Annotated in this window: 747 protein-coding genes, 4 tRNA genes, 41 pseudogenes and 1 riboswitch (2 of these 793 running past the window's edge); of the genes and pseudogenes, 383 read left to right on the top strand and 409 right to left on the bottom strand. The window is 71.5% G+C overall.

The genetic code is table 11. From position 1 onward, the window contains the following. The 8 genes from F9278_RS41595 to F9278_RS41560 all read right to left on the bottom strand — a co-directional run. Positions 1–717, bottom strand: the 5' portion of a protein-coding gene (locus F9278_RS41595; RefSeq protein ID WP_152172932.1) for a bifunctional glycosyltransferase family 2/GtrA family protein. 561 nt of this gene lie to the left of the window's left edge; 717 of the gene's 1,278 nt are visible here — the first part of the coding sequence; the start codon lies at positions 715–717; its stop codon lies off the left edge, out of view. Positions 718–1,088: 371 nt separating this feature from the next. Continuing rightward, positions 1,089–1,970: a shikimate dehydrogenase gene (locus F9278_RS41590; RefSeq protein WP_193241867.1), complete on the bottom strand. Its 882-nt coding sequence runs from the start codon at positions 1,968–1,970 to the stop codon at positions 1,089–1,091. Between the two features lie 110 nt (positions 1,971–2,080). Further along, positions 2,081–2,815 carry an ABC transporter ATP-binding protein gene (locus F9278_RS41585; protein WP_152172930.1) on the bottom strand — a complete coding sequence of 245 codons (735 nt, stop codon included), beginning with the start codon at positions 2,813–2,815 and terminating at the stop codon, positions 2,081–2,083. Beyond that, positions 2,812–4,656, bottom strand: coding sequence for a branched-chain amino acid ABC transporter ATP-binding protein/permease (locus F9278_RS41580; RefSeq protein WP_152172929.1), 1,845 nt, complete (start codon positions 4,654–4,656; stop codon positions 2,812–2,814). Before F9278_RS41580 ends, F9278_RS41585 begins: the two co-directional genes overlap by 4 nt. After that, positions 4,653–5,522: a branched-chain amino acid ABC transporter permease gene (locus F9278_RS41575; RefSeq protein WP_152172928.1), complete on the bottom strand. Its 870-nt coding sequence runs from the start codon at positions 5,520–5,522 to the stop codon at positions 4,653–4,655. The genes F9278_RS41580 and F9278_RS41575 overlap by 4 nt, the downstream gene beginning before the upstream one ends. A 12-nt stretch (positions 5,523–5,534) precedes the next feature. Next, a complete protein-coding gene (locus F9278_RS41570; protein ID WP_152172927.1) occupies positions 5,535–6,695 on the bottom strand; it encodes an ABC transporter substrate-binding protein in 1,161 nt (386 codons plus the stop codon). Between the two features lie 121 nt (positions 6,696–6,816). Next, positions 6,817–8,568, bottom strand: coding sequence for a thiamine pyrophosphate-binding protein (locus F9278_RS41565; RefSeq protein ID WP_226967161.1), 1,752 nt, complete (start codon positions 8,566–8,568; stop codon positions 6,817–6,819). Beyond that, on the bottom strand, positions 8,565–10,067 hold the full coding sequence (locus tag F9278_RS41560) for an aldehyde dehydrogenase family protein (protein WP_193241866.1): 1,503 nt from the start codon (positions 10,065–10,067) through the stop codon (positions 8,565–8,567). Before F9278_RS41560 ends, F9278_RS41565 begins: the two co-directional genes overlap by 4 nt. Positions 10,068–10,280: 213 nt before the next feature. Between F9278_RS41560 and F9278_RS41555 the strand changes: the two genes are divergently transcribed. The 14 genes from F9278_RS41555 to F9278_RS47805 all read left to right on the top strand — a co-directional run bounded on the left by F9278_RS41555 (position 10,281) and on the right by F9278_RS47805 (position 23,723). After that, positions 10,281–11,051, top strand: coding sequence for an IclR family transcriptional regulator (locus tag F9278_RS41555; RefSeq protein ID WP_152172925.1), 771 nt, complete (start codon positions 10,281–10,283; stop codon positions 11,049–11,051). Positions 11,052–11,103: 52 nt separating this feature from the next. Next, positions 11,104–12,321, top strand: a complete 1,218-nt coding sequence (locus tag F9278_RS41550; protein ID WP_152172924.1) for a CaiB/BaiF CoA transferase family protein — start codon at positions 11,104–11,106, stop codon at positions 12,319–12,321. Next, on the top strand, positions 12,318–13,130 hold the full coding sequence (locus F9278_RS41545; RefSeq protein WP_152172923.1) for a citryl-CoA lyase: 813 nt from the start codon (positions 12,318–12,320) through the stop codon (positions 13,128–13,130). The genes F9278_RS41550 and F9278_RS41545 overlap by 4 nt, the downstream gene beginning before the upstream one ends. Positions 13,131–13,345: 215 nt before the next feature. Beyond that, positions 13,346–15,454, top strand: a complete 2,109-nt coding sequence (locus F9278_RS41540; protein ID WP_152172922.1) for an outer membrane protein assembly factor BamB family protein — start codon at positions 13,346–13,348, stop codon at positions 15,452–15,454. A 55-nt stretch (positions 15,455–15,509) separates the two neighbouring features. Further along, positions 15,510–16,502, top strand: coding sequence for a ThuA domain-containing protein (locus F9278_RS41535; protein WP_152172921.1), 993 nt, complete (start codon positions 15,510–15,512; stop codon positions 16,500–16,502). A gap of 128 nt (positions 16,503–16,630) precedes the next feature. Beyond that, positions 16,631–16,768 (top strand): pyrroloquinoline quinone precursor peptide PqqA, encoded by a 138-nt coding sequence (pqqA, locus tag F9278_RS41530; protein ID WP_152172920.1) that lies wholly within the window; start codon positions 16,631–16,633, stop codon positions 16,766–16,768. A gap of 9 nt (positions 16,769–16,777) precedes the next feature. Beyond that, positions 16,778–17,677, top strand: a complete 900-nt coding sequence (gene pqqB / locus F9278_RS41525) for a pyrroloquinoline quinone biosynthesis protein PqqB (RefSeq protein ID WP_152172919.1) — start codon at positions 16,778–16,780, stop codon at positions 17,675–17,677. Beyond that, positions 17,674–18,447, top strand: coding sequence for a pyrroloquinoline-quinone synthase PqqC (pqqC, locus tag F9278_RS41520; RefSeq protein ID WP_152172918.1), 774 nt, complete (start codon positions 17,674–17,676; stop codon positions 18,445–18,447). Before pqqB ends, pqqC begins: the two co-directional genes overlap by 4 nt. Beyond that, positions 18,447–18,740: a pyrroloquinoline quinone biosynthesis peptide chaperone PqqD gene (pqqD, locus tag F9278_RS41515; RefSeq protein WP_152172917.1), complete on the top strand. Its 294-nt coding sequence runs from the start codon at positions 18,447–18,449 to the stop codon at positions 18,738–18,740. Before pqqC ends, pqqD begins: the two co-directional genes overlap by 1 nt. After that, complete coding sequence (pqqE, locus tag F9278_RS41510; RefSeq protein ID WP_152172916.1) at positions 18,737–19,861, top strand: pyrroloquinoline quinone biosynthesis protein PqqE; 1,125 nt, start codon at positions 18,737–18,739, stop codon at positions 19,859–19,861. Before pqqD ends, pqqE begins: the two co-directional genes overlap by 4 nt. A gap of 132 nt (positions 19,862–19,993) precedes the next feature. After that, entirely contained in the window at positions 19,994–21,202 is a 1,209-nt protein-coding gene (locus F9278_RS41505) for an MFS transporter (RefSeq protein ID WP_152172915.1), read from the top strand. Between the two features lie 84 nt (positions 21,203–21,286). Further along, positions 21,287–21,868, top strand: a complete 582-nt coding sequence (locus F9278_RS41500) for a sugar O-acetyltransferase (RefSeq protein WP_152172914.1) — start codon at positions 21,287–21,289, stop codon at positions 21,866–21,868. Positions 21,869–21,878: 10 nt separating this feature from the next. Beyond that, the gene (locus F9278_RS41495) at positions 21,879–22,478 is read left to right on the top strand and encodes a TetR/AcrR family transcriptional regulator (protein ID WP_152172913.1); all 600 of its coding nucleotides are present in this window, start codon (positions 21,879–21,881) and stop codon (positions 22,476–22,478) included. Between the two features lie 378 nt (positions 22,479–22,856). Then, positions 22,857–23,723, top strand: coding sequence for a hypothetical protein (locus F9278_RS47805; RefSeq protein ID WP_226967160.1), 867 nt, complete (start codon positions 22,857–22,859; stop codon positions 23,721–23,723). Here F9278_RS47805 and F9278_RS41480 read toward each other — a convergent pair. Continuing rightward, the gene (locus F9278_RS41480) at positions 23,689–24,186 is read right to left on the bottom strand and encodes a hypothetical protein (protein WP_226967159.1); all 498 of its coding nucleotides are present in this window, start codon (positions 24,184–24,186) and stop codon (positions 23,689–23,691) included. The two genes, F9278_RS47805 and F9278_RS41480, sit on opposite strands and share 35 nt — an antisense overlap. Positions 24,187–24,236: 50 nt before the next feature. Between F9278_RS41480 and istB the strand changes: the two are divergent. Together istB and F9278_RS46565 are read left to right on the top strand one after the other, a co-directional pair. After that, positions 24,237–24,975: pseudogene (gene istB / locus F9278_RS41475) on the top strand (IS21-like element helper ATPase IstB). A 103-nt stretch (positions 24,976–25,078) separates the two neighbouring features. Further along, the gene (locus tag F9278_RS46565; RefSeq protein WP_193241864.1) at positions 25,079–25,393 is read left to right on the top strand and encodes a hypothetical protein; all 315 of its coding nucleotides are present in this window, start codon (positions 25,079–25,081) and stop codon (positions 25,391–25,393) included. A gap of 15 nt (positions 25,394–25,408) precedes the next feature. Here F9278_RS46565 and F9278_RS41465 read toward each other — a convergent pair whose 3' ends face one another. Next, positions 25,409–26,587, bottom strand: a complete 1,179-nt coding sequence (locus F9278_RS41465) for an IS701 family transposase (RefSeq protein WP_152166950.1) — start codon at positions 26,585–26,587, stop codon at positions 25,409–25,411. 17 nt (positions 26,588–26,604) lie between these two features. Here F9278_RS41465 and F9278_RS41460 point away from each other — a divergent pair, with 17 nt between their 5' ends. Together F9278_RS41460 and F9278_RS41455 are read left to right on the top strand one after the other, a co-directional pair. Beyond that, the gene (locus F9278_RS41460) at positions 26,605–26,940 is read left to right on the top strand and encodes a GNAT family N-acetyltransferase (RefSeq protein ID WP_152174434.1); all 336 of its coding nucleotides are present in this window, start codon (positions 26,605–26,607) and stop codon (positions 26,938–26,940) included. A 256-nt stretch (positions 26,941–27,196) separates the two neighbouring features. Next, positions 27,197–27,484 (top strand): annotated as a pseudogene (locus F9278_RS41455) (MFS transporter); the annotation flags it as partial. 254 nt (positions 27,485–27,738) lie between these two features. On the opposite strand, the gene F9278_RS41450 reads toward F9278_RS41455, so the two are convergent. After that, entirely contained in the window at positions 27,739–31,044 is a 3,306-nt protein-coding gene (locus F9278_RS41450) for a S8 family serine peptidase (protein ID WP_193241863.1), read from the bottom strand. Positions 31,045–31,503: 459 nt separating this feature from the next. On the opposite strand from F9278_RS41450, the gene F9278_RS41445 reads away from it, so the two are divergent. After that, positions 31,504–31,740 (top strand): hypothetical protein, encoded by a 237-nt coding sequence (locus F9278_RS41445; protein WP_152172909.1) that lies wholly within the window; start codon positions 31,504–31,506, stop codon positions 31,738–31,740. A 607-nt stretch (positions 31,741–32,347) separates the two neighbouring features. Continuing rightward, the gene (locus F9278_RS41440) at positions 32,348–32,845 is read left to right on the top strand and encodes a Rossmann-fold NAD(P)-binding domain-containing protein (protein ID WP_152172908.1); all 498 of its coding nucleotides are present in this window, start codon (positions 32,348–32,350) and stop codon (positions 32,843–32,845) included. Positions 32,846–32,912: 67 nt separating this feature from the next. Here F9278_RS41440 and F9278_RS41435 read toward each other — a convergent pair whose 3' ends face one another. After that, entirely contained in the window at positions 32,913–33,836 is a 924-nt protein-coding gene (locus tag F9278_RS41435) for an NAD(P)-binding domain-containing protein (RefSeq protein WP_152172907.1), read from the bottom strand. A gap of 343 nt (positions 33,837–34,179) precedes the next feature. Next, positions 34,180–34,716 carry a hypothetical protein gene (locus tag F9278_RS41430; RefSeq protein WP_152172906.1) on the bottom strand — a complete coding sequence of 179 codons (537 nt, stop codon included), beginning with the start codon at positions 34,714–34,716 and terminating at the stop codon, positions 34,180–34,182. A 481-nt stretch (positions 34,717–35,197) separates the two neighbouring features. On the opposite strand from F9278_RS41430, the gene F9278_RS48325 reads away from it, so the two are divergent. Further along, positions 35,198–35,332, top strand: coding sequence for a hypothetical protein (locus F9278_RS48325; protein WP_264300194.1), 135 nt, complete (start codon positions 35,198–35,200; stop codon positions 35,330–35,332). 237 nt (positions 35,333–35,569) lie between these two features. Here the strand turns inward: F9278_RS48325 and F9278_RS41425 are convergent, their stop codons facing one another. Continuing rightward, positions 35,570–39,436, bottom strand: a complete 3,867-nt coding sequence (locus F9278_RS41425; RefSeq protein ID WP_152172905.1) for an nSTAND1 domain-containing NTPase — start codon at positions 39,434–39,436, stop codon at positions 35,570–35,572. A 237-nt stretch (positions 39,437–39,673) separates the two neighbouring features. Between F9278_RS41425 and F9278_RS41420 the strand changes: the two genes are divergently transcribed. The 4 genes from F9278_RS41420 to F9278_RS41405 all read left to right on the top strand — a co-directional run bounded on the left by F9278_RS41420 (position 39,674) and on the right by F9278_RS41405 (position 46,662). Continuing rightward, entirely contained in the window at positions 39,674–43,066 is a 3,393-nt protein-coding gene (locus F9278_RS41420) for a S8 family peptidase (protein ID WP_226967158.1), read from the top strand. A 109-nt stretch (positions 43,067–43,175) separates the two neighbouring features. Further along, a complete protein-coding gene (dacB, locus tag F9278_RS41415; RefSeq protein ID WP_152172903.1) occupies positions 43,176–44,531 on the top strand; it encodes a D-alanyl-D-alanine carboxypeptidase/D-alanyl-D-alanine endopeptidase in 1,356 nt (451 codons plus the stop codon). Between the two features lie 256 nt (positions 44,532–44,787). Further along, entirely contained in the window at positions 44,788–46,020 is a 1,233-nt protein-coding gene (locus F9278_RS41410) for an IS701 family transposase (RefSeq protein WP_450372093.1), read from the top strand. A 420-nt stretch (positions 46,021–46,440) separates the two neighbouring features. Beyond that, complete coding sequence (locus tag F9278_RS41405) at positions 46,441–46,662, top strand: hypothetical protein (RefSeq protein ID WP_152172902.1); 222 nt, start codon at positions 46,441–46,443, stop codon at positions 46,660–46,662. Positions 46,663–46,894: 232 nt separating this feature from the next. On the opposite strand, the gene F9278_RS41400 is transcribed toward F9278_RS41405, so the two are convergent. The 3 genes from F9278_RS41400 to F9278_RS41390 are packed head-to-tail and all read right to left on the bottom strand — an operon-like array spanning position 46,895 to position 49,981. Further along, positions 46,895–48,403 (bottom strand): tripartite tricarboxylate transporter permease, encoded by a 1,509-nt coding sequence (locus F9278_RS41400; RefSeq protein WP_152172901.1) that lies wholly within the window; start codon positions 48,401–48,403, stop codon positions 46,895–46,897. A gap of 13 nt (positions 48,404–48,416) precedes the next feature. Then, the gene (locus F9278_RS41395) at positions 48,417–49,004 is read right to left on the bottom strand and encodes a tripartite tricarboxylate transporter TctB family protein (RefSeq protein ID WP_193241862.1); all 588 of its coding nucleotides are present in this window, start codon (positions 49,002–49,004) and stop codon (positions 48,417–48,419) included. Continuing rightward, the gene (locus F9278_RS41390; protein ID WP_152172899.1) at positions 49,001–49,981 is read right to left on the bottom strand and encodes a Bug family tripartite tricarboxylate transporter substrate binding protein; all 981 of its coding nucleotides are present in this window, start codon (positions 49,979–49,981) and stop codon (positions 49,001–49,003) included. The genes F9278_RS41395 and F9278_RS41390 overlap by 4 nt, the downstream gene beginning before the upstream one ends. A gap of 1,131 nt (positions 49,982–51,112) precedes the next feature. Between F9278_RS41390 and F9278_RS41385 the strand changes: the two genes are divergently transcribed. The 6 genes and pseudogenes from F9278_RS41385 (at position 51,113) to F9278_RS41360 (ending at position 56,305) form a co-directional block, all read left to right on the top strand. Continuing rightward, complete coding sequence (locus tag F9278_RS41385) at positions 51,113–51,475, top strand: hypothetical protein (protein ID WP_152172898.1); 363 nt, start codon at positions 51,113–51,115, stop codon at positions 51,473–51,475. Positions 51,476–51,598: 123 nt separating this feature from the next. Beyond that, positions 51,599–51,673 (top strand): annotated as a pseudogene (locus tag F9278_RS48555) (type II toxin-antitoxin system VapB family antitoxin); the annotation flags it as partial. An 808-nt stretch (positions 51,674–52,481) separates the two neighbouring features. After that, a complete protein-coding gene (locus F9278_RS41375; protein WP_152172897.1) occupies positions 52,482–53,411 on the top strand; it encodes an ABC transporter ATP-binding protein in 930 nt (309 codons plus the stop codon). After that, positions 53,411–54,250 (top strand): ABC transporter permease, encoded by an 840-nt coding sequence (locus F9278_RS41370; protein WP_152172896.1) that lies wholly within the window; start codon positions 53,411–53,413, stop codon positions 54,248–54,250. The genes F9278_RS41375 and F9278_RS41370 overlap by 1 nt, the downstream gene beginning before the upstream one ends. Before the next feature lie 25 nt (positions 54,251–54,275). Then, positions 54,276–55,640 (top strand): sensor histidine kinase, encoded by a 1,365-nt coding sequence (locus tag F9278_RS41365; protein WP_152172895.1) that lies wholly within the window; start codon positions 54,276–54,278, stop codon positions 55,638–55,640. Then, positions 55,637–56,305, top strand: a complete 669-nt coding sequence (locus F9278_RS41360; RefSeq protein ID WP_152172894.1) for a response regulator — start codon at positions 55,637–55,639, stop codon at positions 56,303–56,305. The genes F9278_RS41365 and F9278_RS41360 overlap by 4 nt, the downstream gene beginning before the upstream one ends. Here the strand turns inward: F9278_RS41360 and F9278_RS41355 are convergent. The 4 genes from F9278_RS41355 to F9278_RS41340 all read right to left on the bottom strand — a co-directional run bounded on the left by F9278_RS41355 (position 56,289) and on the right by F9278_RS41340 (position 61,631). Then, positions 56,289–56,888: an acyl-CoA-like ligand-binding transcription factor gene (locus F9278_RS41355; RefSeq protein ID WP_152172893.1), complete on the bottom strand. Its 600-nt coding sequence runs from the start codon at positions 56,886–56,888 to the stop codon at positions 56,289–56,291. The genes F9278_RS41360 and F9278_RS41355 overlap by 17 nt on opposite strands. 132 nt (positions 56,889–57,020) lie before the next feature. Continuing rightward, on the bottom strand, positions 57,021–58,475 hold the full coding sequence (locus tag F9278_RS41350; protein WP_152172892.1) for a carotenoid oxygenase family protein: 1,455 nt from the start codon (positions 58,473–58,475) through the stop codon (positions 57,021–57,023). Positions 58,476–58,516: 41 nt separating this feature from the next. Continuing rightward, positions 58,517–59,980, bottom strand: a complete 1,464-nt coding sequence (locus F9278_RS41345) for an aldehyde dehydrogenase family protein (protein ID WP_152172891.1) — start codon at positions 59,978–59,980, stop codon at positions 58,517–58,519. Positions 59,981–60,044: 64 nt separating this feature from the next. Further along, positions 60,045–61,631, bottom strand: a complete 1,587-nt coding sequence (locus F9278_RS41340; protein ID WP_152172890.1) for an MFS transporter — start codon at positions 61,629–61,631, stop codon at positions 60,045–60,047. Positions 61,632–61,891: 260 nt separating this feature from the next. Here F9278_RS41340 and F9278_RS41330 point away from each other — a divergent pair. From F9278_RS41330 to F9278_RS41320, 3 genes and pseudogenes are all read left to right on the top strand, one after another. After that, positions 61,892–62,266, top strand: a pseudogene (locus F9278_RS41330) (FAD-dependent monooxygenase); the annotation flags it as partial. A gap of 118 nt (positions 62,267–62,384) precedes the next feature. Next, positions 62,385–63,227, top strand: coding sequence for a fumarylacetoacetate hydrolase family protein (locus tag F9278_RS41325; RefSeq protein WP_152172889.1), 843 nt, complete (start codon positions 62,385–62,387; stop codon positions 63,225–63,227). A gap of 48 nt (positions 63,228–63,275) precedes the next feature. Beyond that, entirely contained in the window at positions 63,276–64,064 is a 789-nt protein-coding gene (locus F9278_RS41320) for an IclR family transcriptional regulator (protein WP_152172888.1), read from the top strand. Positions 64,065–64,137: 73 nt separating this feature from the next. Here F9278_RS41320 and F9278_RS41315 read toward each other — a convergent pair whose 3' ends face one another. The 3 genes and pseudogenes from F9278_RS41315 to F9278_RS41305 all read right to left on the bottom strand — a co-directional run bounded on the left by F9278_RS41315 (position 64,138) and on the right by F9278_RS41305 (position 65,387). Next, positions 64,138–64,623, bottom strand: a complete 486-nt coding sequence (locus F9278_RS41315; protein WP_193241861.1) for a thioesterase domain-containing protein — start codon at positions 64,621–64,623, stop codon at positions 64,138–64,140. An 18-nt stretch (positions 64,624–64,641) separates the two neighbouring features. Beyond that, positions 64,642–64,785 (bottom strand): annotated as a pseudogene (locus tag F9278_RS49120) (hypothetical protein); the annotation flags it as partial. Then, a complete protein-coding gene (locus F9278_RS41305) occupies positions 64,725–65,387 on the bottom strand; it encodes a TetR/AcrR family transcriptional regulator (protein WP_152172887.1) in 663 nt (220 codons plus the stop codon). The gene F9278_RS41305 and the pseudogene F9278_RS49120, both read right to left, overlap by 61 nt. 141 nt (positions 65,388–65,528) lie before the next feature. On the opposite strand from F9278_RS41305, the gene F9278_RS41300 reads away from it, so the two are divergent. From F9278_RS41300 to F9278_RS41255, 11 genes and pseudogenes are all read left to right on the top strand, one after another. Continuing rightward, positions 65,529–66,176: a hypothetical protein gene (locus F9278_RS41300; RefSeq protein WP_152172886.1), complete on the top strand. Its 648-nt coding sequence runs from the start codon at positions 65,529–65,531 to the stop codon at positions 66,174–66,176. A gap of 332 nt (positions 66,177–66,508) precedes the next feature. Continuing rightward, positions 66,509–66,958 (top strand): hypothetical protein, encoded by a 450-nt coding sequence (locus tag F9278_RS41295; protein WP_152172885.1) that lies wholly within the window; start codon positions 66,509–66,511, stop codon positions 66,956–66,958. A gap of 277 nt (positions 66,959–67,235) precedes the next feature. After that, positions 67,236–67,820 carry a TetR/AcrR family transcriptional regulator gene (locus F9278_RS41290; protein WP_152172884.1) on the top strand — a complete coding sequence of 195 codons (585 nt, stop codon included), beginning with the start codon at positions 67,236–67,238 and terminating at the stop codon, positions 67,818–67,820. Positions 67,821–68,092: 272 nt separating this feature from the next. Beyond that, positions 68,093–68,263, top strand: a complete 171-nt coding sequence (locus tag F9278_RS46560; RefSeq protein ID WP_193241860.1) for a hypothetical protein — start codon at positions 68,093–68,095, stop codon at positions 68,261–68,263. 126 nt (positions 68,264–68,389) lie between these two features. After that, positions 68,390–68,953: a DUF3455 domain-containing protein gene (locus F9278_RS41285; protein WP_152172883.1), complete on the top strand. Its 564-nt coding sequence runs from the start codon at positions 68,390–68,392 to the stop codon at positions 68,951–68,953. Between the two features lie 400 nt (positions 68,954–69,353). After that, positions 69,354–69,956: a hypothetical protein gene (locus F9278_RS46555; RefSeq protein ID WP_193241859.1), complete on the top strand. Its 603-nt coding sequence runs from the start codon at positions 69,354–69,356 to the stop codon at positions 69,954–69,956. A gap of 316 nt (positions 69,957–70,272) precedes the next feature. Continuing rightward, the gene (locus F9278_RS41275) at positions 70,273–73,572 is read left to right on the top strand and encodes a S8 family peptidase (protein ID WP_152172882.1); all 3,300 of its coding nucleotides are present in this window, start codon (positions 70,273–70,275) and stop codon (positions 73,570–73,572) included. Between the two features lie 594 nt (positions 73,573–74,166). Then, on the top strand, positions 74,167–74,796 hold the full coding sequence (locus F9278_RS41270) for a hypothetical protein (RefSeq protein WP_152172881.1): 630 nt from the start codon (positions 74,167–74,169) through the stop codon (positions 74,794–74,796). A 799-nt stretch (positions 74,797–75,595) separates the two neighbouring features. Continuing rightward, complete coding sequence (locus F9278_RS41265) at positions 75,596–78,091, top strand: SpoIIE family protein phosphatase (RefSeq protein ID WP_152172880.1); 2,496 nt, start codon at positions 75,596–75,598, stop codon at positions 78,089–78,091. Positions 78,092–78,428: 337 nt separating this feature from the next. Beyond that, positions 78,429–78,620, top strand: coding sequence for a hypothetical protein (locus tag F9278_RS41260; protein ID WP_152172879.1), 192 nt, complete (start codon positions 78,429–78,431; stop codon positions 78,618–78,620). A gap of 145 nt (positions 78,621–78,765) precedes the next feature. Then, positions 78,766–79,328: pseudogene (locus tag F9278_RS41255) on the top strand (transposase family protein); the annotation flags it as partial. A gap of 219 nt (positions 79,329–79,547) precedes the next feature. Here the strand turns inward: F9278_RS41255 and F9278_RS41250 are convergent. Continuing rightward, positions 79,548–81,437 carry an ABC transporter ATP-binding protein gene (locus F9278_RS41250; protein WP_152172877.1) on the bottom strand — a complete coding sequence of 630 codons (1,890 nt, stop codon included), beginning with the start codon at positions 81,435–81,437 and terminating at the stop codon, positions 79,548–79,550. Between the two features lie 143 nt (positions 81,438–81,580). Between F9278_RS41250 and F9278_RS41245 the strand changes: the two genes are divergently transcribed. The 3 genes from F9278_RS41245 (at position 81,581) to F9278_RS41235 (ending at position 86,490) form a co-directional block, all read left to right on the top strand. Then, positions 81,581–82,543, top strand: coding sequence for a lysylphosphatidylglycerol synthase transmembrane domain-containing protein (locus F9278_RS41245; RefSeq protein ID WP_152172876.1), 963 nt, complete (start codon positions 81,581–81,583; stop codon positions 82,541–82,543). A gap of 342 nt (positions 82,544–82,885) precedes the next feature. Further along, a complete protein-coding gene (locus F9278_RS41240; protein ID WP_152172875.1) occupies positions 82,886–83,980 on the top strand; it encodes a mechanosensitive ion channel family protein in 1,095 nt (364 codons plus the stop codon). A 290-nt stretch (positions 83,981–84,270) separates the two neighbouring features. Beyond that, positions 84,271–86,490, top strand: a complete 2,220-nt coding sequence (locus F9278_RS41235) for an NADP-dependent isocitrate dehydrogenase (RefSeq protein WP_152172874.1) — start codon at positions 84,271–84,273, stop codon at positions 86,488–86,490. A gap of 87 nt (positions 86,491–86,577) precedes the next feature. Here F9278_RS41235 and F9278_RS41230 read toward each other — a convergent pair. Next, positions 86,578–86,860 (bottom strand): annotated as a pseudogene (locus F9278_RS41230) (alpha/beta hydrolase); the annotation flags it as partial. Positions 86,861–87,129: 269 nt separating this feature from the next. On the opposite strand from F9278_RS41230, the gene F9278_RS41225 reads away from it, so the two are divergent. Beyond that, positions 87,130–87,609 carry a MarR family winged helix-turn-helix transcriptional regulator gene (locus tag F9278_RS41225; RefSeq protein WP_319023129.1) on the top strand — a complete coding sequence of 160 codons (480 nt, stop codon included), beginning with the start codon at positions 87,130–87,132 and terminating at the stop codon, positions 87,607–87,609. 27 nt (positions 87,610–87,636) lie between these two features. Here F9278_RS41225 and F9278_RS41220 read toward each other — a convergent pair whose 3' ends face one another. The 11 genes and pseudogenes from F9278_RS41220 to F9278_RS41170 all read right to left on the bottom strand — a co-directional run bounded on the left by F9278_RS41220 (position 87,637) and on the right by F9278_RS41170 (position 104,236). Beyond that, positions 87,637–88,620, bottom strand: coding sequence for an aldo/keto reductase (locus tag F9278_RS41220; RefSeq protein WP_152172873.1), 984 nt, complete (start codon positions 88,618–88,620; stop codon positions 87,637–87,639). 77 nt (positions 88,621–88,697) lie between these two features. Next, complete coding sequence (locus F9278_RS41215; protein WP_152172872.1) at positions 88,698–89,885, bottom strand: MFS transporter; 1,188 nt, start codon at positions 89,883–89,885, stop codon at positions 88,698–88,700. Positions 89,886–90,060: 175 nt separating this feature from the next. Beyond that, positions 90,061–90,134: transfer RNA gene (locus F9278_RS41210), tRNA-Pro, on the bottom strand. A gap of 48 nt (positions 90,135–90,182) precedes the next feature. Next, complete coding sequence (locus F9278_RS41205; RefSeq protein WP_226967156.1) at positions 90,183–91,433, bottom strand: FxsB family cyclophane-forming radical SAM/SPASM peptide maturase; 1,251 nt, start codon at positions 91,431–91,433, stop codon at positions 90,183–90,185. After that, positions 91,430–91,633, bottom strand: coding sequence for a hypothetical protein (locus F9278_RS41200; protein WP_152172871.1), 204 nt, complete (start codon positions 91,631–91,633; stop codon positions 91,430–91,432). The genes F9278_RS41205 and F9278_RS41200 overlap by 4 nt, the downstream gene beginning before the upstream one ends. Positions 91,634–91,832: 199 nt before the next feature. Beyond that, positions 91,833–95,816: an FxSxx-COOH system tetratricopeptide repeat protein gene (gene fxsT, locus F9278_RS41195; RefSeq protein ID WP_152172870.1), complete on the bottom strand. Its 3,984-nt coding sequence runs from the start codon at positions 95,814–95,816 to the stop codon at positions 91,833–91,835. A 120-nt stretch (positions 95,817–95,936) separates the two neighbouring features. Continuing rightward, positions 95,937–97,181, bottom strand: coding sequence for a TIR-like protein FxsC (locus tag F9278_RS41190; RefSeq protein ID WP_193241858.1), 1,245 nt, complete (start codon positions 97,179–97,181; stop codon positions 95,937–95,939). A 220-nt stretch (positions 97,182–97,401) separates the two neighbouring features. Continuing rightward, the gene (gene fxsT / locus F9278_RS41185; protein ID WP_226967155.1) at positions 97,402–101,139 is read right to left on the bottom strand and encodes an FxSxx-COOH system tetratricopeptide repeat protein; all 3,738 of its coding nucleotides are present in this window, start codon (positions 101,137–101,139) and stop codon (positions 97,402–97,404) included. A 94-nt stretch (positions 101,140–101,233) separates the two neighbouring features. Next, positions 101,234–102,219, bottom strand: a protein-coding gene (locus tag F9278_RS41180) for an IS5 family transposase (RefSeq protein WP_404818858.1) whose coding sequence is annotated in 2 segments (ribosomal slippage) — positions 101,234–101,809 and positions 101,812–102,219 — 984 coding nt in all. Because the reading frame shifts where the segments join, the coding sequence is not laid out codon by codon here. 77 nt (positions 102,220–102,296) lie between these two features. Beyond that, positions 102,297–102,440: pseudogene (locus F9278_RS48920) on the bottom strand (AAA family ATPase); the annotation flags it as partial. 884 nt (positions 102,441–103,324) lie between these two features. Continuing rightward, the gene (locus F9278_RS41170) at positions 103,325–104,236 is read right to left on the bottom strand and encodes a YceI family protein (RefSeq protein WP_152172866.1); all 912 of its coding nucleotides are present in this window, start codon (positions 104,234–104,236) and stop codon (positions 103,325–103,327) included. 66 nt (positions 104,237–104,302) lie between these two features. On the opposite strand from F9278_RS41170, the pseudogene F9278_RS48915 reads away from it, so the two are divergent. Beyond that, a pseudogene (locus F9278_RS48915) lies at positions 104,303–104,398 on the top strand (hypothetical protein); the annotation flags it as partial. Positions 104,399–104,440: 42 nt separating this feature from the next. On the opposite strand, the gene F9278_RS41160 reads toward F9278_RS48915, so the two are convergent. From F9278_RS41160 to F9278_RS41150, 3 genes are all read right to left on the bottom strand, one after another. Further along, a complete protein-coding gene (locus tag F9278_RS41160) occupies positions 104,441–105,508 on the bottom strand; it encodes a maleylacetate reductase (protein WP_152172865.1) in 1,068 nt (355 codons plus the stop codon). Continuing rightward, positions 105,508–106,440, bottom strand: a complete 933-nt coding sequence (locus tag F9278_RS41155; RefSeq protein WP_152172864.1) for a dioxygenase family protein — start codon at positions 106,438–106,440, stop codon at positions 105,508–105,510. Before F9278_RS41155 ends, F9278_RS41160 begins: the two co-directional genes overlap by 1 nt. 97 nt (positions 106,441–106,537) lie before the next feature. Beyond that, complete coding sequence (locus tag F9278_RS41150) at positions 106,538–108,280, bottom strand: FAD-dependent oxidoreductase (RefSeq protein WP_152172863.1); 1,743 nt, start codon at positions 108,278–108,280, stop codon at positions 106,538–106,540. Between the two features lie 78 nt (positions 108,281–108,358). On the opposite strand from F9278_RS41150, the pseudogene F9278_RS49115 reads away from it, so the two are divergent. Further along, positions 108,359–109,045: pseudogene (locus F9278_RS49115) on the top strand (hypothetical protein); the annotation flags it as partial. A 12-nt stretch (positions 109,046–109,057) separates the two neighbouring features. Here the strand turns inward: F9278_RS49115 and F9278_RS49110 are convergent. After that, positions 109,058–109,513: a hypothetical protein gene (locus F9278_RS49110; protein WP_450373205.1), complete on the bottom strand. Its 456-nt coding sequence runs from the start codon at positions 109,511–109,513 to the stop codon at positions 109,058–109,060. Positions 109,514–109,568: 55 nt separating this feature from the next. Between F9278_RS49110 and F9278_RS49105 the strand changes: the two genes are divergently transcribed. Further along, positions 109,569–110,303, top strand: coding sequence for a helix-turn-helix domain-containing protein (locus tag F9278_RS49105; RefSeq protein ID WP_450373203.1), 735 nt, complete (start codon positions 109,569–109,571; stop codon positions 110,301–110,303). Between the two features lie 226 nt (positions 110,304–110,529). Continuing rightward, entirely contained in the window at positions 110,530–111,363 is an 834-nt protein-coding gene (locus F9278_RS41140; RefSeq protein WP_152172862.1) for a class II glutamine amidotransferase, read from the top strand. A 94-nt stretch (positions 111,364–111,457) separates the two neighbouring features. Here F9278_RS41140 and F9278_RS41130 read toward each other — a convergent pair whose 3' ends face one another. The 4 genes from F9278_RS41130 to F9278_RS41105 all read right to left on the bottom strand — a co-directional run bounded on the left by F9278_RS41130 (position 111,458) and on the right by F9278_RS41105 (position 114,461). Further along, positions 111,458–111,700 carry a hypothetical protein gene (locus F9278_RS41130; protein WP_226967154.1) on the bottom strand — a complete coding sequence of 81 codons (243 nt, stop codon included), beginning with the start codon at positions 111,698–111,700 and terminating at the stop codon, positions 111,458–111,460. Between the two features lie 416 nt (positions 111,701–112,116). Beyond that, positions 112,117–112,779 carry a class I SAM-dependent methyltransferase gene (locus F9278_RS41120; RefSeq protein ID WP_152172860.1) on the bottom strand — a complete coding sequence of 221 codons (663 nt, stop codon included), beginning with the start codon at positions 112,777–112,779 and terminating at the stop codon, positions 112,117–112,119. Between the two features lie 542 nt (positions 112,780–113,321). Continuing rightward, positions 113,322–113,759, bottom strand: coding sequence for a hypothetical protein (locus tag F9278_RS48910; RefSeq protein ID WP_193241856.1), 438 nt, complete (start codon positions 113,757–113,759; stop codon positions 113,322–113,324). An 81-nt stretch (positions 113,760–113,840) separates the two neighbouring features. Further along, a complete protein-coding gene (locus F9278_RS41105) occupies positions 113,841–114,461 on the bottom strand; it encodes a GNAT family N-acetyltransferase (RefSeq protein WP_193241855.1) in 621 nt (206 codons plus the stop codon). 265 nt (positions 114,462–114,726) lie between these two features. Here F9278_RS41105 and F9278_RS47795 point away from each other — a divergent pair, with 265 nt between their 5' ends. After that, entirely contained in the window at positions 114,727–114,942 is a 216-nt protein-coding gene (locus tag F9278_RS47795) for a hypothetical protein (RefSeq protein ID WP_226967153.1), read from the top strand. Positions 114,943–115,040: 98 nt separating this feature from the next. Here F9278_RS47795 and F9278_RS41095 read toward each other — a convergent pair. Next, positions 115,041–115,114: transfer RNA gene (locus F9278_RS41095), tRNA-Pro, on the bottom strand. Between the two features lie 99 nt (positions 115,115–115,213). Between F9278_RS41095 and F9278_RS41090 the strand changes: the two genes are divergently transcribed. Next, positions 115,214–115,744, top strand: coding sequence for a DUF309 domain-containing protein (locus F9278_RS41090; protein ID WP_152172857.1), 531 nt, complete (start codon positions 115,214–115,216; stop codon positions 115,742–115,744). Positions 115,745–116,113: 369 nt separating this feature from the next. After that, entirely contained in the window at positions 116,114–118,213 is a 2,100-nt protein-coding gene (locus F9278_RS41085) for an MDR family MFS transporter (protein ID WP_152172856.1), read from the top strand. 12 nt (positions 118,214–118,225) lie between these two features. Here F9278_RS41085 and F9278_RS41080 read toward each other — a convergent pair whose 3' ends face one another. Further along, positions 118,226–118,999, bottom strand: coding sequence for a sulfite exporter TauE/SafE family protein (locus F9278_RS41080; RefSeq protein WP_152172855.1), 774 nt, complete (start codon positions 118,997–118,999; stop codon positions 118,226–118,228). 236 nt (positions 119,000–119,235) lie between these two features. On the opposite strand from F9278_RS41080, the gene F9278_RS41075 reads away from it, so the two are divergent. After that, positions 119,236–120,045, top strand: a complete 810-nt coding sequence (locus F9278_RS41075; RefSeq protein ID WP_152172854.1) for an alpha/beta hydrolase — start codon at positions 119,236–119,238, stop codon at positions 120,043–120,045. A 115-nt stretch (positions 120,046–120,160) separates the two neighbouring features. After that, positions 120,161–120,415 (top strand): annotated as a pseudogene (locus F9278_RS47790) (WhiB family transcriptional regulator); the annotation flags it as partial. Between the two features lie 241 nt (positions 120,416–120,656). Here F9278_RS47790 and F9278_RS41065 read toward each other — a convergent pair. The 15 genes and pseudogenes from F9278_RS41065 to F9278_RS41000 all read right to left on the bottom strand — a co-directional run bounded on the left by F9278_RS41065 (position 120,657) and on the right by F9278_RS41000 (position 135,477). Beyond that, positions 120,657–122,018, bottom strand: a complete 1,362-nt coding sequence (locus F9278_RS41065) for an amidohydrolase family protein (protein ID WP_152172852.1) — start codon at positions 122,016–122,018, stop codon at positions 120,657–120,659. Positions 122,019–122,092: 74 nt separating this feature from the next. After that, positions 122,093–123,049, bottom strand: a complete 957-nt coding sequence (locus F9278_RS41060; protein ID WP_226967152.1) for an alpha-ketoacid dehydrogenase subunit beta — start codon at positions 123,047–123,049, stop codon at positions 122,093–122,095. After that, complete coding sequence (locus F9278_RS41055; protein ID WP_319023128.1) at positions 123,037–123,360, bottom strand: thiamine pyrophosphate-dependent enzyme; 324 nt, start codon at positions 123,358–123,360, stop codon at positions 123,037–123,039. The genes F9278_RS41060 and F9278_RS41055 overlap by 13 nt, the downstream gene beginning before the upstream one ends. 235 nt (positions 123,361–123,595) lie before the next feature. Further along, a complete protein-coding gene (locus F9278_RS41050) occupies positions 123,596–124,093 on the bottom strand; it encodes a thiamine pyrophosphate-dependent enzyme (RefSeq protein WP_226967151.1) in 498 nt (165 codons plus the stop codon). Beyond that, positions 124,090–124,802: pseudogene (locus tag F9278_RS41045) on the bottom strand (M24 family metallopeptidase); the annotation flags it as partial. The gene F9278_RS41050 and the pseudogene F9278_RS41045, both read right to left, overlap by 4 nt. 71 nt (positions 124,803–124,873) lie before the next feature. Then, a complete protein-coding gene (locus F9278_RS41040) occupies positions 124,874–126,220 on the bottom strand; it encodes an NtaA/DmoA family FMN-dependent monooxygenase (RefSeq protein ID WP_152172850.1) in 1,347 nt (448 codons plus the stop codon). A gap of 21 nt (positions 126,221–126,241) precedes the next feature. Next, entirely contained in the window at positions 126,242–127,489 is a 1,248-nt protein-coding gene (locus F9278_RS41035; protein WP_152172849.1) for an LLM class flavin-dependent oxidoreductase, read from the bottom strand. A gap of 82 nt (positions 127,490–127,571) precedes the next feature. Beyond that, the gene (locus tag F9278_RS48545) at positions 127,572–127,658 is read right to left on the bottom strand and encodes a putative leader peptide (RefSeq protein ID WP_319023152.1); all 87 of its coding nucleotides are present in this window, start codon (positions 127,656–127,658) and stop codon (positions 127,572–127,574) included. Between the two features lie 56 nt (positions 127,659–127,714). Then, on the bottom strand, positions 127,715–128,467 hold the full coding sequence (locus tag F9278_RS41030) for a GNAT family N-acetyltransferase (RefSeq protein ID WP_152172848.1): 753 nt from the start codon (positions 128,465–128,467) through the stop codon (positions 127,715–127,717). Between the two features lie 65 nt (positions 128,468–128,532). Continuing rightward, complete coding sequence (locus F9278_RS41025) at positions 128,533–129,567, bottom strand: ABC transporter substrate-binding protein (RefSeq protein WP_152172847.1); 1,035 nt, start codon at positions 129,565–129,567, stop codon at positions 128,533–128,535. Between the two features lie 86 nt (positions 129,568–129,653). After that, a complete protein-coding gene (locus F9278_RS41020) occupies positions 129,654–130,460 on the bottom strand; it encodes an amino acid ABC transporter ATP-binding protein (RefSeq protein WP_152172846.1) in 807 nt (268 codons plus the stop codon). After that, positions 130,457–131,440 (bottom strand): amino acid ABC transporter permease, encoded by a 984-nt coding sequence (locus F9278_RS41015; protein WP_152172845.1) that lies wholly within the window; start codon positions 131,438–131,440, stop codon positions 130,457–130,459. The genes F9278_RS41020 and F9278_RS41015 overlap by 4 nt, the downstream gene beginning before the upstream one ends. A 442-nt stretch (positions 131,441–131,882) precedes the next feature. After that, on the bottom strand, positions 131,883–132,797 hold the full coding sequence (locus F9278_RS41010; RefSeq protein WP_152172844.1) for a glutathione S-transferase C-terminal domain-containing protein: 915 nt from the start codon (positions 132,795–132,797) through the stop codon (positions 131,883–131,885). A gap of 358 nt (positions 132,798–133,155) precedes the next feature. Continuing rightward, the gene (locus F9278_RS41005) at positions 133,156–133,626 is read right to left on the bottom strand and encodes a potassium channel family protein (protein ID WP_152172843.1); all 471 of its coding nucleotides are present in this window, start codon (positions 133,624–133,626) and stop codon (positions 133,156–133,158) included. Between the two features lie 3 nt (positions 133,627–133,629). Further along, positions 133,630–135,477, bottom strand: coding sequence for a glycoside hydrolase family 15 protein (locus F9278_RS41000; protein ID WP_152172842.1), 1,848 nt, complete (start codon positions 135,475–135,477; stop codon positions 133,630–133,632). A gap of 86 nt (positions 135,478–135,563) precedes the next feature. Between F9278_RS41000 and F9278_RS40995 the strand changes: the two genes are divergently transcribed. Beyond that, positions 135,564–135,860: a hypothetical protein gene (locus F9278_RS40995; RefSeq protein WP_152172841.1), complete on the top strand. Its 297-nt coding sequence runs from the start codon at positions 135,564–135,566 to the stop codon at positions 135,858–135,860. An 82-nt stretch (positions 135,861–135,942) separates the two neighbouring features. On the opposite strand, the gene F9278_RS40990 is transcribed toward F9278_RS40995, so the two are convergent. Further along, positions 135,943–136,968 carry a formylglycine-generating enzyme family protein gene (locus F9278_RS40990; RefSeq protein WP_152172840.1) on the bottom strand — a complete coding sequence of 342 codons (1,026 nt, stop codon included), beginning with the start codon at positions 136,966–136,968 and terminating at the stop codon, positions 135,943–135,945. 119 nt (positions 136,969–137,087) lie between these two features. On the opposite strand from F9278_RS40990, the gene F9278_RS40985 reads away from it, so the two are divergent. From F9278_RS40985 to F9278_RS40955, 7 genes are all read left to right on the top strand, one after another. Further along, entirely contained in the window at positions 137,088–138,266 is a 1,179-nt protein-coding gene (locus F9278_RS40985) for an NAD(P)/FAD-dependent oxidoreductase (protein WP_152172839.1), read from the top strand. Next, on the top strand, positions 138,263–138,562 hold the full coding sequence (locus F9278_RS40980; RefSeq protein ID WP_152172838.1) for a (2Fe-2S)-binding protein: 300 nt from the start codon (positions 138,263–138,265) through the stop codon (positions 138,560–138,562). The genes F9278_RS40985 and F9278_RS40980 overlap by 4 nt, the downstream gene beginning before the upstream one ends. Continuing rightward, positions 138,552–140,066, top strand: coding sequence for an FAD/NAD(P)-dependent oxidoreductase (locus F9278_RS40975; protein WP_152172837.1), 1,515 nt, complete (start codon positions 138,552–138,554; stop codon positions 140,064–140,066). The genes F9278_RS40980 and F9278_RS40975 overlap by 11 nt, the downstream gene beginning before the upstream one ends. 74 nt (positions 140,067–140,140) lie before the next feature. Continuing rightward, complete coding sequence (locus tag F9278_RS40970) at positions 140,141–141,040, top strand: dihydrodipicolinate synthase family protein (RefSeq protein ID WP_152172836.1); 900 nt, start codon at positions 140,141–140,143, stop codon at positions 141,038–141,040. 24 nt (positions 141,041–141,064) lie between these two features. Further along, complete coding sequence (locus tag F9278_RS40965) at positions 141,065–142,066, top strand: proline racemase family protein (protein WP_152172835.1); 1,002 nt, start codon at positions 141,065–141,067, stop codon at positions 142,064–142,066. Positions 142,067–142,076: 10 nt separating this feature from the next. Beyond that, positions 142,077–142,760 carry a GntR family transcriptional regulator gene (locus F9278_RS40960; RefSeq protein ID WP_152172834.1) on the top strand — a complete coding sequence of 228 codons (684 nt, stop codon included), beginning with the start codon at positions 142,077–142,079 and terminating at the stop codon, positions 142,758–142,760. A gap of 109 nt (positions 142,761–142,869) precedes the next feature. Next, positions 142,870–143,397 (top strand): NUDIX hydrolase family protein, encoded by a 528-nt coding sequence (locus tag F9278_RS40955; RefSeq protein ID WP_193242092.1) that lies wholly within the window; start codon positions 142,870–142,872, stop codon positions 143,395–143,397. A gap of 108 nt (positions 143,398–143,505) precedes the next feature. Here the strand turns inward: F9278_RS40955 and F9278_RS40950 are convergent, their stop codons facing one another. Together F9278_RS40950 and F9278_RS40940 are read right to left on the bottom strand one after the other, a co-directional pair. After that, entirely contained in the window at positions 143,506–144,972 is a 1,467-nt protein-coding gene (locus F9278_RS40950) for a tetratricopeptide repeat protein (protein ID WP_152172832.1), read from the bottom strand. Between the two features lie 552 nt (positions 144,973–145,524). Further along, a tRNA-Pro gene (locus F9278_RS40940) sits at positions 145,525–145,601 on the bottom strand. 164 nt (positions 145,602–145,765) lie between these two features. Here F9278_RS40940 and F9278_RS40935 point away from each other — a divergent pair. Both F9278_RS40935 and F9278_RS40930 read left to right on the top strand, forming a co-directional pair. After that, positions 145,766–146,467 carry a thiamine pyrophosphate-dependent enzyme gene (locus tag F9278_RS40935; protein ID WP_152172831.1) on the top strand — a complete coding sequence of 234 codons (702 nt, stop codon included), beginning with the start codon at positions 145,766–145,768 and terminating at the stop codon, positions 146,465–146,467. Positions 146,468–146,482: 15 nt separating this feature from the next. Further along, on the top strand, positions 146,483–147,388 hold the full coding sequence (locus F9278_RS40930) for a transketolase family protein (protein ID WP_152172830.1): 906 nt from the start codon (positions 146,483–146,485) through the stop codon (positions 147,386–147,388). A 258-nt stretch (positions 147,389–147,646) separates the two neighbouring features. On the opposite strand, the gene F9278_RS40925 is transcribed toward F9278_RS40930, so the two are convergent. The 12 genes from F9278_RS40925 to F9278_RS40870 all read right to left on the bottom strand — a co-directional run bounded on the left by F9278_RS40925 (position 147,647) and on the right by F9278_RS40870 (position 158,727). Beyond that, positions 147,647–148,006: an MmcQ/YjbR family DNA-binding protein gene (locus F9278_RS40925; protein WP_152172829.1), complete on the bottom strand. Its 360-nt coding sequence runs from the start codon at positions 148,004–148,006 to the stop codon at positions 147,647–147,649. Between the two features lie 98 nt (positions 148,007–148,104). Next, entirely contained in the window at positions 148,105–148,575 is a 471-nt protein-coding gene (locus F9278_RS40920) for a GNAT family N-acetyltransferase (RefSeq protein WP_152174430.1), read from the bottom strand. Between the two features lie 98 nt (positions 148,576–148,673). Then, on the bottom strand, positions 148,674–149,258 hold the full coding sequence (locus F9278_RS40915) for a helix-turn-helix domain-containing protein (RefSeq protein ID WP_152172828.1): 585 nt from the start codon (positions 149,256–149,258) through the stop codon (positions 148,674–148,676). A gap of 47 nt (positions 149,259–149,305) precedes the next feature. Beyond that, positions 149,306–150,205: a LysR family transcriptional regulator gene (locus F9278_RS40910; RefSeq protein WP_152172827.1), complete on the bottom strand. Its 900-nt coding sequence runs from the start codon at positions 150,203–150,205 to the stop codon at positions 149,306–149,308. Positions 150,206–150,323: 118 nt separating this feature from the next. Then, a complete protein-coding gene (locus F9278_RS40905; RefSeq protein ID WP_152172826.1) occupies positions 150,324–151,523 on the bottom strand; it encodes a glycine C-acetyltransferase in 1,200 nt (399 codons plus the stop codon). Between the two features lie 27 nt (positions 151,524–151,550). After that, the gene (gene tdh, locus F9278_RS40900; RefSeq protein ID WP_152172825.1) at positions 151,551–152,579 is read right to left on the bottom strand and encodes an L-threonine 3-dehydrogenase; all 1,029 of its coding nucleotides are present in this window, start codon (positions 152,577–152,579) and stop codon (positions 151,551–151,553) included. Between the two features lie 185 nt (positions 152,580–152,764). Beyond that, the gene (locus F9278_RS40895; protein ID WP_152172824.1) at positions 152,765–153,322 is read right to left on the bottom strand and encodes a GAF domain-containing protein; all 558 of its coding nucleotides are present in this window, start codon (positions 153,320–153,322) and stop codon (positions 152,765–152,767) included. After that, entirely contained in the window at positions 153,319–153,918 is a 600-nt protein-coding gene (locus F9278_RS40890; protein ID WP_152172823.1) for a GTP-binding protein, read from the bottom strand. The genes F9278_RS40895 and F9278_RS40890 overlap by 4 nt, the downstream gene beginning before the upstream one ends. Further along, on the bottom strand, positions 153,896–154,267 hold the full coding sequence (locus F9278_RS40885) for a DUF742 domain-containing protein (RefSeq protein WP_152174429.1): 372 nt from the start codon (positions 154,265–154,267) through the stop codon (positions 153,896–153,898). The genes F9278_RS40890 and F9278_RS40885 overlap by 23 nt, the downstream gene beginning before the upstream one ends. 2 nt (positions 154,268–154,269) lie before the next feature. Beyond that, positions 154,270–154,701, bottom strand: a complete 432-nt coding sequence (locus tag F9278_RS40880) for a roadblock/LC7 domain-containing protein (protein WP_152172822.1) — start codon at positions 154,699–154,701, stop codon at positions 154,270–154,272. An 86-nt stretch (positions 154,702–154,787) separates the two neighbouring features. Beyond that, a complete protein-coding gene (locus F9278_RS40875) occupies positions 154,788–157,136 on the bottom strand; it encodes an ATP-binding protein (RefSeq protein WP_193241854.1) in 2,349 nt (782 codons plus the stop codon). A 412-nt stretch (positions 157,137–157,548) separates the two neighbouring features. After that, positions 157,549–158,727 carry an MBL fold metallo-hydrolase gene (locus tag F9278_RS40870; RefSeq protein ID WP_193241853.1) on the bottom strand — a complete coding sequence of 393 codons (1,179 nt, stop codon included), beginning with the start codon at positions 158,725–158,727 and terminating at the stop codon, positions 157,549–157,551. A gap of 247 nt (positions 158,728–158,974) precedes the next feature. Between F9278_RS40870 and F9278_RS40860 the strand changes: the two genes are divergently transcribed. After that, positions 158,975–160,156 carry a Glu/Leu/Phe/Val dehydrogenase dimerization domain-containing protein gene (locus F9278_RS40860; RefSeq protein WP_152172820.1) on the top strand — a complete coding sequence of 394 codons (1,182 nt, stop codon included), beginning with the start codon at positions 158,975–158,977 and terminating at the stop codon, positions 160,154–160,156. A 130-nt stretch (positions 160,157–160,286) separates the two neighbouring features. Then, complete coding sequence (locus F9278_RS40855; RefSeq protein WP_193241852.1) at positions 160,287–160,907, top strand: TetR/AcrR family transcriptional regulator; 621 nt, start codon at positions 160,287–160,289, stop codon at positions 160,905–160,907. A gap of 191 nt (positions 160,908–161,098) precedes the next feature. On the opposite strand, the gene F9278_RS40850 is transcribed toward F9278_RS40855, so the two are convergent. The 5 genes from F9278_RS40850 to F9278_RS40830 form a co-directional block, all read right to left on the bottom strand. After that, a complete protein-coding gene (locus F9278_RS40850; protein ID WP_152172819.1) occupies positions 161,099–161,884 on the bottom strand; it encodes an SGNH/GDSL hydrolase family protein in 786 nt (261 codons plus the stop codon). A 108-nt stretch (positions 161,885–161,992) separates the two neighbouring features. Beyond that, complete coding sequence (locus tag F9278_RS40845; RefSeq protein WP_152172818.1) at positions 161,993–162,736, bottom strand: DUF6250 domain-containing protein; 744 nt, start codon at positions 162,734–162,736, stop codon at positions 161,993–161,995. Beyond that, complete coding sequence (locus F9278_RS40840; protein WP_226967150.1) at positions 162,733–164,658, bottom strand: rhamnogalacturonan lyase family protein; 1,926 nt, start codon at positions 164,656–164,658, stop codon at positions 162,733–162,735. Before F9278_RS40840 ends, F9278_RS40845 begins: the two co-directional genes overlap by 4 nt. A 180-nt stretch (positions 164,659–164,838) precedes the next feature. Further along, the gene (locus tag F9278_RS40835) at positions 164,839–165,852 is read right to left on the bottom strand and encodes a M23 family metallopeptidase (RefSeq protein WP_152172817.1); all 1,014 of its coding nucleotides are present in this window, start codon (positions 165,850–165,852) and stop codon (positions 164,839–164,841) included. Positions 165,853–165,856: 4 nt separating this feature from the next. After that, a riboswitch (cyclic di-AMP (ydaO/yuaA leader) is annotated at positions 165,857–166,015 on the bottom strand. Positions 166,016–166,316: 301 nt separating this feature from the next. After that, a complete protein-coding gene (locus F9278_RS40830) occupies positions 166,317–168,392 on the bottom strand; it encodes an alpha-galactosidase (RefSeq protein WP_152172816.1) in 2,076 nt (691 codons plus the stop codon). 224 nt (positions 168,393–168,616) lie between these two features. Between F9278_RS40830 and F9278_RS40825 the strand changes: the two genes are divergently transcribed. Then, on the top strand, positions 168,617–169,414 hold the full coding sequence (locus F9278_RS40825; protein ID WP_152172815.1) for a tyrosine-protein phosphatase: 798 nt from the start codon (positions 168,617–168,619) through the stop codon (positions 169,412–169,414). 313 nt (positions 169,415–169,727) lie between these two features. Here F9278_RS40825 and F9278_RS40820 read toward each other — a convergent pair whose 3' ends face one another. The 20 genes from F9278_RS40820 to F9278_RS40730 form a co-directional block, all read right to left on the bottom strand. Beyond that, on the bottom strand, positions 169,728–169,850 hold the full coding sequence (locus tag F9278_RS40820; protein WP_086753480.1) for a DUF6126 family protein: 123 nt from the start codon (positions 169,848–169,850) through the stop codon (positions 169,728–169,730). Beyond that, positions 169,847–170,497 carry a helix-turn-helix domain-containing protein gene (locus F9278_RS40815; protein ID WP_152172814.1) on the bottom strand — a complete coding sequence of 217 codons (651 nt, stop codon included), beginning with the start codon at positions 170,495–170,497 and terminating at the stop codon, positions 169,847–169,849. The genes F9278_RS40820 and F9278_RS40815 overlap by 4 nt, the downstream gene beginning before the upstream one ends. Before the next feature lie 101 nt (positions 170,498–170,598). Continuing rightward, positions 170,599–172,008 carry an aspartate aminotransferase family protein gene (locus tag F9278_RS40810; protein WP_152172813.1) on the bottom strand — a complete coding sequence of 470 codons (1,410 nt, stop codon included), beginning with the start codon at positions 172,006–172,008 and terminating at the stop codon, positions 170,599–170,601. Next, positions 172,005–173,981 carry a 1-deoxy-D-xylulose-5-phosphate synthase gene (dxs, locus tag F9278_RS40805; protein WP_152172812.1) on the bottom strand — a complete coding sequence of 659 codons (1,977 nt, stop codon included), beginning with the start codon at positions 173,979–173,981 and terminating at the stop codon, positions 172,005–172,007. The genes F9278_RS40810 and dxs overlap by 4 nt, the downstream gene beginning before the upstream one ends. Positions 173,982–174,021: 40 nt before the next feature. Then, a complete protein-coding gene (ispG, locus tag F9278_RS40800; RefSeq protein WP_152172811.1) occupies positions 174,022–175,179 on the bottom strand; it encodes a flavodoxin-dependent (E)-4-hydroxy-3-methylbut-2-enyl-diphosphate synthase in 1,158 nt (385 codons plus the stop codon). A 4-nt stretch (positions 175,180–175,183) separates the two neighbouring features. After that, a complete protein-coding gene (gene hpnH, locus F9278_RS40795; protein WP_152172810.1) occupies positions 175,184–176,224 on the bottom strand; it encodes an adenosyl-hopene transferase HpnH in 1,041 nt (346 codons plus the stop codon). Between the two features lie 5 nt (positions 176,225–176,229). Beyond that, the gene (locus tag F9278_RS40790; protein WP_152172809.1) at positions 176,230–176,874 is read right to left on the bottom strand and encodes a phosphorylase family protein; all 645 of its coding nucleotides are present in this window, start codon (positions 176,872–176,874) and stop codon (positions 176,230–176,232) included. Then, positions 176,874–178,868, bottom strand: a complete 1,995-nt coding sequence (gene shc / locus F9278_RS40785) for a squalene--hopene cyclase (RefSeq protein WP_152172808.1) — start codon at positions 178,866–178,868, stop codon at positions 176,874–176,876. The genes F9278_RS40790 and shc overlap by 1 nt, the downstream gene beginning before the upstream one ends. 137 nt (positions 178,869–179,005) lie before the next feature. After that, a complete protein-coding gene (locus tag F9278_RS40780) occupies positions 179,006–180,058 on the bottom strand; it encodes a polyprenyl synthetase family protein (protein ID WP_226967377.1) in 1,053 nt (350 codons plus the stop codon). A gap of 89 nt (positions 180,059–180,147) precedes the next feature. Next, entirely contained in the window at positions 180,148–181,575 is a 1,428-nt protein-coding gene (gene hpnE, locus F9278_RS40775) for a hydroxysqualene dehydroxylase HpnE (RefSeq protein ID WP_152172806.1), read from the bottom strand. After that, on the bottom strand, positions 181,572–181,712 hold the full coding sequence (locus tag F9278_RS48905; RefSeq protein WP_226967149.1) for a DUF6380 family protein: 141 nt from the start codon (positions 181,710–181,712) through the stop codon (positions 181,572–181,574). The genes hpnE and F9278_RS48905 overlap by 4 nt, the downstream gene beginning before the upstream one ends. Next, positions 181,712–182,662: a presqualene diphosphate synthase HpnD gene (gene hpnD / locus F9278_RS40770; protein WP_152172805.1), complete on the bottom strand. Its 951-nt coding sequence runs from the start codon at positions 182,660–182,662 to the stop codon at positions 181,712–181,714. Before hpnD ends, F9278_RS48905 begins: the two co-directional genes overlap by 1 nt. Then, positions 182,659–183,561: a squalene synthase HpnC gene (gene hpnC, locus F9278_RS40765; protein ID WP_152172804.1), complete on the bottom strand. Its 903-nt coding sequence runs from the start codon at positions 183,559–183,561 to the stop codon at positions 182,659–182,661. The genes hpnD and hpnC overlap by 4 nt, the downstream gene beginning before the upstream one ends. Before the next feature lie 615 nt (positions 183,562–184,176). Then, on the bottom strand, positions 184,177–184,944 hold the full coding sequence (locus F9278_RS40760) for an ABC transporter ATP-binding protein (protein ID WP_152172803.1): 768 nt from the start codon (positions 184,942–184,944) through the stop codon (positions 184,177–184,179). Next, positions 184,937–185,866 carry an ABC transporter permease gene (locus F9278_RS40755; protein WP_152172802.1) on the bottom strand — a complete coding sequence of 310 codons (930 nt, stop codon included), beginning with the start codon at positions 185,864–185,866 and terminating at the stop codon, positions 184,937–184,939. Before F9278_RS40755 ends, F9278_RS40760 begins: the two co-directional genes overlap by 8 nt. A gap of 95 nt (positions 185,867–185,961) precedes the next feature. Further along, positions 185,962–186,834 (bottom strand): glycosyltransferase family 2 protein, encoded by an 873-nt coding sequence (locus F9278_RS40750; protein ID WP_404819037.1) that lies wholly within the window; start codon positions 186,832–186,834, stop codon positions 185,962–185,964. 8 nt (positions 186,835–186,842) lie between these two features. After that, positions 186,843–187,571 carry a CDP-alcohol phosphatidyltransferase family protein gene (locus F9278_RS40745; RefSeq protein ID WP_152172800.1) on the bottom strand — a complete coding sequence of 243 codons (729 nt, stop codon included), beginning with the start codon at positions 187,569–187,571 and terminating at the stop codon, positions 186,843–186,845. A gap of 28 nt (positions 187,572–187,599) precedes the next feature. Further along, a complete protein-coding gene (locus F9278_RS40740; protein WP_152172799.1) occupies positions 187,600–188,664 on the bottom strand; it encodes an iron-containing alcohol dehydrogenase family protein in 1,065 nt (354 codons plus the stop codon). Beyond that, a complete protein-coding gene (locus F9278_RS40735; protein ID WP_152172798.1) occupies positions 188,652–189,404 on the bottom strand; it encodes a phosphocholine cytidylyltransferase family protein in 753 nt (250 codons plus the stop codon). Before F9278_RS40735 ends, F9278_RS40740 begins: the two co-directional genes overlap by 13 nt. Continuing rightward, the gene (locus F9278_RS40730) at positions 189,401–191,212 is read right to left on the bottom strand and encodes a DUF5941 domain-containing protein (RefSeq protein ID WP_152172797.1); all 1,812 of its coding nucleotides are present in this window, start codon (positions 191,210–191,212) and stop codon (positions 189,401–189,403) included. Before F9278_RS40730 ends, F9278_RS40735 begins: the two co-directional genes overlap by 4 nt. 572 nt (positions 191,213–191,784) lie before the next feature. Here F9278_RS40730 and galE point away from each other — a divergent pair. From galE to idi, 4 genes are all read left to right on the top strand, one after another. Further along, a complete protein-coding gene (galE, locus tag F9278_RS40720) occupies positions 191,785–192,756 on the top strand; it encodes a UDP-glucose 4-epimerase GalE (protein WP_152172796.1) in 972 nt (323 codons plus the stop codon). A gap of 176 nt (positions 192,757–192,932) precedes the next feature. Beyond that, a complete protein-coding gene (locus F9278_RS40715; RefSeq protein WP_152172795.1) occupies positions 192,933–193,871 on the top strand; it encodes a cation diffusion facilitator family transporter in 939 nt (312 codons plus the stop codon). Beyond that, positions 193,862–194,380: a GNAT family N-acetyltransferase gene (locus tag F9278_RS40710; protein ID WP_152172794.1), complete on the top strand. Its 519-nt coding sequence runs from the start codon at positions 193,862–193,864 to the stop codon at positions 194,378–194,380. The genes F9278_RS40715 and F9278_RS40710 overlap by 10 nt, the downstream gene beginning before the upstream one ends. A gap of 125 nt (positions 194,381–194,505) precedes the next feature. Further along, a complete protein-coding gene (gene idi / locus F9278_RS40705; protein WP_152172793.1) occupies positions 194,506–195,099 on the top strand; it encodes an isopentenyl-diphosphate Delta-isomerase in 594 nt (197 codons plus the stop codon). A 3-nt stretch (positions 195,100–195,102) separates the two neighbouring features. On the opposite strand, the gene F9278_RS40700 is transcribed toward idi, so the two are convergent. Further along, entirely contained in the window at positions 195,103–195,618 is a 516-nt protein-coding gene (locus tag F9278_RS40700) for an ATP-binding protein (RefSeq protein WP_152174425.1), read from the bottom strand. A 173-nt stretch (positions 195,619–195,791) separates the two neighbouring features. Continuing rightward, a complete protein-coding gene (locus tag F9278_RS40695) occupies positions 195,792–196,502 on the bottom strand; it encodes an HdeD family acid-resistance protein (RefSeq protein ID WP_152172792.1) in 711 nt (236 codons plus the stop codon). A 70-nt stretch (positions 196,503–196,572) separates the two neighbouring features. Between F9278_RS40695 and F9278_RS40690 the strand changes: the two genes are divergently transcribed. After that, on the top strand, positions 196,573–197,316 hold the full coding sequence (locus F9278_RS40690) for an enoyl-CoA hydratase/isomerase family protein (RefSeq protein ID WP_152172791.1): 744 nt from the start codon (positions 196,573–196,575) through the stop codon (positions 197,314–197,316). Between the two features lie 18 nt (positions 197,317–197,334). Here F9278_RS40690 and F9278_RS40685 read toward each other — a convergent pair whose 3' ends face one another. Next, positions 197,335–197,970 carry a DJ-1/PfpI family protein gene (locus tag F9278_RS40685; protein ID WP_152172790.1) on the bottom strand — a complete coding sequence of 212 codons (636 nt, stop codon included), beginning with the start codon at positions 197,968–197,970 and terminating at the stop codon, positions 197,335–197,337. A gap of 80 nt (positions 197,971–198,050) precedes the next feature. After that, positions 198,051–199,004: a GlxA family transcriptional regulator gene (locus tag F9278_RS40680; protein WP_152172789.1), complete on the bottom strand. Its 954-nt coding sequence runs from the start codon at positions 199,002–199,004 to the stop codon at positions 198,051–198,053. A gap of 111 nt (positions 199,005–199,115) precedes the next feature. Between F9278_RS40680 and F9278_RS40675 the strand changes: the two genes are divergently transcribed. The 3 genes from F9278_RS40675 (at position 199,116) to F9278_RS40670 (ending at position 202,794) form a co-directional block, all read left to right on the top strand. Continuing rightward, positions 199,116–199,982 (top strand): SCO6745 family protein, encoded by an 867-nt coding sequence (locus F9278_RS40675; RefSeq protein ID WP_152172788.1) that lies wholly within the window; start codon positions 199,116–199,118, stop codon positions 199,980–199,982. A 103-nt stretch (positions 199,983–200,085) separates the two neighbouring features. Continuing rightward, on the top strand, positions 200,086–200,229 hold the full coding sequence (locus F9278_RS46545) for an LPFR motif small protein (protein WP_193241850.1): 144 nt from the start codon (positions 200,086–200,088) through the stop codon (positions 200,227–200,229). A gap of 180 nt (positions 200,230–200,409) precedes the next feature. Next, entirely contained in the window at positions 200,410–202,794 is a 2,385-nt protein-coding gene (locus F9278_RS40670) for a Tex family protein (RefSeq protein WP_152172787.1), read from the top strand. Positions 202,795–202,878: 84 nt separating this feature from the next. Here the strand turns inward: F9278_RS40670 and F9278_RS40665 are convergent, their stop codons facing one another. Beyond that, positions 202,879–204,519 carry an ABC-F family ATP-binding cassette domain-containing protein gene (locus F9278_RS40665; RefSeq protein ID WP_152172786.1) on the bottom strand — a complete coding sequence of 547 codons (1,641 nt, stop codon included), beginning with the start codon at positions 204,517–204,519 and terminating at the stop codon, positions 202,879–202,881. Positions 204,520–204,721: 202 nt separating this feature from the next. Beyond that, positions 204,722–205,753 (bottom strand): oxidoreductase, encoded by a 1,032-nt coding sequence (locus F9278_RS40660; RefSeq protein WP_152172785.1) that lies wholly within the window; start codon positions 205,751–205,753, stop codon positions 204,722–204,724. Between the two features lie 90 nt (positions 205,754–205,843). On the opposite strand from F9278_RS40660, the pseudogene F9278_RS40655 reads away from it, so the two are divergent. Next, positions 205,844–206,778: pseudogene (locus tag F9278_RS40655) on the top strand (FAD-dependent oxidoreductase). 48 nt (positions 206,779–206,826) lie between these two features. Here F9278_RS40655 and F9278_RS40650 read toward each other — a convergent pair. Then, a complete protein-coding gene (locus tag F9278_RS40650; RefSeq protein ID WP_152172784.1) occupies positions 206,827–208,554 on the bottom strand; it encodes a BCCT family transporter in 1,728 nt (575 codons plus the stop codon). Between the two features lie 84 nt (positions 208,555–208,638). Then, the gene (locus F9278_RS40645; protein WP_404819036.1) at positions 208,639–209,937 is read right to left on the bottom strand and encodes a M14 family metallopeptidase; all 1,299 of its coding nucleotides are present in this window, start codon (positions 209,935–209,937) and stop codon (positions 208,639–208,641) included. Between the two features lie 140 nt (positions 209,938–210,077). Here F9278_RS40645 and F9278_RS40640 point away from each other — a divergent pair, with 140 nt between their 5' ends. Both F9278_RS40640 and F9278_RS40630 read left to right on the top strand, forming a co-directional pair. Next, complete coding sequence (locus F9278_RS40640) at positions 210,078–210,716, top strand: LysE family translocator (protein WP_152172782.1); 639 nt, start codon at positions 210,078–210,080, stop codon at positions 210,714–210,716. A 187-nt stretch (positions 210,717–210,903) separates the two neighbouring features. After that, a pseudogene (locus F9278_RS40630) lies at positions 210,904–211,188 on the top strand (M1 family peptidase); the annotation flags it as partial. A 315-nt stretch (positions 211,189–211,503) separates the two neighbouring features. On the opposite strand, the gene F9278_RS40625 reads toward F9278_RS40630, so the two are convergent. Both F9278_RS40625 and F9278_RS40620 read right to left on the bottom strand, forming a co-directional pair. Further along, the gene (locus F9278_RS40625; protein WP_152172780.1) at positions 211,504–211,980 is read right to left on the bottom strand and encodes a F0F1 ATP synthase subunit B family protein; all 477 of its coding nucleotides are present in this window, start codon (positions 211,978–211,980) and stop codon (positions 211,504–211,506) included. Positions 211,981–211,997: 17 nt separating this feature from the next. Next, positions 211,998–212,510 (bottom strand): macro domain-containing protein, encoded by a 513-nt coding sequence (locus F9278_RS40620; RefSeq protein WP_152172779.1) that lies wholly within the window; start codon positions 212,508–212,510, stop codon positions 211,998–212,000. 100 nt (positions 212,511–212,610) lie between these two features. On the opposite strand from F9278_RS40620, the gene F9278_RS40615 reads away from it, so the two are divergent. Next, positions 212,611–213,351, top strand: coding sequence for a MerR family transcriptional regulator (locus F9278_RS40615; protein WP_152172778.1), 741 nt, complete (start codon positions 212,611–212,613; stop codon positions 213,349–213,351). Between the two features lie 7 nt (positions 213,352–213,358). Here the strand turns inward: F9278_RS40615 and F9278_RS40610 are convergent, their stop codons facing one another. Next, on the bottom strand, positions 213,359–213,595 hold the full coding sequence (locus tag F9278_RS40610; RefSeq protein WP_404818988.1) for a hypothetical protein: 237 nt from the start codon (positions 213,593–213,595) through the stop codon (positions 213,359–213,361). Positions 213,596–213,604: 9 nt separating this feature from the next. Here F9278_RS40610 and F9278_RS40605 point away from each other — a divergent pair, with 9 nt between their 5' ends. After that, the gene (locus tag F9278_RS40605) at positions 213,605–214,168 is read left to right on the top strand and encodes a sugar ABC transporter ATP-binding protein (RefSeq protein WP_226967148.1); all 564 of its coding nucleotides are present in this window, start codon (positions 213,605–213,607) and stop codon (positions 214,166–214,168) included. Positions 214,169–214,359: 191 nt separating this feature from the next. Next, positions 214,360–215,345, top strand: a protein-coding gene (locus tag F9278_RS40600) for an IS5 family transposase (RefSeq protein WP_404818858.1) whose coding sequence is annotated in 2 segments (ribosomal slippage) — positions 214,360–214,767 and positions 214,770–215,345 — 984 coding nt in all. Because the reading frame shifts where the segments join, the coding sequence is not laid out codon by codon here. Positions 215,346–215,424: 79 nt separating this feature from the next. On the opposite strand, the gene F9278_RS40595 is transcribed toward F9278_RS40600, so the two are convergent. From F9278_RS40595 to F9278_RS40580, 4 genes are all read right to left on the bottom strand, one after another. Beyond that, positions 215,425–217,599 (bottom strand): 3-hydroxyacyl-CoA dehydrogenase NAD-binding domain-containing protein, encoded by a 2,175-nt coding sequence (locus F9278_RS40595; RefSeq protein ID WP_152172777.1) that lies wholly within the window; start codon positions 217,597–217,599, stop codon positions 215,425–215,427. A 59-nt stretch (positions 217,600–217,658) separates the two neighbouring features. Beyond that, positions 217,659–218,873, bottom strand: coding sequence for an acetyl-CoA C-acetyltransferase (locus F9278_RS40590; RefSeq protein ID WP_152172776.1), 1,215 nt, complete (start codon positions 218,871–218,873; stop codon positions 217,659–217,661). Positions 218,874–218,920: 47 nt separating this feature from the next. Further along, positions 218,921–220,072, bottom strand: coding sequence for a CaiB/BaiF CoA transferase family protein (locus F9278_RS40585; RefSeq protein ID WP_193241848.1), 1,152 nt, complete (start codon positions 220,070–220,072; stop codon positions 218,921–218,923). Positions 220,073–220,227: 155 nt separating this feature from the next. Continuing rightward, positions 220,228–220,608, bottom strand: a complete 381-nt coding sequence (locus tag F9278_RS40580) for an MmcQ/YjbR family DNA-binding protein (protein WP_152172775.1) — start codon at positions 220,606–220,608, stop codon at positions 220,228–220,230. 104 nt (positions 220,609–220,712) lie between these two features. On the opposite strand from F9278_RS40580, the gene F9278_RS40575 reads away from it, so the two are divergent. Then, positions 220,713–221,894: a saccharopine dehydrogenase family protein gene (locus F9278_RS40575; protein WP_152172774.1), complete on the top strand. Its 1,182-nt coding sequence runs from the start codon at positions 220,713–220,715 to the stop codon at positions 221,892–221,894. A gap of 40 nt (positions 221,895–221,934) precedes the next feature. On the opposite strand, the gene mmpA is transcribed toward F9278_RS40575, so the two are convergent. The 4 genes from mmpA to F9278_RS40560 all read right to left on the bottom strand — a co-directional run bounded on the left by mmpA (position 221,935) and on the right by F9278_RS40560 (position 224,420). After that, positions 221,935–222,081, bottom strand: coding sequence for a morphogenic membrane protein MmpA (gene mmpA, locus F9278_RS46540; protein ID WP_193242120.1), 147 nt, complete (start codon positions 222,079–222,081; stop codon positions 221,935–221,937). Positions 222,082–222,167: 86 nt separating this feature from the next. Then, entirely contained in the window at positions 222,168–222,875 is a 708-nt protein-coding gene (locus F9278_RS40570) for an endonuclease V (RefSeq protein ID WP_152172773.1), read from the bottom strand. Positions 222,876–222,939: 64 nt separating this feature from the next. Beyond that, complete coding sequence (locus F9278_RS40565) at positions 222,940–223,266, bottom strand: plasmid stabilization protein (protein WP_152172772.1); 327 nt, start codon at positions 223,264–223,266, stop codon at positions 222,940–222,942. A gap of 107 nt (positions 223,267–223,373) precedes the next feature. Continuing rightward, the gene (locus F9278_RS40560; RefSeq protein WP_152172771.1) at positions 223,374–224,420 is read right to left on the bottom strand and encodes a WD40/YVTN/BNR-like repeat-containing protein; all 1,047 of its coding nucleotides are present in this window, start codon (positions 224,418–224,420) and stop codon (positions 223,374–223,376) included. Between the two features lie 295 nt (positions 224,421–224,715). On the opposite strand from F9278_RS40560, the gene F9278_RS40555 reads away from it, so the two are divergent. From F9278_RS40555 to F9278_RS40535, 4 genes are all read left to right on the top strand, one after another. Then, positions 224,716–225,132 (top strand): spore wall synthesis regulator SsgD, encoded by a 417-nt coding sequence (locus F9278_RS40555; RefSeq protein WP_152172770.1) that lies wholly within the window; start codon positions 224,716–224,718, stop codon positions 225,130–225,132. A gap of 327 nt (positions 225,133–225,459) precedes the next feature. After that, positions 225,460–227,091 carry an ABC-F family ATP-binding cassette domain-containing protein gene (locus F9278_RS40545; protein WP_152172769.1) on the top strand — a complete coding sequence of 544 codons (1,632 nt, stop codon included), beginning with the start codon at positions 225,460–225,462 and terminating at the stop codon, positions 227,089–227,091. 195 nt (positions 227,092–227,286) lie between these two features. Further along, the gene (ddaH, locus tag F9278_RS40540; protein ID WP_152172768.1) at positions 227,287–228,063 is read left to right on the top strand and encodes a dimethylargininase; all 777 of its coding nucleotides are present in this window, start codon (positions 227,287–227,289) and stop codon (positions 228,061–228,063) included. Positions 228,064–228,287: 224 nt separating this feature from the next. Further along, entirely contained in the window at positions 228,288–229,265 is a 978-nt protein-coding gene (locus F9278_RS40535; RefSeq protein WP_152172767.1) for an acyl-ACP desaturase, read from the top strand. 41 nt (positions 229,266–229,306) lie between these two features. Here F9278_RS40535 and F9278_RS40530 read toward each other — a convergent pair whose 3' ends face one another. Further along, positions 229,307–229,555, bottom strand: a complete 249-nt coding sequence (locus tag F9278_RS40530; protein WP_306490459.1) for a WhiB family transcriptional regulator — start codon at positions 229,553–229,555, stop codon at positions 229,307–229,309. 346 nt (positions 229,556–229,901) lie between these two features. Here F9278_RS40530 and F9278_RS40525 point away from each other — a divergent pair. The 3 genes and pseudogenes from F9278_RS40525 to F9278_RS40515 all read left to right on the top strand — a co-directional run. Beyond that, positions 229,902–230,132, top strand: a pseudogene (locus F9278_RS40525) (zinc ribbon domain-containing protein); the annotation flags it as partial. A 115-nt stretch (positions 230,133–230,247) separates the two neighbouring features. Beyond that, positions 230,248–230,523 (top strand): transposase, encoded by a 276-nt coding sequence (locus F9278_RS48900; RefSeq protein WP_152172765.1) that lies wholly within the window; start codon positions 230,248–230,250, stop codon positions 230,521–230,523. A 143-nt stretch (positions 230,524–230,666) separates the two neighbouring features. Beyond that, positions 230,667–231,599 carry a GNAT family N-acetyltransferase gene (locus F9278_RS40515; RefSeq protein ID WP_152172764.1) on the top strand — a complete coding sequence of 311 codons (933 nt, stop codon included), beginning with the start codon at positions 230,667–230,669 and terminating at the stop codon, positions 231,597–231,599. 164 nt (positions 231,600–231,763) lie between these two features. Here the strand turns inward: F9278_RS40515 and F9278_RS40510 are convergent, their stop codons facing one another. Then, positions 231,764–232,783, bottom strand: a complete 1,020-nt coding sequence (locus F9278_RS40510) for a LacI family DNA-binding transcriptional regulator (protein WP_152172763.1) — start codon at positions 232,781–232,783, stop codon at positions 231,764–231,766. Positions 232,784–232,981: 198 nt separating this feature from the next. Here F9278_RS40510 and F9278_RS40505 point away from each other — a divergent pair, with 198 nt between their 5' ends. Continuing rightward, positions 232,982–234,094 carry a DNA polymerase III subunit beta family protein gene (locus tag F9278_RS40505; RefSeq protein WP_152172762.1) on the top strand — a complete coding sequence of 371 codons (1,113 nt, stop codon included), beginning with the start codon at positions 232,982–232,984 and terminating at the stop codon, positions 234,092–234,094. A gap of 178 nt (positions 234,095–234,272) precedes the next feature. Continuing rightward, positions 234,273–234,770, top strand: coding sequence for a hypothetical protein (locus F9278_RS40495; RefSeq protein WP_152172760.1), 498 nt, complete (start codon positions 234,273–234,275; stop codon positions 234,768–234,770). 3 nt (positions 234,771–234,773) lie between these two features. On the opposite strand, the gene F9278_RS40490 is transcribed toward F9278_RS40495, so the two are convergent. Further along, positions 234,774–235,799, bottom strand: coding sequence for a multicopper oxidase domain-containing protein (locus tag F9278_RS40490; RefSeq protein WP_152174423.1), 1,026 nt, complete (start codon positions 235,797–235,799; stop codon positions 234,774–234,776). Between the two features lie 210 nt (positions 235,800–236,009). Here F9278_RS40490 and F9278_RS40485 point away from each other — a divergent pair, with 210 nt between their 5' ends. Then, positions 236,010–238,490 (top strand): ThuA domain-containing protein, encoded by a 2,481-nt coding sequence (locus tag F9278_RS40485; protein WP_193241846.1) that lies wholly within the window; start codon positions 236,010–236,012, stop codon positions 238,488–238,490. Positions 238,491–238,507: 17 nt separating this feature from the next. Then, on the top strand, positions 238,508–240,715 hold the full coding sequence (locus tag F9278_RS40480; protein ID WP_226967147.1) for an OmpL47-type beta-barrel domain-containing protein: 2,208 nt from the start codon (positions 238,508–238,510) through the stop codon (positions 240,713–240,715). A 249-nt stretch (positions 240,716–240,964) separates the two neighbouring features. On the opposite strand, the gene ligD is transcribed toward F9278_RS40480, so the two are convergent. Further along, the gene (gene ligD / locus F9278_RS40475) at positions 240,965–241,975 is read right to left on the bottom strand and encodes a non-homologous end-joining DNA ligase (RefSeq protein ID WP_152172758.1); all 1,011 of its coding nucleotides are present in this window, start codon (positions 241,973–241,975) and stop codon (positions 240,965–240,967) included. A 113-nt stretch (positions 241,976–242,088) separates the two neighbouring features. Between ligD and F9278_RS40470 the strand changes: the two genes are divergently transcribed. Next, positions 242,089–243,156 (top strand): ATP-dependent DNA ligase, encoded by a 1,068-nt coding sequence (locus F9278_RS40470; RefSeq protein WP_152172757.1) that lies wholly within the window; start codon positions 242,089–242,091, stop codon positions 243,154–243,156. Between the two features lie 19 nt (positions 243,157–243,175). On the opposite strand, the gene F9278_RS40465 is transcribed toward F9278_RS40470, so the two are convergent. Next, positions 243,176–244,366, bottom strand: a complete 1,191-nt coding sequence (locus F9278_RS40465) for a zinc-dependent alcohol dehydrogenase (RefSeq protein WP_152172756.1) — start codon at positions 244,364–244,366, stop codon at positions 243,176–243,178. Positions 244,367–244,497: 131 nt separating this feature from the next. On the opposite strand from F9278_RS40465, the gene F9278_RS40460 reads away from it, so the two are divergent. Beyond that, the gene (locus tag F9278_RS40460) at positions 244,498–245,508 is read left to right on the top strand and encodes a DUF3048 domain-containing protein (protein WP_152172755.1); all 1,011 of its coding nucleotides are present in this window, start codon (positions 244,498–244,500) and stop codon (positions 245,506–245,508) included. Positions 245,509–245,511: 3 nt separating this feature from the next. Here F9278_RS40460 and F9278_RS40455 read toward each other — a convergent pair whose 3' ends face one another. Then, a complete protein-coding gene (locus F9278_RS40455) occupies positions 245,512–245,973 on the bottom strand; it encodes a MarR family winged helix-turn-helix transcriptional regulator (RefSeq protein WP_152172754.1) in 462 nt (153 codons plus the stop codon). Between the two features lie 213 nt (positions 245,974–246,186). Between F9278_RS40455 and F9278_RS40450 the strand changes: the two genes are divergently transcribed. The 7 genes from F9278_RS40450 to pcaDC (F9278_RS40420) all read left to right on the top strand — a co-directional run bounded on the left by F9278_RS40450 (position 246,187) and on the right by pcaDC (F9278_RS40420) (position 252,797). Then, positions 246,187–246,969 carry a CoA transferase subunit A gene (locus F9278_RS40450; RefSeq protein ID WP_152172753.1) on the top strand — a complete coding sequence of 261 codons (783 nt, stop codon included), beginning with the start codon at positions 246,187–246,189 and terminating at the stop codon, positions 246,967–246,969. Then, positions 246,969–247,616: a CoA transferase subunit B gene (locus F9278_RS40445; protein WP_152172752.1), complete on the top strand. Its 648-nt coding sequence runs from the start codon at positions 246,969–246,971 to the stop codon at positions 247,614–247,616. The genes F9278_RS40450 and F9278_RS40445 overlap by 1 nt, the downstream gene beginning before the upstream one ends. After that, positions 247,613–248,815 carry a thiolase family protein gene (locus F9278_RS40440; protein WP_152172751.1) on the top strand — a complete coding sequence of 401 codons (1,203 nt, stop codon included), beginning with the start codon at positions 247,613–247,615 and terminating at the stop codon, positions 248,813–248,815. The genes F9278_RS40445 and F9278_RS40440 overlap by 4 nt, the downstream gene beginning before the upstream one ends. A 144-nt stretch (positions 248,816–248,959) precedes the next feature. Beyond that, positions 248,960–249,733 carry a protocatechuate 3,4-dioxygenase subunit beta gene (gene pcaH / locus F9278_RS40435; RefSeq protein ID WP_152172750.1) on the top strand — a complete coding sequence of 258 codons (774 nt, stop codon included), beginning with the start codon at positions 248,960–248,962 and terminating at the stop codon, positions 249,731–249,733. A gap of 6 nt (positions 249,734–249,739) precedes the next feature. Further along, positions 249,740–250,345: a protocatechuate 3,4-dioxygenase subunit alpha gene (gene pcaG / locus F9278_RS40430; protein ID WP_152172749.1), complete on the top strand. Its 606-nt coding sequence runs from the start codon at positions 249,740–249,742 to the stop codon at positions 250,343–250,345. Next, on the top strand, positions 250,342–251,673 hold the full coding sequence (gene pcaB, locus F9278_RS40425) for a 3-carboxy-cis,cis-muconate cycloisomerase (RefSeq protein WP_152172748.1): 1,332 nt from the start codon (positions 250,342–250,344) through the stop codon (positions 251,671–251,673). Before pcaG ends, pcaB begins: the two co-directional genes overlap by 4 nt. Continuing rightward, a complete protein-coding gene (gene pcaDC / locus F9278_RS40420; RefSeq protein WP_152172747.1) occupies positions 251,670–252,797 on the top strand; it encodes a bifunctional 3-oxoadipate enol-lactonase/4-carboxymuconolactone decarboxylase PcaDC in 1,128 nt (375 codons plus the stop codon). Before pcaB ends, pcaDC (F9278_RS40420) begins: the two co-directional genes overlap by 4 nt. A 1-nt stretch (position 252,798) precedes the next feature. Here pcaDC (F9278_RS40420) and F9278_RS40415 read toward each other — a convergent pair whose 3' ends face one another. Continuing rightward, a complete protein-coding gene (locus F9278_RS40415; RefSeq protein WP_152172746.1) occupies positions 252,799–255,471 on the bottom strand; it encodes an ATP-binding protein in 2,673 nt (890 codons plus the stop codon). A gap of 243 nt (positions 255,472–255,714) precedes the next feature. Between F9278_RS40415 and F9278_RS40410 the strand changes: the two are divergent. After that, a pseudogene (locus F9278_RS40410) lies at positions 255,715–256,104 on the top strand (MFS transporter); the annotation flags it as partial. 265 nt (positions 256,105–256,369) lie between these two features. After that, on the top strand, positions 256,370–257,416 hold the full coding sequence (locus tag F9278_RS40405; RefSeq protein WP_152172745.1) for a DUF2510 domain-containing protein: 1,047 nt from the start codon (positions 256,370–256,372) through the stop codon (positions 257,414–257,416). 194 nt (positions 257,417–257,610) lie between these two features. Here F9278_RS40405 and F9278_RS40400 read toward each other — a convergent pair whose 3' ends face one another. Continuing rightward, positions 257,611–258,225, bottom strand: coding sequence for a TetR/AcrR family transcriptional regulator (locus F9278_RS40400; RefSeq protein WP_152172744.1), 615 nt, complete (start codon positions 258,223–258,225; stop codon positions 257,611–257,613). A 231-nt stretch (positions 258,226–258,456) separates the two neighbouring features. Here F9278_RS40400 and F9278_RS40395 point away from each other — a divergent pair, with 231 nt between their 5' ends. Next, a complete protein-coding gene (locus tag F9278_RS40395) occupies positions 258,457–259,257 on the top strand; it encodes a phosphatase PAP2 family protein (protein WP_152172743.1) in 801 nt (266 codons plus the stop codon). Next, the gene (locus F9278_RS40390) at positions 259,254–260,201 is read left to right on the top strand and encodes a DMT family transporter (RefSeq protein ID WP_152172742.1); all 948 of its coding nucleotides are present in this window, start codon (positions 259,254–259,256) and stop codon (positions 260,199–260,201) included. The genes F9278_RS40395 and F9278_RS40390 overlap by 4 nt, the downstream gene beginning before the upstream one ends. Before the next feature lie 154 nt (positions 260,202–260,355). Here the strand turns inward: F9278_RS40390 and F9278_RS40385 are convergent, their stop codons facing one another. Then, positions 260,356–262,401: a phosphocholine-specific phospholipase C gene (locus F9278_RS40385; protein WP_152172741.1), complete on the bottom strand. Its 2,046-nt coding sequence runs from the start codon at positions 262,399–262,401 to the stop codon at positions 260,356–260,358. Positions 262,402–262,696: 295 nt separating this feature from the next. On the opposite strand from F9278_RS40385, the gene F9278_RS40380 reads away from it, so the two are divergent. The 3 genes from F9278_RS40380 to F9278_RS40370 are packed head-to-tail and all read left to right on the top strand — an operon-like array spanning position 262,697 to position 264,902. Continuing rightward, the gene (locus F9278_RS40380; RefSeq protein WP_193241845.1) at positions 262,697–263,761 is read left to right on the top strand and encodes an aromatic ring-hydroxylating dioxygenase subunit alpha; all 1,065 of its coding nucleotides are present in this window, start codon (positions 262,697–262,699) and stop codon (positions 263,759–263,761) included. Beyond that, positions 263,758–263,964 carry a hypothetical protein gene (locus tag F9278_RS40375; protein ID WP_152172740.1) on the top strand — a complete coding sequence of 69 codons (207 nt, stop codon included), beginning with the start codon at positions 263,758–263,760 and terminating at the stop codon, positions 263,962–263,964. Before F9278_RS40380 ends, F9278_RS40375 begins: the two co-directional genes overlap by 4 nt. Beyond that, the gene (locus tag F9278_RS40370) at positions 263,961–264,902 is read left to right on the top strand and encodes a PDR/VanB family oxidoreductase (RefSeq protein ID WP_152172739.1); all 942 of its coding nucleotides are present in this window, start codon (positions 263,961–263,963) and stop codon (positions 264,900–264,902) included. The genes F9278_RS40375 and F9278_RS40370 overlap by 4 nt, the downstream gene beginning before the upstream one ends. Here F9278_RS40370 and F9278_RS40365 read toward each other — a convergent pair. Next, entirely contained in the window at positions 264,879–265,742 is an 864-nt protein-coding gene (locus F9278_RS40365; RefSeq protein ID WP_152172738.1) for an IclR family transcriptional regulator domain-containing protein, read from the bottom strand. The genes F9278_RS40370 and F9278_RS40365 overlap by 24 nt on opposite strands. A gap of 212 nt (positions 265,743–265,954) precedes the next feature. Between F9278_RS40365 and F9278_RS40360 the strand changes: the two genes are divergently transcribed. The 4 genes from F9278_RS40360 to F9278_RS40345 are packed head-to-tail and all read left to right on the top strand — an operon-like array spanning position 265,955 to position 269,302. Continuing rightward, the gene (locus F9278_RS40360) at positions 265,955–266,923 is read left to right on the top strand and encodes an ABC transporter substrate-binding protein (protein WP_152172737.1); all 969 of its coding nucleotides are present in this window, start codon (positions 265,955–265,957) and stop codon (positions 266,921–266,923) included. Next, positions 266,920–267,693, top strand: a complete 774-nt coding sequence (locus F9278_RS40355; protein ID WP_152172736.1) for an ABC transporter permease — start codon at positions 266,920–266,922, stop codon at positions 267,691–267,693. Before F9278_RS40360 ends, F9278_RS40355 begins: the two co-directional genes overlap by 4 nt. Next, on the top strand, positions 267,690–268,469 hold the full coding sequence (locus F9278_RS40350) for an ABC transporter permease (RefSeq protein WP_152172735.1): 780 nt from the start codon (positions 267,690–267,692) through the stop codon (positions 268,467–268,469). The genes F9278_RS40355 and F9278_RS40350 overlap by 4 nt, the downstream gene beginning before the upstream one ends. Before the next feature lie 23 nt (positions 268,470–268,492). Then, entirely contained in the window at positions 268,493–269,302 is an 810-nt protein-coding gene (locus F9278_RS40345; protein ID WP_152172734.1) for an ABC transporter ATP-binding protein, read from the top strand. 52 nt (positions 269,303–269,354) lie between these two features. Here the strand turns inward: F9278_RS40345 and F9278_RS40340 are convergent, their stop codons facing one another. Next, entirely contained in the window at positions 269,355–270,038 is a 684-nt protein-coding gene (locus tag F9278_RS40340; protein WP_152172733.1) for an MmyB family transcriptional regulator, read from the bottom strand. A gap of 274 nt (positions 270,039–270,312) precedes the next feature. Between F9278_RS40340 and F9278_RS40335 the strand changes: the two genes are divergently transcribed. The 5 genes from F9278_RS40335 to F9278_RS40315 all read left to right on the top strand — a co-directional run bounded on the left by F9278_RS40335 (position 270,313) and on the right by F9278_RS40315 (position 274,571). Then, entirely contained in the window at positions 270,313–270,969 is a 657-nt protein-coding gene (locus tag F9278_RS40335) for a helix-turn-helix domain-containing protein (protein WP_152172732.1), read from the top strand. A 31-nt stretch (positions 270,970–271,000) separates the two neighbouring features. Beyond that, positions 271,001–271,531, top strand: coding sequence for a toxin-antitoxin system, toxin component (locus F9278_RS40330; protein ID WP_152172731.1), 531 nt, complete (start codon positions 271,001–271,003; stop codon positions 271,529–271,531). Positions 271,532–271,576: 45 nt separating this feature from the next. After that, positions 271,577–272,785 carry an MAB_1171c family putative transporter gene (locus F9278_RS40325; RefSeq protein WP_152172730.1) on the top strand — a complete coding sequence of 403 codons (1,209 nt, stop codon included), beginning with the start codon at positions 271,577–271,579 and terminating at the stop codon, positions 272,783–272,785. Beyond that, the gene (locus tag F9278_RS40320; RefSeq protein ID WP_152172729.1) at positions 272,769–274,193 is read left to right on the top strand and encodes an FAD-dependent monooxygenase; all 1,425 of its coding nucleotides are present in this window, start codon (positions 272,769–272,771) and stop codon (positions 274,191–274,193) included. Before F9278_RS40325 ends, F9278_RS40320 begins: the two co-directional genes overlap by 17 nt. A 150-nt stretch (positions 274,194–274,343) precedes the next feature. Continuing rightward, positions 274,344–274,571 (top strand): hypothetical protein, encoded by a 228-nt coding sequence (locus tag F9278_RS40315; protein ID WP_152172728.1) that lies wholly within the window; start codon positions 274,344–274,346, stop codon positions 274,569–274,571. Between the two features lie 78 nt (positions 274,572–274,649). On the opposite strand, the gene F9278_RS40310 is transcribed toward F9278_RS40315, so the two are convergent. The 3 genes from F9278_RS40310 to F9278_RS40300 are packed head-to-tail and all read right to left on the bottom strand — an operon-like array spanning position 274,650 to position 277,178. After that, positions 274,650–275,621 (bottom strand): polyprenyl synthetase family protein, encoded by a 972-nt coding sequence (locus tag F9278_RS40310; RefSeq protein ID WP_152172727.1) that lies wholly within the window; start codon positions 275,619–275,621, stop codon positions 274,650–274,652. After that, the gene (locus tag F9278_RS40305; protein ID WP_152172726.1) at positions 275,618–276,322 is read right to left on the bottom strand and encodes a 4'-phosphopantetheinyl transferase family protein; all 705 of its coding nucleotides are present in this window, start codon (positions 276,320–276,322) and stop codon (positions 275,618–275,620) included. The genes F9278_RS40310 and F9278_RS40305 overlap by 4 nt, the downstream gene beginning before the upstream one ends. Further along, positions 276,267–277,178, bottom strand: coding sequence for a metallophosphoesterase family protein (locus F9278_RS40300; RefSeq protein ID WP_152172725.1), 912 nt, complete (start codon positions 277,176–277,178; stop codon positions 276,267–276,269). The genes F9278_RS40305 and F9278_RS40300 overlap by 56 nt, the downstream gene beginning before the upstream one ends. Positions 277,179–277,468: 290 nt before the next feature. On the opposite strand from F9278_RS40300, the gene F9278_RS40295 reads away from it, so the two are divergent. Further along, the gene (locus F9278_RS40295; RefSeq protein WP_152172724.1) at positions 277,469–278,626 is read left to right on the top strand and encodes an ATP-grasp domain-containing protein; all 1,158 of its coding nucleotides are present in this window, start codon (positions 277,469–277,471) and stop codon (positions 278,624–278,626) included. A gap of 252 nt (positions 278,627–278,878) precedes the next feature. Here the strand turns inward: F9278_RS40295 and F9278_RS40290 are convergent, their stop codons facing one another. From F9278_RS40290 to F9278_RS40275, 4 genes are all read right to left on the bottom strand, one after another. After that, positions 278,879–279,760 (bottom strand): sulfotransferase family protein, encoded by an 882-nt coding sequence (locus tag F9278_RS40290; protein ID WP_152172723.1) that lies wholly within the window; start codon positions 279,758–279,760, stop codon positions 278,879–278,881. A gap of 165 nt (positions 279,761–279,925) precedes the next feature. Further along, on the bottom strand, positions 279,926–282,973 hold the full coding sequence (locus F9278_RS40285; protein ID WP_152172722.1) for an alpha-mannosidase: 3,048 nt from the start codon (positions 282,971–282,973) through the stop codon (positions 279,926–279,928). A 53-nt stretch (positions 282,974–283,026) separates the two neighbouring features. Then, the gene (locus F9278_RS40280) at positions 283,027–284,367 is read right to left on the bottom strand and encodes a 6-phospho-beta-glucosidase (RefSeq protein WP_152172721.1); all 1,341 of its coding nucleotides are present in this window, start codon (positions 284,365–284,367) and stop codon (positions 283,027–283,029) included. Between the two features lie 82 nt (positions 284,368–284,449). Further along, positions 284,450–285,199: a DeoR/GlpR family DNA-binding transcription regulator gene (locus F9278_RS40275; protein ID WP_152172720.1), complete on the bottom strand. Its 750-nt coding sequence runs from the start codon at positions 285,197–285,199 to the stop codon at positions 284,450–284,452. A gap of 127 nt (positions 285,200–285,326) precedes the next feature. Here F9278_RS40275 and F9278_RS40270 point away from each other — a divergent pair, with 127 nt between their 5' ends. The 8 genes from F9278_RS40270 to F9278_RS40235 all read left to right on the top strand — a co-directional run bounded on the left by F9278_RS40270 (position 285,327) and on the right by F9278_RS40235 (position 297,261). Then, complete coding sequence (locus tag F9278_RS40270; RefSeq protein WP_152172719.1) at positions 285,327–286,346, top strand: carbohydrate kinase family protein; 1,020 nt, start codon at positions 285,327–285,329, stop codon at positions 286,344–286,346. Between the two features lie 99 nt (positions 286,347–286,445). After that, on the top strand, positions 286,446–287,726 hold the full coding sequence (locus F9278_RS40265) for an ABC transporter substrate-binding protein (protein WP_152172718.1): 1,281 nt from the start codon (positions 286,446–286,448) through the stop codon (positions 287,724–287,726). A gap of 124 nt (positions 287,727–287,850) precedes the next feature. Further along, positions 287,851–288,735, top strand: coding sequence for a carbohydrate ABC transporter permease (locus tag F9278_RS40260; protein ID WP_152174420.1), 885 nt, complete (start codon positions 287,851–287,853; stop codon positions 288,733–288,735). Further along, positions 288,732–289,637 carry a carbohydrate ABC transporter permease gene (locus tag F9278_RS40255; protein ID WP_152172717.1) on the top strand — a complete coding sequence of 302 codons (906 nt, stop codon included), beginning with the start codon at positions 288,732–288,734 and terminating at the stop codon, positions 289,635–289,637. Before F9278_RS40260 ends, F9278_RS40255 begins: the two co-directional genes overlap by 4 nt. Positions 289,638–289,662: 25 nt before the next feature. Beyond that, positions 289,663–290,661: an alkaline phosphatase family protein gene (locus tag F9278_RS40250; protein ID WP_404818987.1), complete on the top strand. Its 999-nt coding sequence runs from the start codon at positions 289,663–289,665 to the stop codon at positions 290,659–290,661. Further along, complete coding sequence (locus F9278_RS40245; RefSeq protein ID WP_152172716.1) at positions 290,658–293,630, top strand: glycoside hydrolase family 2 TIM barrel-domain containing protein; 2,973 nt, start codon at positions 290,658–290,660, stop codon at positions 293,628–293,630. The genes F9278_RS40250 and F9278_RS40245 overlap by 4 nt, the downstream gene beginning before the upstream one ends. A gap of 24 nt (positions 293,631–293,654) precedes the next feature. After that, the gene (locus F9278_RS40240; RefSeq protein WP_152172715.1) at positions 293,655–295,484 is read left to right on the top strand and encodes a LamG-like jellyroll fold domain-containing protein; all 1,830 of its coding nucleotides are present in this window, start codon (positions 293,655–293,657) and stop codon (positions 295,482–295,484) included. Positions 295,485–295,572: 88 nt separating this feature from the next. Beyond that, the gene (locus F9278_RS40235; protein WP_152172714.1) at positions 295,573–297,261 is read left to right on the top strand and encodes a PHP domain-containing protein; all 1,689 of its coding nucleotides are present in this window, start codon (positions 295,573–295,575) and stop codon (positions 297,259–297,261) included. A 19-nt stretch (positions 297,262–297,280) separates the two neighbouring features. Here the strand turns inward: F9278_RS40235 and F9278_RS40230 are convergent, their stop codons facing one another. From F9278_RS40230 to F9278_RS40210, 5 genes are all read right to left on the bottom strand, one after another. After that, entirely contained in the window at positions 297,281–298,513 is a 1,233-nt protein-coding gene (locus F9278_RS40230; RefSeq protein WP_152172713.1) for a helix-turn-helix domain-containing protein, read from the bottom strand. Positions 298,514–298,924: 411 nt separating this feature from the next. Further along, positions 298,925–299,380: a MaoC family dehydratase gene (locus F9278_RS40225; protein WP_152172712.1), complete on the bottom strand. Its 456-nt coding sequence runs from the start codon at positions 299,378–299,380 to the stop codon at positions 298,925–298,927. Positions 299,381–299,425: 45 nt separating this feature from the next. After that, positions 299,426–300,931 (bottom strand): acyl-CoA synthetase, encoded by a 1,506-nt coding sequence (locus tag F9278_RS40220; protein ID WP_152172711.1) that lies wholly within the window; start codon positions 300,929–300,931, stop codon positions 299,426–299,428. Positions 300,932–300,980: 49 nt separating this feature from the next. Beyond that, complete coding sequence (locus F9278_RS40215) at positions 300,981–301,859, bottom strand: amidohydrolase family protein (protein WP_152174418.1); 879 nt, start codon at positions 301,857–301,859, stop codon at positions 300,981–300,983. A gap of 29 nt (positions 301,860–301,888) precedes the next feature. Continuing rightward, a complete protein-coding gene (locus F9278_RS40210) occupies positions 301,889–302,806 on the bottom strand; it encodes an SDR family NAD(P)-dependent oxidoreductase (protein WP_152172710.1) in 918 nt (305 codons plus the stop codon). A gap of 231 nt (positions 302,807–303,037) precedes the next feature. Here F9278_RS40210 and F9278_RS40205 point away from each other — a divergent pair, with 231 nt between their 5' ends. After that, complete coding sequence (locus tag F9278_RS40205) at positions 303,038–303,463, top strand: MarR family winged helix-turn-helix transcriptional regulator (protein WP_152172709.1); 426 nt, start codon at positions 303,038–303,040, stop codon at positions 303,461–303,463. Between the two features lie 7 nt (positions 303,464–303,470). Continuing rightward, on the top strand, positions 303,471–304,325 hold the full coding sequence (locus tag F9278_RS40200; protein ID WP_226967146.1) for an IclR family transcriptional regulator: 855 nt from the start codon (positions 303,471–303,473) through the stop codon (positions 304,323–304,325). Between the two features lie 4 nt (positions 304,326–304,329). Here F9278_RS40200 and F9278_RS40195 read toward each other — a convergent pair whose 3' ends face one another. The 3 genes from F9278_RS40195 to F9278_RS47780 form a co-directional block, all read right to left on the bottom strand. Next, positions 304,330–306,129, bottom strand: coding sequence for a sulfatase-like hydrolase/transferase (locus F9278_RS40195; protein WP_152172708.1), 1,800 nt, complete (start codon positions 306,127–306,129; stop codon positions 304,330–304,332). Between the two features lie 288 nt (positions 306,130–306,417). Further along, on the bottom strand, positions 306,418–307,515 hold the full coding sequence (locus tag F9278_RS40190) for a serine hydrolase domain-containing protein (RefSeq protein ID WP_152172707.1): 1,098 nt from the start codon (positions 307,513–307,515) through the stop codon (positions 306,418–306,420). A 58-nt stretch (positions 307,516–307,573) separates the two neighbouring features. Further along, positions 307,574–308,416, bottom strand: a complete 843-nt coding sequence (locus F9278_RS47780) for an MFS transporter (protein ID WP_319023127.1) — start codon at positions 308,414–308,416, stop codon at positions 307,574–307,576. On the opposite strand from F9278_RS47780, the pseudogene F9278_RS47775 reads away from it, so the two are divergent. The 3 genes and pseudogenes from F9278_RS47775 to F9278_RS40175 all read left to right on the top strand — a co-directional run. After that, positions 308,333–308,695 (top strand): annotated as a pseudogene (locus tag F9278_RS47775) (L,D-transpeptidase); the annotation flags it as partial. The gene F9278_RS47780 and the pseudogene F9278_RS47775 overlap by 84 nt on opposite strands. Before the next feature lie 111 nt (positions 308,696–308,806). Next, positions 308,807–311,173, top strand: a complete 2,367-nt coding sequence (locus F9278_RS40180) for a protein kinase domain-containing protein (protein ID WP_152172706.1) — start codon at positions 308,807–308,809, stop codon at positions 311,171–311,173. Between the two features lie 283 nt (positions 311,174–311,456). Beyond that, on the top strand, positions 311,457–312,845 hold the full coding sequence (locus tag F9278_RS40175) for a glycoside hydrolase family 16 protein (protein WP_152172705.1): 1,389 nt from the start codon (positions 311,457–311,459) through the stop codon (positions 312,843–312,845). A 76-nt stretch (positions 312,846–312,921) separates the two neighbouring features. On the opposite strand, the pseudogene F9278_RS40170 reads toward F9278_RS40175, so the two are convergent. Further along, positions 312,922–313,128: pseudogene (locus tag F9278_RS40170) on the bottom strand (helix-turn-helix domain-containing protein); the annotation flags it as partial. Between the two features lie 186 nt (positions 313,129–313,314). Here F9278_RS40170 and F9278_RS40165 point away from each other — a divergent pair. From F9278_RS40165 to F9278_RS40135, 7 genes and pseudogenes are all read left to right on the top strand, one after another. Then, positions 313,315–313,665: pseudogene (locus F9278_RS40165) on the top strand (transketolase-like TK C-terminal-containing protein); the annotation flags it as partial. Between the two features lie 120 nt (positions 313,666–313,785). Next, positions 313,786–315,315, top strand: a complete 1,530-nt coding sequence (gene zwf / locus F9278_RS40160; protein WP_152172704.1) for a glucose-6-phosphate dehydrogenase — start codon at positions 313,786–313,788, stop codon at positions 315,313–315,315. Continuing rightward, positions 315,312–316,262: a glucose-6-phosphate dehydrogenase assembly protein OpcA gene (opcA, locus tag F9278_RS40155; protein ID WP_152172703.1), complete on the top strand. Its 951-nt coding sequence runs from the start codon at positions 315,312–315,314 to the stop codon at positions 316,260–316,262. Before zwf ends, opcA begins: the two co-directional genes overlap by 4 nt. A 10-nt stretch (positions 316,263–316,272) precedes the next feature. Next, the gene (gnd, locus tag F9278_RS40150; protein ID WP_264300223.1) at positions 316,273–317,151 is read left to right on the top strand and encodes a phosphogluconate dehydrogenase (NAD(+)-dependent, decarboxylating); all 879 of its coding nucleotides are present in this window, start codon (positions 316,273–316,275) and stop codon (positions 317,149–317,151) included. 218 nt (positions 317,152–317,369) lie between these two features. Continuing rightward, positions 317,370–320,291 carry a peroxidase family protein gene (locus tag F9278_RS40145; RefSeq protein ID WP_152172701.1) on the top strand — a complete coding sequence of 974 codons (2,922 nt, stop codon included), beginning with the start codon at positions 317,370–317,372 and terminating at the stop codon, positions 320,289–320,291. Between the two features lie 73 nt (positions 320,292–320,364). After that, a complete protein-coding gene (locus tag F9278_RS40140) occupies positions 320,365–321,804 on the top strand; it encodes a hypothetical protein (RefSeq protein ID WP_152172700.1) in 1,440 nt (479 codons plus the stop codon). 57 nt (positions 321,805–321,861) lie between these two features. Beyond that, complete coding sequence (locus F9278_RS40135; protein WP_152172699.1) at positions 321,862–323,337, top strand: pentapeptide repeat-containing protein; 1,476 nt, start codon at positions 321,862–321,864, stop codon at positions 323,335–323,337. Between the two features lie 21 nt (positions 323,338–323,358). Here the strand turns inward: F9278_RS40135 and F9278_RS40130 are convergent, their stop codons facing one another. Beyond that, a complete protein-coding gene (locus F9278_RS40130) occupies positions 323,359–325,149 on the bottom strand; it encodes a bifunctional sugar phosphate isomerase/epimerase/4-hydroxyphenylpyruvate dioxygenase family protein (protein WP_152172698.1) in 1,791 nt (596 codons plus the stop codon). 127 nt (positions 325,150–325,276) lie between these two features. Beyond that, on the bottom strand, positions 325,277–326,176 hold the full coding sequence (locus F9278_RS40125; protein WP_152172697.1) for a shikimate dehydrogenase: 900 nt from the start codon (positions 326,174–326,176) through the stop codon (positions 325,277–325,279). A 122-nt stretch (positions 326,177–326,298) separates the two neighbouring features. Between F9278_RS40125 and F9278_RS40120 the strand changes: the two genes are divergently transcribed. The 7 genes from F9278_RS40120 to F9278_RS40085 all read left to right on the top strand — a co-directional run bounded on the left by F9278_RS40120 (position 326,299) and on the right by F9278_RS40085 (position 334,186). Continuing rightward, the gene (locus tag F9278_RS40120; RefSeq protein WP_152172696.1) at positions 326,299–326,964 is read left to right on the top strand and encodes a TetR/AcrR family transcriptional regulator; all 666 of its coding nucleotides are present in this window, start codon (positions 326,299–326,301) and stop codon (positions 326,962–326,964) included. Positions 326,965–327,269: 305 nt separating this feature from the next. Beyond that, on the top strand, positions 327,270–328,610 hold the full coding sequence (locus F9278_RS40115) for an MFS transporter (RefSeq protein WP_152172695.1): 1,341 nt from the start codon (positions 327,270–327,272) through the stop codon (positions 328,608–328,610). Between the two features lie 177 nt (positions 328,611–328,787). Then, entirely contained in the window at positions 328,788–329,372 is a 585-nt protein-coding gene (locus F9278_RS47770; protein ID WP_226967145.1) for a hypothetical protein, read from the top strand. Between the two features lie 131 nt (positions 329,373–329,503). Beyond that, a complete protein-coding gene (locus F9278_RS40100; protein ID WP_404818986.1) occupies positions 329,504–330,082 on the top strand; it encodes a TetR/AcrR family transcriptional regulator in 579 nt (192 codons plus the stop codon). Beyond that, positions 330,079–331,557, top strand: coding sequence for an MFS transporter (locus tag F9278_RS40095; RefSeq protein ID WP_152172693.1), 1,479 nt, complete (start codon positions 330,079–330,081; stop codon positions 331,555–331,557). The genes F9278_RS40100 and F9278_RS40095 overlap by 4 nt, the downstream gene beginning before the upstream one ends. Positions 331,558–331,582: 25 nt before the next feature. Then, a complete protein-coding gene (locus F9278_RS40090) occupies positions 331,583–332,809 on the top strand; it encodes a serine hydrolase domain-containing protein (RefSeq protein ID WP_152172692.1) in 1,227 nt (408 codons plus the stop codon). Between the two features lie 132 nt (positions 332,810–332,941). Continuing rightward, complete coding sequence (locus F9278_RS40085) at positions 332,942–334,186, top strand: hypothetical protein (protein ID WP_152172691.1); 1,245 nt, start codon at positions 332,942–332,944, stop codon at positions 334,184–334,186. Positions 334,187–334,511: 325 nt separating this feature from the next. Here F9278_RS40085 and F9278_RS40080 read toward each other — a convergent pair whose 3' ends face one another. Continuing rightward, positions 334,512–336,662 (bottom strand): tetratricopeptide repeat protein, encoded by a 2,151-nt coding sequence (locus F9278_RS40080; protein WP_226967144.1) that lies wholly within the window; start codon positions 336,660–336,662, stop codon positions 334,512–334,514. A 158-nt stretch (positions 336,663–336,820) separates the two neighbouring features. Between F9278_RS40080 and F9278_RS40075 the strand changes: the two genes are divergently transcribed. Next, positions 336,821–339,976, top strand: coding sequence for an AfsR/SARP family transcriptional regulator (locus F9278_RS40075; protein WP_152172690.1), 3,156 nt, complete (start codon positions 336,821–336,823; stop codon positions 339,974–339,976). A gap of 297 nt (positions 339,977–340,273) precedes the next feature. On the opposite strand, the gene F9278_RS40070 is transcribed toward F9278_RS40075, so the two are convergent. The 4 genes from F9278_RS40070 to ribA form a co-directional block, all read right to left on the bottom strand. Beyond that, on the bottom strand, positions 340,274–341,428 hold the full coding sequence (locus F9278_RS40070) for a saccharopine dehydrogenase family protein (RefSeq protein WP_152172689.1): 1,155 nt from the start codon (positions 341,426–341,428) through the stop codon (positions 340,274–340,276). 7 nt (positions 341,429–341,435) lie between these two features. After that, on the bottom strand, positions 341,436–342,476 hold the full coding sequence (locus F9278_RS40065; protein ID WP_152172688.1) for a saccharopine dehydrogenase: 1,041 nt from the start codon (positions 342,474–342,476) through the stop codon (positions 341,436–341,438). Continuing rightward, entirely contained in the window at positions 342,473–343,618 is a 1,146-nt protein-coding gene (locus F9278_RS40060) for an NAD(P)/FAD-dependent oxidoreductase (protein ID WP_152172687.1), read from the bottom strand. Before F9278_RS40060 ends, F9278_RS40065 begins: the two co-directional genes overlap by 4 nt. A gap of 210 nt (positions 343,619–343,828) precedes the next feature. Continuing rightward, on the bottom strand, positions 343,829–344,488 hold the full coding sequence (gene ribA / locus F9278_RS40055; protein WP_152172686.1) for a GTP cyclohydrolase II: 660 nt from the start codon (positions 344,486–344,488) through the stop codon (positions 343,829–343,831). A 78-nt stretch (positions 344,489–344,566) separates the two neighbouring features. Here ribA and F9278_RS40050 point away from each other — a divergent pair. Continuing rightward, positions 344,567–345,217: pseudogene (locus F9278_RS40050) on the top strand (creatininase family protein); the annotation flags it as partial. Here F9278_RS40050 and F9278_RS47765 read toward each other — a convergent pair. From F9278_RS47765 to F9278_RS40025, 5 genes are all read right to left on the bottom strand, one after another. After that, positions 345,190–346,662 carry a lysylphosphatidylglycerol synthase transmembrane domain-containing protein gene (locus tag F9278_RS47765; RefSeq protein ID WP_152172684.1) on the bottom strand — a complete coding sequence of 491 codons (1,473 nt, stop codon included), beginning with the start codon at positions 346,660–346,662 and terminating at the stop codon, positions 345,190–345,192. The pseudogene F9278_RS40050 and the gene F9278_RS47765 overlap by 28 nt on opposite strands. After that, positions 346,659–347,642 (bottom strand): methyltransferase domain-containing protein, encoded by a 984-nt coding sequence (locus tag F9278_RS40040; protein ID WP_152172683.1) that lies wholly within the window; start codon positions 347,640–347,642, stop codon positions 346,659–346,661. Before F9278_RS40040 ends, F9278_RS47765 begins: the two co-directional genes overlap by 4 nt. Next, positions 347,639–348,892: a glycosyltransferase family 4 protein gene (locus F9278_RS40035; protein ID WP_152172682.1), complete on the bottom strand. Its 1,254-nt coding sequence runs from the start codon at positions 348,890–348,892 to the stop codon at positions 347,639–347,641. Before F9278_RS40035 ends, F9278_RS40040 begins: the two co-directional genes overlap by 4 nt. Beyond that, positions 348,889–349,287, bottom strand: coding sequence for a 6-pyruvoyl trahydropterin synthase family protein (locus F9278_RS40030; RefSeq protein WP_152172681.1), 399 nt, complete (start codon positions 349,285–349,287; stop codon positions 348,889–348,891). The genes F9278_RS40035 and F9278_RS40030 overlap by 4 nt, the downstream gene beginning before the upstream one ends. A 169-nt stretch (positions 349,288–349,456) precedes the next feature. Next, on the bottom strand, positions 349,457–350,437 hold the full coding sequence (locus tag F9278_RS40025; protein ID WP_152172680.1) for a zinc-dependent alcohol dehydrogenase: 981 nt from the start codon (positions 350,435–350,437) through the stop codon (positions 349,457–349,459). A gap of 112 nt (positions 350,438–350,549) precedes the next feature. On the opposite strand from F9278_RS40025, the gene F9278_RS40020 reads away from it, so the two are divergent. Beyond that, positions 350,550–351,365 carry a CDP-alcohol phosphatidyltransferase family protein gene (locus tag F9278_RS40020; RefSeq protein WP_152174413.1) on the top strand — a complete coding sequence of 272 codons (816 nt, stop codon included), beginning with the start codon at positions 350,550–350,552 and terminating at the stop codon, positions 351,363–351,365. Between the two features lie 114 nt (positions 351,366–351,479). On the opposite strand, the gene F9278_RS48320 is transcribed toward F9278_RS40020, so the two are convergent. Further along, positions 351,480–351,692, bottom strand: a complete 213-nt coding sequence (locus F9278_RS48320) for a zinc-binding dehydrogenase (RefSeq protein ID WP_193241844.1) — start codon at positions 351,690–351,692, stop codon at positions 351,480–351,482. A 14-nt stretch (positions 351,693–351,706) separates the two neighbouring features. Further along, positions 351,707–352,747, bottom strand: a complete 1,041-nt coding sequence (locus F9278_RS40010) for a LacI family DNA-binding transcriptional regulator (protein WP_152172679.1) — start codon at positions 352,745–352,747, stop codon at positions 351,707–351,709. A gap of 186 nt (positions 352,748–352,933) precedes the next feature. Here F9278_RS40010 and F9278_RS40005 point away from each other — a divergent pair, with 186 nt between their 5' ends. Beyond that, positions 352,934–353,695 carry an SDR family oxidoreductase gene (locus F9278_RS40005; RefSeq protein ID WP_152172678.1) on the top strand — a complete coding sequence of 254 codons (762 nt, stop codon included), beginning with the start codon at positions 352,934–352,936 and terminating at the stop codon, positions 353,693–353,695. Positions 353,696–353,807: 112 nt separating this feature from the next. Beyond that, the gene (locus F9278_RS40000) at positions 353,808–354,818 is read left to right on the top strand and encodes a Gfo/Idh/MocA family protein (RefSeq protein ID WP_152172677.1); all 1,011 of its coding nucleotides are present in this window, start codon (positions 353,808–353,810) and stop codon (positions 354,816–354,818) included. A gap of 116 nt (positions 354,819–354,934) precedes the next feature. Here F9278_RS40000 and F9278_RS39995 read toward each other — a convergent pair whose 3' ends face one another. From F9278_RS39995 to F9278_RS39980, 4 genes are all read right to left on the bottom strand, one after another. Then, on the bottom strand, positions 354,935–355,840 hold the full coding sequence (locus F9278_RS39995; RefSeq protein ID WP_152172676.1) for an NlpC/P60 family protein: 906 nt from the start codon (positions 355,838–355,840) through the stop codon (positions 354,935–354,937). Positions 355,841–355,985: 145 nt separating this feature from the next. Further along, entirely contained in the window at positions 355,986–359,930 is a 3,945-nt protein-coding gene (locus F9278_RS39990) for a WD40 repeat domain-containing protein (protein WP_226967143.1), read from the bottom strand. A 264-nt stretch (positions 359,931–360,194) separates the two neighbouring features. Continuing rightward, positions 360,195–360,638: a peptidase inhibitor family I36 protein gene (locus F9278_RS39985; protein WP_152172674.1), complete on the bottom strand. Its 444-nt coding sequence runs from the start codon at positions 360,636–360,638 to the stop codon at positions 360,195–360,197. Positions 360,639–360,785: 147 nt separating this feature from the next. Next, positions 360,786–361,715 (bottom strand): hypothetical protein, encoded by a 930-nt coding sequence (locus tag F9278_RS39980; RefSeq protein WP_152172672.1) that lies wholly within the window; start codon positions 361,713–361,715, stop codon positions 360,786–360,788. A gap of 408 nt (positions 361,716–362,123) precedes the next feature. Between F9278_RS39980 and F9278_RS39975 the strand changes: the two genes are divergently transcribed. Further along, positions 362,124–363,494 carry a glycoside hydrolase family 43 protein gene (locus F9278_RS39975; protein WP_152172671.1) on the top strand — a complete coding sequence of 457 codons (1,371 nt, stop codon included), beginning with the start codon at positions 362,124–362,126 and terminating at the stop codon, positions 363,492–363,494. Between the two features lie 161 nt (positions 363,495–363,655). On the opposite strand, the gene fusA is transcribed toward F9278_RS39975, so the two are convergent. The 5 genes from fusA to sucC all read right to left on the bottom strand — a co-directional run bounded on the left by fusA (position 363,656) and on the right by sucC (position 370,032). Then, entirely contained in the window at positions 363,656–365,788 is a 2,133-nt protein-coding gene (gene fusA / locus F9278_RS39970; protein WP_152172669.1) for an elongation factor G, read from the bottom strand. 349 nt (positions 365,789–366,137) lie between these two features. Continuing rightward, positions 366,138–366,222, bottom strand: a tRNA-Leu gene (locus tag F9278_RS39965). 174 nt (positions 366,223–366,396) lie between these two features. Further along, a complete protein-coding gene (locus tag F9278_RS39960; protein WP_152172667.1) occupies positions 366,397–367,947 on the bottom strand; it encodes an aldehyde dehydrogenase family protein in 1,551 nt (516 codons plus the stop codon). A gap of 59 nt (positions 367,948–368,006) precedes the next feature. Continuing rightward, the gene (gene sucD / locus F9278_RS39955) at positions 368,007–368,891 is read right to left on the bottom strand and encodes a succinate--CoA ligase subunit alpha (RefSeq protein WP_152172666.1); all 885 of its coding nucleotides are present in this window, start codon (positions 368,889–368,891) and stop codon (positions 368,007–368,009) included. A gap of 10 nt (positions 368,892–368,901) precedes the next feature. Beyond that, positions 368,902–370,032, bottom strand: coding sequence for an ADP-forming succinate--CoA ligase subunit beta (sucC, locus tag F9278_RS39950; RefSeq protein WP_152172664.1), 1,131 nt, complete (start codon positions 370,030–370,032; stop codon positions 368,902–368,904). Between the two features lie 144 nt (positions 370,033–370,176). Here sucC and F9278_RS39945 point away from each other — a divergent pair, with 144 nt between their 5' ends. From F9278_RS39945 to F9278_RS39930, 4 genes are all read left to right on the top strand, one after another. Further along, entirely contained in the window at positions 370,177–371,862 is a 1,686-nt protein-coding gene (locus tag F9278_RS39945) for a thiamine pyrophosphate-binding protein (protein WP_152172663.1), read from the top strand. A gap of 10 nt (positions 371,863–371,872) precedes the next feature. Continuing rightward, entirely contained in the window at positions 371,873–373,138 is a 1,266-nt protein-coding gene (gene frc / locus F9278_RS39940; protein ID WP_152172662.1) for a formyl-CoA transferase, read from the top strand. A 3-nt stretch (positions 373,139–373,141) separates the two neighbouring features. Beyond that, a complete protein-coding gene (locus tag F9278_RS39935) occupies positions 373,142–375,292 on the top strand; it encodes an acetate--CoA ligase family protein (protein ID WP_152172661.1) in 2,151 nt (716 codons plus the stop codon). Positions 375,293–375,405: 113 nt separating this feature from the next. Next, positions 375,406–376,794 carry an OFA family MFS transporter gene (locus F9278_RS39930; protein WP_152172659.1) on the top strand — a complete coding sequence of 463 codons (1,389 nt, stop codon included), beginning with the start codon at positions 375,406–375,408 and terminating at the stop codon, positions 376,792–376,794. 83 nt (positions 376,795–376,877) lie between these two features. On the opposite strand, the gene F9278_RS39925 is transcribed toward F9278_RS39930, so the two are convergent. The 20 genes from F9278_RS39925 to F9278_RS39835 form a co-directional block, all read right to left on the bottom strand. Next, complete coding sequence (locus tag F9278_RS39925) at positions 376,878–377,921, bottom strand: sugar phosphate isomerase/epimerase family protein (protein WP_152172657.1); 1,044 nt, start codon at positions 377,919–377,921, stop codon at positions 376,878–376,880. Between the two features lie 86 nt (positions 377,922–378,007). After that, positions 378,008–379,405 carry a nucleotide pyrophosphatase/phosphodiesterase family protein gene (locus tag F9278_RS39920; protein WP_152172655.1) on the bottom strand — a complete coding sequence of 466 codons (1,398 nt, stop codon included), beginning with the start codon at positions 379,403–379,405 and terminating at the stop codon, positions 378,008–378,010. Next, positions 379,402–380,571, bottom strand: coding sequence for a metabolite traffic protein EboE (eboE, locus tag F9278_RS39915; protein WP_152172653.1), 1,170 nt, complete (start codon positions 380,569–380,571; stop codon positions 379,402–379,404). Before eboE (F9278_RS39915) ends, F9278_RS39920 begins: the two co-directional genes overlap by 4 nt. Positions 380,572–380,574: 3 nt before the next feature. Further along, entirely contained in the window at positions 380,575–381,423 is an 849-nt protein-coding gene (locus F9278_RS39910; RefSeq protein ID WP_152172652.1) for a TatD family hydrolase, read from the bottom strand. Further along, complete coding sequence (locus tag F9278_RS39905) at positions 381,423–382,085, bottom strand: EboA domain-containing protein (protein WP_152172651.1); 663 nt, start codon at positions 382,083–382,085, stop codon at positions 381,423–381,425. Before F9278_RS39905 ends, F9278_RS39910 begins: the two co-directional genes overlap by 1 nt. Next, a complete protein-coding gene (locus tag F9278_RS39900; RefSeq protein WP_152172649.1) occupies positions 382,082–382,963 on the bottom strand; it encodes a sugar phosphate isomerase/epimerase family protein in 882 nt (293 codons plus the stop codon). The genes F9278_RS39905 and F9278_RS39900 overlap by 4 nt, the downstream gene beginning before the upstream one ends. Next, complete coding sequence (locus F9278_RS39895; RefSeq protein WP_152174410.1) at positions 382,960–384,174, bottom strand: inositol-3-phosphate synthase; 1,215 nt, start codon at positions 384,172–384,174, stop codon at positions 382,960–382,962. Before F9278_RS39895 ends, F9278_RS39900 begins: the two co-directional genes overlap by 4 nt. A gap of 114 nt (positions 384,175–384,288) precedes the next feature. Next, entirely contained in the window at positions 384,289–385,689 is a 1,401-nt protein-coding gene (locus tag F9278_RS39890; RefSeq protein WP_152172647.1) for a ThuA domain-containing protein, read from the bottom strand. Between the two features lie 9 nt (positions 385,690–385,698). Beyond that, positions 385,699–388,212 carry a PQQ-dependent sugar dehydrogenase gene (locus tag F9278_RS39885; protein ID WP_152172645.1) on the bottom strand — a complete coding sequence of 838 codons (2,514 nt, stop codon included), beginning with the start codon at positions 388,210–388,212 and terminating at the stop codon, positions 385,699–385,701. A 102-nt stretch (positions 388,213–388,314) separates the two neighbouring features. After that, a complete protein-coding gene (locus F9278_RS39880) occupies positions 388,315–389,319 on the bottom strand; it encodes a sugar phosphate isomerase/epimerase family protein (RefSeq protein ID WP_152172644.1) in 1,005 nt (334 codons plus the stop codon). A gap of 14 nt (positions 389,320–389,333) precedes the next feature. Next, on the bottom strand, positions 389,334–390,620 hold the full coding sequence (locus F9278_RS39875) for a Gfo/Idh/MocA family protein (RefSeq protein WP_152172643.1): 1,287 nt from the start codon (positions 390,618–390,620) through the stop codon (positions 389,334–389,336). A gap of 353 nt (positions 390,621–390,973) precedes the next feature. Beyond that, a complete protein-coding gene (locus F9278_RS39870; protein ID WP_152172642.1) occupies positions 390,974–392,011 on the bottom strand; it encodes a substrate-binding domain-containing protein in 1,038 nt (345 codons plus the stop codon). A gap of 49 nt (positions 392,012–392,060) precedes the next feature. Then, positions 392,061–393,077, bottom strand: a complete 1,017-nt coding sequence (locus F9278_RS39865; protein ID WP_152172641.1) for an ABC transporter permease — start codon at positions 393,075–393,077, stop codon at positions 392,061–392,063. Beyond that, complete coding sequence (locus F9278_RS39860) at positions 393,074–394,615, bottom strand: sugar ABC transporter ATP-binding protein (protein ID WP_152172640.1); 1,542 nt, start codon at positions 394,613–394,615, stop codon at positions 393,074–393,076. Before F9278_RS39860 ends, F9278_RS39865 begins: the two co-directional genes overlap by 4 nt. A gap of 181 nt (positions 394,616–394,796) precedes the next feature. Then, a complete protein-coding gene (locus F9278_RS39855) occupies positions 394,797–395,978 on the bottom strand; it encodes an ROK family transcriptional regulator (protein WP_152172639.1) in 1,182 nt (393 codons plus the stop codon). A 174-nt stretch (positions 395,979–396,152) separates the two neighbouring features. Continuing rightward, a complete protein-coding gene (locus F9278_RS39850) occupies positions 396,153–396,395 on the bottom strand; it encodes a hypothetical protein (protein WP_152172638.1) in 243 nt (80 codons plus the stop codon). 38 nt (positions 396,396–396,433) lie between these two features. Beyond that, positions 396,434–397,108 (bottom strand): GntR family transcriptional regulator, encoded by a 675-nt coding sequence (locus tag F9278_RS39845; protein ID WP_152172637.1) that lies wholly within the window; start codon positions 397,106–397,108, stop codon positions 396,434–396,436. 196 nt (positions 397,109–397,304) lie between these two features. After that, positions 397,305–398,243 (bottom strand): beta-ketoacyl-ACP synthase III, encoded by a 939-nt coding sequence (locus F9278_RS39840; RefSeq protein WP_152172636.1) that lies wholly within the window; start codon positions 398,241–398,243, stop codon positions 397,305–397,307. A 149-nt stretch (positions 398,244–398,392) separates the two neighbouring features. Continuing rightward, positions 398,393–398,530, bottom strand: a complete 138-nt coding sequence (locus tag F9278_RS49100) for an MFS transporter small subunit (RefSeq protein WP_419595538.1) — start codon at positions 398,528–398,530, stop codon at positions 398,393–398,395. Then, complete coding sequence (locus tag F9278_RS39835) at positions 398,496–399,830, bottom strand: OFA family MFS transporter (protein WP_152172635.1); 1,335 nt, start codon at positions 399,828–399,830, stop codon at positions 398,496–398,498. The genes F9278_RS49100 and F9278_RS39835 overlap by 35 nt, the downstream gene beginning before the upstream one ends. 315 nt (positions 399,831–400,145) lie before the next feature. On the opposite strand from F9278_RS39835, the pseudogene F9278_RS39830 reads away from it, so the two are divergent. From F9278_RS39830 to F9278_RS39805, 6 genes and pseudogenes are all read left to right on the top strand, one after another. Continuing rightward, positions 400,146–400,673: pseudogene (locus tag F9278_RS39830) on the top strand (2-dehydropantoate 2-reductase N-terminal domain-containing protein); the annotation flags it as partial. Beyond that, a pseudogene (locus F9278_RS39825) lies at positions 400,663–401,769 on the top strand (complex I 51 kDa subunit family protein); the annotation flags it as partial. The pseudogenes F9278_RS39830 and F9278_RS39825, both read left to right, overlap by 11 nt. Continuing rightward, the gene (locus tag F9278_RS39820; protein ID WP_152174409.1) at positions 401,766–402,626 is read left to right on the top strand and encodes a 2Fe-2S iron-sulfur cluster-binding protein; all 861 of its coding nucleotides are present in this window, start codon (positions 401,766–401,768) and stop codon (positions 402,624–402,626) included. The pseudogene F9278_RS39825 and the gene F9278_RS39820, both read left to right, overlap by 4 nt. Positions 402,627–402,634: 8 nt before the next feature. Beyond that, positions 402,635–403,498, top strand: a complete 864-nt coding sequence (gene fdhD / locus F9278_RS39815; RefSeq protein WP_152172634.1) for a formate dehydrogenase accessory sulfurtransferase FdhD — start codon at positions 402,635–402,637, stop codon at positions 403,496–403,498. A 445-nt stretch (positions 403,499–403,943) separates the two neighbouring features. Then, positions 403,944–405,881, top strand: coding sequence for an exo-alpha-sialidase (locus F9278_RS39810; protein ID WP_404818985.1), 1,938 nt, complete (start codon positions 403,944–403,946; stop codon positions 405,879–405,881). 10 nt (positions 405,882–405,891) lie between these two features. Further along, positions 405,892–407,130: a DUF4185 domain-containing protein gene (locus tag F9278_RS39805; RefSeq protein WP_152172633.1), complete on the top strand. Its 1,239-nt coding sequence runs from the start codon at positions 405,892–405,894 to the stop codon at positions 407,128–407,130. Here the strand turns inward: F9278_RS39805 and F9278_RS39800 are convergent. Next, on the bottom strand, positions 407,069–408,199 hold the full coding sequence (locus tag F9278_RS39800) for a bile acid:sodium symporter family protein (protein ID WP_152172632.1): 1,131 nt from the start codon (positions 408,197–408,199) through the stop codon (positions 407,069–407,071). The two genes, F9278_RS39805 and F9278_RS39800, sit on opposite strands and share 62 nt — an antisense overlap. Before the next feature lie 204 nt (positions 408,200–408,403). Here F9278_RS39800 and F9278_RS39795 point away from each other — a divergent pair, with 204 nt between their 5' ends. Beyond that, positions 408,404–409,279 carry a LysR substrate-binding domain-containing protein gene (locus F9278_RS39795; RefSeq protein WP_152172631.1) on the top strand — a complete coding sequence of 292 codons (876 nt, stop codon included), beginning with the start codon at positions 408,404–408,406 and terminating at the stop codon, positions 409,277–409,279. 345 nt (positions 409,280–409,624) lie between these two features. Beyond that, entirely contained in the window at positions 409,625–411,451 is a 1,827-nt protein-coding gene (locus tag F9278_RS39790; RefSeq protein ID WP_152172630.1) for an AMP-dependent synthetase/ligase, read from the top strand. A gap of 31 nt (positions 411,452–411,482) precedes the next feature. On the opposite strand, the gene F9278_RS39785 is transcribed toward F9278_RS39790, so the two are convergent. Next, complete coding sequence (locus tag F9278_RS39785) at positions 411,483–412,301, bottom strand: Tat pathway signal sequence domain protein (protein ID WP_152172629.1); 819 nt, start codon at positions 412,299–412,301, stop codon at positions 411,483–411,485. Between the two features lie 244 nt (positions 412,302–412,545). Here F9278_RS39785 and F9278_RS39780 point away from each other — a divergent pair, with 244 nt between their 5' ends. Further along, positions 412,546–413,382, top strand: coding sequence for an aldo/keto reductase (locus F9278_RS39780; RefSeq protein ID WP_152172628.1), 837 nt, complete (start codon positions 412,546–412,548; stop codon positions 413,380–413,382). Between the two features lie 194 nt (positions 413,383–413,576). On the opposite strand, the gene F9278_RS39775 is transcribed toward F9278_RS39780, so the two are convergent. The 3 genes from F9278_RS39775 to F9278_RS39765 form a co-directional block, all read right to left on the bottom strand. Then, on the bottom strand, positions 413,577–414,464 hold the full coding sequence (locus F9278_RS39775) for a class I SAM-dependent methyltransferase (RefSeq protein ID WP_152172627.1): 888 nt from the start codon (positions 414,462–414,464) through the stop codon (positions 413,577–413,579). Between the two features lie 116 nt (positions 414,465–414,580). After that, positions 414,581–415,180: a dihydrofolate reductase family protein gene (locus F9278_RS39770; protein ID WP_152172626.1), complete on the bottom strand. Its 600-nt coding sequence runs from the start codon at positions 415,178–415,180 to the stop codon at positions 414,581–414,583. A gap of 213 nt (positions 415,181–415,393) precedes the next feature. Then, on the bottom strand, positions 415,394–417,109 hold the full coding sequence (locus F9278_RS39765) for a glycoside hydrolase family 6 protein (RefSeq protein WP_152172625.1): 1,716 nt from the start codon (positions 417,107–417,109) through the stop codon (positions 415,394–415,396). Between the two features lie 375 nt (positions 417,110–417,484). Here F9278_RS39765 and F9278_RS39760 point away from each other — a divergent pair, with 375 nt between their 5' ends. From F9278_RS39760 to F9278_RS39750, 3 genes are all read left to right on the top strand, one after another. Continuing rightward, complete coding sequence (locus F9278_RS39760; protein WP_152172624.1) at positions 417,485–420,400, top strand: glycoside hydrolase family 48 protein; 2,916 nt, start codon at positions 417,485–417,487, stop codon at positions 420,398–420,400. A 68-nt stretch (positions 420,401–420,468) separates the two neighbouring features. Next, the gene (locus tag F9278_RS39755; protein ID WP_152172623.1) at positions 420,469–423,135 is read left to right on the top strand and encodes a cellulose binding domain-containing protein; all 2,667 of its coding nucleotides are present in this window, start codon (positions 420,469–420,471) and stop codon (positions 423,133–423,135) included. Positions 423,136–423,320: 185 nt separating this feature from the next. After that, on the top strand, positions 423,321–424,238 hold the full coding sequence (locus tag F9278_RS39750; RefSeq protein ID WP_152172622.1) for an endonuclease/exonuclease/phosphatase family protein: 918 nt from the start codon (positions 423,321–423,323) through the stop codon (positions 424,236–424,238). A gap of 27 nt (positions 424,239–424,265) precedes the next feature. On the opposite strand, the gene F9278_RS39745 is transcribed toward F9278_RS39750, so the two are convergent. The 5 genes and pseudogenes from F9278_RS39745 to F9278_RS39720 form a co-directional block, all read right to left on the bottom strand. Beyond that, complete coding sequence (locus F9278_RS39745; RefSeq protein WP_404818984.1) at positions 424,266–426,149, bottom strand: rhamnogalacturonan lyase; 1,884 nt, start codon at positions 426,147–426,149, stop codon at positions 424,266–424,268. 348 nt (positions 426,150–426,497) lie between these two features. Next, positions 426,498–426,868, bottom strand: a pseudogene (locus F9278_RS39735) (WYL domain-containing protein); the annotation flags it as partial. Between the two features lie 226 nt (positions 426,869–427,094). Next, a complete protein-coding gene (locus tag F9278_RS39730) occupies positions 427,095–427,835 on the bottom strand; it encodes a class I SAM-dependent methyltransferase (RefSeq protein WP_152172621.1) in 741 nt (246 codons plus the stop codon). 5 nt (positions 427,836–427,840) lie between these two features. Next, complete coding sequence (locus F9278_RS39725; protein WP_152172620.1) at positions 427,841–428,146, bottom strand: 4a-hydroxytetrahydrobiopterin dehydratase; 306 nt, start codon at positions 428,144–428,146, stop codon at positions 427,841–427,843. 142 nt (positions 428,147–428,288) lie between these two features. Continuing rightward, positions 428,289–429,356, bottom strand: a complete 1,068-nt coding sequence (locus F9278_RS39720) for an ADP-ribosylglycohydrolase family protein (RefSeq protein WP_152172619.1) — start codon at positions 429,354–429,356, stop codon at positions 428,289–428,291. A gap of 36 nt (positions 429,357–429,392) precedes the next feature. Here F9278_RS39720 and F9278_RS39715 point away from each other — a divergent pair, with 36 nt between their 5' ends. Further along, entirely contained in the window at positions 429,393–430,250 is an 858-nt protein-coding gene (locus F9278_RS39715) for a helix-turn-helix domain-containing protein (RefSeq protein ID WP_152172618.1), read from the top strand. Between the two features lie 3 nt (positions 430,251–430,253). Here F9278_RS39715 and F9278_RS39710 read toward each other — a convergent pair whose 3' ends face one another. Next, complete coding sequence (locus F9278_RS39710) at positions 430,254–430,685, bottom strand: hypothetical protein (protein ID WP_152174406.1); 432 nt, start codon at positions 430,683–430,685, stop codon at positions 430,254–430,256. 237 nt (positions 430,686–430,922) lie between these two features. Here F9278_RS39710 and F9278_RS39705 point away from each other — a divergent pair, with 237 nt between their 5' ends. Then, a complete protein-coding gene (locus tag F9278_RS39705; protein ID WP_152172617.1) occupies positions 430,923–431,786 on the top strand; it encodes a helix-turn-helix domain-containing protein in 864 nt (287 codons plus the stop codon). A 19-nt stretch (positions 431,787–431,805) separates the two neighbouring features. On the opposite strand, the gene dnaK is transcribed toward F9278_RS39705, so the two are convergent. The 5 genes from dnaK to F9278_RS39680 form a co-directional block, all read right to left on the bottom strand. Further along, positions 431,806–433,674 carry a molecular chaperone DnaK gene (gene dnaK, locus F9278_RS39700; protein ID WP_152172616.1) on the bottom strand — a complete coding sequence of 623 codons (1,869 nt, stop codon included), beginning with the start codon at positions 433,672–433,674 and terminating at the stop codon, positions 431,806–431,808. A 105-nt stretch (positions 433,675–433,779) separates the two neighbouring features. After that, a complete protein-coding gene (locus F9278_RS39695; RefSeq protein ID WP_012999567.1) occupies positions 433,780–434,205 on the bottom strand; it encodes an OsmC family protein in 426 nt (141 codons plus the stop codon). A 240-nt stretch (positions 434,206–434,445) separates the two neighbouring features. Next, the gene (locus F9278_RS39690) at positions 434,446–435,210 is read right to left on the bottom strand and encodes an RNA-guided endonuclease InsQ/TnpB family protein (protein ID WP_226967141.1); all 765 of its coding nucleotides are present in this window, start codon (positions 435,208–435,210) and stop codon (positions 434,446–434,448) included. Between the two features lie 179 nt (positions 435,211–435,389). Continuing rightward, positions 435,390–437,591, bottom strand: a complete 2,202-nt coding sequence (locus F9278_RS39685) for a phage holin family protein (protein ID WP_152172615.1) — start codon at positions 437,589–437,591, stop codon at positions 435,390–435,392. A gap of 208 nt (positions 437,592–437,799) precedes the next feature. Continuing rightward, on the bottom strand, positions 437,800–438,270 hold the full coding sequence (locus F9278_RS39680; RefSeq protein ID WP_404819035.1) for a hypothetical protein: 471 nt from the start codon (positions 438,268–438,270) through the stop codon (positions 437,800–437,802). A 97-nt stretch (positions 438,271–438,367) separates the two neighbouring features. Here F9278_RS39680 and F9278_RS39675 point away from each other — a divergent pair, with 97 nt between their 5' ends. Both F9278_RS39675 and F9278_RS39670 read left to right on the top strand, forming a co-directional pair. Further along, on the top strand, positions 438,368–439,141 hold the full coding sequence (locus tag F9278_RS39675) for an MBL fold metallo-hydrolase (RefSeq protein WP_152172613.1): 774 nt from the start codon (positions 438,368–438,370) through the stop codon (positions 439,139–439,141). After that, positions 439,138–439,752, top strand: a complete 615-nt coding sequence (locus F9278_RS39670) for a DedA family protein (protein ID WP_152172612.1) — start codon at positions 439,138–439,140, stop codon at positions 439,750–439,752. The genes F9278_RS39675 and F9278_RS39670 overlap by 4 nt, the downstream gene beginning before the upstream one ends. Before the next feature lie 133 nt (positions 439,753–439,885). On the opposite strand, the gene F9278_RS39665 is transcribed toward F9278_RS39670, so the two are convergent. The 3 genes from F9278_RS39665 to F9278_RS39655 form a co-directional block, all read right to left on the bottom strand. After that, a complete protein-coding gene (locus F9278_RS39665) occupies positions 439,886–441,103 on the bottom strand; it encodes an aminotransferase class I/II-fold pyridoxal phosphate-dependent enzyme (RefSeq protein ID WP_152172611.1) in 1,218 nt (405 codons plus the stop codon). A 329-nt stretch (positions 441,104–441,432) separates the two neighbouring features. Beyond that, complete coding sequence (locus F9278_RS39660; protein ID WP_152172610.1) at positions 441,433–442,143, bottom strand: hypothetical protein; 711 nt, start codon at positions 442,141–442,143, stop codon at positions 441,433–441,435. Between the two features lie 208 nt (positions 442,144–442,351). Further along, positions 442,352–443,068, bottom strand: a complete 717-nt coding sequence (locus tag F9278_RS39655) for an ANTAR domain-containing response regulator (protein WP_152172609.1) — start codon at positions 443,066–443,068, stop codon at positions 442,352–442,354. Between the two features lie 117 nt (positions 443,069–443,185). Here F9278_RS39655 and F9278_RS39650 point away from each other — a divergent pair, with 117 nt between their 5' ends. Beyond that, positions 443,186–444,295, top strand: a complete 1,110-nt coding sequence (locus F9278_RS39650) for a PAS domain-containing protein (protein WP_152172608.1) — start codon at positions 443,186–443,188, stop codon at positions 444,293–444,295. A gap of 157 nt (positions 444,296–444,452) precedes the next feature. On the opposite strand, the gene F9278_RS39645 is transcribed toward F9278_RS39650, so the two are convergent. Next, positions 444,453–445,241 carry an RNA polymerase sigma factor SigF gene (locus F9278_RS39645; RefSeq protein WP_152172607.1) on the bottom strand — a complete coding sequence of 263 codons (789 nt, stop codon included), beginning with the start codon at positions 445,239–445,241 and terminating at the stop codon, positions 444,453–444,455. 348 nt (positions 445,242–445,589) lie between these two features. Between F9278_RS39645 and F9278_RS39640 the strand changes: the two genes are divergently transcribed. Together F9278_RS39640 and F9278_RS39635 are read left to right on the top strand one after the other, a co-directional pair. Further along, the gene (locus F9278_RS39640) at positions 445,590–446,006 is read left to right on the top strand and encodes a DUF2795 domain-containing protein (RefSeq protein WP_152172606.1); all 417 of its coding nucleotides are present in this window, start codon (positions 445,590–445,592) and stop codon (positions 446,004–446,006) included. A 91-nt stretch (positions 446,007–446,097) separates the two neighbouring features. Continuing rightward, positions 446,098–446,553 carry a CBS domain-containing protein gene (locus F9278_RS39635; RefSeq protein ID WP_152172605.1) on the top strand — a complete coding sequence of 152 codons (456 nt, stop codon included), beginning with the start codon at positions 446,098–446,100 and terminating at the stop codon, positions 446,551–446,553. Here the strand turns inward: F9278_RS39635 and F9278_RS39630 are convergent. From F9278_RS39630 to F9278_RS39620, 3 genes are all read right to left on the bottom strand, one after another. Continuing rightward, positions 446,550–447,149, bottom strand: coding sequence for a TIGR03086 family metal-binding protein (locus F9278_RS39630; protein ID WP_152172604.1), 600 nt, complete (start codon positions 447,147–447,149; stop codon positions 446,550–446,552). The genes F9278_RS39635 and F9278_RS39630 overlap by 4 nt on opposite strands. Continuing rightward, entirely contained in the window at positions 447,146–447,373 is a 228-nt protein-coding gene (locus tag F9278_RS39625) for a DUF6158 family protein (RefSeq protein ID WP_152172603.1), read from the bottom strand. Before F9278_RS39625 ends, F9278_RS39630 begins: the two co-directional genes overlap by 4 nt. A gap of 117 nt (positions 447,374–447,490) precedes the next feature. Then, positions 447,491–449,110: an ABC-F family ATP-binding cassette domain-containing protein gene (locus F9278_RS39620; protein ID WP_152172602.1), complete on the bottom strand. Its 1,620-nt coding sequence runs from the start codon at positions 449,108–449,110 to the stop codon at positions 447,491–447,493. A 333-nt stretch (positions 449,111–449,443) separates the two neighbouring features. Between F9278_RS39620 and F9278_RS39615 the strand changes: the two genes are divergently transcribed. From F9278_RS39615 to F9278_RS39605, 3 genes are all read left to right on the top strand, one after another. Next, positions 449,444–450,937, top strand: a complete 1,494-nt coding sequence (locus tag F9278_RS39615; protein WP_152172601.1) for a bifunctional phosphatase PAP2/diacylglycerol kinase family protein — start codon at positions 449,444–449,446, stop codon at positions 450,935–450,937. A gap of 159 nt (positions 450,938–451,096) precedes the next feature. After that, positions 451,097–451,918, top strand: coding sequence for a class I SAM-dependent methyltransferase (locus F9278_RS39610; protein WP_152172600.1), 822 nt, complete (start codon positions 451,097–451,099; stop codon positions 451,916–451,918). A gap of 79 nt (positions 451,919–451,997) precedes the next feature. Beyond that, on the top strand, positions 451,998–452,168 hold the full coding sequence (locus F9278_RS39605) for a hydrophobic protein (protein WP_152172599.1): 171 nt from the start codon (positions 451,998–452,000) through the stop codon (positions 452,166–452,168). Between the two features lie 2 nt (positions 452,169–452,170). Here the strand turns inward: F9278_RS39605 and F9278_RS39600 are convergent, their stop codons facing one another. The 9 genes from F9278_RS39600 to F9278_RS39560 all read right to left on the bottom strand — a co-directional run bounded on the left by F9278_RS39600 (position 452,171) and on the right by F9278_RS39560 (position 458,838). After that, on the bottom strand, positions 452,171–452,452 hold the full coding sequence (locus F9278_RS39600) for a gas vesicle protein K (RefSeq protein ID WP_033529790.1): 282 nt from the start codon (positions 452,450–452,452) through the stop codon (positions 452,171–452,173). Continuing rightward, complete coding sequence (locus F9278_RS39595; protein WP_152172598.1) at positions 452,449–452,637, bottom strand: gas vesicle protein; 189 nt, start codon at positions 452,635–452,637, stop codon at positions 452,449–452,451. Before F9278_RS39595 ends, F9278_RS39600 begins: the two co-directional genes overlap by 4 nt. Further along, complete coding sequence (locus tag F9278_RS39590) at positions 452,634–453,425, bottom strand: GvpL/GvpF family gas vesicle protein (protein ID WP_152172597.1); 792 nt, start codon at positions 453,423–453,425, stop codon at positions 452,634–452,636. The genes F9278_RS39595 and F9278_RS39590 overlap by 4 nt, the downstream gene beginning before the upstream one ends. Further along, positions 453,422–453,787, bottom strand: a complete 366-nt coding sequence (locus F9278_RS39585; protein ID WP_152172596.1) for a gas vesicle protein — start codon at positions 453,785–453,787, stop codon at positions 453,422–453,424. The genes F9278_RS39590 and F9278_RS39585 overlap by 4 nt, the downstream gene beginning before the upstream one ends. Continuing rightward, positions 453,784–454,401 (bottom strand): GvpL/GvpF family gas vesicle protein, encoded by a 618-nt coding sequence (locus F9278_RS39580; RefSeq protein ID WP_193241842.1) that lies wholly within the window; start codon positions 454,399–454,401, stop codon positions 453,784–453,786. The genes F9278_RS39585 and F9278_RS39580 overlap by 4 nt, the downstream gene beginning before the upstream one ends. A gap of 74 nt (positions 454,402–454,475) precedes the next feature. Beyond that, positions 454,476–454,859 (bottom strand): gas vesicle protein GvpO, encoded by a 384-nt coding sequence (locus F9278_RS39575; RefSeq protein WP_152172595.1) that lies wholly within the window; start codon positions 454,857–454,859, stop codon positions 454,476–454,478. An 88-nt stretch (positions 454,860–454,947) separates the two neighbouring features. Further along, positions 454,948–456,795, bottom strand: a complete 1,848-nt coding sequence (locus tag F9278_RS39570) for a transketolase (RefSeq protein ID WP_152172594.1) — start codon at positions 456,793–456,795, stop codon at positions 454,948–454,950. Beyond that, positions 456,792–458,153 (bottom strand): NAD(P)/FAD-dependent oxidoreductase, encoded by a 1,362-nt coding sequence (locus tag F9278_RS39565; RefSeq protein ID WP_152172593.1) that lies wholly within the window; start codon positions 458,151–458,153, stop codon positions 456,792–456,794. The genes F9278_RS39570 and F9278_RS39565 overlap by 4 nt, the downstream gene beginning before the upstream one ends. Before the next feature lie 175 nt (positions 458,154–458,328). Continuing rightward, a complete protein-coding gene (locus F9278_RS39560) occupies positions 458,329–458,838 on the bottom strand; it encodes a phage holin family protein (RefSeq protein WP_152172592.1) in 510 nt (169 codons plus the stop codon). Positions 458,839–458,905: 67 nt separating this feature from the next. Between F9278_RS39560 and F9278_RS39555 the strand changes: the two genes are divergently transcribed. After that, positions 458,906–459,259 (top strand): VOC family protein, encoded by a 354-nt coding sequence (locus F9278_RS39555; RefSeq protein WP_152172591.1) that lies wholly within the window; start codon positions 458,906–458,908, stop codon positions 459,257–459,259. A gap of 42 nt (positions 459,260–459,301) precedes the next feature. Here F9278_RS39555 and F9278_RS39550 read toward each other — a convergent pair whose 3' ends face one another. From F9278_RS39550 to F9278_RS39500, 11 genes are all read right to left on the bottom strand, one after another. Further along, positions 459,302–460,198 carry an arginase family protein gene (locus F9278_RS39550; protein ID WP_152172590.1) on the bottom strand — a complete coding sequence of 299 codons (897 nt, stop codon included), beginning with the start codon at positions 460,196–460,198 and terminating at the stop codon, positions 459,302–459,304. A 46-nt stretch (positions 460,199–460,244) separates the two neighbouring features. Next, positions 460,245–460,802 (bottom strand): GNAT family N-acetyltransferase, encoded by a 558-nt coding sequence (locus tag F9278_RS39545; protein ID WP_152172589.1) that lies wholly within the window; start codon positions 460,800–460,802, stop codon positions 460,245–460,247. Positions 460,803–460,841: 39 nt separating this feature from the next. Beyond that, positions 460,842–461,090, bottom strand: a complete 249-nt coding sequence (locus F9278_RS39540; RefSeq protein WP_152172588.1) for a lipopolysaccharide assembly protein LapA domain-containing protein — start codon at positions 461,088–461,090, stop codon at positions 460,842–460,844. 46 nt (positions 461,091–461,136) lie between these two features. Continuing rightward, entirely contained in the window at positions 461,137–462,066 is a 930-nt protein-coding gene (locus F9278_RS39535; protein ID WP_152172587.1) for a S66 peptidase family protein, read from the bottom strand. Between the two features lie 5 nt (positions 462,067–462,071). After that, entirely contained in the window at positions 462,072–464,054 is a 1,983-nt protein-coding gene (locus tag F9278_RS39530) for a S9 family peptidase (RefSeq protein WP_152172586.1), read from the bottom strand. Positions 464,055–464,093: 39 nt separating this feature from the next. Further along, positions 464,094–465,425: a M20/M25/M40 family metallo-hydrolase gene (locus F9278_RS39525; RefSeq protein WP_152172585.1), complete on the bottom strand. Its 1,332-nt coding sequence runs from the start codon at positions 465,423–465,425 to the stop codon at positions 464,094–464,096. After that, positions 465,418–466,251, bottom strand: coding sequence for a M55 family metallopeptidase (locus F9278_RS39520; protein WP_152172584.1), 834 nt, complete (start codon positions 466,249–466,251; stop codon positions 465,418–465,420). The genes F9278_RS39525 and F9278_RS39520 overlap by 8 nt, the downstream gene beginning before the upstream one ends. Positions 466,252–466,376: 125 nt before the next feature. Beyond that, entirely contained in the window at positions 466,377–467,102 is a 726-nt protein-coding gene (locus F9278_RS39515) for a class I SAM-dependent methyltransferase (RefSeq protein WP_152172583.1), read from the bottom strand. 175 nt (positions 467,103–467,277) lie between these two features. Continuing rightward, positions 467,278–469,773, bottom strand: a complete 2,496-nt coding sequence (locus F9278_RS39510; RefSeq protein WP_152172582.1) for a SpoIIE family protein phosphatase — start codon at positions 469,771–469,773, stop codon at positions 467,278–467,280. Positions 469,774–469,953: 180 nt separating this feature from the next. Further along, positions 469,954–472,383 carry an MFS transporter gene (locus F9278_RS39505; RefSeq protein WP_152172581.1) on the bottom strand — a complete coding sequence of 810 codons (2,430 nt, stop codon included), beginning with the start codon at positions 472,381–472,383 and terminating at the stop codon, positions 469,954–469,956. A gap of 170 nt (positions 472,384–472,553) precedes the next feature. Continuing rightward, positions 472,554–472,997, bottom strand: a complete 444-nt coding sequence (locus F9278_RS39500; RefSeq protein ID WP_152172580.1) for an SRPBCC family protein — start codon at positions 472,995–472,997, stop codon at positions 472,554–472,556. A 233-nt stretch (positions 472,998–473,230) separates the two neighbouring features. Between F9278_RS39500 and F9278_RS39495 the strand changes: the two genes are divergently transcribed. The 3 genes from F9278_RS39495 (at position 473,231) to F9278_RS39485 (ending at position 476,697) form a co-directional block, all read left to right on the top strand. Then, a complete protein-coding gene (locus F9278_RS39495; RefSeq protein WP_152172579.1) occupies positions 473,231–474,274 on the top strand; it encodes an Rv2578c family radical SAM protein in 1,044 nt (347 codons plus the stop codon). Positions 474,275–474,480: 206 nt separating this feature from the next. Then, a complete protein-coding gene (locus F9278_RS39490; RefSeq protein ID WP_152172578.1) occupies positions 474,481–476,052 on the top strand; it encodes an alpha/beta hydrolase in 1,572 nt (523 codons plus the stop codon). A gap of 90 nt (positions 476,053–476,142) precedes the next feature. After that, a complete protein-coding gene (locus tag F9278_RS39485) occupies positions 476,143–476,697 on the top strand; it encodes a GNAT family N-acetyltransferase (protein WP_152172577.1) in 555 nt (184 codons plus the stop codon). Here F9278_RS39485 and F9278_RS39480 read toward each other — a convergent pair. Continuing rightward, positions 476,694–477,269, bottom strand: coding sequence for an adenylosuccinate lyase (locus F9278_RS39480; protein ID WP_152172576.1), 576 nt, complete (start codon positions 477,267–477,269; stop codon positions 476,694–476,696). The two genes, F9278_RS39485 and F9278_RS39480, sit on opposite strands and share 4 nt — an antisense overlap. Before the next feature lie 375 nt (positions 477,270–477,644). On the opposite strand from F9278_RS39480, the gene F9278_RS39475 reads away from it, so the two are divergent. From F9278_RS39475 to pssA, 9 genes are all read left to right on the top strand, one after another. Continuing rightward, positions 477,645–479,468: a 3-hydroxyacyl-CoA dehydrogenase family protein gene (locus F9278_RS39475; protein WP_152172575.1), complete on the top strand. Its 1,824-nt coding sequence runs from the start codon at positions 477,645–477,647 to the stop codon at positions 479,466–479,468. A 220-nt stretch (positions 479,469–479,688) separates the two neighbouring features. Continuing rightward, entirely contained in the window at positions 479,689–480,516 is an 828-nt protein-coding gene (locus tag F9278_RS39470; RefSeq protein ID WP_152174405.1) for a TetR family transcriptional regulator, read from the top strand. 454 nt (positions 480,517–480,970) lie between these two features. After that, a complete protein-coding gene (ccrA, locus tag F9278_RS39465; RefSeq protein WP_152172574.1) occupies positions 480,971–482,308 on the top strand; it encodes a crotonyl-CoA carboxylase/reductase in 1,338 nt (445 codons plus the stop codon). 9 nt (positions 482,309–482,317) lie between these two features. After that, positions 482,318–484,375, top strand: coding sequence for a protein meaA (locus F9278_RS39460; RefSeq protein ID WP_152172573.1), 2,058 nt, complete (start codon positions 482,318–482,320; stop codon positions 484,373–484,375). Then, the gene (locus tag F9278_RS39455) at positions 484,372–485,385 is read left to right on the top strand and encodes an HpcH/HpaI aldolase/citrate lyase family protein (RefSeq protein ID WP_226967139.1); all 1,014 of its coding nucleotides are present in this window, start codon (positions 484,372–484,374) and stop codon (positions 485,383–485,385) included. Before F9278_RS39460 ends, F9278_RS39455 begins: the two co-directional genes overlap by 4 nt. Before the next feature lie 14 nt (positions 485,386–485,399). Further along, positions 485,400–485,912: a MaoC family dehydratase gene (locus tag F9278_RS39450; protein ID WP_152172572.1), complete on the top strand. Its 513-nt coding sequence runs from the start codon at positions 485,400–485,402 to the stop codon at positions 485,910–485,912. A 2-nt stretch (positions 485,913–485,914) separates the two neighbouring features. Next, a complete protein-coding gene (locus F9278_RS39445; RefSeq protein WP_152172571.1) occupies positions 485,915–487,156 on the top strand; it encodes an acyl-CoA dehydrogenase family protein in 1,242 nt (413 codons plus the stop codon). A 191-nt stretch (positions 487,157–487,347) separates the two neighbouring features. Beyond that, the gene (locus F9278_RS39440; protein WP_152172570.1) at positions 487,348–488,004 is read left to right on the top strand and encodes a phosphatidylserine decarboxylase; all 657 of its coding nucleotides are present in this window, start codon (positions 487,348–487,350) and stop codon (positions 488,002–488,004) included. 40 nt (positions 488,005–488,044) lie between these two features. Then, positions 488,045–488,866, top strand: a complete 822-nt coding sequence (pssA, locus tag F9278_RS39435) for a CDP-diacylglycerol--serine O-phosphatidyltransferase (RefSeq protein ID WP_152174403.1) — start codon at positions 488,045–488,047, stop codon at positions 488,864–488,866. Between the two features lie 169 nt (positions 488,867–489,035). Here pssA and F9278_RS39430 read toward each other — a convergent pair whose 3' ends face one another. Continuing rightward, on the bottom strand, positions 489,036–490,214 hold the full coding sequence (locus tag F9278_RS39430; protein WP_152174402.1) for a glycerate kinase: 1,179 nt from the start codon (positions 490,212–490,214) through the stop codon (positions 489,036–489,038). A 180-nt stretch (positions 490,215–490,394) separates the two neighbouring features. Here F9278_RS39430 and F9278_RS39425 point away from each other — a divergent pair, with 180 nt between their 5' ends. The 4 genes from F9278_RS39425 to F9278_RS39410 all read left to right on the top strand — a co-directional run bounded on the left by F9278_RS39425 (position 490,395) and on the right by F9278_RS39410 (position 495,718). Beyond that, complete coding sequence (locus F9278_RS39425; protein ID WP_152172569.1) at positions 490,395–491,492, top strand: ADP-ribosylglycohydrolase family protein; 1,098 nt, start codon at positions 490,395–490,397, stop codon at positions 491,490–491,492. Positions 491,493–491,557: 65 nt separating this feature from the next. Further along, on the top strand, positions 491,558–492,049 hold the full coding sequence (locus F9278_RS39420) for an NUDIX domain-containing protein (protein WP_152172568.1): 492 nt from the start codon (positions 491,558–491,560) through the stop codon (positions 492,047–492,049). Between the two features lie 391 nt (positions 492,050–492,440). Next, a complete protein-coding gene (locus F9278_RS39415) occupies positions 492,441–494,912 on the top strand; it encodes a protein kinase domain-containing protein (protein ID WP_152172567.1) in 2,472 nt (823 codons plus the stop codon). 68 nt (positions 494,913–494,980) lie between these two features. Continuing rightward, positions 494,981–495,718, top strand: a complete 738-nt coding sequence (locus F9278_RS39410) for an SIR2 family NAD-dependent protein deacylase (protein ID WP_152172566.1) — start codon at positions 494,981–494,983, stop codon at positions 495,716–495,718. Between the two features lie 37 nt (positions 495,719–495,755). Here the strand turns inward: F9278_RS39410 and F9278_RS39405 are convergent, their stop codons facing one another. The 3 genes from F9278_RS39405 to F9278_RS39395 form a co-directional block, all read right to left on the bottom strand. Then, a complete protein-coding gene (locus tag F9278_RS39405; protein ID WP_152172565.1) occupies positions 495,756–496,256 on the bottom strand; it encodes a methylated-DNA--[protein]-cysteine S-methyltransferase in 501 nt (166 codons plus the stop codon). A gap of 22 nt (positions 496,257–496,278) precedes the next feature. Continuing rightward, positions 496,279–497,775 carry an AlkA N-terminal domain-containing protein gene (locus F9278_RS39400; protein WP_152172564.1) on the bottom strand — a complete coding sequence of 499 codons (1,497 nt, stop codon included), beginning with the start codon at positions 497,773–497,775 and terminating at the stop codon, positions 496,279–496,281. Positions 497,776–497,939: 164 nt separating this feature from the next. After that, on the bottom strand, positions 497,940–499,907 hold the full coding sequence (locus F9278_RS39395) for a heavy metal translocating P-type ATPase (protein WP_193241841.1): 1,968 nt from the start codon (positions 499,905–499,907) through the stop codon (positions 497,940–497,942). Positions 499,908–499,938: 31 nt separating this feature from the next. On the opposite strand from F9278_RS39395, the gene F9278_RS39390 reads away from it, so the two are divergent. Then, the gene (locus F9278_RS39390) at positions 499,939–500,319 is read left to right on the top strand and encodes an ArsR/SmtB family transcription factor (RefSeq protein ID WP_152172562.1); all 381 of its coding nucleotides are present in this window, start codon (positions 499,939–499,941) and stop codon (positions 500,317–500,319) included. 101 nt (positions 500,320–500,420) lie between these two features. Here the strand turns inward: F9278_RS39390 and F9278_RS39385 are convergent, their stop codons facing one another. From F9278_RS39385 to F9278_RS39315, 13 genes and pseudogenes are all read right to left on the bottom strand, one after another. Next, positions 500,421–501,317: a hypothetical protein gene (locus F9278_RS39385; protein ID WP_152172561.1), complete on the bottom strand. Its 897-nt coding sequence runs from the start codon at positions 501,315–501,317 to the stop codon at positions 500,421–500,423. A gap of 222 nt (positions 501,318–501,539) precedes the next feature. Continuing rightward, positions 501,540–502,049, bottom strand: coding sequence for an O-acetyl-ADP-ribose deacetylase (locus F9278_RS39380; protein ID WP_152172560.1), 510 nt, complete (start codon positions 502,047–502,049; stop codon positions 501,540–501,542). Positions 502,050–502,149: 100 nt separating this feature from the next. After that, entirely contained in the window at positions 502,150–503,556 is a 1,407-nt protein-coding gene (locus tag F9278_RS39375; RefSeq protein WP_152172559.1) for an alkaline phosphatase family protein, read from the bottom strand. Further along, positions 503,553–504,773, bottom strand: coding sequence for a metabolite traffic protein EboE (gene eboE / locus F9278_RS39370; RefSeq protein ID WP_152172558.1), 1,221 nt, complete (start codon positions 504,771–504,773; stop codon positions 503,553–503,555). Before eboE (F9278_RS39370) ends, F9278_RS39375 begins: the two co-directional genes overlap by 4 nt. Before the next feature lie 13 nt (positions 504,774–504,786). Further along, a pseudogene (locus F9278_RS39365) lies at positions 504,787–505,641 on the bottom strand (TatD family hydrolase). 122 nt (positions 505,642–505,763) lie between these two features. Next, positions 505,764–506,615 (bottom strand): EboA domain-containing protein, encoded by an 852-nt coding sequence (locus F9278_RS39355; protein WP_193241840.1) that lies wholly within the window; start codon positions 506,613–506,615, stop codon positions 505,764–505,766. A gap of 63 nt (positions 506,616–506,678) precedes the next feature. Beyond that, positions 506,679–507,524, bottom strand: coding sequence for a sugar phosphate isomerase/epimerase family protein (locus F9278_RS39350; protein WP_152174400.1), 846 nt, complete (start codon positions 507,522–507,524; stop codon positions 506,679–506,681). A 109-nt stretch (positions 507,525–507,633) separates the two neighbouring features. Continuing rightward, the gene (locus tag F9278_RS39345) at positions 507,634–508,605 is read right to left on the bottom strand and encodes an SCO3242 family prenyltransferase (RefSeq protein ID WP_193241839.1); all 972 of its coding nucleotides are present in this window, start codon (positions 508,603–508,605) and stop codon (positions 507,634–507,636) included. Between the two features lie 107 nt (positions 508,606–508,712). Next, positions 508,713–510,125 (bottom strand): phytoene desaturase family protein, encoded by a 1,413-nt coding sequence (locus F9278_RS39340; RefSeq protein WP_152174398.1) that lies wholly within the window; start codon positions 510,123–510,125, stop codon positions 508,713–508,715. Between the two features lie 149 nt (positions 510,126–510,274). After that, positions 510,275–511,153: an inositol monophosphatase family protein gene (locus F9278_RS39335; RefSeq protein WP_152172557.1), complete on the bottom strand. Its 879-nt coding sequence runs from the start codon at positions 511,151–511,153 to the stop codon at positions 510,275–510,277. A gap of 93 nt (positions 511,154–511,246) precedes the next feature. After that, positions 511,247–513,031 carry a gamma-glutamyltransferase family protein gene (locus tag F9278_RS39330; RefSeq protein ID WP_152172556.1) on the bottom strand — a complete coding sequence of 595 codons (1,785 nt, stop codon included), beginning with the start codon at positions 513,029–513,031 and terminating at the stop codon, positions 511,247–511,249. A 287-nt stretch (positions 513,032–513,318) separates the two neighbouring features. Beyond that, positions 513,319–514,116: pseudogene (locus F9278_RS39320) on the bottom strand (class I SAM-dependent methyltransferase); the annotation flags it as partial. Positions 514,117–514,156: 40 nt separating this feature from the next. Continuing rightward, on the bottom strand, positions 514,157–514,840 hold the full coding sequence (locus F9278_RS39315) for a DUF4232 domain-containing protein (RefSeq protein WP_152172555.1): 684 nt from the start codon (positions 514,838–514,840) through the stop codon (positions 514,157–514,159). 152 nt (positions 514,841–514,992) lie between these two features. On the opposite strand from F9278_RS39315, the gene F9278_RS39310 reads away from it, so the two are divergent. Further along, complete coding sequence (locus F9278_RS39310; protein WP_152174397.1) at positions 514,993–515,664, top strand: hypothetical protein; 672 nt, start codon at positions 514,993–514,995, stop codon at positions 515,662–515,664. A 76-nt stretch (positions 515,665–515,740) separates the two neighbouring features. On the opposite strand, the gene F9278_RS39305 is transcribed toward F9278_RS39310, so the two are convergent. From F9278_RS39305 to F9278_RS39265, 9 genes are all read right to left on the bottom strand, one after another. Then, positions 515,741–517,318: an NCS1 family nucleobase:cation symporter-1 gene (locus F9278_RS39305; RefSeq protein ID WP_152172554.1), complete on the bottom strand. Its 1,578-nt coding sequence runs from the start codon at positions 517,316–517,318 to the stop codon at positions 515,741–515,743. A gap of 120 nt (positions 517,319–517,438) precedes the next feature. Further along, a complete protein-coding gene (locus F9278_RS39300; protein WP_152172553.1) occupies positions 517,439–518,458 on the bottom strand; it encodes a TIGR03842 family LLM class F420-dependent oxidoreductase in 1,020 nt (339 codons plus the stop codon). Positions 518,459–518,469: 11 nt separating this feature from the next. Then, positions 518,470–519,873, bottom strand: coding sequence for a dihydropyrimidinase (hydA, locus tag F9278_RS39295; protein WP_152172552.1), 1,404 nt, complete (start codon positions 519,871–519,873; stop codon positions 518,470–518,472). A gap of 117 nt (positions 519,874–519,990) precedes the next feature. Then, positions 519,991–520,833 carry a nitrilase-related carbon-nitrogen hydrolase gene (locus tag F9278_RS39290; protein WP_152172551.1) on the bottom strand — a complete coding sequence of 281 codons (843 nt, stop codon included), beginning with the start codon at positions 520,831–520,833 and terminating at the stop codon, positions 519,991–519,993. A 155-nt stretch (positions 520,834–520,988) separates the two neighbouring features. After that, entirely contained in the window at positions 520,989–522,560 is a 1,572-nt protein-coding gene (locus tag F9278_RS39285; RefSeq protein ID WP_152172550.1) for a PucR family transcriptional regulator, read from the bottom strand. A gap of 31 nt (positions 522,561–522,591) precedes the next feature. Further along, positions 522,592–523,878: an aspartate aminotransferase family protein gene (locus F9278_RS39280; RefSeq protein WP_152172549.1), complete on the bottom strand. Its 1,287-nt coding sequence runs from the start codon at positions 523,876–523,878 to the stop codon at positions 522,592–522,594. Positions 523,879–523,967: 89 nt separating this feature from the next. Beyond that, positions 523,968–524,810, bottom strand: a complete 843-nt coding sequence (locus F9278_RS39275) for a nitrilase-related carbon-nitrogen hydrolase (RefSeq protein WP_152172548.1) — start codon at positions 524,808–524,810, stop codon at positions 523,968–523,970. Positions 524,811–525,162: 352 nt separating this feature from the next. Then, positions 525,163–526,737, bottom strand: a complete 1,575-nt coding sequence (locus F9278_RS39270; protein WP_152172547.1) for a hypothetical protein — start codon at positions 526,735–526,737, stop codon at positions 525,163–525,165. Positions 526,738–526,893: 156 nt separating this feature from the next. Beyond that, positions 526,894–527,178, bottom strand: coding sequence for a helix-turn-helix domain-containing protein (locus tag F9278_RS39265; RefSeq protein WP_152172546.1), 285 nt, complete (start codon positions 527,176–527,178; stop codon positions 526,894–526,896). Positions 527,179–527,252: 74 nt separating this feature from the next. Between F9278_RS39265 and map the strand changes: the two genes are divergently transcribed. Continuing rightward, entirely contained in the window at positions 527,253–528,026 is a 774-nt protein-coding gene (gene map / locus F9278_RS39260; RefSeq protein WP_152172545.1) for a type I methionyl aminopeptidase, read from the top strand. A gap of 76 nt (positions 528,027–528,102) precedes the next feature. Next, positions 528,103–528,900: pseudogene (locus tag F9278_RS39255) on the top strand (AAA family ATPase); the annotation flags it as partial. A 24-nt stretch (positions 528,901–528,924) separates the two neighbouring features. Here the strand turns inward: F9278_RS39255 and ggt are convergent. Further along, positions 528,925–530,730, bottom strand: coding sequence for a gamma-glutamyltransferase (gene ggt, locus F9278_RS39250; protein ID WP_152172544.1), 1,806 nt, complete (start codon positions 530,728–530,730; stop codon positions 528,925–528,927). A gap of 183 nt (positions 530,731–530,913) precedes the next feature. On the opposite strand from ggt, the gene F9278_RS39245 reads away from it, so the two are divergent. Together F9278_RS39245 and F9278_RS39240 are read left to right on the top strand one after the other, a co-directional pair. Then, positions 530,914–531,675 carry a hypothetical protein gene (locus F9278_RS39245; protein ID WP_152172543.1) on the top strand — a complete coding sequence of 254 codons (762 nt, stop codon included), beginning with the start codon at positions 530,914–530,916 and terminating at the stop codon, positions 531,673–531,675. Positions 531,676–531,842: 167 nt separating this feature from the next. After that, positions 531,843–533,441 (top strand): alpha/beta fold hydrolase, encoded by a 1,599-nt coding sequence (locus tag F9278_RS39240; protein WP_152172542.1) that lies wholly within the window; start codon positions 531,843–531,845, stop codon positions 533,439–533,441. Between the two features lie 157 nt (positions 533,442–533,598). On the opposite strand, the gene F9278_RS39235 is transcribed toward F9278_RS39240, so the two are convergent. Beyond that, a complete protein-coding gene (locus tag F9278_RS39235; RefSeq protein WP_152172541.1) occupies positions 533,599–534,342 on the bottom strand; it encodes an amino acid ABC transporter ATP-binding protein in 744 nt (247 codons plus the stop codon). Between the two features lie 139 nt (positions 534,343–534,481). Further along, entirely contained in the window at positions 534,482–534,931 is a 450-nt protein-coding gene (locus tag F9278_RS39230) for a DUF6278 family protein (protein WP_152172540.1), read from the bottom strand. Between the two features lie 184 nt (positions 534,932–535,115). Between F9278_RS39230 and F9278_RS39225 the strand changes: the two genes are divergently transcribed. Continuing rightward, entirely contained in the window at positions 535,116–536,906 is a 1,791-nt protein-coding gene (locus F9278_RS39225; protein ID WP_152172539.1) for an SGNH/GDSL hydrolase family protein, read from the top strand. Positions 536,907–536,936: 30 nt separating this feature from the next. Here the strand turns inward: F9278_RS39225 and F9278_RS39220 are convergent, their stop codons facing one another. From F9278_RS39220 to pcaDC (F9278_RS39210), 3 genes are read right to left on the bottom strand one after another with little or no spacing between them, the layout of a single operon-like run. After that, positions 536,937–537,716 carry an exodeoxyribonuclease III gene (locus F9278_RS39220; protein ID WP_152172538.1) on the bottom strand — a complete coding sequence of 260 codons (780 nt, stop codon included), beginning with the start codon at positions 537,714–537,716 and terminating at the stop codon, positions 536,937–536,939. A gap of 52 nt (positions 537,717–537,768) precedes the next feature. Continuing rightward, the gene (locus tag F9278_RS39215) at positions 537,769–538,404 is read right to left on the bottom strand and encodes an MBL fold metallo-hydrolase (RefSeq protein ID WP_152174396.1); all 636 of its coding nucleotides are present in this window, start codon (positions 538,402–538,404) and stop codon (positions 537,769–537,771) included. Between the two features lie 40 nt (positions 538,405–538,444). Next, positions 538,445–539,746 carry a bifunctional 3-oxoadipate enol-lactonase/4-carboxymuconolactone decarboxylase PcaDC gene (gene pcaDC, locus F9278_RS39210; RefSeq protein WP_152172537.1) on the bottom strand — a complete coding sequence of 434 codons (1,302 nt, stop codon included), beginning with the start codon at positions 539,744–539,746 and terminating at the stop codon, positions 538,445–538,447. A gap of 298 nt (positions 539,747–540,044) precedes the next feature. Between pcaDC (F9278_RS39210) and F9278_RS39205 the strand changes: the two genes are divergently transcribed. The 3 genes from F9278_RS39205 (at position 540,045) to F9278_RS39195 (ending at position 545,494) form a co-directional block, all read left to right on the top strand. Further along, complete coding sequence (locus F9278_RS39205; RefSeq protein ID WP_193241838.1) at positions 540,045–542,507, top strand: helix-turn-helix transcriptional regulator; 2,463 nt, start codon at positions 540,045–540,047, stop codon at positions 542,505–542,507. A gap of 316 nt (positions 542,508–542,823) precedes the next feature. Then, on the top strand, positions 542,824–543,669 hold the full coding sequence (locus F9278_RS39200) for a hypothetical protein (RefSeq protein ID WP_193241837.1): 846 nt from the start codon (positions 542,824–542,826) through the stop codon (positions 543,667–543,669). A gap of 148 nt (positions 543,670–543,817) precedes the next feature. Beyond that, the gene (locus F9278_RS39195) at positions 543,818–545,494 is read left to right on the top strand and encodes a LamG domain-containing protein (RefSeq protein ID WP_152172535.1); all 1,677 of its coding nucleotides are present in this window, start codon (positions 543,818–543,820) and stop codon (positions 545,492–545,494) included. A 59-nt stretch (positions 545,495–545,553) separates the two neighbouring features. Here F9278_RS39195 and F9278_RS39190 read toward each other — a convergent pair whose 3' ends face one another. The 5 genes from F9278_RS39190 to F9278_RS39170 form a co-directional block, all read right to left on the bottom strand. Next, entirely contained in the window at positions 545,554–547,959 is a 2,406-nt protein-coding gene (locus F9278_RS39190) for an SWIM zinc finger family protein (RefSeq protein ID WP_404818982.1), read from the bottom strand. Further along, positions 547,956–550,814: a DEAD/DEAH box helicase gene (locus F9278_RS39185; protein WP_152174393.1), complete on the bottom strand. Its 2,859-nt coding sequence runs from the start codon at positions 550,812–550,814 to the stop codon at positions 547,956–547,958. The genes F9278_RS39190 and F9278_RS39185 overlap by 4 nt, the downstream gene beginning before the upstream one ends. A gap of 191 nt (positions 550,815–551,005) precedes the next feature. Beyond that, complete coding sequence (locus F9278_RS39180; RefSeq protein WP_152172534.1) at positions 551,006–551,587, bottom strand: sugar kinase; 582 nt, start codon at positions 551,585–551,587, stop codon at positions 551,006–551,008. Beyond that, a complete protein-coding gene (locus tag F9278_RS39175; protein ID WP_152172533.1) occupies positions 551,584–552,729 on the bottom strand; it encodes an ROK family glucokinase in 1,146 nt (381 codons plus the stop codon). The genes F9278_RS39180 and F9278_RS39175 overlap by 4 nt, the downstream gene beginning before the upstream one ends. A 159-nt stretch (positions 552,730–552,888) precedes the next feature. Further along, the gene (locus F9278_RS39170; RefSeq protein ID WP_193242083.1) at positions 552,889–553,626 is read right to left on the bottom strand and encodes a GntR family transcriptional regulator; all 738 of its coding nucleotides are present in this window, start codon (positions 553,624–553,626) and stop codon (positions 552,889–552,891) included. Positions 553,627–553,755: 129 nt separating this feature from the next. Between F9278_RS39170 and F9278_RS39165 the strand changes: the two genes are divergently transcribed. Continuing rightward, positions 553,756–554,766, top strand: coding sequence for a Gfo/Idh/MocA family oxidoreductase (locus F9278_RS39165; protein WP_152172532.1), 1,011 nt, complete (start codon positions 553,756–553,758; stop codon positions 554,764–554,766). 169 nt (positions 554,767–554,935) lie between these two features. Here F9278_RS39165 and F9278_RS39160 read toward each other — a convergent pair whose 3' ends face one another. After that, positions 554,936–555,607, bottom strand: a complete 672-nt coding sequence (locus F9278_RS39160; protein ID WP_193241836.1) for a response regulator — start codon at positions 555,605–555,607, stop codon at positions 554,936–554,938. 125 nt (positions 555,608–555,732) lie between these two features. Here F9278_RS39160 and F9278_RS39155 point away from each other — a divergent pair, with 125 nt between their 5' ends. Next, positions 555,733–556,761 carry an aldo/keto reductase gene (locus F9278_RS39155; RefSeq protein ID WP_152172530.1) on the top strand — a complete coding sequence of 343 codons (1,029 nt, stop codon included), beginning with the start codon at positions 555,733–555,735 and terminating at the stop codon, positions 556,759–556,761. A gap of 36 nt (positions 556,762–556,797) precedes the next feature. On the opposite strand, the gene F9278_RS39150 is transcribed toward F9278_RS39155, so the two are convergent. After that, positions 556,798–557,634 (bottom strand): hypothetical protein, encoded by an 837-nt coding sequence (locus F9278_RS39150; RefSeq protein ID WP_226967138.1) that lies wholly within the window; start codon positions 557,632–557,634, stop codon positions 556,798–556,800. A 344-nt stretch (positions 557,635–557,978) separates the two neighbouring features. Further along, positions 557,979–559,274, bottom strand: a complete 1,296-nt coding sequence (locus F9278_RS39140) for a sensor histidine kinase (protein WP_404818981.1) — start codon at positions 559,272–559,274, stop codon at positions 557,979–557,981. 179 nt (positions 559,275–559,453) lie between these two features. On the opposite strand from F9278_RS39140, the gene F9278_RS39135 reads away from it, so the two are divergent. Continuing rightward, on the top strand, positions 559,454–559,657 hold the full coding sequence (locus F9278_RS39135) for a hypothetical protein (RefSeq protein ID WP_152172529.1): 204 nt from the start codon (positions 559,454–559,456) through the stop codon (positions 559,655–559,657). 129 nt (positions 559,658–559,786) lie between these two features. Here F9278_RS39135 and F9278_RS39130 read toward each other — a convergent pair whose 3' ends face one another. The 4 genes from F9278_RS39130 to allB form a co-directional block, all read right to left on the bottom strand. Further along, positions 559,787–560,173: a ribonuclease domain-containing protein gene (locus F9278_RS39130; RefSeq protein WP_152172528.1), complete on the bottom strand. Its 387-nt coding sequence runs from the start codon at positions 560,171–560,173 to the stop codon at positions 559,787–559,789. A gap of 96 nt (positions 560,174–560,269) precedes the next feature. Continuing rightward, positions 560,270–560,896 (bottom strand): dihydrofolate reductase family protein, encoded by a 627-nt coding sequence (locus F9278_RS39125; RefSeq protein ID WP_152172527.1) that lies wholly within the window; start codon positions 560,894–560,896, stop codon positions 560,270–560,272. A gap of 256 nt (positions 560,897–561,152) precedes the next feature. Then, positions 561,153–562,319 carry an allantoicase gene (gene alc, locus F9278_RS39120; protein WP_152172526.1) on the bottom strand — a complete coding sequence of 389 codons (1,167 nt, stop codon included), beginning with the start codon at positions 562,317–562,319 and terminating at the stop codon, positions 561,153–561,155. A 59-nt stretch (positions 562,320–562,378) separates the two neighbouring features. After that, positions 562,379–563,719, bottom strand: coding sequence for an allantoinase AllB (gene allB, locus F9278_RS39115; RefSeq protein ID WP_152172525.1), 1,341 nt, complete (start codon positions 563,717–563,719; stop codon positions 562,379–562,381). Between the two features lie 257 nt (positions 563,720–563,976). On the opposite strand from allB, the gene F9278_RS39110 reads away from it, so the two are divergent. Next, a complete protein-coding gene (locus F9278_RS39110) occupies positions 563,977–564,780 on the top strand; it encodes an IclR family transcriptional regulator (protein WP_152172524.1) in 804 nt (267 codons plus the stop codon). 172 nt (positions 564,781–564,952) lie between these two features. Here F9278_RS39110 and F9278_RS39105 read toward each other — a convergent pair whose 3' ends face one another. Then, positions 564,953–565,267: a DUF5955 family protein gene (locus F9278_RS39105; RefSeq protein WP_152172523.1), complete on the bottom strand. Its 315-nt coding sequence runs from the start codon at positions 565,265–565,267 to the stop codon at positions 564,953–564,955. Positions 565,268–565,514: 247 nt separating this feature from the next. On the opposite strand from F9278_RS39105, the gene F9278_RS39100 reads away from it, so the two are divergent. Continuing rightward, positions 565,515–566,186: a nucleotidyltransferase family protein gene (locus F9278_RS39100; protein ID WP_152172522.1), complete on the top strand. Its 672-nt coding sequence runs from the start codon at positions 565,515–565,517 to the stop codon at positions 566,184–566,186. Positions 566,187–566,236: 50 nt separating this feature from the next. Next, positions 566,237–567,862 (top strand): malate synthase A, encoded by a 1,626-nt coding sequence (gene aceB, locus F9278_RS39095; protein ID WP_152172521.1) that lies wholly within the window; start codon positions 566,237–566,239, stop codon positions 567,860–567,862. Positions 567,863–567,871: 9 nt separating this feature from the next. Here the strand turns inward: aceB and F9278_RS39090 are convergent, their stop codons facing one another. Both F9278_RS39090 and F9278_RS39085 read right to left on the bottom strand, forming a co-directional pair. Then, entirely contained in the window at positions 567,872–568,156 is a 285-nt protein-coding gene (locus F9278_RS39090; RefSeq protein ID WP_152172520.1) for a SelT/SelW/SelH family protein, read from the bottom strand. Then, positions 568,153–569,058, bottom strand: a complete 906-nt coding sequence (locus tag F9278_RS39085) for a HipA family kinase (RefSeq protein ID WP_152172519.1) — start codon at positions 569,056–569,058, stop codon at positions 568,153–568,155. The genes F9278_RS39090 and F9278_RS39085 overlap by 4 nt, the downstream gene beginning before the upstream one ends. A gap of 376 nt (positions 569,059–569,434) precedes the next feature. Here F9278_RS39085 and F9278_RS49095 point away from each other — a divergent pair. Then, a pseudogene (locus F9278_RS49095) lies at positions 569,435–570,079 on the top strand (eCIS core domain-containing protein); the annotation flags it as partial. Positions 570,080–572,340: 2,261 nt separating this feature from the next. On the opposite strand, the gene F9278_RS39070 reads toward F9278_RS49095, so the two are convergent. Next, a complete protein-coding gene (locus tag F9278_RS39070) occupies positions 572,341–573,930 on the bottom strand; it encodes an IucA/IucC family protein (protein WP_152172518.1) in 1,590 nt (529 codons plus the stop codon). 199 nt (positions 573,931–574,129) lie between these two features. Between F9278_RS39070 and F9278_RS39065 the strand changes: the two genes are divergently transcribed. The 3 genes from F9278_RS39065 to F9278_RS39055 all read left to right on the top strand — a co-directional run bounded on the left by F9278_RS39065 (position 574,130) and on the right by F9278_RS39055 (position 577,802). Further along, on the top strand, positions 574,130–575,635 hold the full coding sequence (locus tag F9278_RS39065; protein WP_152172517.1) for an IucA/IucC family protein: 1,506 nt from the start codon (positions 574,130–574,132) through the stop codon (positions 575,633–575,635). 62 nt (positions 575,636–575,697) lie between these two features. Further along, positions 575,698–576,984, top strand: a complete 1,287-nt coding sequence (locus tag F9278_RS39060) for a VWA domain-containing protein (protein ID WP_152172516.1) — start codon at positions 575,698–575,700, stop codon at positions 576,982–576,984. Then, positions 576,984–577,802 (top strand): hypothetical protein, encoded by an 819-nt coding sequence (locus F9278_RS39055; protein ID WP_152172515.1) that lies wholly within the window; start codon positions 576,984–576,986, stop codon positions 577,800–577,802. The genes F9278_RS39060 and F9278_RS39055 overlap by 1 nt, the downstream gene beginning before the upstream one ends. Positions 577,803–578,065: 263 nt before the next feature. On the opposite strand, the gene F9278_RS39050 is transcribed toward F9278_RS39055, so the two are convergent. Beyond that, complete coding sequence (locus tag F9278_RS39050; RefSeq protein WP_152172514.1) at positions 578,066–578,701, bottom strand: winged helix-turn-helix transcriptional regulator; 636 nt, start codon at positions 578,699–578,701, stop codon at positions 578,066–578,068. 87 nt (positions 578,702–578,788) lie between these two features. Between F9278_RS39050 and F9278_RS39045 the strand changes: the two genes are divergently transcribed. The 7 genes from F9278_RS39045 (at position 578,789) to F9278_RS39015 (ending at position 585,495) form a co-directional block, all read left to right on the top strand. Further along, positions 578,789–579,997, top strand: a complete 1,209-nt coding sequence (locus tag F9278_RS39045) for a pyridoxal phosphate-dependent aminotransferase (RefSeq protein WP_152172513.1) — start codon at positions 578,789–578,791, stop codon at positions 579,995–579,997. Between the two features lie 150 nt (positions 579,998–580,147). Next, positions 580,148–580,690: a hypothetical protein gene (locus F9278_RS39040; RefSeq protein WP_152172512.1), complete on the top strand. Its 543-nt coding sequence runs from the start codon at positions 580,148–580,150 to the stop codon at positions 580,688–580,690. Further along, positions 580,687–582,753 (top strand): M48 family metalloprotease, encoded by a 2,067-nt coding sequence (locus F9278_RS39035; RefSeq protein ID WP_152172511.1) that lies wholly within the window; start codon positions 580,687–580,689, stop codon positions 582,751–582,753. Before F9278_RS39040 ends, F9278_RS39035 begins: the two co-directional genes overlap by 4 nt. Before the next feature lie 42 nt (positions 582,754–582,795). Continuing rightward, the gene (locus F9278_RS39030; protein ID WP_152172510.1) at positions 582,796–583,467 is read left to right on the top strand and encodes a sensor domain-containing protein; all 672 of its coding nucleotides are present in this window, start codon (positions 582,796–582,798) and stop codon (positions 583,465–583,467) included. 136 nt (positions 583,468–583,603) lie between these two features. Then, positions 583,604–584,137, top strand: coding sequence for an HAD domain-containing protein (locus tag F9278_RS39025; protein ID WP_152172509.1), 534 nt, complete (start codon positions 583,604–583,606; stop codon positions 584,135–584,137). Positions 584,138–584,179: 42 nt separating this feature from the next. Further along, a complete protein-coding gene (locus tag F9278_RS39020) occupies positions 584,180–584,779 on the top strand; it encodes a histidine phosphatase family protein (protein ID WP_152172508.1) in 600 nt (199 codons plus the stop codon). 47 nt (positions 584,780–584,826) lie between these two features. Next, on the top strand, positions 584,827–585,495 hold the full coding sequence (locus F9278_RS39015; protein WP_152172507.1) for a hypothetical protein: 669 nt from the start codon (positions 584,827–584,829) through the stop codon (positions 585,493–585,495). A 187-nt stretch (positions 585,496–585,682) separates the two neighbouring features. Here the strand turns inward: F9278_RS39015 and F9278_RS39010 are convergent, their stop codons facing one another. Continuing rightward, the gene (locus F9278_RS39010) at positions 585,683–587,374 is read right to left on the bottom strand and encodes a peroxidase family protein (RefSeq protein WP_152172506.1); all 1,692 of its coding nucleotides are present in this window, start codon (positions 587,372–587,374) and stop codon (positions 585,683–585,685) included. Between the two features lie 290 nt (positions 587,375–587,664). Here F9278_RS39010 and F9278_RS39005 point away from each other — a divergent pair, with 290 nt between their 5' ends. The 3 genes from F9278_RS39005 (at position 587,665) to F9278_RS38995 (ending at position 591,614) form a co-directional block, all read left to right on the top strand. Continuing rightward, positions 587,665–588,264 carry a 3'-5' exonuclease gene (locus F9278_RS39005; protein WP_152172505.1) on the top strand — a complete coding sequence of 200 codons (600 nt, stop codon included), beginning with the start codon at positions 587,665–587,667 and terminating at the stop codon, positions 588,262–588,264. Between the two features lie 193 nt (positions 588,265–588,457). Beyond that, entirely contained in the window at positions 588,458–590,656 is a 2,199-nt protein-coding gene (locus tag F9278_RS39000; protein WP_152172504.1) for an alpha-N-acetylglucosaminidase, read from the top strand. A gap of 106 nt (positions 590,657–590,762) precedes the next feature. Beyond that, entirely contained in the window at positions 590,763–591,614 is an 852-nt protein-coding gene (locus F9278_RS38995) for a chitosanase (RefSeq protein ID WP_152172503.1), read from the top strand. Positions 591,615–591,732: 118 nt separating this feature from the next. On the opposite strand, the gene F9278_RS38990 is transcribed toward F9278_RS38995, so the two are convergent. The 6 genes from F9278_RS38990 to F9278_RS38965 all read right to left on the bottom strand — a co-directional run bounded on the left by F9278_RS38990 (position 591,733) and on the right by F9278_RS38965 (position 595,775). Then, the gene (locus F9278_RS38990; protein ID WP_152172502.1) at positions 591,733–593,112 is read right to left on the bottom strand and encodes an 8-oxoguanine deaminase; all 1,380 of its coding nucleotides are present in this window, start codon (positions 593,110–593,112) and stop codon (positions 591,733–591,735) included. A 25-nt stretch (positions 593,113–593,137) separates the two neighbouring features. Further along, positions 593,138–594,055 (bottom strand): factor-independent urate hydroxylase, encoded by a 918-nt coding sequence (gene pucL / locus F9278_RS38985; protein WP_152172501.1) that lies wholly within the window; start codon positions 594,053–594,055, stop codon positions 593,138–593,140. A 5-nt stretch (positions 594,056–594,060) separates the two neighbouring features. Further along, on the bottom strand, positions 594,061–594,492 hold the full coding sequence (gene uraH / locus F9278_RS38980; RefSeq protein ID WP_152172500.1) for a hydroxyisourate hydrolase: 432 nt from the start codon (positions 594,490–594,492) through the stop codon (positions 594,061–594,063). Further along, on the bottom strand, positions 594,489–595,046 hold the full coding sequence (uraD, locus tag F9278_RS38975; protein WP_152172499.1) for a 2-oxo-4-hydroxy-4-carboxy-5-ureidoimidazoline decarboxylase: 558 nt from the start codon (positions 595,044–595,046) through the stop codon (positions 594,489–594,491). Before uraD ends, uraH begins: the two co-directional genes overlap by 4 nt. A gap of 112 nt (positions 595,047–595,158) precedes the next feature. Continuing rightward, entirely contained in the window at positions 595,159–595,527 is a 369-nt protein-coding gene (locus tag F9278_RS38970; protein WP_152172498.1) for a helix-turn-helix domain-containing protein, read from the bottom strand. Beyond that, positions 595,524–595,775 (bottom strand): hypothetical protein, encoded by a 252-nt coding sequence (locus tag F9278_RS38965; RefSeq protein ID WP_152172497.1) that lies wholly within the window; start codon positions 595,773–595,775, stop codon positions 595,524–595,526. The genes F9278_RS38970 and F9278_RS38965 overlap by 4 nt, the downstream gene beginning before the upstream one ends. 163 nt (positions 595,776–595,938) lie before the next feature. On the opposite strand from F9278_RS38965, the pseudogene F9278_RS38960 reads away from it, so the two are divergent. Then, a pseudogene (locus tag F9278_RS38960) lies at positions 595,939–596,797 on the top strand (TIM barrel protein). Between the two features lie 48 nt (positions 596,798–596,845). Continuing rightward, positions 596,846–597,732, top strand: a pseudogene (locus F9278_RS38955) (2-hydroxy-3-oxopropionate reductase); the annotation flags it as partial. Between the two features lie 916 nt (positions 597,733–598,648). Here F9278_RS38955 and gcl read toward each other — a convergent pair. Continuing rightward, positions 598,649–600,431 (bottom strand): annotated as a pseudogene (gene gcl, locus F9278_RS38950) (glyoxylate carboligase). A gap of 280 nt (positions 600,432–600,711) precedes the next feature. Between gcl and F9278_RS38945 the strand changes: the two are divergent. Continuing rightward, positions 600,712–601,416, top strand: coding sequence for a hypothetical protein (locus F9278_RS38945; protein ID WP_193241834.1), 705 nt, complete (start codon positions 600,712–600,714; stop codon positions 601,414–601,416). Between the two features lie 44 nt (positions 601,417–601,460). Here the strand turns inward: F9278_RS38945 and F9278_RS38940 are convergent, their stop codons facing one another. Next, a complete protein-coding gene (locus tag F9278_RS38940) occupies positions 601,461–603,056 on the bottom strand; it encodes an AMP-binding protein (protein ID WP_152172495.1) in 1,596 nt (531 codons plus the stop codon). Continuing rightward, on the bottom strand, positions 603,053–604,732 hold the full coding sequence (locus F9278_RS38935; RefSeq protein ID WP_152172494.1) for an AMP-binding protein: 1,680 nt from the start codon (positions 604,730–604,732) through the stop codon (positions 603,053–603,055). The genes F9278_RS38940 and F9278_RS38935 overlap by 4 nt, the downstream gene beginning before the upstream one ends. Positions 604,733–604,833: 101 nt before the next feature. Here F9278_RS38935 and F9278_RS38930 point away from each other — a divergent pair, with 101 nt between their 5' ends. The 3 genes from F9278_RS38930 (at position 604,834) to F9278_RS38915 (ending at position 609,884) form a co-directional block, all read left to right on the top strand. Further along, positions 604,834–605,706 (top strand): response regulator transcription factor, encoded by an 873-nt coding sequence (locus F9278_RS38930; RefSeq protein ID WP_152172493.1) that lies wholly within the window; start codon positions 604,834–604,836, stop codon positions 605,704–605,706. A gap of 193 nt (positions 605,707–605,899) precedes the next feature. Next, complete coding sequence (locus tag F9278_RS38925; protein ID WP_152172492.1) at positions 605,900–608,755, top strand: helix-turn-helix transcriptional regulator; 2,856 nt, start codon at positions 605,900–605,902, stop codon at positions 608,753–608,755. 331 nt (positions 608,756–609,086) lie between these two features. Continuing rightward, positions 609,087–609,884: a S1 family serine peptidase gene (locus tag F9278_RS38915; RefSeq protein WP_152172491.1), complete on the top strand. Its 798-nt coding sequence runs from the start codon at positions 609,087–609,089 to the stop codon at positions 609,882–609,884. A 127-nt stretch (positions 609,885–610,011) separates the two neighbouring features. Here F9278_RS38915 and F9278_RS38910 read toward each other — a convergent pair whose 3' ends face one another. Further along, a complete protein-coding gene (locus F9278_RS38910) occupies positions 610,012–611,184 on the bottom strand; it encodes a winged helix DNA-binding domain-containing protein (RefSeq protein ID WP_152172490.1) in 1,173 nt (390 codons plus the stop codon). Beyond that, the gene (locus tag F9278_RS38905; protein ID WP_152172489.1) at positions 611,181–611,570 is read right to left on the bottom strand and encodes a hypothetical protein; all 390 of its coding nucleotides are present in this window, start codon (positions 611,568–611,570) and stop codon (positions 611,181–611,183) included. Before F9278_RS38905 ends, F9278_RS38910 begins: the two co-directional genes overlap by 4 nt. Positions 611,571–611,660: 90 nt before the next feature. On the opposite strand from F9278_RS38905, the gene F9278_RS38900 reads away from it, so the two are divergent. Beyond that, positions 611,661–612,845, top strand: a complete 1,185-nt coding sequence (locus F9278_RS38900; protein WP_152172488.1) for a magnesium and cobalt transport protein CorA — start codon at positions 611,661–611,663, stop codon at positions 612,843–612,845. Positions 612,846–612,940: 95 nt separating this feature from the next. Here the strand turns inward: F9278_RS38900 and F9278_RS38895 are convergent, their stop codons facing one another. From F9278_RS38895 to F9278_RS38885, 3 genes are all read right to left on the bottom strand, one after another. Beyond that, a complete protein-coding gene (locus F9278_RS38895) occupies positions 612,941–613,546 on the bottom strand; it encodes a DinB family protein (RefSeq protein ID WP_152172487.1) in 606 nt (201 codons plus the stop codon). A gap of 127 nt (positions 613,547–613,673) precedes the next feature. Next, positions 613,674–614,987, bottom strand: a complete 1,314-nt coding sequence (locus F9278_RS38890) for an ISL3 family transposase (RefSeq protein ID WP_152166457.1) — start codon at positions 614,985–614,987, stop codon at positions 613,674–613,676. A gap of 114 nt (positions 614,988–615,101) precedes the next feature. After that, positions 615,102–615,506, bottom strand: coding sequence for a hypothetical protein (locus F9278_RS38885; RefSeq protein WP_152172486.1), 405 nt, complete (start codon positions 615,504–615,506; stop codon positions 615,102–615,104). Positions 615,507–615,848: 342 nt separating this feature from the next. Here F9278_RS38885 and F9278_RS38880 point away from each other — a divergent pair. Then, positions 615,849–617,611: pseudogene (locus tag F9278_RS38880) on the top strand (hydroxysqualene dehydroxylase). Positions 617,612–617,650: 39 nt separating this feature from the next. On the opposite strand, the pseudogene F9278_RS47755 reads toward F9278_RS38880, so the two are convergent. From F9278_RS47755 to F9278_RS47745, 3 genes and pseudogenes are all read right to left on the bottom strand, one after another. After that, positions 617,651–618,079 (bottom strand): annotated as a pseudogene (locus F9278_RS47755) (amidohydrolase family protein); the annotation flags it as partial. Positions 618,080–618,172: 93 nt separating this feature from the next. Beyond that, a complete protein-coding gene (locus F9278_RS47750) occupies positions 618,173–618,733 on the bottom strand; it encodes an Atu4866 domain-containing protein (RefSeq protein WP_226967137.1) in 561 nt (186 codons plus the stop codon). Further along, on the bottom strand, positions 618,673–619,050 hold the full coding sequence (locus F9278_RS47745) for a hypothetical protein (protein ID WP_226967136.1): 378 nt from the start codon (positions 619,048–619,050) through the stop codon (positions 618,673–618,675). The genes F9278_RS47750 and F9278_RS47745 overlap by 61 nt, the downstream gene beginning before the upstream one ends. Positions 619,051–619,289: 239 nt before the next feature. Here F9278_RS47745 and F9278_RS38860 point away from each other — a divergent pair, with 239 nt between their 5' ends. Continuing rightward, a complete protein-coding gene (locus tag F9278_RS38860) occupies positions 619,290–619,568 on the top strand; it encodes an Atu4866 domain-containing protein (protein WP_152172485.1) in 279 nt (92 codons plus the stop codon). Between the two features lie 142 nt (positions 619,569–619,710). Here the strand turns inward: F9278_RS38860 and F9278_RS38855 are convergent, their stop codons facing one another. Continuing rightward, on the bottom strand, positions 619,711–620,889 hold the full coding sequence (locus F9278_RS38855) for an IS701 family transposase (protein ID WP_152172484.1): 1,179 nt from the start codon (positions 620,887–620,889) through the stop codon (positions 619,711–619,713). A gap of 196 nt (positions 620,890–621,085) precedes the next feature. Between F9278_RS38855 and F9278_RS38850 the strand changes: the two genes are divergently transcribed. The 11 genes from F9278_RS38850 to F9278_RS38800 all read left to right on the top strand — a co-directional run bounded on the left by F9278_RS38850 (position 621,086) and on the right by F9278_RS38800 (position 640,901). Beyond that, positions 621,086–621,490, top strand: coding sequence for a hypothetical protein (locus F9278_RS38850; protein WP_152172483.1), 405 nt, complete (start codon positions 621,086–621,088; stop codon positions 621,488–621,490). Between the two features lie 248 nt (positions 621,491–621,738). Continuing rightward, entirely contained in the window at positions 621,739–622,938 is a 1,200-nt protein-coding gene (locus F9278_RS38845) for a carboxylate-amine ligase (RefSeq protein ID WP_152172482.1), read from the top strand. Positions 622,939–623,184: 246 nt separating this feature from the next. After that, positions 623,185–624,969, top strand: a complete 1,785-nt coding sequence (locus tag F9278_RS38840; RefSeq protein ID WP_152172481.1) for an N-acetylglutaminylglutamine amidotransferase — start codon at positions 623,185–623,187, stop codon at positions 624,967–624,969. 317 nt (positions 624,970–625,286) lie between these two features. Further along, positions 625,287–627,605, top strand: a complete 2,319-nt coding sequence (locus F9278_RS38835) for a prolyl oligopeptidase family serine peptidase (protein ID WP_404819034.1) — start codon at positions 625,287–625,289, stop codon at positions 627,603–627,605. Between the two features lie 198 nt (positions 627,606–627,803). Next, positions 627,804–630,743: an AAA family ATPase gene (locus F9278_RS38830; RefSeq protein ID WP_152172479.1), complete on the top strand. Its 2,940-nt coding sequence runs from the start codon at positions 627,804–627,806 to the stop codon at positions 630,741–630,743. Continuing rightward, on the top strand, positions 630,736–632,028 hold the full coding sequence (locus tag F9278_RS38825) for a serine/threonine-protein kinase (protein ID WP_152172478.1): 1,293 nt from the start codon (positions 630,736–630,738) through the stop codon (positions 632,026–632,028). Before F9278_RS38830 ends, F9278_RS38825 begins: the two co-directional genes overlap by 8 nt. Positions 632,029–632,038: 10 nt before the next feature. Then, a complete protein-coding gene (locus F9278_RS46525; protein ID WP_193241832.1) occupies positions 632,039–636,751 on the top strand; it encodes a hypothetical protein in 4,713 nt (1,570 codons plus the stop codon). A gap of 26 nt (positions 636,752–636,777) precedes the next feature. Beyond that, positions 636,778–637,221, top strand: a complete 444-nt coding sequence (locus F9278_RS38815; RefSeq protein WP_152172477.1) for a hypothetical protein — start codon at positions 636,778–636,780, stop codon at positions 637,219–637,221. 79 nt (positions 637,222–637,300) lie between these two features. Beyond that, positions 637,301–637,846 carry a hypothetical protein gene (locus tag F9278_RS38810; RefSeq protein ID WP_152172476.1) on the top strand — a complete coding sequence of 182 codons (546 nt, stop codon included), beginning with the start codon at positions 637,301–637,303 and terminating at the stop codon, positions 637,844–637,846. Next, a complete protein-coding gene (locus tag F9278_RS38805) occupies positions 637,843–640,497 on the top strand; it encodes an Hsp70 family protein (RefSeq protein ID WP_152172475.1) in 2,655 nt (884 codons plus the stop codon). The genes F9278_RS38810 and F9278_RS38805 overlap by 4 nt, the downstream gene beginning before the upstream one ends. Continuing rightward, entirely contained in the window at positions 640,497–640,901 is a 405-nt protein-coding gene (locus F9278_RS38800) for a hypothetical protein (RefSeq protein ID WP_152172474.1), read from the top strand. The genes F9278_RS38805 and F9278_RS38800 overlap by 1 nt, the downstream gene beginning before the upstream one ends. Here the strand turns inward: F9278_RS38800 and F9278_RS38795 are convergent. Together F9278_RS38795 and F9278_RS38790 are read right to left on the bottom strand one after the other, a co-directional pair. Next, on the bottom strand, positions 640,873–642,978 hold the full coding sequence (locus F9278_RS38795) for a CHAT domain-containing protein (RefSeq protein WP_152172473.1): 2,106 nt from the start codon (positions 642,976–642,978) through the stop codon (positions 640,873–640,875). The two genes, F9278_RS38800 and F9278_RS38795, sit on opposite strands and share 29 nt — an antisense overlap. Beyond that, on the bottom strand, positions 642,975–643,400 hold the full coding sequence (locus F9278_RS38790) for an effector-associated constant component EACC1 (protein ID WP_226967369.1): 426 nt from the start codon (positions 643,398–643,400) through the stop codon (positions 642,975–642,977). The genes F9278_RS38795 and F9278_RS38790 overlap by 4 nt, the downstream gene beginning before the upstream one ends. Before the next feature lie 136 nt (positions 643,401–643,536). Between F9278_RS38790 and F9278_RS38785 the strand changes: the two genes are divergently transcribed. Then, positions 643,537–644,322, top strand: a complete 786-nt coding sequence (locus tag F9278_RS38785) for an MBL fold metallo-hydrolase (protein WP_152172471.1) — start codon at positions 643,537–643,539, stop codon at positions 644,320–644,322. Positions 644,323–644,349: 27 nt separating this feature from the next. On the opposite strand, the gene F9278_RS38780 is transcribed toward F9278_RS38785, so the two are convergent. The 5 genes from F9278_RS38780 to F9278_RS38760 all read right to left on the bottom strand — a co-directional run bounded on the left by F9278_RS38780 (position 644,350) and on the right by F9278_RS38760 (position 648,445). Beyond that, positions 644,350–645,045 (bottom strand): alpha/beta fold hydrolase, encoded by a 696-nt coding sequence (locus F9278_RS38780; RefSeq protein ID WP_152174388.1) that lies wholly within the window; start codon positions 645,043–645,045, stop codon positions 644,350–644,352. A gap of 47 nt (positions 645,046–645,092) precedes the next feature. Continuing rightward, positions 645,093–646,004 (bottom strand): alpha/beta hydrolase, encoded by a 912-nt coding sequence (locus F9278_RS38775; RefSeq protein WP_152172470.1) that lies wholly within the window; start codon positions 646,002–646,004, stop codon positions 645,093–645,095. Positions 646,005–646,171: 167 nt separating this feature from the next. Next, positions 646,172–646,999 (bottom strand): VOC family protein, encoded by an 828-nt coding sequence (locus F9278_RS38770; RefSeq protein WP_152172469.1) that lies wholly within the window; start codon positions 646,997–646,999, stop codon positions 646,172–646,174. A 197-nt stretch (positions 647,000–647,196) separates the two neighbouring features. Beyond that, a complete protein-coding gene (locus F9278_RS38765; protein WP_152172468.1) occupies positions 647,197–648,027 on the bottom strand; it encodes an alpha/beta fold hydrolase in 831 nt (276 codons plus the stop codon). Between the two features lie 4 nt (positions 648,028–648,031). Next, the gene (locus F9278_RS38760) at positions 648,032–648,445 is read right to left on the bottom strand and encodes an RraA family protein (protein WP_226967135.1); all 414 of its coding nucleotides are present in this window, start codon (positions 648,443–648,445) and stop codon (positions 648,032–648,034) included. On the opposite strand from F9278_RS38760, the gene F9278_RS38755 reads away from it, so the two are divergent. Further along, complete coding sequence (locus F9278_RS38755) at positions 648,374–648,724, top strand: LysR substrate-binding domain-containing protein (RefSeq protein WP_226967134.1); 351 nt, start codon at positions 648,374–648,376, stop codon at positions 648,722–648,724. The genes F9278_RS38760 and F9278_RS38755 overlap by 72 nt on opposite strands. A 228-nt stretch (positions 648,725–648,952) precedes the next feature. Here F9278_RS38755 and F9278_RS38745 read toward each other — a convergent pair. Further along, positions 648,953–649,036, bottom strand: a pseudogene (locus F9278_RS38745) (SDR family NAD(P)-dependent oxidoreductase); the annotation flags it as partial. Between the two features lie 105 nt (positions 649,037–649,141). Between F9278_RS38745 and F9278_RS38740 the strand changes: the two are divergent. After that, positions 649,142–650,032 carry a PaaX family transcriptional regulator gene (locus F9278_RS38740; protein WP_152172467.1) on the top strand — a complete coding sequence of 297 codons (891 nt, stop codon included), beginning with the start codon at positions 649,142–649,144 and terminating at the stop codon, positions 650,030–650,032. A gap of 52 nt (positions 650,033–650,084) precedes the next feature. On the opposite strand, the gene F9278_RS38735 is transcribed toward F9278_RS38740, so the two are convergent. Beyond that, a complete protein-coding gene (locus F9278_RS38735; RefSeq protein WP_152172466.1) occupies positions 650,085–650,699 on the bottom strand; it encodes a TetR/AcrR family transcriptional regulator in 615 nt (204 codons plus the stop codon). Positions 650,700–650,933: 234 nt separating this feature from the next. On the opposite strand from F9278_RS38735, the gene F9278_RS38730 reads away from it, so the two are divergent. Further along, positions 650,934–652,475, top strand: coding sequence for an oxygenase MpaB family protein (locus F9278_RS38730; protein ID WP_152172465.1), 1,542 nt, complete (start codon positions 650,934–650,936; stop codon positions 652,473–652,475). Between the two features lie 298 nt (positions 652,476–652,773). On the opposite strand, the gene F9278_RS38725 is transcribed toward F9278_RS38730, so the two are convergent. After that, entirely contained in the window at positions 652,774–653,532 is a 759-nt protein-coding gene (locus F9278_RS38725; RefSeq protein ID WP_152172464.1) for a nuclear transport factor 2 family protein, read from the bottom strand. 96 nt (positions 653,533–653,628) lie between these two features. Here F9278_RS38725 and F9278_RS38720 point away from each other — a divergent pair, with 96 nt between their 5' ends. Next, on the top strand, positions 653,629–654,543 hold the full coding sequence (locus F9278_RS38720) for an AraC family transcriptional regulator (RefSeq protein WP_152172463.1): 915 nt from the start codon (positions 653,629–653,631) through the stop codon (positions 654,541–654,543). Between the two features lie 35 nt (positions 654,544–654,578). Here F9278_RS38720 and F9278_RS38715 read toward each other — a convergent pair. Next, positions 654,579–655,776: pseudogene (locus F9278_RS38715) on the bottom strand (ATP-binding SpoIIE family protein phosphatase); the annotation flags it as partial. On the opposite strand from F9278_RS38715, the pseudogene F9278_RS38710 reads away from it, so the two are divergent. Together F9278_RS38710 and F9278_RS38705 are read left to right on the top strand one after the other, a co-directional pair. Continuing rightward, positions 655,729–655,992: pseudogene (locus F9278_RS38710) on the top strand (VOC family protein); the annotation flags it as partial. The pseudogenes F9278_RS38715 and F9278_RS38710 overlap by 48 nt on opposite strands. Positions 655,993–656,173: 181 nt before the next feature. Then, a complete protein-coding gene (locus F9278_RS38705; RefSeq protein ID WP_152172462.1) occupies positions 656,174–657,976 on the top strand; it encodes a serine/threonine-protein kinase in 1,803 nt (600 codons plus the stop codon). A 13-nt stretch (positions 657,977–657,989) separates the two neighbouring features. On the opposite strand, the gene F9278_RS38700 is transcribed toward F9278_RS38705, so the two are convergent. Further along, positions 657,990–659,474 (bottom strand): hypothetical protein, encoded by a 1,485-nt coding sequence (locus F9278_RS38700; RefSeq protein WP_152172461.1) that lies wholly within the window; start codon positions 659,472–659,474, stop codon positions 657,990–657,992. A gap of 255 nt (positions 659,475–659,729) precedes the next feature. On the opposite strand from F9278_RS38700, the gene F9278_RS38695 reads away from it, so the two are divergent. Then, positions 659,730–661,460, top strand: coding sequence for an acyltransferase (locus tag F9278_RS38695; RefSeq protein ID WP_152172460.1), 1,731 nt, complete (start codon positions 659,730–659,732; stop codon positions 661,458–661,460). Positions 661,461–661,675: 215 nt separating this feature from the next. Here the strand turns inward: F9278_RS38695 and F9278_RS38690 are convergent, their stop codons facing one another. From F9278_RS38690 to F9278_RS38680, 3 genes are read right to left on the bottom strand one after another with little or no spacing between them, the layout of a single operon-like run. Further along, positions 661,676–662,620 carry an ATP-binding cassette domain-containing protein gene (locus F9278_RS38690; protein WP_152172459.1) on the bottom strand — a complete coding sequence of 315 codons (945 nt, stop codon included), beginning with the start codon at positions 662,618–662,620 and terminating at the stop codon, positions 661,676–661,678. 8 nt (positions 662,621–662,628) lie between these two features. Continuing rightward, entirely contained in the window at positions 662,629–663,705 is a 1,077-nt protein-coding gene (locus F9278_RS38685) for an ABC transporter permease (protein WP_152172458.1), read from the bottom strand. Between the two features lie 5 nt (positions 663,706–663,710). After that, positions 663,711–664,730 (bottom strand): sugar ABC transporter substrate-binding protein, encoded by a 1,020-nt coding sequence (locus F9278_RS38680; protein WP_152172457.1) that lies wholly within the window; start codon positions 664,728–664,730, stop codon positions 663,711–663,713. A gap of 333 nt (positions 664,731–665,063) precedes the next feature. Between F9278_RS38680 and F9278_RS38675 the strand changes: the two are divergent. The 3 genes and pseudogenes from F9278_RS38675 (at position 665,064) to F9278_RS38665 (ending at position 668,983) form a co-directional block, all read left to right on the top strand. Further along, a pseudogene (locus tag F9278_RS38675) lies at positions 665,064–665,968 on the top strand (PfkB family carbohydrate kinase). Positions 665,969–666,209: 241 nt separating this feature from the next. Continuing rightward, positions 666,210–668,087: a 3D-(3,5/4)-trihydroxycyclohexane-1,2-dione acylhydrolase (decyclizing) gene (iolD, locus tag F9278_RS38670; RefSeq protein ID WP_152172456.1), complete on the top strand. Its 1,878-nt coding sequence runs from the start codon at positions 666,210–666,212 to the stop codon at positions 668,085–668,087. Positions 668,088–668,212: 125 nt separating this feature from the next. Continuing rightward, positions 668,213–668,983, top strand: a complete 771-nt coding sequence (locus F9278_RS38665) for a GntR family transcriptional regulator (protein ID WP_152172455.1) — start codon at positions 668,213–668,215, stop codon at positions 668,981–668,983. 40 nt (positions 668,984–669,023) lie between these two features. Here the strand turns inward: F9278_RS38665 and F9278_RS38660 are convergent, their stop codons facing one another. After that, positions 669,024–669,515, bottom strand: a complete 492-nt coding sequence (locus F9278_RS38660) for a MarR family winged helix-turn-helix transcriptional regulator (protein WP_152172454.1) — start codon at positions 669,513–669,515, stop codon at positions 669,024–669,026. Positions 669,516–669,642: 127 nt separating this feature from the next. On the opposite strand from F9278_RS38660, the gene F9278_RS38655 reads away from it, so the two are divergent. Together F9278_RS38655 and F9278_RS38650 are read left to right on the top strand one after the other, a co-directional pair. Further along, positions 669,643–670,017, top strand: coding sequence for a DoxX family protein (locus F9278_RS38655; RefSeq protein WP_152172452.1), 375 nt, complete (start codon positions 669,643–669,645; stop codon positions 670,015–670,017). 77 nt (positions 670,018–670,094) lie between these two features. After that, positions 670,095–670,556, top strand: coding sequence for a pyridoxamine 5'-phosphate oxidase family protein (locus F9278_RS38650; protein ID WP_152172451.1), 462 nt, complete (start codon positions 670,095–670,097; stop codon positions 670,554–670,556). Between the two features lie 88 nt (positions 670,557–670,644). Here the strand turns inward: F9278_RS38650 and F9278_RS38645 are convergent. Further along, a pseudogene (locus F9278_RS38645) lies at positions 670,645–671,037 on the bottom strand (cytochrome P450); the annotation flags it as partial. A 100-nt stretch (positions 671,038–671,137) separates the two neighbouring features. Further along, positions 671,138–672,145 (bottom strand): DUF2278 family protein, encoded by a 1,008-nt coding sequence (locus F9278_RS38640; RefSeq protein WP_152172450.1) that lies wholly within the window; start codon positions 672,143–672,145, stop codon positions 671,138–671,140. Between the two features lie 152 nt (positions 672,146–672,297). Between F9278_RS38640 and F9278_RS38635 the strand changes: the two genes are divergently transcribed. Together F9278_RS38635 and F9278_RS38630 are read left to right on the top strand one after the other, a co-directional pair. Then, on the top strand, positions 672,298–672,753 hold the full coding sequence (locus F9278_RS38635; RefSeq protein ID WP_152172449.1) for an SRPBCC family protein: 456 nt from the start codon (positions 672,298–672,300) through the stop codon (positions 672,751–672,753). 98 nt (positions 672,754–672,851) lie between these two features. Further along, complete coding sequence (locus tag F9278_RS38630; RefSeq protein ID WP_152172448.1) at positions 672,852–673,505, top strand: class I SAM-dependent DNA methyltransferase; 654 nt, start codon at positions 672,852–672,854, stop codon at positions 673,503–673,505. Positions 673,506–673,548: 43 nt separating this feature from the next. Here F9278_RS38630 and F9278_RS47735 read toward each other — a convergent pair whose 3' ends face one another. The 5 genes from F9278_RS47735 to F9278_RS38605 all read right to left on the bottom strand — a co-directional run bounded on the left by F9278_RS47735 (position 673,549) and on the right by F9278_RS38605 (position 680,194). Further along, positions 673,549–674,775 (bottom strand): hypothetical protein, encoded by a 1,227-nt coding sequence (locus tag F9278_RS47735; RefSeq protein ID WP_226967133.1) that lies wholly within the window; start codon positions 674,773–674,775, stop codon positions 673,549–673,551. Positions 674,776–674,859: 84 nt separating this feature from the next. Then, positions 674,860–676,014, bottom strand: a complete 1,155-nt coding sequence (locus F9278_RS38620) for an XdhC family protein (protein WP_152172447.1) — start codon at positions 676,012–676,014, stop codon at positions 674,860–674,862. Between the two features lie 261 nt (positions 676,015–676,275). Then, positions 676,276–678,699, bottom strand: coding sequence for a xanthine dehydrogenase family protein molybdopterin-binding subunit (locus F9278_RS38615; RefSeq protein ID WP_152172446.1), 2,424 nt, complete (start codon positions 678,697–678,699; stop codon positions 676,276–676,278). Between the two features lie 2 nt (positions 678,700–678,701). After that, a complete protein-coding gene (locus F9278_RS38610; RefSeq protein ID WP_152172445.1) occupies positions 678,702–679,304 on the bottom strand; it encodes a (2Fe-2S)-binding protein in 603 nt (200 codons plus the stop codon). Further along, positions 679,304–680,194, bottom strand: a complete 891-nt coding sequence (locus F9278_RS38605; protein WP_152172444.1) for an FAD binding domain-containing protein — start codon at positions 680,192–680,194, stop codon at positions 679,304–679,306. The genes F9278_RS38610 and F9278_RS38605 overlap by 1 nt, the downstream gene beginning before the upstream one ends. A gap of 264 nt (positions 680,195–680,458) precedes the next feature. Here F9278_RS38605 and F9278_RS38595 point away from each other — a divergent pair, with 264 nt between their 5' ends. Together F9278_RS38595 and F9278_RS38585 are read left to right on the top strand one after the other, a co-directional pair. After that, on the top strand, positions 680,459–682,132 hold the full coding sequence (locus F9278_RS38595) for a PucR family transcriptional regulator (RefSeq protein WP_152172442.1): 1,674 nt from the start codon (positions 680,459–680,461) through the stop codon (positions 682,130–682,132). 338 nt (positions 682,133–682,470) lie between these two features. Beyond that, positions 682,471–683,247 (top strand): hypothetical protein, encoded by a 777-nt coding sequence (locus F9278_RS38585; RefSeq protein WP_152172441.1) that lies wholly within the window; start codon positions 682,471–682,473, stop codon positions 683,245–683,247. A 264-nt stretch (positions 683,248–683,511) separates the two neighbouring features. Here the strand turns inward: F9278_RS38585 and F9278_RS38580 are convergent, their stop codons facing one another. Then, positions 683,512–684,408 carry a GntR family transcriptional regulator gene (locus F9278_RS38580; RefSeq protein WP_193241830.1) on the bottom strand — a complete coding sequence of 299 codons (897 nt, stop codon included), beginning with the start codon at positions 684,406–684,408 and terminating at the stop codon, positions 683,512–683,514. A 198-nt stretch (positions 684,409–684,606) separates the two neighbouring features. Between F9278_RS38580 and F9278_RS38575 the strand changes: the two genes are divergently transcribed. Together F9278_RS38575 and F9278_RS38570 are read left to right on the top strand one after the other, a co-directional pair. Continuing rightward, on the top strand, positions 684,607–685,473 hold the full coding sequence (locus tag F9278_RS38575) for a (2Fe-2S)-binding protein (protein ID WP_404818980.1): 867 nt from the start codon (positions 684,607–684,609) through the stop codon (positions 685,471–685,473). Between the two features lie 336 nt (positions 685,474–685,809). Then, on the top strand, positions 685,810–686,862 hold the full coding sequence (locus tag F9278_RS38570; protein WP_152172439.1) for a DUF2637 domain-containing protein: 1,053 nt from the start codon (positions 685,810–685,812) through the stop codon (positions 686,860–686,862). A gap of 104 nt (positions 686,863–686,966) precedes the next feature. On the opposite strand, the gene F9278_RS38565 is transcribed toward F9278_RS38570, so the two are convergent. Both F9278_RS38565 and F9278_RS49090 read right to left on the bottom strand, forming a co-directional pair. After that, the gene (locus F9278_RS38565; protein WP_152174385.1) at positions 686,967–687,389 is read right to left on the bottom strand and encodes an ATP-binding protein; all 423 of its coding nucleotides are present in this window, start codon (positions 687,387–687,389) and stop codon (positions 686,967–686,969) included. A 504-nt stretch (positions 687,390–687,893) separates the two neighbouring features. Beyond that, positions 687,894–689,834 (bottom strand): protein phosphatase 2C domain-containing protein, encoded by a 1,941-nt coding sequence (locus F9278_RS49090; RefSeq protein ID WP_152172438.1) that lies wholly within the window; start codon positions 689,832–689,834, stop codon positions 687,894–687,896. A gap of 404 nt (positions 689,835–690,238) precedes the next feature. On the opposite strand from F9278_RS49090, the gene F9278_RS38555 reads away from it, so the two are divergent. Both F9278_RS38555 and F9278_RS38550 read left to right on the top strand, forming a co-directional pair. Beyond that, positions 690,239–691,222, top strand: a complete 984-nt coding sequence (locus tag F9278_RS38555; protein WP_152172437.1) for a TrmB family transcriptional regulator — start codon at positions 690,239–690,241, stop codon at positions 691,220–691,222. Positions 691,223–691,278: 56 nt separating this feature from the next. Continuing rightward, on the top strand, positions 691,279–691,761 hold the full coding sequence (locus tag F9278_RS38550; protein WP_152172436.1) for a DUF456 domain-containing protein: 483 nt from the start codon (positions 691,279–691,281) through the stop codon (positions 691,759–691,761). A gap of 13 nt (positions 691,762–691,774) precedes the next feature. On the opposite strand, the gene F9278_RS38545 is transcribed toward F9278_RS38550, so the two are convergent. From F9278_RS38545 to F9278_RS38500, 9 genes are all read right to left on the bottom strand, one after another. Beyond that, complete coding sequence (locus F9278_RS38545) at positions 691,775–693,055, bottom strand: SGNH/GDSL hydrolase family protein (protein WP_152172435.1); 1,281 nt, start codon at positions 693,053–693,055, stop codon at positions 691,775–691,777. A 79-nt stretch (positions 693,056–693,134) separates the two neighbouring features. After that, positions 693,135–693,653, bottom strand: a complete 519-nt coding sequence (locus F9278_RS38540) for a methylated-DNA--[protein]-cysteine S-methyltransferase (RefSeq protein WP_152172434.1) — start codon at positions 693,651–693,653, stop codon at positions 693,135–693,137. Further along, entirely contained in the window at positions 693,650–695,170 is a 1,521-nt protein-coding gene (locus F9278_RS38535; protein WP_226967132.1) for a DNA-3-methyladenine glycosylase 2 family protein, read from the bottom strand. Before F9278_RS38535 ends, F9278_RS38540 begins: the two co-directional genes overlap by 4 nt. Positions 695,171–695,278: 108 nt before the next feature. Beyond that, positions 695,279–696,364, bottom strand: coding sequence for a ribosome small subunit-dependent GTPase A (gene rsgA / locus F9278_RS38530; RefSeq protein WP_152172433.1), 1,086 nt, complete (start codon positions 696,362–696,364; stop codon positions 695,279–695,281). A gap of 264 nt (positions 696,365–696,628) precedes the next feature. Beyond that, entirely contained in the window at positions 696,629–698,158 is a 1,530-nt protein-coding gene (locus F9278_RS38525) for a cellulose-binding domain-containing protein (RefSeq protein ID WP_152172432.1), read from the bottom strand. Positions 698,159–698,373: 215 nt separating this feature from the next. Further along, positions 698,374–699,699, bottom strand: coding sequence for a radical SAM protein (locus F9278_RS38520; protein ID WP_152174383.1), 1,326 nt, complete (start codon positions 699,697–699,699; stop codon positions 698,374–698,376). A gap of 344 nt (positions 699,700–700,043) precedes the next feature. Next, positions 700,044–700,268 (bottom strand): hypothetical protein, encoded by a 225-nt coding sequence (locus F9278_RS38515; protein ID WP_152172431.1) that lies wholly within the window; start codon positions 700,266–700,268, stop codon positions 700,044–700,046. 100 nt (positions 700,269–700,368) lie between these two features. Then, the gene (locus F9278_RS38510) at positions 700,369–701,574 is read right to left on the bottom strand and encodes a helix-turn-helix domain-containing protein (protein WP_152172430.1); all 1,206 of its coding nucleotides are present in this window, start codon (positions 701,572–701,574) and stop codon (positions 700,369–700,371) included. A gap of 548 nt (positions 701,575–702,122) precedes the next feature. Further along, positions 702,123–703,130, bottom strand: coding sequence for a hydroxyacid dehydrogenase (locus F9278_RS38500; RefSeq protein WP_152174382.1), 1,008 nt, complete (start codon positions 703,128–703,130; stop codon positions 702,123–702,125). 215 nt (positions 703,131–703,345) lie between these two features. Between F9278_RS38500 and F9278_RS38495 the strand changes: the two genes are divergently transcribed. The 7 genes from F9278_RS38495 (at position 703,346) to F9278_RS38465 (ending at position 713,629) form a co-directional block, all read left to right on the top strand. Beyond that, positions 703,346–704,593 (top strand): FAD-binding protein, encoded by a 1,248-nt coding sequence (locus tag F9278_RS38495; protein WP_152172429.1) that lies wholly within the window; start codon positions 703,346–703,348, stop codon positions 704,591–704,593. Between the two features lie 129 nt (positions 704,594–704,722). Next, positions 704,723–706,036: an ROK family transcriptional regulator gene (locus F9278_RS38490; RefSeq protein WP_152172428.1), complete on the top strand. Its 1,314-nt coding sequence runs from the start codon at positions 704,723–704,725 to the stop codon at positions 706,034–706,036. A gap of 291 nt (positions 706,037–706,327) precedes the next feature. Next, entirely contained in the window at positions 706,328–707,590 is a 1,263-nt protein-coding gene (locus tag F9278_RS38485; RefSeq protein WP_152172427.1) for an ABC transporter substrate-binding protein, read from the top strand. A 23-nt stretch (positions 707,591–707,613) separates the two neighbouring features. Beyond that, positions 707,614–708,579 carry a carbohydrate ABC transporter permease gene (locus tag F9278_RS38480; protein ID WP_152172426.1) on the top strand — a complete coding sequence of 322 codons (966 nt, stop codon included), beginning with the start codon at positions 707,614–707,616 and terminating at the stop codon, positions 708,577–708,579. Beyond that, positions 708,576–709,478, top strand: a complete 903-nt coding sequence (locus F9278_RS38475; RefSeq protein ID WP_152172425.1) for a carbohydrate ABC transporter permease — start codon at positions 708,576–708,578, stop codon at positions 709,476–709,478. Before F9278_RS38480 ends, F9278_RS38475 begins: the two co-directional genes overlap by 4 nt. Before the next feature lie 19 nt (positions 709,479–709,497). Continuing rightward, positions 709,498–712,407, top strand: coding sequence for a glycoside hydrolase family 2 TIM barrel-domain containing protein (locus F9278_RS38470; RefSeq protein ID WP_152172424.1), 2,910 nt, complete (start codon positions 709,498–709,500; stop codon positions 712,405–712,407). A gap of 142 nt (positions 712,408–712,549) precedes the next feature. After that, positions 712,550–713,629: an endo-1,4-beta-xylanase gene (locus F9278_RS38465; protein ID WP_152172423.1), complete on the top strand. Its 1,080-nt coding sequence runs from the start codon at positions 712,550–712,552 to the stop codon at positions 713,627–713,629. Between the two features lie 43 nt (positions 713,630–713,672). On the opposite strand, the gene F9278_RS38460 is transcribed toward F9278_RS38465, so the two are convergent. Next, positions 713,673–714,215: a hypothetical protein gene (locus tag F9278_RS38460; protein ID WP_152172422.1), complete on the bottom strand. Its 543-nt coding sequence runs from the start codon at positions 714,213–714,215 to the stop codon at positions 713,673–713,675. A gap of 244 nt (positions 714,216–714,459) precedes the next feature. Between F9278_RS38460 and F9278_RS38455 the strand changes: the two genes are divergently transcribed. The 3 genes from F9278_RS38455 to F9278_RS38445 all read left to right on the top strand — a co-directional run bounded on the left by F9278_RS38455 (position 714,460) and on the right by F9278_RS38445 (position 717,975). Next, entirely contained in the window at positions 714,460–715,779 is a 1,320-nt protein-coding gene (locus F9278_RS38455) for a jacalin-like lectin (RefSeq protein ID WP_152172421.1), read from the top strand. Between the two features lie 114 nt (positions 715,780–715,893). After that, the gene (locus tag F9278_RS38450) at positions 715,894–716,496 is read left to right on the top strand and encodes a TetR/AcrR family transcriptional regulator (protein WP_152172420.1); all 603 of its coding nucleotides are present in this window, start codon (positions 715,894–715,896) and stop codon (positions 716,494–716,496) included. A gap of 60 nt (positions 716,497–716,556) precedes the next feature. Then, the gene (locus F9278_RS38445) at positions 716,557–717,975 is read left to right on the top strand and encodes a hypothetical protein (RefSeq protein ID WP_152172419.1); all 1,419 of its coding nucleotides are present in this window, start codon (positions 716,557–716,559) and stop codon (positions 717,973–717,975) included. Here the strand turns inward: F9278_RS38445 and F9278_RS38440 are convergent. After that, positions 717,920–719,677, bottom strand: coding sequence for a DUF2264 domain-containing protein (locus F9278_RS38440; protein ID WP_152172418.1), 1,758 nt, complete (start codon positions 719,675–719,677; stop codon positions 717,920–717,922). The genes F9278_RS38445 and F9278_RS38440 overlap by 56 nt on opposite strands. Before the next feature lie 355 nt (positions 719,678–720,032). Further along, complete coding sequence (locus tag F9278_RS38435; protein WP_152172417.1) at positions 720,033–721,079, bottom strand: rhamnogalacturonan acetylesterase; 1,047 nt, start codon at positions 721,077–721,079, stop codon at positions 720,033–720,035. Between the two features lie 192 nt (positions 721,080–721,271). Between F9278_RS38435 and F9278_RS38430 the strand changes: the two genes are divergently transcribed. Then, the gene (locus F9278_RS38430; protein ID WP_152172416.1) at positions 721,272–722,975 is read left to right on the top strand and encodes a rhamnogalacturonan lyase B N-terminal domain-containing protein; all 1,704 of its coding nucleotides are present in this window, start codon (positions 721,272–721,274) and stop codon (positions 722,973–722,975) included. 37 nt (positions 722,976–723,012) lie between these two features. Here F9278_RS38430 and F9278_RS38425 read toward each other — a convergent pair whose 3' ends face one another. Both F9278_RS38425 and F9278_RS38420 read right to left on the bottom strand, forming a co-directional pair. Then, a complete protein-coding gene (locus tag F9278_RS38425; RefSeq protein WP_152172415.1) occupies positions 723,013–724,425 on the bottom strand; it encodes an RICIN domain-containing protein in 1,413 nt (470 codons plus the stop codon). Between the two features lie 11 nt (positions 724,426–724,436). Beyond that, on the bottom strand, positions 724,437–725,552 hold the full coding sequence (locus F9278_RS38420; protein WP_152172414.1) for a glycoside hydrolase family 43 protein: 1,116 nt from the start codon (positions 725,550–725,552) through the stop codon (positions 724,437–724,439). Between the two features lie 303 nt (positions 725,553–725,855). Between F9278_RS38420 and F9278_RS38415 the strand changes: the two genes are divergently transcribed. After that, positions 725,856–727,922, top strand: coding sequence for an autotransporter (locus tag F9278_RS38415; RefSeq protein WP_404819033.1), 2,067 nt, complete (start codon positions 725,856–725,858; stop codon positions 727,920–727,922). Positions 727,923–727,967: 45 nt separating this feature from the next. On the opposite strand, the gene F9278_RS38410 is transcribed toward F9278_RS38415, so the two are convergent. Then, the gene (locus tag F9278_RS38410) at positions 727,968–728,969 is read right to left on the bottom strand and encodes an ArsR/SmtB family transcription factor (RefSeq protein ID WP_152172412.1); all 1,002 of its coding nucleotides are present in this window, start codon (positions 728,967–728,969) and stop codon (positions 727,968–727,970) included. 139 nt (positions 728,970–729,108) lie between these two features. On the opposite strand from F9278_RS38410, the gene F9278_RS38405 reads away from it, so the two are divergent. Beyond that, positions 729,109–729,552 (top strand): peptidase inhibitor family I36 protein, encoded by a 444-nt coding sequence (locus F9278_RS38405; protein ID WP_152172411.1) that lies wholly within the window; start codon positions 729,109–729,111, stop codon positions 729,550–729,552. 33 nt (positions 729,553–729,585) lie between these two features. Here F9278_RS38405 and F9278_RS38400 read toward each other — a convergent pair whose 3' ends face one another. Continuing rightward, positions 729,586–730,992: an amino acid permease gene (locus F9278_RS38400; protein WP_152172410.1), complete on the bottom strand. Its 1,407-nt coding sequence runs from the start codon at positions 730,990–730,992 to the stop codon at positions 729,586–729,588. A gap of 137 nt (positions 730,993–731,129) precedes the next feature. Between F9278_RS38400 and mmuM the strand changes: the two genes are divergently transcribed. After that, positions 731,130–732,083 carry a homocysteine S-methyltransferase gene (gene mmuM / locus F9278_RS38395; protein WP_152172409.1) on the top strand — a complete coding sequence of 318 codons (954 nt, stop codon included), beginning with the start codon at positions 731,130–731,132 and terminating at the stop codon, positions 732,081–732,083. A 94-nt stretch (positions 732,084–732,177) separates the two neighbouring features. Then, complete coding sequence (locus F9278_RS38390) at positions 732,178–733,251, top strand: LacI family DNA-binding transcriptional regulator (protein ID WP_152172408.1); 1,074 nt, start codon at positions 732,178–732,180, stop codon at positions 733,249–733,251. Positions 733,252–733,357: 106 nt separating this feature from the next. On the opposite strand, the gene F9278_RS38385 is transcribed toward F9278_RS38390, so the two are convergent. From F9278_RS38385 to F9278_RS38375, 3 genes are read right to left on the bottom strand one after another with little or no spacing between them, the layout of a single operon-like run. Beyond that, positions 733,358–734,143, bottom strand: coding sequence for an ABC transporter permease (locus F9278_RS38385; RefSeq protein WP_152172407.1), 786 nt, complete (start codon positions 734,141–734,143; stop codon positions 733,358–733,360). After that, positions 734,140–735,138: an ATP-binding cassette domain-containing protein gene (locus tag F9278_RS38380; protein ID WP_152172406.1), complete on the bottom strand. Its 999-nt coding sequence runs from the start codon at positions 735,136–735,138 to the stop codon at positions 734,140–734,142. Before F9278_RS38380 ends, F9278_RS38385 begins: the two co-directional genes overlap by 4 nt. 46 nt (positions 735,139–735,184) lie before the next feature. Then, positions 735,185–735,856, bottom strand: coding sequence for a DUF4097 family beta strand repeat-containing protein (locus F9278_RS38375; RefSeq protein ID WP_152172405.1), 672 nt, complete (start codon positions 735,854–735,856; stop codon positions 735,185–735,187). A 221-nt stretch (positions 735,857–736,077) separates the two neighbouring features. On the opposite strand from F9278_RS38375, the gene F9278_RS38370 reads away from it, so the two are divergent. Continuing rightward, positions 736,078–736,914 (top strand): GbsR/MarR family transcriptional regulator, encoded by an 837-nt coding sequence (locus tag F9278_RS38370; RefSeq protein ID WP_152172404.1) that lies wholly within the window; start codon positions 736,078–736,080, stop codon positions 736,912–736,914. Between the two features lie 11 nt (positions 736,915–736,925). Here F9278_RS38370 and F9278_RS38365 read toward each other — a convergent pair whose 3' ends face one another. Both F9278_RS38365 and F9278_RS38360 read right to left on the bottom strand, forming a co-directional pair. Continuing rightward, positions 736,926–738,527 carry a carboxylesterase/lipase family protein gene (locus tag F9278_RS38365; protein WP_152172403.1) on the bottom strand — a complete coding sequence of 534 codons (1,602 nt, stop codon included), beginning with the start codon at positions 738,525–738,527 and terminating at the stop codon, positions 736,926–736,928. A gap of 151 nt (positions 738,528–738,678) precedes the next feature. After that, positions 738,679–739,938 (bottom strand): alginate lyase family protein, encoded by a 1,260-nt coding sequence (locus F9278_RS38360; RefSeq protein WP_152174381.1) that lies wholly within the window; start codon positions 739,936–739,938, stop codon positions 738,679–738,681. Positions 739,939–740,753: 815 nt separating this feature from the next. Between F9278_RS38360 and F9278_RS38355 the strand changes: the two genes are divergently transcribed. From F9278_RS38355 to F9278_RS38310, 10 genes are all read left to right on the top strand, one after another. Beyond that, positions 740,754–741,767, top strand: a complete 1,014-nt coding sequence (locus F9278_RS38355; protein WP_193241829.1) for a hydroxyacid dehydrogenase — start codon at positions 740,754–740,756, stop codon at positions 741,765–741,767. Positions 741,768–742,296: 529 nt separating this feature from the next. Continuing rightward, positions 742,297–743,637 (top strand): ABC transporter substrate-binding protein, encoded by a 1,341-nt coding sequence (locus F9278_RS38350; RefSeq protein WP_152172402.1) that lies wholly within the window; start codon positions 742,297–742,299, stop codon positions 743,635–743,637. An 11-nt stretch (positions 743,638–743,648) separates the two neighbouring features. Further along, complete coding sequence (locus tag F9278_RS38345) at positions 743,649–744,533, top strand: carbohydrate ABC transporter permease (protein WP_152172401.1); 885 nt, start codon at positions 743,649–743,651, stop codon at positions 744,531–744,533. Next, complete coding sequence (locus F9278_RS38340; RefSeq protein ID WP_226967131.1) at positions 744,533–745,465, top strand: carbohydrate ABC transporter permease; 933 nt, start codon at positions 744,533–744,535, stop codon at positions 745,463–745,465. The genes F9278_RS38345 and F9278_RS38340 overlap by 1 nt, the downstream gene beginning before the upstream one ends. Then, positions 745,462–746,937 (top strand): family 43 glycosylhydrolase, encoded by a 1,476-nt coding sequence (locus F9278_RS47730; protein ID WP_152172400.1) that lies wholly within the window; start codon positions 745,462–745,464, stop codon positions 746,935–746,937. Before F9278_RS38340 ends, F9278_RS47730 begins: the two co-directional genes overlap by 4 nt. Before the next feature lie 94 nt (positions 746,938–747,031). Further along, on the top strand, positions 747,032–747,508 hold the full coding sequence (locus tag F9278_RS38330) for a recombinase family protein (protein ID WP_152172399.1): 477 nt from the start codon (positions 747,032–747,034) through the stop codon (positions 747,506–747,508). Between the two features lie 4 nt (positions 747,509–747,512). Further along, positions 747,513–747,770 (top strand): DUF7848 domain-containing protein, encoded by a 258-nt coding sequence (locus F9278_RS38325; RefSeq protein ID WP_152172398.1) that lies wholly within the window; start codon positions 747,513–747,515, stop codon positions 747,768–747,770. Between the two features lie 755 nt (positions 747,771–748,525). Then, positions 748,526–749,086, top strand: coding sequence for a dihydrofolate reductase family protein (locus tag F9278_RS38320; protein ID WP_152172397.1), 561 nt, complete (start codon positions 748,526–748,528; stop codon positions 749,084–749,086). A gap of 223 nt (positions 749,087–749,309) precedes the next feature. Then, positions 749,310–750,350, top strand: coding sequence for a LacI family DNA-binding transcriptional regulator (locus F9278_RS38315; RefSeq protein WP_152172396.1), 1,041 nt, complete (start codon positions 749,310–749,312; stop codon positions 750,348–750,350). A 155-nt stretch (positions 750,351–750,505) separates the two neighbouring features. Then, positions 750,506–752,440: an alkaline phosphatase family protein gene (locus F9278_RS38310; protein WP_152172395.1), complete on the top strand. Its 1,935-nt coding sequence runs from the start codon at positions 750,506–750,508 to the stop codon at positions 752,438–752,440. Here the strand turns inward: F9278_RS38310 and F9278_RS38305 are convergent. Next, complete coding sequence (locus F9278_RS38305) at positions 752,437–753,105, bottom strand: hypothetical protein (RefSeq protein WP_152172394.1); 669 nt, start codon at positions 753,103–753,105, stop codon at positions 752,437–752,439. The two genes, F9278_RS38310 and F9278_RS38305, sit on opposite strands and share 4 nt — an antisense overlap. Before the next feature lie 200 nt (positions 753,106–753,305). On the opposite strand from F9278_RS38305, the gene F9278_RS38300 reads away from it, so the two are divergent. Then, complete coding sequence (locus F9278_RS38300; RefSeq protein ID WP_226967130.1) at positions 753,306–753,710, top strand: VOC family protein; 405 nt, start codon at positions 753,306–753,308, stop codon at positions 753,708–753,710. A 22-nt stretch (positions 753,711–753,732) separates the two neighbouring features. On the opposite strand, the gene F9278_RS38295 is transcribed toward F9278_RS38300, so the two are convergent. From F9278_RS38295 to F9278_RS38290, 3 genes are all read right to left on the bottom strand, one after another. Then, a complete protein-coding gene (locus F9278_RS38295; protein ID WP_152172392.1) occupies positions 753,733–754,419 on the bottom strand; it encodes a helix-turn-helix domain-containing protein in 687 nt (228 codons plus the stop codon). A gap of 316 nt (positions 754,420–754,735) precedes the next feature. After that, positions 754,736–754,876 (bottom strand): hypothetical protein, encoded by a 141-nt coding sequence (locus F9278_RS46510; protein WP_193241828.1) that lies wholly within the window; start codon positions 754,874–754,876, stop codon positions 754,736–754,738. Positions 754,877–754,941: 65 nt separating this feature from the next. Next, a complete protein-coding gene (locus tag F9278_RS38290; protein WP_193241827.1) occupies positions 754,942–756,075 on the bottom strand; it encodes a YihY/virulence factor BrkB family protein in 1,134 nt (377 codons plus the stop codon). 629 nt (positions 756,076–756,704) lie between these two features. On the opposite strand from F9278_RS38290, the gene F9278_RS38285 reads away from it, so the two are divergent. The 20 genes from F9278_RS38285 to F9278_RS38190 all read left to right on the top strand — a co-directional run bounded on the left by F9278_RS38285 (position 756,705) and on the right by F9278_RS38190 (position 780,360). After that, positions 756,705–759,191, top strand: a complete 2,487-nt coding sequence (locus F9278_RS38285) for a Pls/PosA family non-ribosomal peptide synthetase (protein ID WP_152172391.1) — start codon at positions 756,705–756,707, stop codon at positions 759,189–759,191. Positions 759,192–759,205: 14 nt separating this feature from the next. Continuing rightward, the gene (locus tag F9278_RS38280) at positions 759,206–761,707 is read left to right on the top strand and encodes a non-ribosomal peptide synthetase (RefSeq protein WP_152172390.1); all 2,502 of its coding nucleotides are present in this window, start codon (positions 759,206–759,208) and stop codon (positions 761,705–761,707) included. Beyond that, positions 761,704–762,783, top strand: coding sequence for a TauD/TfdA family dioxygenase (locus F9278_RS38275; protein ID WP_152172389.1), 1,080 nt, complete (start codon positions 761,704–761,706; stop codon positions 762,781–762,783). The genes F9278_RS38280 and F9278_RS38275 overlap by 4 nt, the downstream gene beginning before the upstream one ends. Beyond that, positions 762,780–763,823, top strand: a complete 1,044-nt coding sequence (gene sbnB, locus F9278_RS38270) for a 2,3-diaminopropionate biosynthesis protein SbnB (protein WP_152172388.1) — start codon at positions 762,780–762,782, stop codon at positions 763,821–763,823. The genes F9278_RS38275 and sbnB overlap by 4 nt, the downstream gene beginning before the upstream one ends. 57 nt (positions 763,824–763,880) lie before the next feature. Beyond that, positions 763,881–764,891: a 2,3-diaminopropionate biosynthesis protein SbnA gene (gene sbnA / locus F9278_RS38265; RefSeq protein WP_152172387.1), complete on the top strand. Its 1,011-nt coding sequence runs from the start codon at positions 763,881–763,883 to the stop codon at positions 764,889–764,891. Positions 764,892–764,989: 98 nt separating this feature from the next. Beyond that, positions 764,990–766,642 carry an acyl-CoA dehydrogenase family protein gene (locus F9278_RS38260; RefSeq protein WP_152172386.1) on the top strand — a complete coding sequence of 551 codons (1,653 nt, stop codon included), beginning with the start codon at positions 764,990–764,992 and terminating at the stop codon, positions 766,640–766,642. Positions 766,643–767,040: 398 nt separating this feature from the next. After that, positions 767,041–768,369, top strand: a complete 1,329-nt coding sequence (locus F9278_RS38255) for a helix-turn-helix domain-containing protein (protein ID WP_152172385.1) — start codon at positions 767,041–767,043, stop codon at positions 768,367–768,369. 192 nt (positions 768,370–768,561) lie between these two features. Then, positions 768,562–769,956: a hypothetical protein gene (locus tag F9278_RS38250; RefSeq protein ID WP_152172384.1), complete on the top strand. Its 1,395-nt coding sequence runs from the start codon at positions 768,562–768,564 to the stop codon at positions 769,954–769,956. Between the two features lie 80 nt (positions 769,957–770,036). After that, positions 770,037–770,618, top strand: a complete 582-nt coding sequence (locus tag F9278_RS38245; protein ID WP_152172383.1) for a GNAT family N-acetyltransferase — start codon at positions 770,037–770,039, stop codon at positions 770,616–770,618. 92 nt (positions 770,619–770,710) lie between these two features. Continuing rightward, positions 770,711–770,794 (top strand): putative leader peptide, encoded by an 84-nt coding sequence (locus F9278_RS48540; protein ID WP_309474722.1) that lies wholly within the window; start codon positions 770,711–770,713, stop codon positions 770,792–770,794. Positions 770,795–770,965: 171 nt separating this feature from the next. Then, positions 770,966–772,657 carry a nitrite/sulfite reductase gene (locus tag F9278_RS38240; protein ID WP_152172382.1) on the top strand — a complete coding sequence of 564 codons (1,692 nt, stop codon included), beginning with the start codon at positions 770,966–770,968 and terminating at the stop codon, positions 772,655–772,657. Beyond that, positions 772,654–772,833, top strand: a complete 180-nt coding sequence (locus F9278_RS47725; RefSeq protein WP_152172381.1) for a hypothetical protein — start codon at positions 772,654–772,656, stop codon at positions 772,831–772,833. The genes F9278_RS38240 and F9278_RS47725 overlap by 4 nt, the downstream gene beginning before the upstream one ends. Then, complete coding sequence (locus F9278_RS38230; RefSeq protein ID WP_226967129.1) at positions 772,830–773,618, top strand: phosphoadenylyl-sulfate reductase; 789 nt, start codon at positions 772,830–772,832, stop codon at positions 773,616–773,618. The genes F9278_RS47725 and F9278_RS38230 overlap by 4 nt, the downstream gene beginning before the upstream one ends. A gap of 50 nt (positions 773,619–773,668) precedes the next feature. After that, the gene (cysC, locus tag F9278_RS38225; RefSeq protein WP_152174377.1) at positions 773,669–774,247 is read left to right on the top strand and encodes an adenylyl-sulfate kinase; all 579 of its coding nucleotides are present in this window, start codon (positions 773,669–773,671) and stop codon (positions 774,245–774,247) included. Next, complete coding sequence (gene cysD / locus F9278_RS38220) at positions 774,244–775,182, top strand: sulfate adenylyltransferase subunit CysD (protein WP_152172379.1); 939 nt, start codon at positions 774,244–774,246, stop codon at positions 775,180–775,182. Before cysC ends, cysD begins: the two co-directional genes overlap by 4 nt. A 2-nt stretch (positions 775,183–775,184) precedes the next feature. Then, positions 775,185–776,513: a sulfate adenylyltransferase subunit 1 gene (locus F9278_RS38215; protein WP_152172378.1), complete on the top strand. Its 1,329-nt coding sequence runs from the start codon at positions 775,185–775,187 to the stop codon at positions 776,511–776,513. A 235-nt stretch (positions 776,514–776,748) separates the two neighbouring features. After that, positions 776,749–777,858, top strand: a complete 1,110-nt coding sequence (locus F9278_RS38205; protein ID WP_152172377.1) for an aliphatic sulfonate ABC transporter substrate-binding protein — start codon at positions 776,749–776,751, stop codon at positions 777,856–777,858. Between the two features lie 36 nt (positions 777,859–777,894). Next, positions 777,895–778,683, top strand: a complete 789-nt coding sequence (locus F9278_RS38200; protein WP_152172376.1) for an ABC transporter ATP-binding protein — start codon at positions 777,895–777,897, stop codon at positions 778,681–778,683. After that, a complete protein-coding gene (locus F9278_RS38195; RefSeq protein ID WP_152172375.1) occupies positions 778,670–779,599 on the top strand; it encodes an ABC transporter permease in 930 nt (309 codons plus the stop codon). Before F9278_RS38200 ends, F9278_RS38195 begins: the two co-directional genes overlap by 14 nt. A gap of 5 nt (positions 779,600–779,604) precedes the next feature. After that, positions 779,605–780,360: a sirohydrochlorin chelatase gene (locus F9278_RS38190; protein WP_152172374.1), complete on the top strand. Its 756-nt coding sequence runs from the start codon at positions 779,605–779,607 to the stop codon at positions 780,358–780,360. 91 nt (positions 780,361–780,451) lie between these two features. Here F9278_RS38190 and F9278_RS38185 read toward each other — a convergent pair whose 3' ends face one another. The 3 genes from F9278_RS38185 to F9278_RS38175 all read right to left on the bottom strand — a co-directional run bounded on the left by F9278_RS38185 (position 780,452) and on the right by F9278_RS38175 (position 782,780). Further along, positions 780,452–781,081, bottom strand: a complete 630-nt coding sequence (locus F9278_RS38185) for a TIGR03086 family metal-binding protein (protein WP_152172373.1) — start codon at positions 781,079–781,081, stop codon at positions 780,452–780,454. A 10-nt stretch (positions 781,082–781,091) separates the two neighbouring features. Then, the gene (locus tag F9278_RS38180) at positions 781,092–782,135 is read right to left on the bottom strand and encodes a ketopantoate reductase family protein (RefSeq protein ID WP_152172372.1); all 1,044 of its coding nucleotides are present in this window, start codon (positions 782,133–782,135) and stop codon (positions 781,092–781,094) included. A 93-nt stretch (positions 782,136–782,228) separates the two neighbouring features. After that, a complete protein-coding gene (locus F9278_RS38175; RefSeq protein ID WP_152172371.1) occupies positions 782,229–782,780 on the bottom strand; it encodes a DUF1697 domain-containing protein in 552 nt (183 codons plus the stop codon). A gap of 249 nt (positions 782,781–783,029) precedes the next feature. On the opposite strand from F9278_RS38175, the gene F9278_RS38170 reads away from it, so the two are divergent. Beyond that, the gene (locus tag F9278_RS38170) at positions 783,030–785,300 is read left to right on the top strand and encodes an MMPL family transporter (RefSeq protein ID WP_152172370.1); all 2,271 of its coding nucleotides are present in this window, start codon (positions 783,030–783,032) and stop codon (positions 785,298–785,300) included. A 260-nt stretch (positions 785,301–785,560) separates the two neighbouring features. Here the strand turns inward: F9278_RS38170 and F9278_RS38160 are convergent, their stop codons facing one another. Continuing rightward, entirely contained in the window at positions 785,561–786,517 is a 957-nt protein-coding gene (locus F9278_RS38160; RefSeq protein WP_152172369.1) for a CDP-alcohol phosphatidyltransferase family protein, read from the bottom strand. A 237-nt stretch (positions 786,518–786,754) separates the two neighbouring features. Next, positions 786,755–787,982, bottom strand: a pseudogene (locus F9278_RS38155) (glycosyltransferase). Positions 787,983–788,140: 158 nt separating this feature from the next. On the opposite strand from F9278_RS38155, the pseudogene F9278_RS38150 reads away from it, so the two are divergent. After that, positions 788,141–788,770 (top strand): annotated as a pseudogene (locus F9278_RS38150) (RNA-guided endonuclease InsQ/TnpB family protein); the annotation flags it as partial. A 152-nt stretch (positions 788,771–788,922) separates the two neighbouring features. Here F9278_RS38150 and F9278_RS47720 read toward each other — a convergent pair. Beyond that, a pseudogene (locus F9278_RS47720) lies at positions 788,923–789,135 on the bottom strand (sugar ABC transporter permease); the annotation flags it as partial. 154 nt (positions 789,136–789,289) lie between these two features. Between F9278_RS47720 and F9278_RS38140 the strand changes: the two are divergent. After that, entirely contained in the window at positions 789,290–790,153 is an 864-nt protein-coding gene (locus tag F9278_RS38140) for a phosphotransferase enzyme family protein (RefSeq protein ID WP_152172367.1), read from the top strand. Between the two features lie 19 nt (positions 790,154–790,172). On the opposite strand, the gene F9278_RS38135 is transcribed toward F9278_RS38140, so the two are convergent. The 3 genes from F9278_RS38135 to F9278_RS38125 form a co-directional block, all read right to left on the bottom strand. Then, complete coding sequence (locus tag F9278_RS38135; protein WP_152172366.1) at positions 790,173–790,658, bottom strand: GNAT family N-acetyltransferase; 486 nt, start codon at positions 790,656–790,658, stop codon at positions 790,173–790,175. Beyond that, entirely contained in the window at positions 790,655–791,377 is a 723-nt protein-coding gene (locus tag F9278_RS38130) for a 3'-5' exonuclease (RefSeq protein ID WP_152172365.1), read from the bottom strand. Before F9278_RS38130 ends, F9278_RS38135 begins: the two co-directional genes overlap by 4 nt. 139 nt (positions 791,378–791,516) lie before the next feature. Then, positions 791,517–792,764, bottom strand: coding sequence for an SAV2148 family HEPN domain-containing protein (locus F9278_RS38125; RefSeq protein WP_152172364.1), 1,248 nt, complete (start codon positions 792,762–792,764; stop codon positions 791,517–791,519). 328 nt (positions 792,765–793,092) lie between these two features. On the opposite strand from F9278_RS38125, the gene glgX reads away from it, so the two are divergent. The 3 genes from glgX to F9278_RS38110 all read left to right on the top strand — a co-directional run bounded on the left by glgX (position 793,093) and on the right by F9278_RS38110 (position 799,183). After that, on the top strand, positions 793,093–795,228 hold the full coding sequence (gene glgX / locus F9278_RS38120; protein ID WP_152172363.1) for a glycogen debranching protein GlgX: 2,136 nt from the start codon (positions 793,093–793,095) through the stop codon (positions 795,226–795,228). 146 nt (positions 795,229–795,374) lie between these two features. Beyond that, the gene (treY, locus tag F9278_RS38115) at positions 795,375–797,702 is read left to right on the top strand and encodes a malto-oligosyltrehalose synthase (protein WP_152172362.1); all 2,328 of its coding nucleotides are present in this window, start codon (positions 795,375–795,377) and stop codon (positions 797,700–797,702) included. Positions 797,703–797,911: 209 nt separating this feature from the next. Then, positions 797,912–799,183 carry a M14 family zinc carboxypeptidase gene (locus F9278_RS38110; RefSeq protein WP_152172361.1) on the top strand — a complete coding sequence of 424 codons (1,272 nt, stop codon included), beginning with the start codon at positions 797,912–797,914 and terminating at the stop codon, positions 799,181–799,183. A 94-nt stretch (positions 799,184–799,277) separates the two neighbouring features. On the opposite strand, the gene F9278_RS38105 is transcribed toward F9278_RS38110, so the two are convergent. From F9278_RS38105 to F9278_RS38095, 3 genes are all read right to left on the bottom strand, one after another. Further along, positions 799,278–799,700, bottom strand: a complete 423-nt coding sequence (locus F9278_RS38105) for an SSI family serine proteinase inhibitor (RefSeq protein WP_152172360.1) — start codon at positions 799,698–799,700, stop codon at positions 799,278–799,280. Next, positions 799,697–801,097, bottom strand: coding sequence for a M14 family zinc carboxypeptidase (locus F9278_RS38100; RefSeq protein WP_152172359.1), 1,401 nt, complete (start codon positions 801,095–801,097; stop codon positions 799,697–799,699). The genes F9278_RS38105 and F9278_RS38100 overlap by 4 nt, the downstream gene beginning before the upstream one ends. Before the next feature lie 174 nt (positions 801,098–801,271). Beyond that, a complete protein-coding gene (locus F9278_RS38095) occupies positions 801,272–801,823 on the bottom strand; it encodes a DUF1707 and FHA domain-containing protein (protein ID WP_152172358.1) in 552 nt (183 codons plus the stop codon). 270 nt (positions 801,824–802,093) lie between these two features. Here F9278_RS38095 and treZ point away from each other — a divergent pair, with 270 nt between their 5' ends. Next, positions 802,094–803,839, top strand: a complete 1,746-nt coding sequence (treZ, locus tag F9278_RS38090) for a malto-oligosyltrehalose trehalohydrolase (RefSeq protein ID WP_152172357.1) — start codon at positions 802,094–802,096, stop codon at positions 803,837–803,839. Between the two features lie 135 nt (positions 803,840–803,974). Here treZ and F9278_RS38085 read toward each other — a convergent pair whose 3' ends face one another. Both F9278_RS38085 and F9278_RS38080 read right to left on the bottom strand, forming a co-directional pair. Continuing rightward, on the bottom strand, positions 803,975–804,913 hold the full coding sequence (locus tag F9278_RS38085) for an aminoglycoside phosphotransferase family protein (protein ID WP_152172356.1): 939 nt from the start codon (positions 804,911–804,913) through the stop codon (positions 803,975–803,977). A 48-nt stretch (positions 804,914–804,961) separates the two neighbouring features. Next, the gene (locus F9278_RS38080) at positions 804,962–806,122 is read right to left on the bottom strand and encodes a M24 family metallopeptidase (protein WP_152172355.1); all 1,161 of its coding nucleotides are present in this window, start codon (positions 806,120–806,122) and stop codon (positions 804,962–804,964) included. A 213-nt stretch (positions 806,123–806,335) separates the two neighbouring features. Here F9278_RS38080 and F9278_RS38075 point away from each other — a divergent pair, with 213 nt between their 5' ends. Next, the gene (locus F9278_RS38075) at positions 806,336–807,091 is read left to right on the top strand and encodes a phosphodiesterase (RefSeq protein WP_152172354.1); all 756 of its coding nucleotides are present in this window, start codon (positions 806,336–806,338) and stop codon (positions 807,089–807,091) included. 18 nt (positions 807,092–807,109) lie between these two features. Here F9278_RS38075 and F9278_RS38070 read toward each other — a convergent pair whose 3' ends face one another. Both F9278_RS38070 and F9278_RS38065 read right to left on the bottom strand, forming a co-directional pair. After that, positions 807,110–807,763 (bottom strand): PDZ domain-containing protein, encoded by a 654-nt coding sequence (locus F9278_RS38070; RefSeq protein ID WP_152172353.1) that lies wholly within the window; start codon positions 807,761–807,763, stop codon positions 807,110–807,112. 79 nt (positions 807,764–807,842) lie between these two features. Continuing rightward, the gene (locus F9278_RS38065) at positions 807,843–808,727 is read right to left on the bottom strand and encodes a LysR family transcriptional regulator (RefSeq protein WP_152172352.1); all 885 of its coding nucleotides are present in this window, start codon (positions 808,725–808,727) and stop codon (positions 807,843–807,845) included. 108 nt (positions 808,728–808,835) lie between these two features. Between F9278_RS38065 and F9278_RS38060 the strand changes: the two genes are divergently transcribed. Then, positions 808,836–809,600, top strand: a complete 765-nt coding sequence (locus F9278_RS38060; protein ID WP_404818978.1) for a CTP synthase C-terminal region-related (seleno)protein — start codon at positions 808,836–808,838, stop codon at positions 809,598–809,600. A gap of 16 nt (positions 809,601–809,616) precedes the next feature. On the opposite strand, the gene cyc2 is transcribed toward F9278_RS38060, so the two are convergent. The 4 genes from cyc2 to F9278_RS38040 form a co-directional block, all read right to left on the bottom strand. Continuing rightward, the gene (gene cyc2 / locus F9278_RS38055; protein WP_152172350.1) at positions 809,617–811,824 is read right to left on the bottom strand and encodes a germacradienol/geosmin synthase Cyc2; all 2,208 of its coding nucleotides are present in this window, start codon (positions 811,822–811,824) and stop codon (positions 809,617–809,619) included. Between the two features lie 269 nt (positions 811,825–812,093). Next, positions 812,094–813,302, bottom strand: a complete 1,209-nt coding sequence (locus tag F9278_RS38050) for a damage-control phosphatase ARMT1 family protein (protein ID WP_152172349.1) — start codon at positions 813,300–813,302, stop codon at positions 812,094–812,096. Beyond that, positions 813,295–813,942 carry a hypothetical protein gene (locus F9278_RS38045; RefSeq protein WP_319023126.1) on the bottom strand — a complete coding sequence of 216 codons (648 nt, stop codon included), beginning with the start codon at positions 813,940–813,942 and terminating at the stop codon, positions 813,295–813,297. The genes F9278_RS38050 and F9278_RS38045 overlap by 8 nt, the downstream gene beginning before the upstream one ends. A 184-nt stretch (positions 813,943–814,126) precedes the next feature. Continuing rightward, positions 814,127–815,938 (bottom strand): S8 family peptidase, encoded by a 1,812-nt coding sequence (locus tag F9278_RS38040; RefSeq protein ID WP_152172348.1) that lies wholly within the window; start codon positions 815,936–815,938, stop codon positions 814,127–814,129. Between the two features lie 641 nt (positions 815,939–816,579). Between F9278_RS38040 and F9278_RS38035 the strand changes: the two genes are divergently transcribed. After that, on the top strand, positions 816,580–817,614 hold the full coding sequence (locus F9278_RS38035) for a lytic polysaccharide monooxygenase auxiliary activity family 9 protein (RefSeq protein ID WP_193241825.1): 1,035 nt from the start codon (positions 816,580–816,582) through the stop codon (positions 817,612–817,614). Positions 817,615–817,697: 83 nt separating this feature from the next. Here the strand turns inward: F9278_RS38035 and F9278_RS38030 are convergent, their stop codons facing one another. Further along, positions 817,698–818,351: a Tat pathway signal sequence domain protein gene (locus F9278_RS38030; protein WP_152172347.1), complete on the bottom strand. Its 654-nt coding sequence runs from the start codon at positions 818,349–818,351 to the stop codon at positions 817,698–817,700. 744 nt (positions 818,352–819,095) lie between these two features. On the opposite strand from F9278_RS38030, the gene F9278_RS38025 reads away from it, so the two are divergent. Together F9278_RS38025 and F9278_RS38020 are read left to right on the top strand one after the other, a co-directional pair. Further along, positions 819,096–819,755 (top strand): DUF6230 family protein, encoded by a 660-nt coding sequence (locus F9278_RS38025; RefSeq protein WP_152172346.1) that lies wholly within the window; start codon positions 819,096–819,098, stop codon positions 819,753–819,755. Continuing rightward, a complete protein-coding gene (locus F9278_RS38020; protein ID WP_193241824.1) occupies positions 819,755–820,156 on the top strand; it encodes a DUF6114 domain-containing protein in 402 nt (133 codons plus the stop codon). The genes F9278_RS38025 and F9278_RS38020 overlap by 1 nt, the downstream gene beginning before the upstream one ends. A gap of 59 nt (positions 820,157–820,215) precedes the next feature. Here F9278_RS38020 and F9278_RS38015 read toward each other — a convergent pair whose 3' ends face one another. Beyond that, complete coding sequence (locus F9278_RS38015) at positions 820,216–820,599, bottom strand: hypothetical protein (RefSeq protein WP_152172345.1); 384 nt, start codon at positions 820,597–820,599, stop codon at positions 820,216–820,218. A 198-nt stretch (positions 820,600–820,797) separates the two neighbouring features. On the opposite strand from F9278_RS38015, the gene F9278_RS38010 reads away from it, so the two are divergent. Further along, entirely contained in the window at positions 820,798–822,045 is a 1,248-nt protein-coding gene (locus F9278_RS38010) for a cytochrome P450 family protein (protein WP_152172344.1), read from the top strand. Positions 822,046–822,076: 31 nt separating this feature from the next. Here F9278_RS38010 and F9278_RS38005 read toward each other — a convergent pair whose 3' ends face one another. The 5 genes from F9278_RS38005 to F9278_RS37985 are packed head-to-tail and all read right to left on the bottom strand — an operon-like array spanning position 822,077 to position 826,163. Next, the gene (locus tag F9278_RS38005; protein ID WP_152174374.1) at positions 822,077–823,381 is read right to left on the bottom strand and encodes a cytochrome P450; all 1,305 of its coding nucleotides are present in this window, start codon (positions 823,379–823,381) and stop codon (positions 822,077–822,079) included. 50 nt (positions 823,382–823,431) lie between these two features. Further along, positions 823,432–824,040 carry a GTP-binding protein gene (locus F9278_RS38000; RefSeq protein WP_152172343.1) on the bottom strand — a complete coding sequence of 203 codons (609 nt, stop codon included), beginning with the start codon at positions 824,038–824,040 and terminating at the stop codon, positions 823,432–823,434. After that, positions 824,018–824,377: a DUF742 domain-containing protein gene (locus F9278_RS37995; protein ID WP_152172342.1), complete on the bottom strand. Its 360-nt coding sequence runs from the start codon at positions 824,375–824,377 to the stop codon at positions 824,018–824,020. The genes F9278_RS38000 and F9278_RS37995 overlap by 23 nt, the downstream gene beginning before the upstream one ends. Then, positions 824,374–824,787 (bottom strand): roadblock/LC7 domain-containing protein, encoded by a 414-nt coding sequence (locus tag F9278_RS37990; protein ID WP_152172341.1) that lies wholly within the window; start codon positions 824,785–824,787, stop codon positions 824,374–824,376. Before F9278_RS37990 ends, F9278_RS37995 begins: the two co-directional genes overlap by 4 nt. Beyond that, positions 824,784–826,163 (bottom strand): ATP-binding protein, encoded by a 1,380-nt coding sequence (locus F9278_RS37985; protein WP_152172340.1) that lies wholly within the window; start codon positions 826,161–826,163, stop codon positions 824,784–824,786. Before F9278_RS37985 ends, F9278_RS37990 begins: the two co-directional genes overlap by 4 nt. 455 nt (positions 826,164–826,618) lie before the next feature. On the opposite strand from F9278_RS37985, the gene F9278_RS37980 reads away from it, so the two are divergent. From F9278_RS37980 to F9278_RS37955, 6 genes are all read left to right on the top strand, one after another. Beyond that, the gene (locus F9278_RS37980; RefSeq protein ID WP_152172339.1) at positions 826,619–827,575 is read left to right on the top strand and encodes a helix-turn-helix domain-containing protein; all 957 of its coding nucleotides are present in this window, start codon (positions 826,619–826,621) and stop codon (positions 827,573–827,575) included. 511 nt (positions 827,576–828,086) lie between these two features. Further along, complete coding sequence (locus F9278_RS37975) at positions 828,087–829,904, top strand: sensor histidine kinase (protein ID WP_152172338.1); 1,818 nt, start codon at positions 828,087–828,089, stop codon at positions 829,902–829,904. Then, positions 829,891–830,325 carry a roadblock/LC7 domain-containing protein gene (locus F9278_RS37970; protein ID WP_152172337.1) on the top strand — a complete coding sequence of 145 codons (435 nt, stop codon included), beginning with the start codon at positions 829,891–829,893 and terminating at the stop codon, positions 830,323–830,325. Before F9278_RS37975 ends, F9278_RS37970 begins: the two co-directional genes overlap by 14 nt. A 7-nt stretch (positions 830,326–830,332) precedes the next feature. Next, positions 830,333–830,701 carry a DUF742 domain-containing protein gene (locus tag F9278_RS37965; RefSeq protein ID WP_152172336.1) on the top strand — a complete coding sequence of 123 codons (369 nt, stop codon included), beginning with the start codon at positions 830,333–830,335 and terminating at the stop codon, positions 830,699–830,701. Beyond that, on the top strand, positions 830,679–831,281 hold the full coding sequence (locus F9278_RS37960; RefSeq protein WP_152172335.1) for a GTP-binding protein: 603 nt from the start codon (positions 830,679–830,681) through the stop codon (positions 831,279–831,281). The genes F9278_RS37965 and F9278_RS37960 overlap by 23 nt, the downstream gene beginning before the upstream one ends. 37 nt (positions 831,282–831,318) lie before the next feature. After that, positions 831,319–831,903 carry a GAF domain-containing protein gene (locus F9278_RS37955; RefSeq protein WP_152172334.1) on the top strand — a complete coding sequence of 195 codons (585 nt, stop codon included), beginning with the start codon at positions 831,319–831,321 and terminating at the stop codon, positions 831,901–831,903. Between the two features lie 65 nt (positions 831,904–831,968). Here the strand turns inward: F9278_RS37955 and F9278_RS37950 are convergent, their stop codons facing one another. Continuing rightward, on the bottom strand, positions 831,969–833,216 hold the full coding sequence (locus F9278_RS37950; protein WP_152172333.1) for an acyl-CoA dehydrogenase family protein: 1,248 nt from the start codon (positions 833,214–833,216) through the stop codon (positions 831,969–831,971). A 763-nt stretch (positions 833,217–833,979) separates the two neighbouring features. On the opposite strand from F9278_RS37950, the gene F9278_RS37945 reads away from it, so the two are divergent. The 3 genes from F9278_RS37945 to F9278_RS37935 are packed head-to-tail and all read left to right on the top strand — an operon-like array spanning position 833,980 to position 835,339. Next, positions 833,980–834,249, top strand: a complete 270-nt coding sequence (locus tag F9278_RS37945; protein ID WP_152172332.1) for a hypothetical protein — start codon at positions 833,980–833,982, stop codon at positions 834,247–834,249. 14 nt (positions 834,250–834,263) lie between these two features. Next, positions 834,264–834,692 carry a roadblock/LC7 domain-containing protein gene (locus F9278_RS37940; protein WP_033529372.1) on the top strand — a complete coding sequence of 143 codons (429 nt, stop codon included), beginning with the start codon at positions 834,264–834,266 and terminating at the stop codon, positions 834,690–834,692. A gap of 47 nt (positions 834,693–834,739) precedes the next feature. Then, a complete protein-coding gene (locus F9278_RS37935; protein WP_152172331.1) occupies positions 834,740–835,339 on the top strand; it encodes a GTP-binding protein in 600 nt (199 codons plus the stop codon). 160 nt (positions 835,340–835,499) lie between these two features. On the opposite strand, the gene F9278_RS37930 is transcribed toward F9278_RS37935, so the two are convergent. Both F9278_RS37930 and F9278_RS37925 read right to left on the bottom strand, forming a co-directional pair. Further along, positions 835,500–836,483, bottom strand: coding sequence for an adenosine kinase (locus F9278_RS37930; protein WP_152172330.1), 984 nt, complete (start codon positions 836,481–836,483; stop codon positions 835,500–835,502). A 92-nt stretch (positions 836,484–836,575) separates the two neighbouring features. Then, positions 836,576–837,043: an ATP-binding protein gene (locus tag F9278_RS37925; RefSeq protein ID WP_152172329.1), complete on the bottom strand. Its 468-nt coding sequence runs from the start codon at positions 837,041–837,043 to the stop codon at positions 836,576–836,578. Positions 837,044–837,519: 476 nt separating this feature from the next. On the opposite strand from F9278_RS37925, the gene F9278_RS37920 reads away from it, so the two are divergent. From F9278_RS37920 to F9278_RS37910, 3 genes are all read left to right on the top strand, one after another. Next, complete coding sequence (locus F9278_RS37920) at positions 837,520–838,395, top strand: helix-turn-helix domain-containing protein (RefSeq protein ID WP_152172328.1); 876 nt, start codon at positions 837,520–837,522, stop codon at positions 838,393–838,395. 13 nt (positions 838,396–838,408) lie between these two features. After that, positions 838,409–838,681: a DUF397 domain-containing protein gene (locus tag F9278_RS37915; protein WP_152174373.1), complete on the top strand. Its 273-nt coding sequence runs from the start codon at positions 838,409–838,411 to the stop codon at positions 838,679–838,681. A gap of 97 nt (positions 838,682–838,778) precedes the next feature. Then, positions 838,779–839,594, top strand: coding sequence for an SAM-dependent methyltransferase (locus F9278_RS37910; RefSeq protein ID WP_152172327.1), 816 nt, complete (start codon positions 838,779–838,781; stop codon positions 839,592–839,594). A 115-nt stretch (positions 839,595–839,709) separates the two neighbouring features. Here F9278_RS37910 and F9278_RS37905 read toward each other — a convergent pair whose 3' ends face one another. From F9278_RS37905 to F9278_RS37890, 4 genes are all read right to left on the bottom strand, one after another. After that, a complete protein-coding gene (locus tag F9278_RS37905; RefSeq protein ID WP_152172326.1) occupies positions 839,710–840,789 on the bottom strand; it encodes a LacI family DNA-binding transcriptional regulator in 1,080 nt (359 codons plus the stop codon). A gap of 322 nt (positions 840,790–841,111) precedes the next feature. Next, complete coding sequence (locus F9278_RS37900; protein WP_152172325.1) at positions 841,112–843,604, bottom strand: beta-galactosidase; 2,493 nt, start codon at positions 843,602–843,604, stop codon at positions 841,112–841,114. Then, positions 843,604–845,385 (bottom strand): glycoside hydrolase family 35 protein, encoded by a 1,782-nt coding sequence (locus tag F9278_RS37895; RefSeq protein WP_152172324.1) that lies wholly within the window; start codon positions 845,383–845,385, stop codon positions 843,604–843,606. The genes F9278_RS37900 and F9278_RS37895 overlap by 1 nt, the downstream gene beginning before the upstream one ends. A 54-nt stretch (positions 845,386–845,439) precedes the next feature. Next, entirely contained in the window at positions 845,440–846,654 is a 1,215-nt protein-coding gene (locus F9278_RS37890; protein WP_193241822.1) for an MFS transporter, read from the bottom strand. A 133-nt stretch (positions 846,655–846,787) separates the two neighbouring features. Here F9278_RS37890 and F9278_RS37885 point away from each other — a divergent pair. The 4 genes and pseudogenes from F9278_RS37885 to F9278_RS37870 form a co-directional block, all read left to right on the top strand. Further along, positions 846,788–847,276: pseudogene (locus F9278_RS37885) on the top strand (GNAT family N-acetyltransferase); the annotation flags it as partial. A 320-nt stretch (positions 847,277–847,596) separates the two neighbouring features. Next, on the top strand, positions 847,597–850,569 hold the full coding sequence (locus tag F9278_RS37880; RefSeq protein ID WP_152172323.1) for an AfsR/SARP family transcriptional regulator: 2,973 nt from the start codon (positions 847,597–847,599) through the stop codon (positions 850,567–850,569). A gap of 139 nt (positions 850,570–850,708) precedes the next feature. Beyond that, complete coding sequence (locus tag F9278_RS37875) at positions 850,709–852,685, top strand: AfsR/SARP family transcriptional regulator (RefSeq protein ID WP_152172322.1); 1,977 nt, start codon at positions 850,709–850,711, stop codon at positions 852,683–852,685. Between the two features lie 151 nt (positions 852,686–852,836). Beyond that, complete coding sequence (locus F9278_RS37870; protein ID WP_152172321.1) at positions 852,837–853,814, top strand: helix-turn-helix domain-containing protein; 978 nt, start codon at positions 852,837–852,839, stop codon at positions 853,812–853,814. Here the strand turns inward: F9278_RS37870 and F9278_RS37865 are convergent. Next, the gene (locus F9278_RS37865; RefSeq protein ID WP_152172320.1) at positions 853,789–854,451 is read right to left on the bottom strand and encodes a hydrolase; all 663 of its coding nucleotides are present in this window, start codon (positions 854,449–854,451) and stop codon (positions 853,789–853,791) included. The genes F9278_RS37870 and F9278_RS37865 overlap by 26 nt on opposite strands. Before the next feature lie 281 nt (positions 854,452–854,732). Between F9278_RS37865 and F9278_RS37860 the strand changes: the two genes are divergently transcribed. The 9 genes from F9278_RS37860 to F9278_RS37815 all read left to right on the top strand — a co-directional run bounded on the left by F9278_RS37860 (position 854,733) and on the right by F9278_RS37815 (position 864,661). Further along, positions 854,733–855,776, top strand: a complete 1,044-nt coding sequence (locus F9278_RS37860) for an alpha/beta hydrolase (protein ID WP_226967126.1) — start codon at positions 854,733–854,735, stop codon at positions 855,774–855,776. A 41-nt stretch (positions 855,777–855,817) separates the two neighbouring features. Further along, positions 855,818–856,534 (top strand): alpha/beta fold hydrolase, encoded by a 717-nt coding sequence (locus F9278_RS37855; protein WP_152172319.1) that lies wholly within the window; start codon positions 855,818–855,820, stop codon positions 856,532–856,534. Positions 856,535–856,874: 340 nt separating this feature from the next. Next, entirely contained in the window at positions 856,875–858,647 is a 1,773-nt protein-coding gene (locus F9278_RS37850; protein ID WP_152172318.1) for a dynamin family protein, read from the top strand. Continuing rightward, a complete protein-coding gene (locus tag F9278_RS37845; protein ID WP_152172317.1) occupies positions 858,644–859,459 on the top strand; it encodes a C39 family peptidase in 816 nt (271 codons plus the stop codon). Before F9278_RS37850 ends, F9278_RS37845 begins: the two co-directional genes overlap by 4 nt. A 2-nt stretch (positions 859,460–859,461) precedes the next feature. Further along, positions 859,462–860,193, top strand: coding sequence for a nucleotide exchange factor GrpE (locus tag F9278_RS37840; RefSeq protein WP_193241821.1), 732 nt, complete (start codon positions 859,462–859,464; stop codon positions 860,191–860,193). Continuing rightward, a complete protein-coding gene (locus F9278_RS37835) occupies positions 860,177–860,776 on the top strand; it encodes a hypothetical protein (protein ID WP_152172315.1) in 600 nt (199 codons plus the stop codon). The genes F9278_RS37840 and F9278_RS37835 overlap by 17 nt, the downstream gene beginning before the upstream one ends. A gap of 6 nt (positions 860,777–860,782) precedes the next feature. Next, entirely contained in the window at positions 860,783–862,993 is a 2,211-nt protein-coding gene (locus F9278_RS46505; RefSeq protein ID WP_193241820.1) for a dynamin family protein, read from the top strand. Beyond that, positions 862,990–864,213, top strand: a complete 1,224-nt coding sequence (locus F9278_RS37820; RefSeq protein ID WP_152172314.1) for an Hsp70 family protein — start codon at positions 862,990–862,992, stop codon at positions 864,211–864,213. The genes F9278_RS46505 and F9278_RS37820 overlap by 4 nt, the downstream gene beginning before the upstream one ends. Then, positions 864,200–864,661 carry a hypothetical protein gene (locus F9278_RS37815; RefSeq protein WP_152172313.1) on the top strand — a complete coding sequence of 154 codons (462 nt, stop codon included), beginning with the start codon at positions 864,200–864,202 and terminating at the stop codon, positions 864,659–864,661. Before F9278_RS37820 ends, F9278_RS37815 begins: the two co-directional genes overlap by 14 nt. Positions 864,662–864,722: 61 nt before the next feature. On the opposite strand, the gene F9278_RS37810 is transcribed toward F9278_RS37815, so the two are convergent. From F9278_RS37810 to F9278_RS37795, 4 genes are all read right to left on the bottom strand, one after another. Further along, positions 864,723–865,973, bottom strand: a complete 1,251-nt coding sequence (locus F9278_RS37810; RefSeq protein ID WP_152172312.1) for a hypothetical protein — start codon at positions 865,971–865,973, stop codon at positions 864,723–864,725. 120 nt (positions 865,974–866,093) lie between these two features. Further along, positions 866,094–866,792 carry a Crp/Fnr family transcriptional regulator gene (locus tag F9278_RS37805; protein ID WP_152172311.1) on the bottom strand — a complete coding sequence of 233 codons (699 nt, stop codon included), beginning with the start codon at positions 866,790–866,792 and terminating at the stop codon, positions 866,094–866,096. Positions 866,793–867,107: 315 nt separating this feature from the next. Next, entirely contained in the window at positions 867,108–869,066 is a 1,959-nt protein-coding gene (locus tag F9278_RS37800; protein WP_152172310.1) for a caspase family protein, read from the bottom strand. A 19-nt stretch (positions 869,067–869,085) separates the two neighbouring features. Further along, positions 869,086–872,526 (bottom strand): CHAT domain-containing protein, encoded by a 3,441-nt coding sequence (locus F9278_RS37795; RefSeq protein ID WP_152172309.1) that lies wholly within the window; start codon positions 872,524–872,526, stop codon positions 869,086–869,088. A gap of 621 nt (positions 872,527–873,147) precedes the next feature. Between F9278_RS37795 and F9278_RS37790 the strand changes: the two genes are divergently transcribed. After that, a complete protein-coding gene (locus F9278_RS37790) occupies positions 873,148–874,593 on the top strand; it encodes an NAD(P)/FAD-dependent oxidoreductase (protein WP_152172308.1) in 1,446 nt (481 codons plus the stop codon). A gap of 85 nt (positions 874,594–874,678) precedes the next feature. Here F9278_RS37790 and F9278_RS37785 read toward each other — a convergent pair whose 3' ends face one another. The 3 genes from F9278_RS37785 to murC form a co-directional block, all read right to left on the bottom strand. Next, positions 874,679–875,920: a DUF6545 domain-containing protein gene (locus tag F9278_RS37785; RefSeq protein WP_226967408.1), complete on the bottom strand. Its 1,242-nt coding sequence runs from the start codon at positions 875,918–875,920 to the stop codon at positions 874,679–874,681. 152 nt (positions 875,921–876,072) lie between these two features. Next, the gene (gene msrB, locus F9278_RS37780) at positions 876,073–876,498 is read right to left on the bottom strand and encodes a peptide-methionine (R)-S-oxide reductase MsrB (protein ID WP_152172306.1); all 426 of its coding nucleotides are present in this window, start codon (positions 876,496–876,498) and stop codon (positions 876,073–876,075) included. Positions 876,499–876,522: 24 nt separating this feature from the next. Then, positions 876,523–877,908, bottom strand: a complete 1,386-nt coding sequence (gene murC / locus F9278_RS37775; protein ID WP_152172305.1) for a UDP-N-acetylmuramate--L-alanine ligase — start codon at positions 877,906–877,908, stop codon at positions 876,523–876,525. A gap of 247 nt (positions 877,909–878,155) precedes the next feature. On the opposite strand from murC, the gene F9278_RS37770 reads away from it, so the two are divergent. Next, a complete protein-coding gene (locus F9278_RS37770; protein ID WP_152166950.1) occupies positions 878,156–879,334 on the top strand; it encodes an IS701 family transposase in 1,179 nt (392 codons plus the stop codon). A gap of 142 nt (positions 879,335–879,476) precedes the next feature. On the opposite strand, the gene F9278_RS37765 is transcribed toward F9278_RS37770, so the two are convergent. Further along, positions 879,477–879,932 carry an indole-3-glycerol phosphate synthase gene (locus tag F9278_RS37765; RefSeq protein WP_152172304.1) on the bottom strand — a complete coding sequence of 152 codons (456 nt, stop codon included), beginning with the start codon at positions 879,930–879,932 and terminating at the stop codon, positions 879,477–879,479. Positions 879,933–880,053: 121 nt separating this feature from the next. Continuing rightward, a complete protein-coding gene (locus F9278_RS37760) occupies positions 880,054–880,920 on the bottom strand; it encodes a pyrimidine reductase family protein (protein ID WP_152172303.1) in 867 nt (288 codons plus the stop codon). On the opposite strand from F9278_RS37760, the gene zapE reads away from it, so the two are divergent. The 9 genes from zapE to F9278_RS37710 all read left to right on the top strand — a co-directional run bounded on the left by zapE (position 880,919) and on the right by F9278_RS37710 (position 889,587). Then, positions 880,919–882,058 carry a cell division protein ZapE gene (gene zapE, locus F9278_RS37755; RefSeq protein ID WP_226967125.1) on the top strand — a complete coding sequence of 380 codons (1,140 nt, stop codon included), beginning with the start codon at positions 880,919–880,921 and terminating at the stop codon, positions 882,056–882,058. The two genes, F9278_RS37760 and zapE, sit on opposite strands and share 2 nt — an antisense overlap. Positions 882,059–882,619: 561 nt before the next feature. Further along, positions 882,620–883,198, top strand: a complete 579-nt coding sequence (locus tag F9278_RS37745) for a carbonic anhydrase (RefSeq protein ID WP_152172301.1) — start codon at positions 882,620–882,622, stop codon at positions 883,196–883,198. 20 nt (positions 883,199–883,218) lie between these two features. Continuing rightward, positions 883,219–884,724 carry a SulP family inorganic anion transporter gene (locus F9278_RS37740; RefSeq protein ID WP_152172300.1) on the top strand — a complete coding sequence of 502 codons (1,506 nt, stop codon included), beginning with the start codon at positions 883,219–883,221 and terminating at the stop codon, positions 884,722–884,724. A gap of 147 nt (positions 884,725–884,871) precedes the next feature. Beyond that, positions 884,872–885,723 (top strand): slipin family protein, encoded by an 852-nt coding sequence (locus F9278_RS37735; protein ID WP_152172299.1) that lies wholly within the window; start codon positions 884,872–884,874, stop codon positions 885,721–885,723. A gap of 115 nt (positions 885,724–885,838) precedes the next feature. Further along, positions 885,839–887,233 carry an alkaline phosphatase PhoX gene (locus F9278_RS37730; RefSeq protein WP_152174368.1) on the top strand — a complete coding sequence of 465 codons (1,395 nt, stop codon included), beginning with the start codon at positions 885,839–885,841 and terminating at the stop codon, positions 887,231–887,233. A 127-nt stretch (positions 887,234–887,360) separates the two neighbouring features. Next, positions 887,361–888,179: a helix-turn-helix domain-containing protein gene (locus F9278_RS37725; RefSeq protein WP_152172298.1), complete on the top strand. Its 819-nt coding sequence runs from the start codon at positions 887,361–887,363 to the stop codon at positions 888,177–888,179. After that, positions 888,179–888,439, top strand: a complete 261-nt coding sequence (locus F9278_RS37720) for a DUF397 domain-containing protein (RefSeq protein ID WP_152172297.1) — start codon at positions 888,179–888,181, stop codon at positions 888,437–888,439. The genes F9278_RS37725 and F9278_RS37720 overlap by 1 nt, the downstream gene beginning before the upstream one ends. Before the next feature lie 31 nt (positions 888,440–888,470). Beyond that, positions 888,471–889,343, top strand: a complete 873-nt coding sequence (locus F9278_RS37715; RefSeq protein ID WP_152172296.1) for a polysaccharide deacetylase family protein — start codon at positions 888,471–888,473, stop codon at positions 889,341–889,343. 40 nt (positions 889,344–889,383) lie between these two features. Further along, positions 889,384–889,587, top strand: a complete 204-nt coding sequence (locus F9278_RS37710) for a hypothetical protein (RefSeq protein ID WP_404818977.1) — start codon at positions 889,384–889,386, stop codon at positions 889,585–889,587. Between the two features lie 5 nt (positions 889,588–889,592). Here F9278_RS37710 and F9278_RS47715 read toward each other — a convergent pair whose 3' ends face one another. Together F9278_RS47715 and F9278_RS47710 are read right to left on the bottom strand one after the other, a co-directional pair. After that, the gene (locus tag F9278_RS47715; protein ID WP_226967124.1) at positions 889,593–890,264 is read right to left on the bottom strand and encodes an ABC transporter; all 672 of its coding nucleotides are present in this window, start codon (positions 890,262–890,264) and stop codon (positions 889,593–889,595) included. Further along, on the bottom strand, positions 890,264–891,184 hold the full coding sequence (locus F9278_RS47710) for an ABC transporter ATP-binding protein (RefSeq protein WP_226967123.1): 921 nt from the start codon (positions 891,182–891,184) through the stop codon (positions 890,264–890,266). The genes F9278_RS47715 and F9278_RS47710 overlap by 1 nt, the downstream gene beginning before the upstream one ends. Before the next feature lie 70 nt (positions 891,185–891,254). On the opposite strand from F9278_RS47710, the gene F9278_RS37700 reads away from it, so the two are divergent. From F9278_RS37700 to F9278_RS37670, 7 genes are all read left to right on the top strand, one after another. Beyond that, positions 891,255–892,010 (top strand): peptidyl-tRNA hydrolase, encoded by a 756-nt coding sequence (locus F9278_RS37700; RefSeq protein ID WP_226967122.1) that lies wholly within the window; start codon positions 891,255–891,257, stop codon positions 892,008–892,010. A 143-nt stretch (positions 892,011–892,153) separates the two neighbouring features. Further along, complete coding sequence (locus F9278_RS37695) at positions 892,154–892,762, top strand: DUF4142 domain-containing protein (RefSeq protein ID WP_152172294.1); 609 nt, start codon at positions 892,154–892,156, stop codon at positions 892,760–892,762. A gap of 128 nt (positions 892,763–892,890) precedes the next feature. Beyond that, positions 892,891–893,697: a DUF4142 domain-containing protein gene (locus tag F9278_RS37690; RefSeq protein ID WP_152172293.1), complete on the top strand. Its 807-nt coding sequence runs from the start codon at positions 892,891–892,893 to the stop codon at positions 893,695–893,697. A 255-nt stretch (positions 893,698–893,952) separates the two neighbouring features. Then, entirely contained in the window at positions 893,953–895,296 is a 1,344-nt protein-coding gene (locus tag F9278_RS37685) for a DUF692 domain-containing protein (RefSeq protein WP_152174366.1), read from the top strand. Between the two features lie 250 nt (positions 895,297–895,546). Then, entirely contained in the window at positions 895,547–896,356 is an 810-nt protein-coding gene (locus F9278_RS37680) for a DUF4142 domain-containing protein (RefSeq protein ID WP_152172292.1), read from the top strand. Between the two features lie 133 nt (positions 896,357–896,489). Then, entirely contained in the window at positions 896,490–897,257 is a 768-nt protein-coding gene (locus F9278_RS37675; protein WP_152172291.1) for a TIGR04222 domain-containing membrane protein, read from the top strand. 110 nt (positions 897,258–897,367) lie between these two features. After that, the gene (locus F9278_RS37670) at positions 897,368–898,921 is read left to right on the top strand and encodes an alpha/beta hydrolase (protein ID WP_152172290.1); all 1,554 of its coding nucleotides are present in this window, start codon (positions 897,368–897,370) and stop codon (positions 898,919–898,921) included. A 5-nt stretch (positions 898,922–898,926) separates the two neighbouring features. On the opposite strand, the gene hemQ is transcribed toward F9278_RS37670, so the two are convergent. Both hemQ and hemG read right to left on the bottom strand, forming a co-directional pair. After that, a complete protein-coding gene (gene hemQ / locus F9278_RS37665) occupies positions 898,927–899,658 on the bottom strand; it encodes a hydrogen peroxide-dependent heme synthase (protein WP_152172289.1) in 732 nt (243 codons plus the stop codon). 5 nt (positions 899,659–899,663) lie between these two features. Then, a complete protein-coding gene (hemG, locus tag F9278_RS37660) occupies positions 899,664–901,130 on the bottom strand; it encodes a protoporphyrinogen oxidase (RefSeq protein ID WP_152172288.1) in 1,467 nt (488 codons plus the stop codon). 210 nt (positions 901,131–901,340) lie between these two features. Between hemG and F9278_RS37655 the strand changes: the two genes are divergently transcribed. Further along, positions 901,341–902,327: a DUF4349 domain-containing protein gene (locus F9278_RS37655; protein ID WP_152172287.1), complete on the top strand. Its 987-nt coding sequence runs from the start codon at positions 901,341–901,343 to the stop codon at positions 902,325–902,327. Positions 902,328–902,365: 38 nt separating this feature from the next. Continuing rightward, positions 902,366–903,769 carry an FAD-dependent oxidoreductase gene (locus tag F9278_RS37650; protein WP_152172286.1) on the top strand — a complete coding sequence of 468 codons (1,404 nt, stop codon included), beginning with the start codon at positions 902,366–902,368 and terminating at the stop codon, positions 903,767–903,769. Positions 903,770–903,918: 149 nt separating this feature from the next. Here the strand turns inward: F9278_RS37650 and F9278_RS37645 are convergent, their stop codons facing one another. Then, positions 903,919–904,266 (bottom strand): hypothetical protein, encoded by a 348-nt coding sequence (locus F9278_RS37645; RefSeq protein ID WP_193241818.1) that lies wholly within the window; start codon positions 904,264–904,266, stop codon positions 903,919–903,921. A gap of 157 nt (positions 904,267–904,423) precedes the next feature. On the opposite strand from F9278_RS37645, the gene F9278_RS37640 reads away from it, so the two are divergent. Further along, positions 904,424–905,236: a rhomboid family intramembrane serine protease gene (locus tag F9278_RS37640; RefSeq protein ID WP_152172285.1), complete on the top strand. Its 813-nt coding sequence runs from the start codon at positions 904,424–904,426 to the stop codon at positions 905,234–905,236. An 11-nt stretch (positions 905,237–905,247) separates the two neighbouring features. Here the strand turns inward: F9278_RS37640 and hemE are convergent, their stop codons facing one another. Then, positions 905,248–906,327, bottom strand: coding sequence for a uroporphyrinogen decarboxylase (gene hemE / locus F9278_RS37635; RefSeq protein WP_152172284.1), 1,080 nt, complete (start codon positions 906,325–906,327; stop codon positions 905,248–905,250). A 228-nt stretch (positions 906,328–906,555) separates the two neighbouring features. On the opposite strand from hemE, the gene F9278_RS37630 reads away from it, so the two are divergent. From F9278_RS37630 to F9278_RS37620, 3 genes are all read left to right on the top strand, one after another. Then, positions 906,556–907,185, top strand: coding sequence for a DUF3000 domain-containing protein (locus tag F9278_RS37630; protein WP_193242077.1), 630 nt, complete (start codon positions 906,556–906,558; stop codon positions 907,183–907,185). 331 nt (positions 907,186–907,516) lie between these two features. Then, positions 907,517–908,176, top strand: coding sequence for a helix-turn-helix transcriptional regulator (locus tag F9278_RS37625; RefSeq protein WP_033529424.1), 660 nt, complete (start codon positions 907,517–907,519; stop codon positions 908,174–908,176). A 176-nt stretch (positions 908,177–908,352) separates the two neighbouring features. After that, entirely contained in the window at positions 908,353–909,654 is a 1,302-nt protein-coding gene (locus F9278_RS37620) for a ribonuclease D (RefSeq protein ID WP_193241817.1), read from the top strand. Positions 909,655–909,787: 133 nt separating this feature from the next. Here F9278_RS37620 and F9278_RS37615 read toward each other — a convergent pair whose 3' ends face one another. From F9278_RS37615 to F9278_RS37605, 3 genes are read right to left on the bottom strand one after another with little or no spacing between them, the layout of a single operon-like run. After that, positions 909,788–910,654: a carbohydrate ABC transporter permease gene (locus F9278_RS37615; RefSeq protein WP_193241816.1), complete on the bottom strand. Its 867-nt coding sequence runs from the start codon at positions 910,652–910,654 to the stop codon at positions 909,788–909,790. Further along, a complete protein-coding gene (locus F9278_RS37610) occupies positions 910,651–911,526 on the bottom strand; it encodes a carbohydrate ABC transporter permease (RefSeq protein ID WP_152172282.1) in 876 nt (291 codons plus the stop codon). Before F9278_RS37610 ends, F9278_RS37615 begins: the two co-directional genes overlap by 4 nt. Continuing rightward, on the bottom strand, positions 911,526–912,851 hold the full coding sequence (locus tag F9278_RS37605) for an ABC transporter substrate-binding protein (protein WP_152172281.1): 1,326 nt from the start codon (positions 912,849–912,851) through the stop codon (positions 911,526–911,528). The genes F9278_RS37610 and F9278_RS37605 overlap by 1 nt, the downstream gene beginning before the upstream one ends. Before the next feature lie 185 nt (positions 912,852–913,036). Here F9278_RS37605 and F9278_RS37600 point away from each other — a divergent pair, with 185 nt between their 5' ends. The 4 genes from F9278_RS37600 to F9278_RS37585 all read left to right on the top strand — a co-directional run bounded on the left by F9278_RS37600 (position 913,037) and on the right by F9278_RS37585 (position 920,093). Then, the gene (locus F9278_RS37600) at positions 913,037–915,490 is read left to right on the top strand and encodes a glycoside hydrolase family 2 protein (protein ID WP_152172280.1); all 2,454 of its coding nucleotides are present in this window, start codon (positions 913,037–913,039) and stop codon (positions 915,488–915,490) included. Then, positions 915,487–916,509, top strand: a complete 1,023-nt coding sequence (locus F9278_RS37595) for a LacI family DNA-binding transcriptional regulator (protein ID WP_152172279.1) — start codon at positions 915,487–915,489, stop codon at positions 916,507–916,509. The genes F9278_RS37600 and F9278_RS37595 overlap by 4 nt, the downstream gene beginning before the upstream one ends. 225 nt (positions 916,510–916,734) lie before the next feature. Further along, complete coding sequence (locus F9278_RS37590) at positions 916,735–917,961, top strand: thiolase family protein (protein ID WP_152172278.1); 1,227 nt, start codon at positions 916,735–916,737, stop codon at positions 917,959–917,961. After that, a complete protein-coding gene (locus F9278_RS37585; protein ID WP_152172277.1) occupies positions 917,958–920,093 on the top strand; it encodes a 3-hydroxyacyl-CoA dehydrogenase NAD-binding domain-containing protein in 2,136 nt (711 codons plus the stop codon). Before F9278_RS37590 ends, F9278_RS37585 begins: the two co-directional genes overlap by 4 nt. A 71-nt stretch (positions 920,094–920,164) precedes the next feature. Here the strand turns inward: F9278_RS37585 and F9278_RS37580 are convergent, their stop codons facing one another. Together F9278_RS37580 and F9278_RS37575 are read right to left on the bottom strand one after the other, a co-directional pair. Continuing rightward, complete coding sequence (locus F9278_RS37580) at positions 920,165–921,562, bottom strand: GDSL-type esterase/lipase family protein (protein WP_152172276.1); 1,398 nt, start codon at positions 921,560–921,562, stop codon at positions 920,165–920,167. A 22-nt stretch (positions 921,563–921,584) separates the two neighbouring features. Continuing rightward, positions 921,585–922,746 carry the 3' portion of a glycosyltransferase family 4 protein gene (locus F9278_RS37575; protein ID WP_152172275.1) on the bottom strand. It continues 935 nt past the right edge of the window, so the window shows 1,162 of its 2,097 coding nt (coding positions 936–2,097); the start codon falls outside the window, past its right edge; it ends in the stop codon at positions 921,585–921,587.

Raw genomic sequence — 922,746 nt, 5'->3', positions numbered from 1 at the left:
GTCGACGTCCTCCACCCAGTCGACGGGGACCTCGTGGATACGCAGTCCGTTGTGCTCGGCGAGCAGCAGCAGCTCCGTGTCGAAGAACCAGGCGTCGTCCCGGGTCCGGTCCAGCAGGGGGCGCAGTACCTCGGTACGGGCCGCCTTGAACCCGCACTGGGCGTCGCTGAAGCGAGCACCATGGGTGACTCTGATCAACGCGTTGTAGCAGCGTGAGATCAGTTCACGGCGAGGACCGCGCACCGTGCGCGCGCCGGGTGCCAGCCGGCTGCCGATGGCGAGATCGGAGTGACCGCTGGCCAGCGGGGCGATCAGCGGCAGCAGTCCGTCCAGGCCCGTGGACAGGTCGACGTCCATGTAGACGACGATGTCGGCGTCGCTCGAACCCCAGACGGTACGCAGGGCGAGACCGCGCCCCTTGCGTCCCAGGTGGACCATGCCGACACCGGGCAGTTCCTCGCAGAGGTCCCGGGCCACAGTCAGGGTGCGGTCGACACTGGCGTTGTCCGCCACGGTGATCCGCCAGGGGTAGGGCAGTTCGTCACACAGACGGGCGTGCAGGGTACGGATGCAGCCGGGCAGGGCCCGTTCCTCGTTGTAGACGGGGATGACGATCTCGACGGTCGGCGCGTGTGACGTGTTCGTACCAAAGGTGTCGGCGCCCCTCGGCGACTGAAAGCGCCGAGGGGCGTGCAGACCACTGCTCGTGTGCGTCATGGATTCCTCGGGTGTGGGGGGATGTGGGGCGTCCCGTGCGCACCGGCGCATCGGCCGTGCACGCGGTCGACTCTGACCGGCTTCGCAGGGGATACGCGGGGAGAAGGCAGGGAACTGACGGGGAGTCGGATATGGATCCACCCGCTGCCGGTGAGCAGGGGGGATGTCGCCGATCTTCGTCATGGACCCTGGGAAGCCGAGGTCAGCAGGCAGGGAAACGGCCGAGAGGACGCTGTGAATCCGCGGCACCCGGTGGGCCGCGGTCAGGATCGGGAGCGTGAATCCGCGCCACCCGGTCGACCGGGATCAGGATCAGGATCAGGATCAGGGCGCGGGACCGTCTCGCCGGCCGAGCGTGGATCAGCGGGCTGTCAGGTGTGTGCCAGGGGCCCGGCGGTCAGGTCCGCGAAGTCGCCGAACATACGGGAAGTGTGCGGGGCCAGCCCCGTGACGAGCCGAAAGGCGGCGGCCGTCTCGTGCACCAGCACTCCGCCGCCGTGCAGGACGCGGCAACCCAGTTCGCTGCCCGCGCGCAGCAGCGGGGTACTGATCGCGTGGTGCTGATGGGCGTCGAAGATCCATAGACCTGGGTGCAGGCTCTCGCACAGCGCGGTGTCCCGGAATCCCCGGCTTCCCGGGGTCAGGGTGTGGACGAGACCGTCGGCCTGCTTCAGCCGCGAGGCCAGCGCGTCGACCGGGAACGCCTCGGCCCAGTCGGGGCCGGTTCCCTGGTTGAGCCGCTCGGCCAGTGCTTCGGCGCGGGAGGGGGTCGGATCCGTGACGGAGATGTGCCGCACTCCTCGCTCACGCAGCGCGTGCGCGGCGGCGATGCCGGCAGCGCCCGCTCCGATCTGCACCACACGGTCGAGCGGGACTTCGGGCAGACCTCTGACGAAAGAGGCCACACAACCGGCGACGTCCGTGTTGTGCCCGATCGCTCGACCGTCCGGAGTGAAGACGATGAAATCGACGGATCCCACGCGCGCCGCGGTCTCGGACAGTTCGTTGACGAAGGGCACGACGCGAGTACGGAACGGATGGGCGATGTCGAGGCCGGAGAAGCCGAAGTTCCGGCAGGTGCGCAGGAGTTCACCCGTGCTCCGGCCGCGGAAGGCGGGTGCGTCGGCGTTCACTCGTCGGCAGAGGTAGCGCAGCCCGCCGTGCCGTTGCGCCTCCCGCTCGTGCAGTTCGAGGCCCAGTGAGCGGCCGATGCCCGATCCGATGAACCCGACGAGGTACGAGAACTGGGCCACGGCGACTCCACCCACGTTATGTACGAACCAGTTCGTTATAAGTATCAGGAGATCCGTGCCGCGGGAAGAGCGCCGACGTGCGGGGGCGACGCGGGACGCGTCGCCCCCGCTCATAGCCCCAGATACACCTCTCTGACCCTGGGATCGTGGCTGAGTTCGGCGGAGGTGCCGCTCATGGCGACCTCTCCGTTCTCCATGACGACGCAGTGGTTGGTCGCGCCGAAGGTGAGTTTGGCGTTCTGTTCCACCAGCAGCAGGCTCAGCCCGTCCTCGCGCAGTCGGAGCAGGACGTCGAGGATGCTGCCGACCAGCTTGGGCGACAGGCCCATGGACGGTTCGTCCAGGACGAGCAGACGTGGCCGGGTCATCAGGGCCCGGCCGATGGCCAGCATCTGCTGCTGCCCTCCGGACAGGGCGCCCGCGAGCCGTTCCCGCATCTCCCTCAGGACGGGGAACAGGGCGTAGATCTCGTCCAGTTGGCGGTCGGTCTCCTTGTCCCAGGGCCGTGAGTACGCTCCGAGGAGCAGGTTCTTCTCCACGGACAGACCAGGGAAGACATGCCGTCCTTCCGGGACGTAGCCGATGCCGTGGCGCACCATGTCGCGGGCCTTGACGCCGGTCAGGTCGCGGTCGCCCAGACGGATCCGGCCGCTGCTGCGGGGGACGAGGCCCATGAGCGCCTTGAGGGTGGAGGTCTTCCCGGCCCCGTTGGCGCCGATGATGCCGACGGACTCTCCCGGCTCGACGGTGAACCCGATGGAACTCACGGCGCAGACACCGCCGTAGTGCACACTCAGGTCCTCCACGGTCAGACGCTGGACCTTTTCGGCTCCGCCGACCTTCATGAGGTGGCCTCCTTCGCACGGTCCGGTGGTGCGGCGGACCGGGGTGTTCCGAGGTCGAGTTCGGCGAGTTCGGAGTCGCCGAGGTAGGCCTCGATGACCTCCGGTGCGGACACGACCTCCTGGGGCGTGCCTTCCGCGATGACCCTTCCGCTGGACAGGACGGTGATCTTCTCGCAGAGGGACATGACCAGTCCCATGTTGTGTTCGATGAGGACCACGGTGGTTCCGCTGTCGCGGATGGAGCGGACGATACGGATGAGCTGCTGGACCTCCTCGCCGTTGAGCCCCGCCGCCGGCTCGTCGAGAAGCAGCAGCCGTGGCCGGGCCGCCATGGCGCGGGCGATCTCGATGCGGCGCTGGATGCCGTAGGGGAGGGAGGAGGGGTCGGCTTCCGCGAAGTCGACGAGGCCGTACCGTTCGAGGATCTCGTCGGCCTGGGCGCGCAGCCCGCGTTCGCGTGCGAGGACTCCGGGCTGCCAGACGGCGTACTGCCAGATGGTGTGCGCGCGGGTGCGGTCGAGTGCCACGAGGATGTTCTCGCGGACGGTGAGCTGGCCGAACAGGCGCAGGTTCTGGAAGGTGCGCGCGAGGCCCGCCAGGGACAGTGTGTAGGGGCGGGCCGTGGTGGTGTCGGAGCCGGCGAAGCTCACGGAACCCGCCGTCGCGCGGTAGAAGCCGCTGATGACGTTGAAGAGGGTGGTCTTGCCGGATCCGTTCGGGCCGACGACCCCACGGATCTCGCCGTGGTGCACGGTGAGCGTCACCTCGTCCAGCGCCCGAAGCCCCCGGAACTGCTTGCTGACGGCTTCCACGGACAGCAGGACGCCGGTGTCGGCGGAGTCGGCGGAGTCCTCCGCGACGGCGTAGGGAATGAAGGGGCGCAGCTCCGCGCGGGTGGTCCGCTGGGCACGGCGGCGCAGGTACAGCGCGCGCAGCCGGGTGGGGACGCCTGCCAGGCCGGTCGGCGCGAAGACGACCATCAGGACGACGACCACGCCGTATCCGAGCTGGGCGTAGGTGGAGAAGTCCGAGAGCCATTCCCGTACGAGGGTCAGGCCGACGGCACCGACGACACAGCCCACCAGTGAGCGCCGGCCGCCGATGACGACCATGGCCAGCAGGATGAACATGTTTCCGATGGAGAAGGTCTCGGGGGCCACGTAGCGGATGAGGCCGGCGTAGAGGACGCCGGCCAGGCCGCCGTAGAGGCTGGCGAGCAGGAACGCCGTCATGCGCAGGAACGGGATCTCGGCGCCCATGGCCCCGGCGGCCAGCGCGTCGTCCCGCATGGCGCGCAGTCGGCGGCCGAGCGAGGTGTGGACGACGAACAGGCCGAAGAGCAGGGCGAGGCCGAAGACGACGGCTTCCAGGTAGTAGTAGAGGTATTCGCTGGAGAGGTCCACTCCGGGCAGCGGGGGGAGAGGGATTCCCGAGATGCCGTCGGCGCCGCCGCTGATCTCGGCGTTGGTGATCCAGTTGATGAAGCCCAGGGCGAGGCCGAGGGTGACGATGCCCAGGTAGTGGGACTGCATCCGCAGGGCGGGGATGCCCACGAAGAGGCCGACGACGACGGTGGCCAGGACGGCGAGCAGTGCCGAGACCCAGAATCCGTGGCCGTAGTGGGTGGTGAGGATGGCCACGGTGTAGGCGCCCACACCGAAGAACGCGACCTGGGCGAGGTTGATCTGGCCGGAGACCCCCATGGCCAGGCCCATGCCGATCGCGAGCAGGGCGTAGATGAGGGCGATGTTGACGACATGGATGGTGTAGCCGCCCAGGCCGTACGGGAGTGCCCAGGCGGCGAGGACGACGACGCCGGTGGTGATCAGGCGGGACCTCATGCGCGGCTGACCGTCCTTTCGCCGAAGATGCCCATGGGCCGGACCATGATCGCCACCGTGAAGACGAGGAAGGTGACCAGTACCGAGTAGCCCTGGAAGTGGCCGGCGGCGTAGGAGTCGAGGACGCCGATGGCGATCCCGCCGACCACGGCTCCGGGGATGGAGCCGAAGCCACCGAGCATCGCCGCGGCGAAGCCCTTGATGCCGAGGGCGCCGCCGAGGGAGGCGTCGACGTAGAGCATGGGGCCGACCAGGCCGCCGGCGAGGGCGGCCAGACCCGCTCCGATGGCGAAGGCGAGGGCGTTGCTGCGGCCGACGTCGATGCCGACGGCGGTGGCCGCCTCGTGGTCCATGGCCACGGCCTGCATGGCCGCGCCGCGTTTGGTGCGGGAGAGGAAGTAGGCGAGGGAGACCACGGCGAGCGCGGCGACGGCCATGACCAGCAGGTCGTAGGTGCGTACCCGGATGCCGAAGACGTCCAGCGGCGCGGAGTCCAGTGGTGAGGGCACCGCGCGGCCGGTGGTGCCCCAGATGATGATGGCCAGGGCCTGGAGGACGATGCCGAAGCCGATCGTGCCGATCAGCATCAGGTCGAAGTCCTTGTTCTCCAGCGGGCGCAGGACCCGCTCGATGACCAGGCCGATGACCCCGGTGATGACGATGGCCACCACCATCGAGACGGCGAAGGGGAGTTGGGAGGTGAGGTAGAAGGTGGAGGCGGCGTAGGCGCCGATCATGGCGATGTCGGCGTGGGCGAAGTTGACCAGTCCCATGGTGCGGTAGACGAGGGAGAAGCCCATCGCCACCAGGGCGTAGACGGCACCGAGGCTCAGGCCGCCGACAAGGGTCTGAAGGGTGTCCTGCACGTCGTTCTCATCTCACTTCTGCTCGACGAGCTTGCCGTCCTGGATGACGCCGATGGTCGTCCTGGTGATGCCGACGCCGTCGGGTCCGTAGCGGAACTGGCCGAGCAGTCCGTCGTGGTGGGTCGCTCGGATGGCGTCGGCGAGCTTCTTGCCGGTGGCGACATCGCTGTTCTTCAGGGCGGTGAGCAGGATGGTGGCGCCGTCGTAGGCCTTCGCGCCGTGCAGCTCCGCCTCCTCGTCGTAGGCCGCCTCGTACGCGGCGGCGAACTTCTGCGCCGCGGGGCTGATGTCGTTGCTCAGATAGGGGGAGCTGACGATGGTCCCCTCGGCGGCTTCCTTGCCCGCGGTGTCGATGAACACGGGGGTGCCCTGGGGGGCCGCGCCGGCGAACGGGACGGTGATGCCGAGCTCCCGGGCCTGCTTGACGATGAGGCCGGCCTCGACCTCCTCGGAGCCGATGAAGACGACCTCGGGCTTCTTGGAGCGGATCGCGGTGAGGGCGGCGCTGAACTCCTTCTGGTCGGTGGTGACCACCTGGTCGGTGACCGGGGTGACACCGAGGTCCTTGGCCGCCTTGGCGAAGGCGTCGTGCTCGCCCTTGCCGAAGGAGCCGTTGTTGGTGATCATCGCGATCTTCTTGTAACCCTTGTCCTGGATCAGGTACTTGGCCAGGGTGGTGTCGTAGGTGGTGCTGGTGGGGCCGTTCAGGAACAGGAACGGGCTCTTCAGGGCGACGAGGCCGTCCGACTGGCCGGAGGTGATGTTCGGTATCTCGGCCTGCTGCAGCACCGGCGCCATGGCGATGGTGACCGCGCTCTCGGCGGTGCCGATCATCGCGATGTAGTTCTCACTGTCGATCTTGCGTGCCAGGTTGGTGCCCGCGGTCGGGTCGCCCTGGTCGTCGAACGACTTCAGCTCGATCTTGCGGCCGTTGATGCCGCCCTTGTCGTTCCATTCGTCGATGGCGAGCTTGGCGCCCTTGTACTCCCAGTCCCCCAGCGAGGAGAGCTGTCCACTGCGGGCGTTGACGACTGCGATCTTGATGGGGCCCGAGCCGGACCCGGTGTCACTGTCGGACTCGCCCGGGGCGCTGCATGCTGTCAGGGCCGCGGTCAGGGCGATCGCCGCGGCGAGTGCGGTACGCGGAGCGGAGGGGCGGGATGAGCGGGGCATAGGAGTCACCTCGTGCAAGACGTGGGATGGACAGTGGCTGTGTGGGGGGAGGCGACGCGTCCCCGCCTGCCCGCCGTGGTCCGGTCGGCGAAGTCGGTGCGGGCCTGCGCGGTGGCTCCGGTCAGACGGCGTCGGCCGGAAAGCGGCCGGCGTAGATGTCCTTGATGTTCCAGTGGCCGGGGGTGGGGACCGGTTCGTTGACCATGGGTACGTCCAGCACTGCGGGGCGGCGGCGGGCGACGGCGGCCTCCAGTGCCTTGCGCAGCTCGCCGGGCGCGGTGACGGTGTAGCCGTCGGCGCCGCAGGACTCGCCGTACCGCGCGAAGTCGGGGCTGTAGGGCCGGCCCTCGGCGTCGGTGAACTCGCATCCGTAGGACCGTCCGAAGGACGAGGCCTGTAGATCGGCGATGGTGCCGTGGGCGCGGTTGTTCATCACCACGAAGATGACGGGCGCGCCCTGTTCGACGGCCATCGGCACCGCGGGCAGCTGGGCGCTCATGCCGCCGTCACCGATGAGGGCGACCACGACCTGCTCGGGCCGGGCGATCTGCACGCCCACCGCGGCGGCGGGGCCGAAGCCCATGGTGGAGGCGCCGCCCGGGGTGATGAAGCGTCCCTGGTCGGGCAGTTCGTAGCACTGGGCGACGCCGTTCTTGTTCCAGCCGACGTCGGTGACGAGGACGGCGTCGTCGGGCAGGGCGTCGCGCAGGTCCGCCAGGATGCGCTGGGGGCGCAGCGGGAAGTCGTCGCCGCGTCCGGCCTCCCGGGCCGCGTCGAAGACGGCGCCGCGCGCGGCGGTGATCGTGTCCCGCAGGCCCGGACGGGTGAGGGCGGTGGTCTGCCGGGCCCTGACCGCCGCGACGATCTCGCCCAGGGCGAGCTCCACGTCGGCGACGGCACCGATGTGCACCGGGTAGTTGCGGCCGATCTCGGCGGGGTCGATGTCGATCTGGATGAGTCGGCTCGGCGGGAAGTTCCAGGTGTGGACGGCGTCCCAGGAGCTGGCGTCCGTCTCGGCGAAGCGGGTGGCGAGCGCGAGCACGACGTCGGCGCCCCTGGTGTGTTCGTGGGTGGTCTCCAGCCCCCAGAAGCCGGGCATGCCCAGGAGCAGGGGGTGCCGGTCGGAGATGACGCCCTTGCCCATGAGGGAGTGGGCGAGGGGGATGTCGAGGTGCTCGGCCAGGGTGAGCAGTTCGGCGCGGGCGGCGGGACCGCGTAAGCCGCCGCCGAAGTAGATCAGCGGGCGCTCCGCCCCGAGCAGCGCGTCGGCGATCCGGCCGGCGGTCTGCTCGTCCAGTCCGGGCCTGCCGAGGTGGCCGGGGAGCGGGTGGCCGTCGGCGTAGGGCGAGACCTGCCGGTTGAAGAGGTCCATGGGGATGTTGACCAGGACGGCGCCGGGGCGTCCGCTGGCGGCCGTGAAGAAGGCCCGCTCGGTGACGCGCGGCAGGTCCCGCACGCGCTGCACCGCCCAGGTGCGCTTGCAGAACGGCCGGTAGATGGAGCTCTGGTCGGCGTCGGCGTGGAGGTTGACCTCCTGGTGGGGATGGCGGCCGTGGTAGTAGGAGGGGATGTCGCCGGTGATGACGACCAGCGGGACGGAGTCCAGGGCGGCGGTGGCGACGCCGGTGACGGCGTTCATCATGCCGGGGCCGACGTGGGTGAGCAGGACGCCGGGGCGGCCGGTGGCGCGTGCGTAGCCGTCGGCGGCGTGCGCGGCGGCCTGTTCGTGACGGGCGATGACGAATTCGATCGCACTCGGTCCGAGGGCGTCGAGGAGGGCGATGTTGGTGTGTCCACAGGTACCGAAGACGTATTCGACGCCGTACGACTCGAGCTGGGCGACGAGGGCCTCGGCGGCGGTCACGGTGGTCACGGGTTCTCCTTGGGCAGCTCGCGGCTGTCGCCCCAGACGGACAGGCCGCGCAGCATGAGGGTCTTGACGACGGTGTAGTCGTCGATCAGCCAGCGGGGGGCCTCGCGGCCGAAGCCGGAGTCCTTCACACCGCCGAAGGGCACGTGGTCGAGGCGGAAGTTGGAGGAGCCGTTGACGATCAGTCCGCCGACCTCCAGTCGCCGCCAGGCGGTGAGGATACGGGTGATGTCGTGGGTGAAGAGGCCGGCCTGGAGTCCGTACCGGCTGGTGTTGCACTGCTCGATCACGGTGTCGAAATCGTCGTAGGGCAGTACGGAGACCAGCGCGCCGAACACCTCGTGCACGACCACCGAGGCGTGCGGGGGCGGGTCGGCGACGATCGTCGGTGCGGCGGTGGCGCCGTCGCGGGTGCCGCCCCGGATCACGCGCGCGCCCAGTCGCCGGGCCTCCTCCGACCAGGCCACCACGCGTTCGGCCGCGTTCTCGTCGACCATGGAGCCGATGTCGGTGGTCTCCAGCAGGGGATCACCGATGACGAGGTCGTCGACCGCCGCCGTGAAGGCGTCGAGGAACTCCTCGTAGCGGCCGCGGTGAACGTACACCCGCTGTACGGAGATACAGCTCTGGCCGGAGTTGCTGTAGCCGGTGCGCGCGCAGACCTTCGCCGCGGCGGCGGTGTCGGCGTCCTCGCAGACGACGGTCGCGGCGTTCCCGCCGAGTTCGAGGGCCAGCCGTTTGGCGCCGGCGGCACGGGCCACCGCCGCCCCGGTCTCGGCGCTGCCGGTGAAGCTGATGACGCTCACCGCGTCGGCGCCGCACAGGGCGGCGCCGACCTCTCCCCCGCCGTGCAGCAACTGGACCGCCTGGTGGGGCATGCCGCTGTCGAGGAGCAGGGCGACGACGGCGGCGGAGGTGGCCGGGGCCTGGGGCGGAGCCTTGACCAGGGTGGTGTTGCCCGCGGCGAAGGAGGCGCCCAGCTTGTGCGCGAGCAGGTTGGCGGGCGCGTTGAACGGGGTGATCGCCAGGGCCACGCCGGCCGGTGCCCGGTAGGTGAGGGCAGTGTTGCCGATGCCGGTGTTCCAGCCGGCCACGGGCAGGTTCTCGCCGTCGACGCGGCGGGCCTCGGCCGCGCAGACGGCGAACGTGGAGGCCACCCGGTCGATCTCGGTGCGACTGTCCTTCAGCGGTTTGCCCAGTTCCAGGGCGAGGAGGCGGGCGAGCCGGTCGCGCTGGGCGGTGGCGCCGCGTGCGGCGGCCTCCAGGATGTCGGCCCGCGCGGCGGGGGCGAGATCGGCCATCTGCCGGGCGTAGCGGCCGGCCAGGGTCACGGCGGTGTCGATGTCACCGGCCGTCGCGGTGGGTACGCGACTGACCGTGCGCCGCAGGTAGGGACCGGTGCGTTCCAGGGGTGGACCCTCACCACCCCACGATCCGGACAGATAGGGAAGGGCCTCGACCACCTCGTTCTGGTCGGCGGCCTTGAGCAGGTCTTGCAGCATCACGTCTCCCCAAAAAACCATCTGATGGTTTTCGTGGACTGCTCTATGGACTGGCGTGTAACGTACGGGCACCAGGAGACCGTGGCAATAGGTCGGCGCCAGGAAGTTGGGACCCGGGATTTCCGAAGACGGCTCCCCTGATGGAAGCTGTCGCTCCAGACGTCGCGCCCGTTCACCGGGCAGCGGCGGTCCCCCACTCGCGAAGGAGAGAACGTGGACGCGGAGCAAGGACCGGGCGGCGGTGTACGCAGCGTGCGCCGCGCTCTGGACATTCTGTCGCTGCTGACCGAGGATCAGCCCACCGTCCCTCTGAAGAACATGGTCGACGCCACCGGTCTGCCCAAGACCACCGTGGTACGCCTGGTGCAGACCCTGGAGCAGTACGGACTGCTCTGGGCCACACCGGGCGGTTACGCGGCCGGCCCCGGCCTGTGGCGCTGGGCCCATCTGGCACACACCAGCTGGGAACTGCCGCCCGACACACAGAAGTTGCTGCGCGAGCTGGTCGAGCGACGGGGCGAGACGGCGAATCTCATGATCCGCCGCGACATCCATCGTGTCTGCGTCGCCCAGCAGGAGAGCCCGCAGCCCCTGCGGCATGTGGTGCGCGTGGGCGACGAACTGCCCCTGTGGGCCGGCGCCTCCTCCAAGGTGCTGCTCATCGGTGCCACCGACGGCCTTCTGCAACGGATCGCCGCCGACTCGCCCCACGGAGTGCCGCACGTCGAGCAGTTGCGGCTGTGGGCGCAGGAGTCGGCGACCCACGGTTACGCGGTCAGCCACGGTGAGCGCGATGTCGGCCTCACGGCCGTCGCCGTACCGATCCGCAGCCAGTCGGGGGTGGTCGTCGCCTCACTCTCGCTCAGCGGCCCCAGCGCGCGTATCCCGGCGGGAGCCACCGAGGACTTCGCGGGCGATCTGCTGGAGACGGCCGCCCGCATCGCCTCGCAGGGCTTCCAGCATCCCCTGGGGCCGCGAACCTAGCCAGTACGCCGACAGCGGAGCCGCGCGCGGTACCGCTGGAAGGAGACGCTGTATGCACGTTCGCCCACTTGACGGAGTACGCGTTCTGGACCTGACGAACGTACTCGCCGGGCCCTACTGCAGCTATCAGCTGATGCTCATGGGTGCCGAGGTCGTCAAGATCGAACGCCCCGGGCAGGGAGATCTCGCCCGCAGCCTCGGCCCCGATCCCTCGCTCAACCGTGACGGAGTCGGGGCCTCGTTCCTCGCTCAGAACGCGGGCAAGAAGTCGCTCGAACTCGATCTGAAGGACACGGCGGACCGGGCCCTCTTCGAGGAACTCCTCACCGGTACGGACGTGCTGCTGGAGAACTTCCGGGCGGGCGTGCTGGAGAGGATGGGCTACGGCGCCGAACGCCTCGCCCAGCTCAACGAACGCCTCGTCTACTGCTCCATCTCCGGCTTCGGGCACACCGGCCCGCTGAGTGACGCTCCCGCCTACGACCAGATCGTCCAGGGCCTGACCGGAATGATGAGCGTCACCGGGACCGAGGACACCGCCCCGCAGCGCATCGGCTTCCCGGTCTGCGACACCACGGGAGGGCTGATGGCGGCGTTCGCGATCAGTGCCGCGCTGCTGCGCCGCGAGCGCACCGGTGCCGGCAGCAGACTCGATGTCTCCATGCTGGAGGCGTCGCTGTCCGCGATGGGCTGGGCCGTCTCCAACTACCTCGTCAGCGGCGTCCCGCCACAGCCGCTGGGCGACCAGAATCCGACCGCCGCTCCCTCCGGCACCTTCCACGCCCTGGACGGCCCGCTCAACATCGCCGCCAACCAGCAACAGCAGTTCGAGACCCTGTGCCGTCTCGCGGGCGTCCCCGAGCTGATCACCGACGTCCGCTTCAGCGAGCGCGAAGGGCGCAAGAGCCACCGGGCCGAGCTCAACACCGCGCTGAACCGGGCCCTGGCCGCACGCCCGGCCGCCGACTGGGAACGCGAGCTGAACGCCGCCGGTGTGCCCGCGGCTCGTGTCCTGACCGTGCCCGAGGCCCTGGAGCAGCCCCAACTGGCGTACCGCGGCTTCGTCACCGAGCTGAGTCACCCGGGACGCGCGGGGCAGCCGCTCCGGGTGGTGGGAAGCGGTGTGCTCGTCGACGGGGAGTCGTTCGGTCCGCCCGCTCCGCCACCCTTGCTGGGCCAGCACAACACCGAGGGACGGAAGCTGGCACGACGCTGGTCCACCCCGGTGGCCGGGGCCACCGCGTCCGCCGGAGAGGCCGCCGCCTCATGACGAGTTCCCCGGACGAGGCCGCCCTGTGGTGGGCCACGGCGGTCAGCCATATCGAGCCCGGCAGCATCGAACTGCGCGACCGACCGGTCCAGGATCTCATCGGCAGGGCGAGCCTGGTGGACGTCATCTGGCTGATGCTGCGGGGCACGACGCCCTCACCGCCGGAATCCGCCCTGCTCGAAGCGGCGTTGGTCGCGGGCGTGGACCACGGCCCCCAGGCCCCCTCCATCGCCGCCGCCCGGATGGCGGCGACCTGCGGGATCGGGCTCAACAACGCCGTCGCGACCGGAGTCAACATGCTGGGGGACGCTCACGGCGGAGCGGGTCAGCAGTGTGTGGAGATGCTCACCGACATCCGTACCCTGCACACCTCCGGCCTCGGCTGGGACGACGCCGCCCATGAGGTCATGGCCGCATGGCAGAGCCGTTCCCGCTATCTCCCCGGGTTCGGGCACCGCTTCCACCCCGTCGACCCCCGCAGCGGCCCCCTGCTCGGCCTGGTGCGGCAGGCGGTCGCCGACGGCGTCGTCGGCGGAGACTTCCTGGACGGCGCCCTCGCCGTCGAGGAGGCCCTGCGCCGCCGCAGGGCCGGAGCCCGGCCGGTCCCGATGAACATCGACGGCGCGACGGCCGTCATCTACGCCGAGCTGGGCTTCGCCGCGCCGCTCGCCCGGGGCCTGTTCGTGCTCAGCCGTTCCGTGGGGATCCTCGCCCACGCCTGGGAGGAGAGCGGACAGGGCCGCCGCAACAAGGGCCCCCTTCCGCGCAACGTGCTGCCGGCCCGGCTGCCGCAGCCGAAAGACCCGTGACAATCCACGTCGCCCCCCTTGTCACACCCGTGGCACATCCCTAACGTAGCTTTCCGCCCATCGGCAACCACGGTACGGATCGCTCGAACCGTACAGCGGACCATGATCCGCTTCGCTCCTCGCTCCTCGCTCCTCCCTCCCCAGCTGAGACACATCGGCACCGTCACCGACGTGTCCGTCAGCGCCCGCCAGGCACCCGCCATGAAAGAGGGACCATGGACAGACGTAGTTTCCTCACCTCGACAGCCGCCGGGACGGCGACCACCGTCGCCCTCCTCAACAACGGCACCGCCGAGGCGGCCGCACCGGACAAGTTAGGCCGCCCGGTGCCCACCCAGTCCCACGCCGCCACCGGCAGGAACTTTCCCAAGGCCGGCGGCAACCTCGGCAACCAGAACCACTCCTCGCTGAAGAAGATCAACGCCGGGAACGTCGGCAAGCTGGGCGGCGCCTGGCATGTGAACCTGGAGGGCGGCTCCACCTCGAACCACCAGCAGTGCGCCGTCATCGCCCAGGACGGTGTCCTCTACCTCGCCACCACCCAGCAGAACGTCTTCGCCGTCGACGGTCGCACGGGCGACGTGAAGTGGAAGACGAAGGTCGGTACCAGAACCACCAACATGAGAGGTCTCGCCCTCGGCAAGGGCCTGGCCTTCACCATCTCCGGCGACAACAAGGTGCACGCCCTCGACCAGAAGACCGGTGCGGTCGTCTGGTCCCGCGAACTCATGACCGAGGACGGCAGCGGCAGGGGCAGTCTGGCCGGAGCCGCCGTGTACTGGGACGGGCTGGTGTACATCGGCACCCAGGGCAGCACCGGCGGCGCGCGGGGCCGCGCGTACGCGCTGGACGCCTCCACCGGCGAGGTCGCCTGGGTCTTCTGGGGCGCCCCCGGTCCCGGCGAGTACGGTCACGACACCTGGGAGGGCGACACCTGGAAGACCGGCGGCGCGGTGTGCTGGATCCATCCCGCGGTCGACCCCGAACTGGGCATCGTCTACTGGACGTTCGGCAACCCCTATCCCCGCACCGACGGTTCCACCCGGGGCGGCGACAACCTCTTCGCCAACAGTCTGGTCGCCATCGACGCCAAGACCGGCGAGCGCCGCTGGCACTTCCAGTCCGTCCACCACGACATCTGGGACTACGACGGGGTCATGTCCCCGGTGCTCGCCGACATCCTGATCAAGGGAAAGAAGCACCGGGTCGTCGTCTACGGCAGCAAGACCGGCATGTACTACATCCTCGACCGCGCGACGGGCGAACCCGTGCACGGCATGGAGGAACGGCCGGTGCCCCAGCACAAGGCGCAGAAGACCTCACCCACCCAGCCCTTCCCGGGCGGCGAGCCCTTCGTCGACACCGCACCGCGCTTCGACAAGGCCACCCGGCCGGTGCCCTTCTACCCCACCGGCGGCCTGTTCGAGGTCCACTGGGACCGGGCCACGATCCTGTTCCCCGGCGCGGGCGGCGCCGCCGACTGGTCCTTCCCCTCCTTCAGCCACCGCACCGGCCTGGTCTATGTCGGCTACGGCCTGATCAACTCCGCCTACTCCAACACACACGGCGGCCGGGTCAACACCGCGCGCCCGCTCGGCGAGTACTTCGCCGGCGGCCTCGTCGCGGTCGACCCACGCACCAACACGGTCGCCTGGCGGCAGGAGGGCGACTGGTCCCTGGCACACGGCAACAGCATCCTCAGTACGGCCGGCGGTGTCCTCTTCCAGGGCCGGCCCGACGGTGTGCTCACCGCCCTCGACGACCGTGACGGCAGCGAACTGTGGACCTGGCAGTGCGGAGCGGGCGTCCACACCAGTCCGCTGACGTACGAGATCGACGGTGAGCAGTACGTCGCCGTACTCGCCGGAGGCAACGGCCTGCCCTACCCGGACATCCCCAAGGGCGACCATCTGTGGGCGTTCAAGATAGGGGGGAGCGTGGAGCCCGCGGCGGCACCCACACCGCCGTCCAGGCGCAACCAGATCCGGACCGCCGCCGTCACCGGCGAGACCGCCCAGAACACGATCACCCTGGGCCGCGTCTGGGACAGCGCCAAGAACGCCCCCGGCACCACCGAGAACCTCGTGGTCCAGAACGCCATGTCGCCGCAGCACCTGAGCATCGCCAAGGGCACCGCCGTCACCTTCGTCAACCCGGCCGACAACAGGTCCGCGCACGGCGCGGTCGCCTTCTTCGACGCCGAGTTCGACACCGGCCTGCTCATGCCGGGCCAGTCCTACACGTACACGTTCGACACCCCCGGCGAGTACTTCTACAACGACCCGGCCGCGCCGCAGAGCACCGGCAAGGTCGTCGTGAAGTAGCGCACCGCTGCCCGGCACCACCTCACCCGCCACCAGACACCGTGAGGACCACCGCATGACGACAACCGCCAGACCGAGACGCCGTATCCGACCTCTCACCGCCGCTCTCACCAGTGTCGCCGGAACCCTCGGCATCACGGTCGCGCTGGTGGCGACCGGCACACTCAGCGTCGCTCAGGGCGGCGGCGACCGGGGGGCCCGGCAACTAGGCGACCCCGACTACGGCGTGTGCCGCGGTGTGGACGTGCGCTGCTACCACGACTGGGGCAACTTCGACACCTCCAAGGGGTTCAAGGTCCTGCTGTACACCCGTACCGCCGGCCCCCGGCACGCCAACCTCGGCCCCGCCCTGGGCACCGGGCTGAACCCTCCGGTGAGCGACGCCAACGTCGTGCAGAAGGCCTTGCTGAGGATGGGGTCCGACAACGGCTTCCAGGTCGACTACACCGAGGACGTCACCCAACTCGCCTCGGCCGCGGCCCTGTTCAAGTACAACGCCGTCATCTTCTTCTCGACCAGCCGCGACACGCTCGACGACGCGGCGCAGACGTCGCTGCGACAGTACATCCGCGGGGGCGGTGGCTTCGTCGGGGTGCACAACGCCTTCGGCACCGAGTACAACTGGCCCTGGTACGAGGGTCTGCTCGGGAACGCGAACTTCTACGACCACGGTCCCGCGCAGCCCGGCACGGTCCGCACCGTCAACAGCAAGGACGCCTCCACCAAGTCGCTGCCGCGCAGGTGGGAGTTCTCCGACGAGTGGTACAACCTCGTACCCGCCCCGACCCGGGTCCGTGTCCTCGCCGAGGTCGACGAGACCACCCTCGCCAGGGGCGTCAAGGGCAACTACCACCACCCCGGGCACGGGGACGACCACGCGGTCGCCTGGTGCCAGTACTACGACGGCGGTCGCGCCTGGCTCACCACGCTCGGACACGACGCCAAGGCCTTCAGCACCGACGGATCCTTCCCGGGAGCCGCCGAGTTCCAGAAGCTGATCCTCGGCGGCATCGAGTCGGCCATGGGCAAGAAGCCGTTCTGCACATGACGTGTGGCCGCCGTCGGCGGGCGGCGGCCACCGGGCATCGCGGGTCCCGGGACCCGCGATCCGTTCCACACCCACCACATCCATCTCAACCGCCACACCTACGTCACCCACTCGAAAGGCAGGTCGTCATGCACAACGAACCGCAGCCCCAGCTCCACCACCAGCCCCAGCCGTCCGGGCAGCCGTCCGCCGACTGGCAGACCCCCGACTTCACGGTGGTCGACACCGCCCTGGAGGTCACCGCCTACTCGCTGCGCGAGAAGTAGGCGCCGGCCGTGCTGCTGCGCGTTCTCGGGACAGCAGCCGGTGGCGGCCTACCCCAGTGGAACTGTGCGTGCCCCGGCTGCGCCGGGGCACGCCGGCACCCCTCCCGCCGCCGGCTCCATGACGGCCTGGCCGTGCACGCGGCCGACCCGGGCGCCTGGTTCCTCGCCAACGCCACACCGGACGTCGCCGAACAGCTGGAAGGCCACCCCTCGCTGCGGCCCGGGGCCGGACAGGAACGCACCCCCGTGATCCGGGTCGTCCTCACCGACGCGGAACTGGACCACACCCTCGGGCTGCTGCGGCTGCGCGAGGCCGCGCGGATCGATGTCTGGTGCACGGAACCCGTGCACAAGGCCCTGACCGCACGGCTGCCGCTCACCGACATCCTCTCCCCCTACACCACCCTCACCTGGCACGAACTCCCACTGACCGGCGTCGGCGAACCGGCCGAGATCGCGGGACTGCGGGTGAGCGCCCTGCCCCTGTCGGACAAACGACCGCGCTACGCGGCGGACGAACCGGCCCACCCCGCCTGGAGCACGGCACTCAACGTGCACGACCCGGAGACGGGCAGGAGCGCGCTGTACGCGCCGGCCCTCGCCGCCTGGAGCGACGCCCTCGGCGACGAGATCGCCGGAACCGACTGCGTGCTGCTCGACGGCACCTTCCTCGACGAGGACGAGCCGCGCCGCCTCGGCATCTCCCGACGCACCGCCTCGGGGATGGGGCATCTGCCCATCGAGGGTCCCGAAGGCACCGCCGGACGCCTGAGCCGGGTCGGCGCGCGGGTCTACTACACCCATCTCAACAACACGAACCCGCTGGTCGACCCCGGCGACCCCGCACACGAACGGCTCGCCGGCCTGGGCCTGCGCGTGGCCGAGGACAGGATGGTGGTGTCCCTGTGACCACGACCGGCTTCGAGACCGCCCTCGCCACACGGCCGGAGCCGGGCGGGGCCGACCCGGGCAGCCCGGGCCTCGGCGCGTGGGACGAGGAGCAACTGGAGGCCCGGCTGCGCGAGCTGGCCACGGCCCGCTACCACGACCGCCACCCCTTCAACCGGCGTATGCACCAAGGCGAACTGAGCCCCGCCGAACTACGGCTCTGGGTGGCGAACCGCTTCTACTACCAGTGCAACATCCCCATCAAGGACGCCCACATCCTGGCCAAGCTCCACCTGCCCGCCCAGCGTCGCTCCTGGCTCCGGCGCATCCAGGACCACGACGGGCTCACCGACCAGGACGGAGGACTGGAGAAGTGGCTCCGGTTGGGCGAGGCGGTGGGTCTCGCCCGACATGAACTGCTGACTCACCGGCATCTGCTGCCCGGTGTCCGGCTGGCCGTCGACGGCTATGTCAACTTCTGCCGCAACAACGACAGACTCGAAGCCGTTGCCTCGTCCCTGACCGAACTGTGCGCACCATCGATCATGCTGACCCGTCTGGAGACGTTTCCGCTGCACTACCCCTGGATCGATTCCGCCGGTCTGTCCTACTTCCGCGGCCGTGTCCCCCAGGGACGCCGCGACGGAAGCGAGGCACTGGCCTGGGTGAAGGAGTGGGCGGTGAGTCGCGACCAGCAGGACCGCGCGCTCGCGGCCCTCTCGTTCAAGTGCGACGTGCTGTGGAGCCTGCTCGACAGCGTGCAGGGGGCGGAGCGGCGGGAGACACCGTGATGGGCGAGCCACAGCTCTGGCGGCCCCGTGTCCTCCCGGCGGCGGTGCTGCGCCACGACCGGGTGCGGGGGGCCGATGTCCTGCTGCTCCCCGAACGGGTCGTCGTCCTGCACGGCTCCGGGCGGGCCGTCCTCGAACTGTGCGACGGCAGCCGGACCGTCGACGAGATCGCCGCACGCCTCTCGGCCGGCGCCGACACCGACATTGGCGCCGGCGCCGGCGGCGAGTCCCGCGTACGCCATGAGGTCACTTCGTTCCTGCACCGGCTGCGCACGGAAGGCTGTCTGCGATGACCGTTCCCGCTCCGCCCTGGGCCCTGCTCTCCGAACTGACCCACGCCTGCCCGCTCCGGTGCGGATACTGCTCCAACCCACTGGAACTGACCCGACGTTCACAGGAACTGGGCACGTCACAGTGGGCCGACGTCTTCCGGCAGGCAGCGGAGCTCGGCGTACTGCACACCCATCTCTCCGGCGGCGAACCCCTGTTGCGCCGGGACCTGGAGGAGATCACCCGGTCCGCGGTGGACGCCGGGCTGTACACCCAGCTGGTGACCAGCGGCGACGGTCTGTCCGCGGAACGGATCGACTCCTTGGTCGACGCCGGTCTGCACAGTGTGCAGTTGTCCGTCCAGCACGCCGATCCCGGCCGCTCCGACGAGATCGCCGGCCGTCGGTCCTTCGACGCCAAGCTGGCGGCGGCCCGGCTCGTGAAGGAGCGGTGCCTCCCGCTCGGCGTCAACGTGGTCCTGCACCGCCACAACCTCGACGCCGTGGCCGACCTGATCGCCCTGGCCGTCGACTGGCGGGCGGACCGCGTCGAACTCGCCAACACCCAGTTCTACGGCTGGGGCCTGCTCAACCGGGCCGCGCTCATGCCGAGCCGGGAACAACTCCGGGCGGCCGGCGAGGTGGTGGAGCGCGAACGGAAGCGTCTGGACGGCACCCTGGACATCACCTGGGTGGTGCCCGACTACTTCTCCGGCACGCCCAAGCCGTGCATGGGCGGCTGGGGTGCCGTATCGCTCACCGTCACGCCCGACGGCACGGCCCTGCCCTGCCCGGCCGCGGCGTCGCTGCCCGGCCTGGACCCGCCGAACGTCGCCGACCGGTCGCTGCGCTGGATCTGGGAGGAGTCACCGGCCTTCAACGCCTACCGCGGTACCGACTGGATGCCCTCTCCCTGCCGTTCCTGCGAGCGCCGCACCGAGGACTTCGGCGGCTGCCGGTGCCAGGCCCACGCCCTGACGGGGGATGCCACCCGCACCGACCCGGCCTGTTCCCTCTCCCCCGACCACGCCGCCCTGGTGGCTCTCACCGAGGCCGACGTCGCACCACGGCTCGTCCCTCGGCGCCCGACCGTGAAGCGCGCCTCGCCGCACCGGACGGCCTCGGCCAGGCGCGGCAGCCGGTAGCCGGCAGCCGGTAGCCGACCTCGTCGACGCCCTGCCGAAGAAACGGCAGGGCACCGGGCACTCCCCCTCCTCCCCCGGGCTCCGGACAGAGGCAGAGTGTACGTTCGTACGCTCTGCTTGTAAGGTCCCCGCATGACTGTTGACACCCTGCGCGGACCTGCCCAGGCCGCACGGCAGGCCCGTGTGGCCGTTGCCGTGCTGTTCTTCACCAACGGGGCCCTGCTCGCCAATCTTCTGCCGAGGTATCCGCAGATCAAGGAGGATCTCGGCATCGGCAACGCGGCCTACGGACTGGCAGTGGTGGCCTTCCCGGCAGGCGCCATCGCGGCCGGGATGGCAGCCTCGATCCTCATCCGCAGGATGGGCTCGGCACGAGTGGCGGTCATCGGTACCACGCTGACGGGCATGGGAATACTCGCCGCCGGCATGGCGGACTCGGTGATGGTGTTCGCGGGAGCGTTGCTCCTGGCCGGAGCGACGGACGCGATCACCGATGTCGCGCAGAACGCCCAAGGCCTGCGTGTACAGCGCCGCTACGGACGCTCGATCATCAACTCCTTCCACGCCGTCTGGTCCATCGGAGCCGTAGTCGGTGGATCCATGGGGGCCGGCGCGATCGCGCTCGGACTCTCCCGGGGACAGCACCTGCTGATCTCGGCGACGCTGTGCGCAACCGTGGCCTGTGTCGCCCTGCGGTTCTGCCTGCCCGGTCCCGAAACCGAGCCGGCCGCGGACCCTGACGCCGAAGCCCGCCCACCACAGCGGACACGGCGAGCCGCGACGGGCACGCACCCCCGTCTCGTGCTGGCCGCGCTCGTCCTCATCGCCGTGGCCGGCACACTCGTCGAGGAGGCCGGCAGTTCCTGGGCCGCCGTCTATCTCGCCGACTCCCTGCGTACGACGGCGGCGCAGGCGGCCTGGGGCTACATCGCCCTGGTCGGTGCTCAGTTCGTCGGCCGCCTCATCGGCGACCGGCTCGTCGACCGGTTCGGCCAGCGCTCCGTGGCCCGTGTCGGCGGCTTCGTCGCCGCGGCAGGCATGGGCCTGGCCCTCGCCGTGCCTACCGTCCCCGGGACGGTCCTCGGTTTCGCCGCGGCCGGATTCGGAGTGGCGACCCTGGTGCCTGCCACACTTCAGGCAGCCGACGAACTCCCCGGTCTCAAGCCGGGATCGGGGCTCACGATCATTTCCTGGCTCATGCGCCTGGGCTTCCTGTTCTCCCCACCGGTCGTCGGGCTCGTCGCCGATGCGGCCGGCCTTCGGACCGGGCTGTTGGTGATACCGCTCGCGGGACTGCTCGTGATGCTGCTCGCGGGAGTTCTGCAGACCCGGCGCGCATGAGTCCCCAGGCCGGCCGACCTCGTTCGCCGGGGCCCGCGACAGCCCGGGATGTACGTTCGTACGCTTGGGCTGTATGTTGCGTACATGTCGGAGGAATACTTCGCGCTGGACCCGCGCACGAATCTGGAACGCATGTTGGCGGGCGACCTCTACATCGCCGACGACCCCGAGATCGCCCGTAAGCTGCGGCGGGCCGGGATGCTGGCGGCCCGCTACCAGGCTGCCTACATCGAGGACCCCGCTGCCGCCCAGGCCATCCTCTCCGAACTCCTCGGTTCCGTGGGAGACGGGACCCACGTGCGGCCACCGCTGTTCGTCGACTACGGCAGCAACATCACGATCGGTGCCCGCACCTTCGTCAACTACAACCTGACCGCGCTGGACGTCGCCGCGATCACCATCGGCGACGACTGCCAGATCGGGCCCGGCGTCCAACTGCTCACCCCCACCCATCCCGTGGCTCCGCAACCTCGCCGCGACAAACTCGAAGCCGCCAAACCGATCACCATCGGCAACAACGTCTGGCTGGGGGGCGGGGCCGTCGTCCTGCCAGGCGTGACCATCGGAGACAACTCCGTCATCGGCGCCGGTGCCGTCGTCACCCGGGACGTACCGGCCGATGTCGTCGCCGTGGGCAACCCCGCGCGACCCGTCCGGAACCTGTGATCCTGACACCATGGCAACCGGACACACGGACCCGAAGCGACGTGAACGCATCATCGCCGCGACGCTCGACCTCATCGCCGAAGAGGGCATCGCGCAGGTCTCGCACCGGAAGATCGCCGCACGGGCCGGCGTACCCCTCGGATCGATGACCTACCACTTCAGTGGTATCGACCAGCTGCTCCAGGATGCCTTCAGTCGCTTCGCCGATCACATCGTCGCGGTCTTCGACGCCCACCTCGCCGCCGCGGCCGACCGCGACCAGGCCCGAGTGGCCGTGGCGGACCTCGTGCACGCGCTGTCCGAAGGCAGCCGACGCGACCTCGTTCTCACCCAGGAGCTGTACACACTCGCCGCTCGCCAGCCGATCTACCGGCACCTCACCCACGAGTGGATGCGCCGCAGCCGAGTCCATCTTGAGAAGCACTTCGACCCGGACACAGCCCGCCAACTCGACGCTCTCATCGAGGGCTTGACGCTCCACCGCGCCCTGGCCACCGAACCGCACCCGTATGACTTGACCCTCGAAGCCATCTCCCGCATCACCGCGACCCGACCGGCCATGGGAGCCAGCCGATCACCGACGGGTACCGGGCGAGCGGCGTCACAGTGATGTCCCCGCACCAGCCACTACGAACAACGCGGACACAGCCCCTGAAAACTGCCCAGCACTCAGAACAAGAACCGTTGCAGTACTAGGCCGTTTCTGATGGCTCTTGGACGGTGTCGCGGAGCAGGATGACGATCGCTGTGACGGTGAGGGTGCCGTTGAAGATGTAGGCGCGCTTGTCATACCGCTTGGCCACGGCTCGGAACTGCTTCCACTTGTTCACGCATCGCTCGACTGGCTGTGCGGGTGAGTGGTGGCACCGCCTGTCGGTCAGCGGCGACAGCACCCGGTCTCGTCTGGGATCGGTATCGCTGAGTTTCACCACCAGCGGGGTGCTTGCGGTGGGAGCATCGAAGTGCTCCAGGTGATGAGGGGGCGTGTATGCCGCCGATGTCCAAGGTCGATCTGCACGCGGCGCTCCGCCGTGATTCTCGGGCCGGGCTGTCGAACCGTGCTCTGCATCACAAGTACGGGGTGGGTTTCCGGACGGTGCGCAAGACGCGCCTGGACCCCTACAAGGGGCTGGTCGATCAGATGCTGCGGGCGGACCCCACCGCTCCGCGGAAGCAACAGCACACGGCCAAGCGGGTCTTCGACCGGCTGGTCGCCGAGTACGGCGCTGTCGACCTTGCATACGGGCTCGTCCGCGCCTACGTCGCGGAACGTCGTGACGAGATCCGGATCGCTGCGGGCCGGGGCATCGCGAAGGCATTCGTGCCGCAGTCCCACCGTCCGGGCGCCGAAGCGGAGGTCGGCTTCGGGGACGTGACCATCCGTCTGGCCGGCCAGCAGGTCAAGTGCAGCCTGTTCTCCTTCCGCCTGTCGTACTCCGGCAAGGCGGTGCACCGGGTCTCCGCCTCCGGCGGCCAGGAGGCCTTTTTCGAAGGGCACGTCCACGCTTTCAGCGTGCTCGCAGGTGTGCCCACCGGCAGGGTCCGCTGCGACAACCTCAACTCGGCTGTCGCCCAGGTGCTTGGCTTCGACCGGGCCCGGGTGGAGACCGAACGGTGGACCGCGTTCCGTGTCGGCGTGCACATCGAAGTACCCGGGCAGGTACGGGCGAACGTGGTCACTACGTCACGCACGATGGCTTTGCCCGGCCCCACCTTGGCTGCTGGAAGAGCCGAGCCGATCGCCCTATGGCTCCGGTCTCACGGCCGGATCGGGCAGGTCGAGAACACAGGCGAGAGCAGCTGTGACGGGAGTGCGGTAGTCAGGCACGTGCTCGGATGTCCAGTCGGTGCCTGACGATGTCTCCGAAGCGCTCCGCAACGGGTGACACGGGATCGTGGCCGAACCCGAGCAGATTGCCGTCGTCGACGAACCGATGCCAGTCGCGCCGGCTCTCCAGCCCGTCACAGCAGCCGGGCAGGAAGGTGACGCTGGTGGAGGTATCGATGACTCCCAGACCGCCGGGAGCGACGATATCGTCCTCAAGTCTGAGCAGTCCGTGCGAGAAAGAGCCGAGTGCGTTGGCTGGCTGTGGCGCCTGCTCGCCATCGGAGTCGACGTTGTTGTGGTCGGCGATGCGCATCACCACCGTCCCCACCTCAGCGGATGACAGCTCCCCGCTGAGAGGCAGGAAGCTGAACGGCTCGACCTCAGCGACAGGCCAGAGGTCGAGACCGTCAACTGTGCGTACCTCCAGGACCGCCCGCATCGCCTCCCGATTACGCCGAGCATCCCCGTCACGGCTGACGAGGCTGAGCACCTTCGGCTGTACCGCCCCGAGTAGATACGGGTGTACGCCGACACGCGGCCATCGAAGCATCCTGCAGGGCCCTGCGACTGCCCACGATCCGGAGCCAGTTCGCCGACATCGCCACCGACGCGGCCAAAGGCCAGATGACCTACCGCGGGTTCCTCGCGGAACTGCTGCTGGCCGAGTGCGACGACGGGGCCCGCCGACGCTCCGAGCGCCGGATCAAGGCCGCCTCATTCCCCCGGGAAAAGTCCCTGCGGCAATTCGATTTCGACGCCGACCTGAACATCGACCCGGCCGTGATCCACACCCTCGCGTCCTGCGAATTGGTGAAAAAGGGACTCCCGCTCTGCCTCATAGGAGACTCCGGAACAGGAAAATCCCACCTGCTGATCGCGCTGGGCACCGAAGCCGCTACGGTCGGCTACCGGGTGAAGTACGTCCTGGCAACCAAGCTGGTCAACGAGCTGGTCAAGGCCGCCGACGAGAAGCAGCTGACCAAGACGACCGCCCGCTACGGACGCGCCGATCTCCTCGCGATCGACGAGCTGGGCTACATGGAACTCGACAAACACGGCGCAGAGTTACTGTTCCAGGTACTAACCGAAAGGGTGGAAAAGAACAGCGTCGCCATCGCCTCCAACGAAGGTTCGGAGGGGGGACAAGAACGTTACCGACCCCCGGCTCTGCGCGGCCATCGTCGACCGTCTCACCTTCGGCGGGAACATCATCGAGACCGGCACGGACTCCTACCGCCTCGCTCAGACCCAGGCCAGGGCCGAGCAGGCTGCTGACTGACGATCACAGCTGGCCTCCATAAAGGTTGTTCCGTAGGTGTGAGCTGGCCCTAGGCTGAGCCGATCACTTCGACAACGATCTCGCGGAGGCTGACACCGAGCCCATGAAAATATACCTGCGCGAACTTCAGGACAGCGACCTGCTGGTCTTCTGGGAGCAGTTGACCGATCCGGAACTGCAGCAGATGGCGGCTGTGACCAGGAAATATCACTACGACCGGGGCCACTTCGACCAGCACTGGGCGAAGGTCCGGTCCGATCCAGCAGTGATCTTGCGAACTGTCCTGGCTAATACTGCAACCGCATCTGCGGGTTGTGGCCTCGGCGTTTGTAGTGGGAGCGGCGGGCACGGGCCTGGCTGCGTCGTCGGAAGCGTGACCAGTGCAGATGATGGTCGTTGCTGTGGTGGCGGGGCGTGACGATGATGTGGCCGATCAGTCGGCGGATCTCCGGGACGCTGAGGGGTATGAGGTCTTGCTCGTCGTCCGCTCCGCCCCTTTTGCGGCTTCTGCGGCGCGGACGGCGGTCAGGTAGGCGAGGGCGGCCATGGCCAGGGTGATGTGGCGGTACCAGGCCCGGTAGAGCCTCACCTGGTAGTGGTCCAGGCCGCACTCGCCCTTGGCGGTCTGGAAGCACTCCTCCACCGCCCACCTCGCGGCGGCTACCTTGACCAGGTCTTTCAGCCGGGAGGCCACCGATCCGTAGCAGACGTAGTAGGCGATCTCGGTGGGGTCGCTGATGCTGCGGCGGGCCAGAACCCAGTGCCCGAAGCCGTTCTCCCAGTACGGGCGGATGGCGACGCGGGCCCAGTCGTAGATCCGTTCGCCGTGCGCGCCCTGGCCCCCGGAAACCCGCTTCCACGCTTGCCTGGGCAGGGCGGCGACCAACTGGTCCACCCTGGCGTCGCCGCCGTCCGCCGTGGTCACGGTGTCGTTGACCTTGGTGGCCAGTACGTGCGCGATCCTGCGTTCCTCCAGCCATACCCGCAGGTGCTTGACCTGCCCGTATGCCTCGTCAGCGGTGACCCACGCGAACGGGATGCCTGCGTCGACGGCACGTTGCAGCATCCACTTGCAGTGCTCATTCTTGGTCGCGAAGGGGATCTCGTCGTCGATCCCGGCTGCGCGGCAGCGCTCACGGTCATCCGTCCAGGAAACGGGGATGTAGAGCTCACGGTCGATCAATGCCCGCCCCCTGGCGGAGGCGTAGGCCAGGAAGGTCCCGATCTGGCAGTTCTCCGTGCGGCCGGCGGTACCTGTGTACTGCCGCTGGACTCCGGCGGACTTGGTGCCCTTCTTCAGGAAACCGGTGTCGTCGCAGATCAGGACCGCGTTCTTGGCTCCGATGGTCTCCACGACGAAGTCGCGCACATCGTCGCGGACCGCGTTCTCGTCCCAGTCGGAGTGGTTGAGCAGGCGCTGGACGCCGTCCGGGCGGAGCTGCCCGACCTGCTCGGACAGCGTCCACCCGTTCTTCTTCTCCAGCGGCGCGACGAGTCCGTTCAGGTAGTCCAGCGCCCGCTCGCGGGGCTCCGACCTGCCGAAACGGTGGGCGAACCGGGCATGGAGCCCGGCCACCCCCTCGGACCACGACTCGACCTGCTCAACCGTCAGCGCATCAGCACACAGTCATACCAACGAGACCGCCGACCATCCGTCACGCCAGATGCGGTTGCAGTACTAACGGCCTGGTCGTGGGGCATGGCGCGATATTCGGCCCGCGCTCCGAGCGTGAAGTCACCTATGTCGTCGGGCGACCCCACTGGGGGCAAGGGATTGCCAGCCAGGCACTTGCTCAGCTGATCAAGTTGGAGAGGACTCGGCCGCTGCACGCCGACGCCGCTGCTGACAATGCCGGATCCATCCGTGTACTGGAGAAATGCGGGTTCATGGTGACCGGGCTCAGCCGGTGCTTCGCACGAGCCCGGGGCCAGGAGATCGATCTCGTGCACCTGACGCTGAGCTGAGCGGGATGACCAGCACAGGTCGCTCATCAGACAGCCAAGGCGAGGTTCACCATGCACAGCCCTGGGGATGCTGCTGACCTGAGGCCATGAGTGGACCGGGTGGCGAGCATCGGACTCGGCTCGCGACTCGGCCAAGGATTGGGCGACCAGGCGACGTCGGCCTGGCCCAGCTCATGGTGGTGCTGGACGGCACCATCGTGAACATCGCACTCCCCTCGGCCCAGCAGGACCTGGGCTTCTCCGACGGTGACCGGCAGACGCCGGCGTCGCCTCCGCCACCGTCAACACCATGCAGCAGGTCGGCGGCTCGATCGGTACGGCCCTGCTCAACACCCTCGCCACCGGCGCCGCCACCGACTACCTCGTCGGCAAGGACCCCAGGGACCCGGCCGTCCAGGTCCAGGCCGGCCTCGACGAGGCCTACGCCACCGCCTACTGGTGGTCCGCCGCCCTCTTCGTCGTCGGCCTGGTCATCAGCCTGGTCCTCTACCGGCGCGGCGCACCGCAGCAGGACTCCGAGGCCGCTCCCGCGGTCCACATGTGACATCACTGCCTCACGGCCCGATTCACGAGGATCCCCTGCTCCGACTACGGCCCGCCGGACTTCCGGCGGGCCGTTCGGCTTGCCTCGACCCGCGAGCGGCGCCTCGGGCTCGCGGACCGTTGAGACCCGGAGTCGCGGCGCACCCGAGTCCGGCCGGAGACACGGCTGTCGGCCCGCCGTCACGTGGGCCACCGGGATCAGGTCCTGCCCGGGCCACCACCGCATGGGCAGATGGCGGTGGCCCGGGCCTGCGGTTACTGCGTGACCTTTCCGATGGTCACGGTGCCCTCGCCCACGGCCGTCCCGCGGTCGTTCACGAGGTGTACCTCGCCGAACAGGTCGCGGCCCTCCGGTACGGTCGCCGTGGCTGTGACGTGTGCGGACACGGTCGTCGCGGCGCCCGTGCCGAGCCTCACCGACCCCGAGCCGTCCGGCGTGACCGAGCCGAGCGCGGTCGAGAAGAAGACATCGCGGTAGTCGAAGGCGGTCGAACCGGACGGCACGTCGTAGGCCAGCACCTCGATCGTGTACGTACCGGCGGCCGGGTCGGCGACGGAGACGGATTCCTCGGCATCGGCGTCCGCGTCCGAGCCGACCAGGTCCCCCTTGGCGTCGTACACCATGAGATCCAGGTCGGCGGCGTTGTCCGCGGGCGAGCCGATGGCCACGTCCAGCGATGTGGCGCCCTCGGGGACCTCGACCGTGGTGGTCTGTGTCGCACCGTCGGCAATGGTCGGGCGGGCGGTCTTCGAGGAACCGAGTGTGCCTCCCTTGAGCGTCCCGTCCACGGCCGCGTATCCGTTCGTCGCGGTCCAGGAGACGGCGGCCGGGGTGCCCGCCTCGGCCTCCGGCACGGTCACGGGGTCCGGGTCGAAGGACGCGCCGTAGACGGCGACGTCGAGGGTGTACGGATTGTCGAGCGGCTCCGTGGCGTAGTACGACTCGACCACGATTTCCCAGACTCCGGCCTGCGGGTTCGGGTACGTGGCGACGTCCGACGTCGTGGGGTCGTCGTCATCGGCGGGGAGCCCGGACGGCTGGAGTGCGTCGGCGGTCGTCCAGCTGCCGTCCTTCAGGCCGCCGAGCCTGACCTCCAGTGTCCTGGCGCCTTCCGGGACGGTCACGAAGTAGCTGTTCGCGCTGTTGCGCTGTACCGAGCCCGGGACGGAGTAGGTGTACTCGGCCGGGGTGGAGACCACGACGGTCGTCAGGATCTGCCGGTCGACGCCCTCGGTGGCCGGGTCGTCGACTTCGAGGCGGGCGCTCTTGATGCCCGCGGAGGCGGGCGCGGCCTGGATCTGGACGGTCACCGGCTCGTTCAGCGGCAGTTCGGCCGTCGGGGAGCCGAGGATCGCGAAGGTGTCGGCCTGGTTGTTCTCCAGCCGCAGTTCGTGGCGGACGGGGCCGTCGGGGCCGGAGGTGCGGGTGACGGTGACGTCGTACGTCTTCTTCTGGCCGGCCTTCAGCCCGCCCTCGCGGTCGTAGACGCCCGTACCGAAGCCCGGCATCTCCAGCTGCTGGTCCAGGACGGTGTCCACCGGCGCCCGGACGGTGTAGTCGTGGGCACTCGCGCCCTTCTCGACCGCCTTCCACGCGGCGGGGATGTCGATACGGCCCGCGCCTTCCTCGTATGCCTGAACTCCCTTGATGTGGACGGCGGTGGAGGTGAGTGCGGTGCGCAGCTGCACCGGGCTGAGGTCGGCGCCCTGCTGCTTCGCGGCGGACAGCAGCAGCGCGCTCGCACCCGCGGCCTGGGGGGAGGCCATCGACGTGCCCTGGTACATGGCGTAGCCGGCGGGCAGGTTCCAGCCCGCGTACTCCTCGTAGAACTGGCTGCCGGGCATCCAGGACGGGATGGTGGAGACCGCCGAGCCGGGTGCGACCAGTGTCGGCGTGAACCCTCCGTCCTCGCGCGGACCGCGCGAGGAGAAGGTGAACAGCCCGTACTCGTCGGCCACCTCGGAGCCGTAGTTGGCGGCCCAGGTCTCCCTGGAGACTCCCGCGCCGACGGAGATCACCTTGTCGGCCAGGCCCGGATTCTCGATGGTGTTCGCGCCGGGGCCGGAGTTGCCGGCCGAGATGACGAGCTGGACACCGTAGGTGTCGATGAGCCGCGTGTACAGCTCGGAGGTGGCGTCGTTGCCGTCGTTCAGCGCCGGCAGCCCACCGATGGACATGTTGACGATGTCGACGCCGCGGTTGACCACGAGGTCGATCATGCCCTCGGTGAGGGCGATGTTGGTGCAGCTGGTGGGCCCGAACGCGCAGGCGCGGGACGACACGATCTTCGCACCGGGGGCCGCGCCGTCCATCTCGCCGCCGAACAGCCCGTTCCCCGCGACGATTCCGGCGACGTGGGTGCCATGGGACTCCGAGACGACGCCGATGTTGACGAAGTCCGCCTTCTTGCCGACGTCGGAGCCGCCCAGCGGGTCCAACGGGACGTCCTCGCGGATCTCCACGACGAACGGCTGGCGCTCGGCGATCCCGGTCCCGGGGTCGTCCGTGCCGAGGTACCCCACCTGGAAGCCGTCCTTGTACGGCTTCATCGGCGTGTCGTCGGTGAAGTCGCCGTCGTCGTCGACATCGACGGTGACCGTGCCGGCCGCCGAGTCGTACAGCACGCCCCAGTCGTCCGTGGTGTCACCGTCGCGGTTCACGTCGCCGTCAGGGAGGCCGTCCTCGACCTTGCCGACCTCCGTCGCGGACTCGCGGAAGACGTTGACGCGGTACGAGCCCGCCGGTGCCTTCCAGCTCTTTCCGTCATACGTGAAGTCCGGTCCTGACACTTCGGTCCTCATGGAGCGCCAGGTGGCGTCGCCGTCGATGACCGGGTCGGTGGCGGTCACCCAGTCGACGATCTTGCGTTCGCCGGTCGTGGTCTTCCGCAGCGCGGGGTGGTCGACGTCGACACCGGTGTCCAGGACACCGACGGTGATGCCGCGGCCGTCCGCCTTCGGGTGGTCCCTCACGAAGGCGACGGCGCCCGTCTCGAAGGACGGGTTGTACGGGTTGACGGCCGGAGTGTCCTTCGCTGGCCCCGGATAGGTGTCCGAACTCGCTTGCGCCCCATCGCGCCCGGCGGCGCCGACGCCCTGCCGCGGGTCGTCGACGCGCATCTCGTGCCGCATATCGACGGCGTGCACGGAGGAGAGCTTCGCGGCGGCCGTGATGGCCGCGTCCGCCCCGGAGGTGGGCACGGTGGCCCGTACGTAGCCGAGCCTGTCGTAAGCGCGGCCGACGGAACCACCCTTGACGGCGTCCAACTTCTTGGCGACCTGCTCGGTCCGACCGGGTGCGGTGGCGATCATCATCGTGACGTACTTCTCGCCGGTGGCCTTCGCCTCGGCGAGCAGCGCGGCGTCGGCAGAACCGAGCTTGTCCGCCGATGACTTGGGGGTGCCTTCAGCCGGGGCGTCGTGGGACGAACCGTCGGTGGCGAACGCGGAGGACGGCGCGCCGAACGCGCAGAGCGCGGCGGTCAGCGCGACGGCCGCGGTCGCGCGGGCCACTCGTCTCACGCCCGGTATCGGGCCGTTGTGGGGGGTGATGGTGGGCATGGAAATCCTTGCTGTCGAGAAAGGAACGAGGGCACGACCGTGGGCCGAGAGCAGGCCCGACATGACCGCTCCGTTTCGGGAAGTGCCGCCGAGTGAATGCCGAGCACCGTTCAAGTGACGCTCGTCTGCTACGAGTTACGGCAGTCACATCTCGATGATTCTGCAGGCCAACAGCGCCCGGTGAACAATTGCGAGGAGATTCCGTGATGGTCCTGCATTCATTTGGGTCGGCGCGTCGAAGATGGCACCTCCGCACCGGAACTGAGGACATTTGCCTCTACGCGCCACCCGACAGTCACTGCGAAAATCGAGTCAGGCGACAGCTGGTACGCCTGTGCAGAGCGCAAGGGCCCCAGTCGGAGTTTCCGCGCTGCCGGTCCAGACGCAGCGGGGAAGTCAATTGCACCGCTCCGAGAATCGGCAAGTGCGGTACGGATGAACCAAAGAGAGAGACAGACCATGCCTGAAATCGTGTCGAAGCGCAGCCGTCGCGCCCGTTGGGCCGTACCCGCCGCGGCAGCCGTCCTGGTGGGCCTCCAGATCGCGGGGGCCGGTTCCGCGTTCGCCGGACGGGGGGACGGCGCCTATGTGTGGCGCGACCGCTCTGGAGTGCGGACGGTTCTGGAAGGGCAGTGCTTCGCCGACGGCGGTTCCCAACTGGTCAGCAGCGGCAGCACATACGACTGCAGGCGTTGAGAGGTCCCCGGCCGCGTACGCCCGGAGCCCTCTCTCCGCGACTCACGGACCTCCTCGGCCGGCGCGGCCGCGGAGGTCCGTGAGCGTTCTGGTTGCTCTCGACGACTCAGAACAGCCGACCGTTCACCTCCTTCCGTCATGGACGGCCGGGCGACGCCAACCTGCGTGGGCTGTCAGCGCGCCGCGCCGCTGCCGTGGCGGTCGCCGTTCGCACGTGCTCGCGGCGGGGAGCGACGCCCAACCGGGTCCAGGCATCCCCACCAGCCCGTAGCGCAGTCCCACTGCCTCGTCACGTCTGCCGACAGGACCGCGAGGCCGATCGACGCGCGCCCCTCCGTCCCGCCTCCGCTGCTTCGTCGCCGCGCCGGACCGAGTCGTCGGCCTGCCGCGCGCTCACGCCGGGCGATGCTCGGCAGCCCAGGAACGCGCTGCCCACTCCGCATGGCGGGCGTGCCCCGCAGACACGGCGGCATCCTCATCAGCCGACCTGCCCCGCGGCACACCTGACGCCGCCCGCCCACGGGCGCGCCCGACACCCTCCCCGCGCCGGGCGCGCCCGCGTCCACAGACCTCCCAGGGCCCTTCGTCGGGTCTGCGGCCAGCCGGTATGGTGCTCTACCGGCCGGAGCTGGCAGGCGTGCCGGCGGATGCCGCGCGCCGCGAGGGTGTCAACCTGCTGCCCCTCGGGCTCACGGTCACCGCGCTGGTCAACGGTCCCTCCGGTGTGGAAGTGACCTTCACCGACGGCGGCGAAGCGCACTACGGCCTGGTCGTCGGCGCCGACGGCATCCGCTCGACCGTCCGTCGGCACGTGTTCGGCGAGCGCTACCAGCCCCGCTACGTGGGCGGGATGAGCCTGCGCTGGATGGTGCACGGCGACGGGCTGGACCTTCAGCAGGGCTTCCACTTCGGCCCTGGCGGGGGGCTCGTCGTCGCGCACCTGAAGAACGGGCCAACCCACATCTCCAGCGGCTTCACCACGGAACCGATCGAGTACCAGGACCGCGCGCAGGGCGTGGCCCGGCTGCGCTCGATCATTCCGACCGCCAGCGGGACATCCTCGGCGCCCACCGCGCCTATCTGGACCGGCTCGCCCGCACCCTGACCAGGAGCGGACGCGGCCTCGACTGATCCGCATGCCCCGGTCACGTTCCACCTGTCAGACGGTCCGCTCACCCACACATTCGTGCGGGTGCGACGGCCGTAGGGGAATCGGTGCGCCCAAGCCATCGGAGAACCGCCTCGGTTCGGGTTCGCACCCCAAGCTTTCTGTAGATGCGGCTCAGATAGTTCCTGACCGTCTTCTCCGACAGGTACATCTCCCGGGCCATCTCCGTCACCGACCGGCCTGCGGCCGCCAGCGCCATGATCCGCTGCTCTTGAGGTGCCAGGCAGATCCTTGTGGAGGCGGACCAGGAAGCGGCGGGCCAGTTCACGTATCCGGGAGCGCCCGGGGCAATGACATCCAGCCTCTCGGCCATCACCCGGGTCACAGCCCTGGCCTGTTCGGTGGCGATCGCCAGGGCTGCGAGGGCTCGGCTGCTCTCAAAGGTCCCGACGTCCAACGCGTGGTAGCCGAGGAGGCCGAGCAACCGGGTCACCTCGGCCTTGGCCTCCGCATCATCGCCGGCGATCGGCAGAGTGCTCCGGTCCGCGGGGCCCCGTCTCGGATCGGGCTGCAGGAGACGGAAGTCGATGTCGCTGAACACTCTCACCACGCGGGAGTCGACCAGATGGTTCTGGACGAGACGACTGGACGTCGCTTCTTCTCCCGAGTCCAGTTCGGCGATCCTGCCGTGTCGCTCCGGGTAGTAGTTCATGAGGTCGACAACGGTTTTTCCCCGCAGTTCCGGAGCGGGGAGCCGATCGTAGGCGTTCAGAGGAACAGCAAGGGCGACCATGTCGCCGAAACGGGCGGCCTGGCACGACGTTGCGGCACGGGCATGTGCGCCAAGTTCCGCCACGAGGGCGGCGAGCGACCCAGGGTCACGCGAATTACTGACCACGACGTTCAGGTCGGCGGCGACAGCGAGCCGGGCAAGCGCGCTGCCGGCCCTTCCGCAGCCGATGATTCCGAGGGTGGGGGGCTGAATCACGGTGCCGGATCTCCAGTTGGGGCGAACGGGCTTTTCAGACCGCCCGCGAAAGAGGGCTATTGCAGACCCTCCCGCCGTCGAATCCGCCTGCCGTACGCGCGCACGACTCCGCGCACACGGGACAGATCCCGCGGAGGAGGGAGCACACCCGGTGGGGGGTGGGGGTGTGTCAGGTACCTCCGCCCAGAGCAGACCGCGCCACGCATCGGCACTCCCCGGCGGGGAGGCAGCCGCGCCGCCGCATTTTCCGGTCTTGGGCAATAGCAGTCGAAGAATCCCGTCCGATCACCAGGCGGCGTCCGGGACCTTCGGATCCCTCACGCGGCAAGCCTCTGCTGTCGCGTCACGGGAGAGAGCCCTCGGCCGACTGTCCGACCACGGCACACGCGCTGCCGAGGTCGCTTCCCGCCGTGCCCTTCCTGATCCGGTCGGCCGCCTCCTTCATGGTCTTCAGCTCGGTTCGTACGACACCGGCCGGGGAGCGCTCAAGAATCGCGTCGTGGCCCATGGCCAGCAGGTCCAGGGCATCGGTGTCGACCTCCCCGACCTCGGCGAGAATGGCCGTAGCCCCGCTCCGCGTGCAGTCATGACCCGAGGCGATGATCGCGCCGATACCCCACCCCAGCGACATCCCCAGAGGGCCGCCGAGGACGCCGAGGAGCGCACCGGTCAGCCCACCGTTGACCGCGTCGCCCCGCACGCCGGTTTCCATGGCCACGGGAACACGGATCGTGCCGTCCTCCATGCGCTCCATCAGGACGGCGCCCCGAACCTTGACCGCGGCAGAGTCGAGCAAGCTGAGGCCGGCGAGGGCGTGGTAGGCGGCGTCCCGGTCGGCGAAGCGGAGGACAACGACGTTTTCCTGCATACGCGCAGTCATGGGCTCTCTCCTTGGATCGTCGAGGAACGTGGCAGTCCCGACCAGCTCGGGTGGCTGCCCGCCCGATCTATGAGACAGCATGTATTAGAGTGAGCGTGTGAGTCAATCTGTCTCGAAGATTGGCTGTCCAGGAAGAGGCGACCCGGGAGGCCCTCTCGCAAGCGCTCGGCCCCTGCCCTGCCGACGACTGGACGTGCCCGAGGAGCTCGTCCGCAGGCTGCACGCGCAGCCATGGCCGGTGAAGCTGTCCGACAGACACTGTTCGGCCGGCCATGGCTGCGCCCGTGGAACTCAGTCCGGGATGTGGCAACTCACGCTGGCGTAGACCGTGTCACCGCTCTGCCCGTAGACAAAGTCGCTGCCGACCGTCCCACGCTACGCCGCATCCGCGAGGAGACGTTCGACCGCGCCGACGCACACTTCGGTGACGCGCTCGCGGCGGCGGTCGCACGCGGGGAACTCCGGCCCGGAGTCGTCCAACATGCCCGGGAGCTCCTCGCCCAGGCCGGTCGGGCCTCTGCTCTTCCAACGGTTCGTGCTCAGTGTGCACCTGGACAGCGACATGGTGGCGAACGCCGTCGACACGGCACTCGCCCCCCGGCTGCCGCACTCCTGACGCCCCCTCCCGCCCCGCGGTCGAAGGCCACCGTTCAGATGACCGAACGCACCGCACGGCGGCGCCACCGACCCGCACCCTCGGGACAAGGCGAGACCGGATGCGACGAGGGCCCCTACGGTCAGCCGCCGGAGAGCGGCTCGACATCGACCACACGCGGGACGACCGCGCTGGGCAGCCTCTTCCAGGGCGCGTCCACGGGATCAGCTCCGACAGGGCGTCTGACTTGGTGAGGGGCTAGTGGTCGTCGCACACCTTCCGGTACGTGGCGTCCGGCAGGTACGTCCGCCAGGTGGTCCGGGTCAGGCCCCGGTCCCCCGCGCGGGCGCAGACGCGTCGCAGCGCGTGTGCCGGGTCGAGGTCGTAGGGCTGGACAGGGACGTGGGTGCCGCTCGCGTACAGGGTGTGGCCGTCGGGGGTGAAGGCGAGGGAGGTGATCGCCTCGCCGGGGGTGGGCAGGGGCCCGCCCAGGGGCTGGCGGGCGTCCGTGTCCCAGAGTTGCAGCGTGCCCTCGTCGCCGCCGACGGCGAGGGTGCGGCCGTCGGGGCTCAGGGCGACGGCGCCGATCTCCTCCGGGCTGTCGGCCGGGGAGTCGGGGAAGACGTCGCGCAGGATGTCCGCGTGGTCGCCGAGGTCGCCGTCCCAGAGGGTGACGCGGCGGGTGCGGTCGCCCGCGGCGAGGCGGGTGCCGTCGGCGGTGAAGGCGAGCGCGGTGATCCCGTCGTCCGGGGCCGGGCCCAGTTCCGTGGGCCGGCCGGAGGGGACGCGGACGGCACGGCTGTCGCCGGCGAGCAGCCGGCCGTCGGGGCGGACCGCGAGCAGGGAGCCCGCCGGCTTCGCCACCGTGCCCGTCCGGCGGCCCCGGGTCACGTCCCACACCTCGTTCACCACACCGCCCTCGGCGTTCTGGCGGGCCGTGTACAGGGTGTGGCCGCCGGGGCCGAGCGCGATCGAGAGCACGCTGTCGGCGGACTGCCGCGCCGGGGCCGTCCCCAGGGTGGCCAGGACCCGGCCGCGGGCCACGTCCCAGACGGTGATCCGCTGTTCGGCGGGGTCCTGCGCGAGGGCCGAGACCCCGTACGCGAACATCTCGCCGTCCGGGCTGAACGCCATCAACGGCGCCGTCTCCCCCGCCACGACGGGCCGTTCGGGGTCGGCCGGGCCGGGCAGCGGCACGGCGGGCAGGGCCTGGGTGCCGGAGCCGCGGCGCGTGCCGTCCCCGGCACCGGCACCGGTGTCCTCGGCGGTCCCCCGCAGCTCGAAGCGGTAGCCGCCGCCGGTGAGCCGTGCGGTGGCCACCGTGCCGCCGTCAGGGGCGAGCAGCGCGTCGGCCAGGGCCTCCTCGCGCCACGCCGCCGTGGTGGCGGTCGTGGTGTCGTAGGAGTGGACGGTGTCGACGTCCAGGTAGCGCAGCGTGCTGTGGTCCGGATCCCAGGCGAGGGTGCCGTAGTCCTGCTGTTCGTCGAGGGGCTGGTGGAACACCGGCGCGTCGGGGGACGCCGCCCGCCAGACCGTGATCCCGGTGCCGTTGACCGTCGCCAGGAACGCCCCGTCCGCGCTGAACACGGCGGAGGTCACCTCCGGGTCGGAGAGGGTGGCGACCTCGCGCCGGGTCCCGGTGTCCCAGACGCTCACACCGTTCGCGTCGACGGCGGCGAACCGCTGGGCGGTACCGCGGGCCCCGCCGCCGAACAGCAGCCGTACGCCGTCGCCGCACAGTCCGTCCGCCTGCTGCCAGGCCCCGCTGATCTCCCGGCCGTCCCGGGTGTCCCAGAGCCGTGGCGCCTTCCCGGCGGGGCAGACGGCCATGTACCGGTCGTCGGGGCTCGGGACGACCTGGGCGCCGCCGGGCACCTGCGTGGCGAACAGCAGCCGACCGTCGGCGACGGAACGCAGCTGCACCTGCCCGTCGACCCCGTCGGCGCCGTCGGCCCGGACGTCGCCCACCACATAGCCGCGTCCGCTGCCGCCGAGGGCGAGATACGTGGTGCCGCTCGGCCGCGGCCGGGGCTCGCCCACCCAGCGGTCCCGTGCGGTGTCCCACAGCCGGATGCCGTCGTCCACGGTGAGCGCGAGCGTGCGGGCGTCGGGGCCGGTGGCGAACACCTCGGCGTCGGCCGGCAGGGTTCCGGAGGCGGTGCGGCGGTGCGTGGCCACGTCCCAGGTGCGCCAGTTCCGGCCCTCCACACCGAGCAGGGACCGGCCCGCGTCGACGAGGTAGTGCGCGGACCTGGCGCCCGGCTCGGGGGCGGTGAAGGTGTCCAGTTCGGGCTGGGCGAGGGCGCCGAGCAGGGCGCGGCGCGACTCGGGCAGCTCGGCAAGCCGCCAGGCGGCGGCGCTCAGCCCCATCGCGGTGCGCGGTTCGGTCGTCCGCAGGGAGTCGGCGACCGCGGAGGCCCGGCGGGCGGCGGCCTCCGTGCGCTGCCGCTCGCCCGCGCGGGCCTGTGTCACCGCGACCAGGCCGACGGCCATGGCCACCGCGACAACGGCGGACAACGTGGTGAGCAGCAGCCGGGAGCGGCGCGCGGCCCGGACGGCCGTACGGTGTTCCGCGTCGCGGGCCTCCAGGGCGGCGGTGAGGAAGCCCCGCTCGGCCGCGGTGAGCGTGTCGTCGTGCGTGAACTCCTCGCGGGCGAGGTCGAGCCGGGTGCCGCGCCAGAGGGCGCCGGGGTCCCGGTCGGCCTCCAGCCAGGCGCGGGCCGCCTCCGCCAGCCGCCGGTGATGGCGTAGTCGCTCCCGGTCCTCCGCCAGCCACCCGGCCAGCCTCGGCCAGCAGCTGATCAGCGCCTCGTGGGCGAGCTGGACGCCGTCCTCGTCGACGGTGAGCAGCCGTGCCCCGGCCAGCCGCTCGACGACGCCGGGCACCTCGGGGTCGGCCCACTCGGCGAGCTCGGTGGCGCTCAGCGGGCGCCGGGTGTCGGCGGTGGTTCCGCCGGACTCCCGGCCATGGGGACCGGCGGGCTCTCCCCCGGGCTCCACCATCCGCAGCAGCAGCCGACGCGCGGCGGCCTGCTCGTCGGGGTCGAGGCCGCCGTAGACCTCCTCGGCTGTCGCCGCGATCGCACCGCGGACCCCGCCGGCCGCCTCGTACGCGGCCAGACTCAGCATCCGGCTGCGACGGCGCCGCCAGGTCTCCAGCAGGGCGTGGGAGAGCATCGGCAGCGCGCCCGGTTCGTCGAGGATCTTGTCGACGAGGTGAGCGGTCAGCTCCCGCTCCACCAGCAGACCGGCGGTCGCGGCCGGCTTGACGACGGCTTCGCGCAGTTCGTCGGCCGTCATCGGGCCGAGGGCGAGCGCGGCGCCGCGCAGCGCGTCGGCGAGGCCACGGTGTTCCAGGCAGCGGGGGTAGAAGTCCGCACGGACTGCGATCAGTACCCGCAGCCGGCTGTCCGGGTCCCGCGCCGCCAGCAGCAGGTCGATGAACCGGGCTCGTTCGGCCTGGTCCTGGCAGAGTGTGAACACCTCTTCGAACTGGTCGACCACCACCCAGCTCTCCGGCTCGCCCTCGGCGGGCGCCAGCAGATGACCGTGGGTGGCGGCGGGCCGCGCCCCCGGCGCGAGGATCCGCAGCGCCACCGGCGGCCCACCGCCGCTGTTGTGACGCCCGGCCCTCTCCTGCAGTACGGGAATCAGCCCGGCCCGCAGCAGCGACGACTTCCCGCTCCCCGACGCCCCGAACAGCACCGCCAGCCGGTGGTCGCGGACCAGCCCGCTCAACTCCCCCACCGCCCGGTCGCGCCCGAAGAACAGATGCCGGTCGGCGGGTTCGAAGCGGGCGAGCCCCCGGTACGGCGCGCTCGTGGCCTCCTCGGCAGCCGCCGGTACCGCGGTTGTGGTGGCCGCCTCGGCCTCCTTCCAGCGTGTCTCCCACTCCGCGAGCTCCTCGATGCCGCCGCAGGCCCGTACGTAGCCGCGCAGGACGTCGAACGACGGCAGCCGCGCGCCACCCGCGGCCCGGGACAGCGTTGTCGCGGAGCAGCCGGCGGTCCTGGCCATGACCTGGTACGACGGGCTGCCCGCGGCACGGCGCAGTTCACGGAGGCCGTGCGCGAGCCGCTGCACGGGCCCGGACTCCGGGTCGAGCGGTCTCTCGGGACGTGCCACGGGTCAACCTCTTCCTGTGGACGGCTCACCCGGGTTGAGGCCGACCAGTACGACGGGTTCCGAGTTGTTTCACCTGGTGGAGGGGGCTGTGCATCAACGTTCCGCTTGCCAGCCTCGGTGTCGTCGGCGGATCCCAGTGGGCCCGGAAGACCCGGAGGACCCTGCGGATCTCCGCCGCCCAGCACATCCCAGCAGATCGATCGACATGCTCCAAGAGGGGGAGCCTTGCACCAGCGCGTGAGATACGCCGCTGTCGCGGCCACGGCGGCGACGGTGGCGCTCAGCACCGGTCTGACCGTCGCGGGCCCGACCGCCGCGGCCCAGGCGGCGCCGGCCGGTACTACCACCGGATCCGCCGCCGTACCGACCGCCCGGAAGGCCGCCGAAGGCACCGCCGGGAACCCGGCCGGCGGCGGCTCCCGCCGTATCCCCCTCATCACCGGCGACCGTGTGATCCTCGACACTCGGAACCAGGTCGTCGGCGTGGAGCGGGCCAAGGGGCGCGAACGCGTGCCCGTGCAGGTGCGGACCGTCGGCGGTCACACCCTGGTCGTGCCGATGGACGCGGCCCGGCTGGTGGCGAACGGCAAACTGGACCAGCGGCTGTTCGACGTCACCGAGCTGAGCGAGGTGGCCGGCCGCGGGAGCCGACAGAACGGCCTGAAGGTCATCGTCGGCTACCAGGGCACGGCGAGGACGGCCAAGGCCGACGTCCGGGACACCGGAACGCTGCGTTCGGCCTTCCGGACCCTCAACGCGGACGCCGTCCGCACGCCCCGGCAGGACACGCCGGAGCTGTGGGACGCCGTCACCAACGGTGGCGCGGTCACCCGGGGCGACACCCTCGCCCCCGGTGTCTCCCACGTCTGGCTGGACGGCATCCGCAAGGCGGCCCTCGACACGTCCGTGTCGGGGATCGGCGCCCCGGCCGCGCATGCGAAGGGCCTGGACGGCAAGGGCGTGAAGGTCGCCGTGCTCGACACCGGCATCGACACGACCCACCCGGACCTGAAGAACCAGGTGATCGCGGCCAGGGACTTCACCGGTTCCAAGGACACCGCCGACCGCGTCGGACACGGCACGCATGTCGCGTCGATCGTGGCCGGCACGGGCGCCGGATCCAACGGGAAGTACCAGGGAGTCGCGCCGGGCGCGAAGCTGCTCAACGCGAAGGTGCTGGGCGACGAGGGCGGCGACGACTCCTCGATCGTCGCGGGGATGGAGTGGGCCGCCGCGCAGGGCGCCGACATCGTCAACCTCAGCCTGGGCGGCGAGGACACTCCCGGGGTGGACCCGCTGGAAGCCATGGTGAACAAGCTGTCCGAGGAGAAGGGCATCCTCTTCGCCATCGCCGCCGGCAACGAGGGCGAGGCCGGCGACTCGACCGTCGACTCCCCGGGCAGCGCGGCCGACGCGCTCACCGTCGGCGCGGTCGACGGCAAGGGAAAGCTGGCCTACTTCTCCAGCCGGGGCCCGACCGTCGACGGCAGGCTCAAGCCGGACGTCACCGCACCCGGCGTACAGATCACCGCGGCTTCGGCCAGGGGCAGTGAGGTCGCCAGGGATGTCGGCGAGAAGCCCGCCGGCTATGTGACGCTCTCGGGGACGTCGATGGCGACCCCGCAGGTCGCGGGCGCCGCCGCCCTGCTCAAGCAGCAGCACCCCGACTGGACGTCCGCCGAGCTGAAGACCGCGCTCGTCTCCTCCGCGCAGGGCGGCTCGTACACGGCGTTCCAGGGCGGCGCGGGCCGGATCCGCGTCGGCCGGGCCGTCACGGGGACGGTGGTCGCCGAGCCGGCCTCGCTGGACCTCCCCCTCCAGCAGTGGCCGCACACCGACGACACCCCGGTCACCCGGCGCCTGACCTACCGCAACAGCGGGACGAAGGACATCACGCTGAGCCTCTCCGGAGCCGCCCGCGACCCCAAGGGCAAGGCGGCCCCGGCGGCCTTCCTCACCCTCGGCGCGGGCAAGGTCACCGTGCCGGCCGGCGGCAGCGCGTCGGTCGACGTCACCGTGAACACCCGGCCGGGCGGCAAGCTCGACGGCGGCTGGTCGGCGCGGGTCACGGCCACGGGCGACGGCCAGAGCGTCACCACACCGCTGGGCGTCATCCGCGAGACCGAGCACTACGACCTCACGCTCAGGTACGTCGACCGCCCCGGGCAAACCTCCGCGCACGTCGCCTACCTGCTGTCGGTCGACAGCCCGGAACAGAGTGCGACCCTCACTCCCGAGCACACCGACGACACCACCACCCTCCGGGTGGCGCCGGGCACGTACATGCTGGAGTCGGCCAGCTCCAGGAACCTCACGACCTACGAGGGCGGCCTCGACTGGCTGGTGGCGCCCAGGCTGACCGTCACCAGGGACATGACGCTCACGCTGGACCTGAACAAGGCGAAGTCACCCGACATCACCGTGCCCGACCCCAAGGCCAGGCCGCTCAACGCGTGGGTGTCGTACAAGAACTACGGGGGTCCGAGCGGGCAGAACGGCACCGGCATCATGCTGCGCTCCTTCGCCGACATCCGGCTCGCGCACATCGGCCCGAAGGTCGACAGCCTGTCGCAGAACTGGTCCGGGCAGTGGACCACCGCCAAGAACACCGAGTACGACATCGTGGCCGCCGCACCGGTGAAGGAGATCAAGGGCGCGTACGTCCACCACTACACGGCGGGCGAGTTCGCCACCCTGAAGGTCGGCATGGGCTCCTCGGTGCCGGGGAAGACCGGCGCGGTCTCCCTCACCGCCTCGGTGCCCGACGGCTTCGGCTACCGGTCCGGCTTCGCCGACGCGGTCCCGCAGAAGCTGCCCGGCACCCGCACCTACCACGTGTCGGCCGTCGAGGGCGCCCAGTGGCGGCCCGACTTCTCCCAGTACTCCGGGAAGAAGGACTCCGAGGGCAACCCGGTCCCCGAGGTGGTCTCCTCGGTCGACGACTATCTGACGCCCGAGGCGGGCCGCACGTACCGGTTCCGCTTCAACACGGCGGTGTTCGGCCCGCGGATGCCGTCCGGCAGCGACAGCGGTGTCCGCCGCGACGGCAACACCATCTCGGGCGTGCTGCCCCCGTTCACCGACGGCGCGGGCCACTCCGGCGACTCGGACACCACCTCCGCGACGACGACGCTCTACCGCGACGGAAAGAAGCTCGCCACCCGCCGCGCCCCGCTCGTCACCGGCACCACCTTCAAGGTCCCGGCGGGCGAGGCCGCCTACCGGCTGACCACCTCGGTCAGGCGCAGCGCCCGGCTGTCGGCGGTCTCCACCCGCACCGACGCCACCTGGACGTTCCGCTCGAAGAAGACCGGCGCCGACGGCGTCCGGCTCCCGGCCTCCACGGTCCGCTTCAGCCCGGCCACCGGCCTGGACGGCAGGGTGACCGGCAAGGCCGCCACCTTCCCGGTCACCGTCGAGGGGCCCGCCAAGGGCCGCAACCTCAAGTCCCTCGTGGTGTGGGCGTCGTACGACCACGGCCGCATCTGGAAGAAGGCCACGGTCACCCACGGCAAGGTCACCGTGAAGAACCCGGCCCGGGGGAAGTCCGTCTCACTGCGGGCCGAGGTCACCGACAAGAAGGGCAACACATCGGTGATCTCGATCTACGACGCCTACTACCGCGAGTAGGCCGAGCGGCGTCAACTGGCGCCGTCCGTACGGCGAACCGCCGAGTCGAACTCACTGGCGTCATCACCCCGTCACCCCACCCGACATGACACACGTATCGAGGCACCTCATGCATCTCCCCTCCGCAGTCCGCAGCAGTGGTCGTCATCGCAAGGCCCGCACGCCGAACCCGGCGCTGCGCCGGGCGGCCGTGCTCGCGGTGACCGCACCTGTCGCCGGAGCGATCCTGTCCGGCCCGTCCGCGTTCGCCGCCGACAAGACGACCGACAAGGCGACCGGCGGGACCACGACGAAGGCCGGTGTCACCGAACTCGACGCCGCCGAGCAGAAGATCGCGGACAACCTGAACACCCGCAGCCAGGACACCCGTCTCGGCAGCACCCTCAGCGGGGTCGTCATCGACGCCAAGTCCGACAAGGTGGTGTGGGGACACGACGCGGACACCGCGCTGATGGCCGCCTCCAACACCAAACTCGCCACCTCCACCGCCGCGCTGACCGTGCTCGGCCCGGACCACCGGCTCACCACGAAGGTCGTCTACGGCGACGGCACGCTCACCCTCGTCGGCGGCGGCGACCGCACCCTGACCACCGACGACCTCGACGCGCTCGCCAAGACCGCCGTCGCCGGGCTGAAGAGCGCCGGGCTCACCTCGGTGAAGGTCCGCATCGACGACAGCCTCTTCCCCGAGCCGAGTCTCGCCACCGGCTGGAACACCGGCTACTACCCCGACTCCGTCGCCCCCGTACGCGCGCTCGTCGTCGACTCCCACAACGTCGACGACACCTCCCTCGACGCGGGCGACGTCTTCGCGAAGCTGCTCGCCGAGCGCGGGGTCACGGTCGACGGGACCGTCACGCGCGGGGTCGTCGGCAAGGGCGACGTGCCCGTCGCCACGCACACCTCCGACAAGCTGTCCACGATCGTCAAGCAGATGCTCAAGGTCAGCGACAACGACATCGCCGAGTCCCTGCTGCGCCTCACCGCGCTCGGCGCCGGCCGCTCCGCCACCTTCGAGGACGGCACCGCCGTCGTCCGCGACGTCCTCACCCGGTACGGCATCTCGCTCGACGACTTCGCGATGTACGACGGCAGCGGGCTGTCCCGCACGACCCGGATCCCGGCGAGGACCATCGCCGACATCGTCGACCTGGCCGCCGACCCCCGGCACGCGCAGACGCTGAAGTACATCATCGACGGGCTGCCCGTCTCCGGCGAGGCCGGCGCCACGCTGGGCCCGGAGTTCGGGCGCTTCGACACCGCCGACTCCAGCTGCGCGGTCGGCCAGGTCAAGGCCAAGACCGGCACGCTCACCGGCGCCGTCGCGCTGAGCGGTCTGACCAAGGCGCAGGACGGCCGCTGGAAGGTCTTCTCCTTCATCGAGAACGACTCCACCGCCGGCCCGTCCGACATCAAGGACGCCCTCGACGGCCTGGCCGCCACCGTCAACGGCTGCTGGGCGTAGGGGCCCTACCCCCCACGAGGGCCTCCCGCCGCCTCCGGAGCGCCAGGGCCAGACCGCCCGGCGCTCCGGGGGAGGTGTCGTCCTGGTCCACCGTCCGCTCACCGACGAACTCCCGTGGTTCCAGGCCGCATTCGACGACATGTGGGGCGGTTCCGAACTTCGTCCGAGCGAACCAGGCACATCCATCAAGGAGAGCTGGTACTACAGCCGTGACTCGTTCCCGTGTCCGGTCCGTGTGTGACGCGTTGTCCGGTTCGTGGATACGGAACGGGCGGTGCTGGTCTGGGCGGGCTGGTTCGATGACTTCTTCGCCTCTTTGGCGGGGGTCTTCGGGCGGGTCGAGCCGCGCCGGATGGCGATGTCGTATGTGAAGGCGTTGATCGCGCCGGTCGAGCGGAAAAACGGCTGGCAGATCGCTGAGCATGTCGGGCACGCGACGCCGGACCGGGTGCAGTGGTTCCTGGCGCGTTCGACCTGGTGCGCGGATCAACTCCGCGACGCTCTGCGGTTGTTCGTCGTGCAGTTCCTGGCCCGCCCGGACGGGGTGCTGGTGCTGGACGAGACAGCGTTCTTGAAGAAGGGCCGGATGTCGGCCGGGGTGGCCCCGCAGTACGCCGGGATCACCGGGCAGATCGAGAACTGCCAGGTCGCGGTGTTCTGTGCCTACGCCACCGACACCGGCAGGGCGTTGATCGACCGCGAGCTGTACCTGCCGGCCGCATGGTGCGAGGACGCCGGTCGCTGCCAGCTCCAGCGCATCCCCCGCCCCCGCGCGAAGGCCGTGGTCACCAAGCCCGAACTGGGGCGGCGCATGGTCGAACGGTGCCGCCGGGCCAGGGTCCCGTTCGGATGGGTGGCCGCCGACAGTGCCTACGGCCAGGACCGCAAGCTCCGTGCCGCCCTCGAACGCCGCCGCATCCCCTACGTCATGGCCGTCCCGGTCGACGAGACCGTGCACACCCGCGGCACCGGAAACCTGCGCGTGGATGCGTTCGCCGCCGCCGTCCCGCTCCTGTTCGAGCGCCGCTCGTGCGGAGCCGGCGCCAAGGGGCCGCGCTCCTACGACTGGGCACTGGCCGAGGTCACCTGGCCCGGCGGCGCCGAGGGCGGCCCCCGCCGCGGCTACGTCCATCTCCTGCTGGTGCGGCGCTCGGTCACCGACCCCACCCGGATCGCCTACTTCGCCGTCCACGCCAGGGCCGGCACCCCGATCGGCGAGATCGTGCGCGTGATGGGCCTGCGCTGGAGTATCGAGGACTGCTTCGAGACCGCGAAGTCCGACTGCGGCCTGGACCACTACGAAGTCCGCACCTGGGACGCCTGGCACCGCCACATCACCCTGTCCATGGCCGCCCTCGCCTTCCTGACCATCACCGACACCCGCACCCGCCACCTCCCAGAACCCGACAGCACTGCCGACCTGCCCACGCCGACCGATCCGGCCAGGACCTCCGAAAAGGGGGAACACCGAGGGCTGTTGAAAAGCTGATCCGCTACACCGCCGAAGAGATCCGCCGCCTGCTCAACCGGCTCCTCTGGGCCACCGCACCCCCACCGCCGGCAACCGTGATCAAGCAGTCACGCTGGCGCCGCACCCACCAGACCCGCGCACAACGCTGCCACTACACCACCCGCGACAGACGAGATCACGAGTCACGGCTGTAGTACTGGCGCGACTACATGTTCCGCGTAAACGAAAAGGCGCATTTCGAATGAGCCGGTTCGCGCGGTGCGAAAAGCCCTGAGAGCAGGACCGGATCCTCGCTGGATTTTCGCAATCTTCACAAGAAAAACGTCCAGCACACGCAAAGCGTCGTGTAAATTGAAAAGCGACGGGGAAATGGGCAAGATTTACGTCGCCTTGAAAGTTCCCCGTTAATTACTCGGAATTAACAAAAGGAGAAATCTCATGCGCAGGAAGCTCGCACTGATCGCCGCAGGTGTCGCCGTGGCCATCGGCGGCGGTCTCGCGACCGCCGGTTCCGCTCAGGCCGCCACCTACTACAGCACGAAGGCCGAGTGCGACGCGGCGCGGGTCAAGCTCGCCGACGGCGGGCAGCGGAAGTGCCAGCAGAGCTGGGGTGGCGCCTCCGGGGGCTGGTTCATCAACGACATCGCAGCCCAGGGATAATCGGGCCGCAATACGCCGCACATATGGCCTTGCCGAGATGTCCTGGCCACACGCTCGGAACCGTCGCGGTTATTCCCCCGCCCGGAACCTGCGAGCCCCCGGCCGTGAATAGCGGCTGACGAATCGCGGGCACCGATCGCCCTCCAGGAATATCACCTGGCCCCGGGATATTCCCGTCCGTGCCCGTTCGACGACGCTGTCGGATCGGGCACGGACGGTCTCGGCAGCGGGCTCAGGTCGTGCGAGGCCCACGCAGCCGGCGCCTGACACTGAGCGCGGTGGGGACGCCGGCGCCGAGGGCGACCAGCACGAGCAGCGTCAGCGACAATGGCCGCTCGACGAAGACGGCCCAGTCGCCGTTGGAGATGATCAGGGCACGCCGGAGGTTGTCCTCCAGCAGCGGTGTCAGCACCGCGGCCAGGATGGCGGGAGTCAGCGGGAAACCGTTCTCCTGCATGCAGTAGCCGAGAAGTCCGATGCCGAGCAGCAGCACCAGGCTGGACAGGCTGAAGGTGAGCGCGTACGCGCCCAGCACGGTGAAGACGATCACGGCACCGTAGAGCAAGGGCGGCGGCACCGTCAGGAGCTTCACGAAGATCCGGACCATGGGCAGGTTGAGGAACAGCAGCATCGTGTTGCCCACGATCATGCTGGCCACGATGGTCCACACGAGATCGGGGTCCGAGTTGAACAGCTGCGGCCCCGGCTGCAAGCCGTACATCTGGAAGACGAAGAGCAGCAGCGCACTGGTCGCCGAGGCCGGAACGGCCAACGTCATCATGGGGATCAGAGAGGCACCGACGCCTGCGTTGTTGGCGGTCTCGGGCCCCGCGACACCTTCGATGGCGCCATGCCCGAAGAGGCGTCGGCGCTCGCCGCGCGCGACACGCTTCTCCAGCGAGTACGACGCGAACGTCCCCAGGGTGGGCCCGACCCCCGGCAGCAGACCGGAGAAGAAGCCGACGAGCGTGCCGCGTACGTAGGCGGGCCAGGAAAGCCGCAGGTCCTCGCGCGTCATCCAGGCACGACCGGTCATGGCCACCGGCCCGTCCGGTCGCGTCCGGCCGACCGACAGCTGCCGCAGTGCCTCGGGGACGGCGAACAGCGCCATGGCGACCAGCGCGATCGAGACACCGTCGGAGAGTTCGAGCACGCCGAAGGTCCAGCGCCTGACCGACGACTGACTGTCGGTGCCGACCAGGGCGACACACATCCCGAACAGGACGGAGATGACCGCCTTGAGGCGGGAGCCGGTGATCAGCGAGGCCGTCATGGCCAGGGCCCCGGCCATCAGCACCGTGTACTCCGCCGATCCGAAGGCGACGGATACTTTCACGAGCAGCGGCGCGACGAGGACCAGACCGAGGACGGCCGCGATTCCGCCGAGGTACGACCCCACCGCCGCGGTGGCCAGCGCGACTCCGGCGCGGCCTTTCCTCGCCATCGCGTAGCCGTCCAGCGCCGTCACCGCGGAGGCCACCTCGCCCGGCGTCCTGATGAGGATGGACGTGGTCGAACCGCCGTACATCGCGCCGTAGTAGATCCCGCAGAGCAGGATCAGGCCGGCGGCGGGATCGAGTCCGAAGGACAGGGGGATGAGCAGGGAGATGGCCGTAATGGGGCCGACCCCGGGGAGAACGCCGACGACGGTGCCGACCAGGACGCCGAGGAACGCGAAGAGCACGTTCCCGGGGGTGAGGGCGTGTACCAGCCCTGAGAGCAGATGAGTGATCGATTCCATGGCTCTCCTCCCGTCACCCGAGCAGTCCGGCGGGGAGTTCGACCCCGAGCAGTCTGGTGAACGTGAGGTGGACGGCGACACTGAGGACGACGGCGAAACAGCCGTTCCGCAGCCACCGTTCCCGTTCGATCAGGGTGCTGGTGGCGAGCAGGTAGGCCGTGGTCGCGATCGGCTGGCCGAGCGGGATGAAGGCCAGGACGTAGGCGGCGAACAGGGCGATCATCAGTGCCAGGCGCCGCCAGGGAACCGGAGGTTGGCCGGATTCCACCGTCTCGTCGGTGGAGTCGCCGGACTGCCGGATGTTGCCGGCCGCGGTGTCGGCGCCGGTGCCGCCGCCGGCCGTCCGTTCCTGGCCGGCCAGGCGTCGTGTTCTGCGCCGGCCGAGTACTCCCCGGCCCGCGAGGACCAGCCCCGACAGCGCCAGCAGGAGACTCACCGTGACGGGGAAAGCGGAGGGGCCGACGGTTCTCGATCCGCCTGGCGGCGCTTCGATGCGAAGCGCCGCCAGGAAGAGCCCGACCCCGGCCGCCGCGACGACCAGACCCGCCGTGACGTCCGCACGGTGCGGCCGCGACCAGGACTCGTCGGGCGGCGTGCTCACAGCTGTCCCGTCTCCTGAAGGCCCTTGCGCACCGAAGCCTGGGTCTGTGCCAGAAACGCGGAGAGCGTGTCCCCGGTCATGAAGGTCGTGTTCCACTGGTTGCGCTTGGCAATGCGCTTCCATGTGTCGCTCCGCACCGCCCGCTTCAGGGCGTCCTGCCAGTACTTCACCGCGTACGCGGGCATGTCCGGAGGACCGTAGATGCCCCGCCAGTTGGCCAGCGTGACGTTGTATCCCTGCTCGGCGGCGGTGGGCACGTCCAGTCCGGGCAGCCGCTTCTCGCTCAGTACGGCCAGCCCGTTGAGGTCGCCGGACTTCAGGACGGCGGAGAACTCACTGACACCGGCGATGGCGACGTCGACGTCCCCGTTCAGCAGGGCGGTGGTCTGGTCCCCGCCACCCTGGTACTCCACGTACTTGACCTTCCTGGGGTCGGCACCGGCCGCCGACACCAGCAGGCCGAAGGGGACCTGGTCGTCGGACGCGGCGCCGACCGTGACGGAGTCCGGCTTCTTCCGCAGAGCCGACAGCACGGAGCCGACGTCCTTGTACGGAGAGTCGGCGGCGGTCACGACGACGTAGTACTCCGTCATCAGACGGGCCAGCATGGTGACGTCCTTGTACCCGTACTTCGACGTGCCCTTGAGCTCGTTGGCCATCATCGACAGCGACGTCACGGATATCTCGTCGTCCGCCTTCCTGTGGCGTTCGACCATCTGCGCGAGCCAGACGGCTCCGCTCGCCCCCGGACGGTTCTCGACCGGAAGGGGGACATCGACGATTTTCTCCTTCTTCAGCGCTTCGACCACCGAGCGGATGGTGAGGTCGAAACCGCTGCCCGGGTCCGCTCCCGCGGTCATGGTGATGGAACCCGAGGGGTAGTCCGACCCGTCGGACGCCTCGTCGTCGGTAGTGGTGCATCCCGTCACAAGAGATGCCACCACAGCCGTCGTCACCAGATATCGGGCAGATGCCATGGGCTTACTCCTAGCTGGTCGTGCCTCGTGAACGGCACATCGTTTCGATGGGAACGGGGGAGCCGAACGAACGGAGATGCCGAACGAACGGAGGAACCGGCGAACAGGAACCGGGTGGACGGAGGAACCGATGCGCGAGGGATTCGCCGCGCAGGACGCACAAGGAAGGTCGCGCGGGCGGGTCGCTCGCCGGCGGACGGGGACAGCCGGGTCGGTGCGCCTCGGCGACCCGCCGGGCCTCTCGCCGCCAAGGCCCGGGCAGCGGCGCGCCGCCCCGGCCCGGCACCCGTGGATCGCGTCGTGCCGCCCAGCACGGTGGCGCCCGTCACGGACGACTGGTCAGGTGACCTGTCCTGCCTGTGCCATGGCTTCGGTGCCTCGACTCGCGCGAGCCGGGAGCCGGTCGGCTCTTGAGCCGACCAGGGGCCGCGCCGGATACGGGCCCGGTGGCACGCCCGCCGCGCGACCGCCCCGGGCCGTACCCGTCGGCAGGGCAGGCCCGACGCGTCCGCCACCGGGAACCGGTGACGCTCCGGATGACGGATTCGTCGCTCGGGTCCGACCGTGGTGCTTTCGCGGTGCCAGGTGGAGACACGACGGCCGATACCGGGCCGGCCGACGCCGAGAAAATGATCGCGCGCTTGCCGTGCGCGAAGGGCTTGCCATGGGTCAACGCCTCGTGGGGGGTGAGGAGTCCAGCGGCTGCACAGCAGCCTGTGTGCGTCACAACCTCCCAGCTCACGGCACCCCAGGAGAAGTGTGAGACATCAAGATTCACAGAAGCCGCACACATGGCCCCGGCGGGCCGAAGTCCCCGCAAGACGTGCCGCCCCCACAGCAGCTCGCGCCGGTCGTCCTGGTGGGCCTCGTCAGGCCGATTCCCGGCAGCAGGTCGAACAGTGGCGCCGTTCCTCATCCCGACACCGAAGCGACTGGGACCCGAGCCCGCGACTCGTCGCCACTCTCGCGCGGTACATGTGCGACTCCCCGTCGGTTCCCTGTCGCCGCCGAGGGCCGGCAGGGGATGGCGAGTTGAGCCAAAGGGGACGGCGGAGGTGCGTCTCTGTTCACAGGCAGACCGGAAGATCCACCGACCCACCACCTCCACTCTGTGACGGAATGTCCCACAGAGTGGCCAAGGGTACTGGCACCCGCCTTGAGTACGGAGGAAGCACGACTGCCGAAACGGCGAAGAACCGGCCCTGGACAAAGCAGCGAACGCCTCGCCGGGCGACAGCGGTCACACTGCTCGCGGCGACCGTCGCCGCACTGGTCGCCGTCGCCGCACTGGTCGCCGTCGCCACACCGGCGCAGGCCCGGGATGTCCGGTACGTCAACGGCCCCGTCCGCGCGACCATCGGCGAGGCGTCGGCCGACATGGGGGCGACCGAGCGGAAGTGCCGCAACCAGGGCGGGCAGGTCCTGTCGAGCGCGATCGTCGGCACCCCCGACCAGATCTACGCCAGGGTCGAGTGCGGGGCCCTGCGCGGATAGACGCTTCCGAAGGCGTGACGACGAGTCGCCGTCACGCCTTCGGGCACCAGGGCTCCCATGGCACGTCAGCCGTCCCGGCGAGCAGGTCACCGTCGAGGCGTACGCCGAACCAGCACCAGGAAGGAGAACCGGCGGCGCGCCCTCGCTCTTACCCGCCTGCGGGCTGCGGCAGCCGAGGGGGCCTTTGACCTGGACCTCGGCTGGGGCGTCGGCGCGGTGGTCGGCAGCGGCTACGACTACAGGCGGGCCGAGAAGGCCACGGGCACCGTCGCCCTGGTCACCCGGCACATGCCGCCCGGCGGCACCGCGATCCTCGCCGAGGTCCGAGAGGACACCCCAGAGACCCTGGACCTGCTGGCCATGCGCTACGACGCCGTCCTCGAACGCCGTCCCTGCGACACGGTACGCACCGAGCTCAAGTCCATGAAGGAGGCCGCCGAACGGATCAGGAGGGAGGAGGCGAAGGAGCGGCGCGACCACAAGAGGGCCGAGGCCGGGCGGAAGTTCAAGGACGGGGTCACGCAGCTGAAGCAGAAGATCGCCGCCTGGTCGGCGCCGCGAGCGCGGGGTCACACCCCCCGACCCCGCAGGGCGGGGCGGGTCAAGCCAGACCCGCCCCGCCGCCGCATGCCGCGACGCAGACGGCAGGCCTCGACCGAGGAGAGGTGTCCATCCCAACTCCGCACCCGCCTCCCAAGGGCAGGCGGCCTGTTCGAGCACCCCGGCCCGATCGACGGTCGATGCCCTCGTCACCCGTCACAACCGTGATCCGACGCCCGGAGCGAGACCGTCGCCAGTGGCGTTGGGTACACACGCAAGCCACCCCGGCGACGGTCGCGTCGGTCCTGATCAAGACCCACCGACTGGTACCGCGGTACCAGTGGGCCACCGAAGATTCCCCCGCAGTCCCAATGTCCTGACCTGCGGGGCTCGTAGATTCGAAAGCAGACACCACGTCGCAACCCGCGGACGGGTTCGATGTTCGAGGCAGGAAGGGCCCACTCCCATGATCGAAGCGCGTGAGCTGACGAAGCGGTACGGCGACAAGACGGTCGTCGACCACCTGAGCTTCACCGTCAAGCCCGGCGAGGTGACCGGCTTCCTCGGCCCCAACGGGGCGGGCAAGTCCACCACGATGCGCATGATCGTCGGCCTGGACTCCCCCACCAGTGGCTCGGTCACGGTCGGCGGCCGGTCGTACGCCGGGCACGCCGCGCCCCTGCACGAGATCGGCACCCTGCTGGAGGCCAAGTCCGTCCACCCGGGGCGCAGCGCGTTCAACCACCTGATGGCGCTCGCGTACACCCATGGCATTCCGCGCCGCCGGGTGGACGAGGTCATCGAGCTGGCCGGGCTGACCAGTGTGGCCGGCGAGCGGGTGGGTGCCTTCTCACTCGGCATGGGCCAGCGGCTCGGCATCGCCTCGGCCCTCCTGGGCGACCCGGCGATCGTCATGCTCGACGAACCGGTCAACGGCCTCGACCCCGAGGGCGTGTTGTGGGTACGCAACCTGCTGCGCTCCCTGGCCGACGAGGGCCGGGCCGTGATGCTCTCCTCGCACCTGATGAGCGAGACCGCGCTGATCGCCGACCATCTGGTGATCATCGGACGCGGTCGGCTGCTCGCGGACACCACGGTCGACGACTTCACCCGGGAGGCCGGCGGTGGAGGCGTGAAGGTGGCCACCTCCGAGGCCATGAGGCTGCGTTCGCTGCTGGCCGGCCCCGACATCACGATCAGCTCCACCTCCGCCGAGGAACTCCTCGTCTCCGGACGCGACGCCCGGGAGATCGGGGCGATCGCCGCCCAGCACGGGGTGGCGTTGTACGAACTCACCCCGCAGTCCGTCTCGTTGGAGACGGCGTTCATGGAACTCACCCGCGATGTCGTCGAGTACCAGAGCGCTCCCGCCGACACCGAGCGAAAGGCCGCCTGATGACCGTCACCAGCCTCGCCCCCTCCCCCGCCCACACCACGAAGTACAAGGTGACGGGCCTGCGGGTACTGCGTTCGGAGTGGGCCAAGTTCTGGTCGCTGCGCTCCAGTTGGATCACCCTGGGTGTCGCCGTCTTCCTGCTGGTCCTCTTCGGGGCGGTGGCGGCCTACACCTACAGTCCCGACGCCGCCGCGACCGGCGGACCGCCCGGCCCGGGAGGCTCCGGCGGCGACAGCGACGCGGTCAGTCTGGCCCTGACCGGCGTGACCTTCGCGTCCCTGGCCGTCGGCGTCCTCGGCGTGCTGGCTTCCGCGGGCGAGTACACCACCGGCATGATCCGCTCCACCCTCACCGCCGTACCGCGACGGCTGCCCGTCCTGTGGTCCAAGGCCGCCGTGATCGGCCCCATCGCCCTGGTCCTCACCGCCGTCGGCGCGCTGGCCGCCTTCCAGTTGGGCGCACCGGGACTGGACGACGAGAAGATCTCGCTGGCCCTGTCCGACGACGGGGTGTTGCGCAGCCTGGCCGGAGCCGGCCTGTACCTCGGTCTGGTGGCCGTGTTCGGCGTGGCCCTGGGCGCGCTGATCCGCTCCTCCGCCGGAGCCATCGCGGCCCTGGTCGGCGTCCTGCTCATCCTTCCCGGCCTGGCCTCGCTGCTGCCGGACTCCTGGTACGACACGCTCAGCCCCTACTTCCCCAGCAACGCGGGGGCGGCCGTCTACGCCCTGCACGAGTCCTCGGACGCCCTCTCGCCCGGCGCGGGTCTCGCGGTCTTCGCCGGCTGGGTGGCGCTGACACTCGCCGGGGCCGCCGTCCGGCTCGTCAAGACCGACGCCTGACCAGGGCGTGAGGACAATGGTGTCCATGAGCGCGGAACGCGCGGCAGCCGCCGCGGACACCGCCCAGGGGGCTTCGCCGCCCCCTGGGTTCGACGCCGACTGGGCGCACCCCGTACTGGGGCGCATGTGGCGCGGCCAGCGGGACCGGCAGCGACTGGACCGCAGGCAACCGTGGCTGCTCGACACCGCGGTCGTACTGGTCGTCGCCCTCATCAGCCTGCCCGACCTGCTCTCCGACACCAGCCACGGACCCTTCGGGGAAGCGGTCCACCGCGGTCAGCTGCCGTCCGGCGTCGTCCACCTCTTCGCCGCGGCACTCATCGTGCCGCTGTGGTGGCGTCGCCGGGCCCCGGCCGTCACGTTCTTCGTGATCGCTCTCGTGGCCCTCGTGCAGTGGTCGTTCGGCGTGTGGCAGCAGGCCGGGGTCAGCACGCTGATCGCCCTGTACTCCCTGGCTCTGCACGGTTCGTTGCGGGTGCTGGGCTGGGCCGCCGCGGTCACCGTCATCGAGACGACCGTGGCGGTCTGCGTCCTGGCGGATATCGGCAATCCGCTGCGCGGCCTCTTCTTCCTGCTGGGGACGGCGACGGCCGCCATGGCCGTCGGCCTGACCCTGCGTATCCGCCGGATGTACCTGGCCTCGCTGGAGGACCGTGCCAGGCGCCTGGAGATCGAGCGCGACCAGCGCGTCCAGCTCACCGCCGCCGCCGAGCGCTCCCGGGTCGCGCGCGAGATGCATGACATCGTCGGCCACAATCTCTCCGTCATGGTCAGTGTGTCCGACGGCGCCGCGACCCTCGCCGCCAACAGGAACGAGCAGTCCGCCGAAGCCCTGCGCATCCTCGGCGACACCGGCCGCCAGACCATGAGTGAACTGCGCCGGGTGCTGGGCGTCCTGCGCGAGGAGCGGGACGACGTGCGCATGCTCAGCCCACAGCCGGGGATCGGCGATCTGGATCCCTTGCTGGCTCGGGTACGTGCGGCGGGTCTGACGGTGACCTATCGGACCGTCGGCGACCTCGACTCGCTGGGGAGCGGCGTGCAGCTCACGGTCTATCGCATCGTGCAGGAAGCGCTCACCAACACGCTCAAGCACGCGGGTCCCGGCTCCACGGCCGACGTCACCGTGGCGGTCGATGCCGGCAAGGTGCGGATCGGGGTCGCCGACACCGGAACACCGCCGGGGGTGCCCGTACGATCGCGGCCGGAACCGCCCATCGACTCGGGCGGCGCCGGACACGGCCTGGTCGGCATCCGCCAGCGCGCCGCCATGTACGGCGGCGCCGTCAACATCGGACCGCGACGGACCGGACATGGCTGGCATGTGGACGTCGTGCTGGACGTACCCTCCGCCCCCACCCCGTCGGCCCCAGGAGACCCCCTGCCATGACCACCGTACTCATCGCCGACGACCAGCCCCTCCAGCGCATGGGCGTGCGTATGCTCCTGGAGGGCACGCCCGGCCTGGAGCCCGTCGGCGAGGCCGAGCACGGCGCCGAGGCCGTCCGCATGGCCGCCGAACTCCGCCCGGACGTCGTCCTCATGGACATCCGCATGCCCGGCATGGACGGCATCGAGGCCACCCGCCGCATCATCGCCACCGGCGGCCGCACCCGCGTGCTCATCGTCACCACCTTCGACCTCGACGAGTACGCCTACGACGGCCTGCGCGCCGGAGCCAGCGGCTTCCTCCTCAAGGACGCCCGCCCCGAGGAACTCGTCGCGGGCATCCGCGCGGTCGCCACCGGCGACGCCGTCGTGGCCCCCCGGCTGACCCGCCGGCTGCTGGACGCCTACGCCCACCAGGTCCTCGCACCGGCCGGCGCACCGGCCCCGCAGGACCCCCGGCTGCAAACCCTCAGCGACCGCGAACGCGAGGTGCTGGAGGCCATCGGCCAGGGTTGGACCAACGCGGAGATCGCCGAACGGTTCGTCCTCACCGAGTCCACGGTGAAGAAGCACGTCGGACGGGTCCTCGCCAAGATCGGGGCCCGCGACCGCGTCCAAGCCGTGATCATGGCCTACGACGCCGGACTGGTCAGGGCCAGGTCGTGACCGCGTCCCGCGCCAGGTCGATTCCCAGCAGCTCCGCACAGTGCTCGACGTGCGGCGCCGGCGAGTCGGCCGCGTCGCTGGGGGTGTCCGCAGTCACCCATCGCTGTATGCCCATGCGAACGGCGGATACCGCGACGGTGGCGATCAAGGTCGGCATCTCGTCCTCGGGTTGCCGGCCGAGGCGCTGCGCGACGACTTCGGCGATTGATCGCTGGAAGCACTCGAAGCGTGCCGACAGCGCGGCCAGCAGGACGGGGTGGTTGCGCGTCAGCTCGAAGGCCGCGAGCATCTCCTCGCGTGGCGGCGGGTTCTCCGCCAGATCTCTGACGATCTCCCGGGTCACCGCCGCGAACACGTCCTGGGGATGCGTAGCACCCGTCGCGGCGAACTCCGCGGTGAGCGCACTCGCCACCTCGTCAGGCGGCCCCAGCAGGACGGCGGCCTCCTTGTTGGGAAAGTAGTTCAGGAACGTACGCGGCGAGACACCCGCCTCCGTGCTGATCATGTCGACGGTGGCCTTGTCGAAGCCGTGTTCTTGGACGACCCGTAGGGCAGCCGCATGGATCGCACGCCGGGTCCTCATGCGCCGACGTACACGTCGGCCCTCACCCGTGGAAGTCAAGGAGAAGCTCTTCTCGTGAATCTCGCGCCGCTGAGCCGGGCGGTGGGGGCGAGCCTGGTCCGACCCGCCCCCACCTCGCGAGGCAGGGGGGTGTTACCCCGCGTCTGTGGCCGCGACGGCTCGGTCGAGGGTGACGTGGTCGGCCCAGCTGCCGTGGAAGCCGAAGGGGACCCGGCTGGGGAGCTTGACCCGCGCCAGGGGGATCCTCCGCAGGTCGGCCGCGTCATGGATCAGGAGTTCGCTGAGGTCGGTGGACCGGTTCCACCACAACGACAACAGGTAGCCGTCGTCCTCGCTGCGGGCGTTCTCGCGCGCGACGAAGACGGGTTCGCTCGGGCTGGTCAGATAGTCCGGGCCGTCGACGACGGTGGTGCTGTCCAGGAGGTAGTCGTGGCGGGCCAGTCCGTCGGACATGGTGTCCGGGGTCAGGCCTCGCGTGGTGACGAAGTAGCCGTAGCGGTGCTGCCGCCCGAGACAGGCATCGTTGATCTTGGGGAACTCTCCGGCGATCCCGCTGGTCATCTCCTCCGTGGCCCGCCCGGTCGTGAGGTCGACGCGCCAGCGGCAGGGCAGAGCGGGAGGAAACCAGTCATGGGAGCCCACGGGTGCGGACAACCGGTCGGCAGGGGTGCCGAGCCTGGTGATGCGATGCCCGTCGATGATCAGCTCGCCGTCCTGCTCGTAGGCGTTGAAGAAGTGGGTGTTGGCGAAGTACCCGCCGACTTCGTGCCAGGTGACCTCGTGGGTACGGCGGTCCATCAGGACGATCTGCACGCCGTGTTCCAGGGAGTCCTCGTCCCAGATCACCCCCGGCTGTCCCTGAGCGATCAGGTCGAGGCGGAACTGGGCGGGGGTGACGAAGAAGACGGCGTAGTGGCGGCTCACCACGAAGTCGTGCATCAGGACCGGTACGCCGATGTCGAAGGAGTGCGAGTCGACGATCCGGCCTGTTTCCACATCGGCTCGGTACCAGGTGATGGTCGGCCCGACAGCGGCGAAGAACAGCATGTCCCCGGTGTCCGGGTCGATCTTGTAGTGCGCGGTGCACAGGACGTCGACGCCGCCCTGGAAGTCGTACGTGCCGAGAGTACGGAGCGACTCGGGGTCCAGTGCGTGCGGCAGTCCGCCCTCGTAGTACACCAGCAACCGGTCGTCGAAGATGCCGACGTTGGTGTTGGCGACGTTCTTGCCCGGCGGTGCCCCCTCGAGAAGCCGGCCCTGGCTGCCGCCGTTGGCGAACCCGCTGTAGACCGCTTCTCCCGCCCGGACCTCGACCTTCATCGAGTCGGTCTCCACCCAGCGGGTACGGTACGCGGCCTTGCCGTCGCGCACGTAGATGCCGCACACCATGCCGTCGCCCTCCCACCAGTGGTAGCGGTCGGTGTTGCGGGGCTGGAAGCGGGGGTTGGGGGACATGCGGAACAGGGCGCCCCGGAGATCGGGCGGGATCTCTCCGTCCACCCTCAGGTCGTAGGCCTCGTTCTCCTCGGTCCACGGTGCGAAAGGGCCGTTCAGGAACTTGTTGTCGGTTGGCCAGGACGATGTCATGTACTTACTCCAGGGCAGGCCGGGACGCGGGTGCGGGTGTCTCAGAACGGGTAGCGCGGGAGTTCGCCGCGTACGGTGACCCACTGCTGTTCGGTGAAGGCTTCGAGGTTGGCGGCGGTGCCGCCGTGGCGGGAGCCGGTGCCGGAGTCGCCGACACCGCCGAAGGGGATGACGGCCTCGTCGTTGACGGTCTGGTCGTTGATGTGGACGAGGCCGGTGGGCACGCGGTCGGCGAGGGCCAGGCCCTTCATCACGTCCCGGGTGAGGATGCCGAGGGACAGCCCGTACTCGGACTCCGCGGCCAGCCGGGCCGCCTCGTCCATGTCCTGGAAGGGAACGACGGGTGCGACGGGGCCGAAGATCTCCTCGGCGTAGGCGGGCGCGGTGAGCGGTACGCCGGTGAGGACGGTGGGGCGGTAGAAGAGGCCGTCGTACGTACCGCCCGCGGCGAGCCCGGCTCCGGCTGCGACGGTGTCCGTGACGATGCGGTGCACGTTGTCGCGCTGTCCGCTGTCGATGAGCGGTCCGACGGCGACGTTCTCGCCGACCGGGTCGCCCACGGGCAGCGCGGCGGCGTGCTGGGCGAGCAGGGCCGCGTACTCGTCGGCGACCGAGGCGTGCACCAGGTGCCGGCTGCTGGCCATGCAGATCTGGCCCGCGTGCACGAAGGACCCCCATGCTCCGACCGAGGCCGCCCTTTCCAGGTCGACGTCGTCCATCACCACGAGAGCGGAGTTGCCGCCCAGTTCCAGGTGGGCCCGCTTCAGGTGGCGGGCCGCTGCGACGCCGATGGCACGGCCGGCGCGAGTGGAGCCGGTGAACGCGATGACAGGGACCCCCGGATGCTCGACCACCGCAGCGCCCACGTCCGCTCCGCCCGGGAGAACGTGCAGCAGACCGGGCGGCAGGCCCGCCTCCTCGAAGACGCGGGCGAAGACCACGCCACCACTGACAGCCGTACGGGGGTCCGGCTTGAGAACGACGGCGTTGCCCAACGCCAGTGCCGGGGCCACGGCCCGCATCGCCAGGATGATCGGCACATTGAACGGGGCGATGACGCCCACCACCCCGACGGGAACCCTGCGGGCGAAGGACAGCCGCTCCTGGCCGGAGCGCAGCACTTCGCCGTAAGGCACCCCGGCCAGAGCCGCGGCCTCGTGGCACTCCTCCGCGCCACCACTGGTGACCTGCAGGGCCGCGAACGGCCGGATGGCCCCGGACTCCCGCATCAGCCAGGTCTCGATCTCCGGCTGATGGTCCTCGAAGAGCCGCGCGGCGCGGCGCAGCACGGCGGCGCGGTCGGAGTACGGCCGCGCGGCCCATTCCCGCTGTGCCCGCACCGCCCGTTCCACCGCCTCGTCCACGTCAGCGGGGGTGGCCGAGCCGACCCGGCCCAGCGTCTTGCCCGTGGCGGGCTCGACGGCGTCGTAGATCTCGCCGGAGCCGCTGATCCACTCGCCGGAGAAGATCCGGCCTTCCCAGGTGCCGCTGTCCAGAAGAGCCATCGTGTTCCGTTCCGTCCTGTGTACCTTCGGATGACGTGTCGTGCGGTGCCGTCGCGGTGGACGGTCAGGAATGGGGCAGCGGCTCGGCGGCCGGGGTCGCGCCCTTGGTGGGTGTCCCGTGCGCCGAGTCGGTGTGCCGCAGGGCGAGAACAGCGATCACCGCGGCGACCAGACTGGCACCGGCGCTTATGTATATGCCGAGGTCGAGACCCTTTTCCAGGGCTTCGCGGGCGAGCGGGACCACGGTACGCGACAGCTCGCCGAGGTCGGCGTTGGCGGCGGCGAGCGCACCACCGTCGTCGTTGACGGCGTTGGCGACGCCCAGGGCCTGCGCGGGGAGCCCGGAGGAGGCCAGCTTGTCGGTGAGGACCCCGCTCGCCGTGCCCAGGGCGACGGCACCGACGACCGCCGGTCCGAGTGCCTGGCCGGTCTCGCGGACGAGGCTGGTGACCGCGCTGGCCATACCGGCATGCCGGATGTCGGCGGCTCCGACCGCGACCGCCGTCAAGGCGGAGAACATCGTGATGAAGCCCGCCCCCAGCAGGAGGATCGGCCCGGTCATCGAGGCGAGGTCCGTGGCGTCGCCGGGCAGCAGAGCCATCCAGCCCTCGCCGACTGCCAGCGACAGCAGACCGCCGACCAGCAGCGTCCGCGGGTGCACCCGCTGCAGCAGCTTCGGCAGGAGCGGGGTGAGCAGCAGCGGCACGGCCTGGATGAGGGCGAAGGGCAGGGCGGCCCGCAACGGGGAGAGGTGGTGGACCGACTCCAGTTTGATGCTCAGCGCGTACGCCGTGCCGATGAAGCCGAACAGGGCGAGCAGCCCGATGGCGGCGGCAGCGGCGAAGGCGGGCGTGCGGAACAGCTCCAGCCGCAGCATCGGCGCCCGTGATCTTCGCTCGGCGACGATGAAGGCCACGAACGCGGCGAGGGCGACCACGAAGGCGAGCACGATGTGGGGCTCGGAGTAGCCGTCGCCGGCGCCCTCGATGACCGCGTAGAGCAGGGCGAGAAGAGAGACGGCGACCGTGATCTGCCCGGGCCAGTCCAGTCCGCGTCCGGCCGGCTGCTGGGAGTCGGTGATCCAGCGGGCGCTGACGGCCGCGGTGACCACACCGAACACGGCGAGCGGTACGAAGGCCCAGCCCCAGTGGGTGTGTTCGGCGGTGAACCCGCTGATCAGCGGGGCGATCATGGCGCCGAACGCAAGGCTGACCGCCCAGTAGGACAGAGCTCGCGCACGAGTCGCGGCCTCCGGGGTGCCTGCGACGATCACCGCGAGCGAGGAGGGAAAGATCGCCGCGGCGCCGAGCCCGGCGACGGCCTGGCCGGCGATCAGCTGGGTCAGCGAACCGGCTGAGGCGACGACCAGGCACCCGGCCGTGATCAGGAGGCCGCCGACGACCAGTAGGCGTCTGCGGCCGAACAGGTCGCCGAGAACGCCGAAGTTCAACTCCAGGATCGCGGTCGGAAGGATGAACGCGGCCGGTATCCAGGCCAGGGCGGCGGCCGACGCCCCGAGGTCCCGCTGGATCTCTCCGATGATCGGGGAGGCGAGGGGGATGCCGATCTGGGCCACGCAGATGGCGAGGCATGCGGCGATCAGGGTGTTGCGGTCGAGGGGAGCCGGTCTCGCAGCATCGGAGTGGGTCATGAGGGATGCCTCCTGCAGTAAGCGCCCTGCGCGTCCTGAATAGTCGGACGTGTTAATCGTTAGCCAGGACAATGCCTTCACAGCTTCACCGAGTCAAGGGGTCAGACCTGCGGATCGCTCATTGACTCACCAGAAAGCGAGACCCAGTGTCCCGATATGCCGAGTCAATGTCCTGCAAAGAGAGACAGGAACCTTATCGTGGCGATCACCGGCCTCGGACACACCGGCTTCTGGGTCGACGACCTGGAAGGCTGGAAGGAATGCGCGACTTCTACACCCGCGTCCTGGGACTGACCGTGACCGACGAGGACGAGGAGCGGGTTCGGCGTCGGCGGACGCCCGCTCCCGTATGCCCGCGGCACCGGCGATCAGCGTTTCGGGCACCCCTTCAGGAACCCTTTCGCGCAGCCGGATCTCGAACGGGTGCTGCGCGAGGCCTGCGAGGACTGCCCACCGTCGAAGTCCGGTTCGGCACCCGATTGACAGCCCTCGCCCAGGATGACGACCGGGTGCGTGTATCCCTGCGGACAGGCGGCCCGGACGGGACCGCCGAGGACGTGGAGGTGTCCTACGTCCTGGGCTGTGACGGCGGCCGCGGCACCGTGCGGGACCTGTCGGCCATCCCCGTGCAGGGACGCAGTTTCCCCGAGGTGTGGCTGGTGGCGGACACCCTGGAGGACCCGCACGACCAGCCCCCGATGGCGACACCGCACCACCGGTCGCAGTTCAGCCCGACCCCCAGGGAGTACGCCGATGAGGCTCGCCACCGTCCGTCTCGACGACGGCCACCACACCACCACCGTCGCCCGGCGGGAAGAAGACGAACTCGTCCTGCTGCCACACGCCGATGTCGGCACACTGCTGTCCGGCGGCACCGGTTGGCAGGACCGGGCCGCCTGGGACGGCGAGCGCATTCCGCTCGCCAAAGGCCGGCTGGCCCCTCTGGTGCCGCACCCGAACAAGATCGTCTGCCTGGGCCTCAACTACGCCACCCACATCAAGGAGATGGGCCGGCCCACCCCCGCCCACCCCACCCTCTTCGCCAAGTACGACGGCTCACCCGTCGGCGCGCACGACGACATCCACATGCCGCCGGTCAGTGACGGCCTCGACCGGGAGGCCGACCTAGGGGTGGTCATCGGACGCCGAGGCCGCCACGTGCCGCGCGAGCGGGCCCTGGAGTACGTAGCCGGTTGCACGGTCGTCAACGACGTCACCGTGCGCGACTGGCAGCACCGCACCCGGGAGTTCCTCTCCGGCAAGACCTTCGAGGCCACCGCCCCCGTCGGGCCCGTGCTGGTGACACCCGACGAACTCCCGCCCGGGGCCGCCGGACTGACCATCGAGTGCGGCGTGGACGGCCACACCACGCAGAAGTCCGACACCGCGGACCTGCTCTTCGACGTGGCCGACGTCATCGCGTACGTCAGCACCATCATCACGCTGCTGCCCGGCGATCCGATCCGCACCGGGACTCCCGGAGGGGTGGGCGCCGGCCGCGACCCGAAGGTGTTCCTGCGGCCGGGTCAGGAACTCGTCGCGACGATTGAAGGCATCGGCGAACTGCGCAACACCGTCGTCAAGGACCGGCTGTAGCGGGGTGGCCGCAGCCCCCGCAGCGCGCGATCGGTTACAGTGTCTCGCATGTCAGGAAACGAGTCCCCCACCTACCGCGACCGCAACTCGACAGCCGACCGGGCGCTGGACATCCTGACCATGTTCGACGACACCCGGCTGATCGTCTCGGGAACCGCGGTGGCGGAACACCTCGGCGTCGCCCGCTCCACCGCCTACCGCTATCTGCAGAGCCTGGTGGCCGGGCGCTTCCTGGAGGAGGCCCCCAGCGGCGGATTCCGGCTGGGCCTGCGTGTCCTGGAGGTCGCCCGGCTGGCGCGGCGCAGCTACGGCCTGTCGGAGGTCGCGCTGCCCGCCATGGCGGCCCTCGCCGAGGAGGCGGGTGAGACGGTTCTGCTCACCCGCCGGGCCGGAGACCTGGTGGTGTGCGTAGACCGCGCGGAAAGCGGCACGCGCGCGGTACGGATCTCCTACGAACGCGGCAGCACCCTGCCCATCAACGCCGGCGCCTCCGCCCTCGTCCTGCTCGCCTGGGGCCCCGAGGACGAGACCCGCCGTCTCCTGGAGAGCGTCGAACTGCGCCGCTTCACGGCCGCGACCCTCACCGACGTCGACGCCCTGATGGGACGCCTGGGCCGCATCCGCCGCCTGGGCTACTCCATCACCCGCGGCGAACTGGACCCCGACGTCGTCGGCATCGCGGCTCCCGTCCGCGACGATGCCGGCGCCGTCGTCGCGGCAGTGAGCGTGGCCGCCCTCGCCACTCGCGTCTACCCCGAGGCGGAGGCGGAGATCGCCCAGCAGGTACTGGGGACCGCGCAGAAGATCACCGACCGCATGGCCGCCGTCTCGGGATGATGTCCCGGGGCCGCGGTTCCGATGTGCGGTCCGCAACCGTGGAACATGGCCACGGACCGCACACCGGCGCCGGTCACAGTCGGCGCAGCCAGTCGCTCAGGGCCCTCGCCGTCGTGACAGCGTGCTCGTTCATCATCGTCTGGTGGTTGCCGGGGGCGTCGAGCATGTCGTGCTCGAAGTCCCAGTCCGCGCTCCACCCTCGCGGTGCGGCCCCCTCGGCGTTCTCCCGCCGGGGCATCCGCTCGGCCGCCCGCATGAGCGGGACCGGCGCGGCGACGACCTGCGGCTCCCAGCCGTCGAACAGCTCCGAGTACGCGCCCTGGGCAGTGACCTGAGCCTCCGTCATCAGAGCGAAGGCGTGCTCGTTGACGGCGATGCCCTCCAGCTGCTCCTGGACCTGCTCCTCGGGGATGTCGTCCTTCGGGAACCATGTGTCGAGCAGGACGACCGCTTGCGGGGAGTGGCCGCGGGCCTCCAGCCGGGCCGCGACGGCGTGGGCCAACCAGCCCTCGGGCGCGAACATCACCTGCCGTAGGGATCGTTCGAGGTGGACGTCCATCCGGGCACACACCTCGTCCGCCTGGGCGTGCCCGATGTTCGACTTCAGCGAGCCCAGGTACAGCGGCCTGCCCTCGGGCCGCGCCTGGCCGTACGTGGCGATCAGCGCGTTGGCCTCGATCGGATCGCCGAGCGCCGTGCCCCTCCCGTGGGCGCGGGCGGCTGGGCGCCGGCCGGACTGTCGTCATCCGGCAGCCAGGGCGCGAGTGCGGCGTCAACCGCGCCGACCACCGTGTCGTTGTTCAGGCGCGTGCCGAGCATGAACCGCTGGAACAGCAACGGTCCGAGAACCCGGGAGATGAGTTCGCCGGCGTGCTCCTCGGCGCCGGGGCGGAGTTCGCCGCGTGCGGCGGCGGTGGTGAGGGCGCCGGCGAGGTGTTCGTCGGCGCGGCCGAACATCTCCTGGCGGATGTTCCGTACTCCTTCGTCCCGTTCGGCCCGTTCGATGATGGTGGCGATGACCGAGGCGGAGGCCGGCTGGTTGAGCCACTCGGCCTGTCGTTGCAACTGGGTCACCAGTTGCCTGCGGACGGGGCCGTCGCCGAGGGTGAGCAAGGGGTGGGCGTCGGCGGCCAGGGCGTCGAGGAGCAGCATGTTCGCATTGGGCCAGTGCCGGTAGACGGTGGCGCGGCCCACGCCCGCGCGTTCGGCGACGGCGGCGTGGGTGACACGTTCCGGTCCTCCTTCCACGAGGAGTTCGGTGGCGGCGGCCAGGGCGGCGGCGCTGCTGCGGCGGGCGCGGGGGTCGTTGCTGGTCCGGGACATCAGGAGCGCCTCCTTCGCGAAGCTCTCTGTGAGACGAGTTGACTCACACTTGCTTATGATACATGCTGTCTCACATGAGGGCGGGATTCACCCCCCAGCGCGTACCGGCCACCAGTCCGTGGGCTTCCAGGGAGACACGTCATGTCCGTAACCATGAACGAGAACGCCATCACCCTCCGCTTCACCGGCCGAGCCGCCGCCTACCAGGCCTTCGGTGAACTCACGCACCTCGGCTCCGCCGCCGAGGTCCATGGCGCCGTCCTGGTCGAGCGCCTGGAGGGCGGTGCGGTTCGCGTGTCCGAGACTCTTGGGGCGGTACCGGGGCGGAACACGGGGGGTGACGGGCTGGTCGGCTCGCTGGTGGGCCTTCTCGACGGCCCCCTCGGGATGCTGGTGGGCTGGGGTGTCGGGGCGATGATCGGCGGCGGCCACGATCGCTCGCGGGCCGCCGGGACCACCAGGCCCGTCAGCGAAGTCACCGCGGCCGGTTCCTTCGCGCCGCACCTCTCGCCCGGGGGTGGGGCAGTCATCCTCGCCGAGGCCGGAGAATCCGACACCGACGCCCTGAACCTGCTGGCCATGCGCTACGACGCCGTCCTCGAACGCCGCCCGGCGGGTGCCGTACGGGCCGAACTGAAGGTGATGGAGGAGGAGGCCGAGCAGATCCGGAAGCGGGTGGCGAAGGCCGGACGCCGCCGCAGGCGGGCCGAGGTCGCGCGCAGGGTCGACCGGCGGCCCGGTGTGCGTGAGGGCGGCGGTGCGGCGTCGAGGCGGCTGCTCGCCGCGTGACCGCCGAGGGCTCCGCGAACGCGGGGCGGTAACCGTGCGGCGGTCCAACTCCCCTGCCCCGCACGGTCCGCCCCGACCCGGCACGTCGTCCGCGCATCGCGCACCGAACCGACAGCCGGGGCGGTGCCGCCGGGCCGAAACGGTACGCGGCCGTACGGTCGCCGCGTCCGCCACAGACGCGAGGTAACACCCCCCTGCCTCGCACGGTGGGGGCGGGCCGAGCCGGTCCGCCCCCACCACACACGCCTGTCGCCGGGAGCCTTGCCCGAGCAGTGGTGCGAGCGCCCGAGCGGTCTCCCGTCGGTGTCCGAAGCCGTGTCCCGCTTCGCGGTGTGTACTTCGCCACGAAGCCGCTGGACAATCCCTACGACCTCGCCGTAGATGTCGACCTCGACGTCTACGGCGTCTCCTTCGACCCTGACCCCGCGACCGTACCCGAGGCCGAGGCCGGCACCCCGGCCGCCATCTCCTGGAAGGCGGCCGACAACCACGCACCTGTGCACGGCACCATCAAGGGCGGAGCGCTCGGCTCCGCGAGGACCGCGCGGCCGGCCATCGCCACCGGGGCCACCCGGACCACCGCGGTCGAGGTGCCCGGGACGGCTTCGGCCGTCCCGGGCACCTGGCGTAGCCGGGCCATCAGCCATCCGGCGGTGTGGTCCTCGCGGTGGACGGTGAGCGCTCGTGCGTTGCCCAGGGTGACGGCAGGGAGTGTCCCGTTCGCCGGTGTTTCCCCACGACACGGGTCAGTGCCGAGCCCTCGGCGGTGCGGTCCGCCGTAGTGGGACAACCCTCGGGCCGGACACCGGGCGCAGGAGAGGGCGGGACCGTCCGGCGCCCCGGTTCCCGTCCGGGCACCGGGCCTCGCAGGGAGAGGGAAAGACGCGGACCGGCGACGGGACCGGCACACGATGAGGGGCCGGTTCGCACAGGGCGCCCCGCCTCCGCCAGGGCGCCCCGCCTCCGCCGGATCCGGTCCCGCTGTGAGACGGTGTGTTCCGGAGCCAGGTGGTGAGTCGGCCTGTCTCAGGAAACCGCTGTGCTTGAAGAGGTGTACCGATGCCCAAGCCCCATGACGACCCCCGTGCGCTCCGTAGCCGCGCCGCCGCCCTGGCAGCCGCCGCACAGCTGCTGGTCGAGGGCGGACCCGAACGCGTCACGCACGCCGCCGTGGCCGAACGCGCCGGAATCGGCCGGGCCACCGTCTACCGGCACTGGCCCGACGTGCAGTCCCTGCTCCTGGACACCCTGGCCGCCGACGCCCGCCCCCTGCTGGGGCTCGGCGACGGCCCGATCCGCGAGGAACTGATCACCGATCTCCAGCGGCAGATCGAGTGGTTCAACCAGCCCGTCTCCGCTTCGGTCACAGCCGCGGTCATCGAACGTGCCGCGAGGGACGAGGGCGTACGGCGTATCCGGGACGAGATGTTCGGCCGTTCCGACGAGCACTTCGTCGCCCGCCTGACCGCCGCCGTCGACCGCGGCGAACTCCGCCCCGGCGCCGAGGAGAACGCGAGAGAACTCATCTCCCACATCATCGGCCCGCTCCTCTTCCAGCGCTTCATGCTAGGCGTACGACTGGACACCGACATGGCCGTCCGGACGGTCGACATGGCGCTCGCGCCCTGGTTGCCCGACGCGTGACGACGCGGCCCGCCGCACGGCGTCGCACGGCCCGCCCCGCCGCCGTGACCGAGCCTCTCGGCCTCACCACCGGTGCCCTCGCCCCCGCCGCGGGGCGTTCACGGGCCCACCCACCGGCAGCACACCGCTGAGGTCGCGGTCGGGAACCGTACCCGGCGGTTCGGCGGCCGGTCACCGGGACGGGCACGGACGGCTCGGCGATCCTCAGTCCGCCGACCGGCTGGAACGGCACGCCCACCACCCTGAGTCGACGGCTCCTGTACGCGGGCACGGTGGAGACCGGCACCCCGCCCTCCACCGGCGGGGACCTCGACGCGACCGAGCCGCCCGGCAGCGGCGAGGTCCTGTGGTGGCCGCCGAGGGGTACGGCCGGGCAGCGATCCGCATCCGGTCACCCCGTGGTCGTTCTCACCGCCAACTTCGGCGGTACAGTGCGGAGTTGAGGATTCCACATCAGTCAATCCGTCCCGGAAGCCCTGCCCGCCGTGCTGTCCCGGCACGGGGACGTGCACGGCGACCGTGTCCACATCAGCGAACTTGTTTCAGAAATCGTTCTGGAGACATACTCGATGAAGCTCACCAAACGCCTTTTCCTCACCACCACCGTTCTCGCCGCCGTGACCGCCGGTGCGCTCCTGAGCGCGACGATCGGCCAGGCGGCCACGCCGGGGCCCGCCCGCTCCGACGCCCCCGCCGCGCTGAAGGTCCCCGCCCCGCTGAAGGTCCCCGACGGCAACCGGCTCACCGACGTCCTCTCCGCCGCGGGCGTCCAGACCTACACCTGCGCCGACGGCGCCTGGAAGCTGCTGGAACCCGCCGCCACGCTCTGGGCCGAGGGCGACCGCTCCCACCGCCCCCTCGCTCTCCACTCCCGCGGCCCCGTCTGGGTGTCCACGGTGGACGGCAGTGCCGTCAACGCCGCCGCCGTCGCCAGTTCCCCCAGGCCCGGCACCATCCCCGAGCTCCTTCTGCAGTCCACCGCGACCCGCGGCACCGGGGTGTTCGCCGACGTCTCCTACATCCAGCGTCTCGACACCCACGGCGGGGTCGCCCCCACCACCGTCTGCACCGGCGGCGACCAGACCAGCGTCCGCTACTCCGCCACCTACGCCTTCTACAAGCCCGCCGGATGATGCCGCGCGCGGCGTGAACGGGCTCTGCGCCTGCCCCGGGGGTCCGGCCGGCCGGATGGCCCGGCCGGCTTGGCCTGCCCGGATGGCCGGGATGTACGGGATGTCCGGACCGCTGAAGTCTTCGCGAACGCGCGCCCCTGTCGCTGAAAGCGCGTCCTGGTCGAGGTGTCGGCCGCCGCGGTTCCCGAAGGCGGCCGGGGTGCGGATTCCCGCACCCCGGCCGCCTTCGTGCCGTACCGCCGACAGGTTGAGTCACGGGGAATCTATGAGACAGGTTGACTCGCAGGTGGCCTCTGATACATACTGTCTCACAGAGGGCGGGAGGGAAAGCCGCCGACGCACACACCGCCGGACCGGCTCGTCGGAGCCCTGTCCCGCCGGAACCCCAAGGAGACGCACCATGTCCGTGAACGAGAACGCCATCGCCCTGCGCTTCGCCGACCGGGCCACCGCCTACCAGGCCCTCAGCGAGCTCAAGCACCTCACCTCCGCGACCACCGACGTCCGCGGCGCGGTCCTGATCGAGCGACTGGAGGACGGCACGGTCCGTATTCCCGAGGGCCTGGAGACCGAAGCGGGGCGCAACACGGCGGTCGGCGGGCTGGTCGGCTCGCTGGTCGGCATCTTCGGCGGCCCGCTCGGGGTGCTGACGGGCTGGGGCGTCGGCGCGGTGATCGGCGGCGGTTACGACTACAAGCGGGAGGCCGAGGCCACCGGCACGATCGGTGCCTTCACCCCGCAGGTCCCGCCCGGCGGCACGGCGATCCTGGCCGATGTCAGGGAGTCCGACACCCAGGTGCTGGATCTGCTGGCGATGCGTCACGACGCCGTCCTGGAGCGCCGCGCGGCCGACGATGTCCGGGACGAGCTGAAGGCGATGGAGGAGGCCGCCGACCGGATCCGGAAGGAGGAGGCGAAGGAGAAGCGCGACCGCAAGCGCGGCGAGGCCGAGCAGAAGGTCAAGGACGGCGTGGCGACGCTGAAGCGGAAGCTCACCGTGTGACCGGCGTGGGCGCCACTTTTCGCGGGGGCGGTCCTCGTCCCCGCGATCAGCGGCCTCGGTGACGCGTGGCCCGGCGGTCCGGCACCGCCGGGCCACGCGCATGCCGGGCGCGCCCGAACTGCCGCAGGACCGGGGCGCATCGCGTTCCGACTGCGCGCAGAAGCCGGTTGGTCGAGGCTCGGGCCCGCCAGACCCTCTTGTCCGGAAGATCGACAACTGTTTAACCGTAGACAAGTCTTTGTGTCCGCTGTGGGCGACAAGATCGACGGGACTGTCCGTGGACAGCCCCAACCCCCCACTCCCAGCGGAGACTTACATGCACAACAGAAGAACAGACGGAACCGGAAGGCGAGTTGTCCTCACCGGGACGCTCCTGCTGAGCGTTCTCGCCCTGGGCGCCGCCCCCACGACGGCCGCCCCCACGACGCCTGCCTCCACCGCCGCGACGACCGTCGCCGCGAGCACCGCCGGCGGCGGCGCACAGCGTGTCATCGTGCTGCTGCGCGACCAGCACCCGGAGCTGTCGGCCAGGAAGGACGCCGCACGGCGCGACAAGGTGGTGGCCGGCGACCAGGGACCGGTCCTGTCGCTGCTCAAGGACAAGGGCGCCACGCACGTGGCCCGGATGAGTCTGCTCAACGCCGTGGCCGCGACGCTGAAGCCCTCGGCGATATCCCGCATACGTGCCGACCGGCAGGTGGCCGCCGTCGTGCCCGACCTGCCGATACGGCACCCGCAGCAGCGCAGGACGGCAGCCACCGCGGGCTCCCCGGCGAACACCACCGCCACGGCCTGCCCCAAGGACCCGGAGCACCCGGTCGTGGAGCCGGAGGGGCTGTCGCTGACGAAGACCGACGTCGCCCAGAAGCTGGCCACCGGCAAGGGCGTGAAGGTCGCCTTCATGGCCGACGGGATCGACGTCGACAACCCGGAGTTCGTCCGCCCCGACGGCAGCCGTGTGATCACCGACTTCCAGGACTTCACCGGCGGCGGCACGAACGAGGCCACCGACGGCGAGGAGGCCTTCGGCGACGCCAGTGCCGTCGCCGCGCAGGGCAGCCGGACGTACGACATGGCGGACCAACTGCCCTACTCCACCAAGGTTCCCCAGGGCTGCACCGTCCGCATCCGCGGCTTCGCGCCGGACGCGGAGCTGATGAGTCTGAAGGTCTTCGGGCAGAAGACCGCCTACACCTCCGGGTTCGTCCAGGCCATCGAGTACGCCGTCGAGCACCACGCCGACGTGCTCAGCCAGTCCTTCGGCGCCAACCCCTACCCGGACCCGGACACCAACCCGATCCGGCTGGCCGACCGGGCTGCCGTCGCCGCCGGGACCACGGTCGTGGTCTCCTCCGGCGACTCCGGTGTCTCCGGCACCGTCGGCGCCCCCGCCAGCGACCCGCGGGTGATCGGCGTCGGCGCCTCCACCGCGCTGCGGTTGATGGCCCGGGGCTACGGGTACGAGGGCTGGACCAGCGACAACATCGCCGCCCTCTCCTCCGGCGGCACCACGATCGGCAACAGACTGGTCGATCTGGTGGCGCCGGGCGCGTACGACTTGGCCGCCTGCACCCCCGGCCCGCGCTGGTCGGGCTGCTCGCTGCCGACCCAGATGTTCGGCGGCACCAGTCAGTCGGCCCCCTTCGTGGCGGGCGCGGCGGCCGACGTCATCCAGGCGTACAAGGACACCCACGACGGGACACGTCCTACCCCCGCCCTGGTCAAGCGGCTCCTCACCGGCACCGCCACCGACCTGGGCACCCCCGCCGACGAGCAGGGCGCCGGGCTGCTGAACACCGACGCCGCCGTCCGGGCGGCCCGGGCCCTGGACACCTCGGGCGGAAGCGCGGACAGCGCCTCCCTCGTCCCCTCGGTCGCCCAGCTGAACCTCACCGGGACACCCGGCTCCGAACAGCACGACACCGTGACGCTGACCAACACCTCGGACCGGCCCCAGAAGGTCACCATGACCTCCCGTGCCACCGGTTCGACGACGTTCCGCGACGCACGCACCGTCACCGTCGGAGATCCGCTGGACGACACCCCCCAGGGCCGCCTCGCGGTCAAGCCGTTCACCGTCCATGTCCCGGCGGGCACCCCTCTCATGGGTGTGACCACGGCCTGGCCCGGCACGGACGGGTCCGGCTACCTCACCCCGGTCGTCATCGACCCCGAGGGCCGCCTGGTCCAGGTCGGCTACGACTACGGGGGCGGCGGACACAGCAACCACCAGTACGTCGACGTGCACGACCCGGTTCCCGGCGACTGGACCATCAAGGTGGTCTGGAACTTCGGCATGGACGGCCTGACGTGGAAGAACGAGGAGCCCGGCAGCTACCGCGGCCCCCTGCACATCCAGGTCACCGGCCACGACTGGACCTCGGCCGGCGTGAGCGCGCGGACCAGGACCGTCCCGGCGGGAGGCACGGCCGACTTCCCCATGACCGTGCCCGTTCCGAAGGCGGCGGGTGACGCGCCGTTCTCCCTCCAGTTCGACTCCGACACCGGGACGCACCTGTCGCTGCCGGTGGCCCGCCGGACGCTGATCCCGGTCGACCCCGCGGCCGGCCACAGCACCTCGTTCACCACGGGCGTCACCGGCGGCGTCGGCCGCGATGTCGGCCAGACCAACGGCTACTACCTCGACGTCCCGGAGGGCCGCCGCGACCTGACGGTCGACCTCACCGCGCAGAACGCCGAAACCGAGCTCGTCGCCTACCTGGTCAGCCCCCAGCAGCAGATCCTGGCCCGCGACGTCAACCGGACCGGCGACAAGGGGACGACCCCCACGAAGTACGCGAGCCTGACCGTGGACCGGCCCGCCCCGGGGCGCTGGACGCTGATCGTCTCCGTACCCGGCGCCGTCAGCGGACAGCAGATCGGCGAGCAGATCACCGGCACGGTCCGCCTCGACGCCGTGACCGCCACCGCCCCGGACCTCCCGGACAGCGCGGCACACGTCATCAAGCGGGGCAGCGAGCTCAGGGTCGCGGTGCGGGTGCCCAACCCGGGACCGGCGAACCGGTCCTACTTCCTCGACCCGCGCCTGGCCGACCCGGCCGACGTCGTCCTCCCGGAGATCGATGGCAAGAGCACGGTCCCGGTGAACGGCGACAACCCCACCTGGTGGGTCCCCACGCACACCACGGCCCTGAAGGCCACGGTCACCGCGGACATCCCCGTGGACGCGTCGATCCTGCCCTGGACCGGCGCGCCCGAGTTCCTGGGCGCACCCGGTCCCGACGGATCGGTGGTGGCCACGGCCACCGCCGGCCAACTCGCCGCGGGGATCTGGTCCGTGGGCGTCTCCGCTCCCGGCCCGTTCACCGACACCGCCGCGCCCCAGGGCACCGCCAAGGTGACCGTGACCGCCACCACCCAGCCCTTCGACCCCGCGGCCCAGGCGTCGACCGGCCAGTTCTGGGACCTCGGCGCGGACTACCAGCCCCTCTCCGTCGCCGCGGGCGAGACGGGCACGATGACCCTCACCCTCGCCCCGACGGCACCCGTCGGCACGGTCGTCCACGGAATCCTGTACGTGGCCACCGACACCGCGATGGGCATCGCGAACGGCTCCGAGATCACCGGAATCCCGTACACCTACACCGTCGGCTGACCGGGCCCTCGGGCCGACCGTGACGCGGTCGGCCCGAGGGGCACGGGGGCGTCTCGAACCAAGTCGGCCGCACTTCCATTCGCTCCCGGCCACGGGGGAGGGCCTGGCCGAACCTGAGGACCGCGCCCGGCTGCCCGCCCTGCGCGATCAAACACCGCTCGGCCCGAGCGGCCGGCCCCTGAAACAGCGCCGAATCCCGCACCGGTGGGCCGACCACAGCGCCTGACCCCGTCCTCTGCTGCCGGGACGTGGCGACAGCCGGGTGTCCGACGCCTTCGGGAACGACAGGCTGACATGTCGGCACACGAGGCCCCGGGCGCACCGGCGCAATCCTTGAGGTGCCGGGGACGTCTTTGCCGTCGTCGAAGACTCTGCTGCGCAATTCGGCTGAGCAGCAGGGACCCGCCGGGAAAGCCGCACCGGCCACCGCGTCATCGCAGGTCGCGGTCCGGGCGGCGGAGGCTCCCTGGAATTGCGCAGCAGAGTCGGTGTCCCGGCTCAAAGAAACCACTTTGTGAGACGAGTTGACCCATAGAGCACTATGATGCATGCTGTCTCATAGACGGTGAGGTAGTCAGCCCGAGGAGCCAGGCCATGTCCACGAACGAGAACGCAGTCGCCCTCCGCTTCGCCGACCGCGGCGCGGCCCGCCAGGCGTTCGGCGACCTGACGCGCCTCGGCTCCGCCGCGGAGGTCCGCGGGGCCGTCCTGATGGAACGCCTGGAGGACGGCACCGTCTGCGTCCCCGCGGTCCTGGAGACCGCCCCGGGGTGGAACGCGGAGGTCGGCGGGCTGGTCGGCTCGCTGATGGGGGTCCTCGACGGCCCTCTGGGAATGACAGTGGGCTGGGGCATCGGAGCAATGATCGGCGACGGCCACGACCACCGGCCGTCCACCGGGGCCACCGGGGCCGCCGGCACCGTCGCCGCCGTCACGTCGGACCTCCCGCCCGGCGGGACGGTCGTCCTCGTCGAGGTCGGCGAGTCCGACCCCGAGGCCCTGAACCTGCTGGCCATGAACTACGACGCCGTACTGGAGCGCGGCTCGGCGGACGCGGTACGGGCCGAACTGAAGACGATGGAACAGGTGGCCGAGCTGGTCCGGGAGCAGGAGGCGCGGGGGCGGCGGGAGCGCGGCATCGCCGAGGCCGCGGAGACGGCCGGGCGGCGCGGTGGCCCGGCCGAGAACGGCGGCGTGCCGCCGAGGCGGCAGCTCGCCGCGTGACCGCCGCGAGCCCCATGGACGCGGGGCGCGACCGCACGGCGGTCGAACTCCCCCTGCCCCGCATGGTCAGGGCGGGCACTCCTCCCCCACCCGCCCTGACCGCTCCCGCTCCACGCCGCCGGCCGTAGCCCGGCCCGCAGGCTTTCGGGGTGGACCGGTACGGGTACTGGCCTGTGCCGGTCCACCCCCTCCCTCACTCGGCCACCGCCAGGCCGACGGCTCCCGTGGTGTGGTGCTGTCCCGTCGAGGCCGGGTCCGCGCACCCGCCGGAGCGGCCGGGGTCCGTCCGCCCTGTGGCGCGGCCGTGAGGGCTGGGTTCCGTTGCCCGGCATGTGAGGGGTGGACGTGACGGCAGAACGATTCGAGGTGCGGCGGGAGATCGCGGCGCCGACGGCCGGGACCTTCGTCGCGTCGGCTTCCGGGCCGTGCGCTCCCCGGGCCGCCACACGGCATCCCGGGGGTGCTGCCGGTCAACCCGCCGCCGTGTCGTCAGCGTGCCTGCCGGTGCCGGAGCCCCAGCCGCGGAAGGGACTCGGGCGGCCGTCACCTCCAGGCGGCGGGCTGAGGGCGCGATCCGTGAACCTCGCGGTCGGGACCACGAAACCGCGGGCGGGTCCGTGCGCGTCCCCAGGGACGCCGCTGACCTGAGGTGGGGCGTGGACCGGGTGGCGAGCGCCGGACTCGCGCGCACCTCGGCCAAGGACGGCGGCCAGGCGGTCCGCATCACGCAAAGCGTAAAATTCCGGTCATACAGTAAAGGCGAGGAATGCCGTGGGTGGCGGAAGAGCGGTGAGAACTGATGAGCGGTCCTGGAGTGCCCCGCCGCCACCGGCAAGCTGCCGGGAGGCCACCCGCCGACAGGTCCGACGAGACGCGTGCCGCGCACGCCACCATTGACGACCACGGCATCGTGACCAGCTGGAACGCGGGCGCGGAACTCCTTCTGGGGTACTCGGCCGCGCAGGTGGTGGGACGGCCGGCGGCCGGTCTGCTCGCCGAGGAGAGCGCCGGACGGGACCTGCCGCCCCTCGCGGAGCTGCCCCGGTGGAACGGGACGATCGCCGTCCGGCACCGCGACGGTCACCGCCTGGAGATCAAGGCCCTGGCGCACAAGAGGACACCGGACACCGGCCGGCCGGAATGGCTCCTGGTCTCCGCCCTGCGGGATGCGGCGTCCCGGGACGACGACACCACCCACGACGACGACACCGTCGCCGGCCGGGCTTTCATGGAGGCCGTCGCCTGCGTGACGACGGTGTACGACACCGGGCTCCGCCTGCGCCGGGCCAACGACGCCGCCCAACGGGCCATCGGCCTCCCCGAGGACGAGCTGCGCGGGCTGCGGCTGTCGGAGTTCATCGACCATCCGGAGATGGACAAGGTCGAGCGGTCTCTGCGACAGGCGCTGGAGACCGGGGAGCCGCAGTATCTGGAGGTCTATCTGACCACCCCCGGCGAGAGCCGCGAGCACGCCTGGTCGGCCTTCGTCACCTCGATGAAGGACCGGGAGGGCCGGGTCCAGAGCGTGGCCATAGCCAGTCACGACATCACCGAGCAGTACTGGGCCCGTAAGCGGATGGTGCTGCTGGCCGAGGCCAGCAACCGTATCGGCAGCACCCTCGACGTGACGCGGACCGCCCAGGAACTGGCGGACGTGGTCGTCCCGGAGTTCGCCGACTCCGTCAGCGTCGACCTGCTCGCCTCCCTCGACGAGGGCCCGAACGAACCGCCCCCGGGAACGGAGACACCGAGCGGGCCCGTCGGGCTGCGGCGCATCGCCCACCAGTCGGCGAACCCGGACATCCCGGCGGCGGCCGTCGCGCCGGACGGGGTGGACCACCACCCGGAGGGTTCCCCGCCGGTCGAGAGCCTCCGCACGGGACGCGCGCTGCTGCACGACGCGACCGACCCGGCGATCATCGAGTGGGTGGCCCGCGATCCGATGCGGGACGCCGTGGCGCCCGACGCCAGGGTCCACTCGGTGATGACCGTGCCCCTGACCGCCCGTGGCGCCACCCTCGGCGTCGCCGTCCTCACCCGCCACCAGAACTCCGAGGCGTTCACCGAGGACGACCTGGTACTCACCGAGGAACTCGCCGCCAGAGCGGCCGTCTGCATCGACAACGCCCGCCGCTACACCCGCGAACGCGGCACCGCCGTCACCCTCCAGCGGACCCTGCTGCCGCAGGGGCTGCCCGAGCAGACCGCCGTGGAGGTCGCCTACCGTTATCTCCCGGCCGGCGCCCACGCCGGTGTCGGCGGCGACTGGTTCGACGTGATCCCGCTGTCCGGCGCCCGCGTCGCCCTCGTCGTCGGTGACGTCGTCGGTCACGGCCTCCAGGCCTCCGCCTTCATGGGGCGGCTGCGTACGGCCGTGCTCACCCTCGCCGACATCGACCTGGCCCCCGACGAACTCCTCACCCACCTCGACGACCTGGTCATCCGCCTGTCCACCCGGGCGGGCAACACGGCGGGGCCGGACCAGGAACCGGAAACCGCCGGGGACCTCGGCGCCACCTGCCTGTACGCCGTGTACGACCCGGTCTCCCGGCGCTGCACGCTCGCCCGCGCCGGACACCCCGAACCGGTCGTCGTGAGCCCCGACGGCACCGCGACCCTGCTCGACGTTCCGGCCGGTCTCCCGCTGGGCTTCGGCGGTCTGCCCTTCGAGTCGGTCGACGTCGAACTGCCCGAGGGCAGCCTCCTCGCCCTCTACACCGACGGGCTGATCGAATCCCGTGAACAGGACATCGACATCGGGATGTCCCTGCTCCGCCGGACCCTCGCCCGGCCGGCCGCCCACCTGGACACCCTGTGCGACACGGTTCTCAACGCCCTGCTGCCCGACCGTCCGACCGACGACGTCGCCCTGCTCATCGCCCGCACCAAGGTCCTGGACACCGACCGGGTCGCCACCTGGGACATCCCCGCAGACCCGGCCGCCGTCGCCCAGACCCGCAAGGAGGCCACCACGCAAGTGGAGGCATGGGGACTGGACGACGCCGTCTTCGTCACCGAACTGATCGTCAGCGAACTCGTCACCAACGCCATCCGGTACGCCGAACCCCCCATCCAGCTACGTTTGATCCACGACCGCAATCTCATCTGCGAAGTCTCCGACGCCAGTGGCACGGCCCCCCATCTGCGCCGTGCCCGTACCTACGACGAAGGCGGCCGTGGTCTCCTCCTGGTCGCCCAGCTCACCGCCGCCTGGGGCACCCGCCAGACCACCGAGGGCAAGACCATCTGGGCTGAACAAGCCCTCGCGATGAATCCGCACGAAGGGTCTCTGTGACCGGACCGACAGGAGCAGGCACTCCGCGTTGCACGGAAGGAGAGCCGGGGTTGGTGGCACCCGTTCGGTGGGGGACGCCCGAGGACCGTGGCCCGGGGCGACGGGGGCACGCGGGGAAATGCGCTCCTCCGGCAAGCGCTGCCGGGTGGTGCGACCGAGAGCCGGCCGCTGCCGACGATCTTCCAGCCGGTCGCGGGTCGCCGGTCCCCCGTGCGACGCGGTTTCCTTTCGGCGCATCGCCCTTGCGAACCTGCGTTCACGACGCGAACTCGAGGGCCGCCCGCAGGATGTCGCCAGGAGCCGTTCCGCACTCGGCCCATGTGATGCCGATACCTGCGTGCACGTGCACGGCCTGGTCGCCCCCGCGTACGGTCTGACCGAGCCGCCGGGCGACCACTGCCTGGTGAGAGGGGTGCCCTGTTCGGCCCTCACGGCGCTCGCCCTAGCCCAGGCCGGCCGTCAGGTGCGTGGCTCCGCGTGGGGGGCGGACCATCACGCGCACGGCTTCACCAGCGTGAGCAGAGAGTGATGTCCGGGCCCCTGCAAGCGTGCTCCGAACGCGTCCAGGGTCCGTCAAGACCGGCCGAGTGCGTACGTCGTCCGGGCCACCGCGTACGTCCCGGCCCTTCCGTAGAGCGTGTTGCACAAGGCTGTGATCAGGGCATCTTCCTTGGCTGCGGATCGCCCAGTTCGCGCGGCTGCTGAAGGTGGTGCGGGAGCGGGGGGCAATGGCACGCTGCAGGGCCGGCCGTGGTCGTTTGCCGTTGGCCGAGCGGGTGCTGATGGTTGCGGTGTACTACCGCACGAACCTGACGATGCGGCAGCTGGGTCCACTGTTCGGCGTCTCTTCCTCCACGGTCTGCCGTGTCATCCAGCGGCTTGGTCCGCTGCCGGCGCTCAAGCCCGTCTCTCGCACTGTCGAGGCGGCGGACCGGTCGTGGATCGTGGACGGCACCCTGGTCCCGGTCCGCGACCGGAACGTCGGCTCCTCGTCACGCGACTACCGGTTCTCGGCGAACGTGCAGGTAGTCGTCGATGCCGACACCCGCCTTGTGATCGCCGCCGCCCACCCGGTGCCGGGCAGCACCGCGGACGCGCACGCCTGGCGGGCCTCCGGCCTGGCCGAACACTGCCAGGGCGTGACCGTCCTGGGCGACGGCGTCTACCTCAACTGCGGGATGGTCGTACCGCACCGCAAACGGCCTCACCGGCCCTGCTGCCGGGCGAGGAAACTGACCCCGTCCCTCGCCACCATGAAGCTCGCCGATACGGCGACGCGAACATGGAACTCGCCCTGCGCGGACTGGAACTGAAGACGCGCGACCCCTATCTGTCGGGGTGGCGGCTACGGCGCCGCTGAGTCGACGATGATGCCGGGACGGCAGTGTTCATGATCCCAGCCGGGCCGAACGGCGTACCCGCGATCGCTGGGTTCCCCTGGGGAATGACCACGTTCCTACACCGCCGCGTCGGCGGCTTCGGGCTCCCCCTTCTCGAACTGGGTCCGGTACAGCTCCGCGTAGCGGCCGTCCGCCTCCAACAGCTCTTCGTGGCGGCCTCGTTCCACGATCCGGCCCGCCTCGACGACGAGGATCTGGTCGGCGGTGCGGACGGTCGAGAGGCGGTGGGCGATGACGACGGCCGTGCGGCCCTCCAGGGCCTCGGCCAGGGCCTCCTGGACGGCGGCCTCCGAGGTGTTGTCGAGGTGGGCGGTGGCCTCGTCGAGGATGACGACGCGTTGGCGGGCCAGGAGCAGCCGGGCGATGGTCATGCGCTGGCGTTCGCCGCCGGAGAGGCGGTAGCCGCGTTCGCCGACGACGGTGTCGAGGGCGTCGGGCAGGGCGCGGACGAGGTCGTCGAGGCGGGCCCGGCGGAGGACCTCCCAGAGGTCGTCGTCCGTGGCCCCGGGGCGGGCGAGCAGCAGATTGGCGCGGACGGTGTCGTGGAAGAGGTGGCCGTCCTGGGTGACCATGCCGAGGGTGGCGCGCAGCGACGCCGCGCTGAGGTCGCGGACGTCGACGCCGCCGACGCGGACCGTGCCCGCGTCCGTGTCGTACAGGCGGGGCAGCAGTTGGGCGACGGTCGACTTGCCGGCGCCGGAGGAGCCCACGAGGGCGACGGTCCGGCCGGGTTCGGCGCGGAAGGAGACGCCGTGCAGGACCTCGGTGCCGCCCCGGGTGTCGAGGGCGGCCACCTCCTCCAGGGAGGCGAGGGAGACCTTGTCGGCGGACGGGTAGCCGAAGCGGACGTCGTCGAACTCCACGGCCACCGGGCCCTCGGGGACCTCCTGGGCGTCCGCTTTCTCCTCGATCAGCGGTTTCAGGTCCAGTACCTCGAAGACGCGCTCGAAGCTCACCAGGGCGCTCATGATCTCCACGCGCGCCCCGGCGAGCGCGGTGAGCGGCGCGTACAGCCGGGTGAGCAGCAGGGCCAGAGAGACGATCGCGCCCGCGTCCAGGGTGCCGCGCAGCGCGAACCAGCCGCCGAGGCCGTACACCAGGGCGAGCGCGAGGGCCGAGACGAGGGTGAGGGCGGTGATGAACGCCGACTGCGCCATCGCCGTACGCACGCCGATGTCCCGTACCCGCTCGGCCCGTCGGGCGAATTCGGCGGACTCGTCGTCCGGGCGTCCGAAGAGTTTGACCAGGGTGGCGCCGGGCGCGGAGAAACGCTCGGTCATCCGGGTGCCCATGGCGGCGTTGAGGTCGGCCGCCTCGCGCTGGAGCCGGGCCATCCGGCGGCCCACGCGGCGGGCGGGGATCACGAAGACGGGCAGCAGGACGAGCGAGAGAAGGGTGATCTGCCAGGAGAGGGTCAGCATCACGGCGAGGGTGAGCAGCAGGGTGACCACATTGCCGACCACCCCGGACAGGGTGTTGCTGAACGCCCGTTGGGCGCCGATGACGTCGTTGTTGAGTCGACTGACGAGCGCTCCCGTACGAGTACGTGTGAAGAACGCGACCGGCATGCGCTGCACATGATCGAAGACGGCGGTCCGCAGATCGAGGATGAGTCCCTCGCCGAGCGTCGCCGACAGGCGTCGGCCCAGCAGCCCGAGCGCCGCCTCGGCGACCGCGATCAGGGCGATGAGCACGGCAAGGCGGACGACGAGTGTCTCGTCCCCGCCCGAGACGATCACGTCCACGACGTTCCCCGCGAGCACCGGCGTCGCCACGGCGAGCAGCGCGGTCACGACACCGATGCCGACGAACCACGTGATACGGCGACGATGTGGACGGGCGAAGGCGCCGACGCGTCGTAGCGTCGCGCGGGCGAGGGGGCGGCTGCGGTGCTGGGCGGTCATCATGCCCTGCAACTGGGTCCAGGCGGTGGTCTCCATACTCATGGGGAGGACGCTAGAACCTCGACCAAACTTGAGGTCAAGGAGCGGGGGCTGATACGCCGGGCGCGGCCTGGTCCCCCGTCGGTCAACCCCCGTCCCCGTGGCCGCAACCCGCCGTTGGCCGGGCGGGGAGAGCCTCTCCCGGTGTGACGGCGATACCAGTGCGACGACGACTCACCTGGCGTGTTCCGGTGCGGCGGATCCTCTGCCTACTCCCCCTCGTCCTGGTGCTGGCGGTCGCCGTACGGCACCGCTCCGTCCTCGTCGAGGGCTTCGCCCATCTGGCGACCGCGCGTTGGCCCTGGCTGGTCGCGGCGCTCGGTGTGACCTGTCTGACCTGGGTCGCGGCGGCGGTGACCCGGCAGGGGGCGCTCGTCGAACGGCTGCCCGCCGGGCGGCTGTTGGCCACCCAGTTCGCGGCGGGCGCGGCGAACCATCTGCTGCCGACCGGGCTGGGCGCGAGCGCGGTGAACCTGCGGTTCATGACGGTGTGCGGGGTGTCGCTGTCCCGTTCCTCGGCGGCGCTCGCGCTGTATCTGCTCGCCGAGTCCATCGCCCGCGTCGGGCTGCTGCTGGCCCTGCTGCTCGCGTTCCCGCAGGCCCTGCGGCTCGGCCCGCTCCTCCCCGACGGCACCTCGGCCCCCTTGCTGATCACGGCCGTCGCCGTCGTGTGCGCCGCCGCGGCCGTGGTGCTCCTCGTCGGACGGCTGCGTACGGCCGTGTTCGGCTTCGTGCGCACGGCGCTCGGCGAGGCCCGTTCGATCCACACCCGGCCGACGCGCGTCCTGGCGCTCTGGGGCGGTTCGCTCGCGTTCCCGGCGCTCCAGGCGGGTGTACTGGTCACGGTGGGGCTGGCGTTGGGGCTGGACATCCCGGTGACGCACATGGCGCTCGCCTATCTCGCCGCCACCGTCGCGGTCGCCCTGGTACCGACTCCGGGCGGTCTGGGTTCGGTGGAGGCCGCGCTCGTGGTCGCCCTGGTGGCGGCCGGCGGTCCGGTGGCGGTGGCGACGGCGGTGGTGCTGGCGTTCCGGATCATCACGGTCTGGCTGCCACTGCTGCCGGGCGCGTTGACGCTCGGCGCGCTGGTCCGGCTGAAGGTGATCTGACACCGGGCGCGGGCGATCTGACGCCGGGTGGGCCACCGCGGCGGTTCCCGGACGGGGAGGTCGCGGTTCCGGGAAGGGGAGGTCGCCGTACCGCAGTGCACATCCGGACATTCCCCGGAGCGCGGGCGCCGGTCGTCGGCCGATCCGCGCAGGTCCGGTGCCGATCAGCCGTGCGGATACGGCAGGATGAGCGGTCGCGCCCGAGGTCGTACACACGTCCGGCAGGCGTGATCGCGCACTACGGATTCGAGCAGGTGGCAAGGTGACGACACATCACATACGGCCCACGGGAACCGGTATACGGCCCGTCGACCGCTCCCCCCGCACCCCGGGAGGCGACCGATGACCCGGGCCCTCACCCTCGACGACTACCTCGTGGCCGGAATCACCCTGGTCGCGGGCCTGTTGGCCGCGTTCCTGCTGCGGCTGCTGCTGCGCTGGCTCGGCGGACACGCGACGAAGACCCGCTGGGGCGGTGACGACGTCATCGTCGACACGCTGCGCTCGCTGGTGCCGTGGGGCACGTTCGTCGCCGGCGCGGCGGCAGCGGCGGCGGTGCTGCCGCTGACGAAGACCGTGCAGCACAACGTGAACCAGTCCCTGACGGTGCTGTTCATCCTCGTCGCCACGATCACGTCGGCCAGGGTGATCGCCGGTCTGGTGCGTACGCTCGCCCAGTCGCGGGCCGGGGTCGCCGGCTCGGTCACCATCTTCGTGAACATCACCCGGGTCACGGTCCTCGCGATCGGCTGCCTGGTGATTCTCCAGACGCTGGGCATCCCGGTCGCCCCGCTGGTCACCGCCCTGGGCGTCGGCGGTCTCGCGGTGGCGCTGGCCCTCCAGGACACGCTCGCCAACCTCTTCGCCGGCATCCACATCCTCGCCTCCAAGACGGTCCAGCCCGGCGACTACATCAAGCTGAGCAGCGGCGAGGAGGGCTATGTCGTCGACATCAACTGGCGGCAGACGACGATCAAGTCGCTCTCCAACAACCTGGTGATCATCCCCAACGGGCAGCTCGCCGGCACGAACATGACCAACTTCAACCAGCCCGAGCAGGACATGACGCTGCTGGTGCAGGTGGGGGTCGGCTACGACAGCGATCTGGAGCATGTGGAGCGGGTGACCAACGAGATCATCGCCGAGACGATGAAGGAGGTCGAGGGGGCCGTTCCCGACCATGAGCCGGCCGTACGGTTCCACACCTTCGGTGACTCGCGGATCGGGATGACCGTGATCCTGGGGGTCGGGGAGTTCAGCGACCAGTACCGGATCAAGCACGAGTTCATCAAGCGGCTGCACAAGCGGTACCGGGCGGAGGGGATCAGTGTGCCGGTGCCCCGGCGCGCGATCACGCTCCAGACGGGGGCCGGGACCGGGGGTGGCGGCGTGGAGATCCCGCACCAGCGGGGCACTGCCGTGGAGACGGCGCCGTAGGAGGGTTGCCGGGTGCGGGTGGGTGGGGGCCGGTCGCGCGGTTCCCCGCGCCCCTTGAGGGCCTACGGCCACTCAGGGGCGAAAAGCACGGGGCGCAGCCCCTGCTTTTCGAGGGGCGCGGGGAACCGCGCGAGAAGCCCCACCGGGCCCGCACCCGACAAGGCACCCGACAAGGCACCCGACGGCACACCCACCGTGGCGGTCCCCACACCCCGGCCCCTGTCGAGTCCCACCCCCGTACGAGATATCTTGATGTCGAGCAATGTTGCAGACGTGGAGCGGAGCACCCGGTGACTGACTCGACCATCATCTACACGCACACTGACGAGGCGCCCGCCCTGGCGACCCACTCGTTCCTGCCCGTGATCAAGGCGTACGCCTCGCAGGCCGGTGTCTCCGTCGAGACCCGTGACATCTCGCTGGCCGGACGCATCATCGCCGTCTTCCCGGAGTACCTGGAGGAGGGGCAGCGCATCCCGGACGCCCTCTCGGAGCTGGGCGAGCTGGCCAAGACCCCCGCGGCGAACATCATCAAGCTGCCGAACATCTCGGCGTCGATCCCCCAGCTGAAGGCCGCCGTGGCCGAGCTGCAGGGCCAGGGCTACGCGCTGCCGGACTACCCGGACGACCCGAAGTCCGACGAGGAACGCGAGATCCGCGCCCGCTACGACAAGATCAAGGGTTCCGCCGTGAACCCGGTCCTGCGTGAGGGCAACTCCGACCGCCGCGCCCCCGCCTCGGTCAAGAACTACGCCAAGACCCACCCGCACCGCATGGGCGCCTGGTCGTCGGACTCCAAGACCAACGTCGCGACGATGGGCGAGAACGACTTCCGCTCCACCGAGAAGTCCGCGGTGATCGCCGAGGCCGGTTCGCTGAGGATCGAGCTGGTCGGCGACGACGGCTCCACCACCGTGCTGCGCGAGTCCGTACCCGTCCTCGCGGGCGAGGTCGTCGACGCCTCCGTGATGCGCGTCGCCGCGCTGCGCGAGTTCCTGACCGCGCAGGTCGCGAAGGCCAAGGCCGAGGGCGTGCTGTTCTCCGTGCACCTCAAGGCCACGATGATGAAGGTCTCCGACCCGATCGTCTTCGGTCACGTCGTGCGCGCCTTCTTCCCGAGGACGTTCGCGAAGTACGGCGAGACGCTGGCCGCCGCCGGTCTCTCCCCGAACGACGGCCTCGGCGGCATCCACAAGGGCCTGGAGACCCTGCCGGAGGGCGCCGAGATCAAGGCCTCCTTCGACGCCGAGCTGGCCGAGGGCCCGGCGCTGGCGATGGTCGACTCCGACAAGGGCATCACCAACCTGCACGTGCCGTCCGACGTCATCGTCGACGCCTCGATGCCGGCCATGATCCGCACCTCCGGCCACATGTGGGGCCCGGACGGCGCCGAGGCCGACACCCTCGCGGTGCTCCCGGACTCCTCCTACGCCGGTGTCTACCAGGTCGCGATCGACGACTGCCGCGCCAACGGCGCCTACGACCCGTCGACCATGGGCTCCGTCCCGAACGTCGGCCTCATGGCACAGAAGGCCGAGGAGTACGGCTCCCACGACAAGACCTTCGAGATCGCCACGACGGGTACGGTCCGCCTCGTCGACCAGGCCGGGAACGTGGTCATCGAGCAGGCGGTCTCCGCCGGTGACATCTTCCGCGCCTGCCAGACCAAGGACGACCCGATCCGCGACTGGGTGAAGCTGGCCGTCACCCGCGCCCGCGCCACCGGCGACCCGGCGGTGTTCTGGCTGGACGAGACCCGCGCGCACGACGCCAACCTGATCGCCAAGGTCGAGGCGTACCTGCCGGAGCACGACACCGAGGGCCTGGACATCCGTGTCCTCGCCCCCGTCGAGGCCACCAAGCTGTCGGTGGAGCGCATCCGCCGCGGCGAGAACACCATCTCGGTGACCGGCAACGTGCTGCGCGACTACCTCACCGACCTGTTCCCGATCCTGGAGCTGGGCACCAGCGCCAAGATGCTGTCGGTCGTCCCGCTGATGGCGGGCGGCGGCCTCTTCGAGACGGGCGCCGGCGGCTCCGCCCCGAAGCACGTCCAGCAGTTGGTCAAGGAGGACTACCTGCGCTGGGACTCCCTCGGGGAGTTCTTCGCGCTGGTCCCGTCGCTGGAGCAGTACGCCGAGACCACCGGCAACACCCGCGCCAAGGTCCTCGCCGACACCCTCGACCGCGCCACGGCGACCTTCCTCAACGAGGACAAGTCCCCCTCGCGTCGCGTCGGCGGCATCGACAACCGCGGCAGCCACTTCTTCCTGTCCCTGTACTGGGCCCAGGAGCTGGCCGCGCAGACCGACGCCGCCGACCTGGCGAAGGCCTTCGCCCCGCTCGCCGAGACCCTCACGGCGAACGAGCAGACCATCGTCGACGAGCTGATCGCCGTCCAGGGCAAGCCGGCCGACATCGGCGGCTACTACCAGCCCGACCCGGCCAAGGCCGCCAAGGTCATGCGCCCGTCGGCCACGTGGAACGAGGCGCTGGCGAACTTCGCCTGAGCCTGACCCGTACAGCACACGGCGGACCGCCCCGGCCGGGATCACTCCCGACCGGGGCGGTCCGCCGTGCTGTGGGTTCGCCCGGTGTCATTCCGTGCCGAGGGCGGCACGCAGGGTCGCGACCGCCCGCCCGATCGCGGCCTCGGCGGCACGCGTCCCCCGCAGAGCGTTCAGCATGACGAAGTCGTGGATGATCCCCTGGCAGCGCACGGCGGTCACCGGTACGCCCGCCTCGCGCAGCTTGTTCGCGTACGCCTCGCGCTCGTCGCGCAGGACATCGGCCTCGGCGGTGACGACCAGGGCCGGGGGCAGCCCCTTGAGCCGCTCGGGGGGTGGCGCGCAGCGGTGAGGCGGTGATCTCGGCGCGCTCGCGCCGGTGGGCCCGCCCGGCACGGTCGCCCACTCCTCGTCCACGGCCGGCTTCTCGATGTCGCCCGACCGGATCTCGTCGACGGTCTCGCGGCCCGCCACCGGACCGAGGTCGAACAGGTACGGCGGGTTCGCGCTCGCCCCGGCGACACATCAAGAACAGTAGCTCGCGACTAGGTCGTACACAACTGAATAGCTCTCGCCGCAACCTGGAGGCTGACGGTAGGGTTGGAGATCGTCAAGCGGAGCACAGGGCGGAGGAGCGACACCGTGAGCACAGTCGGCGACATCGCGGACACGGCCGGGGCGCAGCCGACGCGGGGGCAGAGCCTGCTCCTTGACGACCAGCTCTGCTTCGCCCTGTACGCCGCCTCGCGCGCGGTCACGGCCCGCTACCGGCCGCTGCTGGACGAGCTGGGGCTGACCTATCCGCAGTATCTGGTCATGCTCGCGCTCTGGGAGCAGGACTCGATCTCCGTCCGCGATCTGGGCGCCGCGCTCCAGCTGGAGTCGAGCACGCTCTCCCCGCTCCTCAAACGCCTGGAGACCGGTGGCCTGCTCCGCCGCGAGCGCCGTACGGACGACGAGCGTTCCGTCGCCATCCGGCTCACGGAGTCCGGCGCCCTGCTCCAGGAGCGGGCCCGGACCGTCCCCGTGGACATCGGCGCGGCCATGGGGCTGCCCCCCGAACAGCACACCATGGCCAAGCAGTTGCTACGGCTGCTCACGGCGAACGTGGGTCAGGGCTGACCCGTCGGGGCCGTCCCGTACGCCACGCTAGTGCGCGGCATCGAGCCTGAGCCGCTGCTCCCCCGTCAACTCCAGCTCCACCGCGGCGAGGTTCTCCTCCAACTGCGCGAGCGACGACACCCCGGCCAGCGGGACGATCGGGAACCGTCCGCCCGACTGCCAGGCCAGCACGACCTGGTTGACGGTCGCCCCGGTCTCCCGCGCCACCTCGCCGAGCACCTTCAGCCGGGCGGGGGTGCCGGGGTGGTCGTAGTCCGACGGGAGTGCGTCCGGTCGTACGTAACCGCCCTTGAGCAGCGGGGAGTAGGCGACCAGGGTGAGGTCGGGCTCTGCCTCCAGATAGCTCAGGAGTTCGGCGGTGGTCGCGCCGAGGGTGCCGTCCGCCCACAGGTCGCCGGGTACGTCGGTGCGCGGGCGCAGCAGGCTGTGGTGGTACTGGAGGACCTCGTAGCGGGGCAGCCCGGCAGCGGCGGCGAGGGCGCGGGCCCGCTCCACCCGCCACACGGCGTGGTTGCTGACGCCGAGCAGTCCGACCGTGCCCTCGGCGACGAGTTCCGCGAAGCCCTCGACGGTCTCCCGCGCCGGCACCGTACGGTCCTCGATGTGGGCGTAGAGGAGGTCGAGCCGTTCCACGCCGAGCCGTTCGCGGCTGCGTTCGGCCGACTCGCGGATCGCCTTCGCCGACAGCCCCTCGGCGTTGTCGACATAGCCGGTGCCGGGTGCGAGGGGCCGGGCGCCGAGCTTGGTGGCGATGACGATCTCGTCGCCGACGCCCCGGTCGCGCCGCCAGCGGCCGAGGAGTTCCTCGCTCTGGCCGCCCTGTCCCGCGTCGGTCCAGAACGCGTAGTTGTCGGACGTGTCGATGAAGTTCCCACCCGCCTCCACATAGCGGTCGAGCAGCGCGAAGGAGGTCTTCTCGTCCGTCCGCGAGCCGAACAGCATCGCGCCGAGCGCGAGCACGCTCACCTCGCGGCGGGTCGCCGGGTCACTGCCGATCGTGCGGTACTTCATGCCGTCGCCTCCGGTTCCGCCCGTCTCTCGGGCCCGAAGGGGAGTCTTCAACTTGAAGCGCACGCGAAGTCAACGCCCTACGCGGGGCGTTCCTCGCTCACTATCCTTCGACCGTGACCGAGACCGAACCCCCACGCCCCACGGACCCGCACCACGCCGACCCGCGCCGCGCGGACCTGCGCCACGCCGACGGCGTTGGCGGCGACGGGGACGGTGGCGATCCAGGTGTGTGCCTCGGTGAGCATGCCCGTCGGTACGATCCGGCCCACGAGGGAGATGTAGACGGTGAGGCAGGGGGCGATGACGCCGCCGCCGAGCACGAGTGCGGCGCCCAGCGCGGTGGGACCCGGCATGACGGCGAGCGCCGCGAGGCTCACGGATACGCAGCCGAGCAGCCACGCGAGCTGCTGGGGCAGGGGTGAGCGGGGCGGCCAGGCTCCGTACCAGAGTCCGCCCAGTCCGGATCCCAGGCCCCACACCGCGAGCAGCAGACCTGTCAGCCCGGCGGAGTCGTGGCCCGAGTGCTGGGTGGCGTAGGCGGGCACGGCCACGCCGACGGCGCCGAACCCCGCCCCGAGCGCGCCGACGCAGCCCAGGAGCACGGTGAAGCCGGACGACCGCAGCGGGCCCAGGCCGCCTGTCCTGACCTGGGAGCGCTGGGGACGCTGGGCACGCATCACGACGCCGCCGGCCAGCACGGTGGTGCCGGCCAGCATGACACCAGCGGCTGCGAGGATCGCGGCGGCCGGGGTCGCGACCACCCCGAATATCCCCACCAGCAGGGGGCCTACGACAAAGACGAACTCGTACAACGCCGTGTCCGCGGCCAGCACGGTCCCGCGCAGTCCGCCCCGGCCGGTCGTCGGCGCGGTCAGCTGGTTGCACGCACGGCGGATGGCCGGGGTGAGCGGCGGGTAGGTCGCGCCGGCGGTGACGGCCGTCGCGCACAGCAGAGGCAGTCCGCTGTCGTCGCGGACCGTGAGGACCAGTACGGCGAGCGCTGCCGCGTGGGCGAGGGCGGCACCCAGAAGAACCGGTGAGGGGCCCAACCGGTCGGCGAGCCGCCCGATCACCGGGCTGGCCGCCACCCCGGCCAGGGCGTACAGGCCGACCGCGAGGCTGGCGTACGCGTAGCGCCCGGTCGCGCGTTCGGCGGCCACCACGGCAACCGCCGCCAGAACGAAGCCGGTTCGGCGCAGGACAGTGTCCGGCACTCGCGACAACGACGGCACGAACCCGGTGTCGCGCGCCACGACGCCACGCACGCGGTCAACGTCGTCACCGACCTCGTCTCAACCTCGAACATGACACGGTCAAGGGCACTGGTCCGCGACCGGACCCCGACCGGACCCCCGACCGGACCTCCGAGCGGTCCCAAAAACGATCAAGGGGCCGTCCTGGATTGCTCCAGAACGGCCCCTGAACTGCGACTCCGTCGAGTCGGGACGACAGGATTTGAACCTGCGACCCCTTGACCCCCAGTCAAGTGCGCTACCAAGCTGCGCCACGTCCCGTTCGCGCCGTCCACGATGTTCCGTGTGAAGGCGCAGGTAAACCCTACCCTACGTACCCCTGACATCCGGCTCGGGCAAGACCTGCGACGCGCCTGCCAGGTCGGCCCGGACCCGGTTCCGGATGTGCAGGGTCAGCGCGGCCAGGTCGGCGCAGTAGACGGAGGGATTGCGGAAGCCGCTCCCGGAGGCGTACCGATGGGCGAAGAGTCCGCCGCCGCAGACGGTGAGCAGGGGGCAGCGCCCGCAGACGGGTCCGAGTCCCCGCGCGCCGGACTGCCGTTGCCGGATCAGCGGCTGGTCGAGGACGTCGTCGAGGGTGTGGCGGAAGACGTCGAGGCCGGTCTCCGGCGCCCCTTCGTAGGCGATCTTGAGGGAGTCGGACTGCTCGATGGAACCGTCGGTCTCGATGACGGCCAGGGTCGCCGGGGCCAGTCCGACGGACTCGGTCCGCATCGAGCCGCCGAGCACGCCCGCCATCAGCTCCTCGAAGAGCCGGACACCGGTCTCCCGCACGGGGGCGTCGTACCAACGGTCGAACACCTGCCGCAGCCAGTCCGCGTACGGGGTTTTTCCGGGGAGGGCCGTCATGCCCCGGGCGTCGACGGGCGGGTCCGCGGGCAACCGGTCGCGGCGGTCGGTGAGTCCGGGCGGCGGGGTGTCCCAAGTGCCGTGCGGCAGAAGGAGATCGATACGTGGCGGGCGAGAGGCGAGCAGCGCCTCGTAGGTGTCGACGGGGTCGTTGGCCAGGTCGATCGTGCACAGCAGGCCCGCGTACAGGGGGCGGTGCTCGGTGGATCCCAGTCGGCCGAGGCCCTCCGTCACCCGGCCGTGGCTCCCCTCGCCCTTCGGGAAGCGGCGGTGCCGGTCGTGGCCGGCCCGGGTGCCGTCGAGGCTGACGCTGACGCCCACCCGATGCCGGTGGAGCACGTCCAGGATGTCGGGGGTGAGCAGCACACCGTTGGTCTGCGCCGAGAAGCGGACGGGGACTCCCGCCGGTGCCAGTCCGCCGCCGAGAATCCCCAGCAACTCCCCCAGGCGCTCCGCCCCCAGCAGCAGCGGCTCCCCGCCGTGCAGCACGATCCGGACGTCGGGCAGGCGATGGGTCACGGCGTGCTCGGCGATGCGCCGGGCCACCTGCTCGGCCACGGCCGGTTCCATGACCCGGGGTTTGGCGCGCCAGCTGGTGTCGGCCGAGTGGTAGACGTAGCAGTAGTCGCAGTCCAGGTTGCAGCGGCTGTGCACCTTGAGGACGAACTGCCGCAAGGACACGGGCGTCGGCCGGACCGGCGGGGAGGTCACTCCATCGACGCTTCCGCCGCGTCGGTGAGCGAGGGAAGCGAGGACTCGAACTCGGCGATGTACGAAGCCTCCGGATGCGCGGCCTCCCGGGCGAGACGGCGCAGTACGTGACCGAGGGCGCTGTTCTCGGCGACGGTACCGGGGCGGTCCTCGGCAGGCCTGACCGGACCCGCGCCGGCAGGGGCGCGTCCAGCAGACACATCCGGCGAGGACAAGAAGGGTGACACCGCACTCCTAGGGGCCATGCTGACACGGGATGTCCGCCCGGCGGGTGACGCCCGTGGCGGTGAGCGGAGAATAGCAGCGAAGCAAAGGAAATCGGCGGGAAGCAACACAAAGCGCCGTAAAGAAGACCTCACCCCTCCGGATGGGACTCACACGGGTCCCCGGGGCGCGGAATCAGAAGGTGAAGGGTGGCTCGATGTCCGCGTCCAGTCGCACCCCGCTGTCCACCGCCTCGTAGGTCGGGTGGTCCACTCCCAAGGTCTGGGCGGCGAGTTGCAGAGCCTCACTGTAGTGCTCCTCCGACTCCTGAGTCACACCAGCCCCCGCGAGGTCGACCGCGAGGTTGGAACGCAGGGTGACGACGTCGTAGTGGTCGGCGCCCAGAGTCTCCAACACCCCGGCGAGCGCCTCGCGTTCGAGAGCGATGGCGGCTTCCGTCTCACCGGTGTCCACCAGGCAGTTGGCGTAGTTGATCATCGCGTCCAGGGTGTAGGGATGCCGTTCCCCGAGGGTGTCGGTCAGTGCCCGCAGGGCGCGTTCGGAGGTGGCGCGGGCGGCTGCCGCGTGGCCGCCGAGCCGTAGATAGATCGCCAGGTTGTTCTGGCAGCCGAGGGTGTAGGGGTGCGATTCCCCGAGCGTCTGCCGCTGGCGGGTCAGGATGTGATCGGCGTGATCGCGGGCGCTGTCGACATCGCCGAGGGCCGCGAGCACATTGGCCAGATCGGCGCGGGCGGCCAGGGTGTCCGGGTGGTCACGGCCCCGGTCCTCGGCGTACATCAGATGGACGGACCCGACGAGTTCACGGGCCTCCTCGTAGCGGCCGGCCCGGCGCAGCGCCACCGCGTGGTTCCGCTGAGTGGACAGGGTCTGGGCGTGGCGCGGGCCGAGCCTCTCCCACAGGAGTTGGCAGGTCTCCTCCAACAGGGCGAGGGCGGCCCGGAGATCGCCCGTCTCGCGCAGGTCGCGTGCGTAGTTGGAGGCCGCGCTGAGGGTGTAGATGTCCGTGGGTCCCTTGAGGTCGAGCCGGTCGCGGTAGACCCGCCGGTGGATCTCCAGTGCCGCGCGCCGGTCCCCGCACAGGTACTCGGAGACCCCGAGATTGCTGGCGTGCATCGACAGCCGCAGGTCGTCGGGCGGCCAGACCGCCTTGCTGGCCTCGTAGGTGGCGCGGTCCCATTCCCGGGCCTCGGCGTAGCGGCCCAGGGCGTTGAGGTCGGCGGCCACGTTCGCGGCGGCGATCAGCGTACGGCGGCGGCCCGGACCCATGAGGGCGGCCAGCCGTCGGTGGACGTCCAGGTCGTTGCGCCAGGCCTCGCGCGAGGCGCCCTGCGAGCGCAGGATGTTGCCGAGTTGGGTGCGCAGGCTCAGTACCTGGATGTCGTCGGGGCCGAGGCGTTCGGTCCACTCGGCGAGGACGCGTTCGGCGGTGTCCCGCCCGGAGCCCAGCAGATTGCGGCGCCACAGACAGCGGACCGTGTCGATGATCCACTGCTGCACCCCGGGGTCGTCGCTGCGGGCCGCCCGGCTGGGCCACAGATGCGGCAGCAGCTGCGCGTAGCGTGGCCAACTCTCGGGCGCGCCGGGGAACTTCGGGTTGCCTGCGGCCAGCACGGAGTGCACCACCGCACGTAGTTCCAGGCGTCGTTCCAGGGGCATCGAGTGGCGGATCTCGGCCTGCACCAGGCGGTGGACGACGACCGTGCCCTCCTCCTGGTCCGCCTGGGCCAGCCCGAACCGGTTGATCTCCTGGAAGACCTCGCTGATGGTCACCTCGTCCCGGGGTTCGTCCTCGCCGAGGGTGAGGGCGTCCATCAGGGAACGGGTGTAGAGCAGTTCCATGGGGATGGGATCGGCTCCGAAGAAGGAGCAGATCTCCAACAGGTCGGCCGCCGCAGGGCTGTTGGCGCGGATCTCCTCCAACGACACCAGCCAGCCCGCCATTTCGAGCGAGCGTTTCTCCGTGCGTTTGAGCAGCTCCGTCGCATGGGTGCGCAGCAGTTGCAGATAGCGGTCGACGGGCATGGCCGTGGCACTCAGCCAGACGGCGGCCTGGTGCACGGCGAGCGGGAGGTCGCCGAGTTCGTGGGCGATCTGCCGGCTGCTGTCCGGGGCGAGGCCCGGGTTGTGCCGGCCGAGCAGTGCCACGCTCTCGGCCCGGCTGAACACCTCGACCGGCAGCACGTCTCCGGCCTCTTCCCAGGTGCGGTCGCGGGAGGTGACGAGCACATGTCCGCCCCGTGAGGTCCCGGCGGGCAGCCACTCGGCGGTCTCCTGCGGTGAGCCCGCGCTGTCGAAGACGATCAGCCAGCTGCGGTACGGCGTCCCGCCGGCCAGGGCCCTGAGCACCCGTTGGGCGGTGAGCGCGGTGTCCTCCCCTTGCTCGATGCCGAGTTGGGGTGCGAGTCGGGCCAACTCACTCGCGATGACGGTGGGTTCGGCGGCCGGCACCCACCAGACCACATCGTAGGAACCACGGAAGCGATAGGTGTACTCGAGTGCCGTCTGCGTCTTGCCGACCCCGCCGAGGCCGACGAGCACCTGAGGCCTGGCGGAGTCCGAGGAGTACGAGGAGTCCGAGGAGTCCTCCGCGGTGAGCCGGTCCCGCAGCTCGTGCAGCAGCGCGTTCCGGCCGGTGAAGCCGCCGTTCCTCGGTGGCAGCGACTCCACGGACGGGTTGGTGCCCGGATAGCGCGGGGGTTCGGCGGTCGGCGGGGCGGGCGTGGCGCGTGCCGGGGTCGGCGCCGAGGGCGGCGGGCCGACGCTCTGCCGCAGCCGTCGTACCGCGTTCGCCGCGGTGAGGTGGGCGATGCTGGGGGCCGCGGCGAGGTCGAAGGGCGGGTCCAGGGCCCGTTCGCCGCCGTGGACGCGGACGGCGACCAGTTCGGGCGCCAGCGCGCGTTCCCGGCCGGTCAGGGCCCGCCAGAGCGCGGCGGACTGCGGTACCTCGGCGTACTCCTCGGACAGCAGGGCGAGGACCCGGCCCTCCTCCGCCAAGGCGCGCACCACCTCCGGGGCGGTCTCGCCGGACCCGGTGGCGGTGATGTCGTGCAGGGTGACACGGAAGCCCGCGGATTCCAGATGCCAGGCCGCCCACTCCGCCCAGATCCGGTCCTCCGGCGCGTAACTGACGAAGAGACAGGCGCTGATGGCGCGGCTCTTGTTCATGTACGCGGTGAGCAGCCGCTGCCGTTCCTCGTCCGGCAGCGGCACACCCCGCCGGACCTCGCCGTCGGTGAGCCAGTCCGTCAGCCGCTCACAGGCCTTCAGTACGGTGCCCTCCTGCAACGGCCGGTCACCGACGGGCGCGACGATCTCCTCGTAGGCGTAGAACGTCTTGTACGGGATCTCCACATCGCCCCAGTACCGTTCGACGCTGCTCTCCTCCAGCCAGGACAGATGGCCGCCGAAGACCTCGCGGGCGCGGTCGCGGCTGATCTCCAGGCGCTCGCGCTCGGCGTCCTCGACGCGCATGGGCACCGGCAGCAGCCGTATCGGCCGGCGGGAGCCCTTGGTGACGGCGCGGGCCACGTGCGCGGAGCCGCGCATGTTCTGCACGTTGTAGACGAAGCCCAGTACGAGGGTGTCGGGGAGGAGCACCGTGCAGATGCCCGAGCTGTCGGTGACCCCGGTGCGGCTGTCGATCAGGACGTAGTCGTAGCGGGCGGCCATCTCCTCGCGCATCTCCAGCAGGAACGATCCGCCGCCGAGCCGTTCGTAGAAGGCGTGCCAGTCGAAGGAGGTCACGGAGTCCGAGTAGGCGGCGTTCTGCCGGCCGGCGGGCAGGAAGTCAAGCCGTCCGCCGCTCGCGAATCTGAGGTCGAGGCCGACGACGTACGGCGTGAGGTCCAGTGTCCGGCGGAACCAGCCGTCGTCCTCGGGGGCCTCCTCGCGGCCGGGCAGGAGCACCGCCTGCTGGTAGGCGCGCAGCAGGTCGATCAGGCCGTCGGTGTCACGCAGTTCGGGGTCGGTGAGCAGCGGGTGGAAGTAGCTGTGCAGGCCCGGGGCCTCCAGGTCCCAGTCCACGGCCAGGACGCGTTTGCCCCGACTGGCCAGGATCCAGGCCACGTTGGCCAGGGCCATGGTGCGGCCGACGCCACCCTTGAACGAGTAGAAGGTGACGACCTGGCCTCGGCCGTCCGGCGCGCTGGAGGGGCTCATCCGGTCTCCTGGGCAGTCGTGGTCGGGTGGGCGGTCGGGGTCGGGCGGGCGGGGCGGCGGGTCGCCCGGTGGTCGAAGAGGCGGTCGAAGAGGTGGTCGAAGAGGTGGTCGAAGGGGCGGTCAGAGGCGGGGCATCGAGGGTGGCGGGGCGCCCGGCGGCAGGCGTCGGACATGGCCGCTGGCGGCGATCCGGTTCTGGGTCACGGTCACCGCGCGGGCCAGCGTGTCGTCGAACTCGTGCTGGTCGACGTGGACCCAGAACACCGGGTCATGGGGGTCGTTGCGCCGCATCCAGTTGCGTTCGAAGACTCTCTTGACCGCGTCCCACAGTGCCTGGTTGTCCGTGCCGGACTCCCGGTCGTGCTCGTGGCAGGGCACCAGGACCGCGGTCGTCGGGTGGTACAGCTCGTCGTAGCGCAGGAGCGCGCCCCGGTACGGTGCCTCGCGCGCCGACCAGGCGTCCACCAGCAGGACACACGCCTGGTTGAGGTGCCGGGCCCGGTTGAGATGCCGGATCAGCTGGGGGCTCACCGCCTCGACGCTCGCGGTGTGTCCGTCGCCGGTGATGACCCGCTTGGCCCGTTCCACCACGGTCGGCACCCGCGGTGGACTGTAGGGCGCCCACATCCAGGGCGCCTCCCCGTAGTACGCGGTGTGCGAACGGCCCATCGGCGGCTGCTCCTTGGTGCAGGCCGCGACGAATATCCGTACGTGGCCGGTGAGTTCCGGCACCTCGTTGACGGGAAAGCAGCCCCGCACCTCGGAGAGGTCGAAGGCGGGCGGCTCGTCGGTGGGCAGGTTGAACGGGTCCGCCGCCATACGGACCCGGCGGGCGATCTCCCGGACGACGTGCCGGTACGCGGGTCCGCCCGGGTCGGACTGCATCAGTTGCAGCAGCCCGTGTCTGAGGTACTCCTCCCCCAGCCCCGGTTCGGTGTACTGCACGGCCCTGACCTCGGCGGGCATCCTGCGCTGCGGCACCGGCTCCCAGAGCACGGGGACCAGCGCGCGCGGCGGTACGGAGGTCATCTCCTGATAGCGCCTCACCCGTGCGGCGAAGTGGGTCCACTCCTTGCCGCAGTACTCGCTGCGGAAGTACGCCGGAGAGTAGAGCGCGACCATGGATCTGCAGGAACCGACGGCACGGCTCAGCTCCAGCAGCCAGTCGTCGCCGAGCATGATGTTCACGACGTCACGGAAGGTGGGCTGCCTGGCTGTCACCGGGCCCGGGAGGTCGAGGGCCTCCAGCAGGTCGTTGTAGAACCGCCCCACGTACGCCGCCCGGTCGTCCCGCCTGGCGTAACTGAGAAAGAAGTACGGCTGATCCAAGGCGCCCCCCAGCATGCCCCACCGCATCAACGGCATCGAGGGTCCTACCCTGCCGCCGCCGATCTCAGACATACGGACGACCATCGAGTGAACGCGCGGCGACCGGGGCCGAGTTCGGGGGACGGACCGGGTTCGAGGGAGGGGGACGGACCGGGTCCGGGCGGCGGGACCGGAGCGGCCGGGGCCCCGCGGGCGGGTTCGCCCGCGGGGCCCGGTCGTCGTTCTCCGGCCGCGTGATCCGCCGACGCGGCGGCCGTCAGGTGACCGGCGGCTCGATGTCCGCGTCGATGGGCTGCCGGCGGGTCACCGCCCGGGTCATCGGATGGTCGCCGCCGAGCTCCCGGCTCTCGCGGGCGCGGCGTTCCGCTTCCGTGTGCAGCCGCTCGGCCTCGCCCGACTCGTCACCGCGCAACTGGACGGCAAGGTTGGAGGCGCCCGCGATGGCCAGATGGTGATCGGGGCCGAGCACTTCGCCGAGTCCCTCGTACGCCTCGCGCCCCACCACCGCGGCCCGGTCCCGCTCGCCGTTCCCGGACAGGTCCGTCGCGTGATTCAGCATGCAGGTGAGGGTGTAGGGGTGGCGCGCTCCGAGGAGTCGACGGAAGCGGTCCAGGGTGCGGGTCGACAGTGCCAGCGCGGCCTCCGACTCACCGGTCAGCCGGAGCAGTACGGCCAGGTTGGTGGCGCAGGCGAGGGTGAAGACGTGGTCCGGTCCGAACCGGCGCTCGTAACGGCCGAGGGTTTCCGTGACCAGTCGCCGGCCTTGAACCGCGTCCCCCCGGTCGTACAGGTCCGCGCCCAGATTCGTCGCGACGGCGAGCGTGTCGGGATGGTCGGGACCCAACTGCTTCTTCGCCTGTTCGAGAGTGTCGCTGGTCAGCGTGTACGCCGTCTCGTAGTCGCCGAGCCTGCGGTGCAGGACCGCGGCGCCGAGGGAGGCCCGGAAGGTGATCAGGTGGTCGGGTCCCAGCACGCGCCTGCTGCGCTTCAGCGTGTCCTCGATGAGCTTCAGCGCCTCCCGGAACGCTCCGGCCGCGCGGAGGTCCCGGGCGTAGTTGGTCGCGGTGTTGAGAGTGGAGCGATGGTCCGGTCCGGAGATCTCCCGGCGCAGCTTGAGCAACTCCCGGTCGGTGTCCCGGGCCGCCTGCCGGTTCCCGGAGAGGAACTCGGACACGGCGAGGTTGTTGGCCGCCGAGAGCGTCCGCGGGTGGCTGTCGCCGAAGACCCGCCGGGTGCCGCGCAGGGTTTCCCGGTCGCGTTCCATGGCGTCCGCGTACCGGCCGACACTGCGCAGGTCGGAGCCGAGGCTCATGGCCGCGCCCAGGGTGTAGGGGTGGTCCTCGCCGAGGATCCGGCTGGCCCGCTCGTAGACGTCCCGTGTCACGTCGTACGCCTCCGGCAGACGGCCCTGGTCGCGCAGCGCGTTGCCGAGTTCGGTGCGCAGCCGCAGGACGAGCGCGTCGTCCTCGCCGAAGCGGGGCAGCCAGCTGTCGAGCACCCTCTCCGCCGTCCTGTTGGCCGTGTCGGCGTCGCCACTGCGCCACAGGTAGCGGACCGTGTCACAGATCCACTGCCGTACCTCCAGGTTGTCGCTCTCGTCGGCTTCGGTGGGCCACAGGTGACGAAGGAGCGCGGCGTAGCGTTGCCAGTTGTCCGATTCGTCGGGTGCCTTGGGGTTGGCCTGTCCCAAGGCGGATCGGGCTCGTTCCCTCATGGTGACCTGTTGTTCCGTGCTGAGCTGGTCCCGGAACACATGCTGGATCAGGCGATGCATCATCAGAGTGTCGGTCCGCTGGTCGGCCTGTGCGAGTCCGCTGCGGACGGTCTGTCCGTAGAGCCGCCCCATCAGCAGCGGGTCGGAGAGGCTCGGGTCGTGCCCTTCGAGCAGTTCGAGCGCGGGCCGGCTGCTGAACAGGTCCCGCGGAATCGGGTCCGGTCCGAAGAAGGCGCACAGTTCGAGCAGGGCAGCCGCGGCTGGTGTGCGCGTTTTCAGCCGGTCGAGTGACCAGCTGACCGCTGCCGACGTCGGGTAGTCGGGGGCAGACTGGCTGCCCAGAATGTCGGTCATCTTGGTTCGGAGCATCTCCACATAGGTGTCAACGGGCATGGCCGACTCCTGAAGCGAAGCGGCGGCGAGGCTCACGGCCAGCGGGAAGTCCCCGAGTTCCTCGGCCACTCGGGCCGCTTCCACCGGCTCAAGCCCCGGGTTGTAACGGCGTAGCAGCGCGACGCTCTCCTCACGGGTGAAGAGGTCCACCTCGATGCGCGCGGCGCGTTCGGTCCACGCGGGATTCCGCGAGGTGATGAGGATGTGACGACCAGGCCCACCGACCGGCACCAGGCCCTCCAAGTCCGCCGGCTTCTCGGCGTTGTCGAAGACGATCAGCCAACGCGCGTGAGGGATACCTCGACGCAGCTTGTCCCAGACCTCGTTGCGTACGGCCGCCGTCAAGCCCCCATCATCGAGGGGCACACCGAGGTACCCGGCGAGAAGACTCACCTGCTGAAGGATCTGCGTCGGCTCCGCGGCGTTGATCCACCAGACGAGGTCGTAGTCCGACTCGAAGCGGTAGGCGTACTCGAGCGCGAGCTGCGTCTTGCCCACTCCGCCCAACCCGTGGAGCGCTTGCGGCAGGACGGCCGTGGTGCCACCGAGCAGGCCGTCACGCAGACGCTCCATGAGTGCGGGGCGGCCGGTGAAGATCGCGTTGCGCTGGGGTCGCCCCCCGACGACTCGCGGTCGAGTACCGGGAAGCCGGGCCGACCCGGCCAGAGCGGCGACTGTGGAACGGGGCCCCCTCTCCCCCGAATCGGGGTGGTCGACGGCGGCGAGCAGACGGGCCACGGCCTCTTCCGCCGCGATGCCCACGAGACTGACAGTTGAGCGAGGCGCGAATTCCGCCGGAGCTGTTGATTCGTCCACCAGGAGGGGGACCACCGACCCGATCCGGCCGGACGGGTCCCTGCGGCTGACCCTCTGCCAGACATCCCGCGCCCGCGGCAGCGCGGTGTACCGCGGGGAGAGCAGGACGACCGTGCGCGCTTCACCGGCCGGCGTGCGTTCGAGGCCCGTCGGTATGACGGGTTCGGGCGTGACGTCGTCCACCTCGATCGGGGCGAGCGTCGCCTCGTAACCGGCCGCCCGCAGCACGGCCACGGTCCAGTCGGCCCAGAGCCTGTCGGTCGCGGTGTAGCTGACGTGGAAGTCCTCGCGCATGATCGGGGAGGTGCGCTCGTACTCGGCCCGCAGCGTCTGGCGGTACGGCTCCGTCATGTTGCTCAGCCGGGTCACCCGGTTGTCGGTGAGCCGGGCGGTCAGCCGTTCGAACGCGGCCAGCAGGGTGCCGTCCTGTCGGCGCTCCCCCACCGTCGCGGGGATCTCCTCGTACGCGTAGCCGGGCTTGTACGGGATCTCGACGCCGCTCCAGTACCGGTCCTGCTCCTCGGGCGGCACCCAGCCCAGGAACGGGGCCAACAGGCTGCGCGCCTGGTACCGGCCGGCCTCCAGGCGGTCGTGGCCGGCGTCCTCGACGCGCATGGGGACGGGAACGATACGGATGTCGCGGTGGGTGTGGGCGACCTGGCGGATCGAACGTGCGATGCGGGCCGCGCCGTTGACGCCCTGTCGGCTGAGGGTGAAGCAGTCCACGACGATGTCCGGCATGACGACCGTGCAGATGCTCGCGGTGTCGCTGAGGCCGGACCGGCTGTCGATCAGGACGTAGTCGTAGCGGGCGGCCATGTCGTCGCGGAGCGCGGTGAGGAAGTCGGCGCCGCCCACTCGGTGGAAGGTCCCCCAGTCGAAGGTGCTGACGGTGACCGCGTAGGTGTCGGGGTCCTGTACGCCGGCGGGCAGCAGGTCCAGTTCTCCGCCCGGCGGCAGGCGTAGTTCGGTGCTTACGGCGTACCGGTCGACGCGGGCCAGTTCCCGAATGCCGGGCCCCTCCTCACCCGGCACCACGACTTGGCGAGCGAAGTCGCCGATCATCTCCATGACACCGGCGCTCTCGGTGAGTTCGGGGTCGGCCAGCAGGGGTCGGAGATAGGTGTGGAGTCCGGGGGCCTCTAGGTCCTGTCTGGAGTTCGGATCACAAGTGTGGTGCGATGCTACGGAGCCAGAGCATCGCACCACACAGGTGCAGTCCGGCCTCGTAACTCTCCGGGTTCTTGTCGTACCGGGTAGCGATACCGCGCCAGTTCCGCAGCCGGTTGATGCACCGTTCCACGGTGTTGCGCTCTTTGTAGAGCGTCGCGTCATATGAGACTGGCCGGCCGCCGGCGCTGCCACGCTTCTTGCGGTTCGCGGCCTGGTCGACCTTCTCCGGGATCACGGCTCGGATCCCGCGTCGTCGCAGGTAGCGGCGGTTGCGTCGGGACGAATACGCCTTGTCCGCGGCCACCGCATCCGGCCGGGTCCGCGGGCGCCCGATCGGGCCGCGCACCTTCACCCGTTCCAGGACCGGGGCGAACTGCGGACTGTCACCGGCCTGCCCGGGCGTGAGGACGAACGCAAGCGGGCGACAGCGTCGGTCAGCCGCCACATGAATCTTGCTCGTCAGTCCGCCCCGGGAACGCCCCAGCTCGGCGGCTTTCAACCGGGCCCGGTGTCGTCGGCGGACCCGTCGCCGCTCGACGCGCGCCTCATCCTCAGCCTGTCCGTCCTGCGTTCTTTGTGCCTTGCCCTCGCCCCCTTTTCGGCCTCGACGGCCATTTCCAAGGCCGCCAACTGCTCGGGGTCCAGGGCCATCCCGGCGGCGTGATGATGGGCCCGGGCGGTCGCAGAGTCCACGCTGACCAGGCCCAAGTCGGCCTGGCCGCGGGCGGCGGCCTCAGCGATCACTGTTTGCATCAGGTCCTGGAAAACGCCCCGCCTCGCCCAGATCCGAAAGCGGTCGTACGTGCTCTGCCAGGGCCCGAACTCGGTCGGCAGGTCACGCCAGGGGCTACCCGTCCGGAACCGCCACATCACCGCGTTGAAGTGTTTCCGCAGGTCAGGGATGGGACCAACCGCGGCAATCGGGAGATGCGGCTCGATCAGGGCCCACTGCTCATCGGTGAGATCGCCTCGCGCCATGACTGATGGCCTATCAAGACCGAGCCCTCGCGCGCAGGCGATCTACCGAACTCCTGATCCAAACTCCAGACAGGCCCTAGGTCCCAGTCCACGACGAGCACGCGCAGACCGTTGCTGGCGAGGATCCAGGCGGTGTTGACCAGCGCCATGGTGCGGCCGGTGCCGCCCTTGAAGGAGTAGAAGGTGATGACGGTGCCCCGGCCGCGGTTGTCACGGGTCATGTTCCTGATCCTTCTCATAGGGCTGCGGTGAGGAGGCGAGACGGAGGTGATCCGGGATGTCCCCGGTGAGTTGAGCTTGAGAGTCCCGAGAAAGGAGACCGGTGTGTTCTGGCCGCTGGTAACCAGGCCGTTGACGGGCGGTATGCGGGCCGCGCCCGAGGGGATTCCGGACCGGCGCCCAGAGAAAAACGGGAATGAGCGCCTTCGCGTCCGCTCCCGACCTCAGAAATCGCTTCTGAAGTAGTTGGGAGTGTGAAGGGCGGGGAGGGTGGGACAGTGGGCACGGCATAGCTTTAACACAGTCGCCGAACTCATGACTCAATTCCGCGGAAGGGTCTTCGTGGAACCACTTGTCAAGCATCCCGTGTCCCGTGCTTGCGCGCATAGTTCAGGAAGAAACAGGGTTCCAACGAGCCCCCGAACTGCCGTACTCACGAGTTCCCTGTCGTGGAACGGACGGAATCGCTCGCCTCGGACGCTCGTCAACACCGGCGGATGCACAGGCGGTTCGGTCGCCTCCCGCCCCTCCTCACTCCATGACCGGTACCCCTCAGGGCTTGGTTCGGTCGAGTCGTACGGAGACAGAGAACGCACGCCTGCTCACGAAATGCCGCACAGCCGTTGCGCGTGCGCTCCCAGTCGCACTCCGAGCCGATGCTCGTCGGCGTGTTCGGCGATACGGTCCACGGCCTGCCGGAAGGGGACCACGGGTGAGCCCCCGGCCCCAGCCCCGGCCCCCACCCTCATCGCAGCGCGCTGTCGCAGGCGACATCGGTCGTCCCGGTCTCACCGTCTCGTTGCTCAAGGTGGCTGTCCGTGCTCTTCGCACGTCCCCAAGGCAGGCGGCGGCGTCAGCCGGCCTCTACACGCATCGGCGATCCGGGCTATTCCGGCGGAATGGGCGTGTCGTGCGTGCGGTACATCGCCTGGACGTCGAGTTCGAGTTGGATGGTCGGGCCGACGACCGCGATGCCGCGGGCGAGCATGGAGCGCCAGTTGAGGGTGTAGTCCTCGCGGTGGAGTTCGGACTTGGCGAGGGCGGCACAGCGGAGTTCCTCGCCGTAGCCGCCGTTGACGGTGCCGAGGTAGGTGGTGTCCAGGGAGACGGAACGGCTGACGCCGTGCATGGTGAGGCTGCCCTGGAGCGTCCACTTGCTGCCGCCCCGGTAGGCGAACCGGGTGCTGACGAAGTCGATGTAGGGAAAGCGTTCGACGTCGAGGAAGTCGCCGGAACGCAGGTGCGCGTCACGGGTGTTGTTGCCCGTGGTGATGCTGGACGCGTCGATACGGACATGCACGCGGGACTGCGTCATGTCCTGGGCTATCGCCAGACCGCCCTCGAAGCGTTCGAACCGGCCGTGCACATGCGCCATCCCGACGTGCTTCGCGATGAACCGGATCGCGGTGTGCGGCGGGTCGAAGAGCCAGGTGCCGGGGGCCGGGAGTTCCAGCGCCCTCGCCGACTGGAGCCACACCCGCTCCCGCGAGACACCCGCGTCCGGGAGCACCTCGACCGTCTCACGGTGCGGTTCCAGGCCCTCGGCCATGACCAGCATGCTGTAGGTGCCCGGCGGCAGGACGGCCGTGAAGAAGCCGTACGGGTCGGTCGTGCCGCGTGCGGCGACGCGGTGGCTGCGCAGTTCCGTGACCGTCACATCGGCCGCGCCCATGGGCTGGTTGACGGGGTCCAGTACCTCCCGGAGGACGACTCCCGCGCCGTCCGGGACGGGGAACGTGGAGCCTGCGGCGCCTCCGGGGGCATTCCTGAATCGCCGCCGGAGCAGTCCGAGGGGCATGGTGTTCACCTTTCGGTTTTCGTCGTTCGGTGCGCCTGATGGGGTGCGGGTCCGGTCGGTGCGCGGCTGGTCGGTGCGCGGCTGGTCGGTTCGGAGCTGGGCGGTTCGGAGCTGGGCGGTGCGCGGCTGGTCGGTTCGGAGCTGGGCGGTTCGGAGCTGGGCGGTGCGCGGCTGGTCGGTTCGGAGCTGGGCGGTTCGGGGCGGTCAGGGGTGTGCCGGTGGTGGTGTGCCCTCGTAGGCCGTGTTCAGGAGCTTCAGGGCGTCCGCCGTGGTGATCGGGCGTGGGTTGGGGTACGCCTGGGCGGTCACCTGTGCCGCGGCTGTCGCCAAGTCCGCTTCGCGTAGGCCCAGTTCGGCGAGGGAGCGAGGGGCGCCGAGGCTACCCGACAGGTTCCACAGGGCCAAGGGGGCGTTGTCCGCGCCCAGGGCGCGGCCCAGGGCCGTCATCGCTTCGGGCGCGGCGGGGGCGTTGTACGCGAGGGCGTACGGGAGGACGACCGTGTGGGTCTCGGCGTGCGGGAGGCCGAAGGTGCCGCCGAGGACGTGGCACAGCTTGTGGTGCAGGCCCATGGTGGTCGCGCCGAGCGCGGTGCCGCAGAGCCAGGCGCCGTAGAGGGCACGGCCGCGCGCCTCCGGGTCCCCGGGGTCGGCCGCCACGCCGGGGAGCGCGCCCGCCATGGCTCGGGCGCCCTCCTCCGCCGTCAGCGACACCAGCGGCGAGGCGTCCGGCGCGTACAGCGCCTCGGCGGCGTGGGCGACCGCGTTGATGCCGCTGGTCACGGAGAGGGGGACCGGGAGGGAGAGGGTGAGTTCGGGGTCGTAGACGACGCTGCGGGGCAGGACCGACGGGGCGCGGCCGGTGCGTTTGGCGCCGTGCTCGGTCAGCCCCCAGACCGGGGTCATCTCGGAGCCGGAGTAGGTGGACGGCACGGCGATCAAAGGCAGTTCGGTGCGCAGGGCGATCATCTTGCCCAGTCCGATGGCCGAACCGCCGCCGACCGCCACACAGCCGTCCGCGTCCACAGCTCGCGCCGCCCGCTCCGCCTCGTCGGCGATCTCCACCGGCACGTGCTGGCGGGCTTCCGTGAACAGTCCGGCGCACGCGTCGCCGAGCGAGTCCGCGACGGCACGGGCCGTCTCGGCGCCCCTCGGACCGCACACCACCAACAGCCGCCGCGGGCCCAGCCGTTCGGCCTCCCCCGCGACCGCAGTCACCGCCGCGCCTGGACGCATGACGACACGCATGGGCCGGGCCTCGTACACGAACTCCATCACACACGCCCCGAGTCGCGCGCGTCGGACCCAGGGGTCCGGACGTTGAGCACGAGGTCGAAGCGGGCGTGACGGAACGGGTTCGGGATGCCGAACTCCCGTGCCAGGGAAGGGTCGTCGGTCTCCGTGAAGTCCTGGACGAGGCTGTCCTTGACCGCGAACACCGCGTCGGAGTCTAGGTGGTCGCTGCCGGCCACGAAGATATGGGTGGTGACCGGGGTGTGCCCGTCCGCCGAGGCGATGAAGTGGATGTGGGCCGGGCGGTAGGGGTGCCGGGCGGTCGCGCGGAGGAGGTCGCCGACGGGGCCGTCCGTGGGGATGGGGTACGGGCTCGGCACACAGGTGCGGAACCAGAAGCGGCCCTCGGTGTCCGCCGTGAACAGTCCGCGGCCGTTGCCCGCCGGCTGGACCTCGGGCTGCTGGACGTCGTAGTAGCCGTCGGCGCTCGCCTGCCAGACGTCGAGGACCGCGCCGGGCAGCGGGGTGCCGTCCCGGGACAGCACCCGCCCGCTGATCACACACGGTTCGCCGCCGCCGACCAGGTCGATGTCCGCGCCGAGTTCCCGTACCGGCGACTCGGTCATGTGGAACGGACCGAGGACGGTCGACTCGGTCACGCCGCCGGGTGCCTCGCTCCTGTGCTCGTCACCCTCGTCACCCTCGCCGCTGTTGATCGTCTCGACGAGCATCGAGACGCCGAGGACGTCCGACAGGAGGACGAACTCCTGCCGGGTGTCGGTGCAGGTCTGCCCGGTGGCGGTGAGGAAGGCGATCGCCCGCTCCCATTCCGCCGTCGTCGGTTCGGTCTCGCGGACGAAGGCGTGGAGGTGGCGGGTGAGGGCGGCGAGCAGCTCCCGCAGGCGCGGGTCGGCCGTGCCGTCGAGGCTGTCGACGACCGCCTCGGTGATCCGGGTGGTGAATTCGGTGGTCATGCCCCAACTCCTACGACTGTTCGTGCGCCCGCGCCACAGCCGCGCGCGAGACCGTTCCTGTCCAGGTCCTCTTCAGGCAAACCGCGCCCGCCCCCGTTCAGGCACGGCCGAGAATGCGCGGCACCGCCTCCGTCAACAACCGCTCGGCGTCCGCCGAGGACGCGGGTGCCGTCGCGTGCCGGAAGGCGACATACCCGTCCGGCCGTACGAGGAGGGCTCCGCCGTCGGCGGTCTCGCGGAGCCGGGCCCAGTCACCGTACGGGTCCTCGTACTCCTGGCCGGGGCCGATGACGGCGGTGGCGATCTCCAGGTCCTGGGCGCCGGCGGCCCGGAGCCAGTCGGCGCCGCCGATGCCGGTGAGCAGGGTGAAGCGGCCCCGGCCGACGGTGTCGAGGGTGGAGAGGGTGCGGGTGCCGGAGGTGATCCAGGCGTGCGGGAGTTTGGCGCCGGGGCGGGAGGTGGGCTGGTGGTACAGCTCGGGGTCGCGGTCGAAGCCGGGGTCGGGTGTGCCGTCGGGGACGATCGCCGCGGAGCTTTCGGCGGAGTACCGCTGGTTGAGGTCGACGCCGTGCGCGTTGAACTCGTACACCTTGAACGCGATCGCCTCGCGGAGCCTCGCCCGCTGCTTCTCGGCGGCCTCGGTGGCGTCCTTGCGGGCGGCGATGTTGGCCCAGAGCTGTTCGGGGGTCTGCGGGGAGAGTCCGTCGAGGGCCTCGAAGACGGGGGCGGTCTCGCCGATGGACTTGTTGGCGCGGGTGACGATCTGCCTGCCGATCGGGGCGCGTTCGGCGGTGTAGGTGTCGAGAAGAGCCGGGGACGCGGTGCCGTCGAGGACGAGCTTGAGCTTCCAGGCCAGGTTGTAGGCGTCCTGGACGGACGTGTTGGAGCCGAGGCCGTTGGACGGCGGGTGGCGGTGCGTGGCGTCGCCGGCGCAGAAGACCCGGCCGTTCGCGTACGTCTCCGCGTACATCTCGTTGACGGTCCAGGCCGCCGACGACTTGATCGTCACCGGGATCTCGTCGTCGCCGACCAGCCTGCGGACGATCGACTCGGCGTACTCGGTGGTCAGATCGGGGGCGCCCGCGGTGACGTCGTACCCCCAGACGATCAGCCACTCGTTCCACGGCCGTACGCATCGCACGAGGCCCGCGCCGATGCCGCCGACGGTGGCGCCGGGGGCGAGCACCCAGTAGAGCGTGGACGGGCGGTGCGCGGTGTACTTCGACAGGTCCATGTCGAAGACGATGTTGATGCTGCCGGCCACGCCCATCTGGCCGCCCATGGGCAGTCCGGCGTCCTCGGCGACCTGGGAACGGCCGCCGTCGGCGCCGATCAGGTACTTGGCGCGGATGGTGTACTCGTCGCCGCGCAGCCGGTCCTCGACCGTGACCGTGACGCCCTCGTCGTCCTGGACTAACGACTTGTAGACCGTGGAGAAGCGCAGGTTGGTGCCGCGTGCCACGGCCGCGTCGACGAGCACGGGCTCCATGAGGTGCTGCGGCATGTCGCACATCCGGGTGGGGCTGGCCAGTTCGTGCGCGGCCTGCACGAGCGGGTCGTTGCCCCAGGAGCGGATCCGGCCCAGCTCCTCGCCCGCGAGGCTGGTGCAGAAGGTCGTGTTCCCCATCAGGTGCTGCGGGGTGGCCTTCGCGACGACCTCGTCCTCGACGCCGAGGTCGCGCAGCACCTCCATGGTGCGCTGGTTGGTGATGTGCGCGCGGGGCGTGTCCGCGAGGCTCGCGTAGCGGGTGACGACGATGTTCGGGACGCCGTACGTACTCAGGGCGAGCGCGGCGGAGGCGCCTGCCGGGCCACTGCCCACGATCAGTACGTCGGTCACGACATCCGGCCTTGCGACTGGTTCTGCTACTGGCTCTGCGACCGTCTCGACGGTGTGCACGGGGGACGCTCCAGGGAAATGAGAACAGGCACCGACCGTTCAAGATCATGGAGGGCGGCGCGGGAGCGTGGGTGTCTCAATAAGAGACAGTGCGTGCGGTTCGGGCCCGTTGTCGGCTGTTCGACCGCGCCGGGTACGGTGAGTGGTGTCGTGACCACCACGGAGCATCTCCCCGTCCACCCTGCCCTGGCCTCGCTGCGCAGGGCTCGTGAGTTGTTCCTCGAAGGGCGCCAACTGCCGGACGGGGTGCCGGAGGAGATCGTCGCCGCGTGGAGGCGGGCCCGGTTCTTCGGCGTACGCCATGACGGCGTACGCCATGACGGCGGGCGGGACGACGTACGGCCGGACGCCGCCAGATCCGACACCATACGCTCGGACGCCGTACGGCCGGACGCGTCCGCTCTGTTGGCGGCGGCGCGGCCGGTGCTCGAACGGCTCGCCCCCGCCGTCGGCACCGGACGGACGGCCCTTCTGCTGACCGACGAGCGGCTGCGGGTGATGTGGGCGACCGGGTGCGCGCCGGACGATCCCTGTTGCGAGGACCTCTCCGAGCAGGTGGTCGGCCACAACAGCGCGGCGCTCGCGCTGCGCACACGCCGTCGCTCCGAGGTGCACGGGCCGGAGCACTTCCTCGATCTGTGGCAGGACGTGTCCGCGGTCAGCGTGCCCGTGCTCGCGCCGGAGACCGGGCGGACCGTCGGCACGGTGACGGTCGCCTCAGGGCTGTGCGCCGAGTGCGCGCCGCATCCGTGGGCCTCCCTCGCCGAGGCGGCGGCCGGTGCCGTCGAGGCGGAGCTGCTGGCGCGGTCGCAGCCGGCCGAGCGGGTCCTGCTCGACGCGTATCTGCGGGCCGCGCGGGAACGGGGGCGGGCGGTCGTCGCCCTCGACGGCCGCAACCGCCTGGTGAACGAGGCAGCGGGGCGCCTGCTGTCGCCGGAGGGACTGGACGCGCTGGAGCGGGGCGTGGCCGTGCTGCTGCGGGATGCGAATGGAGGGTGGGGGGCCGATGTGACGCTGGCCGGCTCGGCGGAGGCCGGTGCGGTGCAGGCCGACTCGGTGCAGGCCGGTGCGGTGCAGGCCGGTGCGGTGCAGGCCGGCGTGGCACCTGGCTCGGCCCGGATTCGGTTGCCGGACGGTGTGCGGTGTTCCGCGACGGTCTCGCCCGTGTCGCACCGAGGGGCGGGGTGTCGTCGCGCTGGCCGGGCACTCGGTGCCGTGGCGGCACGCGGTGGGCCGCGCGACGGAGTTGGCCCGGTCGCCCGAGCCCTTGCTGCTCGTCGGCGAACGCGGCACCGGGAAGACCGCGCTCGCCCACGAACTGGCCCCCGAGCTGCTGGTGGTCGACGCGGCGGAACGCGAACCCGGCTTCCTGATCGGCGAGTTGACGGACGGTCACGCCCTCCTCATCCGCCATGTCGAGCGCCTCTCACAACCCGACACCGCGGCCCTCAACTCACTCCTCGACACCCACCCGGGCGCTCCCCTGCTCGTCACCTACACCCCCGGAACCCCGCCGGGCCCGTGCCTCCAGCGACTCCTGGACACCCTGGCCGCCCGCTCGGTCACCCTCCCCGCGCTGCGTGAACGGCCCGAGGACATCAGGGAGTTGCTGACAGCACTGGCCCCGAAGCCGGCACCCGGACAGCCCCCGCTCACCTGGACCCTGGACGCCCTGCGCGCCCTGGAACAGCATCCGTGGCCCGGCAATGTCACCGAACTCGTCCATGTCGTGCGGGCGTTGGCCGAGCAGCGACGTGCGTCGGGGCCCGTACGGCGCGCCGAACTGCCGGACGCCGTCCGCGAGGGTCCCGCGACCCGGCGGCTCAGCCCCATGGAACACGCCGAACGCTCCGCCATCCTGGAGGCCCTCCGCCGCAACGGTGGCAACAAGGCCCGCGCGGCGGCGTCCCTGGGCATCGCCCGCGCCACGCTGTACCGAAAACTCCGGGGCTATCGCGACTGACCGCACACACCCGGCACGTACACCCACCAGCGCGTACGCCCGCGCGGGCAAGCGGGCAAGCGGGCAAGCGGGCAAGCGGGCAAGCGGGCAAGCGGGGGATCCGTCCGTGAGGCCGTCGTGTGGCGATCAACGGGTGGCCGCACGACCATGGAATTGCCGGTCCACCCGTAGGTCCCGTACGTCCTGTAGGTCCCGTACGTCCCGTACGCCAGGAAGGTGGTAGCCGATGTGCCGGTGGCTCGCCTACTCGGGAACGCCGATCCTGCTCGACACGATCCTCTACAGGCCGGCGCACTCCCTGATCGACCAGAGTCTGCACTCACGGCTGGGCGTCGAGACCACCAACGGTGACGGGTTCGGCGTCGGCTGGTACTCGCCGGACCTGGAGACACCCGCGGTCTTCCGCGACATCGGTCCGGCCTGGAGCAACCGCAATCTGCGGGAGATCGCCGACCATGTCCGCTCCCCGCTGTTCTTCGCCCACATCCGGGCGTCGACCGGTACGGCGGTGCAGCAGACCAACAGCCACCCGTTCCGCCACGGCCGCTGGATGTGGATGCACAACGGGGCGATCGCCGACTTCCATCTGGTCCGGCGGGACCTCTCCATGGCCGTCGCCCCGGAACACTTCGCCGACGTCGAGGGATCGACGGACTCCGAGCTGATGTTCTATCTGGCGCTCACCTTCGGTCTGGAGGACGACCCGCCCGGCGCGGTCGCGCGGATGGCGGGCCTGGTGGAGCGGACCGGCCGGGAGCACGGAGTCGAGTTCCCGCTGCAGATGACGGTGGCCGTGACGGACGGACAGGCGTTGTGGGCCTTCCGCTACTCCAGCCAGAAGACATCACGCTCGCTGTTCTACAGCACCCGGGTGGAGACCCTGCGCTCGCTCCATCCCGACCTCGCCTTCCTGCGGGAGGTCTCCGACGAGACCCGCCTCATCGTCTCCGAGCCCCTCGGCGATCTGCCCGGCGCCTGGAACGAGGTCCCCGAGAGCAGCTACGGCGTAGTCCGGCCCGGCGCGGACGTACTGCGCTCCTTCACCCCACAGGCCCCGTAGCCACCCCCGCCATAGCCGTAGCCATAGCCATAGCCATAGCCATAGCGGTAACGGTAACGGTCGGTAGCAACAGCGGCAGCGGTACGGCGGCAGCTCAGTCGAATCGGAGGACGCGCGGGGCGAAGGTGCCCTCGGGGCCGTCCGCGCGGCCGACGGACCACACCGAGGCCGTGCCCGGCACCGGTGCCGGCCGCAGCACCGAGGAGCCGCCCTCCCCGGCCACCGCCGGTTCACCGTACCCGGTGAACGACTGTCCGTTCCAGGCGAGGAAGGCCGGTCCGGGGACGAGCGGCGGGGTGCTGCCCGGTGGTCCCCAGGCATGGACCCGGGACGCCACCTTCCCCGGCGCCGACGAGCCGGGCCGGCTCGGCAGGGTGCGGCCGCAAGCCGTCGGCGGCCTGCTCGTACCCGGTCGCCCACGCCTCGCGGGACCCTCGGGCGGCGAGATCGGCCACGGTCACCGGCGGCGCCGCAGCCGGCACGTCCAGCGCCGACCAGCCCGGCCGCACGGCCTCGGCCGACACAGCGACCGTAACCGCAGCCGATGGGTCTGCCCCGGCCGGTGGCACCACCACCGCGCACGCGATCAACAGCCCGACAACGACCTTACGGAGACCGTTCACGAGCCCCCCCCAGGACGCGAAGGCCGCACAAGTTACTGGCGTTCGCCCACTCGTGCACAGACCGCATCCGGCCGATCACGGCTCCCTCCGGAGGCCCGTCGCAACACGGGCCCCTGGAGCGGCCGTTGGGTCAGACGGCCTCCAACTCTGCCTTGCGGGCGAGGAGTTGAACCTGCCGGAACTGCCGTCGGTCGTCGGGCTGGGGTTCGCGGACCAGGCGGGCCACCTCCGCCAGCCCGTTGTCGCGCAGCAGCGTGGCCAGGTGGTCGGGCCACCACCGGTAGGCGGGCGCGACGGCGTGATCGAAGACCTGCGTAGGACGCGACACGTCCTCGCTCGCCGAGAAGCAGATCAGCAGGTGCCCGCCGGGTGCCAGCACCCGGTGGAACTCCCGCAGGACGGCGGGAAGTTCGGGAGGCGGGATGTGGATGACGGACCAACGGGACAGTACGCCGTCCAGCGCGCCGTCGGCGATGTCCAGCGCGGTCATCGAGCCCACGTCGAACCGCAGGCCCGGACAGGCCTCGCGAGCCAGCTCGATCATCGTGGGAGAGGCATCGACACCGAACGCGGAGAGCCCCAACTCGGCCAGATGGGCGGTGACATGGCCGGGCCCGCACCCCAGGTCCGCGACCCGACCGTCCCCGCTCTCCCGTACGGCCTCGGCGAACACCCCCAGGATCGCGCGGTCCAGGGGCCGGTCACGCAAGGTGTCGCGGAACATCTCGGCATAGGTGGGGGCAACGGCGTCGTACGCCTCACGGGTTGTCTGAAGAGCATCGTGTTCGACCATGAGCGCGACGGTAGCGGAGACCTTCTGCCGGGCTGTCTCGGTCGACGGCCCCCGCTACGGGGTGCTAGAAGTGCCGTAGGCGCAGCAGGAACCGGCAGCCGCCGGCGCGGCCGTCGGTGTCGAAGAACCACCCCGCCCCGGAGCTCCAAACAGAGCATGGCCAACGCCGGCATGGGTCACCGCGACCGGCGGCGCCGCCCAGGACAGGCAGCGCCGACTGATCGGCCGTGGTCCGGGCCAGCTGGAGCCCGATCGATACGGGCGGCTTCGCGCTTGCTGTCTGTCGGCGGTTGCGTCGACCAGGACGCCGCTGGGCACGCGTACGCCTGCGGCGGACACGACGGTCTTCGCGGCGTGCTTGTTCATCCCGATCGCCGAGGCCGGCACCCCGGACCCGGCGTAGGGAACACCCAGCGTCTCCAGCAGTCCCTGCACCCGGCCGTCCTCCGCGCCCCGGCCGGCGATCGCGAGGAAGGCCGCCTGAGCACCGTCGAGCGCGGCAAGCTTTGTCCCGCAGCCGAAACGGTGGGTGGTCGAGCAGGTCAATGGCACCCTGATGCCGCACCGGCGCCTGGCCCGCGAGTACGACCACTGCCCCGACACCTCCGCCTCACGGTCCACTGTGCCTCCACCGCGAACATGACCCGCCGCCTCAACACGCCCACTCCCACCTGGCGCGGCACCCTCCGAGCGGCCGTGTGGACATCACCGAGTTCCTGACCGATCTCCAGGCCCGCCATGACGGAACCGTTGCCCGTGCCGATGAACTCCGCAGCCAGATAGAGGACTTGACCGGCGCACTCGCCGAGACCGAAGCGCGTCTCGCGGAGTTGGCCACCACCCGAAAGGTCATCGCCGAAATCGCGCCGACCGGCGACGGACGTGAACTCGATCCGCCCGAACAGGCCACCGCCTACCAGGCCATCGTGAACGCCTTCAACCAGCACCCTGACCAGGCACTCCGGGTCCGTGGACTGCACGAACTCCTCGGCATGCCAACCGACGACCCGACCATGAACGTCACCCGCAGCCGCCAGGACGCCTCACCCGTCAAGGCTTCCTCACTCAACCTGGACGCGGCCGCTACCAGAGACGGGCCTAACGCCGCTCTTCGCGGGCTGGATCGGCACGGCCGCTGGCTGCCACTCTCGCCTGATCAACCCGAACACCCACGAGTCGGATACCTCGCCGTTCACGACGCAGTCCTCCCGCAACGTCCCTTCACGCATGAATCCGATCTTCTCCAGGACCCGGGCCGATGCCATGTTGCGCGTATCGGTCTCGGCCTGAACTCGATTCAGGTCCAGTGTGTCGAATGCCCACCGCAGCAAGGCGTGCGCGGCCTCCGTCGCGTAGCCGTGTCCCCACATCGCTTCGTCGAGGACGTAGCCCAACGACGCGCTGCGGTAGTCCGGGTTCCATCCGGTCAGACCGCACCAGCCGACGAAGGCCCCGTCAGCAGCGCGGTCGATGGCCACCCGGGCCCCGGTGCCTTCGTCCGCCATCTTCCGGCACATGGTGATGAAGCGTTCGGCACGGGCCCGTTCGTTCCACGGCGGGGAATCCCAGTAGCGCATCACGTGGGTGCTGCTGTGCAGGGCGAAGAGCAGGTCCGCGTCGGCGTCGGTGAAGGGGCGCAGTCGCAGGCGAGCGGTGTGCAATATGGGGGTGGCCAAAGTCATGCGCACCATCCTGTGTCCTCACGGGGCGGGCAGAACACCGAATATCCGATACCGGTCCGATGCTCACGACCAAGGCCCGGCCTACCAGCAGATCGTGCACGGCACGACTACTCGGCCCGCCCACCGACGACCCGGACGAGGTCACTACTGTCATCACCAACCACCACGGTGATGTGATCGACGTCTGGCGCACCGACTTCCGTCGATCGTCGATCGTCGATCGCCACAGTGCTCAGCGAGTCGGCGAGAGGAAGAGGGGCAGCTCATGAGCGGTGATCAGCCGCTTGAACCGGATACTGCGCAGCGGTACCCGGGCCGCACAGCGCCGCCGATCCGTCCCCTCGTCTCCCGGCTCGTCCTGGCAGCCGGCCCCAACCCCGACGTCCACAAGATCACCGCCGCGGGAAACGCCCTCTCCGCACACCTCAGCGCCCGGCGTGCCCCCCGCTCCCTGCCGGGCCCGATCGTGATCGCACGCTGACGCGGTCAAGGGCGTTGGTCCCCAACTGGTCCCCAAAAATGATCAAGGGGCCGTTCTGGATTGCTCCAGAACGGCCCCTGAACTGCGACTCCGTCGAGTCGGGACGACAGGATTTGAACCTGCGACCCCTTGACCCCCAGTCAAGTGCGCTACCAAGCTGCGCCACGTCCCGGTGCGCTGTCCGCGGTGAACCGCGTGATCGCGCAGTGAGCACTTTACCGTACGTCGGCCACTGCCCCGGAGCCGGTGAGGGGCGGGGGACAATCGAGGTATGAGCGGTACAAGCGGTACAGCGCAGGACGACGGGACGACGCGGGGGCGGGACCGGGACGAGGAGGGGCGGGCGCGGAGTGCGCGGCCCCGGGACGGGCTGGGGCGCCCGTTGCCTTACGGGGCGCCGGGGGTGGAGCGGCAGCCCGAGGGGGTGGTGCGGGCCCCCGAGGACACGGTCGTCGAGGCGCAGGCGCTGCTGGACGCGGGGAAGCCGTTCCACGCGCACGAGGTCTTCGAGGACGCGTGGAAGTCCGGGCCGGACGAGGAGCGCGCGCTGTGGCGGGGCCTCGCCCAGCTCGCGGTGGGTCTCACCCACTCCGCGCGCGGCAACGTGAAGGGCGGTGCGCTGTTGCTGCGGCGCGGGGCCGGTGCGGTCGAGGAGTGGGGCGCCGGGAGCGGGCGGCGGCGTCCGTACGGTGTCGATCTGGCCGGGGTGGGGGCGTGGGCCCGGCGGCTGGCCGGGGTTGTGGAACGGGAGGGGCATGCGGTGGACGCGGGGGTGTGGGCGCCGAGGTTGCGTGGGGACTAGGGGGCGACTGGAACGCCGTGGAGTGGGGTGGGGTGGGGTGGGGTGGGGTGCGTTGTCGGGTGCGGTCCGGTGGGGCTTCTCGCGCAGTTCCCCGCGCCCCTAAGAGACCAGGCCCCTGCGGGCCTGAAAGACCAGCCCTCTGCGGGCCTGAAAAGCACGGGGCGCAGCCCCTGCTTTTCAGGGGCGCGGGGAACTGCGCGACCAGCCCCCACCGGACCCGCACCCGACAACGCACCCCACCCACCCCACCCACCCCACCCACCCCAGACACCCCCACCTGAAGCCACCCCCACCCCCACCCCACCCCAGAAGGCGCACCCAAAGCCGACTCCGCATGCACGGGCCGGAGCCCGGTGTGATCGTGGCCGTGTGACGATCACCGAGGACGCCGCCGCCCCGCCCGCCGCGCAGGCGCCCGTGCTGAGCAAGCGCCAGCGCAACGTCGTGTTCGTGACGATCATGCTGGGGATGCTGCTGGCGGCCCTCGACCAGACGATCGTGGGGACGGCGCTGCCGACGATCGTGTCGGACCTCGGTGGTGCGGAGCACATGTCGTGGGTCGTGACGGCGTATCTGCTGGCGGAGACCGTGTCCACGGCCCTGGTGGGGAAGTTCGGCGACCTGTTCGGCCGGAAGGTCGTCTTCCAGGTGTCGGCGGTCGTGTTCATCACGGGCTCGTTCCTGTGCGGCCTCGCCTCGAACATGACCCTGCTGATCGTGTGGCGCGGGCTGCAGGGCGTGGGCGCCGGTGGGCTCATGGTCACGGCGATGGCGTTGATCGCGGATGTGATCCCGCTGCGGGAGCGCGGGAAGTACCAGGGGGCGATCGGCGCGGTGTTCGGGGTGGCGACGGTGATCGGGCCGCTGCTCGGCGGGCTGTTCACCGACCATCTGACCTGGCGCTGGTGCTTCTACGTCAACGTGCCCATCGCGATCCTCGTGGTGGTGGCCGCCGCCCGCACGATCCCGGTGGTGAAGTCGGCCGCCAGGCCCGTCATCGACTACCTGGGCATCGGTTTCGTCGCGGCCGGCGCGAGCGCGCTGATCCTGGCGACGAGCTGGGGCGGGAACGAGTACGCCTGGGGTTCCGGCGTCATCGTCGGGCTGTTCGTGGGCGGCGCGGTCGCGCTCGGGCTGTTCTGCTGGGTGGAGACCCGCGCGGCGGAACCGATGCTGCCGATGCGGCTGTTCCGCAACCCGGTCTTCACGGTCTGCTCGATCCTCAGCTTCATCGTGGGCTTCGCGATGCTCGGCGCGATGACGTATCTGCCGACCTATCTCCAGTACGTCGACGGCGACTCGGCCACCGTCTCCGGCGTCCGTACGCTCCCCATGGTCATCGGGCTGCTGATCGCGTCCGTGGCCAGCGGAAACGTGGTCAGCAAGACCGGGCACTACCGGACCTTCCCGATCGTCGGCTCGTTCGTGATGGGGGTCGGCCTGTTCCTGCTGTCGCTCATGGAACCGGGTACGAACGTCTGGCTGGAGTCGCTCTACATGTTCGTGCTCGGCACCGGCATCGGGCTGTGCATGCAGGTGCTGACGATCGCCGTGCAGAACACCGTCGACTACGCCGACCTGGGCACCGCGACCTCGGGTGTCACCTTCTTCCGTACGCTGGGCAGTTCGTTCGGCACGGCCGTGTTCGGCACGATCTACGCCAACACGCTCGCCCCCAAGCTGTCGGCGGCCGTCGAGGAGGCGGCGCGTACGGGGGTGGCGGAACCGGCGGCGATCGCGCGGGCCTCACAGAGTCCCGAGGGGTTGCACCGGCTGCCCGCCGAGGCAGCCGAGCCGATCGTCCAGGCGTACTCGGAGACCCTGCAGACCGTGTTCCTGTGGACCGTGCCGGTCGCGGCCGTCGGGTTCGTGGTGGGGCTCTTCCTCAAGCAGGTGCGGCTGCGGGACAGTGCGCGGGCGGGCTCGTCGGACATGGGTGAGGGGTTCGCACGGCCGCCCGCCGGGGACTCGCAGCGGCTTCTGGAGACGGCCGTCGGGAAGATCATCGGCGGTACGGAGCTGGAGACCGCCCGCCGGATCGTCCTCGGTTCGGACACGCGGCTGGACATCGCGGGCGCCTGGGCGGTCATGCAGGTCGAGCTGTTCACCCGGATGGTCGGGCACGCCAATCTGACGCTGATCGCCGCCCGTCGCCAGATGCCGGCGGAGGTGCTGGTGCCGGTCTTCGCACGCATGGTCGAGGAGGGCTATCTCACCCGGCACGACACCCTCTTCGCCCACACCGAGGCCGGTGCCCGTGAGGCCCGGGTGATCAGCGAGGCCTGGGGCGACTGGCTGCGGCAGCGCCTGGAGAAGGACTACGGCCGGCCCGCCGACGCGGAGCTACGGGCCGCCGTCGACACCATCGCCAAGCGGCTGCTGCGGGAGGACCTGTCCCACGGGCTGCACATGCGGGCCCCGGCGCCGACGCCGTCCGGGGCGGGGGGCGGGGCGGCGGCTGAGCGGTAGGCGTCATGGGGCTCAGCGGAGCAGGAGTTGCAGACCGCCGACGATCGTCGCCGCGATCACCAGCTGTTCGAACACCTTCTGGTTGATGCGGTTCACCGCCCACTTGCCGAGGAGGGCGCCCGGTACGACGAACAGGGCGAGTGCGGCGTCCAGGAGCAGCGAGTTGGCGTCGATGAGGCCGAGGCCCACGCTGAAGGGGACCTTGGAGACGTTGACGATGAGGAAGAAGAAGGCGGACGTGCCGAGGAAGCCGAGCTTCCGGAAGCCCGCCGAGAGCAGATACATCGACATCACGGGGCCGCCGGCGTTGGCGACCATCGTGGTGAAGCCGCCGAGGACACCGTACGAGCGGGCCTTGACGCGGCCGGTGCGGGTGGTGATCGCGTCGGGTTCGTCGTCCTTGTCGACCGTGCGCCGACGCCAGATCGTGACGGCCGTCATCAGCAGCAGGATCGCGCCGATCGACGTACGGACCGTCTGGTCGTCGGCCCGGATCAGGAAGAGGGTGCCGAGGACGACACCGGCGGCGACCGCCGGGAAGAGCTTCCACAGGGTGGGCCAGTGGGCGTGCCTGCGGTAGGTGAGGACGGCGAGGACGTCTCCGACGATGAGGATCGGCAGCAGGACCCCGGTCGAGGCGCGGGCCGGCAGGACGGCCGCGAAGATCGCGAGGCTGACCGTGTTGGCACCGCTCACGGCGGTCTTGGAGAAGCCGACGAGCAGGGCGGCGAAGGCGAGGGCCGCGAACTCGGCTGTGGACAGCTGCCAGAGAGTCATCGTGTTCATGCGGAGACCGATGCTAGGCGCACCTATCGGCACACGACAGGACCGTCTCGCCAGTTGATCCTGCCGCCGCCCGCTTCGAGCACCGGCCGCTTCGAGTGCCGGTCACTTCGAGCACCGGTCACAGGTTCGATCTTTCGCTCACGCGTTCGGGCTTTCGCCCCGGACGGCCCATGGACCATCGTCCGACGGGCTGGCAAGATCCCCCGGGTACCTTCACCGACGTAGTTGGAGGAGTCATGGCCGACTCGCGCGAGCACAGCTTCGCCGGCACGCGGGGCGGTGTCACCGCACGGGAATGGCCGTGCGAGGGGGCGCGGTACGTCGTGCTCCTGGTGCACGGCTACGGGGAGCACATCGGCCGGTACGAACATGTGGCCGACGCCCTGGTGCGGCACGGCGCGGTGGTGTTCGGCCCCGATCACATGGGCCACGGCAGGTCGGCGGGCGAGCGGGTGCTGATCGAGGACTTCGAGGCCGTGGTCACCGACGTGCACGCCGTGGAGGTGCTGGCGCGGGCCGCGTATCCGGGGCTGCCGGTGGTGCTGATCGGTCACTCCATGGGCGGTCTGATCGCCGCGCGGTACGCCCAGCGGTACGGCGCCGGGCTCGCCGCGGTCGTCCTGTCCGGGCCGCTGATCGGGATCTGGGAGCCGCTGCGGGCCCTGCTCGCGCCGCCGGAGGTGCCCGAGGTCCCGCTCGACCCGAAGCTGCTGTCACGGGACATGGCGGTCGGTGCCACGTACGCGAACGATCCGCTGGTGTGGCACGGCCCGTTCAAGCGGCCGACGCTTGAGGCCATCGACCGCTCCCTGGAGACGATCTCGAAGAGCGGGACCATCGGTCCGCTGCCGCTGCTGTGGCTGCACGGCGACGACGACCGGATCGTGCCGCTCGCGGGCAGCCGTACCGGGATCGAGGAGTTCCGCGGCGCCGAGTGGACCGAGCGGATCTATCCGGGCGCCCGGCACGAGGTGTTCAACGAGACGAACAAGGGTGAAGTGCTCGCGGACGTCAAGGAGTTCGTGGACGGCGTGCTCGACCGCTGAGACCACCGGCGGACCGGGACGGGAACGGGAACGGAACCAGGAACGGGAGCGGAATCGGAACCACCCGGCCCGGATGCAGCGTTTCGCCCCATCCGTCCTGGGCACCCGGGCCCGTATGGAGTGGTTGCTGAAAGCTGCCTGCGTGGGAGAGGACCCCGAACTGTTCTTCCCCGTGGGCACCACGGGACCGGCGCTCGACGACGTCGCCGCCGCCAAACGCGTCTGCGCCCGCTGCCCGGTGCGCCGCGAGTGCCTCGACTGGGCGCTCGACAGCGGGCAGACGGCCGGTGTGTGGGGCGGCATGGGCGAGGAGGAGCGCACCGACCTGCTGCGCAGGACCGGAAGCGCCGACGCCGCCCGGCACGCGGCACACGCCACTACGAGAGACAGCGGCGGCACGGTTCGCCCCGCGAGGGCCGACGGACGGCTGGTTGCGGGACACCGAGGTCGTACGGCCGCGTGAGCGGATCGCCGATGCGGTCCATGTCGATGCGGTCGGTGTCGATGCGGTCGGTGCCGATGCGGTCAGCGCTTTCCGTTCCGCCGCCGGGAACCCCCAACCGCCGTACGGTGGTTGGGGGTTCCCGGCGTATCGGCGCGGCGCCCGTGCGTCATGCGTCGCGCTTCCTCGCGGCCACCGCCTCCAGCAGGCGGTCGCGTGACTCCTCGACCAGGCGGCGGGCCCGGCCGGTGTCCGCGAGGAGCTTGCCGTCACGCTTGTGGACCGCGCCGTCGACGATGACCGTCTCCACGTTGGAGACGTCCGCGCCGAGCGTCACGGCCGCCGTCGCGTCGTGCACGGGCGCCATGTTGAGGGCGGTGGCGTCGAGGGCGACGACGTCGGCCCGCTTGCCGGGGGTCAGGGAGCCGGTGCGGCTCTCCAGGCCGGCCACGTGGGCTCCGTTGAGGGTGGCGATCTCCAGCATCTGACGTGCCGTCAACATGGTGGCGGGTACGGGAAGGTTGGCCTGCCAGCAGTCGGCGTTGACACGGCCGCGTTCGGCGCCGAAGGCGGCCCGGATCTGGGTGAACATGTCGCCGGGGACGGTGGTGACGACGTCGATGCTCAGGGACGGCCGCAGCCCGTGTTCCAACGCCTGCATCACGGGCGGCCAGCCGTGACCCATCTGGGTCTCCACCTGGGCGGCGATGGACACCGTGCCGCCGCTGTCGGCCACCATCCGCCACTCCTCCTCGCTGAGGTGACAGCAGTGGACGTATGTCGTGTCGGGTCCGAGCAGGCCCAGTTCGCGCAGCTGCCTGACCAGGCCGAAGCGTCCGGCGAGGCGGCCCATGGCGACGTGCACGGTGAGGGGGATGTCCAGCTCGCGGGCGAGTGCCCACTCCTGGGTGACCACGTCGTTCGTGCAGAAGCCGGGGCCCCGGGTGGCCAGGCCCATGGTCAGCAGACCGTCGTCGGAGGAGAAGTGCTCGGCGCGGATACGGCGGACGTCGTCGCCGGGGACCGCGATCTTGCTGTCGAACCAGTAGTCGGCGAGGGAGGTGTTGGCGCTGCCGTAGGCGTACTGGGCGCGGATACCGGTCTCCGCCAGCGCCCGGATCGCGGCGTCCGGGTGCTCGGGCGTGTTGTTGATGTGCGACCAGTCGACGAGGGTGGTGATGCCCGCGTTGAGGCACTCCAGGGCGCCGGCCAGATTGCCCGCGTAGACGTCCTCGGGGGTGTAGACGGGCGCGAAGGTGTCGAGGACGTCGACGAAGTAGTCGTCGAGGGTGGCATCGGGGGCGCAGCCGCGGATCGGCGCCTCCCAGGTGTGGCGGTGGGTGTCGACGAAGCCGGGGATGACGATACGGCCGGTCATGTCGAGCACCTCGGCGTCCACGTCCGCGTCGATCGCGGGCTCGACGGCCGTGATCGTGCCGTCCTCGATGAGGACGTCGCCCACGGGCAGATCGCCGATGGCCGGATCCATCGTGACGACATGGCCCGAGCGCAGCAGCATCCGTTTGGTCATCGCCGTTCCTCCCAGAGGTGGGTCCGAATGAAAGCTGACGGGGAGTCAGTATGCGGCGAGGTCGCGGACGGTCCTCATGACCCGGCCGACGGTGGGGACGACCCGCTCTTCAAGGGTGTCGGCGAACGGCAGCGGCACGCACTCCCCGCCACCCGCCGGACGGGCGCGTCCAGCAGGCCGAAGCCCTCGTCGGCGACGACCGAGACGAGGGTCGCGCCCCAGCCGCCCTGGTACGGGTTCTCCTCGACGGTCACCAGACGCGAGGTCCGCCCGAGCGGGCCGAGCACGGTGGCCGTGTCCAGCGGGATCAGCCCGCGCAGGTCGATGACCTCGGCGTCGATGCCCTCCTCGGCCAGGCGCCGGGCGGCTTCGAGGGCGACGGGGACCATGGCGGCGAGCGCGACGAGGGTGAGGTCGTCGCCCTCGCGGACGACCCGCGCGCGGCCCAGTTCGACGACGTGGTCCGGTGGCGGGGGCGGGCCCTTGGCGGCAAGGAGGGCCTTGTGCTCGAAGAAGACCACCGGGTCGTCACCGCGGACGGCGGCGGCCAGCATCCCGATGGCGTCGGCCGGGGTCGAGGGTGCCGCGATCTTGAGGCCGGGGACGGTGAGGGCCCAGTTCTCGGTGGACCGGGAGTGCTGGGCACCGAAGCCGAAGCCGAGGCCGCCGCCGTTGGCGGTACGGACGACGAGCGAAACGGTGATCTGACCACCCGTCATATACCGTACTTTCGGTATCTCGTTGGCGAGGTAGTCCCAGCAACAGGCCGAGAAATCACTGAACATGATCTCGGCGACCGGTCTGATGCCGGTCATCGCGGCGCCCATCGCCGCGCCCACGATGGCCTGTTCGGAGATGGGCGTGTCCCACACACGCTCGGGCCCGAACTCCTTCAGCAGTCCGACGGTCGTCCTGAACACTCCCCCGGTCTCCGCGATGTCCTCGCCCAGGCACACCACGGTCGGATCGCGCCGCATCTCCCGGGCCGGGGCCTCGGCGACCGCCTCGCGATAGGTGATCACGTCCGCCATGCGGCACCTCCGTCGGCCCATACGTCGGTGAGGGCCTCGGCGAGATCGGGGCCGGGCGCGTTCCTGGCCGCCTCGACGGCATCGGCCACCGTCCGCTCGACACGCGCGTCGGCGTCGAGGGTGGACTCGCCGAGGGCGGCGAGCCGGGCGCGGGCCAGATCGAGCGGGTCGTGCCGCAGCCAGTGCTCGACCTCGTCGGCCGGGCGGTAGCCGGCCGGGTCGGCGCGGCTGTGCCCGTAGTGCCGGTACGTCCGCGCCTCCAGCAGTCCGGGCCCGTCTCCCGCTCGGGCCCGGTCCGCGAGGCGGGCCACCGTAGAGCCCGATATGGTCGCCTTGCCCAACTCGGGCACGGTTCGGGCTGGACCGCAGCCTTCGGGCTGGAAGCCTCCATCCTCGCGATGGGGTGCGGAGTCACGTAGAGGTTGTTCTCGCGCGAATGAGAACTGGCAACCTCCATCCCGCGGTTGGCCAAGCGCCTCCGTAAGCGCCCTGTCGGCGCGATCAAGAAGCCGCCGTGATGTGGTCCGGTGTACACCACCGACGACGTCACGGCGGCTTCTTCGGCAAGGGAACCGGCGGCGCCACGGCGTACGAGCCGAGCATGCCGACCGAGGCCTTCGTGAGATGCATCGGGCCGCCCTTGGCCCGGCACAACCCCGTTGCCCTGCTCATGAGTTCGGCGAGGTACTCCTCGGGGGTCGCGCCCCGGGCGAGGGCGTGGTGAGGGCCCCGGTAGGTGGCGAAGACGTAGTCGTCGGGGCGCAGGGCGGCGCTGGCGCCGACGGCGACGGCGACGGCGACGGCGACGGCGACGGCGACGGCGACGGCGACGGGCTCGTGTCCGGCGGCGAGATGGGTGATGCCCTTGACGAGGCCGGAGAGGAACAGGTCGTGGGCGGCCTGCTCGGTGCGGCGGATGAGCGCCATCTGCGCGTGGAGGGCCAGGAGTTCGCCCGGGTCCATGGTGTCGTCGGTGCCCGCGCCGCCCCAGGTGTCCTTCGTGAGCCGTGGGTCCTCCAGGTCCTCCAGGCTGTCGGCCATCATGTGCTCCCGTTCGGGCGGGTGTTGAGGTGGGACTGGGCCTCGCGGCGGTGTTCAGGGGGCCGTCGACCGTCCAGTACCGGCGGCCGACGACGAGGAGTTCCTCGGCGGGGAACTTGGTGATGACCTCGCAGCCGTCGGCGGTGGCGACGAGTTCCTCCTCGATTGGGGCGGCCGGCCAGTACGTCTCCAGGGCGAACACCATGCCCTCTTCGAGGACTTCGGGGTGGTCGAGGGAGACGAGCCTGCTGAAGATCGGCTTCTCCCAGATGGACAGGCCCACGCCGTGGCCGTACTGGAGGGCGAAGGCGGCCGTCTCGTCGGGGAACCCGAATTCCTAAGCGCGGGGCCACACTTGGACGATGTCGGCGGTGGTCGCGCCGGGGCGGACGAGGGCGATGGCCGCGTCCATGTACTCACGGCAGCGGACATAGGCGTCGCGCTGGGCGGTCGAGGCGCTGCCGACGGCGAAGGTGCGGTAGTAGCAGGTGCGGTAGCCGAGGTGGCTGTGCAGGATGTCGAAGAAGGCGGGGTCGCCAGGGCGGATCAGCCGGTCGCCGAAGACGTGCGGGTGGGGTGAACAGCGTTCCCCCGAGATGGCGTTGACGCCCTCGACGTACTCGCTGCCCAGGTCGTAGAGAACCTTGCCGACGAGCCCCACGCACTCGTTCTCGCGCACCCCCGCCCGGAGGAAGCCGTACAGCTCCTCGTACGGGCGGGGGTGGGTTGTCGCTCGCCGGCGCTTGCCGGGTGCCGCCCGCGCCCACCCTCCCCCGCTCTCGGCTACGCCGGCGCGTCCAGGCCCAAGTGGTCGCGCAGGGTCGTGCCCTCGTAGTCCGTGCGGAAGACTCCCTGTTCCTGGAGGAGGGGGACGACCTTGTCGGCGAAGGGGTCGAGGCCGGTGGGGGTGATGTGGGGGACGAGGATGAAGCCGTCGGCCGCGTCGGACTGGACGTAGTCGTTGATCGTGCGGGCGACGGTCTCGGGGGTGCCGATGAAGTTCTGGCGGTTGCCGGTCTCGATGACAAGGTCGCGGATGGACCAGTTGTTGGCCTCGGCGCGCTCCCGCCATTCGCGGGCGATGGCCAACGGGTCGCGGTACATGCGTACTTGGGCGCGGCCCTTGGAGATGTGGGTGTCGCTGACGTCGGGGTCGACGTCGGGGAGCGGGCCGTCCGGGTCGTAGGAGGACAGGTCCCGGTTCCAGACGAACTCCAGGTGCTTGAGGGCGGTGGCCCCACTGACCTGCTGGCGGCGGACGTCGTGGGCGAGTTCCCGTGCCTCCTCGTCCGTGTCGCCGAGCACGAAGGTCGCGGCGGGCAGGACGAGCAACTGGTCGGGGCGGCGGCCGTGGCGGGCCAGGCGGTTCTTGACGTCGGTGTAGAAGGCGCGGCCCGTGTCCAGGTCGGCGTAGCGGCTAAAGATGGCGTCGGCGCTCGACGCGGCGAACTCGCGGCCCTCGTCGGAGTCACCCGCCTGGAAGATCACCGGGCGGCCCTGCGGAGAGCGCGGAACGTTGAAGCGGCCCTCGATGTCGAAGTGCTGGCCCGAGTGGACGAAGGCGCCGGCCTTGGCGTCCCGCAGGAAGACTCCCGTCTCCTGGTCGGCGACGATCTCGTTCCCGTCCCAGGAGTCGAAGAGTTCGTTCGCCGTGGCCAGGAACTCCTTGGCGCGGGAGTAGCGCTCCTCCTGCGGCAGGAAGCCGCCCCGGCGGAAGTTCTCGCCGGTGAACGCGTCCCAGGAGGTGACGACGTTCCACGCGGCGCGCCCGCCGGAGAGATGGTCGAGGCTCGCGAACTGGCGGGCCACCTCGTAGGGCTCGTTGAAGGTGGAGTTGATGGTGCCGGTGAGGCCGAGGCGTTCGGTGACGGCGGCGAGCGCGGACAGCACGGTGAAGGTGTCGGGGCGGCCGACGACGTCCAAGTCGTAGATGTGCCCGCCCTGTTCGCGCAGCCGCAGGCCCTCCGCGAGGAACAGGAAGTCGAACTTGGCGCGTTCGGCGGTGCGCGCGAAGTGGGCGAAGGAGCTGAACTCGATGTGGCTGCCGGCCCTCGGGTCGCTCCAGACGGTGGTGTTGTTGACGCCGGGGAAGTGGGCGGCCAGGTGGATCTGCTTCAGGGGCTTGCTCATGGGGTGTCCTCTCCCGCCCGCTCAGGCGGCGGCGTAGCGGTTGGCGGGGCGGGCGAGGCCCAGCAGGCCGCGCAGGGTGTCGGCCTCGTAGGCGTGGCGGAAGGCGTCGCGGCGCTGGAGTTCGGGGACCAGGCCCCGGGTGATCGCCGGGAGGTCGTGGCCGGCCACGGCGGGCCGCAGCCGGAACCCACTCAGCCCGGCCGCCGCCAACTCCTGGAGCAGGTCGGCGAGTTGGGCGGGAGTACCGGTGAAGATCCGGGCGTCGCTCGTGTACGGCTCCCCCGCGAGCGCGTCGAGGCGCTCGCGGCGGGCCGCCGCCTCGGCCGGGTCGTCGTCGAGGAAGACCACCAGGTCGCCGAAGATGTGCAGCGGTTCGTCGGCGCGCCCGGCGGCCAGTCGCTCGGCCCGGATCTCGGCGACGATCGCGCGCGCCTGGTCGGTGTCCTGCGGCGTGACGAAGCCGATGTCCGCCTGTCGGGCCACCAGCCGGTACGGGACGGTGGCATGGGCGAGGGCGGTCACGACGGGCTGGCCCTGCGGCGGGCGGGGGGTGATCGAGGGGCCCTTGACGCTGAACCGGCGGCCCTGGAAGTCGATGTAGTGCAGCTTGTCGCGGTCCACGAACCGGCCGGTGGCCACGTCCCGGATCTCGGCGTCGTCCTCCCAGCTGTCCCAGAGGCGGCGCACGACCTCGACGTAGTCGGCGGCCTCGTCGAACAGTTCGGTCACCAGCTCCTGGGTGTCCGGGCTCTCGTAGGCCTCGATGCGCGGGATCGTACGGCGGCCGAAGTGGGCGGCCTCGTTGGGCCGGGCGGTGATCTGCACCCGCAGGCCCGCGCGGCCGGAGCTGACGTAGTCGAGGGTGGCGATCGCCTTGGAGATGTGGAAGGGCTCGGTGTGGGTCGCCACGGTGGTCGGCACGATGCCTATGTGCCGGGTGAGGGGGGCGATCCGGGCCGCGACGAGGACGGCGTCCAGTCGGCCGCGGACCTGGTCGGTGCGCTCGCCCGGGTCCAGGAAGTGCGAGGACTGCGGGCCGAGGCCGTCCTCGATGGTCACGAGGTCGAGCAGTCCGCGCTCGGCCTCGGCGACCAGGTCGGCCCAGTATCCGGCGGTGAACACCTCGCGGGGGCGGGCGACCGGTTCACGCCAGGAGGCGGGATGCCATCCGGTGCCGTCGAGGGCGACGGCCAGGTGCAGTGCGGCGGGAGGGGTCGAGGTGGAGGGAGCCGGGGAAGCGGGCGAGGGGGATGCGGCGGAGGGGGACACAGGTGGGTGCCTTCCTGGAGTTGCGTACGGCGTCCGTCACCGGCCCCGGGGACGACACGGGCACGGCGGTTGGGAAACAGGGTCAGGAGCGACAGAGCGCGCCGGCCACGCGCAGGAGATCGATATGGGGCCGGGAGTGGAGGTGGACGGCGCGCGGCGCTCGGGGCACGGCCGTCGCCTCCTTCGTCCGGGCGCGCGGCGGCGCCTCGCGGATCTCGTCGTGAGTCACAACACCGGGGCCTCACCGGGTGTTCCCGGGCTGCGGACCGCCAGGATCGTGGAGCGGCGGCGCAGGGTGAAGCCGAGGGACGCGTAGAGCCGGATCGCGGAGACGTTGTCGGCGGCGGCGTGCAGGAAGGGTGTCTCGCCTCGTTCGCGGATGCCCGCGGCGACCGCGCGGATCAGCCGAGTGGCGAGGCCCCGGCCGCGATGGTCGGGGTCGGTGCAGACCGCGCTGATCTCGGTCCAGCCGGGCGGGTGGATGCGCTCCCCGGCCATGGCGATGAGCCGTCCTCGCCCGTCCCGGATGCCGAGATAGGTGCCCATGTCGATGGTCCGCTTGAGGAAGGGGCCCGGTCGGGTGCGGGCGACGAGGTCCAGGATCTCGGGGACGTCGTCGGGCCCCAGCCGTACGGCTTCGGGCGCGTACTCGGCCCGGAGCGCGGTGTCCACCAGTTGGACACCTTGTCCACCGCCGATCACCTCCCAGCCTTCCGGCACCCGGTGGACCGGCTTGACCCGTACGTCGGCCCCGGGGCCGACGAGGGTGCGCAGGTCGGCCCAGGCCGCCGGGTCCTCGGGGTCAGCCAGGGCGGCGAAGGCGTACATGCCGTCCCGGTAGCGGGCGGCCCGGCCGACCCGTTCGGCGAAGCGGACGTGCGGGCCGTCGAGGGAGGCCCAGACGGCGTTGTCGAGAACCGGTACATCGGGGAGTGCGAGCGGGGCTCCGCCCCCGCGGAAGTCGGTCTGGTGGGCCACGGGGGCGGAGTCCTCTCCTCATTCAACATTCAACGGGCATGTGGTGCGGTCGGGTTGGCGGGTGATCAGGAGTTGGTGAGCGGCAGACCGGGCGGGTTGACCTCGGACTTCTCCACGGACTCGTTGGAGAGGTTCCAGGCCTTCAGCCAGTCCGCGTACTGCCCGTTGTCGATCAGGTAGTTGATCGCCTCGGCGAGCGGTTCGGCGAGACCGCTGTCCTTCTTCGCGGTCGCGGCGATCAGACCCTGGAGGGTCTCACCGGCGCCGGAGAACTGGCCCGCGATCCGGGTCGCCTGGGGCGTGCCCTCGGTCTTGGCCGCGTGGTAGGCGAGGTTGGGGCTGGGGCCGAAGTAGGCGTCGATCTTGCCGCTGCTCAGCGCCAGGTAGAGGCTGTTGGTCTCCTGGAAGTACTTGACGGTGAGGGGCTTCCTGCCCTCCTTCGCCAGCTTGGCCTTCCACTCCAGGAGGATCTTCTCCTGGTTGGTGCCGTTGCCGACGGAGACCGTCTTGCCGGCGAGGTTCTCGTAGTTGCCGTCGAAGCTCCAGTCGTTGTCCTTCTTCGTCTCGAAGGCCAGGTCGTCCTTGCGGTAGGAGGCGAACTCGTACTTCTGCTTGCGCTCCTCCGTGTCGGTGATGTTGGAGAAGCCGACGTCCACCTTGCCGCTGTCGATCCCGATGAACAGGTTCTCCCAGGTCGACTGACGCACCTCGGGTTCGAGGCCGAACACGGCGGCCACCAGTCTGGCGAGGTCGGGCTCGGAGCCCGTGACCGTCTTCTGGTCGCTGCCGATGAAGCCGAGCGGCGGACTGCCGGACGGCAGCGTGCCGGATCCGATCACCAGCTTGCCGCTCTTCTTGAGCGCGGCGGGCAGCTTGGCGCTGATGGACTTCACCTCGGAGACCTTGATCTTGGTCTCCTTGGCCGCGCCGTTGGACAGTTGTCCGACGGTGACCGTGCCGGCGAAGGCGGATCCCGTCTTGGTGGCGGCCTCGGTGTCGCCCCCGCAGGCGGCGAGCCCGGTGGCGAGGGTGACGGCGGCGGTCGCCGCGGTGATGCCGCGCAGCAGGCTGCGCCGGGAGAACCGGGTGTGCGTGGGCATGGCTGTCCTTGTCGTGTCGAGAGGGTGGTGAGGGCTGTTGCGGGGTGTGGGGGTGGCGTGGGGGGAAGTCCGAGGGGCGGGCGCGGTCAGAGGACCTTGCTGAGGAAGTCCTTCGTCCGCTCGTGCCGCGGCTTGTCCAGGACCTCCGCGGGCGGGCCCTGTTCGACGATCCGGCCGTCGTCGATGAAGACGACCCGGTCGGCGATCTCCCGGGCGAAGCCGATCTCATGGGTGACGATCACCAGCGTGGTGCCGCCGCGCGCCAAGTCCTTGATGACGGCCAGGACTTCACCGACGAGTTCGGGGTCGAGGGCGGAGGTCGGCTCGTCGAAGAGGATGACGCCGGGGCGCAGGGCGAGGGCGCGGGCGATGGCCACGCGTTGCTGCTGTCCGCCCGACAGCTGCCGTGGATAGGCGTCGGCCTTGTCGGCGAGGCCGACGCGGTCCAGGAGTTCGCGGGCGAGTTCGTCGGCCTGGGCCCGGCCGAGCTTGCCGGTCGCCACCGGGGCGGCGGCCACGTTCTCCAGCACGGTGAGGTGCGGGAAGAGGTTGAAGTTCTGGAAGACGAAGCCGATCCGGGAGCGCTGGGTGAGGATCGCCCGCTCGCTCAGCTCCTTCAGCCGGTCGCCGTGCCGTCGTACGCCGATCAGCTCGCCGTTGACGCTGACGTGCCCGATCTCGGGCTTCTCCAGGTGGTTGATGACCCGGAGCAGCGTGGACTTGCCGGAGCCGGACGGGCCGAGGATCACGGTGACCTCGCCGGGCCGGACGGTGAGGTCGACGCCGTTGAGGACGCGATGGGCGCCGTACCACTTGTGCACGTCGTGCACCTCGACGGTGGCGGCCTCCTGGCCGAGCGTCCCGGCGCCGCTGTCGAGCGTCCCGGCGGTCATACGGCGGCCTCCTTGCGGATGCGGGCCCGGAGGTCGGTGACCCCGGCCCGGAGTTTCTGCAGCGGTGTCGGCGGCAGGGTGCGGGTGGCGCCCCGGGCGTAGTACCGCTCGACGTAGAACTGGATGACGGAGACGACGCTGGTGAGGATCAGGTACCAGACGGTGGAGACCAGCAGCAGCGGCACGATGTCGCCGGGGTAGGTGGAGCCCATGGCCTGGGCGGTGCCGAAGAGGTCGAGCAGGGAGACGTAGAAGACCAGCGAGGTGCTCTTGATGAGGCCGATGAGCTGGTTGACGTAGTTCGGGGTGATCGAGCGCAGGGCCTGCGGGAAGACGATTCTGCGGAACTGGTAGCGCTTCGGCAGGCCGAGGGCGGAGGCCGCCTCGTGCTGGCCCTGGTCGACGGAGAGGATGCCGCCGCGGACGACCTCGGCGGCGTAGGCGGCCTCGTTGAGGCTGAGGCCGATGACGGCGACGGCCATGTCGGTGGCGAGGCGCGACTCGTCGAAGGTGAAGAAGGCGGGGCCGAAGGGGACGCCCAGGCTGAGGGTCTGGTAGAGGGCGCTGAAGTTGTAGAGAAACAGCAGGACGACGATCAGCGGGATCGATCGCAGGGCCCAGATGTAGACCCAGCTGACCGAGCGCAGGACCGGGCTGTCCGAGAGCCGGGCGAGGGCTAGGAGGATGCCGCCGATCAGGCCCAACACCGCGCTGTAGGCGGTGACTTCGAGGGTGATGAGCAGTCCGTCGAGGATGGTCGGCCGCAGGAACCAGTAGGCGAAGCGGTCCCACTGGTAGAACGGGTTGGAGATCAGTCCGTGGATGAACTGGGCCGCGAGGACCAGGACGACGGCGGTGGCGATCCAGCGGCTGGGGCGGCGCAGCGGCAGCACCCGCTGGGCGGAGAGCTGCTTGGACGGGGTGTCGGCGGGCGGTGGTGCCTCGGTCAAGGACACGGCGGTGCCTGGGGGTTCACTCATCAAGGGCTCCGGAAGAGTGTCGAAACCCCAGGCGACGCAGGCGACTTCGGCCGTCAGAGGCACGGCGGGCGGGGAACCGCTCGCCGCGCGGAGGGCACGGAAGACACACGGATGCGCACGACACCGGGGCTGGCGGAGAGAGGACGGACCGCTGGTGCGGCGCCTCAGGGGTTCAGGGAACCGTCAGCCTCGACGGGAGCGCGGCGCCGGGTCGGGCCCGGACCGCGCGTTAACGTGCGCTACACAGTGCGCTGTTGACCCGGAGCAGATCGACGGCGCGGTCGGCGCAGAGCGGCACGCAGCCCTGGCGGCGCCATGCGGCGGGCCTCGGGGTTGCGTACATGTCCGTCACCATCGTTCTTCCGGCGGTCTTGCGGCCCAGCGGGCCTTGTGCTCTTCGGGTGGCCGTAAGTAACTCAGGCCCGGCGGGCCGCTGTCAACGTCAGTCCAGTACATGGGACGCCTGTCCGTCTGTCGATACGGCCTGGTCGGGGACGTGGGCGGCCCAGTCCAGGATCTGTACGGCAGCGCCGGCCGCCTCCAGGCCCTGACAGTGGGCGTGGTGGCGGCGGGCGATGCCGTCGAGGTCGAGGTGGGGGCCGAAGGCGGGGTGGGCGGCCAGGCGGCGGGCGTACGCCCACAGGTGCGGGTGGTCGGCGACGCGGTGCACGGCGGAGGCGTCCAGGTGCCAGCGGTGCACGGTGTCGAGCCGCACCAGGGCGACCCACAACTCGACGTCTGCGGCGGTGAGTTCGTCGCCGAGGATGTGCCGCTGTCCGGCGAGCCGGGCGTCCAGGGAGCGCAGGGTGCGCAGCAGGGAGCCGAGCGCGTCACGGCGTTCCGGATCGTCGGCGTCGGCGCGTCCGGCGCGCTGGGCGGTGCCGTCCATGCCCTGCTCGCACAGGCGCGTGACGCCCTCGATCTCGGCCTCCGCGCCCGCCGGGTACAGCTCGGGCCGGCTGCCGCCGAAGCGCCGGGCGAGGTCGCGCATGATGTCGGGGGCGTGAGTGCTGACGATCCGTCCGGACCAGTCGTCGCTGAGGACGGGCGCCACGGCCGCCCCGGGGTAGCGGTGGGCGCTCGCCTCGTACAGCGGGCGCAGCGCGGGGTGCTCGCCGTTCGGGCCGTCGGGCACGGCGGGCAGGAGGGTCACGGGGCAGACGTCCGCCAGCCCGAGGAGGCTGTGGACGACGGCGATGCGCAGGGCGCCCGGACAGGACAGCGACAGATGGAGCCGGTAGCGGCGCGGCACGGCGTAGTGGCCGCTGCGCGCGTCGCAGCCGATCCTGCCCCGGAAGGAGGGCAGGGGGCGCGGCGACGGAACGGCGTTCAGGGCGTGGACGGGCATGGCGGACATGTGTCTCCCCGGGGGATCTGGTGCGCGGTCGCGTGGTGACGCGAGTACACGAGGGGCGAGGGCGCGGTGGCGCGCGACGCCGACGGCTCAGGCCAGGGGGCTTCCCGCGCCGCAGACACGCAGCAGATCGATGTGACGGCGGGAGGTCAGAAAGAGGGACGGCCGGCGCCTGAGCGGCACACGAGTGATCACCGGCTTCAGGCGCCCCATCATTCCCTACCTGTTCACTAGGAAATACCCCACCTGGAGTGTCGAGCCGACCACGCCGTGCGTCAAGAGGGTGTCCGCGAAATGGTCCCGCCGTCCGAGGGGTGGACATCGGGTCGGGGGTGACCCACGCGGCTTCGGGCGTCGGCGGTCAGTCGCCGTCCCCCTTGGCGCCGAGCATCCGCTCCAGCCGGTCGAACCGCTCGTGCAGGGCGTGCGCGGTCTCGTCGCACAACTCATGTGCCCGGTGGGTCAGTTCATGCCGCTTCTGCTCCCGGCCCACGAACCAGGTGGCGAGGGCGGCGGTGACCATGCCGTACGTGGTGATGCCGACGACCATGACGACCGCGCCGACGACCCGGCCCCAGAGCGTCACCGGGAAGAAGTCGCCGTAGCCGACGGTCGTGGCCGTCTCGACGGACCACCACAAAGCCTTCGGGTACGAGGTGAGATTGGCGCGCGGCGCGCCGTGCTCGGCGACGATCACGGCCCAGGAGCCGAGCAGCATCACCACGACCAGCACGGCGGTGGCGGCGCCCGCCGCCTGCAGATGGAGGGGGCGGCCCTTGCCGTCCCGGCCGAGCAGCAGCTCGACGGCCCTGGTGAAGAACCCGGGAAGCACCGCTCACCCCTCCTTCGCGCCGGAGGGCCCGCCGGGCGGCGCCTTGGGGTCCTCACGGCGGGCGTCCAGGGCGTGCCGGTCGAGTTCGTAGGCGACCCGGATCAGCGGGACATGGGTGAACGCCTGGGGGAAATTGCCCAGTTGGCGGCGGGCGCGGGGGTCGTACTCCTCGGAGAGCAGGCCCACGTCGTTGCGCAGCTCCAGCAGCCGTTCGTACAGGGCGCGGGCATCGTCCTCGCGGCCGATCAGCCGCAGGGCGTCCGCCAGCCAGAACGAGCAGGCGAGGAAGGCACCCTCGCCGCCGGTGAGGCCGTCCGGCGAGTCGGCGGTGCCCACCGAGTAGCGGGCCACCAGCCCGTCCTGGAGGAGTTCACGCTCGACGGCCTCGATGGTGCCGATCACCCGCGGGTCGTCCGCCGGCAGGAACCCGGTCTGCGGGATCTGCAGCAGCGCGGCGTCGAGTTCCGGGGAGCCGTACGACTGGGTGAAGGTGTTCCGCTCCGGGTCGTAGGCCTTCTCGCAGATGTCGCGGTGGATACGGTCGCGGACCTCGCGCCACCGCTCCACCCAGCCCGGCCGGGCGTGCGACTCGGCCAGCTTGACCGCCCGGTCGAAGGCCACCCAGCACATCACCTTGGAGTGCGTGTAGTGGCGGGGGGCGCCGCGCATCTCCCACAGCCCCTGGTCGGGCTCGGACCACACCTGCTCCAGGTGTTCCAGGAACACCGCCTGCAGCGAGGCCAGATGCTTGCGGGGGCGCAGACCGCAGCCGATGGCCAGATGGATGGCGTCCATCACCTCACCGGGTACGTCCAACTGCCGTTGCGCGGCAGCCGCGTTGCCGATCCGTACCGGGCGCGACCCCTCGTACCCCGGCAGCCAGTCGGCCTCCCACTCGGTGAGCCGCCGCTCCCCCGCGATGCCGTACATGATCTGCACGTCCTCGGGGCGCCCCGCCACCGCCCGCTCCAGCCAGCCCCGCCAGGCGTCCGCCTCGGCCTTGAAGCCGCTGCGCAGCAACGCCTCCAGCGTCATGCCCGCGTCCCGCAGCCAGCAGAACCGGTAGTCCCAGTTCCGCACGCCGCCGATCTCCTCCGGCAGGGACGTGGTCGGCGCGGCGACGATCCCGCCGGTCGGCTGGTACGTCAGCGCCTTGAGCGTGATCAGGGAGCGGGCGACGGCGTCCCGGTACGGCCCGTCGTACGTCAGTCTGCGCAGCCAGCGGCGCCAGTACGTCTCGGTGCTGCGCAGTGCCTCGAAGGCGTCCAGGGGGCGGGGGGCGGCCAGATGGGAGGGGTGCCAGGTCAGGACGAAGGGGATCCGTTCGCCGGCGGTGACCGGGAAGACGGCGGTGTGGGCGGTGCCGTGGGCGACCGGCCGTACGGGGGTGCGCAGCCAGACCGACTCGGGGCCCGCGGTGCCCGTCAGCGCCCCGCCGCGCCGCCGCATCCAGGGCAGGACCCGGCCGTAGTCGAAGCGGAGCCGCAGGTCCATGCGCATGTCGACGGTGCCGGAGATGCCTTCGACGATGCGTACGAGGCTGGGGGCGCCGGTCTTGCGGCACGGCATGAAGTCGGTGACCAGGACCTGGCCGCGGGTCGTCTCCCACTCCGTCTCCAGGATCGCCGTGTCGTCGCGGTAGCGGCGCTGGGAGTACGGGCCGTTCTCGTCCGCCGGGGCGATGCGCCAGCGGCCGTTGTCCTCGTCGCCGAGGAGGGCGGCGAAGCAGGCGGGTGAGTCGAAACGGGGGAGGCAGAGCCAGTCGATGCTGCCGTCCTTGCCTACGAGGGCGGCGGTGAGGAGGTCGCCGATGAGGGCGTAGTCCTCGATGCGGCTGGGCTGTCCTGGCATGGGGTCAGTGTCAGGGGGTTGTCCGTTGTGGGCATGCCGAGTGGGGCGTTCGAGTTCTCGCCGTGGGGGCTTCGGTGGGTCGTCGGGTGCGGGTGGTACGTGGCCGGGGCATCACACCCGCGCGCGAGGAGAACCTCTGGAAGCCGGCGGAGACCCGTGTGGTCGGCGGCACGATCAAGCCCCTCACGGCGGAGAAGGTCGCGGAGGCGATCGTGAAGGGCATCGAACAGGGGCGCTTCACGATCTGCCCGGACACGGGCACCCGGGCCCTGGTCCGCTTGGGCAGCGTGCTGATGCCGCTGCCCAAGCGCGAGTTCGACCGCCGGGTCAGGGCGGTCCAACGGTCGACGAGACCGGTCCGGCGGTCCACGCCGGGCGCCTGAGTGCCCGACATCCGGCTGGGGCCGGGCATCGGACCGAGGCCAGGCATCCGGCTGGGGCCGGGCATTCGAACGGGGCCGCCCTTCAGACCGCCGCCACCACCCGGAAGCCGATGTTCCCCGCCGCGCTGTCCGGGGTGTTGGAGGAGCGCGCGGCCACCCGGTAGCGGTTGCAGTAGGAGGCGTGGCACAGGTGGGAGCCGCCGCGCATCACCCGGGCCGTGCCGTCGGGCGGGCCCGTCGGATCCGTACGCGGGCCGGTGGCATGGAAGTCCGGGCTGAACCGGTCGGCGCACCACTCCCACACATTGCCGACGGTGTTGTACAGGCCGAAGCCGTTGGGCTCGAAGGCGTCCGCCGGGGCCGTGGCACGGTACCCGTCGGCGGCGGTGTTGTCGGTCGGGAACGTGCCGCGCCAGATGTTGCAGACGTGCCGGCCGCCGGGGGCGAGTTCGTCGCCCCACGGGTAGCGCTTCCCCTCCAGGCCACCACGGGCCGCGTACTCCCACTCGGCCTCCGTGGGCAGCCGGGTGCCCGACCAGGCGCAGTAGGCCCGCGCGTCGTTCCAGGAGACGTGCACCACGGGGTGGTCGGGGATCGCGTCCACGGAGGACCCGGGTCCTTCCGGCTGCCGCCAGCTGGCACCCCGGACGCCGCGCCACCACGGGGTGCCGGGAACGCGCGGCGAGACGGCACGCAGGTCGGCCGGCAGGAACCCCTCGAAGACGAAGGAGAAGTCGAAGAGTTCGGACTCCGTCACATGCCCGGTCGCGGCCACGAACGCCCCGAACCGCTCATTGGTCACGGTCGTCGCGGCGATACGGAACGGGCTCACCCCGACCTCCCGGACCGGACCCTCACCGTCCGCCGGATAACCGGCCTCGTCCTCGGTGCCCATCAGAAACTCCCCGCCGGGCAACGACAGCAGCGGCTCACCACCCCACGACACCGCCGCGCCGGACGGAACACCGGACGGAACTCGGGACGGAACTCGGGACGGAACGTCGACGGGACCACCGACCGGCCCGGCCGGCGGCCCGACCTCAGCCCCTGTCACCGGCTCGGCCACCGGCTCGGGTCCGGGGGCGCAGCAGGGCTTGTCGTGTGCCATCGCGGTGTCCTCGGCCGGGGAGCGGGGTGTCGGGGGTACGGCCCGCAGCGTAGTCCGCGCCTCGCCCCGAGCCCGCTCGGGGTATTCCACGACACAGCGCCATGTGACATAGTACTGCCGTGACCGAGCGACTGACCTGCGACGTCGTGGTTGTCGGAGCGGGAATGGTGGGCGCGGCCTGCGCCCTGTACGCGGCCCGAGCGGGCCTGAGCGTCGTCGTGGTGGACCGTGGCCCGGTGGCCGGCGGCACGACCGGCGCCGGCGAGGGCAATCTGCTGGTCTCCGACAAGGAACCCGGCCCCGAGCTGGAACTCGCCCTGTTCTCCCAGCGTTTGTGGGCGGAGCTGGCCGCCGAGCCGGGCCTGGGCGCGGCGTTCGAGTACGAGGCGAAGGGCGGCCTCGTCGTCGCCTCCGCACCGGAGGGCCTCGCCGCGCTGGAGTCGTTCGCGGCCGGGCAACGCGCCGCCGGGGTCGAGGCGGTGACCGTCACCGAACAGCAACTCCCGGATCTGGAACCACACTTGGCTCCCGCGTCGGCGGGCGGCGTGTACTACCCGCAGGACGCCCAGGTCATGCCCACCCTGGCCGCCGCCCATGTCGTACGGGCCTCCGGCGCCCGGCTGCTCACCGGCCGGACCGTGACCGAGGTGCTGCGCTCACCGGACGGTGCCGTACGCGGCGTACGGACCAACCGGGGTGACGTGCACAGCCCGGCCGTCGTGAACGCCGCCGGAACCTGGGGCGGCGACCTGGCCGCGCTCGCCGGAGTCACCCTGCCCGTCCTCCCGCGGCGCGGCTTCGTCCTGGTCACCGAACCGCTGCCACCGCTGGTGCGGCACAAGGTGTACGCCGCCGACTACGTGGCCGACGTGGCCAGCGACTCGGCGGCACTGCAGACCTCCCCGGTCGTCGAGGGCACGGCCGCCGGGCCGGTACTGATCGGCGCGAGCCGCGAACGGGTCGGCTTCGACCGGTCGTTCTCGCTGCCCGTCGTACGGGCGCTGGCGGCGGGCGCGACCGCGCTGTTCCCGTTCCTGGAGCGGGTGCGGGCGATGCGGACGTATGTCGGCTTCCGGCCGTACATGCCGGACCATCTGCCCGCCATCGGCCCCGACCCCCGTGTCCCGGGCCTGTTCCACGCCTGCGGCCACGAGGGCGCCGGGATCGGACTCGCCACCGGCACCGGGCAGTTGATCGCCCAGGCCATCGGGGGCGGGACACCCGACCTGGACCTCAAGCCGTTCCGCCCGGACCGGTTCGACGCGTACGAGGACGAGGACGAGGGGAACACGACGTGAAACCAATGGAGTTGGCGCGGGCCGAGCCGGGGCCCGCCTTCACCGTCACCCTCGACGGCCGTCAACTGGATGCGCTGCCCGGCCAGACGGTCGCCGCCGCGCTCTGGGCCGCCGGGGTCACATCCTGGCGCAGCACCCGGGGCGAGGGCCGGCCGCGCGGGATCTTCTGTGGCATCGGCGTGTGCTTCGACTGCCTGATCACCGTCAACGACCGCCCCAATCAACGGGCTTGTCTGATCCCGCTCCGGCCGGGCGACGCGATCCGCACCCAGGAGGGCACGGGCCATGAGCACTGACCCCACCCGCTCCCATGCCCCCGGGCCACCCCATCTGGCGATCATCGGCGCCGGTCCCGCAGGCCTCGCGGCGGCCCTGGCGGCGGCCGGGGAGGGCGTACGGGTCACGGTGGTCGATGCCGCGCGGGCACCCGGCGGACAGTTCTACCGGCAGCCCGCGGCCGGGCTCGGGGCGCGGCGCCCGGGGGCCCTGCACCACCAGTGGCGCACCTGGCGGCGGCTGCGCGACGGCCTCCGGCGCCAGATCGACGCCGGGCACGTCACCCATCTCCCGGACCACCATGTCTGGTGCGTGGAACGCCGCCCCGAGGGCGGCGGCATTGACGGCGGCCCCGCGCGCCTCACCGTCCACGCCCTGCTCGGGCCCGGCCAGGAGACGCCCGCCGAGGTACGCGCGGACGCCGTCCTGCTCGCGACCGGCGGCTACGAGAAGGTGCTGCCCTTCCCCGGCTGGACCCTGCCCGGTGTGGTCAGCGCCGGGGGCGCGCAGGCCATGCTGAAGGGCGGGCTGGTGGTGTCCGGCCGCACGGCGGTCGTCGCCGGGACCGGACCCCTGCTGCTGCCGGTGGCGACCGGGCTCGCGGCGGCGGGCGTCACGGTGGCCGCGCTGGTGGAGTCCACCGGCCCGAGGGCCCTGGCGCGACGGGCCGGAGCACTGGCCGGCCGGGCGGACAAGCTCGCCGAAGGGGCCGGGTACGCGGTGGAGTTGCTGCGCCGCCGGGTACGGACCCTCGTCCGGCACACCGTCGTCGAGGCGCACGGCGCCGACCGGCTGGAGGCCGTGACCGTCGCCGCGCTCGACGCCGAGGGGCGGGTGCGGCCCGGCAGCGAGCGGCGAATCCCCTGCGACACGCTCGCCGTCGGGCACGGCATGCTGCCGCACACCGACCTCGCCGAGACGCTCGGCTGCCGGGTCGAGTCCCCCGGGCAGCGCGTGTGGGTCGACGGGGAGCAGCGCACGGACGTGCCGGGTGTCTGGGCGGCGGGCGAGACCACCGGCATCGGCGGCGCGGCCCTCTCCCTGGCCGAGGGGCACATCGCCGGACGGTCGGCCGCCGCCCGTCTGCGGGGGTGGGTGCCGGACCCGGGCACATGGGCGGGGGCCGCCGAGTCCCGTGCGGAACTAAGGCGGTTCTTCGAGGCGCTCGACACCGTGTACGTTCCGCCGGCGCACTGGACCGAGCAGGTCCGGGACGACACGGTCGTCTGCCGGTGCGAGGAGGTCACCGCCGGGGCCGTCCGCGAGGCCGTCGGGGAGCTGGGAGCCGGGGACGTCCGCACGGTGAAGCTGCTCACCCGTGCCGGGATGGGCTGGTGCCAGGGCCGGATGTGCGGACCCGCGGTCGCGGGGATCGCCGGGTGCGAACAGGCCGTGGCCCGGCGGCCGTTCGCCCAGCCCGTGCCGCTGGGCGTGCTGGCCCGGACGGGAGAGGTCCGGACGGGAGAGGTCCGGACGGGAGAGGTCCGGACGGGAGAGAGCGAGCAGGACGATGACGACCGGTAGAACCGCTTCACCGGCAGCCCGTCACCACCACAGGACTCAGTGATATGTCACACCCCATCGAGAGGGAACCCGATATGACCGGCAGCCCGAACCACCACCCCTGGCGCGGCGTCCTCGTCGCCACCGCGCTCCCCCTCCGCGACGATCTCTCGGTCGACCACGACAAGTACGCCGAGCACTGCGCCTGGCTGGTCGAGAACGGCTGTGACGGTGTCGTCCCGAACGGCTCGCTCGGCGAGTACCAGGTGCTGACGCCCGAGGAGCGCGCCAAGGTCGTCGAGACGGCCGTCGCCGCGATCGGCGGCTCGCGTGTGATGCCGGGCGTCGCCGCGTACGGGTCCGCCGAGTCCCGGCGCTGGGCCGAGCAGGCGCGGGACGCGGGCTGCGCCTCGGTGATGCTGCTGCCGCCGAACGCGTACCGCGCCGACGAGCGCTCGGTGCTCGCGCACTACGCCGAGGTCGCGAAGGCGGGCGTCCCGGTCGTCGCGTACAACAACCCGATCGACACCAAGGTCGACCTGGTCCCCGAACTGCTTGCCAAGCTGCACGGCGAGGGGTGCATCCGGGCCGTGAAGGAGTTCTCCGGCGATGTCCGCCGGGCGTACCAGCTCGCCGAACTCGCCCCGGAACTTGACCTGTTGATCGGCGCCGACGACGTCCTGCTGGAGCTGGCGCTCGCGGGTGCGAAAGGCTGGGTGGCCGGTTATCCGAACGCGCTGCCCGCCGCGACCGTCGAGCTGTACCACGCGGCGGTGGACGGTGATCTCGCGACGGCGAAGGCGCTCTACGCACAGCTGCACCCGCTGCTGCGCTGGGACTCGAAGGTCGAGTTCGTGCAGGCGATCAAGTTGTCGATGGACATCGTGGGGCGCCACGGAGGTCGCTGCCGTCCGCCGCGCGTGGAGCTGCTGCCGGAGCAGGAGGCCGTGATCCGGGCGGCCACCGAGAAGGCCGTGGCCGCGGGACTCGCGTAACTCACACCGGAGGGAGAGCGGTTCATGCGCAGCACACTCGTCCTGCACGCCGTCGACTCGCACACCGAGGGCATGCCCACCCGGGTGATCACCGGCGGGATCGGCACGATCCCCGGCGCCACCATGAACGAACGCCGGCTGTGGTTCCGTGAACACCGCGACGACGTCAAGCAGTTGCTGATGAACGAGCCACGCGGGCACGCGGCGATGAGCGGCGCGATCCTGCAGCCGCCGACCCGCCCCGACTGCGACTACGGCGTGGTCTACATCGAGGTCTCCGGCTATCTACCCATGTGCGGCCACGGCACGATCGGCGTGGCGACCGTGCTCGTGGAGACCGGCATGGTCGAGGTCGTCGAACCGGTCACCACCATCCGCCTGGACACCCCGGCGGGTCTCGTCGTGGCCGAGGTCGCGGTGGAGGACGGCGCGGCGCGGGCGGTCACCCTGCGGAACGTGCCGTCGTTCTCCGTCGGCCTCGATCGCAAGGCCACGCTCGCCGACGGGCGGACGGTGACCTACGACCTCGCGTACGGCGGCAATTTCTACGCAATCCTGCCGCTGGAGCAGTTCGGGCTGCCCTTCGACCGCGACCGCAAGGACGACATCCTCAAGGCCGGTCTCGCGCTGATGGACGCCATCAACGCGGAGGAGGAGCCCGTCCATCCGGAGGACCCGTCGATCCACGGCGTCCACCACGTCCATCTGTACGCCCCCGGCGCCACCGCCCGGCACTCCCGCCACGCCATGGCCATCCACCCCGGCTGGTTCGACCGCTCCCCCTGCGGTACGGGCACCAGCGCGCGCATGGCACAACTGCACGCCCGGGGTGAACTCCCGCTGCACACCGAGTTCGTGAACGAGTCGTTCATCGGTACCCACTTCACCGGCAGACTGCTCGGCGAGACCGAGGTGGCCGGGGTGCCCGCCGTGCTGCCAAGCTTCACCGGCCGCGCCTGGATCACGGGCACGGCGCAGTATCTGCTCGACCCGACCGACCCGTTCCCGTCCGGGTTCGTTCTCTAGGAGAGGTGCCATGGCCCCGTCAGCCCCTGCCGCCGGTCCCGCCCTGCCGGTGCTCGGCGGCAAGAAGAGCAGCTACCGCGAACGGGTCGCCGACGCGCTGCGGGCCGCGCTGATCGCCGGTGAACTGCGGCCGGGCGAGGTGTACTCCGCCCCGGGGCTCGCCACCCGCTTCGGTGTCTCGGCGACACCGGTGCGGGAGGCCATGCTGGATCTGGCCAAGGAGGGCCTGGTGGACACCGTGCCCAACAAGGGGTTCCGGGTCACCGTCGTCACCGAGAAACAGCTCGACGAGTACACCCATGTCCGCGCGCTCATCGAGATCCCGACCACGGTCGGCCTGGCCCGGACCGCCGACCCGGTCTCCCTGGAGGCGCTGCGGCCGGCCGCCCGGGAGATCGTCGCCGCTGCCGCCGCCGGGGACCTCGTCGCGTACGTCGAGGCCGACACCCGCTTCCATCTCGGACTGCTCGCCCTAGCGGGCAACGCACATCTCGTCGAGGTCGTCGGTGACCTGCGCAAACGCGCCCGGCTCTACGGTCTGACCGCGCTCGCCGAGTCGGGCCGGCTGCTGTCCTCGGCGCAGGAGCACCTGGAACTCCTGGACGCCCTCCTGGCCCGCGACGAGGCCGCCGTACACACGGTGATGACCCGCCATCTCGGTCATGTGCGCGGAATGTGGGCCGCGCACGACTGATCGTCGGCGCCGCGCATGCGGGCGGGGCGGCCGGGGCATCTCTGACAGGTGTGATCGGAGCGACGCGCGCTCCGGCTGACGTTGAAAGTATGATCGGCCAATGTCTGACATGACCGAAACCACGCCCGGCTGGCTGCCGTCCGACGAGCTCGAGTCGGCGCGCGCCCGGATGCCGATCCTGTATGTCGAGGCCGTGCCCGTGCGCGTCGACGACAGCGGCGAAGTCACCAGCATCGGGCTGCTGCTGCGCATCGGCCCGGACGGGACGGTCAGCCGCAATCTGGTCTCCGGCCGCGTGATGCACCACGAGCGGGTACGGGACGCGCTGCTGCGTCATCTGGAGAAGGACCTCGGTCCGGTGGCGCTGCCGCGCGTCCCGTCCGCGCTGCAGCCCTTCACCGTCGCCGAGTACTTCCCGACGCAGGGCATCACCCCGTTCCACGACCCGCGTCAGCACGCGGTGTCGCTCGCCTACATCGTCCCCGTGGCCGGCGACTGCCGCCCCCGGCAGGACGCGCTCGACCTGGTGTGGTTCAGCCCCCAGGACGCGGCGTCGGAGTCGGTCCAGAGCGAGATGCCGGGCGGCCAGGGAGTCCTGCTGAAGCAGGCCCTGGCCCACGTGGGCTGCCTGTCCTAGCCGGGAGCGGGTCGTGACGGCCGGGTCCGCGGGTCGCGCGACGGCCTGGTCCGCGAATCCCGGCCGGGGCGGGTTCCTCGGGCCGGGGCGGGTGCTTCAGGCCGGGGATCAGGGCCTCCGTACGAGATACGTGTCGTGCGGGTTGCGGCTCAGCCGCTGGGCCGCGGGTGCCGCCAGTTCGGTCGCCGTGTCGCGGGCGACGGCCGCGCGGCCCGCTTCGCCGAGGGCGTCCGCGAGCCGGGCCTGCCCGAGCCAGTTGTAGGGGCTGTGGGGGCTCAGACCGGTGCGTTCACCGAGCAGCAGCCGGGCCAGGTCGTCCCGGCGGGCGCGGAGGGTCGCCTCCAGCAGGGTCCGCTGGATCACGTCCCGCTGGGCGTGGCTGCCGCCGAAGGTGTGCAGCCGGCGGCGGACGGGCCAGAGCAGGTCCACCACCGCCGCGTAGTCCTCACGGGCGTACGCCACCAGCGCCTCGCACACCGGCAGGCCGATCTCCCCGGTCATCACACGGTTGGTGTCGCCCCCGGAGGGCCCGCCCCGCCGGGCCTCCGTCAGCCAGCGCCGCCGGTCGGCGACGAACTCGTCCGCCGTGTCCAGCCGCCCCGCTCCCGCGAAGGCCATCACGGCGTGCGCGTCGTTGAAGGCGTAGAACGGCGGATCCTCGCGCGCGGCCCACGCGTCGGCCAGGGCCTGCCAACGGGCGTCCTGGTCCGAGCCGTCCAGGAGGAACCGCCACAACAGCGAGGCCGCGTCGAGGAGTTCCATGACGAACCCGGACGAGTCCTTGTGGTGCAGTACGGCGTCGTAGACCCGCAGGGCCGTGCCGGTGTCGCCCGCCTCCAGCGCGTACAGGGCGTAGTGCCACCAGCTGTGCACCGTCAGCAGACTGCCGCTCGCCCAGCCGTCGAGCCGTGCGTCGAGGAAGTCGATGCCCTCGGCGAACCGCCCCTGCATCTCGTGCACATGGACGACCGCGTGGATGGCCCAGATGTCATGGGCGTTGCGTTCGACGGCGGCCCGAGCCACCTCCTGGGCGCGGCCGTAGTGCCCCGACTCCTCCAGACCGAAGGCGTACATGCCCAGCAGCGGACCGCGATGGGGGTCGTCCTCGTCCCACGAGGGCAGGGCACCGCCGATCCGGTCCCGCAGCCGTGTCGCGTCGCCGGTGAAGAAGTCGAGCTGATGGCCCACGGCCAGGGCCAACGGATCACGCGGGCACTCCACGACCAGCTCCTCCAGTACCTGCCCGGCCCGGCCCAGATCGCCCCCGAGCCAGGCCTCGGCCGCCGCCATGTGCATCCGCTCCCGCCGGGGCAGCGCCGAGTGGTCCAGCCCGGCGCCGAACTCCGTGAACCGGCGGCGCGCCTCGGCGGCGTCCCGGGACTCGGTGCCGAGCACGCCCAGATAGGCGGAGAACGCCTGTGCCATCGGCGAGGTGGGGCACGCGGCCACCGCGTCCGCGACGGCGGTCGGGAAGTCGGGCCGGAAGAACAACAGCCCCTCCACTGCCCGGTCCAGGTGTCCCGCCCCTTCGGCGGTGCACTCGTGCAGGCGGTTGCCGTACCGGTCGGTCACCATCGCAGCTCATCTCCGGCGCGTGTCGGGTGTCGTGGGCCCGCGGTCGTCGACCCGTGACGGCACGGATCACCCCGCGCCCCCATCAAACCGACCGGCGCTCCCTCCGGTCCACCGTGCACCCCCGACACACCCCGAATCACCACCGTGCGCCGAGCGCCGATCCACCCGGGGACCTCGTGGTCCGTCCGCCCCGGGTGCTCGGCGCACAGACATCCGACGCCGCGTGCGATCCACTCCTGGCCGGCCCACTCCGGATGGCGTTCGATCATCAGGGCCCGGACCTCCTCGACGATCGTCGCCTCACTCGTCACCGATCTCGCCGTGGCCGGGCACGACGATCCGGGGGTTGCGCTCCGACAGCCGCTTCAGCACCTCGATCCAGCCGTCACCGGACACATCGGTGTCGTACGGAGAAGAGGTCGCCGTAGACGGTGTCCGGCACGACCGGTTCGACGCCCGTCGGCCGGCGGGCCACGCCTGACCGCCCCGGCCCCGGACATGCGAGAAGCCGCTCCCCCTTTGCGAGAGAACGGCTACCGACCTGCGAAAAGCTGGTCGGGACGACAGGATTTGAACCTGCGACCCCTTGACCCCCAGTCAAGTGCGCTACCAAGCTGCGCCACGTCCCGTTGCCCGTCTGACCTGGGGTTTCCCCTGGTTGAACGCGCACGGAAACAATACCGCACTCGGGCCGGTGGTCGCGCACCCGTTTACGGGGGCGAAGGGGCGCGACGGTCGAGCGCGACGGCCGCCGCTTGACCTGAAGTTCGCTTGAGGTTGCACGCTCGTGCGTATGACGACGACAGCGGAACGTACATACGGGTGCACGGATCTACCCGGCCTGATGGGGCTGATGACGGGAGCCGAGAAGCACGGACCTGCGGCCACGTCCACGCTGGACGTGCTGTGGGTGCTCTACGACCGGGTGCTGCGGGTGGGTCCGGAACGGACGGACGATCCGGAGCGGGACCGGTTCCTGTTGTCGAAGGGGCACGGGCCGATGGCGTACTACGCGGTGCTCGCGGCGAAGGGGTTCCTGCCCGTCGGCTGGCTGCCCGGGTTCGGGTCGTACGACTCGCCGCTCGGTCACCATCCGGACCGGGTGCTGGTGCCGGGCGCGGAGATCGGCAGCGGGTCGCTCGGGCACGGGCTGCCGATCGCGGTCGGGACGGCGCTCGGGCTGCGGGCCCAGGGGCGGACCGACCCGGCGGTGTGGGTGCTGACGGGGGACGCGGAGCTGGACGAGGGCAGCAATCACGAGGCGATCGCGTACGCCGGTCCCGCCGGGCTGGACCGGCTGCACACCGTGGTGATCGACAACTCCTCCGCGAGCCATGCCCGGCCGGGTGGGATCGCCGCGCGGTTCGAGGTGGCGGGCTGGTCCGCCGAGACCGTGGACGGCCGCGATCACGAGGCGCTGTACACCGCCTTCACCACGCCGCACCCGGGCCGGCCCCGGGTCGTGGTGGCCCGGGTCGAGCCGAAGAACGCCTGAAAGGAAAGTGACTTCATGGACACCATGCGGGACCGTCTCGCCCCGGTCGTCTCCCGGCTGCTCGACGAGGATCCCCGGGTCGCGGTGGTCCTCGCCGAGATCGGCAGGGACTGCTTCACGGAGGCCTCGCGCAGGCATCCGGACCGGGTGCTCAACGTCGGCATCCGGGAACAGCTGCTGATCGGCGCGGGCGCGGGCCTGGCGCTGGCCGGGATGCGGCCCGTGGTGCACACCTTCGCGAGCTTCCTGGTGGAGCGCCCCTTCGAGCAGGTGAAGCTGGATCTCGGTCACCAGGACGTGGGCGCGGTCCTGGTCAGCGCCGCCGCCTCCCACGACTGGCCGGCGGGCGGCTTCACCCACATGGCACCCGGCGACGTGGCCCTGCTCGACACGCTCGACGGCTGGACCGTCCATGTGCCGGGGCACCCCGACGAGGCCGAGACCCTGCTCCGGCACGCGGTCGGCGCGGGCGAGGCCAAGGACGACAAGGTGTACGTACGGCTGTCCGCGCAGTCCAACGGGCGGTCGCTCCCGGTGGACGGGCAGCGGTTCCTCACCGTGCGCGAGGGGCGGCGCGGGGTCGTCGTCGCCGTCGGACCCGTGCTCGACTCCGTCCTCGCGGCCACGGAGGGGCTCGATGCGACCGTGCTGTACGCGACCACCGTCCGCCCCTTCGACTCGACCGCGCTGCGCCGGGCCACCGGGGCGGCGGGCACGGACGTCGTCCTCGTCGAGCCGTACCTGGCGGGCACCTCGACGGCCACCGTGAACGACGCTCTCGCCGACGTCCCGCACCGGGTGCTCGGACTGGGGGTGGGCCGGCGGGAGCTGCGGCGGTACGGGCAACTGGAGGAGCACGTGACCGCGCACGGACTGGACGCGGCCACACTGCGGGAGCGGATCACGGGCTTCCTGCGCTAGGTCGTGTCCGCAAGGTCCCGTCGTCGCCCGGAGGGCGGCCTCGCGGCGTCGTGGGGTACCTCCCGGTCGAGCGAAGCCGAGACTGGGGGAGCGTGCTCTCGGCGTGCCGGGCGTGGAGCCTCGTACCGGACGTACTTGGGCTTGTGCCCGGTGCGGCGAGAGTGCGTGCCAGGCGTCGCGGGGCAGGCGGGACTTTGCGGACACGGCCTAGGACTGGCCCAGGACCGGGGTCCCGGGGCGGGATGCCCGGCCGTCGGATCAGTCGGCGGTGGGGAGTCCCAGCTCCGGGTGGTTGTCGAGGAGTTGGGTGGGAGCCGCCTGGCGCCAGGAGTCGGCGAGGATGTCCGCCAGCTCGGGCTCGTCCTCCAGGGCGGAGAGCCGCACGCGCACCCAGGCGAAGCCCGCCTCGTGGTCGGCGATCCAGAACTTCTCGGGCTCGGCGAGCACCAGCTCGTCCCGCTCCACCTTGGGGCAGCGCACGGCCATGGACGTCTCGTCCTCCGGCAGGGTCACGAACATCTTCCCCGCCACGCGGAAGGTGGGCATGCTCCAGGCGACCTTCTCCGTGGTGTCGGGCAGGGAGAGGGCCACACGTCGTACGTCTTCTGCATCGGGCATGGGACGCACGGTAGCGGTGACCACTGACAATCGCCGAGCACGGACGATCACCGGGCAAGGACGATCAGTGGGCGCGGACGATCACCGGGCAGGGACGGTCATCGGGCGGGCTCCCGCGTCCCCGGTCTCTTGTAGTAGATCGACGTGGGCCGCAGGGTGCCGTGGGGGTTCGCCGCGTAGTCGGGGATCGTCCCGATCCTGGTCCAGCCGGTCCCGGCGTAGAGCCGCTCGGCCGGGCTGTCGGTCTCGGTGTCCAGGTGCAGCAGGGAGATGCCCGCGTCGGCGGCGGCCCGTTCGGCGGTCGCGAGGAGCGCGCGGCCGAGTCCCTGGCCACGGGCGTCCCGGTGGACCATGAGCTTGACGAGTTCGGCCCGGTGACGGCTGTTGGGCTTGTCCGGGAGCACGAGACCGACCGTGCCGACCACCCGGCCACCGTCGGACGCCACCCACACGACGAGGCCGCCGGCGGCCACCGCGGCGGCCCGTTCCCGCCACCAGCCGACGGCGGCCGTCCGGTCGAGCGGCGCGAGAAAGCCGATCGAGGCACCGCCGTCCACGGTGTCGACCATCAGGTCCGCCAACTCCTCGGCGAGGGCGAGCAGTCGTCCGCCGTCGAGCCGGGAGATCGCGGGGGCGGCCGGGATCGCGGGCGTCGCGGGGACCGCCGTCACGGCTTCACCACCACCAGCGCGTACCGCGCGTCCTCGGGCCCAGGGCACCTGAACCGGGTCGCTCCCCACACCCGAATCCGCAGACAGTCCCCGACGGCCAACCGGTGCTCCGCCTCCCGGTCGGTCACGTGCAGGGTGCCGTCCAGGACCCAGATGTGCTGTTCGAGGCCGGGCACGGGCGGTCCGTCGTAGACGAGGTCCGCGCCCGCCGCGAGCAGTCCCTCGACGAGTTCGCCGCGCAGCCCCGCCGCCGGGGGTGACACGGACCGTCGTACGAATCCGGCGGCGCCGTCCTGCCACACCGTCTGCTCCCCCGCGCGCACTACGGGGACCGGCTCGGACTCGACCTCGCTGAGCAGCTGGGACATCGTGCGGCCGTAGACATGGCAGAGGCGGTTCAGGAGGGCGGCCGTGGGGCTGGTCTCCGCGCGCTCGGCCCGGGAGAGGGTGGAGCGGCTGACCCCGCTGCGGTCCGCCAACTCGCCCAGGGACCAGCCGTGTTCGGCCCGCAGCTCGGCTAGACGGGCGGCCAGGCGGAGATCGACGGGGTCCAGCACTGCCGCTTCTTCGACGCTTCCCATATCCGGGATGATATCCCGGATATGAAACACCTATGCCGTGCCCCGCCTCACTCCGCCGCCTCCCCCAGCGCCTCCAGCACCTGCCGGATCAGCGGGTGGCCCTCCGCGCCACGACGTACGGCGGCGAAGACACGGCGCGTGGGAGCCACCCCGTCCACGGGGCGTACGACCACGCCCGTGAGGTCCGTGCCGCGCAGCGCCGAGCGGGGGACCAGGGCGACTCCCGCGTCGGCGGAGGCGAGGGCGACGACGGCACGGAAGTCGTCGGAGGAGTGTTCGAGGCGCGGTTGGAAGCCGGCGTGCTCGCAGGCCAGGACGACCACGTCATGGCAGGGGTTGCCGGGGTAGGGCCCGATCCAGGGGTCCTTGGCGAGTTCCGCGAGCGGCACCTCGGCAGCGTCGGCGAGACGGTGACTCACCGGTACGACCGCGTCGAAGGGCTCGGCGTAGAGGGAGACATGGGTGAGACGGGGGTCGTCCGCGGCCGGGGCGCCCCGGTACTCGACGGCCACGGCGATGTCGACCTGCCGGTCCAGGACCATCGGGAGGCTGGCGTCGCCCTCGGCGTCCTGGACGCGGATCCGGATGCCGGGCGCGGACCCGGCGAGCAGGGCGAGCGCGGGCGCGACGACCTGGGCGATGCCGGTGGCGAAGGAGGCGACGGTGACGGTGCCCGCCTCGCCCGAGTCGTACGCGGCCAGTTCCGCCGCCGCCTGCTCCAGCTGGGCGAGGACCGCGTTGGTGTGACCGAGCAGGATCTCTCCGGCCGGGGTGAGCCGAACGCCCTTGGCGCCGCGTTCGACCAGGCGGTGGCCGGTCTCCTGCTCCAGGGCGGTCAGCTGCTGGGACACGGCGGACGGGGTGAGGTAGAGCGCGGCGGCAGCCGCCGTCACCGTGCGGTGGTCGGCCACCGCACGCAGGATGTGGAGCCGCCGTGCTTCGATCACGGGATCGATTCTCTCAAACGCCCGATCCCCCGACCCGCGCCCGCCGGGACGTCCACCCTGACGCCAAGGCGTCCGCCGTGATACCGAGGCGTCGGCCCTGACGCCGAAGCGTCCGCCCTCAGGCCGGCAGCTCGGCCCGCGCCGCCACGAACGCGTCCACCGCCCGGTTCACGTCCGCCGTCGAGTGGGCGGCGGAGAGCTGGACGCGGATGCGGGCCTTGTCCTGCGGGACGACGGGGTAGGAGAAGCCGATCACATACACACCGCGCTCCAGGAGCAGTTCGGCGAGACGGCCCGCCTTCGCCGCGTCGCCGATCATGACGGGGGCGATGGGGTGGTCGCCGGGGAGCAGGTCGAAGCCCTCCTCGGTCATCCGGCGGCGGAACAGCGCGGTGTTCTCGGCGAGCCGGATCCGCAGGTCGTCGGCCGACTCCAGCAGGTCGAGCACCTTCAGGGAGGCCGCCGCGATCACCGGGGCGAGCGTGTTCGAGAAGAGGTACGGGCGGGAGCGCTGGCGCAGCAGGGCGACGATCTCGGCGCGGGCCGCGACGTAACCGCCGGAGGCACCGCCGAGGGCCTTGCCGAGGGTGCCGGTGATGATGTCGACGCGGTCCATCACGCCGTGCAGTTCGGGGGTGCCACGGCCGCCGGGGCCGGTGAAGCCGACGGCGTGGGAGTCGTCGACCATGACCATGGCGTCGTGGCGGTCGGCGAGGTCGCAGATCTCGCGGAGCGGGGCCACATAGCCGTCCATGGAGAAGACGCCGTCGGTGACGATCAGTTTGCGCCGGGCGCCGCCCTCCGCCGCCTCCTTCAACTGCCTTTCCAGGTCGGCGAGATCACGGTTGGCGTAGCGGAAGCGGCGGGCCTTGGACAGCCGGATGCCGTCGATGATCGAGGCGTGGTTGAGGGCGTCGGAGATCACCGCGTCCTCGGGGCCGAGCAGGGTCTCGAAGACACCGCCGTTGGCGTCGAAGCAGGAGGAGTAGAGGATGGTGTCCTCCTGGCCGAGGAACGCCGACAGCCGCGCCTCCAGTTCCTTGTGCACCTCCTGCGTCCCGCAGATGAAGCGGACGGAGGCCATGCCGTAGCCCCAGCGGTCGAGGGCCTCGTGGGCGGCGGCGATCACCTCGGGGTGGTCGGCGAGGCCGAGGTAGTTGTTGGCGCAGAAGTTGAGGACCTCGCCGGGGCGGCCACCGGCGGTGACGGCGACCGTCGCGGACTGCGGGGTGCCGATGACGCGCTCGGGCTTGTGCAGCCCGGCGGCGCGGATCTCGTCGAGGGTGGTGCGAAGGTCGTCGCGCACGGAGTCGAACATCAGGAACTCCCAGAAGAAGCAGGTGACTTACGCGGTCCAGTCGAGAATGACCTTGCCGCCGGTGCCGCTGACCGCGTCCGCGAACGCCGCCTCGTGGTCGCGGTAGCCGTGCCGGCCGGTGATGACGGGGGCCAGGTCGAGACCACCCTCCAGCAGGACCGTCATCGCGTACCAGGTCTCGAACATCTCCCGACCGTAGACACCCTTGATGGTGATCATGGAGGTGACGATCCGGGACCAGTCGACGGCGAACTCCTCGGCCGGCAGCCCGAGCATGGCGATCCGGCCTCCGTGGGTCATATTGGCGATCATGTCGCGCATCGCGACGGGGCTGCCGGACATCTCCAGACCGATGTCGAAGCCCTCGCGCAGGCCGAGGGTCCGCTGTCCGTCGGCGACGGTCGACTCCCGCACGTCGAGCGCGAGGCTGACGCCGATCTTCCGGGCCAGTTCCAGCCGGTCCGCGCTGACGTCCGTGATCACGACGTGGCGGGCGCCGGCGTGCCGGGCGACGGCGGCGGCCATCAGCCCGATCGGCCCGGCGCCGGTGATCAGGACGTCCTCCCCGACCAGCGGGAACGACAGCGCGGTGTGCACGGCGTTGCCGAACGGGTCGAAGATCGCGGCCACGTCGAGGTCGACGGGGACCCGGTGCACCCAGACGTTGGTCGCGGGCAGGGCGACGTACTCCGCGAAGGCGCCGTCGCGTCCGACGCCGAGCCCGACGGTGGCGCGGCACAGATGGCGGCGGCCGGCGAGGCAGTTGCGGCACTTGCCGCAGACCAGGTGTCCCTCGCCGCTGACCAGGTCGCCCGCCTGGATGTCGGTGACGGCCCGTCCGGTCTCCACGACCTCGCCGACGAACTCGTGACCGGCCACGAGCGGGGTGCGTATGGTCTGCCGGGCCCAGCCGTCCCAGGACCGTATGTGCAGATCGGTGCCGCAGATCCCGGTCCGCAGAACCTTGATCAGTACGTCGCCGGGGCCGATCTCGGGCTCCGGGACGTCGACGAGCCACAGTCCGGGCTCCGCCTTCTCCTTGACCAGCGCCTTCAACGCTACGGCTCCTGTGGGTGCGCCCCCGGCGCGGGGCATGACGAACGGGCCCGTACCGGGGAGAGGGGTGGGAACGCCGATCAATCTGCCGTACGGCGGCACCCTGGGTCCATCGAGGTTTTCTTAACCTCCGCCGCAGCTTTCCTTCACGCCGATCCGCCATGAAGTGCCGGCCGCCCCCGGCCTCACGGGAACGCCTCCCGGCCCTCGATCCGGGCGGTCAGCTCCGCGGCCATCGACTTGATCGTCTCCAGTCCGGCCCGGCCCCAGGGGCGGGGCCGGACGTCCATGACGCAGACCGTGCCGAGGGCGATGCCGGTGCTGTCGAGGAGAGGGGCGCCGAGGTAGGAGCGAACGCCATGGTCGTCGACGACGGGGTTCCCGGCGAACTTCGGGTATTCGCGCACGTCTTCGAGGACAAGCCCTTTGCGGCGGACCACCACATAGGGGCAGAAGCCGTGGTCACGGGCGAGGTGCCGGTCCACCCCGAGCACGGTGGTGTCCGTCGTGGGCTCCGCCGACACATGCAGTCCGGCGAAGAACTGCCGCCTCTCGTCGATGAAGTTGACCATCGCGTACGGCACCGCGGCGACCTCGGCGAGGCGGTCCGCGAAGGCGTCGAAGGACGGTTCGGCGTACTCACCGAGCCCCAGCAGCCGCAGCCGCTCCACACGTTCGGGAGCGTCGCGGTCCTCGGGGGTGAGCAGCAGCCGGCCGACCGGACGCGGTGGGTCGTACGTCACGTGTGGGCTCCGTGGCTCGGCAGCTGGGCCGGGGTGTGGGCGAGGAGGTGCCGTACGAGGGTGAGCAGGGTCTGGACGCCCGAGCTGGAGATCCGGGCGTCGCAGCAGACGACGGGGATCTCCGGGTCGAGATCGAGGGCCGCGCGGACCTCGTCGGCGTCGTAACGGAAGGAGCCGTCGAACTCGTTGATGGCGACGATGAAGGCGAGGCCGCGCTGCTCGAAGAAGTCGACCGCGGCGAAGCAGTCCTCCAGGCGGCGGGTGTCGGCGAGGATGACCGCGCCGAGGGCGCCCTCGGAGAGTTCGTCCCACATGAACCAGAACCGCTGCTGTCCGGGGGTGCCGAACAGATAGAGCACATGGCGCGGGTCGAGGGTGATGCGGCCGAAGTCCATCGCGACGGTCGTCTCGACCTTGTTCTCGATGCCGTCGAGATTGTCTGTGGCGGCGCTCACGGTGGTGAGCAGTTCCTCCGTGCTCAGCGGCGCGATCTCGCTCACCGCGCCGACGAAGGTCGTCTTGCCGACCCCGAACCCTCCCGCCACCAAGATCTTCAGTGCGGTGGGAAAGGGGTCAGAGCTGTCGTCGTAGTCCATCGAGCACTGCCTCCAGAAGAGACCGGTCTGTCGGGTTGTGGTGGAAAACCGGGGGCTTGGTGGTGAGGGCCCCGCAGTCGACGAGGTCGGACAGCAGCACCTTGGTGACCGCCGCCGGCAGCTTGAGGTGAGCGGCGACCTCGGCGACCGAGACGGGTGCCCGGCACAGGTCGAGTGCCTGTGCGTGCTCGGGGCCCAGATAGCCGAGGGGGGTCGCCCCGGTGGCCATCACCTGTGAGAGGAGATCGAGCGCGGTCGTCGGCCGGGTCCGGCCGTTGATGACGGTGTAGGGGCGCACCAGACGCCCGGCGGCGTCGTCGTACAGGGGTCCGTCGCCGGCCGTGGGCACGGTCAAGGCCTCATCGCGGAGGGTTCGACGGCCTGCCGGGGCTGGGTGACCAGGTAGGGGCGGACGCTCTTGACCAGCATCGCCATCTCGTAGCCGAGGACGGCGGCGTCGGCCTCACGTCCGGCGAGCACGGCGAGGCAGGTGCCGGAGCCGGCGGTGGAGACGAACAGCAGGGTCGAGTCGAGTTCGACGACGACCTGGCGGACGTCGCCGCCGTCGCCGAAGCGGACGCCCGCGCTGCGGCCGAGGGAGTACAGGCCGGAGGCCAGGGCCGCCATGTGGTCGGCACTGTCCGGATCGAGGCCGTGGACCGACTTCACCAGCCCGTCGCAGGAGAGCAGCACCGCGCTCGTGGTGTGCGGTACGCGCTGGACGAGGCCGCTCATCAGCCAGTCGAGATCGGAAACCTGGCCGGTCGGCGCATCGCTCGCCATGGTGGATCGACTCCTTGGGGTGCGTTGGTCTGCGGGAGCGGAGGGGGTGGAGGTGAGGACCGTGGTGGGGGTGGGGTGGGGGGTGGTCATCCGGCCGGTGTGCTCCCGTCCTGCCGGGGCGTGAGGTCGTGCGCCGCGTCGAGGGCCGACGGCGGTACGGCCATGGGGGCGATGCCCCTGGGGTGTCCGCCCAGGGGACCGAGGGGCTGGACGGCGTCCTTGTGGGGGGCGTCCATGTGGGCCAGTTCCATGCGGAGCGCCTCCACGTGGCCCGTACCGCCGTGGGACGCGGGGGCCGGGTGGCCCGGGGTCGGTGGTCCCGGGGTCGGTGGTCCCGGGGTCGGTGGTCCCGGGTTCAGCGGTCCCGGCTTCAGCTGTCCCGTGTTCAGCTGTCCCGTGTTCAGCTGTCCCGTGTCGATGCGGGACGCGGCGTCGGGGGCCGGGGGTGTCAGGTCCACGGCGATCGTGCCGAGCGACGACGTCTCCAGTGGCGACGTGTCCAGTGACGACGTCTCCAGTGACGACGTGTCCCAGTCGGAGCTCTCCATCTGGCGGGCCTCGGCGAGTCCGATGCCGCGCTGGAAGGCGGCCATCAGCCCGGGGTCGTGGCCGATGTAGTGGTCGGGGTCCTGGCGGGGCGTGGGCGGGGGGCCGCCGCGCAGCTGGGGCACGATGTGCTGCTGGGCGCGGCGGCGCGGCAGTTGGGGCTTGCCCATGGTGCCGCGGACGGCGCCGCCGACCCGGGGGGTCGGGGGTGCCCCGGCGTTGTCGGAGACGGTCCGCCGGTCGTCGGGGCGGATGCCGGGCATCGCCTCGGCCGGGTTGGGCCGCTCCTCACGGGCGCCGCGCACCGGCAGCGGGGTCGGCCCGGAGCCGCCTCTGCCCGGTCCCTGGCGGTCGGCACCCCGGTCGCCGCCCCGGTCGCTGCTCCGCCCGGGACCCTGCTGCCGGGGCACGGAGGCACGGGCCGGGCCCGGGACGGAACGGTGGCCGGACTCGGGTCGCGCGGACGGCGTGGACGCCGGGCGGCCGGGCTGCGCGGGCGCGGGCCTGCCGGTGGCGGACCGGCCGGAACGGTCGGGACGGCCGGGACGGTCGCTCGCGGGACGGTCGGCGTGGCCGGGCGCCGGGACCCGCTGGGGAGTGACGGGGTGTGCGTGGCGGGGCCCGTCCGGGCGGCGTACGCCGGTGCTCTCCTCGGTGCGGGGCTGGTTCTGCGGCTGGTCGCCGGGCTCGGCGCCGAGCAGGCCCTGCGGGACGACGAACGCGGCCTGCACCCCGCCGTAGATGTTGGTCTGCAGACGGACCTGGATGCCGTGGCGGCGGGCCAGCTGGGAGACCACGAAGAGGCCGATCCGGCCGTCCTGGAGCAGGCTCGCGACGTTGACCTGGTCGGGGTCGGCGAGCAGGGCGTTCATCTTGTTCTGCTCGGTGACGGGCATGCCGAGACCGCGGTCCTCGACCTCGACGGCCAGCCCGGAGGTGACGAGGTTGGCGCGCAGCAGGACCTGGGTGTGCGGGGCGGAGAACACCGTGGCGTTCTCGACGAGTTCGGCGAGGAGGTGGATGACGTCGGCGACGGCGTGCCCGCGCAGGGTGCCGTCGACCGGGGGCACCAGCTTGACCCGGGAGTACTGCTCGACCTCGGCGATCGCGGAGCGCAGCACCTCGGTCATGGAGACGGGGTTGCTCCACTGGCGGCGGGAGACGGCGCCGCCGAGGACGGCGAGGTTCTCGGCGTGGCGGCGGATGCGGGTGGCGAGATGGTCGACGTGGAAGAGGCCCTTGAGGAGATCGGGGTCCTCGATCTCGTTCTCCAGGTCGTCGAGGATGGAGATCTCGCGCTGGACCAGGGACTGGAGCCGGCGCGCCAGGTTCACGAAGACTTCGAGCTTCTGTTCGCTGCCGGCGTGGCTGGAGAGCTGGGAGGCCTGGACGACGGCGGTGACGGCGCTGTCGTGGGCGCGGGTCAGATCGGCGGTGAGCAGTTCGAAGTCGTCGGCGCCGGCGGCGGGTTTGGTGCGGGCGCGCGCGGGCGGCTGGTCGCCGCGCCGGAGCGCGTCGACGAGGTCGCGCAGGTCGTCCTCGCTCCTGGTGCTGACCTGCCGCAGGGCGCCCAGCCGTTCACGGACGGCCCTGGCGGTGCGGCCGGCGGCCACGGCGGCGATCGCGATACCGGCGAGGGCCACGGCGGCGGCTCCGGCGAGGACCGCCCACAGGGTGAGGCTGGGGCGGGCGCCGCCGGCGCGGAAGGTGAAGAGGACGGCGGCGCAGGCGCTGAGGGCGACGGCGGTGGGGGGCAGGACCGCGAGGCGCACCAGCTGTTGCCGTATGTGGATCTCGGGCAGTGAGGGGACGGCACGGGGGGCCGGTCGCCCGTGCCGCCCGCCTTCACGGCGGTCTGCGCGGGCGGCCGGTGCGCGAAGGTGAGACATCAGCGTCCTCGTACTGTCCGTCTGGGCGTGGGGGTGCCGCGCCTGGGCGACTTGGGCATGCGCCATCGCGTGTCGGTCGCGAGAGTCGAAGAATTCGGCCCAGCGTCGTCCGACGGCAACTCACAGTAGTCGGCAACGCGTCATGTGCGATGCGCAGTTGACAAAGACCTCCGTAATGCGTCCCGCTCTGGTATGAGGCTTCGTGCGACAGTCCGATAATTCTTCGGACGCCTGTTCCTGCGGGATTCCTTCTGTACCCGAATTTCGATCAGAGCCGATCAGAAAAGGGCGCGAAAAGACGTCGAGGGCCGGGGAGCAATTCGCTCCCCGGCCCTCGACGTCAATCGAAAAATCACCCTGTCGGGAGAATTCCCGACCTGTTTTCCGTTCCCGGCTTGCCGGTCCCGGTCTCTCAGCTCTCGGCCACCAGGTCCAGTCGCTCGCCCACCGGCGGCCAGGCCGCCCAGCCGCCGACCGGTTGCTGGGACACCGGACGCCACCACGGGTCGACCGGCGGTGTGCTCTTCGGCTCGAACGGCTCCCCCGGCCGCGGTGCGGCCATGGTGACCCCCGCGTCGTGCGTCGCCCACATCATGCGCTCGCCCGGCTCGGCCCAGGCGTGCATCGCCAGGTTGAACGTCGCCCAGTGGATCGGCATCATCACGCCGCCGGGCTCGCCGCCCTGGAGGTCGAGATGGGTCCGCAGCCCCTCGTCGGGCGTCATGTGGATGTCGGGCCAGAACTCCGAATAGGCGCCGACCTGGATCATGGTGATGTCGAACGGGCCGTGCGCGGCGCCGATGTCCTTGAAGCCGTCGAAGTACCCGGTGTCCCCGCTGTGGTAGATCCGGTGCTCGTCACCGGCGACGACCCAGGAGGCCCACAGGGTGTGCTGGATGTTGCGCAGCCCCCGGCCGCAGAAGTGCCGGGCGGGGGTCGCGGTCAGGGTGAGACCGCCGACCTTGGTGGCCTCCTGCCAGTCCAGCTCGCGGATCCGGTCCGCGGAGACGCCCCAGTGCTCCAGGTGGGCACCGACACCGAGCGGCACGGCGAAGACCGTGTCCGTCCCGGCCAGCTCCTTGATCGAGGGCATGTCCAGATGGTCGTAGTGGTCGTGCGAGATGACGACGACGTCGACCGGGCCGAGCGCGGCCAGCGGCACCGGCACGGGGTGCAGCCGCTTGGGCCCGGCGAAGGCGAACGGGGAGCAGCGCTCGCCCCAGACCGGGTCGAAGAGCACCCGGTGGCCGTCGATCTCGGCGAGCACACTGGAATGTCCCATCCAGGTGATCCGCAGCCCGCTCGCCGGGGGTCTCGCCAGGTCGGCGAGGGTCGTGGGATGGACGGGGATCAGGCCCGCCGGGGCCCGGCGCACCCGCTCGTCCTTGCGGAAGTAGCTCTTCGCCATCTCCATCGCGGCATTGCCGGAGGGACGGATCTTGGCGCCCTCGGGATTCACGAAGACCCCGTTCGCGAAATGCGGGGATCTGCGGATCCGCTCCAGCCGGGCACCGCTCGGGTCCGCGCCGAACGCGGCCGGCCGCGCGGCGCGCAGCCCCGAGCTGAGAGAACGGGATCCGGAACCGGACACGGCACCTCCAGGTGGATTCGCTCAGGCATCCCATTATGGTCCGCCCCTCCGACAGCGTCGGGTCCGACCCGTCCCCGCACGATGCAATACTGACCAACTATTCAGTAGCCCCCTTTGTTCCCGCCGCCCCCTCCCGCTTCCGCCCCCTCCCGCTTCCGCCCCTCTCCTCTCCTCCCCTCTCCTCCCCTCCCCTCTTCTCCCCTCTTCTCCCCGCCACTCCGCAGCCCAGACCACTCCGAGGAGCGCCATGACCACGCCCCCCTTCATGTCCCTCACCTGGACCGACCACGTCACGGGCCGACGGGGCTTTCTCGTCGTGGACCGGCTGGTGCGCGGGGTCTCCAGCGGCGGACTGCGGATGCGCCCCGGCTGCACCCTCGACGAGGTCGCCGGGCTCGCCCGCGGGATGACGATGAAGGAGGCGCTGCACTACGACCCCGAGGGCCGGTATGTCCCGCTCGGCGGCGCCAAGGGCGGCATCGACTGCGACCCCCGGGACCCGGAGGCGTACGACGTCCTGGTCCGCTATCTGCGGGCGACGCGCCCGTACATCGAGAACTTCTGGACCACCGGTGAGGACCTCGGTCTGAGCCAGGATCTGATCGACCGGGCAGCGGCCGAGGCGGGTCTCGTGTCGACGATCCAGGCGGTGTACCCCCTCCTGGACGACGAGGAGACGGCCCGGCGACGCCTCACGGACGCGTTCGCGGTCCGGGTGGACGGCATCGGCCTGGACGAGCTGGTCGGCGGCTGCGGTGTCGCCGAGTCCGTCCTCACCGCCCTGGACCGGGTCGGCGCGCCGTACGCGGGGACGCGGGTCGCCGTGCAGGGCCTGGGCACGATGGGCGGGGCGACCGCGCGCTTCCTCGCCCGCGCCGGCCTGACGATCGTCGCCGTCGCCGACATCAAGGGCACGATCGCGAACCCGGCGGGCCTGGACGTCGAGTCGCTGCTCGCCGCCCGCGACGCGCACGGCACGATCGACCGGTCCGCCCTCGGCCCGGACGACCGGGAGGGCCCCGCCGACGCGTGGCTGGCCGGCGAAGCCGACGTACTGGTCCCGGCGGCCGTCTCCTACGCGATCGACACCACCAACCACCATCGCGTCACCGCCCGACTGATCGTCGAGGCGGCCAACATGCCCGTGCTCCCGGCGGCCGAGGAACTCCTCACCGCGCGCGGGGTCACCGTCCTGCCCGATGTGGTGGTCAACTCCGGGACGAACGCCTGGTGGTGGTGGACCCTGTTCGGCGACATCGGCCCCACCTCCGACGAGGCGTTCGCGCACACCCGCCGCTCCATGCGCGCCCTCGTCGATCTGATGCTGACCCGGGCCGAGACCGACGGCACGACCCCGCGGGCCGCCGCCCACGCGATCGCCGCCGACCGCCTGCCGACGATCGCGGACCGGTTCGGCCTGCACCGCTGACGACGGCGCCGGCGCGTGCCGGGCGTCGCGGCACCCCGGAGAGCCTCCGAGAGCCCCGGCGATCCGGCGGAAGGGCCCGGGTGGCTCGATCGCGGCGGTGACCGTCAGTGGGCCTCGGTAGGGTTGCCGCGTGGGCAGGGTGCGGTTGAGTGTGGCCGAGCGGCGTGGGGAGCTGCTCCGGGCCGCCATCGAGCAGATCGAGGCGCGGGGCGTGGCGGCGGTACGGATCGCCGACGTGGCCGCCGTCCTCGGGGTGAGCAACGCCTTGGTGCTGTACCACTTCTCCACCAAGGAGCGGCTGGTGGCCGAGGCGTTCCGGTACGCCGCCGAGGACGATCTCGCCCATCTCCGCAAGCTGCTGGGCCGCCGGACCACGGCTCTGCGCCGGCTGCGGGCGGCGGTCCGCTGGTACGCGCCGACCGGTCAGGCCAAGGGCTGGCGCCTGTGGATCGAGGGCTGGGCGGCCGCCCTCCGCGAACCGGCCCTGCGCGAGGTCACCCGCGACCTGGACCGGCAGTGGAAGGCCGCCCTGACCGAGGTCATCGAGGCGGGCGTGGCGGCCGACGAGTTCCACTGCCCCGACCCCCCGGCGACGGCCCTGCGCCTCACCGCCCTCCTGGACGGCCTGGCGGTCCAGCTCACCGCGTACGACGGGGCGGTCTCCCGCAGCCGCGCCCAGGACTGGGCCGACGAGGCCCTGGCCCACGAACTGGGCCTGACGCGCGCATCCTTGACAGCGGCAACCCGCTGACCGCCTACGCCTGAAGCCACCGCCCCGCCCCGCCCCGGCGCACTCGTCAGAACGCCGGAGAACAGACCGTGCCCCGTGAGGGGCGCGGGGAACTGCGCGAGAACCCCCACCGGACCCGCACCCGCCCACGACCGCGAACCCGCCGACCACCGACCACCGACCACCGACCACCGACCACCCAAGGCAACCCCTCAGGCCACCGCCCTGATCCGCATCTTGATGTCGTCCGGCGACAGATGCCCCTTCGCCGACACATGGTCCCCGGAGGACTCCCCGCGCAGCCGCCGCGCGATCCACGGGACCAGATACTCCCGCGCCCAGTGGATGTTGTCCCGTCGCGCCTCCAGCGTGCCGCGCGGCGGCAACGGCGGCCACGGCTGATCGGGATCGGCCGGGATGTCGACGCCCAGCACCTGCCCGGCCCGCAGCGCGACCCGGGTGTGCCCCTCCGGCGACAGATGCAGCCGGTCGAGATCCCAGGCCCGCCGGTCCTGCACCGTCTTGAGGGACCACAGGTCGAGCACGGGGCAGCCGTACCGGTCGGCGATGGCCCGGACATGCAGGTTGTACGTGGCGATCTTGCCCCGCATATGCCTCAGCACCGGCACGTCACGGGTGTCGAACCCGGTGGTCACCATGACCGTGCCGACGGCCGAGGTGAGCCGGACCACCGCCCGCTCGAACCGCTCGGCGACCTCGTCGGGATCGGTGCCGGGCCGGATGATGTCGTTGCCGCCCGCGCAGAAGGAGATCAGATCGGGCGCCAGTTCCAGCGCCCGTGGCACCTGGTCCTCCACGATCTGATCGAGGAGTTTCCCCCGCACGGCGAGGTTGTCGTAGTCGAAGTCGCCCTCGGGCAACCGGTCCGCGAGAAGCACCGCGAACCGGTCGGCCCAGCCCACGAACCGCCCGTCGGGCCCGGGGTCGCCGACGCCCTCGGTGAAGCTGTCCCCCACCGCCACGTACGACCCGATCATTGATCTGCTGTCATTCGAATCGTCTGCCACATCGGGCCATGATTCACCTTCCGATGTGACCTACGCGACCGTAATAAGGGGTTGACGGGCGGTGAGATAGACCACGCGTCAAGTATTGGTCAACCCGGAATACGCCTGGTCGGGACGGCCGAGCCGCCACACGCGGAAGTCCTCGATCCGGAAGTGGCTCCAGGTGGTCCGGAACGCGAAATGTCCCTCCGTGTACGGCTCGGGATCGGTGTGGTCGAACACGAGACGCCCGTTGTTCCACCACCGCACCTTCGACCCGTCGGAGACGATCCGCACATGGTTCGGCTCATTGGCGACGAGCAGCGGCTCGGTGTAGTCGTAGATCAACGGCCGTACACCCGCCTGCCCCACGTACCGGCGCAGCCGCGTCGTCGTATTGGTGTTGGCGCCGTACCCGACGTAGTACGTCCTCAGATGGTCGTACTCGGCGAGGGCTCCCCCGCGCGGGGTGGCGAACAGGTCGTCGGGCGACCGCGCGTCGACGGCGTTCCAGAAGTTGTTCAGATCGGAGACCCGGTCGTTCACCCCGCCCGCGGCGACCGGCGTGGCCGTGTACTCGATCACGTAGGGCCCTTCCAGTCTCCGCCTGAACCAGACCGTGGCCCCGGCGGGTACATCGACCTCCAGCACACCGCGCGCGGCGGTGACGCTACCGCCCCGCTCCAACTCCACGGCCCACTGCCCGAGTCCGTGCCGGAAGTCGTCGGCGGCGATCAGCCGGCCGCGTCGCCGACGTGTGTGCGCGGACGCCGTCCCCGCCGGGGCGAGCGCCGCGAGGGCGGCACCGGCGGCGACGGCTCCGAATGCTCTACGGGTGGTCATGACGCTCCTTCTGTCCCTGCCGTACGGGGAGTCGTGGTGATGACGGGCCTGGGTGCCCGACGGGTCTCGGCGCCGAGGTAGTAGTCCGTGTACGTCGACTGGAGATAGCCCCGGACCGTCCAGCCGAGCCGGTACGCCGGGTTCTGCGCGAGCGTGTAGAGCCGGGTCCGGGTCGGCTCGGTGGTGGTGTGGAGGCGCAGGGCGGTGTGGTCGGCGGTCTCGGCGAGGATCTCCTCGCGCCAGTCGCCGACGATGTCGCCGTAGAACGGGGTCGCGTTGCGGGCCCCGGAGACGACTCCGGCCGGGTCGAAGATCCTCGTACTGGTCTCCGTGGCCGGGTCCCACTCGGAGACATGGGTGAGGTCCAGCAGCTCCGAGCCCTTGTCGCCGTCCCACCAGATACGGAAGTTGACGCTGGGGGTGGTCGTGGCGACCTTGCCGTCCTGGACGTTGTACACGCCGGCGCCGGGTGCGGTGACGTCGGCGGTGGACGTCCAGTACTCGTAGCCGGGGTGGTCCGGGTCGATGTCGCCGGTGCTGCCCCGGCCGACGTCGATGTCGGTGTCGTTCTCCCAGTCCGCCGGATGCCGCCCGGTCACCAGGCGCTCGCCGGTGTCGGCGTCGTAGTAGTACCAGGGGAAGTTCGGGATGACGCCCAACTCGGCCTGCTGGATGGCGAAGCCCTCCAGGCCGGGGCGGTCGGGGTCGAGGTCGGCGATGTGGAAGCGGTCGCCGTGTCCGGCGCCGTCGACGACGTACCGGAGCGTGCCGTCGCCGTTCACCACGTAGTTGCCGTCGGCGATCTCGTCCCTGCCGTCGCGGTCGACGTCGACGGTACGGATCTGGTGGAAGCTGGTGGCGCCGCTGCCCGCGGGGACGACGTACTTCCAGCGGCGGGTGAGGTCCGTGCCGTCGAAGTCCCAGGTCTGGAAGAGGACACGGAAGGCGCCGCGCCGGGCGCCGACCCGGGTGACCAGTTTGGTGACGAGGCTCGGGTGGACACCGTCGAGGTAGGCGATGCCGAAGTGGCCGCCGGAGGGGCCGTCGGCGACGAGGTCCTCGGGCACGGGCTGCCGGGCGCGCTCGGTGCCGGTCGCGCCGTCGACCACGGAGACGAACTGGCTCGCGGGCGACGCTGCCTCGACCCGAGCCCCGTCCGCGAAGGTCGTCCCGTCGGCCGTGTGCACCAGCACCTCGGCCCGGCCGTCGCCGTCCAGGTCGAACACGGTCACGTTGTCGTCGTTGCGGTATCCGCCGATCGCCGTCGAACCGCTGATCGCGGCGGGCGCCGGGTCGTTGGCGCCGTTCCCGCCTGCCTGGGTGTAGGAGCCGGGTCCGAGGTCGACACGCCAGAGCCGCTCGCCGGTCAGCGTGTACGCCTCCAGCAGGTCGGGCCGGTCCCGGGTGCCGGAGAGCCGGCTGACGACCAGCTCGTAGCGTCCGTCCCCGTCGAGGTCACCGGGCCAGGCGTGCTGCACGCTGTATCCGTCGGCGGCGGCGAGCGGGATCTCGGCGTACCCCTTGCCGAAGTCCGGTCCCGGACCCGGCCTCGCTCCCGACCCCGGACCCGGCTTCTCCTCCCGCCCGTCGACGACGGCCCGCACGCTGTACGCGCCCGTGCCCCGGCTGTCGTCCTGGAAGGTCGTCGACCGGGTGATCGGCGCCCGGTTCAGCCGCTTGCGGCCCTTGTACACGTTGAACGCGACGGTGTCGCCGTACCGGGCGTACTCCGTGCCGAGCAGCCGCCAGCTGAGGAAGGTCCCGTCCCCGGACGGCACGGCGACCAGGCCGCGGTCCAGGTTCTCCACGACCCTGCGCGGTGCCTCGGCGGCATGGCCGGCGGGCGCGGAGAAGAGCAGGGCGGTCGCGGTGAGGACGACGGTTCTTCGGGGTCGGGTTCTTCGGGGTCGGGCGGTACGCACCAACACTCCTTCGACGAGGTGGAAAGCGCTTACGCCGAGCACTCTTCCCGCGCCTCGTGGAAGTGTCGAGATGTTGATCAGCCATGCCACAAGACCGCAACACGGCGATCATGAAACGCCGAAGGCCGGCCCCGGATCACGGGAGCCGGCCTTCACCGCGCGCGGTGGGCGGGGGTGCCGTCAGACGCTGACGCCCTTCGAGCGGAGGTAGGCCAGGGGGTCGATGTCCGAGCCGTAGTCGGGGCTGGTGCGGATCTCGAAGTGGAGGTGCGGCCCGGTGACGTTGCCGGTCGCGCCGGAGAGGCCGATCTGCTGGCCGCCGGTCACGGACTGGCCCGCGGAGACCGAGAGCGAGGAGAGGTGGGCGTACTGGGCGTAGTAGCCGTCGGCGAGCTTGATGACGACCTGGTTGCCGTACGCGCCGCCCCAGCCGGCGGAGACGACGGTGCCCGCGCCGACGGCCTTGAGGGTGGTCCCGGTCGGGGCCACGAAGTCGACGCCCGTGTGGTAGCCGCTGGACCACATGCTGCCGGCGGTCTTGTACGCGGTGCCGACGGTGGCGCCCTGGATCGGCACGCTGAAGCCGGAGCCGCTGGACGACGAGGACTGCTCGGTCGACGTGGAGGTCGACGCCTGGGTGTCCTTCGACTCCTGCTTCGAGGTCCCGGCCGACTTCGACGACTGCGACGACTCGGACGACTCGGCGGCCTTGGAGGACTGCGACAGCTGCGGCTTCGACGACTGCGACGAGCCGCCCGAGGTCGCCCGGCCGTCGATGCTGAGCTTGAGGCCCGGGTGGATGAGCGAGGGGTCGGAGCCGATCGCCTCACGGTTGTCCGAGTACAGCTGCTTCCAGCCGCCCTCGACGTCCTGCTCGTCCGCGATCTTCGCGAGGTAGTCGCCGACCTTCACCGAATAGGTCTTGGTCGCCGCCTTCTTGGTGGCGGTCTTCTCGGCCTGCGCGGCCTTCTCGGCCTGCTCGATCCGAGCGCCCGCCTGTGCCGCGGCCTTCTCGGCGGCGACGGTGTCCGTCTTCTCGGACACCCCGGAGACGGCGGCGGTCGGGGTCGCGGCATGGGCGCCCGCGGCTCCGATCAGCGGCAGCGCGAGCGCCGCGCCACCGGTCCCGGCGGCGGCTATCGATCGGGTGAAACGCTGGGACTTCGGACGGCGGTGCTTACCCTTCGCGGGCATGGCGAATTCCTCTCCGGCGCCTACGAGGTGAGCTGTCGGGTGCGGACTGGAGATGTCCGGCCGTGCTTGCGCACGGCTTTACCCCTAGCCGTTCCGGAGACCGGAACAGGCGGTGATTCCTGTGGGTCCCCCGCTCCTGCCGTGGATCGGGTCGGTACGCGGCTCCGGTCGGCGGCAGGATTGGGCGTCCGTCCGGATTGACGCCGAACTTAAGCGACTTGTGCCCACAGAGACAACCATTGGGACTTCCTGTGCGTCTTCCTCCCTGAGCCTTACATGAATTCACGCTCACGCTCCGTTAGAGACCGGTCCTGAGCATTTCCAACCGCCCTGGAAACGCCCAAGAATTACGTGAACATGGCGACAGCGGAACGTCACGAATATGACGCTACTCACGCACCTACGACTCAGTAGGCTTTATTCCAGGGCTTGTTGGAATTACAGCTGCATTACGGACAGATCACTCAAGTGCGACACAGGCGGATAACTGCCGCATCGAAGTCACCGCGCAGCCCCGTCCGCATCCCGTGATGCAACAGCACCGCCCCCCGGTGCACTTCGCCCGTTTCGCGGCATTCATACGTCCCCGCCGGGTCGAGTCCACGCAGCCGGAGCGGGGCGGGCGGCTCGCCGTAGTGCTGGGCCTGGAGCCAGGCGAGGACGACCACCTCGTCGCCGTGGACGTACTGCACGGCGCTCAGCCCGCCGGTCGGGGGCCGCAGCCGGTAGAGATCACCGCGCTGCACGACCGGCCGGATCTCCTTGTACCGCTCGATCCAGCCGCGCGCCTCGGCCAGCTCCTCCTCGGTCCACTCGGTGAGGTCGCCGCCGACGCCGAGCACCCCTGCCATCGCGCTGACGAACCGGAACCGCAGCGAGCTGACCCGGCCGTTGAGCTGGTTGTTCGGGCTGTCGGTGACCCAGGCGGCCATGGTCCGGGCCGGATGGATCTGGCTGAAGCCGTGCTGGATGGCGAGCCGGTCGAGCGGGTCGGTGTTGTCGGACGTCCACACCTGGTCCGTCCGCGCCATCACCCCGAGATCGATCCGGCCGCCGCCGCCCGAGCACGACTCGAACGCCACCCCCGGATGCGCGGCCCGCAGCCGGTCCAGCAGGGCGTAGAAGGCGCGCACATGCTCGACCCAGAGCTTCTGCGGATAGGGCTCGCCGGGCCAGCCCGCATCGGTGAAGCAACGGTTGAAGTCCCACTTCACATAGTCGATCGGCGCGCTGGAGAGAAGCGCGTCCAACCGCTCCCAGAGGTATTCCTGAACGTCCTCGCGGGCGAGATTGAGAACGAGCTGATTGCGCAGCTCCGTCCGCTTTCGTCCCGGTTGGAACTGTGCCCATTCGGGGTGCGCCCGGTACAGCTCACTGTCCGGGTTGACCATTTCCGGCTCGACCCAGATGCCGAACCGCATCCCGAGGGCGTGCACATAGTCGGCGAGCGGCTTGAGCCCCTTCGGGAATCGGTCCGGATTGGGCGCCCAGTCGCCGAGCCCGGCCCGGTCGCTCGTACGCGCCCCGAACCAGCCGTCGTCCACCACGAACAGCTCGACCCCGATGGCCGCCGCCGCCCGCGCCAGCGTCCCCTGCTGATCCTCGGAGATGTCGAACTCGGTGGCCTCCCAGGAGTTGAAGAGCACCGGCCGGTCCTGGTCCGCGTCCGGGATGACGTACGTCCGCTGGTAGGCGTGCCAGGCGCGGCTGGCCCCGCCGAAGCCGCCGTCGCTCCACAGGCCGGCGAAGACGGGCGTGGTGAACGTCTCCCCCGTCTCCAGCCGCAGCAGCCCGGACTCGTCGTAGCCGGCGCCGCCGGTGATCTGCACGCGCGCGTCCGGGAGTTGGGCGACCGCGATGCGCCAGGACCCCGACCAGCCCAGCGCGCAGCCGTAGACCTCGCCGCGCTCCTCGGTGGCGTCGGTGTCGAGGGCGACCCAGGGCAGATGCTGGTGCCCGGTGTGGCCGCGCCGGCTGCCGATGACTTTCTCGCCGTAGGTGAGGTCGCCGCGCACGAGCCGGGACTCGGCCGCCCACCTGCCGTGCAGCTGCGAGAGGTGCCAGGACTCCTCCGCGCGCGGCGGCAGTGTCCAGGTCGCCGAGTCGGCGCGCAGCAGCTCCACCGCCGGGCCCTCGTTGGCGAGGGTCACCCAGCGCTCGACCACGTCGTCGCGCATCCGGTAATGCAGGGTGATCGCGAGTCCGTCGTCGCCGAACCGCAGCCGCAGCTCGTCGCCGTCGGCCTCCGCCCCCGCGAAGGACCACTCGGTGCCGCGCCGCTCGTCCGTGCGCACGGAGAGCGCGGGGCGGGTGAAGCGGGGGCCGCCCTCGACGGGGTACTCCTCGTGTCCGTCGACCGGCGCCTCGAACGGCCAGTACGGCAGCTGCTGCCGGGCGGACAGCTCCTCCGCGTCGGCGAGCGCGATTCTGGGACCCCAGTGCAGATGCAGCAGCTCGTCGTTCTCCGTGAGCCGCAGGGCATAGCTGCTCCTGGGCCCCGTGAGAAGCCAGGTCCGGCCGTCGGCGCCGATTTCCAACATCAGGTCCCCACAATTTCGAACAGGTGCAATCGGGCTTCAACATCATCGCAGGTCGTCACGGGCGCTCGCGGCCCCTGTGGACAACTCTCGCGGGCCCTCGCCACCGCCCCTGTGGACAACTCATTGGCGTACGCACCCATGTCGTATGGTCGAGTGCGCGCCTCGATGTCGAGCGCGCGTCCGTCGGCGTTCGGCGCCGGCGGCCGGATGGGAGGGAGCCCCCAGTGACGCAGCAGATCCCGTCGACCGAGCCCGAGCTGACCGGAGTGCGCAATTTCCGGGACGTGGGCGGTCTGCCGACCGTGGACGGCCGCCGGGTGCGTCACGGAGTGCTGTTCCGCAGCGGCCACCTGGCGCACGCGAGCGACGAGGACGCCGCGTTCCTGGCCTCCCTCGGCCTGCACACGGTCTTCGACTTCCGCAACGCGGCGGACCAGAAGCTGGAGGGCCCGGACGTCGAGCTGCCCGGCGTGCTCAATGTGAACCTGCCGCTGAGCGACCCGGCGGACGGCGCCGAGTTCTGGAAGATGGTCCGCGACGGCGACCTGGACCAGCTGCGGGAGCTGCTGGACGACGGCAAGGGCGCCGGCCGGATGATCGCCTCCTACCGGCGGATCATCAAGGACCGCACGGCCGAGCACTCCCGGGTGCTGCACGCGCTGGCCGAGGACAGCGTGCCCGCGCTGATGCACTGCGCGGCGGGCAAGGACCGCGCGGGCCTCTCCGTCGCGGTCACCCTTCTCGCCCTGGGCGTGGAGCGCGAGGCCATCGTCGCCGACTATCTGGAGTCGAACGCCAAGCACCGCCGGTACAAGGTGCACCGCAGCAGTAGCGCCGCGAGCGCCTACTCCCCGGAGGTCATGGAGCTGCTGAGCCCGCTCTTCGACGCCCGCGCCGAGTACATCGAGGCGGCCTTCGACACGGTCGACGAGACCTGGGGCGATGTCGACACCTATCTGGAGCAGGGCCTGAAGCTCACCCCGGAGACCCGGGAGCGACTGCGCGAGCGCCTCCTCGACTAGGGCCTGTCGTTTGGATCACGCCTGGGCCGCGGGGCGTGGCACGCACTCCCCCACTGCCTTGAGGGGCCTCAAGGCAGTGGGGGGACCCCCAGCCGCGTTGTCGTCACTCGCCGACTCCCCCACTCTCGACTTCGCGCGAGCGGGAGCTACCCCCATCGCGTCGACGCCCTCCTCCACCTCGCGGCCGCACGCACCACGCCCCGCTCACCGGCGGTCACCAGGCACCGTGACCCGAAGCCGGCGTGATCCGAACGACAGGCCCCAGCCCCCCGGCCCGCCCCCGGCCGCCCCACCGCTCCCGCTGCTGCTCCTGCTACTGCTTGGCCCCCAGCTCGAACAGCAGATAGATGAAGGCCGCGAAGACATGGCCGACCGCGATGTAGATGATGAGCCGCACCCACAGGGCGCGGGGGAACTTCTCTTCCAGGTCGGTCATGGGGTCTCTCCGGGGGTGATCGGCCCGAGGCACAGCGCGGCGGTCGGGCTCTGCAGCAGGGTGTGGACGAACAGGAGGTCGGCGCCGTCGTGGTCGGCGGCGGCGATGCGGTGCGGGGTCAGCGAGTCGAAGTGCGCGCTGTCCCCGGGCGCGAGCAGATGCGCGGTGTCCCCGAGGCGCAGTCGCAGCCGCCCCTTCAGGACGTACAGCCACTCCTCGCCGGGGTGGACCCGCACGATGTCGCCCTGCGAGCCGTGCGGCACATGGACGCGCAGCGCCTGCATCCCTCGCCCGGACGCGCCCGCCTGCCAGTAGGTCCAGCCGCCGGCCCGCGTGGGCTCCATGTCGGGCGCGCGCAACACGGCGTCCCGCTCGGCGACGGTCTCACCGAGCAACTCCGAGACGGTCGTCCCGTAGATACGGGCCAGCGCGAGCAGCATCGGCAGCGAGGGCTGGCGCTGCCCTGTCTCCAGCCGGGAGAGATGGGCGGGCGACAGAGCGGCGGCCCGTGCCGCGGCCTCCAGGGTGAGTGCCGCCCGCCGCCGCAGGGCCCGCAACTGCGGGGCGACGGAGGGCAGCGCCTCGTGCGCCGACGACTCGGAAGGCTCGGAAGGCTCGGAAGGGTGCGTACCCTCGGAGGGGCTCATGCCCTCCATTCAGCCGCAGCTTTGCCTCTGCGGCAAATTTCTTGCCTCAGAGGCAAAGCCGGGCGGAGCCGCACCACCGGCGGTCCCACCCCGGCCCTGTCCTAGCGGTTGGCGACCGCCTGTTTCACCAGCGTCCTCCCGAAGTCCCACATCAGTCCGCCCCCGCCGTGCGCGTCATCCATCACCTCGGTGAAGGCCGCCACGAACCGGTCGACCTCCCGTTCCCCGACGACCAGCGGCGGAATCAGCTTGATGACCTCCAGATGATCGCCGGAGACCTGGGTGAGGATGCGGTGGCGTTGCAGCAGCGGGACGACGACCATCTGCGCGAAGAGTCCCTTGCGGGCCGCCTGGAGCATGGTCCAACGGCCGCGCAGCTTCAGCGACTTGGGCCGGCCGAACTCGATGCCGATCATCAGCCCCCGGCCGCGTACGTCACTGAGCAGCTCGTACTTGTCGATCAGTGCCGTGAGGCGCGACTTCAGCAACTCCCCCGTGGCCCGCGCCCCGGCCACGATCCGCTCGTTCTCCATGACCGACAGGACGGCGAGCCCGGCGGCCATGGCCTGGGCGTTGGAGCCGAAACTCGCCGAGTGGACGAGGACGCGGTCCATCGACGAGTAGACCTTCTTGAAGATCCACTCCTTGCCGAGGGTCGCGCCGACCGGGACATAGCCGCCGGAGAGCGCCTTCGCCACACAGACGAGGTCCGGCTCCACGCCGTCCTCGTGCTGGTAGGCGTAGAAGTCGCCGGTCCGTCCGAGCCCGGTCTGCACCTCGTCGACGATCAGCAGCGCCTTGTGCCGGTGCAGCAGCTCCTGGGCGGCGCGCAGATAGCCGGGCGGCGCCTCGTGCACGCCCTTGCCCTGGATGGGCTCGACGACGAGCGCGGCGACGTCCCCCTTCTTCAACTCCCGTGCCAGGGCGTCGAGATCGCCGAGCGGTACGGCCGTGTCGGGCAGCAGCGGGGCGAAGCCGTCCCGGAAGCCGTCCTCGCCGTTGACCGAGAGCGAGCCGGTGGTGAGCCCGTGGAAGGCGTGGTCGCAGTAGAGGACGCGCGGTCTGCCGGTGGCGTACCGGGCGAACTTCAGCGCCGTCTCGACGGCCTCGGTGCCGCTGTTCCCGAAGAACACCCGGTCCAGGTGCGGACTGTGGGCGAGCAGCCTCTCGGCGAGCAGTCCGGGCAGCGGCTGGCAGTCGAAGCGGGTCAGGTCGGCGAGCTGAGCGTCGAGCACGTCGTGCAGCGCCTTGCGGACCACGGGGTGGTGGCGGCCGAGCCCCATCACTCCGAACCCGGCGAGCATGTCCAGGTAGTCGTTGCCGTCCGCGTCCCAGAAGTACGCGCCCTCGGCCCGCTCGTAGACCTTGTCGAAGCCGATGGTGTGCAGCATGCGCGGGAGTTGGTGGTTGAGGTACCGGGCGTGGAGTTCGTAGCGCTCGGCGCCGCGCTCGGCGAGGAGCTTGCCGAGGTCGAACTCCCCGCCCCCGGCGGCGGGTCGCACAGTGGTCATTCCGGTTTCTCCTTGGCGGGCTCGGCCTCGGACAGGTCCCCCTTCACGTCGCCCTTCGCGAAGTCGTCCCGGGCGGTCAGAGAGGCGCTGATCCGCCCGGCGATCTCGACCGGCGTCAGACCTATGTCCGCCAGCACCTCCCCGCGCTTGGCGTGCGCGAGGAACTGCTCCGGGATCCCGAACCGCCGTACGGGGACGTCGACCTCGGCGTCCCCGAGGGCCAGGGCGACCGCCGAACCGACCCCGGCCGCCCGGCTGTTGTCCTCCACGACGGCCACCAGCCGGTGGTCGGCGGCCAGCCACGGCAGCGCCGGATCGACCGGCTTGACCCAGCGCGGGTCGACGACGGTGCAGCCGATGCCCCGGCTCTCCAGCAGCTCGGCGGCCTGGAGGCACACGGACGCCATCACACCGACGGCGACCAGCAGCACCGCCGGGCCGCCCGAAGACACCGAGGACCCCGTCGAAGACCCCGCAGTCGGGGACCGGTGCAGGACGTCCATGCCGCCCACCCGGTCCACGGCCGGGATCTCCGGGCCCACCGACTCCTTCGGGAACCGGATCAGCGTCGGGGCGTCGTCCACGGCGACCGCCTCCCGCAGCTGGGTCCGCAGCTGTTCGGCGTCGCGCGGCGCGGCGATCCGCAGCCCCGGTACGACCTGGAGGACGGACAGGTCCCACATGCCGTTGTGCGAGGCGCCGTCGACGCCGGTCACGCCCGCGCGGTCGAGGACGAAGGTGACCCCGCACCGGTGCAGCGCGACGTCCATCAGCAGCTGGTCGAAGGCCCGGTTGAGGAAGGTCGCGTAGACGGCCACCACCGGGTGCAGCCCGCCCGTGGCGAGCCCCGCCGCCGAGACCGCCGCGTGCTGCTCGGCGATACCGACGTCCCACACCCGGTCGGGGAACTTCTCCGCGAACCGGCCGAGCCCCACCGGGTGCAGCATGGCCGCCGTGATGGCGACGACGTCCTCGCGCTCGTCGCCGATCCGGACGATCTCGTCGCCGAACACCGACGTCCAGGACGGTCCGCCGGCCGGGGTGAGCGGCTCGCAGGTCAGCGGGTCCATCACCCCGACCGTGTGGAAGTGGTCCTCCTCGTTGGCGAGCGCGGGCTCGTAGCCCCGCCCCTTCTGCGTCAGACAGTGCACGAGGACGGGCCCGTGGAAGCACTTGGCGCGGCGCAGCGCCGACTCGACCGCCTTGGTGTCGTGTCCGTCGATCGGGCCGACGTACTTCAGCCCCAGGTCCTCGAACATGCCCTGGGGTGCGAAGGCGTCCTTGAAGCCCTTCTTCGCGCCGTGCAGTGCCTCGTAGACCTCCTTGCCGACGATCGGGGTGCGCAGCAGGACGTCCTTGCCCCAGGCGAGGAACTGCTCGTAGCCGTCGGTGGTGCGCAGGGTCGCGAGGTGGTTGGCGAGGCCGCCGATGGTCGGGGAGTAGGAGCGCTCGTTGTCGTTGACGACGATGATCAGCGGCCGGTCCTTGGCTGCGGCGATGTTGTTGAGGGCCTCCCAGGCCATGCCGCCGGTCAGGGCGCCGTCGCCGATGACCGCGACGACATGGCCCTTCTCCCCCTGCACCTGGCGGGCCTTGGCGAGGCCGTCCGCCCAGCCGAGTGCGGTGGAGGCGTGGCTGTTCTCGACGATGTCGTGCGCGGACTCCTCGCGCGAGGGGTAGCCGGACAGACCGCCCTTGCCGCGCAGTTTGGAGAAGTCCTGACGCCCGGTCAGCAGCTTGTGCACATAGCTCTGGTGACCGGTGTCCCAGACGATGCGGTCGACGGGTGACTCGAAGACCCGGTGGAGCGCGACAGTGAGTTCCACCACCCCCAGGTTGGGCCCCAGGTGACCACCGGTCCTGGCGACCGCGTGCACCAGGAACTCCCGGATTTCTTCGGCCAGTTCACCGAGTTCCGCCTCGGTCAGCGCCTTCAGGTCGCGCGGTTGCCGGATGCTCTCCAGAATCGTCACGTCGGGCCCCCTCTCGATCCGTGCCTCTCAGCCCGTGTTGTCAGCTCACGGTGACCGCCGGCTCCCCCGACGCGACGCCGTCCCGCTCCATCCGCTCGGCGATCTTCATCGCCTCGTCGATGAGGGTCTCCACGATCTTCGACTCGGGCACGGTCTTGATGACCTCGCCCTTGACGAAGATCTGCCCCTTGCCGTTGCCGGAGGCGACCCCCAGGTCCGCCTCCCGCGCCTCCCCGGGTCCGTTGACGACGCAGCCCATGACGGCCACCCGCAACGGCACCTCCATGCCTTCGAGACCGGCGCTGACCTCGTCCGCGAGCCGGTACACATCGACCTGCGCCCGCCCGCACGAGGGGCACGAGACGATCTCCAGCCGCCGCTGCCGCAGGTTCAGCGACTCCAGGATCTGGATGCCGACCTTGATCTCCTCCACCGGCGGAGCGCTCAGCGAGACCCGGATCGTGTCCCCGATCCCCTCGCTGAGCAGCGCCCCGAAGGCGACGGCGGACTTGATGGTCCCCTGGAACGCCGGACCGGCCTCCGTCACGCCCAGATGCAAGGGGTAGTCGCACTGGGCGGCCAACTGCCGGTAGGCCTCGATCATCACGACCGGGTCGTTGTGCTTGACCGAGATCTTGATGTCCCGGAAGTCGTGCTCCTCGAACAGCGAGGACTCCCACAGCGCGGACTCCACCAGGGCCTCGGGCGTCGCCTTGCCGTACTTCTGGAGCAGCCGCCGATCGAGCGACCCGGCGTTGACCCCGATCCGGATCGGCGTCCCGTGGTCCCCGGCCGCCCGCGCGATCTCCTTGACCTTGTCGTCGAACTGCTTGATGTTGCCCGGGTTCACCCGCACCGCCGCGCACCCGGCCTCGATCGCCGCGAACACGTACTTCGGCTGGAAGTGGATGTCCGCGATCACCGGGATCTGCGACTTGCGGGCGATGGTGGCGAGGGCGTCCGCGTCGTCCTGCGTGGGGCAGGCGACCCGGACGATCTGACAGCCGGACGCGGTGAGTTCGGCGATCTGCTGCAAGGTGGCGCCGACGTCCGACGTACGGGTCGTCGTCATCGACTGCACCGACACCGGGGCCCCGCCCCCCACGGCCACCGCGCCGACCTGGATACGCCGCGAGGGGCGGCGTTCCGCGATCGGTCGGGCGGGCAGCTCGGGGACGCCCAGCGACACGGCGGTCATCACATCACCCCTGGTTCCCGTGGTTCACGTGGTTCCCGGAGACGGTCTCGCGCAGGGCGCGCAGGGACTCCTTCAACGATCCCATGGTGGCGAGGACGGCGGTCGGCTCGTAACCGCAGTGCGCCATGCAGTTGGCGCAGCGCGGGTCCTTGCCCCGTCCGTAGGCGTTCCAGTCGGTGTCCTCGATCAGCTCCCGGTACGTGGTGACGTACCCGTCGCTCATCAGGTAGCAGGGCCGCTGCCAGCCGAAGAGCGAGTAGTTGGGGATCGCCCACGCCGTGCAGGGGAAGTCGACCTTGCCTTCCAGGAAGTCGAGGAACAGCGGCGAGTGGTTGAGGCGCCAGCGCCGCCGGTTGCCGCCGGAGAAGGCCTTCTTGAACAGTTCGCGGGTCTGCTCGACGCCGAGGAAGTGCTCCTGGTCGGGGGCCTTCTCGTAGGCGTAGGCGGGCGAGATCATCATCTCGTCGACCTGGAGGTCGTCATTGAGGAAGTTGAGGACCTCGATGATGGTCTGCGGGGTGTCGGTGTTGAAGAAGGTCGAGTTGGTGGTCACCCGGAAGCCGCGCTTCTTGGCCTCCTTGATGGCGGCCACGGCCTCGTCGAACACCCCTTCCTTCGCCACGGACTCGTCGTGCCGCTCCCGCAGCCCGTCGATGTGCACGGCGAACGCGAAGTACGGCGAGGGCTTGAACTTCTCCATCTTCTTGCGCATCAGCAGGGCGTTGGTGCACAGGAAGACATACTTCCGCTTCGCCACCAACTGCCGGACGATCTCGTCGATCTGAGGGTGCATCAGGGGCTCGCCGCCGGCGATGGACACCATCGGCGCACCGGACTCCAGGACGGCGCCCACGGCCTGCGCCACCGGCATGCGCTGCTTGAGCACACCCGCCGGGTGCTGGATCTTGCCGCAGCCCTCGCACTTCAGATTGCAGGCGTAGAGCGGTTCCAGCTCGACGATCAGCGGGAACTTGTCGCGCTTGCGGAGCTTCTGTTCGGCGAGATAGGTCGCCACCTTGATGGACTGGCGGAGCGGCATGGCCATCTGGCTCACCTCCTGGGGAGCAGCAAGGAACGGTGCCATTCGTAGTAAGCGGGAAGGACGGCACGAAGGACGCGGAAGGCTGATATTCCACCGCGTACCGTGCCGATCCGGACCAGTTCATGTTCTGGAGCGTCCACGACCACCCGGACGGCCGCAACCGGGCGTGCGCCGGATCTCACGGCGCAATGGAGTGTGACCGCGGATTCCATGTCGACCGCGATCGCGCCGGTCGCGCACAGGTCGGACCGTTCCTGACCTCGTACGACGTGGTCGGATCCGGTGAGCGGGCCGGTGTGGACCGTACGTCCGGGCACCAGGCGCTCCAGCTCTTTCACCAGACGTCCGATGGAGTCGCAGGGCGTCACGGCGCCGCCCGGCCCCCAGGTCTCCTCCGCGACCACCACGTCACCGGGGTGCATGCCGGGCGCGAGTCCGGCGCAGAACCCGGTGGCCAGCACCGCCGCGTCGCGCAGCGCCGGGTCGGCGAGCAGCCTCGTGACGGACCGCTCGGCGGCCCGCGGCCCCATCCCGGTGCGCAGTACGGTGACCGGGCCTCCGGCGCCGCCCCGCTCGCCGCTGCGCAGGGCGAGCTGCTCGATGCCGAGCGCGCAGGCGATCAGCAGCGGGGCCGGGGCGGCGGGCGTGTTCATCAGCGTCCCCGTGCCGTCAGGACGGGCGGCTCGCCGTGGACGTACCGGCCCAGCGCGGTGAGCGGGAAGACCTGCCGGTAGAGGTGGTAGTTGATGGAGAAGTCCCAGGGGAAGCCGGTGCCGGTGAAGTGGGGCTCGTCCCAGGAGCCGTCCGCGCGCTGGGTCCGCGCGAGCCACTCGACGCCGCGTTCGGTGGCCTTGGCGTCCCGTTCGCCCGCCGCCAGCAGCGCGAGCAGCGCCCACGCGGTCTGGGAGGCGGTGGAGGCGCCCTTGCCGCCCCATTCGGCGGGGTCGGGGTAGGAGCGCAGGTCCTCGCCCCAGCCGCCGTCGTCGTTCTGCACGGTCTCCAGCCAGGCCACGGCCCGGCGGATCGCGGGGTGCGCGGCGGGCAGTCCGGCGGTCACCAGCGCGGGGACCACCGAGCCGGTGCCGTAGACGTAGTTGACGCCCCAGCGGCCGAACCAGGCGCCGTTCGGCTCCTGTTCGGCGAGCAGCCACTCGATGCCGCGCCGGGTGCGGGGATCGTGGGACAGTCCCTCGACGGCGAGCATCTCCACCACGTGCGCGGTGACGTCGGCGGACGGCGGGTCGATGACCTCGCCGAAGTCGCAGAACGGCAGCCGGTTGGGGAACGGGCTGGTGTTGTCGACGTCGAAGGCGCCCCACGCCCCGTTCCTCGACTGCATGCCCACGGTCCAGCGCACGCCGCGCCGTACGGCTCTGTCCACCCGCTCCGGGTCGTGGTGCGCGACCCGGCGCAGTGCGAGGACGACCTCGGCGGTGTCGTCGATGTCGGGGTAGTTGTCGTTGTGGAACTCGAACGCCCAGCCACCGGGCGGCAGTTGGGGCCGCTTGACCGACCAGTCGCCGGGGCGGACGATCTCCTCGCCGAGCATCCAGTCGGCGGCCCTGACGAGTTGGGGATGGTCGGCGGGCACTCCCGCGTCGGCGAGCGCGATGACCGCGAGGCAGGTGTCCCACACCGGGGACTGGCAGGCCTCGATCATCCGGGCCCCGTCCTCGCGCCACACGGCGAACCGGTCCAGGGACTCCAACCCGGCCCGCATCACGGGGTGTCGGAGGTCGTAGCCGAGCAGATGCAGCGCGATGATCGAGTACACGGCCGGGGGCTGGATGCCGCCCCAGCAGCCGTCGTTCTCCTGCCGCTCGACGATCCAGCGGGCCGCGCTGTTCATCGCCGCCTTGCGCAGCCGCTTCAGCGCCACCTTGTGGTAGCCGTGCAGCAGCTTGTCGAGCCGCTGGAAGGCGCCTTCCCAACTGCCCAGTGGATCAAGGGGTCTGGGCGGGTTGGGCCGCCCGGGGTCGGTGTGCAGTTCGTCCAGCGGGAACGGCGCGGGCCGCACCGGACGCTTCGCGGAGACGACGGTCAGCGGCACGATCGTCTGACGGGCCCAGCAGCCGAAGTCGTAGATGTTCAGCGGCATCCACTTCGGGAACCAGACGATCTCCGGCGGCATCTCCGGCAGGTCGTCCCACTTCCACCAGCCGAACAGCGCCAGCCAGATCCGGGTGAAGACCCGGGCGGCGGCGATCCCGCCGCGCTCCCGGACCCACGCGGACGCCCGCGCCATGTGCGGTTCCTCGGGTCCGTCCCCGGCCAGCCGCAGCGCGACATACGCCTCCACGGTGGCGGAGAGGTCGGGCGGGCCGCCGTAGAAGGTGGCCCAGGTGCCGTCCGGGCGCTGCTCGCCCCTGATGAACAGGGCGGCGGCCCGGGTGGTCTTCTCGTCGCGGATGCCCAGGAACTGACGGAGCAGCAGATCCTCGGCGTCCATGGTGACGTTGGTCTCCAGGTCGCCCTTCCACCAGCCCTGGGCGTCCTGTCGGGAGAGCAGGAAGTCGGTGGCGCGGCCCATGGCGTGCGCGGCGGCGTCCTGGACCCCGACCGCCACCGCGGAGTCGTGGTCGGTGTCGCTGGCCGAGGGGGCGCGGGGCGGCAGCGCCCCGGTGCTTCCGTCGGTCGTCGCTGTCATGGCTTCCCCTTCGTGCAGTGGACGGATCTCTCTGCGGTGGGTCAGCCGTCGGCCGGTGCGTGTCCGGTGACGGGCACCGGCCGGCGACTACGCGAGGGCTATTCGACCGATGACGGTCGGCTCCTGGGGGATGGCGGTCATCTCTTCCGTACGACGACGAAGTCGGCGAGCGCCGCGAACTCTTCCCGTACCCGCTCGGGCATCCGGATCGAGTCCAGTGCCTCGATGGCGATCGTGTGCTGGCGGCGCGCCTCCTCGGCGGTCCACTCCCGGCCGCCCGCCCGCTCGATGAGGGCGGCGCGCGCGGCGAACTCCTCCTCGGAGAAGTTCTCGAAGTCGTTGCTCTTGGCGTCGGCGGCGAGCAGTTCGCCGAGTTCCTCGGAGGCGGGTCCGCCCGCCGCGAGCGCGGCCACGACCGGCAGGGACTTCTTGCGCTGCCTCAGGTCGCTCCAGGTCTGCTTGCCGGTGGCGACCGGGTCGCCCCAGATGCCCAGCAGGTCGTCGACGGCCTGGAAGGCGAGGCCCAGGTGGTAGCCGTACTTCTCCAGGGTGTCGGCGGTGTGGTCGTCGGCGCCGCCGAGGACGGCGCCGATGGAGCAGGCGCAGGCGAGCAGGGCGCCGGTCTTGTTGCCCTCCATCTCCAGGCACTCCTCGACGGCGACCCGCTCGCGGTGCTCGTAGGAGATGTCCTGGGCCTGCCCGTCGATGAGCGCGCGGGTCGCCGTGGTGACGCGGCGGGTGGCGCGGGCCGCCTCGGCGGTGCCCAGTTCGAGAAGGACCTCGTTGGCGAGGACCATCAGGGCGTCGCCGACGAGGATGGCCTGGGCGGGGCCGTGGACCTTCCAGACGGTGTCGCGGTGACGGCGCTGTTCGTCGCCGTCCATCAGGTCGTCGTGCAGCAGCGAGAAGTTGTGCACCAGTTCCACGGCGACCGCGCCGGGGATGCCGACCTCGGGCGCCGAGCCGGTGACCTCGGCGGACATGACGGCGAGCGCGGGGCGTACGGCCTTGCCGCCGTCGCCGTCGGCGGGCTTGCCGTGGGCGTCGATCCAGCCGAAGTGGTAGGCGGCGACGGTGTCCATGGGGGGCGCCAGCCGTTCGACGGCCGCCCGCAGCACGGGGGTGGCCAGGGTCCGCCCGCGCTCCAGGAGCGCGGTGACGTCCACCGCGGTCCTCGCGGCGGCCGTCACGGCCGGGGGCACAGTGGGCACAGTCTCTCCAGATGTCGATGTGTTCGTGGTACCGAGAGTGCGGGATCCGGTCCGGTGCGCTTCGAGCGTCACGCCGCCTCCTCAAAGCGGAAGAGGTGTCCGCGGGGGCGGCCCAGCACGGCGAGGGCGGCGTCCGCCGCGCCGATGCCGCTGCGGACCGCACTCTCCATGGTCGCGGGCCACCCGGTGGCGGTCCACGCTCCGGCCAGGTACAGGCCGGGTGCCTTGGTGCGGGCGCCGGGCCTGAGCCGTCCGACGCCGGGGGTGGGGGCGAACGTGGCGGTGCGCTCCCGGGTCACGAAGAAGTCCTTCACCTCGGCGTCGCGGGCGCCGGGCAGCAGCCGTTCCAGCTCGGGCAGATACCGCGCCCGCAGCTCGGCGACGGGCGCGTCGATCTCGTCCTGCGCGGCGGACTGCGACAGCGCCAGATACTGGCCGGCGCGCAACCCGGACGCCTCGGTCCGGTCGAACACCCACTGCACCGGGGAGCCGAGGGCCGCGAAGAACGGCCTGCTCAGCACCTTCCGGTCGTACACCACATGGACGTTGAGGATCGGCGCGGTGCCGATCCCCAGCAGCCGTCCGGGCTCGTCGAGCGCGCCCTCGGGCAGCAGGTCGTGGGTCTCGCGCTGCGGTACGGCGAGGACGACCGCGTCGGCGTCGAGGCTCTCGCCGGGCACCTCGACCCGCCAAGTCCCGTTCGCCGCGCGGGAGACGGAGTTGACGCGGGTGCGCAGTTCGGTGCGGACGCCCGCCGAGTCGAGCGCCTTGCGGGCCAGCCGGTCGTGCAGTTCGCCGAGCGGGACATGGGCCCAGCCGATGTCGGCGGCGCCCGGGTCGGACAGCAGACCCGTCCTGAACACCATCGCGGCGAGTCCGAGCGAGGCGTCCTGGGCCACCGCGTTGAGGGTGGCGACCCCCACGAGGTCCCACAGCGCCTCGATCGCCCGCGCCGACTGACCGTGCGCGGCGAGCCAGCCGCCGAAGTCCCGTTCGTCCAGCGCGGGATCGGCGAGGTCGAGTGCCTTGAGCGCCAGCGCCGCACGCCCGACCCTGGCGCGCTCGGCGAGCGAGAGGTGGGTGTAGGTGGCGAGGCTGCGTCCCAGATGCAGGGGGACGGGCAGCGCGTCGCGCCGCAGCCGGCCGAGCCGTCGTCCGGGCGGTCCCTCGGCGTCGAGGACCGGCACGTCGAGACGATCCTGCAAGGGCGCGAGGGCGGTGCCGTCGACGCGGTCGAGGAACCAACGGTAGGCGGTGCAGCAGCGCAGATACACATGCTGTCCGTTGTCGACGGTCAACTCGCCCCGCTGGAAGGAGAAGGCGAGCCCGCCGAGCCGGGGCCGCCCTTCCACGAGGGTGACGTCCACGCCCGCGTCGGCGAGCGAGAGCGCGGCGGTGACGCCGGCCAGCCCCCCGCCGACCACCACGGCCGTGCTCCGGGGCCGGCCCGTACGGTTGGTGTCGAGCAGTCCCTCGGACTGTGCGCCGTCGGTCATCGTGCACCCTCCCCTGCCGGTCCGCCGGGGTGCCGGAGCGGTTCGCGGCGGACCGTTGAAGTCAGGGACGCCCGCACGTTGCGGAGGGTTGCGTACCACTTTTCCCCGATGGATTCACCTTGGACCGGATTGTCCATCAGACGCGCCTCCTGACGGTGCGGCGCGACACATGGCGGGCGTCCAGACCGGAGAGACCGCGTACGGCGACGTACGCCTTCTCACGGCCGGGCAGCGAGACCCGGCCGCGCAGCACGGCCTCCGGCTCGCGCTCGATACGGTCGAGGAGGCGCCGGTAGATGCCGGCCATCGCGGCGACACAGGCGCCGCTGCGGCGGTCGAGCATCGGCAGCAGTCCGTAGCCCTCGGCGAAGAGGGCGCGGGCCCGGCGCACCTCGAAGTGCACCAGACCCGCGAAGTCGGAGTCGGCGGGCGGGAGCGGCCCGGCGAACCCCGCCGAGCAGCCGAATTTCGCGAGGTCGTCGGCGGGCAGATAGACCCGCCCGCCCCCGGCGTCCTCCCGAACGTCCCTGAGGATGTTGGTCAGTTGGAGCGCGAGCCCGAGGGTGTCGGCGTACTCCGGCGCGCGTTCCGCGCCGCGCGCCCCGGGTTCCGTGCCGAAGACGCCGAGGGAGAGCCGGCCGATGGCACCGGCGACACAGCGGCAGTAGACCTTGAGGTCGTCCCAGGTCTCGTAGTGCTCGCCGCGTACGTCCATGAGGACGCCGTCGATGAGTTCGTCGAGGGCGTCGAGCGGGATCGGGAACGCGGTCGCCGCGTGGGCGAGGGCCACGGCGACGGGGTCGGTGTCGTCCTCGTCGACGGAGCGGTCCCGGACCCGGGTGAGCAGCGCTCTGGTCTCCTCCAGCCGGGCCGCCTTGATGTCGACCGCGAGCGCGCCGTCACCGATGTCGTCGACGCGCCGGGAGAAGGCGTACAGCGCGGACATCGCACGGCGCTTGGGCGTCGGCAGCAGTCTGATGCCGTAGGCGAAGTTACGGGCCTGCTGTCCGGTGACGGCCTCGCAGTAGCTGTAGGCGGCGAGTACCGGCGCGGACGCGTGTGGTTCCGACTCCACGGCCTGGATCACCCCTCTCCTCGCAGGGTCGCGCCCACCTCGCGCAGCAGCCGGAGCTTGCCGGGCTTGGGCGGGCCGGGAAGTACGTCGAATTCGGCGGCGGTGATCGCGTGGACGGCCGCCCTTCCACCCGCCACGAATCCCGCGAGGAGCAGCCTCAGCCTGCCGTGGACGCTACCCACGAGCGGGGTGCCGTCATTCAGGAGGTTTCGGGCACGTTCCGTCTCGTACGCGATCAGCGCGCGCACCGACGCACCCGCGCTGGGCGCGGCGAGATCCGCCTCCTGGACGTGGAAGCGCTTCATGTCCGCGGCGGGCAGATAGATCCGGTCGCGGCCCAGGTCCTCGGTGACGTCCTGGAGGTGCTCGACGATCTGCAGCGCGGTGCAGATCGCGTCGGAGTGCCGGATCCGCTCGGGGGTGGTGGCGCCGGTGACGGCGAGGACCAGATGTCCGACCGGGTTGGCGGACAGCGCGCAGTAGGCGAGCAGGTCGTCATAGGTCTCGTACCGCTTGACCAGCTGGTCCTGGCGGTTGGCGGCGATCAGGGCGAGGAACGGCTCGGGGGTGAGGGAGCGGCGGCGGACGGTGTGCTGGAGGCGGCGCAGCAGGGGGTGGTTCGGGGCGCCGTCGAAGACCCTGCCGAGGTCGGCCTCGAAGGCGTCGAGGAGGAGGAGCCGGTCGTCGGCGTCCTGCGGGGAGACGCCCAGGAGGCGGGCGTCGGCGCCGCCGGGGGCGAGGTCGCCGTCGCCGATGTCGTCGACGAGGCGGGCGAAGCCGTAGACGGCCAGGAGATCGTCGCGCCAGGCCCTGGGCAGGAAGAACGGGGCAACGGGAAAGTTCTCGGCCCCGGCCTTGTCGAGGGTGTCGCGCTCCGGGTTCCCGGTGCGCGCCGTCCCGGTTTCGGTCACCGCTCGTCACCCGGCACGGGAACGGCAGAAACGTGCTTGAGCTGGGGAGTCTCCGTAGCCATGGCCGTCACATCTCCCGTTCTACACTGCCGACCCAATACGCACTATTTCGGACACGCCGCCCAGTGGGCGGCGTCTGCGGCTGATGCCGGGTGTCGCGCATTATGGACCCACTTGCCGCGATTCGGCACCGGTACAGCTTACGTTGTACAACGCACCATGCTCCGTCCGGGTGTCCTGCACATCACAAGAACGCACCGATTGCCCCCAAGATTCCTATGGGTGGCCGGAGTTGACACAGTCCTTGCCGGAGTTGGCGTTCCCTTTGCGGACACCGGTCTCCGCCCTCTCGCGAACACCGGCCCCGGTACCGCTTGCAGACGCCGGGCCCCGCCGGAACAGTTCCGGCGGGGCCCGGGTGATTTCGGGCCAGGGCCTGTCTTTCGGATCAGCCCTGGGCCGCGGGGTTTGGCACGCGCCTCTGCCGCGTTGTCGTCGGTCGCCGACGCTCCGCGTCGACTCCCTCCTCCGCCTTGCAGCCGCACGCACCAAACCCCGCTCACCGGAAGCAACTGCACGCCGCCACCGGAAGTCGGCCTGCTCCGAAGACAGGCCCTACTTCCCCGTGAACTTCTCGTATTCCTTCAGGACCTCGTCCGTCGGGCCGTCCATGCGCAGTTCGCCGCGTTCCAGCCACAGGACGCGGTCGCAGGTGTCGCGGATGGACTTGTTGTTGTGGCTGACCAGGAAGACCGTGCCGGCCTCCTTGCGCAGCTCGCGGATGCGGGCCTCGGAGCGCTTCTGGAAGGAGCGGTCACCGGTGGCGAGGGCCTCGTCGATCATCAGCACGTCATGGTCCTTGGCCGCCGCGATGGAGAAGCGCAGGCGGGCCGCCATGCCGGAGGAGTAGGTGCGCATCGGCAGGGTGATGAAGTCGCCCTTCTCGTTGATGCCGGAGAAGTCGACGATGCCCTGGTAGCGCTCCCTGATCTGCTCGCGGGACATGCCCATCGCGAGCCCGCCCAATATGACGTTCCGCTCGCCCGTGAGGTCGTTCATCAGGGCCGCGTTGACACCGAGCAGCGAGGGCTGGCCGTCGGTGAAGACCTTGCCCTGCTCCGCCGGGAGCAGACCGGCGATGGCGCGCAGCAGGGTGGACTTGCCGGAACCGTTGGAGCCGATCAGGCCGATGGCCTCGCCGCGGTAGGCGATGAAGGAGACGCCCTTGACGGCGTGCACCTTGCGCACCCCGCGCTCCTCGCCGCGCTTGACGATACGGCTGAGGGCGGCGGTGGCGCTGCCCTTGCCGGTCTTGGCGCCGTTGACGCGGTAGACGATGTGCAACTCGTCCGCGATGACGGTGGGGATGAGTGACTCAGCCACGGCCGTACCTCTCCTCCGCCTTCCAGAAGTACACGAAGCCGCCGAGCGCGATCAGCAGGGCCCAGCCGCCGGCGACCGCCCATACGTGCGGGGGCAGGTTCTCCCGGCCGTAGCCGTCGATCAGCGCGAAGCGCATCAGGTCCATGTAGATCGCGGCCGGGTTCCACTGGAGGACGCTGGCGATCCACTTGGGGTGGTCCTCCAGCATCACCGGGATGGAGAACATGACGCCGGAGGCGTACATCCAGGTCCGCATCACGAACGGCATCAGCTGCGCGAGGTCCGGGGTCTTGGAACCCATGCGGGCCATGATCAGCGCGAGGCCGGTGTTGAAGAGGAACTGCAGCACCAGCACGGGGACGATCAACAGCCAGGACAGCTTCGGGTAGCTGCCGAAGCCGACCGCCACACAGAACAGCACGATCATCGAGAACAGCAGTTGCTGGAGCTGCTGGAGCGCGAAGGAGATCGGCAGCGAGGCGCGCGGGAAGTGCAGCGCGCGCACCAGGCCGAGGTTGCCGGAGATCGCGCGGACGCCCGCCATCACCGAGCTCTGGGTGAAGGTGAACACGAACACACCCGTGACCAGGAACGGGATGTAGACCTCGCGGGGCATGCCGCGGTCGGCGCCCAGGATCAGACCGAAGATCAGGAAGTACACCAGCGCGTTGAGCAGCGGGGTGGCCACCTGCCACAGCTGGCCGAGCTTGGCCTGGCTGTACTGCGCGGTGAGCTTCGCCTGGGAGAAGGCGAGGATGAAGTGCCGCCGCCCCCACATCTGGCGGACGTACTCGGCCAGTCCGGGCCGGGCGCCGCTCACGGCGAGCCCGTACTTGGCGGCCAGTTCCGTCGCGGAGAGCCCGTCGTCGGGCGACGGACGGTCGCTCACCACAACCCTGCCGTCATGCGTTGTCTCACTCACAAATGGAAACTTTCGTCCTCAAAGTGCGCAGCCTGGTCGGGCCGAGGCGGAAACCTGGACCGGGTACGGCCGAATGCTCTCAGATTTCGAGCTTGTCAGATGACGGGAGGCCGGCCCAGTCTGGTCAGCCGCCACACCGTACGCCACTTCATGGGCCGACGGGGGCCGCAGGGGCTGGTCCAGCCCTCCTTGAAGCCGCCCAGCCAGGCCCGCAGGGCGGGGCGGGAGGGTTTGCGCAGCAACGTCAGCAGCAGCCAGACGCCCAGATAGACCGGGACGAGGGGGGCCGGGAGGTTGCGGCGCGCGAGCCAGACGCGGTTGCGGGCGACCATGCGGTGGTAGACCGCGTGCCGGGAGGGCGCGGTCGTGGGGTGGTACAGCACCATGTCGGACCGGTAGTCGATCATCCAGCCCGCGTCGAGAGCCCGCCAGGCGAGGTCGGTCTCCTCGTGCGCGTAGAAGAACTCGTCGGGCAGACCGCCGACTTCGGCGAAGACCTGGGTGCGTACGGCGTTGGCGCCGCCGAGGAAGGTGGTGACCCGGGAGGAGCGCATCGGGTCGGCGGCCCGCAGCCGGGGCACATGGCGCCGCTGGGTCCGACCGCTCTCCGGGTCGGCGATACGGAAGCTGACGATGCCGAGTTCCGGGTCGGCGTCGAATGCCTGACGGCAGAGTTCGGCGGTGTCGTGGTGGGCGAGCAGACCGTCGTCGTCGAGGAAGAGCAGGACGTCGACGTCCCGGCCACTGGGTCCGAACGCCTCGATGCCTATGTTGCGACCGCCGGGGATGCCGAGGTTCTCGGGCAGCTCGACCGTCCGTACGCCCTCGGGGACGTCCGGGACGGGCGAGCCGTTGCCGACGACGACCGCCTCGACCCGGTCGCCCTCCTGCTTGGCGACCGAGTCGAGGAGGGCGCGGAGTTCGTCGGGGCGGTTGCCCATGGTGATGATCACCGCGCCGACCTTCATGCCGCCGCTCACTTCAGCCTGCTGGACGCGAGGATGGAGACCAGGTGCAGCAGGGTCTGGAGCAGCGCGATCCCGGCGAGTACGGCGACGCCGAGCCGGGAGAAGAAGAGGTCGCCCCGGGCCTGGTCCACGATCGCGAGGACCAGGATCAGCAGGGAGGCCTCGACTCCGAGGATCAGCCGGTGGAACTTCAGGGCGGCGGCGGCCTTGCGGGCCAGCGCCATGCCGGAGGTGCGCGGCTCGGAGGCCGACTCCTGGACCGGCGGCTTGCCCTGCTGGTGCCGGGCGACCCCGACGAGGTCCGTCTCCGCCTTGATCAGGATGGCGCCGAGGGCGGCGAGGGTGCCGAGGAAGGCCCACAGCCAGTCGATCCGGCCGGTGCCCCACAGATCGGCGGCGCGCAGGCCGAAGCCGACGAGCACGGCCGCGTCGCACAGGTAGGCGCCGACCCGGTCGACGTAGATGCCGGCCATCGAGTACTGCTTGCGCCAGCGGGCGATCTCGCCGTCGACGCAGTCGAACAGCAGATACAGCTGGACCATCAGCACACCGAGGACGGCGCCCGTGATGCCCGGCACCAGCAGGGCCGGGGCGGCGAGGACGCCGAACACGGTCATCAGGTAGGTCAGCTGGTTGGGCGTGACCCGGGTGTTCACCAGGTGCCGGTCGATGCGCAGGGAGATCTCGCGCATGTAGAGCCGGCCGGCCCAGTGCTCGCCGCTCCGCCGGTCCTTCACACCCGGCGGGTGTACGACCGGGCGGAGTTCAGCTACCGATGGCTTTGGCATAGTCGGCGTAGGCGTCCTTGATCTGTTCGGTGCTCAGTTCGAGGTGTTCCAGGATGGTGTAGCGGCCCGGCCGGGTCTGCGGGGCGAACTCCACGACCTGGACGAACTCGTCCACGGTGAAGCCGATCTCGTCGGGGAGGACGGGCAGTCCGTGGTGGCGCAGGACCTCGACCATCTGGCCCGCGACCTCGGTGTTGCCGCGCAGGAACGTGGCGAACGCGCCGCCGAGACCGCACTGTTCACCGTGCAGGGCGTTGCGCTTGGGAAAGCTGAGGTCGAAGGCGTGGCTGATCTCGTGGCAGGCGCCCGAGGCGGGACGGCTGTCGCCGGCCACGGACATGGAGATCCCGCACAGCACGAGGGACTCGGAGAGCGTGGTCAGGAACTCGTCGTCGCCGACGCCGCCGGGGTGGCGCAGGACGGCCTCGGCGGCCTGGCGGGCCATGGCGGCGGCCAGTCCGTCGACCTTCTCACCGGTCTCCCGGCTGGACAGCTCCCAGTCGGCCACGGCGGAGATCTTGCAGATCACATCGCCGATGCCGGCCCGCACGAAGCGCACCGGGGCCTCCCGGATGACGTCCAGGTCGATGACGATGCCGATCGGGTTCGGCACACCGTAGGAGCCGCGGCCCGCGTCGTTGTCGAGGGTGGCGACCGGCGAGCACAGACCGTCGTTGGCGAGGTTCGTGGCGACGGCGACCAGCGGCAGGCCGACCCGGGCCGCCGCGTACTTGGCGCAGTCGATGACCTTGCCGCCGCCGAGCCCGACCACGGCGTCGTAGTGACCGCCCTTCTTGATCGAGTCGGCGAGCCGGACCGCTCCGTCGATGGTGCCGTCGGCGTCACAGAACCAGTCCGCTTCCGGGAACGCGGGGGCGAACCGCTCCTGCAGCGCCTTGCCGGAGCCGGCGCTGATCGCGAAGGCCAGCCGGCCCGACGGCGCGATGCGCTGGTCCGACAGGATCGTCGCCAGATCATCGAGCGCGCCGGGACGGATGTCCACGACGACCGGCGAGGGGATGAGCCTCGTCAGTACTGGCACGCGATCTCACGTCCCTTGGCGAGGTCCTCGTGGTTGTCGATCTCGACCCACCTGACGTCACCGATGGGCGCGACGTCGATCCGGAAGCCGCGGTTCACGAGCTCCTGGTAGCCGTGCTCGTAGAACTGCTGCGGGTCCGTCTCGAAGACCGTCTTCAGCGCGTCGGCCAGCTCGTCGGCGGCCTCGCCCTCGATCAGGGTGACGCCGATGTACTCACCGGTCGCCTCGGCCGGGTCCATCAGCTTGGTGATCTTCGTCATGGAGCCCTCGGGGCCGACGACGACCTTCATCTCCTCGTCGGCGAGGGACTTCACCGTGTCGAGGGCGAGGATGATCTTCTTGCCGTCGCCGCGGGCGGCGAGCAGCGTCTTCTCCACGGAGACCGGGTGCACGGTGTCGCCGTTGGCGAGGATCACCGAGTGCTTGATGGCGTCACGGCCGCACCACAGGGAGTAGGCGTTGTTCCACTCCTCGGCCTTGTCGTTGTCGATGAGGGTGATCTTGACGCCGTACTTCTGCTCCAGCGCCTCGCGGCGCTCGTACACGGCCTCCTTGCGGTACCCGACGATGATCGCGACCTCGGTCAGGCCGATCTCGGCGAAGTTGCCGAGGGTCAGGTCGAGAACGGTCAGGCTGTCCTCGTTGCCCTCCGGACCGACCGGCACGAGTGCCTTGGGAAGGGTGTCGGTGTAGGGGCGAAGACGCCGTCCGGCGCCGGCCGCCAGCACGAGGCCGATCATGCGGGTTCTCCTTCATCGTGTACGGCGGGTGCGCCTGTCTTATGGGCGGTCACCCAGAAGCGGATGCTCTCGAGAAGCACCAGCAGCGCCACGGCCACGGCGAGAGCCGTGAGCGCGACCTTGAACTCTGTGGGCGCGAGCAGCGCGGCGAGGACGGTGACCAGCAGGGTCCTGCCGTCATGACCGCCGATCGCCCGCACCAGCCACCGGGGTGGCGCGCCGGCGTCGCCGCGGATGCGGTACACCGTGTCGTAGTGATGGTAGGCGACGGCCGCCACCAGCCCGAAAGCCGCGGGAAGGGCCCCGTTCACCTCGGCTTTGGCCGCCAGCAGCAGAACGGTGCAGTACTCGGCGGCGCGGAAGAGCGGGGGGACCAGCCAGTCGAGGGGGCCCTTGAGGGGGCGTTCGACGGCTTCCGCCGACAGCAGGACGTACAGACCGGCCACTGCCACGACCTGCCAGGCCGGGCCCCAGACCCAGGCGGCGGTCACCACGGCCACGGCTGCGAAGGCCGCGCTGAGCAGTGCCGTCTTGCGGGGCGGGCCCGGCAGGAACCGTGCCAGCGCCTCGGCGAGCGGGCCGGTGTCCGTGAGGTCCGCCAGCGCCCGCGCCGCCCGGTCCGTGCGCCGGGCCTTGCGGGTCAGCGAGCGCAGGACGCGGCCCGCCGTGGTGTACGTCGCGGCGAAGGCGCAGCCGATGAGCAGCGCGTAGAAGGTGATACGGGGCGTGGTGACCGCCGTGAGGACGGCGATCATGGCCCAGCGCTCGCCGATCGGCAGGACGATCATGCGGCGGACCCAGACCGTCCAGCCGACGCTGTCGAGCTTGCCGGAGAGGGCCGCGGTGGGGCTGGTGTTGGCGGTGGCGTCGTGGTTCGCCTCGTTGAAGGAGAAGTCGACGACATGGCGGCAGGTCTGGAGGACCATCGCGCCGAGTGCGAGCGCCCATACGTCGTCACTGCCGCCGCCCCGGGCCGCGCCGAGGGCGAGGCCCGCGTAGTAGGCGTACTCCTTGGCTCGGTCGAAGGTGGCGTCGAGCCAGGCGCCGAGCGTGGAGTACTGCAACGAGTAGCGGGCCAGCTGCCCGTCGGCGCAGTCGAGGACGAAGGAGAGGAGCAGCAGCAGGCCGGCGGCGACGAAGCCGCCGCGGGTGCCGGTGGCCGCGCAGCCGGCCGCGATCAGGGCGGTGATCAGCGAGGCCGTGGTGACCTGGTTCGGGGTCAGGCCCCGGCGGGCGCACCAGCGGGCGAGGTAGCGGGAGTACGGGCTGATGAAGTGGGTGGTGAAGAAGCCGTCGCGGGACTTCACCGCCGTGCGCAGCCGTACGGCCTCGTCGTCGACGGCGGCGACCGCCTGGCGGGCCTCGTTGCGGGCCTGCGGGTCGGCGGGGACGGCGGCGACCAGGGTGCCCAGCTCGGGCCGGTACAGGCTGACGCCGTCCGTGTCGAGGGCGGCGACCACGCGGTCGGCGACGCTGTCGACGGCGACGGCGGTGGTGCCGCTCGCGGCGGAGTTCTCGCGGGCCAGGGCCCGGGTCAGCGCCTGGCGGGCGGCGGCCTGCGCGGTCACGGCGCCCGGCAGGGCGGCGGCGTCGAAGCGGGGGTCGGTGAGTCCGAGGCGCAGCGCGTGCGGGTGGCCCACGAAGCGGGCGTCGACGATCGCGACGCGCTGGTCGGCGGGCACCGTCGCGAGGAGCGTCTGGGCGTCACCGGCGTCGGAGGCGACCCGCACGTCGAAGCCGAGCGACCGCAGATCGCCCTCCAGCGACGACCCGGGCACCGGCTGACCGGTGAGGATGGCGGTCGACAGACGAACTCACTCCCTGGGTGCCGACGCGACCGCGCCGGACATGTGAACGTGGTGATGGAGGCGCACAGGGCCCGGGGCCTGTCGTCGAATTCCCGTCGTCCGCCCGAAGGGCGGGCCTCGCGGCGTCAGGTGCGTGCTCTCGGCGTGCCGGGCGTGGACCCGCGTACTGGACGTACTCGGGTCTGCGCCCGGTGCGCCGAGAGTGCGTGCGTGGCGGCGCGAGGCAGACGGGAATTCGACGACAGGCCCTGGGGCCCGGCGGCGTGTCGGCAGAGGTTATCGGATGAAGGGAAGCAGGCGTTCACCGCCCGTTCACGGCCTGATCAGTTGCACCTGCTCAGGACGTCGGCCCTCCGCCGCGATCATCATCGGGGATGTGGGGGTTACGCCACAAACTCCGATGCGGATATCGGTTGATAGCCACGCAAGAGGAAGGGGCAACTGCTCTGGAAAGGGCCTCTGCCGCGCCTCGCCGAGGGGCGCGGGCACTCACGCACGACGTCGCACCCGCCATCCCTCCACACCCCCCACGGCGAATGGGCACAACGAACACCCCGCATAAGGTTGACCGCATGACATGGCTGATCACAGGCGGGGCGGGCTACATCGGCGCACACGTGGCGAAGGTCATGACCGGGGCCGGCGAACAGGTGGTCGCGCTGGACGACCTCTCCGCGGGGGTCCGGGGCCGCCTCCCCGAGGACATCCCCCTGATCCACGGTTCCGCCCTCGACGGCGACCTCCTCAAGCGCGCACTCACCGAGCACGCGGTGACCGGCGTGGTCCACCTCGCCGCCCGCAAGCAGGTGGGCGAGTCCGTCGCCCAGCCCACCCGTTACTACCAGGAGAACGTCGGCGGTCTCGCCACCCTCCTGGAGGCGGCGGCCGGTGCCGGGGTGGAGCGCTTCCTCTTCTCCTCCTCCGCCGCCGTCTACGGCAACCCGGACGTGGACCTCATCACGGAGGACACCCCCTGCGCCCCGATGAGCCCGTACGGCGAGACCAAGCTCGCCGGTGAATGGCTGGTCCGGGCCGCCGGTCAGGCGCACGGCATCGCGACCGTGTGTCTGCGTTACTTCAACGTGGCGGGCGCCGCCGCCCCGGCCCTCGCGGACACCGGCGTGTTCAACGTCATCCCGATGGTCTTCGACCGCCTCACCCGCGACGAGGCCCCGCGGATCTTCGGCGACGACTACCCGACCCCGGACGGCACCTGCGTCCGGGACTACATCCATGTCGCCGATCTCGCCGACGCGCACCTCGCGGCGGCCCGCCGGCTCACCGGCGAAGGGGCCACCGGCGATCTGACCGTGAACATCGGCCGCGGCGAGGGCGTTTCGGTCCGCGAACTCGTCGATCTCATCGGCGAGGTGACCGGCGACCGCCGTCCCGCACTGGTCGGACCGCGCCGCCCCGGCGACGCCCCGCGCGCGGTCGCCTCGGCCGCGCTGGCCGAACGGGAACTCGGCTGGACGGCCCGGCGCGGGGTGCCCGAGATGGTCGAGTCGGCCTGGGCGGGCTGGCGGGCGCACCGCGGCATCTGACCGCCGACAGCCCCGCCCCGACCTTGGCAACGCTCTGACCTGCATATCGTTTCCGCAGGTCAGAGCACATGACAACGGTGTTCAGTGCCGCGTTGCCGGATACCCCCCACCCGTAGTTCACTGTGATCCGGAACCGAACACACGGACGCAATGGACGCATCGGAAAGGCGGATTCCATGGGGGTCGGTCACGACCACGGGCACGCGCATCACGCGCCGACCACCGGTACGGCGGCAGCGGCGTACCGCGGGCGGCTGCGGATCGCGCTGTCGATCACGCTCACCGTCATGGTGGTCGAGATCGTCGGTGGTGTGCTCGCGGATTCGCTGGCGCTCATCGCCGACGCGGCGCACATGGCGACGGACGCGGTGGGCCTCGGGATGGCCCTCCTCGCGATCCACTTCGCGAACCGCCCGCCCAGCGGCAACCGCACCTTCGGCTACGCCCGCGCCGAGATACTCGCGGCGCTCGCCAACTGTCTGCTGCTGCTCGGCGTCGGCGGGTATGTGCTGTACGAGGCGATCCAGCGGTTCATCACACCGGTCGGCACCGAGGGCGGGCTGACCGTGGTGTTCGGCGCGATCGGTCTGGTCGCGAACATGATCTCGCTGACCCTGCTGATGCGCGGCCAGAAGGAGAGCCTGAACGTCCGGGGCGCCTTCCTGGAGGTGGCCGCCGACGCGCTCGGCTCGCTGGCGGTGATCATCTCGGCGGTGGTCATCCTGCTCACCGGCTGGCAGGCCGCCGACCCGATCGCCTCGCTGGTCATCGGTCTGATGATCGTCCCGCGCACGGTGAAGCTGCTGCGCGAGACGCTCGACGTCCTGCTGGAGGCGGCACCGAAGAACGTCGACATGGCCGAGGTCCGGGCCCACATACTGGCGCTGCCGGGTGTGGAGGACGTCCACGATCTGCACGCCTGGACGATCACCTCCGGTATGCCGGTGCTCTCCGCCCATGTGGTGGTCGGCTCCGACACACTGGACTCCATCGGCCACGAGAAGTTGCTGCACGACCTCCAGGGCTGCATCGGCGACCACTTCGACGTCGAGCACTGCACCTTCCAACTGGAGCCGAGCGGCCACGCGGAACACGAGGCGAAGCTGTGTCACTGACGACCGTCTGGACCACACGACCGGAGACGTCCGCCGACCGGGCGGAGGTGTTCGGCGTCAACGCCGCCGCCTTCGAGACGGACGCGGAGGCCCGACTGGTCGACGCGCTGCGCGAGGACCCCGGGGCCTGGCTGCCGGAGCTGTCGTACGTGGCCGAGGCACCGGACGGCACGATCGCGGCGTACGCGCTGATCACGCGCTGTCATGTGGACGGGACGCCCGCGCTGGCGCTGGCCCCGGTCGCGGTGCTGCCGGACCGTCAGCGGCAGGGGGCGGGGGCGGCCGTCGTCCGCGCGGCGCTGGAGGCGGCACGCGCGCGTGGGGAGCGGCTGGTCCTCGTCCTGGGGCATCCGGAGTACTACCCGCGCTTTGGATTCGTACATGCGTCCGAGTACGGCATCCGGCCTGATTTCGACGTGCCGGACGAGGCGATGATGGCGCTGGTACTGGACGGTTCCGCTTCCGCGGCACCCGGCACCATCAGGTATCCGGCCGCGTTCGGGGTCTGACCCCTGGTCCGCAGGTGTCTTCGGGCGGGGTGCGCGGGTAGGACATGCAGGTTGGCGCGAAGTGCCGGGAGTGCCGGTTTTCGTGCGGCAAACTTGAGACTCGAAGAACGAGGCGAAGGATGGGCATGCCGATCACACCTGCCACCGCGATGCACAGTCCCCAGAGCGGCACCACGGAAGCGATCCTGCTGGAGCTGGTCGACGAGGACGGCACCACGATCGGCACCGAGGAGAAGCTGGCCGCTCATCAGCCGCCCGGTCGACTGCACCGGGCCTTCTCCGTCTTCCTCTTCGACGAGCGCGGGCGGCTGCTGCTCCAGCAGCGGGCCCTCGGCAAGTACCACTCCCCCGGTGTCTGGTCGAACACCTGCTGCGGCCACCCCTACCCGGGCGAGTCCCCCTTCGCGGCGGCGGCCCGGCGGACGTACGAGGAGCTGGGCGTCTCCCCGGCGCTGCTCGGCGAGGCGGGCACGGTGCGCTACAACCACCCGGACCCGGCCTCGGGCCTGGTGGAGCAGGAGTTCAACCATCTCTTCGTCGGGCTGCTGCGGGGCCCGCTCCGGCCGGACCCGGAGGAGGTCGGGAGCACCGCCTTCGTCACCCCGGCCGAGCTGGCGGAGCGGCATGCCAAGGACACCTTCTCGGCCTGGTTCATGACGGTCCTGGACTCGGCCCGGCCGGCGGTCAGAGAGCTGACGGGACCGGCCGCGGGCTGGTGATCCTCACCCCTGGATCAGGTGTGCGGGTTCGAGCGGCAGGGCGACCCAGATCACCTTGCCGCCACTCGCGGTGTGTTCGACGTCGCAGGCCCCGCCCGCCTCCAGGGTGATCTCGCGCACCAGGAGCAGTCCACGGCCGCCGAGCCGGCCGTGGTCGGCCTCCAGGGCGGTCGGGCGGTAGGGGTGGTTGTCCTCCACGGAGACCCGCACCCACTCCGCCCCGACCGCGACCTCGACGGCGAGCGTGGGCGACAGCAGCGCCGCGTGTTTCACGGCGTTCGTCACCAGCTCGGAGACGATCAGCAGAAGTCCTTGGACGAGGTCGTCCGAGAGGGGCACGCCCTGGCGGGCGAGCAGGTCCCGGACGGCGCGCCGCGCCTGCGGCACCGAGGCGTCGACGGCGGCAGCGGTGAACCGCCAGACCCCTTCGTAGGGCAGTGGCTCCGGCGGCCTCGGGGCGTCGGAGCCGTGCCCGCCGCCGTCAGGGCGTGGGTCGCTCCCGCGCCCTTGGTCGTCCATTGTCCGGTCGCCACCCTTGCGCTCGATTGTCACCACATGTCGAGTGTTGGTAACTCAGCGCTGCGCACGGAGAACTGAACAGAAGTCAGCGCCTATCGACGACTTTCGGATCACTCGTGAGCGAGTCGGCCAGGCACACGAACACTTCTGTTCGGTTCGTGCCGCTTTCGGAACTATTCGGGTTGTACGGGTTTGCCGCCCGAGCCGTCCGCCGTCTCCGCCGGCCGCTCACTCTCCGTGAGCCGCTCCGAGACCAGCCCCACCACGCGCCGGCCGCCGAACCCGGTGGCGATCAGACCGAGCCCGTCGAAGAGCAGGGCCAGCGAGAAGAAGGTGCCTATGACGTACTTGCTGCTGCTCGGCCAGGAGGCGAGGACCAGGATGCCGAGGAGCAGCCCGAAGGCGCCCTGGACGAGGGTCCAGCCGAACTGGGGGCCGCGCACCACGAGACTGCCGACCAGCCGGAACACCCCACCGGTCAGGAAGAGCAGCGCGGCGAACATGGTGAGCGCCTCGGCCGCCGCCTCCGGGCTCTTGATGACGACCACGCCCGCCGCGATGTTGAGGGCGGCGACCACGACACCGAGCCAGAAGAAGTTGGTGCCGCGCGCCTGGACCGCGTGCAGCAGTCCGATCGCGCCGCCGACCAGCAGCAGCCAGCCGAAGAGGACCATCGAGGTCAGGGTGGCGAAGCCGACGTAGAAGAGTCCGACGATCCCCGCGATCACCAGGACCACGCCGAGTACGGCGAGCCGGCCGAAGCCCCGGCTGAGCCGGGCGGTCTCGGCGTCGACGTCCTGGACGGCGTACACCCCCGTCCCGGCCGGCGCGGGCGCGGTGTCCCGCGCGGCGGGCGTGGCCTTGGCCTTCCTGGATCCGAGCATGCGGGGCCTCCTCGCGGTTCCGGGCCCCTTCTTGATCGTATGGGCGGGAGGGGTCGCTAGCATCCGGTGCATGGAGCCTCAGTTGTCGGACACCGTCGCCGACGGGGTCGCGACCGTCGTCGTCCACCACCCGGCCAAACGCAACGCCATGACGGCCGGGATGTGGCGGGCGCTGCCGCCGCTGCTCGACCGGCTGGCCGCCGACCCCGGCGTACGGGCTCTGGTGCTCACCGGGGAGGGCGGGACGTTCTGTGCGGGGGCCGACATCTCCACGCTACGGGAGTCCCCGGCCGAGGCCCAGGGGTCGGCGGTGCGCGCCGAGGAGGCGCTCGCCGCCTTTCCGAAGCCGACGCTCGCGGCGATCCGCGGGCACTGTGTGGGCGGCGGCGCGCAGTTGGCGGTGGCCTGCGATCTGCGGTTCGCGGAGGAGGGGGCGCTGTTCGGGATCACCCCCGCGAAGCTGGGGATCGTCTACGCCTCCTCCTCCACCAGGCGGTTGGTGTCGCTGGTCGGGCCGGGCACCGCCAAGTACCTGCTGTTCTCGGGCGAGTTGATCGACACGGAACGGGCGCTGCGCACGGGGCTGGTGGACGAGGTGCTGCCGGCCGGTGAACTCGCCGCTCGTGTCACGGAGTTCACCCGGGTGCTGGTCTCGCGCTCGGGGCTGACGCAGGCGGCGGCCAAGGAGTTCGCGAACGGCCGTACCGACCGGGACGACCACTGGGCCGGGCAGGCGCGGGGCAGTGGCGACACCGCGGAGGGCGTCGCCGCGTTCCTGGAGCGCCGACCGCCCCGGTTCACCTGGACGGTGTGAGGCGGACCCGGCGGCGGGTCACTCGACGGCGAACCGGCTGCTGGTGCGGAACTCCTCCACCAGGTGGGCGGGCGCCTTGTGCGGGGCGCCGGCGTCGTAGGGCGGCCGCGGGTCGTACTCGGTCAGCAGCTGTACGGCGCGGGCGTGCTCGTCGCCCGCGATCCGGCCGACCAGGGTCAGGCCCATGTCGATGCCCGCGGACACCCCGGCCGCCGTGACGTACTTGCCGTCGATCACGACCCGCTCCCCCGTGGGCTCGGCGCCGAACCGCTTGAGATATTCCAGCCCGAGCCAGTGCGTGGTGGCCCGGCGGCCTTCGAGGAGCCCCGCCGAGGCCAGCAGCAGCGAGCCGGTGCACACGGACGTCGTCCAGGCGCTCGTACGGTCGGCCGCGCGCAGCCAGGCGAGGAGGGTCTCGTTCTCCATCTGGTCGAGCTGGCCGGGGCCGCCCGGCACCACGAGGATGTCCGGGTCCGGGACCTCGGCGAGCGTCCGGTCGGCCGTGAGCGCGAGCGCGCCGGTGTCGGAGCGGACGGGTCCGCTCTCCTCGGCGACGAAGACGAGTTCGGCGTCGGGGAGCCGCACGAGCATCTCGTACGGGCCCACCGCGTCGAGGGCGGTGAAGCGGTCGAACAGGACGATGGCGATCCGCATCGGGGGCCTTTCGGTTCGGTCGGGTCGGTGAGGTCAGGTCGGAGGGACCGGGTCGGAGGGACCGGGTCGGGCCCGTCGGCTCAGCCGGCCGGGACGGGGCGGAACCGGCGGCGGTACTCCGCCGGAGAGGTGCCGAGGGCCTTCACGAAGGCGCGGCGCATGGCCTCGGACGTGCCGTAGCCGCTGCCGCGGGAGATCTCCTCGACGCCGTCGGAGGTGTCCTCCAGGAGGCGGCGGGCGTGTTCGAGGCGGACCCGGTCGACGTACCGGCCCGGGGTCATGCCCGTCTCGGCCTGGAAGGCGCGGGCGAAGTGGCGGGGCGAGAGCCGGGCACGGGCGGCCAGCCGCTCGACGGCCAGGTCGTCGCCGGGGTGCTCGGTGATCCACCGCTGGACCTCGCGGAGCGGTTCCCGCCGGGCGGTCTGGGCGGCCAGCTGGGCGCTGAACTGGGCCTGGTTGCCCGGTCTGCGCAGGAAGACGACCAGGTGACGGGCTATGGCGAGGGCGGCGTCGCGGCCGATGTCCTCCTCGACCAGCGCGAGTGCGAGATCGATACCGGCCGTGACACCGGCGGAGGTGGCGACGCGCCCGTCGCGGACGTAGATGGGGTCGGGGTCGACCTCGATCGCCGGATGGTCGCGGGCCAGCGTGTCGCAGTACGCCCAGTGGGTGGTGACCCGGAGGCCGTCCAGGAGGCCCGCCTCGGCGAGCAGGATCGCGCCGGTGCAGACCGAGACCAGGCGCTCCGCGCGCGGGCCGCGCTCGCGCAGCCAGGCGACGACCTCGGGGTCGGGGTTCCGGGTGCCGTGGCCGCCCGGGACGAGCAGGGTGTGCGGGGCGGGCGCGGCGGCCAGGGAGTGGTCCGGGACGAGGGTGAGGCCGCTGGAGGTCCGTACGGGCGTGCCGTCCAGGGAGGCCGTGGTGACGCGGTACGTCCCGGGGGTGTGCTGTGCCGCGCCGGCGAAGACCTCCAGCGGGCCGGTGACGTCGAGGCTCTGCACGCCGTCGAAGAGGACGACCAGGACAGTTCGCATGCCCTCGATTCTTCGGCGGGCGGGCCATGGCCGCAATGACGAGTACCCCACCTTTCCTGCCACGGCCCCCACCGGTAGGCGACCGACCAACTGGTCGGTAACCTGCCGGGCATGACTTCCTCTCTGCCGGAGCGCGCCGGGCGGCGCTGCCACAGCCTCCTCAATCCGTTCCACTCCGCGCACTACTTCTCGCCGGATCTGGGCCGGGAGCTGGCCGCCGTGGGGGTGGAGGACCCCCGGGCGGCGTACTTCGCGGTGCGGGCGGCGGCCCTGGGCGGTGTCGGCGCGGGCGCGGTGACGGCCACCTTCTTCAACTTCCGGCACGAGCTGGTGGCGGCACACGTCCCGGCCGTGTGGGAGACGGCGTCGCCGTCGGTGGTGCTGGCGGCCCGCGAGCGCGTCGCGGACGCCACGCTGCGGCGGCTGCTCGGCGAGGAGCTGATCGCCTCCTCGGAGGTCGCCGAGGCCGCGGAGCTGGCGCTGCGCGCCACCGAGGCGTGCTCACGGACCGCGCGCCCCCTGTACGCCGCGCACGCCGATCTGCCTCTACCCGAGCGCCCTCATCTCGCGCTCTGGCACGCGACCACGCTGTTGCGGGAGCACCGGGGCGACGGACATCTCGCGGTGCTCCTCGACGCCGGTCTCGACCCGGTCGAGGCGCTGGCCAGCCACAGCGCGACCGGGAAGGGCATGTCCCCGAAGTGGGCCGTCGGCACACGCGGTTGGACCATGGACGAGTGGGACGCCGCGACCGCCCGGCTCCGCGCGCGCGGGCTGCTCGACGCCGAGGACGAGCTGACGGAGGCGGGCGTCGCCTTCCGCAGGGAGATCGAGACCGCGACGGACCGCCTCGACCTGGCGCCGTACGAGCATCTGGGCGCGGCCGGGGTGGAACGGCTCACCGAGCTGATGACGGGGCTGGTGACGACGATGCTCGGGGCGGGGGCTTTCCCGGCGGGGATGATCGGCAAGCGCTGAGCGGACCGCGCTGAGCGGTCGGGCCGGTCCAGGCATGAACCTTGTGCGGCGCGGTACCCGATCGTTCCTGGCCCAGCCAGCCGGGAGACGAAAGGGGAAGTACGTGTTCCGTGCGATCGCAGACGTGTTGCGCCAGATCGGCGGGGCCATCGCGACGGTGGTCACGCTGCCGTTCCGGGCCCTGGCCCGGCTCTTCGGCGGCGCGTCGAGTTCGACGCGCCGCGGCGGGCGGACCCGCCGGGCCTGAGCGGGACGGACCCGCCGGGCCTCGACGAGACGGGCCCGCAGACCTCCGGAGCCGGACACGGCCGACGTGTCCGGCTCCGCCCGCGTCCCGGACCCGCGCGTTTCGCTCCCTGATCCCCCGCTGTCGGTGCCACCTGCCACAATTGCCGCGCAACCTCAGTGGAGAAGGCGGTACGGCAACGTGACGACACCCCTCGTAGGGTCCATCGAAGGCAGGATCGCCGAGGAGCTCGGCGTACGGGAGCGGCAGGTCAGGGCCGCGGTGGAGCTGCTCGACGGCGGTTCGACCGTGCCCTTCATCGCCCGCTACCGCAAGGAAGCGACCGAGATGCTCGACGACGCGCAGCTGCGCACGCTGGAGGAGCGGCTGCGCTATCTGCGGGAGCTGGAGGAGCGGCGGGCCGCGATCCTCGACTCGGTGCGCGAGCAGGGCAGGCTGACGCCCGAGATCGAGGAGCGGATCCGCGCCGCCGAGACCAAGGCGCGGCTGGAGGACATCTACCTCCCCTTCAAGCCGAAGCGGCGCACGAAGGCGCAGATCGCCCGCGAGGCCGGTCTCGAACCGCTGGCCGAGGGCCTGCTCGGCGACCCGGGCGTCGATCCGCTGGCGGCAGCCGCCGCGTTCGTGAACGCGGACAAGGGCGTCGCCGATCCGCAGGCCGCGCTGGACGGCGCGCGAGCCATCCTCACCGAGCGGTTCTCGGAGGACGCCGACCTGATCGGCGAGCTGCGCGAGCGCATGTGGGTACGGGGCCGGCTGGCCGCCAAGGTCAAGGACGGCAAGGAGGAGGCGGGCGCCAAGTTCGCCGACTACTTCGACTTCGCCGAGCCGTTCACCGAGCTGCCCTCCCACCGCATCCTGGCGATGCTGCGCGGCGAGAAGGAGGACGTCCTCGATCTCGTCCTGGAGCCGGAGGAGCCCTCCGAGCAGCCCGGCCCGTCGTCGTACGAGGGGATCGTCGCCCATCGTTTCGAGATCACCGACCGTGGGCGGCCCGCCGACAAGTGGCTGAAGGACACGGTCCGTTGGGCCTGGCGGACCCGGATCCTGGTCCACCTCGGCATCGATCTGCGGCTGCGGCTGCGGACGGCCGCCGAGGACGAGGCGGTGAACGTGTTCGCGGCGAACCTGCGCGATCTGCTGCTGGCCGCGCCCGCCGGTACGCGCGCGACGCTCGGCCTGGACCCCGGTTTCCGTACGGGCGTGAAGGTCGCCGTGGTCGACTCGACCGGCAAGGTGGTGGCGACGGACGTCATTTACCCGCATGTCCCGGCCAACAGGTGGGACGAGGCCATCGCCAAGCTGGCCCGCCTGGCCAAGGAGCACGCGGTCGATCTGATCGCGATCGGCAACGGCACGGCCTCCCGCGAGACCGACAAGCTGGCCGGTGAACTGATCACCAAGCACCCGGAGTTGAAGCTCACCAAGGTGATGGTGTCGGAGGCGGGCGCGTCCGTGTACTCGGCGTCGGCGTTCGCCTCGCAGGAGCTGCCGGGCATGGACGTCTCGCTGCGGGGCGCTGTGTCGATCGCGCGTCGGCTCCAGGACCCGCTGGCCGAGCTGGTGAAGATCGACCCGAAGTCGATCGGGGTCGGGCAGTACCAGCACGACCTGTCCGAGGTGAAGCTGTCGCGTTCCCTGGACGCGGTGGTGGAGGACTGTGTGAACGGCGTGGGCGTGGATGTGAACACGGCCTCCGCGCCGCTCCTCTCGCGCGTCTCCGGCATCTCCTCCGGGCTCGCCGAGAACATCGTGGCCCACCGTGACGCCAACGGTCCCTTCACCTCGCGTTCCGAGCTGAAGGGCGTGGCACGGCTCGGCCCCAAGGCGTACGAGCAGTGCGCGGGCTTCCTGCGGATCCGGGGCGGCTCCGATCCGCTGGACGCGTCCAGCGTGCACCCGGAGGCGTACCCCGTCGTACGGCGGATGGTGAAGACCTCCGGTCAGGAGGTGGCGGCGCTCATCGGCAACACGGGGGTGCTGCGGTCGCTCAGGGCCGGGGACTTCGTGGACGAGACGTTCGGTCTGCCGACCGTGTCGGACATCCTGAAGGAGCTGGAGAAGCCGGGGCGTGACCCTCGGCCCGCGTTCAAGACGGCCACGTTCAAGGAGGGCGTCGAGAAGATCTCCGACCTGGTGTCCGGGATGGTGCTGGAGGGGGTCGTGACGAACGTGGCGGCGTTCGGGGCGTTCATCGACGTCGGTGTGCACCAGGACGGTCTGGCGCATGTGTCCGCGCTGTCCAAGACCTTCGTGAAGGATCCGCGCGATGTGGTCAAGCCCGGGGACATCGTGAAGGTGAAGGTGCTCGACGTCGACATTCCGCGCAAGCGGATCTCGTTGACGCTGCGGCTGGACGACGAGGCGGCGCCGAAGGGGGCCGCCGCCGGGCAGGGCGGTGGGGGGTCCCGGCCTCAGCGGGGGGCTCGCGGGGGTCAGCCGCCGCGGCAGCAGGGGCGTGGGGGTGGTTCGCGGCAGGGTGGTGCGGCTGCGCCGCCGCCGGCGAACAGTGCGATGGCTGACGCGTTGCGGCGGGCGGGGTTGGTGAACAAGAAGCGGGGGTGAGTGGCAGGGGGGTGCGTTTTTGGCTGCGGGTCCGGTGGGGGCTTCTCACGCAGTTCCCACCCACCCGCAGCCGACAACGCGGGCTCAGCTCTCCGTCACCTTGCCCGCCTCCACCGCGAAGCGCCTCGTGACCCTCACCGCGTCCAGCATCCGGCGGTCGTGGGTGACCAGGAGCAACGTGCCCTCGTAGGTGTCGAGGGCGGATTCGAGTTGCTCGATGGCCGGGAGGTCGAGGTGGTTGGTGGGCTCGTCCAGGATCAGGAGGTTGACGCCTCGGCCCTGGAGGAGCGCGAGGGCCGCGCGGGTGCGTTCGCCGGGGGACAGCGTCACCGCCGGGCGTAGGACGTGGTGGGCCTTCAGGCCGAACTTGGCGAGGAGGGTGCGGACTTCGGCGGGTTCCGTGTCGGGCACGGCCGCGCAGAAGGCGTCGAGGAGGGACTCGGGGCCGTGGAAGAGCCCCCGGGCCTGGTCGACCTCGCCGACCAGGACGCCCGAGCCGAGCGCGGCGTGGCCCGAGTCCAGGGGGACCCGGCCGAGCAGCGCGCCCAGGAGCGTCGACTTGCCCGCGCCGTTCGCGCCGGTGATGGCGATCCGGTCGGCCCAGTCGATCTGCAGGGACACCGGTCCGAAGGCGAAGTCCCCCCGGCGCACCTCGGCGTCGCGCATCGTGGCGACGACCGCACCGGAGCGCGGGGCCGCCGCGATCTCCATGCGCAGCTCCCACTCCTTGCGCGGCTCCTCGACGACGTCCAGCCGTTCGATCATGCGCTGCGTCTGCCGGGCCTTCGCGGCCTGCTTCTCGCTCGCCTCGCTGCGGAACTTGCGGCCGATCTTGTCGTTGTCGTTGTTCGCCTTGCGCCGGGCGTTCTTGACGCCCTTGTCCATCCAGGAGCGCTGCATCTGGGCGCGGTCCTGGAGGGCGGACTTCTTGTCGGCGTACTCCTCGAAGTCGTCGCGGGCGTGCCGGCGGGCCGTCTCGCGCTCCTCCAGATAGGCCTCGTATCCGCCGCCGTAGAGGTTGATCTGGTTCTGGGCGAGGTCGAGTTCGAGGACCTTGGTGACCGTGCGGGTGAGGAACTCACGGTCGTGGCTGACGACGACCGTGCCGGCGCGCAGGCCGGAGACGAAGCGTTCGAGGCGTTCCAGGCCGTCCAGGTCGAGGTCGTTGGTGGGCTCGTCGAGGAGGAAGACGTCGTAGCGGGAGAGGAGGAGGGAGGCGAGGCCGGCGCGGGCGGCCTGGCCGCCGGAGAGGCCGGTCATCGGCTGGTCCAGGTCGACGGCGAGGCCGAGGGAGTCGGCGACCTCCGCGGCGCGCTCGTCGAGGTCGGCGCCGCCTAGGTCGAGCCAGCGCTCCAGGCTCACCGAGTACGCGTCGTCGGCGCCCGGCGCGCCGTCCACCAGTGCCTGGGTGGCCTCGTCCATCACGCGCTGGGCCTCCGCCACGCCTGTGCGCCGGGCGAGGAAGTCCCGTACGGTCTCGCCCTCCCGGCGCTCCGGCTCCTGCGGGAGGTGGCCGACGGTCGCCGTGGGTGGGGAGAGGCGTAGCTCGCCGGCCTCCGGGGGGAGCAGGCCGGCGAGGAGGCGGAGCAGGGTGGACTTGCCCGCGCCGTTGGCGCCGACCAGTCCGATCACGTCCCCGGGGGCTACGACTAGGTCGAGGCCGGAGAAGAGTGAGCGGGCGCCGTGGGCGGCGGTGAGGTTCTTGACGACGAGGGTGGCGGTCACGGTTGGGGATCCTAACGACAGGGGGGTGGGTGGTCCCAGCCGCGTCCGGGGCGGCCATGGCTTTTTCGCCCCCGCCGCCCCTACCCGTCCCGTCCTTCAGGGGCTGCGTGCCCCTTCCACCCCCGTCAAAGATTCGGGGCTCCGCCCCGGACCCCGTTCGCGCGGTTCCCCGCGCCCCTGAAGGGCGCGGGTCCCCTCGGTCCTAGTCGGCTGTCATCGGTTCCACCAGTACCGTTCCTGCCGTGCGGGCCACGATGAAGGAGTTTCCCTTTGTTGTTCCGGGGTCGAGGCCGATGCGGTGCTGGCCGGCCGGGAGGATGCCGTCGAAGAAGCGGTAGGTGTGGGGGCGGTAGAGGCGGTCCAGGCGGTAGGCGGTGAGTTCCACGCGGCAGGTGGAGGTGATCTCGATGCCGGCCTGGCCGCCGACGGCGACGAGGCGGGTGAGGCGGCGCTGTTCCGTGGGGCTGCGGTCGAGGGCGTGTTCGATCTGGGCGACCAGGAGCGGGATGATCGGGGCGAGTCCTTCGACGTAGGCGACCTGGACGCCCGCCCGGTCGAAGGCGAGCCGTACCGCCTCTCGGTCCGTCTCGCCGACGACCCGGCCGAAGGCCACGACGCCGTAGGTGCGCAGTTCGTCGGGGCTCACCCCGGTGGCGTCGTGCGCTATGTCGGCGCCGATCCCGATCGCGCGCAGGGCGGCGGCGAGTTTGGCGAGGACGGCGACCCGGGCACCGATGAGAAGGACCCGGCGCCGGGCCGACGAATCGGCGGCGGACTCGCGCAACAGGGACTGCAGCGCGCTGCGGTACTCGGGGCCGTGGAACCGGAAGGGGCCGATGCCCGTGTAGCCGTTGAGCCTGAGGTCGGCCTCCTCCTCCGTCTGCCAGGCGAAGTCCCGCCACACGAAGTCGTCGCCGTCGCGCTCTATCACCGCGGTCACGGCACCGCAGGCGAGGTCGGCGCATTCGGGGCAGCCGTAGATGACGTAACGGCCGCGGGTGAGGGGTGCCTCGGCCTCCAGGAGCAGGCCGCGCACCTGGGCGGTGAAGATCGAGGGCGGGACGTCGGAGGCGAGTGGGGAGACGGCGTCGAGGTCGGAGAGCTGGAACAGCAGCGGGCGTCCGTCGACTATGAAGTCCACGAAGTCCCGGTGCGCTTGGTAGTCACCGTTGGCGAGGACGCCACCGGCTCGCATCGCCGGTGCCAGGCCGAAGGTCGCGTACTCGGCAGACATGGTGTGAGTATCCCCACAAAGCCAGACTTGTGAGCACTGCATGTCATATTCCGTTAACGTCCCTGGGTGGCCAATGAATCGAACAGCGATATGAGCGACGTGATCGTGGTCGGTGGTGGAGTCGTCGGTCTCACGACGGCCGTCACGCTGGCGGAGAGCGGCCTGCGGGTGCGGATCTGGGCGCGGGAGCCCGGAGAGCGGACGACGTCCGCCGTCGCGGGCGGACTGTGGTGGCCGTACCGGATCGAACCGGAGGAACTCGTGGGCGGCTGGACGCTCGACTCCCTGTCCGTGTACGAGGAGTTGGCGGGCCGCCCGGACGCGACAGGCGTACGCATGGTCGAGGGCGTACACGGCGAGACCTCGCTGGACGGGCTCGGTCCCTGGGCCTCTCGGGTGGCGGGGCCGCGGGTGGCGACGGCCGAGGAGTACCCGGGCGTCGGCCTGTGGGCCCGGCTGCCGCTGATCGACATGCCGGTCCATCTGCGGTGGCTGCGCGCGCGGTTCCTCGCGGCGGGCGGCGCGGTGGAGGAGCGTACGGTCACCGACCTCGCGGCGGTCGAGGCGCCCGTCGTCGTCAACCGCACGGGGATCGGGGCGCGGGAGCTGGTCCCGGATCCCTCCGTGCGGCCGGTGCGGGGGCAGTTGGTCGTGGTGGAGAACCGGGGGTCGACACCTGGCTGACCGCCGCGGATCACTCCGGTTCGAAGAGTACGTACTTCATGCCGCAGCCCGGTGGGTTGCTCCTCGGTGGTACCGCGGAGGAGGACGACTGGTCCCTGACGCCGGATCCGGTGATCGCCAAGGAGATCGTGGAGCGGTGCGCGGCGTTGCGGCCCGAGATCGCCGGGGCGCGGGTCGTCGAGCACCGGGTGGGGTTGCGGCCCGCCCGCCCGGCGGCGCGTCTGGAGCGTGAACTCCTGCCGGGCGGGCGGGTGTTGGTGCACAACTACGGGCACGGTGGGGCCGGGGTGACGGTGGCCTGGGGGTGTGCGGGGGTCGCCGCACGGCTGGCCACGGGGTGAGCGCGGCTGGGTGAGGGCGGGTCGTCGGTCACCGGCCCCGTCGCGTTCCTACTCGGGGTGACGGGCGCCGACCGGGTCCCCCTCGACATCCGTTCCCTGGCCCGGACCGACCCTGATCTCGAACTCGCCGTCGTACCGCTTGTGGCCCTCGATGACGGCGAGTTCGACCGCTTCGGAGGCCATCTCCTCGCGGACGATCACATGGTCGCGGCGCAGGTCGCGCATCATGGCGACACACATGCCGATCATGACGAGGACAAAGGGCGCGGCGGCGAGGATCGTCAGGTTCTGCAGGCCGGTGAGCGCGTCGCCCTGCCCGCTGCCGACGAGGAGCATGATCGCGGCGACGGCCCCGGTGACGACACCCCAGAAGACGACGACGAAGCGGCCGGGTTCGAGCGCGCCGCGCTGGGAGAGCGTGCCCATGACGATGGACGCGGCGTCGGCGCCGGAGACGAAGAAGATGCCGACGAGGATCATCACCAGGAGGCTGGAGACCGTGGCGATGGGGAACTCGTGGAGGACGGCGAAGAGTTGGCCCTCGGGGGTGGCCTCCTCACCGATCCGGCCCTGCTCCTGGAGCTTCATCGCCGTACCGCCGAAGACCGCGAACCAGACGAGGCTGACGGAGCTGGGGACGAGGATGACACCGCCGACGAACTGGCGGATCGTGCGGCCACGGCTGATGCGGGCGATGAACATACCGACGAAGGGCGTCCAGGAGATCCACCACGCCCAGTAGAAGACGGTCCAGCTGCCGAGCCAGTCGGCGACGCCGTCACCGCCGGAGGCCTCGGTGCGGCCGGCGAGCTGGGGCAGGTCACCGAGGTAGGAGAAGACCGAGGTGGGCAGCAGGTCGAGGATCAGGATGGTCGGGCCGGCGACGAAGACGAAGACCGCGAGCACCAGGGCCAGCACCATGTTGGTGTTGGACAGCCACTGGATGCCCTTCTCGACACCCGACACCGCGGAGGCGACGAAGGCCAGGGTGAGGACCGCGATGATGCCGACGAGCAGCCCGGTGCTGACCTTGTTCATCCAGTCCAGCTCCTTGAAGCCGGAGCCGATCTGGAGGGCGCCGAGGCCCAGGGAGGCCGCCGAGCCGAAGATCGTGGCGACGATCGCGAGGATGTCGATGACCCGGCCGCAGGCGCCGCCTGCGTGCTTCTCGCCGATCAGCGGGGTGAAGACGGCGCTGATGGTCTGGCGGCGCTGCTTGCGGAAGGTGCTGTAGGCGATGGCGAGGCCGACGACGGCGTAGATCGCCCAGGGGTGCAGGGTCCAGTGGAACAGCGTGGTCGCCATCGCCGTCTCCATGCGCTCGCCGGAGCCGCCGGGGTTCGTGCCCGGCGGGGGCGAGGTGTAGTGGGCGAGGGGCTCGCTCACGCCGTAGAACATCAGGCCGATGCCCATACCGGCGCTGAACATCATGGCGACCCAGGAGACCGTGCGGAACTCGGGTTTCTCGCCCTCGACGCCCAGGTGGATGCGGCCGTAGCGGCTGACCGCGAGCCACAGGGCGAAGACGACGAAACAGGAGGCGGCGAGCATGAAGGCCCAGCCGCCGTTGTGGATCAGGCCGTTCAGCAGCTTGCCCGAGGCGGTTTCGAGGGAGTCGGTCCAGATGGCGCCCCAGAGCACGAAGGCCAGGGTGAGTGCCGCCGTCACTCCGAACACGACGCGGTCCGTCCGGGGCCGCCCGCCGCCGGAGAGATCCGCCTCCGAACCCGGAAGCGCGCCTCCCCCGTGGTGGGTGGTGCGATGATCGTGCGTCACAGGTGGAACCTTTCGGCGAGTGGCTGGAACTGACCTTCTCCTGCCCAGGAACCCCTACCACATGTGACGCCGACCCCTACTTGTTCAACAGGCGATGTCGGGAGCCCCCTCCGCCAGGCGGTACGGCGCCCGCGCGTCGAGCAGCAGCGGGACCAGCGCGCGCAGTTGCCGGCGCAGCGGTACGAGGACGTCGGCACCGTCTTGACCTGGGCGAACGCGAATGCCGTGCAGGGCAAGCTCGTCGGCGAACTCCGCGTACTGCTGTGCGGTGAGCCGGTAGCCGCAGGGCGGGTCCTGGATCACCTCGGCGGGTTCGGCGGGGTCGTTGTCGGCACCGCCGAGGTAGACCGGGCCGGTGTCGCGGAGTCCGGCGCGCCGGGCCGCGCCGGTCGCCCGGTCGATCTGTCGGCCGCGTTCCCCGGCGAAGTCGAACAGGCCCTCAAGGGCGGCGAGCTGGGAGTCGACCCGGCGCCGGTTGTTGACCGGTTCCGGGGTGTCGGCCGTCGGCGGGTCCACCCGGCTCTCGATCAGCAGCCCGACGGAGTGCTTGATTCCGGACATGTTCCGCAGGATGCGTTCCTGGCCGTCGCCCGCGACCTGGCGGATCGGGTCGCCGGTGACCGGGTCGGTCCAGATGCCGTAGGTGCCGGTCGAGTAGCCGGCGGCTCCGGCGGTCGGACGGACGTGGTCCAGGGACAGGCCGCGGGCCTCGCTGTGGACGGCCGGGTCGGTGTTGAGGTTGCGCGGCCAGAGGTCGAAGAGGTCCTTGTCGTAGAACCGGGGTGTGGCGCCGTATTCGTGCAGGTCGTAGACGATGTCGGGCCGGTGGTCGCGGACGACGGCGGCGAGTGCGCGGGCCTCGGCGGTCTGCAACGCGAGGTGGTCGCGGTTGATGTCGACGCCGTCGCTGTTGCCCCGGGTGTCGGCGACCCGGCCATCGGGGTTGGCGGTGGGCACGACGAGGACGGTGGTGGTGTTCAGCAGCCGTGCGGTCCGCTCGTACCTGGCGAAGGCGAGGTCGCGGATCGTGGTGAGGCAGGCGTCGCGGCCCGAGGGCTCGTCACCGTGCTGGCTGCAGACGAGGAGGACCGTGCGGGAGGTGGGGCGGGTGCCGATGCGGACGAGTCGCAGCGGACGGTCCTCCTTGGTGGTGCCGATGCGGGTGATCGACACGCGGTCGCTCGCCCGGTCCACGGCGGCGAGGAACTCCCGCTTCTCGGGCTGACCGGTCCAGCGGGCGCCGCCCGACCGTTCGAAGCCGGTGCGCGGCCAAGCTGACGGGTTCGTGGATTCCTGGAGGGGAAATCCAGAGAACCGGAGGGTGGCTGCGCCTCGAGAGGCAGAGTAGCCCGTGGGTTCCGGGCTGCTGGTTGGCTTCGACAGTCCACTTCGGCTCCGCGCTTGATCCGCGCCAGTTCCTGGTGCGGAGTGCTTGGCCATGGCTTGGCGCTCTGGCGCGTCTCAGGCCCTGCGCGGCGAAAAGGAGCTGAAGGGCGAAACCTGGCCGTGCTTCCATGGGCGCCATGGTGTCTGCTGAGCGTTTACTTGCCTTCGCGGCTATGTCGTTCCTGTTGATCGTGATCCCCGGGCCCAGTGTGCTGTTCGTGATCGGGCGGGCGCTGGCTCAGGGGCGTCGGGCTGCGCTGACCACTGTCGTGGGGAACACGTTGGGCGCCTATGTGCTCATCGTGGCCGTGGCTCTCGGGGTCGGGTCGATCGTGGAACGCTCCGTCCTCGTCTTCACGGTGCTGAAACTGGCCGGGGCCGGCTACTTGGTGTATCTGGGTGTCAAGGCGTGGCGGCAACGCCGCTCGTTGCAGGCCACGTTCGCTGCTGACAAGGCCCCGCAGGGCGGACTGCGCACGTTGTGGGAGGGGTTCGCGGTCGGTGTGGCCAACCCCAAAACCATTGTGTTCTTCGCCGCCGTGCTGCCGCAGTTCGTCGACCGCGCCCAAGGACACGTCGTGGTTCAGATGCTGTTGCTCGGGCTGGTCTTCAACATCATCGCGGTGGCCTGCGACAGCCTGTGGGGACTGGCCGCGGCGACCGGACGGGACTGGTTCGCCCGCTCACCCCAGCGGCTCTCTCTGGTCGGAGGAGTCGGCGGGCTCGCGATGATCGGCCTCGGTGTCACTGTCGCCGCGACAGGACGCAAGGACTGATCATCCCGTATCAGGCAGGCGCGCCGGGTCAGCGGGCGGCGGCTCGTTCGGCCTGGCTTTGGTATGGGAGAGGCGGTGGGAGCCCCTGCCGGTCTCGATGATGCTCCCACCACAAGAAGAGGGGCGGGGCGGCCAGACCCTGGAGGTCTCCCACCGGTCCGGGTGGCGTTCGATGTCGGCCATGGGCTCGTCGTCGATGCCGCTCGACAAGGCCACCTACGACGTGTCCGTGCTCGTACCGGACGGCTCGCAGGCCATCGCCAACGGCACGCTCCAGTCGACGAGTTCACGCGCCGACTGGACCCGCTGGAACTGGCGGTCCAACAAACCGCAGGTCACCTATCTCGCCACCCTCGCCGTCGGGAAGTTCGACGTCACCACCGGGCGGACCGCGAACGGCATCCCGATCGTCAACGCGTACAGCAAGGACATCGGCGACAGTTACGGGGCGGCGCGGGCCAGCGTCGACCGGGGAGTCCTTGGTGGGTCTGTTCGACACGTGGCTGTATCAGCCGGTGAAGCCGGGGGCTGCCGCGGCTCAGCAGGGGGGCTTGGCCGCGGTGGGTGTTGTGCCCAAGGCGCCGAAGTCGTGGAAGAAGATCGTGGCGACCAACTCCGTTCATGGGCGTGAGGATGGGGGTGGGGGCGGGCAGGGGCGCGGGCACGCGCACGCGCACGCGCACTAGAAGCTCGGGGGGTGGGTCAGGTCGGTTCGGTTGTCGGCCGCGGGCTCGTCGTGGCTTGTCGCGCGGTTCCCCGCGCCCCTGGAAGGAGGGCTGCGCCCCCTTCAGGGGTGGGGGTGGACTCCCGCTTCGATCGGTTCGCCGATGATTCTGCTCGCCAGGGCCGAGGCCAGTTCCGCCGCGTGGGTGCGGAGTTCGGCCTCGGCCGTGGCGCGGGCGGTGGTCAGGTGGGTGTGGCCCTCGGTGAGGAGGGTGGTGTACTCGCGGTGGCCGTCGGCGCGGGCCTCGGCGATCAGGGCGGTGCCCTCCTCGAAGGCGCGCTGGCGGATGCGGGCGGCCTCGTGGCGGGCGTCGGCCAGGGTCGCCGCCACCTCGGCCCGCTTGATCTGGATCTGCTCCTGGAGGGCCTGGGCCTCGGCCTCGGTTCCCTTGGTCGCGGCCTCGCGTTCGTCCAGGACGCGCTGGATCCGTGGGACGAGCCGGACGAAGAAGAGCAACACGAGGGCGAACAGGACCGCCGCGACCGCGAGTTCCTCGACGACGGGGTTCAACGGGCCGATGTCCATCGGAAGGAGATCCATACCCGTGCCCTACCCGCTCACCCGCGCGAAGTACCGCGTCCGGTCCGGGTTCGGTCCCCGTGGTCGTACACCGTCACGGCTGTCCCGCGCCGCACCAGCCGGTCGTTGACCAGCGGCTCCACCCGCGACCACGTGCCGCCCGCGAGACCACAGCCGATGCGGGGCATATGAACCGAGGCGTCCAGCTCCAACGCCTTGTCGGCGAGCAGGCCGAGCGCGGTGTCGATGGCCTCGTAGCGGACGGGCACCCCCTTGCTGCCGGTGCGGGTGCCGCGCTGGCCTATCAGATTGGCGACCCAGGTGTAGGGGCCGACCTGGACGAACTGCGCGGCGCCGAGTCCGAAGTCGTTGTGCGCGCGCTCGCGGTGCCAGGCACGGTAGGCGGCATCCGGCTCCGGCCAGCGACGGGACAGGGCGAGGACGAAGCCCTTGCCCCAGCCGCCCAGGTCGTTGCAGACATGGGCGATGACCTTGACTCCCTTGCCCAGCGGCACGGTGGCGTCCCCCCGGACGTAAGTGATCCCCGACATGACGCCACCGTACGGGGCGGCACTGACAATCGGCGGTGGCCGAGGTGTCACGGCACCTCCGAGGTGTCACAGCGGCGGTGGGACAGCGATACTGCTGTGCATGACGACCGACACCGGAGAGAGCGCCGGCACCGGCTCCGGGGAGGGCGCGGGAGAGGCGGAAGGGGTCGTGCTCACCGTCGACGAGCTGGCCGCTCGGGCGGGGGTCACGGTGCGTACGGTGCGTTTCTACGGTGCCCGGGGCCTGCTGCCGCCGCCGGTGATCGGGCCGCGGCGGGTCGGCCGGTACGGGCGGGATCATCTCGCCCGGCTCGCGCTGATCGAGGAGTTGCAGCGGCAGGGCATGACCCTCGCGGCCATCGAGCGGTATCTGCGGCGGCTGCCGCCGGACCTCACCCCGCGCGACCTCGCGCTTCAGCGCGCGATGGTGGCGTCCTGGGCCCCGGACGCGGTGGAGACGGTCACCCGGGAGGAGCTGGACCGGCGGGCGGGGCGGGCGCTGGGCGAGGAGGATGTGGAGCGGCTCGTCGCCATGGGGGTGGCCGAGCGGGACGGTGACGGGCTGCGCGTGGATCCGGGGCTGCTGCGGCTCGGGGTGGAGCTGCTCGACGTACCCCTGTCCGAGGAGTCGGTCCTCGCCGCGCGGACCGTGCTGGTCGAGCACTCGCGCGCGGCGGCCCGTGAATTGTCGCGGCTCTTCCGCGACGCGGTGGCCGAGCGCGATCCGCAGGCCGTGAAGTCGCTGTCGGCCGATATGCAACCCCTGGTCGTGCAGGCCTTGTTGACGACCTTTCAGCGGTCGTTGCGGGAGGAGCTGAGCCAGTGGCTCGCGGAGTCCTGATCCCGCGTCACAGGTAGGCCGAGCCGCCGGACACGTTGAGGGTCTGCCCGGCCAGGAAGCCGCTGGCCTCGTCGACGACGTACAGCAGCGTGGAGACCAGGTCGCCGGGCTCCTGGGTGCGCGGTACGGCCTGGCGCTCCCGGACATGGGCGAACCGCCGTCGGCGCCGACCGTGCGTTCGGCGGTGTGGGTGCGGACCATGCTGGGCGCGATCGCGTTGTCGCCGCGTGCCGAGGGCACCCATATCGCGGTCGTGTCCCAGGAGTTGAGTCTCTTCCCCGACCTCACCGTCCGGGAGAACCTCTTCCCGTACCGGCCGCCGCGCCGCTTCGGGCTGCTCGACCGGGGGCCATGGACCGCGCGGCCCGCCCGGTCCTCACGGATCTCGGACTCGACGTCGACCTCACCGCGCCGCACCGCTCGGCGAACTCTGCCTCGCCGAACAGCAGTTGGCGGAGATCGCGCGGCGCTGCTGCGGCGGCCCCGGGTGCTCGTGCTGGACGAGCCGACGTCCGCGCTGCCGGCCGCCGCGGTCGACCGGCTGGAACAGGTCCTGCGCACACTCACCGGGCAGGGCATCGCCGTCCTGTACGTCACCCACTTCCTGGAGGAGGTGATGCGCCTCGCCCGGCGGGTCACCGTGCTGCGGGACGGCCGGGTCGCGCTGCCGGGCGTACGGCGGGAGGAGACGGCCGTGCCGGAGCTGGTGACGGCCATGCTGGGCGCCCGCCCGAGCCGCCGCGTCGCGAGGCCGGGAAGGCGGACCCGGGCGAGGACACGCGCGGGGAGCCGCCGCCGGTCGTGCCGTCCGGGGTGAGCGGGTGCGTTGTCGGGTGCGGGTGGGTGGGGGCTGGTCGCGCAGTTCCCCGCGCCCCTGAAAAGCAGGGGCTGCGCCCCCTGCTTTTCAGGCCCGCAGGGCCTGTGTCTTCTAGGGCCTGTCTGGAGTTTGGATCAGGAGTTCGGTAGATCGCCTGCGCGCGAGGGCTCGGTCTTGATAGGCCATCAGTCATGGCGCGAGGCGATCTCACCGATGAGCAGTGGGCCCTGATCGAGCCGCATCTCCCGATTGCCGCGGTTGGTCCCATCCCTGACCTGCGGAAACACTTCAACGCGGTGATGTGGCGGTTCCGGACGGGTAGCCCCTGGCGTGACCTGCCGACCGAGTTCGGGCCCTGGCAGAGCACGTACGACCGCTTTCGGATCTGGGCGAGGCGGGGCGTTTTCCAGGACCTGATGCAAACAGTGATCGCTGAGGCCGCCGCCCGCGGCCAGGCCGACTTGGGCCTGGTCAGCGTGGACTCTGCGACCGCCCGGGCCCATCATCACGCCGCCGGGATGGCCCTGGACCCCGAGCAGTTGGCGGCCTTGGAAATGGCCGTCGAGGCCGAAAAGGGGGCGAGGGCAAGGCACAAAGAACGCAGGACGGACAGGCTGAGGATGAGGCGCGCGTCGAGCGGCGACGGGTCCGCCGACGACACCGGGCCCGGTTGAAAGCCGCCGAGCTGGGGCGTTCCCGGGGCGGACTGACGAGCAAGATTCATGTGGCGGCTGACCGACGCTGTCGCCCGCTTGCGTTCGTCCTCACGCCCGGGCAGGCCGGTGACAGTCCGCAGTTCGCCCCGGTCCTGGAACGGGTGAAGGTGCGCGGCCCGATCGGGCGCCCGCGGACCCGGCCGGATGCGGTGGCCGCGGACAAGGCGTATTCGTCCCGACGCAACCGCCGCTACCTGCGACGACGCGGGATCCGAGCCGTGATCCCGGAGAAGGTCGACCAGGCCGCGAACCGCAAGAAGCGTGGCAGCGCCGGCGGCCGGCCAGTCTCATATGACGCGACGCTCTACAAAGAGCGCAACACCGTGGAACGGTGCATCAACCGGCTGCGGAACTGGCGCGGTATCGCTACCCGGTACGACAAGAACCCGGAGAGTTACGAGGCCGGACTGCACCTGTGTGGTGCGATGCTCTGGCTCCGTAGCATCGCACCACACTTGTGATCCGAACTCCAGACAGGACCTAGGGGTGCGGGGAACTGCGCGAGAAGCCCCCACCGGGCGGCACCCGACGACGCACCCCTCACTCGTCCCCGAACCGCTCCCCCTTCTCCGCCATCTCCACCAGCAACTCCGGCGGCGCGAAGCGATCACCGTACTGGTCGGCCAGTTCGCGGGCCCGGGTGACGAAGCCGGGGAGGCCGCCGTCGTAGCCGTTGATGTACTGGAGGACACCACCGGTCCAGCCGGGGAAGCCGATCCCGAAGAGCGATCCGATGTTCGCGTCGGCGACGGACGTCAGCACGCCCTCCTCCATGAGCCGGACCGTGTCCAGCGCCTCCGAGAAGAGCATGCGTTCCTGCATGTCACGGAAGGGGATCCGATGGCCGGGCCGCGTGAAGTGCTCACGCAGACCGGGCCAGAGCTTGCCGCGGCCGCCGTCGGGGCCGTAGTCGTAGAAGCCCGCACCGCCGCTGCGCCCCGGCCGGGCGAACTCGTCGACCATGCGGTCGACGACCGCCTCGGCGGGGTGCTCGACCCACGTGCCGCCCGCCTCCTCCACGGCCCGCCGGGACTCGGCCCGGATCTTGCGCGGCAGGGTGAGGGTCAGCTCGTCCATGAGGGAGAGGACCTTCGCGGGGTAGCCCGCCTGCGCCGCCGCCTGTTCGACGGACGCGGGCTCGATGCCCTCCCCCACCATCGCGACACCCTCGTTGATGAAGTGCCCGATGACCCGGGAGGTGAAGAAGCCGCGCGAGTCGTTGACGACGATCGGGGTCTTCTTGATCTGCCGGACGAGGTCGAACGCGCGGGCGAGCGCCTCGTCGCCCGTCTCCGCGCCCTTGATGATCTCGACGAGCGGCATCTTGTCGACGGGCGAGAAGAAGTGCAGCCCGATGAAGTCGGACCGGCGGACGACGCCCTCGGCCAGTTCGGTGATGGGGAGGGTCGAGGTGTTGGAGCAGAGCAGGGCGTCCGGCGCCACGACCCCCTCGATCTCCTGGAACACCTTGTGCTTCAGCTCGGTGTTCTCGAACACGGCCTCGATGACGGCGTCACAGCCCGCGAGGTCCGCCGGGTCTGCGGTGGGGGTGATACGGGCGAGCAGCGCGTCGGCCTTCTCCTGGGTGGTGCGGCCCCTGGCGACCGCCTTGGCGCAGAGCTTCTCCGAGTAGGTCTTGCCCCTGGCCGCCGCCTCGGGCGTCACGTCCTTCAGGACGACGTCGATGCCCGCGCGGGCGCACGAGTAGGCGATGCCCGCGCCCATCATCCCGGCGCCGAGGACGGCGGCCCGGCGGACCTGACGCGGCTCGACGCCCTTGGGCCGGTTCGCGCCGGAGTTGACGGCCTGGAGGTCGAAGAAGAAGGCCTGGATCATGTTCTTGGAGGTCTGGCCCGCCGCCAGCTCCACGAAGTAGCGCGCCTCGATGACCTGGGCGGTCTCGAAGTCGACCTGGGCGCCCTCGACGGCGGCGGCCAGGATGTTGCGCGGCGCCGGGTAGGGCGCGCCGTTCGTCTGCTTGCGCAGGGTGGCGGGGAAGGCGGGCAGGTTCGCCGCGAACTTCGGGTGGGCGGGGGTGCCGCCGGGGATGCGGTAGCCGGGCTTGTCCCACGGCTGCTGGGATTCGGGGTTGGCGTCGACGAAGGCGCGGGCCTTCGCCAGCAACTCCTCCTGCGTGGCGGCCACTTCGTGGATCAGGCCGTTCTCAAGGGCGCGCTGCGGGCTGTACTGGGTGCCCTGGAGCAGCACCTTCAGCAGGGCGTCGGCGATGCCCAGCAGCCGTACGGTACGGGCGACGCCACCGCCGCCGGGGAGCAGGCCGAGGGTGACCTCGGGGCAGCCGATCTTGGAGCCGGGGGCGTCGAGGGCGACGCGGTGGTGGCAGGCGAGGGCCAGCTCGTAACCGCCGCCCAGGGCCGCGCCGTTGATCGCGGCGACGACGGGCTTGCCGAGGGTCTCGATGCGGCGCAGATTGCGCTTGATCTCCAGGCCGCCGTCGAACAGTTCCTGAGCGGTGTCGGGGGTGACCTTGATCAGGTCGCGGAGGTCGCCGCCGGCGAAGAAGGTCTTCTTGGCGGAGGTGATGACGACACCGCGAATGGTGTCCTTCTCGGCCTCCAGGCGGTCGGTGATCACCGCGAGCGAGTCGCGGAACGCCTGGTTCGTGGTGTTCGCGGACTGGTTCGGGTCGTCGAGGACGAGAGTGACGAGCCCCGTGCGGTCCTGTTCCCAGCGGATGGTGGTGCTCTGTGTCATGACAGGTTCTCCGTAGCGTCTTTCCGCAGAAGTCTTGGTGGGGTGATCCGCCGGTCGGCTCAGACGCGTTCGACGATCGTCGCGATGCCCATGCCGCCGCCCACGCACAGCGTGGCCAGGCCGTACCGCTTGTCCTGCCGCTCCAGCTCGTCGATGAGGGTGCCGAGGATCATCGCGCCGGTCGCGCCGAGCGGGTGGCCGAGGGCGATCGAGCCGCCGTTGACGTTGACCTTGTCGAGCGAGAGACCCATGTCCCGGACGAAGCGGAGGACCACGGCGGCGAACGCCTCGTTGATCTCGACGAGGTCGATGTCGTCGATGGTCAGCCCGGCCTTGGCGAGGGCCTTGCGGGTCGCGGGGGCCGGGCCGGTGAGCATGATGGTGGGCTCGGAGCCGGAGACGGCGGCGGAGACGATCCGGGCGCGCGGGCGCAGACCGTACCGCTCGCCGATCTCCCTGCTGCCGATGGCGACGAGGGAGGCGCCGTCCACGATGCCGGAGGAGTTGCCCGCGTGGTGGACGTGGTCGATCGCCTCGACCCAGTGGTACTCCTGCAGCGCCACCGCGTCGAAGCCGCCCAGCTCACCGATGTCCGCGAAGGACGGCTTCAGCTTGGCGAGGGAGTCGGCGGTCGTGCCGGGCCGCATGTACTCGTCGTGGTCGAGGACGACGAGACCGGAGCGGTCCTTGACGGGGACGACCGAGCGGTCGAACCGGCCGTCCTTCCATGCCTCCGCCGCCCGCTCCTGCGACAGCGCCGCGTACTCGTCCACCTCGCGCCGGGTGAATCCCTCGACGGTGGCGATGAGGTCGGCGCCGATGCCCTGGGGCACGAAGTTGACGGCCAGATTGGTCATCGGGTCGTTGAACCAGGCGCCGCCGTCCGAGGCCATCGGCACCCGGGACATCGACTCGACGCCGCCCGCGAGCACCAGGTCCTCCCAGCCCGAACGGACCTTCGCGGCGGCCAGGTTGACGGCCTCCAGACCCGAGGCACAGAAGCGGTTCTCCTGGACTCCGGCGACCGTGTCCGGCAGTCCGGCGGCGATCGCGGCGGTCCGGGCGATGTCGGAGCCCTGGTCGCCCACCGGGCCCACGACACCGAGCACGATGTCGTCGACGGCGGCCGGGTCGAGGCCGGGGAAGCGGCTCCGGACCTCGTGGATCAGGCCGACGACGAGATCGATGGGCTTGGTGCCGTGCAGGGAGCCGTTCGCCTTGCCGCGACCACGCGGGGTGCGGATCGCGTCGTACACATACGCTTCGGTGCTCACGAGTCTGGCCTTTCCAGTGGCGGGAGGGTGCGGCCCGGGGGCCGGTGTCAGTCGGTGTCCTGGGCGGAGGGGTCCGCCGAGAGGCCGGGTATGCCCCAGTCGTCCGCCACGTCCGCCAGGTCGGCGCCCGGCTGGGCCGGGCCGGTGCGGACCGAGGTCGGCGTGGCGGAGAAGCGGGGCGCGGGGGCGGGCTGGGTGATGCCGCCGAAGTCGGTGAAGGTGCCCCGGGCCGCGAGATGCGGGTGCCGCGGGGCCTCCCGGAGCGACAGGACGGGGGCGACACAGGCGTCGGAGCCCTCGAAGACGGCCGTCCACTCGTCCCTCGTACGGGTTCTGAAGCGGGCGGCGACCGTCTCGCGCAGCTCGCCCCAGGCGGCGGTGTCCTTGCGGGCCGGGGCCCGGTCGGCGATGCCGAGGAGGTCGACGAACTCGGCGTAGAACTGCTGCTCCAGGGCGCCGACGGCGACGTACCGGCCGTCGGCGGTCTCGTAGGTGCCGTAGAAGGGGCAGCCGCCGTCGAGGAGGTTGGCGGCGCGGCGGTCCTGCCAGCCGCCGGCGGCGAGCATGCCGTGGAGCATCGCGGAGAGATGCGCGGTGCCGTCGACGATGGCCGCGTCCACGACCTGCCCGGCGCCGGTGGCGCGGGCGTGGTGGAGGGCGGCGAGGACGCCGACGACGAGGTAGAGGGAGCCGCCCGCGTAGTCGCCGAGGAGGTTGGCGGGGGCGGGCGGCGGGGTGTCCGGGGTGCCGATCATGCCGAGGGTGCCGGTGAGGGCGATGTACGCGATGTCGTGGCCGGCGCGCGGGGCGAGCGGGCCCTGCTGGCCCCAGCCGGTCATCCGGCCGTAGACGAGGCCCGGGTTGCGGGCGTGGCAGGTCTCGGGGCCGACGCCGAGGCGTTCGGCGACGCCCGGCCGGTAGCCCTCGATCAGGATGTCGGCGCGTGCGGCCAGGTCGAGGACGGTGTCCGGGCCGTCCGGGGACTTCAGGTCGACGATCACCGACCGTTTGTTGCGGTTGGTGACGTCGTACAGCGGGTTCACGGCGAGTCCCGCGCCGCCCGGCCGGTCGACGCGGACGACGTCGGCGCCGAGGTCGGCGAGGAGCATCGCGGCGAACGGCCCTGGGCCGATGCCCGCGAGTTCCACCACGCGCACACCGGCGAGCGGACCGTGTCCGGGCGTCTTCGCCACCGCCATCGAGCCCCCAAGCTCTGTGACACATCCGATGTGACACCAGTGATGCTAAGAACGTGTTCCACTCCGCACAAGCCCCGAATGAGCAAACGCTTAGTCATTGTGCCCGGACTCGCGGCATGTGTCAGCCCGCCCCGGCCGGGCTCGCGGCGCCGGGCTCAGCCGGCGTCCAGCTCCGCTATGAGCTTCTTCGGGGCGATCACGCGGTAGCTCTCCTCGACCCAGTCGCACAGCAGCTCCGCCGCCGGGGCGCCCTTCTCCTCCAGCGGGACGCGCACCCAGCCGGCCTTGCCCAGGCCGTACCCGGCGGGCTCGGCGCCCGGACAGGTCAGGGCGTGGGCGTGGGTCTCCTCGTCCCGGAGCTTCACGGTGACACCCAGCGGATAGCCGCCGTCGTCCGTCCCGAGGAACACGAACACCTTCTTGTTGACCTTCGCGACGCTCTCGCCCCACGGGAACTCCTCGACCGCGCCGGGCATCCCCAGGGCGAACTCGCGCACCTTCTCCCATTTTTTCAGGGCGTTCCTCGATACGGTCACGACCACCTCCGGATCCCGCGCGCTCGGCTGCTCGTTCCTCACGCTAGCCTCAGCCACCGACAACGGCGCGTGGGCAGGGTCGCGGGCGAGGCTTGAGGGGTTACATGAGCAGCGGACAGGGCAGGGCGGAGCGGGCGTACGACATCGTGCTCTACGGGGCCACGGGGTTCGTCGGGCAGCTCACCGCGGAGTATCTCGCCGAGAACGCGCCCGAGGGACTGCGCTGGGCGATCGCCGGGCGCGACGCGGACAAGCTCGCGGCGCTGCGGGAGCGGCTGCCCGGCGGCGCGGACATCGGTGTGCTCCGGGCGGACGGCTCCGATCCGGACGCCGTGCGCGAACTCGCCCGCCAGGCACGGGTGGTGGCCACGACCGTCGGTCCGTACATCACCCACGGCGAGGAGCTGGTGGCCGCGTGCGCGGACGAGGGCACGGACTATCTGGACCTCACCGGTGAGCCGGAGTTCGTCGACCTGACGTTCGTTCGGCACGACGCACGCGCGCGCGAGACGGGCGCCCGGATCGTGCACGCGGCCGGCTTCGACTCGATACCGCACGACCTGGGCGCGTACTTCACCGTGCGCCAGCTCCCGGAGGACGTGCCGATCACCGTGGACGGTTTCGTGCGCGCCAAGGGCATGTTCTCGGGCGGTACGTTCAACTCCGCGCTCACCGGATTCTCCCGGGGCCGGCAGACGATGGCCGCCGCGCAGGACCGCAAGCGGCACGAGCCGCGCCTGGTGGGGCGCCGGGCGTACGCGCCGGTGAGCGCGCCCCGGTTCGCCAAGGAGGTCGGGGCGTGGGCGCTGCCGCTGCCGACGATCGACGCGCAGGTGGTGCAGCGCTCGGCGCGCGCCCTGCGGCGCTACGGGCCGGACTTCCGCTACCGCCACTACGCGGCCGTGAAGACCCTGCCGTTCGCGGTGGGCGGGGTGGCGTTCGTCGGCGCGGTCGTCGCGGCGGCCCAGGTGCCGCCCGTGCGGCGCTGGCTGGGCGACCGGCTGAAGCCGGGCGAGGGGCCGAGCGAGGAGAAGCGGGCGAAGAGCTGGTTCTCGGTACGGTTCGTCGGCGAGGGCGGCGGGCGCCGGGTCTTCACGGAGGTGTCGGGCGGCGATCCCGGTTACGGCGAGACGGCGAAGATGTTCGCCGAGTCCGCGCTGTGCCTGGCCTTCGACGATCTCCCGGCCACGGCCGGGCAGGTCACGACGGCGGTCGCGATGGGCGACGCGCTGATCGAACGGCTGCGCGCGGCGGGGATCACCTTCCGGGTGGCGGCGTCCCGGTGACACCCGTACGGACCGGACGGGCCCAGCGGGCCGGTGGGCTCTACTGGGCCCATCCGGTCAGCGTGTAGACCATCCCGGCGATCCAGGCCAGTCCGGCGATCACGGCGAGCAGCAGCCCGGTCGTCACGGCACGCTCGACGGTCTGGGTGGGGCTCACGGCGGGCTTCGGGGCTCGGTGCGTCGTCATACGGCACAGCCTGCCGATCATGACCACGCCCCGGCATCCGTACACGTACTCAGTTCGTACTCAGGTACCCGGTCCGCGCGTACACCTCAGGGATGCCCCGGGGCCGGGTCGGCCGTGCCCTTCAGCACCCGGCGGCACAGCGAGTCGGCGTGGCGGGTGGTCTCCGGGAGGCGGTACGCCGGGGTGAGCGCGAGGGTGTGGGCGCAGGCGTTGGGGAGGGTGACGCGGTGGCCGACGGAGACGAAGACCGGCTTGACGCCGTCGCGGGTGCGCAGGGCGCGGCCGACCTCCTCGGTGCCCGCGAGGAGCGGCGTGGCGCTGCCGCGCGGGGCGGCCGGGTCGTCGTGGGTGAAGGTGAAGGGGTTCTTGGCGACGCCGATCGTGGGGAGCCCGGTGAGGACGCCGAGGTGGGCGGCGAGGCCGAAGCGGCGCGGATGGGCGAGACCGTAGCCGTCGCAGACGACGAGACCGGGGTCGCACGGCAGCGCGTCGAGCGCGGCCAGCACGGTCGGGATCTCACGGAACGCGAGCAGTCCGGGGACGTACGGGAAGGAGACCTGCCCGATCGCCGTGGCCTCCGCGACCACGTCGAGGGTCGCCGCGTCCAGCACCACGGCCGCCGCCACGACCACGTCCCGCCCGTCGTCGTACGCCACGTCCACGCCGGTGACACGCCCGGCCCCCGGCGGCGGCCCGGTCTCGTCGAGGACCACCTTCCCCCGCAACTCGTCCTGCACGGCGAGGGCTTGCTCTTCGGTGGCGGGCCAGCCCGCGGGGATGCGTACGGTCGTCATGGTGCCGACGAGCGTACGCAGCCCGGCGTGGCGGCGTGGCCGGGGGGTGCTCCGGGTCCGGGGGCTATTCGTCGCCGAGGGCGCGCTCGAGCTGGCTCTTGTTCATGTCCGAGCGGCCATGGACGCCGCGTTTCCTGGCCTCCGCGTAGAGCTGGTCGTAGGTGGGGCCCCGCGCGCCCTTGTGGGAGCGCTGTCCGCCGCGCCCGCCCGACGACATGTCCTCGGTGGAGGTGCGGCTCGCGGTCTTCGCCTCGCCGGACCGGGCCCGCTCCTTGTTGACGGTCCGGGCGGCGATCTCCTTGGCGCGCGACTCGCTCTCGCCCCGGTTCTCGGCGCTCTCCTCGATGTGCTCGTACTGGCGTTCCCTCTTGGGGCTCGACCCGCGTGGCATGCCGATCACTCCCTTCCGCTCCCGCGTGATCGCTCGCGCTCGCTCGTCCTCGCTCGTGGTGCGAACACGCCACGGGTACCCCGTCCGCCCGGCCCCATCCGGGACGGTCAGTTCTCCAGCCGGGCCACCCGCCCCCGCTCCCCCGCCGCCCAGCAGCCCCGGTCCGGAGTGCAGTCGACGGTGTCGTAGGAGCCGGTGTCGACCGTGCGCCAGGTACGGCCGCCGTCGGTGGTGAGATCGGTGCCGGTGGGGCCGACGGCGAGGGCCTTCGTACGGCTGTACGGGAGCCAGGCGACGCCGGAGCGGTAGGCGGGCGGCGGCTGCGCGGCGGCGGTCCAGGTGCGGCCGGAGTCGCCGGTGACGGCCGCGGCCCGCGGGGACGGCTGGTCGGCGCGGTAGTCGCCGCCGACCGCGATGCCGTGCGCGCGGTCCCGGAAGGCGAGCGCGAAGACGCCCCGGGCGGGGTCCCCGGCCGGGACGGTCGTGTCGGCGACCCTCCAGGTCAGCCCCCGGTCGGCGGAGTGCAGCACCCGTGCGCGGGCGGCCCCGCCGGTGGCCAGCCACACATCGCGCGGCCCGGAGTTCACCAGGCACTGCCCGCTCGCGGCGAAGCCCGCCTCGCCCTCCAGGGCCGGCGGCATGCCCTCGTTCGGCAGGACCTTCCAGGAGCGACCGCCGTCCTTCGTGGACAGGATGCGGAACTTGCCGTCCACCGGGTCGCTCATGGCGAGGCCGTGGCGGGGGTCGAAGAAGGTGAGGCAGTCGTAGAAGGCGCGCGGATCGGTGTTGCGGAACGACTCGGTCCACGTCGCACCGCCGTCGCCCGTGCGGTACACGCGGGAGGCCTCGCCCTCGCCGATGGCCAGGACGACCGCCCTGCGTGCGTCGAATGCCTCGATGTCCCGGAACTGCAGTTCCTGTGCGCCGGGTGGTGAGACGTTGCGCCAGGTCCTGCCCCCGTCGCCGGTGCGCAGCACGGTCCCGGCTGAACCCGCCAGCCACGCGCTGTTCCGGCTGACCGCGGCGAGCCCGCGAAAGCGCACGTCGGTGCCGGTCTCCTTCAGCTCCCAGTGCGGTGGCCGACCTTCCCCGTGTGCCCGCGCGGGCACCGCCAGGGCGGCGGCGAGCGCCGCCGCGGCCAGGCCTGTCGTCATCGTCCGACTCGTCCGACTCATCCGTCTCGACTGCCCCGAGCGCCTCATGGCGGGCGAAGCTAGTGCACCGATCCGGCGCCGTCCAGATGGCCTCGGCCGGGAACCACGGGGCGGCGTCCGGTGTCCTCTCCCATATCCCGCGACGCGGGACGAGAAAGGGATCACCCCAGGGATTGGGCTCGGTGACAGAGGTCACTCGACCCTCATGTGCACGGATCGGCCCGATCCGGCGTCTTCGCAATTGCCAGGCTTCAGCCCTCCGGAATCCGTCCACCCGTCACAAGGGAGCAAGGCGTTGTCCACCGTCATCGAGCAGCCCGTAGAGGCCCGTCTCGTCGCCGCCGCGCCGCGGATGCCGAGCATTCCCGCAACGCTCCACTACGACCGCGACGACCCGTTCGCGGTCCGTATGACCTTCCCCGCCCCGGCCACGCTGGAGGGTGTCGACGTCTGCTGGACCTTCGCCCGCGAACTCCTCGTGACCGGTATGGAGGAGCCCGTCGGCCACGGGGACGTGCGCGTCCGCCCGTACGGCTACGAGCGGCTCGTGCTGGAGTTCCACGCGCCGGAGGGCACCGCCGTGGTGCATGTGCACGCCGGTGAGATACGGCGCTTCCTGGAGCGCTCGATGGAGCTGGTGCCGCTCGGCCTCGAACACCAGCATGTCGACCTCGACCACGACCTCGCCCAGCTGATGCGGGACGCCTGCTGAGGCCGGGCCCGCGTCGCGTTTAATGCGTTGACACTCTTCCGAGCCCCTCCGTACGTTGGTGCACGGTCCTGTTGCCGTCGATTGGAGAAGGACGTTGCTCGTCTGAGGTCCTGAGACACCGCGTCACACACCTTGCCGTTTCCCGGCGTCATGCCGCTTCCCGGCATTTGCTGTGTGCGTTGCGTGCGACCTCGGCGTACGAGCCGTCCTGCCGGCAGCGGGCCTTTCTCACGAACCCGGCTGCCCGCGCCGCTCGCTCCCGTCGGGCCGCCCCTCGCGGTGTTTCGCACGCGTCCCCCTGGCCGCATCGCACCCGCGAGGTTCCTCATGTCTACTCCCCTGTCCCTCACCTGCACCTCCCTGTCCTTCGCCTGGCCCGACGGCACCCCCGTCTTCGAGGATCTGCAGATCGCCTTCGGCCCCGGCCGTACCGGGCTCGTCGGGGTCAACGGATCAGGGAAATCAACCCTGTTGAAGCTGATCGCCGGTCAACTCACCCCGTCCGAGGGCACCGTCCGCGCGAGCGGCGAGGTCGGCCACCTCCCGCAGAACGTCACGCTCGACACCGGCCTCAGGGTCGACGAGGCGCTCGGGATCGCCGCCGCCCGCGCCGCGCTGCACGCCATCGAGGCGGGCGACGTGGCGGAGGAGCACTTCGCGGCGGTCGGCGACGACTGGGACGTCGAGGAACGCGCCCTGGCGACCCTCGGCCAACTCGGCCTGGGCCACATCGACTTGGACCGCACCATCGGCGAGGTCTCGGGCGGCGAGTCGGTGCTGCTGCGGCTGGCCGCACTGCTGCTGCGCCGCCCCGACGTCCTCCTCCTGGACGAGCCGACCAACAACCTCGACCTGTACGCGCGGCGCCGGCTGTACGACGCCGTCGCGTCCTGGTCCGGGGTCATGATCGTGGTCAGTCACGACCGTGAACTCCTTGACCTGGTCGACCAGATCGCCGATCTGCACGCGGGCGAGGTCACCTGGTACGGCGGCAACTTCTCCTCGTACGAGGAGGCGCTCGCCACCGAACAGGAGGCCGCCGAGCGGATGGTGCGGGTCGCCGAGTCCGATCTCAAGAAGCAGAAGCGCGAACTCGTGGACGCCCAGGTCAAGTTGGCCCGGCGCAAGCGGTTCGGGCAGAAGATGCAGGATCAGAAGCGGGTACCGAAGATCGTCGCGGGCCTGCGCAAGCGCGCGGCCCAGGAGTCCGCGGGCAAGCACCGCGTCCTGCACGAGGAACGGCTCGCCGGGGCGAAGGAGCGCCTCGACGAGGCGGTGGAGGCCGTACGGGACGAGGACGAGATCCGCGTCGAGCTGCCGTACACGGCCGTACCGCCGGGCCGGACCGTGCTCACCCTGCTGGATCTGGAGCTGAGGTACGGCGCCCGGGTCAAGGGCGGGCTCGATCTGCGCGGCCCGGAGCGGATCGCGCTGATCGGCCGCAACGGCGCGGGCAAGACCACGCTGCTGCGGACGATCGCGGGCGAGCTGGAGCCGGTGAGCGGCGAGACGAAGGCGCATGTGCCGACGCGGTTCCTGCCGCAGCGGCTCGACGTCCTCGACGACGATCTGACGGTCGCCGAGAACGTGGCCCGATTCGCGCCGGACGCCACCAACAACCGGGTCCGGGCCCGGCTCGCCCGCTTCCTGTTCCGGGGCGCCCGCGCCGACCAGCCCGCGGCGACCCTGTCCGGCGGGGAGCGCTTCCGGGCGGCCCTCGCGGCCCTGATGCTCGCCGAGCCCGCCCCGCAGCTGCTGATGCTGGACGAGCCGACGAACAACCTCGACATGGCGAGCGTGCGGCAGCTGACGACCGCCCTGGAGTCGTACGAGGGGGCGCTGATCGTGGCCGGCCACGACCTGCCGTTCCTGGAGTCGATCGGGATCACCCGGTGGCTGCTGATGGAGGAGGGAGAGCTGCGGGCGACCACACCGGAGGAGATCGAGACGACCGGCTGACCGGGCCGGGCGGCGGGGCGGACGGCAGGGGCGGGCGCACCGGGCTCGGCCTCGCCCTCGGCTACCGCCGAGTATCTCAGGAGGGCCACAGCCCGCGCACGGGGGTTTTGTCCTCGTGCACCGGGACTGCATGATGGCGGACCGGCGTCGCCTCACGGGCGCCGGAAAACCGTCGTTCGATTCGGAGTCACCCACGTGCCCAGCAGGAAAGCCCTCGTCCGCCGCCCGAGCCCCCGCCTGGCCGAAGGCCTCGTCACGCACATCGAACGCACGAAGGTGGACGTCGACCTCGCCGTCGAGCAGTGGGAGGCGTACGGGAAGGCCCTGCGCGACCACGGCTGGGAGACGATCGAGGTGGACCCGGCCGACGACTGCCCGGACTCGGTGTTCGTCGAGGACACCGTGGTCATGTACAAGAACGTGGCGCTGATCGCGCGCCCCGGCGCCGAGTCCCGGCGGGGCGAGACCGACGGGATCGAGGAGGCCGTGGCCGCGCTCGGCTGCTCGGTGAACTGGGTCTGGGCGCCGGGCACCCTGGAGGGCGGTGACGTCCTCAAGGTCGGCGACACGGTCTTCGTGGGCCGGGGCGGGCGTACCAACGCGGCCGGGGTGCAGCAGCTGCGGGCGGCGTTCGAGCCGCTCGGGGCCCGGGTGGTCTCCGCGCCGGTGAGCAAGGTGCTGCATCTGAAGTCGGCGGTCACCGCGCTGCCCGACGGCACGGTCGTCGGGCACATCCCGAAGATGGACACCCCGTCGCTGTTCGGACGCTTCCTGCCGGTGCCGGAGAAGTCCGGGGCGCATGTGGTGCTCCTCGGCGGCGACAAGCTGCTGATGGCGGCGAGCGCGCCGAAGACGGCGGAGCTGTACGCCGACCTCGGGTACGAGCCCGTCGTGGTCGACATCGGCGAGTTCGAGAAGCTGGAGGGCTGTGTGACGTGCCTCTCGGTGCGGCTGCGGGGTCTGTACGCCTGAATCGGCGCTTCCTCACCCTTTCGGCCCCGGGACCTGCGGGTCCACGGGGCCTTCGGCATACCCGTCGACCCCGTGCGGAACCCTGCTGATCAGCACTCTTTACAGCGCCCTTAACCTACGGCATCGTAACCTACGGGTACGTAGCCTACGATGCCGTAGGTTGAGGTCACCCGGCCGTGACCGCCCACAAGATCCTCGCCCCTGTTCGTCCCCCTGGAGCCTCTGTGTCGATCACTTCTCCTCACCTCGGCAGCCCGTCCAACGAGTGGACCGACGCGCGGCTGCTGTACGCGCTGGAGGAAGTCGTCGAGACGGAACTCAACCGGCATCTCAAGGTCACCAAGGACTGGATGCCGCACGAGTACGTGCCGTGGAGCGACGGCCGCAACTTCCCCGGCTTCTTCGAGGACGGCGAGGCCTGGGAGAAGGGGCAGTCCAAGGTCACGGAGGTCGGCCGGATCGCCCTCGTGGTGAACCTGCTGACCGAGGACAACCTGCCGAGCTACCACCACGAGATCGCCACCCTCTTCGGCCGTGACGGCGCCTGGGGCACCTGGGTGCACCGCTGGACCGCGGAGGAGGGCCGGCACGGCATCGTGATGCGCGACTACCTCCTCGCCTCGCGCGCGGTGGACCCGGACAAGCTCGAACAGTTCCGTATGGCCCACATGGGCGAGGGCTTCGAGTCGGACAACCGGCACTCGATGCTCCACACGGTCGCGTACGTCGCCTTCCAGGAGCTCGCCACCCGCGTCTCGCACCGAAACACCGGCCACCACTCCGGTGACCCGGTGTGCGACCGCATGCTGGCGCGTATCGCGACCGACGAGAACCTGCACATGATCTTCTACCGGAACCTGCTCAAGGCGGCGTTCGAGTTCGCCCCCGACCTCACCATGCAGGCCGTCCGCGACGTGGTCGTCGACTTCCGGATGCCCGGCCACGGCATGCCCGGCTTCGAGCGCGCCGCCGCGCAGATGGCCATCGGAGAGGTCTACAACATGCGCATCCACCACGACGACGTCCTCGCGCCCGTCATCCGCTTCCTGAAGATCATGGAGATCGACGGCCTCGGCCCCGAGGGCATGAAGGCGCAGGAAGAGCTGGGCCTCTACATGGGCGGACTCGACGCGGAAGCCAGCAAGTTCGACGAGAAGCTCGCGGCCCGCAAGGCACGCATGGCCGCACGGGCCGGGGCGTAGGCAACGGCGAGGAGGCGGCCCGTCGGGCCGCCTCCGCCGGGTCAGCCGTTCTCGGTGCGTCGCAGTCGCAGTCGCTCCTTCTCGGACAGTCCGCCCCACACGCCGAACCGTTCGTCGTGGGAGAGCGCGTAGTCGAGACACGCGGTACGCATCTCGCACATGCCGCAGATGCGCTTCGCCTCACGCACCGAGCTGCCGGGCTCGGGAAAGAAGAAATCGGCCCCCGTCTGCGCGCACAGCGCCCGCTCCTGCCAGGCACGGTCGATTGGGGTGATCGTGTCGTTGTGCATGCACGGCATCGTGCCCGGCCCCGAAAAACGTTCGATCAACGCCGCATCAACACGGCCCTCGACAGGACCTGGGCTCCGCCATGGTCCCGTCGCCCGCCCGGGTGATGCACGGCGGCGCGCGGGAGAAGGCGAAAGCTCCGGCTGATCGGACTGCGTCGGGCGCACGGGCGATCGGGCGCACGGGCGATCGGGCGCACGGGCGATCGGGCGATCGGGCGATCGGGCGATCGTCGCTGAGTCGGCCGATGGACGCGGCGGACGAGAGCCGTCGCGGTGTGGGATTGAGCCGGTTCAGTGACAGCTCGCGCACACGTTCCCAATGGCAGTAGGCGTTCGAAGTTTCTAGATCGGCCGGTTCACCCCAGCTTCCCGAACCTGCTCCACCTGCGGCATGGACAACGGACCCAAACCGCTGAGCGTCCGGGAATGGACTTGTGCCGCCCGCGGCACTGTCCACGACCGGGACACCAACGCCGCACTCAACATCAAATCGGCCGCCGGACTGGCGGTGACGGCCTGCGGAGCGCCGGTAAGACCAGGAGCGGTCCCGGCACAGCGCGAAGAAACAGGAAGCCACGGATTCCTGACCGGAAACCGTGCCGCTAAGCGGCACAGCACAAGTCGAGGAAGGCCAGAATCCTCGCTCTTCACTTCAGGGCAAGGAGCATGTCAAACCTGTGTGAACCCGGCGGCTGCGCCTCACCCAGCCGCAGATCACCCAGATCTGGGCCGACCGAGGCCACGCTGGCGAACTCGTGGACTGGGCCCGCGACCACCTCTGGCTCACCCGGCGCATAGTCTCCCAGCCCAAAGGCGCCAAGGGCTTCGTCGTCCTGCCCCGCCGCTGGAAAGTAGAACGCACGATCGGCTGGTGCATGAACGCCCGCCGCAACGCACGCGGCTACGAACGTCTTCCCGAGCACTCCGAAGCCCACCTGAACTGGGCACTCATCACCATGATGGCCTGACGCCTGACCCACAAAAGCCCCCACACCAGCCAGTGGACAAAGACAACTCCCGTGCAAATAGCCAAAGTTGGCCCGCCCGCATGGCGTATGACGACGGCTCGTCTTCGGCTCTCCGGCTTCGAGTGCATGCAAGACCATGAAGCATGCGTCCAGATGCCTGGCACCTCACCGAAGACATCGACGACTTCCTCGACCGTGCCGGAGACTTCCTCCGCTCACGCCCCGTCCTGCACAACACGCCGCTCACGACCCTGGAGAAGTGGCGAACCAACCCAAGCGCCCTTCCCGGACCCGTCCTCTTCGGCCGACTGGAGTCGGACGGCGGGACCCAGGCGATCTTCTACCGCCCACCGACCCGCCGGCTGGCCCTCACACCGCTCTCCGCCGAACAGACCGACGCCCTTGCCACCCATCTGACCGGCCTCGGCCGCACCCTCGCCGGCGTCACCGCGGACCACGACACCGCCGGCGCGTTCGCCAAGGCCTGGCAAGAGCACACCGGCGCGACGATCACACTCCGCGTCCAGATGCACCTGTACCGCCTGGACACCCTCACCCCGCCGAAGCCGCACCCGGACGGCCACAGCCGCCTGGTCGGCGAGCAGGACCACGAGCACCTCCTGCGCTGGTGGCGCGAACTCGCCGCCGACCTCGGGGAGACCGTGACCATCGACGCCGCCTCCTGGGCCAGTACGCGCTTCGCCGAAAAGCGGTACACCTTCTGGGAAACCCCAGACGGCACCCCAGTCTCCATGGCCGGCCTCAACCCGATGGTCGCCGGGATGGTCCGGCTGGACCCCGTCTACACCCCGGCCCACCTCCGCGGCCGCGGCTACGCGGCCGCCGTGACCGCCGAGGTCAGCCGAGCCGCACTCACCGCGGGCGCGACGGAGGTCGTACTGTTCACGGACGCGGGCAACCCCACCAGCAACGCCCTCTACCAGCGTCTCGGCTACCACCAGGTCACCGACTGGGCTCCATATGACTTCGCGTACGCCGAGCCGAAGGCCAACCAGGAACGCGGAACACGACAGGCACAGCCAACATCACACTGTCTGGCTGTGCCTCCTTCATGAACAGCGCAGGTAGAAGAACACCTACTGACGTGAGGTGAGTGCGGCTCGTAGTCGCTCCGCCCGGGGTGCCGGGATGGGTTGTCGGTCGGCTGCCGCGTCGTCGTGGCCGGTCGCGCAGTTCCCCGCGCCCCTTGCGGAGCGCGGGCGCGGGTGTGGGCCGGGGGCTACGCGGAGGATCGGTGGACCAGGGTGGTCGGGAGGACGACGCTGGAGGGGGCGGTGGCGAGGCCACGGAGCAGCAGGCGGGCCATCAACCGGCCCATCTCCTCTATGTCCTGACGGACCGTCGTCAAGGGGGGCTCGGTCTGTTCGGCCACCGGGAGCATGTCGTCGAAGCCCACCACGGCGACGTCCTCGGGAACCCGCCGCCCCCGCTCCCGCAGAACCCGCAGCGCCCCGGACGCGGACACGTCGTTGGCGGCGAAGACCGCGTCCAACTCCGGGCAGCGGTCCAGGAGTTCACGCATCGCGCGCTCGCCGCCCGCCGGGGTGAAGTCGCCCTCGACGATCAGCCGGGGGTCAGCGTCCACCATGACGTCCCGGAACCCGTCCAGCCGGTCCACGGCGGAGGTCTGGTCCAGGGGCCCGGTGATATGGGCGATCCGGGTGCGGCCGAGGCCGACGAGATGGCGTACGGCGTCCCGGGCGCCGCCCCGGTTGTCGCTGTCGACGTACACGGTGGAGGTGTCGCCGCGCGTGCCGTCCGCCCAGCCGGGGCGTCCGCCGAACACGGTCGGGACCCCGGCGCCCCGGATCAGCGCCGGGAGCGGGTCGTCCAGATGCAGCGAGAAGACGAGCGCCCCGTCGACATGCCCGCCGGCGAGATACCGCCCCACACGCGCGTAGTCCTCCGGTCCTTCGGTGAGCAGCAGGACGAGCTGGGAGTCGTGTGCGGTCAACTCTTTACTGATGCCCCGGAGTTGCAGGGCGAAGAAGGGGTCCGCGAAGACCCTGGTCTCCGGCTCGGCGATCACCACGGCCACGGCGTCGTGCCGCCGGGTGACGAGGCTGCGGGCCGCCTGGTTCGGTACGTAGCCGAGTTCCTCGACCGCCCTGCGCACCCGCTCGACCAGCGGCTCCCGAACGCCCTCGCCCCCGTTGACGACCCGCGACACCGTCGCCCTGGACACCCCGGCCCGCGCGGCCACGGCCTCCAACGTGGGACGGGACGCTGTCTCGGTCACTTCGGGGCTCTCCTCCGGGCGGGTGCGCCCAGGATAGACCCGCGCGGGGCGGTCCTGAGAGCGCTCCCGGATCACTGGTGGGCGGCGGGAAGGGACCGGTGGGCGGCCCGATGGGACAGTGTGGGCGGCGAACGGCAGGTGTTGGCCCGGCCGGGCGGGTGTTGACCTTCGAGTTGGTCGAAGCCCAAAGATGGCCGCGTGCCACATTCCGAACTGATGCCGATCGGTGTCTTCGCCCGCCGCAGCGGTCTGACCTCCAGCGCGCTGCGGTTCTACGCCGACTCCGGGCTGCTGCGACCCGCCGAGGTCGACCCGGCCTCGGGCTACCGCTACTACACCGCCGGCCAACTGGACCGGGCCACCGCGCTGCGCCGGCTGCGCGAGATCGCCATGCCGCTCACCGGTGTCGAGGCGGTCCTCGACGCCGGTCCCGAGGAGGCGGCGCGGCTGATCGACGAGCATGTCGCACGGGTGCTCGGGGGCGCGGTGGCGGCGCAACGGACGGCGGTTCGCCTCAAGTCCGCCCTGGGTGACGTGCCGGGCCTGCCGGTCGTCACGCTGAAGGGGCCCGTGCTGGCCGACGCGGTCGAGCAGGTCCTGACCGCGACCGCGCGGGAGCCGGATCTGCCGGTGCTCGGCGGTCTGCGCGTGGAGGTCGACCAGGAGTCGGTCACCCTGACCGCGACCGACCGCTACCGGCTGTCGACGCGGACGCTGGTGCCGTCCGAGCCGCCGACGACGGCATGGGCGGGCACGGTCTGCGGCGACGAACTACGGACGGCGGTCGCCGAGGTCCGGCGCGGCGCGCTGGTGCGCGTCGAGGTGACGGCGCTGGGGATCCGGCTGCGGACGGCGGGCCGGGAGGACCGGTACTGCCGTGCGCTCACGGAGGAGTTCCCCGACGTCCGGTCGATGCTCGCCGCGCTGCCCGAGGTCACGACCCGTGTGACGCTCGCCAAGCAGCCGCTCCTGCGAGCCCTGGAGGAGCGCTCCGGCGAGCGGATCGCCCTGAGCGTGGCCGGTCACGGGACGGACGCCCACGAGGCGGAGGTCGTGGTGAGCGGTGACGAGCGGCCCGGGACGCGGCTTCCGGCCACCGTGACGGGACGGGATCTCGACATCTGGTTCGAGGGCATCTGGTTCGAGCTGACGACGCTCTACCCGGCCGTCAGCACCGCGATCGGCCCCGACGTGATGCTCGATCTCCGGGGCCCCGACCTGCCCGTCACGATCCGCTCGGCCGACCGCGGCGATCTCACGACCCTGGCCATGCCCATCCACCCGAACTCCCCGACCGAGCACCGGCGATGACGACCGAGACAAGAACGAGAACGAGAACGATATCGACACCGATGACGATGACGATGACGCCGACGACAAGGCCACGCCCATGACCGACGCCTCCACCCCCACCGACACCCCTGCCGACGCCTCCACCCCCACCGACACCCCTGCCGACGCCGACGCCTCCGCCTCCGCCGACCCGACCATGGACGCCATCGGGCGGGCCGTCGCCGAAGGTCACGCCGGGGACGTCGTATCCGCCCGCCGCCGGCTCCTGGGGCTCTGGTCCACGATCGGGGTCACCGGCGATCCGCTGCACCGCTGCGCCCTCGCCCACCACCTGGCGGATCTCTACCCCGCCGATCCCGCACGGGCGTTGGCCTGGGACGTGCGGGCGCTGGACGCCGCCGACGCCGCGACCGAGCGGCGCGTCCAGGAGCACGACGGCCGACTGCGGCTCGCAGGCTTCTACCCGTCCCTGCACCTCAACCTCGCGGACGGCTACCGCCGACTGGCGTCCTTCGCAGCCGCCGCCGAGCACATCGACGCGGCCCGGAGGCATGTCCCGCACCTCGCCCAGGACGCGTACGGCGATCTGCTGCGGACGGCGATCGAGCAGGTGGCCGAGGCCGTCACCCGGCGGGACACGGCTGAGCGGACACCGCCCAAGCGGACACCGCCCGAGCAGCCCGCCGCCGGCTGAACCTCAGTGCTCGTGGGACGCGCCGGACTCACCGGAGTCGCCCGACGCGTCGGCCGTGCCGGACCCGTGTGGTTCGTGCGGCTCGTACCCCGGGATCGTGCCGTCCGTCCTGCGCACCAGGAACAGGCCGACCATGCCCATGTCGGAGTGGCTCTGGACGTGGCAGTGGTACATCCAGGCGCCCGCTCCGACGCCTTCACCGGCGATGACCTGGAAGCCGAAGGAGTCGGCCGGGCCGACGATCTTGTTGTCGATGACCTGGCTGGGGTCGTCGGGACCGGTCAGCAGGCCGGTGCGATTGTCGGCCCAACGGTGACCGTGCATATGGAAGGTGTGGTAGTACTCGCCGTGCGTGATGACGACGAACTCGACCCGGTCGCCCACGGTCGCGTCGAAGTTGGGGCCGGAGTGCGCGGGCTTGTTGTTGATGAGCAGGTCGTTGAAGACGACGGTGACGGTCTTGTCGGGGAGGACATCGCCCTTGCGGCGGACGATGACGGGCCCGTAGAGCCCCTTGCGGAGGCCGCCCGTGCCGTGCTCGGTGCCGACGACATGGTCGTGGTAGTGCCAGTAACCGGCGCTGCCCGCACGCCAGGTGCCGTCCTTGCGGGCGCCCGGGGCATGGGTGCGCCAGGTGTAGGTGCGGGTGCCGCCGGGTTCGACATCGCTCTTGTTGAGCTTGGTGCCGTCGCTGGAGATCTCGTAGTCCAGGCCGTGGACATGCAGGCTCGCGGCCACGTCCATGGTGTTCTCGAACTCGATGTGGACCGTGTCGCCCTCGTTGAGTTCGATGAGCGGGCCCGGTATCGAGGCCTTGCCCTTCTCGAAGCCGTAGCCCATCTGCCCGTCGGGCAGCTTCTCGGCGTACATCTTGAGATGTCGGACCACGCCGCCCGCGGGGGCCGTCCTGACCTGCGCCGCGGCGCTCGCGGTCCCGGAGGCACCGACGGTCTCGATGGCCACCGACAACGATGTCGCGGCGACCGCGCCACCCAGCAGCACCCTCCGGTTGAACCCTCGTCTGTCCATCCCGTCCATGCGGAACTCCCCACCCTGATACGGATCTCGCGGAGACGCACCTACGATCGGCCTGTGATCAACCTGTGAGACGGTAGCGGCCCCGTGACCGTTTTTCCACACCCAGGACAAAGTTCAGACCATTCCGGTCATAGGTATTGGCGAGTCCCGGCAAAGCGGGCTAGCTTCCTTGGCGCTGTTGCTGTGACCGAGGAGGTGCCCATGTACTTACGAGGGTTGAGCGACGCGAAGAGACGGGCCTGGGCGGCCACCGTGACCGCCTCGGTCGTCACCGCGGGGCTGCTGTCGGGTCCCGCGGCCCAGGCGCGCCCGGCGCCGGAGCCGCCGCTGACAACGATGTCGATCAAGTCGCCGCCGGGCGGCTCGGGCCCGCGGGTGCTGATCTTCCACGGCTCGGCGGCGTCGGGGGACGAGTCGCCCGTGGTGAACGCCGGGATCGAGGCGATCGAGAGGATCGGGCTGTCCGGGCCGGCCGCCGAACGGTTCGGGGTGGTCGCCACCGACGACGCCGCCGTCTTCACCGACGAGACCCGGCTGAGCGGATTCAACGCCGTCGTCTTCCTGACCGGCGGCGGCGATGTCCTGGATCCCGAGCAGGAGGCGGGACTCGAGGCCTATATGGAGGCGGGCGGCGGTTTCGTCGGCGTCCATGACGCGGCCCGCGCCGAGCCGTACTCGGACTGGTTCACGGGCCTGATCGGCGCCCGCCCGGCCGCGTCCAGCCCCACGACCGTGCAGCGCGCGACCGTGGAGGTCGGTGACCGGCGGAATCCGGCCACCAAGGACCTGCCGGTGCAGTGGAAGCGCCCCGACAAGTGGCTCAACTGGACGAAGAACCCGTCCGGCACCGTGCACACGGTGGCCCGGGTGCGCGAGTCGACGTACCAGCCGGGCGCGAGCGCCAACGGCTGGGACCACCCGGTGAGTTGGTGCCGCGACTACGACGGCGGCCGTTCCTTCTACACCGGCATGGGCGGGACCGTCCCGGCCTACGACGAGACGGACTTCCGTACGCATCTGCGCGGCGCCCTGCTGTGGACGTCCCGGCTGGCGCAGGCCGACTGCAAGGCGACGATCGACGCCAACTACAAGGCGGAGCGCCTCACCCAGCCCAACCAGCCGGGGCGGAACGACCAGATCGGCGAGCCGCACGGCCTGGTCACCGCGCCCGACGGGCGGGTCCTCTACATCGGCCGGGGCGGCGCCGACTCGTCCCAGCCCGTGGTCACCGACTGGACCAACCCGGACATCGGCAAGGGCAAGGGCGAGATCCACGTCTACGACCCGAGGACGAAGAAGGCGACCCTCGCGGGCGCGCTCACCGTCTTCGGCAACAAGGGCGGCGGCGACGAGCTGATCAAGGTCGAAGAGGGCCTGCTCGGCATCGAGTTGGACCCGGACTTCCAGCGGAACGGCTGGGTGTACCTGCACTACACGCCGCACTCCGGGATCGACCGGGACACCCGGACGGCCGAGCGCCGTGTCTCCCGCTTCACCCTCGACCTCGCGACCGACAAGCTGGACCTGGGCAGTGAGAAGACACTGCTCAAGTGGCCGGTGCAGATCCACAGTTGCTGTCACTCGGGCGGCGGGATGACCTGGGACTCCAAGGGCAACCTGTACATCGCGACCGGCGACAACAACTCCAGCGGCTTCAGCAGCGGTTACTCGGGCAACAACCCGCAACCGAACTACAAGGGCGTCTCGTTCGCCGACGCCCGCCGCACCGCCGGCAACACCAACAACCTCAACGGCAAGATCCTCCGCATCCACCCGGAGCCCGACGGCACGTACACCCTGCCCTCGGGCAACCTCTTCACCGGCGAGGAGACCGCCGAGGGCGGTGGCAAGACACGCGGCGAGATCTATGTGATGGGTGTCAGGAACCCCGCCCGGATCTTCGTCGACCGGCAGACGGACGTCCTCTACGCCGGCTGGGTCGGCCCGGACGCGAGCGCGCCGTCGACGACATGGGGCCCGGCGAAGTACGACACGTTCGCCGCCATCACCGAGGCGGGCAACCGGGGTTGGCCGTTCTGCATGGGCAACAAGCAGCCCTACCGGGACCGCAATCTCCCTGACCCGTCGAAGCCGCTCGGCTGGTACGACTGCGACCACCCGAAGAACGAGTCCCCGAACAACGACGGCCTCGTCAATCTGCCCCCGGTGACCGGCAACAACATCTGGTACGCGCCGCAGGGCGGTGCCCCGGACTTCCCCCGGGACGCGAACGGCATCCCCTCCTACAAGAACGAGGAGGCCAAGTACCTGCTGCCGTGGCTGAAGGGCGGTGGCCAGGCCACGATGAACGGTCCGGTCTACCGGTACTCCGCGTCCGGCGACAACTCCGTCCGGTGGCCCGCCTACTGGGACGGCAAGTGGTTCGTCGGTGACTTCTACGACGCCGACCAGCCGCGTCACGCGGTGGTCATGGAACCGAAGAACCAGGGCAGCGGCGGACTCCCGGTCCACGCGGAGTCGTTGAAGAAGATCGTGCCGGTCGGGACCAACGGCATCCGGAACCTCATGGACTGGAAGTTCGGGCCGGACGGCGCGCTGTACGTCCTGGACTACGGGCGTGGTTTCTTCACCTCGGACGCCAAGTCGGCGTTGTGGCGCGTCACTTACACGGGCGGCGGTCCGACTCCGGCGACCGGCGAGCTGGCCGGGAAGGCGGAGTGATGGGGGAACGACGCGCGATGCGCGAAAGACGTCTGTGGGCGGTGCTGTTGACGGCCCTGCTGATGGTTCTCGGCCTCACCTCGACGCCCGCGTCCGGCCGTACGGAGGAGACACCGGACCGGGCGGTCGCCGCCCAGGTGCTCACCTGGACCGCCGGTGACGACATCACCAAGTATCTGTCCGCCCCTCGGACGGCGGTGGCGGGCCCGACCACCATCGTCTTCGAGAACAGCACGGCGACCGGCAACACCATGGGGATGCCGCACACGTTGACGTTCGACGTGTCCGACCCGGAGTACAACAACGACGTCCCGCTCAACATCCTGGCCAACCCGAGCGACGACCAGGCCGGCCGCCACACCGCCGAGGTCACGCTCACCCCGGGCCGCTACCGCTACTACTGCACGATCCCCGGGCACGGCCAGATGCAGGGCATCCTCGTGGTGACCGAGGGCACCGGCGAGGACACCACCGCGCCGGAGACCTCCGCGAAGGTCACCGGGACGCAGAACTCGGCGGGCGAGTACGTCGGTTCGGCGTCCGTCGCGGTGAGCGCGACCGACACGGGCGGCTCGGGGGTCGAGCGGATCGAGTACGCGCTCGGCGACACCGGGGCCTGGCTGCCGTACACCACCCCCGTGGTGATCGACCAGGTCGGCGCCCACAAGGTCCGCTACCGCGCGGTCGACAAGGCGGCCAACACGGCGGCCGAGAAGAGCGTCGGCTTCACGGTCGTGGCACCGCCGACGGACGACACGACCGCGCCGGAGACCTCGGCGACGGTGGCCGGTGAGAAGAACCCGCAGGGCGACTACGTCTCCATGGCGACCGTCACCGTCACCGCGTCGGACACCGGGTCGGGGGTCAACACCATCGAGTACGCGCTCGGCGACTCGGGGGCCTGGCAGCCGTACACCGCGCCCGTCATGGTGCACCAGGTCGGCACGCACAAGGTGCGCTACCGGGCCACGGACAAGGCCGGGAACGTGGCGGCCGAGAAGAGCGTCGGCTTCACCGTCGTCGCGCCGCCGGCCGACGACACCACTCCCCCGGTGACCGGGGTGACCGTCGAGGGAGACCGGAACTCCGCCGGGGCCTATCTCAGGAGCGCGAAGGTCACCGTCAGCGCCACCGACCACGGCGGCTCGGGTGTCGCCGCGATCGAGTACTCGCTCGACGGCGGCCCCTATCTCGCCTACACCGCACCCGTGTCGGTCGACCGCGCGGGCACGCACACGGTGGTGTACCGGGCGAGCGACAAGGCGGGCAACACGGCCGCCGCGCGCTCGGTGAGCTTCACGGTCGTCGCGGGCGGCGGGGTCCCGGCCCCCAACTGCGCCGAGTACGACGAGCGGTTGACGGTCTTCGTCGGGACGGTCGACTCGGGTGTGCCGAACCGGGTCACCAACAACCGTTGCCGCATCAACGAGTTGATCGAGGACGAGAAGGAGTGGACCTCCCACGCGCTGTTCCTGAAGCATGTGGACACCGTCCTGGACAAGCTGTTCACGGAAGGCGTCGTGGATCTGCGCGAGTACACCGCCGTGAAGGAGGCGGCGGAGGAGTCCGGCATCGGCAAGCCCGGCCAGACGGAGGGCTACCGCACGATCCTCGACGGCACGGCCGAGTCGTTCGCCAAGTGGCAACAGGTGGGCGGCGGTTCGTTCGGCCTGAACGGCGACGGCGCGATCACCTCCGGTACGACGAAGGCCGGGCTCGGCATGCTGTGGTTCCCCGAGCGGAAGTACGGCGACTTCTCACTGCGCCTGCAGTGGCGGGACGACGCGCCCGGCACCGGCAACGCCAACTCCGGTGTGTTCGTGCGCTTCCCCGGGGTCCACGACCACCCGGAGGAGTCACGGCCGGAGTGGGTGGCCATCAAGTACGGCCATGAGGTGCAGGTCCTCGACCGGCCCGACGGCGACATGTACAAGACGGGGTCGGTCTACGGCTTCGACCGGGTGGGGCTCGCCGGTGCGGGTGTCACCCAGAAGGGCACCTGGAACGACTGCGAGATCCGGGTGGTCGACCAGCACTACTCGGTCTACCGCAACGGCGTCCTGATCAACGAGTTCGACAACATCGGCGGCCAGGACTTCACCCCTCCCCGCTCGGACGACCCGGGCACGGACGGGCGACGGTTCGCCTCCGGCTACCTCGGCCTCCAGGTGCACGGCACCACGGATGTCGTGTCCTACCGGGACATCCGGATCAAGGAACTGTAGGGGAACCCCGGGCTCCGCTTGGGCCCGGCCCGTTGTCAGTGGCGTACGGCATGCTGTGATCGGTGGCTGCCGTACGCCGCCGCTGTGCGACGGGGAGGCTTTGTGCTCACGGGGATCGACGACGTCGACTGGGCGTCGATGGGGCATGCGTACACCGAGTCGGCGACCGATGTTGCGCGGCGACGTCACCACGGACGAGAAGCTGCTGCACACCTGCCGCCGAATAGCGGCCGAGGCTCCGTAAGGGACTCACCCCTTCTTGGCCCGGCTCGGCTGGACCCGCTTCGGCTCCCCCGGCATCTTCGGATACTCCGGCGGATACGGCAGATCCCCGAGCCCGTGGTCGTGCTCGTCCCGCGCCGCCAGCTCCAACAGCGCCTCCAGGGAGAACGCGTGCTCGTCCATGTCGGCGTGGACGTCACCGAGCTCCGCGAAGCGCGCCGGCATCGTCGCGAGGTCGAAGTCGCGCGGCACGGCGACGCCCACCTCGTCCCAGGTGAGGGGCGCGGAGACGGGTGCGTGCGGGCGGGGTCGTACGGAGTACGCGGAGGCGATGGTGCGGTCGCGGGCGGTCTGGTTGTAGTCGACGAAGATCTTCGCGCCGCGTTCCTCCTTCCACCAGGCCGTGGTCACCTGTTCCGGCATCCGGCGCTCCAGTTCGCGGGCGACGGCGATGGCGGAGCGGCGTACCTGGGTGAAGGTCCAGTCGGGGCGGATCGGTACGAAGACGTGCAGGCCACGGCCGCCGGAGGTCTTGGGCCAGCCGCGCAGTCCGCCGTACTCGTGCAGGACCTCGCGCAGTTCGTGGGCGGCACGGACCGCGTCGGTGTAGTCGGTGCCGGGCTGGGGGTCGAGGTCGATGCGGAGTTCGTCGGGGCGGTCGACGTCGGCGCGGCGGACCGGCCACGGATGGAAGGTGAGCGTGCCGAACTGGGCGGCCCAGACGACGGCGGCGACCTCGGTGGGGCACATCTCGTCGGCGCTGCGCCCGCTGGGGAAGGTGATGTGGGCGGTGGGGATCCAGTCGGGCATGTTCTTGGGGGCCCGCTTCTGGAAGAAGTTCTCGCCCGTCACGCCCTCCGGGTAGCGCTCCAGGGTGGTGGGCCGGTCGCGCAGGGCCCGCAGGATGCCGGGGCCGACGGCGATGTAGTACCGGGCGAGGTCCAGCTTGGTGAAACCGCGCTCCGGGAAGAAGATCTTGCCGGGGCTGGACAGCCGTACCGTCCGCCCCGCCGCCTCCAGCTCCACCGCTTCGCCCATGCGAGCCACGGTAGGCGGAACGGTCATACACCGCATACCGGTATGAATCAGAAGCCACATGCCGGGCCTGTCTCGGCGCGCGCCCGCGGTGTCGCGGTCGCAGAATCGAAGGCATGGATCTTCCGGTGATGCCGCCCGTGAAACCGATGCTCGCCAAGTCCGTGGCGAAGATCCCGCCGGACATGCACTACGAGGCCAAGTGGGACGGGTTCCGGGCGATCGTGTTCCGCGACGGCGACGAGGTGGAAATCGGCAGCCGTACCGGGAAGACGCTGACCAGGTACTTTCCCGAGCTGGTGGCGGCGCTGCGGGAGCGGTTGCCGCGGCGCTGTGTGATGGACGGCGAGATCGTGATCGTCCGGGACGGGCGGCGGCTGGACTTCGACGCCCTCACCGAGCGCATCCATCCCGCGGACTCCCGTGTCCGGATGCTGGCCGAGACGACCCCGGCGTCCTTCGTGGCCTTCGACGTGCTCGCCCTGAGCGACGAGTCGCTGCTCGACGTGCCGCTCACCGACCGCCGCGCGCTCCTGGAGCTGGCCCTGTCGGAGGTGACGGCCCCGGTGCATCTCGCCCCGGCGACCACGGACCGGGAGCTGGCCGAGCAGTGGTTCGAGCAGTACGAGGGGGCGGGTCTGGACGGGGTGATCGCCAAGCCGCTCATGCTGCTCTACCGGCAGGACGAACGGGCCATGTTCAAGATCAAGCACGAGCGGACGGCGGATGTGGTGGTCGCCGGGTACCGCTTCCACAAGAGCGGGCCGGTGGTCGGCTCCCTGCTACTGGGCCTGTACGACGACGGGGGCACCCTCCAGCACATCGGTGTGTGCGCGGCCTTCCCGATGAAGCGGCGCGCGGAACTGGTGGAGGAGCTGGAGCCGCTGCGGCTGGCGGACGTCGGGGAGCATCCCTGGGCGGCCTGGTCCGACGAGGCGGCGCACGAGACGGCCCGGTTGCCGGGGGCGCCGAGCCGGTGGTCGGCGAAGAAGGACTTCTCCTGGGTGCCGTTGCGGCCCGAGCAGGTCGCGGAGGTCGCGTACGACCACATGGAGAACGGGGTCCGGTTCCGTCACACGGCCCGCTTCCGGCGCTGGCGCCCGGACCGTACGGCCGACAGCTGCACCTACGCGCAGCTGGACGAGCCGGTCAGCTACGACCTGGCGGAGGTCCTCGGCACCTGACCGGACCGCCGGGGCGCGCTCAGGGCTCCATCAGTATCTTCACGGCGCCGTCCTGCTTCCGCTGGAACATCTCGTAGGCGTGCGGGGCCTCGGTGAGCGGCACGCGGTGGGTGGCGAAGGAGTCGACGCCGAGGGGGTCGTCGTCGGTGAGGAGGGGGAGGATGTCGTCGCTCCAGGCGCGGACGTTGGCCTGGCCCATGCGCAGCCGGATCTGCTTGTCGAACAGGGTGAGCAGGGGCAGCGGGTCGACCATTCCGCCGTAGACGCCGGAGACGGAGATCGTGCCGCCGCGTCGTACGAGGTCGATGGCGGTGTGGAGGGCGGCCAGCCGGTCCACACTCAGATGTTCGGCGAAGCGCGCGCCGACCGCGCGGGGCAGATGTCCGGCCGCGTTCTGGACGAGCCGGGCGGCCTCGCTGCCGTGGGCCTCGGTGCCGACGGCGTCGATCACGGAGTCGGGTCCGCGTCCGGCGGTGCGGTCCTGGATCGCGCCGATCAGTTCCTTGTCGCTGTCGAAGTCCCTGAGGTCGAAGGTCTCGACGCCCCGTTCGCGCGCCCGGCGCAGCCGCTCGGGCACCAGGTCGACGCCGAAGACCTGCTCGGCGCCGCGTCGCAGGGCCACCCGGCAGGCCATGTCCCCGATGGGGCCGAGGCCGAGCACGGCGACGCTGCCGCCGGGCGGGACATGCGCGTACTCGACCGCCTGCCAGGCGGTGGGGAGTACGTCGGAGAGGTAGAGGAACCGGTCGTCGGGCGGCCCCTCGGGCACCTTGATCGGGCCGAACTGGGCCTGCGGGACGCGCAGATACTCGGCCTGGGCACCCGGCACCGCGCCGTACAGCCGGGTGTAGCCGAAGAGGGCGGCGCCCATGCCCTCACCGGTGCACTGGGTGGTCTCGCACTGGGTGGGCAGCCCGGTCAGGCACATCCAGCAGCTGCCGCAGGCGATCTGGAACGGCACGACGACCCGGTCCCCGGCCGCCAGGTCCGGTACCCCGGCGCCGACCTCCTCGACGATGCCCATGGGTTCGTGGCCGAGGATGTCGCCCGGCGTCATGAACGGGGTGAGCACCTCGTACAGGTGCAGGTCGGAACCGCAGAGTCCGGTGGAGGTGATCCGGACGACGGCGTCCGTCGGCTCCTGGATCACCGGATCGGGCACGGTCTCCACGCGTACGTCGCGCTTGCCCTGCCACGTCACTGCCTTCATCGCGCCCACGCTCCGTTCCCTCGGCTCGGTCAGCGGGTCCGCCACGGGTACCCGGCACCCCGTCCACGAACCAGTCGGAAACGAACCCGTATAGCCATCGATGAAAGGAAAAGTGCACAATCGAAGACACGATGGACGGGTCGAGCACGATACGCAGGGGATTCCGGGTACGGCGGGCGCGGCGCCGCTCACCGACGGGGCCGCTGCTCGCCGCCCTCACGGTGGCCGCCCTGCTGGCGGGCTGCACCGTGACCGGCCCGGACGGCGACGACGAGCGCGGGCGGGGCGACGACGGGCGCCGGGACGACCGGGTCAGCGCGCCGCCGGTCGGCTCCGTGCTCGCCGTGAAGATCGACAACGTCTCCGCGGCCCGCCCCCAGACCGGTATCGACGCCGCGGACATCGTCTACGCCGAGCAGGTCGAGGGCGGCCTCAGCAGGCTGATGGCGGTGTACGCGACGAAGTTCCCGGAGTCGGTGGGCCCGGTGCGCAGTGCCCGGGAGTCCGACCTGGAGCTGCTGCGCCAGTTCGACGAGCCGACGCTCGCCTTCTCGGGCGCGCAGGGCAAGCTGCTGCCGTTGATAGACCGGGCGCCGCTGCGCGCGGAGACCCCCGAGGACGCCGAGAGGGCGTACTTCCGGGGCGACGAGAAGCCCGTACCGCACAATCTGTATCTGCGCCCCGACCGGCTGATCGACTCCCCGCCCGGCGCCGACGCCCTCACCACCGGCTTCCGCTACGGCCCCGCTCCCGTCGGCGGCACCCCTGAGGACTCCCGCACCGTCCGCTATCCGGCGGCCCGCTTCACCTTCACCTGGTCCGAGGACAGCGACCGCTGGCAGGTCTCCATGGACGGCACCCCGACGATCACCACCGACGACGTCCGCGTCGCCCCGGCCACGGTCGTCGTCCAGTACGTGACGATCCGCGAGTCCCGGTTCCACGACTACCTGGGCAACAACACCCCGTACACGGAGACGGTCGGCTCGGGCCGCGCGGAGGTCCTGCGGGACGGCAAGGCCTTCGAGGCGGACTGGCGCCGGGAGACCCCGACGAACGGCACGACCTTCACCACCCCCGACGGCACACCGATGAACTTCGCGGAGGGCCAGGTATGGGTGGTGTACGCCGCCGCTCAGTGAGGACTAGCGCGCGCCCAGGGACTCGGCCGGGGTGCGGAGTTCCTCCGCGGCGTCCGCGACCCTTCGGATCAGGTCGAAGAAGACGCTCTGCTCCTCCGTCGAGAGCGGTGCCAGGAACACCTGGTTCATCCGGGCCGTGCGGACCGTGAGCCGGCGATGCGCACGTACCCCGTCCTCCGTGAGCCGCAGCAGGAACCGCCGGCCGTCCTGCGGGTCGCGCACCTTGTCCAGGAGTCCGCGGCGGCCGAGGCGGCTGATCACCTCGGACATCGTGGAGCGGTCGAGGCCCACCCGCTCCCCCACCGTGCGCTGGTCGAGCCCCGGCTCGGCGACGAGCGTGTTGAGGACCGCGAACTGCGGGGAGGTGATCTCCTCGGAGACCATCACGTTCCACAGCAGATAGTGGGCCTGCTGCAGCCGTCGGGCCAGATGCCCGGGGTGCGTGGTGAGGTCCACCGCCGCCATGTTCGCTCCTCGACTCGGACAGTTCGTTCGTGCACTGAACAATATCCGCGACTCTCCACGCCGTGTCCAGAAGCACGTACTCATATAACCTCGCCGTTCTGGTGGGCCTTGACGGAGGGGCCACCGAGTGGCAGCGTGAAGGAAACTTCACTGAAATACTCAGTGCCCTGATTAACTGGTCACCGGGCGCACGGACGAGATGGGGCCTCACGGATGGACAAGGTGGTCGCCACAGCCCTGGAGGCAGTGGCCGATGTGCCGGACGGCGCGACACTCGCCGTCGGCGGGTTCGGGCTGAGCGGTGTGCCGAACGTGCTGATCCAGGCGCTGTACGAGCGCGGGGTCTCGGGTCTCGGAGTGGTGTCGAACAACTGCGGTGCCATGGAGTCCGGCCTCGCGGTCCTCCTCGCGGCGGGCCGGATCGCCCGGGTGACCGGTTCGTACATCGGAGCGAACAAGGAGTTCGCGCGACAGTACCTCGCCGGTGAGCTGGAGGTCGAGATGATCCCGCAGGGCACGCTCGCCGAGCGGCTGCGCGCCGGCGGCGCCGGTATCCCGGCGTTCTTCACCCCGGCCGGCGTGGGCACCCAGGTCGCCGAGGGCGGCCTCCCCTGGCGCTACGACGGCAACGGCGGTGTCTCGCTGGCCTCGCCGCCGAAGGAGGTCCGCGAGTTCGACGGCACCGAGTACGTGCTGGAGCGCGGCATCCGCACCGACTACGCGCTCGTCCGCGCGGCCCGGGGCGACCGGCACGGCAACCTGGTCTTCAACAAGTCCACCCGCAACTTCAACCCGCTCGCCGCGATGGCCGGCAGGATCACGGTCGCCGAGGTCGAGGAGCTGGTCGAGCCCGGCGAGATCGACCCGGACGCGGTGCATCTGCCCGGGATCTTCGTGCAGCGGGTCATCGCCCTCACCCCCGAGCAGGCGGCCGACAAGAAGATCGAGCAGCGCACGGTCTCCGCGCCCGCGGCACGAGAGACGGTGAGCGACTGATGGCCTGGACCCGCGAACAGATGGCCGCCCGCGCCGCGCGCGAGCTTCAGGACGGCCAGTACGTCAACCTCGGCATCGGCCTGCCGACACTGATCCCGAACTACCTCCCGGACGACGTCGAGGTCGTCCTGGAGTCGGAGAACGGCATCCTCGGCACCGGCCCCTACCCGACCGAGGACCAGGTCGACCCCGATCTGATCAACGCGGGCAAGGAGACCGTCACCGTCCTGCCGGGCGCCTCCTACTTCGACTCGGCGCTGTCGTTCTCGATGATCCGCGGCGGCCACATCGACGTCGCCGTCCTCGGCGCCATGCAGGTCTCCGCCGACGGCGACCTCGCCAACTGGGCCGTCCCGGGGAAGATGATCACCGGGATCGGCGGTGCCATGGACCTGGTCCACGGCGCCCGTACGGTCATCGTGGTCATGACCCACACCGCCAAGGACGGCTCGGCGAAGGTCCTCCAGGAGTGCGCGCTGCCGCTGACCGGCAAGGCGTGTGTGAACCGGATCATCACCGATCTCGGTGTGCTCGACGTGACCGACGAGGGCCTGGTGCTGGTGGAGACCGCGCCCGGGGTCACGGTCGAGGAGATCGTCGCCAAGACCGCCGCCAAGGTGCGCGTCCCCGAGGAGATCCAGTCATGAGGGACGTCTACATCGTCGACGCGGTCCGTACGCCCATCGGCCGGTACAACGGCGGCCTGGCGGGCCTGCGCCCCGACGACCTCGCCGCGCACGCCGTCCGCGAACTGCTCGCCCGTACCCCGGACCTGGACCCGGCCCGGATCGAGGACGTCTACTTCGGCAACGCCAACGGCGCCGGCGAGGAGAACCGCAACGTCGGCCGCATGGCCGCGCTGCTGGCCGGGCTGCCCACCTCCGTACCGGGTGTGACGGTCAACCGGCTGTGTGCCTCCGGCCTCGAAGCCGTCATCCAGGCCGCCCGCGCCATCGCGCTGGGTGACGCCTCGATCGCGGTCGCCGGCGGTGTCGAGTCCATGACCCGCGCCCCGTACGTCCTGCCCAAGAGCGACCGGGCCTTCCCCGCCGGGCACACCGAGCTGTACTCGACCACGCTGGGCTGGCGCATGGTCAACCCCAGGATGGACCCGCAGTGGACCATCCCGCTGGGCGAGTCCGCCGAACTGATCGCCGACAAGCACAAGATCGGCCGGGAGCAGCAGGACGAGTTCGCGCTCGCCTCCCACCGGAAGGCGGCCGAGGCGCGGGCCGCGGGTCTGTTCGACGGCGAGATCGCTCCCGTCCCCATCCCGCAGCGCAAGGGCGACCCGGTCGTCCTCGGCGCCGACGAATCCGTACGGGCCGACGCGTCCCTCGCCGCCATGGCCAAGCTGAAGCCGTCGTTCCGCCCCGACGGGGGCACGGTCACCGCGGGCAACGCCTCGCCGCTCAACGACGGGGCCGCCGCGCTGCTGCTGGTGGACGAGGAGGGGCTCGCGGCCACGGGCCGCGAACCGCTCGCGCGGGTCTCGGCGACCGGGGTCGCCGCGATCGACCCGCAGTACTTCGGGCTCGCGCCCGTCGAGGCGGTTACGCGTGCGCTGGCCAAGGCGGGCAGGGGGTTCGGTGATCTGGACGTCCTGGAACTGAACGAGGCGTTCGCCGCGCAGGTGCTCGGGTGCGTCGCCGAGTGGCCCGAGTTCGACCCCGCGATTCTCAATCCGCAGGGTGGGGCGATCGCGCTCGGGCATCCGCTGGGAGCGTCGGGTGCGCGGCTGGCCGGGACGGTCGCGCATCAGCTGGCGCGCAAGGGCTCGGGAGTCGGCGTCGCCACGCTGTGCATCGGGGTGGGGCAAGGGCTCGCCCTCGTACTGGAACGTTGAGCACCGCTCGCGACTGCGGGCCGTAGGTGGCTGGTCGCGCCCGCGCGGCGGAGCCGCATATTGAAACAGCCCCGAGCCCCTTCACGGGGCGCGACATCGACCCCGACCCAGACGTGAACGTCAGACACCCCCAGGAAACCCCTCATGACCCTCACCCAGCACGACATCGACCAAGAGATCGCCGCCGAGCACGCCGCCTATGAGAAGCGGGTCGCGGACGGGGCGCCGGTGGAGCATCAGCCGCGTCGTGACTACGCGCCGTACCGGTCCTCGGTGCTGCGGCATCCCAAGCAGCCGCCGATCTCGATCGACGTGTCCAAGGACCCGGAGCTGGTGGAGCTGTCCGCGCCCGCGTTCGGGGAGCGGGACATCACCGAGATCGACAGTGATCTGACCCGGCAGCACAACGGCGAGCCGATCGGTGAGCGCATCACCGTCTCCGGGCGGCTCCTCGACCGGGACGGGCGCCCGCTGCGCGGCCAGCTGGTGGAGATCTGGCAGTCCAACTCGGCCGGCCGCTACGCCCACCAGCGCGAGCAGCACGACGCGCCGCTGGACCCGAACTTCACCGGCGTCGGCCGCACCCTGACCGACGCCGACGGGCACTACCACTTCACGACGATCCAGCCCGGCCCGTACCCGTGGCGGCAGCACCTCAACGCCTGGCGCCCGGCGCACATCCACTTCTCGCTCTTCGGCTCGGCGTTCACCCAGCGGCTGGTGACGCAGATGTACTTCCCGAGCGACCCGCTGTTCCCGTACGACCCGATCATCCAGTCGGTGACGGACGACGCGGCCCGGCAGCGGCTGGTCGCGACCTACGACCACAGTCTGTCCGTACCGGAGTTCTCGATGGGCTACGTCTGGGACATCGTGCTCGACGGCCCGCGGGCCACCTGGATCGAAGAAGGGCGCTGACCTGCCATGACGAAGATCGACACCAGCCGTCCGGAGACCGTGCTCCCGACCCCGTCGCACACCGTCGGCCCGTTCTACGGCCACGCCCTGCCCTTCCCCGGCGGCGGGGACATCGCGCCCGTCGGCCACCCCGACACCGTCTCCCTCCAGGGCTACATCCTCGACGGCGAGGGCAACCCGCTGCCGGACGCCTTCCTGGAGTTGTGGGGCCCGGACCCGGACGGCAACCTCTCCCGGGTCGACGGCTCGATGCGGCGCGACCCCGCGAGCGGTGGTTTCCTCGGCCGCAACGGCGTGGAGTTCACCGGCTGGGGGCGCATCCAGACCGACGCCAACGGGCACTGGACGGCGCGTACGCTGCGGCCCGGCGCACGCGGGCGGAACGCGCCCTACCTCAGCGTGTGCGTCTTCGCGCGGGGTCTGCTCGTGCACCTGTTCACCCGGATCTATCTGCCGGGCGACGAGGCCGCGCTCGCCGCCGACCCGCTGCTCTCCCGGGTGGACGAGGCGCGCCGGGGCACGCTGATCGCCGAGGAGCAGGGGCCGGGCGCCTACCGTTTCGACATCCGCCTTCAGGGCGAAGGCGAAACGGTCTTCCTGGAGTTCCAGTGACTTCTGCCGACGTCGACACCGGTCTGCTCGCCCCCGGGTGGACCGGATCCCCGGCCGCGACCGCGACGAGCGACCACGCCTATCTGCGGGCGCTGCTCGACGCCGAGGCCGCGCTGACCCGCGCCCAGGCCGCGCTGGGGCTGGTCCCCGCCGGGGCCGGTCCGGCGGTGACCTCGGCGGCGGACCCGGCCGCCCTGGACGTACGCTCCCTCGCGGAGCGCGCCCGCGCCGGCGGCAACCCGGTGATCCCGCTGGTCTCGGACCTCACCGAGGCGGTCGGCACGGAGTACGGGCCGTACGTCCACCGGGGCGCGACCAGCCAGGACATCCTGGACACGGCGACGATGCTGGTCTCGGCACGCACCCTCGACCTGGTCCTGGCCGACCTCGGCCGCACCGAGTCCGCGCTCGCCGCGCTGGCCGCCGCGCACCGGGACACCGCGATGCCGGGCCGTACCCTCACCCAGCACGCCGTCCCCACGACATTCGGGCTGAAGGCGGCGGGCTGGCGCTCGCTGGTCCTGGACGCCAGGGACCGGCTCACGGTCGTACGGTCGGGGCTGCCCGCGCAACTCGGGGGCGCGGCGGGCACGTTGGCGGCGTTCACGGTGTTCGGGGCGGCCGACCCGCAGGCACTGAGCGCCGCGTACGCCCGTGAACTCGGCCTCCGGGAGCCCGAGTTGCCGTGGCACACCCTGCGCACCCCGATCGCGGACCTCGCCGGAGCGCTCGCCTTCGCGGCGGGCGCCCTCGGAAAGATCGCGGCGGATGTGCTCACTCTGGCCCGTACGGAGATCGCGGAGGTCGCCGAGGGCAGCGGGGGCGGTTCGTCGGCGATGCCGCACAAGGCGAACCCGGTACGGTCCACGCTGATCGCGGCGGCGGCCCGGCGGGCGCCCCAGCTGGCCGCGACGCTGTACGGCGCGTCGGCCGGCGAGGACGAGCGCCCCGCGGGGGCGTGGCACGCGGAGTGGGAGCCGCTCCGCGATCTGCTCCGGCTGGTCGGGGGCGCCGCCCGGGACGCGGTGGAACTGACGCGGGGCCTGCGGGTGGACACCGACGCGATGCGCCGCCATCTGGACCTCACCCACGGGTTGATCGTCTCCGAGCGGCTGGCCGCCGAGCTGGCCCCGGTGCTGGGCCGGGCCCGCGCCAAGGAGCTGCTCACCCGGGCCGCGAAGCGGGTCTACGCCGAAGGGCGTCCGCTGGGCGAACTGCTGGCGGAGGAACCGGAGTTGAAGGGTCTCGACCTCGCGGACCTCACCGACCCCACCCACTACACCGGCTCCGCCGGAGCCCTCACCGACCGTGCCCTGGAGCGACGTTGACCGAGAAGCTGCTCAACCACCGTGCGGAGGGCCCGACTTCCGCTCCCCCGCTGCTGCTCGGCCCCTCCCTCGGTACGTCCACCAAGCTGTGGGACAAGGTGGCGCCCGAGCTGTCGGTCACGCACCGGGTGGTGCGCTGGGACCTGCCCGGACACGGCGGCTCCCCCGCCGGTCTGATCGCCCCGGGGGCGACGGTCGGCGAACTGGCCGCCCTGGTGCTGGACCTGGCGGACGCGCTGGGCATCGAACGGTTCGGGTACGCCGGGGTGTCCCTGGGCGGCGCGGTCGGTCTGCACCTGGCCGCGCACCACTCGGAGCGGATCTCCTCTCTCGCCGTGATCTGCTCCTCGGCCCACTTCAACGGGGAGGGGCCGTGGCGGGAGCGGGCGGAGCTGGTGCGCCGGGAGGGGCTGGCCGGGCTCGCCGGGACGGCCGACTCGCGTTGGTTCACCCCCGGGTTCACCGTGCCGGAGCTGGTGGACGACCACCGGAGCGCCGATCCGGGGGCGTACGCCGCGTGCTGCGACGCGCTCGCCGCGTTCGACATCCGCGCGGAGCTGTCCGGGATCTCCGCGCCCACGCTCCTCCTGGCCGGCCGCGAGGATCCGGCGACGCCGCCCGCGCATCTGCGGGAGATCGCGGACGCGGTGCCCGGGGCGTCGCTCACCGAGATCCCGGGGGCGTCGCATCTCGCCCCCGCTGAGCGCCCGGAAGCCGTACTGGCCGCGCTGCGCGGGCACTTCGACGGATACGCGAAGCGAGGGATGGAGGTCCGCCGCCAGGTCCTCGGCGACACGCACGTGGACCGCGCCCAGTCCCGGCAGGTGCCTTTCACGGCCCGTTTCCAGGACTTCATCTCCCGCTACGCCTGGGGCGAGATCTGGACCGACCCGACCCTGTCCCGCCGTGAGCGCAGCATGATCACCCTGACCGCGCTGATCGCCCACGGCCACTACGACGAACTGGCCATGCACATCCGAGCCGCCCGCCGCAACGGCCTCACCCCCGACGACATCGCCGCCGTCCTCCTCCAGTCCGCCGTCTACTGCGGAGTCCCCGCGGCGAACTCCGCGTTCGCGACGGCGCAGCGGGTGTTGGCGGAGGAGGACGGGGAGCCGCGCTGAGCTAGGCGAGCCGGTCGAGTGCCTCCCTCGCCCGCTCGACCAGGCCGTCCGCGCCGCAGGCGTCGGCCAGGTCCATGCCCCGCTTGAGCTCGGCGGTCGAGCGGATGGCGATGCCGTGGTCGACGCGGGCCGCCGCGTGTTCGTAGGCGGAGGGCGACGCCTCCAGATAGGTGACCGCCTTGGCGTACAGAGCAGCGGCCTGTCTGCCGGTGGCGAGATGGGCCTCGACGCGAAGGGCCTCACCGATGGCGGTGTCCGTGCCGAGGCGTTCGGCGCGGCGGCGGACGCTCAGGGCGAGTTCGGCGGCACGGCGCGGGTCCTCGGTGGCGAGCGCACGGGCGAGGTCGCCGCCCCAGGGAGCGATGATCGTGTTGTGATGGCCCCGGGCGGCAGCCGCCTTCTCCGCGGCCTCCAGTTCGTTGATGCCGTCCTTGGTGCGGCCGACGGCGAGCAGCAGCCGGCCCCGGATGGAACGGGGGTCGGGCAGGACGACGGTGGACGGGTACGGGGGCGCGAAACCGTGTTCCTCGGCCACCGCCCAGGCCTCCTCGACATGGCCGCGCGCGAGCAGTGTGTCGACCAGATTGCAGGTCGCCGTCCAGTGCATGGGCAGTCTGCGGCCGACCCGCTCGGCGAAGGCCAGCGACGTGCGCAGGGACTTCTCCGCCTCCTTGAGACGGCCCCGCAGGCGATGGCCGTGACCGACATAGGCGTGGGCCAGGGCAAGATGGCCGCCGGTCCATCCGGCGCTCTCGTAGGTGCGCAGGGCCTCCGTGTAGAGGCTCTCCGCCCGGTCGAGCCGGTCCGCGTAGGCGTACGCGACGGCCAGCATCAGCGGCAGTTCGATGCCCCACTCCCTGTCGGTCCAGCCGAGGCCCGGGGCCAGCCGGCCGTTGACGAGGGCGCGGTCGCAGAACTGGACGACCTCCTCGGCGTTCTCGCCGCGCACCACGGCGTCGAAGCCGCGCAGGATGAGCAGCGCGCGCTCGGAGTTGTCCCTTCCCGTGCAGTCCGTGGCGAGGGCGGACAGTTCCTGGGAGCGGGTGGGCGAGAATTCCACGTCGGCGTGGATGACCGCCCACATGTAGTGCGCGGCCTGGAGCCGCATCCGGGCCGGGCCCGGTTCCAGCCGGGCGGCCTCCGCGTCGACCGTGCGGACCGCCTCCTCCAACTGGTCGTTGTGCAGCAGCACCTGTGACAGGCGGAAGACGGCGTCCACGCGTTCCGTGCTGTCCAGGCCCGGCTCCGCCAGGGCAGAGCGGAGGTATTCGACGGTGGTGGCGGGGGAGGTGAGGAGGGTGGCGCAGCCGAGTTCGTAGAGGACTCGGACGCGGATCTCCTGGGGCGGGGGTTCCTTGAGGGCCCGTTCCAGGCAGCGGCGGGCGGCGTCCGGGGCGCCCACGGCGAGGTGTTCGCGCGCGGCGGCGCGCAACTGCTCGACCAGTTCGGGGTCGCCGTCGGCGTGCACCTCGACGAGATGGCGTGAGGCCGCCGCCGGGCCACGCCCGGACTCGCTGACGACCGTCGCGGCCACCCCGTGGAACGCGGTGCGGATGCCCGGCGGGATCGACTTGTAGACCGCGGTGGCGATCAGCGGATGCACGAACTCCAGGTCCCCGGCCCCCGCGCGGCGGTCGACCGGGCTGGGTTCGGCGAGGATCCGGGCGTCGGTCAGCAGTTCGGCGCACTCCGCCGCCGTCTCCTGGCTCAGGGAGGCGAGCCGGGCCACGATCTCCACGGAGATCCCGGTGTGCAGGATGGCCGCCGCGTAGGCGAAGCGGGTGGCGTCGACGCCGAGCGACTCCAGCCGGGCCACGAGACCGAGGCCGCGCGCCGTTCTGTTCAGGGCGCGCAGTTCGGCGGCGGACCCCTCGGTCGGCTGCAGGTCGCTGTCCTGCACCTTGGCGAGAAGCTCGACGGTGTTGTACGCGTTGCCGCCGGTCACCGCCCACACCTCGCGGCAGAACGGGTCGTCTGCATGGCGGCCGACCGTGGCCCGGGTGAGCCCCGCGGTGGCCTCGGGTGTGAGCAGTTTGAGGGTGGGGACCGGGCGGGACGCGGCGGCGACCCGGGTGAGATGGCGGGTGCCCTCACCGGTGGCGTCGCTGGGCCGCCGGGCCACGACGACGAGGACGCACATCTCCGTCAGCCGGTCGGTGATGGCGGACAGCCAGTGCAGGGTCTCCTGGTCGGCCCAGTGGGCGTCGTCGATGAGCAGCACGAGCGGCCAGGTGCGCCGGGCGAGCCGGTTCAGGGCGGCGACCAGCCCGTCGCAGACGGCCTGCGGGTCGGCCGGGCCTCCGCTCGGCTCCGCCAGCCCCAGCGCGGGCCCGGCGATGTCGTACCAGTCGCCGAGGTACTCGCGGACCTCCTCCGGCATCAGCCCGATCAGCGCGGGCTGCAGCAACTGCCGTACGACGTGGTAGGGAACGGACGCCACGGTCTCGCCGCCGCGTGCGTACCAGGCCGTGCAGCCGCGCTCCTCGGCGATCCGGCGGGTCTCCGCGAGGAGGGCGGTCTTGCCGATGCCCGCCTCGCCGCTGAACACCAGGACACCGCCCGGGGACGCCCTGTCGACCCGGAGTTCGTCGATCGCCTGTGTGATGGCGGCGATCTCCGCGTCGCGCTCCCACAGGGAAGCCGAGGCGGCCTCATCGGGCCGTCCCTCCGTCATCCCGCTACCTCCCCAGCGTCGCCCGAACGACGTACAGGTGATTGAGCGTAGCCCTCCGGCTGCCGAAGTGGAGGCTGGTCCGGGCACCTATTGCCGTGTCGGGTGACAACACGGGGCACCGGGACGACGCATCCGGCCGCCCACCTGCCGCGTTGAAGGTGATGGACAGTCAACTCCCCGTGATCCACCGCCGGTTTTCGCGTTCTCCGGCGTTGACGGCCCCCACCCCTCCCAGGAGACACCATGACCGCGCCCGACCCCGGCCAGGACCCGCGCCCCACCCGGCCGGAGCGGCCCGAGCGGTCCCGCAGGGCACTCGTCGCGGGGTCGGTGGGCAACTTGATCGAGTGGTACGAGTTCGGTGTCTACGGCTACTTCGCGACGGTCGTCGCCGCGCGGTTCTTCACGCCGGAGGGCGGCGGCGAGGCCGAGGGACTGGTGCGGACGTACGCCTCGTTCGCGCTGGCGTTCTTCTTCCGGCCGGTCGGCGCCGCCCTGTTCGGCCGGCTCGGCGACCGGATCGGACGGCGGCCGGTGCTGATCCTGGTGATCGTGCTGATGACGGTGGCGACGACACTGATCGGCGCGCTCCCCACGTACGACACGGTCGGCGCCCTCGCGCCCCGGCTGCTGGGCTCGGTGACCCCGGGCGCCGGGGGCCGCTCCCGCCGGGAGGGCGCGCCAGGCCGGAGGACGGGCCGCCGCCGGGGAGTTCGGGGCGGCCGGGAGCGGCGTCCACGGTACGGCCACCGGTGCGGCTGGTCGTACGGTGAGCCGCCGGGACCGCCAGGACCACCCGGCACCCGCCACCCGCCACCCGCCACGGAAAACACGGGTGGATGGGCCGAAAACCGTCCCCTCTCATCCGGTTTTCACTCCGGCCTCATACGGTTGCCCCATGACGCAGGTGACTCCTCCCGGCTGGTACCCCGATCCCGGGCAGACAAGTGACGCTCCCGCCACCGAGCGCTGGTGGGACGGCGACGCGTGGACGGACCAGATCCGGCCCGTGGGCTCGGCCGCGGGGTTCGGGCCCCCGGCATATCCGCCGGGCGCCGCACCCTATCCGCCGGGGCCCGGGATCCACCCCGGGTACCCGGGCTATCCCGGGTACCCGACCGCGCCTCCGAAGCGCGGTCTGCGCACCGGGATAGCCGTGGCCGTGGCGGCGGCCGTGCTGGCGAGCATCGGGGTGGGCGTGTACGCCCTGGCCGGCGACGACGGGGGCGGCGGGGGCAGTGCGACGTCCCAGGGCCCCGGCGGCCAGAACGGCACGGGCGGCACCGACGGCGGGCCGGGCGGCAGCTCGGGCGGCCAGGGCGGCCCCGGCGACTCGGGCGGGTCCGGTGGCTCCGGCGGTCAGACCCCGGCGCCGGACGGGTCCGGGCAGCCGCCGCAGATCGAGGAGGGGTACGCCACCGACACGACCAGCGGTATCAGCATCCCGGTGCCGGACGGCTGGCTGGGCTCGCCCCTCCAGGCCGGCGCGCAGGTGACGACGGAGGCCTCGTACGAGTGCCCGGCCGACGCCACGAAGACCTGCACCCGGGGCGGCGCCTACTCGTCGCCCGCCGAGCTGCTGAAGCTGAAGGCCACCACCGCCGAGGCCGCAGCCAAGGAGGACATCTCCCAGGCCGCCGAGGACGCCTACGGCTCCGAGGGCTACGGGAAGATCACCTCGCACGAGGAGCTGGCCTCCAAGGCGGTGACCGTGGCCGGTCAGAAGGGCTACTACGTCCGCTGGAAGGTGATCACGGGCAAGGGCGACGACGGCTATGTCGAGTCGCTGGCCTTTCCCTCCCCCGCCGACTCCTCGCAGCTCGTCGTCGTCCGCTTCGGCATCGACGTGAGCGACCAGGCGCCCAAGCAGACAGTGATCGACGAGATCACCAAGGGCATCAAGAAGGCGTCGGTCACCGGCGGCGGCAGCGGTCAGGACGTGTGATCCTTCCCACGCCCGAGCGCGCGTCCCCCGCGCCCCCGCACCCCTGCATCCCCGCACCGACATAAGTCGGCCGGGTGGGATTCCTCTCCGCTCCAGAGGAATCCCACCCGGCCGGGGTCGCGCCGCCCCCGTCCCCACGGTGCGGCGCGATCAGGTCGTCGTCCGGATCCAACCCGCGGACGGCGGCCTGAGTCTCACGCGAGGCCGAGCGTCGGTAGCACGGCCGCCTCGATGAACTTGATGATGTACGTCTCGTCCGCGTCCTGGCCCTCCAGGACCGGGCGGGCCCGCAGGACGCCGAAGATCTGCGCCGGGATGAACTCCAGCGCCGGATGGTCGGCGGGCACCTCGCCCCGGGCCACCCCCCGGTCGATCATCGTCCTGAGCGCCTCGATCTCGGGCTCCACCAGCGCGTCCCGCAGCGCCGCCTGCAACTCCTCGTCCTGCACGACGGCATGGCCGAGGGCCTGGAACAGCCGGCCCTCCAGAACGTGGCCCTCGCCCGCGTGCCGGGCGACCTCGCGCAGATCACCGGCGAGGGTGCCGGTGTCGATCCCCGCGAAGCGGACACTGCGGCGGGCGCGCAGCGCCGCCGCCACGAACTGCGGTTTCGTCCTCCACTGCCGGTAGAGCGTCGACTTGCTGCACCGCGTGGTCGCGGCGACGCCCTCCATGGTGACCGAGTCGTACCCGCACTCACGGATCTGTTCGAGCACAGCGTCGAAGAACTCCTGCTCACGCTCGGGCGTGAGTTTGGAGCGGCGCGAGGCGACGGCCGTCTCCGGCCCGTCCGCTGCCTGCGACGTCATGACTCGTGTCTCCTTCGGTCGTCCCCATGCCGAAAGGCCTGTCGATACGCCACTGTACCGGAACGCCACCGTATCGGTACAGTGGCGTATCGATACCCCATCGTTTCGGTACAGTGGCGTATCGGTACACTCTCGTATCGGTACTAGCTCGTATCGGTACTACCGCGTATCGATCGTCTGTGCCGCCAAGGGAACCAGCGCCACCAGCGCCGTCAGTGAAAGGGCCGGGGGATGGAATGCCGCACCGAGCCTGTGAAAGAGCCGGCCGCCGCGATAGCACGGCCGCCTCTCATCCGTGAGTTCCTGCTCGTCGCAGGGCTCTTCCTCGTCTACAAGTTCGGCCGGATGCTGGCCGACGGCCACACCGCCGAGGCCTTCCGCAACGCCCAGCACGTCTGGGACTGGGAGCGGGCGCTGCGGCTGCCCGGCGAGGGGTCCGTGCAGTCGGCGCTGCTGCACGGCGACACGCTGGTCCACCTCGCGAACGTCTACTACGCGACCGTCCACTTCCCGGCCACCGCGGCCTTCCTGGTCTGGCTGTATCTCCGGCGCCCCGCGCACTACGTCTGGGCGCGCCGGGTCCTCGCCGCCCTCACCGCCGCCGCCCTGCTGCTGCACCTCGCGTTCCCGCTGGCCCCGCCGCGGATGCTGGAGGTCGCGGGCCTGGTCGACACCGGTCAGGTGTACGGGCCGACGGTCTACTCGGCGGCGCCGACGACCGACACCATGGCGAACCAGTTCGCGGCGATGCCCTCGCTGCACTTCGGCTGGGCCCTGATGGTCGCGATCGGGCTGATCGCCGCGACCCGCTCGCGCCGGCGGTGGCTGTGGCTGCTGCATCCGCTGGTGACCCTGGTCGTGATCGTCGGCACCGCGAACCACTACTGGCTGGACGCGATCGTGGCGGGCACCCTGCTGGCCGTCGCCCTCGCCGTGATCCAGCTCCCGCACCGGACGGCCACCACCGCCGGTCAGCACTCCAAGGCCCTCGTGCCGGCCGAGGAGCCCGCCTTGGTGGGAGCGGGCCGATGAACGCCACCCTCGTCGCCGTCGCCCTGTCCCTGGTCTCCGCCGTCGCCTACGCCGCCGCCGCGGTGGCCCAGGAGCGGCTGGCCGCCCGCAGTACCGACACCGGTGTGCGGCGGATGCTCGCCAGCGCCGCCTGGTGGAGCTCGGTCGCGCTGAACGCGGGCGCCGCGCTGCTGCATGTCGTGGCGCTCAAGTACGGTCCCCTCACCGTCGTCCAGCCGCTCGGCGCGCTCACCCTGGTGGCGGCGGTGCCGCTCGGGGCGCGGGTGGCCGGGCGGCGTGTCACCGCGACGGAGTGGCGGGGCACCGCGCTGACGCTGGCCGGGCTCGCCGCGATCCTGGTCGCCGCGTCGGGGCCCGCCCCGGACGACGTGCTGAGCCTTCCGGAGGCCGTCGCCGTGGCCGGGGTGACCGTCGCCCTGGTCGGCCTGCTCTCCCGGCCCGGGGCGAAGCCCGGACTGCGGCACGCCGGGGCCTCCGGCATGGCCTCGGGTGTCGCCTCCGCGCTCACCCAGACCGTCACGGTCGCCGCGACCGACCGCTCGGGTTCCCTGCTCGACGTCGAGGTCGTCGTGGTGGCCCTGCTGGTCGCCGCGTTCGCCGTGGGCGGGCTGCTGCTCTCCCAGACGGCGTACCGAGGGGGGCTGGGCGCGCCCCTCGCGGTCGTGACCCTGTCGAACCCGCTGACCGCCGCCGTGATCGGCCTCACCCTCCTCGGGGAGGGCCTGCGGGGCGGGGTGGCGGGAGTGGCGCTCGCGGTTGCGGGAGCGGTGGTGGCGGCGCGGGGTGTGGTGCTGCTGACCCGGGTGACGGCTCCCACCCCGGTGGACGAGGACCACCCGGTGGCGGCCGTCCTGGCCCTGGAGCCCCACCACGCCCCCACGGAACCGTCGTTGCGACCGCGTCGCCCGAGCTCCCCCTCACCCGGACACCTCACCCCCCTCTGAGCAGGTGGGGGCGGACGCGCCCCTGGGGCCGCGGGCCTTCAGGGGCGCGGGCCTTCAGGGGCGCGGGGAACTGCGCGATCAGCCACGTACGGCCGGTGGCCGCCCGATCACAGGTCCCGCCGAGCTCTCAGGCACCGCACCCCCCTCACGCGCCCTACCGCACCCCCAACGCCGGATCACTCACCCCCGCCCGCCCGTTCTCCACGTGCCCGGCGAACCTCCGGAGGAACCCCCCGTCGCCGGTGGCGGTCAGGTCGTACCACCGGCGGCTGGAGCGCAGCTCGAAGACCTCGCGCACACTCGCCCCGGCCCGCACCCCGACCGTGCGCGCCCGCCCCCCGTACGCGCTCGCGACCTTCAGACTCACCGCGGCGGACCCCTTGTTGGTGAAGGTCAGCTCCACGTCGTCGCCGACGTGCCGCGCGGTGACCTCGGGCCCACGCACCGTCCCCCGGCCCTCGAAGACCCGCAGGAAGCCGTTCGGGCCGTGCACCGTGAGGTCGTACGAGCCGCCGGAGTACGCGGAGTTCCAGGTGTCCGACACGGCCTTGCCCGCCTCGGTCGTGTACGTCCAGGGCCCGTCCGTACGGTTCCCGGAGGTGACCAGGAACGCCGCCCCGGCCTTGCCGCCGGAGGCGAACGTGAGGGTGAGGGTCCCGGCCTTCGGATCGGCCGAACCGTCCACCCTGGGCGCGTACTTGAGCGGCCGGGCGGGCCGCAGGCCGCGCTCCTGCCTGGGCATGCTCGGGTCCGCCGGCACGGCCGGCCTGTAGTCGGGGTGCCGCTCCCGGTCCTGCGGCTCGTACTCGTCGGTGTCCGGCAGCGCGGCGGGCCGGCTGTCCTTGCGGGAGAAGTCGAACGCGGCGGTGAGGTCACCGCAGACGGCCCGCCGCCACGGTGAGATGTTCGGCTCCCGCACCCCGAAGCGGCGTTCCATGAACCGCGCGATCGAGGTGTGGTCGAGGGTCTCGGAGCAGACGTAACCGCCCTTGCTCCAGGGCGAGACGACCAGCATCGGCACGCGCGGGCCGAGCCCGTAGGGGCCGGCGACACGGTTGGCGTCGCCCTGGTAGAGGTCGAGGGAGACGTCGACCGTGGACTTGCCGTGGGACGCGTCGCGCGGCGGCAGCGGCGGCAGGAGGTGGTCGAAGAAGCCGTCGTTCTCGTCGTAGGTGATGAACAGGGCCGTCTTCGCCCAGACCGCCGGGTTGGCGGTGAGCGCGTCGAGGACCTGGGAGATGTACCAGGCGCCGTAGTTCGAGGGCCAGTTGGAGTGCTCGGAGAAGGCCTCGGGCGCGGCGATCCAGGAGACCTGCGGCAGCTTCCCGGCCTTGACGTCGGCCTTCAGCAGATCGAAGTAGCCGTCGCCGGCCTTGGCGTTCGTCCCGGTGCGGGCCTTGTCGTACCAGGGGTCGCCGGGCTTGGCGTTCCGGTACTTGTTGAAGTAGAGCAGCGAGTTGTCGCCGTAGTTGCCCCGGTAGGCGTCCTGTATCCAGCCCCAGGATCCGGCGGCGTCCAGGCCGTCGCCGATGTCCTGGTAGATCTTCCAGGAGATCCCGGCCGCTTCGAGGCGCTCGGGGTAGGTCGTCCAGTCGTAGCCGAGTTCGTCGTTGCCGAGGACGGGGCCGCCGCCCTTGCCGTCGTTGCCCGTGTACCCGGTCCACATGTAGTAGCGGTTGGGGTCGGTGGAGCCGATGAACGAGCAGTGGTAGGCGTCGCAGACGGTGAAGGTGTCGGCGAGGGCGTAGTGGAACGGGATGTCCTCGCGGGTCAGATACGCCATCGTCGTGGTGCCCTTGGCCGGCACCCACTTGTCGTACTTGCCGCCGTTGTAGGCGGCGTGCCCGTCCGGCCAGCTGTGCGGCAGGCCCTCCAGGAACTGCATCCCGAGATCGTCGGCCTCGGGGTGGAACGGCAGCACGTCCTTCGTGCCGTCCGACTGGTGCCACACGCTCCTGCCGTTGTCCAGCGTCACCGGGTGCGGGTCGCCGAACCCGCGTACGCCTCTGAGCGCGCCGAAGTAGTGGTCGAAGGACCGGTTCTCCTGCATGAGGACGACGATGTGCTCGACATCCTCGATCGTCCCGGAACGGTGGTGCGCGGGCAGCGCCGCGGCCCGCTGAATACTGGCCGACAGAGCGCTGAACGCCGTTGTGGCGCCCGCGACCTGAAGAAATCGCCGCCGGTTGACTTCAGGCATGGGTGGATGACCTCTTGTCCTGACGTGGTGCGTCGGATGTGACCTGCGAGCAAGGAACGAAAGGGAATGGTCCAAGAGGAACGAACGCCGGGGAAGGGTCCGTGGCGTGGATGTGACACGTCGGGGTCCGCCGCGCGAACAGCGCCGGGCGGGCGCGCCACGGCCGGGCAAAGCGGTCCTTCCGTCTGGCGGAAGCGGTATTGCCCGGTGCCTCGCACGGTCAGGAATGTGGTGGCACGCGGGGCGACGCGGCTCCGCTCTCAGGGTTCTGAGGGTTCTCAGGGACGGGATCTCCATGCCTCACATGACCGCCTTCGCCAGGAATCAGTGGTACGTCGCCGCCTACGCCGAAGAGGTGGGGCGGGAGCTGCTCGGCCGGACGATCCTCGGAGAGCCGCTCGTCTTCTACCGGACCGAGGCGGAGGGGACGCCGGTCGCGCTGCACGACCGGTGTGTGCACCGCCGGTACCCGCTGTCGGAGAGCGGGCTGGACGGGGACCGGATCGTGTGCGGGTACCACGGGTTCACGTACGACACGACCGGCGCCTGTGTGTACGTGCCGGGGCAGAAGCGGATACCGCGCACGGCGCGGGTGGCCTCGTACCCGGTGGTGGAGCAGGACTCGCTGATCTGGGTCTGGATAGGCGACCCGGCGCTCGCCGACCCGCAGGGCATCCCCCGCGCGAAGCACCTGGCCTCCCCGGGCTGGACCACCGTGCGCGGTATGGAGCCGATCGACGCCGACTACGGGCTCCTCGTCGACAATCTGCTCGACCTCTCCCACGAGACCTATCTGCACGGCGGCTACATCGGCACCCCCGAGGTCGCCGAGACGCCGATCACCACCGAGGTCGACGAGGGCGCGGGGGTCGTGCGGGTGAGCCGGCACATGGACGACGCCGAGTGCCCGCCGTTCTACGCGAAGTCGACCGGTATCGAGGGCCGGATCACCCGATGGCAGGACATCGAGTACTTCGCCCCGTGCCTGTATCTGCTGCACAGCCGGATCGCCCCGGTGGGCGTGGTCCCGGAGGCGGACGGCAGCGACCCGAACGGTTTCCACACCGAGATCACGTACGCGATCACCCCGTCCACGGACGGCAAGGTGTACGACTTCTGGATGGTCTCCCGGGACTGGGCGACCGACAGCGACGAGGTCACCGAGTTCCTCAAGGGCAACAACCACACGGTCGTCATGCAGGACGTCGTCGCGCTGAACCTGCTCCAGGAGACGCTGGGCACCGAGCGCACCGGCTACCAGGAGCTGAGCATCAACATCGACACCGGTGGTCTGGCCGCCCGCCGGATCCTCGCCCGGCTGGTCGAGCAGGGCGAGAAGCCGGTGGAGAAGGTCCAGTGAGCACACCGCCCACGTTCCGGACCGGAGGGACCGGAGAGGTCTACCGCATCGACTGGCTGCCCGGTACGGACATCCTGCACGGCACCTGTCACTGCGGGCGCGAGCACAGCGCCCAGGACCCGATCGAGATGTGGGAGTGGATGCTCGCCCACCCCCAGGGACATGATCCTCAAGGACACGAGCCGCAAGGGAACAGCTCATGACCTCGACCGTCTACGAGGCCGACCTCGTCGTCGACAGCCGGGAGTTCGCGGCCGACGGCGTGCTCGCCCTCACCCTCCGGCATCCGCTCGGCGAGGAACTTCCGGCCTGGGAGCCGGGCGCGCACATCGATGTACTGCTGGGGCCGGAGCTGGAGCGGCAGTACTCGCTGTGCGGCGACCCTGCGGACCGTTCGGTGTGGCGGATCGGGGTCCTGCGGGAGCCCGACGGGCGCGGCGGATCGGCGTATGTGCACACGGAGTTGGCGGCGGGCGACAAGGTCCGGGTGCGCGGGCCGCGCAACAACTTCGCGCTGGAGCCGGTGCCCCGCTACCGGTTCGTGGCCGGCGGCATCGGCATCACCCCCATCCTGCCGATGCTGGCCGCGGCCGAGGCGGCGGGCGCGGAGTGGTCGCTGCTGTACGGCGGGCGCAGCCGCGAATCCATGGCGTTCCGGGCGGAGTTGGGCGCGTACGGGGACCGGGTGACCGTGGCCCCGCAGGACGAGAGCGGGTTGCTCGACCTCGGGTCCGTGCTGGACGGGCTGCCCGAGGACGCCCTCGTCTACTGCTGCGGGCCCGGCGCCCTGCTCGACGCGGTGGAGGAGCGGTGCCCGGGGAAGGCGCTCAGGGTCGAGCGGTTCCGGCCCAAGGAGCAGGAGACCGGCCCGGACAGCGAGTTCGAGGTCGTGCTGGAGCGGACGGGGAGGACCGTCACCGTGCCGGTCGGGGTGTCCGTGCTCGACACCGTGCGGGCCGCCGGCGTCGAGGTGCTGTTCTCCTGCGCCGAGGGCACCTGCGGGACCTGTGAGACGGATGTCCTGGAGGGCACCCCCGACCACCGTGACTCGGTGCTCAGCGAGGACGAGCGCGCGGCCGGCGAGACCATGCTCATCTGTGTGTCCCGCTGCCGGGGGTCACGGCTGGTGCTCGACCTGTAGGGGCCCCGGCCCGGCCGGTGGCGGCGCCGCCCGGGTGCGGCCCGCCGCCGTCCCCGGCACACACAGGTCCGCCTCGATCCGGGCGACCGTGGCCAGCAGATGGGGCAGCAGATCCCGGCGTACCGACTCGACCGAGGTGCGGCCGGCGTGGACGGGGATGTTCACGGCGGCCACCACCTCGCCGCCCCGGTCCCGGACCGGGGCGGCGACCGAGCGCAGCCCCTCCTCCAGTTCCTGGTCGACGACGGCGTACCCCTGCCGCCGGACCCGCCGCAGCTCTGCCCTGAGCCGGTCGGCGGAGGTGAGGGTGTGCCGGGTGAACGGCTCGGGGTCGGCGCGGGCGAGCCGGGCGTCGATCTCCTCGTCCGGCAACTGCGCGAGGATCACCCGGCCGACCGAGGTGACCTGGGCGGGGAAGCGGGTGCCGACGGTGATCGTGGCCGTCATGATGCGGCTCGTGGGCACCCTCGCCACGTACACGATGTCGTCGCCGTCGAGGACGCACAGCGAGGACGACTCCCCCACCTGCGCGACCAGCCGCTCCAGATGCGGCAGGGCGAGGTCGGGGAGGGTGAAGCTCGACAGATAGGCGTAGCCGAGTTCGAGCACCCGCGGGGTCGGCCGGAACAGCCGGCCGTCGGTGTGGACGTATCCGAGATCGACGAGGGTGAGCAGGAAGCGGCGGGCGGCGGCCCGGGTCAGCTCACAGGTGCGGGCGACCTCGCTCAGGGTCAGCGCGGGGTGCTCGGCGTCGAAGGCGCGGACGACCGCGAGGCCCCGCTCGAAGGACCGGACGAAGTGCGGTGCGCGGGCTCCGCCGAACCGGTCTCGCTCGGGCATCGTCGCCTCCAGAAGGCCGCTCGGACGCTGGTCGTACGCCGGTGCGCTCTGCGCACGCTAGGAGCACACTTCGGCAACTGTCAACGCGCTTGCACAGCAAGGCCATTGACCCACACCCAACGGCGTTCTACCTTCCGGCTGAGCACTTCTGTGCGGTCTGCGCACAGCCTGTCGAGGACATCCGTCGAAGCGCGTTCCCGTCTGGGGGAGTCATGCGTCGTCTGCTCATCGGCCTCGCGGCCGGCACCTTGTTCACCGCCGCGACCGCCTGCGGTTCGTCCGACTCCGGGTCGGACGGCGGGGGCTCGGCCTCCGGCGGCACCACCACGCTCAAGCTGGGCGTGATCCCCATCATCGACGTCGCCCCGATGTACCTGGGCGAGAAGAAGGGCTTCTACGGCGAGCGCGGGCTGAAGCTGGAGCCGACGCTCGCGCAGGGCGGGGCGGCGATCGTGCCCGGTGTCGTCTCCGGGCAGTTCGACTTCGGCTTCAGCAACATGACCTCGCTGCTGGTCGCCCGGTCCAAGAACGTGCCGGTCAAGGCCGTGGTCAACGGGGTCGCCTCCACCGGGAAGCCGGGCGCCGACTTCGCGGAGATCGCCGTGCCGAAGGGCAGCGCGCTGAAGTCCGCCAAGGAGCTGGGGGGCAAGAAGGTCGCGGTCAACACCCTCGGCAACATCTGCGACACCTCGGTCAACGAGTCGGTCCGCAAGGACGGCGGCGACCCGTCGAAGGTCGAGTACGTGGAGATGCCGTTCGACCAGATGCCGGCCGCGCTCGCCAAGGGCCAGGTCGACGCGGCCTGCGTGGTGGAGCCCGCGCTCGCCACCATCAAGTCGCAGGGCGGCACGGTCCTCGCGTCGAACTTCGTGGACGTGTCCCCGGACCTGACCGTGGCCATGTACTTCACCTCCGAGCAATACGCCGCGAAGAACCCGGAGTTGGTGAAGAAGTTCCAGGAGGCCACGGCCGAGTCGCTGGCGTACGCCGATGAACACCCCGACGAGGTACGGGAGATCATCACCACGTACACGAAGATCCCGGAGAGTCTGCTGAAGACGGTCTTCCTGCCCCGCTGGCCCGCGGAGCCGGACCGCGCCTCCATCGAGCGGCTGGCCGAACTCGGGCAGCAGGACGGCCTGTTCGAGAAGGCCCCCGACCTGGACAAGCTGCTGCCGTGAGGGGTTCCGACGCCGTCCTGGGGGCGGCCGGGCTCGCGGGCTTCCTCGCTCTGTGGGAGGCGGTGCCGCGACTCGGCCTCGTCGAGGACGCCTACCTCCCGCCGGTCAGCGGGGTCGCCGACGCCCTCGCGGCCGAACTCGCCGACGAGACGTTCTGGACGGCGCTCGGCGACACCCTCACCGGCTGGGCGGTGGGCCTGCTGATCGCCGTGACGGCCGGGATCGCGACGGGGGTCGTCCTCGCCGTCGTACCATATCTGCGCGAGGCGACGGCCTCCACGATCGAGTTCCTGCGCCCGATCCCCTCGGTCGCCCTGATCCCGCTCGCCGTCCTCCTCTACGGCAGCGAACTGCGGTCGGTGCTGCTGCTGGTGGTCTACGCGTCGTTCTGGCAGATCCTGATCCAGACCCTCTACGGCGTCCAGGACGTCGACCCGGTCGCCGAGGAGACCGCCCGCTCCTACGGTCTGGGCACCTGGGCCAGGGTCCGGCACGTGCTGTGGCCGACCGCCCTGCCGTACGTCATGACGGGTGTCCGGCTGGCCGCCGCCGTGGCCCTCATCCTGGCCGTGACCGCCGAACTGGTCATCGGGGCACCGGGGTTGGGCCAGCGGATCGCGGTCGCGCAGACCTCGCAGGCGGTGCCGGAGATGTACGCGCTGGTGGTGGTCACCGGGCTGCTGGGGCTGCTGATCAATGTGGGCGCCCGCACGGTGGAGCGGCGGGCGCTGGCCTGGCACCAGTCGGTGCGCGGGGAGGTGGCGGTGTGAGCCGTCTGCCGCTCCGGCCGCTGTTCGTGGTCGCGCTCCCCCTGCTGCTGGTCGTCGTGTGGTGGCTCGCGTCGGACGACAGCACCGATGTGTACTGGCCGCCGCTGCGGACGATCCTCGGCGCCTTCCCGGACGTCTGGACGGCCGAGCGGCTGCGCGGCGACGTCCTGCCCAGCCTGCTGCGGCTGTCCGCCGGTTACGCGCTGGCGGCCGTGGTCGGTGTGGCGCTCGGCACGGTGATCGGCTCCTACCGGCGGGTGCGCGCGGTCTGCGAACCGGTCCTGGAGTTCCTGCGGGCCGTCCCGCCACCGGTGCTCGTCCCGGTCATCATGCTCTTCGCGGGCATCGGCGACACGATGAAGATCGCCGTCATCGCGAGCGGCTGCGTCTGGCCGATCCTGCTCAACACCGTGGAGGGCGTCCGCGCGGTGGACTCCGTGCTGTCGGAGACGGCCCGGTCGTACGGCATCACGGGGGCGGCCCGGCTGCGGAACGTGGTGCTGCGCTCGGCGAGCCCGCAGATCTTCGCGGGGCTGCGGCAGGCGCTGTCCATCGGCATCATCCTCATGGTCATCAGCGAGATGACGGCGTCCAGCAACGGACTGGGGTACACCATCGTCCAGTTCCAGCGCGGTTTCGCGATCCCCGACATGTGGACCGGCATCCTCGTCCTCGGGCTGCTCGGGTTCCTGCTGTCGGTCGTCTTCCGGCTGGTCGAGCGGCGCGTGCTCGGCTGGTACCACGGGCTGCGCGCATCCTCCCGGCGGTCGTCGTGAGACTCGACAAGGAACGGCGGACCATGCTGGACGTACAGGGTCTGAAGAAGGTCTACGAGGGTTCCGGGCGGCGGGTGGAGGCGGTGCGGGACCTCACCTTCACCGTCGACCCGGGTGAACTGGTCTGTCTGGTCGGCCCGTCGGGCTGCGGCAAGACGACCCTGCTGAAGTGCGTGGCCGGGCTGCTGAGGCCGACGGCGGGCCAAGTCCTGCTCGGGGGGCGGCCGGTGGACGGGCCGCCGCCGGGCATGGCCGTCGTCTTCCAGGAGTACGGGCGCAGTCTGTTCCCCTGGATGCGGGTCCGCGACAACGTCGAACTCCCGCTGAAACAGAAGAAGTCGAGCAGGGACCGGCGGCGCGCCCTGGTGGACGACGCGCTCGCCTCGGTCGGACTGTCCGACGCGGCGGGCGCGTACCCGTGGCAGCTGTCCGGCGGGATGCAGCAGCGGGTCGCCATCGCCCGCGCGCTGGCGTACGAGCCGGAGGTGCTGCTGATGGACGAGCCGTTCGCGGCGGTGGACGCGCAGACCCGCGCCGATCTGGAGGATCTGGTGCGGGGCCTGTGGCGGGAGCGGGGCATGACGGTCCTCTTCGTCACCCATGACATCGACGAGGCCGTCTACCTCGGCGAACGGGTCCTGGTGCTCTCCGCCTCCCCCACCGTCGTACGGGAGCAGCTGAAGATCGATCTGCCCGCCGGGCGCGATCAGTTGCACACCCGGGTGTCCCCGCGCTTCGCGGAGCTGCGGACGCATGTGTACGAGCAGATACAGGCGGCCAAACGGGGGGTTCCCCGGGACAAGGAGCGGGGCGTTCCCCTGGACAAGGATTGACCTCCGGCGCCGTCAGCGACCTGAACGCCGGCGGCGCCGGAGGGGGTGCGGCTCACCGCTCGGGGGAGGGCACCACGCTGAGATGGCCGATCGCGGCGTGCCGGGGGCGGCGCGGTCTGCGTACGGGGTGGGACGGGCGGTCGACCTCGCGCAGGACGAGGGTCATACGGTGGTAGCCCAGCTCGCGGAGGGTGTCGGGGGTCTCGCCGACGACCCGGCAGTCGGTGGCGCCCCAGCGGGGGTCCGGGTGGACCACGGGGCGGACGGCGCCGTCGTGCCGGCCGGCCGCGGGGCCGACCGTGCGGAGCCAGTGCGGGAGGCCGTGGCGGTAGGCGGCGTCCATGATCGGGTCCTGGGCGATGTCCCGGCGGATGGACTGCAGACCCCGGTCCTGGGGGTGGTGCTCCACCGCGGCGGCGAAGTGGGCCAGCATCGGCAGGCACCAGCCGGCCTCGTGGTCGCCGAGGACGGTGGCGGCGTCCGGGTGGAAGAGCACGAAGCGGAGGAAGTTGTCGTCGGGCATGGCCGTCGGATGCGGGCCCACATTGCCGAAGAGCGAACGGAACGCGGCGTTGGCGACGACGACGTCCCAGCGGTGGTCGAGGACGACGGACGGGAACAGGACGGAATCCAGCAGCACGGCGTAGTCCTGGAGATACGCCTGCGCGTCCCGGGTTTCGAGACTGTCGGGGACGGACCGCGGTACCGACCGCCGCCCACCTGCCTGATATGCCATCGGGAGGTCACCCCTCTTGCCTATGCGGCCTTCTCGCGGCGCCTTGATCCTGCTGCCCCGGCCGGAGGCGTGTCAACTATCGTGGCATTTGGCGGCGGTTGACGGCTGAATCTCGCCACAGTTGTGGCGAGACCTGGATGTGAGTTCGACACAACCGCTAGTCTCCCCGCAGTTCACGGTGTACTTGCCGGGACCAGGGTCTCGCGCCAGGCTTGGATCCACGGATTCCGCAGTACCGCGAAATTGGCCTGAGAGAGACGTAGGAGACCTGTCGGTGACGGATGGCTTCGAGGTTCCGGACGCCGCGGCGACGGTTCTGCTGCCGGCCGTCGTGGCCCGTGTCACCGCGCTCGCGGACAAGCTGCGCGTACGGCACTCGGAGGTCTTCGACGTCCGTCGGCTCTCGGTCGCCTCGGGTGTGCCGGAGACGGTGGTGAAGGCCCTGCTCAGCGGGCAGCCCGCCGGGGAACCGGACATCCAGGCCCGCTTTCTGCAGCGTCTGGGCCTGCTGCGGCGCACCCGGCTCAAGCCGGGCGGCCGGAAGTACACCCAGCAGGAGATCGCCGACGGCGCCGGGATGTCGCGCCAGCAGGCGGGTGCCCTGATCAACGGCGACCGGCGCCCCACGATGGAGCACTGCGACGCGATCCAGCGCTTCTTCAGAGTGCACGCCGGCTTCCTCACCGCCGAGGATCCCGAGGCGCTGGCGAGCGCCCTGATGCGGACCGAACAGGAGCTCCTCCAGCAGCTCGCCGACCGTGAGCGGGCGGCGGCCGAGGCCGCGGACGACCCGCTGCGGCGGCTGCTGCAGAACCACGGTGTGCGCTCCATCGCCTGGCGGGCGGCCCAGCTGCCCACCGACCAGCACCGCGACAAGGTCGCGGAGTGGCTGGACATGCTGCTGGAGAGCGTCAAGCGGCCCGAGTCCTGACCGGGGGAGATCTGTGGGCATCGGAAAGGAAATGCGCCGTCTGTGCGGCGAGTTGGTCGGCGAGATCGACCTGCCGGCACCGGCGGACCCCGCCGACCTGTACGGCGCCCTGTGCGACGCCATGAGCAGACGCCGTGGCCGCCCCGTCCACTACCGTACGGCCGCGTTCCCGCCGGGTACGGCCAGTGGGCTGTGGCTGGACATGGCCGAACAGGATCTCGTCGTCATCGAGGAACGCACCGCACCCGACCACCAGCTGGTGATCCTCGGCCACGAGCTGTGGCACATGCAGGCCGGGCACTGCGGCCGGCAGGTGGACGGCGCCGCCGTCGCCGCGCGTTTATTGAGCGAGGACGCCGATCTGCCGGCGACCGTGCTGAAGGTCGCCGCCCGTACCCGTTTCGATCTCACGGACGAGCAGGACGCCGAGAGCTTCGGACTGCTGCTGGCCAGCAAGTGCCGTACCTGGCTCGCCGGTTCGGCACTGCGCGGGCCAGTGCGCCGCGACCACCTGGCGGGCCGTATCGGTGCCTCGCTGGGCTACCGCGGCCCGCAGGGCTGAGCGGCCGGAACGCCGAGACGCGAGAGACGCAGAGACGCAGCGGACATGGACGGGCCCAGCTACTACCTCCCGGGCGTCGCGATGACGATCGCGCTCGCCTCGAAGACGCCCGCGCTGCTGCGGAACCGGCGCGACCCGCTGATCAGATCCGTGTGCGCGCTGATGACACTGGCCGCCCTGGTCTTCTGCTTCGCCGCGCCGCCGACGATCACCGAGGTCAACCGCGCCACCGGTGTCACCAACATCTCGGCGGCCGTCGTCTACCTCCTGCTGAGCGCCTTCAGCGGCTCCTGTCTGGTGCTGATCACCAACTGGCGGGGCGGCCCGCCCGAGACGACCCGCCGGCTCTCCCGCCGCTGGATCGCCGGGTACGGCGCGGTGTGCGCGGCGATCGTGGTGCTGTTCGTGCTCGGCGAGGCGCCCGTGGAGCGGGTGCGGGACTTCGACACGTACTACGCCAACACCCCGTTCCTGCGCGAGATGATCGTGCTCTATCTGATCGGGTTCACCGTCGCGGGCGTCGCCATGAACGTCATGTGCTGGCGCTGGGCGCTCCAGGTCCGCGGCTGGCTGCGCGCCGGGCTGCTGATCATCGCGTTCGGCTTCCTGCTCAACGTGCCGTTCGCGGCGGTCAAACTGGTCGCCGTGGTCACCCGCTGGCAGGGCGGCGACCTGGACCATCTGAGCACCTATGTCGCCCCCGTGCTGTCGTCCGTCGGCGCCCAGGTCTGCGCGGTCGGCTTCTGTCTGCCGCTGGCCGGGGAGCGCCTCGGCGACTCCTGGACCATCTGGTCCATGTACCGTCGACTCGGCCCGCTGTGGCGGGAGTTGCGCCCCGTATGGGCCCAGGCGAGCCACGAGGTGCGGATCTCCTGGTGGGCCCCGGCGAGGCTCCAGATGACACAGCGGGAGTCCGACATCCACGACGGCATGCTCAGTCTGTACCCGTACTTCGACTCCGAGGTACGGGCCAAGGCGTACGACGCGGCCGTCGCGGCGGGCTCCGAGCCCGTGCAGGCGCGGGCCGAGGCCGACGCGGCGATGGTGACGGCGGCGGTACGGGCCAGGGAGGACGATCCGGAGGGCCGGGTCATCAGCTCGGCCACGGCCGACGCCCCCGCCACGCCCACCGAGAACCCCCGTGACCTCGTACGGATGTCCATCGCCCTGCGTCAGTCACCCGTCGTAGCGGCCGCCCGTGAATGGGCCGCCGCGACCAGGTCAGAGAGCGACTTCCATGAAAGAACCCGTTAGCGGCCCGAGCGACACCGAGGCCACGGCTCCCCGGCGGGCCGTCGTCGTCGGCGCGGGCCTGGCCGGTCTGCTGGCCGCCGCCGCGCTGCGCGAGCACGCCGAGGTCACCGTCGTCGAACGCGACGCGCTGCCCGAGGGGCCCGCGCCCCGCAAGGGCGTGCCCCAGGCCCGGCACGCCCATCTGCTGTGGTCCGGCGGGGCGCGCGCGATGGAGGAGCTGCTGCCGGGGGTCACGGACGCCTGGCTGGCGGCCGGTGCCCGGCGGATCCCGCTGCCGACCGGGCTGGTCTCCCTGTCGGCCCAGGGCTGGGTGCGGCGCTGGCCCGAGATGGAGTTCATGATCGCGTGCAGCCGTGAGCTGCTGGAGTCGGTCGTCCGCGCCCACCTCCTCGCCGGGCCCCGGGTCACCGTCCTCGACCGCACCGAGATCCTCGGCCTGGCGGGCGACGCCTCCCGGGTGACGGGGCTGCGGGTGCGTTCCGTCGACGGCGAGGAGCGGGTGCTCGGCGCCGATCTGGTGGTGGACTGCGCCGGGCGCGGTTCGCGGGGCACCGCGTGGCTGGACGCGCTCGGGGTGGCGCCCGCGCCGATGGAGGAGGTCGACTCCGGGCTCGTGTACGCCACCCGGGTCTTCCGGGCGCCCGCGGGCACCGAGGAGTACCCGGTGGTCAATGTGCAGCCGGACGGGTCGCGGCCGGTGCCGGGGCGCAGCGCGACCCTGGTGCCGATCGAGGGCGGGCGCTGGCTGGTGACGCTGTCGGGCACCCGGGGAGGCCAGCCGACCGCCCTCGCCGAGGAGTTCGAGACGTTCGCGCGCGACATCAGGCACCCGCTGGTGGGTGAGCTGATCGCGCGTGCCGAGCCCCTGACGGACGTGGTGGTCACCCGCAGCACGATCAACCGGCGGCGCTACTTCGAGAAGGTGTCCGGCTGGCCCGAGGGGTTCGTCGCGCTCGGCGACTCGGTCGCCACGTACAACCCGATCTACGGCCACGGCATGTCCGTCGCCGCGCAGGGCGCCGTGGTGCTGCGCGACCGGGTCGCCGCGCACGGTCTGTCGGCGCCGGGGCTCGCGCGCCGGGTGCAGAAGGCCGTGGCGGTGCCGGTGGCGCTCGCCTGGGAGCTGGCGACCAACGCGGACATCCGCTACCCGGAGGCGATCGGCAAGCGGCCGAACGCGGCACGGAAGCTCTTCGGCCGTTATCTGGAGCGGCTGATCCTTACCGCGCTGGGCCGGCCCCTGGTCTTCAAGGCGTATCTCGGCGTGGTCACCCTCACCGAGCCCGTCGGCGCCCTCGTCCGGCCGGAGGTGGTCCTGGCGGTGCTGCGGGGCCCGGTCAAACCGCCGCTCCCGGAACCGCCCCTGACGGACCATGAGCGGGAGACGGTGCTGGGCGCGACCACCTGAGGGGGCAGCCTCCCCCGCGCCTCGAGCGCCGGGCGACATCGGCGTGCGGGAGAGCGGGATTGTCAGTGGTGGACGGCAAGCTGGGAGGGTGCCCCCCGTCCGTCGGGGCGGCACGGAGTTTCGCCGATCCGACCAGGGGAGAGCCGTTCGATGCCGACCGCCGTACTGACCGACCGCGAGCGTGCCGCCGTCCAGGCCTATCTGCGGCTGCTGGGGACCGTACGAGCAGCCTTCGACGGGCCGCCGGAGTCCCGCCGACCACCCGTGGTGCCACCCGCCGCGCTCGCCGAGGCGGAGCGGGCGCTGGCGGCGGCCGGACTGGCGGGCAACGAGGAGGAGTTCTTCCGGCTGCTGCGGAGCTGGTGCCCGGAGCGGTGAGCCGCTTCGCCGAAGGTCCGCCGGACGCGTGGGTTCCCGTGGTCCCGGCGGACCGTCGGCGCCTCGGCGGCCTCGGTGCTAGGTCAGGTGCATTCCGGCGGCCTGGTCCACCATCTGCCGCAGGGCCGGCAAGTAGGCCTCGTCGCCGCCCAGTTCGTCGAGCACCTGGTGCGCGTCGTCACGGAACTTCGTCAGGCCCTTCTCGAAGCGACGGAGCACCGCGGGGGTGAGGAGCAGCGTGCGGAGTTCCGTGCGGGCGCGCCCGGAACCGCGTGCCTCGACCGCGAGTTCCACGATCCGCCCCCGTGATCGGAGTGGGGTCTCCTCCAGGGCGCAGGCGAGGAGATAGGTGGCCGTGCCGTTGCGCAGATCCTCGTCGCGGCCGGTGAGCAGGTCCTCCTGGTCGTTGAAGAGCTGCCAGAGAATCCCGAACACCTCCCCGAACTCCCGCCACAGTGCGACGCGTTCGGTTCCGGCGTCGGCCAGTATCCCGGCCATCGCCGTGATCATCCCGAACGGGACACCGGATTTTCCGTGGTAGGTGGCGACGGCCGCGGCGGGCGAGGTGTCGCGCCCGTCGCCGCGCAGATCCCGCAACTGGCCTTCCACGGCGTCGATGCAGCAGTTGACGATCTCGACGGTGAGGGCGTTGCGCACGGCGTCCGGGACCGGTTGGGCCTGGACGATCCTGATGGGCAGGGCCTGGGCGCTGAGGAAGGACGCCAGGAGCGCCTCGTCCGGGCCGAGTCCGGCGGGGGTGTGTCTGCCGTGGCCGTCGGCGAGGTCGTCGAGGTAGCAGGCGGAGGTCCACCACAGCACATGGACGGCCGACAGGGGGACGGCCGGTCCGGGGGCGCCCGTCTCGGCGGCGTGCACGAGCAGGGGGAGCACGGACAGCGGGTATCTCATCCGCTGATGGCCGAGCAGCCCGGTGATGGATCTCCGTACCGCGCCGGACGAGGGCCCGAGGCTCTCCAGGGCGGTCGCTATCTCCGCGTCGATGTCGGGCGATATCCGTCTGTGCAGCTCCACATAGGCGAGCGGGTTCATCTGGTGTCCTCGTCCTCCGTCGGGAAGGGAACCGAAACCGCCGTCGCCACCAGCCCCTGCCGGACGGTCCAGCGTCCGTCGAAGGCGTCGATACGACGACCGTCCACCACCGGTCCTGGTACGAGGAGTTCGGCGCGCAGGGCGCCGGAGCGACCGCCGGGGTCGACGGTCACCTCGATGTCGGCCTCCGAGAAGTCCAGCCACCGCCCGGTGAGCGGGAACCATGCCTTGTACACGGACTCCTTGGCACTGAAGAGCAGCCGGTCCCAGTGGACCGAGGGGTGGTCGGCGGTCAGACGGCGCAGTCGGATCTCCTCCGCCGGGAGGGCGATCGCCGTCAGGACGCCCTCGGGCAGGGCGTCGTGGGGTTCGGCGTCCACGCCGAGGGAGGCGAGGTCACCGACGCGGACCAGCGCTGCGGCGGCGAACCCCTCGCAGTGGGTCATGCTGCCGGTCAGTCCGTCCGGCCAGCCGGGGGCGCCGCGGTCACCGGGCACGATCGCGCGCGGCGCCACGCCGAGCTTCTCCATCGCCCGGCGCGCGCAGGCGCGGACGACGGTGAACTCACGGCGCCGCTTGGCCACCGCCCGTGCCACGACCGCCTCCTCCTCGGGGTACAGCTCGATCCCCTCGACGGCGGCCGTGTCAGGGCCGTGCGCCTCCACGACCACGACCGCTCCCGGAAGCAGTTCCTCGATCACCGGCTTGGACCTCCATCGGCAGAATGCGGCGCAGCCTGCCCGGCGGTTCCGGACGGGGCCGCCACTCGCGGGGGTAACCCACGGACACCTCTTCGAAGCGGACCCCGTCCAGCCAGGTGGTCCGCGGGATGTGCAGATGGCCGTAGACCATGACCTCGACGCGGAAGCGCCGGTGCCAGTCGGCCGTCAGTTCCGTGCCGCACCACATGGCGAACTCGGGGTAGCGCAGGACGTCCGTCGGGTGCCGGTCCAGGGGGTAGTGGTTGACCAGCACCGTGGGCAGATCGGGCGGCAGTTCGGCGAGCCTGCGCTCGGTCTCGGCGACCCGGGCGCGGCACCAGTCGTCGCGGCTCGGATACGGGTCGGGGTACAGCACGTGCTCGTCGGTGCAGACCACACCGGTGCCGTGCGCGTACTCCAGGCCCTCTTCCTTCGTGGCGCAGCCCTTGGGCAGGAACGAGTAGTCGTACAGCAGGAAAAGCGGAGCGATCACCGCCGGGCCGCCGGGACCCTCCCAGAGGGGGTACGGGTCCTCGGGGGTGACGACATCCAGTTCGCGGCAGACGGAGACGAGGTGTTCGTAGCGCTCGACGCCCTTGTACGGGACGGTCTCGCTGGGGTGGGTCCACAGTTCGTGGTTGCCCGGCGCCCAGACGACCTTGGCGAAGCGGTTCGCGAGAGTCTCCAGGGCCCAGCGGATGTCGGCGACCGTCTCGGAGACGTCGCCGGCCACCAGGAGCCAGTCGTCGTCGGTCTCCGGTCGCATCCGTTCGACGAGGGCGCGGTTCTCGGGATAGCCGATGTGCAGATCACTGATGGCCAGCAGATTTCCGTGCCGGCCTGCCCTCGACTCCACCCGCACTCCCTTCTGAACGCCGAACATCAACACGAGAACACACGGGCACGCCGGTGGACAAGACCGACCTGCCGGACCGTCGCACCCGTGCCCCGGTGAGCCCCCCGGTGACCCCGCCGCGCAAGGATTAACACGCGCGTGACAGAAACATGGGCCTCAGTGGCCGTATGATCCGTCCTACACCACCGCCACGCCTCTCTTTCGCGTACGGCGGTTCGGTGTACCTCCATCCCCCCTGGCCGGGCACGGCCTGCTCCGCTGTGCCCGCGAACCCTTGAAAGGCGGCCTGCATGGTCTCTCGCGTACGCGTCTGGCTCAACCGCACGTACGCGGAGAACGTCTTCTTCATGGATCAGCTGCGGCATAATCCGCACGCTCGTCCGGTGGACATCCATGCCACGCACGGTGACGCCGACTCCCCCGTACTGGCCGCCGCCGACACCGCCGACCTGGAGCCCGAGGGCCTCTCCCCCGCCGCGTACGTCGAGTACGCGCTCGACCAGTGCGCCAAGCGCTCCATCGACGTGTTCGTGCCCCGGCTGCACCAGGCCGCGCTGGCCGCGCACCGCGAGGAGTTCGCGGCGGTGGGTACGGCGCTGCTGGCGCCGCCCGTCGCGGGCATCGAGGTCTTCGAGGACAAGGTGACCGCGTACGAGGCGGTCCAGGAGTACGGGGTTCCGGTGCCGCCGTGGTTCCGGGTCACCAACGCCGACGAACTGATCGCCGCCGTCGAGGAGTTGGAGGACGCCGGGCACAAGGCGTGCTTCAAGCCTGCCTCCGGGGCGGGTGGTGTGGGCTTCCGTGTCGTCACGCGCGCCCCCTTCTCGCTCTCGCACCTCAGCGGATTCCCGAGCCCGTATGTGCAGCTCGACATGGTCGTGGAGGCGGTGCGGGCGGCCGAGGAGCCCGTCGACTGGATGGTGATGCCCCGGCTGGAGCAGCCGGAGGTGTCCGTCGACTGCCTCACCGGTCCCGACGGGCGGGTCCGGATGGCCGTGGGCCGCACCAAGAACGGGCGGCGGCGGGGCTTCACGCTGAACCCGGCGTGGATCGAGCCGGCGCGGCTGATCGCGCAGCGGTTCGGGCTGCACTATCTGACGAACATCCAGTTCCGGATGTACGGCGACGAGCCGGTGCTCATGGATGTCAACACGCGGCCGGCGGGTGGGCTGCACCAGCTGGCGCTGTGCGGGGTCAACGCGCCCTGGGCCGCTGTGCGGTTGGCGCTCGGGGAGGAGACCGGGGACGTGGTGCCGACGCGGCTGGGGGAGGACTACACCGTGGTGTCGGGGACTCGGCCGGTGCGGGGGGTGACGTTGCCTCAGCAGGTGGCCGAGGTGGCGGTTCCGGTGGAGCCGGTTGCCGCGGGGCCGGTGGAGGCGCGAGCGCTGGCTGTCGCGCCCGGCACGGTGTGCAAGCCTGCCGCCGACCGGCCCCTCGCGGTCTGACCCACCCAGCCTTTCCTCGCCCCCGCCGCCCCTACCCGTCCCATCCCCAGGGGCTGCGCGCCCCTTCGACCCCCGTCAAAGCCTTCGGGGCTCCGCCCCGGACCCCGTTCGCGCAGTTCCCCGCGCCCTTTCAGGGGCGCGGGGAACTGCGCGAGAAGCCCCACCCACCCGCACCCGACCACGCACCCTCGGGGTCGAAGGGGCAGCGCCCCTGGGGATGGGACGGGTAGGGGCGGCGGGGGCGAGGAAAAGTCAGGTGGGATAGCCCCAGGCTTCGGCCAGCTCGTGGAGGCGGGGCGGGAGTTCGGCGGTGGGGTCCGCCGCGCGGGCCGGTTGGATTCGGCCGGACTTGATGGTGGTGGACCAGTCGCCGAGCTGGGGACGGAACGTCCCGTGATCCTTGGTGCCGTAGTCGAGCATCCCGGGCTCCCAGGCAAGCCCGAGGTGGTCACAGATACCCCGCGTGACCTTCTCCGGCTCGGCGGTCAGCTCCTCGTAGCGGATCACATGGACGGGAAGATTCTGCCGCGCCTCCTCCAACTTCTCGCTGTAGGAGAGGACTTCGGCCCGGATCGCCTCATGGTCCGGGTCGGTGCGACGGCTCGTGAGGGACTGCGCGACCGCACCGGGGTGACGCAACAGCAGGATGTACCGCGCGTTCGGCCAACATCGGTGCAGCCGAGGCCAGATGAGCGTGTTGGGCGGCGTCTTGTCGACGATGACCCGCTTGCCGCTACGGGTCAGCTCATGGTGGAGGATCCGGTCCCACAGGATGTGCTCCAGCTCGCACTTGTCGAGTTCGAGCGCCTTCATCGCGTCCCCGGTGAAGTCCCGGGAGAGATGCACGTGCACGGTCCGCAGGTGCATCTCGTGCGGGGCCCGGATCTGGCTGTGGCTGTTGAGGATCACCCGCAGCAGCGTCGAGCCGGAACGCACCGAGGAGAGCACGAACACCGGCGCGTCCACCAGCCGGGACGCGCGCGGTGCCACGTACGGCGGTTCCACGGGCGCGGTGTCGGTGCGGGGCGCGGGCACGGCGTCGAGCTGCTTGCGCGGCGGGCTCACCGCCTCGGCGATCAGCCTGCCCCGGCGCCTGAGCCCCTTGCCGATCGCGGACTTGCGCGGATCTCGCACGATGACACCTCACAACTTTTCTTCGCACTGTCGCGTTGCCCCGTATCACAGGGGTAGCGGGCGAATTCCAGGTGTCGGGGAGGGGAAGGGCAGTGGTCGCGGCGGGCGACACACCCGCCGCGACCAGCTGTTTTACGCTCCCTCAATTTCTGATGGGAACCCCGGTCACCGCTCCCCCACCGCCAGCCGCAGCGTCTGCACCTCGAAGGGGCGCAGCGTCACCGGGACGCCGTTCCCGTCCGTGGCCGTCTCCGACAGCGGGCGCTCCAGCAGGTCGGTGATCCGGGCGCCGGCGAGCGGGAAGCCGGTGCGCAGGACGCCGCGGGCCCGGCCGCCGCTCGACTCGTAGATCCTGACCACGACATCGCCGGAGGCGTCGTCGGCGAGCTTGACCGCCTCGACGGTCACGCCCTCGCCGTCAACGGAGACGACCGGCTCGGGGGCGCCCGCCGCGTCCGCGACGCGCAGCGGCAGGTTGAGGGCGTAGCCCTCGGCGACCGCGTCCTCGATGGTCGCGCCGGGGAGGAGCGAGTAGGTGATGCGGTGCTTGCCCTGGTCGGCCTCGGGGTCCGGGATGCGCGGGGCGCGGACCAGGCTGAGGCGGACCGTGGTGGTCGTACCGCCGTCCTCGCGAACCGTGCGGGAGACGTCGTGGCCGTACGTCGAGTCGTTGATCACCGCGACGCCGTAGCCGGGCTCGCCGACGTGCACCCAGCGGTGGCCGGAGACCTCGAAGCGGGCCGCTTCCCAGCTGGTGTTGGTGTGGGTGGGGCGCTGGATGTGGCCGAACTGGATCTCGGCGGAGGAGTGGGCGGCGCGGACGTCGATCGGGAAGCCGGCCTTGAGGAACTTCTCGGCCTCGTGCCAGTCGATGTCCGTCTCGAAGTCGATCCGGGGGCTGCCTGCGCGCAGGGTGATCGTCTGCGTGATGCGGGAGCCCTTGCCGAACGAGCGCTCCACGCGGATCGCGCCGAGGAGGGGGTCCTCCTCGACGACGGTGATCGAGTCGGCGTCCAGCAGGTCCGTGTAGCGGTTCCTGTAGTGCTTGTCGACGTCCCAGGCGTCCCAGTAGTTCGGGAGGTCGGTGTGCAGGCGGAGCAGGTTGCCCTTGTCGCCGAGCACCTCGCGGTCGGCGACGAGGTCGCGGACCGAGGCGAGGGTTCCGTCCTCGGCGAGTTCGACGCGGACCAGGCCGTTGTCGAGGACGCGGCCGGTGACGGTGACGGGGTGCGGGGTTTCGGCGGGGGTCAGGGGCGCGCTGCCGTTCGCGGGGACCGTGACGTAGGCCGGCGCGCCCTCGGACGTACGGACCACTTCGGCGCGGTCGCGCGGGCTGGTGTTGAAGACGCGCGCGTCGCCGCCGCCCAGGGCCGCCACCGCCTCCGTCGTCAGCTCCTCCAGTTCCTTCGCCACCCGCGCGTACTCGGCCTCCGCCTCGCGGTGGACCCAGGCGATCGAGGAGCCCGGCAGGATGTCGTGGAACTGGTGGAGGAGGACCGTCTTCCAGAGGCGGTCGAGCTTCTCGTGGGGGTAGGTGTACTCCGGCGCGTGGAGCGCGGCGGTGGTCGCCCACAGCTCCGCCTCGCGCAGCTTGTGCTCGCTGCGGCGGTTGCCCTGCTTGGTGCGGGCCTGGGAGGTGTAGGTGGCGCGGTGGAGTTCGAGGTACAGCTCGCCGTTCCAGACGGGGGCGTCCTCGTACTCGGCGCGGGCCTTGGCGAAGAACTCGTCGGGGTGTTCGACGACGACCTTCGGGGAGCCCTCCAGGTCCGCGAGGCGGCGGGCGCGTTCCATGATCTCGCGGGTGGGGCCGCCACCGCCGTCGCCCCAGCCGAAGGGGGCCAGGGAGCGTGTACCGGCGCCCTTCTCCTGGTAGTTGCGGACGGCGCGGTCCATCTCCTCGCCGCTGAAGCGGGCGTTGTAGGTGTCGACCGGCGGGAAGTGGGTGAAGATACGGGTGCCGTCGATGCCCTCCCACCAGAACGTGTGGTGGGGGAACCTGTTGGTCTGGTTCCAGGAGATCTTCTGGGTGAGGAACCAGTCGTTGCCGGCGAGCTTGGCGAGCTGCGGGTAGGAGGCGTTGTAGCCGAAGGAGTCCGGCAGCCAGACGCCCTTGGTCTCGATGCCGAAGTGCTCGATGAAGAACCGCTTGCCGTGGACGAGCTGGCGGGCGATGGCCTCGCCGCCGGGCAGATTGCCGTCGGACTCGACCCACATGCCGCCGACCGGGACCCACTGGCCCTTGTCGACGGCCTTCTTGATCCGCTCCCACACCTGCGGGTAGTTGTCGCGCACCCACTCGTACTGCACGGCCTGGGAGCAGGCGAAGATGAAGTCCTCGTACTCGTCGGCCAGCGCGGTGACGTTGGAGAAGGTGCGGGACGTCTTGCGCTTGGTCTCGCGGATGGGCCAGAGCCAGGCGGAGTCGATGTGGGCGTGGCCGACGCCGGAGATGGTGTGGGCGCTCGCGTGGGCGGGCTTGGCGAGGACGGGGGCGAGGATCTCGCGGACGGCCGTGGCGCTGCCGGAGACGTCGTCGAGGTCGACGGCGTCCATGGCCCGGTCCAGGGCGTGCAGGATCTCGTGGCGGCGGGGCTCGTGCTCGGCGAGGTGGACCATCAGCTCGCGCAGCACCTGGAGGTCCAGGTCGAGATGCCAGACCTCCTCGTCGAGGACGGCGATGTCGGCGCGCTGGAAGGTGTAGAGGGGCTTGTCACCGGCGGTCAGGATGTCGCCGAGCGGGGTGATCTTCGAGAAGTTGTCGGCGAGGATGTCCGGGTTGGAGGCCGCCTCGACGAGGTAGTCGATGGTCTCGCCGCCGCGTACGGGGTTGCCGATCGGCACGTACTGGTTGAGCGGGTTGACCGCCTTCAGCGGGGTGCCGTCGGCGAGGTGGACCAGGGCCTCGGCCTGGTTGCCGGGCCAGTCGCCGACGAAGCCGAGGTCGATGACGGCCTCGACGCGGCGGCCCGCCCACTCGGCGGGGACCTGTCCGCGCATCCGGAACCAGGTGGTGCCCCACGGCGGGCCCCAGGGGGTGTCCATCGCGAACGGGGTGTACGAGGCGCCCGCGGCCTCCTCGAAGGGGACGGGCTCGCCCGGCGCCTGCCAGGCCTCCACCTCGAAGGGCACGGAGGCGGCGTAGACGGCGGGCTTGACGCGCTGGGTGTGGACGCGCTCGACGCGTTCCTCGATGCGGCGGCGTTCGTCGTGCATGACGGGTCTCCAGAGAGGGAGCGAGCGGGGGAAAGCGCTTTCCGACGGGGGGCCTACTTAAGGTACGCCAGGCCAGGGTGGACCTCGGTGTACCCCTCCACCAGCCTGCGCGCCACATTGACCGAGTCGACCAGCGGGTGCAGGGCGAAGGCCTTCACCGCGGTGGTACGGGAGCCCGCCTCGGCGGCGGACAGGACTTCGCGTTCGACGGCCTTGACCGCGCAGACCAGGCCGGTGGCGTGGTCGGGCAGGGGGGCGACGGAGACCGGGTGGGCGCCGTTGGCGTCGACCAGGCAGGGCACCTCGATGACCGCCTCGGTGTCGAGGGCGGCGAGGGTGCCCTTGTTGCGGACGTTGAGGATGAGGGTGGTGCGCTCGTCGCGGGCGATGGCCCGCATCAGGGCGAGGGCGACCTTCTCGTAGCCGCCGGACAGGTCGTCGGCGTCGCGTTCGCCGGCGCCGGCCGTCTCCCGGTTCTCCGCCATGTAGGTGGCCTCGCGCTCGGCGCGGGTGCGGTCCCAGGCCTTGAGGGCGTGGGCGTCCGGGCGGCGCATCTCCTCGTAGAACTGGGCCTGCTGGTCCTTGAGGAAGGCGCCTCGGGTCTTCTCGACCGCCTGGTAGGCGCGGACGGCCTCGCGGTTGAAGTAGTAGTAGTGCAGATACTCGTTGGGGATCGCGCCGAGGGACCGGAGCCAGTCGACGCCGAAGAGCTTGCCCTCCTCGAAGGAGCCGAGGAGGTCGCGGTCGGCGAGCAGGCGCGGGAGTTCGTCGCGGCCGGCGATGTGCAGACCGCGTACCCAGCCGAGGTGGTTGAGGCCGACGTAGTCGATCCAGGCCTCGGCCGGGTTGGCGGCCCCGAGGACGCGGGCGATGCGGCGGCCTAGGCCGACGGGTGAGTCGCAGATGCCGATGACGCGGTCGCCGAGGTGGCGGGACATGGCCTCGGTGACCAGGCCGGCCGGGTTGGTGAAGTTGATGACCCAGGCGTCGGGGGCGAGCCGGGCCACGCGCCGGGCGATGTCCACGGCGACCGGGACCGTGCGCAGGCCGTAGGCGATACCGCCGGCGCCGACGGTCTCCTGGCCGAGGACACCCTCGTCGAGGGCGACCCGCTCGTCGTTCGCGCGGCCCTGAAGACCGCCGACTCGGATCGCGGAGAAGATGAAGTCGGCGCCGGTGAGGGCCTCGTCGAGGTCGGTGGTGGCGGTCACCTCGGGGGCGCCCGGGACGTCGGCGGCCTGCTCGGCGAGGACGCGGGTGACGGCGGAGAGCCGCTCGGCGTCCAGGTCGTGCAGGACGACATGGGTGACCCGGCCCTCGGCGCGGTCCCCGAGGAGCGCCCCGTACACGAGGGGCACCCGGAATCCTCCGCCGCCCAGAATCGTCAGCTTCACGCAACTACCACCTTTGCCGATCGTGCTTGTGCGGGCCGTGCGGATCGTCCGACACGTGTCAGCCCTCCCCTCCCGGGGGCGGTCATGCGGTGACCACTTCGACCCCCGCGTCCTCGAAGGACGACCGGGTGCCCGGATCCACCGACCCGTTGGTCACGACCACGTCGAGTTCCCCGGGTCCGCAGACCTTCGCCATCCCCGTGCCGGGGAACTTGGCGGAGTCCGCGAGCAGGACGACCTTGTCGCTCGCCCTGATCATCGCGCGTTTGACGGGGACCTCGACGACGGTCGTGTCCATCACCTGTCCGCCGGGCCGCACTCCGCTCGTGCCCAGGAACAGCCAGTCGGCGTGGAGTTGCCGCAGGTTGTCCTCGGTGAGGAAGCCGACGAGGGAACGGTACTCGCGGCGGACCATGCCGCCGAGCAGCACCAGTTCGATGCCCTCGTCGTCGGCCAGCTCCTCGTAGACCACCAGATTGCTGGTGATCACGGTGAGCCGGCGGCCGTGCAGCTGCCGGGCCAGCCGGTAGGCGGTGGTCCCGATGTCGAGGAGCACGGACTGACCGTCGTGGAGCATCGAGGCGGCCTTCGCCGCTATCGCGTCCTTCTCGGCCACCCGGACCTCGGCGACCTCGGCGAAGGGCTGATCGCCCTCGTCCACGACGGCACCGCCGTGCACACGGGTGAGCAGCCCCTCCTCCTCCAGCCGGACGAGGTCTCGCCGAATGGTGGCGGGGCTCACACCGAGCTGTTCGGACAGGTCGGTGACTGCCGCCGGGCCCCCTGATCTCAGGGCCCGCAGGATGAGTTGGTGTCGTCGCTCTGCCAGCACGCGCTGAACAGTACTCGTCATCCCCAATCAAATCCATGCTCACTTCTGCTCGGGTATTGACCAATCTCTCGGATCGGCGCACGATTCCCGGCATCGAATTTGAAGAGTTCTGACGAGAGGTGCACACGTGGACGACGACCGGCCCGATGTGCTGCTGACCGGGCTGCTCTTCTACGACCTCGTGCTGACGGGGCTGGGAAAGCCGCCCACCCCCGGCGAGGAGATCTGGACCGACGGCATGGGCTGTGGTCCGGGCGGCATCGCCAACCTGGCGGTCGCCGCCGCCCGTTTCGGCCTCAGGACCTCCCTGGCCACGGTCTTCGGCGACGACTACTACGGCGAGTACTGCCGTGAGGTCCTCGCCGGGCAGGAGGGCGTCGACCTCTCCCTCTCGCGCACCGCGGACGGCTGGCACACCCCCGTCACCGTCTCCCTGGCGCACGGCCACGACCGTGCCCTGGTCACCCACGGCCAGGAGCCGCCGTACTCGCAGGACGTCCTCATGGGCGACCCGCCCGAGTCGCGCACGGCGCTCGTGCACATCGAGGCCGAGCCGCGCGAGTGGCTCGCCAAGGCCGCCGCCAACGGCACCCGCATCTACGCGGACGTCGGCTGGGACCCCACCCAGCGGTGGTCCCGCGACCTGCTCGACCAACTCGCCCTGTGTCACGCCTTCCTCCCCAACGAGACCGAGGCGATGGCGTACACCCGCACCGACAGCGCGGTCGCCGCGCTCGGCACGCTGAGCGAGCTGGTGCCGGTGGCCGTGGTCACCCGCGGCGGCGAGGGCGCGGTCGCGGTGGACCAGACGACCGGTGAGTACGCCGAGGTCCCGGCCCTGGACGTCGACGTGCTCGACGCGACGGGCGCCGGCGACGTCTTCGGCGCGAGCTTCGTCGCCGCCTCCCTCGGCGGCTGGCCCCTGACGGAACGCCTGCGGTTCGCCGTACTGTCCGCCGGACTGTCGGTCGGCCGGCACGGCGGCGGCCTGGCCGCGCCCGGCTGGTACGGCGTCGACCGCTGGTGGCGCTCCCTGACCGACCCCGGCCTGAGGAAGGCCTACGGCTTCCTCACGGACCGCATCCCCGCCGACGTCGGCCCACCGGCGCGCCTCGCCCCGGTCACCCCGCCCGCGCGGCCCCACTGACCCCCCGCGTTCCCCTGCACCCCCTGCACCCCCTGCACCCCCTGCACCTCCGCACCAAAGCCCCGAAGTACCACGAACAGGAACAAACAGGAGTGACCCGTGGACCTTTCTCGTAGAGGCTTCCTCCAGGCTGCCGTGTTCACCGCGGCGGCCTCCGGACTGACCGTCGCCTGTGGCGGCGGCTCGGATTCCGGCGGCACCAAGAACGGCAAGAACCTCACCCTGTGGTACTGGGGCGGCGCCCTCAGCGACAAGGTGGTCGCCGAGGCCAAGACGCACTTCAAGAGCCAGATCAAGCTGACCAGTTCCTCCATCGGCGGCGACTTCAAGCAGAAGCTCACCACCACCCTCGCGGCCGGCGGCTCCTCCGTGCCGGACATCACCGGCATCAAGGGCGAGGACATCGCCTCCTTCCTGCCCAACGCCGACCGCTTCCTCGACCTGAACGACCTGGGCTTCAAGAAGATCTCCTCGCAGTACCTGGAGTGGAAGACCAAGCTCGCCCAGACCGAGGACGGCAAGCAGATCGGCTTCCCGATCGACATCGGCCCCACCGCGCTCTTCTACCGCGCCGACCAGTTCGAGAAGGCGGGCCTGCCCAGCGACCCGGCGAAGGTCGCCGCCGAGGCCAAGACCTGGGACGACTACTTCGCGCTCGGCAGCGAGCTGAAGAAGGCGCTGCCCGGCACCTTCCTCATCAACAACATGGGCTCGGTCTTCAGCATCGCGGTCGGCCAGGGCACCACACGGTTCATCGACAAGGACAACCACTTCATCGGCGACCAGGACCACATCCGCGCCGCGTGGGACCACGCGATACGCGCCTACACGCTCGGCCTCGACGCCAAGATCAACGACCAGAGCTGGAACGCGGCCGTCGGCAAGAGCCTGACCACCGAGGTCGGCGCCGCCTGGCACGCGCTGGACATCGAGTCGGCGGCCCCGGCCACCAAGGGCAAGTGGCGGGTCACCGCGACCCCGGGCGGGCCGGCCAACCAGGGCGGCTCCTATCTGACGCTGCCCAAGCAGTGCCGGAACCCCGAAGAGGCATTCAAGATCATCAACTGGATCCTGAGCCCCGACAACAACGCCAAGAGCTTCACCGACGCCGCGATCTTCCCCGCCTCGCCGGAGACGTACGCGATGCCGGCCATGACGGGCCCCGACGCCTTCTTCGGCGGACAGAAGATCATCGAGGTCTTCGGCCCGGCCGCCGAGGCGATCCCGATCAGCTACGAGGCGCCCGCCGACTCCGCGGTGATGGCTCCCTTCATGGCCGAGCTGACCAGCATCGAGGCCAAGGGCAAGAAGCCCGACGACGCCTGGAAGGACGCGGTCTCCCAGGCCAAGCAGATCGCCAGGCGGCAGGGGGTGAACTGAGGTGTCGTCACCTCCGGTCACCGGCTCCGCCACGGTGCCAGAGCACCGTGGCGGGCCGGGCCCGGCCCGCTTCCGCCCGCGGCGCACCCCGCCCGCGGGCGCCGTGCGGCCCACACGTCGCGGGGTGCTGTCGTACTGGCGGCAGTACCTGGCGATCTCGCCGTTCTATCTGGTCTTCCTGGTCTTCTCGTTCGTCCCCGTCTTCTACTCGCTGTATCTGTCCTTCCAGCGCTACGACGGCCTGGGCACCAAGCAGTTCGTGGGCCTCCAGCAGTTCGAGTTCCTGTGGAGCGATCCGGTCTTCTGGCTGTCGATCCGCAACACCCTGCTGATCTGGGTCCTGTCCACCGTGCCCACGCTCTTCGGCGCCCTGGTCCTGGCCACGCTGCTGCACTCGGTGCGCCGCTTCAAGGGCTTCTACCGCATCGCCCTCTACGTCCCGAACGTGACGTCGATCGTCGCCGTCGCGATCTTCTTCGGCGCAGTGTTCAGCAACGACTTCGGTCTGGTCAACGCGATCCTGGGCACGGTCGGCATCTCGCCCGTGCCGTGGCTGAGCAACCCGTGGCTGATCAAGGTGGTCATCGCGCTGCTGATGACCTGGATGTGGACCGGCTACAACATGATCATCTATCTGGCCGGCCTCCAGGCCATCCCGCAGTCGGTCTACGAGGCGGCCAAGATGGACGGCGCCGGTCCGATCCGCACGTTCTTCCAGATCACCATTCCGATCATGCGGCCGATCATCCTGTTCACCGTCGTCGTCTCCACGATCAACGGTCTGCAGAGCTTCAGCGAACCCCAGGTGCTCTTCGCCAGCAACGCCGCCAACCAGAACCTCGGCGGACCGGGACAGGCGGGTCTGACCACGCTGCTGTACTTCTACCAGTCGGCCTTCCTCGACAACGACTACGGCTACGGCGCGGCCATCGTGTGGGCCTTCTTCGTACTGATCATCGTGCTCGTCGTCATCAACTGGCGCATCGTGCAACGAGGGAGGAAGTCATGACGACCGCCGCCACGCCACGGCCGACCACGGGCGCGAAGCCGAGCAGGGGCGCAGGGCCGACCACGGGCGCCAAGCGGTCGCGCCGCCCCAAGGGCCTGTCCGCGCACGTCTTCCTGATCATCGCCGTACTGATCTCGGTCTTCCCGTTCGTGTGGACGATCGTGATGGCGACCAACACCACCCGGGACATCTACAAGAGCCCGCCCAAACTGATCTTCGGCTCCCATCTGCTGGAGAACATCCGGGGTGTGCTCGACACCATCGACTTCTTCGGGTCGATGCTCAACACGATCGTCATCGCGTCCGTCACCACGGTCCTGGTGCTGTTCGTGGACTCCCTGGCGGCCTTCGCCTTCGCCAAGTTCGAGTTCCCCGGGCGCAAGATCCTCTTCGGCACGCTGCTGGTGTTCATGATGCTGCCGCTGCAGCTGGCCGTGCTGCCGCAGTTCATCCTGATGTCCGAGGTCGGCTGGGTCGGCATGCTCAAGGCGCTGGTCTGGCCCGCCCTGTCCAACGCGTTCGGCATCTTCTGGCTGCGCCAGTACATCGAGAACGGGGTGCCCGACGAACTGCTGGACGCGGCCCGTATCGACGGCGCCGGGTTCTTCCGGCAGTACTGGAACATCGCGCTGCCGATGATCAGGCCCGCGATGTCCTTCCTCGCCATCTACGCCTTCGTCGGCGCCTGGAACGACTACGTCTGGCCGCTCATCGTGCTCACCAACCCCGACCACGTCACGCTCCAGGTGGAGCTGGCCCAGCTCAACGTCGGCCACAACACCGACTACAGCATGGTCATGGCCGGTGTGCTGATGGCGTCCCTCCCGCTGGTCATCGTCTTCGCGATCTTCGCGCGCGGCTTCATCGCGGGCGCCACCGAGGGCGCGGTCCAGGGCAGTTGAACGGCCTGCCGGAGAGGGGTGCGCGGTGACCGACAACGGCGAGGCGGGGCGGCCGGGGCGCGGCAAGGTGCTGGTGGTGGGAATGGACGGGGTGCGCTTCGACCTGCTGACCCGCTCCCGTCCTCCGGCCGAAGGCACCCCCGCCCCGCCCCCTCTGCCTCCCTCGTCCCCGGCGCCCGTGCTGCGCGGCCTGATGGCGGCGGGCGCGTACGGCAGCGGTCTGCTGCCCTACGGCGAGATGGACGGTCAGGCCGAGGGCGGGCCGTCCACCAGCATGGCCTACACCGATTCCGGGCCCGGCTGGTCGAGCGTGCTGACCGGGGTGTGGCCGGACCGGCACGGGGTGACCGGCAACGACTTCGTGGGCGCCGACTACGCCGCCCACCCCGACTTCCTCAGCCGCGCCGCCGCCGCGCGGCCCGGTCTGCGCACGGTGGCCGTGGTGTCCTGGCCGGAGCTGATCGACCGCGGCGCGCTGGGGCCCGGCATCGGTGAACGCGTGCGGTACGACGGCGAGTCCGACGGCTACGCGAGTGCGGACCGGCTCGTCGCCGACGCCGCCGTGCGCCGGCTCACCGAGGACGACCCGGACCTCCTGTTCGTCTACTTCGGCGCCACCGACGAGGCCGGCCACGCCACGGGCCCCCTCAGCCCCGCCTACGACCGGGCCCTCCTCGCCCAGGACGCCCACCTGGGCCGCCTCCTGCACGCCCTCACCGCCCGCGCCGACGAACACTGGACGATCCTGATCACCACGGACCACGGCCACCTCGACACGGGCGGCCACGGCGGCGACACGCGCGCCGAGCGGGAGGTCTTCGTGGTCCTGGCCGAACTCGGAACGACAGGAGATCTCGCCCCCTCCCGCACCACCCTCCTCGACTCCCCCGCCCTCATCGACATCGCCCCCACCGTCCTGGACCGGCTCGGTGTTCCCGTCGATCCCGTGTGGGGTCTGGCGGGTCGGGTGTTGCCCCGGCCGGTCACCTCCTGCTTCCCGCTCCCGACTTCGGAATGGTCATGACCGACGCACTCTTCGTCCTGCGCCCCTGGGAGTCACCCGAGGTGACCTCCTGGGGGCGGTTGCCCATGAACGCCGTGGACCGGCGGGAGCGGGCGGTGTCGCTCGACGGCCGGTGGCGGTTCCAGCTGCTGCCGTCGCCCGAGCGGGAACCCGGGCCCGGCTGGTCCTGGGCCGAACTCCCCGGCTCCTGGGCGCTCGACGTGGCGGAGGATCCACCGCAGTACACCAATGTGCGGATGCCGTGGCCGGAGTTCCCGCCGGGCTCCCCGCCCGCGAACCCGACCGGGGTGTACGAGCGGGACGTCGACATTCCCGCCGACTGGGCCGGGCGCCGGATCGTGCTGCAGGTCGGCGCCGCCGAGAGCGTGCTGCTCGTCCAGGTGGACGGGCGGCCGGCCGGTGTCTCCAAGGACTCCCATCTGGCCGCCGAGTTCGACCTGTCCGGGCTGGTCAGGCCCGGCCACAGGGCCACCGTGCGGCTCACGGTGGTGAAGTGGTCCGACGCCTCGCACATCGAGGACCAGGACCAGTGGTGGCTGGGCGGCATCACCCGCCCGGTGCTGCTGTACACCACCGATCCGCTGTATCTCGCGGACGTGACCGTACGGGCCCGCCGCGACGGGGAGCTGCGGGTGGACTGCCGGGTGCGTGCGGCGTCGGGGACGGCGACGGGCGCGCTGCCCGCCGGGTGGTACGTCGGCGGGCAGCTGACCGGTCCGGGCCTGGACGGTCTGGAGCTGTCCCAGGACCGGGAGTTCGACCGGTTCAACACCGAGGACGACCGGGTCTCCGACTTCCTCGGCGAGGCCCGGATGGGCACGGTCGTCCCCGGCGTACGGGCCTGGAACGCCGAGACCCCCGAGCTGTACGACCTCACCGTCCGCCTGCACCGAGCGGACGGCACGGTCGCCGACACCTCGCACCACCGGATCGGCTTCCGCGACGTGCAGATCCGGGGCCGGGACCTGCTGGTCAACGGGGAGCGCGTCTACATCCGGGGCGTGAACCGGCACGACTTCCATCCGCTGACCGGGCGGACCGTGTCGTACGAGGACATGCGCGCGGACCTGCTGACGCTGAAGCGGTTCGGCTTCAACGCGGTCCGCACCTCCCACTATCCGGGCGACCCGGCCCTCTACGACCTCACGGACGAGCTGGGCTTCTACGTCGTGGACGAGGCGGACATCGAGTCGCACGACCACGCGCACGAGATCGCCGACGACCCGCGCTATCTGAACGCGTTCGTGGACCGGGTCTCCCGGATGGTCCTGCGGGACAAGAACCATCCGTCGGTGATCGTCTGGTCGCTGGGCAACGAGTCCGACTACGGCGCCAATCACGACGCGGCGGCGGGCTGGCTGCGGCGCCACGACCCGACCCGGCCGGTGCAGTACGAGGGCGCGGCGAAGCTGGACTGGGCGGCGACGGACGACGCCTCCGACATCGCCTGCCCGATGTACGCGCCCATCGAGGACTGTGTGGCGCACGCGCTGTCGGGCGAGCAGACCCGGCCGCTGATCCAGTGCGAGTACTCGCACGCCATGGGCAACAGCAACGGCACCCTCGCCGACACATGGGCCGCCATCGAGGCCACACCGGGTCTTCAGGGCGGGTTCATCTGGGAGTTCTGGGACCACGGCATCCTCCAGCACGTGAACGACGGACGACCGGCCGGGCGTGGGGGCGCCGGGCTGTACGAGAACGGCGTCGCCGGTCCCGGCCTGCGCTGGGCCTACGGCGGCGACTTCGGCGAGACGATCCACGACGGCGCCTTCATCGCCGACGGGGTGGTCTTCCCGGACCGCACGCCCAAGCCGGTGATGTTCGAGCACCGGGAGATCGCCGCCCCGGTGCGGCTGTCCGTGGAGGGCGAGGGCACCTGGCGGGTGCTGCGGGTGCACAACCGCCAGCACTTCCGCGATCTGTCGTGGCTGGCCGCCGAGTGGGAGTTCGCGGCGGCCGACGGCGGCGCCTGGACGCTGCCGGCCCGGCTGCCCGACGTGAGCCCCGGCGATTCGGCCGTGATCGACCGGCCCGAAGTACCGGGCGGGGCGGGCGAGGTCTGGCTGACGCTGCGGGTGACGACGGCCGCCGACGAGCCCTGGGCGCCGCGCGGCACCGAGGTGTGTCTCCCGCAGGTGCGCTGGTATCCGGCCGAGGAGGGCGAGCCGGTGGTGGGCGCCGAGGAGGACCTCGGGCACATCCCGCCGCCGGAGACGGACGACACCGGGCTGCTGCTGCACCCGCTGCTCGTCTCCCCGCCCGTACTGAGCCTGTGGCGGGCCCCGACCGACAACGACGTCCTCGGCGGCATGGCCGAACGCTGGCGCGAACTGGCCCTGGACCGCGCGGTGCGTGAGCCGGTCGCGGTGGAGCGCAAGGGGTCGACGGTGCGGGTCCGGTCCCGGTGGGCGACGGGTGCCGGGGTCGTCGAGCACGAGCAGGCGTTCACGGCGCTGGTGGACGGCCGGGTGCTCGTCGAGGAGACGGCCGTGCTGCCGGAGGAGCTGACGGACGTGGCCCGGGTCGGCACGGTCTTCGAGACCGGCCCCGGCCTCGACCGCCTCGCCTGGTACGGGCAGGGCCCCTGGGAGAGCTACCCGGACCGGGCGTCCGGAGCCCCCGTCGGACACCACTCGGCCCCCGTGGACCAGTTGTTCACCCCTTATCTGCGCCCCCAGGAGAGCGGAGGCCGGCACGGAGTACGGCACTTCACGCTCTCCGGGGACGACCATGTGCTGTCGGTACGGCTGGACGGACCCCGCCAGGTCTCGGTCACCCGGCACCGCGCGGAGGATCTGACGGCCGCCGCGCACCACGACGAACTGACGCCCCGGCCGGGCTGCGTGGTCCACATCGACGCGGCGCACCGGGGACTGGGGACCGCGTCGTGCGGGCCCGACACCTCTCCCGAGTATCTCGTCACCCCGGGTGTCCACCGCTGGTCGTGGACGCTGCGGGCGCTCTGAACCACGAACCCCTACGGAGTCACTGTGTGCACCTCGCACGAACCGGGGCAGGAGTCTGCCCAGGCCCACTCGGGCAGACGCAACTTCCTCCGTGCCACGGCCCTGCTCGGCGCGGCGGCGACCGTGTCGCTGCCCGCCGTCGCGCAGGCGGCCCCCGCACGCTGGAGGCCCGACACCATGAGCCGCCGCTTCACGCTCGCCGTCATGCCCGACACCCAGTACCTGTTCGACGGGCCCAGCATCGACAGGGAGCCCGTCGAGGCGTCGCTGCGCTATCTGCTGGAGCAGGGGCGGGAGGAGAACATCGTCTTCCTCTCCCATCTGGGCGACCTCACCCAGAACGGCGCCAAGGAGGAGTGCGCGGCGATCGGTGACGCGTTCCGGATCCTGGACCGCAAGGGTGTCGGCCACAGCGTCCTCGCCGGCAACCACGACGTGCGTTCGTCCACCGACGACCAGCGGGGCCCGACCCCCTACCTGGATGTCTTCGGACCCGCCCGTTTCGAGGACGGCCCGACCTTCGGGGGCGCCTCCCCGGACGGCTACAACTCCTTCCACCTCTTCGAGGCGGCGGGCCGGCAGTGGATGGTGCTCGCCCTGGACTGGCGGCTCTCCGCGAAGGGTTTCGCCTGGGCGAAGGACGTCCTGGCCCGGCACCCGAGGACACCGGTCGTCCTCACGACACATGAGCTGGTGGACGGGGACGACTCCCTCTCGTCGTACGGGCAGACGCTGTGGGACCGGCTGATCAAGGACCACGACCAGATCTTCCTGACCCTCAACGGGCACTACTGGCCGGCGGCGCGCGCGACGCGGAGGAACACCGCTGACAACGATGTCCATCTGCATCTCACCAACTACCAGAACCGGTACTTCGGCGGCGCCGCGATGATCCGCCTCTACCGCTTCGACCTCGACCGGAACACCATCGACGTGGAGACGGTCTCCCCGTGGATCCTGGGCCGGGCCGCGAAGGGCCTCAACGAGCTGGAGCGGCAGGAGGGCGAACTCTCGGGCGACGCCGACCGGTTCACGGTCGACATCGACTTCGAGAAGCGGTTCGCCGGGTTCGCGCCGGTGCCCGCGCGGGCCGCGCGGCCGGTCTCGACGATGCTGATACCCGGTACGGTCGCGTACTGGCGGTTCGACGGTCAGCAGGACGGGTCGGCCGTCGGCGGCACGATCCGGGACCGCTCGGGGCGCGGCAACGACCTCGGCCTGGTCACGGTCGGCGGCGGCACGCTCACCTGGTCCGCCGACCACCACCCGGACCAGCCCGGCCACGGCAGCCTGGAGTTCCACGGCGGCAAGCCCCCGCTGAAGGGCGCGTATCTGCGGACGGTCGACGGGGCGCCGCTCAACTCGGCGACGTTCAAGGACGGTTACACCATCGAGGCGTTCTACCGGCTGCCCGCCGACTGGAACCCCTCGAACCACGCCTGGGCCGGCATCCTCGGCCGGACCGGCACGGGCGGCGCGGCGGGCAAGACCGCCGACGACCCGGACGAGCCGCTGGCCACGCTGTCGCTGTCGAACGACCGGGAGCCGCAGTGGGCGGTGCGTCCGCTCAACCGGCAGGGCATCGCCACCAACTGGGGCCAGGAGACCCCGTTGGAGACCTGGTGGCACCTGGCGGTCGTCAACGACGGCAAGCACACCACGCTCTACGTCCAGGGCTGCCCGGTCGTGCGCAACCCGAAGGCCACCGCCGTCGGGCTGGCCTCCGTCGGGCTCCCCTGGGTCCTCGGCGGCTACGAGTACGCCGGGAAGATCGACCAGATCCTGCACGGGCGGCTCGGTGACGTCCGCGTCGTCGAACGGGCGCTGCCCGTCAAGTCGTTCATGAACCACTGAGCCGTTCCACTGGGCCGTATCACTGGGCCGTATCACTGGGCCGAACCACTGAGCTGTTCCACTCAGACGCGAAGGAATCCCACAGACCATGTCCGACCTGTCCGGCACTCCCGAGCAGCAGCTGCCCGCCTGGGCCGATCCGTCCGTCTCCCCCGCCGATCTCGACCCGCAGGGTGTGTCGCGGCGCGGCCTCATCCGTGGCGCGGGCCTGTTCGGCGCCGCCTTCGCGATGGGTGCCACGGGCGCCCTCGCCGCACCGGCCTCCGCCGCCTCCCGTCACTACGGCGGTGAGGACCCCCGGCTCGCCTACCTCGTCGGCGACCACCACATCCACACCGTCTACAGCCACGACGCCAAGTACACGTTCTCCCAACTGGCCGCGGCGGGCGCCGAGTACGGTCTCGACTGGATGGTGTTCACCGAGCACTCCAACTTCGGGCACGCCGACTTCGGGGCCTCGCTGGAGCACAAGGAGATCCTGAAGGCCCGCGCCGAGAACCCCCGGCAGCTGATCTTCCAGGGCCTGGAGTGGTACATCCCGGCCGCCGAGCACTGCACGGTCTTCACCACCCCCGGCCGCCACGAGGTCGACCTCCTCACCCGCTTCGAGCGCGCCTACGACGGCAAGCTCCTCAACTACACGGACGGCTCGGTGGGCGGCGCGGACACCGCCCGCAACGAGGCGCACGCCGTCGACGCCATCAAGTGGCTGGCGAAGCAACGGCGTTCGGGTTACGTCGACGATGTCCTCGTCCTCGCCAACCACCCCCTGCGGCTCGGAATCGACTCCCCGCACGAGATGCGCAACTGGCGGGACGCGGCCCCCGAGATCATGATCGGGATGGAGGGCGCGCCCGGCGCCCAGGGCGCGGCGATCCCCGGCCGGCGGGGCGCGACCTCGATGCGCGGCGAGTACGAGAACAAGCCGTCGGCGCAGTCCTGGCCCGGCTATCCGGCGGAGGCGTTCCTCACGTACGGCGGTTTCGACTGGTCGACGGCGACCGTGGGCGGCCTGTGGGACGCGATGCTGGCCGAGGGGAAGCTGTTCTCGATCACCACCAACTCGGACGCGCACCGGATCGTCTTCGACACCTGGAAGAACGGTGACTGGCCGGCCGGGCAGAACTTCGACACCACCGGCAAGCTGCCCGACCCGGTGAACACGGACACCCCGCAGCCCGGCAGCGACTTCTGGCCCGGCCAGTTCAGCCGCACCCATGTCGGTGTCACCCGCCACGGCTACCGCTCGGTGATGGCGGGGCTGCGCGCGGGCCGGGTCTGGGTCGACCACGGGCATCTGCTGGACGGCCTAGACGTCCGGGTGCGGCGCGACCGCGACCACGGGCGCGGGGTCACCCTGGGCGGGCGGCTGCGGGTCCGCAAGGGCGAGAGGCTCACCCTGAACGTGACGGTGACGACCGCCTCCCGCGCCAACCCCCAGGGAATACTGCCGGAGTTGGCCCATGTCGACGTCATCCGGGGCGCGGTGCGCGGCCCGGTGGCCGACCGGGACGGCTGGCAGGCCCCCGCCACCAAGGTCGTCCACACCAAGGACGTCGCCGGCCGCAGGGGCACGTACACCCTGCGCGTCCCGATCACGGCCGGGGACGAGTCCTTCTACCTCCGGCTGCGGGGCAGCGACGGCAAGCGGAACGGGGCCGGCTATCTGGGCGCGTCCATCGACCCGCACGGCCCGATCCCGCACGCCCCGGGCAACGGGGACCCGTGGGAGGACACCTGGTTCTACTCCAACCCGGTGTTCGTGGAAGTGAGTTGAGCATCAGCGTGCTCAGTTCCTACGGCGAGGGGGACGGGCTCGGGCTGAACGCCCGGTCGCAGTGCGGCCAGTCGCTGAAGTCCCGCCCTTCGCTCCACAGCCGCTTCGCCGCGCGGATGTTCCACTCCGGGTCGAGCGCCTGGCGAGGCGTGCCGCCCAGCTCCCGCAGCCGCGCGTCGGAGATCTGGAACAGGCCCCAGTTCCGGGTGCCGTTGGTGTTGGGGAGGATGTGCAGCGGGTCGAGGAAGGACTGGCAGTCGGCGATGGCGACCGCGCGGTCCGGTGCCTCGGTGAACACCTCGCGGATGCGCCGCCGCGCCTGGTCCGGCGTCCAGGTGTCCATGCGCTTCTTGGACTCGTACAGCGCCTTCTTGGTGGTGTCGCCGACCACGCCGTTGGGCGGTTCGATCCCGGCGATCACCTGGAAGGCGGTCACACGGCGCAGTGTCTGCGGTCCGAAGTCGCCGTCCACGCCGATCTCCGCGCCCCTGTCGTGCAGCAGTTGCTGCACCTCCCGTACGCAGGTGTCGTGCTGACCCATGGCGACCACCTCGCGGCAGGCGGACGTGAAGAGCGGTCGGCTGTCCTTGAGCTGCCGGGCGTCGGCGCCCTTGGCGGGACCTGCCTCGCTCCCCCCGGCCGACCGCAGCGACGGAAGGGTCCAGGCCACCCCGCCGAGGAACAGCACGGCCAGCCCGGCGGCCACGGCGACGCGCAACCACCGCCGCCCATGCCCCTCGGGCCCGGGGCGGTCCGGGGGCTCCGGCTGCCCGACGACCGGCTCCAGCCGGACGACCTTCGCGTCGGGCGACACCGCCGGGGCCGCCGAGACCGTGGACTCGGCCTGCGCGGGAACGGGCTTCGTGGTCCCGGGCTTCGTGGTCCCGGGCTTCGTGGTCCCGGGCTTCGTGTTCTCGGACTCCGCGGATTCCGGCCCCTGGGGCGCGGCCCCCTCGGACCCCGCTTCCGTGGCCTCCGGCTCGGCCTCCGTCGCCTCCTGTTCCCGCGCGGCGTCCGCCACGGCCCACAGGCGGTGCAGCGTCCGTAGTTCCTCCGGGGTGGCTCCGCAGGCCACCGCGAGACGGTGGACGGTGCCGTAGTCCTGCGGTATGGAACCGCCCAGGCAGTAGCGGTGCACGCTGGACCCGCTCGTTCCCGCCTTCGCGGCGAGCGCGGCGTAGCTGAGGCCCGATCGCTCCTTGAGCGAGCGCAGACAGGCGGCGAACCGCTCGGACTCCGTGGACGCGGACATGGGCGTCCCCCCTTTTTCACTTGCTGCCGCGCTCAGCACGGCGCCGCGCGTGGGTCAGACGGCGGTGTGTGTACGTAGATGAGAGGGCGCCCCCTGGATCCCCCGATCCCCGCGCCCTCGGGCCTGTCGTCACCTTCCCGTCGTCGCCCGGAGGGCGGCCCCGCGGCGTCGTGGGGGTACCTCCCGGTCGAGCGAAGCCGAGACCGGGGGAGCGTGCCGGGCGTCGCGGGGCAGACGGGAATGTGACGACAGGCCCGAGCACACTGTGCCAGAAACAGACCGCTGGTAACCCCGTCAACTCCAGCCACTTCCATAACGGATTGCTGACGACCGTCGCCGCGGCGCGCCGAGCAGACGACTGTGGGGCGGAGCACCCCGGAAGGTGTTCCGCCCCACGGCTCGACTCGACTCTCAGGCGTAGAACCGGGACAGGCTCCGCAGCACGGCCGCCGGCTTCGGGGCGCCCTCGATCTCGATCGTGCCGTCGACGGTGATCTGCACCCCGCCCGGTACGTCCTCCACGGAGGCCAGTGTGCCGACCAGGCGGATCTTGGAGCCGACCTTCACCGGGGAGGGGAAACGCACCTTGTTCAGGCCGTAGTTGACCTTCGTGGACACGCCCTCGACATCCAGCAGCTCGGTGAAGAGCGGGATGAACAGCGACAGGGTGAGGTAACCGTGGGCGATCGGCGCGCCGAAGGGGCCCTCGGCCGCCTTCTCGGGGTCGACGTGGATCCACTGGTGGTCCCCGGTCGCGTCGGCGAACGTGTCGATGCGCTCCTGGGTGACCTCGATCCACTCGCTGGCCCCGAGGTCGCTGCCGGCAAGCTTCTTCAGCTCGTCGATGCCGTTGACGGTGATGCCCATATGAGGTTCCTTAGCTGAGAGTTGGGGGGCCTGGGGACTACGGCCCTAGGAGTCGGCGCCGTAGCGCTTGCGCACCCGGGCCTTGAGGAGCTTTCCGGAGGCGGTGCGCGGCAGTTCGTCCGCGATCACCACCGACTTCGGGATCTTGTACTTGGCGAGCCGCCCGGCCAGCGAGGCCAGCACCTCGTCGGCGTCGAGGGCGGCGCCCTCCCGGGGCACGACCACGGCTCGCGGAACCTCGCCCCACTTGTCGTCGGAGATGCCGATGACCGCGCACTCGACGATGTCGGGGTGGGCGAGGAGCTGGTCCTCGATCTCGGCGGGGTAGATGTTCTCGCCCCCGGAGATGATCATGTCCTTGATGCGGTCGACGATGAAGACATAGCCGTCCTCGTCGATCCGGGCGGCGTCCCCGCTGCGGAACCAGCCGTCGGCGAAGACCGCGGCCGTTTCCTCGGGCAACCCCCAGTAGCCGGGCATGACATGCGGTCCCCGGACCACGACCTCGCCGGGCTCGTCGACGTCGACCGGGGTCATGTCGGGCCGTACGACCCGTACGTCGCTGAAGAAGTGCGGGACGCCCGCCGAGCCCGCCTTGCTCACGGCGTGCTCGGCGTCGAGGAAGAGCGTGCCGGGGGCCGCCTCCGTCATGCCGTAGCCCTGGAGGAAGGTGAGGCCGCGCTCCTGGAACCTGGCGATGAGCGGGGTCGGCACCGGGGAGCCGCCGCAGGACAGCATCCGCAGCGAGGACAGGTCGGCGTCGGCCCAGCGCGGGTGCCGGGCGATCTGGTCGAACATCGTCGGCACACCGAACATGAAGGTGATCCGGTGGCGTTCGATCAGATCGAAGGTGGCCTCCGGGACGAAGGCCTCCACCAGGACGCAGGTGCCGCCCTTGAGGAGGACGGGCAGGGTGAGCATGTTCAGCCCGGCCGTGTGGAACAACGGGGCGGAGACCAGGGCGCGTTCGTCGGTGATGACGTCCTGGTCGACGAGCACGTTGACGGCGTTCCAGACGATGTTGCCGTGCGTCAGCATCGCGCCCTTGGGGCGGCCCGTCGTCCCCGAGGTGTACATGATGATGCAGGTGTCGTCGGCGGTGACGGGCTGGTCGATGGGCTCCGCCTCGGCCCCGGCGAGCAGCGCCTCGTACTCCGGGCCGGTCTCGACGTACGTACGGACGTCGGTGCCGCCCGGCAGTCCCGCGACGAGCCCGGTGAACGAGGGTCCGTACACCAGCGCCTTGGCCCCGGAGTCCGCCAGCTGGTAGGCGATCTCGGGGCCCGCGAGGCGGGTGTTGAGCGGGACGAAGACCGCGCCGAGGGTGCCCGCGGCGAACAGAGTCTCCAGATACGAGGGGTGGTTGGGCCCCAGATGGGCGATGCGATCGCCGCGGCGTACGCCGGAGGCGCGCAGGGCGTGGGCGAGGCGCGTGGTGCGCTCGTACAGCTGCCCGTAGGTGAGGCTGGTGTCGCCGTGGATCAGCGCGACGCGCTGGGGGGTCTTGCGGGCCCGGCGGGCGGGCCACGACCCCAGTCCCTCATTGCGCATGTCTGTGCCCCTGTCCGTCATTGCACATGGGGAGGTCCATCTGCGTCCTCTACGGTTTCGTCAGGCCGAGCAGGCGGGCGGCGTTCTCCTTGAGGATCTTCGGCTTGACCTCGTCCTTGATCGACAGCTTCTCGAAGTCGGCGAGCCAGCGGTCGGGGGTGAGGACGGGGTAGTCGGAGCCGAAGAGGACCTTGTCCCTGAGCAGGGTGTTCGCGTACTGCACGAGCTGCGGCGGGAAGTACTTCGGCGACCAGCCGGAGAGGTCGATGTGCACGCCCGGCTTGTGGGTGGCGACCGCCAGCGCCTCGTCCTGCCAGGGGAAGGACGGGTGCGCCAGGATGATCTTGAGGTGCGGGAAGTCGGCGGCCACGTCGTCCACGTGCAGCGGGTTGGAGTACTTCAGGCGGATGCCTCCGCCGCCGGGGACGCCCGCGCCGATGCCCGTCTGGCCGGTGTGGAAGAGGGCGATCGTGCCGGTCTCCTCGATGACCTCGTACAGGGCGTACGCCACCGCGCGGTCGTTGGGGAAGAAGCCCTGGACGCTGGGGTGGAACTTGAAGCCCTTCACCCCGTACTCCTCGACCAGACGGCGGGCCTGCCTGACGCCTGCCTTGCCGCGGAAGGGGTCGATGGAGGCGAAGGGGATCAGCACGTCCGCGTTGGCGGCGGCGGCCTCGGCGACCTCCTCGTTGGGGACGGGCTCGGTGCCGGTCGCGGACTCGGCGTCCACCGTGAAGATCACGGCGGCCATCCTCCGCTCCCGGTAGTAGGCGGCCGTCTCCTCCAGGGTGGGCTTCCGCTTCCCCTCGACCTTGAAGTACGCGGACGAGGCGTCGTGCAGTTCGTCGTCCAGCGACGACGTGCCCTTCTTCGACGACACCTCCGCGTGGGTGTGGACGTCGATCGCGACCAGCTCGTCCACGTTCATGGCGGGAGTCTCGGGGGTTGCGGAGCTCATCACGCCTCCGGGATCTTCGGGGCGGGGATGCCCACGGTCTGCGGCTCGGCGCCCAGCGAGGTCGGCCAGACGTCGGCGAGGGCCTCGGGGGTCCAGCCGCCGTTCGCGTACGCCGTCTTGATCTCCTGCGGGTGCGACCAGAGTGCCACCTTGTCGCCGCCGATGCCGATGGCCTGGCCGGTGACACCGCGTGCGGCCTCGGAGGCGAGGAAGGGGACCAGGGCCGCGCAGTCCTCGGGGGTGCCGAAGCCCTCGCCCTTGCGCAGGAAGTCCGGGAAGGGCTTGCCCTCGCGCAGGGCCTCCACGTACGGGGCGAAGACCGGGATGGTCTCGGTCATCGCGGTGGCGGCCACGGGGACGATCGCGTTGACGGTGATGCCCGCGCGGCCCAGCTCCATCGCCCAGGTGCGGGCGAAGGCGGCGATGCCGGCCTTGGCGGCGGCGTAGTTCGTCTGGCCGAAGTTGCCGCGCTGTCCGGCCGGGGAGCCGACCAGGATCAGCGAGCCGCCCTCGCCCTGCTCGCGCATGCGGATCGCGGCGGCGCGGGCGCAGGTGAAGGTGCCCTTGAGGTGGGTGGTGATCACCGCGTCGAAGTCGTCGTCGGACATCTTCCAGAGCACCTTGTCGCGCAGGATGCCCGCGTTGGTGACCAGGATGTCGAGGCGCCCGAACTCCTCCACCGCGCGGCCCACCAGCCGGTCCGCGGCCTCGGTCGTCCCGACCGGGACCACCTCGGCGACGGCCTTGCCGCCCGCCTCGGTGAGGGACTTCACGGCCGCCTCCGCCACGGCCTCGTCGATGTCGTTGACGACGACGGAGGCGCCGGCGGCGGCGAGGGCCTGTGCGTAGGCCAGGCCGAGGCCACGGCCACTGCCCGTGACGACGGCGACCTTGCCGGTGAGATCGATGCTGGGCACGAGGGGGTCCCTTCGAGTGGCGGTGCGGCTACGAAATCGAAGTTAAGAGCAATAGTTGTTGACGTCAATAGTTGTCGTTCCCCGGGCGTTGCGTCATGCTGGGGCGGTACGTACGCGCCGCCCCGACCGGGGCGCAGGCCTGATCCCCGGGACAGGCCCCGGACCAGGGAGCCCGCCATCGCCCGCCAGCAGACGCAGGACGCCGCCTCGATCGACGCGCACGAGCCGTGGATGCGCGGGCTGCACGCGGACACCGGCTATCTGCTGTACCGCCTGGGGCTGCGGTCCGGGCAGCTGTTCAACTCCTCCCTCCAGGAGTCGGGCCTCCGGCTGCGGCACTACGCGCTGCTGCGTTTCCTCGCCACCTCCCCGGGCGCGCTCCAGCGCGAGCTGAGCGCGTCGCTCGGCTACGACCCGAGCGCGATCGTCGGGCTGGTGGACGACCTGGAGAAGCTCGGTTTCGCCGAGCGGCGGCCCTCCCCCGACGACCGGCGCAGCCGGATCGTCCTGCTCACCGGGGACGGCCGGTCGTTCCTGCGCGACACCGACGAGGCCGGGCAGCGCGTCACGAACGAACTGATGGAGCCCCTCGACGCCGACGAGCGCGAGACCCTCCATGTACTGCTGCAGAAGATCGCCGAGGCCGGACTGGGGTGATGGGGCCATGACGAGGACGACCGACGGGCGCGCGGCGCGGGAGACCGTGCCGCCCGGGTCCGGCTCCGGGTCCGCCCGCTCCGCGCCCGACCGGCTGCTCGCCGTGCTGGCCGCCTTCGACCACGACCACCCGGCGCTCACCCTGACCGACATCGGCCGCCGCGCCGGACTCACCCTCACCACGGCCCACCGGCTGGTGGGCGCGCTCACCGAGTGGGGCGCCCTGGAGCGGGACGCGTCCGGGATCTACCACGTCGGGCTGCGGCTCTGGGAACTGGCGGCGCTCGCCCCGCGCGGCCTCGCGCTGCGCCAGATCGCGCTGCCCTACCTGGAGGACCTGTACGAGGCGACCCACGAGAACGTACAGCTCGCGGTCCGCGACGGCGACGAGGTCGTCTACATCGAGTGGCTCTCCGGGCGCTCGGCGGTCGGTGTGCACATCCGGGTCGGCGGACGCTGGCCCCTGCACGCCACGGGCGTCGGCCTGGCGCTCCTCGCCCATGACGACCCCGCCTCCCAAGAGGTCTACTGCCAGAGCCCGTTGACGCCCTTCACCCCGTACACCATCGCCGACGCGCCCCGGTTGCGGCGGGTGCTCGCCGAAGTCCGGCGCACGGGTGTGGCGGTGAGCAGCCGTCAGGTCACCGAGGACGCGCTGTCGGTGGCCGCCCCGGTGCGCGGGCCGGGCGGGGCGGTGGTGGCCGCCGTGTCGGTCGTCGTGCCCCAGGCAGGCGCGCAGGTGCCGGTGCTGACGCCCGCGGTACGGGTGGCGGCACGCGGGATCTCCCGCGCTCTGGGCTGGCAGCCGGACGAGCCCCGCCGGGGGTCGCTGATCCCGGGCCGGGGCACGACCACGCCCTGACGGTCTACTTCCCGGCCGACGCGCGGGCCGTGTACGTCACCGCGGCGCCCGCGTGGGTGGCGGTGCCCCGGGCCGTGAGCCATCCCTGCGCGGTGTCCGCGGCCGGGGTGACCTCCCAGCGGGCGGTGAACCGGCCGCTGGGACGGATACGGTCCGCGGTGACCGTGCCGAGGCTCACCACCCGCCAGCTGTTCGGCGCGGTGAGGGCGAGCCGGGCGGCGGTCCAGGACCGGGCGGAGCCGTTGGCGAGGCTCGCGGTGACGAGGAACTTCCCGCCCCTCGGGGTCACTTGGAGGGTGACGCCGTAGGGCCGGCGCCGGTAGTCGTCCACCCAGGAGGACCGCATCAGCCGGACCAGCGCGTCGGCCTGGGCGGGTCGCGCCGCCGCCAGGTCGTCGCGCTCACCGGGGTCGCGGGCGAGGTCGTACAGCTCGACCTGCCAGCGGTCGTCGGGCGCCCTCCGGTCCTGGCCGGGGGCGAAGCGGACCGCCTTGAGGTCGCCGCGCCGCACCGCCTCGGCCAGCCGCCGGGCCCGGCCGCCGTCGACCCGGTCGGCGCGCGGGGTGACACCGCTGTGGTTGCGGTAGAAGTACAGATGGTCGTGGCGGGCGGCCTCGGCGCCGCCGGGGCGCAGCAGCGGGGCGGCGGAGAGGCCGTCGATGTCCGTCGGGGCGGGCGCGCCCGCGAGTTCGGCGAGGGTCGGCAGCAGGTCGATCAGCGGGGTCGGCCGGTCGGTGGTGCCGACGGGGACCCGCTGCGGGGACCAGGCGATGAGGGGGACGCGGATGCCGCCCTCGTACAGGTTGCGTTTGTAGCCGCGCAGCGGGCCGTTGCCGTCGAAGAGGTCGGGGTCGGTGCCGCCCTCCTCGTGGGGGCCGTTGTCGCTGGTGACGAGGACGACGGTACGGCGGTCGATGCCGTGCGCCTTGAGCCGGTCGACGAGGGTGCCGACGAGTGTGTCCAGGCCGGTGACCTGGGCGGCGTGGGCCTTGTTCGGCCGGGTCCAGGGCTCGTCGGCGTAACGGCCGAGTTCCGGGGCGAGGCTCGGGGCGTGCGGCACGGTCGGGGCGAGGAACAGCAGGAACGGCTCGTCCTTGTGGGCGTCGAGGAAGCCGAGCGCCCGGTCCTCGATGAGGTGCGGGGCGTAGACCTTGCGGGCGCCGTCCCGGTTCTCGGGGATGTCCTGCTTCTCGTCGTTGTCCCAGAGGTACGTCGGGTAGTACTCGTGCGCGTGCTTGTGGGTGAGATAGCCGTAGAACTGCTCGAAACCACGGGAGTTGGGGTGGCTCGGCTGGTTCGGCCGCTCGGGGCCGAAGCCCCACTTGCCGATGAGGGCGGTGCGGTAGCCGAGGGCGCGCAGGGCGTCGGCGAAGGTGAAGTCCCGCTCGGTGAGCGCGCCTTGGCCGCCCGGACCCCACGGGTTCTCGCGGACGGTGGCGTGGCCGCTGTGCAGGCCGGTGAGGAGGGAGCAGCGGGAGGGGGCGCAGACGGGGGCGGCGGCGTAGGCGTCGGTGAAGCGCAGTCCCTCGGCGGCGAGGGCGTCCAGGCGGGGGGTGTCGATGAGTTTCTGGCCGTAGGAGCCGAGTTCGCCGTGGCCGAGGTCGTCGGCGAGGACGACCACGAAGTTGAGCCGCTGCGACGGGGTCCGTGCGGCGGGCACCACCGGCGCGGAGGGCCGGTTCACCTCAGGGGCGGCGACCTCTCGGGGCCCGGCCTTGCGTCCCTCGTGCGCGACACAGCCGGCCGCCGCCCCGGTCGCGCCGACGGCGGCGGTCCCGGCGAGGAAACGGCGGCGGCTGGACATGCGAACTCCTGGGTGATGACTGGGTGACGATCGGTGGGTGGTCGTGATCCGATGGTGGACGGGACGCTCGGAGCAACACCATGCACAGGGCATGAACACCTTGTTGCGGTGCCTTGTCGCCGCAGGTCAGCGGAGGCCGCGGTGCTGTGGTGCGCGTCCCCCGCCCCTGGAGAGGGGGAATGCGGGGTTCTGGTTCCACCGGATGCGGATGATCTTTCCAGACGGCCGTGGCACGCCGCGCACCGGCCCCGGGGGCTTCCCTGGGCCGGTGCGTTCGGACCGGGTCGTTCAGGCCGACAGGCCCTCGTAGACGGCCGCGAGGATCATGAAGCCGCGGTCGTCGCCGAGGCCCTCGTCGATCATCTGGTTCATCACATACGCCACGCTCATCCGGGCGTCGAGGTCGACCAGGACGATCGAGCCGCCCCAACCGGCCCAGAAGCAGGTGCGGGGGTTGGGCAGTTGGCCGCGGTTCAGGCCGTAGCCCATACCGTAGCGCATCGGGACCCGCAGCACGCTGTCCGTGCCGTCGAACTGCTCCTCGAAGATCCGCTCGCATCCCTTCTCCGACAGCAGCCGTACACCGCGCGCCGCGCCCCCGCAGGCCAGCAGCGACTGGACGGCGGCGACGGAGCGGGCGTTGCCGTGACCGTTCGCGGCCGGGATCTCGGCGCGGCGCCACGCGGTCGTGTTGGCGGTTCCTTCCGGGATGATCGGGTTGGGCCGCGGACCGCCCCGGGGCGGGGAGGAGGGCGGCGGGATGATCGGCGCCACCCGGTGGTCGTGCTCGGCGGCGAGCCCGATGTGGAAGTCGGCGCCCAGCGGGCCGGTGACCTCCTCGGCGAGGAAGGTGCCCAGGCTGCGGCCGGTGACCCGGCGGACGATCTCGCCGAGCAGATACCCCTGGGTGACCGCGTGGTACCCGGCCTCGGTGCCGGGCTCCCAGGCCGGTGCCTGGGCGGCGAGCCGCGAGGTGACCGTCGGCCAGTCGTAGAGGTCCTCCAGCGTCGTGGGCACCTCGAAACGGGGCAGTCCGGCCGTGTGCGACAGCACATGCCGTACGCGTACGCCTTCCTTGCCCGCCGCCGCGAACTCGGGCCAGTACGTCGCCACCGGCGCGTCCAGGTCCACCTCGCCCCGGTCGGCGAGCATCAGCACGCACAGGGCCGTCATCGTCTTCGTGGTGGACCACACAGGGGTGAGGGTGTCCCGCTGCCACGGTGTGGTGCGGGCCGCGTCGGTGTGTCCGCCCCAGAGGTCGACCACCGGCTCACCGTCCACGTACACGGCGACCGACGCCCCCACGTCCTTGCCGTCCAGCGAGGCCGCGAGCGCCTCGCGCACCGCGGCGAACCGATCCGTGCACGTGCCGTGAGTCAACGCCATGAGGGGAAGGTAACGGGTCGCACCGGGCCGTTCCATCGATTAAGTCGCCGGAACGGTGTCACGCCCCGGTGCCGGAGGGTGCCGCCGGGCGGTGCGGCGGGGCGGCCGTCGGCAGCTCGCGCAGTCGGCGGACCGGGGAGTGGAAGACCGGCAGGAAGGCACCGGCCAGGCAGAGCGCGCCCGCCCAGACCGCCGCGCTGACCCCCGCCACCTCGCCGACGAGACCACCGAGTACGGAGCCGACGGCCAGCGCACCGGTGAGCAGGAACCGGAAGGTGGCGTTCATCCGGCCGAGGAGCGGGTCCGGGGTCAGATGCTGGCGCAGGGTGACACCGAGGACGTTGTCGATGCCCGTCTTCGTCATCACCGCGAGCCATCCGGCGCCCGCCACCCACAGCCAGGGCCCGTCCCCGATCAGCGCGACGGCGAGTGCGCCGGGCGCGAACCAGAGCCCGGCCAGTCCCAGGGCGCGGCCGTGGCCGAGGCGGGCGGCGAAGCGGCGCGCGAGCCCGGCGCCGAGCAGGATGCCCGCGCCACCGGCCGCCCAGTACGCGCCGAGCGCCCCTGCGGACAGCTGGGGATCACGAGTGAACAGCACCGGCAGTACGGCGTTGATCATCTGTGCGCCGAGGTTGGTGAGGGTGGCGGTGAGGGCCAGCGCGCGCAGCTCGGGGCTGCCGAGGACGTGCCGCAGCCCTTCCGCGATCTCGGCCGACAGGCGTCTCGGGCCGGTCGGCGCCGCCTTCGCGCCCGTCTCCGCGTCCGCCGTGGGTGCGCGTCGTCGGCCGATGCCCAGGAGGCCGAGCGCGGAGGCCAGGTAGGCGAGCGGTTCAAGGAGACGCGGATGGAGTCCTCCACGGTCGGGCTCGGCGACGAGTACGACATCAAGGACGTCCCGCACGCCCAACGGCTCACCACCTCGGGCACGTTCATCCACGGCAACTACTGGGCCGCCGAGTCCGTCTTCGGCGGCGGCAACGTCAGCCACGGCTGCGTCGGTCTGCGCGACACCAAGGGCGCGGACGACAGCTCGGTGCCCGGCTACCGGTTCTACGACAGCTCGATGCTCGGCGACGTGGTGCTCGTGAAGAACTCGGGCGAGCGGACCGTCGACGCGTCCAACGGCCTGAACGGCTGGAATCTTTCCTGGTCGGACTGGAAGGCCGGGAGCGCTCTCTGACGCCCCTGGTCGGGCACTCCCACCCGCATCGCCTAGGCTGATCCGCCGCAGCTGTCGTACGGACAAGAGCGACGGACACGGCCTACGGACAAGAGCGGGGTGGGGTGGGCAATGCCGCTGAGGGACGACGATCCCACCTCCGTGGGCGAATACGTCCTGGAGGACCGGCTCGGTTCGGGCGGCATGGGCATCGTCTATCGCGCCCGGTCCGCCTCGGGCCGGCTGGTCGCGCTGAAGCTGGTGCACGCCCAGTACTGCGACGACGACGAGTTCCGCTCCCGGTTCCGTCAGGAGATCGCGGCGGCGCGCCGGGTGAGCGGCGCCTTCACCACCCCCGTGGTGGACGCCGACCCGGAGGCGAAACGGCCGTGGATGGCGACGCTGTACGTGCCGGGGCCGACCCTCTTCGATCTGGTGGGCGCCGAGGGGCCGTTGAGCGTGGCCCGCATCCGGGGCCTCGCGCTCGGGCTCGTGGAGGCGCTGCGGGACATCCACCGGGCGGGGGTCGTGCACCGCGACCTGAAGCCGGCGAACGTGCTGATGGCCGAGGACGGTCCGCGCGTCATCGACTTCGGTATCTCTCGCGCCGGTGACAATCTGCCGCTCACCGTCACCGGCCGGGTGATCGGCACACCGCCGTTCATGTCGCCGGAGCAGCTGCGTTCGCCGAGGGACGTCACCGCCGCGTCGGACGTGTTCTCCCTGGGCTCGCTGCTGGTGTACGCGGCCAGCGGGCACAGCCCGTTCAAGGCGGAGAGCCCCTATCTCGCGGGCTACCAGGTCATGTTCGAGGCGCCGAAGCTGCACGCGGTCCCCGAGCCGTTGCGCCGCATCGCCGAACGCTGCCTGGAGAAGGACCCGACGGCCCGACCCGGCCTCGTCGAACTGCACCGCCTCTTCCTGGAGTTGCCGCCCTCGGCCGGAACGGGCCACGTCACCGGGGAGCAGGCGCCCGAGCCGGCCCCCGGGACACTCGACCGCCCGACGGACACCGGTCCCACGGACACCGGTCCCACGGACACCGGGCCGACGGACACCGGTCCCACGGACACCGGGCCGACGGACACCGGTCCCACGGACGCCGGGCGGGCGTACGACGACACGGCGAACGACAGCGCACCGCACGGCGGCGGGACGCCGAGCAACCACCCCGCCGACAAGCGCCCGGCGGACGGCCCCCGCGTCAAACGCCGTGCCGCCAAACGGCAGTTGATCCTCGTCGGACTCGGCGCCGCCCTCACCGTCGGCGCGCTGAGCGCCGGACTGCTCGGGTACGCGGGGTTCGAGGACAGCTCGACCGCGTCCGACGCCGGGCCCACCGTCCGCTACCGTGCCGTGTCGCTCCCCGAGGGCTGGCGGCCGTGGCGCACGGCGCTGCGGGCCGACAGCGGGCTGCCCGCCAAGTACATCCCGATCAACTACGACCAATCGGGCTGCCGGACGGACGGGACGGACCTGTACTGCGCGGGCGCGGGCTTCGTCGTCGCGAAGGTGGACGCCGCCACCGGGAAGACGGGATGGCGGTACGGCACCCTGCCCCAGACCGCCCGGCCCATCGGTGAACGGGACGGCCTGGTCTACGTCTACCAGGAGGCCGACAACACCCGGCGGAACCTGGTGGCCCTGGACACGGGGACCGGGAAGCAGCGGTGGACCCGGCCCATCAGCGCGAGCGAGGCCGTGCTGCTCTACGACGGCGGGATCCTCACCCTCACGCCCGACCACGCGGAGATGGTCGCCTACAACACGGCGGGCGAGGAGTTGTGGCGGGTGTCCGAGCCGACCGGCGACAACTGCGTGCCCTCGGTGCTCGGCGACGACCCGTACGCGCTGTGCTGGCAGGGCGACGAGTTCCTCGACACCCGCCCGTTCCGGCTCGTCCGGCTCGATCCGGCGGACGGCACCCGGCAGAACCTCACCCCGATGCCCAAGAAGGCGCTCGCGCTGGGCGCCGTCGGCGGACGGCCGCTGTTCCTCCGGGCGGAGACCACCGAGGAGGTGTACCAGGCGGGGTACGAGCGGCCGTACAACGCGTTCCTGCGGGTGGACCCGGACACCGGGAAGGTCACCCGGATCCCGCTGAAGCGGGCGCTGCGCGGCGCGGCGACGCTGGTGGACGGGGTGGTGTACTTCGTGCGGACCAACGGGTCGGTCACCGCCGTGTCGGCGACGAGCGGCAAGTCGCTGTGGGAGCGGACCACGGACATGGAGAACCTGTCCGCGCCGGTGGTGTCGAAGGCCCGTGGTGAGATCTACTTCGCCAACCGGTTCGGCCGGCTGCTGGCCCTGGACAGCGCCACGGGCGCCGAGTTGTGGCGCACGGACGCGCTCGACGACCCCGGGGACACCGCGACCGAGACCCCGCCCCAGGTCCTGCTCGTGGACGACGCGATCGTGGCGACCGCCGGCACCATGGCGTTCTCCCTGAACCCGGACGACCCGACGACCCGACCGACCACGCCCGCCGTCGGGGACTGACCGCGTCCGCTCTCGGGGACCGACCGCGTCCACTGTCGGTGACCGACCGCGTCCGCCGTCGCAGAACCGACCGCCACCGTCCGAGAACGTCCGATCTTCACATCGTGAACTCGCCCCTCCCGCACGGACTTTCTCCGCTTTAACTCTTGACGACCGCAGCGCCGGAGCGCACATTGACCCCACGCTCTTCTCTGAGAGCGCTCTCAGGACGGGACTCCACGGAGCGCTCTCCCACGCACACCCCCACCCGCGTATTTCACTCCGTACACCCGAAGAGGCCGCCATGAGTGAAACCCCCGGCATACCCATCAGACGGCGCCGCCCGCTCCGGCGCGCGTTCCTGGCCGTGGCCGCCGCGCTGGCGCTGGCCACGGCGTGGGCGACGACCGCGCAGGGCGCCGCCCCCACCCCGCCCGCCGGCTGGACACAGGTCTTCGTCGACGACTTCAACGGCACCGCCGGTACCGGCGTCTCCACCACCAACTGGCAGTACGCGACAGGGACTTCGTACCCGGGCGGACCCTCCAACTGGGGTACCGGCGAGGTCGAGACGATGACGAACAGCACCAGCAACGTCTCGCTCGACGGCAACGGCAATCTCCGTATCACCCCGATCCGCGACACGGCGGGCCGATGGACCTCGGGCCGCATCGAGACCAACCGCACCGACTTCCAGCCCCCGGCGGGCGGCAAGCTGCGGGTCGAGTCCCGGATCCAGATGCCGAACGTCACCGGGACGGCCGCCGAGGGCTACTGGCCCGCGTTCTGGATGCTGGGCGCGCCCTACCGGGGCAACTACCAGAACTGGCCGAGCGTCGGTGAGCTGGACATCATGGAGAACGTCCAGGGCCGCAACCAGGTCTGGGCGACGATGCACTGCGGCACCAACCCCGGCGGCCCGTGCAACGAGACGACCGGTATCGGCAACTCCATCGCGTGCCCCAACACGACCTGCCAGTCCGGCTTCCACACCTACACCATGGAGTGGGACCGCTCGGTGACCCCGGAGACGATCCGGTTCCTCGTCGACGGCACCCAGTTCCACTCGGTCAACGCGGGCCAGGTCGACGCGACCACCTGGTCCAACGCCACCAACCACGGCTTCTTCATCATCCTGAACGTGGCGATGGGCGGCGCCTTCCCGGACGCGTTCGGCGGCGGCCTGGACGCCGACACCCGGTCCGGTGTCCCGATGGTCGTCGACTATGTACAGGTGCTGTCGGCCACCGGCGGCACCACCACACCGCCGCCGACCGGCACCCGGGACGCGTACAGCGCGATCCAGGCCGAGTCGTACAACAGTCAGAGCGGCACGCTCACCGAGACCACGACCGACACCGGGGGCGGCCAGAACATCGGCTCGCTCGCCAACGGGGACTGGGCGCTGTTCCAGAGCGTCAACTTCGGTTCCACTGCGGCGACCCAGTTCGTCGCCCGGGTGGCCTCCGGCGCCAACACCGGGGTGAGCGGCCTGGTCGAGGTGCGGATCGACAGCCGTACGAGCACCCCGGTCGGCAGTTTCTCGATCGCCAACACCGGGGGCTGGCAGTCCTGGCGGACCGTCCCCGCGAACATCAGCGGGGTCACCGGCACCCATGACGTCTATCTGACCTTCACCAGTGGTCAGGCGCAGGACTTCGTGAACGTGAACTGGTTCAACTTCGGCCGCTGAGCGGCGGGTTCACGGCTCCGGAGGGGCTTCGCGCGGACGCGCGGAGCCCCTCCGTCATGTCCGGCTCCCCCGAGGGTCACCGCAGCTCCGCCCGGAACGCCACCGGTGTCGTCCCGGCGCGCAGCTGGAAGAACTTGGAGAAGTTCACCGAGTCGGGGAAGCCGGCGGCCACGCCGACCCGGCCGATCGGCGGGTCCGTGTGGGCCAGCAGCCGTTTCGCCTCCAGGACGACCCGCTTGTCGAAGTCGCTGTTGTGGCCCCGTCCAGGGGTAGGTCCGCGCGCCAGGGCCCGCGGTCGCCCATCGGGCCGATCCACATGCCGACACCGGAGAGCCCGCGATCGACGGGGAACCGAAAGGTCTTGATCCGGTCGCCGTCCGGGAAGTCTCTGTCCGTGATGCTCTCGCCGCCGCGTCGCCGTGTCCCGGTTTCACCGAACGCCGGCACACGGCAACCTTCCTCGATCCCCATCCTGATCGCCACCGGGTCCGAGGAGCGGCTCGCCGTCGCCGCGCGGGAGCGGCTGGAGGCCGAGGGGGTCGGGACACGGGTGGTGTCGATGCCGTCCGTGGAGTGGTTCGAGGAACAGCCGCACGAATACCGCACACGTGCGCTGCCGCCGTCCGTGAAGGCCCGCGTGGCGGTCGAGGCGGGGATCGGTCCGACCTGGTACCGCTACGTCGGTGACCACGGCCGCATCGTCTCCCTCGAACACCTCGGCGCCTCCGCCGACGACAGGACCCTGTTCGCCGCGTATGGCTTCACCCCCGAGAACGTCGTCGCCGCGGCGAGGGAATCACCGCACGCCGTCCGCGGTTGACGCGAGCGCCCGAAGGAAGATGATCACTGTGATCACCGAAGCGACCGTGACGACCGCCGTCACGGTGGAACCCCTGACGCGCCTCTCCGACGGGGCGAACAGCAAGGGAGTTGATGGGGAATGACCGCCGAGTGGCTCAACCCGCTCCGGGACGCGGGCGATCGCAGGCTCCCGAGGATCGCGGGCCCGTCCGGGCTCGTCATCTTCGGGGTGACCGGCGACCTGTCCCGCAAGAAGCTGATGCCGGCCGTCTACGACCTGGCCAACCGGGGTCTGCTGCCGCCGGGTTTCTCCCTCGTCGGTTTCGCCCGCCGGGACTGGGAGGACGAGGACTTCGCGCAGATCGTGCACGACGCGGTCCGCGACCACGCCCGTACCGAGTTCCGTGAGGAGGTCTGGCAGCAGCTCGCCGAGGGGATGCGGTTCATCCCGGGCGACTTCGGCGACGACGAGGCGTTCGAGCGGCTCCGCAAGGCCGTCGAGGAACTGGACGGGTCCCGGGGCACGGGCGGCAACTTCGCGTTCTATCTCTCCGTGCCGCCGAAGATGTTCCCGAAGGTCGTCAAGCAACTGAAGAAGCACGGGCTGGCCAGTCCGCCCGAGGGGTCCTGGCGGCGCGCGGTGATCGAGAAGCCGTTCGGCCACGACCTCACCAGCGCCCGCGAGCTGAACGCCGTCCTGCACGACGTGTTCGACCCCGAGCAGGTCTTCCGTATCGACCACTACCTCGGCAAGGAGACCGTCCAGAACATCCTGGCGCTCCGCTTCGCCAACCAGATGTACGAGCCCATCTGGAACCGGAGTTACGTCGACCATGTCCAGATCACGATGGCCGAGGACATCGGCATCGGCGGCCGGGCGGGCTACTACGACGGCATCGGCTCGGCCCGTGACGTCATCCAGAACCATCTGCTCCAGCTGCTGGCGCTGACCGCGATGGAGGAACCGGCGGCGTTCGACGCCGGGTCGCTGCTGACCGAGAAGCTGAAGGCGCTCAGGGCGGTACGGCTGCCGGAGGATCTGGGCCCGCACAGTGTGCGCGGGCAGTACGCGGCCGGCTGGCAGGGCGGCGAGCAGGTGGTCGGCTATCTGGAGGAGGACGGCATCGACCCGTCCTCGACCACGGACACCTACGCGGCGGTCAAGCTGGGCATCGACAACCGCCGTTGGGCGGGGGTCCCGTTCTATCTGCGCACCGGCAAGCGGCTGGGCCGCCGGGTCACGGAGATCGCGGTCGTCCTCCAGCGCGCCCCGCACTCCCCGTTCGACTCCACCGCCACCGAGGAACTGGGGCAGAACGCGATCGTCATCCGGGTGCAACCCGACGAGGGGATGACCGTGCGCTTCGGTTCGAAGGTGCCGGGTACCTCGATGGAGATCCGGGACGTCACCATGGACTTCGCGTACGGCGAGTCGTTCACGGAGTCCAGCCCGGAGGCGTACGAACGGCTGATCCTGGATGTGCTGCTCGGCGACGCCAACCTCTTCCCCCGCCATCAGGAGGTGGAGGAGTCCTGGAAGATCCTCGACCCGATCGAGGAGTACTGGGCGGGGCACGGCAGGCCCGCGCAGTACGCCTCGGGGAGTTGGGGCCCGGAGGAAGCGGACGAGATGCTCGCACGAGACGGACGGAGCTGGCGCAGGCCATGAAGATCGACCTGACTGACACCACGGCAAGCAAGATCAACAAGGCCCTGGTGCAGGGCCGGCGGGCCATCGGCACACCCGCCGTGGGCATGGTCCTCACGATGGTGATCGTGACGGACGAGGAGAACGCGTACGACTCGATCAAGGCGGCCGAGGAGGCCTCGCACGAGCACCCCTCGCGCACCCTGGTCGTCATCAAGCGGCACGCCCGCACCCCCAAGGACCGCACCAAGTCCCATCTGGACGCCGAGGTACGGGTCGGCGCCGACGCGGGCACCGGTGAGACGGTCGTGCTGCGGACGTACGGCGAGGTGTCCGACCACGCCGACTCGGTGGTCCTGCCGCTGCTGCTGCCGGACGCGCCGGTCGTCGTCTGGTGGCCGGTGGACGCGCCGGAGAACCCGGCGAAGGACCCGCTGGGCGCGCTCGCCCAGCGCCGGATCACGGACATGTACGCCGTGGAGACCCCGCTCGCGGCCCTCGCGCAGCGCGCGGACTCCTACACGCCCGGCGACACCGACCTCGCCTGGACCCGGCTGACGCCGTGGCGTTCGATGCTGGCCGCCGCCCTCGACCAGGCCAAGGAGACCATCGTCTCGGCCGCCGTGGAGAGCGAGGCCGACAACCCGAGCGCCGAACTGCTGGCCCGCTGGCTGGAGGCCCGGCTCGGTGTCTCCGTGGAGCGCGTCCTGACCGCCGGTCCGGTCGTGACCGGTGTGCGGCTCGGCACCGCGAAGGGCGAGGTCGTCATCGACCGCCCCGAGGGGCCGCTCGCCACCCTCAGCCTGCCGGGGCAGCCGTCGCGCACCCTGGCCCTGAAGGTGCGCGCCACCTCCGAACTGATCGCCGAGGAGCTGCGGCGCCTCGACGCCGACGAGATGTACGCCGTCGCCCTGCGCGGCGGCGACCGGCGGGGCCCTGCCCCTGACGCACAGAAGGAAGCGCACTGACATGACAGCGATGCAGTTGGGCCTGATCGGTCTCGGCAAGATGGGCGGCAACATGCGCGAGCGGATCCGCCGCGCCGGCCACACCGTCATCGGCTACGACCGCAACCCCGACGTCTCCGACGTGGGCAGCCTGGCCGAACTGGTCGAGGGCCTCGACGCGCCGCGTACGGTCTGGGTGATGGTCCCCGCCGGCGGTGCCACCCAGTCCGTGGTCGACGAACTGGGCGGGCTGCTCTCGCCCGGCGACACCGTCGTCGACGGCGGCAACTCCCGCTGGACGGACGACGAGAAGCACGCGGCCGAGCTGGGCGCGAAGGGCATCGGCTTCGTCGACGCCGGTGTCTCCGGTGGTGTGTGGGGCCTGGAGAACGGCTACGCCCTGATGGTCGGCGGCGACAAGGCGCACGTGGAGCGGCTCCAGCCGATCTTCGAGGCGCTCAAGCCGGAGGGGCCGTACGGCTATGTCCACGCGGGCAAGGTCGGTGCCGGGCACTTCTCCAAGATGGTCCACAACGGCATCGAGTACGCCATGATGCAGGCGTACGCCGAGGGCTGGGAGCTGCTGGAGAAGGTCGAGTCGGTCGACAGCGTCCGCGAGGTCTTCCGGTCCTGGCAGGACGGCACCGTTATCCGGTCCTGGCTCCTCGACCTCGCCGTCAACGCGCTCGACGACGACGAGCACCTGGAGAAGCTGCGCGGCTACGCCGAGGACTCCGGTGAGGGCCGCTGGACCGTGGAGGCCGCCATCGACCACGCGGTGCCGCTGCCGGCGATCACCGCGTCCCTGTTCACCCGGTTCGCCTCCCGGCAGGACGACTCCCCGCAGATGAAGATGATCGCCGCGCTGCGCAACCAGTTCGGCGGGCACGCGGTCGAGTCGACGAAGTAGAAGAACCAGCGGTAACCGCTGGTCGGACGGCTCCCCGTGTCCCTGGAGGGCGCGGGGAGCCGGATGTTCCGGCGCATTGCCCGTCAGATGCGCACATGGCGCGAACTGTCGCTGTGGCCGGAACCCTTCCGCCGGTAGCGTGCGGCCCCTGTCCCGTATGCATCGCGTGCGCATGAGCGCGTGTGCTTACCCAGCGCGTCCGTCAGGGGGAAACGGCGATGGCAGAGACAGGGCGGCACGATCAGCGCTACGAACGGTACGACGGGGGCAGCCCCGAGGCCGAACGGCTCGTGTCCGAGCGGCTGGCGCGGGAGCTGATGAAGGTCCAGGTCAGGAACCGGCGGGCCGGGGGCGGCGGGATCGCGCGGGCGTTCCACGCGAAGGCGCCCCTGGGGGTGGAGAACGCGCGGCTGCGGTTCCACGACGACCTTCCGGTGGCGCTGCGGGTCGGTTTCGCGCGGCCCGGCGCCGACTATCCGGCACTGGTCAGGCTGTCCAACGCGAGCGGCATCCGGCAGGGCGACGGTTCCCCGGATCTGCGGGGCGCGGCGGTGCGGGTGCGGGTGGCGGACGGGGTGAGCCACGATCTGCTGGCCACCAGTTTCCCGGTGTCGCACGCGAGCGACGCGCGGGAGTTCGTGGCGTTCGCCAAGGCCATGGCGGGGGCGCGCGGCCGTCTGGCGAAGGCGTTCGCGCTGTTCGTGAAACTGCCGCTCGCGGTGGGGCTCGGCACCGCCGCCCGGATGCAGCGCAATGTGCGGGCCGCCACCCGACGGTCCGTCAACTCGCTTGCCACCGAGACCTATTGGAGTCGCGGGGCGATTCTGTGGGGCGAGGCCGGCCCCGTGCGGTATCTGCTGCGGCCGGCGCCCGGCACACCGACGGCGGCCGAACCCGACCGCCGGGACCCGGACTTCCTCCACCGTGAGCTGGCACGACGGCTCGGGCAGGCGGACGTGGCCTTCGATCTGTGTGTGCAGCGGTATGTGGACGAGCGGCGCACTCCGGTCGAGGACGCGGCGGTGGAGTGGCGGGACGCGGTGGCCCCGGCGGTGCCGATCGCCCGACTCACCATTCCCGCACAGGAGTTGGACGCCGCCGAGGCACGGGCGGCGGCGCGGCGGATCGAGGAGCTGACCTTCAACCCCTGGTACACCACCGATGAGTTCCGGCCATTGGGGAACATCAACCGGGCGCGGAAGGCCGGATATCGGGCAAGTGGCGCCCACCGTCTCGGGCAGCGCTTCGTCACCGAGGAACCCGTGCGCAACAGGCTGCTCGGCCGTCTCGTGGGCCCCGTCTTCGGGCTGCTGAACCGTGTCGTGCCATGGCACCGGCTGCCGTTGTCCCTGAGCCTGCTGAACCTGGTGTTCCTGCGGAAGGTGCTGCGCAGGCTGAATCTGATCGACACCGAGATAGGCGAGGCCCCGCCGCAGGCCCAGCCCGCACCCGAGCCGATCCCGGAACGGCTGCGCACGGAACGGTCGTACGACGGGACGTACAACGATCTCTCGGAGCCGGGCATGGGCGCGGTGGGCGCCGCGTTCGGGCGGAATCTGAAGCCGGACCACCGGCCGGACACCTTCGACACCCCGAACCCGGTCACGGTCAGCAGGCAACTCCTGTATCGGGAGAGCTTTGTGCCGGCGACCTCGCTCAATGTGCTGGCGGCGGCGTGGATACAGTTCCAGGTGCACGACTGGGTGAACCACCGGCGGTACAAGACCGGTGACCGCAGTGTGGAGGTGCCGCTGCCGCCCGGCTTCGACGAAAACTGGCGGAACGTGCCGGGCGGGCCCACCGAGCGGGTGATGCGGTTCGCGGAGAACGAGGGCGTCGAGGTGCCCGGCCGCCCGCCGATCCTGTTCGCCAACTCCGCCTCGCACTGGTGGGACGGCTCCGAGGTGTACGGCGAGAACGAGCGGACCGCACGGTTCCTGCGGGAGCCGGGCGGGGGCGCGAAGCTCCGGCTGGAGGACGGCCATCTGCCGGGCGGGGCGAGCGGTGTTCCGCTCACCGGGTTCAACGAGAGCTGGTGGATGGGGCTCAGCGCGCTGCACACGCTGTTCGCGCGGGAGCACAACGCGGTGTGCGACGCGCTGCGGGCCGCGTATCCGTCGATGAGCGAGGAGAAGACCTACCACACGGCCCGGCTCGTGGTGTCGGCGCTGATCGCGAAGATCCACACCGTGGAGTGGACCCCGGCGATCCTCGCCACCGAGGCGATCGACCTGGCGCTCAACACCAACTGGTCGGGCCCGCCGAAGAGTTGGCTCAACCAGCTGGGCCTGTGGCTGTTCGAGGCACACTCGCTGACCGGTATCCCGAAGACACTGCCGGACCACCACGCGGCGCCGTACTCGCTGACCGAGGACTTCACGACCGTCTACCGGCTGCATCCGCTGATCCCGGACGACTACGAGCTGCGGGAGCACCAGTTCGGGCGGCGGCTGGAGACGGTCGGCTTCATGGACATCCAGGGCGGGGCGGGCGAGGCGCAGATCCGCAAGACGGGGCTGGCGAACGCGCTGTACTCGTTCGGCATCGCCCACCCGGGCGCGATCACCCCGCACAACTTCCCGCGTGCGCTGCAACGCTTCGAGCGGGACGGGGAGATCATCGATCTGTCGGTGGTCGACCTGGTCCGTACACGCCGGCGCGGGGTGCCGCGCTACAACGACTTCCGGGCCGGGCTGCACCGGGGGCGGATCCGTTCCTTCGAGGAGCTGACCGAGAACCCGCGGACGCTGGCGCGGCTGAAGGACGTCTACCGGGACGTCGACGAGATCGACACGGTGGTCGGGCTGTTCGCGGAGAACCCGCCGGAGGGCTTCGGGTTCAGCGACACCGCGTTCCGCGTCTTCATCCTGATGGCCAGCAGGCGGTTGCAGAGCGACCGGTTCCTGACCGTGGACTACCGGCCTGAGGTGTACACCCCGCTCGGCATCGACTGGGTCGAGAAGGGCGGCATGAACTCCGTACTCCTGCGCCACTGCCCGGAGTTGGCACCCCTGCTGCCGCGCGACGCGAGCGCGTTCGCGCCGTGGCGGACGGTGCCTACGGCCACGGGCAACGGCGGGACGAGCGGCGACGGCGGGACGAGCGGCAACGGTCCTACGAGCGACGGCGGTTCATCGTGACGCCGTGACACACGGCCCGGGGTGCGACACCCGGGTCGACGAACCACAACGGGGGAAAACGGGGGAAACACGCATGACGTTCACCGACAACCACTCCGAGCTGCCCGAAATCCAGCCGCAGCCCGGCACGACCGTCGACATCGCCGGGGGTGCGCCCCACCCGGGGCTCGCCGATCTCTTCACGCGCCCGCTGCTGCGGACCGTGTGGCGCCGCCGTACGCACCGGGTGAGCCGGGGCGCCAAGGTGTCCGCGGGCACCATGACCTACACGTCCCGCAACGCGGTGCAGCCGCTCTCCGAGCTGGAGGAGGCGGTGCTGATCGCGATCACCGGCACCACGGGACTCACCATGCCCGACCGGCCCTTCGAGGACCCGGACAACGGCACACCCATCATGTCCAAGCCCAATCTGACGATGGCGGGCCGTACCGCCGGGAGCCCGGACAACGCCCAGGGCACGCACTTCTTCCTCGTCAACGACTCGGGCACCTACTTCCTGCGCAGGCTGGAACCGGCGCCGGAGGAGCCGTTCGACGCCGCGACGCTGGTGGCGCGGGCGCGCCGGGCGAAGGTGAAGGTCCTGGACCACCGGCTCGACGTCGCGCCGGACAAGCGGGACTTCCCGGCGTATCTGGACTCCAACCGCTTCCTGTCCAACCTGCCCGGTACGACGCTGCTGTTCCCGGTGGTCGACCTCTCCCATCAGTATGTGAACGCGCTGATGTATCTGCTCACCCAGCCGGACGGGGCCCGCCCGACCCTGGTGGACGACCGCAACTTCTACCGCGCGGCCGGGGTGAGGAAGTGGGTCAAGAACGGCTTCCTGAACGGGGAGTTGAAGCTGCCCCTCGGCGCGCTGGGCCCGATGCGCACCCAGATCGAGGCGGATCTGCTCCTGCAGAACCTGATGCTCACGGCCGAGGCGATGGGCCTGGGCGCCTGGATCCACGCCACCATCAACCCGCAGATCGCCCTCGGCGACCCGAAGTTCTCCCGGGCGTACGGCAGGATGCTCGGCTTCGACTTCGTCACCCCGCGCTGGCGCCCGGCCGACATCTGGCGCTGGCACATCCCGCTGCCGAAGTACGCGAAGGTGCGCTCACACCCGGTCCGGCTCCCCGCCCCCGACGGCGGCGCCCCGCTGATCGCCGCCGCGTGCCCGCCGATGTACGGGAGCATGTCGGAGGCCGTGGAGACCATCATCCAGGAGAAGTTCGGCCGGAACGGTGTCTACACCGACCGGGACGTCTTCGCCCGGATCTACCGGGAGGACTACGGGCAGCGCTATCTGACGGAGGCGAGCGAGTACGAGGAGCGGGTGATCGACTGCGCCCGCGACATCTGCGAGTACATCCTCCGTACCCACGGCCGCTTCCCGGCCCACACGGACGCGATCCATGTCCCGGGGGTGTGGCTCCAGGTCCACCACGTGGAGAACGAGTACTACGAGCAGTTCTTCGCGAACGGGCTCACGGACGCGCACCGGTCGCACGACGAGGCCTGGGCCCACTAGGGACGGCCCGGTAGGTGTGGTTGACAGGCACAAGCATCGCGGGTGAGATTCCCGGTGATGATGATCAACGATCTGACGGCGGCCGAGCGGCGGGTGTGGGACGCCTTTCCGCTCGGCGCGGCGGTGGACTTCCGGGCCGTGGACTCCGCGTCCGCCGTGGCCGAGGACGCGGCGGACGGCGCCGGCTGGGGCCCGGAGCGGACCGTACGGGCCCGGGTGCTGCGGGCGTTGCTGCTCACCGCTCCGCAGGAGGAGGGCGAGGTCGCCGCGCTCAAGATCGAGGGCGCCCGGATCACCGGCGGACTGGACCTGAAGTACGCGACGGTGGACAGCGTCGTAAGGCTGAGCGGCTGCCACTTCGACGAGGTCCCCGACTTCTCCGGGGCCCGGTTCACCTACCTCAATCTCACCAAGTCCGTGCTGCCCGGCCTGCGTTCGGCACGGATGCGGGTCGACGGCGGGCTGCGGCTGACCGCGTGCCGGTTCCGGGGACCGGTGAGGCTCACCGGGGCGCAGATCTCCGGGACCCTGTTCATGGAGCGGGCCGAGTTCACCGCACCGGACGACGAGGCCGCGTTACGGCTCAACCAGGCGGAGATCGGCGAGGAGTTGTGCGCCCCCGGGCTGCGGGCGAGCGGCGAGGTCCAGCTCGGCGGGGCCCATGTCGCGGGCGCGGTCGATCTGAGGCGGGCCCGGCTGCACCGGCCCGGCGGTACGGCGCTCGGCGCGTCGGGGCTCGTCACCGAGTCCGATGTCGTCCTGCGCCACGCGGACGTAAGCGGCCGGGTCGAGCTGCGCGGCGTCCGGGTGGGCGGCTGGCTGGAGCTGTCGTACGCCCGGCTGTCGAACCCCGGCGGTACGGCGCTGCGGGTGAGCAGCAGCGTCATCAGCGAGCTGTGGCTGCGCAACGGCCCCCCGGTGGAGGGCGTCCTCAATCTGCGCCGCGCCCAGATAGAGGTGCTGTTCGTGGAGCCGGACATGCTGCCGGAGCAGGTCCTGCTGAACAGCCTCACCTACACCTCCCTCATCCCGCACGAGCGCGCCGAGCGGCGGCTGCCGATGCTGGAGAGCGACGGGGAGGCGTATCTGCCGTACTCCTACGAGCAGTTGACCACCGCGTACCGCAGGATCGGCGACGAGGACGCGGCCCGGCGCGTCCAACTCGCCAAGCAGCGCCGCCATCGCGCCACACTCCGCTGGTACGGGCGGCTGTGGGGGTACGCCCAGGACGCCACCGTCGGCTACGGCTTCCGCCCGCTGCGCGCGGCCGTGTGGCTGCTGTCGCTGATGGCGGTGGGCTCGGTGGCGTACGCGGTGCGCCCGCCGAGCCCGCTCAAGGCGGACGAGGCACCGGACTTCAACCCGGTCGTCTACACCCTCGATCTGCTCCTGCCGATCATCGACTTCGGGCAGGAGCGGGCGTACGCGCCCGAGGGCGCGACCCAGTGGCTGTCGTACGTCCTCGTCATCACGGGCTGGATCCTGGCGACGACGGTCGTCACCGGTGTGACGCGCACTGTCAGCCGCCAGTAGCCCCGAATCACTGAACTCCCTTTACCTGAGCGGGCGTTGGGCGTGCTGGGCGGCGAGCCGCACGGGGGCGTTCTGCGCGCCGTAGCCCTTGTACCCGCCGTCCCGCTGGACGAGTTCGAAGAAGACCCGGCCGACGGTCTCGGTGTAGCAGTGGCGGAACTCGCCGTCCGGGTCACGGTCGTAGAGGATGCCGAGTTCGCGGTACGACTCCAACTCCCCCTCGACGAACTCGAACCGGGCGGCCAGATCGTCGTAGTAGTTCGCGGGGACGGCCAGCAGGCGGCCCCCGGCCGCGCGGAAGGCGCGGGCCGCGGCGACGACGTCGTCCGTGGCGAGGGCGATGTGCTGGGCGCGCGTGGTGGTGTCGGTCGGGGCGGGGCCGACGCTGAGCGCGATCCGGACGCCGCCGTCCTCGCTGGTCACCGGCCTGCTGCGGAACAGGCCGTACGGGTCGGCGACATCGACGCTGTCGCGGGCGTGCAGTCCGAGCACCGTACGGTGGAAGAGGGCCGCCTCGTCGAACTGGTGCCAGGGCTGGGTGAGCGCGAGATGGTCGACGCGCCGGACGTGGCCCGCGGCCCCGGGGTGCGCCACGGGCCGGAAGTCCCCGGTCCAGCTGGGGAGTTCGGGGCGGTCCGTGGCACAGAAGAAGAGTTCGGTGCCGTCGGGCGCGGCGACCGCGTCCAGGGGCGCGTCCTCGGCGGCCCGGCGGCGCGGCAGCACCGGCGCGAGCAGGGCCTCGGCGCGGCGGGCGGCGCCGGCCGGGTCCGGTGACTCCAGTCCGATCGCGGCGAGCTGGGTGCCGTCGCGGCGGGCGGCCGGGCCGGTGTTGACCAGTACCCGGGCCTCGCCCTGCGACCAGAGGTCCACCGGCTTGCTGCGGTGCCGGGCGGTCCGGGCGAAGCCGAGGGCGCCGAGCAGCGCGCCCACCGGTTCGGCGTCGGGGGTGACCAGCTCGGCGAAGGCGACCCCGGTGGGCACCACCCGCTCGGGCAGCGCGGCGATCCCGGCCGCCTCCTGGAGCATCAGCAGCGAGCGGTGGGCGTCCACGGCGGTGGGCCCGGCCTCGGACTGCCGGAAGACGTCGTTGAACACCTCCAGCGACAGCGGCCCGTCGTATCCGGCGTCGATCACATGCCTCACGAGCCCGGCGACATCGAAGCCGCCCTGCCCCGGGAAGCAGCGGTAGTGCCGGCTCCACTGGAGCACGTCCATCGCCATCAGCGGTGCGTCGGCGAGCTGCAGGAAGAAGATCTTCTCGCCGGGGATGTCCTCGATGCCCTTGGGGTCGGAGCCCCGGGCCAGGATGTGGAAGCTGTCCAGACAGGTCCCGAGCGCCGGATGGTCGGCCGCCGCCACGATCCGCCACGCGTGGTCGTACGTACTGACGTGCCGCCCCCACGCCAGCGCCTCATAGGCGACCCGGATCCCGAACTCCTGTGCCTGGGCGGCCAGTTGACGCAGATGGTCGGCGGCGAGCGCGTCGTCGTCCTCGGCCAGCGGATGGACGCTGGAGCAGACGAGCACGGTGTCGCAGCCGAGCCGCGCCATCAGCTCGAACTTGTGCCGGGCCCGCCGCAGATTCCCCTCGAACACCTCCGCCGACACGGCCTCGATGTCCCGCATCGGCTGATAGAGATCGATGCTCAGCCCCAGATCCGCGCACCGGACCCTGATCTCCTCGGGCGTGAGCGGACTGGCCAGCAGATCGTTCTCGAAGATCTCCACCCCGTCGAACCCGGCCCGCGCGGCGGCGGTCAACTTCTCGGTGAGAGACCCACTGAGGGAGACGGTGGCGATGGATGTACGCATGGGGGGACTCCTTGGATCGAGGGGCGCGCCCGTCCCGTGGGGGGCGCGTCCCGTAAGGGGCGCGGGGAACTGCGCGACCAGCCACGACGAACCCGCGGCCAACACAGCCGACCGACCGTCGCGGCGCTCAGTTACGGACGCCCGCGACCCCGGCCAACTCGCCGATGTCCGCCAACATCCGAATCGCGTCCGGCTCACGCCCGGTGAACAAGCGGAACGCGTCCACCGCCTGGAACACCGCCATCCCTCCCCCGTCCAGCGTGGCGCAGCCAACCCCCCGGGCGACCCGCAACAACTCGGTCTCCAACGGCCGGTACACCACCTCCGCCACCCACAGCCCGGGATGCAGCAACTCCGCCGCGAACGGCAGCCCGGGATGCGCCGCCATCCCCGTGGGCGTCGCGTGCACGACCCCGTCGGCCGCGCCCAGCAGCACCGGCAGCGCGTCCGGCGTCGCCGCGGCGGCCCGGCCCGGCCCGAAGTGGCGGTTGAGGGAGGTCGCGAGGTCGGTCGCCCGGTCGGGCATCGCGTCGACGACGGTCACATGCTCCGCGCCGAGGGTGAGTGTGGCGTGCGCGACGGCCGCGCCCGCGCCCCCGGCGCCCAGCTGCACGACCTTCTCCAGCGGGGCGTCGGGCAGCCCGCGGGCGAAGGACGCGGCGAAGCCGGTGACGTCCGTGTTGTGGCCGATGGCACGGCCGTCCTCGAAGACGACGGTGTTGACGGCGCCGAGCGCGGCGGCCTGCGGGGCGAGCCCGTCGAGGTGCTCGATGACGAGCTGCTTGCACGGGTGGGTGATGTTCAGCCCGTCGAAGCCCAGGTCCCGGGCGGCGCGCACGAGATCGCCGACCGCCTCCGGCCCGACCCCCAGCTCATCGATGTCGATCAGCCGGTACAGATAGCGCAGACCCTGCCGGTCGGCCTCGCGCTCATGCAGTGCGGGGCTGAGCGAGGGGCCGATTCCGGAGCCGATGAGACCGACGAGATACGAGTCCCCCGGAGAGAGGGGGTTCGAGACCTTGGGCACGGCGGGGCCTCCTGAGCGGTCACTAATGTACGAACTAGTACGTTAGTCATAGCAGGCGTGGTCGAGCAGGGGAAGCCCTCTTCTACAATCGCGGACACTGCCCCCTTGCCCGAAGGAACGCGATGACCAGCGTCGAAGAACCGGCACGACCGAACGGGCGGATCCGTGACGCCGCCCGCACCAAGGCCGAGATCCTCGACGTCGCGACCAGGGAGTTCGCCCGCAGCGGGTTCGCCGGGGCCCGGGTCGACGAGATCGCCGCCCGGACCCGCACCACGAAGCGGATGATCTACTACTACTTCGGCGGCAAGGAGCAGCTGTTCACCGCCGTGCTGGAGCGGGCGTACTCCGTGATCCGGCAGCAGGAGCAGGACCTGGACGTCGAGCATCTGGACCCGGTCGCGGCCATTCGCCGGCTCGCCGAGGTGACGTTCGACCACCATGAGGCGCACCCCGACTTCATCCGCCTGGTGAGCATCGAGAACATCCACGAGGCCGAGCACATCGCCTCCTCCGAGATGCTCGCCAAGATCGGTTCGCCCGCGCTGGACGTGATCCGCCGGATCCTGGAGTCGGGCCAGAAGTCGGGCCTGTTCACGGCCGACGTCGACGCCGTCGACCTGCACGCGATGATCAGCGCCTTCTGCTTCTTCCGGGTCGCCAACCGGCACACCTTCGGTGTCCTGTTCGGCCGCGACCTGATCGACGCCGGTCGGCGCGACCACTACCGCCAGATGCTCGGCGACATGGTGATCGCCTATCTGACGGCGGACCGCGCGACGGACTGAGTCCACACACACGTTCCGCGCTGAGCCCGCACGTACGCTCCGCGCTGAGCCCGCACGTACGCTCCGCGACGAAATCCTTCGGCGGGATCGGCGGCACCTCTTGACACCCGGGAAACGTCGGCGCAACATCCGTAGCCAACCGCTACTAACTATCCAGTGCGTTAATTAAGCCGGGTAGCACCCGGCACGGCCGTCCCGTCACCCCCAGGGATCGGCTCCTCCCCCACTGTGACCTGCCCCGCCCTGCCTTGCCTTCCTCCGCTTCACTCCCCTCTCATGGTGGAGACCCCTCGAAGGAGCACGCCGTGTCCGTCCCCGCCGCACCTCCCGGCCAGCCCAAGAAAGCCGCCACGGCCGCCTGGATCGGCAGCGCCCTGGAGTACTACGACTTCTTCATCTACGGCAGCGCCGCCGCCCTGATCTTCCCGACGGTCTTCTTCGCCGAGTCCGACCCGGCCACCGCGACCCTGCTCTCGCTGGCCACGTTCGGTGTCGCGTACGCGGCACGGCCGGTGGGCGCGCTGTTCCTCGGGCACTACGGCGACCGCCTGGGCCGTAAGAAGATCATGGTCTTCACGCTGATCCTGATGGGTGTGTCGACGTTCCTGATCGGCTGCCTCCCCACCTACGACCAGGTCGGCACCCTCGCCCCGGTCCTTCTGGTGCTCTGCCGTGTCCTCCAGGGCATCTCGGCCGCCGGTGAGCAGGCGAGCGCCAACTCCATGACGCTGGAACACGCGCCGTCGCAGCGGCGCGGCTTCTTCACCAGCTTCACCCTCAGCGGCACCCAGGGCGGGCAGCTGCTCGCCACCCTGGTCTTCATCCCGATCGCCGCGCTCCCCGAGGACCAACTGCTCTCCTGGGGCTGGCGCGTCCCGTTCTGGATGAGCATCGCGGTCGCCGTCGTCGGCTATGTCATCCGCCGCACCCTGGACGAGACCCCGGCCTTCACCCAGCAGACCGAGTCCGAGGGCGTCGCCAAGCTGCCGCTGGCCATCCTGATGCGCGAGCACTGGGCGGATGTGCTCCGGGTGATCGCGGGCGCGCTGGTCGCCTCGGTCTCCACGATCTTCACCGTGTGGGCGCTGGCGTACGGCACGAGCGAGTCGGTGGGCCTGTCCCGTTCCTCGATGCTGTGGGTGGGCGCGCTCGCCAACCTGGTGGCGCTCGCCGCGATCCCGCTGTGGGCCACGCTCTCCGACCGCATCGGCCGCCGCCCCGTCTTCCTGATCGGCGCGGCCGGCAGCGCGGTGATGATGTTCGTCTACCTGTGGGCGATCTCCACCGGCGCCTACCCGCTGATCCTGACCCTCGGCATCGTCACCTTCGGTGTCGTCTACAGCGCCGCGAACGGCATCTGGCCCTCCTTCTACGGCGAGATGTTCTCCACCCGGGTCCGGCTGTCCGGCATGGCCATCGGCACCCAGATCGGCTTCGCCATCGCCGGTTTCGCCGTCACCTTCGCCGCGCAGATCGCCGGCCCGGACGGCGACGACTGGTTCGCCGTGGCCCTCTTCACCTCGGCCCTGTGCATCCCGCCGGTCATCGCCGCGCTCACCGCCCGCGAGACCCACAAGATCCCCACCGAACTCCTCGGCACCCGCACCCCGAACGAGAAGAACGACCGGGAACGCGTCGCGGCCTGACCCACGACCATGCGTCCCACCCCGAGTCCCCGGCCACCGATGAGGTGTCCGGGGACTCGTGCGTGACGCCGGACGGCACGAGGCTCCCGAGCACGACCCTGCACCGAGGGCCCGCGTAGCTCGGCGGCATGATGATCTCAACGCCGCGAGAACGCGGCACCACATCAGGGGGAAGACTTGAAGCGCGCCGAGGACCCTTACAGAGGCACTCCGCCGCCATGGCAGGGGTGGCCGTCGGCCGAGACGAGCAGGCGGCGTTGGCGGATCGGTCTGCTCGTCCCGCTCGTCGGTCTGGCGGGGTGCGGGCTGCTGTTCGTGCTCGGGATCGGCGGTTTCCTCCTGCTGATGGTCGTGAGCCGCCTGTCGACACCCATCCCCGACGGCGAGCCCCTGACCATGAGCGCGGCCGAGGTCACGGGCACGTGGGTGGACGAGCAGGGTGGGCGTCTGGTGCTGAAGGAGGGCGGGGCGTTCACGTCGGCCAGGATCTGCGGCGACTTCGACGACAACGACGACGACGGTTTCGACGACGTCGCCTCCCCGACCCCCGGCGCGGGCACCTGGGAACACAGCACCTCGAACGTCACCGGCGAGGACGACCGCGTATCGACGGTCCACCTCACCTTCACGCCCGGCGGGGTGTGGGGCCAGTACGAGGCACGGGGAACGTCGAAGAACCCGGTGCTGTGGGCGTACATCGGCGACCCCGACGAGGGCCGGCTGTGCGTGCTGGAGAGGGCGGACGACCGCGGCAAGGAGTAGATCAGCGAGCGGATCCGGTTCAGCCGGTGCAACCCGTCCGCCCCGTCCGCCCCGTTCGACCCGTCCGCCCCGTTCGACCCGTTCGACCAGGCCGGTAGACACTGTCTACGCCTCTCTGGTAGACAGTGTCTGTGAGCGAGCCGAACGCGGGGCTGCGGGCCCGGCTGGTCGACGTCGGGGTCGAGTTGGTGACGACGGAGGGCGTGCAGGCGCTGTCCCTGCGGGAGATCGCGCGGCGGGCGGGGGTGTCGCACGGGGCGCCGCGCCGGTACTTCCCCACGCATCTGGAGTTGCTGTCGGCGATCGCGCGCCGGGGCTTCGAGGAACTGGCGGACCGGGGCACGGCCGCCCTCGGGGAGGGCACGGGGAGTCCGCGCGAGCAGATCGCGACGCTGGGGCGGGTGTATCTGGACTTCGCGCTCACCAACCGGGGCATGCACGAGCTGATGTTCCGTCATGATCTGCTGGAGAGCAACGAGTTGGGGCTGCGCGACGCCAGTCTGCCGATCTTCTCGCTGCTGGTGGACCTCGTCGGACGGGCCCGGCCCGACGCCGACGCCCGGCTGGTCGCGGGCGCGTTGCTGGCCAACCTCTACGGCATAGCCCAGCTGTGGACCTGGGGCAGCCTCCAACTCACCACCGGCGCCGCCGACTTCGCACCCCTGCTGCGCACCGCGCTGGACGCGCATCTGGGGAGCGAGGGCCGATGACGGCCACCACCGCGCAGGCCGGGGCCGACCAGGGGCGGGGCCGCCCGATATCCGCCGCCCGCCGCCGGCTCACCCTCGCGAACAGTGTGCTCGGTGCCGTGATCGTCGCCCTCGACGGAACGGTGCTGACGATCGCCCAGCCGACGCTGCGTCGCGACCTGGACGCGTCGCTCACCGAGGTGCAGTGGACCAGCACGGGGTATCTGATCGCGGTGGCGGGGCTGTTGGTGTTCGCGGGGCGGCTGGGTGACCGCTTCGGGCATCAACGTGTCTTCGCCTTGGGGGTGTTGGGGTTCAGCGCCGCCTCCGCCGGGATCGGGTTCGCGCCCGGTGTGGGCTGGGTGATCGGGTTGCGGGTCGTCCAGGGCGTCTTCGGCGCGCTGCTCCAGCCCGCCACGCTCGGGATGCTGCGGGCCGCGTTCCCGCCCGACCGGCTGGGGATGCCCATCGCGCTGCGGACCAGCGCCATCGGGGTCGCGGTCGCCACCGGGCCACTGGTCGGCGGTGTGCTCGTCGCGCGGCTCGGCTGGCGGGCGGTGTTCTTCCTCAACGTCGTACCGGCGCTGGTCATGGGCGTGCTGGCGCTGACGGTACGCCCGGCGGTGAGCGCCCCGGAGACGGTGGACGGGCCACGGGTCCGCGGCACCCGCCTCGACCTGCCCGGCGCCGCCCTTCTCGCCGTGGCCCTGGCGGCTCTCGTGCACACCCTGGTCGGGGTGCCCGAGCACGGCTGGACGGTGACCGGTGTGCTCGGCCTGCTGATCGCCGCCGTCTCCGCCTTCGCCCTCGTCCGCCATGAACGCCGTACGCCCGAACCGCTGTTGCCGCCGGCCGTGCTGGGCTCGGCCACCGTCCGTGCGGCGCTCGGGGTGCTGGTGGCAGCGTCGGCGGCGATGCTCGGCGCGCTGTTCGTGTGCAGCTTCGTCCTCCAGGACGTCCTCGGCATGGACCCGCTGCGCACGAGCCTGGTCGCGCTGCCCGGCGGCGTGATGATGGTGCTCGGAGCGCCGCTGTCGGCCGTACTGCTGCGCCGGTGGGGCGCCCGGCCCACGGCCCTCACGGGGACGGTGCTGCTCACCGCCGGTGTGCTGGCGCTGTCCGGACTCGGCCCGGGATCGTCCGCCGTGTCGATCGGGGGCGGATTCCTGCTGCTGGGGGCCGGTTTCGGCGCGCTGATGGTCACCGCGACCGCCGTCGTCGTACGGCATGCCCCGGCGGAGTCGGCGGGGGTGGCGGGCGGGCTTCAGCAGACCGCGATGAACGTCGGCCCGGCGCTCGGGGTGGCCGCCGCGACCACGCTGATGCCGCTCGGCACGGGCACCGCGCTGCTGCTCCTGTCCGGTGTGGCCGCGCTCGGTGCGCCTCTTGCCCTACGAATGCCCCGACCCGCCCGCCCCGCGAGGGATGGAACGCGATCAGTACGGAACGATGAAGGCAAGAAGCGTGAGGGCGACAAGCATGAACGCGAGCCGTGACCCGGGCCACCGGAGGAGAACCACCATGGAACGACTGCGCCGAGAGACAGAGCCGCGCGAGGCCGGCCTCGACCCCAGGACCCTGGCCCGTCTGGACGAGTACCTGGCCCTCCAGGTCGACGAGGGCCGGCTGCCCGGCTATCTGCTGTCACTGGCCCGCGGCGGGCGCGTCGCCCACCTCACGACGTACGGACAGCGCGACCGCAAGGCCGGACTCCCCGTCGGGACGGACACGTTGTGGCGGGTCTACTCCATGACGAAGCCCGTCACCTCGGTCGCCGCGCTGATACTGATCGAGGAGGGGCGGCTGTCGCTCACGGACCCGGTCTCCCGCTACCTCCCGGAGTTCGCCGAGCCGCGCGTGTACGAGTCCGGTGCGGGCGCCGACGTCCGGACCCGTCCGGCCGAGCAGCCGATTCTCGTCCGTCATCTGATGACCCACACCTCGGGCCTGACCTTCGGCTTCTACTACGACCACCCCGTGGACGCGCTGTACCGCGACGCGGGCCTGGAGAACTCCGTCCGCCCGGGTGCCACCCTCGCGCAGACATGCGCGGAGTACGCGAGCCTGCCCCTGCAGTTCGAGCCGGGCTCGCAGTGGAACTACTCCGTCTCCACCAACGTCCTCGGCCGGATCGTCGAGGTCGTGTCGGGGCAGGACCTCGACGTGTTCTTCGCCGAGCGTATCCTCGGGCCGTTGGGGATGACGGACGCGGGGTTCCAGATCACCCCCGAACAGGGCGAGCGGCTCGCCGAGTTGTACGGCGAACAGGAGGACGGCTCGATCGCTCCCGTCCCCGGTCTCCCGGTGCGCGGGCGTCCGCGCTTCCTGTCCGGCAGCGGCGGCATGGTCGCCTCGGCCCACGACTACCACCGGTTCGCCGAGTTCCTGCGGCGGCGCGGTGAACTCGACGGTGTGCGGCTGCTGTCCGCCGAGTCGGTCGCCATGATGGCCACGAATCAGCTGCCGGGGGGTGCGGACATCCGTACGTACGGCAGTCCGACCCACCGGCAGTCGGGCAATACGGGCATCGGGTTCGGCCTCGGGGTGTCCGTGGTGATCGACCCGACGGCGACGGAATGCCCTTCCTCCCTCGGCACGTTCGGGTGGACCGGGGCCGCGACGACGGTCTTCTGGGTGGATCCCCGGCGGGATCTGACGGTGCAGTTCATGACGCAGGTGCGACGGCGGTCTTCGTTCTCGGTGTATCCGGAGTTGAAGCGGTTGGTGCATGAGGCCGTGGTGGGCTGAGACCGAAATCGGAGCGACGTCCGACCGTCTCCGCGGCCGGGCAAGGATTCTGCAAGGAACCGGCAAGGGCGGTGTCCGGTCGCGCGGGAACGAGTGCTCGTATCCAATCGGCTGTACGACACGGGGGATGTCATGTCGGCATTCAGTACACCCGCTCAGTCCTCGCGCCTCCCGCGGATCCACAGGGCCCCGGCCCGGCAGTGGCTGACACTGACCGGGCGCAGAACCGTCCTGGTGGTCGCGCACACGGTCACGTACGTCAAGCGTCTCCTGGACGTCGTCGCGTTGCTGGAATCGGACTTCCGCATCCAGGTCGTCTTCACCGTCCCGCCGCACGAACTCAGCGACGGCACCGTCCGCTACCTCAGGCAGACGGGCGGCATGGTTCTGCCCTGGAAGGAGGCGGCGCGCACCGACTTCGACCTCGCGGTCGCCGCGGGTCCCCGCGCGATGGAGCGTGTGCGGGCCCGTGTGGTGCTGTTGCCGCACGGCGCCCGCTTCCTGAAGCGCTTCGCCGGAGTGGCGGACTCACCGGTCTTCGGGTTGCGCCGGGAGGACCTGTGCCCCGGGGGCGAGCCCCCGGCCGCTGTGGTCCTGGCCCACGAGGGCGATCGTGACGCACTTGCCCGCTCCTGCCCCGAAGCGCTGCCCGTCGCCCATGTGGTCGGAGACCCGGCGCACGACCGCATCGCCGCCAGCCTGCCCGAACGGGATGCCTACCGGCGGGCGTTGGGGCTCCACGACAGCCGGCGCATGATCGCGGTTGCTTCGACCTGGGGCCCCGAGTCGGCCTTCGCCCACTTCGAGAATCTCCTGCCTCGCCTCGTGGACGAGCTTCGCGACGGCGGCGATCGCCTCGTCGCCCTCGTCCATCCCAACGTATGGTCCGGCCACGGCTCCCGTCAGGTACGCGCCTGGCTCGCCTCCTGGACCGAACGCGGCCTGGGGGTCGTACCCCCCGACATGGACTGGCGTCCGGTCCTCTGCGCCGCCGACCTCGTAGTGGGGGACCACGGCTCGGTGACCCTGTACAGCACACTCACGCAGGCCCCGATCCTTCTGGCAGGTGCGTCGGAGAACGAGACCAACCCTGCCTCACCGGCAGCCGACCTGGCCCTGGTGGCTCCGGTCCTCTCGCCGTTCCATCCCTTGACCGGGCAGTTCGCGTACGCGACCACCGAGTACCGCCGCTCCGCGTACGAGCCGATCGCGGCCCGCATCACCTCGCAACCGGGATGCTTCAACCGCAATATGCGGGCGCTGCTTTACCGGCTGCTGGGACTTGGCCAGCCGGCCCACGCTCCGGCGACCCGGATCCTTCCCGTACCCGACGCCGCAAGGATCTGGCCCGACGCCGACCTGGGAGTATCGGCATGACCGCGTCCAGGAGGAGCCGTGAGGAGTCGGGTGACCGATCCCGGACAATCGTCTCCAGCCCGGTCACCCACGTCCTTGTGCGGCCCCGGACCAGCCACGAGCCCAGGCCGACCTGTCACACATGGTTCGCCGAGTGCCTGTGGGGCGACGTTGATGACCTCGCCTGCCGCCGCGATCTGGCGGACGTGCTCCTCGGTGGCCGGCCGAGGCCGAGCCTCGAGGTGGCGGTCCGGGAAGCGAGCGTTCTTCTGGCCGCGTACCCCGGCTGTCTCCTGGTGGTCCTGCGGTTGACGGGTGCGGCATGGCTGACCGTTACCCGGACGCGTCAACCACCCGACAGGCTGTCGAGTCGCGCACTCACCCGGCGCGCGTCGTCCACACTGACCGTCGTGGACAACGGCAGCGCCCGCTGATAGTGCTCGCGGGCGGCCTCCAGGTCGCCCGCGTCCTGCGCGGACTGTCCCAGCATCTCCAGGGTGCGTGCCTGCCAGTGCACCGCACCTGAGCGCTCGAACGTCCCCAGAGCGAGGCGGAGTTGCTCCATGCCCTCCGTCTCGCCGGAACGGGCTCGCGCCCTCCCCAGGAAGGCCAGCGCACGCGCGGCATCGTGCGCGTCCCGCACGGCCATGAGGATGGCATACGCGCTCTCGAAGTGCCGGACGGCCGAAGTCAGTTCACCCGAGGCCATGGCGATCTCGCCGAGCACCGTGCGAGCCAGTCCCGTGCCACGCGGATAACCGACGTCCTCCCACAGGGAGATGGCCTCCTCCAAGTACGGGACGGCTTCGGTGAGACGCCCGGTCTCGTAGTGGACCGCTCCCAGACCGAGCAGCGCCTGCCCTTCGTCCCTGCGGTCACCGGCCGCCCGTGCGGCGTCGCGCGAGGCGGCGTACCAGGTGATGGCCTCATCGGTACGGCGGGCCGCGCTCAGTCCGATGGCACCGGAGTTGAGCATCTGGCGCTCCGCCTCGGCATGCCCGGCACACCGCGCGGCGGCGAGGCCCAGTTCATGGGCTTCGATCCACAGATCGTAGGGACGCAGACGGAGGAAGAGTGGCCACATGGCGTCGACTAGCTGCCAGGTCAGTGTGGACCATTGGCGTTCGGCGGAGGCACGCAGTACGGCCATCAGATTCGCGCGGTGCCGGTCCAACCAGGTCAGGGCACCCGGTTCGTCGGTGAACGGCGCTTCGGGATCCGGTCGGCGCTCGTCGGCGCGCTCCAGGGTGGACTGCGCGGGAGTGATGAGCCGTTCAGCGGTGGTGGCAGCCGCCACATACCAATCGGCCGACCGGCGCAACGCCTCGTCGCGTTCGTTGCCGACTCCGCGCTGACGGGCGTGCAGCCGGATGAGGTCGTGGAAGCGGTAGCGGTCCTCGCCGAGGTCCTGGAGGAGGTGGGACTCGACGAGGACGTCGAGCAGCCCGTCCGCTTCGTCGAGGGTGAGGGCACCGGCCGCCGCGGCGAGCCTGCTGTCCAGATCGGGTGTGGGCAGTTGCCCCAGCAGGCGGTAGAGCCGCGCAGCCGGGGCAGGCAGGACCCGGTAGGACTCGTCAAGGGCTCCGCGCACCGCTGCCTCTCCCTCAACGGCCAGGACGGCCAGTCGGTCGTCGGGTCGGGCCAGCGCCTCCGCCAGGGCTCGCAGAGGCTGCCGTGGGCGGGCAGCCAGCCGGGCCGATGCCACGCACACCGCGAGGGGCAGACCCGCGCACAGGCTGACCACTTCACGCGCGGCTGCCGGGTCGTCGGCCACTCGCTCCCGGCCGACGGCTCTGCTCAGCAGTTCCTCCGCCGCGTCGGGCGGCATCACGTCCAGGGTGTGGAACACCGCTCCGTCGATTCCGAGCCCGGACAGCCTACGGCGGCCGGTGACGACGACGAGGCTCTCGTCGGAGCCCGGCAGGAGCGGCCGGGCCTGAGCTGCGGTGCAGGCGTTGTCGAGCAGGATGGCGAGGCGCATGCCGGAGGTGAGGGAGCGCCACAACGCGCTCTGTTCGGCCGTGTCGGCCGGCACCGGGCCGGAGTACAGCGAGCGGAGGAATCGTCCGAGGATCTCACCCGGCCGGGCCGCGTCGGCAAGGTCGTGGCCGCGCAGGTCGGCGTAGAGCTGCCCGTCGGGAAAGTCGTCGCCGATGCGGCGGAGCCACCGGTTCACCAGAGAGGACTTGCCCACCCCGGCCTGCCCGGACACCACGATCAGCCCGACGCGGCGCGAAAGCAACCGCCCGAGTGCGGCAAGGTCGCCTTCTCTGTCCGTGAAGTGACGTACAGCAGGGGGCAGTTGACGAGGGGCAGGCACAGGGGTGACCGGCGCGGCGGGTGGGGACACATGGGTGTGGATGTCGCCGTACACATCACCCGTCTGGACCACGCCGCCCCACACCTGAGCGGCTCCGCCGATGATGTTGCCGTGGCCGCCGTTGCCTTCCTCGCCGCCGCTCATGTTCTCCGCCTCCGTGGTCGAATCCGAGCCCACGACGGGCACCGAAATGTGGCGCCTACACACATCGGAGGTGGTCTACCCGCCATCACCCCCGCACAAAGGACAATGATTCGGCCAACAGTTCGATGGATGTCTGGTTTCCCAGGTGACGAGGTGTCATCCTGTGCAATCTGCGCGGTCCAGGAACGGGTATGCCGGCGAGAGGAACGCTGGTGGAGATCCATGTTCTCGGCTCCGTCGGCCTCGGCTCCCCGGAGCGTCGGCTGGGTGTCGGCTCCGTCAAATTACAGCTGCTCACGGCTGCCCTTGCCCTCGACGTGGGGCGCCCCGTGTCTCTGGACACCCTGGTCGACCGGCTCTGGGACGACCCTCCGGCACGGGCCAGGGAGAACGTCCACACGTATGTGTCCCGCCTGCGCAGGGCGATCCGAACGGTGGCGCCGGGCTCGACGGCTCCCTCCGTGGCCCAACGCACCCACACATACACCCTGATCGCCGATCCCCGGACCGTCGACTGGCATCGCTTCCTCCGGCTCGCCGACCGGGCCGGGACCGTCGCGGCGGAAGGCGACGACGCGGGGGCGGCGGAGCTGTTCCGGGAAGCCGAGGACCTCTGGGAGGAGCCACTGGCCGGCCTTCCCGGCTTGTGGGCCACGCGGATGAGGAGCACCCTCACTGAGCGGAGACGCGCGGTGGTCATGGCGCGCACCGACGTGGAACTCCGCCTCGGTCGGTTCGCCGAGGTGGTGGGCGAACTGGCACCTCTGGTCGACGAGTACCGCGGCGACGAGACCCTCGCCGGCCGGCTCATGACCGCCTACTACGGCGGGGGACGGCATGCGGAGGCCTTGCACGTCCATCAGAGCGTCCGCGGCATCCTGAGATCCGAGTTCGGGACCGACCCCGGAGAGGAACTGACCCGCATCCACCGGCACATCCTCGCCAGGGGTCCCGTCCACGAACTCACCCGACGCCCACCGGACAGTCGGATCCCGCCGCCCGCTGTGGAGCCGGCCCGACCACGCCCTGCGCCCGACCATCTCCCCCGCCAGGCACGACTCGTCGGCCGCCGCGCCGAGATGGACCGAATCCGCGCGGCCATCGACACAGCTTCCCGCGACGGTGCGGTCGTCACACTGGAGTCCATCTCGGGGATGGCCGGGGTCGGCAAGTCCGCGCTGGCGATCCGCGCGGCTCACGAGTTCTGTGATCGCTTCCCCGAAGGCTCGATCTACCTCAATCTACGTGCCCACGCCCAGGGCCAGGAACCCCTCGCGCCGACTGCGGCCCTGGCGACCCTCCTCCGCCACGTGGGAGTACCCCCGCAGTCCATCCCCTCCGACATCGAGGAACGGGCAACGCTCTGGCGCCGGGCGCTGGGCCACCGGCGAGCACTGATCGTCCTCGACGACGCGGCGGATCCCGAGCAGGTACGACCTCTCCTGCCCGGCACGACGGAATGCTTTGTCCTCATCACCAGCCGCCGTCGGCTGGTCGGCCTGCCGCGCGGGCGCTCCCTGGCGCTGGACGTGCTGCCCACGGCGGACGCGATAGCGCTGTTCCGCGAGTTCGCGGGGTTGGAAGAGCTCCGCGGTCCCGATGAGCAGGGCGGGTCGGACGACACAGCCGAGATCGAGCGTATTGTGCGGCTCTGCGGCCATCTGCCCCTCGCGATCGAGATCGCGGCCAACCGGCTGAGCGCGCATCCGTCCTGGGACCTGACCGTCCTGCGCGAGTTGCTCTCCCGGCCCGCCGACCGCCTCTCACAGATCCGCGACGGCTACTCGGAGATCGCTCGCGCCTTCGAGGTCTCGTACCAGACCCTCTCCCGCGACGAGCAGTCCGCCTTCCGCCTACTGAGCCTGCATCCGGGCCCCGAATTCGGCCCCTGTGCGGCCGCCGCACTCCTCGGCCGCCCCTTCGACGAGACCGAACGCCTCCTGGAGTCACTCCTGCAATGCCACGTACTCCAGGAACCGGTTCCCAACCGCTTCCGCTTCCACGACCTGTTGGGCGAATACGCCCATCTCCTCTGCGCAGCCCAGGACTCCGACACACACCGCGAGGCGGCACGGTCTCGGCTCGCCGACCACTACCTCCGTACGGCGGACCACTGCGACCGACTGCTTTATCCGCGCCGGATACGCCTGGCCGTCCCCGACACGGCTCCGACCCGGGCCGCAGCGATGAACACCACCGCGTCGCGTGGCCCCGAACCTCACAACGCCGACGACGCCCTGTCCTGGTTCACCACCGAGCGACAGAACCTGCTGAGCACCGAGAACCAGCTGCGGCAGCGAGGATCGCGGGAACGTGCCGCCCTGCTGAGCCACGCTCTGGCGGGGTTCCTCGACGGCGAGTGCTACTGGACGGATTCGGTGCGGCTGCACGAGACCGCCACCGAGTACTGGCGCACGGTCGAGCACGAGGAGGGCCTGTGCCATGCTCTGTTGGATCTGAGTACGGCGTACATGGCGACCGGCCGGTTCCCGGAAACGGACCGGACCGCCAGGGAGGCACTCTCCCGGGCGCGGGCCGTCGGCGACCGGGACACGCAGGCCGAAGCACTGCGTGAACTGGGCATACTGCACTGGCACCTGGGCCAGAACCAACAGGCGCTGGCCTTTCAGAAAGAGTCTCTGGCGCTCAGCGTCGCGACGGGGGACCGCTGGCGCGAGGCCCGTTGCCAGAACAACGTCGCCATCTGTCTGCTCTACCTCGGTGAACACGAGGACGCGCTCTCCTGGTTTCAGGACGCGCTCGCGGGGTTCGAGGCCACGGACGACCAACGCATGCTCCTGAAGACCCTCAACAACCTCGGCCATCTGTATCTCCGGACCGGGGATCCGGAAGGCGCCCGGCAAACCTCCGAGCACTCCATGCGTCTCGCGGAACGCACGGGAAGCCCGTCGGACCGGGCGATCCTGCAGATCAACATCGCGGAGATCCACCTGGCCACGGGTGACGCTCCCGCCGCGGTCTCACTGTGCCGGGCAGCGATTCCGGTCTTCCACAGCATGGGCGCCCGCAAGAACGAGGCGATCGCCCTCACCCGGCTGGGGCGGGCATACCACGCCTTGTCCGACCCCGATCGGGCCGAGGACCTCATCCGACGCGCGCTCACCCTGGCCGAGAGCATCGGCGCGGCACTGGAGGAGGTCCAGGCTCAGCTGGCCCTGGGTGACTGCGCGCTCGTACGCGGACGGACGACAGCGGCCGAACACCTCTTCAGGTCCGCGCTGGAGGCGGCCCGGCGCATCCATGCCGATGAGGAGGAAGCACGAGCCAAGGCCGAGCTGGAACGCATCCGCTCACAACTGATCGAGTTTGATAGGTTGCGTACGTAACCGCGAACATGATCGACAAATTCATGATCTTGGATGCGCACGCACACAGGGAATCACTAAGGTTTCTCACGCAACGAACACTGGTTCCCATTTCAGGAACAAGTGTTCCAACCCCGCCTGGAGAGGTGTGCGTTGAGAACGATCCCCAAGGTGACTGATTCCGCGCGACGCAAGTATGTGAAGTTTGCAATAGCAACCTTCACGTGCATCCCGACGCTGATCGAGGTGTACAACAAGTTCGTGGCGCCAGCCGCCTGACCAACCCTGGGGGCGGCTCCTCAACCGCCCCCACCCCTCTCACCCCTCGACCCACAACCCGAACTGCAAGCCCTCCCGCCCCAGTTCGCGCAGCCACACCTCCGACCGCTCCCCGGTCTCCGCCCCCCTGCTCAGACCCGCCGGCAGTGAACCGTCCAGGATGTGTCCCACCCCGAGGGCCAGGGGGCGGGACACCAGGCGGGCCATGGCGCTCTCCTCCTTCGTGCCGACCATGTCGAGGAGGTAGCGGCCGGACCAGTGCTCGTCCGGACCTGTGTGGACGTCGAGGGAGACGGCGAGGACGACCCGGTCACGGTCGGCGTCGGTGGTGGGGTAGCGGGTCGCCAACTCCCGTGCCAGGGAGGCGATGCGCCGGTCGTCGCCCTGCTCCAGTTCCGCGAAGACCGGGGCCCACGCGGTGAGCCAGCCGTCGAGGCGGAGGGTGCCGCGGACGAAGGTCAGCGGCTTCCAGGCCGGGGGCAGACCGTACTGGGTGACGAAGGGGACGCTGTCACGGTTGGGGTAGGCCTCGAAGGTCTCGCCGTCGATGACATGGGGGCGGGTGACCGTCCAGGGGCGGTCGGCCGTCGTCTCCGCGCCGTCCTCGATGTAACGGGCGGGCGAGCGCAGGGCGTTGAGCACACCGACGGGGGCCCAGCTGAAGCGGTACCGGAAGTCGTTGGGGACGGCGGGGACGCCGCCGCAGTACGAGGTGAGGGTGTACGAGGCGGCGGTCCCCGGGCCGATCGCCTCCGTCGCCCGCGCGATCAGGCTGTGCGCGAAGAGGTGGTCGATGCCCGGGTCGAGACCCGTCTCGGTGAGGACGGTGATCCCCGCCGCCTCGGCCGCCGGTACCCGCTCCAGCACGGCGTCCGAGACATAGCTGGAGCAGGCGAAGTGGGCCCGCGCGCCGACGCAGGCGGCGAGCAGCGGACCGTGCTCCGGCGCCGGGAGCATCGAGACCACGATGTCTCCGGGTGCCAGCTCGGCCGCCAGCGCCGACGGCGTGTACGCGCGGGGCTCGGCGCGGCCCGCCAGCCCCAGCGCGGCCAGGGCCTGTTCGGCGCGCTCCTCGGTGCGGTGCCACAGCCGTACCCGGGCGGCGGTGTCGCACAGTGCCGCCAGGCCGCTGCCCGTGGACAGGCCGGCGCCGATCCAGTGGACGGTGCCGCTCGCGGGGACCACCTCTGTCATCGGGCAACTACCTTTCCGTGAGGCCCAGTTCGCCGCTCACCCGACGGAACCGGTCCAGGCAGCGGCCCCAGGCCCCGCTGGTCTCGAAGTCCAGCAGCTGCGGCAGCAGCGCGGCCGAGAAGTCGGTGCTCGCCTCGCGAGGCAGGAGGGAGGGCAGGTTGTCGATGGCGATGAGATCGAGCGGAGGCTGTTCGCGCAGCCGCCGCACGGGGTGGTCCCATTCCGTCGTCGTGTCGTAGACGGGCAGGACGTTCATGGGTGAGCCGACGTCGACGGTGACATCGGAGAGGGTCCTCAGACGGCGGTCCGGGCCGTCGAGGTCCTTGTCCGTCAGGAACGGCGGGACGGGGCTGGTGGTCAGGACGGTGTTGACCATCAGGTCGTGTGCCAGCAGGGCCGGCCGGTCCAGATCGCGGGTCTCCGGCAGGTCCCAGCAGGTCGGTTCGACGCCCGCCTCGTCGAGCGCCGTGCGCGCTCCCCGGCCGCTGCGGCCCAGGGCGCCGATCACCAGCGCGGTCAAGTCGCCCTCGGAGGCGCGGAGTTCGGCCTCCATCTCCTCCTTGGTGGTGGGGACGAGCGGGGCCCGCAGCGCGCCCCTGTGGTGGAGCACGGCGAGGGCCGCGCCCAGATAGCCCGCCCAGAAGCCGAAGGCGGCGAGCCTGCGGCCCTGGTCGTCCACCAGGTACTCCAGGTCGAGCAGCGCCCCGCCCCCGGCGGCGAACCTGCGCAGCAGGGCCTGAGCGCCGGGCTGCCCCTTGTAGGCGTGCCCGAAGAAGATGTGACGGTGAGTCAGTTCGGCGGGCGCGTCCGGGAGTTCCTTGAGGCCTACGATCACCGCTCGGGCCGAGGCCGACACCCATGAGCCGGGGTCGGCGACCTGGCAGCCGGCCTCCTCGTACGCCTCCACGGGGAAGATCCGCTGGGGGGATTCCTCGACGGTGATCCGTACGCCGCTCGCGACGAGCCGTCGGGCGTCGGACGGCACGATCGGGGTGCGGCGTTCGGTGGTGCGGGTCTCGTGGCGCAGCCACAAGTGGAGATCGGTCATACGAGGTTGGCCTCCGGGCGCAACGCGTCGGCCGTGAACCGGTCGACGTTCAAGGGGCTGATGTCGACGAAGGGTACGCGGCCCAGGTACAGGTCGCGGACCACCTCGCCGACCGCCGGGCCCTGGAGGAACCCATGGCCGGAGAACCCGGTCGCGTACAGGAAGCGGGAGCACGAACCGGCCTCGCCGATCAGGGCGTTGTGGTCCGGGGTGATCTCGTACAGGCCCGCCCAGCCGCCCGTGCGGCGCAGGTCGAGCAGGCCGGGCGCGCGGCGCTCCATGGCCTCGTAGAGGCGGGGGATCCAGCGGTCGTGGGTGTCGGTGGCGAAGCCGGGCCGTTCGTCGGGGTCGGACATGCCGACGAGGAGGCCGGGGCCCTCGGTGTGGAAGTAGAGACTGCTGGTGAAGTCGATCGTCATGGGGAGGCTCGGCGGGAGGCCGGGGACCGGTTCCGTGACGGCGATCTGGCGGCGCAGGGGTTCCACCGGGAGGTCGACGCCGACCATGGCGCCGACGGACCGGGACCAGGCGCCGGCCGCGCAGACGACCGTGTCCGTGACGATACGGCCCCTGCTGGTGACCACGGCGGTGATGGTGTCCCGCCAGGTCTCGATGCCGAGGACCTCGCAGTCGCGCAGCACGGTCGCCCCGCGGCGGCGGGCCCCGGCGGCGTACCCGTGGACCACGGACTCCGGCGTGCAGTGCCCGTCGTCGGGCGAGAAGGCGGCGGCGAGCAGGCCCTCTGTGGAGATCAGCGGGGAGAGCCGCCGGGCCTCGGCGGGGTCGACCATACGGCTGGGCACGCCCAGGTCGTTCTGGAGCTGGACGCCGGCCTCGAACTGGGCGACCTCGTCGGGGGTCGTCAGGAGGAAGAGATAGCCGACCCGGTGGAGTCCGATGTCGTGGCCCAGCTCCTGCTTGAAGCGGTCGAACGCCTCCAGGCTGCGGGCGCCGAGCTGGATGTTGAGTTCGTCGGAGAACTGCGCGCGGATCCCGCCGGCGGCTTTCGCGGTGGATCCGGAGGCCAGTTCGTCGCGTTCGACGAGGACGACGTCGTCCACTCCGGCGGCGGCCAGGTGGTAGGCGATGCTCGTCCCGATGACTCCTCCGCCGATGACGACGACCCGTGCGCTGCGGATCACGAACGCTCCCTTCGTCCGACCGTGGTCGGATTGCCCGACGGAGTCAGGTCTTCCACCACAGACGAACGTTCATGCGGAGCGCCCGCTTACTTGCCCGAAGGGGCAGCGGACGGGGGCGGGGTGTGCGGTACCCCGGGCGGGCACGGCGGCCGGTGTCGGAGTCGTCGGAGTCGAGCGTCTCCGGGTCGGCCGCCGCGCGAACCCCGGCCCTCAGGACGAGTGGACCACCGCGTCCAGGTGCGGCAGGAGGTGGTCGAGCCGCTCGCGCTTGGTGCGCAGATAGGTGATGTTGTCCTCGCACGGCGTGATCAGCAGCGGCACCTGTTCGGCGACGTCGATGCCGTGGCGCAGCAGCGCCTCCCGCTTGCGCGGGTTGTTCGACATCAGCCGGACCGAGCGGACGCCGAGGTCGTGCAGCATCTCGGCGGCCACCCGGTAGTCCCGGGCGTCCACCGGCAGACCGAGGGCGAGATTGGCCTCGACGGTGTCCAGGCCCTCCGCCTGGAGTTTCATCGCCTGCAGCTTGGCGAGCAGACCGATACCGCGTCCCTCGTGGCCTCGGAGATACACGAGAATGCCGCGGCCCTCGGCGACTATCGCCCGGAGCGCGCTGTCGAGCTGTTCACCGCATTCGCAGTGCTGGGAGCCGAACGCGTCACCGGTCAGGCACTCCGAGTGCAGCCGGATGAGAATTCCCGCACCGCCGCTGATGTCGCCGTACACCAGCGCCACTTGTTCCTCGCCGCGGTCCTGGTCGAGATAACCTACGGCCTCGAAGTCGCCGTAGGTCGTGGGCAGAGGAGCGTTCACCACGCGTACGGCGCCGGAGGACTGGGCATTCGTGCCGAGTACACCAACATTTTCTGTCATGATCTGGTTCCTATCTGGTGAGTCCTGACGTCATGCGAAAATGACGGAGCATCAGCAGAGACGAAAGGCCGGGAAAAGATGAGCAGTTCGAGTTCTGTACGGACCCTTGTACCGACGGACACCACCGCGGACGTCCGGGCGCGGGGAGCGGAGGCCGGCCGACAGGTCGCGGTGCTCCCGGTCGGGAGCTACGAGCAGCACGGCCCATATCTGCCGCTGGCCACCGACACGCTCGTCGCCTGCGCGATCGCCGGCGAGATCGCCGCCGCGTACCCGGTGCGCCTCCTGCCGCCCGTGACCATCGCCTGCTCGCACGAGCACGCGGCCTGGCCGGGCACCGTCAGCATTTCCGCGACGACGCTGCACGCGGTGGTGAGCGATATCGCCGCGTCCCTGCGCCGGTCGGGCGTCGAGGCGCTGGTGGTGGTGAACGGACACGGCGGTAATTACGTTCTGGGCAATGTCGTCCAGGAATCCACCGCGGCGGGACATCGAATGGCGCTTTTCCCGGCGATGGAGGACTGGGACGCCGCGCGTCAACGGGCGGGCGTACAGACCTCGTTGCTCAGTGATATGCATGCGGGAGAAATAGAGACCTCCATACTTCTGCATTGCCATCCCGAATTGGTCCGGCCCGGTCACGAGACCACCGATTTCCTTGCCGACGACCGCCGTCATCTCCTCTCCCTCGGTATGTCGGCCTACACCGATTCCGGTGTCATCGGCCGTCCGTCCCTGGCGTCCGCCGCGAAGGGGAAGGAGTTGCTGGCAGGGTTCGTGGATTCCTTCGGGGCGTACTTCTCGTTGGTCACCTCGGACGCCTGGGGCACGGATACGGTTCCGGCGCCGGTCTTCCCCGTGGACGACTGACGGCGGGCACGCAGGGAGCCGTACCAGCGTCCGACGAGCACGAGGGCTCCCGGCAGGGCCGCCGCGAAGCTGAGGACACCGTAGACGACGGCGACGGTGAGCCCCTGGGATGCGCCCAGACCCGCGGCGCCGAACGACCAGGCGGTGACGCCCTCGCGGGGGCCCCAGCCGCCGACGTTGAGCGGCAGGCTCATGGCGATCAGGGCCAGCAGCGCGAGGGGCAGCAGTCGCGCCGCGCCCGCGGTGGATCCGGCGACGCGGGCGGCGAACAGGAACGTCACCACGTATCCGGCCAGGACCGCCACCGACGAGACCAGTACGGCGGGGCCGCTGTCGCGGTTCAGCAGTACACCGCGCGCCTCGACGAGGGCGGCGCGGACCCGGCGGCCCCTGCCCCCGGCGGTGCTCGGCCTGCGGCCCATACGGACCGCCGCCCAGATCGCCAGGGCGCCCAGCGCGGCGAGCGTCGTGATGCCGGCGACGTGCCGGGTCTGCTCCAGCACCGGGGACGGCAGCACCAGCAGGACCGTTACGCCCACGACGGCCAGCACCAACTGGCCCGCGGTGCGCTCGATCACCACCGCGCGCACGCCCCGGCCCATGTCGCCGGAGCTCTGTCCGTGGCGCACCGCCCGGTGCACATCGCCGAGGACTCCGCCGGGCAGGGCCGCGTTGAGGAAGAGCGCGCGGTAGTAGTCCGCGACGGCCGGGCCGAGCGGCAGCCGGAGCCCGAGGGCCCGGGTCACCGCGCACCAGCGCCACGCGCTGAACACCGTGGTCAGCACGCCGATCCCGACCGCCGCCGCGAGCGTCCCGCCGTCGATCCGCCGCAGCCCGTCCACGAACACGCCGGTCCCCATCCGCCAGAACACGACGGCGAGGATGACCGTTCCGGCAAGCGTGCCGAAGTGGGCGCGCAGGGCGCGGGTGAACCGGGAGGAGAGGCGGGACCCGGTGTCCGGTGTCGTGCGGGACTCGGTCGGGGGCTCGGCGGGGGCACCGGTCGGGGCTGCCTGGGAGGGCGCCGCGGCGGCCCCGTCCCGGCTCCGGCCGCCGACCTGGTCGTACGCCGCGTCCACCGGCTCCGCCACGGCCGTACGGCCGTCCGGCGCGCGCGTGCCCGGTACCGCCGGGACGGGCGGGAGTCCACGGGGGGTGCCGGTGGGGGTGAGGGCGCGTACTCTCGCCCGCGCTCCCGGCGTACCCGCCATCACTCGGGCGCGTACGCCGCGCGGGCGTACGCGTATGCGGTCGCCCGGTGTCGGCGGGTGGGTCTCGACCGTCTCCTCCACCGGCGCCGTCATGACACTCCGCCCGTCGGCCGGGGCAGGGCCAGTACGTCGCTGTGGTGGACGACGGCGCGGAGTTCACCGGCCGTGTTGGCGGCCAGCCGGTCGCGGAGGTAGGCGTCGGCGCGCTCGGCGAGTTCGGGGCGCTGTTCGCACGCGGCGCCGACCCAGCCGCGCAGCCACTCCTCGGTGAGGGCGGTGTGCCGGGTGTCGAGCTGCCAGGGGCTCGGGTGGACCCGGACGGTCGCGCCCTGCTGGGCGAACGCCTCGCAGGCCGTGGTGATCGCGTCCGGGCCGAGCAGTTCGCTCGCGCGCTGGTGGGCGTTGAACGCCTCGGCGATCTCGGCGTCCATGGGGTGGGCGGGGACCAGGTCCACGCGTCCCACGACCGAGAGTGTCAGCAGGGCGGGGACCCCGGCGCCCGCGCAGGCCGCCGCGAGCGCCTCGATCTCCTCACGGGTGAGGACGTCGAGCAGCGCGGACGCGGTGACCAGCGAGGCCCCGGCGAGGTCGTCCGCCGTCAGCCGGCCGATGTCGCCGCGCCGCGTGGTGACCGTGACGGGGCTGCCGTCGGCCGCCGCGCGCGGCGCCCGTGCGACGGCCAGCCGCAGCAGGTTCGGGTCCTGGTCGTGCAGGATCCACCGCTGGGCGCCGTCCAGCCGGGGCGCGAGCCAGCGGCCCATCGAGCCGGTGCCGCAGCCCAGGTCGTGGACGACCAGCCCGGTGGCCCGGCCGGGCAGGTTCGCGAGGCGGATGCGCAGCGGGTCCAGCAGCTCCGCCGCGCGGGCGTCCGCGTCGGCGCTCTCGCGCAACTCCAGCCACTGCGGCGCGTACTGGTGCCCCTCGGGCGCCGGTGTGTCACCACCGCGCCCCGCCATGCTCAGCGCCCCGGCGGAGGCGGACCCGGCGGCGGCCTCGGCCCCACCGGCGGCGGCACCCGCGGCACCGCCCGGCCCGGCCGCCGCGGACGTGGTCATATCGGCTGAAGTGGTCATGCGGCCCTCCGAGGTTCGTGCCGCAGCCGGCCCAGTACATGGGCGAGGCTGCGGGCCGTGGTCGCCCACCCGTCCAGCGCGGCCCGGCGCCCGCGCGCCGCCGCCTTCAGCCGACGCCGTACGTCGGCCTCCCCGAACCAGCCGCGCAGCTCCGCCGCGATGGCCGCGGGGTTCTCCGGCGGGACGAGGATGCCGGGGACGCCGCCGTCGGGGGCGCGCCCGACGGCCTCGGGGAGACCGCCGACATCCGTGGCCAGGACCGGGATACCGCGCGCGAGGGCCTCGGTGACCGCCATGCCGTACGTCTCGGCGTAGGAGGTGAGGACCATGAGGTCGGCGGAGGCGTAGCTGGCGTCGAGCCGCGCGCCCGCCTGCGGTCCGGCCAGGTGCAAACGGTCCTCCAGGCCGAACTTCGCGATCAGCGTGCGGATGTGGTCGACGTACTCGGGGTCCTGGTCGAGGCCGCCCACCAGCACGCAGCTCCAGCGCAGTTCGGTGACGGTCGCGAGTGCCTCCACCAGCCGGTGCTGCCCCTTGCGCGGGGTGACCGCGGCCACGCACAGCAGCCGGGAGACCCCGTCGGTGCCGGAGGCGAGGGGCGCGATGTCGGCGCCGGGGGCGGCGACATGGACCCGCTCGGGGGCGAGCCCGTGGTGTGACACGAGTCTGCGGACCGCCCAGTCACTGGTCGCGATCACCGCGGACACGCCCCGCAGGGTGGTCCGCTCCTTGGCGTCGAGTTCGGCGGCGAGTTCGGGCTCCAGGCCCGTCTCGTCGCCGAGCGGCAGATGCACCAGCACCGCCAGGCAGAGGCGTTCGGCCTCGGGAAGGATGATCTCGGGGACCCCGCAGGCGACCAGACCGTCGAGCAGGACGACCGTGCCGTCGGGGAGTTCACGCAGCGTACGGGCGAGTTCGGCGCGTGCCGTCTCGTCCGGGCGCGGCCAGCTGCCGCCGATCGCGTGCTTGTGCACCTGCCAGCCGAAGCCGGGCAGGTCCAGGCAGATCCGGCGGTCGTAGGCGTTGCCGCCGCTGGGCCGGGCCAGGTCGTCCACGCCACCGGGCATCACGAAGTGCATCGAACGCAGCGACATGGGAACGATCGCCGCGTTCTTCAGCGCCGCGTTCTGCACGGGCACATAGCCGAGCCTCACTTGCTCTCCCCCGTTCGCGAGCCGCACTTGCTCTCCCCCGTTCGCCGGAGCGGTGGTGGTGCCCACGGTCGCCCGGTCGATGGTCACGTCGGTCACAGGGCACGCTCGTAACTCGCCCAGGCGATGTGCGACTCGTGCAGGGTGACCGTGAGGTTCGCGATGCCCTTGGCGTTCTCCCCGAGGCCGCCCTTGTGGATCCGCTCGGCGAGACGGTCGGCGATCACCTTGGCCAGGAACTCCGTGGAGGTGTTCGTGTGGGCGAAGGCGGGCTCGTTGTCGAGGTTGCGATAGTTCAACTCGCTCACCACGGCACCCAGCTCCTGGGTGGCCAGCCCGATGTCTACGACGATGTTGTCGTCGTCCAGTTCGGCGCGCCGGAAGGTGGCGTCCACGAGGAAGGTGGCGCCGTGGAGGCGCTGCGCGGGTCCGAAGACCTCCCCGCGGAAGCTGTGGGCGATCATGATGTGATCGCGGACGGTGATGCTGAACAACGGACGACCCTCCAGTGCGGTGCGTCTGCCCCCGGGCCGGGGCATGCCGTGTAGTACGGCTGCTCCCTACCCGTTGTTCAGCCGAGTTTTGCGGTTTCTTTGGAGGTCAGCGTTCCGTTCGGGCAGTTCAGGGGCGGGTGGGGCGACCCGGAACGCTCAACCTCTGGGCTCACTCGGCGTCGTAGCGCACCCGGTGGCACATCCCCGGCAGCTCGCCGCTCGCCAGCTTCGGCAGGACGTCCGGGAGTTCCTCGAAGGCGCACTCTCCGGTGACCAGCGCGTCGAAGCGGGCGTCGGCGAGGAGTTCGAGGGCGAGTGCCAACCGGTCCGCGTACGTACGTCCGACGCGTCCGGCCGGGGAGACGGTTCCGACCTGGCTGCTGCGGATGGTGAGCCGGCGCGAGTGGAAGGCCTCGCCGAGCGGCAGGGCGATCCGGCGGTCGCCGTACCAGCTGAGTTCGACGACCGTGCCCTCGGAGGCGAGGAGTTCCAGGGAGCGCACGAGGCCCTGTTCGTTCGCGCTGGCGTGCACGACGAGGTCGCACTCGCCGAGGGCGTCCCCCGGTAGCGCGAAGTCGACACCGAGTGCGCGGGCGATGTCGGCGCGCGCCGGGTCCGCGTCGACGAGCTGGACGCGTACGCCGGGGTAGCGGGCGAGGAGCGCGGCGACCGAGCAGCCGACCATGCCGCCGCCGACGACGGCGATCCGGTCCCCGACGAGGGGGGCCGCGTCCCACAGGGCGTTGACGGCGGTCTCCACGGTCCCGGCCAGGACCGCCCGCGCGGCGGGGACGGAGTCGGGCACGACGGTGACGGCGCTCACGGGAACGACGTAGCGGCTCTGGTGCGGATACAGGCAGAAGACGGTCCTGCCGACCAGTGCGTCCGGCCCCTCTTCCACCAGCCCCACGCTGAGATAGCCGTACTTCACGGGAGCGGGGAACTCGCCCTCCTGGAAGGGCGCGCGCATGGTCGCGTACTGGTTCTCGGGCACTCGGCCGCGGAACACGAGTGTCTCGGTGCCCCGGCTGACTCCTGAGTACAGCGCGCGGACCAGGACCTCGCCGTCGGCGGGCGCGGCGAGGGTCTCCTCGCGGATCTCGCCCCGCCCGGGGGAGCGTAGCCAGAAGGCGTTGGCTGTCGGTTTCATGTGCGTCTCCGTGAACGGTCCGGCGATTCTCCACGTACGCAGCGGTGGGAGTCGCGCTTCACGGTACGCGGCGATGATCGTTTCTGTCACACACACGTTCGGAAGGTTCGCGGTGGCCCTGATCAACACATACGACGGCCGGCTGTTGCTCTCGGAGACGACCGTGGGCGCGGGTGCCCAGGTCCTGCTCCTCGCCTTCCTGGGCACGGCGATCGGACTGGGACCCGCGGGCTGGCTGACCGGGCTCGCCTTCGGGCTCGCCACCTGGGCCGTCCTCAACCGCGCCCTGCTGCGCACCCGGACCCGTACCTTCGGCCCCGCCAACCGCGTCACGCTCGGCCGGGCGATACTCGTCGGCGCCGTCACCGCCCTGGTCGCCGACTCCTTCCAGAGCTCGCCTCCCGTCTCGCTGTTCGTCGGTCTGACGGCCGTGGCGCTGATCCTCGACGGCGTCGACGGCAAGGTGGCCCGCCGCACGAACACCTCGACCGCGCTGGGCGCCCGCTTCGACATGGAGGTCGACGCGTTCCTGATCCTGGTGCTGAGCGTGTACGTGTCCTTGTCGATGGGCCCGTGGGTCATGCTGATCGGCCTCATGCGGTACGTCTTCGTGGCCGCCGCGAAGGTCGCCCCGTGGCTGAACAACTCCCTCCCGCACAGCATGGCCCGCAAGACGGTCGCCGCGGTCCAGGGTGTGTTCCTGCTGGTCGCGGCCTCCGGTCTGCTGCCGTACGCCGTCGGCTTCGGCCTGGTCGCGCTGGCGCTGGGCTCGCTGCTCTGGTCGTTCGGCCGGGACATCGCCTGGCTGTTCCGCAACCGGGAGGGCCGGGGCGGGGCGGCCACCGCGGTCGCGTCCGAGGCGGTGACCGTGACCGTGTCGGTGGAGTCCTCCATCGACCGCCGGGCGCCCGAGCTCGTCACCAGCTGACGCGGCCGACCCGGCGGACTCTCCGCGAACCGCTCTCGTACGGGCCTGGCTCAGGGGCCCCGTACGAGAGCGGTCGTGCTTACGAGAGCGGTCGCTGTCGCCGGCTCGCCCGGCTCAGCGGACCGTGAGGACGATCTTCCCGGTGGTCCGGTCGGTCTCCCCGTGGGCGTGCGCCTTGGCCGCCTCGGCGAGCGGGAAGGTCGCGTCGATCAGCGCGCGCAGCCGGGCGGGGGCGGATGCTGCGGGCCGGGCGGACGCTCCCGGCGGGGCCGGTGTTCCCGGCAGGGCCGGTGTTCCCGGCAGGGCCGGTGTTCCGGGCGGGGCCACCGCGCCCTCCTCGGCTAGCCGGTGACCGTGCCCGCCCCCGGCGGCATGTTGTACGGAGTCACGACCTGGATCGCCGACGGGAGGAACGGACCCTCGTCGGGGAGGGCGTGGTGGGCGCGCATGATGGTCTGGCAGGCGCGGCGCACGTCCTGGCGCAGATCGTGGTGGAGCACGGCGGAGAGCCGGTGCTCGCGCAGCAGCCGGGTGTTGTCGTGGTCGAGATCGTGGGCGACGAAGACGTGCGGCTCGCGCTCGAGCGCGGCGAAGGCGTCGAGCGTCGCGGTGTTGCCGCCGCCGATCGAGTAGACGGCGGCGATCCCCGGCTCCCGCCGCAGCGCGTCGAGAACCAGGTCCCGCTGGGTGGCGTCGAGGCCGTCGCTGTCGGTGACCTCCACGAGCGTCCGCGCCGGTGCGACGGCCCGCATCACACCCCGGAACCCCATCTCGCGCTCCTCCTCGTTGCGGTAGAAGCTGCGGCTGAGCGTCACCAGCACGGCCCCCGGCCGGTCGCCCAGCCACTGCCGGAGCAGATACGCGGCGGTGGCCCCGGCGGCCCGGTTGTCTATGCCGACGTACGCGCCGCGCGGGCTGCTCGGCAGGTCCGTCACGAACGTGACCACGGGAATCCCGGCCGCGACCAGCCGCTCCACGGCGGCGGTGACCTCCGGGACGTCCGGCGCCTTGAGGATCACGCCCTGCGAACCGCGCCGCCCGATCCGGTCGAGCACCCGCACCATCTCCGAGGCCGACCCGGTCTCCCGGAAGTGGAACCGGGACCGTACGACCGCCGGGTGCAGGGACGGCAGCTCCGCCTCCAGCGCCTCCCGGACCGCCGTGGAGAACCGGTCCGGGGTCTGCATCACGATGTCGACCATGAACGTACGGCCGCCGATGCGCACCTGCGTCCGCTGCCGGTCCAGGTCCTGCACGGCCTGCCGCACCTCGCGGGCGGTGCTCTCCCGCACCCCGCCCCGGCCGTTGAGCACCCGGTCGACCGTGGCCTGACTCAGCCCGGCCTGACGGGCGATCTCACGGATCGTGTAGGGGTGTGCCATGGGGGGGTGCTCCCTGGGCCGGATGATGGGTTTTTGATGGTCCTCTGCGGGTTGTACGAGGGCCCTCGCGCCCCAAGACTGACAGAGGCGAAGCCGCCGCGAAAGCTCCCGCGACCAGGCCTGTCGTCCCGGCCGGAAGCGGCGCGCGCGGCACCCGCCGAGCGGACCGAAAGGAAACACCCCCACATGGCACTACTGGAGGACAGGGTCGTCCTCGTCAACGGCGGCAGTCAGGGCGTCGGCGCGGGCATCGTCCGGGCGGCCCTGCGCGAGGGCGCGACCGTCGCGTTCACCGGGCGCCGTGCCGAGGTCGGCGAGAATCTCGCGGCCGAGACGGGCGCGACCTTCGTACGGGCCGACCTGGCGGACCCGGCACGGGTGCGCGGCGCGGTGGAAGAGGTGATCGCGGCCCACGGCCGGGTCGACAGCCTCGTCAACGCCGCCGGCCTGACCTCCCGGGGCTCGCTCCTCGACACCTCGCCCGCACTCTTCGACGCGCACATCGCGATCAACCTGCGCGCGCCCTTCTTCGCGATGCAGGCCGTGGTCGCGCATCTGATCGCCCGCGAGGCGCCGGGCACGATCGTCAACATCGGTTCGACCAGCGGGCACGGCGGCCAGCCGTATCTGGCCCCCTACTCCGCCGCGAAGGCCGGTCTCGCGGGCCTCACCCGCAACGCCGCCCACGCCCACCGCTGGGACCGCGTCCGGATCAACGACCTCAACATCGGCTGGACGGAGACCGAGGGCGAGGACGCCGTCCAGCGCGAGTTCCACGGCGCGGGCGACGACTGGCGCGAACGGGCCGCCGAGACCCTGCCGATGGGCAAGCTCGGCCAGGTCGACGAGATCGCCGACTTCGTGGTCTTCCTGCTGTCCGACCGCAGCGGCGTGGTGACCGGTTCGGTGCTCGACTGGGACCAGAACGTCCTGGGCACCACCGACTGACCTCCTTCCGTAGACCTCCTTCCGTAGACCTCCTTCCGTAGACCTCCTTCCGTAGACCTCCCTCCGTCCCCTCCCACCCGAGACATCCGCACTTCCGAAAGGGACACTCGTCATGCGTATTGGCATCCTGGGGCTGGGCCGTATCGGCGCCTTCCATGCCGGGACCCTGGCCGGGCTCGACGTCGTCGAGCAGCTGGTGGTCTCCGACCCGCTGGCCGCCGCGGCGCAGGCCGCCGCCGAGAAGTTCGGCGCGACCGTGGCCGACTCCCCCGAGGCCGTGTTCGCCTCCGGGATCGACGGCGTCGTGGTCACCGCCGCGACGGACGCGCACCCCGGGCTGATCCTGGCGGCGGTCGAGGCGGGCATCCCGGTGTTCTGCGAGAAGCCGGTGGCGAAGACGATCGAGGAGAGCCTCGCCGTGCTGCGCGCCGTCGAGAACGGCGACGTACAGGTCCAGATCGGCTTCAACCGCCGCTTCGACGCGGGCTGCGTGGCGGCGAGGGACGCGTTCCTGAACGGCGAACTCGGCGATCTGCACACCGTACGCTCGACCACCCTGGACCCGGCGCCCCCGCCAGCCGGGTACGTGGCGTCCTCCGGCGGCATCTTCCGGGACTGCGCGGTGCACGACTTCGACGTGGTCCGCTGGGCGACGGGCCGGGAGGTCGTGGAGGTCTACGCGACCGGCGGCAACCGGGGTGCGGCCTACATCAAGGAGGCGGGTGACGTGGACACGGCCTCCGCGCTCCTCACCTTCGACGACGGCACGATCGGCGTCATCTCCAACTCCCGCCACAACGCACGCGGTTACGACGTCCGCCTGGAACTCCACGGCATGAAGGACAGCATCGCGGCAGGCCTCGACACCCAACTCCCCCTCCGCTCCGCCGAACCGGGCGTCACCTTCCCCGCGGGCGTCCCGCACAACTTCTTCATGGACCGCTTCGCCCCCGCCTACCGCGCCGAACTCACCGCCTTCACCGAGGTCGTCGCCGGCACCCGCACCTCCCCCTGCACGGTCGCCGACGCCATCGAGGCCAGCTGGATCGCCGAGGCCGCGACCCTGTCGGTGGCGGAACACCGACCGGTGTCGCTGGACGAGGTACGCAAGACGGTTTCCTAGCTTCTCCGGCGGCAGCCGACACACGAACCGAACCGCTCGCGCCGGCGACCGTCCCCCTGGCGGTCACCGGCGCGAGCGGCGTTCATGGTGCGGATGACGTCATGGCTCGGGAACGGTCAAGCCGCAGGAGGTTTGTCCCCGCAGTCGGGCACCCCCTCCAGCCATGCCGGGCCCTTGATGTAGATGTTGGTGACCCAGGCCTTGTAGTCGGGGAGGTAGGACCAGACGTCGTTCTCGTAGCCCTCGGCGGAGACCCGTTCCGCGTGTTTCTGGCAGTGGACGCGGATGGTGGTGGAGTAGGGGAAGGCGTAGACGCGGTCGGACGCGAGGCGGGGCTCGGCCTTGGTCCAGACGCCGGTGCCCCAGGTCTGGTGGATGTGGCCGGTGACCTGGCCGGTGTTGACGCGGACCGCGCCGAAGTAGCCGCTGCCCAGGCGGACGTCGCTCACCATCAGCTTGGTGCCGGACTGCCTGGCCTCGACCATCTTGCCCGCGCCGAGGTACATGGCGATGTGGTGCAGGTCCTTGGAGGTGCCGTAGGCGAGGAGGTCGCCGGGGAGGAGCGGGGCGAGGCCCTGGGCGGCGGTGAAGCGGGCGGCGGCGCGGTGCGTGTAGTACTGCTGGCTGGCGACGCCGTTGAGGATGTCCGAGCCGGCGGCCTGCGCGTAGGCGTACCGGACCAGGCCTGAGCAGTCGAAGCCGCGCCGCTCGGGGTCGTGTTCACTGGCCGGGTCGGTGGGGTCGACCTGCCCGTACGTGGCGCCGGGCTGGGCGCCGTGGCCGCCGCCCCAGGTGTACCAGGTGCCGGCCGCGACCTCGGCGCAGGCGGCGGCGATGGCCCGCTCGGCGGCGGCGGACGCGCCGGGCGCCAGGGCGCGGCAGTCGGCGGCGGGAGCGGCCGGTGCCGCGTGCGCGGTCGCCCCCAGGGACACCGGCGCCCAGAGGAGGACGGCCAGCAGTGTGATCAGTGCGCGGATGAGTGTGCGGATGAGTGTGCGCGTGCGTGCGGTCCGGCTCACCATGCCGGGACCCCCGTTTCCTGTCTCGGTGATGCTGTGGTCGTACGGCAGCCTGCTGGTGAGGCTCCCCGTGCGTCGAGATCCGGGTGTCGCCCCACCCGAACGGGCAACCGGGAAACACCTGGGAAACCCCCTCCGAACAGGGAAGTCAGCTACGGGCGCAGGCCTGTTCCGCGTCCGACGACACGGGGACCCCCGGGAGCAGGACGTCCCGCTCGTCGGGGCCTATCCCGGCGCTCAGCCGGCAGATCTCCGCCAGTCTGGCGCCGGGGTCGAGGTCCCACAGCCGTACCGTGCCGTCGGTGCTGCTGCTGGCGACCGTCCGGCCGTCGGGGGCGAAGTCCACGCCCCACACGGCGTTGGTGTGACCGGTCAGGGTCGCCCACGGGCGCCGGGCGGTGACGTCCCAGAGGCGGACCGTACGGTCGTTGCCGCTGCTGGCGAGCATCCGGCCGTCCGGGGAGTAGGCGATGCCGCGCGCGGAGCCGGTGTGGCCGGTGAGGGCGGTCTCGAAGCGGCGCCCGCGGACGTCCCACAGGCGGACGGTGCCGTCGTTGCCGCTGCTGGCGAGGGTGCGGCCGTCCGGTGAGAAGGTGACTCCCCGTACCGCGCCGGTGTGGCCGGTCAGTGCGGCGAGGGCCCGGTGCGAGCGGACGTCCCAGAGCCGTACGGTCAGGTCGTCGCCGGCGCTCGCCAGGGTGCGGCCGTCGGGGCTGAACGCGACGGCGTTGGCGTAGTCCTCGTGGCCCTCGAAGGTGGCGACGCCGTGCCGTGAGGCGAGGTCCCAGAGGCGGACCGTGCGGTCGGCGCCGGCCGAGGCGAGGGTCTTCCCGTCGGGCGCGAAGGCCACCGAGAAGACCTCCCCGGTGTGGCCGGTGAGCGTGTCCAGTGGCTTGCGCGCGGCCACGTCCCAGAGGCGGATCGTGCCGTCGGAACCCGCCGAGGCGAGGGTCTTCCCGTCGGGCGCGAAGGCCACCGAGAAGACGGTCTCGGTGTGGCCGACGAGCCGTTCGAGGAGCCGGTGCGCGCGGGCGTCCCAGAGCCGCACGGTGTGGTCGGTGTCGGCCGTGGCCAGCAGTGACCCGTCGGGGCTGTACACCGCCTGCCACACCTCCGTGAACGGACGTGCCGTCAACACCGGTCCGCCCAGCTCCCAGAGGACGACGGACTGGTCGAAGCCGGCCGTGGCCAGCAGGGCGCCGTCGGAGGTGACGGCGACGCCCATGACGTAGTCGGTGTGTCCGGCGAGAACGGCGGTCTGCCGGCCGCCGCGCACGTCCCACAGCCGGGTCGTGCCGTCGCCGACCGCCCCTATCACGGTCGCGCCGTCGGGGGTGTAGGCGACGGCGTTGATGTCGTCGCTGCTGCCGGTGAACGTCGCGGCCGTCCGGCGTTCGCGCACGTCCCACAGCCGGACGGTCCGGTCGACGCCGCCGGAGACGACCTGCCGTCCGTCCGGGGAGAACGCGACGCCCAGCACCTCGTCGGTGTGGCCCTTGAGGACGGTGATCCGCCGGGCGCGGTCGGTGTCCCACAGGCGTACGGTCCGGTCGGCGCCGGCGGAGACGAGCGTCCGGCCGTCAGGGGCGTACGCCAGCGCGTGGAGCGTGCCGTCGTGGCCGGTGAGGGAGGCGGTGCGCCGGGGTGTGCGCCCGGTGTTCCAGAGCTGGACCGTGCCGTCGGGGGTGGCGACGGCGAGGGCCCCGCCGCGCGGGTCGAAGGCCACCGCGCGGGCGCCCTGGGTGTCGGCGGAGAGGAGGGCCGTGCGGCGGCGGTCGGCGATGTCCCAGAGGGTGACGGGTCCGTCCGTCGAGGTGGCCGCGAGGGTGAGGCCGTCGGGGCTGAAGGCGACCGAGCGGACGCGGCCGGGGACGCTGAAGGTGGCGAGCGTCCGGTGGTCGCCGCCCGTGGCGCGCAGGGTCACGGTGCCGTCGGAGCTGGCCGTGGCGAGCGTCCGGTCGTCCGGGGCGAAGGCGACCGCGTTGACCGGTCCCCGGTAGCCGTCGAGGCGGGCGGAGAACGGCTGGGACTGGGTGGAGAGCAGGGCGCCACGTGCCTCGGCGGTGGTGTCGGCGCGGTAGGCCTCCCCCGCGAGCAGCATCGACGCCTCCGGCTGTCCCCCGGCGAGGGAGGCGGAGCGCACGGCGAGAGCCTGCGAGCGGGCGGCGCGCTCCTGTTCGAGTGCGCCCTCCCGCTGCTGGTAGGCGAGGCCGCCGGCGGTGACGGCGAGGCCGAGCAGGACGACGAGCGTGGCGAGCAGGGACTGCCGCAGCCGGACCTGGCGTCCGGCCTGTCTGCGGCGGCTGTCCTCCTCGGCCTGACTCGCCCTCAGGAAGGCCTCCTCGCCGGGCCCGAGGCGGCTCCAGCCGTCCGACTCGTCGGCCCAGGACCGTACGGTGTCCAGCCGGGTGCCCCGGTAGAGGGCGGACGGGTCGTGGTCCTCGCGTCCCCATTCGGCCGCCGCGTGGGCGAGTTGCTGGTGGAGGAGGAGTCCGGCGAGGTCGGCGTGGATCCAGTCGCGCAGCCGGGGCCAGGCGTGCAGCAGCGCCTCGTGGGTGATCTGGACGGTGTCGCTGTCCAGGGTGATGAGCCGGGCCCGTACGAAGGCGTCGAGGGCGGCGGCCGTGCCGTCGGCGTCGCCGAGCTGTTCCATCAGGGCGGTCCGGCTCATCCGGCGGCGGGTCGCGCCGGCGCCGTCGGCGACCAGCACCAGCCGGGACAGGATGCGGCGGATCGTCCGCTGCTCGGCCTGGTACAGCCCGGCGAACACGGTCTCGGCGGTGCGGGCGATGGCGCCCTGTATGCCGCCGGCCCGTTCGTACCCGTCGACGGTCAGGAGCGCGGAGTCCGTGCGGCGCTGCCAGGTGGCGAGCAGTGCGTGGGAGACCAGGGGGAGGGCGCCGGACGGTGTCTCGTGGGCGCCGATCCCGCTGGTCCGCGCGGTGTCGGGGGACGTACTGCCCGGTTCGTCGCGCAGTCCGGCGTCGCGCAGGAGGAGGGGGAGGAGGCCGGGTTCGAGGGTGACGCCGGCGAGTGCGGCGGGACGGGTGATCGACTCCCGCAGTTCCGTCACGGACATCGGGGCCAGGACGAACAGGCCGTCGGTGAGGACCGGGGTCAGTTCGGGCAGGCCCAGACAGCTGCCGGTGAAGTCGGCGCGTACGCCGAGGACCACGACGGCAGGGGGGCGGGTGTCCGGTTCCGTCCCGGCGGTGGACAGGGCGCGGAGCACCCGGACGAAGGCGCGCCGCTCCTCGTCGTCGGAGCAGAGGGTGAACAGCTCCTCGAACTGGTCCACGATCAGGACGGGCCGAGGGGGCGGGGGTTCGCGGTCCCCCGGGGCGGCCGGCGGGGGGACGGTCGGCGGGCCGTCGCCCGACATCGCGCGCGCGGCCGGCGGGGGCGGGGCCGCCGCCGGTGCGGTCGCGACCTGGACGGCGTCGAGCAGGGCCGCCGGGTTCTCCCGCACCTCCTCGGGGGTGAGGCCGAGATCCCCGCCGAGGGCCTTGGCGGTGCGCTCCAGCAGCTCGTCCAGGGGGCGTGAGGTGGGGGTGAGCAGCACCACCGGCCAGCGGTCGGCGCCCGGCATCGGGAGGTCGCCGCGCCGCAGGGCCGGGACGAGGCCGGCGTTGAGCAGGGACGACTTGCCGGCGCCCGAGGGGGCGACCAGCATCAGCGGTCCGCCGCCGATCCGTTCGAAGATCCGTTCCACCAGCGCGGCCGTCGCGCGGTCCCGGCCGAAGAACCATTCCGCGTCCTGTGGGGTGAACGCCGACAGCCCGCGGTAGGGGCATGTCCCGCCCGGCTGCCGGGGCACGGAGTCGTTCTCGGGCAGACGGTCCCCGTCCCCCTCACCGGCTGGCGCCTGCCGCACCAGCCGCAGCAATTCGCCGTCCGCGCGCAGGACTTGGTCGCAGAGGCGGGCGACGTCGACGGTGGCGCGTTTCGTACCGGTCTCGATCTTGCTGAGATAGCCCTTGCTGTAGTGGGTCTGGCGTGCCAGGTCGGTGAGCGACAGTCCGCGCTCCCGCCGCAGTCGTCTCAGCTGGGCGGGGAAGGACTGTTGTGCGGGGAGGGATCGCGTGGTCGGCACGGTCCGCTCCCGGTCTTCGCGAGGGTCCGGATCGTCTCCGGGCCGCGGGTCCCCCAAGGTGTCCCCCAAGGCAGTACTGGCCGTGCTACGGCAGATGCCCAGGCTACTGTCGGGGTGGTCGGGGCAGCCATGACTTTCACCCGGAGTGGCGAAAACCCGAACGTCCGGAACCCTGGTGCGGTTCCGGACGTTCGTACGAGGCTCCCGGTCGGGCACGGGCGGCCCGGGGTGGTCGGTCCCGGGCCGCCCGTGCCGGTGGGGGGATCAGGTCAGGAAGGCGCCGCAGGCGCTCCTGGCCACCCAGCGGTGCGAGGTGATGCTGTCGTTGGCTCCCACGCCGCTGGTGAGGCGGTTGTCGGTCAGGTTGTCGGCGTACAGCTCGCCCGGGGCGAGACAGGCGTGGCCGCCCCCGAAGTTGTCGTGCTCGTAGAACGCGACGTGGTCGAGGCCGCCGGTGAAGCCGCGGTTCATGACGGACGTGGCCTTGTCGTTGGAGCCGGCGCCCCAGTTGGCGCTGTTGCCCGCGGCGACGATCAGCTGTGTGCCGGAGCAGTCCAGGTCCTGCCAGGCGTACATGTTGCCGTTGCGCGGGCCCCACTTGCTGTCGCAGCCGGGACCGGCGACGGCGGCCTGCGAGGTGGCGGCGGGTACGAGAACGCCCAGGGCGGCGAGCCCGAGAAGCGCTGCCGTGGCGGTGAACTTGCGCATGGTGTTTCCCCTCGTTTTCTTTGTTTTCTTGGTGCTGCGACAGGTCGGTACTGCGGTTGGTCGGTACTGCGGTTGGTCGGTACTGCGGTTGGTCGGTGTGCGCCCGAAGGCCCCCCGTGGACGGTGTGCGCCGGAGGCGCGCGGTGGTCAGTCGCGCTCCGGGACGATGCGCACCGCCCGGTCGTAGGCCTGCCGGCCGAGGCCGCGGTAGGTGTCGACGTCCTCGCCGAACCGGTCGCGCAGGCGGTCCTGGTAGTACGTCTCCCGGGCCGAGGCCACGGCCTTGAGGGAGGTCTCGCGGGCGCAGGTCGCGTCCGCGACGGCGGTCCTCCGCTCGGCGGCGAACGCCTCGTCGGCGCGGGCGGTGCCCAGCCGGCTGGTGTCGACGCGGACGGCGTCGCGGGCCGCCTGGGGGTCGTCGTAGGGCTGCCCCGCCTTCTTCATGCAGCGGGCCCACGCCCGGAGCCGGTCGGTGAGCTGGGGGTCCTTCATCAGGTCACCGCCGTAGAGGGCGTTGAGGCCCGTGGCGATCTTGCCGGTGCGGAACCATTCGGCCGGGTCGCCGTACAGCTCGCGTTCGGCCTCCTCCATGCAGCCGCCGCTGCGTTTGCGGATCTCCCCGCCGCCCGGGAGCGGTGCCGTGAGCGTGCGGGCGTCGCCGCCGCCGTCGAGCGCGGTGTCGAAGGCGGCGCGCCGGGACGCGGAGAGGCGCTGGCGGTAGGCGCCGAGCGGGTTGTCCTCGCGGGCCCGCTGGCTCTTGGCGTCGATCCGTCCGCCGTAGCCGTGGGCACGGGCCCACGCCACGTCGTCCTGGACGTACCGCACCGGACGGCTCTCCTGGAGGGTCAGCGTGCGGTCCTCCCAGTAGATGAAGCCCTGGCGTCGCATGCACTCGGCGGTCAGGTGCTGCTGGGCGTCGCTGTTGCGCAGTTCCTGCTGCCAGGTGAGCGCCTCGGGACGCGGCTTCCGGTCCGCCCGCTCCCGGCCCCCGTCGCCGCTGTCCCCGCCGGCGCAACCGGTCGTGACGGCCGCGGTGGCCGCCATGACCACACACAGAGACTTGAGCGCCCGTCTCATGGTCTCCACCCCCCTGGCCTCGTCCGTCCCGTCGCCGGGTTCCGCCGTCGCTGACGAATCCAGAGTTGCCCCGCCGCTCACCGGGGTCGACGGGTTTCCTGTTGCCCTCCTGTGCGGCGTCCGGGAAACGGGGGATGAGCTGCGGAAACGCGGCATCGAAGGCAACGCCGGAGCGGTACGCGGGACCAACGCCGGAGCGGAACGGGGGCCGACGGTCGGCGGACACAGCGACAGCACAGCGGAGTCATGGCGGACCCAAAGCGGAATCCCGCTTCGCAGAAAGCCTGGCTCAATCCATTGACGCGAACATGCCCCACTCTTATCTTCTGATCGAACTTCCGCACAAGAGCCGATATTTCGAACAACATCCCACGCCTCAGGGCAGTTCACGCGTAGATGGGACGAGCGTTGAACAGAACCCTCAGGGCGGTCCTCGCCCTCCTCACCTCGGTGGCCGCCCTACTGGGCCTGGCCACCGCCCTCGCAGCCCCGGCCGGAGCCGCTCACCCGGCGGCCGGGCAGGCCACGCGCTACACGATGACCGCGTTCACCAACAGCAGCGAGTCGAACATGTACGTCTACGACTCGCCGGACGCGACCGGCTTCACCCTCCAGAAGGGCCCGGCGTACACCCCGCCCTCCGGCCTGATCCGTGACCCCAGCATCTTCAAGCACACGGACGGCTACTACTACCTGACGTACACCACCCGCACCTGGTCGGCGCTCTCCACCACCATCGGCTTCGCCCGCTCCACCGACCGCCTCAACTGGACCTTCCTGTACGACTACACGGTCCCGATCAGCGGTCTGCAGCGCGCCTGGGCGCCCGAGTGGTTCGTCGACAGCAACGGCAGCGTCAACATCATCCTGTCCGCGTCCATCGCGGCCGACGGCGAGTGGATCTTCAAGCCGTACAAGCTGACGGCCACCAACTCCGCGCTCACCGCCTGGTCCGCCCCGACCGTGCTCTCCGGCATCAGCCCGAACTACATCGACACCTTCGTCGTCAAGGTCGGCTCCACCTACCACGCGTTCACCAAGAACGAGACGACGAAGTACATCGAGTACGCCACCGCCTCCAGCCTCACCGGCCCGTACACCATCCAGAAGACGGGCAACTGGGCCGGCTTCGGCTCCGGTATGGAGGGCCCGGCACTCGTCCAGCTCGACAACGGCGGCTGGCGGATCTACTACGACGCCTACGGCGCCGGGAAATACTGGTACAGCGACAGCTACGACAACTTCGCCACCTGGTCGACGCCGACCGAACTCCCCGGTCTCACCGGCTTCGTACGCCATCTGACGGTCCTCAAGGAGACGGTCTCCGGCGGGGTCACCCTCCCCACCAACACCACCCGCTCCCTCCAGTCCGTCAACTACACGGGCCGCTACGCCGTGGTCCGCTCCGACAGCCTCGGTTATGTCGACCCGGTGACCTCCGCCAGCACCACCGCCGTCAAGCAGAGCGCGACCTTCACGATCGTGCCCGGCCTCGCGGACGCCAACTGCTACTCCTTCCGTGACTCGTCGGGCCGCTATCTGCGGCACTGGGACTACCGCGTCCGCTTCGCCACGGACGACGGCACGACCGTCTTCGACAAGGACGCCACGTACTGCGCCCGCCCCGGCACGGCCTCCGGCTCGGTCCGCCTGGAGTCGTACAACTACCCCGGCCGCTACATCCGCCACTACAACTACGAACTCCGCCTGGACGTGTACCAGGCCACGGACACCTTCCGAGCCGACAGCTCCTTCACGGCGGTGAGCCCCTGGGCGTGACGGCGAAGCAGTTCCCCGCGCCCCGTCAGGGGCGCGGGGAACTGCGCGAGAACCCCCGCCGACCCGCGGACGGGGGTCAAAGGGGCACAGCCCCTTGAGGATGGGACGGGTAGGGGCGGCGGGGGCGACCAACCCCACGCGCACCCCCACCCGCCCCCACCTCACCGCTCACTCACCACCACACCCGGCGCCCTCACATACCCGGCCGGCCGCGCCGTGAACGTGCCCCGCCCCTGCGTACGACTACGCAGCCGCGTCGCATACCCGAACAGCTCCGCCAGCGGCACGGTCGCCGTGACGACCACCGAACCGCCCCGGGTCACGGAGTCCGTGACCCGCCCCCGCCGCGCCGCGAGATCCCCGAGCACCCCGCCCACGGCGTCCGCGGGCACGGTGACGGTGACCTCGGCGACGGGTTCGAGGAGCCCCATCACCCCGACCCGCATGGCCTCCCGCAGCGCCAGCCGCCCGGCCGTGCGGAACGCCATCTCCGAGGAGTCCTTGGAGTGGGTCGCCCCGTCGGTCAGGGTGACACTCAGCCCGGTCACCGGGTGACCGCCGAGCGGCCCCTCGGCGAGGGCGTCACGGCAGCCGGCCTCGACCGCGCGGACGTACTCCTGCGGCACCCGCCCGCCGACGACGGTCGACCGGAACACGAACCCCGTGGCGGCACCGTCTCCCTCCGCCTCCAGAGGCGCCACGTCCAGCACCACATGGGCGAACTGCCCCGCCCCGCCGTCCTGTTTGACGTGCCGGAAGACAAGACCGGACACCCCGCGCACGACCGTCTCCCGATAGGCGACCCGAGGCCGCCCGACGACGACTTCGAGCCCCTGCCCCTGCCCCTGACTCTGGCTCTGGCTCTGGCTCTGGCTCTGGCTCTGGCTCTGGCTCTGGCGGATCTTCTCCACCGCCACCTCCAGATGCAGTTCGCCCATGCCGGACAGCAGGGTCTGACCGGTCTCGGGGTCGGTCCGTACGACCAGCGAGGGGTCCTCCTCCGCCAGTCGCGCGAGGGCCGTCGCGAGCCGGTCGGTGTCGGTGCTCCGGCGTGCCTCGACGGCCACGGACACCACCGGGTCGGCGACGGACGGCGGTTCGAGCAGCAGCGGCGCCGCCGGCGCGCACAGCGTGGTGCCCGCGCGGGCCGACTTCAGCCCGACCACCGCGACGATGTCCCCGGCCGCCGCGTGGTCCAGTTCGGCGTGCCGGTCGGCCCGGACCCGCAGGATCCGGCCGATCCGCTCGGTGCGCCGCGTACCCGCGTCCAGCACGGTGTCCCCCTTCCGGATCGTGCCCGAGTACAGCCTCAGATAGGTCAGCCGTCCCGTGGCCGTGGCGCTCACCTTGAACGCCAGGGCCGCGAGCGGTACTCGCTCGTCGGCGGCCCGCTCCTGCTCCGTACCGTCGTGCGTACCGCGTACGGGCGGTACGTCCAGCGGCGAGGGCAGATACGCCACGACCGCGTCGAGCAGCGGTTCGATGCCACGGTTGCGGTAGGCCGAGCCGCACAGCACGACCACGCCCTCCCCCGTGCGGGTAAGGTCGCGCAGCGCGGTGACCAGCGTCCGCGCGGAGAGCGTGGACTCGGCGCAGAACTCCTCCAGCGCCCCCGGATGCAGTTCCGCCACCGCCTCCTCCAGCCGCCGTCGGCGCAGCTCCGCCTCGTCCCGCAGGGCGTCCGGAACCGGGCCCTCCGTGGCGTTGTCGTCGCCGTCCGCCCAGACCAGGGCCCGCATACGCGGCAGGTCCACGACTCCGACGAACCCGTCCTCCGCGCCGATCGGCAACTGCACCACCAGCGGCGCCGGATGGAGCCGCTGCCGGATCGACTCGACGGCGGCGTCGAGGTCGGCGCCCGCGCGGTCCAGCTTGTTGACGAAGGCGATACGCGGTACGCCGTGCCGGTCGGCCTGCCGCCACACCGACTCGCTCTGCGGTTCGACGCCCGCGACCGCGTCGAACACGGCGATCGCGCCGTCGAGCACCCGGAGCGAACGCTCCACCTCGTCGGCGAAGTCGACATGGCCCGGGGTGTCGATCAGATTGATCCGATGCCCGTCCCAGGCACAGCTGACCGCCGCCGCGAAGATCGTGATCCCGCGATCGCGCTCCTGCGGGTCGTAGTCGGTGACGGTCGTGCCGTCGTGGACCTCGCCGCGCTTGTGCGTGGTGCCGGTGGCGTACAGGAACCGCTCGGTGACGGTGGTCTTGCCCGCGTCCACATGGGCGAGGATGCCCAGGTTCCGCACGGCGGTCAGAGGGTTGGTGAGGTGGTCGACGTTGCTGCGCATGGCCCATGGCCTTTCAGCTGAGCTGTTTCAGGGCAGCGCGATTCCCGTGCGAGGGCGCCGAGCGAAGACGTCAGAAGGCGTCAGGCGTACGTCACGGGCGTCCGGTACCGGCCGCGCAGCGGGCACCGGCCGGACGAGGACACGAGGATCACGTCGTAGAGGGAACGGGGAACGACGACAGCGGTGCGCTCACGCATGGCCGGGCTCCCCTCTCTCGTCGTTCGATGAGGTGAGCTTAGGGAAAGGATCAGCTCGGGGCACCGCATTTTTTCGCGGCCCCCGAAGTGCCTCGACGGCCCCGGACGACGAGAAACCCCACCGACCGGAAACCCGGTGGATGGGGTTGATGTGTCCGAGGGGGGACTTGAACCCCCACGCCCGATAAAGGGCACTAGCACCTCAAGCTAGCGCGTCTGCCATTCCGCCACCCGGACCAGGTGTCTGCCGCCTGGCCGGGAGTGTTCCCGGCGGCGACATGGACAACAATACCAAGGTTTCGGAGCGCCCTTCACCTGCATATCCGGGCTCCGGAGGGGGTCGTGCGGGCCTCGGCGCGCGGGCCCTTACGACCCTCCGGAGGGTGATCGGACGGTCACGATCCGGCCAGGTCAGGCCGCGGAGGGCATGAGGTGGTACTCGGGGAAGTTGCCCGGCAACCGCTCCCCCGCCGGGCCGTAGGTCACGGCCTTCACCAGCAGCTCGCCGCCGACGAAGGCGCCCCGCCAGGACGCGCCGAAGCCGCCGAAGAGTTCCTCGCGGTCGCCGCGCGAGCGGGGTGTGCCATGGCCGATCTTGAACGCCCGGGTCTGGGGTGCCAGCCGCTCGTACGTCGCCCGGTCGTCGGTGGAGAGGGTGGCGACGAGCGCGCCGTTGGAGGCGTTCATGGCGGCGAGCAGTTCGGCCTCGGTGTCGACCAGGACGATCCTGTCGACCGGGCCGAAGGGTTCCGCGTGGTGGAGCGGGGAGGAGGGCGGCGGGTTGAGGAGGGTGACGGGCCGGACGTACGCGCCGGTGTCCTGGCCGGGCAGGAAGCGCGCGTCGGCGAGCCTGCCCCGGTGCAGGGGGACGGCGCCCCGGTCGACGGCCTCGGCGACCTGGTCGGTCAGCTCCTTGGCCTTGGCGGCGTTGATGACGGGCCCGAAGTCCAGGCTCGGGCAGGGGTCGTCGGGGTGCTCCACGGCCAGCGGGTGGCCGACGCGGAGGGTGCGGACCGCCGGGAGGTACGCGGCGAGGAAGTCGTCGAAGGACTCGCGCTGCACGACGAAGCGCGGGTAGGCGGTGCAGCGCTGTTTGCCGTAGTCGAAGAGCTTGGGGACGACGTCGGTCAGGATGTCCCAGTCGGTGTGGTTCCAGATACCCCAGGTGTTCAGGCCCTCCTGTTCCAGGACATGGCGTTTGCCCAGGTCGGCGACGGCGGTGGCCACGGCGGCGCCGGTGTCCCGGCCGCCCACGAAGGAGACGCAGCCGATCTCGGGGGCGCGGACCAGTGCCTCGGACAGTTCGCGTCCGCTGCCGCTGACCAGGGTGACCGGGATGCCCTCGCGGGTGGCGGGCGCGGCGGCCAGGGTCAGGCAGGCCACGCCGCCGTCGGTGGGCGTCTTGGCGATGACCGCGTTGCCGGCCAGGGCCTGGACCAGCATGGCGTGGACGAGCGCGCTCATCGGGTAGTTCCAGCTGGCGATGTTGGAGACCGGGCCGTCGAGGGGGACGCGCCCCTCGACCATGGGTTCGATGCCGTCGACGTACCAGCGGGCGCCGTCGATGGCCCGGTCCACGTCCGCCCGCGCGAGGCGCCAGGGTTTGCCGATCTCCCAGACGAGGAGCAGGGCGAGCAGTTCACGGTGCTGGGTGAGGGCGTCGAGGGTGGCGGCGACGCGGGCGCGGCGTTCGTCGAGGGGGACGTGGCGCCAGGCCCGGTGCTGGTCGAGGGAGGCGCGTACCGCGCGGTGAGCGGTGGTGCCGTCCAGGCGGGGCGGGCCGTCGACGGGGCTGCCGTCGACGGGGGTGGTGGCGGGCAGTGCCCGGCCGTCGGCCTGCCAGGTGCCGTTCCAGAGGTTGAGGACCCGGTCGTCCCGGAAGGCCTCGGGGGCGACGGCGAGACAGCGCCGCCAGGCGTCGGTCCAGGCGCTGCCGGATTTGAGGGTGAGGGTGGATGCCATACGTTGCTCCGCTCTCGGTGCACAGTCGGGGGCGGGTGGTGCATGGGCCAGGGGTGCGGTCAGGCCCCGGCTTCCAGGGCGGCCAGCACGAGCCGGGCCGTCTCCGTGGGTGTGCCGCCGACCCGCACCCCGACCGCTTCCAGGGCCTCCTTCTTGGCCTGCGCGGTACCGGAGGAGCCGGAGACGATCGCCCCGGCGTGGCCCATCGTCCTGCCCTCGGGGGCGGTGAATCCGGCGATGTAGCCGACGACGGGTTTGGTGACGTGGTCGCGGATGTACGCGGCGGCCCGTTCCTCGGCGTCGCCGCCGATCTCGCCGATGAGGACGATCAGTTCGGTGTCGGGGTCGTCCTGGAAGGCGGCGAGGCAGTCGATGTGGGTGGTGCCGCCGACGGGGTCGCCGCCGATGCCGACGCAGGTGGAGAAGCCGATGTCCCGCAGTTCGTACATGAGTTGGTAGGTGAGGGTGCCGGACTTGGAGACCAGGCCGATGCGGCCCGGTTTGGTGATGTCGGCGGGGATGATGCCCGCGTCGGACTGGCCGGGGGTGATCAGGCCGGGGCAGTTGGGGCCGATGATCCGGGTGCCCTTGGACCGGGCGTACGCGGTGAAGGCGACGGAGTCGTGGACGGGGATGCCCTCGGTGATGACGACCGCGAGGCCGATGCCCGCGTCTGCGGCCTCGGTGACGGCCGCCTTGGCGAAGGCGGGCGGGACGAAGACGACGGTCACGTCGGCGCCGGTGACCTCGATGCCCTCGGCGACGGAGCCGAGGACGGGGACGGCACGGTCGTCGAAGTCGACGGTGCGGCCCGCCTTGCGAGGGTTGACGCCGCCGACGACGTTCGTGCCGGCGGCGAGCATGCGGCGGGTGTGCTTCATGCCCTCGCCGCCGGTCATGCCCTGGACCAGGACCTTGCTCTCCTTGGTGAGGTAGATGGCCATGTCCGGCTCCTCAGTTCGCGTGGGCGAGGTCGGCGGCGCGGCGCGCGGCGCCGTCCATGGTGGTGGCCTGGTGGACGAGGGGGTGGTCGCGGTCGTCGAGGACGGCCCGGCCGCGGGCGGCGTTGTTGCCGTCCAGGCGGACTACCAAACGTTTGGTCAAGTCCACCCTGTCCAGGGCCCGCACGATGCCGTCGGCGACCGCGTCGCAGGCGGTGATCCCGCCGAAGACGTTGACGAGGACGGACTTCACGTCGGGGTCGGAGAGGATGACGGAGAGGCCGTCGGCCATGATCTGGGCGGAGGCGCCGCCGCCGATGTCGAGGAAGTTCGCGGGGCGCGCGCCGCAGCCCGCGACGACGTCGAGGGTGGACATGACGAGTCCGGCGCCGTTGCCGATGATTCCGACCTCGCCGTCCAGCTTCACGTAGTTGAGGCCCTTGGCCGCCGCTGCCGCCTCCAGCGGGTCGTCGTGCGCGAAGCCCTCGTCGCCCCAACGGGTCTGCCGGAAGCTCGCGTTGTCGTCGAGGGTGACCTTGCCGTCGAGGGCGAGGATCCGGCCCTGTGCGGTGCGGACGAGGGGGTTCACCTCGACGAGGACAGCGTCTTCGCGGGTCAGCACCCCCCACAGTCGTACGAGGACGTCGACGGTCTGCGCGGGCAGGCCCGCCGCGTCGGCGATCTCGGCCGCCTTCGCCGGGGTGACGCCCTCGGCGGGGTCGATGGGGATACGGGCCACGGCCTCCGGCCGGGTCGCGGCGACCTCCTCGATCTCCATGCCGCCCTCGGCCGAGGCGATCGCGAGGAAGCGGCCGGCCGCGCGGTCGAGGACGTACGAGACGTAGAACTCGCTCTCGATCGCGACGGGTTCGGCGACCATCACCGTGTGGACGGTGTGGCCCTTGATGTCCATTCCGAGGATCTGCCGTGCCGTCAGTTCGGTGGCGGCGGGGTCGGCGGCGAGCTTCACCCCGCCCGCCTTGCCGCGTCCGCCGGCCTTCACCTGGGCCTTGACGACGACGCGTCCGCCCAGCCTGCGGGCGATCTCGCGGGCCTCCTTGGGCGAGTCGGCGACCTCGGCCCGTGGCACCAAGATGCCGTGTTCTTCGAAGAGTTGCCTTGCCTGGTGCTCGAAAAGGTCCATTCCGGCTCCTGACTCAAGAGTGCCGCACGCCCCCTGGACACCACCCACCGGATGCGGGATAACAAGCTTCATACAGTATTCGTCGACTGTATGCAATCAACCGCGAGAGCACTCCAATCCCCTACGAAGGGACAGGACTTCGCCATGCCCGACGGCAACAGCCAGGAACTCATCTCCGGTGGTCACCTCGTCGCCAAGGCACTCAAAGCGGAGGGTGTGGAGGTCATCTACACCCTGTGCGGCGGCCACATCATCGATATCTACGACGGCTGCGTGGACGAGGGCATCGAGGTCGTCGACGTACGCCACGAGCAGGTCGCCGCCCACGCCGCCGACGGCTACGCCCGGATCACCGGCAAGCCCGGCTGCGCGGTCGTCACCGCCGGCCCCGGTACGACCGACGCCGTCACCGGTGTCGCCAACGCCTTCCGCGCCGAGTCCCCGATGCTGCTGATCGGCGGCCAGGGCGCGCACACCCAGCACAAGATGGGGTCCCTCCAGGACCTGCCGCACGTCGACATGATGACGCCGATCACCAAGTTCGCGGCGACCGTGCCGGACACGGCTCGCGCCGCCGACATGGTGTCGATGGCGTTCCGCGAGTGCTACCACGGCGCCCCCGGCCCCTCCTTCCTGGAGATCCCGCGTGACGTCCTCGACGCCAAGGTGCCCGTGGAGAAGGCACGGGTGCCGAAGGCCGGCGCCTACCGGGCCTCGACCCGCTCGGCCGGCGACCCCGAGGCCATCGAGAAGCTCGCCGATCTGCTGGTGCACGCCGAGAAGCCCGCGATCCTGCTGGGCAGCCAGGTGTGGACGACCCGGGGCACCGGGTCCGCCATCGACCTGGTGCGCACGCTGAACATCCCGGCGTACATGAACGGCGCGGGACGCGGCACCCTACCGCCCGGCGACCCGCACCACTTCCAGCTCTCCCGCCGGTACGCCTTCTCCCACGCCGACGTCATCGTCATCGTCGGTACGCCCTTCGACTTCCGCATGGGCTACGGCAAGCGGCTGTCGCCGGACGCGACCGTCGTGCAGATCGACCTCGACTACCGGACCGTCGGCAAGAACCGCGACATCGACCTCGGGATCGTCGGCGACGCGGGCCTCGTGCTCAAGTCGGTGACGGAGGCGGCCTCCGGACGCGTCAACGGGGGCGCGTCGCGGCGCAAGGAGTGGCTGGACGAGCTGCGCGCCGCCGAGCAGGTGGCCATCGAGAAGCGGCTGCCCAGCCTGAAGTCCGACGCCTCCCCGATCCACCCCTACCGGCTGGTCAGCGAGATCAACGACTTCCTCACCGAGGACTCCCTCTACATCGGCGACGGCGGCGACATCGTCACCTTCTCCGGGCAGGTCGTGCAGCCCAAGTCACCCGGGCACTGGATGGACCCGGGCCCCCTCGGCACGCTCGGCGTCGGCGTCCCCTTCGTGCTGGCCGCGAAGAAGGCGCGGCCCGACAAGGAGGTGGTGGCCCTCTTCGGTGACGGTGCCTTCTCCCTCACCGGCTGGGACTTCGAGACCCTCGTCCGCTACGACCTCCCCTTCGTCGGGATCATCGGCAACAACTCCTCCATGAACCAGATCCGTTACGGCCAGGCCCAGAAGTACGGCCTGGAGCGCGAGCGGATCGGCAACACCCTCGGCGACGTCCACTACGACAAGTTCGCCCAGATGCTGGGCGGTCACGGCGAGGAGGTCCGCGACCCCGCCGACATCGGCCCCGCGCTCCGGCGCGCCCGGGAGTCGGGCAAGCCGTCGCTGATCAACGTCTGGGTCGACCCGGACGCGTACGCCCCCGGAACCATGAACCAGACGATGTACAAGTGAGGTGCCCCCGATGACCCCTATCGCAGGAACGTCCGGCGCAGGAACGTCGGCCAAGGCTCTCGAAGGCATCCGTGTCCTGGACATGACCCACGTCCAGTCCGGCCCGTCCGCCACCCAACTGCTCGCCTGGCTGGGCGCGGACGTGGTGAAGCTGGAGGCGCCGAGCGGGGACATCACGCGCAAGCAGCTGCGCGACCTCCCGGACGTCGACTCCCTCTACTTCACGATGCTCAACTGCAACAAGCGGAGCATCACCCTCAACACCAAGACCGAACGCGGCAAGGAGATCCTCACCGAGCTGATCCGGCGCTCGGACGTCATGGTCGAGAACTTCGGACCCGGCGCGGTCGACCGGATGGGCTTCACCTGGGACCGTATCCAGGAGATCAATCCGCGTATCGTCTATGCCTCCATCAAGGGGTTCGGGGACGGTCCGTACACCAACTTCAAGGCGTACGAGGTCGTGGCGCAGGCCATGGGCGGGTCCATGGCGACCACCGGCTTCGAGGACGGGCCGCCGCTGGCGACGGGGGCCCAGATCGGGGACTCGGGCACGGGCATCCACGCCGTGGCGGGGATTCTCGCGGCGCTGTACCAGCGGGAGAACACCGGGCGTGGCCAGCGGGTCAATGTGGCCATGCAGCATGCCGTCCTCAACCTCTGTCGGGTGAAGCTGAGGGATCAGCAGCGCCTGGCACATGGCCCGCTCCGTGAATATCCCAACGACGACTTCGGCGACGAGGTTCCCAGGTCCGGGAACGCGTCCGGCGGCGGTCAGCCCGGCTGGGCCGTGAAGTGCGCGCCGGGCGGCCCGAACGACTACGTCTACGTCATCGTGCAGCCGGTGGGCTGGCAGCCGATGAGCGAGCTGATCGGCCGGCCCGAACTGGCGGACGACCCCGAGTGGGCGACGCCGGAGGCCCGGCTGCCCAAGCTCGACAAGATGTTCCAGCTGATCGAGGAGTGGTCCTCCACGCTGCCCAAGTGGGAGGTGCTGGAGCGGCTCAACGCCCACAACATCCCGTGCGGGCCGATCCTCTCCACCAAGGAGATCATCGAGGACGAGTCCCTGGTCTCCAACGAGATGGTCGTCACCGTCCCGCACCCCGAGCGCGGCGACTTCGTGACCGTCGGCAGCCCGCTGAAGCTGTCCGACTCTCCCGTGGACGTGACCAGTTCACCCCTGCTCGGCGAGCACAACGAAGAGGTCTACGTCGGCGAGCTGGGCCTCGGTGACGAGGAACTGCGGCTGCTCAAGTCGAACGGAGTGATCTGATTGATGGCCGAAGACCGGGTGCTGAGGGTGCGTGGACTCCTCGACGCCGTACGGGCCGAGGGCCGCAGCGCGCTGACCGCGCCGGAGGGCAAGGTGATCGCCGACGCGTACGGGATCGCCGTACCCGGCGAGGAGTTGGCGCGGGACGTCGACGAGGCGGTGTCGTTCGCGGCGCGCTTCGGCGGACCCGTGGTGATGAAGATCGTGTCGCCGGACATCCTCCACAAGACCGACGCGGGCGGTGTGATCGTCGGAGTGGAGGGCGCAGCCGATGTGCGGGCCGCGTTCCACACGATCGTCGACAACGCGCGGGCGTACGCGCCGGACGCCCGTATCGAGGGTGTCCAGGTGCAGGAGCTGCTGCCGAAGGGGCAGGAGGTCATCGTCGGGGCGGTCACCGACCAGACGTTTGGGAAAGTCGTCGCCTTCGGGCTCGGCGGGGTGCTGGTCGAGGTCCTCAAGGACGTGACGTTCCGGCTCGCGCCGGTCGACGCGGACGAGGCGCTCTCCATGCTGGACTCGATCCGCGCGGCGGAGATCCTGCGCGGGGTGCGCGGGGCGCCTCCCGTGGACCGGTGGGCGATCGCCGAGCAGATCCGGCGGGTCTCCGAACTCGTCGCGGACTTCCCGGAGATCGCCGAGGTGGACCTCAACCCGGTGATCGCGACCCCGGAGGGGGCGGTCGCGGCGGACATCCGGGTGATCCTCGCGGAGTCGGTGCCGAAGCCCCGGCGGACGTACACCAGGGACGAGATCCTCGTCTCGATGCGCCGGCTGATGCAGCCCTCGTCGGTGGCCGTGATCGGGGCCTCCAACGAGCAGGGCAAGATCGGCAATTCGGTGATGCGCAACCTCATCGACGGCGGTTTCGCCGGGGAGATCCATCCGGTGAACCCCAAGGCCGATGACATCCTGGGCCGCAAGGCGTACAAGAGTGTCACGGACGTTCCCGGTGAGGTGGATGTGGCGGTCTTCGCGATCCCCGCCAAGTTCGTGGCCGCGGCGCTGGAGGAGGTGGGCCGCAAGGGCGTCCCCAACGCCGTACTGATCCCGTCGGGTTTCGCGGAGACCGGCGAGCACGCGCTCCAGGACGAGATCGTCGCCATCGCCGAACGGCACGGCGTCCGGCTGCTGGGGCCGAACATCTACGGCTACTACTCGACCTGGCAGGACCTCTGCGCCACGTTCTGCACGCCGTACGACGTCAAGGGCGGGGTGGCGCTCACCTCGCAGTCCGGCGGGATCGGGATGGCCATCCTGGGCTTCGCGCGGACCACGAGGACGGGTGTGTCGGCGATCGTCGGGCTCGGCAACAAGTCGGACCTGGACGAGGACGATCTGCTGACCTGGTTCGGCGAGGACCCGCACACCGAGTGCATCGCGATGCACCTGGAGGACCTCAAGGACGGGCGGGCCTTCGTGGAGGCCGCGCGGGCGACCGTCCCCAAGAAGCCGGTGGTGGTCCTGAAGGCGGGCCGTACGGCGGCGGGGGCGAAGGCGGCGGGGTCGCACACGGGCGCGCTGGCGGGCGACGACGCCGTGTACGAGGACGTCCTCAAGCAGGCCGGTGTCATCAGGGCCCCTGGGCTGAACGAAATGCTTGAGTACGCGCGCGCGTTGCCGGTGCTTCCGGCTCCCCAGGGCGACAACATCGTGATCATCACGGGCGCGGGCGGCAGCGGCGTACTGCTGTCGGACGCGGTGACGGACAACGGGCTCTCCCTGATGGAGATCCCGCCGGACCTGGACGCGTCCTTCCGGACGTTCATCCCGCCGTTCGGGGCCGCCGGCAACCCGGTCGACATCACCGGGGGCGAGCCGCCGTCGACGTACGAGGCGACGATCCGGCTGGGCCTGGAGGACCCGCGCGTCCACGCGCTCGTCCTCGGCTACTGGCACACCATCGTCACTCCCCCGATGGTCTTCGCGGAGCTGACCGCGCGCGTGGTGGCCGAGTTCCGGGAGCGCGGCATCGAGAAGCCCGTGGTCGCGTCTCTCGCGGGCGATGTCGAGGTGGAGGAGGCCTGCCAGTACCTCTTCGAGCGGGGGGTCGTGGCGTACCCGTACACGACCGAGAAGCCGGTGGCGGTGCTCGGCGCCAAGTACCGGTGGGCGCGGGCGGCGGGGTTGTCGGGGGGGCGGTCGATGAGCTGAGCGACGGCTCGAACCACGGGGTCCGCGGCGACCGCTCACCGCGGGCCCCGGCGCAGAGAAGCACGGACAGGGGGCGCTGGCCAGACTTCTTCCACGCGGAGGGTTCGATCGACATGGCAACAACTGACATCTCCACACCCGTCCCCTACCGGGAGGTGACGGACGCCAACGGCCGGATGTACCGGATCGGCGAGTCCGACCTGGACATCATGGGACGCAAACGCAAGTGGATGGTCATCCTGCCGTGGGTGGGCATGATGGGCATCAGCTCGGCGGAGTACGCGTTCGCGTCCGCCGAGGACACGCTGCACACCGCGCACAGCTGGAGCAGCGCGCACATCTTCTGGATGCTGGGCGTCTGGGTATTCTTCCAGGCGGCCGTGGCCTTCCCCGCCGGCAAGCTGCGGGAGAGCGGCAGGCTCCCGGCGCGCTGGGCGATGATGTGCGGCGCCGTCGGCACCCTGCTCGGCTATCTCTCGCTGGCGTTCGCGCCGCATGTGATCGTCGCCTACATCGGCTTCGGCATGTTCAGCGGCATGGGCGCGGGCATGGTCTACGCGACCTGCGTGAACATGGTCGCCAAGTGGTACCCGGAGCGCAAGGGCGGCAAGACCGGCTTCGTGAACGGTGGTTTCGCCTACGGTTCGGTGCCGTTCGTCTTCATCTTCACCGGCTACATGGACCTCACGAACTTCCGCTGGGTGCTCGTCGCGGTGGGTGTCTTCCTGGCCTCCGTCGTGGCGGTGGCGGGCTACTTCTTCCGGGACCCGCCGAAGAACTGGTGGCCGGCCGAGGTCGACCCGCTGAAGAAGCCCACCGACGCGCGCGCCCGGCGCGCGATGGAGAAGAACCCGCCCGCCGTGCACCAGTACACCCCCAGGGAGGCGTGGAGGACGGGCCGGGTGGCCCTCATGTGGTTCTGTCTGCTGTGCACCTCCGGTGTGAACATCTTCGGCATCGCGTTCCAGGTGCCCTTCGGTGACGAGGCGGGCTTCGCGGGCGGCATCGTGGCGACCGCGATGTCCCTGAAGGCGATCGTCAACGGCACCGGCCGCGGTGTCATCGGCTGGCTCTCCGACCGGTACGGCCGCAAGCAGTGCCTGATCTTCGTCTGCATCGTCCTCGGACTGTCGCAGTACGGCATCCTGTTCTCCGGGAACATCGGGAACCTGCCGCTCTTCCTGCTGTTCTCGTCCATCTCCGGCTTCGGCGGCGGCGCCATCTTCCCGATGTTCGCCGCGATGACCGCGGACTACTTCGGTGAGAACAACAACGCCTCCAACTACGGCCTGGTGTACTCGTCGAAGCTGGTGTCGGGTCTGCTCGGTTCCGGCATGGGCGCGGTCGTGGTCTCCGCCTGGGACTACTCCGGCGCGTTCGTCCTGGCCGGCACGATCTCCCTCTTCGCGGGCTGTGTGGCCACGTTCCTGCACCCGCCGGGGCGGCCCCGCCCCCGGCGCATCGCTCCCAACCCCCGTCCGCTCGGTGACGAAGTGGCCTGACGCCCAGGCGTACGGCAGCAGGCGACCGCCCCGTGGTCCCGCACCACGGGGCGGTCGCCTGCTGCCGTTGTCGTCCGGCTCGGTCAGCACTTCTCCCGCAGCGAGTGCAGATGCTCGCTGGAGCGGCGGGCGAAGGTGAAGGACTCGGTGGGGTTGTCGTGCTCGGCCTGCCAGTGGTGGGCGAGACGGTGGCCCTTCAGCCGGGTCACGGCCGAGATGAACTTCTGGTAGTCGATGTCACCGTCACCGACGTCCGTCATGCGGTAGCCGAACGGGTTCGACGGGTCGCTCTCGCCGTCCTTGACATGGAAGAGCGGGTAGCGGTTCGGGCGGCGCAGGACGTAGTCGAGGGGCTCGAAGGGTGCGGCGGTGCCGTCGGGGCGCTTGGAGAAGCGGAACTGGGCCACGTACGCCCAGAAGATGTCCATCTCCAGGAAGACCAGGTCGGGGTCGGTCTCGCGGAGCAGGACGTCGTAGAGGCGGACCTTGGGGTTGTCGGTGGCGAAGGAGAACTCCTCGCTGTGGTTGTGCTGGTAGAACTTCATGCCGCGCGCCCTGGCCGCCGCGCCGTAGGTGTTGAACTCGTGGGCGGCTCGCTTCATCGCGTCGACGGTCATGCCGTAGCGGAAGGGACCCGAGGCGGTGCCTATGTGCTTGAGGCCGAGGGCCTGGGCGTCGTCGAGGACCTTGGTGAGGTTCTGGGCGAAGGTGTACGCGTTGGGGTCGTTCGCGTAGTAGCCGACGTGGCTGCCGATCGGGGTGAGCCCGTGGTCGCGGGCCAGTCGCTTCAGCTGGGCGAGGGTGATGGGGCCGGCCGAGCCCTGCGTGTAGCCGGCGAACTCGACCTCGTCGTAGCCGTACTTCTCCAACTCGGCGAAGACGGGGGCGAAGCCGAGGGTGGAGACCTTGTCGCGGAGGCTGTAGAGCTGGATGCCGAGGCGGCCGGGCGGCAGGACGGGGCGGCCCCGGCCCTTGCCCGCGGCGGCGGACTCGGTGCCCGCGGCGGCCTCGGCGGGGGCGGCCGTGCCCAGCAGGGCGGCGACGGTGGCGCCCGCGGCGACGCCGAGCATGCCTCGTCTGCTGAGGCGGTGGGTCAGTTCGGGATCCGGCTGGTGGATGCGGCTCATGCTGGAACTCCTCCGGGTGGGCGGGCGTTGTCAGTGGTGAGTGCTTCACTTGTGACCAGTCAGGACCTGTGGGTCCTGGGCACCGGTCAGGAGAGACCGGCAAGTCGGAGCAGGAGTGCTTTCACATCGGTGGCCGCCACACGGTCACCGACGGCTCGGGGGGTGGAGCAGATGATGAGCGGACCGTCGTCGTCGCTCGCGGGAAGGCGGCCGTGGCTGCCTCGAATAGGCGAGGGGTGCAGCGGCACGACCGCCATGCGGTAGCGCATGCCGAGTTTCTTGCGGGCCAGTGCCGTGGCCGCCTTGAGCTTCACCAGCGGGTCGAGCGGGTCCATGAACAGCTCGACCGGGTCGTAGCCGGGTTTGCGGTGGATCTCGACCAGTCGCGCGAAGTCGGGCGCGCGGTCGTCGTCGAGCCAGTAGTAGTACGTGAACCAGGCGTCCGGCTCCGCGACGGCAACGAACTCGCCGGAGCGCGGATGGTCGAGGTGATGGGCCTTCTTGCCCTCGTCGTCGAGGAGTTGGTCGATCCCGGGCAGATCCGCGAGGGCTTCCCGGGTGGCGTCCAGGTCCTCGGGGCGGCGTACATACACATGGGCGATCTGGTGATCGGCGACCGCGAAGGCACGTGAGGCCATCGGGTCCAGGTACTCCATGCCGTCCTGGGTGTGTACGTCGAGGAGGCCGGCGCGGCGCAGGGCGCGGTTGATGTCGACGGGCCGCTCGGCGCGGGTGATGCCGTACTCGGAGAGCGCGACGACGGTACGGCCCTCCGCGCGGGCGTCGTCGAGCAGGGGCGCCACGGCCCTGTCCAGGTCGGCGGCGGCTTTCAGGGAGCGCGGGTCGTCGGGGCCGAAGCGCTGCGGGTCGTAGTCGAGATGGGGGAGGTAGCACAGGGCCAGGTCGGGTCGGCGGGTGCGGAGGATGTGGCGGGTCGCGTCGATGATCCAGCGGCTGGAGACCAGGTCGGCGCCCGGTCCCCAGAAGTGGAACAGGGGGAACGTGCCGAGTTTCGCGGTGAGTTCGTCGTGCAGCGCCGGGGGCCGGGTGTAGCAGTCGGGTTCCTTGCGGCCGTCGGAGTAGTAGATCGGACGGGGGGTGATGGTGATGTCGGTGTCGGCGCCCATGGCGTACCACCAGCAGATATTGGCGACCGTGTAGCCGGGGTGGGCGCGGCGGGCGGCGTCCCAGAGTTTGTCACCGGCGACGAGACCGTTGTGCTGGCGCCACAGCAGGACGTCGCCGAGTTCACGGAAGTACCAGCCGTTGCCGACGATGCCGTGCTCGGCGGGGAGTGTGCCGGTCAGGAACGTGGACTGGGCGGCGCAGGTGACGGCGGGCAGGACGGTGCCCAGCGGGGCGCGGGAGCCGGACTGGCCGAGGGCCTTGAGGTGGGGCATGTGGTCCAGGAGACGGGGGGTGAGGCCGACGACGTCCAGGACGAGGAGAGGGGTGGGCCGCCCCGCTTCGGGGCGCGGGCTCACGGCAGCTCCTTGAGGCCGAGGTCGGTCAACAGGTCGCGGGCGAGGGCGAGTTCGGCGGCGATCCCGTCGGCGAGCTGGACGCGGGTGCTGGGGCGCAGCTCGGCCGGGAGGGCCTGCCAGGTGTAGGTCTCGACCTCCAGGTGGTGGGTGAGGGGGTGGGCGCCGCCGACGAGACGGGTGAGGGCGGCTTGGAGGACCGGAAGGGTGGAGGTGAGGGGTGCGGTGGGGGCCGCGTGGAGCGGGACGTGGAAGTGGGCGCGCCAGGGTGAGGCGTCGGGCAGGGCGTCGCCGCCCAGGGCCTCGGCCAGGTCGTCGGTGCCGCGCAGGCCGGCGGTGGTGGACGTGCGGGTCTGGTGGAGGAAGCGGGGCTCGTCGAAGGCGGCGAGGGCTTCGCGGACCTCGGGGAGGTGCGGGTGCTCGGCGTGCAGGGCGGCCGAGAGCTGGGATTTGACGATGGGGACGCCGGCTCGGGTGAGCGCGTCCAGGGCGGTGTGCGGGTCTTCGAAGGAGGTGGCGAGATGGCAGGTGTCGACGCAGACGCCGATGCGGTCGTGGCCGATGTCGGTGAGCGGGCCGATGGCGTCGGCGGTGGTCTCGACGGTGCAGCCGGGCTCGGGTTCCAGGCCGACGCGGATGGAGCGGCCGGTCAACTCGGCGACGGCGTCGAGGCGTTCGGCGAGGGTGCGCAGGGCCGTGCGGGCGCGGGCGGCGCGGGTGTCGTCGTGGGCGGTGCGCCAGGCCAGCGGCAGGGTGGAGATGGTGCCCTCGGTGACGTCGTCCGGGAGGAGCCGGGCGAGGACACGGGCGAGGGAGGTGGTGTGGTCGAGGCGCTCGGGGTCGGCCCAGTCCGGCTGGTAGACGCGGTACTTGACCTCTTCGGCGCCGAAGCCCTGATAGGGGAAGCCGTTGAGGGTGACGACCTCCAGGCCGCGCCGGTCGAGTTCGGTGCGCAGGCCGCGCAGGGCGGACGGGTCGGTGACCAGGGCCGCGGCGGCGTCCTTGGCCAGCCACAGGCCGATGCCGAGGCGGTCGCGGCCGAGGCGGCGGCGTACGGGCGCGCAGTGGTCGCGGAGTTGGGCGAGGACACCGTCGAGGGTCTCGGCCGGGTGCACATTAGTGCAGTAGGCGAGGTGGACGGTCGAGCCGTCGGGGTGGCGGAAGCGCATGGGTCACTCACCGCCGCGCAGGATGCTGTTGCCCTCGTGGGTGGGGCCGGTGGTGGCGGCGTCGAGGACGAGGCGTCCGCCGAGCCCGTAGAAGGCGACGGGGTTGCGCCAGAGCACCAGGTCCACGGTGTCCTCGTCGAACCCGGCGGCGAGGAGGGCGTCGGCGACCCGGCGGGTCTTGAGGGGGTCGCTTCTGCCCCAGTCGGCGGCGGAGTTGACGAGCACCTTCTCCGGGCCGAACTCCTTGAGGACGGCGACCATCCGCTCCTCGTCCATCTTGGTGTCGGGATAGACGGAGAAGCCGAGCCAGGCGCCGCTGTCCCTGGCCTCCTCGACGGTGGTCTCGTTGAGGTGGTCGAGCAGCACCCGGTCGACGGGCAGGGCGGAGGCCCGTACGGCGTCGAGGGTGCGGCGCAGACCGGCGAGCTTGTCCCGGTGCGGGGTGTGCACGAGGGCGGGCAGGCCGTGGTCGGCGGCCAGTTGCAGCTGGTGTTCGAGGGCGTGGTCCTCGGCCGGGGTCATGGAGTCGTAGCCGATCTCTCCGACGGCCACCACCCGGTCCTTGAGGAGGTAGTGGGGCAACCGGTCGAGGACGGGCGTGCAGCGCGGGTCGTTCGCCTCCTTGGGGTTGAGGGCGAGGGCGCAGTGGTGGGCGATGCCGTACTGGGCGGCGCGGAAGGGCTCCCAGCCCAGCAGGGAGTCGAAGTAGTCGATGAAGGAGTCGGGCGAGGTGCGGGGCTGGCCCAGCCAGAAGGCCGGCTCGACGACCGCGCGGACACCCGCGTCACGCATCGCCTCGTAGTCGTCGGTGGTGCGAGACGTCATATGGATGTGGGGATCGAAGATGCGCATCAGGACTCCTTGGACTCCTTGCCGTCGATACCGATCTCGTCGGCCGGTGGGGACGCGGTCAGGGCCAGGACGCGGTACAGGTCCTCGGGTACGGGACGGCCCGCGGCGGTGCGTTCCTCGGCGTAGTCGCCGAGCATGCGGGCGAGTTCGCCGTCGCCGGGGGCGCGGCGGGTCAGGTCGGTGATCTCGTCGACGGGCACCGCGGTGAACAGGCACTTGAGCACGGCGTGCCGCCAGTGGTGCGGGGCCAGATGGCGGGCGGCGTACGGGCCGAGGGCGGCGGCGACCAGACGGGTGTCGTTGGTGCGCAGGGCGTCCTCGACGAGGTGCAGCGCGTCGGGGCCGGGCACCAGGTGGGGCAGGGCGTGCAGGACGGCCCGGCGTTCGTCGGCGGTGCCCTGGCGGTAGACCCGGGTGAGGGCGTCGGTGTCGGCGTGGGCCGCGTGCAGGATCAGGACACGGACGGCGTCGGCGTGCTCGGTACCGCAGCGGCGGCCCGCCTCGGCGAGGCGCAGCTCCCAGGCAGGGAGGTGCCCGGGTCCATGAGGGCCGGGACGGTCGGTGGCCTCGTCCAGCGCCCGGCCCAGCCAGGCGCGGGCGTCGCCCGCCAGCTGGGTGTTCAGATGGCCGCGCAGGTCGGTGGGGGTGCGGTGGTGGATCACGGGGTGCTCCCGGGAGAGGCCGTGCGGCCGGTGGCTCGGTGCAGGAAGGAGAGGGACCGTTCGGCGAAGTGGGGGCCGGCGTGGGAGTGGCGGGGCAGTTCGACGACGGTCAGGGCGCGGTAGCCGACGGCGGACAGGGCTTCCAGCACGGGCGGGAAGTCGATCTCGCCGTCGCCCAGGGGCAGATGTTCATGGACACCGCGCCGCATGTCCTCGATCTGGACGTGCCGGAGCCAGGGCGCGGCGGCGAGGACGCAGTCGGCGGGAGGGAGGGGTTCGAGGCACTGGCAGTGGCCGAGATCGAGGGTGAGGCCGAGGGCCGAGGGGCTGTCGAGGGCCTCGCGGAGACGGTGGAAGTCGGCGAGCGTGGCGAGGAGGTGACCGGGTTCGGGCTCGATCGCGAGGGGGACACCGGCGGCGGTGGCGGCGTCGAGGACGGGGGTGAGCGCGTCGGGGAGGCGTTTCCAGGCGGTGTCCTCGTCGGTGCCGGGCGGGGTGACTCCGCTGAAGCAGTGCACGGCGTGGGCGCCGAGGTCGGCGGCGACCCGTACGGCACGGGTCAGCAGGTCCACCCTGCGGGCCCGGTCCTCCGGGTCCGGGTCCAGCAGTGTCGGGCCGTGCTTGCGGCGGGGGTCGAGGACATAGCGTGCCCCCGTCTCCACGGTGACGGTCAGGCCGAGCCGGTCCAGCCGTCGCGCGAGCCGCCGGGTGCGCGTGGCCAGGTCGGGGGCGAGCGGGTCGAGATGCATGTGATCGAGCGTGAGACCGACCCCGTCGTAGCCGAGGTCGGCGAGGAGGGCGAGGGCGTCGTCGAGTCGGAGGTCGGCGAGGCCGTTGGTGCCGTAGCCGAAGGAGAGGGGGGTGGTCGGGTGGCTCATCGGGTCTCCTCGCGCGGCTCCGGCCCGCCCACGCCGTGCCCGCGCAGTCGCTCCGCGAACCCCGCCAGCTTCGCGTACTGCTCGCCCAGTGCCGTCGGAGCGTCCCCCAGCGGGTCCTTGAAGTAGAAGGCCAGGTCGGGCAGGGGGCCGGAGAGGGACGCTTCGTGGGCGCGGGCGAGGAGGCGGGCGAGGTCCAGGACCAGGGGTGCGGCGAGCGTGGAGTCGCAGCCCTGCCAGGTGGTCTGGAGGACCATCCGCGTGCCGAGGAAGCCGTCGAAGGCGATGTGGTCCCAGGCGGTCTTCCAGTCGCCGAGGGCGGGGACGTCGTCGATATGGGTCTCGCCCTCGGGGGTGGCGCCCAGGCTGTCGGTCAGGACACGTTCCTTGCCGGCGTTCTTGGCGGCGGCGGCGGCCGGGTCGGCGAGGGCTGCGCCGTCGCCCCCGCCGAGCAGATTGGTGCCGGACCAGGCGCGGACGGTCAGCGCCCGCTGCGCGAACATCGGGCCCAGCACCGACCGGAGCAGGGTCTGCCCGGTCTTGCCGTCGCGGCCCGCGTACGGGAGTCCGGAGGTGGCGGCGAGGGCGGCGAGGGCCGGGTGGTGCAGGCCGGTGGAAGGGGTGAAGTTCACATACGGGCAGCCCGCGCGCAGGGCAGCCGCCGCGTACAGGGAGCTGGGCGGCAGGGCGGCGCCCGGCGGCGCGAGGCGCTCCGGCCGGCTCCCGGTGGGCGCGGGTTCCGTGGACGCGACGTTCACCACCACGGCCCGGGTCAGCCCCCGGCGTCGTACGAAGTCGTCGATGTCGGTGGCGAAGGCGGAGATCAGTTCGTCGGGGCCTCGGGTGTCGCCCGGGAGAGGGCCTCCGGGCCTGATCTCCCGTTCGGCGGCGGCCAGTTCGGCGGCGACGGCCGTGGGGAGGCCGTGCGGCAGGACACCGCCGGCGGCCAGGGCCTCGGCGCGTTTGGGCAGGGGGCAGTCCACCGTGTCGTGGCCGCCGAAGACGAGGGAGGAGAGCGGGGGGAGGCCCGTGCCGGTGAAGAGCGCGGTCTCGGTGACCATGCCCGTCGGGGTGTGCAGGCCCGCCGTGAGGGCCGCGCGGCCCGCGACGACGGTGGTCGCGACGGACCCGCGCGCTCCGATCAGCCAGACGCCGACGCCCGGCGGGGAATCGGACACGGCCGTGGACACGGACACCGGCACGGGTACCGACATGGGCGCGGACATGGGCAGCCTCCTCGTCGAGCGAGTGGTGGGGAAAGCCGGGCCCCCTCCGGGCGAAGGGGCAAGACGGCGGGCGGAGGTCCGGCGTCCCCCGCCCGCCGTCGCTCAGTCGCCCGGGGGCCGGTCCGCCCGGTCGGCGGCCCGCGCGGGCAGTTCCTTGATCCGGATGTCACGGAAGGACACCTGGTCGTCGGCCCCGTGGTTCTGGATGCCGAAGTGACCGTCGCGCAGGCTCCGTACCGGATCGGTGTTGGTGAAGTCGTTGATCCGCACGCCGTTGAGCCAGACGCGGAGGCGCTCGCCCTCCACGCGGATCTCGTACGTGTTCCACTCCCCCGGCGGGTTCAGCGCGCGGTCGCGCCTGCCGATGTCGGCGGACCGGAAGCCGTAGACGGACCCGGTGGTGCGCTCGGGTACGTCGGTGGCGTCGATCTGGACCTCGTAGCCGTTGTTCACGGCCGACCAGGGGTCGTCGGAGGGCGGGAACCCCACGAACACACCGGAGTTGTCGTCCCCGGAGGCACCGGACATCCTCCAGTCGAGCTTCAGGGAGTACGACCCGAAGCTCTGCCCGGCGTACCAGAGCATCCCCATCCCGCCCGCCGACGTGATCGTGCCGTCGTCGGACAGGGTGAAGGAGCCCGGACCGGCCTGCCGCCACGGCGCGAGCGAGGCGGCGGTGCCGTCGAACAGCCGCCGGTAGCCGTTCTCCGGCCGGCAGTCGGCCCGGTCCTCGCCGATCGCCCACCGGATGCCACCCAGCAGGTGCTGCCGGAAGGCGGGTTCGGCGAAGGACTCCTTGGTGTGGCCGCCGCCGGTGTAGAAGGCACGGCCGCCCTGGTAGTCCTGGCACCAGGCGATCGGATGGTCGCCGTTCATGGTGCCGCCGCTGTACGACGACTCGTCGAGCGAGGCGAGGACATGGGCCCGTTCACGGGGGTTGGAGCGGTAGTTGTACCACTCGTCCGTGCGGTTCCAGGTCGCGCCCAGTCCGGCGGTGGCCGGGTGGGCGTGGTCCTCGACTTCGACCGTCGCGGACTGGATCGCGGGGTGCGACTGGAAGTACGCGCCCGCGAGCCCGCCGTAGAAGGCCCAGTCGTACTCGGTGTCGGCGGCGGCGTGGACACCGACGTACGCGCCGCCGCGCTTGATGTACCGCTCGAACGCGCCCTGTTGGGCCGTGTTCAGGACGTCACCGGTCGTGGAGAGGAAGACCACGGCGTCGTAGCGCCCGAGGTTGCGGGCGGTGAAGGCGCCGGCGTCCTCCGTGGCGTCGACCGCGAAGCCGTGGGCGGCGCCCAGTTCCCGTACGGCCGTGACGCCCTCGGGGATCGAGTCGTGGCGGAACCCGGCGGTCTTGGAGAACACCAGCACCCGGCGCTCGTCCCCATGGTCCCCGTGACTCCCGGAGCCGCCCGCCTCATCGGACACGGCCGGTCCCGACACGCCTCCGATCAGCAGCGCGGCGCCGGCCAGCGCGGTCAGCAGTCGTCGGTTCGTCGGCATGACGCCCCCTCACCGCTTCGTGAAGGTGAAGTCGTCCACGTCGAACAGGCCGCCGGAGCCGCTCCCCTTGAACACCAGGTAGAGCGTGGTGGTGCCGCGCGGGGCCTTGGACAGGTTGGCGGTGACGTCCTGGAAGGTGTCCCAGCCGCCGGTCACCGGCACGGTCGCGCTGCCGAGGACCCGGCCGGTCGCGGAGCCCGCGCGGACCTCCAGCTTGCCGCCGGCACCCCCGGAGGAGACCCGTGCGGTGATCTTCGTGGCGTCGGACAGGACGTACGGCTCGAAGGAGATCCAGTCGCCGTCGGAGATGTCACCGACGGTCTTGCCGCCGTGGGCCGTGGCCTTCGACTGGACGACGACGCCGGACGAGTCACCGTAGTGCTCGGCCTGGCGGTGGGTGGGCTGGACGACGTTCTGGTCGTGGGTGGTCAGCGGGGCCTGGCCGCCGCCTCCGCCGTCGGTGTACTCGGCGTCGAACACCCCGAAGATGTTGGCGTTCTCGTCGTGGCCGCCGTCGGCGCTGGTCTGGATGGTGCCGGTGCAGCCGTTGGCGGAGGTCACCGGGTGGCCGTGGCTGTCGTGGCCGAGGACGAAGGTGACCTTGACCTTGGCGCAGTCGATGGGACGGCCGTCCTCCGGGTCGCTGACCTTCACCTTGAACGGTACGGCGTCACCGAAGGCGAACAGCTGTCCGTCCTCCGGGAGTTTCAGCTCGACCTCGGGCGCGGTGTTGCCGACGACGATCCGCACGCTCGCGCTGCCGGTGCGGCCCGTGGTGTCCTTGGCCGTCACGGTCGCGGTGTAGGTGCCGTTCTCCTTGTACCTGTGCTTGGGGTCGGCGGCCGTGGAGGTGGCGCCGTCGCCGAAGTCCCAGCTGTAGGTGAGGGCGTCGCCGTCCTGGTCGCTGGTGCCCTCGGAGGAGAAGCGGACCCTCAGTTTCGCCTGGCCGGAGGTGCGGTCGGCGGAGGCGGCGGCGACCGGGGAGTGGCCGTCGGTGGCGTTCTCGATGCGGTACAGGGCGGAGTGTTCGTCGCCGCCGAACCAGGAGACGCCGTAGTCGAGGACGTACAGCGCGCCGTCCGGGCCGAAGGCCATGTCCATGACCTGGGTGCCGGTCCACGGGACGTTGTTGATCGACTGGACGGTGCCGTCGGTGTCGCTGGTGATGCGCTTGATCCAGCGGCGGCCGAACTCACCGGCGAAGAAGTCGCCGTCGTACTCCTCCGGGAACTTCACCGGGGAGTCGAGCGCGGCGTCGTAGTGGTAGACCGGGCCGCCCATCGGGGACTCGGAGCCGTCGCCGAACTCCGGTACGGACGCGCCGTTGTAGGGGATCCACGCGGGCTCGGCGGGCGGCAGGTCGGTGAGGCCGGTGTTGTTCGGTGAGGTGTTCTTCGGGGCCGCGCAGTCGAAGGCGGCGCCCGAGGTGCCGGTGGCGAAGTCGTGGTCGACGTAGGCGTCGTTCTTGCCGGTGCAGTACGGCCAGCCGAAGTTGCCCGGCTTGGTCACGCGGGCGAACTCGACCTGTCCGGCCGGGCCGCGCGAGGGGTTGGCGGCGCCGGCGTCGGGGCCGTACTCGCCGACGTAGAGGACGCCGGTCTTCTTGTCGACGCTGAAGCGGAACGGGTTGCGGAAGCCCATCGCGTAGATCTCGGGGCGCGTCCTGTCCGTGCCGGGCGCGAAGAGGTTGCCGTCGGGGACCGCGTACGAGCCGTCCGTGTTCACCTTGATGCGCAGGATCTTGCCGCGCAGGTCGTTGGTGTTGCCGGAGGTGCGCTGGGCGTCGAAGGCCGGGTTGCGGTTGGACCGCTCGTCGATGGGGGTGAAGCCGTCCGACTGGAACGGGTTGCTGTCGTCGCCCGTCGACAGATACAGGTTGCCCGCCGCGTCGAAGTCGATGTCGCCGCCGACGTGGCAGCAGATGCCCCGGGAGGCCGGGACGTCGAGGATCTTCGTCTCGCTGGCGGCGTCGAGGGTGCCGTCGGTCTTCAGGACGAAGCGGGAGAGCCGGTTGACGCCGTCGAAGGGCGCGAAGTCGGCGGCCGTGCCGGTCTCGGGGGCGTCACCGGCCGGGGTGTCCAGCGGGGGCGCGTAGTACAGGTAGATGAAACGGTTGTCGGCGAAGGCCGGGTCGACGCCGATGCCCTGGAGGCCCTCCTCGTCGTGGCTGTACACGTCGAGCTTGCCCGCGAGCCTGGTGTTGCCCGCCGCGTCGGTGAGGCGCAGTTCGCCGTCGCGCGAGGTGTGCAGGACCGAGCGGTCCGGGAGGACGGCGAGCGACATGGGCTCGCCGACCTCCGGTTCGCCCTTGGCGAGGGTGACCTGCTGGAAGTCCTCGGCCGCGGCGGCGGGGGCCGCGGTCCTCGGTTCGGTGTCCGCCGCCCCCGCCGCCGGCGCGGTGAGGGAGAGCGAGGCGCCCGCGAGCAGCAGACCGCTCAGCAGGGCGATCGGCCCGCGTAGTCCGCGGCGTCTGAAGGGGCTGGTGGTGCGGGTGGGGCGTCTGTTGTCGTCGTACGGGTGCACGAAATGCCTCCAGTAAGGGGCTGGTCGTACGGGGGTGTACGGGTGTGTGCGGTACGCCGGGGTGCGCCGTCACCCCGGAAGACACAAGGGGGCCGTGGGGCCCTAGTCGTTGCCGCCGAACGCCGCGTCGAACGAGGCCGACGGCGGGTCGAAGTCGTACGCCTTGAGGTGGGTCAGGGCCTCGGGGGCGCCCTGGAGCCGGTCCATCCCGGCGTCCTCCCACTCGACGGAGATGGGGCCCCGGTAGTCGATCGAGCGGAGCATCCGGAAGACGTCCTCCCAGGGGACGTCGCCGTGGCCGGCCGACACGAAGTCCCAGCCCCGGCGCGGGTCACCCCACGGCAGATGGGAGCCGAGGCGGCCGTTGCGGCCGTCGAGGCGCTTGCGGGCCTCCTTGCAGTCGACGTGGTAGATCCGGTCGCGGAAGTCCCACAGGAAGCCGACCGGGTCGAGGTCCTGCCACACGAAGTGCGAGGGGTCGAAGTTGAGGCCGAAGGCCGGGCGGTGGTCGACCGCCTCCAGGGCGCGCTGAGTCGTCCAGTAGTCGTAGGCGATCTCGCTGGGGTGGACCTCGTGGGCGAACCGCACGCCCTGCGCGTCGAAGACGTCGAGGATCGGGTTCCAGCGCGTCGCGAAGTCGTCGTAGCCGCGTTCGATCATCGACTCGGGGGCGGGCGGGAACATGGCGACCAGATGCCAGATGGCGGAGCCGGTGAAGCCGATGACGGTGTCCACGCCGAAGGCGGCGGCGGCCCGCGCGGTGTCGGCCATCTCGGCGGCGGCCCGCCGACGTACGCCCTCGGGCTCGCCGTCGGCCCAGATCCGGGCGGGCAGGATGGCCCGGTGGCGCTCGTCGATGATGGCGTCGCAGACGGCCTGCCCCACAAGGTGGTTGGAGACGGCCCAGCACTTCAGGCCGTACTTCTCCAGGAGTTGATGGCGGGAGTCCAGATACGACGGGTCGGCGAGGGCCTTGTCGACCTCGAAGTGGTCGCCCCAGCAGGCGAGTTCGAGACCGTCGTAGCCGAAGTCGCGGGCGAGGCGGCAGACCTCTTCGAGGGGGAGGTCCGCCCACTGGCCGGTGAAGAGCGTGAAGTCGCGCGGCATGTCCGGGGGCCTCCTCAGACCGTCGTGGGGGTGTGGGTCGGGGTGTACACGGAGTTCTTCTCGGCGCTCTCCTCGACCGCCGCGAGCACCCGCTGCACCTGGAGTCCGTCGGCGAAGGACGGTTCGGGCCTGGTCCCCGCCGCGACGGCGTGGACCAGGTCGCGGGCCTGGTGGACGAAGGTGTGCTCGTAGCCGAGGCCGTGGCCCGGCGGCCACCAGGCGTCGAGGTAGGGGTGGTCGGGCTCGGTGACGAGGATGCGGCGGAAGCCGGCGTGGGTACCGGGTTCGGTGTGGTCGTGGAAGGAGAGTTCGTTGAGGCGTTCCAGGTCGAACGCCAACGAGCCGCGCTCACCGTTGAGTTCGATGCGAAGGGCGTTCTTGCGGCCGGTGGCGAAGCGGGTGGCCTCGAAGGAGGCGACGGCGCCGGAGGCGAACCGGCCGGTGAACAGAGCCGTGTCGTCGACGGTGACCGCGCCGCGCCCGGCGGTGCCACCGGCGGACGCCGGGCCGCTGGACACCCCGGCGGGCAGCGGCCGTTCGCGTACGAAGGTCTCCATCAGCGCGGACACCCCGACCACCGGCTCGCCCGCCAGATACTGCGCGAGGTCGACGATGTGGGCGCCCAGGTCGCCGAGCGCGCCGGACCCCGCGGACTCCTTGCGCAGCCGCCAGGTGAGGGGGAACTCCGGGTCCACGAGCCAGTCCTGAAGGTACGTCACCCGCACGTGCCGCAGGGCACCGAGCCGCCCCTCGGCGACCATGCGACGGGCGAGCGCGGTGGCGGGGACGCGCCGGTAGTTGAAGCCGACCATCGCCAACCTGCCTCGCCCGTACGCCTCTTCGGCCGCCTCCGTCATCGCCTCGGCCTCCGCGACCGTGTTGGCGAGGGGCTTCTCGCAGAGGACGTGCTTGCCCGCGGCGAGCGCGGCGAGCGCGATCTCGGCGTGGCTGTCGCCGGGGGTGCAGATGTCGACGAGATCGATGTCGTCCCGGGCGATCAGGGCCCGCCAGTCGGTCTCCGTCGCCGCCCACCCGTGCCGGTCCGCCATGGCCCGCACCGCGTCCCCGTCCCGGCCGCACACGGCGGCGAGCACCGGGCTGAGCGGCAGATCGAACACCCGCCCGGCGGTCCGCCACCCCTGTGAGTGCGCGGCGCCCATGAAGGCGTAGCCGACCATCCCGACCCGCAACGACGGCTTCCCCGGCCCTCCGGCGAGCCCGGCGGGCCACGTCCCGGAGTGCGGCCCCGCGGATCCTGACTCCTCCGCCTCGGCCTGGTCGGGCTGCTGCGGCTGTCCCATGCGTGTGTCCTCCTCGTGGTCGCGCGGTGGGGGGGTGGGGCCCGACCCCGGGGCCGGGCGCACGCGTCCGGGTCCTCGGGCCCCGGGTCCGGCACCGGGATGTCGGCCGCCCGGCCCTCGGGCCCGTGCTCGGCGCCGACCCCCGGCTGCTCGGTCTCGGTACCGACCGCCGGGCGACGAGTCCTCGCCGCCGGTGACCAGCGTCCGGCTCCCGGTGATCGGCAGCCGGTGGCCGGCAGCGTGTGCCCGGCACCCGTCGCGGTGCTCGGTCCCCGGTGGCCCGTCCTCGTGCTCGGCCCCCGGCCCCGGTCTCCGGATGCCGGTTCCCGGTCAGGCCCGGCCGGCGGGCCCCGTCACTTGAAGCCGGTCGGCATGTACTGGTCGACGTTGTCCTTGTCGACGACCGCCGAGTAGAGCGTGAGCGAGGCCGGGATCTCGAACTCGGCGAGGCCGCCGACGCCCTTGCCCTGGCCGAGGGCGCGGGCGAGGTCGATCGCGGAGGCGGCCATGGTCGGCGGGTAGAGGACGGTCGCCTTCAGCACCCCGTCGCCCTTCTTGATGGCCTGGAACGCGGAGAGCGCGCCCGCGCCGCCGACCATCAGGAAGTCGTCGCGCCCGGCCTGTTCGATGGCGCGCAGGGCGCCCACGCCCTGGTCGTCGTCGTGGTTCCACAGCGCGTCGAAGTTCGACTGCGCCTGGAGGAGCTGGGCCATCTTGGCCTGGCCCGACTCGACCGTGAACTCGGCGGCCTGCCGGGCCACCTTCTTGATGTTCGGGTAGTTCTTCAGCGCGTCGTCGAAGCCCTGGGTGCGCTGCTTGGTCAGCTCCAGATTGTCGAGCCCGGCCAGCTCGATGACCCGGGCGTCGTCCTTGTCCTTGAGCTGTTCGCCGATGTAGTGCCCGGCGTTGAGGCCCATGCCGTAGTTGTCGCCGCCGATCCAGCAGCGGTACGCCTGCGGGGAGTTGAAGATCCGGTCGAGGTTGACGACGGGGATGCCGGCCCGCATCGCCTTGAGGCCGACCTGGGTGAGCGCCTTGCCGTCGGCGGGCAGTACGACCAGGACGTCGACCTTCTTGTTGATGAGGGTCTCGATCTGCCCGATCTGCTGGGCGGTGTCGTTGGAGCCCTCGGTGATCTCCAGGGTGACGTCCTCGTACCGCTCGGCGCGGCTCTTGGCGTTCTGGTTGATCGCGTTGAGCCAGCCGTGGTCGGCCTGCGGTCCGGCGAAGCCGATGGTGACCGCCTTGCCGGGTGTGTCGGCGGCGGCCGGCTGCTCGTTCGAGGCCTGGTCGTCCTTCGTCTCGTTGCTGGTGCAACCGGTGAGGAGGGCGCCGGCCGAGACGGCGGCGGTCCCGAAGAGCAGTCCTCTACGGCTGGTGAACTGTGACATGGCGGTGGACCTTTCCGGTTGCGGCTCTTCCCGTCGGCTCTTCGGAGTGTCAGGTCGTGCTTGCCGTGCGGCGCTGGACCAGGACCGCGGCGACGATGATCGCGCCCTTGGCGATCTGCTGGACGTCGCTCTGCAGGTTGTTGAGGGCGAAGATGTTGGTGATCGTGGTGAAGATCAGGACGCCCAGGACGGAGCCGGTGATGGTGCCCCGGCCGCCGGTGAGCAGGGTGCCGCCGATGATCGCGGCGGCGATGGCGTCGAGTTCGTAGAGGTTGCCGTTGGTGTTCTGGCCCGAGCCGGAGAGCACGATCAGCAGGAACGCGGCGATGCCGCAGCACAGTCCGGAGAGCAGATAGAGGTAGAGCCGTTGACGGCGGACGTCGATGCCCGCGAGGCGGGCCGCCTCCGCGTTGCCGCCGACGGCGACGGTACGGCGGCCGAAGGTGGTGCGGTTCAGCACCAGCCAGCCGATGATCGTCACCAATGCGAAGACCAGGACGAGGGGCGGGATGCCGAGGACGTACGCGTCCCGTTCGCCGAGGTCCAGGATGGCGTCGACGCTGACGACCTGGGTGCTGCCGTCGGTGATCTGCAGGGCGAGACCGCGGGCCGAGGCGAGCATGGCGAGGGTGGCGATGAAGGGGACCATCCCGCCGTAGGCGATGAGCAGTCCGTTCACCAGGCCGCAGCCGACGCCGACGATCACCGCCGTGAAGAGGATGCCGGCGAAACCGTACTCCTGGGTGGCCACGGTCGTCGCCCACACGGACGCCAGGGCGACGATCGCGCCGACCGACAGGTCGATGCCGCCGGAGGTGATGACGAAGGTCATGCCGACGGTGACGACACCGATCACCGAGGCCTGGGTGAGGACGAGTTGGAGGTTGCGGGTGTCGAGGAACTCGTCCGGCTTGGTGAAACCGCCGATGAGGATCAGCGCGGCGAGGACGCCGAGCAGCGACAGGGTGCGGACGTCGGCGCGGAACACGAGCGCGCGCCAGGGCGGCGGCTCGTCCACGGGTGTCACCTTGTCGGCGCCCCGGGGCGGGGACACGGGCTGGGTCATGACGCCGGGCTCCCTTCAGCAGTCACCGGGCTTCCTTCCATCACGAGGTCGAGGACACGGTGTTCGTCGAGTTCACGGGCGGGCGCGGTGTGCACGACCCGGCCCTCGCGCAGGACGAGGACCCGGTCGGCGAGGCCGAGGACCTCGGGCACCTCGCTGGAGACCAGCAGCACGGCGAGCCCCTCGTCGGCGAGCCGGCGCACCACCGCGTACAGCTCGGCGCGGGCGCCCACGTCGACGCCCCGGGTGGGTTCGTCCAGCAGCAGGACCCGGCAGCCGCGCAGCAGCCACCGGGCGAGGACCGCCTTCTGCTGGTTGCCTCCGGAGAGGGTGCGCACGGGGACGTCGGGGTTGTCGGGGCGCAGCGACAGCTCGCGGGTCGCGGCCCGTGCGGCGCGGTGTTCGGCGCCCCGGTCGATCCAGCCGACGCGGGCGAAGCGGGACACCGAGGACACGGAGACGTTCCTGGTGACGGACTCCAGCATCAGCAGCGCCTGCGCCTTGCGTTCCTCGGGGGCGAGTCCGAGCCCGGCCCGCACGGCGGCCCGTACGCTGCCCAGCCTCAACTTCTCTCCGTCGACGCTCACTTGACCGGCGGTGGGCCTGCGCGCCCCGTAGATCGTCTCCAGGATCTCCGACCGTCCCGAGCCGACCAGTCCGGCGAGGCCCACGATCTCGCCGGGCCGTAGGTCCAGGTCGAACGGTGCGAACTCGCCGGCCCTCGCCAGTCCCCGTACCTCCAGTACGGGCGCGGTCCCGGCCGGCGGCCCGGGCGGCCGGTCGGGGAAGACGTACTCGACGTTCCGCCCGGTCATCAGCGCCACGACCTCGCGTGTCGGTGTCGACCTGGCGGGCAGCCCGCCCGCCACGGCCCGCCCGTCCTTCAGTACGGTCACGCGGTCGCCGATCCGGCGGATCTCCTCCAGCCGGTGCGAGATGTAGACGACGGCCACCCCGGCCGAGGTCAGGTCCCCGACGATCCTGAACAGGTTGTCGACCTCGTCCGGGTCGAGCGCGGCGGACGGTTCGTCCATCACGATCAGCCGTACGTCGTGGGAGAGCGCCCGCGCCATGGACACGATCTGCTGCTGGGCGGCCGACAACTCCCCGACGAGGCGGGCCGGATCGACCTCCGGGTGCCCAAGTCGCTTGAGCAGTGCGGCAGTTGAGGAACGCGCCGCCTTTCCGCGTACGACGAAGCCGGCGGTCGTGGGCTCATGGCCGAGGTGGACGTTCTCGGCCACCGACAGGCCCTCCACCAGGTCGAGTTCCTGGTAGATGGTGGCGATGCCGAGGCGCATGGCGGCGATGGGGGACTTCAGGGTGACGGGTTCGCCCCGCCAGGTGATCGTGCCGTCGTCGGGCTGGTGGGCGCCGGCCAGGACCTTGATCAGGGTGGACTTGCCGGCGCCGTTCTGGCCGAGCAGACAGTGGACCTCTCCGGCCTGGACGTCGAGGTCGACGCCGTCCAGGGCCCGGACTCCGGGGAACGACTTGGTGATGCCGGACATGGTGAGCAGCGGTGCTTCTGGTGCCATGAGTTCCCCTTGGCGGGCGTGCGGGCCGGTTGCAGGGCGAATCCGCTTGCTGGGCATGCTGGTGCGGGCAGGCGTGTTCGGACAGGCGTGTTCGGGCAGCCGTGTTCGGGCAGGGCGGAGCAGGGAGCTGTGCCGGTGATCTCTGTCGGTGATCTCTGTCGGTGGCGCCGCTCGTGCGGGCCTACGCGGGTGAGAACAGGTGGTCGCTGATGAGGCGGGCCGCGCCGATGACTCCGGCGGTGGGCCCCAACTCCCCCAGCACGATGGGCAGATTGCCGGTCGCGAGGGGCAGTGACTGGCGGTAGACCTGGGTGCGGATGGCGGCGAGCAGTGTGTGGCCGAGGCCGGTCACCCCGCCGCCGATCACCACCAGGCCGGGGTTGAAGAAGCTGACGAGTCCGGCGATGACCTGGCCGGTGCGGTTGCCGCCCTCGCGTATCAGGTCCAGGGCGGTGGCGTCGCCGGCGGCGGCAGCGGCGGCCACGTCGACGGCGGTGAGGGTGCCGTTGGTCTCCAGACGGGTGGCGAGTTCCGCCGAAAGTCCCTGCTGGGCGGCGTCCTTGGCGTCGCGGGCGAGCGCGGCGCCGCTGAAGTGGGCTTCCAGGCAGCCCCGGTTGCCGCAGGCGCAGGGGCGGCCGTCCGGTACGGCGAGGATGTGCCCGATGTCGCCGGCGCTGCCCGTCGTGCCGCGGTGGACCTCGCCGCCGGCGACGATGCCGCAGCCGATGCCGGTGCCGATCTTGACGCAGAGGAAGTCGCCCACGGAACGGGCCACGCCCGCGTGCTGCTCCCCCATGGCCATCAGGTTCACGTCGTTGTCGACCATGACGGGGCAGCCGAGTTCCTGGCTGAGCGCCTCGCGCACCGGGAACCCGTCCCAGCCCGGCATGATCGGCGGGGCGACGGGGACGCCCTCGGGAAAGCGGACCGGTCCGGGGACGCCGATACCGGCGCCGTCGAACCCTTCCGCGAGCCCCGAGGCCTTCAACTTGGCGGCCATGGAAAGGACCTGCTCGAAGACGGCGACCGGACCGTCCCGCACGTCCATCGGCTGGTTGATGTGCCCGAGGATCTCCAACTCCGCGTTGGTGACGGCCACATCGATCGAGGTGGCGCCGATGTCGACGCCGAGGAAGCGGAGTTGGGGGTTGAGCCGGACATTGTGCGACCGGCGGCCACCGCGCGAGGCGGCGAGCCCGTCGGCCACGACCAGTCCCGTCTCCAGCAGCCGGTCCACCTCCACGGCCAGCTTCGACCGCGAGAGATCCACTCGATCCCCCAGCTGTGCGCGGGAGTTGGGCCCACCGTCACGCAACAGCCGCAGCAGCCGCGCCTGATGCGCGTTGGCGGGTCGAGCCGTCATACGTCTCACAAGCCCCTCCCCGCCTCATCGGCACCGCCGTGCATGGCTTTCGAGGGGAACGTAGCAGTGGATGCCCGAGCCGGGAAGAAGTCGCGCGGCAATTACCGCAGACTTTCTCCACTGAGAGGACAAAGGAGGGTGGGCAAGGACGGTGGAGAGTGCGGAGAGGGCGCGTCAGCGGGTGAACGGGTCGCCGTGCACCGAGAACCAGGCCGCCGGGCTGTACACGATCAGGAGCTGGGCTTCCGCCGAGGTGATCTTGCCCCGCTTCACGACGTGCTGCCACACGTAGACGAACAGGGAGCCGTTCGCCGCGACCTTGTAGCGATACGTGTTCGACTGAGTCGTGTCGTCCGGCCAATCGGTGTAGCTCACCACTTCGCGGCTGCGGTCATGGAAGTCGATGGTTACCGTCACACCCCGAACCTGGCCCGCCGCCGGGCCGTTCCGCCCGGCTACTTCTCCCGCTCGTGGTACGTCTTCCGCGTGTGTTCCGTGTGGGCGCGCATGACCTCGGTCGCGCGGGTCTCGTCGCGGGCGGAGATGGCGGCGATCAGGGCCCGGTGTTCGATCCAGGACTGGTGGCCGCGTTGGCGGGCGACGGGGGTGTAGTACCAGCGGACGCGGCGGTCGACCTGGGCGGCGAGTTCGGCGAGGACCGTGTTGCCGGCCAGGTCCATGACCTTGGCGTGGAAGCGGGCGTTGACGGCGACGGCCGCGTCGACGTCGTCGGCCTCGACGGCTTGTTCGCCCTCCGCGCAGAGTTCCTCCAGGGCCGTGATGCCCGCCGTGCCGGCGTTCGCCGCGGCGAGGCGGGCGGCCTCGGCCTCCAACAGGGTGCGGACCGTGAGGAGTTGGTCCGCCTCGGCCTCCGTCGGCTCGTGCACGAAGGCACCCTGGGCGGGCCGCAGGTCCACCCACCCCTCGGCGTTGAGGCGTTGCAGCGCCTCGCGGACGGGCTGCCGGGACACCCCGAGGTGCCCGGCCAGCTCGCTCTCGACGAGGTGCTGGCCGGGGCGCAGCGCACGCGTGGTGATGAGTTCGAGCAGGGCCTCGTAGACGCGGTCGCGCAGCGGACCGGGACGTTCGAGCCTGGGCACCGCCCCTTGCGGAAGTCCTGTCGACAACATCGCGGTCCCCTCCGAGCGCCACCGGGCACTGCAAACGGAAAGTCAGTCAAAGGCCCGCCAAAGGCAAAGCCAGTATGAATTGCCTTTCGTCTACAGTCTACGACCCACGATGGCCAGGGAACCGGCGGGTACGCCTCGTCACACCCTTCGTCACGCCCTCGTCACGCCCCTCGTCACCACACCCCGAACGCCCGGCTCACGGGCAGCGGATGACCTGCCCGGCGTACGACAGGTTGCCGCCGAAGCCGAACAGCAGCACGGGGTCGCCGCTGGAGATCTCGCCGCGTTCGACGAGCTTGGAGAAGGCGAGGGGGATGCTCGCGGCCGAGGTGTTCCCGGACTCGACGACATCGCGGGCGACGACGGCGTTCACCGCGCCGATCTTCTCGGCGAGGGGCTCGATGATCCGCAGATTGGCCTGGTGCAGGACGACCGCGGCGAGGTCGGCGGGCGTGAGCCCGGCCTTCTCGCAGGCCGCGCGGGCGAGCGGCGGCAGCCTGGTGGTGGCCCAGCGGTAGACGCTCTGCCCCTCCTGCGCGAAGCGCGCGGGCGTGCCCTCGATACGGACGGCGTTGCCCATCTCCGGCACCGACCCCCACAGCACCGGCCCGATACCGGGCTCCTCGGCGGCCTCGACGACGGCCGCGCCCGCGCCGTCCCCGACGAGGACACAGGTCGTGCGGTCGGTCCAGTCGGCGACCTCGGACATCTTGTCGGCGCCGATGACGAGCGCCCGGGTGGCGGCACCGGCGCGCACGGCGTGGTCGGCGGTGGCGAGGGCGTGGGTGAACCCGGCACAGACGACGTTGACGTCCATGGCGGCCGGGTTCGGGATGGAGAGCCGGTTCGCGACCCGGGCCGCCATGTTCGGGGAGCGGTCGACGGCGGTGGAGGTGGCGACCACGACCAGGTCGATGGCCTCCGGGCCGAGGCCGGCCGCGGCGAGCGCCTTGGCGGCGGCGTGCCCGGCCAGCTCGTCGACCGGCTCGTCGGGTCCGGCGATGTGCCGGGTGCGAATGCCCACACGGCTCGTGATCCACTCGTCACTGGTGTCGACCATGCCCGCCAGATCCTCGTTGGTGAGGATCTTGGCGGGCTGGTAGTGGCCGACGGCGGCGATTCGCGAGCCGTTCATGGGTGGTTCCCCTCGTTGCCTGTGGTCAGCGGGATTCACCAGTCTGATCAGTGACTCACGGGTACGAGGGCGGGTGAGGCGACAGTAAAGCGTGGTCCGAGTTGTGGGCTTCTGTCAGACCCCGGGCGGGCCCTGGGGCGTCCGGCCGCTCATCCGGTGAACAATTGCGTGGCCTTCCGTACGAGTTCGTACAGTCCGTAGGTGAGCGGCACGCCCACCCACACCCAGGCAAAGATGATCAAGGGGCGCCGGTCAGGCGGATTCGGACTGCTGTCGCTGGACGACATCGGCGGCCTCCCTCGGGGCGGGGATGTGGAAGCGGGGGTGGACGGGCCGGACCAGCTCGTTGGCGACGAAGCCGACGACGAGGAGCCCGATCATGATGAAGAAGGACATGCCGTAGAGGTCGGAGCCGGACTTGCCCGCCTCCTCCTGCCGGTCGGCGATCCAGTTGACGATCAGCGGTCCGAGGACACCGGCCGTGGACCAGGCGGTGAGCAGCCGGCCGTGGATGGCGCCGACCTGGTAGGTGCCGAAGAGGTCCTTGAGATAGGCGGGGATCGTGGCGAAGCCGCCGCCGTAGAAGGACAGGATCACCAGGGCGCAGACGATGAACAGCGGCTTGGAGGAGTCGCCGAACTGCGCGATCAGCAGATACGTCAGCGCGCCGACGCCCAGGTAGACGCGGTAGATGTTCTTGCGCCCGATCAGGTCGGAGGTGGACGACCAGACGATACGGCCGGTCATGTTGGCCGCGGAGAGCAGTGCGACGAAGCCCGCCGCCGCGGTGACGGTGACCGGGGTGGACGAGTCCGCGAAGAAGTCCGTGATCATCGGGGCGGCCTTCTCCAGGATGCCGATGCCCGCGGAGACGTTCATGCAGAGGATGACCCACAGGCACCAGAACTGGGGGGTGCGGATCGCGTTGCGGGCCGAGACCTGCGGGCCCTCCAGGACGCTGGGTCCACTGTCGACCGGCTTCCGGGTCCGCGGCACCCGGACGAGCAGCACACCGAGCAGCATGAACACGGCGTACGACAGTCCGTGCACCAGGAAGGCGACAGCGATGCCGGAGGAGTCGGAGCCGAAGGACTCCAGCATCTGCGCGGACCACGGCGAGGCGATGAGCGCGCCGCCGCCGAAGCCCATGATGGCGATACCGGTGGCCATGCCCGGCCGGTCGGGGAACCACTTGATCAGGGTCGACACCGGCGAGATGTAGCCGATGCCGAGGCCAATGCCGCCGACGAAGCCGTAGCCGAAGACGATCAGCCAGTACTGCTCGGTGGCCGCGCCGAGCGAGGCGATCAGGAAGCCGGAGGAGAAGCAGATCAACGCGACGGTCATCGCCCAGCGCGGCCCGTTGCGCTCGACGAGGGTGCCGCCGAACGCGGCGGACAGACCCAGCATGACGATGCCCAGCTGGAAGGGCAGCGCGCTCTGGGTGCCGCTGAGGCCGAGCGCGGATTCGAGCGGCGGCTTGAAGACGCTCCAGGCGTAGGCCTGCCCGATGGAGAGATGGACGGAGAGTGCGGCCGGGGGCACGAGCCAGCGGCTCCAGCCCGGGGGTGCGACGGGGGGACTCATGATCCCGGACGGTAGGGAGTGACAGGGGAGTTGAGAAGGCGGCGCGTCGACCGTATGCGATGAGCGGTATCCACCGCGCGCCGAACGGTCGTTCCCCGGCCACCTTCCCGTCCGTACCTGTCCGAGTACCGCCTTGCCCGGCCGTTGCGCGAACCCTTGTCGACCCAACCTCCATACTGTAGACAATATTTCGTCGACACAGTTCGCCGGAGTTCACCGGAGTTCACCGGAGTTCGCCGGAGTTCGCCGGAGTTCAGCGAACCCGGCAGTGCGCCACCTCCGCGGTATCCCTCGACCGAACGGAGTTCCCTCACCATGAAAGTCGCAGTTCGCGGCGCCGGTGCGATCGGCACCTATGTCGGCGCCGCGCTCCACCGCGCCGGCGCGGACACGTATCTCGTCGCCCGTGGACCGCGTCCCGCGGCCATGAGGCGGGACGGGGTGCGGGTGCTCAGCCCGCGCGGGGACTTCACCGCCCGCGCCCACGCCACCGACGACCCGGCCGAGATCGGCCCGGTCGACTTCGTCTTCCTCGGCCTCAAGGCCCACTCGTACGCGGCGTGCGGGCCGCTCATCGAGCCCTTGCCGCACGACGGCCACCGGGTGGAGAGCGTGGACCCGGGCGGAGCCGTCGGTGCGGTGCTCGCGCCCGAACGGGCCGTCGGCTGTGTCGTCTACGCGGCCACCGAACTCGAAGGGCCGGGCGTCGTACGGCACTTGGAGGGCACCCGGTTCTCGATCGGCGAACCGGACCGTACGCTCTCGGCGCGGTGCGGCGCGTTCAGCGAGGCCATGGTCGCCGGTGGCCTGAAGTGCCCCGTGGAACCGGACATCCGGGGCGACACGGGAGGTCACCGACTCGGGCCTGGTCGGGCGGGGCGGCGCCGCCTTCCCCACCGGCCGGAAATGGCAGGCCACGGCCGCCCGGCCCGATCACCCCCACTACCTCGTGTGCAACGCGGACGAATCCGAGCCGGGCACCTTCAAGGACCGCGTGATCATGGAGGGCGACCCGTTCTCGCTGGTCGAGGCGATGACGATCGCCGAGTACGCGACCGGCGCGCACAAGGGCCACCTGTATCTGCGCGGCGAGTACCCGCGCGCCCTGCGCCGCCTGGAACACGCCCTCGCGCAGGCCCGTGCGCGGGGACTGCTCGGCGACGACGTCCTAGGGCAGGGGTACGCCTTCGACATCGAGATCCGCCGGGGCGCCGGCGCCTACATCTGCGGCGAGGAGACCGCCCTGTTCAACTCCATCGAGGGCTATCGGGGCGAGCCGCGCTCCAAGCCGCCGTTCCCGGTGGAGAAGGGCCTGTTCGGCAGGCCGACGGTGGAGAACAACGTCGAGACGCTGGTCAACGTCCTGCCGATCCTCACCGGGGGCGCCCCGGCGTACGCGACGATCGGCACCGGCCGCTCCACCGGCCCCAAGCTGTTCTGTGTGTCGGGGAGCGTGGACCGGCCCGGCATCTACGAGCTGCCGTTCGGGGCCACCCTGGGCGAACTGCTCACGCTCTCCGGCGTACGCGACGGTCTGCGCGCCGTCCTCCTCGGCGGCGCGGCCGGTGGTTTCGTCCGCCCCGACGAGCTGGACATCCCGCTCACCTTCGAGGGGACCCGGGAGGCGGGCACCACGCTGGGCTCGGGGGTCGTGTTGGCCTTCGACGACACGGTCCCGCTGCCCCGGCTGCTGCTGCGGATCGCGGAGTTCTTCCGGGACGAGTCCTGCGGGCAGTGCGTGCCCTGCCGGGTCGGGACCGTACGGCAGGAGGAGGCGCTGCACCGGATCGCCGAGCGGACCGGGGCCGCGGCGGCCGGGGACATCGCACTGCTCAGGGAGGTCGGCCGCGCGATGCGGGACGCCTCGATCTGCGGTCTGGGACAGACCGCGTGGAACGCCGTGGAATCCGCGATCGACCGTCTGGGAGCGTACGAATGACCGTGATCCCGCTGGGAGTGCCGCGTCGTCTGCTGGAGTTCACCCTCGACGGTGAGCCGGTGCGGGCGCCCGAGGGCTCGACGATCCTGGACGCCTGCCGGGCCGCCGGCAAGGACGTGCCCACCCTCTGCGAGGGCGACACGCTCACCCCGAAGAACGCCTGCCGGGTCTGTGTGGTCGAGGTCGAGGGGGCCAGGACCCTGGTCCCGGCCTGCTCCCGCGAGGCCGAGCCCGGTATGGAGGTGCGGACCGACACCGAGCGCGCCCGGCACAGCCGCAAGATCGTCCTCGAACTCCTCGCCTCCTCGGTCGACCTGTCCACCACCCCGAAGGTCGCCGGGTGGCTCAAGGAGTACGAGGCGAAACCGGACCGCTTCGGCCCGGACGCGGCCCGGCTGAACGAGGAACCCCGGGTCGACAACGAGTTGTACGTCCGGGACTACGACAAGTGCATCCTGTGTTACAAGTGCGTGGACGCCTGTGGGGAGCAGTGGCAGAACACGTTCGCGATCTCCGTCGCGGGCCGGGGCTTCGACGCCCGGATCTCCGTGGAGCACGGCGCTCCGCTCACCGACTCCGCCTGTGTGTACTGCGGCAACTGCATCGAGGTCTGTCCGACGGGCGCGCTCTCCTTCAAGTCGGAGTTCGACATGCGGGCGGCGGGCACCTGGGACGAGTCGGCGCGGACGGAGACGACCACGGTGTGCGCGTACTGCGGTGTGGGCTGCAACCTCACACTCCATGTGCAGGACAATGACATCGTGAAGGTCACCTCGCCGCACGACAACCCGGTGACCCACGGCAACCTCTGCATCAAGGGCCGCTTCGGCTACCAGCACGTACAGAACCGGGACTGAGACACGACATGGGACGAGTCACGGAACGACGCAAGGTGATCCGCATCCGGGACGGCGCGGTCTCCACCCGCCCGGACACGCTCGTCGCCGAGGAACCGATGGAGATCCGGCTGAACGGCAAGCCGCTGGCGATCACCATGCGCACCCCGGGCGACGACTTCGCGCTCGCGGCGGGGTTCCTGGTCAGCGAGGGCGTGCTCGCCGAACAGTCGGACCTGCAGAACATCGTCTACTGCGCGGGCGCCACGGCCGACGGCTCGAACACGTACAACGTGGTGGACGTGCGGACCGCGCCGGACGTGGTCGTCCCCGACATCACGCTCGAACGGAACGTGTACACGACCTCGTCCTGCGGGCTGTGCGGCAAGGCGTCGCTGGACGCCGTCCGGACGACCGCGCGCTGGGCCGTCGACGACACGCACGGCGGCGGGACTCCCCCGGTCCTGCTCGATCCCGAACTCCTCGCGGGCCTCCCCGACCGGCTCCGCGCGGCCCAGCGGGTCTTCGACCGGACCGGGGGTCTGCACGCGGCTGCCCTGTTCAGCGAGGACGGCGAACTGCTCGACGTACGGGAGGACGTGGGCCGGCACAACGCGGTGGACAAGCTGGTGGGGCGGGCCCTCCAGAGCGGGGCGCTGCCGCTGTCCCGGGCGGTGCTGCTGGTGTCGGGGCGGGCGTCGTTCGAGCTGGCGCAGAAGGCGGTGATGGCGGGGATCCCGGTACTGGCGGCCGTCTCGGCGCCGTCGTCCCTCGCGGTGGACCTTGCGGCCGAGACCGGGTTGACGCTGGTGGGGTTCCTGAGGGGGGCGTCCATGAACGTGTACGCGGGCGAGCACCGTATCGCTCTGCGGGCCGCGGCCGCGAAGGGCTGACCGGCTCCCCGCGACACGGCGGCGGGGCCCCTGCGGCGGGGAGCGCCCCCTGCGCCACGGGGGCCCCGTCCCTTTCACCGCCGGGTGCGGGTCCGGTGGGGCTTCTCGCGCAGTTCCCCGCGCCCCTGAAAAGCCGGGGCCGCGCCCCGTGCTTTTCGGGCCCGCAGCCCCGTCGCTGTTCAGGCCCGTAGGGGCCTGGTCTTTCAGGGGCGCGGGGAACTGCGCGTGAAGCCCCCACCCACCCGCACCCGCCAATAAATCCGCACCCCTCAACCCCGCACGCGCCCCACTGACCGATCGTCACCTAGTAGTACGACACGCCCAGTCACGACCGACGCACGGTTCTTGTGAGGCCCCTGAACCCCCGCGTACCGTCTGTGGCCGCACATCGGACGTGGGACGTCCGATGTCCCATCACCCAGACGGATGAAGGGCTGGCCGCACCGTGCTGTCGAGTTCTCGCGCACGCCTCAGATCCCCCCTCACCTCCCTCAGCTCGCTCACCTCCCCCCTCTCCTCCCTCACCGCGGTGCTCACCACCACCGCCCTCCTCACGCTCGCCCACCCCGCCGGGGCCCAGCCCCTACGGACGGGGGTCGCCACCGCCGAGTTCGAGCAGCAGGTGCTCTTCAAGGCCTCGCAGGACCCCGGCTACGCCTGCTTCCGGATCCCGGCGATCGTCCGGACCACCGAGGGAACCCTGCTCGCCTTCGCCGAGGGCCGCGTACTGAACTGCGGGGACGCGGCGGACATAGACCTCGTGGTCAAGCGGTCCACGGACGGCGGCCGTACCTGGGGCCCGCTCCAGGTGGTCAACGAGGGCGGGGGCGACACCCACGGGAACCCCGCCCCGGTCGTCGACCGCGAGACCGGCCGGATCCTGCTGGCCGAGACGTACAACACGGGCCGCCTGGAGAGCGCGAGCTGCGACGTCCCCTGCGACCGGACCCCGCACCTCCAGTACAGCGACGACGACGGGCTGACCTGGTCCGAGCCGCGCAGCATCGTCGACCAGATCCGCCCCGCGAGCTGGAACTCCTGGTACGCCACCGGCCCGGTGCACGGCATCCAGCTCACCCAGGGCCGGCACGCGGGCCGGCTGGTCCTCGGGGTGAACGCCGAGAGCTGGGCGGACGGCCGGGTCACCGCCAATCACGCGGCGCTGGTGACCAGCGACGACGGCGGGGACACCTGGAAGGTCGGTGCCACGGACACCTGGCCGATCTCGGCCGACGGCACCTTCCGGCAGAAGCCCTCGGAGCTGACCCTCACCGAGCGCGCCCACGGCACGGTGCTCGTCAGCGGGCGTGAGCAGGACGGCACCGACCTGGGCCATCGCGGCCAGACGATCAGCCGGGACGGCGGCACCACCTTCGCCGAGCCCTTCCGGACGCTCCCGGACCTGTACACGCCCCAGGTCCAGGGTGCCGTCCTGCGTCTCGGCAACCGGATGCTGCTGGCCGCCCCGGCGGATCCCGACCGCCGTCGGACGATGGCGGTCCGTTCCTCGTACGACGGCGGACGCGCCTGGGAGAGCGTGGACCGGGGCACGGTCGTCACCACGGACTGGTCCGGCTACTCGGACCTGGTGCGGATCGACGCGGGCGAGGGCGGCAACGATGTCGTCGGGCTGCTGTACGAGGGCGGCGCGGTCGACGCCCGCGACGAGATCCGCTTCGCCCGCTTCACGGAGGACTGGCTCGCACCGCGCCGGGGCCCCGACCCGACGACACCCGACCGGGCGCCCGGCGGCAGACCGGCGGCTGTGCTCGGCGGAGCCCGGCCGACGGACGGGGTGTTCGGCGGCGCGATCGAGTTCGACGGCGCCGACGACGCCGTACGGCTGCCGTACCGGTCCCAACTCCCGCTCGGGACACAGGACTTCACCGCCTCGCTCTGGTTCCGGTACTCGGCGACCACCGGCGAGCAGCCGATGCTGTGGATGGGCGGGGTCGGGACGACACAGCCGCAGGTGTGGCTGCGCGGGGAGCCGGCGGCCGGGCGGCTGACCGGGCTGATCACCGTGCGGGACGGGGCCTCGCCGCCGCGGACCACGTCGGTGCGGTCCTCGGGCGCGTACAACGACGGGCAGTGGCATCGGCTGGTGCTGCGGCGGGGCGGCGGGGCGCTCACGCTCTTCGTCGACGGCACTCCGTTCGGCACGCCCGACATCCCCGGATCGGTCAGCCGGAACTCGCCGTTCGGGGTGCACATCGGTCAACGGGTGGACAGCCGGGTCCACTTCGCCGGAGCGATCGACGAAGTGCGGGTGCACGACCGGGCGTTGACCGACGCCGAGGTGGCCGATCTCGCCACCCAGGAGGCCACGACGCGGGGCGAGATCCTGCGACTGCCCATGGACCGGGTGGACGGAGGCAACTAACGTCCCTTCCGTGTCCGACGACGCGGGAGCACGACAGCGGACGGGGGCCGGACCGGTCCTGATCCTGGCCCTGGTCCTGGCCCTCGCGGCCGTGCTGCTCACCGCCCTCCCGGACGACGACCGGGAGGGCGGCGGCACCTGCACGGCCCGTACGGTCCGGGACTGGGACCCGGACGCCTCGCTGACCGGCGAGTTCACCCGGTACGGCGACGACACGACCCGCACGGACGACTGGACCGGCGGCGACGGCACCCACTCGGTGCGGCTGCCGGACGGCCGGGTGCTGTGGCTGTTCTCGGACACCTATCTGGGCCAGGTGTTCCCGCCGCCCAACCCGGCCGGTGAGTCGGTCACCTGGCGGGACGTCTCGACGCCCCTGGTGCGCAACTCGGCCGTGGTGATGTCCCCCTCGGGCCGCCTCGAAGCCACGCTCCCCGCGCCGGTCTTCCCGGATCCGGGCCCCGACCGGTGGCGCTGGCCGGTGGCCGCCCGGGTCGAGCCCCGCTCCCCCGGCTCGGCCGAGAAGGTCGTGCGGGTGCTGCTGTGGACGCGTACGGCGGGGCGGTCGCCGTGGATCTACGGGGTGCCCACCGCGACCGAGGTGGCCACGCTGTCGCTGCCGGATCTGCGGCTGGAGGGGATCACGACGGTGCTGGACCAGGCGTCGGTCGCCGATCCGGCCCGGCGGGTGCTGTTCGGGACGACGGCCGTGGACGCGGGCGAGTGGACGTACGTCTTCGGCGGCACCGACGCCCAGGCCGCCTCCCGGCCGACCTCGCACGCCCATGTCGCCCGGGTGCCGCGCGGCCGGCTCGGGGAGCCGGGGGCGTGGGAGTACTGGGACGGCGGGCGCTGGGCGGTGCGGGGGCGGCCGACGGCGGTGCTCGGGAACGGGGCGGACAAGGGGGTCGGCAGCGCCTTCACCGTCGTACGGGACGGCCGTACATATGTGCTGCTCACCATGGCCGCCGGGACGGCGGGGCTGACGACGGTGACCGCGTACTGGGCCTGTTCCCCCACCGGGCCCTGGCACGGGCCCACCAAGGGGTTCAGTCTCCCGCTGCCGAACGCCGGTGTCGCGGCGTACAACCCGCAGGCGCACCGGGCGGTCGGCGACGACGGGCGGCTGGTGCTCAGCTACGACGTCAACTGGCTGGACGCCGACGCGGCGGCGGCGCAGCTGAACATCACGCGGAACGTGTCCCTGTACCGACCGCGGTTCGTATCGCTTCGTCTGGCCGCTCCGTGACCGACGCCCCGTCCGCCGACTCGCCCGCCGACTCGCCCGCCGCCCCGTCCGCCGACTCGCCCGCGGCGTCCTCCACCGGGTCCTTGGCGCGGCGCTTGGCGATGACGGCGCAGACCATCAGCTGCATCTGGTGGAACAGCATCAGCGGCAGGACGGCGAGGGAGGCCTCGGGGCCGAACAGGACGCTCGCCATGGGCAGTCCGGCGGCGAGGGACTTCTTCGAGCCGGCGAACTGGATGACGATCCGGTCCTCCCGGTCGAAGCGCAGGGCCTTGCCGCCGTACCAGGTGAGCAGCAGCATCACCGCGAGCAGCACGGCCTCGACGACGAGGAGTCCGCCGAGCCGCAGCGGGCTGACCTGGCTCCAGATCCCGCGCACCATGCCCTCGCTGAACGCGACATAGACGACGAGGAGGATCGAGCCCCGGTCGACGAGCCCGAGGATCTGCTTGTGCCGGGTGATGAAGCCGCCCGCCCGTCTCCCACCACCACCCTGCCTGACGCGCTTCGCGCGGCTCCGCCTGATTCCGCAGCGGCGGGTGAGCTGTCCGGCGACGAACGGCACCAGCAGCTGGAGGACGATCTTCAGCACCGAGTCGGCGGAGAACCCGCCGACGCTGCCGCCGATCAGGGCCGCCGCGAGGAGCGGGGTGATGACGATGCCCGCGAGGGAGGAGAAGGAGCCCGCGCAGATCGCGGCGGGGACGTTGCCCCGGGCCATCGAGGTGAAGGCGATCGACGACTGGACGGTCGACGGGACGAGGGTGAGGAAGAGCAGCCCGGTGTAGAGGGAGTGGCTCAGGAACACCGGTTCGAGGCCGCGGGCCGCCAGGCCCAGCAGCGGGAACAGTACGAACGTGCAGGCCAGGACGGTGATGTGGAGCCGCCAGTGCTTGAGGCCGTCGAGGGCCTCGCGGGTGGAGAGCCGGGCCCCGTAGAGGAAGAAGAGCAAGGCGATCGCGGCCGTGGACGCGCCCGACGCGACCTCGGCGGCCGTACCCCGCGCCGGGAGGAGCACCGCGACGCCCACCGTCCCCAGCAACAGCGGGATGTACGGATCGATCGGCATCCGACTCGGCCACTTCAGGCGTTTCACTGTGCTCCACGTGCTTTCGATGAGGGCAATGGTGACGCGGGTGATGCGGGTGATGCGGGTGGGTGCTTCAAGGCCGAAAGGCCCCGCTCCATCGTCCTCCTCGGACCCTTGATCGGGAATCCGTCATACCGCTCTTACTGTCATCGCCTTTCGCGATAAGCGGGTAGGGTGGCGATCGTGTACGACCCCTCCCACTTGCGCACCTTCCTCGCCGTGGCCCAGACGCTGAGCTTCACGCAGGCGGCCCGGCGGCTGGGGCTGCGGCAGTCCACGGTCAGCCAGCATGTGCGGCGGCTGGAGGACGCGGCCGGGCGGCAGCTGTTCTCCCGGGACACGCACGCGGTGGAGCTGACGGAGGACGGCGAGGCGATGCTCGGCTTCGCCCGGCGGCTCCTTGAGGTGCACGAGCAGGCGACGGCGTTCTTCACCGGGACCCGGCTGCGCGGGCGGCTGCGCTTCGGCGCGTCGGAGGACTTCGTGCTGACCCGGCTCCCGGAGATCCTGGAGGCGTTCCGGCACGACCATCCCGAGGTGGATCTGGAGCTGACCGTCGAGCTGTCGGGCACGCTGCACGAGCAGCTCACGGCGGGCAAGCTCGACCTGGTGCTGGCCAAACGCCGCCCGGAGGACCCGCACGGCGAGCCGGTGTGGACGGACAGGCTCGTCTGGATCGGCGCGGAGCGGCTCCGCCTCGACCCCGACCGCCCGGTGCCGCTGATCGTCTATCCGCCGCCGGGCATCACCCGGGCCCTGGCGCTGGAGGCGCTGGAGCGCGAGGGCCGGTCCTGGCGCGTCGCCTGCACCAGCGGCAGCCTCAACGGACTGATCGCCGCCGCCCGCGCGGGCCTCGGCGTGATGGCGCATTCCCGCCGTCTGGTGCCCCCCGGTCTGGTCCGTGTCCCGGAGCGGGCCGGGCTGCCGGAGTTGGGCGAGGTCGACTTCGTCCTCGTCCACGGCCGCCGCCCGGGAGCGGCGGCGGGCGCGGCGGACGCCCTCGCGGCGGCCATCCTCTCCGGCGGCGACCGGCTCCACGGCCAAGCGCGCGGGGTGTGACGGGCGGCCCGCGTCCGGGGGACGTCGGCGCGTCGGACGTGAGCGAGGGCGCGTCGGACGTGAGCTCGGGGTGGCGCGTCGGACGTGAGCGGTGTTCGCGTTTGCCCAGGCCAGACCGTGTCCACGGGGACGCGGACCGTAACCGCGGCGTGCGGGTTCGGTGGAGATTGCCCTGCCCGGACTTGCCGAGGCGTCAGGAATTACGCCGGAGACCTCCCCATCTGCGTATGTTTATCGGCGCTCACTCACGCCACGCCTCCCAATGCGCCCCCTCCACAACCCTCCCGCCCGTTCTCGCGGTGAGGTAGCTTTCACGCGCTGTGCGGAGCGCCACGAGGAGCGGGTTTGCGCGAGTTCACCAACCCTCCGTTGGCGTCGGCGCCGCCGGTGGGCGGCCTGGCCGACGTCGTCTTCGAGTACGCCCAGGAGGACCCCACCTATGTCGCCCTCGGCCGCAAGGACGAGCGGGGCGAATGGCACGACCTGACCTCCGCCGAGTTCCGCGACGAGGTCCTCGCGCTGGCGAAAGGGCTGCTGGCGCAGGGCATCCGGTTCGGCGACCGGGTCGCCATCATGTGCCGTACGCGCTACGAGTGGACCCTCTTCGACTACGCGCTGTGGACCGTCGGCGCCCAGGTCGTCCCGGTCTACCCGACCTCCTCCGCCGAGCAGGTCTTCTGGATGCTGTACGACTCCCAGTGCACGGCGGCCATGGTCGAACACGAGGACCACGCGATGACCGTCGCCACCGTCATCGACCGGCTGCCCCAGCTGCGCCGGCTCTGGCAGCTGGACGTGGGCGCGGTGCAGGAGCTGTACGAGTCGGGGGCGCACCTCGACGACGAGGTGGTGCACCGGCACCGGCGGGCGGTGACCCCCGAGTCGATCGCGACGATCATCTACACCTCCGGCACGACGGGCCGCCCCAAGGGCTGTGTGATCTCGCACGCCAACTTCACGGTCGAGGCGGACACGGTCATCGAGCGCTGGGCGCCGCTGTTCAAGTCCCGCCGGGGCGACGAGGCGGCGACGCTGCTGTTCCTGCCGCTCGCGCACGTCTTCGGGCGGATGGTGCAGGTCGCGGGCATTCGCGGGAAGGTCAAATTCGGTCATCAGCCCCAGCTCAACGCGGCCGTGCTGCTGCCCGACCTGGCCGCCTTCAAGCCGACGTTCTTCCTCGCGGTGCCGTACATCTTCGAGAAGGTCTTCAACGCGAGCCGCCGCAAGGCCGAGCGCGAGGGCAAGGCCGGGCCCTTCGAGAAGGCCGTCGAGGTCGCCGTGAAGTACGCGGACGCGATGGAGGCGCGGGCCTGGGGCACCGGTCCCGGCCCGTCGGCGACGCTGCGGATGCAGCACCAGTTCTTCGACAAGATGGTCTACGGCAAGATCCGGGAGGCGATGGGCGGCCGGATCAAGTACGCGATGTCCGGCGGCTCCGCGATGGACCGGCGGCTCGGGCTGTTCTTCGCGGGCGCGGGCGTCCATATCTTCGAGGGCTACGGGCTGACGGAGTGCACGGCGGCGGCGACCGCCAACCCGCCGGAGCGCACCCGGTACGGCACGGTCGGCCAGCCCATCCCGGGCATGACCGTGCACATCGCGGACGACGGCGAGATCTGGCTGCGCGGCCCCAATGTCTTCCAGGGCTATCTGAACAACCCCAAGGCCACCGACGAGACCCTGCACGACGGCTGGCTCGCCACCGGTGACCTGGGCTCCCTCGACGAGGACGGCTATCTCACGATCACCGGGCGCAAGAAGGAGATCCTGGTGACCTCGGGCGGCAAGAGCGTCTCGCCCGTGATCCTGGAGGAGCGGGTGCGCGACCATCCGCTGGTCGCCCAGTGCATCGTCGTCGGCAACGACCGTCCGTACATCGCCGCGCTCGTCACACTGGACTCGGAGGCGGTCGAGCACTGGCTCCAGATGCACCACAAGGCGAAGCTGTCACCGGCGGAGCTGGTGCGCGATCCGGAGCTGGAGACCGAGGTGCGGCGGGCGGTGGTCGCCGCCAACACCCTGGTCTCGCAGGCCGAGTCGATCCGTACGTTCCGGATCCTCGCGCACCAGTTCACCGAGGAGCACGGTCTGCTGACGCCTTCGCTGAAGCTGAAGCGGAAGGCGATCGAGAAGGCGTACGGCACCGAGGTGGAGGCGCTGTACCGGGCGTGAGCCCCGTCCGCCGGCCGAACCGCCCTCCCGGTCAGACCAGTTGATAGCCCTTCATGTTCCGCAGCAGCAGATGGCAGTTCCGCAGGGAGCCCGAAGTGTCGCCGAGAGAACGGTAGATGCCCCACTTGGGGCGCAGCCGGTCGGCGAGGAAGGTGTCGACGCCGCCGCGGGAGACGTCGATGAGGGTGGTCGAGCCCTTCTTGAGGATCCAACGCACCGAACCGGCCGCGCCCTTGCCGACCTTGACCTGGAAGTCGACGTCCACCCAGGAGTTGTGCAGGGGCGCCAGGTCGGTGCGGCCGATCAGGATGTCGTCGATCGGCAGCTTCAGTTCGATGGTCTGTGCCCCTCCCCCACTCTCGGCTTCGCCCGAGCGGGAGGTGCCCCCATCCCGGCGCAGGGACTGCACGACGAGCGGCGAGGTGCCGGCGCCGGGCTGCTTCATCTGCATGATGTGCGTGAAGCTGGTGGTCGCCTTCAGCGAGGTCGGGATGTACATCTCGTAGGTGACGCGCCAGGTCTGTCCCTCGGTCCAGCGCAGGAACCCGCCGCTCGTGCGCAGGCCGGTGACCTCGTGGCGCTGGCGGTCGGTGGAGGTGTCCCGGTCGACGGTGTGCATGTCGAACCGCCAACTGTCACCGGTGGCGTGGATGTGCGGCGCGGCAGAGGTGTGCGAGTCGGCGCGGTCGTCCTCCAGGGTCTCGAAGGCGCGCAGCCCGTCGGCGCTCGCCGAGGGGGACCACTTCAACTGCCAGGAGGCGGCGTGCGCGGCGGGGGCCGGAGTCGCGACGGTCGCCGCCGCGGCACCGCCGAGCGCGGCGCCGAGGAGGTTCCTTCGTGTGGGGGCCATGAGCCATCCATTCACGTATGTGACCATAATTCACCGACGCGTGATGCGGCAGAGGACAGACTCCCCGCGTGACAGTGTCCGGTCAATGGTCCAGACCGATACTCTTGAATCGCCCGATCCATTTCCGGCCATTCTGCGGTCGGGGCTGTGATTCGGGTCCTGAGCGGCCCGCTCAGGAATGCACGGCGGGCCGTGATCGTTGACGATGGGAAGCACCAACCGACGACTTAAGGATCGAGAGCTCGTGAGCAGCAAGGTCCCCCCGATCATCCTGAACAACGGCGTCGAGATGCCCCAGCTGGGCTTCGGCGTGTGGCAGGTGCCGGACGACGAGGCCGAGCGGGCGGTCACCACCGCGCTGGAGGCCGGCTACCGCAGCATCGACACGGCCGCGATCTACGGCAACGAGGAGGGCACCGGCAAGGCCCTCGCCAAGGCGGGCGTCGCCCGCAAGGACCTCTTCGTCACCACCAAGCTCTGGAACGCCGACCAGGGCCACGACTCCACCCTCCGCGCCTTCGACGAGTCCCTGGACAAGCTGGGCCTGGAGTACGTGGACCTGTATCTGATCCACTGGCCGATGCCGGCCAAGGGCACGTTCGTCGACACGTTCAAGGCGTTCGAGAAGCTCTACGCCGACGGGCGCGCCAAGGCCATCGGTGTCTCCAACTTCCTTCCGGAGCACCTGGAGACGCTGATCGAGGCCACGGACGTCATCCCGGCGGTCAACCAGATCGAGCTGCACCCGCACCTTCAGCAGCTCGCCGCGCGTGAGTACCACGCGGAGCAGGGCATCGCCACCGAGGCATGGTCGCCGCTCGGCCAGGGCAAGGGGCTCCTGGAGGTCCCGGCGATCATCGCGATCGCGCAGAAGCACGGCCGTACCCCGGCCCAGGTGGTCCTGCGCTGGCACCTCCAGCTGGGCAACGTGGTCATCCCCAAGTCCGTGACCCCGTCCCGCATCAAGGAGAACATCGAGGTCTTCGACTTCTCCCTGGACACCGAGGACATCGCCGCGATCAGCGCGCTGAACGAGGACCGCCGCATCGGCCCGGACCCGGCGACCTTCAACCAGGCCTGAGCACGGCCGACACCCACGGCCCGGCCCCGGCTCACACCGATCGACGAGACCGCCCACCGGACGACCTCCGGCGGGCGGTCTCGTGCGTACGGGCCGGGACGTGCGTACGGGCCGGGACGTGCGTACGGGCCGGGACGGGCGACGCGTCCGCTGCCGGGCCGGCAGGGAGATCGCAAGCCCGGCACCCCGGAACGTCACCGCCGCGCCACGTGCACCGTGTGGGCCGCGAGGACGAAGAGGTCCGTTCGGTGGTGCAGGCCCGCCTTGTCGTCGGGGTCGAGGAGCCGGTCGACGGTGGCGAGGTCGGAGGCGTCGAGGAACTCCGCGAGCATGCCCCGGCCGCGCCGGAACTGGTCCACGGCGTAGGCACGGGCGGCCTCCGGGACCGGGGCCGGCAGGTCCAGCAGAAAGGTGCGGGAGGTGGCGTCGCGCAGGCCCACGGCGGTGAGCAGCCCCGGCCAGTCCTCGACCTCCGGGACGCTGCCGGGCTGCGCGGCCCGCATCTCGCCGAACCACCGGTCCTCCGCCGCGTCGAGCCGCGACTGGAGCCCGGGGCGTCCGATGCCGATGTCACGCGGCAGGAAACGGCTGGGCAGCCCACCCTCGACGAGGGCCAGAACGCCGCCGGGCGCGAGGCGTTCGGCGAAGGCGGCGAGGGCGGCCCGCTGGTCGCCGAGGTGGTGCAGGCTGCGGCTGGCCCAGAGCAGGTCGGCGGGATAGTTCACGTCGCCCAGGCCGTGCGGCAGTTCGGCCTCCAGGGTGTCGAACCGGTCGGCGAGGCCCTGGCGTTCGGCACGGGCGCGGGCCCGCTCCAGCAGGGGCCCGGAGCCGTCCAGGGCGACGACCCGGGCGCCGGGGAACCGATCGGCCAGCAGACAGGTCACGACCCCCGGCCCGCTGCCGACGTCGACGACCAGTCCCGGTTCGGGCTGCCGCGCGGCCACCCAGGCGGCGGCTTGCCGGTTCAGCGGCGCGAACAGCTCCGCCTGCCCCTCCAGGTGCTCGGCCAGCGCGGCCCAGTCGAGGTCGGTGTGATGCTGATGGCCGTGGTCGTGCTGATGGCCGTGGTGGTGCTGTCCCATGACGGTGAGCCTCTCTTCCGGGTGCCGTCAGCTTGCTCCGACGCACCGGAGAACGGCCACCCTTCTTGCCGTATCGGCAAATCCGATGTGCCGATACGGCCCTGTCCTCCCGCCGCTCAGTCCTTCTTCTCGGCCGTCCGGTAGACGCACACGTTCACGCCCGTGCCGCTGGTGGTCGTGGAGATCAGTTCCAGGAGGTGTTTGGCGCCCTCGTCGGGGAAGATCGTCTTTCCGCCGCCGAGGAGGACCGGCATGACGATCAGGATCAGCTCGTCGGCGAGACCCTCACCTATCAGCGTGCGGGCGAGGGTCGGGCTGCCCATGACGAGCAGATCGCCACCCCCGGTCTCGCGCAGCTCACGGATCTGGGCGACGGCCTCCTCCCCCGGGATGCGCGTGGTGTTCTCCCAGGCCAGCTCGGAGTCGGCGAGGGTCGCGGACACGACGTACTTGCGGATGGAGTTCATCCGGTCGGCGAACGGATCGCCCGCCCGGTCCGGCCACGCCCCGGCCATGGCCTTCCAGGTACGGCGGCCGTACAGCAACGCGTCCGCTTTCGCCAGCGCGGCGTCCCACGCACCGCCCACGACCTCCGGGTCGAAGAACGGGTGCGTCCAGCCGCCGTGGGCGAACCCGCCCTCGGTGTCCTCGTCGGGACCGCCGGGCGCCTGCACGACACCGTCCAGGCTCATGAACTCGCAGATCACGATGCGCATGGGGTTCTCTTTCCTCGTTCTGTTCCTCGTCCCGGCACGGGCTCACGACGATGAAGACCGCCGAGCCGCCCGGAACTCATCGCACCCGCCCACCTCCCGCCATCGTGACGTGGCTCACCCGGACCTGCCACCGGTCCGCCAGGGGCTGGGGAAGCAGAGCTCACCCCTGGCGGACCGGTTCACACGAGCGTGCTCAGAGCGCGGAGTACGTACTCAGAGCGCGGGATACGCGTTCTGCATCAGCTGCTGGAACTGGGCGGAGAACCAGTGCCCGGAGATCGGCGCGTTCGGCAGGGAGCCGGACATGCTGTTCCCGTTGCGCGGGTTGCCCGTGTACGTCGGGTCGCACATGCGGTCGAAGCCCTTGCCCTCGTCGTTCGGGATGGCGGAGCTGGACCCGTCCGACTCACCCGGCGGCTTCATCCACACATAGGCGTCGATCCCGGCCTCGGGTGCGGCCTTCGGACGCTCGCCGAGCCCGGCACCGGACTGGTTGCACCAGTTGCCGATGTGGATACGGCGGTCGTAGCGGCCACCGTTGACATACGTGTCCACACTGGTCGTCGCCCCGGGACCGGTGGGCCGGGCGCTGCCGCCCCAGCCGTTGCGCGAGGTGTCGATCAGCATGCCGATGCTGGAGTTGAAGCCCACCGAGACCAGCTGGTTGCGGAAGGCCTGGGCGAAGGACAGCTCGTCGACATAGCGGTTCCAGTCGACCCACTTCGACTCACGGACGGAGGTGCCGTTCACCGTCGAGTTGATGGTGAAGTTGTTCTCCTTCAGCGCGCTGTAGTTCGCCGTGTTGGTGATGAAGCCGTGGACGTCGTTGACCGTGGCGCCCTCGGCGGTCGCCGCCTCCTTGAAGGTGGTGGCGGAGGCGCCGAAGTTGTCGTCCCAGCCGATCCAGCCGTGGTGGCCGGCGTCGACGTAGTTGTAGACGTTGCCCACGTCACCGAGCTTGTTGAGCGCGTAGCCGACGCCCTTGACGTAGTTGCCGTTGGCCTTCATGACATCGCACTGGGGGGTGGCCGTCGGGCGGCTGCCGGTGTTGGTGACGAGGTTCGGCAGCGAGTCGATCTCGACGGTCGTGACGATGCGCAGGGAGGCGTACTTGGGGTCGGCGAGGATGGCCGCGATCGGGTCGATGTACTCGGTCTTGTAGCGGCCCAGCTCCGTCGGGCCCAGCTCGCCGTTGGAGGCGAGGGCCGCGCAGTCACGGCCGGGCAGGTTGTAGATCACCAGCTGGACGGCCAGTTCGCCCGAGCCCTTCTGGGTCAGCGCCGCGTCGAGGTGGTCGCGCAGGCCCATCCCGCTGCCCACGCCCTCGATCGCGGCGATCCGGTCCAGCCAGACACCCGTGGGCTGGTTGGAGATCCGGCTGCCGCCCGGCTCGGCGGCGGCCTTCGCGGACCACTCCGGGTTCACGTACACCTTGGCGCCGGCGTACGGGTTGTCCACCTTGGTGCCCGGTGTGCCCGGCCCCGGCGGCTCGGAGGGGCCACCGCCGCCGTCGTCGACGTTGCAGGTCACCCCGTCGAGCGTGAAGGTCGTCGGCAGCGCGTTGGTGCCGCTGTAGCTGGCGTTGAAGCCGAAGCTGACCGAACCGCCGGTCGCCAGCGTGCCGTTGTACGTCTCGTTGGCGGCGGTCACCGACGTACCGCTCTGGGTGATCCGGGAGTTCCAGCCGTTGGTGACCTGCTGGTTGCCCGCGTACGACCACTTCACGGCCCAAGAAGTCTTCGCGGCGCTGTTGTTGGTGACGGTGACGGCGGTGGTGAAGCCGGTGGACCACTGGTTCTGCACCTTGTAGTCGACCGTGCAGGGGATCGCCTGGACGCCGACGTCGTCCGGGACGGCGCCCATCGCGGTCCCCGCGGCGGCGGCGACCAGCGCCATCGCCGCCAGGAGTGCTGTTCTGGTACGGCTCATGAGTGCGGGTTCCTCTTCCGTAGTGGGGTGTACGAGGAGGAGTCGTCGCGCTGTCGCCGAGGCGAGTAAAAGACCTGAACACTGGGGTGTTCTCCGAGCGTCCCTCGCAGCTCGGACGCGCCTGGGGCAAACGCGTCGACTGATGGAACCGCTCCCACTGGTGCTGGTGAAGGTAGCGCCAAGTGACGGTAAAAGACAGAGGTGTTGCGTTATTGCGCTTCACGAATCTTTTCCACTGATCGAATCTTTTCGACTCTTCAAACGCCTTGACCGCTTGCGCCCCCCTCCTCAATATGGGAGCGCTCCCACTGGTTCAAGGCTTGTTGTTGCCGCTCCGCCCCCACTTCGCAAGAGCCGCACGGAAGGAACCAGAGCATGCACCCCAGACGGAGACGTCGTGCCTCGCGACGCCTGTGGACGGCCGTGGTCGCGGCCCTCACCCTCCCCTTGACGATGCTCGGCACGGGTTCGACCCCCGCCAGTGCGGCGGCGGTTGCCTGCAACGTCGACTACAAGACCAATGACTGGGGCTCGGGTTTCACCGCCGAGCTGACGATCAGCAACCGGGGTACGGAGGCCATCAGCGGCTGGACCCTGACGTACGACTACGCGGGCAACCAGACGCTCAGCAACGGCTGGAGCGGCACCTGGTCGCAGTCCGGGAAGACGGTGACGGCACGCAACGCGTCCTGGAACGGCACAATCGCCGTCGGGGCCGCGGTGACCACCGGCGCCCAGTTCACCTACAGCGGCACGAACACCGCGCCGGCCTCCTTCGCGATCAACGGCACCCCGTGCGTGGGCGCGCACCAGCCACCGATCACGGTGCTGACCAGCCCGGCTCCGGGCGCGGTGTACTCGCAGGGCACGGCGGTGCCGATGGCGGCCACCGCCGCCGCGGCGGACAGCGCGACGGTCACCAAGGTCGAGTTCTACGACGACACGACCCTGCTGGGCACGGACACGACCTCGCCGTACACGTTCTCGGCCACCGGTCTGTCCGTGGGCGCTCATTCGCTGGTGGCCAAGGCGTACGACAGCCTGGGCGCGTCGGCGAGTTCCACGCCGGTCGGCATCACGGTCGCCTCGGGTCCCGCCGTGGTGGTCTCGCCGACCCAACTGGGCGTCCGCCAGGGCCAGTCGGGCACCTACGACGTAAAGCTTTCGACACAGCCGTCCGGCAGTGTGACGGTGACGACCGCGCGGGCGTCCGGCAACACCGGGCTCTCCGTGACGGGCGGCGGGTCGCTGACGTTCACCTCGTCGAACTGGAACACCGCGCAGAAGGTGACCATCGGCGCGAACGCCTCCGGCACCGGCTCGGCGGTCTTCGACTCGACGGCCACCGGCCATGCCAAGGCCTCGGTGACGGTGACGCAGCTGGCGGCGTCGAGCACGTACGACGAACGGTTCCTGGAGCTGTACGGCAAGATCACCAACCCGGCGAACGGCTACTTCTCCCCCGAGGGCATCCCGTACCACTCGGTGGAGACGCTGATCGTCGAGGCGCCGGACCACGGCCATGAGACCACCTCGGAGGCGTACAGCTACCTCCTGTGGCTGCAGGCCATGTACGGCAAGGTGACGGGCGACTGGTCCAAGTTCAACGGGGCCTGGGACATCATGGAGCGGTTCATGATCCCGACCCACGCCGACCAGCCGACCAACTCCTTCTACACGGCGAGCAAACCGGCGACGTACGCGCCCGAGCACGACACCCCGGGCGAGTATCCGGCGCAGCTCAACACCGGTGTCTCGGTCGGCCCGGACCCCATCGCCGCCGAACTGAAGAGCGCGTACGGCACGGACGACGTGTACGGCATGCACTGGCTGCAGGACGTCGACAACGTCTACGGCTACGGCAACTCGCCCGGCAAGTGCGAGGCGGGGCCGACGGACACCGGGCCGTCGTACATCAACACCTTCCAGCGCGGGCCGCAGGAGTCGGTGTGGGAGACGATCCCGCAGCCGACCTGCGACCAGTTCAAGTACGGCGGCAGGAACGGGTACCTGGACCTGTTCACCGGTGACGCCTCCTACGCGAAGCAGTGGAAGTTCACCAACGCCCCGGACGCCGACGCGCGGGCCGTGCAGGCCGCGTACTGGGCGGACATCTGGGCCAAGCAGCAGGGCAAGGGCGCCGACGTCTCCGCGACCATCGGCAAGGCCGCGAAGATGGGCGACTATCTGCGCTACTCGATGTACGACAAGTACTTCAAGAAGATCGGGAACTGTGTCGGGGCCACGTCCTGCCCGGCCGGCACCGGCAAGGACGCCTCCCACTATCTGATGTCCTGGTACTACGCGTGGGGTGGCGCCACCGACACCGCGGCGGGCTGGGCCTGGCGCATCGGCTCCAGCCACACGCACGGCGGCTATCAGAACCCGCTGGCCGCGTACGCGCTCGCCAACTACGCCCCGCTGAAGCCGAAGTCGGCGACGGGGCAGGCGGACTGGGCCAAGTCCCTGGACCGGCAGATCGAGTTCTACCGCTGGCTGCAGTCCAACGAGGGCGGCATCGCGGGCGGCGCCACCAACAGCTGGGCGGGGCGGTACGCCACTCCCCCGGCCGGGACGCCGACGTTCTACGGCATGTTCTACGACGAGAAGCCGGTGTACCACGACCCGCCGTCCAACCAGTGGTTCGGCTTCCAGGCGTGGTCCATGGAGCGGGTCGCCGAGTACTACCAGCAGACGGGCAACGCCGCCGCGAAGACCGTGCTGGACAAGTGGGTGGACTGGGCGTTGTCCAAGACGACCATCAACCCGGACGGCACGTACCGGATTCCGTCGACGCTCCAGTGGTCGGGTGCGCCCGACACGTGGAGTGCGTCGAGTCCCGGCGCCAACGCCGGACTTCATGTCACCGTCGCCGACTACACGGACGATGTGGGGGTGGCCGCCGCGTACGCCAAGACGCTGACGTACTACGCGGACCGCTCCGGTGACGCGGACGCGGCGCGGGTCGCGAAGGCGCTGCTCGACGGCATGTGGGACCACCATCAGGACGGGCTGGGGATCGCCGTTCCCGAGACGCGGGCCGACTACAACCGGTTCGACGACCGGGTGTCTGTGCCGAGCGGGTGGACCGGGACGATGCCGAACGGCGACACGATCAACTCGTCGTCGACCTTCGACTCGATCCGGTCCTTCTACGAGGACGACCCTGCCTGGTCGAAGATCGAGGCGTATCTGGCCGGTGGGGCCGCGCCCTCGTTCACGTATCACCGGTTCTGGGCCCAGGCGGACATCGCCTTGGCCATGGGGTCGTACGCGGAGCTCCTGGAATAGCACCGCCGGTCCCCGCGCCCCTCGGGGCGCGGGGACCTTTACCCCACTGTCAGGAGAGGACCCCCACTGTGCGAAGAACCCGCATCCTCACCACCGTTCTGGCCCTCGCGGCCGGCCTTCTCGCCGGATCCCCACCCGCGTTGGCCGCTGACAAGGCAGAGAAGTCGGTGGCCGTCGCCGCCGACACCTATACGTGGAAGAACGCCCGGATCGACGGGGGCGGATTCGTTCCCGGGATCGTGTTCAACCGGAAGGAACGGAACCTCGCGTACGCCCGGACCGACATCGGTGGGGCGTATCGCTGGGTGGAGTCCTCGAAGACATGGACGCCCCTGCTCGACTCGGTCGGGTGGGACAACTGGGGGCACACGGGGGTCGTGAGTCTGGCCTCCGACGCGGTCGACCCGAACAAGGTGTACGTGGCGGCCGGGACGTACACGAACAGCTGGGACCCGGGGAACGGGGCGATCCTGCGGTCGTCCGACCGGGGGGCCAGCTGGCAGAAGGCGAATCTGCCGTTCAAGCTGGGCGGCAACATGCCGGGGCGGGGCATGGGCGAGCGGCTGGCCGTGGACCCGAACCGGAACAGCGTGCTGTATCTCGGCGCGCCGAGCGGCAAGGGCCTGTGGCGGTCGACGGACTCGGGGGCCACCTGGTCGCAGGTGACGAACTTCCCGAACGTCGGCAACTACGTGGCCGATCCGACCGACACGAGCGGGTACTCCAGCGACAACCAGGGCATCGTCTGGGTCACCTTCGACGAGTCGACGGGCACCTCCGGGAACGCCACGCGGACGATCTACGTCGGGGTCGCCGACAAGGACAACGCGGTGTACCGGTCCACCGACGCGGGCGCGACCTGGTCGCGGGTCGCCGGGCAGCCGACCGGATATCTGGCCCACAAGGGCGTGCTCGATGCCTCGAACGGCTATCTGTATCTGTCGTACAGCGACAAGGGCGGGCCGTACGACGGCGGCAAGGGCCAGCTGTGGCGGTACGCGACCGCGACCGGCACGTGGACGAACGTCAGTCCGGTGGCGGAGGCCGACACGTACTACGGGTTCAGCGGGCTGACGGTCGACCGGCAGGATCCGGGCACGGTCATGGCGACGGCGTACAGCTCCTGGTGGCCGGACACCCAGCTCTTCCGTTCGACGGACAGCGGCGCCACCTGGACCAGGGCGTGGGACTACACGTCGTACCCGAACCGTGCGGACCGCTTCACCATGGATGTGTCGTCCTCTCCCTGGCTGACCTGGGGCGCGAATCCGTCGCCGCCGGAGCAGACGCCCAAACTCGGCTGGATGACCGAGGCGTTGGAGATCGACCCGTTCAACTCGAACCGGATGATGTACGGGACGGGCGCGACGATCTACGGCACGGAGAACCTGGGGAACTGGGACAGCGGCGGCCAGTTCGCCATCAAGCCGATGGTGCGGGGCCTGGAGGAGACGGCCGTCAACGATCTGGCCTCTCCCCCGTCCGGTGCCCCGCTGCTCAGCGCGCTCGGTGACATCGGCGGCTTCCGGCACACGGATCTGACGAAGGTCCCGTCGATGATGTTCACCCAGCCGAACTTCACGACCACGACCAGCCTGGACTACGCCGAGTCCAACCCCGACACCGTGGTGCGCGTGGGCAATCTGGACTCCGGCCCGCACATCGCGTTCTCCACGGACAACGGCGCCAACTGGTTCGCCGGCACCGACCCGTCGGGCGTCAGTGGCGGCGGTACGGTCGCGGCGGCCTCGGACGGCAGCCGGTTCGTGTGGAGCCCGGCGGGCACGGGTGTGCGGTACGCGACCGGGTTCGGTAGCTCCTGGTCGGCGTCCAGCGGCATCCCGGCAGGTGCGATCGTGGAGTCCGACCGGGTGGACCCGAGGACCTTCTACGGCTTCAAGTCGGGGAAGTTCTACGTCAGTTCGGACGGCGGGGCGACCTTCACCGCGTCGAGCGCCACCGGGCTGCCGAGCGGGGACAGCGTGCGCTTCAAGGCGCTGCCCGGGGTGAAGGGCGATGTGTGGCTGGCGGGCGGCGCGACCGACGGGGCCTACGGTCTGTGGCGCTCCACGGACGGCGGGGCCACCTGGACGAAGCTGTCGGGCGTCGAGCAGGCCGACACGATCGGCTTCGGCAAGGCGGCGACCGGGGCCGCGTACCAGACCCTCTACACCAGCGCCAAGATCGGCGGCGTACGCGGCATCTTCCGCTCGACGGACAAGGGCGCGTCCTGGACGCGGATCAACGACGACGCCCATCAGTGGGGCTGGACGGGTGCGGCGATCACGGGTGACCCGAGGGTGTACGGGCGGGTCTATGTCGCGACGAACGGGCGCGGGGTCGTCTACGGCGACTCCTCCGACACCGGCGGCGGGGGCGGCGGTACCGATCCGGACCCCGAGCCCGAGCCGACGGGGGCCTGCGCGGTGACGTACGCGGTGACCAACGAGTGGTCGGGCGGCTTCCAGGCGGACGTACGGCTGTCCAACACGGGCACGAGCGCGTGGACCGGCTGGTCGCTCGGCTGGACCTTCCCTCATGGGCAGACCGTCTCCCAGGTCTGGAACGCCTCCCACACCCAGTCGGGATCGGCGGTCACGGCCAGGAACGTCGGCTGGAACGGCAATGTGGCGGCGGGCGCGTCGGTGAGCTTCGGCTTCACCGGAAGCTGGTCGGGGAGCAACGGGAAACCGACCGCGTTCAAGCTCGGTGACCAGTCCTGCACGGTGACCTGACACCCGAGCAGGACCAGGTGAGGGCGCGCGCCTGGGTCGGGCGCGCGCCCTCTTCGAACCCTGTGCACCCCGCGCTGTCGAACCCCGTACACCCCGCTCTATCGGCATGTTCATGGCGGGCACAGAGGGGCATCCCAGAGTGTGTACGCACGGCTCGCCCGGAGACCTTCACAGAAGGAGCCCCTGTGCCGAACCACAGCCGCGTCACGCGCCGACTGGGCCTCAAGACCGCCCTCGCCGCGGCGGTACTGTTGCCGTTGTCCCGCACCACCGGACTGACCAGCGCACCGGCCGCCTCGGCGGCGGAAGAGGAGGCCGCCGTGCCCCCGCTCTCCACCATGTCGTTCAATCTGCGCTACGCGAGCACCGTGCAGCCCAACAGCTGGGGCGTACGCAGACCCGTGATGCGCGCCCTGCTGCGGCAGGAGGCACCCCATGTCATCGGCACCCAGGAGGGTCTCCACCAGCAGTTGCTCGACATCGAGACCGACCTCGGCGGGAACTACCGCTGGATCGGCACCGGGCGCGCGGGCGGCAACCTCGGCGAGTTCATGGCGGTCTTCTACGACACCCGCCGGCTCGCGCCCGTCGAGTACCGGCACTTCTGGCTCTCCGACACCCCGGAGGTGCCCGGCTCGAACACCTGGGGCGGCGGCTCCATCCGGATGGTCACCTGGGTGCGGTTCCGCGACCGACAGGACGGCGACCGGGAGTTCTACTTCCTCAACACCCATCTCGACAACGTCAGCCAGTACGCCCGCGACCGCGCCGCCGCCCTGATCGTCCGGCGCGTCGCCGGGTTCGACCGGTCGCTCCCCCTCGTCGTCACCGGCGACTTCAACGTGCCCGCCCACCGGAACACGGTCTACGACACCATGCTCGGCGCCGGGCTCGTGGACACCTGGGACTCGGCGGCCGAGCGCGGCGACCTGTACGCGACGTTCCACGGCTACCGCCCGCTGACCCCGGACGGCGACCGCATCGACTGGATCCTGACCACCCCGGGTGTCACCGCGCACCGGGCGGCCATCAACACCTTCGCGTCGAACGGCCAGTTCCCCAGCGACCATCTGCCCGTACAGGCGTCGCTGACGCTGGGGTGAGGACCTGGCCCCGCGCGGGAACGCTCCTTACGGCGTGTACACCGTCGGCCGGGGCGGCGTCGGCATGTTGTTCCCGATGAAGAAGCCGGTGTGCGGGGGCTGGTTGTAGGCGGTGTTCTGCCAGGCCAGCCCCGTGCGGTACATCGGGTCGTGCAGCAGGGTCGTGATCTTCGTGCTCGTCTCGACCGGCGTCGAGTAGATCCGCAGGGCCGTGTTGCCGCTGGTGCGCCAGACGACCTCCTCGCGCCAGTCGCCGAGGATGTCACCGGAGAGCGCGGGCGTGGCCTTGGTGCCGTTGTTGGAGGACACCCCGGAACCGGTCAGCAGCCGGGTCTCGGCGGAGGTGCCGTACTTGTCGATCCGGGTGCCGTCGAGGAGTTCACGGACCGGGTCGCCGTCCCACCAGGCGAGGAAGTTGACGGAGGAGGGCTCACGGCCCTTCGTCGCGCCCGTCTCGTCACGGATGGAGGTGTCGGAGGCCGACCACATCTCGGGGCCGTCGTTGCCCGCGTAGATGTCACCGGCCACGCCCCGGCCGTTGTCGCAGCAGGCGGCGAGCTGCCAGCGCACGGCCCCGTTGGCCGGGTTGATGTACAGCTCGGCGGGCTGGGAGGTCGACTCGGAGACCTTGAAGTACTCCAGGCCGGCCGTGGACGCGTCGAGGTCCCCCAGGTGCTGGGCGTCGCCGTGGCCCGTCCGCGTGGTCCACAGCGCGTTGCCGTTGTCGTCCACGGCCATCGCGCCGTACACGATCTCGTCCCGGCCGTCGTTGTCGACGTCACCCACGGAGAGGCTGTGCGAGCCCTGCCCGTCGTAGCCCCGGCCGGAGTTGGTGGAGGAGCTGGTGTCGAAGGTCCAGCGGCGGGTGAAGGCACCGCCCCGCCAGTCCCAGGCGGCGATCACCGTGCGGGTGTAGTAGCCGCGCGCCATGACGAGCGAGGGCCGGGCGCCGTCGAGATACGCCGTCCCGGCGAGGAAGCGGTCCACGCGGTTGCCGTACGAGTCGCCCCAGGACGAGACCGTGCCCCGCGCCGGGACGTAGTCCACGGTCTGCATCGCGCGGCCGGTCTGCCCGTTGAACATGGTCAGATACTCGGGCCCGGACAGGACGTATCCGCTGGAGTCGCGGTGGTCGGCGGAGGAGCTGCCGATGACCGTCCCCGCCCCGTCGACAGTGCCGTCCGCCGTCTTCGCGGCGATCTCCGCCTTGCCGTCACCGTCGTAGTCGTACACCTGGAACTGTGTGTAGTGCGCGCCGGAGCGGATGTTGCGGCCCAGGTCGATCCGCCACAGCCGGGTGCCGTCGAGTTTGACGCCGTCGAGGATCGTGTTGCCGGTGTAGCCGGACTGGGAGTTGTCCTTGGCGTTGGTCGGCTGCCACTTGAGGACGAACTCCAGGGCGCCGTCGCCGTCGAGGTCGCCCACGGAGGCGTCGTTGGCCTCGTAGGTGTACGCGACACCGTCCGGGGTGGTGCCGCCGGTGGGCGGACTGATCGGTACGTCCTTGTAGCCGGTGCGGAGTTGGACCGCGTGCACCGAGTCGGCCTGCTCCACACCGCCGACGATCGCGCGAACCGTGTAGTCGGCCTGGGCGGGCGCACCGGAGTGGAAGTAGTTGGTGGAGCCGGTGATCGGGGCGGAGTTGACCAACGCACCGGCCCGGTAGACGTTGAACGACACGTCGTTGGGGTCGGTGCCCAGCCAGCGCCAGCTGACCAGATTGCCGCTGTCGACGTGCACACTGACCACGCCCCGGTCGAGGCGTTCGACCTGGCGGGCGGTGGCGGCCTCGGCGGGCGTGCCGGTGAACGTGGTGAGTCCGGCGGCGACGAGGGCCGCTGTCAGGACCGAGCGCAGGGCTCGGCGTCTGTGGTGCCTGGGGTGCCTGGGGTGCCTGGGCGGGTGCTGCACGTGACGAACCTCCAGAAAGGACGGACGGGTTCCGCTCTCTCAGTCGCCGCCGTTCCCGGCCGCGTTGCCGTAGCTTTCGGCCAGTTCGGCCACGGTCCGGGCGATCGCGCCGCGCAGCTCGGCCGGTGCCAGCACCTCGATGTCCGCGCCTAGGGCCCTTCTGATGGATCTCCGTGGGAAAAGGAGCGGCGTCCGGTGCGTGCTCTCGGCGTGCCGGGCGAAAGGCCTCGTACTGGACGTACTTGGGCTTTCGCCCGGTGCGGCGGTGGGGGCCCCTCCCGCTTGAGCGAAGCCGAGAGTGGGGGAGCGTGCCGGGCGTCGCGACGCCACGGAGATCCATCAGAAGGGCCCTGGCCGCAGGAACTCGCCGTGCGCGCGCTCGACGGACTCGATGGGCACCCTCGCCGTGATCCAGCCGTCGTCCCCCGCGCCGCTCCCCTCGACCGGCACGGCCCCCGGCAGGCTCAGCCCCGGTGCAGCCGGGCGTGGAAGTCCCGCTGGTACGCCGTCCAGTACGCGGCCAGGTCGAAGGCGTCCGGGCGGCCGAACTCCTCGTTGGAGGAGTCGAGTTCGAGGATCTGGTCCATCCGGAGGGTGCGGGGTCCGGGGCCCGCGACGACGTACCAGCGGCCCGCCTTGAGGACGAGGCCGTACGGTTCGAGGCGGCGCCGTACGTCGGTCGGCTCGGCCCAGCGGCGGTAGCGGATGTGCAGCACCCGCAGAACGTGCTGATCCGATTGCCCGCTGTTGCTGCAGGTGAGCCGTCTGGCGGCACAGTCAGGCCTACCGTCGGGCGGGCGGAAAGCGACGCCTGTGGAGGCCCCGTAAGACCCCGCTCCCGGGCGCATGTCCGCGACCTCGGCCCGCTGGGAGCAGGCGTTCTCGCCGGACGGGGGGGGAGCTGGCTGACCAACCGGGTCATGGAGTTCACCCGGCCGCGGCGCCCTACGGCTTCCGGAACGCCCGGAGGTTGAACGTCGGCTCCGGGCGGTCCCGGTCCTGGTCGGGCAGGGCCGCCAGGTGCACGGCGAAGCGGTCGGCGAGCGGATCGCCGGGCGGGAGGGTGACGAACCAGCCACGCCGCAGATCGGTCAGCGCGCGCCGGGGGCTGCGGCCCTGTCCCCGGCCCGTGAAGGTCGCCCGGCCGGCCGGTTCGAGCCCGTGCCCGGCGGCGTGGGTCTCGATGTCGGCCGGGGCGTCGGTCGCCGGGCGCCTGGGGCGCGCGGCGAGCACGGCGTCGATGTCGCTGCCCACGTTGTGGGAGGCGCCCTTGTCGACGGTCGTGACATAGACACCGCCCGGTCGCAGCACCCGGGCGCACTCGCCGACCACGGCCCGTACGTCCTCGGGGCCGTCCAGCAGATGCAGCAGCCAGACGCTGGCGACGGCGTCGAACTCCCCGTCACGGAAAGGGAGTCGGCGGCCGTCGCCGATGACGACGGAGCCGGGCAGCCGGGCGGCGGCCCGGCTCGCCATCGCGTGCGTGAGGTCGACGCCCGTGACCCGCGCGCCGGGCAGGGCCGCCGCGAGCCGCCGGGTCACGATCCCGGTGCCGCAGGCGATGTCGAGCAGACTGCGGGTGCCCTCGGGGAGCAGGCCCAGTACGGCGCGGGCGGCGGCCTCGGCGCGGGGCTCGCCGCCGCGCAGGGCGTCGTAGGCGTCGGCCTCCTTGTCGTAGTCCAGCACCCGTCTCAGCTCGCCCCGTGGCCGGGTGCGAGCGCCTCCACCCTGCGGGCCAGCGCGAAGTCCTTCTCGGTGACGGCGCCGCCCGCGCTGTGTGTGCTGATGGTCAGCGAGACGGTGTTGTAGCCGAGGGTGAGGTCGGAGTGGTGTCCCAGCTCCTCCTGGGTCTGTGCGATGTGCACGACCAGCGCGGTGGCCGCGAAGTGCGAGCCCAGCCGGTAGGAGCGGGCGATCCGGTCCCCGTCCGACGACCAGCCGGGCAGCTCCGCCAGCCGGTCCTCGATCTCCTTCTGCGACAAGGGTGCGACGGTCATGGCCCACTCCTTCCGAAGCGTCCCCTCCGTGGTGCGCGGTCCCTCTCAGCGTGCCACAGCGGGGCCGCCGAGTCCCTGGTAAGGCATCTCTCGGAGTCGGTGGAGGAGGGCCGGTACGGAGGAGGGTCGATACGGACGAGGGTCAGATCCGTACGCACTCCGTCGCGAAGTCGTCCGCGAGGACGGTGATCTCGGCGCGGCCCTCCGTCGCCGCCACCCACTCCTGGGGCAGCCCGTGGTCGCCGTAGTGGGCGCCGAGGATGTTGCCGCACAGGGAGCCGGTGGAGTCGCTGTCGCCGGAGTGGTTGACCGCGAGCAGCAGTGCCTCGGTGACGCTGTGCGTGGCCAGGGCGCAGTAGAGGCCCATCGCGAGGGCCTCCTCGGCGACCCAGCCCGCGCCCAGGGACTCGACCTTCGCGGCGGTCGGGGCGCCCTCGGCGGCCAGGTCGAGGGCGCGGGTCAGGGCCGTGGTGGTCTCCTCGTGGCCGGGGTGGCGGGCCAGCAGCCGTAGGGCGCGGAGCACGGCGCCTTCCAGGGACTCGTCGGCCACGAGATACGCGACGATCGCGGCGAGCGCGCCGGCGGCGTAGTAGCCGGTGGGGTGGCCGTGGGTCATCCGGGCCGCGAGCACGGCCCGCTCGAACGCGGTCTCGGCGGGGACACGGGCCAGCCCGAAGGGCGCGGAACGCATGACCGTGCCGCAGCCCTTGGAGTCCGGGTTGATCGGTCCGGGACGCCCCGGCGGGACGGCCGGTTCGGACCGGAACGGCTGGGCGAGACCGGAGAGGCAGGCGTTGCCGGGGGCGCGGCGGGCGTACAGCCAGGACCGGGAGGCGAGGCCGGAGACCGCGCGTGGGTCGGGGCCGGGCTGTCGCTGGGTGTCGAGCCAGCGGCCGTAGGCGCTCCGGAGCAGTTCGGCCCAGACGCCGTCGGCGCCCTTGAGGCGTTCGTGTTCACGGGCCTGGTGGAGGCCCTCGACGGTGAACAGGGTCATCTGGGTGTCGTCGCTGACCCGGCCAACGACGCCGTCGCCGTCCGGTACCGGCCCGGTCACGCCCCGGTCGCCGTACGTGGCGCGGATGTGCGCCAGCGAGGTGAACTCGACCGGATAGCCGAGCGCGTCCCCGACCGCGCCGCCCAGCAGGCACCCTCGTACCCGTGCCCGGTAGACGGCCGTCGCCTCCCAGGACGGGTTCCACGGGTTGTACACGCGCCACTCCTCGATCGCCTCGGTTACGTTTTCCGCATGACCATTGTCCCGACCGGTTCACCGGGCCGCCCCACCACCCCTCCCGACCGGGGCATGGGCCCGCTGCTGCGGGCCTGGCGGGAGCAACGGCGGGTCAGCCAGCTGGAGTTGGCGCTGCGGGCCGGTTCCTCGGCGCGGCACATCAGCTTCGTCGAGACGGGCCGCTCCCGTCCCAGCGAGGAGATGGTTCTGCGGCTCGCCGAGCAGCTGGACGTCCCCGTGCGGGAGCGCAACGCGCTGCTCCTCGCGGCCGGTTACGCCCCGCACTACCCGGAGACCCCGCTCGACGACCCGTCGATGGCCGCGCTGCGGGAGGGCATGGAGCGGCTGCTCCAGGGCTACGAGCCGTATCCGGCGCTGGTGATGAACGCGACGTACGACGTGCTGGCCGCCAACCGGGGCATCGTCATGCTGCTCGACGGGGTCTCCGAGGCACTGCTGGCGCCGCCGGTCAACGCGATGCGGCTGACCCTCCACCCCGAGGGCATGGCGCCGCGCATCCGGAATCTGCGCGCCTGGCGCGGGCACCTCCTGGAGCAGATGGAACGCCAGGTCGCGCTGCACCGCTCGGAGCCGCTGCGCGCGCTGTACGAGGAGGTGGCGGCCTATCCGCTGCCGCCGGACATGTCCGAGGACGGGTCCGGCGAGGGGTCCGGGGCGGAACCGGGGGCGGCGGCCAGTGCCTACTTCGCGCTGCCGATGCGGATCGAGCACGAGGGCCGGGTGCTGTCCTTCATCTCCTCGGTCTCGACCTTCAACACCCCGATGGACGTGACCGTGGCCGAGCTGGCCATCGAGACGTTCCTCCCGGCCGACCCGGCGACGGTCAAGTATCTGCACGAGCTGCTGTCCTGACGGTCAGTCAGCGTTCTTCCGGCTGTCGGCCGCGCGGAGGGCGACGTACTGGACGGCCGCGAACCAGGCCACGGTGACCGCCTGGAGCAGCGTCCACACCGCGCCCGCCGTGCTCGGCGTCAGCCACAGAACCAGGGCGACGAGGCTGAGGACCGCCCAGCCGAGGTTGGCCTCGATCACGGCCCGCACGAGCGGCGCCGCCGGACGCTCCCGCGCGGCCAGCAGGGCGACACCCGCCGCGTAGACCGTCAGAAACGCGCCGAGCCCGAGGAGCAGCCCGGAGCCGACCCCGAGGAACCGGTCGAGCGGACCGGCCGCGAGAAGGTAGGCGAGCCCGTTCGCGCCGGTCACGACGGCGTCGACGGCCAGGAAGCGGCGCAGCATGGTCCGGGGGTCGGTGGTGCGGGCGAGTACGGCGAGCCGGGCAGCGGGCAGGGTGGTCACGGACATGACGAACCTCACTCTCCGTGGAGGTGGCTGTCGGAAACGGTGACCTCACCCTGCCTCGTGGGGTGTGCGGCGGTCGATTACCTCCGAGGTCATGGCACCCCGTACCCTCGGGGGTCGTCGTGGCCGGAAACCACCGGAGACATCACGTCCCGGCCGACCCTGTGAGATGTCCACCGGGGCATGACAGACTGTTGGTGTACTCGGCGCGTGGGGAGGCGTGGCGTGAGTGAGCGGCGGGCCGCGCCCACCGTGGGTCAGGTGGTGCTCGGAAGACGGCTCCAGGAACTGCGGGAGTCAGCCGGGCTGAAGCGCGAGGAAGCGGCACGCGTCCTCCGGGTCGCCCCGGCGACCGTACGGCGCATGGAGACCGCCGATGTCGCGCTCAAGATCCCGTACGTCCAGGTCCTGCTGACGACGTACGGCGTCACCGAACCCGAGGTCGTCGCCTTCGTGAAGCTGGCCGAAGAGGCGAACAAACCGGGCTGGTGGCAGCGGTTCCACGATGTGCTGCCCGACTGGTTCAGCGTGTACGTCAGCCTGGAGGGCGCGGCGCATCTGATCCGGCAGTACGAGCCGCACTTCGTACCGGGGATGCTGCAGACCGAGGAGTACGCGCGGGCGGTGATGGAGGCCGGGACGATCGGCCAGACAGGGCCCGAGACCATCGAACGCCATGTGTCGTTGCGGATGGCGAGACAGAAGCTCCTCACCCAGGAGAAGCCGCCGCATCTCTGGGTGATCATGGACGAGACGTCCCTGACGCGCCCGGTGAGCATCCGCTCCCGGGTGATGCGCGACCAGATCGACAGACTCCTGGAGATCACCGAGAAGGACCATGTGATTCTCCAGGTCTGCGAATTCGCCAGCGGCCCCCACCCCGGCACCTACGCCCCCTTCTCCCTCTTCCGCTTCGCCGAACCCGAACTCCCCGACATGGTCTACACGGAGTACCTCACCGGCGCCCTCTACCTCGACTCCCGCACCGAGGTGTCCCTCCACCTGGAAGTCCTCGACCACATGGCCGCGCACGCGGCATCCGCCGCGACCACGCGGGACATCCTCAAGCGGTACCGCGACAAGTACTGAGCCGCGGGGAGCCGAGGGCCTACGCCTTGTCCCGCGCTCCCCCCTTCGGTCCCTTCTCCTCGTCCACGATCTCCGCGTCGACGACGCCCTCGTCCTCGACGGGGCCGGGCGGCGGCTGGTCGGTCGGGGCGGCGGAGGCCGCCGCCGCGTACATGGCCTGGCCCATGCGTTGGCTGACGGTGGAGAGGTGGTCGGCGGCTGCGCGGAGGGGGGCGATGTCCTCGGGGTTGTCCAGGAGACGTTTCACCTCCGCCGCCGCGCCCTCGACCTCGGCACGGCTGTCGGCCGGAACCCGTTCCTCGTTCTCGCGGAGGAACTTCTCGGTCTGGTACACGAGTTGCTCGGCGTGGTTGCGGGTCTCGGCGGCCTCCCGGCGCCGCCGGTCGTCGTCGGCGTACTGCTCGGCCTCCCGCATCATGCGGTCGATGTCGTCCTTGGGCAACGCGGAGCCGCCCGTCACGGTCATCTTCTGCTCGCGGCCGGTGGCGAGGTCCTTCGCCGAGACATGCATGATGCCGTTCGCGTCGATGTCGAAGGCCACCTCGATCTGCGGGACCCCGCGCGGGGCCGGCGGCAGACCCGTGAGGTCGAAGACGCCGAGCTTCTTGTTGTACGCGGCGATCTCCCGTTCCCCCTGGTAGACCTGGATGCCGACGGAGGGCTGGTTGTCGGCGGCGGTCGTGAAGATCTCCGAACGGCGGGTGGGAATCGTGGTGTTGCGTTCGATGAGCTTCGTCATGATGCCGCCCTTGGTCTCGATGCCCAGGGACAGCGGGGTGACGTCGAGCAGGAGGACGTCTTTCACATCGCCGCGGATGACGCCCGCCTGGAGCGCGGCGCCGACCGCCACCACCTCGTCGGGGTTCACCCCCTTGTGCGGGTCCTTGCCGGTGAGTTCCCGCACCAGATCGGTCACGGCGGGCATCCGTGTCGAGCCGCCGACGAGCACGACCCGGTCGATCGCGGCGACCTTCACCTTCGCGTCCTTGACGGCCTGGTGGAACGGCGTCCGGCAGCGGTCGAGCAAGTCGGCGGTCAGCTCCTGGAACTGAGCGCGCGTCAGTTTCTCCTCCAGATGCAGCGGACCCTCGGAAGAGGCGGTGATGTAGGGAAGGTTGATGGAGGTCTCGGAGGAACTGGACAGCTCGATCTTGGCCTTCTCGGCGCCCTCGCGCAGCCGTTGCAGCGCCATCTTGTCGTTGCCGAGGTCGACGCCGTACTTCCCCTGGAAGCGTTTGACGAGGTACTCCACGACCCGCTGGTCCCAGTCGTCGCCGCCGAGGCGGGTGTCGCCGTTGGTGGCCTTCACCTCGATGACGCCGTCGCCGATCTCCAGCAGGGAGACGTCGAAGGTGCCGCCGCCGAGGTCGAAGACGAGGACGGTCTGCTCCTCGCCCCGGTCCAGGCCGTACGCGAGGGCCGCGGCCGTGGGCTCGTTGATGATCCGCAGGACCTTCAGGCCCGCGATCTCCCCCGCCTCCTTGGTGGCCTGCCGCTGCGCGTCGTCGAAGTACGCGGGGACGGTGATGACGGCGTCGGTGACGTCCTCCCCGAGATACGACTCGGCGTCCCGCTTCAGCTTCTGCAGGACGCGCGCGGAGAGTTCCTGGGGGCGGTAGCGGGTGCCGTCCACGGCGCCCTGCTCGGGGAACCGCCAACCCCCGTCGCCCATATGGCGTTTGACGGAACGCGCGGTGCGCTCCACGTTCGTCACGGCCTGCCGCTTGGCGACCTCGCCGACCAGCACCTCGCCGTTCTTGGCGAACGCCACCACCGACGGTGTGGTCCGCTGCCCCTCCGCGTTGACGACGACCGTCGGCTCGCCGCCCTCCAGCACGGCCACCACCGAGTTCGTCGTACCGAGATCGACCCCGACCGCACGCCCCATCGCCGTCCCCTTTCAGCAAGGTTCCGCCACATGTCCCCACCACCAGCACAAAACTTGAGTGGGTTCTTGTCAATGGGGCGGCGACGGGGCGCGCGAAGCAGACCGTCAGGCCAGTTCGGCCGTCAGCGTGATCGTCGTGCCGGTCAGGGCCTGGCTGACCGGGCAGTTCTTCTTTGCGCCCTCGGCCGCCTCCTGGAAGCCGGCCGCGTCCAGGCCGGGGACCTCGCCGCGGACGGTGAGGTGGATACCGGTGATGCCCTCGCCGGGCTGGAAGGTCACGTCGGCCTTCGTCTCCAGGCGGGTGGGCGGGGTGCCCGCGCCGGTGAGACCGTGCGAGAGCGCCATCGAGAAGCAGCTGGAGTGGGCGGCGGCGATCAGCTCCTCGGGGCTGGTCTTGCCGTTCGCCTGCTCCGCGCGCGACGGCCACGACACCGGCTGCGAACCGATGCCGGAGGAGTCGAAGGTGACGGTGCCGGTGCCCTTGAGCAGCTCGCCTTCCCAGACGGTGTGTGCGGTGCGCGTGGTGGCCACGATGAGTCCTTTCTGTGGGTCACGATGCCGGTCCCGTTGCCAGGAGCCCCCTGCCGGGGTCCCGTTGCCGGGTTCCGTACCCCATCCGATCACACTCCGGCACGTCCGACGCTCATCTCACTGTCAACTACTCAGCCGTAAACCACCGAGCTCGTTGCCTCAGCTCGGCAAGGCGTTGTTCATGCTCCCGACTGCCCCCTACGGCGGGACGGTCACGGGGGCACATCTACCGGTCCCCGCTCAGGCGGGGACCGGGTCGGGCATGTTGACGAATACCCACGCCGTGGCTCCGCGCTTGGCGATGTTGGCCCCGGCGACGTGGTCGGCGGGCCCAGCGAGGCCGCACCGACGACAGTGGAAGTGGTCCCGCGTGCGCCGGTTGGCGCGCTCGGTGTGGCCGCAGCGTGGGCAGCGCTGCGATGTGTAGGCCGGATCCACCTCGATGAACGGGACGCCGGCACGCTTGGCCTTGTAGGCGATGAACGCGCCGAGCTGGTGGAACGGCCAGGAGGACTGGCGCGCTCGCTGGTCGCGCGGAACCGTGACCCGCTCGCGGATACCGCCGAGTTCTTCGAGGGCGATACCACGATCGGTGCGTTGGGCGACAGCAACGACAGTCTTGGAGATCTTGTGGTTGACGTGGGTCGCATGCCGTGACTCGCGCCGGGCACGCCTTTTCAGCAGCTGCTTGGCGCTGCGGGTCTGTTTGGCCTGGAGTTCGGCCCTCTTGCGGGCTTGCCACCTGCGGTAGCGGCCCAGACGGCGGCCGGAGTGGTTGTCACCATCGGACGTGGTGGCCAGGTTGGTGATGCCCCGGTCCACGCCGATCCAGCCCTTTGGCTCGAAGACCTCAGGTTCGGGGATGTCGAGGGTGGCGATCAGGAACAGTCTGCCGTCCCGCTCGATCAGGTCGGACTCGCCCTTTCTGTACTCGGTGAGCTGTTTGAGTGTGTCGGGTGAGCAGGCGAAGCGGACGCTTCTGCTCACCCGATCGGGTGAACCCATGGGATGGGCACCAGCCTGGGGTCCCGGACACGTCCGGCGATCTCGGTGATCGGGACGAAGCCCGCGTCATGCGAGGCCGCGTGGGGAAGACGACACGGGCGGGGGTCTGGGCACGAACTCGTCGAACCAGCGAGGCGAGCGGTTCGCGGGAGCGCAGCCGAATATTTCCGGGCGGGTGCCTATGCGTCTGCCGGGTTCTGTTCCTTGGCGGGTGCGGGTTGTTTCGTGGCCGGTCGCGCAGTCCCCCGCGCCCCTTCAGGGCACTCATGCTCAGCCAAGGGGACTTGGGGGCCGTTCGATTCCCTCAGCCAGTGCCTCAGCACCCGGTGGATCTGTTCCGCGCCGACCAGGGTCTCGTCCTCCTCCACCGGCTCGGACAGGGCCAGGGGTGACATCAGGAACGCGCGGGACTGGCAGCCGCCGAGGCCGCCGTGGGAGCCGATCTGCTCCTCGAAGGCGAGGACTTCGCCTTCGGTGGGGTCGTACCAGGAGTTGACCATGATGTCGGCGGTGTGCGGGAAGCCGTGGGTGCGGCGTACGGCGTCGGCGGCGCCGGGGCCGAAGTCGGCGAGCGGGCCGGGGTGTTCGTCGCTCAGCTCGTCGACCGGGACCTCCGCGCCGTGCGCGCCGAGCACGACGCCGCCGTGCTCCTCGCTGCGGACGAGGACGAAGCCGATGCCGGGGTGGTTGGCGAGGGTGGAGAGCAGGGCCGGGTGGCGGGCGTCGATCTCCTCGCGGCTCAGCCGGTGGGAGACGTCCGGGAAGGAGACCAGGCCGAGGTTGCCGGAGGCGAGCACGATCGGCTCGGAGCGGCGCGTCGGCCGGTGCTCCTCGACGCCCTCCTCGACGGGGATGCGCAGCGCCGCCCGGACCGCCGCGCGGGCCTCGGCGCCGCTGTGGGTGCGCTGGGCGCGGCGCGGTACGGGCAGTCCACAGCCGGCGCGGACCAGGTTGCCGAGGGTGAGGCCGTAGCGGCCGAGGAAGGTCTCGCCGGGGCTCTGGCCGTGGTCGGAGAGGAGCACGATCCGGTAGGCGCGCGGGGCGTGTTCGGCGACCTGGGCGATCAGCGCGAGGGAGCGGTCCAGGCGTTCGAGGACCTTCGCGGCGTCCCGGCTGTGCGGGCCGGAGTGGTGGGCGACCTCGTCGTACGCCACCAGGTCCGCGTAGATCGCCGCGCGGCCCGCGAACATGTCCCCGATCACCGCGGCGACGACGACATCGCGCTCGACGACGGTCGCGAAGGCGCGGATGAACGGGTAGAGGCCGCCGCGCTTGACGCGGGGCCGCTGCTGGGCGAACCGGGCGCGGGTGGACTGGCCGATCTCGCGCAGGACGTCGGCGACGAAGGACATGGCGGTGCGGACGGCGTTGGCCGGGTCGGAGAAGTAGGCGAAGTACCCGGCGCGGGAACGGTTCCGCCGGCCCCGGCGGGCCGCGATCGACAGGACCAGCGCGAGCTGCTCGGCGCCGCCGCTGAACAGGTTGCCCCGGCTGGCGCCGTCGACGGTGAGCAGACCGCCGTCCCCGGTGCGCTCCACGGCCCGGCGCTGGAGCTCGGCGGCGCTGGAGGGCCGGTTGCAGACCATCACCTCCCGGGTGTCCTTCTCGTACCAGCGGAACGCGGGCACGTCGTGGTTGGTGCCGTGCAGGATGCCGAGCTGGCTGGCGCCGGTCTGGCTGGACCAGTCGGTCCGCCAGGGGGTGAGCCGGTGGGTGGGCCGGGGCGCGGGCCGGGGGGCGGGCCCGGGGTGCGTGGTGCCGGCCGGTGAGCGGCCGAGCCAGGCGGCGACCGTGGGCATCAGGCCCTTCTCCGTCGCCGCCTCCAGGACGTCGTGGCCGACACCGTCGAGCTGGAGGAAGACGGTGCCGGGTCCGGCGGGCCCCGGGCGGCCCTCGGCGTGTCTGCGGCGGCGGTCGGCCAGCCGGTACAGCCGGCGGCGGTAGGCGTCGTCGTCCCGTACGGCGAGGGCGCCGCCGGTGGCGGAGGCGACGGCGGACATCACGGCGGCGACCACCACAGCGGTCTCGGGGGCCGCCGCGCCCTGGCCGGAGGGGTTGAGCCGCAGGGCGAGGAGGAGCAGGGAGCCGTTGAGGAAGAAGACGAGCAGGCCGAGGACGAGCGCCGGGACCAGCAGCAGGGCCCGCACCAGCAGCGGCCACACGAGCGAGGAGAGCAGACCGAAGGCGCCGGCGCCGAAGGCCGCGGTCACCGCGATCCGCGTGGCGCTCTCACCGGACTCGGACTGCAGCCGGAAGTCGGGCAGGGCGCCCGCGAGCACGAGCATGGTCAGGGTGGACACCGCCCATACGGCGAGCATCCGCCACACGCCGCTCAGTAGCCTCCGCCAACGACCACCACCCACGTTCGGCCACCCTTGCATCCCGTTTCCTGTGTTCAGACTGTCATACGGGGTGGGGGCGCCGGGGTGACGTTTCGGGGTGGCGTGGAAGCAGGGAGATGGGTCCGGGGAGGGGGTGGGGGTGCCGTGCATTGCGGACTGCGGGTGCGTGGGACTTCTCGCGCAGTTCCCCGCGCCCCTTCAGGGCGCGCAAGCCCCCGGCGCTCGAAAGGGTGCCCTCGTCCCCCGCTCAGCGGCCGTCGTAGCCCGCTGTCGGCATCGAGAGGCGGCGGTGGACGTGGGCCTTCATCTGGGCGTCGTAGGCGGGTTCGGCGTGGCCGACGGTCTCTACGCGGATGCCGCGTCTGGCGCACTCGGCGGTGAAGTCGTCGACGGAGGCGAGGGCGCGTTCGAGGACACGGCGGCTGGGGGCGACGAAGAGGTCGACCAGACCGGCGTCGACATCGGCCCACAGGGCGCAGTGGTCGGGGCGCAGACCGCGTACGAGCAGCTCGCGGGTCACGACATAGCCGCGCTCGGCGGCCCAGCCGGCGCACATGGCGTGCTGGCTTCGGGAGTCCACCAGGAAGGGATCCGCCTCCAGCTCCTCCAGCGGTGTCAGGCTCGCTATGGCCGCGACCCGCACCACGGCCCCGCGCCCCGCCGCGCCGCCACACCCGCGAGCGGCGTCCCGGCACGCCGTACCGGAGGCGCCACTCATGTCTCCCTTGTCTGCCACGGTGTCCCCCTCAGACCCAGGCCGCAGACCCTACTCCAGCCCGTAGGCTCGGGGGAGTAGCGCGAAGGAGGCGAACGGAGTGCCGGTGGAGATCACCTGGTGGGGTCACGCGACCTGCACCGTGGAGGACTCGGGTACGAGGGTGCTGACCGACCCCCTGTTCGCGCGCCGGCTCGCACATCTGCGAAGGCGCCGGGGTGCGCCTCCCCCGCCGGAGGCGGCGGTCGCGGACGTCGCGCTCGTGTCGCATCTGCACGCCGACCATCTGCACGTCCCCTCGCTGACCCGGCTCGCCCCGGGGACCCGGCTGGTGGTGCCGAAGGGCGCGTCGCGCCAGGTGCCGGGGCTGCGCAGACTGGCGCATCTACGGCTCTCCGAGGTGGCGGCCGGGGACGAGATCAGGGTCGGTGACCTGGTCGTACGTGCCGTTCCCGCCCGGCACGACGGGCGGCGGCTGCCGGTCGGGCCGCACCGTTCGCCCGCGCTCGGCTTCGTCGTCGAGGGCGAGGCGCGGACCTACTTCGCCGGGGACACCGGGCTGTTCCAGGAGATGGCCAAGGAGGTCGGTCCGGTCGACGTGGCGCTGCTGCCGGTCGGCGGCTGGGGGCCGTACCTCGGCGAGGGGCATCTCGACGCGGGGCGCGCGGCGGAGGCGCTTGCGCTGCTCGCGCCCCGGAGCGCGGTTCCGGTGCACTACGGCACGTACTGGCCGATCGGGATGGACGCCGTGCGCCCCCATGAATTCCATGCCCCCGGCGAGGAGTTCGTGCGCCTCGCCGCCGCCCGCGCCCCCGAGGTGGCCGTGCACCGGCTGGGACACGGCGAGAGCGTACGGCCGGGGGCGGCCCGGTGAACTTCCTCGCCGCCGTGAGCAGTCCCCTGCCGCAGCAGTCGACCCAGCAGGCGATCGGCTATCCGACGCTGTTCCTGCTGGTGCTGATCGGGGCGCTGGTGCCGGTGGTGCCGACCGGGGCGCTGGTCAGCTCGGCGGCGGTGGTGGCGTTCCACCAGGCGGCGCCGTTCGCGCTGCTGCTGGTGTTCGTGGTGGCGTCGGTCGCCGCGTTCCTCGGTGACATCGCGCTGTACTGGCTGGGGCGGCGCGGGATGGGCTCCAAGAACGGTTCGCGGTGGCTGGAGGCGATCCGCCGCCGGGCGCCGGAGGACCGGCTGGCGCAGGCCCAGGCGAAGCTGGAGGACCACGGGGTGGCCGTGCTGGTGCTGTCCCGGCTGATGCCGGCGGGGCGGATCCCGGTGATGCTGGCCTGTCTGATGGCGAAGATGCCGTTGCGGCGGTTCGCGCGGGGGAATCTGCCGGCGTGTCTCGCGTGGGCCGTGACGTACCAGTTGATCGGGATTCTGGGTGGGTCGTTGTTCGCGGAGCCGTGGCAAGGGGTGTTGGCGGCGGTCGTGTTGACGTTGCTGATCAGTGTGGTGCCGAGTGTGTGGCGGCGGGTTGTGCGTTGAGAGCTCGGGACCTCGGGTGCGTTGCGGGGGGGGGCGGGTGCGTGGGGGCTGATCGCGCAGTTCCCCTCGCCCCTTTGGGACGGGGGGTGCTGGGGCCCGGGGGTCACTTCGGGTCGCTCCCGAGGGACCCTCGTCATCGAAGGTCCTCGAAAGCCGCTCCGAAGAGCGTCAACGCGCGTTCCACATGCGGTAGTTCCAGCGGGTCCGGCGCGTCGAGGACCTGGGCGCGTTCCGCGTCGGTGGTGCCGAGGAACGGGGCGGTGGACAGCCGGACGCGCAGCGCGCCGAGGTCGTCCCCGAACCGGTGGCCGCCGGGCGCGGGCATCCCGAGCCGGTCCGTGAGGAAGTCCTCCGCCTCCTGGGCGTCGCCGACGCCGTGGGCGGAGAGGGCGGGGCGGAGTGGGGCGAGGTCGGCGTACAGATGCCGTCCGGCGCGCGGCGGCAGGGCGAGCGCCCCGGCGCCCACCACGGCGCGGTGCGCGGCGGTGGCGAGTCGGGCGTGCAGCCGTACGGAGGCGGTGAGCCGTTCGGTGACGGGGGCGGGCTCGGCGAGGGCGTACGCGGCGGCTGCGGCGACCGGGGTGGCGACCCGGGCGCCCAGCGCGGTGAGCACGTCGAGGACCCGGTCGCGCAGTCCCGTACCGTCCCCGTCGGCCGGGAAGCGGGCCACGGCGGCCGGCCAGCCCGTCGGCAGGAAGGCGCCGGCCAGGTCGCTGACGACGGTGACCCGGTCGGGCAGCATCTCGGCCGGGCTGAGCAGCACGGTGTCGTGCGGGTCGTGGACGGTGTCGCGCCAGGTCTCGTCGCTGACCAGGTGCAGCCCCTCCCCCAGGGCCGCCTCCATGGCCTCGTGCACCAGCTCGGGCGGGGCCACGGTGGCGGTCGGGTCGTCGGCGACGCACAGCACGAGCAGCCGGGGGTCACCGCCCTCGGCCCGGATCCTGCGCACGGTCTCCAGCAGCGCGTACGGGTCCGGCACGCCCCCGCACTCGGCGGGTGTGGCCACATGGAACACGGATCTTCCCAACGCCCGTGCCTGCGGCTCCCACCAGGCGGCGCACGGCCGGGGAAGCAGGACGTCGCCGCCGATCGCGGCGGTCAGCGCGAGGAGCAGGGCGGGGGCGCCGGGGGCGGCGACGGCCCTGTCCCGTGCGGTGGGCAGTCCACGCCGGTCCCAGTAGCCGCAGGCGGCGTCCAGCAGGGCGGGATCGCCACCGGGCGGTACGGGGTGGGGGTGGGCCGCGGCTGCGGAGAGCACGGCGGCCAGTTCGGGGAGCACGGGCAGTCCCTGGGCGGGAAGGGGCGGGCCGTAACGGACCGGACCATGCCCTTCCGGATCCGTCCGCCGCATCTGTGCCTCCGCGCTGTCGTTGTGCGTTGCCCGGGGGCGACGTCACGCCCCGGCAGGCGGCGTACGCACCCTCGGCCGGTCAGTACCCAGGCTCACGCGCCCCATGGCCCCCGTACGGGTTGCGCCGGTCACAACGGCCTCGTGTCCCCCGTGTTCAGGGGGAGTTGGTGACTCCGGCGCGTCAGGGGCCCTTCGGTCGTGGTGACTCCGGCGCGTCAGGGGCCCTTCCGTCCGTCTTCGTGACTCCGGCGCGTCAGGGGCCCTTCCGTCCGTCTTGGTGACTCCGGCGCGTCAGGGGCCCTTCCGTCCGTCTTGGTGACTCCGGCGCGTCAGGGCGTCCCCCGGTCACGGCGGCGCAGTCGGTGGACGGCGGCGCCGAGTGCGCCCGCGATGAGGAGGCCGCCGGCGACCATCGCCGGGACGGAGTCGGTGAAGGCCCCGCCGCCGCCCGCGTGGACACCGCGCTGGACCGGCGCGGCGGGGTGCGTGGCGTGATGGGTGGGCTCGTGCGTGGGCCGGTGGGACGGCTGATGCGTCGGCTGGTGGGTCGGGTGGTACGGGTCGTCGCCGCCGCCGAGGGAGACGGCGAAGGCGGCGCTCCACTGTTTGCCCTCACCGCCGGGTGCCGCCGGGCAGATGCCGTCCACTCCCCACTCGGTGGCGGAGTTCGCCGCCGCGACGCCGGTCTCGAAGTCCGCGGCGGGCGCGATCTTGGCGGTGCCCTGGTAGGAGGGTCCGCCGGCGGAGTCGTCGTTGCCGGGGAGGCGTTGCAGGGTGACGGTGCCCTGTTCGAAGGCCTGGGAGCTGGCGTCGATGGTCTCGGGGGCGGGGCCGCCGGTCGGGTCGCAGGAGACGGAGAAGGTGAGCGTGCCGCCCGGTTCGACGGAGTGCGGGTTCACCTCGGCCGCGGGGTCCGCGTACGCGGACGGGGCGGTGGCGGACAGGACGGCGCCGATCAGCGCGGCGGAGGTCAGGACGTGGGCGCCGCGGCGCAGGGGCGGGCGCGTGGGCGGGGACGGAGGCATGGGGGGCGGGGGCATGGGCGGGGCTCCTTCGGCCGGCTCCGGCGGGTGGGGCACGACGGCCGTGCCCCGCGTCCATCAGAGCGCCGAGCCCGGCGGGGCGCGCGCGGCCGGGCACCATTTGCGGGACGCGGGGCCGCCAAGCGGGTGACGGCGCACCGGAACACCCGGTGCGGCACCGGGGCGGACGCCCCGGCCGGACGCCCGGTGCGCTCAGCCGGTGCGCTCAGCCGGAGAGCGAGACGAGTTCCCGCTCCAGGCCCCGGCCCCTCTTCTCCACCACCGCCGACGCGACGTCCGACAGTTTGCGGTTGGTGCCCTGGGAGATACGGCGCAGGACGGTGAACGCGGTGTCGGCGTCGCAGCCGAGGACATGCATGACCATGCCGCAGGCCTGGTCGACGACCGGCCGGGAGCGCAGGGCGGCGCCGAGCTGGTCCAGCTCGGTGAGGGCCGCCCGGTAGGAGCGGTCACGGACGATGCAGGTGGCGGCGAGGTCGCCGAGGGCGCGCGCGGGGCCGTGCGGGGCGCCGTCCAGGGTGTGCGGGCGGAAGCTGTAGAGGCTGAGGGTGACGGTGAGACCGGCCCGCCTGAAGGGAAGGGTGACGCTGGACCGTACGCCCGCGTCGAGGGCCACGGCCCGGTACGCCGGCCAGCGTTCCTCCCGCAGCAGATCGGCGGAGTCGACGGGCTCACCGCGCTCCAGCGCGGCCGGGATCGGCCCGTCGCCCGAGCGCAGTTGGACCGCGACGAGTCCGGCGAGGTCGGGGTGGGTGACGGCGGCGGGCCGCTCGGTGCCGCAATCGGAGACCATGCCGCTGGCTCCGCAGCAGTCGCTGGTGCAGCGGGCGGCCTGTTCGACGAGTTCGGAGAGTCTTCTGCCCGGATGTGCGGATTCCGCCGATTCCCGGCCCACGCGGCCGAGTTGTTCGCTTTCCGGCATGACGCACGCCTCCTCTTCGGGTCGCCTGCCCGCTCCCCCGCACGGAAAACGAACGTGCCGCTTTCGATCCCGCCGCCCCCTCCCCCGTGAACGCCTCCCAGGCATTACTTTCGTCGCATGACGCAGACGGACGAATTCGGTGAAGAACTCGCGGACTTCGTGCGCCGGGTCGCCGAGCTCAAGGCGGCCCGCTCGGTACCGACCGGTGATCTTCCGACGGTCCTGGACGCGGCGATCTTCGAACTCGACCACGCGGCCGACCGGTTGTGGCCCCGGTACGAGCGGCTGAGCACATCGGGACAGGTCGGCGGCGCCCCGTCGGCCGCGCGGGAACACCAGTTGCTGAAGACCGTCTTCCAAAGTCTGCCGCTGCCCGTGCTGTTGGTGGACCGTGAGACGGTGGTGCGCCGTCTCAACCGGGCCGCGACCGCCTTCACCGGTGTTCGGTCCGGCTATGCGACGGGGCGTCCGCTGAGCGGGTTCCTCGCCCATTCCGACCGGGGCGCGTTCCGTTCGCAGGCGGCGGCCGTGGCGCGCGGCGAGGGCGACCGCAGCCTCAATGTGTTCCTCCAGCAGCGCCCCTCGCTCCCGGTGCGCGCCACGCTCACCGCGCTGCGTCCCGGCGGTGAGCCGCGCAACACCGTGCTGGTCACCCTGCAGCCCGCCGGGCACCGGATGCCCGCCGTCGAGCCGCTCCGCCCGCTGCCCAACCTCACCGAGACCACCCGTCACGCGGCCCTCATGGATCTGGTCGACGCCATGACCACGGCGCTGCTCGGCGCCCCTTCCGACGCGGCCCTGGACCGGGCGGCCCATGTCCTGCACGGCCGTTTCGCCGACTGGGTGATCGCGGACACGACGGCCCCGGGCCTCACCCGTACGACGGTGCTGGCCCCCTCGGAGCGCGAGGCGAAGCTCCTGATGACCCAGGACCCCGCCACCTGCCCCCTCGTCGTCGACGCCGCGCGGGCCGGCTCCCCCGCCCTCCAGATCCGCCCGGCCGACCCCACCGCCTTCGGCCACGACACCACCGGCGCCCCGGTCCTGGTGAGAGCCGACGTGACATCACTGCTGACGGTGCCCCTCCCTACCCCGAACGGGCACGTCAAGGCCGTCCTGACCCTCTTCCGCGCGGGCCCCCGCCCGGCCTTCTCCCTGGCCGAGGCCCAGGCCATGGACACCATGTCCCGCCACATAGCCCTGGCAATGCAACCCCGCCCCAGCTGAGGGGGCGCATGGATCCACGGCCCACCATCAGGGGGCACATGGAACTCCGGGCCGATCGTCAAGGGGCGCGGGGAACCGCGCGACAAGCCACGACGAACCCGCACCCGACAACGAACCCAACACGCCCACCACACCACCCCCCACCCACCCCGCGGAGCTACACCGCGTCCTTCATCACCTGATCCCGCAACCGGTCACAGCACCGACTGATCAGCCGCGACACATGCATCTGCGAGATCCCCAACTGCTCCGCGATCCGGCTCTGCGTCATGTCCCCGAAGAACCGCATGTACAGAATCGCCCGCTCCCGCTCGGGCAACGCGGCCAGCCGTGGCTTCACGGCCTCCCGGTCCACCACCGTGTCCAGCGCCGGATCGGGCGACCCCAGCGCGTCACTGAGCGAGTACCCGTCCTCGCTGCCCGGCAGCTCCGCGTCCAGCGACAGCGCCGTGAAGCTCTCCAGGGCTTCGAGCCCGACCTGCACGTCCTCCTCGGTCATGTTCGCGTGGGCCGCGATCTCCGCGACGGTCGGCCGTCGCCCGGGGATCGTCTGGGACAGGTCCTGACTGGCGAACCGCACGCGATTGCGCAGGTCCTGGACCCGGCGGGGCACGTGCAGGGTCCACATGTGGTCGCGGAAGTGCCGCTTGATCTCACCGGTGACGGTGGGGACGGCGTAGCTCTCGAAGGCGTTGCCCAGCTCGGGGTCGTAACGGTCGACGGCCTTGACCAGGCCGAGCGACGCGACCTGACGCAGATCGTCGTAGCTCTCGCCGCGGTTGCGGAACCGTCCCGCCAGCCGTTCGGCCATCGGGAGCCACGCCTCGATGATCTGGTCACGCAGGGTGTCCCGCTGCTGACCCGGGGGAAGCGCGGCCAGCTTGCGGAAGGCCTCCGCGGTGTCGGGGGCGTCGTCGTGCGGGTGGTGCTTCGCCTGAGTACGCATGGTGCGTCGCAACTCCCTGGATGGTGCTCTGGGATGGACGGTCACCGTGGGGGCGCGGACGTGCGGAGGAGACAGCACACCCGTGAGGGAAACCTCGCCACTTCCACGGACGTGCCTCCTGTCCGAAGCACTGTTATGCGCCTGCCCCGGATCATGCACGGCAAACACATTCGGGATTTCTCGTTCCGCCCGCGGGTGACTGTCTCGGGAGACCGCACCCCGGGACATCCAGTATGGGCACGACGGCCGCGGACCACATCTCGCGGCGGAACCGGACGGAACGCGTCAGTGTCGGCGAGGGGTGTTCGGGTACGCGAGGGCCACGAAGATCCCATCTGGAGGGGAGTCATGCAGCGAGGCAGCGACCGCCTGAGCGCCCACCGCGACGACGAGATGAAGCAGGAACTCCAAGGACTGCTCCGTTCGGGGCATCCCACGCGCACGGAGGAGTGGCACGACCCGGAGCCGTACGCCGAGGACGACCCGGAGGTGGCGTACGGGCCGGTGACCCCGAGCCGTGATCCCGCCGGGGTGGAGACCCTGCGGCTGGAACTGGCCCGGGTCCTGGGCCGTACGTCCTTCCCGGCGGGCCCCGCCGAGCTGATCCGGGTCCTGCGGGACCGGCACGCCCCGGACGCGCTGGTGGAGCCCCTGGAGCGGCTGCCGCGCGAGGCGCGCTACGAATCGGCGCACCGGCTCGCGGAGGCGGTGGTCCACGCCCGGGACGAGACCGGTGGGGATTCCGCGCCGGACCGGCTCACATAGGCCTCCTGCTCGCGGGTACTGCGGGCCACGGCACGCCCGCGTGGGCGTGCCCCCCGCGGTCGGGGCGGCGCGACGAAGGGCCCGGAGAGCCATGGCCGAGTTCGTGAGGGAAGTCATGACGGCGGGTGCGGTGGCGGTCCGTCCGGACGCCTCGCTCGTCGGGGCGGCGCAGCTGATGCGGGACCAGGGCATCGGGGGTGTCCTCGTCGCGACGGACGGGCGGGTCGTCGGGGTCCTGACCGACCGCGACATCACGTTGCGCGCCGTCGCCGACGGCGCCGACCCGCTCACGGTGAGCGCCCAGGCCGTCCGCACCCCGGACCCGGTGGTGATCGGCCCGGACGACGCGGTGTCCGCCGCGGTCGGGCTGATGCGCGCCCACGCGATACGCCGGCTGCCGGTCCTGGAGGACGGGCGGGCGGTGGGCATGGTCGGCCTCGGCGACCTGGCCGTCGCACAGGACCCGGATTCGACACACTCGTCCACATCAGCCGGGCGGCACCCTGAGGCCGATTCTCAGGCCCCGGGCGGCACCCTGAGGCGCTAAGGCCGGCGCCCGAGCAGGCACAGCAGCCTGGTCTGGGCGTCGGCCCGCGCGGGTGGCTCCACCGGCGCCCCGAACAACCCGCTCTTCTCCAACTCACCGGCGTACGGAGCGATCTCCTCCGCCGCGAACCGCACCAGCACCCCCGGCAGCCGCTCGTCCGCCCCGATCGCCCGCGCGAGATCCCACGTGTGCACGACGAGATCGGCGACCATCTGCGCGCAGTACGCGGTCGCCGGGGTGTCCCCGTAGGACAGATGAACCGTGCGTTCGAGGGCGCCGGGCGCGCCGAACGCCTCCCGTGCGGAGTGCGCGGCGGTGTCCCAGGAGACCGCGGGGTCCGGCCCCAGCAGATCCCCCTCGAACGTGTCGCCGACCTCCTCGATCATGCAGCCGTCCCGCACCAGCGACGGCACCCACAACTGCTCGGACACGAGATGGTTGACGAGGTCGCGCACCGACCACTCGGCGCACGGGGTGCCCGACCCCCACTGGTCGTCACGGACGGCGTGGACCCGCGCGCCGAACAGGTCCTGCGCCTCGGCGTGCCGGGTGAGCAGCACGCTGTCCCGCGACTGCGGTGTCGTGCCGTCCGTCATGCCGGCCCTCGCTCCCGCGCGCCGTCCCTCGTGCGGCCCGGGACGACCGGCCGACGCGGATGGCGGCGCAGATACTCGCCCTCCAGCTGCGCCATCCGCTCGTTGTGGGTGCGCAGCGCCTCGATCGAGCCGTGCAGCAGCGTGTCGTGCCGCGTACGGTGGATCGACTCCAGCTCCTTCATCAACTGCTGATCGTCCAGCTGGTCCGGGTGCACTCCGGTCATGGTGGTACCCCGATCGTCGTGGTCCTCCCTCCACTGTACGAACATCCCGGGCCCGGCCCCTCGTGCGACGGCCCCGCGCGGCCGGCCCGCGCGGCTGCCGCCGTGCGGGCCGACGGGCTAGCGGGCGCGCGCCACCCGGCGCTCGTCCCACACGGGCTCCTGGGTCTCCCGTACGCGGCCGTCGGAGCCGAAGACCAGAAAACGATCGAACGAGCGCGCGAACCAGCGGTCGTGGGTGACGGCGAGGACCGTGCCGTCGAAGGCCTCCAGGCCCTCCTGCAACGCCTCCGCCGACTCCAGGTCGAGGTTGTCGGTGGGCTCGTCGAGCAGCAGGGCGGTGACGCCCTGCAACTCCAGCAGCAGGATCTGGAAGCGGGCCTGCTGGCCGCCGGAGAGACGGTCGAAGGACTGTTCGGCCTGCTTGGTCAGCTCGTAGCGGCGCAGCCGGGACATGGCGGCGCCCCGGTCCTGGGCGTGCTCCTTCCACAGGATGTCGAGCAGTGTCCGCCCCTCCAGCTCCGGATGGGCGTGCGTCTGCGCGAAGTGCCCCGGCAGGACCCTGGCGCCGAGCTTCCACTCCCCCGTGTGGGCAACGTCGTCCCCGGCGAGCAGCCGCAGGAAGTGGGACTTGCCCGAGCCGTTGGAGCCGAGGACGGCGACCCGCTCGCCGTAGAAGACCTCCAGGTCGAAGGGTTTCATCAGGCCGGTCAGCTCAAGTGCCTTGCAGGTGACGGCCCTTACGCCGGTACGGCCGCCCTTGAGCCGCATGGTGATGTCCTGCTCGCGCGGCGGCTCGGGCGGCGGGCCCGCCTCCTCGAACTTGCGCAGCCGGGTCTGGGCGGCCTGGTAGCGGGAGGCCATCGCGACGCTGTTCTCGGCCGCCTGCCGGAGGTTCAGGACGAGCTTCTTCAGCTGCTCGTGCTTCTCGTCCCAGCGCCTGCGCAGTTCCTCGAAGCGCTCGAAGCGCTGTGCCCGCGCCTCGTGGTAGGTGGCGAAGCCGCCGCCGTGCACCCAGGCGTCCGCGCCCGCCGGGCCCGGCTCCACGCTCACGATCTTCTCGGCGGCGCGGGAGAGCAGTTCGCGGTCGTGGGAGACGAAGAGCACCGTCTTGCGGGTCTCCTTGAGCCGCTCCTCCAGCCAGCGCTTGCCGGGTACGTCGAGGTAGTTGTCGGGCTCGTCGAGGAGGAGGACCTGCTCGGTGCCGCGCAGCAGCGCCTCCAGCACGAGCCGCTTCTGCTCACCGCCGGAGAGCGTCCGCACCTGCCGCCACTGCGCCTTGTCGTACGGGACGCCCAGCGCGGCCATGGTGCACATGTCCCACAGGGTCTCGGCCTCGTAGCCGCGGACCTCGGCCCAGTCGGAGAGGGCCTGCGCGTACGTCAGCTGGGCCGCCTCGTCGTCCACGGTCATGATCCCGTGCTCCGCGGTGTCGACGGCCCGCGCGGCCTCGCGGATCCTCGGCTGGGCCACCGACACCAGGAGGTCCCGCACGGTCGTCTCGTCGCGCACGGACCCGACGAACTGCCGCATCACCCCGAGCCCGCCGCTGACGGTCACCGAACCGCCGTGCGGCTTCAGCTCCCCGGAGATCAGCCGCAGCAACGTCGTCTTCCCGGCCCCGTTCGGCCCGACCAGCGCGACGACCGCGCCCTCCCCCACCCGAAAGGACACATCCCCGAGCAGCGCCCTCCCGTCCGGCAGGTAGTACTCCAGATGAGCGGCTTCGAGATGTCCCATGCGCCGCATTCTCCGAGCCGAGCAACCCCCCGAGCAAATCCATTTCCCCAGCGACCGTGGTCCGGCCGCGGGGTGGGGTTGGGTTGCCGGGCGCGGGTCCGGTGGGGGCTTCTCGCGCAGTTCCCCGCGCCTCTCAAGAGCCTCCGGCCCTTTCGGGCCGAAAAAGCACGGGGCGCAGCCCCTGCTTCTTCAGGGGCGCGGGGAACTGCGCGAGAAGCCCCACCGAACCCGCACCCGGCAACGCAACGCCACCCACACCCACCCGACCCCGCCCCGTCACCCAACCCCACCCCGCCCGACACGCTTCCCCCGGCATGGGGTACCCGTGGACACATGACCCCAGACGTCGACCTCACCGTCCGCCCCCCGGGCCACCACATCCTCCGCGACCGTTTCCTCGCCGCGGACAGCCGCCTCTTCAACGCGGTGGCGACCCGCGACTGGCCGGGTGCCCACCCCCTCCTGCCGAAGCTGAGCCGCGCCGCGAACCACGGCGTGCTGTGGTTCGCCACGGCGGCGGCGATCGCGGCGACCCGGAGCCCCCGGGCCCGCAGGGCGGCCGTCCGGGGCGTCGCCTCCCTCGCCCTCGCCTCGGCGACGATCAACACCCTCGGCAAGCGCTCGATCCGCCGCCCCCGGCCGGGCCTGGACAACGTCCCGCTGCCCCGCCGGCTGAAGCGGCAGCCGATCACCACGTCCTTCCCGTCGGGCCACTCCGCCTCCGCCGCCGCCTTCGCGGCCGGCGTCGCCCTGGAGTCCCGCGGCTGGGGCGCCGCCGTCGCCCCGCTGGCGACCGCCGTCGCGCTGTCCCGCGTGTACACGGGCGTGCACTTCCCGAGCGACGTCCTGGTGGGCGCCGCCCTGGGCGTGGGCGCCGCCTACGCCGTACGCGGCATCGTGCCGACCCGCGACCAGCTCCCGCCGCCCGGCCGCCCGTACGTGGACGCGCCCGCGCTGCCGGACGGCCACGGCCTGGTGGTGATCGCCAACCGGGCCTCGGGGACCTCGGACCGGGCGCGCGCCCTGCGGGACGTGCTGCCGGGCGCCGAGACCGTGGAGTGCGAACCGGAGGACGTGAAGGCCGAGTTGGAGAAGGCGGCCACCCACGCCCGGGTACTCGGCGTGTGCGGCGGCGACGGCACGGTGAACGCCGCCGCCGAGGTCGCCCTGCGCCACGGCCTCCCCCTCGCCGTACTCCCCGGCGGCACCCTCAACCACTTCGCGTACGACCTCGGGGTGGAGGACGTGCGCGACCTGGGCCGTGCCGTGCGCAAGGGCGAGGCCGTCCGGGTGGACGTGGGGCACTTCGCGACCGGTGACACGGAGGGCCACTTCATCAACACGTTCAGCCTGGGCGTCTATCCCGAACTGGTGCGGGAGCGCGAGCGCTGGGAGCGGATGGTCGGCGGCTGGCCGGCGGGCGTGATCGCGGCACTGCGGGTCCTGCGCTCCGGCCGGCATCCGCTGCAGGCCACCTTCGAGGGCCGCCCCCGCCCGATCTGGCTGCTGTTCGCGGGCAACGGCACGTACCACCGGCTGGGCCTCGCCCCGGTCCGGCGCTACGACCTGGCCGACGGGCTGCTGGACGTCCGGGTCGTGCACGGCGGTCGCCGCCCGGCCCTGCGGCTGCTGGCCGCGGCCGTCGCCGGTCCGCTGACCCGCACCCCCGCCCACGCGGCGGTCCGCGTACGGCGGCTCCGGGTGGACGGTATCGCGCCGGGCACGCTCCTCGCGTACGACGGCGAAGTCACCGAGGCGCAGGGGGATCTGACGCTCCGGAAGATCCCGGAGGCACTGACGGTCTACCGGCCCGTGCCCTTCCACTGACTCTCGTGACTCTCGCCGCCCTCCTTCCACGAGTCCACAATTCAAGACGACGGTCTCATTATTCGGCCGGGTCGCGTACCGTTCGAGCACGAACTCGCGGCCCTCATGGTCCTCGCGGACCGAAGCGGACCGCACGGGCCTCGTGGAAGGGGAACGGCCATGTCGAAGGCACGGGAGACCGCCGTCTACACGCACGGACACCATGAGTCGGTGCTGCGCTCGCACACCTGGCGGACGGCCGCCAACTCGGCGGCATATCTCCTCGGTTCGCTGAAACCCCATATGAGGATCCTGGACATCGGCTGCGGTCCGGGGACCATCACCGCGGACCTGGCCGCCCTGGTCCCGGACGGCCATGTCACCGGCGTCGACCACGCGCCCGGCATCCTCGGTCAGGCCCGCGCCACGGCCGCCGAACGCGGCCTGGAGAACGTGGACTTCGCGGTCGCGGACGTCCACGCGCTGGAGTATCCGGACGACACCTTCTGCGTGGTCCACGCGCACCAGGTGCTCCAGCACGTCGGCGACCCGGTGCAGGCGCTGCGCGAGATGGTCCGGGTCACGAAGCCCGGCGGGATCGTCGCCGCCCGGGACTCCGACTACGCGGCGATGACCTGGTTCCCCGAGTCACCGGGCATGGCCGACTGGCTGGACCTGTACCGCCGGGTGGCCCGCGCCAACGGCGGTGAGCCCGACGCGGGGCGCCGGCTGAAGTCCTGGGCGCTGCGGGCCGGGCTCACCGACATCACGGCCGGCTCCTCGACCTGGACCTACGCCACGGCGGACGAGCGGGCCTGGTGGAGCGGGCTGTGGGCGGACCGGACGGTCGCCTCCGCGTACGCCGAACGGGCGACGGCGGGCGGTCACGCGACGGACGAGCGGCTGCGGGCGATCGAGGCGGCCTGGCGGGAGTGGGGGCGGGAGGAGGACGGCTGGTTCGCCGTACTCCACGGAGAAATTCTGTGCCGTAAGAAGCCGTAAGAAGCCGTAAGAATTCTCTGCCGCAGGGCGGTCTGAACGCGCGTATTCGGGAAACACGGACCAGCAGGAGGTTCGCATAATGGTTCCCATCCTGCTGGTACTGCTTCTGGTGCTGATTCTCTTCGGTGCCGGATTCGCGGTGAAGGTTCTCTGGTATATCGCACTGGCCGTTCTGGTGCTGTGGCTTCTCGGCTTCCTGGTTCGCGGAACGTCCGCGTCCGGTGGAAGGGGCCGCTGGTACAGGTGGTGAGTTCACTCGCGCGGTAGCAACGGTCCCAGCGGCCCGAGGTCCAGATTGAGGTCCTCGGGCCGCAGGCCGTAGCGCTCGCGCAGCTCGGTCATCCGGTCGTCGAGCAGCATCAGGGTGAGCCCGATGCGCTCCTCCTGGTCCTCCGAGAGCTCCCCGGTGTCGAAGCGGCGCAGCGCCTGCCGCTCCATCAGCTGGCGGAGCAGTTCGACGACGGTGAGGACCAGTTTGACCAGGTCCCTCTCCACCGTGTCGGGCTCCAGTTCGAGACGGTTCCGGCCGGTCACTCGATGCCTCCCCAGGGGGACGGGACCTGTGCGTTCACGGAGCTGATCAGGGCGTTCAGGTCGATGCGGACGAGGTCGACGTCGGCGACGCGCAGCGTGAGGTCGCCGGTGATGACGACCCCGCCGGCGAGCAGCCGGTCGAGGAGATCGACGAGGGCCACCTCACGGCGTTCGATCACGGTCACGAGCCGTCCTCCCCGCTGAAGGAATAGGCCGCCCACGGCCCGGTGAGTTCCACCCGCAAATCCGGTTCCTCGTTCTTCGTACGGTCCACGAGTTCCACGAACTCCTCGGAATGGGCGCGCGGCACCAAATAGGCCGCGTTCAGCACATTGCGTCCGGGAGCACCGGAAAGAGCCGAATTCTGCGGGGTGTGCAACCGGGTGTCCTCGGCGAATTCCGCGAGGGTGTCGTGCAGCCGACGCGCGAACCGGTCGGCGTTCTCCCGCTTCTCCTCGTGGGCCCGGTGACTGCGCCGCCGCTGTCGCAGGTAGTCCCGCCCGCTGGAGACCTTCGCGGGCGCGGACGTCCGGGACGGCTCCCGCTCCTCCGACTCCGCCCGCTCCCGCGGCTCCTCGGGCTCCGTGTACACCTTGACGCCCCACTCCACCCGGCCCGCCAGCCGGTCCAGGGTCTGCCGGAAGCCCTCCTCGCGGGCCTCCAGCATGACCCGTACACCGCTGTCGTCGTGGAACACGGTGCCGAGCCGGAGCGGCAGGGGTGTGGTGACGACGGTGAGGGCGTCGATGACGCTCTGGTGGGCACGGGCCGTCGCGGTCAGCCAGTCCAGGTCCTCCAGATGGGCGCGCAGCGGCTGCTCCGCGAAGTCGCGCTCCGGCACCTCGCTGACCACGGCGATCAGATCGTGGTGCCGCAGCTGCCGGGGCGGCGCTCCCGCGACCCCGGTGAGCTGGGACTGGAGTGCCGCGTCGAAGGGGCGGCAGACGGCGTACACATAACGCAGTCCGGTCATGAGGGCTCCTCTCTGGCACGACCGCGCTGGATGGCCGGCTCCGGCTCCCGCCGGTACCCGCCGTCGTCCAGCTCCGCGAGCCGGGCACGCAACTCGGCGTTCTCACGGGAGAGTTCGTCGCGGCGGGCGTTGGACGACAACGCCGGGTCGGTCTCCCACCAGTCGATCCCCATCTCCTTGGCCTTGTCGACGGAGCAGACGATGAGGCGCAGCTTGATGGTGAGCAGTTCGATGTCGAGCAGGTTGATGCGGATGTCGCCCGCGATCACCAGCCCCTTGTCGAGCACCCGCTCCAGAATGTCGGCCAGATTGGCACTCCCGTTCTGCCCGTACGGCTCGGGGACCCGGCTGGGGAAGGTCATCGTCGGCTCCCGCCCACGTCGACCCGTTCCTCGTCCTCGTGCTCATCCTCGTGCTCATCCTCGTACGGTTCCTCGTCGATGTCCTCCCCGGCGTCGTCCTCGGCCTCGGGAACGTCCTCGTACTCGTCCTCCGGGACGTCCTCGACGTCCTCAGCATCCTCGTCGAGGTACTCATCGTCCTCGGCTGCCTCGGCTGCCTCGACGTCCTCGGCGGCGTCGGCGGCGTCGCGGGGCTCCTCGTCCGGCTCCGGCTCCCGCTCCTCCTCCGCGAGGGCGTCCTCGTGGCTGACGACCACCTCGCCGTCGCGGATCTCGCCGCGCCAGCCGTCCTCGGCCTCTCCCCTGAGGGTGATGAAGCGGGCGAAGTTCTTGAGCCGCTCCCGGTAGTGCTCCGCGCGTTCGGCGAGCACCCCGGTGACGGACGCGTCGTCGGGGGCGACGCTGCCGAACCTCATGGGCAGCAGCGGGCCGCCCGCGCCCGCCTCGCTCAGGACGTTCTGATGGGCGAGCAGATCCTTGCGCTTCGGGCGCAGCCGCTCGGGGGCCTCACTGACGAGGGCTTGGCCGCTGCTGCCGCCTCCGCCGCCGGACTGCTGTGCCGGGACTACGGTCATACCGACCGAACCTCCTATGTCTCTGGTGTCTCTGGTGTCTCTGGTTGCTGGGAACAAGGGCGGGACGACGCGCCCTAGCGGCGATGCGGGTCCGCCCTGCCGCGCTCGTAGCGGCGGACGCGGCGGTATCCGGTCAGCTCGCCCTCGGAGTCGAGTTCCACCCGATAGCTCGCGAGCAGGCTCATCGTGTCGGGGACCCTGGCGATCTCCAGGACCTCGACCTCCAACGTCCAGCCGCCCTCGGTCTGTTCGAACGAGGACACGGACTCGGGCGCCATGCCGGTCAGCTCCGCGAGCTGGGTCCGCGCGTGGCGCAGCACCTCCATGGGGCGGGGTCGGTCGCCCGTGGACTCCCGCGCCTCGTCCGCTTCACCGGACTCATGGGAATCATGGGAATCATGGGACTCATGCGCTTTACGTGAGTTACTGGCTCTTGATGTGTTGGATGTGTTCGACATGGCCACCTCGAACACCGAGTGGCCGCACGCCCGTTGGCCAAACCTTCGGCGCGGTGTACGAATGCGCTGGATGTCGAGGTAGGGCCGTTCAGGGCACGATCGCGTGTTCCACCAGCAGCCGTCCGGCGACGGCGATCGCCTCCGCGTCGATGCCCGCCTCGCGCAACTGCTCCGCGGGGGAGGCCGAGCCCGGCATCGTACGGACGGCGAGGCGCACCAGGCGGGGCACCGGGCGGCCGTCGAGGAAGGCGTCGAGGACCGCGTCGCCGAGGCCGCCCTCCTCGTGGTGGTCCTCGACGGTGAGGAGGCACCCGGTGCGTTCGGCGGCCTCGCGCAGGGTGCGGCGGTCGACGGGCTTGACCGAGTAGAGGTCGATGACCCGGACCTGGATGCCCTCGGCGTCCAGCGCGTCGGCGGCCTTCAGGGCCTCGCGCACGGTGACCCCGGCCGCAACGACGGTGAGCCGGTCGGTGTCGGAGGCGCGCAGCACCTTGCTGCCGCCGACCGGGAACTCCTCGGTCGGGCTGTAGAGGACGGGCGCCTCGCCCCGGGAGGTGCGCAGATAGCGGACGTCTTCGAGGCCGGCCATGGTGCCGACGAGCTTGGCGGTCTGATTGGCGTCGCACGGGTACAGCACAGTCGAGCCGTGCACCGAGCGCATCATCGCCAGATCCTCCAGACCCATCTGGGAGGGCCCGTCCTGGCCGATGGCACAGCCCGCGTGCGAGCCGACGAGGTTGACGCCGGCCCCGCTGATCGACGCCATCCGGATGAAGTCGTGGGCGCGGGTGAGGAACGCCGCGAACGTGGCGGCGTACGGCACCCAGCCGCGGGCCGCGAGGCCCACCGAGGCGGCCACCAGCTGCTGTTCGGCGATGTAGCACTCGAAGTAGCGGTCGGGGTGTTCCTTGGCGAAGAACTCGGAGCGTGTGGAGTCGCCGACCTCGCCGTCCAGGGCGACGACGTCACCGCGCGCGGAGCCGAGCGCGGCGAGCGCCTGCCCGTACGCGTCGCGGGTCGCGACCTCGTCGCCGACCGCGAAGCGCGGCAGCTCCAGATGCCCGGTGCGTACGGCGTGCAGCATCCGGGCGGCGGGCGGCTGGGGGACCTCCACCTGGAGGTCGCGTACGCCGCCGAGTTCCGCGGTCGCCTCCTCGGCGTCCTTGAGCGGTTTGCCGTGCATGCCCTCGCGGTCCTGGACGGCCGCGACGCCCTTGCCCTTGAGGGTGCGGGCGAGGATCACCGTCGGCTGCCCCTTGGTGGACTCGGCCTCGCCGTACGCGCGGTCGACGGCGTCCACGTCGTGGCCGTCGATCTCGATCGTGTGCCAGCCGAAGGCGGCGAAGCGGCGGGCGTAGGCGTCCAGGTCGTGTCCGTGCCGGGTGGGCCCGCGCTGGCCGAGCCGGTTGACGTCGACGATCGCCGTCAGATTGTCCAGATGCTCGTACGCGGCGTGCTCGGCGGCCTCCCACACCGAGCCCTCGGCGAGTTCGCTGTCCCCGCACAGCACCCACACCCGGTTGCCGGTGCGGTCCAGCCGCTTCCCGGCCAGCGCGATGCCGACGCCGACGGGCAGCCCCTGGCCGAGCGAGCCGGTGGCGGTCTCCACCCACGGCAGCCGCCGGGGCGTGGGGTGCCCCTCGAGCCGGCTGCCGAGCTTCCGGAACGTCATCAGCTCGGTCTCGCTGATCGCGCCGGCCGCCTTGTACGCGGCGTAGAGCAGGGGTGAGGCATGGCCCTTCGACAGCACGAAGCGGTCGTTGCCGGGGTGTTGGGGGCGTTCGAAGTCGTACCGCAGATGTCCCGCGAGCAGTACGGCCATCAGCTCGGCGGCCGACATGGACGACGTCGGATGCCCCGAGCCCGCGGCGTCCGACGCACGCACACTGTCGACGCGCAACTGCTGGGCCAGCTCGGTGAGTTGACGGCTGTTCATGACGGTCCTTCCGAACTCTTGGCGGGCTTGCGGGGGTTGTCGGGGGTGAGGGCCGGGGCCGGCCGCTTGGCCAGCTCGGGTGACGCCGTGTCCAGCGGTACGGCCCAGGACCGGACCAGGCCCAACTGGACGCCCTGACGCGGCAGTACGGCGTCGAGGAGCCAGTCGGCGGCGACGCGGACGCGGTTTCCGGGCATGGCGGCGAGGTGGTAGCCGCGGGTGACGGCACCGGCGGCGAGGCCGGACAGCGGCACGCCGAGGGGGTCGGCGGCGGCCTTGACCCCGCCGAGGTCCACGACGAAGCCGAGGTCGCTGTGCCGGTAGGCCTCGGGCTCGCCCCGGCCGAGGGACGCGGCGACGTTGAGCGCGGCGACCCTGCCCTGCCGCCAGGCGTGCTGCGCGGTCATCGGCGTGTACTCGCCGGGCCTGGTCAGATCGGGTACGGCCGCCGCGTCCCCGCAGGCGAACACCTCGGGCCTGCCCGGCACATGCAGGGTGGGCTCGACGAGCAGCCGGCCGCGTTCCATGGGCAGGCCCAGCGACTCGGCGAGCGGATCGGGCCGTACGCCCACACACCACACCAGAGTGCGGGTGTCGACGAACTCCCCGTCGCTCAGCAGCACTCCGTCCGATGTCGCCTCCTTCACGGAGGTCCCCATGCGTACGTCGACGCCCCGCTGCCGCAGCACCTTGTCGGCGGTCCGCGACAGCTTCTCGTCCATCTCGGGCAGCACCCGGTCCGCGATGTCGAGCAGCAGCCAGCGTGGCCGCGCGCTCTCCCGCAGCGGATGTCTCCGTACCAGCGCGTCGGTGAGCATCTGGCCCTGGGCGGCGACCTCGGTGCCGGTGTACCCGGCGCCGACGACCACGAAGGTGCGGCGCGCGTCACGGCTCCCGGGGTCCTCGCCGCCGGCCGCCAGCTCCACCTGCCGTGTCACGTGGTCCCTGAGGTACAGCGCCTCCGGCAGCCCCCGGAAGCCGTGGGCGTGCTCGGCGACACCGGGGATCGGCAGCAGTTTGTTGACGCTCCCGGCGGCGAGCACCAGCCGGTCGTAGGTCAGGGTGCCGACACCGCCCTCGGGGTCGGTGTAGCGCACGGCGCGCGCGTCGAGGTCGATGTCACCGGCCTCGCCGAGCACCAGCCGCACCTGCCGCAGGGTGCCGGTCAGGGAGACCGTGACCCGGCGCGGTTCCAGGATGCCGGCGGCGACCTGGGGCAGCAGGGGCAGATACAGGAAGTAGTCGGTCGGGTTCAGCAGGGTGATGTCGGCCTTGCCCCGGCTCAGCCGGGCGAGGGTGCGGGCCGTGCGGTAACCGGCGAAACCGGCACCGACGATCACGATGCGGGGTCGACTCACGGTTCGCCTCCGACGGGGTCGCGCCTGCGGTCGGTGAACGTACGAGCCTTCCGCGTCCCCCCGGCCACGGCGCCCAAACCGGTCGGCCGCCGGAACGTCCACGGGTTTCCACTGCGACGGCCGGCCTCCCGGCCCGCGACCGCGACGGGGCCGTGCGACGGGGGGAGCCCTCCGCTCAGCGGTCCCGGGGCGGCTCGTGGGGGTCGACTCCGACCTGCGGCGCGGCGCCGGTCGCACCACCGGGGGCGGGGGCCACGGGCGGCACCGGCGGATAGCCGGCCGGGCCCGTCCCGCCCGGGGGCGTCCCCGGAGCCGTACCGCCGGGCACCCGGTCACGGCCCGCCGCGTGTTCTGCCGCGGCTTCTCCCTCGCGCCCGGCCGTCGGCCGGGACGCGGAAGGCCGCGCCGCGCCCCGCAACAGATACGCCGCCGCGCCGAGCACGACGGCGGTGATCAGGGCGGCGGCCCAGTCGGGCACGCCCAGCGAGAGTGCCAGACCGAGGGCCAGCGCCAGAGCGGCACCCGCGTACAGGGCGAGCGCCCCCGACCCGGCGTACAGCGCGGCCCTGCGACGCTGTTTGCGGGTCTGCTGCCGCAGTTCGTCGCGGATGGTCTCGCGCGCCACCCGCGCCAGTTCGTCGGCCAGGTGCTTGTCCAGTTGTTCCCGATGATCCAAGCGGTCCATCGCGCCCGGGTACCCCTGCCGGTGCCCGAGTAACGCGGTGCGGGCCGGCCCCAACTAGGCTTTCCCCATGGAGATTCTCGGCACCACGCTCCGCATCTGCGTCGACGACCTGGAAGCCGCGGTCCCGTTCTACGAGAGACTCTCGGGCGGACCGGCGATGCGTTTCGAACGCGGTGGCGTCCAAGTGGCCGCCGTCGGCTGCTTCCTGCTGATGAGCGGCCCGGAGTCGGAGTTGGAGGTCCTGCGGAAGGTGACCGCCACCCTCGCGGTCGAGGACGTCGACGAGGCCAACCAGGTCCTCACCGCCTCCGGCGCCCAGGTCCTGGCCGGTCCGATCCCCACTCCCGTCGGCCGCAATCTCATCGCGGTGCACCCCGACGGCTCGGTCTACGAGTACGCGGACCGCCGGTCGACCGGATGAACCGGCGAACACCGGTGAATGCCGGCGCACGCCGGGTGGGTGTCACCGGCCGAACGCGGCCACCACGAGGTCCGTGAGCAGCGCGCCCGCCGTGCCGTCGGGGTCCAGATCGGGGTCGTAGATCGTGATGTTGAGGCCGACGCAGTGCGGTGAGCGGACCAACGGGGCGAGCAGCGCGGTCAGTTCGTCGGGGAGGAGGCCGTCGGGGTCGGGGCTGTCGACGGCGGGCATGACGGACGGGTCGAGGACGTCGGCGTCCAGGTGCACCCAGAAACCGCCGAGTTCGGGCGTCTCGAAGCTCTGAGCGGTGACCCGGGCGAGATCGTCCGCGCCCCAGGTCCGCAGATCGCCGACCGTCACCACGGGGATCTTCAGCGCGGCCAGCTCGGCGCGGTCGTCCTCGAACTCGTCGCGGATGCCGAAGAGGCGTACGTCCTCGTCGCGCAGGTAGGGCCCGAGGCCCTCCAGATCGGTCAGGTCCGGCTGTCCGCGCCCGGTGGCGAGCGCCAGTTCCTCGCCGCCGGCCGCGCCCACGCCGTCGGAGTTGCCCGGGTGCCGGAAGTCGGCGGACGCGTCGAGCGCGACCAGTCCGTACCGTCCGATCCGCCGCAGCGCGAGCGAGGCACCGAGCTGGATCGAACAGTCCCCGCCCAGGACGACGGGCAGCTCACCGGCCCGGACGTGCCGTTCGATCCGGTCGGCGAGCCGGCGCGTGTACGAGGCGATCGCGGCGGCGTTGAAGACACCGTCGCCCTCCCGCCAGTCCCCGCGGTCGTAGCGCGGCGGCACCACCACCCCGCCCTCCAGCGCGCCGAGCCGGCGCACGATGCCCTGTTCACGCAGGGCACCGGCCAGCTTGTGGCAGCCGGGCACGGTACCGGGGGCGGGCGGCCGGAGGCCGAGGTTGGAGGGGGCGTCCACAACGACGATGCTGCGCATGGCTCTCATCCTGTGGGACCCGACCGCCCGCCGGGACGGGAATGGATCATTCCGGCCGGGTGGGGCGTTTCATCTCTGTCGTGAGCGCCCACCGCTGGTGGTCACGCCATGCCCCGTCGATGAACAGGAAGTCCGGCGAGAACCCCTCCAGCCGGAACCCGCAGCGCTGGGCGAGGGCGATGGACGCGGCGTTCCCGGGCTGCACATTGATCTCCAGCCGGTGCAGCCCCATGAAGGTGAACGCGTATTCGACGACCAGCCCGAGCCCCTCGGCCATCAGCCCCCGCCCGGCGGCGTGCGCGAAGGCCCCGTAGCCGAGGGCGCCGCTCTGGAAGCCGCCCTCCACGATGTTGTTGATGTTGATGAACCCGGCGATGCCCCCGCCGTCCCTCTCGCACACCAGGAACCCGGCCTTCGTCGGGTCCTCGATGAGCCGCCCCGCGTAGGCGGTGTACGCGGTGGCCGTGATCGGCGGGAACAGCCACGGCTGGTGCAGGGCCTTGCTCTCCCGTGCCCGCACGGTGAACTCGGACGCGTCGGCGGCGGTGAAGTGCCGTATCCCGACGCGGGGGCCTTCGATGAGGTGACGCACGTTCTCGGACACCCCGCCACGGTACGTCGCCGCGCCGCGTCGGCGCGGACGTCACCTGCGCCGTCGCATCACGTACGCCCCGCACACCGCCCCGACCAGGCCGGTCCCCAGCAGGGCCAGCCACAGGGGCATGGTGACCTCGGAGACCAGCAGCCGGATCTCGGTGCTCTGGGTGTTCTGGAAGACGAAGACGAGCGCGAGGATCGCGAGGAGCCCCACGACGACCCTGCCGGGTGTCAGCAGCTCGCCCCATCGCTTGCGTCCGTGCGTCCCGACCCGTTCCTGTGTCTTCGGGCTCATACCTCCAGGATGACGCGAGCCGCCGGGACGCGCCCGGCGAGGACCGTCAGGTCAGCGCCGGCTCGTCCAGCGTCAGCGTGCCCGCCTCGGTGTCCAGCTCCGCCGTCACCCCGAACGGGATCGTCAGCGCCCCCTCCCCGTGCCCGAACCCGAACTCCTCCACCACCGGCACCCCGACCCCGCCGAGCCGGTCCACGAGCAGCGCCCGCACCTTCTCGTACGGGTCGCACTCCGCCCAGGAGCCGAGGACGACACCGGCGACACCGTCGAACCAGCCCGCGCGCAGGAGCTGGGTCAGATAGCGGTCGAGGCGGTAGGTCTCCTCTCCGACGTCCTCCAGGCAGAGCAGGGCGCCCCGGGCGGAGGGCCGGGCGTGGGGGTTGCCCAGCTCGGCGGCGAGCAGGCAGAGGCAGCCGCCGAGCAGCACTCCCCGGGCGCGGCCGGGTATCAGGGCGGTGCTGCCCTCGGCGGCCCGGATCGTGCGGACGGTCTCGGGGGCGAACAGGGTGGCCCGCAGATGGTCCTGGGCCCGGCCGTTCTTGATGAAGTCGACGCCCGCGGCCATGGGGCCGTGCAGCGTGACCAGTCCGGCCCGGGTGGCGAACGCCTCGTGCAGGGCGGTGATGTCGCTGAACCCGACGAGCGCCTTGGGGCCCGCGGCCCGGACGGCGTCCCAGTCGAGCAGGTCGACCATGCGCTGCACGCCGTATCCGCCGCGGGCGCAGAGCACGGCGGACACCGACGGGTCGCACCAGGCGGCCTGGAAGTCGGCGGCCCGGTCGGCGTCCGTGCCCGCGAGGTAGGGGAACTCGGGGTGCCGGTCCAGTGTGCGCGGCGCGACCACGGGGTCCAGGTCCCAGCCGCGCAGAATGTCCAGCCCGGCGCTGAGCCGCTCCTCCGGCACCGGCCCGCTGGGCGCGACGACGGCCACCCGGTCACCGGGGGTGAGACGGGCAGGTCTGGTCAGTGGTGTCACGGGTGTCACTTGGTGAGCTCCAAATTCGGGATTCCCGGAGGATTCAACCCGAAGACCTGCGCGTACAGCGACAGCTCCGCCTCCAGGACCCGCACGGTCGTCTCCGCCCGGCGGAAGCCGTGCCCCTCCCCCTCGAAGGCGATGTAGGCGTGCGGCACCCGCCGCTCCTCCAGCCGGGCCAGGAAACGCTCGCACTGCGCGGGCGGGCAGATCACGTCGTCGAGGCCCTGGAGCAGCAGGAAGGGCGCGGTGATCCGGTCGGCGTGCTCACTGGGCGACCGCTCCGCATAGCGCATCGGTTCCTCGGCCAGGGGCCCCACCAGGCTCTCCAGATACTGGGATTCGAAGTCATGGGTCTCCCCCGACCCCCAGTTCGTGAGGTCGAGGATGGGGTACAGGATCGTCCCGCAGGCGTAGACGTCGGTGGTGGTGAGGGAGACGGCGGCGGTCCAGCCGCCCGCGCTGCCGCCCCGGATGGCCAGCCTGGTCCGGTCGGCGGTGCCCTCGTCGGCGAGGGCGAGCGCGACCGCCGCGCAGTCCTCGACATCGACGACGCCCCACTGCTCGCGCAGCCGGTTGCGGTACTCCCGCCCGTATCCGGTGGACCCCCCGTAGTTGACCTCGGCGACCCCGATGCCGCGTGAGGTGAAGTAGGCGATCGCCAGGTCGAGGACGAGGGGCGCGCGGCCGGTGGGTCCGCCGTGCGCCCAGACGACGTACGGCGGCAGTTCGGTGCTGAAGGCGACGGCGCCCGGGTTGTGCGGCGGGTAGACATGGGCGTGGATCTCGCGTCCGGCGGGGCCGAGGAAGCTGCGGATCTGAGGTTCTGGGTAGTGGGAGGGGTCCACCGGGTCGTCGTGCGCGGCGCCGATCACCCGGGCCTCGCCGGTGGCGGCGTCCAGCTCGACCACCTCGTACGCGCTGCGGGGGCTGGCCCCGATGCCGATGACCCGGCTGCCCCGCGCGGCGAGCGAGGGGGCGAACTCGGTCCAGGGTCCGGCCGCGTCGACGACCTGGCCGGTGTCCAGGTCGAGGATGCCGAGCGCGGTGGCGCCCCGGCCGTGCACCACGGCGGCGAGCCCGTCGTCGAGCAGCGCGAACCAGCGGGAGCCGACCTTCCACAGCGGTCCGCCGAACTCCTCCTCGCGGGCGCACAGTGCCGTGCGCTCGCCGCTGTCGGGGTCGAGGCGGTAGAGGTTCCAGTAGCCGGTGGTGTCGCTGGAGTGGACGAGGGTGCCGTCGGCGGCCCATTCGACCTGGGCGACGGACTCCTCCGGGCCGCCCGCGACGGTCCGGGGCTCGCCCAGCAGGCCGTCCCCGGTCACCTCGGCGACCAGCAGCGAGGTGCCGTCCCAGGGCATCCGAGGATGGTCCCAGCCCAGCCAGGCGGCGCGGCGGCCGTCCGGGGAGAGCCGGGGGCCGGTGACGAACCGGTGGCTGTCGTCGGTGAGTTCGCGTACGGCGTCCCGGTCCTCGGCCGCCGAGCCGTCCAGCGGCACCGCGGCGACGACCCGGCGGACGTCGGTGGGGCCCTCCCCGGTGAACTCCTCCAGGACGCACCACACCTCGTCCCGCTCCGGGTGCGGCCTCGGGTCCACCCAGCGCAGTCCGCCGCCCACCGACGACACCGGGGTGAGCGGGCGGGGCTCGCCGCCGGGTTCGTGGCGGTAGAGGCGCTGGTCGGCGAAGTTCACGAAGACCACGAGGGGGCCGGTGTCCCGCATCAGGCCGGCCCAGGCCTGGCCGCCGTACTCCATGACCCGACTGCGCACGTTCCACGGGGCCGGCAGCACCGACTCCTCCGTGCCGTCGGCCGTGCGCCGCACCAGGGTGCGCCGGCCGCCCTCGGTGGGCCGGGGCTCGGTCCACCACGCCTCGTCGCCGACGAAGCCGACGGACTCGGGATGCCCGTCGTGCGCGGCGGCGAGCGCCGCGTCGATCGGCGAGGGCCATGAACCGTACGCCAGGGTCTGCACCTTGTCCCCCATTTCCTTTGGTCCCCCGTGTGTTCCCCCGTGTGCCGTCACTCAGGCCGTCCGCAGGAAGCGGTCGAGGACATGGACACCGAAGTGGAGCGCCCCCACGGGGACGCGTTCGTCGACCCCGTGGAACATCGCCGCGTAGTCGAAGCCCTCGGGGAGTCTCAGCGGCGAGAAGCCGTAGCCGGTGATGCCGAGCCGCGAGAACTGCTTGGCGTCCGTGCCGCCGGGCATGCAGTACGGCACCACATGGCCCTCGGGCGCGAACTCCTCCACGGCGGCCCGCATCCGGGCGTACGTCACCGAGTCCACGGGGGCCTGGAGTGCCACCTCCCGGTGTTCGTACTCCCACTCCACGTCGGGTCCGGTGAGCCGGTCGAGGGTCTCCCGGAACTCGTCCTCGCCGCCGGGCAGATACCGGCCGTCCACATGGGCGACGGCCTCCCCCGGGATCACATTGATCTTGTAACCGGCGTCCAGCATGGTCGGGTTGGCGCTGTTGCGCATGGTCGCCTCGACCAGGGCGGCGGCCGGGCCGAGCTTGTCGAGCAGCCGGTCGACGCCGTCGGGGTCGTCGAGATCGGCCTCGACGCCGTACAGCGCGGCGAGTTCGGTGAGGGCCGCGCGGACGGTCGGGGTGAGCCGGAGGGACCACTCGTGGCTGCCGATCCTGGCGATCGCCGCCGCGAGGCGGGTGACCGCGTTGGCCCGGTTCACCTTGGAGCCGTGGCCGGCCCGGCCGCGCGCGGTGAGCTTCAGCCAGCCGGTGCCGCGCTCCCCCGCCGCGATCGGATAGATCTGCCGTCCGGAGCCGTCGTGGAAGGTGAACGCCCCCGACTCGCTGATGCCCTCGGTACAGCCCTCGAAGAGCCCGGCGTGCCGGTCGGCGAGGAACCCGGAGCCGTCCTCGGCGCTCGCCTCCTCGTCGGCGGTGAACGCGATCACGACATCCCTGCGGGGGCGTACGCCCGTGCGCGCCCAGTGCCGGGCGACCGCGAGGATCATCGCGTCCATGTTCTTCATGTCGACCGCGCCCCGGCCCCAGACCACGCCGTCGCGGATCTCCCCGGAGAACGGGTGCACGGTCCAGTCGGCGGCCTGCGCGGGCACCACGTCCAGATGACCGTGGACGAGCAGCGCGTCGGCGGACGGGTCGGTGCCCTCGATCCGCGCGACCACGTTCGTACGGCCCTCGGTGCGTTCCAGCAGGGTGGGCTCGATGCCGACTTCGGCCAGCAGGGCGGCGGCGTACTCGGCGGCGGGCCGCTCCCGGCAGTCCCCGCCGCCGCGGTTGGTGGTGTCGACGCGGATGAGGTCGGAGGTGAACCGGACGACCTCGTCCAGCGCCCGCTGGTCCACCGGTGCTGTCTGCTCAGCCATACGCTTCCTCCACCGCGGCCGAGACGATCGTGGTGACCGCCTTGAAGGTGCGGATTCCCTCGTACATGGTCGGGCTCGTGTACGCCACTTTGCGTTCACCGGTACGGGTCACGCCCGGGACGACGGTCGCGGCCATCGCCAGGTGCTCGGCGTCGAACTCCAGCGCCACGGTGAACGGGCCGCCCCTGACCGGCTGGTGGCGGACGGCGAGCGCGGCGGCCTCCTTCGCCGCCGCGCGGATGTCGGCGGCCGTTCTCGCCGGGGTGCGGCACACCGCCGCGTACCGCGAGACATGGTCCTTGACCGCCACTTTGAGCGCCTCGGGCGCATACCCGAGGGCGTCCTCGCACGCCACGTCGTCACCGGTCACCAGCACCACCGGTACCCCGTACTCGGCCACCACATGCGAGTTGAGCAGTCCCTCGCTGGCCCGCTCGTCGTTCACCCAGACCCCGGTGATCGAGTTCGCCAGGTAGGTGTGGGCGAGGACACCCTCCATGCCGGCGCCCGCGTGATAGCCGACGAAGGCGATGCCGTCCACGTCGCCGTGCTGCACGCCCTCCACCATGGACAGGTCCTTGTGGCGTCCGGTGAGCATCCGCGCGCGCTCGTCCAGCTCCTCCAGCAGCAGATTGCGCATGGTCCAGTGCGCCTCGTTGATCAGGACCTCGTCGGCGCCGCCGTCGAGGAAGCCGAGCACGGCTGCGTTCACGTCGGAGGTGAACATCGAGCGGCACCGCTCCCACTGCGGTGTCCCCGGCAGCACGTCGGCCGGCCAGGTCACACCGGTGGCGCCCTCCATGTCGGCGCTGATGAGGATCTTCATGGCTCGAACCGTACGCGTTCCCGCCCGATCCGTGGCAAGCCTGTGGATAACTCTCACCGCCACGGCCCACCGGCGCGCCGCCCCGACGTCCACCGGGGCGGCGCGCGGCCCCGCCGGAGCGGCTCCTACACCGTGCGTCCCACCACGTACCACCTGGACGGGAGTTCGATCCGGGTGCCGTCGGCGGTGTGTTCGGTGGTGATCAGTGGGAGTTCGCCTTCGGCGACGAGGCCGAGGCCGGACACGCCGAGATAGCGCGGGATCGCGGCGTCGGAGACCTCACCGGGGGCGATGCCGTGGCGGAAGATCGGGGCGAGCTTGGCGGGCGGGCCGCCCGGACCTGCCGCGAGGCCCATGAGAACGGGTTTGGCGGCCTCGGAGAGTTCGACGAGGCAGGCCCGCCCGCGCTCGCCGACCAGCGTGGCGACGGTGTCGACGAGGCGTTGCCGGTCGTCGGGCTCGCACTGGTGGAGGACGCCCCGCACATAGACGTTGGCGTCGCCGAGGTCGGCGTGGAGGGTCTCGGCGTCCGCCTTGTCGGCCGCGTCGAGCGGGCGGTAGCCGGCCCGGCCGTCGGGGTCGGCGCGGCGGGCCCGGTCGAGGGCGGCGGTGGAGAGGTCGGCGCCGATCACCCGGCGGAAGCGGTCGGCCAGGAACCGGGTCTGGGTGCCGTTGCCGCAGCCGAGGTCGACGAGGGGCAGGTCGGGGGCGGTCAGATACGGCTCGAACAGCGCGAGATGAACGGCCGCGGTCCGTTCGGGCCCGGCGTCCCAGAAGACCGCGCCCGGTTCGTCGGGGGCCTCCCGCCAGAACCCCTCCCAGGACTCCCGGTACCGGCTGGTCACGCTCATGCCCACCCCCGCGGTAGTGACGCCGGGCCCGCCGCACCGGGGGCCCAGATCGGTGTACCGCGCCCGGATCGCGTGGGCAAGCACCCTGCGCGCACCTTCACCTCTCGTTCAGAACCCGTGCGCCTCCGCGCGCCCCGCACGCCCCCTGACCCCACGGTCACCGGACACCGTGGGCTCAGCGCCGCCTCGGCAGCGTCAGTTCGCACCACACCGTCTTGCCCGCGCCCGTCCGGCTGGTCCCCCATTCGCGGGCGAGGGTGGTCAGGACGCGCAGCCCTCGGCCGTGCTCGTCCGTGGGCCCCGCGCTGAGCAGGGTCGGCAGGGTGGGGTCGTCGTCGTAGACCTCGCACTGCAGGGTGTCGCCGCGCACCAGGCGGAGTTCGACGCGGCGTCCGCGCGCGTGCCGTACGGCGTTGGTGACGAGTTCGCCGACCAGGAGGACGGTGGTGTCCACGAGGCCGGCCAGGCCCCAGACGTGGAGCTGTTCACGGACGACGGCACGCGCGCGTGCGGCCTCGACCGGGTCGGGGGCGAAGCGCCACTCGGCGACGTCCTCGGGTTCGATGCCGTTGAGCCGGGCCATCAGCAGGGCCACGTCGTCCTTGCGGCCACCGCGGGTGTTGAGGGCGCGGATGATGGTGTCGCAGGCGTCGTCCATGGAGGCGGCCGGGTGGGCGGCGGACTCGCAGAGGGTGGCGAGGCCGACACCGATGTCCTCGCCGCGCACCTCGACCAGCCCGTCGGTGCACATCACCAGCCGGTCGCCGGGCTCCACGCGCACGCGTACCGCCTCGAAGGGCACCCCGCCGACGCCGATGGGCGCGCCCGTGGGCAGGTCGAGGAGCTCGCTGCGGCCGTCCACCGCGCGGACCAGGACGGGCGGGATGTGGCCGGCGTTGGCCAGGTGCAGTTCGCCCGCGATGGGGTCGTAGACGGCGTAGAGGCAGGTCGCGAGGTAGTGCTCGCCGAGGCGCCGGGCGAGGTCGTCGAGATTGCGCAGGAGCTGCGCGGGCGGCAGGTCCAGGGCGGCCATGGTCTGTACGGCCGTGCGCAACTGGCCCATCATCGCGGCCGAGTTGAGGCCGTGCCCCATGACGTCGCCGACGACCAGGGCGGTGCGGGCGCCGGGCAGTTTCACCGAGTCGAACCAGTCGCCGCCGACGCGCCCGAGGAGGGTGCCGGGGAGGTAGCGGGTGGCGATGTCGCAGCCCGCCATGTGGGCCTCGATCTGCGGGAGCATGCTGTCCTGGAGCGTCTCGGCGACGTTCTCCTGGTAGGTGTACATACGCGCGTTGTCGAGGACGAGGCCCGCGCGGGCGGCGAGTTCGGCGCCGGTGACGCGGTCCATGTCGTCGAAGACCTCGCGCTCCGGGTGGCGCAGCAGGATCATGAAGCCGAGCACGACGTTGCGGGCCTTCAGGGGGACGACCAGCATGGAGCGGCCGGTGATCAGCGGCCGGATGTCGCGCTTCTCGAACTGCGCGGCGATCGCGTGCCCCATCCGCTCGCTGATGCGCGGGACGAGGACGGGGTCGCCGGTGGTCATGCACTGGAAGAACGGGGTGTGCGCCGGGAAGGGCATGGCCTCGCCGACGGGCACGACGTCGTCCCAGCGGCCCGGTTCGTCCGTGTGCTCCACGGCGACCCGGTGCCACAGGGTGGTGGTGTCCGGGACGCCGTCGGGGAAGCCCTCGCCGGCGACGACCTGTTCGCGCAGATAGGTGCCGGCGACATCGGTGAAGCGGGGCACGACCGCCCGGCTGACCTCGACGATGGTCCGGGACAGATCGAGCGAGGTGCCGATGCGTCCGCTGACCTCGTTGAGGAACTCCAACCGCTCGCGTACGGCCGCGTGTTCGAGGTCCTCGCCCTCGTCCCGTACGTCCTCCGGGACGGGCAGGCCCTGTGCGACGGCGCGCGCGGCGCGTGCCCGCCGGGCCTGGCGCTCCGCGCGCCGGGGCACGCCCCAGTCGGGGGTGACGGGCACCCGGTCGTTCTGGCTGAACTCCAGCACCGGATAGCCCAGTTCGAGGACCTGGGCGACGATACGGGCGCTCTCGCCGACGCTCATGCTGGGCAGGATCTCGGGGAGTCCGCGGGCGAGTTCCTCGGCGCCGGGGAAGTCGGTGTGCAGGGCGAAGCCGGGCGCGATGCGTTCGACGGCCACGGCGGTCACGGCCGTCTCCTCGTCCCGCCCGCGCGGTGCCTCGTCGTGCCGTCCGCGCAGGGTCTCGGCGTCGGCGGCCAGCACGAGGAGCCGCTCCCGGCCGGGGCCGACCAGGGGGTAGGCCCACCACAGGACGTCTATCCGGTCGCGGTCCGGCACGGTGAGCCGGGCGCGGCCCGCCGCCGGGTAGGACAGCTGTCCGTCGAGCGAGGTCTCCAGGTCGTGGCCGAGGGCGTCGTATCCGCCGTACGCCCCGTGGCGCGGGCGGTCGTCCTCGTCCGGGAGGGCGCCGGAGACGGGCAGCAGGTCGAGGGCGGGGCGGCCCACCGCGTCGTCCTTGGTGGTGCCGAAGAGCCGGCGTGCGCCGGTGCTCCAGTGCGACACGAGACCGCCGCGGTCGACGACGACCACGGCCAGGGGGATGCGGCCGACCGCGGTGTGCTCCGCCGTGCCGTCACCGGCTCCGTGGCCGGTGGTCGCACCCGTGTCGGTGCCACGGTCCATGGCCAAGGCCCTTTCTGCCCCCGGGTCGCGAGATCTGCGCCGCCTTCACCACCGTACGACCGCGTAGCTTCGCGATGTGTGGCAATACGCGAATTGCTCCCTCAGAGGCTCCGGCGCACGCGCGGATCGCACGGGAGGCGCACGATCACTCGCACGCCCCCCACATGACCACCGGCCCGCTCAGTCCGCGTACCCCAGTTGCAGATCCCGTTCCGTGCGGCCTCCGCCGGCGATCTGGAGCACGGTCGCGACGGGGGGATAGCCGGTGGCGATGACCGTGTACTCGCCGGAGGAGAGGTCGACGAACCGGAACGTTCCGTCGATGCCGGTGGTGAGGCTGTCGACGACGTTCCCGGCGGCGTCGAGGAGCGTCACGCGGGCGTCCTCCACCGGTCGGCCGCCCCCGGCGCGGACCGTGCCCCGCAGGACGGCTCCCCCGGCGAGTTCGACGTCCTGACGGGTCTCGCGGGCGGCCCGGACGGTGACGGGGAGCGCGGCGGGGCGGTAGGCGTGGGCGCTCGCGGCGAGGGTGTACTCCCCGGCGACCAGTTCGGTGATGAGGTACTCGCCCTCCTCCCCGCTGCGGGTGGTGACGACGACCTCGCCGTGCACATTGGTGAGCGTGACGGTCGCGTCGCCGACCGCCCGGCCGTCCGCCGTGCGCACCGTCCCGACCAGGCGTCCCGCGCCGCCGAGCACGATGTCGACCTCCACCGGCCGCTCCCCCACGGTGACGCTCACGGCCTGCGGCTGGTGGCCGCCGGCCGCCGCGATCAGCACATACGCCCCCGGCCCGGGGGTGGACAGCGCGTACCGCCCGTCCTCGCCGCTGCCGCCGCGCCCGGTCTGCCGTCCGGTGCCGTCGATGAGGGTGAGCGCGGCCCGGGGCACCACGGTCCCGTCGGGATGCTGGACTGTGCCGCAGACGGGCACCCCGGGGACGTACGGCGAACGCGCGTGCGGGATCTGGACGGAGGGCGTGGGCACGGGCCCGGACGCGGACACGGACTCGAACTCGGACACAGACTCGGACGTGGACTCGTACGCGGACTCGGCGGGAACCTCGTCGAAGGACACCGGGGTTTTCTCCTTGAGGAAGCAGGCGATCAGGAGCCCGAGGACGAGCACCGGCGTGAGGTACAGGAAGATCCTCGGCAGGGCCTCCGCGTAGGCGTCGACATAGGCGTCGCGCAGCGGGGCGGGCAGGGTGTGGACGAGGCCGGGGGTGAGGGAGCCGGGGTCGGGGAGGACGGCGCCCGTGCGCTCCGGGAGGCGGTCGGCGAGCCGGGCCACGAGGAGCGCGCCGAAGGCGGCCACGCCGACGCTGCCGCCGATCTGCCGGAGGTAGTTGCCCGCGGCGGTGGCGGGCCCGAGGTCGGCGGGGCGTACGGAGTTCTGCACGGCGAGGATCAGGACCGGCATCACCATGCCGATACCGGCGCCGAGGACGGCCGTCCAGATGCCGAACTGCAGCCGGGGCGTGTCCGTCTCCAGCCGGGACAGCAGCCAGACGCCCAGCGCGGTCAGGGCGGTGCCGAGGACGGGGTACGTCCGGTAGTGCCCGGTGTGCGCGATGAGCCGGCCGGAGAGGACGGACGCGCCGACGATGCCGGCCGTCATCGGCAGCATCAGCAGTCCGGCCTCGGTGGCGGAGATCCCGCCGACCATCCGCAGCTGGGTCGGCAGAAAACCGGCGGTGGTGAACAGGGCGATGCCGAGGGCGGCGCCCACGAGGCCGGTCACGACGAAGACCGGGTCCCTGAACAGCCGCAGGGGGACGAGGGGTTGGACGGCGAACCGTTCGGCGACGAGGAAGAGGACGGTCGCCAGGGCCGCGCCGGCGGCGAGCCCGAGGACGGGCCGTGAGTGCCAGGCGTACGCGGTGCCGCCCCAACTCGCCAGCAGGACCGCGCAGGTGGAGGCGGCGGCGAGCAGCAGCGTGCCCAGGACGTCGAGGCGGCCCCTGGCCGTGGGCCTCGGCAGCCGGAGCGCGAAGGTGACGACGGTCAGGGCGAACAGCCCGAGGGGCACGTTGAGGTAGAAGCACCACCGCCAGGACAGTTGGTCCGTGAGCCATCCGCCGAGCAGGGGTCCACCGACGGAGGCGAGGCCGAACACGGCGCCCACCAGGGCGAGATGGCGGCCCCGGTGCCGGGTCGGCAGGATCTCGGCCATGATCGCCTGCACACCGATCATGAGGCCGCCCGCGCCGACACCCTGGAGCGCGCGGAACGCGATGAGCTGGTCCATGCCGCGGGAGGACCCGGCGAGCGCGGAGCCGGCCACGAAGACCACGAGCGCGCACTGGAAGACGCCCTTGTGGCCCCGGAGTTCACCGAGTCTGCCGTAGACGGGCAGGGTGACGGTGGCGGTGAGCAGATAGGCGGCGATCGTCCAGGACATACGGTCCACGCCGTGCAGCTCGCCGACGATCTCGGGGAGGGCGGTGGCGACGACCATCTGCTCCAGCGCGGCGAGGAGCAGGACGAGCAGCAGTGCGGCGAAGACCCACCGGACGCGGTGCGGGCCGAGTGGGGGAGGTCCGTCCGCCGGTGGCGGTGGAGCGGGTGTGGTGGTCGGTTCGTCCTTCACCAGTGTGGTCGCGCCCATGCGTACCGCTCCCCTCGTCGCACTTACCGCACAATTCCCGCGTTAAGCGGCAACTGTCGGCAAGTGCGGCGAGTTACGGCATTCCGGGGAGCGTCACGGAGATCCACTCGAACCGGTGAGGGGGGCAACGAACCCCGGACGGGCGCCGGTTGGGCCCGGCGTTCCCGGCGCTACTTCTCCACCTCGGCGGCCAGGTTGGCGAGCAGGGCGTCGTAGATCCGGGCGAGGCCCTTGGGGGCGAAGGTCTTCTCGAAGAAGCCGCCGATGCCGCCGGCGCCCTGCCAGGTGGTGGTGACGACGACACGGGAGCCGCCCTCGCCGGCCGGGGTGACCCGCCAGACGGTGACCATGGAGGAGTTGCGGTCCTTCTCGACCAGTTCGCCGTCGGAGGGCTCGGTGACCTCCAGCAGACAGTCGCGTACGCGCTTCTTGGTGGCCTGCAGCTTCCAGTGGACGAGGGTGCCCTCGCCGTCGCCGCCCTCGCGCACCTCGTACTCACTGAAGTGCTGCGGCATCAGCTTCTCGCGCGCGCCGTTGTACTCGGCGAGGGTGTCGAACACCGTTTCCGCGTCCGCCGCTACGACTCGTTCGGTCGTGGCCTCGACCTGCGCCATTGCACTTCCTCCAGCACTTGGTAACTCGGGGATGTGCGGAAAGCCAACCACCCCCCGGCCGGAGGGCCCAAATCGGGGTGCCCCCAGGGCCCGCGGCGGCCTGCCCGGAGGCACCCCGACAGTCCCCGGCCGGCCCCCGTGGCGAGACCTCCACATGTTGTTCGAAAATCAGTTCGCACGATCAAGAGAACATGTGTTCTATTCTGACCGCGAGAGCAACCGAGGAGGCGTCCATGCGCTGGGACCATCTGGCCGAGAACACCGCCACGGCCCGGGACGCCGCGCTGTTCGGCGCGGACAGGGTGACGAGCCGGACCTTCGACACCCCGGAATTCCGCGGCGTGACCTTCCACGAGGTCCGGGCGAGGACGATCGTGAACCGGGTGCCGGGCGCCTCCCGGATGCCGTTCGAATGGACGGTGAACCCCTATCGGGGCTGCGCGCACGCGTGCGTCTACTGTTTTGCCCGCAAGACCCACAGCTATCTGGACCTCGACACGGGCCTCGACTTCGACTCGCAGATCGTGGTGAAGGTCAACGCGCCCGAACTGCTGCGCCGGCAGCTGGCCTCACCGCGCTGGCACGGCGAGCACATCGCCATGGGCACCAACGTGGACTGCTACCAGCGCGCGGAGGGCCGCTACCGGCTGATGCCGGGCATCATCGCCGCCCTGCGCGACCACGCGAACCCGTTCTCGATCCTGACCAAGGGCACGTTGATCCTGCGCGACCTGGATCTGATCCGGCAGGCGGCGGAGGTCACCGAGGTCGGCATCTCCGTCTCCGTCGGCTTCACCGACCCCGAGCTGTGGCGCACGGTCGAACCGGGCACCCCCGCCCCGGAACGCCGGCTGGACGTGGTGCGCGCCTTCACAAGCCTCGGCATCGACTGCGGGGTCCTGATGGCCCCCGTACTCCCGTTCCTCAGCGACCACCCCGACCGGCTGCGCGCCACCGTGCGCGCGATCGCGGCCTCCGGCGCCACCTCCGTGACCCCGCTGGTGCTGCATCTGCGGCCCGGCGCACGCGAGTGGTACACGGCCTGGCTGGAGCGCCACCACCCCCATCTCGTACGGCGTTACGAGCTGCTGTACGCGGAGGGCGCCTACGCCCCCAAGTGGTATCAGCGGCAGATCACCCGTCAGGTCCACGAACTGGCCCAGGAGTACGGCATGGGCCCCCGGCGCGCGGAGCTGCCGCGCCGGACACCGGTACGCGAGCCTGTCGCGCCGGAACCGGGCCAAGACACGGCCCCGACCCAGCTGACCCTGCTCTGACACCTGACACTTGACGCCTGACGCCTGATGCCTGACGCCTCTCCCGCCTCGGGCCGACGGCCCCTGGGAGGCATCCGGGCGCTTCTCCCTCCCCGATCGGGTCAAGTCCGGGCAGAACGAGTTCTTCCGCCCTCTCGCTCCGGGACGATGCGACGAAGGCCGTGGCGTGCACGGCCCGAAATCCTCCGTCCTGGGAGGCCTGACGAATGAAGAAACGCGCAGCTGCTCTGTGCGGTGCCGCGGCCGTGTTGGCCGGAATGGTCACGGCGGTCCCGGCCGGCGCGAGCGGCGCCCTGGTCACCGTCCCGGTGGCCAAGCCCGCCTGGAAGAAGTGCGCCACCGCCGACTATCCGAAGCTCCAGTGCGCCACCCTGAAGGTGCCGCTGGACCACGGCAAGCCGAACGGCAAGAAGATCACGCTCGCCCTCTCCCGCGTCGCGCACACCGCGAAGACGTACCAGGGGCCCCTGTTGGTCAACCCCGGCGGCCCCGGCGGCAGGGGCCGCTCACTGGCCGGCTTCGTGGCGTCCTCGCTGCCGAAGAAGGTGGCGGCGCAGTACGACGTCATCGGTTTCGACCCGCGTGGCGTCGGCGCCAGCAAGCCCGCGCTGAACTGCCGGACGGGCCACTTCGCACCGGTGCGCCCCGACTCCCTGCCGACCAGCCCCAAGATCGAGCGGGCCAACCTCAAGCGCGCCAAGGCCTTCGCCGACGGCTGCGCCAAGAAGTACGCGGACGTGCTGCCGTTCATCGACACGGTCAGCACGGCCAAGGACATGGACGCCATCCGCGCGGCCCTCGGCGCCAAGAAGATCAACTACTTCGGGTACTCGTACGGCACCTATCTGGGCGCCGTGTACGCCAAGCTCTTCCCCAGCCGTCTGCGGCGCGCGGTGCTGGACTCCGTGGTCGATCCCACGGGGGTCTGGTACGACGCCAACCTCCGCCAGGACCAGGCGTTCAACGACCGGCACCGGGCGCTGATGGCCTGGATCGCCAGGCACGACAAGACGTACGGGCTGGGCACCGATCCGGAGAAGATCGAGGCCAAGTGGTACGCGATGCGGGCGGCGCTGGCCAAGAAGCCGGCGGACGGCAAGGTGGGCCCCTCCGAACTGGAGGACACCTTCATGCCCGGCGGCTACTACAACGGCTACTGGCCCTACCTCGCCGAGGCGTTCGCGGCCTTCACGAAGAAGAAGAACGACGATCCGCTGGTCGAGGCGTACGAGAACTTCGGCGCCGTGGACGCGGCCGGCGACAACGGCTACAGCGTCTACACCTCGGTGCAGTGCCGTGACGCGCGCTGGCCGCGCGACTGGAACGAGTGGCGCGACGACAACTGGGCGGCGTACGAGAAGGCGCCCTTCATGACCTGGAACAACGCCTGGTACAACGCGCCCTGCGCGTTCTGGCCCACGAAGTCCCAGGACCCCGTGGACGTCTCCAACACCGCGCTGCCGCCGGTCCTGATCTTCCAGGCGACGGACGACGCGGCCACCCCGTACGAGGGCGGGGTCGTCACCCACCATCTGCTGCGCGGCTCCAGCCTGGTCGTCGAGCAGGGCGGCGGGAACCACGGGATCTCGCTGAGCGGCAACGCCTGTCTCGACAAGCATCTGTCGGCGTACCTGACCGACGGCAAGGTGCCGCGCGGACAGGGCGAGATCGACGCCACCTGCGAGAAGCTCGCCGAGCCGAAGCCCCTGAGCACCAAGGCCGCGTCCGCCTCGTCCCGGGGCTCGACGCTGCACGGCCTGCTGGGCTTCCGCGGCTGAGCAGCCGGAACAGGTGGAGCACGGCCCGACGGCGGGGCCGGGGCGCGAAATTCGCGGCCCCGGCCCCGCCGTCCCGTCTACCGTGCCGACATGAACGACGACCTCCCCGGCCACCGCATCCGCGTCCGCGTCCGCATCCGCGAGATGACCCCGGCCGACTGCCGCGCCGTCGCCGAGATCCGCGTGGGCGGCTGGCAGAACGCGTACGCGGGGCTCGTCCCGCAGGCGTACCTGGACGCGATGGACGTGGACGAGGACGCCGAGAGGCGCCGTGCGATGCTCGCGCGGACCGACAGCCCCGTGGTCAACCTGATCGCCGAGCGCGCCGGGGAGATCGTCGGCTGGGCGGCGTACGGCCCCTACCGGGACGGCGAACTCCGCACGGAAGACGCCGAGTTGTACGCCCTCTACGTACGACCGGGCCGCTTCGGCGGTGGTGTCGGCAGCGCACTGCTGAAGGCCTGCGCGGAGGAGTGCGCGACCGCCGGCCACGACCGCGTCCTGCTGTGGGTCCTCAAGGAGAACGGACGGGCCCGCCGCTTCTACGAACACCACGGCTTCGCGGCGGACGGCACCGAGGAACCGTTCGAGGTGGACGGGGTCGAGGTGCCGGAGGTCCGGTACGGGAAGGCACTCGGCGCCTAGCGCTGCCTGGGGATGCGCGCCAGTGCCCGTACCGCCGCCTCCGCGAGCTTCGGGTGTGCCAGGGCCTCGTTCAGGACGGTCCTGGCCCGGACGTCGCCCAAGGCACCCAGCCCGTCCACGCACGCGAGGGCCACCCGGCGGTAGGGGTCGTGCGGGCCGAGCCGGCGCCGGAGCGTGGTGATCAGGGCGGGTACGGCCTCGGGGGCGCGGAGTTCGACGAGCAGACGGACGGGGTGCAGGGCGTAGGCGACGCGGAGTTCGTTGGTCGCGAGGGCCGCCGCCGCGCGGGCGGTGCGCGGGTCGCCGAGCCGGGCCAGCGCGTACGCCGCGGAGGCGCAGCGCGGTGGATCCCGGTGGTTGAGCAGCAGGACGAGGGACTCGAAGGCCCGCCGGTCCCCCGCGACGCCCAACCGGAACGCGGCCAACTCCCGCGCCCACAACGGCTGCCCCGGCTCGGTCAGCAGCGCCGCCAGCTCATCCGTGGACTCGGTCGTGACGAGCCGCTCGTATCCCGCCGCGCCCCCCGACTCGCTCCGCACACGCTCCGTGAGTGATCGCAACTCCTCGTCCATGTCATCGAGCGTACGGGCGCGTGGCGCGGTTGGGGGACGTACATCACAAACACGGGGGCTGGCGCGCTCGTTACCCACCGGTTAAGCTCAGACGAGCGAGATACCCACTCGTGTTCGCTTACGACGGTTTGGTGACGCAGCCGTTGTGAGCACAGTCGGTTCGGTACCTGGAGTACCAGTACGGCTCGGCCTCGGGACAGGGCCGGTCGGTTCAGCCGTTCCCGCCGGGCGTGTGCACGCCCCTCGGTGACGGCACCGGGCGTGTGCGTTCATCAGCCCGGCAGCACCAACACCCGCACTCCACGCGCTGCTTGCGCGCTCTTCGCGCACCCCGCCGCGTTTCCCTCAGTCGTCACCTCATCCTGGAGTCCCGCGATGGCCGCTCCCCTTTCCGACTCCCCCCTGTCCCCGCAGTCTCCGCAGTCCCCGTTCCGGACGATCGCCGTGGTCGGTCTCGGCACCATGGGCACCGGTATCGCCGAGGTGCTCGCCCGGTCCGGCCGCGAGGTCGTCGGCATCGACCTCAGCGAGGCCGCCGGCGCCCGTGCCGTCGCCGCGCTGGAGGCCTCGACCGAGCGGGCCGTGACCCGTGGGCGGATCACCGAGCGGGAGCGTGGTGACGTCCTCGCCCGCTTCCGCACCTTCACCGACCTCCAGGCCGCGGCCGACGCCGACCTGGTGATCGAGGTCGTCCCGGAGTCGTACGAGATCAAGCAGCAGGTGTTCCGTGAGCTGGACGCGATCGTGCGCCCGGAGACGGTTCTCGCCACCGGCACCAACGCGCTGTCGGTGACGCGGCTGGCCGCCGAGTCGGCGCGGCCGGAGCGGGTGCTCGGGCTGCACTTCTTCAACCCGGCCCCGGCGATGAAGCTGGTCGAGGTGGTCTCCTCGGTGCTGACCGCGCCGCAGGCCGTCGTCGCGGTCACGGATCTCGCGCTCGACCTGGGCAAGGAGCCCGTCGCGGTCGGCGACCGGCCCGGTTTCGTCGCCGACGGGCTGCTGTTCGGCTATCTCAACCAGGCCGCCGCGATGTACGAGGCCAAGTACGCCTCCCGCGAGGACATCGACGCGGCGATGCGGCTCGGCTGCGGGCTGCCGATGGGCCCGCTGGCGCTGCTGGACCTGATCGGCATCGACACCGCGCGCACGGTCCTGGAGGCCATGTACGCGGCCTCGCACGACCGGCTGCACGCGCCGGCGCCGATCCTCCGGCAGCTCAGCGAGGCGGGCCTGACGGGCCGCAAGTCGGGGCGCGGTTTCTACTCCTACGAGGCCCCCGGCTCCGCCACCGTCGTGCGGGACGCGCCGACACCGGCGGAGGGGGTCGCCTCGACCTCCGGCCGTACGGTCCGCTCGGTGGGCGTGGCGGGCTCCGGGACCATGGCGTCCGGCATCGCCGAGGTGTTCGCGAAGGCCGGGTACGGCGTCGTGCTCGCCGCGCGCACCGAGGAGAAGGCACAGGCCGCGAAGGCCCGGATCGGAAAGTCGCTGGCCCGGTCCGTCGACAAGGGGCGAATGACGGTCGAGGCCGCCGCCGAGACGCTGGACCGGATCACCCCGGCGGGGTCGTACGACGCGTTCGCGGACGTCGATCTGGCGCTGGAGGCCGTGGCCGAGGACCTGGACGTGAAGCGGCAGTTGTTCGCGACCTTCGACAAGGTCTGCAAGCCGGGCGCGATCCTCGCCACCACCACCTCCTCGCTGCCCGTCGTGGCCTGCGCCCGCGCGACCTCGCGCCCGCAGGACGTGATCGGGATGCACTTCTTCAACCCGGCGCCGGCGATGAAGCTGGTCGAGGTGGTCCGTACGGTCCTGACCGCCGACGAGGTGCACGCCACGGTGCGTGAGCTGTGCGCGAAGGTCCGCAAGCACCCGGTGGACTGCGGTGACCGGGCCGGTTTCATCGTGAACGCGCTGCTGTTCCCGTACCTGAACAACGCGATCAAGATGGTGCAGGAGCACTACGCGACGCTGGACGACATCGACGCGGCGATGAAGCTGGGCGGCGGTTACCCGATGGGACCGTTCGAGCTGCTGGACGTGGTCGGTCTCGACGTCTCCCTGGCCATCGAGAAGGTCCTGCACCGCGAGTTCCGCGACCCGGGCCTCGCCCCGGCCCCCCTCCTGGAGCACCTGGTGGCCGCGGGCTGCCTCGGCCGTAAGACCGGCCGCGGCTTCCGCGAATATGCCAAGCGCTGAGCGGGCGGACGACGGGGCCGGGGCGGAGCCGACCCGGGCGGGACGGCCGACGGCGGGCACGGACTGGGGCGGGCTGCTCGGGCCGGGCAGCCGTTCCCCGGCCGCCCGCTCCGCCGTCCCCGGGGGCGGCCGGTCCGTCGCTCCCCCGGCCGCCCACCTGGCCGCCGCCCCGCCCGAGCGGGGCGGGGGGATGGCCGGACACGCGCGCTCTCCTGCACGGATGCAGTACGTTCGGGGCATGTCCCAGCCCGCCAAGTCCTCACGTACACCAGCTGCGCCCGACGCTCCGGAGAGCGCCGCGGGAAGTCGTGCCGCCGCCCAACGCCTCAAGATGCGCAGGGAACTGGCGGCCGCGGCCATGGAGCTGTTCTCGACCAAGGGGTACGAGGCGACCACCGTCGACGAGGTCGCGGCGGCGGCCGGGGTCGCCCGCCGCACCTTCTTCCGCCACTTCCGCTCCAAGGAAGAGGCGATCTTCCCGGACCACGACGACACCCTGATCCGCGCCGAGGCGGTGCTGAACGCGGCGCCCCCGCACGAGCACCCGCTCGACACGGTGTGCCGCGGCATCAAGGAAGTCATGAAGATGTACGCGGCCCGGCCGGAGATCTCGGTCGCCCGCTACAAGCTGACCCGTGAGGTCCCCACCCTCCGGGAGGCGGAGATCGCCTCCGTGGCCCGCTACGAGCGCCTCTTCACCCGCTATCTGCTGGGCCACTTCGACGAGCACGCCCACCACGACACCGGCAACGACGACCCGCTGCTCGCCGAGGTGGCCGCGTCGGCGGTCGTCACCGCGCACAACCACGTACTGCGCCGGTGGCTGCGGTCCGGCGGGCAGGGCGATGTCGAGACCCAACTCGACCACGCCTTCGCCATCGTCCGCAGGACGTTCGGCACGGGGATCGGCGCGGGCCGCACCCTGGCCCCCGAGCCGGCCGCCGCGACGGCCTCCACGCACGGTGAGGTCCTGGTGACCGTGGCCCGTACCGACGCACCCCTCGACGAGGTCATGCGCACCATCGAAGAGGCACTCCGGGACCGCTGAGCCCCCGGCCGGGCCTGGGTCGAGTCCGGCTCGGGCTCGCTTGAAACCACCTTCTACTCATTGGTAACTATGAGAACGGCCACCCTCCGGGGTGGCCGTTTTGGCACGTCAGAGGCCCTTTTCTGCCCCCCTCTGATCGATCATCGCTCAGGTGTTACGTAAAGATTTCACCTGAGCGAACTTTCTGGCACTCGGTGCCTTGCGGGGTGACACGGCGTGCCATACGTTGAAGGAGTCCGGGCGGCCGGCGTGCAGAGATCTCTCGTACGTCGGCTGTCCCCGCAGACCACGGTCCGCGTGCCCGGACGCCTGCGTCACAGGCACCCTTCCGCGCCACACCCAGCGCCGCCGAAGCACCACCTCCGCCGAACCGACGGCATCAGCACCCAGCTCAGCACCGACGTAACCCTCAACAGCGTCTTCCCTCAGGACGCTCGTCGCCGGAGGCACCACCGTGAAGGACATCCTGGACGCGATCCAGTCGCCGGACTCCGTGTCCGCCGACTTCGCCGCACTGCCGCTCCCCGAGTCGTACCGCGCGATCACCGTGCACAAGGACGAGACGGAGATGTTCGCGGGCATGCAGACCCGCGAGAAGGACCCCCGCAAGTCGATCCACCTCGACGACGTCCCGGTCCCGGAACTCGGCCCGGGTGAGGCCCTGGTGGCCGTCATGGCGTCCTCGGTCAACTACAACTCCGTGTGGACCTCGATCTTCGAGCCGCTGTCCACCTTCGGGTTCCTGGAGCGCTACGGCCGCACCAACGACCTGGCCAAGCGCCACGACCTGCCGTACCACATCATCGGCTCCGACCTCGCGGGCGTCGTGCTGCGCACCGGCCCCGGCGTCAACGCCTGGCGGCCCGGTGACGAGGTCGTCGCGCACTGCCTGAGCGTGGAGCTGGAGTCGTCCGACGGCCACAACGACACCATGCTCGACCCCGAGCAGCGGATCTGGGGCTTCGAGACCAACTTCGGCGGCCTCGCCGAGATCGCGCTCGTCAAGTCCAACCAGCTGATGCCGAAGCCCGACCACCTCAGCTGGGAGGAGGCCGCCGCCCCGGGCCTGGTGAACTCCACCGCGTACCGGCAGCTGGTCTCCCGCAACGGCGCCGCCATGAAGCAGGGCGACAACGTCCTCATCTGGGGCGCCAGCGGCGGACTGGGCTCCTACGCCACGCAGTTCGCCCTGGCCGGCGGCGCCAACCCGATCTGCGTCGTCTCCAGCGACCAGAAGGCCGACATCTGCCGCTCGATGGGCGCCGAGGCGATCATCGACCGCAGCGCCGAGGGCTACCGGTTCTGGAAGGACGAGCAGACCCAGGACCCCAAGGAGTGGAAGCGCTTCGGCAAGCGCATCCGCGAGCTGACCGGCGGCGAGGACATCGACATCGTCTTCGAGCACCCGGGCCGCGAGACCTTCGGCGCGAGCGTCTTCGTCACCCGCAAGGGCGGCACCATCACCACCTGCGCCTCCACCTCGGGCTATATGCACGAGTACGACAACCGCTACCTGTGGATGTCGCTGAAGCGGATCATCGGCTCCCACTTCGCGAACTACCGCGAGGCCTGGGAGGCCAACCGCCTGATCGCCAAGGGCAGGATCCACCCGACGCTGTCGAAGGTCTACTCCCTGGAGGAGACCGGGCAGGCCGCGTACGACGTGCACCGCAACCTCCACCAGGGCAAGGTCGGCGTCCTCGCGCTGGCCCCCGAGGAGGGCCTCGGCGTGCGCGACCACGCCAAGCGCGCCCAGCACATCGACGCCATCAACCGCTTCCGGAACATCTGAGGTCCACACATGAGTGAGCGTCAGCCCGCCGAAGGCAGGCAAGCGAAGGACCGGCCGTGGCTCATGCGGACGTACGCCGGTCATTCCACGGCCGAGGCGTCCAACGAGCTGTACCGGCGCAACCTCGCCAAGGGGCAGACGGGTCTGTCGGTCGCCTTCGACCTGCCGACCCAGACCGGCTACGACTCCGACCACATCCTCGCCCGCGGCGAGGTCGGCCGGGTCGGCGTCCCGGTGGCCCATCTCGGTGACATGCGCAGGCTGTTCCAGGACATCCCCCTGGAGCAGATGAACACCTCGATGACCATCAACGCCACCGCCATGTGGCTGCTGGCGCTCTACCAGGTCGTCGCAGAGGAGCAAGGTCTCGATGCTGAGGCCATCACGCGGCTCCAGGGGACGACGCAGAACGACATCGTCAAGGAGTACCTGTCGCGGGGCACCCATGTGTTCCCGCCGGGACCCTCGCTCCGGCTGACGACGGACATGATCGCGTACACGGTCTCCCACATGCCGAAGTGGAACCCGATCAACATCTGCAGCTACCACCTGCAGGAGGCGGGCGCCACGCCGGTGCAGGAGATCGCGTACGCGATGTCCACGGCGATCGCGGTGCTGGACGCCGTACGGGACTCGGGGCAGGTCCCGGCCGAGAAGTTCGGCGATGTCGTCGCCCGTATCTCCTTCTTCGTGAACGCGGGCGTCCGCTTCGTCGAGGAGATGTGCAAGATGCGGGCGTTCGGACGGATCTGGGACCGGATCACCCGCGAGCGGTACGGCATCGAGAACGCCAAGCAGCGGCGGTTCCGGTACGGCGTCCAGGTCAACTCCCTCGGACTGACCGAGGCGCAGCCGGAGAACAACGTCCAGCGGATCGTGCTGGAGATGCTGGCCGTGACGCTCTCCAAGGACGCGCGGGCGCGTGCTGTCCAGCTGCCGGCCTGGAACGAGGCTCTGGGCCTGCCCCGGCCGTGGGACCAGCAGTGGTCGCTGCGGATCCAGCAGGTGCTGGCGCACGAGAGCGATCTGCTGGAGTACGAGGACATCTTCGAGGGCTCGCACGTCATCGAGGCGAAGGTGGCCCAACTGGTCGAGGAGTCCTTCACCGAGATCGAGCGGATCCAGGAGATGGGCGGCGCGATGGCCGCCGTCGAGTCCGGGTACCTCAAGTCCCAGCTGGTCTCCTCGCACGCCGAGCGCCGGGCCCGGATCGAGTCCGGCCAGGAGAAGATCGTCGGCGTCAACGTCTTCGAGTCCACCGAGCCGAACCCGCTCACCGCCGACCTGGACGCGGCCATCCAGACGGTCGACCCGGCCGTCGAGGCACGGGTGGTCAAGGCCCTCCGGAACTGGCGCGACACGCGCTACCAGCCGCCCTTCAACCACCCGCGCCCGTGCAAGGCGCTGGAGCGGCTGAAGGAGGCCGCGAAGGGCACGGACAACCTCATGGAGGCCACCCTGGAGTGCGCGCGAGCCGGGGTCACGACCGGCGAGTGGGCCGGGGCCCTCCGTGAGGTGTTCGGCGAGTTCCGGGCGCCGACCGGGGTCTCGTCGGCGCCGGTCGCCGTCTCCGCCGAGGAGGGCTCGGCCATGTCGGAGGTGCGCCGCAAGGTGGAGCTGACGGCGAAGGACATGAACGTCGGCAAGCTCCGCTTCCTGGTCGGCAAGCCGGGCCTCGACGGGCACTCCAACGGCGCCGAGCAGATCGCCGTGCGGGCCCGGGACGCGGGCTTCGAGGTGGTCTACCAGGGCATCCGGCTCACCCCGGAGCAGATCGTGGACGCGGCCCTCGCCGAGGACGTGCACGCGGTCGGGCTGTCCATCCTCTCCGGCTCGCACGCCCAGCTGGTCCCGGACGTGCTGGACCGGCTGCGGGAGGCGGGCGCCCACGACATCCCGGTGATCGCCGGGGGGATCATCCCGCACGCGGACGCCGCGCAGCTCAGGGCCGCCGGAGTGGCCGCCGTGTTCACCCCGAAGGACTTCGACATCACCGGGATCATCGGCCGTATCGTCGACGAGATCCGCAAGGCCAACAAGCTCGACCCCCTGGAGGTCCCCGCATGACCGCCCACCCGTCGCCCGCCACCACCCTTCCAACGGGCGGCTCCGCCGCACACCCTTTCAACCGTCTGCGTCCGCGCCGCTCGTGTCTCGCGGTCCCCGGAAGCAACCCCCGCTTCCTGGAGAAGGCGCAGGGCCTCCCGGCGGACCAGGTCTTTCTCGACCTGGAGGACGCCTGCGCCCCGCTGGCCAAGCCGGAGGCGCGGCACACCATCGTCAAGTTCCTCAACGAGGGCGACTGGACCGGCAAGACGCGGGTCGTGCGGGTCAACGACTGGACGACGGAGTGGACGTACCGCGATGTCGTGACCGTCGTCGAGGGGGCCGGCCAGAACCTCGACTGCATCATGCTGCCGAAGGTGCAGACCGCCCAGCAGATCGTCGCCCTCGATCTTCTCCTCACCCAGATCGAGAAGACGATGGGCTTCGAGGTCGGGAAGATCGGCATCGAGGCGCAGATCGAGAACGCGCAGGGCCTGAACAACGTCAACGAGATCGCGACGGCCTCCCAGCGCGTCGAGACGATCATCTTCGGCCCGGCCGACTTCATGGCGTCCATCAACATGAAGTCGCTGGTCGTGGGCGAGCAGCCGCCCGGTTACCCGGCGGACGCCTACCACTACATCCTGATGAAGATCCTGATGGCCGCCCGCGCCAACGACCTCCAGGCGATCGACGGCCCCTACCTCCAGATCCGCAACGTCGAGGGCTACCGCGAGGTCGCGGGCCGCGCCGCCGCGCTCGGTTTCGACGGCAAGTGGGTGCTGCACCCGGGCCAGGTCGAGGCGTCCAACGAGATCTTCTCGCCCTCGCAGGAGGACTTCGACCACGCCGAACTGATCCTGGACGCGTACGACTACTACACGTCCGAGGCCGGCGGCAAGAAGGGCTCGGCGATGCTCGGCGACGAGATGATCGACGAGGCCAGCCGCAAGATGGCCCTGGTCATCTCGGGCAAGGGGCGGGCGGCGGGGATGACCCGGACGTCCAAGTTCGAGATCCCCGAGAACTGAGGAGCCTGAGCGCGATGCAATTCGGACGCACCTACGAGGAGTTCGAGGTCGGGGCGGTGTACAAGCACTGGCCCGGGAAGACGGTCACCGAGTACGACGACCACCTCTTCTGTCTCCTCACGATGAACCACCACCCGCTGCACATGGACAGCAACTACGCCGAGAAGACGACCGACTTCGGCAAGAACGTGGTGGTCGGGAACTACATCTACTCGCTGCTGCTGGGCATGTCCGTGCCGGACGTCTCCGGCAAGGCGATCGCCAATCTGGAGATCGAGTCGCTGAAGCATGTGGCGCCGACCTTCCACGGCGACACGATCTACGGCGAGACGACCGTGCTCGACAAGTGGCCGTCGAAGTCGAAGAACGACCGCGGCATCGTCCATGTCGAGACCAAGGGCTACAAGCAGGACGGCACGCTGGTCTGCGTGTTCCGCCGCAAGGTCATGGTGCCGACCGAGACCTACATCAAGGAGCGCGGCGGCGAGCAGCCGGGCCGCCCCGAGCTGAAGCAGCAGGAGAAGTAGCCATGGCACGACTCGCCCAGACCGCCGGTCTGACGGACATCCAGCAGGAGATCCTGTCCACCGTCCGCGACTTCGTGGACAAGGAGATCATCCCGGTCGCGACCGAACTGGAGCACCGGGACGAGTACCCGCAGCAGATCGTCGACGGCCTCAAGGAACTGGGCCTGTTCGGGCTGATGATCCCCGAGGAGTACGGCGGTCTGGGCGAGTCCCTGCTCACGTACGCGCTGTGCGTGGAGGAGATCGCCCGGGGCTGGATGTCCGTGTCCGGGATCATCAACACGCACTTCATCGTGGCGTACATGCTCAAGCAGCACGGCACGCAGGAGCAGAAGGACCACTTCCTGCCGAGGATGGCGCTCGGTGAGGTCCGGGGCGCCTTCTCGATGTCGGAGCCGGCGCTCGGTTCCGATGTGTCGGCGATCACATCGAAGGCGGTCAAGGACGATGGGGGCACCTCCCGCTCGAGCGCAGCCGAGAGTGGGGGGGAGTACGTCCTGAACGGTCAGAAGATGTGGCTGACGAACGGCGGAACGTCAACACTCGTCGCCGTACTCGTCCGAAGTGACGAAGGACACCCGGAGGGCACCGCCCCCCACAAGTCGATGACGACCTTCCTGGTCGAGAAGGAGCCCGGTTTCGGAGAGGTCCGCCCCGGCCTCACCATTCCCGGGAAGATCGACAAGATGGGCTACAAGGGTGTCGACACCACCGAGCTCATCATGGACGGACTGCGCATTCCGGCCAATCGCGTACTCGGCGGCACCACCGGCCGAGGGTTTTACCAAATGATGGACGGCGTCGAGGTCGGCCGGGTCAATGTGGCCGCACGTGGCTGCGGAGTCGCTCAGCGTGCTTTCGAACTCGGTGTCCGGTACGCCCAGCAGCGCCACACTTTCGGCAAGCAGATCGCCCAGCACCAGGCGATCCAGTTCAAGCTGGCCGAGATGGCTACCAAGGTCGAGGCCGCGCATGCGATGATGGTGAACGCGGCACGCAAAAAGGACTCGGGCCAACGAAACGACCTCGAAGCGGGGATGGCGAAGTACCTCGCCTCCGAATACTGCAAAGAAGTCGTCGAGGACGCTTTCCGGATCCACGGCGGTTACGGCTTCTCCAAGGAGTACGAGATCGAGCGTCTCTACCGTGAGGCGCCGATGCTGCTCATCGGTGAGGGTACCGCCGAAATCCAGAAAATGATCATCGGTCGTCGACTGCTCGAAGAGTATCGATTCCAGGGCTAGCACAGGGTCGGCCCAGGGCCGGTTGTCCGGTTCGGGGTGTTTTCTTCGAGAAGAAGATCACACCCCGTCAGCACTCTTCGGCCGTCGACTCGGCTTCCTGGCTTGCCCAGTTGCGGTCCGCGACCGGTACGATCCCCGGAAAGCCGCCGTCCCCAGTCACCGCGCGGCATCATCCGCTACGAAGGTCATCCATGCCCCACAGCCAAACCTCTGCACCACGCGACAGCCTGGCCGGCGTACGGCTCGCGCGCGGAGCATCGCCGTGGCTTCTCCCGACCGTCGCCACCGCAGCACTCAGCCTCGCCCGCGCGCGCCGCTCCGGCGCCGCGCGCGCCGTGGCCGTACCCGCCACCGCGCTGGCGGCGGGCATGCTGTGGTTCTTCCGCGACCCCGAGCGTGAGATCGCCCAGGGCCGGGTCATCTCGCCCGCCGACGGAGTGGTGCAGAGCATCATGCCGTGGAAGGACGGCCGCACCCGCGTCGCGATCTTCATGAGCCCGCTCAACGTCCACGTCAACCGCGCGCCGCTCTCCGGCACGGTGACGTCCGTGGAGCACATCCCGGGTGGGTTCGTACCGGCGTTCAACAAGGAGAGCGAGAACAACGAGCGCGTCGTCTGGCACTTCGACACCGAACTCGGTGACATCGAGATGATCCAGATCGCCGGCGCCGTGGCTCGCCGTATCGTCCCGTACATCCCCGAGGGCACCAAGGTCGAGCAGGGTGACCGGATCGGGCTGATCCGCTTCGGCTCGCGCGTCGACATCTACCTGCCCGAGGGTGTGGAGATCGACGTCGAGGTGGGTCAGAAGACCGTGGCTGGGGTGACTCGCATTGACCGTGATTGATCCGGAGACCCAACCCGGCCAGACGGCCGCGACGGGCTGGGTGCCCGAAGTCGACGAGGTGGAGGACGACGCGGAGGAGATGCCGCTGTCGCTCCGGCTGTCGATAGCGGACACCCTCACCCTCGGCAACGCCACGTGCGGCTTCATGGCCGTGTACTTCACCACCACGGGCATTCTGATCCCGCACCTCACCGGCAGCCAGGAGTCGGGCATGGCCCGGCACAGCGCGGCCACGGCCGTGATCCTGATGCTGTGCGCGGCGATCTTCGACCTGTTCGACGGGCTGGTGGCGCGCAAGCTCCGCTCCTCGCCGATGGGCGCGGAGCTGGACAACCTCTCCGACCTGATCAGCTTCGGCCTGGCGCCGGCGTACTTCGTCCTCGTCTACGGCATGGTCGCGGACGACGCGCACCAGCGGGTGGCGGCGGTGGGCGCGATCGTGGTGCTGCTGGCCGTGGTGCTGAGGCTCGCCAGATTCTCCTGCGTGACGGTGAAGGACGGCACCTTCCAGGGCATGCCGTCGCCGTTCGGCGCGCTGACCGTCGTCTCGATCGTCCTGCTGGAGCTGCCCTTCGTGGCGACGCTCCTGGCGATCATCGGCACGGCCTGGCTGATGGTGAGCCGGGTCGAGTACCCGAAGCCGCGCGGTCCGCTCGCGGGCGCGATGCTCTCCTGGATCGTCCTGTCGATGGGCCTGCTGATGGCCTGGGCCTTCGACGCCCCCGGCGGTCAGCTCCTCCTCCAGACCGGCTGCGCCCTGCAGCTCGTCATGGGCGCGGTGATCCCCCTGTTCGCCACGGCCCGCCGGGTGAACAACTTCCGCGACAACCGGCGCGAGTCACGCGCGGCGCAGCTGCCGTAACGCTCCGCTCGGAGGGCCCCGGACCTATGGGTTCGGGGCCCTTCGTGTTTCTGTTTCGGCCGCGGGTGCGTGGGGGCTGGTCGCGCAGTTCCCCGCGCCCCTGAAAAAAGCGGGCTGCGCCCTGCTTTTTTCGGCCCGCAGGGGCGCGGGCCCGCGCCCGGCAACGGATCTAGATCAGGAAGTCGCGCCCGATCCGCTCCGCCACCGCCTCGAGGATCGGTCCGGGGTCGGCGACGCACCGCGAGACATCGGGCTCGACATCGGTCAGTGGATAGGCCCGCCGAATCCCCGCCCGCCCCAACGCCTCCGGCGCCAACGCCAACCGCCCGCACACCGCCACGACCTCCTTGCCCGCGGCCCGCGCCGCCGCGGCGACCCCGGCGGGAGCCTTCCCGTGAAGGGTCTGCTCGTCCAGCGACCCCTCCCCCGTGATCACCAGCGTCGCCTTCTCCAGCGCCCCCGCGAACCCGAGGACGTCGAGCATGACCTCGATCCCGGGCCGGAACCGCGCACCGAGGACGAGCGCGCCGTACCCGATCCCACCGGCCGCCCCCGCCCCCGGCGCGAGCGCGTGCCCGGCCGCCCGCTCCCCGAGCGTCTTCTCCAGGACCGCCGCGAAGTGCCCCAGCGCCGCGTCCAGCACGGCCACGTCCTCGCCGCTCGCGCCCTTCTGCGGCCCGTACACGGCGGGCGCGCCCTTCGGCCCCGTCAGCGGGTTGTCGACGTCGCTCGCGAGGACGAGGTCGATCGACGCGAGCCTCTCGTCGAGGCCGGACAGGTCCGCCGTGGCCAGGGCGCGCAGGCCGCCGCCCCCGGGACCGACGGGCTCCCCCGCCGCGTCCAGGAAGCGCGCCCCGAGCGCGACGAGCATGCCCGCGCCGCCGTCCGTCGTGGCGCTGCCGCCGACCCCGAACACGATCACGCGGGCGCCCGCGTCGAGCGCGGCGCGCAGCAGTTCCCCGGAGCCGTACGTGGAGGCGGTGAGCGGGGCGAGCACCCCCTCGGGGAGCCGCTGCAATCCGCTGGCCTCGGCCATCTCGACGACGGCCGTGTCCCCGCGCAGCGCGTACGCGGCGGTGACGGGCTCACCGAGCGGCCCGGCGACGCGTGCCTCGCGGCGTTCGAAACCGGCCGCGACCGCCGCGGCCACCGTGCCGTCGCCGCCGTCGGCGACCGGCAGTGCCTCGACCGCCAGGTCGGGCAGTACCCGGCGCAGCCCGGCCGTGACCCGCTCGGCGACCTGGACGGCCGTCAGCGTGCCCTTGAACTTGTCCGCGGCGATCAGCACCCGCGGTATTGCCGTGTCCGTGGCCGTATCCGTGTCGATGTACTTGCCGGTCCCGTCCACTGCGGCGTTCGCCACCTTGCGTTCCCCTCGCTCATCGGGCCTTGCGCACGTCAAGGCAGTCGCGCCGCTGCGACCCTAGCCGCCCCGGCCCGGGTACGTCATGCACCCTCCCGCTCACCGAACACCGTGCGCACCGGCGTCGTACGGGGCGACGGGCCCGGAAGCGGGTACACCTCGACCATGACGCCCACCACCGCCGCGCCCCGCACGCCCCCCGTGGGCGCCGTACTCGCCGACCGTGTCCTCGGGGGCTGGCTGGGCCGGATCGCGGGGAACATGCTCGGGAAACCCGTCGAGCAGGGGGAGGTGTGGACGCGGGAGCGCATCCACCGGTATCTGCGGCAGGCCGGGGCCCTGCCGCTCACCGACTACCTCCCGGAACCGGCCACCGAGAGCGACCGGCGCGCGCTGCGGCCGGAGTGGCGCGGCTGTGTGCGCGGCCGGATCCACGGCAGCTGCCGTGACGACGACATCGACTACGCGATCCTCGGCCTCCATCTCCTGGAGACGCACGGCTTCGGCTTCAGCACCGAGCAGGTCGGCGACCTGTGGCTGCTGCGGCTGCCGTATCTGCAGACGTTCACGGCGGAGCGGGCGGCCTATCGCAATCTCGCCCGGGGGCTGAAGCCACCGCTGACCGCCACCTACGAGAACCCGTACCAGGAGTGGATCGGCGCCCTGATCCGCGCCGATGTCTTCGGCTGGACCTCCCCCGGCCTGCCCGTGCGCGCGGCGTCGCTGGCCCGGCGCGACGCGGTGCTGTCGCACACCGGCAACGGGGTGTACGGCGCGATGTGGGCGGCGGCGCTGGTCGCGGCGGCGTTCACGGCACCGGGGGCGCGGGCGGCCGTGGAGGAGGCGCTGGCGGTGATCCCGGCGAGCAGCCGGCTCGCCCGGACCGTGCGGCGGGTCGTGGCGCTGTACGACGCCGGGCTGGGCTGGGAGGACACGCTCGACACGGTGGGCGAGGAGACCGCCGGGGCGGGCTGGATCCATGTCGTGCCGAACGCGGCGGTGCTGACCGCCGGGCTGCTGTACGGCGAGGGCGACTTCACCGAGACGATCACGCTGACCGTCCGCGGCGGTCTGGACACCGATTCAAACGGGGCCACCGCCGGGTCGGTGGCGGGCGTGCTGTGCGGGGCGGCCGTGATCCCGGCCCACTGGAAGGACCCGTTGGAGGACACCGTGCGCAGCGCCGTGTTCGGTTTCGACGGGGTGCGTGTCAGCGAACTCGCGGAGCGCACGGTGCGGTTGGCGGAGACCTCCGCCCACTGAGCGCCGGTCCGTCCGCTCCCCGAGCGCCGATTTCACGCCCTTCGAGAGCCGTCTACGCTTCCTGGATGACCACTTCGGACTTCGCCGCGTACCTCGCGAGCCTGCCCCGTGTCCTCGCCGGCGCCGCCGCGCTCTTCCGGGACGCCGAGGGGCGGGTCCTGCTCGTCGAGCCCAACTACCGCGAGGGATGGGCGCTCCCGGGCGGCACGATCGAGTCGGACGACGGGGAGACCCCGAGACAGGGCGCGCGCCGCGAGACGCTGGAGGAGATCGGGCTGGACGTCGTGCTCGGGCGGCTGCTCGCCGTGGACTGGGTGCGGTGGCCGGGACGGCAGCCGCTGGTGGCGTACGTGTACGACGGCGGAGTGCTCGGCGAGGAGGACCTGAGGCGGATCCGGTTGCAGGAGGAGGAGCTGCTGTCGTGGCGGCTCGTGCCGCGCGCCGAACTCACCGACCACCTGTTGGGGGAGCTGGGCCTGCGGGTGCTCGCCGCCCTCGACGCCCTGGCGGACGGCACGGGTACGGTCGAGCTGGAGAACGGCGTCCGGGTGGGCTGAACCGTCGAAGATGAGCCACGGTGGTGCCGTTCGACTCTCCCGCCGCTTACAGGAGTCACCTGACATCGCGTCAACTCCCCTTGTACAGAACGTGAGAAGGATGAACCCTTCACCTAATAGAAGTTTAAAGCGCTGGCTGAAAACGCTGCCCGTTTGTCACCCCAGCATCTAGGCTGACACCAACCCCGCCCGAGCGATCGCGCCCCGTTGCCTCGCTCGGCGACCGGGGCAGCACTCGGGACACCCATGACCGGCGGCCCGTGCGCGGGCCGTGGCTCCGGGAGATCCGGAGCCTCTGGGGGAGCGGTCACCGGGAGTCGCCCGGAGCAGTCGGTCTCCCCCCACCCGCGGGCCGTTTTCGCCCGTCCTCACCGAACAGGCAGCTGAGGTCATGGAACCACTGGGCTCAGACGATCCCGAGGAGCTAGGTCCCTACCGTCTCGTGGCACGGCTCGGCGCAGGAGGGATGGGGCGGGTCTATCTGGCGCGCTCCCCGGAGGGGCGGACCGTCGCGGTCAAGGCCATCCGTCCCGAGCTGATGGGGGACAAGAACTTCCGTATCCGCTTCCGCCGGGAGGTGGAGGCCGCCGGAGCGGTCGGCGGCAGATACACCGCGCCCGTGGTGGACGCCGACCCCGATGGCCCCATTCCGTGGCTGGCCACGGACTACATCGCCGGTCCCACCCTGGCCGAGGCCGTCGCCGCGCACGGCCCGCTGCCGGTGGAGTCGGTGCTCGTGCTGGGCGCCGGCATCGCCGAGGCGCTGATCTCGGTGCAGGCCGCCGGTCTGGTGCACCGCGACCTCAAGCCGTCCAACGTGCTGCTCGCCGCCGACGGGCCGCGCGTCATCGACTTCGGCATCGTCCGGGCGAGCGACGGCTACGACCTCACCCGGTCCGGCGCGCTCTTCGGCTCCTTCGAGTACATGTGCCCCGAGCAGGCCACGGGCGAGCCGCTGGGCCCCGAGGGGGACGTCTTCTCCCTGGGCTCGGTGCTCACCTTCGCCGCCGCCGGACACGCGCCGTTCAGCGGCACCGCGGCGGCCACGCTCCTCTACCAGGTCGTGCACAACGCTCCCGATCTGACGGGGGTGCCCGAGCCGCTCGACAAGATCATCAGCCTCTGTCTCACCAAGGACCCCCGGCTGCGGATCACCCCGGACAAGCTGGCAGCGGCCTGCGCGCCCGGCGGGGTGGAGCAGATGACGGCCGAAGGCTGGCTGCCCTCGTCGGTGACCTCCTCGATCGCCCTGCGCGCGGCGGCGGTGAAGACCCTGGACACCACGCCGTACACCGAGGTCGCGTTCCCCTCCGCCGGTCCCGGCCCCGCGCCGGACCCGTACGGCCGGGGCCCGTCCCCCCAGGACCGCGACACGGACCGGACGGCCCAGCCCCAGGACCGGGCCGCGTACGACTTCCAGCGGGACGGGGCATACGGGGTCGCGGCCACCCCGTCGGCGGGCGTGCCGGACCGCCCGTACGACGGCTCGGGGTACCCGGTGTACCGGGCACGTCAGGCCGAGGTCCCACCGGTCGGCGCGGTCGGCGCGGTCGGCGCGGTCGGCGCGGTCGGCGCGGTCGGCGGCGAGCCGCGGGTATCCGGGGCGCATTCCCCTGCGGAGCCCTATTCCGCCCCCGAGGAGCCGAAGCCGTACCGCTCCGGACCGGCCTCCGCCGGGCGTCGCCGCGCCGCACGGCGGTCGGGTCCGTCACGGCGTACGGTCCTCACGGCGGTGGCCGGCACCGCCACGGCGGCCATCGGCGCCGCCCTGGTGCTCGGCGGGCGCGAGGATCCGGCCGCCCGGTCCACGGAACCCGCCGGGCCGCCCCCGGAACCGCTGTGGACCTACCGCGGCGCCCCGCTGCTCCAGGTGCCCGCCGTCTTCAACGAGGGCACGGCCCTGCTGAAGACCCGCCCGGGTGACATGCTCTGCCTCGACCTCAAGGACGGCACCCGGCCCAAGTGGGTCTACCAGGGCATCAGCCAGTCGCCCACCCCCGCCGTGCTGGCCTTCGACGCCGCGATCGCGCTCGGCGAGGGTTCGACGGTGATCGGGGTCGACCCGGCCGACGGCACGGAACGTTTCACCATCGACTTCGGGCCGAATTTCCGGTTCGACACGCTGCTCGGCGCCACCGCCGACCGGGTCATCTCCGTCATCGGGGTGCGGCTCCAGCGCGAGTCCGGCAAACAGGGCGTGGCGACGTCCACGGACGCGGTGTTCAGTGTCGACCTCGTGGCCCGCCGCGCCCAGGTCATCCCCATCGACCCCGAGGACGTCGGTGCCCGTCTGACACCGGTCACCCTCCCCGGGTTCTTCGTCTACGCCGACGGCCTGCGCAACATCACCGCCCGGAGCACCGAGAGCTCCGGCGTCCTGTGGCGGCATCCCGTCGGCTACGACCTCCGGCCCGGCCTGATCGTCCTCGACCGCACGGTGTACTCGATCGGCCCGGAGCTGGAGGCCCTGAACCTCACCACCGGCAGACTCCGCTGGCGGGCGAAGCCCGAGCGCGGCATGTTCGCCTCCCTCGGCGGCTACGGCAACACGCTCTACGTCACCGGCACCGACCCGGCCGGCGTGTACGCCTTCAACGCCGGTACCGGCGCCCGCCGTTGGTTCTGTCCCACCCCCCGCCTCAACATCGACCAGCCGGTCACCGCCGGTCCCGACGGCGTCTACGTCCCCGCCTACCAGAACAAGAACGGCATCTACGCGATCGACGCCGCCAAGGGCACCCTCCTGTGGAACTTCACCGACGGCGTGGAGACCGGCGTCAACGACTGGCAGCTCGCCTGCGACCGCAGCGGCGTCCTGGTCGCCCAGCACTACGACCGCACCTACGGCCTGCCGGTCTCCTGACCGCACCGCGCGGCCGGGGCCCTCGATATCCACTCGCCCCGGCCGGACGGCCGACCTACCCTCACCCCATGGACAAGCCGCTGGTCGCCCTCCTCAGCGGAGCGGGCATCTCCACCGACTCCGGCATCCCCGACTACCGAGGCCCGAACGGGTTGTGGCGGCGGGATCCGGAGGCCGAGAAGCTGGTGACGTACGAGTACTACATGGGTGATCCGGAGATCCGCCGGCGTTCGTGGCAGATGCGGCGGCGGAACCGGACGCTGAAGGCGGAGCCGAACGTCGCGCACCTCGCGGTGGCCGAGCTGGAGCGGTCCGGGGTGCCGGTGCGGGTGATCACGCAGAACGTGGACGGGCTGCACCAGCTCGCCGGGATGCCGGCCCGCAAGGTCCTCGAACTCCACGGCAGCGCACGCTCCGTGGTGTGCGTGAAGTGCCGTGCCCGGGGGCCGATGCAGGACGCCCTCGCCCGGGTCGAGGCCGGCGAGGACGACCCGCGCTGTCTGAAGTGCGGCGGTGTGCTGAAGTCCGCCACCGTCATGTTCGGCGAGCGTCTCGACCCGGTGGTCCTCGGCGAGGCCGTCGCGATCACCAAGGCCTGCCAGGTCTTCATCGCCGTCGGCTCCAGCCTCCAGGTCCAGCCCGCCGCCGGGCTCGCCGGGGTGGCCGCCGACCACGGCGCCCGGCTGATCATCGTCAACGCCGAGCCGACCCCCTACGACGACCGGGCGGACGAGGTCGTACGGGAGCCGATCGGGACGGCGCTGCCGGAGATGCTGCGGGGGATCGCCGCCGCCGCGGACGCCTGACGGGCCGGGGGCGCCTGACGGGCCGGGGGCGCGTGGCTCAGAAGAGAGCCGTCCCCTGTGCGCCGCGTTCGAAGTCGAGCAGGCGCCGCTTGCGTTCCGTGCCGCCTCCGTAGCCGGTGAGGCTGCCGTCGGAGCCGACCACGCGGTGACAGGGGACGATGATGCCGACGGGGTTCTTGCCGTTGGCCAGACCGACCGCGCGGGACGCCTTGGGATTGCCGAGCGCGTCCGCGAGGTCACCGTACGAACGGGTCTCGCCGTAGGGGATGCGCACCAGCTGTTCCCAGACCGAGCGCTGGAACGGGGTTCCACGCAGCCGGAGTTCGACGGTGAACTCCTTCGACTCGGCGGCGAAATAGGCCTCAAGCTGCTCCTCCGTCTCGGTGAAGAGCGTGTCGTCGCGTGGGCCGAAGCTCTCCTCCGGTGGGCGGTGGCGCTGTTCGGTCATGTAGAGCCCGCACAGGACACCGTCGTCGGCGACGAGGGTGAGGGGGCCGTAGGGGCTGTCGACGACGGTGTGCCGCTTCTGCTGCTTCATGGCGGTTCCTCGGAGAACGGGCTTACACGGGAAGGAAGTTGATGGGGTGGCTGTCGGTCGCCCACAGATACTGGACGGCGTACGCCCGCCACGGCCGCCAGGCCGCCGCGCGGGCCGTGAGCGCGGCCGGGGTGGACGGCAGGCCCAACTCCCGTGCCGTGCGCCGGATTCCGAGGTCGGTGGGGAGGAAGGCGTCGGGGTCGCCGAGGGCGCGCATGGCGATGACGTCCACGGTCCAGGGGCCGAACCCGGGGAGGGCGAGAAGCCGGGCGCGAGTCTCCGCCCAGTCGCTGTCGACGCCCAAGTGGATTTCCTCGGCGGCGAGTTGTCGTACGAGTGTGGTGAAGGTGGTCCGGCGGGTGCGGGGCATCGCCAGGGTCTCGGGGTCGACGGCCGCCAGCGCCTCCGGGGTGGGGAAGAGGTGGGTGAGGCCGCCCTCGGGGTCGTCGACGGGTTCGCCGTGCGCGAGGACCAGCCGGGCCGCGTGCGTCCGCGCGGCGGCCGTGGACACCTGCTGGCCCAGCACCGCCCGTACGGCGAACTCGGCCTCGTCGACGGTACGCGGCACCCGGCGCCCCGGCGCCCTGTCCACCAGCGGCGCCAGCACGGGGTCGGTGCGCAGCTGCTCGTCCACGGCGACCGGGTCGGCGTCCAGGTCGAGCATGCGGCGGCAGCGGCTGATGGCGACGGGCAGGTCCCGCAGATCGCCGAGGGTGAGCCGGCAGCCGATGTGGTCGGGCTCCGGTGTGAGGCCCACGATGCCGTGACCGTACGGCAGCCGGAGCGTGCGCCGGTACGCGCCGTCGCGCCACTCTTCCACTCCGGGTACGGCCGTCGCGGCGAGGTGGCCGAAGAGGTTGTCGGGGTTGAGCGGGGCCCGGAACGGCAGCCGCAGGCTCAACACCCCTGACGCGCCAGGGGAGTCGGAGCGCTGCCGGGCGGATCGTGTGGCCCGCTCGCGCAGTTCGCTGGGCGACAGTGCGAAGACCTCCCGCACGGTGTCGTTGAACGTCCGGATCGACGCGAACCCGGCGGCGAACGCGATCTCCGCCATCGGCAGCGCGGTCGTCTCGATCAACAGCCGTGCGGTCTGCGCCCGTTGGGCTCGGGCGAGGGCCAGCGGTCCGGCGCCCAGTTCGGCGAGCAGCTGCCGTTCGATCTGCCGGGTGCTGTAGCCGAGCCGCCGCGCCAGACCCGGCACGCCCTCGCGGTCCACCACGCCGTCCCCCATGAGCCGCATCGCCCGCGCCACGAGGTCGGCCCGCTGGTCCCACTCGGGCGACCCGGGGCTGGTGTCCGGCCGGCACCGCTTGCACGCCCGGAACCCGGCCTGCTGACAGGCCGCCGCGCTCGGGTGGAACGTCATGTTCTCCGCCTTCGGCGGCACCACCGGGCAACTGGGCCGGCAGTAGATCCGGGTGGTCACCACGGCTGTGAAGAACCACCCGTCGAACCGCGCGTCCTTCGACCGCACGGCCCGCACACACCGCTCCGTGTCCCTGTACATCCCGTTCCGCATGTCTCAAGCATCGGGGACGGGAAGGGACGGGGCTGGCGGAAATCCGACATCAGCGTGGGGCGACCTGCGACCGCCGGCCGCCCCTCGTTCTTCAGGGGCGCGGGGAACTGCGCGACCAGCCACAACACACCCGCGGCCGCCCTACGACGAACAACCCGTCCCCCTCACGCGCGCGTGGCCCGAAGCCACGCCCCCTCACGCAACAACCGCAGCCCGTTCAGCCCCACCACCACGGTCGACCCCTCGTGCCCGGCCACCCCGAGGGGCAACGGCAGATGCCCCACCAGATCCCACACCACCAGCACGGCGATGCACACCCCCGCGATCACCAGGTTCTGCACCACCAGCCGCCGAGCCGCCCGCGACAGCCGCACCACCGCCGGAATCGCCCCCAGCTCGTCCCGTACCACCACCGCGTCCGCCGTCTCCAACGCGAGATCGGACCCGGCGCGCCCCATCGCCACCCCGGAGTGCGCGGCGGCGAGCGCGGGCGCGTCATTGACCCCGTCCCCGACGAACAACACCTTCGCGCCCCCGTCCTGAAGCTCCCGTACGGCCGCCACCTTGTCCTGCGGCAGCAGCCCGGCCCGTACGTCGGCGATCCCGGTGTCCGAGGCCACCTGGGCGGCGGCCCGTGCGTTGTCCCCGGTCAACAGCACCGGAGACGCCCCGGTCACGGCGGTGAGGGCGGAGACGGCGGCGGGGGCGTCGTGGCGGAGCCGGTCGGCCAGGGTGAGCGTCCCGACGGCGGCCCCGTCGCGCTCGACGAGCACGGTCGTGCCGTTCGCACTCTCCCCGTGCTCCCCCGGCCGCCCCACCGTCACCACGCGCCCCTCGACGGTCGCCCGCACCCCCCGTCCGGGCAGGGCCACGAAAGCCTCGGCGGCGGCGACCCGCAGCCCCCGGGCCCCGGCGGCGGCCACCACCGCGCGGGCCAGCGGATGTTCGCTTCGGTGCTCGGCGGACGCGGCCAGCGCCAGCAGGCCGTCCTCGTCCAGCCCGGAGCCCGGCGGCGGCCGTACGGCGACGACCTCGGGCATGCCCTCCGTGAGCGTGCCGGTCTTGTCGAGCGCGGCGACGTCGATCTCACCCAGCCGCTCCATCGCGACGGCGGACTTCACGAGGACGCCATGGCGGCCGGCGTTGGCGATGGCGGAGAGCAGCGGCGGCATGGTGGCGAGGACGACCGCGCAGGGCGAGGCCACGATCATGAAGGTCATCGCGCGGAGGAGGGCGGCCGTGAGGTCCTCTCCGAAGGCCAGGGGGACGCCGAAGACGGCGAGGGTGGCGACGACGACACCGACGGCGTACCGCTGTTCGACCTTCTCGATGAACAGCTGGGTGGGCGCCTTGGTGCGGGAGGCCTCCTCGACGAGGCTCACGATGCGGGCGATGACGGAGTCGGCGGGGTCGCGGGCGACGCGGACACGCAGCGCGCCGGTGCCGTTGAGGGTGCCCGCGAAGACCTCGTCGCCGGGGGACTTGGGGACGGGCAGCGGTTCGCCGGTGATGGTGGCCTGGTCGGCCTCGCTCTCGCCCTCCAGGACCCGGCCGTCGGCGCCGATGCGTTCGCCGGGGCGGACCAGCACCACGTCCCCGACGGCGAGTTCACCGGTCGGCACGGTCTCCTCGGCGGAGCCGTCCGCCGGCAGCCGGGTGGCCGTGGTGGGAGCCAGATCGAGGAGGCCCCGTACGGAGTCCGCGGTCCGGGCGGTGGCCAGGGCCTCCAGGGCGCCGGAGGTCGCGAAGATGACGATGAGCAGGGCGCCGTCGAGGACCTGGCCGATCGAGGCCGCGCCCAGCGCCGCGACGATCATCAGCAGATCGACGTCGAGGCTCTTCTCGCGCAGCGCCCGCAGCCCTTCGAGGGCGGGCTCCCAGCCGCCGGCCGCGTAGGCGACGGCGTAGAGCGGGCCGTGGAGCCAGGCGGAGGCTCCGGCCAGGTCCAGCGGGAGGGCGAGCAGGAACGCGACGGTCGAGACCAGCGCCCAGCGGGCCTCAGGCAGGGCGAGGACGCGGGTGCGGCGGCGGGGGGCCGTCGGCGCGGACGGACGACGGGCCGGTGACGGGGCAAGGGTGGCGGACACGGGCACACCGTACAGGAATACTGGAACACATGAAGACTCATTCATGCCTTCATGGGTGAGAGGTAGGATACCCGCCATGGGTCATGGAGCGGTCACCTCAGCGCGGGACGCCACCCCTCGGGTGCGTCTGGACGCGGCCAACGCCGCCAAGGTGGCCACCACCCTCCAGGCCCTCTCCACCCCGTCCCGCCTGCTGATCCTGGCCCGGCTGCGCGAAGGCCCGCTCCCGGCGACCGAGTTGGCCGCCGAGGTCGGGATGGAGCAGTCCGCCTGCTCCCACCAGTTGCGCCTGCTGCGCAACCTCGGCCTGGTCGTGGGCGAACGGCGGGGCCGTTCGGTCGTGTACGCGCTGCACGACCACCATGTCGCCGAACTGCTGGACCAGGCCGTCTACCACGTCGAGCACTTGAGGCTGGGGCTCAGCGACGCGCCGGACGGGGACGGGGACGTCGAGTGAGGTGCCGCTTCCGGGCAACGGGCGAGGCCCCGGCCTGAGGGCCGGGGCCTGTGCGCGGGCGGGCGTCCGGGCAGGCACCGAGGCGGCTGCCCGGGGTGGGGTCACGTCGCGGGAAGCGCGGGGAGCGTCACGGCCGGCAGGCCGCCCAGCAGGCCTCCGAGGAGACCGCCGACCAAGCCGGTGACCAGGCCGAGGACCGGCTGCAGAAGGCCGGTGACGACTCCGAGGACCGGGGCGAGCAGACCGGTCACCGCGCCCAGCACGGCGCCCAGGTCGAGCGAGGTCAGCGCCTTGAGCAGCGCGTCGACCGCGGCCTGGAGCGCGGCCAGCAGATCCGCGACCGGGTCGGCCGCCGCGGCGGCGCGGTCGGTACCGGCCGGGGCCGCCGCCTCCAGCTTCTGGAGCCGCTGCTGCACGGTGGTGTTGGCGGTCCGCAGGGCGGCGACGTGCCGGGCCGCCTCGACCGTGTCCAGCTTGTCGGCGTCCAGCTTGGTGATGGCCCTCAACTCGCCCAGCAGCGGGGCGAGTACGTCGTCCTCGTCCATCCGGTCGAGCAGGTCCAGCTGGTTGAGCAGCAGGTCGGCGTCGGTCTCGACGGCTTCCGTCACCGTCACCGTCTCCGTCTCCGTGGTCGTCTCTGTGACCGTTTCCGTGGCCGTTTCCGTGGCCGCGTCCGTCTCGGCGTCGAGGTCCGCCAGCAGCTCGTCCATGTCGAGTTCGATCTGTGCGAGGAGCGCCTCCACGTCGGCGATCTCCTTGTCGACGATGGCGTCCGCCTCGGCCTCCTCCTTCTCCAGGAGCGCGTCGATCTCCACGTCCAACGCGTCGAAGAAGGCGTCCAGATCGGGTTCGGGGACCGCGGCGGTCCTCTGGGAGGCGCGGTCCGAGGCGGTGCGGCCCGCGTCGACGGCCGCGGTGGCGTTACCGACCGGACCGAAGACCAGTGCCCCGCAGACCAGGGGCGACAGGAGAAGGGCACGGGAGACGAGGGCGCGCATGCACGTTCCTTTCGAAGCAGCAGTCCTTGCGCTCACCGTGAAACCCGCCACGACCCACCGCAACCGATCACCGCCCCGGGCCCCGCCCCGCCCATCGACGACGCCCACGACTCTGACCAGCGCGTTTCTCCCGGCGGACGGCGCCGGACGACTCCGTTCGACTCGCTCGGGCGGTTCGTCCGTCAGAGTGCGGGAGGCCGACACGCCGGACCTCGGCCGACGTCAGCCGGTCTGTTCGGCGAACGCCGCGTACGCCTCGTCGTCGAAGAGGACGAATCTGACCTCGTCGACCGAGGTGTCGGTGGTGCGCACGGTCTCCACGGCGATACGGGCGGCGTCGTTCATCGGCCAGCCGTAGACGCCGGCGGAGACGGCCGGGAAGGCGACCGTGCGGGCGCCCAACTCGTCGGCGACGCGCAGGGATTCGCGGTAGCAGGAGACGAGGAGGGCGGAGCGGTCGAGGCTCTGGCTGTAGACGGGTCCGACCGTGTGGATGACCCAGCGCGCGTCCAGGTCGCCCGCCGTGGTGGCGACGGCCCGGCCGGTCGGCAGGCCCCGGCCGTAGTGGGAGGCGCGGAGCTTGCGGCAGTCGGCGAGGATGGCGGGGCCGCCGCGCCGGTGGATCGCGCCGTCCACTCCTCCCCCGCCGAGGAGGGAGGAGTTCGCGGCGTTGACGATGGCGTCGACGGACTGCTGGGTGATGTCGCCCCGGACGAGGGTGATGGTGGTCATGCCCGCCTCTATATCAGCCGACGGGGGCGGTGGGCCCGCCCATATATCGGCCGATGGGACCGGCCCGGCCCGCCCACATGTCAGCTCACTGGCGGCGGCCCTACCCCCGTGGATCGGGGCCGTCGCCCAGGCCCGCGAGGCGCAGCAGCAGCGACTTGATCTCGGTGGCGGCGTACGCCTCACGGCGCGGCTCGCCGGTGGAGCAGAGCAGTACGGGTCCGTCGTCGGGGTCGGCGGGGAGGCGGCCGTGGCTGCCGCTGACGCCTGCGGGGTCCAGCGGGACCGTGCTGATGCGGTAGCGGAGGCCCAGTTTCTTGCGGGCGACCTGGCCGACCGCGCGGAGCTTCACCGCGGGGACGGTCTCGTCGTAGAGCAGCTCGGCGGGGTCGTAGCCGGGCTTGCGGTGGATCTCGACCTGGCGGGCGAAGTCGGGGGCGTGCGCGTCGTCGAGCCAGTAGTAGTACGTGAACCAGGCGTCGGGGTCGGCGACGGCGACGAGTTCGCCGGAGCGTTCGTGGTCCAGGCCCTGGGCCGCCTTGCCTTCGGCGTCCAACACCTGTTCCACGCCGTCGAGTTCGGCCAGGATCTTGGCGACGTCGGCCGTGTCGGCCGGGTCCCGTACATAGACGTGGGCGATCTGGTGGTCGGCGACGGCGAAGGCGCGGGAGGTCCAGGGGTCGAGGTACTCCATGCCGTCCTGGGTGTGGACTTCGAGCAGTCCGGCGCGGCGCAGGGCCCGGTTGATGTCGACGGGGCGGGAGACGGGGGTGATGCCGTACTCGCTGAGCGCGACCACCGTGGCGCCCGCGTCCAGGAAGTGGTCGATCAACGGGCGCAGCGCGTCGTCGAGTTGGCGGGCGGCCCGGGTCGTGGCGGGCGAGTCGGGGCCGGATCGCTGGGGCTCGTAGTCGAGTTGGGGGATGTAGACCAGGGTGAGGTCGGGGTCGTGCTCGTCGAAGACCTGGCGGGCGGCGCCGAGGATCCACTGGGTGGAGGGCATGCCGGCGTTGGGGCCCCAGTAGGTGAACAGGGGGAACGGGCCCAGCCGCTCGGTGAGTTCGTCGTGCAGGGACGGTGGCCAGGTGTAGCAGTCGGGTTCCTTGCGGCCGTCGGAGTAGTAGACCGGGCGGGGTGTGACGGTGAGGTCGACGTCCGCGCCCATGGCGTACCACCAGCAGATGTTGGCGACCTTGTACCCGGGGTCGGATCTGCGGGCGGTCTCCCAGATCTTCTCGCCGCCGACGAGCGCGTTGTGCTGGCGCCACAGCAGCACCTCGCCGAGGTCCCGGAAGTACCAGCCGTTGGCCACCGCGCCGTGTCCGGCGGGCGGTTCGCCGGTGAGAAACGTGGACTGGACCGTGCAGGTGACGGCGGGCAGCACGGGGTCGAGCCGGGCCCGGAAGCCGCGTTCGCCGAGGGCGGCCACGGCGGGCATGTGGCGGAGCAGTTTGGGGGTGAGGCCGACGATGTCGAGGACGACGAGCCGGTTCGCGGGGGTGGTGCTCATTGGTGCTCCTCCTTGAGGCCGAGGCCGGTCAACCGGGCGCGGGCCCAGGCGAGTTCGGCGGCGATGCCGCCGGGCAGGTCGGTGGGCGGTTCGGGCAGGACGGACCAGGTGTAGGTCTCGACCTCGATGTGGTCGCAGTCGGCCGAGGCCCCGCCGAGCAGTCCTGCCAGCACCCGGCTCAGTTGGTCGGCGGTGGTGCGCAGCGGCGGTTCGGGGTCGGCGTGCAGCGGGGCGTGGAAGTGGACGCGCCAGGGGCCGGTGTCGGTGGGCAGCCCGCCGTCCAGCGCGTCCGGGAGATCATCGACGCCCCGCACCTCGGACGCCTCCCACACCTCCTGCACCGCTTGTGTCTCCTGCGCCTCCTGCGCCTCTTGCACCTCTTGCACCGCCGCCGTACGCGTCTGATGCAGGAACCGTGGCTCCGCGAGGCGCCGCAGGGCGGTGCGGGCGGCGGGGGCGGACGGGTCGGTGGCCTCGATCGCGCAGGACGCCTGGAGCTTGACGACCGGCAGCCCGGCCTCGGCGAGGCGGCGCAGGGCCGCGCCGGGTTCCTCGAACTGGACGGCGAGATGGCAGGCGTCGAGGCAGACGCCGAGCCGCTCGGGGTCAAGGCCGCGCAGCTCCCGTACGGCCTGGGCGGTGGTCTCCACGACACAGCCCGGCTCCGGTTCGAAGCCGACCCGGACACGGCGGCCGGTCTCCGACTCGATCGCGGCGAGCCCGGCGGTGAGCCGGTCCAGGGCCCGGCGGGCGGTGTCGGCGCGGTCCGCCGGCCAGGGGGTGCGCCAGGCCAGCGGCAGGGTGGAGACGCTGCCGCGTTCGGCGTCGTCCGGGAGGAGCGCGGTGAGGACCCGGGCGCAGTCGAGGGTGTGGCTCAGCCGGGCCTCGTCGGCCCAGTCGGGGAGGTAGACGTCCTTCTTGACCACCTCACGGTGGAACCCGGCGTACGGGAAGGCGTTGAGGGTGACGGTCTCCAGGCCGCGCGCGGCGAGTTCGTCGCGCAGGCGCCGCAACTCGCCCGGTTCCGCCACCAGTTGACGGACGACATCGCGGGCTAGCCAGAGGCCGATGCCCAGCCGGTCGACGCCTAGGCGCTCGCGGACCGGTTCGGCGTGGGTGGCGAGTTGGGCGAGGACGCCGTCGAGGTCCTCGGCCTGGTGGACGTTGCTGCAGTAGCCGAGGTGGACGGCGGTGCCGTCCGGGTGCCGGAAGCGCATGGCCCGCCCTCCCTCATTCCCCGCCGCGCCGGATGGAGTTGCCCTGGAAGCTCGACTCCTCGTCCGGTTTGGGCTCGTCGAGGTCCAGCCGTCCGCTCTGCCCTTAGAAGGCGACGGGGTTGCGCCACAGCACCCGGTCCACGGCGTCGTCGTCGAACCCGGCGGCGAGCATCGCGTCGGCGGTCCTCCGGGTCTTGAGCGGGTCCGAACGGCCCCAGTCGGCAGCCGAGTTGACGAGGACGCGTTCCGTGCCGTGCGAGCGGAGGATGGTGACCATGCGATCCTCGCTCATCTTGGTCCTCGGGTAGATGGAGAACCCGGCCCAGCAGCCGCTGTCGAGGACCATGCCGACGGTCAGTTCGTTGAGGTGGTCGAGGACGACCAGTTCGGGGGCGATGCCCGACTCCCGTACGACGTCCAGGGTGCGGCGGGTGCCGGTGGCCTTGTCGCGGTGCGGGGTGTGCACCAGGGCGGGCAGTTCGTGCTCGATCGCCAACTGGAGCTGGAGCGCGAGCGCCTCGTCCTCCTCCGGTGTCATGGAGTCGTAGCCGATCTCGCCGACGGCGACCACCCGGTCCTTGGCGAGGTAGCGCGGCAGCTCGTCCAGCACCGGCCGGCAGCGCGGGTCGTTGGCCTCCTTGGGGTTGAGCGCGATCGTGCAGAAGTGCTGGATGCCGAACTGGGCGGCCCGGTAGGGCTCCCAGCCCAGCAGCGCGTCGAAGTAGTCGTAGAAGCTCTCGGGCGAGGAGCGGGGCTGGCCCAGCCAGAACGCCGGCTCGACGACGGCGCGCACCCCGGCCGCGTGCATCGCCTCGTAGTCGTCGGTGGTGCGGGAGGTCATATGGATGTGGGGATCGAAGATGCGCACGAGTGGGCCTTTTTTCCTCGGGTGGTCCGGTGAACGCCGCCGACCGCAGGGGCGAGGCGGCGGCCGTGGGGGCTGTGGGGAGGGGGTGGCTGTGGGAGGTGGTGGCTGGGCGGAAGGGGACGCTAGGCGGAGGAGGCAGAGGGGGCCGGGGTGGTGGTCGCGCTCCGGAGGGCCGTCAGGGCGCGCTCGGCGGCCTCACGGCGGTCGGGGGAGGCGGCGGCCGTCTCGGCACCGAGTCCGCCGATGAGGTGTTCGGCGGCGGGGAAGGCGCGGACGACGGGCCAGATGTCCGCCGGTACGTCCCGTCCGGCGGCGACCCGCTCGTGCGCGAAGTCGGCGAGCATACGGGCGAGTTCGGCGTCGGCGCGGGCGGCGAGCCCGGCGATCCGGTCCAGCGGGATCTCCTGGAAGACGCACTTGAGCACGGCCTGCCGGTACTCGGCGTCCGGCAGCCTGGCGGCGCCGTACGGTCCGAGGGCGGCCTCGACGATGCTGCCGTCGTTGCCGCGCAGGGCCTCGCGGACGAGGGGCAGGGCGAGGTCGCCGAGGGGTTCTTCGGAGGTGTCGCCCCCCTCCGCGTCGGCGAGCAGCGGCAGCGCCCGCAGGACGGCCCGCTGTTCGGCCGGGTCGCCGTGGCGGAAGAGGCCCGCCAGTTCGTCGGCGAGCGGCTGCCCGTCCAGCGGCAGCGCGCCGAGCAGGACGGCGCGGGCCGCCTCGTCCACGGTCCACCGCCCGTCCAGCCGCGCCCGGCCGCAGCGCCTTCGGGCGGCGGGGAACAGGGCGCGTACGGCGGCGGGCCGTTCGGCGATCCGGGCCACGGCCTCGTCGAGCCAGGCGCGGCCCGCCGGGTCGAGCGGATGGCGGGCGAGCAGACCTCGGGGGTCGACGGCTTCGGAGGAGTCGGCGGAGTCGGCGGAGTCAGAGGAGTCGGTGGGTTCGGCCGCATCGGGGAGCGGTGTCGCGATCGGGACCATGACGGAACAACCTCATGTGGGGTGGAGGGGGGTGGGGTGGGGAGGTGCTGGGCCGTGGTGGGGTCAGGCCGTCGCCGCGCGGAGGAAGTCCAGTGAGCGACGGGCCACTTCGGGGGCGTCGAGGGAGCCGCCCTGGATCTCCACGGAGACCAGTCCGCGGTGGTCGAGGTCCCGGAGGGCGGCGAGTACGGGCGGGAAGTCGATCTCGCCGGTGCCGAGTTCGAGGTGCTGGTGGACGCCCCTCCGCATGTCCTCGATCTGCACGTTCAGCAGGCGCGGGGCGGCGAGGCGGACGCATTCCAGCACGGTCCGCTCCTCCACGCAGTGCGCGTGCCCGATGTCGAGGGTGATCCCGAACAGTTCGTGTCCGCCGACCATCTCGGCGAGTTCCAGGCACCGTTCCACGGTGTCGACGAACATGTACGGCTCGGGTTCGAAGGCCAGCGAGACGCCGTACTTCCCCGCCGTCTCCAGGACGGTCTCGACGCCCGCCGCGAGCCGCTTCCACGCGTCGCGTTCGGGCAGCCCTTCGTCGGGCGCGGGGCCGCTGCACAGGTGGACGGTGGGCGAACCCAGGTCGGCGGCGATGCGTACGGCCCGCCGCAGCAGGTCGATCCGGCGCTCGGCGCCTTCCGTCATGAGGGTCGGGTGGTGCTTGCCCCAGGGGTCGAGGAGGTAGGGCGCGCCGGTCTCCACCGTCACGTCGAGCCCGTGCCGGGCCAGGTCCCGGGCGACGGCGGTCACCCGCCGGGGCAGATCGTCGGCGGTCGGGTCGAGGTGGCCGTGGTCGAGGGTGAGCGCGACACCGTCGTAGCCGAGGTCGGCGAGGACCGCGAGGACGTCGCCGAGCCGGTGGTTGGTGAAGCCGTTGGTGCCGTAGCCGAACCTGAGGGATGCAGGAGATGTCAGGGGCGTAGGAGATGCCAGGGATGTGGGAGATGTGGCAGACGTGAGGGATGTGGGAGATGGGGAAGGTGTGGGGTCATTCCGGCTCTCCTCCCGCGGAGGTCCGTGCTGTTCAGGTGGGGGATATGCGCCGGGCCAGCCGTCGCGCGAGAGGGTGGACGACACCGAGGGCCGCCGCGGCGGCCGTGGCTCCGCCGCGTGCGGTCAGCGCCGCCTGCAGGGGCATCAGCCCGAGGATCCCGGCCCCGACGGCCCGCCGTACGTTCTCGCCGGACGGCTCCCGTACGGCACGGGCCTGGGCCGTCCCGTAGCTGCCGAGGTAGACGAGGGCCCCGGCGGTGACGACGACGGCGCGGGCGGCGGTGGCACGCGAGACACCGGCGGTCGCGGCCGTGCGGACGGCCGGGAGCGCGGCGGCGAGGACGGTGGTCGTGGAGGCGGCGAGGGTCGCGGCCGGCAGCCGGGCGGGGGCGCCGGAGATCTCGTGGCGGCTGAGCGCGGTCAGGGTGTAGGTGTGGGCGCCGACCAGCGCGGCGGGGACGGCGCCGCGCCGCAGGGCGGCCCCGGTCCCGGTCGTGCCGCCCGTCCCGGGCCCGGCGGCGAGCGCGCCGGCGAGGACGTCCAGGGCGCGGGCGGCGGCCATGGCGGCCGGACCGGCCGGGGTGGACTTGAGCTTGAGGTCGTACGCCCAGACGGCACCGGCCAGCGGAAGCGCTCCCACAAGGCTGCGGCGGCCCCCGGAGACGGCGGCGAGCGCGAGGCCCCCGGCGGTCAGGGCAGCCGCGACGGCGAGGGCGGTTCGGCGTGGCACTCGGCCCGACGGGACGGGGCGCCCGGGGCGCTCGACCGCGTCGATCGTGGCGTCGGCGTAGTCGTTGAGGGCCATGCCGGCCCAGTAGAGGCAGACGGACGAACCCATCACGCCGAACGTCCGCGCGCCCAGTGGGTGTCCGGCCGCGGCGGCACCCGCGAGCACATCGCCGGGGACGCTCAAGGCGGCCGGTGCCCGCACGAGTTGTGCCAGGTCGGCGAGGCCCACGGCAGGTCGCGAGCCGGAACCCGGTACCGCTGTCCGATCTTCCATGGCGGCAACTTACCCACGTCACTTGAACATTCACATGGAGAAAGTGTGAAGACCTTTGTCGATCCGTGACGTTGCCTTGCGCGTCGATGAACCTCAGGGTTCGAACCTCAGGCTTCCTGGCGCAGCCTGCGCCACACCGCCTTGGCCGCGTTGTGCCCGGACATGCCGTGCACCCCGGGGCCCGGCGGGGTCGCCGAGGAGCAGATGAAGACGGCCGGGTGCGGGGTGCCGTACGGGAAGAGGGAGAGCTTGGGGCGGAGCAGCAGTTGGAGTCCGGAGGCGGCGCCGCAGGCGATGTCGCCGCCCACGTAGTTGGCGTTGTGCGCGGCCAGCTCGGGCGGGCCGGCGGTGGCGCGGGCGAGCACCCGGTCGCGGAACCCCGGGGCGAATCGCTCCAGTTGACGCTCGACGGCGTCCGTCAGGTCGCCCGTCCAGCCGTTCGGGACATGGCCGTACGCCCAGAAGACATGCTTGCCCTCGGGGGCCCGGCCGGGGTCGACCAGGCTGGGCTGCACGGTGATCAGGAAGGGCGCGTCGGGCGCCCGGCCCTGCCGGGAGGCCGCGTCGAGCGCCGCGCCGATCTCGGCCCTGCTCGCGCCGGCCTGGACGGTCCCGGCGCGGCGCGCCTCCTCGGCGGTCCAGGGCACGGGGCCGTCCAGCGCGTAGTCCAGCTTGAAGACGCTCGCGCCGTAGCGGTACGAGGCGTAGTGGTTGCCGAAGCCCGCGATCCTGGCCAGCGCGGTGGGCGAGGTGTCGAAGACGTACGCGCGGGCGGGCGGCAGGTCGTCGAGGCGCTTGACCTCGTAGTCGGTGTGGACGGTGCCGCCGAGGTCCTTCAGATACGCGGTGAGCGCGTCGGAGATGGCCTGGGAGCCGCCCCGGGCGACCGGCCAGCCGGCGGCGTGCGCGGCCAGCGCGAAGACCAGGCCGACGGCGCCGGTGGCGAGGCCGCCGAGCGGGGCGATGACATGGGCGACGAGCCCGGCGAACAGCGCCTGGGCCCGCTCGTCCTTGAAGCGGCGCATCAGCCATGTGGACGGCGGCAGCCCCACCAGGCCGAACCGGGCGAGGGTGACCGGGTCGCGGGGCAGTGCGGACAGCGGCAGGGACATGAAGTCCCGGACGAGCGTCTCCCACTTGGGCAGGAACGGCTGGACCAGCCTGCGGTACGCGCCCGCGTCACGCGGTCCGAAGGAGGCGGCCGTCTCCGCCACCGAGCGCGCCAGCACGGCCGCCGAGCCGTCCAGGAAGGGGTGCGCCATCGGCAGCTCGGCGTGCAGCCACTCCAGGCCGTACCGGTGGAGCGGCATCGCCCTGAACGCGGGCGAGTTGACGCCCAGCGGGTGCGCGGCCGAGCAGGGGTCGTGGTGGAAGCCGGGCAGGGTCAGCTCCGCGGTGCGGGCGCCCCCTCCCACGGTGTCCTTCGCCTCGAACACGGCCACGGAGAAGCCGCGGCGGGCCAGCTCCACGGCAGCTGTCAGGCCGTTCGGCCCCGCCCCCACCACCACCGCGTCGAGCATCGACGGCACGTCCGGACCCCTTCGTCAGCCGATGGCCAAGCGTCGCCGGCGGAATCCCCGCCCGCCGACAGACCTGCGCTCAGGATATGCCCGGCCACCGACAGGCCTGGGGAAGGGTGGGCCCCACCCACGGACGCGCCGGTTCCGCTTCAGACCCCGCCCACGGACGCACCAGTTCCACTTGAGGCTCCGCCGGACAGCAGGCCCACCACCCGGCGGGCCGTCGCCGCGTCCCGGGCGGTGGTGAACGGCAGGGTGTTGCCGCCGGTTATCCGGAAGGGCTCGCCGGCCAGGGTGAGGTGGGCGCCGCCCGCCTCCTCGACCAGCAGCAGTCCGGCGGCGTGGTCCCAGGCCGCCTCCCAGCTGAAGGCGGTCGCGTCCAACCGGCCCTCGGCGACGGCGAGATACTCCAGCCCGGCCGAGCCGCAGGCACGCGGGGCCACCCCGTCCGTCCAGAGGCCGAGCAGCGCCCGCTTCTGCTCCTCCGTGGTGTAGTCCGGATGGGAGGTGGCGATGACGAGGTCACGGCCGGGGTCGGGTGATCCGGCGCGCAGGGGCTCGCCGTCGAGCGTGGCCCCCTGGCCGCGTATCGCCGCGGCGAGCCGGTCGAGGGCGGGTGCGTACGTCCAGGAGGCGCGCAGGACCCCGCCCTGGGCGAGGGCGACGAGCGTGCAGAAGCCGGGCTCGCCGCGCACGAACTGCCGGGTGCCGTCCACCGGGTCGACGATCCAGACCGGCGCTTCGCCCTGGATCGCCTCGTACGACGCCGGATCGGCGTGCACCGCCTCCTCGCCGACCACGACCGAGCCGGGCAGCAGCGCGGCGAGCGCCTCCGTCAGATACAGCTCGGCCTTGCGGTCGGCGTCGGTCACCAGGTCGTGCGGGCCGCTCTTCTCGTCGATCTCGTGCGCGGCGAGCTGCCGGAAGCGCGGCATGATCTCCGCGGCGGCGGCCTTGCGGATCGCTTCCTCGACGTCCGAGGCGTGCCGAGCGAGAAACTCGTCGATGGTTTCGTTGTCTTCGATCATGTCTCCATGACAGCACGCGGCACTGACAATCCCCACCCGTCCGGTGTATTCGGGAGGGAATCGCCGTGAATACCCGGGGTCGGCCGATCCCCGTCAACGCCCGACCGCGTACCCCTGCATCCCGCGCGGGTTCGCCGCCGCCGAGAGCACCCCGGTCTCCGGGTCGCGGGCGACCGCGCACAGTCTGCCCTCGCTCCAGCTCTCGCCGACGACGACGTCATGGCCCCGCCGCCGCAGTTCCGCGACGGTCTCCGGGGGCGTCCGGGACTCGACGGTGACGCTGCCGGGCCGCATGCCGCGCGGGTAGAAGGAGCCGGGGAAGCTGTCGTTGTGCCAGTTCGGGGCGTCGATGGCGCCCTGGAGGTCGAGGCCGCCGCGGACCGGCGGGCGGAGGGCGACGGCGAGGAAGAAGTGCAGCTGCCACTGGTCCTGCTGGTCGCCGCCGGGGGTGCCGAACGCCATCACCGGCACGCCGTCGCGCAGTGCCAGCGACGGGGTGAGCGTGGTGCGCGGGCGGCGCCCGGGGGTGAGGGAGTTGGGCAGTCCCTCGTCCAGCCAGGCCATCTGCAGCCGGGTGCCGAGCGGAAAACCCAGCTCGGGCACGACCGGGTTGGACTGCAGCCAGCCGCCGCTGGGCGTGGCCGCGACCATGTTGCCCCAGCGGTCGACGATGTCGAGGTGGCAGGTGTCGCCCCGGGTGCTCCCGTCGGTCGCGACCGTGGGCTCCCCGGCCCCCATCGGGCCGGCGCCCGGCTCGTCGGTGGCCACCACGCGCGCGTGGGCGCTCAGCCGCGGGGTGCGGCCCCCCGGACCGCCCGGCAGCAGCTCGTACGACGCCTTGTCGCCGACCAGGCCCCGCCGTGCCGCGTTGTACTCCTCGGACAGCAGTTCGTCCAGCGGTACCGGCGCCGCGTCCCCGTACCAGGCCTCCCGGTCGGCCATGGCGAGCTTGCAGCCCTCGACGAGGAGGTGCACATAGTCGGCGGACCCGTACGCGGGCAGTTCGGGCGGCAGCAGGGCGAGTTGCTGGAGGAGGACGGGGCCCTGGCTCCAGGGGCCGGCCTTGCACAGGGTCCAGCCGTTCCAGTCGTACGTCGCCGGGGCCTCGTAGGACGCGGACCAGGCGGCGAGGTCGGCCATGGTGAGTGTCCCGGTGTGTCGTTCGCCGCTGGTGTCGAGGGTGGGGCGGCCGGACTGCCGGACGAGGGCCTCGGCGATGAAGCCGGAGCGCCACACCTCGCGCGCCGCCTCGATCCGGGCCTCCCGGTCGCCCGCCCCCTCGGTCTCGGCGAGCAGCCGCCGCCAGGTGGCGGCCAGCGCCGGGTTGCGGAACAGCTCGCCCGGTCGGGGCGCCCGTCCGTCCGGGAGGTACACCCGCGCCGAGGACGGCCACTCCCCCTCGAAGAGCTCCCGTACGGACTCGACGGTCGCCCCCACGTTCTCCACGGGCGCGTGTCCGTCCTCCGCGTAGCCGACGGCGTACTTCAGGACGTCGGCCAGGTCCTTGGTGCCGTGGTCGCGCAGGAGGAGCAGCCACGCGTCGAAGGCGCCCGGCACGGCGGCGGCCAGGGGTCCGGTGCCGGGGACGAGTTCCAGTCCGAGCCCCCGGTAGTGCGCGGCCGACGCCCCGGCGGGCGCGACGCCCTGCCCGCACAGCACCCGGACCTCGCCGCCCGCCGGGGCGAGGATGATCGGCACCTCACCGGCGGGCCCGTTGAGATGCGGTTCCACGACATGCAGGACGAAGCCCGCCGCCACGGCCGCGTCGAACGCGTTGCCGCCGTCCTCCAGCACCGCCATCGCCGACTGCGAGGCGAGCCAGTGCGTGGAGGACACCATGCCGAAGGTCCCCTGGAGCGTCGGGCGGGTGGTGAACACGGGTGGACTCCTCGCTGCGCGACGGGTGTTCGCCGATCGTACGCAGCGCCCCGGCGGGCCCTCTGGGTCAGCCCTCGCCGGAACGCCGCCCCACCGTCAGCACATGCCCGCCAGGTCGTGTCCGCAAAGTCCCGCCTGCCTCGCGACGCCTGGCACGCACTCTCACCGCACCGGGCGAAGACCCAAGTACATCCAGTACGAGGGCCTTCGCCCGGCACGCCGAGAGCACGCACCAGACGCCGCGAGGCCGCCCTCCGGGCGAAGACGGGACTTTGCGGACACGACCTGGCACCCAGCAGCGACGGCTCCGACTCGATCCGCCGGGTCGCCGCCGACACCGCCTCCCGGCGCTCCGGGTCGTCCAGCCACTCCGCCACGCCGCCCATCAGCCAGGCGACACCCTCGACGCCGTACTGCCCGTCGAGCGCGAGCCCCGCCTCGGTGAACTCGCCGGGCACCTCGGCCGGATCGGCGAAGTAGGCGGTGGTGAAGTCCGGGTTCTCCGGCGAATGCCGGTGCCTGCCGTCGGCCGAGGCGGCGTCGGTGCGCACCCGGCGTTCGGGGATGAAGTAGTTGCCGCGCCGGAGCGTGTCGTTGAGCGCCGCGAACCGGTTGATCGTGGCCGCGACCACGAGACCGCCCGGCCGCACGACCCGGCCGGCCTCCGCCAACGCCCGTACGCGGTCCGGGCGTTCGGGGAGATGGTAGAGCGGCCCGAGGAGCAGGACGACGTCGTACGTGGCGTCCTCGGCGGGCGGCGCGCAGGCGTCCCCGAGGCGGGCGGTGACCCCGGGCAGTCGCCCGGACCGCTCCACGTGCGACGGCACCGGGTCGACGACCTCGACCTCGTGCCCGTCCTCCCCGGCCAGCCACTCGGCGTGGATCCCGGTGCCGCCGCCGACGTCGAGCACACGCGCGGGGGCGTCCGGCAGCAGCCGCCGCGGGATGTCCTGGGTGCGCCAGAACTCCAGCCGCCCGGCGCCCTCCCTGAGGCGGGTGTTCTCCCCGCCGCGCTCGTAGTGGGCGAGGATCTCCTCGGGCAGGGACGGGAGTGGGGAGTCCGGGGCGTACGGTGACGGGTTCATGCGCCCAGGGTGCTCATCGCCCCTCGGGCCCCGCAAGCGGTCAAGACCCTTCGTCGACCCGTGCCCACGCGGTCGTGCCGAGGCGGCCCGTGTTGCCGAGGTCGAGGCCGCCGTCGGGGGTGAGGACCTCGGCGGGCCGGCCGTCGAGCGGGGCGATGCGCAGGTACGGCGCGTCGACGGCGGGGACGTCCGCCTCGGTGACCGTGTTGCGCCAGACCAGTCCGGTCCGGGCGGACTCGCCCGGAGCGAGGGTGACGCGGTGCGGCCCGGGGTCGGGCACACCGGTGGTGATGTCCTGGGCGCCTCGCAGCACACGTACGTCGTCGTGGCGTTCGCCGTCGTCGTCGAGCAGTTGGACCGACGGGTAGCCGTCGACGGTGTAGGGCTTGTCGCCGCAGTTGGTGAGGGTCACGCTCATCGCCCGCAGCCCCATCGCCGCGTCGACCGGGCCGGGCAGCATCCGCACCCCGGAGGACGGGCAGGCGGCCGAGGTGTCCCCGGTCGGCCGCGCGCCCGACGGGGACCGCGTGACAGCGGGTGACTCCGGGGTCCCCGGGTCCCGGGGCGCGTACGTGACGGTCGGCGAGGCCTCCGCCGAGGATCCCGTGCGGGCGGGGTCGAGTTCGCGGTCGAGTTCCTCCGAGAGTCCGCAGCCGCCGACGGCCAGGACAAGTGCCGTCACGAGCAGCGCGCGGGAAGCCGTACGGCCGGATATCGGGATCATGGACCGATCCTGACACGCGCGTGCTGAACCGGAGGCCCCTGTCACCACGTATACACAGAGCGAGTTCGCACTTTCGTCCCACAGACAGTCGTGTGACACTGACGTACCCCACCGCCCGGCGGTACCGCCGCCTCGACCCCGAGAAGTGCGCTGTGCGTGATCTCCCTCTGCCGCTCGCCCTCACCGTGCGACTGATGCCGGTCGTCGTACTCGCCACCGCGGGCTGGGCGTTGTCGTCCGGTCCGCTGTCGGCGAGCCCGGCCAAGGAGGACTCCGCGCAGGACACCGCGTCGGGGCCCGTCTCCACCGACGAGTCCGCGCCGTCGACGGCGACCGAGACCAAGACCTACACGAAGGCGCCCTCGCCCTGTTCCGGCGTCAAGGAGAAAACGGTCAAGTCCCTTGTTCCGGGCGCGAAGACGGCCGGCAAGGAGATCGCCTCGACGGACGAGTCCGTGCGCCGCACCTGTTCCTGGAACGCGCTCAAGGGCTTCGACTACCGCTGGCTGGACATCTCGTACGAGATCCAGCAATCGGACGACAAGGCCGAAAGCGCCTATAAGGCGCGCACCACGGAGAAGAGCGGCGGTGGCGCCGTCCCCGGTCTGGGCGACTCTGCCTACTCGGTGGTGAATCTCACCACCGAGGACAAGCAGCAGACCCGCGAGGGCGTGGTGTACGTCCGGATGTCCAACGCGCTGGTGGTCGTCACCTACAACGGCAGCGACTTCGAGTCGCGGAAGGCGCCGAGCACGGACGAGATCAACAAGGGTGCCATCAAGGCCGCGAAAGAGGCGGCGGCCGTGCTGGAGGACGCCCGGTAGGGCTGCGACTCTCCGGCACGACCGACACATCCGACACGGCCGACACCGCCGACACCGCCGACACCGCCGGCATTCGTCAGACGGACACGCTCTCCGCCTGCGCCTTCTCCGCCCGCACCTTCTTCCGCTCCCCGGCCATCAGCGCCACGTACAGCAGCATCGAGGTGCCCAGGCCCACCGCCCAGCCGTAGTCGGCCAGCGGCTTGAGGAACGGGATCATGCCGTCGTGCGGGAACGGTCCGGACGACACGCCGTCCTCGGAGACGGTCGAGTACGAGCCGCCGACCGCGAGGACACCGCCGACCACGAAGGCCGCTATCGCCCGCCAGTTCCAGCCGGACGCGTACCAGTAACGCCCGCCGGGCGTGTACAGGTCCGCGAGGTGCAGGACGGTACGGCGGACGATCCAGTAGTCGGCGATGAGGATGCCGGCGACCGTGCCGAGCAGTCCGCCGACCACGCCGAGCCAGGTGAAGATGTAGAACTCGGGCGTGGAGATCAGCTTCCACGGGAAGATCAGGATGCCGACGACACCCGTGATGAGCGCGCCCGTACGGAAGTTGATGAGCTTCGGCGCGAGGTTCGCCAGGTCGTACGCCGGGGAGACCACGTTCGCCGCGATGTTCACGGAGATGGTGGCGACCAGCACGGTGATCAGGGCGAAGAGCAGACCGAAGACGTTGTCGGCCTTGGCGGCCAGGGTGACCGGGTCCCAGATGGCCTCGCCGTAGACGACCTCGGAGCCGGAGGTGACCAGCACGGCGAGGATCGCGAAGAGCGTCATCGTGGTGGGCAGGCCGAGGGACTGGCCCCAGGTCTGCGCCTTCTGACTGGCGCCGAAGCGGGTGAAGTCGGGGATGTTCAGGGACAGCGTGGCCCAGAAGCCGATCATGCCCATCAGGGACGGGAAGAAGACCGGCCAGAAGTCGGGGCCCCAGCCGAGCTTGGACGGCTGGTCGAGGAGCGCGCCGAAGCCGTCGGCCTCGACCGCGATCCAGATCAGCAGCACCAGCGCGCCGACGATCACGAAGGGCGCGGCCCAGTTCTCGAAGTGCCGCAGGAAGTCCATACCGCGGTAGATGATCGCGATCTGCAGCGCCCAGAAGAGGAGGAAGCAGAGCCACAGCGGCCACGGATTGCCCGCGACCTGCCCGGCCTTCTCCCACTCGCCGCCGGTGAGCTTGGAGCCGAGGGCGAAGACGCCGGAGCCGCCGATCCAGGTCTGGATGCCGAACCAGCCGCAGGCCACGGCCGCGCGGATCATGGCCGGGATGTTGGCGCCGCGCAGTCCGAAGGAGGCGCGGGCGAGCACCGGGAACGGGATGCCGTACTTGGGTCCGGCGTGCCCGGTGGCCAGCATCGGCAGCAGCACGATGATGTTGGCCAGGGCGATGGTGAAGACGGCCTGCTTCCAGTCCATACCGAGGGCGACCAGGCCGGAGGCCAGGGTCCAGCTGGGGATGCAGTGGGCCATGGAGATCCACAGCGCCGCGAAGTTGTACGTCGTCCACTTGCGCTCGGAGACGGGTACGGGGCGCAGGTCCTCGTTGGCGAAGGGGCTGTCGGCGGGGAACGCCTCGGGGGCCAGCTCGATCCGGCCGGAGGAGTCGGCGGACTGGGCTATCGACGACCCCGAGGGGACTGTTTCGGTCATGGGCAGGCCAATCAGGGGAGGCGGGACGGGAGAGAAAGGCCGTGCGGAGGCCTTGGGCCCCTCCCCGGGGACGGCCGGGGAGGGAGTCAAGGTGTGGGGGGAGGGTGAGCGGAGTGCGGGTCAGCCGTTGAGCGCCGGGATGACCGTCGAGCCGTACACGTCGATCACCCGCTCCTGCGCGTCGTGCATGTCGTACACGGCGAACTGGTCGACGCCGAGCGCGCGCAGCGCGTTCAGCTTCTCGATGTGCATCTCGGGAGTGCCGATGACGCAGAACCGGTCGACGATCTCGTCCGGCACGAACTGGGTGTCGGGGTTGTCGGCCCGCCCGTGGTGGGAGTAGTCGTACCCCTCCCGGGCCTTGATGTAGTCCGTCAGCTCCTCCGGTACGGCCGCGGAGTGCTCGCCGTACTTGGAGACCAGGTCGGCGACATGGTTGCCGACCATCCCGCCGAACCAGCGGCACTGCTCGCGCGCGTGGGCCAGCGCCTCGGGCGAGTCGTCCTCGGTGACGTACGCGGGGGCGGCCACGCAGATCTTCACCTCGGCGGGGTCGCGCCCGGCGGCCACGGCCGCGTCCTTGACGGCCTTGACCATGTACTCGGTGAGGTAGAGGTCGGAGAGCTGGAGGATGAAGCCGTCGGCCTCCTCACCGGTCATCTTCAACGCCTTGGGGCCGTACGCGGCCATCCAGACCGGGAGTTCGGCGCCCTCCTTGATCCAGGGGAAGCGGATGACCGTACCGCCGAGGTCGGCCTCTCCCCCGCTGCCCAGCGCGCGGATGACCTTCATCGCCTCGCTGATCCGGGCCAGGGTGTTGGGCTTGCGGCCCGCGACCCGCATCGCCGAGTCACCGCGGCCGATGCCGCAGACCGTGCGGTTGCCGAACATGTCGTTGAGGGTGGCGAAGGTCGAGGCGGTGACCTCCCAGGTGCGGGTGCCCGGGTTGGTGACCATCGGGCCGACCGTCAGTTTCGTCGTGCTGGACAGGATCTGGCTGTAGATGACGAACGGCTCCTGCCACAGCACGGCGGAGTCGAAGGTCCAGCCGTAGGTGAAGCCGTTGTCCTCGGCGCGCTTCATCAGCTCGATGACGCGCGAGGCCGGTGGGTCGGTCTGGAGGACGAGTCCGAAGTCCATCTGCTCCGCTCCTAGGTGAGGTACTGACAGGTGGAGCGGGGGGTGTACGTGCCGTGCCCGGCGTGCCCGGTGTACTCCCGCTCGGTGATGACGGGTTCGCCGCGCGAGAGGACCGTCTCGACCCGGCCGGTGGTGCGCTTGCCCTCGTACGCCGAGTAGTCGACGTTCATGTGGTGCGTCTCGGCGGACATGACCTGCTCGGCGTGCGGGTCGTAGATGACGATGTCGGCGTCCGCGCCCGGCGCGATCGTGCCCTTCTTCGGGTACATGCCGAACATGCGGGCCGGGGTCGCGCAGGCGATCTCGATCCAGCGGCGGCGCGAGATGTGCCCGTCGACGACCGCCTGGTGGAGCAGGTCCATGCGGTTCTCGACGCCCGGGAGGCCGTTGGGGATCTTGGAGAAGTCGCCCCGGCCCAGCTCCTTCTGGCCGACGAAGCAGAACGGGCAGTGGTCGGTGGAGACCACCTGGAGGTCGTTGGTGCGCAGGCCCTGCCACAGCTTGGCCTGGTGTTCGCGAGGCCTGAGCGGTGTGCTGCACACGTACTTGGAGCCCTCGAAGTCCGGCTCCGCGAGGTTGTCCGTGGACAGGAACAGATACTGCGGGCAGGTCTCGCCGAAGACGTTGAGCCCCTCGTCGCGTGCGCGCGCCAGCTCGGCCACTGCCTCCATGGCCGAGACGTGCACGACGTACAGGGGGGCGCCGGCGACCTGGGCGAGCTTGATGGCCCGGTGGGTGGCCTCGGCTTCGAGGAGGGCCTTGCGGACCTCGCCGTGGTAACGGGGGTCGGTCTCGCCGCGTGCGAGGGCCTGTTCGACGAGGACGTCGATCGCGATGCCGTTCTCCGCGTGCATCATGATCAGGCCGCCGTTCTCGGCGGAGCGCTGCATGGCGCGCAGGATCTGGCCGTCGTCGCTGTAGAAGACGCCCGGGTAGGCCATGAACTGCTTGAAGGAGGTGACGCCCTCCTGCACCAGCAGGTCCATCTCCTTGAGCGTGTCCTGGTTCACGTCCGACACGATCATGTGGAAGCCGTAGTCGATCGCGCAGTTGCCCTCCGCCTTGGCGTGCCAGGCGTCGAGGCCCTCGCGGAGGGTGTGGCCGACGCTCTGCACGGCGAAGTCGACGATCGTGGTGGTGCCGCCCCAGGCGGCGGCGCGGGTGCCGGTCTCGAAGGTGTCGGAGGCGAAGGTGCCGCCGAAGGGGAGTTCCATGTGGGTGTGGGCGTCCACGCCGCCCGGGATGACGTATTTGCCGGTGGCGTCGAGGGTGCGGTCGGCGGTCCAGGCCTCTGTGGTGGCCGTGCCGCTTGCCGCGAGCGCGACCACACGGCCGTCTTCGATCAGGACGTCTGCGTGCAACTCGTCTGAGGCTGTGATGACGAGACCGCCGCGGATTACGGTACGGCCGCTCATTGGGTCACGCTCCGTTCGGTTGTCGGGACAGTGCCGGTCGTTCGTGGCTGGTCGCGCGGTTCCCCGCGCCCCTGGAGGGCCCCTGCGGGGCCCATCAGGGGCGCGGATCACGCATTGCTACGGCGCCGTCAGCGGGCCGTACGCGTCCGGGCGGCGGTCGCGGAAGAACTGCCAGCGGTCGCGGACCTCGCGGAGCTTGGCGAGGTCGAGGTCGCGGACGACGAGTTCGGTCTCCTTGTCGCTGGCGACCTCGCCGACGAACTGGGCCTCCGGGTCCACGAAGTAGGAGGTGCCGTAGAAGTCGTTGTCGCCCAATTCCTCGACGCCGACCCGGTTGATGGCGCCGATGAAGTACTCGTTGGCGACGGCCGACGCCGGCTGCTCCAGCTGCCAGAGGTAGCGGGACAGACCGCGCGAGGTGGCCGAGGGGTTGAACACGATCTCGGCGCCGCCGAGGCCCAGTGCGCGCCAGCCCTCCGGGAAGTGCCGGTCGTAGCAGATGTAGACGCCGATCCTCCCGACGGCCGTGTCGAAGACGGGCCAGCCCGCGTTGCCGGGACGGAAGTAGAACTTCTCCCAGAAACCGGGGACTTGGGGGATGTGGTGCTTGCGGTACTTGCCGAGGTACTTGCCGTCGGCGTCGATCACGGCGGCGGTGTTGTAGAGGACGCCCGGCTGCTCCTCCTCGTACATCGGCAGCACGAGGACCATGCCCAGTTCCTTGGCCAGCGCCTGGAAGCGCTTGACGATCGGGCCGTCGGGGATCGCCTCCGCGTACTCGTAGAACGCCTTGTCCTGGACCTGGCAGAAGTAGGGCCCGTAGAACAGCTCCTGGAAGCACATGACCTGCGCGCCCTGGGCCGCAGCGTCGCGGGCCGCCTGCTCGTGGACCTGGATCATCGACTCCTTGTCGCCGGTCCAGGCCGTCTGGAAGATGGCTGCGCGGATGACTCTGCTCATCGGGACCTCCGGTCACTCGGTGTGCAGCGAGCGTAGGAAGTCCGGCAATCCGGTTTGAGTTGCACGGTGTCACGTCTGCGGGCCTTCTCCGTTCCACCGTGTCACCCTTTCCTGGGCGCATGTTTCACCGCCGTTTTCGCAGGTCGCGGCATGTTTCAAGCCTGTTGCGCGTCGTGCGCGAGGAGGGCGATGTGCACGGACGCGGCCTGTTCGAAGTCGTCGAGGTCCACGCCGAGGCGGGCCTCTATGGCTTCGAGCCTGCGGTACAGCGCGGGCCGGCTGACGTGGTGCAGCTGGGCGGTGTGCGACTTGTTGCGGCCGGTCGCGAGATAGGTCCGCAGCACGGGCAGCAGATCCTGCTCGGCGTGCCCGTCGCCGCGGAGCAGACCGTCCAACTCCCGCTCGGCGAAGGCCTGGACATGCGGATCGTCCCGCAACAGCCGGACCAGGCCGCGCAGATGCACGTCGCGGAGGCGTACGACGACGGGGAGGTCCAGCCCGGTCGTGGCGGACTGGGCGACGGCGTCGGCCACATGCCGGGCCTCGCGCAGCCCGCCGGGTACGTCCTCCCAGGTGGTGCGCGCCTCGGCGGCGGCCACGACCGTCCCGCGGACCCCCGACTCCGACCGCAGCCGGGCCGCGAAGTGCGCGGTGAGCGCGGTCGCGTCCTGGTCCCGGGCGAGGCTGAGGAGGACCGCGGTGGCGCCCTCCGCCAGCTCGGCGACCAGTCCGGGGAGCCCCAACATCCGCAGCACCCGGTCGAGTTGGGCCGGGTCGCCGTCGCGCACGACGAGGGGTACGAACGTACGGCGGTTGACCGGCAGCCCGGCCGCCCGTGCCCTCGGCAGCAGCTGCCGGGCCGGGACGACCCCGGAGACGAGGTCCGTCAGCAGGCCCTGCGCGGACTGTTCCTCCCAGGAGTGCGCGGAGCCGCCGAGCATCCGGTGCAGGACGAGCGCCTCGGCGGCCCGGTCGGCGAGCAGCCGCCCGGTGGCGATGTCGCCCCGGTGGCCGCACAGCACGATCTGGCCCCAGCGTTCGCCGCGTCCGCCCAGTTCGGCGCGGACCCAGCCGTCGCCCTGGTTGCCGCCCGCCTGGCGGGAGATCCGCTCCCAGTCCCGCAGCACGTCGTCGACCGCCGACCGCTCCCCGGCCGTGGCGAGGACACGGTGGGCGAGGTTGGTGACGACGAGCGGACAGCCCGCGTGGTGGGCGATCTCGTCGAGCAGCCGTTGCAGCGGGGCGCCGGCGGTGATGAGCCCGGTCAGGGCCGTGCGGACGGCCTCCGACAGGCTCACGGCCGCGAACTTCCGCCGTACCAGCCGGGACTGGACCTCCTCGGTGAGTTCGGCGAAGGGGAACGGCCGGTGCAGCACCACCATGGGCAGACCGCACCGCTCGGCCGCCCGGCGCATCACCTCGGGCGGCGTCGGGAAGGCCCGGCCCAGTCCGAGGACGACCGCGGCGGCCTCGGCCCGGTACAGCGAGCGGATGTACTCGGCCTGGGCGTCCTCGTCCCCGGCGAGCAGGACCCCGGTGGTGAGGACCATCTCGCCGCCGCTGAGCATCACGCCCACGTCGGGCGCCTCGGCCACATGCACCCAGCGCACGGGCCGGTCGAGCTGACCGGCCCCGGCCACCACCTCGGGCTCTCCGGCGAGGACCCGGTCCAGGCCGAGGACCTGGCGTACCGACAGGGCGGGTTCCAAGGTGGTGGTCGTGGTCATGGCGGTGTTCCTCAGATCTGTTCTTCTGGTGCTAGTGAATGCTCCTCAGAGCCCGTTCGAGGGCGTCGGCGCCCTCCTCGGCCTCGGCGACGGTCAGCGACAGCGGGGGCGCGACGCGCAGCGCGCTGGTGTTGTGGCCACCGCCCTTGCCGATCAGCAGGCCCTCCCGGCGGGCGGCTTCGAGGACGGCGGACGCGGCCTCCGGATTCGCCTCCTCGGTGCCGGGCTTCACCAGCTCGATACCGATCATGAGGCCCCGGCCGCGTACCTCCTTCACCGCCGGGATCTGCGCGGTGATCGCCCGCAGCCGCTCGATGAGCAGTCCGCCGACGCGCCGGGCGTTGCCCTGGAGGTCGTGCTCGATCAGGTAGTTGAGGTTGGCGAGGCCGGCGGCCATGGTGATCTGGGTGCCGCCGAAGGTCGAGATCGAGTTGCTGTCGAGGCAGTTCATGACCTCGGGGCGGGCTACGACACCGCCGATGGACATGCCGTTGCCGATGCCCTTGGCGAAGGTGACGATGTCCGGCGGCCCGTTCTGCCCGTGCGCCTGCCAGCCCCAGAAGTTGTCGCCGGTACGGCCCCAGCCGGTCTGCACCTCGTCCGCGATCCACAGCACACCGTGCCGTTGCAGCACCTCGCGGAAGGCGGCGTACAGGCCGTCCGGCGGTGAGGTGAAGCCGCCGACGCCCTGGATCGGCTCGGCGATCAGCGCGGCCGGCGGGCGGCCGTGGCCGAGCAGGTCCTCCAGGTCGGCGACGCAGGCCGTGATGAAGTCGGCGTCGCTCAGATCGGCGTACGGGCCGCGCGTCCGGACGCCGCCGTGCACGTACAGCGTCTGGAGCGGGGACAGCGAGGTCGGGGACCAGCCCTTGTTGCCGGTGATGCCGACCGCGCTGAACGAGCGGCCGTGGTAGCTGTTGCGCATCGCCAGGATCTGGTTGCTGCGGCGGTACGTCGTCGCCAGCATCAGCGCGGTGTCGTTGGCCTCGGTGCCGGAGGTGGTGAAGAAGACACGGGCGTCCGGGATGCCGGACATCTGCGCGATCCGCTCGGCGAGTTCGACCATCGGCCGGTTGAGGTAGAGCGTGGAGGAGTGGATGATCCGCCCGGCCTGCTCGCTCACCGCCTTGGTGACCTCGGGCAGCGCGTGCGCCGTCATGGTGGTGAGGATGCCGCCGAAGAAGTCCAGGTACTTGGTGCCCTGGGCGTCCCAGACATGGCGGCCCTCGCCGTGGGTGATCTCCAGCGGGTCCGCGTAGTAGAGCGCGAGCCAGTCGGGCAGTACGGCCTTGTGGCGTCCGAGCAGTTCGTCGGTCACGGCTGCACCACTCCTTTCACTGCGGTACGGGTTCTGCGTGGGTCACGGCTGTACGTGCCCATGTCGGGGTCGGACGAGTCCTGCCCATGTCAGGGCTGTACGAGTCCTTCGTAGGCGTCGGGCCGGCGGTCGCGGTAGAACGCCCACTGCTGCCGTACCTCCTCGATCAGGTCGAAGTCGAGGTCCCGTACGACCAGTTCCTCGCCCTTGTCGCTCGCGACCTCGCCGACGAACTTGCCGCGCGGGTCGACGAAGTAGGAGGTGCCGTAGAAGTCGTTGTCCCCGTACTCCTCGACGCCGACCCGGTTGATCGCGGCGACGAAGTACTCGTTGGCGACGGCCGCCGCGGGCTGCTCCAGCTGCCAGAGGTGGGAGGACAGGCCCCGGTGGGTGGCGGACGGGTTGTACACGAGCTGGGCGCCGTTCAGGCCGAGTTGGCGCCAGCCCTCCGGGAAGTGCCGGTCGTAGCAGATGTAGACGCCGACCTTGCCGACGGCCGTGTCGAAGACGGGCCAGCCGAGGTTGCCGGGCTTGAAGTAGTACTTCTCCCAGAAGCCCTTGACCTGCGGGATGTGGTGCTTGCGGTACTTGCCGAGGTAGGTGCCGTCGGCGTCGATCACCGCCGCGGTGTTGTAGTAGAACCCGGACTGCTCGACCTCGAAGACCGGGACGACGATCACCATGCCGGTCTCGCGGGCCAGCTCCCGCATCCGCGTCACGGTCGGGCCGTCCGGGACGGGTTCCGCCCAGGCGTAGTGCTCCGGCTCCTGGACCTGGCAGAAGTAGGGCGCGTTGAAGACTTCCTGGAAGCCGATCACCTTGGCGCCCTGCCGGGCCGCCTCACGGGCGTGCTCGATGTGCTTGGCGACCATGGATGCGGTGTCGCCGGTCCAGGTCGCCTGGACGAGGGCGGCGCGTACGACGTTGGCCATGTCAGGTGCTCCTTCGACAGGGACCTCAGCGAGCCTCTACGCCCGTAGACGCAGGCCGTAGAGGCTTGAAACTAAGCCCCGTCGACGGGCTGGGCAAGACCATCGTCGTCAACCGGCCGAGTCGATCACGTTTCGCACTCCAGTGGAGGATTACGCCTGCGTTTCGCCCGTCGGCCCGGTCGGGCGGGGGCGGGGGTCCGTGGGCGGGGGCGGGGGTTCGTGGGCGGGGGCGGGGGTTCGTGGGCGGCTGCGCGCCCGGTGGGGCTTCTCGCGCAGTTCCCCGCGCCCCTGAAAGAGCCAGGCCCTGCGCGGCCGGCCTCCGCCGGACCCGCGGTCGCCCGCGCGGATGGGGTCAGGTGATTCCCTGTACACGGAGGGCGTGCACCACCTCGCGGTAGCGCTCCTCCGAGACCGCGCGCGCCGCCGCCAGGACGAGGGGCTTGAGCCGGCGCGGATGGGCCTCGGCGGTGCGCGCCGCCTCCTCCGGGGTGCGTACGCGGACGTACACGGCGAGCAGCGCACGCGCCTCCCGTTCGCGCCCCTCGGTGGTGAAGGCGAGCACGGCCTCGCCGATCTCCTCGGCGGGTCGCGAGACGCCCTGCCGCAGCATCTGCTCGCCGTCCGAGGCGCGGCCCACCGCGTTCAGGGCGTCCGCGACCGCGACCAGCCGGTCGGCGGGCAGCGAACCGGCCTCCCACAACAGGGTGGCCCAGTCGGCGCCGAGGCCCGCGCGTTGCAGGTCGGCCGCGAGCAGCGGGAACCGGGCGGCGGGACCCTGCGCGACCTCCACGAGCAGGGCGTGCGCCTCCCCGCTGCGGCCCTCCCGGCGCAGCCGCACCAGCCGCTGCACGGTGTCGGCGACCTCCCGCCGGGCGTCGTCGTCCAGCGCCTGCCGGGCCTGCGGCTGCTTCGGCTGCGCCGTCTCGGCCCGCTCCGCGACACCCGCGTACCGGGCTCCCCGGGGCGCGCGCCCCTTGCGGCCGGCGGCCGGTGCCGTCCTGGGCACGACGGCCGGCGGAGCCTCCTCGACCTCCGCCGCCCCGGCGAAACGGGCACCCCCTCGGGGGCGGCGCTTGGCCCGCTGCTTGGCGGGCGACGCGGGGGTGGCTCCCGGGTCGGGGGCCTCGGGGTCGGGCGCAGGGGTGGAGGTGGGGTCGGAGGTGGAGGTGAGGTCGGAGGTGGGGTCGGAGGTGGGGTCGGAAGCGGGGGTGGACGCGGGGGTGGACGCGCGGCTGGGGCTCCCTTGGGCGCCGCCGCCGTCGCCGTACCGGTCCGCCCGGTCCGCCCCGTCCGCGTGTATACGTCCGCCGGGGCGCTCCTCCGCGTCGGTCGCGCGCTCCTCCGCTTCCGGGACCCGGAAGACGTCCCCGGCGGGGTTGCCCGGAAAGCGCGTCGCGCCCCGCGCGGGGTGGTGCGGGGCGCGGCGGTCGGCGTCCTCGATGCGGGTGCGCAGTTCCGCGCAGCGGGCCGTGGCGCGTTCGTGGTCGTCGTGGGCCCAGGCCAGGTCGAGACGGACGGAGTCGGCCTCCTGCTGGGTGGTGGCGGTCCGGAGGAGGCGGGTCAGTTCGGCGGTGCGTTCGGCGGCGTAGCGCTGTTCGCGGAGCATGACGTCGAGCCGGTCGCCGAGGGCCTCACGGCCGCCGGGCCGGGAGTCGTGGGCGGCCAGGGAGGCGTGGTGCAGGGCGCGGGCGCGCTCGGTCTCCTGGGCCGCGGCGGCGGGACCGTACGCCGTGACGAGGTCGTGCATCAGCGCCTCGACGACGTCCCAGGGCGGCACCTCCAGGCCGTCGAGGCAGGCCCGCATACCGTCCGGGTCGCGCTGCCAGAAGACGGCGCACCAGCCACCGCCCTGGTCGAGCTTCGTCATCAGCTTGTTCAGGTATCCCGCGAACTCCCGCACTTGACCCGGGAGTTGATCCACAGCCATCGCATACTCCCCGGCAGACCGGTGTGCTCCGGTCCGTAAGAAAACACCAGTTGTGTTACAGGACGGCTACGCGAAGTTTTCGGAGCGGACGCAGTGTGCTGTGCGCGGCCGTGCGGCGGCTGTGCGTGCGGGGTTCATACCATCCGGGCGCAGGAGTCAGGCCACTGCCGCCACCACCGCAGCCGGGGCGGTCTCGGCGGTCGGCGCGCACCGCGTGATCAGTTCGTCCATGGACAGACCCAGGGTGCGGGCGAGGGCGGCGATCGTGAAGAAGGCCGGGGTGGGGGCACGGCCGGTCTCGATCTTCCGGAGGGTCTCCGCGGAGAGACCCGCGCCGGCGGCGATCTCCGCCATGCTACGACCACCGCGGGCCTCGCGCAGCAACCGGCCGAGCCGCTCGCCGCGTTCGCGCTCTTCGGGGGTCAGTGGGGTGCGCACCATGACCCCATTCTAATACCGACCCACCACCACGGGACCGGTATATTAATTGGGCATCGACCGGTATAGTAATTGGCATGGTGGAACTGAAGACGGATGCGTCGATGGACGCGATGTACGAGACCGGGCAGATCGTGGGGCAGGGGCTCGCCGCGGTGCGGGACGCCGCCGACGTGGGCGTCTCCCTGCGCGAACTGGACGAGGTGGCGCACGAGGTGCTGCGCGGGGCGGGCGCCACGTCGCCCTTCCTCGGCTACCGGCCCTCCTTCGCGCCCACCCCCTTCCCCGCGGTGATCTGCGCCTCCGTGAACGACGCGATCGTGCACGGCATCCCCACGTCGTACCGCCTGCGCGACGGCGACCTCGTGTCCGTCGACTACGGCGCCGAACTCGGCGGCTGGGCCGGGGACTCGGCGATCAGCTTCGTGGTGGGCACGCCCCGCACGGCCGATCTGCGGCTCGTCGAGACCGCCGAACGCGCCCTCGCGGCGGGCATCGAGGCGGCCGTCGTCGGCAACCGCATCGGCGACATCGCGCACGCGATCGGCGGTGTGTGCCGTGGCGCCGGGTACGGGATCCCCGACGGGTTCGGCGGTCACGGCATCGGCCGCCGGATGCACGAGGACCCGGCCGTACCGAACGAGGGGCGACCCGGGCGCGGGATGCGGCTGCGGCACGGGATGGTGCTGGCGATCGAGCCGATGGTGATCGGTGGGGGCGGCGACGGATACCACGCGGCGCCCGACGGGTGGACGCTGCGGACGGACGACGGGTCGCGGGCGGCGCACGCGGAGCACACGGTGGCGATCACGGAGGCGGGGCCGCGGGTGCTTACCGCGTGGCGGGGGTAGCCGGGGGGCGCCGTTGGGGTGGGGCGCGTTGTCGGGTACGGGTGCGTGGGGGCTGGTCGCGCAGTTCCCCGCGCCCGGCGTGGGCAAGACGGAGCTGGCCCGCGCGCTGGCGGAGGCGCTCTTCGGCGGCGAGGACCGGATGGTGCGGCTCGACATGAGCGAGTACCAGGAGCGGCACGCGGTCAGCCGGCTGATCGGCGCCCCGCCCGGCTATGTCGGCCACGAGGAGGCGGGCCGGCTGACGGAGGCCGTGCGCCGACAGCCGTACGCGCTGCTGTTGCTGGACGAGGTGGAGAAGGCGCATCCGGACGTCTTCCATCTGCTGCTCCAGGTCCTCGACGACGGCCGGCTCACCGACGCGCAGGGGCGCACGGTCGACTTCGGCAACACCGTGGTCGTGATGACGAGCAACCTGGGCTCGGAGGCCATCGGCCGGGGCGGGTCGGGGCCGGGCTTCTCGGCGGGCGTTGCCGAGGCCGAGGAGGCGGACCGGCGCGAGCGGATCCTCAGGCCGTTGCGGGAGCACTTCCGACCCGAGTTCCTCAACCGCGTCGACGAGATCGTGGTCTTCCGCCGGCTCACCGACGGCCAACTGCGGCGGATCACCGGCCTGTTGCTGGAGCGCACACGGGAGCGGCTGCGCGCGCGGGGCGTCACCATCGAGTTCGGCGAGCAGGCCGTGGACCGTCTCGCCGAGATCGGCCACCAGCCCGAGTACGGTGCCCGGCCGCTGCGCCGCACGATCCAGCGGGAGGTCGACAACCCCCTGTCCCGGCTGCTGCTCGACGGTGAACTGCCGTACGGCAGCCGGGTGGTGGCGGAGATGGAGGACGGGCGGCTCGCCTTCCGTACGACGCCGCCGCCCGCCCCGTAGGGGCCGACCGCCCCTGGCTGAGACCTACTTGGCCGGTCGTACGACCATCGCCGCGCCGCCGCCGCGTCGTACGGTCTCGGCGGCGGCCAGCCACTTGCCGTTCGACAGACGTTGGACGGCGGTGGCGGCGCCGATCTCCGGGTTCTGCCGGAAGCCGTGGCCGATGGCTTCGAGTTCGGTCCTCAACGGGCTGTTCCACAGGCCCGGTTCGAGTTCGGTGGTGGTCTGGTTGCGCTGGCTGGCGCGCGGCGCGGCGATCGCGTCGACCAGCGGCAGCCCCCGGTCGAGGAAGCCGGTCAGGGTCTGCAGCACGGTCGTGATGATGGTCGCGCCACCCGGTGAACCGAGCGCCACCACGGGCTTGTCGTGCCGGTCGAGGACGATGGTCGGTGACATCGACGAGCGGGGCCGCTTGCCCGGACCGGGCAGGTTGGGGTCGTGCACGGCCGGGTTGGCCGGGGTGAAGGAGAAGTCCGTCAGCTCGTTGTTGAGCAGGAACCCGCGCCCCGGCACGGTGATGCCGCTGCCGCCGGTCTGCTCGATGGTGAGCGTGTAGGAGACGACGTTGCCCCACTTGTCGGCGACCGTGAGATGCGTCGTGCTGTCGCCCTCGTACGTCGTCGGCGCCGCCGTACCGCCGGCCGCGCAGGGCGTCGGGTTGCGCGGGTCGCCGGGCGCGACGGGGCTGGTGAGCACCGCGTCGTCCTTGATCAGGCACTCGCGGGAGTCGGCGAACCGCTGCGACAGCAGCCCCTTGGTCGGGACGTCCTCGAAGGCGGGGTCGCCGACCCAGCGGCCCCGGTCGGCGAACGCGATCCGGCTGGCCTCGATGTAGCGGTGCAGGTACTGGACGTCGCTCGCCTTCGAAAGGTCCGTCCGCTCAAGGATGTTGAGGGCCTCGGCGACCGTCGTGCCGCCGGAGGAGGAGGGCGCCATGCCGTAGACGCCGAGACCTCGGTACGAGGCCTTCGTGGGCGCCTGGCGCTTGGCGCGGTAGGCGGCGAGGTCGGCGGTCGTCAGGTCGCCGGGGCGGGCGTTGTAGCCGGAGGCGGGGTCCACCGGCGGCTTGTTGACCGTGTCGACGATGTCCTGCGCGAGGTCGCCCCGGTAGAGGGCGCCGACGCCCTTGCGGCCCAACTCCGCGTAGGTGCGGGCCAGATCGGGGTTCTTGAGGGTCGAGCCGACCACCGGCAGCTGTCCGCCGGGGAGGTACAGCTCGGCGGTGGCCGGGAAGTTGCGGAACCGGGCCTCGTTGGAGGCGGTCTGGGAGCGGAAGGTCGCGTCGACGGTGAAGCCGTCGCGGGCGAGCTTCTCGGCGGGCTTCAGCAGCTTGCCGAGCGGTTCGCTGCCCCAACTCCGCAGCGCCGTCTGCCAGGTGGCCGGGGTGCCGGGGGTGCCGACGCTCAGCCCGCTGGTGACGGCCTCGGCGAACGGGATCGGCTGGCCGTTCTCCAGGAAGAGGTCCTCGCCGGCGCTCAGGGGCGCGGTCTCCCGGCCGTCGATGGTGTGCACCGTGCGGGACCCGGCGTCGTAGTAGACGAAGTACCCGCCTCCGCCGATGCCCGCCGAGTACGGCTCGGTGACGCCCAGCGCGGCGGCCGTGGCGACGGCCGCGTCGACCGCGTTGCCGCCCTTGCGGAGCACCTCGATCCCGGCGGCCGAGGCGTCCGGGTCGACGCTGGAGACGGCGCCGCCGTAGCCGACGGCCACCGGGACCTTCTCCACGGGATCCGTCGCGGCGGACGTCGGCGGGGCCGCCCCCACCGCCACCACGGCGGACGTCGCCGCCAGTACAGCCAGTTTCCGCGCGACAGGGCGACGCAGACGCATCCGTACCTCCAGTCAAGGACCGTCCGCGCAGAGTAACGCGGGCCCCACGGCCCCGTCAGCGGTGTCTCGGCCATCCGGCGGTCCCGCAACACCGCCGCAACAGCACCTCGAACCGGGACGCCCCGCATGGAATCGGACAGGGATTCGTACAGTGTTCGGCCGCGCCCGCTACCATGCGCGGCCATGAATGACGACCTGCGCAATATCGTCCTCGGTGTGATCGCGGCCGGGCTCAGTGCCTCGGTGGGCTGGTTCTTCCGGACGTACCTGTGGAAGCGGAAGCTCCGCCGCAAGCAAACCTTCTTCGGGCTGCCGGAGAACTCCGAGTCCCTGCTGGTGGTCAACCGCGATCCGTCCAGCGCGGACCTGGCGGTCCACCGCTTCGACGTGTTCGCGCTGCTGGAGCTCTCGGCACTGATCAAGGACTGCGGATCACACGCGCAGATAATCACCCAGGACGCGGCTCAGCAGGGTTTCGGCGAGCGCACCGAGTTCTGCGTGGGCGGACCCATATCCAATCGCCGGATGGCCGCGCACATCTCGGCGATGCTGCCCGGCATCAGCTTCAACATGGACCCCGAGCCGGGTCCCCACCGGGCCGCCTTCCAGATCGGCGACGAGCAGCACCGCCTCGACCCCGGCATCACCGAACACGTCATCCTGGCCCGGCTCACCACCGGCCAGCCGGACCAGGCCCGGCCCGTCTTCCTCTTCTGCGGTCAGCGCGCCATCACCAACCAGGCCGCCACCCGCTATCTCGCCCGCAACCACGAGCGCCTGCACCGCAAGTACGGCACCGGCACCTTCGTGCTCCTGCTGAAGGTCGTCAACTCCCAGGCGTACGGCGCCGACGTGGTCGAACTCGTCGCGGACGTCACCCGCGCGGCCCAGACACCGGCTCCGGCACCGTCGACCCCGGCCCAGATCTCGCACCGCGCCTCCTAGCCGACCTCCACTCCCCCTTCGCCGTCACCCCTTCACCACCGCCCCTTCACCACCACCCCCTTGACCGCCGAACGTTACCGTCACGTAACTTACCGAGGAGTTACTTCCGGTAAGGGCGGCCGGTTACCGTCGGGTCACTTTGCACTTACACGAGTGAGGAGCGACCCGTGGGACACCCGCACGGCACCACATCGCGTACGACCAGGGCGCTGCGGACGAGCGCCGTCGGCGCCGTCTCGGCCACCCTGGTCGCCGGCACGGCCCTGGGCCTCGCCCCCGCCGCCCAGGCGGCCTCCGGTTCCACCGCCGCCCCGACCGTCCGCTTCGTCGACATCAAGGGCGACGGCGGCACGGTCCTCAAGGCCAATGTCGTCGCCCCCGCCGACGCCTCGCGCGCGTACCCGCTCCTGGTGCTGCCCACGAGCTGGGGCCTCCCCCAGATCGAGTATCTGGCCCAGGCGCGAAAACTCGCCGACGCCGGCTATGTCGTCGTCAGTTACAACGTCCGGGGCTTCTGGGAGTCCGGCGGATACATAGAGGTAGCGGGGCCACCCGACACCGCCGACGCCTCCAAGGTGATCGACTGGGCCCTCGCCAACACCCCGGCCGACGCCGAGCACATCGGCATGGCGGGGCTGTCGTACGGCGCCGGCATCAGCCTGCTCACCGCCGCGCACGACAAGCGCGTCAAGGCGGTCGCCGCGCTCAGCGGCTGGGCGGACCTGATCGACTCGATCTACGGCGGACGCACCCCGCACCTCCAGGCGGCGGCCCTGCTGGACGGCGCCGGACGGATCACCGGCCGCCAGGGCCCCGAACTCCAGCAGATCTTCGCGGACTTCTACGCCTCGAACCTGGCGAAGGAGGGAGACATGATCACCTGGGGAAAGAAACGTTCCCCCGAGACCTATCTCGACCAGCTCAACACCAACGGCCCGGCGGTCATGCTCGCCAACGCCTGGGGCGACTCGATCTTCCCGCCCAACCAGTACGCCGACTTCTACGAGAAGCTCACCGGCCCCAAACGGCTGGAACTGCGCCCCGGCGACCACGCCACCACGGAGGCCACCGGACTGTTCGGGCTGCCCAACGACGTGTGGACGGACACCCGGCGCTGGTTCGACCACTATCTGAAGGGCACGGAGAACGGCATCGACAGCGAACCGCCCGTCCGGCTCAAGTCCCGTACGGGCGGCGCCTTCGAGGGCTATCCGGACTGGAAGTCCGTCACCGCGACCCACCGGAAGATCGCCCTGACGAGCGGCACCACGATCCGCGCGAACGTCGACTCGGGCGCGAACGGCGGCGTCGTCTTCCTCTCCAGCATCCTGGACCAGGTGGCCCAACTCCCGCCCATGGCCTCGATCCCGCTGCTGCCGCGCCGCTGGGCGGCCGTGTGGCAGTCGGAGAAGTACCCGCGGACACAGGCCGTGCGCGGGACGGCCAGGCTGCACACCACGGTCACCGCGACCAAGGAGAGCGGCACCCTCGTCGCCTATCTGTACGACGTGGGCCCGCTCGGCCTCGGCAAGCTGGTCAGCCACGCGCCGTACACCTTCCACGGCGAGACGCCCGGCCGACCGTTCGGCGTGGACCTGGAGTTGCTCTCCACGGCCTACGACGTTCCGGCGGGCCACCGTCTCACCCTGGTCGTCGACACGGTCGACCCGCTCTACATCGAGCACAACCCGACCGGCGCGCAGCTGACCTTCTCCTCGCCGCCGAACGACCCGTCGTACGTGTCGATCCCGCTGCGCGAGCAGTGATCTCCGGCTGCCGCCGGGCGGGCCTGGCCCCTGGCTACTGCGCGCCCGGCAGCAGCGTCCCTTTTTCTCGGCCGGGGTGGCGTCCACGGCCTCGCTCACCCCAAGTGGATGAACCGCTCATCGTAGTCGAGGCCCGCGCCCGGTCCAGTGGCGGTGGTCAGTGCTTGAGGATCTTGGAGAGGAAATCCTTGGCACGATCGCTCTCCGGGTCCGTGAAGAACGCGTCCGGAGCGCGGTCCTCGACGATCCTGCCGTCCGCCATGAAGACGACCCGGTTGGCGGCCGAGCGGGCGAAACCCATCTCATGGGTGACGACGACCATGGTCATGCCCTCGCGCGCCAACTGCTGCATGACGTCGAGGACTTCACTGATCATCTCGGGGTCGAGGGCCGAGGTCGGCTCGTCGAACAGCATGACCTTGGGGTCCATGGCGAGGGCGCGGGCGATGGCCACCCGCTGCTGCTGACCGCCGGAGAGCTGCGCCGGGTACTTCGGCGCCTGGTCGGCGAGACCGACCCGGTGGAGGAGTTCGCGGGAGCGTCGGTCGGCGTCCTCCTTCTTCCGTTTGCGGACCTTGATCTGACCGAGCGACACATTCTGCAGGACCGTCTTGTGCGCGAAGAGGTTGAAGGACTGGAAGACCATGCCGACGTCCGCGCGGAGCGCCGCGAGGGCCTTGCCCTCGTCCGGCAGCGGCTGCCCGTCGAGCAGGATCGTGCCGGAGCGGATGGGTTCCAGCCGGTTGATCGCCCGGCACAGCGTGGACTTCCCCGACCCCGACGGGCCGATGACCACGACCACCTCCCCCTTGCCGACGGTGAGATCGATGTCCTGGAGGACATGCAGCTCACCGAAGTACTTGTTCACTTCGTGCATCTCGATCAGCGGTTCGACCGCCATGCCCTGCCCGCCCTAGGCCGTTTCCTGCCGTGCCGTTCTACTGCCGCGCCGTTTCACAGGTGCCGCAAACTATCCGGACGAAAGGCGCCTCAATACGCGACACGCGTTTCCCGGGAATAGCCGTATTGTCAGGAGGCCGTCACTGCTCCGCGAGTTCGGCGTACCGCTGGGAGAGTTCCGGGGCGCCACTGGCGGCCCACTCCCGGCCCGCCTCGACCACGTCGATCTCCCGGCCGGACGCCAGCCGCACCACGGGCTGGCCGTTGGGCCAGATCTCCCAGCGGGCGCCCGGGACGGTCCGTACGACGACCGTGCCCAGATAGAGCCCGGCGTCGTTCCCGAGCCAGGCCACGGTCTCCTCGTCGTCGCGCCAGCGGGGGACGAGCTGGTCCAGTGCCTCCAACGAGGCGGCGGAGTCGTCGAGTCGGACACCGGCCTGGGCGGCCTGCGCGCGCAGCAGTTCACATTCGGAGAGGAGTTCGGCGAGTCCCTCGTGACCGTCGTCGTCACCGTCGCCGCCGGTGAACGCCCCGACCCCGAACACGGGGTCACGCCTCTTGCGCCAGTTGCCCAGGAAAGAGATGTTCATGCGCTCAGCGTGTCATCCACCTCTCCCTTCGCACCACAGGCGCGCGGGGACCGGTTGTTCGCCGGGAGTTCGCCCGTGGTTCGCGCACACCTCATTGACGGGTCCCTGACGTCTCTTTAGTTTCGTGGCGCATCTGTCGTCTCATCGTTGTACCGATGTCGCATCCGCCATGATCGTCGCGGTCATGGTCAGCAGCGAACGGGAGGGGTCGCGCGTGCGCCGACGCGTCTGGGGAACGGCCGTCGTACTGGCACTGTCGGCGGCGGGAGCACCCGTCGCCACCGCCCGTGCCGCCGAGGACGGGCGGGCCGAACCGGCGCCGCTGGAACGCCTCTTCGACAACCGGGCGGTCAGCGACGACGCCCGGCCCACCGAGGCGGACTTCGACGGCTCCGGCGGTTCCCTGTCCGCCGCCGATCTCACGGCCGCCGGATGGACACCGGGGCGCACGCTGACCGTGCAGGGCGCGCGACTGACCTGGCCGCGCCGCACGGCGGGCGAGCCCGACAACGTCCGCGCCGCCGGCCAGTCCGTCCGCGTACGGGGCCGTGGCGACGCCCTCGCCTTCCTGGTCGCCGCCACGGGCGGCACGGACGCGACCGGCAGCGGCACGGTCCGCTACGCGAACGGCGCCCGTTCCGCGTACCGCCTCACCGCCCCCGACTGGCGCACCGGCCCGCTCGCCACCAAGGCCGTCGCCCTCCCCCACATCAACACCCCCGGCGGTCAACTCGCCGAGAAGTCACGGCTGTACGTCGTCACCGTGCCGGTCGCGCGGGGCCGCGAGGTCGCCTCGGTGACCCTGCCGCGCGACCCATCCCTGCATGTGTTCGCACTGTCGGTGCGCCCCGAGTCGCGCGGCTGGACCGGCGGTTGGGCCGCCTCCCCCTCCGGCTACACGGCCGTCGGCCCCTGGACCGACCGGACGCTGCGGCTCGTCGTCCACACCTCGGCGGGCGGTCCCCGGGTGCGGATCCGGCTCGACAACACCTTCGCGTCGGCGCCGGTGCGGGTGGGCGGCGCGACGGTGGCGGCGCAGGCGGCGGGCGCGAGCGCCCGGAGCACACCGGTGCCGCTGGCGTTCGGGGGCGCGGCGGGCACCGAGATCCCGGCGGGCGCCCAGGCGTTCAGCGACCCGCTGGGCTTCGAGGTGCCCCCGGACACCAACCTCCTGGTGAGCTTCCATCTGCCGGGCACGGTGACGGCCGCGCCCGTGCACCGGCTCGCCCAGCAGACCTCGTACGTCAGCGAGCCCGGCGACCACGCGAGCGACGGCTCGGCGGCGGCGTACACCTCCACGATCACCACCTGGCCGCTGCTGACCGGTGTGGACGTGGGCGGCGGGCCGGGCTCCGTCGTGCTCCTCGGGGACTCGATCACCGACGGGGAGCGGACGACCGTCGACGCGAACCGGCGGTGGCCGGATCTGCTGGCCCGACGGCTGCTGGACCAGGACCGGGTCCCGCGCCACGGCGTCCTCAACCAGGGGATCTCGGCGAACCGGGTGGTCACCGACCGCTATCCCGGCGACGGCGTCTCCACCGACACGGGCGGGGTCAGCGCCCTGCACCGCCTCGACCGGGACGTCCTCGCCCAGACCTCCGCCCGTACCGTCGTCGTCTTCCAGGGCGTCAACGACGTCCGCTGGGGCGCCACGGCGGACGAGGTGATCGCGGGGCTGCGGGAGATCGCGGCCCGGGGGCACGAGCGGGGCCTGCGCATGCTCGTGGCGACCGTCGCCCCCTGCGAGGGCGAGGCCCGCTGCACGGCCACCGCCGACGCCCACCGGGTCGCGGTCAACGACTGGATCCGGGGCAACGAGGAGTACGAGGCCGTCCTCGACTTCGACGAGGTGCTGCGCGACCCCGACCGCCCGGCCCGGCTGCTGCCCGCGTACGACAGCGGGGACCATCTGCACCCGAACGAGGCGGGGCTGGCGGCGCTGGCCGAGTCGGTGGACCTGAAGCTCCTCTGAGACCCCGGGATCGGGCGGGATCAGGGGGAGCTACACCTCCAGGTCCACCACGACCGGCGCGTGGTCCGACGCGCCCTTGCCCTTGCGCTCCTCGCGGTCCACGTACGAGTCGGTCACCGCCTTGGCGAACGCCTCGTTGCCGTAGACGAGGTCGATGCGCATGCCACGGTTCTTCGGGAAGGCGAGCTGGCGGTAGTCCCAGTAGGTGTAGGGGTGGTCGTACTTGAGGGGGCGGGGGACGACGTCGGAGAGGCCGGCCTCGCGCAGGGCGGCGAGGGCGGCGCGCTCGGCGGGGGTGACATGGGTGAGGCCCTCGAAGGCGGCGACGTCGAACACGTCGTCGTCCGTCGGCGCCACGTTGTAGTCGCCCAGGACGGCGAAGGGGCGGTCGCCGGACGCGTCACCGGCGACGGCCGCCTTCAGGGCCTCGAACCACTGGAGCTTGTACGCGTAGTGCGGGTGGTCGACCTCGCGGCCGTTGGGCACGTACACCGACCAGACGCGGACCGGGCCGCAGGTGGCGGAGATCGCGCGGGGCTCCACGGCGCCGTCGTAGCCGGGATCGCCGGGCAGGCCCTTGACCACGTCCTCCAGACCGACGCGGGAGATCACCGCCACGCCGTTCCACCGGCCCGTCGCGTGCACGGCCGCCTCGTAGCCCGCCTCGCGCAGGGCGTCGAGCGGGAAGGCGTCCTCGGCGATCTTGGCCTCCTGGAGGCAGAGCACGTCCGTGCCGCTGCTCTCCAGCCAGGCCAGGAGCCTCGGGAGGCGGGCGGTGATCGAGTTCACGTTCCAGGTCGCGATGCGCATGCCTCACAACCTACCGGGCGGGTACGACAACGCCGTCCGGCCCGGTCGCCGGTCAGAGGTCGGCCGAGGTGCCGGGGGCCAGCCGCAGATGCTCCGCGCCGCCCAGGGCGCCGATCTGGCGGTCGTAGATGGGGCGGGCGAGGTCGGTGAGGAGGGCGTCGTGGATGTCGTACGCGCGCTGCGGCCCGACCTCGCGGACATAGTCGATGACCTCGGAGATCTTGCTCCAGGGGGCCATGACGGGGAGCATCAGCGTCTCCACGGGGTGGCCGGGGACGGTGAGGGCGTCGCCGGGGTGGAAGACCCGGCCGCCGTCGACGAGATAACCGACGTTGGTGATGCGCGGGATGTCCGGGTGGATGACGGCGTGCAGTTCGCCGTGGACCTGCACGTCGAACCCGGCGGCGGTGAACGTGTCGCCGTGGCCGACGGTGTGCACCCGGCCCGGGAAGGCGGCGGAGATCTTCTCGGCGACGGCCGCCAGAGTCCAGATCTCGGCGGCCGGGTTGCCCTCCAGGGCCGCGCGCAGCCGTCCCTCGTCGAAGTGGTCGGCGTGCTCGTGGGTGACCAGCACGGCGTCCGCGCCGAGCGCGGCGTCCTCCTCGCTGAACCCGCCCGGGTCGATGACGAGCGTGCGCCCGTCCTTCTCCAGACGGACGCAGGCGTGCGACTTCTTCGTGAGCTTGATGGTCATGGATCCATCCTGCCCCCGGTGACCGGCCTGCGGCTCACTCCTCGGGGGTGGTCTCCTCGCGGATGACCTGCTGGGCCACCCGGAACGCGCTGTTCGCGGCCGGGACCCCGCAGTAGACGGCGGCCTGGAGGAGGACTTCCTTGATCTCGTTCGGGGTGAGGCCGTTGCGGAGGGCGGCCCGGGTGTGGAAGGCGAGTTCGTCCTGGTGACCGCCGGCGACCAGCGCGGTGAGCGTGACGCAGCTGCGGGAGCGGCGGTCGAGGCCGGGCCGGTTCCAGATCTCGCCCCAGGCGTAGCGGGTGATGAACTCCTGGAAGTCGCCGGAGAACTCGTCCGCCGAGGCCAGCGCCCGGTCGACGTGCGCGTCACCTAGCACCTCGCGTCGGACCTTCAGCCCGGCGTCGTACGGGTCCGGTCTGCCCAGCGCCTCGGGCTGGGCGGCGGCCGGGGCGATCTCGGCCACCGGTCCGGTCTGCGGCGGCACGGCGGCCAGCGCCGGCTTGACCGGGGCCGCCGGGATGGCGACCTGGCCGGTGGTGGAGTCGTAGGCGGGCTGCCAGGCGGTGGAGAAGTGGCGGACGAGGAGGTCGGTGACGGCGGCGGGCTGCTCGACCGGCACGAGATGCGAGGCGCCCGGGACGACGGCGAGCCGGGCGTCCGGGATGCCCGCGACCAGCGTACGGGCCTCCGCGGGGCCGGTGACCTGGTCGTCCGAGCCGACGAGGACGAGCGTGGGGACCCCGATACGGCCCAGCTCGGCGCGCACGTCGAAGGAGGCGAGTGCCTCGCAGGCGGCGATGTAGCAGCCGGGGTCGGTGGTGCGGACCATCTGCACGGCCCACTCGGTGATCGCGGGCTGCGCCGCCGCGAACCCGCCGGTGAACCAGCGGTCCGGGGACGTACGGGCGATCGGGTCGAGGCCGTTGGTCCGTACGATCACCCCGCGCTGACGGAACTCGTCGGCCGTCCCGAAGCGGGGCGAGGCCGCGATCAGCGCGAGCGAGGCGAGACGTTCGGGATGACGCAGCGCGAGCTCGGCACCGATGGCACCACCGAGCGCGCATCCCGCGTACCCGAACCGCTGCACACCGACGGCGTCGAGCGTGGCCAGCAGCCGCGCCGCCAACTCGGTGACCGACCCACCGGGGTACGCGGGCGCGCCACCGTGGCCCGGCAGATCGAAGCGGAAGATCCGCCACTGTTTGGTCAGTTCTGGGATCTGGCGGTCCCACATGTGCCATGTCGTACCGAGCGAAGGGCCCAGGATCAGGACTGGCGCCTCTTCCGGCCCGTCAAAGCGGTATTGCAGGATGCTGCTGGGCGTACTCTCACTCACCCGGCTCACACTTCCACATCTCACGATTTCCCACGCGCTTGGGGCGGAACTCCGTGCAGTCCGTCCCCTGTTGTGGCAGCCTCGCGAAGATCCTTGGCAGCGGCCTTCACATACCGGCGGCCGACGCCCCCGTCGTCTTCGCGGTGTGCCGGGTGCGGCCATGTGACCAGCGGCATTTTGACCATGTCTATGGCGCTGTGGCTAATCTGTGCGTGCTGCGGAGCTTCTGTCCGGGTCGACGGCACGTGTGCGTGGTCCGTGTTCGGCGCTGTGTACGAGACGGGAGGTGAGAGCGGGAGTGACCAGCTTGATCTCGGAGGCGGGCAACCTGCCGGTGGCCCTGACCAGCTTCGTGGGCAGGCGGCGTGACCTCGCCGACGTCCGTCGTCTGCTGGGCACGACGCGGTTGCTGACGCTCGTCGGCATGGGCGGGGTGGGCAAGACGCGGCTGGCGCTGGAGGTGGCCGCCGCGTCCAGGAAGGCGTTCCCGGACGGGGTGTGGCTGGTCGATCTCGCTCCGGTGCGGGATCCCTCGACCGTGGCCGACGCGACCGCGGTCGCCCTGGGCGTGCCGGACCGGAGTGCCCGGTCCACCGTCGACCAGCTCACGAGACATCTGTCCGGGCGCCGGACCCTGATCGTGCTGGACAACTGCGAACATCTGATCCACGCCTGCGCCGAGCTGGCGGACACCCTGCTGTCCGCCGCCGCCGGGTTGCGCATCCTGGCCACGAGCCGCCAGTCCCTGGGCATCGTGGGCGAGCACACCCTTGTCGTACCGCCCCTGTCGGTACCCGACGAGGCGATCGAACTGCTGCGGGACCGGGCCGCCGCCGTACGGCCGGAGCTGCGGATCACGGAGGCGAACCGGGCCGGGGCGTTCCGGCTCTGCACGGATCTGGAAGGGCTGCCCCTGGCGATCGAGCTGGCGGCGTCCCGGCTGCGGACGCTGACCGTCGATCAGACGATCGACCGGCTGGAGGACCGTTTCGCGCTGCTCACCGGGGGCAGCAGGACCGCGCTCCCCCGGCAGCGCACCCTGCGGGCGATGATCGACTGGAGTTACGAGCTGTGCTCCCCCGCCGAACGGCTGCTGTGGAACCGGCTGTCGGTGTTCTCGGGCGGTTTCTGCCTGGACGGGGCCGAGGACGTCTGCTCGGGGGACGGCATCGACCGGCACGAGGTGCTGGACCTGCTGGACGGGCTGGTCGCCCAGTCCGTGGTCCTGCCCACCGAGGAAGAGGGGCTGCCGCGCTACCGGCTGCTGGAGACCATCCGCCAGTACGGCAGAGCGCGGCTCGCGGAGTCCGCCGAGGAACAGCGGGTGCTCCGCCGGCACCGCGGCTTCTGCCTCCACCTCGCCGGCCTGTCCGCCTGGGGGCCCCGCCAGGAACAGGCAAGGGTCCGGTTGCGCGCCGAGCACAGCAATCTGCTCGCGGCACTGGATCACGGAGGTGATCCACAGGGTGAACTGGCTCTGGCGGCGGCCCTGCGTTTCCACTGGTGCGTCGGCGGTTTCCTCGGCGAAGGGCGACGGCGGCTCGACCAGGCGCTCACGGCCGCGCCGGAGCCCACCGCCGCCCGCGCCTGGGCACTGTGGGTCGCCGCCTGGGTGGCCCTGCTCCAGGGCGACCACGAGACGGCCGACCGACGGCTGGCCGAGGCCGACGAGCTGAGCCGGCAACTGGACGACCCCGCGATACGCACCCTGGTGATGGGCCTGCGCGGCACCTCGGCGCTGTTCCAGGGCCGGCCGGAAGAGGCGGTGTCCCTGTGCGAGCGCGCGGTCGCACAGGACAGCGGGGCGGCCGCGGGAGCCGGGGGAACCAGGGGTGTCGCGGGACCCGGGGCGCCCGGAGGAGTCGCGAGCCCCGGGGGACGCGGTGGCGGCACAGGGCCCGGAGGACCCGGAGCAGTCGCGGGACCCGGAGGACCCGATGGGGCCGGGGGAGCCGGTGAGGCCGGTGGGGCCGGGGGAGCCGGGGCGGTCTTCAGCCTGTTTCAGCTGACCGTCGCGCGGGCCTACCTCGAAGACCCCCGTGCGCGGGAGACGGGCCTGCGGGCGGTCGCTCTGGCGGAGGCCCGCGGTGAACGCGAGGGCCTCGCCCACGCGCTGGGTGCCCTGGGCCTCGCCTCCTGGGTGTGCGGCGATCCGGAGGAGGGCACGGCACGGTTCCGGGCCGGGCTCACGATCTATCTGAGCTTCGGTGACCACCTCGGCGTGGCCCTGATGCTGGAGGCGCTCGCCTGGGTCGCGGCCTCCCGGGGCGACCATCGGCGGGCGGGACGTCTGCTGGGCACCGCACGGGCCATGTGGCGGCACATCGGCACCACCCTCTCCGTCTTCGGCCCCCACAAGGTCGCGTACCACACGCGCTGCGAACAGGCCGTCCTCGAAGCCCTGGGCCCGGCCGCGTTCGAGAGGGCCCTCGCCGACGGCGAACGCCACGACAGCCTCGCCCAGGCCGCCGCCTACGCCCTGGCCGACGACGCCGACACGGGCACCGGCACCGGCACGCGCGCCGACACCGGGTCACCCGTGACGGGAGCCGCCGCCGGCCCCTTGACCCGCCGCGAGCGGGAAGTGGCCGCGATGGTGGCCCAGGGCATGACCAACCGGCAGATCGCCGCCGCGCTCGTGCTCTCCCCCCGCACGGTCGGCGGGCATGTGCGGAACATCCTCGCCAAGCTCGGCCACGGGCGGCGCGCCCAGATCGCGACCTGGTGGGCGGCGAATCAGGTACCCGACCCGTCCGAATGACGCATGCGCCGGGGCCACCCCCTCGGTCACCCTTCACCCCGTGACGGCGCACCACGGCGTCACCCCACGAACGGGTGGCACCGGCCTGCCACAGCCACGAGCCCGCCGGGCTGTCGGCCGCAGGCCCCCTCACCGGTGCGGACACACCCTCCCTCTCGTATCACCGCGTACTCACACCAGCGCCCCTGTTCAGCCAGGAGAACCCATGTTCAAGCGACCCTCAGCGCACCCGAGTGAACGAGCGAGACCCCGCAGGACCCGGAAGATCGGAAAGGGCAGAGCCCCGCTCGCGGCGACCCTCGTGGTGGCCGTCGTGATGACACTGCTCCAGACCCTGCTGTCGGCCGGACCGGCCCAGGCGGCCAACGTCACCGACTGCCCGGGAGGCAGCAGCTCGGGGGGCGGGAACTCGACCTGCCCGGTCCTGATCAACTCGGGCCTGCTCAATCAGCGGGCGTTCCCGAGGACCGTGTACCGCGGAGACTCCCGCACGCCGTTCGCGATCTTCCAGACCGGCTTCCGTTCCCGCGGCCCCAACGACAACGTCGTGCAGCACGTCCAGGGCGACCGGGCCGGAAACAGCAACTACATCTCGACGACGGGCACGCTGTCCGTGGCCGTTCCGTTCGCACGGAGCCAGGGCCTGCGCAACCTGGAGGCCTCGGCGAGGATCCCGGTCTGCACGACCACCCTGCGCTATGCGTTCCTCCGCGGCCAGACGCTCCAGCGAACCTGCCAGAACAGCGGGACGGTGACCGCGGACACGTACATCTACCTGATCGACACCGCCATGGCGAGAAACGCGGTGTACATCCCCGACCAGATCCGAGGGAACTCGTCCCTGTACAACCACTACGCCTCCCAGGACGAGTGGGCCTACGTCAACCGCATCCGGCCCGAGGCGATCATCGGCGCCAACGTCTACCGCATGACGGCGCGGCACACCAACGGGCTGATCGACACACGGTCCATCACGTTCAGGTACGACCGCTTCGTGGGGAACAACCGGCACGCGGAAGCGCTGGCGGCCGGGACGAGCACCTACCGGCCGAACAACGACCCGGGCTCCAACTTCACCTCCACCTCGAGCCTGAACATCCCCCCGCTCGCGGCGAACCTGTGGACCCGGTCCTGCCTGCCGTCCAACCGGTGCAGGCGGTGACCATGCCCCTCCACGAGGACTCCGGCCGCCATCGGCCGGGGCAACCGGCGCCACGACGACGGGCGCACCCCGGGGAAGCCCGCTCGGAGCTCCCCACCGGCACATATCGACACCGTGAGACGTCTCACTCCGACATGAAGGACAGCACATGCGGCACTTGCTGAGACACGACGACTCAGGGCTGAGGGTTGCGACGGGCGCCCCGCTCCGACGCCGGCTCCGGGCCGGCCTGTTCGCCTCGCTCTCCCTCGCGCTGGTCGCCGGCGCCGGAGCGCTGACGACCGCCACCCAGGCGCAGGCCGAGGACACCGACGGTCTGGTTCTGCGCTACAAGCTGGACGAATGGTCCGGCACGGTCGCGCAGGACTCCTCGGGCCACAACCACGACGGCCAGGTCAACGGCACCGTCGACTGGGACGGCGCGGGCCTGTCGTTCAACGGCTCCAACACCTACGTCAAAGTGCCCAACAACATCATGGCCGGGCTCAACTCGATCACCGTCTCGTTCGAGGTGCTGATCGACCAGGACATGGGCACGCCCTACATGTTCTACGGGCTCGGCAACACGAGCGGCAGCAACGGCAACGGCTACCTGTTCACCACCGGCAACGGCCTGCGTACCTCGCTGTCGTTGACCGACTACACCGCCAAGCAGGACATCAAGCCCGCGGACTCCTCCTACCAGCTGGCCCGCGGCACCTGGAAGCAGGTGACGTACACCCAGACCGGCCAGACGGGCATCCTGTACGAGGACGGTGTGGAGAAGGCCCGCAAGACCAACGTCACCATCACGCCGGGCGCGATCGGCGGCGGGACCACCACCGCGAACTACATCGGCCGGTCGCTCTACGCCAACGACAAGTACTTCAAGGGCCGGATGCGGGACTTCCGCATCTACGACAGGGCACTCTCCGCGTCCCAGGTCGCGGAGAGATCGACCCAGCGCGCCCGGGACTGGGAGCAGACCCAGGCCCTGGCCAGCCACAACGGCGGGATCTCCGCGTTCGAGGACCCCGACATCGGCCCGGTCATCATCTTCCCCAAGGACCACACCGGCGACATCGACAACCTGGAACACCCGCCGGGCTGGACCGACTCCAACGGTCAGACACCGACCAGCTGGGTCACCCCCACCACCGCGAAGAGTCTGAGGTTCACCTACGACGACGTCATCGACGCGGAGCAGGAGGTCTACAAGGCGATACAGCCCGAGGGCGACCCGACGTACGCCGTGAACGTCCACTTCGACGGGATGACGGACCGGATGCTGGTCGAGACGCAGGCCCCGGCCTCGGTCACCGACCCGCTGGCCGCCACGTACGGCGAGAGAATGCTGATCACCCGGATCACGGACATGGCGACGCCGGCGCCCGCGTGCACCGTGCCGGAGGGCCCGCTGACCTCGGGACTGCTGTCGGACTCCCTGACCCAGGTGCAGGTGCTGGCCGCGCAGAACTGCGCGCTGGCGTACTTCGAGGACCCCGAGGTCGGGGCCGTCATCATCTTCCCGAAGGACTACACCGGCGACATCGACGACCTGCAGAGGCCGACCGACTGGAAGGACCAGGCCGGGGAGGCGCCGTCGAGCTGGCCCACCCCCCTCACGGCGAAGAGTCCCACGTTCACCGCCGAGGACGTCCGGGAGATCACCACGGCCGCCTACCAGCGGATCGCGCCCGACGGCTCCACGACCTACAAGGTCTCGGCCGTCTATGACGGGATGACCGACCGGATCGTGGTGAACACCGACGCCCCGGCATCCGTCACCGATCCGCTGCTGAGCGAGTACCCCGACCGGATCACCGTCGCGGCCCCCCTGCCCTGACGGAAGATCCGAACCGCACCAGGGAGGGGCCCGGACCGTCCGGGCCCCTCCCCGTCGGTTCAGTCGTCGGTGGTGCCCAGTCCGGTCAGCGCGCCGACCGGGTCGAGGTCCGGGGTGCCTCGGGGCCACCAGTCGTCGTGGCCCGGTTCGGACTCGTAGGCGTACCAGAGGCCGTCGCGGCCGAGGCGGAGTTGGACGTGGCCGTGGGGGTGGGTGAGGTGGTTGCGGCGGGGGCGGAAGGCCGGGAGGTCGGCGGCGAGGAGAAGGGGGCGGGCGCGGTCGAAGCGGCCGGCCGGCGGGTCCCAGGGTTCCTCCAGGACGGCCAGCCCTTCGAGGCCGCCCTGGCGCCAGGCGGCGACCGCGCGGGCCAGGTCGGCGGGGGTGCGGCCGGTGGCGGCGGCCAGGGAGGCGTACAGGGCGCGGGTGGTGGCGGTGAGACCGGAGCCGGGGCGGGCGGCGGCGAGGCGTACCGCGTCCTGCCACAGCGTCAGTTCGGCCACCGGGTCGCGTCCCGTGGTGAGCAGCGCGTGCGCGCGGGCGGCGGCGTCGGTGGCCAGCTGGTCCAGCGCGAACGGGTCCGGGCCGCCGGGCGCGCCCGGGTACACCGGCGGCTGTTCCGGGTGCGGCGGCGGGGGCGGCGGGGCGGGCAGCGGCGGGAGGGTGCGCGGGGCGAGGGCGTCGCGGGCCGGGACACCGGGGAGCGGCGCGGGTTCCCGTTCCCGCGCGGCACGCGCCGCCCGCGCCGCGTTCCGCCGGGACAGCGCGTCGATCAGCTCCCGCTCGCCCCGGCCGCGCAGCAGCAACAGCACGAACGGGTCCTCGTCCAGCAAGCGCGCCGTCTGATAACAGAGCGCCGCCGCGTGCTTGCAGGGGTGCCCGAAGTCGGGGCAGCCGCACCGGGGTTCCAGCTCGCGGGCGCCGGGCAACAGGCGTACGCCGTGGTCACCGCTCGCGGCGAGCGTGTGCGGGAGTTCCTTGTCCAGCAGGGCTGCGATATGGCCCGGGTGTTCCGCCGCCGCGTCCAGGAAGCGGTCCCATTCGTCGTCGTCCAGGGTCCGCAGGCGCAGTTGCACCCGGTACGGCCGAGGCCTGCTTCCGTGGACGTACGCCAGAACCTGTCCCGGTGTCACGGTGATCGCGTCCACGTGCCCCTTGTCCGCGTACGTCCGCCCGCGCGCCAGCCGCGCCGCGTCCAACGCGCCCTCCTCCAGCGCCGTCACCCACGCGTTGCCCCACCAACTCCCCGCGAACGCCTCCCCGGTGGAGGAGCGCGGCGGGAACGGGCGGAACGTACGCCGCAGTTCACCGTCCCGGGAGGGGGCGGCCATGGTGCGGGGGACGCGGGGGGTGGTGTCCGGTCGCGGGGGGTTCACCGGGTCGGGGGCGGGCGCCGGTCGAGGGGCGCCGGGCGGGGTGGGGGCGGACTTCGGGTCGGGAACGGCAGGGTCGTGGGGCGTGCGGTCGCGGGGAGCGTCCTCGCCAGGTCGCGGTGACTCGTGGGGTCCAGCCGGCGCTGCCGGACCGCCACCGTCCCTTGCGGCGGCCGGGGCCACGGTGGGGGTCTCGTCGGGTTCCGGTTCGTCGGAGGGCGGCTTGAAGACGTCGGCGAGCAGTTCGCGTACCTCGTGGGCTCGGCTGCCCGAAGCCCGGTCCCGTCCCGCCGCCGACTCCCGCCCCGCCGTCGGCTCCCGTCCCGAAGCACGGTCCCGTAGCGATGCCGGGCCCCGTCCCCGCGTCGTCCGTCGCGGAGTCCGGTCTCGCTTGCCCGCGGCCTCGGCACCAGTGCCCCCAGCCTCGGTACGAGCGGCCTCCGTCTCGGCTCGGGCACGCCCGGCGGCCTCGCGTGCGGCCCGCAGCGCCTCGCGGGCGATGTCGCCGGGGCGGGCGGCGGGCCTGCTCGGCTCGACGGGGGGAGCGGCGGTGTCGGGCAGGCCATCGGGCCGGGAGTCACCGGGCTCGGCGGAGGGGCGGTCCCCAGTCCTCCGCAGCGCTTCTCGTGCCACGTCACCCGGCCTGGCGGCGGGCTGTGGGGCTGTCCGTGTCCCGGATGCCTCCGTCGGCTGCGACTCCCCGGCCCCCGGCGCGGGGCCCGAACCCTGGTGGTCAACGGCCTCGGTCCCGTCCCGGTCCCGTTCCCGAGCCGCCCGCAACGCCCGGCGGGCGACATCGGCGGGCCGGAGCCCAGCACCGGAATCCGGCCCGTCCGCACTCCCACTTGTTTCCGCGTTCCCGGCCCCGTCCGCACCCCCCAGCTCGTCCGTCCCCCTCGTCCCGGCCGGAGCCTCCACGACCGCGGCGGCGTCCCCGGCCTGTCCGCCCTCCTCCGCACGCCTCCGCACATCCCCGGACACGTCCGTCCCCCTCGTCCCGGCCGGACGCTCGACCGCCGAGACCTCGCCCCCGGCCCCCTCGGCCTCCTCCGCGCGCCGCCGCGCACTCTCCGGGGTCCCCGCGCCCCCGCTCACGCCGACCTCCGCAGTGACACCAGGTCGGTCAGCTCGCGGTCGGTCAGCTCGGTGAGGGCCGTCTCGCCGGAGCCGAGGATGGCGTCGGAGAGGGCGCGCTTGGACTCCAGCATCTCGGCGATGCGGTCCTCGACGGTGCCCTCGGTGATGAGGCGGTGGACCTGGACGGGCTGGGTCTGGCCGATGCGGTAGGCGCGGTCGGTGGCCTGTTCCTCGACGGCCGGGTTCCACCAGCGGTCGAAGTGGACGACATGGCCGGCGCGGGTGAGGTTGAGGCCGGTGCCGGCCGCCTTCAGGGACAGGATCAGGACCGGGGTCGCGCCGCTCTGGAAGCGGTCCACCATGTGTTCGCGGTCCTTGACGGGCGTACCGCCGTGCAGCAGTTCGACGGGGACCGCGCGGGCGGCGAGGTGTGCGGTGATCAGCCGGGCCATGCCGACGTACTGGGTGAAGACCAGGGCCGAGCCGTCCTCGGAGAGGAGCGTGTCCAACAGCTCGTCCAGCAGGGCGAGTTTGCCGGAGCGGGCGGCGAACCGGTCGCCGGTGGCGGTGCCCGGCTCCTCCTTCAGATAGAGCGCCGGGTGGTCGCAGATCTGCTTCAGGGCGCCCAGGAGTTTCAGGACGAGGCCCCGGCGGGCCATGCCCTCCGCCGTCTCGATGGCGAGCAGCGACTCGCGGACCACGGCCTCGTACAGGGCGGCCTGTTCGCGGGAGAGGGGGACGGGGTGGTCGGTCTCGGTCTTGGGCGGGAGTTCGGGGACGATGCCCGGGTCGGACTTCCTGCGGCGCAGGAGGAAGGGGCGGACCAGGCGGGCGAGGCGGGTGACGGCCTCCTGGTCCTCGCCGTTCTCCACGGCGCGGGCGTGGCGGGCGCGGAAGGACTTCAGAGGGCCGAGGAGCCCGGGGGTGGTCCAGTCGAGGAGGGCCCACAGCTCGGAGAGGTTGTTCTCGACGGGGGTGCCGGTGAGGGCCACGCGCGCGGGGGTCGGGATGGTGCGCAGGGCTTTCGCCGTCGCCGAGTAGGGGTTCTTGACGTGCTGGGCCTCGTCGGCGACGACCATGCCCCACGTCTGCTGGGCGAGTTGGGCGGCCGTCGAGCGCATGGTGCCGTAGGTGGTGAGGACGAAGCCGCCGGTCACGGGGCCCTCGGTGCCTCGTGGGTCGTCCAGGGTGCGGTCGGGACCGTGGAAGCGGCGGACGGGGACGCCGGGGGCGAAGCGGGTGATCTCGCGCTGCCAGTTGCCCAGCAGGGAGGCGGGGCAGACGACCAGGGTGGGGTCGGAGCGGGCGCGGCGCAGGTGCAGGGCGATGACCGTGATCGTCTTGCCGAGGCCCATGTCGTCGGCGAGGCAGCCGCCGAGACCGAGGGAGGTCATGAGGTCCAGCCAGGCCAGGCCCCGGAGTTGGTAGTCGCGGAGGGTGGCGTGGAGGCCGGGGGGTGGGTCCACGGTGCCGATCCCGGCCGTCAGACGGTCCCGCAGGGTCGCCAGCGCGCCCATCGGTACCGCCTCCACCGTCTCCCCGTCGACCTCGGCGGTGCCCGTGAGGGCCACGGAGAGGGCGTCCACCGGGTCCAGCAGGCCCAGTTCGCGTTTGCGGGCCTTGCGGACGAGGGCCGGGTCGACGAGGACCCACTGGTCCCGCAGGCGGACGATGGGGCGGTGGGCCTCGGCGAGGGTGTCCATCTCGGCCTCGGTGAGCGGGTCTCCGCCGAGTGCCAACTGCCAGCGGAAGCGCAGCAGTTCCTCGCTCTCGAAGAAGCCGGTGCCGTCCGTGGCGGAGCCGGGCGCCGGGCGCACCTCGGCGCGGGCGGCGAGGTCGTGGGCCAGGTCCCGGGGCCAGTGGACGGCGACCCCGGCGGCGCCGAGGCGGGTGGCGGCGACGCCCAGCAGATCGGACAGCTCGTCCTCGGAGAGGGCGAGGACATCGGGGACGTCCTGCTCGGAGAGCCGGTCCAGGGGCGGCCAGACGCGGGCCGCGCGGCGTACGGCGAGGGCGGCGTCCACGCGGGCGCGGGGCCCGAACGCCGCCTCCGCGTCGCCCGCCCACAGGGCCGCCGCGTCGGCGACGAGGGTGGGGTCGGCGAGGCTGTGCACCTGGACGACGGCCGCGCCCGCGCGCGGGGCGCCTTCGCCGTCGTCGAAGAGGTCGAACGCCGACAGGTCCAGGCGCAGGGAGATCCGGACGCCCGCGTCCATGCCTGCGGCGACCTCGGCGGCCCAGTCGCGCGCGTGCGGGAGCCGCTGTCCGGCGTGGGCCGCGAACGGTTTCCCGGAGACGTACGGTGCGGCCGGGCCGCGTGGCAGGGTGTCGGCGACCGCGTCCAGGAAGGACCGCATCAGCGACTCCGGCTCGGGCAGCCTGAGCGGCCCCTTGCCGGGCAGCGGTACGGCGTGGCCCTCGTACGGCAGGGCCGCGGCGACGGCTCTGAGGTGTGCGATGTCGTCCGGGTCGAGCGGTCCCGCCCGCCAGGCGTCGTACCCCTCGGCGGTCAGCCCCGGGAGCAGCCGCCCCCGGGCGGTCAGACGCAGCGCGTGCAGTGCGGCGGCACCCCAGCAGGCCGTGGCGGGGTGGGCGGCCGGGTCGCGCCGGGCGCGGGTGAGCAGGGGCAGGGCCTCGCCGACGGTCAGGTACACGGCGGGGACGGTGCCCCGGCGGGCTCCGGAGCCGTGCGGTCGTACGACCGTGAGGTCCTCGGTGGCGCCCGGTGGCGGGTCGCCGCCCGCCGGGTCCCAGAACGCGAACCGGCCGTGGCGGGGCAGCGGGGCCGGGAGGAAGACGGCGGCCAGCCGGACGGGGACGGACGCCCGCGCGGGGACGGCCGTGTCGGCCCCGGGAACAGCCATGTCCCGCATATGTCCGGTCACCTCCCCGCCCGTGGACGCCCGCGGGCGTCCGTCGACACTCATGGACACCGGTCGACACCCCGTCGACGCCTGTCGATTCGATCAGCTGCCTTCGACTCTACGGGCGGGGTCTGACAATCGGTGCCGAGGAGCGGGCGAGGGGCCCGTCCGGAGCGGTGTCCGAGCAGGTCAGGGCCAGGTCAGGGCACGGTTCGCGACACCACGTACACCATCGGATGGTCCGGATTGGTGCGGTTCACCACGACGTCGTGGGTGGGTGCGGGGTTCTTCTGGTCGCTGACGAGGCCGTACCAGGGGCCGGAGCCGGTGAAGTCCCAGCCGACGATCCCCCGGTCGCGGGCGTTGATGGCCATCTTGTCGTGGTCCAGGTCGGCCGTGCCCGCGCCGATCTGGTCGAGGAAGCTCTCCAGGCCCTCGTTGCTCGTATAGAACTGCACGTAGAGACGGCTGGTCTTCCAGTTGTTCGTCTCGTAGTACGCGACGTGCTTGGAGTACGGCGGGATCGGCACCTGGTAGAGGCGCTGCTGGACCCGGGAGGGCCAGTGGGCGGTGAGGCCGGTCGCCGAGTACTTCTTCTCCTTGTCCTTGCCGCTGTCGCGGCTCTGGTTGGCGGAGATCACCAGATAGCCGGCGGGTACGCCGATGAGCAGCACGATGATCGACAGGGTGATCGCCCGGCGGCGGATCCGGCGGCGGCGGTCCTCGGCGGGCCGCTCCGGCTCCTCGGGCGAGGATCCCTGGTGCGGGACGGAGGTGGTCATGCGGAGTCCTGGGTGGTGCGGCGGGCCTCCACGTACCGCGCGTAGCGCTCGTACCGCTCGACTCTGCGCCGGTTGGCGCGGCGGAAGCGGCGGGCGACGAGCCGGGCGAGGTCGGCGGCGCCCACCATGCCGGCCTCGGGTCCGAGCTGGGCACGCGCGATACGGGCCTCGGGACGGTAGCCACGACCGGTGAGGTGGCGGCGGAAGGCGTCCCGGGCCGGGCCGATCAGCAGGTCGTCGGCGGCCGAGACACCGCCGCCGATGACGAAGCAGGACGGGTCGAGGGCTGCGGCCAGGTTGGCGATGCCGACGCCGAGCCACTGGCCGATGTCCTGGAGCAGCTCGATGCACATCGCGTCGCCCTCACGGGCCAGCTCGGTGATCATCGGGCCCGTGATGTCGCCGATGTTCCCCTTGACGTGTTCGATGATCCCGTACGCCACCGGGGAGTCGGCCGCCGCCAGCTCGCGGGCCTCTCTGACCAGGGCGTTCCCCGAGCTGTACTGCTCCCAGCAGCCGCGGTTGCCGCACGGGCAGCGGTGGCCGCCGGGCACGACCTGCATATGGCCGAACTCGCCCGCGACACCGAATTTGCCGCGCTTGACCTGGCCGTCCTCCAGGATCGCGCCGCCGATTCCGGTGCCGAGCGTGATCATGACCAGGTGGTCCTCGTCGCGGCCGGCGCCGAAGCGCCACTCGGCCCAGGCGGCGGCGTTGGCGTCGTTGTCCACCAGGACCGGCACGGCGAGGCGGCCGGCGAGGCGGTCGCGCAGCGGCTCGTTGCGCCAGGACAGGTGGGGGGCGAACAGCACGCGGTTGCGGTCCGCGTCCACCCAGCCGGCGGCGCCGATGCCGACGGCGTGCACATCGTGCCGGTCGGAGAGGTCCAGGACCAGTTCCGTGATGGTGTCCTCGACGACCTGGGGGCTCTTCGACTTGTCCGGGGTCTCCGTGCGGAGCTTCTCCAGGATGTTGCCGTCGGCGTCCACGACGCCCGCCATCACCTTCGTACCGCCGATGTCGATGCCGACGGTGGGGACGCGGGGGGCCGTCAGATGGGAGCGGCGCTCGCGCGTTCCCACGGTCCGCAGGACGGTGGCCCGCGCGGAGCCGCGGTGGGTGAAGTCGCGGTAAGTGCTCATCGGGCCGATTCTGCCCTAGCGCTCCGCTTGGTGCGCCGTGGGGGCGGGGGGTGCCATGGGTTGTTTTTCGGGTGCGGGTCCGGTGGGGGCTGATCGCGCAGTTCCCCGCGCCCCTGAAAAGCAGGGGCCACGCCCCTCAAGAGCAGGAGGTGCCCTCTCCTATGACCTCACCAGGAGCTGGAAATCGAACGAATAGCGGGACGCGCGGTAGATGTGGGTGCCGTGTTCGACCGCTCTGCCGGTGTCGTCGAAGGTGGTGCGTTGCATGGTGAGGAGGGGGGCGTTCGGGGGCTCGGCGAGGCGGTCGGCCTCCTCCGGGGTCGCCGACTTCGCGCCGATGGTCTGGCGGGCGCTGTGGAGGGTGATGCCGGCGGCGCGCATCAGGCGGTAGAGGCCGGTGGCTTCGAGCTGGGGGGAATCGAGGTCGAGGAGGTCGGTGGGGAGGTAGTTGCAGAGGTAGGCCATGGGCTCGCCGTGGGCCAGACGGAGTCGCTCGATCCGGTGGACTTGTCCGCCCTCCGCGACGGCGAGGGCGGCGGCCACCTCGGCGGAGGCCGCGACGGTGGTGTTGACCAGGACACGGGTGGCCGGGCGCTGGCCGGCGGCCTCCAGGTCGTCGTAGAGGCTGCTGAGCTCCAGAGGGCGTTTGACCTGGGAGTGGACGACCTGGGTGCCCACTCCGCGGCGGCGGACGAGCAGGCCCTTGTCGACCAGGGACTGGATGGCCTGGCGGACGGTCGGGCGGGACAGGCCCAGGCGTGCGGCCAGCTCGATCTCGTTGCCCAGCAGGCTGCCCGGGGTCAGCTCGCCGTGCTCGATCGCCGCCTCCAGCTGCTGGGACAGCTGGAAGTAGAGCGGGACCGGGCTGCTGCGGTCGACGCTGAGCTGGAGCGGCACGGTCGGATCCACTTCTGGTTTCGGCACGGGCCGAGCGTAGCCCCGGTATCTGGTGACGGGAAGTTGCGTGGTTCGGTTGTCCGGACAAACCATTGACACGGCGGCAGGTGCGACCCCACTTTGTTTCTCATGCGCATCGGACTCATCGGGGCGGGTCGCATCGGGACGTTTCACGCGACCACCCTCAGCCGCCACCGTGATGTCGGCTCTCTGATCATCACGGACGTCGATACGACTCGGGCCCATGACCTCGCGGATCGCCTCGGCGAGACGGTCGCGCCGGGCGTGGACGAGATCTTCACCTGGGGTGTGGACGCCGTGGTGATAACGGCCGCGACGGCGGCCCACGGCGAACTGATCGGTCGGGCAGCACGCTCGGGACTGCCGGTCTTCTGCGAGAAACCCATCGCCGTGGATCTGCCGGGCACCTTAAGCGCGCTGACCGAGGTCGACGCGGCCGGGACGGTGCTGCAGATGGGCTTCCAGCGGCGCTTCGACTCCGGGTACGTCACCGCGCGGGAGGCGGTGCGCGCGGGCCGGCTCGGGCGGCTGCACACCGTACGGGCGCTCACGGCCGATCAGACGCCGCCGCCTGCGGAGTATCTGCCGGTGTCCGGCGGGATCTACCGGGACTGTCTGATCCATGACTTCGACATCGTGCGGTGGGTGACCGGGCGGGAGGTCGCCACGGTGTACGCGACCGGGTCGGACGCCGGGCATCCGATGTTCCGGGAGGCGCACGACCTCGACACGGCGGCGGCCGTGCTCACGCTGGAGGACGGCACGCTCGTCACGGCCACGGCGGCGCGGGTGAACGGGGCCGGGTACGACGTGCGGCTGGAGCTGGCCGGGGAGCTGGACACCGTGGTGGTCGGGCTGGACGACCGTACGCCGGTCGCGTCCACGGAGCCGAGTGGGCCGCCGGCGGCGGACAAGCCGTGGACCGGGTTCCTGGAGCGGTTCGCGTCCGCGTACGAGGCCGAGATCGGGGCGTTCGTGGAGGTGGTGCGGGGGGAGCGGGCGAATCCGTGCGACGGGCGGGAGGCGTTGCAGGCGTTGCGGGTGGCGGAGGCGTGCGAGTTGTCGCGGCTGGAGCATCGGCCGGTGAATCTGGGGGAGATCGCGGGCGGCCGGGAGTAGGAGTAGGAGAGCGGTTGGGGAGGGGGTCGGGTGGTGTCGCGGCTGCGGGTGGGTGGGGGCTGGTCGCGCAGTTCCCCGCGCCCCTCAAGGGGCGAAAAGCAAGGGGCGCAGCCCCTGCATTTCAGAGGCGCGGGGAACTGCGCGGGAAGCACCACCCACCCGCGCGTGACTAACCGTCGGGCTCGTCGAGCAACCCCGCGTCGTAAGTCAACAGAGCGATCTGCACCCGGTTGTTGAGGCCGAGTTTGGCGAGGACCCGGGAGACGTGGGTCTTGACCGTGGGGACGCTCAGGAAGAGCTCGGCGGCGATCGCCGCGTTGGAGGCGCCGCGGCCGACGGCGACGGCGACCTCGCGTTCGCGGTCGTTGAGGGCGGCGACGCGGGAACGGGCGGTGGCGCGGCGGGTGTCGGCGGTGGCGCCGGCGGCGTGGGCCATCAACTGGCGGGTGACGGCGGGTGAGAGGACGGGGTCGCCGGCCGCGACCCGCCGTACCGCCTCGACGATCTCGGCGGGCGGGGTGTCCTTGAGGACGAAACCGGCGGCGCCCGCGCGCAGGGCGCGCAGGACCTGGTCGTCGGCGTGGAAGGTGGTGAGGACGACGACCTGCGGCGCGTCCGCGCGGGCGCGCAGCCGCTCCGTGGCCGCGAGGCCGTCGACGGTCGGCATCCGGATGTCCATCAGGACGACGTCGGGGCGCGTGCGGTCGACGAGGGCGTCCACCTCGTCGCCGTCGGCGCCCTCGCCCACGATCTCGATGTCGTCGGCGCCGCCCAGCATGAAGGAGAGTCCGGCGCGCACGAGGGGATCGTCGTCGACGAGGAGCAGTCGGATCGCGGTCATCTGTCGGCCGTTCGGATGTCGGTCATGGAGCACTACCGTAATGACGCTTCGGCCGGACCGCCGCGTTGTCGTGGGCGCACCCGTTAGTGTCGGCCGGTACGGCTTTCAACTGACGGAGGAATCAGGTGCGTTACCGACTCCTGGGCCGGACCGGGCTGCGCGTCTCCGAGCTGTTCCTGGGCGCCATGACGTTCGGGGAGCAGGGCGGGGTGGGGGCGCCCCGGGAGGAGTGCGCGCGGATCCTCGACGTGTACGCGGAGGCCGGCGGCAATGTGATCGACACGGCGGTCAACTACCGGGGCGGGGAGAGCGAGCGGATCGTCGGCGAGCTGCTCAAGGGGCGCCGCGACCGGTTCGTGCTGTCCACCAAGTACACCGTCTCCCGTGACAGCAGCGATCCCAACGCCGCGGGCAACCACCGCAAGAACCTCGCGCTGTCCCTGGAGACGAGCCTGCGCCGCCTGGGCACGGACTACGTCGACATCTACTGGGTGCACATCTGGGACCGGAACACCCCGGTCGAGGAGACGATGCGCGCCCTCGACGACGCCGTACGGTCGGGGAAGGTGCTGTACGTCGGTATCTCGGACGCCCCGGCGTGGGTGGTCTCGCGGGCCAACACCCTTGCCGAGTGGCGGGGTTGGTCGCCGCTGTCGGCGCTCCAGGTGCCGTACAGCCTGCTCAACCGGGACATCGAGCGGGAGCTGCTGCCGATGGCGGAGGCGTTCGGGATGTCGGTGGCGGCCTGGAGTCCGCTGCAGAACGGTGTCCTGTCCGGGAAGTACACCCGTCCGGGCGGGCCGGCGCCGGGCACCGCGACGCGGCTGTCCGTCGGGGCGGTCGGGGAGCGTGAGCGGGCGGTCGCGGAGGCCGTGCAGAGCGCCGCCGACGAACTGGGCGCGACCCCGGCCCAGATCGCCATCGCCTGGACCATGGCCCACTCCCCCGCCGTGCACCCCATCGTCGGCGCGCGCCGCGTGGAGCAGCTGGTGGACAACCTGGGCGCCGCCCGGCTGGTGCTCCCCCCTGAGGTGCTGGCCCGGCTGGAGGAGACCACCGATTTCCGTCTGGGTTTCCCGGGCGACTTCATCGACGAGGCGTCGGCGTGGGTGTACGGGTCGGCGGGGCAGCGCGTGGTGCCCCGCCCGGCGTGACCCCGCGGCCGGTTCGTGTCAGGCGGCCGGTCCCGGTCAGGCGCGCAGTCGTACCCCGTGGCGGGTGCGCAGCCGGCGTACCTCCCACCAGGCGACGGCGGTCACCGAGGCCGGGCCGCCGACGAGGGCGGCGAGCTGGACCAGCGGCGGGCCCGGCGGCAGTCCGCCGACGGCCAGGCTGAGGGCGGCGAACTCCCACACCAGGGCGCCGGTGAGCAGCGCCGGGAGCGCCGGGTGCACATCGGCGGTGTTGAAGGCGCTGCGCACGGCGGGCCCGGTGGCGAAGACGATGAAGAGCAGCGTCCACAGCAGCGGCACGAGCAGGGCGAGCGGCACCCAGAGGTTCATGTCGGGTGCCAGATAGGTGCGGGTGTAGTAGATCGCCCCGCCGAGCAGCGGCACCGTCGTGAAGGCGCCGACGTACCAGAGGGCCGATTTCCCGGCGGTGCGCAGGGGTGCGCGCATGGCCCGGCGCGCGGTCGGCGAGGACCAGCGGAAGAGGGCCGCGACGACCACGGGCGCGCTCAGGAACAGCAGCCAGGGGGTGATCGTCAGCCGCATCATGAACTGCTGCTGCGCCTGGTCGACGTCCTCGGACTTGCCGTACACGGCCAGGATCAGCAGGGACATGAGGGTGGCCGTCCAGGCCCGCCGGCGATGCATCCGTGTCACGTCGTCGTCCACGAGGCGGTGGCGGGCGCGGGAGGGGAAGATCCGCCGGGCCGGACGACGGGCCGAGCGGGCCAGCGGGTAGCCCACCAGCAGGCCGACCACCAACGGCCACGCGCACATCGCGGCCAGCGCCCAGAGACAGCCGTGCAGCCGGAGCCCGCCGAGGAACTCCCGGAGCGGCGGCCATTCGTCCTCCCGCATCCGCCGCACGAGCGAGGGCGGCTGCGGGACGTTGGGGTAACGCCCGTACGGGAGCGGGGAGTCCGGGCCGTACGGGGGCCGGCCCGGCTGGGGAGGTACGTACGGTCCCCGGGGTGGAGGCGGGGGGTTCGGCCCTCCGCTCGGCTGCCAGGGCGGCTGATACGGGTTGCGTCCCCCGAAACTCACGCTGCTGTCCCCTCCCGAGACTCACCATGCGCGCGGTGCCGTGCTCGCCGTGCGCGCTGTGCCGTACGGCTCGCTCGCGTCGTCCGAGGCGTCCGTGTCGTACGGGTCAACTGGCCATCATGGAGGACGAGATGGCGTCGCGCACGCCGAAGCCGGGTTCAGGGCCAGGGCAGCCGGGCCCGTACGCCGAAGCCGCCGCCGTCCTCGGGGCCGTGGTCCAGGTGGCCTCCGGCCAGCGTGGCGCGTTCGGTGAGGCCGATGAGGCCCTGGCCGGAGCCGGGGACGGGCGGGACCTCGCCCGGGGGTGCCGGGTTGCGTACGGAGACGGTGAGTCCGTCGCCGGGGGCGCCCGCGACGGTGACGGTGACCTCGGCGCCGGGGGCGTGCTTGCGGGCGTTGGTCAGGCACTCCTGGGCGATGCGGTAGGCGGTGCGGCCGGCGGAGGTGGGGACGGCGGCGCGGTCGGTGACACGCTGGTCGAGGACGACCTTCATGCCCGCCTCGCGGCACTCGGAGACGAGGGTGTCGAGCGCGGCCAGCGTCGGCTGGGGGCGGCCCGCGTCGTCGGGCTCGCCCGCCCGGAGGACCCCGATGATCTCCCGCAGGTCCTGGAGGGCCTCGTGGGCGCTCTCCCGGATGACGCCCGCCGCGCGGACGATCTCGGGACGGGGCGCGTCGGGCCGGAACTCCAGTGCGCCCGCGTGCACGCTCAGCAGGGTGAGGCGGTGCGCCAGGACGTCGTGCATCTCGCGTGCGATGGCCTCGCGGGCGAGGCGCTGCGCCTGCTCGGCCCGGAGCGCGGCCTCGGTCTCGGCGCGCCGGGCGCGGTCCCGGAAGCTCAGCAGGAGCTGCCGCTTGGCGCGTACGAACATGCCCCAGCCGACCATCGCGGCGGTGAGCAGCACCGAGAGGAAGACCGCCCAGAGGTAGCTGATGTCGGGGTCGGGGCGCAGCCAGAAGAACAGCGGGTTCAGGACGAGGGAGGCGCCGCCGATCCAGGCCACGTACCGGAAGGGCCGGTGCACGGTGAGGGTGAAGAGGGCGACGAGGCCGGCGCCGCCCGCGGTGTTGGACACGAAGCAGACCGGGACCATCGCCACGGCGAGGCCGACCGGCCAGCGTCTGCGCAGCCAGACGGCGGCGCAGGCGAGCGCGCCGAGGACCTGGTCGAAGACGGCGAAGGCCTGCGGCAGATCGGTCTCGTTCCTGACCGTGTCCGCGCCGAGGAGGCCGATGAACACGGCCAGCAGGAAGCAGGTGAAGTCGACGACCCAGTCGCGCGCGGTCCGGCCTGGCCGCCGTCCGGGGCGTCCGTCGCCGGGGTCCCGGCCGGGGTCGGGGTCGGGGTCGAGCAGGGCCGACGGCAGGAGCCAGCTCCGCCCCGGGAAGGTCGGGGGCTCGGACATCCGCCCCGGGAAGGTCGGGGGCTCGGACACCGGCTTGTCAGCTCTCACGGTCGACAAATCTATGCGGAGACGGCCGCCACCACCTCCCCTCGGCCGGGGATCGCGACCGAAGTCGCGCCTGCGTCGACCTTCGGCGGTCCGCCGCCGCACGGATCGGTACTTCCGTCGGACAGGCCTCGCCCCGCGGCCGATGAACATGGGGGGACCGCGGGGCGAGGATCCAGGACATGAAGCAGTTGTTGGAGTTTCTCGGGTTCCTCGCCCTGCTGCAGGGCTCCGGCGGTCTGGTGTACGAACTCACCGGCAAGCTGCGGTGGGGGGTGATACAGCGGTGGAGCGCCCTGGACGGCTACGAGATCTATGTGAGCATCGCGCTGGTCGTCCTGGCGTTCGCCCTGTTCGCGGCGGCGGAGAGCCGGAAGTCGGGGTGAGCGGAAGGCAGGGCGAGCGGAAGTCGGGGGGAGTGGGAGTCGGGGGGAGTGGAGGCCCGCCCGGCCGTCTGTCCGGTGGGGGGAGGACGGACGGCCGGGACGGGCGGCGCCGAACCCGGTGGGGCGGGTTCAGCAGTCGTGGTCGACCAGGTCGAAGGACGCGTAGTGGTCGGCCGTGTAGTAGTCCTCCTCATGGGCCTGACCGGTGACGATGCGGCGGGCGCCGCGGGTGGAGGAGCCGGGGGTCTTCACGGTGTACTCGTGGTAGTACCCCGTGGAGCGGCTGGGCAGGATGCGCTCCCGGTTCTGGAAGACGCCGCCGTCCTGCGAGTACGGGTACGGGCCGCCCTGGGCGATCAGGTTGAGTGTGGTGTACGCCTGCGACGGCAGATCGCTGTAGCAGATGCTGCCGACCGCGGCGGCGGCCGGGGTGGCGGTGACGGTGCCGCCGACGAGGAGAGCGGACAGGAGGGCTGCCGCCGCTCCGATACGTGTTGCCCGTGGGGGGAATCTCATGGCTTCATGATGACGCGCGTAGACAGTGGCATGTCAATGACAAGTTCCATGATTTTCCGGGCACGTCCGCTAAGTTTTCCGGGAGTTAACCGGAGTTCACGCGTTCTCCGGCAGTTCATAGGTGCCGTACTCGGGGCGGCCCGCGCGTTCGTACGTCTGGATCGAGACACCGGTGCCGCTGATGCTGCCGCCGGCGTGCCGGAACGCGGTCGGGAGGGCGCCCTCGACGAAGAGGCGGCGGCCGGCGCCGAGGACGACCGGGAACGTCAGCAGGTGCACGGTGTCGACCAGGTCGAGGGCGAGCAGCGACTGCGCGAGGTGCCCGCTGCCGTGGATCTGCACCTCGCCGTCGGTCGCCTCCTTGAGGGCGGTGACCTCCTTGGCGAGGTCGCCGGAGAGCACGGTCGTGGCGTTCCACTCCGGGGCGGTGACGGTGTGCGAGACGACGTACTTGGGCAGGGAGTTGAGCTTCGCCGCGACCGGGTCGCCCGGGTCGGTGACCTTCGGCCAGTGGGCGGCGAAGATCTCGTACGTCCTGCGGCCCAGCAGGAACGCGCCGACCCGGCCGAAGACTCCGTCGATGAACCGGCCGAAGTCCTCGTCGCCGTACGGGACGCTCCAGCCGCCGTGCGCGAAGCCGTCGCGACGATCCTCGTTCGGGCCGCCGGGGGCCTGGTGGACGCCGTCGAGGGTGACGAAGGAGGTGAGGGTGAGCTTGCCCATGACGAGTGCCTGCTTTCGATGCTCCGGTGGGAGCTCGGGGGTCTGTTGTCATCAGGGCAGACCCCCGGGGTGGCCGCAACTCATCGGTGGGCGGGGATCCTGGGGGCCGGGGGGAGCGAGGTCGGGTGTCGGGTGCGGGTCCGGTGGGGCTTCTCGCGCAGTTCCCCGCGCCCCTGAAAAGCGAAGCAGGGCCTGCGGCCCTTTCAGGGGCGCGGGGAACTGCGCGGCCCGCCCCCACCGGGCCCGCGGACGCGTACTAGCCACCCAGCCCCTGGTGGCGGGTGGACAGGGCGGTCCGGCCCGTTTCCGTCAGGGAGCCGTGGAGGCGTAGGCGGGAGATGCCGCCGTCGGGGTAGATGTCCACGCGGGCGTGGGTGGCCGTGACCGGGGTGTCGAGGACGAAGCGGTGGTTGGTGTCGGGCTGGAGGCGGGTGCGGGGGAGGATCTCGGTCCAGTCGCCGCCGTCGCCGTGCTCGCCGTTCTCGCCGGCTTCGTCGTTCTCGTCGTTCTTGATCGAGACCGTGGCCCAGCCTGCCGCGTTGCCCTTGAGGTAGGCCGTGTCGATCTCCAGGGCGCGGATCTCGGACTGGGCGACGAGGCGGTAGCGGATCCAGTCGTTGCCCTGGTCGCGGCGGCGGCGGGTCTCCCAGCACTCGTGCATCACCCGGGCGCGGCCGGGCTGGATGGTGTTGGTGGCGGGCGAGTAGAAGAGGTTGGAGGCGTCCTCGGCCAGGCCGCCGTTCTCCAGGGCGACCACGTCGAAGGTACCGAGCGCGTCCAGCCAGACCGGGTCCGGCACGGCCTCGCCGTAGACGCGCAGGCGGGCCACGCCGCCGTCGGGGTGCTGGTTGAGGCGGAGGTGGGTGAAGCGCTGCTCGACGGTGACCGCGAAGCCGTTGGCCGCGTGGCCGCCGACGGGGGTGCGCGGGACGAGGGTCGTCCACTTCACGTCGTCGGCGAGGAGTTCCTCCGGCGACGGGGCACCGGCCACCGACGCGGCCTCGACGGACACCGCCTGCGGATAGTTGCCGCGGAAGTGGGCCGTGTCGACGACGATCCCCCGGATCACACCGGGCGCGCCGAGCCGGATCAGCGCCCAGTCGTGGTCCTCGGCCGTCGGCCAGGGGTGGTCGGCCGAGGCGCCCCGGCGGCGGCGGGTCTCCCAGCCGTCCATGACCTTGCCCTTGTGCCCGAAGTGCTCGGGGACGAACTCGGCCGGCTCGGGCACCAGCAGGTTCTCCCGGTGGGCGAAGAACTCGTCGTTGGCGGCGACGACCCCGGCCCCGAGCCTGCGGTCGGCGAGGTCGGCGTAGCGGGTGAAGGGGAAGTCGGTGGTGCGGTAGTCCGCGTACGGGTCGCCGCCGCCGTAGGGGTTCGCGTCGCCGGTGAAACTCGCGGGCGGGGTGTGGTGCTGCGCCGTCACGATGATCAGGTCTGCCTTTCGGTTGCCGGCCGCCACTGCGGGTGCGGGGGGTACGTGAATCAGGGGGTGCGGGTGAGGAGTTGCCCCTTCGGCTCGGTGAACTCGCCGTCCGCGACGATGCGTTCGCCGCGCAGCCAGGTGGACTTGACCACGCCGTACAGGGTCTTGCCGGCGTACGCGGTGACATGGTTGCGGTGGTGGAGGGCGGCCGGGTCGACGGTGAAGGTCTCGTCGGGGGCGAGGACGGCGAAGTCGGCGTCGCGGCCCGCCTCGATGGCGCCCTTGCGGTCGTCGAGGCCGACCAGGGCCGCCGTGCGCGTGGACATCCAGCGGACCACGTCCTCCAGGCCGAGGCCGCGCCGGCGGGCCTCCGTCCAGACCGCCGCGAGGCTCACCTGCAGGCCGGAGATGCCGCCCCAGGCGGTGGCGAAGTCGTCGGTCTTCAGGTCGGCGGTGGACGGGGAGTGGTCGGTGACCACGCAGTCGATCGTGCCGTCCGCGAGGGCCTGCCACAGGAGGTCCTGGTTGGCGGACTCCCGGATGGGCGGGCAACACTTGAACTCGCTCGCCCCGTCCGGGACTTCCTCGGCGGTGAGGGTGAGGTAGTGCGGGCAGGTCTCGACGGTGATGCGGACGCCGTCCCGCTTGGCCTCGGCGATCAGCGGGAGCGCGTCACTGGAGGAGAGGTGGAGGACGTGGACGCGGGCGTCGAGCCGTCGGGCCTCGGCGACGAGGGTCGCGATGGCGGTGTCCTCAGCGTCGCGGGGGCGGGAGGCGAGGAAGTCCGCGTATCCGGGGCCGCCCCGCTGCGGGGCCGCGTCGAGGTGGTGCGGGTCCTCGGCGTGCACGATGAGCAGTCCGCCGAAGCCGGCGATCTCGGCCAGGGAACGGGCCAGGCCCTCCTGGTCGAGGTGCGGGAACTCGTCCACGCCCGACGGCGACAGGAACGCCTTGAAGCCGAAGACCCCGGCGTCGCGCAGCGGCCGTAGATCCTTGACGTTGTCGGGCAGCGCGCCGCCCCAGAAGCCGACGTCGACATGGGCCTTGTCGGCGGCGACCTCGCGCTTGGTCCGGAGGTGGTCGACCGTCGTGGTCGGCGGGAGGGAGTTGAGGGGCATGTCGACGAGGGTGGTGATACCACCGGCCGCCGCCGCGCGCGTGGCGGTCCAGAAGCCCTCCCAGTGGGTGCGGCCGGGGTCGTTCACATGCACATGGGTGTCGACGAGGCCGGGCAGCAGGACATGGTCGCCGAGGTCCTCCAGGCGCGCGCCGGGCGGTACTTCGGCGTCGTACGGGAGGACGGCCGTGATCCGGCCGTCCGCGACGGCGACCGCGGCGGGGCGCGACCCGTCGGGGGTGAGGACGCGCGTCGAGCGCAACACCAGTTCAGCCTCGGACACCGGGACCCCTCTCGCCGTACCGCTGTTCACTTCCGCCGTTCAGTTCCGCCGTTTACTTCCGCGTAACGGAATTCAACGTTCTGTTGAAGGAGTTTTCCCGCCTCCCTCCGCCCCGTCAAGGGCACCCTCACACTGGATGTTTTCACGAGACGGAATCAGAATTCCACTGAGCAGAACGTAGTGACGTACAAGCGAGTAGTCAATGAACTGCCCGGTAGGCTGCGATCTCGCCCGCCATCCCGAAAGGACCGCGCCCCGTGCCGACGTCCAGCGCCAGCGCCCACACGGCCGACTCCCCGAAGTCGCCCTCCGGTGGTGTCCAGTCCCTAGAGCGCGCCTTCGATCTGCTGGAGCGGATGGCGGACGCCGGCGGCGAGGTGGGCCTCAGCGAGCTGTCCGCGAGCAGCGGGCTGCCGCTGCCGACCATCCACCGGCTGATGCGGACGCTGGTCGTCTGCGGCTACGTACGCCAGCAGCCCAACCGGCGGTACGCCCTCGGCCCGCGTCTGATCCGTCTCGGCGAGTCCGCGTCCCGGCTGCTCGGCACCTGGGCGCGGCCGTATCTCGCGCGCCTCGTCGAGGAGACCGGCGAGACGGCGAACATGGCGCTCCTCGACGGCGACGAGATCGTCTACGTCGCCCAGGTGCCGTCCAAGCACTCCATGCGGATGTTCACCGAGGTGGGCCGCCGGGTGCTGCCGCACTCCACCGGGGTCGGCAAGGCCCTGCTCGCCGACTTCCCGGCCGACGAGGTCCGCGCGCTGCTGGCCCGTACGGGCATGCCGGCCGCGACCGACAAGACGATCACCACACCCGAGGGCTTCCTGACCGCGCTGGAGGAGGTCCGCCGGCTCGGCTACGCCGTCGACGACAACGAACAGGAGATCGGCGTGCGCTGCCTCGCCGTCTCCGTCCCCGACTCCCCCACCGCCGCGGCGATCTCCATCTCCGGCCCGGCGGGGCGCGTCACCGAGAGCGCGACGAAGCGGATCGTGCCGGTGCTTCAGCAGGTGGCGGTCGAGCTTTCGGAGGCGCTGGCGAGTTCGGGGGCGGGGGGCTGAGGTCAGGGGGTCGCGTTGTCGGGTGCGGGTGAGTGGGGCTTCTCGCGCGGTTCCCCGCGCCCCTTGAAGGCCTACGGCCCCTTCGGGCCGAAAAAGCAGGGGCGCAGCCCCGCTTTTCAGGGGCGCGGGGAACCCGCGCGAGAAGCCCCACCGGGCCCGCGGACAGGGACGGTCAGCGGCGAGGCGGCTCCCCGAACAGCTCCACCGCCGTACGAACCTCCGCCAGCCCCCGGGCCAACGCGCTCACCGACCCGATCGACCCGGCGATCAACAGCAGCGAACGACGTAACCGCGGCACCTCCGGCATCCCGGTGACCGCCATCGCGGCAAGCGCCGCCAACTCGTCCTCCGCGATCCCCCGGTCGGGGAACTCGGCCGGATGCGCGGCCAGTTCACGCCGCAGCCGGGACACGGCCGACCGCAGCCCCGCCACCCTCGGATCCTCGTCACTGCCGGTCACTGACCTCTGCCCCAAGCTCCGCAACACAGCCCTCTCCCCCCTCGCCCACTCCCTCGTACGCGAGTCATGACCGCACGCCCGAGCACGGCCGACCACCCCGTGGCGTCGGTCGGGCGCCGGGAGTGGCGCGGGCCAGTAAACGCCAATCAGTGTGGCGAGCGCCACTACGGGGACCGAAATTCAGTCCCCGGGCATCACAAAGCCGGCCCCCGGTCCGTCCGGCTTCACGCGACACCCGCGCCGGGTGCGGTATGCGTCGGGTATGCAAGGGAACATGACGCACCATGAGGCCCGGAAACCAACCCGGAGCGAGGTCGCCGGACTGCTGCTGGCGGCCGGCGGCGGGCGGCGTCTCGGCGGCCGGCCCAAGGCCCTGCTGACCCATCACGGCCGCCCCCTGGTCGAACACGCGGTCGCGGTGCTCCGGGCGGGCGGCTGCGCCCGGATCCACGTGGTCCTGGGCGCCGGGGCCGCGACCGTACGCGCCCGCGCCGAGCTGTCCGGCTGCGTGCTGGTCGACAACCCGGACTGGGCCGAGGGCATGGGCTCGTCGCTGCGGGCCGGCCTGGAGTCGCTGGCCGGAACGGGCGCCGAAGCCGCCCTGGTCTCCCTGGTCGACCAGCCCGGCATCGGCCCGGAGGCGGTGGCCCGCGTCCTCGCCGTATACGAACCGACCCCACCGGCCGCGGCGCTCGCCGCAGCCGCCTACGACGGCGTACGCGGCCACCCCGTCCTCTTCGGTGCCGACCACTGGGCCGGGATCGCCGCGACCGCGACCGGCGACCGAGGGGCGCGGGCCTATCTGAAGGCCCACGGCGACGCGATCACGCTCGTCGAGTGCGGGGACGTGGCGCGGCCGTACGACATCGACACCGAGGCCGACCTCGTCCACCTTGATCGACCCGAAGAATCTCGACATCAACAAAACATTGAACTTCCACCATGAGGAAACTAGTATCCATTGAACAGAAGCCCCGCCGAAGGAAGTGACCGCTCATGTCCGCACCAGCGCCGTCCCCGCTGGCCATCGTCGACGCCGAGCCCCTGCCCCGCCAGGACGAGGTCCTGACCGACGCCGCCCTCGCCTTCGTGTACGAGCTGCACCGCCGGTTCACGCCCCGGCGTGACGAGCTGCTGGCGCGCCGCGCGGAGCGCCGTGCCGAGATCGCCCGCACCTCCACGCTCGACTTCCTCCCGGAGACCGCCGCGATCCGCGCCGACGACTCCTGGAAGGTGGCGCCCTCCCCCGCCGCGCTGAACGACCGCCGCGTCGAGATCACCGGTCCCACCGACCGCAAGATGACGATCAACGCCCTCAACTCGGGCGCGCGGATCTGGCTCGCGGACTTCGAGGACGCCTCCGCGCCGACCTGGGAGAACGTGGTCCTCGGCCAGGTGAACATGGCCGACGCGTACACCCGGAACATCGACTTCACCGACGAGCGCACCGGCAAGTCGTACGCCCTGCGCCCGAACGAGGAGCTGGCGACGGTCGTCATGCGCCCGCGCGGCTGGCATCTCGACGAGCGCCACCTCGTCGACGCCGACGGCCGTGCCGTCCCCGGCGCGCTCGTCGACTTCGGCCTGTACTTCTTCCACAACGCCCAGCGGCTGCTCGACCTCGGCAAGGGCCCGTACTTCTACCTCCCGAAGACGGAGTCCCACCTGGAGGCCCGGCTCTGGAACGAGGTCTTCGTCTTCGCGCAGGACCATGTCGGCGTCCCGCAGGGCTCCGTCCGCGCGACCGTCCTGATCGAGACGATCACGGCCGCGTACGAGATGGAGGAGATCCTCTACGAACTCCGCGACCACGCCTCGGGGTTGAACGCGGGCCGCTGGGACTACCTGTTCTCCATCGTGAAGAACTTCCGTGACGGCGGGCAGAAGTTCGTCCTCCCGGACCGCAACGCGGTCACGATGACGGCCCCGTTCATGCGGGCGTACACCGAACTCCTCGTCCGCACCTGCCACAAGCGGGGCGCGCACGCGATCGGCGGTATGGCCGCGTTCATCCCGTCGCGGCGCGACGAGGAGGTCAACAAGGTCGCCTTCGAGAAGGTCAAGGCCGACAAGGACCGTGAGGCGAACGACGGTTTCGACGGGTCGTGGGTGGCCCACCCGGACCTGGTGCCGATCGCGATGGCGTCCTTCGACGCGGTCCTCGGCGACAGGCCGAACCAGAAGGACCGTCTCCGCGAGGACGTCGACGTCAAGGCCGCCGACCTGATCGCCGTCGACTCGCTGGACGCGAAGCCCACGTACCCGGGTCTCGTCAACGCCGTCCAGGTCGGCATCCGTTACATCGAGGCCTGGCTGCGCGGCCTCGGCGCCGTCGCCATCTTCAATCTGATGGAGGACGCGGCCACCGCCGAGATCTCCCGCTCCCAGATCTGGCAGTGGATCAACGCGGGCGTCGAGTTCGAGAACGGCGAGAAGGCCACGCCCGAGCTGGCCCGCGAGGTCGCCGCCGAGGAACTCGCCGCCGTCCGCGCCGAGATCGGCGAGGAGGCCTTCGCCGCCGGCCACTGGCAGCAGGCCCACGACCTCCTCCTCCAGGTCGCCCTCGACGAGGACTACGCCGACTTCCTGACCCTCCCGGCGTACGAGCGGCTCAAGGGCTGAGCCGCCGCCCTACTCCGCCGCGGCGCTCCTGTCCGAGTGGCCCAGGGGCTTCCCCGGGGCCACTCGGTCGCGTACGGCCCGCTTGACGGCCGTGGGCTCGGGGAAGCCCTGCTCCTTGCGGTCCCAGACCACCTCGTCGTCGACCCGGACGACGAAGACACCGCCGGTACCGGGCTTGAGCGAGAGTTCGCCCAGCTCCGTCTCGAACGTGGTGAGCAGCTCCTGTGCCAGCCAGGCCGCGCGCGGCAGCCAGCGGCACTGGGTGCAGTACTCGATCTGTACGACGGGACTCATCCGAGGTGTACCGACCAATCCTGTTCCGCGGCCGGCTTGCCGTGCAGATCGGGGACCCGCTTCAGCCAGTTCGGCCTGCCCTGCTGTGTCCTCGCCGCCCGGAGAGCCTCCTCGGCGGCGAGTTCCTCCCGGGTGGGGAAGTCGGTGGGGAGCCAGGCGGCGGTGGCCCGTACGCGCGCGTGGAGGTATTCCACGTACGCCGCACGCGCCCGGTCCGGTGTCCCGGAGTCCGTGAGCCAGGCGTCGGGGACCTCGGCGACGATCCGCCGCAGCAGTTCCTCCGTCACCCTCGGCGCGAGTTCGGCGTCGGCCGCGCGGACGTCGGGGGCGTAGTGGCCGAGGGCGTGGTGGCGGAAGTCGTACGCCTTGGCCGGGTCCGAGGTGTCCCAGCGGTGGTGGAAGACGAGGGCCGCGCCGTGGTCGATCAGCCAGAGCCGCGGGGGCGCGATGCCGAGCGTGGGCCAGATCATGAGGTTCGAACTGTGCACGGTGCGGTCGACGTTGACGGTGAGGGCGTCGAGCCAGATGATCCGGCCGGCTTCGAGGGAGTCCACCCGGAACTCCTTCGCGACCTCCGGGGTGAAGTCCTTCGCGCCCGGTAGATAGTCCATGCCGAGGTTGAGACCGGCGCTGGCGCCGTGCAGTTCCCGCACCTCCTGGTGGGGCTCGCTCTCGGCGATCGCCGGGTCGAAGTGCGCGAGGACCAGCTCGGGGAACCGCAGACCGAGCGCCCGCGCCAGCTCGCCGACGATCACCTCTGCGACCAGCGCCTTGCGCCCCTGCGCCGAGCCCGTGAACTTCACGACGTACGTCCCGAGGTCGTCGGCCTCGACGATGCCCGGTACGGAGCCGCCCGCCCGGAGGGGTTCGACATAGCGGGTCGCGGTGACTTCCCTCAGCATGTCCTCAGCATTCCCACCAGCCCACTCGCCTCGTCGGCCGCCTCGTCGGCACCCCGGGGCCTGTCGTCGAATTCCCGTCGTCGCCCGAAGGGCGGCCTCGCGGCGTCCGGTGCGTGCTCTCGGCGTGCCGGGCGAAAGTCCGCGTACTGGACGTACTCGGGCTTTCGCCCGGTGCGGCGAGAGTGCGTGCCGGGCGTCGCGAGGCAGACGGGAATTCGACGACAGGCCCTACGGAGCATAGTCCCGGCGCGCCTTCGGCACATGTGGATAGTGGCCGGGTGGCCGGGCTGCCTCCGTGGCTGCCCTTCCGGCCGTTGTGCCGCCGCCCGTCCCCTTGAGAGCCTGGGAATCTTATGCCCGAGCCCGAGGAGTGACGATGCGTGCGCAAGAGGAGCGTCCGGGCGAGGCCGCTGCCGGGCGGCGCCGGCCGGTGGTCGCCGGAGGTCCGGTCGGCCCCGCCGTCACGGGGGCGTTCTCCGCCGGGTGGACGGCCGAGGCGATGGCCGCCCTCCAGAGCACCGCGGGCAATGCCGCGGTGCAGCGTGCGCTGGCCCAGGAACGCCACGAGCACGGGGCGGGGTGCGGCCACCCGGAGTCGGCGCCCGTGCAGCGCTCCGCCGTCGCGGATGTCCTGAAGAGCGCCGGCCGGCCGCTGGCCGCCGACGTACGGGCGGACATGGAGCAGCGGCTCGGCGCGGACTTCTCCGATGTGCGTCTGCACACCGACGGCGTGGCCCAGCGGTCCGCCACCGAGATCGGCGCCCGCGCCTACACCTCGGGCAGCCATGTGGTCGTCGGCCCCGGCGGCGCCGACAAGCACACCCTGGCGCACGAGTTGACCCATGTCGTCCAGCAGCGCAGCGGCCCGGTCGCCGGTACCGACAACGGTGCGGGACTGCGGGTGTCGGACCCCTCCGACCGGTTCGAGCGGGAGGCGGAGGACAACGCCCGCCGGGTGATGAGCGGCCCCGCCCCGCAGAGCGCTCCTGCGGGCACCGACGCGCCGCCCGCGCCGGGCGGCGGGGCCTCCGGTTCGGAACTCCCCGTGCAGCGGGCCTTCTCGGGCGACCTGAACGGCTACGACACCCCCGGGGCGGTCGCGAGGCTCAAGGAGCTGTTCCCGGGGTCGAACCCCCGGTGGACCAAGGTCGACACGGCGCGCAGAGGCCCGGAGGACTACACCACCTTCGACGCCCTCGCGACGGTGGCGTGCGCCCAGCCGCCGCAGCAGGCGTCCGGGACGACGTCGGCTTCGCAGCCGACCTCGGCCTCGACCTCGGCCTCGACCTCCGCCTCGGGAGCCGTTCCGACGCCCGCCACCCCGGCTGTCGTCCCTGCCGTCACGACTCCTCCCGTCACTACTCCTGCCGTCACCGCCCCGGTCGTCACCGCCCCGGTCGTCCCCTCGCGGCCGGTCCCGAGGCCCAAACCGGCCGGACTCACCGCGACCAACCGCCCGTCGACCTCGGCGGGCAGCCGCCCGTCGACCTCGGCGACCAGCCGCCCGTCGACCTCCGCGGCACCCCGGCGGTCGACCTCCACGGCTCCCTGGCAGGCCCCGGGCGCCCACACCACCGCGCCTCCGGCGCCGGTCGAGGCGGGAGCACCTCCGGTACCGGTCGAGGCGGGCGAGGCGGCGGACAAGGAGATCTCGGTGGAGGCGTTCGCGGCGAACTCCGCGGAGGCCCGGAACGGACTGCGGGAGGAACGGTCCACTCCCGGCGACCACCTGCGCCGGAACGCCGCGAGCCGACTGAACAGAGCGGTGTTCGAGGAGATGGCCGCATCCGTGAAGAGCGGCAACGGCGGACACCTCCTGCCGCTCTTCATCGACCAGCTCTACAGCTGCCTGCAGTGGACCGGCCGGGCCCCCATCGCCGTCTTCACCCATGAGGCCCAGGGCAGGGGCGATCTGATGCTGGGTGTCAAGACCGCCGACGCGCTGCGCGAAAGCTTCCCACGGACCGAGGCCAACAAGGACGACATCGTTCTGCTGACCGCCATGGCGGCGCACGACAGGCAGCCCGGGGTCTTCAAGGACTCCGCCCACCCGTTCGCGAGGCTCGGCGGCAGCAAAGCCGTCCCTGACGCCCCGCGACTCGACCCCGCCGGGGCGCCCACCCATGTGGTCGTGGCGCCGCAGCTGAGCGCCACCAGGAACTTCCAGCGGAGCGTCGGTCAGTGGGGAAGCAAGGTCTCCTCGATGACCGAGTACTCCAAGAGGGAGGACCTCACGTCGGGTGCCCCGGGCATCGGTCGCACCACCGGGCTCGGTGCGGACGAGGTCGGCATCACCTTCGACGCCGGTCTGCGCGACTACAAGCAGGAGCAGGACGCCCTCCCGGACGAGGCGGCCAAGCGGGCGGCCCGGCTGGAGCACGTCCACGCGCTCAGGTCCAAGCAGATGCTGACCGCGCTCTTCCCGGAGGAGCAGGAGGAGACCGCGAGAGACTTCGCCGCCGCCGCTTCCTCCCGGCTGTATTTCGCCTACTCCTACAGGAGTTCGGTGCGATTCGCGCTCACCGTGGCCGAGATCGAGAGCGGCGGGAGCGGTGATGTGCACGTCGTCCAGTCCACGGCCAAGCAGAAGCCGACGGAACTGACCCCCGCCATGAAGAACGACCTCGCGGCACTCGGGGTGGCCAAGGTCCGCTTGGTGACGGTCAACACCAAGGCGAACACCACGGAGACCTCGGTCCAGGAGACCGGCGGGGGCGGCAAGACGATGCACTGGATCACCGCCGACCGGGTACCGCACGAGGACATGCTGACGCTGATCAGGGCGAGCGAGCCGATCGTGATGACGACCGGCAACCAGAGCACCTCCGAGGCACTGTCGGCGGGCAAGACGATCATGTACGAGAGCATCGGCATGGATCAGAGCAAGGCCTTCCGGAACTCGCTGTACAGCGGCGCCGGGGTCCGCCGGCGGGACGCCGACAGCATCGCCGCCGTCAGCCGCGACTACGACGCCCCCGGGACCCCCGCTCCCGGGCAGCCCGAGTTCAAGGCAGCGGCGGCGGCCCTTCAGAACATGCAGAAGGACGACAAGATGGGTGCCTACAGCGACAAGGCCTCCGCCACCAAGGACCTCGGCCGCTGGATCGGCGGGCAGCATCTGCGCGACTTCCTGATGCAGACCCCGTTCCGTGGCGAGTTGGAGGAGGAAGAGCGGAAGGTCACCGCGAACTCCCAGAGTCCCGACGCCTATCAGAACCTCGTCACCCACCTGCGGACACTCCCGGGCAGGCGGTAGCGGCCACCGGGCCGCACCCCGCGGCGCTACTCCGTCCTGCCCCGCCCTCGCCGGATCGGGTTGGGCAGGGGCAGATAGCGGGCGTCGGCTCCGTCCGCGCCCGTCCAGCGGAGCAGCAGGTTCGTCTTGCCGGGGAGGGTCGGCGAGTCGGGCAGGTCGACGGCCTCGGGCACGTCCGGGTGGCGGGCCAGTTCGTGTCGTACGGCGGGCCAGGGGTCGAGGCCCGGGTGGTGTTCGGCCAGGGCCGCCGCGATCTCCAGGAGGTTGTTGACGAAGAGGCAGTACACCAGCCGTTCCCAGCCCGCCTCGCGGGTCATGTCCGGGAGGAGCTTCACGCCCTCGGCGTCGCGGTACACGGCCCGTACGGGTGTGCCGGAGGGGTCGCAGGCGATGACGGTGTTCTGGAGATGCGCCTCCAGGACGACGCCGTGGCCGTGGAAGGCGGCGAGGGCCGGGGGGACGACCGCCCTCAGATACCCCTCCCACCAGGCCTCGGGATCGGTGGCGTCGGCCAGCGGGTTGCCCGGGAACGCCTCGGTGCCCTCGGTGAGCGCGGCGGCGAGGAAAGGGGTGGTGCCGGGGGGCACATGGCCGAACAGACCGTCGCGGACCAGTACCGCCAGTTCCTCGAAGGCGAAGTCGGCGGTGCGGTAGCCCCGGTCGCTCAGCCAGGCGCCCGGCAGTGCGGCGAAGGCCTCGGTGACCGCCCGGTCCGTACGACGCAGCTTGAGCAGGTCGTGGCGCCACAGGCGGCGGATGTCGTTGGTGATCCGCACGTCCAGGCTGAACTTGAGGAAGAGGTCGGATACGGCCGGCGCGCCCCCGGACTCCGTTCCGGACTCCGCCCCGGGCGCGCTGCCGGGCAGGTACACCGTGCGGATCGCCGCCGTCGGCCAGACGTCACCGTCGGTGCGGCCCAGCCGTACGAGGCGGCCGTCGGCGAAGGCCTCCGTCAACGTGTCGCCGAGCAGGTCGAGTTGCCAGGGGTGGGCGGGCAGCAGCCGGTAGCCGGGCGGGGCCGGGGCCAGCGCGTCCAGGGCGGTGGTGTCGCCCTCCTCGACCACCGTGTCCGCACGGACCCCGAGGAGGGTCAGCGGGAAGTGGGCGTACACCTCGGGCGCGTACGGCAGCCAGCCGGCGGCCGGGCCGCCGCCCCGGGCCTTGGGGGCGGGGTGGAAGGGGTGCCCGGTGATCAGGGACTGTTCGGAACGCCGGTACGGGTCCCCGGGCGCCGGGGTCCGGTCGCGCGCGGTGAGGACGGCGGCCACGGCCTCGCGGCTGTCGAGCATCTCGGCGGGCAGTTCGGGGTTGGACAGGCCGGTGAGGGCGCGGAGTTCCTCGGTGGTGAGCTTGACGAGTTCGGTGTGGGTGAGGGGCTGCCAGGCGTCCGCCGTGCGCACCTCGGGGTGGGTGGGGCGGCGGGTGCCGCGTACGCGCAGCAGCCGGCCGCTCGCCCTGAGCCGGTGCGCTCCGGGCGCGTCCGGCCCGACCGGTTCCGCCACCTCCCGCAGGAGACAGTTCAGCAGCGGCGCGGCGGCGCGGGCGTCGGCGGCGGCGCCGATGTCGTCGCGGGGCGGGGTGGCGTCCACTGGGTCCACTCGGTCCACGGGGTCCATTCGTTTCCTACGGTCGATCCCTAGGTCGTTCCCTACGGTGCGCTCCCTACGGTGCGTTCGTGATCAGTATGTCCGTCCGGTATGCGTCGCGGTGGAGGTGGGCGGGCAGTGGTCGTACGCCGACGTCGATAGCAGTCGCAGGTTCCGATGCGGGTTCCGTACCCGCCCGACACCGTCCCCGCACCCGAGGAGCCCGTCCGTGGACCGTCACCCGTTGTCCGACGCCGACGCCGAGGCGGCGCTCGGCGCCGAGCTGGGCGCCGTACGACCCGATCTGACGCAGCCGTACACGACCGCGCTGCCCGGCGCTCGGGCGGCCGTGCTGTCCCGGCTGTGGCGGGGCCTGGTGCATGAGCCGCTGCCCTGGGTGACGCGCCGGGACGCGGGCGGCGACGGGGTCACGCTGCACCTCGCCGACGGCCGCAGGCTGCACGGCCCGGCCGTGGACCCGTACGGCACCGCCGCGCGGGTCGGGGAGGTCTGGTGCGACGGGCGGGCGTACGACCGTCCGGGGCGGCTCATGACCGCCCTGACCGTGCCGCACGGTGCCGCCTTCGCCGCCGAACTCGACCACAGCGTGGCCTCGTTGGCGCTGTCGCGGGCCGGTCGGCCGGCGACCGCCGTGGCCCCGGCGACCAGTTGGGAGTGGGAGCAGGCGATCGTCGACGGGCATCCGTTCCACCCCAACTGCCGTTCCCGGCCCGGGTTCTCGGCGTGCGACCAGCTCGCCTACGGGCCGGAGCACCGGCAGGTGGTGCGGCTGGGGCTGGCGCCGGTGGAGGAGGCGCTGGTCGTCGGGGAGTGGCCGGAGCGGTTCCGGGACGGGGGGCGGGTGCTGGTCCCGGTGCATCCGTGGCAGGCGGCCCATGTCCTCAAGTGCCCTCTGGGGGAGGTGATCGAGGCGCATCCGCTGATGTCGCTGCGCACGCTCGCCCTCGCGGACGGCGGGCCGCACGTCAAGACCGCGCTGAGCGCCCGGCTGACCTCCTCCGTGCGGGACATCTCGGTCTACTCGATCGAGACCTCGGGGATCGTCTCGGACTTCATGGCGGAGGTCGCCGCCCGCACCGACGGGCTGCTGCACGTGACCCGGACGCTCGGCGCGGTCACCGCCGGTTCGCCCGATCTGGCGGCGGTGCTGCGGGAGTCGCCGGAGACGTACGCGGACACGGCGACCGGTGAACGGGTCCTGCCGGTGGCGGCGCTGGCGACGACCGAGCTGCCCCGGTCGCCGTCCTGGCTGGCGGACTTCACCCGACTCGCGCTCACGGTCTCCCTCCGGCTGCTCGACCTGGGCGTGGCCCTGGAGGCGCACGGCCAGAACCTCCTGGTGGTGCTGTCCCCGTCGGGTGCCCCCCGCCGTCTCGTCTACCGCGACCTCGCGGACATCCGGGTCAGCCCCGCCCGGCTCGCCCGGCACGGCGTTCCGGCCCCGGCCATGTCCGGCCGCATCATCACGGACGACGAGACGACCCTGCGCCGCAAGCTGTTCGGGGCCCTGATCACGGGCACGCTCGGCGCGACGGCCGGTTCGACGCCCGTGCTGCGCGAGGCGCTCGCCACCGCCGTACGGGATCTGCCGCGCACCGCCGATCTGGGCACGCTGCTGGAGGGGCCCGTACCGACGAAGGCGTTGACGCTGATGCGCCTTTCGCCGGAGCGGCCCGGCGACATCTGGGCGGAGGTACCGACGCCGCTGCGGTGAACGGATCGTCAACAGGTGGTCTCGTTTTGAAGGGTGGCCCTCCGGATCAATAGGATCCGCCGATGATCACAAGACAACGGCTGGCAGCAGGGGTGTTCGTCCTGCTCGCCGTCCTGACGGCCGGGATCGCGGTCCCGACCACGGCCGTCGCCGACGAGACCACGGCCCTCGCGCCCAAGGTCAACCTCCTGCTGGACGTGAGCGGTTCGATGCGGGCCAAGGACATCGACGGGCAGTCCCGGATGGCCGCGGCGAAGCAGGCGTTCAACGAGGTGTTGGACGCCACGCCCGAGGAGGTCCAGCTCGGCATCCGTACGCTCGGCGCGAACTACCCGGGGGACGACCGGAAGACGGGCTGCAAGGACACCGCGCAGCTCTACCCGGTGGGGCCGCTGGACCGCACCGAGGCGAAGGCGGCGGTGGCGACGCTGGCGCCGACCGGCTGGACCCCGATCGGCCCGGCGCTGCTGAAGGCGGCCGACGATCTGGAGGGCGGCGAGGGCACCAAGCGGATCGTGCTGATCAGCGACGGCGAGGACACCTGCGCCCCGCTGGACCCGTGCGAGGTGGCCCGGGAGATCGCGGCGAAGGGCATCGGTCTGACCATCGACACGCTCGGTCTGGTCCCGAACGCCAAGATGCGGCTCCAGCTGAGCTGTATCGCCGAGGCGACCGGCGGTTCGTACACGTCGATCGAGCACCGTGACGAACTCACCGACCGTGTCAACCAGTTGGTCGACCGGGCCGCCGATCCGGTGGTCGTGCCGAAGGCCGTCGAGGGCGCGGAGACCTGCGCCGAGGCGCGCACGATCGAGTCCGGTCTGTACACCGACCGCGAGGAGTTCGGTCAACAGCGCTGGTACCGCGTGGAGGTGAAGCCGGGTCAGGAGCTGCGGGCCTCGGTGAGCGTCGCCGCCGACCGTGACATCAACCCGGACTACGGGGTGCTGCTGCGCGCGGTGACCACGAAGAACCGCGAGATCGTACGCGGCGAGGCGGCCGGCAACGGCCGTACGGACGTCATCTCGACCGGCTTGCGCTACCCGAAGGCGGAGGTCGAGGACGAGGACGACTCCGGGGGTTCCTCGGACGAGGACGCCGCCGAGACCGTGTGTCTGCAGGTGACCCACTCCTACTCACCGGCGAGCGGGGTGAAGACCACGCCCGGTCTGCCGCTGGAGATCACCGTGGACGTCGTGGAGGGCCCCGACCGGTCCGCCGACGTGGCCTCCTTCGGCCTCGGCCGCGGCTGGTGGCTGCTCGGTGTGCTGGTGCTCGTCGGATTCCTGGCGGGTGCGCTGTGGGGCTGGCTGTCACGCTGGCGGCTCGCGGTCTGGAGGACCAACTGATGCGGATCACACGTGTGTCGATCGCGGCCCTGCTGATGCTGGGCCTGGCCGTGGCCCCGGCCGTGGCCGACTCCACCCCGTCCGCGAGCGCGTCTTCGGAGGACGGTGACGCGCCCACCGAGGCGGGCACCTCCTTCCGTACGGCCACGGAGTTCGAGCAGGGCCAGAAGGCGACGGCGAGCGCCTCGACGGGCGACTACCTGTACTGGTCGTTCCCGGCCGACGCGGGCCGGCGACCCACCGTGCGGGCGAGCGTCGAACTGCCCGAGGGGGCGCAGTCCGCGTCGACGTGGCAGCTCGACGTGTACGACGGGCTGCGGCGCCGCCAGGCCTGCCAGTACGGCGCGCAGACCCGGACCGCCGCGGCGGGGGCGGCCTCCGTCGAGCTGTCCTGCACGCTGCGTACGGTGCGGGCCTGGTCGGAGCAGTGGGCCGATGATCCGCTGCCGGGCACGTACTACGTCCGGCTGACCACGACCCGGCTGGCCACGGGCGATCTGGGGCTGCCGGTCAGCACGTCGGTCGAGGTCGACTCCAAGGACATCGGCGGTTCCGCGGCGGTCGACGGGGCGCTGGCGCAGCCGTTGGTGCCGGGGGTCGCCGTCACGTCCGGGCAGGACGAGGAGGGTGAGGATTCCTCCACCGAGGCGGTCCTCTCCTCCCTCGAACCCGACGACGGGTGGGCGTCCGGCTGGTGGAGCGATCGGTGGGTGTGGACGGCGCTCGGTGCGGTGTTCGCCGCGCTGGCCGGGATCGGGGGGTACTCCCTGACCCGGGGGTCGGGACGGCCGGCCCGGGTGCCACCGCCGGGCGTGTGACCACCGCGCGTCCTCACCAAGGCCCGCCGAACCTTGCCGGTTCGGTGGGCCTTGTGTCTGGGGTGGGGGCGGGTGGGGCGCGTTGTCGGGTGCGGGTGAGTGGGGCTTCTCGCGCAGTTCCCCGCGCCCCTACAGGACACGGTCCTGGCGGGCCGTGAAAAAAGCAGGGCGCAGCCCGCTCTTTTCAGGGGCGCGGGGAACTGCGCGACCAGCCCCCACCGGACCCGCACCCGACAACGCGCCCCACCCGCCCCCACCCCAACTCACCCGTCCCTCAACTCCTTGGCCAACGCCCCCTCCCCCACCACCCCCACCCGCCCCGCCCGCACCGCATCCCTCAACCCCAGCTCTCCCCGGCCGAGCTCACCGCAGGTGCCCGCGTCGAAGGTGAGCCGTACGTCCGCCGCCTCCCCCGCGGGCCCGTCCCCGTACACCGGCCGCCCCTTCTCCGCGCCCACCCACACATGGAACTCCCCTTCGTCCAGCCGGACTTCGACGAGCCCGGGGGCGAACCCGTCGAGCGCCCGGAGCAACGGCAGCGCGAACCAGTGCGCCCGCACCGCGTCCGTGGCCCGCCGCTCCCCGAGCGCCGCCTCCCCCCACGTCCCCAACGCCTGCAACACCGGCAGCAACTCCCGCCCGCGCCCGGTGAGTTCGTACACGTACACCGCTCCCGGCGGCGGCAGTCGGCGCCGCGTGGTCAGCCCGTCGCGTTCCATGTCCTTCAGCCGCCCGGCGAGGACGTCCGTGCTCACTCCCGGCAGGTCGGCGTGGAGATCCGTGTAGCGGCGCGGGCCGGCCAGCAGTTCGCGGACGATCAGCAGGGTCCAGCGGTCGCCCACGACATCGAGGGCGCGGGCGGCGGAACAGTACTGGTCGTAGCTTCGGCGTGGTGACATGCGACGCAGTCTAGACATGTCATTGGACTTTCCAAGCTGGAACTTGGTAAAACCAAGCAACACACGAAACCGGAGGGGCGAGCGCGCATGGAGTTCCGGCAGTCGAACAAGCTCAGCGAGGTCTGTTACGAGATCCGCGGCCCGGTCATCGAGCACGCCGACGCACTGGAGAAGGCGGGGCACAGCGTGCTGCGCCTGAACACCGGCAACCCCGCGCTGTTCGGTTTCGAGGCGCCGGAGGAGATCCTCCAGGACATGATCCGGATGCTGCCCCAGGCACACGGCTACACCGACTCGCGCGGCATCCTCTCCGCCCGCCGGGCCGTGGCGGGGCGCTATCAGACCCTCGGCCTGGAGGTCGGCGTCGACGACGTCTTCCTCGGCAACGGCATCTCCGAGCTGATCTCGATGGCCGTACAGGCGCTGGTCGAGGACGGCGACGAGATCCTCATCCCCGCCCCGGACTTCCCGCTCTGGACGGCCGTCACCACCCTCGCGGGCGGCAAGGCCGTCCACTACCTCTGCGACGAGCAGGCCGACTGGTACCCGGACCTGGACGACATGGCGTCGAAGATCACGGACCGCACCAAGGCCGTGGTCATCATCAACCCCAACAACCCCACCGGCGCGGTCTATCCGAAGGAGATCATCGAGGGCATCCTCGACCTCGCCCGCCGCCATGGACTGATGGTGTTCGCCGACGAGATCTACGACCAGATCCTGTACGACGACGCCGTGCACCACTCGGTCGCGGCGCTCGCCCCCGACCTGGTCGTGCTGACCTTCTGCGGGCTGTCGAAGACGTACCGGGTGGCGGGCTTCCGCTCGGGCTGGCTGGTGGTGACCGGCCCGAAGCAGCACGCGAGGAACTATCTGGAGGGCCTGACCATGCTGGCCTCCATGCGTCTGTGCGCCAACGCGCCCGCCCAGTACGCCATCCAGGCCGCGCTGGGCGGCCGGCAGTCCATCCACGACCTGACCGCGCCGGGCGGCCGACTGCACGAACAGCGCACGGTGGCCTGGGAGAAGCTCAACGAGATCCCCGGGGTGTCGTGCGTGAAGCCGAAGGGCTCGCTGTACGCCTTTCCCCGTCTCGACCCCAAGGTCCACAAGATCCACGACGACGAGAAGTTCGTCCTGGATCTGCTCCTGCGGGAGAAGATCCAGGTGGTCCAGGGCACCGGCTTCAACTGGCCCACCCCCGACCACTTCCGCATCCTCACCCTCCCCCACGCCGACGACCTGGACGCGGCGATCAGCCGGATCGGACGATTCCTGAGCGGATATCGACAATAGCGACCCATTTTATTTTGATACTGATCAAATATCGATCAGAGCAGAGCATTTCGCAGAATTTCATAAAAGCTTATTCCTCTGGCTCGCAGCCTCTGACATATCCCTCTATAGTCCCCAGCACACGACGGGCACACGGGTTCGGGGGTAGGGATGAGCTCCGGTTCGGAAGTGGTCACGGGGGCGGATGTCATCGGTGCGGCACTCCATCTGCTCGCCTCGCGCGGGGAGTTGGACCTGTCGGACACCGAACAGGTCGAACGCGAGCTGCCGGACCTGTTGGACCGGTATCGCGCCGACCCGGTGACGGTCGATCAACTCGGTGCCCGACGCGGTGGGTTGTTGTCCAGCGGTCTGGTGACCACGGTCCTCACCGAGCCCCTGGTGGTGGCCGTGGTGGCGACACTCATCGGGGAAGGCGTCAAGGCGGGCGCCCGCACGGCGCACGGAAGACTCAGCCGCTGGCGGGCGGGGAGCAGAGAGCGGAGACTGGTCGCGGCGCTGGAGGAGTCCGCTCCGCACGTCGACGCGCGGCACCTGGACTGGCTGCGCGGCAATGTGGCGGCCCGGATCGAGGCGATCGGCTGTCCGCCGGAGCGGGCGGCGGTGATCGCCGACGCCATAGCCACCGCCTGGATCGCGCGCGGCCGGGGCCCGGCCCCCGACGGTGACGAGCCGGGGAGCGGCGCCGGGTGACGGAGCCGCGCGCCGGGGCCTCCCCCGCGCTGCCGCATCCGACGTCCACCCAGTTCCTGTTGCTGCTGCTCATGGTGAGCGCCGCGTCGCTCTTCGCCGGGACCTGGTGGGGCGTCCTCACCCGGGACGGCTGGACGGCCCGACGCGAGAACTGTCTGCGCCGGGCCGCCGAGACCGCCGGAGCCACCGGCGACCTGAGCGCCACGACCCGCTGCCTGGACGACCTGCTGTCACGGGAGTCGGCCGTCAGCCTGCTCGGCCCGGCGGCGGTACTCGCCCTCACCGCGCTGGCCGTCCTGGTCACCACGTTCTGGCGGCTGCTGCGCTGGCACCGCCACCCGCTGCCGGTCCCCGCCCGGACGGTGGCGGCCCTGAAGACCTGCCTCGCCGAGGCCGGTCACGCCCCCGCCCTCCCGCCGAAGCCGGTCATCGAGCGCAGCGGCGGCCTCTGCCGCCTCCGCGCGGAGGCACAGGCGTACGGGCTGTTCGGCCGCCAGTACGTGATCGTCGCCAACCACAAACCCCTTTCCGAGCCCAGGTCGGTGGGCCCGGAGCACGACCGCGGCGGCATGGCGACCCTGCGCCACGAGGTCGCGCATCTGCGCACCGGGGACGTGGGCCGCGGCCGGTTCGCCTTCCACGCCCTGTGGCTCTTCCCGACCGTCGTCGTCCTCCCTCTGGCGGTCGCCGCGATCGGCCGTCCGGCGGACCTCGCGCTGTCCCTGGGCTGGCGGCTCGCCGCGGTGACCGCCGTGGTCCTGCTGGCCTTCGCCGCGTTCGTCCGCATCCGCGAGTACGAGGCGGACCGCGCCGCCGACACGGCCCCGGCGGACCCGGGCGGGATGGCGTTCGCCGTGGAGCAGTCGTTGAATGCGGGGCGGAACGACCGGTCGGCCCGGTCGCGGGCGCGGCTGCCCGGGGTACTGCGGCTGCATCCCCACGACCGCAGCCGGTTGCAGGCGCTGAAGGAGCCGGGCGGACCCCGTCGGCTGCTTCTCACCTCGTGTCTGATCGCGGGCACCGCCGTCGGGACCGCCTTCCAGGAGATCGCCCTGCTGTTCGAAGCCGGCACGGCGGGCGACACCTTCCTCTCCTACTGGCTCACCGGACTGCTCACCGGCACGGCCGTCGCCGCCGTGGTGTCGGTCTCGGTGTGGCGCGACGGCCACGGCACACGGGACACCCTGCTCCCCGGCGCGCTGCTGGGACTCGCGCTCGTGGCGGGCTCCCAGCTGTCCCCCCGAGCCGCGGGCGCCTGGGAACGGCTGTTCCCCACCGCGCTCGTCCGGGGCGACAACTACGCGCTCCTCGGCGCCCGGCCGGTCGCGGTACTGCCGCTCGTGGCGGTCGCGGTCGTCGGCGGAACCGTCTTCGTGTCCTGGTCCCGGGCGCTGGCGCCGGTACGGTTCCGGTCGGCGCCCAGGCCCTGGGTGGCGATCGCCCTCGGGGGCCTGGTGCTCTCCGTACCGCTGGCGGTCTGGTTCCAACTCCAGCGGCTGGTGGCCACGTCGTACGTCTCCCCGCGCGCCGTCGCGCGGCTGCTGCTGACTCCGGTGGTGTACGGCGGGTTGTGCGCAGGCGGGGTGGTCGCGCTCGTGGTGCTGTGGACGGCACGCCGGAGGTCATGGCGCTCCGCGGCCGTCGCCGGGGCCTGCGTCTGCGCCACCGCGCTGCTGCCGCTCACCGCGGTGGCCGTGGGCACGGTGGTCGACCGCCGTGCCTCCCCCGACCCGCCGCTGATCCGGCCGACCGACGACCCCGACCGCCCGGACGACTTCCCGGAGGGGGACCTGCCCGTTCTGCCGAGTGCCACGTCCGCCGACCGGAACCCGGCCGTCGAACCGGCGCTCGCCTGCTTCGTCTTCGTGAACGCGTCCACCGAGCGCCTCCACTCCCGCGACGGTCTCCGGGAGGTTCTGGAGCAGATGAGGGTGACCCGCGACGCGCGACTGCGCGCGGTCGTCCTGCGCGTCCTCGGCGACCTGGAGGGCGACACCGGCTTCGACACGGGAGCGGCCGTCCGGGAGGTCCATTCCGCGTGCAAGGTCGTGCTGGCCCGCTGAGCCCGCCGACAGCGACAGGAGCAAGAACAACCGGGGGAATCCATGAAGATCACTGGGGTATCGTTCGTCGCCGTCACCATCGCCGTCGCCCTGCTGACCGGCGGCTGCGGGGGCGGGGGTGGAGGTGGGGACCGTCGGCTGCCCACCCGGGCCGAGGTCTCCGCCGCGCTGCTGCGGGAGGCCGATCTCACCGGCTACGACCAGATCCAGCCGGACAAGGAGGCCGTACCGCCGGACGGTTCGGACCGGCCGAAGTGTCTGCGCGCCCTCAACGACCTCGACTACGGAACCCCGGCCTCCGACACGGCGGCGCAGGCGCGGATCGAGTTCGGGCACAGCCAGTTGGGGCCGTGGATCCGCCAGACCCTCCGGGTCTACCGTGACGACTCCGCCGCCGGGAAGGCGTACGAGCGGGTCCTCGCCGACCTCGCGGACTGCGGGGAGTTCACCATCACCTGGTCCGATCTCGCGCGGTCCGGGACGGAACGGCTGCGGGAGACGACCGATCCCCGTCTGGGGGACCGGAGTTGGGCGGCCGACATCCAGGTGGAGCTGGGCGGCTTCCCCTCCGGGGAGACCAAGACGCTCGTACAGCGGGGCAGGCTCCTCGTCGTCATCAGCCACGCTGCGGCCCCGGACGCACCGCCGAGGCGGGAGACCGAGGACATCACCCGACGGGCCACGGACCGTGCGACCCGCGCACTCGATGTCTGAACGCCCACGCACGGGACGCTCGAACGCCCGCGCACGGAATGTACGAACGCCCGCGCACCGGATGCCCAAGTGCCGCGTATCCGACCGACATCCGAAGTGGGGCGCGCCGGGCGGCCTCGCTGGGTAGCCCTCTCCCATGACTGACCGACCGCTGCTGCTCCTCGACGTCGACGGCCCCCTCAACCCCTTCGGCGCCCGCATATGGCGTCCCCGGGGCTATGTGACACGCCGGGTGCACCCCGCCAACTGGTCCGCACGGCAGAAACCGGGATCCCGGCGGCTGCGCCGGGGCCTGCGGATCCGGCTGAACCCGGCGCACGGGCAGCGACTGCTCGGGCTGCCGTACGAGTTGGCGTGGGCGACGACGTGGATGCACGAGGCCAACGAGATGATCGGGCCGGTGATCGGGCTGCCGCGCGATCTGCCGGTCATCGAGTTCGACAACCTCTTCACCGAGGACCCGGACGGGCTGTACTGGAAGACCCGGCGGGTCCTGGAGTGGGCGGCGGGGCGGCCGTTCGTCTGGGTCGACGACATGATCACCGACCTCGACGTACGGCATGTGGCCGAGCACCACGACACGGCGGCCCTGCTGCTGCGGATAGATCCGCGCCGGGGGCTGCGGGAGGAGGAGTTCACGGAGCTGGAGCGGTGGGCCCGTGCCCTGTGAGGCGAGGACGCCGTCGGCGGCACGGGCTCGTAGCCTGGGGCCATGGGTGATCTTCTTCTCGTGCGGCACGGTGAGACCGAGTGGTCGGCATCCGGGCAGCACACCAGCTGGACCGACATCCCGCTGACCGACCACGGCCGTGAGCAGGCGCGCGGCCTCGCCCCGCTGCTCGGCTCGCACCGCGTCGGCACCGTCTTCGTGAGTCCGCTCAAGCGTGCCCGGGAGACGGCCGACCTGGCCGGGCTCACCGGGGCGCGGGTCGACGCGGATCTCGTCGAGTGGGACTACGGCGGGTACGAGGGGATCACGACCGTCGAGATCCATCGCACCCGGCCGGACTGGTTCCTCTTCACGGACGGGGTCGCGGCGGGGCCGCCGGAGCATCCCGGGGAGAGCCCGGAGGAGGTCGGGGCGCGTGCCGACCGGATGCTGGCGAAGGCGCACGCGGCGCTGGGGAACACCGAGGGGAGCGTGGCGCTCGTGGCGCACGGGCACTTCCTGCGGGTCCTCACCGCCCGCTATCTCGGTCTGCCCGCTTCCGGTGGCGCGCTGTTCCAGCTGGCCACGGGCACGGTCTGCCGACTCGGGACGGAGCACGGGCGTCCGGTCGTCGCCGGGTGGAATGTCAGACCCGCCTCGTAGTCTTCGAGGGAGTCGGCCCACGCCCGGCTCGGGTGAGGGAGGGTGCCGTGACACGACCGCCAACCGCCGCCCAGCGGCGGATCATCGATGCCGCCGAGCCCGTGACGGGGCGGCTGAGGGGTACGGAGGCGCAGCTCGCGGCGCTGGTGAGGCGCGGGCTGGCCTTCCGGCATCCACGCCCGCCGCACGACCATTTCCTGACCCCGGCCGGGCATCGCGTACGGGAGACGGCGGAGGCACCGGAGGCGCTCCCGGAAGCCCCCGCTCCGGCCCCTGCGCCGGCCTCCGTCCCGGCCGGTGTCTTCGCCGCGCGGGTGGGCGGTGAGGAGGCCGCCGTGAACGGCCCGGCACGCGCACGGGAGGTGCACAGCGCCTGGCAGGGGTTGCTGGAGCTGCGCCGGATGACCAACCCGGGTGGTGCTACGGACCGTCCGTGCGCGTGGGAGCGGGCGCATCTGGTGCGGGCCGCCGCGCTGGCGCTGGAGGCGGCGGGCCACCGGCCGGAGCCGGCGCCGACGCCTGGGGCGGGGTCGGCGGAAGGGGGTTACCGGGTGCGGGCCACGCCCCAGCCGGAAGCCGTGGCCGTACGGGAGCCGGACGCGGAGGCGTTGCGGGCTTGTGCGGCGACGTTGGAGGGGGCGGGGTGGCAGGTGGGTGAGCATATGGAGCCGCGCACCCGCCGGCGATACCTGCTGGCTTCGCCGAGACGGTCCTAGCCAGCGCCTCGGCGAAGCCGGCTTCGGGTGCGGGCCCGGTGGGGGCTGGTCGCGCGGTTCCCCGCGCCCCTGAAAAGCCGGGGCTGCGCCCCGCGCGTTTCAGGCCCGCAGGGCCTGATCTTTTAGGGGCGCGGGGAAGCGCGCGAGAAGCCCCACCGGACCCGCACCCGACAACGAACCGCGCCCCTCAGCCCAGCGGATTGAGCAGCTTCGGGTCGTTCTCGAAGGCGAAGAGCAGCAGGTCCGTCATGGTGAACCGGCCCTTCCGGTGGGACGGAAGGCTCGGGCGCCAGCCCGGGTGCTTCACGATCGACCTCCGGCTGCCCTCGATCGCCCGGTGGAACACTTCGGCGACGAGCGTGCCGCCGACCCCGGTGAGGCTGCCGGGACGGGCCTCGTTCACCTCGGCCTCGCGCAGGACGTAGAACCACAGCGGGGTGTGCTCCACGAGCTGGGCGCGCTCGGTGTCGGTGAGGCCCTCCAGGACGGCGCCGCCGTCGCCCCGCAGGATCTGGTCCTCCGTGAGCGGCTTGAAGCCCATCTGGGCGGCCAGTTGCGGCCCGGTTGCCAGTTCGACCATCGAGGCGCGCACGAGGTTGCGGAACGCCAGGTTGCGCTGGATGACCGGCGGAGCCGGGCGGCCCCGGCCGTCGAACGTGCCGGTGGGCAGGGTGGACAGCGGGTCGACGAGGAGCGTGTCGAGTCGCTTGGCCACATTGAACTCGTCCTCGGGCACGACCAGGTCGTCCCGGCCGATCTCGCCGAAGTCGAACAGTCGGCGGAAGTCGACGATCCAGTTGCTCGGCAGCCGCAGGTTGTCGCCCGAGTTCGGGTCGTCGAGGTCGCTCAGGTCGTCCGGGCCCAGCGAGAGGTTGCCCGCCGTGCCGCTGAACCGGAACAGCAGCCCGAGCGAGGCGATCGGGCCGGGTCCGCCCGCGCGGAAGACGCTGTTCCACTGGTAGGCCCCGCGCACCATGCTGTGTCCGAGGCGGTAGGCCGCTACGGAGAACTCGATGGGCATGGTCGGGAAGTCGCCGGGGCGGGTGTACCCGGGCCGCTCGAAGTGCTTGCGGCCTCGGGTGAAGACCCGTTCGACGATGTCCGGGTCGACGATGCGCGGCAGGAAGTCGGTGCGCAGCACCCACTGGTAGTGCTTGACGACGAGGTCCCGGGCGTCCTGGAACAGCCGGTGCTCGGGCACTCCGCGCTCGGCGAGGAGGTCGACGACGCGGTTGTGGAAGCGGATGAACGCCAGGTGGAGCTGGCCGACCGCCAGGTTCTCGTCGTTGCGCGCGTCCGGGATGAGCGGGGCACGCTGGTCGGCCTTGGTGCCGCCGACCGCCTCGCCGGCCCTCGGCAGGTCGAAGCCCTCGTGATCGACGTTGGACGTCGACTCGGGCGGGAAGCCGACCCCGAGCGTGGTGCCCATCCGCAGCCGGACACGGTCGGACTCGTAGAAGCGGGCGCTGCCGGTGTGGCGCGGGCCCATGCCGTAGAGCGAGTCCAGGTCGAGCGCGGGGCTGCGGCCCTGCACCAGGTCCTCGACCGGGACGGGTTCGCCCAGGCCGACCTGGGTGCGATCCAGGGTCAGGTCGTGGTCGACGAACTGACCGAGGTAGGTGAACCCCGCCGGGACAAAGGTGCCGGGCTCTCCCGAGTCCGGGTCGGCACCGCCGGTGCCCGTGGTCATGGCCACGGCCAGTTTGCCGAGCAGTGCCTCGTCGAGCTGGACTCCCTTCTCGCCGAACCGGGAGAAGCGGAAGGCCATCTGCTGCTCGGTCGCGCTCGGTACGCGCGCGACCGCCTCCCCCTTCTCGAACTCCAGGATCCGGCCCTCGTTGACGACGTAGTAGGTCTCGCGATGGTGTCGATGCACCATGTGTTGTCCCCGTTCTGTCCCCCGGCTCCGCGAACGGCCACAACCGGACTTACCGGTTCTCCCCGTCGGTACCGGCCCCCACCGGACGCGAAGCGATCATTCGGATAAATCCCTTTTACCGACAACGTGTCGTCCGGCACAAGGGGTTCCCGAAGGGGGAAAACTACTCATATTGACGTACCGTCAGGTTGACGCTCCCCGTCATACGACGCACATGACATGGATCGCGCGAGGGACCGGGCCCCGAAATCCGGATGCGCCGCGCACTCCCCCGCCGTCATGATCGTCGTATGGCGGCACGCACGATCAAGCCCAGTCTGTACATCTCCGTCGACATCGAGGCGGACGGACCGATACCGGGCCCGTACTCGATGCTCAGCCTCGGCGCGGCCGTCGCCGGGCGGCAGGGGGCGGGCGGGTTCACGGCGACCGATCCGCGGCGGCGGACCTTCTACCGGGAACTGCGGCCGATCAGCGCGGAGTTCGTGCCCGAGGCGCTGGCGGTGAGCGGCCTGGACCGGGAGCGGCTGGCGGCAGAGGGGGCCGACCCGGGCGCGGTGCTGAGGCAGTTCGCCTCCTGGGTGCGCGAGGTCTGCGGCGACGCCCAGCCGGTGATGTGCGGCTACCCCGCCTCGTACGACTGGACGTTCCTGTACTGGTATCTGATCCGCTTCACCGGGGCGAGCCCCTTCGGGCACTCGGGGTGTCTGGACATGAAGACGCTGTACGCGACGAAGGCCGGGGTCCCGCTGCGGGCGGTCTCCAAGCGGGCGATGCCCCGGCATCTCCTCCCCCGGAGCCCCCACACGCACCACGCTCTCGACGACGCGATCGAGCAGGCGGAGCTGCTGGCGAACCTGATGGCCTGGGACGGCACCACCACCGAGTAGACGTGTGCCGGACACCCGGATGCCCTCCGGCGGCCACCGGGCATCCGCGATGATGTGGGGCGAAGACAGGCCGACACGCCGGAAGGAGCCGTTCATGGCGGGTTCTCCCCCGTGTGGCCCTGTGTCTGCGCACAAGTGTGGTTTCGGCGGGTATTCCTCCCACTCCGTACCCCCACCGCGCCCCGGAGACACCATGCCGCTCGCCCGCCGTGCCCTGCTCGCCGCGTTCGCCGCGGGTCCCGCCGTCGCCTGTACGCCGGCCCGCGCGATCCCCTCGGACGACGCGCCCCGCACCGACAGGGCGCGGAGCACGGCCTCGGTGACGGCACGGCGGCTGCTGCCGGACCACTGGCGGCAGATCACGTTCACGCAGGGCCAGGACCCGGACACCTTCCGGGTCTCGGGGAGCACCGGACGCATCACCGTCGCCGGTGATACTCCGGCCACCCAACTCACCGGCCTGAACTGGTACTTGCGGCATATCGCGTACGCCGAGATCAACTGGGCGGGCGAGCAGACGAACCTGCTGCCGCGCGAGCTGCCCGGCCTCGACGAGCCGGTGAGCCGCCGCGCGAACGTCACCCACCGCTTCGCCCTCAACGACACCAACGACGGCTACACGGGCGCCTACCTCGACTGGACGTACTGGGAGCGCGAGCTGGACGTGCTGGCGTTGCACGGCTACAACGAGGTCCTCGTCTACGCGGGCGCGGACGCGCTGTACCACCGGGTGTTCCAGGAGTTCGGGTACACGGAGGCGGAGCTGCGGGAGTGGGTGCCCGGCCCGGCCCATCAGCCCTGGTGGCTGCTGCAGAACCTGTCCGCGTTCCCCTCCCCCGTCTCGCGGCAGCTCCTGGACGCGCGGGCCGTCCTCGGCCGCCGGATCGCCGACCGGGCGCGTGAGCTGGGGATGACGCCGGTGTTCCCCGGCTACTTCGGGACGGTCCCGGCCGGGTTCGCGGAGCGTGTGCCGGGGGCGCGGACCGTGCCGCAGGGCGACTGGATGGGCTTCGCGCGCCCCGACTGGCTGGACCCGCGCACGGACGAGTTCGCGCGGGTGGCGGCGGCCTTCTACCGGGTGCAGGACGAGATGTTCGGCCCGTCGACCCTGTACAAGATGGATCTGCTGCACGAGGGCGGCGACCCGGGTGACGTGCCCGTCGCCGACGCGGCGAAGGGCGTCGAGCGGGCGCTCCAGCGCTCCCGTCCGGGGGCCACCTGGGTGATCCTCGGCTGGCAGCACAACCCGCCGCGCGCGATCGTCGACGCCGTCGACAAGGAGCGGATGCTCGTCGTCGACGGTCTCTCCGACCGTTTCCCCACGGTCGTCGACCGCGAGGCCGACTGGGGCGACACCCCGTACGCCTTCGGCTCGATCTGGAACTTCGGCGGTCACACCGCGCTCGGCGCCAACACCCCCGACTGGGCCGCGCTGTACGAGAAGTGGCGCACCAGGAGCGGCAGCAGGCTGCACGGGATCGCCCTGATGCCGGAGGCGGCGGACAACAACCCGGCCGCCTTCGCCCTGTTCTCCGAACTCGCCTGGCGGGAAGGCGAGTTGGATCTGAAGACCTGGTTCGCGGAGTGGGCGCACGCCCGGTACGGGGCCCTCGACGCGCATGCCGAGGCCGCCTGGGACATCCTGCGCCGCACCGCGTACGGCACCACCCGTGCCGACTCGTGGAGCGAGGGCGCCGACGGTCTCTTCGGCGCCCGGCCGGCACTGAACGTCGTACGGGCCGGCCGCTGGTCGCCGAAGCAACTCCGGTACAGCGCGGCTGACTTCGAGCCCGCGCTCGGGGAACTGCTGAAGGTGCGGGCCGAGTTGCGGGCGTCGTCGGCCTACCGCCGCGACCTGCTCGACGTGGCCCGCCAGGCCCTGTCCAACCGCAGCCGGGTGATGCTGCCGCAGATCAAGGCCGCGTACGACGGCGGCGACCGGGCCCGCTTCGACCGGCTGAGCGGTGACTGGCTCTCGCTCATGGATCTGCTGGACCGGCTGGTGGCCACCGACTCCCGTCATCTACTGGGCCGTTGGGTCGCCGACGCCCGCGCCTGGGGGACGAGTGCCGCCGAGCGGACGGAGCTGGCGTACGACAATCTGTCGCTGCTGACCGTGTGGGGCACCCGCGAAGGTGCCGACGCGGGGCTGCGGGACTACGCCAACCGGGAGTGGGCGGGGCTGGTCGGCGGGCTGTACCGGCTGCGCTGGTCGACGTACTTCGAGGAGCTGCGGACCGCGCTGGCGGCGGGCCGGGCGCCGAAGAAGATCGACTGGTTCGCCCTGGAGGACCGCTGGGCGCGGAACCCGGGGACGCTCGCGACCGAGCCGACCGGGGACACGTACACGGTCGCCGCACAGGTCCGGGACCGGCTCACCGCGCTCTCCTGACGGATCACAGGTCACTGCCACGGCACACTCACGGCTTTCCCAGTCGGTCGCGCGACCCTCAGCTACCGCCAACTCCCTTTACCGCGCGCTTACTTGGAGATCACCCGTGTCGTTGCCGCCCACCCGAGCCGCATCCCGTCGTCTGCTGCTGACCGCCCTCGGCGCCTGTCTCCTCGCCGTCCCCGCCCTGGCGTACCAGGCGGCGGACGCGGCCACCACGGCGGAAGGCACGACGGACACCACCGCGGACGCCGGGCTCGACGATCCGGCGAAGAAGGACATCGCCATGCGGCTGGTGTCCAGCGCGGAGAACTCCTCGCTGGACTGGAAGGAGCAGTACGACTACATCGAGGACATCGGCGACGGCCGGGGCTACACCGGCGGCATCATCGGTTTCCGCTCCGGTACGAGCGACATGCTCGCCCTGGTCGAGCTGTACACCGAGCGGGTCGCGGACAACCCGCTGGCCACCTGTCCGCCGGCGCTGCGCGCGGTGAACGGCACCGACTCCCACGACGGCCTGGACCCGGACTTCCCGGACGTCTGGCGCGAGGCCTCCGGAACCGCCGCGGTCCGCACCGCCCAGGACGACGAGCGCGACCGTGTCCACTTCGACCCGGCGGTGGCGCGGGCCAAGGAGGACGGTCTCGGCACCCTGGGCCAGTTCGTCTACTACGACGCCATGGTCATGCACGGCCCCGGCACCGACGCCGTCAGCTTCGGCGGCATCCGCGCTCGGGCCCTCCTCCAGACGGCCTCCCCGGCCGAGGGCGGCGACGAGACCGCGTTCCTGCACGCCTTCCTCGACGCCCGGGTGTGGGCGATGGAGCAGGAGGAGGCCCACAGCGACGTCAGCCGGGTGGAGACCGCCCAGCGGGTGTTCCTGGCGGCGGGCAACCTCGACCTCGATCTGCCGCTGAACTGGCAGGTGTACGGGGACAGTTACTCGCTGGACTGAACGGACACCGTTCCGGGGCGCGCACGCTCGTGCGCGCCCCGGACACGGCTGCCGTGTACCCGCGCGCGGGTCCACGGCTCTGGCCGAGGGCCGTCCCCCTCGGCCAGAGTTCAACAGGTCACGCCTCGGCGGCGATCCGGGCCAGCCGCCGGGCCTCTTCCCTGGTGGAGCGGGCGATCGCGTCCTCGTCGACGTGCAGCAGACGGCCGTTCTCCACGATCTGCCGGCCGTTCACGAACGACGCCGTCACCGGGGCCGGCGCGCCGAGGACCAGGGCGGTCACCGGGTCGGCGATCGACGCGTGGGCGAGGGTGTCGAGCCTCCAGAGCACGAGGTCGGCGAGCTTGCCCGGCTCCAGGGAGCCGATCTCCCCTGCCCGGCCCAGGACTTGGGCGCCGCCGAAGGTACCGAGCCGCAGCGCCTGGCGGGCACTGAGCGCGGCTTCGCGGTGGGCACCGAGGCGGTTGATGAGGAGCGCGTTGCGCAGCTCGGTGTGGAGTTCGCCGGACTCGTTGGACGCGGTGCCGTCCACGCCGAGGCCGACCGGGACACCGGCGGCCAGCATGTCCGGGACGCGGGCGATCCCCGCCGCCAGCCGGGCGTTGGACGAGGGGCAGTGGGCGACCCCCGTCCTCGTACGGGCGAAGGCGTCGATGTCGGAGTCGTTCATATGGACGCAGTGGGCCATCCACACGTCCTCGCCGAGCCAGCCCGTGGACTCGAAGTAGTCGGTGGGGCCCATGCCGAACAGTTCGTGGCAGAACTTCTCCTCCTCGACCGTCTCCGAACCGTGGGTGTGCAGGCGCACCCCGAGGCGGCGGGCCAACTCGGCGCCCTCCCGCAGCAGTTCGGTGGAGACGGAGAAGGGGGAGCAGGGGGCGACGGCGATCTGGGTCATCGCGCCGAAGGAGGCGTCGTGGTGCCGCTTCACCGTCTCCTCGGTGGCGGCGAGCGCGCCGTCCAGGGTCTCGACGGCGAAGTCCGGGGGCAGGCCGCCGTCCTTCTCGCTGCGGTCCATGGAGCCACGGGCGAGCGTGAAACGGACGCCCGTCTCCCGCGCGGCCCGGATGATCGAGCCCGACAGATCGCCGGAGCCCTTCGGGAAGACGTAGTGGTGGTCCATGGCCGTGGTCACCCCACCGCGCGCCATCATGCCCAGCGAGCCCTGGGCCGCCGCGTACGTCATGCGCTCGTCGATGCGCGCCCAGGTCGGGTAGAGCGCGACGAGCCAGTCGAAGAGGTTGTGGTCGGTGGCCAGGCCCCGGGTGATCCACTGGTAGAAGTGGTGGTGGGTGTTGACCAGGCCGGGGGTGACGAGATGGCCGGTCGCGTCGATACGGCGTACGACGTCCGGCAGTCCCTCGGGGGCCTTGCCCGCGCCGAGCGACTCGATGCGGTCGCCGGCGATGACGAGGTGACCGGTGGGGTGTTCGGTGTCATGGGCGTCGACCGTCGCGAGGGAACAGTTCTCGATGACGATGCGCTGTACGGCTGCCATGGTGGGTGCGTCCTTCGGGGATGCTTCAGAGGTTGGTGAGGTCGGCCGGGATCTTCGCCTCGCAGCCGTCGCGCAGGACGGTGGCCTCGATCAGGCCGTAGGGACGGTCGGCGGCGAGATACACCTCGTTGTCGTTCTTCAGGCCGAACGGGGCCAGGTCCACCAGGAAGTGGTGCTTGTTCGGGAGGGAGAAGCGGACCTCGTCGATCTCGTCGGCATGGTCGATGATCCGTACGCCCATCTGGTACAGCGTCTGCTGGAGCGAGAGCGAGTACGTCTCCGCGAAGGCCCGCAGCAGATGCTGCTTGACCTGCCCGTAGGACGCCTCCCAGTCGGGCATCTCCCGCGCGTCGTCGGTCCAGTTGAAGCGCCAGCGGGCGGAGACCTCGGTGGCGAGGATGCGGTCGTGCGCCTCGGGCAGGGTCGTGTACTTGTCCTTGACATAGCCCCAGAACTCGGAGTCGGTCGAGTTCATGACGGTGAGGTCCTTGAGGCCGGAGACGACCTCCCACGCCGAGCCGTCGTACATGATCTGGGCGAGCCGGGTCTCCTGGCCCTTGCGGACGAAGGAGTGCGCGCCCTCGTTGCCGTGGGCCACGCGCTCCCAGGAGTACTCCTCGATCCGGATCCGGGCCCGGTGGATGGCCGGCTGGGAGGTCACGAAGTGGCGGGCGAGGTGGATGCCGAACTGCTCGGCGGAGGCTATGCCGTGCTCCTTGGCGAAGGCGTACACCGTGTTCTTGGTGGTGTCCGTCGGCAGGACGTTCGCGTTCGAGCCGGAGAGGTGGACATCGTCCATGTCGCCGCTCAGCGACACGGAGACGTTCAGGTCCTTGATGTGGTGGGTGGCGCCGTCCCGTGTGATCCTGACGACTCGGTTCTCGGCCTTGCCGTACTGGTTCTGTCCCAACACAGCGCGGGCAGGGCGGGAATGGTCGGGCATGGGTGCTAGCTCCCTCGGTATACGGAGTAGCCGAACGGGTTGAGCAGCAGCGGTACGTGGTAGTGCTCGCCCGGCGTCACCGCGAAGGTGATGACGACCTCGGGGAAGAACACGGCACCGCTGTCCCGGTTCGCGGGGGCGTCCTGCTGCGCATCGGCCTGCTCGATCGCGGACTTCTCGATCGCGGACTTCTCGATCGCGGACTTCTCGAGATACGGCTCGACCTCGAAGTCGAGCCGTACCTGGGTGGTGCCCTCCGGCGGCGCCGGGAGGTCCCTGCACCGGCCGTCGGCGTCGGTCGCGGAGCCGCCGAGCGCCCGCCAGTCCGCGTCGCGCCCGGCGCGGGCGGCGAGGCGGACGGCGACGCCCGCGGCGGGGCGGCCGACGGAGGTGTCCAGGATGTGCGTGGACACCGAGACGGTGCTGCTGGTGCTCATGAGCGGGCTTCCCTTTCGACAGCGGCGTCGACAGCGGCGTCGGCGTCGACGAGCCGGGCGAGGCGGATGCGGTTGATCTTGCCCAGTTCGGTGCGGACGATCTCGCGTTCCCGCTCCGGCGCGTTGCCGATCCGGTCCCGGACCGCGTCGCGCATCTGCCCGCCGGTGCGGCCGGTGGCGCAGATCAGGAAGACATGGCCGAACTTCTCCTGGTAGGCCAGGTTCAGTTCGAGCATCTCCGCCCTGAGCGCGTCGGAGGCTCCGGCCATCCCGCGCTGTTCACGGGCCGAGGTCGGGTCGCCCGGCTTCGGGCGGCCGATCGGGGGGTGCCCGGCCATCGCCTCCGCGAGATCCCCCTCGGTCAGCGCGGCCATGGCGGTGTCACTGGCGGCGAAGAGGTCCTCGGCGGTGGCGTACGGGCGGCCGGCGAGCAGCCCGCGCCCCCATTCCGCCGAGGCGCACGCCTCGTGGAGCGCGGCGGCTGCCGCGTGCTCCTCCAGGGCGTTGAACCGGGCGAGGCCCGGTGTCGAGGAACGCGATGAACGCGAAGTCACGGGTGCCTCCGTCGCCGTGGTGCTGGACTGGCTACGGCAAGCTAACGCCTCACGACGACACCACGTCAACAGTTTGTTGAAAAATCCCGGTTACGGCGGGCCGGACCGCCCCTCAGGCCTCTTTCTCACGGTTGAGGTAGTTGTAGACGGTGAAGCGGCTGACGCCGAGCGCGCTCGCGACGGTCTCCACGCCATGGCGCACGGAGAAGGCGCCGCGCGCCTCCAGTATCCGTACGACCTCCTGCTTGGCCTTGCGGTCGAGGTCGGCGAGCGGCTTGCCCTTCTGGCGCTCCATCGCGGCCAGGATGTGGTCCAGCGACTCGGCGAGCTGCGGCAGACGTACGGCGACGACGTCGGCGCCCGCCCAGGAGAGGACGACGTCGTCGGGGCCGGCCTCGGCGGGCGGCAGCATGACCCCGCCCATGGCGTCGACCAGCGGTTTGACGGCCGCGACGAAGGGCTCGTCACCGGCGCCGGTCACGCGCCGCCCTCCTCGATCACATTGACCTGGAGCGAGATCCGGGTGGCGCCGGACTCCAGGGTCCGGCGCAGGAGGGTGTCCACGGCGGTGAGCACGGCGTCGGCGCCCCCCTCCGCCGTATTGCCGAACGGGCCGACGTCGACCGCGTCCAGCTCGGCCGCCTCCACGACCTCACGCGCCACGAGCGCGTGCGCCGGGGCCTCGTCGAGGTCGAAGGGCTCGGTCGTGAACTCCACTCTCAATCGCACGGGCACAACCTAACGCGCGGTGCCGTTTTCCACCGAGCCCTCTTGACAACCCCCGACCACCGACGGCAATCTTCCATCAATCAGAAATTACTTTCCATAATTCGGAAGAAAAGTGAAGATACGCGGGGAGAAGGCGCACACGGAAGGGACCGTCTGAGGCCCCATGTCCGTTTTCGGATCCAACGCAGCCGCAGCGCAGCGCTACAACGTCAACCTGTCGATCCTCTTCACGGAACTCCCGCTGCTGGAGCGCCCCGCCGCCGCAGCCGCGGCGGGCTTCACGGCGGTCGAGCTGTGGTGGCCCTGGGTCGATTCCCCCACTCCCCCGAGGTCCGCACTCGACGCCCTGCGGGGCGCGCTGGACGACGCGGGGGTCCGGCTGACCGGGCTCAACCTCTACTCGGGAGTGCTGCCGGGACCTGACCGGGGCGCCTTGTCGATCCCGGGCGAGGAGTCGGAGCGGTTCCGCGCCGACATCGAGGTGGCCGCCGAGTTCGCCGGGTCCGTCGGCTGCACGGCGCTCAACGCCCTGTACGGCAACCGCGTCGAGGGCGTGGACCCGGCCGAGCAGGACGCGCTGGCCCTGGACAACCTGGTGGCGGCGGCCCGCGCCGCCGACCGGATCGGCGCGATCCTGCTGATCGAGGCCCTGAACAAGGTGGAGTCTGCCGCTGTACCCCCTGGTGTCGGCGCAGGCCGCCGTCGATGTCGTCGACCGGGTCGACGAGGCGTCGGGCCTCGGCAACGCGCGCTTCCTGATGGACCTCTACCACCTGTCCATGAACGGCGAGGACCTGCCGAAGGTGATCGCCGAGTACGCCGCGCGGACCGGCCATGTGCAGATCGCCGACAACCCCGGCCGTGGCGCCCCGGGCACCGGGACCCTCCCGCTGGAGGACCTCCTCGGCCGGCTGACCGAGGCCGGTTACGAGGGTCTGGTCGGCCTGGAGTACGAGCCCGGCGACCGGCCGAGCGCCGAGGCCTTCGAGTGGCTCCCCCGAGAGACCCGCGCGGCGCGCTGAGCGCCCACCCCACCGCCGTAGCAGCGCAGTCAGAGAGGCACCCTCACCATGAGCGATCTCCCCAAGGTCGCGTGGACAGGGCTCGGCATCATGGGCTCCCCCATGTCCGAGAACCTGGTCAAGGCGGGTTAGGACGTCACCGGTTTCACGCTGGAGCAGGACAAGCTCGACCGGCTGACCGCCGCCGGCGGGACGGCGGCGGCCTCCGTCGCCGAGGCCGTCCGCGACGCCGATGTGATCATCACGATGGTGCCCGCCTCCCCGCAGGTCGAGGCGATCGCGTACGGCCCCGACGGCATCCTGGAGAACGCCTCGGCGGGCGCCCTGCTGATCGACATGTCGTCCATCACCCCGCGGACCTCCGTCGATCTGGCGAAGGCCGCGCGGGAGAAGGGCGTCCGGGTGCTCGACGCCCCGGTGTCCGGCGGTGAGGCGGGCGCGGTCGAGGCCGTGCTGTCCATCATGGTCGGCGGTGAACAGGCCGACTTCGACGAGGCCGAGCCGCTCTTCGAGGCGCTCGGCAGGACCATCGTGCTGTGCGGTCCGCACGACGCCGGGCAGACCGTGAAGGCCGCCAACCAGCTGATCGTCGCCGTGAACATCCAGGCGTGCGCCGAGGCCGTGGTCTTCCTGGAGAAGTCGGGCGTGGACCTGACGGCGGCGCTGGACGTCCTGAACGGCGGGCTCGCGGGCTCGACCGTGCTGACCCGCAAGAAGGACAACTTCCTCAACCGGGACTTCAAGCCGGGCTTCCGCATCGACCTGCACCACAAGGACATGGGCATCGTCACCGACGCCGCCCGCACCGTGGGCGCCGCCCTGCCCGTAGGCGCCGTGGTGGCCAACTGGTCGCCTCCCTACGGGCTCAGGGCCACGGCGACCTCGACCACTTCGCCCTCCTACGCACCGTGGAACGCCTCTCCGGCGCCCAGGTCCAGGCCGGGTCCCACCGGGTCCCACCTCCCGAGCTTCCGGTCCGTGGCGGTGCTGACATCTGTCCTGTCGCGCCCAGGTGCCGTCGCGGGCCGGAACCGCCGTCGTGGGTACGCCGACTTCCTGAGGGGTGTCGGTGGGCGTACCTCGATGTTCGTACGACTCTCGACGGTGGGTGAAGGTCTGGCCGAGGCCGGCGGAGGTGCGGACCGTCCGCCCCGGCGATCGACTTCTTCCATCCCCGAACGGCGTCCGGTCCCTGGTGAACACTCATCAGCCACCGGACGCACCGCCCGCGACCGTTTCCGACCGACCCGGATGAGGGGTGTGTGTCGGTCACGCGCGGGCAGGGCACGGACCGCGGCGGCCCGCGCGCCAGTGCGGTGGTGAAGGCTCCGGCCCGCGTCTCGACGTGAGGGACGCGGAACCGGCGCCGCCGCGACCGCCGCGGTCCGGCCCGACAAGGACCCGGGAGCCTGCGAGGCTCCCGGGTCGCACGCGTTGGGGCGGCGGAAGAGCGCCCCTCCGCGCGCCGATCACGGACACGGTCACGGCTCTCTGTCTACGCAAGGGTGCGTAGACCGTCTACGGAACCCTCAAATCAACCTCTGAACCCGTGCGTGAGGGCTTCAACTGCCCTTGGTTCAGGGCACATTCTCGAAGCACGAGGCCCGCCGGCACGGGGGCGGCGGGCCTCGAACGGGGGAAGGCCCCACGGGGGATCGGGGGATCGGGGGATCGGGGGAAACGGGGCCCGGGGATCGGGGGTGAACCGGGAGAACGGGGGAGGCCATGAGCGGCGGCGTGACAAAGCGGCTCGCTTCCAGCGAGGTCACGCCGCCGCGCGGCTTCCCCTCCCCCGGGCGCGGGACGGGGCGGCCCACCCCCCGGATGAGCCGCCCCTGACGTCCGTACGTCTCAGACGCGCAGCGCCCTGATCGAGGTGGGCGCGTGCCCCGGTTCCGTCGCGGTCTCCTCGAACTCGACCACGTTGCCGATGTCGTTCGTCGTGGACATCGAGATATTGGTGACGCGCTCCAGGATCGCCTCGACGACGACCGGCACCCGGTACTCCGCCGCCAGCTTCTTCGCCTGTTCGAACGCGGCGCCCAACTCGGCCGGGTCGGTCACCCGGATCGCCTTGCAGCCGAGGCCCTCGGCGACCTTGACGTGGTCGACGCCGTAGACGCCCAGCTCGGGCGAGTTGACGTTCTCGAACTCCGGGTTGACCTGGAAGTCGATGTCGAAGGCGCGCTGGGCCTGGCGGATGAGGCCCAGATAGGAGTTGTTGACAAGGACGTGGACGTACGGGATGCGGTGCTGCGCCCCGACGGCCAGTTCCTCGATCATGAACTGGAAGTCGTAGTCGCCGGAGAGGGCGACGACGGACGCCTCCGGGTCGGCCTTGGCGACGCCGAGCGCGGCCGGGACCGTCCAGCCGAGGGGGCCCGCCTGACCGCAGTTGATCCAGTGGCGCGGGTGGTAGACGTGCAGCATCTGGGCCGGCGATCTGCGAGAGGCCGATGGTGGAGACGTACCGGGTCTCGGGGCCGAAGGCCTTGTTCATCTCCTCGTAGACGCGCTGCGGCTTGATGGGGATGTCGTCGAAGTGCGTACGGCGCTGGAGCCGGGCCCTGCGGTACTGCGCGTCGGCCGCCCAGGCCGAGCGGTCCGGCAGCCTGCCCTCGGCCTTCAACTCCCTTGCCACGGACACGAAAAGCTCCGGCGCGGCCTTGGCGTCGGACGCGATGCCGTAGTCGGGGGCGAAGATCCGCCCGATCTGGGTGGGTTCGATGTCGACATGGACGAACTTCCGTCCGGCCGTGTAGACATCGAGCTTTCCGGTGTGCCGGTTGGCCCAGAGGTTGCCGATGCCGAGGACGAAGTCGGACTCCAGGAAGGTCGCGTTGCCGTAGCGGTGCGAGGTCTGGAGGCCGACCATGCCGGCGTTCAGATCGTGGTCGTCGGGCAGGACGCCCCAGCCCATGAGGGTCGGGACGACCGGGACACCGGGCAACTCGGCGAATTCCCGCAGCAGTTCGCTCGCGTCCGCGTTGACGACCCCGCCGCCCGCGACGATCAGCGGACGCTCCGAGGCGTTCAGCAGCCCGAGCGCCTTCTCGATCTGGGCGCGGGTGGCGGCCGGTTTGTAGACCGGGAGCGGCTCGTAGGTGTCCCGGTCGAACTCGATCTCGGTGAGCTGGACGTCGATGGGCAGGTCGACGAGGACGGGCCCGGGGCGGCCGGAGCGCATCAGATGGAAGGCCTGCCGGAAGACGCCGGGGACCTGCGCGGCCTCCAGCACGGTGACGGCCATCTTGGTGACGGGCCGTGCGATGGAGGCGATGTCGACCGCCTGGAAGTCCTCCTTGTGGATCACAGCCGTGGGTGCCTGGCCGGTGACGCAGAGGATCGGGATGGAGTCCCCGATCGCCGAGTAGAGCCCGGTGATCATGTCGGTCCCGGCGGGCCCGGAGGTGCCGACGCAGACCCCGATGTTGCCGGGGTGGGTGCGGGTGTGGCCCTCGGCCATGTGCGAGGCGCCCTCGACATGCCGGGCGAGGGTGTGCTGGATGCCCCCGGCGGCCTTGAGCGCCGCGTAGAAGGGGTTGATCGCGGCGCCGGGGACACCGAACGCGTCACGGACTCCCTCGCGCTTGAGGATCTCGACTGCCGCGCGGGCAGCGGTCATACGAGCCATTGCGTACTCCTGCTTCAGCTGCCGGACTCGCGCTCCCGTCGCGCCCCGCGGTAAGCACTGCCGTGATCTCGTCAGTGGACGTTCCGCACTCTCGATACTTCCGCATCACGGAAAATATCTTCTGCTATCTGGAATGAATGTAGGGGCGAGGTAAGGGGCTTCAAGGGCGTGGGCAGCGGAATCCACCCGGGTGTCTCAGGGTGTTTCCCTGCCGGAACGGCACGGGCTGGAGGACGATGAGGAGGCGTTTTCGATGTGACTCGGCGGTGGGGTGGGGAGCATGAGCGAGAGCATGGCGGTGCGATGCCCGGACTGCGGGCGCGAACATCGGTACGCCGCTCCGGCCTATCCCTGCGCGTGCGGCACCCCGGTCGCCCCGGCCCTGAACCACCGTGCCGCCGCCACCTCCGTCACCCACCACACCTGGGACGAGGACTGGGTCACGGTCCGCTGCGGGAACTGCGGACGCGCCGACCAGTGGCCCCAGCCCGAACTGGGCTGCTCCTGCGGGACGGTGCTGCGGGTTCCCGTGGCCGGCGCGCTACGGCCACTGAGCGCCGACGGCTCCCTGGACCCGGCCGGAGCGCCCGCCGGCCCCCGGGCGACCTTCCGGCCCGTCACCATCCGCACGGCCCGTGACGCGGTCACCGCCGTCGCGCTGTATCTGCGCTGGCTGGGCTACCGGGACATCCGCCGCGCCGACCAGCGCCAGCCGTCCGGGATCGGGCTGGCCGCCCGGGGCGTCCTGGCACAGGTGGACCCCTCGGTCGGCCCGGCCTCGCTGCGCGATGTCGAGTGCCTGTGGCTGACCGCCATGACGGAGTCCACCGACTGCGTCTACTTCTCCCTCGCCGGGTACGCGAACGACGCCCGCGACCGCGCCGACGGCCTCGGCGTCTCCCTGTTCGTCCTGGACCTCACCGGCACCCCGCAGCCGGTGAACGGCGCGGCGACGGAACTGGTGGCGGCGGGCGCGGAGGGTTGAGGGCCGATGCGCAAGAGGCGAGCGGCAGTCGCGCCGAGGGGGAGCTAACCGGTCGCGTACCGCTCCCGCAGTTCGATCTTCCGCACCTTCCCCGACACCGTCATCGGGAAGGCGTCCAGCAGACGCAGCGCGCTCGGGATCTTGTAGTGCGCCAACCGCCCGTCGCAGTAGGCCCGTAGCTCCTCCAGCGTGAGCGGTTCGGCGGTCTCGGTCTCGCGCGGGATGACGCAGGCGAGGACCTCCTCGCCGTACCGCTCGTGGGGCACTCCGACCACCTGGACATCGGCGATCTTCGGGTGGCCGTACAGGAACTCCTCGATCTCGCGCGGGTAGATGTTCTCCCCACCCCTGATGATCATGTCCTTGATCCGGCCGACGATCTCGACGTACCCGTCCTCGCGCATCACCGCCAGATCCCCGGTGTGCATCCACCGCCCGGCGTCGACGGCCTCGGCGGTCTTCTCCGGCTCCTCCCAGTAGCCGAGCATCACGCTGTAGCCACGGGTGCACAACTCCCCCGCCGTGCCCCGTGGTTGCGTCGCTCCGCTCGCCGGGTCGACGACCTTCACCTCGATGTGCGGAAGCACCCGGCCGACGGTGCCGGTGCGGTGTTCCAGGTCGTCGTCGCGCCGGGTCTGGGTGGAGACGGGCGAGGTCTCCGTCATGCCGTAACAGATCGAGACCTCGGTCATGTGCATCTCGGCGACCACGCGTTTCATCACCTCCACCGGGCAGGGCGAGCCCGCCATGATGCCGGTGCGCAGGGAGGAGAGGTCGTACGCGGCGAAGCCGGGGAGGTTCAACTCCGCGATGAACATGGTCGGTACGCCGTACAGGGAGGTGCAGCGCTCCTGCTGGACGGCATCCAGGGTGGCCTTCGGGTCGAAGGACGGGGCGGGGATGACGACGCACGCGCCGTGCGAGGTGGCGGCCAGGTTGCCCATCACCATGCCGAAGCAGTGGTAGAAGGGCACGGGCACACAGATCCGGTCCTGCTCGGTGTAGCCGATCAACTCCCCCACGAAGTAACCGTTGTTGAGGATGTTGTGATGGGAGAGGGTGGCCCCCTTGGGGAAGCCCGTGGTGCCCGAGGTGTACTGGATGTTGATCGGGTCGTCGCAGGACAGCTCGCCGAACGGCACCGGCGTACCGCGCGCGACCAGCGCGTCCCAGCTCGGGTCGCCGATGTAGACGGCTTCTCTCAACTGCGGGCAGCGGGACCGGACTTCCTCGACCATCGCCCGGTAGTCGCTCGTCCGGTGGCTGAGCGAGGCGAAGAGCAGGGAGACACCGGCCTGGTTGAGGACGTACTCGACCTCGTGGGTGCGGTAGGCCGGGTTGATGTTCACCATCACCGCACCGATGCGGGCGGTGGCGTACTGGACGAGCACCCACTCCGGGCAGTTGACCGCCCAGATGCCGACACGGTCGCCCTTCCCGACACCGCTCGCGAGCAGCGCGTACGCCAACTCGTCCACGTCGGCGGCGAATCGGGCGTACGTCCAGCGCCGCCCGGACGGCATGTCGACAAGGGCCTCACGGTCGGGCCAGGCCGCGACCGCCCGGTCCAGGTCGGCGCCGATGGTGTCGCCGAGGAGCGGGGTCGTGCCGGTGCCGTGGGTGTAGGAGGGCAGGCTCATCGGTGGTCCTCCTCGCGGTACTCGGCGTCCGAGCCGGCGGCCGTGGCCTCGCGCAGCTCGATGCGGCGGATCTTGCCCGACACGGTCTTCGGCAGATCGCCGAACTCCAGGCGGCGCAGGCGCTTGTAGGGCGCGAGGACGGTCCGGGAGTGCTCGAAGAGCACCTTCGCGGTGTCCGGGCCCGGCTCCCAGCCGGCCGCCAGCACGATGTACGCCTTCGGCACGGCGAGCCGCACCTCGTCCGGCGCGGGCACCACGGCCGCCTCGGCGACCGCCTCGTGCTCCAGCAGGGCGCTCTCCAGCTCGAACGGGCTGATCTTGTAGTCGCTGGCCTTGAACACGTCGTCCGCGCGGCCCACATAGGTGAGGTAGCCGTCCGCGTCCCGGGAGCCGATGTCGCCGGTGCGGTAGTAGCCGCCGGCCATGACCTCGGCCGTACGGTCCGGGTCGCCGTGGTAGCCGGTCATCAGGCCGACGGGGCGGTTGGAGAGGTCGAGGGCGATCTCGCCCTCGTCGGCGTCGGGAGCGCCCGAGACCGGGTCGAGGAGGACGACCTCGAAGCCGGGGCCGGGGCGACCCATCGAGCCGGTCTTCAGTTTCTGGCCGGGGCTGTTGGAGACCTGGACGGCGGTCTCGGTCTGGCCGAAGCCGTCCCGGACGTCGACACCCCAGGCCCGGCGCACCTGCTCGATGACCTCGGGGTTGAGGGGCTCACCGGCGGCGACCACCTCGCGGGGCGGGGTGCGCAGCTGGGTCAGGTCGGCCTGGATGAGCATCCGCCACACGGTGGGCGGGGCACAGAAGGTGGTGACGCCCGCGCGTTCCATCTCCGCGAGCAGCCGACTCGCGTCGAAGCGGGTGTAGTTGTGGATGAACACGGTCGCCTCCGCGTTCCACGGGGCGAAGAGGTTGGACCAGGCGTGCTTGGCCCAGCCGGGCGAGGAGATGTTGAGATGGACGTCGCCGGGTTTCAGGCCGATCCAGTACATGGTCGCCAAGTGGCCGACGGGGTACGACACATGGGTGTGCTCGACCAGTTTGGGCTGGGCGGTGGTGCCCGAGGTGAAGTACAGCATCAGCGGGTCGTCGGCGTTGGTCGGGCCGTTCGGCTCGAAGCGGGCGGGGGCCGCGTAGGCCTCCTCGTAGGGCCGCCAGCCGTCCACCGTGCCGCCGACCGTGGTGCGGCTGTAACGGCCGGGCACATCAGCGAACTTGGGCGCGTCCTCGGCCCGGACGATCACATGCTTGACGCGTCCGCGCTCCACCCGGTCGCGCAGATCGGCGGGGCCGAGCAGCGGGGTCGCGGGGATGACGACGGCCCGCAGCTTCATCGCGGCGAGCGCGGTCTCCCACAACTCCGCCTGGTTGCCCAGCATGACGAGGATCCGGTCGTCGGCGCGGACACCCCGGTCGCGGAGCCGGTTGGCGACCCGGGACGAACGCTCGGACATCCCGGCGAAGGAGATCCGGGTCTCGGTGCCGTCCTCGTCGACGATGTGCAGCGCCGTGCGGTCGTTCCCACGTGCGATCACGTCGAACCAGTCGAGCGCCCAGTTGAAGTACTCCGGGCGCGGCCAGGAGAAGCCCGCGCAGGCCGTGGCGTAGTCCTCACGATGGGCCAGCAGGAAGTCCCGGGCGGCCCGGAACTCGTCCGTGGCGCTCGTCCTCGCCGACATGTGTCCTCCTCATTGCCGGACCGTTGCCTGACATCGTGTAATGCGTGATACACGTCTCACTACCCCCGAACGGGGGTGCGCCGCGCGGAAGGGGCGAGTTCATGGCCTGGGATCCCTCGGACTCCGTCGGGACCGCCCGGTCCGGCCGGGCGGACCTGCGGGGCGCGCTGCACCGGCTGCGGCGGGCCACCGGACTGCCGCTCGCCTTCGCGGGACTGGTCGAACCAGGCCCCGGGCAACTGCGCATCAGCGAACTCCAGGGCAACCGGACCACCGCGCTGCAGGGCCTCGCCGTGCGCTCCGGGAACGGCCTCGGCGGCAAGACGGTGGCCCTGGCCCGCCCCTGCTGGGTGACCGACTACTCCGTGTCGCGCCAGATCAGCCACGAGTACGACGCCGCGGTCGCCGCCGAGGGCATCCGCTCCGTCCTCGCGGTGCCCGTCGTCGTACGGCGTCAGGTGCGCGGGGTGCTGTACGGCGCCCTCCGCGCGGCCCAGCCACTGGGCGACCGCACGGTCGGGGCGGCGCTGGAGGCGGCGCGGGACATGGAACAGACGCTGGTGGTGCGGGACGAGGCGCGGAGCCTGCTGGCCGCGACGCGGGTGCCCGAGGGGGACTCGGCCGGGGCGTGGGAGGAGGTCCGGGAGGCGCACGGCGCGCTGCGCGCGCTCGCACCGCGCATCGATGATCCGGAGCTGCGGGCGGAGTTGCTACGGGTGTGCGGGCGCCTCTCCGGGGTGACCGGCGCGGAGCACACCGAGGCGGAGGGCGTCTCCCGGGTCGCGCTCACTCCTCGTGAGACGGATGTGCTGGCCTGTGTCGCGACGGGTGCGACCAACGCGGTCGCCGCGGAGCGGCTGGGGCTGCGGCCCGAGACGGTGAAGGCGTATCTGCGGTCGGCCATGCGGAAGCTTGGGGCGCGTACGCGGTGGGAGGGGGTGGTCGCCGCTCGTCGGGCGGGGTTGTTGCCGTAGGCGAAACGGAGGGGCGGTTCTCACACTGCGGGGCGCGGCTGCCGCGCACCAGGGCCATTCATGTAACGCGCATGTGAAATTCCCTATGCCGTACCCTTCCTGTTATTTCCCACACCGGGGCTACGGTTCCGAAATTCAAGGACTGGACGCCTAATATTGGCCCGGACACGACACTTGAGGGGAGCGGTGGCCCGTGCGACGGGAGTTCAAGGAGCCTGGGAGACCCCGCCCCGACCTGGTCATAGGCAGGGAGGAGCTGTTCGCGGGGGCGCGTGATCAGCTTTCGCGGGGCGGCAGCGTGCTCGTGCACGGATCTGCGGGCATCGGGAAATCGACCGTCCTGCGCGCCCTGGCCGCCGAATACGACGAAACGGCACGGACGGTGCTGCGCTGCTCGGCCACCGAGTCCGAGTCGCATCTGCCGTTCCTCGCGCTGACCGATCTGCTCGGCCTGGTCGTGGACGAGGTCTCCGACCAGCTGCCCGCGCCGCAGCGCACCGCGCTGGAGTCCGCGCTCACCGGCCGTGGCGAGTCCACGCTCCAGCGTGACGGGCTCGCGCTCCGGCTCGCCGTGCTGTCGACGCTGCGGGCGCTGGCCGCCAAGGGTCCGGTGCTGATCGTCGCGGACGACCTCCAGTGGCTGGATCCGGCCAGTGTGGAGCTGCTCGGGTTCGCCGCGCGGCGCCTCGGCGAGATGCCGGTGCGCATGCTGTGCGCCGTACGTACGTCGACGGACCCGCACGGTCACGAGCAGGACAGGTATCTACGCGCGTCCCCGCCGGACACCCTCGCCCTGCGGGTCGCCCCGCTGTCCCGGACGCATGTCGCCGAGCTGCTGGAGAACCGCGGCTACACCGGGCTGCCCCGCTCGACCGTGCGGGACATCCACCGCACCAGCGGCGGCAACCCGCTGTTCGCGCTGGAGCTGGGCCGCGCCCTCGCCGACAGTCCGACGCCGCCGCGTCCGGGCGAGCCGCTGCCCGTGCCGACCTCACTGCGGACCCTGGTCCTGAACCGGCTGGACATGCTCTCGGCCGAGGCCCGCCGCACCCTGCTGGTCGCCAGCGCCGGTGCCCGGCCCACCGTGGCGCTGCTGCGCGCCGCCGGGCGGGAGAACGCCGAGGCGGAGACCGCGCAGGCCGTCGAGCTGGGGCTGCTCGCGCCGGAGCGGGAGGGGCCGGGCGTTCGGTTCGCGCACCCCCTGGTGTCGGCCGCGCTGTACGCCGAGGCCACCGCCCAGGAGCGGCGGGCCGCCCACGCGGCGCTGTCCACCGCGGCCGTCGACCCCATCGAGCGGGCCCGGCATCTGGCGCTGTCCACCCATGGCACCGATCCGCAGGTCGCCGGGCAGCTCGGCGAGGCCGCGGCCGTCGCCCGGGACCGGGGCGCGCCCTCGGTCGCCGCCGAGCTGGGGCTGCTGTCGGCCCGGCACACCCCGGCCGACGCGACACCGGGTCCGGACGAGCGGCGGTTGCAGGCCGCCGAGGACGCGCTGACCGCCGGGGAGAACGACCTCGGCCGGGACATCGCCCGTGAGGTGCTGAGCCGGGCCACCGAACCTGCCGAGCGGGTCCGGGCCTGGATGGTGGTGATCGACGCGGCCGGGCAGTCCCTCGCCGAGGTCGACGCCGTCTATCCGCAGGTCCTCGCCGACGCGGGCGACGATCCGCGGCTGCTCGGCCTGGTCCGCTACCAGCTGGCCTGGCGGGCGCTCGTCCTGGAGGGCGACTTCGCGCAGAGCCGTGAGGAGGCCGCGCGGGCGGCGGAGCTGGCCGGGAAGGCCGAGGACCGGCGCACGGAACTGCTCGCGCTCGCCTTCCAGGCGCAGGCCGAGATACTGATGGGCCACCCGGACGCGCCGATGACGATCAAGCGCGCGCTGAAGGAGCCGCAGGACCCGCAGCTCGCCTGCCATCACAACGGGGCGGGCGCGACCCGCTTCCGCTGGCTGATGATGAGCGACCAGCTCGGCGAGGCCCGCGCCACCATCACCTCGCTGCTGCGTGAGGTGCGCCGGCGCGGCATGGTCGAGAGCGAGGTGCACTATGTGCGCTTCCTCGCCGAGACCGAGCTGCGCTCCGGGCACTGCGGGCGGGCCCTCGACCTGGCCCGCGAGGGCTATGTCCTGGCCCGTGACTCCGGTATCGGCGAGGGCGCGTCCGCCATGCTCACCTCGCTCGCGGAGGCCGCCGGCGGTGACGTCGAGCGGGCCCAGGCGCTCGCCCGGGAGGCCGCCGAGCGCGCCGAGCAGGACGGCGACCTGATGTACCTCTCCCGCGCCCTGGGCGCCCTCGGACACGCCCGGCTGGTGGCGGGGGACGCGCCGGGGACCGTTCAATCCCTGCGCCGCGTACGGGAGTTGGAGGACGGGCTCGGGGTCAACGACCCGGCGCGCGGACGCTGGCACGGGGATCTCGCCGAAGCGCTGGTGCGGGTGGGCGAGTTGGCCGAGGCACAGGACGTCATCGACGTCACCCGGCAGCAGGCGCTGCGGCTCGGCCGGGAGAGCGTGCTCGCCGTGCTCGACCGGGCCGAGGCGCTGGCGCGTGCGGCACGGGGTGAACAGGACGCCGCCGTACGGCAGTTGACGTCGGCTCAGGACCGTCTCGCCAAGCTGGGCTACGGCCTTGAGGAGGCGCGGGCCGCGTACGCCCTGGCCGGGCTGCGCACCCTTCCGCAGTCGCTCGGTCTCGCCCGGCCCGGGGGGACGCCCACGTCCGGGCCCGGCTCGTACGACGAGGCGTCCCGGCTGTTCCGCCGCTGCCGTGCCCTGCCGTGGCTGAAGCAGGTGGAGGAGGCCTCCGTCGCCCCGGCGCCGCAGCAGCCCGCGATCGCCCCGTCGGCGCTGGACGCCCTCGCCGTGCTCGCGGCGACGGAACGCCAGGTCGCGGAGCTGGTCATGGAGGGCGCGACCAACCGGGAGATCGCCGGCCGGCTCTACATCAGCGTGAAGACGGTCGAGGCGACACTCACGCGGGTCTACCGGAAGCTGGGCATCCGGTCGCGTGTGGACATCGTGCGACTGGCGGCGGGACACCGTACGAACTGACCTCCCCGGGACCGGCTGACGAGCCCCTCCAGGGGACAGGTGCGCGCAGCGAGCTTGGGGGGCGGGTGCGCGCAGCGACCTTGCGGGTCCAGCCTAGGCTCAAACCCCGGCCGGGGTCATCGAGGGTTTTCCCTCCCCAACTCCCCTAGGGGGATCCCCCCTTGGGAGGGGATCACTCCGGCTCATAGCTTTTGAGCCGTGCCGCACGCCAGGGCACACAGACCGGCCCGCCGCCCCCGCTCGGCTCCCCCGAGCGAGGGCGGTACCGCAGGCTCTGTGCACCTCCCCCACCCGCGCGCCCCCCACCGGCAACCCCCCCATGAGGAGAACCATGTTCGGGTTCAACCGCGCAAAGAAGTCGATGATCGCAGCCGCGGCCACCGCCGCCGGCGCCGCCGCCGCGCTGCTCACCGCCCCCGGCGCCGTCGCCGCCCCCCAGCCCATCGTCGGCGGTACGACCACCACCGCGAGCGCCTACCCGTACGTCATGCAGATCACGGACTCCTCGCAGAACCAGTTCTGTGGCGGCACCCTGGTCTCGGCCACCAAGGTCGTCACGGCCGCGCACTGTCTGGTCGACGAGACCGCCGGCAGCATCCGCGTCGTCGGTGGCCGCACCTACCTCAACGGCACGAACGGCACGGTGGCCCGCGCCAGCAAGATCTGGATCCACCCGAGCTACAACAGCTCCACCATGACCAGCGATGTCGCCGTGATCACCCTGGCGACGTCGATGCCGTACACCACCGCCTCGTACGTCTCCGCCTCGCAGACCGGCGTCTACGCGGCCGGCACCACCGCCCGCATCATCGGCTGGGGCACCACGTCGTCGGGCGGCTCCTCCTCCAACCAGCTGCGCACCGCGACCGTGCCGATCGTGGCCAACTCGGTATGCGGCAGCTCCAGCTCCTACGGCTCGGAGTTCGTCGCCAGCTCCATGGTCTGCGCCGGATACTCCTCCGGTGGCGTCGACACCTGCCAGGGCGACAGCGGCGGTCCCCTGATGATCGGGGGCGTCCTGGCAGGCATAGTTTCCTGGGGTTACGGCTGCGCCGACGCGCAGTACCCCGGTATCTACACCCGGCTGACCACCTTCTCCAACACGGTGGCGACGCAGATCGCCTCGTAGCCGAGGCCCAGCGCCGGCCGATGGACTCCTGAGGTACTCCCTCAGGAACTGTCAGGGGGCGCCGCGAACCTGCCACGAGCGGTTCGCGGCGCTCCCTCTCCATGTACGACGTCGTCTCCCCTGCCGATCAGGCGGCCACGGTGCCGAAGCGGATGTCGTAAGGGCCGTCCCCGTCCGCGTCCCCGTCCACGTCCCGGTCCCCATCCCCGTCCCGGTCCCCATCCCCGTCCGCGTCACCGTGCAGGACCGTGAGCGTGCGCTCCGCCTCCGTGACGAGGTCGGACCGCTGTTCCTTCGTGAGACGGCCGAAGGGTTCGAGGGTGAGGACGCCCGTGTCGAGCTTCCAGACACCGGCGAGGAACCCGTCGACGAGGAAGGTGCGGTGGGCCTGATTCCCTTGCCAGGTACGGCCCTTGAGGTCCGCGGGGACCACGCGGGAGCGGTCGGCGTGGGAGAGGAGCAGGTTGTCGAACTCCGGGAGCAGCCGGGGCGGGGCCGGGGTCTCCGGGTCGGGGCGGGGCGCGTCGGGGAGGTCGAAGAGTTCGGTGCCGCGGTCGTCCCGGAAGGTGACCAGCTCGGGGCGCAGCCGCTCGAACGCCTCGCGCAGCCGGGTCAGTCCGGCCCAGGTCTGCATGTCCTTCACGGAGGCGGGCCCGAACGCGGCGAGAAAGCGCCGGACGACGGCCTCCGGCGCGGGCGCCTCCTCGGCGGGGCGGCCGAGCCAGTGCTCCGCGGTGGTCAGCGCGACCTGTCCGCTCCTCCCCCACAGACCGCGCGGGGTGACCTGGACCAGCGGCAGCAGACACCGCGCGGCGACCCCGAGGGACTGCGGATCGGCGTCGGGCCACTCCACGAGCAGGGCCTCGCGCAACTGCTTCAGCGTGCGCGGCTCGTCCTCGACCAGATCCCGGGCGAGTGCCGTGAGCCGGTCGAGATCGACGCCGGCCAGCCCCTTCCGGAACAGCTGCAGCTCCCGCTCCCGGGCCGGCTGCACCAACGGCCGCAGGGTCAGACAGTCCTCGGCGGTGTGCGTGTGGATGGTGGACCGCATGGTGACGATGCGGACGACCTCCCGCTCGGCCATGAGCGTCGACAACTCCTCGGGCGCGAACCCGTCCAGCCGGGCGGCGAGCGCGTAGTACGGCGGTCGCACGTTCTGCGCCTGCAGACCGAGGAGGTGGGTGATGGCGGCGTGGGCGGACAGGGGTGCCCGGCGCAGCAGGTGCTGACGGGCCAGGGTCGCGCGGTTGAGCGCGCGGGGGCTGAGCCGGGGAGCGGTCTGGGGCGCCTTGTTCGTCATGCTGTGCACGGTAGCGAGGGTTGCGGACAGCTTCTGTCCGCGACGGTCCGGAACCGGTCCGCGTCTGTGCCGTAGGCGCCTGTGCCGTAGGCGCCTGTGCCGTAGGCGCCTGTGCCGTAGGCGCCTGTGCCGTAGGCGCCTGTGCCGTAGGCGCCTGTGCCGTAGGCGCCTGTGCCGTAGGCGCCTGTGCCGTAGGCGCCTGTGCCGTAGGCGCCTGTGCCGTAGGCGCCTGTGCCGTAGGCGCCTGTGCCGTAGGCGCCTGTGCCGCGGGCATCGCCGCCGTACGCGCCCTCGCCGTACGCGCCCTCGCCGTAGCCGCTGGCCACGACACCGATCACGTCACCAGCCACCTCTCCGGCCACATCACCGGCCGTGTTTCCGTCCACCCCTCACCCGCTCCCGCGCCCTTTGCCCCGTATATCCTGCTCGGTGATCACATCGTCGTACGTGTACGCGCACCTCGGGAGGCATCCGCGATGGCCGATCGACGCGCCCAACCGGCCTCGAAGAACACCGACCCCACCGCGAAGGGCGGCCGGAAGACCGGCTGGCGCCGTGCCCTGCCCCCCGGGTCGGCACCGCCCGCCGGGTCCCCGGCACCGGGTGCACGGCCGGAGTCGGATGCCGTGGCCGAGCGGGCGGCCAGTGTGGTGGAGGCGGCGCTGTACCAGGACGGCGTACGGGTCTCCACTCCCGCGACGCTCGCGGACACGTTCCGTGAGCTGCGGGAGGAGCCGGCCGGTATGGCGTGGATCGGGCTGGCCCGCCCGACCGAGTCCGAACTCCTTTCCCTGGCAGCCGAGTTCGACCTCCATCCGCTCGCCGTCGAGGACGCGATGGAGGCCCATCAACGCCCCAAGCTGGAGCGGTACGGCGAAACCCTCTTCGTCGTCCTGCGCGCCGCCCGCTATCTCGACGCGCAGGAGGAGGTCGACTTCGGCGAGCTGCATGTGTTCGTGGGGCCGGACTTCGTCATCACGGTCCGGCACGGGGCGGCACCCGATCTGTCGGCGGTCCGCCGCCGGATGGAGGAGACACCGGAGCTGCTGAAGCTCGGGCCGGAGGCGGTCCTCTACGCCATCCTCGACGCGGTGGTCGACGGTTACGCCCCCGTGGTCGCCGGCGTCCAGAACGACGTCGACGAGATCGAGACGGAGGTCTTCCGCGGCGACCCGGCGGTCTCCCGCCGCATCTACGAACTCTCCCGCGAAATGGTCGAGTTCCAGCGCGCCACCCGCCCCCTGGTGGGCATGCTCCACGGCCTGATGGCCGGCTTCACCAAGTACGAGACGGACGACGAACTCCAGCGCTATCTGCGCGATGTCGCCGACCACGTCACCCACACCAGCGAACGCGTCGACGGCTTCCGCCAGGCCCTCACCGACATCCTCACGGTCAACGCCACGCTCGTCACCCAGCAGCAGAACGCGGAGATGCGGGCACTGGCGGAGGCGGGCTTCGAGCAGAACGAGGAGATCAAAAAAATCTCGTCCTGGGCCGCGATCCTGTTCGCCCCGACCCTCGTCGGCACGATCTACGGCATGAACTTCGACCACATGCCGGAACTGAGCTGGGGCCTCGGATACCCCTTCGCGATCGTCCTGATGGCGGTCGTCTGCACCAGTCTGTACATCATCTTCAAACGCCGGGACTGGCTCTGAGCAGCCGCTGGAAACCCGAAGGCCGCAGCGAGGGCGGGCCCGTGCCAGGGGGACTACGCCCACGACATGCCGTACGAACGTCACGTCACGTCACGTCACGTCACGTGAGACACCCTCTGCGCCTTGATCGGTGCGGCTGACCTGGCGGCCCGCTCGATCTTCGCGCAGTAGGCGGCACGGGCTTCCTCGTCGGTCTGGTTCTCGTATTCGGGGCGTACCCCGGTCCGGCCGTCGAGGCTCTCGCGCAGGATGTCGGCGTGCCCTGTGTGTCGGATGGACTCGCCGAGGACATGGACCATGACGGCGAACAGGTTCGTGTTGGGATGCGGCTCCGGCCACCAGGGCACATGACCGGAGGCGTCGAGGGGAAGCTCGTTGATCGTCGCGTCCGAGTGTTCCCCGGTACGCCGGTAGAACTCGATGATCTGATCGCGGGTCTCGTCCTCGGTCGCCCACAGATCGCTGCCGTCGTGATCCTGCCAGCGGGGCAGCGGTTCCGGGGAAGGGCGGTCGAAGACCTCGCCGAAGTACCTGGCCTCGACGGTGGCCACGTGTTTGACCAGGCCGAGGAGGTTGGTCCCGGTCGCCGTCAGAGGCCGGCGGGCGTCGTACTCGGACAGGCCGTCGAGTTTCCAGAGCAGCGCCTCGCGGTCCCGCCGCAGTCTTCCGTGCAGGTTGTCCTTCGCGAATTCATCGATCATGCGGCATGAGCCTGCCATGGCCATCCCCAAGAAGCTCACCCCGGTTGGGGCTACGTCCTGGCGATCTCTTGCCGGAGGTGATGGGTGAAGCGGCGGAGCAGATCCTCGGTTTCCCGGGTCTTCGAAGTTAAGCGGTGCGGAGGTGCCCACGGGCTCGCCGCGTGGTGACGCAACGTGTGCGTAGTCGCTGGTTGTCGGCGTTGCGGAAGCCGAACGCGTGGCGGGCGACGAGCTTGATCACGCGGTTGATCCCTTCGCTCTTGGCGTTGCTGTGTCCGGTGTCGATGAACGCCTGGATTTCGGGCCACCAGCGGTCGACGGTGGCCGCGAGGGTGCGGACTTCGGGGATGTCGGCGTCCGCGCACCAGGTGAGGAACTTCCAGCGGGCATGGCCGACTTGGTTCCGGCCGGCGTCGGTGCGGGCCAGGGCGAGGAGGGTGCGCAGGCTTTCTTTGGCGATCCACGCCGTCAGCAGCGTCTGTCCGATCTTCCCTTCGTCCAGCAGCGGGTTCCACATGCGCTCGAACTGCTCGTGGTCAAGGTCTTCGCGGTTGCGGAGCAGGCGGCGTCGGGCTTTCCACTCGGGGTCACCGGCGCGTCCGCGCCGGCCGCGGATCTCGGCGGTCGTGCGGCGCCGGACCAGGGAGAGCATCTTGTTCGCGAGCTGCACCACATGAAAGTGATCGACCACGACGGTGGCCTCGGGCAGGCCGGTGCGGATCGCGGAGCGGTAGACGGCCGACATGTCGATGGCGACGTATCGGATGGCCTTCCTCCAGGTCAGGGGCGTGGTGGAAAGCCAGGCCAGCACGTCGGCGACGGTGCGGCCCTCGACCTGCCCGAGCAGTCCGCCGGATCCGAGGGCGTCGACGAACCCGGTGTGCCAGCGGTCCCTGGTCATCTTCCACTTCCCGGTGTCCGGATCCTGTTCCCACCGGGTCCGTCCGCGCCGGGTCTCATCGATGCCCAGCACTTCGACCTCGGGCAGCGGAGCCCCGACGACCTCGCGGGCGGCGGTGCGGAAGGCGTTCATCACGGTCGGCCAGGACAGGTGCAGATCGCGGGCCGTCTGGATGACCGTGGAACCGGCATCCCTCACGCGCCGCCCGGACGCGGCCCGCAGCCGCCCGGTGATCCGGGCCCCGGCCGGTATCTGCTCGATCTGCTCGGTGAACGACCGTCGTGGACAGGCCGTCTCACGGCACCACCAGCGCCGCTTGTGCCAGACGAACTCCAGCCCGCTCTCCCCGTAGGGCAGATCACGAGGCCGGGTGGTCGCCCAGCCCTTCACCCGGGTTGCGAAGACCCCGCAGGCCGGACAGGCCCGGGCCGAGGCGTCCGCCGTGGCCAGGTGAACCCGGCGCCCACCGCACTGAAGCCGCTCGACCCGCATGACGGACACTCCGTCGAGGTCCAGCAGCAACGTCGTATCGTTGACCAAGCCCGTGGCTCCCAGACGATCATTCTGCGTAGAGAACAGAAATGATCACCCAGGACCACGGGCGTCCTGCGTCCAGGGCCCACCAACAGTTCTCCCCATCACGTGCAGTGACTGTCAGTCAGCGCACGCGAAGGGCACACCGCTCAAGTTCGAAGACCCGGTTTCCCTGTGTTCGGCCTTGCGATCGTCCCTGCCCTCGCTGGGCCGGGCGCTCCAGACCCGGCGCGCGAGGGTGTCGGCGAGAGCGACGGTGTCGTCGGCACACAGCAGGTAGAGGGCGGACCGGGCTTCCTGCATCCGGCTCACGAGTTCGTCGGCCCCGGCACCGTCGTCGCTCAGTCGTGTTTCCCGCAGGTGGTCGATGAGCTGAACCACGGCGGTGTTGAAGCCGACCCCGGCTTTCAGCTTCTGTTCGCGCAGCCACATGCGATCCTGCCGCCGCGCGGTGAACCAGGATCCGAACACAGCCCCTATCAGGCCCAGACCGGCCCCGATGGCCACGGCCAGGATGTTCACCACGCCAACTCCCCCCGCCACACAGTTAGCTGACACACAGCTGGAAGCAGGCTACAGAAGTCGTTCAGCACCCCACTCGATGGGTGACTCGATGGGTGACCGTCCGGATCCGAGCCGGGCGAGGGCCCGTCCGGTGGACAGTCACGAGGGACCCTTCGGGGCGGCGATCGTGTGCGCCACGGCCCTCGCCGGTGGTGAGGCCGTGCACTGGGTTCGCGGGCCGGGCGTGGTCGAGTGACGTGGCATCAAGCCAAAGTGGTACGGGCCCTGTCGGGCGTCTTTCGGGATCGGTGGGGCGCTCGTATTGTCGTGCGCCGACTGTTACCGATGGTCAGGGTAGTAGTGATGGGCGGCACTACGCGCAGAGGGTTCCTGGGGACGGCGACGGTCGCCGGGGGTGGGGTGGCGCTCGGGCTGCCACTGCGGGCCGCGGCCCGCAGTGGCGCCGCCCCGCAGAGCGTGGCCGTCCTGGGCGGCGGCGTCGCCGGGCTCACGGCCGCGCACGAACTCGCCGAACGCGGCTTCCGGGTCACGGTCTACGAGCGCAAGGCGCTCGGCGGCAAGGCCCGCAGCATGGACGTACCGGGCACCGGCACAGGCGGCCGGGCCCCCTGCCCGGGGAGCACGGCTTCCGCTTCATCCCCGGCATCTGTCACAACCTGCCCGACACCATGCGGCGCATCCCCTTCCCCGGCAACCCGGGCGGTGTCCACGACAACCTCGCGGCCCCCAAGGAGATGCTCTTCGCCAGGTCGGGCGGCCGTGAGGACATCCGGGTCCCCCTCCCCTGGCCCGGCGACACACCGGCCGAACTCACCCCCGACGAGATCCGCCGCGCCCTCACCTCCCTCCTGGACACCGCCTTCAACCTCCCCCTCCACGAGGCCCTGTACTTCGCCAACCGCGTCCTGGTCTTCCTCACCGGCTGCGACGAACGCCGCGACGAGACCTGGGAGCGGACACCGTGGTGGGAGTTCGTACGGGCCGGCCGGATGTCGTACGACTACCAGCGCATCCTGGCCGTCGGTATCACCCGCAACATCGTGGCCACCAAGGCCGAGGGGGCCGGCACCCGTACGGTCGGCACGCTGCTGGAGGCCTTCGCCTTCAACCTTCTGGGGCGCGGCGCGGACGGACCGCTGGACCGGATCCTCAACGCGCCCACCAACGGGGCCTGGATCGACCCCTGGGTGACGCATCTGCGGTCGCTCGGGGTCGAGTTCCGGGTCGGTTGGACCGTACGGGACCTGACCCTGGACGCGGGCCGGATCGCCGGGGCCGTGATGGAGGACCCGGAGGGCGCCCGTGCGACCGTGACCGCCGACCACTACATCTCGGCCATGCCGGTCGAGCACGCCCGCCGTACCTGGAACTCCGCCGTACGCGCCGCCGACCCCCAACTGGCCGCGTGCGACCGGCTGGAGACGGACCGGATGACCGGGATCCAGTTCTACCTGACCGAACGTACGCCGATTCTGCACGGCCATCTCGACCTCATCGACTCCCCCTGGTCGCTGACCGCGATCGCCCGGGCCCAGCACTGGCCGAACCATGACTTCCCGGCCGACTTCGGTGACGGCACGGTCGCGGACTGTCTGTCCGTGGACGTCTCCGAGTGGGACCGGCCGGGCATCCTGTACGGGAAGACGGCCAAGCAGTGCACCCGTACCGAGGTCGCCCGCGAGGTGTGGGCGCAGTTGAAGGCGTCGCTCAACGACAGCGGCCGTACGGTCCTGAGGGACTCCGTGCCGCATTCCTGGTTCCTCGATCCGGCCGTGGACGGACTCGGCACCCCGAACCCGGTCAACGAGGAACAGCTGCTCATCCATCCGACGGGGACCTTTCACCACCGTCCGCGGTCGGCCACCAGGGTCCCCAACCTGTTCCTGTCCGGCGACTACGTGGCCGTCCCCATCGACCTGGCCACCATGGAGGGTGCCAACACCTCGGCCCGGCAGGCCGTCAACGCCCTGCTGGACCGGATCGGTTCGACCGCCGAACGATGCGCCGTCACCCCGCTGTACCGGGCCCCCGAGTTCGAGCCGCTCAAGCGCCACGACCGCACCCGGTACCTCCTCGGGCTGCCGAACCTCTTCGACGTCGGGTGACCGGCCGGCTCCGAGCGTCGCAGGGGCATGTTCGCCGCCGCCACCGCTGCCGCCGCCGCTACATGCCTCGGGGGCCAGTCCGGTGGCGTGGACGAGGGTGACGTCGGGGCCGAGGACGCCGTCCTTGGCCCAGCGCAGGACCGCCTCGGAGCCCGACGCGCCGAACACGGCGTCCACGCCCACTGCGATGCCCAAATCCCTTGCCATTCGGGCGAGTTCGGGGCCGTAGGCGATTGCCGGTCCGGCGATCTCGTCGGTGGCCAGGGTCGCCAGGCGCAGCGTGAGCAGTTGGTCGTCGCTGCTGAAGTACCTGTCCTTCATACGGGCCAGGTCGCCGGGCCACTGGCGGTCCCAGGCACCGAAGTGCGGGCCCATGGAGGCGTGTACGCCACGGATGCCGGTGCCGACGAGGGCCTCGACGGCGGCGTCGGAGTGCTCGCGGGTGCGGGAGCTGTTCGAGGACGGCAACGCCGGTGATGTCGTTGACGCTCGCGCTCGTGCTCGCGCTCGTGCTCGCGCTCGTGCTCGTTTTCGTGTTCGTGTTCGTGCTCAAGTTCGTGTTCATGAGAGGTCTTCCTTCGGTACGGCGGGGAGCGTGGGTGGGGCGAGTCGGAGGGGTCGGCCGAGCTTCATGACGTAGCCCGCGTGGTGGAGTTCGTCGCCCTGGAACTCGCCGTAGGCCCAGAAGCCCAGGTCGTCCAGGTCGTCCAGGTAGTCGACGCGGTCGCCGGCGATCCAGTACCGGCCCTGGTAGGCGTGCGAGCGCTCGCCCCGGGTCTCGTCGTAGCGGCCGTCGGCGGTCAACTCCTGGTGCAGGAAGTCGTTCCTGTCGATCCAGACCCCGACGCGCGGGCTGCCGGTCAGATCGGCGGCGGCCGGGACACCCGTCTCGGGGGCGGTGGCCCGGCCGGGGGCGTCGGCGCCGGCCCACAGCACGGGGCGGCCGGCCGCGACGAGGGCGCGGACCTGCTCCGGCCGGGTCGTGAGGGTGGCCATCGCGCCGGGCACGTCGGCGGCCAGTTCGTCGGGCACCACCAGGAAGTCGGGGGTGTTGCCCGGGGTCAGCGTGGCGACGTACTCCGCGCGCCGGCCACGGCCGCCGGCCAGCGCGACGGTGTCCACGACGGCGGGGCGACGGTCAGTCCCGTGCGGTCGACGACGATGGCGTTGTCGTCGCCCGCCGCGGTGATGACGCCCGGACCGACGCCGACGAGCAGGGAGCCGACGTACAGGAGGTCGGCGCCCGTCATTGTCCCGATCAGCGGGTCCATCGTCAGGATGCGGGCGTTGGTGAACAGGACGGGACGGCCGTCGTCGTTCGCGAGGATCTCGTCGAGGGCCTCGGCGTTCCAGCCCGTGGCGGCGACGGTGGCCGTGGCGGCGTTATCGGTGGTGGCGGCGTTATCGGCGGTGTCGGTGGTGCTCATGTGCGTGCTCATGTGCGTGCTCCTCTGTTCTGTGGGGTCGCCGCATCGGGATCCCCGCCGCGCGAGATGAGCGCCGGTGCGGGTTTCGAGGCGGGTCCTCGGCAGCCACGGCGGCTGCCCGAGCACCAGGTTCGTCGCGCCGAGGAGTCGGAACCAGGCCGCCGTCATCCCAGGTGTCCGGCACCCAGGAAGCGCCCACCTGGGGAGGACGCGGCCTGGTCGCCACCCGCCGCCGGGGCGATCGTGGAGCCATGACCAGCGACGACACACCCCGCGCCCCGCATCCGTACGTCGGCATGGGGGTGACGGCGGATGGATTCATCCGCCAGGAACTACTGCCCGACGGCCGCTACGACGAGGCCCGCGGCAACCGCCGCAGCGCCTACACCGGCAGCTACACCGTCAGCGGCGACCACATCGACTACGTCGACGACACCGGCTTCACCGCCACCGGGGACGTCCGCGACGGCGTTCTCTTCCACGAGCACCTGGTCCTCTACCGTGAGAGCGACCGACACACCCGCCGCTAGTACTGCAACCGCATCTGCGGGTTGTGGCCTCGGCGTTTGTAGTGGGAGCGGCGGGCACGGGCCTGGCTGCGTCGTCGGAAGCGTGACCAGTGCAGATGATGGTCGTTGCTGTGGTGGCGGGGCGTGACGATGATGTGGCCGATCAGTCGGCGGATCTCCGGGACGCTGAGGGGTATGAGGTCTTGCCCGTCGTCCGCTCCGCCCCTTTTGCGGCTTCTGCGGCGCGGACGGCGGTCAGGTAGGCGAGGGCGGCCATGGCCAGGGTGATGTGGCGGTACCAGGCCCGGTAGAGCCTCACCTGGTAGTGGTCCAGGCCGCACTCGCCCTTGGCGGTCTGGAAGCACTCCTCCACCGCCCACCTCGCGGCGGCTACCTTGACCAGGTCTTTCAGCCGGGAGGCCACCGATCCGTAGCAGACGTAGTAGGCGATCTCGGTGGGGTCGCTGATGCTGCGGCGGGCCAGAACCCAGTGCCCGAAGCCGTTCTCCCAGTACGGGCGGATGGCGACGCGGGCCCAGTCGTAGATCCGTTCGCCGTGCGCGCCCTGGCCCCCGGAAACCCGCTTCCACGCTTGCCTGGGCAGGGCGGCGACCAACTGGTCCACCCTGGCGTCGCCGCCGTCCGCCGTGGTCACGGTGTCGTTGACCTTGGTGGCCAGTACGTGCGCGATCCTGCGTTCCTCCAGCCATACCCGCAGGTGCTTGACCTGCCCGTATGCCTCGTCAGCGGTGACCCACGCGAACGGGATGCCTGCGTCGACGGCACGTTGCAGCATCCACTTGCAGTGCTCATTCTTGGTCGCGAAGGGGATCTCGTCGTCGATCCCGGCTGCGCGGCAGCGCTCACGGTCATCCGTCCAGGAAACGGGGATGTAGAGCTCACGGTCGATCAATGCCCGCCCCCTGGCGGAGGCGTAGGCCAGGAAGGTCCCGATCTGGCAGTTCTCCGTGCGGCCGGCGGTACCTGTGTACTGCCGCTGGACTCCGGCGGACTTGGTGCCCTTCTTCAGGAAACCGGTGTCGTCGCAGATCAGGACCGCGTTCTTGGCTCCGATGGTCTCCACGACGAAGTCGCGCACATCGTCGCGGACCGCGTTCTCGTCCCAGTCGGAGTGGTTGAGCAGGCGCTGGACGCCGTCCGGGCGGAGCTGCCCGACCTGCTCGGACAGCGTCCACCCGTTCTTCTTCTCCAGCGGCGCGACGAGTCCGTTCAGGTAGTCCAGCGCCCGCTCGCGGGGCTCCGACCTGCCGAAACGGTGGGCGAACCGGGCATGGAGCCCGGCCACCCCCTCGGACCACGACTCGACCTGCTCAACCGTCAGCGCATCAGCACACAGTCATACCAACGAGACCGCCGACCATCCGTCACGCCAGATGCGGTTGCAGTACTAGGCCTTGTCCTGGCGCGAATCAACTGCGGTACGGCGGAAGCGGCTTGAGGCGCAGGTCCCTTCCTCTCCGCCGTCCTCTATTCTCGAACTGACCGCAAGGTGCTGGAATCCCCGTCGGAGGTCGCCTGTGGACCCGATCGCACCTGAGCTGTTGATGGCGCTCGCGGGCGGCACCGCGGGAGCGGCCGGTCAGCAGATCTGGGCATCGCTGCGTGAGCTGGTATCGCGTCGGCCACGGGGTGAAGAGGCCCATGGGGAAGGCGAGTTGAACGCGTTGGCGCGGACGGCGGACGACACCGCGCGGGCCAGGGAACTCGCCGACGTACTGACCCTGAGAGCCGCCCGGGACGCCGCGTTCGCGACGGCGCTCGACGCGTGGCGCGGCCGGGCCGAAGCCTTGGCCGCGCCCCCGGCCACCGGCACGGGGGATGTGCGCAACGAGGTCGGCGGCACGGTTCACGGCCCGCTGATCCAGGCGCGCGACATCCATGGGTCCATCCACCTGGGGCCCCAGGGACCGGGACCGGCCTGAAAGGTCGAAGGGCGTCCGGCGAAGGGCGTCCGGCGAAGGCCGAGGGACGTCCCGGAAAGGCCGAAGGTTGTCCGGAGGAGACCGAGAGACAGGTTTCGAACATACGCCCGAGACTGGCGGGTGAGGCCACCGTTCCGTTTGATCCATGAGTGAGGCTTATTTATCTTTTTGTCGGGAACTCGGGCGACGCAGGGTCCTCGCCGGTCCTCGGACCGGTGGGCGATCTCGGTACGGATGAGGGAGAGGCCGTGACCGTTCGTGTGGGCGTAGAGGAAGAGTTCCATGTTCTGGACGCGGAGAGCGGTCGATTGGTCCCAGGAGCCGGTACGGTCCTCGGTCGATTGCGCGGATCCGAGTTCAAGACCGAGCTTCAGCGGTCGGCGGTGGAGTGGAACAGCCTGGTGCACGACTCGCTGGACTCCCTGCACGCCGACCTGTCCGGCGCCCGGCGGCGACTGGACGCGGCGGCCTCCGGGCTGGGCCTCGCCGTCGTCGCGGCCGGAACCGTACCGTTCGCACGGCTGACGCCCGGTGACGCCACCCCGGACTTCCGTTACCGGCACATGGTCGACGAGTACCGCCGGGTCGCCGACGAGCATCTGGTGTGCAGCGCGCAGGTCCATGTCGACGTGCCCGACCGGGACACTGCCGTACGGATCATGTGCGCGGTCTCGCCGTGGCTGCCGCCGCTGCTGGCCCTGTCCGCCAGCTCGCCGTTCTGGCTCGGCGCGGACACGGGGTACGCGAGCTGGCGGACGATGCTGTGGCAGCGCTGGCCCACCGCGGGGCCGGTCGGCTGCTTCGCCGGGGCCGCCGACTACGACGCCGCCGTCGAGGGACTGATCCGGTCCGGCGTGATCAAGGACTCGGGGATGGTCTACTACGACCTGCGGCCCAGCGAGCACCAGCGGACCCTGGAGCTTCGCGTCTGCGACGCCAGTCCGCGCACCGAGACAGTCGTGCTCATCGCCGGGCTGTTCCGGGCCCTGGTCGAGGACGCGCGGGTCCGGCTGGAGCGGCCCGGGTGGGTCTGCGACGGACGGCACGAATGGCTTCGGGCCGCGATGTGGCGGGCGGCCCAGTCGGGTCTGGAGGGCGATCTGGTCGATCCGGAGACCCGTCGCGCCGCGCCCGCCCCGACCGTCCTGCGCGACATGCTCCGTCGGCTGCGCCCGGTCCTGGAGGCCCAGGGCGACTGGGACACCGTACGTGTGCTCCTGGAGGAGGCCCTGGCCAGGGGCAGCGCGGCGCATCGGCTGCGCGGGGTCGCCGAGGAGGAGGGCCTGCCCGCCTGTGTCGGGGCGCTGGCCGCCGAGACCCGGGGCGAGCGGGGGCGGAGCGGCGGTCCCGGAGCGGCCCCGGCCGTGCGCCGGCGGCCCGTCGCGGCGGCCGGGGCGGGTCCGCCCGAGGCCTCGGCGGCGTACTCGGTGGAGTCCGTCGGCGGCTGATCCGCGTGGCGGTGCGGACTGGTCAGGCCGGTTCCGGCCGCCGTCCGCCGACCGCCGTCCCCGCTGTGGTGCCCGGTGCCCCGGTGATCAAGGAGTGGCTCGCATGCCCAGCAGCAAGAGCGACAACAGCGATACGTGTGACACCAGCGATATGAGCGACACGAGCGACACGAGTGGCATGACTGGCGCGAGTGGCATGACTGGCGCGAGTGGCGCGAACGCGCCCCAGCGAGGGGGTGCGGTCTGATGTGCGGTCTCTGCGGTGAGATCCGTTTCGACGGCGGACGGCCCGATCTGGCGGCCGTCGAGCGCATGACCGACCGCCTCGCCCCCCGAGGGCCGGACGGCAGGGGCCTGTGGTCGCAGGGCGCCGTCGCCCTGGGGCACCGCCGGCTGAAGATCATCGATCTGTCCGAGTGCGGGGCCCAGCCGATGACCGACCCGGCCGGGCGGATCTCCGGTGTCTTCAACGGCTGCGTCTACAACTACAAGGAGCTGCGCGCGGAGCTGCGGGGTCTCGGCCATCGCTTCTTCTCCGGCTCCGACACCGAGGTGGTGCTCAAGGCGTACCAGCAGTGGGGCACCGCCTGCGTCGAACGGTTCTACGGCATGTTCGCGTTCGCGATCGCCGAACAGGCCACCGGACGCCTGGTGCTGGCCCGTGACCGGCTGGGCATCAAGCCGCTGTATCTGGCGCACGCGCCGGGGCGGCTGCGGTTCGCCTCCTCGCTGCCGTCGCTGCTGGCGGGCGGCGGTGTCGACACCTCGCTCGACCCCGTGGCATTGCACCAGTACATGAGCTGGCACGCCACCGTGGCCGCCCCGCGCACCGTCCTCGCCGGGGTGCGCAAGCTGCCGGCGGCCACCGTGCGGGTCGTGGAGCCGGACGGACGCCACCACGACATCCGCTACTGGCAGCCGTCGTACACCCGGCGGCCCGAGGACGCGGGGCTGAGCGCCGACGACTGGCGGGACGCGGTGCTCGACGCGCTGCGCACCGCCGTGCGCCGGCGCATGGTGGCCGACGTGCCCGTGGGTGTGCTGCTGTCCGGCGGCCTCGACTCCAGTCTGATCGTGGCGCTGCTGGCCGACGAGGGGCAGCGGGATCTCGCGACCTTCAGTGTGGGGTTCGAGTCCGAGGGTGGTGAGGAGGGTGACGAGTTCCGCTGGTCCGACCTGGTCGCGCGGCACTTCGGCACGGCCCACCATCAGCTGATGGTGCCCTCGGACCGGGTGTCGACGGCGCTGGACGCGGCGATCGCGGCGATGAGCGAGCCGATGATCAGCCATGACGTGGTGGCCTTCCATCTGCTGGCGGAGCAGGTGGCGAAGGAGGTGAAGGTCGTCCAGAGCGGGCAGGGCGCGGACGAGGTCTTCGCCGGTTACCACTGGTATCCGGACATGGCGGTCGCTTCGCGGGAGCGCGCGGCCGAGGCGTACGCCACGACGTACTTCGACCGGGCGCACACCGACCTCACCGGGGTGCTGCGGCCCTCCGTGCTGGCCGATCACGATGTGTCCGGGCGGTTCGTACGGGAGCACATGGCGCGTCCGGGGGCCGAGACCGCGCTCGACGCGGCGCTGCGGCTCGACGCGGAGGTGATGCTCGTCGACGATCCGGTCAAGCGGGTGGACAACATGACGATGGACTGGGGGCTGGAGGCCCGGGTGCCGTTCCTCGACCACGAGCTGGTGGAGCTGGCCGCCGTCTGCCCGCCGGAGCTGAAGCTCTCCGACGGCGGGAAGGGCGTCCTCAAGGCCGCCGGGCGCCGGGTGCTGCCCGCCGAGGTCGTCGACCGGCCCAAGGGCTACTTCCCGGTCCCCGCCGTCAAGCACATGGCCGGCCCCGTGCTGGGACGCGTCCGGGAGGCCCTGTCCGCGCCCGAGGCGAGGGCGCGCGGCGTCTTCGAGGACGCGTACGTCGCCGAACTGCTGTCGGCACCGGACGAGCACCGGACCCGACGCGGGGCGAACGCGCTGTGGCAGATAGCCCTGCTGGAGATATGGCTGCAGACGCACGGGATCAGGTGACCGGGGAGCGCGGGGCGCGTACGCCGGGGGCCCAGGAGCAGGGGGCTCGTGGGCGACAGGAGCGTGAGCCGGGGCCTCGTACGCCCCATGCGCCCCATGCGCCCAGTACACCCAGTACGTCCCGTACGCCGGAGGGCCGCGCCCCACGGACGGGAACGGGAAAGGGGACGGGAAAGAAAACGGGACCGGGGGCTGCGGCCCCATCGGCCCCGGTCGCCCCATCGGCCCCGGCGGTCTCGGCGGCCCCGTCGACCACCGCGCTCCCGCGCGCCGGTTTCGTCGCGCGCGTCGCCGTCGATGAGGACGTCATGGACGGGATGCCTTGGCGGTACGCGGACCACGCCTCCACCTCCACCTCCACCTCCACCTCCACCTCCGTGGGAACGGTCGGCGCGGCCGGGGCGGTCGGCAACCCCGCCGGTGCGGGCACGGCGCCGGCCTCGGCCTTCACCGCGCCCGTGCCGGTGCCGCTTCCCGGGACCGCCGGGCCGCTGGACACCCCGCAGCCGCTGCGGTCCCACGGCTGCTGGTACCCGTCCGTGGACCCGAGCGGCAGGTATGTCGCGTTCATCTGCGACCGGGGCGGGGTTCCGCAGCTGTGGACCGGGCCGGTCGACGGACACGAGGTCCATCTGCTGGACTCCGATCCCCACCCCGTCAAGGAGGTGGCCTGGTCGCCCGACGGCCGCTGGATCGCCTACACCACGGCTCCCGGCGGCGGTGAACACACCCGGGTGCTGTGCGTCCGCCCCGACGGCACCGGACGCCGTGTCCTCGCCGGTGCCGAGCCCGGCAGCTCCGCGTATCTGGGCTGCTGGCAGTACGACGGCTCGGCGGTGGCCGTCACCGTCGCCGAGCCGGTCCGCACACCGGGCGGCGCCGAGACGGAAGAGAGGCCCGTCCCCTCGGAGCCGGGCCTCGCCGACCCGCGCACCTACACCACGCGCCGCCCGGCGGGCTGGACCGCACGGGACGGCCGAGCCGTACTCCTGGGCGGCCCCCACCACGGCGACGCCGCTCCGACGGCCCGCACACCGGGAGGGACCGCCCCGGGAGGGACCGACACCGACCGCGTACCGGAGGCGGCCGGCGTACCCGCCGAACGTGACGGCGGGGACGGTGACGGCGGGCGGGGCGACGGCGCGGCCTCGAAGGAAGGCGGCGGGACCGGCGTCGTCGGTGGAGGGCTGGCGGCCTATCTCGTGGATCCGCTCGGTGTCGTCGCGCCCGCCCTGTTGGCGGTGGAGCGGGGCGCCGCCACCCTGCGGGTGTGCGACATCAGCCGGGACGGGCGGCTGGCGTTGGTGCGGCGGGGGCCGCGCGGGCGGCGTGAGGCCCTGGTCGTGCGGACCGGGGATCTGCGGACGACGTTCGCCCTGCATGTCGCCGACGGCGATCCATGGATCGGCCGGTTCTCCCCGGACGGCGGGACGCTGTGGCTGCGCAGCGACGCGGCACGCGAGTTCGCCGCGCTGTTCGCCGTACGGCTGGACGGCGAAGGGGAGCGGCGGGGCCTGTCCGTGGCGGCGGAACGGGCCGACTGCGGGCTGGAGTTGCTGGCCTTCGGCCACGACGGACACACCGCGGCCCTGGCCTGGAACGTGCGCGGGGCCACCGAGCTGGAGGTCGTCACCGTCGACTCGGAGGGCGGGGAGGCCCGGCCGGGGCCGCCGCGGAACGTGCCGCTGCCGCACGAGGTGGTGACCCGTATCCCTCGGGTCGGCGGCCGGGCGGGACTGGTGCTGGCGCTGTCCGGCTCACAGCGCCGCCCCGGGGTGTGGTGGTACTCCGAGGGCAGCGCGCGGCGGACCCCGTGGTCGTCGCGGGACGAGGACGCCGTGCCGCCCGGCCGCCCGCCCGTACGGCCGGTGCCGCTGCGGCCGACGGCCCGCGACGGGCTGCCGCTGAGCGGCTGGTACTACCGGGCGCCGGGCCGGGCCCCCGGGGTGCCCGCGCCCTGTGTGATCCATCTGCACGGCGGCCCGGAGGAGCAGGAACGGCCGGTGTTCAACCCGCTCTACCACGAACTGCTGGGCCGGGGGCTGGACATCTTCGCCCCGGATGTGCGCGGCTCCTCGGGGCACGGCCGGTCGTTCGTCGACGCCGACCTCGGCACGGGACGGTTCGCCGCGATCGAGGACGTCGCCGACTGCGCGGCCCATGTCGTCGTGGCCGGTCTCGCCGATCCGCGCCGGCTCGCCGTCATGGGCCGCTCGTACGGCGGCTATCTGGTGATGGCCTCCCTGGTGTGGCACCCGGCCCTCTTCCGCACCGGCGTCGCGGCCTGCGGCATGTCCGACTTCGCGACCTTCTACGCCGGCACCGAGCCGTGGATCGCGGAATCGGCCGCGCACAAGTACGGGCACCCGGAACACGACCGGGAGCTGCTGCGGGAGTTGTCCCCGATGACCCGGGTCGACGCGCTGCGTGTGCCCGTCCTGACGGTCCACGGCGAGCACGACACCAATGTGCCGCTCGGCGAGTCCGAGCAGTTCGTCCGGGCGGCCCGCGAACGCGGTTTGCAGGCCGCGCTGTTGATGCTGCGCGACGAGGGCCACGACTTCCTGCGCGCGGACAGCCGGAAGCTCTTCCGCCGGACCGCCGCCGACTGGATCGAGCGCCATGTCGCCGGCTGAGCCGCCGGCCGAGCCGCCGGGCGGCCCGTGACGGCCGGGCGGTCCCGGGGCGTTGTGAACCTATCGGGTTGATGTCGTCCAATGGCGGTCGGTGTCGTCGTGCTCCGTGCCAGACTGTGGGGCAACGGGGAAACTGCCACTGGCTCCGGCCCGCTCCGCGAAGACGGACGCGCCGGGAACGGGTACGGGGATGCTGTCGTGCTGTCGCTCTTCTCGGAGGGGATCTTCACTCCGCACACCCTGCTTGACGAACGGGTGATCGATGTCCTCTCGGCGGCGACCCAGCGCTGCTCGGGCACGGTACGGCCGAGCGACATCCTCTACTCCGCGATCGACTCCGGCGACCAGGCGGTGCTGTCGGGCCTCGCGCTCGCGCTCACCGAGGGCGCCCGGCCGCAGCATCTCCTGGAGTCCATCGCCGCGTACAACCCGCGGAGCCCGGACGGCGGGGACTTCGACTTCGACGGGCGGCGCGAGCGGTTCGCCCCCGAGACGCTCGCCGCGCTCGACGGCTTCGCGACGGAGTTCGCCCGGGACCCCGACCGGCTGCGTCCCGTCTGCCTCGAACTGCTCGTCGCCCGTGTCCTGGACCATCCCGACGCCGGCGACCGGCGGTTCCTGCGCATCCTCGACGCGACGGCCGCCGCGCGGACCCTGCGCGACCAGGTGCGCGTCACCACGGAGCCGCCTCCCCCGCTGCTGGACGACGCCGGGCGGCTGCGCTCCGAGGAGTTCTCGGCGGACGCCTGGGCGGTACTGGAGCAGTCGGCGGAGCGCGCGGGCGAGTTGGGGTACGACCGGCTGCTGCCCCCGCACTGCTTCCTCGCGCTGCTCGGTGAGACGGAGGGGCTGACCGAGCGGCTGGTGCGGCTCCAGATCCCGCCCCAACTGGGCCTGGCGAAGGTCGCGGAGCTGCTCGGCGGTGCCTTCCGGCTGTCGCAGCACGGGAAGGAGACACCCCCGCTGCACCGCGACGGCCTGGGCGAGCCGACGCTCGACCTGCTGCGGCGGGCCCGGCGCGCCGCCACGGTCTGGGGCGCCGAACAGGTCGACACACCGCATCTCCTGGACGCCCTGCTGGAGGACCCGCCGCCACGGCTCGCGTCGGTGTTCCGGACGGATCCGCTCCGGGTGGACCTCGCCAGGATGCGGGAGTTGCTCGCCCAGTCCGTCAGGGAGACCCGCACCTCGGGGCCGCGTGAGATCGCCTTCCGCTTACCGGCCGACTCACCGCCCGCCGAGGACCTGACGTGGCTGGCCCGCACCCAGGGCATCCCGGCCGCCCGGCACCTGGAGCGCTACTTCGACACCCTGGGCCGCGCCCTGCACCGTACGAGCGACAACCATGTGCTGATCACCGGCCCCGCCGGAGTCGGCACCACCACGCTGGTCCGTGAACTGGCCAGGCGTGCGGCGGCCGGAGAGCTGCCCTTCCTGCGGCGCAAGCGGCTGCTGCGCGTCGACTGCCGTGACGTGCCGGACACCGACAGCGGCGCCAAACTCGCCCGGATCATCGCCCATGTGGCGGGCCGCACCGATCTCGTCGTCTGCCTGGACGGACTCGGCGCCCTGCTCCGCGGCCCCCACGGCACCGACCACGTCCAGGCCCTGCGCAGCGCGCTGAAGGAACGCCGGATCCATCTCATCGGGATCCTCTCCGGCCAGGAGTACGACGATCTGCTGGCCGCCGACCACGCCCTGCGGGAGCTGACCACCCGTATCGACATGACCGAACCGGACCGGGCCACGGCACGGGACATGGTCCGGCAGGCGGCGGACGCGCTGGAGGCGGAGTTCGGCACCGAGGTCGCCGACCGGGTCGTCGACCGGGCGGTCGTGCTGTCCGGGGACTACATCCTCGCCCAGCGGATGCCGCTGGCCGCCGTCAAGGTGCTCCGCCGGGCCTGCGAGGACCTGGACTACCGCCGTACGCAGCTCGGGGACACCCGGACCGTCGTGGACACCGACGACGTGGTGCGGGTCATCGCCGAGATGTCGGGGGTGCCCGCCGGGCAGATCGCCGGTACCGGCGACGACGGGATCGACTACGAACAGGCGCTCGGCGGCTCGGTGTTCGGCCAGCGGGACGCGCTGGAGGTCGTCGCGAACGAACTGCGCCGGATCAAGGCGGGCGTGGCCGGGGCGAGCGGCGGCCCGGCGTCGGTGATGCTGTTCGCCGGGCTGACGGGGACCGGCAAGACCGAACTGGCGAAGACCGTCGCGGGGTTCTACTCCTCCTCCAAACGCCTCCAGACCTACCCCATGGAGAACTTCTCCGAGGCGCACAGCGTGGCCGGGATCATCGGCTCCCCACCGGGATACATCGGCTTCGAGCGCGGCGGCCGGCTGATCAACGAGCTGAACGCGGACCCGTACTGCGTCTTCCTGCTGGACGAGGCGGAGAAGGCGCACGCCGAGGTCTGGCGGCCCTTCCTGAACCTCTTCGACGAGGGCTGGATCATCGACCAGCGCGGGGTCAAGGCCCACGGCGACCGGGCGATCTTCATCCTCACCACCAACGCGGGCCAGGAGATCATCGCCCTGATGAGCCGGGAGGGACGGCCCGAGGAGGAGATCGTCGCCCGGGTGAAGGAGGCCCTGCTCCAGGTCGGGAAGGGCGCGCACGGCGGTCCCGTCTTCTCCCCCGAGTTCCTGGCGCGCATCCGCCGGATCATCGTGTTCCGGCCGCTGGACCTGGACGCGATGACCGGCATCTGCCGCAAACTCGTGGAACGGCAGCGGGCGTTCTGGCGGGACAAACGGGAGAAGGAACTGATCGTCCCGGAGGCGCTGATCCTGCACGCCGCCCGGCAGGGGCATCTGCGGAACGAGAGGTCCGGCGGCAAGGAGGGCGGCCGTATCGTCGCGAAGATCCTCTCCGACCTGATCGAGAGCCCGGTCCTGCTCGAACAGCAGCGCAGGAAGGACGAGTTCCGGCGGTGCGCCCGTATCGAGCTGGACTTCCGTCCCGAGGGGGCCGGTGCCGACGGACGCGGGCCTCGGACGGACGTCCGCTTCGTCGCCGCCGACGACTCCACCGCCCCCGCCACAGACTCAGCCACCTCCATCGACACCGACACCTCCATCGACACCGGCACCGGCACCGGCACCGGCACCGACGGAGCGGGCCATGGGTGACGGTGGGGCCGGGACGGACCTGCGGTCGTTCGAGGGCCGGATGATCGACGACCGCTATCTGCTCACCGAGTGGGTCGGCGGCGGTAACTTCGGCGCCGTCTTCCTCAGCGAGCAGCGCATCCTGGGCCGGCCCGTCCGACGGGTCGCCTGCAAGATCTCCCGGGAGACGGGGATGACCGAGGAGGACGCCCGGCACCGGTTCTCCGACGTCCTGCGGCTGGCCGAGGCGATGGACGGCATGACCGACGCCGAGGCACGCCGCCACCTCGTCCATGTGTACGACGGCGGGCTGGCCCATGACGCCGGCGGCCGGGCGTTCCTGGTGATGGAGTACGTGCAGGGCACCACGCTCGCCGACCAGTTCCACAGCCGGCGGACGGTCTCCGCGAAGCAGCTGTTCACCTGGGCGCGGCAGATCTGTGTGGCGCTGCGCGGACTGCACGCCCTGGACCAGCCGTTGCTGCACCGCGACCTCAAGCCGGACAACGTCCTGCTCGGCACGGACCTGACCGTACGGCTCATCGACTTCGGTCTCGCCGCCAGGCTGCTGGAGTCCGGGACCGTCCCCGGAGTCGCCGGCACCCTCACCTATATGGCGCCGGAGACCTCGCAGGGCGAGAGCGTGCCCGCCTCCGATCTGTACTCCCTCGGGGTGCTGATGTACGAAGGGCTCACCGGGCGGCTGCCCTTCGAGCATCTCGTCCCGCCCCACGAACTGCCCGACGCCCTGCACGGAGACTGGCTGTACCGGCGGAAGAAGGAGGGCCGTGCGGTGGCACCGCCGTCCCGGCTGAACAACACCGTGACCCGCGAGATCGACGCCGTCGTGCTGCGCTGTCTGGAGTTCGATCCCGCGCGGCGCTTCCGCAGCGCGACGGAACTCCTGGGCGCGCTGGCCGAGGCCGAGGCCGGGCCCCGCCGTCCGCCGCCCGGCGCGAACGCGCTGGAACGGGCCCGTGAGCAGGCCGCCGCCGGTGACACGGCCGGCGCCTGCGACACCCTGCGCGGCTGTCTGGACTCCGGCGCGGAGAATCCGTCGCCCGCCGTCCGGCTGGCGCTGCTCAACGAACTGGCGGGGCTGCTCGACACCCGGGGCGACCCGGCCGGGTCGGCGCGACGGCTGGCGGAGTCCTGGCAGTTGGTGCGCGGCAGCGCGCTCCTGCGAACCCGCAAGGAGCGCTGCGCGCTGCTGACGCGGACGGCCGACACCTATCGGCGGGCCGGGAACGCCTACCAGGCACGGCACTTCGAGGATCTCCTGCGACGCGAGAGAGACAGGGGGTGAGCACGGCGGCATGAGTGCGCCCGCGTCCTTCGGTGACTTCTTCTCGTCCTCGGGACGGCTGCGCAGACAGTGGCTGTCGGCACTCCAGGACCCCGATCCGCACAGTGGTCTGACGAAGCTGCGCAAGATCTGGGCGCAGTGGGAGAAGCGCCCCGAGGCGGTCACTCCCTTCTACGTGGACTTCGTACGGTCCGTCGCGGAACCGCCGTACCGGCCGCTGCTCACCGAGGCCGACTTCGCGGCGCTGGAGAGTCTCTCCGGGCGGGTGGCGGAGGCCGGTGACGTCCCCCTCGACGAGGCGGTACGGCCGCTGGCGGCGGCCCGGTTCGGGCGCGGCGAGGAGTTACCGGCCTGCGAACTGCTGACCCGGCTGTACTGGGCGGAGTCCCTCCCGGAGGCGGTCAGGGCCTCGGTGGCGGACGAACTGGCCCGCTCCGGCGTGCGGGACGCGCCCCGGATCGAGGTCTGCGCGGATCTGCTGGGCCGGTCCGGGCCACGGCCACCGGCGGTCCTGGCACTCGCCGCCGAGGTGCTGCGGGTGGACTTCTCCTCGGACGCGGAGCGGTGGGGGCGGGCGGTCGCGCTGGCCTCGACCGGGCTGCCGGGGTCGGACCGCGCGGCCGGGCTCCACGCGTTGCAGATCACCGGGGAACTCGACACGGCCCGGGAGCGTTTCCTCGCGGCCCGCGCGGCCGACCCGCACGACGCGACGGCCCTCCTGGGGCTGCTGCTGGCCTGCATCCGGGCGGGTCGGGTCGCCGACATCCCGGGGTGGGCGCTCGACGCGGCCGACGAGACGGGGTGGCCCGCGCCTGCCGGGCCCGCTCCTGCCGGGCACGGTACGGAGGGGCACGGTGCGGAGGGGCACGGTGCGGAGGGGCACGGTACGGAGGGGCACGGTGCGGAGGGGCACGGTGCGGAGGGGCACGGTCCCGCCGCACCGGGGCTCGCCGCGACGGCCGCGCTCGGACGGGTGCTGGCCTGGTTCGACGAGGGCTCGGACCGGCCGCCGCCGGTCACCGCCGCCCGGCTGGCGGCGCTCGCCCCGCCCGCCCAGGTGAGCCCCTGGCTCGGCTACGCCCGTGGCCGCCTGCTCCTCCTGGACGGGGACGCCGCACGCGCCCGCGACCTGCTCGTCCCCCTCGCCCAGGGCAAGGACTCGGTCCCCGCCTGGCGCTATCACGCCGCCTGGACGCTGTATCTGACCGGCGACCGCGCCGGACTCTGGCTCCTCATCGAGAAGATGACCCGGACCGCGGACGACTGGGCCCTGGCCTGTCTCCTGCTGGACACCGAACCGCACGCGGTGACCGGCACGGCCGCCGAGGACGCGGCGGCTGCCGTCCCGCCCGGCTACGAGGGGATCGCCCGGCTCCGCCGAGACCTGGCCGAGGGCCGACGGCGACCCGACACCCCGGACGGGGCCGCGCCGGGGCCGCCCACGGAGGGCCGGGGCGCGCCGGAACGGCTGGAGGCGCTGCGTACGGCGCTGGGGGCGGCGTACGGCCGGTCGGCGGGGGCGGCGGACATGGCCGGGCTGCTGAAGGAGCCGCTGTACCGGCGGCTGCCACGGGCCGACCGGCTGCTGTGGTCGGGGCTGCTGGCGCTGCGCCGGGACGCGGAGGAGGGGCGGCGGCTGCTGGAGGCGGCCCGCGCGCTCGGGCACGGGCGGGCGGCGCTGGTGCTGGCGGCCCATCATCTGGAGGAGCTGCGTCCGGGCAGGGCGGGGCGGCTGCTCGCCGAACTGAGCGGTGAGAAGGCGGAGTTGCTGCGGGTGTGGGCCGAGGCGGTCGGCGGCGCGGCGGACGAGGTGGTCGAGGAGGGACTCGGGCGGCTGACGGCCCATCGGCTGCCGCAGGTGCCGTACGCGCTGGGCGCGCTCCGGTTGCACCGGATCGCCGGGGAGGGCAGCACACAGGAGCCGGAGGACGCGCCGTACCACGCGCGGCAGGCGGCCAGGGAACTGGGCAGGGCCCTCGCGACCGCGCCGGACGCCGTACCGGCGGACGCGGCCGTGCTGGCGCGGGCCGCCCGGACGGTCGCCCACGCCACCGCCGTCGCGGCCGGCGACGGGCCGGCCGTGCTGTCGCCCTCCGTACGGCAGCACCCCTGGGCGGAATGGGTCCTGGGGCTGGCGCGGCTGGCCGAGGATCCGGAGGCCGCCGACCCGGAGCTGTGCCGCCGCCTCGTCGCCCTGGCCGAGGAGGCCACCCCCGGGGCCGCGACCGCCCTGGCCGCCGCCCTCACCACGGCGAGCATGCGCGGCACGACCCCCTACCACCGCGACACCCTGGCCCACCTGCTCCGCACCCTGGCAGAACGGCACGCCCTGCCAGAGATCCACGCCCTGTCCGCCCGGGCCACGGCCGCGGCCCTGTCCCGCCCCGCTGCGGGACGACCACCGGTCCGGGAGGGGCGACAGTTCGACGAGCCGCAGCGATTGGCTGGGCTGCGGGAGGGGGGCGGTGCAGGGCAGGGGGGCGGGTCGGGGCACGCCGGGGGTGTCCTGGAGACCGGGGAGGTGCGGCACGCCGGGGAGGTGCAGCCGGCCGACGCGGTCCGGGCGACCGACACGGGGACGCCGGCCGACGCGGGGACGTCGACGGAAGAGGGGCGGCGCACCCGCGAGGGGCGGCCGAGCGAGACGGGGCCGCCGGTCGAAGGTGGGCGGCGGCAATCCGAGGAGGGACGGTCGTCCGACGGGGGACGGTCGTCCGAAGGAGCGCGGCCGTCCGAAGCCATGCAACCCGTGCTGGCGTTGGCGTCCGCCGTGGGCGAGTTGGCGCGGGGTGATCGGGTCGCCGCCGTACGGCTATTGAGGGCGGTGTCGGCGGACGGCGAGGTGTGTGCCCTGCTCGCCGACGCCCTGGAGGGCCGCGCGCCCTCGGCTCCCCCGCCGGACGGGCCCGGGGAGCGAGCCGCGCTGGTCCGGGTCGTCCACGCGGCGGGCCTCGTCGAGAGCGACCCGCGACGGTCCCTGGAGCTGCTGTCCGCCGCGGCGATCGACTGCGACCTGGCCACGGTCGCCGACCTGGCCCACCTCCTGCCGGCCCTGTTCGCCCACGCCGACGACGGCAGGGCGGGAGCACGCGGAGCGGCAGGCGCGAGGCCGGGCGGCGGCGCGGGAGGCGCCACGGCGGGTGACCGCGAAGCCCGTGCCCGCACCCCGCGCGGCGGCGAGGCCCAGGGCGGTGGCACCCCGGACGAGGACGCACCCCGTGGCCCCGCGACCGGCAGCCGCCGGGCCGGTGGTGTCACGACCCACCGGCAGCGGGTGGGACGTGGGCAGGCGCGGGCGTTGGTCGAGTTGGTGAAGGGTCTGGCGGGGGCCGAGCCGCCGCCGGTGGACGCGGGGAGTCTGGGCGACTGCGCGATCGCCGTCGGGGAGTACGCGACGGCGGCGGAGCTGTGGGAGCGGGCCCTGCGGGAGGCGGAGCGGCAGGGTCGCGACGACGACGCGGTCCGCACCCGGTACGCCCTGCTCCTGTGCCACCGCGCGGTGGCCGCCCACCGTTCCGGCGACCCGCTGCGCGGCGCGCTCTTCCTGCACCGGGCCGCCGCCGTACTGCCCACGGCCGGTCCCGCCACCCGACGCCTCCCCTCCCGCGGCAGAACCGCGGCACTCGCCCGCGGCCTGGAACTCGACACCTTCGTCCGCCGTCTCCTGAGCCGGCTCTTCCCCGGCGCGGAGCACGAGCCCGTCCCCTGGGACCGGCCCGGTCGCTACCCGGCCCTGGAGGTCGCGGTCCGGGCGGACGACGAACTGACCGACGCCCTGCGGTCGGCCGACTCCCTGCGGATAGAACGGAGTTGGGCGGACGGCCTGCGCACCTGGGCGTACGACGTCCGCCTCCACCACACCCTCGCCCTGCTCCACCGGGACACGGCACTGGGCGGACCGCCGTCCGTCGCACGCGGAGGCGGTCATCTCGCCCGCGCGACCGTGCTGTGGACCCTGCTGCTGGCCTCGGAGCGGTTCTGGGAGCAGCACGGCGAGGAGCCCGCCGGGCCCGGCGCGGAGACCCGGCTGCGCACCACCGTGTGCCGGGAACTGTTCGCCCTGCACCGCCGCCTCGGCGCCGAGGCGCTCCAGGCCGGTGAGCGGGACACCGCCCGGCTGCATCTGCGGGTGCTCACGGCCGTCCGCACCGGAGAGTCCGAAGTACACGGTCTGCTGGGCGAGTTCGGCATCGGATGGTCCGTGCCGGTCGACGGGCGGCGCTGGGCCGAGATCTCCGCGCTGGCCGGCACGGTCACCGACGAGTGGTGCGCCGAGGCCGTCCTGACCGCCGAGAAGGCGCTCAGGGACCCGGCCGCCATCGCCGGACTCGCCGAGGGGATCGACCAGGACTACGAATCCGCCATCGACGCGCTGCGACCGCTGACCGGCCTCGGTGTTCCGCTGCCCCGGCTGCTGCAGACCGCGCTCGACTGGCACAACGCACTGCAGAACTGCCTCTACCAGATGAAACGGACCGAGGAACTGTGCACGGTCATCGGAAGGGCACGTGTCTTCGCCGACCAGCTCGCCCCGTTCTGCGCCCCCGGCAAGGGCCACCTTCCGGGCAACCGGTCGCTGTGCGTCCACTTCAAGTACCGAGGACTGTTCGTGGCGACCGACAGCGCCTCCGCCTCCCGTATGTACCGGCAGGCGCTGAGGTGGGATCCCGGCGACGACAACGCGGCCGAACTCCTGGCCCAGGGCGCCTACACACCACGGTGACGCCCGCGAGCGAACGAAGGAGCGCCATGAAGCCGAACCCCTTCCATGTTCTCGGGCTTCCCGTGTCGGCGGGCGACGAGGAGGTGGCGGAGCGTTTCCGGGAGCTGTCCCTGACCGGCGCGCAGGACGCGGGCGCGCTCGCCGAGTGGGCCAAGGACGAGTTGATGGGCCTGCCCGAGAGGCGGGAGCTGCACGCCCTGCTGGAGGCGCCCGGCGCGGACTACCGGGGCGACCGGTGGGAGGACTTCGCCAAGCAGTACGGGCGCCGCCCCGTCGCGTTCGCGTCACGGCAGGGGCCGGCGGAGGCGCCACGGGCGGCGGACATCGATCTCGCCGCGGTGGCCCGGCGGCTGCTGGACGGCATGCTGACGCCCCCGGAGGTCGACATCCGGCCCGCCCTGGACCACCCACCCGTCCCGCTGTACCTGGAGCGCCCCCCACTGGAGGTACGCGATGTCCTCTTCGGCTGACACATCTCCGGCGGACACGTCTCCGCCTGACACATCTCCGGTCGATACGTCCCCGGTCGATACGTCTCCGGCCGGCTCCTTGCCGGTCGGCTGGGACGAGTTCGACACGCGCCAGGTGCCCGACGGCGCGGAGGAGGCGGAGGCGGCGGCGGAGGCCGCTGACCGGTTGAGCCCCGGCCGGGAGACGGCCGTTCTGCTCCAGCGGTACTGGTCCGATCTCCAGGACGAGGGCAACCGGGTGCAGAAGGAGACCGCGGCGGCCCGCCAGGCACTCATCGAACTCGCCGTGCACGTCGCCCGGTTGGAGGCGCTGCTCGGGGAGGCGGCCGGTCCGCTGGACGGTGCGGGCGACCGGTCGCTGGGCCGCCGGCTGCGCGTGGCCGGGAAACAGGTGCTCGAACCGCTGCACGCGATGGGCATCACCACCCGGGACCCCGTCGGCGAGCCCTACGACGCGGTCGCCGACGTCGTCGACATCGCCGGGTGGCGGTACGGGCCCGAGTTCACCGCCGAGGTGGTGGCGGAGACCGTGGAGCCGATCGTGCTCGACCGCGGCACGGTCGTACGACTGGGACAAGTGATCATGGGCGCCCCGTCGAGCGCCGGAGCGGAGGACGACGCATGACGCAGTATGTGAGCAAGGCCGTCGGGATCGACCTGGGGACCACCAACAGCGCGGTGGCGGTGATGAATCCGACCGACACCGACATCGTGATCCACCGGGACGCCATGAACGCCCGTACGACACCGAGTTGTGTGTGGCACAACCCGCGCAACGGCGAACTGGTCGTCGGGCGGAAGGCGTTCGCCCGGGTGGGCAGCGAGCCGGAACCGGTGACGTCCGTGAAACGCCTGATGGGGTCGCGCCGGACGGTGACGCTGGCGGGCCAGGAGCGCACCCCCGTCGAGATCTCGGCCGAGATCCTGAGGGAGATGAAGCGGCAGATCGAGCAGGACGTCGCGGAGTTCGACACCCCGGAGGTGCGCTGGGTCGTCGACCGGGCCGTGGTGACCGTGCCGGCGTACTTCGACCAGCCGCAGATCGACGCCACCCGCAAGGCGGCGGAGAGCGCCGGGCTGCGGGTGGTGGACCTGCTGCACGAGCCGACGGCCGCCGCGAGCTACCACTGCTGGCGGACCGGCATCCGGGACGGTGTCTTCCTGGTCTACGACCTCGGCGGCGGCACCTTCGACGTGAGCGTGGTCCGCTGCAAGGCGGCCGACTTCAAGGTGCTCGGCATCAGCGGCAACACCATGCTCGGCGGGGACGACATCGACACCGAACTCGCCCACCACCTCCAGCAGTTGATCCTCGACGACGACTGGGCGATGGATCTGGACCTGGAGGACGACCCGGAGGACCGGCTGCGCTTCCGGCGGCTGAAGTCCCTCGCGGAGTCCGTGAAGAAGGGCCTGTCGGACCGTACGGAGTTCATGCTGCGCGACTCCGGCGGGCTGACCGACAAGGAGGGGCGGCGCGTCGTCATCGACACGGTCGTGGAACGCGCCCAGCTGGAACGGATCGCCCGGCCGATCCTGGAGCGCACCTTCCAGTACTGCGACGAGGCGCTGGACCAGGCCACCCGGGAGGCCGGGATCACCCTGGCCGACGTGGACCAGATCATCCTGGCCGGTGGGTCCACGCATCTGCCGCTGGTACGGGAGATGGTGCGCGCCCGGTTCTGCGCCCTCGCCCCCGGCTCCCCCGACCCCGGCCCCGGCCCCGGCCTCGATCCGGGCGGGCCGCGCGCCAAGTGCGCCGAGCCGGTGTACGAGCAGGTGGACACGGTCGTCGCGCTGGGCGCGGCGGTGCGGGCCTCGGCGGTCGGCGGCCTGGACATCCTGAACGAGGAGCGGACGGTCCGGGTGAGTTTCCGGGGCACCGTGGTCACCGCCTCGGACCGTACCGTGGTCGGCGGGACGGTCGAGGCGCTCGACCCCGGCCTCGATCTCACCGACGGTTCGGTGCGGCTCAGCATCGAGGAGTACGAGGACGAGGCGCCGATCAAGCCGGACGGCGGTTTCGCGTTCACCCGCATTCCCGTGCAGCCGGACGCGCAGGGCCTGCTCACCGTGGAAGTCTTCGACGCCGACGGTGGGTTGCTGGCGACCGTGGGGCGGGCGGTGGTGCACGACCGGGTCACCGCGGCCAAGCCCGGGGGCAGTACCACCAGCGCGGCCATCAACGCCAAGCCGATCCTGCTGGAGGTGACCCGGGAGGGGCGCACCCAGCGCGATGTGCTGGTCCCGGCGCTGCGTCCGCTGCCGTTCAAGGACCGCTACGACTTCAGCCACCCCGGTGACACCACCACCGTGGAGTTCCGGCTCTTCCAGCACTCCCGGCAGATCCAGGTCATCAAGGTGCCGGTGCCGTCCTCCACGCCCAGGGGCACGGCCATCGACCTCGACGTGGAGATGGACGTGCACGCGCTCATCACCGTGCGCGGCTCCATCGGCGACCACCCGTTCGAGGCGGTCGTCGAGGTGCCGCCGGAGGCCGGGCTGCCGGGCAGCGCGGAGGTGGCCGAGCTGCTGCGGCGCTTCGAGGAGGACGTCGAGTTCCTGCCCGCCGGCGAACGGAACGTGAAGCAGGTCCAGATGGACATGGCGAAGGAGGCCTTCATGACGGCCGTCGACCGGGGCGAGACCGCGATCGCGTGCCATGAGTTCGAGCAGATGCAGGCGATCGCCGACTCCGTCCGCAAGCACCACACCGGTGAACTGCAGCCGCCCAGGGCCGACTTCGAGCGGCTCGTCAAGGACTGCACCGAACTCAACCGGTACGTGACCATGGTCGGCGCCGAGACGGGGACGCCGCACGACGAACGGGAGATCGCCCTCGCCGTCGAGGCCCAGCGCGAGCACGGCGAGGGGGCGCTGACCGCCGGGGACCAGCGGTCGTACTCGGAGGTCATCACCCAGCTCCAGCACATCTTCGACCATCTGCGGACCGTGGCGTTCCGGCAGCAGCGCAAGGAGCAGCCGATCAGCGAGACGGAGCGGGCGGAGGCGATGCTGGGCGCCGCGCTGGAGGCCTTCGTGGAGGTGCGCACGCTGGTGCAGGCGTCCCCCGCCGCGACGCCCGCGCACCGGGTGGAGGTGGAGGAGATCGGGCGGCGGCTCGACGGTCTGCGGTCCCTGCTCGCCCGGGACCCGCAGCAGGTCCAGCAGCAGGCCGCGCGGGAACGGCAGCGGCTGCTCCAGCTGAAGAACATCTGCCTGGGCTCGCCCGGTGCCCCGGACCGTCTCGGCGGCGCCGTCCCCGAGGCCACCTGATGACGTCCGCGTCGGCGGGCGTCCCCTGCCCGGTGGTCCTGTGCCGCCGTGAGAACGCGTACGGGGCGGAGTTCTGCGCGGGCTGCCGTACGCCCCTGTCCGGCTACGCGCGGCTGTACGCGCATCCCGCCCTGCTCTTCAACCGGGGTCTGGCGGCGGCCCGCGAAGGCCGTCTCAGCGCGGCCCGGGACTGTTTCGCGGCGGTGGTGCACTGGTGCCCCGCCGACACCGAGGCCCGTAACGCGCTGGCCCTCGCCTGCCTCGGCCTCGCCGACCATGACGAGGCCCGCCGTCAGTGGACGGAGGTGCTGTCCCGCAGACCGGCCGACCCGAAGGCCGACCGGGGGCTCGCCCATCTCGCGCGGCGGGCCGGGGTCAGCGGGTCCGGCGCAGGAAGTCGATGAGGGGGGTGGGGTCGAGGCCGAGTCCGCGGATCAGTCTGTGGCCCGAGGAGCGCTCGTCCTCCAGCAGGGCGAGGAGGAGCGTGGCCTCGTCGACCTGGCCCGGCGGGGTGCCGTCGGCGGCGTGCAGCCGGGCCTGGGCCAGTACGTCGCGGACCCGGGGGGACAGGTCGGCGCGGCGGGGGGTGAGCATCCCGGAGAGCCGCCGGAAGGCGCGCTCCCCGGCCGGCCCCTGCTCGTACATGCCGCTGCGCAGCACTTCGCTGTCCATCGCGCCGAACGCCGCCAGCAGGGTGTAGGTGCCGACGATCTCGCCGCGGGTCTTGGCCAGCAGATTCGCGAGCCGCAGTATGCCCATGGTGCTGCGGCCCAGGCCGTCCACGGGCAGCCGCTGGTCGCCGTTCGCCCCCGCTCCGGCCGTGCCCTGCTCGGCCGTGCCGCCCTGATCGGAGTCGTCCTGGCCTGAGGCGCCCTCGTCGGAGGCGCCCTCGTCGGAGGCGCCCTCGTCGGAGGCGTACTCGTCGGAGGCGCCCTCGTCGGAGGCGTACTCGTCCGGCGGCAGCAGGTGGGAGAGGGGGACGCCGCACAGTTCCAGCAGCCGGGAGGAGATGCCGCCGCCCACGGCGACGAAGGCCACCGCGATGTCGGCGGTGGTGATGGTGGCCCTGCCGTCCGCGGCGGCCCGGGTGGCCGCGTCCGCGAACACCCGGTTGACGGTGTCGGAGAAGACCGGTCCCCCCACGGCCGGGAGCGGGTCGCCGTCAGCGGCGGCGCTGCGGCTGAAGACCTCGTTGATCACCTGGTCGAGGGCCTCGGCGGAATCCTCCCCGATGCTCTCCTCGATCCGCTGCCGGATGTCCGGCTCGCCGAGCAGCCCTTGCAGCAGATCGACGGAGGCGACCACACCCCGTTCGGCGGCGGACGCGCGCACCCGCCGCATCAGCCGCTGCGCGTCGGGGGAGAGCGGGACCGGCAGGTCGTCGTCGTCCTCCGGGCGCTCCTCCGGCCGCGCGGCGCCGGACCGCGCGTCCCGGGTGATGCTCGCGGCCGGGTCGCCGTACAGGATGAACGACGCCCACGCGGCGTCCGGCCGGGCGCGGAGCGCGGCACGGGCCGCCCGGACCGCGGCACCGGCCGACGCACCGGCGAGCAGCCGGTCGTAGAACTCGGCGGCGAACTGCCAGGCCCCGTCGTCGGCCACGTCGGTACGGGTGCCGACGACGCTCTTCGCGCCCATCACCATGAAGGACATGCAGATGTTGGCGACCTCGCTCTCCCGGGCGGAGGCACAGCCGTTGATGAAGGTCACCGGGGGCGCGCCGGTCGACGAGAGCCCTTGGAGGGCGACCTCGCTGAGCATCTGCCGCTCGTGCATCAGCAGCGCGGTCGTACCGGCGTCGTTGCCCACATGACCGCAGAAGTGGAAGAGGTCGTACGGCGCCTCCTCCGAGGCCAGTTCGGCGACGACATCGATCAGGTTGGCGTCCTGCCCCACCAGCACCGTGCACGCGATGCCCCGGCCGCGCAGCCACTCGGCGACCCTGGTGACCTCCTGGCGGGCGGAGGGGAGGTCGCCGTTGGGGTCGCCCACGACGAGGGCCCGGCCGACCCGGCTGATGCTGCGCCCGCCGAGCACGGGCCGCTTGCCGACCATCCGGCGCCCCAGGTCGTACTTGAGGCCGAGGAAGTCCTCGCCGTCGTGCAGCAGTTCCCAGGGGACGCCCTGTCTGTTGGTGCGCACCAGGACCGGGCCGGTCGACGCGCGCAGTCTGCTCACCAGTTCGGCCGCGTTGCCCTGGACCGGTGGGAACAGCTGTCCGTAGAGCAGCCTGCCCCATCTCTCCAGGTCCCTGAGCAGCCCGGGGCCGGGGTTCCGGCCCGGGGCCGCCGCGCCCGTCAGCGCGTCGTCGATCCGGTCGCGGTAGCCCCGCACCAGCTCCCGGGAGACGGGGATCGTGTACTCCATCTCCAGTGGCGGGCTGTCGCGGCCGGGGCCGCCGCCCACCCGTAGTTCGTACTCGTAGCGATCGTTGGGGCCCTGTTCGGTGACCCGGACGTTCAGCGTGGCCGGTTCGCTCATGAGGGGGTGTGCCGCCGGACGAACGCGTCGACGAGCCGCTGCTCGGCGGTGGTGGAGGGCTGGATGATCTCCACCTTGTCGTCGCCCATGATCACCGTGATCGAGGCGACCCGACCGGCCCCGTCGGCCCCGTCGGCCCCGTCCGGCGCGGGGGCGTTGCGCTCCTCGGAGAGCCAGCCCCGGACCGTGTCGATGATCGCGACCAGGGCTCCGGCCGAGGTCACCGCCAGCGTGGCCACGTCGACCATGCCGCTCGACCGCCGGCCGGGGGCGGGCCGCGCGGCGTAGACCGGGACGACCCGCACGGCCCCGTGCTCAGTCAGTCTCCGGCCCAGCGCGGCGGGTGCGCCCGCCCGGACGTTCCCGTCTCTTCCGTTGAGAACCAGTTCGCATGCGAACCCCCCGTCGGGCTCCCGCTCCACCACGTGCGACCTCCGTCTTCCGAAACCCCACCAGCCTATGACGGACCGTCACTGTAGGGGAGCGCTTCGAGCGACCCCGTGCGGCCCGTACGCTGTCCGCGCGATCCCGAACCCGACACCCGAAAGCGGTACTGCCGTGAAGGTCCACCACCTCAACTGCGGGACCATGCTCCCGCTGACCGGCGCGCTGGTCTGTCACGTCCTGCTGGTCGAGACTCCGGGCGGACCGGTCCTGGTGGACTCCGGGTTCGGGCTGCGCGACATCGCCGAACCCGGGCCCCGTCTCGGCCCCGCCCGGCGTCTGATCAGGCCCGTGCTCCGGGCCGAGGAGACGGCCGCGCGTCAGGTGGAGGCCCTGGGGTTCCGGCGGGAGGACGTCCGTCACATCGTCGTCACGCACTTCGACGCGGACCACATCGGAGGGCTGTCCGACTTCCCGGACGCGCGGGTCCACACGACCGCGGCCGAGGTCCTCGGCGCCGTGACCGCCCCGTCCCGGCAGGAGCGGTTCCGGTACCGGCCGGCCCAGTGGGCGCACGGCCCGAAGCTCGTCGAGCACACCCCGGACGGCGAGGCGTGGCGCGGGTTCGCCGCCGCCAGGGAACTCGACGCGATCGCCCCGGGGATCGTCCTGATCTCCCTGCCGGGACACACCCGGGGCCACGCCTGCGTCGCGGTGGACACCGGGTCCCGCTGGGTCCTGCACGCGGGCGACTCCTTCTACCATCGCGGGACGCTCGACGGGCGCGCCCCGGTGCCGCGGGCCCTTCGCGCGATGGAGAACCTGGTGGCGTACGACCTGAAGCGGGTGCGCGACAACCACGCCCGCCTGGCCGAGCTGTACCGGCGCGGCGACAGCGACCTGTTCGTCGTCAACGCGCACGACCCCGTCCTGTACGAGCGGGCTCGCGGTACGGCCTAGGGCCTGGACGGCGCGGGGGCGCGGGTGTCAGATCCAGCCGTCCAGGGACTTCATGAAGCCGTCGAAGTCGTCGCGGTGGATGGTGTGTCCGGCGCCGGCGACCGTGCGGACCTCGAAGCCGCTCGCCCGGAGCCGGTCCGTGTCCTCGGCGCCCACCAGGAAGCTGGGGTCGGCGAGTTGGACGAGGGAGGGCACGGCGGGGCGGTCGGGAACGAAGCCGGTGAGCGGTCGGCCGCCGAGGAAGTGGGCGGAGGCGGCGTCCCAGGCGGCGAGGGTGGCCATCTCGATGTCGACGTCCTCGGTGTCCCAGCGCGGGTTCAGCGCGGTGGTCTGCGCGCGGGTGGCGCGTTTGAAGGCGGCGAAGACCTCGGGGCCGATCTGCCGGTCGGGGTCGGCCGACGACCAGGCCGGGTCCGAGTAGACCGCCCGCAGGGGTTGTAGCCGCTCCACGGCGAGGGAGAGGGCGAGCCCGCCCAGGGAGTGGCCGAGGGCCAGGTCGGCCCGGTGCGGCAGGGTGTCGACCAGGTCGTCGGCGAAGAGCCGAGGACCGTACGCGCCGCGCGGTGAGTCGCCGTGGCCGCGCAGGTCCACGGCGATCACCCGGTAGCCGCGCTCGACGAGCGCCGGGGCCACGCGTCGCCAGGTGCGGGAGTCGGACATGATGCCGTGGACGAGCAGCGCCGTCCGCCGACCGGCGCCCCGTTCACGGGTGTTGAGCCGCAACGTCGTGCCCTTCGTTCGTCCGAGCGTCACCCCACGTCCCGTTGCCGTCAGGCCGCGTCGGGGACCGTCGCGTCGAGGGCGGCGCGGAGGGTGTCGGCCATCAGTTTGATGGCCTCCTTGCCGGCCGGGACCGGGCCGGTGTGGGTGAAGTAGTGGTCGACGCCCTCGAAGACGCGGTGGGTGACGGGGACGCCCGCGGCCTCCAGTGCCTCGGCGTAGGCGTCGCCCTCGTCGCGCAGCCGGTCGTTCTCGGCGGTGATGACGAGGGCGGGCGGCAGTCCGGCGAGGTCGTCGGCCAGGCCGGGCGAGACCAGGGGGTCGGAGAGGTCGGCCGGATCGGGGACGTAGGCGGCGGTGAAGATCCGCATCAGCTGGGGGGTGAGCAGCGGCTTGGGGATGCGGGTCCGCTTGGTGGCGGGGTCGGCGGCCTGGTCGAGGGGCGCGGAGTCGATGATCTGGAGGAGCGGGGTGAAGGTGCCCCGGTCACGGGCGGTACGGCAGATCCCGGCGGCCAGGTTGGCGCCCGCGCTGTGGCCGCCGACGGCGACCCGGGAGCCGTCCCAGCCGTGGACCGGGCCGTTCTCGACGACCCATTCGGTGACGTCGTAGGCCTGGGTGACGGCGGCGGGGAAGATCCGCTGCGGGGCGACGGCGTAGTCCACGTTGATCACGACGCAGCCGGCCGTGGCGGCGATGTAGCGGCAGAGGTGGTCGTCCTGTTCGGGGCGGGCCACGATGAAGCCTCCGCCGTGGAAGTTGACGTAGACGGGGGCGGGGGCGGCGGTGTCGACCGGGGGGCGGTAGACCGTGCAGTCGACCGGTCCGGCGCCGGTCTCCACCCGGAGGGTCTCCATCCGCTTCGGGATCTCGGTGAAACGCAGCTCCTTGTGGACCCGGGTCATGACGCCGCCGAGCAGCAGCTGAACACCTCTGGCCTGGATTCTGGCACTGAACGGCATGATCGGCCCCGCCCATCCCCACAACGTTGAATTAACAGGATTCCTGTTAATGGTGGTGAAGGGATGATGGACTCTGTTCCCGTTTCGCGCAACGGGAGAGGCGGGGCCGGCTCGGGGACGGGCTCAACTCAGGGACAGGGCCGAGGGACGGAGCTGAGGGACGGGGCTCAGCTGGGGGACGGGGTGAGGAGGACGAAGTCCGCGTTCGACGGGTCGAGGCAGACGGCCAGCCGGCCGACGCCCTCCGCGTCCTCCGGGCCCATCTGCACACTGCCGCCGTTCCGGGTGACGGCGGCGACCGCGGTGTCGCAGTCGGTGACCGCGAAGACCGGGTGCCAGTAGGGGCGCCCGTCCGCCAGGGAGAGGTCCTCCGTGCGGAGTTCCATCACTCCGCCCTGCATCCGCTCCTCGGGGAGTCCGGCGGGGGTGATGAGGCTGTACGTGCCTCCGCCGCCCGGCAGGGGCATGTCGCCGAACTGCCAGCCGAAGACGTCGCCGTAGAACTCCTTGGCCGCCGTCGCGTCGGTCGTGTACAGCTCGGTCCAGGACAGCGAGCCCGGCTCGTCCGCCAGCTCGAACCCCTCGTTCCGGCTCGGCTGCCAGACGGCGAACTGGCCGCCCAGCGGATCGCTGTACTGGGCCATCCGACCCCACTCGCCGAGGTCCCTCGGCGGTACCCGTACCGTGCCGCCCGCGCGCTCCACGGCCTGTGTCGTGGCGTCCGCGTCGGTGACGGTGTAGTAGATCATCCAGGCCGAGCGGGCGCCCTCCTCGGTGAGCGCGCCGAGCCCCCCGATGACCTTCCCGTCCTTCTGGAAGGCCCCGCCCTCGCCCTCCGTCTCCGCCCCGTCGCCCCCGCCGTCGCTGTCGCCGTCGCCCATCGGCTCGTACTCCCACCCGAGCACCGCACGGTAGAAGGCCGCCGTCGCCGGTACGTCGCGGGCGCCGAGGTCCAGCCAGCACGGGGAGCCGGGGGTGAGGTCGGTGGTGATCACGGGATTCCCCTTCGCGTCGAACGGTTCCGATCCTGTGTTTTCAGCCTGACACCGGCCCCGGACACTCGCGCGCCGACCACGGTCACGAGCGGTTTCCGACGACGGCGCCCGGCGCCCGGCCGTCACCGGGGCGGGAGGAGCGGCACGCGACGGCGGAGGTGGTCTTCCCGTGACCCGTGACCCGTGCCCCGTGTCCGTCAGGTGGTGGTGACGGCCTCGGCGCGGGTGACGGTGGTCGTGATGCGGGACCACGTCTCCGGAGCGTTGGAATACATGGGGAAGCGGGCGCAGGGGCTGATCTCGGCGGGTTCGACGCCGTGTTCGGCGAGAGCCGGGAGGTAGGAGAGGGAGGTGTTCCGCTCGCCGTACATGAAGGTCCTCGGCATCGGGAGGGCGAGGAAGCGGTCGAGCAGTGCGCCGTGGTCGGAGAGGTCGACCATGGACGCGAAGATGCCCCTGACCGCCCCGGCCCGGACCTTGTGGGGCAGCGCCGAGGCGTACAGGGCGCTCCCGTGGTGGCGGGAGGCGCCGACGCGCGCGGCGAAGCGGGCGAGGAAGGTGTCGGGGTCGTCGTCGGCGTGGGTGACGATCTGGCGGCTGAGGAGGCGGTCCTCGGGGGCGAGATTGCCCTCGATGTCGGTGAAGCTCACGATCCGGGCCGGGTCGGCGTCCGCGAGGAGCGGCGCGGTGAGGCCGCCCATCGAGTGGCCCACGACATGGAAACGGTCGATCCGCCGGGCCCGCAGCACCTGCCGGGCGACCTCGACGAGGAAGGGGACGGAGAGGGCGTCGAGGTCGGCGCGGGTGCTGGCGCCGCAGCCGGGGGCGTCGTAGGCGAGGACGGGGCGGTCGGCGAGGGCCGGCTGGTGGACGACGTCCGCGTAGTCCTCCTTCGTCGCGCCGAAGCCGTGCAGGAAGACCAGCGGGGTGCCGGTGCCGGGGCGGTACAGGGCGGACACCTCGACGCGGGTGCCGTGCGCGGTGAGCGGGAGGGTGAGACGTGCGAGCCGGTCGGTGGTCGGGGTCATCGGATCACCGTCCCGGCGAGGTGAAGTCGTACAGGTCCAGGGTGCTGCGGCCTTCCCTCAACTGTTCGACCGTGAGCCCGGCGACGGTGACCGGCTCACCGGTGGAGCGCTGTTGCGGCCGCCCCCGTGCCGTGGCGGGCACCGAGCCTCGGGCGAAGACGGGGAAGGCCGGCTCACGGGCCTCCTCGACATCGCGGCACACCCCGTCCGCGACGACCCCGCGCACCCCGCGCCGGGCGGCGCCAAGGCTGAGGATGCCGCCCCAGCAGGACACGTCCGTACGCCCCTGGTTGTCGACGACGATCACACTGCGGTCGTCCGCGCGCTCGACGGCGGTGGTGGCGATGTGCGCCCCGGCGGGTCCCTCGCCGCCGACCCCTGGGTGTGGCTGCCCCGGCGCATCTCGCCGGACTACCACGACGCGATGGCGGCGATGTGCAGGGCCGCCGGCTTCAGCCCCGTCCCCGCTCACCGGGCGCGTTCGGTGACCTCGCAGATCGCCATGGTGGAGTGCGGCCTGGGTGTCACCGTGGTCCCCGCCGGGGCCGCCGCCGCCCGCCCCGCCGTACGGTTCCGCCCGCTCCGGCACACCACGGCCACCATCACCCTCACCGCCATGACCCGCTCCACCCCCGGCGCCCTCCCCGAACACCTCACCACCATCGCGACCCGCCTGACGACACCACCCGCGACTTGACCGAGGGCGGCGGTCAGGGCCTCCGGGTCACGGACGTCGGCCGTGAACCCCTGGGCCGTGACGCCCTGTTCGGCAAGTTCGGCGGCGAGTGCCCTCGTACGCTCCGGGTCGTGGGCGGCCAGGGCCCTTCTGATGGATCTCCGTGGGAGGAGGAGCGGCGTTCGGTGCGTGCTCTCGGCGTGCCGGGCGTCGCGACGCCACGGAGATCCATCAGAAGGGCCCTGGCGCCACGGCGAACCCCTCCCGGCCGAAGCGACGCGCGACGGCCGCGCCGAGCCCCGGCCCGGCTCCGATGACGGCGATGGTGGTCATGGCTTCCTTGCTGCCCCGTCACGGCGCGACGCACGCCCGGCGCCGCCCTCCTCCCCTGGTCGGCCGCCCGTCGGGGCGTCGGCGGGCGGTCGTACTCTTGCCCGTGTGGAGGACTACGACATCCTGGACACCCGGGACGGCGACACCCGGGACGGGGACACCCCGGACGGCCCGCAGCCGCGCCCGCAGTCGCTCATGCTCGCCTTCTTCGGCAACCATGTGCTGGAGGAGGGCGACCGTGACCTGTGCGTGTACTCGGGCAGCATCATCGACGTCCTGGGCCGGGTCGGGGTCGGGGAACAGGCCGTACGCTCCACGCTGACCCGGATGGTCAACCGGGGCCTGCTGCGGCGCCAACGGGAGGGCCGCAGGATGTACTTCGGCCTCACCCCACAGGCGACGCGCGTCCTGGGGGACGGCCGTACCCGTATCTGGAAGCAGGGTGCCGTCAACGACGACTGGGACGGCACCTGGACCCTTCTCGGCTTCTCCCTCCCCGACTCGTGGAAGCGCCGGCGCCACGACCTGCGTTCGCGGCTGACCTGGTCCGGGTTCGGGGCGCTGTACAGCGGGCTGTGGATCGCGCCGGGGAACGTCGACATCGCCGGGGCCGTCGCGGAGTTGGGGCTCACCGACCATGTCAAGGTCTTCCACGCCCGCGCGGACGTCGCCACCGACATCGAGCTGATGATCCGCGACACCTGGGACCTGGAGTCCGTCGCGGCCCGCTATGTCACCTTCGACAAGCGCTGGACGGCCCACCTCGGCGCCGACTCCGGTGACGACCCGATCGGCACGCGGCTGCGGCTGGTCAGCGAGTGGCTCTGGACCATCCGCACCGACCCCCGCCTCCCCGCCCGCCACCTCCCCCCGGCCTGGCCGGCCCGCCCCGCCGAGGACACCTTCCACCACGTCGCCGACCGCACCGCGGAACCGGCCCGCCTGCTGGCCCGGGACCTGCTGGACACGGTGCCGACGCGGCCGGACACGGACTAGCCGTCGGCTCACGAGGTCACGAGGTCACGAGGCCGTCAGGGTGTCGTGACCCTCAGGGTGTCGCGGTCGGAGCCTTCGCCTCCGTGCCGAGGAGGCCGTTGAGGACGAGGGAGGCGAGGGACTCCGCCGTGGCGGCGATGCGTTCCGGCGAGGCGGGGTCGGAGCGGCCGAGGCGGCGGGCGAGGGGGACGTCGAGCATGCCGGAGACGGTCGGGACGATGGCGAAGAAGAGCACGTCCATCGGGATGGGCGCCATGCGTCCGGCGGCGACCAGGCCGTCGATGCTGGACGTCATGTTCCGTACGACGACCCCGATGTAGTTCTCGTAGAGGTAGTCCAACCGCTCGGTGTCCTGGTTGAGTTCGTCGACGAAGAGCCGGGCGACGAGGGGTGTGTCCGCGGCGACCCGGTAGAAGCCGGTGATGAGGCGCCGCAGGTTCTCCGCGTCGTCGGCCGCGGGGTCGGGCTCGGGCAGGAGCGCCAGCTGTGCCCCCATCGCGGAGTCCACCACCGCGCGCCAGAACGCCGCCTTGGAGCCGTAGCGGTCGTTGATGAAGTTGTGGCTGACGCCCAGCCGGCGGGCCAGTTCACGGGCGGACGCCCGGTCGTAGCCCAGCTCCGCGAAGGCCTCCAGCCCGCCCCGCAGGATGCTCTCCTCCTCGGGCACCGCGGGAGTGTCCGCGCCGGGGCGCCCCGGCCGCCGAGCGGATTCGGCTCTTGCTCCCACCCTTTGTCTCCCTCACGTCCGACGCACGTCCGGCCCATGTCCGGCTCAGGTCCGCATACCTTGCGGATGGTCCCGAGCCCATTCTAGGGACCTGGTCCCATTTTACTTGACGCATGTCAGATTGGCGATAATCTGACATGCGTCAGAGCGTTTCTCTCGCCTGGAGAACCCCCCATGACCGCACCCCACGCCTCCCACACACCCCACGCGTCCCCCACGACCGTGAATCCGCTCGCCACGACCGTGGACCCCCTCGCCGACGCCGTCGTCGCCGAGCTGGACCTTCTCGGCGAGCCCGCGCTGCGCGCCCTCGACACCGGGCTGCGGCACGGCCCGGCCGCCCTGCACGAACCGCCGCCCGCGGCCGTCGTCGCGCTGCTGCGGCAGCTGGAGTCCGGCCCTTCCGGGGTGGACCCGCTGATGCTGCACCGCGGCGATGTCGTGAGCCTGTCCGTGCCGCCACTGTGGTTCGGGCTCTGTTCGCTCACCGGCGCGCTCGCCCACGCCTACGCCTCCCCGGCGGTCGCCGCCCGCCTGGCCCGGGTGGGCAGCCCGGCGGCCATGGCCCCGCGCCGGCTCGCCGGGACCGGTGTCTGGGCACGTCAGACCATGCGCCCCGGAGGGCTGCTGCGCGGCGCCCCGGGCTATCTGGCCACCGTCCGACTACGGCTGCTGCACGCCCGGACCCGGCTCACGGCGCTCGAACGGGACCGGGAAGCCACCGGGGGCGACGCGTCCGGCCGCGTCCCCCTCGCCGGGCGTGGCCCCTCCTCCCCCCTCTCTCTCCCGCACGACGACGAACGGGCCCGGATGTGGCTCGGCCTCACCCTCGTCTCCTTCCGCGCCCTGGCCGCCGTCGGCATCGAGATCGGGCCCGAGGAGGAGCACTACCTCTACCGGTACTGGTCGTACGTCGCCCATCTGCTGGGCCTGGACGAGAGCTTCTACGGGAACGTGCGCGACCACGCCGACGCCGAGCGGCTCCGGGCCCTGCTGGACACGGCGACGGACGCGCCCGACGAGAACTCACGGGCGCTGACCACCGCCATGGTGGACGCGCAGGCCCGCGCGATGGCCGGGGCACCGGGTGCCGTCCTCTCCGAGGAGCAGTTGAGCTACCTCATCCACAGCGTGCTCCGACAGGCCTTCGGCGACGGGACGGCGGACCGGCTGGGTGTCCCCGTCCCCACCGCGACCGACCTGATGCCGCTGATCGGCAAGCTCAACCGCCAGTCCCGCTACTGGCAGACCTTCTCCCCCGCCTCGGCCGGCGAGGCCCGCCGCCGAGCCCTCCGGGGCCCCGGCCCCGAACTGATCGCGACCGTACTCCCCACCGGGGGCGCCACCGACCGGAGGAACGGGGGAGGAGAAGGGGAAGGGGAAGGGGGCACCGACGGGAGGAGCCGAGCAACCGGCCTCCGGGGCGGGGACGCCGACGGCCGGGGCGGGGACACCGGGCGCCGCGGCGGCAACGCCGGGCGACAGAGCCGGGAAGCCGACCAGAGGAGCCGGGCAGCCGACCAGAGGAGCAGGAAGGGCGAGCGGCAGAAGAGGGGAGGCGACCGCCTGGGTCCGGGCGCCGAACCGCAGATCGGGGAAGTCGATCTCCGGGTCCGGGACGCCGAACGGCGCGGCAACACAGGGATCAACCGCCAGGGCTGGGAATCCGGACGGCGGAGCCGGGAAGCCGACCGGCCGGGGATCCCGGCGGCATGATCCGCCCACCCCCGCCCCGCCACTCCCCGCTTGAGCCGCTCGCCGCCGCACACCGGCCCCGTAGGTGCCCGGCACCGGCCCATTCGCCGGACTCCGCTACGGCTCCGGCTACCACATCGGCTCCGGCCTCGGCCTCGGCCTGATCATGCCCGCGTATGAGGCGGCGGTTCCCGCGCCTCCCTATGCCCGGTCGGGGTTGCTTCCTCCCCCCTCCAGCGCCCCGACCTCCGCGAAGCGGCCCGCCGGATGTCCGGCGGGCCGCTTCATACGCGTCCTCGATACCCCTCGGCCGCGCGGTTCAGAACAGGCCGTTGGTGTGCGGCAGTTCGGCCGGTACGGGGGCGATGACGTCCCAGTGCTCGACGATGCGGCCGTCGGCCACGCGGAACAGGTCCCAGTAGGCGACCGGCACCCCGAACTCGCCCTCGGACTGCAGCAGCACGAGATCGCCCTCGGCGACGACCCGGTGCACGGTGCGGTAGACGAGGTTCTTGCCCTGCCCGGCCCACGCGGCAGCCGCGGCGCCGAAGCCGTCCAGGCCGTCGGCGGCCTCGGGGTTGTGCTGGTGGTAGGTCTCGGTGGAGATGTAGTCGGTGAGCACCGAGTAGTCGGCGCCGACAAGCACCTTCTCCGCGAACTCGGTGACCAGCGCGCGGTTGGCCTCCGTACGGTCCGGGTCGCCCGGTGCGGCCGGACCGTCGGTCTGCGAACGGCCGGACGCGGTGTCCGCGACGACCGGGGTCAGCGCGTCCCAGTGCTCCGCCAGCCTGCCGTCCGCGTCGACCCGGAAGAGGTCGAACGCGACCAGCGGCTGCGGCCCGAAGCCGTGGTAGGTCCCGTGCAGCGCCACCAGGTCACCGTCGGCGATCACCCGGGCGCCCTCGTAGCGGAAGCCCTCCGGCAGACCCGCGACCAGCTGCCGCAGCGCCTCCGGGCCGTCCGCCGCCAGGCTGCTGTGCTGACGGTAGTCAGCGGCCACCCAGCGGTCCACCGCGCTCGGGTCCTTCTCCCCGAACAGTTCCCCCGCCGCCTTGAGGACGATTTCCTTGCTACCCACGGTACGTCTCCGATCTGCGCTTTCCGATGTCGCTTCACTCACCGGCCCGCCTCCACTCTCGCCGCGCGACGCCCTCGGCGCACGGTAGAGTCGGGCATGAACATGGTCGAAACGGGACAGGATCCGGTCGTCGAGCGGGGCTACCGCAACCCCACACGACCCGATCTCGGGCTGGAGGTCCTCACCTTCGCCGACCTCGGGACCCGGCTGCCGGGCGAGCTGTACACCCGGCCGAACCGGCTGGATTTCCACCGCCTCACGCTGGTCCACCGGGGCGAGGGCACCGCCATGGTCGACTTCGTCGACCACCCCTGCGGACCCGGCACCCTGCTGCACATCCGCCCCGGCCAGGTCCAGCGGCTGCCCACCGCCCCGGGCGGCTCCCCGGCCGGTCTGGACGCCACGGTCGTCCTGTTCACCCCGGACTTCCCGCCCCGGCTCCCATCGACCGTCCGGGTCACGGACGACCCGTTCGGCCCGGCCTCCTGGCAGCTCTCCGCCACCGACCACGCCCGCTTCCGCCGCGCCCTGGCCGACCTCGCCGAGGAGTACGCCGCCCTGCCGGCCGAGGACCCGGAGCTGACCCGGGAGCTGCTGCGCCAACTGCTGGCCGGAGTCCTGCTGCGCATCGCCCGCCTCTCCGCCCCCACCCCCGGAAAAGGCAGCGGCGGCGACCGGCCCCCGGCCGCCGCGCAGGAGCCGTACCGCCTCTTCCAGCACGAGCTGGAACGCTCCTTCACCGTGCTGCGGCAGGCCCATGACTACGCCGCCCGGCTCGGCTACTCCCTCAAGACCCTCAACCGGGCCTGCCAACGGGCCACCGGGCACACCGCGAAACACCTCATCGACGCCCGCGTCACCCTGGAGGCCAAGCGGCTGCTCGCCCACACCGACCTGCCCGTCGCCGCCATCACCCACCGTCTCGGCTTCACCGAGCCCACCAACTTCGCCAAGTTCTTCCTCCGGACGACCGGCCGGACGCCGGGGGCGTTCCGCGGGGCCCAGAGCTGACCGGCCGCGGCGGGGCCGTGGAGGGCGGCGAGGGTTCAGAGGGCGGCGGCCACCGCCGGGAACATCGTGTCGGCCGAATCGCTCAGTTCGGCCCAGACCGTCTTGCCCTGGCGGGAGCGGCGGGTGCCCCAGTGCTCGGCGAGCTGGGCGACGAGGAGGAGGCCCCGGCCGCCCTCGTCGAAGACACGGGCGCGGCGCAGATGCGGGGTGGTGCCGCCGGAGTCGCAGACCTCGCACCGGAGGGTGCGGTCGTGGATCAGCCGCAGCTTGACGGGGGGCCGGCCGTAGCGGATGGCGTTGGTGACCAGCTCGCTGACCACCAGCTCGGCGGTGGACTCCAGCTCCTCCAGGCCCCGTTCGGCCAGCTGCCGGGTGACGTACGCCCTGGCCCTCGCCACGGCGGCGGGTTCGGCCGCCAGCTCCCAGGTGGCGACCTGACTCACGCCGAGGGCATGCGTGAGGGCCAGCAGCAGCGCGACGTCGTCGGGCGGCTTGGCGGGCAGCAGCGCTTCGAGTACGGCGTCGCAGGTGGCCTCCAGGGAGGGGGCGGGCCGGGCGAGGACGGCACGGAGCCGGTCCAGGCCCGCGCCGATGTCGTGGTCCCGGGCCTCGATCAGACCGTCGGTGTAGAGCGCCAGGAGGCTGCCCTCGGGCAGTTCGATCTCCGCCGTCTCGAACGGCAGCCCGCCCAGCCCGAGCGGCGGGCCCGGCGGCAGGTCCACGATCTCGACGGTGCCGTCCCCGGTCACCACGGCGGGCAGCACATGCCCGGCGCGGGCGAGCGTGCAACGGCGCGAGACCGGGTCGTACACGGCGTAGAGGCAGGTGGCACCCAGGTCCCCACCACCACCTCGGGTGGCATCGGCCGCCGCGCCGACGGACGACTCGGCGGAGGCGGAGGACGCGGAGGCATCCGTTCCCCCGGCTCCGCCGTCGCCGGTCTCCTCCTCCGTGCCGGTCTCCTCCATCTCGGCGGACAGGCGGATCACGACGTCGTCCAAGCTGGGTGAGGAGTTCGTCGGGCGGCAGATCGATGTCGGCGAGGGTGCGTACGGCGGTTCTGAGACGGCCCATCGTGGCGGCGGCGTGGATGCCGTGGCCCACGACGTCGCCCACGACGAGGGCGACCCGGGCACCGGAGAGCGGGATGACGTCGTACCAGTCGCCGCCCACACCGCCGTGTGCGGCGGCAAGAAGATCTGGGGCCCCGGCCGGCACATGGCGGGCGACAACACCTTCACCTACTTCCTCGACCCGCAGGGCAACACCGTCGAATACACCACCGAACTGGAACTCCTGGACGAGGACACCTGGCATCCGCACGTCTACGACTTCTCCCGCCCCGAGGTCACCGACCAGTGGGGCACCGCCAACCCGATGAACGAACTGATCGCCAAGGAGTCCTTCAACGACATCGACCGAGGCGTGTTCGTCGCCCCACCGGTGTGACGTCGCCCTGCCGGTGCGAGCCGTGCTCCGCCGAGGTGCTCCCTGTCCCGCCGATGTGCTCCGTCCACGAGTGGGCTCGCCCTCCTCTCACGCCCCTGACCGGTCCTCCTTCCCAGCCCTTGCCCCGGGCCGGTTATGGTGACCAGGCGAATCGAACGTACGCAGGGCTGGCGGAGGGCACGTGGTGTCGGACGTAGGGCGGCTCGTCGCCGGGCGCTACCGGCTCACGGAGCAGATAGGCCGTGGCGGCATGGGCACGGTGTGGCGGGCCGGGGACGAGGTCCTCGACCGCCAGGTCGCGGTGAAGCGGCTGCATGTGCAGCCGCATCTGTCCCCCGACGACCTGGTCACCCTGTACGAGCGCACGCGCCGCGAGGCCCGGAGCGCGGCCCGGATCGCCCACCCGAACGTGATCGTCGTCCACGACGTCGTGGACGACCATGTGGACGATCACCCGGACGGCACCGCGCACGGCGTCCACGGCGGCTTCGGTACCGGCAGCGGCGGCGGCACAGGTGACGGTCGGCCCTGCATCGTCATGGAGTACGTCCCGGCGCCCACGCTCGCCGACCTCCTCACGGACGGCCGGACCCTCCCGCCCGAGGAGGCCGCCCGGATCGGTCTCGGCATGGTCGCCGCACTGCGCGCCGCGCACGCCGCCGGTGTCCTGCACCGTGACGTCAAGCCCGGCAACGTCCTGCTCGGCGCCGAGGGCCGGGTCGTCCTCACCGACTTCGGCATCGCGATGACCGCGGACGCCTCGACGCTGACCAAGACCGGTGAGATGGTCGGCTCCATCCACTACATGGCCCCCGAGCGGATCCGTGGCCAGAAGCCGGGCCCCGCCTCCGATCTGTGGGCCCTGGGCGCGACCCTCTATCAGGCGGTCGAGGGCCGCCCGCCGTTCCGCCGCCTCACCGCGATGGAGGCCGCGTACGCCATCGCCGTGGACCCCTTCGAGCCGCTGAAGCGGGGCGGCGCCCTGGAACCCCTCGTCGCGGCCCTCCTCGCCAAGGACCCCGCCGACCGCCCCACCGCCGAGCAGACCGAACAGGCCCTGCGCGCCGTGGTCTCCGGCCAGCCCACCATCGCCCAGCCGCTGCCGGCGCCCGGCAGCCGGGCCGCCCACGAGGAGCCGACGACCGGCGGCCGGCACACCGGCCGAGCCACCCTCACGGGAGCCGGATCGGGAACGGGAACGGCGACAGGAGTACGAACGGGCCCGGGGACCGACACTCGGACGGGAGCGGGAGCGGGAGCGGGAGCGGGAGCGGGAGCCGGAGCGGGAGCCGGAGCGGGAGCCGGAGCCGGAGCCGGAGCGGGCGCCGGATCCGGCGGCGGGCCGGGCCCCGAGGGCGGCCTGCCGTCCCCTCGGGGGCGCGGGAAGCGCCGGATCCTCGTACCGGCCGCCGTCGCGGTGACCGTGGCCGCCCTGGCGGCCGGGGCCGCGCTCCATGTGACGGGGAACCCCGTCGGCGACACCGCCGCACCCGGCGGTAGGAGCACCGCCACCCCTTCGTACTCCCCCTCCCCCGTCCCCGACGGCTTCCACCTGGTCACGGACAAGACCCTCGGCATCTCCTTCCCCGTCCCGGACGGCTGGACGGCGGGCAAGCGGACGGCCGAGTCGATCACCTACACCGACGAGACGAAACTGGCCGAACTGACGATCGGCATCGTGGACCCCGCCGGCTCGCACCCGATGGCCCACTTCGAGGACATCGAGGCCAACACGAAGATCAACTACCCGGGGTCGTACCGGCGGCTGCGGATGCAGCGGACCACCTTCCGCGGACAGCCCGCGGCCGTCTGGGAGTTCACCTTCCAGGGCCGCGCCCGCGCCTTCCGCGCCATCGACCTCGGATACGGCCGCGAGGGCGAACGGGAGTACGACATCTATCTCTCGGCCCCGGACCTCGACTGGGACAGCCACCGTCCCCTCTTCAACAAGGTCAGGGACGGCTTCGTCACCGACGTCTCCTGATCCCCCGCCCCCGTCAGGGCCCTGGAAGCGCCCGCTCCCCCAGCGGCGCCACGTACAGCCGGAACCCGGCGGCCCGGTGGGCGGGCCAGGACCGGGCGAACCCGGGCGGGCCGCCGCCCGGGGCGACGAGGGCGGCCACGGGCATGCGGGCGGCGGCGCGCAGGATGCCGTCCGGGGTGGTGTTGGCGTTGTTGCCGCGGGTGTGGGCGGAGCCGCAGCCCGCGTAGTAGGCGATGGGGATGGCGTAGTCACCGGTCAGCAGACAGGGCGGCCGGACACCGAGGCGCCGCAGTTCGACGACGGCACGGTCCCAGTCGCGATGGGACGCGGTGGTGCGTTCGACGGTGCGGGCCAGCACCGCGTACTGCGCCGCCAGATGCCCGACGACCCCGAGCACCACCACCGCCCCGAGGACCGGCCGCCAGGCCCCGCCCGGTCCTCTCACGAGGCCCAGCAGCGCGTCGGCGACCGGGATCGCGAGCAGGGCGTACGCGGGCAGCAGGAAGCGCGGAGCGGCGTACCCGATCAGGAAGAGATACGGGACGGCGGCCGTGGTGGCGCAGAGCAGCGGCACCGCCGTGGGCGTCGCGCGCCCGGCGCGGACCGCGACGGCCAGCCCGATCGCGGCCAGCACCGGCAGCACGAACCACCACGCGAGGATCGCCGGATGGGGCAGGTCGCCGGTGCACGGACGGCACAACGTACGCCCCACCAGGCTTCGCAGCTGGTCGTCGACGGCGATGTTCCAGCCCAGCCCGCCCTGCACCCGAGACGCCTCGGCCAGCCGCCGCGCGAGCCCGCCGTACTGGGCGTACGCCTCGACGACCCACGCCCCCGCCCCGGTGCCGGCCCCGACCGCCATCGCCGCCAGGAGCCGGGGCCGCCGCCACTCCCGTACGCCGAGCAGCAGCACGAACAGGGGGAGCGTCACCCACACGGTGTCGGTGGGCCGCATCCACGCCATCAGCGCGGTGCCGACGCCCGCGCCCCACACCGCCGCCCGGTTCCCGGGGTCGTTCCGCACGCGCAGGAAGCAGCCGACGCAGCCGAGCGCGCCGACGGCGACCCAGTAGTTGGGCATGGCCTGCGGTCCGTAAAAAAGGGTCACCCACAGGGACGCGAACAGCGCTCCCGCGAGCGCCGTCACCCGTACCGGGAACAGTCCCCGCCAGGCGCGGAGGGCGAGGTACAGCCCCACGCCCGCCAGCACCGCCAGATACACCCGCAGCACCACGGTCGACGACGACCACACCGCGACCGGCGCCACCAGCAGCGGCACGCCCCGCGCACGCGGCGCGCTGAAGAACGCCGCCGGAGCGTGCGGGCTGACCTGGCTGACGTACACCGTCTCGTCCCAGCCGAGGCCCATCCCCGGTGGTACGAGGAGGAGTTGGGCCAGGGTGAAGGCCGCGGCCACCACGGCGACGGGGCCGAGAACCGGCGTGGCGGACCGCCGAACGGTGACGGGTGTGACGACCGGAGCGATGTTCGAACCCATGCGCGTGGACCCATCCCGGAGCGATACCGACAAGCCTCTAAAGAGACAAGAGGATGAGACGACGGCCGTGCGTCGGCCGACGCGACGCACCGCGTCGCGGCCCTCCGTCACCCGCCCGGCCCAGCCCGCCCCGCCCGTCCGGCCAGTGCCGGTCCGCCCGTCCCCGTCCCGCCCGTCCCCGTCCCGCCCGTCCCCGTCCCGCCTCGCGCGTAGGGCCTCTTCCTCACGGGGCGCGCGCCGCCTAGCGTGCGCCTCATGGATCATCGACAGCAGCCGTCCCTGAGCCGTTTCGACCACTGCCCTTGGCTGTTCGAGAAGGAGGCGACGCGGGAGCAACGGACCGCGCAGCGGGAGCGGCAGCGGTCGCTCGACGGGGACGGCGAGGTGGGCGAACGCTGTTATGTGGCCGAGTCGGCGGCGGTCCACACCGATGTCCTCCGGCTCGGCGACGACTCGTACATCGCCGCCCACGCCTATGTCACCGGCACCCTGACCACCGGCACGGACTGCACCCTGAACCCGTTCACCGCGGTTCGCGGCACCGTGTCCCTGGGCACCGGCGTACGCGTAGGCGCCCACACCTCGCTCCTCGGTTTCAACCACTCCACCGCGCCCGACCTGCCGGTGTTCCGCCAGCCCCAGACCAGCCGGGGCATCACCGTCGGCGACGACGTCTGGATCGGCTCCCATGTGGTCGTCGTCGACGGCGTCACGATCGGCGACCACTGTGTGATCGGCGCGGGGGCGGTGGTGACGAAGGACGTTCCGGCGTGGACGGTGGCGGCGGGGAACCCGGCGCGACGGATTCGGGACCGGCGCGAGACGGCGGGCGGGGAGGGGGCACGAGATGGACGTGCCGGTGCCGGTAGCGCTGGCGGTGGCCGCTCCCGTGACCCTCTGACCCGGTTCGCCGACACCGCCCGCGCCCAGGCCGCCGACATCCTCGCCCGCTCCTGGGACGGCACCCACTACGCCGACCGCCCCGGCACCGCCCCCACGGTCCGGGCCCACTGCGACGCCGTGGAGATCGCCGACCTGCTGCTGTCGTCCGCCCCCGACCAGCTGGACGCGGCGGAACACATCGAGCGCCTGGCCTCCCTCCAGGACCGGGAGACCGGCCTGGTACCCGAACTCGGGGAGCGGCCACCGCCCATGGACGCCGACGGCTTCCTCGGCGAGGGCCCGGCCCTGTACCACGTCCTGTCGGTGGGCTACGCGCTGGAACTCCTGGGCGCGTCCTTCCGTCAACCGATCGCCGGGGTACGGGACATGACGGCCGGTCAACTCGTCGCGCGTCTGGAGGAGTTGCCCTGGCGGGAGGGTGCGTGGAGCGCCGGGGCCTGGATCGACTCCTGGGCCACCGCGGCCCATTGGAACCTACGGCACCCCGCCGCGACGGCTCCCACCGCCTCGACCGCCCTCACCTCCGGCACCCTCGAAGCCCTCTTCGGCTGGCTCCTCACCCGGGCCGACCCCTGGACCGGCATGTGGGGGACCCCGTCGACCGTCACCGGGCGGCTCCAGGTGGTGAACGGCTACTACCGGCTCACCCGGGGCTCCTTCGCCCAGTTCGGGGTGCCCGTGCCGCACCCGGAGCGGGTCGTGGACACGGTCCTGGACCACGCCCGCGACACCCGTTACTTCGGCGCGGGCCGCGAGAACGCCTGCGACGTCCTGGACGTCGCCCACCCGCTGTGGCTGTGCACACGGCGGTCGAGCGCCACCGGGGACGGCGGCTACCGCTCGGCGGAGATCCGGTCCTGGGCCGAGGGGCGGCTGAGCGCCGCGCTGCGGCGCTGGCACGACGGTCAGGGCTTCGCCTTCAGCCCGGACAGCACCGGGCCGGGCCCGGAACCGGGCCTCCAGGGAACGGAGATGTGGCTCGCCATCATCTGGCTCCTGGCGGACCTGGTGGGCCGGTCCGACAGCCTCGGATACCGCCCGCGCGGCGTGCACCGCCCCGAGCCGGCTCCGAAGCCGGACTGACGCACCGGCAGGATGAGACATGGGCGGCACGCGGAACGGCGTACCGGCGGAACGACGACGTCGTCGCACGACGAACGGCCGCGGTCGTCAGGACGCCTGTCCTGGACGGCCCTTCCGGGGGATCCCGGAGGGGACGTCGTGGCAGGAAAGTCGTCCTGACGACCGCGGCCGTCGTCGTCGGCGTGGCCGCTCACGGGGAGCAGCAGCCGGAGGTGTTACGCGGCGCCGTCCTTGGCGGAGACCACGGGTGCGGTGAGGTCTCCCTCTTCCGGGAGTTCTTCGACGTCGACGCCTCGGACCTGGGCCAGCTCGTGTTTGAGGGCGGCGAGTTCGGTGCCGCCGGCCATGTGGTTGGTGAGTTCTTCGAGGGTGACCTGGTCGCGGGCGGCGGAGAGTTCCATGGTGCCCAGGCGCAGGACGCTGAAGTGGTCGCCGACCATGTAGGCGTGGTGGGGGTTGTGGGTGATGAAGATGACGCCGAGGCCGCGTTCGCGGGCGGCGGCGATGTACTTCAGGACCACGCCGGACTGCTTGACGCCGAGGGCGGCGGTGGGTTCGTCGAGGATGAGGACGCGGGCGCCGAAGTAGACGGCGCGGGCGATGGCGACGCACTGGCGCTGGCCGCCGGAGAGCGTGCCGATGGGCTGGTCCAGGTCGTCCAGGACGATGCCCATGTTCCGCAGTTCCTCGTCGGCCGTCTTCTTCATCCGCTCGATGTCGAGACGCCGCACCGGCCAGGGGCCCTTGGTCATCTCCGAGCCGAGGAAGAAGTTCCGCCACACGGGCATCAGGGGAACGGTCGCCAGGTCCTGGTAGACCGTGGCGATCCCCGCGTCCAGCGCCTCACGGGGGGTCGAGAACCGCACCGGCTCGCCGTCGATGACGAACTCGCCCTCGGTGTGCTGGTGCAGACCCGAGATGATCTTGATGAGGGTGGACTTGCCGGCGCCGTTGTCACCCAGCACACAGGTGACCCGGCCGGGATGGACGCTCAGGTTCACGCCGTGCAGGGCGCGGATGTTGCCGTACGCCTTGCCCGCGTCGCGCAGTTCGACGATCGGCTTGTCCTGGACGGGCGCCGCCGCGTCCCGGACGGCGTCCTCGCCGGTGCCGTCCTGCGCGGACGCACCATCGGCCGCTGATCCGTTGGTGTTGGTCATGGGGTGGTTCACCTCCGGGTCGCCTGGCTGCGGACCCACAAGTTGACGAGGGCGGCGATCAGGAGCATCACGCCGAGGAAGGCCTTGAACCAGTCGGGGTTCCAGTTGGCGTAGACGATGCCCTGGGAGACCATGCCGAAGATGAAGGCGCCGATGACCGGGCCGACGGCCGAGCCGTAGCCGCCGGTCAGCAGACAGCCGCCGATCACCGCGGCGATGATGTACAGGAACTCGTTGCCGACACCCTCACCGGACTGCACCGTGTTGAACGAGAACAGCAGATGCATACCGACGAACCAGGCGCCCACGCCGACCCCCATGAACAGGGCGACCTTGGTGAAGTTCACGGGCACGCCGACGGCCCGCGCGCTGTCCTTGTTGCCGCCGACCGCGAAGATCCAGTTGCCGAACTTGGTGCGCAGCAGCAGCCAGGTCGCGATCGCCGCGAACGCGAGCCAGTAGAAGACCGTGATCTTGACATCGACCCCGCCGATGCCGATCTCGGAGGCGAAGACGCTCTTGGCCTGGTCGAAGCCGTCCATGTCGCTGATGGAGTCGCTGGCGACGTTGCCGGTGAAGATCTTGGTGACGGCGAGGTTGGAGCCCTGGAGGATCAGGAACGAGCCCAGGGTGACGAGGAAGCTGGGGAGACCGGTCCTGATCAGCAGCCAGCCGTTGAACGCGCCCACCGCCAGCGAGACGATCAGCGCGACGAGGACGCCGGTCCACACGTTCACCGTCAGCTGGAAGCTGAGGATCGCGGCGGTCAGGGCGGAGGTGGTGACCGCGACACCGGCGGACAGGTCGAACTCCCCGCCGATCATCAGCAGGGCCACCGGGATCGCCATGATGCCCATGACGGAGGCCTGGTAGAGCACGGTCGCCAGCGAGCCGGCCTCACGGAACGACGGGGCCACCGAGAAGAAGAAGGCGTACACGCCGATCGCGGCGATCAACGCCCCGACCTCGGGACGCGCGAGCAGCCTGCGCCCGAGCGAGCGCTGTACCGTGCGCCCGTCCTTCTGCGTGCCGGCCGGCGGAGCCGGCGGCGAGGAACTCGCCGCCGGTGCCGTTGCTTGGGACATTCAGATCACCGGGTGCCCTTCGCGGCGAACTTGGCGATCGCGTCGACGTTCTTCGCGTCGACGAACGCGGGGCCGGTCAGCACCGCTTCCTCACCGCCGCCGCTGTAGTTGCCGTTGTTCTTGTAGAGCCACAGCGAGTCCACGGCCAAGTAGCCCTGGAGGTACGGCTGCTGGTCGACGGCGAACTCGATGTCACCGCTCTTGATCGAGTCGGTCAGCTCCTTGTTCAGGTCGAAGGTGGCGACCTTCGCCTTGCTGCCCGCGTCCGCGACCGACTGGACCGCGGTCAGGGCGTAGGGAGCGCCGAGGGCGACGACGTAGTCGATGGCGGTGTCCTGCTTGAGCTTGGCGGTGATCGTCGACTTCACGGACGGCATGTCGGTGCCCGTGACGTTGAGGATCTCGGTGTCGCCCTCGAAGGTCTTCTCCACACCGGCGCAGCGCTGCTCCAGGCCGACGTTGCCCTGCTCCTGCACGACACAGACGGCCTTCTTGGCGCCGACGTCGTTGAGCCGCTTGCCGAACGCCTCGCCCGCCACGCTCTCGTCCTGTCCGAAGAAGGACATCAGACCGAGGCTCTGCCAGTCGCTCAGACCGGAGTTGAGGCCGACGACGGGGATGCCCGCCTTCGTCGCCTTGGCCACGACGTCCTTCATGGCGTCGGGCTTGGCGAGGGTGATGGCGATGCCGTCGACCTTCTGGTCGATCGCGTTCTGCACCAGGTTGGCCTGGGTTCCGGCGTTCGGGTCCGCCGAGTAGATGAGCTCGATGTTGTCCTTGTCCGCCGCGGCCTGGGCACCCTTGCGGACGATGTCCCAGAAGGTGTCGCCGGGGGCCTGGTGGGTGACCAGCGCGACCTTCATCCGGGCGGTGTCGGCCTTGCCGGCGGACGAGTCCGCGCCGCCTTCCTCGGATTCCTTGCCACCGGAACCGCTGGAACAGCCGGCTATCAGCAGCGCCGATACGGCGGCCATGGCGAAGAAGGGGGCCACTCTGCGCGAGCGGGGGTAAAACGTGCGGTCCATCTTTCCAAGCACCTCACTGTGCGACGGGGGAAAGGGAACGGGACAGCGTCGGGCGGAGTGCCCGCGCGGGCCCGGACTTCGAAAGTCCGGATCATTGTGCCGGTAGGCCGACTGCGCTGTTTCGTTGGGACGGGATACAAACCCCTGGCGGACCCCCCTGTCAAGACTTTGTTAAGACATCATTTCACGAGCAGGTCAGGATGTCAGTACAAACTCTTGACAGAGAGTCGCTTCGGGTCCTACACCTGGGATACATCCGGACCCGACCGCTCGCATCCCCGCGCGCCGCGGCCCTCCGGTGGCCCGCATCCCCCCGCCCGAGGAGCGACGCGTATGCCCGAGTCCGCCGAATCCTTCGATCCGATCACGATGGGCCGTATCGGAATCGATCTCTATCCGTTGCAGATCGGCGTCCCGCTCGCGCGCGTCGAGTCCTTCGGAAAGTTCCTCGGCGGATCGGCCGCGAACGTCGCGGTGGCCGCCGCCCGGCTCGGCAACACCACCGCCGTGATCACACGGACCGGCGACGACCCCTTCGGCACGTTCCCGCACCAGGCACTCAAGGAGTTCGGCGTCGACGACCGGTTCGTCACGCCCGTGGCGGACCACCCGACGCCGGTCACGTTCTGCGAGATCTTCCCGCCGGACGACTTCCCGCTGTACTTCTACCACCGCCCCAAGGCCACCGGCCTGGAGATCCGGACCGAGGAGCTGGGCTGCTTCGCCATCCGCGCGGCCCGTATCTTCTGGATCACCGGCACCGGTCTGAGCGAGGAGCCCAGCCGCTCGGCCACGCTCGCCGCGCTCAAGGCGCGCGGGCGGTCCGGCACCACCGTCTTCGACCTCGACCGGCGGCCCGCGCTGTGGAGCGACACGGCTTGGGAGGACCCCGAGGCCGCCCGCCCGTACTACGCCGAGGCCCTGCGGCACGCGACCGTGGCCGTCGGCAATCTCGACGAGTGCGAGGTGGCCACGGGGTTCCGGGAGCCGCGGGCGTGCGCGGAGGCGCTGCCGGAGGCCGGGGTGGAGGTGCCGCCGGTGCCGGTGGAGGTCGTCAACGAGCTCGGGGCGGGGGACGCGTTCGGGGGGCCCTGTGTCATGGGCTGCTGCGGGGGTGGGACCTGGAGCGGATCATGCGCCACGCGAACGTGGCGGGCGCGATCGTCGCGTCCCGGTTGGCGTGCTCGTCGGCGATGCCGACGGAGGGGGAGGTCGAGGAGTTGTCGGGTGGTGGGTGAGGTAGGGGTGTGTGGTCGGGTGCGGGTGAGTGGGGGCTGGTCGCGCGGTTCTCCGCGCCCCTGAAGAAGCGGGGCTGCGCCCCCTCGCTTTTTCGGCCCGAAAGGGCCGCAGGCCCTTTTAAGGGGCGCGGGGAACCGCGCGAGAAGCCCCACCCACCCGCACCCGACCACACACCCCCACCCAACCCACCCCTGGTCCACCCGTACGAAATCCCACCACCACCCAACCCGTGAGGTCCCGATGTCCCAGTCCCCCACCCGCCGTCTGACCGTCGCCCAGGCGCTGGTGCGGTTCCTGTCCGCGCAGTACACCGAGCGCGACGGTGTGCGCCACCGGCTGATCGCCGGGACGTGGGGCATCTTCGGCCACGGCAATGTCGCGGGGCTGGGCCAGGCGCTCCTGGAGGCCGGGGAGGAGACGATGCCGTTCCACCAGGGCCGCAACGAGCAGTCCATGGTGCACGCCGCCGTCGGCTACGCCCGCCAGCTGAACCGGCTCTCCGCGCAGGCCGTCACCACCTCCATCGGCCCCGGCGCCACCAACCTGGTCACCGGCGCCGCCCTGGCCACCGTCAACCGCCTGCCCGTACTCCTCCTGCCCGGCGACTACTTCGCGACCCGCGCCGCCGACCCGCTGCTCCAGCAGCTGGAGCACCCCACCGAGGCCGACGTCTCCGTCAACGACACCCTGCGTCCGGTCTCCCGCTGGTTCGACCGGATCACCCGCCCCGAGGCGCTGATCCCGGCCGCCCTGAACGCCATGCGGGTCCTCGCCGACCCGGCCGACACCGGCGCCGTCACCCTCGCCCTGCCGCAGGACGTCCAGGCGGAGGCGTACGACTGGCCGGAGGAGTTCTTCGCCGACCGCGTCTGGCGCGTACGGCGTCCCGCGCCCGACCCGGTCGAGCTGGCGGAGGCGGTCCGGGCGATCCGCGCCGCGCGTCGGCCCCTGATCGTCGCGGGCGGCGGCGTCCACCACAGCGAGGCCGAGGCCGCGCTGAAGGCGCTGGTCGACGCCACCGGCATCCCGGTGGCGTCCACGCAGGCCGGCAAGGGGTCGCTGCGGTACGACCACCCGGGCGACCTCGGCGGCATCGGCCACACCGGCACGGCCGTCTGCGACGACATCGCCCGCGGCGCCGATCTGATCGTCGGCGTCGGCACCCGCTACACGGACTTCACCACCGCCTCGAACACCCTCTTCCAGAGCCCGGACGTCCGTTTCGTCAACCTCAACATCGCCGCCTTCGACGCCCACAAGCTGGCCGCCCGGACGGTGGTCTGCGACGCGCGGACGGGACTGGAGGCGCTCACGGACGCGCTCGCCGGTCACCGGGTGGACGGGGCGTACGAGGCGGAGTACCGGGCGGGCAAGGAGCGTTGGGAGCGGGTCGTGGAGGCCGCCTACACCGCCGCCGACGAGCACGCCGTACCGACCCAGACCCAGTTGCTCGGCGCCCTGGACGCGATCGTCGGCGACGAGGACGTGGTCATCAACGCGGCCGGTTCGCTCCCCGGCGACCTGCACAAGCTGTGGCGGGCCCGCGGCCCCCGCCAGTACCACCTGGAGTACGGCTACTCCTGCATGGGCTACGAGATCCCCGCCGGGATCGGTGTCCAGCAGGCGGCGCCCGGCACGGCCGTCTGGTCGCTGGTCGGGGACGGCACCTATCTGATGATGCCGACGGAGATCGTGACGGCCGTCCAGGAGGGGCTTCCGGTCAATCTGATCCTCATCCAGAACCACGGCTACGCCTCCATCGGCGGCCTCTCCGAGGCGGTCGGCGGCGAGCGTTTCGGCACCGCCTACCGCTATCGCACCGCCGACGGCACCTTCTCCGGCGCCCCGCTGCCGGTGGACCTCGCCGCCAACGCGGCCAGTCTCGGCATGGACGTCATCCGCGCCAGGACCGTGAAGGAGCTGCGGGAGGCACTGGCCACGGCACGTGCCTCGGACCGGCCCACCTGTGTGTATGTCGAGACGGACCCGACGCCCACCGCTCCCCCGGCGGAGGCCTGGTGGGACGTGCCGGTCGCGCGGACCGCCTCCCGTCCGGCGGCCGTCGAGGCGCGGGTGACGTACGACCGCGAGGTGGCGAACCAGCGCCGCCACCTCTGACCGGGGGCCGTTCGGCCGGGGCGGTGCCTCCGGCCGAACCCCTGATCACGACTCGATCAGGACACGATCATGTAAGGACAATGCGATGACAGGGGTTCCTGTCATCCGGACGGACGGATACCCTCATGGGCGTGACCAGCGCGACTACGGGGAGTACAGGGAGTCTCGACCTCAGCGTCGACCGGAGCAGCCCGGTGCCGCTGTACTACCAGCTGGCCCGGCAGCTGGAGTCGGCGATCGAGCACGGCGCGCTCGGACCGGGCAGCCTCCTGGGCAACGAGATCGAGCTGGCCGGCCGTCTGGGCCTGTCCCGGCCGACCGTGCGGCAGGCCATCCAGTCGCTCGTCGACAAGGGCCTGCTGGTACGCCGCCGGGGCGTCGGCACGCAGGTGGTGCACAGTCAGGTCAAACGGCCGCTGGAGCTGAGCAGCCTGTACGACGACCTGGAGGCGGCCGGGCAGCATCCCACGACCAAGGTGCTGCGACGCGAGGTCCGGCAGGCCACCGCCGAGGTCGCGGCGGCCCTCGGCATCGCCGAGGGCTCCGACGTGCACCTCTTCGAACGGCTGCGGCTGACCCACGGCCAGCCGGTGGCGTTCCTGTCCAACTTCGTCCCGGCCGGGCTGCTGGACCTGGACACCGAGCGGCTGGAGTCGACGGGCCTGTACCGGATGATGCGCAACGCCGGCATCACCCTGCACAGCGCCCACCAGAGCGTCGGCGCCCGCGTCGCCACCCCGGACGAGGCCGAGCGCCTCGGCGAACCGCAGGGCGCGGCGCTCCTCACCATGCAGCGCACGGCGTACGACGACACCGGCCGCGCGGTCGAGTACGGCACCCATATCTACCGGGCCTCGCGCTACTCCTTCGACTTCCAGCTCCTCGTCCGCAACTGACGTCGTCCGCGAGTGACGTCCACCGGCCGTGCGCCGAGGGTCAGTTCGGCGGCAGCAGGCAGTGGTCGTCCGGGGCGACGGACTGCCAGATGCGCCGCCCGATCTCGCGCAGCTGGCGCTGCTGGGTCTTGCTCAGCGCGTCGAACACATACCGCCGTACGGCGTCGGCGTGGCCGGGCGCGCTCGCGACGACCTTGGCGTATCCGGCGTCCGTGAGGACGGCCAGGGTGTAGCGGCCGTCGGAGGGGTCCGGCTCGCGGCGCACCCACTCGCTCTTCTCCAGCCGCTTCACCAGGTGGGACAGCCGGGACAGCGACGAGCCGGCGTATCCGGCGAGGTCGCTCATCCGCAGGGTGCGTTCCCCGGTCTGGGACAGCATGGCCATCACCAGGTACTCGACGTGGCTGACGCCCGAGTCCCGCTGCAGCTGCGCGTCCAGCGCGCTCGGCAGTCTGACCATCACGCCCGCCAGCGCGTGCCAGGTCTCCATCTCCTCGTCGGTCAGCCAACGCGACTGCTGCGGTGTCTCCATGGCGCCCACTCTACGTGCCGCTTCAAGTGATCAAGCGCCGAATGACTTGACTCTTCAAGTCAACCGCCCCTACGTTGATCCCCTCCCCTCTCTTGAATATTCAACTCATAAACCGGAAGAGTCTGCCATGAACGTCACCCTCTGGATCATCGCGAGCCTCCTCGCGGCGGCCTTCCTCGCCGCCGGCCTGATGAAGACCCTCCAGTCCAAGGAGAAGCTGGCCGCCTCGGGCATGACCTGGGTCGAGGCGTTCTCCCCGGGCATGGTGAAGACCATCGGCGCGCTGGAGGCGCTGGGCGGCATCGGCCTGATCCTCCCGGCCGTCCTCGACATCGCCACGGTCCTCGTCCCCCTCGCGGCGACCGGCCTCGCCGTCACGATGCTCGGCGCGGTCGTCTTCCACCTCCGCCGCGGCGAGACCAAGGAAACCGCCCCCGGTCTGGTCCTCCTGATCCTGGCCGCCGCGGTGGCCTGGGGCCGCTTCGGACCGTACGCGTTCTGAGGACGAGGGTTCCTGGGCCATCGGAAGTAGGTCCTTCGCCTCAGGTGTGCGGTGCGCCCGCTGGTTAGGGTCGGGTCATGGAGACCACGGGAACCGTCCGCCGCCGGACGGCGGAGCGGAAGCACGACACGCTGGCGCGGCTCGCCGCCGAACGGGATGTGTGGGTGTCGACGGCTCACCCCGAACACGGGCCGCACCAGGTGCCGTTGTGGTTCCTGTGGGACGGGCGAGCGGTGTGGATGTGCACCAACGCCGCGTCCGCGACCGCCCGGAACGTCCGCGCGGAGCCGCGCGTGCGCCTGGCGCTGCCGCACACCTTCGACGTGGCGCTCCTCCAGGGTGAGGCGGAGTGCTTCCCGGACCGGGAGGTGCCCGAAGGCGCGGCGGACGCGTTCACCGGCAAATTCGGGTGGGACCCGCGCGGGGAGGCGGGCTCCTTCCTGTACGTCCGCGTGGTCCCGAGGACGGTGCGCGCGTGGCGCGGCGAGCACGAACTGCGCGGCAGAGTCATCATGCGCGACGGGACGTGGCTGGAGTGACGGCCGCCCCAGCAGGGGCCTTTCGGGAGCGGGGACGTTAGGAACCGCCCCCGCCCTGCCCGTCGTGCGTCTCCTGAGCGTCCTCGGCGTTCTTGATGAAGTCGTCGGCCAGGGCGGCGGCCCGTTCGGCGGCGTACGGCAGGACGGCGGCGACCCTGGCGGGCGACAGCCCGCGCACGATCGGTGCGCGCAGCTCCTGGTGCAGGGTGCCGTCGGAGGTGACGACGACGGGACGGCCGCCGAAGCCGCCGCCGAGCACGGCCAGCGCGGCGGGCGCGGGCATCACGTCCGGGCGGAGCGCGTTGGCGGAGGAGAAGTCCTCCGGCCGTCGCAGCACCTCCCGTACGTCGGCGTCCCGCGCCACCAGCCAGGAGTCCAGCTCGGGCACGTACGTCAGTCCGTCCGCCGCCCTGGCGCGCGCGTAGTGCGGATACGGATCCCGCTGCAACTCGTCGAGCCTGCCGTGCAGTTCAGAGTCCACGGGAGCACCTTCCGGCCAGGGGCGGGCGTGCGGTCGCGCTCATGGTGCCGTACGGCGCGGTAGGGCGGTAGGGGCCCCGCGAGGGGACCGTCCGGCACGGTCAGAACACCACGGTCCAGCCTTCCCGGCCCGCCTGTTCGGCGGTGTACGCCACTCCGTGCGCCTTGGTGCCGGTCGCGTCGAGGAGGGTGATCTCGCCGCCGTGGTTGGCGAGTTGGGCGCCGTCGGTGACGGGGACGAGGAGGGTGGCGCCGGGGGCTAGGGCGCCCGGCGGGACGGTGCCGCCGTGGCCGAGGCGGTCGACGACGCGCCAGCCGGTGAGGTCGACGGCGTCGGGTGAGGCGTTGAGGAGGGTGACGGTCTCGGCCTCGGGGGCGGGGCCCCGGGGGTTGACCAGGGCCGCGACGATCCGGACCGCCCGGCCGCCCGGTTCGGGCCGGGGGTCGGCGCCGGGGAGGGCGTGGCCCGTGGCGTCGTCCGTGGTCCACTTCTGGCTCTGGAAGGCGAGGAAGACGGCCACCCAGCGGGACTGCTGGGGGAAGTGGATGAGCAGTCCGCCGTCCTGCCAGACCCCGTCGTCCTTGCGGAACCGGGTGCTGTTGCCCTGGTTCATGTGGATGTCGTGGACGCCGTTCCCCGGCAGGAAGCCGAAGACCTTGTCCTTGACGCCCGATTCGGGTCCCCAGCGCTCGCCGAAGACGTACAACCGGGCGGTGGGATCGGCGACCGCGCGGCGGACGTAGTGGTCGAGGACGTCGGCGAGGTCGTTGTCCGGGCCTTCCAGATGCGGTGGCAGGGACCGCATCCGCGACGGATCGAAGAGATTCCCGCGGACGAAGTCGAGGTTGGGGCCGCCCGGCCCGGACGGCAGCGTGTTCCAGCCGCTCGCGAGGCCCGTGAGCCGGTCGGTGACCGGGTGCCGGAAGTCCTCCTCGACGAGATACAGCAGCTCGGACGGCTTCTCCTGCGACTTCACGTTCACCGAGGCGCGGTAGTGCGTGCCCTGATCGTCCGTCAGATGGATCTGGTGGTGCGGTGTGCCGTCGGCGCCCTCCCGGCGGGTGTCGACCGCGCGTGTGATCAGTACGCCGTAGCTCTTCAGCGGCATGCCGGACCAACTCCCCCGTGTTTCCGGTGCTTCCCGGGCTTCCGGTGCTCCCCGGTGGGACGGCCGGTCGGCCCGCCCCCTGGCACGCATGGTAGGCGCGTGACGGTCCGGGGCGCCCGCCCCGTCCGCAATTGTTCACTTACGATCACCCCGTGGTTCTCTTCCGCCTCGAACGGCTCTCGCGGCTCCCGGCCGACCGCGCCTGGCAGCGCCTCACCGACTGGCCCCGGCACGCCGATGTCGTCCCGCTGACCCGCGTCACCGTGCGCACCCCGTCACCGACCGGCGAGGGCACGGTGTTCGTGGCCCGCAGCGGGGTCGGCCCGCTCGCCTTCGACGACCCGATGGAGGTCACGGTGTGGCAGCCGCCGGAGGGCGCCGCGCCCGGGAAGTGCCGTCTCGTCAAACACGGTCGGTTCGTCACCGGGTGGGCCGAGATCGAGGTCCGTCCGTACGGCGACGGCGCGTCCCGCGCGGTGTGGCGGGAGGATCTGCGGGTGCGGTGGCTGCCGAGGCTGTTCGACCGTCCGCTGGGCCGGCTGGCGCGGCGGATGTTCGGGCGGGCGATGGACGCGCTGCTGGCGGGCGACGACGAGGGAGCGGGCTGACGCCGACAGGAGCTCCCCCCGGCCGATGGACGCCAACAAGGCCTCCCCCGGCCGGTGTTCGAGGTCGTTGTCAGAACCACCGACTACCGTCCCGGACCATGACCACTCACCACCTGCGCACCACCCGGGAGTCCTATGACACCGTCGCCGCCGACTACGCGGCGCTGCTGAAGGACGAGTTGGCGAACAGCCCCTTCGAGCGGGCCATGCTGGGGGTCTTCGCCGAACGGGTGCTGGCCGCCGGGGGCGGGCGCGTCGCGGATCTGGGGTGCGGTCCGGGGCGGGTCACCGGGCATCTGGCCTCACTGGGGCTCGACATCTGCGGTGTCGACCTGTCGCCCGAGATGATCGCCGTGGCCCGCTGGGCGCACCCGCGGCTCCGGTTCGACGTGGGCACGATGACCGCGCTCGACTTCGAGGACGGCTCCCTGGCGGGCGCGCTCGCCTGGTACTCCACGGTCCACACCCCACCGGCCGAACTCCCGCCGCTGTTCGCCGAGTTCCACCGGATCCTCGCCCCCGGCGGCCTCCTGGCGCTCGCCTACAAGGTCGGCGACGAGTCCGTCCATCTGTCCCACGCGTACGGTCATCCCCTCGACCTCGACGTCCACCGCTTCCCGCCGGAGCGGATCGCCGGGCTGCTGGGGGACGCCGGGTTCGTCGAGTCGGCGCGGCTGGTGCGGGAGGCCGACGGGCCCGGCACCACGGCGAACACCCCGCAGGCGTACGTGCTGGCGCGCAAGCCGGGGTGAAGCGCCGGGAGCGTGGTGGGGAGCGGTGAGGCCGGGGGCGCGGTCAGGACGCTCCCGGGTCCCCTCTGCGGGCGGCGGCCAGGCCGTCACGGCGGTCGCGGTCGCCGTCGCCCGTGGTACTGAGCAGGGTGTCGCAGATCTCGCGGAGCTTGTCGGTGGCCTGCTTGGAGAAGAGTCCGCAGAGCCCGGCGATGCCGGAGAAGCCGTACGGGTTGGTCGCGCCCGCGCCGGAGCTGCCCGCGAACAGGCCGCCGCGCAGCAGGAAGTACACGAGGAGAGACAGAGCCACACCGATCCCGGCGCGCAGGAGGTACCACCACAGCCAGCTCGCGTAGAGCCGCCGGTTGCCGACGTAGGTCGCGAAGGAGGTGGCCGCGTGCACGAAGCTGCCGAGCGCGCTGCACACGACCACGGCCAGCAGCATCGCGGTGTCGGCGGTCAGGGACCAGTCCCCGAGGCCGAACGGCGCCCACCGCGCGGTCGCCGTGGGCTCCGCCCCGGGCTCGACCGTCGCCAGCACCGTCGGCCAGAGCGTCACGAGGGCCCCGCAGACGAAGACGACGTCGGCGAGGAGGAAGAGCCCGAGCAGGGTCGTCGAGGTCGTCGACAACCGCCGCCGATCAGGCGACCCGCCGACCTCCGAACCGGCCTCGGCCCCGGCCCCGGCCTCGACCTCGGCCCCGGCCCCGGCCCCGGTATCAGCACCGGCCCGCGCTTCGGAGCCGGAGCCGGAGCGGGATGGGGGTGGGAGTGGGGATGGGTGTGGGGATGGGGATGGGGATGGGGATGGGGAGTCGGCGTCCGCACCGTCGCCCGCACCGGCGTCCGTACCGGCGTCCGCACCGCCACCGTTCGGCGCCGCGTCGCCTCCGCCGGGGCCTCCACCGGGGCCTCCGCCGGAACCCGCCTGACCGTCGTGCGCGCTCCCGCCGGAACCGCCCGAGCCCGCGCGGCCGTGGTCCGAACTCCCCTCCCCCACCGAGCCGTTGTCGTCCCGCTCGCCGGAGTCCGGAACACCGCCGCCCGCGCCCGCGGCGCCGTCGGCCGAACTCGCGGCCCCACCAGCCGTGGTGCCGCCGCCCGGCCCACTGCCGTCGGCCGCTGTCGCCCCGGCGGACGCGTCGGCGCTCTGGGCCGCTCGGGTCGTTTCCGGGGCCGTATCGCCGCCCCGGCGTCCTGTGGCCTCGCTGGTGTCGCCGCTCGGGTCCCGGTGCACGTCTTCGCCCACGCCCTGGTCGTCCGGGCGCTCCCCGCTGCTCCCCGTGCTCAACTCTTCGCCCCCGTACTGCTGTTGTCGTATCGCAACGGTCGGGCCTGGTGGGCCGGTGGTCAAGTCGGCGGGGCGGGTTCGGGGTCAGGAGACGCGGAGGGTGGGGAGTCGGCGGAGGTCGGGGGTGGTGTCGTGATGGATGGGGGTGTGGGCGCCTGTCAGGGAGACGCCGGTGCCGCCGCGCCGGTCGGCGACGATCTCGGCGGCGATGGAGAGGGCGGTCTCCTCCGGTGTGCGGGCCCCGAGGTCGAGGCCGATGGGTGACCGGAGACGGGCCAACTCCAGTTCCGTGACGCCGACTTCGCGGAGGCGTTCGTTGCGGTCGAGGTGGGTGCGGCGGGAGCCCATCGCGCCGACGTAGGCGACGGGGAGCCGTAGGGCGAGCCGCAGCAGCGGTACGTCGAACTTGGCGTCGTGGGTGAGGACACAGAGGACCGTGCGGGCGTCCACGGCGGTCCGCTCCAGGTACTTGTGCGGCCACTCGACGACGATCTCGTCGGCCTCCGGGAAGCGGGCGCGGGTGGCGAAGACGGGGCGGGCGTCGCAGACGGTGACATGGTGGCCGAGGAACTTGCCGACCCGGACCAGCGCCGTAGCGAAGTCGATCGCGCCGAAGACGATCATCCGGGGCGGCGGCACGGACGACTCGACCAGAACCGTGAGCGACGCTCCGCAGCGGGAGCCCTGCTCGCCGATCTCCAGGGTGCCGGTGCGGCCGACGTCAAGGAGGGCGCGGGCCTCGGCGGCGACCGTACGGTCCAGTTCGGGGTGGGCTCCGTAGCCGCCGTCGTACGAGCCGTCCGGGCGGACCAGCAGGGCGCGGCCCCGCAGCTCCGCCGGGCCGGAGACGATCCGGGCCAGGGCCGCCGCCTCCCTGCCCGCCGCGGCGGAGAGCGCGGCGGCGACCACCGGGCGGACGGGGTCGCCGGTCCGCACCGGGGTGACGAGGATGTCGATGACGCCGCCGCAGGTCAGGCCGACCGCGAAGGCGTCCTCGTCGCTGTAGCCGAAGCGTTCGAGGACCGGCTCGCCGTCCGCGAGCGCCTGTTGGCACAGGTCGTAGACGGCCCCCTCCACGCAGCCGCCGGAGACCGAGCCGATCGCCGTGCCGTCGGCGTCCACCGCGAGGGCGGCGCCCGGCCGGCGGGGCGCGCTGCCGCTCACGGCCACGACGGTGGCCACGGCGAAGTCACGCCCCCGCTCGACCCACCGGTGCAGTTCTTCGGCGATGTCCAGCATCTCTCTCGGTCTCCTAGAACAACGGTTGCGCGGACGGTACCTGCGGGGTGGGGTGCGTTGTCGGGTACGGGTCCGGTGGGGGCTTCTCGCGCAGTTCCCCGCGCCCCTGAAAAAGCGGGCTGCGCCCGGCTTTTTCGGGCCGAAGAGCACGGGGCGCAGCCCCGGCTCTTCAGGGGCGCGGGGAACTGCGCGGCCAGCCCCCACCGGGCCCGCGGTCGCCGACGAACCCGCACCCCCGAGTTCACAGGCGCCCGGCGCCCCCTAAGCCGTACCGGTCAAATGCTCCGGCCGCACCGGCGTCCGGTTCAGTTCCAACCCCGTCGCGGAGCGAATCGCCGCGAGGACGGCCGGAGTCGACGACAGGGTCGGCGCCTCACCGACCCCACGCAACCCGTACGGCGCGTGATCGTCGGCGAGTTCGAGCACGTCGACGGGGATGGTCGGCGTGTCGAGGATCGTGGGGATGAGGTAGTCCGTGAAGGACGGATTGCGCACCTTCGCGGTCTTCGGGTCGACGACGATCTCCTCCATGACCGCGATGCCCAGCCCCTGGGTCGTACCGCCCTGGATCTGGCCCACCACGGACAGCGGGTTGAGCGCCTTGCCGACATCCTGCGCGCAGGCCAGTTCGACGACCTTGACCATGCCCAGCTCGGTGTCGACCTCGACGACCGCCCGGTGCGCGGCGAAGGAGTACTGGACATGTCCGAAGCCCTGCCCGGTCCGCAGATCGAACGGTTCGGTCGGCCGGTGCCGCCACTCCGCCTCGACCTCGACGGCCTCGTCACCGAGGACGTCCGCCAGATCGGCCAGCGCCTCACCGCCGTCGGTGACGACCTTGCCGCCCTCCAGCACCAACTCGGCCGTGGCCCAGGCCGGATGGTAGGTGCCGAACTTGCGGCGGCCCAGCTCCAGCACCTTCTCCCGGACCAGTTCGCAGCTGTTCCTCACCGCGCCGCCCGTGACGTACGTCTGCCGGGACGCGGAGGTCGAACCGGCCGAACCGACCTGTGTGTCGGCCGGGTTGATGGTCACCTGGGCGACGCCCAGTTCCGTGCGGGCGATCTGCGCGTGGACGGTGATACCGCCCTGACCGACCTCCGCCATGGCCGTGTGGACGGTGGCGACGGGCTCTCCGCCCACGACCTCCATCCGCACCCGCGCCGTCGAGTAGTCGTCGAAGCCCTCGGAGAAGCCGACGTTCTTGATGCCGACCGCGTAGCCGACGCCCCGGACGACACCCTCGCCGTGGGTGGTGTTGGAGAGGCCGCCCGGCAGCTGTCGTACGTCCGCCGCCTCGCCCGCCGCGAGCCACTGCTGCTCCGGCGGCAAGGGCATCGCCTTGACGCGGCGCAGGAGTTCGGCGACCGGCGCCGGGGAGTCGACGGGCTGGCCGGTGGGCAGCAGGGTGCCCTGTTCCATGGCGTTGAGCTGCCGCAGCTCCACCGGGTCCATGCCGAGCCTCGCCGCCAGCTTGTCCATCTGCGCCTCGTAGGCGAAGCAGGCCTGGACCGCGCCGAAGCCGCGCATCGCGCCGCAGGGCGGGTTGTTGGTGTAGAGGGCGACGGCCTCGATCTCGACGTCCTCGACGACATACGGTCCGGCGCCGAGCGAGGCCGCGTTGCCGACCACCGCCGGGGAGGCGGAGGCGTAGGCGCCGCCGTCCAGGACGATGCGGGCCTTGAGGTGGGTGAGCTTGCCGTCGCGGGTCGCCCCGTGCTCGTAGTGCAGCTTCGCGGGGTGGCGGTGGACGTGCCCGAAGAAGGACTCGAAACGGTTGTAGACGATCTTGACCGGTTTGCCGGTGCGCAGCGCGAGCAGACAGGCGTGGATCTGCATCGACAGGTCCTCGCGCCCGCCGAAGGCCCCGCCGACGCCGGCCAGCGTCATCCGGATCTTGTCCTCGGGCAGCCCGAGGACGGGCGCGATCTGGCGCAGGTCGGAGTGGAGCCACTGGGTGGCGATGTAGAGGTCGACGCCGCCGTCCTCGGCGGGCACGGCGAGTCCGGACTCGGGGCCCAGGAAGGCCTGGTCCTGCATGCCGAAGACGTACTCGCCCTCGACGATCACGTCCGCGCGCTCGCGGGCCGCCGCCACGTCGCCGCGGATGATCGGCTGCCGGTGGACGATGTTCGGATGGGCGACACGCGCGAAGAGGGGGGTCCCCCCGGTCGAACGAAGTTGAGACTGGGGGAGGTCGTCGCGGCCCTCGTGGACGAGGACGGCGTCCGGGGCGGTCGCGGAGGCCTCGTCGGTGATGACCGGCAGTTCGCGGTACTCCACCTTGATCTTGGCGGCGGCGCGGCGCGCGGTCTCCGGGTGGTCGGCGGCGACGATCGCGACGGGCTCGCCGTGGTGGCGGACCTTGCCGTGGGCGAGGACGGGGGTGTCCTGGATCTCCAGGCCGTAGTTCCGTACGTCGGTCGGCAGGTCGTCGTACGTCATCACGGCGTAGACGCCGGGCGTGGCCAGGGCCTCGCCCGTGTCGATGGAGAGGATCTCGGCGTGGGCGACCGTGGAGCGCAGGATCTGGCCCCAGAGCATGTCCTCGTGCCACATGTCGGAGGAGTACGCGAACTCGCCGGTGACCTTGAGGGTGCCGTCCGGGCGGAGCGTGGACTCGCCGATGCCGCCCTTGGTGCGGGAGCCCTGGGTGAGGTTGGTGGGCAGGCCGGTGGTTCCCATGGTCAGACCCCTTCGGACTGCCGGGCGGCGGCGAGGCGCACCGCGTCCATGATCTTCTCGTAGCCGGTGCAGCGGCACAGATTGCCCGACAGCGCCTCGCGGATGTCCGCGTCGCTCGGGTTCGGGGTGCGCTCCAGCATCTCGTCGGCGGCGACCAGCAGACCGGGTGTGCAGAAGCCGCACTGCACGGCACCGGCGTCGATGAACGCCTGCTGGATCGGGGAGAGTTCCGTGCCCTCACCGGTCTGTGAGTCGGTGCCCCGGGCCGCCCACCGCTTGGCCTCGTCGGGCGAGGTCCCGTCCCCCGCGGGCGAACCGCACGCACCGGACGCGCAACCGCCGTGCTCCGCACGCTGCTTGGCGTAGTCCGCGAGCCCCTCCACCGTGACGACCTCGCGGCCCTCCACCTGTCCGGCGGCGACCAGACACGAACACACCGGCACGCCGTCCAGACGGACTGTGCAGGAGCCGCACTCCCCCTGCTCACAGGCGTTCTTGGAACCGGGCAGGCCCATCCGCTCGCGCAGCACGTACAGCAGGGACTCGCCCTCCCAGACGTCGTCGGCTTCCTGCGGACGGCCGTTGACCGTGAAACTGACGCGCATTACGCGACTCCCTCCGTGGCGCGGGCGGTGCCGCGGTAGGACTCCCAGGTCCACATCAGCGTGCGGCGGGCCATGACGCCGACCGCGTGGCGGCGGTAGCTCGCGGTGCCCCGGACGTCGTCGATGGGGTTGCACGCGCCGGCGCACAGGTCGGCGAACTGCTTGGCGACGGACGGGGTGATGATCCGGCCGTCGTCCCAGAAGCCGCCCTCGTCGAGCGCCGCGTTCAGGAACTCCTCGGCGGCCCTGGCCCGGACGGGCGTCGGCGCGGCCGAGCCGATGCCGGTGCGGACGGTGCGGGTGGCCGGGTGCAGGGCGAGCCCGAAGGCGCACACCGCGATGACCATGGCGTTGCGGGTGCCGACCTTGGAGTACTGCTGCGGGCCGTCCGCCTTGTCGACGTGGACGGCGCGGATCAGCTCGTCGGGCGCGAGCGCGTTGCGCTTCACGCCGGTGTAGAAGTCGTCGATGGGGATGAGCCGGGAGCCGCGTACGGACTCGGCCTCGACCTGGGCGCCCGCCGCGAGCAGGGCCGGGTGGGCGTCGCCGGCCGGGGAGGCGGTGCCGAGGTTTCCGCCGACGCCGCCGCGGTTGCGGATCTGCGGGGAGGCGACCGTGTGCGAGGCCAGGGCGAGGCCGGGCAGCTCGGTACGGAGGTTCTCCATGATCCGGGTGTACGGGACGGACGCGCCCAGGCGGACCGTGTTCTCCCCGACCTCCCACTCGGAGAGTTCGCCGACGCGGTCGAGGTCGAGCAGATACTCGGGCCGACGGTGATCGAAGTTGATCTCGACCATCACATCGGTGCCGCCGGCGATCGGCACAGCGGTGGGGTGCTCGGCCTTCGCGGCGAGCGCCTCCTCCCAGCTGGCGGGGCGAAGGAAGTCCATGGAACCGGCTCTCTTCTTCGTCTGGAGTCGTTCTCTTTGAGCCAGATCGTGTGCGGCGGGCCCGGCTCGTGCCTGTGCTGTTCAGGTGTCGTGAGCTTCAGTACACAGCGTTCTCCCGCGCCCCGGTCAGTCACGGAAAACATGAAGGAGTTAGCTGGCCAGGGGGCGCATCTTGTAGATTCGTATGAACGGAGGGCATCTGCAACCTCTTGGTATTGCCTCAGAAACATCCTTGTTCTCGACACAGGAACGGCGGCGACGAGAATGCGCCTGCGCGCACTGCTGGACACCGACGCGCTGGGCCTCAGGCTGCTCGGCGGCGAGGACGAGCTGGACCGCACCGTGCGCGGTGTGATGACCACCGACCTCAGGGACCCCAGCCGCTACCTCTCCGGCGGCGAGCTGGTGCTCACGGGCCTCGCCTGGCGCCACGACGCCGGCGACTCCGAGCCCTTCGTACGGATCCTGGCCGGCGCCGGGGTCACCGCGCTGGCCGCCGGCGAGGCCGAGCTGGGCGACATCCCGGAGGACCTCGTCGTGGCCTGCGCCCGGCACCGGCTGCCGCTCTTCGCGGTCAACGAGTCGGTGGCCTTCGCGACGATCACCGAGCACGTCGTACGGCAGGTCTCCGGCGAGCGGGCCGGGGATCTGGCGGCCGTGGTGGACCGGCACCGCCGGATGATGACCTCCGGCCCGGCGGGCGGCGGCCCGGACGTCGTCCTGGACCTGCTCGGCTCCGACCTGGACCTGCGCGCCTGGGTGCTCTCCCCGGCCGGCCGCCTGGTCGCGGGCCCCAAGGTCGCCGGGCCCGCGCTGCCGGCCGAGCTGTGCGCCCGGCTGGCCGCCGAGCATCTGGCGTCGACCCGTACCGGGCGGCGCGGCCCGCACCGCGTGGCCGTAGGCACCACCGTCTACTCCCTCTTCCCGATCAGCAGCACGGGCCGTACGCCGGGCGCCGCCCGGGACGTGCGCGAGACCGTGCTGTCCGACTGGCTCCTCGCGGTCGAGGCCGACGCCGGGGACTGGCCCGCCGAGCGGCTCGACCTGCTGTACGGCGTCACCCAGCTGATCGCGGTGGAGCGCGACCGGCGCGACGCGGCCCGTACGGTTCGGCGCAGGCTCGCCCAGGAGGTCCTGGAGCTGGTGCAGACGGGGGCGGCCCCGGCGGAGATCGCGGCCCGGCTGCGGGTCGCCGCGCCAGTGCTGCTGCCGGGCCTCGGGTCGGCGCCGCACTGGCAGGTGGTCGTCGCCCGGGTCGAGTGGGACGGCGGCGAGGTCGACAGCGGCCCGGTCACCCAGGCGCTCCTGGAGGAGATCCTCGTCGACCCACTGGCGACGGGCCCCGAGCCGTCCGACCGGATCGCGGTCGCCCACACGGGTGAGGAGGCCATCGCGCTCGTCCCCCTCCCGGCGGTCTCCGCGGAGCACGACGGCTCCGAGTCCGGCCTCCACGCCGACACGCTCCTCGCCGCCGTACGGGACCCGCTGACCGCCGGTCTCGACGACGACGGGCGGCTCACGCTGGGCGTCAGCGCGGCCGTGCACTCGGCCGAGGGGTTGCGCGGGGCGCTGGAGGAGGCCCGGCACGCCCGCCGGGTGGCGGCGGCCCGCTCGGGGCGGGTCTGCGCGGCCGGCCACCAGGAACTGGCCTCGCACGTCCTGCTGCTCCCGTTCGTCCCCGACGACGTGCGCCGCGCCTTCACGGCCCGGCTCCTCGACCCGCTGCGCGACTACGACCGCCGGCACCGGGCCGAGCTGATCCCCACCCTGGAGGCGTTCCTCGACTGCGACGGCTCCTGGACGCGCTGTGCCGCGCGGCTCCATCTGCACGTCAACACGCTGCGGTACCGGGTGGGCCGCATCGAGCAGTTGACGGGCCGGGACCTCTCCCGCCTGGAGGACAAGCTGGACTTCTTCCTGGCCCTGCGCATGAGTTGACGTCACGGGGTGGTGGGCGAAGATCCAAGTGCGCCGTCCGCACCCCATGACTTTGTGAATTCCTTCACCCACCCCCTTGGCCCGGCCCCTTGATCCGTGCTGAGATGCGCCCACCACTCAAAGCTCAAGGGCGTGCTGGGCCTGTCCCTCGGATCAGGTCGGAGTCGGGGAACGGTGCCTTGCCACGCCACCGGTGAGCGGGGCGCGGTGCGTGCAGCCGCAAGGCGGAGGAGGGCGTCGACGCGGAGCGTCGGCAACCGACGACAACGCCGCGGATGCGCGTGCCGCGCCCCGCGCCCCCGGGCTGAGCCGAAGGACAGGACCCCGGGGAGGGCAACGTGGCGCATTCCGCCATGTCTGGTGAGGGAACGACCGCCGGTGACGAGCCACTCCAGACCGCGGTGTGGCGGTTGCGCTCGCGCGCGTGCTGGGTCGACGCCGCCGCCCTGATCGAGCCCGACACCCCACAGGCCTCGCTGCAGCGGACCTCGCTGCTGGTCGAGCGCTGTCTCTACACCGAGCAGGGCTGGGAGGACGCGGAGGACGCGCTGCGTACGGCCGAGGCGCAGGCCCGCACCGACGAGGAGCGGGGCGCGGCGGCCTGTGAACGCGGTCAACTGGCGTACGCGGCCACGGTGCTCACCGTCCGGGACCGCGCCGACGAGGCACGGGCCGCGCTCGGCCGGGCGGCGGCGCTGATCGCCCCGGGCGCGCCGGGGCGGGCGCTGCTCGACTTCCGCCGGGGTGTCGTCGCGGAGAACCTCGCGCGCTCCCCGCAGGCCGCGCGCGCGGCGTACCGGCGGGCGCACGCCGGGGCGACCGCCCACGACGATCTGCTTCTGCAGTCCTTCACCTGGCGGCATCTCGCCGGACTCGCCTTCCGTGACGGCGAGTTGGCCGAGGCGCGGCACGGCTTCGCCGAATCGCTGCGGATCCGGGAGGAGTTGGGCTATCTCGTCGGTACGGCGCCGGCGCTCGTGTCGTTGGCCGACACGGAGTCCGAGCCGGAGGCGTCCCGTCTGCGGGAGGAGGCGGGGCGGTTGTTCCGGCTTCTGGGGGGTGTGCCGACGTGGCTGGCACGGCAATTGGCACCGCCACCGGCCGCGACGGCGTGAGGCGGCGCGTCATGACTCGGGGGTGCGGGTTCCGTCGGCGGGTGCGGGTGAGTGGGGGCTGGTCGCGCAGTTCCCCGCGCCCCTGAAAAGCAGGGGCTGCGCCCCGTGCTTTTCGGCCCGCGGCACCGTCACCTTCAGACCCGCAGCCCCGTTTGCCTTTCAGACCCGCGGCCCCGCCGCCTTTCAGACCCGCAGGGGCCTGGTCTTTCAGGGGCGCGGGGAACCGCGCGAGAAGCCCCACGCACCCGCGGCCGCCGGCGCTCCTCAGCCCACCGCCCCGAAATGCTTCTCCACCAGACAACAGGCCGCATCCAGGTCCCCCGCGACCAACGCGTCCAGCAACGCGATGTGCTCGGCGGCGTCGGCCATCAGCTCGACACGCCCCCCGCTCCCCACCTGCCCACCACCCAACGGCAGTTGCGTACGCCTGTGGAGATCGTCCGTGAGCTGCAACAGCTGCTCGTTGCCGGCCAGCCCCAGGACCCCCCGGTGGAAGGCCCGGTCCGCCTCGCCGTACGTGGCCCGGCACCCGGAGGACGCCGCGCGGGCCGTCTCGTCGGCGAGGGGCCGCAGCTCGCCCCAGCGGTCCGCCGGCACCGTATGTGCCAGCCGGACGATCACCGGCACCTGGAGCAGGGCCCGCACCTCCGCGAGTTCGGCCAGCTCACGGGCGCCCCGCCGGACGACACGGAAGCCCCGGTTCGGCACGACCTCGATCGCGCCCTCGATGGCCAGTTGCTGCATCGCCTCGCGCACGGGGGTGGCGGAGACCCCGAACCGCTCGCCGAGGGCCGGTGCGGAGTACACCTCGCCCGGGGTCAGTTCCCCGCCCGCGAGCGCGGCCCGCAGCGCGTCGAGGATCTGCCCGCGCACGGAGGCCCGCTGGACCACGGGACGCCCCGGGGTGCGCGGCAGGGGGATCGGCGTCTCGCTGTGCGTGTGCTCGCCCCGGGCCGCGTCGCCCCCGGGACGGGTGTCGCCGGAGCGCGTGTCGCCGCGTACCGGGGCCGGGCGGCCGTCCGCCGCGATGCCCCGCTCCCGGTCGACGTCCGCGACCCCGGGCTGCGCGGGCACACGGTAGGCCGACGCCGGACGAGCGGCGACGGCGTCCGGCGCACTCGCGGCCGGGGCCTGGCGCGAGCGCGTTCCGGCCTGCTCCACGGGTCCTCCTGCGAGCCGAGTCGAGTGCCGAGCGGGCCGAGCGGGACGGCCGACTGGGTACATGGGGGCGCTTACATCACTACTGGGGTTGTTACCGGTCGTAAAGCACCATAGGCGCACATGCCCTCAGTTCAAACCTCGACCATCTCGGGTAAGGTAAGCCTTACTTGGCAGCGATGGTGAAACGGCGGTCCCCGTATGCCCCCCTCAGCTCCGGCACCGGCCCCCACTTCGCGCACGTCACCCATGACGGCGGCGTACACGCGTCTCACCGAGGTCCTGCCGATGGTGAGCGTGACAGAACTCTCTCCCACGGAGCCATTGCCCGAGGGCGAGGGGTGGGTCTCCGCCGCCGGACTCGCGGCGGCCGGGGCGGAGCTGGACGCGTTCCTCGCCTGGGACGAGGCCCAGATCCTGCGGGACTACGGCCGCGAGGGCCGCCCGGACGTGGTGGCGGCCTTCGGACTGCACCGCTACGCCTGGTACGCCTGCCTCCTCTTCACGGTCCCCTGGTTCCTGCGGCGCCGGGTGCCGCGGTTCCCGGCCGGACAGGTGGCGTTCCAGCGGGAGCACAGCCGGCTGGTGGTGCGTGGCGAGACGTTCGGCTGCCTGCCGGACGATCCGGCGGCCGGTGAGCCGGGCGCCCGGGTGGTCCCGGACGAGGAGGCGCTGCGGGCCGAGTTGCGGGCGGCCTTCGCCGCGCACATAGAGCCGGTCCTCGGCGGCTTCGGCCCCCGGATGCGGCGTCGCGGACGCGCTCTGTGGGGCATGGCGACCGACGAGATCGTCGAGGGGATCTGGTACGTCTCCGAACTCCTCGGCCCCGACGAGCACCAGCGCTGCCGACGCGAGCTGGAGCTGCTGCTGCCGGGCGCGACCAAGCCGTACGTGGGCGCCGCGGGCTTCCGTGAACTGACCGGCCCCGGCGGCGAGTCGCTGCCCACCCGGGACCGGGCGAGCTGCTGCATGTTCTACACGATCGCCCCGGACGACACCTGTGTCACCTGCCCGCGCACCTGCGAGGCGGACCGGATCACCAAGCTCACCGCCGCCGCGAGCAGTTGACGGACCCTCGCGACCCGAGGATGCTTCTCGCCTGGCGACCCCCCGGCGATCGCCCGGGGCATGTGCCGTAAGATCAAATCCGGGTGGGACTCTCGTTTGGTTACAGCTGGTTCACAAATTCCTCACTTGCCGCAGGAACTTTCCGTGGAACCACTCGAACGGGTAATCTCACTCGCACTCAACTCCCGTCCCTCGCGCGGTAGTTCGAGCAGAATGCCGCCTGGCGTCACTCATTGCACTTCTTTGGCGGTCTCTTGCCCCGAAACCCCCTGAGGGCCGCGAGGATTGGGCCACTATGGCGGGCGTTACGCCCTATCCCAATGCAAGGGACCCCTGATGAGATTGACCGACATATCGCTGAACTGGCTGCTTCCGGGCGCCGTACTGCTCCTGGGCATGCTGGCGGCGGTTGCGGTGCTCGCGCGCGGCAAGCGCGCCGGGGAGCACGCGAAGACCGAGGATTCCTGGGAACGCAGCGAGGAACGCCGCAGGCGCAAGGAGAGCCTCTACGGTCTCTTCTCCTACATCCTCCTCTTCTGCTGTGCCGCGGTCGCCGCCGCGCTCTCCTTCCGCGGCCTGGTCGGCTTCGGTGAGCAGAACCTCGGCCTCACCGACGGGTGGCAGTACCTGGTTCCGTTCGGCCTCGACGGCGCCGCCATGTTCTGCTCGGTCCTCGCGGTGCGCGAGGCCAGCCACGGTGACGCGGCGCTCGGCTCCCGGATACTGGTGTGGACGTTCGCCGGTGCGGCGGCCTGGTTCAACTGGGTGCACGCGCCCCGGGGTCTGGGCCACGACGGCGCCCCGCAGTTCTTCGCCGGCATGTCCCTGTCCGCCGCGGTGCTGTTCGACCGCGCGCTGAAGCAGACCCGCCGGGCCGCGCTGCGCGAGCAGGGTCTCGTCCCGCGTCCGCTGCCGCAGATCCGCGTGGTCCGCTGGCTGCGCGCCCCGCGTGAGACGTACAGGGCCTGGTCGCTGATGCTCCTGGAGGGCGTGCGCAGCCTGGACGAGGCCGTGGACGAGGTGCGCGAGGACAAGCGGATGAAGGAGGAGAACAGGTCGCGCAAGCGGGAGCAGGAGCGCCTGGAGCGCGCCCACCTCAAGGCGATCAGCCGTGGCCACCGGGGTCTGCCCGGCCGGGGCGGCGGCGGCGGTGGACGCCAGGTCGACACCACCGTGGAGCGGGTGCCGGCGGCCCAGGTCGCCTCGGACTCCGCCATATCGACGCCCGAGCAGCTGCCCGTGCGTTCGCGTCCCTCCCTGCAGCCCGTCCGCAACGGCGCTGACAAGTCGATCACCGTCGACCTCACCGCGGAGGACGACACCATGGCCCTGCCGCGGCTCGACTCCCTGGAGCGCAAGCTCAAGGACCTGGAGCAGCAGTTCGGCTGAGCGAGCGACAGCGGGCACCGGACACCGAGTGCCACACATCGGACAGGGGCGCGGCAGGAAGCCGCGCCCCTGTCCGTTGCCCGTTCCGGTGTCACGGCATGGAACTAGGTGAGGCCGCCGTCGAGGTCGAACCACACCGCCTTGCCCACCCCGTGCGGCCGTACCCCCCAGGCGTCGGCGAGGGACTGGACGAGAAGGAGGCCGCGCCCATGAGTGCTGTCGTCGGCGGGCGGCACCCTCGGTCTGGGCCTGCGCCCCACGAAGTCCCGTACCTCCACGTGGAGTCCGCGTGGTGAGACGGTGGCGGTCAGCACCGCGTCGTGGTCGGTGTGGATGAGCGCGTTGGTGACCAGCTCACTCGTCAGCAGTTCCGCTATCTCCGATCGTTCCGGCCGCCCCCATTGCCGCAGCAGTTCCCGCAGGGCCCTGCGGGCCTCGGGCACCGCCCTCAGGTCCGCCCGCCCGAGTCTGCGCCTGAGCTGTTCGGCGTCGGTCCTGTCCGCCGCGTCGCCGGCCGCCTCCTCCATCTCTGCCGAGGAGGCCCCGATCGCCATGGGACCGCCCCCTCGTGCCTGCCTCTTCATGACCCCCGCCCACAAGCCGATGACGATTCCCCTCCTGCTCGAACACGTACACGGGGATCCATGCCCCCTCCGGATCGCGGCACTCATGTCGAATCGTCAATGACCCTCCGTACGCTTTCAAACGCACAGAGTCAAGCCAGCTGTCGGTACCTTGCGAGAGCGCTTCCCCGCCCGCGAAACCACCCCACAGCCCGACGAACCCGGCACCCCGCCCGCCCCGGACACCCCCGGCCCGACCGCGACCGCGGGACACGACTTCCCACGCGGGGCCGCCGATCCGGCCGTACGCCACCGGGACACGACGTGCGCGAACCACTTCGACCACCCCGTGTGAGGCGGATCACTCACCCCGATGATGTTGATTGGCCGGAATCCTGCGCCGGTATCGGCCAACCCTCGGCCGGGCACGGCTGATTGACGCCCCCACCGGTCCGCCGGGCGCCCTTCTCAGGCCTCCCAGACTGCGGCGGCCGTACGGTCGTCGGCATAGCCCTTGACCCTGACCTGGGCGTCGGCGAGGAAGGCGGCGAGGCCGGGCGGTTCGGCTCCTCCCCAGCGCGTCGCCAGATGCTCGGCGAGCGGCGCCTCGCCGCGCAGCGGTTCGGCCAGACCGCCGGTGCACAGGAGGAGGACGTCGTCCTCGCGGGCCACGGAGGCGCGGAACCGGAAGGGTTCGCGCGGCGGCGCGGGCGCGGGTTCGTACGGGCTCGGGGGCGTCGCGATACCGAGGTCCATGGTGAGGCGGTCGCCGTCGGGGGTCTCGTGCGGCAGCGAGCCGAAGCCGACCACCGGCGCGCCCGCCGTGTCCGCGACCCGGGGCTCTATGTCCTGCCACTCCCCGTCCCGCAGCCGGAACAGTCCCCCGGCGCCGACCCCGAAGAACACCCGCGTACGGCACCGGGGGTCGGCCGGGAGCAGCAGACAGCGCAGGCTCGCCGTGTACTCCTCGGGGTCGAGCCCCTGTTCGACGGCGCTGGCGCGGAGTTTGCCGAGGCTGCGGTCGGTGAGACGGTGCAGCCCGGACTTGAGATCGCCGCGCCGGGCGGCCCGGATGTCCTCCACCAGCCGTACCTGGCTGAGCCCGACGGCCCGCCCGATCCACCGGCACGCCTCCGCCGCCGCGCGGTGGGCGCCCGGGACGGCGCGGGCGCCGGTCGCCATGGCCACCAGCACGAGGGCCTGTTCGCCGAGGCCGAAGCGGGCGGTCAGGAGCGCGTCACGGCGTGGCTCGCCGCGGTAGCGCGCGGAGTCGCCGCGAAGCGACGCGGCGCGCAGCGTGCACGCCCCGTAGCGCGCGCCGTCCAGCACCGTGTCCGCCACCAGATCTCCCAGATCCTCCGGGTCCGCCGTCGGCAACGCGGTCGGCTCCGCCTCGTACGTCGGCGGCCCCGACCCGACGTACGCGACCCCGGCGACCAGCGAGACCTCCTCCGCCCGGAGGGTCGGGAGATCGAGCTGGGTGGCGGGCCGGGCGTCCGAGGGCTCGGGGATGCCGGCGGGGGGCGCGTCCTGCGGTGGCGCGGCGTCGGAAGGCGTGTCCGCCGGGCGCCGGGCGCCGTAGGCGGGTGTCACTTCCGTCGGGGGGCGTGAGGGGGGCGCGCCGAGTGGCGGTGACGGTGGCTGCCTGGGTGTGGGGGGCCGGGGCGGGTCCGTGCGGAAGCCCGGCGGGGTGGGGCCGGGCGGGAAGGTCACCGGGCCCGTCGGCTGCGCCGCCGGTGGCTCCCAGGGCGCGGGCTGCGGAGTGAGACCGCTGCGGCGGAGGGAGTCCACGGCCGGATGGGAGGGGTGGGAGGGCCGGGTGGGGTGGGAAGGTCGGGTGGGAACGGGCGGGCGGGGTGCGGCAGGCGTACGGGGGGTGGCGTCGGCGGGTGGTGGGTCGGCCGGAGCCGGGCTTGAGGTTGGGGTTGGGGGCGGGGTTGGGGTTGGGGGCGGGCTTGGGGTTGGGGTTGGGGGCGGGGCCGGGCTCGGGGCCGGACCCCAGGGGTAGCCCGGCCGGCGGTCGCCTCCGGCCCGGTTGCCGCGATCGTCCCGCCCGAGGGGTCCCCCGGGCGAGCCCTGAGGGGGCACCCGGTCCGACAAGGCGCCCGGCACTCCCCTGGCGGCCGACGTCCCCGGCACGGCCGCCCAGGCACCCGACGTCCCGGGGACGGCACCCCAGGCACCCCGCGCGCTCGACGCACCCGAGCCACTCGACGCACCCTGCGCTCCAGGCACCCCCGGCACTCCAGGCACCCCCGTCGCCTCCCCCACCGTGTCCGCCGCCGAGGCGAAGCGGTCGTCGAGGGAATCGGCCGCCACCGAGGGGCCCGTGTCCCCGCTCGCGTCGTCGTACAACTGCCGCCACCAGTCGTCCTCTTGACCGGTCGGCCTCTCCCCCTGCTGGCTCATGCCCCTAATTGTCCACCTCAGGAGCCGTATGAAAACGGGGCATCCGGAAAATCGGTCCGCGGAGCCGACGACCGCACGGCGTGTCGGACTACATGTCGAACTCCGGTGCGAGGCAAGGGAGTAGAGAAAGAGGAGGGCAGCGGGGGGATCCGGGGCGGCGGAGGAGTCGGCGTGATCAGACCGCCGGGCGGTGCCACCCCCCACAGGAGAAACCGCCCGGCGGCGCCGGAGTGACCGGGGCGCGGTACGGGCGCGTGGGCCGGTCGGCCCGAGTGTGAGGCATGTTCCTGGGATTGAGCTGTGGACCCCGCCGCGTCGGCGGGACACCCGGTGCGGTGATGATGTGCCGAGGCGGAACGGCAGCGCGCCGCGAGGGTGCGGCAGACGGTGAGGGGCGTGACCGCATGCTGGGAGCGATCGGACTCGACGAGACGCACGAGTCGGCGTACCGCGCCCTGGTGTCCGTGGGCGCCGCCGACATACCGGACCTGGCGCGTCGGCTCACGCTCGGGGAGCACGACACCGAGCGCGCGCTCCGGCGCCTGGAGCGGCACGGTCTCGCCGCCCAGTCCTCCGCGCGCCCCGGCCGCTGGGTCGCCGCACCCCCCGGCGTGGCCCTGGGCGCCCTGCTCACCCAGCAGCGGCACGAGCTGGAGAAGGCCGAGCTGGCGGCGGCGCTGCTCGCCGAGGAGTACCGGGCGAGCGCGGCCGAGCCCGCCGCCCACGACCTGGTCGAGGTGGTGATCGGCTCCGCCGCGATAGCGCAGCGCTTCCTGCAGCTTCAGCTCGGTGCCACGGAGGAGGTGTGCGCCATGGTCACCGGTGCCCCGATCGCGGTCTCCGGGCCGGAGAACAATCCCGCCGAGGAGCAGGTCACCGGCCGTGGCGTCGGTTACCGCGTGGTGGTCGAGCGGGCCGTCCTGGACGAGGACGCCGGTCTGACCGAGCTGTCCGCCGCGCTGGGCCGGGAGGAGCGGGTCCGGGTCATGGACGAGGTGCCGACGAAGCTCGTGATCGCCGACCGGTCCCTCGCCATGCTCCCGCTCACCACGCACACCGCCGAGCCCACCGCCCTGGTCGTCCACGCCAGCGGTCTGCTGGAGCTGCTGTCGGGTCTGTTCGAGTCGGTGTGGCAGCAGGCGCTGCCGCTGCGGCTCGGCGCCGGCCGTGTCACCGAGGACGTCCCCGACGGCCCCGACGACACCGATCTGGAGATCCTGTCCCTGCTGCTGGCCGGGATGACGGACGCGAGCGTCGCCAAACAGCTCGATCTGGGCCTGCGGACCGTACAGCGCCGGGTGAAGCGGCTGATGGAGCTGACCGGTGTGACGACCCGGCTGCAGCTGGGCTGGCATGCGTACGAGCGGGCCTGGGTGACCCGGGACTGACCCCAGCGACCAGCGCTTGACCTGCGCTTTCTCCCGGGGTCCTGCACCCTGGGCAGATGGGAGCGTGGGAACTCCTGCTGGTCGCGGTGGTGCTGCTGCTCGGCCTGTGCGGAGTGCTGGTGCCCGGCGTACCGGGGTCCTGGCTCGTATGGGCCGGGGTCATGTGGTGGGCGCTGGAGGACCCGCGGCCGAGCGCCTGGTGGGTGCTGGTGGGCGCCACCGTCGTCCTGCTGGTGTCCCGGGCGGTCCGCTGGGGTCTGCCGCCCCGGCGCCTGGCGGAGAGCGGCGCGACCCCCCGCATGGGCGTGTTCGCCGGTGTCGGCGCGTTCCTCGGTTTCGTCCTGGTCCCGGTGCTGGGCGCGATCCCCGGCTTCGTCGGCGGCATCTATCTCTCGGAACGGCTGCGCCTCGGGCGCTCCGGCGCCGCGAAGGACGCCACCCGCACGGCGATGCGCGCGGGCGGGTCCAGCGTCCTGACGGAACTCTTCGCGTGCCTGCTGGTCGCGGGCGCGTGGGTGGGCGTGGTCTTCGGCGTCTGAGACCGGCCCGCCCTCAGGACGCCACGCCGGACAGATCGGCCACGCGGGACTGATCCGCCAGGTCGGCCAGGTCGATCGTGTCGGCCAGCGCCCGCATGCCCGCGTCGTTGAAGTGCAGATGGTCGCCGGGGTCGTACGCGGGGCCGATGCGGTGCGGGAGGAGGGGGTCGCGGACGGCCCGGTCGAAGTCGGCCACCGCGTCGAAGATGCCGTCGCCCCGGATCGAGGCGTTGACCGCCTGCCGTACGCGCTCCCGGGCCGCCGTGTACGCGCCGTGGCCGCCGTACGGGGTGAGCGTGGCGCCGATGACGCGGATGCCTCGGGCGTGGGCGCGGTCCACGAGGTCGCGGTAGGCGGCGGTGAAGGCGGACGGGTCGGTGGCGTTCGGGGTGCCCTTGATGTCGTTGACGCCCGCCATGACGATCACCGCACGGACGCCGGTGCGGGTCAGTACGTCGGCGTCGAACCGTTCCAGGACGCTCGGGCCGACGCCCGCGCGCAGCAGCCGGTTGCCGGAGACGCCCGCGTTGAGGACGCCGAGCCGGCGGTCGGCGGGCAGCGCGCGCAGCCGTTCGGCGAGCCGGTCGGGCCAACGGCGGTTGGCGTCGGCCGTCGAGCCGTTGCCGTCCGTGATCGAGTCGCCGAGGGCGACGACGCTGCCGGCGGCGGACGAGCCGAGGACGTCGACACCGGTGACGTAGTACCAGCTGCCGAGGGTCGTCGTGTACGCGGAGCCGTCCTCGTCGGCGGTCCGATCGCCGTCCGGGGCGAGGAAGTTGGTCTGCCGGGCGGAGCGGTGGTAGGTGGCCGGGCCCGAGTCGTCCGGGGTGTGGAGCGTGACGAGGAGGTTGCCGTGCGCCGGGACGCGCAGTGCGACGGGGTCGGTGACCCGGTCCCGGCCCGCCGGGACGACGACCGTGGGGGCACCGCCGAAGGTGGCGGTCCGCAGGGAACCCGGCAGCGCGTGCGGGCTGTCGGGCACCCCGGGTTCCTGGGCCGCGACGGTGAGGGCGCCGAGGTGGAGCGGGGCCGTGCCGAGCCGGTTGGAGATCCGGACCCGTACCGCGTCGCCGCCGACGCTCACATGGACGACGTTGCGGATCGACGCCCCCGGCAGCGCGGGGGCCGTACCGGAGGCGGCTGCCGCCCAGGTGCCGGTCCAGCGCCGGGGGTCCGCCGAGGCGCCGGCGCTCGCGGGGAGGGCACAGGCGAGGACGAGTGTGGCGAGGAGGGCGAGTGCGAGGGTGACGGCCGTGAGGCGCGTGGGGTGGGGGATGCGGACCGTACCGGTCATGCGGGACCGCCCTTCGCTCGGCGGAAGCGACAAAAAGTCCCTCATCACTTCCCCGAGCGCCGACCCCACGCACGCCCCCTCACACCGTTGGCCGCACGGGGCCCTGGAGCGCGCCCTCCAGACCGAGCAGGAGGCGCTTGCGGTCGAGGCCGCCCGCGTAGCCGGTGAGGCCGCCGTCCGCGCCGATCACGCGGTGGCAGGGGCGGACGATGAGGAGGGGGTTCGCGCCGATCGCGCCGCCCACGGCGCGGACGGCGGCGCGCGGCGCGCCGATCCGGCTCGCGATGGCCCCGTACGTGGTGGTCGCGCCGTACGGGACGTCGTCGAGCGCGGCCCAGACCCGCCGCCGGAACTCGGTGCCCTCGCCGCGCGACTCCAGCCGGAATTCCTTGAGTTCACCGGCGAAGTAGGCGGCGAGCTGTTCCTCGGCCGCCCGGAAGGGCCCCGGGTCGCGTGTCCAGCCCGGCAGCGGCACCCGGCCGCCCTTCTGCCCCGGCACGGAGAGGGAGGTGAGAACGCCGAACTCGTCCGCGGTGAGGAGGAGTTGCCCGGCGGGGCTGTCGACGAAGGCGCAGTAGGTCCCTTGCTCGGTGCTCACGACTGAACTCCCTGTTCCTGTACGGGCTTTGATGCCCGCGTCTGTTCCGGTGACCGTGTCCGTGGGTGGCTGAGGTGGTGCAGGTGGCAGAGGGCGTACGACCGCCAGGGGCGCCAGGTGTCCGGCGTCGGCTCGTCGGGCGGTGCCACGTCCGGGTCGCCGAGGGCCCGGGTGCGGATCGCGGCGACGGTACGCGCGTCCAGGCCCGGCAGCGCGCGCAGTGCCGTCCCGGTGGCGTCCCGGTCGGCGCCCACGTCGAGGCGGACGGTGCCGTCGGCGAGGGCGGTGGCGAGGGCCCCGAGCGGGCCGTCGGCCCCGGCCAGCGCGGCCGGTTCGGGGAACAGATGCGTCAGCGTCCCGTCCGGGGCGTCCAGCCTCTTCCCGTACGCCTGTACGAGCCGAGCCGCTTCCTCGGGTCCCACGAGCGCCCGTACCGCGTACTCGTCCGGATCGGCCGTGCCCGGTGAGCGCAGTCCCGGCCGGGCGGCGACGAGCGGGGCGAGCCGGGGGTCCTCGCGGAGGCGCTCGTCCACGGCGTACGGGTCGGCGTCCAGATCGAACTGCCGGCGCAGCCGTTGCACGGCGGTGGTGAGGTCCCGGGGGTCGGTGAGGTGCAGCCGGGCGTCGAGCCAGCCACCGGCCGTGGGCCCCCGGCGGGCGTCGAGCCAGCCACCGGCCGTGGGCCCCCGGCGACCGCCCCCGGGTCGTTCGTCGACCTCGGCGACCGCGGTGCCGTAGGGGAGGCGGAGGGTGCGCCGGTAGGTGCGCCGGCCGCGTCCGCCGGTCGTCTCCTCGATGCCGGTGACGGTCTCGGCGGCGAGGACGTCGAAGAGCGCGGTGGACTGGTAGGGGCCCCGGTAGGCGAGCCGGAGCGGGATTCCGGCGGTCGGCGCGCCGGCGGGCCGCCGGGGTGCCCCGGCACGCAGGGCGCTCGGTGTCATGGCGTACACGGCCCTGATCGTGTCGTTGAACTGGCGCACGCTGCTGAAACCGGCCGCGAAGACGATCTCGGTGACCGGGAGCGCCGTCGTCTGGAGGAGGACGCGGGCGGTGTGGGCGCGCCGCGCGCGGGCCAGGGCGACGGGCCCGGCGCCGACCTCGGCGGTGAGCTGCCGCTGGACCTGCCGTGCGCTGTATCCCAGCCGCACGGCCAGCCCGGCGACGCCCTCCCGGTCGACGACGCCGTCCCCGATGAGCCGCATGGCCCGGCCCACGGCGTCCGCGCGCACGTTCCACTCGGCCGACCCGGGCACGGCGTCCGGCCGGCACCTCCGGCAGGCCCGGAACCCGGCGCCCTGGGCTCCGGCCGCGGTCGCGTAGAAGCGGACGTTCGCCCGCTTCGGTGTCACCGCCGGGCAACTCGGCCGGCAGTAGATCCCGGTCGTCTCGACGGCGAAGAAGAACTCCCCGTCGAACCGCCCGTCCCTGCTCCGCACCGCCTCGTACCTGGTGTCCTCGTCCTTCATGCCCTCAAGTGTCGACGACGCGGACACCGAGGGCTGGCGGATTTCGGACATGGCTCTGGAAGGCAAGGGCTGCGCCCCTGGAAGGCAAGGGGCGCAGCCCATGCCTTCCAGGGGCGCGGGGAACGGCGCGATCAGCCCCCACCTACCCGCGCCCAGAACTCAACGCCGGCCACCCCTCTTCGCCTCCATCGCCGCGCGCCCCTCCGCGCCCCGCCGCTTCCACTCCTTACGGATCTCCGCCCGCACCCGCGCGTCGCTCTTCGCCACGATCCGCTGGTTCTCGCGCAGCAGCTTCCGGTAGCTGTCGAGCCGCCGCTCGGGCAGTTCGCCGGAGTCGACCGCGCCGAGGACCGCGCAGCCGGGCTCGGCGAGGTGGGCGCAGTCGTGGAAACGGCAGTCCGCGGCGAGCGCCTCGATCTCGGCGAAGACCTGCCCGACGCCGCTCTCGGCGTCCCAGAGGCCGACGCCGCGCAGCCCGGGGGTGTCGATGAGGACCCCACCGCCGGGCAGGGCGAGGAGGTTGCGGGTGGTCGTGGTGTGCCGTCCCTTGCCGTCCACGTCCCGGATGGCCTGGACGTCCATGACGTCCTCGCCGAGCAGCGCGTTGGCGAGGGTCGACTTTCCGGCGCCGGACTGCCCGAGCAGCACGGAGGTGCCGCCGGAGAGCACCGCGGCGAGGACGTCGAGGCCCTCCCCGAGCGCCGAGCTGACCGTGAGCACGGCGACGCCGGGCGCGACGGTCTCCACGTCCTGCACCAGATGCCCGAGCGTGACCGCGTCGGGCACGAGGTCGGCCTTGGTGAGCACGACGACGGGCTGTGCCCCGGACTCCCAGGCGAGCGCCAGGAACCGTTCGACGCGGCCGAGGTCGAGTTCCGTGGCCAGGGACACGGCGACGACCGCGTAGTCCACGTTCGCGGCGAGGATCTGGCCCTCGGCGCGCTTGGAGGAGGTGGAACGGACGAAGGCGCTGCGGCGGGGCAGATACGTCCGGACGTACCGCGGATCGCCCGTCGGTTCCACGGCGACCCAGTCGCCCGTGCAGACGACCCGCAGGGGGTCATGAGGGGTGACGAACGCGGTGTCGGCCCGCACCGGACCGCCCGCGGTGACGACGTCGCACTGCCCACGATCGACCCGGACGACCCGCCCGGCGAGCAGCCCTTCGGCGTCGTACGGGGCGAAGGCGTCCGCCCAGGAGGTGTCCCAGCCGTAGGGGGCGAGGGCGGAGAAAGAGGAAGTCAAGGGAGACCCTTCACAAGGGTGGTCCCGGCGGCCGTACAGACGTACGGAACGTACAAGAAGTACAGAAAGTGGGTGTCAGCCGGTGACCACGGAGGTGGACTGAATGGATTCCTGGATGCGGGCAGCGCCCATCGCCGTGACAGCCATTGGTCGACACCTCCTGTCTCACTCGTAGGGGGCGACGACGGCCGGAAACGGCCGCCGTGCGCGGTGATCTCACCCTAGCGGGGGCCCATGGACCCCCGTCAACCGATTAAATCGCGTTCAGTCCGCCTGCTCGCAGGAGCGCCCGTTCAGGGTGAAGTCGACGGGGTCGGGGTTGTCGAAGCCCTGCCAGATGCCGAGGAAGCCGACGCCGAAGGTGCCGCCCGCGGCGACGGTCTTGTTGTAGTCGGCGGCGGTGACGGTGACCTTGGAGCCGTCCTGGTCGAAGGTGCCGTCCCACATCTGGGTGACGCGCTGGTCGGCGGCGTGGGTCCAGCCGACGCGCCAGCCGTCGACGGCCTTGGCGGAGGTGACGGTGACGGTCGCCTGGAAGCCGCCGGGCCACTCGTTGACGATCTGGTAGCGGACGTGGCAGGTGGCGTCGGAGGACTTGCCGGGGTCGACGGGCTCATGGCTGACGCGGGCCGGTGTCGAGGCGTCGCCCTGGGGCTCCTCGTTGGTGTTGCCGTCGCCCTTGCCGTCCTTGTCGGCCTCGCCCTCGTCGGCGTCGGAACCGGTCTCCTGGGGCCGTGTCGTGCTCTGCAGTTCGGAGTCGCCGCCGGACGGGGATCCGGTGACCGGGAACCTCGGGTCCTGCTGCACCACCGAGGTATCTCCGGCGGACGCGTCGGTGACGGTGTCGTCCTCACCGAAGGGCATGAGGGAGACGGCGAGGGCCAGTACGGAGACGAGTCCGGCTCCGGCGAGCAGGCCGTTGCGGCCGAACCGGGGCCGCTGTTCCTTGCCCGGCGAGAGTCCCCGATCGGTGCCGGTGGAGTCCGCGCGCCCGGGGAGCAGCCCGGCGTCGGCGGCGCGGCGGCGGCGCTCCAGGTAGGCGAGTCCGCTCCAGCCGATCACCCCGCTGGCGAGCGCGGCGGGCAGTCCGCCGCCGTGCAGACCGAGGCAGGCCGCGGCCTCGGCGCACTCCACACAGGTGGCGAGGTGCCGCGAGAGGTCCTCGGGGGTGTCGGTGCCGGGTGAGCGGGTGACCGCGTCCAGCAGCCGGGCGTAGCCGCGGCAGTCGGGGTTCATGGGCGCGTCGAGTTGGCTGCGGTGGCACCGGTCCCTGAACAGCGCCCGGATCTGGTCGAGTTCGGTCCTGGCGACCACCGGGTCGAGGCCGAGCCGGCGGGCCACCGAGCCCAGCGGCAGCGATTCGACCTCGGCCAGCCACAGCAGGGCCGCGTCGGGTTCCTGCATGTCGCGCAGGGCGCGCAGGGCGAGGGGGCGGTGCAGCGGCGGGCCGGTGTACCGGGCGGCCTTGTCCGAGTTGAGCCACAGCCGCAGTTCGGGGTCGAGGCGGTGGCCCTGGCCGTTGGTCTCCCAGGCCGCGGCGGTGGTCCTGACCCAGGTCAGGAGGAACGGTATTCGAGGCAGTCGCGGAGCGCGCCGTCCGACGCCGCGCTCCGCGACTGCCTCGAATTCCAGGGCGTGCGCCTCGTGCATGCCGTTCGTGAAGGCCTCGGTGGCCAGTTGGGTGGCCGCGGTCGAACCGGACGTGCACAGGTCGGCGTACGACAGGACCGCGTCCCAGCACTCCGAGAACAGCGCGGCCTCGGCGGCGTCCTGGGGCTTCGGCAGGTCGGGCATGGGTCTCCTGCATCCACAGAGCGAGGGGGGAATTTCGCAAAAATGGTCAACTACCCTCTGATTCAAGGGAGTTAAGGGGACCATCTTGCAGTGGCCCAGAGCTTTTCACGCTTCCCACACAACTGACAAGCCGCGTCTTCAAATGCGGTTACCAACGGTCACACACTATGGAGTTGTACGTACGCCGATCCCGATCGACTCAACCGCCACAGGAGTTACTGGGCGGGAACCTCCTCGGCGGCCGGGAGGCTGTCCATGAAGGAGCTGACGGAGAAGACGGCGTTGCCGGGTCCGGGCGGGCCGTATCCGGGCGGTGAGGACAGCCCGAACTCCTCCATCGTGGCGCGGTAGGCCTGCAGCAGCCGGATGTGGTACTCCAGCGGCGCGCCCTGCGGGTTGGCCTTGCCGAGCGGGGTGGTGGGCTCCGGGCACCAGGTGGTGAAGCGGGGCGTGATGCCCTGGGACATGAAGAACCGCAGGCCCTCGGTGGTGGAGGCGATCGCCTCGTCGACCGTCTTGAACCCGAACGGCTCGGCCATCTCCACGCCCGCCACGAAGTTGGGGATCACATTGCGCGCGCCGAAGACACCGGCCGAGTCCAGGATCCGCTTGTGCCACTCGTCGCGGCCGACGTACCGCTCCTTGCCGGGGCAGTACATCTTGAAGAGGTACTCGTCCCACACCTCGTAGTTGGGGTGGTAGATCTTCACGCCGTAGTCGTGGAAACGCTTGACGTCGTCCAGCGGCAGCGCCTGCGCGACGACCTTGCCGATCCAGCGGTCCGGGAAGCGCTCCTCGATGGCCTTGGCGTAGTGGCCGTAGAAGTCGGCCTCGTCACGGCCCGAGACCGTCTTGGTGATGGCGCCGCCGGTGAGCGTGTACGCGGTGGACGTCTTCGCGGTGTCGTACCGGTCGATGATCTCCAGCGCTTCGAGGACCTCGTCGACGTCCTTGACACCCGTGTACGGCCGGCCCGCCGCCTTGTGCTGGCGCCAGTTGTGGTTGATGTCGCAGTACTGGCACTCCTCCTTCGCGCCGAAGTACTGGCAGACGCGGAAGACGGTGAGGTAGATCAGGTAGCCCCACTGGATGGTGGGCGCCACCTCCATCACGGACTTCCCGTTGGAGAGGGTGTGCCTGTAGTACTCGGGCATGGGCGGGACGCCGACGTCCGCGATGCGCTTGCCGTCGAGGTACAGGCCGAGCAGGCCGTCCTCGTCGGAGGCCACCCGGTAGGGCGAGGACGGGTTGACCCGTACGGAGACGACCGTGCGCCGCAGGTCGTACGGGCCGCCGGTGAGGATGATCTCCTCCGGCGGGCGGCGCAGGGCGGCCTCGCCGAGTTCGGGGAGGGTGCCGTGGTCGAAGGAGAAGATGAAGTACGACTTCGGCTTGACGTCGCCCTTCTCGTTGTCGCTCAGCGCGGAGGCGTCGAAGGCCAGACCGCCCCTGAGCAGGTCCTCCTTGAAGACGGCCTCCCGTGGCACGTGCGGGAACCTCTCCATCAGGTCCTCCACCAGTGCGGTGCGGCTGCCATCCATCCCGTTGTCTCCTCGCTCCCGACGTCGTCCGGGGATCGCCCGCACGCAATCCCCACGGTATGCCTCCGGCGGTCGGAGGGAGGGGGCGGGGGGCGTTTGGGGGCGCGTCGTCGGGTGCGGGTCCGGTGGGGGTTGCTCCGGAAGCCGCTTGGCCTGTTTCCTGGACTGCTTGTACGCCTGCCACAGCTCGGTGGCGCGCTCGCACTGGACCTGTCCGTAGCCGCAGTCCGCGCAGGCGATCATGTGCTCGATGAACAGGCCGTACTCCGTCTCGCCGGGCAGGTGGTCCGGGGCCACGAGCGGCTTCGGCCGAAAGGGGACACCCGGCCCCTGCTCACCACCGCTCATGCCGTCCTCCGCTTGCGGCGCGGGGGCCGGTGATGGTTGCGGATCCCGACGTTGCAGTCCGAGACGCGGGACAGATCGCCCTGGGCCCTGGCCTCGGCTCTCCGCGAAGCCAGTTCGGCGCACACCTCGCAGTCCGCCGGCGGTACCGGCTCTTCGGGCGGCAGCCCGAGGAAGGGGGGTGGGTCCATCGTGGTGTGGGGGTTGGTCAAAGTCGGCTCCATGGACGGAGTGATGCGTACCGTCACATCGTGCCGATCCGGCAAGGCCCCGGCGTTGACCGACTGTCAACACCCAGGTCCTTGACCGGCGTTGCCCGATCCGCTACACGCCGCACCAGCTCGCGAACTCCAGCAGCTCCCCCGGCGCCTTCGCCCGCGCCCGCAGCAGCGTCGCCACGGTCTCGTGCACGCCCGGGTGGTAGCGGGTCTGCTGCGGCGCCACCTCGCGCGCCCGCGCCAGCGAGGCGAACGCGTCGCCGTGCTTCGCCGTCCAGGTCTCCGCGCGGGCCCGGTCCACCCAGTAGTGACCGGCGCGGGCCTCCGGGTAGTCGTCGGGGAGGCGGACCTTGCGGGCCTTCTCCAGGGCGCGGGCGTGGCGGTCGCGGTCGTTGGAGGTGGACATGGTGTGGAGCGTGCAGTTCACCGGGCCGAACACGAGCCCGTAGTCACGGGTTTCGCCGGTCTCCTCGGCGATCTCCCCGGCCGCTTCCAGCCAACCGTCCGCGCCGACCGTGTCGCCGCCACGGCTGGACAGGACCGCCGCCTTGAGGTGCAGAGCGCCGCGCACGGCTTTCGTGGCCTGCTGACCGTCGTCGTCCAGGTCCTTGAGCGCCTGTCGGACGAGGAGGACCCCACGATCGTGCCGGGCGCCGTCGGCCATCAGTTGAGCGCGGTACCAGCGCTCGATGGCCACCTGTCGTGGGTCTCCGGACAGTGGCGCGGCGACCGCCATCCGGGACAGCGCCAGGCGGGCGAGATCCATGAACCCGATGTTGCGGCCGACGACGCACATCGTGCGGCACACCTCGGCCTGCAGGGCTGCGGCTTGCTCGCGGCGGCGTCCCGGCTGGTCGTTGAGGAGGAAGTAGGCGTTGACTTCGGCGATCAGGCTGGGCAGTTCGGCGGCGATCCTGATGAACTCTCCCTTGGCGCGCTGTTCCTTCAGTTCGGCCACCTGAGCCTGCAGCGTCGCGAGGTCCGGCGGCGGCGGGTCGCCCTCGCCGAGCGGGATGTCCCAGTCGTCCAGCGCGGCACTGATCGGTGCGATCAACTGGTCGAGCTGGTCGGCCTGGAGCTGGTGGATGTAGGGCTGACCGTGCAGGACCGAGATGCTGACGGACAGGGCACGGGCGACGGCGGAGACGATGGCAGGGCTGGCCTGCCGCTGCCCGTTGATCACGCGCGAGAGCATCGACGGGGAGACACTGGCACGACGCCCCAGTTCCCGGAGGGAGTAACCGCGCAGGGCCATCACTTCCTCGATGCGCGCCCCGATTCCACCGGCCTCCCGGCGACTTGCGTACGGCATGCTCAACTCCGTTCTGGCTCGACACCCAGAACGGTACGCCGATCGGCCCACACGAGCGGTCGGAGCCGACGTACCGTCAAAAAACCACACTCAACCGTGTTGCCGTGCGGCGGCGGGCGAACCGGATCGCCACCCGGTTCGCGCGGGTCGGAGGGCTCGGCGGTCATGACGGTCCCGATGGCCGAGGCCTTCCGGACGACCGGCACCGGCGACCCGGGGACATCGCTCGCGCCGGTCCGCCCGGCCAGGTCGTGGTCCTTCTCGATGGGGATGCGGAGGTCGCGTTGTCCCGGGCCGCGCGGAGGGAAGGTGGGCAATGGCTGGATCGGTACGTCGGAAAGCTCGCCCGGTACGAGGTGAGTCCTCCGGTGGCGGACGTCGCGTCGGCGGTGACGTACCTGCTGCGCGAGCGGGCGGTGACACTTGGCGCGGTCCGCCGGAAGGACTGGGGCCTCGTCGTGACCGTGCGAAGCGCTGAAATCCAGCCTTCATCGGGCAGAGTAGCCAGGTTCCCGTGGCGTCGGCCACGCGCATCGGACCCGGCCCGTTCACGCCGTCCGCTCCAGCACCCCCCGGTCCAGCCCGTACGCCAACTCCTCACCGGCGGACAGTCGTTCCGCCTCCTCCGTGACCGTGAGGCCGAGGCGGGCGACCTCGTTGCCCTGGGAGCCGGCCAGGTGGGGGGTGACGAAGGCGTTCGGGAGGTCGAGGAGGGGGGAGTCGGCGGGCAGCGGTTCGGGGTCGGTGACGTCGAGGATCGCGGAGAGCCGGCCGGCGCGCAGTTCGTCGACGAGGGCGTCGTGGTCGACGAGGGCGCCGCGCGCGGTGTTGATCAGGGCGGCCCCGTCGGGCATCAGGGCGAGGGCACGGCGGTCGATCAGGCGGTGGGTCTCGGGGGTGTCCGGGGCGTGCACGGTCACGACGTCCGAGGTGCGCAGCAGGTCGTCGAGCGGGAGCAGGGGGACGCCCAGGGCGGCGGCCCCGGCCTCGTCGACGTACGGGTCGGTGAGGCTCACCCGCAGGTCGAAGGGGCGCAGCAGTTCGATGACGCGGCGGCCGATGCGGGAGGCGCCGATGACGCCGACGCGGCGGCCGTGGTTGCCGATGCCGGGGACGAACCCCCAGCCGGGCGAGACGCGTTCGGCGCGGAGACGCTCGCGGCGGCCCAGGATGTCCTTCCCGGCGAGCAGGATCATGGCGAGCGTGTACTCGGCGACGGGTACGGCGTTGGCGGCGGCGGCCGTGGAGACCGCGATCCCGCGCTCCCAGACGGCGGGGGCGACGAATCCCTTCACCGAGCCCGCCGAGTGCAGCACCGCGCGGAGCCGGGGCGCCGCGTCGAGGACCGTCTCGTCGAGGCGGGGGCAGCCCCAGCCGGTGATCAGCACCTCGGTCTCGGCCAGCGCCTTCCGGATCCGGGGGTCGGTGAAGTCCTCGGCGATCAGGGCGGGATCGATGTCCACGGTGGCGCGCAGCCGGGCCAGCACCTCCGGCGGGAAGACCTGCGGAACGTTCTCGGCCGTCATGGCGAACAGTGCGCGCGGACGCTCGGGCAAGGAAGAACCTTCCGCAGGGAGGGGGCCGGGTGCAGTAAGCGGTAAGCGGTAAGCGGTAAGCGGTAAGCGGTAAGCGGTAAGCGGTAAGCGGTAAGCGGTAAGCGGTAAGCGGTCTCTACCGTAGACAGGGGCTCGCCAGGGGGTCAATGAACGGGACGGAGCCCGGGGCGGGGAGGATGGCTCTCCACAGCTACGGCCGGCGGAGGACATCAGGCATGACTACCGAGACCTTGACCAACTGGGCCCGGAACATCATCTACACCGCCGAGAAGCTGCACCGGCCGCCCTCCGTCGACGCGCTGCGGGCCCTGGTCGCGGGCGGCGAACGGGTGCGGGTGCTGGGCAGCGGGCACTCGTTCAACGAGATCGCGGAGCCCGGCCCGGAGGGCGTCCTGCTCTCCCTGACCGGGCTGCCGCCGGAGATCGAGGTGGACACGGCGGCCCGTACGGTACGGGTCGGGGGCGGGGTCCGGTACGCGGAGCTGGCCCGCGCGGTGCACGCCCACGGTCTCGCCCTGCACAACATGGCCTCCCTGCCGCACATCTCGGTGGCGGGCTCGGTGGCCACCGGCACCCATGGCTCCGGTGACGGGAACGGTCCGCTCGCGGCGGCCGTGCGCGAGGTCGAGCTGATCACGGCGGACGGGACGACCCTGACGCTCGCCCGGGGCGACGACCGTTTCGGCGCGGCGGTCACCTCGCTGGGCGCGCTCGGCGTGGTCACCGCGCTCGTCCTCGACCTGGAGCCGGCCTTCGAGGTGAGCCAGCGGGTTTTCGGTGAACTCCCGCTGGCGGGGCTGGCCTTCGACGCCGTGTCGGCGGCGGCGTACAGCGTGAGTCTCTTCACCCGGTGGACCCGTCCGGGCTTCGACCAGGTGTGGGTCAAGGCGCGCACGGACCGGGCCGAGGCGGACTTCCCGTGGGCCGCGCCCGCGACCGAGGCGATGCATCCGGTGCCGGGGATGCCGGCGGTGAACTGCACCGAGCAGTTCGGGGTGCCCGGCCCGTGGCACGAGCGGCTGCCGCACTTCCGGGCCGAGTTCACGCCGAGCAGCGGGGACGAGCTGCAGTCGGAGTATCTGCTGCCCCGGACGTTCGCCGGGGAGGCGTTGCACGCGCTCGACGGGATCCGGCATGTCGTCGCGCCGGTGCTCCAGGTCTGCGAGGTCCGTACGGTCGCCGCCGACGAGCAGTGGCTGAGCCCGGCGCACGGCCGGGACACGGTCGCGCTGCACTTCACCTGGATCGCGGACGCGGCGCCCGTGCTGCCGGTGGTGCGGCGGGTGGAGGAGGTGCTCGCGCCGTTCGAGGCGCGACCGCACTGGGGCAAGGTGTTCACCGTGCCGGCGGCCGAGCTGGGGCGGCTGTACCCCCGACTGGGTGATTTCCGGCGGGTGGCCGACACGCTGGACCCGTCGGGCAAGTTCCGCAACGCCTTCGTACGGAGCGCGCTCGGTGAATGAGCGCTCCGCCGGCCGGGACTTTATAAAGCCCCTTTCCTAACCCCTTGTAGAAAGCCACCACTCGCCATAGCCTTGGCGACCGCGCCGGGGCAACAGGCCTCGTCATGGCCTGGAGGGATCGAGGGGATCATGTCGTCGGTGAAGCGCACCTCACGCGACATCCGCACCGCGAACCGCTACGAGGTGCTGCGCCAGATCATCGCCAAGTCTCCCACCTCCCGGCAGGAGCTGGCGGCGGCCACCGGACTGAGCCTGGCCACGGTCGCCACCCTCGTCGGTGAGCTGCTCGACCTTCGCATGATCACCGAGGTCGGGTTCGAGGACTCGGCGGGGGGCCGCCCCCGCGGACTGGTGGCCGTCAACGCGTCGGGGGGCGCGTTGATCGGCGTGGACATCGCGGAGACGTATGTCCATGTCGAGCTGTTCGACCTGGCGCTGAACGTGCTGGCGCGCGCCGAGGAGGACGTACGGGCGGGTGAGACGCTGCCCGAGCAGATGGTCGGCCATGTCGCCGCCGCCGTCGGCTCGGTGGTGGCGCAGGCCGGTACCGAGGGTGCCCGGGTGCTCGGGGTCGGGGTGAGCGTGCCGGGGCAGGTCGACCGGGCCACCGGTATCTCGGAGTACGCGCCCAACTGGGACTGGCACGACGTACCGCTGCTCGACCTCCTGACCGAGCACATCGCCTATCCCCTGTACCTGGACAATCCGCTGCGCGCGGTCGCGGTGGCCGAGCTGTGGTTCGGGGCCGCCCGAGGGCGCGGGGACGCCGTGGTGGTCACCCTCGGGACCGGTGTGGGCGCCGGGCTCGTCCTGGACGGCGGACTGCACCGGGGGGTGAGCAACAGCGCCGGCGAGTGGGGCCATACGACGATCGCGCTGGACGGCCGGCTGTGCCGGTGCGGCAACCACGGCTGCGTGGAGACGTATGTGGGCGCCGCCGGGATCATGCTGAACCTGCGGGAGCTGAGTCCGGACAGCGCGCTGCTGCATCCCGAGGACCAGACCGCCACCATCGCCGCGCTCGCCCAGGGGGTGGCCCGGCGGGATCCGGAGGCGCTGGAGGTGGTGCGGGACACCGCCCGATATCTCGGCGCGGCCCTCGCCGACCTGGTCAATCTGTTCAATCCCGAGGTCGTCGTGCTCAGCAGCTGGGTCGCGGCGGCCCTCGGTGAGCCCCTGGTCGCGGAGGTGCGCGAGGCCGTCGCCCGGCACGCGCTGCCGCGTCCGATGGCCGCCACCGAGATCGTGCTCTCGCAGATCCCGACGGACCCGGCGTGCCTGGGCGCGGCGACGTTCGCACTGGAGGGCGCGCTGCAGTCGGTCGGCCAGAAACCGGGTAAACGCGCCACCCCGGCCGCCGCTCCGGTCGGCGCCCCGGTCAAGTCCGCCGTACGCCATCGAGGGCGCTCCGAAGAGCGCGAGCGCCTGCGTCCCCACCCCTGAGCCGAGGGCCGCCTGACCCTGACCCGGCGGCCCTCACCTTCCCGGCACCTCCGTCATTCCCGTCGTCACCGCCCTGACCAACACCTTTGCGCCGCACGGACGTTCGGACCACCGAACCGAATACAACGCTTCGAACAGACTTCGTCCAACCCCTTGCCGAAGCCTTAGCCGAAGGTTAACGTCCCGCTCCGCAAGCCCCTTTGAGCCAACCGAGCCAACTGAGCCAACTGGCACTGAGCCGCCGAGCCATGGGCGCAGAGCCGCAGCCGTACTCGAGACAAGGACGTCAGCATGTCGGCATTCAGGAACAGCAACTTCGACCGCCGTACCGCCCTGCGGGCCGCGCTGGGTCTGGCCGCCGCCGGCGGACTGGCCGCGTGCGGCGGCAACACCGGCAGAAGCGGCAGCGGTGGCGGCGCGGGCCTCACGCAGTACTTCCACGCGTACGGCGAGGCGGGCACCGAGCAGGCCATCAAGAAGTACGCGAAGGCCTACAAGGAATCGAACGTCACCACGCAGTGGATCACCGGTTCCAACTTCGAGAGCAAGCTGTTCGCCTCGCTGCTCACGGACAAGGCGCCCGACTGCTTCGAGTTCCACCCGCAGTTGCAGATGATCGAGAGCGGGCAGGTCGCGGACCTGAGCGATCTGATCAACCCGGTCAAGGACGACTTCAACCCGGCCGACATCGCCTCCCACACGGTCGACGGGAAGATATACGGCATCCGGATGATCGACGACCCGCAGTTCTTCTTCTACCGCAAGTCGCTCTTCGAGAAGGCCGGTGTCGAGGTCCCCCAGACGCTGGAGGAGCTGGTCGAGGCCGCCGCCAAGCTGACCACGGACAAGGTCAAGGGCGCCTACCTCGGCAACACCCTGCACTCGATCATCAATCCGCTGATCTGGTCGGCGGGCGCGCAGCACCTCGACGACAAGAACCAGATCGCCTACCACACGGACGCGGTCGTCGACGGCTTCAAGCAGCTGCGCAAGCTGTTCACCAGCGGTGACCTGCTGCTCGACGCCCCGACCGAGTCCTGGGACCCGGCCTCGCTCAACCAGGGCCTCACCGCGATGCAGTGGTGCGGTATGTGGGCGATGCCCGTGCTGCTGGACACGTTCGGTGACGACCTCGGTGTCTTCCCGTTCCCGAAGATCGGCGACGCGGGCAAGCAGTCCGTGTACAACGGCGGCTGGTCGATGTTCGTCAACGCCAAGGGCAAGAACGTCGACGAGACCAAGGAGTACGTGAAGTGGCTGTGGATCGACCAGAAGGAGTACCAGGAGGACTGGGCGCTCTCCTACGGCTTCCACATCCCGCCGCGTACCTCGCTCGCGCAGTCCGCCGAGAAGCTGAAGACGGGTCTGCCCGCTGAGGGCGTCAAGCTCTTCAACGAGTTCGGTCACTTCGACAACATCGGCTGGACCCAGGCCAGCATCACCGCGCTGGAGGACGTCATGGCCAACTGCGTCCGCAAGGGCGGCGACCCGGACAAGGAGCTCACCAAGGCCGACGCGAAGGTCAACAAAGAGCTCAAGAAGCTCTTCGGATAGGTCTGCGGACAGGTACTCACGACATGTCGACCATCACCAGGGACGGCGTCTCCAGCCCCGCCCCGGCCAAGGCCTCCCCGGCCGGGCCGCGGCGGGGGCTGCGTGGCTCCCCCACCCTCAACTTCTGGATCTTCACCGGGCCGTTCCTCGCCGGACTGCTGATCTTCGTCTACGTCCCGATCCTCTGGAGCCTGTGGCTCTCCTTCTTCGAGGCGCGCTTCACGGTCACGCCCAGCACGTTCGTCGGCTTCGACAACTACGTGAACATGCTGACGGACGAGGACTTCATGGGCTCCCTCGTCACCTTCACCGTATTCGCCGCGATCATCGTGCCGACCACCTGGGCGGCCTCGCTGGGACTGGCACTGATGGTGAACCGGCTGCGGTTCATGAAGGCGTTCTTCCGCTCGGTCTTCTTCCTGCCGACGGCGGTCAGTTACGTCGCCGCCTCGCTGATCTGGAAGATGTCCATCTTCAACGGTGTCCGCTTCGGCATGGCGAACACCTTCCTGGGCCTGTTCGGTATCGACAACACCGCCTGGCTGGCCAGCCCCGACCCACCGTGGTACTGGCTGGTCATCGTGAGCGTACGGCTGTGGCTCCAGGCCGGCTTCTACATGATCCTCTTCATCGCGGCCCTGCAGAACATTCCGCAGGAGCTGTACGAGGCCGCCTCGATCGACGGCGCGAAGCCCGGCTGGCAGACCTTCTGGCACATCACCCTGCCCCAACTGCGGGCGACCTCCACCGCCGTGATCCTGCTGCTCCTGGTGGCCGCCTACCAGGCGTTCGACGAGTTCTTCAACTTGCTGTCGAAGACCACGTGGGGACGGCCACCACTGATGGAGCTGTACTACAAGGCGCTCGGCGAGAGCCAGGACTACGGCTCGGGCAGCGCGGGCGCGCTGATCCTCACCGTGCTGATCTGCCTCGTGACCCTGCTCCAGGGCAAGTTCCTGGGATTCGGAAGGGGTGAGGAGTCCAAGTGACCACCACCACGACACCTCCGGCGGACCGGGCGGACCGGGTGGCCGTATCGGCCAAGCCGCGTCGCGTCCGCACCGGCAGCGTGATCGGCTCGACCGGTCTGTACCTCGCCACCGGCTTCGCCGCGCTCCTCTTCCTCATCCCGTTCTATCTGATCGTCCGCAACGCGCTGATGACGGACCCGGAGATCACGGGTGAGGAATGGAAGTGGTTCCCCACCGACATCCAGTGGGGCAACATCAGCGAGCCGTTCGACGACCCGTCGGTCGACTTCGCGCGCTCGCTGTGGAACTCGGCGGTCGTCGGCGTCCTGCACACCGTCGGCACGCTGCTGGTCTGCTCGCTGGCCGGCTACGGCCTGGCCCGCATCCCGTACAAGCACGCCAACAAGGTCTTCTACGTCGTTCTCGGCACCCTGATGGTCCCGACGGCGGTGACCTTCGTGCCCAGCTTCGTGCTGGTGTCGTCCCTCGGCTGGATCGACACCTACCGGGGTCTCATCATTCCGGGGCTCTTCAGTGGTTTCACCTGCTTCCTGTTCCGGCAGTACTTCCTGGGGTTCCCCAAGGAGTTGGAGGAGGCGGCACGGGTGGACGGGCTCGGTTACATGGGCGCGTACTGGCGGGTCGTGGTACCCAACTCGCTGAACTTCTTCGCCGCGATGGCGACGATCACGTTCATCAGCGGGTGGAACTCCTTCCTGTGGCCCCTGGTCATCGGCCAGGACCCGAGCGCGTGGACCGTGCAGGTCGCGCTCTCGAACTACATGACCGGCCAGACCATCACCTACCACCTGATCTTCATGGCCACGGCCATTTCCATCCTGCCGTTGGTGTTCGTCTTCCTCTTCCTCCAGCGCTGGCTGGTGCAGGGCATCGCGCAGACTGGCATCAAGGGCTAGGAAATCAGCAAGGAGACCGATGTCTTTCCGCACCACCGGCAGCACCGGCAGCACCACCGCATCGTCCGTCGGGTACGTCGAGGACGTGTCACCGGGCCGCGGGGCCCTGCCGCCCCGCGCCTGGTACGCGTCCTCGGACGCCCGGTCCCTGTCGCTGAACGGCGACTGGAGCTTCCGTCTCTCCCCCACCGCCGACGCCGAGGACGACTCGTTCGCGGCGGAGGGGTACGACGCCGGGGGCTGGGCGCGGGTGGCCGTCCCCGGCCACTGGGTGCTGCAGGGTGACGGGGCCTTCGGGGCGCCGATCTACACCAACCACCTGTACCCGTTCCCGGTGGACCCGCCGAGGGTGCCGTCGGAGAACCCGACCGGTGACCATCTGCGGTACTTCGATCTGCCGGGCGACTGGTCCTCGGACGGTGGCGCGGTGATCGACGGTGGCGCCGTGCTCCGCTTCGACGGTGTGGAGTCCTGCGCCCGGGTGTGGCTGAACGGCACGGACATCGGTGAGTTCAAGGGTTCCCGGCTGCCGCACGAGTTCGCGGTCGGGCACCTGCTGAAGCCGGCGGGGAACGTCCTCGCCGTCCGGGTCCACCAGTGGTCTGCGGGCTCCTATCTGGAGGACCAGGACCAGTGGTGGATGCCCGGTATCTTCCGGGACGTCACCCTGCTGCACCGCCCGGCGGGCAGTGCCCTCGACTTCTTCGTGCACGCCTCCTACGACCATGTGGGCGGTATCGGGACCCTGCGTGTCGACTCCGACGTCGACGGCCGGGTCCTCGTGCCCGCCCTCGACATCGATGTCGCGACCGGCGAGGCGGTGACCGTCCCGGTCGAGCCGTGGACCGCCGAGACGCCGAAGCTGTACGACGGCGAGCTGGTCACCGAGGGCGAGCGGGTCCCGCTGCGGATCGGCTTCCGGACCGTCGCCCTCGAAGACGGGCTGCTCAAGGTCAACGGGAAGGCGATCCTCTTCAAGGGCGTCAACCGGCACGAGTGGCACCCGGTCAAGGGCCGCTCCCTCGACCTGGAGACCATGCGCGAGGACGTGCTGCTGATGAAGCGGCACAACCTCAACGCGGTCCGCACCTCCCACTACCCGCCGCACCCGGCCTTCCTCGACCTGTGCGACGAGTACGGCCTGTGGGTGATCGACGAGTGCGACCTGGAGACCCACGGCTTCACCGAGCAGAACTGGCGGGACAACCCCGTCGACGACGACCGCTGGACCCCGGCCCTGCTGGACCGCGCGGCCCGCATGGTCGAGCGCGACAAGAACCACCCCTCGGTGGTCATCTGGTCCCTCGGCAACGAGGCCGGCACCGGCCGTGGCCTGACCGCCATGGCCGAGTGGATCCACGGCCGCGACGACTCCCGCCTCGTGCACTACGAGGGCGACTGGGACTGCCGGGACACCGACGTCTACTCCCGGATGTACGCCGACCACGCCGAGACCGAGCGCATCGGCAAGCGCCTGGACGGCGGCACCCACAAGCGCCGTCAGCTCCCCTACATCCTGTGCGAGTACGGGCACGCCATGGGCAACGGCCCCGGCGGCATCGCCGACTACCAGCGGATCTTCGAGGCCCATGAGCGCATCCAGGGCGGCTTCATCTGGGAGTGGATCGACCACGGCGTCACCCACCCCGAGCTGGGCTACGCCTACGGCGGCGACTTCGGCGAGGAACTGCACGACTCCAACTTCGTCTGCGACGGCCTGGTCTTCCCGGACCGGACACCCTCCCCCGGCCTGATCGAGTTCAAGAAGGTCATCGAGCCCGTCCGTATCGACGGCGACGGCTCGGCCGGGACGGTCCGGGTGCGCAACGCGTTCGACTTCACGGACCTGTCCTCGCTGGCCTTCGAGTGGGCCTACCAGGTGGACGGGAAGACGATCGAGGCCGGGGCCCTCTCGGTGCCCGCCCTGCTGCCCGGTGAGTCGGCCGAGGTGAAGCTGCCGCAGCCGCCGGCCGGCGGACCGGCGGGCGAGGCGCTGTGGACCGTACGGGCGCTGCTGGCCGAGGACACCGCCTGGGGCAGGAAGGACCATCAGGTGGCGTGGGCCCAACTACCGGTCGTGGAGCGGCTGTTGCCGACGGTGACACCGGGCGGCGGCCCCACGGCGAGCGAGAGACTGATCTACCTGGGCCCGGCCTCCTTCGATGTCCGCACGGGCGCGTTGAAGACCATCGGCGGCATCGACGTCACCGGGCCGCGGCTGGACGTGTGGCGGGCGACCACCGACAACGACGAGGGCGCGTGGAACGGCAACACCTGCTACAGCAGGCTGTGGCGGGAGCTGGGCCTGCACCGCGTCCAACACCGCCTGGACGGGGTGGAGTTGGGCGCCGACGCGCTGACGGTACGGACGCGGGTGGCACCGGCCGCCCGGGAGGTCGGCCTGCGCACGACCTACCGGTGGACCGCCGACGACAGCCGGCTGAAGCTGACCGTGACGGTGGACCCCGAAGGCGACTGGACCGTGCCGCTGCCGAGGCTCGGCATCCGCTTCGGGCTGTCGTCGGCGGACGCGGTGACCTGGTACGGCGGCGGCCCCGGCGAGGGCTACCCGGACACCAAGTCGGCCTCCATGGTGAGCCGTTACCACTCCACGGTGGACGAGCTGCAGACCCCGTACGTCCGCCCGCAGGAGAACGGTGTCCGCCCCGATGTGCGGTGGGCCGAGCTGGGCGGGCTGCGGATCGACGGCGACCCGGAGTTCGGGTTCGCCGCCCGCCGCTGGACGACCGAACAGCTGGACGCCGCCGCGCATCTGACGGATCTTCAGGCCGGTGACACCGTGTGGGTCAACCTCGACCACGGCCAGATGGGCATCGGCTCCCAGTCCTGCGGACCGGGCCCGCTGCCGCAGTACCACCTGCTCGCGGGGCCGACGGAGTTCTCGTTCGTGTTCTCGGAGATCGGCTGACCGACGGGCGCGCGAAGGGGGCCTCGACCCTGAGGCAACCTTCGCGCGCCCTGCGGCGACGGAGGGGTGAGGCGGCGCATCCGCGCCGCTCCCGAACCCATGCTCCCCTCCCCCCCTTCGCTTCGCTTCGCGAGGAGTCGCCGTGCAGCACACCACCCCCCACCACCGCCGTCGTCGTCGTGTCCCGCGCCCCCTGTTCGTCGTGGGCGCGCTGCTGGCCGCCGGAATCGTGGCGCTCCCCCCACTCGCCCCGGACGCCTCGGCCGCGACGACCCTGCGCGGCCACGCCGACGCGCGGGGCGTACGGATCGGCGCGGCGGTCGCCGACGGGCCGCTCCGGAGCGAGGCTGCGTACACCACCGTGCTGGACCGGGAGTTCAACTCGGTCACCGCCGAGAACGCGATGAAGTGGGACGCGCTGGAGCCGAACCGGGGCTCGTACAACTGGGGCGCGGCGGACCGGCTGGTCGACCACGCGACCTCGCACAACCAGGGCGTACGCGGCCACACGCTGGTCTGGTACGCGCAGTTGCCGTCCTGGCTGAAGAACGGGAACTTCACGGCGGCCCAGCTCAACACGATCCTGCAGAACCACATCAGCACGACCGTGGGCCGGTACAAGGGGAGGATCTACGCCTGGGACGTCGTCAACGAGGCGTTCAACGAGGACGGTTCGATGCGTTCCTCGGTGTGGCAGGACAAGCTCGGCACCGCCCATATCGCGAGCGCCCTGCGCTGGGCGCACACGGCCGACCCGGCCGCCAAGCTGTACATCAACGACTACAACATCGAGGCGGACAACGCGAAGAGCGACGCCCTGTACGCGCTGGCACGGCAACTCCTCGCGCAGGGCGTGCCGTTGCACGGGGTCGGCTTCCAGTCCCACTTCGTGCTCGGCGGGGTGCCCGCCTCGATGAAGGCGAACCTGAAGCGCTTCTCCGACCTCGGTCTCGAGGTCTCCCTCACCGAGCTGGACATCCGTATCCCGCTGCCCGCCTCCGGCGCCGAACTGGCCCAGCAGTCCACGGACTACAAGACGGCGAGCGAGAACTGCCTCGGTGTCCCGCGCTGCGCCGGTGTCACCGCGTGGGGTCTGACGGACAAGCACTCCTGGGTGCCGGGCACGTTCAGCGGGTACGGGGCGGCCCTGCCGTACAACGAGGGCTACGGGGCGAAGCCGGCGTACACGGGGTTGTCGAACGGGCTGAACCCGAACGCCTGAACCGGCCTCCCGGTGGTCGGCCGGAACCGCCGTCGCTCGACGGTCAGCCGGAAACGCCGTTGCTCAGGGCCGTCTCGCAGAGCCGGTCGGCCAGTTCACCGAAGGCGGCGCTCAGCTTGGGGTCGGCGACGCCGTCGGCGTAGGCCTGGAACGCCAGCCCGGCCGTGGCCTGGACCGCGGGGGTCATGAACTCCGGGTCGATGTCGATGGGGTACGGCTCTCCCGGCGGCCACGGTCCGGGCCAGCGCCTGGGCCAGGGGATCTTGGAGTGCGGCGGGGGCGGGCACAGGTCGTCGCCGACCTCGTGCAGGGTCTCACCGGCGTCGCGGCCGATCTGGTCCGCCACGATCGCCGCCTCGGCGACCCCCTTGACGGTCTGCCGCACGGCGAGCAGCAGGGCGTCGCGCGGTGGCAGGGGCTGCGGATTGAGCGCCGTCTCGACGGTGTCGCCGGCCTCCGCCGCCCGCGTGACGCTGCTCATGAGCAGCGGGCCGTGCGGATCGAACAGATCGTGCAGTTCGGGGTGGAGCCGGGTGATCAACCGGACGAGGCCGGAGGTCCGCGCCCCGACGGTGAGGGTTCCCATGATGTCGCCTCCTTGGCATATTCATGACGAAATGGGCTGCTTCTGCGACATGGGCTGCTCCTGATTCCAGTCTGCGCCCGCCCCGGTCATCCGCAACCCAGGTCATGTCCATGAAGGGCGGATCGCCTCGGCGTTCGCTGTTCCCCGGCAGACCTCTCCCGTCACACTGGTCGCCACAGAACATGAGCACTGTTCAAATCCCCTTGGTTTCCCCCTCGTTCCCCCTGACCGGAGACACCCCACCATGAGAAGACTCCTCGGCACCCTCGCCGCCGGCGCACTGGCCGTCACCGGCCTCGCCACCACCGGGGCGACACCCGCTGCCGCGGCCACCAGCGGAACGTTCAACGTGCTGACGTACAACGTCGCCGGCCTCCCGGAGCTGCTCAGCTCCGGGAACCCGGAGGTGAACACCCCGCTGATCTCGCCGCGCCTCGGGGCGTACGACATCGTGAACGTGCAGGAGGACTTCAACCACCACGCGGCGCTGTACGCGGGCGACAACCACCCGTACCGCACGGCGACCAGCGGCGGGGTACCGTTCGGCGACGGCCTCAACACGCTGTCGGACTACGCGTTCGAGGACTTCGAGCGGGTCAAGTGGAACGACTGCACCGGCACCAACTGCCTCACCCCGAAGGGCTTCTCGCTGGCCCGGGTCCGGCTCGACGAGGGTGTCTTCGTCGACCTCTACAACGTGCACACCAACGCCGACTCCGACGACGCGGCCCTCGCCGCCCGCCGCGCCAACGTCACCCAGCTCTCCGAGTTCATCAAGGCCAACTCGGCGGGCAACGCGGTGATCGTCATGGGTGACACCAACACCCGCTACACGCGCACCGGCGACAACATCCGCTCGCTCGTGTCGGAGAACGGCCTCACGGACCCGTGGGTGCAGCTGATCAAGGGCGGTGTCGCCCCGGCGCCGGGCGCGGACGCGCTGCTCTGCCCGACGACCGCCCCGACCAACGACTGCGAGGTCGTCGACAAGGTCTTCTACCGGGACAGCAACGTCGTCGACCTGACCGCGAACCGCTACGGCGACGACTGGGCGAAGTTCCTCGACTCGGCGGGCGGCAACCTCTCCGACCACTTCCCGCACACGGTCGACTTCTCCTGGAAGGTCAACTCCGGCCTGCGGACCAGTGACTTCTTCGGCGGCCCGCACGGCACCGCGTACAACGACGCGGACAACCTCCCGTCGACGGTCTCGCCCCGCACCCTGACCCTGCGCGGCGCCTCCCGCCTCGACGCGGTCTCGCTCACGCACGACGGCGGCACGACCCTGACCCACGGCGGTACGGGCGGCACGGCGACCTCCCTCACGCTGGCCTCCGGCGAGCACCTCACCTCGGTGAGGCTCACCCAGGGCCAGAAGGACGGCCGTACCCGGATCTTCTCCGCCGCGTTCGGCACGGACAAGGGCCGCACCCTGACCTCCGGTACGGCGACCTCCGACACGAAGACCTTCACGGCCCCCTCCGGCTGGCAGATCGTCGGCTTCACCGGCCGCTCGGGCGACGAGATCGACAGGCTGGGCGTGCTGTACGCGCCGATCGGCTGACCCGCGGACGGCCTGGGACCGACCCGCGGTTCGGCCGTCACACGGCCTCGGGGCCCTTGATCACCGGGCGGTAGCCTTGGCGTTCCGGGTCCCCGAGGTGAAGAGGTGGTCTCCATGGCCCGTGCCGGGCTCACCGTCGACCGGGTCGTGGAGGCCGCGGCCGATCTCGCGGACGAGATCGGCTTCGAGAAGGTCACCCTGTCCGCGCTGGCACGGCACTTCGGGGTGAAGGACGCGAGTCTGTACTCGCACGTCAGGAACCTCCAGGATCTGCGGACCCGGGTCGCGCTGCTGGCGGGCGGCGAGCTGATCGACGACATCGCCGAGGCCGTCGCCGGACGGGCCGGCAAGGACGCGCTCGCCGCCTTCGCCGGGGCCTACCGGGAGTACGCCCTGCGCCACCCCGGCCGGTACGCGGCCACCCAGATCCCCCTCGACCAGGTCCTCGTCACCGACTCCCCCGCCCTGCGCCGCACCGCCGAGATCACCTACGGCATGCTCCGCGCGTACGGCCTCGACGAACCCGACCTCACCGACGCCGTACGGCTGCTGCGCAGCACCTTCCACGGCTTCTGCGCCCTGGAGGCCGGGGGCGGTTTCGGGGCGCCCCGGGAGGTGCGCAGATCGTGGGAGAGATCCGTCGAGGCACTGCATCTGGCGCTGACGCACTGGCCCCGGGAGGCCCCGGGGAACCGCTCCGACGAGGGCCACTCTTGAGGTCTCGAATATTTTCGGCCGGAGCGGCAACCTTCGGCCCTCCGGTGGCGACCACAGCACATGACATCTGCAACACCCACCCCCTCCGCACCTCCCGCCCCGGCCAGACACCGCCGTCGCCACCTCGCGCGCAAGCCCGTCATCGGCTCGCTCGTGGCCGCGTCCGTGCTGGCCGGCGCCTGGTACGCGACCGCCGGGGCCGCGCCCTCGACCACCGCCGCGGCCGGTGATCTCACCGTCACGAACACGACCGTGACCCTGTCGGCGAAGTTCCCCTATCTCTCGGCGGGCTACAACAACAGCCGGGAGTGGACGCGGACGGCGACGGCCGTGGCACCGAACGGCACCCTGCGGGTGGCCTGGCCCGCGTCGGACGGTATCCATGTCACCCCGCTGACGGCGGCCGGGAAGCGTTCGGGCGCCGACACGGTCGTCAAGGGCACCAAGGAGGTCGGGGGGCTCGTCGCGCACAACGACGGGTTCGCGCTGCTGACCCGGGTCGCCGACACCAACAAGTGGAAGGAGACGGCCGCCGCGCTCATCCGCTACCAGAACGGCAAGCAGACCTGGCGGACCAAGCTCACCGGCACCTCCTCCGACGACACGGCCCCGCTGCTCGACGGCCAGCTCGCCTGGAACGGCAAGAAGTACGGCGCCTACTTCGTGGTGCACGGCGCGGGCGGCTTCGCCGACGGCCACTTCGGCGACAAGCTCGCGTACGTGGGCCCCAAGGGCAAGAAGCTCGGCGGCGGCTGGGGCTGGGGCTGCTCCCACAACGAGGGCATAGCCCTGCGCGCCGAGACCACCGGCGACTTCACCTCCCTCTGCTTCGACGACTGGCGCTCGGGCCTGTTCGTCTCCACCGGCATAGCCGCCCCGGACAACGCGCCCGTCGTCCAGCGCGAGCAGTGCTGGGCCGGCTACTGCGGCGGCACCTTCTCCGGCCGCACCGGCGAGATCGTGAAGTCCTCCACCGGCCGCTACGCCACCGCGTTCGCCTCGCGCGGCGCCGCCTCCGCCAAGAAGAACCCGGACGACTCCAGCGGCCGTGGCTGGACGGTCAAGCCGAAAACCAGCACCCACCAGGTCGCGATCGCGTTCCTCAAGAACCGCAACACCCCGTCGGGCAAGCCGGTCTACCTCACCTCCGCCAAGGGCACCGAACACGTCAACGTGCGCGTCGCCCCGTACGGCAAGGACCGGCTCCTCGTCTCCTACGAGACGCTGAAGAACGCCAAGTGCGCGAGCGGTACCTGCACCGGCACCTTCACGGGCACCCACTTCCGGCTCGTCGACTGGAACGGCAAGCCCCAGGGCGCCGACAAGGTCGTCAAGGCCCGGATCTCCGGCGATATCGCGGTCCTCAAGGACGGGACGCTGACCTGGGCCTACGCCCCCGTCACCCCGTCCTACACGAGCGCCCTCAACGGGGCGTCACCGACCACGAAGACGCTGAAGATCGCCCGTCTGACGCCGTGAACACGAACCGGGTCCGCTCGTCGCCGCGGGCCCGGTTCACGGACACCTCGTACGTCCCCGGCCCCTCCCGCACCTCCACGGAGACCAGCTCCGGGAGGGGCCGGGGGGCGGGGTCGGCGGTGAGTCGGGCGAGCGCCACGAAGAGGGTCGCCCCTTCACCGACACCGCCGACGAGCCCGGGTGCGTCCGCGTCCGCCGACAGACCGTGCGCCGGGAGGAGTTCCGCGTGTACGCCGTCCGCGCCCGCCCATCCCGTGATCCGCACCGCCGTGCCGGGCAGCGCGCCCGCCACCAGATGGGCCCGCACCTCCACCGCCCCGCGCGCCAGCACGAGGCTCGTCACGCGCGCCCCTGTCCCGGCGGTGTGCCGGGACGCCGCCCACCCCTCGCCGACGCCCAGCGGCTCGATGTCGGTACGGCTCGCGTCGCCGCCGACGATCACGCTGTTGTCGTACGTCTCGGCGGGCTCGGCCAGGGGCACGGGCTCGGTCACCGTCGAGTAGGCGAGCCGGGTGTAGAAGGGGTCGTAGCGGACGTCCTCGCTGCCATGGTTGTGGAGGCGGACCAGTCCGTCCGAACTCGTGGACTGGAGAAGCCAGTTGGGCGGACCGACCGGGCGCAGCTCGTCCGCCCGCTCCACCGGGCCCGGCTCCTCCGTCGCCGTCCACACCTCGTGGTCCGGCGGCAGCAGGAGGCCGAGGAAGCCCTTGCTGGCCCAGTACGGGGAGGCGGGGCCCGAATAGCCTTGCAGGACGGCGGAGTCGGGGCCGTGCCAGCCGAGGGACAACAGGCCTCGCTCGTCCACGGCTCCCCGGTCGAGGAAGTACTTCAGCGCGCCGGACGCCAGCCGCCTCGTCTCGCCCGGCGACAGCGGCGTACGGCCGGTGAGGGCGCCCAGCCAGAGCGGGACGGTGGTCGCGAAGCGGTAGGTGAGGGAGCGGCCCTGGTGCAGGGGGGCGCCGTCGCCGCCGAACAGGCGGGCGTAGTCGGCGAGATGGGTGGAGAGACGGTCGCCGTAGCGGGCGAGGAGGTGTTCGTCCTTGGCGAGCCAGGCGTGCAGCACGGGGTAGAGGTGCATGGCCCAGCCGTTGTAGTAGTCGAACTTGCGGCCGTCGCCGTCGGTGTACCAGCCGTCACCCAGGTACCACTGCTCGATGCGGTCGAGACGCCGGTCGATGACCCGACGGGCCAACTCCGGTTCGTGGCCGATCTCTTCGAGGAAACCGCCGACGGTCACCGGGAACAACTCCCAGTTGCAGGGCCAGGGTTCGGCGGTGAGCGCGTCCCCGAGCCAGGCCGCCGTGCGCTGCTGGACGGCGTCGTCGAGGCGGTCCCAGAGCAGGTCCCGGGTGACGCGCAGCGCGAAGGCGATCGACGCGGCCTCGACGAGGGGCTGGCCTCGGTCCTCGATACGCGGCCAGACGCCCGAGACACCGGCGGCGAGGCCGTCGGCGTAGCGGGCCAGCGCGGTGCCGTCCCGGCGGAAGGCGGCGAGCAGGAGGGTGCGGGCGTAGCCCTCCAGGCCGTCGGAGAGCCGGCCGGACCAGCTGGTGCGGTCGCCCGGCAGGTCGTACAGCGCGCCGTCGGCGGACGCGTACGGTTCGACCGCCGCGAGCAGTCCGTCGGCCGCGGCCTCCCAGTGGGCGCGGGTGTAGCCGGTGTACGGGCTGAGGCTGCGATCGTCCTGCGGCTGGGAGGGCATACGGTGCGCTTTCTGGCCGGGGTTGATTCAGGAGGGGGGTGGATGGGGTGCGTTGTCGGGTGCGGCTCCGGTGGGGCTTCTCGCGCAGTTCCCCGCGCCCCTAGAAGACCAGGCCCCTGCGGGCCTGAAAGACCACGGCCCCGCGGGCTTGAAGGGCGATGGGGCCGCGGGCCTGAAAGGCAACCCGGGCCGCGGGCCGAAAAAGCACGGGGCGCAGCCCCTGCTTTTTCAGGGGCGCGGGGAACTGCGCGACCAGCCCCCACCTGGCCCGCACCCGCAAACGCACCGCACCCCCCACCCCCTCCCGCGTACAAACCTGGGACGCCCCGGTTCCGGTCGGAACGCCCCAGGGGTCTCATCCCACCCTGGTCCGCCCCTCACGCACCAGCCCCTGGGCGACGAGTTCGTCACGGACCAGCCCCGCGTAGACGGTCGCGCCATGCACCGACGTATGCGTGTTGTCCCGCTTCTCGTTGTACAGGTACAGCGCCTTGGAACCCTCCGTACCCAACGACTCGACCAGCGCCTTGGTCCCGGCGGTGAGATCGATCAGCGGCACGGAGTGCGCCGCGGCGACCGCGCGGGTGACCGCAGGATGGTCCACACCCAGCCCGTTGACCAGCAGCGCCGTGCCGTTGTTCAGCGTGCCGTCCGCGTTGAACCAGCGGCGGACGATCGGGGTCACCAGCACCGGCTCGCCGCCCTTCGCGCGGACACCCGCGACCAGGGTCTCCAGGTTGCCCCGATACGTGGCCTCGTCGGTCTGCTTGTCGTTGTGGGCCAGCTGGATCAGCACCAGATCGCCGCCCCGGATCCTCGGCTGGACCGTGGCCCACAGCCGCGAGTCGGCGAGGTAGGACACCGTGCTCTCGCCGGAGTCGGCGTAGTTGGCGACCGAGAGACCCTTGCGGAGGTACTGCGGGAGCTGCTGCCCCCAGCCGGAGTACGGGTCGCCGGGCTGGTCGCAGACCGTGGAGTCGCCGACGAGGAGGATCTGCCGGGCCCGCTTGGCGGGGGTCACCCGGATGTCGGCCAGCGCGGGCGCCGAACCGCCGATGACGAGGTCCAGACCGGGTGTGCCGTCGGCGCCGGTCGGCTCGCCCTCGGGCGTGCGGACGTCGACGGTGAAACTGCGGGAGGTGGGCCGCCCGGCCGCCGTGGCCGTCTCGGCGAGCAGCGTGCGGCGCGTCTCGCCGGTGACGCTCGTGCTCGCCGCAGTCTCGCCGCCGAGGCGGACCGTCACGTCGTACGTCCCGGCCGGGACGTCGAAGTGGCAGGCGTTCGCGGCACAGTTCTCCAGGCCGAGCGCGGGCCGCCCCCGGTGCGCCTCGGCCGGTACGGCGGTGAGGACGGTGCCCAGGGCCGTCGCCGCCGTCAGCGCGGCGATGGTGAAACGTCTCATTGCGGCTCCTCCCGAGGAATGACAAGTCCCGGCTGGTGGACGGTACATCGTTTGACAAGCGCTTTCTAGATGTCCGGCGTTTTTCACATGATTGCCAACTTCTCTACGGCGAAAGCCCTTTCGCGAAAACGATTCAACTGTCACCCTTCCGAATCACCCGCAGTCCCCCCACACCACCCGAGGAGGACCCCCATGTCCGAATCCACCGACAGACCCGCCACGACACCCCGTCTGGGCCGCCGCGGCTTCGTCGTCGGCACCGCCGCCACGGCTGCCGGAGTCACCGGAGCCGCGCTCGCCGGGCCGCTGGCCGGTACCGCCCGCGCCGCGGCCTTCGGCTACACCGACGACGGCACCCACTACGTCATCGACACCGGCGCGAACCTGGTGTTCAAGGTCAGGAAGAGCAACGGCGACCTGGCCTCGCTCGTCTACCGGGGCACGGAGTACCAGGGCTACGGCGGCATGAACTCGCACATCGAGTCCGGCCTCGGCAGCTCCACGGTCACCATCACGCAGTCCGGCTCGACGATCCTCGTCTCCGTCACCTACGGCACACTGAGGCACTACTACGCGGCCCGCAGCGGCGAGAACAACGTCTACCTGTGGACCAACAAGGCCGACACCTCGGTCTCGGCGACCCGGTTCATCCTGCGCGTGAAGGCGGGCCTGTTCCTCAACGACGAGCCCGATTCCTACACTTACGCCCCCACCACCATCGAGGCCTCGGACGTCTTCGCCAAGTCCAACGGCCAGACCCGCTCGAAGCACTACTCGAAGCTGCGGGTGATCGACTACAACTACGTCGGCTGGACCACGGGCAGCGTCGGTCTGTACGTCGTCCGCAGCAACCACGAGAAGGCCTCCGGCGGCCCGTTCTACCGCTCCCTGCTGCGCCACCAGAGCGCGGACGGCGGCGGCCTCTACGAGATCCTGTACTACGGCCAGAACCAGACCGAGGAGCAGCGGTTCGGCCTCCAGGGCCCGTACGTCATCGCCTTCACGGACGGCGGGGCGCCCTCCTCGGCGCTGTTCCCGGGCACGCTGACCACCTCGTGGGCGGACTCGCTCGGCCTGTCCGGGTACGTCTCGGCGAGCGGCCGGGGCCGGGTCGCGGGCGTCGGCATCACCGGCCGCAACACGGCGTACGCGTACACGGTGGGCCTCGCCAACTCGGCGGCGCAGTACTGGGGTTCGGCGCGGGCCTCGGACGGCAACTACTCCGTCCCCGGGGTGCTGCCGGGGACGTACACGCTCACGGTGTTCAAGGGTGAGCTGGCGGTGTACACCACCTCGGTGACGGTCACGGCGGGCGCGACGACGACGCTGAACTCGATCGCGATCCCGTCCTCGAACGACCCGTCGAACGCGGGCGCGATCTGGCGGATCAACGACTGGAACGGCACGCCCAGCGGTTTCAAGAACGCCGACCTGATGACGTACGCGCATCCGTCGGACGTCCGGGCCGCCGCCTGGACCGGCAATGTGGTGATCGGCAGCGGCACCGAGACCTCGGCGTTCCCCTGCTACCTCTGGAAGGACGTGAACAGCGGTCTCCTCGTCTACTTCCGGCTGACCGCCGCGCAGGCCGCCGCCGCGCACACCCTGCGCATCGGGGTGACGACGGCCTACGCCAACGGCCGGCCGCAGGTCGTCGTCAACGACGCCTGGACCTCGGCGATCCCCTCCCCGCCCACCCAGCCGAACACACGCTCGCTGACGAACGGGTCCTACCGGGGCAACAACCACACGTTCACCTACAGCGTCCCGGCGTCCGCCTGGCTGACGGACACGAGTCAGTACAACGTGCTGCGGATCAACGTGGTGAGCGGGTCGGGGTCGACCTCCTATCTCAGCGCGGGCACGGCGATCGACACGATCGACCTGCTGAGCTGACCGACGGATTGGACTGACGGAATGAACTGACGGGACGTCATGTCCCGCGCGTCCACTGCTGGTTCGTACCGCCGTTGCACGTGTACGTGATGACGGCGGCCGCGTCGGCGGTGGACGCGCCGTTCACGTCCAGGCACTCGCCGGTCGCGCGGGAGACGATGTTGACGTAGGAGCCGGAGGTCACCACCGACCACTGCTGGGCGGTGGAGGCGGAGTTGCAGTTCTCCTGGGTGGTCGTGGAGGCGTTCTCCTGCACGCACAGGGAGCTGTGACGGGTGGTCAGCTGGTAGTAGCCGCTGCCGACGGACTTGAACCAGTACTTCTGGTTGTTGCCGCTGTTGCAGGTGTACTGCTTGATCTGGGCGCCCGCCCACTGCGACTGACTCGTGACATCGGCGCACTTGGACGAGTGCCGGGCGATCAGGGTGTTGTAGGTGGCGCTGGTGCCGGTGAGCGTGCCGGTGGCCGTGTCGACGGTGATCTCCGGGGACCAGGACAGGGACATCGTGGTGGAGGTCGGGAAGGTCAGCGGCAGCCAGACGTACCGGGAGTCGTTGACCGTGCCGCTGAAGGAGTTGCCCCAGCGGTCGCCCAGGTAGAGGTACGAGGTGGTGGAGGTGCCCTGCACGGGCAGCACGTACGCGGTCTGCGAGCCGAAGGTGGTGGAGTCACCGACGTTGGCCATGGCCGTCCAGGGGCCCGCGACGCTGGTGGCGGTGGCGTACTGCTGCTGGTTGGGGCTCCAGCCGGTGGCGCCCGAGGTGAGCATGAAGTAGACGCCGTTGCGCTTGAACAGGGCCGGGGCCTCGCGGTGGCCGCCGTGCCAGGGGTCGGCGACGAGGGCGGCGATACCGGTGTAGTCGGCGGTGAGCCGGTAGATCTGGAGGTCGTAGTTCTCGCGGGCCGCCGAGATCATGTAGCCGGTGCCGTCGGTGTCCACGAAGACGGTGATGTCCCGGGACATGTGCGTACCCAGCGGACGGAAGCTGCCCTGCCAGGTGTAGTTCCCGTCGACGGTGTCGGAGACGGCGACGGCCGCGCGGGCCTCGCTGTAGTCGACGCCGTTCTCCTTGTGCATCCACATCACGAACTTGCCGGTGGCCGCGTTGTACATGACCTTCGGCCGCTCGATGTTGGCGGTCTCCAGCTCCGGGTCGGTGGCCTCGGTCAGAACGTGATTGCGGAACTCCCAGGTCTTGAGGTCCGTGGAACGGTAGGCGGAGACATAGCGGAAGGTGTTGTCGGCGTTGCGGTTCTCGCCGAACCAGTAGTAGTACGAGCCGACCTTGAGGACGCCACCGCCGTGGGCGTGGAGGGCGTTGCCACTGCTGTCCGTGAACTGGGTGCCGTTGGGGACGGTCTGCGGTGCCGCCTGGGCGGGGCCGGCGGTGACGAGGGCGCCGGCCAGCGCCAGACATAGCGCGAGGAGCATCGCGTACGCACGTCTCATCTCAGCTCTCCTTACTGGGTGTTCGCGGTGTTCGCGGTGTTCGATGTGGGCGTGTCGGCTACGGGGACTCCGAAGTCGGGGGTGCCGTCGGGCTTCCAGCCGAGGCGCTGGATACGGGTGTGGCGGTTGGGGTCGTTCAGCGGGTCGCCGACGATGTCCTTGTACTGGCGGGCGTGGTAGACGAGGACGTCGGTGCGGCCGTCCTCGGCGACGGTGAAGCTGTTGTGGCCCGGCCCGTACTGCCGGGTGGTGTCGTTGCTGGTGAAGACCGGGGTCGGGGACTTGGACCAGTTGGCGGGGTCCATGAGGTCGGCGTCCGCGTCGACGGTCAGCAGGCCCATGCAGTAGTTGAAGTCGGTGGCGCTCGCGGAGTACGTCATGAACAGCCGGCCGTTGCGCTTGATGACCGACGGGCCCTCGTTGACCTTGTAGCCGATGACCTCCCAGTCCAACTCCGGTGTGGTCAGCCGTACTTGCGGTCCTGTCAGGGTGAGCGGGTCGGCCATCCTCGACAGCCAGACCGCCGTGTTGTTGTTCATCCCGGGCTCGTGCTGCGCCCACGCGAGATAGCGGGAGCCGCGGTGGGTGAAGGTGGTGGCGTCCAGGGAGAAGGTCTCCCAGGCCGTCTTCAACTGGCCGCGCTCGACCCAGGTGCCCTTGAAGGGGTCGCGGTGGGAGTTCTCCAGGACCCAGATGCGGATCGCCCAGACGTCCTCGGCGGGCGCGGAGGCGAAGTAGATGTACCACTTGCCGTCGATGCGGTGGATCTCCGGCGCCCAGATGTGCGCGCCCATCACGCCCGTGGCGTGCTTGCGCCAGATCACGGACTCGGCGGCCGTCGACAGTCCGCGCAGGGTGCGGGATCTGCGCAGGATGATCCGGTCGTACTCGGGCGAGGTCGCCGTGAAGTAGTAGAAGCCGTCGGTGTGCCGGTTGATGTGCGGGTCGGCGCGGTTGCGGACCAGCGGGTTGACGTACGCCGGGCGGGAGCCGGACGTGTGTGTCGTGGCCGCTCGGGCGACGCCTGCGGGCATCGCGGTGAGGGCGCCGGCGGCCAGGGCGCCCTTCAGGAGCAGTCGGCGGTCGGGGGGTTCGGGGATTTCGGGGATTTCGCGCTCGCGGCTCACGCGGTCTGCCTCTCTGCGGGTTTCCGCACGTGGGGGGAGGTGGGGGGAACAAAAGGAAACAGAATCGTTCGACATATCGCACAAGATCAGTCATTCCGAACGGCGAAAAGGTAAGGGTGCGTTACGTCTAGGTCAACGGGTCGGGCGGAACGAACACAAGCTCACAGGAACGAACCGAACCACCGAAGCCGGGCTTCGCGAAGTTTCTGTTATCGAGGTGAGCCCCGGACCGTCTCCCCTGGCGTGCGCACCCATATCCACAAGACAGCTTCGGCCGCCGGAGCCCTGGCGGTCACCGCCCTGATGCTCGGCGCCCCGACCGCGACCGCCGCCGGACCCCGCGACGCGACAGCCGACGTCCTGGCCGGGCGGAACGTCACACTCACCGGGGACACGGTGGTGACCGTGCCGTCCGGGACGACCACGTACGACGGCGTGTTCAGCGGCACCGGCACACTCACCGTCCGCGGTACAGGCACGCTGGTCCTCACCAGGGACAGCGACTTCACCCTCCCGAAGGCCCGGCAGCGGCAGAGCGTGAAGACGCTCGGCGGCAACCACCCGTACGTCACCGTCACCCACCCGGACCCGCCCGCCGTGACCGTCGAGCGGGGCGCGACCCTCCAGTACGGGAACAGCGGCTCGACCGGGGTGATCGGCCACTACCCGTACGGCACCCCGGCGTTCCGGCTCAACCAGAACAACATCCGGGTCGACGGCACCCTGCGGCTGGCCCTGAAGAACACGCAGTACAACCTGGGGACCATCAGCGGTTCCGGTCTGGTCAGCCAGCCGAGGTTCCTGTGGGCCACCTGGGACCTCTCGGGCACCCACCCCTTCAGCGGGGTCATCGACAACGGCACCCAAGTCAACGCCGGGCGCCCGGAGTTCGCGACCGCGCTGCCCAACGCGCGCAAGGTCCTCAACCAGGGCACCTGGACCGTCGACACCCCACTGGGCCAGACCGTCACCCAGGGCATGGACTTCTACCAGCGCGAGTACGGCAGCGACATCAACGTCCAGTCGCGGCCCGGCAGCAAGGTGATCCTCACCGGCCAGTACAGCTGGTCGGACCGGGGCGGCGACACGAACCCCTCGCTCAGCGACCCCGCCCTGAACTGGACGCCCGCCCGCAAGAACGTCAACAAGCGCGGCACCAACATCAAGGGCGCGAACGTCCAGTGGGGCGACGGCACCACCAGCAGGATCTTCATGCCGGGCACGGCCGAGACGGTGTACATCAACCTCCTCGCCGCCCGCTCCCGTTCCCTGCTCACCTTCGACTACAACGGGCCGGTGACCCTGGGCGCCCCCATCGGCGGTGGCCGCTTCCACGACACGCTCTCCGCGCCCGGCGCCGGGGACATCGTCATCGCGGGGACCAAGGGCAACGACGTCACCTTCGCCGCCGTCCAGTACTACAACGGCTCGACCACGGTCGAGAAGGGCGCGGTGCTGCGGCTGGGCAGCGGCAAGTCCGGTGGGGACGGCGGGCTTTACACCAAGGGCGACCTGTACAAGGTGGTCAACAACGGTGCGCTGATCGTCCGGAACACCTCGAAGCCGGTGACGCTGTCGCGGGTCGGCGGCAGCGGCTCGCTCACCCAGTCGGGCGCCGCCACCACGACCCTGACGGGCTCCGCGATCACCTACACCGGGGCGACCACCGTCGCCAAGGGCACGCTGGCACTCCGCTCCGGAGCGACTCTCGCCCGCAGCAAGACCCTTCGGCTCACCACCGCCGGGGCGACACTCGACGTGGGCACGGCCGGGCTGAAGGTGACCAGGTCGCTGTCCGGCAAGGGCACGGTGAAGGGCTCGGTGACCAACGAGGGCGTGGTCGTGGCCGGTCCGACCGTGACCGGCGGCTACACCCAGACCGCGAAGGGCCAACTGGTGCTGCGGGAGAAGCCGTTGAAGGTGAGCGGGGCGGTGCGCCTGGCCGGTGGGCTGGACTTCGCGGCCCTGGCCGCCGTCGGCGGGCCCGGTGAGCGCGTCACCGTGATCGACCACCGCGGCAAGGGCACCAACACCGGGACGTTCACCGGACTGCGCGAGGGCGCGAAGGTGAAGCTCGCCGACAGCACCTACCGGATCAGCTACAAGGGCGGCGACGGCAACGACGTCGTCCTGACCACGGCGAAGGCGAGCCCCGCACCGGCCACCGAGGCCGCCGCGGGCACCGCCTCCGGCGCCGGCTCCGACGCCCAGGACACCCTGACGAACACGAGCGCCTCCGCCGACAGCGGCCTCGGCTGGTGGCCGTACGCCCTCGCCCTCGGCGGCCTGTCCGGGCTGCTGGTACCGGTGACCAGGCACCGCAGGAACAACCGGCGGGGCGGCGGCGGCAGACACGCGGCCACGGGCTGAGAGCGGGGTCTCAGCCCTCGATACGACGGCCCCGAGGCCACCCCCTCAACCGTCCCCCTCAACCGCGTCCCGCCCGGCCTTCCCGTTCAGCAGGGCGGCGCCGAGCGGGGTCAGGGTGTGCAGGACCGTGTTGGCGTGGCGGTGGCTGGTGATCAGACCGGCATCACGCAGTACGGCGGTGTGATGGCTGGCGGTCGTGGGGGTGACTCCGGCCCGGCGGGCGGCCTCGGTGGTGGTGGAGCCTGTCACGCAGGCCCGCAGGACGGCGGCGCGGGTGGGGCCGAGCAGCGCGTTCAGGGGCGGGGAGCCGGCCTGCCGGGTCGCCGCAGGCTGGTGGTGGAGGGGGTAGAGCAGCACGGGCGGGAGTCCGGGGTCGGCCAGGGCGATGGGCGCGTGCCAGCAGAAGTGGGAGGGGATCAGGAGCAGCCCCTGTCCGCCGAGGTGGACGTCGCGGTGGTCCGGATACGGATCGATCTCCAGGACGGGTGACCGCCAGCGGATCGTGGGGCCCAGACCGCCGAGCAGACCCTCGGTCCCACTCTGGAACAGGGTGTGCGCGTGGCGGGCCCGTTCGGCGTGCAGACGTTCCTGGATGTGCTCCTCGTGCGGGGCGATCGCGGCCCGGTGGTAGGCGCGCAGGGCGCTCACGAGCTGTTCGCGCAGGTCCGGCTCGGTCAGCCGACGGGTCCAGGCGGGGGCGCCGACGGTCCGACCGAGCATGTCGACCTCGCGCACGACCCGCTCGCGCGGTACCGCCAGGACGGCGTCCAGCCCGGCGTCCAGCCCTTGGACGCCCTCCGGCGGGGTCAGGAAGTCGGGGAAGTAACCGGCGCGAGGAAAGAGCGGCAACAGGAAGGTCCTCACGGCCTGTTCGAGCCCGGCCTCACGCAGCGCGACCCGCGCGGTGCGGAACCAGGGGGCGTAGGCCCAGCGGCCCTCGCGGGTCTGGAACCGGTGCAGACTGACCGCGATCTCCCAGAGCGCGTGCGGCTCGGTCGCCACGCGCACCTTCGTGAGGTCCTCGGCCGTGAAATGAAAGCGGAGCATCCCGTTCCCCGTGGTCGCCGGTCTCCGACCTGCGTGTTTTCACTCCCCTCGCATGAGCATGACAGTGCCGGGTGGGGCGGGAAACATGAATTCCCGCCAGCCGTAGGTCCGCTGGCACCCTCCATGAGAGAGGCACGGGATGTTCTCGTACGAGCAGAAGCAGGACCGGAAGTCCGGCCGCACCCCCCGCCGGGGCCGCAGGGCCTTCGCCGCCGCGGCGCTCACCGTCGCCACGGCCGGCCTGGGTCTCGTCGCACCGAACGCCGCGAGTGCGGCGCCGCAGGCGTTCTCGTGCGGCAGCGGCAACCTGTGTGCCTACACCGGCGGCAGCGGCAACGGCAGCCGCTGTTCGTGGTCCAACGCCGACGCGGACTGGTGGAGCGGTACCGTCCAGTGTTCATGGTCCGACACCCAGAACGTCGGGTCGGCCAAGAACAGCGGCACATCGTCCGCGTACGACTACGTCATCCTCTACACCGGCGCCAACTTCAACGGCACCGGCTACTGCATCCCGCAGAACGGCGGCGAGTGGCCGAACCTCAACGTCAGGATCCGGTCCCACCGCTGGGAGGCCAGTTGCTGATCCACGCCTGACCCCGGCCGGTGGGGGCCGACCCTAGGCGGCGACGTCGCCCGCCTCGCCCTCGGCCCCCTCCTGCCCCTCCTGCCGCCCCCGCAGCCACACGTACACCGGGATGCCCGCGAAGAGGAACAGGGCGCCCTGGTAGACGGCGGCGTAGCCCGCGCCGGCGATCAGCCAGAAGGAGAAGGCGAAGGAGAGGGCGGCGACGATCAGGTCGCGGACCAGGCCCGCCGGGCGGACGCGCTCGCGGGTGCCCCGGGCCAGCCAGTAGAGCTGGGCGGCGGCGGAGAGCAGGTAGGGGACGCAGCCGGTGAACGTGGTGATGAGGACCAGGACGCGGAAGGCGGTGTCCGGGTCGTCCGCGTAGTTCACTGCGATGAGGAGCGTGCCGAGGACGGCGGTGGCGAGGACGCCGAAGCCGGGGACACCGCCCTTGCCGACCCGGGCGAACGGCTTCGGGAAGAGACCGTCGCGGGCGGCGGCGTACGGCATCTGGGCGCTGAGCAGGACCCAGCCGTTGAGGCAGCCGACGATCGACGCGACGGCGACCAGCGCGATCACCGTGCCGCCCCAGCTGCCCCCGGCGATCGAGTTCACGGCGTCCGCGAAGGGCGCCCCCGAGTCGACGAGTTCCTTGTGCGGGACCAGGCCGAACACCGCGACCGTGCCGAGGATGTAGACGAGCGCGGAGGCGAGGGTGCCGAGGACGCTGGCGCGGCCCACGTTGCGCTCGGGGTCCTTGACCTCTCCGGCGCTGACGGCGGCCGACTCCACGCCGAGGAAGCTGTAGAGAAGGAGCGCGGCCGCGGCGGCGAGCGCGCCGGGGGTGCTCTCGCCGGAGGCGTTGAACGGGCCGTAGTTGTCGAGGTCGATGAAGAACAGCCCGATGGTGGCGACCAGCAGCAGCGGCACGAACTTCAGGACCGTGGAGACGATCTGCACGGCGCCCACATAGCGGGTGCCCGCGAAGTTCGCGGCGGCCGGCAGCCACAGCGCGGCCAGGGCGACCAGCGCGAGGACGACCTTGCTGTCGCCGAGGGGTATCAGCACGTCGACATAGCCGACGACACCGACGGCGAGCGCGGCGATGCTGACCCAGCACATCGTCCAGTACGACCAGGCCGACAGGAAGCCCGCGAAGGGGCCGAAGGCGTCGCGCGGGTAGACGTAGAGGCCGCCGGTGACCGGGCTGCGCCGGGCCAGCTTCCCGAAGAGCAGCGCCAGCAGGACGGCGGCCACGGAGAGGACGGCGAAGGCCAGCAGACTGACCGTGCCGTACGGGGCGACGGCGGCCGGGAGCGTGAAGATGCCGCCGCCGATGATGTTGCCCATGACGAGGGCGGTCGCCGCGGCGAGACCGAACTTGCGGCCCGGGGCGGCGGTGCTCGCGCCGGTGGCCGGTTCCGGCTCGGTGGTCTCGGGGGTGCTGGTGGTGGTCATGGCGGTTCCCGGGGGATGGGGAGGGGTGGGGACGGGGAGGGCGTGATCGTACCGCCGGGTTCCACATCGTGGTCAATCTGTTCATGGACTGGACACAATCGGCTGCGGGCGCCCGCGCCTGGACTACCGTCGTCGGCATGACCAGCAACGCACCCGGCGGCTTCCCGCACATCCCCGGTCCTCCCGTCGGCCCCTTCGCGGCGGCTCTCGCCGCCGAGGTCCTCGTCCTCGACGGCGGTATGTCCAACCAGTTGCAGACGGCCGGGCACGATCTGAGCGACGAACTCTGGTCGGCGCGGCTGCTCGTGGAGCGACCGGAGGCGATCACCGAGGCCCATCTCGCGTACTACGAGGCGGGCGCGAGCGTGGCGATCACCGCCAGCTACCAGGCCACCTTCGAGGGCTTCGGCAAGCGCGGGATCCGGCGCGAGCGGGCGGCCGAACTCATGTCCCTGAGCGTCGAGTTGGCCGTGGACGCGGCGGTCGAGGCCAAGGCGAAGGGCAGCACGCGCCCGCTGCTGGTGGCCGCCTCGGTCGGCCCGTACGGGGCGATGCTCGCGGACGGCTCCGAGTACCGGGGCCGGTACGGGCTGAGCGTGGCCGAGCTGGAACGGTTCCACCGGCCCCGGCTGGAGGTGCTGGCCGCCACCCACCCCGATGTCCTGGCCATGGAGACGATCCCGGACACCGACGAGGCCGAGGCGTTGCTGCGGGCGGTCCGCGGACTGGATGTGCCCGCCTGGCTGACGTACACCGTGGCCGGCGACCGCACCCGCGCCGGGCAGCCGCTGGAGGAGGCCTTCGCGCTCGCCGCCGACGCCGAGGAGGTCGTCGCCGTGGGCGTGAACTGCTGCTCGCCCGACGATGTGGACGGCGCGATCGAGACGGCCGTCCGGGTCACCGGCAAGCCGGTCGTCGTCTATCCGAACAGCGGCGAGGTCTGGGACGCGTCCGCGCGGCGCTGGACCGGGCGGTCGACGTTCACCGCCGCGCAGGTGGAGGGGTGGCGGGCGGCCGGGGCCCGGCTGATCGGCGGCTGCTGCCGGGTCGGTCCGGAGGCGATCTCGGACATCGCGAGGACACTCGGCTGACCGACGGGGGTCACCCGCCGCCGGTGCGCGCTGCTAGCCTCCGTTCCGGGGTAACCGGTTACCGAGGTGTTGCCGAGAGGCGGGTGGGGCGGGCATGACGAGGAAGAACGCCGACGGCGGGGGCCGCAGCACGATCCGGGACGTCGCCGCGCGGGCGGGGGTCTCGGCGGCCACCGTGTCGCGGGTGCTCGGCGGGGTCTACCCGGTGAGCACGGCGACCCGGACACAGGTCCTGCGGGCCGTCCGTGAACTGGACTACGTCGCCGACGCCCGCGCCAAGGCGATCGCCGGGGCCGGCACCCCCACCCTCGGTTTCGTCCTCGACGACATCACCGGCCCCTCGTTCGCGCTGATGGCGCACGGGGTGGAGCGCGAGGCGACCCGGCTCGGGCATCTCTGCCTGGTGTGCAGCACCGACGGTGACGCGGCGCACGAGTCGGACTTCATCGAGACGATGCGGGCGCAGCGGGCCGCCGCGGTCATCCTGGTCGGCGGCGGCGCGGACACCCCCGAGTACCGGTCGCGCACCGCGCGGTTCGCCGACGCGCTGGCGGCGGCCGGGTCCCGGCTGGTGCTGTGCGGACGGCCGCCGCTGGATCCCGGGGCACCGGTCACGGTCATCGAGTACGACAACGAGGGCGGCGCGTACGCCCTGTGCGCGCACGTCCTGTCCCGGGGCCACCGGCGGATCCTCTTCCTGGGCGGCGAGCCGGAGCACACGACCGCGCAGGGGCGTGAGCGGGGGTATCTGGCGGCCCATCACGCGCGGGGGGTCGAGGCGGACCCCGCGCTGCGGCTGGCCGGGGACTTCACCCGGGACTCGGGGTACCGGTCGATGCGGCGGGCGCTGGAGACGGGGCTCGACTTCACGGCGGTGATGGCGGCGACGGACATGGTGGCGGCGGGGGCGCTGACCGCGCTGCGTGAGGCGGGGGTGGATGTGCCGGGGGAGGTGTCGCTGGTGGGGTACGACGACATTCCGTTCGCGCGGGATCTGTGGCCGCCGTTGACGACCGTGCGGGTGCCGTACGAGGAACTGGGGCGGCTGGCGGTGCGGACCGCGTTGCGCTCCGCTGGAGTTGGGGACGAGCACCTGTTGTTGGGGACGCATGTGGTGGTGCGGGGGTCTGTGGGGGTGGTCGGGGGCGGGGTCTCGTCTGCCGGGTGAGGTGGTTGGCCGGGTGCGGGTTCGTTGGGGCTGATCGCGCAGTTCCCCGCGCCCCTGAGGGGCGCGGGGTGCGGGTACCCGGTGTCTACTTCGAGCCCGGTGTGGGTCACTTCGGGTCGCTGTTGAACTTCGCCGAGGACCAGGTGTAGCCGAGGGCCGCCAGGGCGAGGCACCAGGCGAGGGCGAGCCAGCCGTTGTGGCCGATCTCGGTGCCGAGGAGGAGGCCGCGCAGGGTCTCGATGGCCGGGGTGAAGGGCTGGTACTCGGCGATGGGCTGGAACCAGCCGGGCATCGTGTCGGCGGGGATGAAGGCGCTGGAGATGAGCGGCAGGAGGATCAGCGGCTGGGCGCTGTTGGCCGCGGCCTCGGCGTTCGGGCTGGACAGGCCCATGCCGACCGCGATCCAGGTCAGCGCCAGGGAGAAGAGGACGAGCAGCCCGAACGCGGCCAGCCACTCCAGGACGGTGGCGCCGGTGGACCGGAAGCCGATGGCCACACCGACCGCGCCGACGAGGACCACGCTGGCCACGCACTGCAGCACGCTGCCGACGACATGCCCGATGAGGACGGAACCCCGGTGGATCGCCATCGTCCGGAAGCGGGCGATGATGCCCTCGTTCATGTCGGTGGAGACGGACACCGCCGTTCCGACGACCGTGCCGCCGATGGTCAGCAGCAGGATGCCCGGGACGATGTAGGCGATGTAGTCGGAGCGGTCGCTGCCGCCGATGCCCGCGCTCATCACGTCGCCGAAGATGTAGACGAAGAGCAGCAACAGCATGATCGGGGTCAGCAGCAGGTTCAGGGTGAGCGACGGATAGCGGCGCGCGTGCAGGAGGTTGCGGCGCAGCATGGTGTTCGAGTCGCGGACGGCGAGGGCGAGGGCGCTCATCGGGCGTTCTCCTTGGGCTGGTTGGGGACGGTGCCCGTGACGGTGGTCGGGGCGGTGCCCGTGGCAGTGGTCGGGCCGGTCAGGGCGAAGAACACGTCGTCGAGGTCGGGGGTGTGCACGGTGAGTTCGTCGGCCTCGATGCCGGCGGAGTCCAACTGGTCCAGGACGGCGCGCAGTTCGCGCTGGGTGCCGCCGCTGGGGAGCTGGAGGGCGAGGGCCTCGTGGTCCCGGGTGACCTCGCGCAGCGCGGAGGCGGCGGCGCGGTAGGCGTCCGGGTCGGTGAAACGGAGGCGGACGTGCCCGCCGGGGATGAGGCGCTTGAGTTCCTCGGCGCTGCCTTCGGCGGCGATCTTGCCGTTGTTCAGCACCGCGATGCGGTCGGCGAGTTCGTCGGCCTCTTCGAGGTACTGGGTGGTGAGGAAGACGGTGACGCCGTCGGAGACGAGTTCGCGGATGATCTGCCACATGTTGTGGCGGGAGCGGGGGTCGAGGCCGGTGGTGGGTTCGTCGAGGAAGATGATCCTCGGGGCGCCGACCAGGGTCATGGCGATGTCCAGGCGGCGCTTCATGCCGCCGGAGTAGGTGGAGGCGGGCTTCTTCGCGGCCTCCACCAGGTCGAAGCGCTCCAGGAGTTCGGCGGTGACCCGTCGCCCCTCGGCCCTGGTCAGGTGGTGCAGGTCGGCCATGAGGAGCATGTTCTCCTCGCCGGTGATCAGCCCGTCGACGGCGGAGAACTGCCCGGTCACCCCGATCGCCGCACGCACCGCCTGCGGATCGGCGACGAGGTCGTGGCCGCCGACGAGGATCGCGCCGGAGCCGGGGCCGGCGGAGATGAGGGTGGAGAGGATCTTGACGGCGGTGGTCTTGCCCGCGCCGTTCGGGCCCAGCAGGGAGAAGATCGTGCCCTCGGGGACGGTCAGGTCGATGCCGTCGAGGACGACCTTGTCGCCGTAGGACTTGCGCAGCCCGTGCGCCGCGATGGCCGGGTCGGTCATGACAGATGCTCCTTCAGAGCCTCGGGTCGGAGAGCGTGGGCGGGGGTCAGAGGCTGCGGGCGTCGATGTCGCCGTAGCCGGTGGTCGCGCGGATGTCGAGCTGGGCGGTGGCGCCCTCGCTGTTCTTGAGCGTGTTGCGGACGCGGCCGTAGGAGGTGCCGGCGTCCAGCGAGGCCGAGACCCCGGTGGCGGCGCCGATGGAGATCTCGCCGTGCCCGGTGCGCAGGGAGACGGTGCCGCGCACGGCCTCGGTGACCCGCAGGTCGCCCTTGCCGCTGGTGATGTCGGCGGGGCCGTCCAGGCGGCCCACCAGGGCGTCGCCGGCCAGCAGGTTCAGACGGGCGCTCGCGGCCTCGTCGAGCTTGACCCGTCCGTGCGCGCCGTCGATGGCCACATCGCCCAGCCGTCCGACGCCGCGGAACTCGGCGGCGGCGGCCTTCGCCTCGACCCGGGAGCCGGACGGCAGTTGCACGGTGACCTCCAGGGTTCCGGAGGGGCCGAACAACTCGTTCCTGGCTTTCGGGGCGTCGATCCGCAGCACTCCGTCGCGGTAGTCGACCGTGGTCTCCTCGGCGGCCCTGATGTCACGGCTCTTGGAGGCGTTGGCGGGCCGGACCTCGACGGTGGTGTCGGCCCGGTCGGCCGCGATGAGCTGGACGCGCCCTGCGGTGATGTTGAGGACCGCGGCGATCGGGGCGGGGGTGTCGAACTTCTGCATCGTGCTCTCCTCGGCTCGTCGTTTCTGACGATGGAAAAGCTACGTTGCATTCAAAGATCTAGCAACACACTCGTTGCACGTGAATAGCATTTCCCCAGTTCAAAGCCGCTAATTTGTTGCAACGGCCTACCGAGTAACGCAACAAGCGGCACAGTGGGCGTTGCAATGAATTGGCAGTGAACGCTATAGTGGGCGCACCACGGAGCACGAAGGAGACAGCGATGCCGGGAGGCAGGCTCACTCAGCAGGAACGCCAGCAGATCGCACTGGGGCTGGCCGACGGCCTCGCCTACGCCGAGATCGCCAGACGGCTCGACCGCCCGACGTCGACGGTCACCCGTGAGGTGATGCGCAACGGCGGCCCCACCGCCTATCGCGCCGACCTCGCCCACCGGGCCACCGAGCGCCGCGCGCACCGGCGCCGCCAGACCACCTCCCGGGAGGCCCGGACGCCCGAGCAGGCCCATGGGCGTGACGCCGAGGCCGTACGCGAGTACGAGGAGACGTTCACGACCGTCATGATGGCCTCGGGCATGCCCACGATGATGGCGCGGGTGATGGCCTGCCTCACCCTCACCGACTCCGGCAGCCTCACCGCGGCCGAACTGGCGCAGCGCCTCCAGGTCAGCCCGGCGTCCATCTCCAAGGCGATCGCCTACCTCGACAGCCAGGGCATGGTCCGCCGGGAGCAGGGCGAACGCCGCCGGGAGCGGTATGTCGTCGACGACGACGTCTGGTACCAGTCCATGATCGCCAGCGCCCGTGCCCTCGCCCGGATCGTCGAGATCGCCCGTCAGGGCGTGGGCGTCCTCGGCGCCGGCACCCCTGCCTCCTCCCGGCTGGAGAACGTCGCCCGTTTCCTCGACTTCGTCGGCGAGAGCTCCATCCGCGCCGCGGAACAGGCCCGCGAGATCCTCCACACCAAGCCGCGCACCCCCACGGCCGAGGCGGACGACACGGCCGAGCCCGGTACGGGGCCCGGTACGGGGCCCGGTACGGGGCCCGGTACGGGGCCCGGTACCGGGCCCGGTACGGGGCCCGGTACGGGGCGCGGATAACCGGTCCGGGTTCAGGGAGTCCGGCGGAAGCGGCGCAGGGCCGGGAGGGGCCCTCCGCCGGAGGTGACGAAGGTGCCGGCGCCCTGGACTCTGCGGGGCCGTCGCGCGTCCGCGTCCCAGAGGGCCAGCTCGGGGTCGTAGGGGCCGAGGACGATCCGGTCGCCGCCCGGGGCCTCCGGGGTGTCGAAGACCCGGACCGGATGCCCGGCGTGCCAGGCGGGCCAGCCGGGCGTGCCGTCCGTCGCGAAGCGGACCCAGGCGGAGTGCAGGGCCGTGGCGAGATCGCGCGGGGCGTGGTCACCGGCGAGCTTGGCGGAGGCGGGGGTGTCGCCGGTGTCGAAGACGAAGCCGAGTTCGAGGGCGTGGCAGGAGCCGAGGCCGGGGACGCCGGAGGACCAGGCGAACTCGTAGAGGTAGGACCGGGCCCGCTCCTGGCCGAGGCGGGCGTCCGCCACCCGGTGCAGGGGGACGCGCAGGAGGTGGTCGGTGACGAGTTGGCCGACCAGGTCGGCGGTGCCCTTGTCGGGGTGGAGGTCGCGGTAGCCGCGCGGGACCTCGGGGCCGCAGTGGCAGCGGGCGCGGGCACCGGCGAGGGCGACCGTGCCGAGGCGGTCGACGCGTTCCTGGAGGCCGCCGGGGACCAGCCAGAGGCGGTGTTCGTCGCGGGTCCAGCCCATGAGGAGGTCGACCCCGGGGGCCGCGCCGTGCTCGGTCAGGGCCCGCAGCGGGTCGGTGGGCAGCAGATCGCCGTCGACGACGATGCCGAAGGCGGGGCCGCCCAGCACCGGGCTGCCGAGCCTGCCGACCTCGGTCTGCGCCTCGACGAGGACGGAGCGGTCCACGGCGGCGAAGGCCTCGGCGGTCGCCGGGACCTTCAGCCGGTTCGCCATCCGCCGGACCATCCGGCGCACCTTGTCCCGGTCCAGCGCCTCGGGCGGGCCGCTCTGCAGCACGGCCCGCCGGAACAGCCCCCGCGCCCGGGGGACGGCCAGCAGCGCGCCGACGCTGATGGCGCCCGCCGACTGGCCGAACAGGGTCACCCGGTCCGGGTCGCCGCCGAACGCGGCGATCGACTCCCGCACCCACTCCAGGGCGGCCAGCTGGTCGCGCAGTCCGAGGTTGGGCGGGGCGTCCGGGAAGAGGCCGTAACCCTCCACGCCCAGGCGGTAGTTGACGGAGACCAGCACCACGCCGTCGCGGGCGAAGGCGGCGCCGTCGTAGACGGGGACCGCCGACGAGCCCCGGGTGAGGGCGCCGCCGTGCAGGAAGACCATGACGGGCAGCCGGGCCCCGGGGTCCGGCCGCGGCGTCCACACGTTCAGGTTGAGGCAGTCGTCGCCCGGCACGACGGGGTCCGACAGATAGCGGGCGAACGCCTCCGAGTACGGCGGTTTCGGAGGCGTCGGACCGAAGGCGAGGGCGTCCCGCACCCCCGCCCAGGGCTCGGGCGGCACGGGCGGGCGGAACCGGCGGGGGCCGAAGGGCGGGGCCGCGTACGGGATGCCCCGGAAGACCGCGATCCGGTCCGGGTGGCCGTCCCGGTCCACGTAGGTGCCGCGTACGTCCCCGTACGGCGTCCTGACCACGGGGCCGTCCTGCCGGTCTGCCGCCATCGCGCACCAGCTCCTCACGCCCGCTCGCTCACTCGTGCACCCTCGTTCACCTCAGAGCACCACATCCCTTCGCGGTATTCCGGTCGTACCGGGGCTCAGACGGCCGTTCGGGCGACGGTGGACCTGCGGCTGCCCCGTGGCGGACCTGCGGCTACTTGGCGTACATGAGCGTGCCGAAGCCCAGCTGGTCGTAGCCGCCGCTGGCGGAGCCGTAGTCCCCGCCGCCGCCCTCGGGGCGGACCTGTTCGGCCATGGCGGTGATGTACGGGACGGACAGGCCCCGGCGGCGCGCGTAGTGGTAGTGGACGAGGTCCCAGACCGGGCGGAGCTGGCCCCGGCTCGCGGAGGAGACGGCGGTGTGGGTCTGCTGGGCGCAGTTCTGGCCGCTGCCCCAGGTGTAGGTGGTGAAGGGGACGTCCTGGCCGAGGTTGTACTTGGCGACGTACTGGGCGCCCTTCATGAACCGGTTGCCGTCATAGCCGTAGAGGTCGTCGCCCTGTGACCAGGCCGTCTCGCAGAAGGCGCCCATCAGGCCGATGCCCATGACGCTGTGGCCCTGGTCGCGGCCCGCCTCCTGCCACTGGCCGAGGGCGTAACCGGCGGAGTCGGTGTGCGGATACGGGACGGCGTGGGTGATCGAGCCGTTGCCCGCGCCGGTCTTGAAGTAGTTCACGGCCTGGTCGTACTTGGCGCCGTCGTCGCACAGGATCCCGATCGCGAGGATCGAGTTCATGGTGCACAGGTCCCAGTTGGCCCAGTAGTTGGTGACGCAGGCGTCGTTGTGGCCGGTCAGGAACTGGTTGTTGAGCGGGTAGAAGACGTTCAGCATCATCGTCCTGAAGCGGTCCAGGTCGAATCCGCTGTGGCCGCGCATGAGTTCGGCGGCGTTGGCGAACTGGTAGCCGTAGATCCCGGCGGCCAGGAACCGGTCGGCGTTGCCGGTGACGGTGGTGAGCGTCGCCGACCAGGCGTTGAGGATACGGACGGCCGTGTCGCCGTGGGCGGTGGTGCCGGCGATCCTCCAGCGCAGGGCGTTCTGGTAGGCGGCGTGGATGTCGTTGTAGAGGATGCCGTAGTTCTGGCCCGTGCCGCCGCGGATGACGGTGGCCTGCGGGTTGGGGGTCCAGGTGCTCGCGGAGTGGGAGTTGGCGGTCAGCCGGTTCCAGCCGGACAGCCAGGGGTCGTCCCCGGCGGCCACCCGCACCTTGGCGCGGTTGAGTTCGCCGTAGGCGTGCAGCATGCCGGGGTGGGTGAAGGTGGCCGGGGCCGCCTCGGCCGTCGTCGCGACGGAGGCGGCGCCCAGTGCGAGGGCGGCGGTGAGACCGCCGGCGGTCCTGAGCAGACCGCGACGGCCCAACTCGCCCTCGGGGACGGACTCGTCGGTGTTCCTGTGGGGGGAAGTGCGGCTCATCGGTACATCTCCGATCCTCAGATAGGGGTGATGCTCACCAAAGGTGACGGTATCGCCGCCGACCTCGTGCGCGATGCCGTACGACAGGGGGCGGATCCGCGCGGAGGGGATCGTGCCCTTGGAGGAGGTGACCTGGACCTCCACGGTGCCTCGGAAGTCGAGGTTGGCGACCGAGGAGCTGCGGACGACTCCCGCGCCGGTCTTCTCGTCGATGGTCTTGGTACGGGCCCGGATGACGGGCACCGGCCGCCAAACGCCGCCCGGGGTACGGGCCTTGACGGAGAAGCTGGTGTTGAGCGGCAGTTCGGCCGGCACCGGGTGCACCACCAGCCGGTCGGCCCCCGGTCCACCGGCCGCGCTCGCGGTGCCGGTGGCCGTTCCGATCAGGGAGTACGCGGCGGCCGTGGCACCGGCGGCCTGGAGAAGGGGGCGCCGGGACGGACCGGAGCCCTGGGTGTCGGTCAAGAGCAACGTCCTTGCCTGCGAGGAGAGTCAGGGGGTGACGTGGGCGATCGCCCTGGGGCGCCCGGGAGCCGTCTGAGCCCGAAGACGGGCATCCGGGTCGGCCCGTCGTTGGACAACCGGTTTCTACCTGCCGACGAAGCAGAGCTTGTTCCTGACCGCAAACCGCGTCAAGGGTCTTGAACCGGTTTTCGAAAACTCTGCGGGAACCGGTTGTTTCGGCCGGCACCCCTCCGCCACCCGATCAAGACGATTGACCACCCGTCGAAGCCGCGCCTACGGTAGAAGACGTTTTCTGAACTGATCGCGCAGCAACTCCCGCGCCCACCCCCTCCCGACTCTCCAGGAGAGCCATGCCCAGCGCCCAGCCGACGCGAGCCGTGTTCGCCATGGATCCGGTGCATCTGCCCCTGCTCTTCCCGCCGCAGCTCATGGCACGGTTGCGCCAAGTGGCCGAGATCGACCCCGAGTTCGTCGTACGGGACTTCGCCGACCCCGCCGCCGCCGCGGTACTGGCCGGGGCCGAGGCGCTGATCACCGGCTGGGGCTGCCCGCATCTCGACGCGGACGTCCTGGCGGCGGCGCCCCGGCTGCGTACCGTCCTGCACGCCGCGGGCTCGGTCCGGGCGCTGGTCGGCGAGGCCCTGTGGCAGCGCGGGGTCAGCGTCTCCAGCGCGGTCGCCGGGAACGCGCTGCCGGTCGCCGAGTACACCCTCGCGATGATCCTGCTGGCCGGGAAGGACACCTTCGACCAGCGCGAACGCTTCCGGAGGACCCACACCTACCCCTCCCCCGCCGAGACCGCCACCCTCGGCAACGTCGGCCGCCGCGTCGGCGTCATCGGGGCCTCGCGCGTGGGCCGCCGACTCCTGGACCTGCTGAAACCCTTCGACTTCGCCGTCTCGCTGTACGACCCGTACGTCAGCGCGGCGGGTGCCGTCGCGCTGGGCGCCGAACCGATGACGCTGGAGGACCTGCTGCGCACCAGCGACATCGTCAGCCTGCACGCCCCCGACATCCCCGAGACCTATCGCATGCTCGACCGCGGCAGACTCGCGCTGATCAGGGACGGCGGTGTCGTCATCAACACCTCCCGGGGCGCCCTGGTCGACCCCGACGCGCTCGCCGAGGAGCTGCTCTCCGGCCGCCTCCACGCGGTCCTGGACGTCACCGAACCCGAGCCGCTGCCCGTCGGCTCACCGCTCTACCACCTGCCGAACGTCTTCCTCACCCCGCACATCGCGGGCTCCCTCGGCAACGAGCTGGAGCGCCTCGGCCGCACCGTCGTCGAGGAGTTGGAGCGTCTCGCCTCCGGCCTGCCGCCCGCCCACGAGGTACGGCACACGGATCTGGCCCGGGTCGCCTGACCGCCGACCGCATCAACCCGCCCTCGCCACAAACGTTTTCGCGCCCCGAGCGGTCCCGCGCCCCGCGCCTGCGGCACCGTCACCTCGCGCGGTACACCACCGACCTGGGCACTCCCCGCCACACCACGGCCCTCGAACGACGGCTTCCGGCAACCCCACCGACAATCCGGCGTAACAATTTTCCGTCGCGCTCTTGCGATGAGCCGATCGAGGCACCTACGTTTCATAGCAACCGTTTACTACAGCGTTTCCGCAGGGGTTCCGCAGGGGTTCCGAGACCCGAGCCGACAGCCGCATCGCCAGGGCGTGTTTCGGAAGTCCCTTCTGCTCTGCTCGGAAGTCCCTTCTGCTCTGCGACGCCCGGCACGCACTCTCGCCGCACCGGACGCCGCAGAGCCGCCCTTCGGGCGACGAAGTGACTTCCGAAACACGCCCTGTCCGTCGCCCCACCGAGCCGCCCCTCGCTCCCCCTCGCTCCCCCTCGCTCCCCACTTCCGCGATCGTCTACGTCTCGAAGGATGACCGTTCGATGAACTCCCTCAGCCCCCGGAGAAGGTTCGCCCGTGTCGCCGTCGCGAGTGTGGCGCTGACAGGTCTGCTCGCCGCGTGCGGCGGCTCGGACTCCGGCGACGACGGCTCCTCCGGAGCCACCGGCCCGGTCACCCTCCCCTTCTGGGGCTGGGCCAACGGCCAGGAAGCCGTGGTCAAGGCGTTCAACGCCTCCCACAAGGACGTGCAGCTCAAGTACACCAAGGTCACTGACCAGTTGACCATGCAGAAGCAGCTCAGCAACGCGGTGAAAGCGGGCAACGCGCCCTGTCTGCTGCAGAACACCGCCGAGTACGTGACCACTTGGGTGTCGCAGGGCGCGCTCGCCGACATCACCGAGTACGTCGGGTCGAGCGCGGACAGGTTCAACCCCGGCGCGTGGGCCGGTGTCCAGGTGCAGGGCAAGGTCTACGGCGTACCCACCGCCTCGGCGCCCGCGTTCACCATCTACCGCACCGACGTCTTCGAGAAGTACGGCCTCAAGGCGCCCGCCACCTGGGACGACTTCATCGCGGCCGGCAAGGTCCTGAAGAAGCACGACATCCACATCACCAACTACGCCGGTGAGGACCCGAGCACCCTGGAGGTGCTGGCGATGCAGGCGGGCGCCCACTGGTACGCGATAGACGGCGACTCCTGGAAGGTCGACTTCCAGGACGAGGGCAGTCTGAAGGCCGCCGATGTGATCCAGCAGATCATCGACGGCGACCTCAACTCCAAGCTCTCCTTCGCCGACTACGCGGCCGTGCAGCGCAACTTCGACAAGGGCGGCACGGTCACCCGCCAGATCTCCACCTGGCAGATGTCCGGCATGGTGCAGAACTTCACCGACTCCTTCGGCAAGTGGGCGCTGTCGCCGTGGCCGACGTACGAGGGCGAGGCCGCCAAGACCCCGGCCGGCACCAACCAGAGCGGGGGCATGAACCTGGTCACCGAACAGTGCGAGTACAAGAAGCAGGCGGCCGAGGCGGCGCTGTGGCTGTCCACCGACACCGGTGCGGTGAAGACGATGGCCAGCCCGGAGACCGGCAGCGGGGTGATGCCGGCGCTCGCCGACAGCGACTCGTACGTCTCCGAGGCGATCTCCGAGAAGCTGCTCGGCGACCACTACGCGCCCGGTGAGAAGGTCGTCACCGACAGCCTGGGCACCGTCACCGACGACTGGGTCTACGGCCCCAACTGGACGGCCATGTTCACCGAGTTGCAGAGCGAGTGGGGCAAGGTCGTCAGCAAGGAACAGAAGGTCACCGATCTGCTCGCGCACATGCAGGAGTGGACGGTCAAGGACCTGAAGTCGCGCGGTATCAACGTCAAGGGCTGAGGCATCCTTCGATGATTCGCTCCCAACGCTGGAAGGGCGCCGCGTTCACGGTGCCCTTCCAGGTCGGCTTCGTCTTCCTCTATCTGCTGCCCATCGGGTACGCGGCCTACGAGTCGCTGTTCCAGGAGAAGCAGTCCGGGCTCGGGCTCGGCGGCGCGACCCGGGAGTTCTCCGGGCTCGACAACTACCAACTCGGGCTGACCGACTCGGCGTTCATGGGCTCGATCCTGCGGGTCGTGCTGTTCGCCTGTGTGCAGATCCCGTTCATGCTGCTGGTCAGCCTGGTGCTGGCGCTGTTCCTGGACGCGCTCACCTCGAAGGCCGCGAACCGCTTCCGGATCGTGCTGCTGGTCCCGTACATGATCCCGGGCGTGGTCGCGGCGATCGTCTGGATCAATCTGTACAGCCCCGAGGTGGGCCCGCTGACCCCGATCGGCGACCTCTTCGGCTTCGACTGGAACTTCTTCGCGCCGTCCATGGTGTGGCCGTCCATCGGCAATCTGCTCACCTGGCACGGCATCGGCTACAACATGGTGATCATCTACTCGGCGCTCCAGGGCGTCCCCCGCGAACTGTTCGAGGCCGCCCGCCTCGACGGCGCATCCGAGTCCCGGATCGCGCTGAGCATCAAGATCCCGTTCGTACGCGGTGCGTTGGTCCTGACCGGGCTGCTCTCCATCATCCAGATGCTGCAGATCTTCAACGAGCCGGCGCTGTTCCGGAACATCACCCCGGAGACCGTCGACGACAGCTTCACCCCGATCATGATCATCTACAACCAGGCGTTCAACGCGGGCAACTACCCCTACGCCGCCGCCCTTTCGGTGCTCCTCGCCCTGATCCTCGGCATCGCCTCCCTCCTCTTCTACCGGCTGACCTCGAAGGAGGTCGACTGATGGCCACGACCACCGAGTCCCCCAAGAAGGCCCGCGAAGCCGGGAGGTCCGGCGTGCCTCCCGTACGGCGGATCACAGGCCCCGACCCCGCCTCGCGCGGGCGCGGCGGCCAGCGGTTCATCCTGCTCGGTCTGATCCTGGCGAGCCTGTACAGCCTGTTCCCCGTGTACTGGCTGATGATCGCCGCCACCAAGGACCAGGTGGGCCTGTACCAGAGCAACGGCCTGTGGTTCTCCGGTATGCACCTCTGGGACAACCTGCATCAGGTGTTCACCTACGAGGACGGCATCTTCCTGCGCTGGACCGCCAACTCGTTCCTGTACGCCGGTGTCGGCTCCCTCGGCGGCACGCTGATCGCGCTGGCAACCGGTTACGGTCTCGCCCGCTTCGACTTCCCCGGCCGGGGTGTGGTGTTCGCGGCGGTGGTGGGCTCGTTCCTGATCCCCATCGCCCTGCTCACGCTCCCGCTCTATCTGATGTTCTCGAAGATCGGCCTGGTCGACACCCCCTGGGCGATGCTGGTCCCGTGCCTCATCAACCCCTTCAGCGTGTATCTGGCGAAGGTCTACACCGAGGCGACGATCCCCTTCGAACTCCTTGAGGCGGCCCGTATCGACGGCGCCGGCGAGCTGCGGATCTTCTTCAGCATCGTGCTGCGGATGATGACCACGGGCGGGGCGACGGTCTTCCTGCTGGCCTTCGTCAACACCTGGAACGCGTTCTTCCTCCCGCTCACCGTGCTGCGCGGGAAGGAGAACTGGACGCTCAACCTCGGCCTCTACAACTGGTCGGGCAAACGCGCGGAGTCCGGAATCGATGTGACCAGCCTGGTCCTGACCGGTGCGCTGCTGTCCATCATCCCGCTGGCGATCATGATGACCGCGATGCGCCGCTACTGGCGGTCGGGTGTGACCCTGGGGGCGCTCAAGTGACCGTGGCCCGCAACCCGGTCATCCGCGGCTTCGCCCCCGACCCGTCCCTGATCAGGGTGGGCGAGTGGTACTACGTGGCGACCAGCTCCTTCGAGTGGTTCCCGACGATCCCGATCCACCGCTCCAGGGACCTCGCGCACGGGGAGTACGCCGGTCATGTGCGCGGCGCGGCCCCGGGCGGCTCGCTCGCCGGGGTCCCCGACTCGGGCGGCGTCCGGGCCCCGTCACTGAGCTGCGACGGCGACCGTTTCTGGGTGGTCTACACGATCGTGCGGTCGGTCGGCACGCGCTACTTCGACCTCGACACGTACGTCAGCACGGCCCCGGCGGTCGACGGCGACTGGACCGCGCCCCGCCGGGTCGTGAGCCATGGCTTCGACCCGGCCCTGTTCCATCACGAGGGCCGGCTCTGGCTGCTCGACATGCAGAGCGACCACCGGCCCGGCGGGGAGAGGTTCGCCGGGATCGTCCTGACGGAGCTGGACCGCTCGACGCTCCGCCCCCTCGGCGACACCCATCTCCTCCTCCAGCACGACCGGTTGATCGAGGGCCCGAAGCTCCTGCCGCACGACGGCTGGTACTACCTGGTCCTCGCCGAAGCGCGCGATCGGGCGTGGTCCGCCTACTGGGCCGGCGACACGGGCATGGTGAGTACGTACGCGTCGCGCGTCATGCTGGAAGGGCAAGTCAGGTTCGCCAGTGCGACCGGCGCCGAGCGTGAACGGTTGGGGTCCATCCTGGCGAGCACCTACCGGGTCGTCGCCTCTTGCTCGACCGGCTTCGGACAACGGGATCTTGCACTCAGCGCGCTCACAACCGCGAAGAGCCTGGCTCGGGAAGTCGGCAACCCCGTCCTCAGCGCACTTCTCGACTCCACCCTGTCCTGGGTCTACCTACGCGGTGCCAAGCTGCCCCGAGCCGTGGCCGTGGCAGAGCGTGCGGCCCTGGCCATCGAGCCGAGTTTCAGCGACGGCAGTCGGCCCCAACTGATCGCGTACGGGCGAAACATGATCTCGGCAGCCGTGGCCGCATCCCGGCGGGAAGACGGCGAGTCCGCCGACAACTATCTGTCACAGGCCCATGCGGCAGCTGCGCGCCTCGGTCGGGACGAAAAGCTGTACGGAACGTCCTTCGGTCCAACAGCCGCCAAGACAGAGGCAGTTGGCATTCACGTTGCCTTGAAGGACTACGGTCGCGCCCTGCAACTCGCCAACCAGGAAGACCTGCAGAAGCTACCCCAGGGCATGTCGAAGATTGCTCGCAATCGATACAAGCTCGATGTTGCTCTCGCTCAGGCTTCAACGGGCCTGTACGACAAGGCGGGAGACACACTCGTCGAAGTCGGGATGGATGCGCCCGAGTGGGTCAGGCACCAGGCCCTTCCGGGCGTGATCGGCAAGCGTCTGGCGAGGGTCTCGACGGCGAAGGTTCGTCAGATCGGCGACCTCATCGGGGTTCCCCTGATCTCATAACTCCTACGGAGCGTAGGAGTCGAGCCCGTATCACTTCGCTGGGTCGTATGCCACATCACTTCACCTTGCGTGCTCACAGAACCACAATTAGTGCATGGTCAGTGAGCGCAGGAAGCGTCGGCGCGCAACCCCCGGATGGCGCACCACCGAGGACGTCGCACGTCGGCAGAACATCGCCGATGCTGCGACCGAGTTCGAACCGGTCGGCCCCGGAGCGTGGAAGTCCCAGGTCAGCAGATTCCGAGTGATCATCTATCTCTGCGCAGCGCCGAACGCGAACATCAGCGTCCCGCGCGAGCAGTGCGGCGAGTACGCCACGGCGTTCGGGTGGGACGTCGTGGCGGTGATCGAGGACCGCGACGGCCTCGGCCACCCCGGAGAGCGCGAGGGTCTGAAACGGGTACTTGAGCGGATCGAGCAGCGGGAAGCGGGCGCGGTCCTGACGCCTTCCCGCTCGATGATCTCGCCGGTGGCCGAGGAGTACGCCGAGATCTCGCGCCGGATCGAGAAGTGGGGCGCCTTTCTTCAGGTTGCGCATACGGAGCCCGCGCGAGCCCGCGCCGAACGGTGACGCCATGCGTAGCGTGATCAAGTACGTGCCCTACAAGGTGCGACCGGACGACACCGCCGAGATCGAGCACGAGGCTCGGTGTGTCTTCGGGGACGAAGTGGAGTGCGGAGCGGAATCCGGCCCCCGCTCCGACCCCGCCGAGGTTGACGTGTGGATGCGCGAGCACACACGGGAGACGCGCCACGGTCGGTACAGGCAGTCGATGGCTGGCTATGTGCTGTGGGAGGCGATCGAACCCGTACCCTCGCCGGTTGCACCCTGACGGTCGAGCAGTGCAGCCCGCTGACCGCCTAGAGGCGGCCCCCTCTCGAACTCCGTTCAACTACGTGCACGACGACTGTAGTTGCACGGTCCCGTCCGCCAGCAGCAGGGCTGACGGTCGGATGAATTCGACCGACATTGACCGATGTCGGCGATACGAATGAAAGGACGTGCCAATGAGGTGCACACTGGGAACCCTCCGTGGTGACGAGGACAACCAGGGCAACAGCCCGGGCGACCCCGGCAACCCGGTGCCGCAGCCGCAGCCGCAGGACGACCCCCCGACCCCTTCCTGAACGGGTGATCGCATGACGAGTCGCTACAGGCCCATGTCTCCGAGAGAGTTGGCGGAGGATGAGTGGGCAACGGACAACAGGGCCGGTCGGCGCTACTGCCCGACTCATCCGAACCAGCAGATGATTCCCCTGGTCCGGGGCATGGTCGACGCTTGCCCACTCGCGCACGATCAGGCCGATAGCGACCCGTCCTGACCCTCCGAACCGACCCTCCGGCTGTCCCTCACCGCGGCCGAGCCAGAGGCACGAAGGGGCGCCCCTTCTGTGCTCCAGCCGGTGCCCTGCGCGTCGAATTCTGCTCTACGAAGTACGCGTCACGAGCCTGACGGTACCGCCGGGACTCTTCATCCCTCCTGCGGCGCTCTGCTTCCCGCCTCTACCGGAAATCCCCGCGCGCCGCGCTGAGTCCCGAGGTGTCCGACGGTCGTAATGTCGAACCCCCTACGGAGGAGGACCGCTGATGCGCAGCGTGACCTATTCGATGAACGTATCGCTCGACGGTTACATCGTCGGGCCGGACGGCGGCTTCGACTGGTCGGGGCCCGAGCCGGACGTCTTCCGCTACTGGATCGACGAGATCCGCGAGGTCGGCGTCCATCTGATGGGCCGACGGCTGTACGAGACGATGCTGTACTGGGAGACCGTCGACCAGGACTCGCTCGGCGAGGCGGAGCTCGAATGGGCCGCGCTCTGGAACCCGCTCCCCAAGGTGGTGTTCTCCACCACGCTGTCGACCGTGCGGGGCGGTGCCCGGCTGGCCACCGGCGGTGTGGCCGAGGAGATCGAGCGGCTGCGGGCCGAACCCGGGGAGGGCGACATCGCGATCGGCGGCGCGACGCTCGCCGCCGAGGCCGCCGCTTCGGGCCTGATCGACGAGTACCGGACCATGGTCTATCCGGTACTGGTCGGCGGCGGCATCCCGTATTTTCCCCGGGACGAGCGCCGGGTGGATCTCGAACTCGTGGAGACCCGCCCCTTCGGCTCGAACGTCGTCCATCTCCGCCATCGCGTGGTGCGCTGACCAGAACTCCACCTGATCAGAGCTCCACCTGCCGGAACTCCACCTGTTCGAAGTTTCGAAAGTTTTGCCTGGGGCCGTCCAGTGAATCCCCGCTTCTTCCCGCCGTGTTGAGTTGGGCTTAACGTAGGAAGCGCTTGCTACGCGGCTCGGGATTCCGCCGTGTGCACCGTGCTGTTCGAAAATTTCACGGGCCTCGGGACGGGCCCTGAGAGGTGGAGTCGCGATGGTGCGTGGCGGGAGCGCGACGGCCGGGCCGACGCTGGCGGTGGTGGCGCGCGAGGCCGGGGTCTCCGTACCGACGGCCTCCAAGGTGGTCAACGGCCGGGAGGACGTGGCCCCGGAGACCAGGCGCCGGGTCACCGAGGCGTTGGACCGGCTCGGCTATGTCCGCAGACCCCGGTTCGAGGCGTCCAAACCGCCGCGCATGGTCGACCTCGTGGTGCACTCGCTGGAGAGTTCCTGGTCGGGCGCGGTACTGCACGGCGTCGAACAGGCCGCCCACGACGCCGGTCTGGAGGTCGTGGTCTCGGCCGGCCTCACCCGCACCCGGGGCGCCCGCCCCGAACGCGGCTGGTTCGACAAGCTCACCGCCCGGGGCTCGGCGGGCGTGCTGTTCAACCTGGCCGAGCTGTCCCCCGCCCAGTACTCCTGGCTCACCCAGCACCGCATCCCGTTCGTACTGATCGACCCGGTCCTGGAGCCGCCGCCGGGCGTGGTCTCGGTGGGCGCGGCCAACTGGCAGGGCGGGATGACCGCCGCCGACCATCTGCTGGCCCTGGGGCACGAGCGGATCGCCGTGATCGCCGGATACCGTCGCAAGATGTGCGGCAGCGCCCGGGTCGCGGGCTACCGCTCGGCACTGAGCGCCGCGGGGGTGCCGTACCGGCCGGAGTACGTCCGCTACGGCAACTTCATGGAGACCACCGCCCGGCACCGCATGCTCCAGCTGCTCGATCTCCCCGAGCCGCCGACCGCCGTGTTCGTCTGCTCGGACAAGATGGCCCTCGGTGTGTACGAGGCGCTGGCCGAGCGGGGGCTGCGGGTGCCGGACGACATCAGCGTGGTCGGTTTCGACGACCTGCCCGAGGCCCGCTGGGCGACTCCCGGGCTGACCACCGTCCGCCAGCCGCTCTCGGAGATGGCCCAGACCGCGCTGCGGCTGCTGGTGCGGATGATGGAGGGCGACCAACCGGAGGGCACCCGCACCGAGTTGTCGACGCGGCTGGTGGAGCGGTCCAGCACGGGGGCGCTGCGGCCGGCCTGAGGCGGTGGGCGCGGGGCGCGTTGCGGTTCGGTCAAGTGGTTGCGGAGACCCTGAGTTCGGGTGAACGGTTGGCGACGTGGGACCGTACGGATACGGATGCCCCTCCGCACCACCAGCACTGAGCTCCACATGCTCCACAGGGAAGGACCTTCGGGTTGTCGCACATACGCTCTCCGCAGCTTCCGGGACCGACACCGGCACCGGACGACGACAAGGCCCCGGAGAAAGCCGCCCCTCCGGAGCGGACGTCGAAAGAGAGTTCGGGAGAGAGCTCGGGAGAGAGCTCGGCGGACGCGGGAGCGAAGGCCGAGCCGGAAACCGAGCCGGAAACCGAGCCTGAGACTCAGCCGGCGGCCGAGCCGGACGCGGACAAGGAAACCCCGGCCGAGGCTGCTGGTGAGGTCCCGGCCGAGGAGGCGGTCTCCCCCGGCGGCTGGCGGGCCGAGCACCCCCGGGCCGCTCGGGGTGTCGCCTGGGGTGTGAGTGGGCTGGCCGTCGTGCTCGTCATGGTCGCGCTGCTGCTGCCGAACGACGTCACGAAGATCGAGTTCGGCCGGTTCCTGCGTCTCCCGGCGGAGGGCATCCTCGTGGCCGGGCTGCTGCTCGTACTGCCGGCGAGGGCGCGGCGCGTGACCGTGGTCGTGGTCGGCGTGCTGCTCGGGCTGCTGACGACGGTCAAGATGCTGGACATGGGGTCGTACTGGACCCTGGACCGCCCGTTCGACCTGGTGCTCGACTGGATCCTGCTGAACAACGCGCGGACGTTCGTACAGGACTCGCTCGGTGACACGGCGGCGCTGGCGGTGACCGTCGGGGTGATCGCGCTGACGCTGGCGTTGCCGGTGCTGATGACGCTGGCGGTGGCGCGGATCAGCCGGCTGATGACACGCAACCGGCAGACGGCGAGCCGGACGCTGCTGGTCCTGGGCACCGCGTGGATCACCTGCTCCACGCTGACGCTGGAGGTGGCCGACGTGCCGGTGGCCTCGCACAGCGCGGCGACGCTCGTGGAGAACCGGATCGAGTCGGTGAGCGGCGGACTGAAGGACGCCGAGGCGTTCCGCAAGCAGTCCGCGGTGGACGCCTTCGCCGACGTACCGCCGGACCAGTTGCTGACGGGGCTGCGCGGCAAGGACGTACTGATCACGTTCATCGAGAGCTACGGCCGCTCCGCGATCGACGACCCGCGGATGGGTGAGCCGCTCTCCGAGACGCTCGCGCAGAAGACGCAGGAGCTGAAGGACGCCGGGTACGCGTCGCGGAGCGGCTGGCTGCGTTCCCCCATCACGGGCGCCGGCAGCTGGCTGGGGCACTCCACGTTCCTGTCCGGCCTGTGGATCAAGAACCAGTCGCGCTACTCCAACCTCGTCGTGAGCAAACGCCTCACCCTGACCGAGGCCTTCCGCCGGACCGGGGCCTGGCGCACGGTCGGGATCGTGCCGGGTACCCAGAAGGCCTGGCCGGAGGGCAAGTACTTCGGCCTGGACCACATCTACGACTCCGACCAACTCGGCTACCAGGGGCCGAAGTTCAGCTGGTCGACCATGCCCGACCAGTACACGCTGAAGGCGTTCGAGGAACTGGAGCACGGCAGACAGGACCGGGAGCCGATGATGGCGGAGATCATTCTGACCTCCAGCCACAACCCGTGGGCGCCCATCCCGAGCACGATCCCGGAGGACCAGATCGGCGACGGGTCGGTCTACGACTCGCTGCAGAAGGCCGAGGGCAAGGACCCGACGGAGGTCTGGAAGGACCCGCTGGCCGTCCGGGACGAGTACCGCAAGTCCATCCAGTACTCGGTGAGCAGCATCGTCGACTTCGTCGCGAAGTACGGCTCCAAGGACACCGTCCTGGTCTTCCTCGGCGACCACCAGCCCAACAAGACGGTCACCGGCGACAACCCCAGCCACGATGTGCCGATCTCGATCGTCGCCCAGGACCCCGAGGTGCTGGAGAAGATCGCCGACTGGGGCTGGACGGACGGGCTCCAGCCCGCCGATTCCACACCGACCTGGCGGATGGACAAGTTCCGCGACCGCTTCATGACAGCCTTCGGCCCCGAACAGCCGGGCGGTGGTACGTCCTAACCCGAGGCGCCCACCTCGTTGTCGGGTGCGCCGTCGCCCGCCGGGGGCAGGTCGCCGCGTTCGAACGGGGGGCCGTGGTCCGGTGGGGGCGGGGGCTTGTCGTGGCGGCGGGGCGGGAGGAGGACGGCGAGTTCGCCGTCGGTGGGGCGGCGGGCCGCGAGCGCGGCGGCCCGCAGGGCGTTGCGGTCCACCACGGCCTCGGCGGCGCTGATCCGGACGAGATGGCCGTCCTCCGGCACGGCGTACTCGTGCTGCCCCGCCGAGGTGCGGTACCAGGCGTCCCCGTCGCGCTCACAGCCGATCCGCGCGCCGGTGCCCTGCCCGATCGGCCGCTCCGGGCAGCTCTCGGCGGTCATCGTGCCGCGGTCGACGAGCAGCAGGAGTTGGGCGCTGCTCTCCCGGGACCAGTAGGCGGCGGAGAAGCCGTCGGCGCCGTACACGCCGACCGACTGCCGGGCCAGCGTGAACCCGGGGGACTCGGTGATGTAGACGAGCCCCGGCGCGAGGCCCAGCGCCTCGGCGCGGGCGTTCAGCTCCGCCCGGTCGGGGGCCGGCCGCAGCGGCTCGCGGCCCGCGATCACGGCCTTCTCGGTCCCGCAGGCGGTGAGCGCCAACGGCAGCAACGCCAGGGGCAGCAGAACACGCGCGGTACGGGGCATGAGCATGCCCACCATCCTGCCGCACAGTTGTTCCACAGGTGAGCCAAAGAGTACGTTCTCCCGAGAGCGCTTACTCCCAGTGCCCCCGGGGCCATGGGCGGAGACCCCGGAACCGGCGGGGCGGGGCGGGGCCGACGATCGCCTCCCGCCCGCATGTGTCCGATTCCTTCAAGACCGGCCGCCGACGGTCCGCCTACGGTGGCCGTATGACTCCACGACTCGATGCGATCGGCATGGTGGCCTCGGACATGGCCGCCTCCGTCACCTTCTACCGTCGGCTCGGTTTCGCCTTCCCGGAGGGCGCCGAGGACCAGCCGCACGCCGAGGCCGAACTGCCCGGCGGACTGCGGCTGTTGCTCGACACCGAGGAGACCGTCCGCTCCTTCCACCCCGGGTACCGGCGGGGGACGGGCGGCGGCGCCGGGCTGGCCCTGCTGTGCGACAGCCCGGCCGAAGTGGACGCGGTGTACGAGGAGTTGGTGAACGCCGGGTACCACGGTGAACTCAAGCCGTGGGACGCGGTGTGGGGCCAGCGGTACGCCGTGATCCACGACCCCGACGGCAACGGCGTCGACCTGTTCGCGCCCTTGCCGACGCCCGCCCCCGAGTAGCCCCGCACCCCGCGGGGGCCCGCTACCGTCCGCCGAGCAGCTCGCCGAGCGGCAGGCCCGCCAACTCCCGTACGTCACGCGCCAGATGCGCCTGGTCGGCGTACCCGGTCCGGGCCGCCGTCTCGGCGTAGGGCACACCGTCGCGGGCGAGCGCGAGTGCCCGTTGGAGGCGCAGCACCCGGGCCAGCGTCTTGGGTCCGTACCCGAACGCGGCGAGGGATCTGCGGTGCAACTGCCGTGCCCCGAGACCGAGTTCGTCGGCGGTCGCGCCCACGGGCCGCCCCGCGTCCAGGGCGTCGACGATCCGTCGCAGCACCGGATCGGGCCGCCCCAGCTCGGCCGCCCGCCCCAGGACCACCTCTTCGAGCCCGCTCGCCCGATCGCCCGCCGCGTTCACCCGGGCGGTGAGCCGCCGCACCACCGCCGGCGACCACAGCTCGGCCAGCTCCACCCGCCGGTCCCGCAACGCGTGCGCGGGCACACCGAGGAAGGCGGGCGCCTGCCCGGGAAAGAACCGGAGCCCCGCCCAGCCGCCGGGCGCCCCTTCGTCGACGTACGCGTGCGTATCGGGTCCGGCGACCATCAGCCGCCCGTCGTTCCACAGCAGATCCATGCATCCGTCGGGCAGGATCCGTCCGGTGCCCGGCCCACTCGGACTGTTGGTCCACACCACGGCCCCACGCAGCCGAGAAGCCCTCTCCACATACACATCGAAAAGGCTACGCCTGTGGCCACCGGGTACCACCGCGCTCGGCCCTGCACCGACCGCCGATGCTCCTGGGGATGATCCAGGCGTCGCCCTCCCGCAGGCCGGTGAGTGCGTCCATGTCCGTCAGCGTGGACGCGCGCTCATGGGAATGAGCCGTTCAGCGATGGGGTGCGGAAGCGGGGGCCGTTCACTGGAGGCATGACGGAGAACACGCCACGCACTCAGGACATGACGGTGGTGGCGGCGAAGCGGAGATCTCGGCGGTGGTGGGGCGGGAGTTCGTCCATGTGCCGGTGTCCGCGCGGGACCACGGGGATCAGTTGCCGGGGTTCGGGGTGCCGGCGGAGGAGGTGGATTCTCTTGTGGCGGCGTTCGAGGGGTTGATGGACGGGCGCGACGCGCGCGTCTCCGACGGGGTGCGGGTGCGCCGCCGGGTGCGGGTCGTGCGTGGTTGCACGCGCAGTTCCCCGCGCCCCTGAGAGGCCTGGGGGTGCCCGGGGGGCCGACAGCCGCTGGCCTCGCCTAGTCCTCCCCCTTCTTCGCCGGTGACCGCAGCCTCGATGTCACGTCCTCCGGTGGGAGGAAGCGGGACCAGCGTTCGGGGAACTCGGAGGGCATGTCGGGGTCTTCGGGGTCGTGGGAGCGGGCGGCGGCGGCGCGGGCCACGTACTCGGCGGCCTGTTCCTCGCGGAGGCGTTCGTTGGCGGCGCGGGCCGCGGCCGTGGCGGCTGCGGGCCAGACACGGTCGATCGCGGCGTTGACGGCGGCGCCGACCAGGACGGCGAAGGCGCTGACGCCGATCCAGAGGAGGACGGCCACGGCGGCGGCCAGGGAGCCGTAGATGGTCGCGCCCTCGACCGTGTTGGTGAGGTAGATACGGAGCAGGAAGCTGCCCAGGACCCACATGCCGAGGGCCACCAACGCCCCCGGTACGTCCTCGACCCAGGGGGAGCGGACCGGTACTGACACGTGGTAGAGCGTGGTCAGGAAGACGATGGACAGGACGATGACCACGGGCCAGTAGAGGACCTGGACCACCGTCGCCGACCACGGGACGATCCGGACGACCGCGTCGGGTCCCGCGACCATCAGCGGCAGGGCGATCGAACCGATCAGCAGGGCCACGAGGAAGAGCAGGAACGCCATCAGCCGGGTCTTGACGATGCCGCGGACGCCGTCGAGGCCGTACATGACGGTGATGGTGTCGATGAAGACGTTCACCGCGCGGGAGCCGGACCACAGGGCGAACAGGAAGCCTATGGAGATGACGTCGGGGCGACCGCCCTTCATCACGTCGTCCAGGATGGGCTGCGCGATCTGGGCGACGCCCTTGTCGGACAGGACGGTGCGCGAGGCCTCCAGGAGGTTGAGCTCCAGGCTGGCGATGGTGTCGGCGCCGGTCCAGTCGTCGACGTAGCCGAGCAGGCCGATCATGCTGAGCAGCAGCGGCGGCACGGAGAGCAGCGTGAAGAACGCCGCCTCGGCCGCGAGGCCCAGGATGCGGTACTCGATGCAGGAGTTGACGGTGTCCTTCAGGAGCAGCCAGGCGGTCCTGCGCTTCGAGACGTCCCGATAGAGGGCGCGGGCGCGGTGGAGACGTCCATGGGGGCTCTCGGACGTCCCGGGCGGTGGGGGTGACTGACTTGCTGGCTGCACGCCCTAAAGGTATCCGGCCAGACGTGCCGCCCTCACCTCCCGGTGCCGTCGGCGGTGGCAGGGCCCGCGTGCGGCACATCCTCCCGTCCGCGTGCGGCGCACGCTTCCCTCCGGTCGCGTCACGGGGCAGCAAACGAAGGGAAACCCAGCAGAAACCAAAGGTGATTCCGAATCGCCTTTTCTGTCATGCACGTGCTGGCCGAATCATTGAGGAGGCCGGAAGTGGAACCTCCGGGCGCTTTTGTACCGCCCTTTTGGAAAGTTCCCCGCTGAAGCCCGGGACGGACACAGGTCCGACACTTCGACAGAGATCGAGGAAGAGGCCGGAAAGGGGCGGGAAATCGTCAAATACCCGACCCTGCTTGACCTGTTCCCGAATGTACCGAAAGAATCCGGATTGCATTCCGCTGCGCCCCTCTGGACCAGATGCCGGCACAGCGCACACCGGGGATTCGTCCAGGCTCCGACCAGGCCTGATCAATTCCGCCACATACGTCACCGCTTCCCTTTCCCGCAACTCCTCTCCCCCTCCTTCTGTCATTCCGCGCGCCGTCCCGTTCACCCCCGGGCGCCTTCCATCGCAATACCTGTCGCGGAGAAATTCAATGACATTGCCAGCGCCACGACCCGTGGCGGAAACACCGGGCGAGGTCCAGGGGGCCGAGCCGGACGCGACGGAATCGTACACCGCCGTCGAGCGACTCCTCGCCGAAGTTCTGGCCGGCGTCGCACGCGTCGAACACGTGCCCGCAGAAAGCCATTTCTTCGACGACCTCGGTGCCAACTCGCTGACGATGGCGCATTTCTGTGCCCGCGTCAGGAAGCACCCCGATCTGCCGTCGGTGTCCATCCGGGACGTCTACGGTCACCCCACGATCCGTTCTCTCGCCACCGCGCTGACCGAGGCGCCGGCGCCACCGGCCGCCCCGCCCGCGCCCGCCGAACCCGCGCCCCCGGGCAGCACCTTCCGCTACGCCCTGTGCGGGGCACTGCAGTTGCTCCTCTTCGCCGGCTACTGCCTGCTCGCCACCTCCGGATACGTCCAGGGGTACGAGTGGGTGGCGGACGCCCCGGGGATCGTGGAGATCTATCTGCGCTCGGCCGTCTTCGGTCTGCTCGGCTTCCTCGCCCTGTGCGCCCTGCCGGTCGTCGCCAAGTGGCTGCTGGTCGGGCGGTGGAAGCCCGTGGAGTTCCCCGTGTGGGGCCCGGCGTATCTCCGGTTCTGGACCGTCAAGGCGCTCCTGCGCACCAGCCCGATGATCCTCTTCGTCGGCAACCCGCTGTACGTGCTCTATCTCCGGGCCCTCGGCGCCCGCATCGGAGCGGGCGTCACGATCCTCAGCCACACCGTCCCGGTCTGCACCGATCTGCTCACCATCGGCGCGGGCACGATCGTCCGCAAGGACTCCCACTTCCTCTGCTACCGGGCGCGCGCCGGGCGCATCCGCACCGGCCCGGTCACCCTCGGCCGGGACGTCTTCGTCGGCGAGCACACCGTCCTCGACATCGGCACCGCCATGGGCGACGGCTCCCAGCTCGGCCACTCCTCCGCGCTGCGCGCCGACGAGTCGGTCCCGGCCGGACAGAGCTGGCACGGCTCACCGGCCCGGCCCACGGACGTCGACCACGTCCGGGTCCCGCCGCTCCCGTGCGGCACGCTCAAGCGCGCCGGCTACGGGCTCGCCGCCCTGCTCCAGACGCTGCTGCTGTACCTGCCGCTGACCGTCGGCGGCGCCTGTCTGCTGCTCACCGCCGCACCCGAGCTGGACACCCTGCTCGACCCGGCGGCGCACCACGTCTCCTCGGCGCGCTTCTACATCGAGGCGATGGTCCTGTCGCTCGCGCTGTTCACCGGCTCGATCGCCGTCGGAGCCTTCGGCGTGTTCGCCGTGCCCCGGCTGCTGCGGCCCCTGGTGAAGCCCGACCGCGTCTATCCGCTGTACGGCTTCCACTACTCGCTGCACCGCGCGATCACCCGGCTGACCAACCTCAAGTTCTTCAAGTGGCTCTGCGGCGACAGCTCGTACATCGTCCCCTACCTCAAGGCCCTCGGATACGACCTCTCCCGCGTCGACCAGACCGGGTCCAACTTCGGCACCGAGATGCGGCACGAGACGCCGTACCTGGTGAAGGTCGGCAGCGGCACGATGGTCGCGGACGGACTGTCGGTCATGAACGCGGACTACTCGGGTACGTCGTTCCGGGTGTCCCGGACGGCGATCGGCGGGCACAACTTCCTGGGGAATCTGATCGCCTACCCGGTCGGCGGCCGGACCGGCGAGAACTGCCTGCTGGCCACGAAGGTGCTGGTCCCGCTGGACGGCGAGATCCGCGAGGGGGTCGGGCTGCTCGGCTCACCGCCCTTCGAGATCCCCCGCTCGGTGGAGCGCGACAGCCGCTTCGACCATCTGCGCGAGGGCGACGAACTGCGCCGGCGGCTCGCCGCGAAGAACCGCTTCAACCTGCGCTCGATGGGCCTGTTCCTGTTCCTGCGCTGGCTGCACACCTTCGCCCTCACCGTGCTCGGCTTCACCGCCTACGACCTGTACGGACACGGCGACGGCCTGGTGGGACCGCTGGCGCTCGCCGCGCTGCCCGGGGCGGCACTGCTCTTCACCGTCCTCTACTACGCGCTGGTCGAGCGGTCCCTGACCCGTTTCCGGCCGCTGCGGCCCCGGCTGTGCTCCATCTACGACCCCGTCTTCTGGCGGCAGGAGCGGCTGTGGAAGCTGCCGGACAAGCATCTGGAGGTGCTCAACGGCACCCCCTACAAGAACCTCGTCTGGCGGCTGCTGGGGGTGCGGATCGGGCGGCGGGTCTTCGACGACGGCGTGTTCATCACCGAGCGCACGCTGACCGCCGTCGGCGACGACTGCACGCTCGCGGCCGGCAGCAAGATCCAGGCGCATTCGCAGGAGGACGGCACCTTCAAGTCCGACCACGTCACGATCGGCGCCGGCAGCACGCTGGAGGTCCAGGCGTTCGTCCACTACGGCGTGACGCTGGGCGAGGGGGCCGTGCTGGCGCCGGACTCCTTCCTGATGAAGGGCGAGGAGGTGCCGCCGTACGCGCGCTGGGGCGGAAACCCGGCGACGGAGAACACCGGATCACGGTGAATCGGGGGAAGAACATGGAACTGTCGGATGCGGGCGACACCGCCCGGACGTACTGGCACGAGGTGCTCACCGCCGGGGGGCGGACCGCGATACCGCGGTGGAGCGCCGAACCGGCGAAAGGGGTCGCCGCCTACGAAACAGCCCTCCCGGAAGGGGTGTTGACCGCCGCGGACGGTACGGCTGCGCTGCTCGCCGCGCACGCCAAGGTGCTCGCCGCGCTGTCGGGGGAGAGCGAGGTCGTCACCGGCTGGCTGGAGGACGGCCGTCTGCTGCCCTGCCGGCTCACCGCCGAGCCCGGCGACACCTGGCGGGCACTCCTTGAGCGCACCCACCGGACCGCCGCCGCGCTGCTGACGCACGCCGGGTTCCCGGTCGACGCCCTGCGGCACGAACTCGGCCTGGAGGAACCGCCGTTCGAGACCGTGCTCGACACCGGCGGGGGCGACGGCGACCTCGACGAGGACGTGGTCCTGCGCATCGGGCTGGTGCACCGCGACGACGGTCCGGCGCTGCGGCTGCGGTACCGCACGGATGTGCTCGACGAGGACGGCGCGGCCCGGATCGCCGGGTACCACGTCACCGCGCTCACCCTGCTGGCCGCCGAACCGGACGCCGGGCACGGGCGGCGGAGTCTGGTCGGCGACGACGAACTCCGGTTCCAGCTGGACGGGTTGGCCGGACCCCACCGCGAACTGCCCGACCGCCGGGTGCACGAGCTGTTCGAACAGCGGGTCGTGGCCCACCCGGACGCGGTCGCGGCCGTCCAGGGCGACCGGCGCTGGACGTATCGCGAACTCAACTCCCGCGCCAACCAGCTCAGTCGGGCCCTGCTGGTCCGGGGTCTCGGCCGTGAGGGCGTCGTCGCCGTGGTGACGGAACGGAACCTGGACTGGATGGCGGCCGTCCTCGCGGTGTTCAAGGCGGGCGGCGCCTATCTGCCCGTCGAGCCGCACTTCCCCGCCGAGCGCGTCGCCCGCATGCTCACCCGCGCCGGCTGCGAGCTGGTGCTCACCGAACGGGGCGGCACCGCCACCCTGGACGCGGCCCTGGCCACACTGCCCGGGACACAGCGGCTGCTGGTGGAGGACGCGTACGACGAGGCCCATCCGGACTCCGACCTCGGTATGGAGATCGGGCCGGACCGGCTGGCGTACATCTACTTCACCTCCGGTTCCACGGGCGAGCCCAAGGGCGCGATGTGCGAGCACGGCGGGATGCTCAACCATCTGCACGCCAAGCTCGACGACCTCGACATCGGCGAGGGGGACGTGGTCGCGCAGACCGCGCCCCAGTGCTTCGACATCTCCCTGTGGCAGCTGCTGGCCGCGCCGCTGGTCGGCGGGCGGACCCTCCTTGTGGAGCAGGACGTGATCCTGGACGTCGAGCGGTTCGTCGACCGGATCGCCGACGGCCGGGCGAACGTGGTCCAGGTGGTGCCGTCGTACCTCGAAGCGGTCCTCGCCCATCTGGAGCGGCACCCCCGTGAACTGCCCGCGCTGCGCCGGGTGTCGGTCACCGGGGAGGCGCTGAAGAAGGAGCTGGCGGAGCGCTGGTTCGCCACCGAGCCGGGGATACCGCTGGTCAACGCCTACGGGCTGACCGAGACCTCGGACGACACCAACCACGAGGTGATGGACCGGACCCCGGAGGGCGGCCGGGTGCCACTGGGCCGTCCCGTCCGCAACGTCCGGGTGTACGTCGTCGACGAGCGGCTCTCCCTGGTGCCGCTGGGCGCGCCGGGGGAGATCGTCTTCTCCGGGGTGTGTGTCGGACGGGGGTACGTCAACGATCCCGAGCGCACCGCGCGGGCGTTCACCACCGACCCGTACCGGCCCGGTGAACGGCTCTACCGCAGCGGGGACCACGGGCGCTGGCGGCCCGACGGCAAGCTGGAGTTCCTGGGCCGCCGGGACACCCAGGTCAAGGTGCGGGGCTTCCGTATCGAGATCGGCGAGGTGGAGAACGCGCTGCTCAAGGTGGCGGGCGTCCGGGACGGCGCGGTGGTGGTCGCCTGGGGGACACGGCTGGTCGCGTTCCACTCGGGCCGGCCGCTCGCGGCCGAGGAGCTGCGGGACCGGCTGGCGGCCTCGCTGCCGGCGTACATGGTGCCGTCGGTGTTCCACCATCGGGAGAGTCTGCCGCTGACCGCCAACGGCAAGATCGACCGGCGGACGCTGACCGCGCTGGCCGAGCGGCTGGACGCCGGGGACTTCGAGTCGGGGGAACCGCCGGTCACCCCGACCGAGCGGCGGCTGGCCGAGGTGTGGGCCGAGGTGCTCGGGGTGCCACGGGCCCGGATCGGCCGGCACGACCACTTCTTCGACCGGGGCGGCACCTCGCTGTCGGCGGTGAAGCTGGCGATCGCCCTGGAGCGGGCGGTGTCCCCCAGGGACGTCAACGGGCATCCGGTCCTGGCCGAGCTGGCCGGACTGATCGACACCAGGGCGGCCGGTGCGCGGAACGTCTCCGGGACACCGCGCTCCGCCGCCGGGACCGTGGGGAGGGCGTCGTCATGAGCTTTCTGAGCCGTCGCCGCGCGGCGGGACGCCACCGGAAGGAGACGGCGACCGTGCCATCGCCTTCGACTCCCCTGCCGCTGCCGGACATTGAGACAGCGCCCGGTAGTCCGCCGCTCCTCACCGTCTCCCCCGGCGAACCCGCCGCCCACTGGGCCGCCGGGCAGCGGGACGCGCTGCGGGCCGTCGTCGCCGAGCACGGCTCGGTGCTCGTCCGGGGGCTGGGGCTGCGGAACGCGGCCGAAGTCGGCGCGGTCTTCCACGGGTTGGCGGACACGCTGATGACCGAGAAGGAGGCCTTCGCGCCCCGGCGGACGTACGCGGACGGGGTGTACTCGTCGACGGCCTGGCCGTCGAACCAACCGATGTGCATGCACCACGAGTTGAGCTACACGCTGGAGTTCCCCGGCCTGCTGCTCTTCGCCTGCCTGGAGGCCGCCGGGCGGGGCGGGGCCACCGGGGTCGCCGACGCGGAGGCCGTACTCGCGGCGCTGCCGAGGGAGTTGACCGAACGGTTCGAGCGGGACGGCTGGCTGCTCACCCGCTCCTACAACGACGAGATCGGGGCGTCGGTGGCCGAGGCGTTCGGCACCGACGACCGGACCGTCGTCGAGGCGTACTGCCGGGCGCACTCCCTCGCGTTCGCCTGGCGGCCCGACGGGTCCCTGCACACCCGGCAGCGGCGGGCCGCCGTGCTCCGGCACCCGGTGACCGGCCGGCGCTGCTGGTTCAACCAGATCGCGTTCCTCAACGAATGGACCATGGACCCCGAGGTCCACGAGTACCTGGTGGACATGTACGGGCCCGACGGGCTGCCCTTCAACACCCGGCACGGCGACGGCGAACCGATCGGCGCCGAGGTCGTCGAGACCCTCAACCAGGTCTACGCGGCGCACACCGTCCGCACCCCGTGGCGGCCGGGTGACCTGCTCCTCGTCGACAACATCCGCTGCGCGCACAGCCGGGAGCCCTTCGAGGGGCCGCGCGAGGTGCTGGTGGGCCTGGCGGACCCCGTGCGGCCGACGCACCACTCCATGCAGCACTCCGACGCGAAGGACGAGGTGAGCTTCACATGACCGAGGTTCCGGGTTTCGCCGTGATCTCCGGTGCCCAGGTGCGGCAGGCCCTGCGGGGCCGGGAACGGGAGGTCGTCGAACTGGTCGAGGCCGCCTATCTGCTGCACGGGAACGGGGACACCGGCGACACGGTCAACCCGCCGTCGTACTTCCTCCGTTTCCCCGGCCGTCCGTCCTCGCGGATCATCGCGCTGCCCGCCTCTCTGGGCGGCAAGTACCAGGTGGACGGGTTGAAGTGGGTCTCCAGCTTCCCGGAGAACACCGCGAGCGGGCTGCCGCGCGCCTCCGCCGTGCTGATCCTCAACGATCACGCCACCGGGTATCCGTTCGCGTGTCTGGAGGCCTCCATCATCAGCGCCACGCGGACCGCCGCGTCGGCGGCGCTGGCGGCCGACCGGCTGAGCGACGCGCGCCGGGGGGCGCCGCGTCCGACCCGGGTCGGCTTCCTCGGCACGGGTCTGATCGCCCGGTACATCCACACCTTCCTCGTGGCGACGGGCTTCGCGTTCGAGGAGGTGGGGGTGTACGACCTGGCCGCGGAGAGCGCGACCGGGTTCCGGGGGTATCTGGAGCGGTCCGGGGCGGACGGGCGGGTGACGGTGCACGACAGCGCCGAGGACGTGATCCGGGCGAGCGACCTGGTGGTCTTCGCGACGATCGCGGGCGAGCCGCACATCCATGAACCGAAGTGGTTCGCCCATCATCCGCTGGTGCTGCACGTGTCGCTGCGCGATCTCGCGCCCGAGGTGCTGCTCGCGTCGGCGAACTTCGTCGACGACGTCGAGCACTGCCTCAAGGCGAACACGTCACCGCACCTGACCGAACAGCTCACCGGCGCACGGGACTTCCTCGACGGAACGCTCCATGACGTCCTCACCGGCCGGGCGACCGTGCCGGCGGACCGTCCGGTGATCTTCTCGCCCTTCGGCCTCGGGGTCCTGGACCTCGCGGTCGGCGGTCATGTTCACGATGAAGTGGCCCGCTCCGGCGGACTGCGGATCGTGGACGACTTCTTCCACGAGCTGCGCCGCCACGGCTGACCGCCGGGGGCACAGCGAGTACGACGAGTACGACATTGCACAACCAGGGGGGCAGCGGTGCCAGTCATATCCGTTCCCACGGACTTCAACGAGGAGGAGCTGTACGTCGATCTGCGTCAGGTCGTCGGACACAAGCTCTTCCTGAAGTGCGAGGGGTTCAACTTCGCCGGTTCGATCAAGCTCAAGGCCGCGTCCGAGATGGTGCGGGCAGCCGAACGGGAGGGACGTCTCCGGCCGGGCTCGACGCTCGTCGAGTCGTCGTCCGGCAATCTGGGCGTCGCGCTGAGCATGATCGCGGCGAGCCGGGGCTACCGGTTTCTGTGCGTGACCGATTCCCGGTGCAATCCGCAGACCCGGCGCATGATCGAGGCGCTGGGCAGCCGGGTGCACGTCATCTCCGAGCCGGACCCGCTCGGCGGCTTTCTGGGGGCGCGGATCTCGTACGTCCGCGCGCTGTGCGCCACCGACCCGACCTACGTATGGCTCGACCAGTACACCAATGAGGCGAACTGGCAGGCGCACTACCGCACCACCGCGCCCGCCGTCGCCCGGCAGTTCCCGCGCCTCGACGTGCTGTTCGTCGGGGTCGGCACCTCCGGGACGCTGATGGGGTGCGCCCAGTGGTTCTGGGAGCGGCGGCGCCGGGTGCGGATCGTCGCCGTGGACAGCGTCGGGTCGGTGGCGTTCGGCGGGGCGCCGGGCCGCCGGATGATCCCGGGGCTCGGCACCAGCGTGACCCCGGCGCTGCTCGACGCGTCCTATGTGGACGACGTCGTGCGGGTGGAGGAGATCGACACCGTACGGGCCTGTCATCGCATGGCCCGGCGCGGCTTCCTCTTCGGGGGCTCCACCGGCACGGTCGTCAGCGGCGCGGCCGAGTGGCTGGCGCGCAACGGCACGCCCGACACCACGGCGGTGGCGATCTCCCCGGACCTCGGGGAGCGCTATCTCGACACCGTCTACCGGCCGGGCTGGCCGCTGGAGCAGTACGGGGAGGCGGTACTCGACCCGGATGGGGAGTTCGGGACGGGCGAACTGGGGACGGGCGAACTCGCGGCGCCCGTCTGAGCCGGCCTCGGCGGTCCGGTGCCGGGCCGTCGCGGTCCGGCGCCGGACACCGGTGAGCGTCGTCCGCGGACGCGATGCCGACGGGTAGGTTCCTGCACATGGCAGCCAGCACCCATGAAGTGACCAATCAGCCTCCGCCCCTGGTGGACTACGACGTCTTCACCGCCGACGAGGTGCTGACGGAGGCGGTCGACCGGCATCTGGCGCCGGAGGTGCTGGAGGAGGCGCGGGACGACCTGGCGGGGTTCGGGCGTACGGCGGGCTCCGCGCAGGTGCGGGAGTGGGGGCGGCTGGCGAACGAGAACCCGCCGAGGCTGCGGGCGTACGACCGGTACGGGAACCGGGTGGACGAGGTCGAGTTCCATCCGTCGTGGCACCGGCTGCTCGGCAAGGGGGTCTCGGCGGGGCTGACGGCGGCCTGGACCCGGCCCGGCGGGCATGTGCGGCGGGCGGCGGCGTTCGTCGTGTGGACCCAGGTCGAGGCGGGCAACGGCTGCCCGCTGTCCATGACCCACGCGGCGGTGCCCGCGCTGCGCACGGACCCGGTGCTCGCCGCCGAGTGGGAGCCCCGGCTCACCTCGCCGCTCTACGACTGGGACCTGCGGCCCGCCGACCAGAAGGCCGGGGTGCTGTTCGGGATGGGCATGACCGAGAAGCAGGGCGGCAGCGACGTCCGCGCCAACACCACCGCCGCACGGCCGCTGGCCGAGGACGGGACGTACGAGCTGACGGGCCACAAGTGGTTCTGCTCGGCGCCGATGTCGGACGGGTTCCTGGTGCTGGCGCGGGCGCCGGGCGGGCTGACGTGCTTCCTGGTGCCGCGGGTGCTGGCCGACGGGTCACGGAACGTGTTCCGTATCGAGCGGCTGAAGGACAAGCTGGGCAACCGGTCGAACGCCTCCGCCGAGGTCGAGTTCGACGGGACGTGGGCGCGCCGGGTCGGGGACGAGGGGCGGGGGGTGCGCACGATCATCGGGATGGTGGCGGCCACCCGGCTGGACTGCGCGCTGGGCGCGGCCTCGCTGATGCGGCAGGCGGTGGCGCAGGCCGCGCACCACTGCGCGTACCGGGAGGCGTTCGGCGGGCCGCTGATCGACAAACCGCTGATGCGCAACGTTCTGGCCGATCTGGCGCTGGAGTCGGAGGCGGCGACGACGCTGGCGATGCGGGTGGCCGCGGCCTACGACGCCGTGGACGCGGCCGGGCCGGATACCGAGAACGAACGTTCGTTCCTGCGGCTGGCGGTGCCGATCGCCAAGTACTGGATCACCAAGCGCTGTACCCCGCTCGTGGTCGAGGCCTCCGAGTGCCTCGGCGGCAACGGCTACGTCGAGGAGTCCGGTATGCCCCGGCTGGTGCGCGAGGCGCCTCTCAACTCCCTCTGGGAGGGCGCCGGGAACATCCAGGCGCTGGATGTGCTGCGCGCCCTGGGCCGTGAACCGGGGGCCCTGGACGCCTACTTGCGGGAGGTCGGCCGGGCGCGCGGCGCCGACCACCGGCTCGACGCCGCGATCAAGGGCCTGCTGACCGAACTCGCCGATCTGGACGGCATCGAGGCCCGCGCACGTCGGCTCGTGGAACGGCTCGCCCTCGTGCTGCAGGGCGCGCTGCTCGTGCGGTACGCGCCCCCGGCGGTCGCGGACGCGTTCTGCGCCTCCCGGCTGGGCGGCGAGGGGGGCTCGGCCTTCGGCACCCTGCCGCACACCCTGGATCTGGCGTCGATCGTGGAACGGGCGCGTCCGGTGGCTTGAACCGACACCGGCCTTCACGGGCGCGGAGGGCGCCCCCTCCAAGGTGTCGGCGTCCTCTTTCGAGTGGTGCGCCCCGGCGGTGGGACACGGGGTGCGACGCGGGGGTGGTGCTGCGCCGACACGGCACCACCCCCGCTTTCTGAGCCCCTTTGAGCGGAGCGCGTACGCCGCAGTGGGCGACGTTGAACAAGTTTCAAGGAGCGTGGGGCGGTACGCCAGGGTTGCAGGGGGTTGCAACTCATCTGCGCTCTGTGGCCGGAGCGTGTCCCTCCGTGGCCGAAGAGCGGCAGACTATGAAACCCGCAGTCAACGCCGTAACGCAGATCCGGACTTCCACGGCCACCAGGGGCCGGGGAGCGGACCGGCCTGCCGGGGAGGAACGAGTGCCGCACTCGCCGATGGAAGTCACGCGGCTCACCGCCACGGACGCCGCCCGAGCGGCCCGGGTCCTCGGCGAGGTCCGCGCCTCCACCCTCGACGGCCGGCCCTCGAAACCCGCCCCGCGCCCGGCGATCCGCGAGTCCTGGGGCCGCATGCTGCAGAGCGGTATCGACCCCGACCACGACTTCCGGGCCGACCTCCTCGGCCGCGACGAGGTCGAGCGGCGCCGCCAGACCTCACGGCTGCGCCATGTCCTGCCGGTGCTGCGCGAGGGGCTGCTCTCCCTCGCCGACACCGCGCAGCACATCATGATGGTCGCGGACGCCGACGCCCGGGTGCTGTGGCGCGAGGGCAGTACGGCGGTGCTCCGCAAGGCCGACGGGCACGGTCTGGGGATCGGCGCGGACTGGCGCGAGGAGACCGTCGGCACGAACGGCGTCGGTACGCCCCTCGTCTCCCGCCGCGCCGTCCAGGTGTTCTCCGCCGAGCACTTCGTACGCGCCCTGCACCCCTGGACCTGCACCGGCGCCCCCATCACCGACCCGCGCGACGGGCGGCTGCTCGGCGCGGTCGACATCAGCGGCCCGCTGGAGACCCTGCACCCCTCCACCCTCGCCCTGGTCGACTCGGTCGCCAAACTCGCCCAGGCCCGGCTGCGGGACCTGCACCTCACCTCGCTCGAACAACTGCGCGCGGTGGCGGCGCCGGTGCTGGCCCGGCTCGGCGGGCGCGCGGTCGCCGTGGACCGGGACGGCTGGACGGCCGCGGTCACCGGCATGCCGTACACCAGCCGGGTCGCGCTGCCCAAGTCGCTCTCCCCCGGCCGCTGCTGGCTCCCCGCGCTCGGCCTGTGCACCGTCGAACCGCTGCCCGCGGGCTGGCTGATACGCCCCACCGCGGAGCCCGCGCCCGCCCCGACCGCCACCCACATCACCCTCGACGTCTCCCATCCGCGCCGCTGGACCGTCACCGTGGCCGGCTGCGCGGGCTCCTGGACCCATGAGCTGACGCCGCGCCACGCCGAACTCCTGTACCTCCTCGCCCTGCACCGGGCCGGGCGCAGCGCCTCCGCGCTCGCCGACGACATGTTCGGCGACCCCGCCCGCACCGTCACCGTCCGCGCCGAGATGTCCCGGGTACGCCGCTATCTCGGCGCCTTCCTCGACCACCGCCCGTACCGCTTCACCGAACGGGCCGACGTCGAAGTCCTCCTCCCCGAAACCCCGTTGGACCTGCTCCCGCACTCGGTGGCCCCGGGGGTGATCCGCACCCGGGGAAGCACACCCAGCGCCCCGACCTGGGCGGAGCGGCCCCCGGGGCACGAGAGAGAGCGGTCGAACCCTTGAGCGTCCGTCAAACATCCGCGAACCCTTCACGGTGAACGGATCATGGCCCCGGAGTGAGGGATCTCCCTGTATTTCCCGGGACCTCGGCGTGACACGTGTCCCACTGCCGTAGCATCGCAGCCAGGCCGACCCACCTGCCTCGCCGTCAAGATCTTGTTCGCGGTTGGCAGTTGGCCGTCCCCGGGAGGTTTTATGCAGCACCGCGGCAGACACCGTCGACGCAGAAGGGGACGTGCCCTGCGCGCGTCCCTGGCGGGAACCGCGCTGGCGCTCACGGCGGCGGCCACCCTGATCAGCACCTCACAGGCGGCGGGCGGCCGGACACCGGGCGCGCTCTCCTCGATCACCTCGGCCGCCGAGCTGCGCGGACTCCAGCTCCGGGAGACCCTCACCGACCGCGCCGAGCTGCGCGCCCTGACCGACGACATGGGCGGTCCGGTCGGTGTCGACGAGGTGCTGGCGAGCGCCAACCACGCGATGCGCGACGAGAGCGACTGCTTCGACTCCGAGCAGGACAACCTGCCCGTCGAGCCGGTGGCCTCACGGGCGTACTGCTGGGAGCCGGGCGACGCGGTCGACGACCGGTGGATCCCCCGCTCGGTCACCACGTCCCGGGACAACCAGGTCATCGCGGCCGGCTGGACGCACAGCGGGGCCGAGAGCGGCACCCCCGACGCGGACGGCGGCAGCGGCGCGGACGACTCCGGGCTCGCCCGGGTCGCCTTCGTGGACGCCGCCGACCCGGCGAACCTCCGCTACCGCTGGGTCCTGCTCGTCGTGCCGACGGCGGACGCGCGGGGCTTCGAGGGTCTGCGTTCCCGGCTCGGCGGCATGGCCTGGTACGAGGACAAGCTGATCGTCACCGCGCGCGGCCCGGAGAGCCGCGGCGGCCAGGACGACTCCCTGTACGTGTTCGACCTGTCCCGCTTCCTCCGCGCCGACGTCACCGACAGCGAGGCGATCGGCAGGGCGGACGACGGCTGGTCGGCCCACCACTACCGGTACGCGCTGCCCGCGGTCGCCGCCTACCACCCGGCGGCGGGCGAGGGCTGCGACGCCCGCGGCGACCACGACGGGGCGGCCTGTCTCGGCTCGCTCTCCCTCGACCGGACGTCGATACCGCCCACGGTCGTCGCGAACGAACGCTCCCGCCCCGGCGACGAGGAACCCGCCCGCGTCTGGCGCTACTCCCTCGACATCACCGCCGACCGCACCGGCCTGCTCACCACCACCGGGCGCCGGGGCGCCGCCGTCGCCACGGAGGCGTACGAGACGGAGGCCTCCGGGGTCCGGGGTGTCCTCGCCCACAAGGGTGACTGGTACGTCGACCAGAGTGCCGAGAAGCCCGACGGGCACGGCACCCTCTGGCGGCAGGACGAGGACGGGGCCGACGCCGCCAAGTGCGCGGACGGCGGACCGAGCGGCACCTCGGGCTCGGACCTGGAGTCGTACGCCTGCTGGGGCCGCGACTCCGCCTCCCTCTCCTACTCACCGGCGACGGGCGAGCTGTGGACCCTCACCGACCCCATCCCGGAGCGGGTGCTGTACGCGGTGAAACTGAACGACGTCGACAGCTCCCTGAACTAGGACCTTTCGCCGCGTTTCCGCCCGAGTGGGCACCCGGTCCGGCCTTGGAGGCGGGCCGGGGCCCATGATTCCCTGGGCGTATGAGCACCAGCCCCGTCACCACCTGGTCCCTGGAGCAGACCTCGCCCGGCGATCTGCTTCCCGCCGCCGCGCCCGAGGGCGACGACATCCGTGTCGTGCGCGCCGAGGTCCCCTCCCCCGAGTTCAGCCGCTTCCTGTACGCCTCCGTCGGCGGCGACATCCGCTGGATCGACCGGCTGTCGTGGCCGTACGAGCGGTGGCAGGAGCACCTGGGCCGGCCGGGGGTGGAGAGCTGGGTCGCCTACGACCGGGGGACGCCCGCCGGCTATGTGGAGCTGGAGCCGCAGGACGACGGGGTGGTGGAGATCGTGTACTTCGGGCTGATCCCGGCGTTCCGCGGCCGGCGCATCGGCGGGCATCTGCTGTCGTACGGCGCGGCCCGCGCCTGGGACCTCGCCGAGCGGTGGCCGGAGCTGCCGCCGACCAAGCGGGTCTGGCTGCACACCTGTACCCGGGACGGCGAGCACGCGATGGCCAACTACCAGCGGCGGGGCTTCACCCTGTTCGACACCAAGGTGACCGAGGAGACCGACGCCCCGGCGCCGGGGCCCTGGCCCGGCGCGACCGTTCCCACACCATGACCCACATCACATCGTCTCGGCATGCGAGACATCCTTGTCCGGAATATGGATGACGGTGGACTCGGTCTAAAGAGCCGTGACACGCTTCCGTCATGTCTGGAACTGGAATTGCCTTGGTGAGTCGGCGCCATGTCGACCTCGGCCGCATGTCCAGCGCCATCTGTCCGGTGAGCTGACGCCCCCTGCCGCGAGGGGTTGGACAACCCCGGGCAATAGCGCCGCACCCTCCTCTGTTTCAGCCCGCGCGAGGACGCGCAGGCGTCGCACACGCTGCCCGCGTGTGCGCGCATGCGTGTGCAAGCGCAGGTCAGAGCCGCCACCCCGCCTTTCCCGAAGGACATACACCCATGGCCGCCACCCCGCAGAACCCCGCCACGCCCCGCCGCAAGGTGAGCCGTCACCGTGGCGAGGGTCAGTGGGCCGCGGGACACTTCACCCCGCTGAACGGCAACGAGCAGTTCAAGAAGGACGACGACGGTCTCAATGTGCGGACACGCATTGAGACGATCTACTCCAAGCGAGGCTTCGACTCGATCGACCCCAACGACCTGCGCGGCCGGATGCGCTGGTGGGGGCTGTACACCCAGCGCAAGCCCGGGATCGACGGCGGCAAGACCGCGATCCTGGAGCCGGAGGAGCTGGACGACAAGTACTTCATGCTGCGGGTGCGGATCGACGGCGGACGCCTGACCACCCGGCAGCTGCGGGTGATCGGCGAGATCTCGCAGGAGTTCGCGCGGGGCACCGCCGACATCACCGACCGGCAGAACGTCCAGTACCACTGGATCCGCGTCGAGGACGTCCCCGAGATCTGGGAACGCCTGGAGGCCGTCGGCCTGTCCACCACCGAGGCCTGCGGTGACACCCCCCGGGTGATCATCGGCTCGCCCGTCGCCGGGATCGCCGAGGACGAGATCATCGACGGCACGCCCGCGATGGACGAGATCCACCGGCGGATCATCGGCAACCCGGACTTCTCGAACCTGCCCCGCAAGTTCAAGTCCGCGATCTCCGGCTCGCCGCTGCTCGACGTGGCGCACGAGATCAACGACATCGCCTTCGTCGGTGTCCGCCACCCCGAGCACGGCCCCGGCTTCGACCTCTGGGTCGGCGGCGGTCTCTCCACCAACCCCAAGATCGGGCAGCGGCTCGGCGCCTGGGTGCCGCTGGACGAGGTCGCGGACGTGTACGAGGGCGTCATCTCGATCTTCCGCGACCACGGCTACCGGCGGCTGCGCACCCGCGCCCGGCTGAAGTTCCTGCTCGCCGACTGGGGCACGGAGAAGTTCCGCCAGGTCCTGGAGGACGACTACCTCGAGCGGAAGCTGATCGACGGCCCGGCGCCGGACCAGCCGGTGGCGCGCTGGCGCGACCACGTGGGTGTGCACCGGCAGAACGACGGCCGCTACTACGTCGGTTTCGCCCCGCGCGTCGGCCGCGTCGACGGCACCACCCTGACGAAGATCGCCGACCTCGCCGAGGCGCACGGCTCCGGCCGGGTCCGCACCACCGTCGAGCAGAAGATGATCGTGCTCGACGTCACCGAGGAGCAGATCGACTCGCTCGTCTCCGGCCTGGAGGCCCTGGACCTCACGGTCAGCCCGTCGCCGTTCCGGCGCGGCACGATGGCCTGCACCGGCATCGAGTACTGCAAGCTCGCCATCGTCGAGACCAAGGCGCGCGGCTCCGCCCTGATCGACGAACTGGAGCGCCGGATCCCGGAGTTCGACGAGCCGCTCACCATCAACATCAACGGCTGCCCGAACGCCTGCGCGCGTATCCAGGTGGCGGACATCGGTCTCAAGGGCCAGCTCATGCTCAACGACCAGGGCGAGCAGGTCGAGGGCTACCAGGTGCACCTGGGCGGCGCGCTCGGCCTGGAGGCCGGCTTCGGCCGCAAGGTGCGCGGCCTCAAGGTCACCTCCGACGAACTCCCCGACTACGTCGAGCGCGTCCTCAAGCGCTTCCAGGACGAACGCGAGGACGGCGAGCGCTTCGCCGCCTGGGTCACCCGCGCCAGCGAGGAGTCCCTGTCGTGAGCGAGCGAGCCGCGCCTTTCTACTGCCCCTACTGCGGTGACGAGGACCTGCGCCCCAACGAGACGGGAAACGGCGCGTGGGAATGCGGAGCCTGCAATCGAGCCTTCCAGTTGAAGTTCCTCGGGCTGTTGTCCCGGGGGGTTCAGCGAGCCGACAGCGGAGGGGATCACATATGACTGCCGTTCAGACGGACTCGGACTCCGATACATCCGAGTCCACGGACGTGTCTTCCACGGACGTGTCTTCCACGGACGCGGCCGACCCGGACGCGGCGAAGCGCGCCCGGCTCAAGGCGCTCGCCGAGCAGGCCGGCCGCGATCTGGAGGACGCCTCGGCGCTGGAGATCCTCCAGTGGGCCGTGGACACCTTCGGCAAGCGCTTCTGCGTGACCTCCTCGATGGAGGACGCGGTCGTCGCGCACCTCGCCTCCCGGGCCAGGCCCGGCGTGGACGTCGTCTTCCTCGACACCGGTTACCACTTCCCGGAGACCATCGGCACCCGCGACGCCGTCGAGGCCGTGATGGACGTCAACGTCATCACGATCACCCCGCGCCAGACGGTCGCCGAGCAGGACGCCGAGTACGGGCCGAAGCTGCACGACCGCGACCCCGACCTGTGCTGCTTCCTGCGCAAGGTCAAGCCCCTCGAAGAGGGCCTGACCCGGTTCGACGCGTGGGCGACGGGCCTGCGCCGCGACGAGTCCCCGACCCGGGCGAACACCCCGGTCGTCGGCTGGGACGACAAGCGCGGCAAGGTCAAGATCTCCCCCATAGCGCGCTGGACGCAGGACGACGTGGACGCCTACGTCGCCGAACACGGAGTGCTCACCAACCCCCTGCTGATGGACGGCTACGCCTCCGTCGGCTGCGCCCCCTGCACCCGCCGGGTCGCCCCGGGCGAGGACGCGCGGGCCGGCCGCTGGGCCGGGAACACCAAGACCGAGTGCGGGCTGCACCTGTGACCGCCACCGCGCCCACCGCGGGCGGCACCGTGCCCGCGCGGAAGAACGACGTGCCCGTGCCAGCGAAGAACCAGGAGAACCCAGTGACGACCGGAGCCACCGGAGCCACCGTCTGGCTCACGGGTCTGCCGAGTGCCGGCAAGACCACCATCGCCCACGAACTCGCGGGCCGGCTGCGCGAGGAGGGCCACCTCGTGGAGGTCCTCGACGGCGACGAGATCCGCGAGTTCCTCACCGCGGACCTGGGCTTCAGCCGCGCCGACCGGCACACCAACGTGCAGCGCATCGGCTTCCTCGCCGACCTGCTCGCCCGTAACGGCGTCAAGGCGCTCGTCCCGGTCATCGCGCCCTACGCCGACAGCCGCGAGGCGGTCCGCAAGCGGCACTCGGCGAGCGGCGCCGCGTATGTCGAGGTGCATGTGGCGACTCCGGTCGAGGTGTGCTCCGAACGCGATGTGAAGGGTCTGTACGCCAAGCAGGCGGCCGGTGAGATCTCCGGGCTGACCGGGGTCGACGACCCGTACGAGGCCCCCGAGACCCCGGAGCTGCGGATCGAGTCGCAGGACCAGACGGTCCAGGAGTCCGCGGCGCTGGTCCACAAACTGCTCACCGAGAGGGGTCTGGCATGACGACGACCGTCACCGCCGTCCCCGGGGAGACCGGCACCCCGTACACCCTGTCCCACCTGGACGCCCTGGAGTCCGAGGCGGTCCATATCTTCCGTGAGGTGGCGGGCGAGTTCGAGCGGCCGGTGATCCTGTTCTCCGGCGGCAAGGACTCCATCGTCATGCTGCACCTGGCGCTGAAGGCGTTCGCCCCGGCCGCGATCCCGTTCACGCTGCTGCACGTGGACACCGGGCACAACTTCCCCGAGGTGCTGGAGTACCGCGACCGCACGGTGGCCGCGCACGGGCTGCGGCTGCACGTCGCCTCCGTGCAGGACTACATCGACCGGGGTGTGCTCAAGGAGCGCCCGGACGGGACGCGGAATCCGCTGCAGACCGTGCCGTTGACGGAACGGATCCAGGCGGAGAAGTTCGACGCCGTCTTCGGCGGTGGCCGTCGGGACGAGGAGAAGGCACGCGCCAAGGAGCGGGTGTTCTCGCTGCGGGACGAGTTCTCCCAGTGGGACCCGCGTCGCCAGCGCCCGGAGCTGTGGAACCTGTACAACGGCCGGCACGCGCCCGGCGAGCACGTCCGTGTCTTCCCGCTCTCCAACTGGACCGAGCTGGACGTGTGGCAGTACATCGCCCGCGAGGGCATCGAACTGCCGGAGATCTACTTCGCGCACGAGCGCGAGGTGTTCCAGCGGGCCGGGATGTGGCTGACCGCCGGTGAGTGGGGCGGCCCGAAGGACGGCGAGACCGTCGAGAAGCGCCTCGTCCGCTACCGGACCGTGGGGGACATGTCCTGCACGGGCGCGGTGGACTCGGACGCGACCACGCTGGACGCCGTGATCACCGAGATCGCGGCCTCCCGGCTCACCGAGCGGGGCGCGACCCGTGCCGACGACAAGATGTCCGAGGCCGCGATGGAAGACCGTAAGCGCGAGGGGTACTTCTAGGCATGACCACGACCACGGAACTCACCGAGACGACCCTGCTGCGGTTCGCCACCGCCGGTTCGGTCGACGACGGCAAGTCCACCCTCGTCGGGCGGCTGCTGCACGACTCCAAGTCGGTCCTCACCGACCAGCTGGAGGCCGTGGAGCGCGCCTCGGCGAGCCGTGGCCAGGAGGGCCCCGACCTCGCGCTGCTCACCGACGGTCTGCGGGCCGAGCGGGAGCAGGGCATCACCATCGACGTGGCGTACCGCTACTTCGCCACCCCGCGCCGCCGGTTCATCCTCGCCGACACCCCCGGGCATGTGCAGTACACCCGCAACATGGTCACCGGCGCCTCCACGGCCGAGCTGACGGTGATCCTGGTCGACGCCCGCAACGGTGTCGTCGAGCAGACCCGCCGGCACGCCGCGATCGCCGCACTGCTGCGCGTCCCGCACGTCGTGCTGGCCGTCAACAAGATGGACCTCGTCGCGTACGAGGAGCGGATCTTCGCGCGGATCGCCGAGGAGTTCACCGGGTACGCGTCCGAGCTGGGCGTCCCGGAGATCACCTCCATCCCGATCTCCGCGCTCGCCGGTGACAACGTGGTGGAGCCGTCGGCCAACATGGACTGGTACGGCGGCCCGACCTTCCTGGAGCACCTGGAGTCGGTGCCGGTCGCCCACGACCTGGCGCACTGCCACGCCCGGCTCCCCGTGCAGTACGTGATCCGTCCGCAGACCGCCGAGCACCCGGACTACCGGGGGTACGCGGGGCAGATCGCGGCCGGTACGTTCCGGGTCGGCGACCCGGTGACGGTCCTGCCGTCCGGCCGGACCACCAAGGTCACGGGCATCGACCTCCTCGGCGAGCCGGTCGACGCGGCCCACACCCCGCAGTCGGTGACCCTCCTGCTGGAGGACGACATCGACATCTCGCGCGGTGATCTCCTCGTGCCCAGCAAGGACGCGCCCGCGACCACCCAGGACATCGAGGCGACCGTCTGCCATGTGGCGGACGCGCCGCTCACCGTGGGCCACCGGGTGCTGCTCAAGCACGGCACCCGCACGGTCAAGGCGATCGTCAAGGACATCCCGTCCCGGCTCACCCTCGACGACCTGTCCCTGCACCCGCACCCGGGACAGCTCGTCGCCAACGACATCGGCCGGGTGAAGGTCCGTACGGCGGAGGCGCTCCCCGTCGACTCCTACGCCGACTCCCGGCGCACCGGCTCCTTCATCCTGATCGACCCCTCCGACGGCACCACGCTGACCGCCGGCATGGTCGGCGAGTCGTTCGCCTCCCCCGAGCCCGTCAAGGACGAGGCCGAGGACGACGGGTGGGACTTCTGACATGAACCCCGTGGACTACTACGCGACGTTCGCGAAGGAGGGCGGCCGGGTCGGCAGCGGCGCCCTCGGCAGCGGGCAGGGCGGAGTCGCGCGATGTGTGCGCTGACGTACGCGCACCGCCTGCGCGCCCCGTCCCCCCACCCGACGTCCCGGTTGCGACGAAGACCGTTTTCCTGACCTCCCGGCCACGACCTGAGAGACCGTGACCGCCGGGCCTCCGAGAGGAACACCTCCCGTGCCTGCACACCGCTCCGCCGCCTTCCGGCGTACTTTCGCCGCCATCGCCGCGCTCCCTCTCCTCACCCTCGCCGCCTGCGGTTACGGTTCCGAGTCCACCGAGTCCAAGACCGACAAGGTCGCCGCCGGGGCCGAGAAGATCGACGGTGTCGACACCGTCAACATCGGCTACTTCGGCAACCTGACCCACGCCACCGCTCTCGTCGGCATCCAGAAGGGCTTCTTCCAGAAGGAGCTCGGCGGCACCAAGGCGAAGTACACGACCTTCAACGCCGGCCCCTCCGAGATCGAGGCCCTCAACGGCGGCTCCATCGACATCGGCTGGATCGGCCCCTCCCCGGCGATCAACGGCTACACCAAGGCGGACGGCGCCAACCTGCGCATCATCGGCGGCTCGGCCTCCGGCGGCGTCAAGCTCGTCGTCAACCCGGACAAGATCAAGTCCCTGAAGGACGTCAAGGGCAAGAAGATCGCCACCCCGCAGCTCGGCAACACGCAGGACGTGGCGTTCCTCAACTGGATCGCGGAGCAGGGCTGGAAGGTCGACGCGAACACCGGCAAGGGCGATGTGTCCGTGGTCCGCACGGAGAACTCCGTCGCCCCGGACGCCTACAAGTCCGGTGCCATCGACGGCGCCTGGGTGCCGGAGCCGACCGCCTCCAAGCTGGTCGCCGAGGGCGCGAAGGTCCTGCTGGACGAGGCCGACCTGTGGCCGGACAAGAAGTTCGTGATCACGAACATCATCGTGCGCCAGGAGTTCCTGAAGGAGCACCCGGACGTCGTCGAGGCCGTGCTGCGCGGCTCGGTCAACTCCAACGCGTTCATCAACTCCAACGCGGACGAGGCGAAGGCCGCGGCGAACGCCCAGCTCAAGGCCGACTCCGGCAAGGAGCTGCCGGCGGATGTGCTCGACCCGGCATGGACGTCCATCCAGTTCATCAACGACCCGCTGGCGTCCACCCTGCAGACCGAGGCGGACCACGCGGTCAAGGCCGGTCTGCTGGAGGACCCGAAGCTCGACGGGATCTACGACCTGACGCTGCTCAACAAGGTCCTCAAGGCCGAGGGTGACGACGAGGTCGACGACGCCGGTCTCGGCGTCAAGTAACCGCGTAGTCCGATGAGTTCCCAGGAGGTGACGACCATGGCCACCACACTCGCCAAGGCCGCCGACAGCGCCGAGGCAGCGCTGTACGCCGCCCGAATAGAGCACGTATCGAAGTCCTTCGCCGGGCCCTCCGGGCAGCAGCTCGTCCTGGACGACATCACGCTCGATGTCGCTCCGGGCGAGTTCGTCACCCTCCTGGGGGCCTCGGGCTGCGGCAAGTCGACGCTGCTCAACCTGGTCGCGGGTCTCGACGACCCGAGCGCGGGCAGCATCACGACCGACGGGCGACCGGCTCTGATGTTCCAGGAGCACGCCCTCTTCCCGTGGCTGACCGCGGGCAAGAACATCGAACTCGCCCTGCGGCTCAGGGGAGTTCCGAAGAACGAGCGGCGCGAACGGACCGAGGAACTGCTCGGTCTGGTCCGGCTCCAGGGCGCCTACGGCAAGCGGGTGCACGAGCTGTCCGGCGGTATGCGCCAGCGGGTCGCCCTGGCCCGCGCGCTGGCCCAGGAGAGCAAGCTGCTGCTGATGGACGAGCCGTTCGCCGCGCTCGACGCCATCACCCGGGACGTGCTCCACGACGAGCTGACCCGGATCTGGAGCGAGACGGGGGTCTCGGTGCTGTTCGTGACGCACAACGTGCGCGAGGCGGTACGGCTCGCCGAGCGGGTCGTCCTGCTGTCCTCGCGCCCCGGCCGGGTGGCCCGCGAGTGGACCGTGGGCATTCCGCAGCCCCGCCGTATCGAGGACACCGCCGTGGCGGAGCTGTCCGTCGAGATCACCGAAGAACTGCGCAGGGAGATCCGCCGCCATGGCCAGCACTGAGACCAAGAGCGACGCCGTGCCCGGCGAGAACGTCAAGGACGTCGAGGACGTCAAGGACACGGACGACCTCGCCGGGCTGGAGGCGGGCCTCGACGCGCTGGACTCGGTGCAGACCGGGCGTCCGCCGCTGCGGCAGGTGCTCGTCCAGAAGGTGCTGCCCCCGATCACCGCGATCGCGCTGGTGCTGGCGGTCTGGCAGCTCCTCGTCCTGGCGGAGGTCGCGCCGGCCTACAAGCTGCCCTCGCCGTCCGCGGTGTGGGACGAGGTCCGGGACGCCTGGCTGCAGGGCACGCTCCTGGAGTCCATCTGGACCAGTGTCTCCCGTGGTCTGCTCGGCTTCCTCGCGGCCCTGGCGATCGGCACGCCGCTGGGTCTGCTGGTGGCCCGCGTCCGGATCGTCCGCGCGGCGATCGGCCCGATCCTCTCCGGTCTGCAGTCGCTGCCGTCGGTGGCCTGGGTGCCGCCGGCCGTGGTCTGGCTGGGTCTGGAGCCGTCGGTGATGTACACGGTCATCCTGCTCGGCGCGGTCCCGTCGATCGCCAACGGTCTGGTGTCCGGCATCGACCAGGTACCGCCGCTGTTCCTGCGGGCCGGACGGACGCTGGGCGCGACCGGGCTGAAGGGGACCTGGCACATCGTGATGCCGGCCGCGCTGCCCGGTTATGTGGCGGGGCTGAAACAGGGCTGGGCGTTCTCGTGGCGCTCGCTGATGGCCGCCGAGATCATCGCCAAGGCGCCCGACATCGGCTCGGGCCTCGGCCAGATGCTGGAGGCGGGCCGCACCAACAGCAGCATGCCGCAGGTGTTCCTCGCCATCTTCCTCATCCTGATCGTCGGCATCGCGATCGACCTGCTGATCTTCAGCCCGCTGGAGCGGTGGGTGCTGCGCAGCCGCGGTCTGTTGGTGAAGAGCTGATCCCTGTGCACCTCAGGAAGCCGGTTCTCCTCGTCGTCGCCCATGGCAGCCGCGATCCGCGGCACGCCGCGACCGTGCACGCCCTCGTACGGCGGGTACGGGCGCTGCGCCCCGGGCTGCGGGTGGAGACCGGCTTCCTCGATTTCAACATCCCCTCCGTCCAAGGGGTGTTGGAGTCACTGGCGGCGGAGGGCGTCCGGGACGTGGTGGCCCTCCCGCTCCTCCTCATCCGCGCCTTCCACGCCAAGGCGGACATCCCGGCGGTCCTGCGGGAGGCCCCGCCGTCCCTGCGCGTCCGCCAGGCGGAGGTCCTCGGCCCGTCGCCGCTGCTGCTCTCGGCGCTAGAACACCGGCTGTACGAGGCGGGGTTGAGCCCCGCCGACAAGTCCTCGACCGGGGTCGTGCTGGCCTCGGCGGGGTCCTCCGACCCGGAGGCGATCGCGGTGATCGCCGACATCGCGCGGGAGTGGTGGCACACCGGTTGGTGCGCCGTGCGACCCGCGTTCGCCTCCGCATCACTGCCCCGCACGGAGGACGCCGTACGGAAGCTGCGGGCGCTGGGCTGCGAACGGGTGGCCGTGGCGCCGTACGTCCTCGCCCCCGGCCGACTGCCGGACCGTATCGCACGGGGCGCGGCCGGAGCGGACGTCCTCGCCGACGTACTGGGCCCGGCACCGGAAGTGGCCCGACTGCTGCTGCGCCGCTACGACGAGGCGTCCGTGGAGGCCCTGACCCGGACACGGGTGGGCGCGAGCGCCTGACCGCCCGACCGCCCGACCGCCCGACCGCCCTACCGTCCGACCACCCGACCGCCCGACCGTCCTACCGTCCGACCGTCCGACCACCCGGGTCCTATCGGACTCCGAGTTTCGGGTCCCGGCCGCTCGACGCCAGCGCCCTGTCGAACACCGGTGCGTTCGGCGGGACGGGGATCGGGTCCGCGAAGCCGTCGTACTGGCGGTAGAGGGCGCCGTGGGTTTCCACCACGGTGAGGACGAAGTGGGCGGCGGGATCCGAGATACGGAAGGGCTGTCCGGTGGCCGTCGCGACGTCCCAGCCGTGGACGGCCATTTCCTTGATGATCATGCCGGCGAGGTCGGTGGCCGGCAGTGGGCCCATGCCGAGGTCGATCTCGCCCTCCCACAGGGACGGGTCGGCCCAGGCAGTGACCGCGCGGTCCAGCTGGGCGGCGTAGGCGTCGGCCCAGTCGGCGGCGGTGGTGAAGTCCCGCTTCGTCAGCTCCTCGGGGAGCGGCTTGCGCAGGGCGCGGTGTTCCAGGCCGTGCGAGGTGTACACGACCCAGTGGTTGACCAGGGCGCGGACGTCCCAGTCACCGCAGTGGGTGGGGTGGGCGAGCTGTTCGGCCGTGACGCCCCGGGCGACGCGGGCCGCCTCGGCGGCGCATTCGACCATGTGGGCGTGGTGCGGGTGGTGGGGATGGTGGGGACGGTGAGGCTGCGTGGTCTTCTCGTGGGTCTCCATGCGCTCCACGCTAGGGACGGGGCGCCGCGTCCTCTTGAACAAACGCGACAGCCTCGTCCGCCAGCCGCGTCAGCTCCCCCACCGGCAGCGATCCGGCCTCCCGGCGCTCCCGGGCGAACGTGTTGGCGAGCCGTCGCAGCAGGTCGTTGAGCGGGGTCGGTACGCCGTGCAGACGGCCCAGCAGGGCGATCTCGCCGTTGAGGTGGTCGGCCTCGATGGTGCCGGTGCCCCGGGTCAGTGACTGCCAGGAGGAACCGCCGCCCCGTGGAGCGCCCTCCAGCGGGACCAAAGTGATCTTGTCGCCGCGGGTCCGCCGCTGCTCCTCGGCGCCCGCGTACGCGATCCCGGCGGCGTCGAGCACCCGCTCGCCCTCCGCCCGCACCCGCGCGTACAGCGCGCCCGCCGCCTCACCGGTCGTCGAACCGCTCACCGCCTCCAGGGCGTTGCCCAGATTGGCCAGCAGCTTGGCGTACTGCCAGCGCTGGACGTCCGGTACGACCGGGGCCTCGAAGAACCGGGACTTCTCCAGATCGGCGGCGACGCGATGAGCCGTCTCGTCGGTGCCGTGGGGGTAGCGCCCCAGGTGGAGCATGCCGGTGAGCGGGGTGCCGGACGCCGATACGACGCCGGGCTCCACGAAGGTGGCGGGCAGCCAGACGCAGACGCCGTACACCCGGTGGAAGCGGCGCAGGGCGAGCCGCTGGCCCTCGACGCCGTTCTGGACGCAGACCAGGGGGAGTCGCTCCGCGGCGGTGCCGCCGCCCGCCACCGGGGCCGGGGCCCAGGCCGCCAGGGCCGCGTCGGTGTCCTGGGTCTTCACGGCGAGGAGGAGGACGTCGTCGGGGCGGAGGTCACCCGGTTCGGCGGGGCCGGTGACCGTGGGGAGGTGGTGGGTGTGGGGGCCGTCGGGGGTGATGAGGTGGAGGCCGTGGGTGCGGAGGGCGGTGTGGTGGGGGCCGCGGCGGGCCACGAGGACGACCTCGTGGGCGGACTGGGCGAGGCGCCCGCCCATGGCTCCGCCTATCGCGCCGGCGCCTATGACGATGTATCGCATGGGGGTATTAAACGGCGCGCCCAGAGGGTGGGGGGTTACGGGCTCATGGCGAGTGCGGGTTGTGGGGGCTTCTCGCGCGGTTCCTCGCGCCCCTTAAGGGGCGCTGCCCGTCAGCTCCGCCAGTTTCTTCACCGTGTTCCAGTTGCGGGTCGTCGCGATCAGGCCCTTCGACAGGCGTGGCTTCGCCAGGGTTTCCGCGAGCTTGGAGCGGCCCAGGCCCTCGGGGGCGTACAGGTACAGCGCCCGGTCGCCGATCCTGAACTCCTCGGGCAGGAAGGCCTGTTGGTCGATGTCGGCGAAGCGGGACCCGTCCGGGGTCTCCGACAGGTACGTGACGTGGAGCTGTTTGCCCTCCAGCTCCGCCGCCGGGAACGGGCAGGTCTCGCGTACCGCCTCCAGATACGCGTGGTCGCGGACCAGGACGTCCACCGTGAAGCCGAAGTGGTTCTCGACGGCGGTGGTGATCTCGGCGGCGAGGGAGGTCTCGTCGCCGTGGTCGCCGGTGAAGACCGCGTTGCCGCTCTGGAGGTAGGTGGCCACGCCGGTGTGGCCGAGGCCGGTCAGGAGGGTACGGAGGTCGGCCATCGGGACCTTCTTGTTGCCGCCCACGTTGATCCCGCGCAGGAGTGCCGCGTACGTCGTCATGGGCTCACGATAAGCACGTCAGGGGCGCACGTCGGGGGCGATCACCCTGAGGCGCGGCCCTGAGAGGCCGGGATGGGTGTAGGGGGTCGCCGTCCTCCTTGGTGGGGAGGGGGTGGGGTCCGAGGGGAGGAGTCCTGGGGGTCGGGGTTCACCGGAGAGCACGAAGAGATGCCTTTATCCGGCCCATACCTTCGAAGCGAAGGGCGACGGCAGGGGGCCGTCACCTGATGACGAGGGGACTGGCCGGCGATGGCTGAGGGAGACATACGGGTGCGGGGTGTGGCCGCCCGAGCGGGCGGCTGGAGCGCCCGGCACCGCTGGGCGGCCGTCGGGATCTGGCTGCTGTTCGTGGTGCTGACGATGGGGATCGGCACGGCGATGGGCTCGGTCGAGGTCAAGGACAGCGACCAGCTCAAGGGGGAGACCAGCGCGGCGACCCATATCGTCGAGGAGGCGGGGATCGAGGAGCCCGCCGGTGAGTCCGTCCTGATCCAGGCGAAGGACGACGGCACCAAGGCCACGGACCCCGCGTTCCGGGCGGCCGTGGACGAGGTGATGAAGGCCGTCGAGGGAACCGGGAAGGTCACGGACGTGACCTCGCCGTACGACACGGGGACGCTCTCGAAGGACGGGCGCAGCGCTCTGGTGCAGTTCGACGTACGGGGCGCGTCGGACACCGCTGGTGAGCGGATCGAGCCGGTGCTGAAGGCCGTCGAGGGTGTCCAGAAGGAGCACGGGTCGCTGCGGATCGAGGAGATCGGCGGCGCCTCGATGATGAAGACGTTCGACGACGCGTTCGGCGACGACTTCCGCAAGGCCGAGTACTCGGCGGTGCCGGTGGCGCTCGGCATCCTGCTGATCGCGTTCGGCGCGGTCGTCGCGGCGCTACTGCCGGTGGCGCTGGCGATCACCGCGATCATGGCGACGATGGGTCTGATGGCGATCGTCAGCCATGTGATCCCGATGAGCGACACCGCCAACTCCGTGATGCTGCTGGTGGGTCTGGCCGTCGGTGTCGACTACTGCCTGTTCTATCTGCGCCGTGAGCGCGAGGAGCGCGCGGCGGGCCGGGACGCGCGGACCGCGCTGCGGGTGGCCGCCGCGACCAGTGGCCGGGCCATCATCGTCTCCGGTGTCACGGTGTGCGTGGCGATGGCGGGCATGCTGTTCACCGGGCTCGCCGAGTTCGAGGCGATGGGGCTGGCCTCGCTGATGGTGGTCGCCGTCGCGATGGTCGGTTCGGTCACGGTGCTCCCGGCCCTGCTGTCGCTGCTGGGCGAGCGGGTCGAGAAGGGCCGGCTGCCGTTCCTGCACCCGGACAAGCGGCGGAAGAACGGCCGCTCCGCGGGCGGCGGTTCGGAGAGCCGTTTCTGGAACGCCGTGCTGCGGGTCGTCCTCGCCAAGCCGGCGCTGTCGCTGGTCGTCGCGACCGGCGCGCTGCTCGCCGTGGCCGCGCCCGCGGTGGGGATGAAGACGCAGAACCTCACCCTGGACCAGGAGTTCGGCGACTCGCTGCCGATCGTGCAGACGTACAACCGGGTCAACGAGGCCTTCCCCGGCGGTACCGAACCGGCCGAGGTCGTCGTGAGGGCGAAGGACATCAACGCCCCCGAGGTGCGGTCGGCGCTGGCCGCCTTCAAGTCGGAGGCCGTCGCCTCGGGTGCCTCGCGCGGCCCGGTGGAGATCAAGGTGCACGACGCGCAGAACGTGGCGTTCGTGTACGTGCCGCTGGTCGGCGGCTCCGACCAGGACAAGGCGGGCGCGAGCCTGGACACACTGCGCGACGAGGTACGGCCCGCCACGCTCGGCGAGGTCGACGGCGTCGAGGCGCCGGTCACCGGGCAGGTCGCGGGCAACCAGGACTTCAACGACCAGCTGGTCGGCTCCGTCGTCCCGGTCTTCGCCTTCGTGGTCGTCTTCGCCTTCCTGCTGATGCTGCTGTCGTTCCGCTCGCTGACGATCGCGATCACGTCGATCGTGCTGAACCTGCTGTCGGTGGGCGCCGCGTACGGCATCCTCGTCGCGGTCTTCCAGCACGGCTGGGGTGCCTCGCTGGTGGGCGCGGAGGGGGTCGGCGCCATCATCACCTGGCTGCCGCTGTTCCTGTTCGTGATCCTGTTCGGGCTGTCGATGGACTACCACGTGTTCGTGGTCTCCCGGATCCGTGAGGCGCGGCTGCGGGGCCGTACGACGAAGGAGGCGATCCGGCACGGGGTGGTCACCACGGCCGGGGTGGTCACCAGCGCCGCCGTCATCATGGTCGCCGTCTTCGGGATCTTCGGGACGCTGTCCATGCAATCCATGAAGCAGATGGGGGTGGGCCTGGCGGCGGCCGTCCTCATCGACGCGACGATCATCCGGGGTGTGCTCCTCCCGGCGGTGATGGCCCTGCTCGGCGAGCGCAACTGGTATCTCCCGAAGTGGCTGCACCGGCTGCCGGACCTCACCCACGACGAGTCCCCGGAGCCGGGCCCTGGCCCGGTGCCGCCGGCCAGGGAGGACACGAGGGTACGGGTCTGACCGGGATCCCAGGGCCTGTCCGGCAATTCCCGTCGTCGCCCGGAGGGCGGCCCCGCGGCGTCAGGTAGGTGCTCTCGGCGTGCCGGGCGTGGACCCGCGTACTGGACGTACTCGGGTCTGCGCCCGGTGCGGCGAGAGTGCGTGCACGGCGTCTCGGGGCAGACGGGAATTGTCAGACAGGCCCTGGTACGGGCGTGGGCCGGGGGTGGTGTGGCCGCCCCCGGCCCACGCCCGTGTGCGCGTCGGGCGTGCCGCGCGGCTCAGGCCGCCGTGGCCACCTCGCCCCGCATGTCTCCCCGGTCGAAGGAGTCGAGGGTGCGGGTGAAGTCGCGGGTGGAGAGCAACAGCTTGTAGACGATGGCCAGTTCGAAGACGAGGAGCAGGGCGCCGGAGACGATGGTCGTCGTCAGCACCGAGTCGACGATCGGGCCGATCATGAAGACGCCCATCTGGAACTCGATGCCGCTGATCAGATGCGGGCGGACCCGGTGGCGCAGCAGGAAGGAGCGGACCCGCAGATAGGCGGGGAAGCGGCGGCGGAACTCCTGGTGCAGATCGACGACCTGGGTCTGCGGGGCGGTCTGGGTGACCTCGGCGGTGGCCGTGCGCAGATCCTGCTCGATGTCGGCCTCGGGGTTCTCGCGCAGCAGGTCCTCCATGAAGGCGAGTTCCCGCTCGTTCTCCGCGCGGCGGGCCTCGCGGAGCCGGGCCTTGATCTGCTTGCGCATGGTGTGGCGGACCTTGAAGGTCTCCAGGGAGTTGATGTAGCGCAGCGCGTCGCAGCCGATGACGGCGGCGGCGAGCCAGATGTAGAGCGTGTCCCCGGTGCGGTGGTACTGCCCCGCCATCAGGGCCACCGAGCACGCCGCGACCCGGATGCGGTCGAAGACGAAGTCGAGCCAGGCGCCGAACACCGAGCCCTGGCCGGTGAGCCGGGCGACCTTGCCGTCCATGCAGTCGAGGATGAAGCTCAGGTGGTAGACGACGGCGCCGGCGATCAGCCAGCGCCAGTCGCCCAGCGCGAAGAGGGCGGCCGAGACCAGGCCCAGCAGGAACGCGCCCCAGGTCAGCTGGTTGGGCGTGATCCTCGTGTACTTCGCGGTGAGCCGCACCAGCGGTGTGGCGACCGGGTCGACGAGCAGCACGGTCCACCAGGCGTCCCGCTTCTTCTGCGTGACGCGGCGCACTTCCGCGAGGTCGGGTATGTCTCGGCGCATGGGTCAACTTCCTGGCGTTCGAAATGAGTTCACGCTCAGCTTGGAAGCCGTTCACCCGAGGCACAAGAAATGCCCGGCACAACCTTTCGTAGGGGGTAAGGGTCGAACCCGGTATCAGAGTCAGTGCGCTTGCCGCGCGGACCGGGCGTTACCTGAGCGTTATCGGGTGACCCGATCGTGACCCAAAAAGTGCCGGGAATTCACGACAGGCGTGGAACCAACCTGCTTGCCCGGCTATCAGGGGTTTCGGAGTTCCGCCTCGATGAGGTCGGCGGCCCGTCGGGTGCCGCCCTCGGCCGCCATCTCCCGCTGGATCTCCTGGAGCCTGCGGGCCACTTCGGGGTCGTCGACGAGGGCGAGGACCGCCTCGCGCAGGGTCTCGGCCGTCGCCTCCTCCTTGGGCAGACGGCGGGCGACACCGAGGGCCTGGAGCATGTCGGCGTTGCCGAACTGGTCGACGGCCTGCGGTACGGCGACCATCGGTGTGGCGGTGGCGAGGCCTTCCTGACTGCCGCCGGCGCCCGCGTGGGTGACGAACGCGTCGGCCTGCTTCAGGATCGCCAACTGCGGCACCCAGTCCCGTACCTCCACATTGGCCGGGATCTCGCCCAGCTCCGCCGGTTCGACGTGCCGGCCGACCTGGAGCACCATGTGCCAGCCCGGCAGATCACCGAAGGCCTGCACGCACTCGCGGTAGAAGTCGGGCTGCTTGGTGAAGGACGACCCGAGCGAGACGAGCAGCACCTTCTCCGCACCGGGGGGCCGCGTCCAGTCACCCTGTGCCGCACGGTCGCCCTGGCACGCGCCGACGAAGGTGTAATGGCGCGCGTCGACCCGGTCGGCGTGCGGCTGGAGCGCCTTCGGGATGAGGACGAGGGAGCGGGCGGGGCGGCCGACGAAGGGGTCGGGGTGCTCGGTGATCCCGTTCTCCTTCAGCCAGGCCTCGAAGCGGGCGTAGTACGCCCGGCCGCGTTCCGTCTTCCTCGGTTCGGCCCACATGGGTTCGGCGACCTCCTCCTCGTAGCCGGTCCAGGCGACCAGGTTCGGGGAGAGCGAGATCGCCTTGACGCCCCAGCGGTGGGCGAGGACTGCGGCCGGGTACGAGGTGATGTCGTGCAGCACGAGGTCGGGTTCGTCGCCCTCGTACGCGTCGATGAGCTGGGGCAGGGCCTGGATCGCGTCGTCCAGGAAGGGCTCCACGTTGTCGAGGAGCGTGGTGCCCCAGGCCTCGGGGTCGGCGTCGGGGCCGGGCAGGGTGGAGTGCCAGGGTTTCGGTTCGGCGCCGGTCTCCGCGACCTTCTCGGCGAAGGCCGGCGGAATCGCGTACGTCACCCGATGCCCCCTCGCCACCAGCTCCCGAACCACTTCGAGGCTCGGGTTCACGTGGCCGTGGGCGGCGATGGAGAACATGGCGATGTGGGAGGTCATGAACCCGACGGTACGCGAGACGATACGTATCGTGCAATCGGGTTTTTGTTGGGGGGTGCGATGTCGGGTGCGGGTGTGTGGGGCTGGTCTTTTGAGGGGCGCGGAAACTGCGCGACCAGCCCCAACCGGAGCCGCACCCGACGACGCACGCTCTCGCCCTGGCGCTGATGGCGCGCCAACACCAGGTCCCGTCGCGCTCCGAACGGGCAGTGGCACATCGCGTTCGCGGTCGTCCCCGAGCCGGTTCCGGCGCCCGGCACGGGCGAGGTGATCGGCATCGACCGGGGTGTCACGATCACCGCCGCCCTGTCGGACGGCCGGAGACTGAACTGCCCCCAGCTCACCGTCAAGGAACGCGCCCAGGTCCGCACACACCAGCGGCGCGCGGCCAGATCCCCGAAAGGCAGCGACGCCAAGGCGGCCGAGTACGCGAAGGTGGCCGGGCTCAAGGCGCGGGAGGCGAACCGGCGCAAGGACTGGTGCGAGAAGACCAGCACCATGCTCGCCCGCGGCTACGACCTGGTCCGGTTCGAGAAGCTCAACGTCAAGACGATGACCCGCTCCGCGAAGGGAACCGTGGAGCAGCCCGGCAGGAGGGTGGCGCAGAAGTCCGGCCTGAACCGGTCGATCCTCGCCCGGGGCTGGGGCCTGCTCCGGCAACGCACCGGGCACAAGGCCCCCGGCCGGGTCGAGGACGTTCCCGCCCCCTACACGTCACTGCGGTGCAGTGCCTGCGGTTGGATCGACAAGAACTCGCGCAAGAGCCAAGCCGGGTTCGTCTGTTCCTGCTGCGGCTTCACCTGCAACGCGGACACCAACGCCAGCATCAACGTCGCGGCAGGACAGGGCGGGATCCCCCGCCCCCGGCGCACAGCCGGTGCCGGAGGGACGACAACGGCCACCAGCCGTTCGAACACCCGTGAACCTCAACCCACCTGGGTCGGAATCCCCCTCTTTCGAAGAGGGGGAGGATGTCAACGGGTGGGCTCGGTCCGGCCGGACTGCGCGTCGGTGAACGCCGGCGCGATGCCGTGGAGCAGCGGTCCGACGCTCAGCACCAGGATGGGGATCAGCGCGGGCAGGACGAGGAACCAGGCGCCGTGGTCGAGAAGGCGCCGGTCCCGGCCGTCCGCCGGGGTTCGCCGCTTGGCCGGTCGCGGGCGTTGCTGCTTCGCGGTCGCCAAGGTCATGTCCGTCATGGTGCTGAGGGCATGACAGGGCATCAAGGCACCGCGCACAGGGTCCGACCTGTGCGAATGCGAGACTGTCCGCTGGATGGCGTGAACCCGACGTCCCCCGAGGGGGCGTCGGCCGTACGGACTCGGTCGGACACGGAGGCGAAGGATGGACGAGGCACGGGCTCGGGACGTCCTGGGCGCGGCCGGTGTGCTGCCCGGTGCGGCCGGGGAGGCACGGCTGCTCGCGCTGGGCGAGAACGCGGTGTTCGCCGCCGGTGACCTGGTGGTCAAGGTGGGCCGCGACGCCGAACTCCTGGACCGGGCCCGCCGCGAGCTGGACGTCGCGGCCTGGCTCGCCGAGGCGGACGTCCCGGCGGTGCGGGCCGCCGAGCCGAAGGCCCTGCTCGTCGAGGGGCACCCGGTGACGGTGTGGCACCGTCTCCCCGACTCCGTACGCCCCGCCGGCGCACGCGATTTGGCCGAACTCCTACGGCTGGTCCACGCTCTCCCCGCCCCTCCCTTCGCCCTGCCCCGCCGTGAACTGCTCGGCGGTGTGGAGCGCTGGCTGCGGCTCGCCGGTGACGCGATCCACCCGGCGGACGCGGCCTATCTCCGCGAGCGCCGCGACGGCTTCGCGGCCGCGGCGGCCTCTCTGGTCCCGCATCTGCCGCCGGGTGCGGTCCACGGCGACGCCCTCCCCCGCAATGTCCACATCGGTCCCGACGGCCCGGTCCTCGTCGACCTGGAGACCTTCTCCGGCGACCTGCGTGAACATGACCTCGTCGTCATGGCCCTCTCCCACGACCGTTACGGGCTTCCGGCCGAGGAGTACGACGCCTTCACCGCCGCGTACGGGTGGGACGTACGCGAGTGGGAGGGCTGCTCGGTGCTGCGCGGCGCCCGTGAGACGGCCAGCTGCGCCTGGGTCGCCCAGCACGCGCCGAGCAACCCCAAGGCCCTGGCCGAGTTCGAGCGCCGCGTCGCCTCACTGCGCGACGGGGACGAGACGGTCCGCTGGTATCCGTTCTGAGCCGCGCCCGACTCGGGGCTCAAACGGCCCGGAGTATCAGCGCCACTTCGTCGATCTCGGCGTCGCGGGCCACGGCGAAGCCCCGGTCGTGGCCGGTGAGGACGAAGCCGCACTTCTCCAGGACCCGGATCGAGCCGGTGTTGTCGGCGGCGGCGTGGGCGTGCAGCGGCCGGGTGGGGTCGAGGCCGATCAGGGCGGTGAGGGCGGCGGTGGCGATGCTCCGGCCCCAGTGGGCGCGGCCTATCCAGTAGGTGACCTCGCGTTCGTCCGGCGGGCCGAAGACCGCCGCGTTGCCCACGACCTCACCGTCGGCGACCACCGTGCGCGCCAGGATGTCGGGGTTCGCGCGGATTTTCACCCAGTGCCTGTCGAAGAGCGCCCGGTCGTAGTGGTACTCCCTGGTGAAGGCGGCGATCCGCTGCGCCTCGGGATCGGACAGATGCTCCCAGAAGAACGGCAGGTCGCTGTCCCGTATGGCGCGCAGGGAGATCGGCGCGGTCGTCATACCGTCTCCTCCGCCGACTCGCGCAGCGGCCACACCGCGTCCACGACCGCGTCCGGGTCGCCCTTGCGGCGCAGGAAGGCCTGGAAGTCGGCGGCCCATTCGGCGTACCACTCGATCTGGCTGCGGTGCAGTTCGGCCGGGCCGAGGGCGGCGACCTTCGGGTGCCGCAGGGCTATCGCGCGGGCCAGCCGGGCGGCGGCCAGGGCGTCGGCGGAGGCGTCGTGCGCGGCGTCGAACGGGACGCCGTACTCCCCGCAGACCGCTTCGAGGTTGCGTTTGCCCCGGCGGTAGCGGTCGACGGAGCGGTCGATCGTGTACGGGTCGACGACCGGGGCCGGGTCGAGGCCGCCCAGGCGGTCGCGCAGGGACGGCAGGGAGTGCCGGCGCAGCTCGGCGGAGAGCAGGGTGAGGTCGAAGGCCGCGTTGTACGCCACGACCGGGACGCCCGTCCTCCAGTAGGAGACGAGGACGTCGGCGATGGCGTCGGCGACCTGGTCGGCCGGTCTGCCCTCGGCCGTCGCGCGGGCGTTGGTGATGCCGTGCACCGCCACCGCCTCCTCCGGGATCTCCATGCCCGGGTCGGCGAGCCATTCCCGGTGTCCGACCGGCTCCCCGTCCTTGACCTCGATCACCGCGCCCGTGACGATACGCGCCTCGCGCGGGTCCGTCCCGGTGGTCTCCAGGTCGAAGCCGATCAGCAACTGCCGGTGCCAACCCATGCTGGCCCCCCTTCTTGGTGGTGCTTTCCCCCAGTGACCACCACCATCGCATGGGCCACTGACAATCCGAGGGCCGCATTCCGCTTCGCCGCTCCCGGGGCCCGGGAGCACCGGGCCGCGACCCCTCCCGGCGCCCCGCTCACGACACCGGCCGGGAGTCCGCCCAGGCCACTTCGAACTCCTCGCGGTATGTATCGAAAAGCCCGACTTCGCCGTTCTCGTGGGCCTTGAGGACGCGGTTGCCGCCGCGCAGGACGAGGACCGGCGCCTCCATGCCCCGGGTGCGCCGCAGATAGGTCTGGACGACCGCGACGCCGTCCGTGCCGTCGCCGTCCACGAGGTAGGCGGTGAAGCGGGGGGTCTCGTCGAAGACCTGGATCTCGAAGGCGCCGGGGTCGCGCAGCCTGGAGCGGACCCGGCGCATATGGAGGATGTTCATCTCCACGGCCCGGCTCAACTCTCCGCGCTTTATCCCGAGTTCGCGTTCGCGTCGCTTGACCGCGCTGGACGCGGGATTGAGGAAGAGCAGCCGGACCCGGCATCCCCCCTCGGCGAGCCGGACCAGTCGCCGTCCGGAGAAGTTCTGCACGAGGAGGTTCAGGCCTATCCCGATGGCGTCGAGACGGCGGGCGCCGCCGAACAGGTCCTCGGCGGGGAACTGCCGCAGCAGCCGCACCCGGTCGGGGTGGACGCCGACGACGTCCGCGTACCGGTCGCCGACCAGGTCCTCGACCGCGTCGACGGGCAGCCGGCGCGCGGAGGGCACGTCGCTGCCCGCGCCCAGGATCTCCAGCAGTTTGGCCGAGGCCCGCTCGGCCTGGGCGAGGACGGCCTCGGACAGGGCCCGGTTGCGGGAGACGACGTTCCGGGTGACCTCCAGCTCGTCCAGGGCGAGTTCCACATCGCGCCGCTCGTCGATGTACGGCTCGAAGCACGGCCAGTGCTGCACCATCAGCTCCCGCAGCTGCGGGAGGGTGAGGAAGCTGAGGACGTTGTCGTCGGCGGGGTCGAGCAGATAGCCCTTGCGGCGGCTGACCTCGCGTACCGCGACGGCCCGCTGCACCCACTCCTGTCCGGCGGGCCCGGCGGCGGCCACCACCCAGTCGTCGCCGTGGACGGGCTCGTAGATGGGGCGCAGCACGGCGGCCACCACGGCGCGCAGCCGCTGTTCGACGAGGTTCAGCCAGATGTAGGCACGGCCGGCCCGCTGGGCGCGCGTACGCACTTCGAGCCAGGCGTCGGCGTTCCAGTCCAGTTCCGGGCCGATGGATCCCCTCTCCATCGGCCGTGCCAGGGACACCGCGCCGGGTGGGACATCTGTGGAGTTCCCCTCGTGACCCGTCTCGCCCGCGTCACCAGGAGGCAACTCCAGCCCTCCCGAGCCCACCCACGCACCGCCTTCCGCTCCCCCGAGCTCACCCCTACTCAACGATCAAGGAAGGGTACTCCGGTAGCGGGTGACGATACAGCCGGATGGACAGGTCGTTTCCCAACTACCGCACGTGACTTGGCCGTTCCGGGCCGTCACCGCGCCGGGAGTGAGCTGATTCATAGCGATCGGCCCGCCGGGGCCCGACACCGGCGGCCCGCGGAGCGTCACCATGTGTCCACCGCTGGGCAGAAGGGACGTATGTCCTAGGAGGTTGCGTCAGTTTGGGGGAGACTCCCCCCGGAGTGGCCCCCAGCGGCGCGCGACAACTGGAAGAGTCGTATCCATGCAGGTCTGGCCTGGACAGGCGTATCCGCTCGGTGCCACGTACGACGGCGCCGGGACCAACTTCGCGGTCTTCTCGGAGGCCGCGCACCGAGTCGAGCTGTGTCTGCTGGACGACGACGGCTCCGAGACCGCGGTGGAACTGCGCGAGACGGACGCGTTCGTGCGACACGCGTATCTGCCCGGTGTGATGCCGGGACAGCGGTACGGCTTCCGTGTGCACGGCCCGTACGCGCCCGAGCGCGGACTGCGCTGCAACTCCGCGAAGCTGCTCCTCGATCCGTACGCGCGTGCCATCAGCGGCTCCGTGAAGTGGGGGGAGGAGGTGTACGGCTACCGCTTCGGGGCGCCCGAGGAGCGCAACGACCTCGACTCGGCACCGCACATGATGACCTCGGTCGTGGTCAACCCGTACTTCGACTGGGGCGACGACCGGCGGCCCCGCACCGAGTACCACCACACGGTGATCTACGAGGCCCATGTCAAGGGGCTGACGATGCGGCACCCCGGGCTGCCCGAGGAGCTGCGCGGTACGTACGCGGCGCTCGCGCATCCCGCGATCATCGAGCATCTGACCGCGCTGGGCGTCACGGCGCTGGAGCTGATGCCCGTACACCAGTTCGTGAACGACCATCGTCTGGCCGACATGGACCTCAGCAACTACTGGGGCTACAACACGATCGGTTTCTTCGCCCCGCACAACGCGTACGCCTCCTGGGGCGACCGGGGACAGCAGGTGCTGGAGTTCAAGTCGGCGGTCCGGGCGCTGCACGAGGCGGGGATCGAGGTCATCCTCGACGTGGTCTACAACCACACCGCCGAGGGCAACCACCTGGGTCCGACCCTGTCGTTCAAGGGCCTCGACAACTCCTCGTACTACCGGCTCACGGACGATCCGCGCTACTACATGGACACGACGGGCACCGGGAACTCGCTGCTCATGCGGTCGCCGCACGTGCTGCAGCTGATCATGGACTCGCTGCGGTACTGGGTGACCGAGATGCATGTCGACGGGTTCCGCTTCGATCTCGCGGCCACCCTGGCCCGGCAGTTCCACGAGGTGGACCGGCTGTCGTCGTTCTTCGACCTCGTGCAGCAGGACCCGGTGGTCTCCCAGGTGAAGCTGATCGCCGAGCCCTGGGACGTCGGCGAGGGCGGCTACCAGGTGGGGAACTTCCCGCCGCTGTGGACCGAGTGGAACGGCAAGTACCGGGACACGGTCCGGGACCTGTGGCGGGGCGAGCCGCGTACGCTCGCGGAGTTCGCGTCCCGGCTGACCGGCTCGTCCGACCTGTACCAGGACGACGGGCGGCGCCCGCTGGCCTCCATCAACTTCGTGACCTGCCACGACGGGTTCACGATGCGGGATCTCGTCTCGTACAACGAGAAGCACAACGACGCCAACGGCGAGGACAACCGGGACGGGGAGAGCCACAACCGGTCCTGGAACTGCGGGGCCGAGGGCGACACCGACGACCCCGGGGTGGCGGCGCTGCGGGTGCGGCAGATGCGGAACCTCATCGCGACGCTGATGCTGTCGCAGGGGGTGCCGATGCTCAGCCACGGCGACGAGTTCGCGCGGTCCCAGGGCGGCAACAACAACGCGTACTGCCAGGACAACGAGGTGTCCTGGGTGCCGTGGCCCTCCGAGGAGTCCTCCGGGGAGGGCGGCGGCGAGGTCTTCGGGGATCTGCTGGAGTTCACTCGGGCGATGGTGTGGCTGCGGAAGGATCATCCGGTCTTCCGGCGGCGGCGGTTCTTCCACGGACGGCCGGTGGAGGGGACGCACGACGAGCTGTCGGACATCGCCTGGTTCACGCCGGAGGGGGCGGAGATGGTGCGGCGGGACTGGGATTCCGCTCAGGCGGGGGCGTTGAGTGTGTTCTTGAACGGGAACGCGATCTCCGAGCCGGGGGCGCGGGGCGAGCGGATCAGCGATGACTCGTTCTTGTTGATGGTGAACGCGGGGGCGCTGCCGCTGGAGTTCGTGGTGCCGGTGAACCATGGGCCCGAGTGGCAGATGGTGGTGGACACGGGGCGGGACGACGCGGTGCCGGTGGATGGGGTGAAGGTGGCGGCCGGGGAGACGGTGGAGTTGGTGGACCGGAGTCTGGTGGTGTTCCGGAGGCCTGCGTAGGGTGCGGGGTTCGCCGTAGGGGTTGATCACCGCTGCCGACCACCGGTTGTGTGTGGCTGGTCGCGCAGTTCCCCGCGCCCCTGAAAGCATGGCGTCCTCGCGTGTCCAGGTGCTCCAAATTCGCTGTGGCGGGTACTTAGGTCTGCATGACCTCTGTCGTGCCTGCCGCCACCTATCGGGTTCAGCTTCAGCCCGACTTCCCCTTTGCCGCCGCTTCCGCCGCCGTGCCGTACATCGCCTCGCTCGGGGTGTCGCATCTGCACCTCTCCCCCGTGCTGGAGGCCGTGCCGGGGTCGGCGCACGGGTATGACGTGGTCGATCACGGGCGGGTGCGGGAGGAGTTGGGGGGTGAGGAGGGGCTGCGGGGGCTGGCCCGGGTCGCGCGGGAGCATGGGCTCGGGCTCGTCGTGGACATCGTGCCCAATCACATGGCCATGGCTCCCCGGCACAACCGGGCGCTGTGGGAGGTGTTGCGGGAGGGGCCGGGGTCGGCGTACGCGCGGTGGTTCGACGTCGACTGGGAGGCGCAGGGCGGGCGGATGCTGCTGCCGGTGCTCGGAGGGCCGCTGGGCGCGGAGATCGAGCAGTTCGTGGTGGACGGGCGGGAGCTGCGGTACTACGACCATGTGTTCCCGCTCCGGGAGGGCACCGAGAAGCTGCCGTTGCCGCAGCTGCTGGACGCGCAGTGGTATCGGCCGGTGTGGTGGCGGCTGGCCCGTACGGAGCTGAACTACCGGCGGTTCTTCAGCATCTCGGAGCTGATCGGGGTGCGGGTCGAGGAGCCGGAGGTCTTCGACGCGACCCACGCGAAGATCCTTCAGCTGGTACGGGAGGGAGTTGTCGACGGGCTGCGGATCGACCATCCCGACGGGCTCGCCGATCCCGACGCCTATCTGCGGCGGCTGCACGAGGCGACCGGCGGGCGGTGGACCGTCGTCGAGAAGATCCTCGCCGACGGGGAGGCGCTGCCCGCCGCCTGGCCGGTCGCCGGGACCACCGGCTACGACGCGCTGCGGCACGTCGACGGGCTGTTCACCGACCCGGCCGGGGCGGGTGAACTGCTGGGGCAGTACCGACGGTTCACGGCCGCGCAGGCCGACCGGGGCGGCGAGTGGGAGTCGACGGTACGGCGGGCCGCGTACCGGGTGCTCACCCATGAGCTGGTCGCGGAGGTGGAACGGCTCACCCGGGTGACGCACCGGTTGTGCGAGCGCTCCCCCGATCTCTCCCTGCGCGACCAGGCCCCGTGGGCGCTGCGCACCGCGCTGTGCGAGCTGCTCGCCCGGATGGAGGTGTACCGGCCGTACCCCTCCCAGGACGCCTCCCTCGTCGTCACCGAGGAGGCGGCGGCCGAGGCGCGGGCGGTGTTCGTGGTGCCCGAGGAGGCCCGGTCCGTGGACGCCGTACGGGATCTGGTGCTGGGCCGGGTGGGTGACGGGCCGGAGCACGCGGAGTTCCGGGCGCGGTTCGCGCAGACCTCGTCGGCGCTGCGGGCGAAGTCGGTGGAGGACACGGCGTTCTACCGCTATGTGCCGTTGGTGTCGGCGAACGAGGTGGGCGGCGATCCGGGCGGTCCCGCCGTGTCGGCGGAGGACTTCCACGCCTACTGCGCCCGGGTGCAGCGCGACTGGCCGGCCACCGGGACCGTGCTGTCGACGCACGACACCAAGCGCAGCGCGGATGTCCGGGCGGCGATCGCGGTGCTGGCGGAGTGCCCGGGGCGGTGGGCCGACCTGCTCGCGGAGGTGACGCGGGACGGCGCGGGGGTGCCGGATCCGCAGCTGGCGTGGGCGGCCTGGCAGACCGCGTTCGGGCTCGGCCCGGCGGACGAGGAGCGGCTCCAGGGCGCCCTGTTGAAGCATGTGCGGGAGGCGGGGCTGCACACCTCCTGGACCGAGCGGAACCCGGCGTACGAGCGCCTGGTGGCGGACTTCGTCGCCCGGGGGCCCGCGCTGGACGCCCGGGTCGCCGCGCTGCGGGAGGAGCTGGAGCCGTATGTGCGGGCGAACAGCCTAGGGGCGGCCCTGGTGCAGCTGACCATGCCGGGGGTGCCGGATGTCTATCAGGGGACGGAGGGCGAGTACCGGGCGCTGGTGGACCCCGACAACCGGCGGGCGTTCGCGCCGCGGGAGGGGGAGTCCGACAAGTTCCGGCTCACCTCGGCGGCGCTGCGGCTGCGCGGGCGGCGGCCGGAGGTGTTCGGGGAGGCGGCGACGTACGCGCCGCTGTCGGCGCACGGGCCCGGCGCCGGGCATGTCCTGGCCTTCGCGCGGTCCGGGGAGGTGGTCACGGCGGTGACACGGTTGTCGCTGCGGCTGGCGGAGGCCGGGGGGTGGGGGGACACCCGGCTGACGCTGCCGGAGGGTCGGTGGGTCGAAGTGGTGGGCAGGGAGCGGGAGTTCACGGGTGAGGTGCGGGTGGCGGAGCTGTTCGCGACGCTGCCGGTCGCGCTGCTGGAACGGGTCGGCGGGTGACGGGGAAACGGGCGTCGGTGGGTGACGGGGAACGAGGTATCGGGTGCCGGGGACTTGACCGCCGGGTAGCGGTGACTCCCGTACCGGGTGACGGTGAATGCGACTGGGCGCCCCTGGGCGCCGCCCCTTCGGTGACCGGACAATGGAGATGTCCCCCCACTCGGTGCCGCCGGGTGTGCGGACGCTGATGCCAGGCGGACGGGGCGGGGGTGGGTCTGCTGTCGGAGCTCGGTTTTCCCGGTGGTACCGGATATCCCACGGTGGCTGAACTGGAGTCGGCGGCCCGGACTTTGACGGTCCGTCGGCCGGGGCTGTGCGCGCTGCGGCGGATCGGTGTGTCGCGGGCGGGCCGGCCGCTGCGGCTGCTGTCCGTGGGCCATGCGAGACGTGCGGTGCTGGTCGTCGCGGGGGCCCACGCCAATGAGCCGACCGGCGGCTCCACGGTGCTCGCGCTCGCCGAACGGGTCCTGCGGCAGCGGGAGTTGCGAGCCGGCGTGTCCTGGCACTTCGTGCTCTGCGCGGACCCGGACGGGGCGAGTCTGCACACGACTCCCGCGCCGCGCACGCTCCTCGACTACCACCTCGGGTTCTTCCGGCCGGCCGGTCCCGAACAGCCCGAGTGGTCGCCGTCGGTGCTGCCGCCGGACCGGCTGCCGCCCGAGACGCACGCCCTGCTCGGAGTCCTGGACGAGCTGCGGCCCTACCTCCAGGTGACCCTGCACGGCACCGATCTCGGCGGCAGCTGGGTGCAGTTGACGAAGAACGTGCCGGGCCTCGCCGAGCCGTTCGCCAAGTCGGCGGCCGAGCTGGGCATACCGGTCGAGCGGGGCGCCTCGGACGCCGCCGGTTGGCCCGCGTCCGGACCCGGGGTGTTCGTGATGCCGCCGCCGGGCGCCCATGTGGCGTACCCGAGCATGCCGGACGACGCCCGGCACAGCACCTGGTACCGCGCCCATCGGTACGGCGGTCTGACGGCCGTCGTCGAGGTGCCGATGTGGGCGAGCGACCTGGTCGACGACACCGCCCCGCACCCGGCACCGGCGGCGGCCCTGCGGTATCTGGCACGGCGGCTCGTCGTGGACGCGGGCCGGGTGGAGCGGGTGCTCGCCGAGGCGCTGCCCCGGCTGCCGGGGCCCGAGGGGCCGTTGCTGCGGGCGGCCCGGTGGGCGCTGGCGCTGGTGCCGGGGCTGGCGCGGGACTGGACCGACGGGCCGCCGCCGGACCTGTCGGCGGCGTACGTCGGCAGTGTGGACGCGTTCGGGCGCCGGCTGCCGTTGCGGGCCGCGGCGATGTTGCGGCGGGCCCTGGTGGAAGCGGATGCGCCGGGGGCGGCCCTTCTGGAAGAGCTGGTCGCCCAGTGGTGTGAGTCGTTCGGGGAGCGGTTTCGGGCGCGGTGGGTGCCGGTGGCCGACCAGGTCGAGCATCAGGTGCGGACTGTGGTGGCGGCGGCGGATTGCGCGCGGGTGGATGGGGGGTTCTGAGGGCGCCTATCGGGGTGCCTCAGAGGGGTGTTGGGCGGGTGCGGGTGCGTTGTGGCCGGTCGCGCGGTTCCCCGCGCCCCTTTGGGGCGCGCCCCTAGTTCGACAGGGCGAACACCGCTCCCGTTCGGGCCGACATCACGCAGGTGTTTGCGAAGGTGTGTTCGTAGGTGATCGTTCTGCCGTTCCACTGGCCTTCCGCGGTGGCGCGGATCGGGGCGTAGATCTCGGTGCAGATGGCGTCGCGGTGGGGGATGCGGGTGATGTCGCCCTCGGTTCGGCGGAGTTCCGCGCAGGCCTGGGCGGCGTGGCCGTGGCCCTGGGGCGGGTCGCAGAGGAGCAGGGTGCCGCGGGTGTCGGCGGAGCGGGGGGCGGCGGGGTGGGCCTCGCCCCGGGTGAGGGAGACGTAGAGCCAGTCGCCCTGGACGGCGGTGGCGCGGTCCGGGGCCGTGGCGCCGACGGTGAGGAGGGCGAGGGCGGCGAGCAGGGCGGCGCGTGCCGCGCGGGTGGGGAGCGTCATTCCCGGTGCATCGGCACGACGGGCTCGGAACTCCATCCCGGCTCACCCGAATGGGATTCCGCGTGCCCGTCCGGGCAGGACGTCTGCGGCGAGGTGTACGGACGTCCGGCAACCAGTTCGAAGGCGGCGAGGACCACGCGGGTCTGGTACTCGGCCTGTCGGGCGACGGGGATCCAGCGCGCCGCGTAGCCGTCGCGGTAGTCGGCGCACCATTCGTCGATGAGCAGGTCCAGCTCGGGCAGCGCGTCGGCCGGGTCGCGTCCGGCGCGGGTGACCAGCTGGTGCAGCAGCCCGGCGGTGCGCAGGGCGACGCGGCGCCCGGAGATGGCGAGGGTGGTGAGCCGGGCGGTGTCGAGCGGGGGGAGCGGCCGGGCGGCGCCGTCGTGGACGTCGGGGTCCCAGGAGTCGGCGAGGCCCGGCCCGACCAGCAGGTAGTCGTCGACCGGGGCCAGCAGCCGGGCCGCGTCCGGGTCGCCGCCCACCGAGGGCCGGACCCGGGCGAGGATGCCCGCGAGGAGCCGGGTGTCGCGGCGCAGGGCGCGGCTGACGCGGCGCAGTACGGCGTCGGCGTCGGGTGACGGGGAGGCGTCCTCGACGGCGGTGACGCCCCACATGGGTGCCTCGACGACGGCGGTGAACGTGCCGTAGCGGTGCGGGTGGTACCAGGTGGACTCGACGGCCGCCTCGGTGATGGCGGCGGCGAGGTCGCCCCGGCGCGGGGGCGGGATGCGGTAGACGGCGGGGCCGAGGCGGGGCCAGTACAGGGTGTCGTACGGGCTCAGTTCGCGCGGGATGCCGAGGCGGGCGGCGGTGCGGGCGACGCGCTCGGCGAGGCCCGGCAGTTCACGGGTCAGCTCGACGAAGCCGCCGCCGACGTCGACGCCGTGCAGCGAGCACTGGAACAGGGGCCGCAGCTCGTCCTGGAGGTCGAGCAGGGCGCGGGTCTCCGGCAGGGCGGCTTCGGCGGCGCCGTCGGGCAGCCACTCGGGCTGTTCCAGGAAGCCGGGGCGGAAGAAGCGCCGGAAGTGGTGGCCGAGGGTGTAGGGGCCGGAGAGCCAGCCCTCGTTGCGGCGGGAGCCGTCGGGGTCGAGGCTGAGCAGCAGGTTCCAGGTGGTGTCGGCGGCGTCGGTCAACCGGGGGTCGGCCAGGGCCCGTTCGGCGAGCCGGAGGACGGTGGCGCCGCCCACGGGCTCGTTGGCGTGCGGGCCGGCGACGATCAGGGTGTGCCGGGTGCCGTGGCCGACGGAGAGCAGCCACATCGGCGTACCCGCCCGTGAGGTGCCCACGCGGCGCAGTCGGGCGCGGTGCGGATGTCGGGCGACGAGGGCCGCGGCGCGGGCGGCCAACTCGTCCACGGTCGGATAGCGGAGGAGTGGCGGCAGGGCACACACCTCCACGATCTGGGCACGCTTGCGCGCATATGTGGTGCCGTCGGTTCACCTGGTGTGCATGGTGTAAGCACAGTCAGTCATGGCCGAGAACACACGTCAACACCCTGGAGCGGAAGCCGAGTTGAGAAACTCGCTGCGTAAATCCCAGGCCAGAGCTTTGCGGTGGGGTCGGCGGGGCGGTCACTCCGAGGAGAGGCGGAAGTTCATACGGCCGAAACTCACCTGATCGCCGTCGCGGACGACGGCCGCGCCGATCACCCGACGGCCGTTGACGGTGGTGCCGTTGGTGGAGCCGAGGTCGCGCAGGATCCACAGGCCGCCCTGCCGGCTCAGCTCGGCGTGCACCCGGGAGACCGTCTCGTGGCTGAGCCGCAGTCCGCTGCCGGGGTCACGGCCGATGCGCAGGGCGTGGCCGCTCGCCGGGTGCGGCAGCTGGAGCTTGGGGAGCCGCTCGGCCTGCCAGGCCCGGCGCAGCTTCACCCCGAAGCCGGAGACCGCGCCGACGGTGCCGAGCACCAGCCGGGACCACCGCTTCTCGGCGGGCAGGTCGGCGGTGAGCGCGGCGAGTTCGTCGGAGCGGCGGGCGGTGAGGGCCAGTTCCATCCGCCGGATGAACGTGTCGTGCGACAGACGGCCCAGTGCGACGCCGTCACGGAGCGCCCTCAGCGCGCGGTCGCGCTCGGCGTCCGACAGCCGCGCGGGGTATGTGTGGAACTCGAAGGACGACGTCACGCGTGTGATTGTCGGTCAGGGGGACATGAGGTGTCCAGACAGACCGTGAACGGTGACCATCCCCGGACATGCCGGAACATGCCCGAACACGCCCGCCGGACGATGCGAGGCGTACGGGCAAAAGCGGCGATCCGAGCGCGCGGCGATCTCGTTTGCCGCACGATGGACAGCGGCGGTGACGGACGACGGCGGTGGAGGGCCTCGCCCGGCTCCGGCCGCCGACCCCTGACCACCCAGGCCCCCGACCGGCAGCCGAGGGAGAAGCGTTCCGTGCAGTTCGAGGTGTGGGCACCGCAGGCCGACCGTCTGACACTCCACCGCGCGGGCGCCGCGCACGCCATGGAGCGCGATCCGGGGCGCCCCGGGTGGTGGACCGCGCAGGCGGAGGCGTCGGACGGCACGCGCTACGGCTTCGCCGTCGACGACGGCCCGGTGCGGCCCGATCCACGCTCACGCCGCCAGCCGGACGGCCCCGACGGGCTGAGCGCGGTGGTCGACCACGGTCGCTACGACTGGCGGGCGGAGTGGGCGGGGCGCGGGCTGCCGGGCGCGGTGCTGTACGAGCTGCACATCGGCACGTACACCCCCGAGGGCACCCTGGACGCGGCGGCCGAACGCCTCGGACATCTCGTCGAACTGGGCGTCACCCATGTGGAGTTGATGCCGCTGTGCCCGTTCCCGGGGACGCACGGCTGGGGTTACGAGGGCGTCTCCCTGTGGGCCGTGCACGAGCCGTACGGCGGGCCCGAGGCGCTGAAGCGGTTCGTGGACGCGGCACACGGGCTGGGCCTCGGGGTCGTGCTCGACGTGGTGCACAACCATCTGGGGCCGTCCGGCAACCACCTGCCCGTGTTCGGCCCGTACTTCACCGAGCGGCACCACACGCCGTGGGGCGCGGCGGTCAATCTGGACGCGCCCGGCTCGGACGAGGTGCGGACGTACTTCCTGGACAGCGCGCTCGCCTGGCTGCGGGACTACCGCCTCGACGGGTTGCGGCTGGACGCGGTGCACGCGCTGAAGGACACCCGCGCGCTGCACTTCCTGGAGGAGCTGTCGGCGGCGGTCGACACGCTCGCCGAGGAGGTCGACCGGCCGCTGTTCCTGATCGCCGAGTCGGACCTCAACGACCCGCGGCTGATCACCCCGCGCGAGCGGGGCGGCCTCGGACTGCACGCCCAGTGGAACGACGACTTCCACCACACCCTGCACACCACCCTGACCGGTGAGTCCCAGGGCTACTACGAGGACTTCGCGCGGGCCGGTCTCGCGGGTCTGGCGAAGACGCTGACGGGCGGCTACTTCCACGACGGCTCCTACTCGTCGTTCCGGGAGCGCCGCCACGGCAGGCCCCTGGACCGTACGAGCGTCTCCGCGCACCGGCTGCTGGGCTACACCCAGACCCACGACCAGATCGGCAACCGCGCGCAGGGCGACCGGCTCGCCGCGACCCTCTCCCCCGGGCTGCTGGCCTGCGCGGCCACACTGACGCTCGCCGGGCCGTTCACGCCGATGCTCTTCATGGGCGAGGAGTGGGCCGCGTCCACGCCCTGGCAGTTCTTCACCGACCACACCGATCCGGAGCTGGCGGAGGCGGTACGGCGGGGGCGGCGGCGGGAGTTCGCGGCGCACGGGTGGGCCGAGGAGGACGTACCCGATCCGCAGGACCCGGCGACCCGTGACCGGTCCTGTCTCGACTGGGCCGAGCCGGCGCGTGAGCCGCACGCCCGGATGCTGGCCTGGTACCGCGCCCTCATCGCCCTCCGCCGCGCCTTCCCCGACCTCTCCGACCCCGACCTCTCCGACGTCAAGGTCGCGTACGACGAGGAGGCGGGGTGGTTCGGCTTCCGCCGGGGTGATGTCCGCGTGGCGGTGAACCTGGGCAAGGAGACGGCCACGATCCCCGTCGGCGTGCCGCACGCGAGGGTTCTGGCGTCCTGGGATCCGGTGGAGGCGCCGGGCGCGGACGGGGTGCTGGCACTGGGCGGGGAGTCCTGCGTGGTGCTGACGGTGGCGTGAACGGGCGCCCGGCGACAGGGGGCGTGGGAGGCGCTTACCGGCGCTGACAGGGTGCCGCCCGCGCCCACCCGGGCCGCCCCGGCGGCACGGGTGGGCGCAGCTGAGACTGGCGGCGACGACAGCGGGACCCGCCCCTCAGTCCTCGCCCCGCAGATCCGTCACCCTCTCCAGCAGGATCGGCTCCCAGGTGCGGCGCAAGCGGTGGCGGAGGGTGGGGAGAGGGGCGGGAGCGCGCCCCCGGACGCCCTCCGCGAGGTCGACGACCGTGTCGCAGCGGGCCAGCCAGAGGCCGCGCAGACAGGGGCGGGCGCCGTACCCCGCGAGGGTCGCCGCACGGACGGCGGCCGGGGAGCCCACGGCCGTGGCGAGGCCCGCGATGTCCTCGGCGGGGTCACCGATCGCCGCGTCGGTCCAGTCGAGAACCCCCCGCACCCGGCCGTCGGCGCTGACCACGAGCCGGCCGCCGGTCAGCCCGTGGTGGACCAGCACCACCCCCGGCGCGGTGAGCTGCGCCGCACTCGCGGACGTCAGCTGCCCGAGCCGCGCCGCGTCGAACTCGTCGGCCTCGGCGAGCAGCCGCGCCGCCCGCCCGGCCGCCGCCCGCAGCGCCTCCGGCGAGCGCGGGGCGAGCCGTGGCACCCCGAGCGCCTCGGCCTGCCGCAGCGGCACCTCGCGCAACCCCGTGAGCAGCGCCGCCAGATCGGCCTCGCCGACCGCGGACACGTCGTGGTCCTCCGCCGTACCGCCCGGCAGCCGTGTGTCGAGGGTGTAGGTGAGGCCGCCGGACCACTCGCCGTGCGCGACGCTCACCGGCACGGCGACACCGACGTGCGGACGGACCAGGTCCCGCAGCCGCAGCTCGCGCCGCTGCCGCCCGACGGCGTTCCGGTCGGTCGCCAGACGCAGCACATGCCGGGTGCCGACCCACCAGGTGCCGCCCGTGTCGTCCCCGGCGACGGGCCGCACCTCGGGGCCGTCGCCGCCCGTGCCGCCGCGCCGGCCCTCCCCGTTCTTGAGCAGGGAACGGACCAGCCGGCGGACGCTGTCCGCGGTGGGTGTCGGTGCCTGGGTCATGGTCGCGCCGTCGTCCGGGGGGTCAGGGGAGCGGAAGCACGCGGTCGGTCACTCGACCACCGCCAGTTCGCGCGGCGTGTTGTTGAGGCGTCGGCCGCCGTCCTGCGTCACCGTCACGATGTCCTCGATCCGTACGCCGAAACGGCCCGGCAGATAGACACCGGGTTCGACCGAGAAGCACATACCGGGCACGAGGGGCCGCTCCTCCCCCTCGATCATGTACGGCGGTTCATGGGTGGTGACGCCGATGCCGTGCCCGGTGCGGTGGATGAAACGGTCGCCGTACCCGGCCTCGGTGATGACCGCGCGGGCGGCCCGGTCGACGTCCTGGCAGGCCGCGCCCGGCCGTACCGCGCGGAACCCGGCCTCCTGGGCGGCCCGTACGAGGTCGTGCACCGCGCGCTCCTCGGCGGCCGGTTCGCCGACGTGGACCGTGCGGGAGGTGTCGGAGCCGTAGCCGTCCTTGAGGCCGCCGAAGTCGAGGACGACCATGTCGCCGTGCCCGATGACCCGGTCACCGGCCTCGTGGTGCGGGTTGGCGCCGTTCGGGCCCGAGGCGACGATGGTGAAGTCGACCTGGGAGTGCCCGAATTGCCGCAGCAGATCGGCGAGATCGGCGGCGACCTCGGTCTCCCGGCGCCCCGCGAACGCCACCTGGCGGATCTCCTCGTAGGCCCGGTCGGCCGCCGCGCCCGCCGCCGCCATCCGCTCCAGCTCGGCCGCGTCCTTCACCGCCCGCAGCATGGGCAGCGCCTCGGTGAGCGCGACGTACTCCGTCCCCGGCAGCCGCCGTCGCAGGCCGAGCAGGTGCAGCGCCCAGGTGTTGTCGCTGACGCCGAAACGGCCGCGCGGGCCGAGGACGGAGACGGCCGCGTCGTACGGGTCCTTGCCGTCGGTCCAGTCGAGGAGGGTGAGCGCGGGGCCGCCGGGCGCGCCGACGGCGTCCGGGGCCTCCAGGGTGGGGACCACCAGTACGGGGTCCCGGCCGTCGCGGAGCACCAGCATGGTCAGCCGCTCGGTCTCCGGCGGGCGGTGTCCCGTCAGCCACACCAGGTCGGGGCCGGGTGCCACCAGCAGCCCGTCGAGCCCGGCGTCCGCGGCGGCCCGTGCCGCGCGCCGCATCCGCGCCCGGTGGTCGTCGGCGGTGAACGGCGCGGGCGGGGCCTCGGTCGGGGCGGGCGCGGGCCCGTCGCTGGGCGTGCCGGTCATCCATGCCTCCGTCTGCTCGGAGTTCCCTGGTGCTACGGGCAGCATCCTGCCCCTCCGCCGCGGCGCACGCGAGCCGATTGGCAAGTGGCGTCGTGGGCTCTCCGGCGCGCCCCCTCGCACCCGGCTAACGCTCACGGGTTGCCCACCCATTAGAACTAATGCTTGGATTCATGTGTTCCATTAAGGCACGACCCCCGAGGGAGGCGTACGACGATGCTCGTACTCGCGCACATCAGTGATCTGCGTCTGGACGGGAGCGACCGGGCGACCCGGCGGGCGGAGCGGGTGCGGGACGCGCTGTGGGGGCTGCCGGGGCGGGTGGACGCGCTGCTGGTGACCGGGGACATCGCCGACCACGGCACGGAGGCCGAGTACGAGGAGGCGGCGCGTCTGCTGGGGCCGCGGGAGGGCGGGGCGCCCTTCCCGGTGCTCACCTGTCCGGGCAACCACGACAGCCGGGCGCCCTGTCGCAAGGCGCTGCTCGGGGAGCCGCCCGCCGACGGGCCGGTCAACAGCGCCCATGTCTTCACGGACGCGGCCGTACTGATGTGCGACTCCAGTGTTCCGGGCCGGGACGAGGGCGAGTTGGACGCGCAGACGTACGCCTGGATCGAGGAGACCCTCGACGGTCTCGACGGCGACCGGCCGGTACTGCTCGCCTTCCACCACCCGCCGGTGGCCCTGCACCACCCGCTGCCGGACGGCTACCGGCTCGGTCAGCCGTCGAAGCTCGCCCGGCTGCTGGAGCGCCGGCCGGAGATCGCGGGGATCGTCACCGGGCACGCCCACACCCCCGCCGCGACCACGTTCGCCGGGCGTCCGCTGGTCGTCGGCCCCGGGGTCGCCTGGACGCTGCGGCTGCCCTGGGAGGGCGAGCGGGTCGCGGACCGGGAGGCGCCGCCCGGACTGGCGTTCCACGTACTGGACGACGAGGGGCGGCTGACCAGCCACTTCCGGGTCGTCGTGTAGGGGTTCGGCCGAGGGGTCTCAGGTGACCACTCCCGGTACGGCGACCAGATGGCGACGGGTGCCGTTCGTGTGCCGCACGAGGAGTCTCACCGCCGTGCCGGGGCGGACGGTGGTGACGGCCCGCGCGAGCTCGGCCGCCGATCCGGTCCGGGTGCCGTCCAGGGCGAGGACGGTGTCCCCCCGGACGAGGCCCGCGCTGTAGCCGGGCCCTGGGACATGGACACCGACGACACGGGCACCCGCGCCCGCCGCGCCTCGGGAGTCTCCGGTGCCCCGGGCCCCGCCCGGGGCGTCGACGACTTCGACGCCGAGGGTGGGGCGGGTGGGCGCGCCGGCAGCCGCGCCGGTGGGCGCCGGAACCGAACTCCCCTTCCCCGAAGTCGACTTGGGAACGCCGTCCGGCCGGGCGGAAGCGCCCGGTGCGTCCGGCGCGCTCCCCCGCTCCCGCAGCTCCGCGAGCCTGCTCATCCCGATCACCGTGGCGCCCATCGTGCCGAGTCCGACGCCCGACAGGACCAGGGCCGCGCAGGTGACCAGGGCGAACAGCAGGGTGATCAGCCGTTGCCGGGCCCGGCGGGGCGCGGCGTGCGGGCGCCGGGCGGTGCCGGACGGACGGTCGGCACCGGTCTCCCGGCCCGGCATGGGCTTGGGCCTCAACGCGGTCTGTTCCATGATGTCGCCACCTCCGGCCGCAGACCTACCCGGGGCGCCACCGCACGACGAGCCACGAAAGAGTGAGACTGACACCCCGTCACCTCGGGCCCTCCGTCGCCCCCGGCCCGGTCAGCTCCCGCACCAGGGCCCCGGCCGCTCCCCCGGGCTTGCCGCCGTACACCAGCTCGGTGCGGTGCACCAGCCGTGGTGCGACGAGGGGGACGGCGACCGCGCCGGGCACGTCGGCGGCGAAGCCGTGGGGCAGGACGGTCAGGCCGTGTCCGGCGGCGGCGAGGGTGGTGAGCGTCCGCAGGTCGGTGCCCTCGTAGCGGAGGGCGGTGCGGACGCCGCCGGTGCCGCTCGCGGTGCGGAGCCGGTCCAGCGGGAGGCCCGCGCCGGGGGCGTCGAGCCAGCGCGCGTCGACGAGATCGGCGAGGCGGAGTCCGGGGCGGCGGGCCAGCGGGTGGCCGGCGGGAAGGAGGACGCAGACGGGTTCCTCGCCGACGCCCCGGGTGGTCAGGGGTGCCACGTCGGGGAGCCGGAGGGGGTCGCTGGGGGCGGCGAGTCCGTCGACCAGGCCCAGATCGGCGGCGCCCGTGGCGACGGCCGCCGGGATCTCGTCGCGGGCGAGGGTCCGCAGGGTCACCCCGGCGGCGGGCAGCGCGGCGAGCGTACGGGGGCCGAGTGCCGTCGGGGTCGCCGCGAGCGTCAGTCCATGCGCGGGTGCCGCCGCCATCCGTACGACATCGGCGCGGGCCGCCTCCAGGCGCAGCAGCAGGGGTCCGGCGTGTTCGAGGAGCCGCTCGCCCGCGGCGGTGGGGACGACGGGGCGCCGGGTCAGCAGCGGGGCGCCCAGGTCCTGTTCCAGCGCGGCGATGTGCTGGGACACCGCGGACTGGGTGTAGCCCAGCTCCCGCGCGGCCTCGGAGAAGGAGGCGAGCCGGGCCACGCTGACATACGTACGCAGCAGATGCGGATCCATGGCGGACAGGATCGCGTACCTGTCGTCAGCAGGTCATCAGCGGTGCTTATCGGGAGTGCGGAAATCATCGTTGGACGTGAACTCGGGGTGACGCCCAGGATGACGGACATGACCAACCACGCGGCTCCGCCCGCCTCCTCCCCCGCGTCCCCTGCCGCCCGGCTCGCCCTCGTCGGCGACCGTTCCCCGGACGTGGTCTCGCACAGCCGGATCCCGCTGCTCCTCGACGCCCTCGCCGGACGGGACCGGCTCGTCCTCGACGCGTACTGGATCCCCTCCGAGGACGCCGCCGCCGACGCGGAGGCCGTACGGGGCTTCGACGCGGTGTGGGTGGTACCGGGCAGCCCCTACCGCAGCGAGGCCGGGGTGCTCTCCGCGATCCGAACCGCGCGGGAGGAGGGCATCCCGTTCCTGGGCACCTGCGGCGGCTTCCAGCACGCCCTGCTGGAGTACGCCCGGAGCGTGTGCGGGCTCACCCGGGTCGCGCACGCCGAGAACGACCCCGGCGCCGGGGACTTCCTCATCGAACCGCTCGCCTGTTCCCTGGTCGGGCACGAGGCGACGGTCGCCGTCGAGCCCGGCTCGCTCGCCCAGTCCGTGATGAACGCCGAGCGGTCGGTCGAGCGGTACTTCTGCGCGTACGGCCCGACCCGGCACCTCGACACCCTGCGCGCGCACGGGCTGCGGTTCTCCGGACACGACGAGGACGGGCACGTACGGATCGCCGAACTCCCCGGTCACCCCTTCTTCCTGGCGACGCTCTTCCAGCCGGAGCTGGCCGGCGACGGCAGCCGTCCGCATCCGGTCGTACGGGCCTTCGCCCGAGCCGCGGTCGAGCACGCGGCCCGGGTGGTGGCGGGGCGGGCGGTGTGAACCGGTCGCCGACGGCTCAGCCGGTGCGCGCCGGGGCGAACGGCAGCGCCGGGGGCCGGTCCGGGACGAAGCCGTGGGCGCGGCGGGCCAGGAACTCGGGCTTGTAACGGTCCACCCGCCGGTGCCAGTTGAGGATGCCGGCCAGCCAGTTCCGCAGGTCGTCCACATAGCCGTCCATGATGGTGCGCGCCTCCCGCGAGAGCGCGAAGTCGTCGTAGACGACCGGGAGTTCATGGGCGACGACATGCTCGAACTGCCGCATCCGCTGGGTCATGAGGTCGTGGATCACACCGAGCGCGGTCGGGTAGTCGCAGCCGAAGAAGTTCTGCACGACCAGGATCGCGTTGTGCACCTCGCCCTCGTACTCGATCTCCTTCTGGTACGAGAAGACGTCGTTGATGAGGCAGCCGTAGTCGATCGCCGCGTTCTCCAGGGAGCGGACGGGGCCGCTGCGGTAGACCTCGGGCGGGATCTGCGGGCCGTGGCCCATCCGGCACAGGCTGAGGGTCATGTCGGAGCCGAAGGTGGCGCGCCGCATCTCCAGATAGTCGACCGGGTCGGGGACCCGGTTCTGGATCTGGTTGAACAGCTCCCACACCCAGCTCTCGGTCATCTTGTCGACGGACGCCTTCAGCCCGCGCCGCTCGTCGGGGGTCATCCGCGCCGTCGTCCGTGCCCAGAGGTCGACGAGGCCCCGTTCCATGCCGTTGGCCGGGACGGGGACCGGCTCCCCGTCGACGGGCATGCAGTCGGAGAGCCGGGCCGTGGTCAGTCGGGCGGCGACGAGGTCGCGGCGGTGGCCGAAGACGAGGGGGTAGTAGTCGTCGCCGTAGGTGCCCCAGGCCAGCCAGCCGGAGCTGAGGTCGAGTTCCTCGGCCGTGGCGTCCGGGTCGAGGCCGGCCGCGCAGAGCGGGAGGTCGGCGGCGGCGAGCCGCTCCTCGTCCCAGACGCCCTCGCCCAGCATGCCCATCTCGTGCATCCAGGCGGTGAGCCGGGGGCGGGCGCCGTCCAGGTGCGGGCACAGCTCCACCTCGAACGGCAGGTAGAAATCGGGGAGTCGGGACGGACCTACCTTCTGGTACGGCACATGGGTGTGGGCGCGCAGCCGTTCCTGGGCGGCGGTCGCGAGCAGCGCCCCGACGTCCGTGCCGGAGGTGCCGAAACCGGCCTGGGCGATCAGTGCGGGGCCGGAGAGGACCGCTCCGCCGAGATCGAGCGGGCCGCGCGCGGAGGCGGCGCCCTCGTTCATGTACCGGCTGGACCGCATGTGCCATTCGTGGCCGCCGGACTGCCAGTCCTGGAGGCCCTTGGTGTACGCGGCGACGGCGGCGACCTCGCCGGGGGTGAGGCCCTTCTCCAGGGCGAGCCCGGGGACTTCGGTGAGCGCGGTGTTCTCGAACTGGTGCAGCCGGGAGGTGAGGATGTCGTTGACGGTCTCGGCGGCCTGCTGGGTGCCGCAGCCGAAGAAGGTCTCCAGGACGAGCACGCCGTTGCTGTTCTCGCCCTCCTCCTCGACCTCCCGCTGGTACGAGAACAGGTCGTTGCGCAGATGGACGGCGTCGGAGAACGTCTCCATCAGGACGCGCAGGGGCCTCGACTCCGCGACGGACGCCGGGACTTCGGCGGTCGCGTACTCGACGAGGCCGGCCGACCAGGGTGCGCCGCCGACCTTGCGGCGCATCTCGATGTACTCGACCGGGTTGGCGATCCGGCCCTCGTTGATGTTGGACAGCTCCCACAGCGACTCGTTGAGCAGATGCTCGGTGGCCACGGCGAAGCGGCGGCGCCAGTCCATCGACATCGCCGGGACCGTGCGCGCCCAGAGGTCGGCGAGGCCCGCCTCCACCGGGTTCTCCGGCTCGGGGACGGGGGTCGCGAGGTCCAGGGGCATGAAGAGCGGGAGCCGGTCGAGGTGGGCCTTGCCGCCGGGGCGGTCCTGGGAGCGCTTGAAGAGTTCCAGGAAGTGGTCGTCGAAGAAGAACACCCACACGTACCAGTCGGTGATGAGGGAGAGGGCCGGGCCGTCGCAGTCGGGGTGGGTGTAGGCGCACAGCAGGCCGTAGTCGTGCGCGTCCAGGTCCGCCCGGTCCCATACGCCGGAGCCCTCCAGCATGCCCATCTCCCGTGCCCACGCGGAGGAGTGGGCACGGGCCTCTTCGAGGTGGGGGTTCAGCCGCGCGGGGTACGGCAGGTAGAAGTGCGGGAGTGCGAACGGCTGCGTCATGGCCGGGCCCTACCCGTGGCCTCCGGTGGGCATCCGGATGGGGGCACATGATCACACCATCGCGTGAATCCCGGGCGTTTCGCGTGAATCCGGGGCGTCTCAAGGATCCAAGGCGTCTCAAGGATGGCGGGCGTTTCAAGGATGCGGGGCGCTGTCCTGGACCCCGTTCGTGTGGTTCCCCGCGTCCCCGGTGGGGGTGCGTACCGCGCTGCCCACCCGGGAGCGCGGGGTCACGAACTCCGGCAGGCCCCGGTTCCTCCGTTCCTCCGTCAGACCTTGACCTGGATCAGGGCCCTCGTCCCGCTCGTACGCCATGTCTGGCCCTCCGCCGTCACCAGGGCTGACTCCGTCCGCGGGGTCAGGCCGGTGATGACGTCGGACTTGAGGGTGCGCAGGGCCGCGACCGGGCCCGGGAAGTAGGAGGTGACCTCGGTGAAGGGGGTGGTGGGGGGCCAGAGTCGGTCGCCGACCAGGCGGCGGTAGTTGAGGTCGCCCTTCATGACGGTCAGGTCGGCCGAGGCGAAGTCCGCGCGCAGGTCGGCGGGCATGTCCGCGTACGGCAGGGGCGCGCAGGAGAAGGGGTGGGTGCGGAGGGTCAGTCGGCCCTCGGTGAGCGCGGTGTGGAGGCGGGTTCCGGCGTCGGTCTTCGCGGTCACCAGGTGGTGCACCGCGTCGAGGGTGTCGGCGGTGGTGGCGTCCGAGACGAAGTACGGGTACGGCTTCAGGTGCAGGACGGCACGGTCGAAGTGGCCGTGGGTGAGGAGGTGGTCGACGAGGAGGAGATCGGGGATCAGTTCGCGGCCCGCGTTGTCGGCGACCAGGCAGAGGGTGCGGTCCCCGGCGGAGGCGGCGGTGGGCGCGCCGGTCGGGAGGGACCGCCCCGTCAGGAGGGACAGCAGCGACTCGGTGTCGTCCGCGACCAGTTGGGACGACCCGGCGGTGTCGCTGTCCCCGGCCCCGGTGGTCTGGAGGCGGAAGCCGAGGTCGGCCCGGTTGCCCCAGAGGGAGCCGTGGAGGAGGGCCCTGAGCTGCTCGGGGAGGGGCCGTTCCGACAGGGGGCCGAGGGCGGTGAGTTCGGCGGCGGCCTCGGGGGTGTCCAGTTCGGCGAGTTTGAAGGGGCGGAACGGGTCCACGCCTTGGAACGGGCCGGGGCCGAAGTAGCCGACGGCGCGCAGGAGTTGGCGGTAGAAGCAGCTCTCGGCGGCGAGGAAGGGGAGCGAGTACCAGGAACGGCCGGTGTAGCGGCGTACGTTCCAGGTGTCCCACCAGTCGTCGTCGGCCGGCGGGTCGAGCACGCTCTCGGTGCCGTTGCGCAGCAACTCGTCCAGGGCGCGGCGCTGTTCGGGGCCGTAGGGGGTGGCGTCCCGCACCTTGCGGATGAGGGCGGGGTGCCGTTCGGCGAGGACGCTGTGCGGGAAGGAGGCGGGGTCGTCGCTGCGGATGACCGGGGCCGGGGTGGGAGCGGGCGTGTCAGGCATGGCCGTGGGCTCCTCCGGGGGCGGCGGGGCCGGGTGCGCCTCCGGGGGCGGTGGGGCCGGGTGCGCCTCCGGGGGCGGTGGGCGTGCGGGGCGGGAGTTCCACCTGCTTGAGCTTGTCGTCGAGTTGCTCGTGGAAGCCGGCCTCGGTCCACACGTACTTCCTGAACTGGTCCGTCGTCAGCGGGCCCGGCCAGGGGCTGCCGCTCGGGTAGAACACCGAGTCGCAGGAGGCGCAGTGGTGGGCGGGGTTCCACACGGCTTCGGCGCGGGGCCGGCCCGCCCTGACGGTGGCGCGTTCGCGGGCCTCGCCGCGGATCACCCAGAGGGTGCCGAAGAAGAGGAGGACGGCGAGGACCGAACCGCCGATCGTGAAGAGGGGTTTGTCGTCCTGGACGCCGTGCTGGGCGAGGCCCGCGCAGACACCGGCCAGGACCATGCCCTCCAGGAAGTGCATCACGCTGTCGAACCTGGACTCCGCGCCCGGTGCCTTCGCCAGCCGGTCGGAGAGGCCGGACCCCGGGGAGTCGGGGGCGGCACAGGCATCCGGGACCGTACGCACCGCCGGGCCCGAGGCCCCGCAGCGGGGGCAGACCACCTGGACCGGAGCCGGGCCGGATCCCTCGTACTTCTCTGTCGCCATGCGCATACGCTAACGCCCGCCGACGCGGTCGTTCCTACGTGCCATGGATGCGCCGGCGGCCGACCGGTGCCCGCTCGCATCGGTCGGCCGCCGGCAGTGGGGGGTGGCGGTCCATCGGTCCGGTTGTTCAGCCGGACTCTTCAGTCGGACTGAACAACCGGGGTCAGGCCTCTCGGCCCGGGCCTCAGAAGGTGAGCTTCCAGTTGTTGAGCGTGCCGGTGTCCGTGGCCGCGACGTCCTGGACCCGCAGCTTCCAGGTGCCGTTGGCGACCTCGCTGGAGGCGTTCACCGAGTAGGTGGTGACCAGGTTGTCCGCGGAGTCGGAGCTGGAGGCCTTGAGCGGGTAGGTCGAGCCGTCCGGGGCCACCAGGGTCAGGACCAGGTCACCGCGGTAGGTGTGGGTGATGTCCACGCCGACCTGGAGGGTCGAGGGCGCGTTGCCGGTGCGGCCGGTGACGGCGATCGAGGACTCGATCGCCGCGCCGTTGTCCGGGATGGAGACGGCCGTGGTGTTGGTGAAGGTGGTGCCCCCCGTGGAACCGCCACCGGTCACCGCCTGCACCGTCTTGGCCGCGTCGGCGAGGCCGGCGCCGCAACCGCCCGAGCAGGTACCCGGCAGAGCACGCGAGTTGGTCTTGATCGCGGACTCGATCTGGGCCGGGGTCAGCGAGGAGCTCGCCGACTTCAGCAGCGCGGCGAGGCCCGCGATGTGCGGGGCGGCCATGCTGGTGCCCTGGTAGTAGTCGTACGACTCGCTGCTCGGACCGGCGGTGCCGCTGTTCAGCGTGGACAGGATGCCGCCGGACTCCGCGGTCCGGGTCTCGCCGCCGGGCGCCGCGATGTCGACGACCGAGCCGAAGTTGGAGTAGTACGAGCGGGAGCCGGCGCGGTTGGTGGCCGCGACCGAGATCACGTTGGCGCAGCTGGCGGGCGAGTAGTTGGCCGCGTTGGCGTTGCTGTTGCCCGCCGCGACGACGACCGTGGTGCCGCGGTTCACGGCGGCGTTGATCGCGCTCTGGGTCGCGGTGGTGCAGGCGCCGCTGCCACCGAGGCTCATGTTGATGACCTTGGCGACATTGGTGTTGGCGGGCACGCCGGAGACGGTGCCGCCGGAGGCCCAGGTGATGGCGTCGATGATGTCGGAGTCGTAGCCGCCGCACTTGCCGAGGACCCGCAGCGGGGAGACCTTGGCGCCGTAGGCGATACCGGCGACACCCTTGCTGTTGTTGGTGACGGCGGCGATGGTGCCGGCCACGTGGGTGCCGTGCCAGGAGGAGGTGCTGGCCGGGTCGCCCGCGGCGCACTCGTTGGCGGCGGTCGAGTCGCCCGGGTCGGCCGGGTTGCTGTCACGGCCGTTGCCGTCGTTGGAGACGGCGGTGTCGACGATGAAGTCGTAGCCGCCGACGATGTTCGCGGCGAGGTCGGAGTGGGCGACGTAACCGGTGTCGATGACGGCGACCGTCACTCCGGTGCCGGTGACCTTGTCCCAGGCGCCCGGCAGGTTCATGCCGGCGGTGGACTCGTAGAGGTCCCACTGCTTGGTGTACTCGGTGTCGTTCGGGGTGGCCTGCGCCTTGTTCAGGCGGTCCGGGACGACATAGGCGACCTGCGGGTCGGCCTGGTACTCGGAGATGACGTCGGCGACGTCCGTCTTGGTGACGTCCTCGCCCAGGTCGACGAGGGCGGCTCCGCTGCCGAGGCGGCGCTGGAAGTCGAGGCTCTCGCCGGCCTCCTTGCCCTTGGCGGCGGCGTCCGCGTCGGCGGCCTTGTTCGAAGTGGCCTCGGCGGCACCGGACTTGTAGCCGACGATCAGGCGCTCGGCGACGGCGCCGGGCGCGGCCTCGGTGGCACCGGCGACGGCCGGCGCGGCATCGGCCTTGGCGGTCGGGCTCTGCGCGACGGCGACCGAGGTGGTCATGCCGGCCACCAGGGCGACGGAGACCGCGGCGACGGATATGAGCTTCCGTCCGGCGGTACGAGAGGGGGAGGTACGCAAGGGCTTCGCCTTTCGTGGCCTGCTCATGTCAGGGGAGGAGCGGCAGTGAAACGCTTCTTCATCGAAGCGGCGGGGGGTCCAGAAAGGGTTGGCGCGAAGGCCGGCCAGGCGCGTGCCGTTCCACCAGGGGTTACCTGTGGTTCGGCTGTGCGATGACACTAGGCAAGGCCCAGGTCATGGGGATACGGGGAAAACCCTCGACCCCCTGGGAACTCCCCTATGCCGCCCGACAGTCGGGCCCGGATGCACCGCTTCGCCGGGTTTGCCGAGGATTCACCGCCGCGCCGCGCGTGGCCGGATCCGACCGGTCGAACAAGGGCCTGTCGTTCGGATCGCGCCGGCTTCGGGTCACGGTGCCTGGTGACCGCCGGTGAGCGGGCTTGGTGCGTGCGGCTGCGAGGCGGAGGAGGGCGTCGACGCGATGGGGGTACCTCCCGCTCGCGCGAAGTCGAGAGTGGGGGGAGTCGGCGAGTGACGACAACGCGGCTGGGGGTCCCCCACGCCCTTGAGGCAGTGGGGGAGCGCGTGCCAAGCCCCGCGCCCCAGGCGTGATCCGAACGACAGGCCCTCGGCCACGCCGTTGAACACCGCGCCCATGGGTCCCGTACGACACGGTGGACCCCTGTGAAGCCTCGCCCCCCATGGATCGGACGTACCGGATGTACCGCTTGTCCGCCCGCCGCACCGACGGCTGCCGCGTCGGCCGCCGTCGCACCCCCGGCCGCCGTGCCGGGGTCACGACCGCCGCCGCGGCCGTCGTGGCCCCGCTGCTGCTCACCGCCGGGGCCGTCGGCCCGGCCTGGGCGCACGGTGCGCCGACGGATCCGGTGAGCCGGGTGTCGGCGTGCTCGCCGGAGGGCGGGAGTCAGGGGTCGGCGGCGTGCCGGGCGGCGATCGCCGCGAACGGCGGGCCCTTCACCGCGTGGGACAACATGCGGATCGCCGGGGTGAACGGGCGGGACCGGGAGGTCGTCCCGGACGGTCAGCTGTGCAGCGGCGGGCTCGCGCCCTACAAGGGGCTGGACCTGGCCCGCGCCGACTGGCCCTCGACCCGCCTCTCCCCCGGCAGCACGCTGGATCTGACGTACCGGTCGACGATCCCGCACACCGGTACCTTCAAGCTGTTCCTGACGAAGCCGGGTTACGACCCGACCGAGCCGCTGAAGTGGTCCGATCTGCCCGAGAAGCCGTTCGCCTCGATCACCGACCCGCCACTGCGGAACGGTTCCTACGAGTTCTCGGCGAAGCTGCCGGCGGACCGGGCCGGGCACCATGTGCTGTACACGATCTGGCAGAACACGAGCACGGTCGACACGTACTACTCCTGCTCGGACGTGGCGTTCCCGAAGGCGAAGAGGGCCAATCCCGGGACGGATACGGGGAGTTCGGCGAGGACGCCCGCCGGGGACGAGGAGAGCGCGGCCGGGAAGCCGGCCGCGGAGAAGTCGGAGTCCGCCACGCCGACGGCGTCCACGGAGGCACCGCCGGCCGACACCGAGGACTCCACCGGCGACGCCGCCCGGACCGCCGACCCCGGCAGCCCCGTCGCCTCCACGACCGACGAAAGCGGCGTCTCCGTACCGCTGGTGGCGGGCGGCGCCACGGCGCTGGTGCTCGCCGCGGGCGCCGCCCTGTACCTGCGCGGCCGGGGACGCCGCTCCCGTCACGGCAGTTGATCGCGTCGACCGCCGCTTCACTGCCCGAGGTCGGTTACCGGCCGCCGGACCGGTAACCGACCGCTTTCTGCGGGGAGTTGAGGTCAGTTGGTGTAGACCGTCGCCCCGCCCTGGGCGGTGTCCAAGACGGGCGCGTACTTCGCCGTGAAGTAACCGGTGGCGAAGCACAGGGACGAGCCCGAGGTCCTGGTGAACGGCTGGGCGGTGAAGTTGATGCTGTTGTCGGTGTTGTCGGACGTGCCGGTGATGCTCGGCGCCTGGTAGACGCAGTTGATGGTGCCCAGCAGAGTGCGCAGCACGACGGTGGTCTGGATGACCGAGTCCGCCGCCGGGGTGACCGTGAGGGCACCGCCCGAGGTGACGGCCGTGGTGTAGGGCAGGTTGTTGACGGTGATGCTGTTGACGCCGAGGACACCGAGGACGTTGCTGGTGCAGCTGCCGAAGGTGTGGGCGTCCACGGACTCGGTGGCCGTGCCGGGCGCGGCCGGGTTGTCGGTGACGGTCGCGGTGAAGGTCGACGCGGCACAGGAGATACCGCTCGTGCCGGTCGCGCTGGAGCGGAACGTGCCGGCGGTGCCGGACGCCAGCGAGGCACTGAGGACGTCGCCGACGGCGACCGCGTCACCGGCGAGGCCGCCGGTGGTGAGCACGGTGTCGGCGGCGGAGGCGGGGCTGATGGCCGACACCATCAGGGCGGCGGTGCCTGCGGCGAGGGCAAGGAGGGATCGCGTACGCATGGGGGTGCCTCTTCTCATGAAGTGAGGGCCGGTGACGACCCTCGGAAGGTGCGGGTGACAGCCCGCGCCAAGCGTGGGCTGCGGTGGTTGCGCGCGAGTGGACACCGTTCGCGCGGGGGAACGCGGCGATGTCGCACGGCGCCGTACGGTCGCTGCCGATCCGTGACACGCCTTCTCCGTACGTGACGGATCGACAGCGACAGACAGCCGGGGACCGGACACGGCCCAGTGGAGGGGAAGGCGACCGTGCCCGGCACCGCGGCGAGGGGTGGTGCTGTGCTGGGCCGCGCAGCGCGTTCGGGTTGCGCCACCCACACCCTCGTCTGCGACGGGGTGTTCGGGACGGTGGCATGCGCTGCGCGTCGGATCCGGCGCCACGGATCCGAGGGTGAAACCCGGGAGAGTTGTAGACCTGCGAAAGAGTCAACGTCAAGGCGTTGTAGGGAAGTTGATGATCGGAGCCCCTGCGCGGGATGGCCGAAATCAGCGGCTCCGGACGACAAAACCAAAGGTGAGAGATGTTCACCTTTCACAGAGGGCGCACAACCAACATCCTTTTGCCACAAGCGCCTTGACCCTTGAAAGTAACCACCGGTAACTTCGCGAATGGCTACTGCGGCGTAGCAAGTAAGCCCTTGCACCCACGGGAGGTGCGCCGAGGCGTGCGCCGCGACCGCTGTCCGCGCCAGGACAACGGGCCGTCGAAGCTTCATCTGCAATAACTTGGAAGTCCAGGGAGCACACATGGCCTCGTCCTCGGACGCCACGGCGTCCACCAACGAAAGACCCGAGGGTCCCGCGGCGTCCGGAAGACGCGGGCGGGTCCGCCTGAAGCGCGCCGCCGTGATGGCGGTGCCGGCCACGGCGGTCGCCGCCGGTCTGATGATCCTCACCGCGCAGGGCGCTCTCGGCGTCCAGTTCGCCATCTCCGGCATGCCGTTCGTGGTCACCGCCGACAAGCTCGAAGGTGAGGGCTTCGCCCAGTACGGCTCGCTCGACCACATGATCGAGAACAGCCCGAACGAGGGCGACACCGGTGGTCAGGTGCTGGTCGTCACCTCGGTCGTGAAGAACGGCAAGCTGACGAACCTCTGCCAGAGCGTCGACCTCGGCGGCATCCAGCTGGTCCTCAGCGCCGGCGACAAGGGCACGCCGGTGAGCGTGAAGAACCTGGCGATCGACTCCGACGACATCTCGGGCGACGCCTCGTTCAACAACATCGAGATCGGCCGTGACTCCAGCACGTTCGACAAGGTGGACCAGAAGGGCATGCCCGGTGTCTACGGCCAGCAGGCCGACACGGTCACCATCACCGATCTGTACCAGCACAACTACGCCGCCACCGCGGCCGTCTTCAAGCTCCCCGACCTGCACATGAGCTTCACAAGCGAGGGCTGCGACTAGTGGGCGACTTCCGGGAGTGGAGGGGGCACCGGCCGTTCGCCGGTGGTCTGTTGCTGGTGCTGGGCGGCACGGAGATCCTGCTGACCATGAAGGCACCGCTGCCGGTCATCCTCAAGATCGGCATGCAGGGGCTGGCGGGCTATCTGCTGCCCTCGCTGATGGTCCTGTGCGGGTTGCTGATCCTCTTCAACCCCAGCCAGCGCCTGTTCTACTCCATCCTCGGGATCATGCTCTCGCTGGGCACCTGGCTCACGTCCAACATCGGCGGGTTCATCGTGGGCCTGCTGATGGGGGCGGTGGGCAGCACGCTGGCCTTCGGCTGGCTGCCGGACCAGGAGCCCCGGGTCAAGCGGTCACGCTCCGCGAAGCGGGCGGAGAAGCACGCTGCGGAGATCGGGTAGTCGCGGTTGTTCGGCGGCCTCGGGTGATTCGTGGTTGATCGCGCGATCCCCGCGCCCCTTCAGGGCGCGGGGATCGCGGCCGTCAGGGCCGTGCGGAGGCGGGTCGTGTTCGTCCAGTAGGTGTCGTGGGTGAGCGGGACGCGCCAGTAGAGGCCGGGGCCCGCCGTACGGCGCAGGGGCGGGACGGCGACATGGCTGCCGCGGCCGAGGACCTGGACGTCGGGCAGCCGCCATTCGGACGCGTCGCCCGGGAGGACCAACCAGTACATGATGCCGCCGTAGCCGTCCTTGATGACGGCGCCCGTCTCGTCCCCGAGGGACTCCAAGGCGAGGGCACCGAGAGCGACCGGCACCCGGACCGCGTTCCACCAGCGCCCGGCCGGCACGGTGCGAACTTCGGGGCTGTAGGAGCACATCCAGCGCGGGGCCCTGCTGACAGTCATGGCACTCACCGGCATTTCATGGGGGGGGTGAGCCCGATCCTAGGAGTGGGCCCTCGACCCGACTTGCGAGTACGCGCACGGAAGTTGCCGTCGTACGCAGCACCCACCACGCGATCTCGCCCGGCGACGCTACGGGGTCGTAGCGTGACCGGTCCCGCACGTTGTGTTGGTGGACCTTTTACGACGCAGGAGGGCCCGATGGGCAACCCCACCCCCTTGGTGATTGACGCGACCGGCCATGACATCCACGGTGAGGCCGCCCGGATCCGCGAGACGGGTCCGGCGACCCGGGTCGTGCTGCCGGGGCCGCCCACCGTCGAGGCCTGGGCCGTCAGCAGCCCCGATCTGCTCAAGAGACTGCTCACCGACCCCCGGGTGTCGAAGGACGCGCGACAGCACTGGCCCAGGTTCGCCGCCGGTGAGATCACCCCGGAATGGCCGCTGTTCACCTGGGTCGCCGTGCAGAACATGTTCACCGCGTACGGCGGTGACCACAAACGGCTGCGCACCCTGGTCGCCAAGGCGTTCACCTCGCGCCGCACCAACGCCCTCCGGCCGCGCATCGAGGAGATCACCGAGGGGCTGCTCGACCGGGTCGAGGAGGGCCTGCGGCGCGGCGAGGCGGTCGATCTGCGGGAGGAGCTCTGCTATCCGCTGCCGATCCAGGTGATCACCGACCTGTTCGGGCTGCCCGAGGAACGGGGCCTGGAACTGCGGGAGTTGGTGGACAAGATCTTCGACACCTCCGCCGACCCCGGTGAGATGACCGCCGCCTACGGGCGGTTGCAGGGCGTACTGGCCGAACTCGTCGCCGCCAAGCGGGAGTCACCCGGCGACGACCTCACCTCCGGGCTGATCTCCGCCCGCGACGAGGACGACACCCGGCTCAGCGAGCAGGAGCTGATCGACACCCTGGTCCTGATGATCAGCGCCGGGCACGAGACCACCGTCAACCTCCTCGACCAGGCCATCCACGCCCTGCTGACCCACCCCGAGCAGCTCGCCCATGTCCGGGAGGGCCGCGCGGGCTGGGACGACGTGATCGAGGAGACGCTGCGGACCGAGGCGCCGGTGGCGAGCCTGCCGCTGCGCTACGCCGTGGCGGACCTGGACCTCGCCGAGTTCGGCGGCCCGGAGGGTGTGGTGATCGGCCGGGGCGAGCCGATCCTCGCCGCGTACGCCGCCGCCGGGCGGAGCCCCGAGCGGCACGGGAAGGACGCCGACGTCTTCGACGTCACCCGCGCCGACAAGGAGCACCTCGCCTTCGGGCACGGCGTCCACTTCTGCCTGGGCGCCCCGCTCGGCCGGATGGAGGCCCGGATCGCGCTCCCGGCGCTCTTCGAGCGGTTCCCGTCGCTCGAACTCGCCGCCGGGGAGGGAGGCTTGGGCACCGTGGAGTCGTTCATCTCCAACGGCCACCGCCGCCTCCCCGTCCGCGAGGCCTGACGGGCATCCCCATCGGGCCTCCCCGGGACGGCTACTCGCCGCGCCACCAGGACAGCAGCCGGGCCCATCCGCTCCTCGGGCGGGTGGGCTCCGCCGGCCGGGCGTCGCCGCCGCCGTACGGGCCCTCCGTACGGCGTGCGGCAGACACCGGCGCCTCGGCGCCCGCGCCCACCACCGGGGCCGGCGGGAAGGTCACCGGCAGCGCGGCGAGCGCCCGGTGGAAGGGACCCGGGCGCCACTCCAACGCCCCTACGGGGACGGCGAGTTCGACGTCGGGGAGCCGGTCGAGGAGCTTCTCCACCGCCACCGAGGCGATCAGCCGGGCCTCGCTCTGCGCGGGGCAGTTGTGCGGGCCCGCGCTCCACGCCAGATGGGCCCGGTTGCCCGCCCGCTGATCGTTCGCCAGGGCCGGGTCGGTGTTGGCGGCGGCCAGGGAGACGACGAGCGGATCACCGGCCCTCAGCAGCGCGCCCTCGTACATCACGTCCCGTTTCGGGTAGTGCACGGCGTAGTTGGCCATCGGCGGGTCGGTCCACAGCACCTCGTCGAGGGCGTCCTCGACGGGCAGGCTGCCACCGGACAGATCACCCGCGAAACGGTCGTCGTGCAGCAGCAGCCGCAGCGCGTTGGCGATGAGGTTCTGCTGCGGCTCGGTGCCCGCGCCCATGAGCACGACGAGGGTGTGGATCATCTCCTCGTCGGTGAGCTCCGCCGGATGCCGGGTGAGCCACGACGTCACGTCCGGGCCCGGCTGCCCGCGCTTGAGCGTGACCAGCTCGAAGAGGGTGGCGCCGAGCAGTTCGTTGGCCCGCTCGGCGTCCACCCCGTCGAAGATGTCGGACATGCTCTCGACCAGCCTCAGCCCCAGTTCGGCCGGGCAGCCGAAGAGATGGTTGAAGACGAGCAGGGGCAGCACCTGGGCGTACTCGCCGAGGAGGTCCGCCTTGCCGGTGGGCGCGAACCGGTCGATGAGGGTGTCCGCACTGCGCTCGACATAGCCGCGCAGGGTGTGGGGCTCGACCCGGGCCAGGCTGTCGGTGATGGCGCCGCGCAGCCGCTCGTGCTCCTCGCCGTCGGAGAAGATGGCGTTGGGCCGGTACATCATCATCGGGACGACGGGGCTGTCCGGGGGGACCGTGCCGTCGTTGAGGTCGTTCCAGCGGCGCGGGTCCTTGGAGAACGTCTCCGTGCTCCGCAGGACGTGCAGCGCGGCCTCGTACGAGGTGACGAGGGTGGCCCGGACGCCGGGCGCCAGCTCGACGGGGGTGGTCGGGCCGGTCGCCCGGGCCCGCCGGTAGAACGCGGCCGGGTCGGCGGCGAACTCCGGTCCGTACATGGGCTGGTGGGCCGGGCAGCCCGGGGGCGGGGCGGACGGCGATGCGGGGGTCACACATGCTCCAGTTCGGTGTCGTCCTGGCGGCTCAGCAGATACTCGACGAGGGAGATCAGGGCCCGGGTCGAGGAGTCCGGATCGCGGGCGTCGCAGCGCACCAGCGGGGTCTCGTCCAGCAGGTCGAGGGCCTCGCGCACCTCGTCCAGATCGTGCACGGGGGCGCCGTCGAAGTCGTTGACGGCGACGGCGTACGGCAGGCCCAGCTCCTCCAGGACGCCCATCACGTCGAAGGAGTGGGAGAGCCGCCGGGTGTCGGCGAGGACCAGCGCGCCGAGGGCGCCGCGGGTCATGTCCTGCCAGAGCTTGGTGAAGCGCTGCTGCCCGGGGGCGCCGAACAGATACAGCACCAGCGAGTCGTCGAGGGTGAGCCGGCCGAAGTCCATGGCGACCGTGGTGGTCGTCTTGTCCAGGGTGCCGGCGAGGTCGTCGACCAGGGCACCGGCCTCGGTCATGACCTCCTCGGTGCGCAGCGGCCGGATCTCGGAGAGCGTGCCGACGAATGTGGTCTTGCCGACCGCGAAGTGACCGACGACGAGCAGCTTGGCCGCCGTCTTCACCGTCGGCCGCAGGTAGACGTCGTCAGAGGCGGGCGCGGAGCCCATCAAGGACCTCCTGGAGGATTCTGGCGTCCGACGGCCGGGCGGCCGGTATCGGTGCGCGGGTGACGATGTGGCCGCTGTCCATCAGGTCGGCGATCAGCACCTTGGTCACACTGACCGGCAGCCGGAGATGGCCGGCGACCTCGGCGAGGGAGAGGGAGCCGTGGCGGCACAGCTCCATCACACGGCGCTTCTCCGGGGTGAGCCCGGCCAGGGACAGGTCGGTGGTGGCGATCAGCAGGGTGACCAGGTCCAGGGTGTTGCGGGTCGGGTGGGAGCGGCCGCCGGTGACGACGTACGACCGCACCAGGCTCCCCTTCGGCCGGGGGCGGGGCGTCATGCCCTGCTGCCCGTGTCCAGCCGTGCCGGGCTGGACAGCTCCTTGCCGAGCCGGTCGACGAGCTTGTGCATGCGGTAGGTCACGGACTCCATGTCGACCTCGTCGCCGGTGGACACCGCGAGGTAGGCGCCCTCGCCGGCCGCGACGAGGAACACGAAGCCGTGTCCGAACTCGATCAGGGTCTGCCGCCACGGGCCGTCCGCCGGGCCGCAGAACTCGGAGGTGCTGCGGCTGATCGACTGCAGGCCCGAGAGGCCGGCCGCGAGGCGCTCGGCGTCGTCGCGGTCGATGTCGGCGGAGTGGGCGCGGAGCATGCCGTCGGCGGAGAGCAGGATGGCGTGGCGGGCCTCGGGGACCTTCAGCACGTCGTCGAGCATCCAGCCCAGCTCGTTGGTCATGGGCTCGATCATGCGTGGGGGGTCCCTTCGTTCTCATGGGGGGTGGGGCTCGCGGGGTCGGCGGCGGAGTCGGGCGCGGCGTCGCGGACGTACTCCTCCTCGTCGAGGATGCGTCCCGCCGCCCGGCCGAAGCGGGTGCCGCGGGCGAAGGCGCCCATGATGCGGGCGTTCTCCTCGGGCGAGCGGCCGGTGTCGTCCTCGGCCGGTGCCGGGGGCTCCGGCTCGGGGGCGAGGTTCCGTTTGGGGGTGCGTCGGCGGCGCTTGGGCAGTCCGCCCTCGGTGGTGTCCTCGGGCGGTGTGCCGGGGGTGGTCTCGGCGCGGGTCTGCCGGGGGACGGGGGCGGTCCGGGTCAGGGGTGTCTGGTCGATGGGTGGCTCCGGTGCGGCGGGCTCCAGGTGGGTGAGCAGCGCTGAGGGCAGGAACGCTACGGCGCGGACGCCGCCGTACGGCGAGCGGGTGTCCACGGAGACGGTGAACCCGTAGCGCCGGGCGAGCATCCCGATGACGGCGAAGCCGAACTGGGGCGGGTCGTCGAGGCGGGTGACGTCCACCTCGCCGCGTCCGCCGAGCAGTTGGGTGGCGCGCCGCACGGCGTGGGCGTCCATGCCGACGCCCGCGTCGTCGATGACGACGCACACACCGTTGTGCACGTTCTGGACGTTGACCTCGACCGTGGTGTTGGGCTGCGAGTGGCGGGAGGCGTTGTCGAGCAGTTCGGCGACGGCGAGCACGACCGGCTCCACCGCGCGGCTCTCCACGGCGATGTCGACCTGGCCGTGGACGCGGATGCGCCGGTAGTCGCGGATGCGGGAGGTGGCGCCGCGGACGACCTCGACGATCGGGGAGGTGGCGCGCTGCCGTCCCGGCCAGGAGCCGCAGAGTACGGCGATGGCCTGGGCGCGGCGGCCGAACTGGGCGTTGGTGTGGTCGACTTCGAGGAGGTCGCGCAGCACGTCGGGGTCGTCGTGCCGGTCCTGCATCTCGGAGATGGACATCTGCTGCTCGTTGGCCAGGGCCTGGATCGAGCGCATCGACGCCTTGAGGGCGGCCTTGGCGGACTGGTCGGCGCGGGTCTGCGCGTGCTCGACGGCGCCGGTGAAGCGGGCCAGGACCTCGTCCAGGCCCTTGCCGAACTCGGTCTCGGCGAGCCGGGCGTCGAGCGGTCCGACGCCGGGGACGCTCTGGCCGGGGTGGTCGGCGAGAGCGGGCAGGCGGACCGTGACCAGATGGCGCAGCTCCTCCTCCCGGGCCCGCACGTCGTCGGCGAGCGCGGCGCTCCGCGCGCGCTGCCGCCGGGTGATCCCGTGCTGGCGCAGCAGCAGTACGGCGGCGGCGAACAGCGCCACTGCCAGCGCCCAGGTCACCGCCTGCGGTATCGGTTCGGTCATGAAGTACGAATCCTTACGTCCTCAAGTCCCCGTGCGCCACCGGACCGGCCCGCCCGAGGGAGTTGACGGAGCGCCCGACGCCCAGGGTCTGTCGTTCGGATCCCGCCCGGGCCGCGGGGCTTGCCGGCAGTCATGAGGCACTGCCGCCCGGAAACGGCGTGATCCGAACGACAGACCCTAGCGGCGCGACCGCTCGGGCACTTTCCGTGACGCGCAGGGAAGTTGTCACAGAGCGCATGAGTGGCGCAAGGGGCGTGAGTCAAGCGGGGCGATTCCTCCGGCATATTCGGCCATGTGGGCGCGGCGGCGGGGCAACCGCTTGCCACGCTAGGGTGCCCTCCGGGTTCGACCGGGCGATAACTATCTTTGATCAAGCTGAAGTTGAAGATTTCTCCGACGGGGACCGTAAGAGACCACAAGGACGTCGTCGGGGGCCGGACAGAGGAGGAGCAGCGTTGCCCGCGGGAAGTTACAGCGTCGAGGCGCTGACCACCGAGGAGCTGGCCCCGCGCGAGCGGGCCGACTTCTGGACCGAGCAGATCGGCTCCTACCAGTCCCGGATGGGCTTCAAGTACGCCCAGTCGGAGAACTTCCGCGGCACGACCGTCCGGCAGCGCACCGACACCTATCAATTGGTGAAGTACCGGTCCGACGAGATCGAGTACACCCGCACGATGCGTCAGGTGCGCCAGGACCCGGACGAGGACTACCGGCTGCTGCTGCCGATGAGCGGGGAGATCGTGCTGCGGCAGGACGGCGGGGAGGCCCGGCTGACCCCGGGCACGGCCGCGCTGGTCACCTTCGCCTCGCCCTTCCAGTGCCTGCAGAGCGACGCCATCGACGCGTTCATCTTCACCATCCCGGCCCGCGAGGTGGACGGCCGACTCAACAGCAGGTCACCGGTGGCCAGCGGCCTGGACCTCACCGCGGGCCTCGGCCGGATCGTCGGCTCGATGCTGACCGGGCTGCACGAGGAGCGGGAGCACCTCACCGACCCGGAGTTCAACGCGGTCTCCGACCGGGTCGTGGAGCTGGTGTGCATGCTCACCGCCGGCGACGACCGCCCGGACGCCCCCGGGCAGTTGGGGGAGGTGGAGGCGATGGTCCGCCGCTATGTGCGCGACCACGTGGCCGATCCGAACCTCACGGGTACGGCGGTGGCGCGGGCCCTCGGCTGGTCGCTGCGGCAGATCCAACTGGCCCTGCAGCAGGCGGGTACGACACCCCGTGAGCTGATCCGCGAGGAGCGGCTGCGGCTGGTCCGGGACCGCTTACTGTGCGCGGAGTGCGAGCACATGACGATCACGGATCTCGCCTACTCCGCCGGTTTCTCCTCCGCGAGCGCCCTCAGCACGGCCTTCCGGCGACGCTACGGCGTCAGCCCCCGGGAGATGCGGCACAGCACGCGCTGACATCCGGCGAACAGGCTCTCATATCGGCGCTCCCGTCCCATCGGTTGAAGTCCAAAGCTTAGTCAAAGCATGACGCTCCGTCGACCCGGGGCACTTTCGGGCACCCCCGGTGTGAATTTTCCCGGAGTACGCCGTGCACGGTATGTGCGATCGGCCGTACCGCGCACCCGACTTCACATGCCACATCCGGAGTTGACACGAGGCAACAACGCCACGGATTGGCGTGATCCTTACACACCACCCGACCGGGAACGGACCCTCGGCGCGACCGAACCCGCAGGTGACCCGCCGCCCGGCGCTCCCTCTTTCACAGATGGCGCGGCACCGCGGCCGGGGTGTGAAGAACTGTTTCCGCACGGCTCGTGAAGAGAGGGTAAAAAGGCGTCGCGGACCCTTGCCGCCGCTGACGGCACCTCAGGTGACAGACCTCCCCTGAGCATCCAGGACCGCTGGTCAGATAGTTGACGTTCTTCGCTACTCTGTCGCGTACTGGCTGATCGAGAGGACTCCGATGCCTGAACCCCCACCCTTCGCGACGACCCCGGAACACGGTCGTCCGGAGACGACGACTCCCCCGTCCCGTCACCGGCACGGAAAGACCGGGGCATCGGATTCCGCGCACTCGTCCTCGCCCCAGCCCCGGTTGACGCGGCTCGCCGTGCTGCCCGCCGCGGTCATGGCCGGAATATCCACCGCCGTCACGGGCACCGTCCTGCGGCTGCAGGAGGGCACCGCCGACGCCGCCACCTGGGGTGTGCTGGCGGGTGGCGCGGTCCTCGGCTGCGGCTGTCTGGCCGTGGCCGTGGCGGCGGCCAGGAAGCGCGCCAGGTCCGACGCGAAGCGCGCCGAGTCGCTGCGGCAGGCCATCACCACCGGCAACTGGGCGCTCGACGAGGACCTGACCCGCCTCAAGCGCGGCGAGCAGCTGCTCTCCCGCGGCTTCGCGTACCAGGCGTCGCGCGGCGAGGACCCGTACCAGAAGCTGGAGTACGACGTCACCGAGGCCCAGCACCGGGCCCGGGAGGCGCTCGTCTGGGCGGCGAGCTACTTCCAGTCCGCCTCGGACGACAACAGCGACAAGGTCGAGGTCTTCGTCAACCTGGCCCGCCGGCTGCAGTCGCTCGTCCACCGCACCATCCGTGAACTGGACGATCTGGAGAACCAGGTCGAGGACCCGGACCTGCTCCGGCGCATCTTCGGCATCGACCACCTGGCCACCCGAATACGCCGGCACGCCGAGAACCTCGCGGTGCTGGGCGGCGCGGTCTCCCGTCGCCAGTGGACCAACCCCGTGACGCTGACCGAGGTGCTGCGGTCCTCCATCGCCGAGGTCGAGCAGTACTCCCGCGTCAAGCTGGTGCCGCCCATCGAGGGCACACTGCGCGGCCACGCGGTCGCCGACGTCATCCACCTGCTGGCCGAACTGGTCGAGAACGCCACCATGTTCTCCCACCCGGACACCCAGATCCTGCTGCGCTCCCGCCGGGTGACCGCCGGCATCGCCATCGAGGTCGAGGACCGCGGCCTGGGCATCCCCCAGGAGGACCAGGCCCGGATCAACACCCTGCTCGCCGACCCGGCCCGCATCGACGTCGCCAAGCTCCTCGCCGACGGCCGGATCGGTCTGTTCGTGGTCTCCTCCCTGGCCCGCAGGCACGGCATCGCGGTCCAGCTCCAGGGCAACATCTACGGCGGTGTCCAGGCGATCCTGGTGCTCCCGCAGGGGCTGCTGGGCGAGGAGGAGGGGCAGGGCCCCGTACAGGCGCCGGTCCAGGTACGGCCGGCCCCGCCCCAGCAGGCGCAGGCCCCCGCGCCCTCCTGGCAGGGCCCGTCCCACGCGGCTCCCCCGGCCGCCGTACCGTCGCCGCCCGCGCACCCGGGTCCCCGGCCGTCCGTCCCGTCCCACGCCGGTCCGCCGTCCGGTTCCCCGGCGGGACTGCCGCAGCGGTCGGCCGCCCCGGTGCCGCCCCCGTCGGCCGCCCGGCACGAGCGGGCGCGGCCCGTCTCCGACGTACGGTCCGAGTACCGGCCCTCGGGCTACGAGCGTCCGACGGCCGCCCCGCACGGGTCGGGTGGGTCCGGTGGGCCCGCCAGGCCCACGCTGCCGAAGCGCCGCGCGATGGAACACCTGGCCCCCGAGCTGCGGCAGGCACCCGCCCCGCGCCCCGAGGCCCATGAGCAGGAACTGAACTTCAGCCCCGGCCTCCTGGCCGGAATCAATCGAGGCTTCGGTCTCGCCGGCGCGACCTCCGACGCGATCCCCGTCGACGACCCGCGCTGGGCCACGCACCGACCGCAAGGAGAAGAACCCCACCATGGTGAGCGATAGCCACCCCACCGGACAGAACATCGACTGGCTGCTGGAGAACCTCAAGAAGACCGTACCCGGTACCCGCCAGGTCCTGTTGCTCTCGTCCGACGGCTTGAGCAAGGCACATGTGGATCTGAGCGCCGACGACGCCGACCGGCTGGCGGCGATATCCTCCGGGCTCAACTCCCTGGGCCGGTCCTTCGGCCACGACAGGGTGCTGGGCAACGGCGGCACCGTCCGCCAGGTCATCGTGGAACTCCACAACGGCATCCTCATCGTGGCCTCCGCGGGCCATGGCGCCGTGCTGGCGGTCACCGCGGACGCGACGACCCACACCGAGACGCTCGGCTACGAGATGGGCATGCTCATCCGGGCCGTGCAGCCGTTCCTCGCCACACCGGCCCGCCGCCCCAACGCGCCGTCCAGCGCGGGGATGTGACGACGCGATGACGGACGAGCTGTTCCTGGACGAGGAGGCCGGACGCTTAGTCCGGCCGTTCACCGTCAGCAACGGGCGCACTCGGCCCTCGACGTCGTTCGATCTGCTCACCCTGGTGATGGCCACCGGCGTCCGGCCGATCGGCGACCTCGGCCCGGACCACGACCTGGTGCTCGGCCTGTGTGTCAGGCCGGTGCCGGTGGTCGAGGTGTCCGCGCGGATGAACCTCCCGATCGCCGTCACCAAAGTCCTGTTGTCCGACCTAGTGCAGCACGAGGCGCTCACCGCACGGGCGCCCCGTGCCGTGGAGGCGGCCTCCGCCGCCAACCGAGAAGTTTTGGAGGCGGTGCTCGATGGCCTACGCGCACGGCTCTGACCCCTTCCCGACCGCCCTGAAGATCCTGGTGGCGGGAGGGTTCGGGGTGGGCAAGACGACCTTCGTCGGAGCGGTCAGCGAGATCGCGCCGCTGAGTACCGAGGAGGTCATCACCACGGCCAGCGCCGGTACGGACAGCCTCGCCGGGATCGAGGAGAAGTCCACCACCACCGTGGCCCTGGACTTCGGCCGGATCACCCTCGGCTCGGACCATGTGCTGTATCTGTTCGGCACCCCCGGGCAGGAACGATTCTGGTTCATGTGGGACGAGTTGTCCGACGGGGCGCTGGGCGCGGTGGTGCTCGCCGACACCCGGCGGCTCGACGCGTGCTTCCCCGCGGTGGACTTCTTCGAGGTGCGCGGCATCCCGTTCGTGGTGGGCGTGAACGAGTTCGACGGCGCGTACCAGTACTCCGTCGAGGAGGTACGGGACGCGATCGGCCTGAAGTCCCACGCGCCGATCGTGTTCTGCGACGCCCGGCACTGCAGCTCCGGTACGGGCGTGCTCGTCGAACTCGTGCGGCATCTGCTCGACATGACACCCGGCGTGGCGACGCACCAGCCGCCCGTGCTCCGTTGATCCCTACTCAACCCGGCCGAACTGGAACGGAGTTCCGATGAACAGCCCCTATTCCTCCTACGAGCCACCGCTCGACCGTCTGCTCCTCACCCCCGAGGATCCGGTCGGCCCGCAACGCGGCGCGAGGCTGGCTCAGTTGGGGCTCGCCGACATCCCCCGGCCCGAGTTCGACGCGTTCGCGCGCCGGCTGGCGCTGGAGCTGGACGCGCCGTACGCGATGGTCAACTTCGTGGACGACAGGCGGCAGTTCTTCGCCGGGCTCTACACCCCGGACGCCGGGCCGGTGAACATCTCGACGGGGCAGCTGGCCGAGTCCTCGATGAGCCGGGAGATGCGGCTCGACCACGGCTTCTGCCCGCACACCGTCAAGCGGACCGCGGCGCTGGTGCTCGACGACGTCTGCGACTACCCGCGGTTCGCGGGCAACCCGGTCGTGGACGAGATCGGTATCCGCTCCTACATGGGCGCGCCGCTGGTGGACACGCTGGCCGGGATCAATCTGGGCACGATCTGTGTCGTGGACACCGACTCCCGTACCTGGGGGCGGCAGCGGCTGGAGATCATCAAGCACATGGCGCAGGAGATGTCCGACCAGATCCACGCCATCGCCTCCGGCCGCTGAGCGGACCGGGCGCCGCCGGTCCGCCGGGGCTCCTCCAAGCCCCGGCGACGCTCCGCCGACGGCGCCTAGACCAGTTCCCCGACCGGGATGGGCTCCGGCTCGGGTTCCTGCTCCCGCTGCTCGACCTGCGGGGTGCGGACCAGGTCGGCGAGGCGTTCGGACCACTGGCCCTTGTTCTCGCCGAGTGCGAACTCGCCCAGCCTGAGGCCCTGGATGTCCGAGGTGCCGGCGGGGGCGTAGATGTGGAAGGCGTCGCGCAGATAGCGCTCGACCGGGCGGTCGGTGAACAGGCCGCAGGCCGCGTGCATCTTGACGGACGCCTGGGCCGACTCGATGGACGACTCGACGTTGAAGAGCTTCGCGGACATCAGCTCGACGTCGCAGGGCCGCCCCTGGTCCAGCAGATGGGCGGCGAGATAGGCGCTCTGCCGGGCGAGGGTGAGGCGTTGCAGCATCCGGCCCAGCTCGATCTTGATGTTGGGCAGATGCCCGAGCGGCCGTCCGTAGCGCTGGGTCTCGCCGCAGTACCGGGCGGTCTCCTCGAACACCGCCTGGTGGATGCCCAGGGACACCGCGGTGAGGTTGAGGCGGCCGTAGAGCACCGACGAGGAGTAGGCGATGGCCAGCCCCTCGCCCTCCTCGCCGAGGCGGTTGGCGGCCGGGACCCGGCAGTCGTCGAAGATGAGTTCGCCGAAGCTGAAGCCGTGCAGGCCCATGGAGGGCACCTGTTCGGCGAGGGAGAACCCGGGGCGGTCGGACTCGACGAGGAAGGCCGTCATGCCCTTGGAACCGGGCCCGGTGCGGACCACGACACCGTGCACATCGCCCACATGGCTGTTGCCGACGAAGACCTTGCGGCCGTTGAGGATGTAGTCGTCGCCGTCCCGTACCGCGCTGCTCTCCATGCCGGCCACGTGGCCCCCCGACCCCGGCTCGGTGACAGCGATCGTCGGCAGCACCTCTCCCGCGGCGATCCTCGGCAGCCACTGGTTCTTCTGGCTGTCGTCGCCGAAGTGGACGATCTTGGCGACGCCGAGTTGGGAGGCCTGCACCATGGCCCCCATCGCGCCGCTCACCCTGGACAGTTCCTCGATGATGACGGTCTTGGCCAGATGGCCCGCGCCCATGCCGCCGTAGGCCGGGTCGATCGTGGCGCCGATCCAGCCCTGCCTGGCGATCAGCCGGGAGAGCCCCACCAAAGCCGTACGGGAGGCCTCCATCTCGGGTATCAGAGGCCGCACCACTCGCTCGGCGAACTCGCGTACGCGCTGCCGCAGATCCTCATGATCCTGGGTTGTGAAGACGTGTTCCACGCCAAGCCCTTCTAGGCGTTATCCCGCGCCCGGGGGAGACGCGGTGGCTGTGCGTCGGTCGTGTTCTGGTTGGGAGTCTGACCGACGCTCAACATGGTCTACAAATCAACCTCTTACGCCAAGATCGTTTAAGGGGTTTGGCCGAAACATAGGCGGTTGAAACTTGAGCGTGAATGTGGGATACGAGTATGACGATATCCACATTCTGATACTTTCCGAGTCGAACTTGTACGACTCCCTCGCCCCGGAAACGGGCAGCGCCCGACCGGACCACCAGGCACCCCTGGCGCGAACCCCCTTCCCTCCCCGCTGTGCACCGCCAAATACCAAACTGCCGCGCCCCGCGCGCAGGTTTGAGCAGGCTGCCATAGATTTCCGGCCATACCTCCGGGAGCCGGATGTGGCCGGACCGTGCCCTTCCCGAGGGGCTGCCGTGTCGACAAGTCAGCTTTCCGTGACCCTCCGTAATGTTCCGCTCCGTCACATCGTCCCCCACCGGCGCGGACCGTCCCCGGAGCCCCGCCAATTGCTGTGGCGCGGTGCCAAGTTGGGATCGGGCGGGTGCTGACGGCGGGCCTCGGGTCCTGATAGCGTTCCGTCGGCCCGCTGACATTCGCCGACGGTGTGTCGAGCCGGAGCACAGGGGACGCCGGACGCTCACCGTGTCCCCACCGCCAACGGATGTTCACTGTCGTACGAGGAATCAGATGCCAGGCACCCTCCCCCGCATCGGCCCCACGCGCGATGCGACTCGGTGGCCCGGATGAGCGGTGACACGCCCCGCACCGAGACCGGCGGCCCCGCACCCCTCCCCCGGAGCGGCCCCCAGGGCCTGCCCCGGCGCCCCCGGAGCGCCCCGGCCGCGCCGCCCGAGGACGTGGCCGAGCCCCCGGGAGCGGACGACGACGCGGAGGACACGCTCTGCCCGGACACCCTGGCCCGCGCCATGGTGGCGATCCGGCGGGGCTCGACGCGGGCCCGGCTCGCCGGACCGGACGACCCGGTGCCACCCCCGGCGCCGACCGAACCGTGAGGAACACGCACGACATGACAGAGCAGGAACGACCCGGTCCCCAACTGGACTGGCTGCTGGACGGACTCGTGGAACGCATACCCGAGATCCACTGCGCCATCGTGCTCTCCGGGGACGGCCTTCTCATCGGCAAGTCGAAGGACATCCGGTTCGACGACGCGGAGCATCTGTCCGCCGTCGGCTCGGGCATGCACAGTCTGGCCCGGGGTGTGGCCCGCCACTTCCAGGGCGGCGAGGTCCAGCAGACCGTCATCCAGATGGAGCGGGCGTTCCTCTTCGTCACCGCCGCGGGCCGGGGCGCGCGGCTCGCCGCGATCGCCTCGGAGGAGGTGGACGTCGGAATGATGGCTTTCGAGATGGGCACCCTGGTCAAACAGGTCGGCAAGTACCTGAGCGCGGCGCCCCGTTCGGAAACCCCGTCCGGTTACGTGCAGGACGCGTGAGCCGCGACGGCCGCCGGTTCTGGAACTCGTCGAAAGGGTGATGGTCGGTGTCCATCAGCTCCGAGCCCCTCGTACCCACCGCGCTGAAGATCCTCATAGCGGGGGGCTTCGGTGTCGGCAAGACCACCATGGTGGGCTCGGTGAGCGAGGTGACCCCGCTGGCCACCGAGGAGCACATCACCCCGGCCGGCAGACGCGTGGACGACCTCAGAGGCGTCGAGAAGAAGGTCTCGACCACCGTCGCCCTGGACTTCGGCCGCATCACCTTCTCCTCCGAACTGGTGCTCTACCTCTTCGGTACGCCGGGACAGGACCGCTTCTGGTTCATGTGGGACGACCTGTGCAGCGGCGCGCTCGGGGCCGTCGTCCTCGCCGACACCCGCAAGCTCGACGCCTGCTTCCCCGCGGTCGACTTCTTCGAGTCCCGTGACATCCCGTTCGCGGTCGGCGTCAACTGCTTCGACGGCAACCGTGACGTGGACGCCGAACAGGTCCGCAACGCGCTCGACCTGTCGCCCGACATCCCGGTCCTGCTGTGCGACGTACGCCAGCGCCACTCCAGCAAGGAACTCCTGCTGGCGGTGCTCGGCGCGGCCCGCCGCCGGATGGAGGCCCGGCTGGTGGCGGCCGGGCTCCGGCCGGGCTAGGGCCTGTCGTCACATTCCCGTCGTCGCCCGAAGGGCGGCACCGCGGCGTCGTGGGGGTACCTCCCGGTCGAGCGAAGCCGAGACCGGGGGAGCGTGCTCTCGGCGTGCCGGGCGTCGCGGAGCAGAAGGGACTTCCGAAACACGCCCCAGGGCCGAGCGCTCAGCGGGCCGACTCCTGGGCCCTGGCGGGCGGTTCGGCGCGGCCGAGCGCCTCGGCGCGGCCGAGCGCCTCGGCGCGGCCGAGCGCCTCGGCGCGGGCGAGCAGTTCGGTGCGGCCGATGGAGTCGGTGCGGGTCGAGGGGACCGTGCAGGCGTACGCGCCCGCGATCGCGCCGAACAGGCCGCACCGGTGCGGGGGTTCGCCGGTGAGCCGGCCGAGGAGATAGCCCGCCGCGAAGGCGTCACCGGCGCCGTTGGAGTCCACGGCGGGCGACGGCGGGGCCACCGGCGGGATGTGGCTCAGTTCGCCGTCGACGAGGTGGTACGCGCCCCGCGCCCCGTCCGTGGCGACGACGGTCCGGGCCCGGCCCCGCTCGGCGATCCGGCGCATGACGCGCTCCGGGTCCGCCAGCGCGGCGGCGGATACGAACACCAGGTCGGCGGCGTACGCGAAGGGCTCGTGGTACGGGTTGACGCCGTCCCAGTCGTGCAGATCGGTCGAGACGGTGACCCCCAGCTCGCGCAGCACCGGCAGGGAGGCGGCGCAGGGTTGGCTGATGGACACGTGCACATGGCGGCTGACGCCGGCCAGCGCGCGGACCGTGTCCGGTGGCAGTTCGCCCACCTCCTGGCTGCGGCTGCCGTCGTAGAGCGAGCAGCGGCGCCCGTCCGGGCCGACCAGGTTCACCGCGCGCCGGGTGCCGCCGGGCAGGGGCGCCTCGGTGAAGGGGACGCCCCGGTCGCGGTGGAGGGCGCGGACGAGGTCGCCCTCGTGGTCGTCGCCGAGCAGGTCGAGGTGATGGGTCCGCAGACCGAGCGTGTGCGCGGCCACCGCCAGGAAGTCACCGGTCTGCCCGGCCCGGGTCTCGATGGCCGGCACCAGATGACTGTCCGCGAACGGAAGCGGCAGCTCGGGGACGTACACGATGGTGTCGACCCCCGCCCCGCCGAGCACGAGGACGTCGATCTCGGACTCGGTGGACAACGTGCCTCCAGCGGTGACGGCCTCACCCGCGCCCCGAAGGGGCGCGGGGCAGTACCCAATGTGCGGCTCTCTCCGCCGGGCGGGACTGGGCGCTACGTCCAGGACGGGTCGGTCGAATCGGTCAACGGTAGCCCCTGACGCTCACGCGGGGCCGTCGGAGGGGCGGGATCGGCGGTGTCCCGGCCCTCCGACGGCAGTTCTGCCCAGACGACACGACCGGACCGTTGTGGGGTGTCGCGCACCCCCCAGTCGCTGCTGAGCATGCCGACCAGCAAGAGCCCTCGCCCGTTCTGGTCGTCGGGGCCCGGACGACGCCGGGCAGGCTGTGTACGACGGCTGTTCTGGTCCTCGACCTCGATCCGGAGCCGTCGGCCGGTGAGGTGCAGCCGGCACACGATCCACTCGCTGTCCGTGTGCGTCAACGCGTTGGTGACCAGCTCGGACGTGATCAGGAGGGCGTCCTCGCGGGTCTCCGGACGCACCCCCCACTCGCCGAGCAACTCGCGCACGGTTCTGCGCGCCTCGCCCGCCGAGGCGGGCACCGCGGGCAGTCCGAACACACCCGCTCTGTGGGGTTCGTACGCCTCTGCTCCAAGGGGTGGGTACATGGTCGGGGCTAACCGGTCCGTGGACTGGGGGAGGGTGGGCGGAGCCATCGCCGTATGCCTTTCGTCGGCCCTTCGCACCGCAGCGGTGCCGGTGCCACGGCCGTCTCGCCGCCCCTCGCGAACACTGGCAACTCGCGGGGAACAGCGCTGAGTTGCGGCCACATCTCCCCCAACCTGGCCGCGCAGCTTCAGCGTTCACCGAAGCCGTGACGGTATGACCACTGTGGCATCCGCGAACAACACCTCGCAACCAGCAAGTTGAAATTTGCAATTTGTGCGAGGCATGCTGCCCCCGTTCGAGCCAAGATCGTGTCAGACTGCGCTCTCGAAGCGACTCGCACAACAACGCGCAATCCTTGAACGAAAACGCTCAGGACTCGTAATCCAGTTCGACATGACTCGGGTGCCCGGCGTGAGGGGTGGTGGGCGTGACCGCGGAAACGGACTGGGGCGGAGCCCCCTCCGTGCTGCGCATGATCCTCGGCAGACAGCTGGAGGAGTTGCGCACTCGTGCCGGACTGACGTTCGAGCAGGCGGGCGAGGCGATCGGAGTCAGCCATTCCACGATCCGCCGCCTGGAGGCCGCCAAGGTCGCCCGGCTCCGCCTCCCCGATGTCGAGAAACTGCTCCAGATCTACGGCGTCTCCGACCAGCAGGAGATCGAGACCTTCCTGAAGTCGGTCCGCGAGGCCAACAAGCGCGGCTGGTGGCACACCTACCGCGACGTCCTGCCCGACTGGTTCGCCGCCTACCTCAGCCTGGAGCAGGCGGCCCTCCAGATCCGCGCGTACGAGGCGCAGTTCGTGCACGGCCTGCTCCAGACCGAGGAGTACGCCCGTGCCCTGCTCGGCGCCGGCAACCCGCACGCGGCGACGGAGGACACCGAGCGGCGGGTGGCGCTGCGGATGCGGCGCCAGGAACTCCTCACCCGCGAGCAACCGCCGCGGCTGTGGGTGGTGATGGACGAGACGGTGCTCAGATGGCCGGTCGGCGGACCGGACGTGATGCGCGCCCAGATCGACCATCTGATCGAGCTGAACCGGCTGCCGCATGTGACGGTCCAGCTCATGCCGTTCCACAACGGTCCGCACCCGGCGATGCGGGCCGGTGCGTTCCATCTCTTCCGGTTCAGAGCACCCGAGTTGCCGGACATCGTCTATCTCAACGGTCTGGTGGGCGCCGTCTACCTCGACAAAAGGGAGGACGTCGTCGTGTACCGCGAGGCTCTGGACCGGCTGGGCGCGCAGTCGGCGCCCGCCCGCAAGACCGAGGCCCTCCTCGGCGCGCTACGCAAGGAGCTCTGACGTGCACCACCACATGTCCCACAACCCCCACGGAGTACGCAACGGCCTCCACACAGGCGGCGTCCGCAACGGCATGCCGGCCCGCGATCTCGGTGTCCAGGACTGGCACCGGCCGTGGAGCGACGACGCGGGCGGTGCCTGCGTGGAGGTCAAGAAGCTCGCCGACGGCCGGGTCGCCGTACGGCAGTCGACCGATCCCGACGGGCCCGCACTGCTCTTCACCCCCCGAGAGATGACCAGCTTCCTCACCGGTGTGAAAGCGGGCGACGCCGACTTCCTGCTCTGAACCGCTCAACCCGCTTGCTGCCACGCCTCGTTGACGCACCACTTGTTTGAGAACCGACACCTCGTCTGTACGACACGACCTGATGGGAGGGACGGCGTTGCCCGACAACGGATGGCCGGCCGACCGGATCGACACGGAGCACGCGCACTCCGCGCGTATCTACGACTACATCCTCGGCGGCAAGGACTACTACCCGGCCGACAAGGAGGCCGGTGACGCGATGGCGCACGAGTGGCCGGCCCTGCCGGTCCATATGCGCGCCAACCGCGACTGGATGAACCGCGCGGTGCGCTGGCTCGCCGAGAAGGCGGGCATGCGCCAGTTCCTCGACATCGGAACCGGCATCCCCACCTCCCCCAACCTCCACGAGATAGCCCAGTCGGTGGCCCCCGAGTCACGGGTCGTCTACGTGGACAACGACCCGATCGTCCTCACCCTGTCCCAGGGGCTGCTGGCCAGCACCCCCGAGGGCAAGACCGCGTACATCGAGGCCGACTTCCAGGACCCCGAGACCGTCCTCGGTTCCGCCGAGTTCGGGGACACCCTCGACCTGTCCAAGCCGGTCGCGCTCACCGTGATCGCGATCGTCCACTTCGTGCTGGACGAGGACGACGCGGTCGGCATCGTCCGCCGGCTCCTCGAACCGCTGCCCTCGGGCAGCTATCTGGCGATGACGATCGCCACCGCCGAGTTCGCCCCCGAGGAGGTGGGCCGGGTCGCCCGCGAGTACGCGGCCCGCGACATGCCGATGCGGCTGCGCACCATCGACGAGGCCCACGAGTTCTTCGACGGCCTCGACCTCGTCGAGCCCGGCATCGTCCAGGTCCACAAGTGGCTCCCGGACGGCACGGGCGAGGAGGGCATCCGCGACGAGGACATCGCGATGTACGGGGCGATCGCAAGAAAGCCCTGAGGCAGGACGGCACGTTCCCCGCGCCCTGAAGGGGCGCGGGGAACCGCGCGCCCGGCCACCACGAACCCGCAGTCGCCCGAAAACCCCCAGAGGCACCCCCGTAGGCGCCCGGAACCTACCCCGCGCCCCCCGTACTGTCCCGAACGATCAGCTCGACAGGAATCACCGAGTCCCGCCCCGAATCCCCCGGCTCGTCCAACTGCCGCACCAGCAAGCGCAGCGCCATCGTGCCGATCAACGAGAAGTCCGTACGGATCGTCGTCAGCGGCGGCAGCAGATGCGCCGCCTCCGGGATGTCGTCGTAGCCGACCACGCTGAAGTCGTCCGGGACCCGGCGCCCCGCCTCGTGCAGCGCGCGCAGCAGGCCGAGGGCCATCTGGTCGTTGGAGGCGAACACGGCGGTGACGTCCGGACGGGCCGCGAGCCGCCGGCCGAGTTCATAGCCGGAGTCGGCGCTCCAGTCCCCGACGAGCGGCGCGTGGACGCGTGCGCCGGCCCGCTTCAGGGTCTCCCGCCAGCTCGCGGCACGGCGGTCGGCGGACGTCCAGCCGGTGGGTCCCGCGATGTGCCAGACCGTGCGGTGACCGAGGCCGAGCAGATGTTCGGTGGCCAGGCGGGCGCCCGCCGTGAAGTCCGAGGAGACGACGGGGGTGCCGTCGCCGAGGCCGTTGTCCAGCATGACCAGCGGGGTGTCCGGGCGGGCTCGGGCGAGTGCGGTGGCGACCGGGCGCTGTGGGGCGATGGCGATGACGCCGTCCGCGCCCTCGGCCGACAGCCGGTCCACCGCGGCGACGACGGTGTCCCGGTCGGCCGTGTCCAGGGCGATGGAGCTGACGAGGTAGCCCGCCTCCTGGGCCGCCGTGTTGATCGCGGTCAGGGTGGCGGCGGGGCCGTAGCGGGCCGCGTCGAAGGAGATCACTCCGAGCATCCTCGTCCGGCCGCTGGCCAGGGAGCGGGCGCTGCGGCTGGGGCGGTAGCCGAGGGTGCGCATGGCCTCCCGCACGGCCTGGCGGGTCTCCGGGCGGACCGCGGGGTTGTCGTTGAGGACACGGGAGACGGTCTGCTTGGAGACGCCGGCGAGGTGGGCCACGTCGGCCATCACCGGGCGGGTGCCGGCGAAGTTGCGGCGGCTGCGGGATCGGGGGGTGGTGTCGGGGGGGTCGGCCGCGGTGCCGTTCGTGGTGCTTCGGGGCATGCGGCTGGTTCCCTTTCGACGGGGGCCGGATCGGGGGTCTGTCCGGGGCCACAGGATAGATCCGGCGGTTTCGCCCCCGCCGCCCCTACCCGTCCCCTCCCCGGGGGCTGCGCCCCTTCGACCCCCTTCGCGCTCCGCGCGGGGTGCGTCTGTCGGTCGGGGGCGGGTCCGGTGGGGCTTCTCGCCCAGTTCCCCGCGCCCCTGAAAAGCCGGGGCTGCGCCCCGTGCTTTCGGCCCTTTGAGGGGCGCGGGGAACTGCGCGAGAAGCGCCCACCGAACCCGCACTCACCCACCCGCCCCGCCAAGGGGGTCGAAGGGGCGTTCAGCCGGGGCGGAGGTGGTGGGTGTGGTGGGTGATCAGGGCCGCTTCGGTGATCTCCGCCGGGATCTCGGAGTCTCCCGGCCATCCCGGCACATGGACCGGCGCCCCGGCCCGCAGCGGGAGCACTCGCAGCCGCAACCCCTCGGGCCCCCACGCCTCCACCGGCAGCCGGTCGAGCCCGATGTCCCAGACACCGCCCGTACCCGCCCCTGCGCCCTCCCCCGAGTAGAACTGGTCGGCCACAAGCCGGTCCCCCACATACGCCCGCGCCACATCCCCCCTCCACCGCACCCGCAGCAGCGACCCCGCCCGCACTCCCTCCGGCACCCCGACGACATACTCGGCGGCCACCGCACCGAACCACTCCTCCCCCGGCGCACTCGCCCGCCCCAGCACCCCCGTGCCGACGGGCGGCGCCTCCCCCGCGCACCGCACGAGGGTGACCGGCACCCCGCCGGGGGCACACCCTCGGCCGTCCTCCCCCGACACCACCGTGTAGCGGACGAACACCCCGTCCGCCGCCTCCTTCACCGTCGCCCCGGCCACCACCGGAGCCCGCTCCGGCGCGGGCAGCACGGCGAGGGACGGTTCCGGGCTCGGCCCATGCACCCGCACCTCGTCCGCGTACCCGTCGAAGACCACCCCGCCCCCGGCCTCGGCGAGCACCAGCCGCTCGGCGCCCCAGGCCCGGCCCCGGTAGGCGGTACGGGCCGTCGCCGCGTCCAGGACGAGCAGACCGACCCGGCCGCCGTCGGCGGCGTCCACCTCGACCAGCGCGTCGGTACCCGGCCGCAGCCCGGTCACCAGGATGCGGTCACCGACGGTGGCGACCTCGCCCGAGGGAACCGAGAGGGTGGTCACCGTCCTTACGTCCAGGGCGAGTTCGGGGTCGATGCCGTCGACGGCGGCCAGGACCAGCACGGTTCGGCCCCGGCCGTCGTCGACCGTGCAGACGGGTTGCGCGGTGGCCCAGTCGAGCCGCAGCCCGGCGACCTCCAGCCTCAACGGCCAGCAGAAGTAAGCCCCTTGGGGAATCGTGACGGGTGAACTCGGCAACGACAGCACTCCGCCACCCGAGCCGCCCGAACCGCGCGAACCATCCGAGCCGCCCGAACCGTCCGTGTCCGGGAACTCCACCTCGAACGACGTCCCCGGGCGCTCGGGCAACGGCTCGTGCGGCTGATGGTTGTTGACGAAGAGGAAGCCCGAGCGGCCGTCTCCCCGCACCGCCCATCTCAGCGTCTCCCGGTCGTGCTGCCCCGTCGGCCGTCGCTCGGGGAGCACCGAGTCCATCGGCGCGATCAGCCGACCGAAGTCGGCCAACAGCAGGTGCTGGAGGCGGAGTTCGTCGTAGGAGGGGCGGTACTGGCCGTACTCGCCGAGGGGCGCCTGGAAGTCGTAGGTGAGGACGGGGAGGTCGTTGGGGTAGCCGGTGGTGTGGGACTCCTGGAGGGGGGTGCGGTCGCCCGGCGGGTTGGTGCCTCCGTGGAACATGTAGTAGCCCTGCCAGACCGAGCCGCAGCCGATCTTGGTGAGGCCGAGGGCGCCGATGTCGGCGGCCTCGACACGCGGCCGGCGGTGGTAGGCCACCGCCATGCCGCCGCCCAACTCGCAGGTGGCCCACGGGAATCGGGCCGCCGAGGCGGAGAGGTCGCCGCCGCGCACGGTGGTCGGGCGGAGGTCCGCTCCGATGCCCTCGTCGTCGCGCTGGTCGGTGAAGAAGAAGTGCTTGCGGCAGGTGTCGGACCAGCCGCCGTCCGCCTCGGTCCAGAAGGTCTCGGTGTAGCCGCCGTACAGGGGGAGGAGTTCGTCCGGCGGCAGGCGCACGCCGCCCCAGGCGGTCGACGTCCACAGGGGCGCCGACAGACCCGCCTCCTGGGCCGTCCGCTTCAAGGTCAGGAGGTGTCCCGGCTGGTCGTACAGCTCGTTCTCGATCTGGATCGCGACGACGGGGCCGCCGTTCGACCGGCCCAATCCGCGCAGTTGCTCGCCGATCGCCGTGAACCAGGGCCGTACGACGGCGAGGTAGGCCGGGTCGTCGGTGCGGGGCGCGTCCGTGCGGGTCAGGACCCAGTCGGGCAGGCCGCCGTTGCGGACCTCGGCGTGCACCCAGGGGCCGATGCGGGGGACGAGGTCCAGGCCGTGGCGGGCGCAGAGTTCGGCGAAGCGGCGCAGATCGCGGTCGCCGTCGAAGCGGATCCGGCCCTCGGTCTCCTCGTGGTGGATCCAGATGACGTACGAGGCGACGGCCGTCACCCCGCCCGCCTTCATCTTCAGCAGTTCCTCCTCCCACTCCCCGGCCGGGTAGCGGCTGTAGTGGAACTCGCCGGAGACGGGGAACCACGGACGGCCGCCCCGTGTCAGCCAGCGGCTGGTGACCTCGATGGGGTCGGGCACGTCCGGCGCGTCGGCGAAGGGGAGGTGGCCGCGCAGGGGCGGCACCCGCCCGGCCGGGAGCCGCAGCCGGTGCGGCTGCGGCTGCGGCGGTGTCATCAGGGCTTCACCGGGCCCAGGTCGGGCGTGTCCGTGAGCCGCGCGCGGGCGCTGGTCGTGGCGTTGAGTTCCAGCAGGACCAGGTCGTTGGCGCCGGGGCGCAGGACGGGGGCGGGGACGTAGAGGGTGCGCTGTGGGCCCCGGTTCCAGTAGCGGCCGAGGTGGAAGCCGTTGATCCAGGCCTGGCCCTTGGTCCAGCCGGGCAGCGCGAGGAAGGTGTCGGCGGGGGTCTCGATCGCGAAGGTGCCCCGGTGGAAGGCGGGGACGGTGACCGGGGCGGCCTCGGTGCCGGCCGGGGCGAAGGGGACCGTGGACAGGTCGGCCAGCGGGAGGCGGTGGGTGTCCCAGCCGAGCAGCGCGGTGCCGTTGAAGGTGACCGGGCCGAGGAGGCCCTTGGCGGCGCCGATGCGGGGGCCGTAGTTGACGCCGCCCATGTTCTCCACGAGCACGTCCAGCGTGGCGCCGGGGTGCGGGACGCGCAACGGCAGGGTCTCGTCGTGGCGTTCGCGTTCCAGTACGCCGACGGGGGCGCCGTCCACGAAGACCTGGGCGCGGTCGCCGACGCCGCCCTCGAAGTGGAGCAGTCCGTCGCCCGCCTCGGGGAGGGTCGTACGGTAGAGGGCGTAGCCGGAGCGCTGCCCGAACTCCTCCATGGTGAGCGGGTGTTCGGACCGCCCCACGGAGGAGTCGAGGGATGTGGCGTACGGCAGCAGAGGTGCCCTGCGGTCCAACTCCACGGTGATTCCGCCGAGTTTGGGCGAGACGGCCGGGACCGGCTCCTCCGGTACCGGCGCGTGACGGGCGATCACTTCACGGAACGCGTGGTACTTGGGGCCGGGGTCGCCGGACTCGCCGAGGGCGGCGTCGTAGTCGTAGGAGGTGACGATCGGGGCGTAGCACTGGTCGTGGTTGGCGCCGTTGGTGAAGCCGAAGTTGGTGCCGCCGTGGAACATGTAGATGTTGACGGAGGCACCGGCGGCCAGCAGTCTGTCGAGGTCGGCGGCGGCGCTCTCGGCGTCCCGGACGTGGTGCTCCTCGCCCCAGTGGTCGAACCAGCCGATCCAGAACTCCGAGCACATCAGGGGCCCTTCGGGCTGGTGCGCCCGAAGGGCCGCGAGGGACTCCTCGATCCTTCCGCCGAAGGTGGCGGTGGACAGGACACCGGGCAGGCTCCCGGCGGCCAGGTGATGGGCGGAGCCCGCCTGGTCGCAGGTGAGGAGCAGTTCCTCGATGCCGCGTGACCGCAGCGCCTGGTGGACGTGCTTGAGATACGCGGTGTCGTCGCCGTACGCCCCGTACTCGTTCTCGACCTGGACGGCGATGACCGGGCCGTCGTTCGCCGCCATGTACGGCAGCAGCGGGGGCAGCAGGATGTCGAGATAGCGGTCGAGGGCGTTCGTGAAGCGGGGGTCGCTGGAGCGCAGCCGGATGTCGGGGTCCGAGGTGAGCCAGGAGGGCAGACCGCCGCCGTCCCACTCGGCGCAGATGTACGGGCCGGGGCGCAGCAGGACGTGCAGGCCCTCGGCGCGGGCGAGGCTGAGGTAGCGGGGCAGGTCGAGCAGTCCGTCGAGGACGAGCGGGCTGTCGGGGTCGGGCTGATGGAGGTTCCAGGGGACGTACGTCTCCACGGTGTTGAGGCCCATCAGCCGGGCCTTGCGCAGCCGGTCGGCCCACAGGTCGGGGTGGATGCGGAAGTAGTGCATCGCTCCGGAGATGATCCGGAACGGCTCGCCGTGGAGCAGGAAACCGTCGGACGACGTGGTGAGAGCGGGCGTGCGCAAGGCTGTTTCCCTTCGGTGGGGGGTGCGGGGCGGGCGGGAGGGTGACGACACGACCTAGGGGGGCGTCGAGCCGGGGCGGGTGGCGCGGATCAGCCAGAGGGTGGCCAGGAGGCAGATGGCCGAGACCGCGCAGAGCAGCAGCGGGACCGCGCGGACGCCGGACCACTCGATGGCCCTGCCGAGCGCCGGGCCCGCCACCACTCCCCCGACCAGGGAGGCGGCGATCACAAGGGCTCCGGCGCGGCGGGCCCGGGGCGCGGCGGCGTTCAGCCAGGGCAGACCGGTGGGGAAGATCGGCGCGATGAACAGGCCGACTCCGGCGTAGGCGTACGGGGCGAGCCAGGGCACCGAGGCCAGCAGCAGGCAGACGGTCATGCCCGCGCAGGACACGGTGATGATCGTCTGCGGTGAGTGGCGCAGGGCGAGGGGGGCGACCAGGAAGCGGCCGACCGTCATCATCAGCCAGTACACGGAGGTGGCGGTCGCGGCGGCTCCGGCGCCGTAGCCGACCGTCTCCAGGTGGGTGGGTTCCCAGCCGCCGACACCTGCCTCGATGCCGACGTGCAGGACGTAGAGGGCGACGAACACGCCGAGCACCGAGCCCAGGCTGCGGCCCAGCACCGAGCCGCCGGGCCGGCTCTCGGCCGTCTCGGTGCCGGGCCGCGGCACCCGGTCGCGTACGCCCCGCAGACAGAGCAGCAGCGGCAGGTTGGCGGCGGCGAAGGCCAGGAAGAGCGCCGGGTAGTGCTCGGCGCCGAAGGCGGCGATCAGGGCGGGGCCGAGGATCGCGCCGATGCCGAAGTGGGCGTTGAGGATGTTCAGCATGGCGGTGGAGCGGTGGCCGAAACCGACGGCGCAGAGCTGGTTGAGGCCGTAGTCGATACCGCCGAAGCCGAACCCGGCGAGCAGTGCGGCGGCGAGACCGGCGGGCCAGTTCGGGGCGAGCGCGAAGCCCGCCGCGCCGACGGCCATCAGCAGATACGAGGTGCCGAGGAGCCGCCGGTTGCCGATCCGCCCGAACAGCCGGTCGAAGAGCAGTACGCCGACGACACCGCCGATGAAGTGGGCGCTCAGGCCGAGCCCGGCGGCCGACGGCGAGAGGTCGTACTCGTCGCGGAAGGCCGGGATGGCGGGGCCGTAGAGCGCCTGGAGCGCGCCGATCAGGATGAAGCCGACGCAGGAGGCGACCACGGCGGCGGGGCTGAACACCCGTGGTCGCGGGGCCGGTCGGACGTGCTTCACCTCTTGCGCGGTCGGTGTGTCGGGCACGCGGGACTCCGCCTCTCCATGGCTGGGGCTCTCGCAGTGTTACCGGTAACATCACCGCCGTCAAGATCCCGGCAGCGGACGCCGTACGAGAGCGGCGCGGCACCGGGACCGGGACGGAAATGCCACGCGGCCGATGCCCGCCGTGTGCTTCGATGCGGCCGTGACGAGCGGCAGGAGCGAGAGCGTGTCCGGCGGACGTACGACAGGCGAGGTCCGGTCTCGGACCGACCGCGATCTCGGGGGCTGCGTCCGCGTCCTCGCGGAGGTCCATGAACGCGACGGCTACCCGGTGAACTGGCCCGACCGGCCAGACGCACGGCTGTCACCGCCCTCGCTCCTCGCCGCCTGGGTGGTGGAGGTGGACGGCCGGATCGCCGGCCACATCGGTCTGTCCCCCAGCGGCGCCGACGACGCCGCACCCGCGCTGTGGAGCGCCCGCGCGGGGGTGGGCGTGGACGAGACGGCCGTGATCAACCGCCTCTTCGTCGCCCCGTGGGCCCGCGGCCTGGGGCCCGGAGCCACACTCATGGCACAGGCTGTCTCCGAGGCCCGGCACCGCGTTCCGCACCCGGTGCTGGACGTGGTGGCGTCCGACACCGCCGCGGCGGCCCTCCACGAACGGCCGCAACCTCGCCGCCCTCGCGGCAGCCTGCACGACTGGTACCGGAGTGGCCGGAGACCAGGACACCGCCCCGGCGGTGTCGAAGCCTCGTGGAGCCGACCGGAAGACCCGCGCCACCCGCCCCCGCCACAAGGCGGAGGCGGGGCGGGCAGGTGGCGCAACCCTGCCGCGCCGGCGGCACACAGAAGCGAGAGACCGTACTCAAGCCGAAGCCCTCACGCTTTGGTGATGTGACGGACCTTCCGGGCCGAAATACCCGGAATGCCGAGACGCGACTACAGTCTCGATAACGTAAAGATACGAGATATCAGGAGGGCCAATTGGCGCTGGAGCCGGTGCGGTTCGCGGTTCTGGGGTCGGTCCGGGTGGAGCGGACGGGGGTGGAGCCGGCGTGGGGACGTCCGCAGGAGCGGGCGCTGCTGGCGCTGTTGCTGGTGCGGGCCGGGCAGCCGGTGGCGGTCAGCGAGATCGTCGACGTGCTGTGGGGGCCGCTGCCGCCGGACAGTGCCGTGAATGTGATCCGGCGTCATGTGGGCTCGCTGCGGCGGATGTTGGAGCCCGGTCTGCCCAACCGCGCCACCGGCCGGTGGCTGATACGGAACGCGGGCGGGTACCGGCTCCTGGTCGACGCCGACTCCCTGGATCTGCTGCGGTTCCGTCGGCTGCGGGACGAGGCGCGACGGGTCGGCGGCGACACGGGCCGATCGGCGGCCCGGGTCGTGGAGCTGCTCACCGAGGCGCTGGGGCTGTGGCGGGGACCGGTCGGGGCGGGCCTGCCCGAGGAGGTGCGGGAGCGCGCCGGGTTCCCGCCGGTCGACCGGGAGCGGGCGGCGGCGGTACGGGAGGCGGCCGACGCGGCGCTGCGGGCCGGCATCCCCGCCGCCGTGCTGTCCCCGCTCCAGGAAGCGGTGGCCGACGACCCGTTGGACGAACCCCTGCTGGCCCGGCTCGTGCGCGTACTGGCCGCCACCGGACACGAGGCCGAGGCGCTGGGCGCCTACCGGGCCGCCCGCGAGCGGCTCGCCGAGGAACTGGGCATCGATCCGGGACCGGAGCTCCGGGACGCCCACCGGGCTGTCCTCGGCGAGGGCCTCCGGCGGGATGCGGGGTCGCGAGACACCGACACCCACAACTCCCCTTCCCACGGCGCCGGTTCGCCGGAGCCCGTGTCCTCCGGGGCCGAAGCGGAGGAGGTGGTGGCTGCTGCGGCCGTCGGTACGCCTGGTCCGCGGGCGGGAGCACAGGCTCAGGCGCCGACCGCCGTACCCGCCCAACTCCCGCACGATCTGCCGACGTTCACCGGGCGTCGTGCCGAGCTGGAGCAGGTGCTGGCGCTCCTGGACGATCGCGGCGGCCCCGGCGTGGGCCCCCTCGGCACCGTGGTGATCAGTGCCATCGGCGGGATGGCCGGGATCGGCAAGACGACGCTCGCCGTGCACTGGGCGCACCGGGTCGCGGACCGGTACCCGGACGGGCAGCTCTACGTCAATCTGCGGGGGTTCGCGCCGTCGGGTGCCGTGATGGAGGCCGGGGAGGCGGTGCGGGTCTTCCTCGACGCGCTGGGCGTACCGCCGGAGCGGGTCCCGCACGGGGTGGACGCCCAGGCGGCGCTGTACCGCGGCCTGTTGGCGGGGCGACGGTTCCTGGTGCTGCTGGACAACGCGCGGGACACCGAGCAGGTACGGCCGTTGCTGCCGGGCACGCCCGGCTGTCTCACCATCGTCACCAGCCGCGACCAGCTGTCGGGCCTGGTCTCCTCGCACGGCGCGCACACGCTGGCGTTGCGTCCGCTGGACGCCGGGCAGGCGCGGGCGTTCCTCGAACGCCGGCTGGGGACCGGGCGGCTGACCGGGCAGGCGCGGGCGGTGGCCGAGATCGCGGCGCTGTGCGGTGGGCTTCCGCTGGCGCTGGCCTGTGTCGCGGCGCGCGCCGCCGCGCACCCCGGTTTCCCGCTGTCGGCGATCGCGGCGGAACTGCGCGCGGCGCACGGCAGTCTGGACGCGTTCAGCCGCACGGACCCGTCCGCGAACGTCGGCGCGGTGTTCTCCTGGTCGCTGGGTGCCGTGTCGCCGGAGGCGGCCCGTCTCTTCCCGCTGCTCGCGCTGCATCCCGGCCCGGACTTCTCGGTGGCGGCGACGGCCGCGCTCACCGGGCTGCCCGCGCGCCGGGCGCGGCGGCTCCTCGCCGAACTGACCGACGTCCATCTCCTGGGCGAGCCCGCCCCGGGCCGGTACGCCCTGCACGACCTGCTGCGCGCCCACGCGGCCGAACTCCTGGAGGAGCAGCGCCCGGAGAGCGAGCGCGAGGCGGCCGTCGAGCGGCTGTACGCGTACTACGCGCACACCGCGCACACCGCCGAGCCGCTCCTCGCCCCGTACGCGGACCCGTTGCCGCCGGAGCCCGCCCCGGCCGGGGTCCGCGCCGAACCGCTCGCCGGTCATGAGGAGGCGCTCGCCTGGCTGACCGCCGAGTATCCGGTGCTGCTCGCCGTGGTCGGGGCGGCGGCCCGGTCCGGCCGGGACCGGGTGGCGGGTGCGCTGGCCTGGTCGCTGGAGCCGTTCTTCGACCGGCGGGGGCACTGGCACGACTGGGCGACGGTCCAGCGGATCGCGCTCGACGCGGCGCTGCGGACGGGGGATCCCGGGTGGGAGGCCAGGGGGCTGCGCGCGCTGGCACGGGCCGAGAGCCGGCTCGGGCTGCACGGCACCGCCCGCCCCCGGCTCGACCGCGCGCTGTCGCTCTTCGCCGGGCTGGGGGACGACGTCGGGCGGGCCGACACCCATCGCAGCCTCGGCTGGACCCACGACCAGGAGGGGGATCTGCCCGGCGCCCTGCACCACAACCGGCTGGCCATGGAACTGTTCCGGGCGGGCGGCCGGCGCTCCGCGTACGCCAGTGTCCTCAACTCCGTCGGCTGGTACCACGCGCTGCTCGGCGAGTACCGGGAGGCCCTGCGGCACTGCCACGAGGCCCTGGCCCTGCTCCAGGAACTCGGCGACCGCTACGGCGAGGCCGCCACCTGGCACACCCTCGCCTACGCCCACCACCACCTCGGCCGCCATCCGAACGCCCTCGTCGGCTACGGCCACGCCCTCGCCCTCTACCGGGAGCTGGGGGTGCCGTATCTGGAGGCCTGCACCCTCGTCCACATCGGCGACACGCATACGGCGATGGGCGACCACGACACCGCCCACGAGGTCCGGCAGCAGGCCCTCACCCTCCTCATCACCCTCGGCCACCCCGACGCCGACCGGGTCAGGGCCCAGCTCGACGCGAGCGGGCGACGCGGGTGACCCGGACGACGCGGGTGACCCGGGTGACGCGGGCGACGCGGGCGATGCGGGCGATGCGGGTGACCCGGGTGACGCGGGCGATGCGGGCGATGCGGGTGACCCGGGTGAGTGCCGTCAGGCCGTCCGCCGAGGGGACTTGATGCGGTTCGAGGTGCTGGGGCCGCTGCGGGTGTGCCGGGACGACGGGGAGGAGCTGGATCTCGGGTTCCCGCAACAGCGCGCGCTGCTGGGGCTGTTGGTGGTGCGGGCCGGCCGACCCGTGCCGTGGGGTGAGATCGTCGACGTACTGTGGCCCGAGCGGGCACCGGCCAGCGCCCGGAACGTGGTGCGTCGTTACGCCGGTTCGCTGCGGCGGCTGCTCGAACCCGGGCTGCCGCCCCGGGCGCCGGGACGACGGCTGCCGCGCCGCGCCGGGGGCTGTCTGCTGGAGGCGGACGAGGACGAGGTCGATCTGCTGCGGTTCCGCGCGCTGACGAAGCGGGGGATGCGGGCGGCGGCCACGGGGCGGTCCGAGGCCGCGTCGGCGCACTTCCTGGACGCGCTGGGCGAGTGGCGCGGCCCGGTGGCCATGGGCATCCCCGCGGCGGCACGGGTGCACGCCGTGTTCGCCTCGGTGGAAAGGGAGTTGATCCGCACGACCCGGATGGCCGCCGACGCGGCACTCCTCAGCGGCGACTCCGAGCAGCTGCTGCCCCGGCTGCGCCGGTCCCTCGAACTCGCGCCCCTGGACGAGTCGTTGCACGCCGCGCACATCATGGCCCTCGCGTCGTCCGGCCTCCAGGCGGAGGCCCTGACCGCCTATGAGCGCGTACGACGGCTGCTGGCCGAGGAGTTGGCGGTGAAGCCCGGCCCGGAACTGACCACGGCCCACGCGCGGGTACTCCGCCAGGAATGGGCCCCACCCGGCCCGCCGCCGCATCCGAGCCCCACCACCAGCCCGGCCCGGCCCGATGCGGTCGACCGCGCTGCCACCCGCGCCGCCACCCGCACTGCCGACCGCACTGCCGACCGCGGCGATTCCCGCCAACTCCCTCCCGATCTCCCCGTGTTCATCGGCAGGCGGTCCGAGATCGGTCTCCTCGCTCAGACCACGGACTCGGCGGCCGTCCCCGCCGACGCGCCCCCGCACACTCCCGCACAGCCCCCCGCCTCCGTGCTGATCTGCGGAATGCCCGGCGTAGGGAAGACCGCGCTGGCGGTGCACTGGGCGCATCGGGTCGCGGACCGGTTCCCGGACGGCCAACTGCACGTCCGGCTGCGGGGGTTCGACCCCGTCCGGGCGCCGCTGGAGCCGGCGGAGGCGTTGCGGGGGCTGCTCGTCGCGCTCGGGGTGCCGTCCGCGCGTATGCCGGGCCGGACGGACTCCCTCGCCGGGCTGTACCGCAGCGTGGTGACCGGCCGACGGCTGCTGCTCGTGCTGGACGACGCGGCCGACACCGAGCAGGTACGGCCGCTGCTGCCCGCGTCGCCCGGCTGTCTGACGCTGGTCACCAGTCGCCGGGGGCTGTCCGGCCTGATCGCTTCGGGCACCCGTCCGCTGCGCCTGGACCTGCCGTCGGCGGCGGACGCGAGCAGGATGCTCGCGGCGCACACCGGCCCCGCCCTACCCGCCGCCGAGCCCGGGGCGGCCGAGGAGATCGTCACCCGGTGCGGTCGCCTGCCGCTGGCCCTGACCCTCGTCGCCGCCCGCGCCGCCACCCACCCGACCCTGCCGCTCGCAGCCGTCGCGGCGGAACTCCGGCACACCCGGACCAGCCTCGACGCCTTCACCCCCACCGGCGGAACACCGACCGCCCCTGTCGGCGCCCCGGCCCACATCCCCGCCGATATCCCGACCGACCCGCGTACCGCCTTCGCCCGCTCCTACCGCCGACTGCCGCCCGAACCCGCGCGCCTGTTCCGGCTGTTGTCGTCACACCCCGGCCCGGACCTGACCCCGGACACGGCCGCGACCCTGCTCGGCCTCCCGCCCCGACGCGCCCGGCTGCTGCTCGACGACCTCGCCGACGCCCACCTCGTCGTCGAACACGCCCCCGGCCGCTACACCCAGCACACCCTGCTGCGCGCCTTCGCCACCGAACTGGCCGAGCGCTACGACTCCCCGGACACCCCATAACCGCATCCCCCACGCACCCCACGCACCCCACGCACCCCACCTACGGACCTCCACCGGCACTCCACCGTCACACTTTTTTCACATCTCCCTTCCTACGCTCCGAGGGCAGTGACAGACGGGTGGGCTCGAACAGCCGTGGAGGAAGCGACAGATGAGCAGGTCCGACACCAGCGCGATCGGAGCGGCGGCCGACCTCCGCATCTCCGTGCTCGACCTGGGTCCCGGCCTCGACGGGACGACCGCGGAGCTGCCCGGGGACGGCCGGCCCGGGGCGGGCGCGTACCGGCTGACCGCGCGGGCGAGCGGCGCGTATCTGCTGGTGGGCGTGCGCGGCACCGGCATCCCGCCCGCCGCGCGGACACCGGATGTCTCCCTCCGGCCCGGAGACATCTGTTTCTACGACGCCGACCACCCGCCGCGCCTGGACTTCCCCACGCACGCCCGGCTGAAGGTCCTTCTCGTCCCGCGCGAGGAACTGGGCCTCGCGGACGGGGAGTTGCGGCGCGTCGTCGCGACCCCGGTCGCCCGGTCGTCCCGGCTGGGGACGCTGCTGTCGCCGTTCCTGTCCGAGCTGGCCGACACGGCGGTCTCGGCCGAGCCCCTGGTCGGCGAACTGCTCGCCAGGAACGCCGTGAACCTGCTGGCCACCCTCGCCACCGAGCAGTCGGGACGGACCATGACGGACCCACCGGCCATCCCGAGCACACCCGGCACACCCGGCACACCCGGCGGGCCGGGCGCGCCGAGCGGCCGGTCGCCGCTGGTGGCCCGGGTGCTGCGGTTCATCGACGAGCATCTGGCCGACGCGGATCTGTCGCCCGAGGTGATCGCGGGCGCCCACCACATCTCGGTGCGCTATCTGCACAAGCTCTTCCAGGACGAGGGCACGACCGTGGGCCGCTGGATCCAGCGGCGCCGCCTGGAGGAGTGCCGCCGCGACCTCGTGCTCGGCATCCGTAACCGCCGCACCATCGCCTCGGTCGCCGGCCGCTGGGGCTTTCTGAGCGCGACCCACTTCAGCCGGGTGTTCCGGGCGGCGTACGGCATGTCACCGAGCGAGTGGCGGGACGCGGCGGCGCCCCTGGCGTCCCGCCCGCCGCGCCTCAGCCCGCCGCGTGCTCGCCGATGACGGCCTGCGCGTGGACGATGCCGAGGCCGTAGGCCCCGCCGTGCTCCTTGACGACCTCGGTGGTGGGTCCGTACGTCTCCGTGCGGGCCCAGTCGCGCTGGAACTCCAGGAGCACCTGCACCCAGGTCACCGGTACGGCACCGGCCTGGATCATCCGCTGCACGGCGTGCTCGTGGGCCTGCGGGCTGACCCCGCCGGACGCGTCGGTGACGACGTACACCTCGTAGCCCTGGGCGAGCGCGGACAGGGCGGGCAGGACGACACAGACCTCGGTCCACAGCCCCGCGATCACCAGCTTCTCGCGGCCGGTGGCCTTCACCGCCTCGACGAAGGCGACGTCCTCCCAGGCGTTCATGGTCGTACGGTCGACGGTCTTCCGGCCGGGGAAGACGTCCGCGAGCTGCGGCAGCAGCGGGCCGGAGAAGGACTCGGCGGCCACCGTGCCGAGGACCACCGGCACGTCGAAGACCTTGGCGGCCTTGGCCAGGCCCACGGTCGCGTTGATGATCGCGGTGCGGTCGCCACTGCCGGTGCCGAAGAACATCTGCGGCTGGTGGTCCACGAACAGGACCGCGCAGTTGTCGGGGGTGAGCAGGTCGGGGCCGGGGGTTGCGGTGACGTCGTCGATGCCGACCATCGGGGATGCCTCTCCTCGGAGCGCTTTCGCGCGTTCGCCGTTGCTTTCGCGATCGTCTTCGAAGCTAGGCGGGGCGGACGCCGGCCCCTGTTCCGGAGGCGCACCGCGTTCGCGCTCACAGCGCACTGGGGACCGGCGTTCCGGATGCCGTGCGCTCCCGGACCGGAGCCGGTGCGCTGACGGGCAATTCCCCGGGGTCCCCCGGTTCTAGCGTGCTGGGCGAAGTACGGAAGTACCGCACGCATCACGAAGTACCGCACGCATCACATCGGGAGAACCACATGTCCGACACCTTCGACACCTCCGACACCTCCGACACCTCCGACACCTCCGACACCTCCGACACCTCCGACACCTCCGACACCTCCGAGCCGACCCGTCCGGTCCTGGAGCCGGCGGCGACCGCCTTCGCCGAGGCCACCGCCAACCCGCCCTTCCTCTTCGAACTGCCGCCCGCCGAGGGCCGGAAGGCGGTCGACGAGGTGCAGTCCGGCGAGACCGGGAAGCCGGACGTCGACGAGGAGTGGATCACCGTCCCGGGCGGCCCGACGGGCAGCGTCCGGGCCCGGATCGTGCGGCCCGCCGGCGCCGAGGGCGTCCTGCCGGTCGTGCTCTACATCCATGGCGCGGGCTGGGTGTTCGGCAACGCGCACACCCATGACCGGCTGGTGCGCGAGCTGGCGGTCGGCGCGCACGCCGCCGTGGTCTTCCCCGAGTACGACCTCTCCCCCGAGGCCCGTTACCCGGTCGCCATCGAGCAGAACTACGCGGTCGCGAAGTGGGTCGTCGAGCAGGGCGCGTCGAAGGAGCTGGACGGGGCCCGGCTGGCCGTCGCCGGTGACTCGGTCGGCGGCAACATGACCGCCGCGCTGACCCTGATGGCCAAGCAGCGCGGTGACGTCCCGCTGGTCCAGCAGGTGCTGTTCTACCCGGTGACCGACGCGAACTTCGACACCGGCTCGTACGAGCAGTTCGCCACCGGGTACTTCCTGCGCCGCGACGGCATGCGGTGGTTCTGGGACCAGTACACGACCGACGAGGCCGAGCGCGCCCAGATCACCGCGTCCCCGCTGCGGGCGAGCGTCGAGCAGCTCAAGGACCTGCCCCCGGCCCTCGTCATCACGGGTGAGGCCGACGTGCTGCGGGACGAGGGCGAGGCATACGCGAACAAGCTGCGCGAGGCGGGCGTACCGGTGACCGCCGTGCGTTTCCAGGGCATCATCCACGACTTCGTCATGCTCAACGCCCTGCGGGGGACGCACGCCGCCGAGGCCGCGATCACCCTGGCCACGAACACCCTGCGCCGGGCCCTCCACACCGACTGACCCTCCGACCTCCGACCCCACCCACCACCAGGAGCACCCCCATGTCCCCCACCCCCACCGTCCTGCTCGTGCACGGCGCCTTCGCCGACGCGTCCAGCTGGGCCGGCGTCGTCGAGGAGCTGCGCGGCCACGACATCCCCGTCCGCGCGCTGCCGAACCCGCTGCGCGGCCTGGCCTCCGACGCCGCGTACATCGCCTCGGCGGCGGCCCAGATCGACGGCCCGGTCGTCCTCGTCGGCCACTCCTACGGCGGCGCGATCATCACGGTGGCCGGCGCCGCCGAGAACGTCGTCGGACTGGTCTACGTGGCCGCGTACGTCCCCGAACAGGGCGAGAGCCTGGGCGAGTTGCAGGGTCGCTTCCCGCTCGCACCGCTGGTCGCCAACCTCGACGAGTGGACGTACCCCGTCGACGGCGCCGAACCCGGCGTCGAGGTCACCATCAAGCAGGACGCGTTCCCCGACATCTTCGCCGCCGACGTCCCGGCCGAGGTGACCAGGATTCTCGCGGTCTCCCAACGCCCGCTGTCCGCCTCGGTGTTCACCGAACCGGCCGCGACCGCCGCCTGGCAGGACAAGCCCTCCTGGGCCGTCGTCGCCGACGCCGACGAGGCCATCAACCCCGACGTCCAGCGCTTCGGCGCCAAGCGCGCGGGCGCCACCGTCATCGAGATCGAGGGCGCCTCCCACGCCGTGGCGGTCTCCCGCCCCGAGGAGGTCGCGTCGGTGATCCGCGACGCGGTACGAGCGACAGGCTGACGATCAGATCAGATCAGCCCGGCCCGTCCGGGTCGGCCTGGCAGAGGCGAGGCCCCGTCCGGCACCACCGGGCGGGGGGCGCCTTGCCTCTGCACCCCGGCGCACATCGCATACCAGCGCACGCCCCCATGAATACGCCGTGCGCCCCAGGAAAAGGGTAGTTCCCGCCAAAACCCTCGCCTGATGCCCGACGCGCTGCCACTCTGTTGCCGTCGGCACGGGGAGCGGGGGGACCGGTCCCGAGACCGGCATCGGGGGAACGCATGCCATCATCAGGCACGGGGTCAACTCTGTTCATTTCCGGGCGAACAGACCCCACGGACCCGGCGGGGTGACCGGGATGCCGAGCCCACCGGACTTCTCGGCCACCGCACCGCACGACCAGGTCTTCGCCAGGATCGCCCGTGAGATCGACCCGGCCGACCCGCTCGCGGAGCGCCTGCACGCCGTGGTGAACGCCGCGCGCGCCCGTATGGGGCAGCCGATGCGGGTCGCCGTCGCGGGCCAGATCAAGCGCGGCAAGTCGACCCTGGTGAACGCGCTGCTCGGCGAAGAGGTCTCGGACACCGGGCAGTTGGAACTCACCTTCAACGTCTGCGAGTTCCACCACTCCGCGCACCCGCGGCTGACCGTCCACTTCAAGGACGGCCGGACGCCCGAGGAGTGGCCTCCGGACGCGCTGTCCCGGCTGACCGTGCGCTCCCGCGACGGGCTGGGCCTGCTGCGTGCGGTGCGGAAGGTGGAGGTGGGCAGACCGAGCCCGCTGCTGCGCCGCTTCCGGGTGGTGGACACCCCGGGCCTGGGCAGTGTGCACGGCACCGACGCCGAGAACACCCTCGCCTTCCTGGGCATCGACGATCCCGCCGAGCGGACGGAGGCGGCCCGGGTGCTCGCCGAGCTGGGCCAGGACGCCCGTTCCGTGCACGCGGAGAGCGCCGCCGAGATGGACCGGGCGGACGCGGTCGTCTTCGTGTTCAGCCGCGGCCTGGGCCGGGCCGACCAGCAGGCGGTGGATTCCTTCGCGGGCTCGTACGGAGAGGTGGTCAGCCCGCTGAAGGCGTTCGGGGTGCTCTCCCGCAGCGACCAGTACTGGCCGCCCGTGGGCGAGACCGGCCGGGACGGCATGCCGCTGGAACCGGCCGGCTATCTCACCTACGACCCCATGGCGACGGCCCGTCGTATCGCCGAGTCCTACGGTGAACGGCCCCTGGTCCGGCGGGTGTTCCGCACGATCGTGCCCGTCGCCGGGCTGCTCGGGGTGGGCGCCCAGTGCCTGCCGGGCGACGGTTTCGGACCGCTCGCCGACCTCGCGGAGGTGGAGCCCAGGCTGCTGGCCGAACGGATGGAGGACGTCCATCTGTTCTGTGTCCGCGACCATCCGGACCTGCCCGTTCCGGCGGAGGTGAGGGCCTCGCTGGTGGGCCGGCTGGGGGCGTGGGGCGTGTTCCTGGCCTGTGGCTACCTCCGGGAGGGGCTGGCCGAGGCGGAGGTGCGCCGGCGGCTGCTGGAACACAGCGGGGTGACCGAGCTGCGGGGCCTGGTGCTGCGGCACTTCGGCAACCGGTCCGCCCTGATCAAACTGGACCACGGGCAGCGCGAGATCGCCGACGAGGTGGCCCGGCTGCGCGCCACGGCACAGCGCGCCGGGCGGCGGCCCCCACGGGTGGCGGACCGGGTCGCCGGGCTGCTGGAGAGCGCCCGGATCAGCGACCCCGGCCCGTCCGAACTGGCCGCGCTGGGCGCCCACTACCGCGGCCGGCTGAACCTGACCGCCCCGGAGGAGGCCCAGCTCCTCGCGGTCACCGGAGAGCGGGGCCCCGGCTGCGCGGCCCGGCTCGGCCTGCCGCCGGACACCCCGGTCGACGTCCTGCTGAGCACCGCCCGCGCCCGCGCCGCCCACTGGGCCGCCCGCGCCGGGGACCCACTGCTCGACCGCCCCACGCTGACGGTCGCACGGGTGGTGCTGCGGTCGTACGAACGCGTCGCCGACCTCGTCGACCGGGCGCGCGTCCTGCTGTACGGCGACAGGGACGACGGCGACGGCGGCCGTGACGGCGGCGACGACGACGGCAACGACCCGATCGGGCTCGACGGTGAGAGGAGTGCCCCATGAGCTGGGACCCGTACGACCCGGGTGCCGACCCGGACGCGGATCTGACGGACCCGTACGCCGACCTGACGGACCCGTACGCCGACCTGACGGACCCGTACGCCGTACCACCGGACCCGTACGCCGACCCGCAGAGCGATCCGGCCCTTGACCCGGACCCGGCTCCGGACCTCGCCCCGGACGGGGCGCCGGCCACCGACGACGGCGTCCCGGACCTGCCGAACTTCGACCCCGCGCGGAGCGATCCCGCCGCCGTCCTCGGCAACCCCGGCGAGGCCATGGACCTCTGGCAGCAACAGGAGGGGCAGATGGCCTGCGCGATCAGTGCCCAGGGCATGGTCCTGGAGTATCTGACCGGGGAGCGCGTCAGCGAGGAGCAGCTCACCGAGGAGGCGATGAGCAGGGAGTGGTACGACGGGACCGGCACCCTGCCCGAGCACGTGGGGAGCCTGCTGGGACTGCACGGTGTGCCGGTGCGGCAGGTGGAGGGCGCGTCCCTGGAGCAGTTGGAGGGCGTGATCGCGGACGGCGGTGCCGCGATCGTCACCCTGGACGCGCAGGAGATCTGGGCACCGGGACACGACCCGGACGACGACCTCCTCGGTGACGCGCCGGGCATCGCGGGGCAGGACGCCAACCACGCCGTCTGGGTCACCGGCATCGACAACAGCGACCCCGCGCACCCGACGGTGATCCTCAACGATTCCGGGCACCCCGACGGCCAGGGCCTGGAGGTGCCGCTGGACGAGTTCATGGGCGCCTGGCAGGACTCCGGCAACTTCCTCGTCGCCGCGGGCACCTCACGGGAGATATGACCATGGCTGCGCCGAACGTCGAGCGGGCGGACGACCCGCCCGAGGACCTGACCGACCTCGCCACCCGATGCGCCGACTGGCTCCTGGCCGAACGGGCCCGTATCGAACGGGAGTTACGGGCCCGGTACGAGCCCCCGGCAGCGCCGCGGCCCGCCGCGGCCGTGCCCACCGCCCCGGTGCCGGAGGTCGCGGCCCCGCTCATCCGGCTGCTGGACCGGATCGCCGAACTGCCGCCGACGCCCCCGGGGACGGCCGACGCCCGGACGCACGACCCGGTGCTGGACTGGGTGCGCCGCAGCGTGCTGGCCGCACTGGTCGCGGCCGGTGTCACAGCGGTCGAGGACTCCGGCCGGGCAGACCCCACCCGGCACAACGTGGTCGCCACCCGCACCGACCCGTCGGGCCTGCGCTCCGGCACCATCGCGGAGACGGTACGCCCCGGCTACCTCTGGGGCGGGACCGTACTCCGCCACCAGGAGGTCATCGCCTACGTACCACCGACGAAACCGGGCCACGGCACCCCCGACGTCACGCACACCGCCGTCGAACCCGACGACACACCCCCCTGCCCGCCCCACGGCGTACCCGAACCCGACGGCGAGACCCCCGACGTCCCGCAGCCCGGCGAGGAAGGCGACCCCACCCATGACCCGTCCCACAGCGCGTCCCCCGACTCACCACCCGGCTCGTTCCACGGTTCCTCCCGGGAGGCGTCCCATGACGACATCCGGTGACCCGGCGGGGAGTCCGGCGGAAGGCCCGCGCTCGGAGGCGCTGTGCCGGGAGGTGCGTCGTTCGCCGGTGATCCGGCAACTCGTGCCCATGGAGGCGGGGATCGGCTGGCCGCTGCCCGTGCCGGTGGTGCAGGACGGGACGCCCCGGGTCTACGTACGGCTGCCCCTGTTCGTCATGCGGCCCGACCCGGCCGGGGGCGCCGATCTGTTCCCGCCGTTCGCCACGGCGACGGTGGACTGGTCGACCCGGCGGCTGGTCGAGTACACGGACCTGCGGTTCAAGGAGCCGCACCGCTCCCGCGCGGAGTGGTCCCGGCCGGTCGGCCGGTTCCCCCACCCGGCCGTGGCGGGGCTGACCACCAACGCCTACCGCGACCTGCGCACCCGACTCCTCACGCTCTACGACGAGTTGCTCGACGAGCTGGCGCACGGGCGGCAGCCCGGCGGCGGCGCCCGGCCCGGCGAGTTCGGCGGCCTGCTGACCCGGCTGCTGGAACCCGCGCTCGTCCCCCACTACCGCCGGCTCGCCCCCAAGTTCCTGGGCCGCTATCTGCCCGACCCACACCGGCCCGACGAAAGGTGAACCACCATGCCGGACAACGTCTTCAGCCGACTGCGCGCGGACGTACTGGCCGCCCACCCCCGGCTCACCGCAGCGCTTGCCGAGGAACTGGGGCCCCGTCAGCGGGAGTTGCTGGACCGCTCCAGGACTCGCCTGGAGCGGGGCACCTGCCGGATCGTGGTCTGCGGTGAGTTCAAGCGGGGCAAGTCCTTCCTGCTCAACGCCCTGGTGGAACGGCCAGGACTGTTCCCCGTGGACGTCGACGTGGCGACCTGTGTGGTGTGCACCCTCTCCTGGGGCCCGCGCGAACAGGCCGTGGTGCACCTCGGAGCCCCGCAGACCGGAGGCGGCACCACGGCACGCCAAGTGACGGTCGGCATCGACCGGTTACCGGAGTACGTCACCGAGCAGGGCAACCCGCGCAACCACAAGCAGGTCCAACTCGTCGAGATCCAGGCCCCCGTGCCCCAGCTGAAGTCCGGTCTCACCGTCATCGACACACCGGGCGTCGGCAGCAGCGACTCCGCGCACATCGCCGCCACCCGGACGTTCCTGGACCGCGCCGACGGCCTGGTCTTCGTCTGCGACGCCATCGAGCCCCTCGCCACCTACGAACTCGACTTCCTCAGCGAGGCGTTGGAGAAGTGCGAGGTGGTCATCACCGTCGTCACCAAGACCGACAAGGTCGCCGATCCCGCGCCCGTGGTCGCCGGGGCCCGCGAGAAGATCGCCGCCCGCACCGGCCGCCCCGCCGAACAGCTGGTCGTCGTCCCCGTCTCCTCCTTCCGCAAGCACAAGTGGCTCAGGGACCGCACGGACGGCCGGCTGCTGGCCGACTCCGGCTTCCCGCAGCTGGACCACGCCCTGTGGGAGGGGCTCGCCACGACCAGCGGCGCCGTCCAGCTGCGCCGGGCCCTGGACGCGCTCGGCGACGCCGTGGCGACCGCCGGTTCGCCCGTGGTCAACGAACTCGCGGCCCTGGAGTCGGACGAGTCCCTGGACCGGATCCGCCGCGAGGTGGGAGAGACCACCACCCGGCTGAAGGCGCTGGCCACCGGCGGCGCCGAGTGGCGTACGGAGCTGCGGCAGTGCTTCGAGCACGACACCCGCGAGGCGCGTACAGGGCTCCAGACCGGGTTCACCTCGGCGCTGCGCGTCTATCAGGAGCAGGTGAACGCGGGCACCGACCCGGGCGACGACGAGCTGGTCGGCCGGGTCGCCGCCGACATGCTCAAGGCACTGACCACGGCCCATGAACAGCTGGCCGCCGTCGCCGTGGCCGTCATGGAGGACTTCGCCCGGCGCACCAGCCTCGACCTCACCTCGCCGGAGGTGCCCGAACCGCCCTTCAAGCCCGCCATCTCGGTTCCCTCCGTGCCGCTGAACGTGCGTCCGGCCCGGTTCTTCGATCAGCTGCGGGCCAGTTGGTCCACCGGGATGGCGGGCGCGGGCGCGGGCGGGGTCGTCATGATGATGGACCCCTTCCTCATCGGCGGCGCCGCGGCCGTGGTGGGCCTGGGCACGATGGGCTTCGTCCACGGCGTGCGCAACCACCGCAGGGACCTCCGTGAACGTGCCGAGCGCGAACGGGACGCCCGGATGCAGCAGTTGATCACCCAGGAGATCGCCGAGAGCCGCCGCCGCGCCACCGAGTCCTTCAACCAGGCCCACGGGGACGTCGCCCAGGCGCTCATCGCCGACCTCAACGCCCAGCTCTCCGCCCAGCAGGAGTCCCTCGCCGAGTCCGGCCGCAGGCTTCAGGCCGCCACGGGCCGCACCAAGGCCGAACTCGCCAAGCGCCGGGGCGAGTTGCAGGCCCGACAGCAGACCTACCAGCAGTTGCAGAACGAACTGGACCGGCTGCGGGGCCGGGTGGACCGCGTGACGACACCACCCCCACCGCGGCCCTCGGCACCCACCGCACCCGGCCCGGCACGGCCGCGCGGGTCGGCCGCGAAGGACGTGGCGGCCGGCCTGGCCGCGGAGGTCGCCGTGGGCGCGGCCTTCACCCAGGCCGGCACGGCCTTCACGACCACGGCCCCGGACCCGGCCTTCGACCCGGCCCCGGCCCCGGCCCCGGCCAAGGACGCCACACCCGTCGACGCCGCACCGGCCGAGGAGACGACCGTCGACCTCACCCCCCCGGACATCCAACCCCCGCCGGACACACCCCCGTTCAGCGCCGACTCCCCCGGCCTCGGCTCCTCCTTCGACCCCGACCAGTTCGACACCCCATGAGCGGCGGCGGGAACCCGACGGGCCCGGTCTACGGCATCGACTTCGGCACCTGGACGTCCGCGCTGGTGGTCCTGCGGCCGGACCACCCGCCCCTGCCGGTGCGCGACCCGGTGAGCCCGTTCGGGGCCACCTCGGTGCGCAGCGCGGTGTGCCTGCAACCGGACGGCTCGATGGTGGTGGGCCAGGCGGCACAGAACTCTCGGCTACAGCGTCCGGGGCGGTTCCGGGCGGAGTTCAAGCAGGAGTTCGGCGAACCGGACCGGCATCAGCTGGGCGAACGCCTGCTCACCACCGAGCAGTTGACCGCCGAAGTGCTGGGCTTCCTGGTCGACCGGGCGCGAACCGCCGTCAACGCCGCCCCCGCACGCGTGGTGATCACCGTCCCGGCGACCTGGGAGGAGTACCGGCGCGAGCTGATGCTGACCGCCGCCGAGGCCGCGGGGCTGCCGCCGGAGATCGTCAGGCTGGAGACGGAACCGGTCGCGGCCATGGTCTACGCCCTGCACGACCACGGCATGGACCGTGACCGCACGGTGCTCGTCTACGACCTCGGCGGTGGCACCTTCGACCTCGCGGTGGCCCAGGGGACCAAGGAGAGCTACTCGGTCCTCGGCGCCCCCGGCGGTCTGTCCCATGTCGGCGGGCTCGCCATCGACCAGGTCGTACTGGGCCTCCTGCGGGACCGCTGCCCCGACGGCGTGGACCGGCTCCGGCAGACCTCCGCGCACCACGACGACGCGACGGCGCTGCGCCGGGCGATCCTGCTCTCCGAGGCCTGTGTCACGTTCAAGCAGCAGCTCTCCGTCTCCCAGGAGCACTCCGATCTGCTGACCATGCTGGACCCGCCGGCCGAGGTCACCCTGACCCAGGCCGATCTGCGGGAGGCGATACGGCCACTGCTGTGGGAGACGGTCGAGGAGTGCGAACGGGTGCTGCGCGCCTACGGGTTGGAGTGGGGCGACCTCGATCTGATCGTCCCCGTGGGCGGCAGCTCCCGGCTGCCCATGGTCGGCGAGCTGCTGTCCGAACGCTCGGGCCGTACGGTCCTCACCGTCTCCGAGCCGGAGCTCGCGGTGGCGACCGGCGCGGCCTGGCTGGCCTGGCAGGGCTTCGAGGTCCAGAGGGAACCCCCACCCCTGCCGACCAAGGTCCGCGCGCTGCTGGACGCCGGGCTGACCGGCGAGATGGTGAGGGAGGCCATGAGCCATGTCAGACACTGACCCGTCCATGGAACAGCCCGTCGAACTGGCCGTCCACTGGCGGCGGTTGGTGAACGACTGGGTGACCCGCCAGCACCGCCCGTTCGAGGCGGACGCCTCCTCGGTGGGCCTGGAGTTCGAGCATCCGGAGGCCGAGCGGCGGATCCAGCTCGGTTTCACCACGACGAGCACCGAGATGCTGCTGATCATGGTCACCGACGACCGCTATCTGGAGAACGACCAACTGGCCCGAGCCGCAGCCGCCGCGACCGCCTGGAACATCGAACAGCTCGCCCCGACCCTGTCCATCTGCAACCTCGCGGGCGAACAGCCCCCGTACCTGATGGGCTTCCGCACCCTGCCGCTGGCCTGCCAGGTGACCCGGACCGCGTTCCGCGTCATGGCCGACCAGTGGCTCGACGAGTCCCGCGCCCTCTTCACCTGGTGCCACCAGGAATGCCGCCTGTGAACGGCACGAGCACCACGGACACGGACGCCCACCGCACCTACCGCCACCGTCACCCCCGCCCCTACCGTCCCGGCGGCACCGCCACCGTGCGGATCCAGGCGACGGAGGAGAAGTTCTTCGCCTCGATCCGCACCTCCGCGCGCCGGAAGCCCTCGGCCGACAGGCCCGCGTAACCGCTGGCCACCACCAGATCCTGGTAGAGCGGGTCGGAGAACGCGGCCACCAGGTGGACCTCCGGCGCGTCGGCGAGGGTCCTGCGGACGGGCGGCGAGTCGAGCACCCGGAAGAGCGCCACGACGGCGGAGCCCGCGTAACCGCTGTCCGCCTCGTGGACGATGCCCTGGTGCAGACTGGCCCGCATCCGGACCGGCGCGAGGGCGTTGCCCGCGGCGAGACCGGCGGCCAGCCCGTCCAGCAGCGCGGGCACCACCCTGGACTCGTCGATCCCCGGTTCCAGCACCAGCAGATAGCCGTCGCCCTGCGCCTGCCGCCCACAGCGCTCCCACCCGACCCCGGCCCGCGCACACGCCCCCCGCAGCGTCCGCAGCAGCACCCGCTGCAACCGCACCATGTCCGCGTTGTCCCGCGCGCTGTACTTCTCGATGTCGACGGCGAGACACAACCGCCGCACCCCGGGCGGCAGTTCATGCTCCTCACCGCCGAGCCCGGCCAGCGCCCAGGCGCCGGGAAGGGCGGCGTCGTACGCGGGCGGTGTCGCGGCGAGCCAGGTCTCGTCCGTACGGAGCCGGAACGGTGTGTCGAAGGGGGTCGTCGCCACCCGGCGACGGAACGCCCCGCCGAGCACGGGCTGCACGGTCACCGTCTCCAGACTCAGCCGGCCCGACACCTCCACCGTGTCACCGGGCAGCCGTACGACGGCCTGTGCCCAGCGCCCGTCGGGCCGCAGCCCACCGGTCCGGCCCGGCGCCCGGAAGGTCCAGCGGAGCCGGTCCTGCCCCATCCCGTACGCGGCGACCTCCGCCCCGTCCCCGGCCGTCGTACCCGGTGCCGGATGGAGGGCGAGGACGTACGGGCCGTCGTCGAAGCGGACGGTGAGGGTGACCTGCTGGTAGGCGCGACCGTACGGCAGTTCCTCCAGGTCGAACGGGAAGCACAGGAGAACGTCCCGATGGGGGCGGTGCGTGGGCGTCGCCGTACCGCCGTCGGCCTGCACGGGCAGGGCGTAGCCGAGCGGACGGCCCAGCGAGACCCCGCCGAGCCGGTCGGGCGGAGGCCGCTCGCCGCCCGGCCCCTTGGGGACCGAACCGTCGAGGGCGAGCAGATCCGAGGTCGCCAGTACGTCGTCGTCCACGTCACCGTCCACATCGCCCCCCACACTCTTGCCCCCCCACACCCTCGTCCTCCGCGCCCTTGTCCCCCAACACCACCCCTGCCCTGCCATGCCCCCTGCCCTTGCCGGGCCGCTGCTCTCCTACCGCCCGTCCGCCCGCGCCAGCCGTGCCGCGTGGCGAAGCCCGGCCTCCGACAGGACGGTCACCCTGCTGTAGCCGACCTGGATCAGGCCCAGGTCGGAGAGTTCACCGAGGACGTGATGGACGCGGCGGGCCTTGGCGCCGACCAGTCCGGCGAGTTCGGCCTGGGTGAGCCGGGGGCCGATCAGCAGTCCGTCACGGCTCGGCCGGCCGTAGTCCTCGACCAGGTCGACGAGGACGCGGGCGACCCGGGTGCCCACCGGGCAGCCGCTGAAGTCGCCCCGCCGCCGTACCGACCATCGGTTCTTGCGTACGAGCATGCGGCTCACCCCGAGGGCGGTGGCCGGATGCCGGTCCAGGAGACCGAGGAACTCCCGCTGGCCGACCCGCCGGGCGGTGACCGTACCGGCGGCGGTGACCGTGGCCGATCTGGGCCGGTTGTCGAAGGCCGCGAACTCCCCCACCAGATCCCCGCCGATCCGTACGGCGAGCAGCGCGGTGTCGCCCTGTTCCGTGAGCGCGGTGACCTTGGTGACCCCGGTCAGCAGCAACAGCACGAAGGTCTCCCGCCGCCCCTCGGAGAGCAGGATCTCGCCCGCCTCGTACGAGCGTGGGGTCCCCAGCGAGAGCAGTGCCGCGCCGGCCTCCGGGGCCCCGGACAACTCGGCGAGGAACGTGCCGTGCGGCCACCCGTCCATGACGTCCGCGCCTCGCCTCCATGACTTCCCGTACGTCCGCGCTGCCCAGCATGATATCCACCGATCGACGCCTAAATACCCTTTCCGTTCAAGCCAGTTGAGGGAGGGGGTCGGATGGGAGACCGGGGCGGGTGGGAGATCGGGGCGGGAACCCGTGGCGAACCCGAACCGCCGAATTCCGCACTGCTGCGGGGAAGCGGACCCCGCACCGCGCGCATGCTGTGACACGCGGGGGGACACACGGGACCCGGCCGGACGGACGCCGCCGGGTCCCGCGTGTATGCACGCACCGCACCGGGGCGCACGCAATGGCCTTCACGCACCGGCCTCCTCGTCGAGGTGGGCGACGGCGTTCCGGTCCGGGTACGCGTCGGCGTGCACGGTCCACACCCGGTGGTGGAACTCCTCGTTCCCGAGGGGCCGTTGGTCGCGTACGCCGTCCCAGACCTCGCGGAGCAGCGCGTCCAGGGCGGGGTCGGCGCCGGCGCGCGCGGTGCGCTCGCGGGCCTCGGGGGAGGCCAGCCCGCCGAGGTCCATCGGCCGGTCGCCGACGAGGGCGTGCAGGGTCTCCGGCCGTGGCCCCCGCCGGGGCACATCGCCCGGCCAGTAGATCTCGACCGGCGGGGTGACTCGGGTGGCGCGATGTGCCGCGCCCTCCGGCTCCACCCGGAGACCGCTGGGCTGGTCGGCGGTCACCAGGGTGACGCGCCCGCTGAGCCCCACGCCGATCACCCAGAAGTACAGCGGCACACCGGAGCGGTTGGCCACGACCACCCGGTAGCGGTCGCCGTCGTACAGCCGCACCCCCTCCCGCCGCAACGGCCGCCAGACGTCACCGCCGACCGGGTCCTCGCTCTCGAACCGGACCTCCACGGGGGCGCCGAGCAGGCCCGCTCCCACTGGATCGGTGAGCCGCCGCACCCGCTCCCCCCGCGCCAGCTCCTCCAACAGCGAGGCCAGCCGCGTCGGTTCGCCGCACGGCTCCCGAAAGGGATGCCCGTCGCGGTCCAGTACCTCGGCGCGCCCGTTCCGTACGCGTACGGTCGCGAAGGCGTCCTGGACGTGCGGCGTCTCGGCGAGGCGCGGGCAGCCCGCCAACTCCTCGCGCAGGGCGTCGGTGAAGGGCCCTTCGGCGTCGAGGAACACATGACGGCGGTCATGGACCTCGACCGGGATCGCGTACGCACCGGGCGGTGGCTCCGCCGTACGCAGGTCGTCCTCGGAGGGACCCCCGGGGCCCGGCACGGCCCGGAGAACCGCGTCCCCCGCCCCCGCCTCCACCACGACCGCCGACACGGCCACCTCCGATTCGGCCGACTCCGGTGTGACCGCCTCCGGTACGGCGGTTTTCCGTGAACGGCCGCCGGGCGGGGCGCCGGGGGTCGTGTCGACGGGGAACCGCAGGGACACCGTGTCCCCTCGGCCCAGCCCGAACACGGAACCGCCCGGCACGACGAACCGTCCGTCGCGCCGTAGCAGCGGCAGCCGTTCCGGGGTGGGCGGCTCCTCCAGGGAGAAGGGGAGCCGTCCGGCCGGGCCGCCCGCGTCGGGCCACTGCCGTACCTGCCGCTGCTTGACCAGGTCACGGATCCGGGCGATCAGGACCGACCACGGCAGCTCCCGCCCCCACCGCGTGCCGAGCGCCTCGGCGAGCGCGGCGGTGAACACGCCCTGCCTGCCCGCCCCCGGGCGCAACTCGGCCTCGTACGCCGAACCGTGCTGCTGACACGCGGTCAGCCGTACGACGCCGGGGACCAGCGGGTCGCGGGAGCCGGACAGGGCCCGCAGCCGGGCGAACCCCGCGTCCCACACGCTCCGTTCGAGGGCCACCTCCACCGACCGCAGCGCCGACCGCCCCGCCCGGTACGCGGCCTCCCGCACCGCCCCGGTGGAGTGGCAGGCGTCGAGGACGACGGTGACATTGGCCGTCCTCTCGGTGAGGACGCGGACGGCGGCGGTGAGTTCCTCGGCCAGATAGCCGCGGAAGTCCGTGGCCGTACCGTCCGCCATGTCGACGGGCACGAGGCACTGCAGGTCTCCCAGGAGCGCCCCGTGGCCGGAGTAGTAGACGACGAGCGCGTCACCGGGGGCGGTATCCGCGCGCAGCCCGCGCAACGCCCCCTTGATGCCCGCGTAGTCGGCCCGGTCCCCGGTGTGGACCCGGATGTCGGTGAAGCCGTGCCCGGCGAGGAGTTCGCCCATCACCCCGACATCGGTGTGCACCCCGGTCAGACCGTAGGTCTCGGCACCGATCAGTACCGCTCGCCGCGTCATCGCCCACCTCCGGTGTGTCTCATGTGCCTACGTGGATGAAGGGCGCCCAGTGGTACGGGTGCCGGGGGTGTGCCGTGACCCGGCCGGTGCCCAGGGGTGCGCTGTCGCGGGACCGCGGCCGGGGCGCGGCCGGGGCGGGGCCGCGGTCGGCCGGGCCGGGGTGGACTCCGGCCCGGCGGGCGAGTGCGCGGAACTCCTCGTACCGCTCGGCCCCGGACAGATCGCGCACCTCGCGCCGCGCTCGGGCCAGTGCGGTGCCCGGGTGGACGGCGGGTTCCTCGGCCAGCCACGCGTAGGTGCGGGCGAGGACGAGACAGCCGGTGGTGTCGTCGACCGGCCAGAGCGAGACCACGGCGTGCCGGGCCCCGGTGATCAGGGCGGCCCGGGTCAGCCCCAGGACGTCGCCGCCGGCGGTGGCCGTGCCCCGGCCGGTGTCGCAGCCGGACAGCACCAGCAGTCTCGGCTCGTGCGCCACGCCCAACAGGTCGGCGAGGCCCAGGACATCGTCACCGGCGAGGGGCAACCGGCTGCGGTGGGGGGCGAGTTCGTCGACCATGCCGTGGGTCGCGAAATGCAGCACCTCGCAGCCGTGTGCCGCCGCCAGCACCGCGTCACGGGTCGCGGCGGGCCCCGTGAGCGCCCGGCCACGGGGCAACAGCCGTGCGCCCTCGACGACTTCGGCGGCGGTGCCCGGCAACTCCCGCAGCCCGTGGCGGGGATCGCTCGCGGGGGCACCGACCAGCAGCGCGTCCACCTCGGTCCAGGGGCGGTCCGGAGGTCGGCCGTGACGGCGGGTGAGGAGGGAGACCGCCGGGAGGTAGGACACGTCGTGGGTATCGCCGAGGACGTCGCCCTCCCAGGGCAGGGCGTGGAACGGCAGCAGCGCGAAGGCCGCCGGGGGCACGACGATCACTCGCCGGTGGCCGTCGAGCGCCCCGGCGAACGGCCGCAGCAGCAGCTCGGCCAGCTCCCGCCCGGCGGCCTCGCCCTCGTCGTCGCCGCCGGGGCCGGGGGCGTCCGGCCGCGCGCACCAGGCGTGGAAGCGGCGGACGGCGGCCACGGTGGTGTGCGGCCGCCGGGTCTGCCGCTCGTGGGTGAGGCCGTCGCGGGTCATGGCCCAGCCGATCAGGACGTCGTCGAAGACGTGATAGGTCAGCAGAAGCGTGCCGCCGGGCAGGGCCCCGGCCACGGCCGCCGCGTCCGGTAACTCCCCGGCGTACGAGGCCCCCAACGCGGCCGGAGCGAGCCGCCGCACCTTCTCCTCGGCCACGCCAAGTCCCCTCTCGACCTCACCGAGCCACCGCTTCCCATCCATCTCACCGACGCGGTCCTGCCCGGCGCGGCCCCGCTCACCCCCGGCCTGCCCGGCCGCCCGCAGCGTCGCCGCCCTCTCCTCGAACTCCGCCGACCAGTGGACCTCGGCGGCCAGCCAGTCGCGTACCGCCGTGCGGGCGGGCGAGCCGGAGGGCGCCGTGTCGAGGGCGTGGACGGTGTCGAGGAAACCGGCGCGAGCGCGTTCGGCCTGGTCGAAGGCGGCGGCGACGGCGTCGGGGCGTCCGGAGGACAGCAGGGAGACCACGGCGGCGTGGTGGAGCCCGGCGACGACCGGATCGTCGGCGGAGGAGGCCCGCAGGGCGTCGCGGGCGAGGCGGCGCCGATGTTCCTCGAACGCGCGGATCCCCTCCCGGGCATGCGCGGCGGCCTCGTCGTGGGCGTGCCGGGCGAGCGCGAGGTCGGCCCGGATCGCGGGGAGTTCCCAGGGATGTTCCGGGCCGGGACCGTCGACGCCGATGCGCGGCAGATACCGGGCCGCCCGCTCGGGCTCGCCCAGGCGCAGCCAGAGCGCCGCCGCGGCGAGCGCGGTGAGGCTCGGCTCGGCCGCCTCCGCCGCGGCCACGGCGGCGGCCCGTTCGCCGAGATCGACCCGTGCGGAGCACCCCACGACCAGCCGGAACAGCTCGTCCGGGACGCCCTCGGCCTCCCGCAGGGCCCGCCGCGCGAGACGGTCCGCCTCCGCCACCAGCCCGGCGGTACGGGCACGGCGGGAGCGGAGGTACGACTCGTGGACCCGGCCGGAGACCAGGTCCGACCGCAGCAGGGCGAGGACCGTGTCCACCTGATCGCCACCGGGCAGATACCGCGTCCCGACCTCGATCGCGACCTCGATCGACTCCCCCGAGGCGCGCATCAGTTCGGGATCGCGCAGCGCCACGGCCTGCCGGTGGAAGGCCTGGGCCGCCGCGATGACACCCAGACAGTCCGCCAGACCCGGCGCCTCCCCCCGCCCGACACACGCCCCGACGGCGGCCACGTGCTCCTGCTGCTCCGTCCCGGCCAGCACCACCCCGACCAGCCGATGCCGCGCCCGCCGATACAGCCCCGCCTCCACCCCGGCGCCCCCGCCCTCCCCGCCCAACCCCCGAGCCAGCCCCGCCGCCCGCCCGGCCCTGACCGTGTCACCCCGTGCGCTCCAGAACTCCGCTCGTTCCAGGACGAGTTGGCGCAGCCCCCGTAGCCAGGAGGTGCTGCCGTCCGTACGCGCCCAGTGCGCGACCGCCTCGGCGACGCCCGCCCCGGACCGCGCGCCGACGGCGATCGCGTCGATCTCCCGGTGGACACGGATGAGCGCGGTGCACGCCCCGTCACCCGCCGCGAGCGCCGACTCCTCGGCGCGGGCGAGGAACCGCTCGCACGCCTCCGGCCGCCCCCCGAGCCGTTCGACATGGGCGAGCCGCAGCAGCACGGCCGCCCGCCCCCGCTCGGAACCCGCGTCCCGATAGGCGGCCTCGGCCCGCCGATACCGCGCCGCCGCCCGCGACAACGCCCGCGCCCCGGGCGGCTCCACGCCGCACTGCTCCGCCGCACCGGGCCGCCCCAGCCGCCAGTCCCCCACGAGCAGCGCGGCGAACCCGGCCGACGCCGGACTCCCCGACGCGCACCTCACCCCCTCCCGGGCCGACGGCCCGGCACCCGCCCGGTCCCCCGCCCGCACCCGAAGATCGGCGGCGAGCAGCAGATGCTGGGCGAGGGCGTCGCACGCGAGAGCGTCCGCACCCCCGAGCACCCCATACACACCACACGCCCCGTACTCCCCATACTCCCCGTACAGCGCGTCGAACCACTTCAACGGCTCCCGTACGGCCTCCGCACGGTCCCGCTCGGTCCAGTGCGCGTCGACCCCGTGCCGGACGGCCCTCTCCTGCGCGGCCGTCGCCTCGACGCCATGGCCGATGGTCATCCGGGCGGAGAGAAGAACGGGCCAGTGCCGCCCGGCGAGATGCGCGGCGAGCCGCAGCCGCCGGTCGGCGACGGACTCTGCGGCGGCCCGGGTGCCGCCACCCGTCGCGAGCGGCGCGGCGGCGGTCTCCGACCGGAACGGCACGGTCGAGGTGCCGGGCTGCCACTCTGCGTCCATGGCCACGGCGGCGGCCCGCAGCGCCCGTACGAGCCCGGCGCCCACGAGCCGCGCCCGACCATCCGCCCGGGAGGAGGCACCCTCCTCCAACACCGCCGAGGCCCGCTTGGGCTCCCCGGCGGCAAGCGCCGCAGCCGCGACGAGACAGAGGTCCAGGACGCCACCGTCACCATCACGGTCACCATCACTGTCACCGTGACCGTGACCGTGACCGTGAGCGTGACCGTGACCGTGAGCGTCACCCCGAGCACGAACCCCCGGACCCGCCGCCCCCGCCGATCCCACCGATCCCACCGCCCCCGCCACGCGATACGCCCCCGGATCGACCCCCCGCCGCTCGAACATCAGCAGGTCGGTCAACACCCCGACGTCCCACGGAACGTACCGCTCCACACCGTCGCCCACGGACAGGCCTCCCCGCGCCACCCGGAAATGTCCCGCGAGACCCGATCCGGCAGCAACCCGTTTCGTCAAATTCCCGAAATCCGAAAGCAGTCGCGCCGAATACGACACGCACCGGACACCCCGACACCCCGCGCCGGTGACCGGACGCGACACCCGACACTCCGTCAACTGCCTTCCCACGCACCCCGGTTGCCCTGATCCTCTAGGGCGATCGGACGGGCGAATGTACGGTGAAGGCTTCCATCGAGCGCAGGGGGAGCCATGCCGCGTACCGCGGTCGTCATCGGCGCGAGCATGGCCGGCATGCTCGCCGCCGCGGCCCTGGCCCGGTCCACCGACGAGGTGGACGAGGTGATCGTGCTGGAACGCGACGAGCTGCCGGGCGAACCCGGACCGCGCAAGGGCCTCCCGCAGGGCCGCCACGCCCATATCCTCCTGCCCAGCGGCCGTGCCGCGATCGAGGAGCTGGTGCCCGGCAGCGGCGTGCGCAAGCGCCTGCTGGCGGCGGGCGCCCGGGAACGCGGTCTCACCTCCGGTCTGGTGACCCTGGGCCCGCAGGGCTGGTACCGGCGCTCACGCCACCACGACACCCATCCGCTGCTCATCGCCAGCCGCGACCTGGTGGACTGGGCCGTCCGCGACGCCGTCCTCGTCGGCACCCCCCGCGTCGAGATCCGCCACGCCTCGGCCCTCGGCCTCCTGGGCACCGCCGACCGCGTCACCGGCGTCCGCGTCACGGAGAAGGAGCACGGGAGCGGGGCCGACGCGGGGACCGGCGCCGGTGCGGACCTGCGCGCGGATCTCGTCGTGGACGCGACCGGTCGCGGCACCCGTGTCGAGCACTGGCTCGCGGACCTCGGCATCACCGGTATCCGCAAGGACGTGGTCGACGCCGGAGTGGTCTACGCGACCCGTGTCTACCGCACCCCCGAGGGCGCGGAGGACTTCCCGCCGGCGCATGTCACGGCGGACCCGGCGGGCGGCAGGCCCGGCCGGGCGGGGCTCGTCCTCCCGATCGAGGGCGGTCGCTGGCTGGTGAGTCTCAGCGGCACCCGGGGCGGCGAACCCACCGCCGCCCCCGACGACTTCGTCCCCTTCGCCCGAGGTCTGCGCCACCCTCTGGTCGGCCGTCTGATCGCCGGTGCCGAGCCGCTGACGGACGTGCTGCTCAGCCGCAGTACCCGTAACGAGCGCCGCTACTTCGAGAAGTCCGCGCGCTGGCCCGAGGGTCTGGTGGTGCTCGGGGACGCCGTGGCCACGTACAACCCGGTCTACGGACAGGGCATGTCGGTGGCCGCGCTCGGCGCGCGCGAGCTGGGCCGGGAGCTGGAGCGCACCGGCCTCGGCGCGCCCGGCCTGGCGCGGCGGGCGCAGCGGGCCGCGGCGAAGGTGGCGAACGCGGCGTGGACCATGTCCGTCGGCCAGGACCAGTGGTTCCCCGGTGTCCGGGGCAGGTCGCCGACGCTCGCCGACCGGCTGCTCTCCGCCTACATCGGCCGGATGTCCCGCGTGGCGACCGGTTCGTACCGCGTCTCGGCGGCCATGTGCGAGGTGACCACCCTCCAGACGGACGCCCTCCGCCTCCTCCACCCCACCCTGCTCCTCCGCACGGCCCTGGGCCCGGTCCTCCCACCCCTGTCGGGCCCCCCGCTGACACCGAGGGAACGGACCATCCTGAGAGACCTCGGCAACAGCGCGCCCCGATAGGGGCGCGGGGAACTGTGCGAGAACCCCCACCGAAACCCGCACCCGAAAACGAACCCCACAACGAACCCAACGACGAACCCAAGCCCTAGCGACTCGCCGCCCGCACGGCCCGCTCCACCACCCCCGCCCGCACCGCCCGGGACATCCGGATCAACGACGGCTGCGCCGTGTCCAGACTCTGCCCCTGATCCGCCGGCACCACAGACCCCCCACCCCCGTCCCCGCCCCCACCGAACCCCACGATCGCGTCCAGCGCGGCACTGTCCAGCACCCCCTGATCGGCCCCCCCGACACGCTCCCGCGTGCCGGACAACGCCGCGACGGCCACCATCGCCGCGTCCCCGATCGCCTCGGCCTCGCCGACGCTGGAGCCGAGGGAGAGGGCCTGCCGGTAGGCCCTCTCCCGCACGGCCTCGTCGAAGTGCACGGAGACATCCCTGAGGCCGTCGCGGATGGCCGTCGTCCGATGGGTCAGCCGAAGCTCGACGTCACCGAGGGAGCGCCAGGTCAGCAGGACGTCACGGCGTTTCCGGCCGTTGTTCCGGGAGCCGACGAGCCGGAAGAGCGGCCCGAGCCGCAGGAAGGCGAGCAGACTGTCGATGCGCGGTCCGAACAGCGGCAGCACATAGCCGACGGCGGTGAGGGCCGCGCCCGCGGTGACCAGCATCGGGGCCAGCCGGGTGCTCAGCGGATCCCAGTGGTGCCCGCTCCAGCGGCCGGCGACGGCGGCCATCTTGAGCACGCCGTACGCGCTGGTGCACAGCCATCCCACGGCGAGCACGGCCAGCGCCCGCCGCGTCCAGCCGCTGATCTGGAAGGTCCAGCGGCAACACAGGACGGTGGTGGTGAAGGCCGCCACCATATGGGCCACGAGATAGAGGACGATCATCTCGCGGATGAACGGGGTGTCCGCGTAGTAGGTGTCGAAATCCGCCAGCCGCTCGACGGGCGCGTCCCCGAGGGCGAAGAGCACGGTCTGCGCCACGACGATCACGGCGTAGGCGAGCAGCCAGCGGCGGCTGACCCGTAGCAGCCGGGCGGGGTCGTCCGCACCGCGCCAGTGGACGATCAGGACGAGCGACGCGGCGGAGAAGGCGTTCACCACCCCGTAGATGACGCAGGCGGCGGCGTTGGGCACGCCCACGATCCGGTTGATGAAGCCGACGGTGGGCGGGGCGCCGAGGGCGAAGCAGACACCGGCGAGGAAGATCACCGTGCAGAGCGCGCGTTTCAGCGGATCCCGCCAGTCGCGCCACAGACCGGGCAGTTGGACGGCGGACCCGGTCCACAGGACGGCAGCCGCCAGAAAGTAGACCAGTCCGTTCACGTCAGGCCCCCGGGCTCTGTCCGAGAAACCTCTCGCGTCAACACCCTTCACACAGTAGTCACGCAGTCAACCCGGCAACGGGCGTACGGGCGACCACCGGTGAAGGGATCCACCTCACAACCACCTCACAACTCGCCCGCCCCTCCCAAATCTCAGCCCCGGTCGCCCCGGTCGCCCTCGTCGGCGGTCAGCGTCAGCGAGATGCTGTTGATGCAGTACCGCTGGTCGGTCGGGGTGGCGTACCCCTCGCCCTCGAAGACGTGCCCGAGGTGCGAGCCGCAGCGGGCGCACCGCACCTCGGTGCGCACCATGCCGTGCGACCGGTCGGAGAGCAGCTCCACCGCGTCGCTGTCCTTCGGGTCGTAGAAGGACGGCCAGCCGCAGTGCGACTCGAACTTCGTGGCGGAGGTGAAGAGTTCGGCACCGCAGGCGCGACAGGAGTAGACGCCCTTGGTCCTGGTGTCGGTGTACTCACCGACGAACGCGGGTTCCGTACCGGCCTGCCGCAGCACGGCGTACTCGGCCGGTGTCAGCTCCGCGCGCCACTGCTCGTCCGGCTTCTCGACGTCGTACGACATGAGCCTCAGCCCCTCAAACTCAACTCAGCGGGAAAGACGGTCCAGGATCTGCGGGCCCAGGTCCGTCACATCACCCGCGCCCATGGTGAGAACGAGATCACCGGGCTTCGCCATTCCCGCGATCGCGGCGGGCACCTCGGCCTTGTCGCGCAGGGCGGTGACGTCGGCGCCCGCGGTGCGCGCCGCGTCGATGATCAGCTCGCTCGTCACCCCCGGGATCGGGTCCTCGCGGGCCGGGTAGATGTCGAGGACGACGGAGGCGTCCGCGAGGGCCAGGGACTGCCCCATCTCGGTGCCCAGCTCCTGGGTGCGGGAGAACAGGTGCGGCTGGAAGACGACCAGGATCCGCGCGTCCCCGGCGGCGGCCCGCATGGCCTCCAGGTCGGCGGTCATCTCGGTCGGGTGGTGCGCGTAGGAGTCGATCACCTGTACGCCCCGCGCCTCGCCCTTGAGCTGGAGGCGCCGCTTCACGCCGGTGTACGCCGCCAGCGCGGGCGCCAGCTCGGCCGCCGGCACCCCGAGCGCGACACCGGCCGCGAGCGCGGCGACGGCGTTGTGCGCGTAGTGCCGACCGGGCACGGAGACGGTGAAGACGAGTTCCTGCCCGTCCAGCACCACGGTGACCTCGCTCTTGAGCCCCTGCGGTACGACCGACAGCACCCGCACCTCGGCGTCCTCGCGCTCGCCGTACGTCACCACGCGCACCCCGGACAGCCGGGAGGTCAGCTCGCGTGCGCCCTCGTGGTCGGCCGAGATCACCAGCGTGCCGCCGGGCACGATCTTCCCGGCGAACGTCTCGAAGGAGTCGTAGATCTCGTCCATGGAGGCGTAGTTGGCGTGGTGGTCGAGTTCCACGTTGAGGACGATCGCCACCTCGGGCGCGTACTTGTGGAAGCTGCGGTCGCTCTCGTCCGCCTCGGCGACGAAGATCTCCCCGTCGCCGTGCAGCGCGTTCGAGCCGGGTACGTCGAGGTCGCCGCCGATCGCGTACGACGGCTCCAGCCCCAGCGCGCCCAGCGACACGGCCAGCATCGACGTCGTCGTGGTCTTGCCGTGTGTACCGGCCACCGCGATGGGCCGCAGCCCGTCCATCAGCCGGGCGAGCGCGTCCGACCGGTGCACGACGGGAATCCCCAGCTCGGCGGCGCGGGCCAGCTCTGGGTTGTCGGCGCGGATCGCCGAGGACACGACCACACAGGTCGCGTCGTCCGCGAGATGCTCCGCCGCGTGCCCGATGTGCACCGTGGCCCCCAGCGCCCGCAACGCCTCGGCCGTCTCCGACTCCTTGGCATCGCTCCCGGCGACCTTGGCACCCCGCTGCGCGAGAATCTTCGCGATCCCCGACATCCCGGCCCCACCGATCCCGATGAAGTGCGGCCGATCCATGGCGGAAGGCAGTCCGGGTGCCATGCGTGTTCTCCAGGTGACGTACGAAGCCGTTGGACGCCCCCAGCCTATTGCCTGCCGTACGGGTCCCCTACAGCCACCGGCCCGGGGCCGCGCCCTCAAGGGGCGCGGGGAACTGCGCGACCGGCCACGACGCACCCGCACCCGGCGAAGCACAGCACCCCCACGGCGCCCCTCCGTCTAATACTGCAACCGCATCTGGCGTGACGGATGGTCGGCGGTCTCGTTGGTATGACTGTGTGCTGATGCGCTGACGGTTGAGCAGGTCGAGTCGTGGTCCGAGGGGGTGGCCGGGCTCCATGCCCGGTTCGCCCACCGTTTCGGCAGGTCGGAGCCCCGCGAGCGGGCGCTGGACTACCTGAACGGACTCGTCGCGCCGCTGGAGAAGAAGAACGGGTGGACGCTGTCCGAGCAGGTCGGGCAGCTCCGCCCGGACGGCGTCCAGCGCCTGCTCAACCACTCCGACTGGGACGAGAACGCGGTCCGCGACGATGTGCGCGACTTCGTCGTGGAGACCATCGGAGCCAAGAACGCGGTCCTGATCTGCGACGACACCGGTTTCCTGAAGAAGGGCACCAAGTCCGCCGGAGTCCAGCGGCAGTACACAGGTACCGCCGGCCGCACGGAGAACTGCCAGATCGGGACCTTCCTGGCCTACGCCTCCGCCAGGGGGCGGGCATTGATCGACCGTGAGCTCTACATCCCCGTTTCCTGGACGGATGACCGTGAGCGCTGCCGCGCAGCCGGGATCGACGACGAGATCCCCTTCGCGACCAAGAATGAGCACTGCAAGTGGATGCTGCAACGTGCCGTCGACGCAGGCATCCCGTTCGCGTGGGTCACCGCTGACGAGGCATACGGGCAGGTCAAGCACCTGCGGGTATGGCTGGAGGAACGCAGGATCGCGCACGTACTGGCCACCAAGGTCAACGACACCGTGACCACGGCGGACGGCGGCGACGCCAGGGTGGACCAGTTGGTCGCCGCCCTGCCCAGGCAAGCGTGGAAGCGGGTTTCCGGGGGCCAGGGCGCGCACGGCGAACGGATCTACGACTGGGCCCGCGTCGCCATCCGCCCGTACTGGGAGAACGGCTTCGGGCACTGGGTTCTGGCCCGCCGCAGCATCAGCGACCCCACCGAGATCGCCTACTACGTCTGCTACGGATCGGTGGCCTCCCGGCTGAAAGACCTGGTCAAGGTAGCCGCCGCGAGGTGGGCGGTGGAGGAGTGCTTCCAGACCGCCAAGGGCGAGTGCGGCCTGGACCACTACCAGGTGAGGCTCTACCGGGCCTGGTACCGCCACATCACCCTGGCCATGGCCGCCCTCGCCTACCTGACCGCCGTCCGCGCCGCAGAAGCCGCAAAAGGGGCGGAGCGGACGACGAGCAAGACCTCATACCCCTCAGCGTCCCGGAGATCCGCCGACTGATCGGCCACATCATCGTCACGCCCCGCCACCACAGCAACGACCATCATCTGCACTGGTCACGCTTCCGACGACGCAGCCAGGCCCGTGCCCGCCGCTCCCACTACAAACGCCGAGGCCACAACCCGCAGATGCGGTTGCAGTACTAAGCCCTCGCGTGCGAGAACAACTTCAACACCGGCACCCCCACCTTGTGCCGAGCCCGTGAAGCCCAGTCCCGATGGAAGAACTCCTCCACATAGTGCGGATCGGTCAGCACCAGCACCTCATCGGCCGAGACCTCCTCCACCAGCGACTTCAGCGCGTCCAGCGGATGGTCCTCGATCAACCGCCCCTCCGCCGAACTCCCCGCCGCCCGCAACGCCTGCAACGACACCTCCAGCGCCCGCTCCCCCGCGTCGAGCGCCAGCTCCCCCTCCGGCGTCTCCCCTTCCCGCGCCGCTTCGTCCAGCTCACCGAGGGCGAGGTCGTCGATGGCCCGCAGCAGCCGGTCGGCCTGATTCCCCCGCGGCTGGAGCAGCACATGGAAGGAGGCCCGTTCGTCGCCGTGCAGGGTCGTGACGAACTCCACGTCCGCGGACGTCAGAGCCTTCTCGATCATCAATACGCTCGTGAACGACACCACAGGCGCCCTTCTCCTCGGAGGGCCCCGCGGGCCCTCACTCCTCAGGGTTCTAGTGTGCCCAGCGAAAGCTAAACGGAACGGTAGATTCCGCCCGCTTTCACGTACGACGGTAACGACCGAACAGGAACCCGGCCTCCTCCAGCAACGACGCCAGCGCGAAGCGCCTGGGCACCGGCACGGAGGGGCCCCCGGCGATCCGCTGGGCGTCCCCGGCCGTGAGCATCGGCGACACGGTCAGACACAGTTCGTCCAGGACGTCGGCGGCGATCAGCTGCCCCAGCAGCCGGGGTCCGCCCTCGCTGAGCAGCCGGGTCAGCCCGAGTTCGGCGAGGCCCCGTACGGCCCGCGCGGGGTCGACGCCCATGCCGTCCCCGGCGACCACCACCCGGACCCCGGCCTTCTCGGCGGCGGCGATCCGGTCGGGGGCCGCGGCGGCTCCGGTGAGCAGGATCGTCGGGGTGAGCGGCGAGGTGAACAGCGGCAGCGAGAAGTCGAGCTCCAGACTCGCGCTGACCACGGCGACGGCGGGCGCGGGCGGCTGTCCGGCCGTCCGGCGCGCCTCGGCGAACGCCTCACGCGCGCGTGCCGGGCGGTATCCCTCCTGGCGTACCGTTTCCGCGCCGACGATCACCACGTCCGCGAGTCCCCGCAGGGTGCCGAAGATCCGCATGTCGGCATCGCTGGAGATGGGCCGCGAACGCCCGTCGTGCTGGGCGGCGCCGTCGAGCGTGGAGACCATGTTGGCCCGCAGCCAGGGCTCGCGTCCGCCGGGCCCCGGTTCGGGATAGGCGTACGCCGCCGCCAGCTCGTCGAGCGCCCACTCCCGGTCGACGAGATCCGCCCCGCCGCCCGCGCGAGCCCCGCCGCCCGCGCCCGGCGTTCGAACTCCAGTCGCATTCGCATCACCGGTCGCTTCCGGTGTCCGGGCCGCTGTCTCTTCGGTCACAGGGAACAGGCGTCGCATGTCGTGCAGTGTGGCACGACCCTTAGACTCGGTAACCGTGTCGTCGTCCTCAGCCACCGTGTCCGGAATCGGTCCGATACCCGAAGCGGCTCCCGCGTCCCTGTGCACCCGCGAGCCCCATGTCCCCGCGGACCGGCTCGTCGCCGAGATGGTGCCACCGCCCCGCTTCGACTCGGTGCGCTTCGCCACGTACATCCCGGACCCGAACCAGCCCAGCCAGACCGAGGCCGTCCGCGCCCTGAGCGGCTTCGCGGCGGGCCTCGGCGGGGCGCACGCGTCCGGCTCCGGCAGGCGCGGCCTCTTCGGGTTCGGCAGGGCGAAGGCCCCCAAGGTCCCGGCCGGCCCGCGCGGCGTCTACCTGGACGGCGGTTACGGCGTCGGCAAGACCCATCTCCTCGCCTCCCTCTGGCACGCCACCCCGGCCGAGCCCTCCCTCAAGGCCTTCGGCACCTTCGTGGAGCTGACGAACCTGGTCGGGGCCCTCGGCTTCCAGAAGACGGTCCAGACGCTGTCCGGCCACCGTCTGCTGTGCATCGACGAGTTCGAGCTGGACGACCCGGGCGACACGGTCCTGGTGTCGACCCTGCTGGGCAGGCTCGTCGAGGCGGGCGTGGCCCTGGCCGCCACCTCCAACACTCTGCCGGGCAAGCTCGGCGAGGGCCGGTTCGCGTCGGTCGACTTCCTGCGCGAGATCCAGGGCCTGTCGGCCCACTTCCGCTCGCTGCGCATCGACGGCGAGGACTACCGCCACCGCGGTCTGCCCGAGGCCCCGGCGCCGCACTCCGACGAGGTGGTCACCAAGGCCGCGTACGCCATCGAGGGCGCCTCGCTGGACGACTTCCCGCATCTCCTGGAGCACCTCGCGCGTGTCCACCCCAGCCGGTACGGCGCCCTCACGGACGGCCTGAAGGCGGTCTGCCTGACCGACGTCCAGCCGGTTCCGGACCAGTCGACGGCGCTGCGGCTGGTGGTGCTCGCCGACCGGTTGTACGACCGCGAGGTGCCCGTGCTCGCCTCGGGCATGCCCTTCGACCGGCTGTTCAGCGAGGAGATGCTGAACGGCGGTTACCGCAAGAAGTACTTCCGCGCCATCTCCCGCCTCACGGCCCTCGCGCGCGACGCCGGCCGTCTCGCCTAACAGCCCCGAATGCCCCAGGTCAAGGGGCATTTCCGGTCAGCCGTCCCCCGCTTTTCAGGCTCTCTTCAGCTTGCAACGTTAAGTTAACCCTGCAAACAACTTTGCAGGGTTAACGTGTTTCTTGACCAGTGGTTGACCATCAGTTGACCAAGTCGAGCAGGTGTCGATGCGTGGGAGACACCGAGAACTGGCAACGAGGAGGCCCATGTTGCGACGCGAGTCCACCGATACCGGCGCTTCGTCACGGATCACCGCCGCACTCGTCCACCAGTTCTTCACTCCCACGGCTCTCTTCGCATTCGCGCACACGTCTGGTCAAGCCATGGCCAAAGCCGAGCCCGGAAACACGCGCGTGTGTCCGCCGCTGGGGGAGAACCCGGCGACCACGAGCGCACCCCAACGGCCCGACGCCCCGTACCCCGGGGCGTCGAGATACCTCACGGCCCACACCCCGGCCGTACCGCGGGTCCTCTGCCGCTGAGCGGCGGAACCCGCGTCCCCCCACATCTGTCGTGCAAGCCCGACGCGCCGGAGAGGCGCGCCAGGAGGAGTCACCACATCATGCAGCCCCTCATCGACAACGCCCGTACGTTCGGACAGCGCCCTGAGGAGTTCGCCAGGCTGGCCGAAGGCCAGTCCCCCGAGGTCCTGTTCATCACCTGCTCCGACTCACGGGTCGTCCCGGCCCTGATCACGGGAGCCCGCCCCGGCGAGCTGTTCGAACTGCGCACCGCCGGCAACATCGTCCCGCCGTACGCCCCCGACCGCCCCACCGGTGAGACGGCGACGATCGAGTACGCCGTGGAGGTCCTCGGCGTCACCGACATCGTGGTCTGCGGACACTCGCACTGCGGCGCCGTCGGCGCACTGGTGCGCGGCGACGACCTGGACGCCGTACCGGCCGTACGCGACTGGCTGACCCACGCCACACCGCGTCCCGAAGGCGCGGTGGAGGACCCGACCGTCGCCGACGGCGTGCAGAACCACGTCCTCAGCCAGCTGCTGCGCCTGCGCTCCTACCCCTGTGTGGAGAAGCGCCTCGCGGACGGCCGGCTGCGGCTGCGCGGCTGGTACTACGAGGTCCACACGGGTGGTGTACGCGAACACCGCGCGGACACCGACAAGTTCGAGACCCTGTGAGCGGCGGTCAGGTGCCCGAGATGACTTCCAAGACCCCCCTCATATCCAAGTTCCCCCATCTGCGACAGGACTTCGGCGCCTCGCTCGTCGTGTTCCTGGTCGCCCTGCCGTTGTGCGTCGGTGTCGCCGTCGCCTCCGGGGTACCGGCCGAACTCGGCCTGGTCACCGGCATCGTGGGCGGCCTCGTCGCCGGTCTGATGCCCGGCAGCAGTCTCCAGGTCTCCGGCCCGGCGGCCGGTCTGACCGTGCTGGTCTTCGAGGCGGTACGCCAGTTCGGGCTGCCCGCGCTCGGGGTGATCGTGCTGGCCGCCGGTCTGCTTCAGCTCGCCATGGGCGCGCTGAAGCTGGGCCGCTGGTTCCGCGCGATATCCGTCTCCGTCGTCGAGGGCATGCTCGCCGGCATCGGCCTGGTGATCATCGCCGGGCAGCTCTACTCGGCCGCCGGACTGAAGGCCCCCGCCTCCGGCATCGACAAGATCGCGGGCCTGCCCGGCGCCTTCGTCGACGCCGTCGGCTCCACCGCCGCGCTCGCCTCGCTGGCGATCGGCGCGGGCACCGTCGCGGTGATGGTGCTGTGGAAGCGGCTGCCGAAGAAGGCGCAAGTGGTCCCCGGCGCGCTCGCCGCGGTGGTCCTGGCCACCCTCGCCACCGCCGTGCTCCGCCTGCCGGTGGCGAACGTCGAGGTGAAGGGCCTGCTGGACGTCATCCAGCCGCCCGGCCTGGACGCCTTCGGCCAGCTCGCGGACGTGGCGATCCTCGGCACGATCCTCGCCTTCACGCTCATCGCCTCCGCCGAGAGCCTGTTCAGCGCGGCGGCCGTGGACCGGATGCACGACGGTCCGCGCACCGAGTACGACAAGGAGCTGATGGCCCAGGGCGCCGGCAACACGGTGTGCGGGCTGCTCGGCGCGCTGCCGATGACCGCGGTGATCGTGCGCAGCTCCGCCAACCTCCAGGCGGGCGCGAAGACCAAGGCCTCGCGTGTCCTGCACGGTGTCTGGCTGCTGCTGTTCGTGGCCCTGCTGCCGGGTGCCCTGGCCCTGATACCGCTGCCCGCCCTGGCCGGCATCCTCGTCCACGCGGGCTGGAAGCTGATCCCGTTCCGCGAGGTCGGCGCGCTGTGGCGCACCCACCGGGGCGAGGCGCTGATCCTGGTGGCGACGGCCGTGGCGATCGTCGCGGTGAACATGTTCGAGGGCGTGCTGATCGGTCTGGCCCTCTCCGTGGCCAAGACCGCCTGGGAGGCCTCGCACATCAAGCTGGAGGTCATCGACAAGGGCGCGGGCCCCGTACAGGCCTACCTGTCCGGCAACGCGACCTTCCTCCGCCTCCCGAAGATCCTCGACAACCTGGAGTCCCTCCCCCAGGACCGCCCGATAGAGCTCCACCTCACCGGTCTCCACCACCTCGACCACGCCTGCCGCACCGCCCTGGAGAACTGGGCGTCCCGCCACAGCACGACAGGCACGGAACCGGTCCGCATGACGGTCCCGGAACCAGATAGGGCCACGTCGGCAAGGCCCTGACCCGAACCGAACCCGCCCACCCGTGCCGCCCCAGCCGCACGGGTGGGCGCAGGCGGCACCATCCCCCCCTGACGACATTCGCCTACGCCCCCACCCTCGACATATCGTGGAATTCCCACGGATACGGGACGACTCAAGGGGGTCGTCATGCTGGAGTCCCTGCTCATCACCGCCGCAGCACTCGCCTCCGCCGCCACCGTCTACGTCGCCGCGGCCGCCCGAGTCGTCAAACAGTACGAACGAGGCGTGGTCTTCCGCCTGGGCCGCCTCCGCGGTGATCCCAGAACCCCCGGCTTCACCATGGTCGTCCCCGGCATCGACCGCATCCACAAGGTCAACATGCAGATCGTGACGATGCCCGTCCCGGCCCAGGAGGGCATCACCCGCGACAACGTCACCGTCCGTGTCGACGCGGTCGTCTACTTCAAGGTGGTGGACGCGGCGAACGCGGTCATCCAGGTCCAGGACTACCGCTTCGCCGTCTCCCAGATGGCCCAGACCTCCCTGCGCTCGATCATCGGCAAGAGCGATCTGGACGACCTCCTGTCCAACCGCGAGAAGCTCAACCAGGGCCTGGAGCTGATGATCGACAGCCCCGCCGTGGAGTGGGGCGTCACCATCGACCGTGTGGAGATCAAGGACGTGTCCCTCCCCGACACCATGAAGCGCTCCATGGCCCGCCAGGCCGAGGCCGACCGCGAACGCCGCGCCCGCATCATCAACGCGGACGCGGAGCTGCAGGCGTCGAGAAAGCTCTCGGAGGCGGCGAAGGAGATGGCCGACACCCCCTCCGCCCTCCAACTCCGCCTGCTGCAGACGGTGGTGGCGGTGGCCGCCGAGAAGAACTCCACGCTCGTGCTCCCCTTCCCGGTGGAACTCCTCCGCTTCCTGGAACGAGCCCAGGCAGGCCCCCCACCGAACCCCACACCCCCCTCCCCACCCGTATCCCCGCCCCCACCTCCCGTTTCACCACCCGCCCCGCCCCCTCCGACCGAGTGACACCGACACGACTCCTCCCCCACCCCTCTACGCGCGTGGTTCACGCGGCGTTGACCGCGTGATACACACAGGCGGGTCACATCCTGTCCGCCAACAGGAAGGTTTTCCCGTGTCAGTGACCCGCCGTCAGGCCCTCGCCCGCTCGGGTGCGGGCGTCGCAGGCATCGCGTTCACCGGTGCCCTGTCCGAACTCTTCGCGGGCACGTCGTCCGCGCAGAGCCCGCTCGGCCACTCCGCCGGCTACGGCCCCCTGCTCCCCGACCCGAACGGCCTGCTCGACCTGCCGAAAGGTTTCCGCTATCGGGTGCTCTCCCGCGAGGGCGACCCCCTCCGCTCGGGCGAGGGCCCGGTCCCCAGCAACCACGACGGCATGTCCGCGTTCCCCGGCCGCCACGGACGCGTGCACCTCGTCCGCAACCACGAGAACCGCCACAACGCCCGTATCCCGGTCCCCACGATCGAGGGACTGACCTACGACCCGATGGGCAAGGGCGGTTGTACGTCCCTGACGCTCGACGCCCGGGGCAAGGTCCTCTCGGAGCGCGTGGCCATCGCCGGGACCGCCGTCAACTGCGCGGGCGGGCCCACCCCTTGGGGCACCTGGCTGACCTGCGAGGAGACCGAGGACCGGGCCGGCACCAACGGCTACACCAAGGACCACGGTTTCATCTTCGAGGTCGACGCCGCCGATCCCCACCGCTCGGGAGCCGTCCCCCTCACCGCGATGGGCCGCTTCCAGCACGAGGCGATCGCGGTGGACCCGAACCGGGGAGTCGTCTACGAGACGGAGGACGCCTTCGAGAAGCCCTTCGGCCTCTTCTACCGCTTCCTCCCCAACAGGCCCAAGGGCGGCCTCGGTTCACTGCGTGCCGGAGGCCGCCTCCAGGCGATGCGCGTCCCGGGCGTCCCCGACCTGTCCCCCGTGCAGGAACCGGGAACCCGCTTCGACGGCATCGAGTGGATCGACGTCCCCGACCCCCTCGCCGCCCAAACCCCCATCCGCCACCAGGACTTCGGCCCCGGCGGCATCACCCACGCGCAGAAACTCGAAGGCTGCTACTGGGGCGGCCGATGCGTCTACTTCGTCTCCTCCTTCGCCCGCAGCGCGGACGGCTCGGCCGCCGACCACTACGGCCAGATCTGGCGCTACGACCCCGACCACCGCACCCTCACCCTGGTCATCGCCTTCGGCCCCGACACCGACCTCCAACTCCCCGGCGAATCCCCCGACAACATCTGCCTCGCCCCCTCCGGCGGCCTGATGGTCTGCGAGGACGGCAACGGCACCCAACACGTCTACGGCGTCTCCCGCCGGGGCCACGTCTACGCGATGGCCCGCAACGCCCAGGCGATCACATCGGCCGCCGCCGCGGCGGGCGGCACCCCCGACACACCCGAATGGGGCGAGTTCGCCGGCGTCACCTTCTCCCCGGACGGCGACACGATGTACGTCAACTGCTACACCCCGGGAACGACGTTCGCGGTGACGGGGCCCTGGCGTCGTACCTGAGCCCCCGGCGCGGCACGTGTACGGCCCTGGGCCGTACACGTGTGTTCGATGGACAGTACGCGTAACCGTTCGTGACTCTGGGTGAGTTGATGGTGGGGAGATCCGACTCATCTGGAGGTGGCCGGGCATGAGCGTGGACTGGGAACCGGACCCGTCCGACAGTCTGAAGACGTTCGGGGCGTTCGTACAGGCGCTGCGGGAGCATCACGGGTACACGAGGGAGCAGTTCGCGCCGCTGGTGGCGTTCAGTGTGCACACGGTCGCCTCGATCGAGCTGGGCAGGCGCATGGCGGACGAGGTGTTCGTGGAGCGCGCGGACCGGGTGTTGGGCAACACGGGGGCGTTGCTGAGGGCGGCGAAGCACCTGTCGCGACAGCCGGGGTTGGCGTCGTGGTTCAGGAAGTGGGCGCGGCTGGAGGGCCAGGCGGTCAGTCTGAGTACGTACGAGTGCCGGTTGGTGCCGGGGTTGTTGCAGTCGGAGCCGTACGTGCGGGCGGTGTTCGGGGAGAGCATTCCGCCCCTGGCCGACGAGCAGCTCGAAGCCCAGGTGACTGCGCGCATGGATCGACAGCGAGTCCTCCGGGAGCGCCCCAACACCTCGTTCAGCTTCATCATCGAGGAGGCCGTCATCCGGCGGGAGTTGGGCGGACCGGACGTCACGCGCGCGATGCTCGACCATGTCCTGGAACTCATGCGGCTACGGAACGTCGTGGTTCAGATCATGCCGCTGAGCAGCAGGCATCACGCCTGCCTCGACGGCCCTGTGCAACTCGTCGAACTGCCGGACGGGCGCCGACTCGCCTACTCCGAAGGACAACAGAGCGGGCGGCTGATCTCCGACGGGAAAGAGGCCCGACTACTCAACCAGCGGTATGCGACACTGCGCTCGCAGGCCCTCAGCCCGGCTGACTCCGAGGACCTGTTGGAGCGATTGCGAGGAGCGTAATGAGCAGGTCCGAACTCGCCTGGTTCAAGAGCAGCTACAGCGGCACTCAGGGCGACAGCTGCGTCGAGATCGCGCTCGCCTGGCGGAAGTCGACGTACAGCGGCACCGAGGGCGACGACTGCGTAGAAGTCGCCGCCTGCCCCTCCACCATCCACGTCCGTGACTCCAAGCTCCCCGCCAGCCCCGAGCTGACGCTCTCCCCGGCCGCCTGGGCCCCCTTCATCGCCCAGGCGGGTGACTTCGGGCCGGACGCTCCGTAATCCGTCGACCCCGTCGCCGTACGTTCATGCGGTGATCAGACCTGTACGAAGAATCACCGCGCTCGGTGCCGCGCTCGGTGCCGCGCTCGCCGCCCTCACCGCCTGTGGCGGCCCGCAGGCCTCGACGCGTCTCGTCAACGCCAGCGCGAGCCCCTCCGTCGTGTCGTCGTCCCGGCCGCCCACGCTCGCGCCGGGCCCGGCCGGGCTGACCCCCGTGTTCGAGCACGGGCCGCGGAGCCTTGGCCACAAGGAACCCCCGACCGTGGCGCTCACCTTCGACGCGGACATGACCGCGGAGCAGGGGGCGCGGGCCGCCGCCGGTGAACGGTTCGACAACCCGGAGCTGATCGCCGCGCTGCGGCAGCTGAAGGTTCCGGCCACGGTGTTCATGACGGGGCGGTGGGTCGAGGAGTATCCGATCCAGGCGCGGTCCATCGGGCGGGACCCCCTGTTCGAGGTCGCGAACCACTCGTACAGCCATCACGCCTTCACGGCGAACTGTCACGGCCTGCCCACGATGGCCCCGGAGGGTATGCGCGCGGACCTGGAGCGGGCGTACCGCGTGTTCCACGAGGCGGGCGTCCGGGACCCGATGCCGTACTTCCGGTTCCCCGGCGGCTGCTACGACAGCCGCGCGCTGCGGAATCTCAGCGCGTCCGGTGTGACGGCCGTGCAGTGGGACGTGGTGAGCGGGGACGCGTTCGCGACGGACGCCGAGGACGTGGTGCGGGAGGTGCTGGACGGGGTGCGGCCGGGGTCGGTCGTGGTCATGCACTGCACCCGGAGTGCCGCCCCGGTCACGGAGAAGGCCGTACGGAAGATCGTGCCGGTGCTCCGGGCGCGCGGGTACCGCTTCGTGAAGGTGTCGGACCTGGTCGGGGCCGCGACGGCGACGACGCCCTGAGCCCCGGCAGGCCCTGCCCGCGTCGCTCTACGCTGGACATATGAGCGACACGAGCGACATGAGCGACTACTGCGGCACCGAACAGACGGCCGCCCCGGCCACCCCTGTCACGGACGACGGCCCGCGCTTCGCCGAGTGCGTGCTGTGCCGGAAGCCCACCGAGTACCCGGAGTCCCACAAGGGGATCACCCTGTGTCCGGTGTGCGAGTGGCGGGAGGCCGAGCGGACCGCCTGCTCCGGCTGAACCGCTCAGGCCGCGCGGCGGGTGGTCAGGGCGCAGGCCACCGCGGTGGCCGCCGCCGCGAGGACCCCTGCCGCGAGCAGGGGCAGGACGGGCACCGGGATCGTCGCGTGCCGCGAGCCGTCGACCAGGGCCGTGACCGCCGCCCGTGCCGGGGAGCCCGCCACCACCAGGGCCAGCAGCGCGCCCAGCAGGAGCGCGGGGACGGCCCGGCCCCGCGACCGCAGCAGCGGCCGGTTCGTGAGCGCGCCGACGGCCGTGCCGAGGAGGGCGCAGACGAGCGCGGCCAGCAGGCCGGCGCCGCCCGCCGGGAGCGACTCGACCCGGGTCTGGTGGTCCGTGCTCGTGGGCGCGCTGATGATCGTGACGAGGACCGTGGCCGCCGTACCGAGCAGCGCCGCCGCCGAGAAGGCGACCAGGACACAGGCCAGATGCGCCCGGCCGGGACCGGCCGCCGCACCCGTACAACTGCGGGCCGCAGGCGGTTCGTTGGTGACACAGATCCGCATCAGCCACGCGGACACGGGCAGCAGCGCGGCGGCCGTGTACCCGAGCGAGTCGAGCACCGGCTGCCCCTTCTGCACACCGATGCCGAGGAACGCCGCGTACAGGATGACGGGCGGCAGCCAGCGCTGGGAGCGGACGAGAAGAGCTGCCTGGTAACGGAGGAGGGCGGTCATCAGGAGCTTTCCAGTTCGGGGGCAGGCGCAGGCGCAGGTTCGGGATCGGGATCGGGGGCGGGGGCGGGGAGCGCCGCCGGTGCCGGGGTCACGCTCACCACGTGCCACGGCGGCCGGGCGGTCAGCAACGCCCTGAGCAGCTCGTCGGATTCGCCCTGCGGGACGGTGAACCGGTGCGTGCCGGACGCCATTTCCTGCATCAGCGTCGCCGACTTCCTTACGTCCTCCGGCACATCCGCACCCGACGGCGCGCGCACCTCGACCACGACGGAGACCGGGAAGTCCCCCTTTCCCGGCCGGAGTTCGAGCGCTCCCCCGACCACCGCGTACGTCGCGTCCGGTGCCCCCGCCAACCGCCGGGGGTCGTGGTCCACGAACACCACGGCCGCCCCCGCCGCCGTCCGCTCCACCACCGCGCGCTCCAACTCCTCGCGCGCGTCGGCGTCCAGGCCGGTCCACGCCTCGTCGAGGACGAGCAACTCCGGTGCGGCGAGCAGGGCTTGCGCGACGGCGACCTTCTGGCTGCTGCCCTTGGACAGCTCCCCCATGGGCGTACGGGCGTACTCGGCGGCCCCGAAGCGCTCCAGCCACTCGGCGGCGGCGCGGGCGGCGGCCGGGCGGTCCAGACCGTGGACGGCGCCGAGGTGGGTGAGGTACTCGGCGGCGGTGAACGGCAGCGCGGCGGGGAAGCGTTCGGGGACGTACGCCGTGCGCGGGCGGCCCGTGGCCCGGCCCTCGGTGGGCGCGTCGAGCCCGGCGAGGACGCGGAGCAGCATCGACTTGCCGGTTCCGTTGGCGCCCTCCACCCGGGTCAGCGTGGAGGGGGCGATCTCCAGGTCCACGTCCCGCAGCACCCAGTCGCCACGGAAGCCGTAGCGGCGGCCGACACCCTCCAGCCTCAGCAGTAACTCACGTTCCATGCCCCCATCCTCGTACAGACGGACGAGTACGTGTCCGGGAAACGCGTCTTCCGCCTGGCAGACTGGGCGCGTGACCACGAACGACCCGGCCCCCGACCCCACTCCCGCGTCTGGGCCCACGCAGGCCCAGGACAGCCCGTTCCGGGACGAGCGGACCGCGCGCGACGAGGCGCCGCAGTACGTGCTGCCGCTGGTCGCGCGGATCGAGCGGGCCGCTCCCCCGGCGCGTACGGACGCGCTGGAGACAGCGGCGCGCGCCGTACTGGTGATGCTGAGCGACGCCCGGTCGCTGGGCGGTGGGGGAGAGTGGGCCGAGGCGATGCGGAGCTGGCAGGACGCCCGGATCCGCAAGGTGGTGCGGCGGGCGCGTGGTGCGGAGTGGCGGCGGGCCGAGGCGCTGCCCGGGATCACCGTGGCGGGCAAGTCGGCCGAGGTGCGGGTCTTCCCGCCGGTCCCCCTCGACGGCTGGCCCAAGGATCTGGCCCGGCTCCAGGTCTCCGGCACGGACCTCGACGACCCGGAGCCGCCGGCCGGTCCCGACCCGGCCGCCCCGGTGCTCTGGCTGAACCCCGAGGTCGCCATGTCGGCCGGCAAGGCGATGGCCCAGGCCGGTCACGGCGCCCAGCTCGCCTGGTGGGATCTCGACGACACGGCCCGCGCGGCCTGGCGGGACGCGGGTTTCCCGCTCGCCGTCCGCACCGCCGCCCCCGCCCACTGGCGCACTCTCACCACGGCCGGTCTCCCCGTCGTCCGCGACGCGGGCTTCACGGAGATCGCCCCGGGCTCCAGCACGGTGATCGCCGACCACCGGCCCCTGTTCGGCTGACAGCGGGCCCGCGGGCACCCCTGATCTCGTAGTTCTCAGCTCGCTCAAAGCCTGTTGAACAACTCCGCCGCCCCGCGCGTACTTCCCGGTACTGGCCAAGTAACTGCCCCAACGACCAGTTGGCATCATCCGGGAGGATCACTTTGCCTCGTCTCAACGGCTCGGTCTACGCCAGCCTGGCTCTCGTCGTCACCGTCGGCGCACTGGCGTTCCCGATGTGGTCCTACGCCGATCGTTCGGGCACCGCCCAGGCGAACATGGCCGCCAGCACGGTGAACACCCAGTGGGGGCCGCTGACCGCCTCCGACCGGGACCTCATCATCCGTGTCCGGCTGGCCGGACTCTGGGAACTGCCCGCCGCCGAGAAGGCGATGGCGCGGTCGAAGAGCCCGGAGGTCAGGGAGGCCGCCGACCACCTGATCGTGGGCCACAAGGACCTCGACGAGCGGGTGCGGGCCGTGGCGTCCCAGATGGGTGTCGAGCTGCCGAACGTGCCGAACGAACAGCAGCAGGGCTTCCTCGCGCAGATGGACAACGCGACGGACGAGCAGTTCGACCGGGTGTGGGCCAACCTGCTGCGCTCCGCGCACGGGAAGATCTTCCCGGCCATCGGGCAGGTACGGAACATGACCGAGAACACCCTGGTGCGCCAGCTGGCCTCGGACACCAACCAGACCGTGCTCGACCACATCACGGTGCTGGAGAAGACCGGACAGGTCGACTTCGACGCGATCGCCAACGGCACGATCTGACGCGGTCCGGCCTCGGCGCGGCTCCGGTCCCGAGCGGCGCCCGGCGCCGGTCACACCCAGCGGTCACCACCCGCACTCCAGCAAAGTTCCGTCCCCAACGCTCAGTTGGTTTCCTCCGGGAGGCTCATTTGCGACGCTCGAAGGGCTCTGTCCTCGTCGCCCTGGCGATCGCCGGCACACTCACCGCGGTCGCCTACCCGATCTTCTACTCGTACCCCAACCGCAACGCCACGGCAGCGGCGGCGCTCACCGGTGACACGGTGACCACGCAGTGGGGGCCGCTCACCCCCGGCGACCGCGACCTGCTCATCCGTGTGCGGCTGGCGGGACTGTGGGAGCTGCCCGCCGGGCAGCAGGCGCTGGAGCGCAGCGGCAGCGCGTCCGTCAGAGAGGCCGCCGACCACCTGATCGTGGGCCACACCGACCTCGACAAGCGGTCGCGGGTCATCGCGGCGAAGCTGGGCGTCGAGCTGCCCAACCAGCCGACGGCCGAGCAGCAGGGCTGGCTGGACCAGATGACCGCCTCGAAGACCGAGGCCGAGTACAACAAGACCTGGGCGAACCTGCTGCGGGCCGCGCACGGCAAGATCTTCCCGGCGATCGCCTCGGTGCGGAACTCCACCCGCAACACGCTGATCCGTCAGCTGGCCTCCGACGCCAACCAGACCGTGCTGGACCACATCACGATCCTGGAGAAGACCGGCGAGGTCGACTTCGCGACGATCGCCGACAACTCGGTCAGCGGTACCGCCAGCCCGACCGGCCCGCCGGCGCCCGTCCCGGGTCAGGTGCCGCCGGCCGCGCCGCCCGCCGTGCCGTCCACCAACCCGGACGTGAAGTCGACCCCGTCGCCCTTCGAGACCCGTCCGGTCCCCACCGGCCGTCCGGACCCGGAGGAGATCAACAAGGACCAGGGCACGGCGCAGGTCCAGTAGCGGCCGGGCTCGCGGGCCCGGACGGAAAGCTCAAATGTTGCTCTGAAGGTCACCTCCACGGGGTTCGGCCCCGGCAGCCGGGGCCATGACTCCGTCACGCCGGAACACACGTCCGCCGTAAGGAGACACACAGGGTCCTGGTGAGACCGTGGCCGACGTGACCGAGGAGGGGACGGGACGATGGAGCAGATCGCACAGGTGAGGACAGCGGGGACAGCGGGGACAGCGGGGACGCCGAGGACAGCGGGGACGTCGGTGACGTTGGGGACGGGCATCGGCTGGCGGCCGGAGATCGCCGACGCCGTCGAGCGCATGGCCGGGGCGGCGGGCGGTGTCGACTGGGTCGAGGTCGTCGCCGAGAACGTCTGTCCCGGGCACATCGACGCATCGTTGCTGCGGCTGCGGGAGCGCGGTGTCACGGTGGTCCCGCACGGGGTCTCCCTCGGTCTCGGCGGCGCCGACCGCCCCGACGAGCAGCGCCTGCGCTCCCTCGCGGAGCGCGCGGAGGCCCTGGGCGCCCCCCTGGTCACCGAGCACATCGCGTTCGTCCGGGCCGGGGGCGCGCTCACCGCGTCGCCGCTGCTGGAGGCCGGGCACCTGCTGCCGGTGCCGCGCACCCGGGACGCCCTGGACGTGCTGTGCGAGAACGTCCGTATCGCCCAGGACGCGCTGCCCGTGCCGCTCGCGCTGGAGAACATCGCCGCCCTGATCAACTGGCCGGGCGAGGAGATGACCGAGGGGCAGTTCCTCTACGACCTCGTGGACCGCACCGGTGTCCGGCTCCTCATCGACGTGGCGAACCTGCACACCAACCACGTCAACCGGGGCGAGGACCCCGCGAAGGCGCTCGACGAGCTGCCGGTCGAGGCCATCGCGTACGTCCATGTCGCGGGCGGCTTCGAGCGGGACGGGGTCTGGCACGACAGCCACGCCCACCCCGTCCCCCGGCAGGTCCTGGACGTCCTCGCCGACCTGGCCTCCCGGGTGACCCCGCCGGGCGTCCTGCTGGAGCGCGACGACGACTTCCCCGAGCCGGGTGAGCTGGAGGGGGAGCTGACGGCGATCCGGGAGGTCCTGGAGAAGGCCGAGGCGCGCGGCACGGGAGCGACGGCGCCCACCGCCGAGCCGCGGGCCGAGGAGGCAGAGGAGTCCGAGGCCGCCGGGACGGCCGAGGTGGCCGAGCCCGTCGCCCGGCAGCGGCTCGCGCTCGCGCAGGCGGCCCTGCTGTCCGCGCTGGTCGCGGGGACACCGGTGCCCGAGGGCTTCGACCGGGTGCGGCTCGGCGTACAGGCGCGGGCGCTGGCGGCCAAGCGGGCGGACGTCGTCGGGAAGGTCGCACCGGAGCTGCCGGAGATCCTCGGATCGTCGTACCGGCCGACGTTCGTGGCGTACGCGCAGGGTCACCCGATGACCGACGGCTACCGGCGGGACGCGCTCTCCTTCGCCGAGCACGTGCTGCTCACCGGCCGCCCGGACGACGCGGACACGCTCCGCGCGGTGCGCCGGTGGTGGCTGGAGCGCTCGGGACCCGCGCCGCTCTCGCAGCGCCCGACGGCCCGACTGGCCCGAGCGACCCGCAGGGTGCTGCTACGCCGTTGAGCCGGGGGTTCACGCCCAGATGTGCCGCGATTAACAAACCCGTGCCCCCCACACGGGTTTGCCGTCGTTTCTGCCACGTTTACACATGATTCATCCACCACTCCACGTCCCCCGTCCGGCGTGCTTTGTCCCCTCCTCAACCGTTCCTCCGCATACGGCAGTTGACGTAGACCGGGCAGTAACATGCCAGTCGGTAGGCCGATCAGCACCCGTAGCGCATTAGCGTGCGGTGCCGCGAGCAGGAGGCACCATGCGAACCACCAGGGCCAGAGGGGGATTCTTCAGTGGCACAGGACTCATCGTCGCCGGACTGACGGCGACGCTCATCGCGCTGGTCTTCCCGGTCTGGTCGTACGCGGACCGCTCCGGCACCGGGGCGAGCGTGCTCAACGCGACCACCGTGACGACGCGGTACGGCGCGCTGTCGGCCCTGGACCGGGACTTCATCACCAAGGTCAGGCTGGCGGGGCTGTGGGAACTGCCCGCCGGACAGCAGGCCGAGACCAAGGGCACCACCGAGGCCGTACGGGTCGCCGGTGAACATCTCATCGAGGGGCACACCTTCCTCGACGCCCGGGTCCGCGATGTCGCCGCGCGCCTCGGCCTGCCCCTGCCCAACCAGCCGAACGACCAGCAGAAGGCGTGGCTGAACACGCTGACGGCGGCCCAGGGCCAGGAGTACGACCGCGAGTTCGCCAACATCCTGCGCCTGGCGCACGGCAAGGTCTTCTCCGTCGTCGCCCAGGTCCGCGCGACCACCCGCAACTCGCTGGTCCGCGATCTCGCCGACGACGCCAACACCACCGTCCTGGACCACATCAAGGTCCTGGAGGCCACCGGGCTCGTCGACTACGACGCGATCGCCCGCGACACCGTCTCCGCGAGCGCCCCGCCCCTCACCAACTCCCCGGCCCCACCCGTCCCGTTGAACGACCCCGGCCCCCCGATCCCGGTGACCCCGACCCCGCTCCCGGCCACCGAGACCCCGCCACGGGCCGAGCCGTCGGAGCGCTACACCCTGCCACCGGCGGCCAACGGACCGGCGGAGGACGGCGGTTAGCCACTGTCCCCTCGCTCCCGGGGCCTGGCAATTGCGGCCCGCAACAGTGGGCAAACGGGCGAGACCGGGCAGCTTCCCTCCGGATTACGGACATCGGCCGCCACCGGCCCCGGCAGGCGCATAGAAACACGCCATGCTCTGGGTCCTCTTCCTCCTCCTGGCCTGGGCCGCCGCCGGCGTGTCCTGTGCCCGACTGTGCCTGACCTCGCTGCGCGCGGCGGCGGCCGACACCGCCGTCCACGCGGACCACGCCCACCGCTGCCACCGGCTCACGCTGTACGAGGCGGCGTTCCTGTCCGGCGGCCCGGCGCGCGTCGCCGACCTCACCCTCGTCTCCATGGCCCGGCAGCGCAGGCTCCTGCTCGCCCACACCGGCTGGGCGACCGTCGTGGACCCGGACGGGCGGGACGAGATGGAACGGTCCGTCATCGGCGCGATAGGCCCCGGTGGACAGTCCCGGATAGCGCCCGTACGACGGTCCGCCGCGGCGGCGGAATCCGTACGGCACCTCTCCGACCGGCTCGTCGCGGCGGGGCTGGCCGTACCGGAGGCCGCGCGGACGGGCGTGGCCGACGCGGTCACGCAGGTACGGGGCGCCGCGCTCGGCGTGTGCGGGCTGGGGGCGCTGGCGCTGCTGCTGCCCTCGCAGGGGTTCGAGGAGCAGCGGCTGCTGATCGCGCTGTGGTTCGCGCTGCCGCTGGTGCTGACCCTCAGCTGTCTCGTCATCGCCCGGATCGAGGGACCGCCGGGCACCCGGTGGGCGTCGCCGGAGGGCATGCGGGTGCTGGGAGCCGTGGTGGGCCGGGGCGGCGGCGAGGTGGCGGACCTCGTCTCCGTGGCCGTCTGGGGCGTGGGGGCGATGGAGTCCCCCGAGCTGCGGGCGGCGTTCGAGCAGCGGTAGCGGAACGCGCGACAGCGGAACACACGGGCGGCCGGTGCTTTACTTTTGCCCCTTATCGCACGAACCATCCTTTTGTCGCTGTCGGGCTTCGGAGGGACTGAGGGACTGCCATGCGAACTGCCGTTCTTTACGGGGCTGTCGGGGCACTGTTGCTGAGCGGCCTCGCCGCCGCCCCCGCCGCCCCCGCCGCCCCGGCCGCTCCCACCGCCGTCGAGGGCATCCGGTTCGGGAAGTGCCCGGCGGTGGAGGGCCTGCCGGACGAGGTGCGGTGCGGGACCGTCGAGGTGCCGCTGGACCACGCGCGGCCCGACGGCAGGAGGATCACCCTGACCGTCAGCCGGATCAGGGCCAAGGGGAAGGACGCCCAGGGGAGGAAGGTCGCCCGGCAGGGGGCGCTCGTGTTCAATCCGGGCGGCCCCGGGGCCTCCGGCATGTTCTATCCGCTCATCGGCCACCTCCCGGAGTGGAAGCGGATCGGCGCCGCGTACGACCTCGTCGGGTACGCCCCGCGCGGCGTCGGGCGCTCGGCACCGCTGTCCTGCGAGGACCCCGAGAAGCTCCACCGGGGGCCCTCGACGGCACCCACGCACCCTTCGGAGGCGTACAAGAAGGAGCGGATCGCCCGCGCCAAGGCGTACGCGCGGGGGTGCGCGCAGCGCGGCGGGAGCGCGCTGCGGCACTACCACTCCCTCAACAACGCCCGTGATCTGGACGTCCTGCGGGCCGCGCTCGGCGAACCGCGGCTGACGTTCATGGGCGCGTCCTACGGCACGTACTTCGGCGCGCTGTACGCGGCGCTGTTCCCCTCGCACGTCCGCCGGATGGTCTTCGACTCGGCGGTGAACCCGGACCCGGAGCAGATCTGGTACCGCAACAACCTCGACCAGTCGGCCGCGTTCGAGGGCCGCTGGGCGGACTTCCGGGCCTGGATCGCCCGGCACCACAAGGTGTACGGGCTGGGCGACACCCCGGAGAAGGTGCTGCGGAGCTACGAACGGGCGGCGGCCCGGCTGACCCTGAAGCCCGCCGACGGAAAGGTGGGCCCGGGGCAGCTGCGGGGCGCGTTCCTCCAGGCCGCGTACTACGACGACCACTGGCCGCAGCGGGCCCTCGCGCTCTCCGCCTATCTGAAGGGCGACCCCGAGCCGCTCGTGCAGATCGCCGGGCCGTACCCGGAGGCGGCCGTCGAGCAGGAGAACACCAAGGCCGTCTACACGGCCGTCGAGTGCAACGACGGCCCCTGGCCCACGCGTTGGCGGACCTGGGACCGCGACAACACCCGGCTCGCGCGCACCGCGCCCTTCGAGACCTGGGACAACGTGTGGACGAACCTGCCGTGCGCCTACTGGGACGGGCCGCGTCAGCGACCGCTCGACGTCCGGACCGGTCCCGGTGAGCTGCCGCCCACACTGATCCTCGCCGCCGAGCGGGACGCGGCCACGCCCTACGACGGGGCGATCGAGCTGCACCGGCGGCTGTGGGGTTCGGTGCTGGTCACCGAACGGGACGCGGGGAACCACGGCGTCTCGGGTGGGACCAACCGGTGCGTCAACGGGTACCTGGAGGCCTACCTGTTGGAGGGGCGGCTGCCGGAGCGAAGGGCCGCGTGCGCGGCCCGGCCCGAGCCGAACACCGCGCCCCTCGGAAGCAAGGGGCGCGGGTAGCCGAGCTAGGCGAGGCCCGCCACCAGGTCCGCCACCGACTTGCGGCGGCCCGTGTAGAACGGGACCTCCTCGCGGACGTGCATCCGGGCCTCCGAGGCGCGCAGGTGGCGCATGAGGTCGACGATGCGGTACAGCTCGTCGGCCTCGAAGGCGAGGAGCCACTCGTAGTCGCCCAGCGAGAACGAGGCGACCGTGTTGGCGCGGACGTCCGGGTAGCCCCGGGCCATCTTGCCGTGGTCGGCGAGCATCCGGCGGCGGTCCTCGTCGGGGAGGAGATACCAGTCGTACGACCGTACGAAGGGGTAGACGCTGACGTAGTCGCGGGGCGTCTCGTCGGCGAGGAACGCCGGGATGTGCGAGCGGTTGAACTCGGCGGGCCGGTGCAACGCCATGTTCGACCACACCGGCTCCAGCGCGCGGCCGAGCCGCGTGCGGCGGAAGAGGTTGTACGCCTCCTGGAGCTGGTCGGCGGTCTCGGCGTGCCACCAGATCATGAGGTCGGCGTCGGCGCGCAGGCCCGACACGTCGTACGTGCCGCGCACGGTCACGTCCTTCGCGGCGAGCTGGTCGAACAGCTCCTGGACCTCGTCGGCGAAGCCGGAGCGGTCCTCCGGGAGCACGTCCTTCAGCTTGAAGACGGACCACAGCGTGTAGCGGATGACCTCGTTGAGGTCCTTGGCCAGCTTGCCCTTGTTCGGGATGCGGCCGGACTCGGGGGTGGGGGCGACGTCGCTCATGGTGCCTATTCTCCCGCTCCGCCGTGCGGGCTCCGCACCGGGTGGGCGGTGAGATCGCGCACCGCGCGCGGGTCGCCGTGGATCCGGTCGACGGCGGCGGCGGCGCTCGCGATACAGGCCGGGATGCCGACGCCGTCGTACGCCGCTCCGCAGACCGCGAGGCCGGGCAGCTTGCCGACGTGTTCGCGGACGCGGGCCACGCGCGCGTGGTGGCCGACCGGGTACTGCGGGAGGCCGCCGTCCCAGCGGCTGACGCGGGTTTCGAGAGGGGTGGCGGTCAGGCCGGTGGCCTCCCGCAGGTCGATGCGCGACACGTCCACGAGGTGGGTGTCGTCGTGCTCCAGGATCGCCGTCTCGCCGTACCGGCCGACCGAGGTGCGCAGGACCAGCAGGTCCGGGTTCTCCTCCGCGATCCAGCCCCATTTCCGGGAGGAGAAGGTGGAGGCCTTGATGGTGCGGCCGTCGACCGGCGGCACCAGGAAGCCGCTGCCCTCGGGGAGGGCGAGGTCGGCGCGGCGGTAGGCGAGGGTGACCAGGGCCATCGACGCGTACTCGACGGCGGACAGTTCGGCGGCGGCCTCGGGGGACTCGGCGCGCAGGAGGCCTGCGGCGACCGGGGCGGGGACGGCCACGACGACGGCGTCCGCGTGCAGGACACGGTCCCCGGTGACCACCCGCCAGCCGCCCCCGGCCTCGCGGCGCAGCTCCGTGACGGGTGTCCGGGTGCGGATCTCGGCGCCGCGCGCCCGCACCGACTCGGCGACCGCGAGCGGCAGTTGGCCGATGCCGCCCTCGATGCCCATGAACACCGGGCCGGTCTGCTGGGCGGCGGCGGCGCGCTCCTGGATGCCCCGGACGGCCTCGGTGAGGGAGGTGTGGGTCAGGGCGGCCTGGTAGAGCTGCGGGACGGCCGAGCGCATCGAGATGCGGTACGCGTCACCGGCGTAGACACCGCCGAGCAGGGGTTCCACCAGCCGGTCGACGACCTCGCGGCCGAGGCGGGCCGCCACGTACTCCCCCACCGCCACGTCGTCGCCGACCTCGGTGCGCGGCAGGTCGGCGTCCCGCTCGATACGGGCGAGGCCCTCGTCGGAGAGGACCCCGGCGAGCGCGGACGCGGTGCCGGGGACGCCCATGACATGGCCCTTGGGCATGGGCCGCAGGGCGCCCCGGGTCCACAGGGAGGCGGTGGCGGTGGCGGGCGGCTGCAGCCGGTCGGCGAGGCCCACCTCGCGGGCGAGGGCGACCGCCTCGGGGCGGCGGGCCAGCATCGACTCGGCGCCGAGGTCGACGCGGGCGCCCGCGATCTCGCCGGGCAGCAGCTTGCCGCCGACCCGGTCCGAGGCCTCCAGGACGGTCACTCTCGCGCCCCGGTCCAGCAGCCCGTGCGCGGCGGCCAGCCCCGCGATCCCGGCCCCGATGACGACGACATGCCCGGCGTCGCGCCCGACGTCCGTACGTGATCCGCTCATGCCTCCACCCTCTCAGATGTCACTGACAGTGATGCCGTCGGCCCGGCCTCGGCCCGGCGTCGGCGCGGGGAGGAGGCGTGGCCCCGTCGAGTCCCGACCGTGACCGCTTCGGGACCGGTTCCCTCCAACGTTCCGGTGCCCTCAGGCGTCGAAGGAGCGTCAGCAAGGCAGGCGGACAGACCTGCCACGACCCTCGGGGGGTACGCCGCAATGGCCACCACACATGTACGACGCTCTCGGCGGCCCGCAGGGGCCCTGGCCGCCTTGTTCCTGGCCACCGCCCTGGCGCTCACCGGCTGCAGCAGCAGCAGAGGTGACGACGCCGCGAGTCTGAGCGATGGCTCGAAGTCGCAGAGCAGGGTCGACGAACAGGCGGCCCAGGAGGGGGCCCTCGACAGCGACAGCGCTGCCGGCGGCGGCTCGAGCGACGGCAAGGCCGACGACGCCTCGCCGAACCTCACAGTCGGCCACATCATCCGCACCGCCACCCTGACCGTGCGGGTCAAGGACGTGCCGAAGGCCCTGGACGAGGCACGCACCGCCGTCGAGAACGTGGGCGGGTTCGTCGGCGACGAGTCCACGACCCGCGACGGCAAGGACCGCGAACGCACCCGGGTCGTCCTGCGCGTGCCCACCGAGAAGTACGACGAGGTCCTCACCGAACTGGAGGGCACCGGGAAGCTGATCGAGCGCAGGACGAAGGCGGAGGACGTCACCGACCAGGTCGTCGACGTGGAGAGCCGCATCAAGACGCAGCAGGCGAGCGTGGCCCGTATCCGCGAGTTGATGAACCGGGCGACCAAGCTCGGCGACGTGGTCACCCTGGAGGGCGAGTTGAGCACCCGTCAGGCCGACCTGGAGGCGCTGCTCGCCCAGCGGAAGTCGCTGAAGGACCGTACGAGCCTCGCCACCATCACGCTGTCGCTGTCCGAGACCGCGGTGAAGAAGGCCGAGAAGAAGGACGACGAGCCCGGCTTCATGGACGCGCTGGCGGGCGGCTGGAACGCGTTCGTCGCCGTGTTCGTCTGGCTGGGCATGGCCCTCGCCGCGGTCCTTCCCTTCGCCGTCGCCACGGCCCTCTTCCTGTTCGTCTGGTTCCGCGTCACCCGCGCCCGCCGCCCCGCCCCGGCGGCGGCCCCGGCCGGCACCTCCGGTGCGCTGCCGACCGCCGCCCCGGACCGCGAGGAACAGGAGTGAGCCGGGCCTGAGATTCGGGACCGCCGTAGCGTGTTCCCATGAACATGAGCCGCGCTGAAGAACGTTCGAGGGAACGCCTGGTGGTCGTCGGGGGCGACGCGGCGGGGATGTCCGCCGCGTCGCAGGCCCGCCGGATGCGGGGGCCCGACGAGTTGGAGATCGTGGCGTTCGAACGCGGGCACTTCACCTCGTACTCCGCGTGCGGCATCCCGTACTGGGTGGGCGGCGACGTCCCCGAGCGGGACCGGCTCATCGCCCGCTCGCCCGAGGAGCACCGGGCCCGCGACATCGACCTGCGGATGCGGACCGAGGTCGTGGAGATCGACGTCGGGGGCTCCCGCGTCCGCGCGCGGGACCTCGATTCCGGCGCCGAGTCCTGGACGGCGTACGACAAGCTCGTCCTCGCGACCGGCGCCCGCCCGATCCGCCCCGACCTGCCCGGCATGGACGCCCCCGGCGTGCACGGCGTACAGACCCTGGACGACGGCCAGGCCCTCCTGGACACCCTGGCGGCCACCGAGGGGCGGCGCGCGGTGGTCGTCGGCGCGGGCTACATCGGGGTGGAGATGGCCGAGGCGCTCATCAACCGGGGGTACGAGGTCACGGTCGTCAACCGCGGCAAGGAGCCCATGTCCACGCTGGACCCGGACATGGGCCGCCTGGTGCACAAGGCCATGGAGGGCCTGGGCATCACCATGGTCGACGACGCCGAGGTCACCGCCCTGCGCGTGGGCGCCGACGGCCGGGTCCGCGCGGTGGTCACGGAGGAGGCCGAGTACCCGGCGGACGTGGTGGTCCTGGGCATCGGCGTACGCCCGGAGACGGCGCTCGCACGGGCGGCGGGCCTGCCCCTCGGCGACCACGGCGGTCTGCTGACCGACCTCTCCATGCGGGTCCGGGGCCACGAGAACATCTGGGCCGGCGGCGACTGCGTCGAGGTCCTCGACCTGGTCTCGGGCCTCCACCGCCACATCCCGCTCGGCACCCACGCCAACAAGCACGGCCAGATCATCGGCGCGGGCGTCGGCGGCGGCTACGCCACGTTCCCGGGTGTCGTCGGCACCGCCGTCAGCAAGGTCTGCGATCTGGAGATCGCGCGCACCGGCCTGCGCGAGAAGGACGCCGACCGCGCGGGCCTCCAGTACGTCACCGTCACCATCGAGTCCACCAGCCGCGCCGGTTACTACCCCGGCGCCGCCCTGATGACGGTCAAGATGCTCGCCGAACGCCGCACCGGCCGCCTCCTCGGCGTCCAGATCGTCGGCCGCGAGGGCGCGGGCAAACGCGTCGACATCGCCGCCGTGGCCCTCACCGCGGGCATGACGGTGGAACAGATGACCGCCCTCGACCTCGGCTACGCCCCACCCTTCTCCCCGGTCTGGGACCCGATCCTGGTAGCGGCGAGAAAGGCGACGACGGCGGTGAGAAGGGGCACTGCCTGATGGGGGCGCCTGGCCACAGGGGCCGCGCCCCAGGCCTTCAAGGGGCGCGGGGCTGTTTCGCTATGCGGCTCCGCCGCGTGGGCGCGACCAGCCACGACGCACCCGCACCCGCACCCGGCAACGCACAGAACCCCCAACGGCGCGCCCCGCTACACCGCTGACGTACCGGTGATCCGATCGATCGCCTGCCGAGCCTGATCCGCCGGAGGCCGCGAAGGCAACGAGGACACCGACGCCGCCGACGTCATCGCGGAGGTCACCGCGGGCGGCGCCGTCGGCGCCGCGGCCGGCTTCGCGTGCGCCGCCGCCGGCCGGGCGGACCGCAGCCGATGGCTGACCGCCTCGTCCAGGGTCACCGGCCGCTGCATCCGCGCCGCCAGCCGCCCGGCCTCCTGGCCGAGCGCGGCCACGTCTTCCCAGGGCAGCCGCACCACCAGCGAGATCTCGGCCTCACCATCAGGGGTGGCGTGCATCGCCGGGGCAACTCGGTCGTTCATCGCCTGTTCCTCACGTAGATACGTAGATCCGCACGCAGATCCGCGGTTGAGAAGTCATACGCACCACCCGCCCCGCACGTTCACCGGCCCGCGCGCCGGGGGCGCACCGACCCCGGCGCATCCGATTCCGGCCCCGTATCCAGGGCACAAGTCCGGTGTGGTCATCCCCGTCCATGACGTGAACCCCGTGGGCCGCACGCCCTATGTGACATACGCGCTCATCGCCGCGAGCGTCTTCGTCTTCGTCTTCATGCCGGGTCTCGCCGGTTCCGTGCCGGGTGACAGTGAACTGGCCCGGCTGTGCCACACCCAGGCGTTCCTGGAGCGGTACGCGGCGGTACCGCAGGAGTTGATCCGGCATCAGCTGCCGCAGCTGGTGCCCACCGGTGAACTCGCCCGCTCCGGCGGCTGCGCGCTGGGCCCGCCGGGCTACGACAAGTCGCCCGCGCTGTCCGTCCTCACCGCGCTGTTCCTGCACGGCGGCTGGCTGCACCTGCTGGGCAACATGCTGTTCCTGCTGATCTTCGGCAACAACATCGAGGACCGGCTCGGCCACCTACGGTTCGCGCTCTTCTACGTCGCCTGCGGCTACGCGGCCTCGTACGGCTACGCGTTCCTCAACGCCGACTCCGGCGCCCCCCTGATCGGCGCGTCCGGGGCGATCGCCGGGGTCCTCGGCGCGTATCTCGTGCTCTATCCGAAGGCCCGGGTCTGGGTGCTCGTCCCGTTCCTGGTCTTCCTGCCGCTGAGACTGCCCGCCTGGCTGGTGCTGGGCTCCTGGTTCGTGCTCCAGGCCGTCTACTCCTCCGGCGAGGGCGTCTCCGACGACATCGGCTCGGTGGCGTACGCGGCGCATCTCGTCGGCTTCGTCGCCGGGATGCTCCTCGCCTGGCCCCTGCGCCCCGGCACCCCGCCCCCGCCCGAGCCGCGCGGCCTGCTCTTCGGCAGACGGGCGCGGCCCGGCTGGTGACCCGGGAGCGGCTACCGCGCGGTCTGCGTGTGCACGTACTCCACGAGCCGGGTCAGGGCGTCCGGGTCGGTGCTGGGCATGACGCCGTGGCCGAGGTTGAAGATGTGGCCCTCCAGGCCGGTGGCCGAGTCGAGGACCTCGCGGGTCTTGGTCTCGACGGCCTCGGTGCCGGCGAACAGGACGGTCGGGTCGAGGTTGCCCTGGAGCGCCTTGCCGGGGCCGACGCGGCGGGCGGCCTCGTCGAGCGGGACGCGCCAGTCGACGCCGACGACATCCGCGCCGACCTCGCCCATCAGGCCGAGCAACTCACCGGTGCCGACGCCGAAGTGGATGCGCGGGACGCCGTAGGACTCGACGGCGCGGAAGACCTCCGCGGAGGCGGGGAGCACCGAGCGGCGGTAGTCGGCGGGGGCGAGGGCGCCGGCCCAGGAGTCGAAGAGCTGGACGGCGGAGGCGCCGGCCTCGATCTGGACCTTGAGGAAGGCGGAGGTGATCCCGGCGAGACGGTCGAGCAGGTCGGCCCAGAGCTCGGGGTCGCCGTACATCATCGCCTTGGCGTTCTCGTACGTGCGGGACGGGCCGCCCTCGACGAGATAGCTGGCGAGGGTGAAGGGGGCGCCGGCGAAGCCGATGAGAGGGGTCTCCCCCAGCTCGGCGGTGAGCAGCTTGATCGCCTCGGTGACGTAGGAGACGTCCTCGGGGGTGAGGTCGCGGAGCTGGGCGAGGTCGGCGCGGGTGCGGATCGGCTTCTCGACGACGGGTCCGACACCGGGCTTGATGTCGAGGTCGATACCGATGGCCTTGAGCGGGACGACGATGTCGCTGAAGTAGATCGCCGCGTCCACGTGGTGCCGGCGGACCGGCTGGAGGGTGATCTCCGTGACCAGCTCGGGCCGCATGCAGGAGTCCAGCATGCCGATGCCCTCGCGCACCTTGAGGTACTCGGGGAGCGAGCGCCCGGCCTGCCGCATGAACCAGACCGGTGTGTGCGGCACGGGCTCACGCCTGCACGCCTTCAGAAAGGCCGAGTTCTTGACGGTGTCGCGGGTGGCGGTCGGCTGGTGGCCCGAGGGGCTGGCGTTGGCACTCACGAGGCAAAGTCTCGCACGCCCGCTTGACGGTGAGGGCCGGGGCCGTGGACAACCGGGACCCCCGCAGTTCCGGCCACCGCCATCGGCCGTCGTGGCGGCCTCCGTTCGCTGAGCGCGATGCGACAGTGACCCAGCGCACGGGTGTCTTGCCCTGCGCCGAGGCCCGGTTCCCCTTAATGTTCCGGCATGGCTGCGGCTCAGGGACGACTGTCGGACGGCGCTGGCGGGATGGACGACGCGAAAGAGGGGGAGCGCGATGGGATGGACGCGGCACCGTTGCCGTTCCGCTCCGCCGTCGAAGCGCTGCGGTCCACACGGCTGCGGCCGGAGATCGAGATCGAGTCCACCAGGCCGCCCCAGCGCCTCGCCCCCTACGCGTACGCCCTGGAGGCGGCCGTCGTCGAGGGCGACGAGGATCTGGCCGACGGCCGTCTCGTCCTGTTGCACGACCCGGCCGGGCACGACGCCTGGCAGGGCACGTTCCGGCTGGTGACGCTGGTCCGGGCGGAGCTGGAGCCCGAGATGGCGGCCGATCCGCTGCTGCCGGAGGTCTGCTGGTCGTGGCTGACCGGGGCGCTGCAGTCCCGTGGGCTGTCGTACGGCGAGCCGAGCGGGACGGTGACGCGGGCCAGCTCGCACTACTTCGGGGGGCTGGCGACGCGGCCGGCCGCCTCGCAGATCGAGATCCGGGCCTCGTGGACGCCGCGCGAGGTCCTCGGCGGCATCCCGGACACCGCCTCCCACCTCGCCTCGTGGTGCGACCTGCTCGCCCAGATCGCCGGGCTGCCCCCGGCGGTCGACCCGGGGGACGCGGCGGTGGTGACGCTGCCGCAGCGGCGGGGGCCGCAGTCCCGCTGACCTCTCGACCCGACCCTCAGGGCCGTGCTCCTCGGAGCACGGCCCTTTTCGCGTGCGGGCGACCGCACCGACCATCACACCGGCCGAAACCATCACTTTGTCGATACGGCCACTTTCGGCCTCGTATCGACGTGAAGCGACACCGTTCGATCTTCGAATGATCGAAGACGTGTCCGAATTGCACGGATTGTTACTCACTAAATCGTGATCATTCTCTAAAGGAGCAGAGGTTTGGTGCCGAAGACCTCTGTGACCTTGAAAGCACGGTTCGTCCCGGCTTCGACCCCACGAGCTCGGCGAACCCGCCCCCGTCCCGCACCCAGGAGGCCTGGTGTCCGTTCTCCTCGAGCAGCCCGCAAGCCTGGTCGCCTACCGTCCGAACAAGCCGACCGCGATGGTGGTGGTGGCCGACCCCCGGGTCCGGTCCACCGTCACCCGGCACCTGTGGGCCCTCGGGGTCCGCGATGTCATCGAGGCCTCGTCCATCGCCGAGGCCCGTCCCCGCGTCGGCAACCCCCGTGACATCTGTGTCGCGGACGTTCACCTGCCGGACGGTTCCGGCCTGACCCTCCTCTCCGAGACCCGCGCGGCGGGGTGGCCCAACGGCCTCGCCCTCTCCGCCGCCGACGACATCGGCGCCGTACGCAACGCCCTCGCGGGCGGTGTGAAGGGATACGTCGTCACCGGCACCCGTACCAACATCGGACTGCCCACCCGTCCGGGTGCCGCCCCCATCGGCTCCGCCGCCCGTATGCACCGCCGCCCCCCGGGAGCCCCGAGCCACCCGGGCGGCTACCGGGAGCTGTCGGGCCGCGAGGTCGAGGTGCTGCGCCTGGTGGCGGAGGGGCAGTCGAACAAGGCGATCGGCGTCTCCATGGGCCTGTCCGCGCTCACGGTCAAGAGCCACTTGGCCCGAATCGCGCGCAAGCTCGGCACCGGCGACCGCGCCGGAATGGTGGCGGTGGCCCTGCGCACCGGGATCATCCACTGACACCGAGGGCACCACGACAGGAAGGGGCCGGGATCGTTCGCTGATATCCGGCCCCTCCCGTTTCGCCGGGAACATTCACTGACACGTGTGACACATGACTGGTTTACGCCCCTGCATGGCCCGTCGCCGGAACGTTCCGTCGGCGGGCCATGTCCATACACGGATACCCTTGACAGGTGACCGACGCCCAAGAGACCGCAGCAGACAGGACCCTGCGAACCACCGGAGGCGCCCCTCCGGACGACGGCGGATCTTCTGAAGCGGGGGCGCCGATCCCTTTGCTGGAGCCACGGGACGGCATTCCGGCCGTGATCGCCGACGAGTCCTCGCTCGCCGAGGTGATCGCCGCGTTCGCCGCCGGCTCCGGCCCCGTCGCCGTGGACGCCGAACGCGCGTCCGGTTACCGCTACGGTCAGCGCGCCTATCTGGTGCAGCTGCGCCGCGAGGGCGCGGGCACCGCGCTCATCGACCCCGTCGCCTGCCCCGACCTCTCCGGCCTCGGTGAGGCGCTCTCCGGCGTCGAGTGGGTCCTCCACGCGGCCACCCAGGATCTGCCCTGTCTGCGCGAGATAGACATGGTGCCGACACGGATCTTCGACACCGAACTGGCCGGGCGCCTCGCCGGATTCCCCCGGGTCGGCCTCGGCGCGATGGTGGAGGGCGTCCTCGGCTACGTCCTGGAGAAGGGCCACTCCGCGGTCGACTGGTCCACCCGCCCGCTGCCCGAGCCCTGGCTGCGGTACGCGGCGCTCGACGTGGAGCTCCTCGTGGACCTGCGGGACGCCCTGGAGAAGGAGCTGGACCGGCAGGGGAAGCTGGAGTGGGCGCGGCAGGAGTTCGACGCGATCGCGACCGCGCCGCCCGCCGAACCGCGCAAGGACCCGTGGCGGCGTACGTCCGGGATGCACAAGGTGCGGCGCCGTCGGCAGATGGCCGTCGTACGGGAGATGTGGGAGGCCCGGGACCGAATCGCCCAGCGGCGGGACGTGTCGCCGGGCAAGGTGCTGAGCGACGCGGCGATCGTGGAGGCGTCCTTGGCGCTGCCGGTCAACGCGCACGCGCTGGCCGCGCTGAACGGGTTCGGGCATCGGATGGGGCGGCGGCAGCTGGAGCAGTGGCAGGCGGCGGTGGACCGGGCCAGGGCCCTGCCGGACTCGGCGCTGCCGGCGCATGGGCAGCCGGTGACGGGGCCGCCGCCGCCGAAGGCGTGGGCCGACAAGGATCCGGCCGCGGCGGCGCGGTTGTCGGCGGCGCGGGCGGGGGTGTCCGCGCTGGCCGAGCAGCTCGCGATGCCTCAGGAGAACCTGATCACCCCCGATACGGTGCGGCGGTTGTGCTGGGAGCCGCCGGTCACGGCTGACGCCGAGTCGATCTCTGCGGCGTTGGCGGGGTATGGGGCTCGGGCTTGGCAGGTGGAGTTGGTGACGCCGGTGTTGGTGGGGGCGATGGGGGCGGTGGCGAAGGTGAAGGGTGCCTAGTCGTCGTAGGGGTTCTGTGCGTTGGCGGGTGCGGGTTCGTCGTGGCTGGTCGCGCCCACGCGGCGGAGCCGCATATTGAAACAGCCCCGCGCCCCAAAAGGCCTGTGGTGCCCGGCAGTTGTTCCGGACCCCCCTACTTCGTCGCTCCCCTCGTGAAGCCGTTGTAGATGAATCTCTGGAGGAGCAGGAAGGCGATCAGGGTCGGGAGGACGACCAGGATCGCTCCTGCCGAGATCGTTTCCCAGTGGGCGCCGAAGGGGCCCTTGAAGCGGAAGAGGGAGGTCGAGATGACGCCTCGGTCGTCGGAGGGCAGGTAGAGGAAGGGGATGTAGAAGTCGTTGTAGACGGTGATCCCCTTGACGATGACGACCGTGGCGATCGCGGGTTTCAGGAGCGGGAAGATGACCTTTCGGTAGATCGTGAAGGCGTTGGCGCCGTCCAGGCGGGCGGACTCGTCCAGGGAGACCGGGATCGAGCGCATGAACTGCAGGAAGATGTAGATCGAGACGATATCGGTGCCCATGTAGAGAGCGATCGGGGCCCAGAGGGTGTCGAACATGCCGAGGCTGTCGACGATCTGGAAGGTCGCGACCTGGGTGGTGACGCCGGGGACGAGGGTGGCGACCAGGAAGAGGGCGACGACCGGTTTCCGGAAACGGAACGCGAAACGGTCGATCGCGTAGGCCGCCATCGAGCCGATGAGGACCGTTCCGGTGATGGCGAAGAAGAGGATGAAGGCCGTGTTGCCGAAGGCGGTGAGCATCTCGCCGTCGCGGAAGGCCGTGGCGTAGTTCCCGAGGTTCAGGAAGCTGTCGGGGAGCGTGAGGGCGCCGCTGTCGTCGGCCATCTGCCGCTCGGTCTTGAGCGAGGTCAGGACGACCACGAGGAGGGGCAGCAGAACCACGGCCGACGCGCCGACCAAGGACAGGTACGTGAGCGTGCGGGCGACTCGCCTCCGCAGCACGGGAGTCGCGGTCGTCGTGGTCGCCGGTGTCGTCATACGAGGTCCACCCTGTCGTCGGGGACCAGTCGGCGTTGCAGCCATGTCACCGCCAGGATGATCAGCAGCAGGACGACCGCGGCGGCCGACGCGAGGCCCGTCTTGTTGAACTGGAAGGCGAGCTTGACGGTCTGGATCACGAAGGTCTCGGTGCCGGTGGCGCCGCCGGTCATGATGTACGGGATCTCGAAGACCGAGAGGGAACCGGAGATCGAGAGGATCACGCTCAGGCTCAGCACCGGGCGGATGCCGGGCGCGATGATGAACCGGAACTGGTGCCAGCGGTTCGCGCCGTCGAGTTCGGCGGCCTCGTACAACTCCCCCGGGATCGACTGGATCGCGCCGAGGAAGAGCACGAAGTTCAGGCCCGTGTAGCGCCAGACGGAGACGCTCGCGAGGGAGATGTTGGCGGAGGTCGGCGAGCCCAGCCAGGTGCGGTCGGACTCGTGGCCGAAGAGGGCGAGGACCGAGTCGAGGGTGCCGCCGTCCTGGAAGAAGTACAGGAAGACGAAACCGATCGCGACGCCGTTGATCAGGTACGGGAAGAACAGGATGCCCTTGAAGAGGTTCCGGAAGCGGACGTTGAAGCTGAGGATCGTCGCGAAGTAGAGGGCGAGCCCGATCTGTACGGCCGAGGCGGCCAGGTAGTAGCCGCTGACGAAGAAGACCTGGAACAGCTCGGGGCGGGTGAAGATCTCGACGTAGTTGTCGGGACCGGTGTAGGTCAGTTCGGGGCTGACGCCGTCCCAGTCGGTGAAGCTGTACGCCAGCATGTTGGCGACCGGCGCGTAGGTGAACACGATCAGCAGCGTCAGCGGGGCGGCCAGGAAGAGCCAGGGGGTGAGCGTGCGCCACAGGCGCGCCCGGCGCATCAGGACCCCACGGTCTTCTCTGCCTCGGTCCAGCGCTTGCCCAGGTCGTCGAGGAAGTCGTCGATGTCGCCGTCCTTGGCGCCCCGGGCGATGTCGACCAGTTCCTGACGGTAGGCGGGGCCGAAGATGCCGACCTCGGAGGCGCTGTCGATGTTCTTGACCGTGCCGCCGGCGGTGTCGTCCAGCTCGATGAGTTCGACGCCCTGCTCCTCGTACGGCTTGAGCACCTCGGGCAGCGGGGCGTCCTTCAGCGTCGAGATGGACAGGTTGTCCGCCGCGTAGCCCGACTTCTCGGTGAACCAGTCGACCCAGGCGCGGGCCGCCGCCTTGTGCTCGGAGTGGATGCTGACGGCCTGGTTGTAGTCGGGGTTGGCGGTCGCGCAGGCCTTGCCGTCGACTCGGGCGGGGAACGGCATGAATCCGATGTCGTCGGGGTCGGCGCCGGCCTTCTCGGCCGCCTGCCGGAACTGGATGATCGCCCAGCTGCCCAGCCACGCCGTCGCGATCTCGCCCTTGGCCAACTGGGGTTTGGAGTTCTCCCAGTTCGTGGTCGCCGGGTCCTTCTCGATCAGGCCCTGGTCGACGATGTCGTACAACAGCCGGTCGCCCACACGCAGTTCACCGTCAGCGCCCCAGGGGTTGCCCTCGGCGAGCGCGGTGGTGGCCTCGGTGTCGCAGCTGACCGAGCCGTTGACGTACGTCCACTGGGTCAGCGGCCACTGGGCGGCGAAGTTGGTGTAGTACGGGACGGCGTCGGTCTTGGCCTTGATGGCCTTCAGCGCGGTGAGGAACTCCGCCGGGGTGGTGGGCCAGTCGGTGACGCCGGCCTCGGCCCAGATCCGTTTGTTGTAGAGGAAACCGGGGGTCGCGCCCATCGGGCTCTGGCCGTAGACCTTGCCGTCGACGGCGGTGAATCCGGTGAAGCGGTACTTCTCGCTCAGTTCCTTCTGGGTGCCCAGCGAGGCGAAGAACTTGGGGTAGTCGTTCTTCTGGATGACGGCCGGGATCATGAGGACGTCGCCGTAGTTCTCCGTGTTCATACGGATCTTCACTTCGGCCTCGTAGTCGGTGATCGCGTCGAATTCGACCTTCACCTTCGGATAGGTCCTGTTGAAATCCTCGGCGTATTTCTTCATCGTGCCGTCCTGCACGATGTCCGTCCGGTGGGTGAGCACCGTGATGGTTCCGGAGACCTGTGACGGGTCGTCGGCCGCCTCGGCGTCGGCGCCTTTCGAACTGCCTCCGCCGCCGGTGCAGCCGGAGGCGAGGAGTACGGCCGCCAGCGCCGTTCCGGTGAGCGTCTTGAGCGTCTTCCGGTGGTTCATGTGCACCAGCTCCGTTCGGGACGGACGAGCACGGGTGGGATGGGGGGAGGAGGGAGAGACAGATGGCTGGTTCGGCACTCTGGCAGGCAGTTACTGAACCGGTAAAGTCGCTATTTCGCCAAGGCTGTCGAAAGATTTCGCGAGAGTGTCGATGAAATGGACTGGACCGGTTTAGGAGTGCGCACATGCTGGAGGCCACACCACTCACCGAGGGCTGGATCCTGCGACATGAGGGAGATTCCCTTCCCGCCGAGGTGCCCGGGTGCGTACACACCGATCTGCTGGCCGCGGGGCTGATCCCGGACCCCTTTATCGGGCGGAACGAGACCGAGGTGGCGTGGGTCGGGCGCCGCGAGTGGACGTACGAGGTGGAGCTGCCGGGTACGACCGGCGTCTCTGCCGGCGGTGGGCATGATCAGGTCGATCTGGTCTTCGACGGGCTGGACACCGCCGCCGAGATTCGGCTCGACGGCCGGGTCCTCGGCTCCGTGCGGAACATGCACCGCTCGTACCGCTTCGACATCACCGGGACGAGCGGGCGGCTCTCCGTGCGGTTCGCCTCCGCGTACGCCGAGGCGGAGGCGGTGCGTCAGCGGCTCGGCGACCGGCCGAACGCCTATCCCGAACCCTTTCAGTTCATCAGGAAGATGGCCTGCTCGTTCGGCTGGGACTGGGGGCCGACACTCGTGACCGCCGGGATCTGGCGGCCCGTTCGGCTGGAGAGATGGTCCACGGCCCGGATCGCGCGGGTACGGCCACTGGTCACGGTGGAGGGCACGACCGGGCGCGTGGAACTGCTCGTCGACGTGGAACGGGCGGCCGTCGAGGCGGGGTTGCGGCTGGAGGCCCGGGTGGGCGGCGTCAGCGCGGTCGCCGAGGTCGAGGGGACCGGCGGGGTCATCCGGCTGGAGGTGCCGGGCGTGGAGTTGTGGTGGCCGCGCGGATATGGCGAACAGCCCTTGTACGAGGTCGAGTTGACGTTGCACGGCGAGGGGTCCGCGCTCGATGTGTGGCGGCGGCGGGTCGGGTTCCGGACCGTGGAGCTGGACCGGAGCACCGATGAGCACGGAACCGGGTTCACCCTCGTCGTCAACGGCGAGCGGCTGTTCGCGCGCGGGGTGAACTGGATCCCGGACGACGTGTTCCCCTCCCGCGTCACCCGCGAGCGCTACCGGGAGCGGCTGCGCCAGGCGGCCGGGGCCGGTGTCGACCTCGTACGGATCTGGGGCGGCGGGATCTACGAGAGCGAGGACTTCTACGACCTCTGCGACGAGTCGGGGCTGCTGGTCTGGCAGGACTTCCCGTTCGCGTGCGCGGCCTATCCGGAGGAACAGCCGCTGCGGGGCGAGGTGGAGGCCGAGGCCCGGGAGAACGTCGTACGGCTGATGCCGCATCCCTCGCTGGTGCTGTGGAACGGCAACAACGAGAACCTGTGGGGGTTCCGGGACTGGGGCTGGGAGGAGCGGCTTGCCGGGGAGTCGTGGGGCGAGGGGTACTACCTGGGGCTGCTGCCGCGTGTGGTCGCGGAGTTGGACCCGACAAGGCCGTACACGGCGGGCAGCCCCTGGTCGGGGTCGTGGGAGCGGCATCCGAACGATCCCGCGCACGGTACGCACCACTCCTGGGAGGTGTGGAACCGTGAGGACTACGCGGAGTACCGGACGAACGTGCCACGTTTCGTGGCCGAGTTCGGATGGCAGGCGCCGCCCGCGTACGCGACCCTGCGGCGGGCGCTGCCGGGTGAGGAACTCGCCGCCGACTCGCCCGGCATGCTGCATCGCCAGAAGGCGGCGGACGGGAACGGGAAGCTGGAGCGGGGGCTCGCGCGGCATTTCGCCCTGCCGGAAGGGGACTTCGCCCGCTGGCACTATCTGACGCAGGTCAACCAGGCGCGCGCGATCGCCGCCGGGATCGAGCACTGGCGGTCGCACTGGCCGGTGTGCGCGGGCACGATCGTGTGGCAGCTCAACGACTGCTGGCCGGTGACCTCTTGGGCCGCGATCGACGGGGACGGGAGAGAGAAGCCGCTCTATCACGAGCTGCGGCGGCTGTACGCGGACCGGTTGCTGACGCTGCAAGTGCGGGGGGCGGGGCCGGTGTTGGCGGTGGTGAATCAGGCGGCCGACGAGTGGGCGGGGGTCGTGCGGCTGCGGCGGATGTCCGTCGACGGGGCGGTGATCGGGGAGACGGGGGTGGAGTTCGCCGTCGCGGGACGGGCGGTGGCACGGGTGGACGTGCCGAGGGAGCTGGAGCCGGGCGGGCCCAAGGAGTTCCTCGTCGCGGACGCGGACCCGGACGCGGACCCGGACACGGACGCGAGCGTGAGGGCGGGTGCGGGTGCGGGTGCGGGTGCGGGTGGGCCGCGGGCCCTGTACTTTCCGAGTCCTGACCGTGAAATCCCTTATCCCCGGCCGGAGTTCGACGTGACCGTCGCTCCGGGCGCGGTCACGGTGACGGCCCACACCCTCGTACGGGATCTGCTCCTCCAGGCGGACCGGCTGGACCCGGAGGCGCGGGCGGACCGGGGGCTCGTCACGCTGCTTCCCGGGGAGCGGGTGACCATCGGTGTCAGCGGGTGGGGGACGCCCGACCCGGATGCCGCCCGGTCGGCGCTGTACTGCCTGGAGCCCGGCCGATGACGACCCCCCGCGTGACCATCAAGGACGTCGCCGCGCGGGCGGGGGTGTCCAAGGGGGCGGTGTCGCTCGCGTTCAACCGGAAGCCGGGGCTGTCCGACGCCACAAGGGACCGGATCTTCGCGGCGGCACGGGAGTTGGGGTGGGCGCCGAATCTGGCGGCGCGGTCGCTGTCGAGTCAGCGGGTGGACGTCGTGGGGCTGGCCATCTGCCGGCCGGCGAAGCTGCTGGGGCGCGAGCCGTTCTACATGGAGTTCATCTCCGGGGTGGAGGGCGTGCTCACCGAGCGGTCCTGTTCGCTGCTGCTGCGGCTGGTGCGGAATCTGGAGGAGGAGGTGGGGCTGCAGGACGCGTGGTGGCGGGGGCGGCAGGTCAGCGGGTCGATCCTCGTCGATTTCCGCGCGGATGATCCGAGAGTGGCGGCGGTGGGGCGGCTGGGCATGCCGGTGGTGGCCGTCGGACATCCGTCGCTGACCGGGGGGCTCACCTCCGTGTGGACGGACGACACGACCGCCGTGACGGAGGCGGTGCGGTATCTGGTGGCGCTGGGGCATCGGCGGATCGCGCGGGTGGGGGGCGCGGCGTCGTTGGGGCACTCGGCCCTTCGTACGGAGGCGTTCGAGAGGGCGGCCGGTTCGCTGAAGCTGGTCCGGGTCTGGCAGGTGGCGACCGACTTCTCGGGGGAGGCGGGGGCGCGGGCGACGCGGTCGCTGTTGACCGCGCCGGAGGACGATCGGCCGACCGCGATCGTGTACGACAACGACATCATGGCGGTGGCGGGGTTGTCGGTGGCGGCGGAGATGGGGGTGCGGGTGCCGGAGGATGTGTCGTTGCTGGCCTGGGACGATTCGCAGCTGTGTCGGCTGACGCGGCCGACGCTTTCCGCGATGAGTCATGACGTGCATGGGTTCGGGGCGGATGTGGCGCGGACGTTGTTCGAGGTGATCGGTGGGGGTGGGGGTTCTCATCCGGCGGCTACGCCCTTGCTGGTTCCGAGAGGGTCCACTGCGACTGCCCCTTGAGCGCCATACGGGACCGCGGGTTCGTTTCGGCTGGTCGCGCAGTTCCCCGCGCCCCTGCGGTGGCTTCGGGTAACCGGCGGTAACATCTGAAGCCGATGTGACCTTCACCGCTCCCCCGCCCAGGGGTGGGCAGTGCGGTTACTCGCAAGTAGCATGGGGCTGAGCGCCCGCTCAGCGGTTGCGTATCGCAGCAGTGCCGTCCCGCACCTCTGGAGGAGAGCCATCGTGCCTCGTACCGTCAAGGAAGTCGTCTTCGTCGACGGCGTCCGCACCCCGTTCGGCAAGGCGGGCCCGAAGGGCATCTACCACGAGACCCGTGCCGACGACCTCGTCGTGAAGGCGATCCGGGAGCTGCTGCGCCGCAACCCGGGGCTGGAGCCCGCGAAGATCGACGAGGTCGCCATCGCCGCGACCACGCAGATCGGTGACCAGGGTCTGACCATCGGCCGTACGGCGGGCATCCTCGCCGGGCTGCCGCAGTCGGTGCCCGGTTACTCCATCGACCGGATGTGCGCCGGCGCGCTGACCGCCGTCACCTCGGTCGCCGGTTCCGTCGCGTTCGGCGCGTACGACGTGGCCATCGCCGGTGGTGTCGAGCACATGGGCCGCCACCCGATGGGCGAGGGCGTGGACCCGAACCCGCGGTTCGTCAGCGAGAAGCTGGTCGACGAGTCCGCCCTGTTCATGGGCATGACCGCCGAGAACCTGCACGACCGGTACCCGACGATCACCAAGCAGCGCGCCGACGAGTACGCCGTGCGCTCGCAGGAGAAGGCCGCCAAGGCGTACGCCAACGGCAAGATCCAGGCCGACCTGGTGCCGATCTCGGTCCGCCGCACCAACGCGGAGGCCGGTGAGACCGGCTGGGGCCTGGTGACGTCGGACGAGCCGATGCGGCCGGGGACGACCATCGAGAACCTCACGGGCCTGAAGACCCCGTTCCGCGTCCACGGGCGGGTCACCGCCGGTAACGCGGCCGGGCTGAACGACGGCGCGACCGCCTCCCTCATCGCGTCCGAGGACTTCGCCCGCGAGAACAACCTCCCGGTCAAGATGCGCCTCGTCTCGTACTCCTTCGCGGGTGTCGAGCCGGAGGTCATGGGCTACGGCCCGATCCCGGCGACGGAGAAGGCGCTCGCCCAGGCGGGCCTGTCCATCGACGACATCGGTCTGTTCGAGATCAACGAGGCCTTCGCCGTGCAGGTGCTGGCCTTCCTGGAGCACTACGGCATCGCGGACGACGACGCGCGCGTCAACCAGTACGGCGGCGCCATCGCCTTCGGTCACCCGCTGGCCTCGTCGGGTGTGCGTCTGATGACGCAGCTCGCCCGCCAGTTCGAGGAGCAGCCGGAGGTCCGGTACGGCCTCACCACCATGTGCGTCGGCTTCGGCATGGGCGCCACGGTCATCTGGGAGAACCCGCACCACAAGGACGCCGGAGGCGACAAGTGAGCACCACCGAACTCCTCAAGGGCGCGGCCGAGCTGTTCCCCGACGAGGTCGTGACGTCCGCGCACGTACGCCACCTCGACCTGCCGTTCGGCGCCGGGCGCTTCGCGCTCATCACGCTGGACAACGGCTTCGACCACACCAAGCCGACCACCTTCGGCCCGGCGTCGCTGGCGAACCTGAACACCGCCATCGACCAGGTCGAGAAGGAGGCCGCGGCCGGCGAGATCGTCGGTGCGGGTGTCACCGGCAAGCCGTTCATCTTCGCCGTCGGCGCCGACCTCAAGGGCGTCGAGCTGCTGAAGAACCACGACGACGCGCTCGCCATCGGCAAGGGCGGCCACGAGGTCCTCAAGCGGCTGTCCGCGCTCGCCGTCCCGACCTTCGCGTACTACAACGGCGCGGCGATGGGCGGTGGCGTCGAGGTCGGTCTGCACTGCGCCTACCGGACCGTCTCCAAGGCCATCCCGGCGTTCTCGCTCCCCGAGGTCTTCCTCGGGCTGGTCCCGGGCTGGGGCGGCTGCGCGCTGCTGCCGAACCTGATCGGTGCCGAGAAGGCCGTCTCGGTGATCATCGAGAACAGCCTCAACCAGAACAAGCAGCTCAAGGGGCAGCAGGTCTTCGACCTCGGCATCGCGGACGCGATCTTCGAGGGCGTCGACTTCCTGGAGCAGTCGCTGATCTGGACGGCGAACGTCCTCAAGGGTGACGTCACGGTCGAGCGTCCCGTGATCGACCGCGGTGAGGGCTGGGACCAGGCCGTCGCCAAGGGCCGGTTCATCGCGGACTCCAAGGTGCACGGGGCGGCCCCGGCCGCGTACCGCGCGCTGGACATCATCGAGGCCGCCAAGAACGGTGACCTCCAGCAGGGCTTCGACGCCGAGGACGTCGCCCTCGCCGACCTGATCATGGGTGGCGAGCTGCGCGCCGGTATCTACGCGTTCAACCTGGTGCAGAAGCGCGGCAAGCGCCCGGCCGGTGCCCCGGACAAGAACCTGGCCCGCCCGGTCACCAAGGTCGGTGTCGTCGGCGCCGGTCTGATGGCCTCCCAGCTCGCGCTGCTCTTCCTGCGCCGCCTGGAGGTGCCGGTCGTGCTGACCGACATCGACCAGGAGCGCGTCGACAAGGGTGTGGGCTATGTCCACGCCGAGATCGACAAGCTGCTGCTCAAGGGCCGGATCAACCAGGACAAGGCCAACCGCCTCAAGGCGCTGGTCACCGGTGTGCTGGACAAGGCCGAGGGCTTCGCGGACGCGGACTTCATCATCGAGGCCGTGTTCGAGGAGATCGGTGTCAAGCAGCAGGTGTTCGCGGAGGTCGAGGCGGTCGCCCCGGCGCACGCGATCCTCGCCACCAACACCTCCTCGCTGTCGGTGACCGAGATGGCGTCGAAGCTGAAGAACCCCGAGCGGGTCGTCGGCTTCCACTTCTTCAACCCGGTCGCGATCCTGCCGCTCCTGGAGATCGTCCGGGGCGAGACGACCGACGACGCCTCGCTGGCCACGGCCTTCGCCGTCGCCAAGAAGCTGAAGAAGACGGCGGTTCTGGTCAAGGACGCCCCGGCGTTCGTCGTGAACCGCATCCTGACCCGCTTCATGGGCGAGATCCAGAACGTCATCGACGAGGGCACCTCGGTCGAGGTCGCCGAGAAGGCGGTCGAGCCGCTGGGGCTGCCGATGTCGCCGCTGGTCCTCCTTGAGCTGGTCGGCCCGGCCATCGGTCTGCATGTCTCCGAGACCCTCAACCGGGCGTTCCCGGACCGCTTCACGGTCTCCCCGAACCTCGCCGCCGTCGTCAAGGCCGGCAAGCGCGGCTTCTACGTCTACTCCGCAGAAAACGGGTTCAAGCCGGAGCTGGACCCCGAGGTCGCCGCGCTCCTCAAGCAGGGCGATGTCGCCCTGTCCGAGGAGCGGGTCCGGGCCCGCGTCCTCGACGCCGTCGCCCAGGAGATCGGGCTCATGCTCGACGAGGGTGTCGTCGCCGAGGCGCAGGACATCGACCTCTGCCTGATCACCGGCGCGGGCTGGCCCTTCCACCTGGGCGGCATCACGCCGTACCTGGACCGTGAGGGCGTCAGCGAGCGCGTCAACGGCAAGAAGTTCCTGGCGGCCGGGGTGGCTTCGGTCCCCGCGTAACGGTCGTACGGACACGAGGAGGGCCTCCGCTTTCGGGCGGGGGCCCTCCTGTCATGCCGTCGGAGTCACCGTCACCAGTCCCCCGTGAACGGCCGGTGCTCGCAGACCGTGTCGGCGCAGTCGTGCCGGGAGGCCCCGGACATCCGGACGGGGCTGTTCTCGGGGATGCCGACGACCTTGAACGTCCGTGCGGTGGCCGGGGATTCGGTGGCGCCGAAGAGAGCGACGACCTCGACGGTGTGGGGGCCGGGGCGCCAGGCGTGGGCGTGGGTGAAGGACCACTCGCCGCTGTCGTTGACGCCGGTCGCGCCGATGAGGACGCCGTGTTCCAGCAGGACCACCTTGGTGACGCCCTGTTCCGCCTTGCCCGCGAAGCGCGGCCGGGGCCCGGCGAAGGCGCCCTCGGCGGGTGCCGTGACCAGCGGGGCCGGGACCTCGGTGCGCACGGTGAAGCGGTGTTCCAGGACCGGGGTGCAGCCGTCGCCGCGCAGGCCGACGCACTGGACGACGTGCTCGCCGCCGGACCAGTTGACCGAGCGGCGCCAGAGCCACTGGCCGGTGCTGCCGACGCCCGTACCGCCGAGGTACTGGCCGTCCTCGAAGAAGAGCAGGTAGTCCGTGCCGGGCGCGGCGACTCCGGTGAACTTGACCATGGGGCCGGAGAGTCCGCCCAGGGCGGGCCTGCTGATGACCGGTGCCTCGCCGCCGCGTGGCGCGTAGTGCAGCGCGGACTCCGGGGACTGGATGGTGAACTCGCCGGAGACCGGGGGCATGGTCGGCGGTTCCATGAGGGCCTGGACGTTCACCTCGGACTTGTCGAGGACGCCCAGGTTGCACAGGCCGGCGACGACGATCCGGGCGACCTCGAAGGCGCCGGTGTGGTTGAGATGGGTGGAGTCGATACTGCCGTCGGGGTGCCCGGGGTGGTCGCCGGCGTCGACCCAGCAGAAGTACTGGCGCAGCCGCATCGGGCCGATCTCGGCCCACAGTTCCATGGTGCGGCTCGTCAGGTCGACCAGCGGGGCGCCCAGTTCAGCGGCGACCTCGGCCATGGCGCGGGGGTGCCCGCCCAGGGTGTCGAGGACCTCGCCGGTGGCGGAGAAGGCGTACCGGGCCGTGGGGGTGACGAGGACGGGCACCCCGCCCTCCTGGTGCACATGGGTGACGAAGAGGCGGAGCAGTTCCTTGTACTCGGGGACCGGGACGTACCGCGTCCCGTTGTGGATCATGTGGTCCACGCAGCCGAAGCCGATGAGGACGATGTCTCCGCGCTTCATCCGGTTGAGCATCGCCGGGAAGCGCTCGGTGAAGTACTTACGGCTGGTCATGGCGGAGCGGGCGTAGTTGGCGACCTCGATCGGGCCGAGCAGCAGCTCCTCGATCTTCTGGCCCCAGCCCGCCATGGGCGCCTCCTCGTCGGTGCGAGGCGCGGGCACGGAGTCCCCGAGCACGAATATCGTCCGGTTCATCTCTCTCGTCCGTCCTGACGGTCTAGCGGTCTACGACGTTCATGGCCATGGCGCCCGAGGCCGAGCAGTACGGCCGTACCCACACGGGGCGCGCGGGGTGGATCACGGCGTACGCGGAGGGCTCGTCGCCGACGAGGGGCACCGGCGGGTAGGCGAAGGCGCCCTTGACGTCGGGGAAGTCCTCCAGGAGGTGGCAGACACGGAGCTTGCTCCGGTCGGCGGGGTCGGGCTGGAGCCACCAGTCCCAGTCCTCCCAGCGTTCGAGGCGGTGGTCGACCACGCGCCGCACGGGTGCCTCGGCGCGGAACCGCCGGCTCCCCAGCAGTTGCACGGGCACCGTGAAGTTGGTGGAGTGCCGGCCCCGGCGGCTGACCACGAAGAGCGCGCCGGGCTTCAGCAGACGCTTCCCGCAGAGCACGCCCTCCACCGCGATACCGGTGTCGGTCACCTCCACGCCCACGCATTCGGCGTGGTCCTGGCGGAGCACACTGCGCAGCATCAGGCGGCCGTTGGGCTGTGCGTACGGGAGGTTCCAGCCGACCGGGCCGGTCGGGGGCCTGGCCACCAGGCGGTCGCGGGCGTCGATGAGGGCGCGGGTGTCGCGCAGGCCGGCCTTCATGTGGACGGCGCCCGTCTTCGGGGCGCGCATGGTCACCTGCCAGCGTCCGTCGCCGAGGTGGTCGAGGGCGGAGGGGGTGATGGCGGCGGTGTAGCGGGTGCCGCCGTTGTCGAGCGGTTTGCGTACGGTGCGCAGCGGCAGGTCGGGCAGCCGGTCGCCGTCGGAGGGCTTGTGGCGGAGCACGAACTGCCAGCGGTGGCGGCCCTCGGCGGGGCCGTCGGTGGCGAAGCGCAGCCAGCCCGCGTCGTCCGCCGTGACGTCCACGGTGGCCGCGGCGAGGGAGGTCGGGGGTACGACGGCCAGGGCCTCGGCCTTCTTCCGGGGTCCGGCGGGCGCCCGGTACCCCTTCGTCCGGGCGGCGCGGCGGCGGGCCGCGTCCTCGAACAGCTCGACATAGCGGGCGGCGACGGCGGCGGGGTCGTAGCGGGCGGAGTTGCGCTGCGCGGCGGCGCCCATGTCGCGGCGCAGGTTCTCGTCGGCCATCAGGCGCCGCAGCCCCCAGGCGACGGCGTCCACGTCGCCGTTGGTCACGAGGAGGCCGTCCTCGCCGTCGGCCAGGATCTCC

Source organism: Streptomyces phaeolivaceus (genome assembly GCF_009184865.1).
Classification (GTDB): Bacteria; Actinomycetota; Actinomycetes; order Streptomycetales; family Streptomycetaceae; genus Streptomyces; species Streptomyces phaeolivaceus.
The sequence above is the reverse complement of the archived record's forward strand: the minus strand, read 5'-3'. Positions and strand labels throughout refer to the sequence as shown.

What these genes read in the sequence shown, in the direction of transcription:
- F9278_RS38895 (WP_152172487.1), bottom strand. Translation starts at nt 613,546, where the DNA reads ATGATCGATGAATTCGCGAAGGACAACCTGCACGGAAGACTGCGGCGG.
- F9278_RS40365 (WP_152172738.1), bottom strand. Translation starts at nt 265,742, where the DNA reads ATGCCCGAGCGAGACCGGTTCGGCGGAGCCCGCGCACCGCACTTCGTC.
- F9278_RS39845 (WP_152172637.1), bottom strand. Translation starts at nt 397,108, where the DNA reads ATGTTGTCGACAGGACTTCCGCAAGGGGCGGTGCCCAGGCTCGAACGT.
- F9278_RS38000 (WP_152172343.1), bottom strand. Translation starts at nt 824,040, where the DNA reads ATGGGCTCCGCGCCCGCCTCTGACGACGTCTACCTGCGGCCGACGGTG.
- hpnH (WP_152172810.1), bottom strand. Translation starts at nt 176,224, where the DNA reads ATGGCCATGCCGCTCCGCCAGTCCATCAAGGTGGCGACCTATCTCGCC.
- F9278_RS41170 (WP_152172866.1), bottom strand. Translation starts at nt 104,236, where the DNA reads ATGCCCCTCGGACTGCTCCGGCGGCGATTCAGGAATGCCCCCGGAGGC.
- F9278_RS41060 (WP_226967152.1), bottom strand. Translation starts at nt 123,049, where the DNA reads ATGGCGGACGTGATCACCTATCGCGAGGCGGTCGCCGAGGCCCCGGCC.
- F9278_RS38085 (WP_152172356.1), bottom strand. Translation starts at nt 804,913, where the DNA reads ATGACCCAGGCACCGACACCCACCGCGGACAGCGTCCGCCGGCTGGTC.
- F9278_RS38355 (WP_193241829.1), top strand. Translation starts at nt 740,754, where the DNA reads ATGCCCAGCGCCCAGCCGACGCGAGCCGTGTTCGCCATGGATCCGGTG.
- F9278_RS40930 (WP_152172830.1), top strand. Translation starts at nt 146,483, where the DNA reads ATGGACACCATGCGGGACCGTCTCGCCCCGGTCGTCTCCCGGCTGCTC.
- ggt (WP_152172544.1), bottom strand. Translation starts at nt 530,730, where the DNA reads ATGCGTCTGCGTCGCCCTGTCGCGCGGAAACTGGCTGTACTGGCGGCG.
- F9278_RS39835 (WP_152172635.1), bottom strand. Translation starts at nt 399,830, where the DNA reads ATGAGTCCCCCCGTCGCACCCCCGGGCTGGAGCCGCTGGCTCGTGCCC.
- F9278_RS38520 (WP_152174383.1), bottom strand. Translation starts at nt 699,699, where the DNA reads ATGGATGGCAGCCGCACCGCACTGGTGGAGGACCTGATGGAGAGGTTC.
- dacB (WP_152172903.1), top strand. Translation starts at nt 43,176, where the DNA reads ATGCATCTCCCCTCCGCAGTCCGCAGCAGTGGTCGTCATCGCAAGGCC.
- F9278_RS39165 (WP_152172532.1), top strand. Translation starts at nt 553,756, where the DNA reads ATGCGCATCGGACTCATCGGGGCGGGTCGCATCGGGACGTTTCACGCG.
- F9278_RS39475 (WP_152172575.1), top strand. Translation starts at nt 477,645, where the DNA reads ATGGCCGCTCCCCTTTCCGACTCCCCCCTGTCCCCGCAGTCTCCGCAG.
- hemQ (WP_152172289.1), bottom strand. Translation starts at nt 899,658, where the DNA reads ATGAGCGACGTCGCCCCCACCCCCGAGTCCGGCCGCATCCCGAACAAG.
- F9278_RS39890 (WP_152172647.1), bottom strand. Translation starts at nt 385,689, where the DNA reads ATGCCGACGAACCGACGACTGCTGACCGCGCTGGCCGGCGCCGCGCTG.
- F9278_RS39410 (WP_152172566.1), top strand. Translation starts at nt 494,981, where the DNA reads ATGGACAAGCCGCTGGTCGCCCTCCTCAGCGGAGCGGGCATCTCCACC.
- F9278_RS40570 (WP_152172773.1), bottom strand. Translation starts at nt 222,875, where the DNA reads ATGACGACCGTACGCATCCCCGCGGGCTGGCCCGCCACCGAAGAGCAA.
- F9278_RS39635 (WP_152172605.1), top strand. Translation starts at nt 446,098, where the DNA reads ATGGCCGAGTTCGTGAGGGAAGTCATGACGGCGGGTGCGGTGGCGGTC.
- F9278_RS40815 (WP_152172814.1), bottom strand. Translation starts at nt 170,497, where the DNA reads ATGAGCCCCTCCGAGGGTACGCACCCTTCCGAGCCTTCCGAGCCTTCC.
- F9278_RS39060 (WP_152172516.1), top strand. Translation starts at nt 575,698, where the DNA reads ATGATCACAAGACAACGGCTGGCAGCAGGGGTGTTCGTCCTGCTCGCC.
- F9278_RS37955 (WP_152172334.1), top strand. Translation starts at nt 831,319, where the DNA reads ATGAACAGCCCCTATTCCTCCTACGAGCCACCGCTCGACCGTCTGCTC.
- F9278_RS37680 (WP_152172292.1), top strand. Translation starts at nt 895,547, where the DNA reads ATGCGAACCACCAGGGCCAGAGGGGGATTCTTCAGTGGCACAGGACTC.
- F9278_RS38930 (WP_152172493.1), top strand. Translation starts at nt 604,834, where the DNA reads ATGGCCTGGGATCCCTCGGACTCCGTCGGGACCGCCCGGTCCGGCCGG.
- mmpA (WP_193242120.1), bottom strand. Translation starts at nt 222,081, where the DNA reads ATGACGACGCACCGAGCCCCGAAGCCCGCCGTGAGCCCCACCCAGACC.
- F9278_RS39910 (WP_152172652.1), bottom strand. Translation starts at nt 381,423, where the DNA reads ATGCGCATCTTCGATCCCCACATCCATATGACGTCTCGCACCACCGAC.
- F9278_RS40140 (WP_152172700.1), top strand. Translation starts at nt 320,365, where the DNA reads ATGACGTTCACCGACAACCACTCCGAGCTGCCCGAAATCCAGCCGCAG.
- F9278_RS38685 (WP_152172458.1), bottom strand. Translation starts at nt 663,705, where the DNA reads ATGTCCCAAGCAACGGCACCGGCGGCGAGTTCCTCGCCGCCGGCTCCG.
- F9278_RS40180 (WP_152172706.1), top strand. Translation starts at nt 308,807, where the DNA reads ATGCCGCTGAGGGACGACGATCCCACCTCCGTGGGCGAATACGTCCTG.
- F9278_RS41500 (WP_152172914.1), top strand. Translation starts at nt 21,287, where the DNA reads ATGTCGGAGGAATACTTCGCGCTGGACCCGCGCACGAATCTGGAACGC.
- F9278_RS41440 (WP_152172908.1), top strand. Translation starts at nt 32,348, where the DNA reads ATGGTGCTCTACCGGCCGGAGCTGGCAGGCGTGCCGGCGGATGCCGCG.
- F9278_RS38575 (WP_404818980.1), top strand. Translation starts at nt 684,607, where the DNA reads ATGCCCCCCTCAGCTCCGGCACCGGCCCCCACTTCGCGCACGTCACCC.
- F9278_RS40460 (WP_152172755.1), top strand. Translation starts at nt 244,498, where the DNA reads ATGGACGGGTCGAGCACGATACGCAGGGGATTCCGGGTACGGCGGGCG.
- F9278_RS39185 (WP_152174393.1), bottom strand. Translation starts at nt 550,814, where the DNA reads ATGCGGGACATGGCTGTTCCCGGGGCCGACACGGCCGTCCCCGCGCGG.
- F9278_RS40415 (WP_152172746.1), bottom strand. Translation starts at nt 255,471, where the DNA reads ATGACGGAGGGACGGCCCGATGAGGCCGCCTCGGCTTCCCTGTGGGAG.
- F9278_RS41305 (WP_152172887.1), bottom strand. Translation starts at nt 65,387, where the DNA reads ATGTCCCGGACCAGCAACGACCCCCGCGCCCGCCGCAGCAGCGCCGCC.
- F9278_RS40315 (WP_152172728.1), top strand. Translation starts at nt 274,344, where the DNA reads ATGCCGACCGCCGTACTGACCGACCGCGAGCGTGCCGCCGTCCAGGCC.
- fusA (WP_152172669.1), bottom strand. Translation starts at nt 365,788, where the DNA reads ATGCGCAGCAACGTCGACCACCTCACCAACCCTCTGACCGCCGTGCGG.
- F9278_RS38840 (WP_152172481.1), top strand. Translation starts at nt 623,185, where the DNA reads ATGTGCGGTCTCTGCGGTGAGATCCGTTTCGACGGCGGACGGCCCGAT.
- F9278_RS39355 (WP_193241840.1), bottom strand. Translation starts at nt 506,615, where the DNA reads ATGGTCCCGATCGCGACACCGCTCCCCGATGCGGCCGAACCCACCGAC.
- F9278_RS38075 (WP_152172354.1), top strand. Translation starts at nt 806,336, where the DNA reads ATGCTCGTACTCGCGCACATCAGTGATCTGCGTCTGGACGGGAGCGAC.
- F9278_RS37710 (WP_404818977.1), top strand. Translation starts at nt 889,384, where the DNA reads ATGAGCGACACGAGCGACATGAGCGACTACTGCGGCACCGAACAGACG.
- F9278_RS39575 (WP_152172595.1), bottom strand. Translation starts at nt 454,859, where the DNA reads ATGTCGAACACATCCAACACATCAAGAGCCAGTAACTCACGTAAAGCG.
- F9278_RS41545 (WP_152172923.1), top strand. Translation starts at nt 12,318, where the DNA reads ATGACGAGTTCCCCGGACGAGGCCGCCCTGTGGTGGGCCACGGCGGTC.
- F9278_RS40190 (WP_152172707.1), bottom strand. Translation starts at nt 307,515, where the DNA reads ATGGCGTTGACTCACGGCACGTGCACGGATCGGTTCGCCGCGGTGCGC.
- F9278_RS37600 (WP_152172280.1), top strand. Translation starts at nt 913,037, where the DNA reads ATGCTGGAGGCCACACCACTCACCGAGGGCTGGATCCTGCGACATGAG.
- F9278_RS37870 (WP_152172321.1), top strand. Translation starts at nt 852,837, where the DNA reads ATGAGCAGGTCCGACACCAGCGCGATCGGAGCGGCGGCCGACCTCCGC.
- F9278_RS46525 (WP_193241832.1), top strand. Translation starts at nt 632,039, where the DNA reads ATGAGTGCGCCCGCGTCCTTCGGTGACTTCTTCTCGTCCTCGGGACGG.
- F9278_RS41540 (WP_152172922.1), top strand. Translation starts at nt 13,346, where the DNA reads ATGGACAGACGTAGTTTCCTCACCTCGACAGCCGCCGGGACGGCGACC.
- F9278_RS38900 (WP_152172488.1), top strand. Translation starts at nt 611,661, where the DNA reads ATGGCCGATCGACGCGCCCAACCGGCCTCGAAGAACACCGACCCCACC.
- F9278_RS39100 (WP_152172522.1), top strand. Translation starts at nt 565,515, where the DNA reads ATGACGCACCATGAGGCCCGGAAACCAACCCGGAGCGAGGTCGCCGGA.
- F9278_RS38490 (WP_152172428.1), top strand. Translation starts at nt 704,723, where the DNA reads ATGTCGTCGGTGAAGCGCACCTCACGCGACATCCGCACCGCGAACCGC.
- F9278_RS39200 (WP_193241837.1), top strand. Translation starts at nt 542,824, where the DNA reads ATGACACTGCTCCAGACCCTGCTGTCGGCCGGACCGGCCCAGGCGGCC.
- F9278_RS40890 (WP_152172823.1), bottom strand. Translation starts at nt 153,918, where the DNA reads ATGGACTACGACGACAGCTCTGACCCCTTTCCCACCGCACTGAAGATC.
- F9278_RS37835 (WP_152172315.1), top strand. Translation starts at nt 860,177, where the DNA reads ATGACGACATCCGGTGACCCGGCGGGGAGTCCGGCGGAAGGCCCGCGC.
- F9278_RS39500 (WP_152172580.1), bottom strand. Translation starts at nt 472,997, where the DNA reads ATGGCGCAGGTCGAGGCCACGACCGAACGAGTCGTAGCGGCGGACGCG.
- F9278_RS41585 (WP_152172930.1), bottom strand. Translation starts at nt 2,815, where the DNA reads ATGAAGGTCGGCGGAGCCGAAAAGGTCCAGCGTCTGACCGTGGAGGAC.
- F9278_RS39785 (WP_152172629.1), bottom strand. Translation starts at nt 412,301, where the DNA reads ATGGCCCCCACACGAAGGAACCTCCTCGGCGCCGCGCTCGGCGGTGCC.
- F9278_RS38015 (WP_152172345.1), bottom strand. Translation starts at nt 820,599, where the DNA reads ATGACTGTCAGCAGGGCCCCGCGCTGGATGTGCTCCTACAGCCCCGAA.
- F9278_RS37595 (WP_152172279.1), top strand. Translation starts at nt 915,487, where the DNA reads ATGACGACCCCCCGCGTGACCATCAAGGACGTCGCCGCGCGGGCGGGG.
- F9278_RS41285 (WP_152172883.1), top strand. Translation starts at nt 68,390, where the DNA reads ATGAAGCTCACCAAACGCCTTTTCCTCACCACCACCGTTCTCGCCGCC.
- msrB (WP_152172306.1), bottom strand. Translation starts at nt 876,498, where the DNA reads ATGTCGTACGACGTCGAGAAGCCGGACGAGCAGTGGCGCGCGGAGCTG.
- F9278_RS39680 (WP_404819035.1), bottom strand. Translation starts at nt 438,270, where the DNA reads ATGAGTGGCGCCTCCGGTACGGCGTGCCGGGACGCCGCTCGCGGGTGT.
- F9278_RS40640 (WP_152172782.1), top strand. Translation starts at nt 210,078, where the DNA reads ATGGTGTCTGCTGAGCGTTTACTTGCCTTCGCGGCTATGTCGTTCCTG.
- F9278_RS40970 (WP_152172836.1), top strand. Translation starts at nt 140,141, where the DNA reads ATGACCGGCAGCCCGAACCACCACCCCTGGCGCGGCGTCCTCGTCGCC.
- F9278_RS38860 (WP_152172485.1), top strand. Translation starts at nt 619,290, where the DNA reads ATGACCAGCGACGACACACCCCGCGCCCCGCATCCGTACGTCGGCATG.
- F9278_RS38915 (WP_152172491.1), top strand. Translation starts at nt 609,087, where the DNA reads ATGTTCGGGTTCAACCGCGCAAAGAAGTCGATGATCGCAGCCGCGGCC.
- F9278_RS39960 (WP_152172667.1), bottom strand. Translation starts at nt 367,947, where the DNA reads ATGGCATCCACCCTCACCCTCAAATCCGGCAGCGCCTGGACCGACGCC.
- F9278_RS40090 (WP_152172692.1), top strand. Translation starts at nt 331,583, where the DNA reads ATGGAACGACTGCGCCGAGAGACAGAGCCGCGCGAGGCCGGCCTCGAC.
- F9278_RS40340 (WP_152172733.1), bottom strand. Translation starts at nt 270,038, where the DNA reads ATGGCATATCAGGCAGGTGGGCGGCGGTCGGTACCGCGGTCCGTCCCC.
- F9278_RS40820 (WP_086753480.1), bottom strand. Translation starts at nt 169,850, where the DNA reads ATGACCGACCTGGAAGAGAAGTTCCCCCGCGCCCTGTGGGTGCGGCTC.
- pqqD (WP_152172917.1), top strand. Translation starts at nt 18,447, where the DNA reads ATGGGCGAGCCACAGCTCTGGCGGCCCCGTGTCCTCCCGGCGGCGGTG.
- F9278_RS39550 (WP_152172590.1), bottom strand. Translation starts at nt 460,198, where the DNA reads ATGCGCAGCATCGTCGTTGTGGACGCCCCCTCCAACCTCGGCCTCCGG.
- treY (WP_152172362.1), top strand. Translation starts at nt 795,375, where the DNA reads ATGACCTCTGTCGTGCCTGCCGCCACCTATCGGGTTCAGCTTCAGCCC.
- F9278_RS39455 (WP_226967139.1), top strand. Translation starts at nt 484,372, where the DNA reads ATGACCGCCCACCCGTCGCCCGCCACCACCCTTCCAACGGGCGGCTCC.
- F9278_RS41015 (WP_152172845.1), bottom strand. Translation starts at nt 131,440, where the DNA reads ATGAGTGAACCCCCAGGCACCGCCGTGTCCTTGACCGAGGCACCACCG.
- aceB (WP_152172521.1), top strand. Translation starts at nt 566,237, where the DNA reads ATGTCCGCACCAGCGCCGTCCCCGCTGGCCATCGTCGACGCCGAGCCC.
- F9278_RS38035 (WP_193241825.1), top strand. Translation starts at nt 816,580, where the DNA reads ATGGATCGGACGTACCGGATGTACCGCTTGTCCGCCCGCCGCACCGAC.
- F9278_RS39775 (WP_152172627.1), bottom strand. Translation starts at nt 414,464, where the DNA reads ATGGGACAGCACCACCACGGCCATCAGCACGACCACGGCCATCAGCAT.
- fxsT (WP_152172870.1), bottom strand. Translation starts at nt 95,816, where the DNA reads ATGAGCCCCTCCAGCGCGCCGGACGGCCGAGGCCAGGTCGTCACCTTC.
- F9278_RS40145 (WP_152172701.1), top strand. Translation starts at nt 317,370, where the DNA reads ATGGCAGAGACAGGGCGGCACGATCAGCGCTACGAACGGTACGACGGG.
- ribA (WP_152172686.1), bottom strand. Translation starts at nt 344,488, where the DNA reads ATGACAGAAAATGTTGGTGTACTCGGCACGAATGCCCAGTCCTCCGGC.
- F9278_RS38515 (WP_152172431.1), bottom strand. Translation starts at nt 700,268, where the DNA reads ATGGAGCCGACTTTGACCAACCCCCACACCACGATGGACCCACCCCCC.
- cysD (WP_152172379.1), top strand. Translation starts at nt 774,244, where the DNA reads ATGACGACGACCGTCACCGCCGTCCCCGGGGAGACCGGCACCCCGTAC.
- pqqE (WP_152172916.1), top strand. Translation starts at nt 18,737, where the DNA reads ATGACCGTTCCCGCTCCGCCCTGGGCCCTGCTCTCCGAACTGACCCAC.
- F9278_RS41505 (WP_152172915.1), top strand. Translation starts at nt 19,994, where the DNA reads ATGACTGTTGACACCCTGCGCGGACCTGCCCAGGCCGCACGGCAGGCC.
- F9278_RS40345 (WP_152172734.1), top strand. Translation starts at nt 268,493, where the DNA reads ATGCTGGACGTACAGGGTCTGAAGAAGGTCTACGAGGGTTCCGGGCGG.
- F9278_RS38445 (WP_152172419.1), top strand. Translation starts at nt 716,557, where the DNA reads ATGACATCTGCAACACCCACCCCCTCCGCACCTCCCGCCCCGGCCAGA.
- F9278_RS39425 (WP_152172569.1), top strand. Translation starts at nt 490,395, where the DNA reads ATGACGCCCACCACCGCCGCGCCCCGCACGCCCCCCGTGGGCGCCGTA.
- F9278_RS40285 (WP_152172722.1), bottom strand. Translation starts at nt 282,973, where the DNA reads ATGCACGACGAACGCCGCCGCATCGAGGAACGCGTCGAGCGCGTCCAC.
- F9278_RS39490 (WP_152172578.1), top strand. Translation starts at nt 474,481, where the DNA reads ATGAAGAAACGCGCAGCTGCTCTGTGCGGTGCCGCGGCCGTGTTGGCC.
- F9278_RS39275 (WP_152172548.1), bottom strand. Translation starts at nt 524,810, where the DNA reads ATGGCCAACGTCGTACGCGCCGCCCTCGTCCAGGCGACCTGGACCGGC.
- F9278_RS39045 (WP_152172513.1), top strand. Translation starts at nt 578,789, where the DNA reads ATGGAGTTCCGGCAGTCGAACAAGCTCAGCGAGGTCTGTTACGAGATC.
- F9278_RS37970 (WP_152172337.1), top strand. Translation starts at nt 829,891, where the DNA reads ATGGTGAGCGATAGCCACCCCACCGGACAGAACATCGACTGGCTGCTG.
- F9278_RS38180 (WP_152172372.1), bottom strand. Translation starts at nt 782,135, where the DNA reads ATGCGATACATCGTCATAGGCGCCGGCGCGATAGGCGGAGCCATGGGC.
- F9278_RS37840 (WP_193241821.1), top strand. Translation starts at nt 859,462, where the DNA reads ATGGCTGCGCCGAACGTCGAGCGGGCGGACGACCCGCCCGAGGACCTG.
- F9278_RS40610 (WP_404818988.1), bottom strand. Translation starts at nt 213,595, where the DNA reads ATGGGTGCCCTCGGCACGCGGCGACAACGCGATCGCGCCCAGCATGGT.
- F9278_RS41265 (WP_152172880.1), top strand. Translation starts at nt 75,596, where the DNA reads ATGAGCGGTCCTGGAGTGCCCCGCCGCCACCGGCAAGCTGCCGGGAGG.
- F9278_RS38910 (WP_152172490.1), bottom strand. Translation starts at nt 611,184, where the DNA reads ATGACGAACAAGGCGCCCCAGACCGCTCCCCGGCTCAGCCCCCGCGCG.
- F9278_RS40565 (WP_152172772.1), bottom strand. Translation starts at nt 223,266, where the DNA reads ATGCCACGCGGGTCGAGCCCCAAGAGGGAACGCCAGTACGAGCACATC.
- F9278_RS41375 (WP_152172897.1), top strand. Translation starts at nt 52,482, where the DNA reads ATGATCGAAGCGCGTGAGCTGACGAAGCGGTACGGCGACAAGACGGTC.
- F9278_RS39460 (WP_152172573.1), top strand. Translation starts at nt 482,318, where the DNA reads ATGAGTGAGCGTCAGCCCGCCGAAGGCAGGCAAGCGAAGGACCGGCCG.
- F9278_RS38135 (WP_152172366.1), bottom strand. Translation starts at nt 790,658, where the DNA reads ATGACGACCGCGCCGATCTCCCTGCGCGCCATACGGGACAGCGACCTG.
- F9278_RS40025 (WP_152172680.1), bottom strand. Translation starts at nt 350,437, where the DNA reads ATGAAACCGACAGCCAACGCCTTCTGGCTACGCTCCCCCGGGCGGGGC.
- F9278_RS41300 (WP_152172886.1), top strand. Translation starts at nt 65,529, where the DNA reads ATGTCCGTAACCATGAACGAGAACGCCATCACCCTCCGCTTCACCGGC.
- F9278_RS39870 (WP_152172642.1), bottom strand. Translation starts at nt 392,011, where the DNA reads ATGTCACAGTTCACCAGCCGTAGAGGACTGCTCTTCGGGACCGCCGCC.
- F9278_RS38030 (WP_152172347.1), bottom strand. Translation starts at nt 818,351, where the DNA reads ATGCGTACGCGATCCCTCCTTGCCCTCGCCGCAGGCACCGCCGCCCTG.
- F9278_RS40575 (WP_152172774.1), top strand. Translation starts at nt 220,713, where the DNA reads ATGAGCAGCGGACAGGGCAGGGCGGAGCGGGCGTACGACATCGTGCTC.
- frc (WP_152172662.1), top strand. Translation starts at nt 371,873, where the DNA reads ATGACCCCTATCGCAGGAACGTCCGGCGCAGGAACGTCGGCCAAGGCT.
- F9278_RS40830 (WP_152172816.1), bottom strand. Translation starts at nt 168,392, where the DNA reads ATGTTGGAAATCGGCGCCGACGGCCGGACCTGGCTTCTCACGGGGCCC.
- F9278_RS37985 (WP_152172340.1), bottom strand. Translation starts at nt 826,163, where the DNA reads ATGACCGAACCGATACCGCAGGCGGTGACCTGGGCGCTGGCAGTGGCG.
- F9278_RS40440 (WP_152172751.1), top strand. Translation starts at nt 247,613, where the DNA reads ATGAGGGACGTCTACATCGTCGACGCGGTCCGTACGCCCATCGGCCGG.
- F9278_RS39225 (WP_152172539.1), top strand. Translation starts at nt 535,116, where the DNA reads ATGGTCAGCAGCGAACGGGAGGGGTCGCGCGTGCGCCGACGCGTCTGG.
- F9278_RS40005 (WP_152172678.1), top strand. Translation starts at nt 352,934, where the DNA reads ATGGCACTACTGGAGGACAGGGTCGTCCTCGTCAACGGCGGCAGTCAG.
- F9278_RS37960 (WP_152172335.1), top strand. Translation starts at nt 830,679, where the DNA reads ATGGCCTACGCGCACGGCTCTGACCCCTTCCCGACCGCCCTGAAGATC.
- F9278_RS38650 (WP_152172451.1), top strand. Translation starts at nt 670,095, where the DNA reads ATGGAGACCACGGGAACCGTCCGCCGCCGGACGGCGGAGCGGAAGCAC.
- F9278_RS40850 (WP_152172819.1), bottom strand. Translation starts at nt 161,884, where the DNA reads ATGATCGGGTCGTACGTGGCGGTGGGGGACAGCTTCACCGAGGGCGTC.
- F9278_RS38485 (WP_152172427.1), top strand. Translation starts at nt 706,328, where the DNA reads ATGTCGGCATTCAGGAACAGCAACTTCGACCGCCGTACCGCCCTGCGG.
- F9278_RS37900 (WP_152172325.1), bottom strand. Translation starts at nt 843,604, where the DNA reads ATGACACCGCCGCAGCCGCAGCCGCACCGGCTGCGGCTCCCGGCCGGG.
- F9278_RS39040 (WP_152172512.1), top strand. Translation starts at nt 580,148, where the DNA reads ATGAGCTCCGGTTCGGAAGTGGTCACGGGGGCGGATGTCATCGGTGCG.
- eboE (WP_152172558.1), bottom strand. Translation starts at nt 504,773, where the DNA reads ATGCGCTTCCGGCACCCGGACGGCACCGCCGTCCACCTCGGCTACTGC.
- F9278_RS38730 (WP_152172465.1), top strand. Translation starts at nt 650,934, where the DNA reads ATGACCGCACCCCACGCCTCCCACACACCCCACGCGTCCCCCACGACC.
- F9278_RS39530 (WP_152172586.1), bottom strand. Translation starts at nt 464,054, where the DNA reads ATGGGGGACAAGGTGCAGACCCTGGCGTACGGTTCATGGCCCTCGCCG.
- F9278_RS38440 (WP_152172418.1), bottom strand. Translation starts at nt 719,677, where the DNA reads ATGCCCTCCCAGCCGCAGGACGATCGCAGCCTCAGCCCGTACACCGGC.
- F9278_RS39175 (WP_152172533.1), bottom strand. Translation starts at nt 552,729, where the DNA reads ATGAGCACTTACCGCGACTTCACCCACCGCGGCTCCGCGCGGGCCACC.
- F9278_RS41000 (WP_152172842.1), bottom strand. Translation starts at nt 135,477, where the DNA reads ATGCCAGGACAGCCCAGCCGCATCGAGGACTACGCCCTCATCGGCGAC.
- F9278_RS38240 (WP_152172382.1), top strand. Translation starts at nt 770,966, where the DNA reads ATGGCCGCCACCCCGCAGAACCCCGCCACGCCCCGCCGCAAGGTGAGC.
- F9278_RS39270 (WP_152172547.1), bottom strand. Translation starts at nt 526,737, where the DNA reads ATGGCTGTGGATCAACTCCCGGGTCAAGTGCGGGAGTTCGCGGGATAC.
- F9278_RS37670 (WP_152172290.1), top strand. Translation starts at nt 897,368, where the DNA reads ATGCGAACTGCCGTTCTTTACGGGGCTGTCGGGGCACTGTTGCTGAGC.
- F9278_RS38775 (WP_152172470.1), bottom strand. Translation starts at nt 646,004, where the DNA reads ATGCCGTTCAGTGCCAGAATCCAGGCCAGAGGTGTTCAGCTGCTGCTC.
- F9278_RS41320 (WP_152172888.1), top strand. Translation starts at nt 63,276, where the DNA reads ATGTCAGGAAACGAGTCCCCCACCTACCGCGACCGCAACTCGACAGCC.
- F9278_RS37745 (WP_152172301.1), top strand. Translation starts at nt 882,620, where the DNA reads ATGCAGCCCCTCATCGACAACGCCCGTACGTTCGGACAGCGCCCTGAG.
- F9278_RS40680 (WP_152172789.1), bottom strand. Translation starts at nt 199,004, where the DNA reads ATGCGAACTGTCCTGGTCGTCCTCTTCGACGGCGTGCAGAGCCTCGAC.
- F9278_RS40255 (WP_152172717.1), top strand. Translation starts at nt 288,732, where the DNA reads ATGACGACCGCCGCCACGCCACGGCCGACCACGGGCGCGAAGCCGAGC.
- F9278_RS37850 (WP_152172318.1), top strand. Translation starts at nt 856,875, where the DNA reads ATGCCGAGCCCACCGGACTTCTCGGCCACCGCACCGCACGACCAGGTC.
- F9278_RS40615 (WP_152172778.1), top strand. Translation starts at nt 212,611, where the DNA reads ATGACGACCGACACCGGAGAGAGCGCCGGCACCGGCTCCGGGGAGGGC.
- F9278_RS38665 (WP_152172455.1), top strand. Translation starts at nt 668,213, where the DNA reads ATGGGCGTGACCAGCGCGACTACGGGGAGTACAGGGAGTCTCGACCTC.
- F9278_RS41120 (WP_152172860.1), bottom strand. Translation starts at nt 112,779, where the DNA reads ATGGTCGAACACGATGCTCTTCAGACAACCCGTGAGGCGTACGACGCC.
- F9278_RS39875 (WP_152172643.1), bottom strand. Translation starts at nt 390,620, where the DNA reads ATGGGACAGCCGCAGCAGCCCGACCAGGCCGAGGCGGAGGAGTCAGGA.
- uraH (WP_152172500.1), bottom strand. Translation starts at nt 594,492, where the DNA reads ATGAGCACCAGCAGCACCGTCTCGGTGTCCACGCACATCCTGGACACC.
- F9278_RS38940 (WP_152172495.1), bottom strand. Translation starts at nt 603,056, where the DNA reads ATGAGCCTGCCCTCCTACACCCACGGCACCGGCACGACCCCGCTCCTC.
- zwf (WP_152172704.1), top strand. Translation starts at nt 313,786, where the DNA reads ATGACCGCCGAGTGGCTCAACCCGCTCCGGGACGCGGGCGATCGCAGG.
- F9278_RS40495 (WP_152172760.1), top strand. Translation starts at nt 234,273, where the DNA reads ATGGACGCCATCGGGCGGGCCGTCGCCGAAGGTCACGCCGGGGACGTC.
- F9278_RS40880 (WP_152172822.1), bottom strand. Translation starts at nt 154,701, where the DNA reads ATGGCGAGCGATGCGCCGACCGGCCAGGTTTCCGATCTCGACTGGCTG.
- F9278_RS40480 (WP_226967147.1), top strand. Translation starts at nt 238,508, where the DNA reads ATGCGCGAAAGACGTCTGTGGGCGGTGCTGTTGACGGCCCTGCTGATG.
- F9278_RS38990 (WP_152172502.1), bottom strand. Translation starts at nt 593,112, where the DNA reads ATGGCAGCCGTACAGCGCATCGTCATCGAGAACTGTTCCCTCGCGACG.
- F9278_RS38765 (WP_152172468.1), bottom strand. Translation starts at nt 648,027, where the DNA reads ATGACCCCGACCACCGACCGGCTCGCACGTCTCACCCTCCCGCTCACC.
- F9278_RS41025 (WP_152172847.1), bottom strand. Translation starts at nt 129,567, where the DNA reads ATGCCCACGCACACCCGGTTCTCCCGGCGCAGCCTGCTGCGCGGCATC.
- F9278_RS40225 (WP_152172712.1), bottom strand. Translation starts at nt 299,380, where the DNA reads ATGGGCATCACCGTCAACGGCATCGACGAGCTGAAGAAGCTTGCCGGC.
- F9278_RS49090 (WP_152172438.1), bottom strand. Translation starts at nt 689,834, where the DNA reads ATGAGCCAGCAGGGGGAGAGGCCGACCGGTCAAGAGGACGACTGGTGG.
- F9278_RS40175 (WP_152172705.1), top strand. Translation starts at nt 311,457, where the DNA reads ATGAGTGAAACCCCCGGCATACCCATCAGACGGCGCCGCCCGCTCCGG.
- F9278_RS40200 (WP_226967146.1), top strand. Translation starts at nt 303,471, where the DNA reads ATGACGAGGACGACCGACGGGCGCGCGGCGCGGGAGACCGTGCCGCCC.
- F9278_RS37905 (WP_152172326.1), bottom strand. Translation starts at nt 840,789, where the DNA reads ATGCCCCGAAGCACCACGAACGGCACCGCGGCCGACCCCCCCGACACC.
- F9278_RS40685 (WP_152172790.1), bottom strand. Translation starts at nt 197,970, where the DNA reads ATGCGGATCGCCATCGTCCTGTTCGACCGCTTCACCGCCCTCGACGCG.
- F9278_RS39605 (WP_152172599.1), top strand. Translation starts at nt 451,998, where the DNA reads ATGGTTCCCATCCTGCTGGTACTGCTTCTGGTGCTGATTCTCTTCGGT.
- F9278_RS40955 (WP_193242092.1), top strand. Translation starts at nt 142,870, where the DNA reads ATGACCGAAACCACGCCCGGCTGGCTGCCGTCCGACGAGCTCGAGTCG.
- F9278_RS38470 (WP_152172424.1), top strand. Translation starts at nt 709,498, where the DNA reads ATGTCTTTCCGCACCACCGGCAGCACCGGCAGCACCACCGCATCGTCC.
- glgX (WP_152172363.1), top strand. Translation starts at nt 793,093, where the DNA reads ATGCAGGTCTGGCCTGGACAGGCGTATCCGCTCGGTGCCACGTACGAC.
- F9278_RS39620 (WP_152172602.1), bottom strand. Translation starts at nt 449,110, where the DNA reads ATGGGACATCTCGAAGCCGCTCATCTGGAGTACTACCTGCCGGACGGG.
- F9278_RS37995 (WP_152172342.1), bottom strand. Translation starts at nt 824,377, where the DNA reads ATGACGCCCCGCCCCCGGCCGAAGGGGAGCCTGGTGCGGTCGTACGTC.
- F9278_RS41390 (WP_152172899.1), bottom strand. Translation starts at nt 49,981, where the DNA reads ATGGCATCTGCCCGATATCTGGTGACGACGGCTGTGGTGGCATCTCTT.
- F9278_RS47805 (WP_226967160.1), top strand. Translation starts at nt 22,857, where the DNA reads ATGCCGCCGATGTCCAAGGTCGATCTGCACGCGGCGCTCCGCCGTGAT.
- F9278_RS37855 (WP_152172319.1), top strand. Translation starts at nt 855,818, where the DNA reads ATGTCCCCCACCCCCACCGTCCTGCTCGTGCACGGCGCCTTCGCCGAC.
- F9278_RS38570 (WP_152172439.1), top strand. Translation starts at nt 685,810, where the DNA reads ATGAGATTGACCGACATATCGCTGAACTGGCTGCTTCCGGGCGCCGTA.
- F9278_RS39160 (WP_193241836.1), bottom strand. Translation starts at nt 555,607, where the DNA reads ATGACCGCGATCCGACTGCTCCTCGTCGACGACGATCCCCTCGTGCGC.
- F9278_RS40360 (WP_152172737.1), top strand. Translation starts at nt 265,955, where the DNA reads ATGCGTCGTCTGCTCATCGGCCTCGCGGCCGGCACCTTGTTCACCGCC.
- F9278_RS38375 (WP_152172405.1), bottom strand. Translation starts at nt 735,856, where the DNA reads ATGCAGAAGTTCGACACCCCCGCCCCGATCGCCGCGGTCCTCAACATC.
- F9278_RS40130 (WP_152172698.1), bottom strand. Translation starts at nt 325,149, where the DNA reads ATGCGTACATCCATCGCCACCGTCTCCCTCAGTGGGTCTCTCACCGAG.
- F9278_RS39445 (WP_152172571.1), top strand. Translation starts at nt 485,915, where the DNA reads ATGGCACGACTCGCCCAGACCGCCGGTCTGACGGACATCCAGCAGGAG.
- F9278_RS38700 (WP_152172461.1), bottom strand. Translation starts at nt 659,474, where the DNA reads ATGGGTTCGAACATCGCTCCGGTCGTCACACCCGTCACCGTTCGGCGG.
- F9278_RS38430 (WP_152172416.1), top strand. Translation starts at nt 721,272, where the DNA reads ATGTCCGAATCCACCGACAGACCCGCCACGACACCCCGTCTGGGCCGC.
- F9278_RS39725 (WP_152172620.1), bottom strand. Translation starts at nt 428,146, where the DNA reads ATGACCGTCGCACCCTTGTCGCAGAAGGAGATCGAGGACCGGCTGGCG.
- F9278_RS41570 (WP_152172927.1), bottom strand. Translation starts at nt 6,695, where the DNA reads ATGCCCCGCTCATCCCGCCCCTCCGCTCCGCGTACCGCACTCGCCGCG.
- map (WP_152172545.1), top strand. Translation starts at nt 527,253, where the DNA reads ATGGTGGAACTGAAGACGGATGCGTCGATGGACGCGATGTACGAGACC.
- F9278_RS39590 (WP_152172597.1), bottom strand. Translation starts at nt 453,425, where the DNA reads ATGACCGGACTGCGTTATGTGTACGCCGTCTGCCGCCCCTTCGACGCG.
- sbnB (WP_152172388.1), top strand. Translation starts at nt 762,780, where the DNA reads ATGACCGAGGTTCCGGGTTTCGCCGTGATCTCCGGTGCCCAGGTGCGG.
- F9278_RS39820 (WP_152174409.1), top strand. Translation starts at nt 401,766, where the DNA reads ATGACCGTGATCCCGCTGGGAGTGCCGCGTCGTCTGCTGGAGTTCACC.
- F9278_RS39290 (WP_152172551.1), bottom strand. Translation starts at nt 520,833, where the DNA reads ATGAGCAGAGTCATCCGCGCAGCCATCTTCCAGACGGCCTGGACCGGC.
- F9278_RS40245 (WP_152172716.1), top strand. Translation starts at nt 290,658, where the DNA reads ATGACCGACGCACTCTTCGTCCTGCGCCCCTGGGAGTCACCCGAGGTG.
- F9278_RS40690 (WP_152172791.1), top strand. Translation starts at nt 196,573, where the DNA reads ATGGAGCCTCAGTTGTCGGACACCGTCGCCGACGGGGTCGCGACCGTC.
- pcaG (WP_152172749.1), top strand. Translation starts at nt 249,740, where the DNA reads ATGACGAAGATCGACACCAGCCGTCCGGAGACCGTGCTCCCGACCCCG.
- F9278_RS41365 (WP_152172895.1), top strand. Translation starts at nt 54,276, where the DNA reads ATGAGCGCGGAACGCGCGGCAGCCGCCGCGGACACCGCCCAGGGGGCT.
- F9278_RS39000 (WP_152172504.1), top strand. Translation starts at nt 588,458, where the DNA reads ATGCCGCTCGCCCGCCGTGCCCTGCTCGCCGCGTTCGCCGCGGGTCCC.
- F9278_RS41350 (WP_152172892.1), bottom strand. Translation starts at nt 58,475, where the DNA reads ATGACATCGTCCTGGCCAACCGACAACAAGTTCCTGAACGGCCCTTTC.
- F9278_RS39470 (WP_152174405.1), top strand. Translation starts at nt 479,689, where the DNA reads ATGCAGTACGTTCGGGGCATGTCCCAGCCCGCCAAGTCCTCACGTACA.
- F9278_RS37630 (WP_193242077.1), top strand. Translation starts at nt 906,556, where the DNA reads ATGGACGACGCGAAAGAGGGGGAGCGCGATGGGATGGACGCGGCACCG.
- F9278_RS37740 (WP_152172300.1), top strand. Translation starts at nt 883,219, where the DNA reads ATGACTTCCAAGACCCCCCTCATATCCAAGTTCCCCCATCTGCGACAG.
- iolD (WP_152172456.1), top strand. Translation starts at nt 666,210, where the DNA reads ATGTCCCAGTCCCCCACCCGCCGTCTGACCGTCGCCCAGGCGCTGGTG.
- F9278_RS40380 (WP_193241845.1), top strand. Translation starts at nt 262,697, where the DNA reads ATGCCTCACATGACCGCCTTCGCCAGGAATCAGTGGTACGTCGCCGCC.
- F9278_RS41020 (WP_152172846.1), bottom strand. Translation starts at nt 130,460, where the DNA reads ATGACCGCCGGGACGCTCGACAGCGGCGCCGGGACGCTCGGCCAGGAG.
- F9278_RS40395 (WP_152172743.1), top strand. Translation starts at nt 258,457, where the DNA reads ATGGAATGCCGCACCGAGCCTGTGAAAGAGCCGGCCGCCGCGATAGCA.
- F9278_RS40735 (WP_152172798.1), bottom strand. Translation starts at nt 189,404, where the DNA reads ATGATCGGCCTCGTGCTGGCGGCCGGCGCCGGACGGCGTCTTCGCCCC.
- F9278_RS39390 (WP_152172562.1), top strand. Translation starts at nt 499,939, where the DNA reads ATGGGTCATGGAGCGGTCACCTCAGCGCGGGACGCCACCCCTCGGGTG.
- F9278_RS39385 (WP_152172561.1), bottom strand. Translation starts at nt 501,317, where the DNA reads ATGCGCGCCCTCGTCTCCCGTGCCCTTCTCCTGTCGCCCCTGGTCTGC.
- F9278_RS38610 (WP_152172445.1), bottom strand. Translation starts at nt 679,304, where the DNA reads ATGCGCGTCAGTTTCACGGTCAACGGCCGTCCGCAGGAAGCCGACGAC.
- F9278_RS38595 (WP_152172442.1), top strand. Translation starts at nt 680,459, where the DNA reads ATGCGCCTGCGCGCACTGCTGGACACCGACGCGCTGGGCCTCAGGCTG.
- sucD (WP_152172666.1), bottom strand. Translation starts at nt 368,891, where the DNA reads ATGGCCATCTACCTCACCAAGGAGAGCAAGGTCCTGGTCCAGGGCATG.
- F9278_RS46565 (WP_193241864.1), top strand. Translation starts at nt 25,079, where the DNA reads ATGAAAATATACCTGCGCGAACTTCAGGACAGCGACCTGCTGGTCTTC.
- F9278_RS37975 (WP_152172338.1), top strand. Translation starts at nt 828,087, where the DNA reads ATGCCTGAACCCCCACCCTTCGCGACGACCCCGGAACACGGTCGTCCG.
- F9278_RS39245 (WP_152172543.1), top strand. Translation starts at nt 530,914, where the DNA reads ATGAATGACGACCTGCGCAATATCGTCCTCGGTGTGATCGCGGCCGGG.
- F9278_RS37725 (WP_152172298.1), top strand. Translation starts at nt 887,361, where the DNA reads ATGAGCGTGGACTGGGAACCGGACCCGTCCGACAGTCTGAAGACGTTC.
- F9278_RS38525 (WP_152172432.1), bottom strand. Translation starts at nt 698,158, where the DNA reads ATGCCCGACCTGCCGAAGCCCCAGGACGCCGCCGAGGCCGCGCTGTTC.
- F9278_RS39995 (WP_152172676.1), bottom strand. Translation starts at nt 355,840, where the DNA reads ATGGTGAGCCGGACCGCACGCACGCGCACACTCATCCGCACACTCATC.
- F9278_RS39300 (WP_152172553.1), bottom strand. Translation starts at nt 518,458, where the DNA reads ATGGACTTCGGACTCGTCCTCCAGACCGACCCACCGGCCTCGCGCGTC.
- F9278_RS39085 (WP_152172519.1), bottom strand. Translation starts at nt 569,058, where the DNA reads ATGCTGAGGGAAGTCACCGCGACCCGCTATGTCGAACCCCTCCGGGCG.
- F9278_RS39520 (WP_152172584.1), bottom strand. Translation starts at nt 466,251, where the DNA reads ATGAAGATCCTCATCAGCGCCGACATGGAGGGCGCCACCGGTGTGACC.
- pqqA (WP_152172920.1), top strand. Translation starts at nt 16,631, where the DNA reads ATGCACAACGAACCGCAGCCCCAGCTCCACCACCAGCCCCAGCCGTCC.
- hemG (WP_152172288.1), bottom strand. Translation starts at nt 901,130, where the DNA reads ATGAGCGGATCACGTACGGACGTCGGGCGCGACGCCGGGCATGTCGTC.
- F9278_RS40790 (WP_152172809.1), bottom strand. Translation starts at nt 176,874, where the DNA reads ATGAACACGCCCGCCGCCCCGGCCCCGCTGCTGATCGCCTGCGCGCTC.
- F9278_RS41290 (WP_152172884.1), top strand. Translation starts at nt 67,236, where the DNA reads ATGCCCAAGCCCCATGACGACCCCCGTGCGCTCCGTAGCCGCGCCGCC.
- opcA (WP_152172703.1), top strand. Translation starts at nt 315,312, where the DNA reads ATGAAGATCGACCTGACTGACACCACGGCAAGCAAGATCAACAAGGCC.
- F9278_RS38425 (WP_152172415.1), bottom strand. Translation starts at nt 724,425, where the DNA reads ATGAGACGTGCGTACGCGATGCTCCTCGCGCTATGTCTGGCGCTGGCC.
- F9278_RS37645 (WP_193241818.1), bottom strand. Translation starts at nt 904,266, where the DNA reads ATGAACGACCGAGTTGCCCCGGCGATGCACGCCACCCCTGATGGTGAG.
- F9278_RS47710 (WP_226967123.1), bottom strand. Translation starts at nt 891,184, where the DNA reads ATGGAACGTGAGTTACTGCTGAGGCTGGAGGGTGTCGGCCGCCGCTAC.
- F9278_RS38320 (WP_152172397.1), top strand. Translation starts at nt 748,526, where the DNA reads ATGCGCAGCGTGACCTATTCGATGAACGTATCGCTCGACGGTTACATC.
- F9278_RS39715 (WP_152172618.1), top strand. Translation starts at nt 429,393, where the DNA reads ATGACCATTGTCCCGACCGGTTCACCGGGCCGCCCCACCACCCCTCCC.
- F9278_RS38510 (WP_152172430.1), bottom strand. Translation starts at nt 701,574, where the DNA reads ATGCCGTACGCAAGTCGCCGGGAGGCCGGTGGAATCGGGGCGCGCATC.
- F9278_RS40385 (WP_152172741.1), bottom strand. Translation starts at nt 262,401, where the DNA reads ATGCCTGAAGTCAACCGGCGGCGATTTCTTCAGGTCGCGGGCGCCACA.
- idi (WP_152172793.1), top strand. Translation starts at nt 194,506, where the DNA reads ATGCCGATCACACCTGCCACCGCGATGCACAGTCCCCAGAGCGGCACC.
- F9278_RS40695 (WP_152172792.1), bottom strand. Translation starts at nt 196,502, where the DNA reads ATGCTCGGATCCAGGAAGGCCAAGGCCACGCCCGCCGCGCGGGACACC.
- F9278_RS38835 (WP_404819034.1), top strand. Translation starts at nt 625,287, where the DNA reads ATGCCTTGGCGGTACGCGGACCACGCCTCCACCTCCACCTCCACCTCC.
- F9278_RS40485 (WP_193241846.1), top strand. Translation starts at nt 236,010, where the DNA reads ATGTACTTACGAGGGTTGAGCGACGCGAAGAGACGGGCCTGGGCGGCC.
- F9278_RS40875 (WP_193241854.1), bottom strand. Translation starts at nt 157,136, where the DNA reads ATGTCTCACCTTCGCGCACCGGCCGCCCGCGCAGACCGCCGTGAAGGC.
- F9278_RS37820 (WP_152172314.1), top strand. Translation starts at nt 862,990, where the DNA reads ATGAGCGGCGGCGGGAACCCGACGGGCCCGGTCTACGGCATCGACTTC.
- F9278_RS40295 (WP_152172724.1), top strand. Translation starts at nt 277,469, where the DNA reads ATGGTCTCTCGCGTACGCGTCTGGCTCAACCGCACGTACGCGGAGAAC.
- F9278_RS40070 (WP_152172689.1), bottom strand. Translation starts at nt 341,428, where the DNA reads ATGACAGAGGTGGTCCCCGCGAGCGGCACCGTCCACTGGATCGGCGCC.
- F9278_RS40545 (WP_152172769.1), top strand. Translation starts at nt 225,460, where the DNA reads ATGTCTACTCCCCTGTCCCTCACCTGCACCTCCCTGTCCTTCGCCTGG.
- F9278_RS40390 (WP_152172742.1), top strand. Translation starts at nt 259,254, where the DNA reads ATGAACGCCACCCTCGTCGCCGTCGCCCTGTCCCTGGTCTCCGCCGTC.
- F9278_RS41355 (WP_152172893.1), bottom strand. Translation starts at nt 56,888, where the DNA reads ATGAGGACCCGGCGTGCGATCCATGCGGCTGCCCTACGGGTCGTCCAA.
- F9278_RS41495 (WP_152172913.1), top strand. Translation starts at nt 21,879, where the DNA reads ATGGCAACCGGACACACGGACCCGAAGCGACGTGAACGCATCATCGCC.
- F9278_RS41360 (WP_152172894.1), top strand. Translation starts at nt 55,637, where the DNA reads ATGACCACCGTACTCATCGCCGACGACCAGCCCCTCCAGCGCATGGGC.
- F9278_RS38435 (WP_152172417.1), bottom strand. Translation starts at nt 721,079, where the DNA reads ATGAGACGTTTCACCATCGCCGCGCTGACGGCGGCGACGGCCCTGGGC.
- F9278_RS46505 (WP_193241820.1), top strand. Translation starts at nt 860,783, where the DNA reads ATGCCGGACAACGTCTTCAGCCGACTGCGCGCGGACGTACTGGCCGCC.
- F9278_RS38545 (WP_152172435.1), bottom strand. Translation starts at nt 693,055, where the DNA reads ATGACCGGTACGGTCCGCATCCCCCACCCCACGCGCCTCACGGCCGTC.
- F9278_RS39335 (WP_152172557.1), bottom strand. Translation starts at nt 511,153, where the DNA reads ATGATCGAAGACAACGAAACCATCGACGAGTTTCTCGCTCGGCACGCC.
- F9278_RS40675 (WP_152172788.1), top strand. Translation starts at nt 199,116, where the DNA reads ATGACTTCCTCTCTGCCGGAGCGCGCCGGGCGGCGCTGCCACAGCCTC.
- F9278_RS37990 (WP_152172341.1), bottom strand. Translation starts at nt 824,787, where the DNA reads ATGATCGAGCCCATGACCAACGAGCTGGGCTGGATGCTCGACGACGTG.
- F9278_RS39285 (WP_152172550.1), bottom strand. Translation starts at nt 522,560, where the DNA reads ATGACCACGACCACCACCTTGGAACCCGCCCTGTCGGTACGCCAGGTC.
- F9278_RS41345 (WP_152172891.1), bottom strand. Translation starts at nt 59,980, where the DNA reads ATGGCTCTTCTGGACAGCGGCACCTGGGAAGGCCGGATCTTCTCCGGC.
- F9278_RS39070 (WP_152172518.1), bottom strand. Translation starts at nt 573,930, where the DNA reads ATGGACCCCGTGGACCGAGTGGACCCAGTGGACGCCACCCCGCCCCGC.
- F9278_RS41325 (WP_152172889.1), top strand. Translation starts at nt 62,385, where the DNA reads ATGAGGCTCGCCACCGTCCGTCTCGACGACGGCCACCACACCACCACC.
- F9278_RS38550 (WP_152172436.1), top strand. Translation starts at nt 691,279, where the DNA reads ATGGGAGCGTGGGAACTCCTGCTGGTCGCGGTGGTGCTGCTGCTCGGC.
- F9278_RS39570 (WP_152172594.1), bottom strand. Translation starts at nt 456,795, where the DNA reads ATGAACAGCCGTCAACTCACCGAGCTGGCCCAGCAGTTGCGCGTCGAC.
- F9278_RS40135 (WP_152172699.1), top strand. Translation starts at nt 321,862, where the DNA reads ATGATGATCAACGATCTGACGGCGGCCGAGCGGCGGGTGTGGGACGCC.
- F9278_RS39025 (WP_152172509.1), top strand. Translation starts at nt 583,604, where the DNA reads ATGACTGACCGACCGCTGCTGCTCCTCGACGTCGACGGCCCCCTCAAC.
- F9278_RS40405 (WP_152172745.1), top strand. Translation starts at nt 256,370, where the DNA reads ATGACGCAGGTGACTCCTCCCGGCTGGTACCCCGATCCCGGGCAGACA.
- F9278_RS39610 (WP_152172600.1), top strand. Translation starts at nt 451,097, where the DNA reads ATGTCGAAGGCACGGGAGACCGCCGTCTACACGCACGGACACCATGAG.
- F9278_RS38185 (WP_152172373.1), bottom strand. Translation starts at nt 781,081, where the DNA reads ATGGAGACCCACGAGAAGACCACGCAGCCTCACCGTCCCCACCATCCC.
- F9278_RS41140 (WP_152172862.1), top strand. Translation starts at nt 110,530, where the DNA reads ATGTGCCGGTGGCTCGCCTACTCGGGAACGCCGATCCTGCTCGACACG.
- F9278_RS37800 (WP_152172310.1), bottom strand. Translation starts at nt 869,066, where the DNA reads ATGACGCGGCGAGCGGTACTGATCGGTGCCGAGACCTACGGTCTGACC.
- F9278_RS39645 (WP_152172607.1), bottom strand. Translation starts at nt 445,241, where the DNA reads ATGCGTACTCAGGCGAAGCACCACCCGCACGACGACGCCCCCGACACC.
- F9278_RS39030 (WP_152172510.1), top strand. Translation starts at nt 582,796, where the DNA reads ATGAAGATCACTGGGGTATCGTTCGTCGCCGTCACCATCGCCGTCGCC.
- F9278_RS39395 (WP_193241841.1), bottom strand. Translation starts at nt 499,907, where the DNA reads ATGAATGAGTCTTCATGTGTTCCAGTATTCCTGTACGGTGTGCCCGTG.
- F9278_RS37650 (WP_152172286.1), top strand. Translation starts at nt 902,366, where the DNA reads ATGAACATGAGCCGCGCTGAAGAACGTTCGAGGGAACGCCTGGTGGTC.
- F9278_RS37860 (WP_226967126.1), top strand. Translation starts at nt 854,733, where the DNA reads ATGTCCGACACCTTCGACACCTCCGACACCTCCGACACCTCCGACACC.
- F9278_RS40585 (WP_193241848.1), bottom strand. Translation starts at nt 220,072, where the DNA reads ATGGCGGTGGCGAAGACGCCCGGACACGGTCCGCTCGCCGGTGTGCGC.
- F9278_RS39440 (WP_152172570.1), top strand. Translation starts at nt 487,348, where the DNA reads ATGCCCCACAGCCAAACCTCTGCACCACGCGACAGCCTGGCCGGCGTA.
- F9278_RS37605 (WP_152172281.1), bottom strand. Translation starts at nt 912,851, where the DNA reads ATGAACCACCGGAAGACGCTCAAGACGCTCACCGGAACGGCGCTGGCG.
- F9278_RS39150 (WP_226967138.1), bottom strand. Translation starts at nt 557,634, where the DNA reads ATGCGGGAGGACGAATGGCCGCCGCTCCGGGAGTTCCTCGGCGGGCTC.
- F9278_RS40620 (WP_152172779.1), bottom strand. Translation starts at nt 212,510, where the DNA reads ATGTCGGGGATCACTTACGTCCGGGGGGACGCCACCGTGCCGCTGGGC.
- F9278_RS38160 (WP_152172369.1), bottom strand. Translation starts at nt 786,517, where the DNA reads ATGCGCCGAGACATACCCGACCTCGCGGAAGTGCGCCGCGTCACGCAG.
- F9278_RS40490 (WP_152174423.1), bottom strand. Translation starts at nt 235,799, where the DNA reads ATGGACAGACGAGGGTTCAACCGGAGGGTGCTGCTGGGTGGCGCGGTC.
- F9278_RS39935 (WP_152172661.1), top strand. Translation starts at nt 373,142, where the DNA reads ATGGCCGAAGACCGGGTGCTGAGGGTGCGTGGACTCCTCGACGCCGTA.
- F9278_RS41250 (WP_152172877.1), bottom strand. Translation starts at nt 81,437, where the DNA reads ATGAGTATGGAGACCACCGCCTGGACCCAGTTGCAGGGCATGATGACC.
- F9278_RS38480 (WP_152172426.1), top strand. Translation starts at nt 707,614, where the DNA reads ATGTCGACCATCACCAGGGACGGCGTCTCCAGCCCCGCCCCGGCCAAG.
- F9278_RS37940 (WP_033529372.1), top strand. Translation starts at nt 834,264, where the DNA reads ATGACAGAGCAGGAACGACCCGGTCCCCAACTGGACTGGCTGCTGGAC.
- F9278_RS38045 (WP_319023126.1), bottom strand. Translation starts at nt 813,942, where the DNA reads ATGGCGACAGAGAAGTACGAGGGATCCGGCCCGGCTCCGGTCCAGGTG.
- F9278_RS40195 (WP_152172708.1), bottom strand. Translation starts at nt 306,129, where the DNA reads ATGTCCAGCCGCCGCCGTTTCCTCGCCGGGACCGCCGCCGTCGGCGCG.
- F9278_RS37815 (WP_152172313.1), top strand. Translation starts at nt 864,200, where the DNA reads ATGTCAGACACTGACCCGTCCATGGAACAGCCCGTCGAACTGGCCGTC.
- F9278_RS40660 (WP_152172785.1), bottom strand. Translation starts at nt 205,753, where the DNA reads ATGTCTGCCGAGTACGCGACCTTCGGCCTGGCACCGGCGATGCGAGCC.
- F9278_RS39485 (WP_152172577.1), top strand. Translation starts at nt 476,143, where the DNA reads ATGAACGACGACCTCCCCGGCCACCGCATCCGCGTCCGCGTCCGCATC.
- F9278_RS41155 (WP_152172864.1), bottom strand. Translation starts at nt 106,440, where the DNA reads ATGACCACCGAATTCACCACCCGGATCACCGAGGCGGTCGTCGACAGC.
- F9278_RS38255 (WP_152172385.1), top strand. Translation starts at nt 767,041, where the DNA reads ATGGAAGTCACGCGGCTCACCGCCACGGACGCCGCCCGAGCGGCCCGG.
- F9278_RS37615 (WP_193241816.1), bottom strand. Translation starts at nt 910,654, where the DNA reads ATGACGACACCGGCGACCACGACGACCGCGACTCCCGTGCTGCGGAGG.
- F9278_RS39665 (WP_152172611.1), bottom strand. Translation starts at nt 441,103, where the DNA reads ATGCGGCGGACGGATCCGGAAGGGCATGGTCCGGTCCGTTACGGCCCG.
- F9278_RS39480 (WP_152172576.1), bottom strand. Translation starts at nt 477,269, where the DNA reads ATGGACGAGGAGTTGCGATCACTCACGGAGCGTGTGCGGAGCGAGTCG.
- F9278_RS41580 (WP_152172929.1), bottom strand. Translation starts at nt 4,656, where the DNA reads ATGAGGTCCCGCCTGATCACCACCGGCGTCGTCGTCCTCGCCGCCTGG.
- F9278_RS41075 (WP_152172854.1), top strand. Translation starts at nt 119,236, where the DNA reads ATGGCCGACTCGCGCGAGCACAGCTTCGCCGGCACGCGGGGCGGTGTC.
- F9278_RS38065 (WP_152172352.1), bottom strand. Translation starts at nt 808,727, where the DNA reads ATGGATCCGCATCTGCTGCGTACGTATGTCAGCGTGGCCCGGCTCGCC.
- cyc2 (WP_152172350.1), bottom strand. Translation starts at nt 811,824, where the DNA reads ATGACGCAGCCGTTCGCACTCCCGCACTTCTACCTGCCGTACCCCGCG.
- F9278_RS49100 (WP_419595538.1), bottom strand. Translation starts at nt 398,530, where the DNA reads ATGTCGTCCAGCGACAGCAGTCCGAATCCGCCTGACCGGCGCCCCTTG.
- F9278_RS38660 (WP_152172454.1), bottom strand. Translation starts at nt 669,515, where the DNA reads ATGGAGACACCGCAGCAGTCGCGTTGGCTGACCGACGAGGAGATGGAG.
- F9278_RS38330 (WP_152172399.1), top strand. Translation starts at nt 747,032, where the DNA reads ATGGTCAGTGAGCGCAGGAAGCGTCGGCGCGCAACCCCCGGATGGCGC.
- F9278_RS40320 (WP_152172729.1), top strand. Translation starts at nt 272,769, where the DNA reads ATGAAAGAACCCGTTAGCGGCCCGAGCGACACCGAGGCCACGGCTCCC.
- F9278_RS39770 (WP_152172626.1), bottom strand. Translation starts at nt 415,180, where the DNA reads ATGCGCATCGTGATCTGCGAGTTCATGAGCCTGGACGGTGTCGTGCAG.
- F9278_RS39135 (WP_152172529.1), top strand. Translation starts at nt 559,454, where the DNA reads ATGAAGCAGTTGTTGGAGTTTCTCGGGTTCCTCGCCCTGCTGCAGGGC.
- F9278_RS38305 (WP_152172394.1), bottom strand. Translation starts at nt 753,105, where the DNA reads ATGCTCATGCCCCGTACCGCGCGTGTTCTGCTGCCCCTGGCGTTGCTG.
- F9278_RS37945 (WP_152172332.1), top strand. Translation starts at nt 833,980, where the DNA reads ATGAGCGGTGACACGCCCCGCACCGAGACCGGCGGCCCCGCACCCCTC.
- F9278_RS39220 (WP_152172538.1), bottom strand. Translation starts at nt 537,716, where the DNA reads ATGCGCATCGCGACCTGGAACGTGAACTCGATCACCGCCCGCCTCCCG.
- galE (WP_152172796.1), top strand. Translation starts at nt 191,785, where the DNA reads ATGACATGGCTGATCACAGGCGGGGCGGGCTACATCGGCGCACACGTG.
- F9278_RS38215 (WP_152172378.1), top strand. Translation starts at nt 775,185, where the DNA reads ATGACCACGACCACGGAACTCACCGAGACGACCCTGCTGCGGTTCGCC.
- F9278_RS39895 (WP_152174410.1), bottom strand. Translation starts at nt 384,174, where the DNA reads ATGTCGGTACCCGTGCCGGTGTCCGTGTCCACGGCCGTGTCCGATTCC.
- F9278_RS38315 (WP_152172396.1), top strand. Translation starts at nt 749,310, where the DNA reads ATGGTGCGTGGCGGGAGCGCGACGGCCGGGCCGACGCTGGCGGTGGTG.
- F9278_RS38130 (WP_152172365.1), bottom strand. Translation starts at nt 791,377, where the DNA reads ATGGGTTGGCACCGGCAGTTGCTGATCGGCTTCGACCTGGAGACCACC.
- F9278_RS41340 (WP_152172890.1), bottom strand. Translation starts at nt 61,631, where the DNA reads ATGACCCACTCCGATGCTGCGAGACCGGCTCCCCTCGACCGCAACACC.
- F9278_RS39860 (WP_152172640.1), bottom strand. Translation starts at nt 394,615, where the DNA reads ATGGCACCAGAAGCACCGCTGCTCACCATGTCCGGCATCACCAAGTCG.
- F9278_RS41240 (WP_152172875.1), top strand. Translation starts at nt 82,886, where the DNA reads ATGACCCGGGCCCTCACCCTCGACGACTACCTCGTGGCCGGAATCACC.
- F9278_RS39400 (WP_152172564.1), bottom strand. Translation starts at nt 497,775, where the DNA reads ATGCGGAACGGGATGTACAGGGACACGGAGCGGTGTGTGCGGGCCGTG.
- F9278_RS38340 (WP_226967131.1), top strand. Translation starts at nt 744,533, where the DNA reads ATGGCCACGACCACCGAGTCCCCCAAGAAGGCCCGCGAAGCCGGGAGG.
- mmuM (WP_152172409.1), top strand. Translation starts at nt 731,130, where the DNA reads ATGACCAGCAACGCACCCGGCGGCTTCCCGCACATCCCCGGTCCTCCC.
- F9278_RS37965 (WP_152172336.1), top strand. Translation starts at nt 830,333, where the DNA reads ATGACGGACGAGCTGTTCCTGGACGAGGAGGCCGGACGCTTAGTCCGG.
- F9278_RS40950 (WP_152172832.1), bottom strand. Translation starts at nt 144,972, where the DNA reads ATGGTGACCGACCGGTACGGCAACCGCCTGCACGAGTGCACCGCCGAA.
- F9278_RS39650 (WP_152172608.1), top strand. Translation starts at nt 443,186, where the DNA reads ATGACGCAGACGGACGAATTCGGTGAAGAACTCGCGGACTTCGTGCGC.
- F9278_RS38365 (WP_152172403.1), bottom strand. Translation starts at nt 738,527, where the DNA reads ATGGCGGCAGACCGGCAGGACGGCCCCGTGGTCAGGACGCCGTACGGG.
- F9278_RS39690 (WP_226967141.1), bottom strand. Translation starts at nt 435,210, where the DNA reads ATGGGTTCACCCGATCGGGTGAGCAGAAGCGTCCGCTTCGCCTGCTCA.
- F9278_RS39840 (WP_152172636.1), bottom strand. Translation starts at nt 398,243, where the DNA reads ATGAACGGCTCGCGAATCGCCGCCGTCGGCCACTACCAGCCCGCCAAG.
- F9278_RS40515 (WP_152172764.1), top strand. Translation starts at nt 230,667, where the DNA reads ATGCGTCCAGATGCCTGGCACCTCACCGAAGACATCGACGACTTCCTC.
- F9278_RS40450 (WP_152172753.1), top strand. Translation starts at nt 246,187, where the DNA reads ATGGACAAGGTGGTCGCCACAGCCCTGGAGGCAGTGGCCGATGTGCCG.
- F9278_RS38800 (WP_152172474.1), top strand. Translation starts at nt 640,497, where the DNA reads ATGACGTCCGCGTCGGCGGGCGTCCCCTGCCCGGTGGTCCTGTGCCGC.
- F9278_RS40310 (WP_152172727.1), bottom strand. Translation starts at nt 275,621, where the DNA reads ATGAACCCGCTCGCCTATGTGGAGCTGCACAGACGGATATCGCCCGAC.
- F9278_RS39980 (WP_152172672.1), bottom strand. Translation starts at nt 361,715, where the DNA reads ATGAGACGGGCGCTCAAGTCTCTGTGTGTGGTCATGGCGGCCACCGCG.
- F9278_RS38170 (WP_152172370.1), top strand. Translation starts at nt 783,030, where the DNA reads ATGGCTGAGGGAGACATACGGGTGCGGGGTGTGGCCGCCCGAGCGGGC.
- F9278_RS38825 (WP_152172478.1), top strand. Translation starts at nt 630,736, where the DNA reads ATGGGTGACGGTGGGGCCGGGACGGACCTGCGGTCGTTCGAGGGCCGG.
- F9278_RS46555 (WP_193241859.1), top strand. Translation starts at nt 69,354, where the DNA reads ATGTCCGTGAACGAGAACGCCATCGCCCTGCGCTTCGCCGACCGGGCC.
- F9278_RS48325 (WP_264300194.1), top strand. Translation starts at nt 35,198, where the DNA reads ATGCCCGGGAGCTCCTCGCCCAGGCCGGTCGGGCCTCTGCTCTTCCAA.
- fdhD (WP_152172634.1), top strand. Translation starts at nt 402,635, where the DNA reads ATGGGACGAGTCACGGAACGACGCAAGGTGATCCGCATCCGGGACGGC.
- F9278_RS39855 (WP_152172639.1), bottom strand. Translation starts at nt 395,978, where the DNA reads ATGACGGCTCGACCCGCCAACGCGCATCAGGCGCGGCTGCTGCGGCTG.
- F9278_RS39880 (WP_152172644.1), bottom strand. Translation starts at nt 389,319, where the DNA reads ATGCCGCGCGACTTCACGCTCTTCACCGGCCAGTGGGCGGACCTCCCC.
- F9278_RS40330 (WP_152172731.1), top strand. Translation starts at nt 271,001, where the DNA reads ATGCGCCGTCTGTGCGGCGAGTTGGTCGGCGAGATCGACCTGCCGGCA.
- F9278_RS39265 (WP_152172546.1), bottom strand. Translation starts at nt 527,178, where the DNA reads ATGGTGCGCACCCCACTGACCCCCGAAGAGCGCGAACGCGGCGAGCGG.
- F9278_RS40960 (WP_152172834.1), top strand. Translation starts at nt 142,077, where the DNA reads ATGGCCCCGTCAGCCCCTGCCGCCGGTCCCGCCCTGCCGGTGCTCGGC.
- F9278_RS39380 (WP_152172560.1), bottom strand. Translation starts at nt 502,049, where the DNA reads ATGACCACCATCACCCTCGTCCGGGGCGACATCACCCAGCAGTCCGTC.
- F9278_RS38400 (WP_152172410.1), bottom strand. Translation starts at nt 730,992, where the DNA reads ATGACCACCACCAGCACCCCCGAGACCACCGAGCCGGAACCGGCCACC.
- F9278_RS39580 (WP_193241842.1), bottom strand. Translation starts at nt 454,401, where the DNA reads ATGACCGTAGTCCCGGCACAGCAGTCCGGCGGCGGAGGCGGCAGCAGC.
- F9278_RS38280 (WP_152172390.1), top strand. Translation starts at nt 759,206, where the DNA reads ATGGAACTGTCGGATGCGGGCGACACCGCCCGGACGTACTGGCACGAG.
- murC (WP_152172305.1), bottom strand. Translation starts at nt 877,908, where the DNA reads ATGGCACCCGGACTGCCTTCCGCCATGGATCGGCCGCACTTCATCGGG.
- F9278_RS38935 (WP_152172494.1), bottom strand. Translation starts at nt 604,732, where the DNA reads ATGTCGGCGAGGACGAGCGCCACGGACGAGTTCCGGGCCGCCCGGGAC.
- F9278_RS40445 (WP_152172752.1), top strand. Translation starts at nt 246,969, where the DNA reads ATGGCCTGGACCCGCGAACAGATGGCCGCCCGCGCCGCGCGCGAGCTT.
- F9278_RS38325 (WP_152172398.1), top strand. Translation starts at nt 747,513, where the DNA reads ATGCGTAGCGTGATCAAGTACGTGCCCTACAAGGTGCGACCGGACGAC.
- F9278_RS41040 (WP_152172850.1), bottom strand. Translation starts at nt 126,220, where the DNA reads ATGAGCAAGCCCCTGAAGCAGATCCACCTGGCCGCCCACTTCCCCGGC.
- F9278_RS40925 (WP_152172829.1), bottom strand. Translation starts at nt 148,006, where the DNA reads ATGCCCGATGCAGAAGACGTACGACGTGTGGCCCTCTCCCTGCCCGAC.
- F9278_RS41190 (WP_193241858.1), bottom strand. Translation starts at nt 97,181, where the DNA reads ATGCCGTTGATGCGGTGGGGCATGCTGGGGGGCGCCTTGGATCAGCCG.
- F9278_RS47715 (WP_226967124.1), bottom strand. Translation starts at nt 890,264, where the DNA reads ATGACCGCCCTCCTCCGTTACCAGGCAGCTCTTCTCGTCCGCTCCCAG.
- F9278_RS38175 (WP_152172371.1), bottom strand. Translation starts at nt 782,780, where the DNA reads ATGACGACGTACGCGGCACTCCTGCGCGGGATCAACGTGGGCGGCAAC.
- F9278_RS40120 (WP_152172696.1), top strand. Translation starts at nt 326,299, where the DNA reads ATGACCAGCGTCGAAGAACCGGCACGACCGAACGGGCGGATCCGTGAC.
- F9278_RS39765 (WP_152172625.1), bottom strand. Translation starts at nt 417,109, where the DNA reads ATGAGCCGTACCAGAACAGCACTCCTGGCGGCGATGGCGCTGGTCGCC.
- F9278_RS38450 (WP_152172420.1), top strand. Translation starts at nt 715,894, where the DNA reads ATGGCCCGTGCCGGGCTCACCGTCGACCGGGTCGTGGAGGCCGCGGCC.
- F9278_RS41315 (WP_193241861.1), bottom strand. Translation starts at nt 64,623, where the DNA reads ATGGACGTCCACCTCGAACGATCCCTACGGCAGGTGATGTTCGCGCCC.
- dnaK (WP_152172616.1), bottom strand. Translation starts at nt 433,674, where the DNA reads ATGGGGCGTGCGGTCGGGGTCGATCTCGGTACGACGAACTCGGTGGTG.
- F9278_RS38640 (WP_152172450.1), bottom strand. Translation starts at nt 672,145, where the DNA reads ATGCCGCTGAAGAGCTACGGCGTACTGATCACACGCGCGGTCGACACC.
- F9278_RS41400 (WP_152172901.1), bottom strand. Translation starts at nt 48,403, where the DNA reads ATGGAATCGATCACTCATCTGCTCTCAGGGCTGGTACACGCCCTCACC.
- F9278_RS38695 (WP_152172460.1), top strand. Translation starts at nt 659,730, where the DNA reads ATGGATCATCGACAGCAGCCGTCCCTGAGCCGTTTCGACCACTGCCCT.
- F9278_RS39450 (WP_152172572.1), top strand. Translation starts at nt 485,400, where the DNA reads ATGCAATTCGGACGCACCTACGAGGAGTTCGAGGTCGGGGCGGTGTAC.
- F9278_RS39655 (WP_152172609.1), bottom strand. Translation starts at nt 443,068, where the DNA reads ATGCCGGAAAGCGAACAACTCGGCCGCGTGGGCCGGGAATCGGCGGAA.
- F9278_RS39985 (WP_152172674.1), bottom strand. Translation starts at nt 360,638, where the DNA reads ATGCGCAAGTTCACCGCCACGGCAGCGCTTCTCGGGCTCGCCGCCCTG.
- F9278_RS40905 (WP_152172826.1), bottom strand. Translation starts at nt 151,523, where the DNA reads ATGTTCGACTCCGTGCGCGACGACCTTCGCACCACCCTCGACGAGATC.
- ligD (WP_152172758.1), bottom strand. Translation starts at nt 241,975, where the DNA reads ATGGGCGAAGCGGTGGAGCTGGAGGCGGCGGGGCGGACGGTACGGCTG.
- F9278_RS40000 (WP_152172677.1), top strand. Translation starts at nt 353,808, where the DNA reads ATGCGTATTGGCATCCTGGGGCTGGGCCGTATCGGCGCCTTCCATGCC.
- F9278_RS40455 (WP_152172754.1), bottom strand. Translation starts at nt 245,973, where the DNA reads ATGGCGGCGGTGGACCTCACCACGCACCCCGGGCATCTGGCCCGACGG.
- F9278_RS40750 (WP_404819037.1), bottom strand. Translation starts at nt 186,834, where the DNA reads ATGAAGGTCGGCGCGGTGATCATCACCATGGGCAACCGCCCCGACGAA.
- F9278_RS39760 (WP_152172624.1), top strand. Translation starts at nt 417,485, where the DNA reads ATGCACCCCAGACGGAGACGTCGTGCCTCGCGACGCCTGTGGACGGCC.
- F9278_RS38415 (WP_404819033.1), top strand. Translation starts at nt 725,856, where the DNA reads ATGCTCGGCGCCCCGACCGCGACCGCCGCCGGACCCCGCGACGCGACA.
- F9278_RS39090 (WP_152172520.1), bottom strand. Translation starts at nt 568,156, where the DNA reads ATGAGTCCCGTCGTACAGATCGAGTACTGCACCCAGTGCCGCTGGCTG.
- F9278_RS40085 (WP_152172691.1), top strand. Translation starts at nt 332,942, where the DNA reads ATGTCGGCATTCAGTACACCCGCTCAGTCCTCGCGCCTCCCGCGGATC.
- F9278_RS40215 (WP_152174418.1), bottom strand. Translation starts at nt 301,859, where the DNA reads ATGAACGTGGACGAGCTGGTCGCGATCGACGTCCACACCCACGCGGAG.
- F9278_RS38555 (WP_152172437.1), top strand. Translation starts at nt 690,239, where the DNA reads ATGCTGGGAGCGATCGGACTCGACGAGACGCACGAGTCGGCGTACCGC.
- F9278_RS37915 (WP_152174373.1), top strand. Translation starts at nt 838,409, where the DNA reads ATGTCCCACAACCCCCACGGAGTACGCAACGGCCTCCACACAGGCGGC.
- F9278_RS38050 (WP_152172349.1), bottom strand. Translation starts at nt 813,302, where the DNA reads ATGCCTGACACGCCCGCTCCCACCCCGGCCCCGGTCATCCGCAGCGAC.
- F9278_RS40470 (WP_152172757.1), top strand. Translation starts at nt 242,089, where the DNA reads ATGGATCTTCCGGTGATGCCGCCCGTGAAACCGATGCTCGCCAAGTCC.
- F9278_RS41220 (WP_152172873.1), bottom strand. Translation starts at nt 88,620, where the DNA reads ATGAAGTACCGCACGATCGGCAGTGACCCGGCGACCCGCCGCGAGGTG.
- F9278_RS39405 (WP_152172565.1), bottom strand. Translation starts at nt 496,256, where the DNA reads ATGAAGCAGCAGAAGCGGCACACCGTCGTCGACAGCCCCTACGGCCCC.
- pucL (WP_152172501.1), bottom strand. Translation starts at nt 594,055, where the DNA reads ATGCCCGACCATTCCCGCCCTGCCCGCGCTGTGTTGGGACAGAACCAG.
- F9278_RS39510 (WP_152172582.1), bottom strand. Translation starts at nt 469,773, where the DNA reads ATGGACCGTGGCACCGACACGGGTGCGACCACCGGCCACGGAGCCGGT.
- F9278_RS37845 (WP_152172317.1), top strand. Translation starts at nt 858,644, where the DNA reads ATGAGCTGGGACCCGTACGACCCGGGTGCCGACCCGGACGCGGATCTG.
- F9278_RS39630 (WP_152172604.1), bottom strand. Translation starts at nt 447,149, where the DNA reads ATGACGGACGGCACGACACCGCAGTCGCGGGACAGCGTGCTGCTCACC.
- F9278_RS38620 (WP_152172447.1), bottom strand. Translation starts at nt 676,014, where the DNA reads ATGCTGGACATCGCCGAAGAACTGCACCGGTGGGTCGAGCGGGGGCGT.
- F9278_RS40935 (WP_152172831.1), top strand. Translation starts at nt 145,766, where the DNA reads ATGACGACGACAGCGGAACGTACATACGGGTGCACGGATCTACCCGGC.
- F9278_RS39660 (WP_152172610.1), bottom strand. Translation starts at nt 442,143, where the DNA reads ATGCCCCCGCCCCCCATGCCTCCGTCCCCGCCCACGCGCCCGCCCCTG.
- F9278_RS39585 (WP_152172596.1), bottom strand. Translation starts at nt 453,787, where the DNA reads ATGACCTTCCCCAGCCGGGTCCCCGAGCCGTACGGGCAGAACGGGAGT.
- gnd (WP_264300223.1), top strand. Translation starts at nt 316,273, where the DNA reads ATGCAGTTGGGCCTGATCGGTCTCGGCAAGATGGGCGGCAACATGCGC.
- F9278_RS38630 (WP_152172448.1), top strand. Translation starts at nt 672,852, where the DNA reads ATGACCACTCACCACCTGCGCACCACCCGGGAGTCCTATGACACCGTC.
- F9278_RS41065 (WP_152172852.1), bottom strand. Translation starts at nt 122,018, where the DNA reads ATGACCAAACGGATGCTGCTGCGCTCGGGCCATGTCGTCACGATGGAT.
- F9278_RS39055 (WP_152172515.1), top strand. Translation starts at nt 576,984, where the DNA reads ATGCGGATCACACGTGTGTCGATCGCGGCCCTGCTGATGCTGGGCCTG.
- F9278_RS41405 (WP_152172902.1), top strand. Translation starts at nt 46,441, where the DNA reads ATGCGCAGGAAGCTCGCACTGATCGCCGCAGGTGTCGCCGTGGCCATC.
- F9278_RS38815 (WP_152172477.1), top strand. Translation starts at nt 636,778, where the DNA reads ATGAAGCCGAACCCCTTCCATGTTCTCGGGCTTCCCGTGTCGGCGGGC.
- F9278_RS40205 (WP_152172709.1), top strand. Translation starts at nt 303,038, where the DNA reads ATGCGCGGGCTGCACGCGGACACCGGCTATCTGCTGTACCGCCTGGGG.
- F9278_RS38300 (WP_226967130.1), top strand. Translation starts at nt 753,306, where the DNA reads ATGACTCCACGACTCGATGCGATCGGCATGGTGGCCTCGGACATGGCC.
- F9278_RS39560 (WP_152172592.1), bottom strand. Translation starts at nt 458,838, where the DNA reads ATGGACCGCTTGGATCATCGGGAACAACTGGACAAGCACCTGGCCGAC.
- F9278_RS40010 (WP_152172679.1), bottom strand. Translation starts at nt 352,747, where the DNA reads ATGGCACACCCCTACACGATCCGTGAGATCGCCCGTCAGGCCGGGCTG.
- F9278_RS39305 (WP_152172554.1), bottom strand. Translation starts at nt 517,318, where the DNA reads ATGACCGAAACAGTCCCCTCGGGGTCGTCGATAGCCCAGTCCGCCGAC.
- F9278_RS40700 (WP_152174425.1), bottom strand. Translation starts at nt 195,618, where the DNA reads ATGGACGACCAAGGGCGCGGGAGCGACCCACGCCCTGACGGCGGCGGG.
- hydA (WP_152172552.1), bottom strand. Translation starts at nt 519,873, where the DNA reads ATGAGCGGCCGTACCGTAATCCGCGGCGGTCTCGTCATCACAGCCTCA.
- F9278_RS38345 (WP_152172401.1), top strand. Translation starts at nt 743,649, where the DNA reads ATGATTCGCTCCCAACGCTGGAAGGGCGCCGCGTTCACGGTGCCCTTC.
- F9278_RS38195 (WP_152172375.1), top strand. Translation starts at nt 778,670, where the DNA reads ATGGCCAGCACTGAGACCAAGAGCGACGCCGTGCCCGGCGAGAACGTC.
- F9278_RS39515 (WP_152172583.1), bottom strand. Translation starts at nt 467,102, where the DNA reads ATGAGCGTGACCAGCCGGTACCGGGAGTCCTGGGAGGGGTTCTGGCGG.
- F9278_RS40530 (WP_306490459.1), bottom strand. Translation starts at nt 229,555, where the DNA reads ATGCACAACGACACGATCACCCCAATCGACCGTGCCTGGCAGGAGCGG.
- F9278_RS38010 (WP_152172344.1), top strand. Translation starts at nt 820,798, where the DNA reads ATGGGCAACCCCACCCCCTTGGTGATTGACGCGACCGGCCATGACATC.
- F9278_RS37580 (WP_152172276.1), bottom strand. Translation starts at nt 921,562, where the DNA reads ATGAACCGGACGATATTCGTGCTCGGGGACTCCGTGCCCGCGCCTCGC.
- F9278_RS40595 (WP_152172777.1), bottom strand. Translation starts at nt 217,599, where the DNA reads ATGACACAGAGCACCACCATCCGCTGGGAACAGGACCGCACGGGGCTC.
- F9278_RS41275 (WP_152172882.1), top strand. Translation starts at nt 70,273, where the DNA reads ATGCACAACAGAAGAACAGACGGAACCGGAAGGCGAGTTGTCCTCACC.
- F9278_RS38455 (WP_152172421.1), top strand. Translation starts at nt 714,460, where the DNA reads ATGAGAAGACTCCTCGGCACCCTCGCCGCCGGCGCACTGGCCGTCACC.
- F9278_RS38495 (WP_152172429.1), top strand. Translation starts at nt 703,346, where the DNA reads ATGACTACCGAGACCTTGACCAACTGGGCCCGGAACATCATCTACACC.
- F9278_RS41535 (WP_152172921.1), top strand. Translation starts at nt 15,510, where the DNA reads ATGACGACAACCGCCAGACCGAGACGCCGTATCCGACCTCTCACCGCC.
- F9278_RS41560 (WP_193241866.1), bottom strand. Translation starts at nt 10,067, where the DNA reads ATGCTGCAAGACCTGCTCAAGGCCGCCGACCAGAACGAGGTGGTCGAG.
- F9278_RS38795 (WP_152172473.1), bottom strand. Translation starts at nt 642,978, where the DNA reads ATGAGCGAACCGGCCACGCTGAACGTCCGGGTCACCGAACAGGGCCCC.
- F9278_RS38070 (WP_152172353.1), bottom strand. Translation starts at nt 807,763, where the DNA reads ATGGAACAGACCGCGTTGAGGCCCAAGCCCATGCCGGGCCGGGAGACC.
- F9278_RS38380 (WP_152172406.1), bottom strand. Translation starts at nt 735,138, where the DNA reads ATGACCGACCCGGCCATCGCGGCGCACGGGCTGCGCAAGTCCTACGGC.
- F9278_RS38405 (WP_152172411.1), top strand. Translation starts at nt 729,109, where the DNA reads ATGTTCTCGTACGAGCAGAAGCAGGACCGGAAGTCCGGCCGCACCCCC.
- F9278_RS39495 (WP_152172579.1), top strand. Translation starts at nt 473,231, where the DNA reads ATGCGCTGGGACCATCTGGCCGAGAACACCGCCACGGCCCGGGACGCC.
- hpnE (WP_152172806.1), bottom strand. Translation starts at nt 181,575, where the DNA reads ATGACCGACGGCGCACAGTCCGAGGGACTGCTCGACACCAACCGTACG.
- F9278_RS40990 (WP_152172840.1), bottom strand. Translation starts at nt 136,968, where the DNA reads ATGGCACACGACAAGCCCTGCTGCGCCCCCGGACCCGAGCCGGTGGCC.
- F9278_RS38060 (WP_404818978.1), top strand. Translation starts at nt 808,836, where the DNA reads ATGACCAACCACGCGGCTCCGCCCGCCTCCTCCCCCGCGTCCCCTGCC.
- F9278_RS39375 (WP_152172559.1), bottom strand. Translation starts at nt 503,556, where the DNA reads ATGAGCACCACCCCCGCGAACCGGCTCGTCGTCCTCGACATCGTCGGC.
- F9278_RS38385 (WP_152172407.1), bottom strand. Translation starts at nt 734,143, where the DNA reads ATGAGCGCCCTCGCCCTCGCCGTCCGCGACTCGAACACCATGCTGCGC.
- F9278_RS38245 (WP_152172383.1), top strand. Translation starts at nt 770,037, where the DNA reads ATGAGCACCAGCCCCGTCACCACCTGGTCCCTGGAGCAGACCTCGCCC.
- F9278_RS38025 (WP_152172346.1), top strand. Translation starts at nt 819,096, where the DNA reads ATGGCCTCGTCCTCGGACGCCACGGCGTCCACCAACGAAAGACCCGAG.
- F9278_RS41270 (WP_152172881.1), top strand. Translation starts at nt 74,167, where the DNA reads ATGTCCACGAACGAGAACGCAGTCGCCCTCCGCTTCGCCGACCGCGGC.
- F9278_RS37805 (WP_152172311.1), bottom strand. Translation starts at nt 866,792, where the DNA reads ATGGACGGGTGGCCGCACGGCACGTTCCTCGCCGAGTTGTCCGGGGCC.
- F9278_RS40400 (WP_152172744.1), bottom strand. Translation starts at nt 258,225, where the DNA reads ATGACGTCGCAGGCAGCGGACGGGCCGGAGACGGCCGTCGCCTCGCGC.
- F9278_RS40920 (WP_152174430.1), bottom strand. Translation starts at nt 148,575, where the DNA reads ATGGTCGACACCGTGGACGGCGGTGCCTCGATCGGCTTTCTCGCGCCG.
- F9278_RS40835 (WP_152172817.1), bottom strand. Translation starts at nt 165,852, where the DNA reads ATGCCCGCGAAGGGTAAGCACCGCCGTCCGAAGTCCCAGCGTTTCACC.
- F9278_RS41050 (WP_226967151.1), bottom strand. Translation starts at nt 124,093, where the DNA reads ATGATGGCCGACAGCCTGGAGGACCTGGAGGACCCACGGCTCACGAAG.
- F9278_RS37790 (WP_152172308.1), top strand. Translation starts at nt 873,148, where the DNA reads ATGCCGCGTACCGCGGTCGTCATCGGCGCGAGCATGGCCGGCATGCTC.
- F9278_RS39005 (WP_152172505.1), top strand. Translation starts at nt 587,665, where the DNA reads ATGGCGGCACGCACGATCAAGCCCAGTCTGTACATCTCCGTCGACATC.
- F9278_RS38690 (WP_152172459.1), bottom strand. Translation starts at nt 662,620, where the DNA reads ATGACCAACACCAACGGATCAGCGGCCGATGGTGCGTCCGCGCAGGAC.
- F9278_RS38615 (WP_152172446.1), bottom strand. Translation starts at nt 678,699, where the DNA reads ATGGGAACCACCGGCCTGCCCACCAACCTCACCCAGGGCTCCCGCACC.
- F9278_RS37765 (WP_152172304.1), bottom strand. Translation starts at nt 879,932, where the DNA reads ATGATCGAGAAGGCTCTGACGTCCGCGGACGTGGAGTTCGTCACGACC.
- F9278_RS40715 (WP_152172795.1), top strand. Translation starts at nt 192,933, where the DNA reads ATGGGGGTCGGTCACGACCACGGGCACGCGCATCACGCGCCGACCACC.
- F9278_RS38360 (WP_152174381.1), bottom strand. Translation starts at nt 739,938, where the DNA reads ATGAGCCGCACTTCCCCCCACAGGAACACCGACGAGTCCGTCCCCGAG.
- F9278_RS38605 (WP_152172444.1), bottom strand. Translation starts at nt 680,194, where the DNA reads ATGGACTTCCTTCGCCCCGCCAGCTGGGAGGAGGCGCTCGCCGCGAAG.
- F9278_RS39340 (WP_152174398.1), bottom strand. Translation starts at nt 510,125, where the DNA reads ATGCTCGACGCGGTGGTGGTGGGGGCGGGGCCGAACGGCCTGACAGCT.
- F9278_RS39540 (WP_152172588.1), bottom strand. Translation starts at nt 461,090, where the DNA reads ATGAGCCCGAAGACACAGGAACGGGTCGGGACGCACGGACGCAAGCGA.
- F9278_RS39945 (WP_152172663.1), top strand. Translation starts at nt 370,177, where the DNA reads ATGCCCGACGGCAACAGCCAGGAACTCATCTCCGGTGGTCACCTCGTC.
- F9278_RS38250 (WP_152172384.1), top strand. Translation starts at nt 768,562, where the DNA reads ATGCAGCACCGCGGCAGACACCGTCGACGCAGAAGGGGACGTGCCCTG.
- F9278_RS39125 (WP_152172527.1), bottom strand. Translation starts at nt 560,896, where the DNA reads ATGGGCAAGCTCACCCTCACCTCCTTCGTCACCCTCGACGGCGTCCAC.
- F9278_RS39230 (WP_152172540.1), bottom strand. Translation starts at nt 534,931, where the DNA reads ATGAACATCTCTTTCCTGGGCAACTGGCGCAAGAGGCGTGACCCCGTG.
- zapE (WP_226967125.1), top strand. Translation starts at nt 880,919, where the DNA reads ATGTCGTGCAGTGTGGCACGACCCTTAGACTCGGTAACCGTGTCGTCG.
- F9278_RS37655 (WP_152172287.1), top strand. Translation starts at nt 901,341, where the DNA reads ATGGCCACCACACATGTACGACGCTCTCGGCGGCCCGCAGGGGCCCTG.
- sucC (WP_152172664.1), bottom strand. Translation starts at nt 370,032, where the DNA reads ATGGACCTTTTCGAGCACCAGGCAAGGCAACTCTTCGAAGAACACGGC.
- F9278_RS37865 (WP_152172320.1), bottom strand. Translation starts at nt 854,451, where the DNA reads ATGGTCGGCATCGACGACGTCACCGCAACCCCCGGCCCCGACCTGCTC.
- F9278_RS40325 (WP_152172730.1), top strand. Translation starts at nt 271,577, where the DNA reads ATGGACGGGCCCAGCTACTACCTCCCGGGCGTCGCGATGACGATCGCG.
- F9278_RS39050 (WP_152172514.1), bottom strand. Translation starts at nt 578,701, where the DNA reads ATGTCACCACGCCGAAGCTACGACCAGTACTGTTCCGCCGCCCGCGCC.
- F9278_RS41010 (WP_152172844.1), bottom strand. Translation starts at nt 132,797, where the DNA reads ATGTCCGCCATGCCCGTCCACGCCCTGAACGCCGTTCCGTCGCCGCGC.
- F9278_RS39900 (WP_152172649.1), bottom strand. Translation starts at nt 382,963, where the DNA reads ATGAGCCACCCGACCACCCCCCTCTCCTTCGGCTACGGCACCAACGGC.
- F9278_RS38390 (WP_152172408.1), top strand. Translation starts at nt 732,178, where the DNA reads ATGACGAGGAAGAACGCCGACGGCGGGGGCCGCAGCACGATCCGGGAC.
- F9278_RS38350 (WP_152172402.1), top strand. Translation starts at nt 742,297, where the DNA reads ATGAACTCCCTCAGCCCCCGGAGAAGGTTCGCCCGTGTCGCCGTCGCG.
- F9278_RS41080 (WP_152172855.1), bottom strand. Translation starts at nt 118,999, where the DNA reads ATGAACACGATGACTCTCTGGCAGCTGTCCACAGCCGAGTTCGCGGCC.
- F9278_RS39020 (WP_152172508.1), top strand. Translation starts at nt 584,180, where the DNA reads ATGGGTGATCTTCTTCTCGTGCGGCACGGTGAGACCGAGTGGTCGGCA.
- F9278_RS38140 (WP_152172367.1), top strand. Translation starts at nt 789,290, where the DNA reads ATGGACGAGGCACGGGCTCGGGACGTCCTGGGCGCGGCCGGTGTGCTG.
- F9278_RS40965 (WP_152172835.1), top strand. Translation starts at nt 141,065, where the DNA reads ATGCGCAGCACACTCGTCCTGCACGCCGTCGACTCGCACACCGAGGGC.
- F9278_RS41090 (WP_152172857.1), top strand. Translation starts at nt 115,214, where the DNA reads ATGAGCGGTACAAGCGGTACAGCGCAGGACGACGGGACGACGCGGGGG.
- F9278_RS39525 (WP_152172585.1), bottom strand. Translation starts at nt 465,425, where the DNA reads ATGGCTGAGCAGACAGCACCGGTGGACCAGCGGGCGCTGGACGAGGTC.
- F9278_RS38565 (WP_152174385.1), bottom strand. Translation starts at nt 687,389, where the DNA reads ATGGAGGAGGCGGCCGGCGACGCGGCGGACAGGACCGACGCCGAACAG.
- F9278_RS37610 (WP_152172282.1), bottom strand. Translation starts at nt 911,526, where the DNA reads ATGCGCCGGGCGCGCCTGTGGCGCACGCTCACCCCCTGGCTCTTCCTG.
- F9278_RS40220 (WP_152172711.1), bottom strand. Translation starts at nt 300,931, where the DNA reads ATGCGCAATGAGGGACTGGGGTCGTGGCCCGCCCGCCGGGCCCGCAAG.
- F9278_RS40230 (WP_152172713.1), bottom strand. Translation starts at nt 298,513, where the DNA reads ATGTCCGCGTCCACGGAGTCCGAGCGGTTCGCCGCCTGTCTGCGCTCG.
- ispG (WP_152172811.1), bottom strand. Translation starts at nt 175,179, where the DNA reads ATGACCGCCGTGTCGCTGGGCGTCCCCGAGCTGCCCGCCCGACCGATC.
- F9278_RS40040 (WP_152172683.1), bottom strand. Translation starts at nt 347,642, where the DNA reads ATGACCACTTCAGCCGATATGACCACGTCCGCGGCGGCCGGGCCGGGC.
- F9278_RS38370 (WP_152172404.1), top strand. Translation starts at nt 736,078, where the DNA reads ATGCCGGGAGGCAGGCTCACTCAGCAGGAACGCCAGCAGATCGCACTG.
- eboE (WP_152172653.1), bottom strand. Translation starts at nt 380,571, where the DNA reads ATGCGCTTCCGCCACCCCGACGGCTCGACCGTCCACCTCGCCTACTGC.
- F9278_RS39130 (WP_152172528.1), bottom strand. Translation starts at nt 560,173, where the DNA reads ATGAGATTCCCCCCACGGGCAACACGTATCGGAGCGGCGGCAGCCCTC.
- F9278_RS41160 (WP_152172865.1), bottom strand. Translation starts at nt 105,508, where the DNA reads ATGGAGTTCGTGTACGAGGCCCGGCCCATGCGTGTCGTCATGCGTCCA.
- F9278_RS38680 (WP_152172457.1), bottom strand. Translation starts at nt 664,730, where the DNA reads ATGGACCGCACGTTTTACCCCCGCTCGCGCAGAGTGGCCCCCTTCTTC.
- F9278_RS38200 (WP_152172376.1), top strand. Translation starts at nt 777,895, where the DNA reads ATGGCCACCACACTCGCCAAGGCCGCCGACAGCGCCGAGGCAGCGCTG.
- F9278_RS39615 (WP_152172601.1), top strand. Translation starts at nt 449,444, where the DNA reads ATGACCCCAGACGTCGACCTCACCGTCCGCCCCCCGGGCCACCACATC.
- F9278_RS38945 (WP_193241834.1), top strand. Translation starts at nt 600,712, where the DNA reads ATGAGCGAGAGCATGGCGGTGCGATGCCCGGACTGCGGGCGCGAACAT.
- F9278_RS41370 (WP_152172896.1), top strand. Translation starts at nt 53,411, where the DNA reads ATGACCGTCACCAGCCTCGCCCCCTCCCCCGCCCACACCACGAAGTAC.
- F9278_RS38720 (WP_152172463.1), top strand. Translation starts at nt 653,629, where the DNA reads ATGAACATGGTCGAAACGGGACAGGATCCGGTCGTCGAGCGGGGCTAC.
- F9278_RS39625 (WP_152172603.1), bottom strand. Translation starts at nt 447,373, where the DNA reads ATGACCGGAGTGCACCCGGACCAGCTGGACGATCAGCAGTTGATGAAG.
- F9278_RS39925 (WP_152172657.1), bottom strand. Translation starts at nt 377,921, where the DNA reads ATGAGCCGCATCCACCAGCCGGATCCCGAACTGACCCACCGCCTCAGC.
- F9278_RS37735 (WP_152172299.1), top strand. Translation starts at nt 884,872, where the DNA reads ATGCTGGAGTCCCTGCTCATCACCGCCGCAGCACTCGCCTCCGCCGCC.
- F9278_RS38005 (WP_152174374.1), bottom strand. Translation starts at nt 823,381, where the DNA reads ATGTACGGACCGGAGTTCGCCGCCGACCCGGCCGCGTTCTACCGGCGG.
- F9278_RS40975 (WP_152172837.1), top strand. Translation starts at nt 138,552, where the DNA reads ATGAGCACTGACCCCACCCGCTCCCATGCCCCCGGGCCACCCCATCTG.
- F9278_RS40845 (WP_152172818.1), bottom strand. Translation starts at nt 162,736, where the DNA reads ATGACCACCCGTAGAGCATTCGGAGCCGTCGCCGCCGGTGCCGCCCTC.
- F9278_RS40465 (WP_152172756.1), bottom strand. Translation starts at nt 244,366, where the DNA reads ATGAAGGCAGTGACGTGGCAGGGCAAGCGCGACGTACGCGTGGAGACC.
- F9278_RS38805 (WP_152172475.1), top strand. Translation starts at nt 637,843, where the DNA reads ATGACGCAGTATGTGAGCAAGGCCGTCGGGATCGACCTGGGGACCACC.
- F9278_RS41445 (WP_152172909.1), top strand. Translation starts at nt 31,504, where the DNA reads ATGCCTGAAATCGTGTCGAAGCGCAGCCGTCGCGCCCGTTGGGCCGTA.
- F9278_RS48540 (WP_309474722.1), top strand. Translation starts at nt 770,711, where the DNA reads ATGTCTGGAACTGGAATTGCCTTGGTGAGTCGGCGCCATGTCGACCTC.
- F9278_RS38260 (WP_152172386.1), top strand. Translation starts at nt 764,990, where the DNA reads ATGGCAGCCAGCACCCATGAAGTGACCAATCAGCCTCCGCCCCTGGTG.
- F9278_RS37875 (WP_152172322.1), top strand. Translation starts at nt 850,709, where the DNA reads ATGCGGTTCGAGGTGCTGGGGCCGCTGCGGGTGTGCCGGGACGACGGG.
- F9278_RS41450 (WP_193241863.1), bottom strand. Translation starts at nt 31,044, where the DNA reads ATGCCCACCATCACCCCCCACAACGGCCCGATACCGGGCGTGAGACGA.
- F9278_RS37720 (WP_152172297.1), top strand. Translation starts at nt 888,179, where the DNA reads ATGAGCAGGTCCGAACTCGCCTGGTTCAAGAGCAGCTACAGCGGCACT.
- F9278_RS38275 (WP_152172389.1), top strand. Translation starts at nt 761,704, where the DNA reads ATGAGCTTTCTGAGCCGTCGCCGCGCGGCGGGACGCCACCGGAAGGAG.
- shc (WP_152172808.1), bottom strand. Translation starts at nt 178,868, where the DNA reads ATGACAGCGACGACCGACGGAAGCACCGGGGCGCTGCCGCCCCGCGCC.
- F9278_RS47765 (WP_152172684.1), bottom strand. Translation starts at nt 346,662, where the DNA reads ATGACGGCGCCGGTGGAGGAGACGGTCGAGACCCACCCGCCGACACCG.
- F9278_RS38230 (WP_226967129.1), top strand. Translation starts at nt 772,830, where the DNA reads ATGACTGCCGTTCAGACGGACTCGGACTCCGATACATCCGAGTCCACG.
- F9278_RS38460 (WP_152172422.1), bottom strand. Translation starts at nt 714,215, where the DNA reads ATGGGAACCCTCACCGTCGGGGCGCGGACCTCCGGCCTCGTCCGGTTG.
- F9278_RS39555 (WP_152172591.1), top strand. Translation starts at nt 458,906, where the DNA reads ATGGAGATTCTCGGCACCACGCTCCGCATCTGCGTCGACGACCTGGAA.
- F9278_RS37760 (WP_152172303.1), bottom strand. Translation starts at nt 880,920, where the DNA reads ATGCGACGCCTGTTCCCTGTGACCGAAGAGACAGCGGCCCGGACACCG.
- F9278_RS39505 (WP_152172581.1), bottom strand. Translation starts at nt 472,383, where the DNA reads ATGGGCGCGACCACACTGGTGAAGGACGAACCGACCACCACACCCGCT.
- F9278_RS48905 (WP_226967149.1), bottom strand. Translation starts at nt 181,712, where the DNA reads ATGGACAATCCGGTCCAAGGTGAATCCATCGGGGAAAAGTGGTACGCA.
- F9278_RS40810 (WP_152172813.1), bottom strand. Translation starts at nt 172,008, where the DNA reads ATGACCACTGTGCGACCCGCCGCCGGGGGCGGGGAGTTCGACCTCGGC.
- F9278_RS40625 (WP_152172780.1), bottom strand. Translation starts at nt 211,980, where the DNA reads ATGGATCTCCTTCCGATGGACATCGGCCCGTTGAACCCCGTCGTCGAG.
- F9278_RS39685 (WP_152172615.1), bottom strand. Translation starts at nt 437,591, where the DNA reads ATGCAAGGGTGGCCGAACGTGGGTGGTGGTCGTTGGCGGAGGCTACTG.
- F9278_RS38105 (WP_152172360.1), bottom strand. Translation starts at nt 799,700, where the DNA reads ATGACGCTCCCCACCCGCGCGGCACGCGCCGCCCTGCTCGCCGCCCTC.
- F9278_RS38535 (WP_226967132.1), bottom strand. Translation starts at nt 695,170, where the DNA reads ATGTCCGAAATCCGCCAGCCCTCGGTGTCCGCGTCGTCGACACTTGAG.
- F9278_RS39195 (WP_152172535.1), top strand. Translation starts at nt 543,818, where the DNA reads ATGCGGCACTTGCTGAGACACGACGACTCAGGGCTGAGGGTTGCGACG.
- F9278_RS37675 (WP_152172291.1), top strand. Translation starts at nt 896,490, where the DNA reads ATGCTCTGGGTCCTCTTCCTCCTCCTGGCCTGGGCCGCCGCCGGCGTG.
- pcaH (WP_152172750.1), top strand. Translation starts at nt 248,960, where the DNA reads ATGACCCTCACCCAGCACGACATCGACCAAGAGATCGCCGCCGAGCAC.
- F9278_RS38080 (WP_152172355.1), bottom strand. Translation starts at nt 806,122, where the DNA reads ATGACCGGCACGCCCAGCGACGGGCCCGCGCCCGCCCCGACCGAGGCC.
- F9278_RS39865 (WP_152172641.1), bottom strand. Translation starts at nt 393,077, where the DNA reads ATGACCCAGCCCGTGTCCCCGCCCCGGGGCGCCGACAAGGTGACACCC.
- F9278_RS39315 (WP_152172555.1), bottom strand. Translation starts at nt 514,840, where the DNA reads ATGATCCCGATATCCGGCCGTACGGCTTCCCGCGCGCTGCTCGTGACG.
- F9278_RS40860 (WP_152172820.1), top strand. Translation starts at nt 158,975, where the DNA reads ATGACCACGCCCCCCTTCATGTCCCTCACCTGGACCGACCACGTCACG.
- F9278_RS40065 (WP_152172688.1), bottom strand. Translation starts at nt 342,476, where the DNA reads ATGACCGATCTCCACTTGTGGCTGCGCCACGAGACCCGCACCACCGAA.
- F9278_RS39800 (WP_152172632.1), bottom strand. Translation starts at nt 408,199, where the DNA reads ATGCCGATCGATCCGTACATCCCGCTGTTGCTGGGGACGGTGGGCGTC.
- fxsT (WP_226967155.1), bottom strand. Translation starts at nt 101,139, where the DNA reads ATGGAGATGATCGGCGACTTCGCTCGCCAAGTCGTGGTGCCGGGTGAG.
- F9278_RS39415 (WP_152172567.1), top strand. Translation starts at nt 492,441, where the DNA reads ATGGAACCACTGGGCTCAGACGATCCCGAGGAGCTAGGTCCCTACCGT.
- F9278_RS39930 (WP_152172659.1), top strand. Translation starts at nt 375,406, where the DNA reads ATGGCAACAACTGACATCTCCACACCCGTCCCCTACCGGGAGGTGACG.
- F9278_RS40370 (WP_152172739.1), top strand. Translation starts at nt 263,961, where the DNA reads ATGACCTCGACCGTCTACGAGGCCGACCTCGTCGTCGACAGCCGGGAG.
- F9278_RS40560 (WP_152172771.1), bottom strand. Translation starts at nt 224,420, where the DNA reads ATGACGACAGGCCTGGCCGCGGCGGCGCTCGCCGCCGCCCTGGCGGTG.
- F9278_RS41105 (WP_193241855.1), bottom strand. Translation starts at nt 114,461, where the DNA reads ATGACTTTGGCCACCCCCATATTGCACACCGCTCGCCTGCGACTGCGC.
- F9278_RS39420 (WP_152172568.1), top strand. Translation starts at nt 491,558, where the DNA reads ATGACCACTTCGGACTTCGCCGCGTACCTCGCGAGCCTGCCCCGTGTC.
- F9278_RS39235 (WP_152172541.1), bottom strand. Translation starts at nt 534,342, where the DNA reads ATGGCGGTCGAACCGCTGATCGAGATGCACGAAGTGAACAAGTACTTC.
- F9278_RS38410 (WP_152172412.1), bottom strand. Translation starts at nt 728,969, where the DNA reads ATGCTCCGCTTTCATTTCACGGCCGAGGACCTCACGAAGGTGCGCGTG.
- F9278_RS47745 (WP_226967136.1), bottom strand. Translation starts at nt 619,050, where the DNA reads ATGAGCACGCACATGAGCACCACCGACACCGCCGATAACGCCGCCACC.
- F9278_RS41550 (WP_152172924.1), top strand. Translation starts at nt 11,104, where the DNA reads ATGCACGTTCGCCCACTTGACGGAGTACGCGTTCTGGACCTGACGAAC.
- F9278_RS40235 (WP_152172714.1), top strand. Translation starts at nt 295,573, where the DNA reads ATGTCCGACCTGTCCGGCACTCCCGAGCAGCAGCTGCCCGCCTGGGCC.
- F9278_RS40915 (WP_152172828.1), bottom strand. Translation starts at nt 149,258, where the DNA reads ATGGGAAGCGTCGAAGAAGCGGCAGTGCTGGACCCCGTCGATCTCCGC.
- F9278_RS40095 (WP_152172693.1), top strand. Translation starts at nt 330,079, where the DNA reads ATGACGGCCACCACCGCGCAGGCCGGGGCCGACCAGGGGCGGGGCCGC.
- F9278_RS39010 (WP_152172506.1), bottom strand. Translation starts at nt 587,374, where the DNA reads ATGGTGCATCGACACCATCGCGAGACCTACTACGTCGTCAACGAGGGC.
- F9278_RS41430 (WP_152172906.1), bottom strand. Translation starts at nt 34,716, where the DNA reads ATGACTGCGCGTATGCAGGAAAACGTCGTTGTCCTCCGCTTCGCCGAC.
- F9278_RS40075 (WP_152172690.1), top strand. Translation starts at nt 336,821, where the DNA reads ATGCCGGCGAGAGGAACGCTGGTGGAGATCCATGTTCTCGGCTCCGTC.
- F9278_RS47795 (WP_226967153.1), top strand. Translation starts at nt 114,727, where the DNA reads ATGAGCGGTGATCAGCCGCTTGAACCGGATACTGCGCAGCGGTACCCG.
- F9278_RS38655 (WP_152172452.1), top strand. Translation starts at nt 669,643, where the DNA reads ATGAACGTCACCCTCTGGATCATCGCGAGCCTCCTCGCGGCGGCCTTC.
- F9278_RS39345 (WP_193241839.1), bottom strand. Translation starts at nt 508,605, where the DNA reads ATGGAAGATCGGACAGCGGTACCGGGTTCCGGCTCGCGACCTGCCGTG.
- F9278_RS39180 (WP_152172534.1), bottom strand. Translation starts at nt 551,587, where the DNA reads ATGACCACCTCCGTCCCGCACCAGGGATCCTCGCCCGAGGAGCCGGAG.
- F9278_RS39640 (WP_152172606.1), top strand. Translation starts at nt 445,590, where the DNA reads ATGCAGCGAGGCAGCGACCGCCTGAGCGCCCACCGCGACGACGAGATG.